Below are 912,817 nucleotides of genomic sequence, written 5' to 3' on the forward strand. Positions count from 1 at the left end.
GGAGATCAGCGCGTAGCCGAGCAGACCATAGGCGGTGATCCGCGTGCGCACGCCCAGGCGCAGGCCGAGGGCCGGTTCACCGGCGAGGTTCTGCACATTGCCGAAGACCTGCTGCTCCTGCCAGGGGCTGACCAGCCGGCGCAGGTCGAGCAGGTCGTCGCCGGTGATGCCGCTGCCCTCGAGGATTGACTCGCGACTGTGCCCCTCGGACTCCATCAGCGCGACGGTCAGCGAGGTCATATGCAGGGAGTTGAGCCAGGTGGAGCGGGAGAAGGTCAGAGGATTCATTCGATGCCCATCGTAGACGCTACGGCGCCCCCGTCAGTGTTACCAGCACGGGGGCAGGTCAGGAGCAGGCAAGTTGCGTGCCGGCCACCCAGCGTGGCCGGATCGATCCCCATCTTACGGGTCTCGAGCGCGATGCGGAACTTTCGAGGCTCCGCGGCAGGGTTACCTTTGCGGACATCGGAACGGTGCAGGCGCACCGTTTCCGAGCTCAACCGCGGCAGAACTCAACCACGGGAGAGGAAGCGCATACCCTCTTCCAGGCCGCTCAGGGTCAGCGGGAACATCTGCTCCTTCACCAGCTCGCGCACGAGGCCGGTGGAGGCGGTGTAGTTCCAGGTGTCCTTGGGGTACGGGTTGATCCAGATGAGCTTCTTGTACTTCTCCATGAAGCGCTGCATCCAGACGTAGCCGGCCTCCTCGTTCCAGTGCTCGACGCTGCCGCCGGCCTGGGTGATCTCGTACGGCGCCATGGCGGCGTCGCCGACGAACACCACCTTGTAGTCCGGCCCGTACTTGTGCAGCAGGTCGAAGGTGGCGGTGCGCTCGCTGGAACGGCGCAGGTTGTTCTTCCACACCGACTCGTAGATGAAGTTGTGGAAGTAGAAGTATTCGAGGTGCTTGAACTCGGTCTTGCAGGCCGAGAACAGTTCCTCGCAGACCTTCACGTGGGCGTCCATCGAGCCGCCGATATCCAGCAGCAGCAGGAGCTTCACGGTGTTGCGGCGTTCGGGACGCATCTGGATGTTGAGCAGGCCGGCGTCCTTCGCGGTGTGGTCGATGGTGCCGTCGATGTCCAGCTCTTCCGCCGCGCCCTCGCGGGCGAACTTGCGCAGGCGGCGCAGGGCGATCTTGATGTTGCGCGTGCCCAGCTCGACCTGGTCGTCGAGGTTCTTGTACTCGCGCTGGTCCCAGACCTTGGCAGCCTTGCCCTGGCGCTTGCCGGCGTCGCCGACGCGGATGCCCTCGGGGTTGAAGCCGCCGGAACCGAACGGGCTGGTGCCGCCGGTACCGATCCACTTGTTGCCGCCGGCGTGGCGCTCCTTCTGCTCTTCGAGGCGCTTCTTGAACTCCTCGATGAGCTTGTCCAGGCCACCCAGGGACTGGATCTGCGCGCGCTCCTCGTCGGTCAGCAGGCGCTCGAATTCCTTGCGCAGCCACTCTTCGGGGATCAGCGCCTTGAGGTGGTCGTCGAGCTTTTCCAGGCCCTTGAAGTAGGCGCCGAAGGCCCGGTCGAACTTATCGAAATGGCGCTCGTCCTTCACCATGATGGTGCGGGCGAGGTAGTAAAACTCGTCCATGTCGGCAAACACGACGCGGTGCTTGAGCGCATCGATCAGGTCGAGCAGCTCGCGCACCGACACCGGCACCTTGGCCGCGCGCATTTCGTTGAACAGGTTGAGCAGCATGGCTGCACCCTCTCATGAAGCAGGTGCTCTTCGTAGGAGCGAGCTTGCTCGCGAATAAATTAACCGGCAGCTCAATCTCTGGACGGTTCGCGAGCAAGCTCGCTCCTACAACAAAAGAGCAGATTCGGTGATCAGCGCGAAGCGCGGCGGCTCATGAAGGCAAGACGCTCAAGCAATTGAACATCCTGCTCGTTCTTCACCAGGGCGCCAGCCAGCGGCGGAATGGCCTTGGTGGGGTCGCGCTCGCGCAGCACGGCTTCGCCGATGTTGTCGGCCATCAGCAGCTTCAGCCAGTCCACCAGCTCGGAGGTGGAGGGCTTCTTCTTCAGGCCCGGCACCTTGCGCACGTCGAAGAAGATGTCCAGTGCCTCGCTGACCAGCGTACCGCTGATCTTCGGGTAGTGAACGTCGACGATCTTCTGCAGGGTCTCGCGATCGGGGAAAGCGATGTAGTGGAAGAAGCAACGGCGCAGGAAGGCGTCCGGCAGCTCCTTCTCGTTATTCGAGGTGATGATGATGATCGGGCGCTGCTTGGCCTTGATGGTCTCGTTGGTCTCGTAAACGTAGAACTCCATCTTGTCGAGTTCCTGCAACAGGTCGTTGGGGAATTCGATGTCGGCCTTGTCGATCTCGTCGATCAGCAGGATCACGCGCTCTTCGGCCTCGAAGGCCTCCCAGAGCTTGCCCTTCTTGATGTAGTTGCGCACGTCGTGGACCTTATCCACGCCCAGCTGCGAGTCACGCAGGCGGCTGACCGCGTCGTACTCGTAGAGGCCCTGGTGGGCCTTGGTGGTGGACTTGATGTGCCAGGTGATCAGCTTGGCGCCGAAGGATTCCGCCAGCTGCTCGGCGAGCATGGTCTTGCCGGTACCCGGCTCGCCTTTCACCAGCAGCGGGCGCTGCAGGGTGATGGCGGCGTTGACCGCCAGCTTGAGGTCGTCGGTGGCGACGTAGGACTGGGTGCCTTCGAACTTCATCGGTGAATCCTCGAACGATAGCTGGCCGGGCGTTCTGCCGGGCCGGGCGAGTGGTCGGACAAGCTGCGACTATACCGCGCACCCAAGGCGAGTGTGAACGCAGACGCGGCATTCAGTCATTGAATGGCGGGTCAGGGGGTGACTGATCGCGATTAGCCCACAATGACAAGTTTACTTTACATCGCAGAATTCTCGATGTTAAGTTCGCTTTACATCACAAGGAGACCGCGATGAATCCCGCCCTGCGCCGCTATACCCTGTCCTGTGCCGCCCTCATGTTCATCTACTCCGCCCTGGTGGCGCTGATCAGCTGGGGGCTGGACCTGCAGAAGCTGCCGTATGCCCTGCGCGTCCTGGCCGCCGCCTCTCCGGCGTTGCCGCTGCTGGCGATGCTCTACGTGTTCGACCGCTACCTGCGCAGCGAGCCGGACGAATTCCTGCGATTCCTCCTGTCCCGCGCGGCGATGCTGGCCGGCGGCGTGGTGGTCGGGCTGTTCAGCGCCTGGGGCTTCCTCGAACAGTACGCCGAGTGGCCGCGCTTCCCGGTGATCCTCGCGTTCCCGCTGTTCTGGGCCGCCTACGGTATCGCCGTGGTGCTGCTGCGCCGCCGCTTCGCCTGAAGGAGCTGAGGAGCAGCCATGCACAATCGCCTCAAGGAGCTGCGCGCCGAGCACGGCTGGAGCCAGCAGGACCTCGCCACGCGACTGGGGGTTTCGCGGCAGAGCGTGATCGCCATCGAGAGTGGCAAGTTCGACCCCAGCCTGCCGCTGGCCTTTCGTATAGCCCGCGCCTTCGGCCTGCCGATCGAAGCCATCTTCAGCGATGCGCAGCCCGACTGAGCCGGGCGCCCCGACTGGACGCGAACGCCCGCCGGGCATAGGCTGCTGGGTCTGCACAGCTCCAACCTAAGGAACGCATCATGAGCCGCATCTACGCCGACAACGCGCAGTCCATCGGCAATACGCCGCTGGTCCAGATCAACCGCATCGCCCCGCGCGGCGTCACCATCCTGGCCAAGATCGAAGGCCGCAACCCCGGTTACTCGGTGAAGTGCCGGATCGGCGCCAACATGATCTGGGACGCCGAATCCAGCGGCCGCCTGAAGTCGGGCATGACCATCGTCGAGCCGACTTCCGGCAATACCGGCATCGGCCTCGCCTTCGTCGCCGCCGCGCGCGGTTACAAGATGATTCTGACCATGCCCGCCTCCATGAGCCTGGAGCGCCGCAAGGTGCTCAAGGCCCTGGGCGCGGAAATCGTCCTGACCGAACCGGCCAAGGGCATGAAGGGCGCCATCGCCAAGGCCGAGGAAATCCTCGCCAGCGACCCGGCGAAATACTTCATGCCGGCGCAGTTCGACAACCCGGCCAACCCGGCGATCCACGAAAAGACCACCGGCCCGGAAATCTGGAACGATACCGATGGCGCGGTGGACGTGCTGGTGGCCGGCGTCGGCACCGGTGGGACCATCACCGGCGTGTCGCGCTTCATCAAGAACACCAAGGGCAAGCCGATCCTCTCGGTGGCCGTGGAACCGGTTGCCTCCCCGGTGATCAGCCAGGCGCTGGCCGGTGAGGAGATCAAGCCCAGCCCGCACAAGATCCAGGGCATCGGCGCCGGCTTCGTGCCGAAGAACCTCGACCTGTCGCTGGTCGACCGCGTCGCCACCATCGCCGACGAGGACGCCAAGAGCATGGCCCTGCGGCTGATGCAGGAAGAAGGCATCCTCTGCGGCATCTCCAGTGGCGCCGCGATGGCTGCGGCGGTGAAGCTGGCCGAAGAGCCGACCATGCAGGGCAAGACCATCGTGGTGGTGCTGCCGGACTCCGGCGAACGCTACCTCTCCAGCATGCTCTTCGACGGCCTGTTCGAGGACCAGGAACTGGTCCAGTAAGCCCTTGCCGCCCCTGTCTGGGGCGGTTTCCTACCGGCCGTTCCGATCGGATGCGGCCTGGGTCACGTGCGCTGTCTGCGGACCCGCAGGCAGCCATGGCCCCTCGCCATGTTCCGGCAAAATGGTTAATTCTTGCCCAGCCCCGCGACACAGCGTCGCCCATCTCCAGCCGATGGGCCGGGCATTCCGCACCGTTGTCAGGAACACAAGAATGAAAATTTCCGCCCCGTTGCTCTCCACCCTCGCACTCTCCCTCGCTGTCTCCGCCGGCGCCGCCCAGGCCGATAGCGTCAAGATCTACAACTGGTCCGACTACATCGCCCCGGACACCGTGCCGACCTTCACCAAGGAAACCGGCATCCAGGCGACGTACGACGTCTACGACAGCAACGAAACCCTCGATGGCAAGCTGATGACCGGCAAATCCGGTTACGACATCGTGGTGCCGTCGAACCACTTCATGGCCAAGCAGATCCAGGCCGGCGCGCTGAAGAAGCTGGACAAGAGCCAGCTGCCGAACTGGAAAAACCTCAACCCGGTGCTGATGAAGGCGCTGGAAGTGAACGACCCGGGCAACGAGCACGGCTTCCCCTACCTGTGGGGCACCACCGGCATCGGCTACAACCCGGCGAAGATCAAGGAAGTCCTCGGCGACAACGCGCCGATCGATTCCTGGGACATCTTCTTCAAGCCCGAGTACATGGAAAAGCTGGCCAAGTGTGGCGTAGCGGTGCTGGACAACGGCCCGGAACTGCTGCCGATCACCCTGAACTACCTGGGCCTGCCGCATCACAGCCAGAAGCTGGATGACTACAAGAAGGCCGAGGAAGCGCTGCTCAAGGTGCGTCCGTACATCCGCTACTTCCACTCCTCCAAGTACGTCAGCGACCTGGCCAACGGCGAGATCTGCGTAGCCGTCGGCTTCTCCGGCGACATCCTGCAGGCCGCCACCCGCGCCAAGGAAGCCAAGAACGGCGTGGAAATCCAGTACTCCACCCCGAAGGAAGGCTCGCCGCTGTGGTTCGACATGATCGCCATGCCGAACGACGCGCCGGATGAGAAAGCCGCCTACGCCTTCATGAACTACCTGCTGCGCCCGGAAGTGATGGCTGGCGTCAGCAACTACGTGCACTACGCCAACGGCAACCTGGCCGCCGACCCGCTGGTGGACAAGGCGATCAAGGCCGACCCGGCGATCTACCCGCCGCAGGACAAGATGGCCAAGCTGTTCGCCCTCGAATCCATGCCGATGAAGATCGACCGCGTACGTACCCGTACCTGGAACACCATCAAGACCGGCAAGTAAGCGTCACCCTTGCCTGACAACGCGCGGCCCCGGCCGCGCGTTGTCGTTTCTGCCGATTGCACCGGGCCGGATTTCGCAGACGGAGCCCGCTCCCATGAGAGATGCAGGAGGCAAACTCCTTGTAGGAGCGAGCTTGCTCGCGAACCGATTCCATCGCGGGGCCATTCGCGAGCAAGCTCGCTCCTACAAAAAGCACCAGCACCAGCACCAGCACCAGCACCAGCACCAGCACACCAGTATCCTGCCCGCGCGGTAGTTTCTGTCGCAGGAATCGCGCATTGCCGCGCAACTCGCACAGGCCTCGCCAGCGGTGGCTCAGGCAGCTATAGTCAGCCCACGCAGCCTTCGCTGCCCCACTGAACAGGTTCGCCGTCCATGTCCCGATACCCATTGCCCGATCCGGCAATCATCGCTGCAGCCTCCCCGGCACGCGGCGCGGGTGCGGCCTGCCCTCCTCCCCCTGTCGTCGCTGTCGCGTCGCCTCCGCCACCCGGTGCGGCCTACCCGCCACCCGGCGTGAGCTTCTGACGCCTCACGCGTTTTTCACCGCCTGGTTTTCCGCGTTCAACTGACACGGCTCCCGGTATGTGTCCGGCCCTAAGCAGGCCGGTCGTGATCTGCCTGACGACAGGTGCATTGCATGATTTCGTTCACTCGTTCTTCCCTGGCCGGACTGGCCAGTACCTCGTTGTTCGTGCTGCTGTGGAGCAGCGCCGCCATCATCAGCAAGTGGGGCCTGGCCCACGCCTCGCCAATGGTGTTCCTTATCGCCCGCTTCGGCACCGCGCTGCTGGCACTGCTCATCCTCTCGCCTTTGATCGGTCTGCGCTGGCCGCGCGAACGCAAGCAGGTTCGCCATGCCGTGCTCACCGGTCTGGTGATGCTGGGTATCTACCCGATCTTCTACCTGATGGCGCTGGACCTGCACGTCACCCCCGGCGTGATCGCCACCGTACTCGGTGTGCAGCCCATGCTGACCAGCTTCCTGCTCGAACGCCGGCATTCGGCGCCGCGTCTGGGTGGCCTGGCGCTCGGACTGACCGGGCTGGTGATGGTGGTCTACCAGAGCATCGGGCTGTCCGGGCTGACCTTCGCCGGGCTGGCCTGCTGCCTGCTGGCGCTGCTGTCGATCACCGGCGGCTCGATCCTGCAGAAGAACATCCGCGAGAATCCGCTGGGCACCCTGCCGCTGCAGTACATCGCCGGGCTGGCGCTGTGCGTCGCCGTGGCGCCCTTCCAGCCGCTGCACGTGGAGTGGAATGCTGCGTTCATCCTCAGCGCGCTATGGATGGGGCTGATGGTCTCGGTGCTGGCTACCGTGCTGCTCTACCGGATGATCGCCGCAGGCAACCTGGTCAACGTCACCAGCCTGTTCTACCTGGTGCCTGCCGTCACGGCGCTGATGGATTACGCGGTGTTCGGCAATCGCCTGTCTGCCCTCGGGCTGCTGGGCATGGGGCTGATCGTGATGGGGTTGATGCTGGTGTTTCGCAAGACGGCTCCGGCGCGGGAAGCTGGAAACGCACAAGTGGTGGATAACGGGTAGTCCACCGTGGAGCCTGCTCCCTCTCCCTAACCCTCTCCCTTCAGGGAGAGGGGACTGTGCAGCGCCGCCTGGAAGGTCCGAGCGGTCCTGCCAACACCGGAAGAACTCGGGCGTACAACTCGCAGAGGGCCGCTCCCTCTCCCTTCGGAGCGGGGCGCGCAGCCAGGGCTGGGGTGAGGGGAACCTGCTGCGCCGAACTTTCAGCGCCGCCCCTCACTACCCAATCACCCCGCCGCCTCCACCTTCGGCTGCGGCGCCGGCCGCAGCACCAGCCACAGCGCCGCAGCGATCAGCACGCCACCCTGCAGGTGCGCCCAGGACAGCGACTCATCCAGCAGCAGCACGCCCCAGAACACGCCGAAGGGCGGGATCAGGAAAGTCACCGTCATGGTCTTCAGCGGGCCGATGCTGGCGAGCAGGCGGAAGTACAGGACGTAAGCGAAGGACGTGCAGAGAAAACCCAACCCGGCCAGGGCCAGCAGGACTTTCGGTTCCAGCAGCGGCGCCAGCGGCATGTCCAGGCTGGTGCCGAGGAAGAACGGCAGCAGGCACAGCGTAGCGCCGGTCTGGCTGCCCAGCGCCGAGACGCCGAAGTCCAGGCCGCCCTGGTCGTTGATCCAGCGCTTGGTGATGAAGCCGGCGAAGCCGTAGCAGGTGGTCGCCACCAGGCAGGCGGCGGCCCCCCAGAGCAGCCCGGCATCGAACGGTACCGGGCCGGCGCGGGTCAGCACCGCAACGCCCGCCAGCCCCAGCAACACGCCCAGCGACTTGGCGCCAGTCAGCGCCTCGCCGAAGAACAGCGAGCCGATCAGCACGCCCATCAGCGGCGTGGTGGCGTTGAAGATCGCCGAGTAGCCGGCCGGCAGGAACTGCGCTGCCAGGCTGTACATCAGTACCGGGATGCCCGAGCTGATCACGCCGATGAGCAGGATGCGCCCGAACTTGCCGCGAAAATCCCAGCGCGTGCGCATTACCAGCAGGATCACCACCAGCCCGACGGCGGACAGGAACACGCGGAAGAACGCCGTCGGCATCACCCCGATGGCCGGCACCAGTTGGCGCATGAACAGGAAGCTGGCACCCCAGATGGCGGCCAGGGCGAGCAGGTTCAGTAGAGCGGCGGGGTTCATCGCGAACGGCTCCAGGGCAGGTAAGCCACCAGACTACGCTGGTGGAAAATCACATCCATCCACAGCTGACTTTCAAAGTCCACCGTCAGCTTCCGCGCAGGCGCGCCATGCTCAGCACGTCGGCGTAGATGCCGTCGCGAATGGCGTACTCGCGCAATTGGCCTTCCACTTCGAAACCGAACTTGCGGTACAGCGCGATGGCCGGAGCGTTGTCGGTGTAGACGGTCAGCTCGACGCGGCGCAGGGCCATCCAGTTGTCCGCAACCTCCAGCAACTCCGCCAGCAACCGCGTGCCGACGCCACGCCCCTGCCAGGCAACCGCCACGCCCATGCCGATGCTGCCGCAATGGCTGCGTCGCACACGCGGGAACTGTTCGATGCTCGCGCTGCCGATCACCTGGTCCTGGTGCATCGCCATCAGCGTTACCCGCCGCTCGTCATCCAGCACCAGTCGCTTGCGCCAGAGGTCCGGCGCCTGATGCGGCATCTGCAGCACCTGGCGACACACGGCCGGGTCGTTGTAGAGGGCCGCGAGGCCATTGATGTGCTGCTCCGTGCAACGCTCGATGCGGATGCCGTCCATCGTTTATTCAGCTCCTTGCCAGAAAGAACGGGTCGACCAGCATACGTGGGATACGCCCGGGAAAGCTGCACGATCACCCGGAGAATTCGTCCTTTCCCTCGCCGTTGCCCGTGGCTAAGCTCGCTGCACAAGAACTCTGCAGAGGCGCTCCCATGGCTCAGCACTGGCCGGCGACCGAGATCGCGACCCTGATCCTCGAAGGCTTCGACGACTACCGCGCGCAGTTCCACCGGATCACCGCCGGTGCGCCGGCGCGCTTCGAACAGGCACATTGGCAGGAAGCGCAGCAGGCCTCGGCCGAGCGCATCAACCTGTATGAGGAAAAGGTCGCCGAGACCGTCGAGCGCCTGACCCGCACCATGGCCGGCATCGACCTGGTGGATGTGGAGCGCTGGCCCATCGCCAAAAGCGCCTACATCACCCTGATCGACCCGCGGCTGGACGACGAGCTGGCGGAAACCTGGTTCAACTCGATCTTCTGCGGCCTGTTCAGCCACGACAACATCAGCGACGGCACGATGTTTGTCCACACCACCCGGCCCGCGCTGCGTGCCCACTCCCGCGATCCGCACACGCGCCTCTACCGCCCCGCCGGCAAGCTGCGCCAGGCGCTGGAGAGCATCTTCGACGACTACCGGTTCGCCGTGGACTACGACGACCGCGAACGCGACCTCGAGCGCATGGATCACCTGCTGCACGCCAACCTGCCAGACTGGGTGTGCAAGGACCCGACCCTGACCATCGAGCTGATCGGCTCGGTGTTCTACCGCAACAAGGGCGCCTACCTGGTGGGCCGCCTGTTCACCCCCGAGGAGCAATGGCCGCTGGTGTTCCCGCTGGTCCACCACGAAGGGCGCGGCATCCAGTTCGACACGGTGATCACCGACGAGGCCGAGGTCTCGATCATATTCTCCTTCACCCGCTCCTACTTCATGGTCGACGCGCCGGTGCCGGCGGAGATGGTCGCCTTCCTCAAGCGCCTGCTGCCGGGCAAGCACATCGCCGAGCTGTACACCTCCATCGGCTTCTACAAGCAGGGCAAGAGCGAGTTCTACCGCGCGCTGATCAACCACCTGGCGGCCACCGACGACCGCTTCGTCATGGCCCCGGGCGTGCGCGGCATGGTGATGAGCGTTTTCACCCTGCCCGGCTTCAATACGGTGTTCAAGATCATCAAGGACAACTTCAACCCGGCCAAGACCGTGGACCACGCCACGGTGATCCAGAAGTACCAGTTGGTGAAGAACCACGACCGCGTCGGCCGCCTGGCCGACACCCAGCAATTCGCCGACTTCCGCTTCCCGGTGAGCAAGTTCGACCCCGAATGCCTGGCCGAGCTGCTGGACGTGGCGCCCTCCACCGTGGTGCTGGAAGGCGACGTGGTACTGATCCGCCATTGCTGGACGGAGCGCCGCATGACCCCGCTGAACATCTACCTGGAACATGCCACCGAGGCCCAGGTGCACGAGGCGCTGTACGACTACGGGCTGGCGATCAAGCAACTGGCGGCGGCGAACATCTTCCCCGGCGACATGCTGCTGAAGAACTTCGGCGTGACCCGCCATGGCCGCGTGGTGTTCTACGACTACGACGAGATCTGCTACCTGACCGAGGTGCACTTCCGCCACATCCCGCCGGCGCGCTACGAAGAGGACGAGCTGTCCTCCGAGCCCTGGTACTCGGTGGGACCGATGGACGTGTTCCCGGAGGAGTTCCCGCGTTTCCTGTTCGTCGACCTCAAGCTGCGCCGGCAATTCGCCAAGCTGCACGGCAACCTGTTCGACGCCGACTACTGGAAGGGATTGCAGGAGCAGATTCGCGCGGGGAAGGTGATCGATGTGTTCCCCTACCGCCGCCATGAATCACCGGAGGAAGCGCTGGCGCGCTGATCTCCGCTCGATGCCACGGCCAACATGAAAAACGCGCCAATCGGCGCGTTTTTCCTGGGCGGCGGGCACTCAGATTTCCACCTGCGTCCCCAGTTCGATCACCCGGTTCAGCGGCAGGTTGAAGTAACGCAGGTTGCCGTTGGCGTTCTTCAGCAGGAAGGCGAACAGCGCCTCGCGCCAGCGCGCCATGCCGATCAGCTTGGACGGGATCACAGTCTCGCGGCTGAGGAAGTAGGTGGTGCGCATCGGGCTGAAGTCCAGCTCGTTGAGGTGGCACAGCTTGAGCGCCTGCGGGATGTCCGGGTCCTCGATGAAGCCGAAGTGCAGCACCACGCGGAAGAAGCCCTCGCCGTAGGCGTCCACCTCGAATCGACGGTCCGGGGCAACTCGCGGGCTGTCTTCGTTGACCACCGTGAGCAGGACGACCTGCTCGTGCAGCACCTGGTTGTGCAGGAGGTTGTGCAACAGCGCGTGGGGCACGGCGTCGGTACGCGCGGTAAGGAACACCGCGGTGCCCTGCACGCGGTGCGGCGGCTGCGAGCGGATGCTGGAAATGAACAGCGGCAGCGGCAGCGAGCCTTCGTCGAGGCGGTCCACCAGCAGCTGGCGGCCGCGCTTCCAGGTGGTCATCAGGATGAACAGGCCGATACCGGCGATCACCGGGAAGGCACCACCCTGGACGACCTTGGGCAGGTTCGCGGCGAAGAACAGGGTATCGACGAGCAGCATCATCAGGAAGAACGGAATCGCCAGCCACAGCGGCCACTTCCACATCAGCCAGATCACCACGCCCATCAGCAGCGTGGTCATCAGCATGGTGCCGGTCACCGCGACGCCGTATGCCGAGGCCAGTGCGGCGGAGGATTCGAAGCCCAGCACCAGCAGCACCACGCCGACCATCAGCGCCCAGTTCACCATGCCGATGTAGATCTGCCCCTGCTCGTGGCTGGAGGTGTGCTGGATCACCATGCGCGGCACATAGCCGAGCTGGATGGCCTGGCGGGTCAGGGAGAATGCGCCGGAAATCACCGCCTGGGATGCAATCACGGTCGCCGCGGTGGACAGCGCCACCAGAGGCACCAGCGCCCAGCTCGGCGCCGTCAGGTAGAAGGGGTTACGCGCGGCTTCGGCGTTGACCAGGATGGTCGCGCCCTGGCCGAAATAGTTGAGCACCAACGCCGGCAGCACCAGGGCGAACCAGGCGCGGGCGATGGGCTTGCGGCCGAAGTGGCCCATGTCCGCGTACAGCGCTTCGGCACCGGTCAGCGCCAGCACGGTGGCGCCGAGGATCGCCACGCCGATGCCCGGATGCGAAATGAAGAAGTTCAGCGCCCAGCCCGGGCTCATTGCCTTCAGCACTTCCGGCTGCTGCGCCACGCCATAGATACCCAGTGCCGCCAGCGCAAGGAACCAGGCCACCATCACCGGGCCGAAGAGGATGCCGATGCGCGCGGTGCCGTGCTTCTGGATGAGGAACAGGCCGACCAGCACGATCAGCGAGAGCGGCACGACCCAGTGTTCCAGTCCGTCGAAGGCGATTTCCAGGCCCTCGATCGCAGAAAGCACCGAAATCGCCGGAGTAATCATGCTATCGCCATAGAAGAGCGCCGCGCCGATCAGGCCGGCGATCACCACCATCGCCTGCAGCTTGTGGCGTCCGGTAGCGGCGCGACGGGCCAGTGCGGACAGCGCCATTACCCCGCCCTCGCCCTGGTTGTCGGCGCGCAGTACGAAGATCACGTACTTGATCGACACCACCCAGATCAGCGACCAGAAGATCAGCGACAGCACGCCCAGCACGCCGTCGTGGTTGGCCTGCACACCATAACCGCCTACGAAGACTTCCTTCAGGGTGTACAGCGGGCTGGTACCGATATCGCCGTAGCAGACGCCCACGGCACCGACCATCAGGCCGATCGCGGAGCTGGAATGGGGCTGTTCATGCTCAACGGTGCCGGCGCTTGCATCGGACATGTAACAAGATTCCTCAAAAAAATTCGGCGCATCCTGCTCCGACCCTTTCGTCGATGCAAGAGCCGGCTGCGAAGGTTCTGAATGACTATAGAGCCTGTTGCCTACAATTACCGGGCAATCGGGGCTCTCCCGCTGCGTGCGACAGCTTGTCCCAGAGAGGCTGGTCAAGTGCGCGGGACGCCGCTAGAATTGCGCACTTTTTGATCAGAGGCGCCGCCAGCGCGCCCTTCGAGGTTAGCCGCACATGTCCACCGCCACACCCAAAGTCGGGTTCGTAAGCCTTGGTTGCCCTAAAGCCACGGTCGATTCCGAACGCATCCTCACCCAACTGCGCATGGAGGGGTACGAAATCGTCCCCACCTACCAGGACGCAGACGTGGTGGTGGTGAACACCTGCGGCTTCATCGACAGCGCCAAGGCCGAATCCCTGGACGCCATCGGCGAAGCCATCGCCGAGAATGGCAAGGTGATCGTCACCGGCTGCATGGGCGTCGCTGAAGACAGCATCCGTGACGTGCACCCCAGCGTGCTGGCCGTGACCGGCCCGCAGCAGTACGAGCAGGTCGTCAATGCCGTCCACGAGGTGATCCCGCCCAAGGCCGAGCACAACCCGCTGATCGACCTGGTGCCGCCGCAGGGTATCAAGCTGACCCCGCGTCACTACGCCTACCTGAAGATTTCCGAAGGCTGCAACCACAGCTGCAGCTTCTGCATCATCCCGTCCATGCGCGGCAAGCTGGTCAGCCGCCCGGTGGGCGACGTGCTCAGCGAAGCCCAGCGCCTGGTGAAAGCCGGCGTGAAAGAGCTGCTGGTGATCTCCCAGGACACCAGCGCCTACGGCGTGGACCTGAAGTACAAGATGGACTTCTGGGACGGCCAGCCGGTGAAGACCCGCATGCTGGAGCTGTGCCAGGCGCTCTCCTCGATGGGCGTGTGGGTGCGCCTGCACTACGTCTACCCGTACCCCAACGTCGACGATGTGATTCCGCTGATGGCCGAGGGCAAGCTGCTGCCCTACCTAGACATCCCCTTCCAGCACGCCAGCCCGAAAGTGCTCAAGTCCATGAAGCGCCCTGCCTTCGAGGACAAGACCCTGGCGCGCATCAAGAAGTGGCGCGAAATCTGCCCCGAGCTGACCATCCGCTCCACCTTCATCGTCGGCTTCCCCGGCGAGACCGAGGAAGACTTCCAGTACCTGCTGGACTGGCTGACCGAAGCCCAGCTCGACCGCGTCGGCTGCTTCCAGTACTCCCCGGTGGAAGGCGCCCCGGCCAACGACCTGGGCCTGGAAATCGTCCCCGATGACGTCAAGCAGGACCGTTGGGAGCGCTTCATGGCGCACCAGCAGGCCATTTCCGCCGCCCGCCTGCAGCTGAAGATCGGCAAGGAAATCGAAGTGCTGATCGACGAAGTGGATGACGAAGGCGCGGTCGGCCGCTCCTACGCCGACGCCCCGGAAATCGACGGCGCCGTGTACATCGACACCTTCGATGTGAAGCCGGGCGACAAGGTGCGCGTACGCATCACCGACGCCGACGAGTACGACCTCTGGGCCGAACTGGTCTGATCCGCAAAAGCCCCGCTGATGCGGGGCTTTTCATTTCTGCTATTGGAAAGCCCATGACCAACAACGACGTACTGCGCAGCCTGCGCTACCTGCTGGACATCCGCGATGCGCAGGTCGCCGAGATCACCGCGCTGGCCGGCTTCAACCTCAGTGCCGAGGAAGTCGGCGCCTACCTCGCCCGCGACGACGAGCCGGACTTCAAACCCTGCAGTGACCGCGTGCTGGCGCACTTCCTCGACGGCCTGATCGTGCATCGCCGTGGCCGCGATGAATCGCGCCCGCTGCCGCCGGTGGAACTGCCGCTGACCAACAACATCACCCTGAAGAAGCTGCGCGTGGCCTTCGAACTGCGCGACGACGATATCCTCGCGATCCTCGACAGCGTCAGCTTCATCGTCACCAAAACGGAACTGGGCGCGCTGTTCCGCAAACCCGGCCACAACAACTACCGCCCCTGCGGCGACCAGTTGCTGCGCAACTTCCTCAAGGGCCTGACCCAGCGCCAGCAGCACTGAGATCGACATGCTCTATCGCCTGGCCGCCGACGCCGTTGTCCTGTTCCATCTGGGCTTCATCATCTTCGTGCTGCTCGGCGGCCTGCTGGTGCTGCGCTGGCCACGCCTGGCGTGGTTGCACCTGCCGGCGGCGGCCTGGGGCATGGCGGTGGAATTCGTCCACCTCTATTGCCCACTCACACCGCTGGAGAATCACTTCCGCGCCCTGGCCGGCGATCACGGCTACAGCGGCGGCTTCATCGAGCACTACCTGATCCCGCTGATCTACCCCGCCGGCCTGACCGAGGCGACCCAGGTCGTCCTCGGCCTCATCGTGGCCGCAGTCAATCTGCCGCCTTACCTGCTTCTGCTGCGCCGGGTGCTGCGTTCGCGCTGAGCGGATTGTCCATCGGCAGATAGGCCAGGCTCGCCTCCTTGTTCTTCGCGTGCCCCAGGCGCTGGCCATTGTTGAGCCCGGACTCGATCAGCCGGTGATCCGCCGTCAGCCAGTTCAGCGGCTGCGTACCTTCATGGGTCACCTGGGAAATGATCAGGGTGCGCGCCGGGTCCCAGTCCTCACCAGTGCGCTGGCGCAGCCAGGCGAACAAGGCGGCACTGTCGCCCTGCGGATAGTCGGAATGGATATAGAGGAAGGGATGGGCCTGCCGTTCGCCGCGCTTCTGCAGATAGATCGGCAGGCGCGCGTCGTCATCGCCGAGGACCAGTACCCGCCACTGCGACCAGGGCGCCGTCTGCTCCGCGGCGGCACGCACCTCCCTGGCGAAGAGCGGAACCCCGCCGCCGCCATTGCTCCAGGGGTACGCCACGCCCACCACCAGCAGCATCGCCACCGCTGCGGCGCCGACCGCCCGCGGCCAGACCCTCCCCAGCCCGGCCAGCTTGCGTTCATGCCGCCACTCGATCACCCACCACGCACCCAGCAATTGCGCGAAAGGCACCAGCGGGAGCACGTAGTAACTGCGCCGGCCACCGCTGGCAGTGAAGAACGCGAACAGCAGCACCAGCGCCCAGACCAGCCAGCGCGCGTTGGGCTCCAGTTGCTTCCAACGGCGCGCAGCGAACCACAGGCCAAGCACCCATAACGGCGCCCAGGGCAGTGTGTAGGCGGGAAGGTAAAGCAGGTAGGTATAGATCGGCCCCTCGTGGTCGAAGGGCTGGAAGAAGCGCACCACGTTCTCGCGGAACACCAACGCCAGGCCACTCTCGCCGTAGCTGGGCTGACCGTAGAAGTGCGACAGAACGAAGGGAATCGCATACACGCCGCCGGCCACTACCAGCGCCGCCAGCAAACGCAGGTTCAGGTGCCGGCGCCAGCGCCCCGCGCTGAGCAGATGCGGCAGCAGCACCAGCCCCGGCAGGACGAAGCCGATCAGCCCCTTGCACAACGAGGTCAGCGACAGGATCAGGAAGAAGCCCAGGTAGCTCCTGAATCGCGTGTCTTCCGGGTCACGCCAGTACCAGGCCAGCGCCGCCAGCACGCCGAACACCGTGAGCATGTCCGCCGTCGCCACCCGCGCCCAGAACAGGAAGTAGAAGGTGGTTGCCAGCAGCCAGCCGGCCAGCACGCCCGTGCCCTTGCGCAGCAGGCGTTCGCCCAGCCACCAGGTGAGCCAGATGCTGCCCAGCCCGGCCAGCACGGTGCTGAGGCGCAGCGTCCAGTGATTGAGACCGAACAGGCTGGCCGGCGCGGTGATCAGCCAGTAGGACAGCAGCGGTTTGTCGTAGTACGGCGCCCCACGCAGGTACGGATCGAAGTAGTCGCCTGACTGCAGCATCTGCAGCGAGATATCCGCCCAGCGCACTTCCGGGCCCCAGACCTCGCGCCAGCCCAACCCGAACAGCAACAGCAGCGCCGAGACGCCCAATAGCAGCGCCAATGCCTTCCGATCCTTGCTCCAACCCTGCATCACCTGGCCCCCGACCAACCGAATGTGCGGCGGACACTAGGGCAACGAAGGTTATGCGCAGGTTAAGAAAATGCAGCCGCCGCGTAATGCGCCGCCATTTCCCGATTGGATAGTGCTCGGAGCGCCCCGCTCATCCCGCTAGGGTGAGGCGAAAAACCAGCCAGGAGAGGCTCATGCACCCGTACTTTTCCCTCGCAGGCAAGACCGCACTAGTCACCGGAGGTACCCGCGGCATCGGCCGGATGATCGCCCAGGGCCTGCTCGAAGCCGGCGCCAGAGTCATCATCTGCGCACGTGACGGCGTCGCCTGCGCCGACACCGCCGCCGAACTGTCGCAGTACGGCGAATGCATCGGCCTGCCGGCCAACCTCGCCACCGAGGAAGGCGCCCGTGCCCTGGCCCTGGAGCTGAACGAGCGCCTGGACCACCTGGATATCCTGGTCAACAACGCCGGCACCACCTGGGGCGCGCCGCTGGACAGCTACCCGGCCGCTGGCTGGGAAAAGGTCATGCAGCTCAACGTCACCGCCGTGTTCAGTTGCATCCAGCAACTGCTGCCGCTGCTGAAGAAGGCCGGCAGCGCGCAGAGCCCGGCGCGGGTGATCAACATCGGTTCGGTGGCCGGTGTCACCTCCCACGGCGAGAACGCCTATGCCTACGGCCCGAGCAAGGCCGCGCTGCACCAACTCTCGCGCATGCTCGCCCGTGAGCTGGTGGGCGACCACATCAACGTCAACGTCATCGCCCCCGGCCGCTTCCCCAGCAAGATGACCCGCCACATCGCCAACGACGATCAGGCCATGGCCGAGGACACCGCCGTCATCCCCATGCGCCGCTGGGGCCGCGAAGAGGAAATGTCCGCCCTGGCCATCAGCCTGGCGAGCGCCGCCGGCGCCTACATGACCGGCAACATCATCCCCATCGACGGCGGCTTCCACCTCGGCTGAAGCCCGCTGCGAGGGGAATCGGGTACCATGGCGGCCCCTGCAAAAAGCCTCTGCCGCCATGTCCCACACCCTCTCGCCCATCGGCTACGTCCGCTCCTGCTTCAAGGAGAAGTTCGCCATCCCGCGCCAGCCGCAACTGGCTCCGGCCGCGACCGGCGTACTGGAACTGCTGCCGCCGTTCGACACGGGCAACGCGGTAGAGGGCCTGGAGCAGGTCAGCCACGTCTGGCTGATCTTCCTCTTCCACCAGGCGCTGGAAGACAAGCCACGGCTGAAGGTGCGCCCACCGCGGCTGGGCGGCAACCAGTCGATGGGCGTCTTCGCCACCCGCGCCACCCACCGCCCCAACGGCCTCGGCCAATCCGTGGTGAAACTGGAAAAGGTCGAGCCCGGCCGACTCTGGCTATCCGGCATCGACCTGCTCGATGGGACGCCGGTGATCGACATCAAGCCGTACGTGCCCTACGCCGACATCGTGCCGGACGCACGCAACGCGATCGCCGATGCACCACCTGCGCCAATTCCCGTTCACTGGAACGACGAAGCCCTGCGCCAGGCCAATGAACACGGCCTGCGCCTCGGCCAGCCGGTGCGCGAGCTGATCGAGCAGTGCCTCGCCCAGGACCCGCGCCCGGCCTACCAGAAGCCGCCGCCCGAGCGCCGCTACGGCGTGCGCCTGTGGGATCTGGACGTGCACTGGCACTACCCCGCCGACGGCGAAATCTGCGTGTTGGACGTGCAGCGCGCCTCCGACTGAAACCCGCCTCAGTCCACCGGATTGAGGGCGATCACGTCGCTCTCGAAGCACTCCTGCTCGATGATCAGCGGTTCCACCAGCGGGCGGCTGTCGCGGAAGTGTGCGGTCTGCGTGTGCGCCTCGTAGGCCGCGTCGTCGCGGTAGATCTCGTAGAGGTAGATCACGTCCGGATCGAGGCGATCCTGGGACACATCGAAGACCAGGCAGCCGGGTTCGCTGGACACGGAAGCGGCGGCATTGGCCTTGATGGCATGGAGGAAATCTTCGGCGCTACCGGGTTTCACGCGGGTCTTGATGAACAGACTGTACACAGGGCGTTCCTTTTGTTTTAAATTTGAAATCAAATTGTATACAAAAAAGGAACCGCGTCCATGTCCGATCTCCCTGCCCGCCCCGGCCGCCTCAACGGCCTGCGTCACCTCGCCTTGCTGGTGCCGAACCTGGAAGAGTGCGAGCGCTTCTATGTCGATGTGCTCGGCATGGAAGTGCTGAACCGTGCCAACGAGGACCTGGTGTACCTCACCTGTGGCAACGACAACCTCTCGCTGGGTCGCGGCTTCGGTGCCGCCAACGGCCTGCAGACCATGGATCACTATGGTTTCGTGGTGGACAGCGTGGAAGAGCTGGAAGCCTGGTACCAATACTTCAAGGCACGCGGTGTGACGCTGCTGGACCGCCCCTTCGACCATGGCGACGGCGCGCGCAGCTTCCACCTGCTGGACCCGGCGGGGAACAAGGTGCAGCCGTTGTATCACCCGGCAGTTTCCGGGCAGCGCCTGGCGTGAGGCACCTGTAGGAGCGAGCTTGCTCGCGAACCGGTATGCACCGTGCCTTGCAGGTTCGCGAGCAAGCTCGCTCCTACAAAGAGCTTTTGTCTGGGGCAGAAATCCAGGCATAAAAAAACGCCGCGCTCCCAAAGGAATCGCGGCGTTCTTTCGACCGAACCGTCGGACGCTGCTTACTTCTCGACGAAGGCGCGCTCGATCAGGTAGTCGCCGGGCTCGCCCATGCGCGGGGAGATCTGCAGGCCGAAGCTGTTCAGCACTTCGCTGGTCTCGTCGAGCATGCTCGGGCTACCGCAGATCATGGCGCGGTCGTCCTGCGGGTTCATCGGCGGCAGGCCGATGTCGGCGAACAGCTTGCCGCTGCGCATCAGGTCGGTCTGGCGGCCCATGCTGTGGAACTCTTCACGGGTGACCAGCGGGCAATAGATCAGCTTCTCTTTCACCATGTCGCCGAAGTACTCGTGCTCCGGCAGGACCTTGGTGATGAAGTCCGCGTAGGCCAGTTCGCTGACCCAGCGCACGCCGTGGACCAGGATGACCTTCTCGAAGCGCTCGTAGACTTCCGGGTCCTGGATCACCGACAGGAACGGCGCCATGCCGGTGCCGGTGCTCAGCAGGTACAGGTGCTTGCCGGGCTTGAGGTCGTCCAGCACCAGGGTGCCGGTGGGCTTGCGGCTGACCATCAGCTCGTCGCCTTCCTTCAGGTGCTGCAGACGCGAAGTCAGCGGACCGTCCGGGACCTTGATGCTGAAGAACTCCAGGTGCTCTTCGTAGTTCGGGCTGGCGATGCTGTACGCGCGCATCAGCGGGCGACCGTTGACTTCCAGGCCGATCATCACGAACTGACCGGTCTTGAAGCGCAGACCCGGGTTACGGGTGGTCTTGAAGCTGAAGAGGGTGTCGTTCCAGTGGTGCACGCTGAGAACGCGCTCGGTGTACAGGTTGCTCATCAAGGACTCCTAGGAGAAACGTGGCGCACCCCAGCAGATCCCGGACGTAGCGCAATTGCGCGACATTTTATAGGCGGCGACAATATCCGCAAAATAAATTATCTGGATATTGCTAATCCAAAACGCAGATAAGGCCGCATCATGTCGCCGCAAAAGGATACCTTCCGGGCATTTCAGCACCGGGGCGACGAAATGTCGCGCAGCCTTTTCGGAGCCATCATCCATGAAATTCACCCTGCGCCAGCTCGAAGTCTTCGTCGCCGTCGCCCAGCAGGAAAGCGTCTCCCGCGCCGCTGCAGGGCTGTCCATGTCGCAGTCGGCGACCAGTACCGCCCTGGGCGAGCTGGAGCGGCAATTCGACTGCAAGTTGTTCGATCGCTCCGGCAAGCGCCTGACCCTCAACGCCCTCGGCCGGCAGTTGCTGCCCCAGGCGGTGGCGCTGCTCGACCGCGGCAGCGAGATCGAAAACATGCTCAACGGCAAGAGCGCCTTCGGCTCGCTGGACCTGGGCGCCACCCTGACCATCGGTAACTATCTGGCGACCCTGCTGATCGGCACTTTCATGCAACGCCAGCCGGACTGCCGGGTGCGCCTGCACGTGCACAACACCGCCCACGTGGTGCAGCGCGTGGCGCATTACGAACTCGACCTCGGGCTGATCGAAGGCGACTGCCAGCACCCGGATATCGAGGTGCAGCCCTGGATGGAAGACGAACTGGTGGTGTTCTGCGCACCGCAGCACCCACTCGCCCGCGAAGGCCACGCGAGCCTGGAGCGGCTGACGGAAGAAGCGTGGATTCTGCGGGAGCAGGGATCCGGCACGCGGCTGACCTTCGACCAGGCCATGCGACACCACGTGGAACCGCTGAACGTGCGGCTGGAGCTGGAACACACCGAGGCGATCAAGCGCGCGGTGGAATCGGGACTGGGGATCGGCTGCATCTCACGCCTGGCCCTGCGCGATGCCTTCCGCCGCGGCAGCCTGGTCCCGGTGGAAACCCCTGACCTGGACCTGCGCCGGCAGTTCTACTTCATCTGGCACCGGCAGAAATACCAGACCGCGACCATGCGCGAGTTCCTGGAACTGTGCCGCAGCGAAACCGCCGGGGTGACGCGCAGCGACGATATCGTCCTGCCGATGATTCCCTGATCAAGCGCTGCTGCAGGACCACCAATGCACTTGTAGGAGCGAGCTTGCTCGCGAACGGGACACACCGTGCCTTTCAGGTTCGCGAGCAAGCTCGCTTACAGGCGATCAACCCAGCAGGATGCCCGCCCAGGTCACGGTGATGATGGTCAGCGCGACGAACTGGGCCGCGCTACCCATGTCCTTGGCGTTCTTCGACAGCGGATGGCGCTCCAGGGAAACCCGGTCCACCACCGCCTCGATGGCGGAGTTGAGCAGCTCGACGATCAGCGCCAGCAGGCACACCGCAATCATCAGCGCGCGCTCGCCACGGGTCACATCGCAGAAGAACGACAGCGGGATCAGGATGACGTTGATCAGCACCAGTTGGCGGAAGGCCGCTTCACCCTTGAAGGCAGCGGCGAAGCCGGCCAGGGAGTAGCCAGCAGCATTGAAGATACGTTTCAGGCCGGTCTGGCCCTTGAAGGGGGAAGCGGACACGTGCGGATCTCACAGGCAAAGGTCGCGGCACTCTATACCAGCGATCGTCAAAAAGGGGTCAAGGCCATTACAGAATGTGACGGCCCCTGAGCCGGAATGTGACGGGTTCAGGCCCCCGGCACCGACTCCATCTGCGCCAGCAACAGCGCCGCCTGGGTGCGGGTGCGCACGTTCAGTTTGCGGAAGATCGCGGTGACGTGAGCCTTCACCGTGGCTTCGGAGACGCTCAGCTCGAAGGCGATCTGCTTGTTCAGCAGGCCTTCGCAGACCATGGTCAACACGCGGAACTGTTGCGGGGTCAGGCTGGCGAGGCCAGCGCTGGCGGCGCGCACGTCATCGCTCATCTCGGTCACGGCATCCACCTGCGGCGGCCACCAGACGTCACCGTCAAGCACCGCGCGCACGGCCTGCTGCAGCACGCTCAGTTCACTGGACTTGGGGATGAAGCCGCTGGCGCCGAATTCGCGGGAGCGCTGTACCACGGCGGCATCTTCCTGGGCCGAGACCATCACCACCGGAATCTGCGGGTACTGCCCGCGCAACAGCACCAGGCCGGAGAAGCCGTAGGCGCCGGGCATGTTCAGGTCCAACAGCACCAGGTCCCAGTCGGCCTTCTCGTTCAGGCGCGCCTCCAGCTCCGCGATACTCGCGGCCTCCGACAGTCGCGCCTCGGGGCCAAGACCGATGGTCAGGGCCTGGTGCAGGGCGCTGCGGAACAGCGGGTGATCGTCAGCGATCAGGATCTCGTAGGAAGCCATGAATTTTCCTTGAAGGCCGCGTCGAAGTACTGCCGTGGATAACAGCCAGACTTGCGCAGGAAAGGTCGGAGCACGGATAGAGCACTGCTCGTCGCATTGTACGCAAAGACCACCCCCGGTGTCCGCCGCGAATACATCGCCCAACGGTACATACAGCGTGGCCTCAAAGCCCCTGCCAGTGTGCCCGCCGAGAAGCCGCGCCCCTTTCCAAAGGCCCGGCGTTACGGCAGAGTTCCGCTTTTTTTCCTGCCCGTTACGAGAACAAGATGAAAAGCCATGCGCTGCGCGCCGATTTCCTGATGCTGTTCACCGCGATGATCTGGGGGGTCTCCTTCGTCGCGCAACGCCTCGGGATGGATGCCATCGGTCCCTTCCTCTATACCGGCCTGCGCTTCACCCTCGGCGCCGTGGCACTGCTGCCGCTGCTGGCCTGGTCGAGCAAGCGTGGCGCCCAGCCGTTCAACCGCGGCCTGGTCCTGGCGGGCCTGGCCATCGGTACCGCGCTGACCGTGGGGATCAACCTGCAACAGGTCGGTCTGATGTTCACCAGCGTGACCAACTCCGGCTTCATCACCGGCCTGTACGTGATCATCGTGCCGCTGCTCGGCCTGCTGATCGGCCATCGCGCCGGCATGGGCACCTGGCTGGGCTGCGCACTGGCCGTGACCGGCATGGCCATGCTGAGCATCGGCCCGGGCTTCCACGTCGCCTCCGGTGACTGGCTGCAACTGACCGGTGCCTTCGTCTGGGGCGGCCACGTGCTGCTCGTCGGCCTGTTCGCCAGCCGCTACGACCCGATCCGCCTGGCCTTCCTGCAGTTCGTCACCTGCGCGGTGGTGAGCATGATCCTGGCCGTGGTGTTCGAAGAGATCCACTGGGATGCCATCGTCCAGGCCGCCCCTGCCCTGATCTACGGCGGCCTGTTCGGCGTCGCCACCGGCTTCACCCTGCAGGTCATCGCACAGAAGCACGCCATCGCCTCCCACGCGGCGATCATCCTCTCGCTGGAAGCTGTGTTCGCCGCCATCGCCGGCGCACTGTTCCTAAACGAAACCCTGCATGTGCGCGGCTATTTCGGCTGCGCGCTGATGCTGGCCGGCATGCTGGTGGCGCAGCTTTGGCCGAAGAAAGCCGAGGCCACGGCGGCCTGAAGCGCCCCCGCTCCTACACACGAAGCACGTATGTGTCGACTGTCGTAGGAGCGGACTCTGTCCGCGATCGACTCAACCCCGCTCCGACCGACCAGTTGGTGCCAGCCCCACCCTATCGCGGACGAAGTCCGCTCCTACGATCGCCCCATTAGCGGAGTAACCCTGGAAAAGCGTGTCGGTGAATTCAGCGCTGGGTAAACGGCATCAGCGCCTGGTGCGCCGGGCTCTGCTCGTCCAGCGGCTGCTGACGCTTGGAGCCCAGGTAACGCTCGCTGAAGACATCCAGGTAAGCGTCCAGCGCATCGCCGGCGCGGCGGTCACCGGCCAGCCCGAGGCAAAGCGCGGCGACTTCGGCGGTGCACAGGTGCTCGTCGAACTTGGAGCGGCGCAGCCGGTAGCGCGACAGCGCATCAGGAGTGATGCTCAGGACCGGGAAGCGGTCCAGGTAAGGGCTCTTGCGGAACATCTTGCGCGCCTCGTTCCACGTGGCGTCGAGCAGGATGAACAGCGGGCGCTTGCCGCCCTGCGGCTCCACCGTGGTCACCACGCGCTCGGGCTGGACGAACTCGCCGGGGAATACCACATACGGCTGCCATTGCGGATCGTCGAGCAGCGCCAGCAGCGCCGGGTCGACCTCGATGCGCGACCAACCGAAGGCCCAGGTCTCGGGCACGGTTTCTGCGATCAGCCAACCGGTGTTGCTGGGCTTGAGCGGCTCGGTGTCGAACATCACCAGACACATCGCCGAGTTGGACTCGACCTGCGGCCGCAGGCTGCACATGCAGTAGTTCGGCCGCAGGCGGCAGCCGGGGCAGCGCGGCGAGCGCGAGCCACGGGCGAAGAACGGCTTGATGCAGCGGGCCAGGCGTTCATCGCGAAGGCGGGCGACGGCGTGGCTCATGCTGCGGCCACCGGGATGAGAGAAAGCGGACGGGACATCGAAGGCTCGAACGGGACGACGGTTGCGGACTGCCGATTGTACCAGAGCCATGGCCCGCCCCCTCGCACGGCCGGCCGTCGATCGGCCGGCAAAACTGCTCCCTTCCTTGACGAATTTGGCGACCCTGCGGGCCGGCCAGCGGCCTGCGGCAATCGAATCTCGGCAGGGAGGTCGTTTTCGGGGACAATAGGCGGCTGTAATGACCAGCGAACCCGGAAGGCTCGCCACGGTCGAATCGGCACCATTGTCAGGAGATGCCCATGCTGCGCCTCACCGCCCTCGCCCTCTGCCTCGTTCTTCCCGTCGCGCACGCCGCGTCGAAGAAGGACTTCGAACTGACCCAGACCCTGGAAAAGGTCGCCAAGGAAAGCAGCGAAGGCACCCCGCGCGCGATCAACGAGGACATCCTCGACCAGGGCTATACCGTGGAAGGTCCGCAGTTGATCAACCACCTGAGCGTGCGCGCCAGCCATGCCGAGCGCATGCGCGAGAACCCGGACAGCGTGCGCAGCCAACTGGGCGACAGCGTCTGCAGCAATACCGCCTACCGCCAACTGCTGGCCGAAGGCGCGATCCTCACTTACAGCTTCACCGAGTACAAGACCAACGCCCCGGTCGCCACCGAGCGTTTCGACGCCGGCAGCTGCAAGATCAAGCTGAAGAAATAAGCCGCCTGCATGCTCGACAAGGAAATGTTGCTGAAGATCGCGCGCACGCCGATGCCCTTCGGCAAGTACCAGGGCCGCATGCTGGTGGACCTGCCGGACGAGTACCTGCTGTGGTTCCACAAGAAGGGCCAGTTCCCGGCCGGCGAGTTGGGCCGGCTGATGCAGCTGACCCTGGAACTGAAGATCGACGGCCTCGACGGCCTGATCAAGCCGCTCAAGCGCTGAAGCCCGCGCAACCGCCGAGTGGCGGTTGCGCCAGCGCCGGTCAGCGCAGGACGGCGGGGCTTTCCTTGCCGGCCACCGCTGCCGCCTCATCCGGTGCAAGCAAGGCGCTGCGCGGGACGTCCAGCAGTCGTGCACAGGCCGCCAGCACATGGGCCCAGCTGCAACGGTTGGCGAACAGCATGCCCGCTTCGTCCAGCGTTCCGCCCTGGTTGCGATACCCCAGCACCGCCGTCTTCAACGCATCGGGCAGGATCGGCCAGAGGTGCCCACGCGCCACCTCCGGGCGCATGTGGGTGAGCAGCACACGCCGCTCGTAGTGGTCGGGGAACAGCCGCATGGCGATGGATTCGTCCGCCAGCGCCGGCAACTCCCAATTGTCGCGCGGCGCGCGGAAGCGCCCCGGCTCCTGCAGATAGACCAGTCGGTACGGATAGCCGGCCTCCTCCAGCCGCAAGGCAGCGCGGCGCATCTCGGCCAACTGGTAGCTGCCGTTGGCGATCAGCAGCAGCGGTTCGGCACCGGGATGCTCGTCCAGCAGGATTGCGCCATCTCGCGCCAGCTGCTCGGCCTGGGCCTGGGTAAATACCGATGGCCGCTCGCGCTTGGGCGCCACGATGCAGGCCAACTGCCCGCGGCTGCGGTAGATGTCCGGCAACAGCGCCAACAGGCTGTTGTGGTCGGCCGGGAAAACTACCCGCACCATGTCGCTCATCTCGCCCAGCAGCGCCTCGCAGAAAGTGGTGTCCTGGTGGGATTGCTGGTTCTTGCCGTTTTCCCAGGTATGCGAGGTCGCCACCAACGGCCAGCCGAGCCAGCCCGCCGGGCGTCCGGCTTCCTTCTGCTGGCGGGCGAAGATCAGCGTCTGACGCACCGCACCGAGCATCTTCACGCAGAAGGCTTCGTAGCTGGCCACCAGGTTCAGTCCGCCCTGGTTGGCCAGGCAGGCAGAAACCACCGCCTCCTCGTTGAGCGCCGTGATGATCCGGCCATCCACGGCCTCCAGTTCGCTTTCCGGCTCGCTCACCCGGTGCCGCAGCGCCTTGAGCACGCCGCCCAGGCGATTGCTCGCCAATTCGTCCGGGTTGCCGACACGGGCGCGCAGGTCCGGGTTGGCGCCGCACAGGTCGATGTAGAAGCGATCCAGAGCAGCCATGGGGGAGCATTCGTCATTGCGGTAATGCAGCGGGGGAATCGAAGGTTCGATGGGCCGGCGCACGGCGATCGGGTTATCCCGTTCCAGCACTCGGCCGCTGCGCGAAGCGATGAAGAGCTGACAAGCCTCGGCAAGCTCATCGGGCTCGACCCAGAGCGGCGCCGCATGCTGGTTGAACAGGTCGCGCGCCTCGGCATCTTCGCTGGGATTGCCCGGTAGCGGCAGGTTGTGCGCGGCATTGCTGCCAGCGCCATAGAACCCGTAGCCCTTGGTCGTTTCAGCGATGCCGTAGGGAATCGGCAAAGGGTAGCGAAGGATGCCGCGCTCCTTCTCATCGACGCGGTGCTGCAACCGTTCTTCCATTTCCCACAGGGCGCAGACGAAAGCTGCCGGGTCGCGGCCATCGAAGCTGATCGGATCGAAACCGCAGCGGCGCAGATGAAGCTTGAAGCCTTCCAGCCCTTCGTGGGTGCCCAGATCAGTACGCTGCTCGATGCGACGGCCATTGGCGATCATCACCGGCAAGGCCGTCCCGCAGTCCTCGGCGCGCCACCAGCGGGGAATCCAGTCGCTACCGCGCTGCTCCTCGGCAGCGCCGTCGGAGAGGAAGGCCACCAGGGTCTCGCCCGGCAGCGGCATGTGCGCATACATCAACTCGGCGAAACCGAGGTATCCACCTTCGGCAACGCCGCCGGCAGTGTGCGGATTGACGTGGCTGCCCAAAGCAGCGGCAACCCTGCCTTCCGGCGTCTGCGCATAGCTGTAGAAATCCTGCACCAGCCGATCCAGGCCGGCTTCGCCATTCCCGTAGGCTGCGGCCTGTTCCGGATGCAGGTTGCCGGTGAGCACGTTGAGCGCGTCGATCGCGGCCACGCAGTGCCCTTGCCCCATCAGCCAGCCGCGTGTCCTGCCGCTCAGGGCATTCAGGGCAAGGTAGCCGGCGTAGGCTGGCACCATGTTCAGCGCGCCGCCTGTATGTCCTTCGGGCTGTGCCTTGAAATCTTCGGCCTGCAAGGGCGCGCCATCGAGGCGGACACGCCTGGCGTAAGTCATGTGCGCCACCAGCCAGAGGCCGGCACAGGTCAGGCGATCCAGCGCGCCGAACAGCCGGTAGACGCTGGCCAGATCCGGCTGCCGGCCGTACTGGACCAATTGATGAGCGACACGAAAGACCGCCGCCTGAGTCTGCACGCTATGCTGAAGCGGACCACGGCCTCGCAGCCAGCGGGCGTATTCCGGCTCGGCTGCCGCATGGGCGGCAAGCTCCTCGGGGCTTGGCAGGATCTGTGACATGTCGGCTCTCCCTTGGTTATGCCGGAAAGTCTAGGTCTCCAGAGATCGGACGGGCGCTGACATGTATCAACGACCGTCCCGACCATTCGAGCAAGGCTGAAAGTGAATTCCGACAAGGAGACGACATGGCGCTTCTCACCTTCATCGGCGCAATTCAGGAAGTCACCGGTTCCTGCTACCTCCTGGAAACCCGCGACGGCGTCCGCGTGCTGCTCGAATGCGGGATGCGCCAGGGGCGCAGCGGCAACAAGGGCACCCGCGACAACGAGGCGACCAACCGCACGCCCTTCCCCTTCGATCCGCAGGAGCTGGACGCCGTCGTCCTGTCCCACGCCCACCTGGACCACAGCGGCCTGCTGCCGCGCCTGGCAAAGGAAGGCTACAAGGGGCCGATCTACGCCACCGAATCCTGCTGCGACCTGCTGGAACTGATGCTGATGGATTCGGCACACATCCAGGAGAAGGACGCCGAGTGGGAAAACAAGTGGCGCGCCCGCCTCGGCAAGCCACCCGTCAAGCCGCTGTACACCGTCGAAGACGCTTCCCGCGCGCTGAACCAGCGCCGCCGCGTCAGCTATGGCAGCACGGTGGACGTGGCGCGCGGCATCCGCGTGACCTTCCACAATGCCGGGCACATCCTCGGCTCGGCCATCGTCGAACTGGAAATCCATGAGTTCGGCTCGACCCGCCGTCTGGTGTTCTCCGGGGACCTGGGCAGCACCTGCTCCCCCCTGATGCGGACGCCGACGCCATTGACCCGCGCTGATGTGGTGCTGCTGGAATCCACCTACGGCGACCGCGACCACCGCGACGCCAACGACACCCTGCTGGAGCTTGCGGGCATCCTGCAGCGTGCCCAGAACGAGGGCGGCAACGTACTGATCCCGTCCTTCGCCGTGGGCCGCACCCAGGACCTGATCTACTACCTCGGGCGCTTCTATCAGGAGGGCCGGCTGCCGCAGCAGGTCGTCTACCTCGACAGCCCGATGGCGGCCCAGGCCAACAATATCTACCTGCAGCACATCGGCGAGATCGCCGATGTCGACCGCGAATACATGCGCGGCACCGGCACCGCCAAGGTGGGCGAGTGGCTGCCGATCCTGCGCACCACCCGCAGCGCCGACGAATCCATGGCGCTGAACCGCATCAAGAGCGGCGCCATCATCATCGCCGGTAGCGGCATGTGCACCGGCGGGCGCATCGTCCACCACCTCAAGCACAATCTCTGGCGCGAGGAATGCCACATCGTCTTCCCCGGCTTCCAGGCCAAGGGCACGCTGGGACGTGCGATTGTCGACGGCGCCGAATCGGTCCGTATCCTGCGCCAGCGCATCAGCGTGAAAGCGCAGATCCACACCCTCGGCGGATTCTCCGCACACGCGGGACAATCACAATTAATTCAGTGGGTTGGCCACTTCGAGAACAAACCCGAGCTATACCTGATACATGGCGAGCGGGAAAAGATGGATGTACTCAAGGGTGCACTCCAGGATCGCCTGAACTGGACGGCCAACATCCCGGAGCCCGGAGACCGGATCGCCATCTGATATCGAGGCCTCACCGACTGTCACAGCCCGCGTGCCAGACTGGGCCGGCCTCCTGCTGAACCCTGTGCGTGCGGCGAAGCGCCATTGCGTTACCGCCCAAGTCACCTTGCGTGGCCGGCGCCGCCCATGGACAGGCGATCAGGGGTTGATGAACAAGGAGTATCAACATGCCCTATGAGCCCGACGACTACCTCTCCAGACACTTCCAGACCAGCGGCACCGACCTCGCACAGAAGATCGAGGAGCTTGCCGCACTGGCCGCCCCCGGCGACAGCCAGAACCTGCCGCTGTACCGCGAAATGCTCACTACCGTCGCCCGCATGGCCCAGGCCGACCGCAATCGCTGGGACGCCAAGATCATGCTGCAGACACTTCGCGAAATGGAGCACGCCTTCAGCACGCTGGAGCAGTTCAAGCGGCGCCGCAAAGTCACCGTATTCGGCTCGGCCCGCACGCCGGCCGACCATCCCGTCTACACCCTGGCCCGCGAACTGGGCGAAACCCTCGCGCGCTACGACCTGATGGTCATCACCGGCGCCGGCGGCGGCATCATGGCCGCGGCCCACGAAGGTGCCGGTCTGGAAAACAGCCTCGGCTTCAACATCACCCTGCCCTTCGAGCAACACGCCAACCGCATCGTGGACGGCACCAGCAACCTGCTGTCGTTCCACTTCTTCTTCCTGCGCAAACTGTTCTTCGTCAAGGAAGCCGACGCCCTGGTGCTCTGCCCTGGCGGCTTCGGCACCCTGGACGAAGCACTGGAGGTGCTGACCCTGATCCAGACCGGCAAGAGTCCGCTGGTACCGGTGGTTCTTCTCGACCAACCAGGCGGGCATTACTGGGATCACGCCCTGGAGTTCATCAAGGAGCAGCTCGAAGACAACGGCTACATCCTGCCCAGCGACATGAGCCTGATGACGCTGGTGCACAGCGCCGAGGAAGCCGCCGAGGAAATCGCCCAGTTCTACAGCAACTTCCACTCCAGCCGCTGGCTCAAGGATCGCTTCGTGATCCGCCTGAACCACCCGCTGAGCGTGCGCGCCCTGCAATTGCTGGAGCGCGAATTCGGCAATCTGTGCGTGAGCGGTGGATTTCACCAGCAGCCCTACAGTGAGTCGGAACTGGACGAGCCGGAATTCTCCCATCTCACCCGCCTGGCCTTTGCCTTCAATGGCCGCGCCCAGGGGCGTTTGCGGGAACTGCTGAACTTCATTAACCAACCGGAAAACTGGGAGCGCTGATTTTCCAGAACGATTTTTCAGAGACAGGAAACGAACAAGGCACCCAATTGGGTGTCTTGTTCGTTCAATCATCTGATCGTCGACCACTCAGAAGCCGGCTGATGGCTTCCATCGAATAACCCCGATAGCTCAGGAAGCGCCCTTGCTGGGCTCGCTCGCGGGCATCCTGCGGCAGCCGGGCGAACTTCCGACGCCAGACCTCACGCAGGTTCTCGCCCCAGTCGACGCCGGACTCACTCAGCGCGCCGTCAATCTCGCCACGGGGCAAACCGCGCTGCGACAGCTCCTCGCGAATCCGCATCGGACCGTAACCGGCCCGCGCACGGCTGGCGATGTAGCTTTCCAGGTAACGGCTCTCGTTGAGCAACCCCTCCTCGGCCAAACGGTCGAGGGCGGGGTCAATCAGGTCCTGCGTCGCACCGCGCTGCCGCAGCTTGCGCGAGAGCTCAGCCCGACCGTGCTCGCGACGTGCCAGGAGGTCCATGGCGACCCGCCGCACCGCAACGGGGTTATCGAGCTCGGTGGTCATTCCTATTAATAGTCGGCTTCAGCTTCCGCTTCGGCTTCTGCCGCAGCGAGCTCGGCCTTGGTCGGCGCTGCTTGATTGGTCAGCAGTTGATCGCGGATGGCCTTGTCGAGAGTGGTGCAGATCTCGGTGTTGTCTTCCAGGAACTTGGCGGCGTTGGCCTTGCCCTGGCCGATCTTGCTGCCCTGGTAGCTGTACCAGGCGCCGGACTTCTCGATCAGGCCCAACTGCACGCCCAGGTCGATGATCTCGCCGGTGCGGTAGATGCCACGGCCGTACATGATCTGGAACTCGGCCTGACGGAACGGCGGGGCGACCTTGTTCTTCACGACCTTGACGCGGGTTTCACTGCCGACCACCTCGTCGCCTTCCTTCACCGCGCCGGTCCGGCGGATGTCGAGACGAACAGAGGAGTAGAACTTCAGCGCGTTACCACCGGTGGTGGTTTCCGGGTTGCCGAACATCACGCCGATCTTCATGCGGATCTGGTTGATGAAGATGACCAGGCAGTTGGCGTTCTTGATGTTGCCGGTGATCTTGCGCAGCGCCTGGGACATCAGGCGGGCCTGCAGGCCGACGTGCTGATCGCCCATCTCACCTTCGATTTCGGCCTTGGGTACCAGAGCCGCCACGGAGTCGACGATGATCACGTCAACGGCGTTGGAACGCACCAGCATGTCGGTAATTTCCAGCGCCTGTTCGCCGGTGTCCGGCTGGGAAACCAGCAGGTCGTCGACGTTGACACCCAGCTTGCCGGCGTAGTCCGGGTCCAGGGCGTGTTCGGCGTCGACGAAGGCGCAGGTGGCGCCAACTTTCTGCGCCTGGGCGATGACCGACAGGGTCAGCGTGGTCTTACCCGAGGATTCCGGGCCGTAGATCTCGACGATACGGCCGCGCGGCAGACCGCCGATGCCCAGCGCAATGTCCAGACCCAGCGAGCCGGTGGAGATGGCAGGGATCGCCTGGCGCTCATGGTCGCCCATGCGCATGACCGCGCCTTTGCCGAATTGGCGTTCGATCTGTCCCAGGGCCGCGGCCAGGGCGCGCTTCTTGTTGTCGTCCATTGAAGTCCTCGCGAAGTCAGGCGGCCGGGCGGCCACGAACAACTGTATAAGTAGCCAGTATTATTCCACAGGGCAAGCCGCTCGCCTACCCCTGAATCGGATTTTCCCCGTCCGCCAGTCGCAACAGCCCTTCCAGAGCGGTCGCCACGGTCTGCCGGCGTACAGCTTCCCGATCACCGGCATACAGGCGGCGTTCGCTGAACACCTGTTCACCTTTCCTCCAGGCCAGCCAGACGGTGCCCACCGGCTTATCGGCAGAACCGCCGTCCGGCCCGGCAATACCGCTGACCGCCACGGCAATATCCGCCCCGCTGCGTGGCAGAGCGCCCGCCACCATGGCCTCGACAACTTCCTGGCTCACCGCTCCCACCTTGGGGAACAGTTCTGTCGGCACATCCAGCTGACGAGTCTTCTGGCTGTTGGAGTAAGTCACGTACCCCACCTCGAACCAGGCCGAGCTACCCGGGATACGTGTGATCGCTTCGGCAATCCCCCCCCCGTGCAGGATTCGGCGGTAGTGACACGCAACTGGTTGGCAGCAAGACGCACGCCCAATCGGGAGGAGAGATCGGTAATAAAGGAATCGGTAACGGGCACAGTGCGCTCCGGGGTTAAAGAAGGCCAGGTGGATACCGTACACTAGGCGCTTTTGCATGTTGAAGCCGGACAGCCAGAAGCCATGAGTCAGAGCGACCTCTCCGCCCACACACCGATGATGCAGCAGTACTGGAGGCTGAAGAATCAGCACCCGGACCAACTGATGTTCTACCGCATGGGCGATTTCTATGAGCTGTTCTACGAGGACGCCAAGAAGGCCGCCAAGCTGCTGGACATCACCCTGACCGCACGCGGCCAGTCCGCCGGCAACTCCATACCCATGGCCGGCATCCCCTTCCATTCCGCCGAAGGCTACCTGGCCAAGCTGGTGAAGCTCGGAGAATCGGTGGTGATCTGCGAGCAGATCGGCGACCCGGCCACCAGCAAGGGCCCGGTTGATCGCCAGGTGGTGCGCATACTCACCCCCGGCACCGTCAGTGACGAAGCGCTGCTCGACGAACGCCGCGACAACCTGATCGCCGCCGTACTGGGAGACGAGCGCCTGTTCGGCCTGGCCGTGCTGGACATCACCAGCGGCCGCTTCAACGTCCAGGAAATAAAGGGTTGGGAAACCCTGCTGGCCGAACTGGAACGTCTGAATCCCGCTGAACTTCTGATCCCTGACGACTGGCCCCAAGGCCTGCCGGCGGAGAAGCGCCGTGGCTCGCACCGTCGTGCGCCATGGGACTTCGATCGCGACTCGGCAAAGAAGAGCCTGTGCCAGCAGTTCGGCGTGCAGGACCTCAAAGGCTTTGGCTGCCAGGAGCTGACCCTGGCCATCGGCGCCGCCGGCTGCCTGCTGGCCTACGCCAAGGAAACCCAGCGCACCGCCCTGCCGCACCTGCGCAGCCTGCGCCACGAGCGCATCGACGACACCGTGATCCTCGATGGTGCCAGCCGCCGCAACCTTGAACTGGATACCAACCTGGCTGGCGGCCGCGACAATACCCTGCAATCGGTGGTCGACCGTTGCCAGACCGCCATGGGCAGCCGTCTGCTGACCCGCTGGCTGAACCGCCCGTTGCGTGACCGCGCCGTGCTCGAAGCCCGTCAGGACTCCATCGCCTGTCTGCTGGAACGCTATCGCTTCGAAATCCTCCAGCCGCAGCTGAAGGAAATCGGTGACGTGGAACGTATCCTCGCCCGAATCGGCCTGCGCAATGCCCGCCCCCGCGACCTCGCTCGCCTGCGCGATGCCCTCGCTGCACTGCCGGATCTGCAGAACGGCATGACCGAGCTGGAAGCCCCGCACCTAGGTGAGCTGGCCAGCAGCATCCGCACCTACCCGGAACTGGCCGACTTGCTGGCCCGCGCAGTGATCGAGAATCCGCCGGCAGTGATCCGTGACGGCGGCGTCATCGCCCGCGGTTACGACGCCGAGCTGGACGAGTTGCAGATGCTCAGCGAGAACGCCGGCCAGTACCTGATGGACCTGGAAACCCGCGAGAAGGCTCGCACCGGCCTGCCAAACCTGAAAGTCGGCTACAACCGAATCCACGGCTACTACATCGAACTGCCCCGCGTGCAGGCAGAACAGGCTCCGGCTGACTACATCCGCCGCCAGACCCTGAAAGGTGCTGAGCGCTTCATCACCCCGGAACTGAAGGCCTTCGAAGACAAGGCGCTGTCGGCCCAGAGCCGCGCCCTGGCCCGCGAGAAGCAGCTCTACGAGGAACTGCTGGAACTGCTGATCGGCCAATTGGCGCCGCTGCAGGATACCGCCGCTGCCCTGGCCGAACTGGACGTGCTGTCCAACCTTGCCGAGCGCGCGCTGAACCTCGACCTGAATCGCCCACGCTTCGTCGAAGAGTCCGGCATCCTCATCGAGCAAGGCCGTCATCCGGTGGTCGAGCAGGTGCTGGATACGCCGTTCGTCGCCAACGACCTGAACCTCGATGAAGACACTCGCATGCTGGTGATTACCGGCCCGAACATGGGCGGTAAATCGACCTACATGCGGCAAACGGCGCTGATCGTGCTGCTAGCGCACATTGGCAGCTTTGTGCCCGCGGCGCGCTGCGAGCTGTCGCTGGTGGACCGGATCTTCACCCGTATCGGCTCTTCCGACGACCTCGCCGGCGGTCGCTCGACCTTCATGGTGGAAATGAGCGAAACCGCGAACATCCTCCACAACGCCAGCGACCGCAGCCTGGTGCTGATGGACGAAGTGGGTCGTGGCACCAGCACTTTCGACGGCCTGTCGCTGGCATGGTCCGCGGCTGAACACCTGGCGAAACTGCGAGCTTTCACCCTGTTCGCCACCCACTATTTCGAGCTGACCGTGCTGCCGGAAAGCGAACCGGCGGTAGCAAACGTGCATCTGAACGCCACCGAGCACAACGAACGCATCGTCTTCCTGCACCATGTACTCCCTGGCCCCGCCAGCCAGAGTTACGGCCTGGCGGTCGCACAATTGGCCGGCGTGCCGGGTGCGGTCATTCAGCGCGCCCGCGAACACCTTTCGCGCCTGGAAACCACCAGCCTGCCCCACGAAGCGCCGCGCTCGAGCGACCCGAAAAGCCCGGCGCCGCTGCAAAGCGACCTGTTTGCCAGCCTGCCGCACCCGATCGTCGAAGAGCTGATGCGTGTCAGCCCCGATGACCTGACGCCGCGTCAAGCTCTCGAATTGTTATATGCATGGAAGATGCGGGTCTGACGGACCGCTGGACAAGCTGCTAGAATCGCGCGCGCTTAGCCGCCCGCCTGAGGAGAAAATTAGAAATGACCTTCGTCGTCACCGACAACTGCATCAAGTGCAAATACACCGACTGCGTGGAAGTATGCCCGGTGGACTGCTTCTACGAAGGCCCGAACTTCCTGGTCATCCACCCGGATGAGTGCATTGACTGCGCCCTGTGCGAACCGGAATGTCCGGCACAGGCGATCTTCTCCGAGGACGAGGTCCCGGATGGCATGCAGGAGTTCATCGAGCTGAACAAGGATCTGGCCGATGTATGGCCGAACATCACCGAGAAGAAGGATTCCCTGCCGGACGCCGAAGAGTGGGACGGCAAGCCGAACAAGATGCAGTACCTGGAGCGCTGATCAGCGCTTCCAACCAAAACAGGAAAGGCCCGCTCAGCGCGGGCCTTTCTGTATCTGGGCATCACTTTTTTCGGGCAAAAAAAAGGGGCGGGATAACCCGCCCACTCTTTCTTCCCTTTTTCATCATCCTGATGAACCGCATCCCGCGGGATTCCTGACCGACATCCTTACCGGCCTGCGCCTTTCCGTGTACGCAGGAGTGATATTACCCGCCTGCCGGAACTCAGCAACTGGGGCACTTCCGCGCACCCGCCCTGCCTCGCAGCCAAGCCAAAGATAAAATCCATTTAAAAACAAAAAGATACGGAGAATAGGCGTCACAGCTGGCGGTCCTTCAAGCTGAACACTCACACGCTATGTAAGCGAATGCTTACATCACAGCGCATAAAAAAGCCCGGAATCATCCGGGCTTCTTCGTTGTCGACCTGGCCGCTACTGGAACAGCGCGTCGCTCGACAGGCCGTTCTTCTCGAGGATCTCGCGCAGACGCTTGAGGGCCTCGACCTGGATCTGCCGAACCCGCTCGCGGGTCAGGCCGATTTCCTGGCCGACTTCTTCCAGCGTGCTGCTTTCATGACCGCGCAGGCCAAAGCGGCGAATCACCACCTCGCGCTGCTTGTCGGTCAACTCCGACAGCCAAAGGTCGATGCTCTCGCTGAGGTCGTCGTCCTGCAGCAGTTCGCAGGGATCGGTGGGGCGGTCGTCGGTCAGGGTATCGAGCAGGGTCTTGTCCGAATCCGGGCCGAGGGAAACATCCACTGAAGTGACCCGCTCGTTCAGGCCGAGCATCCGCTTGACCTCTTCCACCGGCTTCTCGAGCAGGTTGGCGATTTCCTCGGGCGACGGCTCATGGTCCAGCTTGTGGGTCAGCTCGCGAGCGGCCCGCAGGTAGACATTGAGTTCCTTCACCACGTGGATCGGCAATCGAATGGTGCGGGTCTGGTTCATGATGGCCCGTTCGATGGTCTGACGAATCCACCAGGTCGCGTAGGTGGAGAAGCGGAAGCCGCGCTCGGGGTCGAACTTCTCCACCGCGCGGATCAGCCCGAGGTTGCCCTCTTCGATCAGGTCGAGCAGGGAAAGGCCGCGATTGACGTACCGTCGCGCGATCTTCACCACCAGACGCAGGTTGCTTTCGATCATCCGTCGCCGGCCGGCCGGGTCGCCCTTCTGCGCGAGTCGCGCAAAGTGGACTTCTTCTTCCGGGGTCAGAAGCGGCGAGAAACCGATTTCATTCAGATACAGCTGGGTCGCGTCGAGCGCGCGGCTGTAGTCGATGTGCTTGTGTTGCTTGAGAGAGGAAAGTGAGGTGGCTTTAGGAGTGACTCGAAGCGATACCTGCTCTTCGGCAAATGACTCTTCGAGGATGATGCCGGGCTCCAGGAGAAGCACTTCATCATCGACGTCAAACTCCGGCCCTTCTTTTTTAAGTGCCATGTCGTTATCCCTTGCTGAGTTCGACAACAAGCCCAGGTGCGTCCTTATCCTTAGGACACCTAGGCCCGCTCACCCACGCAGGGGAACAGCCAGCATCAACGACTTGGCAGGTATTGCAGCGGATCTACAGGTTTACCCTGGCGGCGAATCTCGAAGTGCAGCTTCACCCGGTCAGTCCCTGTGGAGCCCATCTCGGCAATGTTCTGCCCGACCTTGACCTGTTGCCCTTCCCGCACCAGCAACCTGCGGTTGTGACCGTAGGCGCTTACGTAGGTATCGCTGTGCTTGATGATCACGAGTTCGCCGTAGCCCCGCAAACCACTACCGGCGTACACCACCGTGCCATTAGACGCAGCCAGGACAGGCTGGCCCAATTGCCCGGCTATATCAATCCCTTTATTCAAACTGCCGTTTGATGCAAAACGCCCAATAAGCGTGCCGTTGGTTGGCCAGATCCAGCCTCCCGGAGCCCCCCCTGCTACCGCCGGAGTTCCGCCGCTGGCGGGCGGTTGCGCCGGTACGGTGACGGCGGGCGTGGTCGGTTTGCTGGCGGCTGCCGGGGTAGATGTCGGTTTGTTGACAGCAACTGGCGCGACAGGCGTAGCGCCTTTGGCGACAGACGGTGCAGCCATCGAGCCACCGTCAAAGCGAATGGCCTGGCCTGGGCGAATGGTGTAAGGCGCGGAGATGTTGTTGCGCGCCGCCAGGGCTTTCCAGTCCCAGCCATAGCGGAAGGCGATGGAGTACAGCGTGTCACCGGGGCGCACCACGTACTGGCCACTGGTGACGGCGGGCTTCTGCTGGGCGTTGCGGTCCACCACGGTCGTGGTGCTGCGCGAAGTCGAAGAACAGGCCGCCAGCAGAGAGCAGACGACAATGGCCACCACAGCGTGGCCCAGGCCCTTGATCCAGTTCCGTTGACACAGGGTCGCTGTCAAGCTCACCCATCCCCCTTATCCATGAATTGACGTCCAGCCTCACTGGCCGGCAGTTACCGCAGCCTTGACCGGCCTGCTCTCAGCCTAGCGGACCGTTGAGCAGTGGGACAAAGCGCACGGAGTCCAGCACCTGCCGCTGGAAACCGTCCTCGGTGCGGACGATCAGCATCAGTTGCTGCACCTCGCCACCACCGACCGGAATCACCAGCCGCCCCCCAGGCGCCAGTTGGTCCAGCAATGCCTGCGGAACCTCGGCCGCAGCGGCGGTGACGATGATGCCGTTGTAAGGCGCCAGGGCGGGCCAGCCTTCCCAGCCATCGCCCCAACGAAAGACAACATTTCTCAGGTTTAGCTCCGCAAGTCGCTCCTTGGCGCGGTCCTGCAGGGCCTGGATGCGCTCGACGGAGAACACCCGCTCCACCAGTTGCGACAGCACGGCGGTCTGGTACCCGGAGCCGGTGCCGATCTCCAGGACCTTGTCCAACGGGCCAGCAGCCAGCAGCAACTCGGTCATCCGCGCCACCATGAAGGGCTGCGAGATGGTCTGGTTGTGCCCGATGGGCAGCGCGGTGTCTTCGTAGGCGCGGTGCGACAGCGCTTCATCGACGAAGAGATGGCGTGGGGTACGGCGGATCACTTCCAGCACGTGGGCGTTGGACAGGCCCTCCTCGTACAGCCGCTGGATCAACCGCTCACGGGTGCGCTGGGAGGTCATGCCGATGCCGCCGCGGCGGGACAATTCATTGGCCATGGTCGAGCCCTCCGAGCCAGTCGCCAAGGACATTGAACGCCTCCCGGAAGGTCCGGTCCATCTGCAGCGGCGTAATCGACACGTAGCCTTGCATGACGGCATGGAAATCGGTGCCCTCGCCGCCGTCTTCGGCATCGCCGGCGGCCGCGATCCAGTAGCCTTCCTTGCCGCGTGGGTTGACCACCTTGACCGGCGGCTTGGCGCGGGCGCGATGCCCCAGACGGGTCATCTGGATGCCCTTGATGCGCTCCAGCGGCAGGTTGGGGATATTCACGTTGAGCACGGTGCGCGGCGGCAGATCGAGCTTCTCGTGGGACTCCACCAGCAGGCGGGCGAAATGCATCGCGGCCGGCAGATTGTCCGTCAGACGCGAACACAGCGAGAAGGCGAAGGCCGGGCGGGACAGGAAACGCCCTTCCAGGGCCGCTGCCACGGTGCCCGAGTAGAGCACGTCATCGCCGAGGTTGGCGCCCAGGTTGATACCCGAGACGATCATCTCCGGCACCTCTTCCAGCAGGCCGTTGAGGCCCAGGTGCACGCAGTCGGTCGGGGTGCCGTTGAGGCTGATGAAACCATTGCCCAGGCGATGGGGATGCAGCGGCCGATCCAGCGTCAGCGAACTACTCGCTCCGCTACGATCGGCTTCCGGGGCGATCACGATGCAGTCCGCATAAGCGGACAGCGCGTCGTGAAGCGCGGCGATACCGGGTGCAGTGACCCCGTCGTCGTTGGCAATCAATATGCGCATGGGCTTTCCGTCTGCCCTGCCGGCACGAGGTCGATCAGCTCGCGCACTACCACGGTGGCGAAGCAGCCAGCCGGCAGGACGAATTCCAGTTGCAGAATGTCAGGGGCGGGATAATGCCATGTAAGGCCCGGGATGGGGAGGCGCAGAATGCGCCGTTCGTGCGCCATGTCCGCACTGGCAAGCCACTGGCAAAGCGCCATCTCCGCTTGCTGCACGCTGCGCTCGATATCTCCGGGACGGTTTGCCGCGGGTGAATCACCCTCGCCCCACATGGGGCCGGTGGGGTGCAGGTCGAGCTCGGCGAGACGCGGGTCGGAACATTCCGCTTCGCCGGCGGGGAAGAAGCTGCGGCTGTCGGTGAACGCCAGCAGGTCGCCGACCAGCGCCTCGTTCCAGGTACCTTCGGCCACTCGGCGAGCCAGCACCTGGTTGAAGACATAGCTGCGCGCCGCCGAGAGCATGCGCGAGCGCATGTTGCGATGTTCCGGCAGCTTGCCGCGCTCGGCGAAGCCACGGGCATCGAAGACGTTGCCGCCACCATGGCCGAAGCGCTGGGTGCCGAAGTAATTCGGTACGCCCTGGGTCACGATGGCCTTCAGGCGCGCTTCGAGCTGCTCGCGATCTGCCTGCAGCTCGGTCAGGCGCAAGGTGAAGCCGTTGGCCGAATGTGCGCCACGCTGCAGTTTGCGGCGATGACGGTTGCGCTCGAGAATGCGCAGGGTGTCGTCCTCGGCGGCAGCCAGGTCCGGATCGGACTTGCCCGGCAGGTGCAGGCTGAACCACTGGCGGGTCAGCGCCTGGCGGTCCTTGAGACCGGCATAGCTGATCATCTTCACCGGGACGCCGGCGGCACGCGCGAGACGGCGCGCCGCTTCCTCGGTGTTCAGGCCGCGTTTCTCCACCCACAGCCACAGATGCTCGCCATCGCCGGAGAGCGGTATATCCAGCACTTCGTCGACCTGGAAGTCTTCGGCCACCGCCTTGAGCACAGCCTGCCCGCAAGCATCGCCGTGGGCGCGCGGGCCCAGCAGTTCCAACTCGGTCATGCGCGCCCCAGCAAAGCGACGGCGTGGACCGCGATGCCCTCTTCACGGCCGGTGAAGCCGAGTTTCTCGGTGGTTGTGGCCTTGACGTTGACCTGGTCCAGTTCGACCTTCAGGTCGGCGGCGATGGTCTCGCGCATGTTCTGGATGTGCGGCGCCATCTTGGGCGCCTGGGCGATGATGGTGGTGTCGACGTTTTCCACTTTCCAGCCCTTGGCTTCCACCAGCGACAGCACGTGGCGCAGCAACGCGCGGCTGTCGGCGCCCTTGAACTGCGGGTCGGTATCAGGGAAGTGCTTGCCGATATCGCCCAGCGCGCAGGCGCCCAGCAAGGCATCGGAAAGCGCGTGCAACAGCACGTCGCCGTCGGAGTGGGCAACGAGCCCGAACTTGTGGGGAATACGCACGCCGCCAAGGGTGATGAAGTCTCCCTCGCCGAAGCGGTGCACGTCGTAGCCATGTCCGATACGCATGAAAAAACGCCCTGTTGATGTCAGGGCGTCGATTCTACCGGATCACTGCGCTCAGGGTGTCAGCCGCAGAGCGCCGCGGCATGGTGGCGCAGGTGATCTTCGATGAAGCTCGCAATGAAGTAGTAGCTGTGGTCGTAGCCGGGCTGCAGGCGCAGGTCCAGCGGATGACCGACCGCAGCGGCGGCTTCGCGCAGCGCTTCGGGCTTGAGTTGCACGGCGAGGAAGTCGTCGCGATCGCCCTGGTCCACCAGCATCGGCAGGCGCTCGCCGGCGTTGGCCAGCAACTCCACCGCGTCCCACTCGCGCCACGCCGCTGGGTCTTCGCCGAGGAAGCGACCCAGCGCCTTCTGTCCCCAGGGACAATCGCTCGGGTGGGTAATGGGTGCCAAGGCGGACAGCGACAGGTAGCGCCCCGGATTGCGCAGGGCGCAGACCAGCGCGCCGTGGCCGCCCATGGAATGCCCGCTGATGCCGCGTTTGCGGGACACCGGGAAATTCGCTTCGATCAGCGCCGGCAACTCCTGCACCACGTAATCGTGCATCCGGTAGTGGCGCGCCCAGGGCTCCTGGGTGGCATTGACGTAGAACCCTGCCCCCAAGCCGAAATCCCAGGCGCCGTCCGGATCGCCGGGGACTTCCGGGCCACGCGGGCTGGTATCCGGCGCAACGATCACAATCCCGAGTTCCGCGGCCACGCGCTGGGCGCCGGCCTTCTGCATGAAGTTCTCGTCGGTGCAGGTCAGGCCGGACAGCCAGTACAGCACCGGCAGGCCCGCCTCGGGCTCGGCCTGCGGTGGCAGGTAGACCGCAAAGACCATCTCGCAGCCGAGCGTCTCGGAGCGATGGCGATAGCGTTGATGCCAGCCGCCAAAGCTCTTCTGGCTGCTGATCAGTTCGATGGAATCCGTCATGGAGCCTCCTGTGAGACCGGGCGCACAAGGCGCCCGGCGATTCGATCAATAGTGGATGACCGAGCGGATGCTCTTGCCTTCATGCATCAGGTCGAAGGCCTCGTTGATCTTCTCCAGGCCCATGGTGTGGGTGATGAAGGTGTCCAACGGAATTTCGCCCTTCTGCGCCTTTTCCACGTAGCTCGGCAGCTCGGTGCGGCCTTTCACGCCGCCGAAGGCCGAACCGCGCCAGACACGACCGGTGACCAACTGGAACGGGCGGGTGCTGATTTCCTGACCGGCACCGGCCACGCCGATGATGGTGGATTCGCCCCAGCCCTTGTGGCAGCACTCCAGCGCCGCACGCATCAACTGGACGTTGCCTACGCATTCGAAGGAATAGTCCACGCCGCCGTCGGTCATTTCGACAATCACTTCCTGGATCGGCTTCTGGTGGTCCTTCGGATTGACGAAGTCGGTCGCACCCAACTCCTTGGCGATGTCGAACTTCGCCGGATTGATGTCCACCGCGATGATGCGCGAGGCCTTGGCCATCTTCGCGCCGATGATCGCCGCCAGGCCAATGCCGCCCAGGCCGAAGATGGCGACGGTAGCGCCCTCCTCAACCTTGGCGGTATTGAGCACGGCGCCAATGCCGGTGGTCACGCCGCAACCAAGCAGGCAGACCTTCTCCAGCGGCGCTTCCTCGGGGATCTTCGCCAGGGAGATTTCCGGCAGCACGGTGTACTCGGAGAAGGTCGAGCAGCCCATGTAGTGGTAGATCGGCTCGCCCTTGTAGGAGAAGCGGCTGGTGCCGTCGGGCATCAGGCCCTTGCCCTGGGTGGCGCGTACAGCCTGGCAGAGGTTGGTCTTGCCGGATTTGCAGAATTTGCACTCACGGCATTCGGCGGTGTACAGCGGGATCACGTGGTCGCCCACTTTCAGCGAAGTCACGCCCTCGCCCACCGCTTCGACGATACCGCCACCTTCATGACCCAGGATGCACGGGAACACGCCCTCGGAATCCTGGCCGGACAGGGTGTACGCGTCGGTGTGGCAGACGCCGGTGGCGACGATGCGCACCAGGACTTCACCCTTCTGCGGCGGCGCCACATCGACTTCGACGATTTCCAACGGCTTGTTGGGGGCGAAGGCAACGGCAGCACGGGACTTGATCATCTGGAAACTCCTGAACGAAGGAAACGACAACGCCCGCCTGGGGCGGACGGGTTCGGCGCGACGGCCGAGAAACCGGGACGGGCCGGAGCCCTGTCGGGGAACATTCGGGGCGGTCGACGAAAAGTGCGCCCCAAAGCCTTGGAAGTGTAGAAAACCTCCTTTCAGGGAATAATCAGGCAATAATCAAAACATTATTGCCATACAGGGATAATCCATATGCACCGCTGGGAAGGACTGGACGAATTCGTTGCTGTCGCCGAAACCGGTCAGTTCACCGCCGCCGCCGAGCGCCTGGGCGTGTCGTCGTCTCACGTCAGCCGCCAGGTCGCGCGACTGGAAGAGCGCCTGCAGACGCGCCTGCTCTACCGCAACACGCGCAAGGTGACGCTCAGCGAAGCGGGACAGACGTTCCTGCAGCATTGCCGGCGCCTGCAGGATGCCCGCGAGGAAGCCTTGCGGGCGGTGAGCGATCTATCTGCCGAGCCCAAGGGTCTACTGCGCATGACCTGCGCGGTGGCTTACGGCGAGCGATTCGTGGTGCCGCTGGTGAACGGGTTCATGGAGCAGTTTCCGCAATTGCGCGTGGAGATAGAGCTGTCCAACCGTCAACTCGACCTGTTCCACGAAGGCTTCGATCTGGCGATCCGCCTTGGGCGCCTGAGCGACTCCCGGCTGGTGGCAACACGACTGGCGCCCAGGGTGATGTACCTCTGCGCAACGCCGGGCTATCTCGCCCATCACGGCGCGCCACAAAGTGTGGCAGAGCTCGCGCAGCACAATTGCCTGGTGGGCAGCAGCGACCAGTGGAGCTTCCTCGAGGACGGCCGCGAAACCCAGCACCGGGTGCAGGGCAACTGGCGCTGCAACAGCGGCCAGGCGGTGCTGGACGCGGCGTTGCGCGGTTTCGGCCTGTGCCAGCTGCCGGATTACTATGTGCTGGAACACCTGCGCAGCGGCCGGCTGGTTTCCTTGCTGGACCAGCATCAGCCGCCCAATACCGGGGTCTGGGCGCTTTATCCACAGCAACGGCACCTGTCGCCCAAGGTGCGGCAACTGGTGGATCACCTCAAGGAAGGCCTACAGCATCTTCAGCCCTCTCCGTTGCCCTGAAGCAAGCGGCTGAAGGTGGCCTTGGCTAGAATGGGAGGTTTCCCACCCTTCGGATCAAGGACGACGAGATGTCAGCCCTTTCTTCCTTCCGCGAGCGCTATCTGCTGCGCTTCTGGTCGCCACTGCCAACCCTCGTCGCCCTGGGCGTCATCTCGGCTTACTACTTCGCCATGACCGGCACCTTCTGGGCCGTTACCGGCGAGTTCACCCGCTGGGGCGGCCACGTGCTGTCCTGGTTCGGCCTGCAACCGCAGGAATGGAGCTACTTCAAGATCATCGGCCTGCAGGGCACGCCACTGGACCGCATCGATGGCGTGATGATCATCGGCATGTTCCTCGGAGCGCTGGTCTGTGCGCTCTGGGCCGGCAATGTCAGCCTGCGCTGGCCGACCAGCAAGCGCCGCCTGCTGCAGGGCCTGATCGGCGGAGTGATCGCCGGCTTTGGCGCGCGACTGGCGATGGGCTGCAACCTGGCAGCCTTCTTCACCGGCATCCCGATGTTCTCGGTGCACGCCTGGGCCTTCATGTTCTCCACCGTGATCGGTGCTTGGTTCGGCGTGAAGATCAGCCTGCTGCCCTTCCTGCGCATTCCGCTGAAGGTCGGCGGCAAGGCGGCAGCCCTGCCGAGCGCCGAAGCCCTCGCTCGCCGCGCCAAACTGCAATGGCGCCTGGGCATGGGCGTACTGGCGCTCGCCGCGCTGTTCGCCGCCTGGCGTTTCGAGGTCTCGCTGGTGCTGGGCATGGCCTGCCTGTTCGGCCTGCTGTTCGGCGGCCTGATCGAACGCGCGCAGATCTGCTTCACCAGCGCCGCCCGCGACCTCTGGACCACCGGCCGCACCCAGGCCGCGCTTGGTATCCTGCTGGGCATGGCCGCTGCCTGTATCGGCACCTTCGCGGCGATCCACAACGGCCTGCCGCCGAAGATCTTCTGGATGGGGCCGAACGCCGTGATCGGCGGCGTGCTGTTCGGCATCGGCATCGTGCTGGCCGGCGGCTGCGAAACCGGCTGGATGTATCGTTCGATGGAAGGCCAGGTGCATTTCTGGGTGGTCGGGGTCGGCAACGTGATCGGCGGCACCCTGGTCGCGGTGTTCTGGGACCAGCTCGGCACCAGCCTCGCGCTGCCCTATCCCAAGCTCAACCTGCTGCAGGAATTCGGCCCCGGCGGCGGCCTGCTGATCACTTTCGCCGGCCTCGCGCTGTGCATGCTGCTGGTGCAGCTCAACGCGCAACGCTTCACTCGTAGACGGAAAACCAACGATGTCCGAAACCAAGACGCCGACGCTGTCGCTTGACCTGCGCGGCGAACACTGCCCGTACAACGCCATCGCCACTCTGGAAACCCTGGAGACGCTCAAGCCCGGCGACCTGCTGGAAGTGGTCACCGACTGCTCGCAGTCGGTCCATGGCATTCCGGAAGACACCCAGCGTCATGGTTACCATTGCCTGGCGGTGGAGCAGCACGGCGCGCTGTTCCGCTTCCTGATCGAAGTACCGCTGCTGGGCTGAGGCTGCTTATGTAGGAGCGGACTCCGTCCGCGATAAGCCCGAATCGCGCCGGAAGCCAATCGCGGACAAAGTCCGCTCCTACGGTCAAGCACGGCGCGCAGCCTGTAGGAGCGAGCTTGCTCGCGAACCTGCCCAGCACTGAAGTCGCCGGAAACTTTGTTCGCGAGCAAGCTCGCTCCTGCAGAAGCCGGAAATGCCGCGAACGGCCAATTGCCGGCCAGCAGGAATCAGTGCTTGGCGAAGTTGCGCTGCAGGCGCTGCAGGTCTTCCGGGGTGGTGACCTTGATGTTGTCCACCCGCCCTTCCACCATGCGTGGCGCATAGCCCGCCCATTCCATGGCAGACGCCTCGTCGGTGATGGCCGCATCGGCCACCAGCGCATCGGCGAGCGCGCGATGCAGGGCGCCGAGGCGGAACATCTGCGGGGTATAGGCCTGCCAGACCACGCTGCGATCGATGGTTTCGACCACGCGGCCGTCAGCGCCGACGCGCTTCAGGGTGTCCCGCGCAGGCACGCCGAGCAGGCCGCCTACGGCGTCGAATTCGAGCTCATCCAGCAGGCGATCCAGGTCGGTACGCGCCAGGTTCGGGCGAGCGGCGTCATGCACCAGTACCCAGTCGTCCGGCGTGGCGCCCAGTTCGGTCAGACGCAGCAGGCCGTTGAGCACGGAGTCGGCGCGTTCGCGGCCACCGTCGGCGCGCTGGATCAGTTCGTTGGACGCACTGGGCAGGGTCGGCCACCAGGGATCGTCGGCGGCCAGGCACACCACGAGCCCCTTCAGACGGGGATGACCGAGGAAACAGTCGAGGGTGCGCTCGAGAATGCTGCGACCGGCGAGGTCGAGGTATTGCTTGGGGCGGTCGGCGCGCATCCGCGAACCGATGCCGGCGGCCGGGATCACGGCCCAGAATGCGGGAGTGGTCATTGCGCGAGCTGGTAGAGGGTTTCCTTGTCCTTGACCATGCCGAGCTCGTGACGGGCACGCTCCTCGACGGTCTCGGTGCCTTTCTTGAGCTCGGCGACTTCCGCCTCGAGGATGCGGTTACGTTCGAGCAGGCGCTCGTTCTCGCCCTGCTGGTCGGCGATCTGCTTCTGCAATTCCCCTACCTGCGCCAGGCTGCCATCACCAATCCACAGGCGATACTGCAGGCCGGCCAATGCAAGGATCAGCACAAGAAACAGCCAGTAAGGGCTACGTAACCTCAAACCTTCAGCTCCCTATACGCAAAGGGGTGGCTCCTGCCACCCCTTCACCGTACCAGACTCGGATCAGCCGCGGAATTCCGCGCGACCACGGTACGGCGCCTTGGCGCCCAGCTGCTCTTCGATACGCAGCAGCTGGTTGTACTTGGAAACGCGGTCGGAGCGGCAGAGGGAGCCGGTCTTGATCTGACCAGCGGCAGTGCCGACGGCCAGGTCAGCGATGGTGCTGTCCTCGGTTTCGCCCGAACGGTGCGAGATCACCGCGGTGAAGCCGGCGGCCTTGGCCATCTGGATGGCTTCCAGGGTCTCGGTCAGCGAGCCGATCTGGTTGAACTTGATCAGGATCGAGTTGCCGATCTTCTCGTCGATACCGCGCTTGAGGATCTTGGTGTTGGTCACGAACAGGTCGTCGCCGACCAGTTGTACCTTCTCGCCGATCTTGTCGGTCAGGACTTTCCAGCCAGCCCAGTCGGACTCATCCATGCCGTCTTCGATGGAGATGATCGGGTAGCGCTGGGTCAGGCCCGCCAGGTAGTCGGCGAAACCTTCGGCGCTGAACACCTTGCCTTCACCTTCGAGGTCGTACTGGCCGTCCTTGAAGAACTCGGAAGAGGCGCAGTCCAGAGCCAGGGTCACGTCATCGCCCAGCTTGTAGCCGGCGTTGGCGACGGCTTCGGCGATGGCGGCCAGGGCGTCTTCGTTGGAGGCCAGGTTCGGCGCGAAGCCACCTTCGTCACCCACGGCGGTGTTCAGGCCACGGGCCTTCAGCACGGCTTTGAGGTGATGGAAGATCTCGGCGCCCATGCGCAGCGCGTCGGCGAAGTTCTTGGCGCCAACCGGCTGAACCATGAACTCCTGGATGTCGACGTTGTTATCGGCGTGCTCGCCGCCGTTGATGATGTTCATCATCGGAACCGGCATGGAGTACTGGCCCGGGGTGCCGTTCAGGTCGGCGATGTGCGCGTACAGCGGCACGCCCTTGGCTTGGGCAGCGGCCTTGGCGGCGGCCAGGGACACGGCCAGGATGGCGTTGGCGCCCAGCTTGCCTTTGTTCTCGGTGCCGTCGAGGTCGATCATCGCGTGATCCAGACCTTTCTGGTCAGCCGCGTCCTTGCCCAGCAGCAGGTCGCGGATCGGGCCATTGATGTTGGCCACGGCTTTCAGCACGCCCTTGCCCAGGTAACGGCTCTTGTCGCCATCGCGCAGTTCGAGAGCCTCGCGGGAACCGGTGGATGCACCGGACGGGGCGCAAGCGCTGCCGACGATGCCGTTGTCCAGGATCACGTCCGCTTCAACGGTCGGGTTGCCGCGGGAGTCCAGGACCTCACGGCCCTTGATGTCGACGATCTTTGCCATTCTTGATAACACTCCGAAGATAGAGATAAACGGGGCGGCTGGTGAGACATCAGAAGCGGCTCAATGGCCTGCCGTGCTCAGCGCGGCAGGCACCGAGCCGATTCTCAGGCAGTCTCGATAATGGGGAAACTCTTGACCAGGTCGTCCAGCTGCTTGAGCTGGGACAGGAAAGGCTCGAGCTTGTTCAGGCGCAGGGCGCACGGACCGTCGCACTTGGCGTTCTCGGGGTCCGGATGGGCCTCCAGGAACAGGCCGGCGAGGCCCTGGCTCATGCCGGCCTTGGCCAGGTCGGTGACCTGGGCGCGGCGGCCGCCGGCGGAATCGGCGCGACCACCCGGCATCTGCAGCGCATGGGTCACGTCGAAGAACACCGGGTACTCGAACTGCTTCATGATGCCGAAGCCGAGCATGTCCACCACCAGGTTGTTGTACCCGAAGGAGGAGCCACGCTCGCAGAGGATCAGCTGGTCGTTACCTGCTTCCTCGCACTTGCGCAGGATGTGTTTCATCTCCTGCGGTGCAAGGAACTGGGCCTTCTTGATGTTGATCACCGCGTTGGTCTTGGCCATGGCCACGACCAGGTCGGTCTGCCGGGACAGGAAGGCCGGCAACTGGATGATGTCGCAGACCTCGGCCACCGGAGCGGCCTGGTAGGGCTCGTGCACGTCGGTGATGACCGGCACCTTGAAGGTCTTCTTGATCTCTTCGAAGATCTTCAGCCCTTCTTCCATGCCCGGACCACGGAACGAGGTGATCGAGGAACGGTTGGCCTTGTCGAAGCTGGCCTTGAACACGTAGGGGATGCCGAGCTTCTCGGTCACCTTCACGTACTCTTCGCAGACCTGCATCGCCAGGTCGCGCGACTCCAGCACGTTCATGCCGCCAAACAGCACGAACGGCAGGTCGTTGCCGATCTGGATATCACCGACGCGGATGATCTTCTGGGTCATGTTCAGGCTTTCCCGGCTTGTTTCAGGGCGGCATTGACGAAGCCGCTGAACAGCGGGTGGCCATCACGCGGGGTGGAAGTGAACTCCGGGTGGAACTGGCAGGCGACGAACCACGGATGATCCGGAGCCTCGACCACTTCGACCAGCGCGCCGTCGCCGGAGCGGCCGGAAATCTTCAGGCCGGCGGCTTCCAGTTGCGGACGCAGGTTGTTGTTCACTTCGTAGCGGTGACGGTGACGCTCGACGATCACTTCCTTGCCGTAGCAATCGTGCACCAGGGTGCCGGCGGACAGCAGGCACTCCTGGGCGCCCAGGCGCATGGTGCCGCCCAGGTCGGAAGCCTCGGTGCGCACTTCGGTGGCGCCGGTGGCGTCCTGCCATTCGGTGATCAGGCCGACGACCGGGTGGCCGCTGGACTTGTCGAACTCGGTGGAGTTGGCATCGGTCCAGCCCAGCACGTTGCGGGCGTATTCGATGACGGCCACCTGCATGCCCAGGCAGATGCCCAGGTACGGAACCTTGTTCTCACGGGCGTACTGCACGGCGGTGATCTTGCCTTCCACGCCGCGCAGGCCGAAGCCGCCCGGAACCAGGATGGCGTCGGCGCCTTCGAGCAGGCTGGTGCCCTGTTGCTCAATGTCCTCGGAGTCGATGTAGCGCAGGTTGACCTTGGTGCGGCTCTGGATGCCGGCATGGGTCATGGCTTCGATCAGCGACTTGTAGGCATCGAGCAGTTCCATGTACTTGCCGACCATGGCGATGGTGACTTCACGCTCGGGGTTGAGCTTGGCGTCGACCACGCGGTCCCACTCGGACAGGTCGGCCGGACCGCACTCGAGGCCAAAGCGCTCGACGACGAAATCGTCGACGCCCTGGGCGTGCAGTACGGACGGAATGCGGTAGATGGTGTCGACGTCTTCCAGCGAAATGACTGCGCGCTCTTCCACGTTGGTAAAGAGGGCAATCTTGCGGCGGGAAGAAATGTCCACCGGATGGTCGGAACGGCAGACCAGGATGTCCGGCTGCAGACCGATGGAGCGCAGCTCCTTGACCGAATGCTGGGTCGGCTTGGTCTTGGTCTCGCCGGCGGTGGCGATGTACGGGACCAGCGTCAGGTGCATAAGCATGGCACGGCGCGAACCGATCTCCACGCGCAACTGGCGGATGGCCTCGAGGAAGGGTTGCGACTCGATGTCACCCACGGTGCCGCCGACTTCCACCAGGGCGACGTCGGCATCGCCGGCGCCCTTGATGATGCGACGCTTGATCTCGTCGGTGATGTGCGGGATGACCTGCACGGTAGCGCCCAGATAGTCACCGCGGCGCTCCTTGCGGAGCACGTCCATGTAGACGCGGCCGGTGGTGAAGTTGTTGTTCTGGGTCATCGTGGTACGAACGAAACGCTCGTAGTGGCCCAGATCGAGGTCGGTCTCAGCGCCGTCGTGGGTGACGAACACCTCACCGTGCTGGAACGGGCTCATGGTGCCCGGGTCGACGTTGATGTAGGGGTCCAGCTTGAGCATCGTGATCTTCAGGCCACGCGCTTCCAGAATGGCAGCCAAGGAAGCCGAGGCGATGCCTTTCCCCAATGAAGAAACAACACCACCCGTGACGAAGATGTAGCGCGTCATGAAAAGCCCTGAATGTCAGCGTTTAGGCGGCTCGGCCGCCGGGGAAGCGAAGGTGTCGGGTACAAGACCCGGCTCACGACTTCGTCGTGAAAATAGCGAACTCCCACTGATTCGAAGGCGAATCAACAGGAGCGGTACAAGACGGGAGCGTAGTCTACCGGAAAGCCGCTATCAGCTCAAACCCGAGTCATTCGTCGGAGGTGCCCAGCGCAGGGTCCAGCCCTGCCCCGCCTCCACCCGCAAGCCCGGCAGCAGTGCGACACCGAGCAGTTCGTCGGCTCGCCAGAGCAGCGGCATACGGCCGCGCAGGAACGCAGGTACCGCCGCTTCGTTGAGCAGGCGCTTTAGGTCACGGCTGCCGCGGCCGACCAGCGCCATTACTTCCCCGCCCTGCCGGTAGCGAACCTCCAGCGGCCCTTCCGGCGCTTCGCCATCAAACCGCAACTCACCATTGCCCGGCAGCGAAAGTACCTGCGAAGGGTCGCGCCAGCTCTGATTTTCCGGTACGAATCCCAGCCAGGGATTGGCCAGCCACCAGAGCCGACCGTGGGCACGGCGCAGCTCGCCATCGGCAAGGCGCCAGATCGGTTCGGCGTCTTCGCGGGCATCGCGCAGGTCTCGCCAGCCCGCCCAGTGGGCACTGTCCGGCAAGCGCGCCAGGGGCGCGAGCCAGTGGCGCAGGGCATTGCGCTGGCGTGGTTCGCTCAGCTGCGCCAGTGCAGCGATGGCCAGTGAGGGCAATTGCATACCGATGTATTCGTCTCGGGCTCCGGCCGACACCAGGTCGCTCAGCGCCAGTTCGGCGAGCAGTCCATCGGCCTCCGCCAGGTGCTCGGCACTGCGGGCGATAGTCTCCACCGCCGACGGCCAGCGCTGGACGATGCTCGGCACAACCTGGTTGCGCAGATAGTTGCGGTCGTAGTCGTCGCAAGCATTGGACGGATCGTCGACCCAACCCAACCCATGGCGACGGGCGTACCTCTCCAGCCCCGCACGACTGATGCCCAGCAACGGACGCAGCAGCATCCCAGTCCCCAGCGGGCGACAGGCGGCCATTCCGGACAAGCCGCGCACTCCGGCACCACGGAAAAGCCGGAAAAGAACGGTTTCAGCCTGGTCGTCACGGTGCTGCCCGGTCAGCAGGCATTCCCCCTCCCCCAGCGCAGCGGTGAAAGCCGCATAACGCGCCTCCCGCGCCGCGCGCTCGACGCTGGCGCCATGATCGACCTGCACCCGCACAACCTGCAATGGAACGCCAAGTGAATCGCAGAAGCGCTGGCAGTGTTCCGGCCAGGCGTCAGCGGCAGCCTGCAGGCCGTGGTGCACGTGAATGGCAGAGAGAGGCGGCAAGGTTTCGCGGCGGGCGAGCTGCGCCAGGAGGTACAGAAGAACGGTGGAATCCAGTCCACCGGACAGTGCGACTCGCCAAGCCGACACATTGCGCCAGGAAGCGAGGAAGCTCAGCAGTCGGGATTCGAGCTCAACAGACATGGCGCAGGTCGGCAGGGTCGGGGACGAGGCAAGGATACCTCGTCACCCGCGCTGCGCCGAGGGCATCGATCAGGCGATGCCGTAGCTCATCAGGCGCTCGTAGCGGCGCGCAAGGAGCTCTTCGGTGCTCAGCTGGCCCAGGGTATCGAGTTGGCCGAGCAGGGAATTGCGGATGGTCTCGGCCATGGCCGCCGGATCACGGTGGGCACTGCCCAGCGGCTCCGGGATGACGTTGTCGACGATACCCAGGTCCTTCAGGCGGTTGGCGGTGATGCCCATGGCTTCGGCCGCCTCCGGTGCTTTCTCGGCGGTACGCCAGAGGATCGAGGCACAACCTTCGGGCGAGATCACCGCATAGGTGGAGTACTGCAGCATGTTCAGCTGATCGCACACGCCGATGGCCAGTGCACCGCCCGAACCGCCTTCGCCGATCACGGTAGCGATGATCGGAGTCTTCAGGCGCGCCATCACGCGCAGGTTCCAGGCGATCGCCTCGCTCTGGCCACGCTCTTCGGCGTCGATGCCCGGGTAGGCGCCGGGGGTGTCGATGAAGGTCAGGATCGGCATCTTGAAGCGCTCCGCCATTTCCATCAGGCGGCAGGCCTTGCGGTAGCCTTCCGGGCGCGGCATGCCGAAGTTGCGGCGCACCTTCTCGCGCACTTCGCGGCCCTTCTGGTGGCCGATGATCATCACCGGCTGGTCTTTCAGGCGGGCAACGCCGCCGACGATGGCCGCGTCATCGGAGAAGTGGCGGTCACCGTGCAGCTCTTCGAATTCGGTGAAGATGTGCTCGATGTAGTCGAGGGTGTAGGGACGACGCGGATGGCGAGCGAGCTGGGCGATCTGCCAGCTGGACAGGTTGCCGAAGATGTTCTCGGTCAGCGCCTTGCTCTTTTCCTGAAGACGGGAGATTTCGTCGGTGATGTTCAGGGCGTTGTCGTTACCGACCAACCGCAGCTCTTCGATCTTGGCGTGCAGGTCGGCAATGGGCTGTTCGAAATCGAGAAAATTCGGGTTCATGGGCTATCCGTCGTTCTGTTGGCGGCTGGGCCTGGTCCGTAGGCGCCCTACCTTACGGTATCGGGCGCCGAGGGTCGAGACTGGCGAGCGGGCGGCGTTTGGCCACCGCCACGCTAGCGGTAGTTCAGGAAGACGTTGTCGCGGCCGAACTGGTCACGCAGCGCTTGAATCAGGTTGTCTGCCGGGTCGATCCGCCACTGCTCGCCGAACTGCAACAGCGCACGCGCCGACTCGCCACTGTAGTCGACGGTGACCGGGCAACTGCCGCGGTGACGGGTGCACAGGTCGGCCAGCCAGCGCAGGCGGTCGCCCTTGAGCGCATCGGCATGCACACGCACACGCAGGCTCTCGGCCAGCGAAGTACGGGCCTCTTCCAGGCCCATCACGCGCTTGGCGCGCAGGCGCAGGCCGCCGGAGAAATCGTCCTGACTGACTTCGCCCTCGATCACCACCAGCGCATCGGTCTGCAGCAGCGCCTGGTTGGCGGCGAAGGCTTCGGCGAACAGCGAGGCTTCGATGCGGCCGGAGCGGTCGTCCAGGGTCACGAAGCCCATCTTGTCGCCGCGCTTGTTCTTCATCACCCGCAGGTTGACGATCAGGCCCGCAACGGTCTGGGTATCGCGTGCCGGCTTGAGTTCGACGATGCGCTGGCGGGCAAAACGTCGCACCTCGCCTTCGTACTCGTCGATCGGGTGACCGGTCAGGTACAGGCCGAGCGTGTCCTTCTCGCCCTTCAGGCGCTCCTTGAGGTTGAGCTCCTTGACCTTGCGGTGGTTGGCGTAGACATCGGCCTCGGGCTCGGCGAACACGCCGCCGAACAGGTCCATGTGGCCGCTGTCGTGGCTGCGCGAGGTCTGCTCGGCGGCCTTGACGGCTTCTTCCATGGAGGCCAGCAGCACGGCACGGTTGATGTCGACGTGGGCGTGGTAGGCCTTCTGCTCCTCAAAGAAGTGCGGGCCGAGACGGTCCAGGGCGCCGGCGCGGATCAGCGCCTCCAGGGTGCGCTTGTTGACGCGCTTGAGGTCGATGCGATCGCAGAAGTCGAACAGGTTCTTGAACGGCCCGCCCTCATTGCGGCACTCGGTGATGGCTTCCACCGGGCCTTCGCCGACGCCCTTGATCGCGCCCAGGCCGTAGACGATCTGGTCATCCTCATCCACGGTGAAGCGGAACTCGGAGTTGTTCACGTCGGGGGCGAGGATGCGCAGCTTCATGTGGCGGCACTCTTCGATGAGCGTCACCACCTTGTCGGTGTTCTGCATATCCGCGGTGAGTACCGCGGCCATGAACGGGGCTTTCCAGTGGGTCTTCAGCCAGGCGGTCTGGTACGACACCAGGCCGTAGGCGGCGGAGTGCGACTTGTTGAAGCCGTAGCCGGCGAACTTTTCCACCAGGTCGAAGATGTTGCCCGAGAGGTTGGCGTCGATGCCGTTGTTGCTGCAGCCCTCGATGAAGCCGCCGCGCTGCTTGGCCATTTCCTCGGGCTTCTTCTTGCCCATGGCGCGACGCAGCATGTCCGCGCCACCGAGGCTATAGCCCGCCATCACCTGGGCAATCTGCATCACCTGTTCCTGGTACAGGATGATGCCGTAGGTCGGCTTGAGCACCGGTTCGAGACCGGCATACTGGTAATCCGGGTGCGGATAGGAAATCTCTTCGCGACCGTGCTTACGGTTGATGAAGTCGTCCACCATGCCCGACTGCAGCGGACCGGGACGGAACAGCGCCACCAGTGCAATGAGGTCTTCCAGGCAGTCCGGCTTGAGCTTCTTGATTAACTCCTTCATGCCGCGCGATTCAAGCTGGAAGACCGCGGTGGTCTCCGCCTTCTGCAGCAGGTCGTAGGTCTTCTTGTCGTCCAGCGGGATGCGGTCGATATCGACCAGATTCGGGTCGCCGTTCTTCTTCTGGATGCGGTGGATGATCTCCATCGCCCATTTGATGATGGTCAGGGTACGCAGGCCGAGGAAGTCGAACTTCACCAGGCCGGCCGCTTCCACGTCGTCCTTGTCGAACTGGGTCACCAGGCCGGCGCCCTCTTCGTCACAGGCGATGGGGGCGAAGTCGGTCAGCTTGGTCGGCGCGATAACCACACCGCCGGCGTGCTTGCCGGTACCGCGGGTGACACCTTCCAGCTTGAGCGCCATGTCCCAGATTTCCTGGGCTTCCTCGTCAGTCTTGAGGAAGTCGCGGAGCATTTCCTCCTGCTCGAAGGCCTTCTCCAGGGTCATGCCCACTTCGAAGGGAATCATCTTCGACAGCTTGTCGGCCAGGCCGTAGGACTTGCCCTGCACCCGCGCCACGTCGCGCACCACCGCCTTCGCGGCCATGGAGCCGAAGGTGATGATCTGGCTGACCGCATTACGGCCGTAGGCGCCGGCCACATAGTCGATCACCCGGTCACGGCCTTCCATGCAGAAGTCGACGTCGAAGTCGGGCATGGAAATACGTTCAGGGTTGAGGAAACGTTCGAACAGCAGGTCGTAGGCCAGCGGGTCTAGGTCGGTGATTTTCAGCACATAGGCGACCAGCGAGCCGGCACCCGAGCCCCGGCCTGGGCCGACGGGCACGCCGTTGTTCTTGGCCCACTTGATGAAGTCCATCACGATCAGGAAGTAGCCGGGGAAGCCCATCTGGATGATGGTGCCGAGCTCGAACTCCAGGCGGTCGACGTAGATCTGCCGCTTCTCTTCGTAGTTCGGCGTGGTTTCCTTCGGCCAGAGCACTGCCAGGCGCTCCTCCAGGCCCTCGTACGAGACATGGCGCAGATATTGGTTGATATCCATGTCGTCGTAGGGGATCGGGAAGTTGGGCAGGAAATACTTGCCCAGCTGCACATCGATGTTGCAGCGCTTGGCGATCTCGACGGAGTTTTCCAGAGCCTCGGGGATATCACTGAACAGCTCGGCCATTTCTTCCGGGCTCTTCAGGTACTGCTGGTCGGAATAGTTGCGCGAACGGCGCGGATCATCCAGGGCGCGGCCTTCGCCGATGCATACACGGGTCTCGTGGGCCTCGAAATCCGCCTCCTTGATGAAGCGCACATCGTTGGTGGCCACCAAAGGCGCGCCACTGCGAGCCGACAGAGCCACGGCGGCATGCACGTGCTCTTCGTCATTGACCCGGTTGGTGCGCTGGATGTCCAGGTAGAAGCGGTCCGGGAAGACCTCCAGCCACTCGGCCAGGAGCGAGTCCGCATGGGCGTCGTCGCCCTCCAGCAGGGCCATGCCAATCTCGCCCTCCTTGGAGCCGGACAGCGCGATCAGGCCTTCGGCGGCGTCCTTGACCCACTGCCGTTCGATGATGATCTCGCCGTTACGCTGGCCTTCCTGCCAGCCGCGGGAAATCAGCTCGGTGAGGTTGCGATAGCCCTTGGCGTTCATCGCCAGCAGGGTCAGGCGGGTCAGCGGGCCATCCTCGTCGCGGTTGGCCAGCCAGATGTCAGCGCCGCAGATCGGCTTGATGCCACCGCCCATGGCCGTCTTGTAGAACTTCACCAGCGAGCACATGTTGCTCAGATCGGTCACCGCCACCGCCGGCATACCGGCCCCGCCAACCGCCTTGATCAGCGGCTTGACCCGCACCAGGCCGTCGACCAGGGAGAATTCGGTGTGCAGACGCAGGTGAACGAAGGTGGCGGTCATGGTGGTCCTTGGCAAACGCGAAAAACGGCAAGCCCCGGATTGTACCGGGGCTGTCCGCAAAGCTACAGGGATCAATGGGCCAGCCGTCGCAGCCGCTGCATCAACGCACCGGAGAACAGCCTGCCAGGAATATTTTCAGAGTAATAACAGGGTGTTACAGGATGCCGCCGGCGTCTTCGAGCAAAGCGCGCACCGGGCCGAACGAACGGCGATGAATGGGCGTGGGGCCCAGGCGCCTGAGGGCTTCGAGGTGCACGGGAGTGGGATAGCCCTTGTGCCCGCCGATGCCGTAGCCAGGGTACTGCGCTTCCATTTCCTGCATCTCGCGGTCGCGGCTGACCTTGGCCAGGATCGAGGCGGCGGCGATGGCCGGAACCTTCGCATCGCCTTGCACCACCGGTGCCGAGGGGACGTTCAGCTTCGGGCAACGATTGCCGTCAATCAGCGCCAGTTTCGGCGTGACGCTGAGGCCTTCCACCGCGCGCTGCATGGCGAGCATGGTGGCATGAAGGATGTTGAGCTGGTCGATCTCATGCACATCGGCACGGGCGATGCACCAGGCCAGAGCCTTCTCGCGAATCTCGTCGAAGAGCTTTTCCCGCTTGGCTTCGCTGAGTTTCTTGGAATCGTTCAGCCCGCTGATCGGCCGCGCCGGATCGAGAATCACCGCAGCGGTAACCACGGGACCGCACAGCGGCCCGCGGCCAACCTCATCGACACCGGCGACCAGCTCTTCGACAAGGGTGAAGTCCAGGCCCATCTGCATCAGCGTTTCTCCACCAGGGCGAGCACCGCCTCGGCGGCCTGCGCAGACGCATCCTGGCGCAGGGCGCGATGGATGGCGTCGAAGGGTTCGGTCTGCACGCTGCCGTCGTCGAGCAGCAGCGTCAGGGTAGCGGCCAGCGCCTCGGGCGTCGCCGCATCCTGGATCAGTTCCGGCACCAGCAGCCGGCCGGCCAGCAGGTTCGGCAGCGAGATGTACGGGCTCTTCACCAGGCGCTTGAGAATTCGGTAGGTCATGGGCGCCACCTTGTAGGCAACGACCATCGGCCGCTTGTACAGCAGCGCTTCCAGCGTGGCAGTGCCAGAGGCGATCAGCACGGCATCGCAGGCGGCGAGGGCCTCGTGTGAGGCGCCGTCGAGCAACTGCACGGGCAAGTTGCGGCCAGCAAGCATCTCTTCGATCTGCACGCGGCGTTCAGGGCTGGCGCAGGGCAGCACGAAACGCAAGCAAGGGCGATCCTGGAGCAGGCGCTGGGCAGTATCGAGGAACAGCGCACCGAGCTTGCCGACCTCCCCTCCGCGGCTGCCAGGCAGGAGTGCCACAACGCTGGCATCCTGCGCCAGGCCAAGGCGCTCGCGCGCACCGGCACGGTCAGCCTCCAGCGGGATGGTATTGGCGAGCGGATGGCCGACAAAGCGCACCGGCACCGCATGCTCTTCGTAGAAAAGCGCCTCGAAGGGGAAGAGCGCGAGCATCAGGTCGCAGGCTTGCTTGATCTTCAGCACACGCTTCTGCCGCCAGGCCCAGACCGACGGGCTGACGTAGTGCACCGTGCGGATACCCGCTCGACGCAGCTTCAATTCGATGTTCAGGTTGAAGTCCGGCGCATCGATGCCGATGAACACATCCGGCTTCGCCGCGATCAGCATCTGCACCAGATCCTTGCGCCGGCGCAGCAGTTCGCGCAGGCGCCCTAGGACCTCGAACAGCCCCATGACAGAGAGGCGTTCCATGGGGAAGTGCGACTTCAGCCCTTCGGCCTCCATGCGCGGGCCACCGACACCGATGAACTCGATGTCGGGGTGGCGCTGCCTGAGCGCCTGCATGAGACCGGAGCCGAGGATATCGCCGGACGCCTCGCCCGCGACCAGGGCGACGCGCAGCTTGCGTGCGGTGCTTTGCATGGTCAGCGAGTGATGCCGCGAGTGGAGCTCTGGATGGAGTCGCGGAACACCGCGACTTCCGGGAACTGCGCGGAGGCTTCAGCCAGTTCGGCCAGCGCCTCGTCCACCGTCAGGCCCTGGCGGTAGACCACCTTGTAGGCCCGGCGCAGCGCCTGGATCGACTCGGCGCTGAAACCGCGACGGCGCAGGCCTTCGAAGTTCATGCTGCGGGCCTCGGCGGGGTTGCCGAAGACTGTGACATAGGCCGGGACGTCCTTGCCGATGGTGGTTCCCATGCCCGAGAAGGCGTGGGCGCCGATACGGCAGAACTGATGCACCAGGGTGTAACCGGAGAGGATTGCCCAGTCATCCACGTGAACATGCCCCGCCAGCGCGGTGTTGTTCACGAGGATGCAATGGTTGCCGATCACACTGTCATGTCCGATGTGCACATAGGCCATGAGCAGGTTGTGATCACCGATGGTGGTCTCCGAGCGATCCTGGATGGTGCCGCGATGGATGGTGACACCCTCGCGGATCACGTTGTGGTCGCCGATCACCAGGCGAGTCGGTTCGCCCTTGTACTTCAGGTCGGGGGTATCTTCACCCACGCTGGAGAACTGGAAAATCCGATTGTGCTTACCGATCTTCGTGGGGCCTTTGACCACCACATGCGGACCGATCACCGTACCTTCGCCGATCTCCACATCCGGCCCGACCATGGACCAGGGGCCCACTTCTACGTCGTCAGCCAGCTTTGCGCGCGGGTCGATGATGGCGCGAGGATCGATCAAACTCATAGTTTGCGTTCCGCACAGATGATTTCAGCCGAGCATACCGGCTTGCCGTCCACGGTGGCATTGCAGTCGAACTTCCAGATGCCGCGCTTGACGCTGAGGAACTGGGCATTGAGCTGCAATTGATCGCCCGGCAGCACTGGCTGGCGGAAGCGCAGCTTGTCGGAGCCGACGAAGTAGTACAGGGTGCCATCGGCCGGCTTCACGTCGAGCATCTTGAAACCGAGGATGCCGGCGGCCTGGGCCATGGCCTCGATGATCAGAACACCCGGCATGATCGGATGCTGCGGGAAGTGGCCATTGAAGAACGGCTCGTTGATGCTGACATTCTTGTAGGCGCGAATGCGCTTGCCTTCGATGTCCAGCTCGACCACCCGATCCACCAGCAGGAAGGGGTAGCGATGAGGCAGGTATTCGCGAATCTCGTTGATGTCCATCATGTTCAGGGGAGCCTGTTCAGAAAAGGGAAACGCCAAAAAATGCGTGGATCACGCATCTGATGGAGCGTCTCCGCTTGGGGTCACGGCGGCCAGGCGCTTTTCCAGCTGCTGCAGACGACGGGCCATGTCATCCAGCTGACGAATGCGCGCGGCACTCTTCTTCCATTCAGCCGCGGGCTGCATGGCGGTACCGGACGAGTAGGAGCCCGGCTCGGTGATCGAGCGGGTCACCATGGTCATCCCGGTGACGAAGACGTTGTCGCAGATCTCGATATGGCCAACCAGGCCGACGCCGCCGGCGAGCATGCAGTGCTTGCCGATCTTGGCGCTGCCGGAAATCCCGCAGCAGCCGGCCATGGCAGTGTGATCGCCGATCTGCACGTTGTGGGCGATCATGATCTGGTTGTCCAGCTTCACGCCGTTGCCCACGATGGTGTCGGATAGAGCACCGCGGTCGATGGTGGTATTGGCGCCGATCTCGACGTCATCACCCAGGGTGACGCCGCCGATCTGCGCGATTTTCTGCCAGACGCCCTGGTGGTTGGCGAAGCCGAAGCCCTCACCGCCCAGCACGGCACCCGACTGGATCACCACGCGCTTGCCGATGCGCACGTCGTGGTAGAGCGTTACGCGGGGCGCCAGCCAGCCGCCCTCCCCGATCACGCTGCGCGCGCCGACGAAGCAATGGGCGCCGATGGTCACATTGGCGCCGATCTGCGCGCCTGCTTCGATCACGGCATACGGACCGACACTGGCGGACGCATCGACCTGTGCACCTTCATCGACCACAGCAGTGGGATGAATGCCAACCGCTGCCTTGGGCTTGCGGTCGAACTGGTGGGACAGACCGGCATAGGCCAGGTAGGGATTGGCAACGACCAATGCATTACCGGTGAAGCCTTCGGCATCGGCCGCAGTCAGCAGGACGGCACCGGCCTGGCTGTCGGGAAGGAACTTGCGGTACTGCGGATTGGCCAGGAAGCTGAGCTGGTCAGCCTCTGCCTCTTGCAAGGTAGCCAACCCGCGAATAACCAAGGCGGGATCGCCGCGCAACTCGGCATCGAGCTGCGCGGCCAGTTCGGCGAGGGTAAAGGACAGCTCGGTCATCATCAGCGCAGTTGGTTCATGCGCTCGATGACTTGGCGGGTGATGTCGTACTGCGGCTTCACGTCGACCACGGCACCACGCTCGACCACGAGGTCATAACCACCCTTCTTGATGGTTTCCTCGACGGCCTGGTCCAGCTTCGGCTTGAGCTTCTTCAGCATGTCGCGGTCGGCAACGGCCTTGGCTTCGTTCAGCTCCTTGGACTGGAACTGGAAGTCACGAGCCTTCTGCTTGAAGTCGCCTTCAGCCTTTTCACGCTCGGCGTTGGACATCTTGCTGCCGCCATTGACCAGCTTGTCCTGCAGGGCCTTGGCATCGGTTTCCAGGGCCTTGAGCTTGCTCAGTTGGGGGCCGAACTTCTTCTCGGCGTCGACGGCGTACTGCTTGGCCGAATCGGACTCGAGGAGTGCCATCTGATAGTTGAGCACCGCGATCTTCATCTCGGCGAACGCGGGGCTCGCTGCCAGGGCGGCGGTGATCAGGACGAACTGGGTCAACTTACGCACAATGCACTCCTGCACAAAGCATGGTTGTCATTACAACGATACGGCCAATTAGAAGGTCTGTCCCAGGGAGAACTGGAAGATCTGGGTTTCGGCGTTATCCGGTTTCTTGATCGGAGTCGCCAGGCTGAAACTCAGCGGCCCCAGAGCGGTGATCCAGGTCAGGCCCACACCGGCAGACATCGCCATGTCTTGGAACTTGACACCGTCACAGCCCTGGGTGGTGGACGTCGGGCAATCGGTGTCGAACACGTTACCGATGTCGTAGAACAATACGGTACGCAGCTGACGCTGATCCTTCACGAAGGGCAGCGGGAACAGCAGTTCCGCGCCGCCAGTGATCAGGATGTTACCACCGAAGGCTTCCGGATCCTGATCCGGGTCGGTGTAACGGCCTTTGCTGTCCGGACCGGATATCTGATTGCCATTGGCATCGCGAGCGATACTCGGGGTACTGCGCGGACCAAGGGAGCTGTCCTTGAAGCCACGTACCGAGTTGAAGCCACCGGCGTAGTAGTTCTCGTAGAACGGCAGGCGATCGGTGTCGCCGTAGGCGCCGCCATAACCGAGTTCGGTGTGGAAGCGCATGGTGTAGTTTTCGGTCAGCGGCGCGAAGATCTGGCCACGGTAGTCGAGCTTGTAGAACGACAGGTCGCTGCCCGGAATGGTGGTTTCCAGCACCAGGCTCTGCGAGTGACCGCGGTTTGCCAGCACACCCTTGTTCAGGGTCGATTCGGACCAGCCGATGGACGCCTTGAAGTTGGTGAAGCTGTCGCCTTCCTTCTCGATGAAGTCGAAGATCTCGTCGACCGTATAGGCGCCGGTATCGAGGTTATCGCGCTGCACGGTCAGGCCGTAGGTCAGGCGCGAGGTCTCGCTGATCGGGTAGCCGATGCTGACGCCGGCACCCAGGCTGTTCACCGAGTAGCTGGAAACGTCGACGTCGAGCTCGTCGTAGTCGGTTTTGCGGTAGAAGGCGTTGTAGCCCAGGCTCACGCCGTCGACGGTCCAGTAGGGGTCGACGAAGCCGAAGTTGTAGCGGGTCTGGTAGTCGGACTTGGTCAGGCCGATGCTGACCTTGTTACCGGTACCCAGGAAGTTGTTCTGGCTGATCGAGCCGCCGAGGATCAGGCCGGCGCTCTGGGCGAAGCCCACGCTGGCGGTGATCGAGCCGGACGGCTGCTCTTCCACGCTGTAGTTGACGTCGACCTGGTCGTCGGTGCCCGGAACCGCTGGGGTCTCGACGTTGACTTCCTTGAAGTAGCCCAGGCGCTCGAGGCGCTGCTTGGACTGGTCGATCAGGTAGGTCGAGGCCCAGCCGCCTTCCATCTGGCGCATTTCGCGACGGAGTACTTCGTCCTCGGTCTTGGTGTTGCCACGGAAGTTGATGCGGTTGACGTAGGCGCGCTTGCCCGGGTCGACCACGTAGGTGATCGACACGGTCTTGTTCTCGTCGTTCGGCTCGGGGACGCCGTTGACGTTGGCGAAGGTGTAGCCCTCGTTACCCAGGCGACGGGTGATCAGGTCGGAAGTGGTGGTCATCACCTTGCGGGAGAACACCTGGCCCTTCTTCACCAGCAGCAGCTTCTTCACTTCTTCTTCCGGCACCTTCAGGTCGCCGGAGAGTTTCACGTCGCTGACGGTGTACTTCTCGCCTTCGTTGACGTTGACGGTGATGTAGACGTGCTTCTTGTCCGGGGTGATGGACACCTGGGTGGAGGCGATATCCATGTGGATATAACCACGGTCCAGGTAGTAGGAACGCAGACGCTCCAGGTCACCGGAGAGCTTCTCGCGGGAGTACTTGTCGTCGTTCTTGAAGAAGGACAGCCAGTTGGTGGTCTTCAGCTCGAACAGGTCGGTCAGGTCTTCTTCGGAGAAGACGGTGTTGCCCACCACGTTGACATGGGCGATGGCCGCCACGGTGCCTTCGTTGATGTTGATCTTCAGCGCGACACGGTTGCGCGGCTGCGGCACCACTTCGGTCTCGATCTCAGCGGAGTAGCGGCCCTGGGCAACGTACTGGCGCTGCAGCTCGTTACGCACGCCTTCGAGGGTGGCGCGCTGGAAGATTTCGCCTTCGGAGAGGCCGGATTGCTTCAGGCCCTTCATCAGGTCTTCGGTGGTGATCGCCTTGTTACCCTCGATCTCGATGCTGGAGATGGACGGGCGCTCGACCACATTGACGATCAGCACATTGCCATCACGGCTGAGCTGGATGTCCTGGAAGAAACCGGTCTTGAACAGCGAGCGGGTCGCTTCGACCAGGCGGCGATCATCGATCTGCTCGCCGACGTTCAGCGGCAATGCGGCGAACACGCTGCCGGCAGACACGCGCTGGAGGCCGTTGACCCGGATATCGGAAACAGTGAAGGACTCGGCGTGAACCTGGGCGATCATCAGCGCGGAAAGGGCCGCGGGAAGCAGAAAGCGTTTCATGGAGTCCTTTTATTCCAACTGACAAATAGAGAATCTGCCGCAAAAGGCGGCAGATCCGAAAATCCAATGGCGGTTACAGTCGACTCAGATCGTTGACCAGGGCCAACAACATGACCCCGACTACCAGGCTGATGCCAATCTGCATCCCCCAAGCCTGGACCCGCTCCGACAATGGGCGACCTCGCACCCACTCGACCACGTAGAACAGCAGATGCCCGCCATCGAGGACGGGAATCGGCAACAGGTTGAGAACCCCCAAGCTGATGCTCAGATAGGCGAGGAAATGCAGAAAATCCCCTACGCCGGACTGGGCTGAAGCGCCCGCCACTTTAGCAATGGTTATCGGCCCGCTCAAGTTTTTTACCGAGAGCTGCCCGAGCACCATTTTCTTTAGAGAATCCAGAGTTAGCAGGCTCATGGACCAGGTTCGGGAGAGCGCCTGCCCAACCGCGGCCACCGGCCCGTAGCTCACTTCGCGGAGCATTTCGGGCGGCCATTGACCACCGGCGACACCCGCGCCCAGGTAGCCGGTGCGGGCCTTGCCCTCGCCTTTGGCCGCCAGGGTCAGGGCAAGCTCCTGGTTCCGTCCGGCGCGCTCGACCTCCAGGGTCACCTTGCCCTCCGGCATGGAACGAACCCGCGAGACCACTTCTTGCCAATCCGTGACCTGCTGACCATCAAGAGTGACGATCCGGTCACCGATCTGCAGGCCGGCAGCCTTGGCAGGGCCCTTTTCGTCCAGCTCGGCAATCAGCGGTGCGACAGAGGGTCGCCAGGGCTGGATCCCCAATCCACCGATAGGATCGGGATTGTCTTCGTTCTTCAGCCAGGAACTGATGCGCACCTGGTGCACCGCGGGAACGCTCGAACCCTTATCCAGCACCGTGACGCTCAGCTCGCCCGTTTCACCGAGGCGGCGCACCAGCTGCAAGTTGACACCGCTCCAGCCATCGACGGATTCGCCGTCCACGGCAACGACCTCCTGGCCGGACGCCAGACCGGCGATGGCCGCAGGACTGTTCGCCACCACGGAGCCGATGATCGGCTTGATCTGCTGGCTGCCCAGCATGGCCAGAACCCAGAAGAACAGGATGGCCAGCAGGAAGTTGGCGATCGGACCCGCCGCAACGATGGCTATGCGCTGGAATACGGTCTTGCGGTTGAAGGCGCGGTCGAGCAGCTCGGCGGGAACATCGCCCTCGCGCTCGTCCAGCATTTTCACGTAGCCGCCCAGGGGAATGGCGGCGACGACGAACTCGGTGCCGTGGCGATCATGCCAGCGCACCAGCGGCGTGCCAAAGCCCACGGAGAAGCGCAGGACCTTGACCCCGCAGCGGCGGGCGACCCAGAAGTGTCCGAACTCGTGGAAGGTGACCAATACGCCCAGGGCGACAATCAGTCCCACCACCATATAAAGGGCGCTCATCGCTACCTCCTCGGGCTCAATGCCCGCGCTCCTGCAACCACGCCTGCGCCGCACCGCGTGCACGTCGGTCTGCCACCAGCACCGCATCGAGCGATTCGACCGGTGTGTGCGCCTCGCGGTTCAGCACTTCGTCGATGATAACCGGGATATCCGTGAAGCGGATGCGCCGCTCGAGGAACGCCGCAACGGCCACTTCGTTTGCCGCATTGAGCATCGCCGGCACGCTGCCACCTGCCTCGGCGGCCTGACGCGCCAGGCGCAGACAGGGGAAACGCTGTTCGTCGGGCGCACTGAAGTCCAGGCGAGCGATGGAGAACAGATCCAGCGGCGAAACCCCGGAATCGATCCGCTGCGGCCAGGCCAGCGCATGGGCGATGGGGGTGCGCATGTCCGGATTGCCCAGCTGGGCCAGCACGGAGCCGTCAACGTAGTCCACCAGCGAATGAATCACGCTCTGCGGATGGATCACTACCTCGACCTTCGACGGCGCTGCGTCGAACAGCCAGCAGGCCTCGATCAGCTCCAGCCCCTTGTTCATCATGCTGGCCGAGTCGACGGAAATCTTCCGCCCCATCGACCAGTTCGGATGCGCGCAGGCCTGCTCCGGGGAAACCTCGAGCAGCTGCTCCAGCGGCGTTTCGCGGAACGGGCCACCCGAGGCGGTCAGCAGGATACGGCGAACGCCGACCTGCCCCAGTCCGCGAGCGTAATCCGCCGGCATGCACTGGAAGATCGCGTTGTGTTCGCTGTCGATGGGCAGCAGCACTGCGCCGCTGGCACGCACGGCATCCATGAACAGGGCGCCGGACATCACCAACGCCTCCTTGTTGGCCAACAAGACCCGCTTGCCCGCCTCGACGGCGGCCAGAGTGGGCTTGAGTCCGGCAGCACCGACGATGGCGGCCATCACCGCATCCACTTCAGGATGCGCGGAAACCTCGCACAGCCCGGCCTCGCCCACCAGCACGCGAGCCTGCAGGCCAGCGGAACTCAGGCGATCCTGAAGGGCCTGCGCCTGCTCCTTCTCCGGCACCACGACAAAGCGCGGGCGATGGCGTACACATAGCGCTTCGAGCTCTGCCAGACGGGAAAAGCCGCTGAGGGCGAAGACGCGGTAACGATCAGGGTGACGTCCGATGACGTCGAGGGTGCTGAGACCGATCGAACCCGTCGCCCCCAGCACGGTAATCCACTGCGGATGACTCACGGAGCACCCCAGCCCACGGCCCACAACAGCGCGGTGAACACCGGAATCGCAGCGGTCAGGCTGTCGATACGGTCCAGCACGCCGCCATGGCCCGGCAGCAGGTTGCTACTGTCCTTGAGGCCTGACTGGCGCTTGAACATGCTCTCGGTGAGATCGCCGATGACCGACAGAGCCACCACGATGGCCGCACACGGCAGCGCCAGCAGCAACTCACGGACGGTCCAATCGCGGTAGATGGCGACAACGACGGTGATCGCCAGGCAAAGCGCCATGCCGCCGAAGAAGCCTTCCCAGCTCTTGCCCGGGCTGACGCGCGGGGCGAGCTTGCGCTTGCCGAAAGCCTTGCCGGAGAAGTAGGCACCGATGTCGGCAGCCCAGACCAGCACCATCACGGCAACGATCAGCCAGTTCGACAGCTGCCATTGCTTGAGCAACACCAGCCCTTGCCAGGCCGGCAGCAGGATCAGCAGGCCGATCAGCAGGCGACGCCAGCGGCCGCCCCAGCTCGACGCGCTGTCCGGGTAAGTCAGCACCATCACGATCGCCAGCGCCCACCAGAGCAGCGCCAGAACCAGCACGGCGCCCGCCAGTTGCGGCAACCAGGCCAGCACCAGCATCAACCCGGCAACCACCGCGGCATAGCCGACGCGGGCGGACTGCTCGTTGTAACCAGCCAGGCGCGCCCATTCCCAGGCCCCCAGGCTGACTACCAGACCAATGAACAGCGAGAACGCCGCACCGTCGAGCAGGAAGAAACCACCCAGCGCGATTGGCAACAGGATCAGCGCCGTGATGATTCGTTGTTTCAACATGAGGGAGGTGCCTCGGCCTCGACCTGCTCACTGGTCTTGCCGAAGCGGCGCTGACGAGAGGCGAAGTCCTGCAACGCAGCCTGCATGGCTTCGTGCTTGAAGTCGGGCCAGTAGAGATCGGAGAAATACAGCTCGGCGTAAGCCAGCTGCCAGAGAAGGAAGTTGCTGATGCGGTGCTCGCCGCCCGTGCGGATGCACAGGTCGGGCAACGGCTGATCGCCGGTGGTCAGGCAACCCTGGATCAATTCCGGGGAAATATCGTCCGGCGCCAGATGACCCGCCTGCACTTCGCGAGCAAGGCGCTGTGCGGCCTGGGTGATGTCCCACTGGCCACCATAGTTGGCCGCCACCTGCAGCAACATGCTGGCACCATTGGCCGTCAGCGCCTCAGCCTCGCGCATCGCCGCCTGCAATTCAGGGGCGAAGCGGCTGCGATCGCCGATGATGCGCAGACGGATGCCATTGGCGCTGAGCTTGCGAACCTCGCGGCGCAGGGCCATGAGGAACAGCTCCATCAGCGCACCGACCTCTTCGGCCGGGCGCTGCCAGTTCTCGCTGGAGAAGGCGAACAACGTCAACACTTCGACGCCGGCCTCGGCGCAGGTCTTGATCACCGCACGAACGGCATCCACACCGGCCTTGTGCCCGGCCACGCCAGGCATCCGACGCTTCTTCGCCCAGCGGTTGTTGCCGTCCATGATGATCGCCACGTGCCGGGGCACGGGCGTCACCTGCTTGGTCTTTTCCATGACGAGAGCCCGGCCGTCAGACGGCCATCAGATCCGCTTCCTTGGCCTCGAGGGCCTTTTCGATCTCGGCGACGAACTTGTCGGTAATCTTCTGCACGTCGTCACCGGCGCGGCGCTCTTCGTCCTCGCTGATTTCCTTCTCTTTCTGCAGGTCTTTCAGCTGGGCCAGCGCATCGCGGCGAATGTTGCGCACGGAGACGCGAGCCTGTTCGGCCTCGGCACGGGCCTGCTTGGTGAAGCCCTTGCGGGTTTCCTCGGTCAGGGCCGGCATCGGCACGCGGATGGTGGTACCGGCGGTCGCCGGGTTCAGGCCCAGGTCGGAGGTCATGATGGCCTTCTCGACCGCCTGGATCATGCTCTTGTCGAAGACGCTGAGAGCCAGGGTGCGGGAGTCTTCCACAGTGACGTTGGCCACCTGGCGCAGCGGAGTGTCGGAGCCATAGTAGGACACCATCACGCTATCCAGGATGCTCGGGTGCGCACGGCCGGTACGAATCTTGGCGAAGGCATGACCCAGGGCTTCCAGGGTTTTACCCATACGATCCTGTGCTTCCTTCTTGATCTCGTTGATCATCTCAATCCTCCTCGATCAGGGTGCCTTCAGCACCACCTACAACAATATTCAGCAGCGCGCCGGGCTTGTTCATGTTGAACACGCGCAGCGGCATTTTCTGGTCCCGGCACAGGCAGATGGCGGTGAGGTCCATCACCCCCAGCTTGCGATCGAGCACTTCATCGTACGTCAGACGCTCGAACTTCTCGGCATTCGGGTCCTTGAACGGGTCGGCAGTGTACACGCCGTCCACCTTGGTCGCCTTGAGTACTACGTCAGCATCTATTTCGATGGCGCGCAGGCAGGCGGCAGAGTCGGTGGTGAAGAACGGGTTGCCGGTACCAGCGGAGAAGATCACCACTTCGCCGCTCTTGAGGTGGCGCATGGCCTTGCGACGGTCGTAGTGATCAGTCACGCCGACCATGGAAATGGCGGACATGACGATGGCGGTGATATTGGAACGCTCCAGGGCGTCGCGCATGGCCAGGCCGTTCATCACGGTGGCAAGCATGCCCATGTGGTCGCCGGTGACGCGGTCCATGCCGGCCGCGGACAGCGCCGCGCCACGGAACAGGTTGCCGCCGCCGATCACCAGACCGACCTGCACGCCGATGCCGACGAGTTGACCGATCTCCAGCGCCATGCGATCCAGCACCTTGGGATCGATGCCGAACTCCTCGGCACCCATCAGGGCTTCGCCGCTCAGTTTTAGAAGAATGCGTTTATAGCGAGGTTGACGAGCGCTCAGCTGCTGAGCCATGACCTTTTTCTCCTGCGGCGATTGAATGCTATGCGCCTTGTGGGCGCTTTGCGGAAAGCTTGGACCAGCCAGCCTTACGGCGCCTTTAAACCCGCCTTGCGGGCGCGGGCCGTGGAAACCACCCCTTTTGGCTTCCCCAGTTTGGCAAAGAGGCCGCGCGCGTTAGCGGGCAGCCTCTTGCGGGGCGACAGTCGTGAGACTGTCTATTACTGCTTGGAAGCGGCTACTTGAGCAGCAACCTCGGCAGCAAAGTCGGCTTCGACTTTCTCGATGCCTTCGCCTACTTCGTAACGAACGAAGGAAACGATCTCGGCACCGGCTTTCTTGGCCAGGTCACCGACCTTGACTTCCGGATCCTTGACGAACGCTTGCTCGACCAGGCTGGCTTCGGCCAGGAACTTCGAGATACGGCCTTTGACCATGTTCTCGACGATGTTTTCCGGCTTGCCAGCGATCTTGTCGGCGTTCAGAGCGAGGAAGATTTCCTTCTCTTTGGCAACGGCTTCTTCGGAAACCTGCGACGGATCGAGGAACTGCGGGTTGCTGGCAGCGACGTGCATGGCGATGTCGCGAGCCAGTTCAGCGTTGCCACCCTTCAGGGTAACCAGAACGCCGATGCGGTGGCCGTGCAGGTAAGCACCCACCACGTCACCTTCTACGCGAGCCAGACGACGGATGTTGACGTTCTCGCCGCACTTGGCAACCAGGGCCTCACGGGCCGGCTCTTGCTCGGCGATCAGCGGGGCAGCATCGGTCAGCTTCTGAGCAACGGCCTTTTCCAGGCTGGCAGCCACGAAGTTCTTGAAGTCGTCCTGCAGGGCCAGGAAGTCGGTCTGCGAGTTGACTTCGATGATGGTGGCGGACTTGGCATCGTCAGCCACTTTGGCGGCGATGGCGCCTTCGGCAGCGATGTTGCCAGCCTTTTTGGCAGCCTTGATGGCGCCGGAAGCGCGCATATCGTCGATGGCTTTTTCGATGTCGCCTTCAGCGGCTACCAGTGCCTTTTTGCACTCCATCATGCCCTGGCCGGTACGCTCACGCAGTTCCTTGACCAGTGCTGCAGTAATTTCTGCCATTTCGAAATCCTCTTGAGTTGCTCTCAAAACCAGATCGCCCGGATACCCGGGCGGAATGTTCGGGGTGGCAAAAAGGGGGCCTAGCCCCCTTCCTGCTCACCGTAGGACGTCTGGACGTCCTGGAATCAGCCTTCGGCGGATTCGGCCGGTGCTTCTTCGACGAACTCGTCAGCAGTCACGCCGCCGGCGTTCTTGCCACGCAGTACGGCTTCGGCCATGGAGCCCAGGTACAGCTGTACGGCGCGAATGGCGTCGTCGTTACCCGGGATAACATAGTCAACGCCTTCCGGGCTGCTGTTGGTATCGACGATGCCGATGACCGGGATGCCCAGCTTGTTGGCTTCGGTGATAGCGATGCGCTCGTGGTCAACGTCGACGACGAACAGAGCGTCCGGCAGGCCGCCCATGTCTTTGATGCCGCCCAGGCTGCGATCCAGTTTTTCCAGATCACGGCTGCGCATCAGGGCTTCTTTCTTGGTCAGCTTGGCGAAAGTACCGTCCTGGGACTGAACTTCCAGCTCGCGCAGACGTTTGATCGACTGACGGATGGTCTTGTAGTTGGTGAGCATGCCGCCCAGCCAACGGTGGTCGACGTACGGCATGCCACAACGGGCAGCTTCTTCGCGAACGATCTTGCCGGCGGAACGCTTGGTGCCGACGAACAGGATCTTGTTCTTGCCCTGGGCCAGGCGCTCAACGAAGGTCAGTGCCTCGTTGAACATCGGCAGGGTTTTTTCGAGGTTGATGATGTGGATCTTGTTGCGCGCGCCGAAAATGAACTTGCCCATTTTCGGGTTCCAGTAACGGGTCTGGTGGCCGAAGTGCACACCGGCCTTCAGCATATCGCGCATATTGACTTGGGACATGATAGTTCCTCGATAAGTCGGGTTAGGCCTCCATGCATCCCAACGGCCAACCCCTCGACTGTGTCGCAGGGCACCCAGGCCATCGTGTCGATGCATGTGTGGGTTAATGCCCCGGAATGGCCGTAGCCTCCAGAGCGGGGCGCTTTATACCACAACCTCGGCCAGAACAAAACCCGGAAGGACGCCCGGCACCTCCCCCACCGCCTCGTTTGAGCAGCCCCGTCGGCCGGCCGCCCTTAATAGGAGAGCGCCAAATCTGATAGACTTGCGTATTCCTCTTATTTACCCGCGCGTACGCAGCGCCTGATAGAGAAGTCGCATGACCGTCACCATCAAGACGCCCGAAGACATCGAGAAAATGCGCGTCGCCGGCCGCCTGGCCGCCGAAGTGCTGGAAATGATCGGCGAACACGTCAAGCCCGGCGTCACCACCGATGAGCTGGACCGTCTCTGCCACGACTACATCGTCAATGTGCAGAAGGCCATTCCCGCGCCGCTGAACTACAAGGGCTTCCCCAAGTCGATCTGCACCTCGATCAACCACGTGGTGTGCCACGGCATTCCCAATGAGAAGCCGCTCAAGGAAGGCGACATCGTCAACATCGATGTCACCGTCATCAAGGACGGCTACCACGGCGACACCAGCAAGATGTTCTCGGTGGGCAAGACCCCGGAATGGGCTGACCGCCTCTGCCAGATCACCCAGGAATGCCTGTACAAGGGCATTGCGCTGGTCAAACCGGGCGCACGCCTGGGCGACATCGGCGAAGTGATCCAGAAATACGCCGAGAAGAACGGCTTCTCCGTGGTGCGCGAGTATTGCGGCCACGGCATCGGCAAGGTATTCCACGAGGAGCCGCAGGTGCTGCACTACGGCCGCGCCGGCACCGGCCTGGAACTCAAGGAAGGCATGATCTTCACCATCGAGCCGATGATCAACCAGGGCCGCCCGGAAACCCGCCTGCTGGGCGACGGCTGGACCGCCATCACCAAGGACCGCAAGCTGTCCGCGCAGTGGGAGCACACGGTGCTGGTCACCGCTGACGGCTACGAGATCCTGACCCTGCGCAACGACGAAAGCTTCCCGCGCACGCCGGCCTGACCGGAAGCGGTTTGCAATCTCGCCGACGGCTGGGTAGAACATAGAAATCCCGGCCCGGCACAGCCGCCGGGCCTGGCGCCAAGCGCCCAGGCCCGACCGCCCTCTTGCCCCTGCCCTCCCCTAAGCCATTGATCAGGAAGGCCGCCATGCCGCAGGTGGATCCCGAGTTGTTCGACCGTGGGCAGTTCCAGGCGGAACTGGCCCTCAAATCCAGCCCCATCGCCGCCTTCAAGAAGGCCATTCGTCAGGCCAACGAAGTGCTGGATAGCCGCTTCAACGGCGGCCGCGACATCCGCCGACTGATCGAGGATCGCGCCTGGTTCGTCGACCAGATCCTGCAGCAGGCCTGGAATCGCTTCGACTGGGGCGACGACGCCGACATCGCGCTGGTCGCCGTGGGCGGTTATGGCCGCGGCGAGTTGCACCCGCACTCGGACATCGACCTGCTGATCCTGCTGGACAGCGAAGACCAGGAGATTTTCCGCGAGCCCATCGAAGGCTTCCTCACCCTGCTGTGGGACATCGGCCTGGAAGTCGGCCAGAGCGTGCGCTCCGTGGCCGAGTGTGCCGAGGAAGCGCGCGCCGACCTCACCGTGGTCACCAACCTGATGGAGTGCCGGACCATCTCCGGCCCGGACAGCCTGCGCCAGCGCATGCTCGAAGCCACCAGCGCCAAGCAGATGTGGCCCAGCGGCCAGTTCTACCTGGCCAAGCGCAAGGAACAGATTCACCGCCACACCAAATACAACGACACCGAATACAACCTCGAACCCAACGTGAAGGGCTCGCCCGGCGGCCTGCGCGACATTCAGACGCTGCTCTGGGTCGCCCGCCGGCATTTCGGCAGCCTCAACCTGCACGCGCTGGTGCGCGAGGGGTTCCTGGTCGAGAGCGAATGCGCGGTGCTGGCCTCCAGCCAGGAATTCCTCTGGAAAGTCCGCTACGCCCTGCACATGCTCGCCGGCCGCGCCGAAGACCGCCTGCTGTTCGATCACCAGCGGCGTATTGCCGGGATGCTCGGCTATGAAGGCAACGACGCCAAGCTGGCCGTCGAGCGCTTCATGCAGAAGTACTACCGCGTGGTGATGGCGGTGTCCGAGTTGAACGACCTGATCACCCAGCACTTCGAGGAAGTGATTCTGCGGGCCGGCGAGAACGGCCAGATCCAGTCGCTCAACAGCCGTTTCCAGCTGCGCGACGGCTACCTGGAAGTCACCCACGCCAACGTCTTCAAGCGCACCCCGTTCGCCCTGCTGGAAATCTTCGTGCTGCTCGCCCAGCACCCCGAGATCAAGGGCGTGCGCGCCGATACGATCCGGCTGCTGCGCGACAGCCGCCACCTGATCGACGACGACTTCCGCCACGACATCCGCAACACCAGCCTGTTCATCGAGCTGTTCAAGTGCAAGGAAGGCATCCACCGCAACCTGCGGCGGATGAACCGCTACGGCATCCTCGGCCGCTACCTGCCGGAGTTCGGTCTGATTGTCGGGCAGATGCAGCACGACCTGTTCCACATCTATACGGTGGACGCGCACACCCTCAACCTGATCAAGCACCTGCGCAAGCTGCGCCGCCCGGACATGGCGGAGAAGTACCCGCTGGCCAGCAAGATCATGGAGCGCCTGCCCAAGCCCGAGCTGATCTACATCGCCGGTCTCTACCACGACATCGCCAAGGGCCGTGGCGGCGACCACTCGGAACTGGGCGCGGTGGACGCCGAGCACTTCTGCCAGCGCCACCAGTTGCCGCCGTGGGACACCAACCTGGTGTCCTGGCTGGTGCAGAACCACCTGATCATGTCCACCACGGCCCAGCGCAAGGACCTGTCCGACCCGCAGGTGATCTACGATTTCGCCCAGTTGATGGGCAACCAGACCTACCTGGACTACCTCTACGTACTTACCGTCGCCGACATCAACGCCACCAACCCGACCCTATGGAACTCCTGGCGCGCCAGCCTGCTGCGCCAGCTCTACACCGAGACCAAGCGCGCCCTGCGCCGCGGCCTGGAGAACCCGGTGGACCGCGAAGAGCAGATTCGCCAGACACAGAGCGCTGCCATCGACATCCTGGTGCGCGGCGGTATCGACCAGGACGACGCCGAGCAGCTCTGGAGCCAGCTGGGCGACGACTACTTCCTGCGCCACACCGCCGCCGACGTCGCCTGGCATACCGAGGCGATCCTCCAGCACCCGGACGACGGCACGCCGCTGGTGCTGATCAAGGAAACAGCCCAGCGCGAATTCGAGGGTGGCACGCAGATCTTCATCTATGCCGGCGACCAGCATGACTTCTTCGCCGTGACCGTGGCCGCGATGGACCAGCTCAACCTGAACATTCAGGACGCGCGAATCATCACTTCGACCAGCCTGTTCACCCTCGACACCTACATAGTGCTCGACGCAGATGGCGGCTCGATCGGCAACAATCCGTCCCGAGTCGAGGAAATTCGCGAGGGATTGGTCAACGCCCTGAAGGACCCGGACGAATACCCGACCATCATCCAGCGCCGCGTCCCGCGCCAGCTCAAGCACTTCGCCTTCAACCCGCAGGTGACTATCTCCACCGACGCGGCGCGCCAGGTCAGCGTGCTCGAAGTGATAGCACCGGACCGCCCCGGCCTGCTCGCGCGGATCGGCGGGCTGTTCCTGGACTTCGACCTGTCGGTGCAGAACGCCAAGATCGCCACCCTGGGCGAACGCGTGGAAGACGTGTTCTTCGTCACCGATGCGCACAACCAGCCGCTCTCCGACCCCGAGCTGTGCAAGCGCATCCAGACCGCCCTGGTCGATATCCTTTCCGACGGCGGCCAGCAGAGCATGCCGGTACGCATCAGCATTTAGTCAGACTTTAGAAAGAAAGAGCCTTGCCCATGAATCCTGCCCTCGACTCGCTCCAGCCCTACCCCTTCGAGAAGCTCCGCGCCCTGCTGGCCGGCGCCCAGCCGCCGGCGGAGCTGAAGCCGATCGCGCTGTCCATCGGCGAACCCAAGCACCGCTCGCCGGAGTTCGTCGCCAAGGCCCTGGCCGATAGCCTCGACCAGTTGGCCGTCTATCCGACCACCCTGGGCATCCCTGCGCTGCGCGAGGCCATTGCCGCCTGGTGCGAGCGCCGCTTCAAGGTACCGGCCGGCTGGCTGGACGCTGCGCGCCACGTGCTGCCGGTGAACGGCACCCGCGAAGCGCTGTTCGCTTTCACCCAGACCGTGGTCGACCGCAACGCCAAGGGCCTGGTGATCAGCCCGAACCCGTTCTACCAGATCTACGAAGGCGCGGCCCTGCTGGCCGGCGCCGAGCCGCACTACCTGCCGTGCCTGGAAGACAACGGCTTCAACCCGGACTTCGACGCCGTACCGGCGGACATCTGGGCACGCTGCCAGATTCTCTTCCTCTGCTCGCCGGGCAACCCCACCGGTGCGCTGGTGCCGCTGGAAACCCTGAAGAAGCTGATCGCCCTGGCCGACGAGCACGACTTCGTGATCGCCGCCGACGAGTGCTACAGCGAGCTGTACTTCGACGAGCAGAACCCGCCGGCCGGCCTGCTGACCGCCTGCGCCGAACTGGGCCGCTCGGACTTCAAGCGCTGCGTGGTGTTCCACAGCCTCTCCAAGCGCTCCAACCTGCCGGGCCTGCGCTCGGGCTTCGTCGCCGGCGATGCCGAGGTACTGAAGAAATTCCTCCTGTACCGCACCTACCACGGCTGCGCCATGCCGGTTCAGACCCAACTGGCCAGTGTCGCGGCCTGGAAGGACGAAGACCACGTGCGCGCCAACCGCGACCTGTACCGCGAGAAGTTCGATGCCGTGCTGGACATCCTCGGCGGAGTGCTCGACGTGCAGCGCCCGGACGGCAGCTTCTACCTGTGGGCGAAAACTCCGGTTGCCGACACCGAGTTCTGCCGCGGCCTGTTCGACCAGCAGCACGTCACCGTGGTGCCGGGCTCCTACCTGTCCCGCGAAGTGAACGGCGAGAACCCCGGCGCTAACCGAGTACGCATGGCGCTTGTGGCTCCGCTGGCTGAGTGCGTGGAAGCGGCCGAGCGGATCAAGCAGTACGTACAGAGCCTGTAAGGCCTCACCTGTAGGAGCGAGCTCGCTCGCGAACAGAGCTACCCGGCAGCTCCAGCGCCAAACTGTTCGCGAGCAAGCTCGCTCCTACAAGGTCCTGCTACACCCAGCGCCCCGCCTTGCTGGTCACCCAGGCTTCCTGGCTGTCCAGCTCGCCCAGCACCTCGCGCATGGTCTCGTCGTCGATCTCATGCTCACGACGCATCCGGTACAGCTCCAGGCGCTGCGCCCGCAACGCCTTGATGCGCAGCGCCTGATCGGCCAGTTCCAGGCTGCGAGCGCGCTCGCGGGCCTCCAGGGAGTCCGGCGCCGGGTCCAGTTCGTGGCGATACTCGGCCATCAGCCGCGCTTTCACCTCTGCCAGACGCGCCGCTTCGTCGGCATCCGCACCGTCGCGCGTGGGCATTTCCTCGCCTTCCAGCATGTGGATGGCCGCCGCCGCGGTCTTGCGCCACACCGACTGCACTTCGCGCTCGCGCTGGTCATTGCTGGCTGCCGGCAGGCCGCGCAGAAGGATCGGCAGGCCGATGGTGGCGGCGATCAGCGACACCAGGATCACCCCGGTGGCGATGAAGATGATCAGGTCGCGCTGCGGGAAAGCCGAGCCATCTAGCAACAGCAGCGGTACCGAGAGCACACCGGCCAGCGTCACCGCCCCGCGCACCCCGCCCAGCGCCGAGATTGCCGACAACCGCAGCACCGGCTCGCCCGAACGCCCGCCCAGCTCTATCCCCCACCACTGCTCGAAGCGCACCGATACCTTCCAGTAGCACCAGACCCAGCCGAAACGCAGCAGGATCAGCACGGCGAACACCGCCAGCACGTAGAACAGCAGCAGCGACGAGCGCCACATCACGTCATCGGCATGGTGGGAGACCGATTTCAGGATGTCCGGCAACTGCAGGCCGAGCAGCAGGAACACCACGCCATTAAAGGCGAACTCCAGCATCGACCAGACGCTGCGGTTGAGCAGGCGCGTGTTGGTCTGCCGCGGCAGCAGGTCGGCCCAGCTCTGCATCATGCCGGCCGCCACCGCCGCCAGGATGCCGGAAACCCCGAGCTCCTCGGCGATCATGTAGCAGGCGAAGGGCAACAGCAGCATCAGCACCACGTGGGTCGCCGGATCATCCCAGCCGCGACGGATCATCCAGGCGCGAATGCGCCCCAGCAGCCAGCTGATGAACACCCCGCAGGCCAGCCCGCCAACCGCCACCAGCAGGAAGCTCAGGCTGGCGTCCACCAGCGAGAAAGTACCGGTCATGGCAGCAGCGATGGCGAACTTGAAGGCGACCAGGCCGGAGGCGTCGTTCATCAGCGCCTCGCCCTGCAACACGTGCATCAGGCGCCTGGGAAGGCGGTCCTGGGCGATGGCCGAAACCGCCAGCGCATCGGTTGGCGACAGCACCGCCGCCAGGGCGAAGGCGGCAGCCCAGGGTATCTCGGGAATCAGCAGGTGGATGAAGACGCCGCCGCCGAGCACGGTGAACAGCACCAGGGCGAAGGCCAGGGTGAGGATCGGCCAGCGCATCCTCCAGAACTCGCCCTTGGGCATGCGCCAGCCATCGGCGAACAGCAGCGGCGGGATGAACAGGAACATGAACAGCTCGGGATCGAGCGCCACGTGCAGCCCCAGGCTCGGCCAGGCGAGCATGGCGCCGGCGACGATCTGGATCAGCGGCAGGGGCAGCGGGATCAGTTGAGCGGCGAGCCGGGTTCCCCCCACGACCAGCAGCAGGATCAACACGGTGTAAACGGTTTGCATCGTCGAACTCCAACACAGCCATCCATTGAAACACCCATCGCGGAGCGGATCAGCCACGCTTCGGGCAAAAAACTGTTGCAACACGCCGGCCTCCCGGCGGCGTCCCGCAAGGCGCTGGGAAATGGCATAATCCCGCGCCTGAAAAAAGCATCGAAAAGGAGTAGCGCCCCGTGAGCGAGCGGACGCTGTATGGAATCAAAGCCTGCGACACCATGAAGAAGGCCCGTACCTGGCTGGAAGAACATGGCGTCGACTACGCCTTCCACGACTACAAGACTAGCGGAATAGACCGCGCGCACCTGGAGCAATGGTGCAACGAGCATGGCTGGGAGACTGTCCTGAACCGTGCCGGCACCACGTTCCGCAAGCTCGACGACGCGCAGAAGGCCGATATCGACCAGGCCAAGGCCATCGAACTGATGGTGGCGCAGCCGTCGATGATCAAGCGCCCGGTGCTGGACCTGGGTGATCGCACCCTGGTCGGCTTCAAGCCCGACGCCTACGCTGCGGCGCTGGCCTGAGCACTGCCACGATGAGCATCGCCTGGGCCCTGTTCCTCCCTGCCTGCTTCGCCCTGAACCTGGCGCCGGGACCGAACAACCTGCTGTCGCTGAACAACGCCGCACGCTTCGGCCTGCTGCGCGCCACCGTCGCGGGCGGCGGTCGGCTGGTCGCCTTCGCCGGCATGCTCTCCCTGGCCGCCTCCGGCCTGGCGCTGGTGCTGCAGGCCTCGGCCTGGCTGTTCCTGGCGATCAAGCTGGTGGGCGCCGGCTACCTGCTGTGGCTGGCCGTGCAGCTGTGGCGCGCGCCGACAGCTAACCTGTCCGTCGATGGCGCCCCGGCTAACGCCACCAGCCTGTGGCGCCTGGCTCGCCAGGAATTTCTGGTTGCGGCTGGAAATCCGAAAGCCATCCTGATCTTCACCGCCTTCCTGCCGCAGTTTGTCGATCCGCGTCAGGCCGTGGGCGCCCAGTTCGCCCAACTCGGCGCTGCCTTCCTGCTGCTGGAATGGCTGGCCATCGCTCTTTACGGGCTCGCCGGGGTCCGCCTCGGCAAGCTGCTCGCCGGCGCACGCGCACGGCGCCTGTTCAACCGTGGTTGTGCCGCGCTGCTGGGCAGCGCCGGGCTGGGCCTGCTGCTCAGTCGCCGTCCGGCCTGACCGAATTCATTCTTCGAGAATCTCTTTCAAGGAATCCCCCTCATGTCGAAATCCCTGTTCAGCATCGCTTTCGGTGTCGGCACCCAGAACCGCCAGGGCAACTGGCTGGAAGTCTTCTACGCGCAGCCGCTGCTCAACCCCAGCGCCGAACTGGTCGCAGCCATCAGCCCGCTGCTGAACTATGAAGGCGGCAACCAGGCGATTGCCTTCACCGCCCACCAGGCCTACCAGCTGGCCGACGCCGTCGAGACCGTCGACGCCGCCCAGGCCGCCCTGCTCAACCGCCTGGCCGAAAGCCAGAAGCCGCTGGTCGCCACCCTGCTGGCCGACGACGCCGCCCCCAGCTCCACCCCGGAGGCGTACCTGAAGCTGCACCTGCTGTCCCATCGCCTGGTCAAGCCGCACGGCCTGAACCTGACCGGCATCTTCCCGCTGCTGCCGAACGTGGCCTGGACCAACCAGGGCGCCGTCGACCTGGCCGAACTGGCCGAACTGCAACTGGAAGCGCGCCTGAAGGGCAAGCTGCTGGAAGTCTTCTCGGTGGACAAGTTCCCGAAGATGACCGACTACGTTGTCCCGGCCGGCGTACGCATCGCCGACACCGCCCGCGTACGCCTGGGCGCCTACATCGGTGAAGGCACCACCGTGATGCACGAAGGCTTCGTCAACTTCAATGCCGGCACCCAGGGCCCGGGCATGATCGAAGGCCGCGTCTCCGCGGGCGTGTTCGTCGGCAAGGGCTCGGACCTGGGCGGCGGCTGCTCCACCATGGGCACCCTGTCCGGCGGCGGCAACATCGTCATCAGCGTCGGCGAAGGCTGCCTGATCGGCGCCAACGCCGGCATCGGCATCCCGCTGGGCGACCGCAACATCGTCGAAGCCGGCCTGTACGTCACCGCTGGCACCAAGATCGCCGTACTGGACGACCAGAACGCCCTGGTCAAAGTGGTCAAGGGCCGCGACCTGGCCGGCCAGGCCGACCTGCTGTTCCGCCGCAACTCCCAGACCGGCGCCGTCGAGTGCAAGACCAACAAGACCGCGATCGAGCTGAACGAAGCGCTGCACGCGCACAACTAAGCTGGGCGCCCCCGCTGATGCGGGGTACGCACTAAGCTTGGAGAAGCGGGGGCTGCGGCCCCCGTTTTACTTTTCCCGCAACCGGCCGCACGCCCATGTCCATTCCCTCGCCCTGGCGCTCCGACTTCCCGGCCCTCGCCGCCTTCGAGGCCGAAGGCCAGACCTACCTCGACAGCGCCGCCACCGCGCAGAAGCCGCGCGCCATGATCGACGCCCTCGCCGGCTACTACGCCAGCGGCGCCGCCAACGTGCACCGCGCCCAGCACCTGCCCGGCGAGCGCGCCACCCGCGCCTTCGAAGCGACCCGCAGCCTGGCCGCCAGCTGGCTCAATGGCGGCAGCCCGGCTCAGATCATCTTCACCCGTGGCGCCACCGAAGCCCTGAACCTGCTGGCCTACGGACTGGAGGCGAGCTTCCACAGCGGTGACGAGATCGTCGTCAGCGCCCTGGAGCACCACGCCAACCTGCTGCCCTGGCAGCAACTGGCAAAGCGGCGTGGCTTGAAACTGGTGGTGCTGCCGCTGGACAGTGACGGCCGCATCGATCTGACCCGCGCTGCCAGCCTGATCGGCCCGCGCACTCGCCTGCTTGCCGTCAGCCAGCTATCCAACGTGCTCGGCACCTGGCAACCGCTGCCGGAACTGTTGCAGATGGCTCGGCAGCACGGCGCGTTAAGCGTGGTGGATGGCGCCCAGGGCGTAGTCCACGGCCGGCACAACCTGTCGGCGCTGGGCTGCGACTTCTACGTCTGCTCCAGCCACAAGCTCTACGGCCCGGAAGGCCTCGGCCTGCTCTGGGGCCGCCCGGAGTCGCTTGAGCGACTGGCGCACTGGCAATTCGGCGGCGAGATGGTGCGCGTCGCGGACTACTTCGACGCACAGTTCCACAGCGCCCCGATGGGCTTCGAGGCCGGCACCCCGCCCATCGGCCCGGTGATAGCCCTGGGCGCCACGCTGCAGTGGCTGGCCGCCCAGGACAGCGCCGAAGTCAGCGCCCACGAGGATTTCCTCCACGCCCGCCTGCTCGCCGGCCTGCGCGCCCGTGATGGCGTGCGCGTGCTGGGCGAACCGGAAGTGGCGCTGGCCAGTTTCGTGGTCGAGGGCGTGCATGTGGCCGACCTCGGCCATCTGCTCACCGAACAGGGCATTGCCGTGCGCGCCGGGCACCACTGCGCCATGCCGCTGATGAAGACCCTCGACGTGGCCGGTGCCCTGCGGGTCTCCCTTGGTCTCTACAACGACAGTGCCGACCTGGAGCGTTTCTTCACCGCGCTGGACAGCGCCCTGGAGTTGCTGCGATGAGCTTGCCCGCCGCAGCCGCCGAGGCGCTGCAAGCCTTCACCGCCTTGCAGGGCTGGGAGCAACGAGCGCGCCTGCTGATGCAATGGGGCGAACGCCTGGAGCCGTTGGGCGAAACCGAGCGCAGCGACGAGCACCGCGTACAGGGCTGCGAGAGCAACGTCTGGCTGGTGGCTGACTCGCGGGATGGCCACTGGAATTTCCGCGCCTACAGCGATGCGCGCCTGCTGCGCGGGTTGCTGGCGTTGCTGCTGGTGCGGGTGGAAGGTTTACCTGCCGATGAATTGGCCGCCATCGACCTGCCGGACTGGTTCGACCAACTCGGCCTCGGCCGGCAACTGTCGCCGTCGCGCAGCAACGGGTTGAATGCCGTGCTCAAGCGCATGCAAGACTTGATCATTACCTGAGGCGCTTGCTTAGGCGTAGGAGCGGACTCCGTCCGCGATTGGTCCGCATCGCGCCGGGCACCATCGCGGACAAAGTCCGCTCCTACGAAAAATCTTCAGCCAGCAGAACGCTCCGAAGGCCGCCGCGCCCCGGCGACGATCTTGTCCACCGCCCGCGCCGCCGCGACCATGCCGAAGGTCGCCGTGACCATCATCACCGCGCCGAAACCGCCGGCGCAGTCCAGCTTCACGCCCTCGCCGACGAAACTCTTGGACTGGCACACCGTGCCGTCCGGCTTGGGATAGCGCAACTGCTCGGTGGAAAACACACACTGCACGCTGTAATGCCGGCCTGGCGTGCGCGAGAAGTTGTAGTCGCGGCGCAGCATGGAACGGACCTTGGCGGCCAGCGGGTCGTTGAACGTCTTGTTCAGGTCGGCCACCTGGATCTGTGTCGGGTCCACCTGCCCACCCGCGCCACCGGTGGTGATGATCTGCAGCTTGCGGCGCTTGCACCAGGCGATCAGCGCGGCCTTGGCGGCGACGCTGTCGATGCAGTCGATCACGCAATCCAGCTCCGGGGTGATGTACTCCGCCATGGTTTCACGGGTAACGAAATCGGCTACAGCGTGTACGACGATGCCTGGATTGATTGCCTTCAAGCGCTCGGCCATGACCTCGACCTTGGGCTTGCCCACGGCGCCGTCCAGGGCATGCACCTGGCGATTGGTGTTGGTGACGCAGACGTCATCGAGATCGAACAGGGAAATCTCGCCCACGCCGCTGCGCGCCAGGGCCTCGGCCGCCCAGGAGCCCACGCCGCCGATCCCGACCACCGCCACATGGCTGGCCGCCAGACGCTCCAGGCCCTCACGACCATAAAGCCGCGCGATTCCGCCGAAACGCTGTTCATCCAGTTGCATCGCCCACACCTCATTTCGAAACGGCCGGCATTCTATAACGACCGGTCGCCCATAACGACCGGCCTTGGCGAGCCTGCAACAAAGCCGGATTGCCGCAGTCTCAGCCACGCGCCTGCCACACATTCTAAACTGTCGGAAAATGCCCACGCTCGCCGTCTCGGCGGACGGTGCCGGCAACCTGTACAGCCCCCGGAGTGCGGGGTAGGATGCGCCCCGACCGAAGAGTCTCCCGCGGAGACTGTCCCGGCCCCTCCCCGTTCCACCCTTTGGAACCCGATCGCACCATGTCTTCACGCAAGTTCGGCCTCAACCTGGTGGTTTTCGTCGCCCTCGCGGCACTCTTCACCGGCTTCTGGGCTCTCTACAACCGCCCGGTCAGCGTTCCCGACTGGCCGGAAAGCATTTCCGGATTCTCCTTCTCGCCCTTCCGCCTGAACCAGAATCCGCAGAAGGACCAGTTCCCCAGCGACGACGAAATCCGCTCGGACCTCGAACTGGTCTCCAGGAACACCGACAACATCCGCACCTACTCGGTGAAGGGCCCGCTGGCCGACATTCCGCGCCTGGCAGAAGAGCTGGGCATGCGCGTCAGCCTCGGCATCTGGATCGGCCCGGACGAGGCCGAGAACGAGGCCGAAATCGAGCGCGGCATCGAGATCGCCAACAACTCGCGCAGTGTCGTGCGGGTGATCGTCGGCAACGAGGCGCTGTTCCGCCGCGAGGTCACCGTCGAACAACTCACCGCCTACCTGGACCGCGTGCGCAAGGCGGTGAAGGTACCGGTGACAACTGCCGAGCAATGGCACATCTACGAGAAATACCCGGAGATGGCCAAACACGTCGACCTGATCGCCGCCCACGTGCTGCCGTACTGGGAATACACGCCGATGGACAACGCCGTGCCGTTCGTCCTCGAGCGCGCCAAGGAGCTGCGCGCCAAGTTCCCGCGCAAGCCGCTGCTGCTGGCCGAAGTCGGCTGGCCGAGCAACGGCCGCATGCGCGGCGGTGCCGACGCCACCCAGGCGGACCAGGCCATCTACCTGCGCACGCTGACCAATGCGCTGAACAAGCGGGGCTACAACTACTTCGTCGTCGAGGCCTTCGACCAGCCGTGGAAAGTCGGTGACGAAGGCTCGGTGGGTGCCTACTGGGGCGTGTATAACGCCCAGCGCCAGCCCAAGTTCAACTTCACCGGCCCGGTGGTGAACATCCCGCAATGGCGCGCCCTGGCGGTCGCTTCGGTGGTGATGGCGCTGCTCGCCCTGACCCTGCTGATGATCGACGGCAGCGCCCTGCGCCAGCGCGGGCGGACCTTCCTCACCGTGGTCGCCTTTGCCGGCGGCTCGGTGCTGGTGTGGATCGCCTACGACTACAGCCAGCAATACAGCACCTGGTTCAGCCTGACCGTCGGCGGCCTGCTGGGCATCGGCGCGCTGGGCGTGTTCATCGTCCTGCTCACCGAGGCCCACGAACTGGCCGAGACAGTGTGGGTGCGCAAGCGCCGCCGGCCGTTCGACCCGGTGCTGACCGATACCGGCTACCGGCCCAAGGTCTCGGTGCACGTGCCCTGCTACAACGAACCGCCGGAGATGATGAAGAAGACCCTGGATGCGCTCTCCAGGCTCGACTATCCGGACTTCGAAGTCCTGATCATCGACAACAACACCAAGGACCCGGCGGTCTGGGAACCGGTGCGCGACTACTGCGAAGTCCTCGGCCCGCGCTTCCGTTTCTTCCACGTCGCGCCGCTGGCCGGTTTCAAGGGCGGCGCGCTGAACTACATCCTGCCGCACACCGCGCCGGACGTCGAAGTCGTGGCGGTGATCGACGCCGACTACTGCGTCGAGCCGAACTGGCTCAAGCAGATGGTGCCGCATTTCAGCGACCCGAAGATCGCCGTGGTGCAGTCCCCGCAGGACTATCACGACGGCGAGGAAAACGTCTTCAAGAAGCTCTGCTACGCCGAGTACAAGGGTTTCTTCCACATCGGCATGGTCACCCGCAACGACCGCGACGCGATCATCCAGCACGGCACCATGACCATGATTCGCCGGACCGTGATGGACGAGCTGAAATGGGCCGACTGGACCATCTGCGAGGACGCCGAGCTGGGCCTGCGGGTGTTCGAGAAGGGCTATTCGGCCGCCTACTCGCACCAGAGCTTCGGCAAGGGCGTGATGCCCGACACCTTCATCGACTACAAGAAGCAGCGTTTCCGCTGGGCCTATGGCGCCATCCAGATCATGAAGGGCCACGCCCGCGCGCTGTTCCAGGGCAAGGACAGCAAGCTGACCCTCGGCCAGCGCTACCACTTCATCGCCGGCTGGCTGCCGTGGATCGCCGACGGCATGAACATCTTCTTCACCGTCGGCGCGCTGCTCTGGTCCTCGGCGATGATCATCGTGCCCAAGCGGGTCGACCCGCCGCTGCTGATCTTCGCCATCCCGCCGCTGGCGCTGTTCTTCTTCAAGTTCGGCAAGATCATGTTCCTCTACCGCCGCGCCGTGGGCGTGGACCTGCTGCGCTCGTTCCAGGCGGCGGTGGCGGGCCTTGCGCTGTCGCACACCATCGCCAAGGCGGTGCTCTACGGGGCATTCACCAAGACCATCCCGTTCTTCCGTACGCCGAAGATGGCCTCCAACCACGGCCTGCTGGTGGCGCTGGCCGAGGCGCGCGAGGAAGTCTTCATCATGCTGCTGCTGTGGGGCGCAGCCCTGGGCATCGTGCTGGTGCAGGGCGTGCCGAGCCGCGACATGATGTTCTGGGTGGCCATGCTGCTGGTGCAGTCGCTGCCCTACCTCGCCGCCCTGGTGATGGCGCTGCTGTCTGCCGCGCCCAAGGCCCAGGAGGCACCGGCTGCGGACGTCGCGCCGGCCAGCTGATGCAGCCCCTGTAGGAGCGAGCTTGCTCGCGAACAGACCTGGCGCCTTGGCATCAGGCAAAAGCGTTCGCGAGCAAGCTCGCTCCTACAAGGTGAACCGCACCGCTGATCCGCTCCCGAGAACGCCGGCCAAACGCCGGCGTTTTTGCTTTAAGATGGGCGCCTTTTTCCGTTCCACCCCCAGGATGCCCTCAATGTCCCTCTCGCCGACACTGGCCCTCGCCTGCGAGCTGATTCGCCGTCCCTCCGTCACACCGGTCGATGCCGACTGCCAGCAGCTGATGATGCAGCGCCTGGACGCCTGCGGCTTCGCCCTGGAGCCCATGCGCATCGAGGATGTGGATAACTTCTGGGCCCTGCGCCAGGGCCGCGACGGCGCCAATGGCCCGGTGCTGTGTTTCGCCGGCCACACCGACGTAGTACCCACTGGCCCCGAGCAGGCCTGGCAGCACCAGCCGTTCGACGCCCTGATCGACGCCGACGGCATGCTCTGCGGCCGTGGCGCGGCGGACATGAAAGGCAGCCTGGCGTCGATGATCATCGCCACCGAGCGCTTCGTCGCCGACCACCCCAACCACCGCGGCAGCATCGCCTACCTGATCACCAGCGACGAGGAAGGCCCCGCGCATCACGGCACCAAGGCCGTGGTCGAGCGCCTGAAGGCCCGCAACGAGCGCCTGGACTGGTGCATCGTCGGCGAGCCGTCGAGCACCACCCTGGTGGGCGACATCGTCAAGAACGGTCGTCGCGGCTCCCTCGGCGCCACCCTGACCGTGCGCGGCAAGCAGGGCCACGTGGCCTACCCGCACCTGGCGAAGAACCCGATCCACCTCACCGCCCCAGCCCTGGCCGAACTCGCCGCCGAGCACTGGGACAACGGCAACGACTACTTCCCGCCGACCAGCTTCCAGATCTCCAACATCAATGGCGGCACCGGCGCGACCAACGTGATTCCGGGCGACCTGAAGGTGATCTTCAACTTCCGCTTCTCCACCGAATCCACCGTGGAAAGCCTGCAGCAGCGCGTCGCGGCGATCCTCGACAAGCACGGCCTGGAATGGCACATCGACTGGGCGCTGTCCGGCCTGCCCTTCCTCACCCAGCCGGGTGAGCTGCTCGATGGCGTGGCGGCGGCGATCCGCGCGGTCACCGGCCGCGAGACCACGCCGTCGACCTCCGGCGGTACGTCCGATGGCCGCTTCATCGCCACCATGGGCACCCAGGTGGTCGAACTCGGCCCGGTCAACGCCACCATCCACCAGGTGGACGAACGTGTACTGGCCAGCGACCTCGATGTGCTGACCGAAATCTATTACCAGACCCTGGTGCGACTGCTGGCATGAATGGACCGAACAAAGGCTTCTGCCTGGGCGCCATCCAGCCCGACACCCCGCCGCCCGCGCCAGCCGCCGAGCGCCGCTATTCCTTGCGCGTGTACCAGATCGCCCAGCGCCGCCGCTCGCTGCCCACCGTGCTGCGCAACGACCTGCCGCAGCCGCTGGGACCGGGGAAGAAGTGATGCTGATCTGTCCGCTGTGCCGCGAGGCACTCACCGAAGTCGACAACGGCGTGGCCTGCCCCGCCGGGCACCGCTTCGACCGCGCACGCCAGGGCTACCTGAACCTGCTGCCGGTACAGCACAAGAAGAGCCTCGATCCAGGCGATAACGCCGCCATGGTCGAGGCGCGCCGCTACTTCCTCGGCGCCGGCCACTACGCGCCGCTGGCCAGGCGCCTGGCCGAACTGGCTGCCGAGCGGGCTCCCGGTCGCTGGCTTGATATTGGCTGCGGCGAGGGTTACTACACCGCGCAGCTGGGCGAAGCCCTGCCCCAGGCCGACGGCTATGCCCTGGACATCTCCCGCGAAGCCGTCAAGCGCGCCTGCAAGCGCGCCCCGCAGCTGACCTGGATGGTCGCCAGCATGGCCCGCGTGCCGCTGGCCGATGCTTCCTGCCAGTTGCTGGCCAGCGTGTTCAGCCCGATCGACTGGAGGGAAGCCACACGCCTGCTGACTCCCGGAGGCGGCGTGCTGCGCCTGGGCCCGGCACGCGACCATCTGCTGGAACTGCGCGAACGCCTGTACGATGAAGTGCGCGAATACGTCGAAGACAAGCACCTTGCCGATCTGCCTGAAGAACTGAAGCTGGTGCACACCGAACAACTGAGCTTCAAGCTGCCGCTGGAAACCCGCGAAGCCCGCGAGCACCTGCTGGCGATGACGCCCCACGGCTGGCGGGTCAACGCCGAGCGACGCGAACGCATCCTCGCCGAGCCCTTCGAGGTGACGGTCGCGGTACGCTACGATTGGCTGCAACGCCAAGAACCCTGACGAGGACGCCATGCGCCAACCGGATATCGAGATCTACATCAAGGATGCCGACCAGGCCGCCGTCAGCGCCTGGCTGGAGAAGGCACTTGGCCCTTGCAGCGAATGGCGCAAACAGGGCGAAACCCTCAAGTGCACCGCCGGTGGCATCCCTGCGACCTGGCTGCCAAAAGCCGTGGGCAAGTGGAACAGCCTGTTCCTGGACAGTGACAGCACCCCCTGGGACGACGACGCCGCCTGCGCCCGCGATGCCTGCGCCGCGCTGGACGTGGAAGTGCGCTGCGCACCGGGCAGCTGGAGCGAGGATCAGGGCGAGGAAGACGCGGACCGCTGGCTGAAAGTGACCGCCGCGGGCGTCGAGGAAATCACCTGGCGCACGGGCTGAACCCTGGCTTGCACAAGGCTGAAAAAACAAAGGCCCGTCCAATGGACGGGCCTTTGTTTTTTCGGGGGCTCAGACCTTGGCGACGTCTTCCGCCTGGAGGCCTTTCTGACCCTGGATCACCGAGAACTCCACTTTCTGGCCTTCGACCAGGGAGCGGTGACCATCGCCACGAATGGCACGGTAGTGAACGAACACGTCCGGACCGCTATCGCGTTGAATGAATCCATAACCTTTGGCGTCATTGAACCACTTGACGGTTCCGACCTCACGATCAGCCATTACCACACTCTCCAACTTGCCTATTATTTTTGGATGGCCCCCGGGAATGAGGACTTCGGCAGTCGCCGGCTGAACGCTTTCCTTATCATCCAACCCGCACCGAATGGCACGTAGGAAGGTAATTCGAATAACGCCGACGGGCGACAGCGCTCCCGAGTATATAAATCAAAAGTTACAGCTGAAAAGCACTTTTTCATCAACTCCGTGACCCTATGACCAAACAGGACAAAGTGCCATTTTTCGGGGCCTGCAGAGCCATTTTGGTGCTCGTTACCACGCGTAACGAAAGTGTTTCGAACGTGGACCTTTTCGCACTTTCACGCATTTGCGGCGGGTAGTTTCGTTCCCGCTCGTCCGCTTGAGCGAGCTTCCGAAAAATCTTTCAGACAACGAATCAGGCGGCTTTCCAGTTGCCTCTGCGACGATATGCCCGACTATTCCGCTGCTGAATAGGCGCTCCGTTCTTCATCCAAGTCGATGGAGATATCCCGCAGAACTCTGCTTCGCACATCAAACTGCGGACAGGCTGTGCACCATCGCGGTTCTTTTGTCACGGCAACCCACTCGCAGTTCAGGGACTGACCTGATAACCCCGTCCCTGCATACAACCGCCATAGGCGCTGGCACTAGCCGAGCTCTGGGTGCGCCGATCCTGCCGACGCTCCTGGCGCTGCCGCATGCCACCGACCGCCGCGCCGGCGGCCGCCACTTCGCCGGCACGGTTCTGCCGGTACTGCTGTTTGGCGTCGTCGCTGGCGCGATCGTAGAGTTCGTCATGCTGCTGCCCGCGCACTTCTGCGCCGACGGCTCCGGCCGCCGCGCCCTTCGCCGCGCCGCGAACCCGCCCGCCGACATGCGGATCGGAACTGGAACTGCTGGCCGCCGCCGCGTTGCAATCGGCCATATCCTGCTGCATCTGCTGACTGCTCTGCCCCTTGAGCGGAACCACTGTCTGAGCCTGGGCAGGCAGCGCGGCGCAAAACGCCAGCAGGCATCCCAAGGTAAGCGCACGCATCGCGGAACCTCCCTAGAAGTTCATCCCTCAAAGGGCAGGATAGCCGCTGCCCACGGGGCATCCGTACAACTCCGACCAAGCGCTCGCGGCTTTGCTGGCGGGGGCCTAATCCGGCAAACTAGCCAGTCTGAGCAATCGCTCGTTTTATCTCTGCCAGCCATAGGGCCTGTATGCCTCGTTACCCGTTCCGCCGCTTCGGTTTCGGTGCCCTGCGCCGCCTGCTTTACCTCTGGGTGCGCTCGGAAACCATCAACCAGTCGTCCTTCAGCCTGAAGATCGACCGCAGCAAACCGGTCCTCTACGTCCTGCAGCAGCCTTCGGTGAGCGACCTCGCCGTGGTGGATACCGAATGCCGCAAGGCCGGCCTGCCGCGCCCGGTCATGCCGGTGGCAGTGGGTGAATCCATCGAACCCGCCGCCTTCTTCTACCTGACCCCCGAGCCCGACTGGCTGGGTCGCCAGGACAAGCGCGGCGCCCCGCCGGCGCTGGTGCGCATGCTCGGCGCCATCGGCCAGAACGGCATCGACGATGCGCAGATCGTCCCGGTCAGCGTGTTCTGGGGCCAATCGCCTGACAGCGAAAAGAGCGCCTGGAAGCTGCTGTTCGCCGACAACTGGGCCGTCACCGGCCGACTGCGCAAGCTGGCGCGCATCCTCATCCTCGGCCGCAAGACCCGCGTGCAGTACTCCGCCCCCATCCATCTGCGCGAGCTGGTGGAGCAGAACAAGGGCCACGAACGCACCCTGCGCATGGTCCAGCGCATCCTGCGCGTGCACTTCCGCAACCAGAAGACCGCGGTGATCGGTCCGGACCTCTCCCACCGCCGCACCCTGGTCAAGGGCCTGTTGCGCGCGCCGCTGGTGCGCCAGGCGATCCAGGAGGAATGCGAAACCCAGAAGATTTCCCAGGAAAAGGCCGAGGCTGCCGCCCTGCGCTACGCCAACGAGATCGCCGCCGACGTCTCCTACCCGGTGATTCGCTTCCTCGAAGTGACCCTGACCTGGTTCTGGAACAAGCTCTACGAGGGTGTGAAGGTCAACCACATCGAGCGCGTCCAGGAAGTCGCCCAGGGCCACGAGATCGTCTACGTGCCCTGCCACCGCAGCCACATCGACTACCTGCTGCTGTCCTACCTGCTGTTCCGCAACGGCCTGACCCCGCCGCACATCGCCGCCGGCATCAACCTCAACATGCCGGTGGTGGGCTCTATCCTGCGTCGCGGCGGTGCGTTCTTCATGCGCCGCAGCTTCAAGGGCAACCAGCTGTACACCGCAGTCTTCAACGAATACCTGCACACCCTGTTCAGCCGTGGCTTCTCCACCGAGTACTTCGTCGAAGGCGGCCGCTCCCGCACCGGGCGCATGCTGCATCCGCGCACCGGGATGCTGGCGATCACCCTGCGCAGCTTCCTGCGCGACTCGCGCCGCCCCATCGTCTTCGTCCCCGTGTACATCGGCTACGAGCGCGTGCTCGAAGGCCGCACCTACCTGGGTGAACTGCGTGGCGCGGCGAAGAAGAAGGAGTCGATCTTCGACATCTTCAAGGTCGTTGGCGCGCTCAAGCAGCGCTTCGGCCAGGTGTGGGTGAACTTCGGCGAGCCGATTCACCTCGACCGCTTCCTCGACCAGCAACAGCCGGATTGGCGCCAACAGGAGCTGGGCCCGGAATACCGCCCGGCCTGGCTGTCGGAAACCACCAATCACCTGGCCCGCGACGTCGCCCGACATCTCAACGATGCTGCCGCGATCAATCCGGTAAACCTGGTGGCGCTGGCGCTGCTGTCCACTACCCGCCTGGCTCTGGACGAAACCGCCCTGGCGCGCGTGATCGACCTCTACCTCGACCTGCTGCGCAAGGTGCCCTACTCGCCCAGCGCCACGCTGCCCGAGGGCGACGGCCAGCAGTTGATCGAATACGTGAAGAGCATGAACCTGCTCAGCGAGCAGAAGGACGCCCTGGGTCGCATCTGCTATCTCGACGAGCAGAACGCGGTGCTGATGACCTACTACCGCAACAACGTCCTGCACATCTTCGCCCTGCCGGCGCTGATCGCCAGCTTCTTCCAGAACAGCGGCCGAATCAGCCGCGAACAGCTCCTGCGCTATACCCGCGCGCTGTACCCGTACCTGCAGGCCGAGCTGTTCATCCGCTGGAGCCTGGACGAGCTGGACGCGGTGGTCGACCAGTGGCTGCAGGCCATGGTCACCAGCGAACTGCTCAAACAGGAGAACGACACCTTCATCCGTCCGGCGCCCAGCTCGCGCCAGTATGTGCTGCTGACCCTGCTGGCCCGCGCCATCGCCCAGACCCTGCAGCGCTTCTACATGTCCATTTCGCTGGTACTCAACGCCGGGCAGAAGCAGCTCAACGCCGAGGAACTGGAAAACCTCTGCACCGTGATGGCCCAGCGCCTGTCGGTCCTCCACGGCCTCAATGCCCCGGAGTTCTTCGACAAGAGCCTGTTCCGCCACTTCATCCAGACCCTGCTGGACGAGGGCGTGCTGCGCAAGGACGAGAACGGCAAGCTGAGCTACCACGAGCTGCTCGGCGAACTGGCCGAAGGTGCCGCCAAGCGCGTGCTGCCGGCGGAGATTCGACTGTCCATCCGCCAGGTCGCCCTGGAGCGCCCGCCCCAGGAAGAAACCGCTCCCACCGAGCAGCCGCCCGCCAGCCAGAGCTGAGCCCAACTGCCCCTCTGACGGCGGCTTGACGCCCCTGCACCACGACCGATAGATTTCTGACGATTATCGGTCGCGGTCAGGGACGCTCCACGTGTTCAACAGGATTCTGATCGTCTGCATCGGCAACATCTGCCGAAGCCCCATCGCCGAACACCTGCTGCGCGAATCCCTGCAGGGCACCGACATCGCCGTGGCCTCCGCCGGGCTCAGCGCGCTGGTCGGACACCCCATCGACAACACCGCCCTCGCCATCCTCCGCCGCCACGGCCACCACCCCCAACCTCACCGTGCCCGCCAGCTCAACGCCGAGATGATCCATGAGGCCAATCTCATCCTGGTCATGGAGCAATCGCAGATCGACAGCGTGATTCGCCTGGCGCCTGAGGCCCGCGGCAAGACCTTCCTGCTGGGCAAATGGCAGACTGATCAGGAGATCCCGGACCCATACCGCAAAGGCCCGGAAGCCTTCGAGCGCGCGTATTCGCTGATCGAATCGGCGGTCGCCCCGTGGATCGGGCGCGTGCAATTTCGCCGGTAATTTGGCGCCTTATTCGCCGACCGATAAAAGCGTCAGAAATCCTTACATTGCGCTGTTGAAAAAGGCTACGCTCTAGCCCAGCAAGACCATATTCAGCTGTTTGGTCTCCCAGTTACGACAAGTAATTTTCCAGGGGCCTACATCGCTTTATGAAGATCCTGCACATCACCGAGTCCTTCGGCGGCGGCGTCACCTCGGCCATCAACTCCTACATCCTCAACTCCCAACAGCATGAGCACTACCTGCTGGCCTCGGTGCGCAAGGGCGATACCACCGGTGAGGAAAGTCAGGGCCTGTTCAAGCACATGGAACTGGTGCCGCGCCGGCTTTCCAGCCTGGCGCGGGTGAAGCCCTACATCGATCGCGTACAGCCGGACGTCATCCACCTGCACAGCACCTATGCTGGCGCGCTGATCCGCGCATTGCCGTTCATCCCGGCGCAGAAGATCGTCTACACCCCGCACGGTTTTGCCTTCCTGCGTGGCGATCATCCGATGATGCTGAAGGCCTACCGCGCCATCGAGTCGCTGCTGGCACGGCGTACCGCGGTGATCGCCGGCTGCGGCATGGATGAACAACGCATTGCCGGGGAACTGATCGAACCGGGGCATACCCTGGGGCTGGTCAATGTCTGCGACGAACTGCCGAAGGTGCCGACAGTGCGCAGCCTCACCAGCAAACCGGTGGTTGGCATGGTCGGGCGTATCGGCCGGCAGAAAGGCCATGAATACTTCCGCGTCGTGGCCGAAAGCTGCCGGGATATCGCCCACTTCAAATGGATTGGCGGAGGTGATGCTCGCGCCATGGCGGAACTGGAACACGCCGGTATCGAGGTGACGGGATGGCGCCCGCGCGCCGAAGTCATCGCGCATATGCAGGGGCTGGACCTCTACTTCCACACTGCCGCGTGGGACGGATTCCCGATTTCAGTGCTGGAAGCAGCGAAACTCGACCTGCCCATCGCACTGCGGCGAATCGGCCCCTTTGTCGCCGAAGGACTGGTCACGGCGCAGGATGTGGACGACGCCCGGAAGACGGTGATCGCCTTCGCCAAGGCCGACGCTTCCGTGCTGGCCGACCTCCGGCGCAACTGCAGCAGCATTAGAAGCCTGCATTCCGGCGAACAGCTGCAGTCGTCCCTGGAGGACCTCTACTCCCGCTTCACTCCGCGGCCCACCGCCGATCGCCTGGCGATCGGCTGAAGCATTTGTCGAGAAAATTCCCAGGCGCGAAGACAGTCTTCTGCCCGGGCGAACCGACAGATAATCGCCCCACCCGACTCCGTTTGCGAATCGCCAGCAGAGACCTGCTTCACACTCTCACCCGTCCCCGATAGTTCCATTGCGCCACATTCCCGGCTTGTGGGAATTCATCGCGCGGACCACTCAGCACTTATCTCCGCCAGTACCGGAATATTCCTAAAGCCGCCAATCGGCGAGAAAGCGCATTGAATCACCCTCTCGCGCGGCTTAATTTCGCCAGCCTTCGGTCTCCACCACCATGGCGGGATTCAGCGTGTTCAATCAGGTGCTCATCGTTTGCGTCGGCAATATCTGCCGCAGCCCCACTGCAGAGCACCTGCTGCGACAGGCTGTTCAGGACTACAACATCGTGGTCGGTTCCGCCGGTCTGGCCGCACTGGTCGACCAGCCGATTGAGCAGCATGCCCTCGCAACACTTTCGCAGCACGGCCAACAACCCGCATTGCATCGCGCCCGCCAACTGACGCCGAAGATCCTCCAGGACGCCGATCTGGTGCTGGTCATGGAGCGCAATCACCTGCGCGACATTAACCAGCAATCCCCGCAGTCCCGAGGCAAGACCTTCCTGCTCGGCAAATGGCAGCACGATCGTGAAATTCCAGATCCGTATCGACAAGGTGAGGCGGCCTTCAAGCACGCCTATGCCTTGATCGATGAGGCAGTCGCCACATGGTCCCGATATCTCCGCTCCACTCGATAAGCATTCACGGCGAAGTACCTCTCATGCAACAAGCGCAATCCCTCGCACCGCAAGCGTCCGTCGATGATGACGAAATCGACCTGCTCCGGCTGTTCGGCGTCCTGATCGATCACAAATGGATGATCACAGGCATCACCGCCGGATTCCTGTTGGCAGGGATCGCCTATGCCGTGCTCGCCACTCCCATCTACCGCGCCTCGGCGACCATTCAGGTGGAGCAGAAAGCACCCGGAATTCCCGGGCTGACCGAGATGAGCGACATCCTCGGCGGCTCACAATCCCAGGCCGTGACCGAGATTCAGTTACTGACCTCGCGTAGCGTGATCGGCAAGGCCGTGGACAATCTGCACCTGGATATCGATGCCCAGCCGTCGTTGTTCCCGCTGGTCGGCAGCTTTCTTCAACGACACTATCAGCCAGACAACCCCGGCGACATCGCCCCTGCGCCGTTGGGCATGAGCCGCTTTGCCTGGGGCGGCGAGTCGCTGGAAATCTTCCAGCTGGAAGTCCCCGATAGCCTGCTCGAAAAGAACCTGACGCTGATTGCCGAAGAAGCCGGAGGTTTCCGGCTGCTCGATGACGACGATGAGTTGCTGGTCGAGGGCTCCGTCGGCCAGGCCTACGACGAGCGAGGCATCAAGCTCCAGGTCAAAACCTTACACGCCAATGCCGGGACTCGATTCCTCGTCACCAAGCAACGTCGGCTGAGCACCATCCTCGACTACCAGGACGCACTCAAGGTGGCCGAGACCGGTAAGGACTCCGGCATTATCGACCTGACGCTGGACGACGATGATGCGGCCAGGGCACTCGCCGTACTGAACGAGATCAGCCAGCAGTATGTGCGCCAGAACGTGCAGCGCGCTTCCGCCGAAGCGGCTTCCAGTCTCGAATTCCTGCGCGGCCAGTTGCCCGACGTTCGCCGCGATCTGGAAACTGCCGAGAACGCATTGAGCAGCTACCAGACCCGGGCCAAATCGGCCGACATCAGCCTTGAAACCAAGGCGCTGCTCGACCAGAGCGTCGCCCTGGATACCAGCATTTCCGAGCTGAAGCTGCAGCAGGCCGAGATGGACCGCAAGTTCACCCGCCAGCATCCCGCCTATCAGGCGCTGGCCAGGCAGATCGGTGAACTCACGGCCAAGCAGAATGGCCTGGCCAAGCGCATCGAAAGCCTACCGGAAACACAGCAGGACCTGCTGCGCCTGACCCGGGACGTCGAGGTCAGCACCACCATCTACACGCAGCTGCTGAACAAGAGCCAGGAGCTGGATGTCGTGCGTGCAGGCTCCGTCGGCAATGTGCGAGTCATCGACACCGCCGACGTCGACGTCACCAAACCCGTAAAACCGAAAAAGCCGCTGATCGTTGTGATCGCAACCCTGCTCGGTCTGTTCATCGCCATTGCACTGGTGCTCCTACGCAAAGCGCTGAATCGAGGCATTGAAACCGCGGACGCCATCGAGCAACTGGGTCTTCCGGTCTACGCCTCCGTTCCCTTCAGTGCTCTGCACAAAGCCGATGAAGACCAACTGGGGGCAGGCAAGAAAGACAGCCGTGCGGTCGCTCCCTTGCTTGCGACGAGTCATCCTACCGACCTCGCCATCGAGTCGCTGCGCAGCCTGCGCACCAGCCTCCACTTCGCCATGCTGGAATCGGGCGACAACCGGCTGATGATCTCCGGCCCAAGCCCTGATGTCGGCAAATCCTTCGTCAGTTCGAACCTTGCTGCCGTGATCGCCCAGACCGGCCAACGCGTCCTTCTGATAGACGTGGATATGCGCAAGGGTTACCTGCACAAGACGCTCGGCGCTAGCGATAAGGTCGGCCTGTCGGACCTGCTCATCCAGCGCTGCAGCTTCCAACAGGCGGTGCAACGGACCAAGGTGGAAAACCTTCACTTCATCTCCCGCGGGGAGATTCCACCAAACCCTTCCGAATTACTGATGCACCCGAACTTCACCAGCTTGCTGGAGGCAGCCAGCAGCGAGTTCGACTTGGTCATCCTGGATACCCCTCCCCTACTGGCCGTCACCGATGCCGCCATCGTCGGGCACCAGGCCGGTACCAGCCTTATTGTCACCCGCTTCGGCAAGAACGCCCCTCGTGAAATTGAACTGACTATTCGACGCTTCGCACAGAACGGCATCCAGCTCAAGGGCGCCATCTTCAATGGCGTCGAGCGGCGTGCGGCGGATTACTACGGGAACGGGGCGTACAGCAATTACCAGTATGAGTACCTCTCGGACAAATCCTGATCCCTGGAAACGCCGAGATCCGTACCCCTGCAAAGGGAAGATAGAGATGCAATCGACATCGGAAAAACAGTGGTATCTGGTGCAATGCAAGCCACGGCAGGACCTGCGCGCCTTGGAGAATCTGACGCGGCAACAGTACGAGTGCTTGCTGCCGATGCACCAAGTAGAGCGAATTCGAAATGGCGTAATACAGCAGCAGGCCGAACCGCTTTTCCCCGGCTACCTGTTTATCGCGTTGGACACCTTGCAGGACAACTGGATGCCTATCCGCTCCACGCGCGGCGTCAGCCAGATTGTTCGCTTCGACAGCCACCCACTGGCCGTTCCATCGGCGGTGATCGAAAAGATACGCACCCGTGACGCTGCTATCGCCCCGCTGTTCGAGACCGGGGAACGTGTACGAATCGGTCTTCCAGGCAGCCCTGGAGTAGAAGCGATATTCGAGGCAGTAGACGGCACCGAGCGGGTAATCCTGCTGCTGAACCTGTTACGCCGCGAGTCCCGCGTCAGCGTACCGATCACTCAGGTGGGACGGCTCGCATAGCGCATACGCATATAACTCGCGGCATAAACAAGCTCTCTAGTTACTCCAACCCGGCCATCCGAACCGATCAACCTCGACCCCAACCGCGTTCTCAGGAAATCAACCAAAAATCCTGGGGCGGTAGCGTGCCAGGCCACCGAGGCTGCTGCACGCGTCTGGAATCCTGCACGCCATGACAACCACCGTTCTGACTTACGGCACTTTCGACCTGTTCCATCATGGTCATCTGAAACTCCTGACCCGCCTCAAGAATCTGGGCGATCGATTGATCGTCGGCGTATCCACCGATGAGTTCAATTCCAGCAAAGGCAAGAAAACTATTATCCCCTTCGCTGATCGCATTGAGATCGTGCAGTCGATCAAATGCGTCGATCTGGCGATTCCTGAAACTGATTGGGAACAGAAGGTGCGGGATATCGACACATATCATGTGGCGATACTTGGCATGGGTCATGATTGGCAAGGGAAGTTCGACGATCTGAACACTTTGTGCAGGGTGATCTATCTGCCACGCACCGATGGGATTTCCAGTACGCAGATCAAGCAGAGTCTGGGCTACTTCGACAAGGCGCACCTCAGCGAGCTGAAATCCTCGTTGGACACGATCTCGTCAATTATCGAACGCCTGCGCTGACAACTACCATGCGCTCAATAGCTCATTTAATCCGACACCCACTGGCAGCCAACACACTGGCCGCCAGCCTGACGCAATTGGCGAACTTCCTGCCGCTGCTCCTGCTACCGGTACTGACTCAGCGCCTTGCAATCGAGAGCTTCGGCACAGTAGCCATGGTGCTTTCTCTCTGCCAACTGTCATTAATAATTACTGACTTCGGCTATGGTCTGTCGAGTACATACCGAATCGCACGCCATCGTGAAGATCGCTTGCTGATCGGCAAACTGCTCGGCGCGGTGTTCATCGGGAAACTACCGCTGGTGGCCATAGCATCCCTGATCACCCTGCTGGTTCCGTTTTTTACTCCCGCCTACCGGCATGACACCCCACTCTTCGCGTTGGGAACCCTAGCCATCATTGGCCAAGCCTATCAGACCAACTGGTTGTTCGTGGGTCTGGAGCGCCAAAAGGTAGTCACCGTATACAGTCTTTCGACCAAAGCGCTCTACCTTGTTGCCGTACTGTTGTTTGTTCACGACAGCGACGATGCCTGGCTCGTAATCCTGGGCTGGGGATTAGCCCAGCTCTCAGCAGCCGCGCTCTCCATCCTGCAGGTCTACAGAACAAACTTTCGAATCCTGCGACCAAGCATGGTGGAAGTCCTGCAGGAATTTCGTGGCGCGCTTCCCTTCTTCACATCGCGAATTGCGGTGGCCACCTACACCTCGGCGGCTACCACCGTAGTAGGTCTTGCGGGGCAAGTGCAGGCTGCACAGTTCTATGCCTGCCAGCAGGTCTACCGCATCGGATCGGCGTTGCCAGTCAACCAGGTCCTGTATCCATTCATGGCGAAAAACCGCGACTGGCGAGTGTTCCTGCTGGTAACTCTGGGCTCGGCGGGCCTGCTGTCGATATTGGCCGGACTGATCGCTGCATTCTCTGCAGAGATTCTGCAACTCGCGCTGGGTCCTGAGTTCCTCCGGGCGCAATCGACCTTCACCGTGCTGCTAGCCGCCATGGTCGTCAGCTATCTCGCCGCAGCTTTCGGCTATCCAGCCTTCGCTGCCCTTGATCGTCTGGACCAGGCCAACCGCACCGTGGTGATCGCCTCAATTGCCAACGTCCTTGCATTGGGATGCCTCTACATCCTCGATCAGATCAACGCCCTGAACGTCGCTCTGGCGATCCTGGGAACCGAACTGTTTGTACTCACGTTGCGGATACTTGCGCTCCGGCGCATCCAAAAAACCGCCCACTCCCTCTAACTCGAATAACCGCCATGCCAACAATCGCCGAAATCAGAAAATCCATGCCCCAGGACAAGAGCAACTATGATCGCTGGGGAAATCCCGCCGCTTATTTCTGTGCCAGGCCTATTTCCTATCCGATAACTGCGCTATTCGTCTCAGCAGGGCTAAGTGCAAACTTCGCATCTCTAGCATCAATTGCTTTTGCCCTTGCCGCAATCCTCACCGCAGCCATTAGTTACCCAGCCTGGATAATCACCACTCTAATACTTCTTTGGCTAGTACTTGACTGTGTCGATGGAAATATTGCAAGGTTCACTCGAACAGGCTCCCTCAAGGGAGAGTTCCTAGACGCCATCGGCGGATATATAATTACCGCAGGTTTATACATCGCCATCGGCTATGGAAGCGGCGAACAGGATGCCCTTCTTCTTGGTGCTGCTGCCAGCATATTCTCCATACTCTCTCGACTCATATTAAATAAGTCAAATGTTCTATCTGGATCCAAAAGAAACTCCACAGGCGACACCGGAAGTGGCTGGAAAGCACAGTGGTTGCTGTCCATCTATAACCTCTCCGGCATTGGCTTATTACTGACCTATTTGGCCCTACACTTTCAGGCTATTACTGAATTTCTTTTATTCCAAGCAACGCTAGGTGGAATTATCACAATCGCCACGGCCGTTTCTTCCTGGAAAAATCTATAACACTCAACTTCATTAAGACCATCAAAAATGCGCATACTACATATTGCAGAAACTGTGAAGGGGGGAGTTGCCACTTACCTAGAGCTAATCGATGGTAACGTACCTCACGAGCATTATTATCTGATCCCTGCCAGTCAAGAGAACGAGATCGACGTAGATAGGAAAAAATTGATAGCATTCCCAGGCACTAGCCGCCCTCAAAGAATAGCCGGATTATTCCAAGCCCTTGCCAGATTGGAAGGCAAGCAATCCTATGACATTGTGCATTTGCACAGTTCTTTCGCCGGATATGTGCTTATCCTTCAAAAACTATTGAGCTTCAAATTTCCAGCAATAATTTTCTGCGCGCACGGATGGTCTTTCCAGCGTCAAGTTTCAACACTTGAGCGCACCATCTGCAAAGCAGTTGACTATATAACAGGCCGACTCTCAACCGGAGTAATTCATATTTCAAAAACAGAGCAGGCCGCCGCAAATTTCATCCCCTGCGATCTCCAGAGATCTATCTACAATCCAATTTCAGATGACTATCTCGCCCCACTAAAAAAGACACACAGGGCATATAGCATAAAAAAAATATTATTCGTCGGCCGACTGGACCGACAAAAGGGATTCGACATCCTGTATGAGGCATTCAAATCAAAAGAGCTGCAAGAGTTTCATCTCTACGTAGCTGGAGACTCTGTTCTTTGCGATTCAGACTATAAGCCAACTGCAAATGTGACATTCTTGGGATGGCAAACTCGAGAAGCACTGCTGGCTGTGTACGATGATGCCGATTTAACTATAGTCCCTTCACGCTGGGAGGGTTTTGGATTTGTAGCCATAGAGTCATTAGCAAGAGGAACTCCCGTACTGGCCAGCCATGCAGGCTCGCTCCCCGAAATACTTGGCATGTACGGTCAAGTTGCCGACATGACTACAGCAGACGCCATAATCAAGAGCATTACTCAATATAGAACCAGCCCAACAGAGACCCCACCAAGACTACAGGAATATATACGTGAAAAATATTCATCTTCTCGCTTTTCGGCAGAAATACTGGAGTTCTACCAAGAAGCAGTAGCGAAGGAAAAATCAAAAAAAAAAAATCGCCCCTGAGTTGCACCTGAAATGAAAAACTCCAGGATCAGGGAAACAATCCTCCGAACAACCTTCTTTCTTGGACCTACTGGAATTTTCTTTGCACCATTACCAGGCATTGGTTCACTACGAGCATTCTACTTCAGCACTGCCCTCATTAACATTCTTTGCCTTTTTAGAACATCAAAAAGAAGCCTACCCCACTTCACACTACTATTCTTCATCTTCATCCTTCTATTCGGCAGCGCATCCTACTCACTAATTGGCATTACAGATGATATCCCTATTCATGCCAACCCAGCAATTAGAGTGCTAGTCATCTGCAATCTCGCATTCGGATTTTACAATATCTCGCAATGGATTATCTCGAGCGAATCCACAGACATAACGGAAAAACTCCTTAGAGACTCATTCAAAGGCTTCTGCGCCGTTTTCTTTCTGGGCTTGGTCATTTACATTGGCTATATCACAAATAAAATCCCATACAGCACCTACAGTCTCTTCACCACACTGGACCAAAGTGCCTATGGCTACTCACGCTTCAGCCCTGGCACCTACCCTAACGAGTTTGGAATAATTTGCTCTTTTTATGCAATATACGCATTATCGATAACCCTAAACAAGAACAACCCCTTCTATCTGATACTATCAGTAATATTCATAGCGGGTGTTTTTCTCACCTCTACACGTGCCGCCTATATAACGCTACTCCTGAGCTATATTTACCTCACTTTCAGCAGCAAAAGCCCTAGTAGAAAGCTCTTGCTCGCTATCCTTCCTGCCATCCTTACACCAATCGTCACACAAACACTTTCCTACTTATCATTTGATGTTATGGCAGTAATTACTACCGGATACGAATCCGCAGCTAAAGGAACCGGAAGCTCCAACGTCAGACTGGAGGATTGGAATACTGCGATAGACGACCTTCTAGAGCATTTATTCTGGGGAGTAGGAATAGAATCACCAAAAGCCTATTCGCTTCACAACTTGCCACTACAAATACTCTACGGGCTTGGAATAGCGGGAACTCTTATTCTCTCTATAGCCACTGCGGCGTTTATCCACATAAACCTCAAAATAACGTGGAATATTCGAAAGTGCACTAAAGAAATCCAGAAACTCACAACAACCACAAGAACAATACTACTCATTCACGTCGTAGTTTTTGGACTAACCAACCATAATCAAGCGCACTTCTTCACATGGATGTTGTTTGCGCTGAGCTGCATAAAGCTCAGGAGCACAGAGGTCTGTGTGCAGAGGTTCTCCCCCAACTCAACTTCACTCAGGTTGGCGTAACCGCCTAGATCCCAACAACCAGCTTAATCAACGCAATCGGCATGAACAGAAATGATCGCGGTGTACTCCGCCCCCCCCATACAAGCCTCTCCATCCTCCAACGCACCCTGGACCTTGCGATCATCCTGCTCTGCATCTTTCTGCTCTGCACTCTGAGCGGAATAAAGGACAGTAGAGATATTTTGGCCGTCGCCTTCGGCACCTTGCTCCCATTTTCCATTCTGGCCGATGCGGGAGGCCTCTACGGCTCATGGCGTGGCAAACGTATACGTGATGAGTTAAGGAAACTATCGTGTATCTGGCTACTCAGCTCGCTGACATTTTTTCTGGGTGACTATGTGCTTTTTGAATCCCAGCCCCGGCCCCGGATGCTCCTCATACAACTATTGAGTTTCCCCCTGATTACATTGATTGCTTATCGAGTTTTCCTTCGTCAGGCACTCAAAATACTTCGTAATAATGGCCTGAATACCCGTAATGTGGCCATCGTCGGAGCAGGCCCCTTGGGAGCGCGACTGGCGATGAACATCGCCAATGCCCCTTGGATGGGCCTGGAACTCCTAGGTTTCTATGATGATGAGAGAACCACCCCTGTTCAACTACCCGGATGGCAGTTGCGAATTAGTGTCTCGGGCAACTTGGAGCAGTTGATTAGCGAAGCACACTCCGGCTCCATCGATCATATCTACATCGCCCTTCCTATGCGTAGCGAGGCCAGGATCAAGTGGCTGGTTGATCAACTCAGCGATACAACCGTTTCGGTCCACTTAGTTCCAGATGTTTTCATCTTCAACCTGCTCCACGCCCGATCCCAGAACATCGACGGCATCCCCACCATCAGCATCTTCGACAGCCCCATGGTGGGCGCCAGTGCGTTGGTGAAGCGTCTGGAAGACATCATTCTATCGTCATTGATCCTTTGTCTGATCGCCGTCCCCATGCTTTTCATCTCGGCGGCAATCAAACTCACTTCTCCCGGCCCGGTATTCTTCCGGCAGAAACGCTACGGCATCGACGGTCGCTCCATCGAAGTCTGGAAATTCCGCAGCATGCGAGTGATGGAAAACGGCGCGAAGGTCACCCAGGCAACCCGCAACGACAGCCGCATCACCCCGCTGGGAGCCTTCCTGCGGCGCACCTCGCTGGATGAACTGCCGCAGTTCATCAACGTGCTCATGGGCGATATGTCCATTGTCGGGCCGCGCCCGCACGCCATCGCCCACAACGAGGAATATCGTGGGCAGATCAGCAGCTACATGCTGCGTCACAAAGTGAAACCGGGCATCACGGGATGGGCCCAGGTGAATGGCTGGCGCGGCGAAACAGACACCCTGGAGAAGATGCAGAAGCGTGTCGAGTTCGACCTGGCCTATATCAATAACTGGTCGCTCTGGTGGGACCTGAAGATCGTCTTCCTGACCCTGTTCAAGGGCTTCGTGCACAAGAACGCCTACTGATCGCCACCTTTCCCACTTCAAGAATTTACTGCCTCTCCCTGCCAGCCGATTCCTACATCCTCAGCCAAACCCGATTGCTAACCTGCGCAGCCTTCCGGCCAGCACCTTGCGCCATGGAACTCCGGCGTAGGGAACAGTCCGCGCCATCCCTTCACTTCCTTTGTGTAGCCCTCCCATGATTCGCCCCTTGTCCCTTGCTGTCCTGTCTGCCCTTGCGCTTCAGGGATGCATGTTCTCCCCCGGCCAGAACCTGGATACCGGACGACTCATGCCGGAAGACTCGGCTGAGTCCAGTCGCGTCCAACTGGTGCAGATCACGCCCAAGCTGCTCACGGTAGACGCTGCAACACGGCAACAGGATGCCGTTCCCGAGGAGCTCGTCAGCTTCCGCCCGGAAAGTTACCGGATCGGTGCTGGTGACCTTCTGTACATCACTGTCTGGGACCACCCAGAGCTGACCTCACCGGCCGGCCAACTGCAACAGGGAGACGCTAACGGTCGGTTGGTACGGCCAGACGGCACACTCTTCTACCCCTATGTCGGCACGCTGCACGTGTCGGGAAGGACGATCGAAGACGTTCGCAAGACCATTACCAACGCCCTGGCTGCGTACGTCGAAGAACCCCAGGTGGATATTGCCGTTCTGCGCTTCGCCAGCCAGCGAGTGATACTCAATGGTGCCTTCGTCAAAGCGGGCCCGCAGGCAATCACCACGACTCCCCTGGCGCTGATGGAAGCCATTGGCGCCGCCGAACTGGATACCGCCAATGCCGACCTCTCCGGCCTGACGCTGCAGCGCGACAACCAGGTCTTCCACCTGAACCTGGATGCGCTGAACACTGCTCAAGGCTCGGCCCTGTACAGCCTGTACCTGAAGGACGGCGACCGCATCTATCTGCCCTATAACGATCGCAAGAAGGTCTATCTGATGGGTGAAGTCAACGCGCCGCGCGCACTGATCTTCAAGACCCGCGAGATGAACCTGGCCGATGCACTGGGCAGTGTTGGCGGCTTGAACCAGACCACTGCCAATGGCAAAGCCGTGTATGTCATTCGCGGTGTCGAGGATCTGGAGAAACAGCGCGCCACGGTCTTCCAGCTCGACGCGAACTCGCCCACCGCCTTCATCCTCGCCCAACAATTCCAGTTGCAACCGCAGGATGTTGTCTATGTCGGCCCGGCCGGTGTGACTCGCTGGAACCGCCTGATCAGCCAATTGCTGCCGTCCGCCGGCATTCTCGGCACCGGTTCGACCATTCAACACAACCTCAACAACAACTGAGCACTCCATGAATGCCTATCGCTTGCTCGCGTTGGGGGTGCTCGCCTGCGCCTTGTCCGCCTGCAACCCACTGATGCAGGCCTCGCTGAGTACTCTGAGCGCCAGCTTCAGCAGCCCGGCTCCGCTTGAGCTGACACGCGCTCAAGTCAATTCTCTCCCCTACTACCAGATCGAGATCACCACCCAATACGGCTCAGCGGTGATGGCGCTGGTACGCACACAAGGCGACCTGCAGTACTGGCAGGCCTCGTCGCGCCAATTGCTACTCCTGCAGGATGGCGTGGTGGTGCGCACATTGGGTTTCCCGGACGACTTGCTGGGAACTCGCCTCGCGCCGGGCTCGCCCTTTGTCACCGGGCTGCAGCACATCGGCGAAGACCAGGCAAGCCAGCGCTGGATCGATCTCGGGCCCGGTTACCTGCTCGATGTTCCGCTCACCGGCAATCTGCGCCGCGCCGGCGTCGAAACCGTGCACATCCTCGATCAGGACCACAGGCTGCTGCGAATTGACGAGCAACTGCACGCGCCGATCAAGGGCATGGCGGCTACCAACAGCTACTGGGTCGACCCGAATGACGGGTTCATCCTGCAAAGCCGGCAGCAGGTCACTCCCAGTCTCAACGTCACCATTACTCAGTTGCGTCCCCTTCGGAGCCGGCCATGAAGCTCATTCGGCTAGCCCTGCTCATGGCCGGCTTCGCCGCCTGCACAACCGCCCACGGAGCAACACGAATCGAAGTGCTTGGCGAGTTGCCCTCCCCGGGAGTCAGGGAGATCGACGACGGCCTTCGTCTGGGCGTGCTGCTGCAACAGCTACAGGTCAATCCCCAGAGCTATTGGCTAGGTGCGTCCTGGCAACGCCAAAGCCTGATTCAGGAGCAACGTCGACTAAAGGCCGGCGTCCTGTTCGACCTGAGCCAGGTGCAACGCCTTGCACTGCTGCAGGACAAGCCCGCGCTGGCGAACATTACCCAGCGGCTCGGCGAGCAGGTGCTAGCCCTGCCCGTTACCGGTCGACGGACCTACCACCTCGATCCACTGCAGGTAGAGCTCAACGCCGAGCACTCGCCAAGGCTCCAGGGTGGAGATCGACTGATCTTCCCGCCCCGGCCGGCCACCGTGCGGATCATTGGCGCGGTTTCGGACAACTGCGAGCTGCCCTTCGTTCCACTGCAACCGGCCTATCGCTATGCACCGCAGTGCCCCGCACTTGATGAGGCAGACCCGGATTTCCTCTATCTGATCCAGCCTGACGGCCAGGTCACCCGACTTGGGGTTGCGTCATGGAATCGCGAGGAACAAGCCGCACCACCTGCCCCCGGTGCCGTGATGCTGGTGCCGCTGGATGCCCAGGAGATCAAGGACAGCGCACCGGATTTGAACCGCGAACTGGCCGAATTCCTGGCCACACAACCCCTGCCGGCGGAAAGACCATGAAGCCTCGCCACAGTCTCTGTCTGCTGCTGGTCAGTGCTAGCCTGGCTTCTGCCGATCCGCGCTACACCCAGAACGATTTCGGCGGCGTTGGCCTGCTGCAGACCCCTACCGCGCGAATGGCGCCGGCGGGCGAGATCAGCGTGAACGCCAACCGCACCGATCCCTACTCGCGCTATAGCTTCTCGCTACAGCCCTTCGACTGGATGGAAGGCACCTTTCGCTATACCTCGATCAGCAACCGCAGGTACGGGGAAGCAGACGAGAGCGGCGAGCAGAGCTACAAGGACAAGGCCTTCGACGTCAAATTCCGCTTGTTGCAGGAAACTCGCTGGGCGCCAGAAATTGTGCTGGGCGGTAGGGATATCGGCGGTACCGGGCTGTTCTCCAGCGAATATCTTGTCGGCAACAAGCGCCTTGGTGACCTCGATTTCAGCCTGGGACTGGCGTGGGGCTACATCGGCAATCGCGGCGAGTTGGACAATCCGCTCGGCTGGGTCGACGACAGATTCAATACGCGCCCCAAATCGGAAGGCACCGGTGAGCTGAGCTCCAATAGCTACTTCCGTGGCCACCCTTCCCTGTTCGGGGGCGTCAACTGGCAAACGCCCTGGGAACCGCTGTCGGTCAAGCTCGAGTATGAGGGCAACGACTATCAGCACGAGCCGCTGAACAACAACCAGAAGCAGAACTCCCCTTTCAACATCGGCATGGTCTTCAAGGCCAGCGACTCCATCGACCTGCACGCAGCCTTCGAGCGCGGCAACACTGCCATGTTCGGCATCACCCTGCACACCAACTTCGCCAGTCGCACGGCTCCCGCGAAGGTCAACGATCCGGCCCCGGAACCGCTGCAGCAGAAAGCGACCGCTCGCCAGCCCGATACAGTGGACTGGGCAGACGTTTCCCGGCGTGTAGAAGAGAACGCCGGCTACAAGGTAGAACGCATCACCCGCAAGGACAGCGAAGTGGTGGTGTACGGCGAACAGACTCGCTATCTGTATCCGCCCGAGGCCGTCGGGCGCACCGCGCGCATTCTCGACAACAGCGTCGATCACGAAGCGCAGTGGTTCACCGTCGTCGATACACGCTATGGCCAACCCATGGTCGAAACCAGCGTGCCACGCCGGGTATTCCGCGACGTCGCGAACCAGGAGCGTCCGCTGGAAGACCTTCGCCGCACGACTGAGCAAAACCCACCGCTACCGCAACAGGAAGAACTGGTTTATCAGCAGAAGCCCGTCCCGTTCAACTACAACCTGGGCCTGGGCTACAACCAGAGTATCGGTGGCCCGGATAATTTCCTGCTGTACCAGTTCACCGCAGATCTCGACAGCGAGTATCGCTTCACCCCAAGCCTGTGGGGCAATGGCCTGCTCAGCGCCAACCTGATCAACAACTACGACGAATTCAAGTACGACGCCCCCAGCGGCCTCCCGCGAGTTCGCACTGACATCCGCCGGTACATGACCACCTCCGATGTCACGCTGCCCACCTTCCAGCTGAACAAGACCGCGCGACTGGATCAAGACCTCTACGGCATGCTGTACGGCGGTTACCTGGAAAGCATGTATGCAGGCGTGGGTGGCGAGTTGCTCTACCGCCCAATGAGTCAAGATTGGGCCCTGGGCGCCAACCTCGACCTGGTGCGCCAGCGCGACTTCGACCAGCACTTCGGCCTGCGTGATTACCAGACAGCGACCGGCTTCGTCACGCTGTACTGGCAGACCGGATTCGAGGACATCCTCGCCCAGGTCAGCGCTGGTCGTTACCTGGCTCGCGACTGGGGCGGCACGCTCGATCTCTCTCGGCAGTTCCGCAACGGCGTGCGTTTTGGCGCCTGGGTCACCCTCACCACGGCCAACAAGGAAGCCTATGGCGAAGGCAGTTTCGACAAGGGCATCTACGTATCGATTCCGTTCGACGAGCTGATGAGCAGCTCCACAATGCGCCGGGCCAATCTTTCCTGGGACCCGCTGACTCGCGACGGTGGCGCCCGCCTCAACCACTATTACTCGCTCTACGACCTCACCGAAGGCCGCGACCCGGTAATGTTCCAGAACCTGTTCGGACGCATCGTGAAATAACTCGAAGCTCTCCCGGATCATGGCGCGGAAACCAAAGTCACCCACAATGGTCTGAGGCGCCCTGGATCCAAGGAGAGTTACCTTATGAAAACCCTACCCCTGCTACTGATGACCGGCCTGCTCGCCGCGTGCAGCTCTACTCCCTCCGGTGACAAGGCGTCGCTGGACGGTGAAGTCTTCTACCTGCAGCGTATTGCCCTACCGCCAACTGCCCAGGTCACCGTCAGTCTGCAGGACGTTTCCCTGGCCGACGCGCCCGCCACCGAGCTGGCCCGGCAGCAACTGGACTCCGGGCGCCAGGTGCCACTGGCGTTCCACCTCAACTACGACCGCAACCAGGTCAAGCCGGGCCACAGCTACGCGGTCAGTGCGCGCATCGAGGACAACGGCCGTCTGCTGTTCATCACCACCGAGCGACACAGCGTCAAACTCGACGGTAGCGACCCGCAACCACTACGAGTCCGCGTCGACCCTGTGCGCTGATTCACCGCGCCGCCGGGTTTTCCCCGGCGGCCTTCCTCCGTTAATCTCCCTCCTCCATTCTCCACCGCGGGGCCGCCCGGCCGCCGTGTTTCGCCCAAGGAAGTATCGATGCTGCGATTCCCCGTTCTGCTGGCCGGCGCCCTGCTGTCCTTCAATGCCTTCGCCCTGTCCCTTTCCGACCTCAGCCAGAGCGACGCCACCGGCGGCCTGAAGGATGCGCTGACACAGGGTGCGCAGGTGGCCGTGAAACAGCTCAGCCAACCCGGCGGCTTCAGCAATGACCCGGAAGTGCGCATCGAGTTGCCCGGCAAACTGGGCAAGGCCGCCAAGACCATGAAGCAGTTCGGCATGGGCGCCCAGGTCGACCAGCTCGAAGCGAGCATGAACAAGGCCGCCGAGGCCGCCATGCCGCAGGCCCAGGCGCTGCTGGTGGATGCGGTGAAGAAAATGAGCGTGACCGATGCCAAGGGCATTCTGCAGGGTGGCGAGCACTCGGCGACGGACTACTTGAACCGCAGCAGCCGCGAGCAACTGCGCGCCAAGTTCCTGCCGATCATCAAGCAGGCCACCGATCAGGTCGGCGTCGCCAAGCAGTACAACGCCTTCGCCAGCCAGGCTGCCGCCTTCGGCGTGGTCGACGCGAAGAGCGCGAACATCGAGAACTACGTGACCGAGGAAGCACTGGACGGCCTGTTCAAGCTCATCGCCGAGCAGGAGAAGACCATTCGCCAGAATCCGACGGCCGCTGCTACTGGCCTGGCGAAGAAAGTGTTTGGAGTACTCTGAGCAGCCAGGTGCCGGGGGCGCCAAGAGCGTTCGCGAGCAAGGACTGGGTGTCCCCCTCGCTCCTACAGATAAGTGAAAGCCCGGCAGATGCCGGGCTTTTTCATGCCTACAGATTGGTATCACGCGAGCCTCTGTAGGAGCCCATCGTGCGCGCGAATTGCAGGCATGGCCCGCTCCTGCAGATGCTGCGAGCGATGGGTATCGCTGCGCTCCACGCCATCCTACGAGAAGCTGCCACGCTCCAGTAATCGGGCGGCGTCGCAGAGGCGCAGCCAGATGCTGCCTTGCCATTCCAGTACGGTCAGCGGGTAGCCCTGTACCTCGCGCACGCTCTGACGAGGACCATAGCCCGTTGGCAGTTGGGCATCGCGCAGGGCCGGTACGACTTCGTTGCTCAGCCATTGGCGCAGGTTGCGGTTTTCCGGGTGGTAGAAGTAGACCAGCAGCAGTGTGTAGAGGCCGCTTTCGCTGACCAGCAGTTCGTCTTCGGTGCCACCGAGCAGGCGCTCCCAGCGGTACTGGTCGGGATCGAGCTTGCGCGGGACGCGGGCGGTGAAATGGGTGTTGGTCAGGCGCGCCAGGTCGCGGGTGGAGAACCAGGCCTGGCGATCAATCAGCAGGCCGCGCAGGGTGCGGTCGAAGCGATGGAAGGTTTGGAAGCTCAGGCCATTGTCGGCCGGAAAGAGCGTTGAAGGGTTCATGCGGTCTCTCCTTGTACAGCGAAAGAGCCGCCCCCGGAAAAGGGAGGCGGACCGTGCAAGGGTGGAAACCGGGCGGTTACGCCATAGACCGGTCGGGCCGAAGCCCGCCTCACACGGTCCGCCATAGACAGCCAGAGTCAACCCAGCCTCGATTGAGGCCGGGCATTCTCTGCTATGGCGATTGACGTAACCACTCAGGTTTCCACACCTGGCCACGGCTGTTCCGTGGCGGAGAGAACGCTAAGCAGCAGGCTTGTAGGACCGCAACGCCATTGATGAGTCAGGCGGTTCCTGAACGATTACCACGTACCTTACGGAACGATCCGGGTCTGGGAATCGGCTTCAGGAAAAGCTCATGAGAGTGACAGGTCGAAAGGTTCGCGTATGTCGGACGATTCGTTTCGGGCGGCCAGACGGCGGATAACGCTGCGCGTTATTCGCCCTACGTCGAGGTTCGATGAGGAATCGAACTGTAGGAGCGAGCTTGCTCGCGAACGGCCTTCCGGCAACTCCTGCGCTGGGCGGGTTCGCGAGCAAGCTCGCTCCTACAAGTAAACGCTGGCGCTGACAGCACCGTAGGGCGCATAACCTGGAACAGGTTATCCGCCGGCCTTTACAGGGCGGCCAACGCTGGCGCGTTATCCGCCCTGCACGCAGTTACTCACACTGCCCCATGCCTTCGTCAGGCTTCCTTCTTCACCCTGAACCACGCCGCATACAGCGCCGGCAGGAACAGCAGCGTCAGCGCCGTGGCGACGATCAGGCCACCCATGATCGCCACCGCCATCGGGCCGAAGAACACACTGCGCGACAGCGGGATCATTGCCAGCACCGCCGCCAGGGCGGTCAGCACGATGGGGCGGAAACGCCGCACCGTGGCTTCGATGATGGCGTGCCAGGTATCCATGCCATGGGCGCGATCCTGCTCGATCTGGTCCACGAGGATCACCGAGTTGCGCATGATCATCCCCGCCAGGGCGATGGTGCCGAGCATGGCGACGAAGCCGAAGGGCTTCTGGAACACCAGCAGGAACAGGGTTACGCCGATCAGGCCCAGCGGCGCGGTGAGGAACACCATGATCATCCGCGAGAAGCTGCGCAGCTGGATCATCAGCAGGCTGAGAACCACCACGATGAACAGCGGTACGCCGGCGTTCACCGAATCCTGGCCCTTGGCCGAGTCTTCCACGGTGCCCCCGACCTGCAGCAAATAGCCGTCCGGCAATTCGGCACGGATCGGGTCAAGCGTCGGTGAGATCTGCTTCACCAGCGTCGCCGGCAACGAGTCGTCGTAGATGTCGGCGCGCACGGTCACAGTCGGCAGGCGGTTGCGCCGCCAGATGATGCCTTCTTCGAAGCCGTATTCCAGCGTCGCCACTTGCGACAGTGCCACGCTGCGGCCGCTGCTGGTCTGCATCGACAGGCTGGGCAGCTGCGAGAGGTCATGCCGGCCGCGCTCGTCGCCGCGCAGGAGGATCTCGATCAGCTCGTTGTCCTCGCGGTAGTAGCTGACGGTGGAACCGGTCAGCGAGCTCTGCAGGAACTGCGAGATATCCGAGGTGCTCACGCCCAGGGCGCGGGCGCGCTCCTGGTCGATGTCGAGGAAGATCGCCTTGCTTGGCTCCTCCCAGTCCAGGTGCACGTTCACCACATGAGGGTTCTCGCGCATCTTGTCGGCGACCTTGCGCGCCAGCTCGCGGACTTCCGGGATGTGCTCGCCGGAGACGCGGAACTGCACCGGGTAGCCCACCGGAGGACCGTTCTCCAGGCGGCTGATGCGCGTGCGCAGAGTCGGGAAGTCCTCGTTCATGTGCTTGATCAGCCACTGGCGGATTTCCTCGCGCGACTCCAGGCTCTTCGCCAGGACCACGAACTGCGCAAAGCTCGCCGCCGGCAGTTGCTGGTCCAGCGGCAGGTAGAAGCGCGGCGAACCGGTGCCGACATAGGCCACGTAGTTGTCGATGCCCGAATGCTCGGCGAGCATTTTCTCCAGGCGATTGACCTGCTCGGTGGTGGCGGTGAGCGAATCGCCCTCGGCCAGTTTCAGGTCCACCAGCAATTCCAGGCGTGCCGACGGCGGGAAGAACTGCTGCGGCACCAGGCGGAACAGCATGATCGAGCCGATGAAGGCGGCCACGGTCAGCAGGATCACCGTCTTGCGGTAGCGCACGCACCATTCCACCACGCGGCGGAAGCGCTGGTAGAAGGGTGTCGAATACGGGTCGTGACCCTTGTCACTGCCACCGTGTTTTTCCGCGTGGCGCTTGGCGAGATCGGGCAGCAACTTCTCGCCCAGGTAGGGCACGAAGACCACGGCGGCGATCCACGACACCAGCAGCGCGATGGTCACCACCTGGAACAGCGAGCGGGTGTACTCGCCGGTGCCCGATTGCGCGGTGGCGATCGGCAGGAAACCGGCAGCGGTCACCAGCGTGCCGGTGAGCATCGGGAAGGCCGTACTGGTCCAGGCGTAACTCGCCGCCTTGAGCCGGTCGTAGCCCTGCTCCATCTTCACCGCCATCATCTCCACGGCGATGATCGCGTCGTCCACCAGCAGGCCCAGCGCCAGCACCAGCGCGCCGAGGGAAATCTTGTGCAGGCCGATGCCGAAGTAGTACATGCAGGCGAAGGTCATCGCCAGCACCAGCGGGATCGATAGCGCCACCACCAGGCCGGTGCGCAGGCCGAGGGAGAAGAAGCTCACCAGCAGCACGATGATCAGCGCCTCAGCCAGCACGCGGACGAACTCGCCGACGCCTTCGCGCACCGCTGCCGGCTGGTCGGACACCTTGCGCAGCTCCATGCCTGCCGGCAGCGTCTGCTGCAGGCGTTCGAATTCCGAGTCGAGCTTCTTGCCCAGCACCAGGATGTCGCCGCCGTCCTTCATGGCCACGGCGATGCCAATGGCATCCTCGCCCATGAAGCGCATACGCGGCGCGGGCGGGTCGTTGAAACCGCGGTGCACCTCGGCCACATCGCCGATGCGGAAGGTGCGGTCGCCGACGCGGATCGGGAAGGAGCGGATGTCCTCCACCGAATCGAAGCGCCCGGACACGCGCAGTTGCACCCGGTCAGTGGCCGTCTCGAAGAAGCCGGTGGCAGTCACCGCGTTCTGTTCTTCCAGCGCCTTCTGCACCGCCGCCAGCGGCAGGCCGAGGGTGGCGAGCTTGGTGTTGGACAGGTCGATCCAGATCTTCTCGTCCTGCAGGCCGACCAGTTCGACCTTGCCGACGTCCTTGATGCGCTGCAGTTGCAGCTGCAGGCGGTCGGCATAGTCCTTGAGCACCGCGTAGTCGAAGCCCTTGCCCGACAGCGCGTAGATATTGCCGAAGGTGGTGCCGAACTCATCGTTGAAGAACGGCCCCTGGATGCCCTGCGGCAGGGTGTAGCGGATGTCGCTGACCTTCTTGCGGATCTGGTACCAGAGCTCGGGAATGTCGCGGGAGTGGAAATCCTCGCGGGCGACGAAGGTCACCTGGGATTCACCGGGCCGCGAGAAGGAGATGATGCGGTCGAAGTCGCCGGTCTCCATCAGCTTCTTCTCGATGCGCTCGGTGACCTGGCGCGAGACTTCCTCGGCGGTCGCGCCAGGCCAGTTGGTCTTCACCACCATGGCCTTGAAGGTGAATGGCGGGTCTTCGCTCTGCCCGAGCTTGGTGTAGGACAGCGCACCGACTATGCCCAGCAGCAGCATGAGGTACAGGACGATGGAGCGGTTCTGCAGCGCCCAGGCGGAAAGGTTGAATTGCATCGGGCGTTACTCCTTCGCCACCAGCTTGATCGACCGGTTCTCCCGGTCGACAGGCCGTACCTCCTGCCCTTCACGCAGCACCTGGACACCGGCTGCCACCACCCAGTCGCCATCCTTCAAACCTTCGAGCACCGGCACACGGTCTTCGGCGTAGGGACCGACGCGCACCGGGCGACGGTGCAGGGTGGAAGTCTTCGGATCGACCACCCAGACAAATGGCTGGCCTGCCTCCGAGGTCAGCGCGGCCAGTGGCACCGCCAGCGGCACGGCGCCCTCGGCATGGACGTAGACGCGGGCGCTCTGGCCCAGTTCGGCGGGCACTTTCGGATCGTCGAAGGCAACGCGCGCTGCAAAGGTGCGCGATTGCGGATCGGCCGCCGGCGACAGTTCGCGAATCTTGCCGCTGAAGCGCTTGTCACGCTGCGACCAGAGCTCGACGCTCACTGCTTCACCAACGCGGAAGCGCTCGAAGGCATGTTCGGGGAAGCTGATCAGTACTTCGCGGTCGCCATCGGCGGCCAGGGTGAAGACAGTCTGCCCGGCGGCGACCACCTGCCCCACCTCCACACGGCGCGTGGCGATCACGCCGTCCTGGGGCGAGCGCAATACCGCGTAGCCAGCCTGGTTGCTGGCCACGTCGTATTCGGCGCGAATCTGCTTCACGCGCGCTTCGCCGGCGCGGTAGGTGTTCTCGATGTTGTCGAACTGCGACTGGCTGACCAGCTGACGCTCCAGCAGGGTCTTGTAGCGCGTGTATTCGGAGCGGACGGTCTGCAGGTTGGCTTCGGCTGCCGCCACCTGCGCACGGGTGGCTTCGAGCTGCAGACGAACGTCTTCAGGATCGAGTTCCGCCAGCGGCTGATCCTTCTTTACCCGCTCGCCGGTTTCCACCAGGCGCTTGCTGACCTTGCCACCAATGCGGAACGCCAACTCCGGCTCGTGGCGGGCATGGACTTCGCCGGGATAGGCTTCGGTGATGTCACGCGCCGGCAGCGGCTGTACCACAATGGCCGGACGCACAGCGGGCTTGGGAGGCTCGCCATTACCGCAGGCAGAAAGGGAAAGGATGAAGGCAGCAGGCAGCGCGACAGACAGAGCATGGCGGAACATGATGTGTGACCTTTCGCAAAACGCGGTTGGAATTCTTATACTCCCCGGTATAGTAAAAATACAGAACCCATCAGTCCAGTATTAGAAATGTAAAATCATGTCGCCATCGAACTCATCGAACGGCCCGGGTCGCCCCAAGGACCCCGCCAAGCGCCAAGCCATTCTCGAGGCCGCCAAGGAGCTGTTCGTCCGCCATGGCTACGACGGCAGCAGCATGGAGGCCATCGCCGCCGAGGCCGGGGTGTCCAAGCTCACCGTGTACAGCCACTTCACGGACAAGGAGACGCTATTCGTCGAAGCCGTGCAGGCCAAGTGTGCGGAGAACCTGCCAGAGCTGTTTGCAGAGCCATCGGCCGATGCGCCGCTGGAAAGCCTGCTGCTGAACCTGGCGCGCGGCTTCAATCAGTTGATCAACAGCCCCGAGGCCATTGCGCTGAGCCGGCTGATGATTGCCCAGGGCGGGCAGAACCCGCATCTGTCACAGCTGTTCTTCGACGCCGGCCCGCAACGCGTGCTGGACCAGATGGAGCGCCTGCTGGAGCAGGCTCGCCAGCAGGGAAAACTGGCGATGGATAGCCCGCGCCGGGCCGCCGAGCACTTCCTGATGCTGGTGCAGGGCTGCGTGCACTTCCGCCTGATGATCGGTTGCGTGGAGCCGCCGACCGAGGAGGAGTCCGAGGCTCACGCGCAGGAAGTGGTGGCGCTGTTCCTCAAGGCTTTCAGGCCCTGACTCACGCCGGAGTGCCTAGGGAAGAAGCGAGCTTGCTCGCGAACAGGACTTCCCGGCGAGTTCGGCGTTAGGCGGGGTCGCGAGCAAGCTCGCTCCTACAAGAGCATCAGCCCCCGCAGACTGGCCCGCACCGCCGGTGTAACGGACTTCCCTCACCCCAGCCCCCCGCTCCTGAGGGAGAGGGAGCAGGCCGTACCGGCTGACGCCACCGTTTCATCCTGCATCGATCGGTCCCCTCTCCCTCAGGAGCAGGGCGCGTAGCCAGGGTTAGGGTGAGGGCTGGATCGCACGAGGCATTATCAGCCACGAGCAGACCCGCAAATTGGCCGTCAGCCCTTGAGGCTCTTCAGCGGATAGATGTCATAGCGGCTGGACTTGCCTTCCAGGCTGTAGCTGGGCTTCTGCCCCTCGATGATCGGCGCTTTACGCGGGCGCTTGACCACCACCCGGTGGCTGGCCAGCTTCAGCGCCGCATCCAGCAGCGCCGGCGCGTCCAGGTCATCGCCCACCAGCGGGCGGAACAGGCGCATTTCCTTCTTCACCAGCGCGCTCTTGTCGCGGTGCGGGAACATCGGGTCGAGGTAGATCACCTGCGGCGCCTCGCCTTCCCAGGCGGCCATGCGCTCGATCGCATTGCCCTGCAGCAGGCGCATGCGCGCGACGATGGCGCCCACCTCGAAATCCCCCGCCGCACGGGCCAGGCCGTCTTCCAGTAGTGCGGCGATGATCGGTTGGCGCTCGGTCAGGTGCATCTCGCAGCCCAGGGTCGCCAGCACGAAGGCGTCCTTGCCCAGGCCGGCGGTGGCATCCAGCACATGGGGACGCACGCCCTGCTGGATACCCACGGCCTTGGCGATCATCTGCCCGGCGCCGCCGCCGAACTGGCGGCGGTGAGCAGTGGCGCCTTCGAGGAAGTCCACCCGCACCGGGCCGGGCGAGTCCGGCCCCAGTTGCAGCAATTGCAGGCCGTCATCGCCCAGTTGCAGAGCGAAGTCCGCATCCCCCTCGCCCATCGGCAGCCCGAGCCGCTGCGCCCACTGCTCGGCGGACGCCTGCCAGGCAGGCGCCAGGGCCTGGACGACGATGCGCGGCGGAGTGAGGACTTCGGTCATGGCGGGGCGATCCTGGAAAAAACCGCGATTCTACCGCAGCGCGCAGCCGGCGGGCTCAACGGCAGATCTGCCAGCCGCCCAGGTCGAGGTGGAAATGGTCATGGTGGGCGCGGTTGTAGTCCGGTCCCAGCACGGCGTCGAAGTTGCTGCAGGCGCCGTCGCGCACGGCACGCAGGAAGCGAGCGGCATCGCCCTCCCCCGACCAGTCCCTGGCCACGACGATGCGCCGGCCGTCGGCGAGGCGGAAGGCGGCAATGTCCAGCGCGTTGGCACTCGCGTGCTGGCTGCGGCGGGCATCGGCGCGCCCGTAGATGTTGCGGCAGGCAAAGCTGCCCAGGTGCTCCACGCCAACCACCGGCTGGCCGTAGACGGCCCTTGCAGCCGGTTGCAGCGAGTGCCGCTCGAACAGCGCGAAGCTCACCGCCAGCGGGCAACTGGCGAGGAAGCTGCTGCTCAGCTTTACCTCGGCGGCCTGCACGCGCCAGACGTTCTGCAACGGGCAACCGGCGACCGGCTCGCTGTCGGCCATCGGCTGCGCCTTGAGATCAGAACTCTGCAACGCCAGGCGGCACAGGTCGAGTTCGTCACGCAGTCGCCAGAGCTTGTAGCGGGTCAGCAGGTTGGGCTCATCGCGCACATCCAGCGGTGCCCAAGGATTCCAGCGAGCTGGCACGCTCAGCCACTGCTGCTGCACCGATAACGCGAACCCCGCGCAGGCGAGGACGAAAGCGAGCAGCCACCAGCGCAAGCGTCAGCCCCGGAAGAGTCCGTTGATGCGGTCGAAGGGCATGGCGTTGTGCATCGGCTTGAGGTCGCCCTTGGCCAGCGCTTCGGCGCTACTGAAGAAGGCGCCGTAAGCCGCGCGTGCCAGGGTCGAACCGACGCTGACGCGCTTCACCCCCAACGCTGCCAGCTCCTCCAGGCCAAGTTGCACGGCGGGCGAGCCCACCAGCACGTTGACCGGTCGCGGTGCCACGGCGCTTACCACGGCAGCGATTTCCTCGCGAGTCTTCAGGCCCGGCGCGTAGAGCACGTCGGCACCGGCTTCGGCGAAGGCCACCAAGCGGCGGATGGTGTCGTCCAGGTCGGCACGGCCATGCAGGAAGTTCTCCGCCCGCGCCGCCAGGGTGAACGTGAAAGGCAGGGCCCGGGCCGCCTGCACGGCGGCGGTGATGCGCTCGACCGCCAGCTCCAGCGGATAGATGGGTGTGTCCGGGCGGCCGGTGGCGTCTTCGATGGAGCCGCCGACCAGCCCGCAGGCGGCAGCCAGGCGGATAGTCTCGGCGCAATCGTCAGGCGTATCGCCGTAGCCATTCTCCAGATCGGCGGCAACCGGCAACGGCGTCGCCTCAATGACCTGCCGCGCATTGGCCAGGGCTTCGTCGCGACTGACGGCACCTTCGGCGTCGCGGCGTCCCAGCGCGAAAGCCAGCCCGGCGCTGGTGGTCGCGAGGGCTTCGAACCCCAGGTGGGCAAGCATCTTCGCCGAGCCGGCATCCCAGGGGTTGGGCAGGACGAACAGGCCCTCGCGCTGGTGCAGCGCACGGAAGGCTTCGCCGCGTTGTTGTTGATGGGTCATGGCTGTCTCCTTGCCGAACGGGAAGGAGCAGGTTAGCCCCCTCGCCCGCTCGCCGCCATGCACAGTTGGGGTGTCAGAGCAGGCCGAGCTGCTCCACTTCCGGCTTCGGCTCGAACAGCGCCGGCAAACCTGGAAGGCGCTCGCGCAGCAAGGCATGGAAGCGCTGCGCCTGTTCGGCGGCGCGGTGGTTGTCCGGCGTGTGGAGGAAAACGTAGGGCGTCAGGCCCTGCTCGATCCACTCGGCCACCTTGCCGACCCAGGGCGCAAGGTGAACGAGATTGGCGTCCAGGTCCGGCCCACCGATGAAGCGCACCTGCGGGCTGTCGCTGAAGGCCGCCGGGCGCACCGGTACCTTGGGCTTCTTCGACTGTGCGTGCAGCACGGCAGGATCGTCAGACCGGCAGGCAAACAGCGCCCGCGAGTCCAGGCAGATACGTTCTACACCGCGATCCAGCAGTAGCCGGTTCAGCACCCGCTCCTCCTCGCCCTTGGCAAAGAACGCCGGGTGTCGCACCTCGACGGCAAGGCGACGCTCGGCGAAGGCGTCGAGCCAGGCCGCCAGCTCGCCCAGTCGATCCGGTCCGAAACTGGCCGACACCTGCAGCCACAGCGGCGCGACGCGCTTACCCAGCGGTTTCAGCAGATCAAGGAAGTCCCGCGTGTTCTCCAACTGGCCGCGCAGGTCGCCCTCGTGGCTGATATCGCGGGGCAGCTTGGCGCAGAAGCGGAACGTCTCCGGCATGGTCTGCGACCAGCGCGCGAGGGTATCGGCGTTGGGGCGGGCGTAGAAAGTGGTGTTGCCTTCCACGGCGTTGAACACCTGGGAGTAGAAGCCCAGGGTATCGGCGGGACGCAGGTCAGCGGGATAGAAGGTGCCGCGCCAGGCAGGCTCGTTCCAGGATGGACATCCGAGGAAATACGGCAGCGACATCGAATCAGGCGTAGAGGTCGAGACCGAGGACTTCCTGGCCTTCGTACTGGCCGGCCATGCTGGCGGTGCTGGTGTAGCTGGCCAGCGCCTGGGCAGCACGGGAGCTCAGCGGGCGCTGGTACTCGATGTCTCGCAGGGTCGCCGGCACGCCGTAGCTGCTGGCGCTGGAAGATTCGACGCGGCGGGTCTGCGGCTGCGAGTCCAGCCCCTGGCTCGCCGAGGTCGGCGCGGGTTGGTCGCGGCGGGCTTCGACGTCACTCTGCACATCCCGATACGGCGTGACCGCAGTGCCCGTCCGGGAACCGCGCTCAGGCGTCTGGGATATGGAAGTGAAACCGTCGATACGCATGTCAGAAACTCGGTGGGAATGCGCTCACTCTAGCGAGCGCTCCAGGCTGCGGTCAATTGGCACAGGTCAGGCTTTCTTGGGTGTCGCCACGTTGTCCCGCAGGTAGACGGGCTGCGCGTGTTCTGCGTCAACCGACTCGCCCCGCGCCCAGGCGAATTCGGCCAGGGTCAGCAGGTCTTCGGCGTGCGGCAACAGGCTGGCATCGCAGGCGGCAACCTTCACCGCCAGGCGCTCCTCGAAGCCCCAGCCGGTGCCGGAGCCGAACCACTCGCCCTGGGCATCGCGCGGCAGCTCGACGCGCTCGGGCGGCAGCACCGCCTCGGCGCCGGCCAGACGCATCTCGCCCTGCTCCACGCGGTAGCAACCCCAGTACACCTCATCCATGCGCGCATCGATGGCAGCGGCAACCTGGGCGGCGCCGTGCTCGCGGTGCGCACGCTGGGCCAATACCGCCAGGTCGGAGATCGGCAGCACCGGCTTCTGCAGGGCGAACGCCAGGCCCTGGACTACGCCGATGGCGATACGCACACCGGTGAAGGCGCCGGGGCCGCGGCCGAAGGCGATGGCGTCGACGGCGGACAGCGCGATGCCGGCCTCGCCGAGGATGTCCTGCACCATGGGCAACAGGCGCTGGGCGTGCAGGCGCGGGATCACCTCATGGCGCACGAACCGGCGGCCGTCATGCAGCAGGGCGACGGAACAGGCTTCGGTCGAGGTATCCAGGGCCAGCAGCGTGGGCATGGTGCTTTCCATTAGTCGATAAAAAACGGGCGGGCATTATAAACGCCAAAGGCCCGCATGTGCGGGCCTTTGGCAGACGCGGGAGCGATCAGCTCAGAGCGGCGAGCACCTTGGTGGTGATCTGCTCTACCGAGCCAACACCCTCGACGCGGGTGTACTTCGGGGTGCCTTGGGCGGCGGCCAGCTTCTGGTAGAAATCGACCAGCGGCTTGGTCTGCGAGTGGTAGACCGACAGGCGGTGACGCACGGTGGCTTCCTTGTCGTCTTCGCGCTGGATCAGCTCTTCACCGGTCTCGTCGTCCTTGCCGGCAACCTTCGGCGGGTTGTGCTCGACGTGGTAGACGCGGCCGGAAGCGGCATGCACACGGCGGCCGGCGATGCGGCTGACGATTTCTTCGTCTTCAACGGCGATCTCGACGACGTTGTCGATGGTGACGCCCGCTTCCTTCATGGCCTCGGCCTGGGGAATGGTGCGCGGGAAGCCATCGAACAGGAAGCCGTTGGCGCAGTCGGGCTGGGCGATACGTTCCTTGACCAGGTTGATGATCAGGTCATCGGAGACCAGACCACCGGCGTCCATCACGCTCTTGGCCTGCAGGCCCAATTCGGTGCCGGCCTTGACCGCCGCACGCAGCATGTCGCCGGTGGAGATCTGCGGAATGCCGAACTTCTCAGTGATGAAGCGAGCCTGGGTACCTTTGCCGGCACCGGGCGCCCCGAGCAGAATCACACGCATCGATATGCTCCTTAATACTTGTTAAGCGAAATCACGGATCCGCCTCTTGGGGCCAATCTCATCGTGCTGGAATGGCGCAGACATGCGCCGAAAGGTTGCTCACGATACACAGCGGTCCCCTGCCAGACAAGCCGGCCATGGGGACTGCGCGAGCCGGTCCCGGGCGCTTGATGGCACCTGGAACAGCCATCAAATTAATCTCATTTGCCGGCTCGGCAATCCACCTTTGGTGGGGGGTGATGTGCCCTCAACCGGTATTGCGCAGCCCCGCGGCTATCCCCGCGACCGTGACCAGCATGGCCTGCTCCAGACCGCCGCAGGCATCGCCGGTGCAGCGTCGCGAGCGGGCCAGCAGCTCGGCCTGGAGCAGGTGCAGCGGGTCCAGGTAGGTATTGCGCACACCAATGGATTCGCGCGTCTCGGCGGCGTGAGCGAGCAGTTGGGACTGCCCGGTCAGGCCCAGCACCACGCGCACCGACTGCGACAATAGGTCGCGTAAATGCGCACCTAATGGTCGCAGTTCCGATTGCACCAGGCGCTCGTCGTAGAGTTGGGCAATTTCCCGGTCGGCCTTGGCCAGCACCATCTCCAGCATGTCGATGCGGGTGGTGAAGAACGGCCACTCCTTGCGCATACGGGACAATAGCGCGCCCTCGCCACGCTCGATGGCCTTGAACAAAGCATCTTCCCAACCCAGCCAGGCCGGCAGCATCAGGCGCGTCTGGGTCCAGGCGAAGATCCAGGGGATCGCCCGCAGGCTTTCCACCCCGCCCTCGCGGCGCTTGGCCGGGCGACTGCCCAGCGGCAGGCGGCCCAGTTCCTGCTCCGGCGTGGCCTCGCGGAAGTAGTCGACGAACTGCGGGTTCTCCCGCACCACCGCGCGGTAAGCGAGCACGCCATCGGCGGCCAGGCGATCCATCTCCTCGCGCCAGGCCGGCTCGGGCACCGGCGGCGGCTGCAGGGTGGCCTCCAGCACCGCGGCAAGATAGAGGTTGAGGTTCTGCTCGGCGATGTCCGGCAGGCCGAACTTGAAGCGAATCATCTCGCCCTGCTCGGTGGTGCGGAAGCGCCCGGCCACCGAGCCCGGCGGCTGCGAGAGGATCGCCGCGTGGGCCGGGCCGCCGCCACGGCCGACGGTGCCGCCACGGCCATGGAACAGCAGCAGCTCGATACCATGGTTGCGGCAGATGTCCACCAGCGCCTCCTGCGCGCGGTACTGCGCCCAGGCCGCCGCCAGGGTACCGGCATCCTTGGCCGAGTCGGAGTAGCCGATCATCACTTCCTGCGGCCCGGCCAGGCGGGTGCGGTAGCTGTCGAGGCTGAGCAGGCGGTCGATGCAGGGGCCGGCGTTGTCGAGGTCATCCAGCGTCTCGAACAGCGGCACGACGCGCATCGGCCGCTCCAGGCCGCATTCCTTGAGCAGCAATTGCACGGCGAGCACGTCGGAGGGCTGGCCGGCCATGGAGATGACGTAGGAGCCCAGCGACGCTGCCGGCGCCTGCGCCACCACGCGGCAAGTGGCGAGTACTTCGGCGGTCTCGGGGGAAGGTTCGTAGTTCGCCGGCAGCAGCGGGCGACGGCTGGCGAGCTCTTCCAGGAGGAATTCCTGGCGCACGCTTTCGTCCCACTCGGCGTAGTTGCCCAGCCCGAGGTAGTCAGTGATCTCGCTCATCGCCCTGGCGTGGCGCGTGGAATCCTGGCGCACGTCCAGCCGGGCCAGGAACAGGCCGAAGGTGGCGGCGCGGCGCAGGGTATCGAGCAAGGTGCCATCGGCGATCACGCCCATGCCGCAATCGTGCAGCGAGCGGTGGCAGAGTTGCAGTGGTTCAAGCAGCTCTCGATTGTCTTGCAGCACCTCGCTGCCGGGTTCTTCGCCGCTATGGATAGCCCGCTCGGCCCACGCACGGGTGGCACGCAGGCGTTCACGCAGTTGCTTGAGCAGCGCGCGATAGGGCTCGGCAAGCTCGCCCACTTCGGCGCGTAGTTCTTCGCTGGCCTGCTGCATGGATAGATCAGCAGCCAGGCTATCCACGTCGCGCAGGTAGAGATCGGCGGCCATCCAGCGCGCCAGCAGCAGGACCTCGCGGGTGATAGCGGCGGTGACATTGGGGTTGCCGTCGCGGTCGCCGCCCATCCAGGAGGCGAAGCGGATCGGCGCGGACTCCAGCGGCAGCCGTTCACCGAGGGTTTCCTGCAGGGTGCGATCGACATGCCGGAGGAAGTCCGGCAGCGCGTGCCAGAGAGAGTGTTCGATCACCGCGAAGCCCCATTTCGCCTCGTCCACCGGGGTCGGCCGGGTGCGGCGGATTTCGTCGGTGTGCCAGGCCTCGGCGATCAGCCGCTGGAGTTTTTCCTGCACCGCCTGGCGCTCTTCGGGCAACAGGTCGCTGTGGTCACCAGCGGCTAGTTGGCCGGCGATGGCGTCGTACTTCTGGATCAGCGTGCGGCGCGCCACTTCGGTGGGGTGCGCGGTGAGCACCAGTTCGATCTCCAGCTCCGCCACCTGCCGCGCCAGGCCTTCGGCGCCCAGGCCGGACTTGCGCAGGCGCCCCAGCAATTCTGCCAGCACGCGGTTCTCGAAGGGTTCCGGCTCCTTCGGCGTGCGGCGGCGAATGCGGTGGTACTGCTCGGCGATGTTGGCCAGGTTGAGGAACTGGTTGAAGGCGCGCGCCACCGGCAGCAGTTCGTCCTCGCCCAAGCCGTCGAGGGTCGCGGTGAGCTGCTTGGCGCCTTCGGCCGAGCCACGCCGTGCGGCCTTGGCTCCCGTGCGGATCAGCTCGATCTTGTCGAGGAAGCCCTGCCCGTACTGGGCGCGGATGGTCTGCCCGAGCAGTTCGCCAAGCAGGTGAACGTCCTCGCGCAGGCGCGCATCGATATCCGGCATCGCGGTCTCCTTGGAGTGAGAGCGCCCATTGGGAAGGGCCACGCTGAGAGTTTCACAGTGCCGCCAGGTGTGGCGGCTGACAAGCGCTCGACGAACGCCCGCAGTCATGCTCGGACAACGTCTAGGCTGAAAGTTATCCCCATCGTCGGGAAAACCTGCGGCGGCCTCACGAGGGCCGACCGCCACGTAACGACCCTAGAGGTGAATATGAAGATCCGCGAGCTGGTACGCCATTGGGAACAGAACGCCAGGGGGCGCATGACCAACCACCAGTACAGCATTCCGCTGGACGTCGAGACCGCCGCGCGTCTGGCCGCGCTGCACGATATGTACCCCAAGCGCAGCGTCGAGGAGCTGCTGGGGGAACTGGTCAGCGCGGCGCTGGAGGAGCTGGAGGCAAGCTTCCCCTACGTGCAGGGAAACAAGGTGGTGGCCCAGGACGAACAGGGCGACCCGATCTACGAGGACACCGGCCCGACGCCGCGCTTCCTGGCGCTGTCGCGCAAGTACCTGCATGAGCTGACGGAGGCGGAGCACTCCTGAAACCCAGCGCCCTGGAACTATCCGGGATGCTGGATTCTATTTGTAGGAGCGAGCTTGCTCGCGAACAGGCCTGCCGGCAGCTCCAGCGCTGGGCGGGTTCGCGAGCAAGAACTAGGCGTCCCCCTCGCTCCTACATAAAAGCGGTGCCAACTGTCCGTTCCTACGCATGGCCTCGGATCAACATATTGGCCCAGTAGGGCGCATGCCCTGGGACAGGTTATGCGCCAGCCGGCGCTCAATGGCGGATAACGCTGACGCGTTATGCGCCCTACGAATTCTCGAGCCCGACAATACGATCAATGCCGGCCATGCACGCCTGGCACATGCAAATGCCCCGCCTCGGCGCACGCATCGGGAATCACCGAAGGCTCCGCCGGCTGCTCCAGCTCGCGCAAGATGCCGCAATCCACACTGCTGCCCTCGCCCTGGCACTGCGCGCGCAGGTCGCGCAATTGCTGGCTGAGCGACTGCAGTTCGGCGATGCGCACCTCGACGTGGTGCAGGTGCTCGTCGATCAGCCGATTGGCGGTGCCGCAGTCAGACTCGGGGCGGTCGCGCAGGCCGAGGAGGATGCGAATTTCCTCCTGGGTCATGTCCAGCGAACGGCAATGGCGGATGAACGACAGCCGCTCGACGTGGCTGGCGTCGTACTGGCGGTAGTTGCCCTCGCTGCGCGACGGCGCGGGCAGCAGACCTTCGCGCTCGTAGTAGCGGATGGTTTCCACTGGGCAGCCGGTCAGTTTCGCCAGTTCACCGATCTTCATTTTCGATTCCTCGCCAGCAGGTGCTTGACTCTGTAGTTGCTACAGGGTGTGCAATCAGCAGCAACTCGTCAAACAGGAACGGACGACATGACTGCCAATCGCCAGGGCCCGATCATCCACGGTCCCGCTCCAATCCAGGATCAGCACCGCGAACAGGAAGCCGCCGGCTGCTGCGGCTGCGACAAAGGCGCGCTGCTGCGCGCTCCGGCCGCCGAACCTGCCCCGCACGCTCACGACCATGCCCACGATCACGATCACGATCACGATCACGATCACGATCACGATCACGATCACGATCACGATCATCAGCATGAGCGTATCGATCCCGCGCAAGCGGCAAGCGCCGTGGCAGGAGCTGCGGCCGGCGAGCTGCGCTGGACCAGCCTGCGCATCGAGGCCATGGACTGCCCCACCGAGGAACGCCTGCTGCGCGACGCACTGGGCCGCGTGCCGGCGGTGGAGGACCTCGACTTCAACCTGATGCAGCGCCTGCTGCGCGTGCAGCACCGTTTCGACAGCATCGAGCCGCTGCAGAAGCTGGTGGCCTCACTCGGCATGCAGGCCGAGCCCGTGGACGAAAACGCTCCTGCGCCCGCACAACCCGCCCAGCAGAAACCCTGGTGGCCGCTGGCGCTGGCCGGTGTCGCGGCGGCGGGTGCGGAGTTCTTCGAGTGGTTCGCCATCGGCCCGCACTGGCTGGTGGCGGTGCTGGCCATCGCGGCGATCCTTGGCGCCGGCCTGCCGACCTACCGCAAGGGCTGGATCGCCCTGAAGAACCGCAACCTCAACATCAATGCCCTGATGAGCATCGCCGTGACCGGCGCCATGCTGATCGGCCAGTGGCCGGAAGCGGCCATGGTCGCCGTGCTGTTCGCCATCGCCGAGCTGATCGAGGCCAAATCGCTGGACCGCGCACGCAACGCCATTCGCGGCCTCCTGCAACTCGCCCCGGAGCAGGCCACGGTGCTGGTCGACGGCCAGTGGCAGGAGCTGCCGGCCAAGACCGTGACGCTCGATGCCCGCGTGCGGGTGCGCCCGGGCGAGCGCATCGCCCTGGACGGCGAGGTGCTCGACGGCCGCTCCAGCGTCAACCAGGCGCCCATCACCGGTGAAAGCCTGCCGGTGGAAAAACAGGCCGGCGACACCCTGTTCGCCGGCACCATCAACGGTGAAAGCGCGCTGGAATACCGCGTCACCCGCGTGGCCGACGACAGCACCCTGGCACGCATCATCCATGCGGTGGAAGAAGCCCAGGGCTCGCGTGCGCCGACCCAGCGCTTCGTCGACCAGTTCTCGCGCATCTACACCCCGGCGGTGTTCCTCATCGCCATCGCCACTGCGCTGCTGCCGCCGCTGTTCTTTGGCGGCGCCTGGCTCGACTGGGTCTACCGCGCGTTGGTGCTGCTGGTGATCGCCTGCCCGTGCGCCCTGGTCATCTCTACTCCGGTGACCATCGTTAGCGGCCTGTCAGCGGCGGCTCGCCTGGGTATCCTGATCAAGGGCGGGGTGTTCCTGGAAATGGGTCGTTCGTTGAGCTGGATCGCCCTCGACAAGACCGGCACGCTCACCGAAGGTCGCCCGCGCCAGACCGATTTCACCGCCCTGCGGGAAACCACCGCCGGCGACGTTCGCGCGCTGGCCGCCAGCCTTGCGGCGCGTTCGGATCACCCGGTCTCGCACGCCGTGGCACAGGCCGCCGAGGCAGACGACATTGCGCTGTACAGCGTCGGCGAGCTGACTGCCCTGCCCGGCCGCGGCGTGAAAGGCGAGATAGACGGGCGCACCTACCACCTGGGCAACCACCGCCTGGTGGAGGAGCTGGAGCTGTGCTCGCAGGAACTGGAGGCGCGCCTCGACGCCCTGGAGCAACAGGGCAAGACGGTCATCGTGCTGCTCGATAGCGAGGGCCCGCTGGCACTGTTCGCCGTGGCCGACGGCGTCAAGGAGACCAGCCGCGAAGCCATCGCCCAGTTGCACGCGCTGGGCGTGAAGACGCTGATGCTGACCGGCGATAACCCGCACACCGCCAACGCCATCGGCGCCCAGGTGGGCATCGACGAAGCACTGGGCAACCTGCTGCCCGAAGACAAGCTGCGCGAGGTAAAGCAGCGCCAGGAAGGTGGTCAGCGCGTCGGCATGGTCGGCGACGGCATCAACGACGCTCCCGCCCTGGCCCGCGCCGACATCGGTTTTGCCATGGGCGCGGCGGGCACCGATACCGCCATCGAAACAGCCGGCGTCGCGCTGATGGACGATGACCTGCGCAAGCTGCCGTCCTTCATACGCCTGTCGCGCCAGACCCATCGCGTGCTGATACAGAACATCACCCTCGCGCTGGGCATCAAGGCGGTGTTCCTCGCCCTCACCCTGGCCGGCGAAGGGACCCTGTGGATGGCGGTCTTCGCCGACATGGGTGCCAGCCTGCTGGTGGTTTTCAACGGTCTGAGATTGCTGCGTCATCGCGGCTGATCCCAGTGGATCGTCACCAATGCCCGCCAATACGGCGGGCATTTTTTTTGAACCCCCTGACAAAACCCTTAGTCCCCTAATCAGATGCCCACGAAGCCGCAGACCAGCGTGGCAGGCATCCACCGGCACTCGAATCGCCGAGGGAACCCCTTACCAAACGTCAGAGGATTCATCCAATGGAACTGAAATCTCAGAGCGCTCGAACCGTCCCGACCGCCTTCACCTGCGCCTCCCTGCGCCTCAGCCTGCTCGCCCTTGGCAGCGCCATGCTGCTGGCTGGCTGCGCCGGCAACCCGCCCAGCGAACAGATGGCCGTTACTGAATCGGCGGTGAACGCCGCCGTCAGCTCCGGTGGACCGGAATTCGCCCCGGTCGAAACCAAGAATGCCCAGGACAAACTCGCCCAGGCGCGCATTGCCCTGAACGACAAGGAATACGACCAGGCCAAGCGCCTGGCACAGCAGGCCGAATGGGACGCTCGCGTGGCAGAGCGCAAGTCGCAGGCCGTGAAGGCGCAGAACAACGTCAAGGACGCCCAGCAGGGCGTGATGGAGCTGCGTCAGGAAGGCCTGCAGCAGGCCCAGTGATCCCGCCCCTACGTCCGGTCATATAAGGAATTCCGACATGAACAAGCTCATCGTACTGCCCGCCATCTCGACTCTCGCCCTGGCCCTGGCCGCGTGCTCGACGCCGCCCAACGCCAACCTGGAGAAAGCCCGCAGCGACTTCCAGGCGCTGCAGGCTGAACCCCAGGCCACCCAGCAGGCCGCGCTGGAAACCAAGGACGCCGGTGACTGGCTGGCCAAGACCGACAAGGCCTACCGCGACGGCGCCGACCAGAAGGACGTCGACCAGATGGCCTACCTGACCCAGCAGCGCATTGAGCTGGCCAACCAGACGGTGGCCCTGCGCAACGCCGAGGACCAGATGAAGAACACCTCGGCCCAGCGCGCCCAGGCCCGCCTGGATGCCCGTACCGCACAGCTGAACAAGCTCAAGGGCGAGCTGAACGCCAAGCAGACCTCGCGCGGAACCATGGTGTCTTTCGGTGACGTGCTGTTCGATCTCGACCGCGCCGAGCTGAAGTCCGGCGCCATGAGCAATGTGCAGAACCTCGCCGGCTACCTGCAGCAGAATCCGGAACGCAAGGTCATCGTCGAGGGCTACACCGACAGCAGCGGCTCGTCCTCCTACAACCAGGGGCTTTCCGAGCGCCGCGCCGACGCTATTCGCCTGGCCCTGCTGAGCCAGGGAGTCACGCCCGATCGCGTCGTATCCCGCGGTTACGGCAAGGAGTATCCGGTGTCGAGCAACGCGACCCCGGCCGGCCGCGCCATGAACCGTCGCGTCGAGGTCACCATTTCCAATGACGCCAACCCGGTGCAACCGCGCTCGGCGGTGAGCGGCACTTATTGATCCTTCGGGATACAGCGCTCTTGTAGGATGGCGTGGAGCGAAGCGATACCCATCGATCACTGCACCTGCAGCATGGGTATCGCTCCGCTCCACCCATCCTACGACCTGCGTTTCCTGTTGGAGCGGGCCACGCCCGCGCCCATGGGCGTTTATTCAGGCCAGCGCTCAGCCCAACAGGCGCCGGTACAGCTCGGCCATCTCGGCCGAGAAAGGCACCAGCACCAATTCCTTCAGCGAACTTCCTTCACCGCGCAGACGACGCAGTTCGTCCACGGCAACCTGCGCCGCGGCTTCGGCGGGATAACCGTAGATACCAGTACTGATGGCGGGAAAGGCGATGCTGGCGAGGCCGTTGTCTTCGGCCAATTGCAGGCTGTTGCGGTAGCACTGGGCGAGCAGCTCGGGCTCGCCGTGCTCACCACCGCGCCAGACGGGCCCGACAGTGTGGATGACGAAGCGCGCCGGCAGGCGGAAGCCAGGAGTGATCTTCGCCTGGCCAGTCTTGCAGCCACCCAGCGGGCGGCACGCGTGGACCAGCTCCGGGCCAGCCGCACGGTGAATGGCGCCGTCGACACCTCCACCGCCCAGCAGCGAACTGTTGGCGGCATTGACGATGGCGTCGACGTCGAGTCGAGTGATGTCGCCCTGCCAGACGCGGATTTCGGGGTGGCTCATGATGCTTGCTCCCTGCCTCTGCGACGGCGGGCCCGTCGTCATTTGACCTCTTGCGGGGTCTCTTCACCCATGCAGCGCACGGCGCGCTTGCGGCCATCGACCAGCACACCGGTCAGGCCCTTCTGGGTCATGTCGAACATCACCAGCACGCCATCGATGCACTGCGCCTGCTGGTCGGCCGGGTCCAGGGAGAGCTTGGTGCTGTCCTGGCCGGGAATGCTCTTGAGCATGGTGAACTGGGTCAGTTCCAGCGCGTCCTCGGGCTTGGCGAAGTGCAGGTAGCCGTAATACCAGAGCGTGCCAACCGAGACGAAGATGGTGGCGATGACAGTGAGGATGTAGGAGATCGGATTGCGGTCGTTCATGGGGTGCCTTGTTGTTTCGGGTCCGCCTGCGATTCCTGTGGCTTCGCCGGAGAGGGAGAGTTCGGGACTTCGGCCAACCGGCGCAGGCCGGTGAAGTGCTGCGGATCGTCAAGGAAGCGCAGCATCACTTCGCGCCACACCGGCTCCCCGAAGGTTTCCACGTGATTGCCGCGTGTCAGCTGGAAGACCTTGGGCGGCGGCGCGGCCTTGTAGAGGGTCAGGCCGTTGTCCAGGGGCACAATGGTATCGTCGATGCTGTGGAAGAACAGCACGGGTGCGCCAGAAAGTCGCGGCATGGAGCGGATCGCGCTGTCACCGTCGGGCACCAGCCAGGACAGCGGCACCTGCAGCGGCCAGGTCAGCCAACTGGTGCTCAGGGTGTATTGCGCCACATCGCGGTAACTGGCCGGCACGCCATCGAGCACCACGGCATTCAACTTCTTCTGCCGCTCAGGGTGCATGCCCAGGTAATGCACCGCCATGGCGCCGCCCAGGCTCTGGCCCAGCAGGATCACCGGTTTGCCCTGCACCTCCGGTGCCTTGTCCAGCCAGGCGAAGGCGGCGTCGATGTCCTGGTAGATTGCCGGCAGGCTAGGCTCGCCCTCGGACTTGCCGTAACCGCGGTAATCCAGCATCAGCACCTGGTAGCCCTGCTCCGGCAGCCAGTACGCGCCGCCCAGGTGCCACGCCATGTTGCCGCCATTGCCGTGCAGGTGCAGCACGGTTCCCTTGACCGGCACACCCGCTTTCGCCGGCAGCCACCAGCCGGCGAGCTTCACGCCATCGGCAGTGGTGAACGTGACGTCGCGGAACTCCAGTTTGGCCCGCGCGGGCGTGATGGCGACGTCATCGCTGGGGTAGAACAGCAGCGAGCTGCAACCGCTGAGGGCTACCAGCACTGCCAGCGCGGCGGCCTTGAAGCATCGGATCATCGGCAAGTCATCCTTGGGAGCTTCCTTCAAATGGATCAGCAATGGCGCGCTAGCAAAGCCCCTCTCCCCCGCCCTCTCCCTGAAGGGAGAGGGAGCTATCCGTGTCGGCTGACGCTATAGGGTGTCATCCTGCACCGAACGATCCCCCCTCCCTTCGGAGCGGGGTGCGTAGCCAGGGTTAGGGAGAGGGCGTGTCCAGCCGCACGCCATGCCGTCCAATCGTTAGAGGATATTGGCGTAATCCGCCTCGATGCGGTCGAGGCTGAGGTGGTTGAGGAAGTTCGAGAAGCACATCCACGCCGACAGTGCGTTGAGGTCGCGGAACTGTGGCGGCAGGTACTTGGGCGGTACCACCAGGCCCTCGTCCACCAGTTGGCGCAGGGTGCGCATGTCTTCCAGGGTGGCCTTGCCGCAGAACAGCAGCGGGATCTGCTCCAGCTTGCCCTTGCGCACGGCGAGCTGGATGTAGTTGTAGATCAGGATGAAGCCCTTGAGGTACGACAGGTCCTTGGTGAACGGCAGGCCCGACGGCGTCGAACCGCGGAACACCCGGCTGGCGTTCTGGTAGCTGCTTTCCGCGCTGTAGTTCTGCTCGCGGTAGAAGTTGAACACTTCCAGGAAGTCCGCGCCCTCCTCCGCCATGTGGATGGCGCGGGTGCGGTTGGTGAGCTTGCGCAGGCGCGTCGGGTAGGAGGCGAAGGCGATCACTTCCATCAGGATCGCCAGGCCTTCCTGGGTCACGGTGGACGACGGCGGGCCCTTGGCGAGGAAGGTGCAGATCGGCTGGTTGAGGCCATTGAGCGTGGTGCCGACGTGCACCAGGCCTTCGTGGACTTCCAGCGCGCGCACGTCGCGCTCGTTGAACATGGCGTCGGCACGCACCTTGATGTAATCGGCGCCGGCCGCCGCGTCAGCGACGATGCCGTCGGACTCGAAGACGCGGATGGTGTCCTCTTTGCCGTCGAACACCTTGTTGAGGCGTTCCTGCAACATCCGCACCGCGTCGCTGGCGGTAAGGGTCTTGGGATCGTCCTTGAGGTCGCCTCGGTCGGCGATGTTGTTCAGGTAGTCCGAGAGCATCAGGCCGAGGTCCGCCAGGGTCGGATCGCCGGCATGAAAAGCATCGGAGGCCGAGCCGTAGAGTTCCTGGGAAATCAGCCCAAAGTCCTGGGTGCCGCGTGCTTCGAGCATGCGGATGACCATGCGGTATTCCTTGCACATGCGCCGCATGATCTGCCCAACCGGGTTGAACTGTCCCAGGTGGCGGGTGATATCGCGCTCGATGTTCTGGAATTCCTGCTTCTTCGCGCTGCTGTCGAAGGACAGTGGGCGACTGTCATAGTAGCTGCGGTCGACCTTGGGCGCGTGCTTGCCGCGGCCCTTGAGGAAGTCGTCGCGGATGCTGTCATCCCACTTGATGGCATCGAGTACGCGGATCGGTGTCTGCGCCTCGACGATCCGATCGGACAGGCTGCGGATGATCTGCTGGTACTCGTTGGGCGTGGACTTCTTGCGCCGTGGGGTCATTGCTTTTCTCCCGGGGTCACGCGCGAGAAGCGCAGCGCTTCGACAAACACGTCGGAATTGGCCGGATCATTCAGGTAGGCGATGACGTCGGCGAGCGGGCTGCTCACCAGCGCACCGGCACCCTGCTCGGTGTCGACCTTCTCGCCCTTGAGCGCGCCTTCCTTCATGTCCTGCAGGATATGGTCGACATCCAGGTTATAGATCACCAGTTCGTCCTTGTCGGTGATCTCGAAGCCGGCCAGGGCGAAGTTGCCGCCCATGCTCTTCGGCAACCCGGCCGAGAGGTACCAGCGACTGCCGTGATGGGCGACGGTGAAGCCGAAGTCCTCGACACTGTCGGTGTTGTCCTTGCTGTCGACGTAGCTGAGCGCACGGTAGAGATTGGAGCCGGAGCGGGTGACCTCGAGGAACTGCTCCTCGCCGTACTCGTCCACACGCGACCACTGGCCCAGCAGGTGAGCCGGCGCGGGCTCGTTGGCCGGAATCGGGGCCTTGAACGTCACCAGGCAGCCACTGAGCAGGCAGATGCTCAACAGCAGCAGTGCACGCCAGACTTTCATCACGCCCTCCTTAGGTCCGGATGCCTTCTCATGCGATACGCGCAGGCGCCCGGAGTTCCGACACGAAAACCCCGCCGGATGGCGGGGTTGGAATGCTGCAGCCGGGGCTACAAACCCATCACCAGGTCGAGGTAGCGGCTAAGGATGGCACGCATTTCCTCGATCTGCAGGTGGTCGGCGCCGTCCAGCAGGCCCTGATACTCCATCTGCAGGATGATGGCCGTCAACACCCGGGCATCCTGCTCGGGCTGCTTTGAACCGAGCACTTCGAAGAAATGCACCACGCCCAGGGACAGAATTCGCCGGTGGCGCTGCGCCAGATCGCTGAGGCTGGGGTTGAGCAGCGCCTCCTGGCGGAAGGCCTGTTCGGCCAGCAGATGCTCGCGGCGCTCGTTGAGCTGGACCATCACGTACTGGATCGCCAGCTCGACGATATTCGCGGTCAGTTCGCGGCGCGCCTGCGGGTCGTCCTGGGCGAGACCGGCGGCCATGGCCTGGAGGTCACCCTCGACGCTGCCCCAGAAGGTCGACAGAGCTTCGGCGCTGCGTTCGACGAAGAGCGCGAAGGTATCGGTGATGAGGTCCTGGATGTCCTTGAAGTAGTAGGTGGTGGCCGACAGCGGCACGCCGGCCTCGGCGGCCACGGCACGGTGGCGTACGGCGCGGACGCCATCGCGCACGATGATCCGCAGCGCGGCGTCGAGGATCGCCTGGCGGCGCTGCTCGCTGCCTTGGCGGCTGGCCTTGCGGCCCTGGTATTTGACACTTTCGGCGATGGCGCTGGCGACTTGCGCGGCACTGTCTCGCGGGGACACTGGGGTCACGGGCATTACCTCCGACGGCGCGGCCTGATGGCGCATTGTTCGAGCTTTTCTGTGGGAAAACAATCGCCGCCATGTGGCTGCGACACCGGCGCACGAAGCAGGCCGCGAGGCAGAGCAGGCGGCAGGGAGTCAGGCCTGGGTGTATGACGTGCCACATAGCGCACGAGCCACGGCAATGACCTGCATTTCGTCGGATGGTATACCGCCAGAATCCCAGGCATCTGCAGGAGCGAGCAGGCTCGCTCCTGCGAATAACAACGGAAACGAAAAAGGCCGCCCGAGGGCGGCCTTTCTTTCCAGTTCCTGCGCTTACGCCTGCGGGCGCATGTGCGGGAACAGGATGACGTCGCGGATCGACGGCGAGTTGGTCAGCAGCATCACCAGGCGGTCGATACCGATACCTTCGCCGGCGGTGGGCGGCATACCGTATTCCAGCGCGTTGACGAAGTCGGCGTCGTAGTGCATCGCCTCGTCGTCACCGGCGTCCTTCTCCTTCACCTGCAGCATGAAGCGCTCGGCCTGGTCTTCGGCGTCGTTGAGCTCGGAGTAGGCGTTGGCGATCTCGCGGCCACCGATGAACAGTTCGAAGCGGTCGGTGACGCTCGGGTCGTTGTCGTTGCGGCGGGCCAGTGGGGAGACTTCGAACGGGTACTGGGTGATGAAGTGCGGCTGCTCCAGCTTGTGCTCGACCAGCTCTTCGAAAATCATCACCTGCAGCTTGCCCAGGCCTTCGTGGCCGAGAACCTTGGCGCCGGCCTTCTTGGCGATGGCGCGGGCCTTCTCGAGGTCGGTCAGGTCAGCCGCGGTGAGTTCCGGGTTGTACTTGAGGATGGCATCGAACACGGACAGGCGGGCGAACGGCTCGCCGAAGTGGAAGACCTTGTCGCCGTAGGGCACGTCGGTGCTGCCGAGCACGGCCTGGGCCAGCTCGCGGAACAGCTCCTCGGTCAGGTCCATGTTGTCTTCGTAGTCGGCGTAGGCCTGGTAGAACTCGAGCATGGTGAACTCGGGGTTGTGCCGGGTCGAGACGCCTTCGTTACGGAAGTTGCGGTTGATCTCGAAGACCTTCTCGAAGCCACCGACCACCAGGCGCTTGAGGTACAGCTCCGGGGCGATACGCAGGAACATGGCCATGTCCAGCGCGTTGTGGTGGGTTTCGAAGGGCTTGGCCGCCGCGCCGCCGGGGATGGTCTGCAGCATCGGGGTTTCCACTTCGAGGAAGCCGCGATCGGAGAGGAAGCGACGGATGTGGGCGATGACCTGCGAACGCACGCGGAAGGTGTGGCGGGTTTCCTCGTTGACGATCAGGTCGACGTAGCGCTGGCGGTAGCGCTGCTCGGTGTCGGTCAGGCCGTGGTGCTTGTCCGGCAGCGGGCGCAGGGACTTGGTCAGCAGGCGCACGCTGGTCATCTCGACGTACAGGTCGCCCTTGCCGGAACGGGCCAGGGTGCCTTCGGCGCCGATGATGTCGCCCAGGTCCCAGGTCTTGATCTCGGCCAGGGTCTCTTCGGGCAGGGTCTTGCGGTTCACGTAGACCTGCAGACGGCCGCTGCTGTCCTGCAGGACGATGAAGGAGCCGCGGTTGAGCATGATGCGACCGGCAACCTTGACCGGGATGGCGGCTGCTTCCAGCTCTTCCTTGGTCGCGGTTTCGTACTGTTTCTGCAGGTCCGCGAAGTAGTTCTCGCGGCGGAAGTCGTTCGGGAAGGCGATGGCCTTGGCTTCACGCACGGCGGCAAGCTTTTCCTTGCGCTGGGCGATCAGCTTGTTTTCTTCCTGTTGCAGTTCGGTCTGGTCGAGTTGTTGGTCGCTCATGGTCGTCTATCTGCCTGGCGTCGGTTCATTCAATTTTGGGGAGTTGTAGGAGCGAGGGGGGCGCCTAGCCCTTGCTCGCGAAACTCTTCATCGGGTTCGCGAGCAAGCTCGCTCCTACAGTAGAGCTCTGCGTCAGAGCCCTTGTTTGAGGCTGGCCTCGAGATATTCGTTGAGGTCGCCGTCGAGCACCTTGTCGCAATCGCTGCGTTCCACGCCGGTACGCAGGTCCTTGATGCGCGACTGGTCGAGCACGTAGGAACGGATCTGGTGGCCCCAGCCGATATCGGACTTGGTCTCCTCCAGCGCCTGCGAGGCGGCGTTGCGCTTCTGCATCTCCTGCTCGTACAACCGGGCCCGCAGCATCTTCATGGCGGTGTCCTTGTTGGCGTGCTGGGAGCGTTCGTTCTGGCACGCCACCACGGTGTTGGTCGGCACGTGGGTGATACGCACCGCGGAGTCGGTGGTGTTCACGTGCTGACCGCCCGCGCCGGAGGAGCGGTAGGTGTCGATGCGCAGATCGGCCGGGTTGATCTCGATCTCGATGTTGTCGTCGATTTCCGGCGAGACGAACACTGCGGTGAACGAAGTGTGGCGGCGGTTGCCGGAGTCGAACGGGCTCTTGCGCACCAGACGGTGCACGCCGATCTCGGTGCGCAGCCAACCGAAGGCGTACTCGCCCTTGATGTGCACGGTGGCGCCCTTGATGCCGGCGACTTCGCCTTCGGACAGCTCGACGATCTCGGCATCGAAGCCGTTCTTGTCGGCCCAGCGCAGGTACATGCGCAGCAGCATGTTGGCCCAGTCCTGGGCTTCGGTGCCGCCGGAGCCGGCCTGGATATCCAGGTAGGCGTTGTTGGGGTCCATCTCGCCGCTGAACATGCGGCGGAACTCGAGCTTCTCGAGGATCTCGCGCAGGCGCTGAACTTCGGCTTCGACGTCGCCGACGGCGCCTTCGTCATTCTCCTCGACCGCCATGTCGAGCAGGTCGCGGGAGTCGGCCAGACCGCCGGTGAGCTCGTCGAGGGTCTCGACGATCTGCGCCAGCATGGCGCGCTCGCGGCCCAGATTCTGGGCGTATTCGGGCTTGTTCCAGACCGCCGGGTCTTCCAGCTCGCGGTTTACTTCGATCAGACGATCATGTTTCAGATCGTAGTCAAAGATACCCCCGAATCGACTGGGTACGGTCGGTGAGGTCCTTGATGCTGTTGAGGATCGGTTGGATTTCCATGGCGGGCATCTCTCACGGGTAAAGGGCGTAGAAAAGCCGGCAAGTATACGTGATTTTTCGCCGCCTTTTCAGGCTTTGCGACAAAGCACGCCCACCGTTTTCGCGCCCTCCCCGCCCGCTCAACCGGCGATGGCCACCTGGTTGCGCCCGCCGTGCTTGGCGTTGTAGAGCGCCTGGTCGGCCAGTTCGATGAGCTGGCGGCAGGCCTGCCCGGCCTGGGGGATCAGCGTCGCCACGCCGATGCTGATGGTCAGCGACGAGCCCGGGGTGGGCAGTTCGTGGCGGATGTTCAGGTCCTGCACCAGGCGCCGCAGCTTCTCCGCCAGCAGGCGTGCGCCGCCGGGAGAGGTGTTGGGCAGGACCATGACGAACTCCTCGCCGCCGTAGCGCGCCGGCAGGTCCGAGGGGCGGCTGGCGCTGGCGCGGATCGCTCCGGCCACCTGGCGCAGCGCCTCGTCGCCCTGCACGTGGCCGAAGGTGTCGTTGTAGGCCTTGAAGTGGTCGACATCCATCAGCAGGATCGACAGCTGGGTCTGCTCACGCAGGCCGCGGCGCCACTCCATTTCCAGGTATTCGTCGAAGTGCCGGCGGTTGGACAGCCCGGTGAGGCCGTCGGAATTCATCAGCCGCTGCAGCACCAGGTTGGTTTCCAGCAACTGCTGCTGGCTCTCGCGCAGGGCCCGGTAGGCCTCGTCGCGCTGCAGCAGCGCCAGGTAGGAGCGCGAGTGGTAGCGCACCCGCGCGATCAACTCGATGGCGTCGGGCAGCTTGACCAGGTAGTCGTTAGCGCCGGCGGCGAACGCCGCGCTCTTCACCGCCGGGTCTTCCTTGGTCGACAGGACGATGATCGGCAGGTCACGCGTAGCCGGATTGGCACGGTACTCGCGCACCAGCGAGAGGCCGTCGGCGCCGGGCATCACCAGGTCCTGGAGGATCACCGTGGGCTTGATCTGGATGGCCAGGGCAATGGCCTGGTGCGGATCGGAGCAGAAATGGAAGTCGATGCTGGGGTCGTCCGCCAGCGCGCGGCGCACGGCTTCGCCGATCATCGGCTGATCGTCCACCAGCAGCACCATCACAGCGGAATCGCCTGGGATGTTCACGGGGTAGTCACTCGTCAAAGGGTTCATCTGATGGGGCTCCGTAGCCTGCACTCAGGCGCAGACTTCAGCGAGTCTTCGGGCGATGTCGCCCAGCGCGCGAATCTCCACGGCGGCACCGATCGCCGCCGCGGCCTTGGGCATACCGTACACGGCGCTGCTGGCCTGGTCCTGGGCCAGCGTCAAGAAACCGCGTTCGCGCATGCGCTTCAATCCCTCGGCGCCGTCCCGGCCCATGCCGGTCAGCAGCACACCGACTGCATCACCGGACCAGTACTCCACCACGCTGTCGAAAAACACATCGATGGATGGCCGGTAGATGTGGCCGCTGGGTTCGGCGGTGTAGGCCAGTTCGCCGCCCTTGACCAGCCGGATATGGTGATTGGTGCCGGCCAGCAGCACGCAGCCCGGCTGCGGCGGCTCGCCGTTGCGCGCCAGGCGCACGGGAATCTTCGACTGGGTGGAGAGCCACTCGGCCATGCCGGCGGCAAACACCTCGTCGACGTGCTGGACGACCACGATGGCCGCCGGGAAATCCGCCGGCAGCTTCGCGAAGAGGTCCGCCAGCGCCGCCGGGCCGCCCGCCGAAGAGCCGATGGCGACCAGCTTGCGAGCACCGCCGCCCTTGCGCGCCGGCACCGTACTGGTGGCAGGGCGGCTGTCGCGCGGGGCATTGAGCCAGGCCAGGTTCTGCAGCTTGCGCAGCAACGGGCGAGCCGCCTCGGCGGGGTCGCCGGCGCCCATGCTCGGAGTATTCACCGCGTCCACCGCGCCATTGCCCATGGCGTCGAACACGCGGCTCATGTTCTGTTCCAGGTCGACCGTGACGACGATGATCGCGCAGGGGCTCTGGGCCATGATCCGGCGCGTGGCCTCGACGCCATCCATCACCGGCATCAGCAGGTCCATGAGGACCACGTCGGGCTTGTGCACCGCGCACATTTCCAGCGCTTCGGCGCCGTTGGCGGCGACCCAGACGATGCGGTGCGCCGGCTCGAAGGCGAGCGCGCGGCGCATCGCCTCCACCGCCAGCGGCATATCGTTGACTATCCCTATCTTCACCCGTGGGCTCCTCCGATCAGGTCGACCACCGCGTCCAGCAGGGCCTCGTCATGGAAGCTGGCCTTGGCCAGATAATAGTCGGCGCCGGCATCCAGGCCGCGTCGACGGTCTTCTTCGCGGTCCTTGTAGGACACCACCATCACCGGCAGCGATTGCAGGCGGGTGTCGCGGCGGATCAGGGTCACCAGCTCGATACCGTCCATGCGCGGCATGTCGATGTCGGTGATGACCAGGTCGAAATGCTCCGAGCGCAGGGCGTTCCAGCCGTCCATGCCGTCCACCGCCACGGCAACGTCATATCCCCGCCCCAGCAGCAGCTTGCGTTCCAGTTCGCGCACGGTGAGCGAGTCGTCCACCACCAGCACGCGCTTGCGCGCCGGGCCGGCGAGGCGCCCGGCAGGATCGATGCGTTCGAGCCGACCGGTGGCCAGGAGCTTCTCCACCGAGCGCAGCATGTCCTCGACGTCGAGGATCAACACCGGCGTGCCGTCATCCAGCAGCGCACCGGCGGAAACGTCCTGCACCTTGCCCAGCCGGGCATCCAGCGGCACTACCACCAGGGTGCGCTCGCCGATGAACTTTTCCACCGCCACGCCGTAGGCGCTTTCCCGATCGCGGATCACCACCACCGGAATCTCGTCCGGCGAGCCTTCGCCATCGGGGCGCTGCAACAGCTGGCTGGCGGAGACCAGGCCGACGTGCCGTCCTTCATGCCAGAACTGCTGGCGGCCTTCGAGCTGGACGATCTCGTCCGCCGCCAGGCGGCGCATGCGCTCGATGTGTGCCAGCGGGAAGGCATACGCCTCGCCGCCGATGGTGACGACCAGGCTGCGCACCACGGAAAGCGTCAGCGGCACTTCCAGATGGAAACGCGCGCCCTGCCCGGGTACCTGCTCCATGCGGATGCCGCCGCGCAGCTGGCGCACCATGTGCTGTACGGCATCCAGGCCGACGCCGCGACCGGACACCTCGGTGACCTGCTCGCGCATGCTGAAGCCGGGCAGGAACAGGAAGCTCAGCAGCTCGTCCTCGGTGAGGCGCGCCACGGTTTCCTCGGTGGACAGCTGGCGGCGGACGATGGCCGTGCGCAAGCGGTCGAGATCGACGCCGCCGCCGTCATCCTGCAGCTCCAGTACCAGCATGCCGGCGTGATGACGGGCCAGCAGCTGGATGCTGCCCTGTTCCGGCTTGCCGGCGCGGGCGCGTACCTCGGCGGATTCGATGCCGTGGTCGACGGCGTTGCGCAGCAGGTGAGTGAGCGGCGCTTCGAGCTTTTCCAGCACATCGCGGTCGACCTGGGTAGTCGCGCCCTGCACGTCCAGGCGCACGGCCTTGCCCAGTGAGCGACCGAGGTCACGGACCATCCGCGCCTGCCCGGAGAGGACGTCGGAGAAGGGACGCATGCGGCAGGACAGCGCGGTGTCGTAGAGCGACTGCGCGCGCTGGCCGGCCTTGAAGCTGAATTCGTCCAGCTCGGCGATCTGCTCGCTGAGCAGTTGCTGGCACTCGCCGACCAAGCGGCGCGCGTCGGCCAGATAGGCCTGCGCCTCAGCGTCGAGATTGGCCGTGCTGGCGGCATCGCGGGCGCCATCCAGTACGCGGCTGGCACTGGCCTGGATGCGTTTGAGGCGCTGCAGGGAATCGAGCAGCGGCTTAAGGCGCTGGGACTCCACCAGCGACTTGCTGGAATAGTCGAGCAGTTGGTTCAGGCGCTCGGCGGTGACCCGCAGCACGCGTTCGCCGGCTTCATCGCTGTCGCTGGAGCGGCGACGGGGTGCCGGCTCGACGGAAGCGGGAGGCGGCGTGGGCGATGCAGTAGCCGCCTCAATGGCGGCAGGAGCCGGTTCGACCGGCATGGCAACGGGAGGCGCAGGCGGTGCCGGGGGTTTTCCGGAAAGCAGTGCCTGCAAGCACTCGACCATGGCCGGCACGCCCTGCTGGGCCTGCTCCGCACGCTCGGGCTGGGCGTCGGCGACGTGCAGGAGGATATCGGTGCCGGCCAGCAGCGCGTCGATATGCCCGGAGGTCAGCAGCAGGCGGCCCTCCTGGGCGCCGACCAGGCAGTCTTCCATCACATGGGCGACCTGCACGCCGGCATCCAGCCCGACGATCCGCGCCGCCCCCTTGAGCGAGTGCGCCGCGCGCATGCAGGCTTCGAGCTGGTCGGCCTGGGTCGGGTTGCGCTCCAGCGCCATCAGGCCCTGCACCAGCACCTGCGTCTGGGCCTCCGCCTCCAGGCGGAACAGCTCCAGCATCGATGCGTCCTTCATCTGGTCCGGGGTCATGCGAGGCTCCGGGTGGCGGCATCGAGCAGGGCTTCCTGGTCGAGCAGGCGGATACTGCGGTTGCGCCACTGCATCACGCCACGGGTGAAGCGGTCATTGGCGGCGTGGCCCTGAGACGCGGCTTCGACGATGGCCTTCTCCTCCAATTCATGAATGCCTTCCACCTCGTCCACCGGCGAAATGATCGGCCCGCCAACGGCCGCCAGGATCAGCATGCGCGGCACGACGCGGGCATCGTCACGAGTGGCCGTACGGTTGTCGAGGCCGAGCAGTTCGCCGAGGGAAATGCACGCCACCAGGGTGCCACGCACATTGGCCACGCCCAGCAGCGCTGGCGAGCGCTGGTGCGGCAGCGAATGCACGACGCAGGACGGTGCCACCTCGGCCAGGGCGCGGGTGGGCAGGCCCAGCCATTCTTCGCCGAGACGGAAGATCAGGTGCGGGCGGCCCTCTTCGATGGCCGCATCAGTGGTTTCGACCGGCGCCAGCTGCGCTCCCTCGCTGCCCAGCGCGTAGCGGTCCAGCAGGCTGATGGCGGCGGCGGCATGCACCGGGCAGTTGCGGCAATGGATGTGCTCGGCCAGCTTCGGGCAGCTGCGGTCACCGCGCACGCCGATGCGGTTCCAGCAGTCGTCCACCGTCGGCAGATCGCTGTTGAAGACCGAGCTGCCGATGGATGAAGAGTCGCGTTCAACCATTGCGCTTCACTCCTCGCGCGGCGCGCTCCTGCAGGCGGCGGGCGCCGGCCGTGTCGCCCTGGGCCGCGAGCAGCGCGGCCAGGTGCTGCAGGCTTTCCTGGTGGTCGGGTTGCAGGTACAGGGCCTTGCGGTAGAAAGCCTGGGCCTCGCTGCCGTTGCCCTGGGCATCGGCCAGCAGGCCGAGCCAGTAGAAAGCTTCGGCGTCCGGGCCCTTCTCGGCCAGCAGCGCCTCGCAGCGCTGGCGCGCTTCGGCGGCGTGGCCGGAGTTGGCCAGCCGGGCGATCTCCTCCAGCGCGTTTCCGGCGGGCACAGTGACCGGCTGCTCGGGTTTGGCGGCCAGGCGCGGGCGCACCGGCGCGGGCTTGGGCAGAGCCGGACGCGGGATCGGCGCCGGCGCGGTCCAGTTCAGTGGCGCCACGCGGGGAGCCGGTTCGGCGCTTTCCAGGGGGAAGGCGAAGGATTGCGGGACACCCAGCGGGCGCAGGCCGATGCGCGACATCAGGCTGGCCTCGGCCGGGCCGATGAACAGCACGCCATCCGGCCGTGTGAGGCGACACAACACTTCCACCACCTGCTCCTGGGTCGGCCGGTCGAAATAGATCAGCAGATTGCGGCAGAACACGTAGTCATAGAGCGCCTCGCCGGCCAGCAAGCCCTGCGCCAGCAGGTTGCCGACGCGGAAGCGGACCTTGCGGCGCACCGCCTCGGCGAGCTGGTAATCGTTGCCATCGGCGCTGAAATGGCGGTCGCGGAACTCCAGGTTGGAGCCGCGGAAGGAGTTGCGTCCATAACGCCCCTCTTCCGCCCGCTCCAGCACCGCGCGGCTGACGTCCAGCGCGTCGACCTGGAAGGCGGACGGCGCGAGGCCCGCATCCAGCAGCGCCATGACGATGGAATACGGCTCCTCGCCAGTGGAGCACGGCAGGCTGAGCACCCGTAGCGGCCGCGTACCGGCCAGTTCCAGCACGCGCCGGGACGCGAGATCCGCCAGCGCGCCGAAGGATTCGGGGTAGCGGAAGAACCAGGTCTCCGGGACTATCACCGCCTCGATCAGTGCCTGCACTTCCTCGGCAGAACCCTGCAGGAGCATCCAGTAGTGCTCGGCGTTGCCGTTGCTGGCCTTGTTGATGCGCTGACGCACGGCGCGCTCGATCACGGCGTCGCCCACCGACTCGGCATCCAGGCCGATACGTTCCTTGAGCAATTGGGCGAAGCGCGGATCGGTCATGCCGGCGCTCCTCCCGAATCGCGCAGCAGGCGCGCGCGGGCTTCGTCGCTGAGCAATTGGTCGACACCGACGCGCTGCAGCAGGCCCTGCTCGTCCTCCAGCACAGGGCCGAGATAGCGGGCGCTGCCGTTGTCCAGCTCGTACTCGCGGAAGGACGCCGGATCACGGCGCAGGGTGTGGGTGGCCTGTTCGAGGATCAACCCGAGCCGCTGTTCCGGGCCATCGACTGCAGCGCGGTAACGCACCAGCACCAGGCGCGTGCTGGTACGACGCGGCGCGCTGTAGCCGAAGGCCAACTGGCTCAGGTCAAGCACCGGCAAGAGTTCGCCGCGATGCGGGAACAGCCCGGCGATCCAGTTCGGCGCTTCCGGCACGCGCTTGAGCGTGGGCACCGGCAGCACCTCGATGACGTCATGGACGTCCAGCGCATAGCGGTCCGCACCCAGGCGGAATTGCAGGTACAGCCTGCCCGCCGCGGCGGCGTCAGACCTTGAAGCGGGAGACGCCATTGCGCAGTCCGTTGGCCACGAGGTTCAGCTCGTCGATGGCGAAGCTCGCCTGGCGCAGGGATTCCACGGTCTGCCCGGTGGCCTCGCCGAGCTGCACCAGCGCCTGGTTGATCTGCTCGGCGCCGGTGGCCTGGGCCTGCATGCCTTCGTTGACCATCTGCACTCGCGGCGCCAGCGCCTGCACCTGCTGGATGATCTGCGAGAGCTGCTCGCCGACCTGGCCGACTTCGGAAATGCCGCGACGCACCTCCTCGGAGAACTTGTCCATGCCCATCACGCCAGCGGACACGGCGGACTGGATCTCGCGGACCATCTGTTCGATGTCGTAGGTGGCCACCGCCGTCTGGTCCGCCAGGCGGCGCACTTCGGTGGCGACCACGGCGAAGCCACGGCCGTACTCGCCGGCCTTCTCTGCCTCGATGGCGGCGTTGAGCGACAGCAGGTTGGTCTGGTCGGCCACTTTCACGATGGTGGTGACCACCTGGTTGATGTTGCCGGCGCGCTCGTTGAGGATCGCCAGCTTGGCGTTGACCAGCTCGGCGGCGCCCATCACGTGGTGCATGGTTTCTTCCATGCGCGCCAGGCCCAGCTGGCCGGAGCCGGCCAGGGTGGAAGTCTGCTCGGCAGCCGACGACACCTCGGTCATGGTGCGCACCAGGTCGCGGGAGGTGGCGGCAATTTCCCGCGAGGTGGCGCCGATCTCGGTGGTGGTGGCGGCCGTCTCGGTGGCGGTGGCCTGCTGCTGCTTGGAGGTAGCGGCGATCTCGGTCACCGAGGTGGTCACCTGGATGGCCGAGCGCTGCGCCTGCGATACCAGGCCCTTGAGCTCCTCAGCCATGCCGTTGAAGCCGGTTTCGATCACGGCGAATTCGTCGTTGCGCTCCATGGCCAGGCGCGTGGTGAAGTCGCCGCCGCCCATGACCTGCAGGCCTTTCACCACCTGGCGCACCGGCTCGGTGATGGCGCGCATCAGCAGCAGCCCGCAGACCGCCGCAGCGACCATCGCCAGCAGCAGGGAGACAAGCATGATCGCCTTGGCCGTGGTCACTTCGGTGACGATATTGTCAGCGGCGGCATCGGCGATCTCCTTGTTCAGCGAGATCAACTGGTTCAGCGTTTTGCGGCCGTCTTCCCACATCGGCTCCAGGCGTTCCAGCAGTAGCCGCCGGGCACCCTCGCGGTCCGTGGTATAGAGCTGCAACACCTGCCCCAGAAGAGCGTCGTACTCGTTCACCTGCTGCTTGAAGTGAGCGAGCATCTCCTTGTCACGGGTGTCCGTGATCGTCCGCTCGTAGAGGGCGACCCGCTCGACCAGCACATCGTGGTTGGCACGAAACTCCTGGCGGCGCGCCTCATCGTAGGGCTTGCCGTCGCTCAAGCCGACCAGCACCTGGGTCAGCAGGATGCTGTCGGTCCAGGCCGAGCGCACCGTGGTCAGGGCATAGGTGCCGGGCATGGCATCTTCGCTGACCCGCTTCGTGCTGGCTTCCACGCGAAGCAGACGGGTGTAGGAAATCACCACCATCAGCAACATGATCGCGATGACGACGGCAAAGCTGGCCAGGATGCGTTGGCGTAAAGTCCAGTTCTTCACAGCGTTCCCCAGAAGATGTGTGGCGTGCCGACGGATGATGGATTCGGGCGAGCAGTCGCGCGAATGTAAATTCCTACTAAATCCTCAGCAAGATAGGACATATAGTATCCGGAGACGCTGGAACCTTATCTCTTTATTCCGAATTTTTAGTACGTCGGTTCTGCCATTCCGACGCTCCATTTCCCTCGGCCAATCCAAGACTCATGTTCAGCCTTGCCCTGGCCGCTCACCTTGGCCTTTTCCTCTCCGCCTTCGGCGCTGCCACCCTGCTGCCGCTGCAATCTGAAGCCGTGCTGGTCGGCCTGCTGCTGGGTGGGCAGTACCCACTGTGGTCGCTGCTGCTCGCTGCCAGCCTTGGCAACGTACTCGGTTCGCTGGTGAACTGGCTGCTCGGCCGGGGCATCGAGCGCTGGCGTGGGCGGCGCTGGTTCCCGGTCAGTGAGCGTGCGCTGGAGAAGGCCCAGCACCACTACCAGCGCTTCGGCAGCTGGTCGCTGCTGCTGAGCTGGGCGCCGGTGATCGGCGACCCGCTGACGCTGATCGCCGGCGTCATGCGCGAGCCGTTGTGGCGCTTCCTGCTGCTGGTCACGCTGGCCAAGGTCGGGCGCTACGCAGCGCTGGCCTGGCTCACGCTGGTCTGAATGAACCCCTATCCAAAAGCGGACAGGTTTTTCGTCTGCTAGTCCTGTTTTGCCACTGCTGCGAAAAAATGGCGCCCAGTAATATCACTGCGCCATCACCGCACACGGCAGGCCCACGGGCCCAACACAATGGATGAAGAAAAGGGAAATTCACGATGTTCAGAAGCATGAGTATTGGCCGCCGCGCGTCCCTGGGTTTCGCTGTCATGGGCCTGCTCCTGGTGTTTCTCGGGTTGTTCTCGCTGTACAAGCTGTCGACGCTGCGCGCCGCTTCCGAGGAAATCGACAGTAACTGGCTGCTGAGCATCAACCAGATGAACCAGCTGTCGGGCGACATCGCCCGCATTCGCCTGGAATCCATGCGCCTGCTGGTCAACCACGACAGCACCGCGCGCCAGCACAGCCTGGCCCTGATCGCCGAGGCGCGGCAGGACAAGGACAAGGTGCTCGCCGACTACCGCCAGCTGATTCTCAGCGCCGAAGAACAGCAGCGCACCGATGAGCTGCGCCAGACGCTGGACGGCTACCTCGGTTTCGTCGACCAACTGGTGGAAAAGGTCCGCCAGAACGACGACGAAGGCGCGCTGCACATCCTCAACGGCAACATCACCCAGCAGGGCGCGGAGCTGAACAAGCGCCTCACCGCACTGATCGACCTCAACCGCAATGGCGCCGCCGCTGCCGCCGACCGCGCCGTAGAGCAGTTCCAGAGCGGCCGGCTGGTGGTTGGCGTAATCCTCCTGCTGAGCGTCGGCCTGACCCTGCTGCTGGCCTGGCAACTCACCCGCAGCATCGTCGTGCCGCTCGGCCAGGCGGTGCGCGTGGCCCGGACCATCGCCAGCGGCGACCTCAGCCAACGCTTCACCGTCGAGGGCCGCGATGAGCCGGCGCAACTGCTCAACGCCCTGGCGGACATGCAGAACAGCCTGCGCGAGACCATTCGCGGCATCGGCAACTCGGCCAGCCAACTGGCTTCGGCCGCCGAGGAAATGCACAGCGTCATGGACGACAGCAGCCGCGCGCTGCAGCAGCAGAGCGACCAGATCGAGATGGCCGCCACCGCGGTCAACCAGATGACCAGCGCCGTGGAGGAAGTGGCCAGCAACGCCGCCTCGACCTCCGCCGCCTCCCGCGAGGCCATCGACGCCGCACGCAGCGGCAGCGAGCGGGTGGACGAAACCTCCAGCGCCATCGGCATCCTGGCTGGTGAAGTGGGCCAGGCTTCGCAGCAGGCCGAAGCCCTGGCGAACCAGGCGCAGGACATCGGCAAGGTGCTGGAAGTGATCCGCAGCGTCGCCGAGCAGACCAACCTGCTGGCGCTCAACGCCGCCATCGAAGCTGCCCGCGCCGGCGAGGCCGGGCGTGGTTTCGCGGTGGTCGCCGACGAAGTTCGCTCGCTGGCCCAGCGCACGCAGAGCTCGACCCGCGAGATCGAGGAGCTGGTGTCGGCCATCCAGAACGGCAGCGATCGCACCGTCACCGCCCTGCTCAGCAGTACCGCCCACGCCGAGCGCACCGTCAGCCGCACCGGCGAGGCAGGCGCCTCGCTGCAGGTGATCCTGGAACGCATGTCGCTGATCAACGAACGCAACCTGGTGATCGCCAGCGCCACCGAGGAACAGGCCCAGGTCGCCCGCGAGGTGGACCGCAACCTGCTGACCATCCGCGACCTGGCGACCCAGACCTCGGCCGGTGCCACCCAGACCAGCGCGGCAAGCCAGGAACTGTCGCGCCTGGCCGTGGACCTGAACGGCATGGTGGCGCGCTTCGTGGTCTGACGGCCCATGGCCCTACTCCCGTTTCGCCGTCGAGCTGGCGAAACGGGACGAGGTGACAGGGAATTTTTCCGGCAATTTCCTATCCAATGGCCATCATGGAACGCCACAGGGTGGATAGATGAAACTGTTGAAATTCTCGGCCGTGCTGGCCGCCGCCGCGCTGTTGAGCGCCTGCGGGGGTAACGAGGCGAAGGTCTGCGGCTCGGACGACGTGAAGAACCAGCTGGTGAAGGTCTTCCTCTCCGGCGCGCTTTCCGCCCAGTCCGATGCGCTGAGCAAGGCCGAACTGAAGGACGTGGCAATCATCGACAAGGACCCGGACAGCGGCGTACTGGAATGCGTCGGCACCCTGACCGTACCGGTGGTCGGCCAGGTTGCTTCAGGCACCCTGAAGTACCAGATCGCCCCGGCGGCCAAGTCCGAGCACGACTACCTGCTGCTGCTCGCCGATGGCCCGCTGGCCAATGCCTTCGCCAAGCGCATCGAGGGGATGTTCCCGCAACAGTGAGGTTATCCACAGGCAATGAAAAACCGGCCCTGGTGGCCGGTTTTTTATTGGACGGTTTTTTTGTGGGGGCTCGGCACCAGACGCCGGGCCTTCCTGCAAGGCTCCAGTCCGCCGCGCGAGACATCGCGGACGAAGTCCGCTCCTACGCCATCCTACGAACTCTGATTCAGAAGCCTTCCAGATCGATCAGCTCGCCTTCGAAGCGCAGCCAGCCGCCCTCTTCATTCGCCTCGCCGCCCTGGATCTCGCCGTAATAGGACAACCCGTTATCCAGCGTCACGCAGACGTGGGTCGGCTCTTCCGGGGCATCCAGCTGGCCCTTGAAACGCACCTCGATCACGCCCTCTTCGGGAGCGCTGAGGCTGATGGCGACGCGGGCGTTATCCACTGCTTCGGCCTCGCGGCCCCAGTGCTCGGCGCTGACGGTAACGGTGGCGATCTCTTGACTCATGCTCGAACTCCAATACGAATGGCCCGCTGCGCGGGCCAAGTCGGCATAGGGTAAGCGACACCGTGTCGCCGCGATACCTCCGCGCCATGAACAAGGCCCGCATTGCGCGAGCCTGGCTCACTTCAAGCGCCGCTCAATCGGCGTGGATGTCGTTGTCCTTGGTCTCCCGCAGGAACAGCAGCGAGCACACCAGGCTCATCGCTGTAATCAGCACCGGGTACCACAGGCCGTAGAAGATGTTCCCGGTGTACACCACCAGCGCGAACGAGATGGTCGGCAGCAGCCCGCCGAACCAGCCGTTGCCGATGTGGTACGGCAGCGACAGCGAGGTATAGCGGATGCGCGTCGGGAACAGCTCGACCATCAGCGCCGCCAGAGGGCCATAGCAGCAGGTGGCGATAAAGATCAGCGCGACGATGATCGCCACCACCATCGGCCGGTTCACCAGCGAGGAATCAGCCACGGTCGGGTAACCGGCATCCTTCACGGCAGCGCCCAGCGCGGCGGCGTCGAAGCCTTCGATGCGCTTCTCGCCGACCGTCACCACCAACTCGCTGCCAGCCGGCGCGGCCACCGTGCTGTAGGGCACGCCGCCTTTCACCAGCAGGGTCTTGGCCTTGTCGCAGGCGCTGTCGAACTTGGCCTTGCCCACCGGATCGAACTGGAAGGTGCAGGTAGCCGGGTCCGCCATCACCGTGACCGGCGCCTGGCGCGAGGCCGCGTCGATCTGCGGGTTGGCGTAGTGGGTCAGCGCCTTGAACAGCGGGAAGTACAGCACCGTGGCCAGCAGCAACCCGGTGATCAGCACCGGCTTGCGCCCGACCTTGTCCGACAGCCAGCCCATGATCACGAACAGCGGCGCACCGATCACCAGTGCGACGATCAGCATTCCATTGGACAGCGCTGGGTCGACCTTCAGCACCTGGGTGAGGAAGAACATCACGTAGAACTGCGCCGCGTAGAAGGTCACCGCCTGCCCGGCGTTGATGCTGAACAACGCGATCAGGACGATCTTCAGGTTGCTCCAGTTAGTGAAGGACTCCTTGAGCGGCGATTTGCTCACCTTGCCTTCGGCCTTCATCTTCAGGAACGCCGGCGACTCGTGCATGGACAGGCGAATCCAGGTGGAGATGCCCAGCAGCACGATGGAAATCAGGAACGGCAGGCGCCAGCCCCAGGTTTCGAACTCCGGCCCGGTGAGCTGGCGGCAACCCCAGATCACCACCAGCGACAGCAGCAGCCCGCCGGTGGCGGTGCACTGGATCCAGCTGGTATAGGCGCCACGCTTGTGGTCCGGCGCGTGCTCGGCCACGTAGATCGCCGCGCCGCCGTACTCACCGCCCAACGCCAGGCCCTGCAACAGGCGCAACACGATGAGGATGACCGGTGCCGCCACGCCGATGGTGGCGTAGGCCGGCAGCAGGCCGACGGCGAAGGTCGACAGGCCCATCAGCAGGATGGTGACGAGGAAGGTGTACTTGCGCCCGATCATGTCGCCCAGGCGACCGAATACCAGCGCGCCGAAGGGGCGGACGAGGAAGCCGGCGGCGAACGCCAGCAGGGCGAAGATAAAGGCGGTGGTGTCGTTGACCCCGGCGAAGAAGTGCTTGGCGATGATCGCCGCCAGCGAGCCGTAGAGGAAGAAGTCGTACCACTCGAACACCGTGCCGAGCGACGAGGCGAAGATCACCTTGCGCTCGTCGCGACGCGTAGTCGCGGGACGCTCATAGGAGCTGGGCTGTGCTACATCGGTCATTACGGGCTCTCCTGCCCCTTCTGGGGGCTCTTGTTTTTGTCAGCCTCGACTGCCGCGGTTTTCACACCGCGCGATACCGGTTTTTTCAGCTCTTCGTAGGAGCGACTCTGTACAACAAATACGTAGGATGGCGTGGAGCGAAGCGATACCCATCGATGACTGCGCAGCTTCCGCATGGGTATCGCTCCGCTCCACCCATCCTACAAACCGTGCAGCTTTCGGCCGCACGCCGTCACGCCACCGGAGCTTCCTCCTGTGCGCGCCCACTGGAAGGGATGACCTCCGCGCCGCGCGCGGGTTCGCTCAAAATCATCTGCGCGGCCTTTTCCGCGATCACCAGCACCGGCGAACAACTGTTGCCGGAAGTCAGGCTAGGCATGATCGAGGCGTCGGCAATGCGCAGGCCGGGAATGCCGTGCACACGCAACTGGCTGTCGACCACCGCGCCCTCGCCCTGCCCCATGCGGCAGGTTCCGGCCGGGTGGAAGATGGTGGTGCCGATCTCGGCGGCGGCGCGGTGCAGGTCTTCCTCGGTCTGGTAATCCGGGCCGGGCTTGAACTCCACCGGGTTGAAACGCGCCAGCGCGGGTGCGGCGGCGATACGCCGGGTCAGGCGGATGGCATCGGCGGCTACGCGCAGGTCCTGCGGGTGGCTCAGGTAATTGGGCTGGATCACCGGTTTGTCCCGCGGGTCGAGCGAGCGCAGCGTCACCGTTCCACGGCTCAACGGGCGTAGGTCGCACACCGAGGCGGTGAACGCCGGGAAGCTGTGCAGCGGCTCGCCGAAACGCTCCAGCGACAGCGGCTGCACGTGGTATTCGAGGTTGGCCGAACGCTGGCTCGGGTCGGACTTGGCGAACGCACCCAACTGGCTCGGCGCCATGGACAGAGGCCCGCTGCGCTTGAACAGGTACTCCAGGCCCATGCCCATCTTGCCCCACAGCGTGGAGGCAATCTGGTTCAGCGAAGGCGCGCCGTTCATGCGGTAGATCAGGCGCAGTTGCAGGTGATCCTGCAGGTTGCCGCCCACCCCGGAAAGCTCATGGCGCAAGCCGATTCCGTGCTTCTCCAGCAGATCACGCGGGCCGATGCCGGAGCGTTGCAGCAACACCGGCGTATTGATCGCCCCGGCGCAGAGGATCACCTCGCGCCGGGCCCGCAGTTCACGGCGAGCACCCTGCCAGTTCACTTCCAGGCCAACCGCGCGACCGTTTTCCAGCAGCACGCGGTGGGCCTCGACGTTGGTCAGCACAGTGAGATTGGCGCGATTGGCGATGGGCCGCAGGAAGGCCTTCGACGCATTCCAGCGCACGCCGGAACGCTGGTTCACCTGGAAATAGCCGCAGCCTTCGTTGTCGCCGCCGTTGAAGTCTTCCACGGACGGGATGCCCGCCTGCGCCGCCGCCTCACGGAAGGCATCGAGAATCGCCCACGACAGGCGCTGCCTCTCCACCCGCCATTCGCCGCCGGAGCCGTGCAGTTCGCTCGATCCGCCGAAGTGGTCCTCCATTCTCATGAATAGCGGCAGCAGGTCGTTCCAGCCCCAGCCAGGGTTTCCCTCGGCAGCCCAGCCGTCATAGTCCAGCGCCTGGCCGCGCATGTAGATCATGCCGTTGATCGAGGAACAGCCGCCCAACGTGCGCCCGCGCGGGTACTTGATGGCGCGGCCATTCAGGCCCGGCACCTTTTCGGTGTCGAAACACCAGTCGGTGCGCGGGTTGCCGATGCAATAGAGGTAGCCGACGGGGATGTGGATCCAGGGATAGTTGTCCGGGCCGCCAGCTTCGAGCAGCAGCACGCGGTTGGCAGGGTCGGCGGACAGGCGATTGGCCAAAAGGCAGCCAGCGGGGCCCGCGCCGACGATCAGGTAGTCATAAGCATCCAGTGCCTGCGGCATGGAAAGTACCTCGTCGTTTCTTGTTCTTTTGGGTATGACGACTGAGCCTAGTCGTTCGTTCGTGATAAAAGAACAGTCGTTTCGAGTCACCTGCTGTGCGTTTTCTAACAGTGCGCCTTCTGCCAACGAGAGCCGCCCATGTTCGACTGGAATGACCTGCGCTACTTCCTCGAGCTGCACCGCAGCGGCCGCCTGCTGACCACCGCCAAGCGCCTGGGCACCACCCACGCCACCGTGGCGCGGCATATCGAGAGCATCGAGCGCGACCTCGGCACCCAGCTGTTCGCCCAGCACACCGGCGGCTACCAGCTCACCCCGGCCGGCCAGGCGCTGCTCAAGCACGCCGAGGCCATGGAGAACACCGCCCTCCTCGCCCAGGAGGAAATGAGCCAGGCCATCTCGCCGTTGGGGCAGATCCGCATCGGCGTCACCGAAGGCCTGGGCACCATGTTCCTTGCCCCGCGCATGGGCGAACTGATGCAGCGCTATCCTGGGCTGGAGGTGGAACTGGTATCGGTGCCTCGCTTCGTCAGCATCACCAACCGCGAGGCGGATATCGCCATCACCCTGGAACGCCCCAGTGCCGACCTGCTCATCAGCCGCCTGCTCACCCGCTACCGCCTGAGCCTGTTCGCCAGCCCCGCCTACCTGGAAAACGCCCCGCCCCTGCGCGACCGTGACGACCTGTGCAAGCACCCGTGGATCGGCTACGTCGACGACCTGCTGTTCAGCCAGGAACTGCTGTTCCACCACAGCTTCTGCCGCCACCCGCAGGTGGTCTTCCGCAGCACCAGCGTGGTCGCCCAGCAACAAGCCGCCCAGGCGGGCATCGGCATCGCCATCCTTCCGCAGTACATGGGCCTGCACGACCCGCGGCTGGTGCCGGTACTGCCGGAGGAGTTCATCGAACGGGAATACTGGATGTGTACGCGGCGGGAGTTGCACCGGTCGGTGCGGTTGAGGTTGGTGTGGGATTTTCTGGTGGAAGTCTGTGGGCGGGAGCAGGGGATTCTGGTGAGAGGGGAAATCGGAACACCCACGTAGGGCGCATAAAGCGAAACGCTTTATCCGCCGATAAGATGGCGGATAACGTTTGGGGCGTTATGCGCCCTACGTGCTTGAATCGTTACGCGCCTTACGTATCTGACTGAGCACAAGAAAAGAGCTAAAATACCACTTCTAACAAAGGGCACCTCTAAGACTTTTAATAGAGAAAATATAAGGAAACAAAATGTCACTTTTAAGAGAAATTCAAAATGCAGCAATAGATGCCAATACCAGCCTTGCCACCCTACTTAGAAAGTGCAAGGTCCTTTCTGCCAGGTTAGGCAACAATGAATTCAAAAACTGGGTGGAAAGCGAGCTTAATGGATATAGAGACGCCAACGAACTACCTGAATATAGAATAATAAAAGTAAATTCCAAAGGGCACTTTTCTGGACCTTTCGGATCAGGTTTGAAAAATGCAGACATCCCGCTCTTCTGCATTGATGAAAAATTCCACAAAAAGCTTTCCTATTCCTATTTCACGCAGCCAGTTGCAGCACTGGAGTCCTTAGTAGAGGATTCAAATTCCGGAACACTTTCCGAGCCTTGGAATCCGGACCTTGTGGCGTACCTAGGTGAAAAATTCTACGAAAACATGAACTGCATGCAAGCGTGGAAAATTATCCCTGTCGCCACAGTGGTCGCTGCATTAGACGCAGTCAGAAACAGAGTATTAAATTTCGTCCTAGAAATTGAATCCGAATACCCTGATGCTGGTGAAGCTCAAGCAAACTCAAACCCGGTGCCTCAAGAAAAAGTAAATCAAATTTTCAACACATACATCACTGGCGACGTTCAAAATCTTGCAGCAGGCAATCATCACGCTAACCAAACAGCAACAAGAAGCTCTGAAAATGAAAAATTATTCGAGGAACTTCTGAGTACACTCCACAAGTCGCAAGAAAACAGAGCCATCATAGAAAAGCTCACATCATCAGTAGAAGAAATGCGTTCAAATCAAGGTAGCAAAGCTTTTAAGGATCATTATAAAAATTTCATTTCGACTCTCTCGGATCACATGCAGGTATTTGGCCCTGTAGTGGCACCTTTTCTTCCCGCATTAGCTGCAATGGTGCCCTAAAACATAGAGATTCAGCGCTCCCTGTAGCCCGATTCGCAGTTGACCTGCTTTTCTTAAGGGACTAGATTCCGCCCCGGTGCTGAACACACCCTCTCACAGCGGTACGACGCATGCCCGAAAGCATGTGCACTAGGCGGCTATAGCCTTTGCTATGGCCGGGTAGCGCGCAGCTATACAAAACCCGAAAGGGGAAATCTGCGGGCCGTCTGTGAGCGGTGTTCAAGTACCCGGTCACCCCCTTCTGAACAAAGGGGGTGCTTTGAACAATCTCACAGGAAATCACTATGTCCATGGAAGCTTTCACTGCCACCGCGCAGCCCGCAGCACAATTCATCCCCACCACCTTCTACCGCCACAAACGCCGCCTCCGCGCCCTGCTGATCGAAGGTCAGCCATGGTTCGTCGTGCACGACCTGGCGAAGCTGATGCAGGCCTTTCTGGAAGAGCGCGTCGGCAACAACCTCGATGCAGATCAGGTGTGCCGCCGGATGATCCTCAACGACCACGGGCTGGCCGAGGAGCTGGAATTGATCAGCGAATCCGGCCTGTACGCCTCGCTGATCTACTTCTACCACCCGGAAAACCGCTGCATTCGTCAGTGGATCACCCAGACCGTGGTCCCCAGCCTGCGGGCGGATGAGCAGACGCCAGATGAACAGCCGCGCCGGCGCCTGCTGCGCTGGGAGCGCCAGCAGTTGAGCGTGCTGGATTGGCAGGGTCAGGTGTGGGTGCCGTTGCCGGAGTTGCCGCAGGCGTTGAGCCTGGGTTGAGGCGGAGCGCCCCGCGGCTGCTAGCTGCGGGGCGTTGCCATTCATGTAGGAGCGAGCTTGCTCGCGAACGGCTTTCCGGCGACACCTGTGCTGGGACGGTTCGCGAGCAAGCTCGCTCCCACAAGAGCAAGAGCGGCGGCGTTACTCCGCGCGGGCGTGATCGACCTTGTCGGAAGCGGTCCAGAGGCGGTAACGCACTTCGACGTCCTTCGGCGCGTAGACCACGATGGGCAGCTTGCTGTTGTAGCGCAGCACGAAGCCGTCACCGATCACGGGCACGAAGGCCTCGTGCTTCTTGCCATCCGGACAGGCCATCAGGGTGCTGGCCGGGCCGCTGACCTTGTCCAGGCGGTAGTAGGAGTAGCCCCAGCCTTCCAGGGTCTTCTCTTCCAGGGTGCCGCCCAGGCGCTGGCGATTGCAGTCGACGGTCAGCGTCTTGCCGGCGAGGATCTCGACCTTGAAGTTCTCTTCATGGGCCTGCTTGGGCAGGTGGATGACCTGGCGGACGAAGCCGTCCTCGGCCTTGGGATAGGGCGCGACGTCTTCCAGTTTGGCGGCGTTGGCCAGGGTGGCAGTAGCGCTGAGCAACAGCGCGGCGGGCAGGGTGAAACGAGCGAATGGCATGAAGCCTCCTTGCAGAATTGAGGAACGAACGCGCCGCGAGGGTGCGTTCGTCCGAGCCTCTCTGACCGTCAGATTGTACGAATGCTCCTACGGTCGTGCCCTGAGTTGTATCAAGCTACTTCGCCACCGGCCTTCGCCTGCTGTTCCAGGTGCGCCTGGAGTTCCGGGGCGAGGTTGAGGTTGTAGGCCAGTTCATCGAGGTAGGTGCGCTCGGCGTCCTGCTGGTCGTCCACCAGCATTACGCTGACCAGGTACATCTCCGCGGCCACCGCGGGGTCATCTTGAGCGGCCCCGGCTACATCGGCGGCATCCAGCGGCTTGCGCATCTCGGCGTCAATCCACGCTTGCAACTGTGGCTCGCCGGCATGGCGCTGCAACTCGGCCTGGATGGCGGCCTGCTCGCGCTCATCGATACGGCCGTCCGCCTTGGCAGCCGCGAGCATGGCAGTGAGTATCGCGTGGCTGTGGGCTTCGGCCTCGGGGCCATCGAGCTGGTCGACGGTGGTCAGCGATTGCTGCTGCGAGGGATTGGAATTCTGCTGGCGCTGCCAGTTCTGATAGGCCTGGTAAGCCATCATGCCCAGCGAGGCGAGCATGGCGTAGTTGACGCCGCCGCCCGTGGAACGCCCCTGGGGAGCGCCGCCGGAACTGGCGCCGCCACCGAGCATGCTGCCCAGCACACCACCCAGGCCGCCCAGACCACCACCGCCGGAGCCGCCCGCGCTACCACCGCCGAGAATCGAACCCAGACCGCCGCCTCCGCCGCCGCCCAGCAACCCGCCGAGCAGGCCACCCAGGCCACCGAGCGGGTCCGCGCCACCGGCGCCGCCCTGTTGCTGTTGCGCCGCCGAGCCCTGTCCGGCCCGCAGCAGTTGTTCCAGTAGATCGGTTGTGTTCATGACCAGTCCCTCGCCATCGCGCGGTGTGCGTTGGGCAACGATAGTCCCGCCACACCGATGCGCCAGCGCCGTCCGCCAGCCGGCCCGGAATGGTCGGGACGCCCGGCGACGGAGACTGATGCCCGGCACCATCGGGTGCCAGGCGAAGCGGCGCAGTCGCGCCCTTTATCCAGCGCTTGCGAGGAAGGTCACGCCGCTCAGGCGGGCACCGCATCCAGCGCCTTCTGCGCCTGGGCTTCCAGCTCGACCTTGAGGCCGGCATCGAGGCTCAGCTGGCGCGCCAGTTCGTCGAGGTAGGCACGTTCCATGAAGTTGGTCTCGTCGACCATCAGCAGGCTGGCCAGGTACATCTCGGCAGCCATTTCCTCGCTGGTGGCGGCGCGAGCGACCTCGGCCGGGTCCAGCGGCTTGGCCAGTTCACGGTCGAGCCAGCCCTGCAGCTCGAGGTCACCGGTGAGCTTGGCGATCTCGCCATCGATCAGCTGGCGTTCGCGATCATCGATATGTCCGTCGGCCTTGGCCGCTGCGACTATGGCCCGCAGGATGGCATGGCTGTGCTGCTCGGCCTGTGCCGGCGGCAGGCGGTCGACGGTCTGCGGCTCGCCGCGCGGGGCGCTGGCCTGCTTCTGCTGCCAGTTGCCGTAGGCCTTGTAGGCCAGCACGCCCAGCGCCGCGAGGCCACCGTAGGCGACGACCTTGCCGCCTACCTTGCGCGCCTTCTTGCTGCCCATCAGCAGGCCGAGCGCACCGGCTGCCAGGGCGCCACCACCGGCGCCGGACAGCAGGCTGCCCAGGTCCAGGCCACCCTTGCTGCTGCCCTGTGCGGCTTGGCCGCCGCCCTGCTGGGTCAGGCCCTTGTTCTGCATCAGTTCCTGCCCGGACTTGAGCAGTTGGTCGAGCAGGCCACGTGTGTTCATGGCGATCTCCACTAGTTATCGGTACGAAAAGTCAGGCCTCCGACTCTAGCTCGCAGCCTTGTCAGAGCGGAGTTGCAGAGTGCTTCCGGATATTGCGGACCTTTGCCGGCGGGTCCGCAGGGCAAATAGGCCGCTTTCATTCGATTAAAAAGAATGCTCCTATAGATTTTCGATAATCAACAATGAAATGTGCCGAGACCGGCTAGACAAGGCTCTAGATCGCGACTCCGCGCGCCAGCGGCCAATCGCCCATGATGACCCTCCGCCAGATCCGCCACTTCATCGCCGTCGCCGAGACCGGCTCGATCTCCGCCGCCGCCCAGGCGGTGTTCATTTCCCAGTCGACCCTGACCCTCGCCATCCAGCAGCTGGAAGAAGAGATCGGCGTACGCCTGTTCGACCGCCACGCCAAGGGCATGACCCTGACCCACCAGGGCCACCAGTTCCTGCGCCAGGCGCACCTGATCCTGGCCACCGTGGAGAACGCCAAGCGCAGCCTGCAACAGAGCACCGACCAGGTGGCCGGCAGCCTGACCATCGGGGTGACCAGCCTGGTGGCCGGCTACTACCTGGCCGACCTGATCAACCGCTTCCAGCGCGCCTTCCCCAACGTGAAGACCCGCGTGGTAGAGGACGAGCGCCCGTACATCGAGCACCTGCTGGTAAGCGGCGAGATCGACGTCGGCGTGCTGATCCTCTCCAACCTGGAAGACCGCCACGCCCTGCAGACCGAGGTGCTCACCCACTCGCCGCACCGCCTGTGGCTGCCGGCGCAGCACCCGCTGCTGGAACGCGACAGCATCGGCCTGGCCGATGTGGCCGGCGAGCCATTGATCCAGCTGAACGCTGACGAGATGGGCCTGCACACCCAGCGCATCTGGTCGCGCGCCGGGCTGGTGCCGCAGGTGACGCTGCGCACCGCCTCGGTGGAAGCCGTGCGAAGCCTGGTGGCGGCGGGCCTGGGCCTGTCGATCCAGCCGGACATGACCTACCGCCCCTGGTCGCTGGAAGGCGACATCATCGAGGCGCGGCCGCTGGTGGACCTTTCCGAACCGTTGGACGTCGGCCTGGCCTGGCGTCGCGGCACTGCGCGACCGGCACTGGTAGACCCGTTCCTCACCGTCGCCCGCGAGCAGCCCAACGCCAAACGCCTGTCGATCTGAGGTCCGGATTACACAAACACGCCGGGCCAACGTAGGGCGAATAACCGCTCGCGGTTATCCGCCGAATGGACCGGAAGGAGATGGACGGCGGATAACGCTTGCAGCGTTATCCGCCCTACGGATTGGCAGCCACCTGAGCGTCATTCCACACAAAACGCCTTTCGATCTAGAGGCTTACAGCGTTCGATTTAATCGAACGGCGCTTTCAGTAATTAGAATTTGTAGACCCCACGTCCGGACTCTAGTCTCTCGTCCCATACCAAAGGGCCAAGTTCCGGGCACCGCCCCTACACCGGAGCACGCACATGGCCCCCGAAAACAAGACAGATAAAAGACGAGCTTCCAGGATGACCGGCGCAACCCTGCATACCGCCTTGCTGATCGACGGCCAATTGGTCGCCGGCGAAGGCATGGCCGAACCGATCATCAACCCGACCACCGGCGAGACCCTTATCAGCATCGCCGACGGCTCCATCGATCAGGTCGAGCAAGCTATCGCCGCTGCGCACCGCGCCTTCCCCGCCTGGGCCCGCACTACCCCCGCGCAACGTTCCGCCGCGCTGCTGGCCATCGCCGATGCCATCGACAAACGCGCCAATGATCTCGCCCAGCTGGAATCGCTGAACTGCGGCAAGCCGCTGCATCTCGCGCGCCAGGACGACATCCCCGCCACCGCCGATGTGTTCCGCTTCTTCGCTGGCGCCGTGCGCTGCCAGCAGGGCCAGCTCGCCGGCGAATACGTGCCCGGCCACACCAGCATGGTGCGCCGCGATCCGGTGGGCGTGGTCGCTTCGATTGCGCCGTGGAACTACCCGCTGATGATGGCGGCGTGGAAGATCGCCCCAGCGCTGGCCGCCGGCAACACGCTGGTGTTCAAGCCGTCCGAACACACCCCGCTGAGCATCCTGGCGCTGGCGCCAGCGCTGGCGGAAATCCTCCCCGCCGGTGTGATCAATATCGTCTGCGGCGGCGGCGAAGGCGTCGGCAGCCATCTGGTCAGCCACCCGAAGGTGCGCATGGTCTCGCTCACCGGCGACATCGTCACTGGGCAGAAGATTCTCCAGGCCGCCTCGCGCACGCTCAAACGCACCCACCTGGAGCTGGGCGGCAAGGCGCCGGTGATCGTCTGCAACGACGCCGACCTCGAAGCCGTGGTCCAGGGCGTGCGCACCCACGGCTACTACAACGCTGGCCAGGACTGCACCGCCGCCTGCCGCATCTATGCGCAGGCTGGCATCCATGACCGCCTCGTCGCCGAACTGGGCGACGCCGTGGCGAGCATCCGCTTCGCCCGCAAGCGCGACGCCGACAACGAGATCAGCCCGCTGATCAGCGCGCGCCAGCGCGACCGCGTGGCCAGCTTCGTCGAGCGCGCCCTCGGCCAGCCGCACATCGAGCGCGTCACCGGCGCCGCCGTGCACTCGGGCCCCGGCTTCTACTACCAGCCGACCCTGCTGGCCGGCTGCAAGCAGCAGGACGAGATCGTCCAGCGCGAAGTGTTCGGCCCGGTCGTCACCGTGACCCGCTTCGACCAGCTGGAACAGGCGGTGGACTGGGCCAACGACTCCGAATACGGCCTGGCCTCCTCGGTGTGGACGCAGAACCTGGACAAGGCCTTCCAGATCGCCAACCGCCTGCAGTACGGCTGCACCTGGATCAACACCCACTTCATGCTCGCCAGCGAAATGCCCCACGGCGGGCTCAAGCGCTCGGGTTACGGCAAGGACCTGTCCAGCGACTCGCTGCAGGACTACAGCGTGGTGCGCCACATCATGGCGCGCCACGGCCAGCAACTGGATTGAATCATCCGGCGGGCCACCCGCCGGCACACAAGAAAGTCCCCGACGGATCGGCGCGCCCGCCCGTACAGAGGGACGTTGCTCGATTGAACTGCCCCACCAATAGAGACAACAACGAGAGGGAGACACCCGATGCGCAAGACCGCACTGCTCAGTGCCATCACCACCGCCCTGCTGGCCAGCGCCGGCGTCCAGGCCGCCGAGGCCCTGAAGGAAGTCGGCAAAGGCGAAGGCCGCCTGGACATCATCGCCTGGCCCGGCTACATCGAGCGCGGCCAGTCCGACAAGAACTACGACTGGGTCACCCAGTTCGAGAAGGACACCGGCTGCCAGGTCAACGTGAAGACCGCCGCCACCTCCGACGAGATGGTCAGCCTGATGGCCAAGGGCGGCTACGACCTGGTCACCGCGTCGGGCGACGCCTCCCTGCGCCTGATCTACGGCAAGCGCGTGCAGCCGATCGATCCGTCGCTGATCCCCAACTGGAAGAACATCGACCCTCGCCTGAAGGACGCCGCCTGGTACGTCGTCAACGGCAAGACCTACGGCGCGCCGTACCAGTGGGGCCCGAACCTGCTGATGTACAACACCAAGGTCTTCCCCGCCGCGCCGGACAGCTGGAAAGTCGTGTTCGACGCGCAGAACCTGCCCGATGGCAAGCCGAACAAGGGCCGCGTGCAGGCCTACGACGGCCCGATCTACGTCGCCGACGCCGCGCTGTACCTGAAGGCCACCCAGCCGGAACTGGGCATCACCGATCCGTACCAGCTCGACGAGAAGCAGTACGCCGCCGTGGTCGAACTGCTGCGCAAGCAGCATGACCTGATCCACCGCTACTGGCACGACACCACCGTGCAGATGAGCGACTTCAAGAACGAAGGCGTAGCCGCTTCCAGCGCCTGGCCGTACCAGGCGAACGCCCTGAAGGCCGAAGGCCAACCGATTGCCACTGTGTTCCCGAAAGAAGGCGTCACCGGCTGGGCCGACACCACCATGCTGCACGCCGAAGCCCAGCACCCGAGCTGCGCCTACAAGTGGCTGAACTGGTCGCTGGAGCCCAAGGTGCAAGGTGACGTGGCCGCCTGGTTCGGCTCCGTACCGGCCGTGCCGGAAGGCTGCAAGGCCAGCACCCTGCTGGGCGGCGAAGGCTGCGCTACCAACGGCTACAACCAGTTCGACAAGATCGCGTTCTGGAAGACCCCGGTGGCCGAGGGCGGCAAGTTCGTCCCGTACAGCCGCTGGACCCAGGACTACATCGGGATCATGGGCGGCCGCTAAGGCAGGGAATTTTCCGCCGCGCCTGACTGGCTCCCCTCTCCTCTTCAGGGAGAGGGGCTGGGGGAGAGGGTGAAACCGCTGGCTCCGATGCCCGGCCGCCCTCTCCCCAACCCTGGCTACGCGCCCCGCTCCGAAGGGAGAGGGAGCTGTTCGGCGCATCGCCTACCCGTGAACTTCATCCGTACCGATTCACCCGTATCTCAGATTCACGGGCAGGGCTCCCCTACGCCGGAATCCTGCCCCTTGGAGCGTGCACCATGACCACCCCCGCTGTTCAATTCACCCAGGTCTCCCGCCAGTTCGGCGAGGTGAAAGCCGTTGACCGGGTGTCCATCGACATCAAGGACGGCGAGTTCTTCTCCATGCTCGGCCCGTCGGGTTCGGGCAAGACCACCTGCCTGCGCCTGATCGCCGGCTTCGAGCAACCCAGCGCAGGCTCCATCCGCATTCATGGCGAGGAGGCCGCCGGCCTGCCGCCCTACCAGCGCGACGTCAACACGGTGTTCCAGGACTACGCGCTGTTCCCGCACATGAGCGTGCTGGAGAACGTCGCCTATGGCCTGAAGGTGAAAGGCATCGGCAAGGCCGAGCGCCTGAAGCGTGCCGAAGAAGCCCTCGGCATGGTCGCCCTGGGCGGCTACGGCGTGCGCAAGCCGGTGCAACTCTCCGGTGGCCAGCGCCAGCGCGTAGCCCTGGCCCGCGCCCTGGTGAATCGCCCGCGCGTGCTGCTGCTGGACGAACCCCTCGGCGCGCTGGACCTCAAGCTGCGCGAGCAGATGCAGAGCGAGCTGAAGAAGCTGCAGCGCCAGCTGGGCATCACCTTCATCTTCGTCACCCACGACCAGAGCGAAGCGCTGTCCATGTCCGACCGCGTGGCCGTGTTCAACAAGGGCCGCATCGAGCAGGTCGACACCCCGCGCAACCTCTACATGAAGCCGGCCACCCCGTTCGTGGCCGAGTTCGTCGGCACCTCCAACGTGCTGCGCGGCGACATCGCCCAGAGCCTGACCGGCAACGCCCAGCCCTTCTCCATCCGCCCGGAGCACATCACCTTCGCCAACGGCGAGCGCGCCACTTCGGACATCGAGATCAGCGGCCTGCTGCACGACATCCAGTACCAGGGCGCGGCGACCCGCTACGAGATCCGTCTCGACAACGGCCAGAACCTCTGCCTCAGCCAGGCCAACAGCCAGTGGGCCGACATCGACCTCGCCCACCAGCCGGGCCAGCGCGTGACCGCCCGCTGGGCGCGCGAGGCGATGGTGGTGCTGAACGAGGGCGCGTGAGATGGAACTGACGATGAATGCAGCGCTGCCGACGGCCAGCAATGGCCCGCTGCGGCGCCTGTCCAACCTGCTCTACCGCAAGCCGACGCTGTACCTCTCGCTGCTGCTGATCCCGCCGCTGCTGTGGTTCGGCGCGATCTACCTCGGCTCGCTGCTGACGCTGCTGTGGCAGGGTTTCTACACCTTCGACGACTTCACCATGACGGTGACGCCGGACCTGACCTGGGCCAACTTCGGCTCGCTGCTGAGCGGCTCCAACTTCGACATCATCCAGCGCACCGTGCTGATGGCGGTCGCGGTGTCCATCGCCAGCGGCGCGGTGGCCTTCCCCATCGCCTACTACATGGCGCGCTACACCACCGGCAAGACCAAGGCGTTCTTCTACATCGCCGTGATGATGCCGATGTGGGCCAGCTACATCGTCAAGGCCTACGCCTGGACCCTGCTGCTGGCCAAGGGCGGCGTGGCGATGTGGTTCGTCCAGCACCTGGGCCTTGAGCCGCTGCTGAACCTGCTGCTGGGCATTCCGGGCATCGGTGGCAACACCCTGTCCACCTCCAGCTTCGGGCGCTTCCTGGTGTTCGTGTACATCTGGCTGCCGTTCATGATCCTGCCGATCCAGGCCTCCCTGGAGCGCCTGCCGCCGTCGCTGCTGCAGGCCTCGGCGGACCTCGGCGCGCACCCGCGGCAGACCTTCTTCCAGGTGATCCTGCCGCTGTCGATCCCCGGCATCGCCGCCGGCTCGATCTTCACTTTCAGCCTGACCCTGGGCGACTTCATCGTGCCGCAACTGGTGGGCCCGCCCGGCTACTTCATCGGCAGCATGGTCTACGCCCAGCAGGGCGCGATCGGCAATATGCCGATGGCCGCCGCCTTCACTCTCGTGCCGATCGTGCTGATCGCCGTGTACCTGTCCATCGTCAAACGTCTGGGGGCCTTCGATGCACTCTGAGAAAGCTTCCTGGGGGCTCAAGGCAGCCGCCTGGGGCGGGCTGGTGTTCCTGCACTTCCCGATCCTGATCATATTCCTGTACGCCTTCAACACCGAGGACGCGGCCTTCAGCTTCCCGCCCAAGGGCTTCACCCTGCACTGGTTCAGCGTCGCCTTCGCGCGCCAGGACGTGCTCGAAGCCATCGAGCTGTCGGTGAAGATCGCCAGCGTCGCCACGCTGATCGCCATGCTCCTGGGCACCCTGGCCGCGGCTGCGCTGTACCGCCGCGACTTCTTCGGCAAGGAGGGCATCTCGCTGATGCTGATCCTGCCGATCGCCCTGCCCGGCATCATCACCGGCATCGCGCTGCTGTCGGCGTTCAAGACCCTCGGCATCGAGCCGGGCTTCCTGACCATCGTCATCGGCCACGCCACCTTCTGCGTGGTGATCGTCTACAACAACGTCATCGCGCGCTTCCGCCGCACCTCCCACAGCCTCATCGAAGCCTCGATGGACCTGGGCGCCGACGGCTGGCAGACCTTCCGCTACGTGATCCTGCCGAACCTCGGCTCGGCGCTGCTGGCCGGCGGCATGCTGGCCTTCGCGCTGTCCTTCGACGAGATCATCGTCACCACCTTCACCGCCGGCCACGAACGCACCCTGCCGATCTGGCTGCTCAACCAGCTGGGCCGCCCGCGCGACGTGCCGGTGACCAACGTGGTGGCAATGCTGGTGATGATCGTGACCATGCTGCCGATCCTCGGCGCCTACTACCTGACCAAGGGTGGCGAAGGCGTGGCGGGGAGCGGGAAGTAATTTGGGTGCCATGCGCCCTCTCCCTAACCCTCTCCCTGAAGGGAGAGGGGACTGGATCGGAGCAGGAGGAAACAACGGTTTCAGCCGGCACAGACGACTCCCTCTCCCTTCAGGGAGAGGGCTGGGGAGAGGGAATAGCTCCAGCTCCAAGCCCACAGAACCCCTCAGGCCCGCCGCCCACAAACCGGCAGGCCCCTAAAAAGAAACACCCAACCGAATTTGCACCACGTTCCTGACCAAGAGGACTCAACCATGCAAACCAACCTGCTGATCAACGGCCAACTGGTCGCTGGCGAAGGCGAGAAGCTCGCTGTCGTGAACCCGTCCCTGGGCACCACCCTGGTGGAAATCGCCGAGGCCACCCCGGCCCAGGTCGACGCCGCCGTGCTGGCCGCCGATGCCGCCTTCGACAGCTGGTCGCAGACCACGCCGAAAGACCGCGCGATGCTCCTGCTGCAACTGGCCGACGCCATCGACGCCAACGCCGAGGAACTGGCCCGCCTGGAGTCGAACAACTGCGGCAAGCCGTACTCCGCCGCGCTGAACGACGAACTGCCGGCCGTAGCCGACGTGTTCCGCTTCTTCGCCGGCGCCTGCCGCGTGATGCAAGGCTCCGCCGCCGGCGAATACCTGCCGGGCCACACCTCGATGATCCGCCGCGATCCGGTGGGCGTGGTCGCCTCCATCGCGCCGTGGAACTACCCGCTGATGATGGTCGCCTGGAAACTCGGCCCGGCCCTGGCCGCCGGCAACACCGTGGTGCTCAAGCCCTCCGAGCAGACCCCGCTGACCGCCCTGCGCCTGGCGCAGCTGATGGCCGAGATCTTCCCCGCCGGCGTGGTCAACCTGGTGTTCGGCCGTGGCCCGACCGTTGGCGAGCCGCTGACCACCCACCCGAAAGTTCGCATGGTCTCGCTGACCGGCTCGGTCGCCACTGGCAGCCGCATCATCGCCGGCACCGCCGACACCGTGAAGCGCATGCACATGGAACTGGGCGGCAAGGCCCCGGTGATCATCTTCGACGACGCCGACATCGACGCCGCCGTGGAAGGCATCCGCACCTTCGGCTTCTACAACGCAGGGCAAGACTGCACCGCCGCCTGCCGCATCTACGCGCAGAAAGGCATCTACGCCAAGTTCGTCGAGAAGCTCGGCGCCGCCGTGGCCAGCATCCAGTACGGCGAGCAGGACGATCCGAACACCGAGCTGGGCCCGGTCATCACCGAGCAGCACCTGGAGCGCGTCATCGGCTTCGTCGAGCGCGCCCGTCAGGTGCCGCACATCGAAGTGGTCACCGGCGGCAAGCGTGCCGACCGCGCGGGCTTCTTCTTCGAGCCGACCGTGCTCGCCGGTGCCCGCCAGGACGACGAAGTGGTCCGCCGCGAAATCTTCGGCCCGGTGGTTTCGGTCACCGAGTTCGAGGACGAAGCACAGGCGCTGGCCTGGGCGAATGACTCCGACTACGGCCTGGCCTCCTCCGTGTGGACCAGCGACATCGGCCGCGCCCATCGCCTGTCCGCGCGCCTGCAGTACGGCTGCACCTGGGTCAACACGCACTTCATGCTGACCACCGAAATGCCCCACGGCGGCATGAAGCTGTCGGGCTACGGCAAGGACATGTCGATGTACGGCCTGGAAGACTACACAGCCATCCGCCACGTAATGATCAAGCACTGATTGGGAGTAAGGCCTGCTGCGCGTCGGCGGAGCTGCGTTGGAAGATGGTTCGTGCCCAGTCGTTTACTACTCGTAAACTCCTGCGCCCGAACCACCTTCCGCCTTGCTGCGCTCTAGCTCGCTAGGCCCAGTAGCTCAGTGAAAAGCAACCGCCGGACCAAGGTCCGGTGGTTCTGCGGCCCCCGCTCGACCGGGACCGCCGCGCGGCCACGCATGCCGCAGCCCCTTCCGGAGGGAAGGGCATAACCATGACAGCCCGTGCCCCGGGCCATCACCTTGCAAGGACTTCCCATGACCATCACCCGCCGCGACTTCCTCAACGGCGTTGCCCTCACCATCGGCGCGGGCCTCACCCCGCTGCAACTTCTCCAGGCCGCTCCGTCCGGCCGCTACTATCCGCCTGCCCTGACCGGCATGCGCGGCAGCCATCCCGGCGCGTTCGAGGTCGCGCACCAGATGGGCTGGGAGAAGAAGGTATTCAATACCGATGGCCTGAAGATCGAGGAGCAGTACGACCTGGTGGTGGTAGGCGGCGGTATCAGCGGCCTGTCCGCGGCCTGGTTCTACCGGCAGAAGCACCCCAAGGCGCGCGTGCTGATCATCGAGAACCACGACGACTTCGGCGGCCACGCCAAGCGCAACGAATTCCAGGCCGGCGGCCGGATGATCCTCGGCTACGGCGGCAGCGAAGCCTTCCAGTCGCCCAAGCACCTGTACAGCGACACGGTCAACAACCTGCTCAAGCAGCTCAACGTCGACGTCGACCGTTTCGAAACCGCCTTCGACCGTGACTTCTACCCGAACCTGGGCCTGTCGCGCGGGGTGTTCTTCGACAAGGCCGGCTTCGGCGAGGCGAAGATGGTCAGCGGCGACCCGACGCCAATGGTCGCGGACGACATCGCCCCGGAAAAACTCAACGCCCGTAGCTGGCGCGCCTTCATCGGCGACTTCCCGCTACCCGAAGCCGACCGCCAGGCGTTGATCGACCTGCACGAGGCGCCCAAGGATTACCTCGCCGGCAAGACCCGCGAGGAGAAGGAAGCGCACCTGGCCAAGACCAGCTACCAGGACTTCCTGCGCAAGGATGTCGGCCTGAGCGAAGCCGCCACCCGCTACTTCCTCAGCCGCACCAACGACTTCTCCGCGCTGAGCATCGACGCCGTCCCCGCCGATTCGGCCTACTCCGTGGGCTTCCCCGGCTTCGCCGCGATGGACCTCTCGCCGATCAGCGAGGAGGCCAAGTCCGAGATGGAAGAGCCGTACATCTACCACTTCCCCGACGGCAATGCCTCGCTGGCGCGCCTGCTAGTGCGCGGCCTGATTCCGGGCGTGGCGCCGGGCAAGGACATGAACGACATCGTCCTGGCCACCTTCGACTACTCGAAACTGGACCAGCCCAAGAACGCCGTACGCCTGCGCCTGAACAGCACCGCGGTGAGCGTGAAGAACCGCGACGGCGGCGTGGACGTCGGCTACAGCCGCGCCGGCGCCCTGCACCGCGTGCGGGCCAAGCACTGCGTGCTGGCCTGCTACAACATGATCATCCCGTACATCCTGCGCGACCTCTCCGCCGAGCAGAGCCACGCGCTGGCGCAGAACGTGAAATTCCCGCTGGTGTACACCAAGGTGGTGATCCGCAACTGGCAGAGCTTCATGAAGCTGGGCGTGCACGAGATCTACGCGCCAAGCCAGCCGTACAGCCGCGTGAAGCTGGACTACCCGGTGGACATCGGCGGCTACAGCCACCCGCGCGACCCGAACCAGCCCATCGGCCTGCACATGGTCTACGTGCCCACCAGCCCCAACGCCGGCATGGACGCGCGCACCCAGGCTCGCGTGGGCCGCGGCAAGCTCTACGGCATGAGCTTCGAATACATGGAAGGGATGATCCGCGACCAGTTGCAGGCGATGCTCGGCCCGGCCGGCTTCGATCATCAGAAGGATATCCAGGCGATCACCATCAACCGTTGGTCGCACGGCTATTCGTACTTCTCCAATAGCCTCTTCGATGATGAGGAAGAGAGCGAAAAACTGATGAACCTGGCCCGCACCAAGGTCGGCAACGTCACCATCGCCAACTCCGATGCCGCCTGGGACGCCTATGCCCATGCGGCTATCGACGAGGCCTGGCGCGCGGTGGGCGAACTCTCCTGATGTACCCGGCGCCGCGCCCTGCGTGGCGCCACACACAACGGCCATCCGGCCGAAACCCCGCGGGCACGCCCGCAACGGAGGCAAGCATGCGTCACCTCGTCAGAGCGTTCTACCTGCTGTCGCTGTTCACCTTTGCCGGCCTGGTCCAGGCCGCAGAGTCGCCAAAACAGATCGTCGACGCTTACATGGCCGCGTGGAACGCCCACGATGCCGAGAAGGCCGCCGGCTACCTGGCCAAGGATGCGGAGTACTTCGACGTCACCGTCGGCACCCCGCAGAAAGGCCGGGAAGCCGCGCGTGACAACGTGATCAAGGTGTTCGTGGGGGCCGTGCCGGATCTTACGTGGAAGATGAACGGCAAGCCGATCGTCGACAAGGACGGCATCGCCTTCCAGTGGACCTTCAGCGGCACCAACACCGGCGCCTGGGATGCCCAGACTCCGGCGACCAACAAGCCGCTGTCGTTCGACGGTGTGAGCTACGTGAAGGTCAAGGACGGCAAGATCGTCTACCAGGGCGACTATTACGACGCCCTCGGCCTGCACAAGCAGTTGGGTTGGTAACGGAAGCGTAGGGCGGATAACGCTACGCGTTATTCGCCCTACGTAACTGAAGACCATCGCGGATAAATCCGCTCCTACGCAGAGCCGAAGGCCGCCGGAGATGCCTTTGTAGGATGGGTGGAGCGCAGCGATACCCATGCTGTCTGTGCAAAAAGCGATGGGTATCGCTGCGCTCCACGCCATCCTAGGTTCTGCGCCCTGCAATCGATGCAGCCCATACAAGAAGAATCGAACTCCGCGCCTACTCCTGCCCTCATCCGCCACTGCAGTGTCCCAACCCATGCCAAGCACACTCGAAAACCGGCCCGCGAGCGCCGAAGACAGCTCCAGCACCCGCACCACCATCGACCAGGTCAAGCAGTTGATCGCCGACCTGAACGTGCGCTGGACGCAGATCAGCAAGGTCTCCGAAGTCATCAAGCAGATCGCCAAGAACACCAACCTGGTAGCGCTCAACGCCGCCATCGAAGCCGCCCGCGCCGGAGAAAGCGGACGTGGTTTCGCGGTGGTTGCCGACGAGGTGCGCCGCCTGGCCACCCAATCGGCCAACGCCACCGCCGACATCGGCAATGTCGTCGCCTCGATCAAGAGCGAAAGCGCCAAGGCCCTGGCCGATGTCGAACAGGCCGAACATTCCAGCCTGCTCGACACCGCCCGCGTCGTGCTGACCAGCGAGACCCAGCGCCTTGAAGCGCGCTTCGCCGTGATGGCCACCGCGCTCTATGGCCTGAAGAACTTCCTGATCGGCCTGAAGACCCGCCATCTCGGGCCGCAGCGCGAGCAGATCGACGCGGTGATGCATGAATACCTGACCCGCAACCCCGACCTGCTGGCTTTCGCCTGCGGCTGCGAGCCGAATGCCTTCGACGGCCGCGACGCCGAGTTCATCGGCGCCCCCGGCCACGACGCCAGCGGCCGCATCATGGCCTACTGGCACCGCGGCAGCGGCGTGGCCCAGCGCGAGTGCCTGGTCGGCTACGACAAGGCCGACGGCAGCGGCGACTGGTACCAGATTCCCCGCGACAAGGGCCGCGACGTGTTCATGGAACCCTACGAATACAGCGTCGGCGGCAACACCGTGCTGATGACCTCGTTCATGTCGCCCATGCAGGCCAACGGCCGCTTTCTCGGCATCCTCGGTGCCGACTACACGCTGCACCAGTTGCAGGAAAGTCTCGGCAAGCTTGAGCCAATGGGCAACGGCCGCTACGCCCTGCTCTCCAATGCCGGCGTCTACGTCACCCACGCCGATGCCAGACGCTTGGGCGACAAGGCCAGTGAACTGCCGCAGGAAGCGCGCAACGCCATCGCCCAGGGCCGGAGCTGGGAACAGGTGAAAGGCCGCCGCGTGGAACTGCTGCAGCCCATCCGCGTAGGCGACAGCGATGCGCCCTGGGCCCTGCTGATGAGCTTCGAACTGGCCCAGGCCGGCGAGTGATTTCCGCACGCTGACGCTGTTCGCGAGCAAGCTCGCTCCTACAAGGTTGGCTCCGGAGCGGGCCTGACCGTAGGAGCGAGCTTGCTCGCGAACCCAAGCGTATCCCTACGCCCTGGTCGGCAACTCGGTGATATGGATTTCCGTCACCAGTGCCGGCTTCACCAGCGGCGTGCGCGACAGCAACGGACAGAAGCGCGAGAGCGCGCCGATCAGCTCCCACTGGGTATCCAGCGACTTCGACAGCACATCCACGTCCGCGAGTACCCGCTGCCCCACGCGCTGCAGGTGCGGATCGGGGCTATGCCCAAGCTCCACCGACAACTGGGTGATCAGGGTGCTGAGGTTCGACATGTTGCGGGTGGCGAGAGCGAGGATGTTCGCCAGCAGGGCGATTTCCGATTGCGGGATGACAGCAGACGTTGCAGAAGCGTCCATGCGTGCTCCAGTGATGCTCTGGTGGGTAGTGGCGCAATCCTTGCGCGAGCGTCCAGAGAGTAGCATCAGATCGCCATCCTGCGACAGATATCACATTTCATTTCTTTTCCTGACCAATGAGTCACCTCTCTCCTTCAGCCGCGTATTCCGCTCACAAAGCGCGACCTGATGCTCATTTCCCCGTCCCACCCCAGGAAACAGCCCGGCGCATTTGAGCCGCAAGCCCCCGCTTCCTATGATTCGCGGCCATTTTCCAGCTTTGTATTTCTGCTCCTGCCGCATGGCGATCTGCCTGCGGCCTGAAGGCAGCAAGCCTCACCTCGCGTCACCCCTTGAAGATGTAGCCGATGGAACCGAACGCCAAAACTCCCTGCCCGCCAGACACACGGAACGACCCGAATGGCTCGCTTCCCGAAACGACCTCCGGCGCGGCAGCATTGAGCGCCTCGTATGCACTCGAACAGGGCGAATCAGCTTCCTCCGGGCCGGCTCGATCGGTTCCCAGAGAGACCTTGAGCTCCTGGGATGGCCCCGGTACAGCCTACACACTGGCGCCACGCCCAGTGGCCGCACCGCCCGCGCCCGCCCCCACTCTTGCCCCTCTGCCGACGGCCGAGCCAGGCCTGCTGGCGCCCGCTCCAAGACCATCCGCCAACTGGCCGCTGATCGCCGGCGTCATTGCCGGGGTCATTGTCGGGGCACTGGCCACCGTCCTGCTGCTGGCGCTGTGGCAACCCTGGGCTATCGACAACGAACTTGACGTGCCGAGCGAGCCGAAGCTCGAGCAACAGGGTGTGGTGGAGCGCTCGCCCGCCCCTGCGGACAGCCTCGAGACCGCCACCCCGGATTCCATGGACGACGGCTCCCTGATCATTCCGCCATCCGAGCCGGTGCCGGAGGAACAGCCCGCGCCGCCGATCGATGTAGCCGCACCTGACACGCCGGCCACTCCCATCGATCCGGTTCAAGTACCAGTACCAGCACCAGCCCCGACGCCGACTCTCCATGAAGCACCCGCTCCGCAGGCGAAGCGGCCGTCAGCTCCCGTGGCCGCGGCCGAGCAGAAGCCTCATCCGCTGCGAACCCAGGCCATGACCGTTACCGGCAGCAAGCCCGCCAGCCCGACGCCACCCCGCAGTGCGCCCGCCCCCGTCGCGACAGGCACCCTGAGCGTCGTCGTCCAGCCCTGGGGCGAAGTCTGGATCGACGGCAGCAAGCGCGGCATCACCCCGCCCCTGTTCAAGCTGCAACTGCCACCGGGAAGTTACCGAATCGAACTGCGCAACCCCGACCTGCCGGCCTATAGCCAGGATGTTGAGATTTCCGCGGGACAGTCCGTGACGCTTCGGCACAGCTTCCAGTGAGCGTCAGCCGGCCCCCTTTGACGTGTATGGATCCCTCCATGAAAACTCTGCGCACTCTCTCGACGCCGCTGCTGATCGCCTGCCTGGCAGCGGTTTCCGCTTGCAGCAGCCAGAGCGAGGCACCGCCCGCACCACCTGCGGACGATGCCCAGGTCCTCGCCGAGAACACCTTCGACGAAGGCCTACGGGTATACGAGGCCGGGCATTACTACCTGGCCGAACAGCAGTTCCTCTCGCCAGCCATCTGGAGCGCCGATGTGCAGGTACAACTGAAGGCCCTCAAGTACCTGGCGTTCAGTTATTGCGTGACCGAGCGACCGATCCAGTGCCGCTTCGCCTTCGATCGCGCCCTGCAGATCGATCCGACCTTCCACCTGGGAACCGCCGAAGCCAGCCATCCTCTCTGGGGACCGGTGTTCGTCCAGGCGGCGCGCCGTTGAACATCTCTCCTGATCGCGAGGCTCCCATGCCGCTTACTCACCGGCTACGCCGCTACCTCCTGACGCTGCCGCTTCTGGCGGCGCTACCGCTCGCCCAGGCCGAAACGCATGAAAGCCTGAACGCGGCTGTCGAGAGCCTCTGGAGTGTCGAACAGGTTTCCACCTCCGTGCTGGGCTCCCATTTCACCCCGCAGGAGTCGAAAGCCGGCACCGAATACCGCACCGAGGTGAAGAACGCGCTGACCTACCTGGAAATCGCCGGGGAAGCCGCGTCGGTGGTGATCGGCAGGAAGCGCTTCGACGCCGTCGCCACGCCCTGGGGCAACTTCCCCCGGCTGGACATGCGCAATACCCGACTGTTGGACATCAAGCTACCGAAACGCCACTACCAGGTGCTGGCGGGCCCCGGCACCGGTCTGTTCGGGGCTGGAGACTGGAGACTCTTTGGCTTTCTTCATGTCGTCGACGTCAGCACCGCCGCCCCCACCTACTACCCGCTGTATGCCGAGGCCTCGCTCGGGGAACACGTACTGGGGCGCCTGCCCGGTTCTGCCGTGCTGAACTATGCGCGTCTGGTTCCCGTCGACCGCGGCCAGGCCGGAGAAGCCGAAGTCTACGAAGTCACGCTGTATGCCCTTGAGCGCGAGAGGCCCGAGCCCGTGCTCAGAAACGGCGTACCGCTGGCCTACGCGTTGAAACACGAAGGCGACACCTGGATCATCGACAGCGTAGACAGCACCCCGGTGACCACGGCGCTCGACGAAGAGAAGCGCTCCTTCACCACCCCGCTACGCCCAGCGCTGTTCCAGTTCAAGGAAAGCGCCCGCAAATGATCGGCAGCCACCGGTCGGGTGGCTGCCGCAGAACTTCCAGGGAATGGGATGTGTGCTCACGCGACCTATGGCGCGCGTGAGCCAGTCCGGCCTCAGGCCTGCCCGAAGGCCTTGCGCTTGGGCGTGCCGCGTTGCGCGGCACGCAGGTATTGCGCCGGCCACGGCACCGGCTGCCCGCCCAGCTCATCGGCGGCGTGCAACGGCCAGTACGGATCGCGCAAGAGCTCGCGGGCCAGCAGGATCAGATCGGCCTGCCCGGTGCGCAGGATGTGCTCGGCCTGCACCGGCTCGGTGATCATGCCGACGGTGCCGCTGGCGACGCCGGCCTCCTTGCGCACCCGCTCGGCGAACTGCGTCTGGTAGCCCGGCCCCACGGGAATCTCGGCGTTGACCGCAGTGCCACCGGAAGACACATCGATCAGGTCCACCCCCAGGCCCTTCAGGCGCCGCGCCAGCTCCACGGTTTCGTCGGGGTTCCAGCCGTCTTCCACCCAGTCGGTGGCGGACAGGCGGACGAACAGCGGCAATTCCTGCGGCCACACCGCGCGCACCGCCTCGGTGATTTCGAGGAGGAAGCGGATGCGGTTCTCGAAGCAGGTGCCGTACTGGTCGCGCCGCTGGTTGGAAAGCGGCGAGAGGAACTGGTGCAGCAGGTAGCCATGGGCGGCATGCACCTCGGCGATCTTGAAGCCGGCGGCCAGGGCGCGCTCGGCGCCACGCACGAACTGGTGCTTGATGGTCGCCATCTGTTCTTCGCTCAGGGCGATGGGCGCGGTGTGCTGCGGGTCGAAGGCGATGGCCGAGGGCGCCACCGGCGTCCAGCCGCCTTCGCGGATCGGCACCGAGCCATGCTTGCCCAGCCACGGCGCCCAGGTGCTCGCCTTGCGCCCGGCGTGGGCCAGCTGCACGCCGGCCACCGCACCCTGGGACTCGATGAAACGGGTGATGCGCCGCAGCGGCTCGACTTGCTCGTCATTCCAGATGCCCAGGTCCTCGGCGCTGATCCGCCCTTCGGGGGCGACCGCCGTGGCTTCGACGATCACCAGGCCGGCGCCGCCGACGGCGCGACTGCCCAGGTGCACCAGGTGCCAGTCGTTGGCCAGGCCATCCTGGGCGGAGTACTGGCACATGGGGGATACGGCGATACGGTTGGACAGGGTCAGCTGGCGCAGGGTCAGGGGCTCGAACAACTGGCTCATGGTGGCACTCCCTCTCTGGTCTTCAGATCTTGTACTTCTACTCTAGACCGGGATCGCCTAAGGATAGGTTCCGATGATCGGTGGGGGCGTTCCAATCCATGCTGGCCTCGCAGGAATTGGCTCCGCTCCTGCAAGAGCAAGAGCCCCTCACCCTAACCCTCTCCCGCACGCGGGAGAGGGGACCGTTCGGTGCAGGGTAAAGCCTCGGCGTCAGCCGGCACGGTCGGCTCCCTCTCCTAAGGGAGAGGGCTGGGGTGAGGGGAAGCCCAGCACGGAACGCCTGCAAGCAGGCAGTTCCTCCCGCGATAGATCTAGCCTTCGTTCGCCAAGTTGGCGGCGCCAATCTGCCAGCCGCCACCAAGCGCCTTGTACAACGCCACACTGGCCTGCAGGCGCAGCTGGCGCAGGCTGGCGAGGCCGTCCTGGGCGGCGTACAGGGTGCGCTGGGCGTCGAGCAGCACCAGCAGGTCCTCGGCGCCGGCTCGGTAGCGTGAGTTGGCCAGTTCGAACGCGCGCTCGGCCTGGCGCACCTGCTCGGCCTGGGCCTGCAACCGCGCCTCCAGGCCATCGATGGCATCCAGGCCGGACTCCACTTCGCCGAATGCCGCGATGATCCCCGCGCGGTAGTCCGCCAGCAGTTCTTCCTGGCGCGCCCGAGCGAGATCGCGCTGGCCGCTCAGGCGACCGTGGTTGAAGATCGGCGCGACCAGCCCACCGCTGACGCTGTAGAGCGGATCACTGGCGAGATCGCCCAGGCGCGAGCCGCCGCTGTTCAGATCCAGCCCCAGGGTGAGTTGCGGAAACAGCGCGGCGCGGGCGGCACCCAGATCGGCGGCGGCACTTTGCAGCTGCGCCTCGGCGCGAGCGAGGTCCGGCCGTCGGGCCAGCAACTGCGATGGCAATCCCGTCGCAATGCTCGGGTCGCTCAAGGTGTTCAACGAGCCCGCCTGCAGGCGCAGGTCCTGGCGCGTACTGCCGAGCAATACGGCCACCGCCACTTCGCTTTGCGCCACTTGCTGACGTAGCTCAGCCTGCTCGACCCGCAGCCCCGCCAGCAGTGCGCGCTGCTGCGCCAGTTCCAGCGGCATGGCCGCCCCGGCGCGCTGGCGCGATTCCAGGGTGGCGAGCACGTCCTCGGCGTTCTTCAGGTTCAGCCCGGCGATGCGCAGGCGCTCGCTCAGGCCCGCATGCTCCAGCCAGGCGCTGGCGACGGCGGCGGTCAGGCTCAGGTGCGTGCTGTGCAAATCGAATTTGCTGGCCTGCCATTGCGCCCGAGCGGCATCCCGCAGGGCACGGTTGCGGCCCCACAGGTCCAGTTCGTAACGGGTCTGAAGACCGAGTCCAAAAGCGTTGCCATCTACGTCGGCGTTGCCGCCCAGACGTCCCTGGCGCGAAGCGTTCAACGTGCCGTTCACTTCCGGTAGCAGAGGCGCGCCGGCGATCTGTAAGGCCGCACGGGCCTGGCGCAGGCGCGCCTCGGCGGCCTGCAGGTCATAGCTGTCGCGGGCGGCGCGCGCTATCAGCTGGTCCAGCTCGGCGCTGCCGAATTGGCGCCACCACTGGGCATCCAGCTGTACCGCAGCCGGCGCGGCCGTGTGCGTCCAAGCGGCCGGTGCGGCGATCCGGTGCGGCGGTGCGGGCTCCTGCAACGAACAACCGGCCAACAGCAGGCAGAGCAGGGAAAGTCGCACTTTCATCACTCACCTCCCAGCGCGATGACCGGGTCGAGCCGCGCCGCCTGTCGGGCCGGCGCAAAGCCGAACACCAGCCCGGTGACCAGCGCGCAGCCGAACGCACCGATGATCGCCGTCAGCGAGAACACCACCGGTACGCCGCTGAGCAGCAGCACCGCGCCGATGGACAACCCGATGACCACCCCGATCAATCCGCCCACCAGGCTCAGCAAGGTGGATTCGGAGAGAAACTGGCGGAGGATGTCGCGCTGCCGCGCGCCGGTGGCCACGCGGATGCCGATCTCGCGGGTGCGTTCGCGCACGGTCATCAGCATCACGTTCATCACGCCAATGCCGCCCACCAGCAGGGAAACAGCGGCAATCAGGCTGAGCATCAGAGTCATGCTGTCCTGCGCCTCGGCCTGGGCCTGCAACTTGGCGGCGGCGTTGCCGATGCCGAAGTCCTTGCGTCCGTGGCGCTCCAGCAGCAACGCCTTCATCGCCTCCTCGGCCTCTTTCACCAGCGCCGGCGACATGGCGTCGATCACCGCATAGTCCGGGTCGGTCATGCCCTTGTAGACCCGCGCGCGGCCGGCGTTGTAGGGGATGAAGAGCATCTCGTCGTAGTCCTCGACGCCCGAATCGGCGCCCTTCTCCTTGAGCACGCCGATCACCTCGAACAGCGCGTTGCCCACCAGCAGCTGGCGCCCCAGCGGGCTTTCACCATCGGGGAAGAAGTACGTCCAGGCCTTGTGTCCCATCACCACCAGCGGCGCCAGTTCGCGGTCCTCGGCGGCGGTAAAGAAGCGCCCCTGCACCACCGGCCAGCGGTGGATCAGCGGCATTTCCTCGGTGGAGGCGAAGGTATAGAGCGACTTGGAGAGGTTGCCGTAGCGCACGGTCAGCGCATTGCCGATCACCGGCATGGCGTGGCGCACTTCTGGCAATTCGGCCACCGCCGCCAGGTCATCGACGGTAACCGCCCCTATCGGCCCACCTTCGGGGGGATAGTCGCCGCTGACGTACATGATGGTGGCGCCCAGGGAAGCCATCTGCTGCACCACGCGCTGCTTGGTGCCCAGGCCGATGGCGAGCATGACGATCACCGAAGCCACGCCGATGACGATGCCCAGCAACGTCAGCGCCGTGCGGAAGCGGTTCAGCCACATCACGCGCCAGGCCGAGCGCAGGGCTTCCAGAAGATCGCTGGCGAGGCTCGCGCCACTGGCTTCGCGGGCATCGCGCAGGTCAGGTAGCGGCAGCGCGGTGTCGCCGGCCTGCCCGCCGCTGTCGGAAACGATGTGGCCGTCGCGGATCTCGATGACGCGCCTGGCCCGCGCCGCCACCTCACGGTCGTGGGTGATGAGGATCAGCGTGTGGCCCTGCGCGGACAGCTCGTCCAGCAGCGCCATGACTTCTTCGCCACTGCGGCTGTCCAGCGCGCCGGTGGGCTCGTCGGCAAGGATGATGCGCCCGCCGTTCATCAGCGCGCGGGCGATGGAGACGCGCTGCTGCTGGCCGCCGGAGAGCTGGTTGGGGCGGTTGTCCAGGCGCTCGCCCAGGCCCAGGCGGCGCAGCAGTTCGGTGGCGCGCTCCTGGCGCTGCGTGGCCGGCCGGCCGGCGTAGAGCGCAGGGACTTCGACGTTCTCCCGCGCGCTGCACGTGGGGACCAGGTGATAGCCCTGGAACACGAAGCCGAACGCCTCGCGGCGCAGCCAGGCCAGCTCGTCGCTGTCCATCTGCGCGACATCGCTGCCGGCGAAGCGGTAGCTGCCGGCGCTGGGGCGATCCAGGCAGCCGAGGATGTGCATCAGGGTGGATTTGCCCGAGCCGGAAGCGCCGACGATGGCGACGAATTCGCCCGGCTCGATGCGCAGGGAAACCCCATGCAATACCGTGACCTTCGGGCTGTCCCCGCCGCCGTAGTGTTTGACGATGCCGTCCAGTTCGATCAGGGCGGTCACCAGGTGAATCTCCGCGGCCCTTCCTGGGCGGTCAGCTCGCCGAGGATCAGCTCGTCGCCTTCGGCCAGGCCTTCGAGCACTTCGCCCTGCAGGCGGTTGCGCACGCCGACGCGCACCTCGCGGGCCTGCACATTGCCGGATGCATCGAGCACCTGGGCACGGTACAGGCCGCGCTGTTGCGGCACAAATTCCAGCGCGGTGAGCGGTACGGCAAGCACACCCTTGGCGGCAGCGTTGACGAAGGTGACCTGGGCAGTCATCTGCGGCATCAGCGCGCCGTCGGCGTTGTCCACGTCGAACAGCACGGTGTAGAGCACCACCTTGCTGGTGCCGCCGCTGGCCTGTCCGCTGCTACTGCTGCCGTCCTCGGTCTTGGGCTCCTCCGGCGCCGGCAGCACCTGGCGCACCGTGCCGGTCCAGCTGCGGCCGTCGCCGCCCAGGGTGGTGAAGCGCACCGGCATGCCGGCGCGTACGCGGCTGACGTCGGCTTCGGAGACATCCGTCCACACAGTCATCGACGACAGGTCGGCGATACGCAGGATCGCCGGCGTCTGGTAGGTGGCGTTGAGCGTCTGGCCCTGCTCGGCCTTCACCGAGATCACCGCGCCGGCGATGGGCGCATAGACGCGGGTGTAGTCCAACTGGGTCTGGTCGGCGCTGAGGGTCGAGCGGGTCTGCTGGATCTTCGCCTGCAGCTGGTCGATGCGCGCGGCGGACACCTTGCGCTCGGCCTCGGCCGTCTGCAGGTCCTCCAGCCGCGTGGAGCCCTCGGCGTACATCTGCCGCTGGCGGTCGTGCTTCTGCTGGGCGAGTTGCAGCTGCGCGCGCTGCTCGGCGAGCTGCGCCTGCAGGTCCGCCAGTTGCGCCTTGCCGGCATCCACCGTGGCCTGCGGAATACGCGGGTCGATCTCGGCCAGCAACTGGCCCTGTTCCACCACATCGCCGGCCTTCACCAGCAGGCGGTCGATCTGCCCGGAAACCCGTACGCCGACTTCAACCTGGGTGCGCGGCCGCAGCGTGCCGATGGCACTCACCGTTGCCTCGATATCACCCCGCGCCACCGGCTGGGTCTGGTAGCGCACGCCATCGCGACCGAACGCCCAGACCAATCCTCCCCCCACAACGACCAACAGGGCCGCCAGCGTCAGCAGGCGGCCCTTCTTCCCCCGTCCCATCCACTACATCCTTGCTGTCAGTGCAATTCGCTCGACTTGCCCATGGAGGCCACCGCTCCGGGTGCCAGGCTGTAGCGCTTGTTCTCGTCCCGTTCGAGCAGGCCGGAGAGGTGCAGGCGGCGCAGGGTCTGGCTGACACAACTGAGGGAGATGGGCAGGCCGGGCTCCTCCAGGTAGGCGTGCAGCTCCACGGCAGTCGCCTTGCGGCAGGCCACCAGCGCATCGAGGATGTTCAACCGCGGCAGGCTGCTGCGCAGGCCGGCGTGCTCCAGCAATTGCCGGGCGGGGCGCGGCAGGCGCGGGCGGACCGGGGTGCTGGTTTTGATAGCGACTCTCATGGGCGCACCTCGAAGGAAAGGGTGGAAACGTGGATCACGCTGTCGTAGCGCTTGCCGTCGACGCTGGCGCCGCCGTTGACCCGGGCCGAGACCTCCAGCACGTAGCGCGCCGGGAACGGCGTGGCCAGGCTCACGGTGCCGTCCGCCGCCGGCTTCAGGCTGCGGCTCCACTGCTCGGAGGTGTACACGTTGACCTGCGAGGCCGGCACCACGGTGCCCTTCCAGTGCAGGGCGAAGGTATTGCCGCCGGGCGTGGTGGGCACCAGCTCCAGATCATTCTGCGCCCGAGTCTCGGTGCGGCCCTCGCGGGCCTGATAGATGGTCAGGGTGCTGCCTCCGGCACGCTGGGCGGCGACGCGCAGGTCGCCCGGCGGCGCGGCACCGATGTCGAAGGACTCAACGCCAGCCTTCATCGGCGCCGTCTTGCCCTCGCCCAGCACGATGTGGGCGTTCTGCAACTGGGTCACCGGCAGATGCTCGCCGGGCTGCTGCTCGCTGAAATAGCTTTTCGCGCTCTGGCCTGCACTGCGTTCCAACCACAGATAGTCCGCGCTGGCCAATGGCGCACAGCTCAGCGCCACGGCCAGCAGCGTGAGCTGGCGAAGGTAGAAGGTCATGCGGTTCTCCTGTTGTCTGGCTGAAGTTCGCTTCCGTTGCGAATCGATCGCTTTCACATACAAGACGGATGAGCCGCAAAAAACACGCACCGAAAATGTGTAAAGAAATGGAAAAGGCCGCGAAAACCGCTCCGAAACATTTATTTGCAACTGCAGATGGCCGGTTTTTCGATCTCATCCGTCCTTATTCCTAGAACACCGCTGCTCCTTGGTGTCTTCGCGCCTCGCCGGCCTGGTCCGGCGGGGGCCTTTTCCATTGCCTTCCCTTGCGTGGCCGTGATTCCCCATGTCCAAGAAATCCCGTTCCAGGCTCTGGTTCCTGGTCCACAGCTGGCTGGCGCTGCCCATCTGGTTCTTCGTGTTCCTGGTGTGCATCACCGGCACCCTGGCGACGGTGAGCCAGGAGATCGTCTGGCTGGCCGACCCGGCGGTGCGCGCCAACGCCCCGGACGATAACGCCAAGCGCCTGGGCTACGACCAGGTGCTGGCGGCCGTCGCCGAGCAGCAGCCGCAGGCCGCCGTGCGCATGCTCAGCGCGCCGAGCGAGTCGCATTTCGCCCTGCTGGCGCGGGTGACCTACCCGGACAGCTCCACCGCCACGCTCTACGTGAACCCCTACACCGGGGCGATCCAGGGCAAGACGCCGCTGTTCGACTTCAGCCAGTTCACCCGTGCGCTGCACGGCTGGTGGCTGGTGCCCTTCACCCACGGTTTCAGCTGGGGCTGGTACCTGGTGTCGCTGCTAGGCCTGCCGATGCTGGCTTCGCTGGTCACCGGCCTGGTGGTGTACAAGCGCTTCTGGCGCGGCTTCCTCAAGCCAACCCTGCGCCTGCGCCAGGGTGCGCGCATCTTCTGGGGCGATGTGCACCGCCTGATGGGCATCTGGTCGATCTGGTTCATCGCGGTGATCTCCATCACCGGCACCTGGTTCCTGATCCAGGCGGTGCTCTACGACAACGCCATTTCCATCTCCAGCGAAGGCGTGCCGACCATCATCCAGCGCGACAGCATCCCGCTGAGCGCGGACGGCAAGGCGCCGCCGCGCATCGGCCTGGACGCCGCCGTGCTTTCCGCACAGCAGCGCATCCCCGGCTTCGAGCCGACCTTCTTCCGCCTGCCCTCCAGCGCCTACGATCCGGTCCATATCTTTGGCAAGGCCTGGTACCCGCTGATGTTCGAGAGCGCCCAGGTGAACCCCTATGACGGCAGCATCGCCTCGACCCGCCTGCTGGGCGACCGCTCCGGGCTGGAATTCGTCACCGAGTCAATGCGCCCGCTGCACACCGGCGACTTCGGTGGGCTGTGGATCAAGCTGATCTGGTTCGTGTTCGGCCTGATCCTCAGCATGATGGTGCTCAGCGGCCTGATGATCTGGAGCAAGCGCACCCTGATCGCCACCGCCAAGGAACTGAAGAAGCAGAAAGCCCGCGAGCGCATCACTGTCGCGGCCACCGCGGAGGCCAGCCAATGAGCGGCAACAGCAAGCTGCGCCGCCAGTGGCTGCGCTGGCGTTTCCACCTCAGCGCCCTGCTGGTGCTGATTCCCCTGGGCTTCATGCCGCAGTACTTCCACGAAGCGAAACTGGACCGCGGCCTGCGCGGCCTGGGCGAGCGCGAGATCGGCAATCTGCAGGTCGGCCCCTGGACGGCGCGCATGGCCGAATGGGAAGTCGGCGAGCCGGAAGACGAAGGCCGCGCCGGCTTCGTCAAGGCCTTTACCCTGGCCCTCTGCGACAGCTGCTATGCACAGGTGAAGGCCGCCTACCTGCGCATTGGCGAACCGCGCAGCCTGCGGGCCGCCGGCGGGCTGTTCGCCGGCACGCCGCACCAGCAGTTCGCGGAAGTCACGATCCCGGCGCGGGTCACCCCGACCGACAAGCTGTGGCTGACCGTGGAAGGCTGGGATGGCGCCGTGCACCAGGCGCAGATCCCTCTCGACCAGGCCTCGCCTTCGCTGGTGGCCTGGCTGGAAAAGACCCGGAGCAATCGATGAAAGCGATCCTCAAGTACAGCGCCCTGCTGCTCGGCCTGGCCGCCAGCGCCAGCGCCCTGGCCCACGCGCCCTTCTGCGAATGCACGGCGCTGGATGCCGAGACCATCCGCTGCGTCGGCGGCTTCACCGACGGCAGCGACGCCCCGGGCGTGACCCTGGACGTGATGAGCGCCGCCGACAACCGGGTGCTGATGCCCGGCAAGCTGGGCGCGGATTCCAGCCTGACCTTCAAGCGCCCCGGCGAGGACTTCTACATCCTCTTCGATGTCGGGCCGGGCTATCAGGTGGAAGTCGAGCCGAGCGAGATCCGCGGGCTCTGAGCGCAATCGGCAGCGCCCCGGTCCGGGAAGCGAGGGCGCGCCCCGATCCGGGAAGCAAGGGCGCGCCGTCCCTCAGGCAGCGGAGGAGTCGCCCTGCCCCGGCAGCACCAGCGCGGCCGGCACTGAGCGTTGACTCCTGGCGGCCAGCCAGTAGTAGGCCAAGGCCGGCAGCAGCAGGCCGATCAGCCAGGAGATATCCACGCCCCCCAGCGTCTCCACCAGGGGCCCGGTGTAGAAACCGCTGTCGATGAAGGGCATCTGCACCAGCACGCCGAAGCAGTAGACGCCGATGCCGGTCCAGTTCCAGCGGCCATAGCGGCCGTCGGGATCGGACAGCGCGGGGATGTCGTAGCGCTCGCGGGTGATGCAGTAGTAATCCACCAGATTGATCGCGCTCCACGGCGTGAAGAACGCCAGCAGGAACAGCAGGAACGACTTGAAGGCGGCCAGGAAGGAATGCTGCCCGGCCAGCGCCAGGCCGGTGGACAGGCCGACGATCACCAGCACGAACAGCAGACGCTGCAGGTGCGTGACCTTCAACTGGCCACGGAAGCCGCTGATGATGGTGGCGATGCACATGAAGCTGCCGTAGGCATTCAAGGTCGCGATGGTCACCTTGCCGAAGGCCACGCTGAAGAACAGTGCGGACGCCATCATGCCACTCGCCCCCAGGCCGACCACGTAAGCCACCGGCTGCCCGGAGAACTCCTTGCCGGCCAGCGCCGCGGCGAACACGCCGAGGACCATCGACGTCTGCGAACCGAGCACCGAGCCCAGGCCCACCGCGAAGAAGGTCTTCGGCGACGAGGTTTCGCTCGGCAGGTAGCGCGAGTAGTCCGCCACGTAGGGCCCGAAGGCGATCTGCCAGGACGCAGCCAGGGAAACCGCGAGCAGGAAGGTGTTCCAGGCGAAGTGGCGGTTCTCCAGCAGCACGCCGATATCGTTGACCGACAGCAGGCGCACGAACAGGTAGGCAAAGGCGACGATGCCCAGCACGCTGGCGGCCTTGCCCAACCAATGGATCACCCGGTAGCCGCAGACCGTCACCGCAACGATGACCGCCGCGAACACCAGGATGCCGACGGTATCGCTGACATGGGCCAACTGGCCGATGGCCTGGCCCGCCAGCACCGTGCCGGTGGCGTTGAAACCGACGTACATCACGCAGACCAGCACCAGCGGAATCACCGCGCCGAACACGCCGAACTGCACACGGCTGGAGATCATCTGCGGCAGGCCGAGCTTGGGCCCCTGGGCGCCGTGCAACGCCATCACCACGCCGCCGAATATCTGCCCGATGAGCAGGCCGATCAGCGACCAGAACACGTCGCCGCCCAGCACCACCGCCAGCGCGCCGGTGACGATGGCGGTGATCTGCAGGTTGCAGCCGAACCACAGGGTGAACTGGCTGAACAGGCGGCCGTGCCGTTCAGCCTGGGGAATGTAATCGATGGAGCGGGTTTCGATCAGGGACTTACCAGCCATGAAGCTTTCTCCTCGCCGCCGGACGTTCGCCCAGCTGCGCTGTTGTTGTTATGCACAGCGTTTCCTGATTCGCCGGGGCGGCAGCGGAGGCCGCCCCGTACCTGCCGTCAATGGCGGGCGGCATCCAGCACGGCGCGGGAGATGATGATCTTCTGCACCTCGGAGGTTCCCTCGAAGATCCGCAGGATCCGCGCGTCGCGCACGAAGCGCTCCAGCGGCAGGTCGCGGATGTAGCCGTAGCCGCCGTGCAGTTGCAGCGCGGCGTCGGTGATGTAGCCGCAGGCCTCGGCGGCGAACAATTTGGCGGTCGCCGATTCGAGGCTGAAGCGCTCGCCGCTGTCACGCCGCGCGGCGGCCTGCTGGGTGAGCAGGCGCGCGGCCTGGAACTGCGCGTGCATATCGGCGATGCGCCACTGGGTGCCCTGGTAGGCCGAAAGCGGCTTGGTGCCGATCTGCCGCTCATCCACCCACTTCAAGGCGTACTCCATGGCGGCGCGGGCGATGCCCAGCGACATGGCGGCGACTTCCACGCGGCCGCGATCCAGCACTTCCATGGCGGTGCGGAAACCCTGGTTTTCCTCGCCCAGCAGCGCATCCGCCGGCAGCCAGCAGTCCAGCGCCAGCTCGTAGATGGTGCTGCCGCGCAGGCCCATGGTCTTTTCCGGGTTGGCGAAGGTGACGCCGGCGGTGCCCTTGGGAATCAGGAAGGCGCTGATGCCACGGGCGCCGGCCTCCGGGTCGGTCTTGGCGTAGAGCACGATGAAGTCGGCTTCGCGGGCATTGGTGATGTAGTGCTTGCTGCCGCGAATCCGCCAACCGCCGGTCTCGTGCACGGCGCGGGTGCGCATGTCCGCCGGGTTGGAGCCGGCCGCCGGTTCGGTCAGGCCGAAGGCGCCGAGCAGCTCGCCGCTGGCGCAGCGTGGCAGCCATTCCTGGCGCTGCTCCTCGGTGCCGCCGATGAGGATCGAATCGGTGGCGAGGAAGTGTGCGGTCAACGATGACGCGGTGGAGGCGCAGGCCGCCGACACCGCCTCGACCACCCGGCTCATGGCCAGGCTGCCGATGCCGAAACCGCCATAGGTTTCCGGCAGGTTGATGCCCATGAAACCCAGCTCGCCGAGGGCCTGCAGGCTTTCGGCACAGAACGCTTCCTCTTCGTCATAGCGCTGGGCATTGGCGGCCAGCACGTCGCGGCAGACCCGCTCGGCGGAGTCGACGATGGCCAGTTCGGTGGCGTCGATATCGAAGTTCATTGCACAGCTCCTGCTTTATTCGTGAGGCCGAACGCGGCGTTGGCTTCGCCCAATCGGGGAGCGCGCGTCGCGGCGTGGGGCTTGCGCCCGTTGAAGTAGACCGGTTGCGGCACCAGTGGCGGCTGGTCGTCGGCCGGCTGCACCAGCAGTTGGCGCACCTGCGCCTGTTCGCTGCCGGTGGCCTCGGCTAGGTTCCACACCGGCGAGGCCGGCACGCCGGCATCCAGCAGCAGATCGCAGGCCTGCTCGACGCTGCGCTGGCCGGTCCAGGCCTCGATCTCGGCGCGCAATGCCTGCTCGTTGCGGGTGCGCGAGGGGTCGTCGGCGAAACGCGGATCGTCGGCCAGTTCGCCGCGGCCGATGCTTTCGCAGAAGCGCCGGAACAGCTTGTCGCTGGCCACCGCGATCACCACCAGGCCGTCGGCGGCGCGGTAGGTGTCGAACGGCGTCGACACCGGGTGGCGGTTACCGACCAGCCCCGGCGCCCTGCCGTGGGCGAACAGGTTGGACAGGCCAGTCATCTGCAGGCTGACCAGCACGTCGAACATCGCCACGTCGATGTATTGCGCACTGCTGCCCTGGTGCTCGCGGGCGAACAGCGCGCTGCTGATCGCCCAGGCCGCATAGACGCCGGCGCACAGGTCGCCGAGTGCTTCGCCGCTGCGGGTCGGCCCGGTCTCGGGGAAGCCGCTGACGCTCATCAGCCCGGACATCGCCTGGGCGACGATGTCGTAGGCCGGGCGGCGCGACAGCGGGCCGTTCTGGCCGAAACCGGAAATGCTCGCGTAGATCAGCTTCGGGTTGTGCTGCCTGAGGCTGTCGAAATCGATGCCCAGGCGCTGGGTGACGCCGGGGCGGAAGTTTTCCACCACGACATCGGCGTCCGCCACCAGGTCATAGAAACGCTGCAGGTCTTCCGGCGCCTTGAAGTCCAGCTCGACGCTGCGCTTGCCGCGGTTGATCAGGCCGAAATAGACACTTTCGCCGTCCTTGAACGGGCCGAGGTGGCGGCTGTCGTCACCATGCCCCGGCACTTCGAACTTGATCACTTCGGCACCGAGGTCGGCGAGCATCGCGGTGCAGTGCGGCCCGGCCAGCACGCGGCTCAGGTCCAGTACGCGCACGCCATTCAGCGGCTGCGGCGTGGGCAGTTCAGTCACATTGCTCATGCTCGATTCCTCAGCCTGTGATCATCGGCAGGTTCAGGCCCTGCTCCTTGGCGCAATCGATGGCGATCTGGTAACCGGCATCGGCATGTCGCATCACGCCGGTGCCTGGGTCGTTGGTCAGCACGCGGGCGATGCGCGCGGCGGCTTCGTCGGTGCCGTCGCAGACGATCACCATCCCCGAGTGCTGGGAGAAGCCCATTCCCACGCCGCCACCGTGGTGCAGCGAGACCCAGGTGGCGCCGCTGGCGGTGTTCAGCAGGGCGTTGAGCAGCGGCCAGTCGGACACGGCGTCGGAGCCGTCGCGCATGGCTTCGGTCTCGCGGTTCGGGCTGGACACCGAGCCGGAGTCGAGGTGGTCACGGCCGATCACGATCGGCGCCTTCAGCTCGCCGCTGCGGACCATTTCGTTGAACGCCAGACCGAGCTTGGCGCGCTGCCCCAGGCCGACCCAGCAGATGCGCGCCGGCAGGCCCTGGAAGCTGATGCGCTCCTTGGCCATGTCCAACCAGTTGTGCAGGTGGGCGTCGTCGGCGATCAGTTCCTTGACCTTGGCGTCGGTCTTGTAGATGTCCTCGGCGTCGCCGGACAGCGCGGCCCAGCGGAACGGGCCGACGCCACGGCAGAACAGGGGGCGGATATAGGCCGGAACGAAGCCGGGGAAGTCGAAGGCGTTGGCGACACCCTCTTCCTTGGCCATCTGGCGGATGTTGTTGCCGTAGTCGAAGGTCGGCACGCCCTGCTTCTGGAACTCCAGCATGGCCTGGACGTGCACGGCCATGGACTGCTTGGCAGCTTTCACCACGGCGGCCGGGTCGGTCTGCGCGCGGTCGCGGTACTGCTCCCAGGTCCAGCCGGCCGGCAGGTAGCCGTTGAGCGGGTCGTGGGCGGAGGTCTGGTCGGTGACCATGTCCGGGCGCACGCCGCGCTTGATCAGTTCCGGGAGGATTTGGGCGGCGTTGCCCAGCAGGGCGATGGAGATGGCCTTGCCCTCGGCGGTGTATTGGGCGATACGCGCCAGGGCGTCATCGAGGTCCTTGGCCTGCTCGTCGACGTAGCGGCTGGCGAGGCGGAAGTCGATGCGGCTCTGCTGGCATTCGATGTTCAGCGAGCAGGCGCCGGCCAGGGTCGCGGCCAGCGGCTGGGCACCGCCCATGCCGCCGAGGCCGGCGGTGAGCACCCACTTGCCTTTCAGGTTGCCGTCGTAGTGCTGGCGGCCGGCTTCGACGAAGGTTTCGTAGGTGCCCTGGACGATGCCCTGGCTGCCGATGTAGATCCAGGAGCCGGCGGTCATCTGGCCGTACATGGCCAGGCCCTTGGCGTCGAGTTCGTTGAAGTGCTCCCAGTTGGCCCAGTGCGGCACCAGGTTGGAGTTGGCGATCAGCACGCGCGGGGCGTTGGCGTGGGTCTTGAAGACGCCGACCGGCTTGCCGGATTGCACCAGCAGGGTTTCGTCGTCGTTCAGCTCCTTCAGGGTGGCGACGATCTTGTCGTAGCACTCCCAGTTGCGCGCGGCGCGGCCGATGCCGCCGTACACCACCAGCTCCTTGGGGTTCTCGGCGACTTCCGGGTCGAGGTTGTTCATCAGCATGCGCAGCGGCGCTTCGGTCAGCCAGCTCTTGGCGTTCAGTTGGGTGCCGCGCGGGGCACGGATTTCGGTATCACGGTAACGGCCGGTGGAGCTCATCTGGACTTCCTCGATGCAGGGGTGGCGCCACGCTGGAAGGCGGTCCGGCGGGGCGGAAACGGGTGAATAGAGGGCAACGGGCATTGCCGTACTCATCTAGTATCACCTGATATGTGTAAAACCTTATATCAACCTGTATATACAAGCTAATGCAAAGCGAGGGCCAAATAAGCTGGCGATGCCCAGGGAGCTCAGTCACATGACGACAATGTCGTTTTATTTCAAATGGATAGAAATCTTATGCACAGGCAGGCGGCGCCCCTCGCCACGGGCAGCAGCGAGAGAAGGTGGCGAGAAAGGAAGGAGAAAAAGTAACAGCGCGGTGCACAGAGGTAACAAAGCGGTGCACCACAGGAGACAGCGGGGCGGATTTTCCGCCCCCTCGGGATGACAGCTGATTACTGCCCGAAACGACCTTCGAGGCGATAGCGCGACCCCGGATAGACCAGTCGCGCAGCACCCACCTGCCCTTTCGCCGACCAGGTGCGACGGCGGATCAGCAGGCAGGCGTCGCCACGCTTGATGCGCAGCAGCTTGCAGTCGGCCGCTTCGGCGTTGATCGCCTCGACCACATGTTCACCCTCGGTCAGCGGCGCCAGCTGGATGAGGTAGGCGTAGGGGGTGATACGGGTGAAGTCCTGTTGCAGGTACTCCGGCGCCACCTCGGCGTTGACGAAGCGTTCCTCCAGCTGCACCGGTACGTCGTTCTCGTAGTGCACGACGACGGAGTGGAAGATGCGCTGGACGTTCTCCAGCTCGAACGGCATCGCCAGGGCCGCGCCCTCGGCCAGCGGCTCCAGCAGCACGACTTCGCAGCGGTGTTCATGCCCGCGCGCGGCGATCTCCTCGGCGATGTTGTGGATCTCGAAGAGCGCCGCGTGGCCCTTCTGTTCGGCGACGAAGGTCCCCACGCCCTGCAGGCGCACCAGCACGCCTTCGATGGTCAGCTCGCGCAACGCGCGGTTGATGGTCATCCGGCTCACGCCAAGCAGGGCGAACAGCTCGCTCTCCGAGGGCAGCTTGGAGTTGGGTTTCCAGACGCCGTTGCGGATCTGCTGCAGGATGATTTCCTTGACCCGCGCATACAGGGGCGCCGGAGTTTCCAACGCGAACGCGGCCAGGGAGGAATGATCTTGGGACACGGCAGCTCCTGAATCGGCGGAAGGCGGGCTAGCCGCCAGTTTACCTGCCACTGCGCCTGCCGCCTACGCAACAGACGCCGGGGAAAATCAGCAGGAATGAGACGCCTGGTTCCGGCTCACGAACGAGCCCGCAGCGGACCCGTGTTCGCGAGCAAGCTCGCTCCTACGAAAAGCAGCCCTGAACTCAGCGCGGCGCGATATGCGCCACCATCAGTTGCACCGTCTCGTTGCCACGGAATTCATTGACGTCGAGCTTGTAGGCCACTTCCGCCCAGCGCACGGTGGGATTGGGCCAGATTTCGCGGTCGATATTGAAGGCGATGGCGTCCAGTTGCAGCGAGCCGCACTCGGTCTTCAGCACCAGCTTCAGGTGCCGTTCGCCGACCACGCGCTGCTGGACGATCTGGAAGATGCCGTGGAACAGCGGCTCGGGGAAATGCTGTCCCCAGGGGCCGGCCTGGCGCAGCGCGCGGGCCAGCTCCAGGTGGAACTCCTCGGCGCCCAGCTGGCCGTCCGAGAGCAGGCGCCCGGTGAGGTCTTCTTCATCCAGCTGACGGCGCACCTCGGCGTCGAAGGCAGCGGCGAAGGCGCCGAAGTTTTCCTGCGGCAGCGACAGGCCGGCGGCCATGGCGTGACCACCGAACTTGCTGATCAGCCCCGGATGACGTGCGGCCACGGCGTCCAGCGCATCGCGGATATGGAAGCCCGGCACCGAACGCGCCGAGCCCTTGAGCGTTCCGTCGCCAGCATCGGCGAAGGCGATGGTCGGACGGTGGTAACGCTCCTTCAGGCGCGAGGCGAGGATGCCGATCACGCCCTGGTGCCATTCCGGGTCGAACAGGCACAGGCCGAAGGGCATCTCCTCCACCGGCAGTTCCTTGAGTTGGGCCAGCGCCTCGCGCTGCATGCCCTGCTCGATGGCCTTGCGGTCCTGGTTGAGCTGGTCGAGCTGCACCGCCATGTCGCGGGCGACGCCTTCGTCTTCGCAGAGCAGCAGCTCGATGCCGAGGGACATGTCGTCCAGGCGCCCGGCAGCGTTCAGGCGTGGGCCGAGGATGAAGCCCAGGTCGGTGGAGGTGATTCGCCGGCAATCGCGACCGGCCACTTCCAGCAACGCACGCAGGCCCGGGCGCGCACGGCCAGCACGGATACGCGCGAGGCCCTGATGCACCAGGATGCGGTTGTTGGCGTCCAGCGGCACCACGTCGGCGACGCTGCCCAGGGACACCAGGTCGAGCAGTTCGGCGAGGTTCGGCTCGAGGATGCCGCGCGCGGCGAACCAGCCGCGTTCACGCAGGCGGGCCCGCAGGGCGAGCATCACATAGAAGATCACACCGACACCGGCCATGGCCTTGCTGGGGAAGTCACAGCCGGGCTGGTTCGGGTTGACGATGGCGTCGGCGGCGGGCAGTTCCGGCCCCGGCAGGTGGTGGTCGGTGACCAGCACGCGCAGGCCGGCGGCCTTGGCGGCGGCAACGCCGTCGATGCTGGAGATGCCGTTGTCCACGGTCACCAACAGTTCCGGGCGCTTTTCCAGCGCCACGGCGACGATTTCCGGGGTCAGGCCGTAGCCATATTCGAAGCGGTTGGGCACCAGGTAATCGACCCAGGCCGCGCCGAGCATGCGCAACGCCAGCACACCGACGCTGCTGGCGGTGGCGCCATCGGCGTCGAAGTCGCCGACGTAGAGAATCCGCTGGCCCTTTTCCAGCGCATCGACCAGCAGTTCCACCGCCGTGTCCACACCCTTGAGCTGCTGGTACGGGATCAGCCGCGCCAGGCCCTTGTCCAGCTCCTCTGCACTCTGCACGCCACGGGCGGCGTAAAGGCGGGTCAGTAGCGGCGGCAGGTCGCCCAGGTTGGGCAGGGTTTGCGGGAGGGGGCGGGCTTCGATGCGCATGGGTGTTCCAGTCGATTCATTCAGGCGCCGATCCCGGCGCCCTGGTTACAGCGGGTAAAGCTGGCGCTTAACGCTCGCCCATCAGCCATTCGACCTGCAACTCGTGCTGGCCGCGCTCGTCGGTGACGAAGATGGTTCCTTCGCTGATCATCACGGTCCAGTTGATCGAGCGCGGCAGGTCGCGGGAGATTTCTTCCAGCGCTTCCTGGGGCATGGCGACGACGTTGAGGTTCTTCAGGTGGCGGACGCTGTCGAGCACCTTGGTGGTCCACACGCGCAGGTTGCCGTAGGCGACCAGGGTCAGCTTCTCGCAGCGGCGCGAGCACCAGGTCAGGCGATCGGCATCCGGCTGGCCGACTTCGATCCAGTGCAGCACGCGGTCGTCCAGGCTCTTTTCCCAGAGCGAGGGCTCTTCCACGTCCGACAGCCCACGGCCGAAAGCCAGTTGCTCGTTGTACCAGATGACGTAGGCCAGCAGGCGCACCGCCAGGCGCTCCTCGGTTTCCGAGGGGTGGCGGGCAACGGTGAAGCGCAGGGTCTCGTAGACCCCACGGTCGAGGTCGGTCAGGCTGATATCGGCTTTGTAGGGCGTGGCGGACAGGGCCATGGGTGTTCCCGGCGAATTTTCGAAGGCGGCAAGTCTACCGCGAAAGCACCGGCACCGTGGGTCAAGTGCGCGGACGTCGGTCGGTTCCAGGCTCCGGCGCGGCCAGTTCGATGCGGTTGCGGCCCTTGGCCTTGGCGGCGTAGAGCGCCTGGTCAGCCAGCGACAGCAGGCGCAGCAGATCGTGGCCGGCCTCGCGGCTGGTAGCGATGCCGATGCTCACGCTGAGCTGGCCCTCGGCCATGAACGGCAACTCGGCGAACTCACGACGCACGCGCTCCGCTACCTGGCACGCGCCCTCGGTATCAGCGCCCACGAGCAGGCAGGCGAATTCTTCCCCGCCGATGCGGGCGAACTGATCGTGCTTGCGCATCCGCGAGGCGGTGATGCGGCTGAACTCCACCAGCACACGGTCGCCAGCGGGATGGCCGAAGGAGTCGTTTAGGCGCTTGAAGTTGTCCAGGTCGCAGAGCAGCAGCGAGGCCTGTTCGCCCCGCTCGGCGCACAGGCGCAGCAGGCGCTCGCCGGTCTCCATGAAGGCGCGCCGATTGCCGACGCCGGTCAGCGGATCGCTCAGGGCAGCGTTGCGGAACTGCAACTCGGCACGCTCCTTGACCATCGCCAGGGTAGCGAAGGCGATACCGATGGCGAACAGCATGGTCTCGAAGACCAGGAAGGTGAAGAAAGTGGAGCCCTGGCCGTTGTTGGCCACACTCTCGAACGGCATGCCACGGTCGACCACCAGGCGCACCGCATAAACGAGGGTATGAAACAGCAGTAGCGCCAGCGGCGGACGCAACTCCACTTCCAGTTTGCGGCGGCCCCGCCACAGTTCGCTGATGGCCGCCACGCAATAGATGACCGTGATGCCCGTGCTGACGGCGATGCGCACCGCGAGGGATTCGTAGAACGCCGGGACCAGGCAGAGCGCTGCCCAGAACGCCGCTCCAGCGCCGATCAGCGGCCAGTGCGGCTTGCGGCCGGCGAAGACACGCATGGAGGTCCAGGTCATCGCCGAACACAGGTGCAGGACGACATTGCCCAGCAGGATCGCCACCCAGTCGAACCCCATCCCGCGCAGGGTCGCGAGGAAAGTCCCGAGGGCGCCCAGCAGCAGCGCAGCACTCATGTAGCCCAGGGTGGAGTCGCGGCGGCCACTGTGCCAGGCAAAGGCCATCAGCACGCCGACCAGGGTCAGCACGTAGAGGTCGACGACAACCAGCGTCGGCAGGTTCAACGTCATGCAACCCCCTCGCCACCCGGCTGCACGCATTCTTCGGAGAATGCCGCCAGACCCTCGGGCTGTGTGGAAGAAAACAGACGCATCACGGTGTACCTGCCTGAAATCAGGCGAGCTTGAGTAAGAAACTTCTGGATGCCGCTACTCTACGCGCGCCCAAGGCCGGCGCAAAGCGCTGATACCGGGCGCCTGCCCGGCGGCCTGTTCGAAGCCGCGCACACGGGTTAGAGTCCCGCCACTCTCCTTGCTCGGACCCTTCGATGAACAGCACCGCCAAACCCCTCGCCGGCCTCAAGGTCATCGAACTCGGCACCCTGATCGCCGGCCCCTTCGCCTCGCGCCTGTGCGCGGAATTCGGCGCCGAGGTGATCAAGGTCGAGTCGCCCGATGGCGGCGACCCGCTGCGCAAGTGGCGCAAGCTCTACGAGGGCACCTCGCTGTGGTGGTTCGTACAGGCGCGCAACAAGCGCTCGCTGACCCTGAACCTCAAGCACGAGGCCGGCCGCGAGGTGCTGAAGAAGCTGCTGGCCGAAGCCGACATCCTGATCGAGAACTTCCGCCCCGGAGTGCTGGAGAAGCTCGGCCTGGGCTGGGAGGTGATCCACGCGCTGAACCCGAAGCTGGTGATGGTGCGCCTGTCGGGCTTCGGCCAGAGCGGCCCCTACAAGGACCAGCCGGGCTTCGGCGCGGTGGGCGAGTCCATGGGTGGGCTGCGCTACATCACCGGCTTCGAGGACCGCCCGCCGGTGCGCACCGGCATCTCCATCGGCGATTCCATCGCAGCGCTGTGGGGCGTGATCGGTGCGCTCATGGCATTGCGTCATCGCGAGGTGAACGGCGGCGCCGGCCAGGTGGTGGACGTGGCGCTCTACGAGGCGGTGTTCGCCATGATGGAGTCGATGGTTCCGGAGTTCGACGTATTCGGCTTCATCCGCGAACGCACCGGCAACATCATGCCAGGCATCACGCCCTCCTCCGTGCACACTACGGCCGATGGCAAGCATGTGCAGATCGCCGCCAACGGCGACGCCATCTTCCGCCGCTTCATGACCGCCATCGGTCGCCTGGACCTCGCCGAAGACCCGACGCTCGCCAGCAACGACGGCCGCGATGCCCGTCGCGATGAGCTCTACGGCATCATCGATCGCTGGGCGCGTTCCGAATCGCTGGACACCGTGCTCAAGGTGCTGAACGAAGCGGAGGTGCCGGCCAGCCGCATCTTCTCCGCCGAAGACATGTTCAGCGACCCGCAATTCCTGGCGCGGGAGATGTTCCTCTCCGCCAAGCTGCCGGACGGCAAATCCTTCCGCATGCCCGGTATCGTGCCCAAGCTCTCCGACACCCCCGGCAGCGCCGAGTGGATCGGCCCGAAACTGGGCGAGCATACCGACGAGGTGCTTTCCGGGCTGGGCTACGACGCAGCCGCCATCGCCGCGTTGCGCAAGGACGGCGCGGTCTGACGCCTTTGCTCCTCTCTTTTGTAGGAGCGAGCTTGCTCGCGAACCGCGCAACACCGAACCGATCGGTGAGACTGTTCGCGAGCAAGGACTGGGCGTCCCCCTCGGTCCTACAGCCAGACCTCCTCTTTCACTGGAGGCTTGCACGTATATCCCATTGACATATCCCATCGAAAAACTAGCATGGCCAATATCAGCCATCCAAAGGGAGGTCCGTCATGGAACAAGGCTCCGTTTTCCAGAGCAACCGCAGTCAGGCCATCCGCCTCCCCAAAGCGGTGGCACTGCCGGAAGAAGTGAAACGTGTCGACGTGGTCGCCGTGGGGCGCACTCGCATCATCAGCCCCGCTGGAGAATCCTGGGACAGCTGGTTCGACGGGGATGATGTGACCGCCGATTTCATGAGCGAGCGCGAGCAACCCGCCGATCAGGAGCGCGAGGGTTTCTGATGCTGAAGTACTTGCTGGATACCAACATCTGCATCTTCACCATCAAAAACAAACCCGAAGCTGTACGCGAGGCTTTCAATCGCCATTACGGCCAGCTCTGCATCAGCTCGATTACCTTGATGGAACTGATCTACGGTGCAGAAAAATCTTCAGCTCCCGAAGCAAATCTGGCAGTGGTGGAAGGATTCGCGGCGCGGCTGGAAGTCCTGCCCTACGACACCGATGCCGCCGCACATACCGGTCAGCTGCGTGCCGAATTGGCGAAGGTCGGGAAGCCCATCGGCCCCTACGATCAGATGATCGCAGGGCATGCCCGCTCACTCGGACTGATCGTGGTCACCAACAATCTGCGCGAATTCGAACGTGTTCCAGGGCTGCGCCTGGAAGACTGGACGAAGTCCTGAAGCTGTAGGGAGTGAGCCTGCTCGCTCCTACAGAAAAGCCGGTCAGCCCGCTTCCTGCTCAGGCGCCTCGCTCTGCGCGATGAACTCCAGCATCTTCTCGCTGCCGTCCAGCAGGTCGGCGTGGATCGCCTCGCGGGCGGCGGGGCCGTTGCGTTCGCGCAGGGCGCGCAGGACGTCCCAGTGGTGCTCGATGGCCATGCGCTCGTTGAAGTCGGCGTAGGCCTGGGCGATCAGCGGGCCGGTGCGCATCCACAGGCTGTCGAGAAAGGCGCGCAGCAGCGGCATGCCGGCGATGTCGGCGAGGGCGAAGTGGAAGGCCTGGTTGAGTTTGAGCGCCAGCACCAGGTCATCCGCGTGGATCGCGTCGAGGTTCTCGCGGATGTTGGCTTCCAGCTCGTCCAATTGCTCATCGCTGGCGCGGGCAGCGGCGGTCTCGGCGGCGAGACCTTCGAGCGCCACGCGGATGCTGCGGATCTCCAGGTACTGCTCGAGGGTGAGCAGCGGCACACGGATGTCCCGCGGCGTCTTCAGCACCAGCGCCTGTTCCTTGGCCAGTTGCAGGATGGCGTCGCGCACCGGGGTGACGCTGGTGCCCAGTTGCTGGGCCAGGTCACGGATGCGCAGGCGATCGTCCGGCTTGAAGCGGCCGGTGATCAGTGCCTCGCGCAGCAGCGCGTAGACGCCGCTGCCCAGGTAGGAATGATTGAGCCCTTCGATCGGGTAGTTCATCGCCGTCTCATCGCGTGGTGCGGAATTCGGGCGCGAATGATGGTCGCTGATCGCGCCGAATGCCAGCCGGTTTCACACATGCTGCCCGCCGTTGACGTGAATTTCAGCACCATTCACGTAGGACGCGCCGCTGGTGCAGAGGAAATGGATGAGCGATGCGACCTCCTCTGGCTTGCCCAGGCGATGCATCGGGATATCGCGTTCGACGATCAGCTCGGTGCCCGAAGACAGGATGGCCGTGTCGATTTCCCCCGGCGCAATCGCATTTACCCGCACGCCGTGCGGGCCGAAGTCGTGGGCCATCTCGCGGGTCAGCGCGGCCAGCGCGGCTTTCGAACAGGCGTAGGCCGCGCCAGCAAAGGGATGCACGCGCGAACCGGCGATGGAGGTGACGTTGATCACCGAGCCCTTGGCTGCCTTCAGCTCGTCGAACAGGCCGCGCGCCAGCAGCGCGGTGGAGAACAGATTGACGTTGAACACCTTCAGCCAGGTGGCGTAGTCGCTGCCCAGCACGCCCAGGCGTTCGCCTTCCGGGCCCTTGGGCGAGATGCCGGCGTTGTTCACCAGGGCGTGCAGCGAGCCGCCGAGCTTCTCGCGGATCATCGGCAGGCTGGCCTGCACGCTGTCGATGTCTTCCAGGTCCAGGTGGATGTGGTTGATCAGGCCTTCGGCCCAGGGGCACTCGGCGCTCCAGTCCTGGCGCGAGGCTGTGAACACGCGCCAGCCGGCGGCGTTGAAGTGCTTCACCGTGGCATGGCCGATGCCGCGGCTGGCGCCGGTGAGAAGCAGGGTTCTGGTCTGGTTCATGGTGCAGGCATCCCCTTCATTTGAGTGCGCGCGAGTGGTGAGCGTCCTTGGAGCGCTGGCGCCAATAAAAACATGATGCATCATGTTTTGGAAGATGTTTTAATCGGTCCAGCTTGGTCCTACAACGAGCTATCCGAACAACAACAAGAAACGGAGCAACTTCCCATGATCGACCGCACCTGTTCCGCCCGTTCCTCTCCCTGATGTCCGAGGGCAACGCCAGCCGGCCTTTCAGCTTGGTCCGGCACGTCGCCCCACTCTTGAAGCTGCCCTCTTATTCATGGGCCGGATTGGCCCGCTCAGGAGTCATCGCATGTTCAAGAAAGCCATAGCACTGATGATGTTGGCCGGCGGCGCCGCCCAGCTCCACGCCGAGACACTGACCGTGGTGTCGTTCGGTGGCGACAACAAGGTGGCCCAGGAAAAGGCCTTCTACAAACCCTTCGAGCAGCAGGCCAAGGTCACCGTGCAGGGCGCCGAGTACAACGGCGAGATGGCCAAGATCAAGGTCATGGCCGACACCGGCAAGACCAGCTGGGACGTGGTCGAGGTGGAATCCCCGGAACTGATGCGCGGTTGCAGCGAAGGCCTGTTCGAGCAGCTCGACTGGAGCAAGCTCGGCAAGCAGGCCGACTTCCTCGACGCCGCCGTGAGCGACTGCGGCGTGGGCATCTTCATCTGGTCCACGGTGCTCACCTACGACGCCAAGAAACTCGCCAGCGCACCCACCGGCTGGGCCGATTTCTGGGACGTGAAGAAGTACCCGGGCAAGCGCGGCCTGCGCCGTGGCGCCAAGTTCACCCTGGAATTCGCCCTGGAAGCCGACGGCGTGAAACAGGCCGACCTGTACAAGGTGCTGGCCACCAAGGAAGGCGTGGACCGCGCGTTCAAGAAACTCGACGAGATCAAGCCCTACATCCAGTGGTGGGAAGCCGGCGCGCAACCGCTGCAATGGCTGGCCGCTGGCGACGTGGTGATGACCTCGGCCTACAACGGCCGCGTCGCCACCGCGCAGAAGGAAGGCCGCGACTTCGCCATCCAGTGGAACGGCAGCATCTACGACCTGGACCACTGGGCCATCGTCAAGGGCAGCCCGAAGAAGGACCTGGCCGAGCAGTTCATCGCCCTGGCCAACAAGCCTGAGCACCAGAAGGTCTTCGCCGAGAACATTCCCTACGGCCCGACCAACAAGAACACCATCCCGCTGATCGACGCCGCCATCGCGCCGAAACTCCCCACCGCGCCGCAGAACCTGGAGAACGCGCGCGCCATGGACACCGAGTTCTGGATCGACCACGGCGAGGAACTGGAAACCCGCTTCAACGCCTGGGCGAGCAAGTAAGCCTGGCGCTCCCGCCCGGCCCCGCGCCGGGCGGACGCGCCACCCCGCCTGGCCGCTGCAATACCGAACGACCGCTGAACCCTGCTGGAGATGTACCCGTGCCCCTCAATACCGCTCCCGTCCACGATCACCTGCTGGAAGCGGCCCCCGCCCAGGTGAGCGACGCCCAGGCCGCTGCCATCGCCGACGAATACTTCGGCCAGCGCGGCACGCTGAACCGCCTCGCCGGCGAACGCGACCTGAACTTCCACATCGCCCACGGCCATGGCGACGATCGCCTGCTGAAGCTCTCGCACCCGCTGGAGGACCCGCAGGTGGTGGACTTCCAGACCCGCGCCCTGCTGCGTGTCGAGGCCCTGGCCCCGACCCTGGCGGTGCAGCGCGTCTACCCCTCGCTCAACGGCGAGCACCAGATTCCTATCACTGTCGATGGCCAGCCGATGATTGCCCGGCTGTTCTCCTTCGTCGACGGAGTTCCGCTGCACCGTGTCCAGCAACGCAGCCGCGCCCTGCGCGAGAACCTGGGCGACGACCTGGCCCGCCTGGGCCTGGCGCTCAAGGGTTTCGAACACCCGGCCACCGCCGACCACGAACTGCTCTGGGACCTCAAGCACGCCTCGCGCCTGCGCAACCTGCTGGTCTACATACAGGATCGAGAACAGCGCGCCCTGGTGGAGCGTTTCCTCGACAATTTCGAACGCCACGCCCTGCCCCGCCAGGCCACACTGCGCGCCCAGGTGATCCACAACGACCTGAACCCGCACAACGTCATCGTCGATGCCGAGCACCCGGACCGGGTGCGCAACATCCTCGACTTCGGCGACATGGTCCACGCGCCACTGGTCAACGACCTGGGCGTCGCCGCCGCCTACCAAGTGGGCGAGCCGGACGCACCGCTGGCCACCGCCTGCGAGATGATCGCCGCCTACCATCGCCGCTGCCCGCTTCTGGCCGAGGAACAGGAAATCCTCGCCGACCTGATCGCCACACGGTTGATCATGACGCTGAGCATCACCGCCTGGCGCGCCAGCCTGCATCCCGAGAACCGCGACTACATCCTGCGCAACACCGGCCACGCCTGGCAGGCCGTGCAAGGCCTGGCCCGCCTGAGCCGGGAACAGGCGCAGGAGCAGATCTTCGCCGCCTGCGCCAAACAAGAGGAGCCCCGCCCATGACCATGCCCAACGGATTCAGCGCCGCCGACGCCGAGCGCCTGAGCGAACAGGAACGCCGCCTGATCGAGCGCCGCGCGCGCCTGCTCGGCCCGGCCTACCGGCTGTTCTACGAGCGCCCGCTGCACACGGTGCGCGGCGAGGGCGTGTGGCTCTACGACAATCAGGGCAACCGCTACCTCGACGCCTACAACAACGTCGCCTCCATCGGCCACTGCCACCCGCGCGTGGTGCAAGCCATCGCCAGCCAGGCGGCGGTGTTGAACACCCATACCCGCTACCTGCAGGAAGGCATTCTCGACTACGCCGAGGACCTGCTCGCCACCTTCCCCGAAGGCCTGGACCAGGTGATGTTCACCTGCACCGGCAGCGAGGCGAACGACCTCGCCCTGCGCATCGCCCGCCAGTACACCGGTGGCACCGGGGTGATCATCACCCGCTTCGCCTACCACGGCGTCACCGGGACCATTTCCGAGCTGTCGCCGTCCCTCGGCGCCGGCATCACCCTGCCCGCCCACGCCCGCACCGTGCGCGCGCCCGATGCTTACCGACTGGGTGCGGAAAACGTCGGCAAGCTGTTCGCCGACGACGTGCGCGCCGCCATCGCCGACCTGCGCGCCCATGGCATCAAGCCTGCCGCGCTGCTGATCGACGGCATCTTCGCCAGCGACGGCGTGCTGGCCGATCCGGCCGGATTCCTTGCCGAAGCCGTGAAGGTCGCCCAGGACGAAGGCCTGCTCTACATCGCCGACGAAGTGCAGAGCGGCTTCGCCCGCACCGGCGACGCCATGTGGGGCTTCCAGCGTCACGGCGTGCAACCGGACCTGGTCACGCTCGGCAAACCCATGGGCAACGGCCAGCCCATCGCCGGCGTCGTCGTGCGCCCGGAAATCCTCGAAAGCTTCGGCCGCGAAGTGCGCTACTTCAACACCTTCGGCGGAAATCCGGTGTCCTGTGCGGCGGCCCAGGCGGTGCTTGATGTGATCCGTGACGAGCAGCTTCAGGAGCGCTCCCAGCGCATCGGCACCTTCATGCTCCAGGGCATCCGCCAGCTCGCCGAGCGCCATGAACTGATCGGCGACGTACGCGGGGCGGGGCTTTTCCTCGGCGTCGAGCTGGTCACCGATCGCACCGCGAAGACCCCGGCCGCCAATCCGACTCGCCAGGTGGTCAACGCCATGCGCGAGCGTGGCGTACTGATCAGCGCAGCCGGTCCCCTGGAGAACATCCTGAAGATCCGTCCGCTGCTGGCCTTCGAACAGGAACATGCGGAACTGTTCATCGACTGCCTGGACAAGGCGCTGCAGGAAATCTCCACCTGACATCTTCTTCAGATAGAAACGACACGGGCCGCGATGAACATTCATCGCGGCCCGTTTCATTCGGCTACCAGACAGATCAGAAACGCACGCCAACGTTGACCATCGCGGCCGAGCCACCCAGCACCACGAACTCCGCTCCGACCGGCCCCAGGTGCGCGCCCACCGAAGGGATGATCGCCGGCGCGACGCCGTAGCGGTTCAGCGGGATCTTGTCGCGGTAGTCGCCGCGATAGCCCTGCAGCGCGCCGCCGGTGACCTTGGCGTAGAACGGCGTGCCTTCCCAGTCGAAGCGCTTGCCGGCGTAGACATAGTTGGAGCGCTGGCTGAACGAGTTCTTGAAGGTCGCGCCACCCCAGACCACGCCATCGGCGCGGTTGCGCTCCAGGCCGATCAGTTCCTGATGGTTGTTGTGCTCCGGATCGTTGGTCCAGTGGGTCGTGTAGACGCTGGTCTGCAGGTACCAGAAGCCTCCATCCTCATCGGCCATGGCGGTGCCAGAGCCGACGATCAGCAGCAGGGCGATCAACAGGCGGCGCATGGTGGGATCTCCGCGTCAGGTCAGAGGGTCACGCGGCTGACGCCGTTGACGGACATGATGCGAACGCGATCGCCGACGCGGAACTGTTGCGAATCGACCGCCTGCACATAGGCACGGGTGCCGCCGTCATCCTCGCGGACCACGATTTCCACGCCCTGTGTGCGGGTGATGCCCTCTTCCACCGCCGAACCCGCCGCACCGCCGGCCACGCCGCCGAGGATGGTGGTGATGGCCTTGCCGCGACCACCGCCGATGGAGTTGCCGGCGATACCGCCAACCGCCGCGCCGGCCAGGGTGCCGATGGGCGTCTTGGTGCCTTCGATCTGCACCGGGCGCAGAGACTCGATGGTGCCCATGCGCACGTTCTGCACGGCGCGGGCGTCAGCGCGGGAGTAGGAAGAACCCGACAGGTTGGACGCGCAGCCGCTCAGCAGAACGACGCTGGTGAAAAGGGCTGTCAGCAGCAGAGTGGGACGGTTCATGATGGTGACCTCGGAAGGCTCTCAAAAGTGATGGTGAAAGCCTAACGATCGGTCCCTGAACTCTCCCTGAACCCTCTCTGAACCATCGCTGAACGAAGCTGAACGAAACTCCTGTCATCCCTCCAGAGCGACCAATTGCATCCGACTGCGCTCGAACCAGCGCAGCAGGTAATCCGCCAGCAACTGCGTTCGGCGCGGCAGGCGCCCCTGATACGGATGGATGAGAAACACCGGCTGGGTGCGTGTCTGGTAATCACGGAGCAGCCAGATGAGGCTGCCTTCAGCCAATTCCTGCTGAATCATGTAGGACGGCAAGCGGCTGATGCCGGCGCCGGCCAGCGCGGCTTTCTTCAGCAGCGTGTAGTGGTTGCTCGCCAACACACCGCTGACAGAGACGCGGAACAGTTCGTGGCGGCGTTGGTAGAGCCAGACATCGCTGTCCTGGTAGTGAGTGTTCTGCAGGCAGGAATGGGCTGAAAGGTCCGCCGGCACCTGCGGCGCACCGTGCTCGGCAAGGTAGCCGGGCGTAGCGCAGGTCAGTTCCTGCAAGGCGAACAGGGGTTTGGCGACGAAGCGGTCATCCACCTCCAGGCTGCCGGAGCGGATCGCCAGGTCGAAGCCGTCGGCCACCAGGTCACGGCGATCGTTGGACAAGTCCAGTTCCAGGCGAATGTCCGGGTACTGGTGGGAAAACTCCATCAGCCAGGCATCGAAGAAGGTCTCGCCCAGGGACACCGGCACGCTCAACCGCACCTTGCCCTGCGCCTCCTCCTGCAACGCCAGCACCGCCTGCCGCGCCCGCGCAGCCTGGGCGTTGAGCGCCTGGGCCTCGGGCAGCAATGCGGCACCGGCGGCGGTCAGCGACAGGCGTCTGGTGGTGCGGTGCACCAGGGTCGCGCCCAGCGCCTGCTCCAGCGCGGAAATGCGCTTGGACAGCTGCCCCTTGCTGCAACCGAGCCTCTGCGCGGCGCGGGTGAAGCTGCCGCATTCCAGCAGTACGGCAAAGGCGGAAAGGTCTTCCAGGTCGCTGGCGATTGTTTCCATATGAAAACCAAAGGTTGTCGATTGACTGGATTATCAAAACAGAAGGTCACTCTAGACTGAATTCACTTTCAACCAAACCACCTCAGTGGAGAGCCTTCATGAAAATCATCCTGATCGGCGCCAGCGGCACCCTCGGCCAGGCCGTCGCCAACGAACTGGCCCCGCGCCACGAGATCATCCACGTAGGCCGCAGCAGCGGCGATTTCCGCGTCGACATCACCGACAGCGGCTCGATCCGCGCGCTTTTCGAGCAGGTCGGCAACTTCGACGCGCTGATCAGCGCTGCCGGCAAGGTGCACTTCGGCGCACTGTCGGAAATGGGCGAGGCGGAAATGGCGGTCGGTCTGAAGGACAAGCTGATGGGCCAGGTGAACCTGGTGCTGATCGGCAGCCAATACGCCAACGACGGCGCTTCCTTCACCCTCACCACCGGCATCCTCAGCGAACAGCCCATCGTGCTGGGCAGCTCGGCCAGCCTGGTCAACGGCGCGGTGGAAGGTTTCGTGCGCAGCGCCGCCCTGGAACTGCCGCGCGGCCAGCGGATCAACGCGGTGAGCCCGAACGTGCTGGTGGAATCGATGGAGGGCTACGCGCCGTTCTTCCGCGGCTTCAAGCCGGTACCTGCTGCCGACGCCGCGCTGGGCTTCGCCCGCAGCGTGGAAGGCAAGCAGACCGGGCAGGTCTACAAGATCTGGTAACCGCCCTGCACGACTCGCGAGCAACTTCGTAGGGCGCATAACCTGGAACAGGTTATCCGCCGTAAACACCGGAGGCGGATAACGCTGGCGCGTTATGCGCCCTACGCAGCTGATGCTTCTGCGTCAGCTGTTTGCCCTGGTTCGCGAGCAAGGACTGGGCGTCCCCCTCGGTCCTACAGAAAAGCACCGCGCCACAGCGGGACTTGTAGGGGCGAGCTTGCTCGCGAACCGCCTCTACTCGGTCTTCCCGGCATAGCAGACCGGCGAGCTCCCCTCACCCTGCTTCGCCAACTCGTCCTCGAGAAACTCCGCCAGCACCCGGGCGTTGTTGTGCTCCTCGTCCCTGGCCGCGTAGAGCAGCGTCAGCGTGCCCTTGCGTGCGAGGTCCAGCAGCCCCATCCAATGCTCCGGGTGGGCGTTCAGTTCGCCGTGGTAGGCCTTGCGGAATTCTTCGAACAGGCTCGGGTCGTGGTGGAAGCGCTGGCGCAGTTCGTTGGACGGCGACGCCTCCTTGGCCCAGTACTCCATGTACAGGTCTTCCTTGCGAATTCCCCGTGGCCAGAGCCGGTCCACCAGAACTCTCAGGCCGTCCCCCTGGGTCGCCGGTTCGTAAGCGCGCTTGCAGCGGATCATCCGAAATTCTCCTCGCCGTTGGGCATTGCCCTTGAGGTGGCCGGCTTCGCTGGGTAACGTGGGCGCACTTTCGAGGGAGCCCGTTCCATGCGATCCAGCCGTTTCATTCTGTTCAGCCTGCTACCCCTGTTCGCCGCCTGCCAGGTATGGACGCCGAACAAGACCGATCTTAACGCCTCCACCCGCCTGCAGGGCGAACTGAGCCGTCTGGACGGCAAACTGGTGTTCCGCAGCTGCACCGAGCAGCGCCGCTTCAGCATCGAGGACACCGGCAACACCGGCCTGCCCCGCGACGCGCTGGAGATGTTCAACGACGGCGCCACCTCGCTGTACGCCGACCTGCGCGGCAGCTTCAGCGGCAGCAGCGCCCAGGGCACCGACGGCAAGCTGGAAGTGGCCAAGGTCTATCGCCTGCAGAACGAAGGCTCGGGCTGCGACGACCCGAACTTCAAGCGCGCAGTGGTCCGCGCCCACGGCAACGAGCCGGGCTGGAGCGTGCTGGTGAACAGCCAGGGCATGCTGATCGAGCAGCCGGGCAAGGAATCGCTGGCGCTGCCGTACATCGCCGAGGGCGTGCCCGACGGCAGCACCAGTTATTCCAGCGAGGCCAACGGCGAGAAGGTCGAGTTGTGGGTCGCTCCGGCACGCTGCCAGGACAGCATGAGCGGCGCCCTGAGCAACCTCTCCGCCGAGCTGCGCCTGGACAACAAGGTCATGCGCGGCTGCGCCTATCCGGGCGGCTCCAGCGGGGATTAATCGACCCCGCACAAGTTTTTCAGACAACGTAGGAGCGGGCTCCGTCCGCGATGATATCCGGCGCGAAGCGGGGCCGATCGCGGACGGAGTCCGCTCCTACGCATCAGGCGAGTTCAGACCAGCAATCCCGCTGCCGCCAACCTTGCCTTGAGCACAGCGAACTCCCCGTCGTATTCCCAGTAAGCCAGCCGCCCCTCGCTGGCGGTCACCAGCACGTACTTCTCGCTGATCGACTGGATGCGCTCGATGCGCACCAGCTTCTCGACGAAGTCCGGGTCCGACACCTGCTCGATCACCTCGCGGTTCTGCTCGTCGTAACCGTGCATGATGAACGCCGCGCGGACTTTCAGGCTGATGAAGCTCATACCGTTTCTCCCTGGATGGCAGCATCGGCTGCGTGCAGTGCATGCAATGCGGTGGTGTCGAACAGCGGCACCGAGGCATCGGCCGGGCCGACCAGCAGGGAGATCTCCGTACAGCCCAGGATCACCGCCTCGGCGCCCTGCTCCACCAGCGCGGCGATGATGCGCTGGTACTCATCCCGCGACTCGTCGCGAATCCGTCCCAGGCACAGTTCTTCGTAGATGATCCGGTGCACGACCTGGCGATCAGCCTCGTCCGGCGTCAGTACCTTCAGCCCGAACCTGTCCACCAGGCGATCCTTGTAGAACGCCTGCTCCATGGTGAAGCGCGTGCCCAGCAAACCGACCGTGGAAACTCCCGCCGCGCGGATCGCCTCGGCGGTCGGGTCGGCGATGTGCAGCAGCGGGATATCCACCGCCGCCTCGATGGCCGGCGCCACCTTGTGCATGGTGTTGGTACAGAGCACCAGGAAGTCCGCGCCCGCGGCTTTCAGCGAACGGGCCGCGTCAGCCAGTACGCGCCCGGCGGCTTCCCAGTCGCCGACGTGCTGCAGGCGCTCGATCTCGTGGAAGTCCACGCTGTACAGGGCGATCTTCGCCGAGTGCAGGCCGCCGAGTTTTTCCTTGATGCGCTCGTTGATCTGCCGGTAGTAGGGAATGGTCGACTCCCAGCTCATGCCGCCGATCAGGCCAATGGTTTTCATGCATCCCTCCATGGGGTTCAGTCCAGCCCGATACAGGGCAGATCGCCGGGCAGCGCCGTGCCGTGCTCGGCGCACTGGCGTACCGCCTCGATCAGCGGATCGAGGTCGAAGCCCTGGGAAATCAGCCACAGCGGGTTGTAGTAAGTCGTCTCGTAGCGCTCGCCGCTGTCGCAGAGAATCGCCACCACCGAGCCGCTCTCGCGCCGCGCCACCATCTGCCGCGCCACCAGCAGCGCACCGATCAGGTTGGTGCCGCTGGAGCCGCCGACATGCCGCCCCAGACGCTGCGCCAGGTAGTGCATGGCGGCCAGCGAGAGGTCGTCCGGCACCTTGCAGCAGGCGTCGATGACATTCGGCAGGAAGGACGCCTCCACGCGTGGGCGGCCGATGCCTTCGATGCGCGAGCCGTAGCTCAGGGTCAGGTCGCGGTCGCCTGTGCGGTAGGAGTCGAAGAACACCGAGCGCTCAGCGTCGGCGCAGAGCACGCGGGTTTCGTGGCGACGATAGCGGGCGAAGCGCCCCAGCGTGGCCAGCGTGCCGCCGGTGCCGGGGCTGGAGACCAGCCAGGACGGTTCGGGAAAGCGCTCATGGCGCATCTGCTGGAAGATCGACTCGGCGATGTTGTTGTTCGCCCGCCAGTCGGTGGCGCGCTCGGCGTAGGTGAACTGGTCCATGAAGTGGCCGCCGGTTTCCCTCGCCAGGCGGTCGGACTCGGCGTAGATCTGCGTCGGGTCGTCCACCAGGTGCGCCTGGCCGCCATAGAAGGCGATCTGCGCGATCTTCTCCTTCGAGGTGCTGGCTGGCACCACTGCAATGAACGGCACACCGAGCAGCCGGGCGAAATACGCTTCGGAGATCGCCGTCGAACCGCTGGATGCCTCGATCACCGGAGCGCCCGGCCGCAGCCAGCCATTGCACAGCGCATAGAGGAACAGCGAGCGCGCCAGGCGGTGCTTGAGGCTACCGGTGGGGTGGCTCGACTCATCCTTGAAGTACAGCTCCACGCCCGGCAGGCCGGGCAGGTCCAACGGGATCAGGTGGGTATCGGCGCTGCGCTGGAAATCCGCTTCGATGATGCGGATCGCCTCGCGGGTCCAGTTGCGTTCCTGGGCGGCCATCGTGTCGTTCTCCTGGCAGGGCAAGCGATTCAATGAGTTCAGTCCAGCACACCGGCGGGCGACGTGGGCGGCGCGCTGCGCCACTGGCTGAGGGCGACACCGGCAAACACCAGGCCGGCGGCCAGCGCCTGCTGGCCGCTGAGCACTTCGCCCAGCAGCAGCGCGGCGAAGATCAGGGTGAACACCGGGATCAGATTGATGAAGCCGGTCGCCTGGCTCGCCGGCAGGCGGCTGACGCCGAAGTTGTACAGGCCATAGGCACCGACGGTGACCACGCTGCCCAGGTAGACCAGGGAGAACCAGCCGGTCGGGCCGGGCGCCGGCGGCAATCCTGAAGTGCCCAGCGCCAGCGGCAGGAAGAACACGGAGCCGATGAACGCTTGCATCGCCGTGAGGATGAACGGCGAATAGCGCGCCGACAGGTGCTTGAGCAACAGGGTGTAGCCGGTGGCGCAGAGCATTGCCAGCAGTTCGTAGAAGTTGCCCAGCAGCGGGTTGGGCGCGTGGCTGTCCGGCTCGCTGGCCAGGGTCAGCCAGAGCGAGCCGAGCACTGCCAGGGCAAAGCCCAGCCAGGTGTTGCGGGCGATCCTTTCATGCAGCAGGAAGTAGGCGCCAACCGCCACCAGCAACGGCAGCAGCGCAGTGATCATCCCGGCCTGCGCGGCGCTGGTCTGCTGCAGCGCCAGGGACTCGAAAATGAAGTAAAGGCACGGCTCGCAGGCAGCCAGGGCGAGCAGCCACTTCCAGTCACCGCGGCGGTAGTCGATGCGCCCGCGCCAGCGCCAGGCGGCGAGGAAGATCAGGCTGCCCAGCGCCATCCGGGCGAAGATCACCCACATGGCGGGCATTTCCTGGAAGGCGAATTTCAGCGCGATGAAGGAACTGCCCCAGAGCGCCATGGCCAGCACCAGGCACGCGAGGGCGAACGGCCGGGATTGCTGCACGGGACGCTCCAGTCAAAAGGTCCCCGGAGTATAGGAGGCGCGCACCGGCGGCCGACAGGTACAGAATCACAGGGAAACTGTATGGGCAGGACGCCCCTGCTGTTACATGGCACCCCGGTTTGAGGTCGGCGCGGCCAGTTTCCCTCTCCCCAGCCCTCTCCCTGAAGGGAGAGGGGGCAGTCCGAGCGCTCGCGCAGTTCATCGCCAGCCGGCAAGCATCAGTGTGCTTGGCAAAGCCTCCGGCTCACGCCAGGTTAGAACCGCGCGCCGATCAGTCCCCTCTCCCTTCAGGGAGAGGGTTAGGGAGAGGGCTCGCGAAGTTCATCGCCAGCCGGCAAGCATCAGTGTGGTTGGCAAAGCCTCCGGCTCACGCCAGGTTAGAACCGTGCGCCGATCAGTCCCCTCTCCCTTCAGGGAGAGGGTTAGGGAGAGGGCAGCGCACGCAGCGGACTCGCAAAGAACATCACTCCCACGGCTTGCCCTGGGTCCCCCGCTCCACCGGCACGCGCTGCTGCATCGCTGCCTTGGCCAGCAGGTGCGCGCTCACTGGTGCGGTGATGAAGAGGAACACGGTGATCAGGATCTCATGCAGGCTCACACCCTCGCCACGCGTGCTGAAGTACAGCAGCGAGGCCAGCACCACACCGCCCACGCCCAGGGTCGAAGCCTTGGTCGGCGCGTGCAGGCGCGTGTAGAAGTCCGGCAGCCGGTACAGGCCGATGGCACCGAGCAGGGCGAACAGGCTGCCGGCCAGCAACAGCAGGCAAACCAGCGCTTCGATCAGAAGACTCATTCGATGATGTCTCCGCGCAGTATGAATTTGCACAACGCCACGGTACTGACGAAGCCCATTACCGCGATCAGCAGCGCCGCCTCGAAGTACAGGCCGCTGCCCTTCCAGATACCGAACAGCACGATCAGCGCGATGGCCTTGATCGACAGCGTATCCAGCGCGAGGATGCGGTCCGCCACCGATGGCCCGCGGATCAGCCGTGCCACGGTGAGCAGCACCGCCAGGCCCAGCAGCGCCAGGCAGATCGGGATCACGATGCCGAGCATGCGAACACCTCCTTCAGCGGCGCCTCGTAGCGCGCCTTGATGTCCGCCACCAGCGCCTGCGGATCGGGCACGTCGATGCCGTGGACCAGCAGCGTGCGGCGGTCGGCGGACAGGTCGGCGGAACAGGTGCCGGGGGTCAGGGTGATGACGCTGGCGAGGATGCTGATGGCCAGGTCGTCGGTCAGCTCCAGCGGGATTTCCACGAAACCCGGCCGAAGGTTCGCCTTCGGCCCCAGCACCAGTTTCGCCACCTGCAGGTTCGCCACCACGATGTCGTAGAGCACCAGGCCGATGAAGCGCAGCAGCAGCCCTGGCCGCTGGATGCGCGGTGCGGACAGCAGCAGGTTGCGGCACAACAGCGGGATCGTCAGGCCGAGGAAGGCGCCCAGCAGCCAGTGGCTAAGGGAGAAATCGTTGACCAGCAGCAACCAGCTCAGCAGCAGCACGCCGCTGAGCAGCGGGTGCGGGAAAATGCGCCGGATCATGCGCCACCTCCCAGCAGGATCGCCTGGCGATACAGCCCGGCATCCAGCAATTGCGCGGCGGCGGCCTGGGTGTAGTCGATCAGCGGCCGCGCAGCGACCACCATCAGCGGTGCGCTGGCCAGCAGACCGAAGCTCGCCAGCATCTTCACAGGTTCGCGATTGGCGCTACCCAGCACGCTCAGTCCGGTGCGCCAGAACAGCGTGCTGCCGGCGCGGCTCAAGGCAACGATGGTTACCAGACCACTGACCAGCACCACGCTCCACAGCGCGATAGCCTCGCTGCCGCCGCTTACCGAGCGCAGCAGCATCAGCTTGCCGAGGAAGCCCGACAGTGGCGGCAACCCGGCAACCGCAATGGCGCCGAAGAAGAACGCACCGCCCAGCAGATGCGGCTGCAGCAACGCCGGGCCTTGTACCAGTCGACCACCCTTCTCGCCGCGCTGGCGGGCGATCAGGTCGGCCAGCAGGAACAGGCCGCCTGCCACCCAGATGCTGTGCAGCAGGTAGTAAAGCGCGGCGGACAATGCTTCCGGCGTGCCCAGGGCGATCGCCGCCAGCAGCGTACCGGCCGATACCACGACCAGATACGACAACAGACCCTGCAGCGTGGTTGCCGCCAACGCCCCGAGCGCACCGGCGACGATGCCAGCCAGCGCCAGCGGCCACAGCCAGACCTGCGCGAGGTTGGCCAGCTCGCCGGCCTGCTCGCCGAAGATCAGCGTGTAGACCCGCAGGATCGAGTAGATGCCCACCTTGGTCATGATCGAGAACAGCGCCGCCACCGGCGCGGTGGCCTCGGCATAGGCCCTGGGCAGCCAGAAATACAGAGGCAGCAGCGCGGCCTTGAGGCCGAACACCACCAGCAGCAACAGGGCCGCCGCGCGTACCAGCGGCGCCTGCTCGGCGCTCAGCTGCGCTACGCGTTCGGCCATATGCGCCATGTTCAGCGTGCCAGTGATGCCGTAAAGCGTGCCCACGGCGATGAGGAAGAACGCCGAGCCAACGAGGTTGAGCACCACATAGTGCACACCCGCGCGCACGCGCCCTGCCCCGCCGCCATGCAGCAGCAGCGCGTAGGAAGCGATCAGCAGGATCTCGAAGAACACGAAGAGGTTGAACAGGTCACCGGTGAGGAACGCACCGTTCAAACCCAGCAACTGGAACTGGAACAGCGGGTGGAAGCGCTTGCCTCGCCTGTCATCCCCGCGCAGCGCGTAGATCAGTGACAGGCTGGCGAGCAGCGCGGTGGCGGCAATCATCAGCGCACTGAGGCGGTCCAGCACTAGGATGATGCCGAACGGCGGCTGCCAGTTGCCCAGCGCGTAGAACTGCACCACGCCGCTGTCGGCCTGCTGCAGCAGCACGGCGGCAAGCGGCAACAGCGCCAGCGTGGCAAGCAGCGAGAGGCCGCCTTGCAGGCGCTCGCCGACCAGCAGCAGCGCACAGCCGGCAAACAGCGGCAGCAGGACGGGCAGGATCAGCCAGTGGTTCATCGGCCTTCCTCCCCGTTGCCGCCATCGACATGATCGCCGCCAGTCTCCGCCAGCCCACGCAGGGCCAGGACGATGACGAAAGCCGTCATGGCGAAGCCGATGACGATGGCGGTCAGCACCAGCGCCTGGGGAATCGGGTCCCCAGCATTGGCGACCTTGCCGATCACCGCCGGGTCACCGGCAAGGCGGCCCATGGCGAAGAGGAACAGGTTCACTGCGTAGGACAATAGAGTCAGCCCCAGCACCACAGGGAAGGTGCGTGCGCGCAACAGCAGATAGACGCCGCTGGCGGTCAGCAACCCGAGGGCGATGGCGAACAGCGCTTCCATCAGTGCGCCTCCTTGGTCAGCGGCTCCGGCGGCGCGGTGACCGAACCCAGCCCGGAAAGAATCAACAGCGTCGCGCCGACCACGGTGAAGTAAACCCCCAGGTCGAAGAGCATGGCGGTGGCGAGTTCGATCTCACCCACCAGCGGAATGTGGAAGTGGCCGAACGCCGAGGTGAGGAACGGGAAACCGAAGAACCAGGCGCCCAGGCCCGTCAGCCCGGCGATCAGCACACCGAGGCCGGCGAGGCGGCTGTAGTCCAGCGGCAGGCGCGTGTTCACCCAGCGGCTGCCACAGGCGATGTATTGGAGTATCAGCGCCACCGAGGTGATCAACCCGGCAATGAAGCCGCCGCCCGGCAGGTTGTGCCCGCGCAGGAAGATGAACACCGAGACCAGCAGCGCCAGCGGCAGCAGCAGGCGCGACAGCGCGGCGAGGATGGGCGGGAAGCGATCCTTCGCCCAGGCGCGGCTTTCGTCGTCCTGTTCACGGCGCAGCAGGCGCAGGCCGTCGAGCAGCGCGAAGATGCCGACGGCGGCGATGGCCAGCACGGTGATCTCGCCGAGGGTATCGAAGCCACGGAAGTCCACCAGGATCACGTTCACCACGTTGTGGCCGCCGCCACCGGTGACGCTGTTCTCCAGGTAGTAACCGGCGATGCTGTCGTACGGGCGGGTCAGCACGGCATAGGTCAGCAGCGTCACCATCAGGCCGGCACCCAGGGCGATGACGAAATCGCGCAGGCGACGCAGGCTGCTGGAGGTCTTCGGTGTGCGCATGGGCAGGTAGTACAGCGCCAGCATCAGCAGGACCATGGTCACCACCTCCACCGACAACTGGGTCAGCGCCAGGTCCGGCGCGGCGAAGCGGGCGAAGGCCAGCGCCACCAGCAGGCCGGCGATGCTGAGGATGACCAGCGCGGTGAGGCGTTGGCGGTGGAACCATACGGTCAACGGTCCGGCGATCGCCAGCAGCACCAAGCCCAGGGCGGTGATGCCGTCCAGGGCTGTCTGCTGGCGATCACCTTCGATGCTCGGCAGCGGCGCGAGCGCGGCGAGCACCACAATGACCGCGGCCAGCACCAGCAACATCGAGTAGCGCTGCAGCGAGCCGTTCTCCAGATAGTCGGTGACCCGCGCGGCAAAACGCACCACGCGCTGCACCTGCTGCTCGAACACCAGCTTGGCATCCATCGCAGGCAACCCCGCGTACCAGTCGAACAGCGGCTTGCGCAGCACATAGAGCAGAACACCGCCGGCCGTGGCAACGAAGCTCATGGCGAGCGGCACATTGAAGCCGTGCCAGATCGCCAGGCTGTACTCGGGCAGCGCGCCATTCAGGCTCGATGCGGCGGCGCCGGCCAGCAGCGGACCGACGATGATGCCCGGCATGATCCCCACCAGCAGGCAGATCAGCACCAGGATTTCCACCGGCACCTTCATGTAGCGCGGCGGCTCGTGGGGGTGCGGATTGGGCAGGTTGATCGGCTCGCCGTTGAAGAACACGTCGTGGATGAAGCGTACCGAGTAGCTCACCGAGAACAGCGCGCCGACGGTCGCCAGCGCCGGGATCAGCCAGTTGAAGCTGCCCATCATGTTCTGCGCCAGGGTCTCGCCGAAGAACATCTCCTTGCTGAGGAAGCCGTTGAGCAGCGGCACGCCGGCCATGGACGCCGACGCCACCATCGCCAGGACGGCGGTATGCGGCATGTACTTCCACATGCCATTGATACGGCGCATGTCGCGACTGCCGGTCTCGTGGTCGATGATGCCGGCGGCCATGAACAGCGAGGCCTTGAAGGTCGCGTGGTTGATGATGTGGAAGATCGCCGCGACGTTGGCCATCGGCGAGTCCAGGCCGAACAACAGGGTGATCAGGCCCAGGTGGCTGATGGTCGAGTAGGCCAGCAGTCCCTTGAGGTCGTTCTGGAACAGCGCAATGAACGCCCCCATCAGCAGCGTCGCAAGGCCGGTGAGGCTGACCAGGTAGAACCACAGGTCATTGCCCGATAGCAGCGGGTACAGGCGCGCCAGCAGGAACACGCCGGCCTTCACCATGGTCGCCGAGTGCAGGTAGGCCGACACCGGCGTTGGCGCAGCCATGGCGTGGGGCAGCCAGAAGTGGAACGGGAACTGCGCCGACTTGGTGAACACCCCCAGCAACACCAGGCACAGCGCCAGCGGGAACAGCGGACTGGCCTGCAGCACCTCCCGCGCGCCGAGCACGGTGCTCAACTCGAAGCTGCCCACCACATGGCCGATCAGCAGGATCCCGGCCAGCAGCGCGAGGCCGCCGCCGCCGGTGACAGCCATCGCCATCCGCGCGCCCTTGCGCGCATCCGAGCGATGGCCCCAGAAGCCGATCAGCAGGAACGACGACAGGCTGGTCAGTTCCCAGAACACCAGCATCAGCAGCAGGTTTTCGCTGAGCACCACGCCGAGCATGGCGCCCATGAACAGCAGCAGGAAGGCGAAGAAGCGCCCGGCGGGTTCCTTCTCGGACAGGTAATAGCGGGCGTAGAGGATGACCAGCAGGCCGATGCCGAGGATCAGCAGGGCGAACAGAAAACCCAGGCCATCCAGGCGCAGGCTGAGGTTCAGGCCCAGCTCCGGCAACCACTCCGAGCGATACACCTGTGGATCAGCGCCCAGCACCGCGCGCTGGCTCAACAGCAGGACCAACCCTGCGAGCGGCACCAGGCCGGTCGCGGCAGCACAGGCCGTTCGACCGAAACGCTCGGCCAGCAGCGGCAGCAATACCCCGAAGAAAGGCAGCGCGATGATCAGCGCCAGAATCATGTCCTGCTCCTTCTCGCCAGCGGATGGCGTCCATACAAACGACCCCGCACCGCAGGGGCCGGCGTACGAAGGCCACGATTATCCATATCTATCGATTACGCGTCATGGATTGAATTATTACGAAAATTCAGCCCTGGTCGCGCCGGCAGCGCCCCAGGCCGACTTTCCAATCCCCAAAACGATAGCGCGCGACAGTCGGATCGACTGTCGCGCGCTGAGTTTCGATGGCCGCCACGGGTCGGCGGCCGGCAACCGGTCAGTGGGCGACGCGGCTGGTACCGTTGACGGTCAGGATGCGCACGCGCTCGCCAACACGGAACACGGCACCTTCGTCAACCTGCTGAACGTAGGCGCGGGTGCTGCCGTCGTCTTCGCGAACGGTGATTTCCACGCCCTGGGTACGGGTCAGGCCTTCCTCGGTAGCCGCACCGAGCAGGCCGCCGGCCACGGCGCCAATGATGGCGGTGACATAGCTGCCCTTGCCGCCACCGATGGCGCTGCCACCGATGCCGCCGACCGCAGCGCCGGCAACCGAGCCGATCGGGGTCTTGGTGCCTTCGATCTTCACGGGGCGCAGGGCCTGGATGGTACCCATGCGAACATTCTGCACGGTACGTGCTTCTTCACGGGTGTAGGTGTCGCCGGTCAGGCTGGACTGGCAACCACCGAGGGTCATGGCCAGGGCAGCGAAAGTCACGGCGATCAGGGCAGTTTTACGCATTAGGGAACCTCCGAGTAGGGCTACGACTATTAGACTCCGACGACAGCCCGCCTGTCACGCCAGGTCGTGAAACAGCTGATCTGAATTCAGCTTTCGTACAGTTTGTGCCATATCCGCCGAAATCGCCTGCCGTGGCTCAGTTTTTCCTGCAGGAGGATCGGTTAGGCTGGTGCCCGCAGAAGAAGCACCCCACCTGGATTCGCCCATGGACTACTTCATCATCGTCGTCACCACCGCCGCCGGCCTGTATTTCCACTGGTGGATCTACTGGCGCATCCGCCGCTGGATGGACCGCGACCTGGCACTCTCGCTGGCAGGCGATGATCCGCACAAGCGCCATTACCTGCTTGAGCGCCTGGCGGATGCCAAGCGCCAGAAAGTGAAACGCCGCGACCTCCCCGACTGGCTGCAGCGCGCCGCCGACGATTACCGCGCAGCCTGAGCCAGCGACCAGAGACGTGCCAGCGCCTCGGCGCGGTTTTCCAGTTCCTGCGCCGCCCGCGCGCAGGCATCAGCCAGGGTGATAGGCCCCGGCGCCAGGCTGAACGCCGCTTCGATACCCGCTTCGCGCAATTCGGCCAGCCCTTCGCCAACGCTGCCAGCCAGGGCGATCACCGGCACGCCCGCGCGGCGGGCGACATGGGCCACGCCCACCGGCGTCTTCCCATGCAGGCTCTGGCCGTCCAGCCGCCCTTCCCCGGTAATGACCAGCGACGCGCCGGCAAGCCCCGCGTCCAGCTCCGACAGCTCGGCGATCAGCTCGATGCCCGGGCGGAACCGCGCCTTGAGGAAGGCCCGGCAAGCGAAGCCCAGACCACCCGCGGCACCGACGCCGGGGAACAGGCTGTGATCCTGCCCGAGGGCCAGCGCCGCCACTTCGGCGAAGCGTTTCAGCGCGGCGTCCAGCTGCTGTACCTGCGCCGGGTTCGCGCCCTTCTGCGGTCCGAAGACGGCTGAGGCGCCGTGCGGGCCGCAAAGGGGATTGTTCACATCCGCGGCCACTTCGACCTCGACCGCGCCCAGTCGCGGGTCGAGGTTCGACAGGTCGATGCGCTGCAGCTGTGCGAGCTGCGCGCCACCGGCGCCCAGCTCCCTGCCCTGGTCATCGAGGAAACTCGCGCCCAGCGCCTGCAGCAGACCCAGGCCACCGTCATTGGTGGCACTGCCGCCCAGGCCGATGATGATCTTCTTCGCGCCGGCATCCAGCGCCGCGCGAATCAATTCGCCCGTACCGCGGCTGGTGGTGCGGGTGGCATCGCGCAGGCTTTCGGGCACCCAGTGCAGGCCGCTGGCGGCAGCCATCTCGATCACCGCCGTGGCGTCTGCCAGGCAGCCCCAGTGGGCTTTCACCGGCTGCTCCAGCGGGCCACAGACCTCCAGCTCGCGACGTTCGCCCGGCCGCGCCGCCAGCACCGCATCCACCGTGCCTTCGCCGCCGTCGGCCATGGGCCGCAGCAGGGTTTCGTCGTCGGGCCGGGCGCGCAGCCAGCCACGGGAAATGGCTTCGGCGACCTCAGGGGCGGAAAGGCTTTCCTTGAAGGAGTCGGGAGCGATGACGACTTTCATGGGACAGGTCCGTTGGGCGGGAGGATGGAGGGCATCCTACACCGCTACGAACGTTTACATTGGAGGCGTAGGAGCGGACTCCGTCCGCGATGACTTGCCATGTGCGCTGGCTCACCCGATCGCGGATAAATCCGCTCCTACGAAAAGCCGACCCTCGGAGCGAGGACGGATCAGGGCGCCAGGCGCTCGCGCACCCAGGCTCCATTTTCGGAGCGGAAATTGAGACGGTCGTGCAGGCGGCTCGGACGGCCCTGCCAGAACTCGATGCGGCTCGGCAGCAGGCGGAAGCCACCCCAGAAGTCCGGGCAGCTCGGTGCGCTGTCGGCGAAGCGCTGCTCCGTCTCGGCCAGCAATTGCTCCAGTTCGCCGCGGCCATCGATCACCCGGCTCTGCGGCGAGGCCCAGGCGCCCAGGCGGCTGCCCAGCGGGCGCACGCGGTAATAGGCGGCGGACTCTTCGGCGGAGACTTTCTCCACCCGCCCCTCGATGCGCACCTGGCGTTCCAGCGCCGGCCAGAAGAAGGTCATGGCCGCGCGCGGGTTCTCCAGCAGTTGCTGGCCCTTGGCGCTTTCGTAGTTGCTGAAGAAGGTGAAACCACGCTCGTCCAGGCCCTTGAGCAAGAGCACGCGGCAGTGCGGCTGGCCGTCGGCGTCCGCGGTGGCGAGCATCATCGCGTTGGGTTCGACCGGCAGTTGCTCGGTCTTCACCGCGTCTTCGAACCACTGGTTGAACAGGCTGAACGGCTCGGCGGGCGCCTGGGCCTCGGTCAGTCCATCACGGGTATATTCGCGGCGCATATCGGCCAGGGTCTGAGCCATCGGAAATCTCCTGCAGAAGAAGTCCTTAAGCTTATCCAGAGTTGCGCCTTCGCGCTTGATCCACGACAAGCGTCATTCCAGGCGGAATGACGCTTTGCGTGCGGCGGATCAGTTGGCCTGGGCGAGCGCCAGCAGGCTGGTGCGCTGGGTCACCAGCACTTCGACGCGGCGGTTCAACGCGCGGCCTTCGGCGCTGGCGTTGTCGGCGCGCGGCAGGCTGGAGCCGACGCCCTTCAGGCGCAGGCGGTCGGCGCCCAGGCCGCTGAGGCGGAAGATCGAGGAGACCGCCTGGGCGCGCTGCAGGCTGACCTTGTCATTGGTCGCCTTGTCGCCCGAGCTGTCGCTGTGGCCGAGCACCAGTACGCCGCTCTCCGGATCGTTCTGCAGCATCTTCGCCACGTTGCCCAGCGGCGCCAGGGTGATCGGCAGCAGCAGTTCAGGGCGCTTGGGATTGAAGGAGCCTTCCACCGGCGCGATCAGCACCAGGGCGTTTTCGCGGCGCTCGACGGTGAACTTGCTGCCGGCGACTGCTTCACGCAGGGACTTCTCGTGCTGGTCCAGCCACTCCTTGCTGACCTTGGTGTCCTGCGGCTTGGCGGCCTTTTCGGCGCCAGGCTTGCTGTCGCTCACACCGAATGGCCACCACCAGTGGCCACCGGGCTGCTGGCTGCCGGCATCGGCGACCTTGGCTGCCTCGATCGGCTGCTTCTGCGGTGCGGGCGCCGCGGCGCTCGCTTCCTCGTCGCCATCGAAGGGCCACCACCAGTGACCGGTGCCGGGCTTGGCGGCGGCCACGGCGCTATCCGGCGCCTTGGCCTGATCCTGGGACTGGAACTGGCTGCAGGCGGAAAGACCGACGCACAGCGCAAGGGTGGAGACTTTCAGCGAATTCGAGAACAGCAGCTTCATGGGAGCGATTCCATAAGACGGAACATGACGGGAGGCCAGGCGCCACCGGTAGACGGGGCGCCCTGACTTCAGCAATCGGCTTAAGAGTTGTACATAACTTACTCAGTTGGAACGAGATTTTAATCCCGAACTGACGAGCGGCGCATGTTTGCACGCGGGGGACGCCGTCAAGCGCGCAAGCGCGACGGCAAAAGCGGGCGACCTTAAGAAGGTGCGGCGGGAGGAAGGTTCCTCCCGCTCGTCGCTACAGGCAGTCGCCGGCGAGGCGCGCCAGGCGCTGGGCGCGTGGGTCCATCAGCACGTAGGGGCCAAGGGTGTTGACGACGAACCCGAAGGCCAGCTCACGCTCCGGGTCGGCGAAGCCGATGGAGCCACCAGCCCCCGGATGGCCGAAGGCCTGAGGGCCAAGGCCGTAGGTGGCGTTGGCGACATTCGGCTGGTCAAGCATGCAACCAAGACCGAAGCGCGTACAGGTCAACAAAGTTCGATCCTCGCCGACGGCATGCTCGCGGGTGAGCTCGGCCAGCAGCGCTTCATCCAGCAACTTGCCCTGCAGGAGGCCATCGTAGAAGCCCGCCAGCGAGCGCGCATTGCCATGGCCGTTGGCCGCCGGCTGCGACATGCGCCGCCATTCGGGCTTGTTGGTGCTGGTGAGTACCGAGGGCGGATTGGTGAAGGCGCGGGTGGAGAGTGCGGCGGCGTCGGTCATCATGGTCCGTAGCAGCCGTTGCGCCGCGGCGTCGCCCAGGTTGCCCTTGCCGCGGGCAATGTGCGCTACACGGTGGAATTCGGCGTCATCCAGGCCGATGTGGAAATCCAGCCCCAATGGCTTGGCCGTGCGTTCGACGATGGCGGCACCCGGCTCGCGACCGTCGACACGGCGGATCACTTCGCCGATCAGCCAGCCGTAGGTGATGGGGGCGTAGCCATGCTCCGCGCCGGGTGTCCACCAGGGCGTTTCGCCGGCCAGCGCGGCCGTCATGGTGTCCCAGTCGTACAGCGCCTCGGGCGCCAGCGGCTCGCGTATCGCCGGCAGGCCCGCACGATGGCACAGGAGCTGGCGCACGGTGATGCCCTGCTTGCCAGCCTGCTCGAACTCCGGCCAATAGCGCGTCACCGGCGCATCAAGGTCGAGCCGGCCCTCTCCCACCAGTTGCAGCGCAGCGACGGCAGCGAAAGTCTTGGTGCAGGAGAACAGGTTGAGCAGCGTATCGGCCTGCCAGTCCTGGCCCGGTTCCTTGCCCGCACTGCCAGCCCAGAGATCGACCACGGTTTCGCCGCCGACCTGGATGCACAACGCCGCACCACGCTCCTGCGGGTCCTCGAACAGCGCGCTGAAAGCATCGGCAACGGGAGTGAAGCGCGGATCGCAGTGGCCGTTCAGGGTCATCTCAAACTCCGGAAATGAGCAGGGGCGAAGGCGCCATTCTTTCAGCGCGCTCCGCCCCTGGGAACCCTGCCGAAGGCAGGGTGTGACTTCACGAATGTCGGATCATTGCTCCGAGGCTTGTTCCTCGTCGTCGCTGTCGTCAGAGGCCGGTGCGGGTTTCGGCTGCGGCTCCGGCGCCACCTTGGCCGCAGCGCGGGCCAGTTCGTCGATGCCTTTGAGCGTCTGCTGGTTGGCCTTGCGCACGGCGTCGACGAAGCCGGTGAACGGCAGGTCGGTGATGCCGACCAGGCCGATGTGGCCGTTCTCGCCATCGAGCAGGCGCCCGGTCACCGGCTGGTCGAGGTACTGGAACCAGTGTGCGCCGACGATGTTCGGCTGTTTCGCCGCCTCGGCGAGGAAGCGCTGGTACGCCTCGCCACGCTGCTGCTCGTTGTACACCTCGGCGACACCACCCCAGAACGGCCCGCGGTCACGGGAGCCGAAGTGGAACTCGGTGATCAGTACCGGCTTGTCCAGGCTGCGCACGTAGTTGGCGTCGAAGCCCTGCTGCGGCAGCGGTACGTAGAGGTTGAAGCTGAGGATGTCGCAGTACTGCGCGCAGGAGGCGAGCGCTTCCGGCGTGCTGACGGCGAAGCGCGGGCCGAGCAGCAGGTGGTTCGGCGCATGCCATTGCAGCGAGTCCTTCAGGGTCTTGAAGTACTGGTCCGCATACAGGCGCAGGAAGGCGCTGTAGTCCTGGGCAATGGCCGGGTGCGCTTCGCTCGGAACCGGCGCCTGGTAGCCCGGCGCATCGAGGTCTTCCCAGGAACCCAGCTGCACGCCCCAGGCCTCGGCGAGCTGTTCGTGATCCTCGTACTTGTCCTTGAGCTGCTTGATGAAGGCGCGTTTGGCCGGGCTGTCGGTGGACAGCTTGAGCGTGCCGAAGGCCAGGGCGAAGTGCGCCTGGTCGTCGTCGCCACGGCCGGCCCAGGCCAGTTCATTGTCGGCGTAGTAGCCCAGCAGCCATGCATCCTCGCGATGGTCGCGGGCGGCGATGGCGATGGCGCGCTCGGCGGCCATGGCGAAGCGCGGGTCGAAGGGGTCGGGCATGGCACCCCACCAGTCATAGCCGGTGCTCACCGTGGCGTAATCGCCGCTGATGGACAGTGGCACGCTGTAGGGCATGCGCGGATCGTCGGCGAAGGCCGGATCACTCCAGTCGCCCAGGGTATTGAAGCCCCACGAGCCCAGGCGCTGTACGGTGCGCTCGCGCCAGGCGGCTGCCGCGGCGTCGCCGGTCAGCCCACCATCGGCGCGAAAGCGGTTGGCGGCATAGAAGTCGAACCAGCGCCCGTTGCCGAACGCACGGCCCTGCTGGGCGCCGACGCCGCTGCGGTCGTCGCGCTGGCCGTAGAAGGCGGCCAGCGGCTCGTCCTCCTTGGGCAGGCTGGCGAACATGTATTCGCGGCCTTCCACGTAGGTCTGGCTGCTGTCGGCATTCACCGCGTTGACGCCCATGGACCAGAACGAGTGCCCTTCCGGCGTCACCAGCCACCAGCGGCCATTGCGCTTTTCGGTGCGGAAGAATCCGGTGCCTTCGAAGGCCGGGCCATCCAGCAGCCCGCCAAAGGCGTCGCGACCGGGCGCGGGCTTCCATTTGCTCAGCTGTTCGCCTTCGCCTTTCCAGGCGTTGGCCAGTTGCTCGGCACTCTTGACCTTTTCCGGCCAGTCGCTGCGAGTGGACTGACCGAAGCCATCGACGATGCCGGTGTACGCCTTGTGGTATTCGTCGTTGCCGGCGCGGGTGCCGAAGCGGCCGACGAGAATGTCCTGGGCCGCCTTGGGCGAAGTCAGGAACAGCTTCACCGCACCGACCTGGCTGCGGTTCAGCTCGCCGCTGACCTTGCTCGCCAGCAGCAGGCGCTGGCCGTCCTGGGTCACAGGCATGGGCACGCCGGCACGCATGCCGAAGTCTTCCGGCGAGATGGCGTGCAGCGGGATCACCAGGGTCTGCGCCGGGCCCGGCGGCAGGGCGATGCTCGCGCGCAGGCCGGGGGCGCCGGCAACGCCTTCGATTTCCACTTCCAGGGTGATGGCCCAGTCCATGGCGTTCTGGACGCGCAGGCTCATGCTGTCTGACTGCGACCAGTCCCAGCTGTCACTGGACGGTGCCAGGCGCAGGGTCGGCTGCGGCGCCGGGTTGAAGTTCACCCGGCGCAGGATCTCGCCCTCGGGCGTGGCTTCGGCGGTGGAACTGGGCAGATCGGCGTTCTGTGTGGTGATCGAGACCACGGCCATCGGCTTGACGAAGTTGAACAGGGTTTCATTGCCGCCAGCCGACCAGGCCGGGGCACTGGCGATGGCCAGGCTGAGCAGCAACGGCAGATGCCAACGCATCGAAGTCATGGATTCGAATCCTTGCAACACGCCCGCCGGACGGCGGGCGATCGTTTGACAGCCAGCGCGGGAACTCGCTCCCGCACTCTCAAGCAATTTCGCGGCGGAACGGCGGCAATGCATTAAGAATGGCCTTGCCGTAGCGCTGCGTCACGACGCGACGGTCCAGCAGCGTGATGGTGCCGCGGTCCTGCTCGGTCCGCAGCAGCCGGCCGCAGGCCTGCACCAGGCGCAGCGAGGCGTCGGGCACGGCGATCTCCATGAAGGGATTGCCGCCGCGCGCCTCGATCCATTCCGACAGCGCCGCTTCCACCGGATCGTCCGGCACGGCGAATGGAATCTTGGCGATCACCACGTGCTCGCAATAGGCGCCGGGCAGGTCCACGCCTTCGGAGAAGCTCGCCAGGCCGAACAGCACGCTCGGCTCGCCATCGTCCACGCGGGAGCGGTGCTTGTTCAGGGTTTCCTGCTTGGACAGGTTGCCCTGGATCAGCACGCGCTTGCGCCAGTCGCGATCCAGGCCGTCGAAGACCTCCTGCATCTGCTTGCGCGAGGAGAACAGGATCAGCGAGCCGCGCGAACCTTCGACTATCTCCGGCAGCTCGCGGATGATCGCCGCGGTGTGAGCCGCAGCATCACGCGGATCGGCCTTGAGGTCGGGCACGCGCAGCACGCCGGCGTCGGCATGGTGGAACGGGCTCGGCACCACGGCAGTGACGGCCGCGCGTGGCAGGCCGGCGCGCATGCGGTAGCGGTCGAAGGTGCCCAGGGCGGTGAGCGTCGCGGAGGTCACCAGCACGCCGTAGGCGACGTTCCACAGGTTGCGGCGCAGGGTCTCGGCGGCGAGGATCGGGCTGGCGTTGGCCTCGATGTCGTAGAAGGTGCCGCTCTCGGCGAGGGTCAGCCAGCGCGCCATGGGCGGGCTGTCTTCCGGGTCCTCGCTGGTGAAGGCGGTCCACAGTTCCCAGTTGCCCTGGGCGCGGGACAGCAGGCTGCCGAACAGTGGGTACCACTCTTCGGCCTGGTGGCTGGCGATGCCGACGCTGCCCTCCCCGTCCATGGCCTCCTTGAGCAGTTCGGTCAGACGGGTGAAGAGGTCGGTGAGCTTGGAGAAGCCCTTCTTCAGCTCGATGCCCATCTCGCGGATGTGCTCGGGGATCACCCCGCCCTCGAAGCGATGGCGCGGCCGCTCGCGGCCTTCCATGTCCTCGCCGGCGCGGAAGTCGCCGACCTCTTCGCAGGCAGTAAACATGAACTGCTGGTGCGTGCGCAGCTCGCGGGCCAGCTCCGGCACCTGCTCGATCAGGCGGCCGAGGTCGCCCGGCAGCGGATTCTGCGCCAGCAGCTTGGTCAGGTTCTTCTCCACCTGGCCCAGCCAATCGGCGGTGGCGCGCAGGCGGGTGAAGTGGGCGAAGTGGCCGATGGCCTTGTCCGGCAGGTGATGGCCTTCGTCGAACACGTAAATGGTGTCGCGCGGGTCCGGCAGGATCGCCCCGCCGCCCAGTGCCAGGTCGGCCAGCACCAGGTCATGGTTGGTGACGATCACGTCGACCTTGGTCATGCCTTCGCGCGCCTTGTAGAAGGCGCACTGCTGGAAGTTCGGGCAATGGCGGTTGGTGCACTGGCTGTGGTCGGTGGTGACCTGCGCCCACTGTGCGTCCTCAATGGCCTCGGGCCAGGAGTCGCGGTCGCCGTCCCAGCGGTTGCCGGCCAGGCGCTCGATCATCTGGTTGAACAGCTTGCTGGAGGTCTCGTCCACGTCGATGCGGAAGCCTTCCTCCTCGAACAGCTGGGCGGTGGCGCTCTGCGCCTGGCCTTCCTGCAGCAGGTGGTCGAGCTTGGACAGGCACATGTAGCGCCCGCGCCCCTTGGCCAGGGCGAAGCTGAACGACAGGCCGGAGTTGCGCAGCAGGTCGGGCAGGTCCTTGTGGACGATCTGCTCCTGCAGAGCGACGGTGGCGGTGGCGACCACCAGGCGCTTGCCGGCGGCCTTGGCGCAGGCGATGGCGGCAAGGCTGTAGGCGACGGTCTTGCCGGTGCCGGTGCCGGCTTCCACGGCGACCACGGCGGCATCGCCCAGGCGATGGCCTTCCTCGTCGCTGGCAATGGTCCCCAGGACTTTGGCGACTTCGGCGATCATCAGGCGCTGGCCGTAGCGCGGCTTGAGTTCCTTGGCCTCGAGGAAGCGCGAGTAGGCGCCCTGGATCGTGGCCTTGAGTTCGGTGCTGAGCATGGACTTCCCGGGCCCCGGACGCGGCGCAATGGACACATCCGGATGCTGGATAAATTTTCAGTGGTTCGAATCGGCGGCTATGATAGCGCGCTTGTCTTCAATCGCCAGCGGAGATCGTCCGAATGACACCCTTTGCCTTCGTCTATGCCCTGCACCTCCTGGCCGCCCTGGTCTGGGTCGGCGGCATGTTCTTCGCCTGGATGGTGCTGCGCCCGGCCGCCGTCGCCGCGCTGGAGGCACCGGCCCGGCTGAAGCTGTGGCTGGAGGTATTCCCGCGCTTCTTCCGCTGGGTGTGGGCGGCGGTGATCCTGCTGCCGGTGACCGGCGTGGGCATGCTGCACCTGAGCTTCAACGGCATGGCCGGCGCGCCGCGCTACGTGCAGGTGATGATGGGGTTGTATGTCGCGATGCTCGCGCTGTTCCTGCGCATCCAGGCGCTGCAACTGCCGGAACTGCGCCGCGCAGTGGGCGCCGAGGACTGGCCGGCCGGTGGCGCCGCGCTGGGCAAGATCCGCAAGACCGTGGGCCTGAACCTGCTGATCGGCATGGCGCTGGTGGCCTTCGTCGCAGCACGCCCGCACTGGTAAACAAAAGGCCCGCCTGGCTAGCCGGGCGGGCCTTCAGTTGAAACGAGCCTCGGGTTCAGAAGCGTTTCACGTCCAGGCGGCCTTCGCTGCCCTTCGCCCCTTCCGCACCGCCCTTGCCTTCCGCGCCGGGCTTCTCGCCCGCCACCGAATAGAACCAGCAGCCCTTCTCGCTGCTGCGCGGCCCAGCCTTGCCGGGCTTGCCGCCCGCACCGCCCGCACCGCCTTCCAGACGTACCTTGACCTTCGCGACGTCGAACTGCTCCGGCACTTCCAGGCGTACCACGCCGCCAGGTGCGCCAGCCTGGCCATCGGCGCCATTCTGCCCGTCACCGGCGGATTTGCCGCTGCCCCACAGGCAGCCGGAAGTCTGCGCGCTGCCGCCTTCCAGACCGTCATAGCCCGGCGCGCCGACGCCGCCGCGGACATCGATCAGCAGGTTTTCCACCGCCACATCCTGCAGCCGCAGCACCAGATTGCGGCCGCCGCTGGCGGGCTTCTCGAAGCTGCCGGAACTGCCTTGCGCGGCAATCACGCTGCCGTCCGCGAGGCTGCCGTGCTGCACCTCGATCTGCAGCGCATCATTGCCAGGAAAGACGCCGATCCGCGCGTTCTTCGCCAGGTCCAGCTCGCCGATCTTCAGCTCCTTGACCCGCGACGGAATCAGCAGCGCGCCCTCCGGGCCGACGCTGATGCGGTCCAGACTCAGGCTGTCGCCCTTCACCGGCAGACGCAGCACGGTGTTGGCTTCCACCGAGACGGTGCCGGCAGCCGAACAGGCCAGTGGGGCGAACAGCGCCAGGCCCAGCAGCGACTTACGCATGGGTATCTCCTTCTACTTTTGCGGGTGCCGGTTGCTCCACTGCCGGCTGCGGCAGGGTCGCGAAATGGAAGACGCCGAACAGCAGTATCTGCAGGCGATCCATGCCCGGATGCGGGCGCCCCTGCAGGCGCTTGCGCAGCGCCAGGACCTCGAGGATGTGAATCAGCAGGATCAGCGCTCCCGCCGCATTGAGCAGCAGGGCGAAGGGATGTGCGAAGGGTTGGATCAGGTTGGCCAGCACCGCCAGCCAGAACAACAGGGCAATCAGCTTGCCCAGCCCCAACAACGCTTTCATGAAGTGCCCCCGGTTTTTTCTTTGCCGGGGAACATACGCCTCTGCTCCCGGCTATGCCAGTGGCAACCGGGAATGACAAAGGGGGCCACCAGGCCCCCTTTGCGGACTACATCACAGCGACTTACTGACGCGTGATCTTGATCTCTACGCGACGGTTCTCGGCGCGGCCTTCCTTGGTCTTGTTGTCCGCGACCGGCTGGCTCTCGCCATAACCGACCACCGACTTGATGCTGCTGGCAGGTACGCCGGCATCGACCAGGTAGTTGGACACGGCGTTGGCGCGGCGCTCGGACAGTTTCTGGTTGTAGGCGTCGGTACCGATGCTGTCGGTATGGCCGCCGATGTTCAGCTCGGTGCTCGCGGCCTCGCCTTTCAGGCGGGTAGCGATGGTGTCGAGCTTGTCCTTGTCCTGCGCATCGATCTTCGACGAGTCGAAGGCGAAGTGCAGGTCACGCACCACGATGGTCTCTTCCTTGGGCAGCGGGGCCGGAGCAGGCTCAGGAGCCGGCGCAGGCGGCGGAACCTCGGCCACTTGTTCGGCGGCGCCATGTACCCAGCAGTAGGACGCACCCAGCACGCCACCGATCAGGGCTCCCCAACCGGCCCAGGCGCTGCTTTCGATGGAACCCAGACCTGCGCCACCGACACCGCCAACCACGGCGCAAGTCGGCCAATCGGACTTCTGCAGCCCTGCGCAACCGGTGAGCAACGTGCTTACCAGCAGCAGGGGTAAAGCGGTCCTTGTGATGCTCATAAAGTTATGTCTCCTCTAATGATCGGGTCTTGACCGACAATTACCGAGTAAAGACGTGACTGACAGAATGCGCCAGCACTAGGCCATATGGGTGTCACACGCTAGTCTTCGTTCATTATTTTTCGCCTTTTGACGAGCCCGATGATTTCGACACGCACGCCGCAACAAGCCCTCGCCGCCCTGCTCGACCGCTACGCACCTCAGCGTTTGCTGCTGGTGGGCGCCAGCCAGATCCCGGCCGTGGATGCCTTCCTCGCGGCGCATCCGGATTGCGAGCTGTTCCACGCCGATGCCGGCGCATTGCCAACGGAGCTGGCCGCTCAGCGCTACGACCTGGCGTTGCTGGCCGACTGCCTGGAGCACCTGCCGCGCCGCGAGGCACAGCAACTGGTGGGCGGCATCCGCAACCTCAACAGCAGCCGCGTGGCCGTACTGGTCGACCTCGACGCCGCCCAGGCACAGGATGCGGACTTCTACGCCCTGGCCATGCAGGCCAGCGAGCGCTTCCAGCGCGATGCCCAGGTGATCACCCTGTTCACCTACGATCTGCACGAATACAAACAGGTCCCGGACTGGCTCAACGCGAAGTTCTGGGCCAATCCGGAGAATTTTGGGAAGTACTGGTGGTGACCATGATCGAACCGACCTGCCCCTGCGGCAGCGGCCGTCCATTACCGGACTGCTGCGGGCGCTTCCATGCCGGCGTCGCGGCCCCCACCGCAGAGGCACTGATGCGCTCGCGCTACAGTGCCTACGCGCTGGGCCTGGTGGATTACCTGCGCGACACGACGCTGCCGGCCCAGCAGCAGGGGCTGGACCTGGAGGCCATCCGTACCTGGAGCCTGGGCAGCACCTGGCTGGGTTTGGAAGTGGTCAATCACGAAGTGCTCGGCGGCCAGCCGGAGCACGCCCGGGTGACCTTCATCGCGCGCTGGCACGACGCTGGCGGCGAGCACAGCCACCGCGAATGCTCGGGATTCGTCCAGCGCGACGGCCGCTGGTACTTCCTCGACCCCACCGTGCCGATGAAGCTGGGGCGCAACGACCCCTGCCCCTGCGGCGCCGGCGGCAAGCTGAAGAAATGCTGCGGGCCCTGGATTGAGTAGGACAGGATCGAGTGAGACGCCAACTCGCCCCCCTTGGGGGCGTTCGGTGTCTGGGCTAGAATCCGCGCTTTTTTCCGGGGCGGTGGTGATTCGCCGCACCGGCTACTCCTGCCGGACCTCGCCATGCTGCTGACCGTTCTCTACATCATCGCCATCACCGCCGAAGCCATGACCGGCGCGCTGTCCGCCGGCCGGCGCAGCATGGACCTGTTCGGCGTGGTGCTGGTGGCCTGCGTCACCGCCCTGGGCGGCGGCTCGGTGCGCGACATGCTGCTGGGCCATTACCCGCTGACCTGGGTGCGCCACCCGGAGTACCTGGCGCTCACCGCTGGCGCCGCACTGGTCACCGTGTTCATCGCCCCGCTGATGCGCCACCTGCGCTCGATGTTCCTCGCGCTCGACGCCGTGGGCCTGGTGGCCTTCACCCTGATCGGTTGCCAGGTCAGCCTGGAGATGGGCCACAGCCTGCTGATCGCTGCCGTGAGCGGCGTGATCACCGGGGTCTTCGGCGGCATCCTGCGGGACATCTTCTGCAACGACGTACCGCTGATCTTCCGCCGCGAGCTATACGCCAGCGTGTCCTTCGCCAGCGCCTGGTGCTACCTGATCTGCCTGCAGATCGACCTGCCCAAGGAGCAGGCCATGCTGATCACCCTGTTCGCCGGCTTCCTGTTCCGCATGCTGGCGATCCGCTTCCGCTGGGAAATGCCCAAGTTCGTCTACAAGGACGACCCGCACCAGGGCGACTGATCAGTCCTGCAGCTTGAGGTGGCTGGTATCCGGCGCAGGCCCTGCCGGCGCGGGCTTGGCCTGGCCCATGTCGCTGCCCACCGGGGCGACGCTGAACTGGCTGAGGTCCACGCGCGGCGCCGCGGCCTCGGGCTTCTCGTCCTGCAGGTCGGCGCCTACCGGGGCGAGGCCGAAATCCGGCGCCTCCACATCGGCGAAAGCGGCCATGTACTCGTCGCGCGGCGCTACTTTCAGGCGTCCCTGCGCTCCGGAGGCAGGTGCTGCCGGCTGTCCCGCGGCGCCAACCGGCTCGGCCGGCGGCGGCGGAGCCAGCTCGATCTCCTCGATCTGCGCGTCCATGTCGACCACCTCGACAACGGCGCCGGCGCGTTCGATCACGCTGCGGTACTTTTCCGCCGCCTCGGCGTCGAGGTTGTTCTTGATCACCATGCGGCGCCCGGAGAACAGCAACTCGATGCGCTGGGCGTCGGCCTGGAACAGCCTGGCCAGGTTGGCTTTCACCGTATCGAGCTGAGCACCCGGAATAGTCTGCCCCGAGAACGCGATTTCATAACGGCTCATCTTCACTCTCCTGTGTTAACCCGCCGGTTACATTCGGCCAGTATGGTGCAGCTTCTTTTAACGTAACAACAACTTGCGGCCGAGCAGGTGCTTGGTACACTGGGGCGTCTTGAGGGGTAGACATGAATTATCAGGCGCAAATGATAAGAATTCTCAGCCTGTGCTGGCTGTTCAGCCTTGTTTCGGGCTGCGGCTGGATGACAGGTAATTTCGAGCAACCCGACGTGAAGCTGCAGAAAGTCGACGTCGTGAAAGCTCGTTTGCTGGAGCAGGAGTTCGTCCTGCATTTCCGCATCGACAACCCGAATGATTTCAGCCTCCCGGTTCGCGGCCTGGCCTACAAGGTCAAGCTGAACGATATCGACCTGGCCGAAGGCGAGTCGAATAACTGGTTCACAGTGCCGGCCAACGGCCACGAAACCTTCGAAGTCCCGGTGACCACCAACCTCTGGCGGCACATGAAGTACATCGTCAAGCTGCTGGAAGACCCGGACAAGCCCATCCGCTACCGCCTCGACGGCGAAGTGAAGACCGGCCTGCTGTTCGGACAGAGCGTGCACATCGCGCGCAATGGCGAGATAATTCCCGGCGATTTCATCCCCGAGTGAGCGTCACCATGAGCCAGGAACCCCACGTACACGGTCCGAACTGCAACCACGACCACGATCATGACCACCACCATGACCATGGCCACGTGCACGGCCCGCACTGCAACCACAGCCACGAGCCTGCGCGTAACCCGCTCAAGGATGTGGGCCGCAACGATCCGTGCCCCTGCGGCAGCGGCAGCAAGTACAAGAAGTGCCACGGCGCCTGACCCAGGCTTCGAGCACTGCCCCGAAGGCCCGCCGAGCGCGGGCCTTCTGCTGTCTGGCCCAACTATTCGTCGGCTGCTGAAAATCCCGCCGCGCGCGGCTTGCACAGCTATCCTCGGCTCACTAACGTAGCGCCTTTTCCGCGACCCTCTTTGTGCAGGAGCACATCCCCATGGCCCCGCGTGCCTTCCGCCGGCTTCCCAGCTTCGGCCTTGCCGCCACCGTCACTGCCGCTGTCAGCCTTACCGGCTGCCAGGGCTGGCTGAATGACCGCTATTCCGACAGCCTGCCACCCAGCTATGGCGTGCAGCCGATCAAGGGCCTGGCTGACAACGTGTCGATCCGCCGCAACAGCCTGGGCATGCCGCTGATCGAGACCAGCACCTTCCACGACGCGCTGTTCACCCTCGGTTACGTGCACGCCAGCGACCGCATCAGCCAGATGGTCGGCCTGCGCCTGATGGCCCAGGGTCGCCTGTCGGAAATGGTCGGCCCCGGTGCCCTGGAAACCGACCGCTTCATGCGCACGGTGAACCTGAAGAAGGCGGCGGACGCCCTCTACGCCGGTGCCTCGCCGCGCCTCAAGCGCTTCTTCGAGACTTACGCGCGCGGCGTCAACGCCTACCTGTACCGCTACCGCGACAAGCTGCCGATGGACCTTGCCGAGTCCGGCTATCGCCCCGAGTACTGGAAGCCGGAAGACTCCGCACTGGTCTTCAGCCTGCTGAACTTCGGCCTGGCGGTGAACCTGCAGGAAGAAATCGCCTCTCTGGTGCTCGCGCAGAAAGTCGGTGCCGACAAGCTGCCCTGGCTGACGCCGATCTACCCGGACGAAGCGCTGCCCTTCGAGGAAGCGGACAAACTCAAGGGCCTGCGCCTGGACGGCAGGATCGCCGGCCTCGACGCCCTGGATCGCGCCGCAGGCCAGGTCGCCGCCCTGCAGATGATGGGCGTCGCCGCCTCCAACAACTGGGCCATCGCCCCGCAGCGCACGCGCAGCGGCAAGAGCATCCTGGCCAACGATACCCACCTGCCGCTGTCCATGCCCTCGGTGTGGAACTATGTGCAGATCCGCTCGCCGAAATACAACGCCGCGGGCGTCTCCATCGCCGGCGTGCCGGGCGTGGTCGCCGGTTTCAACGGCAAGCTGGCCTGGGGCATGACCATGGTCATGGGCGACAACCAGGACCTCTTCCTCGAACAGGTGAAGCGCCAGGGCAGCAAGCTCTACTACCTCGCCGATGGCCAGTGGAAACCGGCGATCGAGCGCAATGAAACCTTCTTCATCAAGGGCCAGAGCCCGATCCGCGAAGTCATCTACGAGACCCGCCACGGCCCGTTGCTCAACAGCGCCCTGGGCGAACGCAAGCACGACCTGCAACCGCTGCCGCTGTCCAGCGGCTACGGCATCGCCTACCAGAGCATCCAGGGCGAGACCGACCGCACCCTCGACGCCTTCTTCGACCTGTCCCGCGCGAAGAACGTCGAGCAGGCCTTCGACGCCACCAGCGACGTGCGCGCCATGGCACTGAACATCGTGTTCGCCGACGAGAAACACATCGGCTGGCAGGTCACCGGGCGCTTCCCCAACCGCAAGGAAGGCCGCGGCCTGCTGCCTTCGCCCGGCTGGGACGGCCGCTACGACTGGGACGGCTACGCCGATCCGATCCTGCACCCGTCCGACCAGGACCCGCAGCAAGGCTGGCTGGGCACCGCCAATCACCGCAGCGTGCAGCCGGGCTACGGCGCGCAGCTGTCCAGTTCCTGGTACTACCCGGAGCGCTACGAGCGCATCGCCCAGCTCGCTGGCGGCAGCAAGAGCCACGACTACCGCAGCATGATCGCCATGCAGTACGACCAGACCACGCCCTTCGCCGGCAAGCTGCAGGCCATGTTCGATGCACCGGGCATGGCGCAGCCGCTGAAGAAAGCCATCGACGCCCTGCCCGCCGACCAGCGTGCCCGCGCCCGCGAAGCGCTGGACCGGATCATGGCGTTCGACGGCAAGCTCTCGGCCACCTCCGGCGACGCCGCCCTGTACGAGGCCTTCCTGCAGGAGAGCAGCAAACAGATCTTCCTCGACGAGCTGGGTCCGGAAGACAGCCCGTCCTGGGAAGCCTTCGTCGAGACCGCCAACCTCTCCTATTCGGCCCAGGCCGACCACCTGCTGGGGCGCGACGACAGCCCGTTCTGGGATGACACCCGCACCCCGCAGAAGGAAGACAAGCCGGCGATCCTCGCCCGCAGCCTGGCCGCCGCCACCGCCTTCTGCGAGCAGAAACTGGGCAGCGACCGCCACGCCTGGCAGTGGGGCAAGCTGCATACCTACGAGTGGGTCAGCGACAGCACCAAGATGGCGCCCAACCTCAGTGCCGGCGAGCGCGCCAGCCTGAGCGCGATCAAGGGCTACCTGGATCGCGGCCCCTACCCGGCCGGCGGCGACCACAGCACGCTGAACGTCTCGGCCTACCACTGGGGACAGGACTTCAACACCTGGCTGATCCCGGCCATGCGCCTGGTCGTCGATTTCGGCCAGAGCGAGCCGATGATCGGCCTCAACAGCAGCGGCCAGTCCGGCAACCCGGCCAGCCCGCACTACGCAGACGGCATCGACGCCTGGCTGAAGGGCAACTATATGAGCTTCCCCTTCCAGTCGCAGAACCTGGAGAAGGTCTACGGCGTGAAGCGCCTGACGCTGGTGCCCGAAAAGTGATGATCTGAAAAATATTTCCGGGCGCCGGGAACTTGCTTCCCGTCCTGGAATCAGAATTGTCGACTTACTCCATGATCATATTCAGGCACCCCTTGGGTGCCTTTCTTTTTTCCCGCCTCTCCTCCGCTGCATTTCCTTCCTGCGAGACCTTACCCGGCTGGTACTCCCCCGCATCCTTTCCCAGGAGTCATCGCCATGTCCGAATCCCTGATCGTCATCACCGGCGGCCCCGGCGCCGGCAAGAGCACGCTGCTCGAGCACCTGCACCGCCATCACGGCCTGAACATCGTCGCGGAAGGCGGCCGAGCCATCATCCGCGAGCAACGGGCTCGTGGCGGCGATGCGCTGCCGTGGGCGAACCGGGAGGCCTTCTGCCGGGAAATGTTCGAGCACGCACTGACGACTCGCGAGCGAGCGCTCGATGCGGGTGGCCAGTGGCTGTTCGATCGCGGTCTAGTGGATGTGCTGGGGTATGCACGGCTCTGCGGCCTGCCGATGACGGACGAGCTGGAAGCCGCCGCGCAGCAACTGCGCTACGCACCAACCGTGTTCCTCGCGCCCGCGTGGCAAGCCATCTACCGCAACGATGCCGAACGTCGGCAGGGCTTCGCCGAGGCGCAGCGAACGGCGGCGGTGATGGCCAAGGTGTATGAGGAATTGGGGTATCGGCTGCTGGAGTTGCCGCTGTGCAGTCCGCAGGAGCGCGCGGCGTTCGTCCTGGCGCACTGCCCTTTGTAGGAGCGAGCTTGCTCGCGAACCTTTCCCCCCGAGGGAATCGAGCCGGGCGTTCGCGAGCAAGCTCGCTCCTACAGGTTCTTCGTTTCAATAAAAAACCGGGCCAAGGCCCGGTTCTTCATGACGCGGAGGGCGATCAGGCCTTGGGCAGGGTGACGCCGGTCTGGCCCTGGTACTTGCCGCCACGATCACGGTAGGAGACTTCGCAGGCTTCGTCCGACTGCAGGAACAGCATCTGCGCCACGCCTTCGTGGGCGTAGATCTTCGCCGGCAGGTTGGTGGTGTTGGAGAACTCAAGGGTCACGTGGCCTTCCCACTCCGGTTCCAGCGGGGTCACGTTGACGATAATGCCGCAGCGCGCATAGGTGCTCTTGCCCAGGCAAATGGTCAGCACGTCACGCGGGATGCGGAAGTACTCGACGGTGCGGGCCAGGGCGAAGGAGTTCGGCGGGATGATGCAGACGTCGCTGTTGATGTCCACGAAGCTCTTCTCATCGAAGTTCTTCGGATCGACCACCGCCGAGTGAATGTTGGTGAACACCTTGAATTCTGCGGCGCAGCGCACGTCGTAGCCGTAGCTGGAAACGCCGTAGGAAATCACCCGGCTGTCATCGGCACCGCGAATCTGGCGCTCGACGAACGGCTCGATCATGCCGTGCTCCTGAGCCATGCGGCGAATCCACTTGTCCGATTTGATGCTCATGGCGGGTGTCCTGTGCGGCGGTTGAAAAAAGAAGGCGAATCTTACCGGCAGGCGCGCCAGCCGGCAAAGGGGCGCGCCCGGTGGCATTGTCGCGCCTTCAATCGTCGCTGATGGAAATATTCGGCATGGCCGGCGCGGCCTTCTCGCTCAGGGCGATGCGGGCGCCGACACAGCGCGCGGTTTCCTGGTAGATCATCGCCAGCTGGCTTTCCGGGTCGGCAACCACAGTGGGCTTGCCGCCGTCGGCCTGCATGCGGATGGCCATGGACAACGGCAGCGAGGCCAGCAGGTCGACGCCGAACTGCGCCGCCAGCTTCTCGCCGCCGCCTTCGCCGAACAGGTGCTCGGCATGGCCGCAGTTGGAGCAGATGTGCACAGCCATGTTCTCCACCACGCCCAGCACCGGGATGTTGACCTTGCGGAACATTTCCACGCCCTTCTTGGCGTCCAGCAGGGCCAGGTCCTGCGGAGTGGTGACGATCACCGCACCGGCCACCGGGACCTTCTGCGCGAGGGTCAGCTGGATGTCGCCGGTACCCGGCGGCATATCGATGACCAGGTAATCCAGGTCGTTCCAGGCGGTCTGGGTGATCAGTTGGATCAGCGCACCGGAAACCATCGGGCCGCGCCAGACCACCGGGGTGTTGTCGTCGGTGAGGAAGGCCATGGACATGACTTCCACGCCGTGGGCTTCCAGCGGGATGAACCACTTCTGGTCGCGAATCTTCGGCCGGGTGCCTTCGGGGATACCGAACATGATGCCCTGGCTCGGGCCATAGATGTCGGCGTCGAGGATGCCGACCTTGGCACCTTCGCGGGCCAGCGCCAGCGCGAGGTTCGCGGCGGTGGTGGACTTGCCCACGCCGCCCTTGCCGGAGGCCACGGCGATGATGTTCTTCACGTTGCTCATGCCCGGCACCTGGGCCTGGGCCTTGTGCGCGGCGATGTGGGTTTCCACCCTGACCTGGGCCGAGTCGACGCCGTCCAGCGCTTCCAGGGCCATCTGCACGGTCTGCGCCAGGCCATTCCTGAACAGGCCGGCGGCGTACCCCAGCTCCAGGGTCAGCGAGACACGTCCGCCCTGGATGTCCAGCTCGTGCAGGTAGCCGGCGTCCAGCAGGTTCTGGCCGGTGTGGGGGTCGTTGATCTGGCGGAGGACGGCCTCCACAGTGGCACGGGTAACGGCGCTCATGGGTACTCCCGATGAAAGACTGAGCAGAATAGGCGGGCATCTTACGCCTCTCGTCCGCCCCTTGCTCGGTATCATCAGGGGTAGGCCGGGTTCGCGAGCAAGCTCGCTCCTACGAAAAGCAGGCAGGAGCGGCACGAATCTGTAGGAGCGAGCTTGCTCGCGAACAGTCCAAGCGCCCATGGTTCAAGGACGAACGCCTCCACAGCCAGGCGGCCCGCGGATGAAAATTTCGCCCCAGCCCTATATAGTTGCCGATTCCCTCGTTTTAACCGGAACGGCCGATCATCATGTCCGAAGCCCGCAAGATCCTCGTCACCAGCGCCCTGCCCTACGCCAATGGTTCGATCCACCTCGGTCACATGCTGGAGTACATCCAGACCGACATCTGGGTTCGCTTCCAGAAGATGCGTGGCAACCAGGCGGTGTACGTGTGCGCGGACGATGCCCACGGTTCGGCCATCATGCTGCGCGCCGAGCGCGAAGGCATCACCTCCGAGCAACTGATCGACGGCGTGCGCGCCGAGCACATGGGCGATTTCGCCGACTTCCTGGTGGAGTTCGACAACTACCACTCGACCCACTCGGAAGAGAACCGCGAGCTGTCCTCGGCCATCTACCTGAAGCTGCGCGACGCCGGCCACATCGCCACCCGCCCGGTGACCCAGTACTTCGACCCGGAAAGGCAGATGTTCCTGGCCGACCGCTTCATCAAGGGCACCTGCCCCAAGTGCGGCACCGCCGACCAGTACGGCGACAACTGCGAATCCTGCGGCGCGACTTACTCGCCCACCGAGCTGAAGGACCCGAAATCGGCGATCTCCGGCGCCACCCCGGTGCTCAAGGAGTCGCTGCACTATTTCTTCAAGCTCCCTGACTTCCAGGCCATGCTGCAGCAGTGGACCCGCAGCGGCGCCCTGCAGGAGTCGGTGGCCAACAAGCTCGCCGAATGGCTGGATTCCGGCCTGCAGGAGTGGGACATCTCCCGCGACGCGCCCTACTTCGGCTTCGAGATCCCCGATGCGCCGGGCAAGTACTTCTACGTCTGGCTGGACGCGCCGATCGGTTACATGGCCAGCTTCAAGAACCTCTGCGCACGCCGTCCGGAGCTGGACTTCGACGCCTACTGGAAGCAGGGCTCCGACGCCGAGCTGTACCACTTCATCGGCAAGGACATCGTCAACTTCCACGCGCTGTTCTGGCCGGCCATGCTCGAAGGCGCCGGCTACCGCAAGCCGACCGCGCTGAACGTGCACGGCTACCTGACCGTCAATGGCCAGAAGATGTCCAAGTCGCGCGGCACCTTCGTCAAGGCGCGCACCTACCTGGATCACCTGGACCCGGAATACCTGCGCTACTACTACGCCTCCAAGCTGGGCCGCGGCGTGGACGACCTCGACCTGAACCTTGAGGACTTCGTGCAGAAGGTCAACTCCGACCTGGTCGGCAAGGTAGTGAACATCGCCAGCCGTTGCGCCGGCTTCATCCACAAGGGCAACAACGGCCTGCTGGTGGACGCCAACCCCGCGCCGGAACTGGCCCAGGCCTTCAAGGACGCGGCGCCGAGCATCGCCGCCGCCTACGAAGCCCGTGACTTCGGCCGCGCCATGCGCGAGATCATGGCCCTGGCCGACCAGGCCAACGCCTGGATCGCCGACAAGGCGCCCTGGTCGCTGAACAAGCAGGAAGGCAAGCAGGACGAAGTCCAGGCGATCTGCGCCCTGGGCGTGAACCTGTTCCGCCAGCTGGTGATCTTCCTCAAGCCCGTACTGCCGAAGCTGGCCGTTGCCGCCGAAGCCTTCCTCAACGTCGCCCCGCTGAAATGGGCCGACCACGAGCAACTGCTGGCCAATCACCAACTGAACCCGTTCAACCCGCTGATGACCCGTATCGAGCCCGCGAAAATCGAAGCCATGATCGAAGCCTCCAAGGAAGACCTCCTCGCCAGCGCCCCGAAACCTGCGGGCAACGGTGAACTGACCAAGGACCCGCTCGCCGCGGAAATCAACTTCGACGCCTTCGCCGCCGTCGACCTGCGCATCGCGCTGATCGAGAAGTGCGAGTTCGTCGAAGGCGCCGACAAGCTGCTGCGCCTGTCCCTGGACATCGGCGACGAGAAGCGCAACGTGTTCTCCGGCATCAAGAGCGCCTACCCGGACCCAAGCAAGCTCGAAGGCCGCCTGACCCTGTACGTGGCCAACCTGGCCCCGCGCAAGATGAAGTTCGGCGTCTCCGAGGGCATGGTCCTGGCCGCCGGCCCCGGTGGTGAAGAAATCTACCTGCTCAGCCCGGACAGCGGCGCCAAGCCGGGCCAGCGCGTCAAGTAAGCATCGGACGGCAAGGAGGCCATCGATGAAACTGCACCACTGGGCAGCGCTCGCCCTGAGCGCCGCCCTCGCCGGCTGCGGCGCTCCCTCGGAGCACGCTGCCGGTTCCGGCGCCGCTTTCCAGGGGGAAGCGGCGAAGGCCGGTTCCTTCCTCGCCTATGAACACCAGGTCGGCATCCGCCTGGCCAGCGAGCGTATCGACGCGCAGCTGGCCGCCTCCCGCGATGCCTGCACCCAGGTCCGTTTCGGCCCCTGCGAGCTGATCGCCATCGAGCAGAGCGGCGACAGCCAGATGCGCAACGCGCATCTCGTGGTTCGCATCGTCCCCGAAGGTGTGGAAAAGCTCGTCGCCCTCGCGGCCGAAGGCGGCCAACTGCAAAGCCGCCGCACCCAGGCCGAAGACCTCGCCCAGGCGGTGAGCGACAACCAGCAGCTGCGCGAGCGCCTGGAGCGTGAGTACCAGACCCTGCAAGGCTTCCAGGGCCGCAAGGACATGAGCGTCAGCGACCTGCTGGCCCTGGCCAAGGCCACCGCCGAAGTCGAGCAGCAATTGCAGGCCGCCCGCCAGGACTCCGCCCAGCAGCAACGACGCATCGCCACCAACCTGCTGACCCTGGATTTCTCCAGCGAATACCAGCCGACCGGGCGCTGGTCACGCATCGGCAAGGCCTTCGGCAACTCGCTGGACGAGCTCACCGACGGCACCGTCAATGCCATCCAGGTCGCCGCCTTCGGCCTGCCGCTGCTGGTCGTGCTGCTGGTCGCCGGCCTGATCCTGCGCTGGTTGTGGCGAAAACTCGGTTCCAGGCGCGCCGCGAACAAAGCATGAAGAAATCCAACATCGTCTTCACCACCCTGCTCACCGGCGGGGTGCTCTACAGCGTGCTGCACCACAACCCGGTGTACCGCGACCTCTACGCCAACCGCGAGGACTGCCTGAAGGACTGGGGCAACACGCCTAACGCTTGCGAGCCGGAATCTGCCAGCAGCAGCGGCGGAAGCTACGGCGGCAGCAGTTCCGGTCGTTATCGCGGGCCGAGCTACGAGGAAGGTTCACGGCCGAAGACGGCGCAAACCTACCAGGTACAGTCGCGGCAGCTGGTCACCCGTGGTGGCTTCGGCCACTCCGGCGCGCGTTTCTCCGGGGGCGGCTGATGCGTCGCCTGGCGATGACGCCGCGCCCCGACTGGCGCGAGCGCTGTGAAGCGGTCGGCTTCACCTTCCATAGCATCGACGGCCTGTACTGGGACGAGTCGGTGGCCTACGAGTTCAGCCTCGAACAGATCGAAACGCTGGAGGCCGCCAGCGAAGACCTGCACCAGCGCTACCTGGAATGCGTGGAATGGGTGATCCGCACCGGCCACTTCGAGCCCTTCCAGCTGCCGCCGGGTGCCCGCGAGGAAATCATCCGCTCCTGGCAGCGCCAGGACCCGAGCCTCTATGGCCGCTTCGACTTCGCCTGGAACGGCGAAGGCCCACCAAAGATGCTGGAGTACAACGCCGATACCCCCACAGGCCTGCTGGAAGCCAGCGTGGTGCAGTGGCAATGGCTGAACGACGTGAACCCGGCCGCCGACCAGTTCAACTCGCTGCACGAGAAGCTGATCGCGCGCTGGAAGGCCATCGCCCCCGACGGCACGCTGCACTTCACCGCCATCGACGGCCACGAGGAAGACACCGGCAACGTCCTCTACCTGCTCGACACTGCGCACCAGGCCGGCCTGCCGACGCGCTACCTGCCGCTGGAGTTCATCGGCCACCACGCCGCGCGCGGCACCTTCATCGACCAGTACGAGCAGGACATCCGTCACTGCTTCAAGCTCTACCCTTGGGAATGGCTGCTGCAGGACAGCTTCGCCGAGCACCTGGAACGCAGTGATGTGCGCTTCCTGGAACCGGCCTGGAAGCTGCTGATGTCGAGCAAGGCCATGCTGCCAATCCTCTGGAAGCTCAACCCCGGCCATCCGAACCTGCTACCGGCCAGCTACCGCCAGGACATCCCCGGCGCCTACGTGCGCAAGCCGCTGTATTCGCGTGAGGGCGAGAACATCCGCATCGTCGCCGGCGATCTGCAGCTGGAAAGCGACGGCCCCCACACCGACGCGCCCTGCGTCTACCAGGGCTACGCACCGCTGGCCAACCACGAAGGCAACTACGCCGTACTCGGCTGCTGGGTGATCGACGGCCAGGCCGCCGGCCTGGGCATCCGCGAGGACGCCAGTGCCATCACCCGCGACAGCAGCCGCTTCGTCCCCCACTATTTCGTCTGAAGGATTTGCCATGAACCTGCTGCAGACCCTGCCCAACTTCCTCGCGTATTTCGCCGCGGCCATTGGCCTGTTCGGCCTGTTCACCAGCCTCTACATCCGCCTGACGCCCTATGCGGAAATCCAGCTGATCCGCCAGGGCAACCTCAGTGCCGCCGTGGCGCTGGTCGGCACCTTGCTCGGCTTCGCCCTGCCGCTGGCAAGCGCCATCGCCCACAGCGTCAGCATCATCGACATGCTGATCTGGGGCGCGATCGCCATGCTGGTGCAGGTGCTGGTATTCCTCGGGCTGTCGCGCCTGGTGCCGGAGCTCAAGGGCGGCATTGCCGACAACACCCTGGCCCACGGCGTGTTCCTCGGCGGCGCCTCGCTGTGCGTGGGGCTGCTCAACGCTGCCTGCATGACCTACTGAGCGTCGCAGTCCACATCGCCGCCGCCCAGGTGCTCGAAGCCTTCCAGGTAGAGGCAGGAGGCGTCTTCGGCGCAGTCCTGCAGCGAGGCGTTGCTCAGGTTTTCCCGTGACGTCGGGTCTTCCAGGTTCACGTCCGGGAAGATGTCCGCGACTTCTTCCGCGGTCATGATCTTGTCGAAGGTGACGTTGACCGACTGCAGGCGCCCATATTCCCAGTCCAGGTCCACGGCCGTGATGTGCGGATTCAGCTGCCGCGCCAGCGCTTCGGGCAACTGCGGGCCGGCGTAGCTGAGGTCGGTGTCATGGCAGGCGTCACCCCAGTTGCTCAGCTTCCTGCTGGCGGCGCAGTTGAACTGTGCGTCGGCGTGACCGGCGCGCTGTTCCAGAAGACAGGCGAAGTCGGCCACAGTCATGCGCGGCCAGCTGACCAGATCGGCGATGGTGAAAGGCGCGGCATGCGCCAGGCCACTGGATAGCAACAGACAGAGGACAGCCAGACTGCGAGGTATGCGGGCGGGCATAGCGACTTCCATGAAGGGAACCGACGGGTTCGGCAGCCGCCGATATTCCTCCCGCCGGGCCCGGCGCCGCAACAGATTTCCCATCGGCGAGATTGCCCATACGACCCTATGCGCATAACCTATGCGCATCTACCGTGGAGGTGCCCATGCACACGACCTACGACCCTCAAGCGCCGAAGAAAGCCACCAACCTGAGCCTCAACAGCGACCTGCTGAAACAGGCCCGCGAACTGGACGTGAACCTCTCGGCGGTACTCGAGGAGGCGCTGGCCGATGTGGTCAAGGAGCGCCTGGGCCAGCGCTGGCTGGAACAGAACCGCGAAGCCATCGAGACCTACAACCAGCACGTCGAGGAAAACGGCGTGTTCAGTGATGGGCTACGGAGCTTCTGATGAAGCAGTTCGACCTCTACCGCAATGACAACCCGCGCACCCGCGAGGCAATGCCCTTGCTGCTGGACGTGCAGAGCGACCTGCTGGACTCGCTGAACACGCGCATGGTGATTCCACTCAGCCGTGCCAAGGGCCTGGCCGGCATCAACCGGCTGATGCCGGAGGTGACCGTGGGCGAAGAACGGCTCCTGCTGCTGACCCCGCAGATGGCCGGTATCTCCCGCCGCGAACTGGGCGAGCCGGTGGGCAGCCTCGCGCACCTGCGCCTGCAGATCATCGCCGCCATCGACCTGCTGATCAGCGGTATCTGACCATGAACGTTTTCCGCCCACGCGCAGCTGCCGGTGCCCGGCGATGACCGAACTCGCCCTGATCCTGGTCAGCGCCATCCTGGTCAACAACTTCGTGCTGGTGCAGTTCCTCGGCATCTGCCCGTTCATGGGCGTGTCGCGCAAGATCGAGGCGGCGTTTGCGCTGGCCCTGGCGACCACCTTCGTCCTCACCCTCGCCTCGGCCATCAGCTACATCCTGCAGCGCTACGTGCTGCAACCGCTGGACCTGGAGTTCCTGCGTACCATCGGCTTCATCCTGGTAATCGCCCTGGTGGTGCAGTTCACCGAACTGCTGGTGAAGAAGACCAGCCCGCTGCTGGCTCGCGGGCTGGGCATCTTCCTGCCGCTGATCACCACCAACTGCATCGTGCTGGGCGTGGCCCTGCTCAATGCCCGCAAACCCGAATTCGGCTTCCTGCAGTCCATCTTCCAGGGATTCGGCGCCGGGCTGGGCTTCACCCTGGTGCTGGTGCTGTTCGCCGCCCTGCGCGAGCGCATCGCCATCGCCGACGTACCCAAGCCATTCAAGGGTGCGGCCATCGGCATGATCACCGCCGGGCTGATGTCGCTAGCGTTCATGGGCTTCAGCGGGCTGCTCAAGCCATGATCGCGGCGCTGCTGATCATCCTGCTCTGCCTCGCCGGCGCCGTGGCGCTGCGCCTGGCGTCGGCGCGGGTGAAGGTCGCTGACGAATCGATCGCCATGCAGATCAACGACCTGCTGCCGCAAACCCAGTGCGGCCAGTGCGGCTATGCCGGCTGCAAGCCCTACGCCCTGGCCATCGCCGCCGGCGATGCGATCAACAAGTGCCCGCCCGGTGGCGCCGCGACCATCGCCGCGCTCGCCGACCTGCTGGACGTCGAACCGCTGCCGCTGGACGCCGCCGAGGAAACCCCGCTGCGCGTGGCTTATATCCGCGAAGCGGAGTGCATCGGTTGCACCAAGTGCATCCGTGCCTGCCCGGTGGACGCAATCGTCGGCGCCGCCAAGCTGATGCACACGGTGATCGTCGACGAGTGCACCGGCTGCGACCTGTGCCTGGAACCCTGCCCGGTGGACTGCATCGAGATGCGCGACCTGCCGGTAGGCGTCGCCGACTGGAAGTGGCCGCTGCCGCAGAGCCGACTGATCCACAGCGACCGGGAGCAGGCGGCATGAACATGCAGGTCTGGAATTTCCCGGGCGGCCTGACATTGCCAGCCAACAAGGAGCAATCCACCGCCACGCCGATCCAGCATCCGCCACTGCCACGCCGGCTGGTACTACCCCTGCAACAGCATATCGGTGAGCCCGCGCGCCCCTGTGTCGAAGCCGGCCAGCGCGTGCTCAAGGGTCAGCTGATTGCGGAGGCCAGCAGCGCCATCAGCGCCGCGCTGCATGCGCCGACTTCCGGTGTCGTGGTCGAGGTGAGCGAGCAGCCTTACCCGCACCCATCCGGCCTGACGGCGCCCGCCATCGTCATTGAAAGCGACGGCGCAGAGGAATGGGCCGCGCGCGTGCCTCTGTCCGACTACGCCTCTCTCTCCAGCGTCGAAGTACTGGAGCGCATCCGCCAGGCGGGCATCGCCGGCCTCGGCGGCGCTGGCTTCCCCACCGCTGCCAAGCTGGCCTCCCGCGCGCAGGACGACCTGCACACCCTGATCATCAACGGCGCCGAGTGCGAGCCCTATATCAGCGCCGACGATCTGCTGATGCGTGAGCGAGCCGTCGAACTGGTGGAAGGCATCGAGGTGCTGATGCACGTCCTTCAGCCGCAACAGGTGCTGGTCGGCATCGAGGACGACAAGCCCCAGGCCATCGCCGCCGTGCAGGCCGCCATCGGTGAGCGGAACATCCGGCTGCAGGCGATCCCGACCCGTTACCCTTCGGGCGGCGAACGCCAGCTGATTCAGGTTCTCACCGGCCGCGAAGTCCCTTCCGGCGGCCTGCCGGCGGACATCGGCATGCTCTGCGTGAACGTCGCCACAGCCGTTGCCGTGGCCGACGCCGTGCTACGCGGGCAACCGCTGATCTCGCGCATCACCACCCTGGCCGGCGCCGCGCTGGCTCGCCCGTGCAACGTCGAAGCGCTGATCGGCACGCCGGTGGGCGAGTTGCTGGATTTCGCCGGCCTCGACCTCGGCAAGCTCGACCGGCTGATCCTCGGCGGCCCGCTGATGGGCGACAGCCTGCCGTCGCTCGACGCGCCGCTGCTCAAGACCGCCAACTGCCTGCTGGCCGCCACCCGCGAAGAACTGCCACTGCCGGCGCCAGCCATGCCGTGCATCCGCTGCGGCGACTGCGCGCAGGTCTGCCCAGCCAGCCTGTTGCCGCAGCAGCTGTACTTTTTCGCGGAGGATCACGAGCGACTCGTGGCGCACAACCTGTTCGACTGCATCGAGTGCGGCGCCTGTGCCTACGTCTGCCCGTCAAGCATTCCGCTGGTGCAGTACTACCGCGCGTCCAAAGCCGAGATCCGCGAGCTGGAACAGCGGCAGTTGAAGGCCGAGCAATCACGCCTGCGCTTCGAGCAGCGCCAGGAGCGCCTGCGCAACGAAGAAGATCGGCGCGCCGCCGACCGCCTGGCCCGCCAGGAACGCGCCGCGCGCGTGCAGGAAGACCAGCCCGAGATCGCCTCGCCCAGCGCGCCGGCCGCGCAATCGGTGATCGAACGGGTGAAGGCCGAGAAGTCCGTGGGCAATGCGCCGGACCAGCTCAAGCGCCTGAAGATCGAAGCGAGCATGGCGCAGGTGGCGCTGAAGAAAGCCGAGAAGCAACTGGCCGCCCACGACACCGAACAGCTGCGCGCCCAGGTGGCCGAATTGCGCGTCGCCGCCGAAGAGGCGAGAGCGGCGCTGGCGGCTGCCGAAGCAGAAAGCGCCAGTGCGGAGCCAACTCCCGCTGCCGCTCCGGTCACGAGTGAAGCCGCGCTGAAGAAGGCGAAGATCGACGCCGCCATGGCCCGCGCGCAGCTGAAAAAATCCGAGAAAGCCTTCGGCGAGTCCCCCAGCGAAGAGCAGCGCGCCACCCTCGCCGCCTTGCGCGGGGACGTCGAGCGCATTGAAAGCCAACTCCATCCGTTGCAGGGGATCGACATGCCCATCGAATCGAAAGCCGAGCAGTCCGTCGACGGCGTTCTCGCCCTGCGCCAGGCCAAACTGGCCTATATCGCCCAGCGCGATGCCCTGCGCGCCGCTGAGCGTGAAGGCGCCCCCACCGAGGAGCTGGAGACCATCCGCCACACACTCGCCGCTGCGGAAGCCGCCCTGCACGCCGCCGAGGACGCCAGCGGCAAGGCGCCGCCGGACCTCGTGCGTACCGACAAGCGCCCGATCACCGATGCCCTGCGCACCGCCAAGACCGAACTAGCCTACGCCCGCGCCGACCTGAAGAAGCTCGAACGCGAAGGCGCCGGCGACCCGGCACTGGCCGCGGCTCGCGAGCGCCTGCAAGCAGCGGAACGCGCCATCGCCGAAGCCAGTGGAGAGGCCCCCTGATGAAGCTGCCGCGCATCAGCTCACCCCACGCCACAGGCAGCAACCGCACGCAAAGGGTCATGCTGACGCTGCTGGCCGCCTGCGCGCCCGGCGCTCTGGTACTGATCGCTATGTATGGTGTGGGCACTCTGTTCAACCTGCTCTGGTGCAGCCTGCTCGCCCTCTCCACCGAGGCCGTGATGCTCAAGCTGCGCGATCGGCCGCTGGCATTCTTCCTCAAGGACGGCAGCGCACTGGTCACCGCCGTGCTGCTCGCCCTGGCCTTGCCGCCATACTCGCCGTGGTGGCTGAGCGCGGTCGCCACGGTGTTCGCGCTGATCTTCGGCAAGCACCTCTACGGCGGCCTCGGGCAGAACCCGTTCAACCCGGCGATGGTCGGCTACGCGGTGGTGCTGGTGTCCTTCCCGCAACTGATGAGCCAGTGGCCGGCGCCGGACAGCGCGCTCGGTTTCGGCGAAGGGTTGCGGCAGATCTTCGGGTTCGCCAGCCAGGCGCCGGATGCCTGGGTTGGCGCCACGGCACTGGACGTGGTGCGCAACAACCACAGCCTGACCATGGAAGAACTCCTGGCTCAGTCCCCGGCATTCGGCAGCGTCGGCGGGCGCGGCGTCGAGCTGGTCAACCTGGCCTTCCTCGCCGGCGGCCTGTTCCTGCTCTGGCGCAAGCTGTTCACCTGGCACGCGCCGGTGGGCATGCTCGGCGGGCTGTTCGTCATGAGCCTGCTGTTCTGGAACGGCTCCGGCTCCGACTCCCACGGCTCACCGCTGCTGCACCTGTTCAGCGGCGCGACCATGCTCGGTGCCTTCTTCATCGTCACCGACCCGGTGTCCGGCGCCACCAGCAACCGTGGCCGGCTGGTGTTCGGCATCGGCGTCGGCGTGCTCACCTACGTGATCCGCGCCTGGGGCGGCTACCCCGACGGCCTGGCCTTCGCCGTGCTGCTGATGAACCTCGCCGCACCGACCATCGACGCCTTCACCCGCCCGCGCACCTACGGGCACAAGAAGCCCGAGCAGGGTTTCAAGGCAGGTGAGCAATGAACCGCGAACTGCTCAAGAGCGCCCTGGCACTGGGCCTGGTCGCGCTGATCGCCACGGGCGTGGTGGCGACCGTTCACCAGCTCACCGCCCAGCGCATCGACACCGCCCAGCGTGAGGCGCGTGGCCGCACGCTGCTTGAGCTGCTGCCCCGGGGCAGCTATGACAACCATCCGCTGGAAACCGAAGTCAGCGCTTTCGATCCCAAGCTGCTGGGCCGCGACGAGCCGGCACCCGCTTACATCGCCCGGCTCCGGGGCCAGGCCACGGCGGTCGTACTCCAGCCCGTGGCGCGGGATGGCTATGGCGGCTCGATCCAGTTGCTGGTCGGCGTGACTGCGCAGGGCCGCCTGCTCGGCGTGCGGGTCGTGGCCCATCATGAAACGCCGGGCCAGGGCGACCGTATCGAACTGGGCAAGAGCGACTGGCTGCACGGCTTCGACGGCCGTTCGCTGACTGATCCGGGCGACAAAGGCTGGAAGGTGAAGAAGGACGGCGGCCAGTTCGACCAGTTCGCCGGCGCCACCGTCACCCCGCGCGCGGTGGTCAAGGCCACGCACCTGGCGCTGCAGTACTTCGACGCGCACAAAGCAGAGCTGCTCGCCCCCGCCTCGGGAGAGAACCATGAATGATCCCGGCTACCGCGAAATCGCCCTGCAGGGGCTGTGGAAGAACAATCCCGGGCTGGTCCAGTTGCTTGGCCTGTGCCCTCTGCTCGGCACCAGCAGCTCCATGGTCAACGCCCTCGGCCTGGGGCTGGCGACCCTATTCGTGCTGCTTTGCACCAGCGTCAGCGTCTCGCTGATCCGCAGCACGCTGAGCGAGGCCGCGCGCCTGCCGGCGTTCCTGCTGATCATCGCTACCCTGACCACCTGCATCGAACTGCTGATGCAGGCCTGGCGCTTCGAGCTGTACCAGGTGCTGGGCATCTTCGTGCCGCTGATCACCACCAACTGCGTAGTTCTCGGCCGTGCGCAAACCTTCGCCTCGCAAAACAACGTGGCGCGCTCGGCCTTCGACGGTTTGATGATGGGCCTGGGCTTCGCCCTGGTCCTGCTGATCATCGGCACCCTGCGCGAACTGCTCGGCCATGGCACCCTGCTGGCCGGCATGGAGCTGCTGTTCGGCCCGGCCGCCGCCGACTGGAAAGTACAGGTCCCCGGCTACCAGGGCCTGCTGCTGGCGGTGCTGCCGCCCGGCGCCTTCCTGGTGCTGGGCCTGCTGATCGCCCTCAAGAACCGTATTGATGAAAGCCTGTCGGACCGTGCCAAGGCGCAGGCGGGCGACGTACCCGCGACCGAGCGCCAGCGCGTCCGCGTGACCGGAGTGATCGAATGAATGCCGCCAAGCGCGCGGAGATTTTCCGCCGACTGAAAGAAGACAATCCCAACCCCGAAACCGAGCTGGCCTACAGCTCGCCCTTCGAGCTGCTCATAGCGGTGCTGCTTTCCGCCCAGGCCACCGATGTCGGCGTGAACAAGGCCACTGCCAGGCTCTACCCGGTGGCCAATACCCCGGAAGCGATCTACGCCCTCGGCGTGGAGGGCCTGTCGGAGTACATCAAGACCATCGGCCTGTACAACAGCAAGGCGAAGAACACCATCGAGACCTGCCGCATCCTCATCGAGAAGCACGGCGGCCAGGTGCCGGAGAACCGCGAAGACCTGGAGGCCTTGCCCGGCGTGGGCCGCAAGACCGCCAACGTAGTTCTCAACACGGCTTTCCGACAGCCGGCGATGGCAGTGGACACGCATATCTTCCGCGTTTCCAACCGCACCAACATCGCGCCGGGGCGCAATGTGCTGGAGGTGGAGCGCAAGCTGCTCAAGTTCGTGCCCAAGGAATACCTGCTGGATGCGCACCACTGGCTGATCCTGCATGGGCGCTACGTCTGCAAGGCGCGCAAGCCGCAGTGTGGCAGCTGCCGGATCGAGGACCTGTGCGAGTACAAGCACAAGACTTCGGACGATTGAGCGTTATGGGAAAATTCCTTCAGGCTGATTGAAAAAATCTTTTTTACCGTCCACTCCTTTGTCGATATAAGGGGCGCCAACACACCCCGTGTTGTGGAGTGCACCGAATGGCAAACGACAAAGAAGACCTCGAACTCGAGGACGATGTCAGCACAGACGACAGCGATGACGGCGCAGAAGCCACGGCAGAGGTCGCCAAGACCAACCTGACCAAGCGCCGCATCATCGACAACTACCTGGAAGAGCGTCGCCTGCAACGCCAACTGTCCGACTACGATTTCGATCTGTAAGCCTTCTCCTGATCCTGAATGTAAAGCCCGTATGAAAAAGCCCCGCATCCTGGCGGGGCTTTTTGTTTTCTGCTCGTAGGGCGAGCTCGCTTCCGGAAAGCTTTGCGTCAGAGGGGCTGCCCTCTCCCCCCGCCCTCTCCCTGAAGGGAGAGGGAGCTGTCCGCGTCGGCTGACGCATAAGTTTCCGCCGGTGCCGAACCAGTCCCCTCTCCCTTCAGGGAGAGGGTTAGGGAGAGGGAAATCCCTGGCACAAGGTTCCAGGGACAGACACCGTCACCCTACAAAATCACACCGCGACGCCGGCGCGCTGCACTACCCGATAACAAGGCTCATACGCCGCACCACCCGGCAACTTCATGCGGTGCTGCTCGACGAACGCCTGCAGCAGCGCGTCCAGCGGCTCCATGATGGCCGCATCACCGTGGATCTCGTACGGACCGAACTCCTCGATCATGCGGATGCCGCGGTCCTTAACGTTGCCCGCGACTATGCCGGAGAACGCCCGGCGCAGGTTTGCCGCCAGTTCGTGGGGCGGCACATCGCGGCCCAGGTCGAGGGCGGCCATGTTCTCGTGGGTCGGCTCGAACGGGCGCTGGAAGCCCTCGTCGATCTTCAGCAACCAGTTGAAGTGGTAGGCGTCGTTACGCTCGCGGCGGAACTGCTTGACCCGCTTGAGCCCTTCGCTCATTTCCCGCGCCACTTCCGCCGGGTCGTCGATGATGATGCGGTAGCGCTGCTGCGCCGCCTCGCCCAGGGTCGCGCCGACGAAGGCGTGCAGTTGCTCGATGTAGGCTGCCGCGCTGCGCGGGCCGGTGAGCACCAGGGGGAACGGCATGTCCTGGTTCTCCGGGTGCATGAGGATGCCCAGCAGGTAGAGGAACTCCTCCGCCGTACCGACGCCGCCGGGGAACACGATGATGCCGTGGCCGACGCGAACGAAGGCCTCCAGGCGCTTTTCGATGTCCGGCAGGATCACCAGCTCGTTGACGATGGGGTTCGGCGCCTCGGCGGCGATGATCCCCGGTTCAGTCAGGCCGATGTAGCGGCCGTCGGTGATGCGCTGCTTGGCGTGGCCGATGGTGGCGCCCTTCATCGGCCCCTTCATCACGCCCGGGCCGCAGCCGGTGCAGACGTCGAGGCTGCGCAGGCCCAGTTCGTGGCCGACCTTCTTGGTGTACTTGTACTCGTTGGTGCTGATGGAGTGGCCGCCCCAGCACACCACGATCTTCGGCTCCACGCCGGCGCGCAGGGCGCGTGCGTTGCGCAGCAGGTGGAAGACGTAGTCGGTGATGCCGGCCGAGCTGTCCAGGCCGAAGCGTCGGCTGTTCAGCGCATTCTGGGTGTAGACGATGTCGCGCAGGGCGCTGAAGAGCATCTCGCGGGTGCTGGCGATCATCTCGCCGTCGACGAAGGCGTCGGCCGGCGCGTTGAACAGTTCCAGGCGCACGCCGCGGTCCTGCTGGTGGATTTCCAGCTCGAAGTCGCGATACGCGTCGAGGATGTGCTTGGCGTTGTCGATCTGCGTGCCGGTGTTGAGGATGGCCAGGGCACACTGGCGGAAAAGCTTGTAGGTACTGCCCGAGCCCGCTTCGCTGAGCTGGTGTACTTCACGTTGGGAAAGGGTTTCGAGGCTGCCCTTGGGGCTGACCGAGGCGTTGTTAACCGGTCTTGGGGACATGCTGTATTCCTTGACGAAGGAAGCCGGGCGCCGGGGCGCGGGCCTTCCGAAATATCGATGCGGCCGTCCATTCGGCCGTCATTGCCGGGGGCGTCGCGGCGGGGATTCTCCGGCCCGCAGCGCGCTCCTTCTGACTGTGACAAGCGAATGGCGGAAACTGCTTCCGCAATCGACGCGTCCGGCGTCGATGCCCCTTGAGTATGAACGCTGCGGTGACTTTCTGATGACAGCGGAAAAGAAAAACCCCGCCGGGGTGGCGGGGTTTCCAAGCCATCGTGGATGGCCATCGGGTGTCGCTGCTGGCTCAGCGCTCGCGCAGGGCCTCGCGGGCCTTGTTCAGCGGTTTGAGCAGGTAGTCGAGAATGGTCTTGTTGCCGGTGTGGATATCCACCGTGGCGATCATCCCCGGAACGATGTCGAAGCGCTTGCCGTCCTTGTTGGTCAGGTGATCGACGTCGGTGCGGATGAACACCCGGTAATAGAAGACCTCGCGTTTCACCTCGTCCTGAATGGTGTCCGGGGAGATGGTCGTAACCTTGCCGTGCAGGCCGCCATAGATCGAGTAGTCGTAGGCTGTGATCTTCACCGTGGCATCCAGGCCGGGGCGGATGAAGGCGACATCGCGCGGCGAGATGTGCGCCTCGACCAGCAGCTTTTCGTCCACCGGGACGATCTCCATCAGCTTGCCGTCCTGCGGCACGACGCCGCCGACCGTGGTGACCGCGATGTCCTTGACGATGCCGCGTACCGGCGAGGTAAAGGTGGTGCGGTGCAAGGCGTCCGAGCGGCCACGGGTGACCGAACTCTGTGCCTCGATCTCGGCATTGGCCCTGGCCAGGTCTTCGCGGGCCTTGACCACATACTGGGTCTGCAGCTCGGTGGCCTTGCGCTCCAGTTCGTTGGCCTGGCGCCGCAGCCGCAGCACTTCCACGTCGCTGGCGGCGCCACGCGCCACCAGCGGCTGGGTCATCGCCAGCTCACGGCGCACCAGCCCCAGGGCGTCGTTGATGCCCGCCAGGTTCTTCGCCAGGCTGTCCTTGCGCGAGTGGTAGAGCGCCGTCTCGCTGCTCACCAGGTCGGGGAAGGCCTGGACATCCTCGGGGAAGTTCAGCGGCGTACCGTTGACCTCGGCATACAGCCGCGCGGCCTCGGCCTTGGCGGCGCGCATGCGCGAAGCGCTCTCCTCCACCGCCGATTCGCTGCGGGTGCGGTCGAGCTGGGCAAGGACCTGGCCGGCTTCGACCAGATCGCCCTCGTGAACGTTGAGCGAAACCAGGATGCCGCCTTCCAGGGACTGGATGACCTGTTCGCGGGAGGACGGCACCACCTTGCCGCTACCGGTGGAGACTTCATCCAGGGAGAACAGGCTGGCCCACACGGCAAATGCCCCGAGCATGGCTGCAATCAGCCACACCACCTGGCTGGAGCGCGGCAGCGGCGGCTCCGCCGGGGCGCCACGCTGGTGCGCACGTGGTGTGGAAACCGTGGTCTGCGGGAGAGCCGGCGGGACGTCCGCCTTGGCTACCGGGAGCTTGAGGTCGGTCATTGGGTCAGCTCCTTGAGGACTTTGTCTTTGGGACCGTCCAGCACTACCCGCCCGTTGTCGATGAGGATGATCCGATCGACCCATTTCAGGACCGGCATGCGGTGGGTCGCGACCAGCAGCGTGCGCGGCGCCATCCACGGGCCCATGGCGTCGATCACCTGGCGTTCGGTCATCTCGTCGAAGTTGGCGGTCGGTTCGTCGAGCAGCACGATGGACGGATTGCGGATCAGCGTGCGGGCCAGCAACAGGGTCTGGCGCTGGCCGCCGGAGAGGCCCTGGCCGCCTTCGAGGATCACCTCGTCGAGGCCATCGGGCAGCGCCTGCACGAAGGACAGCGCCCCGGACAGGGACAGCGCCTGGGTAACCATGGCGTCGCTGGCCATCGGCGCGCCGAGCAGGATGTTCTCGCGGATGGTGCCGTAGAACAGCCGCGAGCTCTGCGGCAGCATGGCCATGTCGCGGCGCACGTCGGCGGTGTCGATCATCGCCAGGTCCAGGCCGTCCAGCGAGACGCGACCTTCCTGCGGGCTGTGCATGCCCGACAGCAGGTTGAGCAGGGTCGACTTGCCGGAGCCGATGCGGCCGAGGATGGCGATCTTCTCGCCAGCCCGGATCTGCAGCTGCGGCACCATCAGCGCCGGGCGCTTGTCGTTGTCGCCGTAGCGGAAGCTCACGCCATCGAGCTGGTAATTGCCATTGAGGGCCGCGCGGTGAACACGGCGGGCGCGTTCGGGCTGGTCCACCGGCCGGCTCATCAGCTCGTCGAGGCCCTTGCGCGCGACCTTGGCGGTCTGCCAGCGGGAGAACACCGAGGCCATCTGCGCCAGCGGCGAGATCATCCGCGAGGCGAGGATCGACGAGGCCACCAGGGCACCAGTGGTCATGTCACCCTGCATCACCAGATAACTGCCCAGGGCCAACACCAGGGCATAGACGATGCCCTGGACTTCCTGGGTCCAGCTCATCAGCAGGCTGGTGAGAAAGCGCTGGCGCATGCTGATGCCGGCGGACACATCGTTGACGTTGTTCCACTGGTTCTGGAAACGCGCCTCGGCACGCAGCAGCTTGATGTCCTCGATGCCCTGCACCGCCTCCACCAGCATCGCGTTGCGCAACGCCGACTCGCGCATGCCTTCGTTGGACAGACGTTCCAGCGGTTTCTGGATCAGCATGCCGGGGATCACCAGCAGCGGCACGGCGCCCAGGGCAACGAACACCAGCGGGCCGCCGACCATCCACAGCACTACCAGGAACAGCAGGAAGAACGGCAGATCGGCCAATGCCCCGACGGTGGTCGAGGTGAACAGGTCGCGCACCTGGTCGATCTCGCGCAGCTGGGAGATGAAGGTGCCGGTGGAGCGCGAGCGTGCGGAGTTGCGCAGGCGCAGCGCGCGGCCGAAGACCACGTCGGAGATGCGCAGGTCGGCGCGCTTGCCGACCGTGTCGGAGATATGGGTGCGCGAAACGCGCAGGCAGAACTCGAAGACGATCGCCAGCATCACCCCGCCGAACAGCACCCACAGGGTCGCTTCGGAGTTGGCGGGGACTACCCGGTCGTAGACCTGCATGGAGTAGATCACCCCGGCCAGGGCCAGGACGTTGGCCACCAGCGAGGCGAGCATGACATCGCCGTAGCGCTTCCAGTCGCGCAGGGCGATGCTCCAGAACCAGTTGCGCCGGTATGGCCGGATGTACTGGTCGACGCGCGCGTCGGGGACCGCCACCTGCGGCCGGAGGATTGCCACGCGGCGCACCCGCTGACGGAACTCTTCGACGCCGATGCGGGTTTCCAGGCCCTTGTCGCCGCTGAACAGCACGCCGAGGTTGCCCTCGCCGTCGATGGTCTGCACGACGCAGACGCTGCCGTCAGCGAACTCCGCCACCAGCGGCAGGCGCCAGGCGTCGAGCAGCTCGACCGAGAGTTTGCCGAAGCGCAGGGCGAGCCCCAGGCTCTTGGCCATGTGCAGCAGCATCAGGTCGGCGGAGGCGCCCTGCTCCCAGGCCAGGGCGACACGTGCGCCCTCCTCGGAGACACCGATGCCGTAGTGGCGGGCGACGGCGAGCATCGCGTCCAGCCAGCGTGCGGATTGCGGAGCCAGGCTCATGGCAGCACCTCCATGCCCTGTACGGTGGTGTAGTTCAGGCCATAGAACTCACGGCCACGACCCTGGGCATCGACCAGGCCGACCTGGCCCAGCCAGAGGTCATGGCGGACCATTTCCTCGTCGGAGAGTGCCTGGTAGTACTCCTGCTCGGTGTTGAGCAGGTCGAGGATCGAGCGGGTGCCGAGCTTGTACTGCTCGCGGTACAGCTCGCGGGATTCGTCGAGGTTGCGCTTGCGGCTGCCGAGCACCCCCAGGCGCGCGCGGTTGCCGATGATCTGTTCGCGCATGTTGCGCATCTGGTCGCTGGCCGACAGGCGCGCGTCCTCGATGCGTTGCCGCGCGGCTTCCAGGGCGTTGGTAGCGGCGCGCACCTGGGCACGCAGGCCGCCCCCCTGGTAAAGGGTCGAGGTGAAGTTCAGGCTGATGCTGTTGTCGCTGCCATGGCGCTCATAGGTGCTGGGGTTGTCGCCACTCAGCGCCTTGGTGCTGGCAGCCTCGATGCTCACGGTTGGCATGCGGTCGGCCTTGGCGACCCGCAGCTGCGCCTCGGCGGTCTGGCGCTCGGCTTCGGCGGCCAGCACATCGGGCAGGATGCTGGTGTCCAGGCGCCGCGCCAGGTCGACGCGGGCGGCCTGATCGTCGGAGAGTGCAGCAATCTCGCCAGAAACCGGGCCACCGACCAGGGTGCGCAGACGCTCCTGGGCCTGGTGGTACTGCGAGCGGATCTGCAGTTGGTTGGCACGCGCGGCGTCGACCCGGGCCAGCGCCTGGATCGGGTCGGAACGGCTGGTAACGCCGGCCCCCGCACGGTCCTGGGTCATCGCATAGACACGCTCCATGGCGCTCACCTGCTCATCGGCGATACGCCCGAGGAGACGGTAGCGGTGCAGGTCGATGGTCGCTTCGGCGGTCTGCCGGGAGATCAGGTCGATCTGTTTGAGGACCAGCGCCTGTTGCCGCCGTGACTGCGCTTCGGCGCTGTCGACGCTGCCGGCGACCTTGCCGAAGTCATAGAGCAGTTGCGAGACGGACAGCGAGGCGGTCTGGCTGGTGCCGTTCTGGGTGGTGTCGCCCCGTCCCAGGCCCATTTTCACCTGCGGGTAGTAGCCGGAACGGGCCATGGCGATGCCGTCGCCCTGCTGCGCCAGGGTGGCGATGGCATCGGCAATGGAGGGGTGGCGGTTGACGGCCATCTGCACGGCCTGGTTGAGGTCCAGCAGACGGTGCGCGGCCGGCGCGTCGAGCTCTGGTGTCAGGCGCTGGCCGCCGGTCTGTTCGATCAGTTGGCTGGGGGCCAGGCTGCGCTGCTCAGGGCTGCTGGCGCCGAACCAGCTCTCATCGAGGACGCCGGCGAGCGTTGCGGTGGAGAAGCTGGTCAGGCAAAGCCAGGCCAGAGGTCCGAATTTCCAGGCGTTCACCGAGGGCCTCCCGGAGTCAATGGAGGCGCGCCGGAACGGTCTTCCGTACTCGTATTCGGGGAACTCATCCTGGAGTGCCGGCGCGCGTTGGATACGCGACGTTCGTCTGCAGCGCCCTTGGTGGGCGTGGAGAGATGGGCCTGCCTGCGGTCGCCGGACGGCTGACCTGGGGATGCCCGCTGTAGAAGAAGGCCGCTCAGAACGGCCTGTTGCGAATCGTCCGGGCCATTATCTGAAGCCCGCTCGGACGCATGAATGAGACGTTTCCTAAACGACAAGCGCCCAACCCCCGGGACGCGACGCGCACCCCGGGGGTCAGGCAGGAAAATCGCGGCCACAGACAAGGCCGAGAGGCGCCGGCCAGGCAGCGCCCCTCGGCCCGGTCGTCAGACCACGTTGATGCCGTGCTGGATCAGCAGGTCCGCATTGGTGTTGCCCCCCATGCTCGCGTTGTGCCAGATGTCGTAGTCGACGCCGTTCACGGTCTTGCTGCCGCTGACTGCCCAGCCACCGGAACCGACGGTCTCGGCCAGGTCCACAGTGGAGCTGCCGTCACCCTTGATCATCAGGTTGGGCACCTCGGCACTGGTGGTGTCGACCTGCTTGAGCACGTCCGCGAGGCGCAGCGAGAGGGTGTTGTTGCCACTCCCCTCCTGGCTGCTGCCCAGGTCGAAGATCTCGAAGCCCTTGACCCGCGTGCCGTAGCTGGTGAGATCCAGCTGCAGGCCGGAAGCCTCGAACTTCAGGGTATCGATGCCCAGGCCACCGTCGACCCGCGTGAAAGTCGTCCCGACCAGGCCGATGGTGTCGTTGCCGGCACCGCCCATGGCCACGTCATGCTGCACGCTGGTATCGGTGGTGCCGGTGGTATCGGTACCGATGCCATGGATGATGTCGTTGCCCTGGCCACCGCTGATGATGTCCACCCCGTTGTTGATGGCGGACGCTCCCGGGCTGGTGGTGCCGGCCCAGATTTCATCGTCACCCACGGTGTAGCTGTGGGTCAGCAGCGCGATGGAGCCGCTGTAGATGTTGTAGCCCCCCGCGTTGGTCGCCCCCGTGTCGCTCTGCCAGACGCCGTAGCCATAGTCGGCGATGCCGTCGCCATTCCAATCGCCCATGGCCAGGCCGGTACCGGCATAGTCATTGGCGTTTACCCCGGTGTACTTCACCGCCAGCCCGGCCGCGACCAGTGCGTCCAGGTCGGTGTTGGCGTCGAAGCTGCCGTCGGCACGGCCGTAGACCAGGTACACCGCGCCACGGTTGGTGACGCCGTTGTCGTAGCCGGGCATGCCGATCAGGAAGTCGTCGATACCGTCGCCGTTGACGTCGCCGCCGGAGCTGACGGCATAGCCGAGCATGCCGTCTGCAGTGGTCTTCGAGCCGCCGATGGCGGTGCCATTGCTGCCGCTGGAGATGATGAAGCCATCGGTGCCGTTCAGGTTGCCCAGCTTGATGTCGCCCCAGGCCACCCCGCTCTCCTTGCCGTAGATCACATAGACGCGGCCCGGTGCGGTGGTGTCGGCAGTCGAGTCGCCCCAGCCCGGAGAACCGATGGCGAAGTCTTCGATACCGTCGCCATTGATATCGCCGATGTTCTGGATCGAGGAGAACTCGGCGTACCACTGACCCGCGCTCTGCGACGCGCCACCCTGGTCGTAGGTCGCTCCGCCGAGCCACTCGCCGGCTTCCGAACCCACCAGGCGCACGCCCTGGTCCGGAGTGAGGTTGGCCAGGTTGTAGCTGTTGCCCAGGCCATTGGCGCTCCCCCAGATCAGGTAGGCGGTGCCACTGTTGGCGATGGTGCTGCCATTCAACCCGTTACCACGCGGTGCGGTCACGATGTAGTCGGCGTAACCGTCGCCGTTGACGTCACCGATGACCTTGATCACCGAGCCGAGGTCGGAATCGGCGTCAGGTGCATAGGTGGTGCGCACGTTGGTCTGGTTCTCCACGCGCGAGCCGAGGGTGGACGAGGTCGCACCGGTGGCGTAGTACAGGCCACCCGGATCGGCGTCGCTGGCGTAGTTGCGCAGCAGCAGGTTGCTCCAGGCAGAGCTGCCCGCGCTGCCGGCGTGGCCATAGAGCACCACGTACATGCCGTTGCCACCGTTGCCATCGGCCGAGCCGATGATCAGGTCGGCATAGCCGTCACCATTGATGTCGCCACCGCTGATACTGTTGGCCGGCCAGCCACCCGTGTTGTTGTTCTTGATCACGAAGCCATTGGCGGTGGCGCCGTTCTCCAGACTCAGCAGGTCGAGGGTGCTGAGGGTGTTGCCTTCGCGGCCGAAGATCACGTAGGCGCGGTCGTTCAATGTGCCGGTGATGGCGAAGTCGTCATAGCCGTCGCCGTTGATATCGCCGAGGTTGGTGACCAGTTGTCCCTGGATACCGACGTCGGCGCCGGTGCCGGTGACACCGGTCTGCTTGATGCGGAAGCCCTGGTCCGGTGTCAGGTTGTCGATATTCTTCAACGACGGCAGGCCATTGGCACTGCCGTAGAGCACATAGATGTCCGACTGGTAGGCAGCGGTGGAGCCATAGATGTCATGTGGCGCGGAGACCACGAAGTCCTCGTATCCGTCGCCGTTGAAGTCGCCGATGGAGGACATCGACAGGCCGAGACCGTCGGCTGCCTGGTTGCTGGCGCCCACCGACGGCGTACCGGCCACATCGATGACCAGCCTGGCATCGGCGCTGTTATCGAGCAGGCCGACCTGCGAGTGGTTGCCCGCCTCGTCCACCAGCACCGCCTTCATGTTGTAGCTGCCATCGAACATCGACGGCAGCGTCACGGTGAAGGTGCCACCGGTGCCGTTCATCGTCAGCGTCAGGTCCTGGGCATAGATCACATCGCCCGGGCCGTAGACGCCGTCGCCATTCTTGTCGTCGAACAGCATCACGGTGATCTTGCCCGCCGCGGCCGCCGCAGCATCCGCCGCGGAGAGACCGGCGACGGTGCCGGTGAAGCTCGGCGTCATCACACTGGTCTTGTTGTCGGTGGTGCTGCTGCCGTTGTCGCTGGCGGTATCCAGGTCGAGTACGAAGCTGGTGAAGGTCGGCGCCTGGGTGTCGATGCTCAGGTCATGCTGGGCGCTCTGGCCGATGTTGCCGGCGTCGTCCACCACCCGTACGACCACGGTGTAGCTGCCGTCGGCGATCACCTTGCCGGTGTTGTCGAAGCGCCAGTCGGTGCCGGAAACTTCGGCGCGCTGCCAGGTGTGACCGCCATCCAGGCTGATCTCCACGCCTTCGCCGGCGCCTAGCGCAACGCCCAGCTTGCCGGAGAACACCAGGGTGTTGTCGTTGGTGATGAAGTCATTGCCCTGGGCACCGTTGTCGTCGCTGATGGCGTCGAGGGTAATGGTCTTGTCGGCGCTTGGCCCGTCGGTATCGATCACCACGGTGTGGCCGGCGCTGTTGCCGACGTTGCCGGCATCGTCGACCACCCGCACCTGCACGTCGTACTCCGCGTCGCCCAACGCCTTGCCGGTGTTGTCGAAGGTCCAGTCGGTGCCGTTGACCTCGACGCGCTGCCAGGTATGGCCGCCGTCGAGGCTGATTTCCACGCCCTCGTCGGCCGCCAGGCTCTGGCTCAGGTGGCCACGGAACAGCAGGGTGTTGTCATTGGTGACGAAGTCGTTGCCGAGGTAGCCGTTGTCGTCGCTGATGCCATCGAAGGTGACGGTCAGGCTGGCGGACGGTCCCTGGGTATCGATCTGCACTGCCTGGCTGTCGGCCAGGCTGACGTTGCCTTCGCTGCCGATCACGCGGGCCATGAACACATAGTCGCCATCGCCCATGACCGTGCCACTGTTATCGAAGACATAAGTGCCGTTGCCCTGGTCCACGGCGTCGTGCCAGGTCTGGCCGCCGTCGACGGAGATCTGCACCTTGTCGCCGGCATTGAGCTGGCCGTCCACGGTGGCGCTGACCACCAGGGTGTTGTCGTTGGTGATGAAGTCGCCGCTGTTCAGGCCGTTGTCTTCGGAAATGCCGCTGACGGTCGCCAGCGCGTAGTGCGCGCTGCCGCTCTCGCTGCTGTTACTGGCGGTGTCGGTGGCCACGGCGCTGACCTCGCCGCTGCTCTGGGCCCCGGCGCTGGTGACGCTGTAGGTGCCCGCGGCGCTGGCGGTGACGGTCTGCTGCGTGCCATCCGGGAAGGTCACGGTGACCTGGCTACCGGCTTCGGCGTTGCCGCTGACCACCAGGGTACCGTCGGCATTGGCGTTGACCAGCACGCTGGGTGCCAGCGGCGCGGTGCTGTCGGCGTAGTCCGCGGAGGCGGATGCGCCGGTGTTTCCGGCCGCGTCGGTGGCGGCGGCGCTGACTTCGCCCGTGCTCTGCGGGACGTGGGTGGTGACGCTGTAGCCTCCGTCGGAACCGGCGATGGCCGTACCGGTGGTGCCGCCGGGGAAGGTCACGGTGACGGTGCTGCCCGCCTCTGCCATCCCTGTCACCGTCAGGCCGCCATCGGCGTTGACGGTGATGTTCACGCTCGGCGCACCCGGTGCGGTGGTGTCGGTGAAGTCGGCCGTCGCTGCCGGTCCGGCGTTACCGGCCAGGTCGGTAGCGCTGGCGCTGACTTCGCCGCTGGGCTGGCCAACCGGCGAGGTGACGCTGAAGCGGCCATCGGTCCCGGCGGTCACCAATCCAGTGGTGCCATCCGGGTAGGTGACGGTGACGCTGCTGCCCGCTTCGGCGCTGCCACTGACAGTAACGCTGCCATCCGCATTGTTCACCAGCGGGTCGAGCACCGGCGCCAGCGGCAAGCTGGTGTCCGTGTACGTGGCGGTGGTGGCCGAGCCATCATTGCCGGCAGCGTCGGTTGCCTGTGCACTGACTTCGCCCGTGGTCTGCGGCACGTGGGTGGTGACGCTGTAGCTACCGTCGGTGCCGGCGACTGCCGTGCCGCTGGTGCCATCCGGGAAGGTGACGGTGACGGTGCTGCCCGCCTCGGCCGTACCCGTCACGGTCAGGCCGCCGTCGGCGTTCGCCGTGACATTGACGCTCGGAGCGTCCGGCGCGGTGGTGTCGGTGAAGGTGGCGCTGGCCGACGGGCCGGCGTTGCCGGCGGCATCGCTGGCGCTGGCACTGACCTCACCACTGGGCTGTCCGACCGGCGAGGTGACGCTGAAGCGACCATCGGAACCGGCGGTGACCGATCCGCTGGTGCCATCCGGGTAGGTGACAGTGACGCTGCTGCCCGCTTCAGCGCTGCCGCTGACGGTGACGCTACCATCGGCATTGTTCACCAGCGGATCGAGTACCGGCGCCAGGGGCGCGGTGTTGTCGGTGTAGGGCTCGACCGTCGACGCGCCGGCATTACCCGCGGCATCGGTGGCGGACGCGCTGACCTCGCCGGTGGTCTGCGGCACCTGGGTGGTGACGCTGTAGCTGCCATCAGAACCGGCGGTGGCCGCGCCGGTGGTGCCATCGGGGAAGGTCACGGTCACGGTGCTGCCCGCTTCCGCCGTGCCCGTCACGGTCAGGCCGCCATCGGCATTGGCGACGACATTCACGCTCGGTGCCAGCGGCGCAGCGGTGTCGGTGTAGTCCGCCGTGGCCGGGTCGCCGGTATTGCCGGCCGCATCGGTGGCGGCCGCACTGACCTCACCGCTGGTTTGCGGAACGTGAGTGGTGACGCTGTAGCTGCCATCGGCGCCGGCAGTCGCGGTGCCGCTGCTGCCATCCGGGAAGGTCACGGTGACGGTGCTGCCCGCCTCCGCCGTACCCGCCACGGTCAGGCCGCCGTCGGTGTTGGCGCTGACGTTCACGCTTGGCGCCAACGGTGCGCCGGTGTCGGTGTAGTCCACCGTGGCGGCGTCGCCGATATTGCCGGCCGCATCGGTGGCGGTCACGCTGATTTCACCGCTGGTTTGCGGAACCGTCGTGGTGACGCTGTAGCTGCCGTCGGAACCCGCAGTTGCGGTGCCAGTGCTGCCATCCGGGAAGGTCACGGTGACGGTGCTGCCCGCCTCCGCCGTACCTGTCACGGTCAGGCCGCCATCGGCATTGGCGCTGACGTTCACGCTCGGCGACTGCGGCGCGCCGGTGTCGGCGTAGTTCACCGTGGCGGCGTCGCCGGTATTGCCGGCGCTGTCGGTCGCCGTGGCGCTGACTTCACCCGTGGTCTGCGGCACTGTCGTGGTGACGCTATAGGCACCGTCGCTGCCCGCGGTCGTGGTGGTGCTGCTGCCATCCGGGAAGGTCACGGTCACGGTACTTCCCGCTTCCGCCATGCCCGTCACGGTCAGGCCGCCATCGGCATTGGCGCTGACGTTCACGCTCGGCGCATCCGGTGCGGTGGTGTCGGCGAACTCGCCGGTGGCCGACGGGCCGGTATTGCCCGCTTCGTCAGTGGCTTTGGCGGTGACATCGCCGTTGGGCTGACCCGCCGGCGAGGTGATGCTGAAGGTGCCATCGCTGCCCGCGACCACGGAACCGGTGGTGCCGTCCGGGAAGGTTACGGTCACGGTGCTGCCCGCTTCGGCGCTGCCGGTGAGGGTGACGCTGCCATCGCCGTTTGTCACCAGCGGGTCCAGCTCCGGTGCCAGCGGCGCGGTGTTGTCAGTGTAGGACTCGACCGTCGATGCGCCGGCATTGCCAGCGGCATCAGTGGCGCTTGCGCTGACGTCACCGCTGGTTTGCGGGACGTGGGTGGTGAAGCTGTAGCTGCCATCGGTGCCCGCGGTCGCCGTGCCAGTGCTGCCATCCGGGAAGGTCACGGTGACGGTGCTACCCGCCTCCGCCGTGCCAGTCACGGTCAGGCCGCCGTCGGCATTGGCGCTGACATTCACGCTCGGTGCCAGCGGCGCGCCGCTGTCGGTGTAGTCCACGGTTGCCGCAGCGCCAGTGTTGCCGGCGGCATCGGTGGCGTTGGCGCTGACTTCACCGGTGGTTTGCGGAGTCGTGGTGGTGACGCTGTAGCTGCCGTCGTTGCTGGCCGTGGTCGTCGCGGTGCTGCCATCGGGGAAGGTCACGGTCACGCTGCTGCCCGGTTCGGCGCTGCCGGCAACCGTCAGGCCGCCGTCGGCATTCGCCGTCACGTTCACGCTAGGTGCCTGCGGGCCCTGGGTGTCGGTGTAGTTCTCGACGGTGGGCGCGCCGGCATTGCCAGCGGCATCAGTAGCGCTGGCGCTGACCTCACCGCTGGTCTGCGGGACGTGGGTGGTGATTTCGTAGCTGCCGTCGCTGCCAGCGGTCACCGAGGCGGTCGAGCCGTCCGGGAAGGTCACGGTGACGGTGCTACCCGCCTCCGCACTGCCGCTGACGGTCAATCCGCCGTCGTCGTTGGCGCTGACCGTCACGCTCGGCGACTGCGGAGCGGCGGTGTCGGTGTAGCCCACGGTGGTGCTGTCGCCCACGTTGCCAGCCGAATCACTGGCGCTGGCGGACACGTCGCCGCTGGTCTGCGGCACGTTCGTGGTGATGCTGTAGCTGCCATCGCTGCCCGCCGTGACGGTGTCGGTGGAACCATCGGGGAAGGTCACGGTGACGGTGCTGCCCGCCTCCGCGCTGCCACTCACGGTCAGACCGCCGTCGGCATTGGCGACGACATTCACGCTCGGCGCATCCGGCGCGGTAGTGTCGGTGTAGCTCTCGGTCGCCGAGGCACCGGTATTACCGGCCTCGTCGGTGGCATTGACGCTGATCTCGCCGCTGGGCTGGTTGTCCGGCGAGGTGATCGACCAGGAGCCGTCCTCACCCGCTACCACGGAGCCGCTGGAGCCGTCCGGGTAGGTGACGTTGACGGTGCTGCCCGGCTCGGCGCTACCGCCGACGGTAATGCTGCCGTCTTCGTTGGTGACGACCGGATCGAGGACCGGCGCTTGCGGCGCGGTGCTGTCGGTATAGGTCTGGGTGGTGGCATCGCCGGTGTTGCCGGCCGTGTCAGTGGCAGTCGCGCTGACTTCTCCACTGGTCTGCGGCACGTGGGTGGTGATGCTGTAGCTGCCATCGCCACCCGCCGTGGCGGTCGCGGTGCTGCCGTCCGGGAAGGTCACGGTCACCGTGCTACCCGCCTCGGCAGTACCGGCCACGGTCAGGCCGCCGTCGGCATTGGCCGTGACGGTGACGCTCGGCGCGTCCGGGGCGGTGGTATCGGCAAACTCGCCGGTAACCGATGGACCGGTATTGCCGGCTTCGTCGGTGGCCTTGGCGGTGACGTCGCCACTGGGCTGGCCGGCGGGGGACGTGAGGGTGAAGCTGCCATCCTCACCAGCCACCACGCTGCCGGTGGTTCCGTCCGGATAGGTCACGGTCACCGTGCTGCCCGGCTCGGCCGAGCCACCGATGGTGACGCTGCCATCCTCGTTGGTCACCAGCGGGTCGAGCACAGGCGCCAGCGGAGCGGTGCTGTCGGTGTAGCTCTGCGCAGTGGCGTCGCCCGTGTTGCCGGCGGCGTCGGTGGCGGTCGCGCTGACCTCACCGGTGGTTTGCGGCACCGTGGTGGTCACGCTGTAGCTGCCATCGGAACCCGCAGTCGCGGCGCCAGTGCTGCCATCCGGGAAGGTCACGGTAACGGTGCTGCCCGCCTCAGCCGTGCCGGACACGGTCAGGCCACCGTCGGCATTCGCCGTGACGTTGACGCTTGGTGCATCCGGTGCGGTGGTGTCGGTGTAGTTCTCGGTCACCGAGGCACCGGTATTACCGGCTTCGTCGGTGGCGTTGACGCTGATTTCACCGGTGGGCTGATTGTCCGGTGAAGTGAGGGTGAAGCTGCCGTCCTCGCCCGCCACGACACTGCCGGTGCTGCCGTCGGGATAGGTCACGGTGACGGTGCTGCCCGGCTCGGCCGAACCACCGATGGTGATGCTGCCGTCTTCGTTGGTGACGATCGGGTCGAGGATCGGCGCTTGCGGCGCGGTGCTATCGGTGTAGGCCTGGGTGGTGGCGTCGCCGATATTGCCAGCCGCGTCGGTCGCGCTGGCGCTGACGTCACCGGTAGTTTGCGGAACCGTGGTGGTGACGCTGTAGCTGCCGTCACTGCCGGCGGTGGCAGTACCGGTGGATCCATCCGGGAAGGTGACGGTCACGGTCGTGCCTGGCTCGGCGCTGCCAGCCACGGTCAGGCCGCCATCAGCATTGGCCGTGACGGTGACGCTCGGCGCGTCCGGGGCGGTGGTATCGGTGTAGTTCTCAGCCACCGAGGCACCGGTGTTGCCGGCTTCGTCGGTGGCGTTGACGCTGATTTCACCGGTGGGCTGGTTCTCCGGCGAAGTGACGCTGAAGCTGCCATCTTCGCCCACCACCACGGAGCCAGTGCTGCCATCCGGGTAAGTGACTGTGACGGTGCTGCCCGGTTCTGCCGAGCCGCCGATAGTGATGCTGCCGTCTTCGTTGGTGACAATCGGGTCGAGGATCGGCGCTTGCGGCGCGGTGCTGTCGGTGTAGGCCTGGGTGGCGGCGTCGCCGATATTGCCAGCCGCGTCGGTCGCGGTAGCGCTGACGTCGCCGGTGGTTTGCGGAACGGTGGTGGTGACGCTGTAGCTGCCATCGCTGCCGGCGGTGGCAGTACCGGTAGAGCCATCCGGGAAGGTAACGGTAACGGTGCTGCCCGCCTCTGCCGTGCCAGTCACGGTCAGGCCGCCGTCAGCATTCGCCGTGACGGTGACGCTCGGCGCATCCGGCGCGGTGGTATCGGTATAGCTCTCGGTCACCGAAGCACCGGTGTTACCAGCTTCGTCGGTGGCGTTGACGCTGACTTCGCCGGTGGGTTGATCTTCCGGCGAGGTGATCGACCAGGAACCGTCTTCACCGACGACTACGCTGCCGGTGGAGCCATCCGGATAGGTCACGGTGACGGTGCTGCCCGGCTCGGCGCTGCCGCCGACGGTGATGCTGCCATCTTCGTTGGTGACGATGGGATCGAGTACCGGAGCTTCGGGCGCCGTGCTGTCGGTGTAGCTCTGAATGGTGGCATCGCCGGTATTGCCAGCGGCGTCGGTCGCGCTGGCGCTCACGTCACCCGTGGTTTGCGGAACCGTGGTGGTCACGCTGTAGCTGCCATCGGAACCCGCGGTCGCGGCGCCGGTGCTGCCATCCGGGAAGGTCACGGTAACAGTGCTGCCCGCCTCAGCCGTGCCGGACACGGTCAGGCCACCGTCGGCATTCGCCGTGACGTTGACGCTTGGTGCATCCGGCGCGGTGGTATCGGCGTAGTTCTCGGTCACCGAGGCACCGGTATTACCGGCTTCGTCGGTGGCGTTGACGCTGACTTCGCCGGTGGGTTGATCTTCCGGCGAGGTGATCGACCAGGAACCGTCTTCACCGACGACTACGCTGCCGGTGGAGCCATCCGGATAAGTCACGGTGACGGTGCTGCCCGGCTCGGCGCTGCCTCCGACGGTGATGCTGCCGTCCTCGTTGGTGACGATGGGATCGAGTACCGGTGCTTCCGGCGCGGTGCCGTCGATGTAGCCCTGGGTGGTGGCATCGCCGGTATTGCCGGCGGCGTCGGTCGCGCTGGCGCTCACGTCACCCGTGGTTTGCGGGACCGTGGTGGTGATGCTGTAGCTGCCATCGCCACCCGCCGTAGCGGAGCCGGTGGTGCCATCCGGGAAGGTGACGGTTACGGTGCTACCGGCTTCCGCCGTGCCAGTCACGGTCAGGCCGCCATCGGCATTGGCGGTAACGTTGACGCTCGGCGCACCCGGCGCGGTGGTGTCGGCAAACTCGCCAGTAGCAGACGGGCCAGTATTGCCGGCCTCGTCAGTAGCCTTGGCGCTCACGTCACCGCTGGGCTGGTTGCCCGGCGAAGTGATGCTGAAGCTGCCGTCCTCGCCCGCTACCACAGAGCCAGTACTTCCATCCGGATAAGTGACGGTGACAGTGCTGCCCGGCTCGGCGCTGCCGCCGACGGTGACGCTGCCATCGTCGTTGGTAACGATCGGGTCGAGGGCCGGTGCTTGCGGCGCGGTGCTGTCGGTATAGGTGACCGTGCTCGAGTCGCCGGTATTGCCGGCAGCATCGCTCGCACTGGCACTGACCTCGCCACTGGTTTGCGGGACGTGAGTGGTGATTTCGTAGCTGCCGTCGCCGCCGGCTGTTGCGGTGGCGGTGCTGCCGTCAGGGAAGGTGACGGTGACAGTCGTGCCCGGCTCGGCGCTGCCAGCCACGGTCAGGCCGCCATCGGGATTGGCCGTGACGGTGACGCTTGGCGCATCCGGCGCGGTGGTGTCGGCGTAGTTCTCGGTCACCGAGGCGCCAGTATTGCCGGCTTCGTCGGTGGCGTTGACGCTGATTTCGCCAGTGGGCTGGTTTTCCGGCGAGGTGAGGCTGAAGCTGCCGTCTTCGCCAACCACCACGGAGCCAGTGCTGCCATCCGGGTAAGTGACGGTGACGGTGCTGCCCGGCTCCGCGCTGCCGCCGACTGTGATGCTGCCGTCTTCGTTGGTGACGACCGGATCGAGGACAGGCGCCTCAGGACCGGTCGTATCGGCGTAGGACTGGGTGGTTGCGTCGCCCGTGTTGCCGGCCGCGTCGGTCGCCGTCGCGCTGACGTCGCCGCTGGTCTGCGGCACGTTCGTGGTGACGCTGTAGCTGCCGTCGGAACCGGCGGTTGCGGTGCCGGTGCTGCCATCCGGGTAGGTCACTGTGACGGTGCTGCCCGCCTCTGCCGTGCCGCTAACGGTCAGGCCGCCGTCCGCATTGGCCGTGACGGTAACGCTCGGTGCATCCGGGGCGGTGGTGTCGGTGTAGTTCTCGGTCACCGAGGCACCGGCATTGCCCGCTTCGTCGGTGGCGTTGACGCTGATTTCACCGGTGGGCTGGTTCTCCGGCGAGGTCATAGTGAAGCTGCCGTCGTCACCGACGACCACGGAGCCGGTGCTGCCATCCGGGTAGGTGACGGTGACGGTGCTACCCGGCTCGGCGCTGCCGCCGACGGTGATGCTGCCATCTTCGTTGGTGACGATGGGATCGAGTACCGGAGCTTCGGGCGCCGTGCTGTCGGTGTAGCTCTGAATGGTGGCGTCGCCGGTGTTGCCCGCCGCGTCCGTCGCGCTCGCGCTGACGTCGCCGCTGGTCTGCGGCACGTTCGTGGTGACGCTGTAGCTGCCATCGGAGCCGGCAGTCGCCGTGCCGGTGCTGCCATCCGGGTAGGTCACGGTCACGCTGGTGCCCAGCTCGGCATTACCGGTCACAGTCAGGCCACCATCGGCATTGGCCGTGACGCTCACGCTCGGCGCCTCCGGCGCGGTAGTGTCGGTGTAGCTTTCGCTGGCCGACGGACCGGTGTTGCCGGCTTCGTCGGTGGCGTTGACGCTGATCTCACCGGTGGGCTGGTTCTCTGGCGAGGTCATGCTGAAGCTGCCGTCGTCACCGACGACCACGCTGCCAGTACTGCCATCCGGGTAGGTGACCGTCACGGTGCTGCCCGGCTCTGCCGAGCCGCCGACGGTGACACTGCCATCATCGTTGGTGACGATGGGGTCGAGTACCGGCGCTTGCGGGGCGGTGCTGTCGGCATAGCTCAAGGTGGTCGAATCGCCGGTATTGCCAGCGGCGTCGGTCGCGCTCGCGCTGACGTCACCGCTGGTCTGCGGAACATTCGAGGTGATGCTGTAGCTACCATCGCTAGCCGCGGTCACTGTGCCGGTGCTTCCATCGGGGAAGGTCACGGTGACTGTACTGCCCGCCTCCGCCGAGCCGGTCACGGTCAGGCCGCCGTCGGCATTGGCCGTGACGTTCACGCTCGGTGCATCCGGCGCGGTGGTGTCGGCGTAGTTCTCGGTCACCGAGGCGCCGGTGTTGCCCGCTTCATCGGTAGCGTTGACGCTGACTTCGCCGGTGGGCTGATCTTCCGGCGAGGTAATCGACCAGGAGCCATCCTCCCCCACCACCACGGAACCGGTGCTGCCATCCGGATAGGTGACCGTCACGGTGCTGCCCGGCTCGGCACTACCGCCAACGGTGATGCTGCCATCGTCGTTGGTGACGATCGGGTCGAGTACCGGCGCCTCCGGCGCGGTGCTGTCGGTGTAGCTCTGAGTCGTGGCATCGCCGGTATTGCCGGCGGCGTCGGTCGCGCTGGCGCTGACGTCACCGCTGGTCTGCGGCACATGGGTCGTGACGCTGTATTCGCCGTTATCGCCGGCGGTGACGGTCGCAGTGGTGCCATCCGGGAAAGTCACGGTGACGGTGCTGCCCGCTTCCGCGCTGCCGCTGACGGTGAGACCGCCGTCGGCATTCGCGCTGACGGTGACACCCGGCGCGTCGGGCGCGGTGGTATCGGCGAACTCGCCGGTGGCTGCCGGGCCGGTGTTACCGGCTTCGTCGGTAGCCTTGGCGCTTACGTCGCCACTCGGCTGGTTGGCGGGCGAGGTGATGCTGAAGCTGCCGTCCTCACCTGCCACCACGCTGCCGGTGGTGCCATCCGGGTAGGTCACGGTGACGGTGCTACCCGGCTCAGCCGAGCCGCCGACAGTGACACTGCCATCACCGTTGGTGACGATGGGATCGAGGGCCGGCGCTTGCGGCGCGGTGCTGTCGATGTAGCCCTGGGTGGTGCTGTCGCCAGTATTACCGGCGGCATCGGTCGCGCTCGCGCTGACCTCGCCACTGGTTTGCGGGACGTGGGTGGTGATCTCGTAACTGCCGTCGCTGCCCACCGTGGCGCTGCCGGTGGAGCCGTCCGGGAAGGTGACGGTGACGGTGGTGCCCGGCTCGGCGCTGCCGGTCACGGTCAGGCCACCGTCGGCATTGGCCGTGACGTTGACACTCGGTGCCTCCGGTGCGGTGGTGTCCACGTAGTTCTCGGTCACCGAAGCGCCGGTATTGCCCGCTTCGTCGGTGGCATTGACGCTGATTTCGCCGGTGGGTTGGTTCTCCGGCGAGGTGATGCTGAAGTTGCCATCCTCACCCACGACCACAGAATCGGTGCTGCCATCGGGATAGGTGACCGTCACGGTGCTGCCCGGCTCTGCCGAACCGCCAATGGTGATGCTGCCGTCGTCGTTGGTGACGATCGGACCGAGGACCGGCGCTTCCGGTGCGGTGCTGTCAGTGTAGCTCTGAGTCGTGGCGTCGCCGGTATTGCCAGCGGCGTCGATCGCACTCGCGCTGACCTCGCCATTGGTTTGCGGGACGTGAGTGGTGACGCTGTAGCTGCCATCGGAGCCGGCAGTCGCCGTACCGGTGCTGCCATCCGGATAGATCACGGTGACGGTACTGCCCGCCTCTGCCATACCGGTCACGGTCAGGCCGCCATCGGCGTTGGCCGTGACGTTCACGCTCGGTGCTTCCGGCGCAGTGGTATCGGTGAAGCTTTCACTGGCCGACGGGCCGGTGTTGCCGGCTTCGTCAGTGGCGTTGACGCTGATCTCTCCGGTGGGTTGGTTCTCCGGCGACGTCATGGTGAAGCTGCCGTCTTCACCAACGACCACGGAGTTGGTGCTGCCGTCCGGATAGGTGACGGTCACGGTGCTGCCCGGCTCAGCCGAACCACCAATGGTGACGCTGCCGTCGTCGTTGGTGACGATCGGGCCAAGTACCGGCGCTTCCGGTGCGGTGCTATCGGTGTAGCTCTGGGTGGTGGAGTCACCGGTGTTGCCAGCGGCGTCCGTTGCCGTTGTAGTCACGTCGCCGCTGGTCTGCGGAACATGGGTCGTGATGTCGTAGCTGCCGTCGCCGCCCGCCGTGGCGCTGCCGGTGGAACCGTCCGGGAAGGTGACGGTGACAGTCGTGCCGGGCTCGGCGCTACCGGTCACAGTCAGGCCGCCATCGGCATTGGCCGTGACGGTGACGCTCGGTGCATCCGGTGCGGTGGTGTCGCTGTAGCTCTCGGTCACCGAAGCGCCAGTATTGCCCGCTTCGTCAGTGGCGTTGACGCTGATTTCGCCAGTGGGCTGATTCTCCGGCGAGGTGATGCTGAAGTTGCCATCCTCACCGACGACCACCGAGCCGGTGCTGCCATCCGGGTAGGTGACGGTCACGGTGCTGCCTGGTTCGGCCGAACCGCCAATGGTGATGCTGCCGTCGTCGTTGGTGACGATGGGGTCGAGGACTGGCGCCTCCGGCGCGGTGCTGTCGGTGTAGACCTGAGTAGTGCTGTCGCCGGTATTGCCAGCGGTGTCGGTCGCGCTCGCACTGACGTCGCCGCTGGTCTGCGGCACGTTCGTGGTGACGCTGTAGCTGCCATCGGAGCCGGCAGTCGCCGTACCGATGGTGCCATCCGGGTAAGTCACGGTCACGGTCGTACCCGGCTCAGCGCTACCGGTCACAGTCAGACCACCGTCGGCATTGGCCGTAACGGTGACGCTCGGTGCCTCCGGGGCGGTGGTGTCGGTGTAGTTCTCGGTCACCGAGGCACCGGTGTTGCCCGCTTCGTCGGTGGCATTGACGCTGACTTCGCCGGTGGGTTGGTTCTCCGGCGAGGTGATGCTGAAGTTGCCATCCTCACCCACAACCACAGAATCGGTGCTGCCATCGGGATAGGTGACCGTCACGGTGCTACCCGGCTCGGCACTACCGCCAACGGTAATGCTGCCGTCGTCGTTGGTGACGATCGGGTCGAGTACCGGCGCTTCCGGCGCGGTGCTGTCCGTGTAGCTGAAGCTGGTCGCCCCCCCGGTATTGCCAGCCGCGTCGGTCGCGGTGGCGCTGACCTCACCGCTGGTCTGCGGGACTTGGGTGGTGATGTCATAGCTGCCATCGCTGCCAGCGGTGGCAGTGCCGGTGGAGCCGTCCGGGAAGGTGACGGTGACGGTCGAGCCCGGTTCGGCGCTGCCGGTCACGGTCAGGCCGCCGTCGGTATTCGCCGTGACGGTGACGCTCGGTGCATCCGGCGCGGTGGTGTCGGTGAAGTTTTCGCTGGACGATGGACCGGTATTGCCGGCTTCGTCAGTGGCGTTGACGCTGATCTCACCGCTGGGCTGATTCTCCGGCGAAGTGAGGCTGAAGCTGCCGTCTTCGCCCACCACCACGGAGCCGGTGGAGCCATCCGGATAGGTCACTGTAACGGTGCTGCCCGCCTCGGCGGTACCGCCGACGGTGACGCTGCCATCTTCGTTGGTAATGATCGGGCCCAGCATGGGAGCGTCGGGCGCGGTGCTGTCGGCGAAATTATCAGTGGCGGCCGGGCCGGTGTTGCCGTCCAGGTCGGTAGCCGTTGCGCTGACTTCACCATTGGGCTGCGGACCAGCGGAGGTCACCGAGAAGGCGCCGCTCGCATCGGCGACCGTGGTACCAGTGGATCCGTCCGGGAAAGTCACGGTGACGGTGCAGCCCGGTTCGGCGCTACCGCAGACGGTGACAGAGCCACCAAAGAGGGTAACCAGCGGATCGAGCAGCGGCGCATCCGGCGGGGTGCTGTCGACGTAGGCCAGATTGCCGGGCTCACCGGTGTTGCCATAGACGTCGGTGGCGCTGGCGCTGACATTGCCACTGGCCTGGGGCACATGGGTGGTGATGCTGTACTGGCCATTGCTGTCAGCCATGACGTTACCCACCGAGCCATCCGGGAAGGTAACGGTGACGATGCTGCCGGCTTCGGCGCTGCCACTGATGGTGAGGCCGCCATCGGCGTTTTCAGTGACGCTGATGCTCGGCGCTGCCGGCGGCGTGGTGTCGACGTAGGGCAGTTGGGTCCCAGGGCTGGTATTGCCGGCATTGTCGGTGGCGCTGGCCGTCAGGTCGCCCGAAGGTTGGTCGGGCGGCGACGTGATGCTATAGCCGCCGTCCTCGCCGACGACGATGCTGCCGGTACTGCCATCGGGATAGGTGACGGTGACCGTGCTACCCGGTTCCGCACTACCACTGACGGTCACGCTGCCGTCGGCGTTGGTGGTCACCTCGATGCTGGGTGCATTCGGTGCAGTGGTATCGGTGTAGTCGACATGGGCGTTGCTGCTGTTGCCCTTGCCATCCTCGACGTGAACATCCACGCCACCGCTGCTCTGCGGCGTGGACGTGGACGCCTGGTAGTGACCGTTGGCATCCGCCACCACGGTCGTGCTGGAGCCATCCGGGAAGGTCACGGTCACACTGGCGCCAGGGCTGGTCGTGCCGCTGACGATCAGCCCGCCCGCTTCACCAGCCTGCAGATCGGCGGTGGGAGCCTTGAGCCCGCTGCCGCCGTGATGCCCGCCACCACCGCCGCCACTGTTGGAAGCGGCAACGCCACCGGCAACCAGCGCCAGGCCACCCAGTACCCAGGGCAGCGCGCCCTGATCGCCGCTCTCCGCCACCAGCAGCGACTCGACCGAGTCGACATCGCTGTAACCGGCAAAGACGGAACCTGAATCGTTGACGTCGGCAACCCAGTAATGGCCGTCGCCGCTGTCGAGTACCAGATCGCTGTTCGGGTCGCCGGGCGCCCCGAAGAACCCGTGGATGACGATAGTCTCGCCGTCCAGGGTCTTGATCACCAGCGCATTGCCCTCGCGGACCATGCTGACTACCTGCTCCTTGCTCAGGGCCAGCTTCACCACCGAGGGTGCGCGAAGGGTCAGGTCAGCCTGGTTGATCTGGGTGGCCGCGTGGGTCGCCTTGTCAATTACAACGATTGTTTTAGCCATGATGGGCCTCGGAACTCGGCAGTCATGGGAACGAAGGCGGCAGAACCGTCGTCATTCCCGATCACAAGGGCGGTCGCAAACCAACAGGCTTGCGACCTTCTACAACCACGGGGCTCGATGACTCGTCTCTGCGACAGGCAAGCGGGGGCCGGCTGATCGGGGGGAGGCAGTGGAACTATTGGAATTGAGTGTCGAAAGGCCGGTGGAGCTTTCCGCTGGTCCGTGCTCATAAGCAGGCACGTCACGAAGACTCCCGTGGATACTGTCAGAAGTATCCGTAGGGCCATTTCCCACTGACATCAGATGATTCCTAATCCCGCGCCCACTGAGCCAGTGCGCCGACGAGACGCCCCGACGTGTCTGGCTCGCCTGTTACGCACAGCGGGTAGGAATGGGATGAGGTGTGAACCGAGACTTTCGGGATCGTAAAGAGGGCATAACGCCTTCACCGCGACCAGTGCCATGACTGGCTAGTGGGCACATCCGGGCCCCAAAAAAGAAAAAACCCCGCAGCCAGGCGGGGTTCCTTCAGAGCGGCAAGTCAGTCCTTGCGCTGGGGGCTCAGCAGCTCGATCTTGTAGCCGTCCGGGTCTTCGACGAAGGCCAGGATGCTGGTGCCGTGCTTCATCGGGCCCGGCTCGCGGGTGATCTTGCCACCGCGGGAGCGGATGTCTTCGCAGGCCTTGTAGACGTCGGCCACTTCCAGAGCGATGTGGCCGTAACCGGTGCCCAGCTCGTACTTGTCCACGCCCCAGTTGTAGGTCAGCTCGATGACGCTGTTCTCGTCCTCACTGCCGTAGCCGACGAAGGCCAGGGTGAATTGGCCGTCCGGGTAATCCTTGCGGCGCAGCAGGGTCATGCCCAGGACTTCGGTGTAGAAGGCGATGGATTTGTCCATGTCGCCGACGCGCAGCATGGTGTGCAGCAGTCTCATCGGTTCTTTCCTCATCAGGTGCCCGGATAGCGGGCTTATAAACACAAACCCCGGCTCGTGGCCGGGGATTGTTGTTTTCTGTAGGAGCGAGCTTGCTCGCGAATCGCGCAAAAAGCAAAAGCTACGCGAGCTGGCTCGCTCCTACATAGGTCGCTTAGAACAGCTTGCGGCCCTTGTTCGCGGCGATACGCATGCGCAGCGCGTTGAGCTTGATGAAGCCAGCAGCATCGGCCTGGTTGTAGGCGCCGCCGTCTTCCTCGAAGGTCGCGATGTTGGCATCGAACAGCGAGTCGTCGGACTTGCGGCCGACCACGATGACGTTGCCCTTGTACAGCTTCAGGCGCACGACGCCGTTCACGTGTTCCTGGGAGGCATCGATCATCTGCTGGAGCATCTCGCGCTCCGGGCTCCACCAGTAGCCGGTGTAGATCAGCTTGGCGTAGCGCGGCATCAGCTCGTCCTTCAGGTGAGCGACTTCGCGGTCCAGGGTGATCGACTCGATGGCACGGTGCGCCTTGAGCATGATGGTGCCGCCGGGGGTCTCGTAGCAGCCGCGGGACTTCATGCCGACGTAGCGGTTCTCGACGATGTCGAGACGGCCGATGCCGTTGGCGCCGCCGATGCGGTTCAGCTCGGTGAGTACCTGCGCCGGGCTCATGTCCTTGCCGTCGATGGCAACGATGTCGCCCTTGCGATAGGTCAGCTCGATGTAGGTGGCGGTGTCGGGAGCCTTCTCCGGGGAGACGGTCCACTTCCACATGTCCTCTTCGTGCTCGGTCCAGGTGTCTTCCAGCACGCCGCCTTCATAGGAGATGTGCAGCAGGTTGGCATCCATGGAGTACGGCGATTTCTTCTTGCCGTGGCGCTCGATCGGGATGTTGTGGGTTTCGGCGTAGTCCATCAGCTTCTCGCGGGACAGCAGGTCCCACTCGCGCCAGGGAGCGATGACCTTGACGCCCGGCTTCAGCGCGTAGGCGCCCAGCTCGAAGCGAACCTGATCGTTGCCCTTGCCGGTGGCGCCATGGGAGATGGCGTCAGCGCCGGTGGCGTTGGCGATCTCGATCAGGCGCTTGGCGATCAGCGGACGAGCGATGGAAGTACCCAGCAGGTACTCGCCTTCGTAGACGGTGTTGGCACGGAACATCGGGAAGACGAAGTCGCGGACGAACTCTTCTCGCAGGTCCTCGATGAAGATCTCTTTCACGCCCATCTGCTTGGCCTTGGCGCGGGCCGGCTCGACCTCCTCGCCCTGACCCAGGTCAGCGGTAAAGGTCACTACTTCGCAGTTATAGGTATCCTGCAGCCACTTCAGAATCACGGAGGTGTCCAGGCCACCGGAATACGCCAGGACTACCTTCTTCACGTCCGCCATGCCACTCAACTCCACGGGGGTTGTCACGAAAGGGACCGATTCTACTGCCCGCCCAGGATAATTTACAGAGGGGCGACAGCTTTTGACGACAAAGCGACAAATACTATCGTCGGTGCGACCCGCCGCCGCAGGTTCAACCCTTGGGTGCAGCGGGTGGCGTGGCGGCGTTCGCGGCAGGCGTCGAGGGCGCGCCTTGGGTCGGGACGCTGGTGGCCGACGCGGGCACGGAGGGAGCGGGTGCGGCAGGCGCCACGGGCGCCTCGGCGGGCGCGACCGGAGCTTCTTCGGTTACCGCTTCGCGGGACAGATTGACCGTCACCCGGCGGTTCTTCGCACGGTTGGCGGCGGAATTGTTCTTCACCAGCGGATAGCGCTCGCCGTAGAAACGCACGGTGATCTGCGATTCGGCTAGGCCGTTGGCCTTGAGGTACTCCATCACCGCGATGGCGCGACGGCGCGAAGCCTCGCGGTTGGCCAGGCGGTTGCCGCTGTTGTCGGAGTGGCCGTCCAGCTCGATGCGGTTCACCGTCGGGTCAGCCTTCAAGTACTGCAGGATGATGTCCAGCTTGGCGCGCCCCAGCGGGTCGACCTCGGTACCGCCGTCCGGGAAGCCGACCTGGCTCTGGCGCACCTGGTCGAAGTTGACCGGGAGCATCTTCGTCGAACAGTCCTGGAACTGCGCATAGCCATCGGCGAAACGCGTCGGCAGCAAGCGCACCAGCAGATTCTCGCCAGTACGGGTGCGATGACGAACTTCCGGGGTACGCCCTTCGAGCAATCCACCGAGCAGGCGCCCGGCCTGTTGCTGGGTGCTGTTGAACGGCACTTCGCCGGAACTCACGCTCACCGAACCTAGGTTCAGGTCGCCCTGCCCCGGCCGCCACGGCGGCGCGGCGGCCAAAAGGGTCGCCGAACCGGTGCCCAGCCAGCCCTGCTGGGATTTGAGTCGGAAGGTCGGCTGCTCGCCGGCCCGCCAGACGAATTCGCCCACGCCGAAACCGCCCACGTTCTGCGACAGCCGGCACTCGAACTGATCGCCCGCCACCGTCCACTGGGCGCTTTCCAGGCGCGGCTGGAACGTCAGCCCCCAGGCCGGCAGGCTGGCGCAAAGTGTGAGCAGGAGAAGGGAAGGCTGGCGCACGGTGGCATCCATACAGGCAAATAGGCGTCCCAGATTCTATCGGTCAGCCTCGGCAAAACTTGATAGCGAGTGCCGGCGGCGGCCTTTTCCGGTAGCATTTCACCCTCTTCCCGCTGCAACCGCACCCCTGGAATCCGCATGTCCGACCGCCTGACACTCCTGCGCCCCGACGACTGGCACATCCACCTGCGCGACGGCGCCGCACTCGCGCAAACCGTCGGCGACGCCGCCCGCACCTTCGGCCGCGCCATCATCATGCCGAACCTGGTCCCGCCGGTACGCAACGCCGCCGAAGCCGACGCCTACCGCCAGCGCATCCTGGCTGCCCGTCCGGCCGGCAGCCGCTTCGAGCCGCTGATGGTGCTCTACCTCACCGACCGCACCAGCGCCGAGGAAGTCCGCGCCGCCAAGGCCTCGGGCTTCGTGCACGCCGCCAAGCTCTATCCGGCCGGCGCCACCACCAACTCCGATTCCGGTGTGACCAGCGTCGACAACATCTTCCACGTCCTCGAAGCCATGGCCGAAGTCGGCCTGCCGCTGCTGGTGCACGGTGAAGTGACCCGCGCAGAAGTCGACGTGTTCGACCGCGAGAAGCGCTTCATCGACGAACACCTGACCCGCGTGGTCGAGCGCTTCCCGACCCTGAAGGTGGTCTTCGAGCACATCACCACCGGCGATGCCGCCGCCTTCGTCAAGGCCGCCCCGGCCAACGTCGGCGCCACCATCACCGCGCACCACCTGCTGTACAACCGCAACCACATGCTGGTTGGCGGCATCCGCCCGCACTTCTATTGCCTGCCGATCCTCAAGCGCAACACCCACCAGGAAGCCCTGCTGGATGCTGCCACCAGTGGCAGCCCGAAGTTCTTCCTCGGCACCGACTCGGCACCCCACGCGCGTCACGCCAAGGAAGCCGCCTGCGGTTGCGCCGGCTGCTACACCGCCTACGCCGCCATCGAGCTGTACGCGGAAGCCTTCGAGCAACGCAATGCACTGGACAAGCTGGAAGGCTTCGCCAGCCTGCACGGCCCGGACTTCTACGGTCTGCCGCGCAACAGCGACCGCATCACCCTGGTGCGTGAAGAATGGGAAGCGCCGGCGGCCCTGCCGTTCGGCGACTTCGATGTAGTCCCGCTGCGTGCCGGCGAGAAACTGCGCTGGCGCCTGCTGGAGACCGTGGCATGAGTGACGAGAACGAAATCTTCGAAGAAGAACTCGACGGTTCTTTCCCGCCGGGCCCGCGCCACCCGATGGCACGCCGCTTCCGTGGCTACCTGCCGGTCGTGGTGGACGTCGAGACCGGCGGCTTCAACGCCAGCACCGACGCGCTGCTGGAAATCGCCGCCGTCACCATCGGCATGGACGAAAGCGGCTACCTGTTCCCCGAGCACACCTACTTCTTCCGTGTGGAGCCCTTCGAAGGCGCCAACATCGAGCAGGCCGCGCTGGAGTTCACCGGCATCAAGCTGGACCACCCGCTGCGCATGGCCGTGCCAGAAGAACAGGCACTGACCGAGATCTTCCGCGGCATCCGCAAATCGCTGAAGTCCAACGGCTGCAAGCGGGCGATCCTGGTCGGCCACAACAGCAGCTTCGACCTGGGCTTCCTCAACGCCGCAGTCAACCGCAGCGGCGTGAAGCGCAACCCGTTCCACCCGTTCTCCAGCTTCGACACCGCGACCCTCGCCGGCCTCGCCTACGGCCAGACCGTCCTGGCGAAAGCCTGCCAGACCGCCGGTATCGAGTTCGACAACCGCGAAGCGCACTCGGCCCGTTACGACACCGAGAAGACCGCCGAGCTGTTCTGCGGCATCGTCAACCGCTGGAAGGAGTTCGGCGGCTGGATGGAAGACGATCACTGATCGGCTTCAACGCTCCATGAAAAAGCCCCGCACTTGCGGGGCTTTTTCATGGAGCCTGCATCAACACCCTGCCGTACCTGCAGGAGCGAGCTTGCTAGCGAACCCCAGCGTCTTCGGATGCCTGACAGGCGGGATTGGCGCCATAACTGGCCCTGTTCGCGAGCAAGCTCGCTCCTGCAAAAAGCACGTCGCTCCCAGCACCTATTGCGCGCAGCCCGCAATCCACGCGGGCTGGACGCTAAGTCATTGAACCCAATGACCATTTGTCAGACAGCCTGGATGCGTACTCGGGAACTTTTGACAATCATTCTCATTATTATTAGTATCGCTTCCAACAACCCCACAGCGACTGTAGTGCAACCATGTACGTCTGCCTCTGCAACGGTGTTACCGATACCCAGATCCGCGATGCGATCTACGACGGCGCCTGCAATTACCGCGAAGTGCGCGAGTGCACCGGCGTCGGTACCCAGTGCGGCAAGTGCGCTTGCCTCGCCAAGCAGGTGGTACGCGATACGCTCGGCGAACTGCAAAGCGCCCAGAGCATGAACTACAACCTGGCCTACGCGGCGAGTTGAAAAAATACCGCTGATCAGTTCAGCAGGAATTCCGAAGAAACCGGGCACTGGCCCGGTTTTTTTATGCCTGAAATTCAGGGATTTAGCGCCGGGATGCGGAATTAAAACATTCGCATTCATATTCCTTTTTATAACAAATTCAAGCACTTATGTTTGACATGTGGTTATAAGGGGGCGAGAATTTCAATCTCTCCCACTCCACACGGCAGGACCCCGGCATGAAAGGCGACAAGAAAGTCATCCAGCATCTGAACAAGATCCTCGGCAACGAGCTGATCGCCATCAACCAGTACTTCCTGCACTCGCGCATGTGGAACGACTGGGGCCTGAAGCGCCTCGGCGCGCACGAGTACCACGAGTCCATCGATGAGATGAAGCACGCCGACAAACTCATCGAACGCATCCTGTTCCTCGAAGGCCTGCCCAACCTGCAGGACCTGGGCAAGCTGCTGATCGGCGAGAACACCCAGGAAATGCTGCAGTGCGACCTGAACCTGGAACTCAAGGCCTGCAAGGACCTGCGCGACGCCATCGTGCATTGCGAAAGCGTGCATGACTACGTCAGCCGCGACCTGCTCAAGGACATCCTCGAGTCCGAGGAAGAGCACATCGACTACCTGGAAACCCAGCTGGGCCTGATCCAGAAAGTCGGTCTGGAAAACTACCTGCAGTCGCACATGCACGAAGACGACTGATCAGGCAAAAGGCACCGGCGCTGTTGTGGACGCCGGTGCCCTTCCCTTCTAGCCGCTCGCCTTCGGCGGACGCCGCACCAGTCCGGCCTTGAATACCAGGCCAGCGCACAGTCCGATCACCACCAGCAGCGACAGGCGCAGCCCCACGTGCTCGGCGAGGAAGCCGATCAGCGGCGGGCCCAGCAACAAGCCGCCATAGCCGAACGACGCCACCGCCGCCACGCCGCGCGAAGGCTCGACGCCCGGCCGGTTGCCTGCCGCGCCGATCAGGATCGGCACCACCACCGACAACCCCGCGCCCACCAGGGCGAAACCGGCAATCGCGCCGGAAATCCACGGGCTGAATAGCGCCAGCAACATGCCCGCGATGGCCAGCAGTGCCAGGTTGCGCACCAGCGCCTCGTCGGCGAAGCGCACGCGCAGACGGTCACCGAAAAGACGCCCCAGCACCATGGTCGCGGAGAACGCCGCGAAGCCCAGTGCTGCCACTCGCTCCGATGCTCCCATGACCTGGTGCAGCAGCAGGGCGCCCCAGTCGGCGACCGCACCTTCGGAAACGAACGCGCACAGCGTCAGCACCCCAAGACCTAACAGTGCCGGTGGCGGCAGGCGCCAGCCACGTTGGGCTGGCGCCTCCTCCTCCGTGGGCTCCGGGCGCCCTTCGAACAGATGACGGGCGAAGAACGGCAGGATCGCCACCGCAATGACGGCCAGCAGGGTGAAGTGCCAGACAGGCGCCATGCCGGCAAAGATCGCCGCTCCGATGGCGCCGGTGAGTCCGCCCAGGCTGTACATGCCGTGCAGGCTGGAGATGCACGGCCGGCCAAGGCGCCGCTCCACTTCTACCGCCTGGGTGTTCATGGCCACGTCCATGGTCGCGAAGGTCAGGCCAACCAGCAGCAGGCCAGCCGCCAGGTACCAGACGTTGGGCGCCAGTCCGAGCAATGGGAAGCAAGCCATCAGCGCCAGTCCGGAAACCACCGTGATCGCCCGGCTACCATGACGCCGCACCAATGCCCCGGCGAAAACAAATGCCAGCAGCGCGCCCACTCCGGCGCCCAGCAACGCCTGGCCCAGTTGCTGCTCGTCCACGCCAGTCATGTTCTTCAGCGCCGGCACCCGGCCCATCAGGCTGCCATGCACCATGCCACCCATGGCGAAGCAGTAACCACATGCCCAGCGTGCGGCGTTGGCCCGTGATTGTTCACTCATCCTTTATTTCTTCCCAAAAACAAAGCCCCGCCAAGGCGGGGCTTTGTGCGACAGCACGAAAGACTCAGGCGTTGGCCTTGCCTACGGCGTCCTTGATCAGCGGTTGCAGCTCACCCTTTTCGAACATCTCGGCCAGGATGTCGCTGCCGCCGACCAGCTCGCCACCGACCCACAGTTGCGGGAAGGTCGGCCAGTTGGCGTACTTGGGCAGGTTGGCGCGGATTTCCGGATTCTGCAGGATGTCCACGTAGGCGAACTTCTCGCCGCAAGCCATCAGCACCTGTGCGGCGCGGGACGAGAAACCGCACTGGGGAGCGTTCGGCGAACCCTTCATGTACAGCAGTACGGGGTTATTGGCGATCTGCTCTTTGATGGTATCGATGATATCCATGAACTTCCTCGGCTGAACTATCAGATACTGACCCGGCAGCTGCCTCCTCGGATGGCGCTGGCCGGCACGGTACCGCGCATTGTACTGCAAAGCCGAGCGCTACGCTCGGCTTTGCAGATGCCTTGCGACAGCCTGTCAGGCGGCTTCGACTTCCACCGGCACGCCGTTGAGCGCGGTGTTGCCGGAGAGCGCATCCAGATGACGTTCGTCGGTGAGGTCGTTGGCACTGGCGCCGCCCTGCTCACGGGCAATCGACAGCTGCACACCCGGCCGTGCGTGCCCCCAGCCGTGGGGCAGGCTGACGACCCCGGCCATGATTTCGTCGCTGGCCGCCACCTCGATCTCGATACTGCCGACCCGCGAGCGCACACGTACCTTCTGCCCGTCCACCAGCCCGCGCGAGGCGAGGTCCTGCGGGTGCATGAGCAGTTGGTGCCGCGGCTTGCCCTTCACCAGGCGGTGATAGTTGTGCATCCACGAGTTGTTGCTGCGCACATGGCGGCGACCGATCAGCAGCAACTGGTCAATGGCCGGCGACTGGGTATCGGCGAAGCGGCGCAGGTCATTGAGGAAGATTTCCGGCGCCGCCTCGATGCTGTGGCTGGCCGTCTTCAGCCGCGGCGCCAGGTTCGGCCGCAGCGGCCCGAGGTCCAGCCCGTGGGGATGCTCGCGCAGCCGAGTCAGGTTCAGTTTGTGCTCGCTGGCGTCCCCGTAGGGCCCAAAGCGCAGGCCCATCTCGATCATCTGTTCCGGCGCCATGGTCGGCTTCAGCTCGGTGCCCAGGCGTGCGGCATAGGCCTTGGCCAGCCCGACGAAGATTTCCCAATCGTGCAACGCACCCTCGGGCTTGGGCAGGATCGCCTCGTTGAAGCGAGTGACGTTGCGCACCGCGAATACGTTGAAGGTGGTGTCGTAGTGATCGTGCTCCAGCGGCGCGGTGGGCGGCAGGATCAGGTCGGCATAGCGGGTGGTTTCGTTGATGTACAGATCGACGCTGAGCATGAACTCCAGACCATCCAGCGCCTGCTCCAGGCGGCGGCCATTGGGCGTGGACAGCACCGGGTTGCCCGCCACTGTCACCAGCGCACGCACCTGCCCTTCGCCTTCGGTGAGCATCTCCTCGGCCAGCGCCGCCACCGGCAGCTCGCCGCCATATTCCGGCAGGCCGGACACACGGCTCTGCCAGCGATTGAACGCGCCGCCCGCCGTGGTCGCCACCAGGTCCACTGCCGGCGTGGTACACAGGGTGCCGCCGACGCGGTCGAGGTTGCCGGTGACCAGGTTGATCAATTGCACCAGCCACTGACAGAGGCTTCCGAAAACCTGGGTGGAAACGCCCATGCGCCCGTAGCAGACGGCCTTGTCGGCGGCGGCGAATTCCCGCGCCAACTGGCGGATATCGTCGGCCGGCACGCCGCAGCGCGTGGCCATGGCTTCGACCTTGAATGGCGCCAGCGCCTCGCGTACCGCATCCAGGCCGTTGACCGGCAACGAAGCGTCGCGGGTCAGCCCTTCGTTGAGCAGCGTGTCGAGGATGCCCAGCAACAGCGCGGCGTCCTCGCCGGGCCGGACGAACAGGTGCTGGTCTGCAATCGCCGCAGTCTCGGTGCGACGCGGGTCGACTACCACCAGTTTGCCGCCGCGCGCCTTCACGGCCTTCAGACGTTTCTCCACGTCTGGCACGGTCATGATGCTGCCGTTGGACGCCAACGGGTTGCCGCCCAGGATCAGCATGAAGTCGGTGTGGTCGATGTCCGGAATCGGGATCAGCAGGCCATGGCCGAACATCTGCTGGCTGACCAGATGATGCGGCAGTTGGTCCACCGAGGTCGCCGAGTAGCGGTTGCGGGTCTTCAACTGGCCGAGGAAGTAGTTGCTGTGGGTCATCAGCCCGTAGTTGTGCACGCTGGGGTTGCCCTGGTACACGGCCACGGCGTCGTTGCCGTGACGCTCGCGGACCTCCGCCAGGCGCGTGGCCACCAGTTCGAAGGCCTCGTCCCAGCCGATCGGCTGCCACTCATTGCCGACGCGGCGCACCGGCTGGCGCAGGCGGTCCGGGTCGTTCTGGATATCCTGCAGCGCCACCGCCTTGGGGCAGATGTGGCCGCGGCTGAAGCTGTCCTGGGCATCGCCCTTGATGGACAGGATGCGCTCGTCCTCGGTCTCGATGGTCAGGCCGCAAATGGCCTCGCACAGATGGCACGCACGGTGGTGGAGGGTCTTGCTCATGGCTCGCCTCGTTCTTGTTGTCGCCGGCGCCTCATGGGGCCGGTCGCGGGGTCGAAAGCACTATGAATCCTGGCATTGCGGAGCACCACCAGCTTCCGTCGGGTGAATTGCGCGGCATCAGGAACGACCATGGTGAAGCCCCGCCCGACGGGCCTTCCGGGCGAAACTTGCGTAGATCCGTCATTTCCTTATAGGATCGCGCCTTCCCCCATTTTCCGCTCCATGCGGTCCCGCCGCAGGTTCAGCCCGTTTTTTCTCACGAAAGCCGGTCGGTACCTCGGCCTGATTCTGAGAATAAGTAGTAGGTACGAACCATGAGCGCACGTCACTTCCTCTCGATGCTGGATTACACGACCGAAGAACTGCTCGGTCTGATCCGCCGCGCCACCGAGCTGAAGGACCTGCGCGACCGAGGCGTGCTCTACGAACCGCTGAAAAATCGAGTGCTGGGCATGATCTTCGAGAAGGCCTCGACCCGGACGCGGATCTCCTTCGAAGCCGGCATGATCCAGCTCGGCGGCCAGGCCATCTTCCTCTCCCCGCGCGATACCCAGCTGGGCCGTGGCGAGCCGATTGCCGACGCCGCGCGGGTGATGTCGCGGATGGTCGATGCGGTGATGATCCGCACCTTCGCCCACAGCAACCTGATCGAGTTCGCCGAAAACTCCCGCGTGCCGGTGATCAACGGCCTGTCGGACGACCTGCATCCGTGCCAGCTGCTGGCCGACATGCAGACCTTCCATGAGCACCGCGGCAGCATCGCCGGCAAGACCGTGGCCTGGATCGGCGACGGCAACAACATGTGCAACAGCTACATCGAGGCGGCGATCCGCTTCGACTTCCAGCTGAATGTGGCCTGCCCGGAAGGCTACGAGCCGAACGCCGCCCTGATGGAGCAGGCCGGCGAGCGCGTGAAGATCTTCCGCGACCCGCGTAAAGCGGTCGCCGGCGCACATCTGGTGAGCACCGACGTCTGGGCATCCATGGGCCAGGAAGACGAAGCGGCCGCGCGCCTGCGCCTGTTCCAGCCATATCAGGTAACACGTGCACTGCTCGATGCCGCGGCGGCGGATGTACTATTCATGCACTGCCTGCCGGCCCACCGTGGCGAAGAGATCAGCGAAGATCTGCTGGACGACGCGCGCTCCGTGGCCTGGGACCAGGCGGAAAACCGTCTCCACGCCCAGAAAGCCCTGCTCGAACTGCTGGTCGAGCACGCGCATTACGCCTGAGCCCTCCTGTTTCGAGCCCGATGACCAAACCGCTGCTGCTCACCCTCGACAACCTTTCCTGTGGCTATGAACAGCAGCGTGTGGTGCAAGGCGTCAGCCTGCACCTGAACGCCGGCGACATCGGCTGCCTGCTTGGCCCCTCGGGCTGCGGCAAGACCACCACCCTGCGCGCCATCGCCGGTTTCGAGCCGGTGCAGGGCGGGAGTATCGAACTGGGCGGCGCAGTGATTTCCCGCCCCGGCTTCACCCTGTCACCGGAGAAGCGCCGGATCGGCATGGTGTTCCAGGACTACGCGCTATTCCCGCACCTGTCGGTGGCCGACAACATCGCCTTCGGCATCCGCAGGAGCCCCGAGCGCGAGCGCATCGTCGGTGAGCTGCTGGAGCTGGTAAAGCTCGACGGCCTCGGCCAGCGTTTCCCCCACGAGCTCTCCGGCGGGCAGCAGCAACGCGTGGCCCTGGCCCGAGCGCTGGCGCCGCAGCCGCAACTGCTGCTGCTGGATGAACCCTTCTCCAACCTCGATGTGGAATTGCGCCGCCAGCTCAGCCACGAGGTGCGCGACATTCTCAAGGCCCGCGGCACCAGCGCGATTCTGGTCACTCACGACCAGGAAGAAGCCTTCGCCGTCAGCGACCACGTCGGTGTATTCCGCAACGGCCTGCTGGAGCAGTGGGACACCCCGTTCAACCTCTACCACGAGCCGCAGACGCCCTTCGTCGCCAGCTTCGTCGGCCAGGGCTATTTCATTCGCGGACAGATGTGCGGGACCGATGCGGTACAGACCGAGCTGGGCCTGCTGCGCGGCAACCGCGCCTACAGCCTGCCCGATGGCAGCCCGGTGGACGTGCTGCTGCGCCCGGATGACCTGGTGCCGGCCGCCAATGGTGCGCTGAAGGCGCGAATCGTGGGCAAATCTTTCCTCGGCGCGGCGACGCTCTATCGCCTGCAATTGCCGACCGGCACCGAGCTGGAATCACTCTTCCCCAGCCACGCCGATCACCAGCCGGGGGATGAAGTGGGAATCGGTGTCGCCGCCGAGCATCTGGTGCTGTTCCCGGCCCAGGGCAGCGTGGCGCTCTAGCCGAGCGTGCGATCCAGTTCGCGCAGCAGCTCCGGCAGCAACTCGAACAGATCGCCCTGCAGTCCGTAGTCGGCGATCTCGAAGATCGGTGCGTCCGGATCGAGGTTGATCGCGGCGATGACCTTCGCGTCCTTCATGCCGGCCACGTGCTGAACCGCGCCGGAAATCCCTACGGCCAGATAGAGCTCCGGCGCGACGATGCGTCCTGACTGGCCAATCTGCAGCTCCGCCGGTGCAAAACCCGCATCCACTGCCGCCAGCGAAGCGCCAACGGCGCCGTGCAGGCGATCCGCCAGGGGATAGAGCGCCGCGAATCCTTCCGCTGTTTGCAGCCCGCGACCGCCAGCGACTATCACGCGCGCGGACTCCAGCGCGGGCCGCTCGAAATCCGGATGTTCTTCGCCCCGCCATGATGAAAGCGCGAGATCGCCAGCCCCGACGAGCTCCACCAGCTCGGCGTTGCCGCCTTCAGCGCGAACCGGGTCGAACGCCGTGGCGCGGACCCCCAATACCTTCAGCGGACCCTCGCAGCGCACGGTAGCGATGGCATTGCCGGCATAGATCGGGCGCTGGAAGGTCTCGCCGTCGATCACGGCGATGACATCGGAAACTGCGTCCGTGTCCAGCAGCGCGGCGATGCGCGGCAGGCAGTCGCGGCCCATCGCCGTGGCGGGCGCGAGTACGTGGCTGTAGTCAGGAGCGAGTCGAATGACCAGCGCAGAGAGGTTCTCCGCCAGCAGGTGGTCGTAGATCGGATCATCCACCTGCAGCACGCGGGTGACGCCCTCGATACGGCACGCATACTCGCACAGCTGGGCAAGTCCGCTGCCGGCCAGCAGCAGATGCACCTCGCTGCCGATCTGCCGGGCGGCCGCCAGGGCGTTCAGTGTTGCCGGCGCCAGGACGGAGGAACCGGAGTGGGTGTGGTAGTCAGCGATGACCAGGATTGCCATGGGCCTGCCTCCGAGCCGCGCCGGGTACGCGGCAGCCAATGGGAACAAGCCTAGGCCAGGGAGCGCAAAGCCCCCCGGTCACAGATCAAACAACCAGCAGACGACCGCTGGCCACCAGACGGGCGTAACCGGCGATGCTGACGCGCTCGCCCTCCAGACGGCACCACAGCTCGCCGCCGCGCGCGGAAGACTGGAAGGCGCGCATCTGCAGCTTGTTCAGGCGGCGCGACCAGTAAGGGATCAGCACGCAGTGGGCGGCGCCGGTCACCGGGTCTTCGTTGAGGCCGATGGCCGGGGCGAAGAAGCGCGAAACGAAGTCGTAGTCGTCGCTGCGCGCGGTGACGATCACGCCCAGGTACGGCAGGCGCGCGAGAGCAGCGAAATCGGGCTGGCAGTCACGCACCGCCTGTTCCGACTCCAGCAACACCAGCAGGTGGTTGGCGGTGTTCAGTGCGTCCACCACGTCGACGCCCAGCGCGTTCTGCAACTCCACCGTAGAGCCGGATTCGCTCGGCGGCTGCGCCGGGAAGTTCAGTGCCAGCCGGCCTTCCTCACGGGTCACACGAAGAGGCCCGGACAGGGAGTTCAGCTCCAGCACTTCACCCGGCTCGTCGAACACTTCGAACAGCACGTGGGCGCTGGCCAGGGTAGCGTGGCCACAGAGCGGCACTTCGGCGGTCGGGGTAAACCAGCGGATGCGCCAACCGGCGGGCTCCTTCACCAGGAAGGCGGTCTCCGAGAGGTTGTGCTCGGCGGCAATCTGCTGCATCAGTTCGTCGCTCAACCAGGCATCGAGGCGGTAGACCATGGCCGGGTTGCCGGCGAACGGGCGGTCGGTGAAAGCGTCTACCTGGTGGAAATCGAGCAGCATGGCAGTCTCCTGAAAAGTGATGTCCGAGCATGACAGAAGCCGATGAACGACGAACCGTACAGAAGCGACCAGACAGTCGTTCGCTCAACCCCGACCGATGGGGGCAAAGGTCGCCGACGTCAGCCCGGCGAGGGTGTCGGCGCTCAGTTCCACTTCCAGTCCACGACGGCCGGCGCTGACGTGGATAGTCGGGAAACCCTGGGCGGATTCGTCGATGAAGGTACGCAAGCGTTTCTTCTGCCCCAGCGGGCTGATGCCGCCCACCAGGTAACCGGTGGCGCGCTGCGCGGCATGGGGATCGGCCATGTCGGCTTTCTTCACGCCCGCGGCGTGGGCCAGCGCTTTCAGGTCCAGCGTGCCTACGACCGGTACCACGGCGACCAGCAGCTCGCCCTTTTCGCTGGCGGCGAGCAGGGTCTTGAATACGCGCGCCGGATCGAGATTGAGTTTCTCGGCGGCCTCCAGGCCATAGGACGGCGCCTTGGGGTCGTGCTCATAGCTCAGCACGCGGTGTTCGGCGCGATTCTTCTTCAGCAGGTCGATGGCGGGGGTCATGATCGGCGGGCTTCTCGCAAGCGGCTTTCCAGCGCATAACAGTAAGCCAAGGCGTGCTGCACTGCACGGTGTTCGCTTCACCGATGCGGACGAATCCCGTATGGTCTGCGCCATTCACCTTCCGGCCCGCGTGGCCGGGACTGCCGAACGGAATCCGCACAAGGCCGCCCGCATGACCGACCTGAAGAACAAGAAATACGTCGTCGCCCTCGACCAGGGCACCACCAGCTCGCGCGCCATCATCTTCGACCACGACGCCAACGTGGTCAGCGTGGCCCAGCGCGAGTTCGCGCAGATCTACCCGCAACCGGGCTGGGTCGAGCACGACCCGATGGAAATCTGGGCGACCCAGAGCTCGACCCTGGTCGAGGCGCTCGCCCAGGCCAACATCAGCGTCGCCGAGGTGGCGGCCATCGGCATCACCAACCAGCGCGAAACCACGCTGGTGTGGGACAAGGCCAGCGGCCGGCCGATCCACAACGCCATCGTCTGGCAGTGCCGGCGCAGCGCGGCGATCTGCGAACAACTCAAGCGCGACGGCCTGGAGCAGCACATCCGCGACACGACCGGGCTGGTCATCGACCCCTACTTCTCCGGCACCAAGCTCAAGTGGATCCTCGACAACGTCGACGGCGCCCGCGAACGCGCGCAGCGTGGCGAGCTGCTGTTCGGCACGGTCGACAGCTGGCTGATCTGGAAGCTCACCGAAGGCGAAGTGCACGTCACCGACTACACCAACGCCTCGCGCACCCTGATGTTCGATATCCACAAGCTCGACTGGGACGAGCGCCTGCTCGCCGCGCTGGACGTGCCGCGCTCCATGCTGCCGCAGGTGCGCGCCTCCTCCGAGGTCTATGGCCACGCCAAGGTCGGCGGCCTGGGTGTGCACCGCACGCCGATTGCCGGGATCGCCGGCGACCAGCAAGCCGCGCTGTTCGGCCAGATGTGCGTGGAGCCGGGCCAGGCCAAGAACACCTACGGCACCGGCTGCTTCCTGCTGATGAACACCGGCGCCAAGGCAGTGAAATCCACCCACGGCCTGCTCACCACCATCGCCTGCGGCCCGCACGGCGAAGTCGCCTATGCGCTGGAAGGCGCCGTGTTCAATGGCGGTTCCACCGTGCAGTGGCTGCGCGACGAGCTGAAGGTGATCAACGATGCCCACGATTCGGAGTACTTCGCCACCAAGGTGAAGGACAGCAACGGTGTCTATCTGGTCCCCGCCTTCACCGGCCTCGGCGCGCCCTACTGGGACCCGTATGCCCGCGGCGCCCTGTTCGGCCTGACCCGCGGTGTGAAGGCCGATCACCTGATCCGCGCCACCCTGGAATCCATCGCCTACCAGACCCGCGACGTGCTCGACGCCATGCAGCAGGACGCCGGCGAACCGCTGCGCGCCCTGCGCGTGGATGGGGGCGCGGTGGCCAACAACTTCCTCATGCAGTTCCAGGCCGACATCCTCGGCACTCCGGTGGAGCGTCCGCAGATGCGCGAAACCACGGCGCTGGGCGCCGCCGTACTGGCGGGGCTGGCCTGCGGCTTCTGGGGCAGCCTTGCGGAGCTTAAGGACAAGGCGGTGATCGAGCGGGTGTTCCAGCCGGCCTGTGACGAGGCCGAGCGCGCGCGACTATACAAGGGCTGGCAAAAAGCCGTAGAGCGCACCCGCGGCTGGGCCGCCGAAGACTGACTGCTCTTCTGTAGGACCGAGGGGGACGCCCAGTCCTTGCTCGCGAAGCGCTTGATTCCACAGTACCCGGCGGGGTTCGCGAGCAAGCTCGCTCCTACAGGTAAAGCCCGTGTCGCATGACAGCGCCGACTTCGTGCGGCATCCTTGCCCTCCCGGCCCATCCGCACGAGCACAGCGCATGAACCTGCCACCCCGCCAGCAAAGCATCCTCGACCTGGTCCGCGAACGCGGTTACCTGAGTATCGAGGAGCTCGCCCAGCAGTTCGCCGTGACTCCGCAGACCATCCGCCGCGATATCAACCAGCTCGCCGAACAGAACCTGCTGCGCCGCTACCACGGCGGCGCGGCCTGGGATTCGAGCATCGAGAACACCGCCTACAACACCCGCGCCGACCAGATGCGCGACGAGAAGCAGCGCATCGCCGAAGCCATTGCCGCGCAGATTCCGGACAATGCCTCGCTGTTCATCAACATCGGCACCACCACCGAAGCCATCGCCCGCGCCCTGCTCGGCCACCGGAACCTGAAGGTCATCAGCAACAATCTGCACGTCGCCAGCATCCTTGCCGGCAAGGATGATTTCGAAGTGCTGATCGCCGGCGGCACGGTGCGCGGCGACGGCGGCGTGGTCGGGCAGGCGGCAGTGGATTTCATCGAGCAGTTTCGCGTCGACTTCGCCGTGGTGGGCATCAGCGGCATCGACGAAGATGGCAGCCTGCTGGACTTCGACTACCAGGAAGTGCGCGTCTCCCGCGCCATCATCGATAACGCGCGGCAGGTGTTCCTCGCCGCCGACTCCAGCAAGTTCGGCCGCAACGCCATGGTGCGCCTGGGTCCGATCTCCCTGGTCAACCGGGTCTTCACCGACAGCCCGCCGCCCGCCGCCGTGGCGCGCCTGATGAGCCAGCACAAGGTTCAGCTCGAGCTGGTCTGAGACTTCGCAGTCATTTCACTTTCGAACATTTAGACGAATGCCTGCGCGAATTCGCGCCAAAGGCTGGTCATGTTTCGTTCACTGATCTAGGATATTTTCGAAAACGAACATAAAAGATTCACTTTCAACACCCAGGCGGTCCCATGAATTCCACCAGCAAGCGCCACGCGCCCCTTGCCGAAGTCTATGACCTGGCCGTCGTCGGCGGCGGCATCAATGGCGCGGGGATCGCGGCGGACGCCGCCGGGCGCGGGATGTCGGTGTTCCTTTGCGAACAGCACGACCTCGCCGCCCACACCTCCTCCGCCAGCAGCAAGCTGATCCACGGCGGCCTGCGCTACCTGGAACACCACGAATTCCGCCTGGTCCGCGAAGCCCTCGCCGAGCGCGAGGTTCTGCTGGCCAAGGCTCCGCACATCGTCCATCCGCTGCGCTTCGTGCTACCGCACCGCCCGCACCTGCGCCCGGCCTGGATGATCCGCGCCGGCCTGTTCCTCTATGACCACCTGGGCAAGCGCGAGAAGCTGCCGGCATCCCGTGGCGTGCGCTTCGGTATCGACAGCCCGCTCAAGGCCGAGATCACCCGCGGTTTCGAATACTCCGACTGCTCGGTGGACGACGCCCGCCTGGTGGTGCTCAACGCCATGGCCGCCCGCGAGAATGGGGCGCATATCCACCCGCGCACCCGCTGCGTCAGCGCACGGCGCAGCAAGGGTTTGTGGCATCTGCACCTGGAACGCCGCGACGGCAGCCTCTACTCGATCCGCGCCCGCGCGCTGGTCAACGCCGCCGGCCCCTGGGTCGACCGTTTCCTGCGCGAGGAACTGCGCCAGAAGCCGCCCTACGGCATCCGCCTGATCCAGGGCAGCCACCTGATCGTGCCGCGCCTGTATGACGGCGAGCACGCGTACATCCTGCAGAACGAGGATCGGCGCATCGTCTTCGCGATTCCCTACCTGCGCCAGTTCACCCTGATCGGCACCACCGACCGCGAGTACCAGGGCGACCCGGCGCAGATCAGCATCAGCGAAGCCGAGACCGACTACCTGCTCAACGTGGTCAATGCGCATTTCAAGCGCCAACTGAGCCGGCAGGACATCCTGCGCACCTTCTCCGGCGTGCGCCCGCTGTGCGACGACGAGTCCGACGATCCGTCCGCGGTCACCCGCGACTACACCCTGGCGCTAGACAACACCCCCGGCGAAGCGCCGTTGCTCTCGGTGTTCGGCGGCAAGCTGACCACCTACCGCAAGCTTGCCGAGGCCGCGCTGGAACAGCTGGCGCCGCACTTCGCCGGCGTGATGAAAGCGAGCTGGACCGCCAGTGCCCCGCTGCCCGGCGGCGAAGCCATGACCACGGTGGAAGACCTGGCTATCCAGCTCATGGAGCGCCTGCGCCAGCTCGACCCGGCCCTCGCCCGCCGCTGGGCCAGCACCTACGGCAGCCGCATCTGGCGACTGCTCGACGGCGCGCACAACCTCAGCGAACTGGGCGAACACCTGGGCGCCGGGCTCTATGCGCGGGAAGTGGAATACCTGGTCCGCGAGGAATGGGCCCGCGACGCCGACGACATCCTCTGGCGCCGCACCAAGCTCGGGCTGTTCCTCAATGCTCAACAGCAACACCAATTGCAGCGCTATCTGACACACGAAAGCCCTGCTCTGCCGAGTGCGTCTATTGCATAAGACGACGCCAACGATCACCCGTTAACTACAACGTTTTCGGACGCAACTGATATTTCCCCCACCTGAATCGCCGTAGCCTCCTGCCTTTTCCAGGGATAGCCCCAACAACCAGGAGGTTACATGTCGACCCGACACCGTCTCGCTATCGTTATTGCTTCAATCATGGCCGACCAGGCTTGCGCCGAGAGCCTTTCCGTCATCGGCAATCCGTTGCAGTTGGCAGATACCTATACCAACCCGATCGACCTGGTTGGCGAGGCTCACACCACCGAGCCGCTGCTCACCGCCTGGATATCTGCCACCGGCACCTTTCAGGGCGGTCTGAACAATTACGCCACGGTGACAGTGAGCGGCCCGACCGCCGGGACCATCAGTGGCAATGGCGCGTTCTACCTCCAGTCACGAAACAGCGCACCAACCAGCATCCAGGGCGACTTCGTTCAGGCGGGATCGCTGCAAGCCAGCAACATCGCCGATGCCACCGTCTATGTGGGGCAAGCCAACATCAGCGGCAAGTTCAGCAACCAGGGTACGATCAGCCAGAGCAACACGCTGGGCGCCCTCTCCCCCACCCTCGACAACTACAACCTGCTGATCGATGAGTCGACCCTGGGGGGCGGCTTCGAAAACAGCGGAGTCATCCACTCCCAAGGGGATGATTTCCAGAACCTGGTCATTGAGAACAGCAAGCTCTACTCCTTCAGCAACAGCGGCACCATCAGCGCCGATGGCGCGCGCAGCGTCGCAATGCTGTTTGGCCAAGGCAACAATTTCCTCAACACGTCAAACAATGTCCTCTACAACAGCGGCACCATCAGCGCCAAGGGCCAAGGCTCGATTGCCCTGAAAGTGGAATCAGAATTGGGGGTCGAGAACGCCGGCCTGATTCAGGCGGACGGTACTGCTGTCGATCTATCCCAGACCAGCGCCCACTACACACAGGAGGACGGTCTGACCGCGGGAGGACAGATCGCCCTGTTAGGTAACTTCTCGCCGGACTCAACAGCCAGCGGAGGCACTCTTGCCAGCTTCGATGGCGGTGCAGTGCAAGGCGATATCCGTAACATGTGGGTCACCGAGGTGTATGGCAACGTGTCCATGGACTCCGCGCTGATCCAGACTCGCTACCTCGAACTCGGCGGCGGCCGCCTGACGCTGCTACGGCCCCACACCGTGCTGGAAGGCAACCTGGAGCTGATCGGCAGCGAAATGGAGCTGACGCTGAGCCGCGCCACCGAGCAGAACCGGCCGATTCTGAAGGTTACCGGCGAGGCGGAGGTGGATCCGGGCAGCAGAATTCTGCTCACACCCAAACCCAACGACTTCAGCACCCAGGGCGACCAGCGATATCAATTGATCAGCGCCAACCGCTGGTACCAGTTGGACCAACAAACGGTACAGGTTCCCATCACCGCCAGTGAGCTGTCAGTCGCCAGTACTTCCGCGCTACTTACAGTCAATAGCCATGAGTTCGAAGGCAACACCCTGGTCGCCAACCTGCGAGCCATCACCGGCGAAGATGCCGGCAAAGTAGTCGCCGAGGAGGGCGCCAGCGTGGATGCGCAGACCGCCATTGGCGAGCTCTCTGGTCAGATAGACAAACTTCTGCCCACCGACCCAATCTTCGAGCAGATTGCAAATTCGGACGCCCGGCAGATCGCCAAGTTCGCCGAGTCACTCTATCCCGAGGTGAATGGAGGGGCCAATGCAGCGGCCATCTCCCAGCAGCGGCAAATGGAAAACGCCGTCCGCCAGCGCGGTATGGCATTGCGTCAACTCCGCGACAACCTTGATAAGGGTGGAGTCTGGGTTCAGGGGCTTGACGGCCACGGCAGCCAGGGCAGGCGCCAGGACATCACTGGCTTCGATATGAACGCGAGCGGCATTGCCGCAGGGGCGGACGCCGTCCTGGCCCCCGGCCTGATTGCCGGACTGGCATATGGCTACATGGACGGGAACGTCAAGAGCCACAACGGCAACAAGACCGACATCGACGGCAACGCACTAACGCTCTATGGCAGCTACCAGCAGGGAGGATACTTCGTCGACGCCAACCTCTCCTATGGCTGGAGCGAAAACCACAGCAAGCGTTACATCGCAGATACCCGCGCCAAGGGTAATTATCACGGCAAACTGGCCGGAATGAGCCTTCTGGCCGGGTATGATTTTGCCTTGGCTCACGGGCTGGTTCTTGAGCCGCGAGTGGGAGCGCGCTACAGCAATGTCCGGCTGGACAACTACGACGAGAGTGGCTCCAGCGCGGCGCTTCAAGTCAATAGCCAACGTTACGAGCGCGGCGAACTCGGCGCCGGGTTGCGAGTAGCTGGCGCGCTGCCTGCCGGGAAGGGCCAACTGGTACCGGAGGCGTCGCTCATGGCCTGGCACGATCTGATTGGTGACCGCACGTCCACCACTAGTAGCTTTCTGATCGGCGGAGGCGACTTCGAAACCACAGGTGTACGCCAGTCTCGCGATAGTTATGAAGCTGCCCTGGGGCTCGACTATCGCTTGGGCGCGGTGAGTCTGGGAGGCGGCTATCGCTACGAAGGCAGCAACAACTTCAACGGCCATAACCTAGAGGCGCGCCTGCGATATGACTTCTGAGGTCAGTTGACTTCCCAGCCACAGAACGAGATATCCACACTGCCCCCGTGAGGCATACTAGGCGACGCCACCGCCCCGGTGGCGTCGCCGCATAGAGAAAGACGTGGACCTGATCCTCAAGGCAGCCCTCGGCGCCGGCGTTGTGCTGATCCTCGCCGCGCTGTCGAAGACGCGCAATTACTACATCGCCGGGCTGGTGCCGCTGTTCCCCACCTTCGCCCTGATCGCCCACTACATCGTCGGCAAGAGCCGTTCGCTGGACGACCTGAAGACCACCATCCTGTTCGGCATGTGGTCGATCATTCCCTACTTCGTCTATCTGGCCGCGCTCTACCTGATGGTGGATCGCATGCGCCTGGAACTGTCGCTGGCGATGGCCGCACTGGCCTGGCTGGTAGCGGCTTCGCTACTGGTGTTCGTCTGGGTGCGCCTGCACTGAGTCAGGCGCGCATCGCCAACTGAGCTTCCAATTCGCTGATTCGCGCCTGCAGGCGATCACGCTCGGCGCGTTCGGCGCGGATGTCCTCGAACACGCTGATGAGGTGATCGGGCACCCCGTCCTGGGCGCGACGCTGCAGCGAGGTGCGCACGCGCACCCAGACATAGTCGCCGTCGCGGCGGCGCAAGCGCTTCTCCACCACGTAGCGATCGAAGTGGCCGGCCAGCAATTGGCGCAGAAGCTCCAGGTTGGTCGCCAGGTCGTCGGGGTGGGTAATGCCCTGGAAAGTCATGGTGTAGAGCTCTTCGGGGCGATAGCCGAGCAGCTCGCAGAGGCTGCCGTTCACCCGCTGCCAGCCACCGTCCAGCCCGATGTAGGCCAGTGCGCCCCAGGTCAGTTCGAAGATCGCCCGGAAACGCTCCTCGCTATTGCGCAGTCGTTCCTCGGTGGCCATGCGCTCGGTGTTGTCCATGCTGATGCCAACCATCTTCAGTGGTCGGCCGACGGCATCGTTGACCACCGTGGCGCGCGAGGCGATCCAGCGCAGGCTGCCGTCGGGCTGGAGGATGCGGAAATCGCACTCGCAGCCCTTGCCCTCGGCAGCGGCGCGCTCATACATCGCCTGCACGGTGGCCACGTCCTCCGCCGGGAGATGGCTCCAGAAGGTCTGGTTGGAGCTGACATGCCAGCCGTAGACCGCCTCGACGTTCGGCGAATAGGTCACTTCATCGCTGATCAGGTTCCACTCCCAGGTGACGATCCGCGCGCCCTCCTGGGCCAGCTTCATGCGCGTCTCGCTCTCCATGATCTCGGCGGTGTAGCGGCGGCGCAGGTCGGTCATCGGCAGCTCGATCGGCTCGGCATCCTGCACGCTGCGCAGGGCTTCCTCGCCGTAGCGCAGCCAGAGCCAATTGACCTTGAGAAAGTCTGCCAGCCGACGCAGGTTGTCGTAGTCGATCTCGCCGCCCTTGGTCCACTTGTGCACCGCCGTACGCGAAATACCCAGGGCCGAACCCACTGCCTGCAGCGTCAGCTTGTGGTGTTCGAGCAATTCCTTGAGACGGAAGGCGAAGCTGTTTTCCATCATGGGTGGCGCGGTCCCTGGAGGTATTCGAGGGCCGCAGTATACACAGCTGTAAACCGGTGGATGACAGACGCATCAGATGCCGACGGCTGATCGTGGGAGCGGACCCCGTCCGCGATTGGCTGGCCGCGCTCCGGGGCTGCCCGGAGCCGCGGGGAAACGATCGCGGACAAAGTCCGCTCCTACGCTCGCCGGATATTCGGGTTACAGATCGATCACCAGCCGCTCCCCGCGAGCGCGGGAGACGCAGAGCATCAGGGTCTGTTGCGAGGCTTTCTCCTCGTCGGACAGGTACTGGTCGAAATGCTCCACCTCGCCTTCGAGGATGCGCGTCTCGCAGGTTCCACAGACACCCTCGCGGCACAGGCAGTCCACCTGGGCGGCCTTCACGTTCTCGATGGCCTGGATGATGGTCATGCCCTCCTCCACCCGCAGTTCGCGGCCGGAGCGGCCCAGTACCAGGGTGAAGGCGCCGCCGCTGGCGGGAGCGGCCGCAAACTGTTCGAAGTGCACGCGCGCCTCTGCGATTCCGGCTTTCTTCGCGCCGTCGATGACTGCATCGATCAGCGGCTTGGGCCCGCAGACATAGACGTGGTCGTTCGCCGCCAGGGAGGCGAACAAAGCGGCCAGGTCGAGACGGCGATTCTCGCTGTCCACATAGAAACGCACATTCCCGGCATGCGGACCGTCTGCCAACTCGCCCTGGAAGGCGCCGTGCTCCGGGCTGCGGAAGGCGTAATGCAACTCGTACGGGACAGTGCCGCCTTCCAGCTCATGCAACTGGGAAAGGAATGGCGTGATGCCGATGCCACCGGCGATCAACACGTGGCGCCCGGCCTTGGAATCGAGGGCGAAAAGGTTGTTCGGGGTAGAGATCGTCAACTGGGTACCGACTTCGACCTGCTGGTGCATGAAGGCCGATCCGCCCTTGGACTGCTCTTCCAGTCGAACGCCGATCTGGTAGTGACTGAGGTCGCGCGGATCGCTCATCAGCGAATAGGCGTTGCTCAGGCCGTCGGCCATTTTCACGATCACGTGGCTGCCGCCGCTGAAGGCCGGCATTGGCTGGCCGTCGGCTCGCGCCAGGGTGAAGCGCTTGATCTGCGGGGTTGCCTGCTCCACGGCAGTCACGCGCACGCTGAACATCTCGTAGGTATTGGCCATGGTTCACCTCAACTGACCGGATGGCCGCGCCACCCGACTCTCTTCCGGCTCCCCGAGCGGCGGTGGAAGAGAGCTGTTTTCTAGGGAATGCCGCCCCGCTGTCTGCGGGGCGGATGCCCTGCGCCGACTTCGTCGATGCAGGGCCTCACGCAAGTGCTGTTCGCCACCCGCTGGCGGCGAGCCGGATCAGTCCAGGTGCGACACGGCGATCAGGTTGTGGAAGTGGGCAATGCCGTGCTCGCTGATACCGGTGCGCTGCTTGTCCACCATGATCCGGCCCTGGCCGCGGTAGCCGCGGGACTTCAGACCCTTCTGCACGCTTTCCACCAGGCGCAGGTCTTCCGGGCGGAACACTTCGCGGTACCAGTCGATGAGCTTCTGCTGCTCCTCGGTGATGTCCTTGTTGAGGAAGTAGATGTCGTAGTGCTGCAGCGTGGTTTCGGCGTCGACCGGGAACTCGTAGATCACGGTCATGAAGTTGGCGCCCGGCGGCACGTTGAACATGGTGCACGGCCAGGCCCAGAAGCCGGAGAAGGACGGATCGCTCACCGACTCGTCGACCTTGAACGACTGCTCCGAGGACTTGGCGATGCCGTACTGCAGGGTCCAGTTGCCGTGCAGGGTGTGACCGTACTGGCCGACGTCCACGGAGTCGGCAAAGCTCGGGTGCGCCGGGCCGCAGTGGTAGCACTCCATGTAGTTGTCGACGATGGATTTCCAGTTCGCCGGGGTTGCGCTGACGAAACGAGCGGCCAGGTGCAGGTCATCGATCACCGCGCAGGCGCCGCGCATCTTGGCTTCCAGGCCGGGCAGCTGCTCTTCCACGCTGCCGGCATCGGCGCCCATGTTGATGAAGATGAAACCGGCGTACTCCTCTACGCGCAGCTGCACCAGGCTGTAATCGCCCTTGTCGAAGGCCTCGACCTGGTCGCAGTTGCGAACGTGGGTCAGTTCGCCGTCGAGCTTGAAGGTCCAGGCGTGGTAGGGGCAGGCAATGACGTTCTTGGCGATGCCGCCGGTGCCTTCGAGCAGTTGGTGACCACGGTGCGGGCAGACGTTGTAGAAGGCGCGCAGCACGTCGTCGCGGCCGCGCACGACGATGATGCTCTCGCCGATCACCTCGCGGACGATGTAGGCATTCTTCTCGGCCACTTCACTGCGATGGCCCAGGCAGATCCAGCTGTGGGCGAAGATCTTTTCCTTCTCGTGCTCGAATACGGCATCGCTGGTGTAGAAGTTTGCCGGAATGGTGTAGGCGCGCTCGTGGTCGCTGCAGAAGTCGGCGGGCAGGCGTTCGAAGTCGGTCATCGGATATCTCCAGGCTTTCATCGACTCGCGCAGGGCGCGGTCCATTTGATTTTCGGTTTACTGCAACCCGATGGTTAACAGCGCAGGCAAAAAAAAGCCTGCGGGTGGCATCGCCCGGGCTGGCGACGCCACGCAGGAAATCACTGGGCCAGGGCCACTTCCCGTAGGGGTTTGGCGACGATCGGGGGCTCAACTACGGCCTCGCCTGCCAGCGCCATCGCTGCGGCTTCCTCTTCGATGCGGTAGGCCGGCATCGAGCCATAGTCCGCCAGCATCCACTTGAAGAAGCCATAGACCTTGACCAGCAGGATCAGGGTGAACGGAATCGCGGTGAGCACAACGGCGGTCTTCATCGTCGACAGCGAGGCCTTGGCGAACAGCATGGCCAGCGGCACCAGGGTCAGGGTGATGGCCCAGAACAGGCGGTGGGTCGGCGTCGGATCATCGCCTTCCTGCAGGTTGCGAGTGCTGGTGGCGGCCACGGCGTAGGCTGCCGCATCCATGTGCGAGGCGCAGAACACGGCCATGATGAACAGGTACACGGCGAGGAACAGCTTGCCCCACGGCAGCGCCAGCAGCAGCGCCTCTACGGCGCTTTCACCACCCTGCTCGGTGAGAATCTTCGGCACGTCTACGGCACCGGTGATGAACTGGTGCATGCTGTAACTTTCCAGCGCACCGAAGAAGAACCAGCAACCGAAGCTGCCGCCCAGCAGCAGGGCGAAGACCACTTCGCGCATCTGCCGGCCACGCGATACGCGGGTCACGAACATGGCCACGCCCGGTGCGTAGGACACCCACCAGAGCCAGTAGAACACCGTCCAGTTACGGGTGAAGGCGCCATCGCCGGCCGGGTCGGTGAACAGGCTCATGTGCACGTAGTTCTGGATCATCAGGCCGATGCCGTTGGCGGTGTTGTTGATGGTGAACTGGGTCGGGCCGACCAGCAGCACCACCGCGGCGAACACCAGCGCGCCGTAGCAGACGATCTTGCTCAGTTTCTGCAGGCCACCATCGATGCCGATGTAGGAGCTCAGGGAGAACAGCACGGCGATCACACCGATCACCAACACCTGCACGGTGAAGGTATCCGGCGTGCCCACCAGCCCGGACAGGCCACGGGTCAGGGTCGAGGCGGTGAGCGCCAGGGACACGGTGAGCGCGCCCATCATGGTCAGCAGGAAGATCAGGTCCACCAGGCGCCCCACCGGCCCGGTGGCCTTGAAGCCGGTGACGGCCTCGACGATGGAAGCCAGGTTCAGGCCGCTCTTCTTGCGCACGTGAAAGTGGTAGGCCATGGCCAGCGAGGCCAGGGCGTAGATCGACCAGGCACTGATGCCCCAGTGGAAGAAGGAGTAGCCGACGCTGTACTCCAGTGCCTCGCGGGACTGCGGAACGATGTTCAGGCCCGGCGTCTGGTAGTAGTACGCCCACTCCATCACGCCCCAGTAGAGAGTGGAGGACCCCATGCCGGCGCAGATGAACATGAAGACCCAGGTAGCCGTGGAGTATTCCGGTTTGCCGCTACCGAAGCGGATGTGGCCGTACTTGCTGCAGGCGATGTAGAGCACGGCCAGGGAGCTGCCGAAGATCAGCAGTTGCACGGCGGTGCCGAAGGTACGGGTGGCAATTTCGAACAGTTGGTTCGCGGCTTGCTCGGCCTGGGCCGGAAACGCAGCGAGCCCGATCACGGTCAGGAGCACCGCGACCAGGCTCATGGATATCAGGAATACATCGACCTTCTGGGTCTTGCGGGGCATCAAGGGGGACATCAGGCGTCTCCTGGGACGTTTTTTGTTGTTGTTTCGCATCCGCCGCAGGCCGCGGATGGAGCAAGGTCAAAACCGGCACCTTGCCCAAGTAAACTATTGGTTTACAAATATCCTTTGGTTAACAGTGTGCGGTGAATCGCCGCATAGCGCAAGAGCAGGTGATCGCCTCGAAGCGCCCATCGAAAAGGCGGCGAGCCGCCATGGCACGGGCCTTTCCATGGGTTTCGCTGAGGTTGTAGGAACTATCCCGCCACGATCTCGGCAATTGCCTGCCCGACAGCCTGGGTCGAAAGTTGCCCGCCCATATCCCGTGTCACTGTGCCGTCGGCGATCACGCGCTCGATGGCTTGGAGGATGTCGTCGTGGGCCGCGCGGTAGCGCGCATCGCCCTGGCCGACGAAGTCCAGCATCAGCGCACCGGACCAGATCATGGCGATGGGGTTGGCGATGTTCTGGCCGAAGATGTCCGGCGCCGAACCGTGTACGGGCTCGAACAGCGAGGGAAATCTGCGCTCGGGGTTGAGGTTGGCCGAGGGTGCGATGCCGATGGTGCCGGCACAGGCCGGGCCGAGGTCGGAGAGGATGTCGCCGAACAGGTTGGAGGCCACTACCACGTCGAAGCGCTCGGGCTGCAGGACAAAACGGGCGCAGAGGATATCGATGTGCTGCTTGTCCCAGGTGATGTCCGGATAGCCGGCGGCCATCGCCGCGGTGCGCTCGTCCCAGTAGGGCATGCTCACCGCCATGCCGTTGGACTTGGTGGCCGAGGTCAGGCGCTTGCGTTCGCGGGTCTGCGCCAGGTCGAAGGCGTATTTCAGGATGCGGTCGACGCCGCGACGGGTGAACACCGATTCCTGCAGCACGAACTCGTTCTCGGTGCCTTCGAACATGCGCCCGCCCAGGGACGAATACTCACCCTCGGTGTTCTCGCGGATCACCACGAAGTCGATGTCGCCGGGCTTCTTCCCGGCCAGCGGGCAAGGCACGCCGGGGAACAGGCGCACCGGGCGGATGTTCACGTACTGGTCGAAGTCGCGGCGGAATTTCAGCAGCGAGCCCCACAGGGAAATGTGGTCCGGCACCTTGTCCGGCCAGCCGACGGCGCCGAAGAACAGCGCGTCGAAATCCTTCAGCTGTTCGAACCAGTCGTCCGGCATCATCCTGCCGTGCTCCAGGTAGTAGTCGCAGCTGGCCCACTCGAAGTGTTCGAATTCCAGCGCCAGGCCGTATTTCCGCGCGGCCGCCTGGACGACTCGCAGGCCCTCGGGAAGGACTTCCTGGCCGATGCCGTCTCCGGGGATCGCGGCGATTCTGAATGGCTTGCTCATGGGGCACCCTCGCTGGTGTGAAGTGGAAAGCAGTGCTGGCCATGCTATAAGCAGCAAAATCAAACATAATCAGCGAGACCGTTGATTCTTTAAGCACGAACCGTGAATAAACTTCCCAATCTTGACGACCTCCGCGTCTTCATCCAGGTGGTTCGGCGCTCCAGCTTCGCTGCCGCCGCCAGCGAACTGGGCATGTCCGCCGCCTTCGTCAGCAAGCGAATCCGCTTGCTCGAAGATGACCTCGGCGTGCGCCTGCTGCACCGCACCACGCGGCGGGTCTCGGTGAGCGAAGACGGTGAGCGCATCTATCAATGGGCGCTGCGCATCCTCGATGCCGTGCAGCGCATGGGCGATGACGTCAGCGCCCTGCACCGCGAGCCCAGCGGCCTGCTGCGTATCGCCAGCAGCCTCGGGCTGGGCCGGCGCTTCGTCGCCCCGGCCTTGTCGGAACTCGCCACGCGGCACCCGCAGCTGGATATCCGGCTGGATGTACAGGACCGCCTGGTGGACCTGATAGGCGAAGGTTTCGATCTGGACGTGCGGGTGGGCAACGACATCGACCCCAACCTCATCGCCCGCCCATTGGCCAGGAACCGTCGGGTTCTCTGTGCCGCACCCAGCTACCTGGAGCGCAGCGGAACGCCGCGCACGCTCGCGGAACTGGCCGGGCACGATTGCCTGGTGATCAAGGAGCGCGACCATCCCTTCGGCGTCTGGCACCTGCAGGGACCGGAAGGCGAGGAAAGCGTGAAGGTTACCGGGCCACTGTCGTCCAACCACGGCGAGGTGGTGCACCAGTGGTGCATTGATGGGCGCGGCATCCTGCTGCGCTCCTGGTGGGACGTGCACGACAGCCTGGAGGATGGCCGCCTGGTGCAGGTGCTGCCTGAATACCAGCAGCCGGCGGACATCTGGGCCGTCTATGCCGCCCCACTGGCCAGCTCGGCCAAGGTGCGGGTGGCGGTGGAGTTCCTGCGGCAGTATTTCGCCGAGCGCTACAGCTTGCCCGCCCCCTGAAACTCACAGCGTGGGAGCGGTTTCCGGCCGCGATGTGCAACCGGCCGGCTCAGCGTGGTCGGAAATCGATCGCGGACAAAGTCCGCTCCCACGAAAGCCTCAGAGCTGCGCGACGTGCCCGCCGCCCTGGTGCTCGCGCAGGTAAGGCAGCACCGCGCCGAGCAGCGGCTCCTTGAAGTCTTCCTGGAAACGGTGCGCCATCCCCGGAATCAACTTCAGCACCGAGCCGCGAATGTGCGCGGCCACATGCACACCGTGCATCACCGGCAGCAGCGGATCGGCCGTACCGTGGACCACGAGGGTCGGCACGTTGAGTCGGTTGAGCAGCTCCACGCGGCTGGGCTCGGCGAGGATTGCCAGCATCTGTCGCTGCACGCCTTCGGGGTTGAAGGCGCGGTCGTAGGAGCGCGCCGCCTGCTGCAGCAATTGCTGGCGGTCGTCGTGAACCTGCGGGCTGCCAAGGGCGGCCAGCAGGTCAGCCTGCTGTTCGATGGCCTGTTCGCGGCTGGCGGCCTCGCGCCGGGCGAGCAGGCGCAGCAGCGACTCGCTGGGCGCCGGCAGGCCTTCGGCGCCGGAGCTGGTCATCACCAGGGTCAGGCTGATCACGCGATCCGGCGCGAGGTCGGCGACATGCTGCGCGATCATCCCGCCCATGCTCGCGCCCAGCACATGGGCGCGTTCGACGTGCAGGGCGTCCAGCAGGTGCAGTGCGTCGCCCGCCATGTCGGTCAGGCTGTAGGGCGCACTCACGGGCAGGCCAAGGCGATAGCGGATTACTTCGTAGGTCAGGTTGCCGCTGGGCGTAGGAACACGCCAGGAAGACAGGCCAACATCGCGGTTGTCGTAACGGATCACCCGGAAGCCCTGCTGGCAGAGCGCCTCGACCACTTCATCCGGCCAATGGATCAGCTGGCCACCCAGGCCCATGACCAGCAGCAGCGTCGGGTCCTGCGGACGCCCGATGCTCTGGTAGGCCAGGCGCACGTCGCCCAGGTCGACCAGCTCGGTCGGCACCCGCGCATCGCAACGATCGGCGGCAATAGAAAGGGAGGGCAAGCCGCAGAAAAGAGCGACTGCCAGTAGAAAAGCACGCATGAATGAAAATCCGGAACGCAAAACCCCAGTTGATAGCGATTCTGATGAATTTCCGTCGCTCGCTCTGCCACAGGTCCGTGACAGTTTGATGAAAGGCGCTGAGCGGTCGCCGACGGCGCTTCCCATGATGCGGATCAAGGGAGGCCGCCCCCAACAGTCGCGAAGATAGAAGCCCCCGCTCGGAAGCTCTGCCATGGCCTACCCCATCCTGCTGGTGCTGCACCTGTTCGCCGCGATCCTGTTCGTCGGCACGGTGTTCTTCGAAGTGCTGATCCTGGAGAGCATCCACCCCCACGTGCCGGCGCGGGCGATGAAAATGGTCGAGGGCGCGCTCGGCCGTCGGCTGCGCCGGGTGATGCCCTGGGTCATCCCGACCCTGTTCGGCAGCGGCCTGGGCATGCTGCATCTGCGTTACGCGCCGCTGCTGGCCGAGCCGCTGGCGTCGCCCTTCGCCACCCTGCTCAGTCTCAAGCTGCTGCTGGCCACCAGCGTACTGGGCCACTTCATCTTCGCCATGTATTCCTTTCGTGTCGGGCGCATGACCGGCCGGCGTTCCCGGCGCATCCACTACAGCGTGTTCGCCCACGTGGTGCTGATCGTCCTGCTGGCCAAAGGGATGTTCTATCTGAGCTGGTGACTTCGGCCCGATGAGTCGGGCCCGGCGAACCCTGCTGGTGAAGCGCCAGCAGCCGGCTTATCATGAGGGCAGCTCAATTGATCCGCCTTTTCATCAAGATTTCCTCATACTGAGGCGAGGCCGCGCCATGCTTGAACTCCGTCACCTGAAAACCCTGCATGCCCTGCGCGAAGCCGACAGCCTGGTGGAGGCCGCCGAGCGCCTGCACCTCACGCAATCCGCCCTGTCCCACCAGTTCAAGGAACTGGAGGAGCGCCTGGGCCTGTCGCTGTTCATCCGCAAGACCAAGCCGGTCCGCTTCACCAGTGCTGGCTTGCGCCTGCTGCAACTGGCCGACGCCGTGCTGCCGCAACTGCGCGGCGCCGAACGCGACCTGGCACGCCTGGCGGGCGGCACTGCCGGTCGCCTGCATATGGCCATTGAATGCCACAGCTGCTTCCAGTGGCTGATGCCGACCATCGACCAGTTCCGCGATGCCTGGCCGGAAGTGGAGCTGGACCTCGCCTCCGGCTTCTCCTTCGCCCCGCTGCCGGCACTGGCCCGCGGCGACCTGGACCTGGTGGTGACCTCCGACCCGGTGGACATCGCCGGCATCACCTACGTGCCGCTGTTCACCTACGAAGCGCTGCTGGCGGTGGACAACCACCACGCGCTGGCCGGTAAGTCCTTCATCGTTCCGGAAGACCTGGCCAACCTGACGCTGATCACCTACCCCATCGAGCGCGATCGCCTGGACATCTTCACCCGCTTCCTAGAGCCGGCCGACGTCGAACCAGCCCAGGTTCGCACCTCGGAACTGACGGTGATGATGATGCAACTGGTGGCCTCCGGGCGTGGCGTCTGCAGCCTGCCCAACTGGGCGCTGCACGAGTACAGCTCGCGAGGCTATGTGACCGCCAAGCGCCTGGGTGAGAAAGGCCTGTACTGCACCCTGTTCGCCGCCATCCGCGCCGACATGCTGGATGCACCGTTCATGCGTGACTTCCTGCTGACCGCGAAGGACACTTCCTTCGCTACCCTCGAGGGCGTCAGCGCTGCCAAGGGCTGAGCACTGCCGGAACACGCGCATAAAAAAGGCCCTCCTTGCGGAGGGCCTTGGGGACATAACTCAAGGAACGGCTTGTAGTAGTTTTAGTTGCCGACGCCACGCGATGGGGGTGCGCGGCGTTGGGGCGATCATTGATCAGTCGAGGAAGCGCGAAAATATTCCGATCGCAAAATAGGAATAATCCCACCTCACTTGAGACCAATTCCTCAAATCGAACATCGTCTTCCCGGCGCGCGCGATTTCCGGCCAGCGCTCACGTCGGCTTCGCCTCCGCCGCCTTGGCGTGCTCCTCCGCCCACTGCACATCCCGCTCCCAGACCCGCTTGAAGGCCGGGCGCGAGGTCACCAGCTCCACGTAACGCTCGAACACCGGCAGCTTGGGCACGACGCCGAAGCCGATGGTCCAGCGCAGGGCCGCGCCCCACAGCACATCGGCTGCGGTCATGCGATTGCCCAGCAGGTAAGGGCCGGTTTCCAGCTGTTCGGCGAGGGCGCGCATCACACTGTCGTAGTCGCCGTAGGGGCTCATGGCCTGCGGTGCGGCATCGCGCTTGAGGGCACGGTCGACGATGGCCGGCTCGAAGCTGGAGCCGTAGAACACCAGCCAGCGCAGGTAGGGGCCGCGCAGCGGATCGTCGAGGGCAGGAGCGAGGTTCGCGCGGGGGAAGAGGTCGGCGAGGTAGATGAAGATGGCGCCCTGCTCGGTGACCAGCGACTCGCCGATGCGGATCGCCGGCACCTTGCCCAGCGGGTTGACGGCCAGGTAGGCCGGTTTGCGCTGCTCGCCGGCCTTCATGTTGATCAGTTCGAGGTCGTACTCGGCGCCCAGCTCCTCCAGCAGCACCAGGGTGCCGCTGGAGCGTGTCTGAGGCGAATGGTAGAGAGTGAGGCGGGGCATGGCGGGATCTCCTCGGTCATCACGGCTCGGAGTCCCCAGCATAGCCCCGCGCGGGGCTCACGCCTCCTCGAAATGCATCTCCGGTGGTTGCTGGCGGAAGCCACTGGTGATCACCGCGAGGTAGATCACACCGAGCACCAGCCAGGTGGCGCCCAGCCAGATCGCCAAGTGGTCGAGGCTGACCATCAGCCACAGGTCGGCAAGCAGGCCGATCAGCGGGAACAGCAGGAACAGCACCAGCTCGCGCAGCCCGCGACGCTCGGCATTCAGGTAGTAGTGGAAGATCACCGAGAGGTTCACCAGGCTGAAGGCCAGGAAGGCACCGAAGTTGATGAACGAGGTGGAAGTGGTGACGTCCATGTGCAGCGCCAGCAGGGCCACCACGCCGCACAGCACGATACTGTTCACCGGGGTTTCGAAGCGCTTGCTGATGCGCCCGAAGAACGGCCGCGGCAGCACGCCGTCGCGGCCCATGGCGAACAGCAGGCGCGAGGCGCTGGCCTGGGCCGACAGGCCGGAAGTGAACTGACCGACGATCAGGCCGATCAGGAAGAAGCTGACGAACAGGTCGCCGCCGATGTTGCGGGCAATTTCGTAGGCGGCGGAATCAGCGTTCTGGAATTCCACCGACGGGTGCGCGAGCTGTACGAAGTAGCTGGCGGCGATGAAGATGCCGCCGCCGATCAGGGTGATCAGCAGGATGGCACGCGGAATGGTCTTGCGCGGTTCGTGGGTTTCTTCGGTCAGGGTACTGACCGCGTCAAAGCCCAGGAAGGAATAACAGGCGATGGCCGCACCACCCATGATCAGCGGCAACTGGGTGCCTTCCTTGAGGAAGGGTTCCAGGGTCCACAACGGACGGCTGCCATCGCCCATCACGTAGTGGATGGCCAGGCCTACAAAAGCAATCAGCACGAGGAACTGCACCAGCATCAGCACGCCGTTGATGTTCTTCGCCAGGCGCAGGCCGACCACGTTGATCGCGGTGGTTACGCCGATGAAGGCCAGTACCCACAAGGCTTGCGGAACGGCCGGGAAGGCGGAATGCAGATAGGCCGCGCCGATCAGCCAGATGGCCATGGGCAGGAACAGGTAGTCCAGCAACACCGCCCAGCCGGCCAGGAAGCCCAGTTTCGGGCTGATCGACTTGCGCACGTAGGTGTATGCCGAGCCGGCGACCGGGAAGGCAGCGGCCATGCGCCCGTAGCTGAGCGCGGTAAAGAGCATGGCGACAGAGGCGACGAGGTAGGCCGAAGGCACTACGCCGCGGGTGACGTCGGCGAGGATGCCGAAGGTGCCAAGGACGATGATCGGGGTCATGTAGGCGATGCCGAACAGCACCACCGAACCCAGCGACAGGGTTCGTTTGAGTCGAGCCATTACTGCTTACTCCGCGTTGTGTTTGTTATGGCAGTACTTGGGTTGCCGGCCTGCACTCACCCGCAGGCCTCGCGGGTGCTCGTGGCACCCGTCGTTCTTGATGATTCGCTTCACTGGCGCGGCCCTGCGCCCCGGCCCCCTTGCAGCGGAGCCGGAAGGAAACTCAGGCGGGAATGATCAGCTCGCGCAAGCCGTCTGCGTGCTCGCGCATCTCGCCGGGCAGCACGAAACGGCGCTCGCCCAGGTAGCTGTAGTCGCGGCGCGATTGCGCCTGGCGTTCGAAATCCAGCTCGACGATCTGCCGGCACTCTTCGCGGCCGGCCTCGACGATCAGTTGACCGTACGGGTCGACCACGGCGCTACCGCCGGCGAAGACCAGTCCGTCATCACCTGCACCGACGCGGTTGACCATCACGGCATAGGCCTGGTTTTCCATGGCGCGGCCCATGATCGCGGTGCGATGGGTCGGGCCGTAGGGGTCCATGTTGCCGTTGGTCACGATGATCAGCTCGGCGCCCAGCTGGCCGAGGGCGCGGGCGGACTCGGGGAACTCGATGTCGAAGCAGATCACGATGCCGACGCGGATGCCGTTCCACAGGCAGGTGGCGTAGCGGTCGCCGGGGGTGAAGATGCCGCGGTCCGACGCCCACAGGTGCGTCTTGCGGTACTTCATGGCGATGCCTTCGGGGGTGATCAGCAGCGTGGTGTTGTAGAAGCGGCCATCGTCAGCGGCTTCGGCGAAGCCCACGGCGACGGAGATGTTCTTCTCCCGCGCGGCACGCTGCACGGCCTGCACGCTGGGGCCATCGACCGGCTCGGCGATGGCGGCGATGTTCTGCTCGGTGGGGAAGCCGGTCAGCTGGGTCTCGGGGAACACCACCAATTGGGTGTCGTCGGCGCAGGCATGGATCGCTTCCAGGGTGCGGGCCAGGTTCCAGGCCACATCGCCATCACGGCCGGCGAGTTGGACGAGCTCTACTTTCATGGGGCTTCCTCGGATTCTTGTCTTTGCGGTGACCGGGCGCTGTCGGTCAAAATGCGCACCGCGCCGGCTCAAGGCATCCACCGAGTATGCCGGGCGTGCCATCACCGGGTAATTACGCCCGCGTGGTAACCCATCGGGGGTAGAGTCATGAGCCTTTCCCTTCAGGATATCGCCTGGCACCGCTCGGTCGGGCAGCTGATCGAAGCGCTGGACAAGCCGAACTTCTGGACCTCGCTGGTGCGCCTGCTGGGCCAGTATGTGCCCTTCGACAGCTGGGTCGTGCTGCTTTTCAGCAATGGCAGGCCCCAGGTGTTCGCCGAATGCCCCGGCGAGGACGGCGGCCCGGACTCGCTGTTCCAGGACTACCTCAAGGGCCTCTACCTGCTCGACCCCTTCTACATCGCCAGCCGCGAGGCGCCCGGCAGCGGGCTGTTCCGCCTGGACGACGTGGCGCCGGAAATGTTCGAGCAGACCGATTACTACCAGCGCTACTTCAGCCTCAACGTGGTCGCCGATGAAGTGCAGATCAACGTACAACTCGACGGCGAGCGCACCCTCTGCTGCTCGGTGGGCAGCAAGGGCCGCTTCACCCCGGAGCAGATCGCCCTGCTCGCCCTGGTGCAACCCTGGGTCGCCGGCCTGATGCGCCAGCGCATGGCCTTCGAACGCGAGGTGCAGGAAGCGCCTCCGCCGCCACGCTGGCAGAACCGCCTGGAATCCACCGCCCAGCAGATGGAAACGCCGCTCACCGCACGCGAGCTGGAAGTGGGCCGGCTGATGCTCAGCGGCTGCTCCAGCAAGGAAATCGCCCGCAAGCTGGCGATCTCTGCCGAGACGGTGAAGGTCCACCGCAAGCACATGTACGCCAAGCTGGGGATCAAGTCGCAGTCCGAGCTGTTCTCGCTGTTCCTGCAGGCGCAGGGCTGAGGCTGCTTTTGTAGGAGCGAGCTTGCTCGCGAACAGCGTTTCCTGGCCGGCTCCGCGGTGAACCGGTTCGCGAGCAAGAACTGGGCGTCCCCCTCTCTCCTACAAAAAGCGCGTGGCCGTCGAGCGGTCGGTGAGCACTCAAGGCCGCACGGGTCCATGCTGGAAGACAGGAGGAATCCCCATGACCCTCAGCGTCTTCGACATGTTCAAACCCGGTGTCGGCCCGTCCAGTTCGCACACCGTTGGGCCGATGCGCGCCACCCGCGAGTTCGTCGACCGCCTGCGTGACGACGGCCTGCTGGCCCGAACCACGGCGGTCGAGGTGCATCTCTACGGCTCCCTCAGCGCCACCGGCAAGGGCCACGCCACGGACCGCGCTTGCCTGATCGGCCTGCTCGGCATCGACCCGGCGGAAGCCGACCCCGCGGCCCTCACCCCACAGGTAGACGACATCCTGCTGCGCCATCGCCTGCGCCTGGGCGGTGTGGAGGAAATCGACTTCGATCCGGCGCGGCAACTGGTCTTCCACGACGACAGCCTGCCCGCCCATCCCAACGGCCTGCACCTGCGCGCCCTGGACGAAAACGGCGAACTGCTGGCCGAACGCATCTGCTATTCGGTCGGCGGCGGCTTCGTGGTGGATGCGGCGGACTTCAACACCGACCGCGCCCTCCCGGACAATCCGATGCCCTACCCCTTCCACAGCGCCGAGGAACTGCTGCGCCTGTGCCATGAGCACGGTTTCCGGCGCATCAGCGACCTGATGTGGGCCAATGAGCGCGCGCTGCGCAGTGACGAGGAAATCCATGCCGGCCTTGCGCATATCTGGGACGAAATGCAGGCCTGCGTGAACCGCGGCCTGGAAACCGAAGGCACGCTGCCCGGCGGCCTCAAGGTGCGCCGCCGCGCGCCCATGCTCTATCGCCGGCTGAATGAAGCGGACAGCGGCAACCTGATCGCCACCACCCTGGGCGCCCTGGACTGGGTGGACCTCTGGGCGCTGGCGGTGAACGAGGAGAATGCCGCCGGCGGGCGCGTCGTGACAGCACCCACCAACGGCGCGGCCGGCATAGTCCCGGCGGTGCTGCACTACTACGCGCACTACGACGCCAACGCCAATGCCGAAAGTATCGAGCGCTACCTGCTGACCGCTGCCGCCATCGGCATCCTGTGCAAGCTCAACGCTTCCATCTCCGGCGCCGAAGTCGGCTGCCAGGGCGAAGTCGGTTCGGCCTGCGCCATGGCGGCGGCCGGGCTGGCGGAGGTGCTGGGCGGCAGCCTGGAGCAGGTGGAAAACGCCGCCGAGATCGGCCTGGAGCACAACCTTGGGCTGACCTGCGACCCGGTCGCCGGACTGGTCCAGGTGCCCTGCATCGAGCGCAACGCCATGGCCTCGCTCAAGGCCATCAACGCCGCCCAGCTCGCCCTGCGCGGCGATGGCCAGCACCTGGTCAGCCTCGACAAGGCCATCGACACCCTGCGCGATACCGGGCGCGACATGATGGACAAGTACAAGGAAACCTCGAAGGGCGGGCTGGCGGTGAATGTGATCGCCTGTTAGTCCGGCCGGATGCGGTTCGCGAGCAAGCTCGCTCCTACAGGCCTGACGCCGGCGCGCTCTTAGTAGGAGCGAGCTTGCTCGCGAACCGCCCAGGGACGCATGCCACCGTTCTTGCACCACCCGAAACAGGCTTTCTCAGCGCCAGAGAAAATCGTTAGCTAGCTTTCTTTTTATCCCGCTTCGGGCTACCGTCGGTGCCCGCCAGAACTAGAAAGACTTCCGAAAGCCCGCCGCATTGACCTTTGCCCAGGCGCGTTCGCGCGATGCCTGCCATGCTCTGTGACGGCCCTTTCGGCCAACCTGACCGTGATAAGCCCGACGACTGGAGATTCCATGAACCTGTCGCTCCTAAGCCGCTATGCCTTTTTTGCCGCCTGCGTCCTGTTCACCGTGCTCAGCCTGCCCTTCCTCGGGCATGACTGGGTCTGGCCCTTCACCCTGATCACCCTCGCCCTGAGCGTGCTCGGGGTCTTCGACCTGCTGCAGGAACGCCACGCGGTGCGCCGCAACTACCCGATCCTCGGCAACATCCGCTACCTGGTGGAAGCCATCCGCCCGGAAATCCGCCAGTACCTGCTCGAAGGCGACCAGGAGGCCCTGCCCTTCTCCCGCGCCCAGCGCGCCCTGGTCTATTCGCGGGCGAAGAACGAGACCGCCGACAAGCCCTTCGGCACGCTGATCGACGTCTACCAATCCGGCTTCGAATTCATCGCCCACTCCATCCGCCCGGCACCGGTGGCCGACCCCTGCACCTTCCGCGTCACCGTCGGCGGCCCGGCGTGCAAGCAGCCCTACTCCATCTCGGTGTTCAACATCTCCGCGATGAGCTTCGGCTCGCTCAGCGCCAACGCCATCCGCGCACTGAACAAGGGCGCCAAGCTGGGCGGCTTCATCCATGACACCGGCGAGGGCAGCATCAGCCCTTACCACCGCGAGTACGGCGGCGACCTGACCTGGGAGCTGGGCAGCGGCTACTTCGGCTGCCGCAACGATGACGGCACGTTCAGCCCCGAGCGCTTCGCCAAGCAGGCGGTCGATCCGCAGGTGAAGATGATCGAGATCAAGCTCAGCCAGGGCGCCAAACCCGGTCACGGCGGCATTCTGCCCAAGCACAAGGTCACCGAGGAGATCGCTTCCACCCGCGGCGTGCCCATGGGCAAGGACTGCATCTCGCCCTCCTCCCACAGCGCCTTCAGCACGCCCAAGGGTTTACTCGATTTCATCGTCCAGCTGCGCGAACTCTCTGGCGGCAAACCAGTGGGCTTCAAGCTGTGCATCGGCCACCCATGGGAATTCATGGGCATCGCCAAGGCCATGCACGAGACCGGCATCCTCCCCGACTTCATCGTCGTCGACGGCAAGGAAGGCGGCACCGGCGCCGCACCCCTGGAGTTCACCGACCACATGGGCCTGCCGATGCGCGAGGGCCTGCTGTTCGTGCACAACACGCTGGTCGGCCTGGACCTGCGCGACAAGATCCGCATCGGCGCCAGCGGCAAGATCGTCAGCGCCTTCGATATCGCCAGCGTGCTGGCCATGGGCGCCGACTGGGCCAACTCGGCTCGCGGCTTCATGTTCGCCATCGGCTGCATCCAGAGCCAGAGCTGTCACACGAACAAGTGCCCCACCGGTGTAGCCACCCAGGACCCGCTGCGCCAGCGCGCCCTGGTGGTGCCGGACAAGGCCGAGCGCGTCTACAGCTTCCACCGCAACACGCTCAAGGGCCTGGCCGAGATGATCGCCGCCGCCGGCATCCGCCACCCCTCGGAGCTGGAAGCACGGCATCTGGTACGCCGTGTCTCAGCCACCGAAATCCGCCTGTTCTCGCACCTGCATTACTTCCTGAAGCCGGGAGAGCTGCTCTCGGGCAACATCGAGGGCGAGTTCTACGAGCGCATCTGGCGCATGGCGCGCAGCGACAGTTTCGACGCCATGCCCGGCTGAGCCGGCCGCGCCATTTCGTGCGGCCGCCTGATCAGTGGCTGCACGAATCTTCCAGACATCGCCTCATCGCGCGCTATGCTGGCCGACCGGGCAGGCGATGGCGATGCGGAGGCGGCCCATGCACAAAGACAACTGGATCGACCTGCTGCAGGACGCCGACACCGGCATCCAGAGCCTGCGTGCGCACTTCAAGGGCCACGCCTACGACCCGCACTGGCACGACAGCTACCTGATTGGCTACACCGAATCGGGCGTACAGCAGTTCCGCAGCCGCAACCAGCGCCATATCAGCACCACCGGCAAGGTGTTCTTCCTCGAGCCCGGCGACATCCATGACGGCGACGCGCCCACTGAAGGCGGCTTCACCTACCGCACCCTGTACCTCGACACGCCCTGGCTGGAGCGGGAGATCGCCACGTTGTTCGAGGAAGCGCCGGGCAACTGCCAACTGACCGTACCCGAGTTGCTGATCGATGATCCGCAGCTGGCGCGACGCGTCGAAAATGCCTTCCAGGCCGTGCACGGAAACGACCTGAAGATCGTCCGCCAGACCGCCATCGACGACCTGCTCGACGGTATGACTCAACACCTGCACTGGCGCCAGCGCGGTGCCACGACGGCGCAGCTGCCGCTGGTGGCGCAACGCGCGCGGGACTATCTGCACGCCAACCTGACCGCCGACATCGGTCTCGACGACGTGGCCCGCGCCAGTGGCTGCGACCGCTTCCGCCTGACTCGCGCCTTCAAGCAGGCCTTCGGCCTGCCACCCCACGCCTACCTGATCCAGCTGCGCCTGGCCCGCGCACGGCAGTTGCTCGGCCGCGGCCTGGCACCGGCGGACATTGCCGCCGATCTCGGCTTCGCCGACCAGAGCCACCTCGGCCGCTGGTTCCGCCGCGCCTACGGGGTAACGCCAGCCTACTACCGCAAGCGCTGCTCAAAGCTTCCAGACTGAGCCCGCCGCGCTGGCGAAGATGAACTCCCACGGATTCACCGGAGCTCCCGCCATGCACCTCGCCCAGTTCAGCCAGTGGCTGCCCTTCCTGCTCTTCGCTTTCGTCGCCTCGATCACACCCGGCCCCACCAACCTGCTGGTGTTCAGCAACAGCGCCCGCTTCGGCTGGGGCGCGGCGTTGCCGATCATGCTTGGCGGCTGCGGCGCTGCAGCGGCGTTGGTGCTGGCGGTGGGCAGCGGGCTGGGTGAAGTACTGGCCAGCCTGCCACGGGTGCAACAGGCGATGAGCACAGTCGGCGTGCTCTGGCTGAGCTGGCTGGCCTGGCAGATCTTCCGCAGCCCGCCGGCAGACCTCACTCCGGGCGGCAATGCCGCCCGCCTGGGCCTTGTCGGCGCTGCCGCGCTGCAACTGGTCAACCCCAAGACCTGGATGATGGCGCTGGCGGTAATCAGCGTGTACGCCGGCCACGGCGCCGACCGCTTGGACCGCGTGCAAGCGCTGTCGCTGCTGTTCTTCCTCGTGTCGATTCCCTGCATGGCGGTCTGGGCCGGCCTGGGTATCGGCAGCCAGCGCCTGCTGTCGCCCCGGCAGATGCAGCGGCTCAACCAGTTGATGGCGATCCTGCTGCTGGTCTCGGCCTGGGCCGGGGCATTGCTGTAGCGACCTAGAGAATGCCGTCGCGCCGCAGGTACTCGCGCAGGTGCTCGATGAATGCGTGGATCTTGCGCGTCGCCCGGCGGTTGCTCGGGTACACCGCGAGAATCTGCGCGCCGAAGGTGTCGGGCTCGAAGAAGTACTCATCCAGCACCGTCACCAGCCGCCCGCTGCGCAGGTGTTCCAGCACGCTCCAGCGCGGACACGGCAACAGCCCATGGCCGGCCAGGCACGCGGTCAGCAGCACGGCCTGGTTATCGCTGTTCAGGCGGCCGTTGCGAGGAGTGGAGAAGCGCTCCCCCTCTACATCGAACCACCAGCGGTCATCCAGCGCCGGGTGGCGATAGACCAGGCAATCGTGGTCGGGAATCTCCCTGGGGTGACGGGGCGTGCCGCGCCGTTCCAGGTAAGCCGGGCTGGCGCACATGGCCAGGCGGCTTTCGGCCAGCGGCTGGGCGATCAGCCCCGGCAGGTCGCTGTTGCCCATGCGCAGGGCGAGGTCGTAGCGACCATCGAGCAGGTCGACGTAGCTGTCGGAAAGGTCGACTTGCAGGCGCACGTCCGGGTGCAGGTCGAGGAATTCAGCGCAGGCCTGGTCGAAGAACACCGGGCCGACGATCAACGGCCCGGTAATACGCAGTACGCCGCGCAGGCTGTGCTGCAACTGGGCGATTTCCTCAGTCGTTTCGCGCATCCGCGCCAGCACTTCGCGGGCCCCATCGAGATAGAGCTGCCCCGCCTCGGTGAGTGACATGCTGCGGGTAGTGCGCTCGAACAGGCGCGCGCCGACTTCGATTTCCAACTGGCCGACCGCCTTGGTCACCGCCGAAGGCGTCTTGCCCAGCTGTTCGGCGGCGCGGCTGAAACTGCCGGTTTCGGCACTGGCGACGAACATTGCCAGGCTGCTGAATCTGTCCATCATCATTCGTGCCAATCCTTCACAAGTGTTATGCCCGTTAGCGACTTCCGCGGCACACGCCACGCCATTAGCCTGCGCTGCAGACCAACAATAATCCATCGAAAAGCAAGGGGAAGTCATGCACGGCATGCTCAAGGGAGCGCTGGCGCTCGCCATCGCACTCGGCACTTTTGAAGCACAGGCACAGAACGCGGACCTGATCCTGTACAACGCCAAGGTCTTCACCGCCGAACCCGGCCAGCCGCTGCAGCAGGCCGTGGCGGTCGCCGACGGCAAGGTGCTGCAGGTAGGCTCCAACGAGGACATCCGCAAGCTCGCCGACAGCGGCAGCAAGCAGGTCGACCTGGGCGGCAAGGTGCTGATGCCCGGCTTCATCGACAGTCACTCGCACTCCATCTTCGGCGGTCTGGAGCTGATTTCCGCCAGCCTGCTGGACGAGCAGATGGACCTCGATGCGTTCGAGAAGCGCCTGAAGCAGGACCGCGACAGCGGCAAGGCCAAGGTGCATGACACCGTGGTCATGAACGGCATGAATTCCAGCTACTGGTCCCAGGCCGATGGCCTGGCCAAGCGCTTCAACCAGGGCGAGTGGAAAGACACGCCAGTGGTACTGATCGGCAGCGACCACCACACCGCCTGGGCCAATGCCGCGATGCTCAAGCGCGCCGGACTCGACGCCAAGCGCGTGCGCAGCCTGAGCCCGCTGGAACAGCAGAACGTCGCCCACGACAAGTCATTCAACCCCACCGGCTTCCTGGTCGACTCCGGCTTCGACCTGGTCGCCGCCGCCATGCCGGTACCCGATACCGCCACCATGGACCGCGCCGGCGTGGCCGCCGTGAAGTACAACAACAGCCTCGGCATCACCGCCTGGATGGACCCGGCCGCCAACGGCAGCCCGGGCGAGGCGCTGTTCGCCATCAAGCCCACCGAGAAAACCGTCGGCGTACTGCCGGTGTACCGCGACCTGGCCCGCAACGGCCAGCTCACCGCCCACGTCGCCGCGCTGCAGGTGGTTAACCCGAAAAGTACTCCGGCCGATCTTGATGTCATCGAGAAGGTCCGCCAGCAGTTCCAGGGCATCCCCAACCTGACGCTGCCGGGCATCAAGGTCTTCGCCGATGGCGTGATCGAATTCCCCGCCCAGTCCGCCGCACTGCTGGAGGAGTACAAGAACAGCCACAAGCCGGGCGAACTGCTGATCGATCCCAAGCACTTCGGCGAACTGGTCAGCGCCGCCGACGCACGCGGCTGGCTGGTGCATGTACACGCCATCGGCGACCGCGCAGTGCGTGAATCGCTCAATGGCATCGCGCAGGCACGCAAGGATCGGCAGAGCGGCGTGACCCACTCGATTACCCACCTGCAACTGGTCAACCCGAAGGACTTCCCGCGCTTCAAGGAGCTCGGGGTGATCGCCTCGATGCAACTGGACTGGGCCACCGCCGAGGTCTACACGGTGGAACTGGTGAAGCCCTACATCGCCGACGAGGCCTACCGCTACATGTACCCGGCCAAATCCCTGCTGGACAACGGCGCCACCATCGCCGGCGCCAGCGACTGGCCGGTGTCCACGCCTGATCCGCTCAAGGCCATCTACCAGGCGGTCACCCGCCAGGGCGAAGAAGGCGTGCTCAACGCCGCCGAGCGCGTGGACCGTCAGACCATGTTCTACGCCTACACCCGCAACGCCGCGCAGACCATCGGCCTGCTCGACAAGATCGGCACCCTGGCCCCCGGCAAACAGGCCGACATGGTGGTGATCGACCGCGACGTGTTCACCGTGCCCGACCAGCAACTGGACGAGGCCCGCGTACTCCACACCCTGTTCGAAGGCCGCGAAATCTATCGCGCCGAGGATCAACCGGCTCTCTGAGCCGGGCTCCTGCGCCAGGGTCTGAACAACCCTGGCGCCCTGCCCGCCAGCCCAGCCCCTTGCCAAGCCCTCCGGCCTGTCGGAAGAGCCGGCGCTGCGCGGGATTTTTCTTCTGCCCACAGACAATCACAACAAAGGGACCCCCCGCATGAATCGCCCCCATTGGCTGGCCGGCGCGCTGCTCGCCTGCGCGCCGCTCACCTCCGCACTGGCCGTCGACCTGGGCCACGACTTCAACCTGCAGATCGACACCGCGCTGGTCAGCGACTATCGCACCCGCGGCATCTCGCAGACCCAGGGTGACCCCGCCCTGCAGGTCGGCGCCACCCTGCAGCACGCCTCCGGCGCCTACCTGGGCGTGTGGAGCTCCAACGTCGACTTCGGCGGCGGCCTGAAAACCCGTCAGGAGATCGACTACTACGGCGGCTGGTACTGGCAGGCCAACGAGGACGTCGCCCTGGACCTGGGCTACATCAAGTACACCTACCCCAAGGAAAGCCAATTCAACCAGAGCGACACCTACGCCATCCTCCACGCCTACGGCTTCGAGGTCGGGACGTATTACGGCAACGACTACCCGACCTACTTCGGCGAGGACCAGGCCAACCTCTATACCTACCTGGCCTACAACGCCGAGCTGCCGGCCGAGTTCAAGCTGCGCGTACGCTATGGTCGCAATGACGCCAAGGACCCGCTCTACCTGTCCGGCGACGGCAGCACCCGCGACACCTACGACGAGTGGGAGGCCAAGCTGAGCCATGAATGGGTGGGCTTCGACTGGGCGGTGAGCTACATCGACACCGACCTGTCGCAGAACGAATGCCGGACCCAGTTCGGCTTCGGCGACGCCTGCACCGCAACGGTAGTGGCCAGCGTTTCCCGAAGCTTCTAACGCAGCGGTGGCGAACGGGGTGGCGTGGCGTCCCGTTCGCCCAGCAGGGCGATGGCGCACAAGGCCAGGGCGGCGATATTGGTGGAGACCGGATTGAAGGCGCCCAGCAGCAGTTCCGGGGCGAACAGCGCCACATCCACCAGCAGGCCCACCAGCGCAGCCGCCGCCAGCCATAGCGGCCAGCGGCTGCGGCGCAGCAGCAGGATGGCCAGGGCCAGGACGATCTCGGCGGCGCCCGCGACCTCGGCAATGCGCTGGGTGGACAGCGGCCAGCCGTGGGCCTCGATCATCCGCACTTCGTCAGGGCTGAGGAACAGCAGCTTGGGCACCAGGCCGTGGTAGAGGAACACCAGGCCCAGCGCCAGGCGCGCGATGGCCGCACTAGTCATTGCCGAGGAATCGCCCGCGGTACTGCGGCGAGGGCACCAGGCACTGGTCTTCGCGGCCGAACAGGCGATAGCGGTTGAGGGCGATACGGTCGTAGCACCAGTCACGCAGCGGCCGTGGAATCAGCCAGAGAACACGCAACCAGTTCCACGGCGCCGGCAGTTGGCCGATCACCCGCAGGAAGGCATCGCTGCGCTCGAAGCCTTCGCGGCCATCGACGTAGAGCATGGTGTCGAAGTACTCGGTGGGCAGGCCGAACCAGTCGAGGATCGCCTGCCCCTCGGCGGACTGCACGCTGCACAGCTTCACCCGACGCTCGCGGTCGTGCTGCAGGAGGAAACGGCTCCAGCCATTGCACAGGCGGCAGGTACCGTCGAACAGCACCACTTTATCGTCGGGCTGCATGTTGGGGGGCAGAGCCATGGCGTCGTCTCCAGATCCCTGATGCGCCAACTGTGCCCGCCCTGTGTGACAAGTCCTGCTCTTCATCGCTCATCCATTGGCGAGGGAGTACAAACGGTATTCGACCCAGCCCGGCCCCAGCCGGCCCTCGCCCACCGCCAGTTGGTGGTTGAGCCAGCGGTAGCGGTCGTCGCCAACCTCGAAGCGCGGCTGGATCATGAAATAGGTGTCGCCGAACTCGGTGCTGTCGCCCCGCGAGACCGCGTGGATGATCTTCGGGTTGGCCACCAGCAGTCCGTTGTGCTGCATCAGGATACGCGCGCCGTCGTCGGTGCGCAGCACCAGGCGCACTTCCAGGTGCCAGCCGCCATCGCTGTCCACCAGAATCCAGTCGCCGCCGCCGGGCAGCACTTCGCCGCTCAGGCGCTGGCCCTTGAAAGTGCCGCCGCCGGCCGCCGAGATCAGCCGCTGGCCCTGGGGCACGCGGCCGATTTCCAGCGGCACGCTGGCCTTCACGTTCATTTCCATCAACGGCTCGAGCTTCATCGCCAGCTCCTGCGCAAGGGCGTCGTAGACGCATCAGTAAAGCAGCCGTGGGCCAGCGCGGCCATCCGCTCAGGACGATGGGCCGAAGCGATAGCGCAGCAGCCGGCCCATGCGGCGCATCGCCGGAATGGCCAGGGTGATCTCGTAGAGCAGGCGCATCGCCAGGGACAGCCGCGCGATCTGCGCGCGGTCGTAGGCCGCGATCGCTTCGACGAACTGCAGGGCCGGCACCTGCTGCTCCAGCTCCCGGGGCTCGTCGATCCCCCAGGGCAGCACGGCGCCGGTACGACGGATCATCGGGTTCCACTGCAGCAGGCGAATACCCAGGCGGCTGTAGCCATCGAGCACCAGCTCACCCCGGCGGAAGTGCGCCACCAGGGCGCGCAGCAGCCAGGGAACCTTGTCCGCCTCCACATAGGGCAGCACGCCTTCGGAAAGAATCAGCACCGGCCGCCCTGTCGGAATCGCGCGCCACCAGTCCGGTGTGGTCAGCGCGCTGGCCAGCAGGTGGCAGTTCTCCCGCGCGGGGTACAGGCGCTCGCGCAGTGCGATCACTTCCGGGAAGTCCACCTCGAACCATTGCACGGTGGACGGCGGGTCGATGCGGAAGATCCGACTGTCCAGTCCGCAACCCAGCTGCAGCACCACGCAGGCCGGATGCCGCGCCAGGAAGTCGCGTACCCAGTCGTCGAACAGCTTGGCCCGCAGGGCAATGCCCACCTGCTCGGCGCGGCCGATGTGCAGGCGGGCGAAGTCATAGTCGATCTGCTCCACGGCGCGACGCGAGAAGTGGTCGCGCAGCAGGCTGTCGGGCAGCTCGCTCTCCTTCGCCTTGGCGTAGAGGGTGATCAGCAGGGTTTCCGGCGTGCCCTTGAGTTCGACCTTGTGCATGGCGTTCTCCCGCGGCTGGAGCGTTCCATGTAACGCCCGCTGCGGCTGTAACTCAAGCCTTACAAAAAAGCTGTCGCCGAGCATATCCAGGGCCGGACACCGATCCCCGCGTTCTAAGACCCGCGCCTTATGGCGTGCGCATTGGACAGCGCCCGGCCGAACATCTAGCGTCAAATCCAGCCCCGCCAGAGCAGTTCCCCCGCAGCCTTATCCAGGGAAGGCAGACCCAGGGTCGGAACGCCTCCGATTGCAGCCGAGCACTGGCAATTCGCGCCGCCGCGCACCGTTGTTCCTCCCCTTCCGTCGCCACGACTGTTCAGCATCGCCCGACGCTCGCCGTGCCGCGCCTGGGCCGGACAGCGGCCGAGCGGGGCATTCGGCCGCACAGGCAAACCGGAGGAACACAACATGGCAAGCGGACAGGATCTCTATGACCTCGCCGAAACCAAGAAGGGCCAGAAGTACGTCAACCTGCTGGTCCCCAAGGACAACCCCAACTGGAACGGCCCGTGGGACTGCGCAGAGTTCGTCTCCTGGGTCGTCTACCAGAAGACCGGCAAGCTCTATGGCTGTGTGAACAACAAGGGCAACCCGGCGACCACCGAAGCGTATTCCGGTGCCTGGGTCACCGATGCGAAGAACGGCACCCTGCTGCCCAGCGATGAGCGCGATGCGATGGTCACCGCCGGGGTGATCCTCATCCGCAAGCCGCCCATGCCCGGCGCCATGGGCCACGTGGCGATCAGCAACGGCGCCGGGAAGACCATGGAGGCCGCCGGCACCAACCTGGGCGTGCGCGCCGGCAACGTCAGCGGAAGGGTGTGGGATTACTTTTGCCGCATCCCGGGCATCACCTATTCGAGCAGCCTAACCGCTCCCCGACTGAAGCCCCTGCCCAAGGTCATCCGCCTGGAAGACCCGAACGTGAAGAGCGCCAAGGTCAAGGAAATTCAGAAATCCCTGAAGGCCCTGGGCATCGACCCCGGCAAAATCGACGGCGAGTACGGCCCACATACCGTGGCTGCCGTGGTTGCCTTCCAGAAGACCCACCGCCTGGTGGCGGACGGTGTGGTCGGTCCTGCGACCGCCCGCGCCCTCAAGATCGACTGGCCGTAAGGAGACTGCCATGGCAAAGATGAAAGCTCCCTTCTTCCCGATCATTTACGTACGTGGTTACGCCATGACGCGCGGCGAAATGGACGAGACCACCGCCGACCCGTTCTGTGGCTTCAACCTGGGGTCCACCGTGATGCGGGCCGTGCCCGAGCGCGACCGGCCACCTCGCAAGTTCGTCTTCGAATCGCCCGTGGTGCGCCTGGGCAGCGATTTCGGCTACAGCGACGTCTACGAGGACGGCTACGACATCCTCGACCCGGAGTGGAGCGATCCGGCGGCGGGCAACCTGCTCGCCGCGCGCTCAATCATCATCTACCGCTACTACGATCCGGCCTCGACCCTGCTGGGCATCGGCAAGACCCCGACCATGGAGGAGTTCGGCAAAGGCCTGAGCGACCTGATCCTGAAGGTGCGCGATCTCGCCTGCATCAACGACGCCAACGGCATCACCAAGGAAAACTTTCGCTGCTACCTGGTCGCCCACTCCATGGGCGGCCTGGTCTGCCGAACCTTCCTGCAGAACCCGAAGTGCGGCTCGGACGACGCCCGCAAAGCGGTGGACAAGTTCTTCACCTACGCCACCCCGCACAACGGCATCGATGTGGCGGGCACCAATGTACCTGCGTTTCTCACACTCAACGACATCAGCAACTTCAACCGCGGCACGCGCATGCCCGAGTTCCTCAACCTGCCGAAATCGCTGGGCCGCGTCGACCTGCTGCCGGAGTCGGAGCTGTCCCCGCGCAAGGTCTTCTGCATGGTCGGCACCAACCGCACCGACTACGAGGCCGCCGCGGGACTGTCGCGTACCTTCGTTGGCAACGGCAGCGACGGTCTGGTGCGCATCGAGAACGCCACGCTCAGTGCGCTGAAGGGCAAGGCTGTTGGCGATGAATGCGCCAAGGCGTTCTGCTACCGCTCGCACTCGGGGTTCTTCGGCATCGTCAACAGCGAAGAGGCCTACCAGAACCTCACGCGCTTCCTGTTCGGCGACGTGCGCGTGGACATCTGGCTGGACATCGCCGATCTGCGCCTGCCCAAGGCGGTGCAGGATGCCGCTGCCGGAAGGCCGGTGAACGCGCTGTACCAGATCGAGCTGCTCGCCTCTCCGCGCGGCAAGCTCTGGTATTTGACCCGACGCACAGCCGAGGAGGACTCCGCCGCCTGCGTGACCCACGCGACCTGGAAGAGCACGCCCAACCACTACCTGTCCAGCGTGTTCCTCGCCAACTACGCACGGATCAATCCACGCCGCCGAACACTCGCCTACAGCATGACCCTGGGCGTGCGCGTTCCCGACTACGAGATCGAGAAGCGGCTATGGCCCAATGAACACTACGAGGGCAGTTACCTGTTCCGCAATACGGTAATCATCGAGTTGCAGCCACCGCGCAACGCCAACGAGAAGTGGAAGATCACCTATGCCTGGCAAGGCACCGGGGTGAACAGCGCCAGCAGTGAACTGACGCCGGAGCAGTTGAAGAACGGCAACGTGCAGGTGGCGTTGCCCATCGACAGCGATCGCGACGGCAATCTCGCCAACCCGGCCATCAAAGGCACCCTGCGCTTCGTAGTGTCGGGCTGGAACGATGGTGGCGACTGGGCCAACATCTGATCGATCCTGGCAGCGGCGCTCAGTTGTCCAGGGCGCCGCTGTGCAGGTAATAGAGCTTGTTGATGATCTGCCAGCCGTTGCCGACCTGCAGCAGCGACAGGTAGTCGGTGAAGTGCATGCCCATGAACTCGTCGGTGACCTTGGCCACCGCGCTGTCGCCGGTGATGTCCAGAGACTTCAGCTCCCACGCCGGCGGCGCACCTTCCGAAGGTGGCGATTCGGCCTTGATGGCGCCGATGAACTCATCCAGCGAGGCCCACTCCAGTGCGCCGTGATAATTGCCAATGATCTTGCAGGAAGGATGGAAGGCCTGGCGCAGCCGGGCCTCGTCTCCGAAAGTCATGCCCTCGACGTAATCGGTCAGTACCCGATTGATGGCGGCGCCGTCCGCCGTGTAGTTGCTCATCGCTGTTGCCCTCCCAGGCCGTCTTGGCCATGGAGGAAGGCTAGCACTCTGCCCCGGCCGCGCCCTCGGGGGCGACGATCGGGGCAGATGCGTGGTGCGGGGTCAGACCACCGCGAGGTGCTGCTTGCGGCTCGGCGGCGGGAAGGCGGCGTCGAGGGCGTCGAGGTCCTCGGGCGTCAGCCGCAATTGCAGCGCGGCGGCGTTGTCGCGCACGTGCAGCGGCTCGACCGCCTTGGGAATGGCGATCACCCCCGGCTGGTGGATCAGCCAGGCCAGGGCGACGCGGGCCGGGGTGGCGTCGTGGCGGCCGGCGATGTCCGCCAGAACCCGATCGCGCAGCAGACGACCGCCCTGGCCAACCGGGCAATAAGCCATCAGCGGCATGCGTTCTTCCTGGCACCAGGGCAGCAGGTCCCACTCGATGCCGCGCTCCTCCAGGCTGAATTGCACCTGGTTGGTGGCGCAGGCCGGCTCGTTCAGCTCCTGCATGTCGTCGAGGTCGAAATTGGAGACGCCCCAGCGCTTGATCTTGCCTGCCTCGCGCAGCCGCTCGAAGGCGTCCACGGTTTCATCCAGCGGGTACTGGCCGCGCCAATGCAGCAGGTAGAGGTCCAGGCAATCGGTACCCAGGCGCCGCAGGCTGCGTTCGCAAGCCTCGGGGATGCCACGCCGGCTGGCGTTGTGCGGGTAGACCTTGCTGACCAGGAAGACCTGCTCGCGCAGCCCGGCAATAGCCTCGCCGACCACCTCCTCCGAGCCACCCTCGCCGTACATCTCGGCGGTGTCGATCAGGGTCAGGCCCCGTTCGATGCCTTCGCGCAGGGCGGCGACCTCGCGCTTGCGCTGGAAGCTGTCCTCGCCCATGCGCCAGGTGCCCTGGCCGATGGCGGGTACGGCGGTGCCGTCGGCGAATACCACAGTGTTCATCTCGTGCTCCTTCTGACGGTTCGTTACGGGACACGGGGCCGGCCGCCCGAAACTGGGCGACGGGCACTCAGGGTAGCGCAGAAGCAGCTGGCGAGGCGTTGCTCAGCGATTGGTCTGCAGATTGCGCCGGGCGGCGTGGCGCTCGATGGCCAGGTCGACCAGGCGGCTGACCAGTTCGCTGTAGGTCATCCCCGCAGCCTGCCAGAGCTTGGGGTACATGCTGATGCGGGTGAAGCCGGGTAGCGAGTTCAGCTCGTTGATCAGCACCTCGCCGCTGTCGGTGAGGAACACGTCGACCCGCGCCAGCCCGGAGCATTCCAGGGCGATAAAGGCGTCTACCGCGAGCTGGCGGATACGCTCGCCGGCCTCGGCCGGAATATCCGCCGGCACCACGACCTTGGCCGCATCCTCGTCGATGTACTTGCTGTCGTAGGAGTAGAAGCCGCTGCCGACAACGATCTCGCCGCAGCCGCTGGCGATCGGCTGATCGTTGCCCAGCACCGCGCACTCGATCTCGCGGCCCTTCACGGCGGACTCCACCAGCACCTTGTCGTCGAAGGCCAGCGCCAGGCGCACGGCTTCGTCGTACGCGGCCTCGTTCTCGACCTTGCTGACGCCCACCGACGAGCCCATGTTCGCCGGCTTGATGAACAGCGGCAGGCCGAGCTTGCGCTGCGCCTCGGCGAATGGCGTACGGGCGGCATTGGCGCGGGTCAGGGTGATGAAGGGTGTGATGGCGATGCCGGCGTCACGCAGCAGGCGCTTGCTCACGTCCTTGTCCATGCAGATGGCCGAGCCCAGCACGTCGGAGCCGACGAAGGGAATATCGGCCATGCGCAGCAGGCCCTGCAGGCAGCCGTCCTCGCCCTGGGTGCCGTGGACGATGGGGAAGATCACGTCGACGTGATCGAGCAGTTGGCGGCTGCCGGTTTCCACCAGTTGCTGCTCGGCCTTACCCGGCACCACGGCCAGCTCGCGGTTGGAACGGTTCAGCGCAATGAGGGCCGGGTTTTCCTGGTTGAGCAGGTAGTCGGAGGCATCGTTGAGGTGCCAGCGACCTTCCTTGTCGATGCCGATCAGCACCGGGTCGAAGCGCTCACGGTCCAGCGCATCGACGATGTTCTTCGCCGATTGCAGCGACACCTCGTGCTCCGCCGAACGCCCACCGAAAATCACTCCAACGCGCAACTTGCCCATGACAACCTCCCAAGGATCGATGGGCGCTTTCTAACACGGGCTCCGGAACTTGGGTAGGAACAGTGGCCAGCGAACAGACAGGACGCTTGTGCTCAAAACCGGTGCAGCGCCTGCGCCAGTTCACGGGCGGCCTGACCGCTGTGCACGCCGGGGAACAGGTGGGTGAAGGGCAAGGCCACGAAGCGCCCTTCGCGCACCGCGCGCAGACGCGACAGCACCGGGTCGGCACGCAGCGTTTTCTTTTTCTGCTCGGCCGTGGACCACAGCGCATCGGCCAGCAGGATCACGTCCGGGTCGCGGGCCAGCAGTTGTTCGGTGTTGGCGGTGAAGCTGCCCAGGTCGACATCCTCGAACAGGTTGTGCGCACCGGCGGCATGCAGCAGCTGCGTGATGACTCCGCGCCGGCCCTGGCTCTCCAGTCCGTTGCTGGCGCTGTCGAGGTAGAAGACTTCCAGCGGTGTGGTCCCGGAGAAATGGCCGCGTGCCTGGGCCAGCTCGGTGCGTTGCTGGCGGATCAGCTTCTGTGCCTGCCGCTGCTCGCCGAGCAGTTCGCCCAGCGTCGTCAGGTCCGTCTCGACGCCTGTGAACAGGTCGTCCTGCCACACGCCACAACCCGCATCCAACAGGTAGCTGGCGACACCATGGCCGGCCAGCTCTTCGCGAGACAAGTTGCCCAACCGGAAGGCCGAGGCGAAACCGGCCACCACCAGGTCCGGCTTCAGCGCGTAGACCGCCTCCGCCGACGGGTACTGGCGCGCCAGCAGCGGCACGCCGCGATAGCGGCCGCCACTCAGGTTGAGGTCGTCATCGATGTAGGCCACACCGATCAATCGCGACCCGGCGCCCAGCGCCAGCAGCAGGTCGGCAGCGTGCTGGTTGAGGGCGAGGATGCGTTGCGGCGGGTGGTCGATGTGCCAGCCCTGCGCGCAGTTGCGGTAGTCCTGGGCAGTGGCCGTCGCCATGCCCAGCATCGCCGCCAGCCCGAGCGCCAGGATCGAACTGTAGGAGCGAGCTTGCTCGCGAACCCTCCCGGGCGCCCAAGGCATCAAGCGGTTCGCGAGCAAGCTCGCTCCTACAAAGAGCCATGCCGGCCTCATGCTTCGTCATCCACGCGCAAATCCGCCACCGGCACACCGTCGCGCAGGTGCTCCACCACCACCCGACAAACCTGCTCATCACTGCGCAGGCCGTACCAGACGCGCTCGGGATAGACCGTCAGCACCGGCCCGCGATTGCAGGGGAACTGGCAGCCGGTGCGGGTCAGCAAGGCGCCCTTGGCGTTCTCGTAGAGGTCGTGGCGAATCAGTTCGCGACGCAAGGTCTTCCACAACGGTAACGCGCCCCGGCGCACGCAGCGCGGCCCCGCGCAGAGGAACAGGTGATGACGATGCGGCGGCGGCGCGGACCAGTCGGGCTGCGACGGCACCGCACCGACACCCCGGCATTCCAGCTGCTGCGCCGGATCGTCGATCGCCGCCAGCACCGCACCGACGTCGAGCCCACGCCGGCCCAGCGCCGATGCCGTGATGCTCGGCACCGGCGCCTGCGGAAACTCATCCGCCAGTACTGCCAGTTCGGCGCGCAACCAGTCGAGGTAGGCGCCGTCGGTGGCGGGTTCCAGGTCGACCAGCAACAACGACGCGGCATCGGCAAGCTGCGCGCGCGCTCGGGCCCAGAGCAGGTCGAAACCCTCGCTGGTGTCGATGCTCTCGACACCAGCCAGACGCGCCGACACCTCGCGGTGCAGGCGCTCGCCCTGGGCCCCGGCCAGTGGGCCGACCAGCAGGATGGCCTTCATCAGAAGCTGAAGGTGTAGCGCAGCTCGGCGGTGCGCGGCCGGCCGAGGTTGTCTACCTGGCGGATGCCGTTGCTGGTGCGGCCGGTGGCGTAGTCACGGTCCAGCAGGTTCTCCAGCAGCAGGCTCAGGCGATGCGCGCGGGCCGCGTCGAGGTAGCGATAGGCATCGCCGTCGAGCACGGTGTAATGGCCGTAGTCGTCGTCCTGGGCGCTGACGATGGAGCCCACATATCGCGTGGCGAGGCCAGCGCCCCAGAGGTTGTCGTCATAGCCGGCACGCACGCGGGCGAAGAAGTGCGGGATGTTGTTCACCGTCACGCCCTCGCGGCTGTCCACCAGGTTGCGCGTGGCGTCGGCGGAGAGCTGCCAATGGCGGCCGAACTGCCACTGGCCGTTGGCTTCCACGCCGCGCACTTCGATCTCGCCGTTGCCGTTCACCCATTGGTCGCCCGCGAGGGTGATGAGGTCGGTGATCTCGCGGCGGAACAGGGTGACGCTGCCGCTCCACGGCTGGTCGAACAGCTCGCCGGTGTAGTCCAGGCCCAGTTCGGCGTTGCGGCTGCGCTCGGGCTTGAGGTCACGGTTGCCGACTTCATCACCGGGCTCGTTGACGAACAGCTGCTCGGCGGTGGGCAGCTTGAAGGCGGTGCCGAACTGGCCGCGCAGCTTGAGCTGCTGCGTGAGGTCGTAGAGCGAGGTCAGCATCCAAACGGTGGCGCCTTCGCCGCCGGCGATTTCCTCGCGGCGCACACCCAGGCTCGGGTGCCAGTCGGGCAGCGCGTCAATACGTGGGCGCAGCTGGGCGTAAAGCGCGTGGGACTCGGCCTTGTCGTTGTCGATGATCAGCACATCGTCCTGGCCCTTGTACCACTGGTTGTCGCTGCCGAAGACCAGCTCGTGACCGCCACCGAACCTGGCCTTGCCTTCGAGCTGCGCGCCCCAGTCGGTAAAGCCCCAGTAGTCGTTGTGGTTGAGCACCTGGGTGCCGCCGCCCTGCAGGTTGTAGACGCGGTCGTAGCGGGTATCCCAGTCGTTGATGTGGGTCTTGGCGAACCAGCTGAAGTCGTCGTTGACGCTCTGCTGGAAGGTCGCCGTGGCGATCTGCTGCACGCGGTTGTTGCTGGTGTGGTGGTTCGATGTCGGCCGGGCGAAGTCCAGCTCGGCGTCGGCGTACTGGTAGAACAGCTCCAGCCGCGAGGCGTCGCCGATGGCCTGGATGGCCTTGGCGCCGAACACGTTGACGTCATAGGAGCGGCGCTTGTCGCTGACCGTGCTGGTCATGTCCTGGTCGCGGTACGGCTGGTAGCCGTCGGAGCGGTTGTGGCTGACGTAGGCCATCAGGCCGAGGTCGCCCAGGCCGTTCTGCACGATCTTCTCCGCGCGGGCATCGCCGCTGCGGCCCTTGAAGGTATCCAGGCCCAGATTGACCTCGCCGGACGCCTCGCGCGAACGCGCGCTGCGGGTGACGATGTTGATCACCCCGGACACCGCCTGGGTGCCGAACAGCAGGCCCTGGCCGCCCTTGAGCACCTCGATGCGCTCCACCGCGGTGGTCGGCAGGGTGTCGATGTAAATGCCGCCGTAGAGGCGGTTGTTCAGGCGCACACCGTCCAGCAGGATCAGCGTGTCGTCGTTGCGCCCGCCCAGCAGCGAGTAAGTGCCGTAGTCGAACGGGCCGTTCTTCGGCGCAATGAACAGGCCGGGCACGTACATCTGCAGCACGCGGGTGATGTCGGCGCTGGGGCCGGCGCGTTCGATCTGCTGGCGGTCGATAACCTCCAGCTTGCTGCCGTAGCGCGCCATGTCAGCCACCGTGGTGGACTCCACGGAAGGCGCGCTGACGATTTCATCGGCCAGGTCGAGGGGCGCCGCCAGAAGCTGCGAACTCAGGGCACAGAGGGAGAGAACGGGAGTCCAGCGCAAGGCGCGCCGGGAGTTGGAAGCAGGAGAATGCAAGGTGATCGCCTCGAAATCGGGATTTCGCAGGCGGCGCAGCGACACCCGGAACGAGCGCGCCCCGGGAACCGGCTCACGCCCGCCCACCGCGGGTTTGCCAAACAGGTTCCAGGCCGGTCTCCGGGCTTGCGAGGGTCCTGGGGCATCCGCCTTCCCATGCTGGTGCACAGTGGCCTAGTGGATGCTCCGCTCGCTTACCGTTGCGGGGGCAGCGCCGGACTGATCGCACATAGGCGACGCACCGGCTTCCCGTTTCACCCCACGCACGGCGGCGGGGGGCACCTGAAACGGGGCGCATATCAACACTTGCGAAGGGAAAGCGTCAAGCTCGGGGCTTGCGCAGGATGTTGCAGGGCAGCGTCAGTGCCAGGGATCGTAGGTGCCGAAGCTCCAGATATGCCCTTCCGGATCGCGGCAGGTGAAGCCCTGGCCGCCGTAGTCTTCGTCCTTGATGTCGATGACGATCTGCGCGCCGCCATCCACCGCTGCGCGGTACAACGCTTCGGCGTCCTTCACCACCACGTAGATGCTCTGGGTGCAGCCGCCGATCTCGTCGGGCTGGCGCATCAGCCGGCCGTACTCGTTGTCGTGCAGCGAGCCGAGCATCACCAGGCCGCTGCCGTCGGCCATCGCCAGCTGGGCGTGGGCGATGCCGCCATGGTCATCGGCAACGACCAGTTGCCGATGGAAGCCGAAGGTCTGGCACAGCCAGTCGATGGCCTGGGGCGCATCGCGGTAGCGCAGGCAGGGAATGACGCTGGGGCGGACGGCGGGAACGGTCTGTGACATGGCGATCTCCGACGCGGGGTGGGCGCGACCCTTCCAGCATAGTCGCGCGTTTTCGCCGCTTCAGCGCTGCGCGGCGACCAGCAGCAACATCGGCCGTTCGCGCTCCTCGGCCAGCGACGGGATAGCCTGCACCTGCTCGGCGCTCGGGCCCCAGTCCTCGACGTGGCGCAGCGTCAGCCCCGAGCCGATCACGGCATTGAGAATGCTGCCGAGGGTGCGATGGTGCTTGAGCACACCCTTGGCCAGCCAGTCGGTACGGCGCTCGCCTTCGTCCTGGTAGTGATCCACCGGCCAGCAGCGGCGGCCATCGCCGTCGACGACCCAGCCCGGCTTGAGCGAGGCCATGTAGATCGGGTGTTCGATGGAGAACACCAGGCTGCCGCCGGGGCGCAGCGCATCGTGTACGTTGCGGAAGAAATGCGGCAGGTCTGCGAGGTAATGCAGGGTCAGAGAGCTGTAGGCGAGGTCGAAGGCCGCGGTGGGCAGTTCGAGTTGGTCGAGGTCGGCATGGAAGTAGCTCACCTGCGCAGCGTCGGTGTTCGCCCGTGCGTGGTCGAGCATCTTCTGCGACACGTCCAACCCGCTCACCGTGCGCGCGCCCTGCTCCGCGGCGTAACGACTGAACCAGCCGTAGCCACACCCGAGGTCGACCACGTCGAGGCCTTCCAGCGGCGGCAGCAGCGAACGCAGCGAGGCCCACTCCGGCGCGCCGTCCAGGCCGTGCTGAGAGCGTGGCAGCTGGGCGTAGCCAGCGAAGAATTCGGGATTGTCGTAGATGTTCTGCGCCATGGATCGGCACTCCTTTCTGACGGGCCAAGGATCGATTGTCGGCGTCAAGGACGGGCCCGGCAACCCGATCAGGTCAATGCAGGGGCGATCGAAGCGCAATTTCCTGCAAGACCGCCCGCCGAGGCCGCCGTAGTTTCGGGAGAACGATCCCCAGGAGGAAACACCGTGACCCAACGCCAACCGATCAACCTGCAGGACAAGCTCGGCCGCATTACCGAAACCTGGCAACCGCGGGTGATCGCCGAGATGAACGACTATCAGTTCAAGGTGGTGAAGCTGCACGGCGACTTCGTCTGGCACAGCCACGCCGACACCGACGAGACGTTCATCGTGCTCGACGGCGAGCTGCGCATCGACTTCCGCGACGGCCCGCTGACCTTGCGGGCTGGCGAGCTGTATGTGGTTCCGCGCGGAGTGGAACACAAGCCGTATGCCGAGCAGGAAGTGCAGGTGATGCTGATCGAGCCCCGCGGTGTGCTGAATACCGGGGATCAGGGCGGCGAGCGCACGGCGGAGAATGATCGGTGGATTTGACCGGCAATACTCAGAGGTCCAGCAGGTCGGCGTGAATCCCCAGCGCCTTGGCGACCCTTTCCCGCGAGGGCTTGCGGGGCCGAGTGGCAGCTTCCTGCTGGGCATAGGCAGACTGACTGATGCCGATGCGCTCGGCGACTTCCGCCTGGGTCAGGCCCAGGTGCCTGCGCCAGGCGCCGATGGCGGTCAACCCGTCCTTGAACATGAAGCCCACCACCTCGTTGGGAACAAGGTCCTCCTTCGGATGGCTGGCGACGTATTCCGCATAAGGAATGACCACGAAAGCCGGCACGCCATCCGGCCCATTGATGATCTGCACATTAGTACGTGTGCTCATCGCGCTTCCTGACCTCTTCGATATTCACGATACGGATGCCGCCGTCCCAATCGAACAGCACCCGGTAATTACCCACCCGCAATCGATAGCCGTAGGCATGATTGGAAAGCCTCTTCACATTCTGGACATCCGGCATCCGGGCCAGCGCCTGTACGGCATCATAGATGGCCGGCTGGTCCGCCTTGTTGAGCCTGCCGAGCTGCTTAATGGCCTTTCGAGTCCAGTTGATCCGGTTCATGACTGCCTCGCTGGGAGGCAACAATATAAGACTTTCAATAAGTATATTAACGCGAGTACAGCGGTTATGGGACTCGGTTCTCAGGCGCCCGCCTCGACCGTCGATCGACTGCCCTGACCATGGCTGATCAGTGGCCTCCCCCTTTCATTGACGTCTGCTATGCCTGTCGAGAGAACACCGCTCCCAGCCGGAGGCTGTTAAGCCTGGGATACACAGGCGCGACTCTGGCGGCGGTGCCGATTCGGGTCTGCGCATCAGCACAGCCCGAGGACGGGCCGGAGGTGCGACATGCTCTATCTGGTGAACTGGACCATCCCCATCGAAAACCGCGACAAGATCATCCAGCGATTCCTCAAGACCGGCGGCCTGCCGCCGCCCGGTGTGAAGCTTGTTGGGCGCTGGCATGCCATGGGCCATATGCTCGGCTTCGGCCTGGCGGAAGCCGAGAACCCGCTCGACGTGCAACGCTGGATGCTGCAATGGACCGACCTGATGCACCTGCAGGTGCACCCGGCGATGACTGATGCGGAGTACGCTCCCCTGCTCGCGCAACTGGCGCAACAGGCAGCGGACGCACCCTCGGTCAGTCCCTGAGCGCGGCCTCGGCCGGCTTGGCGCCGAAGCGTTTGCGGTAGTCGCTCGGCGCCATTCCGGTGATCTTGCGGAAGGTGCTGCGAAACGAGCCCGGATCGAGGTAGCCGACCGTGTAGGCGATGTGGTCCACCGTGCCGTTGGTGAACTCCAGCAGCTCCCGCGCCTTGCCCACGCGCAGGTGCTGGCAGTACTCGGTGGGCTTGAGCCCGGTGGCGGCGCGGAAGCGGCGCAGGAAGGTGCGCTCCTCCAGCCCGGCCTGGGCGGCCATGGCGGCGAGGCTGACGTCCACCGCGCCATTGCCCTGCAGCCAGTGCTGGACCTTGAGGATCGCGGCGTCGCCATGCCCCAGCAGCGGCGCGAAGTTGCTGCCGCACTGCTGGGCGCTGTCGCTGTGCTCCACCACCATGAAGCGTGCGGTGCGGCTGGCGATGCTTGGGCCGAGCAGGCGGTCGACGATGCGCAGGCCCAGCTCCGACCAGGCCATCAGGCCGGCGGAAGTGATCAGGTCGCCATCGTCGACCATCGGCCTGTGCGGCTCCAGGCGTACGCGCGGGAAACGTTTGGCGAAGGCTTCGGCGCCGCTCCAGTGGGCGGTGGCGCTACGGCCATCGAGCAGCCCGGCTTCGGCCACCAGCAGGCCGCCGATACAGACTGAACCGACGATGGCGCCCTCACCGTGGCGCGCGGCGAGCCAGTCGGTGAGATTGCGCAGCGGCGCAGCGTCGGGCAGGCCGAACAGCGAGGGCGGGACGAGTACCGCGACCAGCCGGCTGTCAGCGCCGGGATGCATATCGAAGACACGTCGCGGTTCGCTGCCGTCCTCCCCGGACCAATGGCTGACGCGCAGCGCAGGCAACTGAGCGCCGGCCTCTTCACCGGCGATGCGCTCCGCCACCGCGAAGAGATCGGTCAACCCGTGCAGCGCCGCCGTCTGCACACCGGGATAGAGCAGCAACCCGATCTCGACGACGCTCCGTTCCACAGCCATTGTCAGTTTTCCCCTCGTTATTGTCGTTCCACCTGATCCCCGCTCGGCGAGCGGCGAACCATACTGGTCCCACTTCCTCACCACTCAAAAGGAATTCGGAAATGGCCAAGCAAGCGCTCATCCTAGTGGATATCCAGAACGACTACTTCCCCTCCGGCAAGTGGCCGCTGGTCGGCATCGAGCCGGCCGCCGACCAGGCCGCCAAGGTGCTCGCCGCCTTCCGCGAGCGCGGTGACCTGGTGGTGCACGTACGCCACGAGTTCGAAAGCGCCGACGCCCCGTTCTTCGCCCCCGGCAGCGACGGCGCGAAAATCCACGGCAAGGTCGCCAACCTGCCCGGCGAGCCGGTGATCCTGAAGCACTTCGTCAACTCGTTCCGCGACACCGACCTCAAGGCCATCCTCGACCAGCACGGCATCGACTCCGTGGTCGTCGTCGGTCACATGAGCCACATGTGCGTGGACGGCGTGGTGCGTGCCGCCGCCGACTTCGGCTACACGGTGACCGTGCTTCACGATGCCTGCGCCACGCTAGACCTGGAGTTCAACGGCGTGAAGGTGCCGGCCGCCCAGGTCCATGCCGCCTACATGGCCTCGTTCGCCTTCGCCTATGCCGAGGTGGTGTCCACTTCGGAGTACCTGAACCGCTGATTCGGAGCGATCCCACAAGGAAATCTTAAGCTGGGCGTTACCTGTAGGAGCGAGCTTGCTCGCGAACCGCTTGATGCCGAGGGTGCCAGGCAGGTTCGCGAGCAAGCTCGCTCCTACAGCTGCGGCCAGTCGCCCGCATCCGGGAATGAGGCGACCCGTTTCATTGGCTTTCCGCTATTATCGACGCTCGATCGCCTGCCGATAAGGACATCCCATGAGCGTTTCTTCGATCATCACCCTCGCCATCATCGCTGGCGTGATCTTCCTGCTGATCAGTGTGTTCAACCGCCTGGTCGCCCTGCGCAATCGCTACCAGAACGCCTTCGCGCAGATCGAGGTGCAGCTCAAGCGCCGCTACGACCTGATCCCCAACCTGGTGGAAACCGCCAAGGCCTACCTCAAGCACGAGCGCGAGACCCTGGAAGCAGTGATCGCTGCGCGCAACGCTGCCGTGGCCGGCCTGAAGGCCGCGTCCGAGCAACCGGGCGACGCCGGCCGCATGGCACAACTGGCCGCCGCCGAGAATGCCCTGGGTGGCGCAATGGGGCGCCTGAACGTGACCCTGGAAGCCTACCCGGACCTCAAGGCCTCGCAGAACCTGCAGCAGGTCAGCGAGGAGCTGTCGAGCACCGAGAACAAGGTCGCCTTCGCCCGCCAGGCGTACAACGACTCGGTGATGGAGTACAACACCTACCGCCAGTCCTTCCCCGCCAACTTCCTGGCCGCCACCTACGGCCACAGCAAGGACGCCAGCCTGCTCGAGTTCGAGGACAGCAAGGCAATCCAGGCCGCGCCGAAAGTCGCCTTCTAAAACCTCGGCGCAGGACGCGCGATGAACTTCTTCGAACACCAGGACCGCGCCCGCAAGCAGACCGGGCGCCTGGTCCTGCTGCTGACTATCGCCGTGGTGTGCCTCGTGACCATCACCAGCCTGGCCCTGGGCTGGCTCTGGCGTCACCTTGGCGAGCCCGCACTGCACCTGACCTCGCGCGCCTCCCTGCCCGATCCGGAGCTGTACCTGTCGGTAGCGGCTGTGATCGTCGGCGTGGTCGTCCTCGGCGCGCTGTACAAGCAGGTGCAGTTGAGTGCGGGCGGCAAGGTCGTGGCCGAGAGCCTGGGCGGCTGTCTGCTCAACCTCAGCGCCAGTAACGCCGACGAGCGTCGGCTGCTGAACGTGGTCGAGGAAATGGCCCTGGCCTCCGGCTCGCCGGTGCCGCCGGTGTATGTGCTGGAAGACGGCTCGATCAACGCCTTCGCCGCCGGCCTGACACCCCGCGACGCGGTGATCGGCATTACCCGCGGCGCCATCGAGCAGCTCGATCGCAATGAACTGCAGGGCGTGATCGCCCACGAGTTCAGCCACATCCACCACGGCGACATGCTGCTCAACACCCGGCTGACCGCCCTGCTCCACGGCATGCTCCTGCTTGGCCTGATCGGCGGCATGCTGCTGCGCGGCTGGAGCGAGACCAGCACTGGCGTGCGCATCAGCAGCCGGAGCAGCAGCAACGACAAGAACGGCGGCGGCAGCGTGGTGCTGCTGGTGATCGGCGCCGGCGTGGTGCTTTACGTACTCGGCTATGTCGGCACCTTCTTCGGGCAGTTGATCAAGGCCTCGGTCAGCCGCCAGCGCGAATACCTGGCCGACGCCTCGGCCGTACAGTTCACCCGCGATCCCTCGACCATCGCCGGTGCGCTCAAGAAGATCGGCGGCAACCCGCTGGGCGCCCTGCTCAGCGCCCCGCGCGCGGCAGAATTCAGCCACATGTACTTCGGCGATGGCGTGGGCAGCAGCTGGTTCGACACCCACCCGCCGCTGAAGGACCGTATTCGCCGCGTCGATCCTGGCTGGGACGGAAACTACCCGAAATTCGAACCACGCCTGGACGTGGCGCTGATGAACAAGCAAGCCTGGACCTCCGCCGTCACCGGCCAGCCTTACCAGCCCAGCGCCGTGGACGTTGCAGTGGCCGCCGTCGGCGCGCCCACCATCGCGCACCTGCAGGAAGCCCGCAGCACCCTGCAACGCCTGGACGAGCGCCTGCAGCGCGCCGCCCATGACAGCGAAGGCGCGCAAGCGCTGGTCTACGGCCTGCTGCTGGACAGCGACCCCGGCCTGCGAGCACGCCAGCTGGAAGCGATCAAGCAGCGCCTGAACCTCAGCCTGGCGCTGCAACTGGACCTGCTGGAGGAATCGCTACTGCAACTCGATCCGGGCCAGCGCCTGCCCTTGCTCGACCTGGCCATGCCGGCGCTCAAGCAACTGGACGCCAAGGCCTTCCTCGCCCTACGCGAGAACATGGCGCTACTGATCAAGCTGGACGGCAAGGTGAAGCTGCTGGAATGGACGCTGCTGCGCATCATCGAGCGCAACCTGCGACCGGGCAGCGGCAAGATCGGCAACGTGGCACTGGCGGACCTATCCGAAGCCTGCGCAACGCTGCTGGCCTTCCTCGCCCGCGTTGGCGAAACCAGCGACCTGCAGACCGAGCAGGCGTTCGCCGATGCCTGGAGCGGCCTGCCCTTCACACCCCGGCCCTTGCCGACGGCGGGCAGCCTGCGCGACCTGGAAAATGCCTTGAAGCAGCTGGAACAACTGCGCCCGCTGCAGAAGCCGCAACTGCTCAAGGCGCTGGCGCGCTGCATCGAGCACGACGGGCACATCACCGCTGGCGAAGCGGAGCTGATGCGTGCGGTGGCGGATATCCTGGATTGCCCGATGCCGCCATTGCTGGCGACCTGAAGCGCCCTCAATCCAATCTTTAGGAGCGAGCTTGCTCGCGAACCCGATTCCGCAACGGAGTCCGTTCGCGAGCAAGCTCGCTCCTACATAAAAGCCCCTCGCTCTGGTTCTGGTTCTGGCTTTAAAGGATTTCCAGAGAAACATCCGCACGTTCCGGAATGCCCCTTTCAGGAGGCATCGTTGAAGCGGAGTTTCAGGGGTTGAGCGACATGGATGTCGCGAGAGCCACGATGGGCCAGGGATGGCCCGTCGTGGCGTGCCCCTGAAACTTCGCTTCAACGAGGGAATTTTTCGCCCCAAGCGAAAAACCGGATGGAGGGGCAAGCGCTTTGGTTACTTTCTGGCGTTTGAGAAAGTAACTCGCCCGAGGGGGCGAAACCCAATACATCCGAACACACCGAAGCGACGCAGAAACACCCAACCCCAACTAAGTAATCACCCGTATGTCCCGAGCAAACAGGTCACTCTAGGATGGCCCCACCTGCGCTCCGGACAAACTCAATGCCCCACATCGCCATCGACTACACCACCAACCTCACCAACGACCTGCTGCCTCTGGCACTGCCTGAAAAACTCCATGAAGCAGCACAAGGCCTGGGCGTGTTCCCCAGCAACGGCCTGCGCACCTTCGCCCGCGCCATCGACCAGTTCCACGTCGGCGCCGACACCCAGAACGAAGCCTTCATCAACATCCAGATCCGCATCGCCCCCGGCCGCCCCGAGGAGTTGCGCCAGCGCATCGTCGACACCCTGTTCGCCGCCGCCGAACAGACCCTCGCCGAACTCATCGAAAAACGCCCCATCGGCCTGCAACTGGAAATCACCGAACTCGACCGCAGCCTGACGCGCATGGCCGGCAGCCTGCCCACGACGTAATCACCCAGCAAAAGAAAAGGGCCTCCGAAGAGGCCCTTTTTTCAATCACTCAACCGCGAATCATGCACGGCTGGCAACGCTGCCCTGCTCCTTGGGAGCAAGATTCAGCACGTAGTACAGCACCGTCAGCAGCACCAGGAAGGCCGGGCCGATGTACAGCGCGATGCGGGTGTCCTCGAAGAACGCCATCAGCACCACCACCAGCACCAGGAAGGCCATGGCCAGGTACGAGCTGATCGGATACAGCCACATCCTGAACTGCAGCTTGCCGGCTTCGGCGGCGGAGAGGCCGCGGCGGAACTTCAGCTGCGCCAGCAGGATCATCGCCCAGGTCCAGATCGCCCCGAAGGTGGCGATGGAGGTCACCCAGGTGAACACCTTCTCGGGTACCAGATAGTTCAGCAGCACGCCCAGCAGCAGCGCGAAGATCGACAGCAGCAGTGCATTGCGCGGCACGCCGCCCCTGGAGGTCTTGGCGAACACGGCCGGGGCCTGGCCATGCTGGGCGAGGCTGTAGAGCATGCGGCCGGTGCTGAAGATGCCGCCGTTGCAGGACGACAGCGCGGCGGTGATCACCACGAAGTTGATGATGCCGGCGGCGGTCTTGATGCCCATGCGCTCGAAGGTCATCACGAAGGGGCTGCCCTGGGTGCCGATCTCGTTCCACGGGTAGATCGACATGATCACGAACAGCGCGCCCACGTAGAACAGCAGGATGCGCCAGAACACCGAGTTGATCGCACCGGGGATGGTCTTCTGCGGGTTCTTCGCTTCGCCGGCGGTGAGGCCGATCATCTCCACGCCCAGGTAGGCGAACATCACCATCTGCAGCGACATCAGCACGCCGGTGATGCCGTGGGGCATGAAGCCGCCGTTGCTCCACAGGTTGGAGATGCCGGTGGCGATGCCGCCGTTGCCCAGGCCGAAGAAGATCATGCCGGCGCCGGCCAGGATCATGGCGACGATGGTGACGATCTTGATCAGGGCGAACCAGAACTCGAACTCACCGAAGGCACGCACGGCGATGAGGTTGATGGTGCCCATGCTCGCCAGCGCGGCCAGCGCCCAGATCCAGCGCGGCACGTCGGGGAACCAGATGCCCATGTAAATGGCCACCGCGGTGATCTCCGCGACGCAGGTCACCAGCCAGAGGAACCAGTAGTTCCAGCCGGTCAGATAGCCGGCCAGCGGGCCGAGGTAGTCCTGGGCGTAACGGGCAAAGGAGCCGGCCACGGGATTGTGCACGGCCATCTCGCCGAGGGCGCGCATGATCACGAGGATGGCGAGACCGCCGATGATGTAGGAAAGCATGATGGCCGGGCCGGCCATCTGGATGGCCTTGGCGGAGCCGAGGAAGAGACCGACGCCGATGCAGGCGCCCAGGGCCATGAGACGGATGTGCCGCTCGTTGAGATCCCTTTGGAGATCGTGGGACGACATGGTGATGCAACCTCATTTTGTTCTTGGGAAATATCAGCTGAGGACTCTAAGTGCAGTCGGGATGCGGAACCGCCGAAAAGGCTTCGCCACCGCGCCGGGCGGCACGGAGGGAGAAGTGTCTGGCAGTTCCAGGACGGCACACCGGAAGAGGCTGCCCGCTCTTGTGAAGCGGACGTAGGCATTGCGGGAGGACCACGGCTGAGGTCGCGGGCGAGTGTTACACAAGTCCGTGGGAATCGTCTGCACCACCAAGGTGCAATGTGACCAAAGGGATAGCGGCGTATCGCCACATCTGCCCGCGCCAACAGGGCCGGTGCAGAGCGGTTCAGCCCCCCAGCGGCTGCACCTCCAGCAGCAGCGAGCAGGGTTTGCCGGTGTCCGGATGGCGCGGTTCGCGCAGTTGCCGCAGGCGCCAGCCGCTGGCGGCCAGTAGCGCCAGCCAGGACTCCAGGGTGCGGAAGAACCAGGGCATCGGTGCGCTGAACTCACCGCCGAAGGCAGCGAAGTCTTCCAGGCGCCAACCGTCCACATAGGGCGCGTCACCGCAGGCAGTCCAAGGGTGAACGGTCTGGATCAGCAGCCGCCCGCCGGGATTGAGCCGCTCGCGAAGTGCGCCGAGCAATGGCGCGATGTACTCGTCGAGCAAGGCGAAATTGCACACCAGGGCGTCGAACTGGCCGAGTGAATCTCCGGCTTCGATGAGCCCCGCGTAATCCATCACTTCATAGCGCCCACCGCCCGCCATTTGCGCGGCTTCAATGAGCGGTGCGGAAGCATCCACGCCGACACACTCGCTGCCCTTCTCGGCCAGCACACGACACAACCAGCCTTCGCCACAACCGATATCCAGCACACGGCGTGCCGGACCTTCGGCAATTGCGGCGAGGATCGCCGCGTCGGTGACCAGCCGCCGGCTCTCGATGCGCTGCTCGCGCACCGCGCGGGTCCAGGCATCGGCGTTGGCCTGCCAGCTCTGGCGGATTCGGGCGTCGTGGTCGGTCATGGCGATATCCGTGAGTGGGGAGAGGCGATCGCGGATGAATCCGCTCCTGCGCAGGTGTCGGGCTACGGCGTCCTCAACGACTTGGGCACCGCCAGCCCCTTGGGCGGCGGCGTCTGCGGCAACGCCTTGCGGCACCCGGCATCACTGAACGGTCCGCCGATCTTCTGCCAGCCACTGCCCGGTGATGTCTGCTGGCAGGTATAGGCGCCATCGAGCCTGCTCTGCCATTTATAGAAGGGCATCGGCGCGGCGGCGAGGTTCAACGAAACGCCCAGCAGCGCGGCCAGGGGCAAAAAGTACGAACGCATCGGCGGCCATTCCTGTCCAAATAATCACATTCCACCTGCTGGCCGTCGGCAAATCAATCCGGCGAGCCACGAACGGTACCTGGCGGCGCGCAGATTTTTCGCCGCCAACTACGCTGGAACTTAGGAAAGCCGCAGGTTAGGGGCTTTCGCGGCGCCGGGAGGGGCGTCGGCCATCACGTGGGCGGAGTTCGCTACCTGGGCTGTCGTACAAGCATGGGCGGGGCGTGAATATGGGCAACTCGAAGCATTCCGGTACGCAAGTGGCAGGCCAACCGGGAAGTCCGGGGCCCGGCCTTTCCCCACAGAAAGTGCATCACCACCGCTTCCTTCTTCTCTTCCTGTTTCTCCTGCCTTTGCTCGCCGCCATGGGGGCGGCGCTGCTGTATGAAGCGCGCACCTCCAAGCTGCAGGCGCGCGAGCTGGCACGCTACGCCACCGGCCTGACCTGGAGCCTGGAACAGGGCAGCACCGACGATGTGGTTTATCCACAAGGCGGCCCCTTCGATCGGCGCCTGGGCTATCAACAGTTGCCGACCTTCCTGGGCCGCCTGCACGAGCGCAACTTCGTCACCCTGAGCCAGGCGCGCTTCTCCGATCCGCTGATGCAGTACACCGGCCACGGGATGTTCCCGCCCTACCCGGAGAAGGCCCAGGCCGGCGTCGACATCGCCGACTGCCGCGGCTTGCCAATCTATAACTTCCGCTACCCGCAGCGGCTTTACGCCAACTTCGAGAGCATCTCACCGGCCATCGTCAACAGCCTGCTGTACATCGAGAACCGCGACCTGCTCGATCCCGACCGCCCCTACCTGAACCCGGCCATCGACTGGAGCCGCTTCACCCAGGCCTCCGTGGCGCAGGTGGGCAAGCTGGTCGGGTTGGGCAACCACGCCCCCGGCGGCAGCACCCTGGCCACGCAGATCGAGAAATACCGCCACTCCGAAGACGGTCGCACCAATTCCATCACCGACAAGCTGCGGCAGATGGCTTCGGCCAGCGTGCGCACCTACCAGAACGGCGCGGAGAACATGGCCGCACGGCGCAACGTCGCCCTCACCTATCTCAATTCGGTGCCGCTCTCCGCGCAGCCGGGTTACGGCGAAGTGAGCGGCCTGCCCGATGGCCTGTGGATCTGGTACGGCGCCGACTACCAGCAGGTCAACAAGCTGCTAAACGCCCCGCCCGCCTCCGGTGCGGAGCTTGCCGCGCAGGGCAAGGCGCTGCGCCAGGTCGTTTCGCTGATGATTGCCCACCGCCGGCCTTCCTGGTACCTCGCCCGTGGCCGCGACCAACTGGCCGTGCTGACCGACAGCTACCTGCGTCTGCTGGCACAGAACAACGTGATCGCCCCGGAACTGCGCGACGCGGCGCTCAAGCAGAAGCTGGTGTTCCGCGATCCGCGCAGCGAACCCAGCTTCACCCCGCTGGAGAACAACAAGGGCATCGGTCTTGCGCGCACCCGCCTGGCCGGCATGCTCGACGTGCCGCTGTACGACCTCGACCGCTTCGACATGAGCTTCACCACGACCCTGCAACATGAACTGCAGGAACAGGTCACCGGCTACCTGCGGCACCTGTCCGACCCGGACTTCGCCGAGCAGATCGGTCTGTTCGGCGAGCACCTGCTGTCCAAGGACAAGACCAGGGACGTGCGCTACAGCTTCACCCTGTTCGAGCGCACCCCCAGCGGCAACCGCGTGCGAGTGCAGACCGACAGCACCGAGCAGCCCTTCGACATCAACGAGGGCAGCAAGCTGGAACTGGGTTCGACCGCCAAGCTGCGCGTGCTCGCCACCTACCTGGAAACCATCGCCGACCTGCACCAGCAGTACGCGCCGCTGACCGTCGCCGAGCTCAAGAAGGTGCAGATAGAACCGCTGGACTTCATCAGCCGCTGGTCCATCGACTACCTGATCGCCGCCAAGGACCGCGATCTGCCGGACATGCTCGCCGCCGCGCTGCAGCGCAAGTACTCCGCCAGCCCCTATGAAAGCTTCTTCACCGGCGGCGGCGTGCACACCTTCAGCAACTTCCGCAAGGAAGACAACGGCCGCATCCCGACCCTGCAGGACGCGCTGCGCGAATCGATCAACCTGCCCTTCGTGCGCCTTCTGCGCGATCTGGTGCGCCACGATATCTACGCCAACGAGGGCAGCAAGGTTGCGGTGCTGGCCGATGACAAGGACCCGCGCCGGCAGGACTACCTCGACCGCTTCGTCGACAAGGAAAGCCAGGTCTACCTGCTGCGCTTCTGGCAGAAGTACAAGGGCAAGGACAACGACGACCGCCTGAATACCTTCCTCGATGGCCTGCGCGCCTGGCCGGTGCGGCTGGCGGCGATCCATCGCTACCTGCAGCCCCAGGCCGATCTGCCAACCTTCGCCGCCTTCCTGCAGGACCGTCTGAAGCAGGGCAAGTACGCTGGCGACAAGCTCACCGACAAGCGCATCGAGGACCTCTACACCCGCTATGGGCCGGGCGCCTTCGACCTCAATGACCAGGGCTACGTCGCCCGCGTGCACCCGCTGGAACTGTGGCTGCTGGGCTACCTGCAACGCCAGCCGGCGGCGACCTTCGCCGACGCCGTGGCCGCCAGCGGCGCCGAGCGCAAGGAGGTCTATGGCTGGCTGTTCAAGTCGCGGCACAAGTACGCCCGCGACAAGCGCATCCGCATCATGCTGGAGGTGGAAGCTTTCCTCGACCTGCATGAACAGTGGAAGCGCCTGGGCTACCCCTTCGACCACCTGGTGCCGTCGCTGGCCACCGCGCTAGGCAGTTCGGGGGATCGCCCCGCCGCGCTGGCGGAGCTGATGGGGATCATCCTCAACGATGGTGTGCGCCAGCCGACCCTGCGCATCGACAGCCTGCACTTCGCCGCCGCCACGCCCTATGAGGTGACCCTCGGCCCGGAATCGGGCAGCGGTCGCCAGGTGATGCGTTCGGAGGTTGCCCAGGCTCTGCGCACTGCGCTTTCGCAGGTGGTGGACGCGGGTACCGCGCGGCGCTTGTCAGGCACCTTCAAGCTGGCCAATGGCAACGCACTGGTGATGGGCGGCAAGACCGGCACCGGCGACAACCGCATCGAGAGCGTGACGCGCAGCGGCTGGGTGAAGAGCTCCAAGGCGATGAACCGCACGGCGACCTTCGTCTTCTACATCGGCCCCCGCCATTTCGGCACGCTGACCGCCTACGTCGCCGGCAGCGAGTCGGACAACTTCAAGTTCACCTCGGCGCTGCCGGTACAGGTGCTCAAGGGCATGGCCCCCATGTTGTCGAGTTACCTGGAACCGGGGATCAGCACGGGCTGCCAGGAGCGGCTGGATAACCTGCGGGTGAGCTGGCGGTAAACCTGTAGGAGCGAGCTTGCTCGCGAACCGCTTGATGCCTCGGTGCCAGGCGGGTTCGCGAGCAAGCTCGCTCCTACACCAGAACACCCGGCTTTTCCGTGCACTTTAAACCGGAGACCAGAAGCACCGATGCCGACATGAGCCGAAGGAGCGGGCTCCGTCCGCGATGACTTCCGGGGCGATGCGGAGCCATCGCGGACAAAGTCCGCTCCCACCCACGTCCCACCCTCAACTCTTTTGGGCGGACTTCACGTACAACGCCTCGACCTGCTCCCGCGCCCACGGCGTGCGACGCAGGAAGGTCAGGCTGGACTTGATGCTCGGGTCGTTCTTGAAGCAGCGGATATCGATGCGTTTGGCCAATCCGTCCCAGCCGTACTGCGCCACCAGTTGGTTGAGGATCGCTTCCAGGGTCACGCCGTGCAGCGGGTTCTTCGGTTTGTCGGTCATGTGGGTGTCGTCGTGCGGAGAATGCGCGGCACCTTAGCATCAGGCCCGCAGCCCGGCCACGCCGGCGATGATCAGGGCGACCGACGCCAGCTTGGTCAGGGTCAGCGCCTCGCCCAGCAGCAGGAAGCCGAAGAACACCGTGCCCAGCGTGCCGATGGCGGTCCAGATCGGGTAGGCGATGCTCACCGGCAACTGGCGCATCGCCAGAGTGAGGAAGAAGATTCCGCCGATCACCGCGAGCACCGTCACCACGGTCGGCAACGGCCGGGTGAAGCCCTCGGCGTACTTCATCGACACCGCGAACATCACCTCGAACACCGCCGCCACCATCAGCATCGCCCAGGCCATCACGCACGCGCCCACTCGCTCTCGGCGAGGTCGGCCAGGGCCTTTTCGACCTGTTGATAGGACACACGGAATGCCTCCGGATTACCTTCCTCGCCTTCGGCGGCGATCACCTGTACATCGTCGATGCCGATGAAACCCAGGGCCACACGCAGCCAGACGTCGGCATGGTTCATCCACTCGAGTGCGCCGCCTGGGCCCATACCTGCACCACCACGGCTGGTGACGATCAATGCCTTTCGCCCCGTGACCAGCGGCTTGTATTCCGCCTCGCCATCTTTCACGAGCAGGTCGACCGTGCGGCCAACACGGACAATCTGGTCGACCCAGGCCTTCAACCCGCTGGGCACGCTGAAGTTGTACATCGGCGCGGAAATCACCAGCAGGTCGTGGGCGAGCAGTTCGTCGACCAACTCGTCGCTGAGTGCCAGCTCGGCCTGCAACTCGGCGGGGCGCTGCTCACCCAGCGGGTGGAAGGCGGCAGCAATGAACCCTTCGCTGACATGAGGCAGGTTCGCGCGGCCAACCTCGCGGCGGGTGATCTCAGCTTGCGGCAGCGCGGCGAGAAAGCCTTCCACCAGACGGCGGGAATGGGAGCGGTCGGCGCGGGGGCTAGCGTGAATGGCAAGAACTCTGTTCATCTGTCTTTCCTTGCTTGAGGTGTACACTGGGAAGGTCCTGAATGGCCTCCAATTGCTGCCTAAGCTATTTACCGGCAGAAAGACGGACAACTGAGGGAATCTCCCTTCAGATGAATTCAACTCACCCATGGAGCATCGAATGTTCGCCAATCTGCCGCTTCCAGCCCTGCGCACCTTCGAATCCGCTGCGCGTCAGTTGAGCTTCAAGGCCGCCGCCGAGGAACTGGCGGTGACGCCGACGGCGGTATCCCACCAGGTCCGCGCACTGGAGGAATGGCTGGGCCTGCCACTCTTCGAGCGTCTGCCGCGCCAGGTGCGCCTGACCGAGTCCGGCGAGCGGCTGTTCCGCAGCCTGCACGGCGCGCTGCTGGAGGTCTCGCAATCAGTGGACAGCCTGCGCCCGCAGCGCAGTGCCAGCAGCCTGACGATCTCCACCACGCCGGCCTTCGCCGCGCTGTGGCTGGTGCCGCGCCTGGGCCGTTTCTACGCACGCCACCCGCATATCCGCCTGCGCCTGGACAGCCAATGCGAGCTGCTCGACCTGCAGCAGGACGCCAGCGTCGACCTGGCGATCCGCTACGGCTTCGGCGACTACCCGCGCATGCACAGCCAGTTCCTTTTGGCCGAACGCTTCGCCGTCTATGGCGCGCCAACGCTGGTGGCCAGCGCCGACGTGGAAGTACCGGAAATGATCAGTGTGCGCTGGCACAATTCCCAGCTCTACGAACGCGGTTGGAAGGCCTGGTGCCAAATGGCCGGCGAGGAATGCCTGCTGACCTGCGCCGTGCAACGCGAGTACGACGAGGAGTTCTACGCCCTGCAGGCGGCGATCGCCGGCCAGGGCCTGGTACTGGCCAGTTCGCTGCTGGTGTCGGAGTGCGTGGAGAAGGGCCTGCTGGTGCCGTATCGCCCAGAGATCAACGTGCCCGGCGCGCGCTATACCGCACTGTGCGTGCCAGGGCGCGAGCGCCACCCGCCAGTGCGCGCGTTCCTCGACTGGCTGGCCGAAGAAGCCGCGCAGGCAGCCGATCCGCTGATCGACAACGCCGCCTGAGCCTGCCGCTGCGCCCGCGCAGGCGTCCCTTTGCCGTGCGCGGGCCGGGATGCGCGGTTAGAATTGCACTCCGCCGCAACAACAATTCTTCTTTGCCCGCGACACGCCGCGTGCGTGATCCCAAGGCACGGCCTGAGCCCCACTTCACCTCAGGATTCCCATGACAACCGCGCAAGACACCCGCACTGGCAGCTGGCTGAACGTCATCGCCCTGGCCATCGCCGCCTTCATTTTCAACACCACCGAGTTCGTCCCGGTGGGCCTGCTCAGCGACATCGGCGCAAGCTTCGACATGCGCCCGGAACAGACCGGCCTGATGCTCACGCTCTACGCCTGGGTAGTATCGCTGGCCTCGCTGCCGCTGATGCAGCTGACCCGCAACATGGAGCGCCGCCGCCTGCTGGTGGTGATCTTCTGCCTGTTCATCGTCAGCCACGTGCTCTCCGGCTTCGCCTGGAACTTCACGGTGCTGATGATCAGCCGCTTCGGCATCGCCTTCGCCCACGCGGTGTTCTGGTCGATCACCGCCTCGCTCGCCGTGCGCGTGGCGCCGCCGGGGCAGCAGGCGAAAGCCCTTGGCCTGCTGGCCACCGGGACCATCCTGGCGATGGTGCTGGGCATTCCGCTGGGCCGCGTGCTGGGTGAAGCGATGGGCTGGCGCACCACCTTCCTGGCGATTGCCGGCGTCTCGGTGGTCGTGGTGCTCTGGCTGGCCCGCGCGCTGCCGCTGCTTCCGAGCCAGAACTCCGGTTCGCTGCGCAGCCTGCCACTGCTGCTGCGCCGCCCGGCGCTGGTGTCGATGTACGTGCTCACCGTGCTGGTGATCACCGCGCAATTCACCGCCTACAGCTACATCGAGCCCTTCGCGCGGGAAATCGCCGCGCTGGACAGCCGGCAGACCACGCTGCTCCTGCTGCTATTCGGCGGCGCCGGGATGTTCGGTTCGATCCTCTTCAGCCGCTACAGCGAGCGCTTCCCGCGCGCCTTCCCGTGCCTGGCCATCGCCGTGCTCGGCGGCTCGCTCCTGCTGCTGATGCCGCTTTCCCATTCGCCCACGGCGCTACTGGGCCTGAGCCTGTTCTGGGGCGCGGCGATCCTCTGCTTCGGCCTGGCGCTGCAGGCCAAGGTCCTGCAACTGGCCCACGACGCCACCGACGTGGCCATGGCGATGTTCTCCGGCCTGTACAACGTCGGTATCGGCGGCGGTGCGCTGCTGGGCAGCCGCGTGGCGGTGGGCATGGGGCTGGAGTGGATCGGCTACGTTGGCGGCGCGCTGGCGGTGGTCGGCCTGCTGCTGTGCCTGTTCGCCTGCTGGCGGTATGCGGCGGCGATGAGTGGCGGGCACGCCTCGCATTAATCGCCACACGCCGGGCTCACCGACTAGCGTAGGAGCGGACTCCGTCCGCGATAGATTCACATCGCGCCGATGGGCATCGCGGACGGAGTCCGCTCCTACGCACAGGTCAGCACGGAGCCATGACCTGTAGGAGCGAGCTTGCTCGCGAACCTGCCCGACACCCACGGCATCAAGGGGGTTCGCGAGCAAGCTCGCTCCTACAGAAAAGCCAATCCTGACGCCACAAAAAAAGGCCGCGCCCCTTGCGGGAGCGCGGCCTTTTTCATTCAGCTAGGGATCAGCGGCTGGTCACCGCAGTGCCGGCCGGCTGAGTGGCCTCGGCGTATTCCGCCTCGGCTTCCTCGAAGCGCTGGATCATCGCCTTCGACGGTGCCGAGCCGATCAGGCTGAACACCACGATGGAGATGCTGGAGAGGATGAAGCCCGGGATGATCTCGTACAGGCCGAGCCAGCCGAACTGCTTCCAGACGATCACGGTGACCGCACCGACGATAATGCCGGCCAGCGCGCCGTTGCGGGTCATGCCCTTCCACAGCACGGAGAACAGCACCAGCGGACCGAAAGCGGCACCGAAGCCGGCCCAGGCGTAGGACACCAGGCCCAGGACGCGGTTTTCCGGGTTGGCGGCCAGGGCGATGGACACCAGCGCGACCAGCAGCACCATGGCGCGACCGACCCACACCAGCTCCAACTGGCTGGCGTTCTTGCGCAGGAAGGCCTTGTAGAAGTCTTCGGTCAGCGCCGAGGAGCACACCAGCAACTGGCAGCTCAGGGTGCTCATCACGGCAGCGAGGATGGCGGACAGCAGCACGCCGGCGATCCACGGGTTGAACAGGATCTTTGCCAGTTCGATGAAGATGCGCTCGTGGTTCTCGCCAACTGCGCCAGCCTGCTCCGGGTGCGCCTGGAAGTAGGCGATGCCGAAGAAGCCGACGGCGACGGCGCCACCCAGGCAGAGGATCATCCAGGTCATGGAGATGCGGCGGGCTGCCGGGATCGACTTCACCGAATCAGCGGCCATGAAGCGCGCCAGGATGTGCGGCTGGCCGAAGTAGCCCAGGCCCCAGGCCATTAGCGACAGCACGCCGACGAAGGAAGCGCCCTTGAACATGTCGAAGTTGGCGGCGTCCTTCAGCTCGATGGCAGCGAAGGTCGGCTCCACGCCACCGGTGGCGAACAGCACGATCACCGGAGTGAGGATCAGCGCGAAGATCATCAGCGAGGCCTGCACGGTGTCGGTCCAGCTCACCGCCAGGAAGCCACCGACGAAGGTGTAGGCGATGGTCGCGGCGGCACCGGCCCACAGCGCGGTCTCGTAGGACATGCCGAAGGTGCTTTCGAACAGGCGGGCGCCGGCGACGATGCCGGAGGCGCAGTAGATGGTGAAGAACACCAGGATCACCAGCGCGGAGATCACCCGCAGGATGCGGCTGTTGTCCTCGAAGCGGGTGCTGAAGTAGTCCGGCAGGGTCAGCGCATTGCCGTTGTGCTCGGTATGCACGCGCAGGCGACCGGCAACGAACAGCCAGTTCAGGTAGGCGCCGCAGATCAGGCCGATGGCGATCCAGCTTTCCGAGATGCCCGACAGGTAGATGGCGCCGGGCAGGCCCATCAGCAGCCAGCCGCTCATGTCCGAAGCACCGGCCGACAGGGCGGTGACGAAGCTGCCGAGGCTACGGCCACCGAGGATGTAGTCGGAGAAGTTGTTGGTCGAACGATAGGCGGCCAAGCCGATCAGAACCATGGCCGCGATGTAGATCACGAAAGTGATCAGTGTTGGCGTGTTGACGCTCATGGGGACTCCCCTACAGCTTGTTTTTATCCGGGTACGCGGGGTATCGCGGACCCTTGACTGGCAGCCGGCGTGGTTGACGCCGACCGGTTAGCGCTTGCTCACAGGCAAACCGGGTTGCGCGTGATGCCAAACAGGCACCGAACCGCTACGCATCCCGACGCAGGCACGCCCTCGTCCTTGCTGGCGTCATCCTGCAGCCGCCGTCTCACCACGGCGACTTCCGCCCCGCCTTCGCCGGTGGGCGAGGTGCGGGCCGTTTCCCGGGCGTTGCCCGGTCATCCTTCAGGCGCCGGAGTCGGCGTCCTGCTCCCGACGAGTTATCTCCAGCCGCACAATACGGGGCTGGCGAGGAAGCTCGTCGGCAGTGACTGAAATTGAGCACACGCACGCATGAAGAAGCGGCAGGGAGTGGCCGGCGCGCGAGGGCGCGGATTGTACAGAAAGCAGGCGATGCGGTTGCACCGGTCCGACCGGTGACGGCGCGAGGCCACGGGCAGGCGCTGCAGGCCGGGCCGTGAAGGAAGTGGCGCGGCCAGGTGCAGGCGCGCGACAGGCAAAGACAGAACCGGTGATGGGCATGGCGCCCCTCCCGCGTATCGAGCTGGCTGTTGTTCTTGGTCTGACCGGGTTGCACCTTGGAACACCAGCAACGCGGTGGGCGGACTCTATGGGTTGCACCCTGCGAAATTCTTGCTGAAAGCTCTGGAGTTCTTGCAAAAGACTCCGGCGCCCGAAGGGCGATACCTGACCAATCGATCAGCAACTCACGGCGCGCAGCCCTGCGATTCAGCAGCGGCGCAGGTTGCCCGGGGTCAACCCCAGGTAACGGCGCATCGCGGTGGTCAATGCGCTCTGGCTGGAGAAGCCGCACTCCCCGGCTACGCCGACCAATGGCAGCTCGGTTTCCCGCAGCAGGCGCGCGGCGCGGTCGAGGCGCTGGCGCAGCAGGTACTGGTGCGGCGTGAGGCCGACACGGTCCTTGAACTGCGCATGGAAATGGCTCGGACTCAGGCAGGCGACCTGCGCCAGCTCCGCCACGGTGATGCGCCGGGAAAGATGATCGGCGATGTAGCCATCCAGCCGCTCCAGATCCAGCGGCCCGTTGCGCGGCGCACGGTCTTCGCCGAACAGCCGCAGGTGCAATGCTCGCAGCAACACACCACCCAGGGCACGGGCGAGCAGCGGGTCATCGCCGTAGCGGGCGATTTCCGCCCCGGCGTAGCTGAGCAGGTTCTGGAAGTCCGCATCCAGCGTCGGGTAGCGCGGCATATCGAAGAGCCTCGCCAGCAGCTCGCGGTCCTGCTCGCCGGCACCCGCCTCGGTCAGATCGACGATCAGCATCCGGTTGTCGCCCAGCCCGGCGAACTGGTGCCCGACATCTCCTGGCACCAGGCATGCGCGCATGCGGCAGACCTCGCCGGCGGTACCGCCTATCTCGAACTCCGCACGGCCGCTCAGGGACATCACCAACTGGTGATGGTCATGGGCGTGCTGGTCAGCCTGGTCGGGCAGCGTGGCGAGACGGGTATCGAACATGGCGCGATCTGATCAAATTTTGAGCATGGTACGAAAATTCCATCGACCTGCCCAGCCAGCAGGTGCAACCCGGCGCAACTCGCCACCAGGCTCCGCACGAAATCATCTAAGCAGGAAATTTTTGCTAACCGATAGATATGTTATGTTATAACAAACAACACTTCCCCATCTTCCCCTTCCCGCCGCCTGGCGCATCCCTGACCACGAAGGGAGGGGATCGCTTTGCCAGAAGAAAAATCAGGAGTTCGTCATGCCCCCATCACTTCCCCGCCCGCGCTGGCGTTTCGCACCGCTGGGCATCGCCCTCTGCGCCAGTGCGCCTTCGCTGGCCGATGCCGCCCCCACCGAACTGGAGCCACAGGTGATTACCGCCAACCCGCTGGGCGATTCCTCCCCCGCGGCGCCCAGCAGCGTGCTGCAGGGCGACGAACTGACCCTGCGCCAGAAAGGCAGCCTGGGCGAAACCCTCAATGGCACGCCGGGCGTGTCCTCCACCTGGTTCGGCCCCGGCGCCAGCCGCCCGGTGATCCGCGGCATGGACGGCGACCGTATCCGCATCCTGCGCAATGGCGTCGGCGCGCTGGACGCCTCGTCGCTGTCCTACGACCACGCCGTGCCGGAAGACCCCAACGTGGTCGAGCGCATCGAAGTCGTGCGCGGCCCGGCCGCACTGCTCTACGGCGGTAACGCCATCGGCGGCGTGGTCAACAGTTTCGACAACCGCATCCCCAGCGAACCGGTGGACGGCATCCACGGCCAGGGCGAGTTGCGCTACGGCGGCTCGGACACCACCCGCAGTGCTGCCGGCGCGCTCGAAGCCGGCGACGGCAACTTCGCCCTGCACCTGGACGCAGGCTCCCGCGAGTTCAACGACCTGCGCATCCCCGGTTACGCCCACTCCGCGCGCCAGCGCCAAACCGACGGCGACGACTCCAAGCACCGCGTGAACAACAGCGACGGCCGCCAGGACAGCGGCGCCATCGGTGGCAGCTACCACTGGGATCACGGCTATGCGGGCCTGTCCTACAGCGGCTACGACAGCAACTACGGCTCGCCCGCCGAGGACGACGTACGCCTGAAGATGCAGCAGGACCGTTACGCCTTCGCCTCGGAAATCCGCGACCTCGACGGCCCCTTCAGCGCGGTCAAGCTGGACGCGGCCTACACCGAGTATCAGCACAAGGAAATCGAGGACGGCGAGACTGGCACCACCTTCAAGAACGACGGCTACGAGGCGCGTATCGAAGCCCGGCATAAACCGATCGGGCCGGTGGAAGGCATCGTCGGCGCGCAGGTCGCCAACAGCCGCTTCTCCGCGCTGGGCGAAGAAGCCTTCGTGCCGCATACCGAGACCGACAGTGCGGCACTGTTCTTCCTGGAGAACTGGCAGGCCACCGAGCGCCTGGCGCTGAACCTGGGTGGTCGCGCCGAGCACACGCGCATCGATCCCAATGCCAAGGACAACGAGCGCTTCGCCGAGAACGACGGCTCACGCAGCTTCACCGCTGGCAGCCTGTCCAGCGGCGCGGTGTACAAGCTGACGCCGATCTGGTCGCTGGCCGCCACCCTCGCCTACACCGAACGCGCTCCGACTTTCTACGAGCTCTATGCCAACGGCGCTCACGCGGCCACCGGCACCTATGAAGTGGGCGACGCGGACGCGAGCAAGGAAAAAGCCGTTTCCACCGACCTCGCCCTGCGCTTCGACAACGGCCGGCACAAGGGCAGTGTCGGCGTGTTCTACAGCCGCTTCTCCAACTACATCGGCCTGCTGGCCAGCGGACGCTACCGCGATGAGGAAGGTGCGGTAGTAGATGCCGGCGACGGTGAGGCGCTGCCGGAATACCTCTATAGCGGTGTGAAAGCAGACTTCTACGGCGTCGAGGCGCAGGACCGCATCCACCTGCTGGACAGCCCCTACGGCCGCTTCGACCTGGAGCTGTCCGGCGACTACACCCGCGCGAAGAACAAGGACACCGGCGAAGCGCTGCCACGCATCGCCCCGCTACGCCTGAACAGCGCGCTGCTCTGGGAGCTGCAGCAGTGGCAGGCGCGGGTCGACGTGGAATACGCCGCCGACCAGAATCGCGTACCAGAGAACGAACTGCGCACCGACGGCTACACCACCCTCGGCGCCAGCCTCGGCTACCGCTTCGACCTGGGCGACAGCCGCTGGCTGGCCTTCGTCAAGGGCGAGAACCTGACCAACCAGACCGTGCGCTACGCCAGTTCGATCCTGCGCGACAGCGTGCCGGCTGGCGGGCGTGGCATCCAGGCGGGGATAAAAGTGGCGTTCTAAAGGCTAAAGCCGACGCCCGGCGAAATCCCGGGCGAACTGCGCGGCGATCCGCCCGGATCGCGACCCGCGATGGGTCGCCCAGCGGGTCGCCGCCTGTTCCCACTCCTCCAGCGCAACGCCGCCCAGGCCGTGGTATTCCAGCCAGCGCGCGACCGCTTCCAGGTACTGATCCTGGCTGAAGGCATAGAAAGATATCCACAGGCCGAAACGCTCGGAGAGCGAGATTTTCTCCTCCACCGCCTCGCCCGGGTGCAGCTCGCCGCTCTCGCTGCGCTGGAAGGACAGATTGTCCTCGGCACGCTCGGCCAGCAGGTGGCGGCGGTTGGAGGTCGCGTAGATCAGTACGTTGCCGGACTGCCCGGCCACCGACCCGTCGAGCACGGTCTTCAGGCCCTTGTAGCCGGTTTCGCCATCCTCGAAGGAGAGGTCGTCGCAGAACAGGATGAAGCGCTCCTGGCGATGGCGCAGCAGGTCGATGATCTGCGGCAGGTCGGCCAGGTGTTCCTTGTCCACCTCGATCAGGCGCAGGCCTTCGGCATGAAAGGCGTGCAGGCAGGCCTTCACCAGCGAACTCTTGCCGGTGCCGCGCGCGCCGGTCAGCAGCACATTGTTGGCCGGCCGACCGGAGACGAACTGGCGGGTGTTCTGTTCGATCAGCGCCTTCTGCCGGTCGACATTGCGAAGGTCGTCAAAGGCGATCAGCGCCGGCTCGATCACCGGCGTCAGGCGCGGCTGGCCCTGGCGGTACTCCCAGAGATGGGCGATAGCGCCCTCTTCCAGCGCCAGCTCGGCGCGCGCCGGCAGGGATTGTTCGAGCAGACTGGCGATACGAGCCAGTTGCTCGGCGATTACGGACATGTCGGTCATGGCGGGATCATCGAAGCAGATGGGGACTGTTCAGCAGCCTAACGATGGAGGAAAGTGGTCGTCTAACGACAAACAGGCATCCAGATGCGCAAAAAGGACATTTCGCCTCAACCAGTGGAAAACCACGGCGACGAACGGGCCGCCAGTCCGGTAGCCGCTGTCGCCCTGGATTTCCCCGATGGTCACCAGGTGCCCGCGCACAGCCATCACCGCGCGCAGCTGCTCTACGCCGTGCGCGGCGTGCTGGTAGTGGGTAGTGCCAGCGGCCAGTGGGTGGTGCCGGACAACCGTGGCCTGTGGATACCCGCCGGCGTGGAGCACTGGACGCGCATGGTCGGCGACGTGCAGGTACGCACGCTCTATGTGGAGCCGGGCAGCGCCCCGCACCTGCCGCCGGACTGCTGCGTGCTGGCGGTCTCGCCGTTGCTGCGCGAGCTGATCCTGGCGGCGCTGTCGATCAGCGGCGAAGTAACGCCGGATTCCCGCGAAGGTCGCGTCCTCGGCCTGATGCTGGATGAACTGCGCGAAGACCCCATGCTGCCGCTGCACCTGCCCCTGCCGGCGCACCCGCGCCTGCGTGAGCTGTGCCGCACCATCCAGCGCCAGCCCGGAGAAAACGCCGGCCTGGCCGAGTGGGCGGCGAAACTGAACGTGGACAGCAAGACGGTACAGCGCTGGTTCTCCCGCGAAACCGGGCTGACCTTCGGCCAATGGCGCCAACAGGCGCGCCTGCTCGCCGCACTGGAACGTCTGGCCCTGGGCGAAAGCGTGCTGAACGTGGCGCTGGAAGTGGGCTACAGCACACCCAGCGCCTTCAGCGCCATGTTCAGCCGCCAGTTCGGCCGGCCGCCCAGCGATTTCCTGCGCCCGCGCCCGCTAATCCGTTCGTAAGCTCAAGTCGGACACAATCGGCCGCAACATCCTTCAGACATATCCTGCAGCAGCATGGGATTGAAACCCCGCGCCGGTTTCCCCATCTAGACTGTCATGTTCAATCAGTCAGGTGCCTCATGAGCGACCACGACGAGATTCACGATATCCACAGCGCCGAAGAGGTCAGCAACACCGGGCTGGTGTTGCCGGGGCAGAACCTGCCGACCACGGTGTACGTCATCCCGATCCACAACCGCCCGTTCTTCCCGGCGCAGGTGCTGCCGGTGATCGTCAACGAGGAGCCGTGGGCGGAGACGCTGGAGCTGGTTGCCAAGACCGAGCACCACAGCCTGGCGCTGTTCTTCATGGAGAACCCGCCGGAAGATCCGCGCCACTTCGACCCGGACAGCCTGCCCGAGCACGGCACCCTGGTGCGCGTGCACCACGCCAGCCGCGAGGGCGGCAAGCTGCAGTTCGTCGCCCAGGGCCTGTCACGCGTGCGCATTCGCGGCTGGATCAAGCGTCATCGCCCGCCTTTCCTGGTGGAGGTGGAATATCCGCACACCCCCAGCGATCCCAGTGACGAGGTGAAGGCCTACGGCATGGCCCTGATCAACGCGATCAAGGAACTGCTGCCGCTCAACCCGCTGTACAGCGAAGAGCTGAAGAACTACCTCAACCGCTTCAACCCCAACGACCCGTCGCCGCTGACCGACTTCGCCGCCGCGCTGACCACCGCGCCGGGGTCGGAGCTGCAAGGCGTGCTGGACACCGTGCCGATGCTCAAGCGCATGGAGAAGGTGCTGCCGCTGCTGCGCAAGGAAGTGGAAGTCGCGCGCCTGCAGAAGGAGCTGTCCGCCGAGGTCAACCGCAAGATCGGTGAGCGCCAGCGCGAGTTCTTCCTGCAGGAACAGCTGAAGATCATCCAGCAGGAACTGGGCATCACCAAGGACGACAAGAGCGCCGACTCCGATGAATTCCGCGCACGCCTCGAAGGCAAGACCCTGCCCGACCAGGCGAAGAAGCGCATCGACGAAGAGCTGAACAAGCTGTCGATCCTGGAGACCGGCTCGCCGGAATATGCTGTCACACGCAACTACCTAGACTGGGCGACCTCCGTGCCGTGGGGACTGATGGGCGTCGACAAGCTCGACCTCAAGCACGCGCGCAAGGTCCTCGACCGGCACCACTCGGGGCTGGAGGACGTGAAGGACCGTATCCTCGAATTCCTCGCGGTAGGCACCTTCAAGGGCGAGATCGCCGGCTCCATCGTGTTGCTGGTGGGCCCGCCCGGCGTCGGCAAGACCAGCATCGGCAAATCCATCGCCGAGAGCCTGGGGCGGCCGTTCTACCGCTTCAGCGTCGGCGGCATGCGCGACGAGGCTGAGATCAAGGGCCACCGCCGCACCTACATCGGCGCCCTGCCCGGCAAGCTGGTGCAGGCGCTCAAGGACGTCGAGGTGATGAACCCGGTGATCATGCTCGACGAGATCGACAAGCTCGGCAGCAGCTACCAGGGCGACCCCGCCTCGGCGCTGCTGGAGACGCTCGATCCGGAGCAGAACGTGGAGTTCCTCGACCACTACCTGGACCTGCGCCTGGACCTGTCCAAGGTGCTGTTCGTCTGCACCGCCAACACCCTGGACTCCATCCCCGGCCCGCTGCTGGACCGCATGGAAGTCATTCGCCTGTCCGGCTACATCGCCGAGGAGAAGCTGGCTATCGCCAAGCGTCACCTGTGGCCCAAGCAGCTGGAAAAGGCCGGCGTGCCGAAGAATCGCCTGTCGATCAACGACGCCGCCCTGCGCTCGGTGATCGAGGGCTACGCCCGCGAGGCCGGCGTGCGCCAGCTGGAGAAGGTACTCGGCAAGCTGGTGCGCAAGTCGGTGATGAAGCTGCTGGAGGACCCGGACTCGGTGGTGAAGATCGGCGCCAAGGACCTGGAGGAGTACCTGGGCACCCCGGTGTTCCGTACCGAACAGGTCCTCTCCGGCGTTGGCGTGATCACCGGCCTGGCCTGGACCAGCATGGGCGGCGCGACCCTGCCCATCGAGGCGACGCGCATCCATACGCTGAACCGCGGCTTCAAGCTCACCGGGCAACTGGGTGACGTGATGAAGGAATCGGCGGAAATCGCCTACAGCTACATCAGCTCGAACCTGAAGAAGTACGGCGGCGAGTCGACCTTCTTCGACCAGGCGTTCATCCACGTGCACGTGCCCGAGGGCGCCACGCCCAAGGACGGCCCCAGCGCCGGCGTGACCATGGCCAGCGCCCTGCTGTCCCTGGCGCGCAACCAGGCGCCGAAGAAGGGCGTGGCCATGACCGGCGAGCTGACCCTCACCGGGCAGGTGCTGCCGATTGGCGGCGTCCGCGAGAAAGTCATCGCGGCGCGCCGACAGAAGATCTTCGAACTGATCCTGCCCGAACCCAACCGCGGGGACTTCGAGGAGCTGCCGGAGTATCTGAAGGAAGGGCTGACGGTGCATTTCGCCAAGCGCTACGGGGACGTGGCGAAGGTTTTGTTCCCCGGCTGACTTACTGCGCCCAACTGATCGCGGGCATGCCACGCTCCTGCAGCGGATTCGACCTGTAGGAGCGAGCTTGCTCGCGAACACGCTCCGCTGCGAGGCCAGGTTCGCGAGCAAGCTCGCTCCTACGAAAAGCCTTACCTCCTCTGCCTCGGCTTTAGCTTTGGCTTTGGCTTTGGCTTTGGCTTTGGCTTTGGCTTTGGCTTTGGCTAGTAAGAGACTTCCAGAGAAACGCCCGAGCACTCCGAACTGCCCCTTTCAGGAGGCCTCGTTGAAGCGGAGTTTCAGGGGTTGAGCGACATGGATGTCGCGAGAGCCACGATGGGCCAGGGATGGCCCGTCGTGGCGTGCCCCTGAAACTCCGCTTCAACGAGGGTATTTTTCGCCTAAGCGAAAAACCGGATGGAGGGGCAAGCCTTCTTGGTTACTTCTTCGGCGTTTGGAAGAAGTAACTCGCCCGAGGGGGCGAAATAAAATCTCTCAACACACGCAAAAGCGGCGCAGAAACTCCCAACCCAAAACACGCACAAAGCGGACAAAGTCCGCTTCAAGCCCGATTGCGTTATCCTGCCGCCCAACCTGTCCCCTCCCAGGAGCCGTCATGCCGTCGTACCGCACATTGCTGCCCCTCTCCCTGGTCCTGCTCGCCGGCTGCGCCGGACAGACCAAACCCGTGGTCACCCTGGAAGACGCCAGCGACTGCAAGCCACTGAAACTGCACACCGGCCAGGAACTCGTGCTGATCCTGCCCAGCAATCCCACCACCGGCTTCCGCTGGGAACTGCGCAACGCCGCCAACGGCCTGCTGCGCCCGCTCGGCCCGGAGGTTTACAGCAACCCGGAAGACGCAGGCCTGGTCGGCAGCGCCGGCGAATCCACCTGGCGCTTCCGCGTGACCGCCGCCGGCGAGGACAAGCTGGAACTGGCCTACCGCCGGCCCTGGGAAGCCGAAGTGGCTCCCGCACAGACCTTCGTCTGCCCCATCGCCGTGAAGTAACGCGGCGATACCCGGCGCCATAAGCCGCTCGCGCTGACGCCTTCGGCCTGTAGGCCAGGCGCCGCGCTGCGGCACAGTGGGCGCTCATTTCCTCGGGAGGGAACCCCATGCGCTGGGCACTCTTGGCACTGATCGGCGGTGCCGCCTACCTGGTCGCCGTGACCTTCGACCTGCCCGCCCTGCGCATGCTGTGCAAGCCGCTGCCGGTCCTCGCCATGCTCTTCTGGATTCTCGGCACGCCTGCAGACGGCTATCGCCGCTGGGTTGCCGTCGGCCTGGTGCTGTCGATGCTCGGCGACATCCTGCTGGAATGGCCGATCAACGCCTTCGTTCCTGGCCTGGCCGCCTTCCTGCTTGCGCATCTCGCCTACCTGGTCGCCTACCTGGGCGACACCCGCCGCCTTGCCCCGCTCGGCCTGCTGATCGCAGGCGGCGTGGGCGGCGCCCTGTTCGCCCTGCTCTACAGCCGCGGCCTCGGCCCACTGCTGTTGCCGATCGCGCTGTACAGCCTGACCATCAGTGCCATGCTCTGGCGCGCCATCGCTCGTCTCGGTGTGCCGTCGATTGCCAGTGCCAGCCGGGTGTTCGCCGCCCTGGGCGCGCTGCTGTTCGTCAGCTCCGACTCGATGATCGGCATCAGCCGCTTCGTCGCCGCCTTCGACGGCTCCTCCTACGCCATCATGCTCACCTACTGGCTCGGCCAGCTCGGCATCGCCGCGTCGGTCACATCCCGTCATATCGCTCTGCCATACTCGGAAGGACAAACAACTTCCCGGGCGTGACATGCTGCGAATCGCTTCACCGCTGCTGCTTCTCTGTTCGGCGCTGGCCAGCGCCGAACCCTTGCGCCTGGCCGGCGACGACTGGTGCCCCTACCTCTGCCCTGGCGATCCGGACAAGCCCGGCTACCTGCTCGAAGCCCTCGGCCAGGTGCTGCCGCAGCCACCGCTGTTCGAACCCCTTCCCTGGCCGCGCGCCCTGCAGATGGCCCGCGAAGGGCTGGTGGATGGCGTAGTCGGCGCCTACAGCGAAGAGTCCGAGGAGCTGCTGATCGGCGAGGAGCCCATCGGCTGGGTGACCATGCGTTTCTACGTACGCAACGACAACCCCTGGACCTGGCAAGGTCCGACCTCGCTGAGCAGCCAGTCCATCGGGCTGGCGCAAGGCTATTCCTACGGCAAGGAACTGGACGCCTGGCGCGACGAACACCTGTCCAACCACGAGCAGGTGCAGGTGCTCAGCGGCGAGAAAGTCCTCGAACGCAATATCCAGAAGCTGCTGCTGGGGCGCATCACGGTGCTGCTCGAGGACAGTCAGATCGTCGAGCATTACCTGCATCGCCACGGCCTGTCGGAGAGCATTCAAGCAGCTGGCGAGCTCGCCGATAAACGTCCCATGTACGTCGCCTTGAATCCTCGCCTGGATGGCGTGCAGGAGCGCCTGGCCGACCTCGACGAAGGCCTGCGTGAACTGCGTCGCACTGACCAGTGGAAACCCCTGATGCAGGGTTACGGCATCGCCGTTGACTAGTCCCACAAAGGCATGAGAAAAGTCCGGCAGAGCCCTCTGTCATCGGCTATAGATCAATCATAAGAGACTGGGAAAAAGGGGAGCTCCATGCGTGCAGTAGTTCGCTCGATGTTGTTGCTGGGAGCCTGCCTGACTCTCTCGGCCTGTGGCAGCCTGCTGCCCAGCGAACGCGCGGAAGTGCAATCACCATTCCTGGATTACCAGGATGCACAGAGCCGCTTCAACCAGGTCGATCCCGGCAAGACAACGAAGTCGCAGCTCTACGCGCTGGGCTTCGATCCGCTGTCCCAGGGTAACGCCAAGATGCTCTCGTTCATCGACGTGCGCCTGCTCTTCGTGCAGCCCAACATCCCCATCGACTACCTGCCCGACGGCCTGGTCACCTGCCTGCAGGCCAAGGACCGCTGCGTGGGCTACGCCTTCGACTTCAACAAGACCGACAGCCAGCGCGTAGGCAGCTTCTGGGCCGATATCTTCAACTTCCGCAAGCGCCGCCAGGTGCAGGGCTGGTCGTTCCGCCCAGTGTTCGTGCTGATCGACGATGTGGTGGTGCACAAGACCAGCAACGGCGAGCCGAACATCCGCCGCATGGAAGACAAGAAGAACCCGCTCGGCCCGCTGCAGGGTGCTGGCGAATACTTCTCCGACCAGCTCAAGTGACCCTTATCGGCTGACGCTTGGGCGCACTTCGCGCCTCGGCTACAATGCGCGTCCCGGCAATCCGGGCGCGCCGCGCCCCGTTGCCTGTTTCAGCGTAACGAGGCCCCATCCAGCGTGAGCGAATCCGACCGCATCTTCGCCCAGCCGCAAACCCAGGTTCCCGATTTCACCTTCAACGAGGACGTGGTGCGCGTCTTCCCGGACATGATCAAGCGATCGGTGCCGGGCTACCCCACCATCGTCGAGAACATCGGCGTGCTCGGCGCGCGCTTCGCCACCCCGAACAGCGTGCTCTACGACCTCGGCTGCTCGCTGGGTGCCGTGACCCAGGCGCTGCGCCGCCACGTGAAGACCGACGGCTGCCGCGTCATCGGCGTCGACAATTCCGCGCCGATGATCGAGCGCTGCGGCGAATACCTGCGCGCCCAGGACGCCATGCACCAGGAGCTGCTGCCGGTCGAACTGATCGAGGCAGACATCCTCACCCTGGACCTCAAGCCCTGCTCGCTGATCGCGCTGAACTTCACCCTGCAGTTCATCGCCCCCGAACAACGCCTGGAACTGCTCACCCGGCTGCATAGCGCGCTGCTCCCCGGCGGCGCGCTGATCCTCTCGGAAAAACTGCGCTTCGCCGACGAGCAGGAGCACGACCTGCTCACCGACCTGCACATCGACTTCAAGCGCGCCAATGGCTACAGCGAACTGGAAATCGCCCAGAAACGCACCGCCATCGAGAACGTCATGCGCCCCGATACCCTGCAAACCCATCGCGAGCGCCTGCTGGCCGCCGGTTTCTCCAAGGTCGTGCCCTGGTTCCAATGCCTCAACTTCGCTTCTCTGATTGCCCTGCCATGATCGAACGCTTCGACCTCGACCGCCTCGGCCTTGAACTGGCCGGCACACCGCTGGAATCCTGGGCCGCCACGCTGCCCGCGCAATTGGCCGCCAAGGTCGACGACGGCCATGGCGACCTGGAACGCTGGCTGACGGCGGTGGATCGTCTGCCCGAACTGCAGCCTGCCGCCATCGAACTGCGCGAGCGCTTCAATCTGGAAGGCGCCTGCGACGAGGCCACCCGCGAGCAGCTCAAACTGGCCCTGCAAGGGCTGATCCCATGGCGCAAGGGACCGTTCAACCTGTTCGGCGTGCACATCGACACCGAATGGCGCTCGGACTGGAAATGGCAGCGCGTCTCGCCGCACCTCGACCTGACCGGCAAGCGCGTGCTGGATGTCGGCTGCGGCAACGGTTACTACCAATGGCGCATGCTCGGCGCCGGCGCGCGCAGCGTGGTGGGTGTCGACCCGAACTGGCTGTTCTTCTGCCAATTCCTCGCCATGAAGCGCTACCTGCCGGACCTGCCGGCCTGGCACCTGCCCTTCGCCCTGGAAGACTTGCCCGAGAAGCTGGAAGGCTTCGATACCGTGTTCTCCATGGGCGTGCTCTACCACCGCCGCTCGCCTGTCGACCACCTGCTCGCGCTCAAGGATTGCCTGCGCAAGGGGGGCGAACTGGTGCTGGAGACCCTGGTGGTGGAAGGCAACGTGAACACCGTGCTGGTGCCCGAGGACCGCTACGCGCAGATGCGCAACGTATGGTTCCTGCCATCGGTGCCGGCGCTGGAGCTGTGGCTGCGCCGCGCAGGCTTTACCGACGTGCGCAGCGTGGACATCAGCCGCACCTCGGTGGAAGAACAACGCGCCACCGAGTGGATGCGCTATCAGTCGCTGCCGGACTTCCTCGATCCGGAAGACCATGGCCGCACCATCGAAGGCCTGCCGGCGCCGCTGCGCGCCACGCTGGTGGCACGCAAGCCCTAGGTATCGCCAGGTTCGCGAGCAAGCTCGCTCCTACGAAGAGCAGCGCTCCCTGCAGGGCCGAGGCGCGCCTCGCCCTTGCTCGCGAACCAAGGACAACAATTAGCGGTGAGCCGCCGCCACGATCAGCGCCTTCATCTCGGCAACTGCCTGCTTGAAGCCCACGAACAGCGCGTGGGCGACGATGGCGTGGCCGATGTTCAGCTCGTTGATCCCGGCAATTGCCGCCACCGGCTCGGCGTTGTGGTAATGCAGGCCGTGGCCGGCGTTGACGATCAGGCCATGGGACAGGCCGAATTCCACGCCATCGCGAATGCGCGCCAGTTCATGGGCTGCTTCGGCGGGGTTGTGCGCGTCGGCGTAGCGACCGGTATGCAGCTCGACAGCCGGCGCACCGATACGTGCCGAGGCCTCGATCTGGCGCTGGTCCGGGTCGATGAACAGCGACACTTCACAACCGGCGGCCGCCAGGCGCTGCACCGCTTCGCGGATACGCGCTTCCTGGCCGGCAACGTCCAGGCCACCTTCGGTGGTCAGTTCCTGGCGGGTCTCCGGAACCAGGCAGACGTGGGCCGGGCGAATGATCTCGGCGAACTTCATCATCTCCTCGGTGACGCCCATCTCGAAGTTCATGCGCGTCTGCAGCACTTCGGCGAGCACGCGCACGTCGCGGTCCTGGATATGCCGGCGGTCTTCGCGCAGGTGCACGGTGATGCCGTCGGCGCCGGCTTCCTCGGCGTCCAGCGCGGCTTTCACCGGGTCGGGATAACGGGTGCCGCGGGCCTGGCGCAGGGTGGCGACGTGGTCGATGTTCACGCCGAGCAGAATACGGTTGGCTTCAGTCACGGGAGTTGTCCTTGCGATTCATGAAGAGCTCGCGGCTGACCAGCGGTCGGCCGCCAAGATGGGGTGCCAGGGCCTGGCGCATCAGGCGCTTGGCCGCCGCCAGGGCGCCGGGGGTGCTCCAGTCGGCTTCGGCCATGGCCAGCAGGTCGGCGCCGTGGAACAGGCCCGGTTGCAGGCTGCCGACCGGCTCGAGGCCCGAGTCGGGCAACAGGCGATAGAGACCGTCTGGCGCGACGCTCTGGCCGACGATATCGGTGTCCAGGGAAAAACCATAGCCCAGGTCGTCCAGCAGCCGCCATTCGAAGGAGCGCAGCAGCGGCTCCAGCGGATTGCCGGCGGCCAGCAGCGGCAGGGTTGCGTGGTAGTGCTCGAACAATGCGGGATGCGGATCCTCCGCCGGGAGCAGGCGGATCATCAGCTCGTTCAGGTACAGGCCACTGAACAGCGCTTCGCCACTGAGCAGATTGGGGATGCCGTTGGGCTCCAGGCGCACGACGTTCTTCAGCTCGCTGCGTCCGCGGAACTCGACCTCCAGCGGCACGAACGGCCGCGCCAGCGCACCGGCCTTGCCCCGCGCGCCGCGCAGCACAGCACGCAGGCGCCCCTGCGGGGTGAAGAAATCCACCAGCGCGCTGGTTTCCTTGTAGGGACGGCTGTGCAGGACGAAGGCGGCCTGGGCAGTAGAAGCGAGGCTCATGGCACTGCGCCTGGAGTGGGAGTCGGGAGGTGGGCGCACTCAGGCGCCCGACGGGTGTGCTCCGCGAATTTTCGCGGGGCACTGAAGGTCAGAGGTCGCCGTAGCCCAGCGAGCGCAGTGCGCGCTCGTCGTCGGACCAGCCGCCCTTCACTTTCACCCAGAGGTTGAGCATGACCTTGGAGTCGAACAGCACTTCCATGTCCTTGCGGGCATTCTGGCCGATGCTTTTGATGCGATCGCCCTTGTCGCCGATAATGATCTTCTTCTGGCCGTCGCGCTCGACCAGGATCAGCGCGTGGATGTGCAGGATAGGACCGTCCTGCTTGAACTCTTCGATCTCCACGGCCACCTGGTACGGCAGCTCGGCGCCCAGCTGGCGCATGATCTTCTCGCGCACCAGTTCGGCAGCGAGGAAGCGGCTGCTGCGATCGGTGATCTGGTCTTCCGGGAAGAAGTGGTCATTCTCCGGCAGGCGCTCGGCCACCAAGCTTTCGAGCACGTCGAGGTTCTGCCCGTGCTGGGCGGAAATCGGCACGACTTCGGCGCTGGGCAGTTGCTCGGCCAGCCACTGCAGGTGCGGCAGCAGGTCGCCCTTGTCTTCCATGCGATCGACCTTGTTCACCGCCAGCAGGACCGGGCAGCTCACGTACTTGACCTTGTCGTAGACCATCTGGTCTTCGTCGGTCCAGCGGTTGCGGTCGACGACAAAGATCACCACGTCGACATCCTTCAACGCGGCGCTGGCCGAACGGTTCATGTAACGGTTGAGCGCCTTGTCGTTGTCCTTGTGCAGACCGGGAGTATCGACATACACCGCCTGCACATCACCCTCGGTCTTGATGCCCAGCAGGGTGTGACGGGTGGTCTGCGGCTTGCGCGAGGTGATTGCCAGTTTCTGCCCGAGGATATGGTTGAGCAGGGTCGACTTGCCGACGTTGGGGCGGCCGACGATCGCCACGTAGCCGCAGCGAACGACTCCTGCTTCATCGTGCTCGGATTGATCGTGCTGGTCTTGCTCGTGCTCACTCATGGCCATTCTCCACGCCCAGGGCTGCCAGTGCGGCGGCGGCGGCCACCTGCTCGGCGATGCGGCGGCTGCCGCCGTGCCCGTGGGTCTTGTCATTCAGCAGGGCCACCTCGCACTCTACGAAGAAGGTGCGGCAGTGCGGTTCGCCCTGGATATCCACCACGTCGTAGCGCGGCAGGTCGCACCCGCGGGACTGCAGAAATTCCTGCAGGCGGGTCTTGGGGTCCTTGTTGGTATCCACCGGGGTCAGTTCGCGCAGCTGCGGGCCGAGCCAGTCCATGATCCGCTCACGAGCGGAATCCATGCCGGTATCCAGATAGATGGCGCCGATCAGCGCTTCCATGGCGTCAGCCAGGATCGACTCGCGGCGATAACCGCCGCTCTTCAGCTCGCCCGAGCCCAGTCGCAGGTAATCCCCGATTTCGAATCCGCGGGCCAGCAGGGCCAGGGTCTCGCCCTTCACCAGACGCGCACGCAGGCGCGACAGTTGGCCTTCACGGGCCTGGGGGAAGTGGGTGAACAGAGCTTCGCCAATGACGAAGTTGAGGATGGCGTCACCGAGGAACTCCAGGCGCTCGTTGTTGCGCCCGGCGAAACTGCGATGGGTCAGCGCCAGGACCATCAGGTCCTGGTCGCGGAAGGTATAGCCAAGCTTGCGCTCGAGTCGATCCAGGCTGTTGTTGCTCACGGCATTCGTACACGGAATTCTTTGTCAAATTTGACCACCAGGTCGATGTTCTGCACCAGTGGCTCGCGTTTTTCGTATTTCAGGTGGGCGCGGAACTCGTTGTTGTCGAGTTGGACGTCCAGCGCATCTTCCAGCTTGAGATCGCGGATGTTGTTGAGCATCAGCGCCTTGCTCACATAAGCGTAGAACTCCGGGACAGTGCGCACTTCCGCAGCCTTGTCGGTCTCCACCGAGGTGATGGCCTTCTCGATGGCGTAGTAGTCCATGTAGTGCGGGATGACCTTGAACGCGGCACTGGCCAGGAACGCCACAATGGCGAGCACCACCAGCCAACCCAGCAACGACATCCCCTTCTGCGAACGTGCGTACGTCATATCGACCTCATGTCGGTATCTTTCTTATATGCCCGCCAACCGCGGCGGGTCCAAGTGAAGCGGGGCTGCCTCGCTCCCCGCGTGCAGCCCCGCCTTTATTTAGCATCGTTCCAGCCTTGCCGGCCCGGAGCGTCTCACAAGCTTAGTGAATCACACCGACTCGCGAGAAATTCGGCAGATTGCGCATCTTCGGATCCGGCCAGCTCATCCAGACCGCGAACGCCTTGCCGACGATATTGCGATCCGGAACCATGCCCAGCAGGTCCTTCGGAATCTTCGGATCGTTCCAGTAACGGCTGTCGTTGGAGTTGTCGCGGTTGTCGCCCATCATGAAGTAATGGTCGGCCGGTACTTTCCACTGCTTGCCCGGCTCGATGCGGAAACGGGTCATTTCCTTGCGGATCATGTGCTCCACGGCGCCCAGCTTCTCCTGGTACAGGGTCACGCTGCCCAGGGTGCCCGGCTCATCACCCACCAGCGACTCGGCCACGGCCTTGTCGTTGATGTAAAGGCGCTTGTCGCTGGTGTAGCGGATGGTGTCACCCGGTACGCCGATGACACGCTTGATGTAGTTGATGTTCGGATCGCTGGGGTAGCGGAACACCATGACATCGCCGCGCTGCGGGTCACCCACCGGGATCACCTTGGTGTCCAGCACCGGCAGGCGAATGCCATAGGCGAACTTGTTCACCAGGATGAAATCGCCCACTTCCAGGGTCGGCTTCATCGAACCCGACGGGATCTGGAAAGGCTCGACCAGGAACGAACGCAGCACCAGCACGATGAACAGCACCGGGAAGAACGACTTGCCGTATTCAACCAGCACCGGTTCCTTGTTCAGCTTCTCCAGCACTTCCGGATCGGCTTCGCTGACGGAACCTTCATAGGCGGAAATGGCCGCCCGGCGACGTGGTGCGAAAAGCACCAGGTCCACCAGGGCGAGAACGCCGCATACCGCAACGGCAATCACCAGCAACAGCGGGAAATTCAGGGTCATAGGGTTCAACTGTCCACTTTGAGCACAGCGAGGAAGGCTTCCTGCGGAATCTCCACGCTACCGACCTGCTTCATCCTTTTCTTACCGGCCTTCTGCTTCTCCAGCAGCTTGCGCTTACGGCTCACGTCACCACCGTAGCATTTGGCCAGCACGTTTTTCCTGAGCGCCTTGACCGTCGAGCGGGCGATGATCTGCCCGCCGATGGCGGCCTGAATCGCGACATCGAACATCTGCCGCGGAATCAATTCCTTCATCTTCTCCACCAACTGACGGCCCTTGTACGGGGCGTTGTCGCGGTGGACGATCAGGGCGAGCGCGTCGACCTTCTCACCGTTGATCAGTACATCGAGACGAACCAGGTTGGCCGGCTCGAAGCGGTCGAAGCTGTAATCCAGCGAAGCATAGCCGCGGCTGGTGGACTTCAGGCGGTCGAAGAAGTCCAGCACCACTTCGTTCATCGGCAGATCGTAGATCACCTGGACCTGGCCGCTGAGGAAGTGCATGTCGCGCTGGACACCGCGTTTCTCGATGCACAGGGTAATGACGTTGCCCAGGTGCTCCTGAGGCACAAGGATGGTCGCGCGGCAGATCGGCTCGCGCATTTCGTCGATGGACGAGAGGTCGGGCAGCTTGGACGGGTTGTCAACGTAGAGGATCTCGCCGTTCTTCTGCACGATCTCGAAGATCACGGTCGGCGCGGTGGTGATCAGGTCCAGGTCGTATTCGCGCTCCAGGCGCTCCTGAATGATCTCCATGTGCAGCATGCCGAGGAAGCCGATGCGGAAGCCAAAGCCCAGGGCCTCGGAGCTTTCCGGCTCGTACTGCAGCGCGGCGTCGTTCAGGGTCAGCTTCTGCAGCGCCTCGCGGAAGTCCTCGAAGTCATCGGAGCTGACCGGGAACAGGCCGGCGTAGACCTGCGGCTTGATGCGTTTGAAGCCTGGCAGCACGTCCACATCGGGGGTGTTGTTCAGGGTCAGCGTATCGCCCACCGGAGCACCGAGAATGTCCTTGATGCCGGCGATGATGAAGCCCACTTCGCCGGCCTTGAGGTCCGGGGTCTCGGTGTGCTTCGGGCTGAAGACGCCGACGCTGTCCACCTGGTGGATCTTGCCGGTGGACTTCACCAGGATCTTGTCGCCTTTCTTGACGCGGCCGTGCTTCACGCGCACCAGCGAGACCACGCCCAGGTAGTTGTCGAACCAGGAGTCGATGATCAGCGCCTGCAACGGCGCGTCGATGTTGCCTTCAGGGGGCGGAATGGTCGCGACCAGACGCTCCAGCACCTCGTCGACACCCATGCCGCTCTTGGCCGAGCAGGCCACGGCGTCGGTGGCATCGATGCCGATGATGCTTTCGATCTCATCCTTCACGCGGTCAGGATCGGCCTGCGGCAGGTCCATCTTGTTCAGCACGGGCATGACTTCCAGGCCCTGCTCGATGGCGGTGTAGCAGTTGGCGACGGACTGTGCCTCCACGCCCTGGCCAGCGTCCACCACCAGCAACGCGCCTTCGCAGGCGGCCAGCGAACGGCTGACTTCGTAAGTGAAGTCAACGTGGCCGGGGGTATCGATGAAGTTCAGCTGGTAGGTCTTGCCGTCCTTCGCCTTGTAGTGGAGGGTGACGCTGTGCGCCTTGATGGTGATGCCGCGCTCACGCTCCAGGTCCATGGAGTCCAGCACCTGGGCCTCCATCTCGCGATCGGACAGGCCGCCGCACATCTGGATGAAGCGGTCTGCCAGCGTCGACTTGCCATGGTCGATGTGGGCGATGATGGAGAAATTGCGGATATGACTCAGGTCACTCACGGCGAACACACTCGGAAGGCTGAAGGCGGCGGTCCGCCGAAAAATAGCGGGGGAGTTTACCTGACTACAGCCTGATGCGTCACGCCGCGCCGGACGGTCAGGCATGAAAAAGGGCGACCGAAGTCGCCCTTTTCTGGTGCGCCGACCTTACTCGGTCAGTTTGAACGTGATGAAGCTCGCACGTCCCTGACGCAGTACACGCATGGAAATCGAACGATCCTTCGGCAGCGCCTTGGCGATCTCGCTGAAGGTTTTCGAGGAATCCACGGCACGGTTGTTCAGGTGAGTGATGACGTCGCCCGGACGCAGGCCGATCATGGCCGCCGGACCGCCCTGCACTTCCTTGATGACCACGCCGCCCTTGATATCCAGGGATTTGCGCTGCTCGGCAGTCAGCTCCGCCACGGTCACGCCCATGCGGTTGCTGCTGCGCTCGGCGCCCTTGCCTTCGACGGCGGCAACGGCATCGTCGTCGTCCGGCAGGCTGCCGATGGTCATGCTCAGGGTCTGGCGCTTGTTATCACGAATGACTTCCAGGGACGCCTTGTCACCCGGTTTCATGTTGCCCACCAGGTGCGGCAGGTCGGCGGATTCGTTGATGGTCTGGCCGTTGAGGCTGAGGATCACATCACCCACCTGCAGGCCGCCCTTGGCTGCCGGGCCGTCTTCCACCAGCTGCGCGACCAGAGCACCGGCCGGCTTGTCGAGACCGAAGGACTCGGCCAGATCCTTGTTCACTTCCTGGATCACCACGCCCAGCCAGCCGCGATTGACCTTGCCGCCAGCCTTGAGCTGATCGGCGACGTTCAGCGCCACATCGATAGGGATCGCGAACGAAAGCCCCATGAAGCCGCCGGAACGGGTGAAGATCTGCGAGTTGATACCGACCACTTCACCCTGCAGGTTCAGCAGCGGGCCACCCGAGTTACCCGGGTTGATCGCCACGTCGGTCTGGATGAACGGTACGTAGTTCTCGTTCGGCAGGCTGCGGCCCTTGGCGCTGACGATACCGGCAGTCACCGAGTGGTCGAAGCCGAACGGCGAACCGATGGCCAGCACCCACTCACCGACCTTCAGCTTGTCGGAATCGCCCAGCTTGAGCGTCGGCAGGCCCTTGGCGTCGATCTTCAGCACGGCCACGTCGCTGCGCGGGTCGGCACCGACCAGCTTGGCCTTGTGCTCGCTGCGGTCGGACAGGCGCACGAGGATCTCGTCGGCGTCGGCGACCACATGGTTGTTGGTCAGGATGTAGCCATCATCGGAAATGATGAATCCCGACCCCAGGGACTGGGCTTCGCGCTGCTGGCCACGGGGAGCCTGCCCCTGACCGCCCTGGCCACGAGGAATGCTGCGCTCAAAGAATTCACGCAGGCCCGGCGGCAGGCCGTCGAGGTCCGGAATGCCCATCTGCGCGTTGGAGCGATCGGGGAGCTTCTGGGTGGTACTGATGTTGACCACCGCCGGCGAGGCTTTCTCGACCAGCGGCGTAAAGTCCGGTAGTTCAGCCCGCGCGGTGACCGACAGGCTCAGGGCCAGCAGGGCGACCAGCGCAGCCATGCTGCGTTTCAGGGTTTGCATTGACTACAGCTCCCGTGATGTTGATTGGGAAGATCACTAAACAGGGCCGGGCGGCCCACCGACCAGCGCACGCAGCACAACCGGTTGCATCGCCGGATCATCCGTATGGCGTCGCGTGTAGTGACGCACCAGCAGCCAGGCCAGCAGGAAACCCGCCAGCCCAGCCACGATGATGAGAGGTTCCCCCAGATCGAGGCCCGCCGCCAGTAGCGCCAGCGTGAACAGCCCGATCAGAGGAGAGAGATAGAAAAGCAGGGCACTCTTGAGCAGCAGGTCTTCATCCACACCCAGCACGACTTCGTCGCCGGGCGCCAGCGCCAATGAAGACAGGACGCGCATTCCGCCGCGCCCGCGCACAACACCCAACTGCCGCAGAAGGCCGTGGCCGCAACCGGCACTGGCCGAGCATCCTGAGCAGGTGGAGTAGCGCAGCGTTTCGACCTGGACAGCGCCAGACTCGACCGCAATCACCCTCCCCCGCTCCTGGATCACTGTGGCTGGGCTCCTGCTGGGCGCATGGACAACGCCACGCGCTCGGCCGTGCCACTGGGGATTTCACCGACTACGGTCACCATGGTGCCGCCGTCGTCACTGGCAAACCGCCGCGATACCACTGTCGTCGGGCCCAACTGGGTTCGGGCATCGTCGACCTTGGCGCCGTGCAGCGGCTCGAGGAATACCGAGAAACGCGCCAGGCCGTCACCGTAGGCAAGGCAAAGCACCTGGTCATTGGAGACCGGACTGCGCTCCTGCAACGTGCTATTCAGGGTGAAACCTGGCGGCACCCATTCGGAATGCCAGCTGGTCTTCACTTCGGCGACCTTGGTTTCCTTCACCGGCTTGCAGGCCGCGCTCGGCTGGAGCGCTCCGTCGTCCGGCGCCTCCATGTCGATACGGGTGAACTGCAGGCGCTCGATGATCTGGCCCTTGTCGTTGAGCAGCAGGGACTTGAGCGGCAGGCCGGTTTGCTTGTCCAGGTGCAACTCGAACCCGTAGCGGTGCTGGTCTCGCGGGATGACCGCCAGCACCACCGCCGGACGGTCGGCGATGCGCGACTCGCCGGCGACGCGAACATCATAGTAGGCGGACAGGTCCGTCGGATTGAGCTTTCGGGCCGGCCACATCTCACCAGTCGACACCTGTCCGGACATGCCGCCACCCACACACTGGGTTGCGCCATCGACGCGCACCACTTCCTGGCGTGGCCCATCGACCTGGACGAGATGCTCGCGAACCGAGCCATCACTCTCCACCCGATGCCAGACATCGTGGGTAGTGAAAGCTCCGCTGCGTTCGTAGATGAAGGTACCCTGGAAGTTCTGTTGCTGATCAGCCTCGGAGAGGCGCTTGATCCAGTCCAACGCATCGGCGGCCTGAACTGGCAATGCCAGCAGACCGCCGAGGAAGAACAACAGTGCTGTCGTAGCGCGCATGTCGCTCCTTAAGGTCGCAAATCAGCGGCTTTCCAGGCTCGCGGCGCGCGCGTAAGGCAGGGCGCTGTCGGTGCCGCTGACGGCGGACTGCTGCGCGTGCTGACGCAGGTAACCCGGAAGACGCTGCTCGTGCCAGGTGGTCTGCCCGCCCTGGGCATTGGTGATCACCTGCGGCGCCTCGTCCTGAGTGTAGCCTGCCAATACCGCCGGGCCTTGCACTTGCGGCAGGGCGATCTGCGGAGTGGCGCCTTGCTGGGCAAGGCCGTTGGCAACACTGTCATCCTGGTGGTACATGCGCACACCGGCCAGCACAGCCAGGGTCACCGAGGCGGCGACTGCCAGGCGGCCGACGTTGCGCCAGGGATTGCGACTGCGCGGCGCCGGCACGGCCTCGTCGGCCAACGCGGCGGAGACGGCAGCCGCAATGTCCAGCTTGGGCATGGCCGGCTCGCGGTGCATCACTGCACGGGCCAGTTGGTAACGGGACCAGGTGGCCCGCAATTCGGCGTCCTCGCCGCAGGCTGCAAGCACACGCCGCAGCTCCAGCTCATCCGCTTCGTTATCCATAACAGCGGACAGCGACTCCTGCAGGGCTTCACGACTCATAGCGGTACCTCTCTTGGCTTCTGCCGCTGTATCAGACTTCATCATGCAACAAAGGCTGCAAAGCTTTGTCGATCGCTTCCCGCGCACGGAAGATCCGTGAGCGGACGGTTCCCACCGGACACTGCATCACGGTGGCGATATCTTCGTAACTCAGACCTTCGAACTCACGCAGGGTCAATGCCGTGCGCAAATCATCGGGCAACTGCTGGATGGTGCGATGGACCGTTTCCTCGATCTCATCCCGCAGCATGGCTCTTTCCGGCGACTCGATGTCCTTCAGGGCGTGATCGCCGTCGAAGAACTCCGCATCCTCTGCCGTGACATCGCTGTCCGGCGGCCGCCGACCGCGCGCAACCAGATGGTTCTTCGCGGTGTTGATGGCGATACGGTACAGCCAGGTATAAAAGGCACTGTCACCGCGGAAGTTACCCAAGGCGCGATACGCCTTGATGAACGCTTCCTGTGCGACGTCCTGGGCTTCCTGGGCGTCGTGCACGAATCGCACGATCAGCCCCAGAATCTTGTGCTGGTACTTCAGCACCAGCAGGTCGAATGCCCGTTTATCTCCGCGCTGTACCCGTTCAACCAGTTGCTGATCCGTTTCCTGGGTTAGCATGAATGCTCCTCTGAAAACCTGGAGGAGCTTCGAGCACCCTGGTGAATCGTCCTGCCAAGATAGACTCGGGTCTTTTGCAAAAGTTCTCCCCTCCAAGCATACGCCGCACAGTTTTTTCACATTGGCGGCAACCGGACCCCGACATGCGTCCGAAGCCCGTCAAATTCAACTGTACCGGGCGGAACACCCGCTCCCCTTCCGCGCAATGTCAATCTGCGCGCAAAGCTGATTGGGTATTCCGCGTTCGAACCGGAACGCCTGAAAAAGTTCCGGGGATTTGCCTTGGTCCTTCAATGATTTCGACGCCACCCGGACGCCCGCCAGGCCGGCTTGAGCGGGGAAGAATGCCTCCCGCCCTGCGACTGCCGTCCCGCCGCACGCACCTTCGGTGTCATCGGTTCGCCAGTATTGTGCCGTGGCCCCCTTCTATATACTAGGGCGCCATTTTGTGGAGCCGGGTATGAGTCAGCATTTCCAGCACGATGTCCTAGTGATCGGCAGCGGGGCCGCCGGCCTGACGCTGGCTTTGACGCTGCCGTCGCACCTGAAGATTGCCGTGCTGAGCAAGGGCGAGCTTTCCCAGGGTTCCACCTTCTGGGCCCAGGGCGGCGTCGCCGCCGTGCTGGATGACACCGATACCGTGGAGTCCCACGTCGAGGACACCCTGGTCGCTGGCGCGGGCCTGTGCCGCGAGGACGCGGTGAAATTCACCGTCGAGCATAGCCGCGAAGCCATCCAGTGGCTGATCGAGCAGGGCGTACCCTTCACCCGCGACCATGAGCCGGGGCGCGAGGACGGCGGTTTCGAGTTTCACCTGACCCGCGAGGGCGGCCACAGCCACCGCCGCATCATCCACGCCGCCGACGCCACCGGCGCCGCGATCTTCAATACGCTGCTGGAGCAGGCACGCCAGCGGCCGAATATCGAACTGCTATCGCAGCGGGTTGCCGTCGACCTGATCACCGAGCGAAAACTGGGGATGAACGGCCAGCGCTGCCTGGGCGCCTACGTGCTGGATCGCGCCACCGGCGAAGTCGACACCTTCAGCGCACGCTTCACCGTGCTCGCCTCCGGCGGCGCCAGCAAGGTCTACCTCTATACCAGCAACCCGGACGGCAACTCCGGCGATGGCATCGCCATGGCCTGGCGCGCCGGCTGCCGGGTCGGCAACCTGGAGTTCAACCAGTTCCACCCGACCTGCCTGTACCACCCCCAGGCCAAGAGTTTCCTGATCACCGAGGCACTGCGCGGTGAAGGCGCCCTGCTGCGCCTGCCCAATGGCGAGCGCTTCATGCCGCGCTTCCACGCCCTGGGCGAACTTGCCCCGCGCGACGTAGTGGCCCGCGCCATCGACCACGAGATGAAGCGCCTGGGTATCGACTACGTCTACCTGGACATCAGCCACAAGCCGGCCGAGTTCATTCGCGAGCACTTCCCCACCGTCTATGAACGCTGCCTGGACTTCGGCATCGACATCACCCGCGAGCCCATCCCGGTCGTGCCGGCGGCGCACTACACCTGCGGTGGCGTGCTGGTGGACGAACACGGCCATACCGATGTGCCGAACCTCTATGCCATCGGCGAAACCACCTTCACCGGCCTACACGGTGCCAACCGCATGGCCAGCAACTCGCTGCTGGAGTGCTTCGTCTATGCCCGCTCCGCCGCCGCCGACATCCTCGCCAAACTGCCCAAGGAACAGGCCCTGGTCGCGCTGCCCTGCTGGGACGCCAGCCAGGTTACCGACTCGGATGAAGACGTGATCATCGCGCACAACTGGGACGAGCTGCGGCGCTTCATGTGGGACTACGTGGGCATCGTGCGCACCAACAAGCGCCTGGCCCGCGCCCAGCACCGCGTGCGCCTGCTGCTGGACGAGATCGACGAGTTCTACTCGAACTACAAGGTCAGCCGTGACCTGATCGAACTGCGCAACCTGGCTCAGGTGGCGGAGCTGATCATCAACTCCGCCATGCAGCGCCGCGAGAGCCGTGGCCTGCACTACACGCTGGACTATCCGGACCTGCTGCCCGAGGCCCGCGACACTATTCTGGCGCCACCCACCTACTGCGGCTGAAGCGCAGCCGCACCCGCAGACGCCGGTGCAACTCCGGCGCCAGGGCATCGGCGGGGACGCAGACGCTGCGCGCCAGCCAGTCGCCGGGGCGGCGGAAACGCAGGACGATCAACCTGGGCAGCGCCAGGCTGTCCGGCATCAACTGCACCGGTTGGAAGCCTTCCCGCTCGCTCCACAGCTGCCAGCCCTCGGCGTTGTGGCGCAGCGCACGCACCGAATCCGGCGCGCGCAATAGAATCTGCCGCGGCACAACCCAGCAGGCATGCAGCAGGCAGAGACTCAGGCCGAGCGTTGTCCAGTGCAGGGGAATGTCCGCGAGCAGCAGCGCCAGGACGGCACCGAACTGCGCGGCGAGATAGGCCGCCAGCAAACCGATGGACGGTTGCCAGCGGCACTCGAAGGGGTCACTTCGGCTGGACACGGTCCAGGATCATGCGAACGATGATGCGCAGGTCGCCGTCGTCCGGCTCGCCACGCTGCATGAACCAGCCGAACATGTCCTGGTCCTCGCACTCCAGCAGCTTGCGGAAGCGCGCCTGATCATCGGCGGGCAGGCCCGGATAGACTTCCTGGACAAAGGGCACCAGCAGGACGTCCAGTTCCAGCATGCCGCGGCGGCTGTGCCAGAAAAGGCGTTTGAGTTCGGTTTCGTCGGTCATCTGCGGGCACCTCGATTAACAGCGGGCGAATACGTGTTGTCACTCGCGAAGTCGACGGACGGCGCGAGCCGAGCGGCATTATACGCATGCTCGACTCCCCCGGCACCCGCTGACAAGGCAGGGCCTGAGCTCTATCATGAGGCCCCTAACTTTCTTCCAGCGAATCGTGATGACCGACTCTGCTTTCTACACCGAACTCAATCACGAAGGGATTCTCGCCGTCCGTGGCGCGGACGCCGCCAAATTCCTCCAGGGCCAGCTGACCTGCAACCTCAATTACCTCAACGCCGAGTACTCCAGCCTCGGCGCCCGTTGCACGCCCAAGGGCCGCATGACCTCCAGCTTCCGCATCCTCGCCGAGGGCGAAGGCTTCCTGCTGGCCATGGCCAATGACCTGCTGGACAGCCAGCTGGCGGACCTGAAGAAGTACGCGGTGTTTTCCAAGGCCACCCTCTCCGATGACAGCACCCAGTGGGCGCGCTTCGGCCTGAGCGCTGCGGACGCGATCCTGGCCGAACTGAAGCTGCCGCTCTCCGGCGAAGCCGACCAGGTAGCGCGGGCCGACGGCCTGATCGCCATCGGCCTCGGCCAGGGCCGCGTCGAACTCTGGGTGCCGGCCGAGCGCGCCGCTACCATTGCCGAGCTGTTGCAGGCCCACCTGCCCCACGCCGAGCTCAACGAGTGGCTGCTCGGCCAGGTGCGTGCCGGCGTCGGCCAGGTATTCGGCGCCACCCGCGAGCTGTTCATCCCGCAGATGATCAACCTGCAGGCCGTGGGCGGCGTGAGCTTCAAGAAAGGCTGCTATACCGGCCAGGAAATCGTTGCGCGCATGCAGTACCTCGGCCGCCTCAAGCGCCGCCTGCAGCGCCTGAAACTCGATGGCGCCAAATTGCCGGAGCCGGGCCGCGAGCTGTTCTCGCCGGTGCACTCCACCAGCGTCGGGGAGGTGGTACTGGCCGCCCGCGCGGCCGATGGCGTGGAGCTGCTCGCCGTACTGCAGGACGACGCCGCTGCCGACGGCAACGTGCGCCTGGGCGAAGACCAGCCCCTTCGCCTGCTGGATCTGCCTTACGTTCTGGACAGCGATCGCGAGATCCAGCGCTGAATTCCGTGCCGGGCGGGGAGCCCGGTTTTCCCTGAAGGACACTTCATGAGCAAGCTTGCCGAAAAAGTACAACAGGAACTGCTGCGAGCCATCGACAACGATGAGCTGGTGCTGCCGACGCTGCCCGAAGTCGCCCTGCGCGTCCGCGAGGCGGCGGAAGACCCGGACATCAGCATCCAGGACCTCAGCAAGGTGATCGGCAACGACGCTGCCCTGACCGCGCGCATCATCAAGGTGGTGAACAGCCCGCTGCTGCGCACCAACAAGGAAATCACCGACCTGCAGATGGCGATCAGCCGCCTGGGGATCAACTACACCTGCAACCTGGCGACCGGCCTGGCCATGGAACAGATGTTCCAGGCTACTTCCGACGTCGTCGACCGCAAGATGCGCGAGGTGTGGAACAAGAGCACCGAGATCGCCGGCATCTGCCACGCCCTGTGCCGCCACTACACCCGCCTGGCGCCGGACCAGGCGACCCTCGCCGGCCTGGTGCACCAGATCGGCGTGCTGCCGATCCTCACCTACGCCGAGGAGCACAGCGAGCTGCTCGCCGACTCCATCAGCCTCAACCACGTGATCGAGCGCATCCACCCGATCATCGGCGACCGCATCCTCAAGGCCTGGGACTTCCCGGCGCCGATCGCCGCCGTGCCAGGCCAGCACCTGGACTTCAGCCGCGATTCGGCCAAGGTCGATTATGTGGACATCGTCCAGGTCGCCACCCTGCAGAGCTACCTCGGCAGCCAGCACCCCTACACCGAGCTGGACTGGGCGACTATCCCGGCGTTCTCCAAGCTGGGCCTGGACCCGAAGGCGGACGTGAAGGAAGACGAAGACCTCTCTGCCGCCATGGAAGCGGCGATGAGCATGCTGCAGTAACGGCGGACCATTGCTCGATCGCGGACAGAGTCCGCTCCTACGCCTCAGGAAATTCCGTGCCGTGCCCATCCCTCTCCCCCGCCCTCTCCCTAAAGGGAGAGGGAGCCGTTCGGCGTATCGAGGCGATAGCAGAGTCAGCCGGTGAGCGCCTGGTTTTCCAAGCACTCGGGACAGTCCCCTCTCCCTTCAGGGAGAGGGTTAGGGAGAGGGCCACGCCCCACACCGAAACCCGCCGATCCCGGCGGGTTTCGCGTTTCTGGCTCAGGCGTTTTCCGCGGGGAAGGTCACGCGCACCAGCAGGCCACCGAGCTCGCCCTGGCCCAGCTCGATGCGGGCACGGTGGGCGCTGCAGATCTCGCCGACGATGGCCAAGCCCAGGCCGGTGCCCTGCTGGCGGCGGCGGTAGAAGCGGCGGAAGACCTTGTCGTGCTCTTCCGGCGGGATGCCGGGGCCATCGTCCTCGACCTCCAGTTCTGCCGGCGAACGCACGCGGATGATCACGTTGCCATCTGCCGGAGCGTGGGCGATGGCGTTATCCACCAGGTTGCTGAGCAGTTCGTTGAGCAGTGTCGGGTCGCCCTTCACCCAGGCCGGCTCATCCGCTTCCAGCGCCAGCGCCACGCCGCGCGAATAGGCCAGGGGCGCCAGCGCCATGCCCAGTTCGCGGGCCAGTTGGCCCAGCTCGATACGCTCCCCCGCTCCTTCGGCAATGGCGCGGGCACCGCTTTCGACGCGAGCCAGCGACAGCAGCTGATTAGCCAGCCCGGTCACCCGGTCGGTGTTCTGCACGGCCTCGACCAGCGTTGTGCGCCATTGCTGCGGGTCCTCTTCGCGCAGGCCCAGCTCCAACCGCGCCTTGAGCGCTGCCAGCGGCGTGCGCAGCTCGTGGGAAGCCTCGGCGATGAATTGCGACTGCCGATCGAACAAACCGCGCAGGCGCACAGTGAAGTGGTTGAGCGCCGCAACCAGCGGGCGCAGTTCCTTCTGCACGCGGACTTCCGGCAGCGGGCGCAGGTCGTCCGGTTGGCGCTCCTCCACCGCTTCACGCAAACGGTCCAGCGGGCGCAGACCGGCGCTCACCGCGTACCAAACCATCATCAGGGCGGCGATGGCCGACAACGCCAGGTTGAGCAAGGTATCGGCGAGCAGGTTGCGCGCCAGCCGCTCGCGGGCGCCCATGGTTTCGGCGACGCGGATTTCCGCCATGCCATTGACCGTCGGCTGGCTCACCGGCTGCAGCAGGCTGACCACCCGCACGCCCTGTCCTTCGTAGGTGGCGTCGTAGAACTTGGCCAGTGCCGGGTAATCGTCGGTGCGCGGGGTGGTCGGCAGCGGTGCCGGCAGGTTCTCGTAGCCGGAGATCATTTTCCCCTGGGGGTCGATCACCTGGTAGAAGATGCGCCCGGCGCTGTCGTACTCGAAGCTGTCCAGCGCCACGTAGGGCACGTTGGCGCGCAGGGTGCCGTCGCTGGCGTAGAGGCCGTCGGCGATGTCCCGCGCGGAAGCCAGCAGCGTTCGGTCATAGGCAATGTCGGCAGCGTGCCGGGCGCGCCAGTATGTGGCCGCACTGCCGATCAGCAGCAGCACCAGCAGCAGGCCGCCAAGGCGCCAGAGCAGCCGCCCGCGCAGGCTGCCCGTGCCGGGAAAGCGCCAACGCCGTTCAGCCATCCTGGGCTTCCAGCAGGTAACCCAGGCCACGGAAGGTGACGATCCGCACCGAGCTGCCCTCGAGCTTCTTGCGCAGGCGATGCACGTAGATCTCGATGGCATCGGCGCTCGCGTCCTGGTCCAGGCCGAACACCTGCGCCGCCAATTGTTCCTTGCTCATCACCCGTCCCGGACGGGCGATCAGCGCCTCCAGCACGGCCTGCTCGCGGGAAGTCAGGTTCATCGCCTGCTCGGCGAGGGTGAAGCGCCGCGCGCCAAGGTCGTAGACCAGCTCGCCACAGCGTTGCTGTTGCTCACCGCCGAGCACACTGCGTCGCAGCAGGGCCTTCACCCGCGCCTCCAGCTCGGTGAGTTCGAAGGGCTTGGCCAGGTAATCGTCGGCGCCCAGGTTCAGGCCATGCACGCGGTCACGCACTTCGCCACGGGCGGTGAGCATCAGCACGGGAAGGGTCTTGCCGCGCTCGCGCAGGCGCGCCAGCACCTGGAAACCGTCCAGCCGCGGAAGGCCGACATCGAGGATGGCCAGGGCGTAGTCCTCGCTGGCCAGGGCCAGGTCGGCGGCCACGCCGTCCTGCAGCAGGTCCACCGTCCAACCCGCGCCCTTGAGCGCCTGGGCGACGCTCTCGCCAAGCTGCGGATGGTCTTCAACCAGGAGGATTCGCACGTGGGACTACCCCTTCGGACTACAGGTTCGGGCCGGCAGTTTACCCATCCGCGAGCCGCTGTGAATGGGGGAAATTCGCTGAAATCACTGCGAAAGGAGACTGAAAGCCTGGCGAAAGCTTAGCCCGTTAGCATCGCCAACGAGCCGCCTCCCAACCCCGATTTTTTCGCGCCGACTGCCCAGGCGCAACGGTGGGAGCAGCGAGCTCGACGACGGCAAAGACCGTCAACAGAGCGAAAGGCGGCGTGGTGCCCTTTCGCGACAACAACAAGAACGGAGACCACAGATGCCCACCGCCCAGCCTTCGGCTGCACCGGCTTTTGCCAAGCCCAACTCCCGCCGTCTGACACCCGCCCTGCTGGCTTTCGCCGGGGTCACCCCGCTGTGCGATGCCGCCGGATTTGTCGAAGACAGCAGCGCCACGCTCAGCACCCAGAACATCTACTTCAACCGTGATTTCCGCGACGGCGCTGGCCAGTCCAAGCGCGAAGAATGGGCGCAGGGTTTCATCCTCGACTTCCAGTCCGGCTACACCCCCGGCACCATCGGCGTCGGCCTCGACGCCATGGGCATGCTCGGCCTGAAGCTCGACTCCTCGCCGGACCGCACCGGCACCGGCCTGCTGCCCACCCATGACGACGGCCGCGCCGCCGACGAGTACAGCAAGCTGGGCCTGACGGCCAAGTTCAAGGCCTCCGAGACCGAGTTGAAGATCGGCAGCCTGATTCCCGACCTGCCCACCCTGCAGCCCAACGACAGCCGCCTGTTCCCGCAGACCTTCGAGGGCGGCCTGCTCAACTCCACCGACCTGCCCGGCATGAACTTCACCGGCGGGCGCCTGGAGAAAGTGAAGGACCGCGATTCCACCGACTACACCGACCTGGCGCTGAACAACAAGAACCGCCGCTTCTCCGGCGGCAGCGCCGAAGGCAAGCACTACGACCTGGCCGGCGGCGACTACAAGTTCACCGACCACCTCACCGGCCGCTACCATTACGCGCAACTGGACGAGGTCTACCGCCAGCACTTCGTCGGCCTGCTCGCCGCCTATCCGCTGGGCCCAGGCAAGCTCAGCGCCGATGTGCGCCTGGCCATCAGCGACGACCAGGGCGAGGCACGCGGCGGCGAAATCGACAACCGCGCCTTCAACGGCATGCTCGGCTACGCCCTGGGCGCCAACAAGTTCAGCCTCGGCTGGCAGCAGATGAGCGGCGACAGCGCCTTCCCCTACATCGATGGCAGCAACCCCTATCTCGTCAACTTCGTCCAGGTCGGCGACTTCGCCGAGACCGACGAGCGCTCCTGGCAGGTGCGCCACGACTACGACTTCGCCGGCCTCGGCATCCCCGGCCTGACCCTGATGAATCGCTACATCAGCGGTGACAATGCCAGAATCAACGGCATGGACGGTCACGGCAAGGAATGGGAGCGCAACACCGACATCAAGTACGTAATCCAGAGCGGCCCGCTCAAGGACGTGGCAGTGCGCGTGCGCAACGCCACCTACCGTTCGAGCTTCGCGCGGGACGCCGACGAGACGCGTATCTACCTCAGCTACTCCCTGGCGATCTGGTAAACCGACAACAACAAGAGAGGAATCGCACCATGTCCACCGTCCTGCGCAACCTGACCCTCGCCGGCGCCACCCTGCTCGCTGCCAGCCAACTGATGGCCGAGCCCAAGCGCCCGGAATGCATCGCCCCGGCCTCTCCCGGCGGCGGTTTCGACCTCACCTGCAAGCTGGCGCAGAGCGCCCTGGTGGACGAGAAGCTGCTGACCAAGCCGATGCGCGTCACCTACATGCCCGGCGGTGTCGGCGCCGTGGCCTACAACGCTGTAGTCGCGCAGCGCCCGGCCGATGGCAACACCATCACCGCCTTCTCCAGCGGCTCCCTGCTGAACCTCGCCCAGGGCAAGTTCGGCCGTTTCGACGAGAACGCCGTGAAGTGGCTGGCCGCTGTCGGCACCAGCTACGGCGCCATCGCGGTGCCCAGCGACTCGCCGTACAAGAACCTCGGCGACCTGGTCGCCGCGCTGAAGGCCGACCCGGGCAAGGTGGTGATCGGCTCCGGCGGCACCGTCGGCAGCCAGGACTGGATGCAGACCGCGCTGATCGCCAAGGCCGCCGGTATCGATCCGAAGCAGCTGCGCTATGTAGCCCTGGAAGGCGGCGGCGAGATCGCCACGGCGCTGCTGGGCGGGCACATCCAGGTCGGCAGCACGGACATCTCCGACTCCATGCCGCACATCCGCGCCGGCAAGATGCGCATCCTCGCGGTGTTCTCCGAGGAACGCCTGAAGGATGAGGGCATGGCCGACATCCCCACCGCCAAGGAGCAGGGCTTCGACATCGTCTGGCCGGTGGTGCGCGGCTTCTACGTCGGGCCGAAGGTGAGCGACGAGGACTACCAGTTCTGGAAGGCCTCCTTCGACAAGCTGCTGGCCTCGGAAGACTTCGCCAAGTTGCGCGACCAGCGCGAGCTGTTCCCCTTCGCCATGACCGGCCCGGAGCTGGACGCCTACGTGAAGCAGCAGGTCGCCCAGTACAAGCAGCTCGCCCGCGAGTTCGGCCTCATCCAGTAACGCCCCGTGCGGCGCCGCCTTCAGCGAAGGCGGCGCAAGGAGACTCCTCATGTCCCGTACCAGCCTCTTCCAGCGGCTGTTCGCCGGCGCCTGGCTGTTCGCCTGCGTCGCCTTCGCCCTGATCGCCTGGCAACTGCAGGCGCCTTTTTCCTATGAACCGGTCGGCCCGCGCGCCTACCCGCTGCTCTGCCTGGGCTTGATGGCCGCAGGCCTCGCCTGGCTGATCGTGCGGCCCACGCCGATCAAGCGCGAGGACGACGAGCCCGCGCTGGAAGGCGCGCTGCTGGCCAAGGTGGTGATCTGCGTCGCACTGCTGGCGGTCTACGCCGGGCTGTTCGAGCCGCTGGGCTTCATCCCCGCCAGTGCCCTGGTCGGCACCTTCATCGCGCTGATCTACGGCGGCCGCCCGGTGGCCAGCGTGGTCACTGCCACGCTGCTCGCCATCGGCCTCTACGTGCTGTTCGACCGCACCCTGGACGTCCCGCTGCCGCTGGGCATCCTCGATCCCCTGCTCTGAGGACTGAATCATGGATACGTTGAGCTACCTCGGTCAGGGCTTCGGTGTTGCCCTGACCCCCTACAACCTGATCACCGCACTCATCGGCACTCTGATCGGCACCGTCGTCGGCCTGTTGCCGGGCCTGGGCCCGATCAACGGCGTGGCCCTGCTGATCCCGGTGGCCTTCGCCCTCGGCCTGCCGCCGGAATCGGCGCTGATCCTGCTGGCCGCGGTGTATCTGGGCTGCGAGTACGGCGGACGGATTTCCTCGATCCTGCTGAATATCCCCGGCGAAGCCTCCACAGTGATGACTACCCTTGACGGCTACCCCATGGCACGCAACGGCCTGGCCGGCGTGGCACTGTCGCTGTCGGCCTGGAGCTCGTTCATCGGCGCCTTCATCGCCACCTGCGGCATGGTGCTGTTCGCCCCGCTGCTGGCGAAGTGGGCGATCGCCTTCGGCCCGGCGGAATACTTCGTGCTGATGGTCTTCGCCATCGTCGCCCTCGGCGGGCTGGCCGGCGACCGGCCGCTGAAGACGCTGCTGGCGGCGCTGCTCGGGCTGTTCCTGTCCAGCGTCGGCATCGACGCGAACAGCGGCGTGTACCGCTTCACCTTCGACAACATCCACGTCTCCGACGGCATCCAGTTCGTGGTGCTGGTGCTGGGCCTGTTCTCGGTGAGCGAAATCCTCCTGCTGTTGGAGAAGACCCACCACGGCCACAAGATGGTCGAGGCCAGCGGACGCATGCTGTTCAACCTGAAGGAAGCGGGCGCGGTAGCCGTGGTGAACCTGCGCTGCGGCCTGCTCGGCTTCATCATGGGCGTGCTGCCTGGCGCCGGCGCGACCCTGGCCAGCGCCGTGGCCTATATGACCGAGAAGAAGCTGGCCGGCGAGTCGGGCAAGTTCGGCAAGGGCGATATGCGCGGCCTGGCCGCCCCGGAAACCGCCATCGGCGCCTCCGCCTGCGGCGCCCTGGTGCCGATGCTGACCCTCGGCGTACCCGGCTCGGGCACCACCGCGGTGATGATCGGCGCGCTCAGCCTCTACAACATCACCCCCGGTCCGCTGCTGTTCCAGGAACAGCCGAACATCGTCTGGGGCCTGATCGCCTCGCTGTTCATCGCCAACGTCATGCTGATCATCCTCAACGTACCGATGGTCCGGGTGTTCACCCGCATCCTCTCGGTGCCGAACTGGGCGCTGGTGCCGGGCATCGCGATCATCACCGCCATCGGCGTCTACGCCGTGCACGCCACCACCTTCGACCTGTTCCTGATGGTCGCCATCGGCATCCTCGGCTACATCCTGCGCAAGCTGGACTTCCCGCTGTCGCCGCTGCTGCTGGGCTTCATCCTCGGCGGGCTGATGGAGCAGAACCTGCGCCGCGCGCTGTCCATCTCCAACGGCGAACTGGGCATCCTCTGGTCCAGCCCCATCGCCATCGGCACCTGGGCACTGGTCGCGCTGATGCTCGGCTTGCCGCTCTACCGCGCCTGGCGCAAACGCGTCCGCCGCTCCCGCGAGGCGCTGGCTGACGCCGTGTAAAAGCAACCACGCTCGCCGCGTCGAGACGCGCGGCGACTTTCAAGGCCCGCCTTCGTGCGGGCCTCTTTTTTTGGCTGAGTCAGGTGGCGTGGGAAACGCGCAGCGTGATTGTCCAGATCTCGCCGCTGACCGGCTTGGTGCAAACGACTTCCACAACCTTGCGCGCAAGCTCGCGCCCATCCGGCGCGAACAGGCGAATCTCGCCCCAGCGGCTGTCCAGCGGCACCGTGCAGCGCGCGACAAGAATCTTCGGATTGGGATCGGCAACCGTCCAGTTCGCCCGCAGGCGAGCATTCTCGGAGGCGATGAAGGCGCGGGCTGCCTGGTCGATCTCGTACAGCCCGTGGGTGGTCGCGGTGGAACGCTGGGACTCGATGAGCGGGTCGCCAGCAAGGCAGGCCCCGCCGAGCAGCAGGCCCGGCAGGATCAACAGCCACTCACGCCGAAGCAGCGGCATCACGCCGGCGGCAGCGACCAGTCGATGGGCGTAAGGCCGTGCTGCTCGAGGAATTTGTTGGTGCGGCTGAAATGGCCGTTGCCGAGGAAGCCACGGTAGGCCGACAGCGGCGACGGGTGCGCAGACTTGAGCACCAGGTGCTTCTGCGGGTCGATCAGCTTCTGCTTGCTCTGCGCGTGGGAGCCCCAGAGCAGGAATACCAGGTTCTCGCAGCGCTCGCTGACCACTTCGATAATCCGGTCGGTGAAGGGCTGCCAGCCGGCTTTCGCATGGGAGCCGGCGTTGGCCTGCTCGACGGTCAGCGAGGTGTTGAGCAGCAAGACGCCCTGCTCGGCCCAGTGCTGCAGATAACCGTGATTGGGGATCGGCAGGTTGAGGTCGCGTTGCAGCTCTTTATAGATGTTCTGCAGCGATGGCGGCGTCGGCACGCCTGGCTGTACCGAGAAGCACAGGCCATGGGCCTGGCCGGGGCCGTGGTACGGGTCCTGGCCGATGATCACCACCTTGATGCGCTCCAGCGGCGTGGTGTTCAGCGCGTTGAAGATCAGCGGGCCGGGCGGGAAGATCACCTTGCCGGCGGCCTTCTCCGCGCGGAGGAATTCGCCCAACTGCTTCATGTAGGGCTTCTCGAATTCCTCGTGGAGGGCTTCTTTCCAGCTGGGTTCCAGCTTGATCCGATCTTCGTTGGTCATGGTGCGCCTGCCTGGTGAAACGAACCGGCACGCTAAGCAAGCGCCCCGGTCAAGTCAAGGCGACTTGCGCCGCACCGCCCACCCGCCCGGCAAACGCGGCGCACCGCTGCCCAGGCCGGCAAGCATCCACGCCACTACGGCAAGCGTCAGCCCCAGGTGAAACAGCTCGCGGCGTGGTACACCAGCCAGTTCGCCGCGGGTACCGATCAGCAGGCCGCTGCCGATGAACAGCAGCGCGCCGAGCAGGGCCAGCAGATGGCGCCGCGAGCGCCCCGGCCAGGCGATGACCAGAAGTGCAACGAGGTTGGTCAGCAGCGTGACCTGGGACGGCAACATCACCAGCGCCATGCACGCCAGCAGTACCAGCGCACGCTGCACCGGCGCGCCGGTCAGCCGTCCCAGTGCGATCAGCGGCAAACCGACAGCGCCCGACACCACACTTGCCAGATGATGCGGCTCGGCCAAGGCAACCACACCGCCGTACTCCAGCGCACCAAGGAACGCCGCGATACCCATCGACAGGAAGCCCAGTGTCCGCCAGCCATATTGCTCGCGCAGGGCAAGCCAGGCAGCGAAGGCACAAGCCAGGGTCAGCAGCAGTTCAGCGATCACGGGCAGCATCGGGCGGGTCCTTTTCCGGGTAGACGTCGAAGACTAGCGAGCCGCACGGCCATGCGCACGGTCGGGCACGCCAGCGCAGGCGACGCCGTGCGCCACCCTGCGTCCATCGGCCACACCGGGATTCGACCAAAGGCCAATGGGAGTGGCCGGCCAGTCTGTGCACAGTCCCTTCTTCGCTTTACCCGCCAATAAAAACAACAGGGAACGAACATGCGATTTCTGACTGCCGCACTCTCGCTGGTGGCTGCCTTCAGCTGCCTGGCGCAAGCCGCCGAGCCGATCAACCTCGGCCTCAACTATCCCCGCACCGGCTCCTATAAGGAAGAAGGCCTCGCGCAGATGCGCGGCGCGCTGCTGGCCATCGACGAGATCAACGCCCAGGGTGGCGTGCTCGGCCGGCCGCTGCACCTGTTGAGCAAGGACGATGCCTCGCGCCCGGAAAAGGCCCTGCGCAATATCGACGCCATGGCTGCCGATGGCGCGGCGATGTTCTTCGGCGGCGCTTCCAGCGCGGTGGCCATCGCCGCCGGCGAACGGGCGGCACAGAAGAAGCTGCTGTACTTCGGCACCCTCACCTACTCCAACGACACCACCGGCAAGGATGGCCAGCGCTACATGTTCCGCGAGTGCAACAGCGCCTGGATGAGTGCCCGCGCCCTGGGCAGCTACCTGGGCCGCACGTTGCCTGGCAAGCGCTACTTCTACGTCACTGCCAACTACACCTGGGGCCTGACTACAGAAAGCTCGCTGCGCCACTACACCGGCACCGAGGACGCCGCCCGGCACCCGTCGATCAAGGTGCCCTTCCCCGGCGCGCGCCTCTCCGATTACCGCGATGCGTTGACCCAGGCGGCGGCGAGCAAGGCCGATGTGCTGGTGCTGGCACTGTTCGGTGAGGACCTGGTGCACGCCATGCGCATCGCCGACGAACTGGGGCTGACGCGCAACCACCAGATCATCGCGCCCAATCTCACCCAGAGCATGGTCGAGCTGGCCGGGCCCGGCCTGATGCAGGGCGTGATCGGCACCGAACCCTGGACCTGGCAGGTGCCCGAGCGCGAAGGCTCCGCGCGCGGCCAGGCCTTCGTGGATGATTTCACCCAGCGCTACGGCGTCTACCCGGCCAGCTCCGCCGCCTCTGCCTACAGCATCGTCTACCAGTGGGCCGACGCCGCCAAACGCAGCGGCAGCCTGGACAGCGACGCGCTGGTCAAGGCGCTGGAAGGCCATCGCTACAGCCTGCTCAAGGGCGAACAGCAATGGCGCGGGTTCGACCACCAGAACATCCAGCGCGTCTACGTGGTGAAGGTGAAACCGCGCGATGAAGTCCTGCGCGACCCGCTTCACCAGGATTACTTTGAGATCGTCGAACACATGGACGGCCCCGAGGCGGCCCCGACCCTAGCCGAATGGCAGGCCGAGCGCAGTGCCGCGGGCAAGCCGCTGACCCTGCAGTAACTCAGCCGGTATGCAGCGCCCGGTAGTGACTGGGCGCCATGCCTACCACGCTCTTGAACAGCCGCGAGAAGTAGTACGGATCGGCGTAGCCCAGCTGCTCGGCGACCTGGCGCACTTCGAGATTGCCCTGGTCGAGCAGGCGGCAGGCGTGGGTCATCTTCAGGCGGATGAAATCCTGGATCGGCGCCTGGCCGGTCAGCGCGCGATAGGTCTTGGCGAAGTGGAAGCGCGACAGGCGGAACTGCGCGGCCAGTTCGTCGAGGTTCAGCGCATCGTGCAAATGCTCGCGCATCATCGCCTGCACCGCCTCCACGTCCAGCACGCGACCGGATTTCAGCCGCGCGCGCGCCGGGCGCAGGGCCAGCGAAGTCAGCAGGCTCTGCAGCAGGTGGGCGGCATGGATGAAGTGCGGCAGGCTCAGGCCCTGGCGGCGCAGCGCCAACAGCGCGTCGAATTCCCCGAGGATGCGCGGCTGCACACCCACGCGCAGGCGCGGCGATTTGCCCAGCGGACGCAGGAAATCCTCCGCCAGCCGGCCTTCCAGGTGCACCCAGAAGATCGACCAGGGCCGCTGCGGATCGGCTCCATAGGCATGGGCACGGCCCTTGGGCAGCACCAGCAGGTCACCACCGGTGACCTCGAATCGTCCATCCCCGGTTTCCAACCAACCATGCCCGGCGCTGCAGTAGATCAGCAGGTGGTCGTCCGGGCTTTCCCGCTCCATACGGTGCCCCACCGCTGCCGGGTAGTAGCCCAAGGCCAGTGGATAGCAGGCCTGACCTAGCGGATGGCGGTCCAGCGCTCGGCGCAGGCGTGGCGGGGTGATGAAACGCACGCCCTGCTGTGGCAGCGGCCAGGTGGAAATGAGCGGGCGGGACACGGCTGGCCTCCGGAATCGGCAATACCAAGATCGTCCATCTATTGCCCAAGATCGTCAATCCACAGCCGCGGGTGCAACCGCTATAACCGGAAGTCTCATAGCGAAAAGAACGCGTGCCGCCATGCACGCCGCTGTAGCCGACAAGAATAAACAGAGGTAGCTGCATGCATTTCGATCTGTCCGAAGAACAACGCCTGCTGGTGGACAGCGCCCGCGCCTTCGCCAGCCGCGAACTGGCGCCCCACGCCGCCGACTGGGACCGCCAGCACCACTTCCCGGTGGAGGTCATCCGTCGCGCCGCCGAACAGGGCTACCTGGGCCTGAACATCGCCGAAGAGGACGGCGGCCTGGGCCTCTCGCGCCTGTCCGCCTCGCTGATCTTCGAGCAACTGGCCGCCGGCTGCGTCGCCACCACCGCATACATGACCATCCACAACATGGCCAGCTGGATGCTCGCCAGCTTCGGCGACGCCGCGCTCAAGGAGCAGTGGCTGCCGGGGCTGATCGGCGGCGAGTTGCTGGCCTCCTACTGCCTCACCGAACCGGATGCCGGCTCCGACGCCGCGCGCCTGCGCACCCGCGCCAGGCGGGATGGCGACGACTACGTGCTCGATGGCGCCAAGACCTTCATCTCCGGCGCCGGCAGCACCGACGTGCTGATCGTCATGGCGCGCACCGGCGAGGAAGGCGCGAAGGGCATTTCCTGCTTCCTGGTGCCGGCCAACGCCGAGGGCATCCGCTACGGCCGCAACGAGGACAAGATGGGCTGGAAGGCGCAGCCGACCCGCACCATCACCTTCGAAGGCGTGCGCATTCCCGCCGGCAACCGCATCGGGCCGGAAGGCCAGGGCTTCGTCTATGCCATGAAGGGCCTGGATGGCGGCCGCCTGAACATCGCCAGCTGTTCCCTCGGCGCGGCCCTGGCGGCGCTGGAGCAATCGCTGCGCTACGTCGAGGAACGCAAGCAGTTCGGCAAGGCGCTGGCAGAGTTCCAGGCGTTGCAGTTCAAGCTCGCCGATATGCTCACCGACCTCACCGCCAGCCGGCAGATGGTGCGTCTGGCCGCGCACAAACTGGACCACAAGGACGGCGAGGCGACGCTGTACTGCGCCATGGCCAAGCGCTTCGCCACCGACCGCTGCTTCGCCCTGTGCAACGAAGCACTGCAGCTGCACGGCGGCTACGGCTACCTGAACGACTACCCGCTGGAACGCTGGGTGCGCGACAGCCGGGTGCACCAGATCCTCGAAGGCACCAACGAGATCATGCGGGTAATCGTCGCCCGCCGGCTGTTGGAACAGGGTGGGATGCTGGACAGATTGCTGTGATCACTGACCAACTCAGGAGTGGGCGGACAGAACCCTCTCCCCCGCCCTCTCCCTGAAGGGAGAGGGAGCCGTCCGGCGTTTCGAGGTTGTTTCCGACTCAGCCGGTGAGTACCGGGTTCTCCAAGCGCTCAGGACAGTCCCCTCTCCCTTCGGAGCGGGGCGCGTAGCCAGGGTTAGGGAGAGGGAAGCCCGGCAAGAAATGGAAAAACCGCCCGCCGATGCGGGTGCAATCGAACAGAACGGACATGGACTCATCACGGTCCACCTGCCTAGAGTCCATGCCCATGACCGCCAAGGAGATGCCCATGAGCAACGCCCTCGAGCCCTACAAGCCCGGAGTCTTCGACCTGACCCACAAGCTGACGGTGGAAAAGCACGGCCATACCGCGCTGATCACCATCAACCATCCGCCGGCCAATACCTGGGACCGCGACTCGCTGATCGGCCTGCGCCAGGTGATCGAGCACCTGAACCGCGACGACGACATCTACGCCCTGGTGGTGACTGGGCAGGGGCCGAAATTCTTCTCCGCCGGCGCCGACCTGAACATGTTCGCCGACGGCGACAAGGCCCGCGCCCGCGAGATGGCCCGCCGCTTCGGCGAAGCCTTCGAGGCGCTGCGCGACTTCCGTGGCGTCTCCATCGCGGCGATCAACGGCTACGCCATGGGCGGCGGCCTGGAGTGCGCCCTGGCCTGCGACATCCGCATCGCCGAGCGCCAGGCACAGATGGCCCTGCCCGAAGCTGCCGTGGGCCTGCTGCCCTGCGCCGGCGGCACCCAGGCGCTGCCGTGGCTGGTGGGCGAAGGCTGGGCCAAGCGCATGATCCTCTGCGGCGAGCGCGTGGATGCCGAGACCGCACTGCGCATCGGCCTAATCGAGCAGATCGTCGATACCGGCGAAGCCCGCGGCACCGCCCTGCTGCTGGCGGCCAAGGTCGCGCGGCAGAGCCCGGTGGCGGTGCGCACCATCAAGCCGCTGATCCAGGGCGCCCGCGTACGCGGCCCGACCACCTGGCTGCCGGAGGAGCGCGAGCGCTTCGTCGACCTGTTCGACGCCGATGACACCCGCGAAGGCGTGAATGCCTTCCTGGAGAAACGCGATCCGCACTGGCGCAACCAATAAGGCCCCGACCATGAATGTGATGTTCGAAGAACGCCCCGGCCTGCACGGCTTCCGCATTGGCGTGGTGACGCTGGACGCGGAGAAGAGCCTGAACGCCCTGAGCCTGCCGATGATCGAGGCGATGAACCATCAGCTGCGCGTGTGGAAGGACGACCCGCAGATCGCCTGCGTGGTGTTGCGCGGCAACGGCGGCAAGGCCTTCTGCGCCGGCGGCGACGTTCGCAAGCTGGTGGACGCCTGCCGCGAGCAGCCCGGCGAAGTTCCCGCCCTCGCCCGCCGCTTCTTCGCCGATGAATACCGCCTGGACTACCTCATCCACACCTACGGCAAACCGCTGATCTGCTGGGCCCACGGCTACGTGATGGGCGGCGGCATGGGCCTGATGCAGGGCGCCGGCGTGCGCATCGTCACGCCCAGCAGCCGCCTGGCCATGCCGGAAGTGAATATCGGCCTGTACCCGGATGTCGGCGCGAGCTGGTTCCTCGCCCGCCTGCCCGGCCGCCTCGGCCTGTTCCTCGGCCTGACCGCCACGCAGATGAACGCCCGCGACGCACTGGACCTGGACCTCGCCGACCGCTTCCTGCTCGACACCCAGCAGGAAGACCTGATCGAAGGCCTGGTGCAACTGAACTGGCGCGAACAGGCCGACGTGCAACTGCACAGCCTGCTCCAGGCACTGGAAAACGAAGCCCGCGGTGAATTGCCGGATGCCCAGTTGCTGCCGCGCCGCGAACGCCTGGATGCGGTGCTGGACAGCGCCAACATCGCCGAGGCCTGGCACGCCCTCACCGCACTGGCCGATGACGAGGACACGCTGATCGCGCGGGGAGCGAAGACCCTCGCCTCGGGCTGCCCGCTGACCGCCCATCTGGTCTGGGAGCAGATCCGCCGCGCGCGCCATCTGTCGACTGCCGAGGTGTTCCGCATGGAGTACGCGATGAGCCTGAACTGCTGTCGCCACCCGGAGTTCCCGGAAGGCGTGCGGGCCCGGCTGATCGACAAGGACAACACCCCGCACTGGCACTGGCCGGATATCGCTGCCATACCTGATGCTGTGGTGAATGCGCACTTCGACGCGACCTGGGAGGGCGAGCATCCGCTGGCGGATCTGTAACCGCCACGGTCGTCCCCTGTAGGAGCGAGCTTGTGACCCACAGGGATGTGGAAATGCCGAAATCCGTCGGGAACGGATTCGGCCTCGCGAACCAGCCCCGCTGCGGGGGCTCGTTCGCGAGCAAGCTCGCTCCTACAAAGAGCAAAAGCGCTGGAGTGCCTGTCGTTGAACAGGAGGAAACCAGCATGCAAACCATCGCCTTCATCGGCCTCGGCCACATGGGCGCCCCCATGGCCGCCAACCTGATCAAGGCCGGCTACCTGCTGCGCGTGTTCGACCTGGTGCAGAGCGCCATCGACGGCCTGGTCGTCCAGGGTGCCAGCGCCGCTCGCAGCGCCCATGACGCGGTAGACGACGCCGACGTGGTGGCCACCATGCTGCCGGCCAGCGGGCACGTCGAGGGGCTCTACCTCGGCAACGAGGGCCTGCTGGCGCACATCGCCCCCGGCACCCTGGTACTGGAGTGCTCCACCATCGCCCCCGCCTCGGCGCGCAAGGTCCACCAGGCTGCGGCCGAGCGCGGTATTCCCATGCTCGATGCACCGGTCTCCGGCGGCACCGGCGGCGCCATCGCCGGCACCCTGACCTTCATGGTCGGTGGTGACGCCGAAGTACTCGAACGCGCCCGCCCGGTGTTCTCCGCCATGGGCCGGAACATCTTCCACGCCGGCGGCGACGGCGCCGGGCAGGTCGCCAAGGTGTGCAACAACCAGTTGCTCGCCGTGCTGATGATCGGCACCGCCGAATCCCTCGCCCTCGGCGCCGCCAATGGGCTGGACCCTGCCGTGTTGTCGGAAATCATGCGCCGCAGCTCCGGCGGCAACTGGGCGTTGGAGGTGTACAACCCCTGGCCCGGCGTCATGGAGAATGCCCCCGCCTCACGCGGCTACACCGGTGGCTTCATGACGTCGCTGATGACCAAGGACCTGGGCCTGGCGCTGGAAACGGCGCAGGTCAGCGGCAACAGCACGCCCATGGGCAGCCTGGCACTGGCGCTGTATCGCCTGCTGATGAAACAGGGCCATGGCGAGCAGGACTTCTCGGTGGTGCAGAAACTCTTCGATAACTGACCTTATTGTGAAGCCGCGCTTACGAGTGCATGGCGTGAGGGTGGCTTTATCCACGAGCGCGCCGGGTCGAAGATGAATCACCTGCCGCCAGCGCGCGGCGATTTCTCCCACAAAGGTGATTCCATGAACATTGCCCTGATCGGCGCGACCGGCCACGTTGGCCACTACTTCCTCGAAGAAGCCCTGCGCCGCGGCCATAGCGTGACCGCGCTGGTGCGCGACCCGGCGAAGCTGCCGGCGCGCGACAACCTCAAGGTGGTCCAGGCCGACGTCTACGACCCGGCCCAGGTCGCCCGCGCCGTGGCCGGGCAGGACGTCGTGGTCAGCGCATTCAATGCCGGCTGGGGCAACCCGGATATCCGTGGCGCCCACGCCAAGGGCAGCCGCGCCATTCTTGACGGCGTGAAGGCGTCCGGCGTGAAGCGCCTGCTGGTGCTCGGCGGCGCCGGCAGCCTGGAGATCGCCCCCGGCCAGCGCCTGGTGGACAGCCCGGAATTCCCCGAGCAATGGAAACAGGGTGCACTGGGCGCCGCCGACGCGCTGGACCAGTTGCGCGCCGAGAAGGAACTCGACTGGGCTTTCCTCAGCCCGGCGATGCTGCTCGACGGCGAAACCCGCACCGGCAGCTTCCGCATCGGCGGCGACCAGGTGCTGTTCGATGGCAACGGCGAGAGCCGCATTTCCCTGCCGGACCTGGCGGTGGCGATGATCGACGAGGCCGAGCAGGCCAATCATCATCAGCAGCGGTTTACCGCGGCTTATTGAGCATCGCTGCCAGTAACGCCGGCTCAGGGCCTTCTGGGTAGGAGCGGACTCCGTCCGCGATCGGTCCGCATCGCGACGGAATCCATCGCGGACAGAGTCCGCTCCTACGCAACGGGCAACACCGGAGCTGGTCCGGCCCAGCAGGAAGCCCGCTTCACCATTGCCGCAGCAATCGATCAGCGCTCGCGCAGCGCTTCCGCCTTGGCCCGCAGGATGGGCTTGAGCAGGTAGCTGAGGATGCTCTTCTTGCCCGTCATGATGTCCACGGTGGCGATCATGCCGGGGATGATCAGCAGCGGTTTGTCGTCGCTGCCCAGGTGGCTTTTGCGGGTGCGCAGCTTGATCAGGTAGAAGCTGTTGCCGTCATCGTCGGTGACGGTGTCGGCGCCGATCTGCTCCAGGTCCGCCTGCAGGCCGCCGTAGATGGTGTAGTCGTAGGCGGTGAACTTGACCATGGCGTGCTGGCCGGGGCGCAGGAAGGCGATGTCCTGCGGACGGATGCGCGCTTCCACCAGCAGGGTGTCGTCCAGCGGGACGATCTCGATCAGGTCGCTGCCCGGCTGGATCACACCGCCGATGGTGTTCACCAGCAGCTGCTTGACGATGCCGCGCACTGGCGAGGTGACCAGGGTGCGGCTGACGCGGTCTTCCAGCGCCTTGCCGGTGGCCGTGGCCTTGCTCAGTTCGGTGCGGGCTTCGTTGAGTTCCTTCAGCGCATCGCTGCGGAAGCGCGAGCGGGTCTCGGCGACCTTGCGCTCCACTTCCTTCACCGCTGCCTCGGCCCGTGGGATCGCCAGGGTGGTGGCATCGAGCTGGCCACGGTTTTCCACTTCACCGCGCTTGAGACGCAGCAGCTCTACCTGGGACATCGCGCCCTGGGCCACCAGCGGCTCGGACATGGAAATCTCCTGGCGCAGCAGGTTCAGGCTGTTGCGGTACTGCGCCTGCTTGGAGACGAACTCGCGCAGTTCCTGCTGCTTCTGCACCAGTTGTTGCTGCAGGCCGTCGGTTTCATCCTTGAGCTGCTGCTGGCGGCTGTGGAACAGCGCCTCTTCACTGCTGGCCTGGCCGGGCACCTTGGCGCGCACATCGTCGGGAATGTTCAGCGCTCGCTCTTCCACCTCGGCAGACAGGCGCTCAACGCGCAGGAACATCGCCAGGCGGTCGGCCTCGGTCTCGCCGACGTTGGACTGGAAGCGCGTCGGGTCCAGGCGCATCAGCTGCTCGCCGGCCTGCACCACCTGCCCTTCGTGGACGAATATCTGCGAGACGATGCCGCCTTCCAGGTTCTGGATCTTCTGCACCTTGGACGAAGGAATCGCCTTGCCCTCGCCGCGGGTGACTTCGTCGATCTGCGCGAAGTGTGCCCAGAGCAGCAGGAAGGCGACGAAGCCGATCAGGATCCAGATGGTCAAGCGCACCACGCGCGGCGCGTCCTCGATCAGCGCCTTGCTGACTTCCGGAAGCGGCTGGCCGGAGAGGTTGTCGCCGCCCTTGAAATAGCCACGGACAGAGTGGCGGATACTGCCCAGAGGATTAAGCGACACTGATCTGCCCCTTCTTCAGTGCATCCATGACCACGTCCTTCGGACCGTCGGCGATGATGCGGCCCTTGTCGATGATCACCAGGCGGTCCACCAGGCTGAGCATGGAGGCGCGGTGGGTGACCAGCAGCAGTGTCTTCTCGCCCATGATCGATTGCAGGCGCTGTTTCAGGCGCTCCTCGCCGGCGTTGTCCATGGCGCTGGTGGGTTCGTCCAGCAGCAGGATCGGCGGGTCGAGCAGCAGCGCGCGGGCCAGGGCGACGTTCTGCCGCTGGCCGCCGGAGAGGTTGTGGCCACGCTCGCCGACCTGCAGCTCGTAGCCCTGCGGATGCAGGCGGACAAACTCGTTCACGCCGGTCAGCTCGGCCACTTCCAGCACGCGTTCGTCATCGATGTAGCGCGCGCCGCTGACCAGGTTGTCGCGCAGGGTGCCGCTGAACAGGCTGATGTCCTGCGGCACGTAGCCGATGTTGTGGCGCAGCTCGCTGATGTCCAGTTGGCGCACGTCGGCGCCGTCCACCAGCAGGTTGCCGTTTTCGGGCTGGTGCAGGCCGACGATCAGCTTGGCCAGGGAGCTCTTGCCCGAGCCGCTGCGGCCGATGATGCCGACCTTCTCGCCGGCGCGAATCTGCAGGTTGATGCCGTGCAGCGCCGCGACCTGCTGGTTCGGATAAGCGAAGTCCAGGCCGCGCATCTCGATGCCGCCACGCAGCTGCGAGCGGGTCAGCGGACGTTCGTCGGCATTGCGCTCCTGCGGCAGCTCCATCATCTGGTTGGTGGTGGCCATGGACAGGCGCGCCTGCTGGTAGCGCTGGATCAGCCCGGAGAGCTGGGTCAGCGGGCCGAGGGCGCGGCCGTTGAGCATGTAGCAGGCGATCAGGCCGCCCATGGAGAGGTCGCCGGCGATGATCAGGTAGACGCCGCCGATGATCATGACGACCCCGGCCAGCGCCTGGATCAGCACGGTGATGTTCATCGCCAGGGTCGACAGCAGCTTGACCCGCAGTTCCAGGCGGCTGAGGGTGCCGATGGTCTGCTCCCACAGGTACTGGCGCTCGCTCTCGGCGTTGTTGACCTTCACCGCGTCGAGGCTGGCGAGTGTCTCGATCAGGCTCGACTGGCGTTCGGCGGCCAGCGCCATGGTGCGGTTCATGGTCTCCACCAGTGGCTTCTGCAGCAGCCAGCCCAGGCCCGCGGCCAGCGGGAAGGCAACCAGCGGGACGAACACCAGCGGCCCGCCGATGATGCCGATCACCAGCAGGATCAGCAGGGTGAAGGGCATGTCGATCAAGGTGGTCAGCGTGAGCGAGTTGAGGAAGTCGCGCAGCGTCTGGAATTCGTGGATGTTCTGGGCGAACGAGCCGACCCGCGCCGGGCGGTACTTCATGCTCATGCCGACGATGCGCTCGAACAGCGTCGCCGAGATGATCAGGTCGGTCTTCTTGCCGGCCAGGTCCAGGCACAGGCCGCGCATGGTCTTGAGCAGCAGGTCGAACAGGTAGGCGCCGCTGATGCCGATGGCCAGCACCCAGAGGGTGGCGGCGGCCTGGTTGGGCACCACGCGGTCGTAGACGTTCATGACGAACAGTGGAGCGGCCAGGGCGATCAGGTTGATCAGCAGGCTCGCAGCGACGGCGTCGACGTAGAGCCAACGCGAACGCTTCAGGGTGTCGCGGAACCAGCTCTTGGCGCGCGGGATCAGCTCGCCGTGCTGCAGGTCGAACTTGTGCTGCGGCTGGGCGAAGAACGCCTGGCCGGCGTAGTCCTCGCTCAGCAGTTCGCGGGTGACGCGCACTTCACCGCCGTCGCTTTCCGACAGCAGCAGGCGCGCATCTCCATTGCTTTCCCAACCCAGCAGCACCGCGCAGCGCCCTTCGCGCAGCAGCAGCATCGCCGGCATGGCCAGCGCGGGAATCTGCTCCAGCTTGCGCTGCAGCAGGCGCCCCTGCAGGCCGGCGCGAGCTGCCGCACGGGGCAGCAGCTCGGCGGACAGGCGCTGCCCGGGCAGCGGCAGGCCGCTGGTGAGCATGGCTCGGCTGGCCGGCTTCTGGTGCAGCTGACAGAGCGTCAGCAGGCTGTCCAGCAGCGGGTCGTCGAGCAGACCGCGCGGATCGTGGCTTAGGGGTACTGCGCTGACTTCTTGATCCACGCGGATGCTCTCTCGGGCAGGTTAGTTGAGGCCGGGCAGCTGGACTCGCGGCTTGATGTCTTCGGAAGCCACCGCAGCCATCGGTGCTACCACGCCCTGGCTCTTGAGCAGTTCGCCCAGGGTCGCCTTGATGCGGTACTGGGTGAACAGCTCGGTGTACTTCAGGTCGACCAGACGGCGCGAAGCGTTGAACAGTTCGTTCTCGCTGTCCAGCAGATCGAGCAGGGTGCGCTCGCCGATGGTGAACTGCTTCTGGTACGCCTCGCGCACGCGGGTGCTGTAGTCCACGTACTGGCGGGCGATCGGCAGCTGGTCGCGGGCGTTGCCAAGGGCGTTCCAGGACAATCCAAGTTCCTCGTTCAACTGACGCAGGGCGTTGTTGCGGATATCCAGGGCCTGGTTCGCCTCGTACGACTTGGCTTCCAGCTCGGCCTTGTTGCTGCCACCGGCGAACAGGTTGTAGCGCATGCGCAGCATGGCCTGCCATTCGTTGTTGTGGCCTTCTTCTCCGTCGAGGTTGTTATCGGCACCGCGGGAAAGTTCTGCATCGAATCTCGGATAGAAGGTCGATTTCGCCGCGTCGTACTGCTTCTCGGCGGCGGCCACGTCGGATTCCGCGGAGCGCAGGATCGGGCTGTTCTCCACCAGCTGGCGACGGGCGGCCTGCAGATCTTCCGGCAGTTGGCCGGCAAGACCGGTCGGGTCGCTCAGGTCCACCGGGTCGCTGCCCACCACGCTGTAGTAGTTGGTGCGGGCGTCGGCCAGGTTGGTCTTCTCGGTCATCAGGTTGTTCTGTGCCTGGGCCAGGCGCGCCTCGGCCTGGTCCTGGTCGGCGAGGCGGCCAACGCCGCGGGCGCTGCGCAGGCTGATCTGGTCGTAGACGCGCTGGTGGTTCTTCAGGTTTTCCTCGGCCAGACGAACCATTTCCTGACGGCGCAGCACATCGGTGTAGACCTGGGCGACGTCCAGCGCGGTGCGCTCGGAAGTTCCCAGCAATGCGTAGGCGCGGGAGTTCACGTTGGCCTGCTGGCGGCCGACTTCGCTGGAGGTGGCGAAGCCATCGAACACCATCTGGCGCAGGGCAAGGTTGGATTCGCCCCGGTTCAGGGTTTCCCAGTGGTCGCCTTGGCCACGGGTGGTGGTGTTGTCGGAGCCTTCACGACCGTAACCGGCGGTCAGGTCGACGGACGGCAGGTAGCCACCCTTCGCCGCACGCAGCTGCTTGTCCGCGGCGAGGCGGGAGTTCACCCCGGCCTGGATTTCCGGGTGGTACTCCAGGGCCTTCTGCATGGCCTGATTGAGCGAGTCGGCGTGGGCGGGCAGGACAAATGAAAGGGCGAAGGGCACTACAGCAGCGAATCGCATACGCATGAGGAAAACATCCTTATCAATGGGATAGCCGCAGCGATTCGATTGCCGCAAATAGCGTCAAAAGACCGGCGAATGCGCTGCAAGGAAGCATCGAAAAGCGTGATGTATTTCACGCTAAATTTTTTTACGCGAGCATCCGATATCAAAGTGACATCGATTTGCCAATTGTTTAGGATGGCAATCGAATGGTCAATACATTGGCATATACGTAATTTCCATCCGCTATAAGCCATGTTTTTGACGCCAAACTTTTTGCTCTTACAGACAAGGGAATGCCCCTGGCGCCGACCTCCATGCGGCCCGGTCGGCAACCAGGCAAGCCTCACCAGGAGAAGTGCATGAGCAGCGTCGTCGCCGTCGTGAAAAGCATCATCGGCCAAGTGATTGCGGTATCCCCCGAGGGCGTCCAGCGCGTCCTGGTCGAAGGTGACCGCATCTACCAGGGCGAACAGCTGCTCACCGGCGCCGCAGGAGCGGTGACGCTCGACGTCGGCAAGGGCAAGCTGGTGGACCTGGGCCGCGACAGCCAGTGGAGCAGCGCCGACCTGCCGCAGGCCGAGACGCACCACGCAGCCGCGCAGCCGGCCAACGCTCCAAGCACCGAGGACCTGCAGAAGGCCATCGCCGCCGGCCTCGACCCGACCCAGGCCCTTGCCCCCACCGCGGCGGGCCCCAGTGCCGCTCCGTCGGCAGGTGGCAATGGCGGCGTCGGCGGCGGTCACAGCTTCGTGATGCTCGATGCCACTGCCGGGCACGTCGACCCGAACATCGGCTACACCACCGCCGGCCTGGACAACGGTGGCTCCTCCGGCGACGAGCGCCAGGGCGACCTGCCGCCCAACCTCGCGCCCGAGTTCAGCGAAGGCAGCAACGGCGTGCTGAACCTCACCACCGCCGAGGACACCCTGCTCACGGGCACCTTTGCCGCCCGCGATCCGAATGGCGACACCATCAGCTACAGCGTCGGCCAGGCCCCGGGCAATGGCCTGCTGGTGCTCAATCCCAACGGCACCTGGCAGTACAACCCGAACGGCGACTACAACGGCGCCGACAGTTTCACCGTGATCGTCACCGACGCCCGTGGCGCTACCAGCACCCTGGTGGTGAACGTCGGCATCACCCCGGTGAACGACGCTCCGGTGGCTACTGGCACCTATACCAGCACCGTCACCGACACCGCCGCCAATGACAGCTTCGCCGACATCAAGGGTCAACTGACCGCCACCGACGTCGACGACACCAACCTGACCTGGAGCGGCAGCGCCAAGGGCGCCTACGGTGAACTCACCGTCAACGCCGACGGCAGCTACACCTATGTGGTCGACGCCAATGCGGTGAACGCCCTGCCCCTGGGGCAGAACCCGAGCGAAAGCTTCACCGTCACCGTGACCGACCCGTCCGGCGCTACCGACACCCGCGTCATCACCATCAACGTGCAGGGCGCCAACGACACGCCGGTCGCCCAGGATGGCCAGGCCAGCGTCACCGAGGACAGCGTGACCGGCGGCCAACTGGTCGCCACCGACCGAGACACCGGCAGCACCCTCACCTTCACCACCAACGGCAACCCGCCGGCGGGCTTCACCCTGAAGCCGGACGGCAGCTGGACCTTCGATGGCAAGAACCCGGCCTACCAGCACCTGGCCGAGGGCGAGACCCAGGTGGTGCAGGTGCCCTACACCGTCACCGACGAGCACGGCGCCACCAGCACCGCCACGCTTACCGTGACCCTGACCGGCACCAACGACGCGCCGGTCGCCCTGCCGGGCGCTGCCACCACCGAAGAGAACACCGTGCTCAACGGCCAGGTTCCGGCTGCCAGCGACGTGGACGGCAGCGTCACCGGCTACCAGCTGGCCACTGGCGTCGGCCAGGGCAACGGCAGCCTGAGCTTCAATCCGGACGGCAGCTACAGCTTCAATCCCGGCAAGGACTTCGACAGCCTCGCCCAGGGCGAGACCCGTGACGTCACCTTCACCTACCAGGCGAAAGACAACAACGGCGCGCTGAGCGACCCGCAGACCATCACCATCACAGTCACCGGCACCAACGACGCGCCGGTCGCCCAGCCGGGCACCGCCACCACCGAGGAGAACACCGTTCTCAACGGCCAGGTTCCGGCCGCCAGCGACGTGGACGGCAGCGTCAGCGGCTACCAGCTGACCACTGGCGTCGGCCAGGGCAACGGCAGCCTGAGCTTCAATCCGGACGGCAGCTACAGCTTCAACCCCGGCAAGGACTTCGACAGCCTCGCCGAGGGCGAGACCCGCGACGTGACCTTCACCTACCAGGCGAAGGACAACAACGGCGCGCTGAGCGACCCGCAGACCATCACCATTACCGTCACCGGCACCAACGACGCGGCGGTGATCACCGGGCAGACCAGCGGCAGCGCCGATGAAACCGACGCCCCGCTGACCCTCGGCGGCAAGCTCGATGTCACCGACGTCGACAGCCCGGCCACATTCCAGGCCCAGAACAACGTCGCCGGCCTGCACGGCACCTTCAACCTCGGCACCGACGGCACCTGGACCTACACCGCCAACAGCGCCTACAACGAGCTGGGTGTCGGTGACAAGCTCACCGACAGCTTCACCGTGAAGGCCGCCGACGGCACCAGCACCACCGTGACTGTCACCATCAACGGCACCAACGATGCACCGGTGGCCAGCGCCACCAGCGGCGCCGTGAAGGAAGACGCGCAGATCAGCGGCCAGCTCGCCGCCACCGACGCCGACGATGGCGCCAAGCTCACCTACACCCTCGACAAGACCGCACCGGCCGGCTTCAGCGTCGACGCCGACGGCAAGTGGTCCTTCGATGCCAGCGTCAGCGAATACCAGCACCTGAAAGCCGGTGCCACCCAGACCATCCAGGTGCCGTTCACCGTCACCGATGAGCACGGCGCCACCAGCTCCAGCAGCCTGACCATCACCATCACCGGCACCAACGATGCGCCGGTGGCCCAGGCTGCCAGCGCAGCGGGCACTGAAGACAAGCTCAGCTTCGGCAAACTGGTCGCCACCGACGTGGACGACGGCGCCAAGCTCAGCTTCAGCCTCAACGACAAGGCGCCGGCCGGCTTCACCCTGCTCAAGGACGGCACCTGGGCCTTCAACGGCCTGAACCCGGCCTACCAGAGCCTCGCCGCCGGCGAGACCAAGGTCCTGTCGATCGACTACACCGTCACCGACGAACACGGCGCCACCAGCACCAACACCCTGACGCTCACCGTCACCGGCACCAACGACACGCCGATCGCCCTGCCCTCGCTGACCTTCGTCCGCGAAGACGCGCAGATCAGCGGCGAGCTCAAGGCCATCGACGTCGACAACGGCGCCCAGCTGACCTTCAGCCTGAACCAGGCCGCCCCGGCGGGCCTGACCCTGGGCAGCGACGGCAAGTGGAGCTTCGACGCCAGCGATGCCGCCTACCAGCACCTGAAAGCCGGTGCGGTGCAGGTCATCAACGTGCCCTACACCGTCACCGACGAGCATGGCGCGAGCACCCAGAGTTCCCTGGTGATCACCGTCACCGGCACCAACGATGCTCCGCGCGCTGATGCCGCCACCGCTGCGGCAGTGGAAGACCAGGTCAGCAAGGGCCAGCTCACCGCCACCGACGTGGACGATGGCGCCAAGCTGAGCTTCAGCGTCTCCGGCAACCCGCCGGCCGGCTTCACCCTGAAGACCGACGGCAGCTGGACCTTCGATGGCAAGAACCCGGCCTACCAGTCCCTCGCCGAAGGCGAGACCAAGGACATCGTGGTCAAGTACATCGTCACCGACGAGCACGGTGCGACCGATACCCAGACCCTGACCATTACCGTCACCGGGACCAACGACGCGCCTGTCGCCTACGCCGATACCGCCACCACCGAAGAGAACACCGTTCTCAACGGCCAGGTTCCGGCCGCCAGCGACGTAGACGGCACCATCGCCAGCTACCAACTGACCACCGACGTCGGCAGCCACAACGGCAGCCTGACCTTCAACCCGGATGGCAGCTACAGCTTCAACCCTGGCAAGGACTTCGACAGCCTCGCCGATGGCCAGTCCCGCGACGTCACCTTCACCTACCAGGCGAAGGACAACAATGGCGCGCTGAGCGACCCGCAAACCATCACCATCACCGTCACCGGCAGCAACGATGCACCGGTCGCCAGCGCCACCAGCGGCGCCGTGAAGGAAGATGCGCAGATCAGTGGCCAGCTCGCCGCCACCGACGCCGACGATGGCGCCAAGCTCACCTACACCCTCGACAAGACTGCCCCGGCCGGCTTCAGCGTCGACGCCGACGGCAAGTGGTCCTTCGATGCCAGCGTCAGCGAATACCAGCACCTGAAAGCCGGTGCCACCCAGACCATCCAGGTGCCGTTCACCGTCACCGATGAGCACGGCGCCACCAGCTCCAGCAGCCTGACCTTCACCATCACCGGCACCAACGATGCGCCGGTGGCCCAGGCTGCCAGCGCAGCGGGCACTGAAGACAAGCTCAGTTTCGGCAAACTGGTCGCCACCGACGTGGACGACGGCGCCAAGCTCAGCTTCAGCCTCAACGACAAGGCACCGGCCGGCTTCACCCTGCTCAAGGACGGCACCTGGGCCTTCAACGGCCTGAACCCGGCCTACCAGAGCCTCGCCGCCGGCGAGACCAAGGTCCTGTCGATCGACTACACCGTCACCGACGAACACGGCGCCACCAGCACCAACACCCTGACCCTGACCGTCACCGGCACCAACGACACGCCGATCGCCCTGCCCTCGCTGACCTTCGTCCGCGAAGACGCGCAGATCAGCGGCGAGCTCAAGGCCATCGACGTCGACAACGGCGCCCAGCTGACCTTCAGCCTGAACCAGGCCGCCCCGGCGGGCCTGACCCTGGGCAGCGACGGCAAGTGGAGCTTCGACGCCAGCGATGCCGCCTACCAGCACCTGAAAGCCGGTGCGGTACAGATCATCAACGTGCCCTACACCGTCACCGATGAGCATGGCGCGAGCACCCAGAGTTCCCTGGTGATCACCGTCACCGGCACCAACGATGCTCCGCGCGCTGATGCCGCCACCGCTGCGGCAGTGGAAGACCAGGTCAGCAAGGGCCAGCTCACCGCCACCGACGTGGACGATGGCGCCAAGCTGAGCTTCAGCGTCTCCGGCAACCCGCCGGCCGGCTTCACCCTGAAGACCGACGGCAGCTGGACCTTCGATGGCAAGAACCCGGCCTACCAGTCCCTCGCCGAAGGCGAGACCAAGGACATCGTGGTCAAGTACATCGTCACCGACGAGCACGGTGCGACCGATACCCAGACCCTGACCATTACCGTCACCGGGACCAACGACCCGGCCGTCATCGGCGGCGTGGCCAGCGTGAGCGTCAATGAGACCGATGCACCGATCACCACCGGCGGCCAACTGACTGTCACCGACGTCGACGGCGCGGCCAGCTTCCAGGCGCAGAGCAACGTTGCCGGCCAGCACGGCACCTTCAACCTCGGCACCGACGGCACCTGGACCTATACCGCCAACAGCGCCTACAACGAGCTGGGTGTCGGTGACAAGCTCACCGACACCTTCACCGTGAAGGCCGCCGACGGCACCAGCAGCACCGTGACCGTCACCATCAACGGCACCAATGATGCCCCGATCGCCTCGGCCGACGTCGCCAGCACCGAAGAGAACACCGTGCTCAATGGCCAGGTTCCGGCCGCCACCGATGTCGACGGCACTGTCGCCAGCTACCAGCTGGCCACCGACGTGGCACAAGGCAAAGGTACGCTGACCTTCAATGCCAACGGCAGCTACACCTTCAATCCGGGTACCGCCTTCGACCACCTGGCCGCAGGCGCCAGCGAGAACGTCACCTTCACCTACCAGGCGAAGGACAACAACGGCGCGCTGAGCGACCCGCAGACCATCACCATTACCGTGACCGGCACCAACGACAAGCCGGTGGCCTTCGCCGATGCCCAGACCACCGAGGAGAACACCGTTCTCGATGGTCAGGTTCCGGTCGCCACCGATGTCGATGGCACCATCGCGGGTTATCAACTGGCCACCGACGTGGCACAGGGCAAAGGTTCGCTGACCTTCAACAGCGATGGCAGCTACACCTTCAATCCGGGCAGCGACTTCGACCACCTGGCCGCTGGCCAGAGCGAGAACGTCACCTTCACCTACCAGGCGAAGGACAACAACGGCGCGCTGAGCGACCCGCAGACCATCACCATTACCGTCACCGGCAGCAATGACGCGGCGGTGATCACCGGCCAGACCAGCGGCAGCGCCAACGAAACCGACGCCCCGGTCACCCTCGGCGGCAAGCTCGATGTCACCGACGTCGACGGCCCGGCCAGCTTCCAGGCACAGAGCAACGTCGCCGGCCTGCACGGCACCTTCAACCTCGGCACCGATGGCAGTTGGACCTATACCGCCAACAGCGCCTACAACGAGCTGGGTGTCGGCGACAAGCTCACCGACACCTTCACCGTGAAGGCCGCCGACGGCACCAGCAGCACCGTGACCGTGACCATCAACGGTACCAACGATGCCCCGGTCGCCTCGGCCGACGTCGCCAGCACCGAAGAGAACACCGTGCTCAACGGTCAGGTTCCGGCCGCCACCGATGTCGACGGCACCGTCGTCAGCTACCAGCTGGCCACCGACGTGGCGCAAGGCAAAGGCACGCTGACCTTCAATGCCAACGGCAGCTACACCTTCAATCCGGGTACCGCCTTCGACCACCTGGCCGCTGGCGCCAGCGAGAACGTCACCTTCACCTACCAGGCGAAGGACAACAACGGCGCCCTGAGCGACCCGCAGACCATCACCATCACCGTCACCGGTACCAACGACAAGCCGGTGGCCTTCGCCGATGCCCAGACCACCGAGGAGAACACCGTTCTCGATGGTCAGGTTCCGGTCGCCACCGATGTCGATGGCACCATCGCGGGTTATCAACTGGCCACCGACGTGGCACAGGGCAAAGGCTCGCTGACCTTCAACACCGATGGCAGCTACACCTTCAATCCGGGCAGTGACTTCGACCACCTGGCCGCCGGCCAGAGCGAGAACGTCACCTTCACCTACCAGGCGAAGGACAACAACGGCGCGCTGAGCGACCCGCAGACCATCACTATTACCGTCACCGGCACCAATGATGCGGCGGTGATCACCGGCCAGACCAGCGGCAGCGCCAACGAAACCGACGCTCCGGTCACCCTCGGCGGCAAACTCGATGTCACCGACGTCGACGGCCCGGCCAGCTTCCAGGCGCAGAGCAACGTCGCCGGCCTGCACGGCACCTTCAACCTCGGCACCGACGGCACCTGGACCTACGTCGCCAACTCGGCCTTCAACGAACTGAAAGTCGGCGATCAACTCACCGACACCTTCACCGTGAAGGCTGCCGACGGCACCAGCACCAGCGTGACCGTGACCATCAACGGCACCAACGACAAGCCGGTGGCCTACGCCGATACCCAGACCACCGAAGAGAACACCGTTCTCCACGGCCAGGTCCCGGTCGCCACCGATGTCGACGGCACCGTCGTCCGCTACGAGGTGGTCAATAATCTCGCTCAGGGCAAGGGCACCCTGGCCTTCAACGAGGACGGCAGCTACACCTTCAACCCGGGCACCGCCTTCGACCACCTGGCCGCCGGCCAGAGCGAGAACGTCACCTTCACCTACCAGGCGAAGGACAACAACGGTGCCGTGAGCGGTCCGCAGACCATCACCATCACCGTTACCGGCAGCAACGACGCCGCCGTCATCAGCGGTGTCAGCTCGCGCGACGTGAATGAAACCGACGCGCCGATCAGCACCGGTGGCAAGCTGAACATCACCGACGTCGACGGCCCGGCCAGCTTCCAGGCACAGAGCAACGTCGCCGGCAAGTACGGCACCTTCAATCTCGGTACCGACGGCAACTGGACCTACGTCGCCAGCAGCGCCTACAACGAGCTGAAGCAGGGCCAGACCCTGACCGACACCTTCACCGTCAAGGCCGCCGATGGCACCAGCGCCACGGTGACCGTGAACATTGTCGGTACCAACGACAAACCGGTGGCCTTCGGCGATACCGTCACCACCGACGAAAACGCCGTGCTGAACGGCCATGTACCGGCTGCGACCGACATCGACGGCACCATCGCGAGCTACCAGCTGGCCACCGACGTGGCGCAAGGCAAAGGCACGCTGACCTTCAATGCCAACGGCAGCTACAGCTTCAATCCGGGTACCGCCTTCGACCACCTGGCCGCAGGCGCCAGCGAGAACGTCACCTTCACCTACCAGGCGAAGGACAACAACGGCGCGCTGAGCGACCCGCAGACCATCACCATCACCGTCACCGGCACCAACGACAAGCCGGTCGCCTACGCCGACACCCAGACCACCGAAGAGAACACCGTTCTCCACGGCCAGGTTCCGGTTGCCACCGACGTCGACGGCACCATCGCGGGTTATCAGCTGGCCACCGACGTGGCACAGGGCAAAGGTTCGCTGACCTTCAACACCGATGGCAGCTACACCTTCACCCCAGGTACAGCCTTCGACCACCTGGCCGCCGGCCAGAGCGAGAACGTCACCTTCACCTACCAGGCGAAGGACAACAACGGCGCGCTGAGCGATCCGCAGACCATCACCATCACCGTCACCGGTACCAACGACAACCCGGTTGCCGTGCCGGACACCGCGCACACCAACGAAGACACCGCGATCCGCATCGACGTGCTGGGCAACGACACCGATGCCGAACACGACGCCCTGATCGTCACCGGCGCCAGCGCCGGCAACGGCACCGTGGTGATCAACCAGGACGGTAGCCTGAGCTACACGCCGAAGGAGAACTTCAGCGGCTCCGACACCATCACCTACACCATCAGCGATGGCAAAGGCGGCACGTCCACCTCCACCGTGGCGGTGAGCATCGAGGCCGTGGCGGACAAGCCGAACCTGAGCCTGGACGGCAGCAGCAGCCACCCGAAAGCCACCGGCCTGACCGTGGACACCTGGACCGGCCTGGCCCTGGGCAATGGCGGCAACGGCGCATCGCCGGCCGACCTGCAGGCGAAGATCGATGCAGCCGGCACCCCGACCACCCACGGCTCCACCGACAGTGTGCGCAACACCGACGTCACCGCCGGCACCGCCACCAAGGTCAGCGGCCTGATCTTCCTCGAAGCCGGCCATACCTACACCTTCACCGGCGTGGGCGATGACAGCGTGCGCCTGGTGATCGGCGGCAGCACCGTCGCCGAGGCCACCTGGGGCGGCAGCAGCGGCAAATTCAGCGGCACCTTCACCCCGACCGAGAGCGGCTACTATCCCATCGCGCTCTACCAGCACAACCAGAGCGGCCCGGGCAACTACACCCTGAGCATCTCCGACAATGGCAGCGCCGCGCAGGTGCTGGGCACCGGCAGCGCGCAGGTCTACCACGACACCAGTGAGCTGACCGCGGGCGGCGAGCGCCTGACCGACCTGACCGGCAGCAGCGGCCAGAGCCACTACAAGGTGTTCGGCCTCAACGAAGGCAACGAAGACAGCGCGATCAGCCTGTCGAAGATCAAGGCTTCGCTGGTCGATACCGACGGCTCCGAGACCCTGTCGATCAGCATCGGCAAGATCCCGGTTGGCGCCACCCTGAGCGACGGCAAGAACAGCTTCACCGCCGACGTTACCCACAGCAGCGTCGACCTCAAGGGCTGGAACCTCGACACCCTGACCCTGACTCCGCCGGCCGACTTCAACGGCACCATCAAGCTGGAAGTCAGCGCCACGGCGACCGAGTCCAGCAACGGTGACGCAGCTACCCGCACCGCCGACTTGAACGTCACCGTGTATCCGGTGAACGACGCGCCGACCAGTGCCAACCAGAACCAGAGCACCGCCGAAGACACTCCGCTGACCGGCAAGATCGTCGCCAGCGATGTCGATGGCGATACGCTGACCTACACCATCAAGGCCGGCAGCGCGCCGACCCACGGCAGCGTCACGCTCAACGCGGCCACCGGTGACTATACCTACACCCCGAGCAAGGACTACAACGGTTCCGACAGCTTCACCGTGGTGGTCAGCGACGGCAAAGGCGGCACGGTGAACTCCGTGGTAAGCGTCAACGTCACCCCGGTCAACGATGCCCCCGAAGCCAGGAACGACACCAAGTCCACCGGCGAGAACACCACCCTCAGCAGCCAGGTGCCGGTGGCGACCGATATCGACAGCTCGGTCAACCCCAATGGCTACGCGCTGGTACAAGGGGTAGGCAGCGGCAACGGCAGCCTGACCTTCAACGCCAACGGCAGCTACGTGTTCAACCCCGGTACCGACTTCGACTCGCTCGCTCCGGGCGAGAGCCGCCAGGTGACCTTCACCTACACGGCGAAGGACGCCGAGGGTGCGGTCAGCGCTCCGGCTACCGTGACCATTACCGTCAACGGTGCGAACGACGCCCCCGAAGGCACCGACAAGACCATCGTTCTCGACGAGGATGGCAGTCGCGTCTTCGCTGCCGGCGACTTCGGCTTCCGCGATGTCGACCACAACGACGCCCTCAGTGCCGTGCGCATCGACAGCCTGCCCACCAATGGCACGCTGAAGTTCAACGGCAGCGCCGTGAGCGCGGGCCAGGTGATCAACGCGGCCGACCTCGGCAAGCTGGTCTTCACCCCGGCGGCCAACGCCAATGGCGACAACTACGCCAACTTCACCTTCTCGGTGAAGGACAGCAACGGCGCGTTCGATACCACGCCGAACAAGATCACCTTCAACGTCACCCCGGTGAACGATGCACCGGTGGCCGTGAACGACAACTTCACCCTCAGCGGTCTGAAGGGCAGCTACTGGGGCTACAACGACGGCCCGGACGGCGCCAACCTGACCACCCTGAGCCAGGTGACCACCTTCATGAACGGTCACGCCGCCAGCGCCAACTTCACGTCCACCACGCTGAACTACAACCTCAGCGGCGGCGACCTGGGCGGCGACGGCAACCTGCAGAAGTTCCTGGGTAACGACGCGGGCTCGCTGAACACCGACCCGGCGAACACCTCCGACGCGATCATCCAGCTGACCGGCGCGATCAACCTCAACGCCGGCAGCTACCAGCTACGCGTCAACGCCGACGATGGCTTCAGCATCAAGATCGACGGCGTGGAAGTGTTCAAGTACGACGCCATCCAGAGCCCGACCGGCCGCGAATCGGCGGTGTTCACCATCGCCCAGAGCGGCAATCACAGCATCGAGATCGTCTACTGGGATCAGGGTGGCCAGGCTCAGCTGCAGGTGGAAATGCGCCCGCAGGGCGGCACCTACAGCACCGTCGGCGGCAGCGCACTGACTCACGCCGTGAGCGAACTGGTGACCAATGAAGACACCCCGCTGACCATCGCCCCGCAGACGCTGCTGGGCAACGACAGCGATGTGGACGGTGACAGTCTCTCCATCGTCAGCGTTCAAGGTGCAGTGAACGGCAGCGTGAAGCTCGAAGGCGGCAACGTCGTCTTCACCCCGACCAAGGACTTCAACGGCGCCGGCAGCTTCACCTACACCATCAGCGACGGCCACGGCGGCACCAGCACCGCGACCGTCACAGTGGGCGTCAACGCGGTGAACGATGCACCGGAAGCCAAGAACGACCTGCAGACCACCGGCGAGAACAACACACTCAACGGCCAGGTACCGACTGCCACCGACATCGACAGTGCGATCAACCTCAATGGTTATGCCCTGGTACAAGGAGTGGGCGCCGGCAACGGCACCCTCACCTTCAACGCCAACGGCAGCTATGTATTCAATCCGGGCACCGACTTCGATTCGCTGAACGTCGGTGAATCTCGCCAGGTGGCCTTCACCTACACCGCGAAGGACGCCCAGGGCGCGGTCAGCGCTCCGGCCACCGTGACCATCACCGTGACCGGCAGCAACGACCTGCCCACCGCCACCGACAGCACCCTGACCCTCAACGAGGACGGCAAGCGCAGCTTCAGCGCCAGCGACTTCGGCTTCAGCGACAAGGATGCCGGCGATGCGCTCAAGGCGATCCGCATCGACAACCTGCCCACCGCCGGCAGCCTGACCCTCAACGGCCAGTCGGTGACCGCCGGCCAGGTGATCGCCGTCAGCCTGCTCGCCAGCCTGGTCTACACCCCGGTGGCCAACGCCGCGGGCAGCGCCTACGCGACCCTGAAGTTCTCGGTACAGGACAGCCACGACGGCTTCTCCAGCTCCTCCAGCACCCTGACCTTCAACGTCACCCCGGTGAACGATGCGCCACTGTCGGCGGACGGTTCCGCCAGCGTCTACGCCGGCAAGACCTACACCTTCGCCCTCAAGGACTTCGCCTTCAGCGATACCGTGGATTCCGCCAACGGCCAGAACCACAGTCTGCAGAACATCCTTATCAAGGCCCTGCCGACTACCGGCAGCCTGCTGCTCAACGGCCAGGCCATCAGCGCCGGCAAGGCAGTCAGCGCCAGTGACATTGCCGCCGGCAAGCTGACCTACGTACCGGACAGCTCGGGCAGCAACGCGCACTTCGAGTTCGCGGTGCAGGACAGCGGCGGCGTGGCCAACGGTGGCGTCGACACCTCGGGCACCTATGGCTTCGACATCCACGTTGGCCAGGTGCAGATTCCGAGCACCACGCCCAACGGCGACAACACCCTGACCGGTGGCTCGGGCGACGACGTGATTCTCGGCGACGTCGGCGGCATCAAGACGCTCACTCAGGGCGGCACCAACTACAACATCGCCCTGGTGGTCGACACCTCCGGCAGCATGGCCTACAACCTCGCCGGCCAGTCCGGTGCAGCTTACGCCGACTCGCGGATGAAGCTGGTCAAGGACGCGCTGATCAACCTGGCCAACGAGCTCAAGGGCCATGACGGGATCATCAACATCTCGCTGATCGGCTTCCAGAGCAGCGCCAGCCTGAAGGTCAGCATCAGCGACCTGTCCGATGCCAACATCAATCAGTTGCTCAACGCCATCGGCCAATCCCAGTCCCAGGGGCTGCAGGCCACCGGCGGCACCGACTACCAGGAAGCGTTCGGCCAGGCGGTCAGCTGGTTCAATACCCAGAAGAACGGCTACGAGAACGTCACCCTGTTCCTTACCGACGGTGACCCGACCGAGTCCAGCGGCAGCGGCACGCTGATGCAGAACACCACGCAGGCCTTCGCCAGCCTCTCGGAGCTCAGCGAAGTCCGTGCCATCGGCATCGGCACCAATGTCAACGAGAGCACGCTCAAGTACTTCGACAACACCAACGTCACCGGTGTTGGCACGGTGTCCTACACCACCAACTCCACGCTGTTCACCTTCGACAACAACAGCGCCCTGCCGGGCTGGACGCTGACCAAGAGCCCCACCGGCTCGGTCGGCATCTCCGGCAACAAGCTGTCCATGACCGACACCAGTGCCAGCGGCTCCACCACCGCCGTCACCTCGGACCTGACCGTCGGCAAGAACAGCACCTCGACCTTCAGCTTCGACTTCGCCGAAAGCATGCGCAGCGGCGACACCTTCACCTGGACGCTGAAGCAGTTCGTCAACGGCGCCTGGTCGACAGTGGAAACGCACACGCTGACCTCGTCGTCGAGCAACACCACCTACAGCACCGACAAGGCTGTCGGCGAAGGCACCTATCGCATCGACTACGTGCTGACCGACAACACCACTGCCGGTACCGCCACCGTCACGCTCGACAACCTCAAGCAGATCACCACCACCCAGGCCACCACCGGGCAGGTGGACATCGTCAAGCAGGCCGGCGACCTCACCGCTGCGCTGCATGGTGGTTCCACCAGCACCGAGCTGGCGCCGTCGGGCAACGACACCATCCACGGTGGCGCCGGCGACGACATCATCTTCGGGGACACCATCAACACCGACAACCTGCCCTGGGGCGTCAACGGCAACCCGGCGAAACCGGCCGACATGCCGGCGGGCTCCGGCGTCAGTGCGCTGTCGGCGTTCCTCGAACTGAAGAACGGCCACGCCGCCACCAGCGACGAGATGTACGACTACATCAAGAACAACCACACGCTGTTCAACGTCGATGGCGATACCCGTGGCGGCAGCGACAACCTCTACGGTGGCGATGGCAACGACATCCTCTACGGACAGGGCGGCAACGACTTCCTGTTCGGCGAGAATGGCAACGACATCCTCATCGGCGGCACCGGCGACGACCAGCTCACCGGCGGCAAGGGCAACGACATCCTCACCGGCGGTGCGGGTGCCGACACCTTCATCTGGCGAGCCGGCGATATCGGCAACGACACCATCACCGACTTCAAGGCCGGTGAAGGCGACCGCATCGATATCAGCGACCTGCTGCCGGAGACCGCGCACAACGACATCCTCAGCTACCTGAAGGTGGACACCACGACCTCGACCCTGCAGGTGAGCACCACCGGGCAGATCAACAATGGCGGTGCCGCGGACGTCACCATCAAGCTGAGCGGCGTCGACCTCTCCGCCTACGGCTCGACCTCCACCGAGATCGTCAACAAGCTGGTGGCGGGTTCCGACCCGGTGGTCAAGACTGAGCATCACTGATCCGCGGTTGCCGCAAGGCTGCCAAACGGTCAGGCTCTGACACAGCGACAGCGGGGCCACCCTTAGGGGTGGTTCCGCTGTCGCTCCTTCACATCACGATAAATGGGGACGGGTCGATGCTGTACATCCAGCGCAACGCCGAGGGAAAAGTGGCGCGCGTCGAGGACGCCGAATTCGAAGGCGCCACCGGCACGCTGCCGGCGGACCATCCGGACATCCAGGCCTGGGCGGCCGAAAGCAGCCTGCTGCAGCTCAAGCAGAGCGACCTGGACATGATCCGGGTACTGGAAGACCTGATCTCGGTGCTGATCACCAAGGGCGTGATCCGCATCACCGACCTGCCGCCGGCGGCGCGATCGAAACTGCTCAACCGGACCCAGGCGCGGGAAGCCCTGGGCGGGCTGACGCGGCTGATCAACGACGACGAGGAAACGGGGCTGATCTGAGCCCCGTTTTCTTTTGCGTGCCGGCCGCGCGGCATCCCCTGTAGGAGCGAGCTTGCTCGCGAACAAGCTCCGCTGCGAGGCCAGGTTCGCGAGCAAGAACTGGGCGTCCCCCTCGCTCCTACGAAAAGCCTTATCTCCCCTGCCTCGGCTTTGGCTAGTAAGAGACTTCCAGAGAAACGCCCGAGCACTCCGGACGGCCCCTTTCAGGAGGCCTCGTTGAAGCGGAGTTTCAGGGGTTGAGCGGCATGGATGCCGCGAGAGCCACGATGGGCCAGGGATGGCCCGTCGTGGCGTGCCCCTGAAACTTCGGTTCAACGAGGGTATTTTTCGCCTAAGCGAAAAACCGGATGGAGGGGCAAGCCTTCTTGGTTACTTCTTCGGCGTCTGGAAGAAGTGACTCGCCCGAGGGGGCGAAATAAAATCTTCCAGCGCACACCGAAGCGGCGCGGGAAACCTCAGCGCGAGGCGAACTCATCGCGGACAAAGTCCGTTCCTACGAAAAGCGCCCCGCCCCGGCCTCGATCACCACGGCGCCGGCCCACCGAACAACTGCCCCTGCACGCCCTGAATCCCCATCTCTTTCAACACCCGGAACTCCCCGGCCGTCTCCACGCGCTCGGCGATCAGCGGCAGGTCGATGCTGTGCGCGGCCCGCTGCATCGCCTCGATGAACAGGCGCTTGTCGTTCTCCTGGTCGATGTGGCGGATATGGCTGCCATCAACCTTGAGGTACGCCAGCCCCAGGCGGGCCAGGTTGCCAATCATGCTGAAGCGCCCACCGAAGTGCTGCAGGCTCAGGCGATAACCCAGCTCGCCGAGACGACGGGTCAGCACCTCCAGCACCGCTTGTGCCGGCAGCTGGTCTTCCTCCAGCTCCAGGGTCAGGCGTCCGGCGAACTGCGGATGCTGCTTCAGCAAGTCGAACACTCGGGTAGTCGCCCATTCGTCGCGCAGCAGCGCGGCGGACAGGTTCAGCGCCAGCGGACGGTTATGCTTGGCCAAGTCGGCCAGCACGCTTTCGAGCATCAGCAGGTCCAGTCGCGCGGTCCAGCCGAAGCGGTCCAGCCAGGGCAGGAAGCGCCCGGCGGCGATGCTGCCGCCCTGCCCGTCCGGCAGGCGCGAGAGCACCTTGTAGTGCAGCACGACCTGCGGATCGGCGCAGGACACCACCGCCTGGAAATGCAGCTGGAAACGCTTGTGCACCAGCGCCTCGTCCAGCAACTGGTGCCAGGTGTGGCGCTCCTCCGCGACCGGTTTCGCCCCGCCCTGGAGGAAGGCCCAGCAGCTGTCGTTCTGTCGTTCGGCCTGCACCAGCGCCTCGTCGGCGCGCTGCAACAATGCCTGTGTCGACTCGCCGGAAACGAAAGGCACCAACCCCAGGCACGCCACCGGGCTCACATCGCTGGCACCGGTGGAGACCAGCGCGGCCAGCATGCCTTCCAGGCGCATCGCCAGGGCCGGTGCGTCCTCGGGCATCAGCCCCGGCGCGAGCATCACGAACTCGCCACCGCGGCTGCGCGCCAGGGTCAAGCCGGCACCCAGGCCCTGCCCGGCCAGGCGCAGCTGGTCCGCCACGGCCTTGAGCAACTGGTCGACACGCTGGCCGCCCAGGCGCTGGTTGAGTCCGGCGAGGTCGTTGACCCGCAGCACCAGCAGCACGCCGCTGCTGACCTGGTCCTCGGCGCTCAGTCGGTTGTGCAGTTGCATGTCGAAGAAGCGCCGGTTGCCCAGCCCGGTCAGGCTGTCCTGGTAGGCCTCGTCGCGCAGGCGTTCGCTGCGCTGGGCCTGTTCCTGGAACAGCGCCTTGAGCTTCTCCACCATCTGGTTCATCGCCTGCACCACACGGCGCAGTTCGGGGGTACGCGGCAGCTCCGGCAGGCTGAGGAATTCGCGGCGGGCGATGGCGTGGGACTGCTCCACCATATAGTCCAGCGGCTTCAGCTGGCGGCGCAGCAGGATGGCGCCGAGCACGGCGCTGGCGATGCCGCACAGTACCAGCCAGAGCAGGCTGCCCAGGGCGCTCTGCCAGAGCTTGGCGATGGCGAACATCGGGTGGCTGAGCACCTCGACCCGTGCGGCCTGGGTCCAGCCGCGGCTGACGATGGCATCGCCACCGGCCGAATGCAGGTCGATCAGAGAAATGAACCACTGCGGCACCTTGGCCGCTACCGCGTCGGGCACACCGGTGCGCTCGACCATGACCTTGCCCGAGGCCAGGTCGATCACGCGGATGCTCTCGAAGTAGCCACTGTCGAAGATCGAACTGACCATCAGCTCGACCATCGCCGGGTCGTCGATGTTCGGCGTCAGCGACAGACCCAGCGCGGTGGCCGCGTCCTGAGCGTGGGAGCGCAGCTGGTTGCCGTACTGCTCGCGCGAGCTTTCCAGGCTGACCATGAAGCTGCCGCTGAAAGCGACCACCAGGAACAGGCAGATGGCGATCAACAACTGTTTGAACAGGGACATCGTGTCTCCAGGCTCCCCCCAGAGGAGCTATTCGTTCGAAGGGAATCCTTCGGCCTTCATCTTCTTCAACAGGTCCTGCCAACGCGACAGCCGCTTGCTGTCGCCCACCTGCTTGCCGCCACCCGCGCCGCTGCCGGCGAGCCACAGGCCCTCGCCGTTGAAGGCGTACACCGGCTGCAGGTCGCTGCGCTGGCTGGCCGGCAGGATGCTGCCAATCAGGTTGTCCAGCACCAGCGGCACGGCATCGGGCCTCGGGTAATAAGTCAGCACCATATGCGCCTGGTTCAAACGCAATGCCTTGACGTAGGTAATGCGCAGCTTCTGCGCCGGCACGCCCAGGTGTCGCAGGCTGATGTACTTGGCGATGGCGAAGTCCTCGCAATCGCCGGCTCCCTTGAGCAGCGCCTCAATCGGCGTGGCCCAGTAGTCCACTTCGTGCCAGAGGCTGAGGTCGTCGGTAAAGCGCAGCTGGTCGTTGAAGAAGCGATTGACCGCCTGCAGCTGGTCGCGCTCTGCAGTCGTGGACTGCTCCGCAAGCATCTTCTGCCAGGCATCGATACGCACCTGGCCATCGCCCAGCGGGCCGTACAGGCGCGCGGACTGCTCGCTGATCAGCTTGAAGTCCCACTCGACCTGCTGTGCGCCCGCCAGGACGAACGATGCGGCCAGCACCAGGGCCAACGACCCTGGCCAGCAACGGCGCAACATCCTCGAACAACGGCTGAACACGATCGCGACTACTCGACTGCGAGCGCCGGCAACCAGCTGCAGGCGCAGGGGTCGCATGGTGCAGACTGGGCGCGAAAAAAACAATGGCACAATGCAATCACTGCATTGTGCTATCACCGGATGACGCGGCCTGGAGAGATATCAGCCGCGCCGGAGGGGGAGCGCGTTCAGCTCTTTTCGGGTGGGGTCACGATGTCGAACCAGAAGTCGAAGTCTTCGAGCATGCCGAACAGTTTTGCCAGCAGCAGAGGATTGCCCGAACTCTTGAGCTTGCCCTCGAACACCAGGCGCACCGGCGAGACCTCCTTGAGCATCAGGCGGTTGAGGTCGGCGCGGTCGATGGTGACGGTCTGCCCGGCATTTTCGCTCTGCACGCCCTTGATGTTGTTCAGGTGCGAGTTTTTCAGTTCCAGCAGGTACTGCTCGTTCTTGTCAGGCAGTACCAGGTTGATACTGAAGTCCTCGCCCTCGGCCTTCTGCGCATTCATCCGCACGCCGAGGTAGTCGAACAGCAAGCCGGTATCCATGGCAGCCAGCGCATCGGGATTGCCCACGCGCAGCGACGGCAGGTTCCGCGGTACGCCGTTGCGCAGCTCCTGCGCGGCGACCAGGTAGCTGTTGCGCCAGCCGGCGTTCTCCGCCTGATAGCCGAGCTGCTCCAGGGCGTCGGCCTGCAGGTTGCGCGCGGCCTGGTTGGTCGGGTCGGCGAAGACCAGCTTGTTCACAACCTCCACCACCCAGCGGTACTCACCCTTGTCGAAGGAGGCCTTGGCCATCTGCAGCAGGTGATCGGCACCGCCCATGAACTCGACGTACTTCTTCGCCGAATCTTCCGGCGCCAGCGGGTTCAGCGTCGCCGGGTTGCTGTCGTAGTAGCCCAGGTACTTGTTCACCACGGCGCGCACGTTGTGGCTGACACTGCCGTGGTAGCCACGGTTGAACCATTCGTTGGCCAGCTCCGGCGGCACCTTCAGGCGCTCATGGATCTGGTTGATGGTCACGCCCTGGTTGGCCAGGTGCAGGGTCTGATCGTTGAGGTAGCCGTACATGTCGCGCTGTTTCTCCAGGGTGCGGACGATGTCCTCGTGGCCCCAGCGCGGCCAGTTGTGCACGGCGAACATCACCTCGGCCTTGTCGCCGAAACGGTGCAGCGCCTCGTTGATGTACTTGCTCCAGCCCAGCGGGTCGCGCGTCTCGGCACCGCGCAGGGTATAGAGGTTGTGCAGGGTGGCGGTGACGTTCTCGGCCATCAGCAGCGCCTTCTGCTGCGGCAGCCAGACGTTCATTTCCGCCGGCGATTCGGTGCCCGGGGTGTTCTGGAAGGTGAAGGGCACACCGTCGATTTCCAGGTCCTGCAGCTCGCCTTCGATCAGCCTGGTCGGCGCGATGATGCTCAACGGACCGTGTGCCACGCCCTTGCCGATGGCCATGTCCACCTGCCCCTGCGGACCCTTGGGCAGAACAGTGCCGTACTGGTAGGTGGCACGGCGAATCATGGCGTTGCCGGCCATGACGTTTTCCTTGATCGCCGCCTCCATGAAGCCCTTGGGCGCAATGATCTGCACCTCGCCCTTGTCCACCTGCTCCTGGCTGACCAGGCCCTTCACCCCGCCGAAGTGGTCGACATGGGCATGGCTGTAGATGATCGCGCGGATCGGCTTCTGCCCCAGCTCCTGGCTCACCAGGGCGTAGGCAGCCTTGGAGGTCGCCGGAGTGGTCAGGGTGTCGATGACGATCCAGCCGGTCTTGCCTTCGATGAAGGTGGTGTTGGCCAGGTCGTAGCCGCGCACCTGGTAGATGCCGTCGGTGACCTTGAACAGCCCATAGGACAGGTTCAACTGCGCCTGGCGCATCAGGCTGGGGTTGACGCTGCCCAGGTCCTTCGCGGCCTTGATGAAGTCGTAGTCGCCCAGTTGCCAGGCGACGCTGCCGTCATCGTTCTTGATCACCAGGTTGTCGGGGCGCTTGATCAGGCCCTTCTCCACCCGGTCGAAGTCGGCGCGGTCGTTGAACGGCAGCGTCTGGCGCACCTGTTCCTGGGCGGCTTCGGTGAAGGAGGTCGGCGGTTTGGGCTGCTCGGCGGCGACCAGCAGGCCGGGGCAGAGACCGGCCAGCAGGACGGCAGCGGAAAGACGGGACATTCGGAAGGCTCCGGTATTTGTTGTTGTGCTCGCACTATGCCGGCCGTCGCGCTAATAATTCCAATGCATTCCAATTTCAAAATCGATGCAGGAAGCGCATGAGCGATCTTCGCCAGCTACGCCACTTCGTCGCCCTCGCCGAGCACGGCCACTTCGCCCGTGCCGCCGATGCGGTGAATCTTAGTCAACCCGCCCTGTCGCGCAGTATCCAGGCGCTGGAGGGCCAGCTGAATTGCCAGCTGGTGGACCGCAACCCGCGCGGCGTCACCCTCACCGCCCACGGCCGGCTGGTACTGGAGCATGCCCGCCGCCTGCTGGCCGGTGATCGCGCGCTGAAGAACGCGGTGCTGCAACTGGCGGACCTGGAAACCGGCGAGCTGCGCCTGGGCGCCGGCCCCTTCCCCGGCGCGCGACTGCTGCCCCAGGTACTGGCGCGCTACAGCAGCGCACACCCGAAGGTGTCGATCCTGCTGTCCATCGAAAACTGGAGCGAATTGCAGCAGCGCCTGCTGGATGACGAGCTGGAGCTGTTCGTCGCCGACTACCGCGAACTGGAGGGCGACAGTCGCCTCGACATCCTGCCGCTGCGCGAGCACCGCGGCGTGCTGTTCTGTCGGCCGGGGCATCCGCTGATGGCCAGCCAACCTTCGCTCGACAGCGTGCTCAGCTATCCGCTGGCAGGGCCGCGCCTGCCCCGCGACGCCCACGAGGGGCTCTCGCGCATCCTGGGCCGCGCACAGCCGTTGAGCGTGCAGTGCGATGACGTGCTGATGCTCAAGGAACTGGTGAAGGGCAGCGACGTGCTCTGCCTCGCCACCTGGGACGTGGTCGCCGCCGATGTCCAGGCTGGCAGGCTCGCCGTACTGCCCTGGCCCAATGGCGAAGTGGCCGGGCGCGGCTCTGCCTACGCGCTGGTACGGCACGCCGGCCGCAGCCTGTCGCCGGCGGCCAGCCAGTTCGTCGAGCTGTTGCTGGAGGAAGACGCGGCATTCAATGCCGCGTCATGAGTGCTTCCGCAGGAGGGCGTGGAGCGCGGTGATAGCCATCGGTCGCCAGGCTCCGATCGAACCGGCAACTCAGCGGTGCCAGCCCTGGTAGGGGCCACCGTAGTAGGCCGGCGGTGGCGGCGCGGGGCGATAGTAGTGCGGGCGATCGCGCCAGCCTCCACGGTCGTGGTCATGCTCGTAGACCACGCAACCGGTCAACGGAAGGATCATCAATACAGCAGCGAAGAAACGACGCATGGCGCCTCCATCAAGCGAGCCGGCCGCCCCGCCGGGATGCGGGGCGTACATTCTTCCGGTCTCGCAAGATCAGACATGTCTGTCAGAAGGCGGTGCCACAGGCGAAGGTAAAGCTTGGGTAAATCAGCCGTTTACAGTTTCCAGACGGCGAAGCTTGCGGCTTTGCAGATGCAGCACGCCGAACAGCAGGACCTGCACTTTCTCCGTGACCGAACGCCGACGCGCCAGCAACAGCACCTCGCCCACATGCACCACCAGCAGGATCGCGGAGAGCCATAGCAGCGGGCGATGCAGCTCGCCGAACGGATAGATCAGGTTGAGCACGGCAGCGAGCCAGAACATGGTCAGCGCGCCCTTGGCAAAGCTCAGCAATTCGGACATGGCGATGGATTCCTCAAGGTGAAGGTCGCAGCAGTCTGCCGCCGGCCACGCCCGCCACGCTCCTGCCTTTCGACTGGCCCGCGCACCAGGAAGCGGCGCAGCGCTTCATTTGAGGGCAGGCGAACGCCCTCCCATGCAGCGAAAAATCCATCGCGCTCTGCCGCAGCCCTTCTGCACCGGCACTTTCGCCAACTTGGCACGCCGCTCGCTTTGTCTCGGCTGTGCAGGAACGATCCGAACCAAGCGGACAGCGGCACCACAATCTGAAATGGATGACTAGGGTTCCGGCTCGCCAAGCGAGTGACTGGTCCGAGAGTCATCGACCTCCAGCGAGGTTACACGGCGGGACAAAAGCCCGGGAGACGAGAGCGACACGTGCCGCCCGACTCCTGCCTGCCCGACAATCGACTGGAGATGCTCCATGCGCAAGCCCCTTCTGACCGCCCTGTTCGCCGCCGGCCTCGTCGCCTTCAGCCTCTCAGCCTCCGCCGCCGCGAAGAACAGCTTCAACCTCTGCTGGACCATCTACGCCGGCTGGATGCCCTGGGAATACGCGGCCAGCCACGGCATCGTCGACAAGTGGGCGAAGAAGTACGGCATCGAGATCAAGGTCACCCAGCTCAACGACTACATCGAGTCGATCAACCAGTACACCGCCGGCCAGTTCGATGGCTGCACCATGACCAACATGGACGCCCTGACCATTCCCGCCGCCGGCGGCGTCGACTCCACCGCGCTGATCGTCAGCGACTTCTCCAACGGCAACGACGGCATCGTCCTCAAGGGCGAGGGCAAGACCCTGGCCGACCTCAAGGGCCTGGACGTCAACCTGGTGGAGCTTTCCGTCTCCCACTACCTGCTCGCCCGCGCGCTGGAAAGTGCCCGCCTGAGCGAGAAGGACGTGAAGACAGTGAACACCTCCGACGCCGACATCGCCGCCGCCTTCAACACCGACGACGTGCAGGCCGTGACCACCTGGAACCCGATGCTCGCCGAGGCCCGCGCCAAGCCGGGCACCAGCGAAGTGTTCAACTCCAGCCAGATCCCCGGCGAGATCATGGACATGATGGTGGTCAACAGCGCCGTCCTGAAGGACAACCCCGCCCTGGGCAAGGCCCTGACCGGCGCCTGGTTCGAGACCGTCGCGCTGATGCAGGGCAATAGCGCCGAAACCCGCGCCGCGCTGGAACACATGGCCAAGGCCTCGGGCACCGATCTCGCCGGTTACCAGAGCCAGCTCGCCACCACCAGGCTGTTCGCCACCCCGCAGGAGGCGCTGGCCTTCGCCACCAGCCCGAAACTGCCGGCAACCATGGACAAGGTCGCGGCCTTCTCCTTCGCCCACGGCCTGCTCGGCGAAGGCGCGAAAAGTGCCGACGCGGTCGGCATGAGCTTCGCAGGCGGGCTGTCCACCGGCGACGCGCAGAACCTCAAGCTGCGCTTCGATCCGAGCTACGTGCAGATGGCGGCTGACGGCAAGCTCTGACGCTCTTCGTAGGAGCGAGCTTGCTCGCGAACCGCATGACGCCTTAGCGCCAAGCGAAACCTCGTTCGCGAGCAAGCTCGCTCCTACAGATAGCCCCCACCGCGACAAACAGGTACGAAGCATGCGCCTGATCAACCGAACCCCCGACCGCAGCGGCCGCCTGTTCCTCGTGCTGCTGCCCTTCGCCCTGCTGCTGTTCGCCTACTTCGCGGGCTCCACCTCGCGGCTGGCGGAGAACCCCAACGACAAGCTGCTGCCCAGCGCCGCGCAGATGGCCGACGCGGTGAACCGCCTGGCTTTCAGCGAAGACAAGCGCACCGGCGAAGTGCTGTTCTGGCAGGACACCGGCGCCAGCCTGCAACGCCTCGGCATGGGCCTGGGCATCGCCGCCCTGCTCGGCCTGGTGCTGGGCATTGCCGCCGGCAGCGTGCCGCTGTTCGGCGCGCCGCTGTCGCCGCTGCTCACTGTGCTGTCGATGATTCCGCCGCTGGCGATCCTGCCGGTGCTGTTCATCGTCTTCGGCCTCGGCGAGTTGTCCAAGGTGGTGCTGATCGTCATCGGCGTCGCCCCCTGCATCGCCCGTGACATCGAACAGCGCGCGAGGGAAATCCCCCGCGAACTGCTGATCAAGGCGCAAACCCTGGGCGCCAGCACCTGGACGCTGATCCTGCGCGTGGTGCTGCCGCAACTGATGCCGCGCCTGCTCATTTCCCTGCGCCTGATGCTCGGCTCGGCCTGGCTGTTCCTCATCGCCGCCGAAGCCATCGCCTCTACCGACGGCCTGGGCTACCGCATCTTCCTCGTGCGCCGCTATCTGGCCATGGACGTGATACTGCCCTACGTGGTGTGGATCACCGCCCTGGCCTGGCTGATGGACTACGGCCTGCGCCTGCTCACCCGGCGTGCCTTCCCCTGGTACGAAGGAGGCAAGGCATGAGCTTCATCTCCGTGAAGAACGTCTGGCAGGAATACGACGGCAACGTGGTGCTCGAACGCCTCAATCTCGATGTGAAGGAAGGCGAGTTCTGCACCCTGGTCGGCGCCTCCGGCTGCGGCAAGTCCACCTTCCTGCGCCTGCTGCTCGGCCAGGAGCGCCCCAGCCGTGGCGAGCTGCTGCTCGAAGGCCAACCGCTGCCGGGCGAGCCCGACCCGAGCCGTGGCGTGGTGTTCCAGCGTTACTCGGTATTCCCGCACTTGTCCGTGCTCGACAACGTCGCCCTCGGCCTCGAACTGCCGCGTTCGCCGCTGCTCGGCCGGCTGTTCGGCAACGCCAAGCGCGAGGCTCGCGAACAGGCTGCCGCCCTGCTCGAACGCGTCGGCCTCGGCCATGCGCTTAAGCAGTATCCGAGCGCCCTGTCCGGCGGCATGCAGCAACGCCTGGCCATCGCCCAGGCACTGGTGATGAAGCCGCGCGTGCTGCTGCTCGACGAACCCTTCGGCGCGCTCGACCCCGGCATCCGCAAGGACATGCACGCCCTGCTGCTGGAGCTGTGGCAGGAAACCCGGCTCACCGTGTTTATGGTCACCCACGACCTCGCCGAGGGCTTCAGCCTGGGCACTCGCCTGCTGGTCTTCGACAAGGTTCGCCATGACCCGCAGGCACCCACCGCCTACGGCGCCCGCATCACCTACGACATCCCGCTCAACGCCGACCGCAAGGCCGCCCGCGCCGCCCTGCCCGAACCGCTTGCCGCGCGCCTGGAAACGGCCGCCGCCCCGCTGATCACGCCGGCCTACTAAGGAGCCCGCCATGAACGAATTGCGCACCACCCTCTACGAAGAAACCGTCCCCGGCGGCGGCCATACCTCCTTCGTCCTCAAGCGCGGCCAGGTGCTGCGCCTGACTGACATCGAAGGCGGCGGCAACGTCAGCCTGCTGCTGTTCAACGCCGTCGAGAAAAGCGAGCGGCTGAACCTGCCCGACAGCCTCAAATGCCAGCACACCGCCAAGCTCACCGCCGGCCACTGCCTGTACTCGGACATGGGCCGCGTGCTCGCCGCCATCACCGCCGACAGCTGCGGCTGGCACGACAGCTTTGGCGGCGTGCTGAACGCCGCCGAAGTGCAGGAGAAATACGGCGCGGGCCGCTACCAGGAACTGCGCAACGGCTTCCATCGCAACGGCGTGGACAACCTGCTGGTGGAGATGGGCAAGTGGAACATGCGCCTGCAGGACCTGCTGATGTGCCTGAACCTGTTCAGCCGCGTGGACGTCGATGCCGACGGCTGCTTCCGCTTCGCCCAGGGCAATTCCAAGGCCGGCGACTACGTCGAGCTCTACGCACCGATGGACACGCTGGTAGTGCTCACCGCCCTGCAACACCCGCTGGACCCGAACCCGCAGTACGCACCCAAGCCCATCGGCCTGACCTGGCAGCAGGTTGCCGGCGACGGCATCAGCGTGCTCTGCCGCACGTCCCGCCCGGAGAACGGTCGCGGCTTCCACAACACCGAACGCCAGTACCTGTAAGGAGCGCGAGCATGCCCATCGTCCCCAGCGACAAACACCCTGAAGCCTGCGTCTCGCGCACCCTGATCCCGGCCGGCGAACCCAGCCTGACTGAATTGAAAGCCGGGCAGACCCTGCGCATCCTCGACCTGGAAGGCAACCAGGCAGTGGACACGCTGTTCTTCAGCGCCGCCAACCCGCGCGAGCGCTACGACGTGCAACGCACCCTGCGCAAGCAGGGGCAGGTCTACCTCAGCGCCGGCAGCGTGCTGTATTCCAACCTCGGCAAGCCGATGCTGAGCATCGTCGCCGACACCTGCGGCCGCCACGACACCCTCGGCGGCGCTTGCGCCCAGGAAAGCAACACCGTGCGCTACGCCCTGGACAAGCGCTACATGCACAGCTGCCGCGACAACTTCCTGCGCGCCAGCCTGCACGACGGCCGCCTGGGCAAGGCCGACATCAGCCACAACATCAACTTCTTCATGAACGTTCCGGTCACCGCCGAGGGCGGCCTGACCTTCGAGGACGGCATCTCCGCTGCCGGCAAGTACGTCGAGCTGCTCGCGCACATGGACGTCATCGTCCTGATCTCCAACTGCCCGCAGCTCAACAACCCCTGCAACGGCTGGAACCCGACGCCGGCGGAGTTGCTGGTATGGGACTGAAGCGGCTGCAAGCGGCAGGCGGAAAGCTGCAAGCGCTGCGGCGCTGGCTCTTCTCGCTCAGCCAGAGCCGGAGTGGCCAGTGCAGCCCGACGCTGCGGACAGCTCCCTCTCCCTTCAGGGAGAGGGCGGGGGGAGAGGGAACGTCCAGCTCCGTAGCCAACAGCCCCTCTCCCCAACCCTCTCCCTGAAGGGAGAGGGTGCAGTACGCAGCAGGGTCCAGGCCCCGGCAGTGGACGACCACCGCCCGACATAAACTCGACAGGACGACCTGTCCCGCATGGGGAAACCTCCATGTTCGACAAACTGCTCATCGCCAACCGCGGCGCCATCGCCTGCCGCATCCTGCGCACGCTCAATGAACTGAACGTGGGCGGCGTCGCCGTGTACTCCGAAGCCGATGCCGCCAGCCTGCACATCCAGCAGGCCGCCCAGGCCATCAGCCTCGGCGAAGGCCCGGCCTCCAGCACCTATCTGGTCGTGGAGAAAATCCTCGCCGCCGCCCGCGACAGCGGCGCCCAGGCGATCCACCCCGGCTACGGCTTCCTCTCGGAAAACGCTGCCTTCGCCGAAGCCTGCGAAGCCGCCGGCATCGCCTTTGTCGGCCCGACGCCGGAGCAGCTGCGCGTGTTCGGCCTCAAGCACACTGCCCGCGCGCTGGCCCGCGAGCAGGGCGTGCCGATGCTCGAAGGCACGGACCTACTGCCCGACCTTGAAGCCGCGTTGCTCGCCGGTGAGGAAGTCGGCTACCCGGTGATGCTGAAAAGCACCGCCGGCGGTGGCGGCATCGGCATGCGCGTGTGTCGCTCGGCGGACGAACTGCGCGACGCCTTCGACGCGGTGAAACGCCTGGGGCAGAACAACTTCAGCGACTCGGGCGTATTCATCGAGAAGTACATCGAGCGCGCCCGCCACTTGGAAGTGCAGGTATTCGGCGACGGCCAGGGCGAAGTGATCGCCCTCGGCGTGCGCGACTGCTCGGTACAGCGGCGCAACCAGAAGGTGCTGGAAGAAACCCCGGCGCCCAACCTGCCCTCTGGCATGGCCGATGCCCTCTGCGCGGCGGCGATCCAGTTGGCGAAAGCCGTCAGCTACCGCAGCGCCGGCACCGTGGAGTTCGTCTACGACAGCGACGCGCAGCGCTTCTACTTCCTCGAAGTGAACACCCGCCTGCAGGTCGAGCACGGCGTCACCGAACAGGTCTGGGGCGTCGACCTGGTGCGCTGGATGATCGAGCTGGCCGCCGGCGACCTGCCGCCGCTGGCCGACCTCATCGCCGGGCTCAAGCCCAGCGGCCACGCCATCCAGGCGCGCCTCTATGCGGAAGACCCGGGCCGCGACTTCCAACCCTGCCCCGGGCTGCTCACCGCCGTGCAGTTCCCGCCGGCGGACGGCAAGGCGCTGCGCATCGATACCTGGGTCGAAGCCGGCTGCGAGATCCCGCCCTACTTCGACCCGATGATCGCCAAGCTCATCGCCTGGGCGCCGACCCGCGAACTGGCCAGCGCCGGCCTCGATCGCGCGCTGGCCGACAGCCTGCTGTACGGCGTGGAATGCAACCGCGACTACCTGCGGCAGATCATCAAGGACGCGCCCTTCGCCAGCGGCTCGCCCTGGACGCGCTGCCTGGAAGGCCTGCGCTACCGTGCCCACACATTTGAAGTGCTGAGTGCCGGCACCCAGACCAGCGTGCAGGACTACCCCGGTCGCCTCGGCTACTGGGCCGTGGGCGTACCGCCATCGGGGCCGATGGACGATCGCGCGCTGCGCCTGGGCAATACCCTGCTGGGCAACCCCGAAGGCGCCGCCGCGCTGGAAATCACCATGAGCGGCCCGACCCTGCGCTTCAACACCGACGCGGTGGTAAGCGTCACCGGCGCGCCGCTGCCGATCAACCTGGATGGCACCGAGCAGCCGATGGACACCGCACTGTTCGTCGCCGCCGGCTCGACCCTGAGCCTGGGCACCGTGAGCGGCGCCGGCGCGCGCAGCTACCTGTGCCTGCGTGGCGGCTTGAACGTGCCGGACTACCTGGGCAGCAAGAGCACCTTCACCCTCGGCCAGTTCGGCGGCCACGGCGGCCGCGCCCTGCGCGCCGGCGACGTGCTGCATCTCGACGCACTGGCAGACGCACGCCACGGTGAATGCCTGCCGGCGGAACTACGCACCGACCTCCCGGCCGAGCGCAGCATCCGCGTGATCTACGGTCCCCACGGCGCGCCGGAGTACTTCACCCCGGCCTACATCGACACCTTCTTCGCCACCAACTGGGAAGTGCACTTCAATTCCAGCCGCACCGGCGTCCGCCTGATCGGCCCGAAACCGGAATGGGTGCGCGAGAGCGGCGGCGAGGCCGGCCTGCATCCGTCCAACATCCACGACAACCCCTACGCCATCGGCGCCGTGGACTTCACCGGCGACATGCCGGTGATCCTCGGCCCGGACGGCCCAAGCCTGGGCGGCTTCGTCTGCCCGGTGACGGTGATCGAGGCCGACCTCTGGCAGCTCGGCCAGCTAAAGGCGGGGGACAAGGTTCGCTTCCTGCCGGTGGATATCGCTACCGCCCGCAGATTGACGCAGTTCTGTAGGAGCGAGCTTGCTCGCGAACGCTTTATGCCGGAAGTTCTGGAGTTGGGCGGGTTCGCGAGCAAGGGCTGGGGCGCCCCCCTCGTTCCTACACAGGCAAAGCCCAGCATCGGCGCAGCCGATTTCCCCTCACCCCAGCCCTCTCCCGTGGGGAGAGGGGGCCGTTCGGCATTGCCGGCGGGCACAGTGTTCTCCGATGGCACGGACGGCGCCCTCTCCCTCCGGGAGAGGGCGGGGGGTGAGGGCAGCCCAAGCATCGCGCTCACCTCCCCCATCGTCCTCGACCTCGGCCAGGACGACACCCGCCTGGTCGCACGCCTCTCCGGCGACACCCACCTGCTGCTGGAAATCGGCGAGCCCGAGCTGGACCTCGTCCTGCGCTTCCGCGGCCACGCCCTGATGCAGGCGCTGGAAGCCAAGAACCTCGACGGCGTGATCGACCTCACCCCCGGCATCCGCACACTGCAGGTGCACTACCAGCCGGAAACCCTGTCGCTGGAGGCCTTGCTGGAAACCGTCGCTGGCCTCTGGGACGCCGTGTGCGCCGCCCAGGACCTCAAGGTGCCGTCGCGCATCGTCCACCTGCCGCTGTCCTGGGACGACCCGGCCTGCCAATTGGCCATCGAGAAGTACATGACCACCGTGCGCAAGGACGCGCCCTGGTGCCCGAGCAACCTGGAGTTCATCCGCCGCATCAACGAACTGCCGGACCTGGAGGCGGTGTACCGCACCGTTTTCGAGGCCAGCTACCTGGTAATGGGCCTGGGTGACGTCTACCTCGGCGCGCCGGTGGCCACGCCGCTGGACCCGCGCCACCGCCTGGTGACCACCAAGTACAACCCGGCGCGCACCTGGACCGCGGAAAACTCCGTGGGCATCGGCGGCGCCTACATGTGCGTCTACGGCATGGAAGGCCCCGGCGGCTACCAGTTCGTAGGCCGCACCCTGCAGATGTGGAACCGCTATCGCGAAGTCGCCGCATTCGACGGCAAACCCTGGCTGCTGCGCTTCTTCGACCAGATTCGCTTCTACCCGGTCTCGGCGGACGAACTGCTGCGCATCCGCCGCGACTTCCCGCTGGGCCGCTATCTGCTGCGCATCGAGGAAAGCGAACTGCGCCTGGCCGACTACCAGCAATTCCTCGCCGAGGAAGCCGACAGCATCGCTGCGTTCCGCCGCCACCAGCGCGCCGCCTTCGACGCCGAGCGCCAGCGCTGGATCACCTCCGGCCAGGCGCACTTCGAGAGCGAGGAAGCCGCCGTTGACACCGGCGAAGACGCCCCGCTCGGCGCTGGCCAACATGCCGTCGAAAGCCACATCGCCGGCAACCTCTGGCAGGTGCAGGTGGAAGCCGGCGCCAGCGTGAAAGCCGGCGACATCCTGGTGATCCTCGAATCCATGAAGATGGAAATCCCCCTCACCGCTCCGCGCGACGGCGTAGTGCGCGAGGTCCGTGTGCAGCCCGGTTCGCCGGTGCGCGCCGGGCAACGGGTGGTGGTGATGGAGGAGGCGTGACGCGACCTGAAAAGCGCCCTCTCCCCAACCCTCTCCCGCAAGCGGGAGAGGGGGCCGTTCCGAGCAGGGCGAAATATCCGATTCATCCTGAATCCACAGCCCTGCCTGTGGATTGAACTCGACACTACGGCGGACTGCTCTTCCCCCTCTCCCTTCAGGGAGAGGGCCGGGGAGAGGGTATCCACCCAGCACAGGAACCCCAACCATGCCCAATACCTTCGACCTCCGCCTGACCACCCTGCGCACCGCCTACCGCGAAGGCCGCGCCACGCCGCGCCAGTTGATCGCCGAACTGCGCAACAAGGCCGCCGCGTTGAACCCGGACTACCACCTGTTCATCCACCTGCTGAGCCTGGAAGCACTGGAGCCCTACCTGGCCGCGCTGGATGAGAAATCGCCGGACAGCCTGCCGCTCTACGGCATCCCCTTCGCCATCAAGGACAACATCGACCTCGCGGGCATCCCCACCACCGCCGCCTGCCCGGCGTTCGCCTACACGCCGGAAACCTCAGCGACGCTGGTGCAGCAACTGATCGATCTGGGCGCCATCCCGCTGGGCAAGACCAACCTCGACCAGTTCGCCACCGGCCTCAACGGCACCCGCTCGCCCTATGGCGAATGCCGCAACAGCGTGCTGCCCGAGTACCCGTCGGGCGGCTCCAGCGCCGGTTCCTCGCTGGCCGTGGCGCTGGGCGTGGCGAGCTTCGCCCTGGGCACCGACACCGCCGGCTCCGGCCGCGTGCCGGCGGCACTCAACGGCCTGCTCGGGCTCAAGCCGAGCAAGGGGCTGCTGTCCAACCATGGTCTGGTGCCGGCCTGCCGCACCCTGGACTGCATCACCTACTTCACCGCCAGCGCCGCCGAGGCCAGCGAGTTGCTGGCCCTCACCGCCCGGCTCGACCCGCAGGACGGCTACAGCCGCGCAAACCCGGCGTGGAACGACGCCAGCGCCTTCGGTGCACCCAAGCCTTTCCGCTTCGGTGTCCCCCGTGCCGATCAACTGGAATTCTTCGGCTGCCACGAAGGCCCGATGCTGTTCACCGATGCCCTGGACCAGCTCAAGGCCCTGGGAGGCGAGCCGCAGGAAATCGACTTCGCGCCCTTCCTCGAAGCCGCGCGCCTGCTCTACGAAGGCCCCTGGGTCGCCGAGCGCTACAGCGTGGCGGGCGAGCTGATCGAGCGCGACCCACAAGCGGTGCTGCCAGTGATCCGCGACGTACTGGCGAAAGCTCCCGGCACCACCGCCGTGCAGGCGTTCCGCGCGCAGTACCGGTTGCAGGAACTCAAGGCACAGTGCGATGCGATCCTCGCCGACCTCGACTGCGTGCTCACCCCCACCATCGGCCGCCCGGTGACGCTGGACGAGTTGCACGCCGAACCGGTGAAGCGCAATTCCGACCTGGGCTACTACACCAACTTCATGAACCTGCTGGACTACGCCGCCGTCGCGGTGCCCAGCGCGATCATGGGCAACGGCCTGCCCTGGGGCGTGACCCTGTTCGGCCGCGCCTTCACCGACCAGTATCTGCTCGGCGTGGCCGACGCGCTGCAGCGTCGGCACAACCTGCCGCTTACTGGCAGCAACGCAATCGCTCCGGCCTCTTCGGCCAACGTCGCGCGCAACGACCGCGCGCGCCTGGTCGTCTGCGGCGCGCACCTGGACGGCCTGGCGCTGAACTGGCAACTGCGCCAGCGCGGCGCGCGCCTGCTGCGCGCCACCCGAAGCGCCCCGGCTTACAAGCTCTACGCCCTCGCCGGCGGCCCGCCGCTGCGCCCCGGCATGCTGCGGGTGGCCGAAGGCGGCGTGGCCATCGAGGTGGAAGTCTGGGAACTGCCGAGTGCCGAACTGGGCTCCTTCCTCACCGGCATCCCGGCACCGCTCGGGTTGGGCAAGGTGCAGCTGGAGGATGGCAGCTGGGAGACCGGCTTTATCTGCGACGCCTGGGGCCTGGAAGGCGCCGAGGACATCAGCCGCTTCGGCGGATGGCGCGCGTGGTTGGCCAGCCGAACCTGAGTGCGCGCTTCCGGAAAGGAGTGTCCCCCGCCGGGTGGGGCATCGGTTACCCGTAGGGCGTATAACGCGCCAGCGTTATACGCCGCGCAATTTCCGGCGGATAACCTGTTCCAGGTTATTCGCCCTACGCTTCCTGCGCCCCACATGGATGAGGGAATGAAGAATCCCGTGGGGAACGGGATTGGCCTCGCGAACAACCTCTGCAACGGAGACTGGTTCGCGAGCAAGCTCGCTCCTACAGATACTGCTGCATCTTCGGCGTGTGGGCGGATAGCGGGTCGCGAACGCCACGCGCTCTGCGTCACCGGCGTCTGACCATGGAACCCCGCCGCGCCACGAGCTAGAGTCCCAGCATCACCCGCCGCAAGGACCGGTCATGCCCGACCTCAGCCACCAGCAGGCGCAGCACCGCGTCAACGATATCCTGGCCTTCGACCGCGAGTTGCGCCGCCTGCGCGACGAAGGCGCCCTCGTTCTCGACAACACCCAGCAAGAGCGCCTGCACGAGCACCAGCAACGCCTGCTCGCCGACTACCGGGCACGCTTCGACATCGACCGCGACAGCCAGGACCATCGCCTGTCCCTGGGCATGCGCATCGCCTCCTTCCTCGGCGCGCTGGCCCTGGCCGCCAGCCTGTTCTTCCTCTTCTACCAGTTCTGGGGCCTGTTCGGCGAAAGCGTGCAGGTCGTCATCCTCATCGCCGCCTCGCTGATCAGCCTGCTGCTGACCCTCGTGCTGCAACGCCGCGACGCCTCCGGCTACTTCGCCAAGCTCGGCGCCATGCTGGCCTTCGCCTGCTTCGTGCTGAACGTTGTTATGGTCGGGCAGATATTCAATATCACCCCGTCCGACAAGGCCCTGCTGCCCTGGGCCGCCTATGCCCTGCTGCTGGCCTACACCTGCAACACACGCCTGCTGCTGGCCGCTGCGCTGATCTGCGTGATGGGCTACGTCGCCGCGCGGATCGGCAGTTGGAGCGGCGTGTACTGGCTGGACGTGGGCGAGCGCCCGGAGAACTTCTTCCCCGCTGCACTGCTGATCTTCCTCGTCCCCTCGTTCATCGCGCAGCAGCGCTTCGACGGTTTCGCGGCGATCTACCGGGTATTCGGCCTGCTCGGGCTGTTCCTGCCGATGCTGGTGCTGGCCAACTGGGGCGGCGGCAGCTACCTGCCACTGGGTTATGCATCGGTGGAAAACCTCTACCAGTTGCTCGGCTTCGTGGCCTCGGCGCTCGTCATCTGGCTCGGCGCGCGGCGCGAATGGCCGGAAGTGGTGAACACCGGGCTGACCTTCTTCGTGATCTTCCTCTTCACCAAGTTCTTCGACTGGTGGTGGGAGGTCATGCCCAAGTACCTGTTCTTCCTCGTACTGGGTCTGTGCGCGGTGCTGATCCTGCTGGTCCTGCGTCGCCTGCGCCGCGCCCACGGCCTGCTGGGAGCCCGCCCATGAACTGGACACGTACTCACGCACTGGCCAGCGGCGTCGGCCTGATCCTGCTGGTGAACGCCGTCGCCCTGGGCGGCGTTGCCTGGAACCGCTCCGGCGAGCCGGACAGCGTGCTGCCGCTCAGCCAGCGCGAGCTGCTGCGCAATAGCGACTGGTACAAGGAAAACAGCGGCCTGAGCCTGCGCTTGCGCTGGCGCACGCCCAGCCGCGACGAAGAGGCGCGGCAACACAACCGCGGCTGGCAGCCCTCCCTCGACGGCCAGAAGATGGCCGAGCTGGGCTTCGCCATGCCCGCGCAGGTCGACGACGACAGCGCCCGGCGCTTCGGCCGCCAGCAATCGCGTGACGCTCTGCTGGTGCTGGAGCTCAACGGCCCGCTTCACGAGCGCGAAGTGCAGCTGACCCGCAAGCGTCTCGACGCGGCTCGCCAGGCCGCCGATGCCGCACCGCAGAATGCCCGTCTGGCGGACGAGCGCGACTTCATCCGCCGCGAACTGGATAGCGAGGAAAAGACCGACACCCGCCTGCTGCTCAAGGACGTCGGCCTGGACCTGCAGACGTTGCGAGCCCGGTATCCCGATCGCCAGCGCTACCTTATCGTCCACGGCCATGTACGCCCCGTATCCAACTACTACCAGCACATCTGGACCCTCGGCGGCACCGCCAGCTCCATCGGCACCGACAGCCTCAACGTGCCGTACCAGTGGCGCGAGCGCCTGGACCAGATCACCGCGCAGCCTCAGCGGGCAGCGGACGGCCGCGCCCAGCCCTTCGTCGCCGAAGTCGCCTTCGGCCAGCGCCTGGAGCCGTGGATCCAGCGCATCGACATGCCCTGACCGGCCCCCGCCGCGCCGATCCGAATCCGCTTGCGCGATGCGGGTCGGCGCTGCACCCTGTGCGCCCGTCTCACCGCCATTTCCTGCCCTGACCGGCCATGAACGACGTCACTCCCGATCCCAGCCGCTGCCCGCTCTGCGGCCAGTCCAACCGCTGCACCCAGGCCGACCCGGCGCTGGAAGGCCAGCCGTGCTGGTGCTTCAGCACGCGCATTGAGCGCAACGCACTGGAGCGCATCCCGCCCGAGCTGGTCGACCGTGCCTGCCTTTGCCCGCGCTGTGCTGCCGGGCTGAAGGACGATGAGACTGCCTGATGCGTCTGGACCGTTTCATCGCCAACCTGCCCCACCTGAACCGCCAGCAAGCCCGGCAATTGCTTGCCGAAGGCCGCCTGCGCGTCGATGGCCAGGTGGTACGCGATGGTCGCCATGAAGTGCGCGAGTTCTCCCGCGTGGAGCTGGACGATGACCTGCTGCAGGCCGGCAAGCCAGCGCGCTACTTCATGCTGCACAAGCCCGCCGGCTGCGTCAGCGCCACCCGCGATGCCGAGCACCGCACCGTGCTCGACCTGCTCGACGAACCGGACAAGCATGAACTGCATATCGGCGGCCGCCTGGACTACAACACCACCGGCCTGCTGCTCATCACCAACGACGGGCAATGGTCGCGGCGCATGACGCTGCCGGGACGCAAGCTGCCCAAGGTCTATTACGTCGAGACCGAGAACCCGATCGAGGAGTGCTACATCCAGACCTTCGAGCAGGGCCTGTACTTCGCCTTCGAGGACCTCACCACCCTGCCCGCCCAGCTGGAAATCCTCGACACTCGCGCCGCGCGCTTGACCCTGCTCGAAGGCCGCTACCACCAGGTGAAGCGCATGTTCGGCCACTTCCAGAACAAGGTGATGCGCCTGCACCGCGAGAGCATGGGCAGCCTCCTGCTCGACCCGGCCCTGCAACCCGGTGAGTACCGCGCGCTGACTGCGCAGGAAATCGCCGAGCTCGGCTGAACCGCCCTTTGTAGGAGCGAGCTTGCTCGCGAACAATCCTGCCGGCGAGCACAGCGTCCGGGCGGTTCGCGAGCAAGCTCGCTCCTACAAATCGTGCCCCTCCATACATTCAGAAGAGTCCTACGCAAACCATTCAGCCCGGCAGTTTGCAGCCTTCACCGCCGCTTGGCTAAGCTCCCTGCCATGCCCGCGCTGCAAGGAAAGGTGATGAAGAAACTGTCGGTTGCCCTGCTGATCGCCCTGAGCGCCAGCGTCGCCTTCGCCAACCCGAGCAAGCCCTCGCCGCTCTCGGACCTGCAGGCCGCGCTGAAGACCCTCAAGCCCGGCCAGTTCCTCTGGTATCCGGAGATTTCCCCGGCGGGCCCGGTCACCCTGGTGGTCAGCCTCACCGAGCAGCGCGCCTACGTGTACCGCAACGGTATCGCCATCGGCGTAGCCACGGTGAGCACCGGCAAGAAGGGCAAGGAAACCCCCACCGGCGTGTTCTCCATCCTGCAGAAGAAGGTCGAATACCACTCCGACCTCTACAACAGCGCGCCCATGCCCTACATGCAGCGCCTGACCTGGGATGGCATCGCTCTGCACGCTGGCAACCTGCCCGGCTACCCGGCCTCCCACGGTTGCATCCGCCTGCCGATGGCGTTCGCCAAAAAGCTCTACGAAGTCACCGGCTTCACCTCCACCACCGTGATCATCTCCGACGCCAAGAGCTCGCCCGTGGAGGTCTACCACCCCGGCCTGCTCGCGCCCATCGTCAGCGATGGGCGCGCCGCCGGCCCGCATGACGACAGCGGCATGGTGGTACCGTTCTGGAGCGATCCCGGCGCGGAGAAGGGACCGGTCTCCGTGCTGGTCAGCCGCGCCGACCGCCGCCTCTACGTCTACCGTGGGGGCCTGCAGATCGGCACCGCACCGGTAGCCTTCGAGCACCCGGAAGAACGGACCGGCGTCGCCGCCTTCTCCCTCATGGAAAAGCCCTCGCAGTCCGAAATCGACAGCGAGAACCCCAACCTGCGCTGGACCAGCGTGCAGGTCAGCGACCCGCAGCGAGGCCTGTCGCCCGCCGAGCAGCTGGGCAAATTCAGTCTGGACCGCGAATTCCTGCGCAACCTGCTGGCCAGCATGGACGTGGGCAGCACCCTGGTGATCACCGACCTGCCATCTACCCGCGACATGCGCAGCAACCCGGACTTCACCGTGATCACCACCAACGACCGCAAGGCCGAGCAGAAACCGGTCAAGAACCAGAGCGTGGAATAGCAGGATGAGCCGGAGCGACGTCGAAGCGCTCCGGATTTCCCCTACAACCTCTTCATCGTTTCCCTGCCCCCATCGCCATCCGCCCAAGCCACACTTCCAGCCCTCACCTGCGGACAGACGGCCTCAAGTTGGCCGTGCAAGCAGCCGAAGAATCTCGAAACACAAAGAGTCAAGGCGCCTGTCCGAGGTGAGTTCCTTTCGTCTTAACGTCCCGCAGACCGGTGCCCCGCGGCGATTTCTTGCACTGGAAAGTTCGTAATTACCGACGGGCGGAACCATACTTGATTAAAAAACAAACACATCGCTGGTCAAAAATCACGCACAATGCGGCGTTTCCCAGAAAAAACCATATCGATTCAACGGGAATGTTGTATTCATGCTGACTTTCTTGAAGTTACGGGGGTTCTTCCGGATTTCGCTCGCCAGTGCCGCGCTCTTCGCGATCGGTAGCTGGCAGACCGCGTCCGCTGCTGCCCTGCCAACGGCCGAGGACCTGCACCGCCTCGCGCCGGCGACCAATACCGAGACCCTGCGCCTGGCGCTCAGTGCGCTGCAGTGCGCCAGCACCCAGTTGGGCGGCCAGAACCGCCTGCTGACGGTGATCGATTACTCCAAGCCATCCCGCGACAAGCGCCTCTGGGTCTTCGACCTGAAGCAGCGCAAACTGCTCTTCGAGGAGTGGGTCGCCCATGGCAAGAAAAGTGGCGACGACATGGCCACCTCCTTCTCCAATCGCCCGGAAAGCTTCCAGTCCTCCATCGGCCTGTACCAGACCGGTCAGACCTACAGCGGCAAGCACGGTCGATCCCTGCGCCTGCTGGGCCTGGAGCCTGGCTTCAACGACAACAGCGAAGAACGCGCCATCGTCATGCACGCCGCCGCCTACGCCGACCCGAAGGTCGTCCCCGGCCTCGGCCGCCTTGGCCGCAGCCTCGGCTGCCCGGCGGTGCGCCCGCAAGTGGCGCAGAAGCTCATCGATACGGTGAAGAACGGCAGCTACGTGTTCGCCTACTACCCGCAGCAGCAATACCTGAAGACCTCGCAGTTCCTCGCCGGGCAAAGCTGCACCGTGGCGAAGAACCCGCAGATCAATCGCTACGCCACCAACCTCGCCAGGCGCTGATCGCTGCTCGTCCCCTGAACGCAAACCGCCGGCTGTTGCCGGCGGTTTGCATTTGGATTGCCCCCTTCCAGTCCCTGGGCTAGCATCGCACCAGGTTAGTTCACCAAGTTGGCTAACCTGACGATCATCGAGGCTCAGCCATGACTACCGATATTGATATCGTGAACATTCACGATGCCAAGACCAACCTTTCTCGCTTGGTCGACCTTGCCAGCAAGGGGCATCCCTTCATCATCGCCAAAGCTGGCAAACCATTGGTGAAAGTCGAGGCCATCGGCGACAAGCCGAAAAAAGTCATCGGCGCGCTCAAGGGTATCTACCCCGCCGTAGACGACATCGACGCCTCTTTTGCTGACGACATCGCCAACCTATTCAGCGGCGACTCCTGTTGATGCGCCTGTTGCTGGATACCCACATCCTGCTCTGGGTATTGACCGATGACCCGCGGCTGCCCGCCGAGATCAGATCGCTCATCCTGTCTGAAACCGCCGATCTGTTCTTCAGCGCCGCCAGCATCTGGGAAATATCGATCAAGAGCACGCTGAAACGCGCGGACTTTCCCTACGATCCCAGCATCGTGCGCAAAGCACTGCTGGATAATGGTTACGCCGAGCTACCGATCACCGGCGAGCATTCGATCTTCGTCGGTTCGCTGCCCATGCTGCATGCCGATCCTTTCGATCGCATGCTGGTCGCTCAGGCCAACGTGGAGGGCATGCTGCTGATCACCCACGACAGCAAGCTCATCGCCTATCCGGGGCCGATACGCAAGATCTGACTCCCAACCCACTAGGCCTTAACCCCCTCCAGGATTTCCAGGATCGCGCGCACGTCCACCGCATCCATCTGCTCGGGCTGGAGGAAGCGCTCGCCGTACTCTCGGTAGACCCCCTGGCTGATGAACAGCCGGAACAGGTCGGCGTCGATGTGCTGGTCGCGGGCCATGAAGGCGAGGATCTTCAGTGACTCGGACAATGTCTTCGGCGCCTTGTAGGGACGATCGGCGGCAGTCAGCGCCTCGAAGATATCGGCAATCGCCATCACCCGCTCCGGAATGCTCATCTGCTCACGGGACAGTTTGCGCGGATAACCGGTGCCATCCATCTTCTCGTGGTGGTTGGCGGCAATGGTCGGCACACGACGCAAATGACGCGGCAGCGGCAGGGTGGTGAGCATCATCAGGGTCTGGACGATGTGTTCGTTGATCTTGAAACGCTCCTCCTCGGTCAGCGTGCCACGGCGAATACCCAGGTTGTACAGCTCGCCGTAATTGCTCGCGTAAGGCGGCAAGCGCATGTCGAAGCCCCAGATATTTCGCGGGTCGTCCTTCACCACCGGCGGCTTGCGCTCGCCCCAGGGCACGCGGTGTTCGGGCTTGTCGGCGAGGAGGAACTCCTCCGCCGGCAGCGGCCGCTCGGGCCGCCCCTGCAGCCGCTCGGCCTCGTCGTGGGAGATGCCCAGGCGATCGTCGAAGTAGCGCAACCAACGGCGCTCGCCGATCTGCCTGAGCCGCTCAATATCCTCGTCCTTCATGAACTCGCCGCCGACGTTGGCCTGGGCGACGAAGGCGTAATCCTCGCGCAAAGCCTCATGCAGGGCGTCGCGGCGCGCGGCCAGCAGACCAATGTCGTTGCCTGCAGCTATGCCACGCCAGTAGTCCAGCTCGATGTCGCGCCAGACCACTTCGAAACGCGTGCGCACCTCGTGCAGGCGGTTGTACAGCGTTTCCAGCTTGGTCGCCTTGTCCACCACGTACTCGGGACTGGTGACCTTGCCGCAGTCGTGCAGCCAGGCGGCGATCTGGAACTCGTAGCGTTCCGCATCGCTCATGGTGAAGCCGGCATATTCGCCATCGTGCGAGTCGATGACCTTCTGCAGCAGCAGGTCGGCCAGCTGCGGTACGCGCTCGCAGTGGCCGCCGGTATAGGGGCTCTTGGCGTCGATGGCGTCGGCGAGGAGCTTGATGATCGCATCCAGCAGGCGCTGCTGAGCCTCGATCAATTGGCGGGTCTCGATGGCCACGGCGGCGGCGCCGGAAAGCTCCTCGACGAAGCGTTTGAACGGTTTGCGCGGCTGGAGGCTGTGGGCACCCTCCTCCGCCAGTTGCAGGACCAGGATGCCCAGCAACTCGTCCGAACGATTGCGCAGCGACACCTCCAGGAACTGCCCGCGATTGGCCAGTGCCAGGTCCACCCGTTGGGCCAGTTCCGCCTCGGTAAAGCCCTCGATCAGCATGGACTGCGGGTACTGCTCGCCGTTGACCGTGCAGGCCAGCCGCAGGCGGCACTCTTCGTCCTCCAGCAGGTAGACAGCGCCGCCCATCACGCCGGTGGCCTCCACCAGGCGCGAGAGCACGCCCTCGAGCATGCTTTCCAGACGCGTCTCGCGGCTCAGGGTCAGGGTGATGGCCTGGAAGTTGTGGATGGTGCGCGACATGCTGCCCATGACGCTGCTCAAGTCGCGGACCTCGGCGATCTTGGATTCCACACCCACCGGCCGAGCGAAGTCGAACGCCGCCAGCGCGCCGACCTGATCGGCCAAGGCCGTCAGCGGCCGGGCGATGCGCCGGCCGATGTACCAGCCGATAAGCAGCAGAACCAGCAGCAAGGTGCCGCTCCACAACGCCTGGTTGAACAGCAGTTGGCGGGCGCCGGCCAGCAACTCCACGGCGGGAATCGCGATGAGCACCCGCACTTCGTTGCTGGTGAAGTTCGACAGCGGCACCCAGATGCCATACCAGTCCTCGCCGTTCACCTGATACGACTGCGGCGTACCGGAGGGCACGGAGTTGACGTTCAGTTCGCTCAGGCTGGGCACCTTCAGCTCGTCCAACGTGGCCAGTCGCAGTTGATCGCCTTCACGGACCATCAGCTTGGAGAGGTCCGGATAGGCGATCACCGTGCCCTTGCCGTCCACGACCGCCAACTCGGTGTGGGCAGTCTGGCGCAGGTCGCCCATCTCGCCGCCCAGATCATTCACCGAAGCGTCCATGCCGATCACTGCCGCGCCGTCGACGCTGCGGTGCGCCAGGGTCAGGCCGATCTCGCGGGTGGTGAAGAAGACGTAGGGCTGGGTGAGTACGGTCTTGCTCGTCGCACGCGCCTCCGTGTACCAAGGGCGTTGTCGAGGATCGTACTGGTAATCCGGCCGCTCCTGCACACGCAGCAGCCGCAGTTCGCTGTCGTAGAAACGCCACTCGCCGAGCAGCCCGCCTTGGCCGTTGAGCGTCTGGCTCTGTACCAGGTACTTGGCCGCGTCGGGTGCCTGAAGGGCACGGCGCACCTCGGGTACGCGCAAGGCGCGGATCAGCAGGAACTCGCCATTCGGGTAACCGATGTACACCGCGCTCAGGGTGCGGTTGGCACGCAGGTTCTCGACCAGCATCGGCAGGCGATCGAGGCGCGCCGGCAAGTTGTCCGTCTGCGAGATGGGGTCGTGGGTGAGCAGGCGCAGCGCGCTTTCCGCCGGGTCGATCAGGCGCCGGATGCGCTCGTTGATGGTCGCGCCCAACTGGCTGGCCGATTCCCCGGCCGCCGTCACCAGCGCGCCTTCTACCCCTCGGTAGCCCTGGATCAGCAGGGCCCCCGCCAGCACCAGCATGCTGGCAATGATGGCGCCAGCCACCAGCAGCTGCAGCGGAATACCCCGTTCGAATGCCTTCATCCTTTACCAGCCTCTGTCCGTGGAGCTGTAGCGATAGCCGCTGTCGAGCAGTTCTTCCGCCACGGGTGGCGGCGCATTTTTACGCATGATCCGGGCCAGAGTTCCGTCCAGCCACAGTGTTTCCAGCAGGCGCATCCATTCGGCGCTTTGCGCCGGCGTGAAGCGCTTGCGCGAAAGCATCAGGTTATGGGGGGTCGCCGGCCCGGGGATCACATCTACCACATGAAAGCGCTCCCGTTGGCGACGGTCCTTCACTGCGCCTTCGAGGTTCATCTCATGGCCTATCACGCCTTCCACATTACCGTTGAGCAGCGCGGTGAAGCGGCTGGCGTCGTCCTTGTATTCCACCACCCGACCTTCCGCGCGGAGGATACGCAGCATGCCGTCGATGTAAGGCCCATGGCGGTAGCCGGCAATCACTCCCAGGCGCGCACCGGGCATGTCGTGGAAGGCGTCCAGGCTGTTCATGTCCCCCAGATCGTCGCGCACGATCAACTTGTTGCGCATATAGAGATATGGCAGCAGGTAGGTGTAGGCGCGACGCTGCGGCGTGGCGACGCCACTGGTGCCCATCTGCAGGTCGCCGCTCTCCAGCAATTGCCAGATTTCATCGCGCGGGCGAATCGAGGTCTCGAACTGGCAGCCGGTGCGCCGGGACAGCTCGGCGATCAGGTCGGGGTCGATACCGGCATCGTCATGGAAAAACACCACGTTGCGGGTGTAGGCGATGGCAATCGGTTGCTCACAGCCGTAGCGATCCTCGGCCATGGCTTCCGCACACAGCCATGCGGCCGGGGCCAGGACCAGCAGTTTGCGCAACCGTGGATGAAGTGCCATTGAACCGCTCCGCACGCGGTATCGGCCTCAGGGGGGAGCACGGCGAGATCGCTCGTCTTCGGCGGGGGAGTTACAGCCATCACATGAGTGTAATCCGGCTTCACCAAAGCGCCGGAGAATCGCGCAGAGAAATGTCATTTCGTCGGATTTCGGCAGAACGATGTGACTCAGCCGCCCACTGGCAGTTGCAGGCGCCGGACCACCCTGCTTAACTCTGGCCCAAGCGTGACCAATGAGTCACGCAGCGCAACCAACAATGATTCTCGCGGCAGCTGTTCCCCGAGCCGCACCTTCCCCGCCTGATCAGAAGCCAATCTTCCGCGCCCCCACGGGCTTCGGAACGCTGTCTTTTGGTGTCGTAACCATTTGAAAATCAAGAGATTGTTAACTTTCGTCGAGTGACATGAAGCTGTCACGTCAAGACGCTTTCCTCTGCCTGGGTACTTTCTTCGCATCCGATGGTGGATGCGCACCATGACCTGCGTCTGGAGGAATACGACATGAGGCCGGAAACCGCCGTCGTCGAGATTCAGCAACACCGGGTACACACGGAGTTTCACGCCAACAGGGAAGCGCGGCAGACCATCATCCTGGTCAACGGCTCGCTGGCAACCACCGCCTCCTTCGCGCAAACGGTGAAATACCTGCAACCGCACTTCAACGTGGTCTGCTACGACCAGCCGTACGCGGGCCGGTCGCGGGCCCACAACGACTGCCGTGAGTTCATCACCAAGGAGTACGAGGCGCAGTTGCTGCTCGGCCTGATCGAGCACTACCACGCGGACGTCGTCATGTCCTTCTCCTGGGGCGGCGTCGCCACCCTGCTGGCCCTGGCCGAACGCCCGGCGCGAATCCAGAAGGCGGTGATCAACTCCTTCTCGCCGCTGCTCAACGCCTCGATGCTCGACTACCTTCACCGCGGCCTGGACTACCTCTCCGCGTGCGACCGCACCAACATCGGCAACCTGGTCAACGACACCATCGGTCGCTACCTGCCGCACCTGTTCAAGCGCTACAACTTCCGCCACGTCGCCGGTCTCGACGAGCACGAATACCAGCAGATGCACTTCCACGTCTGCCAGGTACTCAAGCTCAGTGCCGAGAGCTACATGGAGAAGTTTGCCGCCATCGACATCCCGCTGCTGTTCATGAACGGCGAGCTGGACATCTACACCACCCCGGCCGAGGCCAAGCTGTTCCAGCAACTGATCCGCGACTGCGAGTTCCGCACCATCCGCAACGCCGGCCACTTCATCGACGTGGAACACAAGAAGGCCTGGCAGGAAACCCAGGACGCCCTCCTGACCTTCCTCCAACCGCAGCGCCACCCGGTCCTGGCCAACCCCTACCTGCCCAGCAGCCAGGGCGTGCCGATCGCCGCCATGGTGGGCTGATGCAGCCAGCGCACACAGCCGGGGGCCGGCCCCAGACCTTCCGCCCCCGGTTTTTCATTGCGCCACCGTGTTCACGAATGCCATCCACTCGGCACGCCCGACCGCCCAAGGCTTCACTAAGCCCCGCCCTTCTGGTAAAAAGGCACCCCCAAGCGGGCGTCGTATAATGGCATTACCTGAGCTTCCCAAGCTCATGACGAGGGTTCGATTCCCTTCGCCCGCTCCAGAATCCCCAGCAAAAGCCCCCGGCAGCGTGAGTTGCCGGGGGCTTTTGTGCTTTTGGCGCCGCCAAACCGGCTCTTGTAGAATTCTCGGCATCCCTACAGTCCGGATCCTGCTGCATGCCCGTCTCCGCCCCGCACCGGCAATCGCTGTCCTGGCTCCTGCTCACCCTACTCCTTCTATTGGTCCGTCCTGCCTGGGCCGCCCAGGTGGTCGATGCAGCGAGCGTCAGCGCCCGGCCCCTGACGCTGACCACCTATGTCTCCGTCCTCGAAGACCCGACCCGCCGCCTGACGCTGGCAGACGTGCTATCCCCCGAGCAGCAAGCCCGCTTCACGGCCGACCAGCCGCCGGGGAGTTCGTTGGCGATGGGATTTACCCGATCGGCCTTCTGGCTGAAATTGCAGCTGCGTAATTCCAGCGATTCCCCGTTGCAGCGCCTGCTGGTAGTAGAGAACCCCCGCATCTCCCATGTGCAGATGAACATCCTGCAGGCAGATGGCAGCGTCAGGACGATCAACACCGGCAGCGACGTCCCGCAGAGCAACAAGGTCTACCCGAACCGCAACTTCGTCTTTCCGCTGAACCTTCCCGCGCACTCCGAACAGGCGCTGTACCTGCGGGTCGAGTCGAGCATCGGCCTGCTGGTGCCGCTGCAGTTGTGGCCGGTGAAGGCATTCCACGCCTACGAACGCGACGACTACACCGGCAAGGCCTGGTACTTCGGCATCGCCGTGGCGATGATCCTGTTCAACCTGATGCTGCTGTTCGCCCTGCGCGACCCGATCTACCTGCTGTACGTGGTCTTCGTGAGCTGCACGGCCGGGGCGCTGGCGATCAAGAACGGGCTCGCCCCGGACTGGTCGATCTTCGGCGAGCCGCTCAATTCCAACGTGGTCTACTACTCCGGCGTGTCGATGGCCCTGGCCGCGCTGCTGCTGTTCGCCCGCCGGATGATGCAGTTCGAGCGGATACTGCCGCACCTGGACCGGGTACTGCGCTGGATGATCCTGGCCTATCTGCTCAGCCCCGTCGCCTATGCGCTGGCGCTGCCGTATTTCTCCCGCGCCGGCATCCTGCTGAACTTCGCCACGGCGGTGATCCTGCTCATTGGTGCCGGCGTTGCCGCCTTCAAGCGCCAGCGCAGCGCATTCTTCTTCCTCGCGGCCTTCGCGCTGCTGATGTTGGGCGGGGCGATGACCTCGCTGCGCGCCATGGGCATCGTGCCGACCAACCTGTTTACCGTGGACGGCCTGCAACTGGGTTCGGCGATGGAGATGATCGTGCTGGCCTTCGCCCTCGCCGATCGCTTCAACGTCATGCGCCGGGAGAAGGCCAGGGTGCAGGAGGAATTGATCCGTACCCAGCAGCAGCTTGTGGATAACCTGCGCAGCTCCGAGCACGAACTGGAACTGCGCGTCGCCGAGCGCACCGATGAGCTGCGCGAGCTGAACAACCAGTTGGAAGCGATGAGCCTGACCGACGCCCTCACCGGCATTGCCAACCGGCGCCGCTTCGACCAGCTACTGGAACAGGAATGGGGCCACGCACGCCGCTCCGGTGAGTCGCTGGCCCTGGCGATCATCGATGTGGACTGGTTCAAGCGCTACAACGACCATTACGGCCATCCTGCCGGCGACGCCTGCCTCCGCGACATTGCCCGCACGCTGGCAAACACGGTCAACCGCTCCACCGACCTGGTGGCACGCTATGGCGGCGAGGAGTTCGTTTTCCTCGCGCCCATGACAGACCTCGCCGGCGTGCGCGGCATGGCGAACAAGTTGCTGCAAGCGGTAGAGGCGCTAGCCCTGCCCCACGAGCTGTCGCCGCTGGGGCGGGTGAGCGTGAGCGTCGGCGTCGTAGCTGCGATACCGAGTTCAGAATGCTCCGCCGAGATGCTGGTGCAGCAGGCGGATGCGGCGTTGTATGAGGCGAAGAAGCGGGGGCGGAATCAGGTGGAGGGCAATTGAGTTTCCAACCTCAATTTGCCGTCGATGAGTTAGAACAGCTTGCGCACGTTATCCACAGTTTCGCTTACGGGGGAAGTAATGCCCGAAATTGGTCAGGTATGTCCCGCAGACGCCCCAAACTCAGGGTCTGGCAACCGCCCCATAGCAACTTGCTATATCCACCCTCTAAATCTACAATTCCATAGCAATCTGCGATACGGACATCGTCATGCATGTCATCACCCAGAAGCGCATTCGGGAAGCACAGAAAAAATGGCCGCACGCGTCGACCGCGCTGGATGCCTGGTGTCGGCTGATCAGAAAGCTGGAGCCGAGGGACTTTGCAGACATGAAGCAGATTTTCCCGAGCGTGGACAAGGTCGGTGATAAGCACGTATTCGATATTGGCGGCAACAAGCTACGATTGATCGCCACTGTGGATTACACCTTCAAGAAAGTTTTCATCCGGGCCGTTCTCGACCACAAAGAGTACGACCGTAATCAATGGAAGTGAGGTGCACATGAGTGCGCTATTGAAACAGGCTGCTGAGCATTGGCGCTTCGTCGCCCCGCTGCTCACTCCGCCCAAGACCGAGGCCGAGTACGACTCGCTGATTGAAGCGCTGGACGAACTGCTCGACGAGATCGCTGGCGACGAAAGCCACCCTCTCAGTTCGCTGGCCTCACAGGTCGGAGACATGATCGCGGCTTATGATGCCGTGCATTATGCGATTCCCGATGCGCCAGGCCATGAGGTGCTGCGGTTGCTGATGACCGAGCACCAACTGAGCCAGAGCGAACTGCCGGAGATCGGTGCGCAGTCGGTCGTCTCCGAGATTCTCAATGGCAAGCGCAAGCTCAACGTGCGCCACATCCGAGCGCTCAGCGAGCGGTTCAACGTACCGACTGACGTGTTCTTCTGAGTAAAAAAGCCCCAGTAGTTCGGGGCTTTTCATCCAAGGGCAGAATCAGCCGGTCTTCACCCCATCCCTCTCCTTCAGCAACGCCTGAATCACCTGCTCCTGTTCCTCATACCCCCCCTCCCCGATCGACAGATGGCGCACGCGCCCCTGGGCATCGATGAAGTAGTGCGCCGGCCAGTACTGGTTGGCGAAGGCGTTCCAGATGCGGTACTGGTTATCCAGCGCCACGGGATAGTGGATGTCGTGCTGTTTCACCGCTTCGCGAACGTTGGCGGGCACACGTTCGAAGGGGTACTCCGGGGTATGCACACCGATCACCACCAGGCCCTGGTCGGCGTACTTCTTCGCCCAGGCGTTCACATACGGCAGGCTGTGCTGGCAGTTGATGCAGTCGTAGGTCCAGAAGTCGATCAGCACCACCTTGCCGCGCAGGTCGCGCAGGCTCAGTTCGGGGCTGTTGATCCACTCCACCGCGCCTTGCAGTTCGGGAGCCGGGCCGAGGTCGGGCAGGCGTTCGGCGCCGTGGGCCATGTCGCTGGGCATCAGTTGGCTGATCAGCGCCGGTACGCCGTCGATGACCTTGCGTTCCAGGCTGTGCGCCAGCGTGGATGAACTGCCAGAAGCCAGTTGCGCGCTGGTACCGCTGGCGATGCCGACCACGGCCAGCAGGGCGAGCACACCGGTGGCGCGGCGCAGGCCTTCGATGACGGCCATGCGCGGGCGCAGATGCTGCATCAGCCGGCGACCGGCGAAGAGCACGATACCGAGCACGGTGGCACTGCCCAGGCCGTAGGCAAACAGCAGCAGGCTGGTTTGCGCGCTAGGGCCTTGCAGCATGGCGCTGGAGAGAATCAGCCCCAGCACCGGCCCCGCGCAGGGCGCCCACAGCAGGCCGGCGGCAAAGCCCATCACCCACGCGGAGAACGTCGGCGGCATGCGTCGGGCTTCACCGTGCAGACGATCGCCGATCCAGGCCCAGGGGCGCGCCAGCCAGTCGCTGAAGCGCGGCCAGAGCAGCGCCAGTGCAGAGACCGACAGCAGCACCAGCGCAAACCACCGGCCCCATTCGCTGGCGGCAATTACCCAGTTGCTGGAGACGGTCGCCAGGCTCGCCAGCACGGCGAAGCCGCTGGCCAGGCCGAGCAGCGTGACCCAAGGCGACCACGCCGGGCCGCCGGCGCGCTGCAACAACAATGGAAGCACGGGAAGGATGCAGGGGCTGAGCAGGGTCAGCGCCCCGCCGAGAAAGGCGATGAGCAGCATGGAAACCTCGATGGGCCGCCGGCCCGTGGGCTTTTTCTGGAGTGAACAGCGGGAAAAAACGCCGCGGCCATCCGTGGCTGCGGCTCAGGGGAATCAGCCGCCTTCGTTGCAGTCGGTGGCGAACTTGCGGTAGGCCAGGCTGTGCGGCTGGCCGTGGGAATCCAGGTAATCCATGCGGGCGTTGACGATGCCGCAGTCAAAGGGCGACGCCGCCTCTTCCTGGATGGCAACGACCTTCTTCACGTCCAGTTTCTGCCCGTAGTGATACTGCTCAACGGGCTGCGTATCGGCGGCCTGGGCGCCAAAGCTGGCGAAGGCGGCGAGGGAAGCGAAGAGGCAAGCGTTGGCGAGCTGGATGGCTTTCATGGGGTTCTCCTGTCCTGTGTCGGGTTTGGCCGGCGAGGGCTGTGTGCCTCGCCGTTGGTGCCCATTTCACGTTCAGGAGGTATCGGGCTTGTGTCGCGCAGGCCCTTGGTTTGCTGCGCCGGGTATCGGAGGCCGGCCTGGATACAGTGGAATACAAAGCACGGCAGGCAAGCGTGGCGCTGCGCTATAAACTCGCCCCAACCCACTGTGAATGAGGCACCGGCATGGACCATGTCGATCACGTACTGATAGTCGACGACGACCGCGAGATCCGCGAGCTGGTCGGCAACTACCTGAAGAAGAACGGCCTGCGCGTGAGCCTGGCGGCGGATGGCCGGCAGATGCGCGCCTTCCTCGACGCCAACTCGGTCGACCTGATCGTGCTCGACATCATGATGCCCGGCGACGACGGCCTGAAGCTGTGCCGCGAGCTGCGCGTGGGCAAGCACAAGTCCACACCGGTGCTGATGCTCACCGCGCGCAACGACGAGACCGACCGCATCATCGGCCTGGAGATGGGCGCCGACGACTACCTCACCAAGCCCTTCTCCGCACGCGAGCTGCTGGCACGAATCAACGCAGTGCTGCGCCGCACGCGCATGCTGCCGCCGAACCTGCAGGTCAGCGAGGCCAGCCGGCTGATCGGCTTCGGCCGCTGGAAGCTGGACACCACGGCGCGCCACCTGCTCGATGAAGACGGCACCCTGGTCGCCCTGAGCGGCGCCGAGTACCGCCTGCTTCGCGTGTTCGTCGATCATCCGCAACGTGTGCTCAGCCGCGAGCAACTGCTGAACCTCACGCAAGGCCGCGAGGCGGATATCTTCGATCGCTCCATCGACCTGCTGGTCAGCCGCCTGCGCCAGCGTCTGCTGGATGACGCCCGCGAACCCGCCTACATCAAGACGGTGCGCAGCGAAGGCTACGTCTTCGCCCTGGCCGTCGAACTGCTCGAGCCCAACGCATGAAATCCGTCCTGCACTGGCCACGCACGCTGGCCGCGCGCCTGGCGCTGATCTTCCTCGCCGGGCTGGTGTTCGCCTACAGCCTGTCGTTCTGTTCGCAGTTCTACGAGCGCTACCAGAGCGCGCGCAGCATGATGCTGGGCAACCTGGAAACCGACGTCAGCACCGCCGTCGCCCTGCTCGATCGCCTGCCCAGGGACGAGCGGGAGGCCTGGCTGCCGATGGTGCAGCGGCCCAACTACCGCTACCGGCTGGATGGCGGTGAGCCCGGCGAGCCGATGAACATGGCTCAGGCGCCAATGGCGGCGACTTCCATCGCCGACGCCATCGGCCCCCGCTACGGGCTGCGCTTCGAGACCATTCCTGGCTCCATCCCGCACTTCCAGGCACACCTGAAACTGGCTGACGGCATGCCGCTGACCATCGACGTGACGCCCAAGGGCGTGCCTGTGGCGCAATGGCTGCCCTGGGTACTGATCGTCCAGTTGGCGTTGCTGCTGTTCTGCACCTGGATTGCCGTGCGCCTGGCGATTCGCCCGCTGACGCGACTGGCCCAGGCCGTGGACCACCTCGACCCGGACGCCCCCGCGCCCGAGCTGGACGAGCGTGGCCCCAGCGAAGTCGCCTACGCCGCCCGCGCCTTCAACGCACTGCAAGGTCGTATCGGCTCGTACCTCAAGGAGCGCATGCAACTGCTGGCGGCCATTTCCCATGACCTGCAGACGCCCATCACGCGGATGAAGCTGCGCGTCGAGCAGATGGACGACTCGCCCGAACGCGAGCGCCTGTGGAGCGACCTGGAAGAGATGCAGCATCTGGTCCGTGAAGGCGTGGCCTACGCACGCAGCATGGACGGCGCCAGCGAGGCGGCGGTCAAGGTCAACTTCGATTCATTCCTCGACAGCCTCGTCCTCGACTACCAGGACAGCGGCCAGGCCGTGGAGCTTCAAGGCAGCAGCAACGTCGTGCTGGAAACCCGCCCCCACGCGCTGCGCCGGGTGCTCACCAACCTGGTGGACAACGCGCTGAAGTTCGGCGGCGCCGCTCAGGTACAAGTCGAACGCGATGCCCTGGGTGTCGTGTGTATCCGTGTACTCGACGACGGCCCCGGCATCCCCGAGGAAGAACTCACCGAAGTGGTGAAACCCTTCTACCGCGTGGAAAGCTCGCGCAACCGCGGCACCGGCGGCACCGGCCTGGGGCTGGCGATTGCCCAGCAACTGAGCCAGGCTCTGGGCGGCACGCTGAGCCTGTCCAACCGCGCCACGGGCGGGCTGTGCGCGCAGCTGGAATTGCGCCCCGCCAGCTGAGGCTGCTCTTGAGAGAGATGTACACAGAGATACAAGACGGCCTTCCCCGGACACATCCGGTATAAAGCCCGGCGCCAAGATGGCTCCACGAACAGCGGCGGCAACCCGTCCGCCGCGTTCCCCAAAGGAGCCTGCCATGAACCGTCCCGCCGAAAACGCCAGCCTGCATGGCTGGCGCCTGTTCTCCCTGCTGTCCGCCCTGGTGCTGCTCGCCACCGCATTGGCCCTGTGGAGCCAACCGCAATGGGTCGAGGCCCTGCGCAGCGCGATCCGTGTCACCGCCCGCACGTCCTTCGCACTTTTCCTCGCCACCTTTCTCGCCTCGTCCCTGATGGCATTGGTACCGAGCGGCTTCACCCGCGGCCTGTTGCGTGAGCGACGCTTCCTCGGGCTGGCCTTCGCCTTCTCCCACGCCGTGCACGCGGTGCTGATCATCCTCTACGTGAAGTTCTTCCCCGAGACCTTCTGGCACGGCCGCAGCGCCGCCGCGAACATCCCCGGCTCCGTCGGCTATGTCTTCATCCTCCTGCTGACCCTCGCGTCTTTTCCCTACGCAATGAGATTGCTCGGCGCCCGCGCCTGGAAACTGCTGCACAGCACCGGCACCTGGGTGATCGCCGGGGTCTTCCTGCTCTCCTTCTACAAGCGCCTGCCGATGGGCTCCTGGTACCCGCTGGGCTTCGGCCTGATCTTCAGCGCCATCGCCTTCAAGCTCGTCGCCAAGCAGGCCGTGCGCCTGCGCCGTAGCGCACGCCCCGCGCTGCCGAACGCCTGATCCCGACGTCTTCCGCCACCGGGCGAAACCATCGCCCGGCCGGTCCAAGCCTTGCCCACGACCGATTGCCCACAACATTGCCCACAACATTGCCCACGAGGTGCGCCATGACCCTGCTGACCCTGAACCCGCTCAAGACCGCTTTCGACCAACTCGACCGCCTCGCCGCCTGGGGCTGGGACGTCCCCCTGCGGCTGTTCCTGGCCTGGGAGTTCTTCGAGTCAGGCCTGGAGAAATGGCACGGCGACAACTGGTTCGAACAGATCCACGCCAGCTTCCCCTTCCCCTTCAACCACTTCTCCGCCGGCTTCGACTGGCAGGTGTCGATGTGGGCCGAACTGATCGCGCCGGTGCTATTGCTGCTGGGCCTGGCGACCCGCTTCGCCTCGGCCTCGCTGATCGTCGTGACCATCGTGGCCATCGCCGCGGTGCACTGGCCAGCGCAGTGGTCGACCTTGTCCGAGCTCGCCCAGGGCTATTCGATCACCGACCACGGCTTCGGCAACTACAAGCTGCCGCTGATCTATCTGGTGGCGTTGGTGCCGCTGGTGCTCAAGGGTGCGGGCGCGCTGAGTGTGGATGGGATGACTAGCCGGCTACATCGCTCGCGTGCCTGACCCTGGTTTAGGGAAGGGGAAAGCCAGGCTTCCCCTTCCCTCGTCGCTTGGGCACCGGACGTACACGTTACTTGCGCACGAACAGCGAAGGCGGAGGCAGCTTGGTGATAGCAAAACCCAGCAATAACAGCAGCGAATAGAGCGCCAGGCTGGTGGAGATCGCTTGCCCCTCGTACCAGGCACCGATGATCACCGCAAAGACAGGGAAAATGATGAACACAAAGGACAGGACCACAGGGCTCAGTCGTTTCAACAAGAAGAAGTAGACGAGGAAACCGCCAACCGAGGCGCACAGCCCAAGGTATGTCAGCGCCCACCAGGACCTGGCGGATATCTGCGAAAACGACGGCTGCTCTACCAGCAATCCGAAGCTGAACAGCGCCAGCCCGGCAAGGCCGATGGGCAAAGTGTTGTAGGTAATGACGCTGATCGCCGAGCCTTTCTGCTTGGTCACCACATAGCACAAGGCATGCATCAGCGCGGCGGCAAGGATGGCCAGGACGCCGATGAAATCCTGGTGTTCGAAGCCCAGGCCCTGCTCGCGAAGAATCATGTACAGGCTGGCAAAGCCGATGGCGATGCCGATCACCTGGAGTGTCTGAATCCTTTCTCGCAGGAATATCGCCGAAAAGATCAGGATGAACACGGGCATGCAACTGAACAGCAGCGCTGCCAGCCCTGAGGAAACCAGGGTCTCGCCGTAGTTGAGGAGGAAGTACGGCACGCCGAAGTAGCACAGCGTGACGAAAATGAAGAAGCCGCTGCTTCGTCGAGGAAAGACAATCGCGTCACCGCGCAGCCTGGCGAATGCCAGGAACAATGGAAAGGCGATCAGGAAGCGCAGACCGGATGCCGTCAGCGGTGGCACCGTTTCAACGGCGATACGTATTCCCAGCCAGGTAGTACCCCAGCTGAGGCACACGGTCAAGAACAGCACGACCGTCACGGCACCTGCCAGCTGCCTCCTGGCAATGGTGGAGAGTTCACGGGTAGCGGAAATAGTCATGACCGAAGCTCCTGATAGCACCATGAATGGGTTCTTTTCACTAAAATGAACCCGTTCAATCTGAAGCTATTGGCCTGGAAAATGACTGTCAAAACCTATATTGACACCGTGTCAATACTCCGCCACGCACTGGAATCGGGGCGCGGCGTTAAATACAAACGTCTCGCATCAGCCCTGGAGCTGTGCATTCTCGATGGCTCCCTCGCAGCCGGCGGCAAGCTCATTCCCCAACGCATTCTGGCCTACAAACTCAATGTCACTGTGGGAACAGTGAGCCGCGCCTACGCCGAGCTCGAGCGCATGGGTCTGGTGGTGCCAAGGGTGGGCGATGGCACCTTCGTTCGCCGGCATGGCCTGGAGCGCAAACGCGACGAGGGTTACCGCAATGTCGCTGAATCCCCGGCGTTCTGCGACATGAGCCGCAACCTGCACATTCCCGGTGCCGAGACCAGTCTGCTGGCAAAGAGCCTGATGAACCTTGCACAGGATGTGGGGACGCTGGGAGAGCTGATGACCTACACGCCGGAGGCCGGCCTGCCGCGCTTCCGTGCAGCCGGAGCGAAGTGGCTTTCCAGCCATGGTTTCCACGCTCACCCGGAGCAGGTGCTGTGCACCAACGGCAGCCAGCACGCCTTGCTTTGTACGCTGATGGCGCTGCTGCGGCCCGGCGACACCCTGGTGACCGAACCTCTCACCTACCCTGGCCTGATCAGTGCAGCGCGACTGCTGGGTATTCGTCTTCTGGCGGCAACGATGGACGACGACGGATTGCTACCGCACTCGCTGGACGAACTCTGCCGACTGCACCGAGTTACTGCCCTGTATTGCACCCCCACTCTGCAGAATCCCACGACCTCCATCCTGCCCACGGAACGTCGGCAGGCGATCGCGACCATTTGCCGGGAGCACAACCTGCTGATCATCGAGGACGAAACCCATGCGGTCCTGCTGGAAGATCGGCCCGCGCCCTTGAGTCACTTCGCCCCCGAGCGAAGCATTCTGATTGGCGGTATGAGCAAGGCGGTCGCCGCTGGCCTTCGCGTCGGCTACTTGCACGCCCCCGTAGCGATGGTGAGCCGGCTGTCAGCAGCGCTGCGAGGCTCCTGCTGGATGGCTACTCCCCTACCCCTGGAGTTGGCCACCCGCTGGATCGATGACGGCACCGCGCAGATTCTGCTGCAGCAACAAGCCGCCGAAATCGATCGCCGCAAGGCACTGGTGACGCAGTTGCTGGATGGATTGAACTACAGAACCCATTCCAGGAGCCCGCACTTCTGGATCCAGGTGCCCGAGCCATGGCGCGCCTCGGACGTGGAAAGCGACTTGGCGGCCAAGCACTACCGCATCGCGACCGCGGAATCCTTTGCTGTCGGTCACGCTGCAGTTCCGCAGTTCGTCAGGGTCAGCATCTGCGACGGAGCGATGGATGACTTGCAGTTGTGCTTGGGATTCCAGACGCTCTCGGTCGCTCTGGACAGTGATTCCGCGTCCACGGAACGCTCATAGGTGAGAGGTTGCTCGCGAACGGATTTCCCCGGCTGGCCTGCAGCCAGGCCGGTTCGCGAGCAAGCTCGCTCCTACAGAAAAGAAAAAAGCCCGCACACCGATGACAGTGCGCGGGCTGGGCTGTGGATAACAAGCAGATCAGGGAATCACGAACCCCACCTCGATATTGCCGCGAGTCGCCTTGGAATACGGGCAGATCTGATGCGCTTCATCGACCAGCTTCGCCTTGTCCTCCGCCGCCAGGCCAGGCAGGTGCACAGTGAGCCGGGCAGCCAGGGCGAAACCGCCGTCGGCGGTGTTGCCCAGGTAGACTTCGGCGTCCACCGCCACATCGGCCGGCAGACGCACGTTCAGCTTCTGCCCGGCGCGGCGCAGCGCTCCGATGAAGCAGGCGGACCAGCCAATAGCGAACAGTTGCTCCGGGTTGGTGCCGGGACGGCCCGAGCCGGGTGGGCTCAGCGGCAGGTCCAGGTCACCGTCGACAGTCTGGCCGCGACCGTCGCGACCTCCGGTAGTGTGGGTGTGGGCGGTGTAGATCACGCTTGCCAGGGTATCGGTCATGACGCTTCTCCTTCAGTGCGGGCCAAGTGGGGACGACGCGGTGTGGTGCAGTTGGGGCGGGTGCCGATCACCACGCCTTGCTCTTTCAGGCTGCGCAGCAGGGCGATGCCCTGCTCTTCGATGGCAGCCAGTTCGATGCCGACGATTTCCGCCAGCGCCTTCAGGTGTTCGCGACCGGTAAGTTGCCACTGCTGCAACGACACCAGCAGCGCATGGGCCAGCGGGGCCAGGCGCGAGAAGTGCACCTTCAGGTCCGCGCCGCGGCGTGCCAGCAGCAGTGTCGGCTCGACCGGGGCTTGCTGCGGGATGTGCCCGGGCCCGATGTGGCTGACCGGCCAGACGTAGGCCAGCGGCAGCGCGAGGCTGGAGAGCTGCGGTACTCCTTCGAGCAGGTCGCCGTCCGGATCATGGGCCGGTTCGGCCTTGTCGCTGAGCAGCAGCGCGGTCTCGATCCATTCGTAGTGGGCCAGCTCGGCCACCCAGCCGGGCTGCTCGCCGCGGCTTTCGAGGTAGTCGACGAACTCGCCGGCAACCTCCGTGAAGAGCGGCGTCTGGCAACGGAAGCCGGCGTAGAAATCCTCGGTCAGCGCTTGCCAATGCTCGTGCGCGAGGCTGCCATGCAGCACCGGGAAATTGCCGGCCAGCAGCGATTGCAGGTTGCCGAAGAACAGCTGCCGGTACACCGCCAGGCGCCGCGCCTCGATGCCGGGCGGCGGTTCATTGGCCTGCGGGTCGCGGATGAAGCGGGTCATGCGCAGTTGCTGTTCGCGCAGGGATTCAGCCATGGCGCACCTCCGGCTGGCGAACGGTGCTTTGCAGGCGGCGGATGTAGTCCACCTCGCCGAGCAATTCGGCCAGCGGCGGCAGGTTGAAGTCTCTCTCCAGCAAGGTCGGGACCGTGCCCAGATGCTGGTAGGCGCTGGTCAGCAAGGTCCAGACATCGTCCTTCACCGCTGCGCCGTGGGTGTCGACCTTCAGGTCCGGCGCCTCGTCGTAATGCCCGGCGACGTGTAGGCAGACGACACGATCCGCCGGCACGCGGGCCAGGAATCCGGCAGCGTCGTAGCTGTGGTTGTGGGCGTTGACGTAGAGGTTGTTGACGTCCAGCAGCAGGTCGCAGTCGGCCTCGCTCAACACGGCGCGCAGGAAATCGATTTCGCTCAGGGCCTGATAAGGCGCGGCGTAGTAGGAGATGTTTTCCACGGCGATACGGCGGCCGAGGATGTCCTGCACTTCACGGATGCGCCCGGCGATGTGGCGCACGGCTTCGTCGGTGAAGGGCATGGGAATCAGGTCGTAGAGATGGCCTTCGTCGGAGCAGTAACTCAGGTGCTCGCTGAACAGGGGCACGTGGTGCTGGTCGAGGAACTCGCGGACACGGTGCAGGAACACGTGGTCCAGCGGCTCCGGACCGCCGAGGGACAGCGACAGGCCGTGGCAGGACAGCGTGAAGCGTTCGGCCAGGCGCGCCAGGCCTTCGCCATAGGAGCCGCCGACACCGATCCAGTTGTCCGGAGCGACTTCGAGAAAATCCACGGCGCGGTCGTCCATTGTCAGCAGGTCGGGCAGCAGGGCGCGGCGCAGGCCGAGGCCTGCTCCATCGAGGGATGTGGTCATGGCGGTCTCCTTGGCAAAGTGCCCTCCCCGGCCGGCGGCGCGGGGAGGTCTGCGGGAATGTCAGTTCCTGGCCTGGCTCAGCTTGCTGTACAGGTCGGACGGGAACGGCTTGCCGTTGGAGTCGAACTGGTTCTTGCGGAACTGGTAGACCTCGGCTTCGGAGAGGTAGCCGTCGTGGTTGGCATCGATGGCATCGAACTCGGCGTTGGCCTTGGGCGCCACGGCCAGCAATTCGGCGCGGGAGACCCGGCCGTCGTGGTCGGCATCGGTACGGGCGAAGGAAGCGTCGCCACATTTGCCTTCACCGCACTTGCCCTCGGCGCCAGTGGCCTTGGCCTGGGCGCCATCGGCACCGCATTTGCCTTCGCCGCACTTGCCTTCAGTCTGGCTGGCCTTGGTTTGCTTGGCGGCGCCGCACTTGCCCTCGCCACACTTACCCTCCCCGGCCTTGGCGGCGGAAGCCAGCTGGTAGCCCTGCGGCAGGGCTTCGACGGCGAAGGCGGAAGACGCCATGTTCAGGCCGCCGGCCAGGGCAACGGCGATCAGGCCAAGTTGGGATTTCGAGAGTCGAGTCATGGTGCTTCTCCAGATGCTGTGGCGCGCAGGGCGCCGGGTCATGCCGAAAGGGCGAATCCCTGGAACGATGCTCTGGAGGGTTTTCCCTGCCGTCGCGTTGTGTCGTTCGGGTAGGGCTATTTCGCCGCAACGATGTATCGCGGGCGTATCGGCAGCTGGAGGCTTTTGTATGCGTGTATCCGCTCAGGGAGCGGCAGATACAAAGCAATACATTCGGACGGGGATCTGGAGCGGGGAGGTTCGCGAGCAAGCTCGCTCCTACAGGCAACCGGTCAGCCTGCAAGACTCTTTGTAGGAGCGAGCTTGCTCGCGAACCAGCATGGCCACGTCGAAGAGGCGGCCGAAAAAGAAAGGGCCGCAGAGCGGCCCGATCCTACAAAGGCAGGAAAATCAGCCAGCGCGCTTGGCGGCGATGGCGGTGACCTCGACCTTCATGCCTTCCACCGCCAGTTCGGCGATACCGACGGCGGCGCGTACCGGATAGGGCTTGGCGAAGAAGCTGCAATACACCTCGTTGAACGCGGCGCGGTCGGCCATGCTGGTGAGGTAGATGGTCAGGTGCAGGACGTGGTCCAGGCCGCTGCCGGCCTTTTCCAGGGCCAGTTGCAGGCTGCGCAGGGTGGCTTCGCTCTGGGCCTTGATGTCGCCCAGCTCCAGGCTGCCGTCCTCAAGGGTAGGGATCTGCGTGGAAACCAGCAGGCCGCCGAAGCCGGCGACGTCGGAGGAGATGGATTCGGGGTCCGCGTCGGGGATGAAGGTAGGCGTCATGGGACAAATCTCTGCTGTCGATGAATGGGGCACGTCGCCGCACCAGGTGCGGCGGCCGGGTCGCGCAGCTTAGCCGTATCGCCCCGCCACGCGCCATGTCACCGTGCCCGCAGCCCCCGGAAACAGTGACATGAACAGTCCCGATGAAACTTCCGCAGCCGTTGTGTCAACTCGACAAAAGTCCTGATTATTACAATTCAGGATATAGACCTTCTCATAATCCGTGATTTAAACGGCGAACTCTTTGGGCATTATGACGTCGACTCTTCCGCGTCTGGAGCAATTCGCGGGGGAATTAAAAGCCAGTTAACTGCAACAATGCCAACGCAACTTCCTGCGATTTTCCGCCGTGGTCCATCCATGTTCGGATTCATTGTGCCTGCCTATAAAAACGTCCGGCTCTCACGCTATTCATCGAACCGGTCCTCCAAGACTCTAGGGGCAATATCCATGAAGCACCTCAAACGCAGCGCCATCGTGCTCGCTGTTTCCGCCGCCGCCAGCCAGTTCGCCAGCGCCGAATCCTTCGTCACCGATCAGGCCGATGCCAAGGGCTTCGTCGAGGACGCCAAGTTCGACGTCCTGCTGCGCAACCAGTACTACGACCACGACGGCAAGAACGGCGCAGGCGACAACCGCGACTGGACCCAGGGCTTCCTGGCGAACTTCTCCTCCGGCTACACCCAGGGCACCGTCGGCTTCGGCGTGGATGCCTTCGGCTACCTGGGCATCAAGCTCGACGCCGGCCGCGGCCGCGCGGGCACCGGCAACCTGCCGGTGGGCAACGACGGCAAGCCGGACGACGACTACGGCAAGGCCGGTGGCGCGCTGAAGGTGCGCATCTCCAAGACCGAGCTGAAATTCGGCGACATGCAGCCGACCGCTCCGGTATTCGCCGCCGGCGGCACCCGCCTGATCCCGCAGACCGCTTCGGGCTTCAACCTGCTGAGCAGCGAGATCGAAGGCCTGGACCTGGAAGCCGGCCACTTCACCTCCGGCACCAGCCCGGTCACCACCGCCCGCGACGGCGGCCTGTGGGCAGCCTACGCTGGCGTGGAAACCAGTGACGTCGACTTCCTCGGCGGCAAGTACGCAATCAACGACAACCTGAGCGTTTCGCTGTACGGCTCCGAGTTCAAGGACATCTGGCGCCAGTACTACGGCAACGTGAACTGGGTGCTGCCGGTCGCAAATGACCAGTCGCTGGCCTTCGACTTCAACATCTACCGCACCAACGACGAAGGCCAGGCCAAGGCCGGCGAGATCAGCAACACCACCTGGTCGCTGGCAGCCGCCTACTCCTTCCTGCAGGCACACACTGTCACCCTGGCCTACCAGAAGGTGCATGGCGACACCCCGTTCGACTACGTCGGCTTCGGCGACGACGGCGATGGCGCCACCGGTGACTCGGTATTCCTCGCCAACTCCGTGCAGTACTCCGACTTCAACGGTCCGGGCGAGCGCTCCTGGCAGGTTCGCTACGACCTGGCGATGGACACCTACGGCGTGCCGGGCCTGAGCTTCATGGCCCGCTACATCAACGGTACCGGCATCGACGGCAGCCACGCCGACGCGGATGGCGCCTACGCCGGTCTGTACGGTGAGGACGGCAGCCACCACGAGACCGACCTGGAAGCCAAGTACGTGGTCCAGGCCGGCCCGGCGAAGGACCTGTCCTTCCGCCTGCGCCAGGCGTTCCACCGCGCCAACGCCGACCAGGGTGAAGCCGACAACAACGAGATGCGCCTGATCGTCGAATATCCGCTGTCGATCCTGTAATCGACCCGGATATTTGCCACGATAATTGCGCGGGGCAACTTTCGGATTCGTCTGAATGTTCGCCCCGTGTTCAGGTGAGATTATTACGCCCGTACAGAAAGTCTCTTCCCGGAATGACGGTTTATCCCGCGGCTGCAACTTTCTAGAATGACCCCATCTTCCCGCTTCCGCACTTTCCCTGCGGAAGACAACTCCTGACGTTGATATTGTGATTGCTCCTTCGACGTCCTTCGAGCCGCTCCTCTGGAGCGGCTTTTTTTATGCCCGTTAATATCGCTTGGCAAACCGCCTGAACAAAAAGTGATCGAACCCAACGGCGCGGCGGTCCAACTCTCCGACAGCGTGGTAATCCTCACGCGAACCCCGGAGGCACCTCACCATGAGCGCAATGACCCTCGAAGGCTGGTGCAAGACCACCGCCGAGCAGAAACCCACGCCGCTGGAAGACATCCGCTTCTACCTAACCGACCAGGACCGCCTGCACCTCGAACAGGCCGAGGTCTACCTGCAGGAGAACGGCCAGCGGGAAATGATGGTCGATGCCGACCTCGATACCCTCGATCTGCACATGCCCGAAGGCTATGGGCCGCTGGCGGACTGCATGTTCCGCGTGTACCTGGGCGGAGTGGAACACCGCGGGCAATTCCACCTGGTGGGCCACCGGGCCAGCGATGGCAGCCTGATCTACACCAACGCCGTGCTGATCGACCAGCTGATCAACTGACAGCGCCCCCTCGCCCGCCGCAGGCCCGGCGGGCGAGCGCGTTCGTCGCTCTTGTCGCAAGCGGACATTGTGGCCGCTCAACTGCCGTGATTTCATAAAGCCACCTGCGTCCGCCTGCCGCATGTCCGGCACGCGACTCAATCCAGAACCACGCCCATCCTCCGTTGAAGAAGCTGCTATCGGATGCGAACTTCCAGTAAACCTGGGGTAAAGGAGCACGGGCGATACGACGGTCTGCTACGTCTCGCCCGCCACGCGGGTGGCGATTGCGCCGTCCTGCTCATCGACATGCACGGCCAGTTGCTCGGCCACCTCGGCATCGAGAGTGCCGTTGCCCTCTCCCTGACCACCCTGCTTTCCCTCGATGCCGCCACCACTCCCCTGCACCAGCAAGGCCGTGAGCTGCACCTGCTCTCCAGCGAAATACTGCGCGACGAGGAAGGCTTTCCACGGGCCCGACTGCTGCTGCTCGGCAACGGCGACAGGCCGCTCAGCCAGGACCAGCAAAGGCTGCTGGCGGACGTGCTGGAACTTGGCGAAGCCCTGCTCGAACGTGCCCGCGCGCCACAGCGGGAAAGCGAGCGGCGCATGGCCCTGGCGGTTGACGGCAGCGGCACCGGGATCTGGGACCGCCACGTAACCACCGGCCAGATACACTATTCCAGCGCCTGGAAATCACTGCTGGGCTACGCCGATGCCGAAATCGGCAGTTGCATCGAGGACGCCTACACTCGCATCCACCCGGTCGACCTCGACTATGTGCAAAGCGCCATGCGCGACCACTTCGAGGGCCGTACCGAATCCTATGAAGTGGAGCACCGTCTGCGGCACAAGGATGGCCACTACCTCTGGGTCTGCAGCCGCGGCAAGGTAGTGGAGCGCGATGCCGCCGGCAATGCCCTGCGCATGCTCGGCACCACCACCGATATCACCGCCCTGCGCGAAGTCGCCGAACAACTGCGCGAAAGCGTGCAATTGCTCACCGACCTGACCAATGAAATCCCCGGCATGGTCTTCCAGTTCTGTCGTTTGCCTGACGGTACCGGCACCTTCCCCTACGTCAGTGCCGGCGTCCTGGATATCTATGGTGTGTTGCCCGAAGAGGTTCGCGGTGACTCCAGCTTCCTGCGCCAGGTGATCCACCCGGAGGACCTGGACGCCTGCCTGGCATCCCTGGAGAACTCCGCCCTCCAGATGCAGCCCTGGCGCCACGAGTACCGCGTGATGATTCCCGAACGCGGAGTGTTCTGGCGGCAAGGCAATGCACACCCCAAACGGATGGAGGATGGCAGCCTGATCTGGCACGGCTTCATCACCGACATCACCGAACGCAAGCGCATCGAAGCCGAGCTGCAACTGCTGGCGACGACGGACTACCTCACCCAGTTGCCCAACCGCGGCCACTTCATGCACCTGATCGAGGCCGAACTGGGCCGCGTGCAGCGAAGCGTGGAGCGCAGCGCGGCGATCCTGATGTGCGACATCGACCACTTCAAGGCGATCAACGACCGTTGGGGCCATGCCGTGGGCGATGAAGCGCTGCGCCACTTCGCCGGCATCCTGGCCCGGGCCATCCGTCGCGTCGACTTCGCCGGCCGCATGGGTGGGGAGGAATTCGCCGTGGTGCTGGGCGACGCCGACCTCGGCAGTGCCGAGGTGTTCGCCCAGCGCCTGCAGCAGCAACTGGCCGACCAGCCGCTGATGCACGCAGGCCAGCGCATACCGCTGACCATCAGCATCGGCGTCGCCGTCCTGGAGGCCGGCGACAGCTCCGCCGAGGCCGCCCTCTCCCGCAGCGACAGCGCCCTGTACCGGGCCAAGCAGAACGGTCGTAACCGCGTCGAATGCCACTGACGGCAAACCCGCGAGGCAGAGCGCGCCGCCCGGCGCGCCTGTGGATGATCCCGCACAGCGCCATGAAAAAATGTGCAGAATTTTTCACCATTAGCGCCGCGCGTTTTAAATAATGGACTTTTCAGCACGCATAGATATTTAAAAAATCCTTTAAAAACAATTATTTAGTATAATTGTCGAACAATGTGTCGGCCATTATTTTTGACGCCCTCCGTCGAATTCGTTTGACATATTTAACGGCTCTGGCAGGCTGGTAGGCAGGTTTCGACCGGGAAACTTCGCCTTCTGTGCGCTCCCGGCAGTGCTCGAGGCCTCAGGTAGCGCGCCTTTCCGCTGCGCGCCTGCACAAAAACGATGGGCTGCAGCCCGTCCAAAGGTGACATATGTCCAACAGCAACATTGGCAACAAGAAACAGACTCTCCGAAAACCCGTCGTCCTGATGTCCATGGGCAGCCAAGAGCGCAAAGGCCACGACTATCAGGTAATGACCCACAAATACATCGTGCCCCTGGTCGAACAGTCCGATTGCGTGCCGGTACTGGTACCGACCTGCTGCGGCATCGAAGACCTCGAGCAATACCTGGACATGGCCGACGGCGTGTACCTGACCGGCGCCGGCAGCAACATCGATCCGACCCTGTATGGCCAGGAGAACGAAACTCCCGGCAAGGGCCAGGACAAGGACCGCGACAACTTCGACATCCCGCTGATCAAGGCCGCCATCGCGCGTGGCCTGCCGATCTTCGGCATCTGCCGCGGCATGCAGGAAATCAACGTGGCCCTAGGCGGCGATATCTACCAGAAGGTCTACGCCGAACCCGGCTTCAATGACCATCGTGAGAACCCCGACGACCCGGTCGACGTGCAGTACAGCCCGGCCCACGGCGTTCGCCCGAAAGCGGGCAGCTGGTTGCAGCAGCTGCTGGGGGACGAGATCCGCGTCAACTCGCTGCACGGCCAGGGTCTGAAGAACCTCGGCAAGGGCATCGAAGCCATCGCCCACGCCGAAGACGGCCTGGTCGAAGCGATCCATGCGCCGACCCTTTCCTCCTTCCTCTTCGCGGTGCAGTGGCACCCGGAATGGCAGGCGGCGAAGAACCCCGACTCGGTGAAGATCTTCCAGGCTTTCGGCGATGCTTGCCGTCAGCAGGTGAAGAAGAAGCAGGCGCGCCAGCTGGCTGCCTGATTCGCTTCCCGCGTCATGAAAAAGCCCGGCCCTGTGCCGGGCTTTTTCTTTGGCGATCCCGGCTGCGGCATACCCGCTCATCGATGGGTATCGCTTCGCTCCACACCATCCCACGTCCGGTTCCACCGGCCATGATGGAGCGTGGCCGTAGGATGGGTGGAGCCTAGGCGATACCCATGCGGAAAACGTCATCAGCCGCGCGAATGGCGCACCCTGCACGCCCTTGAGGGCGCCTCGGGCTAACCTTGGCGGTCAGCGATTACGCTTGACCGACCAAGGAACAGCCATGAGCAACGACCTCTTCTCTCTCGCCGGCAAGACCGTGCTGGTCACCGGCGCCTCCAGCGGCATCGGCGCCCATCTGGCGCGCGTGGCTGCGCAGGCTGGCGCCCGCGTGGTGCTCGCGGCGCGACGCACCGAACGCCTGGCGCAGCTTGCACAAGCCATTCAAGCCGAGGGCGGCGAGGCCCACGCCGTGGCACTGGACGTGACCGATCGCGCCAGTGTCGAGGCGGCGTTCAACAGCGCCGAGGCGCAGTTCGGCGTGGTCGACGTGGTGCTGAACAATGCCGGCATCGGCAACGGCCAACGCGCGCTGGAAGTCAGCGAGGAAGACTGGCGCGCCATGCTCTCCACCAACCTCGACGGTGTCTGGCGCGTCGCCCAGTGTGCGGCGCAGCGCCTGGCCAAGGCCGGGCGTGGCGGCAGCATCGTCAACATCGCCTCGATCCTCGGCCTGCGTGTGGGCGGCGGCTACAGCCATTACTGCGCGGCCAAGGCCGGTGTGGTGCAGCTGAGCAAATCCCTGGCGCTGGAACTGGCGCGCTTCAACGTGCGGGTCAACGCCATCGCACCGGGCTACTTCAAGACCGAGATGAACGACGCCTACTTCGACAGCGACAAGGGCCAGGCCTACATCCGCGACACCGTGCCGATGCGCCGCCTCGGGCAGTTGCAGGAGCTGGAAGGCCCCTTCCTGCTGCTGGCCAGCGACGCCGGCGCCTTCATGACCGGCGCGGTGCTGGCCGTGGACGGCGGGCACCTGGTGAGCAGTCTCTAGAACGAACTGGCCAGGCCTCCGCCCAGCGCCCCCAGCAGCACCAGCGTCCAGGGCGGCAGGCGGCCACTGAGCAGCACCAGGAAGGCCAGTGCGACCAGGCCGATATCGAGCAGACCGACGATGGTCTCGCTGCCGATGGGATGGATCAGCGCCGCCAGCAACAGCCCGACCACGGCGGTGTTCACTCCGGCCAGCGCTGCGCGCAAGCGACGCTGGCGGCGCAGACTCTCCCAGAACGGCAAGGCGCCAAGTACCAACAGGAACGACGGCAGGAAAATCGCCAGCAGGCAGAGCAGCGCACCGGCCACACCCCCCGGTTCAGCGTTGGCTGCACCAAGGAATGCGGCGAAGGTGAACAGTGGCCCCGGCAACGCTTGTGCCGCGGCGTAGCCGGCGAGGAAGGTCTGCGCATCGACCCAGCCAGGCTCGACCACCGCGCTCTGCAACAGCGGCAGCACCACATGCCCACCCCCAAAGACCAGGCTGCCAACGCGGTAGAAGGCGTCGAACTGCGCCAGCCATGGCAAATGCCACACTGCCGCCGCCAACGGCAAAAGCGCCAGCAGCGCGAAGAACAGCAGCAGGTAGAAGCTGCCCCGGCAACGAGGCGTCGAATGACCAGGGCCCACAGCCTCGCTCGCCACGGACGGCTGCAACCAGGCCATACCGATCAGCGCGGCGCCGAGGATTGCCAGCAACTGCACAGCCACTCCGGGCCAACGCAATGCGACAGCGGTCACCAGGATCATCAGCCCCTGGCGCTGCCAGTCCGGGCACAGTGACCTGGCCATGCCCCAGACGGCATGGGCAACGACCGCCACCGACACCAGCATCAGCCCGTGCAGTGCCCCAGCCGGCAGCCATTGGCCGTGTCGCGACAGCCCCAGGGCAACCAGAATCATCAGCAAGGCCGACGGCAGGGTAAAACCGACCCAAGCCACCAGCGCGCCCCACTGCCCCGCGCGCAAGGCGCCGAGGGCCATGCCCAGTTGGCTGCTGGCGGGGCCCGGCAGGAACTGACAGAGCGCGATCAGGTCGGCGTAGTGATGCTCGTCCAGCCAGCGACGGCGGCGCACGAACTCCTCGCGGAAATAGCCCAGGTGCGCCACCGGCCCGCCGAAGGAGGTCAGGCCCAGGCGCAGGAAGATCAGCAAGACGGTCCAGAGAGAATCGCGCGGCGTCGGTTCGGTCATGGGTGGCGATCAGGAGAAACCAGTCGGGTAGTCTGGCAGCTCGATGTTGCAGTGCAACTCACTTGCCCAGCTCGCGAATCCGCTGTTCAAGGAAGCGTCGTTCCGGCTCCAGCTTCGTCAGCGCCAATGCCCGCTCGTAAGCTTCGCGTGCCTGCCCATGGCGCTCCAGCCGGCGGCAGAAGTCCGCACGGGCAGCGTGGGCCAGGTGGTAGTCCTGCAACTCGCCGCGGGCGAGGATGGCGTCCACCTGCGCCAGCCCGGCTTCGGGGCCGTCGCGCATGGCCAGCGCCACGGCACGGTTGAGCTCGATCACCGGCGAGGGCTGCATGGCCAGCAGCAGGTCATAGAGACCGACAATCTCCGCCCAGTCGGTGCTGGCCATGTCGGCAGCAGCGGCGTGTACGGCAGAGATCGCCGCCTGCAAGGTGTACGGGCCGATACGCCGGGTGGCGAGCGCGGCGGTGATCAGTTGCTGCCCCTCGTCGATCTGCGCACGGTTCCAGCGCGAGCGGTCCTGGTTTTCCAGCAGCACCATTTCGCCATCCTCGGCGGTACGCGCCTCGCGCCGCGACTCGTGCAGCAGCATCAGCGCCAGCAGGCCCATCACCTCGGCCTCCGGCAGCAACTCCAGCAGTTGCCGGCCCAGGCGGATGGCTTCGGCGGACAGGTCGGTGCGTGTCAGCGAGTCGCCGGCCGAGGCCGAATAGCCTTCGTTGAACACCAGGTAGATGACCCGCAGCACGCTGGCCAGGCGCTCCGGCAGCTCCGCCGCCTCGGGCACCTGGTAGGGAATCTGCGCATCGCGGATCTTCGCCTTGGCGCGCACGATGCGCTGCGCGATGGTCGAGGGCGTGGCGAGGTAGGCGCGGGCGATTTCCTCGGTCTTCAGGTCGCAGACTTCGCGCAGGGTCAGCGGCACCTGGGAGTCCGCCGGCAACGCCGGGTGGCAACAGGTGAAGATCAGCCGCAGGCGGTCGTCCTCGACGCTTTCGTCAGCCTGCTCCTCTACCGATTGCGTGTCGATTTCCAGTTGTTCGGCGATCTGCACCAGGGAAGCATCGAAGCGCGAACGGCGGCGCAGGCCGTCGATGGCCTTGAAGCGCCCGGCGGAAACCAGCCAGGCGCGCGGGTTGGCCGGCACGCCGTCGCGCCGCCACTGGTCCACGGCGGCGACGAAGGCTTCGTGCAGGGCCTCTTCGGCCAGGTCGAAATCACCCAGCAGGCGGATCAGCGTGGCCAGCACCCGACGCGACTCGCGACGGTAGATGTCGTCCACCACGTCGCGCAGGGGCTGGGGAGCATACTCGTGCATGGGCCGAAGATCCTTGGCGGGAAGTGGGTCTTCCTATCCTGCACGGGTTTTCGTCGGGGTGGGAGGCGACCGGACGGGTGTGCGGTGGGAGAGCGTTGCGGGGTATTTCTCTGAGGCCGGCCATGCACCGGGGTCGATGGAGCATTGTAGGAGCGAGCTTGCTCGCGAACCCGCTTCACGCCGGAGCTGCCGGGAAATGCGTTCGCGAGCAAGCTCGCTCCTACAAGTCGAGGTCAGGGCTTGGCATCGAAGAGCAACTGCCCCGTGGCCGGATCGAAGGGAATGGAGAAGTGCTCGTGGGCGATCTTCCACTGCCCAGCCTCGCGGCGCAGGCCGACGCTGACCCGCGCCCAGGAAGCATTGTGCTGGCCCTTGTCGTCGGTGCCGCCGCAGTAGGCGAGGTAATGCCCGAAGGCCGTCTCGCCACCAATCTCGAAGCTCAGCTGGTGAATCTCGAATATGGGCTCCTTGCACATCTGCGTGCAGTCGCGCCAATGGCTGGCGTAGGCCTCGACGCCCTGGAATTGCAGTTGCTTCACCGCATCGAAAGCGAGGATGTCACGGGTGTAATGGCGGGTGATGCCTTCCACATCGGAGGCGCGGACGGCTTTCAGCCAGCTCTCCAGCAGCGCGTGAAGTTCGGCTTGGGCGGCGTTCTTTTCAGCGGCAGTCATGGGGTGTCTCCTGCTCAAGCATCAGGACCCGCAGCAGCTGTGCGGCTGCGGGGCTTCGTCGTATTCGTCGTGGAAGCGCGTCCAGTTCATGCCCTTGCCCTGGTAGTCGGGCATGCCGCCCCAGCCTTCGCCACGCCCCAGCGGGGTGAGGTCGAGCAGGTGGTAGGTGAACAGCGGCGCTTCCAGCCCGCGGCCGTAGGTCGAGTAGCTGTGGAATATCTGCTCGCCGTCGCGCAGGAACACGCTCATGCCCGGCTGCTCGCCGCGCACGTGGTAATCCTGGCCCAGGCTCTCCAGTTCCGCCTTGTCGCGGTAGTTGTATTCAACCGGCGCGACGGACTCGTCGACGCTGACGTGGAAGTCGTAGTTGAAGTCGCAGCCAAAGGACGAATACCAGGGGAACTGCCAGCCCATGCGGGCGCGGAAAGGCGCGATCTCTTCCAGCGGTGCGCGGGACACCATGGCGAAGGTGGTACCGCGGGCGTGCAGGTGCTCCAGGCGGCCAAGATTGTCGATCAGGTAGGAGCAACCCTCGCAGCCCAGCCCCGTGTCGCGGTGGAACATGAAGTGGTAGACGATCAGCTGCGGCCGCCCCTCGAACAGGTCGAGCAGGCGCAACGGGCCGTGCGGGCCTTCGAAGCGGTAGTCCTTGTCGATTCGCACCACCGGCAGTTCGCGGCGCTGGGCGTTGAGCGCGTCGCGGGCGTGGGTGGCGGCCTTTTCCTGCTCCAGCAGGCGTATCCGCGCCTGGCGCCAGGCGGCCTGGGAAACAACACGGGGAAAGTCCTGATTGGCCAGTTTCATGTTGCACGCTCCTGGGGACGCTCCTGAGAAAGCCCCCGTTGCTCGTTGGACCGGACGCGGCGCTTGCCGCGCAGGCGGGTGACGGCGAATGCGCTGACGCCGCCGGCGGAAAGGACACTGGTCACGGCCAGCGTCAGGGTCGATACGCACAGAGGGCACATGGCTCGCCTCCTTCAGGTTGCGGCTTGCATCAGCCCTTCTCGGCCAGCACCTTGAGGTTGGCCAGGCCCGCCTCGAAGTCCTTGCCGACCATGCTGTCCACATCGATGAACAGGTGCATGATCTTCGCCACGAAGGGCACCGGGCCGAACATCGCCCAGGTCACTTCGGTGCCGCCGTCGCGCGGCACCAGGGTGAACTCGGCGGTGTTGCTGGCCTTGAATGGTTTGAGGAATTCCAGGGCAAGGGTGGTGCGGCTGCCGGGATCGTTCTCGACGATCTCCATGCGCCCAGCCCCGGCCTTGCTGTTGCCGGCCCAGGCATACACCGCGCCGCGGCCCTTTTCAGCGCCGGAGAAGGTGCGCTGCATGTCGGGGTCGAGCTTTTCGTACGGAGACCACTGCCGCCACTGGTGGAAGTCCTCGATATAGCCCTGGACCCTCTCCGGCGGCGCCTGGATGCGCAACGAGCGCTCCACGCGGAAGGTGCCCGGACGATTCGCCGCCAGCACCAGGACCACCGCCACCGCCAGTACCACCACCAACGCAATCCACTTCAGCATCACATCCTCCTGACGTTGCCATCACTTGAAGAACCGGGCCTCAGCGCCCGGCGAAGTATCGGTCCCAATCGCGCACCGGGCGGACCTCCACGGCGCCGAGGCGGCCGCTGGGAATCCGCTGGGCGATCTGCAGCGCCTCGTTGAGGTCGCGGGCGTCGATCAGCACGAAGCCACCCAGGTACTCGCGGGTCTCGGCGAAGGGCCCGTCGGTGATCGACAGCCCCGCCGGCCCATGACGCAGCGTAGTGGCGGTTTCCACCGTTTCCAGCGCTTCGGAGGCCAGCACCCGGCCGGCGCGGCGCTGGTACTCGTCGTTGGCGAAGCACTCGTCCATCAGCCGGCGGTATTGCCCGTCGGACAGGCTGGAGAGTCGCTGGTCATCCACGTAGATCAGGCAGAGGTACTTCATGGTCGTCTCCCCAGGTAGTGCGCTTGCAGTTACCTCTTAGTCGAAGCGCGCGAGCAGGATTCGACAGCCGGACAGAAATTTTTCGCGCGACGCCGGACGGTGCACGTCGGCTGCACCAGCCCAAGACTCTGCCACGGTGGTTGCGCCGTCCGTCAGGCGCCTTGTCAGGCGTGCTCCAGCGCTTTCAGATTCGTCTCAGAGAGTTCCGTACGCCAGGAAGGGAAGATGGCCATGGGAAAAAACCCCTGACCATGGAGCTCAAGAGAATGAAACTTCGCGCAACCGCCCTGGCTGTCGCAGCCACCTTCGCTGTGCCGGGCTTTGCTTTCGCCGCCAACACCATCAACTTCAGCGGTGAAGTAACCGACCAGACCTGCTCGGCCGTGGTCGACGGCAACACCGACCCGACCGTTATCCTCGACAGCGTGCCGGTCAGCGCCCTGAACGGCACCGTCGGCCAGACCACCGGTGAAACCAGCTTCACCCTGCAACTGACCAACTGCGCCGCTCCCAGCGGTGCCGCCGAACACTTCACCACTCTGTTCCAGGCCACCAACGCCACCGCCTCGGGCAACCTGACCAACACCGCCAGCGGCGGCGCCACCGGTGTGGCACTGCAACTGCTCGACGGCCCGGCCGGCGCTCCGGTCAACCTGGCGGGCGGCGCAGCCGTGGCAGCCGGTGACATCGTCCTCGCCGACGGCCAGACCAGTGCCAGCTACGACTACGCCGTGCAGTACATCTCCGAAGCGACCACCGTGACTCCCGGCCCGGTGCTCGGCTCGGTGACCTACACCCTGCGCTACGAGTGATACCCCGCGGCACCGCCCGCGGGTGCCGCACTCCCGCATCAAGCCGCCCCGCTCAGGGACAACCGCCCCGCGTACCTGTCCCGAGCGGCCCGGCCACAAAGGTGAACCGGATGAACGCCCTCCCACTGCGCCCGCTTCGCGCGGCGACGCTCGCGCTCGCCCTGCTGGCATCCTTCACCGCCTCGCTCGCCCAGGCCAGCGTGGTGATCACCGGCACCCGCGTCATCTACCCCGGCGACGCACGGGAAAAGACCGTGCAGATGACCAACAAGGATGGCTTCCCCAACGTCATCCAGGCCTGGATTGACGTGAACGACCCCGCCTCCACGCCCGATACCGCCAAGGCCCCCTTCCTGGTCAACCCGACGGTATCGCGCCTGGCACCCGGCAGCGGCCAGACCCTGCGAATCATCTATACCGGCTCCGGCCTGCCCCAGGACCGCGAATCGCTGTTCCATCTCAACGTGCTGCAGATTCCGCCGCGCAATGCCGCCAAGGCCGACCAGAACCAGATGCTGCTGATGCTGCGCAACCGCCTGAAGCTCTTCTACCGCCCGGCGAACATCGCCGGCAGCCCGGAGCAACTGCCCGAGAAGCTGCGCTTTTCGCTGGTGCAGAACGGCAGCGCCTGGCGAGTGAAGGTGGAGAACCCCACCGGTTATCACGCCTCCTTCGGTGGCGCGACGCTCAGTGTCGGCAATCGCCAGTGGACGCTCCAGCCGACCATGGTGACGCCGATGGGCGAGGCCCAGTGGCAAGCGGAGAAAACCTCGGAACTCCCCGCCGGCACGGCGAGTCTTTCCGCCATGCTGATCAACGACTACGGCGCAAGAGTGGAACTTCGCCATGATCTGCCGCGTTGATCTGCACCGTGGAGCGCTGCTGCCCTTCGCCCTCGGAACCCTGACCATGGCGGTCGCGGGACTGGCGCGAAGCGAAGCGGACTACCGCTTCGACGACAGCCTGCTGATGGGCTCCGGGCTGGCCGGCGGCAACCTGGAGCGTTTCAACCGCGCCGACCAGGTGGACCCCGGCACCTACCACGTCGACCTGTACCTCAACGGCCAGTACGCCACCCGCGCCGAAGTGGAAATGCGCCAGCGCGGCACGCGCGCCGAGCCCTGCTTCAGCGAACGCTTCCTGCGCCAGAGCCTGGGCGCGCGCCCGGACCCGCTGGCCGGCAAGGACGACCAGGGCATCTGCCACTGGATCAGCGAGCGCCTGCCCGACTCGACCTGGAACCTCGACACCGCACGCCTGCGCCTGGACCTTTCGGTGCCCCAGGCGCTGCTCGACATCAAGCCGCGCGGCTACGTCAGCCCGGACGAGTGGGACGCCGGCAGCACCATGGGCTTCGTCAACTACGACGCCAACCTCTACCGTTCGAGCTTCGAAGGCTCCAGCAGCGGCGGCGATTCGGACTACGGCTACCTCGGCCTGAATGGCGGCGTGAACCTCGGCCTGTGGCGCCTGCGCCACCAGTCCAACTACACCTACTCCAGCTATGCGGGGAACACCCGCAGCGACTGGAACAGCATTCGCACCTACGCCCAGCGCGCGCTCCCCGGCCTGCGCAGCGAACTGACCCTGGGCGACAGCTACACCGAGGGCAATCTGTTCGGCAGCATGGGCTACCGCGGCGTGCGCGTGGCCACCGACGATCGCATGCTGCCGGACTCGCAACGCCAGTACGCACCGCAAGTGCGCGGCACCGCGAACACCAATGCGCGGGTGGTCATCAGCCAGAATGGCCGGAAGATCCACGAAACCACCGTGGCGCCGGGCCCCTTCGTCATCGACGACCTCTACGGCACCGCCTACGACGGCGACCTGGACGTGCAGGTGATCGAGGCCGACGGTAGCGTCTCGCGTTTCTCCGTGCCCTTCTCCGCCGTCCCCGAATCCATGCGCCCCGGCCTCTCGCGCTACAGCGCCACGGTTGGGCAGGCCCGCCAGTACGGCGATGGCAACGACCTGTTCGGTGACCTGACCTACCAGCGCGGCCTGACCAACGCCCTCACCGCCAACCTCGGCGCGCGCGTCGCCGAGGACTATCTGGCACTGCTCGGTGGCGGCGTACTGGCGACGCCCTACGGCGCATTCGGCATGAACACCACCTTCTCCAGCGCCACCGTGGAGAACAACCAGCGCAAGCAGGGCTGGCGCGTCGGCCTGAACTACAGCCGGACCTTCCAGCCGACCCAGACTACCCTGACCCTGGCCGGCTATCGCTATTCCACCGAAGGCTACCGCGACCTCGGCGATGCGCTCTCGGCACGCGATGCCAGCGACCATGGGGACACCTGGGACTCGAGCAGCTACAAGCAGCGCAACCAGTTCACCCTGCTGGTCAACCAGGGCCTGGGGCAGTACGGCAACCTCTACCTGTCCGGCTCCACCGCCGACTACTACGACGGCAAGAGCCGCGATACGCAGTTGCAGGTCGGCTACTCCAATACCTGGCGCCAGCTCAGCTACAACCTCGCCTACTCGCGCCAGCAGACCACCTGGTACCGCGACGTGAACGACGACTACGACCCGTCGCAGCCGCCGCAGTACAACCTGCAGCACGGCAGCAACCGCAACAACACCCTGACCCTGAGCGTATCGATGCCGCTGGGCTCCACCAGCCGCGCACCGAACCTCAGCGCCATGGCCTCGCGACGCTCCGGCGACACCAGCGGCAGCACCTACCAGACCGGCCTCAACGGTACCCTGGGCGAAGACCGCACGCTCAGCTACGCCCTCTCCGCCGGGCGCGACAGCGAAGGCCAGGGCACCGACTTCAACGGCAGCCTGCAGAAGCAGACCTCGGTCGCCACGCTCAACGCCGGCTATGCCGAAAGCTCCAGCTACCGCCAGGTCAATGGCGGTATGCGCGGCGCGGCGGTGCTGCACAGCGGCGGCCTGACCCTGGGCCCCTACGTGGGCGACACCTTCGCCCTGGTGGAAGCCAAGGGCGCCAGCGGTGCTGGTGTGCGCGGCGGCCAGGGCGCACGGGTCGACAGCAACGGCTACGCCGTGGTGCCGTCGCTTTCGCCCTACCGCTACAACCCCATCAGCCTCGACCCGCAAGGCATCGACGAGAACGCCGAGCTGGTGGAGACCGAACGCAAGATCGCGCCGTACGCCGGCGCCGCCGTGAAGGTCGAATTCAAGACCCTCACCGGCCACCCGCTGCTGATCCAGGCGAAGCTGCCCGATGGCCAGCCATTGCCGCTGGGCGCAGATGTGCTCGACGGCAACGGCGTGAACATCGGCATGGTCGGCCAGGGCGGGCAGGTCTATGCCCGCGCCGAAGGCGAACAGGGCCGGCTGCGCGTGCAATGGGGCGAGAGGGCGGAAGACAGCTGCTTGCTCCCGTACGACTTGAAAGGCGCCGATCTCGACCAGGTGCTGGTGCGCCTGCAGGCGACCTGCCTACCGGAGGCTTCATGAATCCCATCCTGCGCAGCCTGCCGCTGCTCGCCCTGCTGCTTGCACCGAGCGCCTGGGCCACCTGCTACAAGGTCACCGGCGTGGGCACCGCGACCACCACGCTGACCTACCAGATCCGCCCCGGGGAGGGCACCGCCGGCAGTTGGGCCGGCGCCTGCGATACCTGCAACGGCCCGCTCGGCCTGCCCAGCGTGATCAACGTCACCGACGCCAGCTTCCAGCCCGATGGCACCCTCATCGCCAGCTCGGTCGCCCCGCTCACCCAGTACGGCGTCACCGCAGGCTACGACCCCGAGCGCGTATTCTTCCGCTGCGCTGCCGGTGACGAGGTCTTCGAAATGTTCTCCACCAACGGTGACGACCTCTACAGCGGCTGGTACCAGGGTGGCGACAGCGTCGGCAACTCCATCGGCCTGCCAGCCGCCTATCGCACCGCCTGGCCCAACGTGCTGCTGCGCCTGACCCACGTCGAAACCGGCCAGTACTTCACCGACATCTGGCGCGAGCGCCTGCTCACTGGGCTGGATATCGATTCGCGCGGTTTCCAGCTGGTCAAGGCGAAGAATCTGAGCGCCGTGCGCGCCGAACTGTTCCGCGCCCCGCTGGAAAGCACCCGCTACTACTCGGCGACCATCTCCTCGCAGAGGTACCTCTATACGCAGCCGGCGGGCTACATCGCCATCAAGGGGCCGGGGCTGTCCTACCCCAACGTCGGCCAGACCCACTACGGAAACTGGTCCGGCTGGCACGCCAACTGGCCCGGCGCCATCGGCCTGTACAACTTCATGACGCTCAAGCGCTACCCCACCTGCGCCATCACCAACGTCACCCCGCACGTGGTCTTTCCGTCGATCTCCATCGGCGAGATCAACGCCGGCGCCAGCCGCGAAATGCCCTTCGAAGTCGCCTTCAAATGCCAGACCGGCGTCATCAACAGCACCGCCGCCAACGGCACCGCACTGGGCATCAAGGTCTCCGCCGGAGCGCTGGCCGCGTCCTCGTCCCTGGGCCTGGTGAACGGCAATGGCGGCCTCTCCTACCTCGTCTCCGACCGCTACGGCCAGCCGGGTGTCGCCCAGGGCGTCGGCATTCGCCTGCTGCGCAACGGCAGCGAGATGAACCTTCTGGCCAACGAAGACTCCGCCAACGGCAGCAACGCCGAAGCGCGCGGCTGGTACCCGGTGATCGGCAACGCCTCGAACAAGACCGGCGAAGTCGGTGGCATCTCGCAATACAGCGAAACCTTCCGCGCCCGCCTGGAGAAGCTCAGCGTCGGCAGCATGCCCACCGTGACCCCCGGCCGCGTGGAGGCCACCGCGCAGGTGGTGATCCGTGTTCAGTAACCGTCTGCGCGGCGCCCTGCTCGGCCTGGCGCTGCTGGCCGGCGCCAATGCCCATGCCGGCGTCACCGCCGAACGCACGCGGGTGATCTTCGATGAAGGCCAGCGCGAAGCCTCCCTTGCGCTGGCCAACCAGAACCCCTATCCGGTCATCGTGCAAACCTGGATCGACGACGGCGAACTTGAATCCAGCCCGGAAACCGCCCAGGCGCCGATCATGCCGCTGCCGCCGGTCTTCCGCCTGAACCCCGGCCAGCAGCGCAGCCTGCGCCTGCTCCATACCGGGGAAAAACTCCCCACGGATCGCGAGTCGCTGTACTGGCTCAACCTCTATGAGATTCCACCGCAATCCAACGAGCCCTTGGCCGAAGGGCAGTCGCGCCTGACCGTCACGCTGCGCACCCAGATGAAGGTCATCTACCGGCCGCACTCGCTGGCAAAAGACGCTGAAGAGGCTCCGCGCCAGCTGGTTTTCCGGCGGGCCGGCAATGCGGTGCAGGTGGAAAATCCCACCGCCTACTTCATCACCCTCGCCGGCGCCGAAGTACGCCAGGGCAACACAGGCTCGCCGCTGCCGGCCGAACTGCTCCCGCCGTTTTCGCAGCGCACGCTGTCGCCCAGGCAAGGCTTGCCGGCGAACGCTGGAGAGGTGCGTTACCTGTGGATCGACGATGGCGGGAACAGCCAGCAGGGCGAGGCCGAGCTGCGCTGAGAGAGAGGCACCCGTCCGTGCCGGCTGACGCCATCGTTTGTTTCTGCACCGAACAGTCCCCTCTCCCGCTTGCGGGAGAGGGTTAGGGTGAGGGGCTCTTGATCTGGCAGGAGCGGAGCCTCAGGAAGAGGACAGTTGGCCTACCATGGACTTCAGCATCGCGGCAGTTCGCGAGCAAGCTCGCTCCTACAGGCGCATCCTGGGCCCGACTTACTGAAACAGATTGGCCATCACGCAGAACGTCAGCAGTGACTGGTCGGTATCCACGTCCAGCTTGCGCATGGCGGATATCTTCTGCGCGCTCACGGTCTTCACGCTGCGGTTCAGGAGCAGGGCGATGTCGCGCACGCTCATCCCCGATACGAAATGGCGCAGCACCTCGTACTCCTTCACCGACAGGCTGGCGATCCGACCCTCCACGTCGTCCCCGCTGGCCATCACGCTGTTCGAGGACTGCATCCCCGGCCCACGGTAGATGCGGTCCTGCGACAGCGCCTTGAGCGCCACGAGGATCTCGTTGAGGTCACCGTTCTTCAGGATCACCCCCGACACCCCCAGATCGTAGAGGCTGGAGAGGATCAGCGGATTGGACAGCATGGTGAGGATCAGGATGCGCGTTTCGGGAAAGTTACGCAGCAGGTACTCGATCAGCTTGATGCCGTCGCCATAGGTCTGGTCGCCCGGCATGTTGTAGTCGGTGATGACGATGGCCGGGCGCTGCTCGCGGTACAGGGCCACCAGCTCGCTGGAGTTGTGCGCCTCGCCGATCACCTCGAAGCGATCATCCCGTTCGATCACCTCGCGAACGCCCATCAGGACGATGGGATGGTCGTCCGCTAATGCCACTCTGACTTTTTCCATGAGTTTTCTTGAGTCCCAACGTTTGCGATCGTCGGCCGGCCACTGGGGCACGGCCACTATTCCAGAGTAGCCCCGGTTACCGGAAAGGCTCTCAGAGGCTGGCCAGGGCCACCTCGATTCGTCCCATCAGCGTCGTCACCGCCGCAGACAGTTCCGGCCCGGCGGGCTGCGCAATCAGCGCCTCCTCCACCGCACCGCAGGCATCACTGAGCCCATGGGCCTGGACCACCGCCAGCGCGCCACGCAGGCGATGCACCTGCTGACGGACGGTCGCCAGATCATTGCCATGCAGGGCGTCGGTCACGCCCTGCATGTCCTGGCGCATGGTGCGCAGGAACAGGTCGCGCATCTTTTCCGAGACCTGAATGCGGTCCTGCGCCGGCGACTCGGCATGCACCTCGCTCTCCGACGGCTGAGCCGCCGCACAGCCGCACACCTTGAGCAGCCCGTCGTGCAGCGTGCGCAGGCTCATCGGTTTGACCAGCCAGGCGTTCATGCCCACCGCCATGCAGCGTTCACCCTCCTCGCGCAGGGCATTGGCGGTGACGCCGATGATGGGCAGCCAACTGTCATGGCGGCGCAGCTCGCCCACCAGCTCGTAGCCATTCATTATCGGCATGTTCACGTCGGTCAACAGCGCGTCGAAAGCACCGGGCGCCCAGCGCTGCAGGGCCTCGCGGCCGTTGCTGGTGAGGGTGACGCGGCAGCCCAGCTCCTCGAGCTGCTCCTTGAGCAGCGCCTGATTGATCGGATTGTCCTCGGCCACCAATACCCGCAGGCCGAGCTTGCCCAGCCGGGCAGCACGGGGTGGCTGGCGCGTCTGGCCTGCTCCGCCCTGTTGCGCCAGACGCAAAGCCTGGGCGATGCCGGCGAGGTGGTAAAGGCTGACCTCCCAGCCCAGGGCCGACGCCATTGGCTGCGCGCCCGCCTCGGCCAGCGCGCAGACACGCGGCCCGCTCCACAACGGCTCGCTGCCGGCTTCGAGAAGGTCCAGCAGCACCGCACCGGACGGGGTATCCGCCGGCAACTCTTCCTGGACCAGCGCCGAACCTCCCCAGCCGTCGATCCACGCGGCCAGGTTCTGCGCCAGCTCCTTGACCGGCGCCCGCACATACACCGGCTGCGGCAGCAGCGGCGCGCTGTCGGCCAGCGGCTGGGCGCGCTCCAGAACAGGCAGCGCCAGGGTAAAGGTGAAGCTGCTGCCCAGCCCGGTTTCGCTCACCACGCGTAGCTGACCGCCCATCAGTTGGCTCAGCCGCGCGCAGATCGACAGGCCCAGGCCGGTGCCGCTGACCGTGTGTTCATGGCCGTGGGCCTGGTAGAAGGGCTCGAACAGGCGCTGCTGCTGCGCATCGGACATGCCGATGCCGGTATCCGTCACCTGCCATTGCAGGGCCGTCTCGCCGGACTCGTCAGCCACGATGCGCAAGCGCAGCACCACGCGGCCGATATCGGTGAACTTCAGCGCATTGCTCAGCAGGTTGGCGAGAATCTGCCGGATGCGCGCGGCATCGCCGCGCACCAGGCCCGGGGTGTTGGCGTCGATGCAGGCATACAGCTGCAACTCCTTGCCTCCGGCTACGGCGGCGTACCCGGCGACGACATCCTCGGACAGCTCCAGCGGGTTGAATTCCACCACCTCCAGGGCCATCTGCCCGGCCTCGATCTTGGACACGTCGAGGATGTCGCTGATCAACTGCAGCAGGGTCGAGGACGAGCGCTGGATGGTGGCGAGATAATCACGCTGCTGATGGGTCAACTCGGTCAGCCCGAGCAGCTCCAGGGTGCCCAGCACCCCGTAGAGCGGCGTGCGGATTTCGTGGCTCATGGTGGCGAGGAATACCGATTTCGCCTCGCTGGCGGCATCCGCCGAGAGTTTGGCATCGGCCAGCATCTGCTGCGCCTGCTTGTGCGCACTGATGTCGTTGAAGGCACAGAGCACCACGTTCTCGCCTCGGTAACGGGTCGGCGCAAAGCTGGCGTGCAGGGCGCGGCCTTCCACCTCGAAGACCAGCTCGCCACTGCCCTCACCAACCCTGCCGCTCAGGTCCCAGTCGCGGCTGATGCGGGTGATGGCATCGGCGTCGCCCAGCCACTGTTCGGCCAGGCGGTTCTGCATCACCACCTGGTGGCTGCCGTGGCGCAGCACGCAGAGCGCTACCGGCGCGGTCTGGATCACCGCGCGGCTGAAGGCGTCGCTCTCCACTATCTCCAGATGCGCCCGGCGCGCCGGTTTGATCACCCGCCGCGAGTACCAGCCAATGGCGAACCAGCCGCCGGCGAGGCTACCGATGACAAGCGCCAGACCACCGAGGAACTGCCACTTGGCGTAGCGGAAGAAGCTCGCATAGCTGAGGCGGTAAAGTGCGGTCCAGCCGCTCTCTCCGCCGCTGTGCACCTTGAACACCATGCCGTCGGCGCTCAGGTTCAAGCCTTCGTCGTAGTCCCCCGCCGCGCCCACCGAGTCAATCAACACCCGGCCATTGGGCGAGATCAGCTCCAGTTCGTCGAACACCGGGCGCTCGAGAATCTGCTCGAAGTCGTTGATGCGATCCAGGTTGAGCAGGGACACCGCGACCACCTGGCGATCCAGGTCGGAATCCCACCAGAGCTTGTCCGGCAGATCGACACTGACGAAACCGAGCAACTCACGCCCCGGCCCGCCCGTATAGGACTCCGCCTGGGCCCAGTGCACCTGGGTATCGCCGCGCTCCGGCTGGCGAATTTCCAGGCGATGGCGCACCTGATCGATCACCGTCAGGTAACTGCGTCGGGTCAGCGGGCGCTGGCCTCGGAAGTTGCCAATGGAGGGCACCGCCAGGCTGGTCGGCCCGCGCAGATCGATCACCAGCACCTGGGGCGAAGGGAACACGGAGGTGCTCCAGTAGCTGCTGTAGAAGTTCGCCAGCATCACCCCGAAGGAGAACGGCCCCGGCTTTTCCTGCGGCCCGATGTGGCGCACCTGCTGCGCCAGGGTGAAGGGCATGGCGAAGGAAAATTCACGCCCCTCGTGGATTTCCATGCCCTTCTCGCGGGCCAGCATGCGTCGTTGCAAGGGAATGACGTTCAGGTCTTCGCGCTGGGTGGATTCATCGCTCTGCTGGGCGATGCGCGCCAGGAAAGCTTCATGTTCGTGGATATCGCCCACCAGGCGAGTGAAGTGGAAAAGCACCTTGTCGCGCTCTTCCTGCACCACCCGGCCGAGCGCCCAGTAGCAGGCGCCCACCAGCATCAGGGCAAGGAAAACGGCGCCCAGCAGCACAACGTTCAGGCGCAGAGAAGTACTGGCCAGTTTACGAATCGAGCCGTTGTCGTGGTCCTTCATGCAAAGCATCCGGTGTCGCAAGAAATGGCGGCGGAGGGCCCGCCGGATACCAGCAGACTGTAGATGTGAGTATGGGATTAGGCGACCCGACAGCCCTGGACAGGCCAATGATCGCCCTTGCATCTGCGATGTGCCTGCCGTGGGTCAATGAGCCATGGCGGTGCGCTCCTGGAGCAACTGGCGGGTGAACACGTCCTGCGGAACCGCCTCGGAAAACAGGAAGCCCTGGGCGCAATCGCAACGCAGCCGGCGCAGCAGGGCAAGCTCCTCGGGGTGTTCGACGCCTTCGGCGATCACCTCCAGCCCCAGCTGCCGGCCGAGCTTGACGATGCTCTCCAGCGCCGCCGCCAGCCCGTCGTCATCCACGCAGCCATGCACCAGCGCACGATCGATCTTGAGCTCCGTGAAAGGAGTCGAGACCAGGTTGTACAGCGAGCTGTAGCCTTGACCGAAATCGTCCTGCGCAAGGCCGAAGCCCTTCATCCGCAGACGGCAGGTGCCGGCATAGTAGTTGGCCGGGGTCGCCGTGCTGCTGCATTCGAGCAGTTCGAAGACTATATGCGCCGGAACCCCGCCACGGGCCGCGACAAAAGCCGCGAGGCGATCCGGCAGGTCGGCGTCGTCGAGCAGGTGGGTCGGCAGGTTCACCGCCACCGACAGGTGGAAGCCCAGTTGGCCCCAGTCGGCCTGCGCCTGCAGTGCCTGCTCGAGCACCGTCCAGAGCAGCGCCTCGTCCAGCCCGGCGGCGGTCAACGCGGCCATGAAGCTGCCCGGTTGCAGCACGCCGTGGCGTGGATGCACCCAGCGCACCAGCGCTTCTGCCGCGACGATGCGCCCGTCGATCAGCGAGGCCTTGGGCTGGAACCAGGCGCAGAACTGCCGCTGTTCCAGCGCGAGTACCAGCTCTTCTCGGGTAGGCACGGGGATCGCCGGTGCGCGATGCAGCTCTTCGCGCTCCAGGCGTGAGACCAGTTTCTCCAGCAGACGACGAACCACCGGCGCGCGGACAGGCTTGGCGATCTGCTCCAGCACGGTGATGCCATGGGCGCGGGCCACCATGCAGGCACTGCCCATCAGCGGGCGCGACGCTGAACTCATGATCGCCAGCAGCGGCGGATGGCTCAGTGCGGCCAGCCGCTGGATCAGCTGCACGCCGTCCAGCCCCGGCATCATCAGGTCGCTGACCACCAGGTCGAATCGCTCCTGCTCCAGCCAGCGCAGCGCTTCGGCGCCGTCCTCGGCAGCGCGCAGCTCCACGGCGCCCTGCTCGCGGAACAGGTTGAGCAGGTATTCGCGCTGAAAGGGTTGATCTTCAACGATCAGGATTCGCTGATGTCGCACGACGGCACCTCCGCGGGCAGGCTGGTCAGGCATTGGCGCAAAGTGCGCAGGTCCACCGGCTTGAGCAGGCAGAGATTCATGCCAGCGGCGAGGCAACGTTCGTTTTCCTCGTGCATGGCGTTGGCGGTAGCGCCGATGATCGGCCCGCGATAGCCGCGCTGGCGCAACGCACGAGCCAGCTCATAGCCATTGAGATGGGGCATGTTGACGTCAGTGAGCACCACGTCGAAAGCATCCGGCTGCCAGCGCGTGAGCGCCTGCCGGCCGTCGACGGCGAGCTCGGCCATGCAGCCGAGAGTTTCCAGCTGGTCACGCAGGATCAATTGGTTGATCGGGTTGTCCTCCACCAGCAGCACGCGCAGGCCGAGGCCGATGTCGGGCAGGGCCTCGGCCAGCCGCGCCGCGTCTGCGCTGACACACCCCTGCGCCGCCGCCAGAGCGCGGCGCATTCCCTGGAGGTTGTAGCGGCCCACATGCCAGTCGCAGCCCTCCTGGCGCGGCTGCTCGCCGCCCAGGTCGGTCACCAGCACCCGGCAGCCACGCCAGGTGGGCAGCGGCGCGCGGTCGTGGGGGTTGAAGCGCAGGTCCAGCAGCACACTGGTGGCGTCTTCCTCGACAGGCTGATCGCAGGCCACCACCTGGGCCCGCGCTCCCCAGCGAGTGACCCAGCCGCATAGGCTCTCGGCCAGTTCGCGGGTCGGCGCATGTACCCACACCATCGAGTTGCACAGTCGGGGCTCGTTGCTGGCTTGCCGGTCCACGCATTGCAGGGGCAGGCTGAGGGCGAAGCTGCTGCCCAGGCCGACGTCGCTGACGACTCGCAGCTGCCCGCCCATCAGTTCGGTGAGGCGCTTGCAGATCGACAGACCAAGGCCCGTGCCACCGGCTACGCGCGCGTGGCCGGAAACCTGGTAGAAGGCATCGAACAGATGCTCCTGCTGGTCCGCAGGGATACCGATACCGGTGTCAGCCACCTGCCAGTGCAGCGTGTCATACCAGCCCTCGTCCGGCTCCGAGCGGACTCGCAGAACGATGCGCCCGCTGTCGGTGAACTTCACCGCATTGCTCAACAGGTTATTGAGGATCTGGCGGATACGCGTGGCGTCACCCAGCACCCGCTCGGGCATCTGCGAATCGCAGCAGGCATAGATTTGCAGGCCCTTGGCGCGGGCGGTGGCGGCGTAGGACTGGACCGTGTCCAGGGTCAGCTCCAGCGGCGAGAATTCCACCGGTTCCAGGCCCAGTTGGCCGACCTCGATCTTCGATACGTCGAGCACGTCACTGATCAATTGCAGCAAGGTCGAAGATGAGCGCTGGATCGCGCGCAGGTAGCCGGACTGCTGATGATCCAGCGCCGTGCGGCCGAGCAGCTCCAGGGTACCGAGCACGCCATACAGCGGTGTGCGGATTTCATGGCTCATGGTCGCCAGGAACAGCGTCTTGGCCTCGTTGGCGGCGTCGGACAAACGCTTGGCTTCGGCCAGCGCGGCTTCGGTCTGCTTGCGCGCGCTGATGTCGCTGAAGGCGCAGCACAACACTTCCTCGCCCTTGTAGCGGGTCGGCGTGTAGCTCAGGTAGAGGTGCCGCCCGGTGTGGGTTTCCACCTCCTCCGAACCACCCTTTTCACCACTGTTGAAGCCCCGTTCCAGCCAGCCGTGGCTCCAGTAGCGGCGTTCGTCGCCGCAGCCGAGCCATTGCTGGGCAAGACGGTTCTCCAGCACCACCTCGGCATCGTTGCGGCGCAGCACACAGAGCGCTACCGGCGCGGTCTGGATCATTGCGCGGTGGAAACCCTCGTTCTCCACCAGTGCATTCAGGCGATGCTGCGCCGGGCCGATCAGGCGCCGGTTGATACGCCGGCACATACCCCAGACCAGCAGCGAGCAACCCAGCAGGAAAGCCAGCGAGGCCAGCACCCGGGGCCACATTGGCACCAGCAGCTCGGAGAGATTGAAGTAGTAGACGAGCGACCAGTCGGAACTGCCCAGGTGCTTGAGCAGCGCCAGGTGGCTGGGCAGCAGGCCGGCACCACTGAAGGCAAAATTGTCGCCCTTCCACAGGTCGCTGAACTGCAGGCCTAGCTGCGGCGTGACCGCGCTGCCGAGGATCGCCCGGTGATCACGGTCCAGCAACAGAAAGCGCCCGGCCTCGGGCACGCCGAACGCCGCAGACAGATCGGCGCCGAACAGTTCCAGGCCCAGCCAGCCATTATCCTCCTCGCCGGTCACGCGGGTGAACAGATACTGCCGCACCTGCGGGTCGGTCGGGTCGGCGAGCCAGCGCACCTGCCGCTCCTCCCTCGGCGTACCGGGCTGCCCCAGCGCTTCGAGCACCGACGGCGGCACCACGGCGTTGAGCGCCGGTGCCCCGTACAGCCGCGTCACCGAACGATTCGGGGCGGGCGAGACATAAACCAGGTTCAGCCGCTTGGCTTCCATCTCCGACAGGTCGCGCCCAGACAGCGCCAGGCTCCAGCTGGAGCCTGACTCGCCCAGGGTGACGAAAACCTGCTCGTGGGGTGGCACCGGCACACTCAACTGGCGCCACTGCACCAGCGGTTCGCGGGCTTTCCAGGTCACGCCCCGGCTGATGTGTTCCAGCAGCGACTCACGCTGCCCCAGGTAGTCCTGGGCCTCGTACATGGCCGCATTCATCTGGCGCCGCAACTGCGAGACTTCGCCGTTGAAGCTCGCAGCGAGGAACAGGCTGAGCGTGAAGAACAGGCAGGCGATCACCACCCCGGCCAGCAGACGAAGGAGCTTTCGGGCTGCCTTCGGGGTGGAAAAGGAAGAATCCTGGCGACGAAGGAACTGCTTGAGTTTCATGCCCGCCAGCCTGGCGAAAAGCGGGCCAGGCGGACATCAGACAAATCTAAAAAGCATGGAAATGCGGGTCGGGTCGATTTCCCGGAGCCCGTCACCTCGAAGAGCGCTCAGCGCTTCTGCGCAGCCTTGTAGACGTCGCCGCGCTCCCGTTTCCCCACAGCAATGACCAGCACGACCACCTGGTCATCGAAGACTTCATACACCAGTCGGTAACCCATCGAGGCTAGCTTGATCTTGTAACGATTGGCCGCGCCGTGCAGGCGCGCCGACGGGACATGGGGATTACGCAAACGCTCATCGAGCTTGCGGATGAACTGCGCCTTCAACGGGCCCTTGAGCTTCTTCCACTCCTTGAGCGCCGAGGTGTTGAAGGCCAGACGATACTGCGGATCAGAGCTGGCGAAGCTCATCGAGGGTGACTTCCACTCTCGGTTCATCCTTGCGCTGCTCGGCGATCCGACCGAGCTGCAGGTCGTCGAGCAGTTCCATCATGCGCTCGTACTCGTCGGCCGGCACTGCATAGAACACCGGCTCATTGCGGTTGAGAATGGCAACGGCGTGTCCCATGCCAGCAGCGACAGTGCCCATGGGATCCTTCTTCAGCTCGGTGATGGAAGCGGTAACATCCGCCAGCATGGAATGGGGCATAGCAGCCTCCCAGCGCAAAGACACTTAATTAGGTGCTTTCAAAAGCGTTTAATCAAGTGCTCTTCGTCACATCATGAGAGGCCCAGCAACCCACTCGCCCGCTGCACCCGCCGCTCCGTGGCCGCCTCCAGCACCTGCCAGCCACGCCCGGCACTGGCCAGGGTTAACCACTTCCGTGCGCGGGTAATGCCGGTGTAGACCAGCTCGCGGGTGAGGATGGGGTTGAGGCTGTCGGGCAGCAGCAGCGCGGCGTGGGTGAACTCCGAGCCCTGGGACTTGTGCACGGTCATGGCGAACACGGTTTCCACCGCCTGCAGGCGGCTGGGCAGGATCCAGCGGATGGCGTCGGTGCCGTCGCCCGCCGGGAAGGCCACGCGCGCCACCCAGCGCACCGAACCATCGTCGGCCGTCTGCGGCAACGCCAGGGCGATGCCGATATCGCCGTTCATCAGGCCCAGGCCGTAGTCGTTGCGAGTAACCAGCACCGGCCGACCGGCGAACCAGCCGTTCGCCGAAGGAATCAGCCCTTCGCGTTGCAGCAGCTCGCCGATCAGCGTGTTCAATCCTTCCACGCCCCAGGGCCCGCGACGCAATGCGCAGAGCAGCTGGAACTGGCCGTGGGCTTCCAGCACCTTCCTTGCCCAGGCATCCAGTGCGTCCTGAGTGGCGTTGTCCGCCGGGCGCGAGCCGCTGACCACGCGCAGGTAGTGGGCGTAGCCGACCGGGCCGAAGAGGTCGCCGCCGCGCCCGCCGTCGATCACCAGATCGCGCAGGCTGCGGGTTTCCTGGGCATCCACGGCGATACGGGCGAGGTCTTCGTGCTGCGCCTTCCACACCTGGCGCAGGGCCGGGATATCACCGGCGTTGACCGCTTCAGCCAATTGACCGATGCCACTGTCGGCGCTGAAGCGGTGGCTGTGACGGAGCATGGCCACGGCCTGGTCGAGGTCGCTGCCGGCGCTGTCGATCAGCACGTCGTCGATGGCTTCGCCGGCCACGGCTTGCAGCCAGTCGCGAGTGGCCGGGCGGTAATGGCCTTCACGGGCGCGGCTGCACAACTCGCCGAGCACCGCGCCGGCTTCCACCGAGGCCAGCTGGTCCTTGTCGCCCAGCAGGATCAGCCGCGCACGCGGCGGCAGTGCGGCAAGCAGCGAGGCCATCATCTCCAGGTCGACCATCGAGGCTTCGTCCACCACCAGCAGCTCCAGTGCCAGCGGGTTGCCGGCGTGGTGGCGGAACTGGCGGCTGTCCGGGCGGCTTCCTAGCAGGCGGTGCAGCGTGGTGACTTCGGTGGGGATCGCCTCCCGCGCCGCTTCGCCATTGGCCAGGGCGGAGAGGTCAAGGCGCTGCACGGCGCCAGCGATGGATTCGTTCAGGCGCGCAGCGGCCTTGCCGGTGGGCGCGGCAAGGCGGATGCGCAGCGGGCGGCCGCCCTCCCCCAGTGCCAGGCTTTGCAGCAGGGCGAGCAGCTTCACCACGGTGGTCGTCTTGCCGGTGCCGGGGCCGCCGGTGACGATGCCGAAGGCGTTGCCGGCGACCAGTGCGCAGGCGAGCTTCTGCCAGTCCGCCCCCTGGCTCGCCTGAACATTGCCGGCCTTCTTCGGGAACAGAGCGTCCAGGGCCTGACGAAGTGGCGCGGCGGGCAACGCGGCCCGCAGCGCCTCGCCCTGCTTCAGGCGCTGGTCGATGCCGGCGCGGACTTCCCGCTCGTACTGCCAGTAGCGGCGCAGATACAAGCGGCGCCCGGACAACACCAGCGGCGTTTCACCCGGGCCGTCGCCGACCAAGCGCGGATCGTTCAGCACCGCGCGCCAGGCATCGAGATCGAAGCCGTCCAGCAGTACGCCGGGCAGCTCCGGCGCGTCCTTGGCGGAGTCGCCTTCGGGCGGCAGCGACAGGGCGAAACGGCTGTCGGCCAGCGTCGCATCCAGGTCGAGGCAGACGTGCCCGCGGCCGAGCTGGTGGCTGGCCAGGGCGGCGGCGAGAATCAGCAGCGGATGGGCATCCGGCGCGCGCTCGACGAGGAAGGTCGCGAAGGCGCGGTCCAGCTCGCGCAGCCAGCCGCGCTCGGCCCAGCGGCCGATCAGATCGAGCATTTCAGTGGTGCTCTTCATGCCGGCACCTCCGCGCGGAACAGGCGGTCCAGCTCGTCCATCAGCGCCTTCGGCGGGCGTTCCAGGTACATGCCCTGGGTCGCCGAGGAACTGCCGCGCAGGAACAGGTACATCGCGCCTCCGATGTGGCGGTCGTAGTCGTAGTCGGGCAGGCGCGCCTGCAACAGTCGGTGAAGGGCGAACAGGTAGAGCGCGTACTGCAGGTCGTAGCGGTGCTCCAGCAGGGCTTCGCGCAACGCCTCCTGCGTGTAGGCCTCATCGTCGGCGCCCAGCCAGTTGGATTTGTAGTCGGCCACGTAGTAGCGGCCTTCGTGCTCGAACACCAGGTCGATGAAGCCCTTGAGCATGCCGTTGAGCAGGTTCGCCTGCAGCGTCGGCCGCGCCACGCCGCCCAGCGTATGGCGAATCACGGCGGCATCCAGGCGCTGGCTGTCGACGTTGCGGGTGGCGAACCAGAACTCCATTTCCTTCTGGAACGTCGCCAGCCCGGCCAGGCTGACCGGCGCCGCGTCGGGCACGCGGAAAGCCGTGCGCAGGTATTGCCCGAGCCAGCCGGTGAGCGGTTCGATCCACTCCTCCCAGCCGCGCAGGGCGCAGCGCCGGGCGATCTGGTCACGCAGCGGTTCTTCATCGACGTCGAAGTTTTCGTCGGCGGCCCACTCCAGCAAACCATGGAGGAAGCTGCCGGGATTCGCGCCGCGGGGGAAGGCGTGCAGGCTGAAAGGTGCCGGGACGACTTCCACCTCGCGCAAGTCTTCCAGGCTGCTTTCGCGCAACAGGTCTTCACTGGCGCTGATCGGCTCAGCGGCAGCTGGCGCGGGCGCGATGTCGCTGTCGTCCTCGGTGGCCAGTGTCGCCAGGGCGGAGTAGCTGGCGATCCACCATTTCTCCGCCACCCGGCGGCGCGGTTCACGGGCGGCGCCCAGTTCACCGGCCTGTGCGCCGACGAAGAGTTCGGTGCCGATCTCCGGCGCCGGCTCCAGGGCGATCTCCAGCGCTCCTGCCTGCAAATCGCCCAGTCGCGCGGTCACGCCCTCGACGCTCAGCGCGTTGCCGCCACCGAGCAGGTAACCCATGGCGCCCTTGTGCAACTCCGGGTTCTTGCTGTTGCTCATCACCAGCGGCGCCATGCCCAGCCACACGGCGTGGCGTGCGCGGGTCAGTGCCACGTAGAGCAGGCGCATGTCCTCGCTCAGGCGCTCGTCGTTGGCCTGCTGGAAGGCCGCCTTGGCCTGCTCCTTGTCGCGGGACAACTCGACGACCCGCGATTCGCCGGACTGGAAGCTCGGCGGCGTGCCGCTCTTGCCGTCCAGCTCGCGCCAGGTGCAGATGAAGGGCAGCAGTACCAACGGGTACTCCAGGCCCTTGGACTTGTGGATGGTCACCACCTTGATCAGGTCGGCGTCGCTTTCCAGGCGGAGGATTTCTTCGCTCGTCGGGCTCTCCAGCTGTTCGGCGAGCACCCGCAGCAGCGCATGTTCGCCGTCCACTTCCACGGCCTCGCGCTGCAGCCATTCGGCCAGGTGCAGCAGGTTGGTCAGGCTGCGCTCGCCATCGGTCTCGCGCAGCAGTCGCGCCGGCAGGGCGAAGTCGGCGAGCAGGCGGCGCAGCATCGGCAACACGCCCTGCTGTTGCCAGAGCAGGCGATAGTCACGGAAGCGCAGCACCATGGCTTCCCAGAAGCGCTCGTCCTGGTTCAGCCGCTCCAGGGTCGCCCAGTCCAGCGCCAGGCTGCGGGTGGCCAGGGCGATGCGCAGGGCGCCATCGTCGCCGGGGTCGGCGCAGGCGCGCAGCCAGTGCAGCAGGTCGACAGCCTCGGGGCTGTCGAACACCGAGTCGCGGTCGGACAGGTAGACGCTGGCGAGCCGGCGCCTGGCCAGTTCGCCGCGGATGGCCTCGGCCTCGCTGCGACCGCGCACGAGGATGGCGATGTCCGCCGGGCGCAGCGCGCGCCATTGCCCCTCGGCATCGCGGAAGCCGCTCTGCGGGGAGCTCAGCCAGCGCTGGATGGCGCTGGCGCTGCGCGCGGCCATCTCCTGGCGATACAGCGTGGAGCCGCAGACCTGGCCATCATTGTCCAATTGCCAGAAGGTCATGGCCGGTGCTTCGGCACCCTCGAGCAGCAGCGTCTCGTCACGCCCGCGCGCGCCGACTTCGAGGAAGGGCACGGGGTTTTCCTGCCCTTCCACGGCAAAGCGGAACGCCGCGCGCGGATGACTTTCGGCGAAGAGGAAACAGCGGTTGGCCGCTTCGACCATCGCCAGCGTGGAGCGGTAGTTGGTGCCCAGCGTGTAGTGGCGCCCGGCGGTGGCGGCGCGGGCGCGCAGGTAGGTGTGGATGTCGGCGCCACGAAAGGCATAGATCGCCTGCTTGGGGTCGCCGATCATGAACAGGCCAAGGCTCCGGGGGTTCTCGGCAATGCGGTAGACGCGCTCGAAGATGCGGTACTGCAGCGGGTCGGTGTCCTGGAATTCGTCGATCAGCGCCACCGGGAACTGCTCGCGGATACGCTCGGCCAGGCGCTCGCCGCCGCTGCCGGCCAGGGCGCGGTCGAGGCGCACCAGCAGGTCGTCGAAGCCCAGTTCGGCGCGCTTCTGCTTCTCCGCTTCAAGGTTATGCCGCACTTCATTCAGCGCATGCAGCAGCAATTGCGGGGCGATCTCCGGGCGCTGCTCGGCGCGCTCGACCCAGGCGTCGATGGCCAGCAGCGCAGGGTGTTCCGGCACCACGGCCTTGGCCTTCACTTTGATCCGCGTCTGGCCGAACTTGGCGAGGTTGTCCGGCGCATCGGCGCCTTCGCTCCAGGCGTCCAGCGCTTCGATCCAGCCGGCAAAGACGCTGTCGTCATCCTTGCCGCGATAACTGTTGCCGTTGAGGTCGCCACGCAGGTTGCGCAGCAGCTCGGCGACGCCGGCGCGGTCCGCCGCCCAGGCTTCGCGGGCGCGTGTCTCGGCGGCGTCGAGTTCGTCGTAGAACTGGCCGGTGGTCTCCAGCAGCTCGCTGAGGGAGGCCGGGGCGGTCAACGGTTGATCGGCATAGCGGAAGCCGGCTTCCTGCGCCGCCAGCAGCGGTTGCAGGGCGCGGGCCAGGGCTTCGGGGCCGGCGTAGCAATGGCGCACGGCGTTGGCCGCCGCCACATCCAATGGGTAGAAGTTGCGCCGCCAGTAGTCACGCACCGCTTCGGCGAGCAATTCGCTCTGGTCGGCAGCGAGGTCCTGGGTGAACAGGCTGCCACTGTCGAAGGCGTGCTCGCGCAGCATGCGGTAGCACCAGCTGTGGATGGTCGAGACAGCAGCCTCATCCATCCATTCGGCAGCCAGGCGCAGCAGGCGTGCGCAGCCGGGCCAGCGCTCGGGCGCATAGCTGTCGCGCAGCTTCACCAGCAGGCCGTCGTGCTTCTGCTCGGGCTCGGCGAAGCAGCGCGCGGCCTCGCCCAGGCGCGCGCGGATGCGTTCACGCAATTCCTGGGTCGCGGCTTCGGTGAAGGTCACCACGAGGATTTCCGGCGGGCTCAATGGCCGGCCAAAGGCAGCCTGTTCGCCGCCATGGTCGAGGACCAGGCGCACGTAGAGCAGCGCAATGGTGAAAGTCTTGCCGGTACCAGCGCTGGCCTCGATCAGCCGGCTGCCGTGCAGCGGAAATTCGAGAGGCTTCAGCTCGACCGCGCTCATTGCGCTTCCTCCTTGCGCTGCAGAATCGCGAACAGCGGCCCGTACAAGGCCTCGGCCCAGGCGGCGAATTCCTCGCTCGCATTGAGCGTGGCGAAATCCGGATAGACCCGCGCCAGCGCTGCCGACGAAGCAGCCTCGCCACTCAGGTTGAAGCCGCCGTCATAGCGCTTGGCGGCTTCGCGGGCGGCACGATCCTCATCTTCCCCGGCGGCCAGCCAGGCGAAGGCGGCCTTGCACGCCACCGGCAGCGGGCGGCTCATGCCCTGGAACCAGGCGTCCAGCAACGCGTCCAGTTCGGCGCGCGCGTCCTGCGCCGGCAGCGGTGGGAATTCCAGGGTACCGGTCAGGCCGACCAGCACGCTGGTCACCGGCTCGCCGCACAGTTGCAGCGCAAGATGGCGCACCCATGGGCGCACCAGCCCGTGCCATTTGTAGCCCTTGCCCTCGTGAAGCTTGCCGCTGACCAGCTGCAGGCTGGCGAGCTTGCCATCGGCGTTGCGGCGCAGGCCACCGAGCCAGTCGGCCAGTTCGATGCCGGCATGCTCGTGGTTGAGCTCGCGCTGCTCCTCTTCCACCTGCGACCAGTGCTCCAGTTGCTCACGGTAGCGGGCCAGCAGATCGTGCAGCGGCGCCACCAACGCCTGGGCGGAGAAGTCGCCGAAGGCCGCCAGCGGCAGCCTTCCTTCGCGGCGCAGGCGTTCGACCTGGCCGGTGAGTTGCGCGGCCAGTTGATCGGCCTGCCAGTGCTGCTCGACCCACGGACGCAGGCGCTCGCAGAGTTCGAATTGCAGCTGCCAGACGTCCAGCCCATTCAGCTCGAAGGGCTCTTCGTCCTGACCGGTCAGTTGCTCCTCGGCGAAGCGCACCTTGAGGCGCTGCAGGAAGAAGGCGCCGACCGGATTGGCGAGGAAATCGGCGAGCACGCGCAGGCCGATGGGCGCATCCAGCGCAGGCGGCGGCAGCGGAGCTGCATCCGTCTCGCCGTGGTGTTCGCGGTGCACATCACGCCACTCGCGAGCGTAGGTGTAGAGGCCATCGACACCGTGCGCGGATGGCGCATCGAAATAGGCGCGGCTGAAAGGCTGCAGTGGATGCTCCAGGGTCAGGCCGTGCAGCAGGTCGCCGCCGTCAGCGTTGTGCCAGCCCGCGGCGAGGTGGTCGCGCAACTGGCCGACCAGCACCGACGGCGGCCTTTCGCTGTTGTCGCGGATGCTTCGGCCGACCCAGCTGACGTAGAGCTGGCGGCGCGCCGAGAGCAGCGCTTCGAGCAGCAGGTAACGGTCGTCCTCGCGGCGCGAACGGTCGCCGGGGCGGTAGTCGTTGCGCATCAGGTCGAAATCCAGCGGCGACTGCGGGCGCGGGTAGTCGCCGTCGTTCATGCCGAGCAGGCAGACCAGTTGGAAGGGAATCGCACGCATCGGCATCAGGGTGCAGAAGCTCACCGCGCCGGCGAGGAAGCGCTGGTTCAGGCCGCCGGCATCCAGGCCGCTGAGCCACGCCTCGCGCACCACCGAGAGCGGCAGCGGATCGCTGAAGCCAGCATGGCCGCAGGTTTCCAGCCAGCCTTCGAGCAGTTGCAGGAGTTGCTGGCGCAGCAGTTCATCGTGGTCATCGGTGACCTGGAAGAAGTCTTCCAGCAGGGTACGCAGGCGCTGTACCCAGATAGCGGGGGCCGCTTCCTCGGCGAGCAGGTCGCAGGCCTTTTCCAGCGCGCCAAGCAACCCGGCCAATGGACCGAGCGCGGCGGCGTCGAGTCCGCCGATTTCCGCATAGGGCTGGATGCCCTGGAAGGCCTCGCCCTCGCCCACCGCAAAGCCCAGCAGCATGCGCCGAAGGCCGAAGCGCCAGCTGTTGGCCTCGGCGGCGGAGGGCAGGCCGAGGCGTTCGCGCTGCTGGCCGTCGAGGCCCCAGCGCACGCCGGCGCCGTCGATCCAGCGGCGCAGCAGCGGCAGGTCGGCGTCGGCCAGGCCAAAGCGCGCGCGGACGGCGGCGACGTCCAGCAGGTCGAGGATTTCACTCACGGCAAAGCGGCTGTCGGGCAGACGCAGCAGATGTTCCAGCGCCACCAGCAGCGGCTCGCGGCCGCGCTGGCCCTGGTCAGCCAGGGTGTAGGGGATGAAGCGTTTGTCGTCGCGCGGCAATTGGTCGAACACCGCTTCGATGTGCGGCGCGTAGGGGTTGATGTCCGGGACCATGACGATCACGTCGCGCGGGCGCAATGTCGGGTCGGCGTCGAAGCGGGCGAGCAGTTGGTCGTGGAGGATTTCCACTTCGCGCTGGGCGCTGTGGGCGACGTGGAAGCGCACCGAGTCGTCGGCCTGCGGGTCGACCGCCGGCCAGTGCTCGCGGGTTTCGTTGATCGGCCGCAGTTCGAGGATGTCGTCCTGCAGCTGGCCGAGCAGGTTCGTCGGCTCGACCTCGCTGAACAGGTCGATTCGCCCATTGCTCACCGCACCCAGGCGCGCGCGGTAGGTTTCCGGGTCGTCGTACTGGTCGAGCAGGTTGATGTAGTCGCGCCCCTGCTTGCCCCAGGCGGCCAGCAACGGCTGGGCGTACTGGTGCTGCTGGTCGTCGGAGAGCAGTTCCGGGGTGCCGGCGCGGCGGCGCTGGCGGCGGTATTCGTGGCGCAGCAGGTCCTTGTCGGCGACGATATCGGCCCAGTGGTGGCGGCAGGGGTTGTGCACGCAGAGCAGTACCTGGGCGTGGCGCGCCAGCACGGCAAGCGCCTCGACGGTCTGCGCGGGCATCGCGGAGATACCGAACACCACCACGCGGCGCGGCAATCCCGGCAGCGGGTTCTCGGCGGACTTGAGTTTCTGGATAAAGCGGCCATGCACGCCGGCACGGCTGGTAGCCAGCCCCTCGGCACCGACGTCGTCGAGCAGCGCGCGCCACAGGGCGGCCTGCCAGCGGTTGTCAGCGTCCAGTTCCTTCACGGTGCCGTTGGCCAGACGCAGCTGATCGACGCCGCGGCTCCAGTCTTCCAGCCAGTCGGCGCGGTACACCTGGTACTGGTCGAACAGGTCGGCCAGGCGCTCGGCCAGTTGGTGGCGCTTGCGCAGGTCGGCATCGTCGGCGAGGAAGCGCTGCAGGGTGGCAAACTCGCCCTGCTCCAGCAGGGTCGGCAGCAGGCGCATCAGGCGCCAGGTCAGCGGGCCCTTGTCGAGTACCGAGACCTCGGGGATTTCGTCGCGGCCCAGCGCACCGCGATAGGCGCGCCAGAGGAACTGCGCCGGCAGTTGCACGTCGAGCGCGGCGGTGACGCCACAACCGCCCTCCTCCACATCACGCCCCAGCGCCAGCTTCAGCCACTGGGCGATGCCGTTGCTCTGCACCAGGATGACTTCGTTCTCCAGCGGCGCCAGCGGATGCAGGCTCATCCACTGCACCAGCAGGTCGCGCAGCGCTTCCGGATGGTTGCCGTGGATCACCATCAGGCCGGGGGTCAGTCGCTGCTCGCTCATCGGATCTCCTGGGTCGGGCGGGCACTTCGCATACGCCGCATGGGATGAGCGGCATTTGACCAAAAAGTCCGGCTGCGAGCAGCCTTTTTCCCATTCCTGCGGGCGGAATCTCCGCCGCATGGAAAGAGCCGACGCGAAATCTCACAAAGGCATGCAGGCTCTCGGCAACCTCCCACATTTACGAAACTGACTGCATGACAGCCCGACCATGCGGCCAGCGGCTATGCTGATCCCACGGCCGTTCCAGGCCCGCCATGGAGGAAAAGATGGGCAATAAGAGCAAAGCGAAGAACCCGGCTCCCGAACAGACCGGGAAGATGAAGAACAAGGATTACGAAGAGCACCTGCGCAAGCTGTCGGTTGAGCTGGTCAAGCTGCAGCAATGGGTGGTGCAGAAGGGCCTGAAGGTCTGCATCATCTTCGAGGGGCGCGACGGCGCCGGCAAAGGCGGCACCATCAAGGCGCTCACCGAGCGCGTCAGCCCGCGGGTGTTCCGCGTGGTAGCGTTGCCTACGCCCACCGAAAGGGAGAAATCCCAGCTCTACGCCCAGCGCTACATCCGCCACCTGCCGTCGGCCGGTGAAGTGGTGATCTTCGACCGCAGCTGGTACAACCGCGCCGGGGTCGAGCGGGTAATGGGCTTCTGCACCGAGGAGCAGGCCGACAAGTTCCTGGCCGTGACCCCGCTGTTCGAGCGCATGCTCACCGAGTCGGGGATCATCCTGCTGAAGTTCTGGCTGGAGGTCAGCCCCGAGGAGCAGGAGCGTCGCCTCAAGGACCGCATCACCGACGGCCGCAAGATCTGGAAGCTCTCGCCCATGGACGTGAAGTCCTTCACCCGCTGGGACGAGTACACCCGCGCCCGCGACCTGATGTTCGCCGCTACCGACTCGCCCTGGGCGCCCTGGATCGTGGCCCCTTCCGAGGACAAGAAGCGCGTGCGCCTGAACGTCATCAGCCACGTCCTCAAACACGTGCCATACAAGGAAATCCCGCGTGAGGAAGTGAAGCTGCCCAAGCGCGGCAAGATCGGCAAGTACAAGAGCCCCGACTATCCGATCCACTACATCGAAGAGAAATTCTGAGGCCAACCGGGGTCGGTACACGCCGGCCCTGGATCGTTCGGATCTGGTGGCTACCTGCGGACGCTCTGGCGGCCTTGTTTTTGTAGGAGCGGACTCTGTCCGCGATTGGCTGGCGCGATGCGAGCCTATCGCGGACAGAGTCCGCCCCTACCTTGTGTCCACCTCAGGCAATGGCGCTCAGGTAACCCTTGACCTCCGCGCCCAGCCACCCGGCAAAGGCCGCCACCTTGGCCTGAGCCGCCTCGCGCTCGGGCCATACCAGCCAGTAGGGAAAGCCGTAGGGCACGCGCAGGTCGCTCAGCGCCACCAGCTCGCCGCTTTCCAGCGCAGCGGCCACCAGGCTGCGCCGCTCGAGGCCGATGCCCTGACCCATGCGCACGGCCTCGATACTCAGGTTGGAGTCGTTCACCACGAACTCCGCTGGCTCGTGGGGTACCGCCACGCCTGCCGCCTGGCACCAGTCCAGCCAGGATTCGAAGCCGGTGATACGCGGACAGCGAAGGATTTCCTCGGGATTGCGGGGCAACTGGCCGCCGTTGAAATCCGGCGCGGCGACGACCACCACTTCGTCCTCGAACAGATACTCCTGCGCGAGCCCTTCCCAGTGCCCCTGGCCAATGCGGATCGCCACGTCGGCCATACCCTGGCGCAGGTCCATCACCTCCAGGCTGGCGAGCAGGCGCAGGCGGTACTGTGGATAAGTCGCACGAAATCCGGGCAGGCGTGGCAGCAGCCATTTCTGCCCGAAGGACGGCGTGAGCGCCACCACCAGTTCGTCCTCCCCCGGTCGGGCCTTCGCCAGGCGAGTCGCCTCGGCGATATCGCGCAGCGCGCCGCGAATCTGCAGGGCATACAGGCGGCCCTCCTCACTCAGCCGCAGACCCCGGCCTTCGCGCTGCAGCAGGGTGATGCCCAGCAGGCTCTCCAGCTGGCGCACCTGCTGGCTGATGGCCGAGTGGGTGACGTGCAGCTCACTGGCGGCGAGGGTCACGCTGCCAAGCCTGGCGACGGCTTCGAAGCTGCGCAGGGCGGAGAGCGGTGGCAATGCGCTCATGTAAGTTTTCCTAACCGAATCGGTCACTAATCGTCGCTATTTCCCAGAGGTCAAAGCCGCTAGATTCATGGCCATTGCGCGGAGGACCGCGCCAGCCACCATGCAATTTCCACTAACAGGATGTGCCCATGCAACAGAAGCTTCCGCACCTGATCGGCATGCTCGACTCGCCCTATGTTCGCCGCGTCGCCATCACCCTGCGCCTGCTCGGCATCGAGTTCAGCCACCAATCGCTATCGGTGTTCCGCACCTACGAGGAATTCCGCGGCATCAACCCGGTGGTGAAGGCACCGACCCTGGTACTGGGCGATGGCCAGGTGCTGATGGACTCGAGCCTGATCATCGACTGCCTCGAACACCTGGCCGGCCGCAGCCTGATGCCCGTCGAGCCGGCCGCACGGGTGCGCGCCACGCGCCTGCTGGGCCTGGCCCTGGCGGTCATGGAGAAGGCGGTGCAGCGCTACTACGAGCAGCAACGGCCGCAAGACAAGCAACTTGCCAGTTGGCAGGAAAGGGTCGACCAGCAGTTGCACGCCGCACTGGCACAACTGGAAAGCGAACTGCGCGAAATGTCGCTGGATGCCGCCGCGCCGCTGGACCAGGCCGGACTGAGCATCGCGGTGGCCTGGACGTTCGTACAGCTCCTGCACTCCGAAGACATCCCGGCGGACAGCTATCCGGCGGTAGGCGACTGGGCGCAGCAGGCCGAGGCACTGGAAGTGTTCAAGGCCTTCCCGCCGGTTTGATCCCCGGCACGGAACCCAACTGGGCGTAGGAGCGGACTTTGTCCGCGATGGGTTCCCGGCGCGCCTGTGAGCTATCGCGGACGAAGTCCGCTCCTACGCTCCTTGATGGTCAGTCCTTGGGCAACTCTTCGTGCTGCTGACGAGTGAAGCGCAGCAGCACGAAGCAGATGAAGAAGCCGCAGAGCGCCAGCCCGGCGGCGACAAGGAAGATCGACGCATAGCCGTGACGGGCGGCGACCAGCCCCATCAGCGGGCCGGCGACGCCCATCGCCAGGTCGAAGAACAGTGCGTAGGCGCCCAGCCCCGCGCTGCGGCTGCTGGCCGGGATGCGCAGCACCGCCTCCACACCCAGTGACGGGTAGACCAGCGACAGGCCGCAGCCGGTCAGCGCCGCGCCCAGCAGCGCGAAGCCCGGCCCCGGCGCCTGCCAGAGCAGCAGCAGGCCGAAGACTTCCACACCGAGGCAGACCACCGCGACGGCAAAGCCGCCGAAGCGATTGACCATGCCCGAGAAGATCAGCCGCGCGCCGACGAAGCAGACGCCAAAGGCCGTCAGGCACCAGGCCGGATTGGCCCAGCCCTGGCTGCCGTAATAAAGGGTGATGAAGGTCGCCAGGGTGCCGAAGCCGATGGAGCCGAGCATCACGCACATCCCGTAGGGCAGCACGCGGCCCAGCACCGCGTGGAAGGCCATGCGCGTACCGGGGATGGTCGGCACCTCCGCGCGGTTGCGGGCCGCCAGCCAGCCCAGCGCAGTGAGCACCAGGATGCTCACACCCAGACTCCACAAGCCTAGCGAAGCCGACATGGTCACCCCCAGCGGCGCACCGATGGCAATGCCGCCATAGCTGACGATGCCGTTCCAGGAAATCACCTTGGCGGTGTTCTGCGTCCCCACCAGCGCAATGCCCCAGCTCGCCGTACCAATCCCCAACAACCCCTGCGCCAGGCCGAACAGCAGGCGACTACCGAGCAGCAGCGTCAGGCTCAGCCAGGTCACCGACTCGAGGCTGGTGGAAGCCAGCACCAGCGCCCCGCCGATGCCCAGCACACCCAGGCCATAGAGCACGGCGCGCTTGGCGCCGTAGGTGTCCGCTATGTGGCCTGCCAACGGCCGGGATACCAGGGTGGCGATGTACTGCAGGCCGATGACCGCGCCGGCGATCACCGTCGAGTAGCCCAGGCCTTCATGGACGAAGCCGGGCAGCACCGGCAGCAGCAATCCGATGCTCAGGAACAGGACGAAGGTGAAGACGACGGTCGCGAGGATGCGCAGGGTGACGGAGGCGGTTCGCTGCTCGGACGAGCTCATGGACGGGCCTGACGGTGGGTGGCGGAGCGTGTGCGGGGACGATTGAAAGCAGGCTATCTATTTCCGCCTCGATTGCCAATCCGAACCTCGCGCGCCGTTCGATGCTCCTATAGTTGTTCCATTGCCGCGCGCCGCAGCGGTGCGCTCCACCTGCAGCAAGGAGATCGTCATGGATACCAGCCAGCACAGCCTGGGCGCCCTGTTCAAGCAACTGGGCCTGCCCGACGGGCGCAAGGAGATCGATGCCTTCCTCGGCAGCCATAGTCTCGCCGAAGGCCAGAAACTGCCGGACGCGCCGTTCTGGAACGAGGCCCAGTCGCAGTTCCTGCGCGAGGCGCTGCAACAGGACTCGGACTGGACCGAGGAAGCCGACGAACTGGCGGTTCGGCTGTCCAACTGAGCCGCCGCTACCTCACTTGAGATAGGAGCGCAGTACGCCCATGACCTGTTCCAGGTCTTCGTGACGCTGCGCCACGGTGCGGTCCTCGGCGCCCAGGTGGTCGCGCAGGTGGCCTTCGAGCACCTCGGCCATCAGGCCATTCACCGCGCCGCGGATGGCGGCGATCTGCTGCAGGATCGCCGCGCATTCGCTGCCCGCCTCCAGCGCCCGTTCCAGCGCCTCGCTCTGGCCCTTGATGCGGCGCACCCGGGTCAACAGCTTCTTCTGGTCCTTGATGGTATGTCCCACGTCAAAAGCTCCAAAGGTATACTGGGGTATAGTATCCAGACTGATCCTACGGACCATCATCATGCAGCATGCCGCCCCCTCGCAAGACGGTCGCCACGACCACCAGTTCCACGAAGGCAATCCCCTGGCCGAGCGCAACACCCTGCGCGCCGCGCTGCTGACCGTCGTGATGATGGTGGTGGAGATCGCCGGCGGCTGGGTGTTCAACTCCATGGCGCTGCTCGCCGACGGCTGGCACATGAGTTCCCACGCCCTGGCGCTGGGCCTGGCGTTCTTCGCCTACGTGGCGGCGCGGCGCTTCAAGGGCGACGCACGCTTCGCCTTCGGCACCTTCAAGATCGAGATCCTCGCCAGCTACACCAGCGCCATCCTGCTGCTGGGCGTGGCGGCGCTGATGATGTTCGAGTCCGTCGCCCGATTGCTCTCCCCTTCGCCGATCCATTACCAGCAGGCCATCGCCATCGCGGTCGTCGGCCTGCTGGTGAACCTGGCCTGCGCCTGGTTGCTGCGCGGCGAGCATCACCATGGCCATGATCACGGGCACGGCCACGATCATCACGGCCATGACCATCATCACGGCCACGACCATGACCACGACCTGAACCTGCGCGCCGCCTACCTGCACGTGCTGGCCGACGCCGCCACGTCGGTAGTGGCGATCATCGCCCTGATCGGCGGCCTGATCTGGGGCGCCGCCTGGCTCGACCCGCTGATGGGCATGATCGGCGGCGTACTGGTGGCCGTCTGGTCGATCGGCCTGCTCAAGCAGAGCGGCCGGGTGCTGCTGGATGCGGAGATGAACGACCCGGTGGTGGAGGAAATCCGCGAGGTGGTCGCCGGCTTGCCGCAACCGGCGCGGATCACCGACCTGCACCTGTGGCGCGTGGGCAAGTCGCGCTATGCCTGCATCCTCAGCCTCGCCAGCAGCGGCAACCTGACGCCGGAGCTGGTGCGCCAGCGCCTGCAGGTCCACGAGGAGCTGGCGCACATCACGGTGGAGATCAACCCCCTCCCCGCGTGAACGACCGGAAGTCGTGGCGGCTTTGACGTCCGCCACGCCGCTGCGGCCTAATGCGCAGCCTGTCGAACCCCGGTCGCGCCCGAAGAAGATGTCCAGCTCCCGTTTCTCCGCCGCCCAGCAACGCGCCAGCACCCTGCACCTGCCCGCCGGGCCCTGGGCGACGGTGCTGGACTGTCTGTGCGCGCGCTTCCCGGCGATCAGCCGCGACACCTGGCTGGACCGCATGGCGCGCGGCAAGGTGCTCAACAGCGATGGCCAGCCCATCGGCCCCGAGCATCCGTACCGCGAAGCGATGCGCATCCATTACTTCCGCGAGGTGCCGCAGGAAACGCCGATCCCCTTCCAGGAAAGCGTCCTGTACGCCGACGAACACCTGGTGGTGGCGGACAAGCCGCACTTCCTGCCGGTGATGCCCGCCGGCCAGTACGTCGAGGAAACCCTCCTCGCCCGTCTCGCCAGGCGCCTGGACAACCCGCTGCTGGTGCCGCTGCATCGCATCGACCGGCTCACCGCCGGGCTGGTGCTGTTCTCCACCAACCCGGACAACCGCGATGCCTACCAGGCGCTGTTCCGTGAGCGGCGCATCCACAAGATGTACGAAGCCATCGCGCCAGCGCTGCCGGAACGGGAGTTTCCCCTTGTGCACCGTTCGCGAATGGTCGAGGGCGATCCCTTCATCCGCATGCAGGAAGTGGACGGCACGCCCAACAGCGAAACCCGAATCGAGGTGCTCGAACAACGCGGCGACCTCTGGCGCTATGGATTGCACCCGGTCTCCGGCAAGCGTCACCAGTTGCGCGTGCATATGTCGGGCCTGGGCGCGGCGCTGTGCTTCGACCCGCTCTACCCGACGCTGCCACCGCGCGGCGAGCGCCCACCGGAGGACTTCGACAAGCCGTTGAAGCTGCTGGCCCGGCAACTGGAGTTCATCGACCCGGTCACCGGCGAGGCGCGGCATTTCAGGAGCCAGCTGGAGCTCTCCTGGCCTTCCATCAATTTCATCGATGGTCACCCTTAAGGCGATCCATTTCCGTCGATGGTGGCCCCGGTGTTTTCATAGCTCCACCCCAAGGAGAGAAAGCATCGGGAGCCCGATCATGAGCTACAGCGCCAAGTCCTTTTCCGCCCTCGTCAACGCCCTGCGTGCCGACGGCATCACCCGTCCCGAACAGATGGCTCGCCAGCCCTTCCGCAATGCCCAGGGCTTCTGGTCCGCGGTGGCGAAGAAATGAACCTGGTGCGGCGACTCCCGCCTGCGCTGCGCATGGATGCGGTGATCGTCCTCTACGCACTGGCTGCGGCCTGGCTGGTGTTCTCGGGCCTGTAAAGTCGGGGGCAATATCGCCGGGACTCATGATCGGCAGGATGTTCGCGAGCAAGCTCGCTCCTACCAGGAGCTTGCCGAGACATCCCACTGCAGGAGCGGGCTTGCTCGCGAACCCGTCACAAACGAAAAAGGGCAGCCATGGCTGCCCTTTTCATATCCCACGCGGCCCTGCCGCGCCCCATCCTCACTTCTTCAGACAGGTGCTCATGAACGCCTTGCGTTCGTCGCCCTTGAGCGCCTTGGTGGTCGCATCGGCGTTGCAGGTCTTCATCTTCTCCTGCTGCGGGGTCATTTTCTTGGCGTCGCCGCCGCCAGCCTTCAGGCAAGTGCTCATGTACGCCTTGCGCTCATCGCCTTTCAGCGTCTTGGCGGTGGCATCGGCGTTACAGGACTTCATCTTCTCCTGCTGCGCGGTCTGCGCGGCGGTGGCAGCAAAGCCTTGCGCCGAAAACAGCAGGGCCAGGACGAGCAGCGGAATCCGAACGGTGGTCATGGAGTGGTCTCCCAGGATGGAATTGCCACTCTGAGCGTAGCTCGCAGCCCAGCATTCGCGAGGCCTGCGACGCGATGCAGCGGCTGGCGTCGCCGGCCCCGTGATCGTTTCCACGGCCTCTGAATACAAATAGTTATATATAAATTCTAATTGATAATTTTTTGAAATAACAAAAATGCCGCAGTATGGCGCTGCCACCCATCCGGTACGCCAGGAACCTGCCATGTCGCTGTTGACCCTTCCCAATGCCCGCGAGCAAACCAAGTCGGTCCGCGCCACGGTGCTGGTGTTCAAGGACCCGCGCTCGCAGGAGCTGCTCAACCGCATCGAGCGCCTGGCGCCCAGCGAAGCCAACGCGCTGATCATCGGCGAGACCGGCACCGGCAAGGAGCTGGTCGCCCGACATATCCACAAGCTCAGCCGGCGCAGCACCGCCCCCTTCGTGGCGGTGAACTGCGGCGCCTTCTCCGAGACCCTGGTGGAGAGCGAGCTGTTCGGCCACGAGAAAGGCGCCTACACCGGCGCCACCAGCAGCAAGGCCGGCTGGTTCGAGTCGGCCAACGGCGGCACCCTGTTCCTCGACGAAATCGGCGACCTGCCGCTGAACATGCAGGTGAAGTTGCTGCGCGTCCTGCAGGAGCGCGAAGTCGTGCGTCTGGGTTCGCGCACGCCGGTACCGATCAACGTGCGGGTGGTTGCCGCGACCAACGTCAACCTGGCCGACGCCGTGGTGGCCGGGCATTTCCGCGAGGACCTGTTCTACCGCCTGCACGTCGCCACCATTCGCCTGCCGCCACTGCGCGAGCGCCCCGGCGACATTCTGCCGCTGGCCGAGTTCTTCCTCGAGGAACACTGCCAGCGCCTGGGCTACAACCGTGCGTCGCTAAGCCCGGAGGCCGAGCGCAAGCTGCTGGGCCACACCTGGCCGGGTAACATCCGCGAGCTGGAGAATGCCATCCACCACGCCCTGCTGGTGTGCCGCAACCAGCAGGTGCAGCCGGGAGACCTGCAACTGGCCGAGCTCCCGTCGGCGCCGCGCCACGAATCGCTACGCCACGAAGCCTTCCCCCACGCCCTTGCGCCACGGGTCGAGGCCACCCTGGAGCAGGCGCTGCTGGAGTTGTTCGAAAGCAACAAGCCTGACCTCTACGAGCATGTCGAGGAGGTCCTGTTCCGCACCGCCTACCACTTCTGCCACGGCAATCAGCTGCAGACCGGCCGTCTGCTGGGCATCAGCCGCAACATCGTCCGGGCGCGCCTGGAGAAGATCGGCGAACTGAACCTCAGCCGCACCGGCTGAGGTGGTTTCAGCCCGCGCCAGCGCTGGGCTGAAACCGTCCGTCGGCGCTCCTCGCCCGGCCGCCCCCCGGCAAAGGTTATAATCCGCGCCGTTTTTCCGGCCGGCACGCCAGCGCCCCCTGAACGTCTACACTGCCAGAACGACACCCCGGCGCGGTGTGGATTGCCCGTGCGAGGCCCATCTTCAAAGCTTCAAGCCATCAGCTATTCATCAGGAATGATCGTGACCAAAGACGAACTGCGCGCGGAACTGGAGCGCCAGGAGCAACGTTTCAAGGATGAACAGGGCGGCGAAGTGACCCTTTATGCCGCCCAGCCCGAACCCGGCAAGAAGCCCTGGCGCAAGCGACCCAGCGTGCAGGACAAGGCCTTCGACCGGGAGCTGGAAAGAATCGAAGAAGAACGACTGAAAAAGGATCTGGAAGCCCCGTCCCTTTAATCGCAGGTACGGCCCCAGGCCGAAAGACTCCCCCGGAATCTGCCGGGGAAAATCTTGCGGCGATGGGCGAGCAGTGCTCCGTGGGAGAGCCCGCCAGTTGGCCTGCAAACACTCATCCGATGGGCCGGCGGCCCGCGTGGAAGCATTGCAAACTTTTTCCACCCTGCCTGAAAGCGCCGTGCGACGAGGCGTCGCGCAAATTGGAGAAACCGTTTCAGGCTGAATACGGTGCTCCAAGCTTCTGGCATAATCGCCGCCCCGTCTCCGACCGGTCATAGAATTTTCATGTTCGATCTCTTCAGCGGACTCGATCTCTGGGTGGGTATCAGCCTGGTGCTGGCACTCGCGTTCGTCCTTGCCTTCGAGTTCATCAATGGCTTCCACGACACCGCCAACGCGGTGGCCACGGTCATCTACACCAAGGCCATGTCCCCGTACCGCGCGGTGATCCTCTCCGGCATCTTCAACTTCCTCGGCGTATTGCTCGGCGGCGTTGGCGTCGCCTACGCAATCGTCCACCTGCTGCCGGTGGAACTGCTGATCAACGTGAACACCGGCCACGGCCTGGCGATGGTGTTCTCGCTGCTCGCCGCCGCCATTACCTGGAACCTGGGTACCTGGTACTTCGGCATCCCGGCCTCCAGTTCGCACACCCTGATCGGCTCGATCCTCGGCGTGGGCCTGGCGAATGCACTGATCAACGGCGTGCCGGTGGCCGACGGGATCAACTGGGGCAAGGCCATCGACATCGGCCTGTCGCTGATCTTCTCGCCACTGGCCGGCTTCCTCGTCGCCGGCGCCCTGCTGATCGGCCTGAAGTGGCTGTACCCGCTGTCGAAGATGCACAAGACGCCGGAAACCCGCCGCGACGTCGACGAGAAGAAGCACCCGCCGTTCTGGAACCGCCTGGTGCTGGTGATCTCGGCCATGACCGTGAGCTTCGTGCACGGCTCCAACGACGGCCAGAAGGGCATCGGCCTGATCATGCTGGTGCTGATCGGCATCGTCCCGGCGAAGTTCGTCCTCGACCTGAACAGCACCACCTACCAGATCGAGCGCACCCGCGACGCCGCCATCCACCTGCAGCAGTTCTACAACCGTCACTCCGACACCCTCGGCGAGATGCTCGCCCTGGGCAGGGCCAACGAAGCGGACCTGCCGGACCTGTACCGCTGCGAGCCGAAACAGACCGAGGCGACCCTCAAGGGCCTGCTGAGCGACCTGCACGGCGTTTCCAGCTACACCGAGCTGAACGACGATGAACGCGTGCAGGTACGCCGCTACCTGCTGTGCCTGGACGACACCGCGAAGAAGGTCGGCAAGCTGTCCGAGCTGCCATCGCGCGAGAAGGCGGACCTGGAGAAGCTGCGCAAGGACCTGACCAGCACCACCGAGTACGCGCCGTTCTGGGTGATCATCGCGGTGGCCCTGGCCCTGGGCATCGGCACCATGGTCGGCTGGAAGCGCGTGGTACTCACCGTCGGCGAGAAGATCGGCAAGCAGGGCATGACCTATGCCCAGGGCATCGCCGCCCAGCTCACCGCGACCGCCGCCATCGGCATGGCCAACATCTACAGCCTGCCGGTCTCAACGACGCACGTCCTGTCCTCGGGCGTGGCGGGCACCATGGTGGCGAACCGCAGCGGCCTGCAGGGCAGCACGATCCGCAACATCCTCATGGCCTGGGTACTGACCCTGCCCGTGTCGATCGCGCTGGCTGCCGGCCTGTTCTGGCTGTCTTCGCGCTTCATCGGCTGAGCCCGCGTCACGCACCACGAAAAACGCCTGCATCCGCAGGCGTTTTTCATTTCCGAGCCCTCAGAGACTCACGGCCTGTCGCGGCAGGCGGATGACGAAACGCGCACCGCCCTTGTAGTTATCCACAGACAGGCTGCCGCCCATGTTGCGGATCAGGTCGTGGCTCACCGAAAGCCCGAGCCCGGTGCCCTTGCCGATGGGCTTGGTGGTGAAGAAGGCCTCGAAGATGCGCTCCATCACAGCCGGGTCGATACCGCCGGCGTTGTCGCGCACGTGCAGTTCCACCCACCCGGTGTCGGTGCACGGCTCCTGCGCCACGCCGACCCAGCGGGCGCCCTCCTCGCCCCGCCCGAGCAGCGCGTCGCGAGCGTTGGCCAGCAGGTTGATCAGCACCTGCTCGAGCTGGTCGGAGTAGCCGTGCACCACCACCCGTTGCGCCGGCGGCCGGCACTCCAGGCTGATGCCCTGCTGCGTCAGGCTTTCGCCCAGCAGCGCAATGGCGCCTTCGCAGGCGTCGTAGGGATCGAAGGGCGCGGCCTCCAGCTCCGATTTACGGCTGAACACGCCCATGTGGCTGATCACCCGTGAAAGACGGTCGATCTGCGCGTCGGCGCGCTCCAGCTTATCCCTCAGGTACTCCGGTTCGCCCAGCTTCTGCCGGGCGTTGTAGAGGGACATGCGCATGACGTGCAGCGGCTGCTTCATCTCGTGGGCCATGCCGCTGACCATCTCGCCCAGGCTGGCCATCTTCGCGCCCTGGGCCAGCTGCTGCTGTGCATGGCGCACGGCCGTGTTGTCGCGGCCCACGGCCTGGACTTCCACCAGCCGGCCTTCGGCATCCAGCAGCGGGCGGTCCGACCAGATCAGCCAGAGATTGCGCTGGCCGGGCAGGCAGAAACGCAGCTCCCAGGAATCATCCGCCGCGCCCTGGCCGCCGCCTACCAGGCGCGCCCGCAAGGCGCTGCAATCCTGTTGCGACAGCCACTCGTCCAGCCGTCGGCCCAGCAGCGCCTCCACCGGTTCGCCCAGCACCTGGGCGAACGTGCGGTTGATGAAGGTCAGCCTCAGGTCCGGGTCGTAGCGGCAGATCAGCGCCGGCGAGTCTTCCACCAGTACGCGGTAGCGCTCCTCGCTTTCGGCGATCTGCAATGCAGCAAGACGCTGCTCGGTGACATCCAGCCAGAGGCCGACAGCCTCCTGCGGAATGCCCTGGATATCCCGCAGCAGCTTGGCCTCGTCATACAGCCAGTGCCATTCGCCGCTACTGTCGCAGAGGCGGTACTCGGTGCGCACGCGGCCCTCGCGCAGCAATTCGCGGCCACGGTCGAGGAAGGCCTCCAGATCCTCGGGATGCACCCGTTCGGCCAGTGCCTGCCAGCTCTGCCCCTGCAGGTCCAGGCCGAGAATATTGCCCGCGCTTTCGCTGTAGAACTCGGGGATCAGGTGCCCCTCTTCGACGCGCTGCACGTAGATCACCACCGGTGCGCTGTCGATCAGGTTGCGCAGCCGGGCATGGGCGGCCAGCGCCTGTTCTTCCTGCAGCTTGCCCTCGCTGATATCCAGCAGCACGCCGTCCATCAGCTGGTCGCCGGCACGGGCCTGCCGCCGTCCCTGCAGGCGCAGCCAGCGGCGCGTCTGGGTCGACGCTGCACTGCGCAGGCGCAGGTCCTGGACCAGGCGCCCGCCCGGTTGCAGGTTGCGAAGGCGCAGGCTGAGCTCGTCGGCGTCGGCCGGGTGCAACAGGGCCAGCAGGTCGGCCAGTGCCAGCTGCAATTGCCCTTCCGCCAGGCCGAGACTCGCCGCGACGGCCGGTGACAATTCGAACAGGTTCTCGTCGACCCGCAACCGCCACCAGCCACCGCCGACCATGTCCTGCAACAGGCTCAGGCGCCGGCTGCTATCACGCAGGCTGTGCAGCTCGGTGCGCTCGTGCACGAGGTTGGTGAGGATTTCCGCCAGGTACTGCCAGTCGCTCGGGGCCAGCCCTGGCCAGGTGCCGCCGTGCTCCATGGGTTCGGCCAACAGCCCGGCGAGGCGCCCGCCCCGAACGGGCGCCGGAATCAGGTAGAGCTGGGCGCAGCACAAGGTACGCAGCAGCTCCGACGGCCTGTCATCCGCCCCCAGCAGGCAGGCACCACTGGCCGCGCGCAGCTCGTCGCCGGGCAGCGCGAGGTTTTCCCGCAGCAGGCTGTCGAATCCGGGCTGCACGTAGCAGGCGAAAACCCGCAGGCTCTGGTCCGGAGCCTCCAGCAAGAGTGCCATGCTGCGCATGTGGAAGTTGCTGCAGAAGGCCTCCAGCACTTCGCTTACCGCCTCGCCGAGGCGGCGCTGAGAGCTGTGGCGCAGGCGCGCCAGCAGGAGTTTGCTGAGGTTGAGGCACTGCAACTTGTGCTGCTGGTTGTCGGATTGCCAGTTCAGGTCGGAGATGTCCGTGCCCAGCAACAGGCAGTGCTCGTTGGCCTGCAGGACGGCGCGGAAGCGGCAGACCAGCGGCAGATCGCCAGTGCTGCGCAGCACCAGGTCGAGGCGCTCGCCGCCGCGCAGGCTGGATACCTGCATGCCGCCGGGAATACGGCGGTCCAGATAATCGCCGAGGCCCGGCAGTTCCCCGTTGCCCGGCAGCGGCGGCAGCAACCTGTGGGCCTGGCTGCCGCCACGGGCGATGACGCGGTCACGACTGTCCAGCTCCAGCCACAGGTCGCAGTGGCCGGTCACCACGGGCTCAGCCAGCTCTTCCACCGGCAGAGCCGGGCGTCGCCGTGCGGCCAGGGGCCGGCTTGGCAGCGGGCTTTCGTTCAATTCATGCTGGCCACGGGGCCTGGAGCGCCAGAAATCGAACATCCAGCGCCTCAGAGCAGGACGCTGGCCGTGCCGCTGAGCACGTCCGGCAAGCGCGGCACGGTACCTATCCCCGGCAGGGTCAGCAGCGGCACGATGGGCGAGGTGGCATAGGGATAGCTGACGCAAACCTGCACGCGGGTGTAGTCACGGCCGGAAACGGTTTCCGTGACCGGAGGTTTCATAAACTCCCCGTTGTAGCAGCCATTGCGCCAGCTCGTCGGCATCCAGCTCAGGCGCTGGGTCACGGCGCTGTCCACGGCAGCCTTGAGCGCGGCGTTATAACCGCCCGCCGCCTGTGGATTCACCGAAACGGCCACCCGCGCGCCGGCCGCCGCCGCATCGTTGAAGGACTGCAGCATCAGCAGGGGTACGCAATAACCCAGCAGCCCGTAAAGAACCGCGAAGAACAGAACGAAGACCGCGGCGAACTCGATAGCTACCGCGCCCCGCTGCGTGCTGCGACCGCCGACTCCGTTCATGCGTAATACTCCCGGACCAACTTGCAACTTGAATGATCGTTCAACTTATCGGCACGGCGAAACTTTGCTGAAGATACGCGCCGTCGGATAATTACCGCTATCCAGCAATACTAGGCGGTCTTCGGGGATTCGCCGGATGTCCTGTCGGAATAACGTTGCGAGCCAAATTCGAATTCAGCTGGCTTGAATTGCAATATAGCGCTGGAATAGCAAATACCTTGAGAATCCCCGTACCTGCTTCGACATCGCCGCCACCGGGATAAGGATATTCTCGATGCTGTTCAAACTCTGCCTTCTGGCCTGGTTCGCGGTCTGTGCCTACCAGGATCTCACCCGGCTGCGGGTCAGCAACTGGCTGACCCTGGGCGGCGCCCTGCTCGCCCTGCTGTGCCTGCTGGCCACCGGCCACACGCTGACCGGGCATACCCCGCAGGCCGCGGCACTGGCGGCGCTGCTGGCGGCAGTGCTCACCGTACCGGGCTACTGGCTGGGGAAGCTGGGCGCGGCCGACGTGAAGCTGCTGGTCGCTCTGGGCCTGGCCAGCGACCCGCTGACGGTGCTCTACACGCTGGCCCTGGCCAGCCTGTTCTGCGTACTGCTGATGCTCGCCAGCAAACTTTTGATTGATTCGGACAAAGTGGCGATTAATTGCAAAAAGAAATTAGCCAGACTGCAACCGTCAAAGTTCAAGTCATTTCCTTTCATATTCACGCTATTCGCCGGTCTTCTGACGGCCTTTTCCTTGCCTTACTGATGCCGCTTCTTTTATTGGCGCGATGCAAACTTAACGACTATATGCTAAGGGTTAATACCACCCATCGCCTGATGGAACGATCCGGCTACGGTTATTGAACAACCGGACGATAAAAATAATGGATATGTATTTTCAAGGAGCGTGCAGTCATGGACAAAACGGCCAATCGCCGTTTCAGCGTGCTGGTCATCGATGACGAGCCGCAGGTCACTTCCGAGCTTTCCGAGTTGCTGGAAAACAGCGGTTACCACTGCGTGGTCAGCGACAGCAAGGACAGCGCCCTGCAGAAGTTCCGCGACGATCCCTCGATCGGCCTGGTGATCTGCGACCTGGGCCTGGGTCGCGACAACGGCATCCGCGTGGTCGAGGCGTTGAAGGAGGCGGCCGGCACGGCGCGGTTCTTCGAAACCATCATCCTCACCGGCCAGCAGGGCAGCCAGGAAGTGATCGAGGCCATGCGCGTGGGCGTTGCCGACTACTACCAGAAGCCGGTCGCGCCGATGGACCTGCTCAAGGGCCTGGAGCGCCTGGAGGCGCGCCTGCACGAGCGCATTCGCAGCCAGCTCAGCCTGAGCCATGTGAACCAGCGCCTGGAATACCTGGCCGAATCGCTCAATTCGATCTCGCGGGATATCCACAAGATCAAGTACGAGGTGCATGGTGGTGGCCAGCCCGTCAGCAACAGTGCCCTGAAGCAGGAGCAGGAAGCGCCGGCGAGCACCACCCCGAGCAACGCCGAGCAGATCGCACCGGTGGTCAACAACCCGCTGTTCAACAAGCTCTCGCCGCGCCAGCAGGCGGTAGCGCGCCTGGTGAGCAAGGGGCTGACCAACTACCAGATCGCCTACGACCTGGGGATCACCGAGAACACCGTGAAGCTTTACGTCTCGCAGGTGCTGCGGCTGATGCACATGCACAACCGCACGCAGCTCGCCCTCGCCATCTCCCCCACCGCCTCCCAGAGCAGCGCGGTGCACTGAGCACCGCGCTCCCTCCGGGCGACCTTCAGATCAGTAGCTCGGCGCCGCCGGTCTGAAGGTCGATCAGGCGTACATCAATGACTCCCAGGCTGACGCCCAGCAAATGCAGCAGCGGGTCCAGCACAACGTGCCCGAGCGCCGAAATCGCCGGTTTCAGCAGCGTCAGCAGGCTGCTGACCAGGCCACCCAGGGTCGCCCCAATCAGCCCTAGCGGATCCAGCCCAAGAATCGTCGGCGTGACCTTGATCGATGACGCCAGCGTTGTCAGGGCATTGTCGAGCGAACTCCCCAGAGAACTGCTCGCCGACTTGTCTTCGGTGGGAAGGTCCGATGGCTTGGTCACCTTGTATTTCAAGGTCGTTCCCGTGGCACCGCCAACCACTCCGGTGGCCGACACGTCCAGCTTGACCAGACCGCTGAGGACATTGACTGAAATAGGCGAGACCACTCCGGTCTTGGGGTCGGCATATTTCCCCAGTTGCAAGCGTGCGATGCCCGGCAATGCGTTCACCGAGACGTCTACGGGCTGGCCAACACCACCGCATGCGATGGTGTCCAGTGCAGCTGTTCCCTGCGCGACGTCCACCGCCAAGCCCAGATTCACATCGAGAACTCCTGGAATACCGGCCGCCGCCTCCACGCTGGTGCGCAACGCAGCGGTATGCACCTGCGTGCGCCACTGTCCATTGCTGGCCTTGCCCGGATAACCGAAGGCGATCTGCGGCGGCTCCACGATCCAGAGTTTTACGGTCGCCCCCAGCAGCCCACCCAGGTTGATATCCGCCCCCAGAGTGACGGCATGCTGCTTGTTCGCCACCATGGCCAGCGCGGTGATCAGATCCAGCGCGTTGACCTGTCCCTGCAACGCCTGGTCGCGCACGGAGTCCGGCGCGATCACAGTCAGGATGCTGCCCAGCGTCACGCTAGCCTGCTTGATACCGCCGGTGATCAATTGGCTGTGCAGCAGCGAGGTATCCAGGCCGAGCACCTGGGATGGGTCAATGGCATCCACCGTCGCGCCCAGCAGCTGGGCCAGACTGGCTTGCGCACCCAACAGGGAATCCACGCTGCCCGCCTCGACGTTGATCCCCGCCGCTCGAAGATTGTCGGAAAGTTCAAGCAGACTGAGATTGGCATTGGCCAGCCCCTTATAACCCAGCGCATTCAACGACAGATTGCTGCCCAACAGCGAATTGAGCAGGTTATTCAACAACAACGACTGCGAGCTATCGAGGTTAGCCAGTTCGGTCCCCGCCGACAGTCCTGCCATCGCCGTGCGCCGCGCTACCGCCTGGGCGGTCAGTTCTGTTTGCGTAGGAAGGTCGCTGAACACGGCCGCCACATTCAGCACCAGACTCGACGGAACCGAGTGCGTCACCCGGACCTGCACGGCATCAGCCATGTCTCCGCCAGGGCTGAAGGTCCGGCCCGAATCCTTGCCACCGTATCGATCATCGAACGTCACAGAGCCCAGTTGCGCACTAAGCGAATCCCCTGAACCGGGTACGAAGCCATTCTTTGCGGCACTCGCGCGCGACAGTTCCGTAAGGTCGGCATTGGCGACACCACACATGCCGCCCTGAGTGGCGGCCTCCAGCGCTGCCATATCTGCCACACGCTGCAACTTGCGCTGCTCGTAGTACAAACGTCCGGTGTCGATCACCAGCGCCAGGCAGATCAGCGCCAGCAACAAGGTGCCGGCCGCCATGACTCCAATCGCGCCCCGCTGCCGTTCGCGTCCCATGGCACGCTCCCGAAGGGTTACTTCTTGTCGGTGCTGAAGCTGTTGTCGTCGAGCAGATACTCGGGGATTTCGCGGGTATAGCTCTTCAGGTAGCGCTGGTAGGCGCGGTCACGCTCGGCTGGCGTCGCACTCTGGTGATTGGCCGAGGCGGCGCGCCCACTGGACTGCAACTCCAGCCAGCTGAGAACTTCCTGCTGATCGCGGGCCGTGGTGCCCGCCTTGGTGGGCACCGCCGCGCGTTCGGCGGCCAGCGTCATCATCGGCGCAGCCAGCAGGGCGCCGACCAGAATCCATGCCTTCATCGCATCCTCCCTGCTCGCCTCAGCGAGCCTTGAACAGCAACTTCGCATCGTGCGCCACGGCGGGCGTAGAGTCGGCCAGCGCCGGATGCGCATCGACGGCGGGCTCGTCCACGTAACTGACGGTGTCCGCCTCCACCTTGGGTTGGCTTGCCGGGCTGCCATGTCCCAGGTCACGCGCCTGATCCTGCGCTTCACGCACCTGCTCGGCCGACAGGCCGACGCTCTGGATCAGGCGAGTAGCTTCGGGGGTCTCGCCCTGCATGAACATCAGGCTCAGCAGGTTGGTCGCCGGCAGCTTGTCGTGCTCGTCCAGCTCCATGGCGGTGATGAATTCGAAACGCGCCTTCTCCAGCTCGCCACGGCGCAGCAGGACGTAACCCAGATCGTTACGCAGGGCGCTGTCGGTGGGCTGCAGACGCGCGGCTTCGCGTAGCTCGCGCTCGGCTTCCACGGTATTGCCGCTGCGCATGGCGATCTGCCCCAGGCCGTGGTGGGCCTCGGCGGACTTGCAGGTGCCCAGAAGCCCCTCGTAGACGACCCGTGCCTTGGGGTCGCCGATGCGACGCAGGGCCAGCGCCTTGCTTTCACGCACTTCCAGCGAGTTCGGCGGCAGGGTTTCCAGATTGGCCAGGGCGGCGTGGGCGCGTCCGTTGTCGAGCATCTCGCGCGCCAGGTTGAGCTGCAGCTCCACCGCCTGGCCCAGCTTCTCTTCGCAGTTCTGTCCGACCCTCGGCCCGCCCAGGGTGTCAAAGTTGGCGCAGCCGCCGAGCGTGAGGCCCAGCAGGCCGATCAAGCATGCGTTTCTCATCCCATTCTCCCCAGGGCCTTGGTGATCGCGAGGAAACCGGGTCCGGCGAGGATGATCAACAGTGCCGGGAACAGCAGCGTCATCATCACCAGACTCATTTTCGCCGACATCTTGCTGACCTTTTCCTGCAGACCGGTCAGACGCCGATCCTCGAACAGTTGTTTGAGCGTCAGCAGCGACCCACGCGCGCTGCCGCCCTGGCGCACCATCTGGCGCAGCACGTTGCAGCAGTCGCTCAGCTCCCCCACCGCCAGGCGCCTGCTTAGCAGATCCAGCTCGTCGGCAAGGTCCAGACCACTTTCGGCATGGGTCAGCACGCCATCCAGTTCCTCGACCAGCACCGGCACGATGCTCCGTCCCTCGCGGCTGACCACGCGCAGGCTCTGCTCCACGGTGAGGCCGGAGTCGAAAAGGATGCGGATCAGCTGGATGAAAAGGATTACTTCGTCCGCCAGGCGCTGCCGGCGCTTGCTAGCGAAATAGGCCAACACCCGCTTGGGCAGCAGGAAGCCGACCCCGGCGGCGAAGGACAACGGCAACAGCGGCGAGGTGTGGGCGTGGCCCGGCGTGGCGAGAATCACCAGCACGATGGTCACGAACAGCAGGGGTACCAGGAAGATCGACACCAGGTAGATGCTGCGCGGCGTACTACCGGACCAGCCGGCCTGGTTGAGCAGCACCCGGACCTCTTCGTCGCGCAGTTGCAGGCGCTTGCCCAGGCCACTGCCGCTCATCCGGTCGAACACCTGCGCCACACGCTGGCCGGCCCCGCGCGGCAGGGGGTCGCCACCCAGGCGCTGCTGGATCAGACGCTGCTCGCGACCAGCAGCGCGGCTCTGAGAAAGCCACAGGAGGACCGCCGCCAGGGCCAGAATGACCACCATCAATCCGTACATCAGGGGCATGTCGACCTCCTCAGATGCTCTTGAGCATGCGCCAGAGCGTGTAGCACCCCAGCACCTGCAATCCCAGGGAGGTCAACAGCATCAGGCGGCCGCCATGGTCATGCCACATGTTCATCAGGTAGCCCGGATTGCTGAACAGGATGTAGCCGCCCAGGCTGATCGGCAGCAAAGCCAGTACCAGGGCACTCATGCGGGTTTCGCCGGTCATGGCGCGCAACTGGCGGCCGAGCTTCTCCCGTTCGTGGATGACCTTGATGATGTTTTCCAGCAGGTCGGTGGTGTTTCCGCCGTAGCGATGGTTCACCGCTACGCCAAGGGAGAGCACATGCAACTCCTCCACGTCGTAGAGTTCGGCGACTTCCTGCAGCGCCTCAGGCAGGCTGATGCCCAGCAGCACATGGTTGTTCACCAGCGAGAAAATTTCCCGCAGCGGGTCGTCGGCAACACTCACCGCCTGGGTGATGGCATCGCCCAGGGTGCGGCCGGAGTGCAGGCTGCGCACCACCTGGTCGAGGAAGTTGGGCATCTGCCGGATCATCTTCTGCAGGCGCCGCCGGTACAGCAGGTTGAGCAGCGCATGAAAGCCCAGCACGCCCAGCCCCACGCCGCAGAGCGCGCCCACCGGCCCGGCCAGGCGCTGACCGACCAGCGCCAGCACAATACAGACCACAACTGCGCCGAGCAGCCAGCGGCGCATGTCGGCAATGCCGGCACGGCGCATACGCCGTGGCAACCAGTGGCTGCTGCGGGCGCGACTGCCTTCGGTGACCACTCTTTCGCCGCTCAGCCGGCGCATCACCAACTCATGGTGCCGCGCGCGCCAGCTCATTCCCGCCAATAGCACCCCCAGCGCCGCCAGCGACAGGCTGGCCACGACCAGCCAGAGCGCGCCGCTCACAACAGCACCTGGCGGAATTTCAGCCCGCTCGGCTGAGCGGTGCGGACGAACTGCCCGGTGCCGCGTCGATCCAGGCTGAACAGCGAGTTGGTGACGTAGACGCCATCGCGCACTTCCAGCACTTCGAGTATCTCGCTGATGCAGCGGCGGCCGTTGGACAGGCGGGTGATCTGCACGACGACATCCAGCGCCGAGCAGAGCATCTGCCGCAGGGTCTGCTCCGGCACGCGCTGGCCAGTGAGGCCGACGAGCATCTCCAGGCGCAGCAGCGAGTCCATGGCCGAGTTGGCGTGCACCGTACTCATCGAACCGTCGTGGCCGGTGTTCATCGCCTGCAGCACGTCGAGCACTTCCACGCCGCGGATTTCGCCGAGGATGATGCGGTCCGGGCGCATCCGCAGGGCGTTGCGGATGAGGTCGCGGGCGGTGACTTCGCCGAAACCCTCGGCATTCGGCGGGCGGGTTTCCAGGCGTACCACGTGGTCGTGGCCCAGTTGCAGCTCGGCGGTGTCTTCGATGGTGACGATGCGCTCGCGCTCGTCTATGAAGCTGCTCATGACGTTGAGCAGCGTGGTCTTGCCGGTGCCGGTACCGCCGCTGATGAGGATGTTGCAACGGCTCGCCACGGCCTGGCGTAGGAACGCCAGCATCTCCTCGTTGACGCTCTGGTAGCCCAGCAGGTCGGCGCTCTTGAGCAGCTCCTTGCTGAACTTGCGGATCGACAGGCACGGCCCGTCCAGCGCCACCGGCGGAATGATAGCGTTGACCCGGCTGCCATCGGGCAGGCGCGCGTCCACCATCGGGCTGGACTCGTCCAGGCGCCGGCCCAGCGGCGCGAGGATGCGCTGGATCACGCGCTGTACATGGTGGTCGTCGATGAAGCGCAGGTCGCTCTGGTACAGCCGGCCTTCGTGCTCGATGAACACGCGGTCGGGGCCGTTGACCAGGATTTCCGAGATGCCCGGATCTCGCAGGAGGATTTCCAGCGGGCCAAAGCCGGTCAGCTCGTCCACCACCTCTTCGGCGAGGCGGTCCAGTTCATAGCGGGAGATCGCCAGCTGGCGGCGCGCAGCATATTCGCTGACCTTCTCGGAGACGTACTGCGCCACCGCCGGCCGCGCGCCCTCCAGCAGGTTCATGCCGTCTTCGTCGATCTCGTCGATGATGTAGCGGTGCAGGCGCATCTTCAGCGTCTGCAGATCCTGGTCGTGGCGGCCGTGACCTCCGCCGTAGTGCTGACTCATGAGCGCGCGGCCTTCGCCCGGCCGATCCAACTGAACAGTCCGCGCTTCTCGGTCACGCCTGCGCCCAGCGCTTCGGCCAGGTCACGCAGCTTCACCGTCAGCGGGTCGCGCGGGGCCAGGTCGAACAGGCTCTGGCCGACGTTCTTGGCACGCAAGCGGGCCTCGGGTGAAGCCGGCAGGATACCGAAGAGTTCCAGGCCGAACATCTTGCCCAGCGCCGGAGCATCCGGCGGCACCGAGGCCCAGTAACGCTCGATCAGCAACTCGATGCGAGGTAGCGCAGGTGTGCGTTCGCGCAAGCGGCGCAGGCGCTCCAGGCCCTTCTTACAGGACGGCACGCTCTGGTCCACCAGCCACAGCACACGGCTGGCCTGCATCAGCAGTTGCCCGCTGAGTTCGCCCTCGGCGACGCCGGTGAGGTTGATCAGGATATGGCTGAAGGCGCTGCGCAGGTTGCCCAGCAGCAGGTACAGCTCGGCGGTGGTGATACGTTCCAGCACACCGGGCTCGTCCGACAGGCTGAGCACGCGCAGGCCGGACTCGTGGCGGGTGAAGGCGCTGTCGATCAGGGTCTGGTCCAGGCGGCGCAGGTTGCGCAGAGCATCGGCAAAGGTGAATGACGGTTCCATGCCGAGAATGGCCAGTGCCTCGCCGGTGGGCTGACCGATGTCCACCAGCAACACGCGATGCTCCGGTTGGCGTTGCAGCGCCAGAGCCAGGTGCAGGGCGACGAAGGCACCGTCGGCGTCGGGCCGGGCGCTGATCAGGCTGATCAGCTCGCCCTGCTGGGTGGCGCTCACCGGTACCGTGGGCAGGCGCCCGCCGAGACGGCGGACCAGTCCGCTCAGCTCGCTGGCGCGGGCACCGTAGGTGACGAAGTCCCGCGCGCCCGCACGCATCGCCGCCAGCACCAGTTGGTTGTCCAGGCCATCCCCCACGGCTACCACCGAGAGCAGCGGACGCGCCGAGACCAGCCCTTCGATCAGCGACCCCTGGGAAACCAGATTCGCCTTGTTCAGGCTGGTGAAGAGCACCGTCGCACCCGTGACGTCCAGCAGCGACAGCAGCTCTTCCAGGGTTCCACTGTTGGCCAGTACCACCTGCCCGCAGCCAGCCAGGCTGCTCTGCAGCCATTCCTGCTCCCCGGCATGCTGGACCAGCGCCACGAAAGTCTGACTCATGCCCGTGCTCCCTTGCTTCGCCTTGCCTCCCGCTCTCTGGCGGGTCAGCGCTTCGTAGGTATCCATCAGCGCGACATCCCGCTGTTGGCCTTGCGCCGGTCGAACCGGCCGTCTTCGAGGAAGTAGAACTCGGCGAAGCCCGGGTCATAGTTGCGCAGGCCCTCGCCTGGCAGGGTCGGCAGTGCAGCATTGGCGGCCAGCGGCTGGACCAGGTGCGGGGTGACGATCATCAGCAGTTCGCGATCGTCCTTGTCCAGGTTCGAGGAACGGAACAGCGCGCCGATCACCGGGATGCTGCCCAGGAACGGGAACTTGTCGATGTTGCTGATGGTGTTGCTGCTGATCAGCCCGCTGATCACGAAGCTCTCGCCGTCGGCGAGCATCACGCTGGTGTCGGTGCGGCGGACGTTGAGTGCCGGCACGGTGATGTCGGCGGTGCGAATGCCGTTGGAGAAGTCCAGTTCGCTGACCTCGGGGGCGACCTTCAGGGCGATGCGCTTGTCGTTCATCACCGTTGGCGTCAGCGTCAGGCGCACGCCGAATTCCTTGTACTCGATGGTGATGTTGTTGTTATCGCCATTGGGCACCGGGATCGGGAACTCGCCACCGGCCAGGAACGATGCGCTCTGTCCGCTGGTGGCGACCAGGCTGGGGCGCGCCAGGGTGTAGGCGAAGCCGCTGCCTTCCAGGGCATTGATGAAGCCCAGCCACTTGCTGCTGCCACCGCCCCAGATGATGTTGAAGCCGCTCTGGTTGGTGCCGAAGTTGCCGCCCAGGCCGCCGTCGACGCCGACCTCGAGATTTCCCAGGCTGCCCGGAGAGCCGAGCACAAAGGTGTTGGAGCCGCGCCGCACCAGCGACGTGCTCGCCTGCTTGAGCTTGCTTCGGCTGACTTCGACGAAGCGGATGTCGGTCTGCACCTGGTTGGGCAGACTCCCGGCACCGGCCCCGGTGATACCGGCCACATCGGCTACCGCGCGTGCGGCGACGCGCACCACGGTGCGTATCGGCTGGTCGCTGCAACTGGTCCAGATCAGCAGGCTGGTCAGCCCCTCGGCCTTGCCGGTGATGAGGAAGTCGCGCTTGTCCAGCACCTGCACGTCGGCGATGTTCGGGTCGCCGATGGCCAGGCGCTTGATCGGTACCGGGAGCTGCTGGTCGCGCTGCGCGCCCTGCTCGACATCGAGGTTCAGCTGCTGGTCAGCGAAGCCGGCGCAGGCGCTCGGCACGGCCTGCGCCACGGAGTGAACGGCGCAGGCCAGCAAGGCGACCAGGGGAAGAATGAAGCGCTTGGACATCGATGCACTCCTTGCTCAATGTGCTTCACGGGAAACGGCGGTACCGCGATAGACCACCACGCCGGCGTCCACCTGTGGTGCTGAGACCTGGCGCATGGCGGGAGCTTGGGCCTGGCGAGGCTTGCCGATCAGTTGTTCGAGTGTGATCGGCTGGCTGGAGCCGGCACCGAGCGAGGCCTGGATGTACCGGCCCTGCTGCTCTTTCTCATAGAGGTTCTCGTCTTTGCTGCGCACAGCCAGGCGCAGCGAACCGGCCTGGCTGGCGAGCATCAGGCGCGAAGCGGCCTCGGCAGGCACCGCCAGCACGGCGGTACGGGGCGGTTTCGGGGTCTTGTCCTTGGGATCGCCAGCACTGCGAGCCTGGCCATCGGTGGCAACGGCGATCTGCTCGCCGTAGGTCAGCACCCGTACACCGGGCAGCACCACCTGGGCGCTGAGGTTGCGTTCGGTGCTCTGCTGGTCCTGGACGAAGAGCATGACGTCGACATAGTCCCCGGGCAGCACAAAACCGCCACCACCAATGACCTCGTCCACGGCAATCGCCATGGCGCGCTCGTCCGGCCGTATGGTGCGAGCCAAGGGGCCACCCGGTTCGGTCACTGCGGAGGTGAGGATGTTGCCCGCAGGAACGGCGACCCAGACACGCTGGCCAATCAAGACGTCGGCCTTGGGGAAGCTGCCGGCGGGCGCGGTGCGCAGCATTTCCACGCTGACATCGTCCTTGCCGATCACCGTCAGGGCCGGAAGATCCCGGGCCGCCACCACCACGGCTGTGCGTTGCAGCTTATCGGCCTCGTCCATGGCAGCAGGCGCTATCTCCTGTACCACTCCGGCCACCGGCGCGGCCGGCTTGCCGATCTTGAGTCCGAGATACCCCACTACACCGGCGCACACCAACAACAGCCCGGCGAATACCATCAGCACCTTGCTATTCATGAGCACTTCCTTGGGCAATGTCGGGAATGCAGACCTTGAGGGCCCACGGCCTTGTCGTAAGAAGTCCGGTCAGCGGCAGCGCCGATGCTTTTCCTTCAGACCTTTATTGTTGTTTCGGCCGGATGAGGAAGTTCGATAAGAACCATTCCTCATAATCAGCGGTTACTTGTTACAAAGCAGAATCTAGTAGCTGTATTTATAGCGTCAACCGAACCCGTTAAATTTCCAATCCCTAGTTAGTTCTACTCAGGCCTGACTATAACTTTGGTATTAGCGCTATTTGACCAATTGCATTCGGCCATACTGCGCCTAGCCTGACGGTGAAGTCGGGGCGCCGCCCCGGTGGTATTCGAGGGAGCATCCGCGATGGACCTGAAAATAAAAAACCTGTCCCTGAAACTGTTTTGCATGGCCAAATCATTCGCGGCTGACAAGGAAGGGGCGACAGCAATCGAGTATGCGGTTATTGCGGGTTTGATCTCAGTGATCGTCATTACCGGAGCTGCGCTGATCGGAACCGACCTCGGAACGATCATGACTAAAATTCAAACCGAAGTTGCGAAAGCCTTATAACAGATACCGCTGACCGACCTAATTAAATAGTTCCCGCGCCTCCGCGCGGGAACTCATTCGTCTGCCCGCCGAAAAGTTTCGCCTAAAGTTTTGATCTCAACCGCCGATACATCCTGCCTAACCCTTGTTCCACCTGCAGGATGCTTTCCCCATGCTTCGCTCGCTGTCCTTCTCCAGGAAGATCCTCCTGGCAGCCTCCCTCGTCGTCACCTTCGCCTTCGCCTGCTTCATCCTCTTCAACGACTTCCGCCAGCGCGAGGCGATCCACTCCGACACCGAGTCCTATCTCTCCGAGGTGGGCAGCCTGACCGCCAGCAACATCCAGAGCTGGCTGGAAGGCCGCATCCAGTTGGTCGAGGCGGAAGCCGCGCAGCTGGCCGATGGCGAACCAACGCCCGAGCGCATCCAGCACGTGCTGGAACAGGCGGTGTTCCAGAAGAACTTCGAATCGGTCTATCTGGGTGAAGCCGCCAGCGGCGTGTTCACCATGCGCCCCTATGCGCCGATGCCCGATGGCTACGACCCGCGCACCCGCGGCTGGTACAAGGACGCCGTGGCCGCCGGCCGGCTGATCGTCACCGAGCCCTTCCTGGATGCCGGCACCAACGAGCAGATCCTCGCCATGTCGATGCCGGTCATGCGCAACGGCCAACTGGTCGGCGTGGCCGCCGGCGACATGAAGCTGGAGACCATCACCGCGATCATCAACTCGCTGAAGTTCGACGGCGACGGCTATGCCTTCCTCGTCAGCGATGCCGGCAAGATACTCCTGCACCCGGACAGCAGCCTGATCTTCAAATCCCTCGGCGAGGTCTACCAGCAAGGCGCACCGAAGGTGCAGCCGGGCGTGCAGGAAGTCAGCATCAACGGTGAAGAGCAACTGGTCTCGATGACGCCGGTGAAAGGCCTGCCGGGAGTCACCTGGTACGTCGCCCTGGTGCTCAACAAGGACTCCGCCTACGCAATGCTGAGCGACTTCCGCAACACCGCGATCATCGCCACCGTGATCGCCATCGTCGCCATCCTCTTCCTGCTGGGCATGCTCATCCGCGTGCTGATGGCGCCACTGACCGACATGGGCCGCGCCATGCAGGACATCGCCCAGGGCGAAGGCGACCTGACCAAGCGCCTGCAGGTCGCCAGCAACGACGAGTTCGGCGTGCTGGCCAATGCCTTCAACCGTTTCGTCGAACGTATCCACGAATCGATCCGCGAAGTGGCTTCCACCGCGCGCAGCCTGCATGACGTTTCGCAGCTGGTGGTCAATGCCTCCAACTCGTCCATGAGCAACTCCGACGAGCAGTCCAACCGGACCAACAGCGTCGCCGCGGCGATCAACGAACTGGGCGCTGCCGCCCAGGAAATCGCCCGCAACGCCGCCGACGCCTCGCACCACGCCACCGATGCCTCGCACCAGGCCGGCGATGGTCGTCAGGTGGTCGAGCAGACCATCAGTGCGATGAATCAGCTGTCCGACAAGATCAGCTCCGCCTGCGCCAACATCGAGGCGCTGAACAGCCGCACGGTGAACATCGGGCAGATTCTGGAGGTGATCAAAGGCATCTCCGAGCAGACCAACCTGCTGGCACTGAACGCCGCCATCGAGGCAGCCCGCGCCGGGGAAGCCGGCCGTGGCTTCGCCGTGGTCGCCGACGAAGTGCGCAACCTGGCGCACCGTGCCCAGGAATCCGCGCAGGAAATTCAGAAGATGATCGAAGAGCTGCAGATCGGCGCCCGCGAAGCCGTGGACACCATGACCGAGAGCCAGCGCTACAGCCTGGAAAGCGTGGAGATCGCCAACCGCGCCGGCGAGCGTCTGGCCAGCGTGACCCACCGCATCGGCGAAATCGACTCGATGAACCAGTCGGTCGCCACCGCCACCGAGGAACAGACCGCCGTGGTCGACTCGCTGAACATGGACATCACCGAGATCAACACGCTGAACCAGGAAGGCGTGGAGAACCTCCAGGCCACCCTGCGCGCCTGCGCCGACCTGGAGAACCAGGCCGGCCGCCTGCGCCACCTGGTGGACAGCTTCCGCATCTGACCGCAGCGGAAAGCGAAAAAGGCGCCTTCGGGCGCCTTTTTTGTTCGCGAGCAAGGGCTAGGCGCCCCCCACGGTCCTACAGGGAGGGCAGTATCTTGTAGGAGCGAGCTTGCTCGCGAACCGCCCCGCGACGAAACCGCCGGTGAATCCGCATTCCCGGGCCTGGCCCAGCAACCTGTATCACGGCTGAAACACCCGCCACAGAGCCACTCCTACCGTTCGTCCGACTCTTTCAAGCTTCCACAGGCCACGCCGAAAGCAAGGGTGAGGCCTTTGATAGCTACCAACAAACCGGGCCTGTCTTCACTGCCGGGACAAGGGAGTCCCGGCCAAGCCCGCACGGCTATCCGCCGCGCCGGCGCTGTCCGTTTCACACCACGGGGACGGACGTTCTGCGGCGACACCGGATCTGTCGCCCGGACCCACGCCGTTCAGGCATCCCACTACCTCCGGACTCGACGCAGCATGATCAAGAGCCTGAAATTCAGCCATAAGATCCTCCTGGCCGCTTCTCTTGTTGTTTTCTCGGCATTCACCCTCTTCACCCTCTACAACGACTACCTGCAGCGCAACGCGATCCGCGAGGACCTCGAGGACTATCTGCGGGAAATGGGCGAGGTGAGCGCCAGCAACATCCAGAACTGGCTGAGCGGCCGGCTGCTGCTGATCGAAAGCACCGCACAGACCATTGCCCGCGACAGCGCAGCGGACCACCTGAGCGCGCTGCTGGAACAGGACACCCTGCGCAAGACCTTCAACTTCACCTACCTGGGCCAGGAAGACGGCACCTTCACCATGCGCCCGAACAGCGCCATGCCTGATGGTTACGACCCGCGCACCCGCCCCTGGTACAAGGATGCCGTCGCCGCCGGCGGCACCACGCTGACCGAGCCCTACATCGACGCGGCCACCCAGGAACTGATCATGACCGTGGCCACCCCGGCCCGCGCCGGCGGCAAGACCGTAGGCGTGGTCGGCGGCGACCTCGGCCTGCAGACCCTGGTGCAGATCATCAACTCGCTGGACTTCAGCGGCATGGGCTACGCCTTCCTGGTCAGCGGCGACGGCAAGATCCTGGTGCACCCGGACAAGAGCTTCATCATGAAGTCCCTCTCCGACATCTACCCGCAGAACACCCCCAGGATCGGCGGCGGCTTCAGCGAGGCCGAGCTCAACGGCCACACCCGCATCCTCAGCTTCACCCAGGTCAAAGGCCTGCCATCGGTGAACTGGTACATCGGCCTGTCCATCGACAAGGACGCCGCCTATTCGATGCTGAGCAAATTCCGCACCTCGGCCGTCATCGCCGCGGCCATCGCCATCGTCGCCATCCTGCTCCTGCTGGGCATGCTGATCCGCGTGCTGATGCAGCCGCTGACCACCATGGGGCGCGCCATGGAAGACATCGCCCAGGGCGAGGGCGACCTGACCAAGCGCCTGCAGGTCGCCAGCAACGACGAGTTCGGCGTGCTGGGCAACGCCTTCAACCGCTTCGTCGAACGTATCCACGAATCCATCCGCGAAGTGGCTTCCACTGCACGCCAGTTGCACGACGTCTCGCAGCTGGTGGTGAACGCCTCCAACTCGTCCATGAGTAACTCCGACGAGCAGTCCAATCGCACCAACAGCGTCGCCGCAGCGATCAATGAACTGGGCGCCGCCGCCCAGGAAATCGCCCGCAACGCCGCCGACGCCTCGCACCACGCCACCGATGCCTCGCACCAGGCCGGCGACGGCCGCCAGGTGGTCGAGCAGACCATCAGCGCGATGAACCAGCTGTCCGACAAGATCAGCTCCGCCTGCGCCAACATCGAGGCGCTGAACAGCCGCACGGTGAACATCGGGCAGATTCTGGAGGTGATCAAAGGTATTTCCGAGCAAACCAACCTGCTGGCACTGAACGCCGCCATCGAGGCCGCCCGCGCCGGGGAAGCCGGCCGTGGCTTCGCCGTGGTCGCCGACGAAGTGCGCAACCTCGCCCACCGCGCGCAGGAGTCGGCCCAGCAGATTCAGAAGATGATCGAAGAGCTGCAGGTCGGCGCCCGCGAAGCCGTGGACACCATGACCGAGAGCCAGCGCTACAGCCTGGAAAGCGTGGAGATCGCCAACCGTGCCGGCGAGCGTCTGGCCAGCGTGACCCACCGCATCGGCGAGATCGACTCGATGAACCAGTCGGTCGCCACCGCCACCGAGGAACAGACCGCCGTAGTCGACTCGTTGAACATGGACATCACCGAGATCAACACCCTCAACCAGGAAGGCGTGGAAAACCTCCAGGCCACCCTGCGCGCCTGTGCCGACCTGGAGAACCAGGCCGGTCGCCTGCGCCACCTGGTGGACAGCTTCCGCATCTGACCGCAGCGGAAAGCGAAAAAGGCGCCTTCGGGCGCCTTTTTTGTTCGCGAGCAAGCTCGCTCCTACAAAAAACCTCGCTCCCTGCAGGACCGAGCGGAGCGCCTAGCCCTTGCTCGCGAACCGCCCCGAGACGAACCCACCGGTGAATCCGCTCCGAACTGATTCGCCACAGGCGGCTCCGCGCTTACCGCCGCTTGCTACCGCCCAGCAGCGCGCCCATCAGTCCTCGCACCAACTGCCGGCCGATCTGGTTCGCCGCCTGGCGTACCACGGTCTTGCTGACCTGGCTGGCCAGGGAACCGAGGATCTCGCCGGCCATACCTCCGAAGTCGGTGCCCTTCTCTTCCTTCCCCTGGGTCGGCGCCATCTTGTCGTCGGCACGGCCGGTGAGCTTTTCGTACGCGGACTCGCGATCGATCGGCTGGTCATAGCGCCCGGCCAGCGGCGAGCGACGGATGACGTCAGCACGTTCGGCATCGGTCAGCGGGCCAATGCGCGACTGCGGCGGCGCCACGGCCACGCGCTGGACCATCGCGGGCGTGCCCTTCTCTTCCAGCGTGCCCACCAGCGCCTCGCCGATGCCCAGTTCGGTGAGCACCTTCAAGGTGTCGAACGCCGGGTTCGGGCGGAAGCCATCGGCCACCGCGCGCAGGGACTTCTGCTCCTTGGCCGTGAAGGCGCGCAGACCGTGCTGGATGCGCAGGCCCAGTTGCGCCAACACGTCGTCCGGCAGGTCGCTGGGCGACTGGGTGACGAAGTACACACCCACGCCCTTGGAACGGATCAGCCGCACTACCTGCTCCAGACGATCCTGCAGGGCCTTGGGCGTACCGTTGAACAGCAGGTGCGCCTCGTCGAAGAACAGCGCGAGGATCGGCTTGTCCGCATCGCCGCGCTCGGGCAGCTGTTCGAACAATTCGGCCAGCAGCCAGAGCAGGAAGGTGGCATAGACCTTGGGCGCGTCGTGCACCAGCTTGCTGGCATCCAGCAGGTGGATGCGCCCGCGACCATCGGCCTCGGGGCGCAGCAGGTCCTCCAGTTGCAGCGCCGGTTCGCCGAAGAAGTCCTCGGCACCCTGCTGCTCCAGCAGCGCCAGGCGCCGCAGCAGCGCCTGGGACGAGGCACCGGTAAACAGCGCGCGGTCCTCGCCGAGCACTTCCGGGTGTTCCTTGAAGTGGTTGAGCAGCGCCTTGAGGTCCTTCAGATCGAGCAGCAGCAGGCCTTCGCGGTCGGCCACCTTGAAGGCGGCGAATAGCGCCGCCTGCTGGCTCTCGGTCAGTTCCAGCAGGTTGGACAGCAACAGCGGGCCCATCTCCGACAGCGTGGTGCGCAGTGGGTGGCCGGTCTTGCCGGCGATATCCCAGATACTGACCGGGTAGGCCTGGGGCTTGTAGTTCAGCCACGGCATGCTGGCGATGCGCTCAGCCACCTTGCCCTGAGAATTACCGGCAGCGGCGATACCACACAGGTCGCCCTTGATGTCCGCAGCGAACACCGCGATACCCGCATCGCTGAAAGACTCGGCGAGGTGCTGCAGGGTCACCGTCTTGCCGGTGCCGGTAGCGCCGGCGATCAGGCCGTGGCGGTTGGCGAGCTTCCAGGACTGGCCGACCGGCTGCCCGTCGGGACCCGCACCGATGATGAGTTCGTTCGTGGCTGACATCCGTTGTTCCCCTTCAGTGGGCCTGTCGCGATGAGTGCTTGAGCAAGAGTGGCGCGTCCCGGCGCGCCGCGCAATCGGCTACCCCGGTACTTTGAAGACATGCTTGAGGTAGTGCAGGAAGTTCTCGTCCTTGCACTGGGTCTTGCCTGGTGCGTCTGAGATCTTCGCCACCGGATGACCATTGCAGGCGGTCATCTTCAGCACGATGTTCATCGGCTGTACGCCCGGCACATCACAGGTGAAATGCGTGCCGATACCGAAACTGACGTCAATGCGCTCGCGCAGCGCGCGATAGATTTCCAGTGCCCGCGGCAGGTTGAGGCCATCGGAGAACACCAGGGTCTTGGTCTGCGGGTCGATGCCCAGCCGCTCGTAATGCTGGATGGCCTTTTCCGCCCACTCCAGCGGGTCGCCCGAGTCGTGGCGCAGGCCGTCGAAGAGCTTGGCAAAGTAAAGGTCGAAGTCCGCCAGGAAGGCGTCCATGGTGATGCAGTCGGTCAGGGCGATGCCCAGTTGCCCACGGTACTCGCGTACCCATGCGTCCAGCGCGGCGGCCTGGCTGTCGATCAACCGCGGACCGAGTTGCTGGTGTGCCATCAGCCACTCATGGGCCATGGTGCCCAGCGGTTTGACGCCCAGCTCGCGCGCCAGGTGAACATTGCTGGTGCCGACGAAATGCCCCGGGAAGCCGTCGCGCAGATCGCGCACCACCGCCTCCTGCACCGGGTAGGAGAAGCGTCGGCGAGTGCCGAAATCGGCCATCTTGAAGCCGGCCAGTTCTTCCGCGCCGGCCTCCCCGCGCAGCCAGTCGAATTTTTTCTGCAGCCGCTCGCGGGCCATCGTCAGCGTGGCGCCCGGATGACGGTGTCGGTTGCGCACTTCGCTGATGATCGCCAGCAGCGGCACTTCGAAGAGGATCACATGCAGCCATGGGCCTTTGAGCCGCAGGTACAGCTCCTCGTTCTCCACGCCCAGCTGGACGTAGTTGGGGTTGAAGCGGAAAAGGCCAAGGAAGCGGATGAAGTCCGGCTTGAAGAACGGGATGCGCTCGAGGAAGGCCAGGTCCTGCGGCGCAAAGGAAAGCTCCGCCAGGCGCTCGATCTGCTCGCGCAGCGGCTCCAGGTAGGCGCGCAGATCCTCTTCGTTGCGGCAACGGAACTCCCACTCCACCTCGGCGTTGGGGTAGTTGTGCAGCACTGCCTGCATCATGCTCAGCTTGTAGAAATCGGTATCCAGCAGGTTCTGCACGATCCGCCGGGAAAATGCGCTGTCGCTCATGCTCGTCTCATTGCAGGCTTCGAACCGGCAGTCTAAACCCGCCGCCCACAAAAAACCCCGCCGAGGCGGGGTTTTGAGTTCGAATCAGAAATCAGCGTGCTTTGCTCTGCGACATCCCGAAGAGGAAAAGCAGCAGGTCATCGTCCGGGCGGATGTCCTGTTGCTTGGCGCGCAGGTTGGGCGGGATGGGGCAGCTGTCCAAGCCGCCTTTTCCGGTGATGACCGAAGGCCCCGGCTCATGCCAGGCCGCCGCCGCCAGGGTTGCCACCCCGAGCGCGCCAACGAGGAGCAAACCTCGCGTAATTTCTAACTTCATGTCTGCAACCCTTTGATGGCGCTGCCAAACGCCGCTTGGTAACCATAGACAAAGGCCTGCCATTGCGCCTCAGTCCACGACGAGCGGCGTTTCACCTGGCGAAGATCATGACGCGCAGCACGCTGAGCGCTGAAGCGCTGGCGGGCTTTTTCCATGTCAATCAGGGCCACTTCGATCTTGTCGCCGTCCACCTTCACGAATACGTGCTTGAGGTAAAGGCAGCCGTGCTGCCAGCGGCCGGCGTTAAGTTTTGCAAGGGTACTACCGTAATGTTGCAGAATTCTTTGGTGCAGCGCTTCGCCCCAGCGATCCTGGTCGCCACGGGCGTAGCAGTCTTCAAGGCTGCTGAAACCGTCGAGGGACTCGGTAACCAGCAGGGCCTGCCATTCGCCATCCACCTTGCGGCAACCGGCATAGACCAGGGTCGGCACCTTCACGCCAAGCGCTTCGGCAGCCTTGAGCGCATTGCGCTCGCGAATCGCGGTGGGATAGCCGAAGGGGTGCAGCAGGTCACGGTAGATGTGGCCCATCTGCTGCTTGCGATAGAGCATCCGGCCGTCGGAGGTCAGGACTCGCTGCACGCCGCTCTCGCCACCACGCCGACGGTTCGGCTCCTCGACCCACTTGCCGGGTACCTGGAGCCAACGGTCGATGGCGTTCTCACCGGAAATTTGCTGCAGCGAAGCCAGATCAACGGCCATCCATCACTCCTTACGCAGAATGTAGACCCGCCACATATGGATGAGCGGGACGAAATCAATGTGATCCTGGACCTTGAAACCAGCCTGGCGGAACTCCGCCTCGATGGTCTTGGCGGGAATCACGAAGCGGTTCTGGTAGGCGTGTTTCTTGCGGGCCGACTCGGCTCGCGCGCGTTTCCAGGACTTGAAGTTGCCATCGACCCACAGCGACAGGATCACCGAATCGCGACTTACGCGGTGAAATTCGCGCAACATCGTCAAACGATCATCAGATTCGCCGATGTGGTGCATTAGACGCATCGAGAAGATGCTGTCGACGGCATTGTCCGGCAGATCAATGGCAAACGCCGAAGTCTGCAAAGGTCGAACGCGTTTGACAACCTCATTCGGTTGACCGGCGCAGGCGACGGCGATCATGTCAGGCGAATTGTCCGCCCCGATGATCACCCGGTTCTCCTTTTCAGCCAGCATCGGCCAGAAGCGTCCGGCACCACACGGCAGGTCGAGCACCAGGTTGGGCTGGCCGGCGAGCTTGAGGGCCTGGCGGGCTATCTGGACATCGCGCCAATGGGAAAGTTTCCGGGACAGTCCGGCCTGGTGCTTGCGCAGGTAACGCTGCGCATGCTGGCGGTCGTACTTCTGGGAGAATTCCAAGTCGACGGGTTTTTCAGTCATCGGATTATTACCTTTCCCGAATTCAGGGCGAACGATACAAACCAGCCTGTCACAGCCGGGTCATGCACTTGTGAAGATTTTGTCAAACCACGGCTAGGCGAACTTCGAAGCGGCAGCCATGGGGTTCTGCGGGGCGCAGCGTGACGTCCCAGCCTTCGGAGGCGCAGATTCGCTTGACCAGCGACAACCCAAGCCCAAGCCCCTCACCACGCGGGTTCTGGCCACGAACGAACGGCTGGAAGACGCGTTCGCGCTGTTCCTCCGGGATGCCGGCGCCGGTGTCTTCGACCCAGAATCCGCTCGGCCCAAGTTGTAAGCGGATGCTGCCGCTTTCGGTGTAATGCATCGCATTGCGCAATAAATTGCTCATCACCGAGCGCAGGAAAGGCGCGTTGAATAGCCCGGGCATCTCCTGGTTCGCCTCGTATACCAGCGTCAAACCTTTCGCTTCGATCGGGCCGCGCCACTGCGCTACCAATTCATCTCCGATCTGGCGAAGCCCGGCCTGCGAAACGATGGCCATGTCCTTGCGCTGGGCCCTGGCCAGCATGAGGAAGGTCTGCACCAGGTCACGCATCTCCTCGCAGGCACTGTTCATACGCGCCAGTTGAGCACGCGCCCGCGCGCTGAGCCCAGGCTCCTCTGCCAACAGCTCGCAGCTGGTGGCGATCACCATCAGTGGCGTACGCAATTCATGACTGACATCGCTGGTAAAGAGCTTTTCCCGAGTCAGCACGTCGTGCAGCCGCCCCATGGCGTAATCGAAAGCCGCCGCCAGTTCACCCACTTCGTCGTTGGCGTAATCCGGCGACATGGGCGGTGCCAGCTCGAGCAACTGGTCGCGATGCCGGACCTGGCGCGCCAGGCGTGCTACCGGTTCCATGACCTTGCGCGCCAGCAGCCAGCCCAGGACCCCGGACAAGACCAGGCTCAGGACGTAACCGGTGACCACCGCCGCATAGAGAATCTGTTCGCGTGCTTCGAAGTCGCTCTGATCCTGCAGCAGGACGAAGCGGCGACCATCGACGTCGCGCGCCAGCGCATGGAAGGACAACTCGCCATCGAAGACTTCGTGGAACCCTTCGTCCAGCCGGCGCAGTGCCGGCGGCATGGCGTAGACGCCTGCGCCGTCGCTGATGAAGAAACGCATGCCCGGATCGAGCTTGGGAGCCTGGCCGTCGCCCAGGTCCTCATTGATGATGCGATCCAGCTCGCCGCCCAGGTCACGGGAAATCAGGCGCTCTTCGACGATGTGAACGACGCCGACGATTCCCACCGAGAACAGTCCGCCGACGGCGGCGGTCATGAGTACGAAGGCAAAGACAATCCGGCGGGAAAGGCTCTGCTTATACTCCATGCGTTTCCTCTGCCAGCTTGTAGCCGACACCGTGCACCGTGTGCAGCAGGGAGGATGCGAAGGGCTTGTCGATCACCTGGCGAAGCTGGTGCACGTGGCTGCGCAGGCTGTCGCTGTCAGGGCAGTCGTCGCCCCAGACGGCTTCCTCGAGCACATCGCGGCGCACGACGTGCGGGCTCTTCTGCATCAATACCGCCAGCAGCTTGAGGCCGATGGGGTTGAGTTTCAGCGGTTTGCCGGCACGGTTCACTTCGAGGGTGTCGAGGTTGTAGCTCAGGTCGGCGACCTGCAACTCGCGACGACCGCCACCCTGGCTGCGGCGCAGCACCGCTTCGATGCGGGCGGCCAGCTCGGACAGCGCGAAGGGCTTGAGCAGGTAATCGTCGGCGCCCGAGCGGAAGCCCTGCAGGCGATCGTCCAACTGGTCACGGGCGGTGAGCATGATCACCGGTGTGTCGCGGCGCGCGTCTTCACGCAGCCGGCGGCACAGTGTGAAACCGTCCAGCCCCGGCAGCATGACGTCCAGTACGATCAGGTCGTAATGGGAGGTCGCCGCCAGGTGCAATCCGGACAGGCCGTCCTGGGCGCAATCCACCGTATAGCCCTTGAGGCCCAGGTAGTCGGCCATATTGGCCAGGATGTCCCGATTGTCTTCAACCAACAGAATGCGCATGTGCTCTCCTTTCGCGAACAGCACTCTAGCCTAACTGGCTTAAATGGAACTTAAGCGCCTTTGACGGTTTTTTCACACTTGTTCGCACTGACACGGTAGCACTCACACGCCGCCCACTGAGCGCAAGAGCTCGGCGGTGATCAGTCGTCCTCGCCGGTGACGCCAAACTCGATTGGCGTCTTCACGTAGAACAGCTTCACGCCCGCTTGGCGAATGGCGGCGAAGATGCGCCCGGACTCCTCCTCGCTGACAGCCATGGTGACTTCCTGCGGCTGGTCGGCCAGCTCGAAGAAGTGCGCATAGTGAATGCGCCCGGTCTTGCCGAATCCTTCGCTCGCCGTCATCAGGGTGGCGCCGCGAACACCCTGCCGGCGCGCCTCCTCCAGCAGCCACTGGGCCAGCGGCAGGCCGGCATGCTTGCGATCCTGCTGGGTGAAGAACTTCAACTGGTAGCCGTTCATCTCTTCCTCCGAAGGCCTGTGGCCTCTCTATCGCTGGCGCCCGAGCGGGAACTCTCCTGCCCGAACCTAGCGGCCCATCAGCGCGTGCACCGACCACAGCCCGGCCAGGGTCATCAACAGGGATCCAGCAAGGTGCGTGGCGACAGTGCCCATTGCCCAGGCCAGCCGGCCCTGCTGCAACAGCACGACAACTTCCGCCGAGAAGGTCGAGAAAGTCGTGAGGCCACCGCAGAACCCGGTGATGATCAGCAAGCGCCACTCGGGTGCTACGTCGGGGGTGTTGGCGAAGAAGGCGATGGCCGCGCCGATGATGTAGCCGCCGACCAGATTGGCGACCACCGTGCCCGGCGGCATCGACGGCAAAAGGGTATTGAGCTTGAGCCCGAGAACCCAGCGCAGCAAGGCTCCGAGGGCGGCGCCGATAGACACGGCGAGAATGGATTTCAACATGATCCTGTCCTGGAAGGGATGATTTGGACAGGCTGCAGGCGAGCGCCTACGCGCCTTTCCAGGTCAATGCGTAGGCATCATCAGCCACAAGGGCGGTTGAAGGAGGAATGCCATCTCCTGCGCCGCAGTCTGGCATAACCCACGCCCATGAAAAAGCCCCGCCTAGGCGGGGCTTTTTCTTACAGCAGGTGCCGGGTGGCTTACATCATGCCGCCCATGCCACCCATGCCGCCCATGTCCGGCATGGCCGGAGCTGCCTTATCGTCAGCCACTTCGGCGACCATGGCCTCGGTGGTGACCATCAGGCCGCCGATGGAAGCAGCGGCTTGCAGGGCCGAACGGGTGACTTTGGCCGGATCGAGGATACCCATCTCGATCATGTCGCCGTACACGCCGGTAGCAGCGTTGTAGCCGTAGTTGCCCGAACCTTGCTTGACCTTGTCGACCACGACGCTCGGCTCGTCACCGGAGTTGGCAACGATCTGGCGCAGCGGAGCTTCGACAGCGCGACGCAGCAGGGCGATACCGACGTTCTGGTCTTCGTTGTCGCCCTTCAGGCCTTCGATGGCTTGCAGAGCACGAACCAGAGCGACGCCGCCGCCAGGAACCACGCCTTCTTCGACCGCAGCACGGGTAGCGTGCAGGGCGTCTTCAACGCGGGCTTTCTTCTCTTTCATCTCGACTTCGGTGGCAGCGCCAACCTTGATCACGGCAACACCGCCGGCCAGCTTGGCCAGACGCTCTTGCAGCTTCTCGCGGTCGTAGTCGGAGGAAGTCTCTTCGACCTGCTTGCGGATCTGCAGGACGCGAGCTTCGATGTCGGCCTGAGCGCCAGCGCCATCGATGATGGTGGTGTTTTCTTTGCTCAGTACGACGCGCTTGGCGTTACCCAGGTGCTCCAGGGTGGCGCCTTCCAGGCTCAGACCGACTTCTTCGGAGATGACGGTACCGCCGGTCAGGATGGCGATGTCCTGCAGCATGGCCTTGCGGCGGTCGCCGAAGCCCGGAGCCTTGACGGCTGCGACTTTCACGATGCCACGCATGTTGTTGACGACCAGGGTAGCCAGGGCTTCGCCTTCGACGTCTTCAGCCACGATCAGCAGCGGACGGCCGGCTTTGGCAACGGCTTCCAGGACCGGCAGCATTTCGCGGATGTTGGAGATCTTCTTGTCGACCAGCAGCAGCAGCGGGCCGTCGAGCTCGGCAACCATGGTGTCCGGCTTGTTGATGAAGTAGGGGGACAGGTAGCCACGGTCGAACTGCATGCCTTCTACGACGGACAGTTCGTTTTCCAGGCCCGAGCCTTCTTCAACGGTGATCACGCCTTCTTTACCGACCTTGTCCATAGCTTCGGCAATGATGTTGCCGATGGAGTCGTCGGAGTTGGCGGAGATGGTGCCGACCTGGGCAATGGCCTTGGTGTCGGCGCAAGGCTTGGCCTGCTCTTTCAGCTGGGCAACGATGGCGATGGTGGCCTTGTCGATGCCGCGCTTCAGGTCCATCGGGTTCATGCCGGCAGCGACGGCTTTCAGGCCTTCGTTGACGATGGCCTGAGCCAGAACGGTAGCGGTGGTGGTGCCGTCACCGGCAGCGTCGTTGGCCTTGGAGGCAACGTCTTTCACCAGCTGGGCGCCCATGTTCTCGAACTTGTCTTTGAGTTCGATTTCCTTGGCGACGGAAACGCCGTCCTTGGTGATGGTCGGAGCACCGAAGCTCTTGTCCAGGATGACGTTACGGCCTTTCGGGCCGAGGGTCGCTTTAACCGCGTCGGCCAGGACGTTTACGCCGACCAGCATTTTCTTGCGAGCGGAATCGCCGAACTTAACTTCTTTGGCAGCCATGTTCTGTTTCCTCTAAATCGAATTCGGTGGGGAGTGGACGGACTGAAATCAGTCTTCCAGGACGGCGAGGATCTCGGACTCGCCCATCACCAGCAGTTCTTCGCCGTCGACCTTGATGGCGTTGCTGCCGGAGTAAGGACCGAACACCACCTTGTCACCGACCTTGACGGCCAGAGCGCGAACTTCGCCGTTGTCCAGGACACGGCCGGCACCAACAGCGACCACTTCACCGCGGTTCGGTTTCTCGGCGGCGGAACCCGGCAGCACGATGCCGCCTGCGGTTTTGGTCTCTTCCTCGCTGCGACGGATGACGACGCGGTCATGCAGAGGACGAAGCTTCATAGTCGTAACTCTCCCAAACTGTGATTTCCAACGGCCAGATCGATGCCCGGCAGGTTTTATTGAATCCGGCGTTGCCGGTTTGCGTCCCGGCTGGCGAGACGCGTAAAGAGCAGCCTGTCCATGCGACAGGGACCTTGCGGTGACCGGTACATAAGGTCGCTACAAGGCATTTCAAGGGTGTGACGAAAAAAAAATTGCAAACGGAGGGTGCTCGCGGCGGCCGAAACCGCCCGAAACTCAACGCAGGCGGTCGCGGTCTTCCTCGCGGCGCTGGTACTCGCCTTCGATCACGCTGGGGCCGCCACGTTGCTGGGCGGCCGGATCGTCGGCGAAGGCCCGGCGGCGCTCGGCCTGTTCCTGCATGCGCTGGCGCACGCGGCCAAGCATCAGGCGGCGGGTGAAGGGGATCAGGCAGAGCAGGCCGATGGCGTCGCTGATGAAGCCCGGCAGCATCAGCAGGCCACCACCCAGGGCGATGACCAGGCCTTCGAGCATTTCCTGTTCGGGTAGCTCGCCGCGATTCAGGCGCTCGCGGGCACGCAGCGCGGTGGCGACGCCAGCGACACGCAGAACGGCGGCGCCGATGAAGGCACCGGCAATGATCAGCAGCAGGGTCCAGCCCACGCCGATCACGCTGCCGACCTTGATCATCACGGCCAGCTCGATCAGCGGGAACAGAAGAATCAGGAAAAGAGGAACTCGCATCGATGTTTCCTTGGCGGGGCATTTACCCAGATAGCAGGCAAGGTGGCGACGTCCCGCGCCAATTTCAAGGGAATGGCCGGGGATTGTTCAAGCCTGGATGACTTCACTACCCGGCCAGACGTCCGCCCTGGCCAACTGCACCAGAGCCTGGCGCACCGCACCAGGATTGCCGCAGGGCGCAGGGAACGGCAACCAGTGCAGGCCCTGGCCGATGCGCAGGTGGAAACCTTCGGTATCAATTCCCGCCAGTTGCGGATCCTTGCCAGCGGGCAGCCCGGCCAGCTCGACGTAATGTTCGATGGCGCTGGCATGGTCGCTGTTCATGTGCTCGACCATGCTCCTTTCCACCTCGCCGATGAAAGGGTTGGCCAGCGGCACGCTGTCGGCGCCCAGCCAGTGGATATCGCCGAAGCCGCCGATAAAACGCCACTGCACCGGCTCGAGCACCCAGAAATCGAAGTCGTGGACGATGTGGTAGTCCTGCGAACCGGGAAAATAGCGGTAGTAGCGCTCGGCAGCGCCGGCGATGGCGTCGACATCCTCGATCATCAGCGCCTCGGCCAGCAGGGTCAGGCGGCCGGCGGCCTGGATGTCGTCGACGCCGCGCTCGCCGATGAGCAACGAGCATTTGCCATCCATCTGCAGGTTGTGGGTGTGCTGGGCGATACGACTGATCAGGATCAGCGGCCGGCCCGCCTCGTCGAGGCAGTAGGGCACGACGGAGCCGAAGGGAAAACCGGGCCACTTCTTCGAGTGGGTGGAGAGGACGCCGCGGTATTCCTTGAGCAGCAGTTCTCGGGCATGCTTGGCAGCTTTCACGCTCAACTTATGACTCCTCGCAAAGAATCCGTCGTAAACGGACGGGCAGGACTGACTCTGTGCACAGCTGCCGGCGGGGCCTTTTACCAGAAACTGTTCGTGGGGTTGTTCCGATGCAATTGAAAGACAAGGTCATCATCATCACCGGTGGCTGCCAGGGCCTGGGCCGTGCCATGGGCGAGTACCTCTCCGGCAAGGGCGCTCGCGTCGCGCTGGTTGACCTCAATGCCGAAAAACTGGACGAAGCCGTGACTGCCTGCAAGGCCGCCGGTGGTGACGCCCGCGCCTATCTGTGCAACGTCGCCAATGAAGAACAGGTTACCCACATGGTGGCCCAGGTCGCCAGCGACTTCGGCGCCATCAACGGCCTGGTGAACAACGCCGGCATCCTGCGCGACGGCCTGACCATCAAGGTCAAGGACGGCGAGCTGAGCAAGATGAGTCTGGCCCAATGGCAGGCCGTGATCGACGTCAACCTGACCGGTGTGTTCCTCTGCACCCGCGAAGTGGCGGCGAAGATGATCGAGCTGAAGAACGAAGGCGCGATCGTCAACATCTCCTCCATCTCCCGCGCCGGCAACATGGGCCAGGCCAACTACTCCGCAGCCAAGGCCGGCGTCGCTGCCGACACCGTGGTGTGGGCGAAGGAACTGGCGCGCTACGGCATCCGCGTGGCCGGCGTGGCTCCGGGCTTCATCGAGACCGACATGGTCGCCAGCATGAAACCCGAAGCGCTGGAGAAAATGACCTCCGGTATCCCACTCAAGCGCCTGGGTAAACCGCTGGAAATCGCCCACTCGGTGGCCTACATCCTCGAGAACGACTACTACACCGGCCGCGTGCTGGAGCTGGACGGCGGCCTGCGCCTGTAATCCTCCCGTCCATGAAAAAGCCCCGCCACGTGCGGGGCTTTTTTGTGCTTTTTGTAGGAGCGAGCTTGCTCGCGAACGTTTCCCCGCCGTCGTTGGGGTTGTTCGCGAGCAAGCTCGCTCCTATATAAATCGGCGTTACCAGCCCACACCCAGGCCAACGGTGTAGCGACGCTCGTTGACGTCGCCATCGTTGCCGCTGAGCTTGTCCCACTCGGCCTTCAGGCTCAGGGACGCCCAGGAGGTCAGCTTGTAGCGAATGCCCGCCTCGCTCTCCAGTTCGTAGTCCACGTTGGACTCCAGTGGCTTGCTGACTTCGCCGTTGGTGAACAGCTCGAACTGCTTGGCCAGCAGGTAGCGGTTGTAGTCCCACTTCAGGCTGGTGCTGTAGAAGTGGGATTTCTCGTCGTCGACGAACTCGTAGTCGTTGCGGTTGACCAGCGTGGCCAGGGAGAACGCGCCCAGTTCGTTATCCCAGAACTGGTAGCCCGGACCGGTACCGACGGTGCGCTTCTTCTGCAGGTCCTCGATCCAGTCGCGCTTGTACTGCGCCTGCCCCTGCCAGAACCAGTGCTCGTCGAGGAAGCGGTCGAGGGCGTACTGCGCCGAATAGTTGTCGGTGCTGACCTGGTCGTTCTTCTTCTCGCGGTTGTACTCACCCTGCAGGTTGTGGCGCCAGCGGCCGTGGCGGGCGTTGGTCTTGAAATCGATGTCGTAGTCCTCGACATCGTTCTCGGCCTGCTTGTGGTCCAGGGAGAAATCGACGTTGCCAGTCCATACCCAGTCTTCGAGGATCGGCTTGGGCGGCATCATCTGCTCGATCTTCGCCAGCTCCACGGTACGCGGCTGGCCGTTGACCAGCGTGACCTTGCCATCGTCCGACGCCTTGATGCCCTTGGAGTGCTCGCCGGTTTCCTCGTCGTACTTCACCAGCAGGTTCTGGTCGGTCTCGAGAGTCTTGATCTTGTCCCATTTCAGGGTGATCTCCCCGCCATAATCAGTCGCCAGCAACAGCTTGCCGCCGTCGAACAGCTTGATGGTGCCGGTCAGGCGGTCGCCATTCTTCAACCAGACGGTATCGGCGACAGCGGAAAGGGAACAGGAAGCCAAGGCAATGGAGAGCAGGGTTCTAGACAACATGAGCCTGATTCAACTGGACAAAGTGGGCAAAAAGCCGGGCATTATCCAGATACCCGACGCTAGAGCAACGACTGACAGACCCAGCGGCATGGAGTTCATCATTACTGACAGAAGGGCCGGAAATTTCCTTCATTTAGCCGCGAGCATTTGCCTACCACAGGCTTCGCTATATCCTGACCAGGCCCCCACCGAAGCGACCGTCACCCCATGCCCGAGCGCAAAGTCTCCGCCTCCTCCGCGGACCTGACGCAGGAAAGCCTGCAGACTCGCCGCGAGGCCATTTTTCTGGTGATCGCCCAAGTGCCGGAAGGGCACGTGATCACCTACGGCGACGTGGCCAAACTGGCCGGGCTGGGGCGTTCTGCGCGGCTTGTAGGCCGCATCCTCAGCCAGTTACCCGAAGGCACCCGCCTGCCCTGGCACCGGGTGATCGCCGCCGGTGGTCGCATCAGCCTGCCCATTGGCACCGTTTCGGGTAACGAACAACGCGCACGATTGCGTGCAGAGGGTGTCAGAATCCATAACGATCGGGTGGACATACGTCGGCACGGCTGGCCTAGCGGTGAGCAGTCCTAGTAGAGTTCGCGTAATTTTTCGACCTGCTGGAAAACACCCCCCATGAAAGAGCATTCCTGGCGCGAGGCATGGATTGCCTATAAGTCTCCCGCCAGCCTCGCGCTTTTGCTGCTGGGTTTCGCCGCCGGCCTGCCGTACATGCTGGTGCTCTCCACCCTCTCGGTGTGGTTGCGTGAAGCGGGTGTCGCTCGGGAGACCATCGGATTCGCCAGCTGGATCGGGCTGGTCTACGCCTTCAAATGGGTGTGGTCGCCCATGCTCGACCAGTGGCGCCTGCCCTTCATCGGCCACCTGGGCCGTCGCCGCTCCTGGCTGGTGTTCTCCCAGGGCCTGATCGCCATCGGCCTGCTCGGCATGGCCCTGTGCAACCCGCAGTCGCATCTGAACTGGCTGATCGCCCTGGCGATGGTCGTGGCCTTCGCCTCGGCCACCCAGGACATCGCGATCGACGCCTATCGCCTGGAAATCGCCGAGAACACCCGCCAGGCTGCGCTGGCCGCGTGCTACATGACCGGCTACCGGGTCGCCGTACTGTTTGCCACAGCCGGCGTGCTGTTCCTCGCCGAATGGGCCGGCTCCAGTGCCCTGCACTACAGCCAGTCGGCCTGGGCACTGACCTACGCAGTGTGCTCGCTGGCCATCCTGCCCGGCCTGATCACCACCCTGCTGATGAAAGAGCCGCCGGTGAACGTGCAGCCGCAGGCCGGCAGCTCGGCTTTCGCCTTCAACCACCAGCTGCTCTCGGTGCTGACCCTGCTGGTGCTGCTGATCTCCGTGCCGGCCATGCTCACCGCGCTGACCGCCCAGGCCTGGCCGCGCGCGGCGCTCTACGGAATCTTCATCGGCATCTGCATGACGCCCCACGGTCGTCGGCAGATCCGCCCGGTCCGCGAGCTGCTGTCGAAGGTGCGCCGCCCACTGCTGCTGGCCGTGCACGGGCGCGGCCTGCCGCAGTTCGACTTCGTCCACCAGGCGGTTTCGGTGATCGTGCTGATCATCCTGCTGGTGACCGGCACCGCATTCATCAACATGATCGAAGCCGGCAAGTGGTGGCTCGCCCTCCTCTACCTGCTGATCGCCCTGAGCTGCATCTCCGCGCCGGGTCGGCTGCTGATGGCTCCGGTACTGACACCGATCACCGAGTTCGTCCGCCGCTACCGCTGGCAGGCCCTGCTGCTGCTCGGGCTGATTTCCACCTATCGCATGTCCGACACCGTTATGGGCACCATGGCCAGCGTGTTCTACATCGACATGGGCTTCACCAAGGACACCATCGCCACCGTCAGCAAGCTGTTCGGCGTGGTCATGACCCTGGTGGGCGCGGCGGCCGGCGGTGTGCTGATCGCCCGCTTCAGCATCCTGCCGATCCTGCTCATCGGCGGCGCGGCCTCGGCGGCGACCAACCTGCTGTTCGCCTTCCTGGCGCAGATGGGCGCGATCGACGATCCGCATCTCATGGGGCAGAACGTCTTCGCCCTGCTGAAGGTGCTGGAGCCCCACGTCACCATGCTGGTGGTGACCATCATGCTCGACAACTTCAGCGGCGGCCTGGCGACCTCGGCCTTCGTCGCCTACCTGTCGAGCCTGACCAACCTGAAGTTCTCCGCTACCCAGTACGCCATGCTCAGCTCCACCATGCTGCTGCTGCCGCGCTTCATTGGCGGCTACTCCGGCGCGATGGTCGAAGGCATGGGCTATGAGCGTTTCTTCTTCTTCACCGCGCTGCTGGGCATTCCGACGCTGCTGCTGATCGGCTGGCTGTGGCTGCAGCGCAAGAACGACATGACCAATGGCGCCGCCGAGGAAGCCAGCGAAGCACCGACACAGCCAGCCAGCGCCGAACGCCACTGAGGCAGCGCCCATGAAAAAGGCCGGCAAATGCCGGCCTTTTCCGTACTGCGTGAGGGATCAGTCCGCCAGGACGGCGTCCTCTTCACCCTTGACCACACGCACCACCTTGTTCGGCGCAAGGTCGATGCCGTCGTCGCGCAGGCGCTGGCGCACCTGTTCGTTGAGCATGAAGGTGACGGCCCAGTAGTCGGAATTGGCGGTCCACAGGCGCAGCGACAGGGTCACCGAGTTCTCGCCCAGGCCTGCGACCACGACCACCGGCGCCGGCGACTTGAGTACGCGCGAATCATCCGCCAGCTCCTTGAGGATGGCACGAGCGCCCTCCAGGTCGGCGTCGAAGGCCAGCTTCACATCGAAGGTCACCTGGCGGGTCGTCTGGGTCGAGGTGTTGGTGATGATGCCGTTGGACAGCGCGCCATTGGGCACGATCACCGTACGGTTGTCACCGGTGCGCAGCACTGTGTGGAAGATCATGATGTTGTCCACCGTGCCGGAAACGCCCTGGGCCTCGATCCAGTCACCGATCTTGAACGGGCGGAACAGGAGGATCAGCACGCCGCCGGCGAAGTTCGACAGGCTGCCCTGCAGCGCCAGGCCGATGGCCAGGCCGGCGGCACCGATGGCGGCGACGAAGCTGGTGGTCTGGATGCCGATCATCGACGCCACGCTGACCACCAGCAGTATCTTCAGGATGATGTTGAACATGCTGCCGATGAAGCCCTGCAGCGTCTTGTCCACGTGCTTGGTGGACAGCAACCCGCCGATACGACGGGTGAACAGGTTGATCACCCACCAACCGACCAGCAGGGTCAACAGCGCCAGCACGGCATTGCCCAGATAGGCGAGGACGACCGGTGTCCAGGCCTCCGCACTGTTCATGATCTGCTCGTAATTCATATCCATGGATGCAGGCCCCTTGTCTATTGCCATTCCAAAAACAAAACCGCCATGGCAAGCCATGGCGGTCGGGAGTTCGCCGAGCGACTCTATTACTGCGACGTCGCGCGGGCGCTGAGGTTCCGCAGCTCTTACAGAGCAGCGCGCATCAGTCGCGGAAGTTGTTGAACTGAAGCGGCATACCGAGGGATTCACCACGCAGCAGCGCGATGGCTTCCTGCAGGTCATCGCGCTTCTTGCCGGTGACACGCACCTGCTCACCCTGGATGGCAGCCTGCACCTTGAGCTTCTTGTCCTTGATCAGGGCGACGATCTTCTTCGCCAGATCCTTGTCGATGCCCTCGCGGAAGTCGACTTCCTGCTTGACCACCTTGCCGGAGGCAAAGGAATCCTTGATCTCCATGCATTGCGCATCAATCTTGCGTTTGACCAGGCTCGAGCGAAGAATGTCGAGCATCTGCTCGAGCATGAAATCCGCCTCGGCGGTCAGGGTGATGGACTTTTCCTTGGCCTCGAAGCTGCACTTGCCCTTCAGGTCGAAACGGCGGTCCAGTTCCTTGGTGGCGTTATCCAAGGCGTTGGTCAGTTCGTGTTTGTCCAGTTCGGACACCACGTCGAACGAAGGCATGACATCTCTCCAGATGGACGGCGCGATGCGGTTCACAGTCAGCATCGAGCCTGGCTTGACGATAAAAATGCGCGGTCATTATAACTGACAGACAAGACCGCGCCCGACCTCTGACGCCGTCGGCCGGCATTTCCTATCCGTTTCCGAGACATTCCATGCCAACCAACCATCTCAGCATCCTGGTGGTCGACGACGCCAAGTTCTCCAGCGCCATGATCGGCCGCGCGCTGAGCCAGGCCGGCTACCTGAACGTGCGCTTCGCCAGCAGTGCCAGCGAAGCGCTCGACCTGCTGGAAAAGCAGCCGGTGAGCGTCCTCCTTGCCGACTGGCTGATGCCCGAGATGGACGGCCTGGAGCTCACCGCCCGGGTACGCCAGCTCGACGAGAGTGGCGACCACTACACCTACATCATCCTGCTCACCGGCAAGGAGGGCGACAACGCCCTGGCCGAAGCCTTCGACCGCGGCGTGGACGACTTCGTCAGCAAGTCCTCGATGAACGAGCAACTGGTACCCCGTGTGCTGGCTGCCGATCGCCTCAGCAACACCCTGCAGCGCCTGCTGATGGAAAACCGCCTGCTCACCGAGAACATCACCAGCCTGGAAGAGCGCAACCTGGTGGACAGCGCAACGGGCCTGGGCAACCAGCGCTACCTGAAGCAGAAGCTGGCCGACAGCATCCGCCAGGTGGAATCCCGTGGCGGCGCGGTGTGCTACATGCTCATCGGCCTGCCGGAGCTGGCCGAGCTGGGGCAGAAGCACGGCCAGACGTTCCAGAACGAACTGCTCCACGGCGTCGCCCGTCGCCTGCAGCAACTGGTGCGACCGCTGGACGTACTGGCGCGCATCGACAGCCAGCACTTCGCCCTGATCACCCTGCTCGAAGACCTGCAGGAATGCTCCCCCAGCAGCTTCCGCCGCCTGCACGAAGGCCTGAATCTCAAGGCGTTCAAGACCAGCGAAGGCTTCGTCACCCTCAAGGCCGGCATCAGCCTGGTGGGCCTGGACGCCAAGGCGCTGCCCGTGGAAGTCGAACAACTGATGCAGCAGGGCCGTGCCCTGCTGCCCGATGCCTTCGCCAGCGGGCGAATCAACGCCAGTCGACTGACCGGCCTGCGCTAAACTTCGCGGTAAGCCCCCGAACCCGCGAAGTTCCTCCCATGACCTGGTCTATCCTCGGCGCCGGCAGCCTCGGTTGCCTGTGGGCCGCCCGCCTGTCCCGTGCCGGCCTGCCGGTCCGCCTGCTGCTGCGCGACCGCCAGCGCCTCAACGCCTACCGCGCCCTCGGTGGCGTCACCCTGATCGAAGACGGTCGCGAGAGCCTCTACCCGATACCGGCCGAAACGGCTGCGCAGGGCGCGCCGATCCAGCGCCTGCTGCTGGCCTGCAAGGCCTACGACGCAGAATCTGCCGCCGCCAGCGTGGCCGCGCGCCTGGCCCCCGGTGCCGAGCTGATCCTGCTGCAGAACGGCCTGGGCAGCCAGCAAGCGGTCAGCGCGCACCTGCCGCGCGCACGCTGCCTGTACGCTTCCAGCACCGAAGGTGCATTCCGCGAATCCGACTTCCGCGTGGTATTCGCAGGCTTTGGCCAGACCTGGCTGGGCGACGAGCACGGCGGGCCCGCTCCGGGCTGGCTGGCCGAGCTGGAGCAAGCCGGAATTCCTGCCCAGTGGAGCGAGAACATCCTCGAACGCCTGTGGCGCAAGCTGGCCCTGAACTGCGCGATCAACCCACTGACCGTGCTGCACCAATGCCGCAACGGCGAACTGGCCGGCCACCCCGACGAAGTTGCCGCGCTGTGCGACGAGCTGGGCCAGTTGCTGCACGCCTGCAACTACTCCGCCGCTGCGCAGGAATTGCAGGGCGACGTGGAGCGCGTGATTGCCGCCACTGCGGCGAACTTCTCGTCCATGTACCAGGACGTCGCCCAGGGCCGGCGCAGCGAGATCGCCTATCTGCTCGGCCACGCCTGCCGCGAAGGTGACCGCCTGCACCTCGCCCTGCCGCGACTGCGAGCCGTACACGAGCGCCTGCGCGCCTACCTGGTGGCGCGCGGATTGCCCGACACCTGATCGCGGGCTACCCTGCCCGCCTCTCCTGATTTTCCAAGAAAGCGCCCATGCCTTCACCCATGAACCTGCGCCAGCGCCTGGAAGACCTGCCGGTCGGCCAGAAGATCCTCGCCGCCCTGCTGGTGCTGCTGGCGACCGTGATGCTGGTGGCCAACCTGGCCTTCATCAGCGCGGCCTACTGGATTTCCCAGGACAGCGTCGCGCCCCAGGCGCTGCAGACCATCGGACGGCTGATCGCCAACCCGGCGCTCAGCGAGCCGGCGTTGTCCTCGCCCACCCAGGCCCAGGTGCTGCTGCGCCAGCTGGACGACTACCAGCCGCTGCGCGCCGCGGCACTGTATGACAGCAACGGCGAACGTATCGCCCAGACGCCGGGTAACGGGCCCATCGCATTGCCAGAGCGCCTCGATCACCTGGAGCGCTGGCGCCAGCACGAATACCGCCTCAACGCGCTGTTCGAACTGCCCCAGGCCGGCCGCAACAGCGGCTACCTGCTGCTGGTGGCGAGCAGCGAGCTGCCGGGCGCCTTCTACACCGGCACCCTGACTGCCAGCCTGGTGATCCTCGCCGTCTCGGTGCTGCTCTGGCTGCTTATCGCCCAGCAGATCCGCCGCCTGATTACCCGGCCGATCCGCAGCCTGGAAGAACTCTCGCGCCAGGTCACCCGCGAGGAGAACTACGCCCTGCGCGCCGAGCGTGGCAATGCCGACGAGATCGGCCGACTGGCCGACGCCTTCAACACCATGCTGACCCGCATCGAGGCCCGCGAACAGCAGCTCAAGCGCGCCCGCGACGACGCCCAGGAAGCCGTGGAGCAGGCTCAGTCGCTGGCCGAGGAAACCCGCCGTTCGAACCGCAAGCTGGAGCTGGAAGTCCAGGTGCGCAGCAAGATCGAGAAGAAGCTCACCGGCTTCCAGCACTACCTCAACAGCATCATCGACTCGATGCCCTCGGCGCTGATCGCGGTGGACGAGCAGCTGTACGTCACCCAATGGAACCAGGAAGCCAGCCTGCTCTCCGGCACCAGCCTGGACGACGCGGTGAACCAGCCGGTGTTCCTCGCCTTCCCGTCGCTCAAGCCGTTCCTGCCGCAGCTGACCCGCGCCGCCGAGCAGCATAAGGTCGAACGCGTCGAACGCGTCACCTGGGCCCTCACTGACGCGCCGCGCCATTACGCCCTGACCTTCTACCCGCTGATGGGCGGCACCGGCCGTGGCGCGGTCATCCGCATCGACGACATCACCGACCGCTTAGGGATGGAAGAGATGATGGTGCAGTCGGAGAAGATGCTATCCGTCGGCGGCCTCGCGGCCGGCATGGCCCACGAGATCAACAACCCGCTGGGCGCCATCCTGCACAACGTGCAGAACATCCGCCGACGCCTGTCGCAGGAGCTGCCGAAGAACCTCGAAGTGGCCGGCGAAGTCGGCGTGCGCCTGGACGACCTCAACCACTATCTCGAAGCACGGGAAATTCCCAAGCTGATGGATGGCATCCAGTACGCCGGCTCGCGCGCTGCCAAGATCGTCACCCACATGCTCTCCTTCAGCCGCCGTAGCCACCGGCAGATGGCCGCCTGCGAGCTGCCGGCGCTGTTGGAGCAAGCCGTGGAGATTGCCGGCAACGACTTCGACCTCACCGGCGGCTTCGACTTCAAGTCGCTGGAGATCGTCCACGAGTACGACCCGCGCCTGGGCCCGGTGCCGGTGATCGCCAACGAAATCGAACAGGTGCTGCTCAACCTGCTGAAGAACGGCGCCCAGGCCATCCACCTGCGCGACGACGAAGAGGAAGGCGAGTACGGCCGCATCACCCTGCGCACCCGGCTCAATCCGCCCTGGGCGGAAATCCACGTGGAAGACAACGGCTGCGGCATGCCGGAGAACGTGCGCAAGCGCATCTTCGAGCCTTTCTTCACCACCAAGGAAGTCGGCCAGGGCACAGGGCTGGGCCTGTCGGTCTCGTACTTCATCGTCACCAACAACCACAAGGGACAGATGGAGGTGCAATCCGAGCTGGGTGTCGGCACCTGCTTCACCATCCGCCTGCCGCTGGCTGCCGAAATTTCCCCGCCGCTGCCGCTGCTGGCGCGCGACGACAAGGAGCATTGAGCATGGGCAACCGCCTGTCGAAGATCTACACCCGCACCGGCGATGCCGGGGAAACCGGTCTGGCCGATGGCCGTCGCGTGCCCAAGCACCACCCCCGCGTGGAAGCCATGGGCGCCGTGGACGAGCTGAACAGCCACCTCGGCCTGTTGCTGGCCGGGCTGCACGAGGCGCGTAGCAGTGCGCTGGAAGAAGTGATCGGTGTACTGGCGCCGATCCAGCACCGCCTGTTCGACCTCGGTGGTGAGCTGGCGATGCCGGAGTACCGTGCGCTGAACGATGCCGAAGTGGAACGCCTGGAAATAGTGATCGACCGCTGGAATGAAGAGCTCGGGCCGCTGAAGAACTTCATCCTGCCCGGCGGTTCGCGCCTAGTCGCTCTCGCCCACCTGTGCCGCGCCCAGGCGCGCAATGCCGAACGCCGCTGCCAGCAGCTGAATGCCGAGGAGCCGCTGGAAGGCGCAGGCCTGCGGTACCTGAACCGGCTATCCGACCTGCTGTTCGTGGCCGCGCGCTTTATCGCCCGCCGCCAGGGTGTCGAAGAAATTCTCTGGCAGGCCGCTGAAAAGCCCGCCTGAGCCCCCACCCTCCAGGTACAGAGAAGTGCCGAACCTGTAGGAGCGAGCTTGCTCGCGAACCGCCCAGCACCTCAGCCAGGCCTGTTCGCGAGCAAGCTCGCTCCTACAAAAAACCGTCAGCAACTAACGTGCGGGAATTGGCGTAAAAGCGTCGCAGTAGCCCAAAATCACTGATCGTAGGATGGCGTGGAGCGAAGCGATACCCATCGCCGCCCCACGCGAGGTGCCTATCAACCTTCGATCTTCGGCCAGAACGCGCGAATCCCCGCCACGCCCTGGGCTCCGGCCTGCCAGGCGCGTCCCAGGTCCTGCGGGCCGACACCACCGAGCAGGAACACCGGCTGGTTGAAGCCATCGATCAGCTCCGCTGCCGCTTCCCAACCCAACGCAGGCTCGCCCGGATGGCTCTCGGTGGGCTGCACGGGCGACAGGGTGACGAAGTCCACACCCATGCGGGTGGCCAACTCCAGTTCCTCGGCGTTATGGCAGGAAGCCGCCAGCAGGCGCTCACTGGGGAACGGCCGGCCGTTGGGCGCGTACTTCCGCAACTGCTCGGAGGTCAGGTGCCAGCCGGCCGCCGGGAAGTCTCCCAGCCATTCCAACGGGCCCTTGAGCATCAGCTGCGCCTTGCCGGCGCACAGGCCCTGCACGTCGACAGCAAGGTCACGATACTCAGGGCTGTACATGTTCGGCGCGCGCAGCTGGATCAGGCGGATACCGCTGGCCACTGCGGCGCGCACGCCCTGCACCAGTTGGGGAATTTCCAGGCCGTCCGGGGTGATCAGGTAACGATCGGGCAGTCGCGCTGCCTGGACGATGGGTTCGTTGGCCGCCGGGAACTCGTAGTCCGGCAGATCGCGCGGGGCGACCCACGCCAACGGCTGGCCCTCGGCGCCGTGGGGCGCGCCGGAGAAGGCCGAGACTTCCCAGACATCCAGCAGCACGTGCTTGTCGCTGTAGTCGTGCTGCACCCGGATCAGCGGGCGCGCCTGCTCGACGTCGATGCCCAGCTCTTCCTTCAGCTCGCGGGCCAAGGCGACCTGTACCGCTTCGCCCTCCTCCACCTTGCCACCGGGAAACTCCCAGAGGCCGCCCTGGTGCTTGTCGTCCGGACGGCGGGCGATCAGCACCCGGCCATCGAGTCCGCGAATCACGGCGGCGGCGACATGTACTCGTTTCACAGTGCTACTCCTCAATCCGATTCAGGCAGGGCCCGCGCAGACAGGCATTCTACCGTCATTGGCGGCCGGGTTCAGGCGCGTTCGACCATCGCCGCGTCCAGCCACGGGCGGAACGCCGGCCAGGCGTAGATCGCATCGACATAATTCTGCGCCTCGATCGGCAGCGTCACGCAGTAGCTGCGCAGGCGCGTGGCAACAGGCGCGTAGAACGCATCAGCGATGCTGGCGTGGCCGAACAGGAACGGGCCGTCCTGGCCGAACTGCTGGCGACACAGAGCCCACAACTCGACGGCGCGGGCGATATCCGCCTCCACCGCTTCGGGGACTTCCGCCAAGGGCTGGTTGCGCTGGATGTCCATGGGCATATGCGAACGCAACGCCATGAAGCCGCTATGCATTTCCGCACAGACCGAACGGGCAAGGGCGCGGGCCGCTTCGCCGCGGGGCCAGAGATGCGCTTCGGGGAAACGCTCAGCGAGGTACTCGGCGATCGCCAGGGAATCCCAGATCAGCCCGTGCTCGCACTTGAGCGCCGGCACCTTGCCGCTGGGCGAATGCTCGCGGATGCGCCGCGCGGTGTCCTGGCCACCCAGGGGAACGAGAATCTCCTCGAACTCGGCGCCGGTGAGCTGCATGGCCAGCCAGCCGCGCAGGGACCAGGAGGAGACGTTCTTGCTGCCGATGATCAGGGTGAGGGACATGGACGCGATGCTCTTGAGGGTCAGTCAGGAGACCTTAGAGCGCGGCAGCCATGAAAACAAATTCCCGATTTTCATCTGTCCATGAAAATCGGGAATCCGAATGAAGCGATGCGCCGGCACAGGGCCGGCGCCGGATCAGGTGCGATATTCCGCGTTGATCTTCACGTACTCGTGGGACAGGTCGGTGGTCCAGATGGTCTCGCTGCAGGTGCCACGGCCGAGATCGATGCGAATGGTGATTTCCTCCTGGGCCATGACTTTCGCGCCCTGGTCCTCGCTGTAGCTGGCAGCACGGCCGCCGCGGCTGGCGATGGCGACATCGTCCAGGTACACGTCGATCAGGCTGACATCCAGGTCCGGCACGCCGGCGCGGCCAACGGCAGCGAGGATGCGGCCCCAGTTCGGGTCGGAGGCGAACAGCGCGGTCTTGATCAGCGGCGAGTGGGATACGGCGTAGCCTACGTCCAGGCACTCCTGATGAGTGGCGCCGCCGTTCACCTGCACGGTGACGAACTTGGTGGCACCTTCGCCGTCGCGGACGATGGCCTGGGCCAACTCCATGGAGACGTCCAGCACGGCCTGCTTCAGCGCGGCGAACAATGCACCGGTGGCAGCGGTGATTTCCGGCAGCGCAGCCTGGCCGGTGGCAACCAGCATGCAGCAGTCGTTGGTGGAAGTATCGCCATCGATAGTGATGCGGTTGAAGGACTTGTTCGACGCGTCGCGCAACAGGTCCTGCAGCACGCCTTGGGCAACCTTGGCGTCGGTGGCGATGTAGCCAAGCATGGTAGCCATGTTCGGTTTGATCATGCCCGCGCCCTTGCTGATGCCGGTGACGGTGATGGTCACTCCGTCGTGCTCGAACTGGCGGCTGGCGCCCTTGGGCAGGGTGTCGGTGGTCATGATGCCAGCGGCGGCGTCGGCCCAGTTGTCCACAGACAGGTTGGCCAGCGCGGCGGGCAGCGCGGCTTCGATCTTCTCGACCGGCAGCGGCTCGCCGATCACACCGGTGGAGTACGGCAGCACGGCGTTTTCAGCAACGCCGGCCAGCTCGGCCAGCTTGGCGCAGGTACGGGTGGCATTGGCCAGGCCCGACTCGCCGGTGCCGGCGTTGGCGTTACCGGTATTGGTCAGCAGATAGCGCACCGGACCCAGGAAGCGCTTGCGCGCCAGGATCACCGGAGCGGCACAGAAGGCGTTGGTGGTGAACACACCGGCAACAGTGGAGCCTTCGGCGCAGCGCATCACCACGATGTCCTTGCGGCCGGGTCGCTTGATGCCGGCGGAGGCGATGCCGAGTTCGAAACCGGGGACCGGGTGCAGGGTGGACATGGGGCCGAGACCAACAGCCATGTGGCGCGCTCCTATCTTTTCAGAGATTCGTGTTCAGTGAATCGTTTTCAGTGGAATCGTTCTGGGTGGTTCAAGTGAGAAAAACGCCGCGAGCGGCAGGGCCGGTCGCGGCGTTGGTATCAGGATCGGGGAAGGTTATTCCACCTGACCGTGGCAATGCTTGTACTTCTTGCCCGAACCGCAGGGGCAAGGCTCGTTGCGGCCGATCTTCGCATCGTTGCGCACGGGTTCCATCGGCACCACGTTGTCAGCCGGTACCTCGCCTTCCTCTTCCGGCTCGTCGGTGACCTGGTCCATGGACGGCGCAGCGGCGTGCTGGAACTGCATGCGCTTGGCCATCTCCTCGGCTTCGCGACGCAGGCGGGCTTCCTCTTCGGCCGGGTCTTCGCGGCGAACCTGGACGAAGGACAGCACGCGGATGGTGTCGCGCTTGATGGAGTTCAGCAGTTCCTGGAACAGGTTGAAGGACTCGCGCTTGTATTCCTGCTTCGGGTTCTTCTGCGCATAGCCGCGCAGGTGGATGCCGTGGCGCAGGTGATCCATGGTGGACAGGTGGTCCTTCCACAGGTCGTCCAACACGCGCAGCAGCATCTGCTTCTCGAAGGTACGCAGGGCTTCGGCGCCCGCCATGTCTTCCTTCTCGTTGTAGGCCGCGACCAGCTCGGTGAGGATCTTCTCGCGCAGGGTTTCCTCGTAGAGCTTCTCGTCGTCGTCCAGCCACTGCTGGATCGGCAGCTTCAGGCCGAAATCACTGTACAGCGCGGCTTCCAGGCCGGCGACGTCCCACTGCTCGGGCAGCGACTGCGGCGGGATGTGCTCGCTGACGGTGTTGTTCAGGGTCTCTTCGCGGAACTCGACGATGGTCTCGCCGATATTGTCGGCCGCGAGCAGGGTGTTGCGCATGTGGTAGATCACCTTGCGCTGCTCGTTGGCGACGTCGTCGAACTCCAGCAGTTGTTTACGGATATCGAAGTTGCGGCCTTCGACCTTGCGCTGGGCCTTTTCGATGGCGTTGGTCACCATGCGGTGCTCGATCGCCTCGCCCGGCTGCATGCCGAGGGCCTTCATGAAGTTCTTCACCCGGTCGGAGGCGAAGATGCGCATCAGGTGGTCTTCCAGCGACAGGTAGAAGCGGCTCGAACCCGGGTCGCCCTGGCGACCGGCACGGCCGCGCAGCTGGTTGTCGATACGACGGGACTCGTGGCGCTCGGAAGCAATTACGTGCAGGCCGCCCGACTCGATGACCTGCTGGTGACGCTTCTGCCAGTCGGCCTTGATCTGCGCGACCTGCTCGTCGGTGGGGTTTTCCAGCGCGGCGACTTCCACTTCCCAGTTGCCGCCCAGCAGGATGTCGGTACCACGACCGGCCATGTTGGTGGCGATGGTGACCGAGCCCGGACGGCCGGCCTGGGCGATGATCTCGGCTTCCTTCTCGTGGTACTTGGCGTTCAGTACCTTGTGCTCGATGCCGGCGTTCTGCAGCAGCTGCGAGACGTACTCGGAGGTCTCGACCGAGGCGGTACCCACGAGGATCGGACGGCCCAGCGCCTGGCACTGCTGCACGTCGGTAATGATGGCGGCGTACTTCTCGTCCTGGGTCAGGTAGACCAGGTCGTTGAAGTCCTTACGGGCGACCGGACGGTGGGTCGGGATCACCACCACGTCCAGGCCGTAGGTCTGGCGGAATTCGAAGGCCTCGGTGTCGGCGGTACCGGTCATGCCGGCCAGCTTGGTGTAGAGGCGGAAGTAGTTCTGGAAGGTGGTCGAGGCCAGGGTCTGGCTCTCGGCCTGGATCGGCAGGTTTTCCTTCGCCTCGATGGCCTGGTGCAGGCCCTCGGAGAGGCGGCGGCCCGGCATGGTACGACCGGTGTGCTCGTCGATCAGCAGGACTTGGTCGCCCTGGACGATGTATTCCACGTTGCGGTGGAACAGGGTGTGTGCGCGCAGCGCAGCGTAGACGTGGGTCAGCAGGCTGAGGTTGTGCGCCGAGTAGAGGCTCTCGCCCTCGGCCAGCAGGCCGTTCTGGGTCAGCAGCTCTTCAACGTAGGCATGGCCCTGTTCGTTGAGTTCGACCTGGCGGGTCTTCTCGTCGATGCTGTAGTGGCCCTGCTGGGTCACCTGGCCTTCGACTTCCTCGATATGGCGCTTAAGGCGCGGGATCAGCTTGTTGATCTTGATGTACAGCTCGGAACTGTCTTCGGCCTGGCCGGAGATGATCAGCGGAGTCCGCGCCTCGTCGATGAGGATGGAGTCCACTTCGTCGACCACGGCGAAGTTCAGCTCGCGCTGGAACTTGTCTTCCAGGCTGAACGCCATGTTGTCGCGCAGGTAATCGAAGCCGAATTCGTTGTTGGTGCCGTAGGTGATGTCGGAGGCGTAGGCAGCGCGCTTCTCTTCCGGCGGCTGGAACGGGCTGACGATGCCCACGGAAAGGCCGAGGAACTCGTACAGCGGACGCATCCAGTTGGCGTCGCGGCGGGCCAGGTAGTCGTTCACGGTGACCACATGCACGCCTTTGCCGGACAGGGCGTTCAGGTAGACAGCCAGGGTACCCACGAGGGTCTTGCCCTCACCGGTACGCATCTCGGCGATCTTGCCTTCGTGCAGGGTCATGCCGCCGATCAACTGGACGTCGAAGTGGCGCATGCCCATCACGCGCTTGCCAGCCTCGCGAGCGACCGCGAAGGCTTCCGGAAGAATCTGGTCGAGGGTCTCGCCCTTGGCGACGCGTGCCTTGAACTCTTCGGTCTTGGCCTTCAGTTGCTCATCGGAAAGCGGGACCATCTGGGGCTCGAGTGCATTGATGGCCTGAACCTGCTTGGCCATGCGCTTCACTTCGCGCTCGTTCTTGCTTCCAAAGAGTTTTTTCAACAAAGGCGCAAACATATCGACTGGGTCATCCGAACTGGAGAATTGGAGGGCTGCCCGACTGGCTGGCCGCGGCGCGGAACGGCAATGAAGCGGGCATTCTACCCGGAAACTTCCGGGAAAAAAGTGCCGAAGTCATCCTCCGAAGCTTCGCATTCTGCGAGCCTCGGGGCAATGCATGGACGGACAACTTTGAATCCGAGTGGGTGATATGGTGACGCGGGCGGACAACTTCAAGGGCGGACGGTGGCATCTGGCCCTGAGCGCATCTGTTACCATCCCTCTTCATTCATTCCCGGTTGCTCTCCATGGCTTTCCGCCCCCTGCCCGCCAAGGCGATGACCAAGCTGCTGCGCGAAGCCAAGCCGTTGCAGTCGCTGTTTGCCGAGGCGCAACGCCTCTCGCGCCTGCAGGAACTGCTCGACTCGCAACTGCAACCCGCCGCGCGCCCCTACTGCCGAGTCGCCTCCTGGCGCGAAGGCAGCCTGTTGCTGGTGGTCACCGATGGCCACTGGGCTACACGCCTGCGCTACCAGCAGAACCGTCTGCTGCGGCAACTGGCCGCGTTCGAGGAATTCAGGGGCCTGGCGCGCATTCTGTTCAAAGTGCAGCCGACGACCCAGGCGCCGGTCCGGGTGAACACCAACCGCATCACCGAGTCCGCCTCCGCCACCCTGCACGAAGCCGCCGAAGGCATCAGCAACCCGCAACTCAAGGCCGCGCTCGAGCGGCTCGCCAGCCGTAGCCGCCGCTCATCGGAGCCCGGCGAGGAGTAAATGGCAGGCATAAAAAAAGGCCACCCGAGGGTGGCCTTTGAAGTTGTAGCTGAAAGGAGGAGGTTTCCTTATACGGCCGCAGCGGGTCGCATATAGGAGATCGGCGCGGTCTTGGCGTCCTCGAAGGTCACCACTTCCCAAGCGTCCTTGTCTGCGATGAGGGTACGCAGGAGACGGTTGTTCAGGGCGTGACCGGACTTGTAGCCGATGAACTCGCCGATAAGGCTGTTACCCAGCAGGTACAGGTCACCAATGGCGTCCAGGATCTTGTGCTTGACGAACTCGTCCTCGTAACGAAGACCGTCTTCGTTGAGCACTCGATACTCGTCGACCACGATGGCGTTCTCCACGCTGCCACCCAGAGCCAGGTTCTGCGAACGCAGCATCTCGATGTCGCGCATGAACCCGAAGGTACGGGCGCGGCTGACTTCCTTCACGAAGGAAGTGCTGGAGAAATCCACCACGGCTTTCTGGGTGCGACCACGGAAGACCGGGTGATCGAAATCGATCTCGAAGCTCACCTTGAAGCCGTCGAACGGAACGAAGGTGGCGCGCTTGTCGCCCTCTTCCACCGTTACTTCGCGCTTGATGCGGATGAACTTCTTGGCCGCGTCCTGCTCTTGCAGGCCAGCGGACTGGATCAGGAATACGAAGGGACCTGCGCTGCCGTCCATGATCGGTACTTCCGACGCGGACAGCTCGACATAGGCGTTGTCGATACCCAGGCCGGCCATGGCCGAAAGCAGATGCTCCACGGTATCCACTTTGACGTCACCCTTGATCAGGGTAGTCGACATGGTGGTTTCGCCGACGTTCGAGGCCCGGGCGGGAATTTCCACCACAGGGTCGAGGTCAGCCCGGCAGAACACGATGCCAGTATCGACGGGAGCCGGCTTCAGGGTCAGGTAAACCTTCTCCCCGGAGTGCAGGCCGACACCGGTCGCCCGGATGATGTTCTTCAAGGTGCGTTGTCTGATCATGGCTTTGGCCGCTTTCGCGCAAGTTGCGAACTGTTGTCAACAATGGGCGGCGATGATAGCAGAACCGCCCTTTGCTGAACACCAATCACATTGATACTCCTGATAAATCGACTCAATCGGCCTGGCGACGCAGGAAGGCCGGGATGTCCAGGTAGTCCAGATCGTCCTGCGGGTTCAGCTTGGCCGCGGTGGCAGCGCCGCCGTGGTTCTGATTGCGCATGACGGTCGGGCGGTCCAGGTCGCGGTAGTTCACCGACTGCTGCTCACGCTGAACCGGAGCCTGGGTGCTGACGGCCTGGGTCTGGACAGTGTTGTCGACGACCTTGACCGGCTTCTCCAGGCGAGCGCCCAGACCGGTGGCAACGACGGTGACGTGCAGCTCGTCGCGCATGTCCGGGTCGATCACGGTGCCCACTTTTACAGTGGCGTGCTCGGAAGCGAACTGCTCGATGATGTTACCCACGTCGGAGTACTCGCCCAGGGACAGGTCCGGACCGGCGGTGATGTTCACCAGGATGCCGCGGGCGCCCTGCAGGTTGACGTCTTCCAGCAGCGGGTTGCGGATCGCGGCTTCGGTCGCCTCGCGAGCGCGGTTCGGGCCGCTGGCGCAGCCGGTACCCATCATGGCCATGCCCATTTCGCTCATGACGGTTTTCACGTCGGCGAAGTCGACGTTGATCATGCCCGGGCGCTTGATGATGTCGGAGATACCGCGAACGGCACCGGCCAGAACATCGTCAGCCTTGGCGAAGGCGGCCAGCAGGCTCGCGTCCTTGCCCAGGATGGTCAGCAGCTTTTCGTTCGGGATGGTGATCAGCGAGTCGACGCTTTCCGCCAGCGAGCGGATGCCTTCATCGGCGATCTGCATGCGCTTGCGACCCTCGAACGGGAACGGACGGGTCACCACTGCAACGGTGAGGATGCCCATCTCCTTGGCCACTTCGGCGATGATCGGCGCAGCACCGGTACCGGTACCGCCACCCATGCCGGTGGTGATGAAGACCATGTCGGCGCCTTCCAGAACCTCGGCGATACGCTCGCGGTCCTCTATGGCGGCCTGGCGGCCTACTTCAGGGTTGGCGCCAGCGCCCAGGCCCTTGGTCACGCCCGGGCCGAGTTGCAGCACGGTGCGCGCGGCGATGTTCTTCAGCGCCTGCGCATCGGTGTTGGCGCAAATGAATTCGACGCCATCAACGTTGTTCTTGGCCATGTGGTTCACAGCGTTGCCGCCGCCACCACCTACGCCGATCACCTTGATGACTGCTGTTTGCGGGACGTTATCTACCAGTTCAAACATTTCCCCTCTCCTTCCTTTCTAGTTGTGTCGCTTATGTTTACCGCGGTGGTAAATCAGAAATTGCCCTGGACCCAGCGTTTAAGCTTTTCCAGTACCGGTGTCTTGGGTTCGTCACTGCTGAAACTGCTGCCGGACATGGAGATGCCGTCGGACTGTTTCTGCAGTCCGTACAGGAGCAGCCCCACACCCGTGGAATAGATGGGATTGCGCACGACGTCGGCCAATCCCTTGACGCTATGAGGTACGCCCAGGCGTACCGGCATGTGGAAGATCTCCTCGGCCAGCTCGACAGCGCCTTCCATCTTGGCGGTGCCGCCGGTCATGACGATCCCGGCTGGAATCAGGTCCTCGTAACCGCTGCGGCGCAGTTCGGCCTGAACCAGGGTGAACAGCTCGTCGTAGCGGGGCTCGACCACTTCGGCAAGCGCCTGGCGCGACAGTTCCCGCGGCGGACGATCTCCGACGCTGGGCACCTTGATGGTTTCGCCGGGGCCGGCCAGTTTGGCCAGTGCACAGGCGTAGCGAATCTTGATTTCCTCAGCGTACTGAGTCGGGGTGCGCAGCGCCATGGCGATGTCGTTGGTGACCTGGTCGCCGGCGATCGGGATCACAGCGGTATGGCGAATAGCGCCTTCGGTGAAGATGGCGATATCGGTGGTACCGCCGCCGATGTCCACCAGGCACACGCCCAGTTCCTTTTCGTCCTCGGTGAGCACGGAGTAGGCCGAGGCCAGCTGCTCGAGGATGATGTCGTCCACTTCCAGGCCGCAGCGGCGCACGCACTTCTCGATGTTCTGGGCGGCGTTCACCGCGCAGGTCACCACGTGCACCTTGGCTTCCAGACGCACGCCGGACATGCCCAGCGGCTCGCGCACACCTTCCTGGTTATCGATCACGTAGTCCTGGGCCAGGGTGTGCAGCACACGCTGGTCGGCCGGGATGGCCACGGCCTGGGCCGCGTCCAGCACGCGCTCGATATCGGCGCCGCTGACTTCGCGGTCGCGGATCGCCACGATGCCGTGGGAGTTCAGGCTGCGGATATGGTTGCCGGCGATGCCGACGAAGGCCGAGTGGATACGGCAGCCCGCCATCTGCTGGGCTTCATCGATGGCGCGCTGGATCGATTGCACGGTGGACTCGATGTTCACCACCACGCCCTTCTTCAGGCCGCGCGACGGATGCGTCCCGATGCCGACGATTTCCAGCTTGCCATCGGCCGCCACCTCGCCCACCAGCGCCACCACCTTGGAGGTGCCGATGTCCAGGCCGACGACCATTTTGCCGCTCTGCACGCTTGCCATGTTTATAGAAGTCTCCTCAACTCACTGCGCGGCGGTGGCCTGAGCCACCGTCGCTTCCGGCACCGGATCACGCCACGCCACGGCCAGGCCGTTGGGGTAGCGCATGTCGATGCGGGCAATTTTCGTAATCTGTTCTTTCAGCGCCTTGTCGTAGATGGTCACGAGCCGGCGAATCTGTTCTACCGCGTGATCACGGCCCAGCATGATCTCCACGCCTTGCGCGGTGCCCAGGGTCCAGGCGCCGCGCGAACTCATGTCCAGGCTAGCGATGGTGAAGCCCAGCGGGCGGAGCATCTGGCTGAGAATCTGGTACTGCTGCATCACTTGCTGCTGAGCGCGCTGCGGGCCGGAAAGGCGCGGCAGGTGCTCGTAGTTGGCCACTTCCCGCGGTGCAAAAGCCTGACCCTGATTGTTCAGCAAGGCTTCGTCACCCCAACGGGCGATGGGCAATTGCTCGTCCAGGCGGATAACCACCTGGTCAGGCCATACACGGCGCACCTCGGCATGGGCAATCCAGGGCATCTGTTCCAGCTCCTGGCGCATGCCGGCCAGGTCGATGGTGAAGAAGCTGGCCGACACGTAGGGGCTGATCCGCTGCTGCACCGCCGCCTGGCTGATATAGCTGAGGTCGCCTTCCACGCTGACCTTGGCGATCGGACGGTCTGCATAAGGCAGCACGTACTGCGCGCCGTAGTAGGCACCGCCGCCGAGCACGCCCAGCACCAGAGGCCACAGCAACACTTTCAGGAAACCGAAGCTGGGCTTGGGCATGCGGGCGCTGAGCGGCTCCTTGGCCACCAGACGGCTGGCGCCCCGCGGCACCGGCTTGCGTGCGGGTGCACGGCCGATTCCGGGGTTCTGGTGACGAAGCTGCGCGCCGTTCATGACTTACCCCCTTGCCTCGACGCTGTCGGCGAGGATCGCCAGCACCAGTTGCTGGAAATCCAGGCCGGCCGCGCGCGCGGCCATGGGCACCAGGCTGTGGTCCGTCATGCCCGGTGCGGTGTTCACTTCCAACAGCCAGAAGCGCCCTTGGGCGTCCTGCATCACGTCGGTCCGACCCCAGCCCTGGATGCCTAGGGCATCGCAGGCGCGCGCGGTCAGGTCCTTGAGTTCCTGTTCCTTGTCGACATCCAGGCCGCAGGGAATCTGGTACTGGGTATCGTTGGCCAGGTACTTCGCGTCGTAGTCGTAGAAGGTGTGCGGAGTGCCCAGGCGAATGGGCGGCAGCACCTGGCCACGGAGGATCGCGACGGTGTATTCGGGGCCGCTGATCCACTGTTCGACGAGCACCTGCGGATCGAATTTCGCGGCAGCAGCCCAGGCGGCAATCAGCTCTTCCACGCTGTTCACCTTGGCCATGCCGATGCTGGAACCTTCGCTGGCCGGCTTCACGATCAGCGGGAAGCCCAGCTTGGCCGCAGCGGCGCGGCAGTCTTCTTCACTGGCGAGCACGGCGTGGTCGGGCGTCGGCAGGCCGAGGCTCAGCCACACACGCTTGGTACGCAGCTTGTCCATGGCCAACGCGGACGCCAGCACACCGCTGCCGGTGTAAGGGATGCCGGCAATTTCCAGCAGGCCCTGCATGGTGCCGTCTTCACCGCCACGACCGTGGAGGATGATGAAGGCGCGGTCGATCTTCTCGCGGGTCAGCCGCTCCAGCAGATCGTCGCCCACGTCGATGCCAAAGGCGTCCACACCCGCGCCCTGCAGGGCCTGCAGGACCATGGCGCCGGACTTCAGCGACACCTCGCGCTCGGCGCTCTTGCCGCCGTACAGCACGGCGACGCGACCGAAGGCGCGGGGCTCGAGGGCGGATTTGAGGGCGTCACTCATTGCTTCTTCCCCTCGGCGCCCGCAGCGGCGGCGCCGAACATCGGATTCTTGATCAGTGCCGGAGCCAGCCCACCGATGTCGCCGGCGCCCTGGCAGAGCAGGATGTCGCCCGGACGCAGCAGCGGCTTGAGCAGCGAGGCGAGGTCGCCGCCACGCTCCAGGTAGATCGGGTCGAGCTGGCCGCGCTGGCGGATGCTGTGGCACAGGTGACGGCTGTCGGCACCGGGGATCGGCTCTTCGCCGGCCGGGTAGACCTCCATCAGCATCAGCACATTGGCCTCGCCCAGCACCTGCACGAAGTCGTCGTAGAGGTCACGGGTACGGCTGAAGCGGTGCGGCTGGTAGACCATCACCAGGCGACGCTCCGGCCAACCGCCGCGCACGGCCTTGATCACCGCCGCGACTTCGCGCGGGTGGTGGCCGTAGTCGTCGACCAGCATCACGCTGCCGCCTTCCACCTGCAGGTCGCCATAGACCTGGAAGCGCCGGCCAACACCCTGGAAGCCGGACAGGCCCTGGACGATGGCTTCGTCGGAGATACCTTCGTCGGTAGCGATGACGATGGTCGCCAGGGAGTTCAGCACGTTGTGCAGGCCGGGCATGTTCACCGAGACGTCCAGCGGCTCGCGCTCGGGGCGCAGCACGGTGAAGTAGGTGCGCATGCCTTCCTGGCGGATGTTGATGGCGCGGACGTCGGCGTCCTCGCTCAGGCCGTAGGTCACGGTCGGACGCGCCACTTGCGGCAGGATCTCGCGCACCACCGGGTCGTCCACGCAGACCACGGCAAGGCCGTAGAACGGCAGGTTGTGCAGGAAGTCGACGAAGGTGCGCTTCAGTTTGTTGAAGTCACCGCCGTAGGTGCTCATGTGGTCGGCGTCGATGTTGGTGACCACCGAGACCATCGGCTGCAGGTGCAGGAAGCTGGCGTCGCTCTCGTCGGCCTCGGCCACCAGGTACCGGCTAGTGCCCAGCTGCGCGTTGGTGCCGGCAGCGTTCAGCCGGCCGCCGATGACGAAGGTCGGGTCCAGGCCACCGGCGGCGAATACCGAGGCGATCAGGCTGGTGGTGGTGGTCTTGCCATGGGTACCGGCGACGGCGATGCCGTGGCGGTAACGCATCAGCTCGGCGAGCATCTCGGCGCGCGGCACCACCGGCACGCGGCGATCCAGCGCAGCGGCAACTTCAGGGTTCGACTTGTTCACTGCGCTGGACACCACCAGCACATCAGCGCCGTCGGAGTTTTCCGCGCGGTGACCGATGAAGATTTCCGCGCCGAACTTTTCCAGGCGCTCGGTGACTGGCGACGCCTTGAGGTCGGAGCCGGAGACTTCGTAGCCGAGGTTGAGCAGCACTTCCGCGATACCGCACATGCCCACGCCGCCGATGCCGACGAAGTGGATGCGACGGATGCGCCGCATGGTGCGGGTGACGCCGGTGGGTTCTTTAACCACGGGCCACCTCCAGGCAGGCATCGACTACCGTGCGGGTAGCCTCGGGCTTGGCCAGGCTGCGGGCGCGAGCGGCCATGCGGGTCAGGGAATCGGGATGCATCAATACCTCGGACAGCTGCGCGGCCAGTTCGGCAGCGCTGGTAGATTTCTGCGGCAGCAGGAGGGCCGCGCCCTCCCGCACCAGGAATTCGGCGTTCTTGGTCTGGTGGTCGTCGATCGCGTGGGGCAGCGGCACCAGGAAGGACGGCAGGCCGGCGGCGGTCAGCTCGCTGACGGTCAGTGCACCGGCGCGGCAGATGACCAGATCGGCCCAGGCGTAGGCCGCGGCCATGTCGGCGATGAACGGAGCTACGTCCGCTTCGACACCCGCAGTGCGATAACGCTCCGCCGTGATTTCGTCGTGCTGACGGCCGGCCTGATGGCGAATGGCCGGGCGAATCTCAGCGGGTACCTGCGCCAGCGCTTCAGGCAACAGCTTGTTCAGCGGCTCAGCGCCCAGGCTGCCGCCCAGTACCAGCAGGTTGACCCGACGACCGGCCAGCGGCGCGCGGGCGCCCTCCTCCAGGAACAACTCGGCGCGCACCGGGTTGCCGGTGGTCAGGCGCTTGGCGCTGCTGTCGAAGGTATCCGGGAAGGCTTCGCAGACACGCTTGGCCAGCGGCGCGAGGCTGCGGTTGGCGGTGCCGGCGACGGCATTCTGTTCGTGGATCACCAGCGGCACGCCGGACAGCTTGGCGGCGAGTCCGCCCGGACCAGTGACGTAGCCGCCCAGGCCAAGCACGCAGACCGGCTTGAGCTGGCGAACCACGCCGATAGCCTGGAACAGCGACTTGAGCAGGTCGAACGGTGCGCGCAGCAGCGACTTCAGGCCCTTGCCACGCAGGCCGCTGACGTTGATCAGGTGCAGCGGCAGGCCGGCCTTGGGTACCAGGTCGTTCTCGATGCCGCGCGGAGTGCCCAGCCAGTGCACGCTGTAACCGCGCGCCTGGAACTCACGGGCGCAGGCCAGGGCCGGGAACACGTGTCCGCCGGTGCCGCCCGCCATGATCAGGACGTTACCTTTCATCGGCAAAGTCCTCTTCGCTGAATTCATATTCCTCGCTGCCCATCACCGTGCGGCGTTCCCATTCGATGCGCAGCAGCATTCCCAGCTGGGCGCAGCAGATCACCAGGGACGAACCGCCATAGCTGAGGAACGGCAGGGTCAGGCCCTTGGTCGGCAGCAGGCCGACGTTCACACCCACGTTGATCAGGAACTGGCCGATCCACAGGAAGGCCAGGCCGTAGGCGACGTAAGCGGAGAAGTACTGTTTCGACTGCTCGGCCCAGATGCCGATGTACAGCGCGCGCAGGCTGACGAAGACGAACAGGGCCACGGTGGCCATGGCGCCGACGATGCCCAGCTCTTCGGCCAGCACGGCGAACACGAAGTCGGTGTGCGCTTCGGGCAGGTAGAACTGCTTCTGGATGCTGTTGCCCAGGCCCATGCCGGTCCAGCCGCCACGGCCGAAGGCGATCAGCGCCTGGCTGAGCTGGTAGCCCGCGCCGAACTGGTCGGCCCAGGGGTCGGTGAAGTTGGTCAGGCGCGCCATCCGGTAGGGCTGGGTCTGGATCAGCAGCACCACGGCACCGACCGCCAGCGCGACCATCAGGCCGAAGCGGAACAGGCCCACGCCGCCGAGGAACAGCATTGCGGCGGCAGCGCCCATCATCACCACGGTGGCGCCGAAGTCCGGCTCGCGCAGCAGCAGGCCGGCCATGGGCAGCAGCACCACGAACGGCTTGAAGAAGCCCAGCCAGCTTTCGCGCACTTCTTCCTGGCGGCGAACCAGGTAGCCGGCCATGAAGATCACCACGAAGACCTTGGCGATCTCCGAGGGCTGGATGTTGAACAGGCCGAAGCCGATCCAGCGCATGGAGCCGTTCACCTCGCGGCCGATGCCGGGGGTGATCACCATCACCAGCAACAGGAAGGCCACGGCCAGGAGTTTCCAACCCCAGCGCTGCCAGGTTTCCATCGGCACCATCATGGTCACGCCGCAGGCGACGAAGCCGATGGCCAGGTAGATCAAGTGGCGGACCGAGAAGTACAGCGGGTTGCCGGACTGCGCCGCGGCGACTTCGGAGGATGCCGAAGTGACCATCACCAACCCCAGGCCGAGTAGCGCCAGGCAACCTGCCAGCAACGGGAAGTCGATATCGATGCCGTTGCGGCTGATCAGCGGGGACGGGTACGGGCGCAGGAAGGAGAACATCAGGCGAGCTCCTCCACGGCCTTGGCGAACAGGCGTCCGCGTTCTTCGTAGTTCTTGAACATGTCCAGGCTCGCGCAGGCCGGCGACAGGAGCACGGCGTCGCCCGGCAGGGCGAGGTCGGCAGCGTGCTCGACGGCTTCCTCGAGGGTATTCACGCGCACCTTGGGCACGGCATTGCCGATGGCAGCGCTCACCAGTTCGGCATCGCGGCCCAGCAGCACGACGGCACGGCAATGCTGGGCAACGGGGCCACGCAGGTCATGGAAGTCGGCGCCCTTGCCGTCGCCACCGGCGATCAGCAGCAGCTTGCCGTCGATATCGGCGCCCAGGCCTTCGATGGCGGCCAGGGCAGCGCCAACATTGGTGGCCTTGGAGTCGTCGTAGTAGTTCACGCCGTTGCGCTCGCGCACCCACTGGCAGCGGTGGGCAAGCCCGGCAAATTCACGCAGGGTCTGCAGCATCGGCTCGAACGGCAGGCCGACCGCATGCCCCAGGGCCAGCGCGGCCAGGGCATTGGACTGGTTGTGCGCGCCGCGAATCTTCAGATCGCGGGCCGGCATCAACTTGTCGAACTGGAAGGCCAGCCATTTCTCACCGTCTTCTTCGATCAGGCCGAAGGCCTTGAAGTCCGGCTTGTTGGTGCCGAAAGTCCAGCACGGCACGTTGTCGGCAATCAGCGGGCGGCTCAACGCGTCGGCGCGGTTCACCACGACCTGCTTCGCGCCGCGGAAAATGCGGTGCTTGGCCAGGTGGTAGTCGGCCATGCCGTCGTAGCGGTCCATGTGGTCTTCGCTGACATTCAGGCAGGTGGCGACTTCGGCATTGAGGCGCTCGCAGGTTTCCAGCTGGAAGCTGGACAGCTCCACCACGTACAGCTCGACGTCATCGGCCAGCAGGTCCAGCGTCGGAGTGCCGAGGTTACCGCCCACGGCGACGCGCTTGCCGGCAGCCTTGGCCATGTCGCCCACCAGGGTGGTGACGGTGCTCTTGGCGTTGGAACCGGTGATGGCGACGATCGGAGCCTTCGCGTGACGTGCGAACAGGTCGACATCGCCGGACATGCGTACGCCACGGGCGGCAGCTTCGATCAGCGCCGGTACGCGCAGCGACAGACCTGGGCTCACGTAGAGCTCCTGGGCGCGGCAGAGGAAATCGGCGTCGAGGTCGCCGCAGCGCACCTCGACCTGCGGGTACTGCTCGCGCAGGGTCGCCAGCTCCGGCGGATTCGCGCGCGTATCGGCCACGGCAAACGGCACGCCCTGGCGCGCCAGGTAGCGCACCAGGGACATGCCGCTCTTGCCGAGGCCGACAACGATGCGGAATTGGTCGGAAGCGATCAGGCTCATGCTCGATCAGTCCTCAACGCAGTTTCAACGTGGCCAGGCCGATCAGCACGAGAATTACCGTGATGATCCAGAAACGCACGATCACGCGCGGTTCAGGCCAGCCTTTGAGTTCGAAGTGGTGGTGGATCGGCGCCATGCGGAACACGCGCTTGCCGGTCAGCTTGAAGGAGGCGACCTGGATCACCACCGACAGGGTTTCCATGACGAACACGCCGCCCATGATGAACAGCACGATTTCCTGGCGGACGATCACCGCGATGGTGCCCAGTGCGGCGCCGAGCGCCAGCGCGCCGACGTCACCCATGAAAACCTGGGCCGGGTAGGTGTTGAACCAGAGGAAGCCCAGCCCCGCACCGACGATGGCGCCGCAGAAGATGATCAGCTCACCCGCGCCCGGCACGCTCGGGATGAACAGGTATTCGGCGAATTTGATGTTGCCCGACAGGTAGCAGAAGATCCCCAGCGCGCCGCCGACCATCACGGTGGGCATGATGGCCAGGCCGTCGAGGCCGTCGGTGAGGTTCACCGCGTTGCTGGAGCCGACGATCACGAGGTAGGTCAGCACCACGAAGCCGATGCCCAGCGGGATCTCGACGCTCTTCAGCATCGGCACGATCAGCGTCGTCTCGACCGGCGTCTCGGCGGTCATGAAGAGGAAGATCGCCGCGCACAGACCGAATACCGACTGCCAGAAATATTTCCAGCGGCTCGGCAGGCCGCGGGAGTTCTTCTCGATCACCTTGCGGTAGTCATCCACCCAGCCGATGGCGCCGAACAGCAGGGTCACCACCAGCACGACCCACACGTAGCGGTTTGACCAGTCGGACCACAGCAGGGTGCTGATGGCGATGGCAGTGAGGATCAGCGCGCCGCCCATGGTCGGCGTGCCTTTCTTGGACAGGTGCGATTGCGGGCCGTCGTTGCGCACGGACTGGCCGATCTGGCGGATCTGCAGGGTGCGGATCATCCACGGGCCAAGCCAAAGCGACAGGACGAGCGCGGTCAACACGCTCAGGATGCCGCGCAGGGTCAGGTACTGGAAGACGCCGAAGCCCTTGTAGAACTGTTGCAGGTACTCGGCGAGCAGCAGCAGCATTTAGTGACTCTCCTCGGAGGAACCACAGAGCGCCGCGACGACCTTGTCCATCGCCGCGCTGCGGGAACCCTTGATCAGAATGGTGGTTGTCGAAGCTTCTTCGGCCAGGGCCTGGATCAGGCTGGCCTGATCGGCGAAGTGCCGGCCCGCGGAACCGAACGCCTGCACGGCGTGGCTCATCAGCGGCCCGACCGCATACAGGGCGGTGACTTTGCCAATGGCATAGGTTCCCACTTCGCGGTGGGAAGATTCCGCCCAGGCACCCAGCTCGCCCATGTCCCCGAGGACCAGGACGGTCCGGCCGGAAAAGCCGGCGAGTATATCAATCGCCGCGCAGATTGAAGCCGGGTTGGCGTTGTAGCTGTCGTCGATCACACGCATGCCGTTCGTCGCCAGCTGAGCTACGGCGCGACCCTTGACCGGCTGCAGGTTCTGCAGCCCGGAAACGATCCCGACCAGCGGCACGCCAAGGGCGTGAGCGGCGGCGGCGGCGGCCAGCGCATTGGTGACGTTGTGCTCACCCAGCAGATTCAGCTGAACGGCAGCCTCGCCGGCCGGGCCCTGCAGGGTGAATCCCGGGCAACCACGGGCGTCACGCTTGACGTCGCTGGCGTGGAAGTCGGCACGGGCATCGTGCAGGCCGAAACTGGAGACGCGACGGCCGTCAGCACGGGCCTGCCAGGTATCGAAGGCCTTGTCGTCACGATTGAGAATGGCGACCCCATCGGCCGCCAGGCCTTCGAGGATCTCGCCCTTGGCCAGGACGATCTTGTCCTGCCCGCCGAACTCGCCCACATGGGCGGTGCCGGCGTTGGTGATGATGGCCACCTGCGGACGGGTCAGCGCGACGGTGTAGGCGATTTCGCCGACACGGTTGGCGCCCAGCTCGATGACTGCGCTCTGGTGCTCGGGGGCCAGCTGCAACAGGGTCAGCGGCGCGCCGAGATCATTGTTCAGGTTGCCGCGGGTCGCCAGGACGTCGCCCTGGGTCCGCAGGATGCTGGCGAGCATTTCCTTCACGGTGGTCTTGCCGCTGGAGCCGGTCACGGCAGCGACGCGGCCGGTGAAGGCAGCACGGTTCAGCGCGCCGAGCTGGCCCAGCGCGATGCGGGTGTCTTTCACGACCAGCTGCGACAGCGGCGCACCGGCGATTTCACGCTCGACCAGCGCAGCGACAGCGCCCTTGGCGGCGACATCGGCCAGATAGTCGTGACCGTCGAAGCGCGGACCGGTCAGGGCGATGAACAGTTGGCCAGGCTCGATGGCGCGGCTGTCGGTGCTCACGGCAGCGAAAGTGACATCGGCACCGACCACACGGCCTTGCAGCGCGCCAGCGACTTCGTTGAGCGAAAGGGGCTTAAGCACGCTTCACCTCCCAGGCAGCCAGCGCCTTGGCGGCTTGATCAAGATCGGAGAACGGATGGCGTACGCCGTCGATCTCCTGGTAATCCTCGTGCCCCTTGCCGGCCAGCAGCACGACGTCATCGACGCCGGCAGAGGCAATCAGGCGAGCAATGGCCTCACCACGACCGGGGACGAACTCGACTGACTCGGGCTTAGCAAAACCGGCACGGATGTCGGCGATGATGGCTTCGCTCTGCTCGGTGCGCGGGTTGTCGTCGGTGACCAGAACGCGGTCGGCGTGCTGCTCGGCGATCTGCGCCATGATCGGGCGCTTGCCGCTGTCACGGTCGCCGCCGCAGCCGAACAGGCACAGCAACTGGCCATGTACATGCGGGCGCAGGGCCTGCAGGACTTTCTCCAGCGCATCCGGGGTGTGGGCATAGTCCACGACCACCAGCGGTTTTTCGCCGCCGCCCAGGCGCTGCATGCGACCGATGGGCCCTTCCAGTTGCGGCAGCACCTTGAGCACGTCGCCCAGCGGATAGTCCAGGCCCAGCAGCGCGCCGACCACGGCCAGCAGGTTGCTCAGGTTGAATTTGCCCAGCAGGGAGCTGCGCAGCAAGCCTTCGCCCTGCGGGGTGACGATTTGCGCCTGCACGCCGGCATCGCTGAAGGTGGCTTCGCGGCAATAGATGTAGGCCGACGGGTCGTTCAGGCTGTAACCCATCAGGCGCGATTCGTGGGTCTCGGCGGCCAACTGGCGGCCGAAGTCGTCGTCCAGGTTGATTACCCGGCAACGCAGTCCCTGCCAGGCGAACAGCTTGGCCTTGGCGGCACCATAGGCTTCCATCGAACCGTGGTAGTCCAGGTGGTCGCGGGACAGATTGGTGAACACCGCCACGTCGAAGCCCAGCGCCGCGACGCGGCCCTGTTCCAGGCCATGGGACGACACTTCCATGGCCACGGCCTTCGCGCCGGCCTGTTTCAGGCGCGCCAGGGTCGCCTGCACGGCAAGCGGGTCGGGCGTGGTGTGGCGGCCGCTTTCCAGCGAACCATAGAAACCGGTGCCGAGGGTGCCGACAATACCGCAGCGTTCGCCCAACAGGTCGAGCGCCTGGGCCACCAGTTGGCTGACGCTGGTCTTGCCATTGGTGCCAGTCACGCCGACCAGCTCGACGGCGCGGCTCGGCTCGCCATAGAAGCGCCCGGCAATGGCGGACAGCTGCTTGGCCAGGCCCTTGATGGCGATCATCGGCACGTCGCTGGGCGGCAGGTCGACAGCACCTTCTGCTTCGTAGGCAATCGCGGCAGCGCCCTGGGAGAGCGCGGCGGCAATGTGCGCGCGGCCATCCTGACGACCACCCGGCACGGCCAGGAACAGGTCGCCCGGCTTGACGGTGCGGCTGTCCAGGGTCAGCTCACGGATCAGCTCGCCGCTTTCGGCTTGCGGCAGCAGTTGATTCAGGCTCATAGGCATCAGCCACGCCCTCCTTTGGCAGCGGGCGCAGCTTCGGCTTGTTGCTGCGGGGTCGTTGGCAGGTTGTCTGGCGGCACGTTCATCAGGCGCAACGTGCCGGACATCACCTTGCTGAACACCGGCGCGGAAACCAGGCCGCCGAAGTAACCGGCCTTGCTGGGTTCATCGATGACCACCACGGCGACAAAGCGCGGGTTGTTCATCGGCGCGAAACCGGCAAACAGGGAACGGTAGGAGTTCTCGGCGTAGCCCTTGGTACCAGTGGCGGTCTTGCGCGCGGTGCCGGACTTGCCGGCCACGTGATAACCCGGAACCTGGGCGCGGTACACGCCGTTCGGCGCCTCGATCACCTGCTGCAGCATGCCCTGCATGGTTTTGGCGACCGGCTCGGGGATGACCTGGACGGCATCGGCCGGGCGATCGGCACGCACCATGGTCAGCGGCACGCTGCGGCCATTGTTGGCCAGCGCCGCATAGGCATGGGCCAACTGGATGGCGGTTACCGACAGGCCATAGCCGTAGGACAGGGTCGCGGTCTCGGCCTTGCGCCACTCACGGTAGTTCGGCAGGTTGCCGACGCGCTCGCCAGGGAAGCCCAGGCCGGTGTCCTGCCCCAGGCCGACCTTCTGCATCACGCTGTAAATGGCTTCGCCGCCGATGTCGAAGGCGACCTTGCTCATGCCCACGTTACTGGAGCGGATCAGGATGCCGGTCAGGTCCAGCACCGGGCCTTCGGTACGGGAAACGTCGCGAATGGTGTAGCGGCCGATCTGCAGGGTGCCGGGGTAGACTTCGACCTTGTCGGTGGGTTTCCAGCGGCCGGTTTCCAGCGCCGCGCTCATGGAGAACGGCTTCATGGTCGAGCCAGGCTCGAACACGTCGATCATCGCGCGGTTACGCATCATCGCCGGCTGCAGGTTGCGGCGGTTGTTCGGGTTGTAGGTCGGCTGGTTGGCCATGGCCAGCACTTCGCCGGTCTTCACGTCGAGGATCACCAGGCTGCCGGCCTTGGCCCCGTTCTCCACCAGCGCGTTACGCAGTTCGCGGTTGGCCAGGTACTGCAGACGCAGGTCGATGGACAGCGCCAGGGTCTTGCCGGCCTTGGCATTGCGGGTGACCTGCACGTCACGGATCAGGTGGCCACGGCGATCCTTGAGGACCTGGCGCTTGCCCGGCACGCCGGCCAGCCAGCTGTCGAAGGCGAGCTCGACACCTTCACGACCACGGTCGTCGACGTCGGTGAAGCCCACGACTTGTGCAGCAACCTCGCCCGATGGATAGAAACGGCGGAATTCCTCGACCGAATAGACGCCGGGGATGCGGTGCGCCTTCACCTGGGCCATCACCGCCTCGCCCTGCTCCGGCGTCAGGCCGCGGACCAGATAGATGAACTCCTTGTCGGAGTTCGCCTCCAGCCGCTCGGACAGCGCCGCCTTGGGCTGGCCGAGCGCATCGGCGAGGAAGTCCCACTTCTCGCGCTCGAGCACCAGTTCCTTGGGGTTGGCCCAGAGGGTGGCGACCGGCGTACTGACGGCCAGCGGCTCGCCATTGCGGTCGGTGATCAGGCCGCGGTGCGCGGGGATGGTGATGTGGCGCACGCTGCGCGCATCGCCCTGCCCCTTGAGGAAGTCATGGTCAATCACGTGCAGGTCGACGATCCGCCAGGCGATCGCCGCCACCATCGCCAGCAGCAGGGCAATGACGACGCGGAAGCGCCAGGGGTAGCGAGCGCCGGCCAAGTCTCTCATGGTGCCACCATGATGATTTCGGTCGGATCGGGCACGCGCATCTTCAGCTGGTCGGTCGCCAGGCCTTCGATGCGGCTATGGGCCGTCCAGGTGCTCTGCTCGAGAATCAGGCGGCCGTACTCGGCCTGCGCCTTGTCGCGCACGTTGAGCTCGGTGTACAGCGAGTTGAGCAACTGACGATTCCAGTACGCGCTGTAGGAAACGGAGATAGCCGACAGCAGCACGCCGATGAACAGCAGCAGCATGAAGAAGCTGCCGGTGGGCAGGCGCTTGGAGAAGAGACGGCTCATCTGAGCTTCTCCGCAATGCGCATGACCGCGCTGCGCGAGCGCGGGTTGGCCTTGAGCTCCGCCTCGGAGGCGTAGACTGGCTTGCCGATCAGCTTGAGGCGCGGATCGAACGGCTTGACCTGGATCGGCAGGTTGCGCGGCAGGTTGTCCGCTTCGCCTTTCACCTGCTTGCGCATGAACTGCTTGACGATGCGGTCTTCCAGCGAATGGAAGCTGATCACCACGAGACGACCGCCCACGGCCAGGCCTTCCAGCGCGGCCTCGAGGCCACGCTCCAGATCGCCCAGCTCGTTGTTGATGAAGATACGCAGCCCCTGGAAGGCGCGGGTGGCAGGGTTCTTGCCCTTTTCCCAGGCAGGGTTGGCTTCGGTGATGACGGCAGCCAGGTCGGCGGTGCGCTCGAAAGGCTTCTCCGCACGACGCTGAACGATGGCGCGAGCCATGCGCTTGGCGAAACGCTCTTCGCCGTAATCCTTGAACACGCGGGCGATCTCGTCCTCCGCGGCACTGGCGATCCACTGCGCAGCGCTGATGCCCTGACCCGGGTTCATCCGCATATCCAGCGGGCCATCATTGAGGAAGCTGAAGCCGCGCTCAGGGTCATCCAGCTGCGGCGAAGACACGCCCAGGTCCAGCAGCACGCCGTTCACGCTGCCCTGCAGGCCGCGTGCGGAGAACTCTTCGCCCATCTCGGCGAAGGACCTTTGCACAATGACGAAGCGGCCGTCTTCGGCCGCCAGTGCTTTTCCCGTCGCGATGGCTTGCGGGTCCTTGTCGAACCCGAGCAGTTGACCGCCCGGGCCGAGCTTCCCGAGCAAGGCCCGGCTGTGCCCTCCCCTTCCGAAGGTTCCGTCCACATAGCGGCCGTCCTCCAGGGGGGCCAGCGCTTCGACGGCCTCCTCGAGTAGAACGGTGATGTGTTGGAAGGTACTGGTCACAGGCAGGCTCACAGAATAAGGTCGCGCAACTCATCCGGCAGGCCGCCGGGCTCTTTGATGGCTGCGAGGTCGGCCTCGGCAACCGCATTCCACTTGTCTTCGTCCCACAGCTGGAACTTGTTCAGCTGGCCGACCAGCATCGCCTTCTTGTCCAGGCCGGCGTACTCGCGCAGGCGCGGCGGAACGAGAAAACGCCCGGCGCTATCGAGCTCCAGGTCAACGGCATTACCAATCAGCAAACGCTGCAGGCGCCGCGTTTCTTCACGCAGCGAGGGCAGCTCGCGCAGTTTGGCTTCGATGAGTTCCCATTCAGGGAGGGGGTAGACGGTGAGGCAGGTGTCGACGGCATCGATGGTGACGATGAGCTGGCCATTGCAACGCGAAACGAGCTCGTCACGATACCGACTCGGCATCGCGAGGCGCCCTTTGGCGTCGAGACTGATAGCGTTAGCTCCGCGAAACACGTCAGCGCTTCCCCTGTGGTTGGCTATCCATGCCTGTTGATCCCACTTTTACCCACTTCATACCACTTCCGCACACTATAGAAATCCGCACTCCCCACCGTCAAGGTAAGCCGGAGGGGAAAAATCCTTACAGGACCGAGATTTAGCGTGCTTTTGCGAGGTTCGGGGAGGGAATTTGACGCGCTAGAAAAGAGAAAAGCCCAGTGTTTTCAAAACACTGGGCTTTCATACTTAAAGTGATTTCTTAAGTTCTGCACTTCTTCCGGTCAGCGACAAATGGTCATGTGGGAAGAAGTGGAGGAAAAGTGGTGAGAGTCGATCTGTAAGCCGGGTTCTGTCGAGGACAGCCATTCCTCTGGGACATACATCACTGCATGCCTCAAGCGATCTACCCGAACCCAACGCGGGCCGCGCCAATGGGTTCCTATTTGATCTTGCTCCGAGTGGGGTTTACCTAGCCACGAACTGTTGCCAGCCGTGCGGTGCGCTCTTACCGCACCTTTTCACCCTTACCGGCGCTTGCGCGCTTAGGCGGTTATTTTCTGTGGCACTTTCCGTAGACTCGCGCCTCCCAGGCGTTACCTGGCACTCTGCCCTGTGGAGCCCGGACTTTCCTCCACCCCGTGATGGAACACCACGGAACAGCGACTGTCCAATCGACTCTCAGTCCGCAAGATTAGCCGTTGACGACGCTCAGGACAAGCTCAAGCCTTGCCCTGACGCTCCAGCGCGATCTGATAGAGCTGGTTCTTGCGCGCCCCGGTTATCTCCGCGGCAAGCGCCGCCGCGCGCTTGACCGGCATCTCTGCCAGCAGCAGGTCGAGCACCCGCAGGGTCTGCGCATCGACCGCCTCATCGCCCTCGGGCGCAGGCTTGCCGGCCACCAGTAGCACGCACTCACCCCGCTGCTGATTGCTGTCGGACGCCACGAATTCACGCAATTCGCCCAGCGGCAGCCCCTTGAGGGTCTCGAAGGTCTTGGTCAGTTCGCGGGCCAGCAGCGCCGGCCGTTCGTCGCCGAAGATCGCCGCCATATCCTCGATACACTCCAGCACGCGGTGCGGCGCCTCGTAGAAGATCAGGGTGCGCGGTTCATCCACCAGCGCCTCCAGGCGCCCACGGCGACCGGCGGCCTTGGCCGGCAGGAAGCCTTCGAAGACGAAACGATCCGACGGCAGGCCCGCCGCGGAAAGTGCGGCAATCAGCGCGCAGGCTCCCGGCACCGGCACCACCGGGATGCCCGCTGCGCGCGCCTGGCGCACCAGGTGATAGCCCGGATCGGAGATCAGCGGCGTGCCCGCATCGGATATCAGCGCGACATCCTCGCCGGCCTGAAGCTTGGTAAGGAAGCGGCCGCCCTGCTCTCGCTCGTTGTGTTCGTGACAAGCCGCCAATGGCGTCTGGATGCCGAAGTGTTGCAGCAGGCGCACGGAGTGACGGGTGTCTTCGGCCGCGATCAGGGCCACGTCGGCCAGCACCTTCAGCGCCCGGGCGCTGATGTCGTCCAGGTTGCCAATGGGAGTGGCCACCACATAGAGAGTGCCTAGGGTCACGCGGGAGAACCTCACCGGAAGTGTCGGAAAAGACGCATTGTATCCCGATTCCGGCAGCCGCCATCGCGTCACCCTCGCCGCTTGGGTACAATCGGCAGCTCTTTGAATGCGTCACGAGAAGCCCGATATGATCGCTCGCCTGCGTCCGCTATCTGCTCTGTTCCTGGCCGGCATGCTCGCCGCCTGTGCATCCTCCCCGTCGTCCAATCTCGGCGAACTGCCGCGCACCCCGGACGCCAGCATCGAACAGCTGCTGCAGCAGGCCTCCACCGCCAAGCCGGATGAAGCCGCAGTCCTGCGCCTTTCCGCCGCCGATCTGGCCTACAAGCAGAAAGATCTCGGCCGCTCCACGCAGATCCTCGACCAGATTCCGCTGGAGAGCCTGAAGCCCGCCCAGCAGGTCTTCGCCAGCACCCTGCGCGCCCAGCTCGAACTGGCCCGCAACAAGACCAAGGCCGCCTTGAAGGCCTTCGACCACCCCAGCTTCCAGCGTCTGGGCGAAATGCCCGTGGACCTGCAGGCGCGCGCCGGCATGGTCAAGTCCCTCGCCCTGGCCGCCGACGGTCAGGCCCTGAGCGCCGCCCGCGAACGCGTCTTCATCGACCCGCTGCTCAATGCAGAGGCGAGCAAGGCCAACCACGAGGAAATCTGGAAACTGGTTTCCAGCCTCCCCCTCGAGCAGATGCAGGCCAGCAGCAACGAAGGCGACCTGAACGGCTGGCTGGAACTGGCGCGCATCACCAAATCCTCGTCGACCCTGAAAGAACAGCAGTCGAACATCGACAACTGGGTCGCGCAGAACCCCGACCACCCGGCCGCCAAGCAATTGCCCGACGCGCTGACCAAGCTGAAATCCCTGGCTGCCCAGCCGCTGAACAAGATCGGCCTGCTGCTGCCCCAGCAAGGCCAGCTGGCCTCCGTCGCCCGCGCCCTGCAGGACGGCTTCCTCGCCGCCCACTACCAGGCCCAGCACAACGGCGGCCAGCAGCCGGATATCAAGCTCTACGACAGCACCCAGGTGCGCTCTCTGGATGAGTTCTACCGCCAGGCCCAGGCCGACGGCGTGCAACTGGTCGTTGGCCCGCTGGAGAAGAACCTGGTCAAGCAGATGAGCAGCCAACCGCAACTGCCCATCACTACCCTGGCCCTGAACTACGCCGACGGAAATCAGGAAGGCCCTGCCCAGCTGTTCCAGTTCGGCCTGTCTGCCGAGGACGAGGCCCGCGAAGTCGCCAACCGCGCCTGGAACGACGGCATGCGCCGCGCCGTGGCCCTGGTGCCGCGCGGCGAATGGGGCGACCGTGTACTCGCCTCGTTCAGCCGCAACTGGCAGGCTGCCGGCGGCACCCTGATCGCCGCCGAACACGTCGACCAGCCCGTCGAGCTGGCGCGTCAGATCGCCGACCTGCTGCAACTGCGTCAGAGCGAAGGCCGCGCCAAGCGCCTGCAGGGCGTGCTCGACAGTAACGTCGACACCCAGCCGTCGCGCCGCCAGGACATCGATTTCATCTTCCTCGCCGCCACCCCGCAGCAGGCCCGCCAGATCAAGCCGACCCTGGCCTTCCAGTACGCCGGCGACCTGCCGGTCTACGCCACTTCCAACCTGTACACCGGCGTGAACAACCCGGCGCAGGACCAGGACCTGAACGGCATTCGCTTCTGCGAAACCCCTTGGCTGCTGAACCCCAACAACGCCCTGCGCCAGCAGGTCGCCGCGCAGTGGCCGGCCGCCAATGGCAGCCTCGGCCGTCTGTACGCCATGGGCGCCGACGCCTACCAGTTGGCCCCGCGCCTGCCGGAGCTCAAGGCGGTGCCGAGCATGCAGGTGGATGGCCTGACCGGCACCCTGAGCGTCAGCGCCGGCCAACGCGTGGAGCGCCGCCTGCCTTGGGCGGAATTCAAGAATGGCCAGGTGCAGCCGCTGGAGAACAGCGGTATTTGATCGGCAACAGTCCTACCCAGAAGGCCGGGCAGCGGGCCGAAGCCGCCGCCCTGGCCCACCTGGAACAGCATGGATTGCGCCTCCTGGCGCAGAACTGGACGTGCCGCCGAGGTGAGCTCGATCTGGTCATGCTGGACGGCGATACAGTAGTATTCGTCGAAGTTCGCTCCCGCCGGCATTCTGCCTGGGGAGGAGCGCTGGAGAGCGTGGACATGCGCAAGCGTCAACGCCTGGCCATTTCCGCTGAACTCTTCCTGCAACAGAACGCCCGCTGGAGCAGCCACCCCTGCCGGTTCGACATCGTCGCCATCGACAGTCGCACCCCAGGCTCCGCAGGGCACTTGAACTGGATTCCCAACGCTTTTGACACCTGATCAGACGCCCGACGAAAGGTCACACCTGATGGACATGCAATCCCGTATCCGCCAGCTCTTCCATGCCAGCATCGAGACCAAGCAACAGGCTACCGAGGTGCTCATCCCGCATATCGAGCAGGCCAGCATGGTCATGGTCAATGCCCTGCTGAACGAGGGCAAGATCCTCTCCTGCGGCAACGGCGGCTCCGCCGGCGACGCGCAGCACTTCTCCTCCGAACTGCTGAACCGCTTCGAGCGCGAGCGCCCGAGCCTGCCAGCGGTCGCCCTGACCACCGACAGCTCGACCATCACCTCGATCGCAAACGACTACAGCTACAACGAGGTCTTCTCCAAGCAGATCCGTGCACTGGGCCAACCGGGCGACGTGCTGCTGGCGATTTCCACCAGCGGCAACTCGGCGAACGTCATTCAGGCGATCCAGGCCGCACATGATCGCGAAATGGTTGTCGTAGCTCTGACCGGCCGCGACGGCGGCAACATGGCATCTTTGCTGCTGCCCGAAGACGTGGAGATCCGCGTTCCGGCCAAGGTCACCGCACGCATCCAGGAAGTCCACCTGCTGGTCATCCACTGCCTCTGCGACCTTATCGACCGTCAACTGTTCGGGAGTGAAGAATGACCCGTACCCCTCTGATCGCAGCCGCACTGGCCGTGACCATGGCATTGGGTGGCTGCAGCAGCTTCGTCAGCGCCACCCGCGACAAGCCGATCGACGATGACAAGGGGACCCGCACCCTTGGCAGCAAGATCGACGACTCGCTGATCGAAACCAAGGTGGCGGTGAACGTCGCCAAGGCCGACCCGGACCTCGACCGCAATTCCCACGTCGTGGTGATCAGCTATAACGGCGTAGTGCTGCTGGCCGGCCAGACTCCGCGCGCCGACCTGAAGAACAAGGCCGAGCAGGCCGCCAAGGAAGTGCAGAAGGTCAAGACCGTGCACAACGAGCTGCAGATCCTGCAGCCCTCTTCCCTGGCCGCCCGCAGCAACGACACCTGGCTGACCACCAAGATCAAGAGCCAGATGCTCGCTGACGCGAACGTGCCATCCACCCGCATCAAGGTGCTGACCGAGAACGGCATCGTCTACATGCTGGGCCTGGTGACCCGCAAGGAAGGCGACCTGGCGACCCAGGTGGTCCAGGGCGTGGACGGCGTGCAGAAGATCGTCCGCCTGTTCGAGTACATCGACTGACCGCGCCATTTATTGCAGGCATGAAAAAGGCGACCCTCGGGTCGCCTTTTTTATTACTTCACCACCTTGAGACTCGGGCGGCCACTGGGGCGCGGCGGCTCGTCGGAAGGGCCGTCATCCGGCAGATCCTCGTCATCGGTGGGCACCGGCGGCTCCAGGTCGAACACCATGCCCTGGCCATTCTCCCGCGCATAGATGGCCATTACAGCCTGAGACGGGATGTACAGGCCCTGGGCAACACCACCGAAGCGACCCTCGAAGCTGACCGCCTCGTTGTCCATCTGCAGGTGGCGCACCGCGGTCGGGGAGACGTTGAGCACGATCTGCCCGTCGCTGGCATAACCCGGCGGCACCCGCACGCCGGGATACTCGGAATTCACCAGGATATGCGGCGTGCAGCCGTTATCGACGATCCACTCATAGAGGGCTCGCACGAGGTAGGGACGACTGGAGTTCATCATCGGGCTCCTTAGCGCATATCACGTTCGATAGAGGACAGGCTGGCACGGAAAGTTTCCCGTGCAAACTGTCGCTCCATGTAATCCAGCAGGGGCTTTGCCGGCCGCGGCAGCTCGATGCCCAGGATCGGCAGCCGCCAGAGGATCGGCAGCAGGCAGCAATCCACCAGGCTCAGCTCGTTACTGAGGAAGAACTGCTTATCGGCGAACAACGCCGACACACCCGTCAGGCTCTCACGCAACTCCTTGCGCGCCAAGGCTCGCTCGGCATCCTTGCGGCGGGTATCGAGAATACGGTCAACCAGGCTGCACCAGTCGCGCTGGATGCGATGCATCAGCAAGCGGCTGTTCGCGCGGGCGACCGGATAGACCGGAAGCAGCGGCGGGTGCGGATAACGCTCATCGAGGTACTCCATGACCACCGTCGACTCGTAGAGCGCGAGATCGCGATCCACCAGGGTCGGCAAGCTGCCATAGGGGTTCACTTCAGCGAGTTTGGCCGGGATGTTGCCGGCAGGTACGTCGATGATGTCGGCAACGACGCTCTTCTCGGCCAGGACCAGCCGCACGCGATGGCTGTAGTGGCAGGCAGGGTCGGAGAAGCAGGTGAGCTTGTTGATAGCGGCCATGCCGCGCGCCTCCTCGCAGGACTTTCTTGTGGGAGGTAGAAAAACGCACGCGCGCCCCGTAGGGCGCGCGCTTGTTACTACGACGGGTGGTGCTTAGTGCACGTCCTTCCAGTATTCGCGCTTGAGCAGGTAGGCGAACACGAAGAAGAAGGCCAGGAACAGCAGGACGTAGGTGCCGATGCGGTGGGAGTCCAGCTTGTTCGGGTCAGCCGAATAAGCCAGGAAGGTCACCAGGTTCTTCACCTTCTCGTCGAACTGAGCTTCGGTCAGCTGGCCGGACTTCGGCACGATGGTCAGCTGGTCGCAGGCCTCGTGGGTCAGCGGGGTACCGGTCAGAGGATCGTACTGTTTCTTGCCATCCTCGACGACCTGAACCTGCTTGCAACCGATGACCTGGCGGCCCTGCAGGCTCACCAGCACGTTCGGCATGCCGACGTTCGGGAAGACCTTGTTGTTCACGCCCCACGGACGCTTGGGATCTTCGTAGAACGAACGCAGGTAGGTGTACAGCCAGTCGGCGCCACGAACGCGGGCTACCAGGGTCAGGTCCGGCGGAGCAGCACCGAACCATACCTTGGCGTCAGCCGGCTTCATGCCGATGTCCATGTGGTCGCCGATCTTCGCGCCGGTGAACACCAGATGGCTCAGCATCAGCTCTTCCGGAATACCCAGATCACGGCCGACACGCTCATAACGCTGGAACTTGGCGCTGTGGCAGCCCATGCAGTAGTTGGCGAAGGTACGTGCGCCATCCTGCATGGCAGCCTTGTCGGTCAGGTCGATATCGACCTTGTCGAGGGCCGGGCCATGGCCTTCGGCAGCGAAGCCGAAGACGGGCAGCAGAGCCAGAACAAATGCAGCGAATTGCTTTTTCATCAGCCAGTCACCCTTTCCGGAACCGGTTTGGTTTTCTCCATCCGGGTGTAGAACGGCATCAGGATGAAGAAGGCGAAATACAGAATGGTGCACAGGCGCGACAGCGTGGTGCCCAGCGGCGACGGCGCTTGCGAGCCGTAGTAGCCGAGGATCACGAAGGAAACCGCGAAGATCACCAGCCAGATCTTGCTCAGCCAGCCCTTGTAGCGGATCGAGCGAACCGGGCTACGGTCCAGCCACGGCAGCACGAACAGCACGGCGATGGCGGCGCCCATGGCGATGACACCCATCAGCTTGTCCGGAACGGCGCGCAGGATGGCGTAGAACGGAGTGAAGTACCACACCGGAGCGATGTGCTCGGGGGTCTTGAACTGGTTCGCCATCTCGAAGTTGGGCTTCTCGAGGAAGAAACCGCCCATTTCCGGGAAGAAGAAGATCACGGTGCAGAAGACGAACAGGAAGACCACGACACCGACGATGTCTTTCACGGTGTAGTACGGGTGGAACGGAATGCCGTCCAGCGGAATGCCGTTCTCGTCCTTCTTCTTCTTGATATCCACGCCGTCGGGGTTGTTCGAGCCGACTTCGTGCAGCGCCAGGATGTGCAGCACGACCAGGCCGAGCAGGACGATCGGCAGGGCGATCACGTGCAGGGCGAAGAAGCGGTTCAGGGTGATGCCGGAGATCAGGAAGTCACCACGGATCCACTGGGCCAGGTCTTCGCCGACCACCGGAATGGCACCGAACAGCGAGATGATCACCTGGGCACCCCAGTAGGACATCTGGCCCCAGGGCAGCAGGTAGCCCATGAAGGCCTCGGCCATCAGGGCGAGGTAGATCAGCATGCCGAAGATCCACACCAGCTCGCGCGGCTTCTGGTAGGAGCCGTACAGCAGGCCGCGGAACATGTGCAGGTAAACGACCACGAAGAACGCCGATGCACCGGTGGAGTGCATGTAGCGGATAATCCAGCCGTAATCCACATCTCGCATGATGTACTCGACGGAAGCGAACGCTTCTTCCGCCGACGGGGTGAAGCTCATGGTCAGCCAGATACCGGTGAGAATCTGGTTAACCAGGACCAGCAATGCGAGGGAGCCGAAGAAGTACCAGAAGTTGAAGTTCTTCGGGGCGTAGTACTTGCTCAGATGGTCTTCCCACATCTTGGTCGCGGGGAAGCGGGCATCGACCCAAGCCATGAACTTGTTCATCAGGCTTTCTCCTGGTCCACACCGATGGTCAATTCATCACCATCAAGCGAATAAGGCGGAATCGGCAGGTTCAGGGGCGCGGGTTGTCCCTTGTAAACGCGGCCGGCGAGATCGTAATGGGAGCCGTGGCACGGGCAGAAATAACCACCCTTCCAGTCCGGGCCCAGGTCCGCGGGAGCGACTTCCGGGCGGAAGGTCGGCGAGCAGCCCAGGTGGGTGCAGATACCGACGATCACAGCCAGTTCAGGCTTGATCGAGCGCACCTTGGGATCGACGTAGGCAGGCTGGTCCGATGCCTTCGATTCAGGGTCGGCCAGTTGCGCATCGAGGGTCGGCAGCGCGTCCAGCATTTCCTTGGTGCGATGCACCAGGAAGACCGGCTTGCCGCGCCACTCAGCGATCACCTGCTGACCTGGCTCGATCTTGGCCACGTTGTACTTCACCGGCGCACCAGCGGCCTTCGCCTTGGCACTAGGGAACCATGACCCCACGAACGGGACCGCAGCTCCGACCGCTCCTGCCGCACCAACCACCGAAGTGGCCGCGACAAGGAAGCGACGCCGGCCTGCATTCACGCCGTCATTACTCATTCAGTCGTCTCCCATCAGCTTCAAGCCTGTTCAAATCAGGCTTTTAAGTAAAAATTCGAGCCGCGCAAAAAATTCGCCAAATGGTAAAGAAAAGCCCTTGTGATGACAAGGTAATAGCCTGTTACGCAACCCCCGAAACCCTTGCACGGCGCGGCTTGCGCGGATGCGACACCTTGCCGCACGAGCTTATTGAAGACATAAAAAAACGCCCAGTCCAAAGGATCTGGGCGTTTTTTTCGAAGCGTCGTATTAACGCTTGGAGTACTGCGGACGCTTACGCGCTTTACGCAGACCGACTTTCTTACGTTCAACTTCGCGAGCGTCGCGAGTGACGTAGCCGGCTTTACGCAGCGAGCTGCGCAGGGTCTCGTCGTACTCGATCAGAGCGCGGGTGATACCGTGACGGATCGCACCAGCTTGACCGCTTACGCCACCGCCAACGACGGTCACGTAGATATCGAACTTCTCGGTGTTCTCGGTCAGCTCGAGCGGCTGACGGACAACCATGCGAGCGGTCTCACGACCGAAGAACTGCTCGATGGAGCGGTTGTTGATGGAAATCTTGCCAGTGCCCGGACGCAGGAAGACGCGAGCGGTAGCGGTCTTACGACGGCCAGTGCCGTAATTTTGAGTCGCCGACATAATGAGCTATCCCGTTAAATCTTCAGTTCTTGAGGCTGCTGAGCGGTGTGCGGGTGGTTGGCACCCTTGTACACTTTCAGCTTGCGGTACATGTCGCGGCCCAGCGGGTTCTTCGGCAGCATGCCTTTGACGGCAGTCTCGATGACACGCTCAGGAGCCTTGGCGATCAGCTTCTCGAAGTTGATCGACTTGATACCGCCCGGGAAGCCCGAGTGATGGTAGTACATCTTGTCGGTAGCTTTGGCGCCAGTGACGCGAACCTGCTCGGCGTTGATCACGACGATGTAGTCGCCGGTGTCAACGTGCGGGGTGTATTCCGGCTTGTGCTTGCCGCGCAGGCGGGTAGCAATCTCGGTAGCCAGACGACCCAGGGTCAGGCCAGCAGCGTCGACGACGAACCAGTCGCGCTTAACAGTTTCTGGTTTCGCGGTATAAGTTTTCATTCGTTATAGCCTCAGGGGCCGCCTGAAAATAAGACGGCGAATCTTACTGGACAGTGGTTGCCTTGACAAGTCAAGGACAGCCGAAGACAGACACGAATTGGGGCTCGGGTCGGTGTGCGTCCGTAACGACTAGATGTATCAATCGGCAGGCTTTGGCATCCCCCACCGATGAAAGGCTGCGGAATTATGCAGATTCCGGCAGAATTTTCAACTGTATGACGCACTTGTTTTCACGAGGAGACCCGCATGGAGTACCGCCCGCTCGGCCGCACCGAACTGAAAGTCAGCGCCCTCTGCCTGGGGACCATGACCTGGGGCGAGCAGAACACGCAGGACGAGGCTTTCGCCCAGATCGAGCGGGCCAAGGCCGCCGGTCTGAATTTCATAGATACCGCCGAGATGTACCCCGTCCCGCCTCGTGCGGAAACCTACACCCGCACCGAGCAGATCATCGGCAACTGGTTCGCTCAGCGCGGCGACCGCACCGATTGGGTACTGGCCAGCAAGATTGCCGGCCCCGGCAACTCCATCAGCCACATCCGTGACGGCCAGCCGAAACTCGATCGCAAGAACATCGTTGCGGCGCTGGATGGCAGCCTCAAGCGCCTGCAGACCGACTGGATCGACCTGTACCAGTTGCACTGGCCCGAACGCAGCACCAATTTCTTCGGCCAACTGGGCTACCAGCACAAGGAAGAGAGCTTCACCGCGCTGGAAGACACTCTGGAAGCACTCGACGAGCAGGTCCGCGCCGGCAAGATCCGCCATATCGGCCTGTCCAACGAAACACCCTGGGGCACCATGCGCTTCCTGCAGATCGCCCAGGAGCGCGGCTGGCCGCGCGCGGTGTCGATCCAGAACCCCTATAACCTGCTCAACCGCAGCTTCGAGGTTGGCCTGGCAGAAATTGCCATCCGCGAGCAGATCGGCCTGCTGGCCTATTCGCCTCTGGCCTTCGGCATGCTCTCGGGCAAGTACTTCGGCGGCGCGCGCCCGGCCAATGCACGGATCACCCTGTTCAGCCGATTTACCCGCTATACCAACCCGCAGACCGCCAGCGCCTGCGACCGCTACGTGACCCTGGCCCGCGAGCATGGCCTGGACCCGGCACAGATGGCCCTGGCCTTCGTCACCAGCCGGCCGTTCGTGACCAGCAATATCATCGGCGCCACCAGCCTGGAGCAACTGGAAGCCAACCTCGGCAGCTTCGACCTCACGCTCTCCGACGAGGTGCTGGCCGGCATCGAGGCGATCCACAAGGATCAGCCGAACCCGGCGCCGTAGCGCTTTGCTCTTGTAGGAGCGACCTTGCTCGCGAACGGTCCAGCGCTGGATTTCCCGGCGGAATCAGTTCGCGAGCAAGCTCGCTCCTACAGGGTCAGGCCCATCACAAGGCGCGGGCGATGATCTCCTTCATGATCTCGTTGGTGCCTGCATAGATGCGCTGCACGCGCGCATCAGCCCAGGCGCGGGCAATCGGGTACTCCCACATGTAGCCGTAGCCGCCGTGCAGCTGCACGCACTCGTCGAGCACCTTGCACTGCAGATCAGTGGTCCAGTACTTGGCCATCGCCGCCGTCGGCACGTCGAGCTTGCCTTCCAGGTGCTGCTCCAGGCAGCGATCGACGAACACCCGCCCCACCTGCACCTCGGTGGCGATCTCGGCCAGCTTGAAGCGGGTGTTCTGGAAATCCGCCACGGACTTGCCGAAGGCCTTGCGCTCGCGGGTGTACTCCAGCGTCCACTTCAATGCCGCCTCCGCCGAGGCCAGCGCGCCGAGGGCGACCGTCAGGCGCTCCTGGGGCAGCTCCTGCATCAGGTAGATGAAGCCCTGCCCGTCCTTGCCCAGCAGGTTTTCCTTGGGAATGCGCACATCCTGGAAGAACAGCTCGGAGGTGTCCTGGGCCTTCATCCCGACCTTCTCCAGGCGCTTGCCCTTGGAGAAGCCCGGCGTGCCGGCCTCCACCAGGAACAGACTGGTGCCCTTGGCCCCCGCCTTGGGGTCGGTCTTGGCGACCACGATCACCAGGTCGGCCAGCCAGCCGTTGGTGATGAAGGTCTTCGAACCGTTGATCACATATTCGTCGCCATCCAGCACGGCGGTGGTCTTCACCCCCTGCAGGTCGGAGCCGGCACCCGGCTCGGTCATGGCGATGGCAGAGACCATCTCGCCGGAGATCAGCTTGGGCAGGTAGCGCCGCTTCAATTCCTCGCTGCCGTAATGAAGGATGTACGGAGCGACGATGTCCGAGTGCAGCGAGAAGCCGATGCCGGTCAGCCCGAGACGGCCGATCTCCTCGATCACCACCGCGCTGTAGAGGAAGTCCGCCGCCATGCCGCCGTAGGCCTCGGGCAGGTGCGAGCAGAGCATTCCGGCCTCCCCCGCCTTGTTCCACAGTTGACGGTCGATATGGCCGTCCTTTTCCCACTGGGCGTGAAAGGGCACCGCCTCCTGTTCGAGGAACTTGCGGACGCTGTCGCGGAACAGCTCGTGATCGGAAGTGAACAGGGTTCTGGGAATCATGCGGCGCACCTGCGAATCGGTTGTAGGAATTATTGGAAGGCCGACTGTAGGCCAGCCCGAACCGCTCTGCACTGGACACTTTCGCCAAAAAATAAGACGATCCAGCCGCATCATGACCGCTTTAGCGTCATGCAATGACATCCATAAGAAGTACAAGAACCGATGCCCAATTCAGTTTCCCAGGTGCTGCGCCGCGTCAGCATCCTCGCCACCCATGGCGTCTTCGGCTCCACCCTGATGCAGGCCAAGGACTTCTTCCACATGGCCGCCCTGCGCCACGGCCGCCAACAGGGCCTCGGCCTGCTGCCCAGCTTCGAGACCCGCATCGTCAGCCCCGACGGCCAGCCGGTAATGAGCTTCAGTGGCGACCTGCTACCGGTGCACGGCGCCCTGGATGAACCGGAACTGATCATCCTCCCCGCCTTCTGGGGCGACTTCGACGAACTGCTGACCCTCTACCCACAGATAACGGCCTGGCTGCGCGAGCGTCACGCCGCCGGCTGCGTGCTCTGCGGTGAGGTCTCGGGGGTGTTCTGGCTCGCCGAGGCGGGCCTGCTGGACGGCAAGGAAGCCACCACCTACTGGCGCTTCTTCCGCGAGTTCGCCGAGCGCTACCCCAAGGTGCTGCTCAACCAGGACAAGCACATCGCCGACGCTGACAACATCTACAGCGCAGGCGGCCTGACCTCGGTGCGCGACCTGTACATCTACCTGATCGAACGCTTCTGCGGCGCCACCGTCGCCCAGGGCGTTGCCCGCGACATCCTCTACGAGGTGCAGCGCAACTACACGCCAGGGCGCCTGGGTTTCGGCGGGCAGAAACTGCACCACGACCCGGCGATCCTGCAGATCCAGCACTGGCTGGAGGAGCACTTCTCCGACAAGTTCCGCTTCGAGGATGTGGCCCGCGAGCACGGCATGAGCATCCGCAACTTCATGCGGCGCTTCCAGGCGGCTACCGGCGACAAGCCACTGCACTACCTGCAGCGTCTGCGTATCGAGACCGCGCGCAACCTGCTGTCCACGACCCGCAAGAGCATCAAGACCATCAGTTACGAAGTCGGCTACGACGACGCCAGCTTTTTCGCTCGGCTTTTCCGCCAGCACACCGGGCTGTCGCCGAATCATTACCGGCGCCAGTACGAGCAGAAGGAAGGCTGAAACAGGCCATCCCTAGGATGGGTTCACGGACTCGGGGGCGGCCCTATGATCGGGGCAGCTTTCGACAACAAGAACCCAACGGGATATCGCCATGCGCCGCTTTCTGCTTGCCCTCCTGACCGTCTTCAGCCTGAACGCTGTGGCGGACGACACCTGGAAACCCTTCCCCTACGACCAGCAAGCCTTCGACTATAGCGGCGACAAGCTGCGCGAGGCCTGGCCCCGACTGACCCGCGGCTTCGGCGCCAACTACCCGTTCCCGGACGCGGACTGGGTAGTGACCATGGCCACCCGGCATCCCGAAGCCCTGGAGAAGACTGTCGCCGCCGGCACCGGTTTCAGCGGCAAACCGGAAGAGGCACAGGTCTATGCCGAGAAGCTGCAGGACGTGTGGCGCAAGGTGTTCCGCGGCGACTTCGCCCAGGCCAAGAAGGACGGCCTGGCACTAGGCGTCGGCGGCCAGGTGCCAGGGATGTTCGCCCAGGTGCTGTACGCCATGTTCCTCGCACCGAACCAGGACGAGAAGCAGCGCCTGCTGGAAGAAGTGATCAGCTACACCGACGAAGCCGGCCCGCTGCTCAATGCCGACCCTATTGCCCAGTTCGGCCGCGCCTATGCCAAGGCGCGCCTGGCCGAAGACCTGCCGGTGCCGGTGGTACTCAAGCGCGGCTACACCAGCGAGATCCCCAAGGAACTGGACGCCCTGCTGGCCAAGCAGCCGAACCAGCCGTTCGCCCTGGCACTCTACGGCGGCTATGAAGCCGGCGTGATCCGCAAGGTCGGCAAGCTGGTGGGCAAGATGACCTACGGCGTCAGCGCGGACAAAATGGAGCAGTACTTCGCCCGCTCCTTCCGCGCCGCCGACGACCTGCCCATCGGTCACTACGAGTACGCCAACGCGCTGGGTTATGTATACGGCGAAGATGAAGAACAGAAAGCGCTGGAACAGTTGCAGAAAGCGGTGGCGATCAAGCCGATCAATGCGATGGAGGCACTGGAAGTTGCCCACGCCCAGCAACTGCTGAAGAAGGCGCAGCAGGAGATGGCGCAGCGCTGATTCTTGATTTGTAGGAGCGAGCTTTCTCGCGAACCGCCCAGCTTCCGTGCTACCGACGAAGTGTTCGCGAGCAAGCTCGCTCCTACAGAAGAACCAGAACAAAAAAGGCTGCCCGAAGGCAGCCTTTTTCGTTCACCGAACCGTCAGGGGCGGTGCGGGCGGCTCAGGTATTCGTGGGACTGCATTTCCAGCAGGCGGCTCAGGGTGCGCTGGAACTCGAACTCCAGGCGGCCACCGGTGTACAGGTCCTTGAGCTCCACCTCGGCGGAGAGGATCAGCTTCACGTTGCGGTCGTAGAACTCGTCCACCAGGTTGATGAAGCGGCGCGCCATATCGTCCTTGGCCACGCCCATCTGCTCGACGTTGGAAATCAGGATCGCGTGGAAGATCTTCGCCAGCTCGATGTAGTCGTTCTGGCTGCGCGGGCCGTCGCACAGCTCGCGGAACTCGAACCAGGCCACGTCATCGCAGGTGATGCGCGCGCGAATTTCACGGTTCTCGATCATCAGCGCGTCATCGCGGGTAGCGGCGGCGCACTCAGGGGTCAGCGCCTTGAAGTCGCGGGTCATGGCCTGATCGGCCTGCTCGGACAGCGGCCAGTGATACAGCTCGGCCTGTTCCAGGGCGCGCAGGCGGTAGTCCACGCCGCTGTCGACGTTGACCACTTCGGTGTACTTCTTGACCAACGCGATGGCCGGCAGGAAGCGGGCGCGCTGCAGGCCGTCCTTGTAGAGGCCGTCCGGCACGATGTTGGAGGTCGCCACCAGGCTGACGCCGTTCTTGAACAGCTCTTCCAGCAGGGTCGCGAGGATCATCGCGTCGGTGATATCGGAGACGAAGAATTCATCGAAGCAGATTACCCGCGCTTCGTCGGCGAAACGTTTGCCGATGATGGTCAGCGGGTTCTTCTCGCCCTTGAGGGTTTTCATTTCCTCGTGGACGCGCTTCATGAAGCGGTGGAAGTGCGTGCGCATCTTCTGCTTGAAGGGCAGCGCTTCGAAGAAGGTATCCACCAGGTAGGTCTTGCCGCGGCCGACACCGCCCCAGAAATACAGGCCCTTCACCGGCTCCTGGGACTTCTTGCCCAGCAGTTTGCCGAACAGCCCGGACTTGCCCTTGTCGGCGGCGACCAGGTCGTCGTAGAGGCGTTGCAGGTGCTTCACGGCGTTCGCTTGCGCGGCGTCGTGGAAGAAATCGGGGCGTTTGAGGTCTTCCTGGTAGCGCTGAAGAGGCGTCATGATCGGTAGCAAGGCAACGAAAACGGGGGCGCACACTTTAGCGGCGCCCCCGTTTCTTGGCAATTGGCCGGTAGTCGGACCGGCCTGCTGCGCCTCACTCCTGCGGAGCGAGAGCCGCACGCAGACGCTGCATGGCGGCGTCGCGCTCCGCATCGGTGGAGAACTCCGGGCTGTACGCCACGGCTTCGCCATCCAGGCGCACGCTGAAGGCGTTCAGTTCGGCGTGCAGGTCCAGTTCCTCGGACTGCAGGCGCTTGGTCACCTGGCCGGCGGCCTTGCCGTCGGCGAAAGTGATGGAGAGCAACAGTTGCTCGCCAGCGGCATCCAGCAGACGGAAGCGGAAGCCGTCGTCCTCGCGGAAGCTGACGAAGCGCGCCGCCTTGGCAGCTTTCTTCTTGCCTTCGGTTGCCACCTGCACCTGCTCGCGGAACGAGCGCAGACCCACGGCCTCGCGCAGCTCGCCGAGGAACGGAGTGGCAGTGCGACGGGCCTTGGCGGCGCCGGCCAGGAGAATGTCCTCCAGATCCGCCGGACGGGTAATCAGCGCGTGGTAGCGCTCGCGGACCTCGCCCAGCTCGTTGTCGAGCAGTTCGAACAGGCGCTGCTTGGCTTCACCCCAGGCCAGGCCGCCGAGCAGCTCGGCGCGGAACGCCGCCTGTTGCTCGTGGGTGGAGAACGCCTGGTACAGGGTGAACAGGTGGGAGTTGTCCGGGTCCTTCGGCTCGCCCGGCGCACGGGAGTCGGTGACGATGCGCGCAACGGCGTCCTTGAGCTGCTTGGCGCTGCCGAACAGCGGGATGGTGTTGTCGTAGCTCTTGGACATCTTGCGACCGTCCAGGCCCGGCAGGGTCGCCACGTCTTCCTCGATTACCACTTCGGGCAGGGTGAACAGTTCCTTGCCGTTGCCGAACAGGTGGTTGAAGCGCTGGCCGATGTCGCGGGCCATTTCCACGTGCTGGATCTGGTCGCGGCCGACCGGCACCTTGTGCGCGTTGAACATCAGGATGTCCGCGGCCATCAGCACCGGGTAGCTGTACAGGCCCATGGTGACGCCGGCGTCCGGGTCTTCGCCGGCCTCGACGTTCTTGTCCACCGAGGCCTTGTAGGCATGGGCACGGTTGAGCAGGCCCTTGGCGCTGACGCAGGTGAGCAGCCAGGTCAGTTCGGGAATTTCGGGAATATCGGACTGGCGATAGAAGGTCGCCTTGTCAGCATCCAGGCCGCAGGCCAGCCAGGTGGCGGCGATTTCCAGACGCGAACGCTGGATGCGCGTCGGGTCATCGCACTTGATCAGCGCGTGGTAGTCGGCCAGGAAGTAGAAGGAATCTGCCTGCGGATCGCGGCTGGCGACGATGGCCGGGCGGATGGCGCCGGCGTAGTTGCCCAGGTGCGGAGTACCGGTGGTGGTGATGCCGGTCAGGATACGGGTCGTCATGGGAATCCAGGAATCAACACAAATGAAATGGCGGGCCGGATGGTAACGCGGCTTGGCGGCCTAGGCGAGCCGGGCCTGTATCAGGTCCTTGAGCTCGATCAGCTTGCCGTGGAAGAAATGGCTGCACTCGGGGATGCGGATCAGTTCGTGGGCCTTGGTGAGCTCCGCACTCCAGGCGTAGACACGCTCGGGCGTAACCACTTCGTCGGCTTCGGGCTGGATCACCGTCAGCGGGCAGCGCTCGGGCAGGTCGACGTCGAAGCGCTCCACTGGCGGCGCCAGCATGAACAGCTGTGCGAGTTCAGCGCCCTGCTCTTCCAGGCGCTCGGCAGCATTGCCGGCCACGCAGGAACCGAAGGAGAAGCCCATCAGCGTCAGCGGCAGACCCGGATGCTGCCCGGCCAGCCAGCGCGCGGCGACCAGCACGTCGTCGATCTCACCGCGACCTTCGGCATAACTGCCGGCGCTCTGACCCACGCCACGAAAATTGAAACGCAGGGTGGCGTATCCTGCATCCCGTGCGGCGCGTTGCAGGGTGGCGACCACCTTGTTCTGCATGGTGCCAGCGAATAGCGGGTGCGGATGGCAGATCAGCGCGACACCCTTGGCGTCAGGTGTGGCGAGGTGCAGGGCTTCCAGTTGGCCTTCGGGGCCATCGAGGAACAGGGGGATTTCGCGGGTGGTCAAACAACAGCTCCGTGACCCCGTGGCGGGTCGTCTCGTCTAGCTCAATACCTGCGCAGGCGGCGAAGCATTCGCCACGGTATACAAGCACAGGTGCAAGCCGCTAACGTAAAGCAAAGCCGTCTATAGAGGAAGGATTCGCGTGGAACAGTCCCTCACCACCTGGTTGCTGCCGCTACTCGCCCTGATCGTCGGGGTCGGCATCGGCTTTCTGATCGCCCGCCTGCTGCCCAACGCCGCGCCCAACAAGCTGCAGCGTCAGGTGGACGACATGCAGGATCGTTTCGATAGCTACCAGCGCGAAGTGGTGACCCACTTCAGCACCTCCGCCAGCCTGATGAAGAAGCTCACCCAGAGCTATCAGGATGTGCAGGAGCACCTGTCCGAGGGCGCCGAGCGCCTGGCCCTGGACGAACAGACCAAACAGCGCCTGCTGGCGGCCCTGCATGCCGACGAATACCCCGAGCGCCGCGAGCGCCTGACCCCGCCGGCAAACAACGAAGTGCCCAAGGACTATGCGCCCAAGACCGGCGACGGCCCGGGTACCCTGGACGAGACGTACGGGCTGAAAAGCAAGTACTGAGGCCTCTGCCCCACAGAAAAAGCCCCGCCTCGGCGGGGCTTTTTCATGTCCGCGCAAATGCACGACCTATAGGAGCGAGCTTGCTCGCGAACCGCTGGATACTCAATCGACCGGGTATGGTTCGCGAGCAGGCTCGCTCCTACGAAGAGCCAAAGAAAAAGCCCCGCGAAGGCGGGGCTTTTTCATAGCGTGGCGACGATCAGATCGCGCCGCGCTGGCGCAGCAGGTCGAGGACAGCCTTGACGCCCTCTTCCACCGACTGGCTCTGGGTGTCGATCACCAGATCGGCATCCAGCGGCACGTCGTAGGGGAAGGACTCGCCCGGGATATTGTCCTGGCCGGCGGCATACAGGCCTTGCGGGTCGCGTTCGCGGCAGACCTGCGGGGAAGCCTGGACGTAGACGGTGATGAAGCGTTCGGCTCCGATCAGCGCCTTGGTCTGCGCGCGCCCTTCGGCGCTCGGGGCGACGAAAGCGCACAGGCTGATCAGGCCGGCTTCGTTGAACTGCTTGGCCACATGGGCGGTGCGCTGCCAGTTCTCGTTGCGACCGGCGCGGTCCTGCGGCAGGCCCTTGTTGAGGTCGTGGCGCAGGTTCTGGCCGTCCAGCACATAGACCGCGCGGCCCATGTCGAACAGCTTGCGCTCCACGGCGTAGGCCAGGGTGCTCTTGCCAGCGCCGGAGAGGCCGCTGAACAGCACGGTAGCCGGCTGCTGGCCGAAGCGCGCAGCACGCTCGTCACGGGCGACATGACCACTGCCGTGGTGCACGGCGGCGCCATGGGTCGCCTGCGGAGCAGCGATGATCATGCCCGCGCCGACGGTGCCGTTGGTCAGGCGGTCGACCACGATGAAGGCACCGGTGGTGCGATTCTGTTCGTAGCCGTCCAGCGCAATCGGAGCATCCAGGCTGACCTTCACGCGGGCGATCTCGTTGAGCTTGAGTTCGCTGGCGGCGGTCTCTTCCAGGGTGTTCACGTCCACCTTGTGAGTGATGCTCGGAATCGAGCCGGGCACGTAGCTGGTGGCGCGCTTGATGTCGTACTTCTTGCCCGGCAGCATCGGCTCTTCGGCCATCCACACCAGCATGGCGTCAAAGCCGTCGGTGACCTGCGGACGGTTGTCGGCGTGGACCAGCATGTCGCCGCGGGAGACGTCGATCTCGTCTTCCAGGGTCAGGGTGATGGCCTGGCCCGGGCCGGCCTGTTCCAACTCGCCTTCGAAGGTGACGATGGACTTGACCTTGCTGCCCTTGCCCGATGGCAGGGCGATGACTTCGTCGCCCTTGCGCACGATGCCGCTCGCCAGGGTGCCGGCGAAGCCGCGGAAGTTCAGGTTCGGACGGTTGACGTACTGCACCGGGAAGCGCATGTCGTCGAGGTTGCGGTCGCCCGCGACTTCCACGGTCTCGAGGATTTCCATCAGCGACTGGCCGGTGTACCACGGCGAGCGCTCGGACTTGTTGACCACGTTGTCGCCCTTCAGCGCCGACATCGGCACGAAGTGCAGGGAATTGGTCTTGAGGTTGATCTTCTCGGCGAACTGCAGGTAGTCGGCCTTGATCTCCTCGAACACACCCTCGTCGAAACCCTTGAGGTCCATCTTGTTGATGGCGACGACGATGTGCTTGATGCCCAGCAGCGAGGCAATGAAGCTGTGCCGGCGCGTCTGGGTCTGCACGCCGTAGCGGGCGTCGATCAGGATGATGGCCAGGTCGCAGGTGGAGGCGCCGGTAGCCATGTTGCGGGTGTACTGCTCATGGCCGGGGGTGTCGGCGATGATGAACTTGCGCTTGGCGGTGCTGAAGTAGCGGTACGCCACGTCGATGGTGATGCCCTGCTCGCGCTCGGCCTGCAGGCCATCCACGAGCAGCGCCAGGTCAACCTCGTCGCCGGTGGTGCCGACTTTCTTGGAATCCTTGGTGATGGCCTCGAGGTGGTCCTCGTAGATCATCTTGGAATCGTGCAGCAGGCGCCCGATCAGGGTGCTCTTGCCGTCGTCGACGTTGCCACAGGTGAGGAAGCGCAGGAGTTCCTTGCGCTCGTGCTGGGCCAGGTAGGCGAGGATATCCTCGCTGATCAGATCGGATTGATGCGACATGGTGCGAGAACCTTAGAAGTAGCCCTGACGTTTCTTTTCTTCCATAGAGCCAGCGGCGTCGTGGTCGATGACCCGGCCCTGGCGCTCGGAAGTCCGAGTCAGCAGCATTTCCTGGATGATTTCCGGCAGCGAAGTAGCGGTCGACTCCACCGCGCCAGTCAGCGGGTAGCAGCCCAGGGTGCGGAAACGCACCATCTTCTTCTGGATGCTGGCCTTCTGCTCGGGCGTGAGGTGCTCGAGAATGCGTTCGTCGTCGATCATGATCAGCGAGCCGTTCATCTCGATGACTTCGCGCTCTTCGGCGAAGTACAGCGGAACGATCGGGATCTGCTCGAGGTAGATGTACTGCCAGATGTCCAGCTCGGTCCAGTTGGAGAGCGGGAAGACGCGGATCGACTCGCCCTTCTTCACCTTGCCGTTATAGACGTTCCACAGTTCCGGGCGCTGGTTCTTCGGGTCCCAGCGGTGCTTGCTGTCGCGGAACGAGTACACCCGCTCCTTGGCGCGGGACTTCTCCTCGTCGCGGCGGGCACCACCGAAGGCGGCGTCGAAGCCGTACTTGTCGAGCGCCTGCTTGAGGCCCTCGGTCTTCATGATGTCGGTGTGCTTGGCACTGCCATGGGTGAAGGGGTTGATGTCCTGCGCCACGCCATCGGGGTTGATGTGGGTGATCAGGTCCAGGCCCAGTTCCTCGACCATCTTGGTGCGGAAGCTGTACATCTCCTGGAATTTCCAGCGGGTGTCGACATGCATCACCGGGAACGGCAGCTTGCCGGGGAAGAAAGCCTTGCGCGCGAGGTGGAGCATCACCGCGCTGTCCTTGCCGATCGAGTACAGCATCACCGGGTTGTCGAACTCGGCGGCGACCTCGCGGATGATGTGGATGCTCTCGGCCTCCAGCTGTTTCAGATGCGTCAGTTTGTCGACCATGGCTACTCACGGAATTGCTTATGGACGGCCGGCGGGCCGTAGACGAGCGCGCACTCTATCACAGCGCAAGGCTCTAACCGGGGAGCGGGTTATACCGAAAAAATATACCGATATAGCCTTCAGCGCTCAGTCCCGCCAGTGCTTTGCGCCCGGTGACGAGGCGCCTCGGGAAGGCGCTGAACCCCATCGGCTCGCCCCCTGGGAGGCCACCGCTCGACATTGGCGCGCAAGGCTGAAGGATTTTTCCTGCAACAGTCTCGCAATGTCCCGGCTTGTGCCCGCGCGGCACTGCGCTAGCATAGCGGGCACGTTTTCCTGCCCCAGAAGATTTCCCATGCGCCGCATCGCTTTCGCCCTGCCTTTACTCGTCCTGATCTCTGCGTGCAGCAGCAAACCGACTCCCGCACCACAACCGGCCCAGAAGCCCAAGACGCCCACCCTGATCACGCCCAGCGCCCACCCGGCGTTCGGATCGGTGCAGCCGATCACCCCGTTGCGCGGCGACTACGCGAACAATGCCAACGCCAATCGCTTCATCGACATGATGGTGAGCAAGCACGGCTTCAATCGGCAGGACCTGCACGATCTGTTTGCGCAGACCCAGGAACTGGACTGGGTGATCCGCCTGATGGACCGCCAGGCACCGACCTACACCCCGCCCAGCGGCCCGAACGGCGCCTGGCTGCGCTACCGGAAGAAGTTCATCACCCCGGATAACGTGCAGAAGGGCGTGCAGTTCTGGAACGAATACGAAGCGGACCTGCAACGCGCCTCGCGCACCTATGGAGTACCACCGGAAATCATCGTCGGCATCATCGGCGTGGAAACCCGCTGGGGCCGCGTGATGGGCAAGACGCGGATCATCGACGCGCTGGCCACCCTGTCGTTCTCCTACCCGCGCCGCGCCGAATTCTTCAGCGGCGAGCTGGAGCAGTTCCTCCTCCAGGCGCGCAAGGAAGGCGACAACCCGCTGGAGATGCGCGGTTCCTACGCCGGCGCCATGGGCTACGGGCAGTTCATGCCCTCCTCCTTCACCCAGTATGCGGTGGACTTCGACGGCGACGGCCACCGCGACCTGTGGAACCCGCGCGACGCCATCGGCAGCGTGGCCAACTACTTCAAGCAGCACGGCTGGGTCACCGGCGATGCGGTGGCGATCCCCGCCATCGGCCAGGCCCGTTCGCTGGAAGACGGCTTCAAGACCCAGTACTCGATCAGCGCACTGTCCGCCGCCGGCCTGCGCCCGCAGGGCTCACTGGGCAATCACCAGACCGCCAGCCTGCTGCGCCTGGACATGGGCAACACCTACCAGTACTGGTACGGCCTGCCGAACTTCTACGTGATCACCCGCTACAACCACAGCACGCACTACGCCATGGCAGTGTGGGAACTGGGCAAGGCGGTCGACCGACAGCGCCACGGTTACCGATAATCACGTTTACAGCCACGACAAAGGCCGGCTCACAGAGCCGGCCTTTTTCATTTCTGTTTTCGGATGCAGGCTAGGGTGATCGAGCAGCGGGCTCTTTGTAGGAGCGAGCTTGCTCGCGAACGGGGTTTCCTGCCGCCTCAGCGCCGGGCGGGTTCGCGAGCGAGCTCGCTCCTACAGGTCCCCCTGCACGGCCTGGCGCTTGGCCTGAACGTCATCAGGCGGGATTCGGGCAATCGATGAACAGGTGCTCGATGGCAAAGCGCTTGGCCAGGTAATCCCCCAGCGCCTGCACGCCATAGCGCTCGGTGGCGTGATGGCCGGCGGCGATGAAGCTGATGCCGTTCTCCCGCGCGCTGTGCACGGTCTGCTCGGAGACTTCGCCGGTCAGATAAGCATCGACGCCCGCGGCGATCGCCTGGTCGATGTAGCCCTGGGCGCCACCGGTGCACCAGGCGATGCGACGGATCGGCTGGCCGCCATCCACCAGCAGCGGCTCGCGGCCCAGCACGTCGCGCACGTGAAGCGCCAGGTCGCTCGGCAGCATGGGTTCGGCCAGCGAGCCGACCAGGACGATGGAGCGCGGATTGCCGGGCTCAAGCGGCCCTTCGATCTCGAAACCGAGCTGGCGACCGAGCTGCACGTTGTTGCCGACTTCGCCGTGCAGGTCCAGCGGCAGGTGATAGGCCAGCAGGCTGATGTCATGGCTCAGCAGGGTCTTCAGGCGCCGCTGCTTCATGCCCACCACGCGGGCATCCTCGCCCTTCCAGAAATAGCCGTGGTGGACCAGCACCACATCGGCGTCCGCTTCCACGGCGGCATCCAGCAGCGCCTGGCTGGCGGTGACACCGGAAACGATGCGCCGCACTTGCGGGCGGCCCTCGACCTGCAGGCCGTTGGGGCAGTAATCCTGAATCTTCGCCGCGTCCAGAAAACGGTCGGCTTCCTCGACCAGCGTGCTCAGTGCGATAGCCATCGAAATTCCTCCAACATCGGCTGCGAGCGTCTATTTTCTTGGCTCGCCGCCCGTATAATGGCCGCCACCCTATCGGCCATCCCCCGGCCAAGCAACCCCAAGGATTTTCTTCGATGCTGAAGGCCCTGCGTTTCCTCGGCTGGCCCGTGCTGGTTGGCGTCCTGTTGGCGCTGCTGATCATCCAGCATAACCCGCAATGGGTCGGCCTTCCGCAGCAGGAAGTGCACCTGCAACAGGCCCCGCTGCTCAGCCGCCTGCAGCAGGGCCCGGTCAGCTACGCCGACGCCGTGACCCGCTCCTCGCCGGCCGTGGCCAACCTCTACACCACCAAGATGGTCAGCAAGCCGAACAACTCGATGCTCGACGACCCGCTGTTCCGGCGCTTCTTCGGCGATAACCTGCCGCAGCAGAAGCGCATGGAGTCGAGCCTGGGTTCGGCGGTGATCATGAGCCCCGAAGGCTACCTGCTGACCAACAACCACGTGACCTCCGGCGCCGACCAGATTGTCGTGGCCCTGCGTGACGGTCGCGAGACCATCGCCCGCCTGGTGGGCAGCGATCCGGAGACCGATCTGGCGGTCCTGAAGATCGACCTCAAGGACCTGCCCTCGATCATGCTCGGCCGCTCCGACGGCATCCGTACCGGCGACGTCTGCCTTGCCATCGGCAACCCCTTCGGCGTCGGCCAGACCGTCACCATGGGCATCATCAGCGCCACCGGCCGCAACCAGCTCGGCCTGAACACCTACGAAGACTTCATCCAGACCGACGCCGCGATCAACCCCGGCAACTCCGGCGGTGCGCTGGTGGACGCCAACGGCAACCTGATCGGCATCAACACCGCGATCTTCTCCAAGTCCGGCGGCTCCCAGGGCATCGGCTTTGCTATCCCGACCAAGCTGGCCCTGGAGGTCATGCAGTCGATCATCGAGCACGGCCAGGTGATCCGCGGCTGGCTCGGCGTCGAAGTGCAGCCGCTGACCCCGGAACTGGCCGAATCCTTCGACCTCAAGGACAAGGCCGGCATCGTCGTCGCCGGTGTTTACCGCGACGGCCCCGCCGCCAAGGCCGGCCTGCTGCCGGGCGACATCATCCTGAACATCGATGGCGAGGCCGCCAGCGATGGCCGCCGCTCGATGAACCAGGTAGCGCGCACCAAGCCGGGCGAAAAGATCACCATCGAAGTGCTACGCAACGGCAAGCCGGTAACGCTCAACGCCGAAGTCGGCCTGCGTCCGCCGCCGGCCCCCAACGCCAACTGATACTGCAATGAAAAACGGCGCCTGAAGGCGCCGTTTTTCTTTACCGCGATGACTTTACAGTTTCAGCCGCAGGGCCTCGATCAGAGCCTGGTTCTGCTCCTCAGTGCCGATGCTGATACGCAGGAACTGATTGATCCGCTGCTGCTTGAAGTGGCGCACGATCACGCCTTCCTCACGCAGCGCTGCAGCCAGTTCGGCGCCGTCACGCTGCGGGTGGCGGGCGAAGATGAAGTTCGCCGCCGACGGCAGTACGTCGAAGCCCAGGGTCTTGAGTTCGGCCACCAGCTTCTCGCGGCTGTGGATAACTGCATTGCGGGTCTGCTCGAAGTAGGCCTGATCCTCGAAAGACGCTACTGCACCAGCTAGCGCCAGGCGGTCCAGCGGGTAGGAGTTGAAGCTGTTCTTCACCCGCTCCAGCGCCTCGATCAGGTCTTCATGGCCGACCGCGAAGCCGACCCGCAGGCCCGCCAGGGAGCGCGATTTGGACAGGGTCTGCGCCACCAGCAGGTTCGGGTAGCGGTTGACCAGGGAGATCGCGGTCTCGCCGCCAAAGTCGACGTAGGCCTCGTCCACCAGCACCACGCTGTCCGGGCTGGCTTGCAGCAGGCGTTCGATGGCTTCGAGCGGCAGCAGGCAACCGGTGGGCGCGTTGGGGTTGGGGAAGATGATGCCGCCGTTCGGGCGCGCATAGTCCTCGACGCAAATCTGGAACTGCTCGTCCAGCGGCAGCGCCTCGGACTCGATGCCGTAGAGGCCGCAGTAGACTGGATAGAAGCTGTAGGTCACGTCGGGGAACAGCAACGGCTTGCCGTGCTGGAACAGCGCGTGGAAAGCGTGGGCCAGGACTTCGTCCGAGCCGTTGCCGACAAAGACCTGGGAGGTCTTCACGCCGTGGTACTGGGCGATGGTCTGCTTCAGGCGGTCGGCATTCGGATCCGGATACAGGCGCAGCGTGTCGTTCAGCTCGGCCTGGATCGCGGCGACCACCTTCGGCGACGGGCCGTAAGGGTTCTCGTTGGTGTTCAGCTTGACCAGCTTCGCCAGCTTGGGCTGCTCGCCCGGAACGTAGGGCACCAGTTCCTTGACGAAGGGACTCCAGAATTTGCTCATGGGTTACTCACTCTTGCCGTCAAGGATGCGGAACTCTGCACTGCGCGCGTGGGCGGTCAGCGACTCGCCACGAGCCAGGATCGAAGCGGTCTTGCCCAGCTCGGAAGCGCCCGGCGCGGAGCAGAAGATGATCGAGGAGCGCTTCTGGAAGTCGTACACACCCAGCGGAGAAGAGAAACGCGCGGTGCCGGAGGTCGGCAGCACGTGATTCGGGCCGGCGCAGTAGTCGCCCAGCGCCTCGGCGGTGTAGCGGCCCATGAAGATGGCACCGGCATGGCGAATCTTCGGCAGCCAGCTTTCCGGGTCGGCCACTGACAGCTCCAGGTGTTCCGGGGCGATGCGGTTGGCAACCTGGCAGGCCTGCTCCTGGTCGGCGACAAGGATCAGCGCGCCACGATTGGTCAGCGAGGTGCGGATGATCTCGGCGCGCTCCATGGTCGGCAGCAGCTTCTCGATGCTGGCGGCGACTTTATCCAGGAAAGCGGCGTCCGGGCTGACCAGGATCGACTGGGCGTCCTCGTCGTGCTCGGCCTGGGAGAACAGGTCCATGGCGATCCAGTCCGGATCGGTGCCGCCATCACAGACCACGAGGATTTCCGACGGGCCGGCGATCATGTCGATGCCGACCTGGCCGAATACGTGGCGCTTGGCGGTGGCGACGTAGATGTTGCCCGGACCGACGACCTTGTCCACCTGCGGCACGCTCTCGGTGCCATAGGCCAGCGCGGCCACGGCCTGCGCACCGCCGATGGTGAAGACGCGGTCGACGCCGGCGATGCAGGCGGCGGCCAGGACGATTTCATTGATCTCCCCGCGCGGAGTCGGCACCACCATCACCACTTCGGCGACGCCGGCGACCTTGGCCGGAATGGCGTTCATCAGCACGGAAGACGGGTAGGATGCCTTGCCGCCCGGCACGTACAGGCCGGCGCGGTCCAGCGGGGTGACCTGCTGGCCGAGCACGGTGCCGTCGGCTTCGGTATAACGCCAGGAGTCCTGCTTCTGCTTCTCGTGGTAGCTGCGTACGCGCTCGGCGGCGACCTCCAGAGCTTCGCGCTGAGCCGGGGTGATTCGGGTCAGGGCCAGTTCCAGGCGCTCGCGCGGCAGGATCAGGTCGGCCATTGACTTGGCTTCGACGCCGTCGAATCGCTGGGTGAACTCCACCACCGCGGCATCACCGCGCTTGCGCACGTCGGCAATGATGTCCAGTACGCGCTGGTTCACCGACTCGTCGGAGACGCTTTCCCAGGAGAGCAGATGGTCCAGATGACGCGCGAAGTCCGGATCGGCGGCGTTGAGTCGACGGATAGCGAAGGGTGCGGTCATAGCTGGCCTCTTTAATTGGCATGATCTCGGGCGCCGCAAGACTATCAAGCCTTCCGTGCGGGCACCCGAGAAAATTTGGCTATGACACGGATAGGCGGGCGCGGCGGGAAGGCCGCGCTAAGGATTACGCCCGGTGTCGAGACTCCACTGCTTCGCGCAGGGTGTCGATCAGCGCCTGGATGCGAGCATGCTGCATCTTCATCGAAGCCTTGTTCACCACCAGGCGCGAGCTGATGTGCGCGATCAGCTCCTGGGGCTCCAGGCCATTCGCACGCAGGGTGTTGCCGGTGTCGACCACGTCGATGATCTTGTCGGCGAGGCCGATCAGCGGTGCCAGCTCCATGGAGCCGTACAGCTTGATCACGTCGACCTGGCGGCCCTGTTCGGCGTAGTAGCGCTTGGCGACGTTGACGAACTTGGTGGCCACGCGCAGGCGGCCCTTGGGCTCCGGCGCGCCGACCGCACCGGCGGTCATCAGCTTGCAGTTGGCGATCTTCAGGTCCAGCGGCTCGTACAGGCCCTGGCCACCGTACTCCATGAGCACGTCCTTGCCCGCCACGCCGAGGTCGGCGGCGCCATGCTCGACGTAGGTCGGCACGTCGGTGGCGCGCACGATCAGCAGGCGCACGTCATCGAGGGTGGTGGGGATGATCAGCTTGCGGCTCTTGTCCGGATTCTCGGTCGGCACAATGCCCGCCGCTGCAAGCAGCGGCAGGGTGTCGTCGAGGATACGGCCCTTGGACAGGGCAATCGTCAGCATTGTCTGATTCTGCCTCAGCCCGGCACGCGGCGAATCTTCGCCCCGAGCAGTTGCAGTTTCTCTTCGATGCACTCGTAGCCACGGTCGATGTGGTAGATGCGGTCAATCATGGTGTCGCCTTCGGCCACCAGGGCGGCGATCACCAGGCTGGCGGAAGCACGCAGGTCGGTCGCCATGACCGGTGCGCCCTTGAGCTGCGGAACGCCGGTGACGATGGCAGTGTTGCCTTCGACCAGGATCTGCGCGCCCATGCGGTTCATTTCGTAGACATGCATGAAGCGGTTCTCGAACACGGTCTCGATGACCGCGCCGGTGCCTTCGGCGATGGCGTTCATGGAGATGAACTGGGCCTGCATGTCGGTCGGGAATGCCGGGTACGGCGCAGTGCGGATGTTCACCGCCTTCGGCCGGTTGCCCTTCATGTCCAGCTCGATCCAGTTGCTGCCGGTGGTGATGTGCGCACCGGCTTCGACCAGCTTGGCCAGCACCGCTTCGAGGATGGTCGGATCGGTGTCCTTGAGCTTGACTCGGCCACCGGTGGCTGCCGCAGCGGCCAGGTAGGTGCCGGTCTCGATGCGGTCGGGCATGACGTTGTACTTGGCGCCGCCACCCAGGCTTTTTACACCGTTGATCACGATGGTGTCGGTGCCGGCACCCTGCACATCACCGCCCATGGCGTTGATGAAGTTGGCCAGGTCGACGACTTCGGGCTCGCGCGCGGCGTTCTCCAGTACGGAGCGGCCATTGGCCAGTGCTGCGGCCATCATGATGTTCTCGGTACCGGTCACGGACACGGTATCGAAGAAGAAGTGCGCGCCACGCAGGCCACCGGCCGGGGCCTTGGCCTTGATGTAGCCGCCTTCGACGGAAATCTCTGCGCCCATGGCCTCCAGGCCACGGATGTGCAGGTCCACCGGACGCGAGCCGATGGCGCAGCCGCCGGGCAGCGCGACTTCGGCTTCGCCGAAACGGGCGACCATCGGGCCGAGCACGAGGATCGATGCACGCATGGTTTTCACCAGCTCGTACGGCGCCACCAGGGTCTTGATGGTGCTGGCGTCGACTTCGACGTTGAGCTTCTCGTCGATGATCGGCTGCACGCCCATGCGGCCGAACAGCTCGATCATGGTGGTGATGTCGTGCAGGTGCGGCAGGTTGCAGACGGTCACCGGGGTGTCCGCCAGCAGGGTTGCGGCGAGGATCGGCAGCGCAGAGTTCTTCGCGCCGGAGATGCGGATCTCGCCATCGAGACGAGTACCGCCGGTAATGATCAGTTTATCCATTGCTATTTTCCCCGTGGGCTCAGGAACGCTCGGCCCAGGCGGCGCGGCTGAAGAATTTCATGGTGACGGCATGGATGGCGCCGGAGGCGATCCACTCGTTCAGGTGGGCATAGATCTGTTGCTGGCGCTTGACCGGGCTCAGGCCGGCGAGCTCGTCGCTGATCAGGTTCAGCTGGAAATTGCAGCCTTCGCCTTCCACTTCGATCTGGGTACCTGGCAGTTTCGATTCCAGGAAGTTTTTGACTTCTACGGCCTGCATGCTCAACCTCGTTCGGCGCCCTACGCGCGCGGGTCGGCCATGATACAAAAAAGCCCCCCGCCTGCGAACCCCGGCAGGGGAAGTCGCGGACGGAGGGCTTTCTCAGTGTTTCAATGCTGTAACGGCAGAATCTCGAGAAGCTCGCCAACCCTGGCGATTTCCTGCATGTCCTTGGGCATGCCGGAGATCTGCAGCGTCTTGCCAGCCTTGCGCGCATCACGGGTGTAGGACAGCAGCAGCGACAATCCGACGCTACTGGAGTGTTCCACCGCCGAGCAGTCCAGGCGCAGCGCCGCGGCCTTGCTGGCGGCTATCAGGCTTCTGCCCTGCTCGCGCAGCGCCGGGCCGGTCCTGTAGTCCAGCACGCCGGCGAGGGCCAGGTCGCCCTCGCTGCGCTCCGTGATACTGCCCTGACTCATTCTGCGCTGCCTTCCGGCTGGCCCTTGGCAGCATCCTTGGCCTTGGCGACTACCTGGCCCCAACCGGCGATGGTCTTCTCCAGGTCGTTGCGGTTCTTCTGCATGGAGTCAGCGAACTGGTCACGGAACAGCTTGCCGATGTTGATGCCGTTGATGATCACGTTACGCAGGCGCCACTCGCCACCCTGGTTGACCATGGTGTACTGCACCGGATAGACGGCGCCATTGCTGCCGACCACTTCCATGTTCACCGAAGCGCGATCCTGCTCCTGCTTGCCGCTGTTCAGCACGCGGATGTCCTGGTTGTCGTACTCCAGCAGCGCATTGCCGTAGAACTGGAACAGGCTGTTCTTGAAGGTTTCCTCGAAGCGCTTGACCTGCTCCGGGGTCGCCTGACGGGAGTACTTGACGGTCATCACGCCCTTGGCGATGCCCTCGGAATCCACGACCGGGCCGAGGATGCGGTTCAGGGTGTCGTAGAACGCCTGGGGATTGGCCTTGTAGCTGGCCTTGTTGGTCTTCAGGTCCGACAGCAGGCTGTCGACGGTCTGCTGCACGACCTGCTGAGCAGTCTGCTCGGCCTGGGCGAACAGCGGCAGGATCGCGAGCAGGACCAGGAAGCCACGGCGCAAGGTTTTCAACATGGAGTGAGCCCTCATTTCTTCGAGTCGTCTTTGTTGACCGTATTCAGCAGGAATTTGCCGATCAGGTCTTCCAGCACGAGTGCCGACTGGGTGTCCTTGATGGTATCGCCATCCTTCAGCAGCTCTTCGTCGCCACCGACACTGATGCCGATGTACTTCTCGCCCAGCAGGCCGGCAGTGAGAATGGAGGCGGTGGAGTCGTCCGGCAGGTTGTTGACCTGACGATTGATCTCCATGGTCACACGACCACGATAGCTGTCATGGTCGAGGTCCACCGCAGTGACCTTGCCGATGGTGACGCCCGCCATGGTGACCTTGCCGCGGACGGTAACGCCGGCGATGTTGTCGAAATAGGCGTACAGCTTGTAGGTATCGCCGGAATTGCCGATGGTCAGTCCGCTGACACGCAGGGCCAGCAGCAGCAGGGCCAGCAGGCCGGCCAGAATGAACAGGCCTACACCGATTTCCAGGGTGCGGGTTTGCATCAGAAGTCTCCAAACATCAAGGCGGTCAGGATGAAGTCCAGCCCCAGCACGGCCAGGGAGGCATACACAACGGTACGGGTGGTGGCGCGGCTGATCCCTTCGGAGGTGGGTTCGCAGTCATAACCCTGGAACACGGCGATCCAGGTTACGACGAAGGCGAACACCACGCTCTTGATCACGCCATTGAGAATGTCCTTGGTGAACTGCACGCTGTTCTGCATGTTCGACCAGTACGAACCGTCATACACACCCAGCCAGTCCACGGCGACCAGGGCTCCGCCCCAGATGCCGACCACACTGAAGATAGCTGCCAGCAGCGGCATCGAGATGAAGCCGGCCCAAAGGCGCGGAGCGATGATGTACTTGAGCGGGTCGACGCCGATCATCTCCAGGCTGGACAGCTGCTCGGTGGATTTCATGTTGCCGATCTCGGCAGTCAGCGCGGAGCCTGCACGCCCGGCGAACAGCAGGCCGGTGACAACCGGCCCCAGTTCACGCAGCAGCGTCAGCGCAACCATCTGGCCGACTGCCTGTTCCGAACCGTAGCTCGCCAGGATGTTGTAGCCCTGCAGGGCCAGCACCATGCCGATGAACAGGCCGGACACGACGATGATCGCGAGGGACAGCACACCCACCGAATACAGCTGCTTGACCAGCAACTGGAAGGCGCCACTGTGCACCCGGCGGCCGAAGATGGCGTGGACCAGAAACAGGCCCGAACGGCCCAGCGATTCGAGGACATCGAGGCCCGCGCGCCCGAGCAGGCGAACTCGCTCGAGCGATGAAGTCTTGCGCATCAACGTTCTCCCAGCAGGTCGGCGCGGTAATCGCGAGCAGGATAGTGGAACGGCACCGGACCATCCGGGATGCCCTTCATGAACTGTCGTACCCGCGGATCATCGAGACCCTGCAGGTCGGCCGGCGTTCCGTGACCGAGCACGCGGCCGTCACCGACGATATAGATGTAGTCGGCGATGCTCGCGGTTTCCGCCAGATCGTGGGACACCACGATGGAGGTGATGCCCAGCGCATCGTTGAGCAGGCGGATCAGGCGCACCAGCACGCCCATGGCGATCGGGTCCTGGCCCACGAAGGGCTCGTCGTACATCAGGATCTGCGGGTCCAGCGCGATGGCGCGGGCCAGCGCCACACGGCGCTTCATGCCGCCCGACAGCTCATCAGGCATCAGTTCCACCGCCCCGCGCAGGCCGACGGCCTGGAGCTTCATCAGGACAATGTCACGAATCATGTCCTCGGGCAGCTCGGTGTGCACGCGCAGCGGGAAGGCGACGTTCTCGAAGACATCGAGGTCGGTGAACAGCGCACCGCTCTGGAACAGCACGCCGAACTGCTTGCGCATGTCGAACAGGTCGCTGCGTCCCAGCTTGGGGAGGTTCTGGCCGTTGACCCACACTTCGCCGCTCGCCGGACGCAGCTGGGCGGCGATCAGTCGCAACAGGGTGGTCTTGCCACACCCCGACGGCCCCATGATCCCGGTGACCTTGCCGCGTGGAATGCGGATGTCCACGTTATCGAAAATCTTACGCGTGCCACGCTTGAAGCTCAGGCCCTTCAGCTCGACCGCGTATTGGTCATTGGTGCTCATAGAACTCCTTTCATCACGGCGCTGTCCGTTGCCCCGTCTGTCATACGGCAGAAACACGGCGCGGCAGGCCGAACGGCCGCGAACTATAACACCCCGTGAAGCCGCGCCCCAAGGGCTGCTAAGCCACTGTTAAGGCTCAGTTCAGCAAAATGCGATCAACATTGAGTTGCCAGTGATGAAGCCTTTGTCGCTTTCCCGTTATAATCTCGCACTTCATTTTGCCCCGCGCCTTTCGAACATGAGCCAGAAACACGATTTCATCCAGTCGGCACAACGCACTATCCGCCTCGAGCGTGACTCGGTGGACGCCCTGCTGCCGCGCATCGGCGCCGATTTTTCGCTGGCCTGCGAGCTACTGCTGAGCTGCAAGGGCCGCGTCGTCGTGGTCGGCATGGGCAAGTCCGGCCATATCGCACGCAAGATCGCTGCCACCCTCGCCAGCACCGGCACGCCGTCGTTCTTCGTGCACCCGGCCGAGGCCAGCCATGGCGACATGGGCATGATCACCAAGGACGACGTTGTCCTGGCCCTGTCCAACTCCGGCTCCACCGCGGAAATCATCACCCTGCTGCCGCTGATCAAGCGCCTGGGCATCACCCTGATCAGCATGACCGGCAACGCCGAATCGCCGCTGGCCAAGGCCGCCGCGGTCAACCTGGATGCCAGTGTCGAGCACGAAGCCTGCTCGCTGAACCTGGCGCCGACCTCTTCCACCACCGTCTCCCTGGTGATTGGCGATGCCCTCGCCATCGCCCTGCTCGAAGCACGCGGTTTCACCGCCGAAGACTTCGCCTTCTCGCATCCGGGCGGTGCGCTGGGCCGTCGATTGTTGCTGAAAGTGGAAAACATCATGCACATGGGTGAAGCATTGCCGCAGGTCTCCCCCGGTACTTCGCTGAGCGGTGCATTGCTGGAAATGACCCGCAAGGGCCTGGGCATGACCGTCATCCTTGGCGAAGACGGCAAGCTCGCCGGGGTCTTCACCGACGGCGACCTGCGTCGCACCCTGGACAAGGGCCTGGACGTGCGCCAGGTGACCATCGACCAGGTGATGACCGTGCACGGCAAGACCGCCCGCCCCGACATGCTCGCCGCCGAGGCCCTGAAGATCATGGACGACCACAAGATCAACGTGCTCGTGGTCGTCGACGACAAGGACCACCCGGTCGGCGTACTGCACGTCCACGACCTGACCCGCGCGGGAGTCATCTGAATGACCGCCGACCTGCTGCAACGCGCGAAATCGGTCCGCCTGGCGGTGTTCGACGTCGACGGCGTGCTCACCGACGGCAAGCTCTACTTTCTGCCAGACGGCGGCGAGTTCAAGACCTTCAACACCCTGGACGGTCAGGGCATCAAGATGCTGATGAACTCCGGCGTGCGCACCGCGATCATCACCGGCCGTTCGAGCCCGGTGGTCGAGCGCCGGGCGAAGAACCTGGGCATCAACCACCTGTTCCAGGGCCGCGAGGACAAGCTGGTCGCCCTGGACGAGTTGCTCACCGAACTGGGTCTAGGCTATGAAGAAGTCGCGTACCTGGGTGACGACCTGCCCGATCTGCCGGCCATCCGCCGCGCGGGCCTCGGCATGGCAGTCGCCAGCGGCGACGCCTTCGTGCGCCAGCATGCCGACGGCGTAACCCAGGCCCGTGGCGGCGAAGGCGCCGCCCGCGAGTTCTGCGAACTGATCCTGCGCGCCCAGGGCAACCTCGAAGCTGCCCAGAACGCGTACCTCTAGAGCCGAACATGCCCAAGACATTCCAACAGAAGCTGTTGTTCGCCCTGATCGCCATCCTGCTGATCGCCCTCGGCTATTACTGGAACGTGCGCCTGGACTTCAACGAGCGGCAGCTCAAGTCGCAGACCAGCGACGCCATCGACTTCTACGTGGTCAACGCCAAGAGCGTTCAGTACCGCATCGACGGCTCCCTCGCCTACGAGATGACCGCCGACAAACTCGAACACCTGAAAGCAACCGACGTGACCCTGGTCACCACGCCTGACCTCTACTTCCACCGGGAGAACGAACCTCAGCCGTGGCATGTCCAGAGCGTTCGCGCCGAAGTGGCCCCCGAAGGCAAGCAGGTCGAGCTGATCGACGACGTGCGTGTTGCGCGCACCGACGCACAGCAACGCACGCTCCTGCTCAACACCTCGCGCATGACGGTGTTCCCAGACAAGGACTATGCGCAGACTGACCAGCCCGTGAAGATCACCGAACCCAACGGTGTCACCACGGCAGTTGGCATGAAAGCGTATCTGAAAGACAGCCGGATGCTCCTGCTGTCCAACGTAAGAGGTCAGCATGAGGCTCGTTAACACCCTCCCCCTTCTTTTCAGCCTCGCCGCCGCTATCGGCAGCACTGCCGCCTGGGCTCTTCCCACCGACCGGGAACAGCCGATCCGGGTCCAGGCCGACAGCGCCGAACTGGATGACAAGCAGGGCGTAGCCGTGTATCGCGGCGACGTGGTGGTAACCCAGGGCAGCATGAAGCTGACTGGCAACACCGTCACGCTCAAGCAGAACAAGAATGGTGACATCGAAGTCGTCACCTCGGTCGGCAAGCCCGCCTACTTCGAACAGAAGCCGGCGCCGGACAAGCAGATCACCCAGGCTTACGGCCTGACGATCCAGTACTTCGTCACCCAGAACCGCGTCGTGCTGATCGACCAGGCCAAGGTGATCCAGGAAGGCAACACCTTCGAAGGCGAGAAGATCGTCTACGACACCCAGCGCCAGATCGTCAACGCAGGCCGCGCCACCGGCTCCCAGGTGACCACGCCGCGCCCGCGTATCGACATGGTCATCCAGCCCAAGAAAAAGCAGGATCAAGCGCAGTAATGGCTACGCTAACCGCCCAGCACCTCGCCAAGAGCTACAAGAGCCGGCAAGTCGTCCGCGACGTCAGCATGAGCATCGAGAGCGGGCAGATCGTCGGCCTGCTCGGCCCCAACGGAGCGGGCAAGACCACCTGCTTCTACATGATCGTCGGCCTGGTTCGCGCCGATCAGGGTGTCGTGCGCATCGACGAGCAGGACGTCACCCACCTGCCCATGCACGGCCGCGCGCGCGCCGGCATCGGCTACCTGCCGCAGGAAGCCTCGATCTTCCGCAAGCTGTCGGTGGCGGACAACATCGGTGCGATCCTCGAAACCCGCAGCGACCTCGATCGTGCCGGCCGCCAGGAAGCCCTGGAGGGCCTGCTCGAGGAGTTCCACATCCACCACATCCGCGACAACCTCGGCATGAGCCTCTCCGGCGGTGAGCGTCGCCGCGTGGAAATCGCCCGCGCCCTGGCCAGCTCGCCGAAGTTCATCCTGCTGGATGAACCCTTCGCCGGCGTCGACCCGATCTCCGTGGGCGACATCAAGCAGATCATCCATCACCTCAAGGCCAAGGGCATCGGTGTGCTGATCACCGACCACAACGTCCGCGAGACCCTGGATATCTGCGAGACGGCGTACATCGTCAACGACGGTCAGTTGATCGCCGAAGGCAGCGCCGAGAGCATCCTCGCCAACGACCTGGTGAAGGAAGTCTACCTGGGCCACGAGTTCCGCCTCTAAGGCCCTGCGCCGCGCCCTGCCTGGGCGCGGCCACCCCGCCTCTCCCTCCTCGCGCGGCCGGTTCGTCGGCCGCTCCGCGACGTATTCGGCTGCCCCATCCACCCCGGCGCAACCGGGTTGTAACGAAAGGTCGACAGCCCCTAGGCAAAGCGTCCAAACTCAGGCATATAATTTGCTTCCTCGCGGCGCCCCGGCGTCCGTAGTCGTGGATATGGCGCGCTTTGCGCCAGCGAACAAGGTGCCTAGTTCCAGCCATGAAACCATCGCTAGTCCTCAAGATGGGCCAGCAGCTGACGATGACCCCGCAGCTGCAACAGGCCATCCGACTGCTCCAGCTCTCCACGCTGGACCTCCAACAGGAAATCCAGGAAGCCCTGGAGTCCAACCCGATGCTGGAGCGCCAGGAAGAAGGCGAGGACTACGACAACAGCGATCCCATGGCCGACGGCGCCGAATCGGGCGCCAACGGCACCAGCAACAACTCCCAGGACAACTTCCAGGAAAGCACCACGCCCAACGCCGACAGCCTCGACGAGGACCAGTGGGCCGAGCGCATCCCCAACGAGTTGCCCGTCGACACCGCCTGGGAAGACATCTACCAGACCAGCGCCAGCAGCCTGCCCAGCAACGATGACGACGAGTGGGACTTCACTTCCCGCACCTCCGCTGGCGAAAGCCTGCAGAGCCATCTGCTGTGGCAACTGAACCTGGCGCCGATGTCCGACACCGATCGCCTGGTCGCCCTGAGCATCATCGACGGCATCAACGACGACGGTTATCTCGAAGAATCCCTGGAGGACATCCTCGCCTCCATCGACCCTGAACTGGGCCTGGAGATGGACGAAGTGGAAGTCGTCCTGCGCCGTGTGCAGCAGCTCGAACCCGCCGGCGTCGGCGCGCGCAACCTGCGCGAGTGCCTGCTCCTGCAATTGCGCCAGCTGCCCACCAAGACCTACCTGCTGGCCGAGGCCATCCGCCTGGTCAACGACCACCTGGACCTGCTCGGCAGCCGCGACTACAGCCAGCTGATGCGACGCATGAAGCTCAAGGAAGACGAGCTGCGCGAGACCATCGAGCTGATCCAGTCGCTGCACCCGCGCCCCGGTTCGCAGATCGAATCCGGCGAAGCCGAATACGTGGTTCCGGATGTCATCGTGCGCAAGCACAACGAGCGCTGGCTGGTGGAGCTGAACCAGGAAGCGGTACCGCGCCTGCGCGTGAACTCGCAGTATGCGGGCCTGGTGCGCCGCGCCGACTCCAGCGCCGACAACACCTTCATGCGCAACCAGTTGCAGGAAGCACGCTGGTTCATCAAGAGCCTGCAGAGCCGCAACGAGACCCTGATGAAGGTGGCGACCCAGATTGTCGAGCACCAGCGCGGCTTCCTCGAGTACGGCGAAGAGGCGATGAAACCGCTGGTCCTGCATGACATCGCCGAAGCGGTGGGCATGCACGAATCGACCATCTCACGCGTCACCACGCAGAAGTTCATGCACACGCCGCGTGGCATCTTCGAGCTGAAGTATTTCTTCTCCAGCCACGTCAGCACCTCCGAGGGCGGCGAGTGCTCGTCCACCGCGATCCGCGCGATCATCAAGAAACTGGTCGCGGCGGAAAGTCCGAAAAAGCCATTGAGTGACAGCAAGATCGCTGGTTTACTGGAAGCACAGGGCATTCAAGTGGCACGTCGTACCGTCGCCAAGTACCGGGAGTCCCTAGGAATCTCTCCCTCGAGCGAGCGCAAGCGGCTGGTGTGACGTTGATCCACGCCAAGGTGTTCCGGCGGCAGGCCCCATAACCTGCCACTTACACACGGGCAACAAGGAGAAAGCGGTATGCAAGTCAACATCAGTGGACATCAACTGGATGTGACCGACGCCCTGCGCGACTATGTCGGCGAGAAACTTGGCCGACTGGAGCGCCACTTCGACAAGATCACCAATGTTCAGGTCATCATGGAGGTCGAGAAGCTGAAGCAGAAAATTGAAGCCACCCTCCACATCGCCGGGGGCGAAGTGGTGGCCTGTGCGGAACATGAAGACATGTACGCGGCCATCGACCTGCTCACCGACAAGCTCGACCGCCAACTGATCAAGCACAAGGAAAAATACCTCGAACGCCAGCAAGGTGTTGGCGTCCGTTAACCCCTCCCTATGATCCGACTTGAGCAAATCCTGACCCCCGGCCGTTCCCTCGTGAACGTGCCGGGCGGCAGCAAGAAACGTGTCCTCGAACAAATCGCCAACCTGGTGGCTCGCGAGCTGCCGGGTTTCGATTCCCAAGACATCTTCGACAGCCTGGTGGCCCGGGAACGCCTGGGTTCCACCGGCTTCGGCAATGGCATCGCCATTCCGCACTGCCGCCTCCCCGGCTGCCAGTCACCGATCAGCGCCATCCTGCACCTGGATCACCCGGTAGATTTCGACGCCCTCGACGGCGCGCCGGTCGATCTGGTGTTCGTGCTGCTGGTGCCCGAAGCCGCCACCGAGGAGCACCTGGAACTGCTGCGGCAGATTGCCTCCATGCTCGACCGCTCCGACGTCCGCGACCGCCTGCGTCACGCCGCCAACGGCGAGGACCTGTACCGGATCGTCGTGGACTTCCAGAACAACGGGCACTGATCATGCGCCTGATCATCATCAGTGGGAGGTCCGGCTCGGGCAAGAGCACCGCGCTCAACGTACTCGAGGACAACGGCTTCTACTGCATCGACAACCTGCCGGCCAGCCTCCTCCCGGACCTGGCCCAGCGCGCGCTGCTGCACACCGAGCTGCTGCACCCGCAGGTCGCCGTCTCCATCGACGCGCGCAATCTGCCCAGCCAGCTGCAGCGTTTCCCCGAGCTGCTGCAGGAAGCTCGCGACAAGCACATCCAGTGCGACGTGCTGTACCTCGATGCCGATGATGAAACGCTGCTCAAGCGCTTCTCCGAGACCCGCCGGCGCCATCCGCTGACCACCGACAGCCGCTCGCTGGCCGAAGCCATCGCCGACGAGACACACCTGCTGGCACCGATCGCCGACCTGGCGGATCTCAAGCTCAACACCACCAATCTCAACCTGTACCAGCTGCGCGACGTACTCAAGCTGCGCCTGCTGAACAAGCCCGAACTGGGCACCGCCTTCCTGGTCGAATCCTTCGGCTTCAAGCGCGGCATGCCGGTGGACGCGGACCTGGTGTTCGACGTGCGCTGCCTGCCCAATCCCTACTGGAAACCGGAGCTGCGCGAGCACACCGGGCTGGAAGTAGAAGTTCAGGAATACCTGGCGGCACAACCGGATGTCGAGGAGATGTACCAGGACATCCTCGCCTACCTGAACAAGTGGCTGCCGCGCTTTGCCGCGAGCAACCGGGCCTATGTGACCATCGCCATCGGCTGCACCGGTGGCCAGCATCGCTCGACCTATATTGCCGAGCGCATCGGTCAGGCCCTCAAGGAAACCCTCACCAACGTACAGATTCGCCACCGCGACCTGAGCTAAGCAGCGACAGACAACAAAAGGACAGCCCCTCGCGATGCCCGCCCTCGAAATCACCATCATCAACAAGCTTGGCCTGCACGCCCGTGCGGCGGCCAAATTCGTCGGCGTGGCGGGACGTTATCCCTGCCAGGTTCGCGTAGGGCGCAATCCGGAAAGTACGGTAGACGGCAAGAGCATCATGGCGGTGATGATGCTCGCTGCCGGCAAGGGCACCAATCTGCACCTCGCTGCCGAAGGCGAGCAGGAAGACGAGGCGCTCAAGGCGCTGGTCGAACTGATCAACAACTACTTCGACGAAGGCGAGTGACGCGCCGGGCCTTCGATCAGCCCAGCGACGTATCCAGCACCATCATCAGACAGAAGCCGATGATCAGCCCCTGGGTGGCCTGCGCCGCATGGCCGCGCCGCTGTGATTCGGGGATGATCTCGCGCACCACCACGTAGAGCATCGCTCCCGCTGCCGCGGCCAGCCCCCAGGGCAGGAACATCCGCGAGATGCCGATCAACCAGGCGCAGAGTACCGCGAACAGCGGCTCGACCAGCCCGGACGCCGCGCCCGCCAATGCCGCCTTGCCGCGTGACACGCCCGCCCCGGCCAGCACCAGCGCAATCGCCAACCCTTCTGGCACGTCCTGCAGCGCGATGCCCAGCGCAAGACCGCTGGCGCCTTGCACTTCTCCCCCGGCGGCGACTCCGACGGCCATTCCTTCGGGAATGTTGTGCAAGACGATGGCAGCAACGAACAGCAGGATGCGCGCGGGCACCTTTCCATCAGCGACGCCCTGGATATTGGCCTGCGCGTCCTCGAGTACTCGGCCGAACACCGCGAGACCGAAGGCCCCCAGCGCCAGGCCGAGGCTCACCAGCACCGAGGCCAGCCAGGTGGCCCGGCCCGAGGCTTCAGCCGCCTCCAGCGCGGGAAGCAGTAGCGAGAATGCGGTGGCCGCCAGCATCACGCCGGCGCCGAAGCCGAGCATGGCGTCAGCGATTCGCGCCGGCATGCTGCGCACCAGCAGCACGGGCAGCGCGCCCAGGGCGGTGCCGAGCGCGCAGAGCATGCCGCCATGCAAGGCCAGGTACATCGGCGCAGACAGCGACAATCGCGCCAACAGCATCAGGTGCTGGACTACCAGCAGACCGCCGCCGAGGACAATGATCAGTCCCAGCAACCAACGCAAATTGCGTCCTCCGCTTTCACGCAGGCTCTGCACGATCAGACGCATGGGACGGCCTTCGGTTTCATCCTTGTCCCCGCGCCTGCCGCGCCTCGCGGTAACGTCGGAGTACCTCCGGCCAGGCGACGACGTTGTAAAACGCGGCAATGTATTCCGGTCGGCGATTCTGATAGCGCAGGTAGTAAGCGTGCTCCCAGACGTCCAGCCCGAGGATCGGCAAGTTGTCCTGCATCAGCGGGCTGTCCTGATTGCCAGTGCTTCCGACCACCAGCCTGCCCTGCGGATCGACGCTCAGCCACGCCCAGCCGCTGCCAAAGCGAGTCAGCGCGGCCTTGGTGAACGCCTGGCAGAAGGCCTCGTAGCCGCCCAGTTGTGCGTCGATGGCCCGGCCCAGTTCCTCCTGCGGATAACCACCACCATCCGGCGCCATCACGGTCCAGAACAACGAGTGGTTGGCGTGGCCTCCGCCGTTGTTGATCACTGGCCCGCGCAGTGCCTCGGGCAGGCGGTCGAGTTTCTGCAGCAACGTTTCCACCGGAATCTCGGCGAACTCCGTGCCTTCCAGCGTGGCGTTCAGGTTGTTGATGTAGGTCTGGTGGTGCTTGCTGTGGTGGATTTCCATGGTCTGCGCATCGATGTGCGGTTCCAGGGCATCGTAGGCATAGGGCAAGGCGGGCAGGACGTGAGGCATCTTCGAACCTTCTTCGGTGGTAGCGCATCGACTCAGTGATAACGCATCGATTGAACGGCGGTGAACAGCCCCGGGCGCAACTCGACCGCGCCTTGACGGCGCAGCAGGCGCTGGGTGCGCGGATAGGTACCGTGCTCGCCGATGAAGTTGAGCAGTTCGACGTAGGTGCGGCGGCTGTGCTGCACCGCGGCCGCGCGCAGATCCAAGCATTTGCGCAGGTCTTCGCCCAGCACCAGCAGGCGCTCGTGGCAGGCGCACAGGTACTCGGCGGTTTCCTCGGGCTGGCCCAGTTGCAGGTGCAGGTCGCCGAGGTTGTGGTGGGAGATGACAAACGCCATCACGGCTTCCTCCGGGTCGTGCCAGCGGTCCAGCAGGACCTGGGCCAGCGCCAGCGCATGGAGGTAGTGCTCACGGGCATCGATCAACTCGTTGCGAATGAAGCAGCGGTTACCCAATTCGATGGTGCGTTGCCAATGGCGCATGCCAGGTTCCTCCAGCGGGTGGGGCGGACTCAGAGTCCGCCGGCGGTGAGCTTCTCGGGATTGAGCAGTTGCTCAAGGCGGGCGCGGTCCAGGTCAGTGTTTTCAAGCGCGACATCGATGATCGGCCGGCCCTCGCGGTAAGCCTGCTTGGCGATCTCCGCGGCCTTCTGGTAGCCGATGATCGGGTTCAGCGCGGTGACCAGGATCGGATTGCGCGACAGCGCCTCGCGCAGGCTCGCCTCGTTGACCTTGAAGCTGGCGATGGCCTTGTCCGCCAGCAGACGGCTGACGTTGGCCAGCAGGTGGATGCTGTGCAGCAGGTTGTCGGCGATCACCGGCAGCATCACGTTGAGCTCGAAGTTGCCCGACTGCCCGGCAATGGCGATGGTGGTGTCGTTGCCCATGACCTGGGCGGCAACCATGGCAGTGGCTTCCGGGATCACCGGGTTGACCTTGCCCGGCATGATCGAGGAACCCGGCTGCAGCGCCTCCAGTTCGATCTCGGCAAGGCCGGCCAGCGGGCCGGAGTTCATCCAGCGCAGGTCATTGGCGATCTTCATCAGCGCCACCGCCAGCGCCTTGAGCTGGCCGGAGGTGGCCACGGCAATATCCTGGGCGCCGATCAACGCGAAGAAGTCGTCACCGGGGCGGAATGCCAGGCCGGTCAGCCCGTTGAGCTCTTCGCAGAAGCGCGCGGAGAATTGCGGGTGAGCATTCACGCCGGTACCGACGGCAGTGCCGCCCTGAGCCAGTTGCTGCAACGCCGGCAGTTGCCCCTCGATGCCCAGCGATGCCTGGCGCACCTGTTGCGCCCAACCGCCAAGCACCTGGCTCAGGCGCACCGGCATGGCATCCATCAGATGAGTGCGGCCGGTCTTCACGTACGGGTGCACGGACTTGGCCTTCTTCTCCAGGGTCGCGTGCAGGTGATCCAGGGCCGGCAACAGGTGCTGGTGAATCTCTACCGCCGCACTGATGTGGATGGTCGAAGGGATGATGTCGTTGCTGCTCTGCCCGCAATTGACCTGGTCATTGGCGTTGACCGGCTTGCCCAGGCGGCGGCCGGCGAGGGTCGAAACCACCTCGTTGGCGTTCATGTTCGAGCTGGTACCCGAGCCGGTCTGGAACACATCCACCGGGAAGTGTTGCTGCAGGTCGCCCGCCAACAACTCCTCACAGGCAGCGACGATGGCGGCGCCGGTTTCCGCGTCCAGCTGTTCCAGGCTGACATTGGCGCGTGCCGCGGCGGCCTTGGCCAGCAGCAGCGCGCGGATGAACGGACGCGGCATGCGCTGGCCGCTCACCGGGAAGTTGTTCACCGCCCGCTGCGTCTGGGCACCGTAGAGCGCCGCTACCGGCACCTCCAGTTCGCCCATGCTGTCGCGTTCGATACGGCTGTCAGTCATTCTCGATTCCTTCTTGCAGTCTCAGGGAAGGCGCCATCTCCTGCTGCGCCATCCGCTGGCCGAGCAGGCACAGGCGTTGGCGCTGGGCGGTAGAGGTCGCCAGGCGTTGCAGTTCGCGTAGAGGGAGATAGGCGTGATCCAGGCAGAGCACCCGCCAGTGCCAGGGCAATGCGATGTCGCGACTGCTGTCGAGCAGCAACTGGAAGCACTTCTCGAACAGGCGCCAAGCCGGCACCGGCTCCCAGGCCGCCAGGTAACGCGCTTCGCACAGGTACTGCTCGACCAGACGCGGCTCATCCGGCTCCAGGGCGCAGCGGATGCGCGTCCCCAGGCGGTACCAGCGATCGGTGATCGAGCTGTCGATCTGAGCAAACATGGCAATCTCTCAATCGGTAATGAGATTGATTATTGTTTGCATGGATCAAAAAAACAAGCCGCCCGAACGCGATGCGCTGGACGGCCTGTCTGGAGAAGGGCTTCGAGAAGGGCTGAAAGCCGCGGCCCGAGTGGCCGCGGCGGATGGATCAGCTACCGGCGACCATCATCTTTTCGATGAGTACGGAACCTGTGTGCAGGTTGCCGCGGTACTCCACATCGTTGCCGATGGCGACGATGCTGCGGAACAGGTCGCGCAGGTTGGCGGCGATGGTGACTTCCTGCACCGGGAACTGGATTTCGCCGTTTTCCACCCAGTAGCCGCCGGCGCCGCGGGAGTAATCGCCGGTTACCAGGTTGACGCCCTGCCCCATCAGTTCGGTGACCAGCAGGCCACGGCCCATGCGGCGAATCAGAGCGGCCTGGTCCTCGTCGCCATGGGTGACGAAGAGGTTGTGTACGCCGCCGGAGTTGGCCGTGCTGGGCATTCCCAGCTTGCGCCCGGAGTAGGTGCCCAGCACATAGGAGACCAGCTCGCCGCCTTCGACGAAGGGTTTGGCATAGGTCGCCAGGCCGTCGTTGTCGAACGAGGCACTGCCCAGCGCGCCACGCAGCAGCGGGCGTTCGTCGAGGGTCAGCCATTCCGGGAACAGTCGCTGACCGAGCGCGCCTTCGAGGAAGGACGACTTGCGGTACAGACTTCCGCCGGAGATGGCACCGAGGAAGTGGCCGAACAGGCCGACCGCGACTTCCGGGGCAAACAGCACCGGCACTTCAGCGGTCGGCACCGGGCGCGCGCCGAGCCGGCTGGCTGCCCGCTCGGCGGCACGGCGGCCGATGGATTCGGGAGTCGCCAGCAGCTCACCGCGGCGGTTCACGTCATACCAGTAGTCGCGCTGCATCTGTCCTTCGCCTTCGGCGATCATCACGCAACTCAGGCTGTGGCGGGTGCTGGCATAGGCGCCGACAAAGCCATGGCTGTTGCCGTAGACGCGGCAGCCCTGATGAGTGTTCAGCGTGGTGCCGTCGGCCTTGGTGACGCGCTTGTCGGTGGCGAACGCGGCAGCCTCGCAGGCCAGCGCGCGCTCGATGGCCTGGTCGGGGGTGATCGACCAGCCGTGGTAGAGATCCAGGTCCGGCAGGTCCCGCGCCATCAGCGCAGGGTCCGCCAGGCCGGCGCAGTCGTCTTCGGAGGCGTGCTTGGCAATCGCCAACGCTGCCGCCACGGTTTCGCGAATGGCGTCCGCACCAGTCGCCGAGGTACTCGCCGAGCCCTTGCGCTGCCCGACGTAAAGGGTGATGCCGAAGCCCTGATCGCGGTTGAACTCGACGGTCTCGACTTCGCCCTGGCGCACCGAGGTCGACAGCCCCTGCTCCACCGACACCGCCACTTCGCAGGCGCTGGCGCCCTGCCGGGAAGCCTCGGCAATGATCCGCTCGACCTGCTCGCGCAGTTCGGGAAGGACCTCCGGGCTCACTGCCGGGTTGTGTTCGCTCATTGCATGCCTCTCCTGTTCATGTTCCGGCCCCGCCATCAGGCGGCGGCAACCGGCGCGGGCCGGACAAGCGGCCCCTGACTCGTTATCATGGCGGCGTTTTCAAAGAGACCCCCGCCATGGCTGAAATTCACGATGACGACTCGTCCTTCGATGAGAAGAGCAAGTCGCAAGTAAAACGCGAAATGCACGCGCTGCAGGAACTCGGCGAGCGCCTGACGACGCTCAAGGCCGACATGCTCGACCGCATGCCGCTCACCGACCCGCTGCGCCGCGCGCTGGAAGAAGCACCCAAGCACAAGGCCAACGCCGCCAAGAAACGCCATCGGCAATTCATCGGCAAGCTGATGCGCGACCAGGACGTCGAGGCCATCCTCGCCCTGCTGGAACAGGTAGATACCTCGACCCGCCAGTACAACGAACGCTTCCACGCCCTGGAGCGCTGGCGCGACCACCTGATCACCGGCGGTGACGCAGCGTTGTCCGCCTTCTTCGGCGAATACCCGGAAAGCGACCGCCAGCACCTGCTCCAGCTGATCCGCCACGCCCAGCACGAGGCCGCTCACAACAAGCCTCCGGCCGCGGCGCGGAAGATCTTCAAGTACATCCGCGAGCTGGACGAGCTCAAACGCGGCCTGCGCTGAGCAGCCGCGTCCCTCTCTCCAAGCCTCACGGGCAACGGCCTCAGGCGCCCGTGCCGCCAACGGTGATCGCGTCGATCTTCAGGGTCGGCTGGCCGACACCGACCGGCACGGACTGACCGTCCTTGCCACAGGTGCCCACGCCGCTGTCCAGTGCCAGGTCGTTGCCCACCATGGACACCCGGCTCATTACTTCCGGGCCGTTGCCGATCAGCGTCGCGCCCTTCACCGGGCGGGTGATCTTGCCGTTCTCGATCAGGTAGGCCTCGCTGGTGGCAAAGACGAACTTGCCGCTGGTGATGTCCACCTGGCCGCCGCCAAGGTTGGCGCAGTAGATGCCACGCTCGACGCTGGCGATGATTTCCTGCGGATCGCTCTGCCCGGCCAGCATGTAGGTGTTGGTCATGCGCGGCATCGGCAGGTGCGCGTAGGACTCGCGACGACCGTTGCCGGTGCGCGCCACGCCCATCAGGCGGGCGTTGAGCTTGTCCTGCATGTAGCCCTTGAGGATGCCGTTCTCGATCAGCACGTTGCAGTTGGTCGGCGTACCTTCGTCGTCCACCGACAGCGAACCGCGGCGACCGGCGATGGTGCCGTCGTCGACGATGGTGCACAGGCTGGAAGCGACCTTCTCGCCGATGCGACCGCTGTAGTTCGAGCTGCCCTTGCGGTTGAAGTCGCCTTCCAGGCCGTGGCCCACGGCCTCGTGCAGCAGCACGCCGGACCAACCGGCTCCCATCACCACCGGCAGGCTGCCAGCCGGCGCGGGAACGGCTTCGAGGTTGACCAGCGCCTGGCGCAGCGCCTCGCGGGCGTAGCTCATGGCGCGGTCTTCCTGCAGGAAGTACTTGTAATCCGTGCGACCGCCGCCGCCATGACCGCCGCGCTCGCGGCGGCCGTTCTGCTCGACGATGACGCTGACGTTGAAACGCACCAGCGGGCGGATGTCCGCAGCCAGCGAGCCATCCGCCGCAGCGATCAACACTTGGTCCCAGACACCGGCGAGGCTGACGGTGACCTGCTGGATGCGCGGATCGAGGGCGCGGGTGGCCGCGTCGATCTTCTGCAGCAGCTCTACCTTCTCGGCGCGGCTCATCACATCCAGCGGGTTCTCGCCGGCATACAGGCGGGTCGGCACCACGGCCTTGAACGCCTGTACCTTGCCATTCTGCCCGGCTCGGGAGATCGAGCGTGCAGCGCGGGCAGCCTGGATCAGCGCCTCGTGGTTGATTGCATTGCTGTAGGCGAAGCCGGTCTTCTCACCGGACTGTGCGCGCACACCGACGCCCTGGTCCATGTGGAAGCTGCCTTCCTTGACGATGCCGTCTTCCAGCATCCAGGACTCGGAGACCTGGCTCTGGAAGTACAGGTCGGCGGCGTCGATGCCGGGGCCGCTCAGCTCGTGCAGGATCGGCGACAACTGGTCGATATCCAGACCACCGGGGACCAGCAGGTGCTGGCTGACGGATGACAACAGTTCGCTCATATTCACTCCGTACGCGCCGGTCGTGGTTCGACCGGCGGGAAAAATCTTCTGTGCCGGACAATCGGCATGCGCTGCCGCACCGCCGCCTGTTCCTCGCTGTCGCGCTCGGCCAGCAGCACGGCCTCGCCCTTGGCCTGTTCAGCCAGGATACGCCCCCAGGGGTCGACGATGGCCGACTGGCCCCAGGTTTCCCGCCCTTTGGGGTGGGTCCCGCCCTGTCCAGCCGCCAGTACATAGCACTGGGTTTCGATGGCGCGGGCGCGGATGAGGATTTCCCAGTGCGCTGCGCCAGTCACCGCGGTGAATGCCGAGGGGGCACTGATAAGCTCCGCGCCGGCTTCGCGCAGCGCGGTGTAAAGCTCGGGGAAGCGCAGGTCGTAGCAGACCGTCAGCCCCAACCGCCCGACCGGCGTATCCGCCACCACCACGCGCTGGCCGAAGGCGTAGTCATCCGACTCGCGATAGCGGCCACGGGCATCAGCAACATCCACATCGAAAAGGTGCAGCTTGTCGTAGCGCGCCGCCACTTCACCGCGCTCGTCCACCAGCAGTGAGCAGGCATTGGCCTTGGCTTCCGGCTGGTTCTCCGGCGGCAACGGCAGGGTGCCGGCGACTATCCACAACCTGAGGTCGCGGGCGGTGCTTTTCAACCAGGGCAGGATCGGGCCTTCGCCAAGGGCTTCGGCACGGCCGATGTCCGCGAGGTCTCGGCGCCCCATGGCGGCGAAGTTTTCCGGTAGTACGGCAAGGCGCGCACCACCCTCGGCGGCCTGTTCGAGCAGGCGACGGGCGGCGGCAAGATTGGCCAGGACATCGTCCTGGCTGACCATCTGGATGACGGCGATGGACATGGCTAGCTCCGGTAAGGCCTGGGTTTCATGCTAACCGATGCCCGGACAGTCTGCTCAGTGAGGTTTTTCGAAGGGCTTCTCGAAGGCGATGGTCGGACTCTGCCACGGCCCCTTCACGCTGTACTGCACGCTGGCGAAGCGTGCGACCTTGTCACCCAGCAACTTGTCCACCACGAACAGCGCGCCGCCAATAGCGGGAGCGCCGACGATCAGTGCCGCCAACGGCAGGTTGTTGGTCACCGGCAGCGTCACCAGCAGCTTGGCGTCGATCTCGTCGTGGGCCATGTCCAGGGTGCCGTTGAGTTCCAGGTTGCTCGACGGACCATCCAGACGCAGCGGCTCGCGGGTGAAGTAGACGCCATCGGTGGCGGTGAGCACACCCTTGACCCGGTCGTAGCTCAGGCCCTTGCCCAGCAGGTCGGAGAAGTCCAGGCGCAAGCGGCGGTTGATGGCGTTGAAGTTGAGCAGGCCGAACACCCGCAGGGCATTGGCGCCGCCCTCCACTTCGACGAACTGGCCCTTGCGCAGGCTGGCGTCCAGAGTTCCGCCGAACCGCCGCAGGTTCAGCGCCGCCGGCGAACCCGGCCAGTTGCCGTTGATGTCCACGCTGAAACGCTCGCTGGTCACGCTGGGCGCGAAGTCCCAGGCCTTCAGCACGTCGCCCAGGTTCTTGCCCTCGAGCTTGCCCTGGAAGGTGCTGCGCGCGCTCGCCTCAAGACCATCCCAGCGCAGGTTGCCCTTCACCGACAGGCCGCGCAGGTCCAGATTCACATTGTTGAAGCCAACACCGGTAGGCGTCGGGCGCAGGTTGAAGCTCCAGGCACCGACCGGCTTGCCGGCCTTGAGGACCTGGCGGATGCTCACGTCCATCGGCGGCAGGCTGCGCGGGTCGACCTTCGCCAGCGGGTCGGGCTGCTCGACCGCCTTCGCGGAATCGATGGCCTCGCCTTTGGGCAGGTCGAGGCGGTCCAGGGCGATCTGGATCGGCTTCACCTTGCTGTCGGGCAGGGTGACCTTGCCGGAGACCAGCGAGCTGACCAGTCCAACCTGCCAACTGCTGTCGACACGTGCCACATCCAGCGTGAGATTTTCCAGGGTCTGGCCGAAACCCTTGAAGCGACCGATCTGCAGGTCTGCGCCGCGCAACAGGCCTGCGGCGCCCTCAACCCCGGTATTGGAGTATTTCTTCGCGACCGCCATCCAGGCGTCGGCGTCGACTTCGTCGATCTTGCCGCGCACCTGTACACCATTCCAGTTGGGCAGCACGGCCGGGTCGCCACCCAGGCGCAACACGCCACGGCCGGCCAGCGGCTGGTCCGCCGGAGCCGCGTAGGCCAGGCTGGCGCGATCGCCGTAGGTTGCCCAGTAGCGTCGTTCGGCGCCCTCGAGGGTCATGCGCCATTCGCTCTCGCGGGTTTCCTGCGCGGCCTTGCCCAGCGGCGCCGGCAGGTCGATGGTGACACCCTGCAGGTTCGAGGCGACCTGCAGCTGGCTGTCCTTGCCGTCGAGCAGCAGGTTGAGCTGGAACGGCACGCGGCCGTCGACCGGCAACTGTTTCTGTACCTTGCCCCAGTCGAGCAGGGTCTTCACCGACACCTGGCCACCCACCAGCACCCGTGTGCGCGGAGCACCATTGCGGCCTTCGGCGCGAATGCTGCCGGTGATACGGCTACCGAGCACCTGAGCGGAGATGTTCTGCCCGCTCAGGCCGCTGTCGGTGTCGTAGCGGAACTTGCCCTTCACCTGTTCGAGGTTCAGCTCGGGCTTGGCGATCTTCAGCTGTGCCTTGTCGGTGTCGAAATCGACGATCACCCGCGCCTTGCTCGCCTCGCCCTTGGCCAGGGGAATGTCGAGATTGAGGTGGCCGTTGAGGTCGCCCTTGCCTTCCCAGCCGGCGAAGGTGTGCGTCGCACCGATGGGCGAGTCCTGGAGGATCTTCAGGCCATCGACGAGGTTGCTGTCGATATCGCCGTCCACATGCAGGTGGGCGACTTCCCCCGGATTGGAATGGGGAATCTCCACCGAGACATCGCGCACCTGGCTGTTGAGAATCTGCCCGCTGGTTGCACTGATGCTGACTCCGGTGTCCTCTACGCGCACCTCGCCCTCGGCCTTGCTCAGGCCGGGCCAGCCCGGCTGGTAGTCGAGCACACCGTCATGGACCTTGAAGTACAGGGTCATGGCATGGGCTTCCGGCGCCGAGCCCTTCTGCAGCGAGCCTTGCCAGAGGAAATAGCCCTGTTCGATACGCCCGCTCTTGATCGAGCCCTTGAGCCAGGCAGCCAGATCCTTGCTCATCTGCGGGATGACGGTGGGCAGGTATTTACCGGTGTAGCGCGCATCGCCGTTGCTCATGCCCACGCGCAGGTCCATGTAGTCTTCCTGCTCCGGATCGCGCATCAGGCGAATCAGGATGTCGCCGGCGATGGTTCCCTCGTCGCCCTCCACCTGCATCAGGTGGCTGCCGAGCGTGAAGGCCTCGTCGTTGAGCTGGAAGAACATCCGCGTGCGCGCAGTGCGGTAGTGCCAGGGCTGGGGGAACAGCGTGGCCAGGTGCAGCATGAAATCCTGGGCGTTGGCATCCAGCGTGCCGCCACCCAGGTTGCCGCGGAAGGTGCCGTCGACGTTGGCCACGGCAGGCACATCATGGAAGGCACTGACACCGACCTTCTCCAGGTTGGTGGCATAGGCGACGCGTTCGACGCCCTCGCGCTGCGGCCAGTAATCGAAATTGACGTTGTGCAACACGCCGCGCGGTTTCAGGCCCTCGAGCCACTCGATGGCCTTGTCCGGCAGCGGTGCCAATGCAGTGATGGTCGGCCCCAGCGGGGTCAGGTCGAGGCGGTCGGCGCGCAATTGCCAATGCTCCTCGCCCTTCATCCGGCGAGTCAGCTCCAACTCCACCTCGCCCCAACGACTTTCGCCGAAATTCGCCGCCAGATCGGCGACACGCAGATCGAAATCGTCGCCGTTGCGCTGGAAAAACAGGCTGACGCCCAGGTCGCTCAGGCTCACCGGCTTGCGGTCGCCCAGCGCGGCGTCGATCTTCGGGGCATTCAGGCGGGCTGCGGCGGAGACCGGCACGCCCTTGTCGATGGTCGCCCAGAATTCGCCGCCAGCCTTGGCGTGGGACAGCTTCCAGGCACCGGTGAGACGCTCGGGCAGCCACTTGGCCCAGTCGGCCTGGGGCAGGCTCAGGTACAGCTGTGCCGAACTCTTCGCCCAGTCATCGCGGTTCAGCCGGGCCTCCAGCCGCGCCGCCACCGGTTCGCCGCCGGGCAGGCTGAAGCGTGCCTCCAGGCGCTGGCGGCTGCCGCTGCGCAGGGTCATGCCGACATAGTTCAACGACAGCGGGTTGGCCTGTTGCGGCAGTACGGTCAGTTGACTGTCCATCAGCGACAGGCGATGCGGGGTCAGCAGCAGGTCCATGAGCTTGCGCGGGTCGGTGTCGCCGCCACGGCTGGGCAGGCCGTCGGCGTGCCAGTTGCCGTCCTCGTCCTCGCGCAGGGTCAGGTGCAGGCCTTCCAGCTCCAGGCTGTCGATGCGCGGCTGGCGCGCCATCACGCTGCCGAGGATGTCCGGGGTCAGGCGCACGCGCTCCAGGCGCAGCGAATCGGTGCCTTCGCCCAGCTGGATATCACGCACCACGATGATCGGGCTGAACCCGCGCCAATGCCCTTCCAGGGCGCCGATAGCCACCGGCAGCCCCAGTTGTTCGCTGGCTTTGCGCGCCAGATCGTCGCGGTACTCCGCCACCAGGGGCACCAACTGCCGGCCAAGGCTGACGTACAACGCGAGCAGCACCAGCCCCAGCGCCAGGAGGCCCAGGACGATGCGCAGCGAGGTGGCGAACAGGCGGCCGGCGCGATCCATGTCAGGCGGCTGCCTGTGAGGTGAAGCGAAGGGTCATCGAGCGGCCTCCCAGCCATCCAAGGTCGAACCAGGTCTGACAGTCTGCGTCAGGCAAAGCTCCAAAAAACCCCATGGCAAAGCTGCCGGCCGCCGGATCTCGACGATGTGCGAGCCGCTGCTCAAAGCAGGACCACGTCGTACTGCTCCTGGGAATACATGGCCTCGACCTGGAACTTGATCGGGCGGCCGATGAACAGCTCCAGGTCCGCGACGTTGCCCGACTCCTCGTCGAGCAGGCGATCCACCACTTTCTGGTTCGCCAGCACCAGGTAGGAATTGGCCTGGTAGGCCCGCGCTTCACGGAGGATTTCCCGGAAGATCTCGTAACAGATGGTCTCGGCGGTCTTCAGCATGCCACGCCCCTGACAGCTCGGGCAGGGCTCGCAGAGCACCTGCACCAGGCTTTCGCGGGTGCGCTTGCGGGTCATCTGCACCAGGCCCAGCTCGGTGATGCCGATGATGTTGGTCTTGGCATGGTCGCGTTCGAGCTGCTTCTCCAGGGTCCGCAGGACCTGGCGGCGGTGCTCTTCGTCTTCCATGTCGATGAAATCGATGATGATGATCCCGCCCAGGTTGCGCAGGCGCAGCTGGCGGGCGATGGCGGTCGCCGCCTCGAGGTTGGTCTTGAAGATGGTCTCTTCGAGGTTGCGGTGGCCGACGAAGGCGCCGGTGTTCACATCGATGGTGGTCATCGCCTCGGTCGGGTCGATGATCAGGTAGCCGCCGGACTTGAGCAGCACCTTGCGCTCCAGCGCCTTCTGCACCTCGTCCTCGACCCCGTAGAGGTCGAAGATCGGCCGCTCGCCTGGGTAGTGCTCCAGGCGGTCGGCGATTTCCGGCATCAGCTCTTCGACGAACTGCGTGATCTTCTGGAAGTTCTCCCGGGAATCGACGCGGATCTTCTCGATGCGCGGGTTCACCAGGTCGCGCAGGGTGCGCAGGGCCAGGGAAAGGTCTTCGTAGATCATCGTCGGCGCGCCGACGGTCTGGATCTGCGCGTCGATCTGGTCCCAGAGGCGGCGCAGGTAGCGGATATCGGCGAGGATCTCGTCCTCGCCGGCGCCTTCGGCGGCGGTGCGCAGGATGAACCCACCGCGCTCGACGATGCCCTCGGCCTCGACGCACTTGGCGACCACCTGCTTTAGGCGCTCGCGCTCGTGTTCGTCCTCGATCTTCAGGGAAATCCCGACATGACTGGTGCGCGGCATGTAGACCAGGTAGCGCGAAGGGATCGACAGGTGCGTGGTCAGCCGTGCGCCCTTGGTGCCGATGGGGTCCTTGGTGACCTGCACCACCAGGCTCTGCCCTTCGTGGACCAGCGCACCGATGCTCTCCACCGCACTGCCCTCGCGGGTGGATATCTCCGCGGCATGGATGAAGGCCGCGCGCTCCAGGCCGACGTCGACAAAGGCCGCCTGCATGCCGGGGAGCACGCGCACGACCTTGCCCTTGTAGATGTTGCCGACGATCCCGCGGCGCAGCGTGCGCTCGACATGGACCTCCTGCAGGACGCCGTTCTCCACCACCGCCACGCGCGATTCCATCGGCGTGATATTGATCAGGATCTCTTCGCTCATGCGCCCTTCCTTATCGCGCCCGGAGTCGTGCCAGCGCTACTTCGTGATCAAGACTGCCAGCTAGGGATGGAGAAGTCAGCCAGCAATGCCGCAGTTTCACACAGGGGCAGGCCGACCACGGCGCTGTAGCTGCCCTCGACGCGGCTGACGAAGACTGCCGCGAGCCCCTGGATAGCATAGCCACCCGCCTTGTCCTGCGGCTCACCGGTTTCCCAGTAGCGCTCGGCCTCCTCGGCGGAAATCTCGCGGAAGGTCACGCGACTGCTGACCACGCGCGCTTCGCAGCGGTCGCGATCGGCCACCGCCACGGCAGTCAGCACCTCATGCTCGCGGCCGGACAGCGCCTGAAGCGTCGTCAGGGCGTCGTCGCGGTCCAGCGGCTTGCCGAGGATGCGACCATCCAGCACCACGGCCGTATCGGCACCCAGCACGCAGACATCGGCGCGCTGGGCGAGGAAGTTAAGCCCGGCCAGGGCCTTGCTGCGCGCCAGGCGCTCGACATAGGCATGCGCCGACTCGCCGGGTTCGGGTGTTTCGTCAATCGACGCAGGCACTATGTGGAATGGCAAGCCAATCTGGGTGAGCAGCTCGCGGCGGCGCGGCGAACTGGAGGCGAGGTACAGCTGGGCCATCAGGGACTCCGAAGCGGGCCCGCTCAACGCCGGCCCGGCGATTCCCCCGCAAGGGGGCGATCAGTTGATGTTCAGGCGCAACCGCAGGGCCCGCAGCAATGTATAGACCCAGGGCCAGAGCAAGGCGCTGACCAGCGCCGGCAGCAGGAACACCAGGGTCGGCGGGCGATTGCCGGTCAGGGCGCTGATCCACAGCTGGACCAGTTGGGCGAGACCGAAGACCACCAGCAACACCAGGCACTGCTGCCAGATGGGGAACATGCGCAGGCGCTGGTGCAGCGACAGCACCAGACAGATGATCAGGCTCAGGATCAGGGCGTTCTGCCCCAGCAGGCTGCCGTAGAGCACGTCTTCGGCAACGCCCAGCACCCAGGCGGTCAGCATGCCGACCTTGTGCGGCAGGTAGAGCACCCAGTAGGTGAGGAACATCGCCAGCCACAGCGGGCGGCCGATCTCCATGAAGCTGGGCATGGGCGCCACCGACAGCAACAGCGCCAGGAGCAGGGTGAGCCAGATGGCCCAGCCATTGTTCGAGCCCTGACCCGCCATCAGTGCCGGGCCCTTGCATCGGGATGCGACGCCGGCGCGCCAGGCGCGGCGGGAGCTGCGCCATTGGCACCGGTCGGATGGGCAGGCTGCGCGGCGGGAGCCGCCGGGGCGGCGGGCGGCGCACCGTCATGTGGCTGGGCGGCCGGAGCGCCGGGTGCCGGCTGGGCCGGCGCGCCGGACTCGGCAGCCTTGCGATCGGCTTCGGCCTGGGCCTCGGCGGCATCGGTGGCGCGCTGTTCGGGCGTGCGGCTGTCGCTGAAGACCAGCAGCACATAGCGGCTGCGGTTCATCTTGGCGGTCGGCACGGCACGGATGGTGGCGAAAGGCCCACCTGTGTCATGAAGCACTTCTTTCACCACGGCCACCGGATAACCGGCCGGGAAGCGCTGCCCCAGGCCGGAACTCACCAGCAGGTCGCCTTCCTTGATGTCGGCGGTATCGGCGACGTAGCGCAGCTCCAGACGTTCCGGGTTGCCGGTGCCCACGGCGATGGCGCGCAGGCCATTGCGGTTCACCTGCACCGGAATGCTGTGGGTGGTATCGGTCAGCAGCAGGACGCGCGCGGTGTAGGGCATCACCTCGACCACCTGGCCCATCAGGCCGCTGGCATCGAGCACCGGCTGGCCCTGGAACACGCCGTCCTTCTCGCCCTTGTCGATCAGGATGCGCTGGGTGAAGGGGTTCGGGTCGACGCCGATCAGCTCGCCCACCAGCACCTTGTCGTCGACCAGCGCGGAGGAGTTGAGCAACTCGCGCAGACGCACGTTCTGTTCGGTGAGGGTGGCCAACTTCTGCAGGCGGCGCTGCATCAGCAGCTGCTCGGCCTTCAGGCGCTCGTTCTCGGCCAGCAGTTCGCTGCGGCTGGTGAACTGGTCGCGCACGCCTTCCCAGGCTCGAACCGGGATATCGGCGATGCCATAGAAGGGACTCAGCACGAGGCCCATCTGGCTGCGTACCGGTTTCAGGTAATCAAAGCGGGCATCGACCACCATCAAGGCGACCGACAGGACGGCGAGCACCAGCAGGCGCGCGCCCAGCGAGGGCCCTTTGGAGAATATCGGTTTGATGACCGGCTCCTAGCTGTGCAAGGTCGGTTGAGGATTCACCAGCGTGGGCGAAACGTTAACCGACCTTTACAGAGCTTTCCTACCTTATTCGGTGGAAAGCAGGTCCATCGAATGACGGTCCATCATTTCCAGCGCCTTGCCGCCGCCACGAGCCACGCAGGTCAGCGGGTCCTCGGCGACGATCACCGGCAGGCCGGTTTCCTGGGCCAGCAGCTTGTCCAGGTCGCGCAGCAGTGCGCCACCGCCGGTCAGCACCAGGCCGCGCTCGGCGATGTCCGAAGCCAGCTCCGGCGGGGACTGCTCCAGCGCGCTCTTGACCGCCTGGACGATGGTCGCCAGGGATTCCTGCAGCGCTTCGAGCACTTCGTTGGAGTTCAGGGTGAAGCTGCGCGGTACGCCTTCGGCCAGGTTACGGCCACGGACGTCGACTTCGCGGACTTCGCCGCCCGGGAAGGCGGTGCCGATTTCCTGCTTGATGCGCTCGGCGGTGGATTCGCCGATCAGGCTGCCGTAGTTGCGGCGCACGTAGGTGACGATGGCTTCGTCGAAGCGGTCGCCACCGACGCGGACGGATTCGGCGTAGACCACGCCGTTGAGGGAGATCAGGGCGATCTCGGTGGTGCCGCCGCCGATATCGACGACCATGGAACCACGGGCCTCCTCCACCGGCAGGCCGGCACCGATGGCCGCGGCCATCGGTTCTTCGATCAGGTAGACCTCACGGGCACCAGCGCCCAGGGCCGATTCACGAATCGCGCGGCGTTCCACCTGGGTGGACTTGCACGGCACGCAGATCAACACTCGCGGGCTGGGCTGCAGGAAGCTGTTCTCGTGAACCTTGTTGATGAAGTACTGAAGCATTTTTTCGCAAACGCTGAAGTCGGCGATCACGCCGTCCTTCATCGGACGAATGGCGGCAATGTTGCCTGGCGTACGGCCCAGCATGCGTTTGGCTTCGGTGCCGACGGCGACCACGCTTTTCTGGCTGCCGTGGCTACGGATGGCGACCACGGACGGTTCGTTCAGGACGATGCCGCGCTCGCGCACATAAATCAGGGTATTGGCAGTGCCCAGGTCGATCGACAGATCACTGGAGAACATGCCACGCAATTTTTTGAACATTGGAAAGAAACCCATAGGTGGCGCGTGGGTGAAAAGTGCGCGGGTAAAAAAGTGCGGCAAACTCTAACAATGACGGGGGTTTTGGGCAAGGCGGCAATTTATGCTAGATTCCTCGTTTTTCGGGCCTGCAGGCCCTTCCCAGCGGCCTTCGACCGTCTGCCGCGGGTTCTGTTCCCCGCCCCCTCATTCCTTCCGGCCAGGTCCAGTTCGAACCGGGCCGCTCTAGCTGGAGATCCCGATGGCGCTTGAACGCTCCGACGTGGAAAAGATCGCCCACCTCGCCCGCCTGGGCCTGGAGAAAGCCGACATTTCGCGTACCACCGACACCCTGAACAACATTCTCGGCCTGATCGACGCCATGCAGGCGGTCGACACCGACGGCGTGGAGCCCCTGGCCCACCCGCTGGAAGCCACGCAGCGCCTGCGGGCCGACGCAGTCACCGAGGAGAACCGCCGCGAAGCCTACCAGGCCATCGCGCCGGCCGTGGAAGACGGTCTTTACCTCGTCCCGAAAGTCATCGAGTAAGCGCTAAGGACACGGACATATGCTGCATCAATTGACCCTCGCCGAAGTCGCCCGCGGACTCGCCGACAAGCAATTCTCCGCCCAGGAACTGGCCACTGCCCTGCTCGCGCGCATCCAGCAGCTCGACCCGCAGCTGAACAGTTTCATCACCGTCACCGAGGAAAACGCCCTGGCCCAGGCCAAGGCGGCCGACGAGCGGCGCGCCAAAGGTGAAACCGGCGCCCTGCTCGGCGCACCGATCGCCCACAAGGACCTGTTCTGCACCCAGGGCGTACGCACCAGCTGCGGTTCGAAGATCCTCGACGCCTTCGTCTCGCCCTACGACGCCACCGTCGTCGAGCGCCTGGCCGACGCCGGCACCGTGAGCCTGGGCAAGCTGAACATGGACGAGTTCGCCATGGGTTCGGCCAACGAATCCAGCCACTACGGCGCGGTGAAGAACCCCTGGGACACCACCCGCGTACCGGGCGGCTCCTCCGGCGGCTCGGCCGCCGCCGTGGCCGCGCGCCTGATCCCGGCCGCCACCGGCACCGACACCGGCGGCTCGATTCGCCAGCCGGCCGCGCTGACCAACCTCACCGGCATCAAGCCGACCTACGGCCGTGTCTCGCGCTGGGGCATGATCGCCTACGCCTCGAGCCTCGATCAGGGCGGCCCGCTGGCCCGCACCGCCGAGGACTGCGCACTGATGCTCGGCGCCATGGCCGGCTTCGATCCGAAGGACTCCACCTGCGTCGACCAGCCGGTGGACGACTACCTGGCCGCCTTGGCCAAGCCGCTGACTGGCCTGCGCATCGGCCTGCCGAAGGAATACTTCGGCGCCGGCCTGGACAGCCGCATCGCCGACGCGGTGATGAAGGTGGTCGAGCAGCTCAAGCAGCTCGGCGCGGTGGTCAAGGAGATCTCCCTGCCGAACATGCAGCACGCGATCCCTGCCTATTATGTGATCGCGCCCGCAGAAGCCAGCTCCAACCTGTCGCGCTTCGACGGTGTTCGCTACGGCTATCGCTGCGAAGACCCGAAGGACCTGCAGGACCTGTACAAGCGCTCCCGCGCCGAAGGCTTCGGCGCTGAAGTGAAGAACCGCATCATGGTCGGCACCTACGCGCTTTCCGCTGGTTACTACGACGCGTATTACCTGAAAGCTCAGAAAATTCGCCGCCTGATCAAGAACGATTTCACCAGCGCCTTCGCCGAAGTCGACGTCATCCTCGGCCCGACCACGCCGAACCCGGCCTGGAAACTGGGCGAGAAGAACAACGACCCGGTCGCCCAGTACCTGGAAGACATCTACACCATCACCGCCAACCTCGCCGGCATTCCGGGCCTGTCCATGCCCGCCGGCTTCGTCGACGGCCTGCCGGTGGGTGTCCAGCTGCTCGCGCCGTACTTCCAGGAAGGCCGCCTGCTCAACGTCGCGCACCAGTACCAACTGGCGACCGACTGGCACAAACAAGCACCGGCTGGATTCTGAGGACGACACACATGCAATGGGAAACCGTGATCGGGCTGGAAATCCACGCACAGCTCTCCACCCAATCGAAGATCTTCTCCGGTAGCGCCACCACCTTCGGCGCCGCCCCGAACACCCAGGCCAGCCTGATCGACCTGGCGATGCCCGGCACCCTGCCGGTGCTGAACCAGGAAGCGGTGCGCATGGCCTGCCAGTTCGGCCTGGCGATCAACGCCGAGATCGCCGAGCGCAACGTCTTCGCCCGGAAGAACTACTTCTACCCGGACCTGCCCAAGGGCTACCAGACCAGCCAGATGGACCACCCCATCGTCGGCAAGGGCCACCTGGACATCACCCTGGAAGACGGCACCGTCAAGCGCGTCGGCATCACCCGTGCGCACCTGGAAGAGGACGCCGGCAAGAGCCTGCACGAAGACTTCCACGGCATGAGCGGCATCGACCTGAACCGCGCCGGCACTCCTCTGCTGGAGATTGTTTCCGAGCCCGAGATGCGCAGCGCCAAAGAAGCCGTAGCCTATGCCAAGGCGATCCACGCGCTGGTGCGCTACCTGGGCATCTGCGACGGCAACATGGCCGAAGGCTCGCTGCGCTGCGACTGCAACGTATCGGTACGCCCGAAGGGCCAAACCGAGTTCGGCACTCGTCGCGAGATCAAGAACGTCAACTCGTTCAAGTTCATCGAGCGCGCTATCAACACCGAGATTGCCTGGCAGATCGACGAGCTGGAGTCCGGCCGCAAGATCGTCCAGGAAACCGTTCTGTATGACGTGGCTGCCAACGAAACGCGCTCCATGCGCAGCAAGGAAGAAGCCAACGACTACCGTTACTTCCCCTGTCCGGACCTGCTGCCGGTAGTGATCGAGCGCGCCTTCCTCGACGAACTGCGCGGCCAGTTGCCGGAACTGCCGGACCAGAAGCGCGAGCGCTTCGAGAGCCAGTACGGCCTGTCCGCCTATGACGCCAGCGTGCTGTCCGCCAGCCGCGAGATGGCCGACTACTTCGAACAGGTTCAGACCATCTGCGGCGACGCCAAGCTGGCCGCCAACTGGGTGATGGGCGAGCTCTCCAGCCTGCTCAACAAGGACGGCCTGGAAATCGAGCAGTCGCCGGTCTCCGCCGAGCACCTGGGCCAGATGATCCTGCGCCTGAAGGACGGCACCATCAACGGCAAGGCCGCGAAGACCGTATTCGCCGCCATGGCCGAAGGTGAGGGCTCGCCGGACGAGATCATCAAGGCCAAGGACCTGGTGCAGAACACCGACAGCGGCGCCGTCGAGAAACTGCTGGACGATGTACTCGCGGCCAACGCGGAGCAGGTCGAGCAGTACCGCGCCAGCGACGAAGCCAAGCGCGGCAAGATGTTCGGCTTCTTCGTCGGCCAGGCCATGAAAGCCGCCAAGGGCAAGGCCAACCCGGCGCAAGTGAACGAACTGCTGAAGAAGAAGCTCGAAGCCTGAGCCCACACTTCAACGACGCCGGGCTTGCCCGGCGTTTTTTCGTCCGGAGGTTCGATGCTGCGACCCATGGCCCTCGTCGGCTGCCTGGCCCTGCTGGCCGGCTGTAGCACCACGTCTTACGACAGCGACTCGGAAGTCTCCGGCCGCGGCTACCGCGCCGAAGGCACCGCGTCCTATTACGGCAAGGCCCACCATGGCAAGCGCACCGCCAGCGGCGAACGCTTCAACCAGAACGCCCTGACTGCCGCGCACCGCACGCTCGCCTTCGGTACGCGGGTGAAAGTCACCAACCTCGACAACGGCCGCAGCGTCGTGGTGCGCATCAACGACCGCGGGCCATTTGGCCGCGGGCGCATCATCGATGTGTCGAAAGCCGCCGCCGAACAACTCAACATGCTGCGCTCCGGTACCGCCCGGGTGCGCCTGGAAGGTCTCTGAAGGAGCCAGAAGTGAGCAACGACAACCGCAAGGCCGGCGAGCAGGTTCGCCGCGAAGTGATGGGCGACGTCTTCGTCGACCGTGCCCTGGGCAATGCCACCGAGTTCACCCAGCCGCTGCAGGATTTCGTCAACGAGCACGCCTGGGGCGGTGTCTGGAACCGCGAAGGCCTGCCACGCAAGACCCGCAGCCTGATCACCCTGGCCGCGCTGACCGCGCTGAAATGCCCGCAGGAACTCAAAGGCCACGTGCGTGGTGCCCTGAATAACGGCTGCACGGTGGAAGAGATTCGCGAAGCGCTGCTGCATTGCGCGGTGTATGCCGGCGTCCCGGCGGCCATCGACGCCTTCCGCGCGGCGCAGGAAGTGATCGACGCCTGGCAGGCCGATCAGCAAGCCTGATTCGGCCTCTAGGTAGGAGCGGACTTCGTCCGCGATAGGTACGCATCGCGCCGGATGCCATCGCGGACAGAGTCCGCTCCTACGCGGCGTTCAGCTTCCGTTACGGATAACTGAACCGCTTCACCAGCGTCAGCTCCCCCGGCTGGCGCATCGGGATCAGGAAGGACTCCTGCTTCTCGTTCACCGTGCCCTCCTCCGTGACGATGGTCACCTGCGCCGTGGTCAGCGGCTTGGCCGCGTTCACGTCGCCGGAGCTCTCGTCCGAGCCCCAGCCACCGCCGTAGTAGTTCACGTAGACCAGATACTGCCCCTTGAGCGGCGTCGGGCTGGCGATGATTTCCGGGCCGTAGCCGGTGGTCACGTCGACGTCCTGGGCCGCGCCGTTGGGCAGTGAGCGGTTGCCGTACCAGACATGCCCGCCATCGGGCGTCACCAGGTGCAGGTCTAGGTCGGTGTTGTCCGAGTCCCAGGACAGCAGGACCCGCAGCTTGGCCGCCACCTCGCCGCCACCACCGCCGTGGTAGAACTGCACGCGCTTGTGCTGCTGGCCGTCCGGACTGACGACCTCGACACTGTTGGAGCCCGCCGGGAAAGCGAAGGGGCGGTCGAACCTGCCATCGTTTTCGACCCGCATCGGCATGGCCACGCCGTTGACCACCAGGCGCGCCGGCTCCTTGCTGTCCTTGGGCAACCCACGGATTTCGCCACGGATGCGCGCGGTATCGGACTGGTCCTCCCGCGCGTTCACCGAGGACGCCGGGTAGTTCACCGTCTGCCGGAAGTCGGCCTTGTCGCCGTCGCCCGCACGCCAGCCGCCCAGCGGAGTATCCAGGCGGATCGGCGATTCGGCGGCCTGCACGCCCAGCGGTATCAGGCTGGCGAGCAGAGACAGGCGGAGCGCATGGGCAAGTTTCATGTCGATCATTCCAGTATCAGGCGACGGGCCAGGCTTTCCACGTAGCCCTCGTCTTGTCCATTGGGGTGCGCCTGGAAGGCCAGGTGCAGGTATTCGTGAGCCAGGTCGAGGCGGTCCTGCTGGGAATACAGGCCACGTACGAAGATGCGTTGGCGTTCGCGGTCGACGTAAGGCCGACCACTGCTCAGTCGGCACACGGCGAAGGACTGCAATTCTTCATAACCCGCCTCTGCTTCCAGCCGCGTCCGCCAGTTGCGGCGCTGTGCCTGCAGCCAACGCTCCGCCTCCGGCAGGGGCTGGCAGGCAGCGGTCGGGTTGCTCCAGCGGCTCAGGCTGGTGCGCGGGAAAGCGCGGGCGAGAATGGAGTCGTAGCGCAGGCCCTTGGCGGCCTGCTCCTGGGCGTCGCGCCAGGAGAGTTTCGACTGCCCCGCCTCGTCCGAGTGGTAAGTGACGGTGCCGCCAGCCAATACCAGATCGGCGGTCCAGGCGGCGATGCCCCGCGCCGCCTCGCTGGCAGGGCGCGGCGCCACGCGCTGGCGTTGGCTGCTGTCGTCGATGCTCAGGCAGTCGCCGCGCGGAGCGCCGTTCTGCAACAGATAAGTCCGGATGGTCACGGCCAACGCCTTGGCGGCTTCCGGCGGCGTGGCCGATGCCTCGCGATCCAGCACTCGTGCAACGTATTCCTCGCGGGAAAGACGGGCAGTCAGGCGCGGCCCCTGGGGGCTGCGTTCAAGGAACAGATCGCCGCGGCTGTCCACGTCGAGGCGAACCCCGTTGGCGAACAGCACGTTCTGCCGGCCTGCCAGCAAGCCCTCGGCGGCAGGTTGATTGCGCGCGTCGTAGACCTCCTTCAACGGATAGCGACTGAACAGGCCGACCTCCACGCAGCGCCCCGGGTCACGCGGCCAGGGCGCGGGCAGTGCGGCGCCGATGGCATTGCCGTACTTCGCCAGCACCGTCTTGCTGGTGCCCGGTCCGCGCGCCCAGAGCGGCGTGCCGTCCACCAGCCAACCGGCAAAGCCGCCTTCGCGCTTGCCATTTTCATCCCAGCTCCAGGTCTTCACCCGCAGGCGTCCACCCAATGCGGCCGGGGCGCGCCCCTCATCGGCAGCGAGGCTGACGTCCAGCAGCACCTTTTGCGCCTGTTCCTGGGCGGGCAGGTGTTGTAGTTGATCGAGCAGCTCGGCGACCGGCACTTCGGTTTGCGGTGCCAACTTGTCCAGCTGGGCGATCCAGCCCGGCGCATGGCGCGCCTGCCAGTACTGCTGCCAAACCGCGCCATCGATACCCAACCGCTGCGGCTCGAAGTACAGGCCACAGGACTTCACCAGCGCGGCGTCACGTTCGATGCTCTGCCCGGCCGTGCAGCAATAGACTTCTTCCTTGCTGTCGCCTCGGCACTGATAGGCCGGCTCCTGCTGGCCGGTGTCGTTCAGCCAGGCATAGACGAACAGCTTCCACAGGCTGCCCAGCGGCGCCTTCAGCTCAGCCGGCAAGGGCTGGCGATCCAGTACCTGCTGCGGCCCGAGGCGCAACAGTTCATCGCCCTGCGCGCTGCGCCAGGCCAGCTGCGCCTGCTCTTGCGAGCCGGGCGCCGCGAGGGCGCTCAGCGGCAACAGCAGGATCAGCCCGGCAAGGCGCGCGCGCATTTACTGGACCTTGATCTTCGCCAGGGCCGGCTGCTGCTCCAGCGCCTGCTCCTGCGGCGCATAGAGCCGCTGGTAACGCGCCGGCGGCAGGACAAACTCGCCTTTCTGCGAGAAACGGACCAGATGACGGAAGCGCAGCTCGCCGCCCAGGGTATCGACCGGCACGCCGTAGAACAGGTCGCCCGGCTCGTTGCGCGCGCGCTCCAGGCTGGTCGCCTCGACGCCGCCCAGGCCGCTGATCTGCAGGCCCCAGGTGGTGCGCTCGACATCCGCACCCGGCGGCAGCGGCACTTCCAGCATGCCGTAGCGCAGGGCCTGCGCCTGGTCGGTGGTGAGGGTCACTTCGTCCAGGTACAGCTCGTCGCTGGACAGCGGTTTGTCACCCAGCTCCTCAGCCTTGAAGGCGAAGGCGTCTTCGCCCGGCACCAGACGCAGCAGGCGGCGCTTGATGGTCACCGGCAACTGGCTGGTCGGCGCTTCGGCGCTGCGGAAGGTCACCGAAGCATTGAGCGGACGCGACGGCGCGGCGCTCAGGTCCAGCTGCGCTGGCACCTCCTTGCCCTGCCATTGCCAGAACGCGTCACCCGTGGTGCTGTGGCCTTCCTTCCAGTCCGCCACCGGCTTGGGCAATTCGGCGGCCGGGGCCTCGGCCACGGCGCGTTGCATCCAGGTCAGCGCCAGGGCGCGTTCGACGGTGGACTGCTGCGGCGCCAGGCTCAGCAGCAGTGCGCGAGCACGACTGGCGTCCACGCTACCGCTGTAGAGCTGCACGGCGCGGGCGAACGGCTGGTCGCTGGTGTTCAGCTTCAGGCGTGCACCATCCAGTTGCTTGGCGAAGCCCGACGGCAGCGCGACCTTGTTCTGCTCGGCCAGGCTGGCGGTCAGCACGCGAGCCACCGCCAGACCCAGCTCGGAGTCCGGCTGGCCCATGACCAGGCTGTCGTCGCTGTCGAAGTCGTTCACGGACTTCGCTGCCTCGCCGTTGCCGGCGTTTTCCAGGTCAGTGAGCAGGCCGCTGACCAGCGTCTGTACCGGCAGTTGCATGTCGCGGGCGAAGGCCAGGATCAGCGCACGCTGTAGCAGCGGCGTGGCGCTGGCACGCGCGGAATAGAGCTCCAGCACGCGCTGCCAGTGCTCCGGCGGCAGCTGGATTTCCAGCGCACGGCTGGCATGCCAGTCGGCGTAGTAGGCATACGCCGTGAGGAAAGCGTCGTTGTCTTCGCCGCCCCACCAGGTGAAGTAGGCATCCGGGCCTGCCATCTGCACCAGGCGCAGGCGGCTGGTCTGCATGATCAGGCGCAGGCGATCTCGTACACGCGGCTCGCCACTGGCCAGCATCGGGTAGGCGACGCTCAGCGGCAGCAGTTGGCTGGCTGTCTGCTCGACGCCGCCCCACGGATAGTCGAGCAGCGAATCCAGGTTGCCGCGCAGCAGGGCCTGGGCGCTGTCATCCAGGCGCAGGCTCACATCGCGAGCATCCGCCGGTAGCTGCAGCGGCGTGTTCTGGGCGTTGACCTGCAGCGGTTTGGATTGCAGTACCTGCCAGCTATCTGCCACCAGACTGAAGTGCACGCCGAGGCTGTCGCGAACCTGGCCGTCCTGGCGCAGTTCCACGCTCCAGTCGCCGTCGCTGAGCGGCTGCTTCGGCAGGGCGATGTAGTTGACGCCGCGCTTGAGCTCCAGTGCCTGGGTCTTCTCCTCGCCGTTGGCGCGGATCAGCAGCTCGGCCTTGGTGTCCTGCTCGCCCTGGTTGAAGACGAACAGGCCGAGGTCCGGCGCATCGCCGCTGCGGAAGCGCTTCGGGCCGCTCCACTTCAGGTACAGCGGCTTCTCCGAGCGGATGAACTGCTTCTTCTGGCCGACCTGCCCTTCGTCATCCATGGCGCGGGCGGTGATGCGCCAGCGGGTCAGGGAATCCGGCATGCGGAACTTGAACTGGGCCTTGCCGTTGGCATCGGTGACCAGCTCGGGTTCCCAGGCGGCGGTATCCACTTCCTCGCGACGCGGGCGCTCCAGTACCTTCACGCCACGCTCACTGCGGTTGGCGCGGCCGGGTGCGCTGGGCGTGCCCGGCAAGGCGACGTCGTAGCTGATGAACGACAGACTGGCGCTGGTGCGCACGTTATTGCGGCGCGGGTGGTAGAAGAACTGGTCGATGCCCGGCGCGATCTCCGGCTGCAGCGCATAGATCATCTCGTCCACCACACTCACGGTGAGGTGGCTGGAGACGGGCTTGCCGGCGTAAGTGGTATCGAGATTGACGGTGACTGTCTCGCCCGGCTCGTAGCGTTCCTTGTCGGTGCTGACGGCGATTTCCACCTGCGGCACGGCGACCTTGATCCCGGCGTTCTGGAAGCTGTAGTCGCCGCTGCGGGTGTAGAGCACGGAGAAGGTCAGGTTCGGCGAGAACTCGGCCTTCACCGGAATGCGCGCGCGGTACTGGGTCGGGTTGAGCTTCTCCAGCTTCAGCCAGTCGCCGCCCTTGGACAGCAGCGCGGTGGCTTCGACCTTGTCACGCTCCAGCGACAGCAGCGCGTCGTCTACCGGCTCAGGGAAGGTGATCAGCGCCAGCGCTTCCTCACCGGCCTTGTACTCGGCCTTGTCGAGGACGATTTCCACGGTGCCCGGCACGGCCTTCACGCCGTCGCCGCTGACCGAGTGACCAGTACCGCCGAGCAGTTGGCCAGCCTTGTCGCGCAGCTCAACGCTGTAGGTGCCGGGCTTGTCGAAGGTGATGGCGAACTTGCCGTCAGCCACCGCGCCGTCGCCGCTGCTGCGATCTTCCAGGCGAAGCCAGCGGTAGGCGGTCGGCTGGATCTGAGTCTGCTGTTCTGCGGCGTAGCTGAACTCGACCTTGTCGCCGGCGGCGCTGAAGCGCTGCGGCGCACTCAGGCGGTAGCGCGCGGCGCCACGCTCGATGAGGATTTCCTTGCTGGTCTTCACGCGGTACGCGGCGCCGTCGCTGGCGAACACGGTGAGCATGTAGCGGCTGGGCTTCTCCGCCGCCGGCAGGTCCAGCGCGGCGCGGCCCTGGGCATCGGTGGTGATCTGCGCGCTGGACAGCTCCACGGGGAACTGGCCGAGGTACTGCAGTTCGTTATCCACCATGGACAGCTGCTGGGCACGCAGGCTCAGCTCCAGGCGTGCATTGGCCACCGGCTTGCCGTCGGGGTAGAGCAGGATCAGGTTGCCCTTCACCGGCTCGCCGGTCTTGAAGTCCGGCTTGGCGAGGTCGAGGGAAATCTCGAAATGCGGCTTGATGTACTCGGCAACCCGGAAGGCGCTGCTGTAGGTCTGGTCGCGGTAATCGAAGCGCAGCTCGTAGCCGCCGGCCACGGCGTTGGCCGGCAGCTGGAAGCGGCCGCTGGTGCCGCTCTTGGCGTCGTACTTGAGATCCAGCGTCTGCAGCGTGGTGCCGGCGGCGTCGATCACCGACAGGCGCAGCGGGGCAGCTTGCGGAGCCTGCGATTCGCGGGAGTTCTTGAACTCGCGGCCGACGATCTTCAGCGATACCCAGTCACCCGGACGGTACAGCGGTCGGTCGGTGAAGGCGTAGAGCTTGGTGTCGTAGATTTCGCTGTCGTAATAGAAGTTCTCGGAGACGAAGACACCGCCCTCCTCGTCCTCGCCGATCACGAAGGAGCGTTCCGGGCTGACGTGCTGCAGGCGCAGCAGGCCATCGGCGTCGCTGCTGCCGCTGCTCATCACGCCCAGGCCGTCGGTCCACAGCACCTTGGCGCCGCCCACCGGCGTGCCTTCATGCTTGCGCGCGGTCCACACCAGCAGCTCGCTGCCGGCGATCTTGCTCACCGCAACGCTGTTGGAGACGAACACCACGGTGGTGGCGCGGTATTTGCCAACCAGCGCCTCGACCAGATAGAGGCCGGGTTTCAACTTGCCCAGCGGCACGTAGACGTTGCCGGGAGCGACGTTGATGAACTCGCTGGAGGAACCGGCAAGGGTGACTTCCTTAGGCGGCTGGATCGGCTTGGCGTCCCACAGTGGATAGCGGAACTGGCTGACCATCGGCAGGCCGGGGATCGGCGCGTACTGTGGCTGGGCGTCATACGGCGTGGGGGCGCGCATGGCATTGCCCATCTTCAGCTCGGGCACCACTTCGGTGACCTGCTGGCGCGACTCGTAGGAGAAGGTCCGCTGCATCACCCGACGCGACTTGCGGTACCAGTTGTCCCACAGGTAAGCCAGGGTATTGGACAGGCCTTCTCCCTTGAACTGCCCCTCGGACAGCACGCGGTGCAGGTTCTTCTGGCGCTTGAGGAAGTCCAGCGGCTGGTCGATGCGGTAGACGCGGATGTCCGCTCCGCCGTATGGCTCCATGCGGTAGCGACGGTAGTCGCGGCCCGGCGCTTCCAGGCGCACCTTGGCCACCTCGTCGGAAGCGAAGCTGGAGTCGGCCAGCAGGAAGAACGACTCGCCGGCCATGGGCGTGTAGTTGCTCGCCGGGACGTCGTCGTCCGCCTGCACGATCGCGGGCGCGGCGGCGAACAGGCCGACGCAGGCCAGAGCAGCGGCAATGCCGCGCAGCGCATTCATCGGGTCAGGAAGGACAAGCGATAGACGCCGATAAAGTTGGGATTGGATTCGTCGGGTATCCATCGGGTGTCCTTCCATGTCATGAGTTGTTGCAGGCTGACCGAGCGCATGCCGTTGTCGGTCGCCGTACGAGTGCCGGTGTGATAGGCGATGTCGCGGCCCATCCAGATCATCAGATGCTGGTCATCGCCTTGGTCGAAGAACATCAGGTCGCCGGGGCGCGCCTGGTTGAGGTCGCGGCCAACGAACTGGCTGTTGTACTGAACGAGTTTGATCGCGTTGACGTAGGGGCCGGTCTCGCCGCCGCCCTGCTGCCAGCTCTGCGCGAGGTTGCGCTGCGCGTCGCTAAGCTCCAGCTCCGGCGGCAGGTAGCGGTTGGACATGCCATTGGCGCGCAGCCACTTGGCGTCGTGAACCTTCAGCGCCTCGTTGGCGGCGAAGCGCACCAGCCCCGCGCAGTCCTGCTGGTACCAGCGCGGGTTCGGGCCGCGGCGCAGCTGCTCCTCGGCGATGCGCACGAACCAGGCACGGAACACCTGGGTCTGCTGCGCATCCAGTGCCGGCTCAGCCGCATGTGCCAGTGTGGCGACAAGCAGACCGGCAAGCAGTGTGAGGGGTTTGCGGATCACAGCGCCTTCCAGTCCAGCGGCAGCCACTCCCATTCGCCGCTCGGCTCGCTGCCGGCCGGCAGGGTCAGGGCGTAGGAGCCGTTACCGGCGAGAGTCTTCAGGCGCGGCAGGAGCAGCGTATCGGCGGCGTTGCGGAACACCGGCTCGAGGTCCTGCGGCAGGCTGTCGAGGGTTTCGCGCTTGAGCAGCTCGGACAGCGTCTTGGGCGCCAGGTAGGCCGGCACCAATGCATCCTTGGGCAGCACGTCGGCCAGCGGCGGGTAGCGTTTGGCCAGGGTATTGCGCGCCTTGTCGAGCAGCTTGTCGTCGATGGAGAACAGCAGGGTGTTGCCATCGCGCAGCAGGCTGACACGGAAGAAGCCGTTGCCACTGACCTGGTCGGGATTCTCCGCCGCGCTGGCCGGGTACTGGCCGAAGCGCGAGCTGACCTGGCGCTGCCAGAGACGACCATCGCCTTCGGCACGACTTTCCACCTCGAAGGCGCCCGCCTCCACATTGGCCTCGTAGGCACCGATCATGCTGCCGAACAGCTTGCCCAGTTGATCGTCCAGCTCTGGGCTGGCGGGCGCATCGAGCTTCACCGCGAGCAGCGGCGAGTGCAGGCGCGACTCCGGGTACCAGCAGAGACCGGCGGCACCGGAGAGGTGCTCTGAGAAGGCGGCGGCCATCTTCTGCTCGGCGCCCAGCTTGACCAGCATGTTGTCGTACAGCCCCGGCGTCACCGGAAGAGCGACGCAGGCGCTGGCTCCCATGGGCATGGCCTGCCAGACGGGGGTGAAATCCAGGTCCGGCTGGCGGGCGACTTCATTGAGCGCCAGGTAGCTGTGCCAACCGTCCTTGCCCTGTTCGAAGCGCACTCCGGCGAAGGTCGGGATCAAGCGCTGGTAGCCCATGGCGAGCACGCCGGCGCCCAGGGTGATGCGCTGCTTCAGCTCGCCGCGCGGCTCCAGGGCGAAGTCCTTGGCGAACAGCGGCTCACCTTCCAGCGCGGTTCCCAGGTCCTTGGCAACTGCCGCATCGGGCTCGCCGAGGTTGTCGTAGTCCGGATTGGGGAAGAGCATCTTCGGATTCGACAGCACCAGCATCTGGTCGCCACGGGAGACGAACAGCAAGGTTTTCTCCGCGCCGTAGCGCAGGCTGTAGACCGGCGTGGCGGCGCCTTTCACCTGGATCTCCGAGACCTTCTTCAGCTGAGTATCGTCGGCAGCCACCTTGGCCAGCGGCTCCAGAACCTTGGCCAGGCCGCCGCGCTTGAGGACCACCATGAAGTCGCGCAGGCGGCCATCGGCGCCGCGCCACAGGGCGACCTGGGCCGGCTGGTCGAGCAGTTCCTCGATCACGCTGTCCTTCAGGGTCAGGTCGTGCTCGTAGACGATGCGCCGCAGCGTGCCGGTCAGGCCCAGGCGGTCGGCGTTGTTCTCGTAGTAGAAGACGAAGTCCTCGGTCAGCACGTCGCGCAGCAGCGGCACTTCGAGCACCGCCTTGGGCAACTGGCTGAGGGAGGCGCTCTCGATCAGCGCGTCCGGGCGCTTGAGGTCACGCACCACTTCCGGACTTTCCGGCGCCTCCAGGGTGCCCACCGGCGCCGAGTGGAAGGCGGGGATCAGGCCGAAGGCCAGGGCCAGACCGCCGGCGACCAGCGCGGCAGCAACCACACCGATGGCGATCAGCGGCCCACGGCGCGGCGCTTGTGCTGCCGGCGGCGTGGGAGTGCTGTCTTGACTGCTGGAGGGCGTATTGTCGCTCATGGATCGCTTGTCCCGTGTCATCCCTGCGAGGGGCGAATTCAGTAGTTGAAGGTCTTCACCAGCACCAGATCACCGATGGTGCGCATGGGCACCACGAAGGTCTCGCGCTTCTCGTTGACAGTGTTTTCGTTGAACACCAGATTGATCTCGGCGGTGATCACGTCCTGCTCGTGATTGCCTTCCTGGAAGTTGTAACCCTGGCTAGCGCTGTAGTTGCCCCAGTAGTTCACATAGACCAGGTAGGTGCCGTGCAGCGGCGCAGCCATGGTGAACATTTCCGGGCCGGGGCCGTCAACGCCGTCCGGGTCGAGGCCGCCGCCGTTGCTCAGGCGCGGGTTGGCCCAGAAGGCATGCTGGCCGTCGGGCGTGACGATATGCAGGTCGAGTTCGGCCTTGGGGTCGTTCCAGCCCAGGGCCAGGCGGATGCGCGGCGGGATGCGGCCATTGTTGGCTTCGTAGAACTGCACGCGCTTGAGGGATTTGCCGTGGTCGCTGCTGACCGCAACGCTGTTGCTACCCGCGCCGAAGTTGTAGGGGCGAACGAATTTGCCTTCGGCATCGGTGTAGAGCGGGAGAGGATTGCCGTTGACCACCAGGCGCTGGGCACGGTCGACGCCGGAGACTTCGCGCAGGTGCCCTTCGATCAGGCTGCGGCCACGAACACCACCACGGTCGATGGGAGGCGTGGGATAGGCCACGCGCGGCACGCTGGGATCATCCGTCAGGCCGGAATAACGCCAGCCGGCAGTAGGGCTGGAAAGGTCCGCACCCGGTTCGGCAGCGACCGTCGCAGCCAGGAGACTGGCTGACAGAATAAAGACGGCACGAACCATCCGACGCGTGAGCTGCATGAACATTCCTTGATCGTGCATTGCGGGGGAGCCAAATGTAACCGGTCTTGTCGACGCGCGGAACGCGCCATCGCGCGGCGTTGCGACACAGAGCGATCTTTCAGAAATTTCCTACACGCAAAATGGCTTTTTGCGTAACACCACTTGGAAGAGCCTCGCCTCCGCGCAAGTCACATCCACCCACCCCATTGCAGAACGAAGATGCCGACGTTGGTCGTCAGCGCTGCCACCAGGGTGGTGATGACGATGATCGACGCCGCCAGCTCGTGGTTGCCATTGGCAGCACGAGCCATGACGTAGCTGGCCGCAGCTGTGGGGCTGGCGAAATAGAGGAAGAGCACGCCCAGTTCCGCACCACGGAATCCCAGCAGCCAGGCGCCAGTGGTGCAGATCAGCGGCAGCCAGATCATCTTCATCAGGCTCGCGCTGATCGCCAGGCCGCCGCTCTCGCGCAACGAAGCCAGCGACAGGGTGCCACCGATGCACACCAGCGCCAGCGGCAGGGTCATCTGGGCGAAGTAGTCGGCGGAGGTCAGCAGCCACGCCGGCAGGCCAATCCCGAACCAGGAAAACGGCAGCGCCGCCAGCACGCTGATGATCAACGGATTGCAGATGACGTTGCGGGCGATGCTCAGCGGGTCGGACTTCATACTCGGGCTGTAGATCGCCAGCACCACCGAGGACAGCGTGTTGTAGCAGAGGATCACCAGAGCGGCGAGGACCGAGCCCAGCGCCAGGCCGTGGTCGCCATAAAGGCTGGTGGCCAGCGCCAGACCGATGATGCCGTTGTTGCCGCGGAACGAGCCCTGCACATAGACGCCGCGCTCGACGCGTGGCACTCGCCAAGCCGCCCAACCCCAGGCCAGCAGGAAGCCCGCCAGGGTCGCTGCGCAGAAGTACAACAGTACCTTGGGGCGCGCTGCGCTGTGCAGGTCGGAGTGGTAGATGCCGAGGAACAGCATCGTCGGCATGGTGGCGTTGAACACCAGTGCCGAGGCGGTCTGGATAAATTCCGGATTGATCGCCCCGACGCGGCGCAACAGCACGCCCAGGAACAGCATGGCGAAGACCGGGGCGGTGATGGCGAAGGTCTGGAGCAGCAGGGCAAGCATGGGAAGCGGACATCAGGGCGACGGGGGCAGAATCATAGCAAGCTATGTACCCGCCCCACAGGATGAATCACACCTGCGCGTCGGTCGCTTCGCCCCAGAGCGGCGCCGGCAGTTCCAGCGGTTTGGGCGACTCGCCTTCGGCCAGGCGAGTCAGCTTGCCGTCCACGGTGGCGCCGTTCTCCATGCTCAACTGGCGATACTGGATATTGCCGACCACACGGGCGTTGGAGTGCAACTCCAGCAGGTGTTCGACGTACAGGTCGCCAATGATGGTGCCATCGATCAGCGCGTCGTAGCTGCTGACATTCCCCTCGATCCGACCTTCCGCACTGAGCGCCAGCAGGCTGGCGGCGCCGGGCTTGTGGCAGACATTGCCTTTCACGGTACCGAGAATCTTCAGGCCGTCCTGGAACTGCATATCGCCGACCAGATCGACATTGCCCGAGAGCAGGCTGGAGAACTTGTCCACCGACACCTGCGGGCCTTTCTTCTTGCTGCTGCTGAACATCGCAATTCCTCGCGCGTACTACTTGCCAGGTTTCTGCTGGCGGTAGAAGGCCAGCTCAGTCTTGAGTTTCTTGATTTCGGCGGACATCGCATCGATGCGCTGCATCAGTTGTTCACGATTGGCGCGGTCCTCGTCGCCCTGCAGGCGCTTGTCTTCCAGTTCGGCGGTCAACTGCTCGACCTGCGCATGCAGCGTCTGGAGTTCATCGGCCTGCTCGCGCCCCGCCACATCATCCTGGTGACGTATCAACCAGACGCCCGCCAGCGCCACGGCCAGCAAGAGAACCAGGAGCAGGGCCGCGCGGCCCAACGCCGCGGAACCACGAGGAACATGGGGGCGGTGCTCGGCGCGCAGCAGGTCGCGGGTGGAGGGTTTCCTAGTCCGAGGCCATACCATCGCTATCGATCTCCATGCCTCCCAGAGAGAGGAAGTTCTGTGGGTCGACGAATTCGCCGTGGTAAAGCACTTCGAAATGCAGGTGCGGCCCGGTGGAGCGGCCGGTGGAGCCCACCTTGGCGATCTCCTGCCCCGGCAGCACCACGTCGCCCACTTTCACCAGCAGTTTCGAGGCATGGGCATAGCGCGTGACCAGGCCGTTGCCATGGTCAATCTCCACGCGATTGCCATAGGAAGGATTCGGCCCTGCGACGATGACGCGTCCACCAGCGGCCGCATGGATCGGGCTGCCGGTCGGCGCCGAGAAGTCCTGGCCGGAGTGGAACGCCAGATGGTGATTGAAGGGGTCGAGCCGGTTGCCGAAAGGCGACCCCAGGCGCGCCTGCTCCATCGGGCGACGGGCGGGAATGGCCATGAAGTCGGCGTTGCGCCGTGCCACCTGGTCCATCAGCAGGTCGAATACCCGACGCAGACATTTCGCCGAGCGCTCGCTCCGTTCCAGATCGACGCCGGAGGTGGGCAACGGTTCGGCACAAGGGCGCGGCGGCAGCAGGATCCCACCTTTGCCCTTGGTGGTCGTCTCCTGGGGCTTTGGCGCGAGCTCAGGGTCGACCTTGGACAGTTTGCGCGCGATTTCCTCGTGGCTGTCGACAGCCTTGAGCAGGTAGGTGGCGTCTTTCTCCAGCACTTGCAGGCGACCGGCCAACTCCCCTATCCGCTCCGCCGCGAAGCGCTCAGCGGAATCATCTTCCGAGGTATCGGGGGCGCTTGCGAGGACGGGCATCGGTACTGGCTCGACGTTGGCCCGCCCCACCCAGACACCGACCACGAAGGCCACCACGGCGAACAGCAGCGCGGTGCAGCCGGCCACCAGCAGGAACCGGCGCCGATCGATCAGCTGCAGGTCCGAACGGGTCAATGCCTGCCGGGTAGGGGAAAGGAAGCTCATGCGAGGTACCGTTGAATCATACGAAACCCGGTCCTGTTCGGACCGGGCTGCACAGGGTACCTGTTATTGAAAGCTTCGCAGCGGCTAAACACTGAAAAATGTAAACAAATAAGAAGAATTCATCCTGTCTGAGAAGACTTTCAGATGTTTCCCACTAACACGTTCACAGTATCCCAGTGAATCAAACTGCCACTACACCGGCAGAACAGCCTCGATCTCCTGCAAACGATAATCTTCCAGACGCAGCTGGCGCGGGTGGAATCGTTTCAGGCTGACCCGGTGGCCAATGCTGACCAGGGTGACGCCTGGCAGTTGGTCCAGCAGCACCTGATAGAGCGCAGCTTCGTCGGTTTCGTCCAGTGCGGAAGTCGCCTCGTCGAGGAATAGCCACTGCGGCGCATAGAGCAGTGCACGGGCGATGGCCAGACGCTGTTGCTCGCCCGGAGACAGTACACGCTGCCAGTGATCGGCTTCATCCAGGCGCGGCACCAGCGAATCCAGACGGCACAGGTGCAGCACCTGCTTCAGTTGCTCGGGATCGTGACGATCACCCTGCTCCGGATAGCAGAGCGCCTCGGCGAGGGTGCCGATGGGCAGGTAGGGTTTCTGCGGGACGAACAGGCTGCGCGCCTCAGGCATCTGCACCACGCCGCTGCCGTAGCGCCACAGGCCGCTCATGGCGCGCAGCAGGGTGCTCTTGCCTCCGCCGGAGGGGCCGCCGATCAGTACGTGTTCCCCGGTGTTGATCGCCAGGCTGGTGGGCTGCAGCAGCCCGCGACCGTTGCCCAGGCTCAGGGCAAGGTTCTGCAGTTGCAGCAGGTGACCGGACTTGCGCACGTCGATGTTGGCCGACTCCTGGGCGATATCGGCCATGGCTCCGCGGAAGCTCAGCAGACGATCGCAGGTGGCGCGCCAGTTGGCGAGGCTGGCGTACGCGTCGATGAACCAACTCAGGCCGTCCTGCACGTTGCCGAAGGCGGAGTTGATCTGCATGAGCTCGCCGAGCTGGATCTTGCCGGCGAAGTAACGCGGGGCGGCGACCACCAGGGGGAAGATGATGGCGATCTGCGCGTAGCCGGAGCTGAAGAAGGTCAGGCGCTTCTGCACCTTCATCAGTTCCCAGAAGTTGCCCCAGACATTGCGGAAACGCGTCATCAGCCGTTCGTTCTCGTTGGCCTCGCCGTTGTACAGGGCGATGCTCTCGGCATTCTCGCGCACCCGCACCAGGCCGAAACGCAGATCCGCCTCGAAGCGCTGCTGCTGGTTGTTCAGGGTGATCAGGCGGCGCGCGATCAGGTGCGTCAGCCAGCTGCCAACCGCCGCGTAGAGCAGCGCAGCCCAGAACATGTAGCCGGGAATGGTGACGCCGAAGATTTCGATGCTGCCGGAAACGCCCCAGAGGATGACCGAAAAGGACACCAGGCTGACGACGTTGCGGATCAGCCCAAGGCCAAGAGTCAGAGTGGTATCGGTGAAGTTGTTGAGGTCTTCGGTCAGGCGCTGGTCGGGGTTGTCGGTATGGCCGCGCTGCTCGAGGCGGTAGTAATTCTTGTCGCCCAGCCAGGCGGCGAAGTGCTTCTCCGTCAGCCAGCGGCGCCAGCGGATGGTCAGCATCTGGGTCAGGTAGAGGCGGTAGACGGCGATCAGGATCGCGGCGGCGGCAATGCCGCAGAAATACAGGACCAGCCGGATGAAGGAGTCGACATCCTTGTTCTGCAGGGCGTTGTAGAAGTCGCGGTACCAGCTGTTGAGCCAGACCGAGACGGCCACGCCCACCAGCGAGAGAGCGATGACCACGATCAGCAGCAGCCAGGCCATGCCCTTTTCTTCACTGCGCCAGTAGGGCGCTGTGAGGTGCCAGACTCGGTGGAAGAAGCGGCTGCGAACGGCGTCGTTCGCGGCGCGGTACTCGGCGCTGTCGGTCATGGAATGGGCTCGCACGGCTGTACATACAAAAAAGGAGCGCTCATTGGCGCTCCTTTGTGTTATCGATCGCTTAACGCCTCACCGGGCGCTTCTGCAGCTTACGTTGCAATGTGCGCCGGTGCATACCCAGCGCTCGGGCGGTCGCGGAGATGTTGCCGTCATGTTCGGCAAGCACGCGCTGGATATGTTCCCATTGCAGGCGGTCGACCGACATGGGGTTTTCCGGCACCAGGGTCTCCAGGTCGGCGTGCTGCGACAGCAGTGCGGTGAGCACATCGTCGGCGTCGGCCGGTTTGCACAGGTAGTTGGTGGCGCCGCGCTTGATGGCTTCCACCGCGGTGGCGATGCTGGAATAGCCGGTGAGGATCACTACGCGCATCTCGGCGTCGAGCTCGAGCAGCTTGGGCAGCAGCACCAGGCCGGAGTCGCCGTCCATCTTCAGGTCCAGCACGGCGTAGTCGGGCAGATCGTCCTTGGCCATGGCCAGGCCTTCCTCGGCGGAGCCGGCGACCGACACCCGCAACCCGCGGCGGGTCATGGCGCGGGCCATGACGCGGGTAAAGGTGGCATCGTCGTCCACCAGCAGCAGGTGGGGCTGCTCTTCGCCTTCGAACAGGATCTCTTCGCTCATGGTACTTCCTCGCGGGCGCGGCGATCAGGCCACGCCATAGCTTCTGGGCAGACGCAACTCGGTCAGAGTGCCGCCATCTTCATGGTTATACAACTTCACCGTTCCACCCGCGCGGGTCACGCTGGCCTGACTCAGGAACAATCCCAGGCCGAACCCCTTGCCCTTGGTGGTGAAGAACGGCTTGCCGAGCTGTTCGGCAATGGCCAGCGGCACGCCCGGGCCCTGGTCGCGGATGCTCAGGCAGATTTCCCCGGCATCCCAGTCCAGGCGGATATCCAGGTCGTCCGGACAGGCATCCGTCGCGTTATTGAGCAGGTTCAGCAACGCCTGGCTGAGGTCGGTCGGCGGAGTCATCCGCGGTGCCTTGCCCTTGCCAAGCGTCTGGTAGCGATAGCTCGCCTCCGGGCGCATCAAATGCCAGCGCCGCAGCACCGCTTCGACCCATTCGTTGGCGCCCTGCTCTTCCACCGCCTGGCGACGATCCGCTTCGGCGGCGCGTACCAGGTGCTGCAGGGTGGTCTTGCAGAGCTTGACCTGCTCCTGCAGCAGGGCGAGATCTTCCTGCAACATCGGCTGGTCCGCATTGGTCTGGCGCAATTCCTTGAGCAGTACGCTCATGGTCGCCAGCGGCGTGCCCAGTTCATGAGCAGCGCCGGCGGCCTGGGTGGCCACGGCCAGAAGTTGTTGGTCACGCATGCCTTCCTCGCGACGCTGCGCCTGCAACTGCTCCTGGCGGCGCAGCGACTCGGACATGCGGGCGACGAAGAAGGTGATCAGCGCGGCAGCCAAGGCGAAGCTCAGCCACATGCCATAGATAAGGAGGTTGTCGCGTTGCCCCGCAGCCATCTCCAGCGGGTGGAACCACACCAGCAGCACCGTATAGCTGGCCAGCGCCAGGCCGGCCAGGGCGATGGTGTAGAGCCACGGCAGCGTCGCCGCGGCGATGGTCAGCGGCACCAGGTAATAGGAGACGAAGGGGTTGCTCGAGCCGCCGGAGTAATACAGCAGCACGCTGTGGATAACCAGGTCGCAGGCGAGCTGGACGGCGTACTCCAGCTCCGTGACCGGCCACGGGCCGCGCAGGCGCAAAGCCGTGCCCAGGCAGAGCACAAGGGAGACACCGAGGGTCACGCCCAGCGCAAGCCAGGGCAGTTGAATCAGCTGGGCCTTGTAGGCGAGCCCGACCGAACCGGCCTGGGCGGCAAGCACGAGAATACGGATGAGCGTCAGATGCAGAAGGTTCTGACGACTGGCGGAAAGCTGGAAAACCGGTGGGCGCATGGTGAATTCCGGAATTTGCGCGAGTATAGCCAAGAGCCTCCTCTCCTTTATGCGGCATAGCGCCACAGCATACTCCAGCGTGGCCCGCGTCGGCCGCTTCGCGCCGAAACAATTGGTGACATCCGTCAATAACCCGGATCGGAACGAATCCTCGTCAAAGGGTCTGACAGTCCTCGCCTCTGGCTCTACTAAGCTGTGGCCGGGACATTTTCTGGAGCAAGGAGTCATCCATGTCTGTACTGAAGAAACCCTTCACCGCCATCGCCGCCGCCATCGCCCTGTGCGCCACCAGCGTGGGAGCCTTGGCAGACGAACCTCGCTACAACCAGGTTTCGCTGCGCGCCGAGGTCAGCCAGGAAGTCGCCCACGACCTGATGCACGTGACCCTGTTCAGCGAGAACCAGGCCACCGATCCGGCCAAGCTGGCCAGCGAGACCACCACCGCGCTGAATGCGGCCGTGGAGCAGGCACGCAAGGTCAAGGGCGTGACCGTCAGCCTGGGCAGCCGCAACAGCTACCCGGTGTATGACGACAAGGGCCAGAAGATCACGGCCTGGCGCGAGCGCGCGGAAATCCGTCTGGAGAGCACCGACTTCGCCGCCCTCTCGCAACTCACCGCCGACCTGCTGGGCAAGTTGAAGATGAGCAGCATGGACTTCAGCATCGCCGACGCCACTCGCGCGAAGAACGAGGACGCGATGATGAAAGGCGCCGTGGATGCCTTCAAGGCCCGCGCCCAGGTACTCACCGACGCGCTCGGCGGCAAGGGCTACAAGCTGGTCAGCCTGAACCTGAACACCTCCGGCGCGCCACGTCCGATGCCGGTGATGCGCATGGCCGCCGCCAAGTTCGCCTCCATGGATTCGGCACCGGCGCAGGAAATCGAAGCCGGCACCAGCCAGGTCACCGTCAGCGCCGATGGCACGATCGAGGTGCAGATGCCGTAACACTCACGGCCATTTCCAGCGCGGCGCCTTGGGGGACCGGGGCGCCGCCGCTCGACCGCACGGTTCCCATTGTCGAAATTGCGACATTCCCTTGCACCCGCGTCACAACTTCTACACTCATCCCGGTTAGCCGCTTGCACCCGGCATGTGCCGTGCATAGCTTCACGCAACGCAGCTCACGAGGCTGCCCCTCGATGACAACCAGAATAAACAGAGGTCCCAATGCGTAAGAACGCCGTCATCCGCGCCATGATTGCCGCTGGGCTGATCGCCAGCGCCCCGCTCGCCCACGCCGCCAACAACCTGGTCTACTGCTCAGAAGGCAGCCCCGCGGGCTTCGACCCCGGCCAGTACACCACCGGCACCGACTTCGATGCCTCGGCGGAAACCGTGTTCAACCGCCTCACCCAGTTCGAGCGCGGCGGCACCCAGGTCATCCCCGGTCTGGCGGAAAAGTGGGACGTATCCGATGACGGCAAGACCTACACCTTCCACCTGCGTTCCGGCGTGAAGTTCCACACCACCGACTACTTCAAGCCGACCCGCGAGTTCAACGCCGACGACGTGCTGTTCACCTTCAACCGCATGCTCGACAAGAACCATCCGTTCCGTAAGGCGTACCAGACCGAATTCCCCTACTTCACCGACATGGGCATGGACGCGAACATCGCCAAGGTGGAGAAGGTCGACGACAAGACCGTCAAGTTCACCCTCAACGAAGTCGACGCGGCGTTCATCCAGAACCTCGCCATGAGCTTCGCCTCGATCCAGTCCGCCGAGTACGCCGACCAGTTGCTCAAGCAGGGCAAGGCCAGCGACATCAACCAGAAGCCCATCGGCACCGGCCCGTTCGTGTTCAATCGCTACCAGAAGGACGCGATGATCCGCTTCAAGGCCAACCCGGACTACTGGAACAAGGGCGAGGTGAAGATCGACAACCTGATTTTCGCCATCAACACCGACGCCTCGGTGCGCATGCAGAAGCTCAAGGCCAACGAGTGCCAGATCACCCTCTTCCCGCGCCCGGCCGACCTGGAAGCGCTGAAGAAGGACCCGAACCTGAACATGCCGTCTCAGCCGGGCTTCAACCTCGGCTACATCGCCTACAACGTCCTGCACAAGCCGTTCGACAAGCTTGAAGTGCGCGAGGCGCTGGACATGGCGGTGAACAAGAAGGCGATCATCGACGCCGTCTACCAGGGCGCCGGCCAGCTCGCGGTGAACGGCATGCCGCCAACCCAGTGGTCCTACGACGACAGCATCAAGGACGCAGGCTACAACCCGGAGAAGGCCAAGGAGCTGCTGAAGAAAGCCGGCGTCGCCGAAGGCACCGAGATCACCCTGTGGGCCATGCCCGTGCAGCGCCCGTATAACCCCAACGCCAAGCTGATGGCCGAGATGCTGCAGTCCGATTGGGCCAAGGTCGGCATCAAGGCGAAGATCGTCACCTACGAATGGGGCGAGTACATCAAGCGCGCCAAGGGCGGCGAGCACGACGCCATGCTGATCGGCTGGAGCGGCGACAACGGTGACCCGGACAACTGGCTGGGCACCCTCTACGGCTGCGACGCCGTGGACGGCAACAACTTCTCCAAATGGTGCGACCCGGCCTACGACAAGCTGATCAAGGATGCCAAGCGCACCCCGGAACAGGCCAAGCGCACCGAGCTGTACAAGCAGGCCCAGCACATTCTCAAGGAGCAGGTGCCGATCACCCCGATCGCCCACTCCACCGTGTACCAGCCGATGCGCAAGACGGTGCAGGACTTCAAGATCAGCCCGTTCGCGCTGAACTCGTTCTACGGCGTCAGCGTCGGCAAGTAAGGCGACGGCCGCCGGCAACCGCCGGCGGCCAAAGCCCCGACCGCCAGCCCCATGCCCAGCCATTTCCGCAAACGGCTCTCCGGGATGATCCTGGCGAGCCTGCTCGGCTGCACCTCGGCATTCGCCCAGTCCCTGGTAGTCTGCACCGAGGCCAGTCCCGAGGGCTTCGACATCACCCAGTACACCGCCGCGACCACCGCCGATGCTTCGGCCGAGACGGTCTTCGAGCGCCTGGTGCAGTTCGCCCCCGGCAGCACCCGCGTGGTGCCGGCGCTGGCGGAGAGCTGGGAAATCAGCGACGACGGCCTGCAATACACTTTCACCCTGCGCCAGGGCGTGAAATTCCACAGCACCGACTACTTCACGCCGACCCGCGAGTTCAATACCGACGACGTGCTCTGGAGCTTCCAGCGCCAGCTCGACCCGAAGCACCGGTGGAACAAGCTGGCCCCGCGCGGCTTCCCCTATGCCGAGGCAATGGGCCTGCCGAGCCTGATCGGCACGGTGGAAAAGCTCGACGAGCACCACGTACGCTTCACCCTCAAGCACCCCGAGGCGCCTTTCCTCGCCGACCTGGCGATGGGTTTCGCCTCCATCTACTCGGCCGAGTACGGCGACCTGCTGCTGGCCGCCGGCAAGGCCGAGCAGTTGAACAACCTGCCCATCGGCACCGGCCCCTTCGTCTTCCAGCGCTACCAGAAGGACGCCCAGGTGCGCTTCACCGCCAATCCGGACTACTGGGGCGGCAAGCCGAAGATCGACCGTCTGCTGCTGGCGATCACCCCTGATCCGAACGTGCGGATCCAGAAGGTCAAGGCCGGCGACTGCCAGATAGCCGTCTACCCCAAGCCCACCGACGTGCCCGCGCTGCGCCAGGACCCGAAACTCAAGGTCGAGGAACTGGACTCCCTGCTGGTCGCCTACGTCGGCATCAATACCCGGCATAAACCGCTGGACGATGTGCGCGTGCGCCAGGCGATCAACCTCGCCTTCGACCGCAACGCATACCTGCGCGCGCAGTTCGGCGAAGGCGCCGCCACATTGGCCGTGGCGCCCTATCCGCCGACACTGTGGGGTTCCGATCCGCAGCTCAAGGTCTGGCCCCACGACCCGGCGCGCGCTAAACAACTGCTGGAAGAAGCCGGCATCAAGCCCGGCCTGAAACTGTCGATCTGGACCCGCCCCGGCGGCGGCCCGACCAACCCCAACCCCGGCATCGGTGCGCAGATGCTGCAGGACGACCTGGGCAAGATCGGCATCCAGGCGGACATCCGCGTCTTCGAATGGGGCGAGCTGATCAAGCGCGCCAAGCAGGGCGAGCACGACCTGATCTTCATGGGCTGGGCCGGCGACAATGGCGACCCGGACAACTTCCTCACGCCGAACCTGTCCTGTGCGGCGGCGAAAAGCGGCGAGAACCAGGCCGGCTGGTGCAACGCGGAGTTCGACGAACTGCTGCGCAAGGCCCGCGCCATTACCGACCAGGAAACCCGCGCGGGCCTCTACCGCCAGGCGCTGGCGATCTACCAGCACGAAGCGCCGTGGATCGCCCTGGCCTACCCGAAGCAGTTCGCCGTGGTGCGGCCTGGCGTAACAGGCTTTACCCTGAGCCCCCTGGGCTCGAACAATTTTTCCCGTGTGCAGCTACAGGGCTCGCCGGGACCATAACGACAAGGACCAGACCTCAAAAGGGTCGATGTCGACAAGAACGGACCGCCCATGACGCGGCCCAACCGTGACCATCCCATGTGGAGAACTCCCCACAATGCTGTCCTTCATTGCCCGGCGCTTCGGGCTACTGATCCCGACCTTCTTCGGCGTCACCCTGCTCACCTTCGCGCTGATCCGCCTGATTCCGGGCGACCCCGTGGAAGTGATGATGGGTGAACGCCGCGTCGATCCGCAGATGCACGCCGAGGCCATGCACCGCCTGGGCCTCGACAAGCCGCTTTACCAGCAGTATCTCGACTACATCGGCAACCTCGCCCAGGGCAACCTCGGCGAATCGCTGACCACCCGCGACAGCGTCTGGCACGAATTCCTCACCCTGTTTCCCGCCACCCTCGAACTGTCGCTGGCGGCCCTGCTGTTCGCCGGTGTCTTCGGCCTGCTCGCCGGGGTGATCGCAGCGTTGAAGCGAGGCTCGCTGTTCGACCACGGGGTGATGACCATCTCCCTGGCCGGTTACTCGATGCCGATCTTCTGGTGGGGCCTGATCCTCATCATGCTGTTCTCCGTGAGCCTCGGCTGGACGCCGGTCTCCGGGCGCCTGGACCTGCTCTACGACATCGAGCCGAAGACCGGCTTCATGCTCATCGACACGTTGCTGTCCGATGAAGAAGGCGCCTTCATGGACGCCGTGCGCCATCTGATCCTGCCCGCCATCGTGCTGGGCACCATCCCGCTGGCGGTGATCGCGCGGATGACCCGCTCCTCGATGCTCGAAGTGCTGCGCGAGGACTACGTGCGCACCGCCCGCGCCAAGGGCCTGTCGCCCGCCCGCGTGGTATTCGTGCACTCCCTGCGCAACGCCATGATCCCGGTGCTCACCGTGTTCGGCCTGCAGGTCGGCACGCTGCTGGCCGGCGCGGTCCTGACCGAAACCATCTTCTCCTGGCCCGGCATCGGCAAATGGCTGATCGACGCCATCGGACGCCGCGACTACCCGGTGGTGCAGAACGGCATCCTGCTGGTGGCGACCCTGGTGATCCTGGTGAACTTCATCGTGGACATCCTCTACGGCCTCGCGAACCCACGCATCCGCCACCAACGCTGAGGAGTCGACGACATGAGCATCGCAAGCAAAGCTCCCGCCAGCGACCCGAGCCTGGTCTACCCCTCCCCGCTGAAAGAGTTCTGGCATGCCTTCTCGCGCAACAAGGGCGCGGTCGGCGGCCTGCTGTTCATGCTGGTCATCGTGTTCTGCGCGCTGTTCGCGCCCTGGGTCGCGCCCCATGATCCGAGCGAGCAGTTCCGCGACTTCCTGCTCACCCCGCCGCTCTGGCTCGAAGGCGGCAACGCGCAGTTCCTGCTGGGCACCGACGAGCTGGGCCGCGACCTGCTCTCGCGCCTGATGCACGGCGCGCGGCTGTCGCTGATGATCGGCCTGACTTCGGTGTTGATCTCGATGATCCCCGGCATCTTCCTCGGCCTGCTCGCCGGCTTCTCGCCGACCCGCCTGGGCCCGGTGATCATGCGCCTGATGGACATCATGCTGGCCCTGCCCTCACTGCTGCTGGCGGTGGCCATCGTCGCCATCCTCGGCCCGGGCCTGATCAACACCGTGATCGCCATCGCCATCGTCTCGCTGCCGGCCTACGTGCGCCTGACCCGCGCCGCCGTGATGGGCGAGCTGAACCGCGACTACGTCACCGCCTCGCGCCTCGCCGGCGCCGGCACACTGCGCCTGATGTTCGTCACCGTGCTGCCCAACTGCATGGCGCCGCTGATCGTGCAGGCCACCCTGAGCTTCTCCTCGGCCATCCTCGACGCCGCCGCCCTGGGCTTCCTTGGCCTCGGCGTACAACCGCCGACGCCCGAGTGGGGGACCATGCTGGCTTCCGCGCGCGACTACATCGAGCGCGCCTGGTGGGTCGTCTCGCTGCCCGGCCTGACCATCCTGCTCAGCGTGCTGGCGATCAACCTGATGGGCGACGGCCTGCGCGACGCGCTGGACCCGAAGCTGAAGAACGCGGCGTGAGGACAGCAGCCATGCATAACCTGACCGCCGCTGTAGGAGCGAGCTTGCTCGCGAACCTGCAATCTTCTGCGTTTCCCGTTCGCGAGCAAGCTCGCTCCTACCAGAACAAGAGACTGACGGAGACCGCCGTATGAGCCTCCTCGACCTGCGCAATCTTTCGGTCCGCTTCGGCGACCGCAACGCCATCCCGGTGGTGGATGGCCTCGACCTCTCGGTGGACAAGGGCGAAGTCCTGGCCATCGTCGGCGAATCCGGCTCCGGCAAGTCGGTGACCATGATGGCGCTGATGGGGCTGATCGACGCCCCCGGCATCATCACCGCCGACACCATGCAGTTCGACGGCACCGACATGCTGCGCCTGAAGGGCCGTGAGCGTCGGCGCATCGTCGGCAAGGACATCGCCATGGTCTTCCAGGACCCGATGACCGCGCTCAACCCCAGCTTCACCGTCGGCTACCAGATCGAGGAAGTGCTCAAGCTGCACCTCGGCCTGCGCGGCAAGGCCCTGCGCCAGCGCGCGCTGGAACTGCTCGAACGGGTGGAAATTCCCGGCGCCGCCCAGCGCCTGGACGCCTACCCGCACCAGCTCTCCGGCGGCATGAGCCAGCGTGTCGCGATCGCCATGGCCATCGCCGGCGAACCCAAGCTGCTGATCGCCGACGAACCCACCACCGCGCTGGACGTAACCATCCAGGCACAGATCATGGAGCTGCTGCTGAACCTGCAGCGCGACCAGGGCATGGCGCTGATCCTGATCACCCACGACCTCGCCGTGGTCGCCGAGACCGCCCAGCGCGTCTGCGTGATGTACGCGGGTCAGGCGGTGGAGATCGGCCAGGTGCCGGCGTTGTTCGACCTGCCGACCCATCCCTATACCGAAGCGCTGCTCAAAGCGATTCCGGAACACAGTGCCGGTGAAGAGCGCCTGGCTACCCTGCCCGGCATCGTCCCCGGCAAGTACGACCGTCCGCAGGGCTGCCTGCTGTCGCCGCGCTGCCCCTACGTGCAGGACAACTGCCGCAGCGTGCGTCCGGCCCTGGAGCCCCACGAGCGCGGCGCCGTGCGCTGCTTCTACCCGCTCAACCTGAACACCGAGGTGGCCCGATGAACGCCGTTCTGACCGCCCGCGACCTGACCCGTCACTACGAAATCTCCCAGGGCCTGTTCAAACCGCACGCCCTGGTTCGCGCGCTCAACGGCGTGTCCTTCGACCTGCAGGCCGGCAAGACCCTGGCCGTGGTCGGCGAATCCGGCTGCGGCAAGTCCACGCTTGCCCGCGCGCTGACCCTGATCGAGGAGCCCACTTCCGGCTCGCTGCAGATCGCCGGCCAGGAAGTGAAAGGCGCCAACCACGAGCAGCGCAAACAGTTGCGCCGCGACGTACAGATGGTCTTCCAGAACCCCTACGCCTCGCTCAACCCGCGGCAGAAGATCGGTGACCAGTTGGCCGAACCGCTGGTGATCAACACCAGCCTCTCCCGCATCGAACGCCGCGAGCGCGTACAGGCGATGATGAAGCAGGTCGGCCTGCGCCCCGAGCACTACCAGCGCTACCCGCACATGTTCTCCGGCGGCCAGCGCCAGCGCATCGCCCTGGCCCGAGCCATGATGCTGCGGCCCAAGGTGCTGGTAGCGGACGAACCGACCTCCGCGCTGGATGTGTCGATCCAGGCCCAGGTGCTCAACCTGTTCATGGACCTGCAGCAGGAGTTCGGCACCGCCTACGTGTTCATCTCCCACAACCTCGCCGTGGTCCGCCACGTGGCTGACGATGTGCTGGTGATGTACCTCGGTCGCCCCGCGGAAATGGGCCCGGCGGACAAGCTCTACGAGCGCCCGCTGCATCCCTACACCCAGGCCCTGCTCTCGGCCACCCCGGCAATCCACCCGGATCCGTCCAAGCCGAAGATCAAGATCCAGGGCGAGCTCCCCAACCCGCTCAATCCGCCCAGCGGCTGCGCCTTCCACAAGCGCTGCCCGTACGCGACCGAGCGCTGCAAGACCGAGGTGCCGGAGCTGCGCCTGCTCGATGAACGACAAGTCGCTTGTCACCACGCCGAGCAGTTCCTGAACTGATGCGAAACGGGCCGGTCATAGGCCGGCCCTCTTTCGGATACAGCTGCGTCCTACAGCGCAGCGGGAACAGGCCTACGGCCTGATCCAGAGCGTCCCGCTAGGGTGGCGTCCCGCCACTGTCCTGCACCGCAGTGGCCGTTATCCACAGGGCCACACTCCGCATGCTGCTGTTCTTCCTCCTGCTGATCCTTGTCACCGCCATCGTCGCCAATGTGCAGCTGCACAAATGGAAGCGGCAACGGCGGATGGACGTGCGCGCGGCAGTGAAATCACGGAAGAAATCGTCGACGACGAAGAAAAAGGCGCCAGGGGACGTCGATCTCGACGAGATCGACTGGGATGGACTCGACCAGGAAGAACTGGACTTCACCACACCGCCCTCGCCAGCGCCAAAGCCACCCGCGCCGGTTCGTGCCAAGGCTCCTGCCACGCCACCACCGGAGGCCAAGTCGAAAGCCGAGCCGAGGGACGAGTTCCTCCCTCTGGAGCGAGCCTTGCCACCGGGCCAACTCACGGCCGCCCAGCGCGACGCGGCCATGGCGCAACTGCTCAAGACCAGCCTGCACATCCCGGCTCCGGAGCCCGGAGAAGAGCATGTGGTGCTGGACATGGACGACGGCAGTTACGTGCCGGTCGCCACGCACCCAGCCGCGGCAGCCATCGCCCTCGGGCATCTCGCCGAGAGCCTGCAACAGCGCAAGGGCGCGCAGTTACTGCGCGAGTTGCGTGGCAGGGAACTCGGCTTGCTGGTGGTCGCGCGCAATCCGCAGAAGCCTTCCGTGGCACGGCTGTGGAAAATCCAGCCAGGCGACCTGTGATCTCTACCTGCAACCTTGCACCGTAATGTCCGGCTCTCGTAGGAGCGGGCTTTGCCCGCGATGTGCAACAGCCCAACTCAGCGCTGCCGGAAATCTTTCGCGGACGGAGTCCGCTCCTACAATCCTGCGCCGACACATCCGGCTGCGCTTCTACGAAGAGGCCCGTTCAAAGATCGCGGATCACTGCCAGGCGCACGCCGAACCCCAGCAGGATTCCGCCGAAGCCCCACTGCTGCACCCGCTGCATCGTCCTGTGCCGCGCCAACCAGCGGCCCATACGCTCGCCGCTGACCGCGTAGAAGCTATCGAAGCCCAGCCCGACCACCACCAGCACGCCGCCCAGCAGCGCGAATTGCAGCGCCAGTGGCCCGTTCTGCGGATGAATGAACTGCGGCAATAGCACCGAACAGAACAACAGCGCCTTGGGGTTGAGCAGATTGGTCAGCAGGCCCCGGCGGAATGCACGCCGGTAGCTGACTGTGGATAACCCGGCCACTCCCGTTGCCACCGGCAAACCCGCCGGTGCTCGCAGCAGTTGCAGACCGATCCACGCCAGGTAGAGACCACCGCCGATGCGCACCACATCGAACGTCCACGGCGCCGTGCGGAACAGCAGTGCCAGCCCGGTCGCCGCCAGCGCCACATGGCAGGCGCGCGCCAGGCCCAACCCCAGAGCGGTTGCCAGAGCAGCTCGGCAACCGTCCCGTGCGCCGGTATGCAGCAGGAGAATCATGTCCGGCCCCGGCAGCAGATAGACCATCGCCAGGGCCAGCAGGAAGACGCCGATATCCACAGGAGCCACTCCGAAGAAGACATTGTGGATAAGGATTCTATGCCTGAAGTTCAGAGCAGGTGCTTGCGTATTCCACCAGCACAAAGCTACCAATTGGCATATCCTGCCAATCCGAAGCCAAATAGCCAGCCATTCATGCCAACCCCAAAACTGGACGCCTACGACCACCGCATCCTCGCCGCCCTGCAGCGCGACGGCCGCCTGACCAACGTGCAGCTTGCCGAGGAAATCGGGCTCTCCCCTTCGCCCTGCCTCAGGCGCGTGCGCATCCTCGAAGAGGCCGGGATGATCCGCGGTTACCACGCCGAACTGGGCCGCGACGAAGTCGGCCTGGGCCTGACGGTGTTTGTCGGCGTGAAGGTCGAGCGCCACAGCGACACCAGCGCCGCCGCCTTTCGCCAGGCGGTGATCGACCTGCCGGAGGTCATCTCGGTGCATCTGGTCAGCGGCGAGTCGGACTTCCTCCTGCAAGTAGTGCTACCCGACCTGCGCGCCTACGAGCAATTCCTCACCGGCACCCTGCTCAAGCTGCCAGGCGTCAGCGACATCCGCAGCAACTTCGCCATCCAGACGGTGAAGGAGTCGGCGCCCCTGCCGTTGCGGCACCTGCCTAAGTAGCGAAAAACCTCAGGAACGCGCGCAGGTCCGCCTGCGCCTGTTCCACGTCCGCCTGGGCGAAACGCACCTCGCTGTGCGCCGGGCATTGCGCCAGGCGGCCGATGTCCAGCGGGTGCAGCACGCCCAGCAGCGGGTAGCCACCCATGGTCTGTCGGTCGGCCAGCAGGATGATCGGCTGGCCGTCCGGCGGGACCTGGATGGCGCCTTCCACGACGCCCAACGACCACTGCCGACGTGGCGCGCCCAGGGCTTCGCCGCGCAGGCGCACGCCCATGCGGTCGGATTGCGGGCTGATCTGCCAAGGCTGGGCGAAGAAAGCCCGGCGCTGTTCGGTGGTGAAGGCATCCGGGCCTGGCAAAACGCGCAGGACCGGGCATTCGCGGTAGTCCGGCCGATAGGGCCAGGGCACGTCGGCGCCACGGGAGAAATGCTCGCCCGCAGCGGCGCATTCCAGCACATCCCCCACGGCCAGGGGCTCGCCATTGCCGGCAAGACCTCCGAGCCTTTCCCGCGTCTGGGTCGAAACGCTACCCAGTACCGGTGCCGCACGGAAACCACCGGCAGCGGAAAGATAGGCGCGCTGTCCGGCACGGGCGAAACCGAGCTTCAGGCGCTGTCCTGCCCGAACATGAAAACGCGACCAAGCGGGAAGCGGTTCGCCATCGAGCCGGGCAGGCAGCTCGGCGCCGGTCAGCGCCAGCCAGGTATCGTCCTGCACCTCCAGCTCCACGCCGCCCAGTGCGATCTCCAGCAATGCTGTGCCGTAGGGGTTGCCGAGCAGGCGATTGGCCCAGGCCGCGGCGTGTTTATCCACAGGCCCGCCAGGAGAGACACCGAGCTGCTGCCAGCCCTGGCGCCCGCCATCCTGCAACAGGCACAGCGGGCCGCAGGCGATGACTGTCAGGCTCATGTATCACCACCGGCAGCACGAAAAGCAGCTTCGTCGATGGGCACGAAGCGCACCCGATCCCCCACGGCCAGCGGGCAGGGAGGCGTCGCGCAGGGATCGAACAGGCGCTGCGCGGTGCGCCCCAGCAAGTGCCAGCCGCCGGGCGAGGCCTGTGGATAAACCGCTGTCTGGCGCTCGGCAATCGCCAGGCTGCCGGCCGGCACGTGCGTGCGCGGCGTTGCCCGGCGCGGCAGGGCGAGGCGTTCGTCCAGCTCGCCGAGGTAGGCGAAGCCAGGAGAGAAACCGATGGCGCCGACGCGATAGTCGCGGCCAACGTGCAAATCGATCACCTGGGCCGGAGCAAGCCCGCAGAGACGGGCGACTTCGGCGAGATCTTCGCCGGCATACCACACGGCGATTTCATGCAGGCGCCCGGCGGCATTCACTTGGGAGTCACCGGGCCAGTCTGCCAGCGCGGCCTGCACGCGGCTTTGCAATTGCGGGAGGTCGATGCGCAACAGGTCGTAGTGCAGCAACAGCGTGGTCCAGCCCGGTACGCAATCCGTCAGCGCCGTACCCAGCTCGGCGCGCAGTCGCTCAGCCAGTCGGGCGATGCGCAGCGGCAGCGTTTCGTCGGGCTGCTCGGCCAGGGTGATCAGCAGCGCCGTGGCGCCGAAGGCTTCGACGCGGATCATGCCTGGTCCAGCAGGCCACGCAGGCGCCGCAGCACCGCCAGGGATTCGGGGTTGTCACCGTGCACGCAGAGGCTGTCGGCGCGTAGCCGCAGCGGGTTGCCGTCGATATCCGGGAAGGGTTCGCCACGGGCGATGGCCAGGGCCTGGTCGAGGATGCGCTGCGGATCATGGTGTACGGCGTTGGCCAGGCGGCGCGGGGCGAGCTGGCCATCGGGCAGGTAGGCGCGGTCGGCGAAGGCTTCGAACATCAGTGGGACGTCGGCCACATCGGCCAGTTGCAGCTCGCGGCTGTTGTCGGCCAGCGCCAGCACCATCAGCGGCAGGCGCTTGCGGTAGGCCGCGCAGGCGTCGAGCACGGCACAGAGCAGCGCGTCGTCGCGCACCAGGTCGTTGTACAGCGCGCCGTGGGGCTTCACGTAGGCCACCTGGGTGCCGGCGGCGCGGCAGAAGGCATCCAGCGCGCCGATCTGGTAGAGCACCAGAGCGCGGACCTCCTCGGGTGAGCAATTCATGTGGCGGCGGCCAAAGCCGGCGAGGTCCGGGTAGGCCGGGTGCGCGCCGATACTGACGCCCTGCTCCACCGCCAGGCGCACGGTGCGCTGCATGGTCAGCGGGTCGCCCGCGTGGTAGCCACAAGCGAGGTTGGCCTGGTCGATCAGCGGCATGGCATGGGTGTCGTCGCCCATGCGCCAGGCGCCGAAGCTTTCGCCCATGTCGCAGTTGAGCAGGATTCGCGTCGTGCTCTCGGTCATCGGTGTCGCCATCCTTCCAAGTTTCCTACAGGGTAAAGCAGACCATGGCCTTTGGCCTTCGGAGAATACTCAGTCACGTTCAGGAGGAGTACTATCCCCGGTCTGTAGTAGCGGATACCTCCCCGAATGATCAAAGCCGCCATCCTGGCCGCCTTCGGCCTGAGCATCGTCTATGTCCACCTGCGTGGACGGGTGCGCCACAAGTTCACGCGCCAGCTGAGCGACCATTCCAGCTTCCTGGCGCCGATCAACTGCCTGATGTACCTGTTCTCCAAGGTACCCAGCCGCCCATACCTGGCGACCGAGCAGTTCCCTGAAATGCGCCTGCTGACCGAGAACTGGGAAGCCATCCGCAGTGAAGCGCTGCACCTGCGCGATGCCGGCAGCATCAAGCGCTCCGACCAGCTCAACGACGTCGGCTTCAACTCCTTCTTCAAAACCGGCTGGAAGCGCTTCTACCTGAAATGGTACGACGACAGCCATCCGTCGGCCGATGCGCTGTGCCCGAAGACCACCGAGCTGCTGCGGCAGATTCCGTCGGTGAAGGCCGCAATGTTCGCCGAGCTGCCGCCGGGCTCGCGCCTGGTGCGCCACCGCGACCCGTACGCTGGTTCGCTGCGCTATCACCTGGGCCTGCTGACGCCGAACGACCCGGGCTGCTTCATCGAGGTGGACGGCGAGCGCTACCACTGGCGCGACGGCGAGGCGGTGGTGTTCGACGAGACGTATATCCACTACGCCGAGAACACCACGGAGCATGACCGGGTGATTCTCTTCTGCGACATCGAGCGCCCGCTGAAGTACGGCTGGGTGACGGCCTTCAACCGCTGGTTCAGCCGCAACGTGATGGCCGCGGCCGCCTCGCCCAACGACGCGGGCGACAAGACCGGCGGCATCAACCGCGCGTTCGCCTCGCTGTACAAGATCCGCCTGCAGGGCAAGGCCCTGAAGAAGCGCAACCGCAAGCTGTACTACCTGCAGAAGTGGGGCTTCTTCGCGGCGGTGCTGGCGCTGTTCCTGTGGATCTGAGCAACTGGATTCAAGCGCCCCGATATCAAAAAGGCCTCCGCAATCGCGGGGGCCTTTTTGTTTGCCCCGCCGACAACGCAGTGCGGTGCTCCCCTGTAGGAGCGAGCTTGCTCGCGAACCCGTCCAGCGCTGGAGCCGCCGGAAAATCCGTTCGCGAGCAATCTCGCTCCTACGAAAAGCCAGTCACGCTGAGCGTGGGAGCGGACTCCGTCCGCGATGGGCTACGCCCAACACCCGATCAATACACGTCGCGCCGATAACGCCCGCTTTTAATCCTGTAGGAGCGAGCTTGCTCGCGAACCCACCCAGCGCCGGAGCTGCCGGAATACCCGTTCGCGAGCAAGCTCGCGCCTACGAAACGCCAGTCACGCTGAGCGTGGGAGCGGACTCCGTCCGCGATTGACTACACCCAACGCCACCTCAATACACGTCGCGCCGATAGCGCCCACTCTCCAGCAGCGCCTCGACCTCGGCATCGCCAAGCATCTCGCGCAGGGCGCGGTCGACGCCTTCGGCCATGCCCTGCAGGCTGCCGCAAACGTAGATCGCTGCGCCCTGGTCCAGCCACTGGACAAGGATTTCGCCATTGGCGCGCAGGCGATCCTGTACGTAGACCTTCTCGGCCTGGTCGCGGGAGAAAGCCACGTCCAGGCGCTGCAGCTCGCCACGCGCCAGCATGCGATCCAGCTCGTCGCGGCAGTAGAAGTCGTGGGCAATGTTGCGCTCGCCGAACAGCAGCCAGTTGCGCGAACGGCCTTCGGCAACGCTGGCTTGCAGCAAGGCACGCAGGCCGGCGATACCGGTGCCGTTACCGATCAGGATCAGCGGGCGATCGTCCTCGGTGAGATGGAAGCTGCGGTTGCGCCGCAGGCGCAGCAGCAGGCTGCCGCCTTCGGGCAGGTACTGGGTCAGCCAGCCGGAGCAGATACCCAGCGAACCGTCGGCGTGCTGCTCCTGGCGCACGATCAGCTCCATCGCGCCTTCGCTGCGCAGCGAGGCGATGGAGTACTGACGCACCGAGAGCTTGATCAGCGCGTCAACCACCGCCTGGCCGTGCAGGCCGACCAGATGCTCCAGGTTCGCCGGCAACAGGCAGCCGGCCAGGGCGTCCTTGAGCGGCATGGGCAGGCCGTCGACCTGCACCTTGGCCACGCCGTCGAGGCCAAGGCGTTCGAGCCAACGGCTGACGAGGAATTCCGGTTGGCGCGGAACGATTTCCACCAGGTCGCCAGCGGCCCAGTCGATCTGCGAATCGCTCGGTGCCCCGAGGCGCAGCAGCCAGGTGGATTCGCCCTGGCTGCCGGGGTTCAGGTGCTCACGGCCACTCAGCGTCCAGACCTCGAAGGCCGGCGCGGTGAAGGCCACTTGCGGCGCGGCGCCGGAGAGTTCGGCCAGGCGTACCTGCCAGTCATGCAGCGCGGCGGCATCGCCGTTGTCCACTTCCACGCCGTCGAACAATGGGCGCGCACCCTGCCCTTGCAGCCAGCCCTGCATGCGCCGGGCGAAGCCGCAGAAGTCTTCGTACTGGCGGTCGCCCAGGGCGAGGATGGCGAAGCGCAGGTCATTGAGGCCGAGAGTCTGGCCGAGCACCTGGCGCTCGAAGCCACGGGCGCTGTCCGGCGCCTCGCCCTCGCCGAAGGTGCTGACCACGAACAGCGCATTACGAGTCTGCTCCAGCTGCGCTCGGTCCAGCTTGCCCAGCGGCTCGACGCGCACCGGCAGGCCGGCAGCCTGCAGCTGGCCGGCGCTCTGCCAGGCCAGCTGCTCGGCGAAGCCGCTCTGGCTGGCGTAGCCCACCAGCCAGGAATCGGCGCCGCCGGCGTTGCTGCCCAGTTCACCGCGGGCGGCCAGGGCCGCGCGCTTCTTGCGACGGCGGTCGAGGTAGAGCAGCCAGCCGGTAATGAAGAACAGCGGCATGGCCAGGCTGGCGAGCATCATCAGGATGCGCCCGGTGAGGCCGAAGTAGCTGCCCACATGCAGCGCGTAGACGCTGGTGAGCAGTTGCTTGCCGGTGCTGCTGTCGTTGTAGCGGCGGTCCTTGAGCAGCTTGCCGCTGGCCGGGTCGATGGTCATCTCGTTGAAGGCGCGTTCGTGGGCAGCGTCATCGAGGAGGTAGAAGACGGTGGCCGGCTGGCCCTTCACCGGCGGCAGGCGCAGGTTGTAGGCAGTCATGGCGGAGCCGCCGGTCTGCTGGATGGTGTTCCAGATGGCGGTGGCATCGACTACCGGCGGCGGGCCCTCAGGCGCCTGGCCGCGTTTGCCGCCGCGCTGGCCACCCTTGGCCTGGCCGGCGGGGGCGTCATCGAGCAGCTTGAACAGGCCGCTGCGGTACCACTCGTAGGACCAGTAGAGGCCGGTCAGCGAGGCCAGGAGGTAGAACACCAGGCACCAGGTGCCGGCCACGGCGTGCAGGTCCCAGTTGAAGGCGCGGCCTTTCTTGCGCCAGTCGAAGGTCAACCAGGTGCGCCAGTTCAGCGCCTTGCGCGGCCAGCGCAGGTACAGGCCGGAGAGGCAGAAGAAGATCAGGATCAGGGTGCAGGCGGCAGTGATCCGCTGACCGACTTCACCGGCGGCGAGGAAGCGGTGCAGCTGCATGATGAACATGAAGGCGCCCTCGCCCACTGGCGCGGGCAGGGCTTCTGCGGTGTAGGGGTCGACATACAGGGATTCGCCACGGCGCTGGCCCGGTGGCGGAGTGAAGAAGATGCGCGCGGACTCCACGCCCTCGGTCTTGAGCCAGAAGAAGGCGACCTTCTTGCCTGGTTCGGCGCTTTCCACCCGGCGGATCAGTTCGTCCATCGGCAGCACCGCTTCGGCGCGCTTTTCCACCACCAGGCTGTCGGGGTTCATGGCGCGCAGGATCTCATCCTGGAACGACAGCATCGCCCCGGTGAGGCCCATCAGTGCCAGTACCAGGCCTGCGCTGATACCGAACACCCAATGCAACTGGAACAGGACTTTCTTCAACACCGCGGCTTCACCTTCGGACACCCATCACGCAGGGCGGGCATTTTAATGAGAATGGCTCGCAAACGCAGCCGTTTTAACAATCTTTACCCTGGCCTTACCTTCGGCACTGGCGGCCCGGACAAAGAAAAGCCCCGGCCGAGGAGCATCGGCCGGGGCGGGTCGCCAGAGGTGCGCGCCCTTAGAAGTGGAAGTTGGTGGACAGCAGCACGGTGCGGCCGGCCGCCTGCGACGCGTAGTGCGCGGCATAGGCCTTGTCGAAGTACTGCTTGTCGAAGACGTTCTGCACGTTGAGCTGGAAGTCGACGTTCTTGCTCAGCTTGTAGGAGGCCATTGCGTCGTAGCGCCAGTAGTCCGGCACGTACATGGTGTTGGCCACGTCGCCGTAGACCTTGTCGACGTAGAAGGTGCCGCCGCCGATGGTAGCGTTGGGCAGTACGTCGTAGGTGGTCCACAGGCTGAAGCTGTTTTCCGGGGTGTTGGGCATCTGGTTGCCGTCGTTGGACGGAGCGGTGGCGTTCACCGTGCCGGTACGACCCGCCTTGCCCGCCTTGACCAGCTCGCTGTCGAGGTAGCTGTAGCCGGCGAAGACCTTCCACTTGTCAGTCAGCTTGCCGCTGGCGGACAGCTCGATGCCGTCGACGCGGGACTGGCCGGCGTTGTCGTAGGTCTGGTTGGAGACCAGCACGCGGGCGTTGTCCTTGTCGGTGCGGAAGATCGCCGCGGTCAGCTCCAGGCGCTCGTCGAGGAAGTTCCACTTGGTGCCGATTTCGTAGTTGGTGGTTTCTTCCGGCTCCAGGTTGTTCTTCACCGCAAAGGTGTCCACGGCGTTGCCGGTGTCACCGTTGTCCAGCATCGAGCCCGGCGGGGTCGCGGAGGTCGCGTAGGACGCGTAGATGCTGCCGTTGGGCGCCGGCTTGTAGACCACGCCGGCCTGCCAGTTCCAGAAGCTGGAGCTGTCTTCGAACTTGGTGGTCGGCGACACGCCATGGTTCTTCGCGGTGGTCTCGAAGCTGTCGAAACGCGCGCCGACGTTGACCTGCCACTGCTCGTTCAGGTCAATGGTGTCGAAACCGTAGATCGCCTTGGTGGTGGCCACGGTGTTCAGCGGCTTGTAGTTGCGGACGATGCTGCCGTTCCACGGGTCGTGCGGGTTCGGGTTTTCCAGGCTGGTGCAGTTGTAGCCGCTGGGCGCGCCGACGATGGCCGGGCGGCACTTGTTGGCGCCGGCGCTGGAACCGGTGTTGGTGTTCACCGTGTAGCCGTCGCGCTTGCTGTCTTCGCGGGTGAATTCCAGGCCGGTGGTGAAGCTGTTCTTGAAGCCGGCCAGGTAGAACTCGCCGAACAGGTCGGTCTGGTTGGTCGCGGTGGTGGTGGTGCTGATGCGGTTGTTGTTGCGGCGCCAGACCGTGCCGTTGTTGATGTTGCCCTGGCTGTCGTCGGGCTGGGTCCAGATGTAGTCCTGGTGCGCGGTGCCGTAGCGCAGGGTGTTGCGCAGGCCCAGGGCATCGTTGAAATCGTGCTCGAAGGTGATGGTGCTGGTGTCGATGCGGCTCTTCTGGAAGTCGCGATCTTCCAGGCCGTAGTAGTTGTCGCGGTCGACGTTCACCGGTTTGTCGGGGTTGTGCTTGCTGCGGTCGGCGCTCTTGGCATACGGGATGCCCGAGTCCGGGGTGTCGTCACTTTCCAGGTGGTAATGGCTGACGGTGACGCGGGTCGGGCCATTGAGGCCGAAGGTCAGGGACGGCGCGATACCCCAGCGGCTGGCGTCCACCGCCTGGCGACCGGCGACGTTCTGGTCGTGGGTCATCAGGTTCAGGCGGAACGCGGCGTTGCCGTCGAGGAACTCTTGATTGGTGTCGAGGGTGTAGCGACGGGTCTGGTCGGAGCCGTAGGTGAAGCTGCCGTCGGTGAAGTTGCCGGCCTTGGCCTGCTTGCTGATCAGGTTCAGGCTGCCACCGGCCGAGCCGCGGCCACCGAAGGCCGAGTTCGGGCCCTTGCTGACTTCGATCTGCTCGAGGTTGAAGACTTCACGCGATTGCGCGCCGGTGTCGCGGACGCCGTCGACGTAGGTGTCGCTCTGCGCATCGAAGCCACGGATGAACGGACGGTCACCCGTCGGGTTGCCACCCTCGCCGGCGCCGAAGGTAATGCCCGGCACGGTAGGCAGCGCATCCTGCAGGGTCAGCGCGCCGGTGTCCTTGATCACCTGCTGCGGCACTACGGTCACCGAGCGCGGCGTATCCAGCAGCGGCGCGGTGTACTTCTTCGAGGCAGACTTCTCGACGTTGTAGGTGGTCGGGTCCTGCTGCTGGGTGCCGACGACAGTGTCGGCGTCCAGGGACAGGACGTCCTGGCCGGACTTCTTCGACGAAGCTTCGGCGGCGTGGGCCAGATGAGTACCGGACATGGCGGTGATCGCCACGCCGACAGCGCTGACTAGAAGGCGCGGCTTGCTGCCGGCGAACTCGGTGGATTGACGCGACATCGAAACTCCCTCCCCAGGGGCTCATGAAGGCCGCGCAATCTATTGCAAATAAGAATTTGTATCAATTCACATTCATTACCATACGCAGATGATTTACAACTTTTACACTTTCTCCCTGTCGGAAGTAGGGGTATGGCGGTTGTACCGATATGTTGCAAATCATTATCATTGGCAAATTATCGAACCTGATGGAACCGGCCCATGCTGCTGCACATTCCTGGCGTCTTCACCCGCGATGAGGTGACGCGCATCCGCGCCGCCCTGGAACAGGCCGAGTGGGCCGACGGCAAGGTCACCGCCGGCTACCAGTCGTCCCGCGCCAAGCACAACCTGCAACTGCCGCAGGACCACCCACTGGCCCGCGAGATCGGCGAGGCCATGCTGCAGCGCCTGTGGAGCAACCCGCTGTTCCAGTCCGCCGCGCTGCCGAGCAAGGTCTTCCCGCCGCTGTTCAACTGCTACACCGGCGGTGGTTCGTTCGACTTCCACATCGACAACGCCGTGCGCGACACCCAGGGTGGCCGCGAGCGCGTGCGCACCGACGTGTCCTCGACGCTGTTCTTCAGCGACCCGGACGACTACGACGGCGGCGAACTGGTGATCCAGGACACCTACGGCACCCAGCAGGTGAAGCTGCCGGCCGGCGACCTGGTGCTCTACCCCGCCACTAGCCTGCACAAGGTCAACCCGGTGACCCGTGGCGCGCGCATCGCCTCGTTCTTCTGGACCCAGAGCCTGGTGCGCGAGGACAGCCAGCGCGCCCTGCTGTTCCAGATGGACCAGTCAATCCAGGCACTCACCCGCGACGTGCCGGACCACCCGGCGCTGATCGAACTGACCGGCACCTACCACAACCTGCTGCGCCGCTGGGTGGACGTCTGACCCGCCATGAGTTTCGTCCTGCGTCGCACTGAAGAAATCAACGTCGAAGACCTCACCGGCCAGCTCGCCAACAACCCGCGGCAGACCGCCCGCCTTATCGTGACCGGCGCCCGCGACGGGGACCTCGAAGCCCAGGCATTGCTCGGGCAGATCCTCCTCGACGGCCACGGCATCGAACAGGACGTCGGCCTCGCCCTGACCTGGTTCGGCATCGCCGCCGAGCGCGGCCACGCCATGGCGCGCAACATGCTCGGGCGCTGCCTGGAGCACGGCTGGGGGTGCGCAAAGGACGAGACGGCTGCGGCCGGCCATTACGCCATCGCGGCGCAGCAGAAGCTCGACTGGGCGATGTACAACCTGGCCAACCTGCTTTCTACCGGCCGTGGCGTGCAGCGCGATGACGCCCGCGCCCTGGCGCTGTACCAAAGCGCGGCGGCGCTGGGGCACGCCAAGTCGATGAACCTGGTCGGGCGCTTCCACGAGGAAGGCCTGGTAGTGGCGCGCAACCTGGACGCGGCACACCAGTGGTACCGTCGGTCGGCCGAGGCCGGCGATTTCCGTGGACAGTTCAGCCACGCCTCGGTGCTCGCCGAACGCGGTGACCTGCCCGCCGCACGCATCTGGCTGGAACGCGCGCTGGAAGGCGGCAACCTCAACTTCCTGCGCGTAGCCCGCCAGCAGCTCGCCGCCTCCATGCCACCGAGCCTGCGCGAACTGACCCTGGCCTACTTCCAGCGCGCCGCCGAGCTGGGCGACGAATCGGACCTGCATCAACTCGCCGAGCAGATGGGCGTCGCCTGACACCCCTTGACGTAATTTTCACGCCAACCCTGCTATCTTCGCCGGCTAACCTGGCTGCCGGAGTGTTCGGCAGCCGCCACGTAACGACGAGGCGCAAGTGTCGAACACCACATCCCCCGTAGCGCGCAAACGCGTGGACTGGGCCGCCCTGGGCTGGCTCCTGCTGTTCTTCTGGTACTTCTCCGGCGTTACCCAGGCGCTGATCCTGTTCAGCGGCACTACCGGCTTCGCCGGCTTCCGTGACGCGTTCTTCCTCAGCAGCCTGTGGCTCGCACCGCCGCTGCTGCTGCCGCGCTTCACAAAGGGCATCGCCGCCGTCATCGGCCTGATGCTCTGGGGTGCCTCGCTGGTGGGGCTGAGCTACTTCGGCATCTACAAGCAGGAGTTCTCGCAGAGCGTCATCTTCGTGATGTTCGAATCGAACACTGCCGAAGCCGGCGAGTACTTCAGCCAGTACTTCAGCCTCTGGCTGTGCCTGGCATTGCTGGCCTACACCGTGGTCGCCGTGGTGCTGTGGAAGCGCATCCGCCCGATCAGCATGCCGGCCTATGCCCGCGTGCCGCTGGCCGTGCTGCTGGTCGTGCTGAACCTGTTCTACCCCTTCTACAAGCAGATGGTCACCCAGGAGCGCACCTTCGCCCAGGCGGTGGAAAAGGTGCAGTCGCGCATGGAGCCGGCGGTACCGTGGCAGTTGGTGGTGGGCTACGTCCAGTACCGCCAGCAACTGGACAACATGCAGAAGCTGCTGCAGCAGAACGCCTCGCTGCCGCCCTTGCAGAACCTCAAGGACAGCAGCGGTAACGAGCCGCGCACCCTGGTCCTGGTGCTGGGCGAATCCACCACCCGCCAGCACATGCACCTGTACGGCTACGGCCGCGACACCACGCCGAACCTCGACGCCCTCGCCGCCAGCGGCCAGGGCCTGACCGTGTTCCAGAACGTGGTTGCGCCGCGCCCCTACACCATCGAGGTGATGCAGCAGATTCTCACCTTCGGTGATGAGCAGAACCCGGACAGGTTCCTCACTGATCCATCGCTGATCAACCTGATGAAACAGGCAGGCTACAAGACCTTCTGGATCACCAACCAGCAGACGATGACCAAGCGCAACACCATGCTCACCACCTTCTCCCAGCAGACGGACGAGCAGGCGTACCTGAACAACCAGCGCAACCAGAACGCCAGCCAGTACGACGGCGTGGTGCTGGACCCGTTCGAGAAGGCCCTGAAGGACCCGGCGCAGAAGAAGTTCATCGTGATCCACCTGCTGGGCACGCACATGGACTACCGCTACCGCTACCCGGAAGAATTCGCCTACTTCAAGGACCGCCAGGGCGCGCCCTCGGCGCTGTCGGATGACCAGGTGGAGACCTACAACTTCTACGACAACGCGGTGCGCTACAACGACTTCGTGGTGTCGAGCCTGATCAAGCGCTACTCGGCCGCCAACGCCAACGGCTTCATGCTCTACCTCTCCGACCACGGCGAAGAGGTCTACAGCTCGGGCAACCACGACCGCCTGGGCCGCAACGAGATGGACCCGACCCGGCCGATGTACACCATTCCGTTCATGGTCTGGACCTCGCCGAGCTGGCAGGCCGACCACCCCCGCGACCTGCAGGCGGTGGCCAATCGCTCCTACAGCAGCTCGCACCTGATCCATACCCTGTCGGACCTCGCCGGCCTGAGCTACGACCGCTACGAACCGGCCAAGAGCCTGGTGAACCAGCAGTTTGCCGCTGCACCGCGCTGGATCGGCGACCCGTACAAGAAGGACGGCCTGCACGAGTTCGACAAGCTGCCGCTGGACAAGGCCGCGCAGCAGCAGGAAATCGCCACCGACGCCAAGGCGCCGGCCACGGCGCAGACCCCGGTGGCGAAGCAGCCCAAGGAGGGTTGAGTCTTCAGTGATGTGATGAAAACGCCCCGCTCCTGCGGGGCGTTTTTCATTCCGCCTGACGAGAATGCACGGCGCTTTCTTGTAGGAGCGAGCTTGCTCGCGAACAGCCCATCGCAGCTGGACCAGAGCGTTCGCGAGCAAGCTCGCTCCTACAGGGTGGTGTGTCGCTTCGGCTTCCTTCTTGGCACGGGATTTCGTGGACGAAGTCCGCTCCTGCGCAACAGCTTCAGCATCGCAGAATGAAAAAGCCCCGCATCAGCGGGGCTTTTTCATTGAAGCAAGCCTTACAGGTAGAACGCCTTCAGCGGCGGGAAGCCATTGAACTCCACCGCGCTGTAGCTGGTGGTGTAAGCCCCGGTCGACAGCCAGTACAGACGATCCTCGGCTGCCAGGTTCAGCGGCAGACCGTATTTGTAGTGCTCGTACATGATGTCCGCGCTGTCGCAGGTCGGCCCAGCGATCACCACTTCTTCCAACTCGCCTTTCTTCTCGACATGGATCGGGAACTTGATCGACTCGTCCATGGTTTCGATCAGCCCGGAGAACTTGCCCACGTCGGTGAACACCCAGCGTTCGACGGCGGTGCGCGACTTGCGTGCCACCAGCACCACTTCACTGACCAGGATGCCGGCGTTGGCAATCAACGAACGGCCCGGCTCCAGGATGATTTCCGGCAGCTCGTCGCCGAAGTCTTCCTTGAGGAAGCGGATGATTTCTTCGGCGTAGGTTTCCAGGCTGTTGGTCTTGGCGATGTAGTTGGCCGGGAAGCCGCCGCCCATGTTGATCAGCTTCAGTTCGATGCCGTCTTCTTCCTTCAGGCGCTCGAAGATGACCTTGACCTTGGCGATGGCCGCGTCCCACACGCCGATGTCACGCTGCTGCGAGCCAACGTGGAACGACACGCCGTAGGGCACCAGGCCCAGGTCGCGGGCCAGCACCAGCAGGTCCATGGCCATGTCGGACTGGCAGCCGAACTTGCGCGACAGCGGCCAGTCGGCAGAGGTGGAGCCCTCGGTGAGGATGCGCACGTAGACCTTGGAACCCGGTGCGGCCTTGGCGATGTTGCGCAGGTCGGCCTCGGAGTCCGTGGCGAACAGGCGTACGCCCTTGTCGAAGAAGTAACGGATGTCGCGGGCTTTCTTGATGGTATTGCCGTAGCTGATCTGGTCCGGACGCACACCGGCCTTCATCACCTTGTCCAGCTCGTAGATCGAGGCGATGTCGAAGTTCGAGCCCTTGTCGCGCAATAGCTCGGTGATCTCGGTGGCGGGGTTGGCCTTCACCGCGTAGTAGATCTTCGCGAACGGGAAGCAGCCGGTCAGCTGGTCATAGGCGTCGGCGATGGTCTGCTTGTCGATGACGACGAAGGGGGTTTCCTGCTTGTCGGCGAATGCCTTCATGCGCTGGAAGGTTTCGGGGGCGAAGTAATCCTCGACCTTGATGGACATGGTTGGGACTCCAAATGGCAGAACAGGTTATTCGTAGGGGTGAAGCTGAACGTCGAATCCGTTTCCCCACTTTGGTTCGCCTACTTCCCAAGGCATGTCGCCGAGTATCACCTGGTGCCCGGCGACTCCTGCGACCACTCCCTGGCGTCGTTGCTCCGCCTTGCCGTAGTCGATCTACTGTCTGCGGCGAAGCGTCTAGCCATGAAGTGGTCGCAGAAGCCGCTGAAGGGCTTCCAGAAAATCTCTCGTCGTCAGTACTTGAGCCGGATGGATCGTTTCCAGCATGGACGTTCGGGCGCGAACTTTAGGACCTGAAGTTCGTGAGTTCAACCCTGAATTGCCGCTTTTTTACATCCCTTTGTCGCACTACCGGTTGACTGTTTTGGATACTCAACAAAATGCACGGAATACCGCACAGAATGGGGCTTTCGACGGGTTTCAGCATCATCGGCCTACTGAGTTAACGACCGGTGACAGAGGGGGGAGTTCAGCGCTTTGGGATGGGTGGTGCGGGAGGGGATTTGGTGAAGGGGAAAATGGGAGCTGGGCGCTCCCTCTCCCCCGCCCTCTCCCTGAAGGGAGAGGGAGCTTTCCGAGTGTGCTGGAAGTGCCATGCCAGCCGGCCTGTGTAAACGCAACAAGCAGCACGGATATCCCCTCTCCCTTCAGGGAGAGGGTTAGGGAGAGGGAAAACAAACGCCCAGGGCTATTCGCGAGCAAGCTCGCTCCTATAGAAAACTGCTTACGAAGCCTGCGCCACCTCCGCCGGCGACACGATATTGGTCTTGCGCCCACGCGAGCGGCCGGAGCTCAGGTAGTCCGCGATGGACTCCTGCGTCACCTCGCCGAGGAACTGCCCGTCCGCATCGAGCACCGGCAGCCACGAGCTGTTGAACTCGTACATGCGCGACAAGAGGATGCGCAGGTGCTCGTCGTGGCTGGCGGTGACGCGGAAGTCGTTGAGGAAGTTGCTGCACACACCGTCCTTGTGGCGCATGTCCTTGCGGCGCACGTAGCCCAGGCCTTTGCCGTTGGCGTCCACCACCACGAGATAGCGGCGGTCATCCTCCTCCATCTTCTCCAGCGCCTCGGCCACGCTGGTCTGCGGGCCGGCGGTGATGAAGCTGCTGTCGGCGGCATCCTCGGCGCGCACCAGCAGCAGGCGTTTCAAGGTGCTGTCCTGGCCGGTGAAGGCACTGACGAACTCATCCGCCGGGTGCGCCAGCAGGGTATCCGGATGGTCGAACTGGAGCAGGCGACCGCTCTTGAACACCGCCACCTTGTCGCCCAGCTTGATCGCTTCGTCGATGTCGTGGCTGACCATGATCACGGTCATGCCCAGCTTGCGCTGCAACTCGAAGAACTCGTTCTGGATCGACTCACGGTTGATCGGGTCCACTGCGCCGAACGGCTCGTCCATCAGCAGCAGCGGCGCATCCGCCGCCAGCGCGCGGATCACCCCGATACGCTGTTGCTGCCCACCGGACAGCTCGCGCGGGTAGCGCGACAGGTATTGCTTGGGTTCGAGCTTGACCATCGCCATCAGCTCGCGCGCCTTGTCCTTGCACTTCTGCTTGTCCCAGCCCAGCAGGCGCGGCACGACCATGATGTTTTCCTCGATGGTCATGTTGGGGAACAGGCCGATCTGCTGGATCACGTAGCCGATGTGGCGGCGCAGGGTCACTTCGTCCAGTTCGCGGGTGTCCTGGCCGTCGATCAACACGCGCCCGGAAGTGGGCTGGATGATACGGTTGATCATCTTCAGCGTGGTGGTCTTGCCACAGCCGGAGGGGCCGAGGAACACGCAGATCTCACCCTTCTCCACGGTCAGGCTGACCTTGTCCACGGCGCGGAATTCCTTGCCGTCCTTGAGGGTGAAGGTCTTGGTCAGTTGGTCGAGTTCGATCATGTTCAGTCTCCTGTCTGCGGGCGCAGGCCCTTCGGGGTCAGCGCACGCTGCAGCCACTGCAGCAGCAGGTCGGCAGCGATGGCGAGCAGGCTCACCAGTACCGCGCCGACCACCAGCATGGGCATGTTGGATTGGCTGATGGAATTGAGGATGAGGACGCCCAGGCCGCCGGCGCCGATCACTGCGGCGATGGTCATCACGCCGATGTTCATCACCACGGCGGTGCGCACGCCGGCGAGGATCACCGGCACGGCGATGGGGATGTCGACCATCCGCAGGCGCTGCCAGAAGGTCATGCCGATGCCCTTGCCAGCTTCGCGCATGCCGGGCTCGACGTTGGTCAGCGCCAGGTAGGTGTTGCGCAGGATCGGCAGCAGTGAATAGAGGAACACCGCGGTGATCGCCGGCAGCGGGCCCAGGCCCTGGCCGATCTTCGAGTAGAGCGGCAGCATCAGGCCGAACAGCGCGATGGAGGGGATGGTCAGCACCACGGTGGCGGCGCCCTGCAGCGGCCCGGCGAGCCACTTGAAGCGCGTCATCAGCACGCCCAGCGGCACACCGACGACGATGGCCAGGCCCACGGCGATGGATACCAGCATCAGGTGTTGCAGCGTCAGCTGGCCGACCTGCACCCAGTCGAGGCGGGAAATCACGGTCATGAAGTCCATGTCAGTTCTCCTCCTTTATGGGCTGGTCCTGTGCCGGCCGGGCCTTGTCGCCCAGCAGATCGTGCTCGCGCAGGAATTTCTGCGCCACGCGCTGCACTGGCTCCTGCTGGATGTCGACCTGGGCGTTGAGCGCCTGCATGGTCTTGTCGTCGAGCAGCCTGGCGATGGGGTCGAACAGCGTCTTCAGTTCCGGGTGCTTCTGCAGCAGATCGGCACGCATCACCGGCGCGGCGTTGTAGAAGGGGAAGAACTGCTTGTCGTCTTCCAGCACGCGCAGCTTGAAGTCCTTCAGGCGGCCATCGGTGGTGTAGACAAGGCCGACGAACACCTGGCGGTTCTTCAGCGCGGTGTACACCAGGCCCGCATCCATCTGCCGCACGTCATCGCGGGTGAAGTGGAAGCCGTACAGCTCGCTCATCGGCGCGAGGCCATCCGGGCGGCCGGCGAATTCCGGGTCCATGGCGAACAGGTGGGTCTTCTTGTCACCCTGCTCCTTCATCACCCGGGCGAGGTCACTGAGGGTGCGCACCCCGAGCTGTTCCGCCTGCTCCTCGGGCATCGCCAGCGCATAGGTGTTGTTGAACGGCGCGGGCGTGGGCCAGATCAAGCCCTTATTGCCGTCCAGCTCGCGGACCCTGGCCAGCGACTGTTCGGCGTCCAGCTTGTCCGTGACCTTGTTGTAGACGATCAGCGACGAGCCGGTGTACTCCCAGACCAGGTCCAGCTGGCCGCTCTGCTGCGCGCTACGCGCCAGGGTGCTACCCAGGCCGTTGGTGACCTTCACTTCGTAGCCCTTGCTCTGCAGGTACTGCGCGGTGATGGCGGTGAGCAGGCGCTGCTCGGTGAACGGCTTGCCGCCGATGCGGATCACATCGGCCGCCTGGGCGAGACCGGTGGTGGCGGCGAGCACGAGGCTCAGCACGCCAAGCAGACGTCGTGTCATGCGGGCTCCTTTCAAACAGCTCCCTTTCATTTCGCCAGCCCCCGCTCCAGGAAGCCGCGGCTGAACAGCACCACCAGGCCATCGAGCACCAGCGCCAGCAGCGCAGTACTCACGGCGCCGAGCAGCAGCTTGGACTGATCGTCCAGGGCGATGCCGGGGAAGATCAGGCTGCCCAGGCTGTTGGCGCCGATCAGGAAGGCCAGCGGCGCTGAACCGACGTTGAGCGCCAGCGCAATGCGCACACCGCCCATGATCAGCGGCACCGCATTGGGCAGTTCGACGCGCAGCAACACCTGGCGCGATGTCATGCCGATACCGGTGGCAGCCTCCTTGAGCGACGCCGGCACGGCGCGCAGGCCCTCGTAGGTATTGCGCACGATGGGCAGCAGCGAAGCGAGGAACAGCGCGAGGATCGCCGGGCCGTTGCCGATCCCGACGATCGCCAGGGCGATGGCCAGCACGGCCAGCGGCGGGATGGTGTTGCCGACGTTGAATATCTGCATCAGGCGCTCGGCCTGTCCTTGCAGGGCGGGCCGGCTGAGCAGCATGCCGGCGGGGATGCCGACCACGATGGCGGCGAACATGGACGCGAACACCAGAATCAGGTGCGCCTGCAGGTAGAACAGCAGGTCTTCGCGGTACTGCCACAGAGTGGCGGGGGTGATCCAGTGGATCAGCAAAGCCAGCACAACGACTGCAAAGCAGACGCCGAACAGGGCCTTGCCCGTGGTGGACTTCACCATGGTTGGGGGACTCCCTTCGGGTGCGCGGCGACTGGCATCGCCGCGCTCAAGTGACGCTCGATCCCGTCCTGAGACTTACCTGGGACCTCGATTAAACGCGACGAGAATCAAGTACTTGCGAAAGCGCCTGCGGATTGTCGTCGCGAAGGGGTGGACCCCCGTGCGTGCCGTTACGTTCAATAAAATTGCCATCCTTGTGCCATCGCGCAGCCGCGCATTCGGCTTCAGCCCCCATGGTCCGGGGGCTGTGGCGGACAAAAAAACTTTCGAAAAAACTTCCGATCCGGCTGAACCATCGCACTCCGCCGCTTGCCCAATGGCGGATGCGCCCGGTGAAAACGTACGCGACTTCGCCCAGCGGTTATCATCGGGATCCTTTCGCGTGCCCCCGACCCATGGATAGGTCACTCGGGGCCGGCGTCTTGCCTACCACGGAGATTCATCGCCATGCTTGATCTGGCCGCGGCGTTCATCGCGCTGACCACCCTGCTCACCTACGTCAACTACCGCTTCATCCGCCTGCCGCCGACCATCGGCGTCATGGCCACCGCCCTGGTGTTCTCCTTCATCGCCCAGGGCATGTCGCTGCTCGGCTACCCGGTGCTGGAAGTCGAGATGCAGCAGATCATCAGCCGCATCGACTTCTCCGACGTGCTGATGACCTGGTTCCTGCCCGCGCTGCTGTTCGCCGGCGCCTTGCACGTGAACCTCGCCGACCTGCGCAACTACAAGTGGCCCATCGGCCTGTTGGCCACCTTCGGCGTGCTGATCGCCACCACGGTGATCGGCTACCTGGCCTACTACACCTTCGCCCTCTTCGGCTGGCACGTGGACTTCATCTACTGCCTGCTGTTCGGCGCGCTGATCTCGCCCACCGACCCCATCGCGGTGCTGGGCATCCTCAAGTCCGCCGGCGCGCCCAAGCCGCTGGCCACCACCATAGTCGGCGAGTCGCTGTTCAACGACGGCACCGCCGTGGTGGTCTTCACCATCCTGCTGGGCATCCTCCTGGCCGGCGAAACGCCCACCGCCTCGACGATTGCCTGGCTGTTCGTGCAGGAAGCCATCGGCGGCATCCTGTTCGGCGCGGCGCTGGGCTACGGCGTGTTCCTGATGATGCGTGGCATCGACCAGTATCAGGTGGAAGTCATGCTCACCCTGGCCCTGGTGATCGGCGGCGCTGCACTGGCGGCGCGGCTGCACGTATCGGCGCCCATCGCCATGGTGGTGGCCGGCCTGATCATCGGCAACCAGGCGCGCCACTACGCCATGTCCGACGAAACGCGGCGCTACATCGACAAGTTCTGGGAGCTGATCGACGAGATCCTCAACGCCCTGCTGTTCGCTCTGATCGGCCTGGAGCTGCTCCTGCTGCCGTTCAACTGGCTGCACGTGGTGGCGGCGTTCACCCTGGGCGGCGCGGTACTGATCTCGCGCCTGCTCACCGTGGCCCCGGCCATCGTCGTGCTGCGCCAGACCGAGAACGGCCGCCGCCAGGTGCCCGCCGGGACCATCCGCATCCTCGTCTGGGGCGGCCTGCGTGGCGGCGTCTCGGTGGCCCTGGCGCTGTCCCTGCCGCTGGGCGAGCAGCGCGACCTGATCCTCAGCCTGACCTACGTGGTGGTGCTGGTGTCGATCCTGCTCCAGGGCCTGTCCATCGGTCCGCTGGTGCGGCGCATCTACAAGGGCGCCGAGCCGGCTGCCGACAGCGACCACTGACAGCGCCCTCCAGAGTCCTTGAGCCTTGCGTCGCCGGGTCTGCCGGCGACGCCTCGAATCAGGCTATAATCCCGCGTTTTTCGGGCCGCTCGCCGCCCGTCTTCACCGAATCGACCAGGCACCCATCCATGAGCATCCAAGCCGCCGAAGTCGCGAAGCGCCGTACGTTCGCGATCATTTCCCACCCCGACGCCGGTAAGACCACCATTACCGAGAAGCTCCTGCTGATGGGCAAGGCGATTGCCGTCGCCGGTACCGTGAAGTCGCGCAAGTCCGACCGCCACGCCACCTCCGACTGGATGGAGATGGAGAAGCAGCGCGGCATCTCCATCACCACCTCGGTGATGCAGTTCCCCTACCGCGAGCACATGATCAACCTGCTCGACACCCCCGGCCACGAAGACTTCTCCGAAGACACCTACCGCACCCTGACCGCGGTGGACTCGGCGCTGATGGTCCTCGACGGCGGTAAGGGTGTAGAGCCGCGCACCATCGCCCTGATGGAAGTCTGCCGGCTGCGCGACACGCCCATCGTCAGCTTCATCAACAAACTCGACCGCGACATCCGCGACCCGATCGAGCTGCTCGACGAGATCGAGGCGGTGCTGAAGATCAAGGCCGCGCCGATCACCTGGCCGATCGGCTGCTACAAGGACTTCAAGGGCGTGTACCACCTCGCCCAGGACAAGATCATCGTCTACGTACCGGGCCACGGCCACGAACGTATCGAGACCAAGGTCATCGACAAGCTCGACTCGGACGAAGCCCGCGCTCACCTGGGCGACCTCTACGACAACTTCCTCGAAGAGCTGGAACTGGTCCAGGGCGCCTGCCACGAGTTCGACAAGGACGCCTTCCTCAAGGGCGAGATGACCCCGGTGTTCTTCGGTACCGCGCTGGGCAACTTCGGTGTCGACCAGGTGCTGGACTGCATCGTCGACTGGGCCCCGCAGCCGCTGGAGCGTGGCGCCCACGAGCGCACCGTGGCGCCGACCGAGGAGAAGTTCTCCGGCTTCGTGTTCAAGATCCAAGCGAACATGGACCCGAAACACCGCGACCGCATCGCCTTCATGCGCATCTGCTCGGGCAAGTACGAGAAGGGCATGAAGATGCGCCACGTGCGCTTGGGCAAGGACGTGAAGATCGCCGACGCGCTGACCTTCTTCTCCAGCGAGCGTGAGCAGCTGGAAGAAGCCTTCGCCGGCGACATCATCGGCCTGCACAACCACGGCACCATCCAGATCGGCGACACCTTCACCGAAGGCGAGGCGCTGGGCTTCACCGGCATCCCGCACTTCGCTCCGGAACTGTTCCGCCGCGTGCGCCTGAAGGACCCGCTGAAATCCAAGCAGCTGCGCCAGGGCCTGCAGGAACTGGCCGAGGAAGGTGCCACCCAGGTGTTCTTCCCCGAGCGCAACAACGACATCATCCTCGGCGCCGTCGGCGTGCTGCAGTTCGACGTCGTCGCCAGCCGCCTGAAGGAGGAATACAAGGTCGAGTGCGCCTACGAGCAGATCAACGTCTGGTCCGCGCGCTGGATCGAGTGCAAGGACGAGAAGAAGCTCAAGGAGTTCAAGGACAAGGCCTTCGAGAACCTGTCCGTGGACGGCGGCGGCCACCTCACCTACCTGGCCCCGACCCGCGTCAACCTGAGCCTGATGGAAGAGCGCTGGCCGGACATCACCTTCCGCGCCACCCGCGAACACCACTGAGTTCGCCGCTCACGAAAACGCCCGCCTTGCGCGGGCGTATTTGTTTTTGTCGTTTGTTTTTTGTAGGAGCGAGCTTGCTCGCGAACCGGATCACGCAGGTTCGCGAGCAAGCTCGCTCCTACAGTCATGCCCCACCTCCTCTGCAATCTTTGACATCGGACAGCACGGGAGCGGCACGATGGGATTTCATGGCAGGGATCTACGAAACGGGCGTTGCTCGATTGACGGTCAGATATACCTCCTGACGACAGTAACTCACCAGCGCAAACCGCTCTTCCATCAGTGGTCAGCCGCCAGCGCCGTCGCCCGCGAGCTTCATCAACTAACTTCGACGAGCATTCTGGCTTGGGTATTGATGCCAGATCATCTGCATTGCCTGGTGCAACTCAAAGGTCACTCGCTCAGTGACTTCATGCAGTCGCTCAAATCGCTCACTGCCATTTCGCTCAACAAGGCACTCAAACGCACGAGCAAAGTCTGGCAATCTGGCTACCACGACTACGCCCTGCGACACGATGAAGACCTGAAAGCAGCGGCTCGCTATTTGGTCGCCAACCCTTTGCGCGCAGGACTGGTCAAATCACTTCGTGAATATTCCTTCTGGAACGCTGTCTGGCTGTAACGCATAGCCCTGTAGGAGCGAGCTTGCTCGCGAACCCTAGCCCCGCAGCGGAGTTTGTTCGCGAGCAAGCTCGCTCCTACGAAAAGCAGCACATCATGGATCGAGGGCACCGGACGTCCAGGTGCTTGAGGTCGCACTACCGGTGAACTTGCCCGCGATGGCACCCTGGGGAATCAACCGGTCACGGTAACGGGTGGCGAACAGCCCGCTCTGCGGCGCCCGCAGGATGTGTTCGCTGCTTGCATCACCGGGCCGGGAAATGATGCGAGCGAAGCGCTCGCCCGCCTCGATGAACTCACCCAGCTCACGCTCGAACACCAGCACCCCAGCGGCCGGTGCAAACACCGTTTCCATGAAGCCCATCGGCGTGGCGACGCCCTTCCATTCCGGTAACGGGCCTGCATCGCCCACCACGCCGCGCGCGCCGAGGAAACGATAGAGGCCGTCGGCATCCTGCTGCGCCAGCGCATCGCTGACGTCGCCCTGGCCACGCAGTTCAACAGTGGCGACCAGGCGCCCCTCGAAGCGCTGCTCGGCCAACCACGGCGCGATCACCACCTCCTCGAACGCCCCGTCGCCATCGCCTTCCCAGATGATCGCCAGCTCCGCGCGCAACGCCGCAGCGAGGTCCTGCGCGGCGGGCCAGAAGCACTCGTGGACGTAGACATACTGCAGCGCCTCGTCGTCGGTGTGCAGGTCGAGGACGATGTCCGCCGGCGCGGCCAGCTCGGCCAGGCGCTTCTGCCACAGCGTGAGGTTGTCCAGGGTCCCGCTGGCCGCTGCCGAGACGATGAAGCCACGGTTGAAATTGCGCGACGTGGCGTCATGGTTGCGGCCGAGAATTCGCCCCTGGCGGAACTGCCCGATGCCGATGGGATTGGCCTGCGGCACCAGCGTCACGCTGCCATTGAGGGCACCCCGCTCGGCCGCCTCGCGCAGGCGCGACAGCAGTTCGTGAAGCACCAGCATCCCGGCGATTTCATCGGCGTGCACGCCGGCCTGCAGGTGCACCCGCGGCCCCGGCTTGCCGCCGTCGATACGCCACGCCAGAACGCGCAGCTCCGCGCCCGAGTCACCCGGCACGCTGAAGGACACATCCTCGATCATCAAGCCCTCTCCTCTGTCCGAATCGCCCATGGAAATCTTTGCCGGCGCCTCCTAGTATCGACTCCAGTCGCCGGTTTCCGGCACGCCGCAAAAGGACGTCGCACCGTGGACATGCCCCGCCAGAAAGCCCAGCGCGCCACCTCCGAGGAACGTCGCGACCACCTGGTGCGCGCCTGCCTCAAGTGCCTGGTCGCCGATGGCCACGCGGGCATCTCGGTGCGCCGCATCGCCAAGGAAGCCGGCGTCGCCGTGGGCCTGGTGAACCACCATTTCGGCAGCATCGACGCGCTGGTTGCCCAGGCCTACGAGACCCTTGCCAGCGAGGTCACCCAGGCGCTCTACCAGCAGGTAGACGCCGCCGGCAGCGATCCCGCCGCACGCATGGAAGCCTTCCTCACCGGATCCTTCTCACCGCAAGTGCTGGACCCTGACCTGCTCAGCCCCTGGGTGGTGTTCTGGAGCCTGATCCGCCACTCGCCGCCGGTGAACGAGGCTCACGAGCGCGGCTATCAGAGCTACCTTGCCATCCTCGAAACACTCATCAGCGAGCTCGCCCACGCCGAAAGCTTCAGCGTGGCGCGCCCGCGCCTGGCCGCCATCGGCCTCTCCGCCATGCTCGACGGGCTGTGGCTGGAGTGGTGCCTGAACCCGAGCAACTTCAGCGCCGCCGACGGCCTCGAACTCAGCCGCTGCTGGGTAGAGGGACTCCGTCGCGGCGCCTACGCCTGAAGTGCGGCAACGATCTGCTGCGCGTCGGCTGGATGTCGCCAGGCGAGCCGCGAATATTCAAACCGCCGTTCTTGCGCGACGCTTGCCCAACCATGATCGCTGCGCCGGCTTCTGTGTTTCGCGGCGGACCGGCGTGGTGCGCTCCAGCACGGCGAACAGCGCCTCGATGATGAAGGTCAGGCAGACGTAGATCGCCGCCACCAGCAGCAGCGGCTCATACACCTGGAAGGTCTGCGCGCGCACCACGTTGGCCGCGCCGAGCAGGTCGACCACGGCGATGGTGGACGCCAGTGCGGTGGACTTGAGCAACATCACGCTCTCCCCCGCCAGGGTCGGCAACAGCAGGCGGATCGCCCGCGGCAGCCACACGCGGTAGAGCACCAGCCTGCGGTTCATGCCGAACGCCGAGGCGGCCTCCAGCTCGCCGCGCGGCACCGCCTTGAGGCCACCGCGAACCACCTCGCCGACGTAGGCGCCGACCGAGAGGATCAGCGCGATCACGATGTACCAGAAGCCGTCGCGCAAGTAAGGCCAGAGGAAGCTGCCGCGGATCAGCGGGAACTGCGCGAACAGGCTGCCCAGGCCGTAGTAGAAGATGTAGATCTGCACCAGCAACGGCGTGCCGCGAATCACGCTGGTGTACGCCAGCGCCAGGCGCGAGACCAGGAAGTTGCGCGACATCCGCGCCAGCGCCACGACCAGCGCCAGGGCAAAGCCGAGGATGGCGGAAATCAGCAGGATCACCAGGGTGGTGCCCAGGCCCTTGAGCAGCAGGGCCCCGTAGACGAATAGCCAGTGTTCGTTCATCGCCGCGCCTCGTTCAGACCGCCGGAATCCAGCGACGGAATCGTCGCTCCAGGTAGCCCGCGAACAGGTTGGAAAGCACGGTGAGCACGTAGTACAGCGCCGCCGCGGTGAGGTAGAAGGTGAGATAGTGGCGGGTCGAGCCGGCGGCCTGCTTGGCCGTGTAGAGCAGCTCGTTGGTGCCCACCACGCTGATCAGCGCACTGTCCTTGATCAGGTTGACCCACAGGTTGGCCATGCCGGCCAGCGCGTTGGGCGCCATCATCGGCAGGGTCACCCGGCGGAACAGGCCGAAGCCGTGCATGCCGTAGGCGCGCGCCGCTTCGATCTGACCGAAGGGAATCGACTGGATGGCGCCGCGAAAGATTTCCGAGGCGTAGGCCCCCTGCACCAGGCCGAGCACGACGATGGCCACCATCATGCCGTTGAGCTTCACCTGGCCGTAGCCGAGCCACTCGAAGAACTGGTTCAGGCCCATGGAGCCGACGTAGAACAGCAGCAGGATCAGCAGCAGCTCCGGCACCGCCCGGCACAGCGTGGTGTAGCCGCGCGCGAGCATCGCCAGCGGGCGCGGGCCACCGATCTTGGCGCTGGCTGCGGCCAGGCCGATCAGCAGGCCGACCAGGAAGGCGCCGACGGAAATCTGCAGGGTGACCAGCAGCCCCTTGAGCAGGGCCGGGCCCCAGCCGGTAGGACCGAAGCCGATCAGGTCGAAGATGCTTTGCATGGCCGTCTCCAGGATGGGAGGCTCAGGTTCGTGCCCGCGCGCCGGACAAGCGCGCGGGCGCTGAAGCGGATCGCGCCGGGGTCACTGCTTGGGCGCGACGCTCATGCCGAAGTACTTGTCCGACAGCGCCTTGTAGTCGTCGCTGGCGAGCAGCTTGCCGATGGCCTCGTCCATCTTCGCCTTCAGCTCGGTGTCGCCTTTGCGCATGCCGGCGCCAACACCACGGCCGAACAGGGGGTCGTACTTCACTTCGCCCTTGTTGACGATGCCGGCAGCCTGGGCGTCCGGCGACTTGACGAAGGAAGCCACGGCAATGCCGTCGGCCATCATCAGGTCGATGCGCCCGGCCACCAGATCGGCGTTCACCGAGTCCTGGGTGTCGTAGTAGCGCACGTCGGCGATCTTCTCGTAGTACTTCTTCAGGTAGTTGGAGCTGACCGTGGATATCTGCACGCCGATGGCCTTGCCCTTCAGGCCTTCGGGGCTGATCTGCACGTCCACCGCCTGGGGCGCGGCGACGGCGACCGGAGTGTCGTAATAGGGGCGGCTGAAGGCAATCTGCTTCTCGCGCTCGTCGGTGATCGACAGGGAGTTGAAGATCACGTCGATCTTCTTCGCCAGCAGTGCCGGGATAATGCCGTCCCAGGCCACTTCGTCGATCTCGCAGGTGGCCTTCATCTCGGCGCAGACCTTGTGGATCAGGTCCGGCTCGAAGCCGACCCAGCTACCATCGGGCTGCTTCTGCGAGAAGGGTGGATAGGGTTCGGCGGCCAGGGCGAAGCGGATCGTTTCGGCTTGGGCGCTCGCTACGCCGGCCATCAGCATCGCCGCGCCCACCATCAGATTGCACAGACCTTTCTTGCTCATCGTGATCCCCTGCGTTGTTTTCGTTTGTTATGGGTCCACGCTCATCGATGCGCCGGCAGCGCGGCATCGGTCAGCGATTCTGGTGCGCGTTGACGAACTGCCGGCAGCGCTCGCTGCGCGGGCGCGAGAAGACTTCCTCGGGCGTTCCCTCCTCCTCGATCAGACCCTTGTGCAGGAACGCCACATGGCTCGACACGTCGCGGGCGAAAGCCATCTCGTGGGTGACCAGGATCATGGTCCGCCCCTCTTCGGCCAGCGAGCGGATCACCCGCAGCACTTCGCCCACCAGCTCCGGGTCCAGCGCCGAGGTCGGTTCGTCGAACAGCATCACTTTCGGCCGCACGGCCAGGGCGCGGGCGATGGCGACGCGTTGCTGCTGGCCGCCGGAAAGGAACGCCGGGTATTCGTGGCGTTTCTCCGCCAGGCCGACACGTTCCAGCAACGCCTCAGCACGCTCGCGGGCCTCAGCCTTGCTCTCGTGGAGGACGAAGGTCGGTGCTTCGATCAGGTTCTCCAGCACGGTGCGGTGCGGCCACAGGTTGAAGCTCTGGAACACCATGCCCAGCTGCGAGCGGATACGGGTGAGCTGCTTCTGGTCAGCCACCATCGGCTCGCCCTGGCGGCTCTGGGCCAGACGGATGGTTTCGCCATTGACGGTGACCGAGCCCTGGTTGGGAATCTCCAGCATGTTGATGCAGCGCAGCAGGGTGCTCTTGCCCGAGCCGCTGGCGCCGATCAGCGAGATCACCTCGCCCTCGCGGGCCGACAGCGATACGCCCTTGAGCACCTCGAAGTCGCCGAAGCGCTTGTGGATATCGCGCACTTCGATGACAGGCCTGGCGGCGGGCTGCTCTGCTTTTTGTAGGAGCGAGCTTGCTCGCGAACCAACCTCCGCACCAGAAACATCAAGAGCGTTCGCGAGCAATGGCTGAGGCGCCCCCCTCGCTCCTACAGTTGATTCGGCACGAGCGGGGAGGGACTCGACGAAGCGAATGATCCGCGCACAGGCCTCCGCCATGCTCTCGTCGCTCAACCCGAAGGACAGCCGCACGAAGCCTTCCGCCTGCGGGCCGAAGGCCGCCGCGTCGAGCACCGAAACACCGGTGGCATGGAACAGTTGCCAGGAGAAATCCAGCGAGCTGAGGCCGGTGTCGCGCACGTCGACCATGACGAACATGCCGGCTTCGGGCGACAGGACCTTCACCCGCGGGCAATCGCTCAGCGCCGCCACCACCAGGTCGCGGCGACGGCGGTAGATCTCGCGCATCGACGCCACCACTTCGTCGTGGCGCTCTACGGCGACGCGGGCGGCTTCCTGGATGAAGCCCGGCAGGCCGTAGAACATGTTCAGCGCGAGGTTTTCCAGGTGCCCGACCAGAACCTCGTTGGCGACTATCCAGCCGGCGCGCCAGCCAGTCATTGCGTGGGATTTCGACAGGCTGCCGATGCTCAGGGTGCGCTCGGCCATGCCCGGCAGCGCGGCGAAGCTCTGGTGTTCGCGCTCGAAGGTCAGGCCCTCGTAGACCTCGTCGACCACCACCCAGAGGTCGCGAGCCTCGGCCAGCGCGGCAATGGCCAGCAACTCGTCGCGGTCCAGCACGACGCCGGTGGGGTTGCTCGGGTTGGCGAGGAAGATCGCCTTGGTGCGCGGAGTGATCGCTGCGGCGATATCGGCAGCCAGTGGACGGAAGCCGTTTTCCGGACGGGTCGGAACCCCGACCAGCACGGCGCCGGTGGCTTTCAACGTGGCTTCGTAGGTGACGTAGACCGGGTCGAAGGTGATGACCTCGTCGCCCGTCTCCAGCAGGCACATCGCGGCGGCGAACAGGCCGTTCTGCGCTCCGGCGACCACGATGATGTTCTCGGCGGCCACCTTTTGGCCGAATCGTCGCTCATGCAGCGCAGCGATCGCCTGGCGCAGCTCAGGCTTACCGGCCACGTCGCTGTAGTGCGTATCACCGGCACGCAGCGAAGTGACGGCGGCTTCGGTGATGAAGTCCGGGGTGGCGAAATCGGGATCGCCGACGCTGAGCACTATCACGTCGCGGCCGGCGCGCTGGGCGGCGATGGCGGCGTAGTGAATGTCCCAGGCGGCGACGCCGGGTCCGACCATCCTGTCCACAAGCGACGAATAACGCATGCAAGGGCCTCATCCGAATGACGGAATGTCCTGCAGAAGGGTCCGCAGGAGCGTTGGGCCACCATAGCCAAGGATGAACGAGTGTTCAACAGCGTTTTCCGACATCAGACATGTCGTTTTCAGACCGTTCACTCACCTCCCTCCCATCTTCGGGTGTTGCTTGTCGCATGTTCGACCGACGAACGGAATCACGACATCCACTTAACGGCTTCTTAACGATCGCCCCCGTAGCGTTTACACATCTTGAAACAGTGCCGCCACGGCCTTTGGAACACCACATGGAAACGCCCTTCCTCCCCTTCTCCCGTCCCAGCATCGGTGAAGAAGAGATCCAGGCAGTCAACGAAGTCCTGCGTTCGGGCTGGATCACCACCGGGCCGAAGAACCATGAACTGGAACAACGCTTCGCCGAGTCCATCGGTTGCCGTCACGCGGTCGCGCTGTCGTCGGCCACCGGCGGCATGCACCTGGCGCTGCTGGCCCTGGGCATCGGCCCGGGCGACGAGGTGATCACCCCGTCGCAGACCTGGGTCTCCACCGTCAACATGATCAGCCTGCTGGGCGCCACGCCGGTGTTCGTCGATGTCGACCGTGACACCCTGATGACCGACGCCGCGCGCATCGAAGCCGCAATCACCCCGCGCACCCGTGCCATCATTCCGGTGCACTACGCCGGCGCGGCCTGCGACATGGACCCGATCGACGAGCTGGCCCTGCGCCGAGGCATCCCGGTGATCGAGGACGCCGCACACGCCGCCGGCACCTTCTACCGCGGCCGTCCGGTGGGCCAGCGCGGCACCGCGATCTTCTCCTTCCACGCGATCAAGAACCTCACCTGCGCCGAGGGCGCCATGTTCGTCACCGACGACGAGGCCCTGGCCAACCGCGTGCGCACCCTGAAGTTCCACGGTCTGGGCGTGGACGCCTACGACCGCCTGACCCATGGCCGCAAGCCGCAGGCACAGGTAGTGGAACCGGGCTTCAAGTACAACCTCACCGATATCAACGCCGCCATCGCCCTGGTGCAGTTGCCCAGGCTCGAAGCGATAAACGCCCGCCGCGCCGAACTGGCCGCCGGCTACGCCGGTCGCCTGGCGCACCTGCCGGTGCAACCGCTGGCGCTGCCGGACTACCCGCAGCACCACGCCTGGCACCTGTACGTCCTGCGCATCGACCAGGAGCGCTGCGGCATCGACCGCGACGCCTTCATGCAGGGTCTGCAGGAGCGCGGCATCGGCAGCGGCATCCACTTCATCGGCAGCCACCTGCACAGCTACTACCGCCAGCGCTACCCGGATGTGCACCTGCCCAACACCGAGTGGAACGCCTCGCGGATCGTCTCCATCCCGCTGTTCCCCGACATGACCCAGGCCGACCAGGACCGCGTGGTCGACGCCATCGAAACCCTGCTTCGGTAACGCCACCGTGAAAGCCTATCCGATCAACCGTGTGTCCATCGTCATCCCGGTGTACAACGAAGAGGCCAGCCTCCCTGAGCTGCTGCGCCGTACCACCGCCGCCTGCGAACAACTGGGCCGCGACTACGAGATCGTGCTGATCGACGACGGCAGCCGCGACAGCTCCGCCGACCTGCTCCAGGAAGCCGCCGAAGCGCCCGGCAGCCACGTGGTGGCGGTGATCCTCAACCGCAACTACGGCCAGCACGCGGCGATCATGGCCGGCTTCGAGCAATGCCAGGGCGACCTGGTGATCACCCTCGACGCCGACCTGCAGAACCCGCCGGAGGAAATCCCGCGCCTGGTCGCAGAAGCCGCCAAGGGCTACGACGTGGTCGGCAGCGTGCGCCAGCAACGCCAGGACTCCGCCCTGCGCCGCTGGCCGTCGAAGCTGATCAACCTCGCCGTGCAGCGCTCCACCGGCGTGGCGATGAACGACTACGGCTGCATGCTGCGCGCTTATCGCGCGAGCATCGTCAAGGCGATGCTCGCCTGCCGCGAGCGCAGCACCTTCATCCCGATCCTGGCCAACAGCTTCGCCCGCCACACCAGCGAGATTCATGTCGCCCACGCCGAGCGCGAGCACGGTGAATCGAAGTACGACTTCCTGCGCCTGATCAACCTGATGTTCGACCTGGTCACCTGCATGACCACCTCGCCGCTGCGCCTGCTGTCCTTCGTCGGCGGCGGCATGGCGGTCGCCGGCTTCGCCTTCGCCCTGATGCTGCTGGTGCTGCGCCTGCTGTTCGGCGCCGCCTGGGCCGGCCACGGCGTGTTCGTGCTGTTCGCCGTGCTGTTCATGTTCACTGGCGTGCAACTGGTCGGCATGGGCCTGCTCGGCGAGTACCTGGGCCGCATGTACAACGACGTACGCGCCCGCCCCCGCTTCTTCATCGAGCGCATCGTCCGCGCCGACGCACCGCGCCCGCAGCTTTCCTCTTCCTCCCCTTCTTTCGAGTCCATCCAGCCATGACCCAGCAGACCATCGTCTTCGCCTACCACGACTTCGGCTGCGCCGGCATCGAGGCACTGCTCGCCGCCGGTTACCAGATCTACGCCGTCTTCACCCACGCCGACGATCCCAAGGAGAACCGTTTCTACGGATCGGTAGCCCAGCTCTGCGCACGCCTGGGCATCCCGGTGCATGCCCCGGAAGACGTCAACCATCCGCTGTGGGTCGCGCGCATCCGAGAACTGCAGCCGCAGTACATCTTCTCCTTCTACTACCGCCACCTGCTCAGCGAAGAGCTGCTGGCCTGCGCCGCCAAGGGCGCCTACAACCTGCATGGCTCGCTGCTGCCGCGCTACCGTGGCCGCGCCCCGGCCAACTGGGTGCTGGTCAACGGCGAGAGCGAGACCGGCGTGACCCTGCACCGCATGGTCAAGCGCGCCGATGCCGGCGGCATCCTCGCCCAGCAGAGCGTCGCCATCGGCCCGGACGACACCGCACTGGTGCTGCACGGCAAGCTGCGCGAAGCCACCCGCGAGCTGCTCGCCTCCGCCCTGCCCCGCCTGGCTCGGGGTGAGCTGCAGGAAGTCGCCCAGGACGAATCCCGCGCCAGCTACTTCGGTCGCCGCACCCCGGCGGACGGCCAGCTCGACTGGAAGCGCCCTGCCAGCGAACTGCACAACCTGGTCCGCGCCGTGACCCAGCCGTACCCCGGCGCCTTCGCCCCGGTGGGCGATCGCAAGCTGATCGTCTGGAGCTCGCGCGTGGTCGCCGGCAACAACGGCCTGCCGGCCGGCTCGGTCCTGTCGGTCGACCCGCTGCGCATCGCCTGCGGTGCTGACTCGCTGGAAATCCTCTCCGGCCAGCAGGGCGACAGCGGCTTGTTCCTCGCCGGTCCGCAGCTGGCCCGCGAAATGGGCCTGGTGGACGGCTCGCGCCTGCACGGCGCCAGCGGCAAGCCCAAGCGCAAGACCCGCGTACTGATCCTCGGCGTCAACGGCTTCATCGGCAACCACCTCTCCGAGCGCCTGCTGCGCGACGGCAACTACGAGGTCTACGGCCTGGACATCGGCTCCGACGCCATCGAACGCCTGAAAGGCAACCCGGACTTCCACTTCGTAGAAGGCGACATCAGCATCCACACCGAGTGGATCGAGTACCACATCAAGAAGTGCGACGTGGTCCTGCCGCTGGTAGCCATCGCCACGCCCATCGAATACACCCGCAACCCGCTGCGCGTGTTCGAGCTGGACTTCGAGGAAAACCTCAAGCTGGTCCGCTACTGCGTGAAGTACAACAAGCGCGTGATCTTCCCGTCCACCTCCGAGGTGTACGGCATGTGCACCGACGCCAACTTCGACGAAGACAAGTCCAACCTGATCGTCGGCCCGATCAACAAGCAGCGCTGGATCTACTCGGTCTCCAAGCAGTTGCTCGACCGCGTTATCTGGGCTTACGGCCAGAAGGGCCTGAAGTTCACCCTGTTCCGTCCGTTCAACTGGATGGGCCCGCGCCTGGACCGCCTGGACTCGGCGCGCATCGGCAGCTCCCGCGCCATCACCCAGCTGATCCTGCACCTGGTGGAAGGCACGCCGATCCGCCTGGTCGACGGCGGCGAGCAGAAGCGCTGCTTCACCGACGTGGACGACGGCATCGAGGCGCTGGCGCGGATCATCGACAACGAAGGCAGCAGCTGCGACGGTCAGATCGTCAACATCGGCAACCCGGACAACGAAGCCAGCATCCGCCAGCTGGGCGAAGAACTGCTGCGCCAGTTCGAGGCGCACCCGCTGCGCGACCAGTTCCCGCCGTTTGCCGGCTTCCGCGAAGTGGAAAGCCGCAGCTTCTACGGCGACGGCTACCAGGACGTGTCGCACCGCAAGCCGAGCATCGAGAACGCCCGTCGCCTGCTGAACTGGCAGCCGAGCGTGGAACTCTCCGCCACCATCGGCAAGACCCTGGACTTCTTCCTCCGCGAAGCTCTGGCCGAACGTGCCGGCGGGGTTCCCCACGCCTTCCCGCTGAAGAAAAGCATCGCCTGATGAGAGCAGGACTGCGTATCGACGTCGACACCTACCGCGGCACCCGTGACGGCGTGCCGCGGCTGCTGGACATGCTCGACGAGGCCGAGGTGAAGGCGACCTTCTTCTTCAGCGTCGGCCCCGACAACATGGGGCGCCACCTGTGGCGCCTGATCCGCCCGCAGTTCCTGTGGAAGATGCTGCGCTCCAACGCCGCCGGTCTGTATGGCTGGGACATCCTGCTGGCCGGCACCGCCTGGCCGGGCAAGCCGATCGGCCGCGACCTGGGCCACCTGATGCGGCGCGCCCAGGACGCCGGCCACGAAGTCGGCCTGCACGCCTGGGACCACCACGGCTGGCAGGCCAACGCCGGCCGCTGGAGCGCCCAGCAACTCGAACAGCAGATCCGCCGTGGCGTCGACACCCTCGCCGACATCCTCGGCAACCCGGTGGAGTGCTCGGCGGTGGCCGGCTGGCGCGCCGACGAACGCACCGTGGAAGCCAAGGAGCGCTTCGGCTTTCGCTACAACAGCGATTGCCGCGGCCGCTCGCTGTTCCGCCCGCGCCTGGCCGACGGTCGCGCCGGCACCCCGCAGATCCCGGTAGACATGCCCACCTTCGACGAGGTCGTCGGCCCGCAAGTGGCGCCGTCCGCCTTCAATGACTACATCCTTTCCCGCTTCGACATGGACGCCTTGAACGTGTACACCATTCACGCCGAGGTCGAGGGCATTCTCATGGCCCACGACTTCCGCCGCTTGCTGGCCCAGGCACGGGCCGGCGGCATCCGCTTCGTCCCGCTGGGCCGGCTGCTGCCGGACGACCCGACCACCCTGCCCGTCGCCAGCCTGGTGCGTGGCGAACTGGCTGGCCGCGAAGGCTGGCTGGGGGTGCAGCACGCATGAAGCGTCTGGCCTACCCGGCACTGCTCGCCGCCTTCGTCCTGTGCATCCTGCTGCCAATGGCTTTCCACGGCCTGTGGATCCCGGACGAGTCGCGCAACGCACAGATCAGCCAGGCCATGCTGCAGAGCGGCGACTGGGTGTCCCCGCACCTGCTGGGCCTGCGCTACTTCGAGAAGCCTACCGGCGGCTACTGGCTGATCGCAGCCAGCCAAGCCGTGTTCGGGCAGAACCTGTTCGGCGTGCGCTTTGCCTCCGCACTGGTCACCGCGCTGAGTACCCTGCTGGTGATCCTGGTCGCCCGCCGCCTGTGGAACGACCCGCGCCGCACCTGGGCCGCCGGTCTGCTGTACCTGAGCTTCGGGTTGATCGCCGGGCAGGCCGGCTATGCCAACCTCGACCCGCAGTTCACCTTCTGCGTGAACCTCAGCCTCGCTGCCCTGTGGTTCGCTTTCGATGCCAGTACCACGCGCGGGCGCCTGGCTGCCTGGAGCCTGCTGGGGGCCGCCTGCGCCTTCGGCTTCATGACCAAGGGCTTCCTCGCCTTCCTGTTGCCGGTGATCGTCGGCCTGCCCTACGCCGTGCTGCAGAAACGCCGGGGCGAACTGCTGCGCTACGGCCCGCTGGCCGTGCTGGTGGCTGCGCTGGTCTGCGCGCCCTGGGTGCTGCTGATCCACGCCCGCGAGCCGGACTTCTGGGACTTCTTCTTCTGGAACGAGCACATCCGCCGCTTCGCCGCAGAAGACGCCCAACACGGCCGGCCGATCTGGTTCTTCGTCCCGCTGCTGTTCGCCAGCGCACTGCCCTGGGCCGTGCTGGTCTTCCCCGCACTGCGTAACGCAATCCAGGGCTGGCGCGACTCGAAGCTGCTGTTCCTGCTCCTGTGGTTCGTCATGCCCTTCCTGTTCTTCAGCCTGGCCAAGGGCAAGCTGCCGACCTACATCATGCCCTGCTTCGCCCCGCTCGCCCTGCTGATGGCCGACGCCCTCGGCCGCGCGTTGCAGCAGCACAGGCAAGTCGCCCTGAAACTCAACGGCGCGCTCAACCTGCTGCTGGGCAGCAGTGCGCTGGCCGGGCTGCTGTTCATGCAAGCACGGCACCCGCAGTACCACGACGAACTGCCCAGCGTGCTGATGGTTGCCCTGGTGTGCATCGTCTGGCTGCTGTCCGGCCTGCTGCAACTACTGCGCCCCACTCGCTTCTGGGCGGCGCCGGCCTTCGCAGCCTGGCTGCTGGTAGCCCTGGTGCCCAACGCGATGCCGAACAAGATGGTCAACAGCAAGATGCCCGACCAGTTCATCGCCGAGCATCTGGACCAGCTCAAGGACGCCCGCAGCCTGCTGAGCAACGACCTGGGCGCCGCCACCGCGCTCGCCTGGCGTACCCGGCGCAGCGACATCACGCTGTTCAACACCGAAGGCGAGCTGAAGTTCGGCCTGGGCTACCCCGAAGGCCAGGGCCGCAGCATCCCGCCCGAGGGCATCCACGCGTGGATCGACCGCGCCCGCGCCGAGGGCTCCATCGGCGTGATCATGCGGGTCAACAGCGCCAGCGACGAAGCGGAACTGGCCATGCTGCCCAGCGACGCCATCAGCTACCGGCAGAACCACCTGGTGGTCCTGCTGATTCCGCAGGCCGCGCCATGACTGCCCTGCTGCTGGCCGGCGTCTGCCTGCTCACCTGCCTGGGCCAGCTGGCGCAGAAGTTCGCCGTGGAAAGCTGGCGCGATGCGCCGTCGAGCCTGACAGCGAAGCTCTTCTCGCCCTGGCTGATCCTGGCCGTCGCCTGCCTGGGCGCCGGCCTGCTGCTCTGGCTGCTGGTCCTGCAACGCCTGGAAGTCGGCGTCGCCTACCCGATGCTGAGCCTCAACTTCGTGCTGGTGACGCTATTGGCGAGTCGCCTGTTCGGCGAGCGCATCGACGGCCGCCACTGGTTCGGCGTGGCCCTGATCGTCGGCGGCGTCGCCCTGCTGGGGATGCACTCGTGAAGCGCGGCATCGCTTTCGCCCTGGGCAGCGTGCTGCTGGTGAGCAGTGCGCAGCTGGGCATGCGCTGGAGCATGTCGCACCTGCCCTCGCACTGGCCGTTCGACCTGGCGCAGCTCGACATCGCCGCGCTCCTGTTGCTGGCCGGGGCGGTGCTCGCCTACGCGCTGTCGATGCTCTGCTGGCTGCTTGCCCTGAAACACCTGCCGCTGAGCCGCGCCTACTCGCTGCTGAGCCTGAGCTATGCCCTCGTCTATCTCGGTGCCGCCGTGCTGCCGGGCCTCGGCGAGCCGCTGAGCCTGCCGCGCACCCTGGGCGTTGCCCTGGTGATCGCCGGCGTGATCGCGATCAACGCGCCACGCCGACCTGACAGAACAACCGTCATCAAACCCAGCGACGCTCGCTCCGAGCACGCGCAGTTCGACTGACCTCAATCCCGCTTCAAGTCCCTTATCGGGAGAGCAGACCATGAAAATCAGCGTATTCGGAATCGGTTATGTAGGCCTGGTGCAGGCCGCGGTCATGGCCGAAGTGGGCCACGACGTCCTGTGCATGGACATCGACGAGGACAAGATCGCCAAGCTCAAGCGCGGCCAGATCAGCATCTTCGAACCGGGCCTGGCCGAACTGGTAAGGGATAACCTGGAAGCCGGACGCCTGCGCTTCACCAACGACGTCGCCGAGGCCGCCGGCCATGGCCGCGTGCAGTTCATCGCCGTCGGCACACCGCCGCTGCCCGATGGCTCGGCCGACCTGCGCGCCGTGCTGGCCGTGGCCGAAGGCATCGCCCGCCACCGCACCCAGCCGGTGATCATCGTCGAGAAATCCACCGTGCCGGTGGGCACCGGTGACCGCGTGAAGGCCAAGGTGCTAGCGGTGCTCGCCGAAGAAGGCCGCAGCCTGGACTTCGAGATCGTCTCCAACCCCGAGTTCCTCAAGGAAGGCTCGGCGCTGGCCGACTGCCGCAAACCCGACCGCATCGTCATCGGCTGCGAAAGCTCCGAGGTGCTGGACGTGATGCGCGAGATCTACGAGCCGTTCAACCGCAACCACGACCGTATCCTGACCATGAACCTGCGCAGCGCGGAACTGACCAAGTACGCCGCCAACTGCATGCTCGCCACCAAGATCAGCTTCATCAACCAGATCGCCGAGCTGGCCGAGCACCTGGGCGCCGACATCGAAGCCGTGCGCCAGGGCATGGGCGCCGACCCGCGCATTGGCTACCACTTCATCTATCCCGGCTGCGGCTATGGCGGCTCGTGCTTCCCCAAGGACGTCCAGGCGCTGATCCAGAGTGCCGAGGAAGCCCACTGTTCCAGCGACCTGCTGCGCGCCGTGGAAGCGGTCAACCAGCGGCAGAAGAGCAAGCTGTTCGAGCGCATCCACAGCTACTACGGCGGCAAGCTCAAGGGCCGCACCTTCGCCCTCTGGGGCCTGTCGTTCAAGCCCAACACCGATGACATGCGCGACGCTCCCAGCCGCACCCTGATGGAAGCCCTGTGGGCCGCCGGCGCCAAGGTCCGCGCCTTCGACCCCGAGGCCATGCCCGAGGCGCAGCGCCTGTATGGCCACGATGAACGCCTGACCCTGATGGGCACCCCGGAAGCCACCCTCGGCGGCGCCGATGCCCTGGTGATCTGCACCGAGTGGCGGCAGTTCAAGGCGCCGGACTTCGAGCTGGTGGCCAGCCGCCTGAAAACACCGGTGATCTTCGACGGCCGCAACCTGTTCGATCCCGAGCGCGTGGCGCGCTACGGTTTCGAATATTTCCCCATGGGCCGCGGCGACTCGCACCGCCTGCCGGTGCCGGCGCAGGTCGTCGAACAACGGCCGCGCCGTAGCGCCTGACCTGACGTAGGAGCGGACTCCGTCCGCGATGTCCCATCGGGCGCTCCGCGGGTTAGCCTGGCGCGCGGATAAGCCTATCGCGGACGGAGTCCGCTCCTACGCGCCCGCGAGCTCCGGTTACCCCCGCCCCGGCGCCTGCTCGCCCATCACCATCATCGGCGCTGCCTCACTACGCTTGAGCAGCGCATAGAGCACCCCGGTCACCACGCTGCCGATGGCAATCGCCAGCAGGTAGAGCAGTGCGTGGTTCATCGCATTGGGGATCAGCAGCACGAATAGCCCGCCATGGGGCGCCAGCAGCTTGCAGCCGAACAGCATCGACAGCGCGCCGGTCAGCGCACCACCGGCGATGCTTGCCGGGATCACCCGCAGCGGGTCCTTGGCAGCGAACGGAATCGCACCCTCGGAGATGAAGCACAGCCCCAGCACCAGCGCCGCCTTGCCGGCCTCGCGCTCGCTCTGGGCGAACTTGCGCCGCGCCAGCAGCGTGGCGATGCCCATGCCGATCGGCGGGACCATGCCGCCGGCCATCACCGCCGCCATCGGCGCATAGCTCTGCGAGGCGAGCAGACCGACCGAGAACGCATAGGCGGCCTTGTTGATCGGCCCACCCAGGTCCACGCACATCATCCCGCCCAGCAACAGGCCGAGCAGGATGGCGTTGGTGGTACCCATGCCGGCGAGGAAATCGGTCAGCGCGCCCATCATCGCCGCCACCGGCGAACCCACCACATAGATCATCACCAGCCCGGTGAACAGGCTGGCCAGCAGCGGGATGATCAGGATCGGCTTGAGCGCCGCGACACTGGCCGGTAGCGGAACCCACTGGGCAATCGCGCGCGCCGAATAGCCGGCGAGCAAGCCGGCGACAATGCCGCCAAGGAAGCCCGCCCCCAGCGTGCTCGCCAACAGCCCGCCGATCATCCCCGGCGCCAGCCCGGGGCGGTCGGCGATGGACCAGGCGATGTAGCCGGCGAGCATTGGCACCATCAGCTTGAATGCTGCGTCTCCACCGATCTGCATCAGCGCCGCCGCCAGGGTGCCTTGCTGCTTGAACGCCTCGATGCCGAAGACGAAGGACAACGCGATCAGCAGGCCGCCCGCCACCACCATCGGCAGCATGAAGGACACGCCGGTGAGCAAGTGCTTGTAGACGCCACGCGCTTCGTTCTTCGTCGGTGCCGCACTGTTGCCGGCAGACGAGGCGGACTCCGTCGTCGCCTCCTGCAGCGCTCGCTCGATGGTCGCCTGGGGCTGCTTCAACGCCACACCCGTGCCGCAACGGAAAATGCGTTTGCCGGCGAAGCGCTCGGGATTGACCTCGATATCCGCCGCCAGCAGGACCACGTCAGCAGCAGCGATTTCTTCCGCACTCAGCGGATTGCGCGCGCCCACCGAGCCCTGGGTTTCCACCCGCAGCTCGACGCCCATCTGCTGCGCCGCCTGCTGCAGCGCCTCGGCGGCCATGAAGGTGTGCGCCACGCCGGTCGGGCAGGCAGTCACCGCTACGACCTTCGCCACGCGTTCCGTTTCGGCAGGCACTGGCGAGGCCTCGCCCGGCTGCCAGACGGGTGCTTCCGCCGCCGCGCGCTGAAGGAAACCGGCCGGGTCGGCCAAGGCCTCGGCCGGGCGCGCCTGCACCAGGCGCTTGCCGGCGAAGCGGGTGAGGTCCAGCGGCTGCGCGCTGACCACCAGCACCCAGTCGGCCGCGGCGATCTGTCCTTCGCTCAACTGGCGTTCCGGATGCTGCGGGTCGCGCTGTTCAACGCACACCGACCAGCCCAGTCGCTCGGCCGCCGCACGTAGCAGGCGGGCGCTGAGCACGCTGGAAATCTGGCCGTTCGGGCAGGCCGTGATCAGGGCAAGGTTCATCGTCATACCTCTTGTTGTTCTATCGCTCAGGGCTGGCACGGGGCCAACGCCTGAACCTGCACCGCGTCCTCGATGCGCTTGAGCCGCTGCGCGTCGCCGATGCCGAACTGGATCTGGGTGACCGCCAGTGCCGCCACCGCCGTGGCCTGGCGCAACACGCGCTCGGCCGGCCAACCGGCGAGCAGGCCATGGACCATGCCTGCCAGCAGGGAATCGCCGGCGCCCACCGTGCTGGCGACTTCCACCCTGGGCGGCACCGCTTGCCAGACACCCTGCGGGCCGTACCAGCGCACGCCCTCGGCGCCCTGGGAAAGCACCACCTGCTCGATACCGCGCGCGCGCAATGATTCGACCTGCGCGACCAACTCGGCGGCACTGCCAGCGGGTTTTCCACAGGCATCGCCCAGCTCCTGCTCGTTGGGTTTGATCAGCCAGGGAGCGGCGTCCACTCCAGCGCGCAGTGCGGCACCACTGCAATCGAAGGCGACCTTCAGACCATGGCCCTGCAAGCGCAGCAACAGCTCGCGCAGCCATTGCGGATCGACTCCGCGAGGCAGGCTGCCGGCAACCACGGCGATGTCGAAATCGGCAGCGATCAGGTCGAGGCGGTCGAGCAGCGCATCCTGCTGGGCGCTACTGACTTCCGGGCCCGGACCGTTGATATCGGTGATGCGCCCGGTGCCTTCGGCGATCTTGATGTTCCGCCGCGTTTCGCCCGGCACGCGGACAAAGGCATCGACGAAACCACGGCGACGGAACAACGCCTCGAAGGGCAACGCATTGTCCGCACCGAGGAAGCCGGCGACGGTCAGCGAATGTCCCAGGTCGGCCAGCACCTGGGCAACGTTGAGGCCCTTGCCGGCGGCCTGGCTGAGTGCCGACTCGCTGCGGTTCACCTCGCCGGGCGCAAGCGTCGGCAGGCGCACGGTGAGGTCCAGCGCCGGGTTCAGGGTCAGCGTGAGAATACGGGCCATCAGTGCACCTCCGGCAGCGCGAGGGCAACACTCTGGCGCACGTCCGCCGCCGAGCACAGGGTCAGAGCGGCCTGCGCCAGCTCGCGAGAAGTCGGCAGGTCCAGCTCGCGTACCCGCGCCTTCACCAGGGGAATGCTGCGCGCCGAGACACTCAGCTCATCGACACCCAGCCCAACCAGCAGCGGCACCGCCAGCGGGTCGGCGGCCAGCTCACCGCACACTCCTACCCACTTGCCATGGGCATGGGCGGCGCGCACGGTCATGTCGATCAGTTGCAGCACGGCCGGGTGCAGGCCATCGGCCTGGGCGGACAGGCTCGGATGGCCACGATCGATGGCCAGGGCGTACTGCGTCAGGTCGTTGGTGCCGACGCTGAAGAAGTCCACCTCGCGCGCCAGTACCGGCGCCAGCAGCGCGGCGGACGGCACCTCGACCATGATGCCGAGTTGCAGGTCATGCTCGCCGCCCAGTTCCTCGCAGAGTTCGAGAGTGAGGTCGCGGGCCTGCCGCCACTCCTCCACCTGCCCGACCATGGGGAACATGATGCGCAGCGGACGGCCGGCAGCCGCACTCAGCAACGCTCGCAGCTGGGTACGGAAAATCTGTGGGCGTTGCAGCGTCAGGCGCACGCCACGAATGCCCAGGTAGGGGTTGGTTTCCTCCGGGATCGGCCAATACGGCAGCGGCTTGTCGCCGCCCACATCGAGGGTGCGCGCCACCAGCGGGCGGCCTTCGAGGGCATCGAGCACGCGGCGGTATTCGGTCTCCTGGGTCGCCTGGTCCGGCGCCTGGGGGTTGTCCATGAAGACGAACTCGGTGCGCAACAGGCCTACGCCCTCCGCGCCCAGCTCCACGGCTTTCGCCGCGCCGGCGGTGTCGCCAAGATTGGCGCAGACTTCCACGGCATGGCCATCGCGGGTCACCGCCGGCTCATGACGGCGCGCCTCGGCCTGCGCGGCGCGGCGCTGGCGCAGATCGTGCTGGGTTGCGGCGGCGTGCAGCGCTTGGGCATCGGGGGCGACCGTCATCTGGCCTTTCTCGCCATCCAGCAGCAACGCCGTGCCGGACTCCAGCGCCAGCACGCTTTCCCCGGCGCCCACCAGCGCGGGAATGCCCAGCGCGCGGGCGATGATCGCGCTGTGCGAAGTGGCGCCACCGCGCGCCGTGACGATACCCGCCACGCGTTCCGGATCGAGCCGCGCCACGTCCGAGGGGCCGACTTCGTCCATCACCAGGATGTAGGGCTCGTTCGGTTCCATCGCACTCTCGACGCCGCACAGGCGCGCCAGCACACGCCGGCCGACATCGCGCAGGTCCGCTGCGCGCTCAGCCAGCAGCGCATCGCGCAGGGCCTCCTGCTCGCCGGCCACCCGTTCGATCACCTGGCTCCAGGCCGCTTCGGCGCTGGCGCCTTCGACCAGGCGCGCCTGCACCTCGTCGAGCAGCTCGGGGTCGTCCAGCAGCGCCTGGTGAGTGACGAAGATGTCGCGAATTTCCTTGACCTGGCTGCGTTCCACCAGCGCTCCGATTTCCCCGCTGATGGCCATGCGCGCCTCGTCGAGGCGCTGGCGCTCGACTTCCGCCGACTCGCCGCGCACGGCGAACTCGAAGGCACGAGCGACCTGCACGTAGGCAGGGCCGTGGGCAATGCCCGGCGATGCGGCAATGGCCTGCAACTGCGCGCCCGCTTCGGGAGCCCGCTGCGTTTGCAGCTCTCCATCGTCCAGTTGAACGCTATCGCCGACCAGCTCGAGGGTTTCCGGCAGCGGCTCGACTTCTTCGCCCAGGCCCTGCTCCACGGCCGCGCGAACGGCAGCCAGTGCGGCCTCGGCGATTTCCGGCTCGGCGAAGAACTCCAGCACCTGCCCACGCCGCGCGCCCAGGCTGAGCAGTTTGCTCAGGCTGCGGATGGAAACCGGAGCACTGTCGCCCTCGGCGATGCGCACGCGAATTTCGCCGCTGTAGTCCCGCGCCAGCAGCATCAGCACCTGCGCCGGGCGCGCGTGCAGGCCATGCGGGTTGGCCAGCGGCACCCGGATGCTCGGCCAATCCACTGGCAATTCACCGCCCAGGGCTTCCAGCACTGCACGTATGGAAGTCGCGCTGGCCAGCTCTCCGGCCCGGCCATCCACCAGCAAGTCGCACAGGCGCGCGAACACCGCCTCGTGCGCGTCGCCCTGGCGAGCCAGGCAGAACAGGCCACGCACCGGCTGGCCGGCGTGGCTCAGCTCACGCGCGGGGGTAACGAAGACGAGGCCCGGACGAGTGACGCATTGTTCGCTGTCCTGCCACCAGAGTCCCGCGCCCAACGGCAGGGCCTCCTGGTCATGCAGCGCGGCAGCGAAGCCGGGGACCACGCAGCCGGCCTTCTTCAGACGCCGCGCACCGACCAGCGCCAGTTCGTCGAAGTCTTCGGCAGCAACGCCAAGCCCTACCAGATGCTCGTCGAACAGCAACGGCTGAGGCGCGCCACCTTGCAGCAGCTGCAGCAGGTCCTCGGGTTTTTCCGCTGCACGCAAGGCCGGGCCTACTTCTCCATCGCCCAGCGCACGGGTAAGCAGTTGCAGCAGGCGCAGGTGCTCATCGGACTTGGCCGCAATGGCGATGGCCAGGTGCACGGTCTGCCCGTCGCCCCAGGCCACCCCCTCGGGGAAGTGCATCAGGCGCACGCCGGTGCGTTGCACCAGGTGGCGGGTTTCCGGCGTACCGTGGGGGATGGCGATGCCCTGCCCGAGATAGGTGGAGCCTTGCGCTTCACGGGCCTGCAGACCTGCCAGGTAGCCTTCGGCGACCAGGCCATCGGCTTCGAGGGCAGAGCCGAGCATGGCCAGGGCGGCCTGCTTGTCGGCAGCGCGCTGGCCCATGCGGACCTGCTGCGCGTTGAATTCGAGCATCGCGTTCTCCTCACCGGCGTTCGCGCGTGCCGGCGCTGGGGCGGTTATCCGCTTGTACGGTGATCAGCTTAGAGGCTGCGGCGCAGGAACAGGGTTCAGGCAATACTGCGTGCGCAATGCTGAATCGTTTCACCTATTGAGACTGGCACGTTACTCGATAATGCGTGATCCTTGAAGCCCCCAATTGTCGGCAGCATCTCGCGTTGAAACTCAGTGATATCGCCCGCCTGGCCGGTGTTTCGGTCACCACCGCCAGCTATGTGATCAATGGCAAGGCCGTCCAGCGCCGCATCAGCGCCGCCACGGTGGAGCGCGTGCGCGCGGTGATCGAGGAGCACGGCTACCACCCGGACCAGCAGGCGGCCAGCCTGCGGCGCGGGCAGACCCGCACCCTGGGCTTCGTCCTGCCGGACCTGGAGAACCCCAGCTACGCCAAGCTCGCCAAGCTGCTGGAGCAAGGCGCGCGAGCGCGCGGCTACCAGTTGCTGATCGCCTGCTCCGACGACGAGCCGGACACCGAGCGCCAGGTGCTCAGCCTGTTCCGCGCGCGCCGTTGCGACGCGCTGATCGTCGCCAGTTGCCTGCCCGTCGGCGACGAAAGCCACGCACGCCTGCAGGCTGACGGCGTGCCGATCATCGCGGTGGATCGCCAGCTCGACCCGCAGCGCTTCTGCTCGGTGGTCAGCGACGACCGCGACGCCAGCCACCGCCTCACCGCCAGCCTGCTGAAGCCCGCGCCCCGCAGCATCGCCCTGCTCGGCGCGCGGCCGGAGCTGATCATTTCCCAGGAGCGCGCCGCCGGCTTCCGCAGCGCCCTGCGCGATTACAAGGGCCAGGTGCTGGTCGAGCACGGCGAGACCTTCAGCCGCCCCTGCGGCCGCCGTCTGATGGAGGAGCTGCTGGCCGGCCAGGGGCAGTTGCCCGAAGCACTGATCACCACCTCCTATGTGCTGCTCGAAGGCGTGTTCGATGTACTCCAGGCGCTGCCCAGCGGCTGGCCGGCGAACCTGCGCATCGCCACCTTCGGCGATACCCAGTTGCTGGACTTCGTTCCGCTGAAGGTCAACGCGATCTCCCAGCAGCACGCGCTGATCGCCGAGCGCGCGCTGGACCTGGCGCTGGCCGCCATCGAACAGAACAGCTACACGCCCGGCGTGCACCCCATCCCGCGCAACCTCAAGCTGCGCACGGAGTGAACCGATGCGCCTGATCGACACCCACAACCACCTCGACTGCCCGGACTTCGAGCAGGACCGCGCCGCCGTGCTGCAACGCAGCCGCGAGCTGGGCGTGGAACGACAGGTGCTGCTGGGGGTGTTCCGCGAGAACTGGGAGGACGTCTGGGCGCTGGTGGACAGCGAGCCGGACCTCTACGCCGCCCTGGGCCTGCACCCGATCTATCTGGCGCGACACAAGCCGGAACACCTCGCTGCGCTGCGCGAGTGGCTGCAGCGTCTGGCCGGCCACCCGAAGCTCTGCGCGGTGGGCGAGATCGGCCTGGACTATTACCTGGAAGACCTCGACCGCGACGGCCAGCAGGCCATCTTCGAGGAGCAGTTGCGCATCGCCATCGACTTCGAGCTGCCGGTGCTGCTGCACGTGCGCCGTGCCCATGCGGCGATGATCGCCACGCTCAAGCGCTACAAGCCCGGGCGCCAGGGCATCGTCCACGCCTTCGCCGGCAGCCGCGAGGAAGCCCGCGAATACCTCAAGCTGGGTTTCCGCCTGGGCCTGGGCGGCGCGCCGACCTGGCCACAGGCCAACCGCCTGCGCAAGGTGGTGCCGGAGATTCCGCTGGAGTCCATCGTGCTGGAGACCGACTCGCCGGACATGGCGCCGTCGATGTACCCCGGCGTACGCAACAGCCCGGAGCATCTGCCGGATATCTGCGTGGCACTGGCGGAGTTGAAGGGCATCAGCCCGGAAGAGCTGGCCAGCGCCAGCACGCGCAATGCGATGGAGTTGTTCGGCTGGAGTTGAGCGGTTGCTCTTCGTAGGACCGAGGGGGACGCCCAGTTCTTGCTCGCGAACCGCACGACGATGAAGTGACCTGCCGAATCTGTTCGCGAGCAAGCTCGCTCCTACAGGCCAATGCCGAATTCACCGACAAACCGATGCCCGTGAGATGGGGTGCATCCGTGCGACCCACGGACATCGGTCTGCTGGCGAAACCCTGTAGCGAGGCGGACCGCTGCGGCCGCCTCGCACAACCCGAGATCAGACGCGGAACGCGCCGATCAGCCGCTTGAGCTCCACCACCTGCCCGGCCAGTTCGCGGCTGGCGCGCTCGGTCTCGCTGGCACCTTCGGAGGTGCGCTCGCCGGCCTGGTTGATCTCGACGATGTTCTGGTCGATGTCGTGGGCCACAGCGGTCTGCTGTTCAGCGGCAGCGGCAATCTGCTGGTTCTGGTCGACGATGGCGCCGACCGCGCTGAGGATATTCTCCAGCGCCTGCTGCACCTGGGCCGACTGGCTGACGGTGCCATCGGCGGTCTGGTGGCTGCTGCCCATGGCCTTCACGGCTGCGCCCACGCCGTTCTGCAGGCGGGCAATCATCTGCTCGATCTCTTCGGTGGATTGCTGGGTGCGCTTGGCCAGGGTACGCACCTCATCGGCGACCACGGCGAAGCCCCGCCCCTGTTCTCCGGCACGCGCAGCCTCGATGGCGGCGTTAAGCGCCAGCAGGTTGGTCTGCTCGGCGATGCCCTTGATCACGTCCAGCACACGGCTGATCGAGGCGCTGTCGGCGGCCAGCTGGTTGATCACCGCCACCGACTCGTCGATCTCCCCGGCCAAGCGCTGGATGCTGCCCACCTGGGACGCCACCAGGGCGCGGCCGCTGGTGGTTTCCTGGTTCACGTTGTGCGCGCTGCCCACCGCCACGGCGGCGCTGCGCGCGACCTCCTGGGCGGTTGCGGCCATCTGATTCATGGCCGTGGCAACCTGCTCGATCTGGTTGCGCTGACCGGCTACCGCCTGGTTGCTCTCGGCGGAAACCGACTCCACACGCACGGTCTGTCGCTCCACTTCGCTGACCGTGCGGCCGACCTGCTCGATCAGGTCGTGGATCTTCGACACGGTCTGGTTGAAGGCATCGCCCAGCTCGCCCAGCTCGTCGCGACTCTGGGCCTGGAAGTTGACGGTCATGTCGCCGGCGGCGACGCGCTCCATCATCTTGCCCAGGCTCTTGAGGGTGGTGCGGGTGGAGACGTAGAAGCCGCCGTAGAGGTAGACGATGGAAACGAACACCACCAGCAGCGCCACCACCAGCAGCACCATCTGCCGCTGCTTGCTGGCCAGGCGTGCCTGCAACTGGCCGTCGAAGAACTGCAGGACATGGTCGTCCAGGCGATAGGTCTGCTCGATCGCCTTGCTGACCTGTTCGTAGAAGTCGAGCCAGGGCGTGTCGAGGGTGTCGGCCATCACCACCTTGTCCTCGAACAGCTTGCCCATGGCCTTGATCGTTTCGCGGCTGGCCTGGGCATCGGCGGACAGCGTGCTCTGCGCTGCAGCGCTGGCGCCCAGCGCTTCCTGCAGCTTGAGCCCGTATTCGGCGTGGAGCTTCTCCAGCTCCTGCAGCAGGTCATCGAGCTTGCTGCTGGTGGAGGAATTCAGGAAGCCCTGGCCCAGGGCGCTGGCGCCCATGGTGCGGCCCTGGCTGAGGGTCTCGGTCACCTGGGGAGTGCCGGAGGTGATCAGTTCGGCCAACTGGCGCAGGTCGCGAGCGTCGTCCTGGCTCAGGCCAGCCTGGGACACCAGCAGCTTGTTGAAGACCTGCACTTCGCTGAGCAGGCGCGCCGCCATGGCCGACTTGCTCTGCAGCGAGCCCTCGGCGTCGACACCCTTCAGGCTGGCGAGCAGCTCATCGCGCTTGGTATTGAACTCGGCGATCTGCTCGGCGTCCTGGGTGACCGGTTGCAGAGCTTCGATCTGCGCCTGCAGGTCCTTGTGCAACTGGCTGATGCGCGAGTCGATACCGGAGGATTTGTTCGACTGGCCAAGCACCCCGTTGATCTGCAGCAGATCGTTGTAGGACTCGAGATGACGGCGCATCTGCAGTCCGTCGCCGATCAGCTGGAGGCTTTCCAGTTCGGCACGGGTACTGACGAACTGCCCGTAGGAGTCGCGCACCAGATAGAAGTTGGTAATCAGCATCGGCAGGAAAAACAGCACACTGATCAGGCTGAACTTCATGCCGAAGCTCAGACGGTTCATCAGCGCGATGGCCGGATAGAGCACGGTCCTCACGAAAGACGTCTCCTGTTCCCGTTATTGTTATGTCGCTTGTCGGGGATGGTGCGGCGCGCCCCTGGACGGGTCGTCGCCGCGTGCGCTCACCGGAGCGGCCACTGACATGCAGCGGCCGTCGCCTCACGCTTCGAGTTCGATGTGTACCTGATATCGGCGGGGAGTTCTGTAACTTAAGGTTAAAATGCCATCATCGGACCGGCGGCACCCGGCCCGATTCGCAGGATCAGAGCAGCAACGCCCAGATGGCGAAGACTGCGTACCAGAGCACGGCAGAGCGCACCAGCAGCTGCCACAGCGCGTCCAGACTGGCGACGCCCTTGGCGCCCAGCCCGCCTTCGTTGAAGTCTTCGGCGACATAGCCCGCACGCGCCAGCAGACGAGCGGCAGGTACGTCCCAGGCCAGCAGGTCATGCAGCAGCGTGCGGGTCACCGCGACGAAGTTGCCGACCAGGGCAAAACTCAGCACCAGCGCTCGCGACGGCAACCAGTCGAAGGCATGCCTCAGTTGCGCGGCACGCTCGCGCAGCACCGGCTGGCGCCCCTGTTCGGCGGCAATGGCGAGCAGCCGGTAGGCCAGCGCGGCCACCGGGCCGAGCAGCGCATACCAGAAGATCACCGCGAAGAAGGCCTGGTAGGCCTCCCACACCAGCGTGCCCTGCACGACGGCGAGCAGATCATCATCACCATCGGCCTGCACCTGCACGCCGAGGTCGCGCTCGGCGACATGGTAGGCGGCCTGGGCATCCTCACGGCGCCAGGCATCGCGGAACGGCCCGATGGCTCGCAGCACGTCGCCGCGCCCCAGGCTCCAGACCAGCACCAGCAACTGCACCGGCAGCGCCAGCAGACCGTAGGCCACCGGCTCGAGGACAGTCAGCAGCAGCGCCAGCAACAACAGCGGCGGCAGGATCGCCACCAGCAGTCCGAGCCAGGGTTGCGCCAGCAGCGATTTGACGCCGCCCACGCTATCCAGCCAGCCGAGCCACCAGCCGTCACGCTGCACCCGCGCACGCCAGCTGGAGAACTTCTCGACCAGCAGGACCAGCAACAGCACCAGGAAACTCATGTCGACTCCTTCTTCGCACCGATGTCAGCCAGGAAGCGCGCCCAGTCGAACGCCTCGCCGGGGTCGGTCTTGCGCTCCGGCGCGATGTCGCAATGCCCCTGGATGCGCTCCGCCGTGATCGCGGGATAAACCTTGCGCAGCTGCCGTGTCAGCTCGGCCAGCACTTCGTACTGGCGGTCGCTGTAGGGCTCGATGTCGGTACCTTCCAGTTCGATACCGATGGAGAAATCGTTGCAGTTCTCCCGCCCATCGAACGTCGACACGCCGGCATGCCAGGCGCGCGAGTTGCAGGAGACGAACTGGAACAGCGAGCCGTCGCGCTCGATGAGGAAATGCGCGGACACCGTCAGGCTGCAGATGCTGGCGAAGTAGGGATGCTCGTCGGCGTCCAGGCGGTTCTGGAAGAACTCCTGCACCTTGCAGGTGCCGAACTGGCCGGGCGGCAGGCTGATGTTGTGGATGACCAGCAGCGAGACTTCCTCGCCATCGGGGCGGGCGTTGAAGTTCGGCGAGGGACAGCGCTGGGCGTCTAGGCACCAGCCGGATTCGGGGTCGATCTGCATGGAGACTCCTTGGCAGAGTCCCACTCTAAAGCAGGCGACGGGGGAAATGCACCCGCTGGCACGCGGCCAGCGGACTCAGGCGTTCTTCAGGCGGCGCAGGTTGCCGATTACCGACTCCAGGGCGCGGTCGAACAGCAGTGCATCGTCGAGCAGGCGCACGGCGTTGCGGCGGAACTCGACCGCCAGGCTCATGCGGGTCTTTTCCAGCACCTTCATGCCGGTGCGGTTGACGAAGATGTAGCGGCCGCTCGGGCGGATGACCGCAGCCAGCTTGCAGCGCAGTTTGTGCTCTTCGTCTTCCTGGATTTCCACCCAGCTGCCGACACGCAGGTCATCGACCTTGCGCAGCGATTCGTCGTCATCGGCGAAGGCCTCTTCGGGCTCCACCGCGCGGGCTGGTTCCGGCGAGGCGAGAACGATTTCCTCGACCACGGCGACCATGGCCGGCTGCGCAGCGGCAGGCGCGACAGCCGCCGGCGCGTCCAGCGGATCGTCCAGCAGCGGCAGGTCGTCTTCCAGGTCGAGCAGCGGGGCTTCCTCGACCTGCTTGTAACGCTGGAAGGCCTGCACGTGCAGCCCTTCCAGGCGGCTGAAGAATTCGCCGGTGGAGAACGGATCGAAGGCGGCCGAAGCCAGGCCTTCGCGCAGCGACTTGAGCAGCTGCGGGACCATTTCCAGCAGACGCAGGCGCGAGTCCGGGTCCTCGTGGGGCTCCACGCTCCAGATCAGGTCGTCCATGGTCGCCAGGGCGGCTTCCCACTCGGCGGAATGGGTGCCGTGCTTCAGGCAGGTCAGCAACAGGACCTGGCTCCAGGCTTCCTGCAGCAGGCGCACCACCACTTCGGGCAGGGTACGGCCGAGCAGGCGCTCATTGAGCACACCTTCCACGTCCTGGCGGGCCAGTTCGGCGCGGGCGCGGCCTTCCTCGGCATCGCGGGTGCGCTGCTCCAGCAGGTCGCTGCGGCGACGCTCATCGCCGGTAAAGGAGATGAACTCGTCGAGCAGTTCGGAGAAGATCGCCGGGTCGTCGACGAAGTCGTTCAGCAGGCGCATCACCACCTGCTCGATCTTCTGGTACAGCTGGTCGCGCTGGCCGTCGGACTGCTCGGCCCAGCCCAGGGCGGCCGAAGCGATCTCGTTGAGCAGGCGACGCGCCGGATGGCTGCCACGGTTGAAGAAGGTCTTGTCGAGCACCGCGACCTTGAGCATCGGGATCTGCATGCGGCCGATCAGGGCCTTGAGCGAATCCGGCAGGGTGCGGTCGTCGAGGATGAATTCGAAGAGCATGGAGACGAGGTTGATGACGTCCTCGTCCACCTGGCCGACCACACGGGAACGGCCGCTCTTGCTGCTGACGCGGGTCAGCAGGTGGTCCAGGTGCTGGCGCACATCGATCTCATCGATGCTCTGCGCCGGCAGGTGGGACTGCAAGTGGGACAGCAGGCGCATCAGGTCGTTGCTGGAAATCGGTACCGCATCGGCAGGCATCGGGCGTGCCGGGGCTGCGCTGCCGCGAACCTGCGAGAGCAGATCGCGCAGGGCCGCGAAGGCCGCCTGGCTGTCGGCGTCCATGTACTGGCCAGCGCCGGCTTGTTCGCCGGCCTCGGCGGCAGCAGCGGCGGCCGGAGCGGCGCCCTGGCTGCTGGGCACCGTACGTTGCGGCGGGCGACGCAGCGGAACAGACTTGAGCTCCGGCAGCACGTTCAGGGCAATCAGTGTCTGGTTGGCTTCCGCGTACAGGTGCTCGGCATCAGCCAGCACGTACTTCTCGAAGAGCTTGAGGATGATCAGCTTGACCTTGATCTCCACACCCAGGCCGCGGCATGCCTCGAGGAAGGCCTCGCAGAGCTGGCGCGGGCCGAGCGGGTTGGTCTTGTCCTCGACCTTCTTGCTGACCAGGGTATTGAAACGGGTGGTGAGGTGAGTGAGGGCGACGCCGTCGCGGCTCATCACCTTGGCAACCATGGCATCCAGGGCGACGGACTCTTCCAGTTCGTCGTTCTGCACCAGGGTGAGATTCTCGTAGGAAACCGTATCCAGCGCCGGCGCGCGGCCGATTTCATACTGGTTCAGGTTGGCAAAGCTTTCGAAGACCTTCTGCAGGAAGCCACGCTCGATACCCTTGCGCTTCAGGCGCAGGTCACGCATGGCCTCGAAGTAGGCGCTCTGTTCGGCGTTGTTGGCGGCGCGATCGGCCATCTCGAACAGGGTATCGTCGGCGTTGTCGAACAGGGCCTGCATGGCATGACGCAACTGGACGGCGACCTTGTCGCGGACAGCGACGAGCCCCGCCGGAACGCGTCCAGCGAACGAAGTCTGCGAGGATTCCGTGGCCGGCTTGTTCAGCGGCACTACGTTCGCGTCGTTCTGCATCGCAAGTCTCCTGCCGTCAGACCTGGCTGGCGGCACCAACAGTCATCGAGGCGTCATCCATAACGTCAATTTAGTGGCGTCAAAAAGCGGAAAGATTCAACGTCATTATAGGGAAGCTTCTTACACAACCAAGAGACATTTCACGCATTCTTGAAGAAATTCACAGAGCAGTAGGCACCGTCCGTCCGACAGATCACGCGACAAGACAAAAAATGGCACTCCCTGCACGCCACGCGCCGCCGCCCGTATAATCGCGACACTGCGAACAGGAGCCTTGCATGCCGAACCTCACCCTCGCCGAGCTTTCCGGGGAAATCCAGGCCAACGTCCGTGCCGCCCTGGCCGAAGACGTCGGTAGCGGCGACATCACCGCCCAACTGATCCCCGCCGAGCGCGCCGCCAGCGCCCGCATCATCACCCGCGAGAACGCCACCCTCGCCGGTACCGCCTGGGTCGACGAGGTATTCCGCCAGGTCGATCCGCGCGTGCAGGTGAAATGGCAAGTCAGCGATGGCGAGCAAGTCAGCGCCGACCAGACCCTGTTCACCCTGGAAGGCCCCGCCCGCGCTCTGCTCACCGGCGAGCGCAGCGCCCTGAACTTCCTCCAGCTGCTCTCCGGCACCGCAACCCGCGCTCGCCACTACGCCAACCTAGTGGACGGCACCGGCGTGAAGCTGCTCGACACCCGCAAGACCCTGCCCGGCCTGCGCCTGGCGCAGAAGTACGCGATCACCTGCGGCGGTTGCCATAACCACCGTATCGGCCTGTACGACGCCTTCCTGATCAAGGAAAACCACATCGCCGCCTGCGGCGGCATCGCCCAGGCCATCGCCGCCGCCCAGCGGATCGCCCCAGGCAAGCCGGTGGAAATCGAGGTGGAAGACCTGGAGGAGCTGCGCCAGGCACTGGACGCCGGCGCCGACATCGTCATGCTCGACGAGCTGAGCCTGGACGACATGCGCACCGCCGTCGCCCTCACCGCCGGCCGCGCCAAGCTGGAAGCCTCGGGCGGCATCACCGAGAGCACCCTGCGCACCATCGCCGAGACCGGCGTGGACTACATCTCCATCGGTACCCTGACCAAGGACGTCAAGGCGCTGGACCTGTCGATGCGCCTGAGCTAGTAATCGCCCCGGCAGGCGCGCCTGCCCTCGCCTACGCTTCCAGCCAAGCGCCTGAATTTACCTAGGCGCTTTCCTACAGCTGGCGAAAGGAGGCACTGGCGCAATGGCGGGCAAGATTCTGCTGACCGGGGGCTGCGGCTATATCGGCTCCCATATCTGTCTGGAACTGATCGAACAGGGTTATCGGCCCGTTGTGCTCGACAACCTGAGCAACAGCTCGCCCGTCCCGCTACAGCGCATCGAGCAGCTCACCGGACAGAGCATTCCCTTCGTCAGGGGCGACGTCCGCGACGAGATCACCCTCGACCGGCTGTTCAACGAATACGCCATCGACGCGGCCATCCACCTCGCCGGCGTCAAATCCGTCGCCGAATCGGTGGCCGACCCTATCGCTTACTACCAGACCAACTTCACGGGCACCGTCACCCTGTGCCAGGTCATGCAACGCCATGGCGTGAAGCGCTTCATCTATAGCTCTTCGGCCACGGTGTACGGCCTGGCGGCCGAGAGCCCGATCCGAGAAGACGCACCCACTGGCCCCGCCAGCCCCTATGGCCAGTCCAAGCTGATGGCGGAAATCGCCCTGCGCGACATCGCCCATGCCGACCCGCAGTGGACCATGGCCATCCTGCGCTACTTCAATCCGGTGGGTGCCCACGCCAGCGGGCGCATCGGCGAAGATCCCAACGGCATCCCCAACAACCTGATGCCCTACGTCTCCCAGGTCGCCACCGGCAAGCAGCCTTTCATCCGCGTATTCGGCAACGACTACCCCACCCCGGACGGCACCGGCGTGCGCGACTACCTGCACGTCGTCGACCTGGCCAACGCCCACCTCAGCGCCCTGCGCTGGCTGGACGGCGCCAGCGGCGCAAAGACCTTCAACATCGGCACCGGCCGCGGCTACAGCGTGCTGGAAATCATCCGCGCCTATGAAAAAGCCTGCGGCCGCGAACTCCCCTTCCAGTTCCTGCCCCGCCGCGACGGCGACATCGCCAGCTACCACGCCGACCCGACCCTGGCGGGCGCAGAGCTGCACTGGAATGCCGCGCGCGATATCGAAGACATGTGCCGCGACGCCTGGAACTGGCAGAGCCAGAACCCCAGCGGCTACGCCTGACTTTTCCTTGAATCGGAAAACAAAAAGCCCCGCTCGAAAGCGGGGCTTTTTGCTGAAGATGGTGCCGGTAAGAGGAATCGAACCCCCGACCTTCTCATTACGAATGAGCTGCTCTACCGACTGAGCTACACCGGCGGCGGTGCGGAGGCTAACACTCCTCCGACAGGGGAATCAATTCATTGGCAACGAACGGAGCACTGTTCAGCGATCAAGTGCGAAATCTGAGAAACGCTGGCTGTCCGGATCGAAACAGGCATGGCCCTGGCGATACACCGACTCCAGATCAACTCTGATGCAAGGCTCCTGTGATTTGGCATGGAGCATCGGTATTGCTGCCGAACCACGCGGCAATTCACGGTAGAGCTCCGTGCGAAACTGCACTGGCTTCTCCCCGTTCAACAGCCCTTTTACATGCTGATTCAGGAATGCCATTTTTTCCTGCGGCACGGGCACGTAGACCAGAGAAGGGGTAAAGCCCGAGTAACCGTCGATATCTTTGGAATTCACACCGGCGTCCACCATACCCTCCCGGTTAAGGGCATAAAAGGTGTCGAAAACCTGCACAACCACGATCGGTCGAGAATAGAAGATGGTATAGACCCCACCCAGCAAACAGAGCAACTGTACCGTCGCAATGATCCCCAAGTCCCGCGTCAGCTCGCGGATTGGCTTGGCGCGGTTGAATACGATCAGGGTCAGCGTGGGCCCCAGCACCAGATCGACCGCCACGAGAATGCGCATGCCTTCCCATCCGCCAGCGGCATCGAACAGAGCGCCGGGGAACCAGCAGAAATACATCACGCCGGTAATGATCAGCAGCAGAACGAAGCTGATTGCCAGATGATAAAGAAATGCGATCCAACGATTGCGCGGCAAGGCCACCCACTGCATATCCGCTCCACCCTGTAGAAAATGACACTATAAAAAAAGCCCCTTCGAAAAGGGGCTTTTCTTGCTCAGGTGCTTGTCGAGATATCAGACTTCGGCAAGACCACTGTCAGGCACTTAGCGGCACTCGCTCGGAGCGAACTGAGCCGGCAGGGAACCAAGAGTCATGCCAGCAAAACCACGAGCGGTGGCAACGGCATTAGTAGTGCTGGAGCATGCCCAGTCAATATTGCCACGAGCCGGCGGAGTTGCGGCAAAGTTAGTGCCCAGCAGAACACGAGCAGCGCCGGTGTCAATGAACGGGGTGTATCGCAGGGTCGGAGTAGCAACACCAACGTTGCCCAGGTTGGTATCGTTGAAGGTAACGGTCACCTCACCCAGAGTCGCGCCAGCAGCAGCAATGATCTGAACGCTGTTTACGTACTTACTGCGCGCACCAACACCACCTGACTGAGCGTTGAAGGCGGTAGCAGCGGCAATGACTTCAGCCTCAGTAGCAGAGCTATCACCAATGAGCGACTTGGCAGCACCAGCCAGGTTGATACCTTCAACAACACGACCACGAATGGTGTAGTCCTGGTAAGCCGGCAGGGCGACAGCAGCCAGAATACCGATGATCGCAACCACGATCATGAGTTCGATCAGGGTAAAGCCTTTTTGAGCCTTCATAGTTCTCTCCAGGTTTGTAAGAGGTCGCAGGACCTGATCGTATGAAAGCAGCTTCCATGCCAAATCCAAATCACGCAGCTAATCTGACCTCGACACCAGAAAGAACCTCTTTCTTAACCTGAAATTTCGCAGGAAGTGACGTTTTTTGACACCTGCGCGCACGAGATTTGGCAGCACAGTGCAACTACGCTATAAGGCACAAAACCTCTGGCTGACCCATCCCCATGAACGATCAGGTCGTATTGTCCGGTCTTGCCCGGCAACTGGTAATTTCAGAACTGCTCGATGAGAAAAGCGCCCAACAAGCGCAACAGCAGGCCCAGCGCAACAAGCTGTCGCTGGTCACTTACCTGGTACAGAACAAGCTGGTAAAAAGCCGCCCCCTGACCGAGCTGGCGGCCGAGCAGTTCGGCGTGGCCTTCTGCGATCTAACCAGCCTGGACCGTGAGAGTTTTCCCAAGGAGTTGGTGAGTGAGAAGCTGGTCCGACAGCATCGCGTACTTCCACTCTGGCGCAGGGGCAACAAGCTGTTCGTCGGCGTTTCCGATCCGACAAACCATCAAGCCATTACCGATGTCCAGTTCAGCACCGGCCTGACCACCGAGGCCATCCTCGTTGAAGACGACAAACTCGGCGATGCCATCGAAAAACTGTTCGAAAGCGCTACCGGAGGGCTGGACGACCTGGGCGACATCGACCTCGATGGCCTGGATATCGAGAACGCCAACACCGAGGCGAAGGAAGAGACAGGTGGCGATGCTGACGACGCACCGGTGGTCCGCTTCGTCAACAAGATGCTGCTGGACGCTATCAAGGGGGGCTCGTCCGACCTGCACTTCGAGCCCTACGAGAAGATCTACCGCGTACGCTTCCGTACCGACGGCATGTTGCATGAAGTGGCCAAGCCACCCATTCAGTTGTCCAGCCGAATCTCCGCACGCCTGAAGGTCATGGCCGGCCTGGACATTTCCGAGCGCCGCAAGCCGCAGGACGGGCGGATCAAGATGCGCGTGTCGAAGACCAAGTCCATCGACTTCCGCGTCAACACGCTGCCAACCCTATGGGGCGAGAAGATCGTGATGCGGATCCTCGACTCCTCCAGCGCGCAGATGGGCATCGATGCGCTGGGCTACGAGGAAGCACAGAAGCAACTCTACCTGGACGCACTCAAGCAGCCCCAGGGCATGATTCTGGTGACGGGCCCTACCGGCTCGGGCAAGACCGTATCGCTCTATACCGGCATCAACATCCTCAATACGCCGGATATCAATATTTCCACCGCCGAAGACCCGGTGGAGATCAACCTGGAAGGCATCAACCAGGTCAACGTGAACCCGCGCCAGGGCATGGACTTCGCCCAGGCCCTGCGCGCCTTCCTGCGCCAGGACCCGGACGTGATCATGGTCGGCGAGATTCGCGACCTGGAAACCGCCGAGATTGCCATCAAGGCCGCGCAGACCGGCCACATGGTGATGTCCACCCTGCACACCAACAGTGCCGCCGAAACGCTGACCCGCCTGCTGAACATGGGCGTCGCCTCGTTCAACCTGGCCACCTCGACCAACCTGATCATTGCCCAGCGCCTGGCGCGCAAGCTCTGTCCGCACTGCAAGAAGGAACACGATGTTCCGCAGGAAGCGCTTCTTCATGAAGGCTTCCCGGCCGACAAGATCGGGACGTTCAAGCTGTATTCCCCCGTCGGGTGCGACAATTGCAAGGGTGGATACAAGGGGCGCTTGGGTATTTATGAAGTGGTTAAAATCACGCCAGCGCTGCAACGCATTATCATGGAGGAAGGCAACTCCATTCAGATCGCGGAGCAAGCCCGCAAAGAAGGCTTCAATGACCTGCGCACCTCGGGCCTGCTCAAGGCCATGCAAGGCATCACCAGCCTCGAGGAAGTCAACCGCGTGACCAAGGATTAATCCATGGCGGAAAGAGCATTAAAAACGAGCGTCTTCGTCTGGGAAGGCACCGATAGAAAGGGCGGGAAGATCAAAGGGGAGCTGTCGGGAGCCAATACGGCGCTCGTCAAGGCCCAGCTGCGCAAGCAGGGCATCAATCCGATCAAGGTCCGCAAGAAGGGAATCTCGCTTCTGGGCAAGGGCAAGAAGATCAAGCCCATGGATATCGCCCTGTTCACTCGGCAGATGGCGACCATGATGGGGTCGGGCGTCCCCTTGCTGCAGTCCTTCGATATCATCGGCGAGGGCTTCGACAACCCAAACATGCGCAAGCTTGTCGATGACATCAAGCAAGAGGTCGCCTCAGGCAACAGCCTGGCCAACTCTCTGCGCAAGAAGCCGCAATATTTCGACGACCTGTACTGCAACCTGGTTGACGCCGGCGAGCAGTCTGGTGCGCTTGAGGCTCTTCTGGATCGCGTTGCGACTTACAAGGAAAAGACCGAGTCGCTCAAAGCGAAGATTAAGAAGGCGATGACCTATCCCATTGCGGTGGTCATCGTGGCGCTTATCGTTTCGGCGATCCTGCTAATCAAGGTGGTTCCTCAGTTCCAATCGGTATTTTCGAATTTCGGCGCGGAACTTCCAGCCTTTACCCGAATGGTCATCGGCCTCTCCGAAACGCTTCAGGAGTGGTGGTTGATTGTATTGATCGGACTCTTCGCAGCCGCATTCGCCTTCAAGGAAGCGCGTAACCGCTCGGAGAAATTCCGCGACTTTCTGGATCGCGCCCTGTTAAAGACGCCTATCGTGGGCATGATTCTCTATAAATCCTCCATCGCCCGATATGCACGAACACTCTCCACCACGTTCGCGGCCGGTGTTCCCTTGGTAGAAGCCCTTGACTCGGTAGCCGGCGCAACTGGGAACGTGGTCTTCCGCACTGCGGTAAACAAGATCAAGCAGGACGTATCGTCGGGCACGCAATTGAACTTCTCCATGCGCACCACCGGGGTCTTCCCCAGCATGGCCATCCAGATGGCGGCGATCGGTGAGGAATCCGGCTCTTTGGATGCAATGCTCGACAAGGTCGCCAGCTACTACGAAGAAGAGGTCGACAACGCCGTCGATAACCTGACCACCCTGATGGAACCCATGATCATGGCCGTCCTGGGCGTACTCGTAGGTGGCCTGATCATTGCCATGTACCTGCCGATCTTCCAACTGGGCAACGTCGTATAACCCATGCCTGTTTTCGACCTCCTGGCCAGCACCCCGCTGGCCTTTGTTTTATGTGCCACCCTCCTCGGCCTGCTGGTCGGCAGCTTCCTCAACGTTGTGATCCATCGCCTGCCGCGGATGATGGAGCTGGACTGGCAGCAGCAGGCGCGGGAAACCCTCGGCCTGCCGGAGGGCGAGAAGCGTCCGACCTATAACCTGGTCCTGCCTAACTCCCAGTGCCCGCATTGCTCCCACGAGATCAAGCCCTGGGAGAACATCCCGGTTGTCAGTTGGCTGGTGCTGGGCGGCAAGTGTTCGTCGTGCAAGGCGCCGATCAGCAAGCGTTATCCGCTGATCGAGCTGGCGTGCGGTGCGCTGTCGGCGTTCGTCGCCTGGCATTATGGCTTCGGCTGGCAGGCCGGGGCGATGCTGCTGCTGACCTGGGGCCTGCTGGCGATGAGCATGATCGACGTCGATCATCAGTTGCTGCCGGACGCCCTGGTGCTGCCGCTGCTCTGGCTGGGGCTGATCGTCAACCACTTCGGGCTCTTCACCAACCTGGGCGATGCGCTCTGGGGCGCGGTGTTCGGCTACCTGAGCCTGTGGTCGGTGTACTGGCTGTTCAAGCTGGTCACCGGCAAGGAGGGCATGGGCTACGGCGACTTCAAGCTGCTGGCCATGCTCGGCGCCTGGGGTGGCTGGCAGGTGCTGCCGCTGACCATCTTGCTGTCGTCGCTGGTAGGGGCGGTGCTGGGGGTGATCATGCTGCGCCTGCGCAATGCCGAGACCAGTACGCCGATCCCCTTCGGCCCCTATCTGGCCATCGCTGGCTGGATTGCGCTGCTCTGGGGTGATCAAATAACCGCGACCTATCTGCAGTTCGCCGGTTTCCGCTAGCCTTCTCCGGCGCCGACTTCCCTCGGCGCCCGTGACGGCCACCGGGCCGGCAGAAAGGAGAACGATGAAACCCTGGATTCTGGGCCTCACTGGCGGCATCGGCAGTGGTAAGAGCGCCGCCGCCGAGCATTTTGCCTCGCTGGGCATACACATGGTCGACGCCGACCACGCCGCGCGCTGGGTGGTGGAACCCGGCCGCCCTGCCCTGGCGCAGATCGTCGAGCGCTTCGGCGAGGCCGTGCTGCTGCCGGACGGCCAGCTCAACCGTGCCGCCCTGCGCGAGCGCATCTTCAAGGCCGAAGACGAACGCCGCTGGCTGGAGCAATTGCTGCACCCGCTGATCGGCCAGGAGATCGCCAGCAACCTGGCGCAGGCGCAATCGCCCTACGCCATCCTGGTGTCGCCGCTGCTGGTGGAGTCCGGGCAGCACCGTATGACCCAGCGCGTGCTGGTGGTGGATACCCCCGAGCATCTGCAACTGGAGCGCACCATGCGCCGGGACCAGGTGTCCGAAGAACAGGTCCGTTCGATTCTCAAGGCCCAGGCCTTGCGCGACGACCGGCTCAAGCACGCGGATGACGTGCTGCTCAACGATGGCGACCTCGGCCACCTGCACCAGCAGGTCGAGCGTCTGCATCAGTTCTATCTAGGCCTGCGTGGAGGAAAACCATGAGCCAACCCCTGACCGTGGAATGCCCCACCTGTGGCGCCCCTGTTGAATGGAGCGCCAAGAACGAGTTCCGCCCCTTCTGCTCGCACCGTTGCAAGCTGATCGACCTGGGCGCCTGGGCGGCGGAAGAACACGCTATTCCCGGCGATAACCAGGAGGACGAGCTGTTCTCCGGCGATCTGGAAAAACCGCCGCGCGGGCATTGATCCGTGAAAAAGCCGCCTCGAGAGGCGGCTTTTTTGTGGGCGAACCTTTGCTCCAGGCCACAGGGTTTTCAATCAGGGGCGCATGAAGGCGTAGTCCCGCTCCTCGTCCAGGTTGTCGGCGAGGAAATGCAGTTCATGTCCCAGGTCTTCCTGTGTGCGGACTTGCGCGTTGGCCTGCACCACCGCGCTCAGCAGTGCCCGCACGACCAGTTGCGGGTCCTGGCCGGCCGCTTCGGCCTCGACCAGCAGTTCGTGGAGGCGTTGCTCGGCCCAGCTGTGAATGCTCATCGGCAATCTCCTTGCGAAGGGGGGCCAAGCTTCCCCGATCGTAGGAGGTTTCCGAACTGACCTGGATCAAGCCACAGGGGGCATGAGCCTCGCAGATGGCCGAACATCAGCGTGGTTCATCGTCGTCCTTCCAGGGCGCCTGCAGGTAGCGAGTGCGATTGAAGGTCTCCAGCCAGTCCGGGTAGAAGACCACCAGACCGGTGACGATGGTGCCGTTGATGAAAGCCTCGGGGAACATGATCAGCCACAGGTAACCGATGAAGTCCTCGATCCACGGCGGCATCGGGAACAGCCCGTCCATCCACAGTAGGCCGAGCCCCAGCAGCAGGCTGCAGAGGGCCGCCAGCGCCGCGGGGAAGAACCCCGAGCAGAAGATGTAGACGAACAGGTTGCGCGGTTGCCGACGCTCGACGAGGATCGCCGCCACCTCGGTGATCAGCACCGGGATCAGGATCAGCAGGATGCCGTTGACGCCGATGGCCGCCCAATCCTGGCGATCGATCAGGCACAGGCCGATCTGTGCGACGAGCCCGACGATGATCGCCAGCGGCCAGTCCAGCAGCAGGGTCACGGCGGTAATGCCGATGAAATGGAAGGACACCCCGGAAGCGAAATCCCGCCGTACCAGCCAGAGCAGGAATAGCCCGAGCATGGTGCCGAACACCAGGTGCTGGCGGCGAAAATCGCTGACCAGCTCCAGCCACGGCGCGCGCCAGATGGCCCAGGCGACGATGGGCAGGTAGATCGCCCAGCCGAGCTCGAGGGTTTCTTCGGACAGCAGCTGTGCGGCGATCACGGCGCGCCCCGCTCAAGCGCCTGGCGCAGGGCATCCGCCGAGTCGAAGCTGTGGCTGGCGACGACCTTGCCCTGTTCCAGTTGCAACCAGGTCACCGTATCCGCCGTGGCGGGGAAGCGACTGGCCACACGCGGCTCGCGGTCGAGCAGTACGCGATAGGAGTAGTCACGCATGGCGGGGATGGCGAACAGGCTCGAGATCGGTGCCGGCATGCGGCTGATGTCAGCGACGAAAGCGGCACTGCGCGACTCCAGGTAACCTTGCGGACGATCCACCAGGGCGGCCTTTACCAGCTTCGAACCGGCCATGTCGTGGGCGACCAGCAGCACCTTCAGATCGGCGTTCGCCGTGTAGGGTTTGTCGAACTGGTCCAGCAGCGTCCAACCGATGGCTGGCGACTCCTGCGCCATCGCCAGGCTCGCCAGCACCATCAACAGCAACCCGCTCAGCAGTCGTTTCACGCTTCCCTCTCAGCCCTGGCATCAACGATTGGCAACAGTCTACACGCGCCTCCGCCACCCGCCCGAGCTTCGCAGCAACTATGCTTGAGGCATGAACGAGTCCGACTATCTGCGCCTGCTGACGCGCCAGGCGGAACAAGCCAACGACTTCCTCTCCAATGCCCGCAAGTGGGAACGGGAGTGCTGGGCCTGCCAGCGACTGCTGCAGGCGCTCAAGGTGCCGTATCGCCAGGAAGACTTCGTTGCGCCAACCCAGCAGCCGCCGGACGTATTGTTCCGCGACGCCACCTTCGAGGTGTTCTTCGTGCTCGACCAGGGCCGCCGGCTCAACGAGGAATGGAAGGAAGAACTGCTGCGCCGGCGCATGGCCCAGAGCATCAACCAGCTGATCCGCCGAGAGCAGCGTCCGCGGCGGATTCCCTGTGCGGAGCTGCAGGCGCGCCTAGCGCCTACTTTGCGCAAGAAGGCACACAACTACACCGAGCGCGGCATCGACCCGCGCGAGCTGGACCTGCTCGCCTTCGTCAGCCTCAAGCGCGAGACACCGGACTTCAACACCCCTTTCCCGCCGCCGACCGAGTACCTGCGCCAGGGTTGGCGCTCGCTCTCGGTGGTCGGGCCAACTTTCGCCCGAGTGCTGTTCGCCCACAGTGACGCGCCGGATTTCCTGCGCGGCAGCCTGGGCCGAAGCATCCTTTTCGACATGGGCGTCGGCCTGTAAATAGGCGCTCATGCAATGCTGCATTGATCGGCGGCGCATTGAGAGGCCGCCCAAGCCCTACTAGAATGCTCGACATTATAAACGGAGGCCGCCCATGCCCAGTCGCCTGAGCCCCGAAGACCAGCAGAAGGTCGATCACTACCTCAGCTCCCCCGTGCACCAGGTCGAACGCGCGCCGTTCAAGCCCTGGCTGATGATGGGAGGCTTGCTCGCGGTAGTCATCGCCCTGGGTTTGCTGAGCCGCCTCCTGGCCTACCTTGCGTGAGCGCCGTGCCGCCACGGGCCGATACAGGATTCCTTAAGCTATGAGAATGCAACATGTCCCATCGTATCGTGATCGTCGGCGGCGGCGCCGGCGGGCTGGAGCTCGCGACCCGTCTCGGCCGCACCCTGGGTAAAAAGGGCAAGGCGCGCATTACGCTCGTCGATGCCAACCTCACCCACATCTGGAAACCCCTGCTGCACGAAGTCGCCGCTGGCTCGCTCAACTCTTCCGAGGATGAGCTGAACTACGTCGCCCAGGCGAAATGGAACCACTTCGAATTCCAGCTCGGCCGCCTCGATGGCCTGGACCGCGCAAGCAAGCGCATTCAGCTCGCTGCCACGCTCGATGAGCAGGGCGAGGAGCTGGTGCCAGCGCGCAGCCTGGAGTACGACACGCTTGTCCTGTCCATCGGCAGCACCACCAATGACTTCGGCACCACAGGCGCCGCGGACCACTGCATCTTCCTCGACACCCGCGAGCAGGCCGAGCGCTTCCACAAGCAGTTGCTCACTCATTACCTGCGCGCCCACGCCGGGCAGGACAAGGACGATCAGATCAGCGTCGCCATCGTTGGCGCCGGTGCCACCGGGGTCGAGCTCTCGGCTGAACTGCACCATGCAGCGCAGGAGCTGGCGGCCTACGGGCTGACCGGCATCCAGCCGCAGAACATGCGTATCACCCTGATCGAGGCCGGCCCGCGTGTGCTGCCGGCGCTGCCCGAGCGCATCAGCCAACCGGTGCACCAGACGCTGGAGAAACTCGGCGTGCGTGTGGCCACCGGTTCGGCGGTGCAGGAAGTGACGGCTGACGGCCTGCGCACGGCAGCAGGCGAGTTCATTCCGGCAAGCCTGAAAGTCTGGGCGGCGGGCATTCGCGCGCCGAGCCTGCTCAAGGAAATCGACGGCCTGGAGACCAACCGCATCAACCAGCTGGTGGTGCGCTCCACTCTGCAGACCACCCGCGACGACAACATCTTCGCCTTCGGTGACTGCGCCGCTTGCCCGATGGGCGATGGGAGCGAACGCACCGTGCCGCCGCGCGCCCAGGCCGCTCACCAGCAGGCTTCGCTGCTGGCCAAGGCGCTGGTCGCGAAGCTGGATGGCAAGCCGCTGCCGGAGTACCGCTACACCGACTACGGCTCGCTGATCTCGCTGTCGCGCTTCAGCGCTGTCGGCAATCTGATGGGCAACCTCATGGGCAGCGTGAAGCTGGAGGGCTGGCTGGCGCGGATGTTCTATGTATCGCTGTACCGCATGCACCAGATGGCGCTCTACGGACCGTTCCGCACGGCGTTGTTGATGATTGCGGATCGGATCGGGCGCAGTACCGAGCCCAGGTTGAAGTTGCATTGATCGGATAGCGATCGGGGACGGAGTCCACTCCTACAAGGTCAAAAGCCCCTCACCCTAACCCTCTCCCGCAAGCGGGAGAGGGGACCGTTCTGAGCAGGATGAAACCATTGCGTCAGCCGGCACGATCTGCCCCCTCTCCCCTTGGGAGAGGGCTGGGGTGAGGGAAGCGCAGGCATGGACTCTCAAAGAGAAGACAGTTGCTCCTACGGGAGCCGATCCCCCTGTAGCGAGCCTGCACGCGAACGCTCTTCCCGGCAGTTCCGGTGCTCAGGCGGTTCGCGAGCAAGCTCGCTCCTACAAAAGCACCATCGCCAAGCTGATATGTCAGGCACAAAAAAGCCGCCCCGAGGGGCGGCTTTTTCGTTGCAGCAGAGCAGCCTTACAGCGCCGCCAGCATCGACTGGGCCGGGATGGCCTGGAAGTCGATGGACATCATCAGGCTCAGCACGCTGATCGCGATGATGGAGAAGGCGAACAACTGGCGGGCCCAGCGGCGATCGTCTTCGGCACTGAAGCCTTTGACCGCGATGAACAGCCACCAGGCGCTGACCGCCAGCGCCACTACCAGGTAACCGTAGCCGGCGAAGCCGGTCACGGTCAGCAGCAGAGTCGCCAGGCCAAAGGCCACGACGTAGTACAGGATCTGCTTCTTGGTCGCGTCGATGCCCCGCTCCACCGGCAGCACGGGAATCCCGGCGGCGCGGTAGTCGTTGAGGCGGAAGATCGCGATGGCGTAGCTGTGCGGCATCTGCCAGAGGCAGAAGATCAGCAGCAGCACCGCCGCGCCCATGTCGAAGTGACCGCTGGCGGCGCAGTAGCCCACCACTGGCGGCATGGCTCCGGAGAGACTGCCGACCAGCGTGCCGTAGACCGAGGCGCGCTTGAGCCAGAGGCTGTAGAGCACGACGTAGACGAAGAAGCCGAACGCAGCGAGCAGGGTCGCCTGCACGTTGGTCTTCCACGCAAGCAGGCCGAAGCCCGCCGCGCCGAGAACCACGCCGTGGGCCAGGGCGGCCTTCAGCGAGATCTGCCCGGTCACGGTGACGCGGCTGCGGGTACGCTCCATGAAGCGATCGATGTCGCGGTCGATGCAGTTGTTGAACACACAACCGCTGGCAACGACCAGGGACAGGCCGATCACGGTGGCCAGCAGCAGCATCGGGTCAACGCTGCCGCGAGCGGCGAGGAAATATCCCCCCGCCACCGCGATCAGGTTTCCGAAGATGATGCCCGGCTTGGCGACCAGGAGATAACGCTTGAGTTTCACGGCATCGGCCCTCAGGGCATCGGCATCATCAGGGTGTCTGCGGTGTAGATGATCCACAGCGACAGACCGACCACCAGCAGGATGATGATGGCGGTGAAGATGAATGCCATGACGTTCCAGCGACCTTCCGAGGAGAAGTTCATGTGCAGGAAGCAGATCAGGTGCACGACGACCTGGACCAGGCCCAGGATCACCATGGTCAGCAGGGTGGCGTGACGCGAGAAGCCACCGTCGATGACCATGTAGAACGGGATCGCGGTGAGGATCACCGAGAGCACGAAGCCAATGGCGTACGAGCCCAGGCTGCCGTGGCCAGCACCGTGGGAATCGTGGCCGTGGGCGCCGTGGGAGTCGTGATGATGTGCAGCAGCGGACATTACAGAGCCCCCATCAGGTAGACGACGGTGAAGACGCAGATCCAGACGATGTCCAGGAAGTGCCAGAACAGGCTCAAGCACATCATGCGGGTGTTGTTCTGCGCGGTCAGGCCACGGGTGCCAATCTGCGCCATCAGCACCAGCATCCACAGCAGGCCTGCGGATACGTGCAGGCCGTGCATGCCGACCAGGGTGAAGAAGGACGACAGGAAGGCGCTGCGGCTCGGGCCGAAGCCTTCGACGATCAGGTGATGGAACTCGTTGAGTTCCATGCCGATGAACGCGGCGCCGCACAGGAAGGTCACGCCCAGCCAGGCGATGGCCTTGCCCTTGGCACCCTTGTGCGCGGCCAGCATGGCCAGGCCGTAGGTGCAGGAGGAGATCAGCAGGATCGCGGTTTCGACGGCCACGTAGGGCAGTTCGAAGATGTCCTTGCCGCTCGGGCCGCCGGCCGTGTGGTTGACCAGCACGGCGTAGGTGGCGAAGACGCTCGCGAACAGGATGCAGTCGGTCATCAGGTACAGCCAGAAGCCGAATACCGTCATGCCGCCGCTGTCGTGGGCGTGGTCATGGTCGTGCGCCGCTTCGTGCGTATCGACCAGGTGTTGATTCAGTACTGCCGTCGACATGGTTTTATACCTGCTGCGCGGTGGCGAGTTTCTGGAAGTTGGCGTTCTCGATGCGCTCGATCTCATCCGGCTGGACGTAGTAGTCCACGTCGGTGATGTAGCTGCGCACGATGACCGAGGCGATCATGCCGACGAAACCAACACCCACCAGCCACCAGATGTGCCAGATGGCGGCGAAGCCGAAGAGGAAGGCGAACACGGCGATGGAGAAGCCAGCGGCGGTGTTCTTCGGCATGTGGATCGGCGCGTAGGCCGGCAGCTTGCGGTACGCGGTACCGGTCTGCTTCATGTCGTGGAACGCGTCGATGTCGTTGACCTTCGGCAGTTCGGCGAAGTTGTAGTACGGCGGCGGCGAGGAAGTGGACCATTCCAGGGTACGGCCACCCCACGGGTCGCCAGTCAGGTCGGCCAGTTGCTCGCGGTTCTTGATCGACACCAGCAGCTGGATCAGCTGGCAGGCGATGCCGAGGAAGATCAGCACGGCGCCGAAGAACGCCACGACCAGGTACGGCTTCCACATCGGGTTGTCGTAGTGGTTCAGGCGACGGGTCATGCCCATGAAGCCGAGGATGTACAGCGGCATGAAGGCCATGTAGAAGCCGACCAGCCAGCACCAGAAGGAGCGCTTGCCCCACTTCTCGTCCAGCTTGAAGCCGAAGGCTTTCGGGAACCAGAAGACGAAGCCGGCCAGGTAGCCGAACACCGCACCACCGATGATGGTGTTGTGGAAGTGGGCGATCAGGAACAGGCTGTTGTGCAGCAGGTAGTCAGCGCCCGGGATGGCCAGCAGAACGCCGGTCATGCCACCGATGGTGAAGGTGACGATGAAGCCCAGGGTCCACAGGATCGGGGTGTCGAAGCGCAGGCGGCCACGGTAGATGGTGAACAGCCAGTTGAACAGCTTCACCCCGGTCGGGATGGAGATCAGCATGGTCGCAACGCCGAAGAAGCCGTTGACGTCGCCGCCCGAACCCATGGTGAAGAAGTGGTGCAGCCAGACGGTGAAGCCGAGGAAGGTGATCGCGGCGCTCGCCCACACCATCGAGGTGTAGCCGAACATCTTCTTGCCAGCGAAAGTCGCGGTGACTTCGGAGAAGATACCGAAAGCCGGCAGGATCAGGATGTACACCTCAGGATGGCCCCAGGCCCAGAAGAGGTTGATGTACATCATGGCGTTGCCGCCCAGCTCGTTGGTGAAGAAGTGCATGTCGAAGTAGCGGTCCAGCGACAGCAGGCCCAGGGCCGCGGTCAGGATCGGGAACGACGCAACGATCAGGATGTTGGCGAAGGTGCAGGTCCAGGTGAAGATCGGCATCTGCATCAGCTTCATGCCGGGGGTACGCATCTTGAACACGGTCACCAGGAAGTTGATGCCGGTGAGCAAGGTACCCATACCCGATATCTGTAGCGCCCAGATGTAGTAGTCCACACCCACGCCCGGGCTGTAGGCCAGCTCGGACAGCGGCGGGTAGGCGACCCAGCCGGTACGGGCGAATTCACCCAGGCCCAGCGAGACGTTCACCAGCATGGCGCTGACGACCAGCAGCCAGAAGCTCAGGGAGTTCAGGAAGGGGAACGCCACGTCGCGCGCGCCGATCTGCAGCGGCACGGCCAGGTTCATCAGGCCGGTCATGAAGGGCATGGCCATGAAGATGATCATGATCACGCCGTGAGCGGTGAAGATCTGGTCGTAATGTTCCGGCGGCAGGTAGCCGTGGTTGGCGCCTTCAGCCAGGGCGAGCTGGCCGCGCATCATGATGGCGTCGGCGAAGCCGCGCAGCAGCATGATCAGGGCGACGATGATGTACATCACGCCGATTTTCTTGTGGTCGATGGACGTCAGCCATTCGGTCCACAGGTAAGTCCACTTGCGGTAGTAAGTGATCGCGCCGAACACACCGAGGCCCGCCAGGGCGACGACAGCCAGCGTGATGACGATGATCGGCTCGTGATACGGCACGGCCGACAGTGTCAGTTTCCCGAACATCTGCGGTTACTCCTGGCTCGGATTCATTTGCATGCCAGGCATGCCTTGCATGTTGCTCATGTCGTGGCCCGCCATGGCGGCCTCTTCATGCGCTTCGCCGTGTTCGCCCTTCTCGGCCTGTTCTTTGGCCTCGTGCGCCTTGGCCATTGCGTGGCCGGCGTGTTCCCACTTGTTCAGCACGTGGGAGAACAGCTCGGGGCTGACGGTTGCGAAGTAGGTCGCCGGGACGTTCTCGGTCGGCTTCACCAGCTCCGGGTACTGATCCAGGTTCAGGGTCTGCTGCGAGGCCTTGACCTTCGCAACCCAATCCTGGAAACCCTGCTCGGAGGTGGAGATGGCCTTGAACTTCATGCCCGAGAAACCGCCGCCGCTGTAGTTCGCGGAGATGCCGTCGAACACACCTTCTTCATTGGCGATCAGGTGCAGCTTGGTGAGCATCCCGGCCATGGAGTAGATCTGGCTGCCCAGCTGCGGGATGAAGAACGAGTTCATCACCGAATCCGAGGTGATCTGGAAGTTCACCGGGGTGTCTTTCGGGAAGGCGATTTCGTTGACGGTGGCGATGCCCTGTTCCGGGTAGATGAACAGCCACTTCCAGTCCAGCGAGATGGCCTGGATGGTCACCGGCTTGACCTCGGAGTCCAGCGGACGGTACGGGTCCAGCTTGTGGGTGCTTTCCCAGGTGATCCAGCCGAGCACGGCGATGATCACGCAGGGAACCAGCCATACCACCAGCTCGATTTTGGTCGAGTGAGACCAGTCCGGCATGTAGGTGGCCTTGGTGTTCGAAGCCCGGTATTTCCAGGCGAACCCGAAGGTCATCAGGATGACCGGCACCACCACGATCAGCATCAGCAGGGTTGCCGTGATGATCAGGGACTTCTCGTCAGCGCCGACCTGCCCTTTCGGGTCGAACAGCGCCATGTTGCAACCACCGAGCATCAGCATCGGCAGCCACGCCAGTCTCTTCAAAATTCCTGTGTACTGCTCTTTTTTCATCTTGCGGCCTTAGTGGATGAAAATCGCTTCACCGCCCACGAGTCTTCGCCATGTACTGCTCGACGACTCGTTACCCGCGACTTTTCCAAGCCGCCTGCCAGGGCTGTCATGGATTCACGAACGCGGCCGCACGGATTCCAGGCAAAGGGAGGTCGCCCGGTCTTCGCGATGCGAAACCGATTTCGTCAGCTGATTCGTTCCGTGAGTATTCAGCGTGTGGTGTCTGGACTGGCGGCTTGTTGAAGCACGCGCGTCGCACACCGATTGCACGAGCGGATTGCCCGACTCGTCAGATGACAGGAGCCCACCGATGGCAGCCCCCTGTTGTTATGCCGCTGCACCGAAGGGTGAACACTGACAATGACTTGCGTCAGTGCGACTCAGCGATTTGGGGGTAGGAAATGGACGGCGGGTATTACAAAGCATTTCAGAAACGCCTTTCAAGGCCCCAGCCCCCCATTTTTAACAAGATATTTTCTCAAACCAGGAAACAGTCCGAAGCGTTCCCTGCTCGACCCGACGGTCGAACAGAGCCGTCCAGCTCCCTGCCAGGAGATGTTATCCACATCCCTCAAAAGGGCTGCAAAGGCCGGAACAAAGGGGCTGCAGGACAAAGGAAATTACCGCGAGAGGGCCGTGCGCACGTTCGCACAACGCCCGGATCAATGTTGCGCTCACGGTTATTTTCGAGGGGGTGAAGGGGGCATTTCGCGTTGCGACATATCGCCGCATCGGAGCGATTTGCTGCGCTCAATCAATGCAGGTTGTTTCCGGATGAGCCCTGTCCGGAGCTCATTTTTCTCCCGCCAGCGAGCGCGACATGAGCAGGTCGATGACCTTGCACGAGCGTGCTCCACAGCTGGCGAACAGAGGTGTCAGCGAAACCACTGGCGGCGGCCGACAAGGCTCGCCGCCAGTGGTCGAAGACGCAGGCACTCGGGCAATCAACGTTGCGTGGCCGGGCGCTCGCCATCTACCGCCAGCCACGCCAGCAGGCCACTGGCTTCCGAACGGATCTGCAGGTCGGCCGACTTGCTGGCGTAGAAGTTATCGATGGCCTGGACCTGCCCCGAGTAGTAGTCGTTCTCGGCGATCAGCACATCCAGCAGGGTGCGCTTGCCCAGGTGATACCACTGGTCATAGAACATTTTGCGCACGCCATCGGACTCTTTCAGCAGGGAGTCGAATTCCGAGATTCGAGTAACCGCAAGATCGCGTTGTTCGGCCAGATTGCGAATCTGGTACTCCGCCTCACGGCGCGCCGTTTCCATGCGTTGCTCGGCTGCATCGGCACGCTGGTAGGCGGCACGCTGTGCAGCTCTGCCCGCGCCACCCTGGAACGCGTTCCACTGTACGGCCAGGCCGGTCGACCAGGGTTCATTGTTGCTGAACACGTCATTCCCGGTGTTTCGACCGACCACCCAGTTGAGCGCCGGAAGCTGCGATGACTTGACGGACTCGGCGTTGGCGCGAGCGGCATCCATTTCCCAGCGAGACTGCTGGATGGCCGGGCTTTCCTGCATATCCTTGAGGGCCTTGTCGAGGTTCATCGGGGTCCACTCCCATTTCACGCTGGCAGGTACCTCGACGTCTTCGCTGACCAGTTTGGCCAAGCTGGTTTTCACCTGCTGCAGCTTGGCCTGCACGTTGGCGCGAGCGGTCTCTGCCTGCAGCAGGCGGGAACGCGCCTGCACCACTTCGCTGCGCCGCCCCGGGTCGACCTGGGAAATCTGCGACAGCATGTCCACCAGCTCGCGCATACGCGCCACGTACTGGTCGGTGACACTCAGGGCTTCCTGCTGGTGGCTGAGTTCCAGCAACGAGGCAACGGTGTTGTAGGCGACGGTTACCCGTGCCTGCTCCATCGCCTGCTCCTGGGCGTTCGCGGTCTTGTTGCGGCTATCGATGGTGTTGCGGATGGCGCCGAAGTCGTAGACCGGCGTCACCACCTGTACCGAGGACCCCGATCCATCACCGTCACCGTCTTCTTTCTTGGTCCGATAGGTCGGCGAGTTCAGCCCCAGTTGCACCTGCGGCCAACGCGCGCCCTTCGCCTGGTCAACGTCGCTTTGAGCGGCGCCCAGCGAGGCGGAAGCCTGCTTCATTTCCGGGCTGATGCTCAGCGCGGTACCCACCATGTTGCGGATGTACTCCAGGGTGGAGAGCTGCAGATCGGCGCCCACCGCCGAGGTACCGGCGAGGCCTGTCGCCTGGCGTGGATTGCTCGCCAGCGAGGCTGGCAGCGACAGGTCCAGCGTACTGGCGGCAAAGGTTTTCCTGTCGACCGGGGCCGGCGCCTTGGCACCGCTGCCAATAGGCTTCACCACAGCAGGCTGATTGACGGAGCTCGCAGTGGCAGCAGGTTTGGACTGGAAGCTCAGCAGCTCCGAGTCATCGTCCGCGGCGAGTGCCACAGGAGCGGCAACGGCAGAGAGCGAAGCCAGGGCAACGGCCAGGGCCGAGCCGCTGAGCCACGACCGTTTCCGGTCGGATTTCGAGGGTTTGTACGGTTTCATTTCATTATCTCTCGCGGAACGCCTCGCGTGCTTTGAGCGCGGGCTTAAGTAGGTAATCCAGGATGGTTTTCTCGCCGGTGCGGATGTCCGCGGTCGCGGTCATCCCCGGGATGATCGGGAAATGCTTTTCGCCCTTGACCAGTTCGGCTTCGTCGGTCCGGATCAGCACCCGGTAATAAGTATCCGGACGCCCCTGGCGGGACTTTTCCTCATCCTTGATGGTGTCGGGGCTGATGAGCTCGACCTTGCCCTTGAGCCCGCCGTAGATGGCGTAGTCATAGGCCGAGATCTTCACCGTCGCGGGCAGGCCGGGACGCAGGAAGGCGACGTCGGCGGGCAGGATCTTCGCTTCCACCAGCAGTTGGTCTTCCAGCGGAACGATCTCCATGATGTCGTCGCCCTGGCGGATCACACCGCCAATGGTGTTGACCCGGACGTTCTTGACGATGCCCTTCATCGGCGCGGTGATCGTGGTGCGCTTCATCACGTCCTCGCGCCCGGCGAGGTTCTCGACGGACTGCGCGAGTTCGCTCTCCGTGCGGGTCAGGTCGGCGTTGGCGTCGGAGCGGTACTTGTTGCGCCGTTCGCTCATCTGGATGCGCAGTTCGTTGGCCGACCGGCGCATCCGCAGGATCTCGACGTCGGAGATCAGGCCCTTCTTGGCGAGTTTTTCCGACACACTCAGCTCGCCTTCCGCCAGCGACAGGCTCCTCTGCAATCCGGACAAGCCTTCGTCGAGCATCTGCCGGCGAGCGTTGAACGCCTCGGTCTCGGAATCGACGATCGACGGCACAGCCTGAACATCCGGCGGGAAGCTCAGCTTCTGCCCATACGCCTCGGCACGCAGGCGCGCCAACTGGCCCTTCAAGGCCAGCACCTTGGACTCTGTCTCGCGGAAGCTCGCGCCGGCACGGGTCGGGTCGATCTTCAGGAGCACCTGGCCGGCCTCCACTACGTCGCCCTCGCGGACGTTCATCTGTTCGAGGATGCCGCCTTCCAGGCTCTGGATGACCTGCTCGCGGCTGGAAGGAATGACCTTGCCTTCACCACGGGTGATCTCCTCGACGCGGGCGAAGTAGGCCCACACCAGCGTTCCGCAGAAGATCGCGCCGATCAGCATCAGGAGAATCGTGCTGGCGGTGGTTTTCTGGGAGATCAGCGCCGCCTGCAGGTCCGCCACGTAGGCGATGTCGTTTTCGCGCAGCCGCGCCACTTCCTTGGCGTAGGGCGCAAGCGCTTTCGTTTCGCTCTTGGCAGGCAGCGTGGTGGGCGGCGTACCGGCCGGCACCACTCCGGCCTTGATTGGGGAGTCAGTCATGATCGGCTCTTCAGGAGTGGACCGCAGCCTTGTTCGGCTCGGTCTGGGATTGGTTGGTCTGCAGAGCGCGCAGCACTTCGTCCTTGGGGCCATCGGCGACGATCTGCCCGGCGTCCAGGACGATCAGTCGGTCGATCTGCTCGAGTACCGAGAAGCGGTGCGTTACCACCACCAACGTGCGGCCCTTGGTGGCGTGCTCCAGGCGCTGCAAGAACATCCGCTCGGTCTGCATGTCCATGCCGCTGGTGGGCTCGTCGAGCAGTAGTACCTGAGGGTGCAGCAGCAGCGAGCGCGCCAGGGCAACCAGTTGCCGCTGCCCACCGGACAGCGCCTGGCCCATTTCGCCTACGGGGCGATCGAAGCCCAGGGGATGGCTGCTCGCCACGGACGCCAGGCCGGTCAGCTGCACCACGTGGATCAGCTCCTCGCTGGTCGCCGACGGGTTGCCAATCAGCAGGTTCTCCCGCAGCGAGCCATAGAACAGTCGCGCGTCCTGGCCGACGAAGCCCACCGCAGCACTCCAGTCCGCCGGGTCTATCTGCTCGGCATCGATGCCGTTCATCATCACCTGGCCTTCCACCGGCTGGTAAAGGCGGGCCAGCACTCGCAACAGGGTGGACTTGCCACTGCCGATGCTGCCGACGATGGCGACGCGTTCACCATGCTTGATGTTCAGGCTGATGTTGTTCAGCACGGTCGGTTTGGGCTGCATCGGCGGTGCCGGATAGGAGAATTTCACCCTGCGCATGGACAGCGTCGCGTCCTTGGGCGACTGCAGGTAGCGGCGGCCGTTCTCGCGCACCGTGGGGATTTCCATCAGCTGATTGAGGGACTTCAACGCCGTCTTCGCCTGCTGGTAGCGCACCGCCAGGCCCACCGCACTGGCCAGCGGCGCGATGGCGCGACTGGTCAACATGACCGTACCGATCAACGCGCCCTGGGTCAGGTCACCATCGGCGATCCGGTAGACGCCCCACAGCACGATTGCCACGGTGGTCATCTGGCTGATCAGCGAAACCGAGTTGCCCGCCAGGTTCGACAGCGCCTTGGTCTTGATCGACGAGGCGGCGAGTTGCGCGCTGAAGTCTTCCCAGCGGCGCAGCATGCTGCCCTCGGCATGGGTCGCCTTCAGCGTCTCCACGCCTTCGATGGACTCGATCAGCAGGCCATGCTTCTGCGATGCCTCACGCAGGTTCTCCTTCATAAGCCGCGACAGCGGCAGCTGGATGTAGGTGCAGACGCCCAGCAGCACGATCATCGAGGCCAGCGGCACCATCGCCAGCGGACCGCTGATCAGGAACAGGACGAAGATGAACAGCAGGCAGAACGGCAGATCCGCCAGTGTCGCCAGCGACGCCGAGGTGATGAAGTCGCGCACCGATTCGAATTCACGGAACTGGTTGGCGAAGGAGCCGGCCGACGGCGGCTTGTGCTCCAGGCGCACTTCCAGCAGCTGGCGAAACAGCTTGGCACCGAGTATCAGGTCGGCCTTCTTGCCGGCCGTGTCGAGCAGGTAGGCGCGGGTCTGCCGTGAGGTGAACTCGAAACCGATCGCCACCATCACGCCAATTGCCAACGACCAGAGCGTGACGAAGGCCTGGTTGGGTACGACCCGGTCGTACACGTTCATGATGAAGAAGGTGCTGCACAGCGCCAGGATGTTGATCAGGAAAGTCGCCAGGGCTGCGCTGTAGTAGTAGCGCCGGTAGTTCCACAGGGTGGAGAACAGCCAGTGGCCCTTGCCCTCCCCTTCGGGAATCTCCGTGCGCGCATCCGGCGCCGCCTTCGGCCGCACCAGCAATGCATAGCCCAGGTAGTTTTCCTGCAGCTCCTCCGCACTCAGGGTGATGGTACCGCCGCCCGCCTCGGGAACGATCAGTTCGAACTGATCGCCATGCCGAGCCACCAGAATGCGTGCTTCGCCATTCTTGAACAGCAGCATCAGCGGAAACAGGTAGGACGACAACTCTGCAGGACGGCGCTTGACCCAACCGGCACCGATACCGGCCTGCTCCAGCATGCGCACCACCAGGCTCGGCTTCAGTCGCTGGTCACGCGGCATCCCGGCATACAGCGACTCGAGGGTCGCCGGCTTGTCGTAATGGGCGCAGAACCATTGCACCCCCGCCAGCAGGCTGTCGTTCTCGGAAGAAACGCCCAGATCCACCGTGGCGGAAGGGGATAACGCAGAGGGATTCATCAAGGCACCTACGATGAGGAAGAAGAGGCATGCGCATGGTAGAAACGGCCCGTTTCGGGCGGCATAGGAAAAACCTGATTGGCCTGACGTATCTTTCTGTCTACCGACAGACAGGAACTTCACTGCCGCTTTAAGCGAGGGAAATGCCTGTCAGGGCAGGCGAACAGCGCGGGAGCGGCGGGCGCCGCTGGGAGGGAGGGAAAAGACTCAGGCCAGGCGAAAACCGCCAGAACCGGACGAAGTCCGGCCCCGGCGGAAACACGACGCTTGCTTAGCTGTCGCCGCGAACGCTGCGAATCATCAGCTCGACGCGGCGGTTAGGCGCGTTGCAGGCAATGCGCTTGCTGCGCGAACCACTGTTGCACTGCACCACAGGCTCGCTGCTGCCGCGCCCGCTGGCCTGCACCAGGTCGCTCTGGACACCCAGTTCGAGCAGTACACGACGCACACTCTCGGCACGCTGCAGCGACAGACGCTGGTTGGCCTGCGCATTGCCGATGGGATCGGCGTGCCCCACCACCTCGATACTCTCGATGGCGCCGGTCTGGGTACCGATCTGCTGGGCAACCTTGCGCAGCTCCGCATGGCCCTGGGCCGTGAGGTCGTTGTAGGAGCCCTTGCCGAACTTGAACAGCACATCGCCACGCAGGCTCAGCTTGGTCGCCGTCGCACAGGCCACGGTGGCGCTGGCACGGTTGAGCACGTGGGTCTGCTGACGCAGCCCCTGCAGTTCCTGCTCGGCGGCAACGCGAGTGAGCGCCGCAGGGACTTTCGCGGTGCCTTCGGCCGGCGTCTTGAGGAAGTAGCTCTTGCCGCCGACGAAATCGGCATAGGTGCTCGGGTTGCGCTTGCCAGCATATTGCGGCGCGTCGCCCACGTAGGTTTCCAGCGAGTGGCGGCCGGGAGCCAGGCAGAACACGGTGTAGCCACCGGGCATCAGCGCGCTCTGCAACTCGCCGTCGACGTACACATGGTTGGCCTCGCGGCCTTCGCCGAGGGCGCGATAGAGCACTACCTGGGCCTGCTCCGGAACCACACTGCCTACCGGGCTGTAGGTATTGCCGTAGATGGAATCGTTCTGCGCCAGGGCATCCGTAGCGAAGCCGAGGGCGACAACCAGGACGCTCAGGCCGGCGATATTGCGCAGCGGCCTGGAAAGGGAATTGACCATTGAAAATCTCCGATACCCGTCGCTTTCGCGACGGGATATTCAATTGAAACGGGTGGGAGTGCCGGAGTGCGGAAGCTTCCGCACTCCGGCCGGGCCTTAGCCGACGAGGTGGACCTGCACCTTGTCCTCGATCAGCAATTCAGCGGAGCCGTAGCTGTAGACCTTGTAGCTATGGCCATCGCTGCTGGCGGTGGACTCGGTCCAGGTGATACCGGTCTTGGTCAGGTCGACACTGCCGTTCTGCCCATCGATCACCATCTGCTTCTTGCCATCCTTGAACACCATGTCGGTCTCGCCCATGCGCAGGACGTCATCCAGCTTCACCGTCATCGAGTTGCCACCGCTGCCCAGGTCGAACTTCTCGAAGTTCATGACCCTGGCCTGCATGGCGCCCAGGTTGAGGTTCAGGCCGCTGCCGTCCAGCACCAGGGTGTCGGTACCAGTGCCGCCATCCACCGCGCGGAAGTCCAGGGAGACGACGTGGATCGTGTCGTTACCGGAACCGCCGTTGGCGAAGTCGCCTTTGCCGATGTTCAGGATGGTGTCGTTGCCGGCACCGCCCAGGATCAGGTTGTGGTCGACTGCCTGGCCGTCGAGGCCCTTGCCATCGGCGATGATCACGTCGTCCCCGGTGGTGTACATCTTGGTGAAGTCGGCCTTCGAGTAGTAGATGTACGCCGCGCCGGAAGTGTTGCCACCATGAGTCTTGTCGACGCTGCCATCCGGGTTGGTCCCGAAGGCATTGCTGGTCGGAGCGCTACCGGCGATGTCGATGATGCCGTCGCCGTTCCAGTCACCCATGGCCACGGACTGCCCCAGGTGTTCGCCGGCCGTCTGGCCGTAAAGGACATAGCCCTTGCTCGGGTCACTGATCAGATCAGTGATCGAGATCGCCGGAACGCCGTTGGTGAAGTTCTCCTCACGGCCGTAGATGACGTAGATCGCCCCGCACTCGCTCTTGCCGTTGGCAGTCACCTTCGGCGCACCGATGATGAAGTCGGCGATACCGTCACCGTTGACATCTCCGCCACCGATAATGCCGGCGCCGAACCACTCGTTGGCATCGACCCACTTGGACGTCGTGGACTTGTCATTGAGGATGGTGAAGCCATCGGCGCTGGTCAGTGCGCGGGTACCGGCCGGAACAGCACCGGTAGCCGAGTTGGCCAGACCGATCGGCTGGGTAACGTCGAGGCCACCCTTCTTGCCGTAGATGACCACGGTACGGTCGATACCCGCGTTCGGCATGCCGAACGCGAAGTCGTCCACGCCATCGCCGTTGATGTCGCCCAGGCGGGCAACCGGGTGGTAGCCATACCAACGATCCACCAGCATGTTGTTGTCGGCGGTGACGAAGCGCACGCCGTCAATGCCATCGCGGAATTTCGCCAGGTCCATCGTGGTATCGAAGCCACCCGCCTTGCCATAGACCAGGTAGCTGGTGGTGCCATCGTTACCCTCGAAGAACATGTCCTCGATGCCATCGCCGTTGATATCGCCGACGGTGCCCATGTACAGGCCCATCGCCGGCTTGTCGCCAGCTGCCAGGGCGAATGTGGTAGTGCGTACGTCCGAAGTGACTGTCTCCTTGGCCAGGTCCGTGGTGGGTACGAAGGTGTCGGGGTATTTGTTATCGGTCCCGACGTACTTCATGTAGATGTTCTGCCACGGCTTGCCGTCGGCCAGGGTGGCGCCACCGTAGATGACCTGAACCGAGCCCTGCTTCCAGCCCGCGGAGCCGTTGGTGTAGCCGCCCCAGTTGCTGAAGATCAGGTCGGTGTAGCCATCACCATCGATGTCGCCGCCTGCCGAACCGAAGAACATCCAGGAGTCGGCGCCGTGACCGGTGACCGGGTTGCGGGTCGAGATCATGAAGCCGTGGCTGTTGTCCCCGTCGTTGATCGACTTGAGGTCCAGTGTGCCATTGGTGTAGCTGCCGTTGGGGCCACCGAAGAGCACATACATGCTGTCCTGGTAGTGGCTGCCCACCGCGATGTCGGCGTAACCGTCACCGTTGAAGTCAGCCAGCGCCGAAGCCACCATGCCTTCCTGCGTGAAGCGGCTGTCGGTGTTGGTGATGATCAGCCCCTGATCCGGACGCAGCGCGCCGAGGTTCCCCAGGTTCGGCAGACCGCCGGCCGCACCGTAGATCAGGTAGGACCTGCCGAGGTCATTGCCGGCATTGGGCGCAGTGACGAAGAAGTCATCGATGCCGTCGCCGTTGAAGTCGCCGACGTTGGTGATCAGCCAGCCAGCGTTGTCGCCCGGCTTCTCGCCGACCAGCGAACTGCGCATGTTGCTGTTGATCACCAGGTCATCGGTGCCGCCATGGGCGCCGATCAGCTTGCCGGCGTCCGGCGTCTGCACGTTGCCCGCTTCATCGACCACCACGGCCTTGAGCTTGTAGGTGCCGTCCTTGAGGCTCGGCAGGTCCACTGTCCAGGTGCCGTCGGCGTTGACCTTGACGCCACTGACGAAGACGGTGTCGCCCGCCCCCAGCTTGCCATCGTTGTTCTTGTCATCGAACAGGGTCACGGTGAGCTTGTCGAAGGCATCGCTGCCCGCAGTCACCTTGCCGTTGATGGTCGGCGTGGAGTCGCCGGTGATGTTGTCGTCGTTATAGTCGCCCCAGTCGCTGGACGGATCCAGGTCGATCGTCGTGGTGTTGCTCGGCCCGGAGATATCGATGATCACCTGCTGGGTCGTGACAGCGCCGGCGATGCCGGTCTGGCTGACCACGCGGGCCTCGAAGAGGTAGGTACCGGAAGCCAGGGTCACCGCGGTGTTGTCGTAGGACCAGTGCAGACGATCGCTGTTCAGCGTTGCGTCTTTCCAGGTGAGACCGCCATCCGCAGAGAACTGCACCTTCTCGCCAGCCGAGAGCGCCGTGTCGACCTTGCCACTGATCGCCAGGGTCTGATCCCGGGTGATGAAGTCGTGGTCGGAAATGCCGGTGTCATCGGTGATCCCGGTGATGGTGGCGAGGTTGCTCGGCGTCGACGCGTCCAGCGTGATGCTGTACTTCGCACTCGGATCGGTGGCGTTGCCGGCCGGGTCGGACTCCACGGCGGTCAGGTCGTTCAGGCCAGAGACCAGTGCAGCCGTAGGCTGCATCGACCACTTGCCGTTGGCGTCGACAATCGCGGTGCCGACCTGATGGTTGCCGGTGCTGTCCTTGGCGAACACGGTGATGGTGTCGCCAGCCGTACCGGTACCGCTGATCACCGGACGCGAATCGTCAGTGAGACCACCGTTGCCGATGTTGCCGGTGACATCACCGACGTTGTCCAGCACACCGGTGATGGCCAGCTTGCTGGCATCCGGCGGGGTGTAGTCGGTGGTGATGGTGAACACGTCGGACTTCGGACTGGTGTTGCCGGCCTTGTCGGTCGCATCGGTGGTGAAGTTGTGCTCACCCTCGCTGATACCGGTGGTCGGCGTGTAGCTCCACTTGCCGTCTGCGCCTGCGATCACGCTGCCCAGCACTGCACCGTTGTCATAGATGACAACTTTCGAGCCAGCCTCGGCCTCGCCCGTCAGGGTCGGCGTCGGGTCGTCGGTGACGCCATGGTTGGCGATCGGGCCCTGGATGGCGCCCACGTCATCGATTACCTCACCGATGGTCGGCTTGGCCGGCGGCGTGATGTCGATGCTGAACTTGAACAGCGACGAATCGCTGGTGTTGCCCGCCAGGTCCTTAGACTCGGCCTTGATGCTGTGCGGCCCCTCGGCAAGAGCAGTGCTCGGCTTGAAGGTCCAGGTACCATCGGTCTTCACCGTGGTGGTGCCCAGCGCAACGCTGCCATCGAAGACCGTGATGGTCGCGCCGGCCTTGCCCTTGCCCTGGATTTCCGGACGGGTGTCGTCGGTCACGCCATTGGCGGCGATGTCGCCGGTGATGCTGCCCACCGCGTCGATCACGTGGGTGATGCTCACGTCGACCGTGCTGGTGTCCACCACCACGTTCAGCGGAGCGCTCTGGCCACTGCCGTTACCGGCCTTGTCCACCACTTCCGTGGTGAAGGCGTGGCTACCCTCGGAAAGGTCGCTGCCCGGCGTAAAGCTCCACTTGCCGTCGGTGCCCACATCGGCTTCGCCGATCTTGCTGCCGTTGTCGTAGATGATGACCTTGCCGCCGGCTTCCGCGCCGCCACTGAAGGTCGGACGGCTGTCGTCGGTGGTGTCGCCTGCGTGCAGCGGACCAGTCTGCGCGCCAACATCGTCCATGACCTCGAGGTCGGTGACGTTGCCCGGCTTGCTGGTGTCGGTGCTGAAGTTCCAGATACCGGTCGGCTCGCTGACCTGGCCCACGGTATTGGTGGCGGTGGCGGTGACGTTGTGCAGACCGTCAGCCAGTACGTTGGTGGTGATTTCCCAATGACCCGAGGCATCGGCCTTGCCGCTGCCGATCAGGGTGCTGCCGTCGTACAGCTTGATGACGCTGCCGGCATCCGCGGTGCCCTTGAAGGTCGGCTGGCTGTCATCGGTCACGTCGCCCTTCTGCAGGAAGCCGGTGTACGGCCCTACATCGTCGAAGACGCTTTCGATCGTCGGAACGGACGGGCTGCCCGTCTGGACGTCGATGCTGTACTTAGCGCTCGGACTGGTGGCGTTGCCGGCCGGGTCGGATTCCACGGCGGTCAGGTCGTTCAGGCCCGAGACCAGTGCAGCCGTAGGCTGCAGAGTCCACTTGCCGTTGGCGTCGACAATCGCGGTGCCGATCTGATGGTTGCCGGTGCTGTCCTTGGCGAACACGGTGATGGTGTCGCCAGCCGTACCGGTACCGCTGATCACCGGACGCGAGTCGTCGGTAACGCCGCCGCTGGTGATGTTGCCAGTGATCTCACCCACGCTGTCCAGCACGCCGGTGATGGCCAGCTTGCTGGCATCCGGCGGGGTGTAGTCGGTGGTGATGGTGAACACGTCGGACTTCGGACTGGTGTTGCCGGCCTTGTCGGTCGCATCGGTGGTGAAGTTGTGTTCGCCTTCGCTGATACCGGTGGTCGGCGTGTAGCTCCACTTGCCGTCTGCGCCTGCGATCACGCTGCCCAGCACTGCACCGTTGTCATAGATGACAACTTTCGAGCCAGCCTCGGCCTCGCCCGTCAGGGTCGGGGTCGGGTCGTCGGTGACGCCATGGTTGGCGATCGGGCCCTGGATGGCGCCCACGTCATCGATTACCTCACCGATGGTCGGCTTGGCCGGCGGCGTGATGTCGATGCTGAACTTGAACAGCGACGAATCGCTGGTGTTGCCCGCCAGGTCCTTAGACTCGGCCTTGATGCTGTGCGGCCCCTCGGCAAGAGCAGTGCTCGGCTTGAAGGTCCAGGTACCATCGGTCTTCACCGTGGTGGTGCCCAGCGCAACGCTGCCATCGAAGACCGTGATGGTCGCGCCGGCCTTGCCCTTGCCCTGGATTTCCGGACGGGTGTCGTCGGTCACGCCATTGGCGGCGATGTCGCCGGTGATGCTGCCCACCGCGTCGATCACGTGGGTGATGCTCACGTCGACCGTGCTGGTGTCCACCACCACGTTCAGCGGAGCGCTCTGGCCACTGCCGTTACCGGCCTTGTCCACCACTTCCGTGGTGAAGGCGTGGCTACCCTCGGAAAGGTCGCTGCCCGGCGTAAAGCTCCACTTGCCGTCGGTGCCCACATCGGCTTCGCCGATCTTGCTGCCGTTGTCGTAGATGATGACCTTGCCGCCGGCTTCCGCGCCGCCACTGAAGGTCGGACGGCTGTCGTCGGTGGTGTCGCCTGCGTGCAGCGGACCAGTCTGCGCGCCAACATCGTCCATGACCTCGAGGTCGGTGACGTTGCCCGGCTTGCTGGTGTCGGTGCTGAAGTTCCAGATACCGGTCGGCTCGCTGACCTGGCCCACGGTATTGGTGGCGGTGGCGGTGACGTTGTGCAGACCGTCAGCCAGTACGTTGGTGGTGATTTCCCAATGACCCGAGGCATCGGCCTTGCCGCTGCCGATCAGGGTGCTGCCGTCGTACAGCTTGATGACGCTGCCGGCATCCGCGGTGCCCTTGAAGGTCGGCTGGCTGTCATCGGTCACGTCGCCCTTCTGCAGGAAGCCGGTGTACGGCCCTACATCGTCGAAGACGCTTTCGATCGTCGGAACGGACGGGCTGCCCGTCTGGACGTCGATGCTGTACTTAGCGCTCGGACTGGTGGCGTTGCCGGCCGGGTCGGATTCCACGGCGGTCAGGTCGTTCAGGCCCGAGACCAGTGCAGCCGTAGGCTGCAGAGTCCACTTGCCGTTGGCGTCGACAATCGCGGTGCCGATCTGATGGTTGCCGGTGCTGTCCTTGGCGAACACGGTGATGGTGTCGCCAGCCGTACCGGTACCGCTGATCACCGGACGCGAGTCGTCGGTAACGCCGCCGCTGGTGATGTTGCCAGTGATCTCACCCACGCTGTCCAGCACGCCGGTGATGGCCAGCTTGCTGGCATCCGGCGGGGTGTAGTCGGTGGTGATGGTGAACACGTCGGACTTCGGACTGGTGTTGCCGGCCTTGTCGGTCGCATCGGTGGTGAAGTTGTGTTCGCCTTCGCTGATACCGGTGGTCGGCGTGTAGCTCCACTTGCCGTCTGCGCCTGCGATCACGCTGCCCAGCACTGCACCGTTGTCATAGATGACAACTTTCGAGCCAGCCTCGGCCTCGCCCGTCAGGGTCGGGGTCGGGTCGTCGGTGACGCCATGGTTGGCGATCGGGCCCTGGATGGCGCCCACGTCATCGATTACCTCACCGATGGTCGGCTTGGCCGGCGGCGTGATGTCGACGCTGAACTTGAACAGCGACGAATCGCTGGTGTTGCCCGCCAGGTCCTTAGACTCGGCCTTGATGCTGTGCGGCCCCTCGGCAAGAGCAGTGCTCGGCTTGAAGGTCCAGGTACCATCGGTCTTCACCGTGGTGGTGCCCAGCGCAACGCTGCCATCGAAGACCGTGATGGTCGCGCCGGCCTTGCCCTTGCCCTGGATTTCCGGACGGGTGTCGTCGGTCACGCCATTGGCGGCGATGTCGCCGGTGATGCTGCCCACCGCGTCGATCACGTGGGTGATGCTCACGTCGACCGTGCTGGTGTCCACCACCACGTTCAGCGGAGCGCTCTGGCCACTGCCGTTACCGGCCTTGTCCACCACTTCCGTGGTGAAGGCGTGGCTACCCTCGGAAAGGTCGCTGCCCGGCGTAAAGCTCCACTTGCCGTCGGTGCCCACATCGGCTTCGCCGATCTTGCTGCCGTTGTCGTAGATGATGACCTTGCCGCCGGCTTCCGCGCCGCCACTGAAGGTCGGACGGCTGTCGTCGGTGGTGTCGCCTGCGTGCAGCGGACCAGTCTGCGCGCCAACATCGTCCATGACCACAAGGTCGGTGACGTTGCCCGGCTTGCTGGTGTCGGTGCTGAAGTTCCAGATACCGGTCGGCTCGCTGACCTGGCCCACGGTATTGGTGGCAGTGGCGGTGACGTTGTGCAGACCGTCAGCCAGTACGTTGGTGGTGATTTCCCAATGACCCGAGGCATCGGCCTTGCCGCTACCGATCAGGGTGCTGCCGTCGTACAGCTTGATGGTGCTGCCCGCATCTGCGGTGCCCTTGAAGGTCGGCTGGGTATCGTCGGTCACGTCGCCTTTCTGCAGGAAGCCGGTATACGGCCCTACATCGTCGAAGACGCTTTCGATCGTCGGAACGGACGGGCTGCCTGTATCCAGGGTGAAGCTGTACTTCGCGCTGGGATCGGTGGCATTGCCCGCAGGGTCGCTCTCCACGGCGGTCAGGTCGTTCAGGCCAGAGACCAGCTTGGAATCCGGCTGCAGCGACCAGGTACCATCTGCCTTGACGGTGGTGGTGCCGATCGGATGGTTGCCAGTCGAGTCCTTGGCAAACACGGTGATGGTGTCGCCGGCGGTACCGGTACCGCTGATCACCGGGCGGGTGTCATCGGTGCTGCCACCGTCGACGATGTTGCCGGTGAGCGGCCCCACCTGGTCCATTACACCGGTAATGGCCAGCTTGGAGTAATCCGGCGGGGTGGTATCGATGCCCACGGAGATGACCGTCGGGTTGCTGGGGTTGCCGGCCTCGTCAGTGGCGATGACGATGATCTCGTTGTCACCCTCGGGCAACGGCTTGGTCGGAGTGATCTTCCAGTCGCCATTATCGTCGGCAACGACGGTGATGGTCTCGCCCGTCGGGAAGGTCACAGTGACCTCCGCGCCCCGTTCGGTCTTGCCATCGATGGTCGGCAGCGGGTCGTTGGTGATGCCATCGCCCTTGATGCCGGTGTCGGAATCCGGGTCCAGCCAGGCCTTCGGTGCATCGGGGCCGGTGGTGTCGACATTGACCACGAACGGGTCCGACATCGGGCTGGTGTTGCCGGCGACATCGGTCACGCTGAGGGTAATGCTGTGCTCACCTTCGGACAGGGCCTGGTCTTCCGGTGCTTCGTAGCTCCATTTGCCATCCGGACCGACGACCACTTCGGCGACTTTCGTGCCGTTGTCGTACAGGGTGATGATCTCGCCGGCCTCGCCGTTGCCGGAGAAGGTCGGGCGGGTATCGTTGGTGCTCTCGCCGCTCTGCAGGTCGCCGACCTTCGGCTCGACGTTGTCATAGACTTCGGACAGGGTGCCATCCGGACCGAACGTCGGCTTGGGCGGAATCGAAGTATTGATGTCCACGGTGATGATCGTCGGATCGCTGGCATTGCCTGCCGGATCGGTGGCGATGATCCTGATCTCGTTGTCACCCTCACCCAGCGGCTGGGTCGGGGTCACCTTCCAGTCACCATTCTGGTCGGCAACGACGGTGATGACCTCGCCCGTCGGGAAGGTCACGGTGACTTCTGCGCCCGGCTCGGTCTTGCCATCGATGGTCGGAGTGGTGTCGCTGGTGATGCCATCACCCTTGATGCCGGTATCGGACGCATCGTCCAGCCAGACCTTGGGCGGAGTCGGCGCGGTAGTATCGATGACGACAGGGAGGATGACGACCGTCTGGTTGCCGGCCGGGTCCTGTTCGATCACCGTGATGGAAGTCGGGCCATCGATCAGCGGGTTCTGGGGAGGCGGTGCTACCCAGGTGCCATCCTCGTCGACAATGACGGTCACCGCCTCGCCGGTGGGGAAGATGACGATGATGGTGTCGCCGGGCGCGCCCGTGCCATGGATGATCGGATCGTTATCCGGCACCAGGTACTGGCCATCGTGATTGAGGCCGCCGTAGATCTCAGCGGTGGGAGCAGCGGGCGGCAGGGTATCCACGGAGAAGTCGATCACGTGGATCGGCTCGCTGGGCTTGTTGCCCGGCACTTCCTGGACGATGTCGATGCTGTGGTTGCCATCGCTAAGGTCGCTGGTGGGAACATATTCCCACTTGCCATCCGGCCCTACATTGACGGTGCCGATTTCCACGCCATTGTCGAGGACGTGAATGATCGCACCGGGGACACCGCCGCCGGAGATGGTCGGGCGGCTGTCGTCGGTCTCCTGGCCATTGACCAGATCACCGGTGATCGGGCCGACATTGTCGGTGACCTTGGTGTCGCTGACGCTCGGACTGGTCTTTGTGGAATGGTGGTGCTTTTGATCATCCCTGTGGGCAGCATAGGCCGCGCCACCAGCAGCAAGCACGCCGGCACCAGCCAGCAGCGGCCACAGCAGGAAGCCGCCGCTCTCATCGATCTCGCCATCGACCACCGGCACCGCACCAAGCGGATTGCCGCCCAGGGCAATGGGGGCCTGCTCGCCATCGGCGAGCATCAGCTGGCCGTAGAAGCCTTCGCCATCGGTACGCACATACGCGTACATCTGGCCGTTCTCGGAAACGCCATAAAGCTGCGAATCCATGCCGTCGGCGAAGAAATCCTGGATAGTGAGGTCAGGCTTGTCGCTGCCCTCGAAGAACACCTGGAGATCCTTGCCCTCGCGCTTGACGGTGACGTTTTCGGGAGCAACGTCGCTGTCATCGAGCTTGAGCAGATACCGGGTACCGATTTTCGCCTTGATCTTGCCGCCTTCCTTGAACGTAACCCGCTGGGCTGCGTTTTCGGCAACGGCGATCAAGCCAACCTTTTCAACTGACATAAAAAACCCACCTTTGGGGACACAGAACCATGAGGTGGGGAGGATAAATTTCTGCTGCGAACTTCCAGATCAGACTGATCTGATGCCCCGCGCGGATAATCTGATAAGCCTACACTTCGCCCCTTCCCGCTCGTACGAAGCGGCCCAGAGCGTCAAGCGACAAAGCAGCAGGACAGGTTCACGGGGGACGACGCAACGGCGCTGGCAGTCTGTAGGACAAGCCAGGGACGCCCGAAGCGCCGGGCGAATACGGCGGGAGAGGAAAAAATAGCAGAAACGAAAAAGCCCACCTCGCGAGGTGGGCTTTTTCAGTAGGCTTATTTTCAAGCCCGGACCACAATATTTTTGCGATCCAAATATGGTGGGTCGTGTAGGATTCGAACCTACGACCAATTGGTTAAAAGCCAACTGCTCTACCGACTGAGCTAACGACCCAAAATTTGGTCGGGGTAGGGGGATTCGAACTCCCGACATCTTGCTCCCAAAGCAAGCGCGCTACCGGACTGCGCTATACCCCGTTTGAAAGTTGGCTCCGCGACCTGGACTCGAACCAGGGACCCAATGATTAACAGTCATTTGCTCTACCGACTGAGCTATCGCGGAACGAAAAACCTTTCAATCTCTTCCACTTCGCTTCCGGCTTCACCGGAATCCCGTATCAGAGGCGCGCCATTTTACGTATATCGAAACGCCTGTCAACACTCTGATCCAAAAAGTTTTTCTTCGCTTTGCAGGGACCAGGCTGATTGCTATATCTGCTTGGAAAAACACGAGTGATCCACCGCGGGTGTAAACGGAACGATCACGCACAGGATGGCCATGAGCAGCAAGGACACCCCACCACCCTCCCCGATCGCCAGCCGGGTCATCCAGCCCCGCTTCGGCGAATTGGTCCAGGGCTGCCGCCAGTTGGCGATGAATCACATCGCCGAGCTCCTGGGCAATGTCTTCGCCCAGGTGGACGACACACTCTTCGAATGCGCGGAAAAAGCCGAGAACAATCAGGTCCAGGCGCTGTTCTTCGACGCCATGCGCGAAGTCCGTCGCGAAAGACCGAACCTTGAGCGTTTCTACCACCAGCGTATCGCCCAGGGCCTGAGCGACTTCCTCGAAGGCAAGCTGCCTACCGCCGAGCCGCTGGAAGAACTGGACATGGACCAGCTGACCCTGGTCGGTAACGACGAATATGAAGAGACGCTCCTGGTGACCAATATGGTCAACCAGGTACGCGCCCACTGTGCCCAGTTGCTGTTCGCCCTCGATCAACGCCTGGCGCTGCTCAACAACGGCAGCAAGCTGGGCGAGGACCGCAACCCCTTCGGCCCGCACGCCGTTGCCCAGGCGTTCCGCGACACCCTGGCACGCAGCGCTTTCCCTCTACGCATCAAGACCATCCTGTATGTCCTGTTCGATCAGCAGGTCATGCAGCATCTTCAGCCGCTCTATGAACAGCTGAACAAGCGGCTGGCCGACGGCGGCGTCCTGCCGAACCTCAAGTACCGCCCGCAGGGGCAGCGCTCGGCGTCTGTGCCGACGTCCCGCTCCGTGACACAGGAGAAAGACGCAGGGGCGACGAACGACAATCCATTGCCACCACAGAGCTATGCCACCGGCGACCTGCCGGAAATGCCGCCCGGAGACCGCAATGCGCTGTTCGGCGGCCTCGCCGTGCTGCTTGCCGAACGCCGCCGACGCGGAGACAAGGCCACGCTGTTCGGCAACACCCAGAGCATTGTCAGCTTCGGCCCGAGCTCCGCCACGACGACCTACAGCGCCAACGAGCTACTGGAAGCCTTGAACCGGCTGCAGCGCGAATCGGCCCAGGAACTGGCCCAGCGCCTGCGCCAGCCGCAGCCGGTCGATGCATTGAAGGCCGACCTGCAGCGCCAGCTGGAAGCCGGCAGCGCCCAGCCGAAGAACACTCGGCTGACCGACCAGGAAGCCGACGTCATCGACCTGGTGGGCATGGTCTTCGACTTCATCCTCGATGATGAAAACCTGCCTGACAGCTGCAAGACCACGCTTTCCCACCTGCACACGCCCTTCCTCAAGGTGGCGCTGCTGGACAAGCAACTGTTCACCCAGCACCACCATCCGGCTCGCAAGCTGCTCAACGCCATGGCCCAGGCCGGCGTGCTCTACGGCGGAGAGGGCGAGGAGCGCGCACTGCTGGCGAAGATGCACTGGGTGGTCGAGCGGGTGATCCAGGACTTCGTCGGCAACCTGTCGCTGTTCGACACCCTGCTGGGCGACTTCAACGAATACGTCACCAACCTGCGACAGAAGGTCGAGTTGCGCGAGCGCCGCGCCATGGAGGCCGCGCGCGGTCGCGACCGCCTCCTCGCCGCACGGGAGCAGGCGCTGGACGCCATTACCAAGGTGACCCACGAGCGCGAACTACCGGAGCTGGTGCGTAGTTTCCTCGAAATGAGCTGGTGTGATGCTCTCACCTTCATCGTCCTGCGCAGCGGAGAGCACAGCGACGAATGGAGGCGCGCCTGCGAGGTGGGCGAGCAGTTGGCCTGGAGCGTGACGCCGCTGGATGCCGACGGTCGCGATCATCTGCAAGCGATCCGCCTGGCCCTGCTGGAAGACCTGCGCAAGGGGCTGGAGGTGCTGGGCGGCTACCACGAGGACGGAATCCGCCGACTGCTGCAGGACCTGGTCGCCTGCCAGCACGCGATTCAGGCGCAGAAGCCGCAGATCGCCGCACAACTCAAGCAGGAACTGCCGGAAAGCCCGCTGGGCGCCATGCTTGGCGCAGAGGGGCACACGCTGGTCAAGGCCGATAGCGAGGCGCTCTCCGAGCGCGTGCGGGTATTGATGAAAGAGCTGAGCCAACTGGAGTTCGGCACCTGGTTCGAGTTCAGCGACACCACCCCGGCCCGCCGGCTCAAGCTTTCGTGGTTCAGCCCGACCACGCGCAACTATATGTTCGTCGACCACACCGGGCAGCGAGTGGCGGTCAAACCGATAGTGCAGTTGGCCCAGGAGATGGAAGCGGGCAAGGTCCGCCTGGTACCGACGGAACAGTCCGCCCCGCTGATGGATCGCGCCTTGAATGCGATCTACCGGGTCCTGCAACGCTTTACCTCCGGGCGCAGCCCGGCACAGACCTGAGGAAGCAGTCGATGGGAGAACGTCGCCAGCACAGCCGGCAACAGACCGGGCTGACCGTGGAAGTCTTCGACCGCCATACCGGGCGCAGCCTGGGTCGACTCGCGGACCTCTCTGCCGAAGGGTTCATGCTTTGTGGCGTGGACGTCCCGGAGGCCGATTCCGTCTGGGATTGCCAGCTCGTGCCGGCACCGCCGCTGGACGAGATCGGCGAAATCCATCTGGGCGCGGACTGCCTGTGGAGCCGAGCCGGCACCGACGGCCAATTGGGCTGGGCGGGTTTCCATATCATCGATATCGCCGAGGACCAGGCTGAACTGGTCGAGCAGTTGCTGCTAATGCTCGGTGGCGACCGCGAGCCTGGCTGACGCTCAGGACTCTTTATGTAGGAGCGAGCTTGCTCGCGAACCATCGGCCCCGCAGCGGGGGTGTTCGCGAGCAAGCTCGCTCCTACATAAAGCCCAAAGCCGCCCCGAAGGGCGGCTTTTTCGTGGGGCGGGGATCAGGAGAAGACGATCTCGTCGTTCTCGACCTTGGCGTGAATCTTCGCGCCGGGGTTGAACTTGCCGGCCAGGATCAGTTGCGCCAGCGGGTTCTCGATCCAGCGCTGGATCGCACGCTTGAGCGGCCGCGCGCCATACACCGGGTCGAAGCCGACGGCGATCAGCTTGTCCATCGCCTCATCACTCAACTCCAGGCTCAGCTCACGCTCGGCCAGGCGCTTGCGCAGGCGACCCATCTGGATCTTGGCAATTCCGGCAATCTGCTCGCGAGCCAGTGGCTCGAAGACCACCACTTCGTCGATCCGGTTGATGAATTCCGGACGGAAGTGCGCATTCACCGCATCCATGACCGCAGCATGCTGGGCCTCACGGTCGCCGACCAGCTCCTGGATCTGCGCCGAACCGAGATTCGAGGTCATCACCACCACGGTGTTGCGGAAGTCGACGGTACGGCCATGGCTGTCGGTCAGGCGGCCATCTTCCAGAACCTGCAACAGCACGTTGAAGACGTCCGGGTGAGCCTTCTCGACTTCGTCCAGCAGCACCACTGAGTATGGCTTGCGGCGCACGGCCTCGGTCAGGTAGCCACCCTCTTCATAACCTACGTAGCCCGGCGGTGCACCGATCAGGCGAGCCACGGAGTGTTTCTCCATGAACTCGGACATGTCGATGCGCACCAGTGCTTCCTCGGTGTCGAAGAGGAATTCGGCCAATGCCTTGCACAGCTCGGTCTTGCCCACCCCGGTCGGGCCGAGGAAGAGGAACGAGCCGCTCGGGCGATTCGGATCTGCCAGGCCCGCACGGGAACGGCGCACGGCGTTGGAGACGGCCACCACGGCTTCGTGCTGGCCGATGACGCGCTTGTGCAGCTCGTCTTCCATGCGCAGCAGTTTCTCGCGCTCGCCTTCGAGCATCTTGGAGACCGGAATGCCGGTCCACTTGGCGACAACCTCGGCAATTTCCTCGTCGGTCACCTTGTTGCGCAGCAGTTGCTTCTCGGTCTGGCCGTGCTGGTCGACCATCTGCAGGCTGCGCTCCAGGTCCGGAATGGTCTGGTACTGGATGCGCGCCATGGTTTCCAGGTCGCCCTTGCGCCGCGCGGTCTCCATTTCCTGCTTGGCCTGCTCGATCTTCTGCTGGATCTGCGCGGAACCCTGAACCTCGGCTTTCTCCGATTTCCAGATTTCCTCGAGATCGGCGTACTCGCGCTCGAGCTTGGCGATGTCTTCTTCGAGCTTGGCGAGGCGCTTCTTGGTGGCCTCGTCATCCTCTTTCTTCAGTGCCTCGCGCTCGATCTTCAGCTGGATCAGGCGACGGTCCAGGCGATCGAGTTCCTCCGGCTTGGAGTCGATCTCCATGCGGATGCGGCTGGCAGCCTCGTCGATCAGGTCGATGGCCTTGTCCGGCAGCTGGCGGTCGGTGATGTAGCGGTGGCTGAGCTTGGCCGCGGCGATGATCGCGCCGTCGGTGATGGTGACGCCGTGGTGCACCTCGTAGCGCTCTTTCAGGCCACGGAGGATGGCGATGGTGTCTTCCTCGCTCGGCTCATCCACCAGGACTTTCTGGAAGCGACGCTCCAGGGCGGCATCCTTCTCGATGTACTGGCGGTATTCGTCCAGGGTGGTGGCGCCGACGCAATGCAGCTCGCCACGGGCCAGGGCCGGCTTGAGCATGTTGCCGGCGTCCATGGCGCCTTCGGCTTTGCCGGCGCCGACCATGGTGTGCAGTTCGTCGATGAACAGGATGATCCGGCCTTCCTGCTTGGACAGCTCGTTGAGCACGGCTTTCAGGCGCTCCTCGAACTCACCGCGGAACTTGGCGCCGGCGATCAGAGCGCCCATGTCCAGCGCCAGCAGGCGCTTGTCCTTCAGGCCGTCGGGCACTTCGCCGTTGACGATGCGCTGGGCCAGGCCTTCGACGATGGCGGTCTTGCCGACGCCGGGCTCGCCGATCAGTACGGGGTTGTTCTTGGTCCGGCGCTGCAGGACCTGGATGGTGCGGCGGATCTCGTCGTCACGACCGATCACCGGGTCGAGCTTGCCGTCCTCGGCGCGTTTGGTCATGTCGACGGTGTACTTGTCCAGCGCCTGACGCGACTCTTCAACGTTGGGGTCGTTCACCGCCTCGCCACCGCGCAGGTTGGTCACGGCGTTTTCCAGGGCCTTCTTGGAGACGCCCTGGCTGGTCAGCAGCTTGCCGAGCCTGGTGCTGTCGTCCATGGCGGCGAGCAGCACGAGTTCGCTGGAGATGAACTGGTCGCCCTTCTGCTGGGCCAGGCGGTCGGCCTGGTTGAGCAGGCGCGCCAGGTCCTGCGACAGGTTCACGTCGCCGGTGGGGTTCTGGATCTTCGGCAGCGTATCCATCTCCTTATTAAGAGAGGAGCGCAGCGCGGGAATGTCGAAGCCGACCTGCATCAGCAGGGGCTTGATGGAGCCGCCCTGCTGATCGATCAGCGCGGACAGCAGGTGCACCGGCTCGATGGCCGGGTGGTCATGTCCAACGGCCAGGGACTGGGCATCGGAGAGTGCAAGCTGGAGCTTGCTGGTCAAACGGTCGATTCGCATGAGGGTCGTCCTTCCTTTCTAGAGCGGGCCGGAGCGATGGATGCCCCTGATCACGACTAACCCGCCGGGATGCCAGATAGATAAGGTCGATTTTGGTCGGTTCAAGCCATTTGGCCATGACACCCGTCAGATGATGCTCTCGAAATGATCGTAGGAGCGGACTCCGTCCGCGATAGGTCTGCATCACGCCTGGGACCATCGCGGACAGAGTCCGCTCCTACGAATTTGGCGTCAGGCCAGCCAGATCAGGCTGGCCAGGCGGCCGGTGCGGGAGCTGCGGCGGTAGGAATAGAAGCGCTCGGTGTCGGTGAAGGTGCAGAAATCGCCGCCGTAGACGGCGGTCACGCCTTTCGCCGCGAGGCGTATGCGCGCCAGCTCATAGATGTCCGCCATGAACTTGCCGGCATTGGCGCTGGGCAGGAAGGCGCGCTCGGCCTCGGCATGCTCGGCCAGGAAGGCTTCGCGAACCTCCGGACCGACTTCGAAGGCTTGCGGACCGATCGACGGTCCCAGCCAGACCAGCAATTGCGAAGGCTCGATACCCATGGCATCCACGGTCGCCTCCAGCACGCCACCGGCCAGCCCGCGCCAACCGGCATGGGCCGCGGCGACGCGAGTGCCTGCTCGGTCGCAGAACAAGGCAGGCAAACAGTCGGCGGTCATGATGGTGCAGGCGATGCCAGGGGTATCGCTCCAGCTGGCATCCGCGGTGGCGACGGCGGACGGATCAGCCTCGACCACCTCGATGCCATGCACCTGGCTCAGCCAGGCTGGCTGGCAGCCCAGCTCGGCAGTCAGGCGGCGGCGATTCTCGGCCACGGCCGCCGGCTCGTCACCGACATGGTCACCGAGGTTGAAGCTGTCGAAAGGCTCGGCGCTGACGCCGCCGGCACGGGTGGTCACGCAGGCGCGGACGTTCGCCGGAGCCGGCCAATCGGGCGTCAGCCAGGGGTTCATACGAAGGACTCGTTGTCCTGACGCAGCAGGCTCAGCAGCCAGGTGAAGTCGTCCGGCAGCGGCGACTCCCACTTCATGCGCACGTTGGTGGCCGGGTGGTCCAGCTCCAGGAAGCGCGCGTGCAGGGCCTGGCGCGGGAAATCGCGCAGGGATTCGATGAGAGTCGGGCTGGCACCCGGCGGAATACGGAAACGCCCGCCGTAGGTAGGGTCGCCCACCAGCGGATGGCCGATATGCGTCATATGGACGCGGATCTGGTGGGTGCGGCCGGTTTCCAGCTTCACCCGGGTGTGGGTGTGCGCGCGGAAGCGCTCCAGCACGCGGTAATGGCTGATGGCGACCTTGCCAGTCTCGATCACCGCCATCTTCTGCCGTTGTACGCCATGACGACCGATGGGCGCGTCGACGGTGCCCCCGGCGACGATGACGCCGGTAACGATGGCTTCGTAGATGCGACTGACCGAGCGCGCCTGCAGCTGCGCGACCAGGTTGGTATGGGCTTCCAGGGTCTTGGCCACCACCATCAGGCCGGTGGTGTCCTTGTCCAGGCGGTGCACGATGCCGGCGCGCGGCACGTTGGCCAGGTGCGGCACGTGGTGCAGCAGCGCGTTGAGCAGGGTGCCGTCCTGGTGGCCGGCCGCGGGGTGAACCACCAGGCCGGTCGGTTTGTCGATGACCAGGATGTGGTCGTCTTCATAGACGATGTCCAGCTCGATGTCCTGGGCGACCCATTCGCCCTGGGCCTCCAGCTCGACGTCCAGCTCCAGACGCGAGCCGGCATGGACGATGTCGCGCGGACGCAGCACGGCGCCGTCGACCTTGAGACGGCCGTCCTTGATCCAGCCAGCCAGGCGGGAGCGGGAGTGGTCGGAGAAGAGCTGGGCGGCGACCTGGTCGAGACGCTGACCACCGAGGTCGAACGGCACTTCTGCCGCGAGTTGGATCATATTGGACATGACTGGACACGAAGGGCGCGCGGCCTTTTGGTTCGGCTGCACGCTGTGGTTAAATACGGGGCCTTTGTCCCAGGGGTATCCCTGGGGCGCCAATCATAACAGACGGTTGCGGCCGCGACAGCCGACCGTCCAGGGACGCAAGCCGCCATGCAAGTGAAACACCTGCTGCTGATCGCCATCCTCGCCTTCGTCACCGCTTGCTCCTCCAAGGGTGAGAAGGTGGATGAGAACCTGAGCGAAAGCCAGCTGTACCAGCAGGCACAGGATGACCTCAATAACAAGAGCTACACCAACGCCGTCGCCAAGCTGAAGGCGCTGGAGTCCCGCTATCCGTTCGGCCGCTATGCCGAGCAAGCCCAGTTGGAACTGATCTACGCCAACTACAAGAACATGGAGCCCGAAGCTGCCCGTGCCGCAGCCGAGCGCTTCATCCGCCTGCACCCGCAGCACCCGAACGTCGACTACGCCTACTACCTCAAGGGCCTGGCCTCGTTCGACCAGGACCGTGGCCTGCTGGCGCGCTTCCTGCCGCTGGACATGACCAAGCGTGACCCGGGCGCCGCCCGCGACTCCTTCAACGAGTTCGCCCAGCTGGTCAGCCGCTACCCCAACAGCCGCTACGCCCCGGACGCCAAGGCGCGCATGATCTACCTGCGCAACCTGCTGGCCGCCTACGAAGTGCACGTCGGCCACTACTATCTCAAGCGCCAGGCCTACGTCGCCGCCGCCAACCGTGGCCGCTACGTGGTCGAGAACTTCCAGGAAACCCCGGCCGTCGGCGATGGCCTGGCGATCATGGTCGAGGCCTACCAGCGCCTTGGCCTGAACGACCTGGCGGACTCCAGCCTGGAAACCCTGAAGGCCAACTACCCGGACAACCCCAGCCTCAAGGATGGTCAGTTCGTTCCGCGTGAGGACGAAGCCGACAACCGTTCCTGGCTGGCCAAGGCCACCCTGGGCCTGATCGAAACCAACGATGCCCCGCCGCACATGGAAACCCAGGCATCCAAGGACGTGATCAAGCAGTACGAAGACGCCGAACAGCAGATCCCCGCCGAGCTCAAGCCCGAGAATCAGAGCGACGTGGAAGAGGAACAGCACGAGTCCGAAGGCAACGCCGGCAGCAGCGACCGCTCCTGGTTCAGCTACATGACCTTCGGTATCTTCGACTGATACCGTCGGGTGCGACGAAAAAGGGAGGCTTCGGCCTCCCTTTTTTCATACTGGAAAACCATGGGGTTCTTTATGGGTGCGCGTGCAGGCTCACTGTGCGGCACCGCGCGGCTTGGATAAACTGCCGCAATTTACGCACAAGGGATTGCCATGACCCGTCTGCTGTTCTGGATCGCCCTCTTCGCCTTCGGCTGGTGGCTGTGGCGCAAAGCCACCCAGCCGGCGCGCCCCGTCGAGAAGCCCAAGGGCGACGACCAGGCCGCGCCAATGGTCCGCTGCGCGCAGTGCGGCGTGCATGTGCCACAGAGCCATGCCCTGCAGGACGAGAGCAAGTGGTACTGCAGCCGCGCGCACCTCGAACAGGACCGCTCCGACCGTGGTCGCTGAAGGGATATCCCTCACGGGCCAGGGCCTGCGGGTCCTGCGCCTGTACCACCTGTATCGCCTGACCATCGGCCTGGTACTGGTACTGCTGATCTCCAGCAGCCTGGATGACGAACTGCTCAAGCTGGCCCACCCCGAGCTTTTCCATGTCGGCTGCTGGGTCTACCTGATCCTCAACATCCTGATCGCCGTGCTGATGCCGACACCGCGCCAGTTGCTGCCGCTGTTCATCCTGGCAGCGCTGGACATACTCTTGCTCAGCGCGCTGTTCTATACCGCCGGCGGCATTCCCAGCGGCATCGGCAACCTGATGGTGGTCGCCGTGGCGATCGCCAACATCCTGCTGCGCGGACGCATCGGCCTACTGATCGCCGCCATCGCCGCCATCAACCTGATCTACCTGACTTTCTACCTGAGCCTCAGCCAGGCCACCGCCCTCAACCACTACGTGCAGGCCGGCGGCCTGGGCGCCCTGAGCTTCGCCTCGGCCCTGCTGATCCAGGCCCTGGCCCGGCGCCAGCAGGTCGTCGAGAACATCGCCGAGCAACGCGCCACCACAGTAGCCAACCTCGAAGAGCTCAACGCGCTGATCCTGCAGCGCATGCGTACCGGCATCCTGGTGCTGGGCGATCGTCACCGCGTGCTGCTGGCCAACCAGAGCGCCACTACGCTGCTGGGCGGCCACGACCTGCCCGGCCACTCGCTGGCCGAGTACAGCCCGCAGTTGGTCTCCAGCCTGCAGCAATGGCAGCAGAACCCCGCCCTGCGCCCGCCAAGCCTGCAGCCCACGGAGTCCGGGCTGACCGTACAGCCCAGCTTCATCCCCCTGCGCCGGGGTAATGAACAGCACATCCTGATGTTCCTCGAGGACATCTCGCAGATCGCCCAGCAGGCACAGCAGCTCAAGCTCGCGGCGCTTGGCCGGCTGACCGCCGGCATCGCCCATGAAATCCGCAACCCGCTGGGCGCGATCAGCCACGCGGCGCAGCTGCTGCTGGAGTCGGAAGAACTGGACAAGCCCGACCGGCGCCTGACGCAGATCATCCAGGACCAGTCGCGGCGCATGAACCTGGTCATCGAGAACGTTCTGCAGCTGTCACGCCGACGCCAGTCCGAACCGCAGTTGCTCGACCTGAAATACTGGCTGCACCGCTACGCCGGCGAGATGCGCGAAGGCCTGCGCGAGGGACAGCAGATTCACGTGGAGACCGGCCAGGGCACCGTGCAGACACGCATGGACCCGCACCAGTTGACGCAGGTACTGACCAACCTCGTGCAGAATGGGTTACGGTACAGCACCCAGAAGAACGGCACCGGCCAGGTCTGGCTGCGCCTGTACCGCGACAGCGAGACCGACCTGCCCGTGCTGGAAGTGCTCGACGACGGTCCCGGCATCAGCGCCGAACAGCGGGGGAAACTGTTCGAGCCGTTCTTCACCACCGAAAGCAAGGGCACAGGCCTTGGCCTGTATATCTCCCGCGAGCTGTGCGAAAGCAACCAGGCTCGACTGGACTACAAGACGCGTGACGAAGGCGGCAGCTGCTTCCGCATCACCTTCGCCCACCCGCGCAAACAAAGCTAAGAAGACGCAAAGAACATGAGCCGTCAAAAAGCCCTGATCGTCGACGACGAACCCGACATTCGCGAGCTGCTGGAAATCACCCTCGGTCGCATGAAGCTGGACACCCGCAGCGCCCGCAACGTCAAGGAAGCCCGCGAATTCCTGGCCCGCGAGCCGTTCGACTTCTGCCTCACCGACATGCGCCTGCCCGATGGCACTGGCCTGGACCTGGTGCAATACATCCAGCAGCGCCATCCGCAGATGCCGGTGGCGATGATCACCGCCTTCGGCAGCCTGGACACCGCGGTACAGGCGCTCAAGGCCGGCGCCTTCGACTTCCTGACCAAGCCGGTGGACCTCGCCCGTCTGCGCGAGCTGGTGAACTCCGCCCTGCGCCTGCGCTCGCCGGAAGCCGAGGAAGCGCCGGTGGACAGCCGTCTGCTTGGCGACTCGCCGCCCATGCGCACCCTGCGCAACCAGGTGGCCAAGCTGGCCCGCAGCCAGGCGCCGGTTTATATCAGCGGCGAATCCGGCAGCGGCAAGGAACTGGTAGCCCGGCTGATCCACGAGCAGGGCCCGCGGGAGGTGCAGACCTTCGTGCCGGTCAACTGCGGCGCCATCCCGTCGGAGCTGATGGAAAGCGAGTTCTTCGGCCACAAGAAAGGCAGCTTCACCGGCGCCGTGGAAGACAAGCTGGGCCTGTTCCAGGCAGCGAACGGCGGCACCCTGTTCCTCGACGAGGTGGCCGACCTGCCGCTGCCGATGCAGGTCAAGCTGCTGCGCGTCATCCAGGAAAAGGCCGTGCGTGCCGTGGGTGGTCAGCAGGAAGTCGCGGTGGACGTGCGCATCCTCTGCGCGACCCACAAGGACCTGGCCGCCGAAGTGGCTGCCGGGCGTTTCCGCCAGGACCTCTACTATCGCCTGAACGTCATCGAGCTGCGGGTTCCGCCCCTGCGCGAGCGTCGTGAAGACATCCCGCTGCTGACCGATCGCGTACTCAAGCGCCTGGCCGGCGACAGCGGGCTGACGGCCGCCTCGGTCAGCGCCGACGCGCTGGAGAAGCTCAAGAGCTACCGCTTCCCCGGTAACGTGCGGGAGCTGGAGAACATGCTCGAGCGTGCCTACACGCTGTGCGAGGACGACGTCATCCAGCCCCACGACCTGCGTCTGGCCGAGACCAGTTCCCCGGACGGCGGTGGCGAAGCCAGCCTCGCGCAGATCGACAACCTCGAGGACTACCTCGAGGACATCGAACGCAAGCTGATCATGCAGGCCCTGGAAGAAACCCGCTGGAACCGCACCGCGGCGGCGCAGCGCCTGGGCCTGACCTTCCGCTCCATGCGCTACCGCCTGAAGAAACTGGGGATCGACTGATCCCCGGCCGCACTTAGACGATGGGCGTCGCCACCAGGCGCCCTTCCGGCGCGTACGGCGCCGCCTCGATGATCGGCGAGCGTTTCTGCATCAGGTCCGCCAGCAACTGGCAGGACGCCGGCGCCAACACCAGGCCGTTACGGTAGTGGCCGGTGTTCAGCCAAAGGCCTTGATGACCAGGCACCTCACCAATGAAGGGAATGCCCTGCGGTGAGCCCGGACGCAATCCGGCCCAGTGACTCACTGGCTCCCTGCCCGCCAACGCGGGGATCAGTTCTTCCGCCGAGGCGCGCAGGCTGCTCATAGCCTCGCCCGTCGGAGTCTTGTCGAAACCGGCATGCTCCAGCGTGCTGCCCACCAGGATGTGCCCGTCACGGCGCGGAATCGCATAGCGACCTTTGGCCAGCACCATGCTGGAGAGGAAGTCCGGGGCGCAGCGATAGAGGATCATCTGCCCCTTCACCGGCTCGACTGGCAGCTCCAGGCCGAGCTTTGCCAACAACTCACCGCTCCAGGCACCGGCCGCCAGCACCACTGCATCGGCAGTGAAATCGCCCTGTTCAGTACGCACTCCGTTCACGCGCTCGCCTTCGCGCAGGAAGCCGGTCACCTCGACCTGCTCGCGCACGCTGACGTTCGGAAGGCGCAGCAGCGCCTCGCGCAGCGACTTGGCCAGGCGCGGGTTGCGCACGTTGGCTACCCCGGACATGTATACGGCACGCTCGAAGCCCTGACCCAGCACCGGGACGGCCTCATGCACCGCGCCGATGTCCACTTCCGCAAGCGGGCGGCCATGAGCCTTGGCCCAGGCCAGTGCCTCGGCCTGGTCATCGAGATCCAGCCAGTAGAGGCCCGTGACATGTACTTCCGGATCGAGCCCGGTATCGGCGAGCAGTCGATCACCCAGCCGCGGGTAGAAGTCCTGCGACCAGTGGGCCAGATTGGCGACCGCCGCGCTGTAGCGCCACGGATAAAGCGGCGAGACGATGCCACCGCCAGCCCAGGACGCTTCACGCCCGGTCTCGCCCTTCTCCAGCAGCACCACCTCGGCACCTGCCTGCCCCAGAGTCCAGGCAGTCAGCATCCCGACTACCCCACCGCCCACCACGATCATGTCCGGCATACCACGCCCCACATCACAGGAAAATCAACGGCCCATCGCCGGCCGCACACTATACCGGGCCTGGTTCGTTGGCGGAGCACGACGGAAGTCGATGCGGCATCGGACCGCTCCTACATCCTTCATCCAACTCGTCGACAGGCGCGCAGCGATTCGGGGCCGATACTTCCCGCACCTCTACTGCCCGGAAGCGAATCATGGCCAGGGAACGGGGCTTTACCCTTGTCGAACTGCTGTGCACCCTCGCGATACTCGCCATCGTACTGTCCGTCGCCGCCCCATCCTTGAGCGAACTCCTGCGCGACCAGCGAGCTAGCGTCGCCACCCAGGAACTCCGCAACACCCTGGACTTCGCCCGCGAATCGGCCGTGCACAGCGGACAACCGATCAGCATCAGCGCTGCCAACGGCGACTGGGCCAGCGGCTGGGAGGTCTTCGTCGACACCGGCAACCTTGGCACGCGCAATTCTCAACAACCGCCCCTTGCCGCTCATGGATCACTAAACGGCATCGGCATCCGCACCGACAGCACTTCACGCCGCTACATTCACTTCACCCCGCGCGGTAACGCAATCCAGCCCAACGGCGCCTTTCACTCCGGCACGCTGACCCTCTGCGGCGACGGACGAACGAGTTATCGGATCGTGTTCAACAAGGCCGGGCGCATTCGCACCGAGCCTGGGAGCACCGAAGACCTCTGCCCTCGCTGACCGACTTCGCACGCTTTCAGCGACAGGGATCACATAACGTCAGGGCTCATGACCGAACATCGCCCTATCGCGAACGGTCATCCATACAAAACAGACATTTCCTACGGGACCGGGCAGCATTACCGCTATCTAAAAAGCGAGGAATGCGCCTATGTCGCGCCCCAAGGCATCGGCGGGCTTTACGCTGATCGAGCTGATGGTCACGATCGTTCTGGTCGCCATCCTGGCAGGCGTCGCCCTGCCAAACTTCACTTTACTCATACGCAACAATCGCGTTCTAAGCCTTTCCGAAGAGTTCTACGGAATGCTTCAGTACGCCCGTACGGAGGCTGTGACTCGCGGTCAGCCAGTCACACTGACCGCTTCCGCGGCCGATCAGTGGAACGGCGCCCTGAACGTCACCACGACCACCACGACGTTGCGCAGTCAGGGCAGCGAAGGCTTCAACCAACCCAACGTTGCTATCAGCTCCTCCGCCGCTTCGCTGGCATTCAGACCAAACGGATCGCTCAACGGAACGGCTCTACGCTGCTTCTCGGTCTGCCCATCGGACGTCACCAATCCGACCTGTCGCGTGGTGCAGGTACAGACCAGCGGGCGAATCCTTCCTCCTACAACGGGGGTTTGCCCGTGAAATACACGAAGATGAAGTCGGCCAAGGGATTCAGCATGATCGAGGTGCTTGTCAGCCTCCTGTTGATCTGCGTGGGGGTACTGGGGATGGTCGCCATGCAAAGCCGCAACATCCAGTACACGCAGAGCTCCAGTCAGCGCAACACCGCTGCCATGCTCGCCAGTGACCTGATTGAGATGATCCGCAGCAACCGCGACGCAGTACTCAGCGCGGGCGGCCAGATCTCCACGACGTCCAATTACTACAAGGCAGCCAATAGCGCCTTCCCAACCAGTGCGGTAGCAGCGTGCCGAACCGCGAGCGGCTGCTCCTCCGCCGAGATGGCGACCGATCAGATGGTGCTCTGGTCAAGACAAGTGTCCAATGCATTGCCCATCGATGCGGCCCTGAGCACATCTTCCTATGTCGTCTGCGTAGATAGCACACCAGCGACGGATGCCTGCGACAACATCGGTTCAACCATCAAGATCCAACTGGCCTGGTACAGCCAGGAAAATGTGGCGTGCACCGTGCCCAACCAACCCTGTGGGGTCGACACGGCCAACCGTCGCGAGTTTTACCGCATCAGCTTCGAGCCCTGAGGATTCACCATGCATAGCTTCATGCCCATGCGCAAACAGGCCGGTATTTCCCTGATCGAACTGATGATTGCGCTGGTGATCAGCAGCTTCCTCATTCTGGGCGTTACTACGATGTTCCTGAATAACAAGCAGGCTTACACCTATCAGCAGAATCAGTCCGGCAACCAGGAGAATGGACGATTCGCATTACTGCTGCTGAATCAGGAGCTGACAAAAGCAGGTTTCCGGGCGCTTGCCCAGGACGACTTCCAGATTGCGTTTCCGGCAGCCTCGGCGGGGAACGGCTGCCCCGCCTTCGCCACTGGCCAGGTCATGCAGCGCAGCACCAGTGGCAATGGTGTTTGCTTCCGCTACCAGCGCTATTCGACCAATACCCGTGACTGTCTGGGCCAGGCCGTGGCAGCGAATGCGACTGTCACCACTCGTCTGGAATACGACGCAACCACCGGCACCCTGCAGTGCGCTGCCCAGGGTGCAACCGGCCAGCTGCTGTCGGGTCTTGCGAACCTTCAGTTCCAGTACGGCGTAGACCTGAGTTCCACCCGCCGCGCTCAGAACTTCGTAACAGCTCCTGATGCAGGCGCCAGTATCGTCGCCGTGCGCTACTCGCTTCTCTTCGCCAGCACCGCCAACAACATCGCGATCGGTCAGAATAATTACTTCTTCCCCCTGTCGAGTACGGCCTCCACCACGGCGGCCGATTCCCGCGTCTACCGGTCGATAGCCGGCACCACTACGCTGCGGAACATTTCCCAATGAACCACACACTCGCTGCAAGACAAAAAGGCGCAACGCTGCTGGTCTGCATGATCATGCTGCTGATTGTCACCCTGCTGACTATCGCCAATGTGCGTGAAGTCACCCTGGAGGAACGGATCACTTCGAACATGCGAGACCGCCAAGGTGCACTTAATGGCGCGGAGTCGGCGTTACGCGAGGGGGAAGCCCGCTTGGCCAGTAACTTTGGCGTACCTATTCCTGCTGGCAACTGTGGCAGCAATACCTTATGCGTGCTGACGAATGCCTATGCCTCGGACGCGGCGTTGAATCCCACGACCTGGAGCTGGTGGACCAACTCCAGCAACAGCCGCAGTTATACCGGCCCGGCAGGGGATTCGACTCAAAGCCTGCTCACCAGCACACCGCGCTGGAACACGGCATTCATAGGCTTCGACCCAGCTAACTCACGCGGAATGGTGGAAGTCACCGATCCGGACCTGCGCAGCAAAGGCGTAGGTCCCTACTACTACCAGGTCAACGCTGCATCACAAGGCACCAGCGACAGAGTGATGGTGACCCTGCAGACCGTGACGGTTCAGCGCTACTGAGCCCGGGAGATATCGATGAAATTGTATGGAAGCTGGAACACCGCAGTTCCCAGCGCTCTGTTGACTACCGCCATGTTGCTGGCCGCTCAGCCCGCCAGCGCAGTCAACATCAGCAATCAGCCACTGTTCCTCACCGAGGGCGTGTCGCCCAACGTCATGGTGACTCTCGATGACTCGGGCAGCATGGCGTATGCGTATACCCCGGACTCAATCAGTGGCCAGGCCTCCACCGGCAACAGCGCATCTGCCAAGCGGTATTTCTCCGCAACCTTCAACCCGATGTACTACAACCCCGCGGTTACCTACACGCTGCCCAAGAAGGTGACCTACAACGCCACCACGGGCCTGCTGGACATCAGCGACTACGCCACCAGCTACACCAGTGCCTACCTCAATGGTTACAAAACCACTCAAGGCACAATGAACCTGTCCAGCGCCTATCGCCCCACGCTGCAGTACACCTCAGGTGCCACTTCGCAGACAGTCGCCTCGCATCCGACTTCTCCCTATCAGACCGGGCGCGGGGCCTATTACGCGCTGTATGACACGACTCTGGCGAACTGCAACAAGACCATCGACGATGATGACTGCTACAAGGTCGTGAGCGTTGGTACCGCCGAGCAGCAGAATTTCGCGAACTGGTATTCCTTCTATCGCACCCGCTTCCTGGCAACCGCCTCTGCCGCCAACCTGGCGTTCTATAGCCTGCCGGAGAACCTGCGGGTCACTTGGCAGATGCTCAACACCTGTACCAGCATTGGTAACACCAGCGGCTCCTGCAAAGGGGTTTCGGGCACTACCTACGACAACACCCTCAACGACTTCACCGGCAAAAGCCGCGCGGCCTTCTTCGCCTGGCTGGCCGACACCCCCACCAGTGGTGGCACGCCCCTCCGTTCAGCACTGGATCGCGCAGGCAAATACATCGCCAATACCTCGCTTGGCGTAAAAGGCGCTTACACGCAGTACCCTGGGAGCAGCATAGGGACCGAGTACACCTGCCGCCCAAGCTATCACTTGCTGATGACTGACGGCCTCTGGAACAACGACAGTTTCAGCGTCGGAAACCTCGACAGCACTACCACCGCGCTTCCCGACGGCAATACCTATTCGTCGGCGACTCCGTTCAAGGACAGCTCATCCAGCACTCTGGCCGATCTCGCGTTCAAGTACTGGGCCACCGATGCACGCACTGGCCTTGCAAATAATCTCAAAGCCTACATGCCGTATCAGGGGACCAATGCCTATTGGGATCCCCGCAACGATCCTGCGACCTGGCAGCACATGGTCAACTTCACATTGGGATTGGGTCTTACACGGCAGATAGTCGACCCAGCATGGGGAGGAGACACTTACTCGGGCGACTACTCGAAACTGGTAGCAGGCACCAGCAGTTGGCCGACCATCAACGAGAACTCGAACAACGAGCCCTATCATGTCTACGATTTGTGGCACGCGGCGATCAACTCCCGCGGAGAGTTCTTCAGCGTGGACTCGCCCAACGAGATCGTCGATGCCTTCCGTTCCATCCTGAGCCGGATCTCTGACCGTAACACCTCAGCCTCCGCGGTATCGCTGGAGTCGGCGGTCACTACGGCCGGCAACGAAGCCTACTATGCGCGCTTTTCCAGTACCGACTGGAGCGGCGAGTTGATCCGCTACGATCTGGACAGCAGCGGCAACGCGACGCTTCGCTGGAACGCCCGTGACCTCCTGCAAACTCGGAACCTTACCGCCTCGCCTCGCACGATCAAGGTCAATAAGGCAGGCACCTTGGTCGACTTCCAGCTGGCCAACCTTTCCACGGCCAACCAGGCCGCGCTGAACAAGAATATCAAGGGAACCACGGACAACCTGGGCAGCGCTCGCGTCGCTTATCTGCGAGGCGCCACTGACTCGCAATTCCGCACTCGCAACTACCTGCTCGGCGACATCATCTATTCCAGCCCTGCAGTCGTCGCCGCACCTGACCGCCTCCCTTCTCTGATGGACCAGGCGCAGTTCGGCCTGCCCACCGGCAGCTCGACTAGCGCTGCGCCGGCAGGACAGTCCTATGCTGCCTACAAGACAGCTCAGGCCAACCGTGCCAAGCGCGTTTATGTGGGTGCCAACGATGGCATGCTGCACGCATTCGACGACAATGGTCAGGAAGTCTTCGCCTATGTCCCCACCGCGGTCATCCCCAACCTCAACAAGCTGACCGACAAGAGCTACAGCGGTACCGCCCACCAGTTCTACGTGGATGGAACCCCAGTTGTCGGCGATGTGTTCTACAACAACGCCTGGCACACCATCCTGGTCGGCACGCTGCGGGCTGGTGGTCGAAGCCTTTTCGCTCTGGACATCACCGACCCGGCCAATATCCAGCTGCTGTGGGAATACAGCTCTACCGACGACGCCGATATGGGTTATACATTCGGCCGCCCGATCATTACCCGCCTTCACAGTGGGCAATGGGGCGTGATCATGAGCAATGGGTACGCCAGCACTGGCGGTACTGCTGGAGTTGGCCGGGCGGCGATGTTCCTCTTCAACGCCCAGACGGGAGCCGTCATCAAGAAGATGACCGTGGGCACCAGCGTGACCACCGACAACGGGCTGTCATCGCCCCGTGCAGTTGACATCAACGGCGACCTGATCACCGACTACGTCTATGCGGGAGATCTGCGCGGCAACATGTGGCGCTTCGACCTGTTTGACACCAGCATCACAGCGGACGCCACGGTAGCCGTGTCAACGAACTCGTTCCGTGCCGCATTTGGTGGCTCGCCGCTGTTTACCGCCAACAATGGCTCGCCGCAACCGATTACCACCGCCCCGACACTGATTCGCCATCCAACTGGAACTGGCTACATTGTCTCCTTCGGCACCGGCAAGTACATCGAAGACAGTGACGCGGCTGCGAATACCAGCCAGGCCATGACGATGTATGGCATTTGGGACCTGCAAACCAGCGGTGGCAACGTGACGTCCACTCCGAACGTCACCCGCAGCAACCTGGTTGCCCAGACTTTCAACGCCGCGGTCAACAACGCTTCGTTTACCGACACCAGTTCTTCTGGCACTACGACCACGAGTACGAAGGATATCCGCCAGGTCAGCCGGAATGCCGTCCAATGGTATGTGAACGGGGATCCTACCCAGGGAGTGAGCAAATACGGCTGGTATCTGGACCTTGCGAACGGCAGTACGAAACAGGGTGAAATGGTCGTGACTGACCCCACCAGTCGGGCAAGCGTCCTTCTTGCCACCACTATCGTCCCCAGCAACGACCCTTGCCAGGCCGGCATTGATCGCTGGTTCCTGGCGCTGGATGCATACACCGGCGGCGCGACCACCTTTGACGTGCTCGATCTGAGCGGTAACAACTACGTCAGTGCGAATGACCGCTACAACAATGGTGTCGTCTCGGGCGTCCGGATCCCTGGATTCGGTTCTCCGGCGGTGATTGGCAACGACGCGTACTTCAACACTGAACTCGGCATTTCCCGGGTTCGCCTGGATTACGGACAACAGGCCAAAGGGCGGCAGAACTGGCGCCGGGTAGGTGAAGAATGACCAGAACAGTGATTACCCTTGCCCTGGCCGCGCTGCTCAGCAGCGCGGCTGGCGGCGCCGGGGCAGATGTCATCGAGAGCAATGGGCCGGTCACACTGATCGACCTCAAGGAATCCCGGATTCGGGTGAACGAGGTCGATTACCTTCTCCCCAATCGAGTTCAGGTCGGCTCGATGCCCGCGATCTATCAGATTCGTGAAGGCTCGGTCATCAGCTTCCTGGCCCAGTCGGGAGCACCCTATCCAACGATCACCAGTATTGGCATGCTCTATCAACCGCCTATCCAAAACACGACGAACTCGGCGACGCCCAATGAACAACAGTAAAGGCTTTACTCTCATCGAGTTGATGATCACCGTCGTGATCATTGCGATTCTGGCGGGCATTGCCTACCCGAGCTACCAAAGCTACACGATTCGCGCGAACCGAACGGAAGGCATCACTCTGCTCAATGACGCTGCCGCCCGCCAAGAGCGGTATTTCTCCCAGAATAATCAATACGCGACCACCACGGCACAACTTGGCATGGGCTCGGCGACATCGAGAAACAATCTGTACCAGCTGGCGATCAACCGCCCCAATACCAGTCAGTACACCCTGACCGCACAGCCCGTTGGGTCTCAGACGCAGGACACCACGTGTGGCAGTCTGACGTTGGATCAGGCTGGTGTCCGTGGAGCAGCAGGAGGAACGGTGGCTGCTACTGTGGCAACTTGCTGGAAGTGACAACAAAAAGCCCGATCATCTGATCGGGCTTTTTTTCTATAGCAGCGCTGACTTAAAGGGCCTTCACCCGCAACTCCTTGGGCATCGAGAAGGTAATGTTCTCCTCCCGCCCATCCAACTCCACCTCGGCTTCCGCCCCCCAATCGCGCAATTGCTGAATCACGCCGCGCACCAGCACTTCCGGAGCCGAAGCGCCGGCAGTGATGCCGATGCGCTGCACGCCATCGAACCATTCCTTCTGCATGTCCTCGGCGCCGTCGATCAGGTAGCCCGGGGTGCCCATGCGCTCCGCCAGTTCGCGCAGGCGGTTGGAGTTGGAGCTGTTCGGGCTACCGACTACCAGCACCAGATCACACTGGTCGGCCAGTTCCTTCACCGCGTCCTGGCGGTTCTGGGTGGCGTAGCAGATGTCGTTCTTGCGGGGGCCCTGGATGTGCGGGAATTTCGCGCGCAGGGCGTCGATCACCTTGGAGGTGTCATCCATCGACAAGGTGGTCTGGGTGACGAAGTGCAGGGCCTCGGGATTACGCACTTCCAGCGCGGCAACATCCGCCTCGTCTTCCACCAGGTAGATGGCGCCGCCGTTGGAGTCATCGTACTGACCCATGGTGCCTTCGACTTCCGGGTGGCCTTCGTGGCCGATCAGGATGCACTCGTGGCCGTCGCGGCTGTAGCGCACGACTTCCATATGCACCTTGGTCACCAGCGGGCAGGTGGCGTCGAAGACTTTCAGGCCGCGATTCTCGGCCTCCTTGCGCACAGCTTGGGAAACGCCGTGAGCACTGAAGATGACGATGGTGTCGTCCGGTACCTGGTCGAGCTCTTCGACGAACACGGCGCCACGGTTGCGCAGGTTCTCCACCACGAACTTGTTGTGCACCACTTCATGGCGCACGTAGATCGGCGGGCCGAAGACGTCGAGGGCGCGGTTGACGATCTCGATCGCCCGGTCGACGCCGGCGCAGAAGCCGCGGGGATTGGCGAGTTTGATTTGCATGGTGGCCTCGGGTGCTACGCAAGCCGGCCCACGAGGGGCCGGTAGGAATACTTCGCCTGGTGCGAAGCGGCCTCGCTGCGTGCGGGCCGCCCGCTCATTCAGGCTGGCTGTACATCGATGATATCGACTTCGAAGGCCAGTGTTTTGCCGGCCAGCGGATGATTGAAGTCGATGGTGACGTGCTGCTCGTCGAATTCCTTGACGATGCCCGGCAGCTCGGTCTTCGCCGCATCGTTGAAGATCACCAGCAGGCCCTCGGCCAGCTCCATGTCCTGGAACTGGTCGCGCGGCATCACCTGCACATTGGCCGGGTTCGGCTGGCCGAAGCCCGCTTCCGGTTCGATGGTCAGCGTGCGCTTGTCGCCGGCCTTGAGGCCGAACAGCGCCTGCTCGAAGCCCGGCAGCAGGTTGCCGTCACCGACCTTGAAGGTGGCCGGCTGCTTGTCGAAGGTGCTGTCGACGACGTTGCCGTCTTCGAGTTTCAGGGCGAAATGCAGGGTGACCTGGGAATCGCCACCAATACGGACATCAACCATTGGCGGTCTCTCCGGAATTCTTCGATTTGAACATGTCCAGCGCCAGCATGATGGCGCCGACGGTGATGGCGCTGTCGGCCAGGTTGAAGGCCGGGAAGCGCCAGCGGTCCTGCCAGTGCACGAGGATGAAGTCCACCACGTGGCCCAGGACCATGCGGTCGTACAGGTTGCCGAGCGCGCCGCCCAGGACCAGGGCCAGGGCGATGGCCAGCCAGGTTTCGCCGCGCTTGAGGCGCTTGAGCCAGACCACCAGCACGATGCTGACCACGATAGCGATCAGGGCGAACAGCCAACGCTGCCAGCCGGAGCTGTCGGCCAGGAAGCTGAACGCGGCGCCGGTGTTGTAAGCCAGAGTCCAGCTGAACAGGTCCGGGATGACCACGATCTGCTGGTACATGGTCAGTTCGGCCTGGAAGAAGGCCTTGGTGACCTGGTCCAGGACGAACACCAGCACGGTGATCCACAGCCAGGGCAGGCGGCCGAAACGATCGGCGTTAGGCATAGTGACGCACCTCGCCCGCGCCTTCGATGTTCTCGACACAGCGGCCGCACAGTTCCGGGTGCGCGGCATTGCTGCCGACGTCCGCGCGGAAGTGCCAGCAACGGCCGCACTTGGCGTGGGAGGACTTCACGACCTGCAGCTTCAGGCCCGGCAGTTCGCTGGCTACCGCATCGGCCGGGGCGGCGGACAGCGGCGCGACGGTGGCGGCGGAGGTGATCAGCACGAAGCGCAGCTCGTTGCCCAGCTTCTCCAGGCGCTTGGCCAGGGAGTCTTCGGCGTAGAGGGTGATCTCGGCCTGCAGGTTGCCGCCGATGGTCTTGGCGCTGCGCAGGTTTTCCAGCTCCTTGTTCACCGCGGCCTTGGCAGCCATGACTTCGTCCCAGTAGGCGCGATCCAGCTCGGCGTCGGCCGGCAGTTCCGAAAGGCCGTCGTACCAGGTGGTCAGCATCACCGACTCGGCACGCTCGCCGGGCATGAAGCTCCAGATTTCCTCAGCGGTGAAGGCCATGATCGGTGCGATCCAGCGCACCAGGGCCTCGGCGATGTGGAACAGCGCGGTCTGGCAGGAACGGCGGGCAACGCTGTTCGCCTGGGTGGTGTACTGGCGGTCCTTGATGATGTCCAGGTAGAAGCCGCCCAGCTCCTGCACGCAGAAGTTGTGCACCTTGGAGTAGACGTTCCAGAAGCGGTAATCGCGGTAGGCCTCTTCCAGCTCGCGCTGCAGCTGCAGAGCGCGGTCGATAGCCCAGCGGTCCAGCGCCAGCAGTTGGTCGTTGGGCAGCAGGTCCTTGACCGGGTCGAAGCCGGACAGGTTGGACAGCAGGAAGCGTGTGGTATTGCGGATACGACGGTAGGCGTCGGCGCTGCGCTGCAGGATGGTCTGCGAAACAGCGATCTCGCCGGAATAATCGGTGGACGCGACCCACAGGCGCAGGATGTCGGCGCCCATGCTGTCGATCACGGTCTGCGGCACCACGGTGTTACCCAGGGACTTGGACATCTTACGGCCGGACTCATCCACGGTGAAACCGTGGGTCAGCAACTGGCGGTACGGCGCGTGGCCGTCGATGGCGCAGCCTGTCAGCAGCGAGGAATGGAACCAGCCGCGGTGCTGGTCAGAGCCTTCCAGGTAGAGGTCGGCGGCCGGGCCGCTGGCGTGGCCCAGCTCGGCGTGGGAGCCGCGCAGCACGTGCCAGTGGGTAGTGCCGGAGTCGAACCAGACGTCCAGGGTGTCGTTGATCTTGTCGTACTGCGCGGCTTCATCGCCCAGCAGTTCAGCGGCGTCGAGCTTGAACCAGGCTTCGATGCCTTCTTTCTCGACGCGCAGTGCAACTTCTTCCATCAGCTCGACGGTGCGCGGGTGCAGCTCGCCGGTGGCCTTGTGCAGGAAGAACGGAATCGGTACGCCCCAGTTGCGCTGACGCGAGATGCACCAGTCCGGACGGCCGGCGATCATGCCGTGCAGGCGCGCCTGGCCCCAGTTGGGCACGAATTCGGTTTCGGTGATGGCTTCCAGCGCGCGCTCGCGCAGGGTGGCGCCGGTCTGCGGCTGCTTGTCCATGCCAACGAACCACTGCGCAGTGGCGCGGTAGATCAGCGGGGTCTTGTGGCGCCAGCAGTGCATGTAGCTGTGGTTGATGGCCGCGTGCTTGAGCAGAGCGCCGACTTCGTCGAGCTTGGCGACGATATTCGGGTTGGCCTTCCAGATGAACTGGCCGCCGAAGAACGGCAGATCGGCCACGTACACGCCGTTGCTCTGCACCGGGCTGAGAATGTCGTCGTTGACCATGCCGTACTGCTTGCAGGTACGGAAGTCGTCCTCGCCGTAGGCCGGGGCGGAGTGAACCACGCCGGTGCCGGCGCCCAGTTCGACGTACTCGGCCAGGTAGACCGGCGAGAAGCGCTCGTAGAACGGATGACGGAAGCGGATCAGGTCCAGCGCTTCGCCTTGTGCGGTAGCGATGACCTTGCCTTCCAGGCCGTAGCGTTGCAGGCAGGACTCGACCAGTTCCTCGGCCAGCACCAGCAGGCGCTCGCCGGTATCGACCAGCGCGTAGGTGAATTCGGGGTGGACGTTCAGCGCCTGGTTGGCCGGGATGGTCCAGGGAGTGGTGGTCCAGATGACGATGGCAGCCGGCTTGGGCAGGTTGGCCAGACCGAAGGCGGCGGCCAGTTTGCCTTCGTCTTCCACCGCGAAGGCGACGTCGATGGCGTCGGACTTCTTGTCGGCGTATTCAACCTCGGCTTCAGCCAGGGCCGAGCCGCAGTCGAAGCACCAGTTCACCGGCTTCAGGCCCTTGAACACGAAGCCCTGCTTGACCATCTCGGCGAGCGCGCGGATTTCGCCGGCCTCGTTGGAGAAGTTCATGGTCTTGTAGGGGTTGTCCCAATCACCCAGCACACCCAGGCGAATGAAGTCGGCCTTCTGCCCTTCGATCTGCTCGGCGGCGTATTCGCGGCACAGTTCGCGGGTCTTGTCCGCCGGCAGGTTCTTGCCGTGGGTGGTCTCGACCTTGTGCTCGATCGGCAGGCCGTGGCAGTCCCAGCCCGGCACGTAGGGGGCGTCGTAGCCGGCCAGGGTCTTGGAGCGGACGATGATGTCCTTGAGGATCTTGTTGACCGCGTGACCGATATGGATGCTGCCGTTGGCGTAGGGCGGGCCATCGTGCAGGATGAATTTCGGGCGACCTTCGCCAATCTTCCGCAGCTTCTGGTACAGGCCAATGTCGTTCCAGAGCTTCAGGGTTTGCGGCTCGCGCTGCGGCAGGCCGGCTTTCATCGGGAAGTCGGTTTCGGGAAGGTTCAGAGTGGCTTTGTAATCGGTCATCTCAGGGCCTGTTCAGGATCTTCAATCAAGCGGTTGGCCCAGCCAGTAGGCCCGGGCGGCGGCGATGTCGGCGAGGATGGCCGCCTTGAGTGCCTCGAGCGAGGCAAAACGCTGCTCATCGCGCAGCTTCTGGTGGAACGTGATATCCAGGTGCTGGCCGTACAGATCGCCGGCGAAATCCAGCAGATGTACTTCCAGGTGGGGCCGGCCGTCGCCATTCACAGACGGTCGGGTGCCGATGTTGGCCACTCCACTCTGGCGCTGCCCAGCCACCATGGTGCTGACCAGATAAACGCCATTGAGCGGTGCCTTGCGGCGCTTGAGCTGGATGTTCGCGGTGGGTGAACCCAGCGTGCGCCCCAGCTTCTGCCCGTGCAGCACGCGGCCGCTCAAGCGATACGGGCGACCCAGCAGGCGCTCGACCATGTGCAGGTCGCCGTCGGCCAAGTCCTTGCGGATACGCGAGCTGCTCACGCGCATGCCGTCGACTTCCACGGTGGTCGCGGCTTCGACGGTGAAGCCCTGCTGCGCACTGGCATTGACCAGGAAAGCGAAGTCGCCGGAACGATCGCAGCCGAAGCGGAAATCGTCGCCCACTTCCAGATGGCGGACCCGCAGGCCTTCCACCAGCACCTGGCGGACGAACTCGGCGGCCGACAGCTCGCGCAGACGGCGGTTGAAGGTCAGGCAGAGGACGAAGTCAACGCCGTACTGGCGCAGCAGTTCGAGCTTCTCGCGCAGACGGGTCAGGCGCACCGGTGCGGCATCAGGCGCGAAATACTCGCGCGGCTGCGGCTCGAAGATCACCACGCAGCTGGGCACGCCCAGCTCCAGCGAACGCTCGCGCAGACGCCCCAGGATCGCCTGGTGGCCAAGATGGACGCCGTCGAAGTTACCGATGGTGGCGACACAGCCCCCGGACAGGGGCCGCAGGTTGTGAAGGCCTCGAAGCAGCTGCATAGCGCGCGTATTGCTCAGAAAGTGGTCGATTATACCCGCACCCGCCGCGGCGCGACAGGCAAAATGCCGTCGCCGCAAACGGATGCAATGCTTTACCCGGCGAAGGCTACAGCACCGCCCGGCGGGAAAAGTCCCGCAGGCGGAAGCCCAGGAGCGCCAGCATACCGAAATAGGCGACCACACCGGCCACCACCAGCGCGCCCAGGCGCACCAGGCGAATCGGCATGCCGCCCTGATCCCACGCCGGCATGAAGTGCATCATGCCGATCAGCACGGCGCACATCACCAGTACAGCTACGACTAATTTGGCAATGAACCTGCCCCAGCCGGCCTGCGGCTCGAACAGCTGCTGCTTGCGCAGTTGCCAGAACAGCAGGGCCGCGTTCAGGCAGGCCGCGAGGCTGATCGCCAGGGCCAGGCCCGCATGCTTGAGCGGACCAATGAACACCAGGTTCATCAACTGGGTGGAAACCAGGGTGAACAGCGCGATCTTCACCGGCGTCTTGATGTTCTGCCGCGCGTAGAAGCCCGGAGCCAGCACCTTCACCAGGATGATGCCGAGCAGGCCAACCGCGTAGGCGATCAGCGCGCGCTGGGTCATCAGGGCGTCGTGGGCACTGAATTTGCCGTACTGGAACAGCGCGACAGTCAGCGGCTCGGCGATCACCGCCAGGGCCAGGGAACAAGGCAAAACCAGCAGGAAGCACAGGCGCAGCCCCCAATCCATCAGGCGCGAGTACTCGTGACGGTCATCGCTGGCGTAGGTCTTGGCCAGCGACGGCAGCAGGATGGTACCCAGCGCCACGCCGAGAACGCCGGAGGGCAGTTCCATCAGTCGGTCGGCGTAATACATCCACGACACCGAACCTGCGACCAGGAAGGAGGCGAAGATAGTGTTGATGATCAGCGAAATCTGGCTGACCGAGACGCCAAGGATCGCCGGCCCCATCTGCTTCATCACGCGCCACACGCCGGAATCACGCAGATTGAGGCGCGGCAGCACCAGCATGCCGATCTTCTTCAGGTGCGGCAGTTGATAGAGCAGTTGCGCCAAGCCACCGGCCAGCACCGCCCAACCCAGCGCCATGATCGGCGGATCGAAGTACGGCGTCAGGAACAGCGCGAACAGGATCATGCTGACGTTCAGCAGGGTCGGCACGAAAGCCGGCACCGAGAAGCGGTTCCAGGTATTGAGGATCGCGCCCGCCAGGGACGCCAGCGAGATCAGCAGGATATAAGGAAAGGTCACCCGCAGCAGGGAACTGGTGAGCTCGAACTTCTCCGGTGAGTCGACGAAACCGGGCGCCGTCACCCAGATCACCCAGGGAGCGGCAAGGATACCCAACGCCGTGACGACCGCCAGGATCAGTGTCAGCAAGCCGGACACATAGGCGATGAAGGTGCGCGTCGCCTCCTCGCCCTGCTGGGTTTTGTACTCCGCCAGGATCGGCACGAAAGCCTGGGAGAACGCTCCCTCGGCGAAGATCCGGCGCAGCAGGTTGGGCAGCTTGAAGGCGACGAAGAAAGCGTCAGTCGCCATGCCGGCGCCAAACATGCGGGCGACTATGGTGTCGCGCACGAAGCCGAGCACCCGCGAGATCATGGTCATCGAGCTGACCGCGGCCAGCGACTTGAGTAGGTTCATAGCGTCCAGAACTGGTAGAATGGCCGCCCCTGCCGGGCACGGCACTGGCCTAGAGCGTTTGCTCGACTGCCAGGCGAAGCGCAGCAGTGTAGGGCTGCGGGGCGAATAAATCACCCCATCCGCCGGAGAGCGTGCGCCTGTCGCACCGCTCGTCGGAGGCAGCTCATACCCTTGACAAGGCCTTGATGCAACGGCATTATTCGCGGCCTTAATTTATTCGCAACATCCCAAGTTTTTTTCGAGGAGCTCGACGGTGGCCAACACACCTTCCGCCAAAAAACGCGCCAAACAGGCTGAGAAGCGTCGCAGCCACAACGCCAGCCTGCGTTCCATGGTTCGTACCTACATCAAGAACGTAGTCAAAGCAGTCGACGCCAAGGACCTGCCGAAGGCCCAAGCCGCTCTGGTTGCTGCCGTACCGGTCATCGACCGTATGGCCGACAAAGGCATCATCCACAAGAACAAGGCCGCTCGCCACAAGAGCCGCCTGAACGCCCACGTGAAGGCCCTGGCCACCGCGTAAGCGTTCCGTTCTTGAAAAACCGGCCCCAGGGCCGGTTTTTTATTGCCTGCGATTTGCCTGCCTGACACTTATCCACAGGGCGATTTTCTGCAGGCAAAAAGAAAGGGCGGTCAATCCGCCCTTTTTCTTACTTCTCAGGCCACGGCATGATCGGAATCGCCGTCACCGCATTCTGCGGACTGCCTTCGATCACCCGGTCGCTATAGACCAGATAAACCAGCGCATTGCGCTTCTTGTCGAAGAAGCGCACCACCTGCATGGTCTTGAATACCAGCGAAGTGCGCTGCTGGAACACCACCTCGCCATCCTTCAGCTCGCCGGCAAAGCGGATCGGCCCGACCTGACGACAGGAGATCGATGCCTCGGCGCGATCCTCCGCCAGCCCCAGCCCGCCTTTCACGCCGCCCGTCTTGGCCCGGGACAGGTAGCAACTGACGCCTTGCACCTTCGGATCATCGAAAGCCTCGACGACGATCTTGTCGTTCGGCCCGACCCACTTGAACACGGTGGACACTTCGCCAACCACATCGGCCCGCGCCAGCGCCGGCAACAGCAGCAGTGCAGCGATCATTCCCTTGCGCATACGGACGCTCCTCAGACCAGAACCAGATTGTCGCGATGCACCAATTCCGGCCCATCGACATAGCCCAACAGGCTTTCGATGGCATCGGTCGGCTGACCGATGATCTTCTGCGCTTCGAGGGCACTGTAATTGGCCAGCCCACGGGCAATTTCACGCCCCTGTTGATCCACGCAAACGATCATCTCTCCGCGCCGGAAGCTGCCCTGCACGGCCTTCACACCGACCGGCAGCAGACTCTTGTGATCCTGAGCGACAGCCTTCACCGCACCATCATCCAGCACCAGCGTGCCGCGCATCTGCAGGTGGCCGGCCAGCCACTGCTTGCGCGCCGCCTTGCGGCTCTGCTCGGGGGTCAACAGCGTGCCGAGACGCTCGCCGACACGCAGGCGATCGAGCACGCGCTCGATACGACCACCAACGATGACAGTGTGCGCACCGGAGCGGGCAGCGAGACGTGCCGCGCGCAGCTTGGTCTGCATACCGCCGCGACCCAGCGCACCACCGGTACCACCCGCCACCGCATCCAGAGCAGGATCATCGGCGCGAGCCTCGAAGATCAGCTCGGCATCGGGATTGTTGCGCGGGTCGGCGTCGAACATGCCATCACGATCAGTGAGGATCACCAGCAGGTCAGCTTCGACCAGGTTGGCCACCAGCGCCGCCAACGTATCGTTGTCACCGAAGCGGATCTCATCGGTGACAACGGTGTCGTTCTCGTTGATCACCGGGATCACGCCGAGATCGACCAGCGTGCGCAGGGTATTGCGCCCGTTCAGGTAGCGTTTGCGGTCCGACAGGTCGTCATGGGTCAGCAACACCTGCGCGGTCTGCAGGCCATGCACACCGAAGCTGGACTCCCAGGCCTGCACCAGGCCCATCTGCCCCACCGCGGCGGCAGCCTGCAGCTCGTGCATGTCACTAGGTCGGGAAACCCAACCCAGGCGACTCATACCCGCCGCGACGGCGCCCGAAGACACCAGCACCAGCTCGACACCCGCGCAATGCAGCGCGACCATCTGCTCGACCCATACCGCCATGGCGTCGCGATCCAGACCGCGACCATCGGCGGTCAGCAGCGCACTGCCAATCTTGACTACCCAGCGCTTGGCGCCAGTGACCTTCTCACGCATACCCTCAACCTTAGAAGTCAGGCTTCACACGTTTCATCCGGACCGGCGGGCGCCGCTCCGATCAAGGCACGTAGAAGATTTCCGGCCCATCGCCGTCGTCTTCGTCATCCTCGAAATCATCGTCATCCACATCGTCGACATTCTTCAGACCGGAGCGACGCAGTGCACGGGCGTCGTCCAAGGCCTGCAGACGGGCGCGGGCCTCGTCCTCGATGCGCTGATCCAGCACCGCCAGAGCTTCGCCGAAGGCCGGCTCCTCCTCGATGCGCAGGGTGCGCTCGTCGAGGTACTTCATGATGTCCTGGCTCAGCTTCTCAGTGCCTTCGCGCTCCAGCGCAGAGATCACGTAGACCGGACCTTCCCAGCCCAGGCGCTCGACCACAGCCTGCTTGCGACGCTCCTGCTCTTCGGGCTCGAGGATCTGGTCCATCTTGTTCAGCACCAGCCAGCGGTCTCGCTCGGTCAGCGCCGGACTGAATTTCTCCAGCTCGTGGACGATGGTTTCCGCGGCATCGGCCGGGTCACTTTCATCCAGCGGCGCCATGTCGACGATGTGCAGCAGCAGGCGGGTACGCGCCAGGTGCTTGAGGAAGCGGATACCCAGGCCGGCGCCTTCGGCAGCACCCTCGATCAGACCAGGAATATCGGCGACCACGAAGCTCTTGAAGCGACCAACACTGACCACGCCCAGGTTCGGCACCAGGGTGGTGAAGGGATAATCGGCAACCTTCGGCTTGGCGGCAGACACCGCACGAATGAAGGTGCTCTTGCCAGCATTCGGCAGACCGAGCAGACCGACGTCCGCCAGCACCTTCAGCTCCAGCTTGAGATCGCGCGCATCACCGGGCTTGCCCGGAGTGGTCTGGCGCGGCGCACGGTTGGTGCTGGACTTGAAACGGGTGTTACCCAGTCCGTGCCAACCGCCCTGCGCAACCATGATGCGCTGACCGGCAGTGGTCAGGTCGCCGATGATTTCCTGGGTATTGGCATCAATGATGGTGGTACCGACCGGTACGGGGAGGACGAGATCGTCACCCTTGGCGCCCGTGCAGTCCTTGCTGCCGCCGTTCTCGCCACGCTGGGCGTCGAAACGACGGGTGTAGCGGTAGTCCACCAGGGTGTTCAGGTTCTCGTCGGCCTCGAGATACACCGAGCCGCCGTCGCCACCGTCACCGCCGTTGGGACCGCCTTTCTCGATGAACTTCTCGCGGCGGAAGCTCATGAGGCCGTTGCCGCCGTCACCGGCTTTCACGTGGATGGATACTTCGTCGACGAATTTCATTGCGAACGCCTCCCGCCTAGCGGCGGGTTGAAAATAAGAAAAGGAGCATAGGATACAGCCAAGTCCGCGCAAACACCCGAACCGACAGCACCTCGCCTGGAAACGCCAGAAACAAAAAAGCCCCGTCGCGAGACAGGGCTTTTTCAGTGAGAGCTCGCTTAGGCAGCGACGACGCTTACATAGCGACGGCCAAAGGCGCCTTTCACTTCGAACTTGATCACGCCGTCGACTTTAGCGAACAGGGTGTGATCCTTGCCCATGCCAACGCCGTAGCCAGCGTGGAACTGGGTGCCGCGCTGACGCACGATGATGTTGCCTGCTTTAACAGCCTGGCTACCGAACAGCTTCACGCCAAGACGTTTGCTTTCTGAGTCGCGGCCGTTGCGGGTACTACCGCCAGCTTTTTTGTGTGCCATGAGTCAATTCTCCTGAAGAGGAATTAGGCCTGGATGCCGGTGATTTTGATTTCAGTGAACCACTGGCGGTGGCCCTGACGCTTCATGTGGTGCTTGCGGCGGCGGAACTTGATGATGCGGATTTTATCGTGACGACCGTGGGAAACCACTTCTGCAGTCACTTTCGCGCCTTCTACCACCGGCAGGCCGATCTTGACGTCATCGCCATTGGCAACCAGCAGGATACGATCCAGGTTGATCGCTTCGCCGGTGGCAACGTCGAGTTTCTCGACCTTGAGGAATTCGCCTTCGGTGACTTTGTATTGCTTGCCACCAGTAACAATTACTGCGTACATCTGGATGTCTCCGTTAGACCTGCTCACCCGACGCTTTATAGAAAGAGGAATCGGTCGGCATGGCTGCATGGGGCCGGAAAGGACGCCCGTGCAATTGCGTAAGGCAGGATATGCCAGGGAAGTTCGGGGCCGCGATTCTACGCAAACACTCGGCGCGGATCAAGCCCCATGGGGCCTCGCCTTGACAGGTCTTCCCCGCGGCACCTAGCATGCCGCGCAATCTACGAGGAGCGCTGTCTTTAATGCAACCCCAGGCTTTCTATCGCGTGGTGGCGGACGACTTCACCGCCGTCGACGGTATCATCCGTCGCCAACTCACTTCCCGCGTTCCCCTGGTGGAAAAGATCGGCGACTACATCATCTCCGCCGGCGGCAAGCGTCTTCGCCCGCTGCTGGTGCTCCTCTCGGGCAAAGCCCTGGGCTATTCGGGCGATGACCTGAAGCTGCTGGCCGCCACCATCGAATTTCTGCACACCTCCACCCTGCTGCACGACGACGTGGTCGACGCCTCCGGCCTGCGCCGCGGCCGCGCCACCGCCAATGCACAGTGGGGCAACGCGCCGAGCGTGCTGGTGGGCGATTTCCTCTATGCGCGCTCCTTCGAAATGATGGTCGAACTGGGCTCCATGCCGGTCATGCGCATCATTTCCCAAGCCACCCGCGTGATCGCCGAAGGCGAAGTGCTGCAACTGTCCAAGGTACGCGACGCCAGCACCACCGAAGAAACCTACATGGAAGTCATCCGCGGCAAGACCGCGATGCTCTTCGAAGCCTCCACCCACAGCGCCGCCGCGCTGGCCAACGCACAGCCGGAGCAATCCGAGGCGCTGCGCCTGTTCGGCGATGCTCTGGGCATCGCCTTCCAGCTGGTGGACGACCTGCTCGACTACCGCGGCGACGCCGCCAGCCTGGGCAAGAACGTCGGCGACGACCTCGCCGAAGGCAAGCCCACCCTGCCGCTGATCGCCACCATGCGCAACGGCACCCCGGAACAGGCTGCGCTGGTGCGCAAGGCCATCCAGCAGGGCGGCAGCCAGGACCTGGAAGGCATCCGCGCCGCCGTGGAAGCCGCCGGCGCGCTGGACTACACCGCCAACCTGGCCCGCGAGTATGCCGCCCGCGCCGTCGACTGCCTGAAGGCGCTGCCGGACAACGAATACCGCGCCGCGCTGATCGAGCTGGCCGAGTTCGCCGTCGCCCGCACGCACTGATCCGCCGTTTCGCCAAAGCCCGCCCCGGTTCGCCGCGGCGGGCTTTTTGTTGCCTGTCCGTTGATCGGGAACAACAGATCGTCGCCGGCGCGAAATTTTTTCCAATTCAGGCTTGCTATTGAGATAATAAGAATTATTCTCATTAAACGGTCTGCACGGAGGAACACGCCATGACCTACATGATCGACGCCTGGCTGGATCGCCCGCACCCCTACCTGCGCATTCTGCATCGGGACACTGGAGAAGTCTGCGCGGTGCTGGAGGAAGAGGCCCTGGATGAGCTGCGCGAACAGGGCGGCCTGGAGCTGTCCGAGCTCAATACCAGCGAACCGCTGGTACTCAAGGAGCTGGTGCGCAACCTGTTCCTGTTCTGTTACGCCCGCGCACTGCGCTAGTCGACCACAACCACGACTGTAGGAGCGAGCTTGCTCGCGAACAACCCTTGCAGCGGTGCCGAGAGGTTCGCGAGCAATGGCTGGGCGCCCCCCTCGGTCCTACAAAAAGCAGGTGCAGTGCAAAGATTGCGGCGGCGCAGGACGCGTCGTCGGTGCTCCGCCGCCCGGGAGGCGGATGCACAAAGGGGCGCCGAAGCGCCCCTTTTCCTGCGGAGCGGCCAGGGATGGCACTCCGCAGTGAACCCTCATGGAGTCAGAGGATTTCCAGCAGCTCGACATCGAACACCAGCACGCTGTGCGGCGGGATGCTGCCGACGGCCTGGCCGCCATAGGCCAGCTCGCTCGGTACGTGCAGGCGCCATTTGCTGCCGGCGTTCATCAGTTGCAGGGCCTCGACCCAGCCGGCAATCACGCCGCCCACCGGGAATTCGGCCGGCTGGCCGCGCTCGTAGGAGCTGTCGAAGACGGTGCCATCGACCAGGGTGCCGTGGTAGTGGGTACGCACGGTGTCCTCGCGGGACGGCTTGGCGCCTTCGCCGCTGACCAGCACTTCGTACTGCAGGCCGGACGGCAGGACAGTAATGCCTTCGCGCCTGGCGTTTTCCACCAGGTACTCGCGGCCAACGGCGGCGGCGGCTTCGGCTTTGACCTGGGCTTCGGCCTGCATGCGTTCGCGGATCACCTGGAAGCTGGCGGACAGGGCTTCGCCCGGAACACGGCTTCCGGCGCCGGCGTAGGCGTCGGACAGGCCAGCGAGGATGGCGCCGAGAGTCATGCCCGGAACCGGGTTCTCGCGCAGCTGGTCGCCCAACTGACGGCCGATACCGTAGCTGACGCGGGCTTCGTCGGTGGAAAGATTGAGTTCGCTCATGGCGGCGCTCCGCTGGGGGTTCAAAAAAGGGCCGCCAGCCTAGCACACATGCACCGCCGCCCCCACCGCGCGAGCCTCGCGCAGCGGGATGGGCCCGGCGCCCGGGAACCTAATGCAGTGGGATGGTCACGCCCGCGCCGATGTCGCGCTCATCATCCATGCCGCACATCTCGTCATGCACCACGGCATGCACGAGATGGAAGGGAACGTTGGGTAACGCGCGGAGCACTTCTCGCGCATGGGCAACGGAGCGCACGCTGATGACGTGCCCGGCCTCGTCCTGGACCGGGTAGAAGCGCGCGCCCATGCGCGCCTCCAGCACGTAGATATCGCCCTCCAGCGACACCAGGTTGATCTCGTCGATGTCGCCTGCAACGGAGCGGCTGGTCAGTTCCTGCAGATTCATGTGCTGCACCTCCTGCGGATTGATCCACGCGGAAAGTCTTGACCAGTAGGCGCTCACCGCAAGGTGAAAACGCAACCGCCCGTCCGTTTTGCAACGGCCGGGCGGCGTGGATGGTGCAGCAGGGTTTCAGTGATCGTGGCGCGTGGCCTTGTCCAGGTAGCCCATGGCAAAGGCCGAGAGGACGAAGGTGAGGTGCATGATCACGTACCACATCAGCTTGTTGTCTTCGATGTTCTTGGCGTCCATGAAGATGCGCAGCAGGTGGATCGAGGAAATCGCGACGATGGAGGCCGCCACCTTGTTCTTCAGCGAACTGGCGTCCATCTTGCCGAGCCAGCTGAGCTTTTCCTTGCCTTCGTCGATATCCAGCTGCGACACGAAGTTTTCGTAGCCGGAGAACATCACCATCACCAGCAGGCCACCGACCAGGGCCATGTCGATCAGCGACAACAGCACCAGGATCAGGTCCGCCTCGGCGATGCTGAAGATGCTGGGCAGGATGTGGAAGATTTCCTGGAAGAATTTGATGGTCAGCGCCAGCAAGGCCAGCGACAGGCCGATGTAGATCGGCGCCAGCAGCCAGCGCGCGGCGTACAGGGAGTTTTCGACGAATCGTTCCATGGTGCTCGCAGGAGAGGTCTTGGGAAAAGGGCGGCCGCAGTATAGCGGATGGTCTTTGCGAGTTATCCCGGCTTTCTATAGATAAATATGTCTGTGGATAAATAGGTGGGCGGCCACGGTATGAAACCGTAGCAGCCAAGCGCCCCGCGGCTTTCAGCGGATAGTGCAGGGACTGCACAATCCCTCTCTCAGCCTTTAAGACCTCAACCCTCGGGGCGGAACTGGAAGTTGCCGACATGGCGCGAACGCTCGCCGTTCAGGCGGCGCAATTCGCCTTGCAAGTGCAACTGCCAGATGGGGGGATCGTCCGCAACGATGTAGCCCTGCTGGGCCAGGCAGTCGGAGATCGCTTCGAGCACACCTTCGGCCACGAAAGGCCCGCAGAACGGGCCCTGCGCCTTGATGGCGGTGGGCTGCGCACCGGACATGCCGGCGGCGCACAACAAGGTCCAGAGTCCATTCTCTCCGGCCAGCGGCCTGATCTCGCACTCGATGCGCGTGGTCAGCCCCAGACAGGGGCGGATAAGGCAGAGGTTACGCGGCATGGCGGCACCCTCGCGGTTGTCCTGAGATTGAGACTACACCCAGGTTCTGACACGCGAAAGTGCGGATTTATCCGGCTATCTTGCGGGCAACGGCGTGAAAATGGCGCCGGTGGAATGTCCCGACCGGCGCCCTGGCCGTACTCAGTCAGCGTCTTTCTTCTTGCGGGCACGCTCCTTTTTCACCGGAGCCTGGTCGACCGGAGCTTTGTCTACAGGAGACTTCGCTACCGGCGCCTTCGGCTTGCTGGCGGGCTTGGCGGCTGCGGGCTCCTTGGTGGGTTTTTCCTTCTCTTCCTCGTCCATACCCAGCTCCGAGATTTCCTTCAGGCGTTCGACGACACGGGCGTTGACGCTGCCCTTGGGGAAGTGGCCCTTGGCATCCGGCGCCCCCGCCGGCTCGCCGACCAGCAGGCTCAGCGCCTCGTCGGCCTGGCGCACGGCGTAGATATGGAACTGGCCGTTGCGCACCGCCTGCAGCACGCGTTCGTCGAGCATCAGGGTGGCGACGTTGGCGCGCGGGATGATCACGCCTTGTTCGCCCGTCAGGCCGCGAGCCTCGCAGAGGCGGAAGAAGCCTTCGATCTTCTCGTTGACCCCGCCGACCGCCTGCACTTCGCCAAACTGGTTGATCGAGCCGGTGATGGCGAAGCATTGGCGCAGCGGCGTGCGCGACAGGGCGGAGATCAGCGTGCAGACCTCGCCCAGCGAGGCGCTGTCACCGTCCACGTAGCCGTAGGACTGCTCCAGCGCAATGCTCGCAGAAATCTCCAGGGGGAATTCCTGGGCGTAGCGGCTGCCGAGGTAGCCGGTGAGGATCATCACGCCCTTGGAGTGGATCGGCTGGCCGAGGTTGACCTCGCGCTCGATGTCGACGATGCCGCTGCCACCCGGGTAGACGGTGGCGGAGATGCGCGCCGGCATGCCGAAGGCGGAGTCGCCGACTTCCAGCACGGTCAGGCCGTTGCACTTGCCCACTGCGGCGCCTTCGCTATCGATCAGGATGATGCCGGCGAGGATGTCGTCGAGAATCCGCGCCGACACGCGGCCGGTGCGGGTTTCCTTGGCCTTCAGGGCGCGCTCGATGTGGCCCAGGTCGGTCACTTCCTGGCCGGCCAGCTGGCGGATGAAGTCCGCTTCGCTGACCAGCTGGAACAGGTCGCCGATGCGCGCGGAAAGACGGCCCTGGTGTTCGGCCAGGCGAGCACTGTAGGTCGCCAGGCGCGCCACGGCCTCACGGGTGAGCGGCGCCAGGCCCTCTTCCGAAGTGCGGGTCTTGAGCAGCTGGGCGAACTGTTCGAGGCTGTCCTCGGCCAGCGGGATGTCCTCGTCGAAGTCCACCAGCACGCGGAACATCTCCTGGAAGTCCGGATCCAGGTCCTGCAGCGTGTAGTAGATCTGCCGCGAGCCAATGATGATCACCTTGAGGTTCAGCGGGATCACCTGGGGTGTCAGGCTCATGGCGGTCAGGCGACCGAGTTCGGCCAGGGGCGATTCCATCTTCAGCTGGCGCGACTGCAGGGCGCGCTTGAGCGCATCCCAGACGAAGGGCTCGCCGAGCATTTTTTCCGCTTCGAGCACCAGGAAGCCGCCATTGGCGCGGTGCAGCGCGCCCGGACGCAACTGGCGATAGCTGGTGTAGAGCGCGCCCTGGTCAGAGGCGTACTCGATGCGGCCGAACAGGTTGTCGTAGGTCGGGTGCGACTCGAACACCACCGGTGCGCCACCGGTGGCGTGGTGGGCAATCGCCTGGTTAGGCGCGTACTGCTCTTCCAGACTCTGCTTGCGCTGCGGGTCGGTACGCTCGGCGTCCACCAACTGGTCGACCACGGTCTTCAGCAGGTTGAGCTGCATGGCCTGCAGGTAGGCGCTGACCCCGGAGTTGTTGTTGTACTTCTCCACCAGCGGCGCCAGCAGGGGCTGCAGCGCCAGGGTGATGGTTTCCTCGTTGAGCTGGCGCAGCTGGTTGCTGGACTCGCGCTTCCACTGCGGCAGGCTGGAAAGCTCCTCGTTGAGGTGTTCCTCCAGGTCAGCGATGTCGGCGTGGAAGCGCTCGCGCTCCTCTTCCGGCAACTGGGCAAACTCGGCTTCATCCAGCGCCTTGCCGTCCTTCATCGGGGTGAAGGCGATGTTGGAACTGTCGCGATACAGGGCGACTTCCTTCTCCAGCGCCAGGCGCTCGACGGTATCCAGGGCCTTGTCGTAGCGCTGGTTGAAGGCGCGGTCGATGGCGCTCTTCTTCTGCTGGTACGCCGGGTTCTCGAACACCGAGGGGAAGGTGGACAGCAGGTTGTCGATCAGGTGGTCGATATCGGTGCCGAATTCGGCGGCGCTGCCCGGCGGCAGCTCGATCACGCGCGGCTCGCGCGAATCGTCGAAATTGTTGACGTAGACCCAATCGGCCGGCGTCGGCAGGCGCTTGCCCTCGGCCTTCAGATAGCGCTGCACGAAAGAGAAGCGGCCGGTGCCCGGCTCGCCCATGACGAATACGTTGTAACCCGGGCGCGGCATCGCCACGCCGAACTGCAGCGCCTCGACCGCGCGCTCCTGTCCGAGCACGCCCAGGAAAGGCTCCAGTTCTTCGGTGGTCTTGAAGGGAAACTGTTCGGGAGTGAAGGGGCGGGTCAGTTCATCGGGCGCCAGGCGCAGGCCGGCAGCAACGGAATCGGGCATTGGAGGTCCTTGCTTCGAGCGGCGCGAGGCCGCGGAGATTCGTCCGCATTCTCGCGCCGCCCGCGCGCCACTGGCAAGGCAGTATTGGTGACAGTTTCAGTCCACTGCGTCGGCGCAGCGCAGGCAGTGCTCGGCGGCTGGCAGGGCGCGCAGGCGGCGCTCCTCGATGGCTTCACCGCAACGCGCGCACTCGCCGTAGGTGCCGTCCGCCAGGCGCAGGCGCGCCATGCCTACCAGGCGCATGCCCGCGTCTGCTTCGGCCAGCAGGGCGCGCAGGACATCATCGTTCTGCCGCTGCTGGGCCTGCTCGGCGAAGTCCGGCGAGTGGCTGCGACCGAGGTCGCGGCGGATGGCTTCGGCACGCTTGGAATATTCGGCCGCCAACTGGTCCAGCGCTGGCCGCGGATCGAAATCGACCATGACTACATCCTCGCAAGGGGAACTGATTCAAGTGTGGTCGGTTCCAAGACTTCCGCCGCTGATGCCGATCAACAGCAAGTCATCCGAGCCCTTCAGCCGGACCCGCCATACTGCCTGCAGCAGCGGTTGCCTTGACACCCGCAAGGCATTGGAGAAAAGCTCTGGCCAGGCGCTGTTTCGCTGTCAGCGACTGATCAACGGTCCCCGACCTCAAAAAGAGAGAAAAAAGATGAAAAGGATTCTGCTCGGTACCCTCCTCGCCACCGCGTCCCTCAGTGCCCTCGCCGATGCCCCCGGCAGCGACGGCTGCGGCTGGGGCAACATGCTGTTCAAGGGCCAGCGCGGCACTGCGACCCACGTCCTCGCCGCCACCACCAACGGCACCAGCGGCAACAACACCTTCGGCATGACAACCGGCACCAACGGCTGCCACACCAACGGCGCGCTGACCTATGGCGGCAAGCCGATGATCGTGCTCAGCAGCATGATGGACGAGCTGTCCGAAGACATGGCCAAGGGTGACGGCGAAGCGCTGACCACCTACGCCGTGGTGCTGGGCGTGAAGCCCGAGGACCGTGCGCACTTCGCCCAGGTGACCCACGAGCATTTCGCCCAGATCTTCAACAAGTCCGACGTCACCGCCGAGGACGTCTACGCCAACACCCAGGCCGTCCTGAAACAGGACAGCACTCTGGCCAAGTACGCCGAACAGGCCTGATGGCCAACGCGAGCCCGCCCGCTCCGGGCGGGCTCACCCTTCCCTTCCAGTAGCCCACTCGATGCCCAAACGCCTGTTGCCCTGGATGGCGCTGTGCGCCTGCACCCCACTGCTGGCTTCGCCGGCGATCGACCCACAACGCCTGCAGACGCTGGCTGACGAACCCTACTGGCTGGCCCTGGGTCACTACGAACACGCCAAGCTCGGCGGTTGGCGCAGCTTCGTCGACGACCCGAAGTTCTTTCTCGCCAAGGACGGCGACCACCATCCGCAGTCGGAACTGGCCGCCACCGTGAAGGCCCTCTACGCCCCGGCCAGCCTCGGCGACAAGCACGCCCAGTGCGTCTACCCGGCGCGCACCCGCTGGCTGCGCCAGCAGTTGCAGCTCGATGACCTGCCGGCGGTCGAGTGCAAGGAATTCACCACCTGGTACCGGGACATCAACCCGCACAGCGCCGTGCTGGTGTTCCCGGCCGCTTACCTGAACAGCCCGTCCTCGATGTTCGGCCACACCCTGCTGCGCATCGACCAGGCCGACGTCGACTCCGACAACACCGCCCTGCTCAGCTACGCGCTCAACTTCGGCGCCTACATCGAGGGCATGGACAACAGCATCCTCTACGCCTGGAAGGGCCTGATGGGCGGCTACCCCGGTCTGTTCGCCCTGGTGCCCTACCGCGAGAAGCTTTCCGAATACAGCCGCCTGGAGAATCGCGACCTCTGGGAATACCGCCTGAACCTGACGCCGGAAGAAACCGCGCGCATGGTCGAGCACGTCTGGGAGCTGAAGCAGATCCGCTTCAAGTACTACTTCTTCGACGAGAACTGCTCCTTCCGCCTGCTGGAGCTGCTGGAGATCGCCCGTCCCGGCACCGAGCTCACCGACCACTTCCCGCTCACCGCCATCCCCACCGACACCGTGCGCGCGGTGAAGGACGCCGGGCTGATCGATCGCGTGGACTACCGCCCCTCCCGCGAGCGCGAGCTGCTGGCCCGCGGCGAACCGCTGAGCCACGACGAGAAGGTACTGGCGCGACACATCGCCGACGACGACAGCCAGCTGCAGAGCCCCGAGTTCGCCGCCCTGCCCCCTGACCGCCAGGCCCTGGTGCAGGACACCGCCTTCCGCCTGGTGCGCTACCGCGCCACCGGCCAGGAGCGCGACCAGCCCACCGCCTCGCGCAGCTACAACCTGCTCAAGGCGATCAACCGCAACCCGCCACCAGCGCTGGACGTGGAACGCCCCGGCCAACCGGAGAACGGCCACGAGTCGCGCACCTGGCAACTGGGCGCCGGCAGCCGCGACGGCGAAGCCTTCGCCCAGTACGGCCTGCGCATGGCCTATCACGACCTCGACGACAACGCCTATGGCTTCCCGCTGGGCGCACAGATCGAGATCGGCCAGCTCAAGCTGCGCCAGTACGAAGGCAACCGCTGGCAACTGCAGCAACTGGACCTGGTCACCATCCGCTCCATGACACCGCGCAACGAGCTGCTGCAACCACTGTCCTGGCAGGTCGCCGGCGGCTGGGAGCGGGTGATCGGCAAGCACAGCGACAACGACCACGACACCCTGGTCGGCCACCTGAACGGCGGCGCCGGCGGCAGCTGGAAACTGACCGACGACCTGCAGGCCTACGCCCTGGGCACGGCTCGCATCGAGAACAACCAGGACTTTGCCGCCACCATCGCCCCGGCCATGGGCTTCGACACCGGCGTGCTGTGGAGCAACCCGCTGGGCAACCTCAGCCTGGAAGGCAAGGGCGACTACTTCCACAACGGCGAAGTGCGCCGCACCCTGAGCTTCGGCCAGCAGGTCGAACTGGGCCGCAACCTGGGGCTGCGCCTGTCCGCCCAACGCGAGTTCAGCCACGAGGCCAGCCCGCGCAACGAGGTGATGCTGGAGCTGCGCTGGTACCACTACTGAGGCGCATCGCGCCTCAGCTCCTCAGCGACCCCCAATCCAGGCCGAAGCGCGCCAGGTACTTGCGCAGGCGGTCGGCGTCGTTGGGGTTCTGCTTTTCCTGGCGCGAGACGGCGAACAGCTGACGACCGGCATCGGACAGGCTGCACGCCTGCCGGCAGACGCCGATCACCGCTTCCAGTTGCAGGCGGTCGAACAGGTCCAGCGCCTCGGCGCCCTCCCCCAGCAAGGGCTGCAGCAGGCTATCCGCCTGGGTGGCGCCCCAGGAGCGCCGTAACCGGCCGATCTCTTCCTCGACCAGCGCCTCATCGACCCGCCCACTGTCAGCCAGGGTCGCCATGCGCGTGATGGACGCCGACAGCTCGCGGAAGTTGCCGCTCCACAGTGCCTGCGGCGAATTGGCGAAGGCCAGGTAGCGCATCCGCGCCTCGCGATTGAAGCGCACCAGCCTGCCCTGCTCACGGGCGTGGCGCTCCAGCTCGAAATCGATGTTCGGCTCGATATCCTCGCGGCGCCCGGCGAGGCCCGGCAGGTCGAAGGTCCAGAGATTGATGCGGGCAAACAGGTCCTCACGGAACAGCCCTTCGGCGACGCGCTCGCGCAGGTCGCGGTGGGTACCGGCGATCAGCTGGAAGTCGCTGCCCACCTCGCGGTCCGAGCCCAGCGGGAAGAAACGCTTCTCCTCGATGGCCTTGAGCAGCATGGCCTGCTCGTCCAGGCCCAGCTCACCGATCTCGTCGAGGAACAGCATGCCGCCGTCCGCCGCGCGCAGCAGGCCTTCACGGGCGTTCTGCGCGCCGGTGAAGGCGCCCTTGATGTGACCGAACAGCGCCGACATCGCGCCATCACCGCGCAACGTCGCGCAGTTCACCTCGACGAAACGCCCCTGGAACTGGTGCCGCGCACGCTTGAGTTCGTAGACACGGCGAGCGAGGAACGACTTGCCGGCGCCGGTCGGGCCGATCAGCAGCATCGGCGCGCGGGAGCGCCCGGCAACCCGCTCGATCTGTTCGATGGAACGGTTGAATTCGGCGTTGCGCGTGGCGATGCCGGACTTGAGGAAAGCCAGGCTCTCCTCCTGCTCGCGGCGGAAGCGCGTGGCAATGCGGTCGTAACGCGACAGGTCGAGGTCGATGACCGCGACCGTCCCTTCCGGCTGCCGCGCCTCGTCCTTGCGCCGCGATGGCGAGGCCTGCACCAGCCGCGCCGGCAGGTAGCGCGCCTCGGTCAGGAGGAACCAGCAGATCTGCGCGACGTGGGTTCCGGTGGTGATGTGCACCAGGTAGTCCTCGTGCTCGGTATCGAAGCGGTAGCCACCGACGAAATCGTGCAGCGCGCCGTAGACCTCTTCGAAGTCCCACGGGTTACGCAGCGCCATCGGCTGCAGCCGCACCTCGGTTTCCGGAGAGATGTGCTGCACGTCGGCGGCGATGCGCTCGGCCAGCCCGATATCCCGCGCATCCAGCCCGTGGATCAGCTCCAGGCGATCGATCAGCAAATCCTGCTGCTGGCACAGCCCGACCGTGGGCCGCCACTTCTGCCAGCGCGCTGCGCCCTTGCCGACGCGGTCCAGGGTTGAACCGAGGAAGCCGATGGCGACCGTTTTCTTGGCTTTCATCTTTTATCCATCAAGATAAATAACGATCTCAGGATATCTATAAATCTTCTTACCGACCAACCAAAGAAATCAGATATTCATGTAATGAAAATAATTAAATCGTTATTTATCAGTTAGTTATAAATATTTCTCACCCATCCAAAACAAACCTGGCACGCCCCTCGCTATATCTCCCTCGACCGCATCGCTGATGCAGCCCACGGGCAGGGATTCAAACTCCCGCCGGTGCCCGAGCCCACCCCTGGTGTCGGCTTCGTGCATGCCGCTGCAGCAGTCACGGTCGATGGCGCGGTAGCTCAGCCCGGTAGAGCACTCCCCTTCGAGGGAGCCGTCGCAGGTTCGAATCCTGCCCGCGCCGTTCGATAGCTCAGTCCGGTAGAGCAGCCATCGAAGGAATGGCCTGTCGCGGGTTCGACTCCCGCTCGAACACTGCCCTGTTAAGGCAGCTACTCATGAAGGCAACACCCCGCCGGTGGGCGACGGGACAGGCGCAAAGCGGCCAGGAAGGCCGGATATGCCAGGGACCCGAAGCCACCGCCGGCCCGCCCGGTACGAGGACCGGGCCCGCGACAAGGCAAGTGCTGGCCGATGGATTCGGCGCAATGGACAGGAAGTCCGCAGTACCTGGCTCTCGCAGGCTCCCTCCTCGCCACCCGACGGGCCGGCGAACACCGGCACCCAAGGACAAAGAGAAGAAGGAAGAGAACGAGATGAAACTGCTGAAGCGCTTTACCGTGAAGAAGAACGAACGTGGCCTGCTGTACTCCGAGGGCGATTTCCTGGCGATCCTCGAGCCGGGTATCCACCGCCACCTGGACCTGTACAACCGCTTGAGCGTGGAAACCTTCAGCCTGAACACCCCGTTGTTCGAGCACCGCCTGGCCGGTTACCTGCGCCAGTCCGAACCTGCGCTGGTCGAACGCTATTTCACCCGCATGGACCTGGCCGAGAACGAGGCCGGCTTGCGTTTCGAGGACGGTGTGCTGGTGGAGATCCTCGCACCCAGCAGCCGCCAACTGTACTGGAAGGGCCAGACCGAGCAGCGCCTGGAGTGCATCGACCTGAGCCAGGAGTACCGCGTCGCTCCGTCGCTGTTGCAGCAGATGCAGGGCAACCTGCGCGGCCGCAGCGTGATCGGCGCCGAGGCGCTGCTGGTAACGCTGGTGCCGGCGTACCAGGTCGGCGTGCTGAAGGTCGATGGCGCGGTCATTGAACTGCTGCCGGCCGGCCAATACGGCTTCTGGCGTTACAACCGCCAGGTGAGCGTGGAACTGATCGATACGCGCATCCAGGCGCTGGAAGTCAGCGGGCAGGAAATCCTCACCCGTGACAAGGTGAGCCTGCGCCTGAACCTGGCCGCCAACTGGCGTTACAGCGATGTGCTGATGGCGTTTTCCAGCCTGTCCAAGCCGCTGGAGCACCTCTACCGCGAACTGCAATTCGGTCTGCGGGCGGCGGTGGGAACGCGCACGCTGGATGAACTGCTGGAAAACAAGCAGGTGATAGACGAATCGGTCGGCGCCTACTTGAAGGAGCGGCTGCAAGGCACCGGCATCGAAGTCAGCGGCCTGGGCGTGCGCGACATCATCCTGCCGGGCGAGATGAAGACCCTGCTGGCCCAGGTGGTGGAAGCGGAGAAAGCCGCACAGGCCAACGTGATCCGTCGCCGCGAAGAAACCTCGGCGACCCGCTCGCTGCTGAACACGGCCAAGGTGATGGAAGACAACCCCACCGCCCTGCGCCTGAAGGAGTTGGAAACCCTGGAACGGGTGGCCGAACGAATCGACCGCATCTCGGTATTCGGCGGCCTGGATCAGGTATTGAATGGACTGGTAACGCTGAAGCAGGCCTGACAAGGGCCTGCTCGGCAACGAAGGAAATGGACATGAAAGAGAAAACCTTCCAACTGCTGGAAGTCGCCAACGGCAAACCGATCAAGCTCTGGACCCAGGGCGTGCCGGTGGAAGAAGACGCCAAACAGCAACTGATGAACACCGCGAAGATGCCCTTCATCTTCAAACACATGGCGGTCATGCCGGACGTGCACCTGGGCAAGGGTTCGACCATCGGCAGCGTGATTCCCACCCAGGGCGCCATCATCCCGGCGGCCGTGGGCGTGGACATCGGCTGCGGCATGATCGCAGCGCGCACCTCGCTGGTAGCTTCGGACCTGCCGGACAACCTGCACGGCCTGCGTACCGCCATCGAGAAGGCCGTGCCCCACGGCAAGACCTTCGGCCGCCGCGACCAGGGCGCCTGGGAAGATGTGCCCGAGCACGCCGATGGTGCCTGGAAGGCGCTGGCCGGGCGCTTCAAGGTGATCACCGACAAGTACCCGAAGTTGGAGAAAACCAACAACCGCAAGCACCTGGGAACCCTGGGGACCGGCAACCATTTCATCGAGGTCTGCCTCGACGAGGCCAACCGCGTCTGGTTCATGCTGCACAGCGGATCGCGCGGTGTGGGTAACGCCATCGGCAACCTGTTCATCGAACTGGCCCAGGCCGATATGCGCCAGCACATCGCCAACCTGCCCGACCGCGACCTGGCCTACTTCGAGGAAGGCAGCCAGCACTTCGACGACTACGTGGAAGCCGTCGGTTGGGCCCAGGACTTCGCCCGGCAGAACCGCGAACTGATGATGCGTGCGGTGATCGCCGCAGCGCGACAGGTCATCCGCAAGCCGTTCGAAGCCAGCCTGGAAGCGGTGAACTGCCACCACAACTACGTGCAGAAGGAACGCCACTTCGGCGAAGAGGTACTGGTAACGCGTAAAGGCGCGGTGTCCGCGCAGAAGGGCCAGCTCGGCATCATTCCGGGGTCGATGGGCGCCAAGAGCTTCATCGTCCGCGGCCTGGGCAACGAGGAAGCCTTCTGCTCCTGCAGCCACGGCGCCGGCCGGACCATGAGCCGTACCAAGGCCAAGAAACTGTTCAGCGTCGAAGACCAGGTGCGCGCCACTGCCCACGTCGAATGCCGCAAGGACAAGGACGTGATCGATGAGATCCCCATGGCCTACAAGGACATCGACGCCGTGATGGACGCCCAGCGCGAGCTGGTGGAAGTGCTGCATACCCTGCGTCAGGTGGTGTGTGTGAAGGGATAAAGCGAGTCGGGCGCAAACCGCTCGCCTCGACTGCAAGACAAGGAATCGAGAAATGAACAAGGACCTGATCGAACTCGACGGCGCCGAAGGCGGCGGGCAGATTCTGCGTAGCGCGCTGAGCCTGTCGATGATCACCGGCAAGGTGCTGCGCATCGTCAATATCCGTGGCCGGCGCTCGCGGCCGGGACTGCTGCGCCAGCACCTGACGGCGGTGCGCGCGGCGGCGGAAATCTGCAGCGCGGCGGTGGAAGGCGACGAGCTGAGTTCGCGCAGCCTGACCTTCCGCCCCGGCGCGATTCGCGGCGGTGACTACCGCTTCGCCATCGGCAGTGCGGGTAGCGCCGTGCTGGTGCTGCAGACGCTGCTGCCGGCGCTGCTGTTCGCCGATGGGCCGAGCAGCCTGGCGATCAGCGGTGGCACGCACAACCCGCTGGCACCGCCGGCGGACTTCATCGAGCGCAGCTGGCTGCCGTTGCTGCGGCGTATGGGCGCGAAGGTGGACTTCGAACTGCTGCGCCATGGCTTCATGCCGGCGGGCGGTGGCGAACTGGCGGTGCGCGTGATGCCAGGTGAACTGCAACCGCTGCATCTGCCAGAAGCGGGGGCCGAACGCTCACGCTCGGCCCGCGCGCTGCTGGCAGCGATTCCCGGTCACGTGGCAGAGCGCGAACTGGAGAAGGTGAAGCGCCATCAGGATTGGCACGCCGCTTCCGTTCGGGTCGTCCGCCTGCCGGAGGATCAGGGCCCGGGCAATGCACTGCTGCTGGAAATCGAGTGCGAGGAGCTGAGCCTGGTGTTCTGCGCCTTCGGCCAATCCGGCGTCAGCGCCGAGCGGGTCGCCAGCCAGGCGTTACGTCAGGCCGATGACTGGCGCCGCAGCGGCACCGGCGTTGATGAACACCTCGCCGACCAGTTGCTGCTGCCCATGGCGCTGGCCGGCGGCGGCAGCTTCACCACGCCGGTACTGAGCGATCATCTGCTGAGCAACCGCGCAGTGGTCGAAGCCTTCCTGCCGGTGCGCATCGACTGCACGGCATGGGCGACAACCGGCCAGCACATCCGTATCACGCCTGCTTGACGCTTTCCTCACCAAGCGCCGGATAGAGTGCCGCCCAATCACCCTGCCCGGCGTGTGTGCCCGCCTCCCCGGCACACGGGAGTCTCCATGGCGCCACGCGCCGCCCTCGTCCTGCTCTGCGCCGCGCTGCTCGCCGGCTGCGAAACCACCCACGAATCCCTGATCACCCAAGGCTATCCGCCAGCCTATGCTGATGGCTTCGACGATGGCTGCGGCAGTGGCCGCCAGGCCGCGGGCGCCATCACCGGTGAGTTTCGCAAGAACGTGCCGCGCTACCTCGGTGAGGCGAAGTACGCCCTGGGCTGGAACGACGGCTTCCAGCAATGCCAGGCGATGCGCGTGAGCCAGGAGCGCCAGCAGTACGAAGAGCAGCGCAACAGCGACCGGGACCGTGACTGGGAACAGGAGAAGGACCGCGCGCTGTCCCACGCCCTGCGCGGCAACTGACCGCTGCGGCAACCTCCCGCACCTGCAAGGCTCTGCCGGTTGATTTCAGTCAAGCCGGACCATCCCGTAGTGGCCTCTTCTTGAACTCAGAAAAAACCAATAAAGCCTGAGACAAGGAGACTCCACATGCAGCCCTTCAAACTGGCCCTGGGCAGCCTGTTGCTGGCGGTGAGCACGGCGGCGGCGCACGCCAATGCCGACGCCCTGCGCGACCAGGCCAACAGCATCTTCAAGCCGATCCCCGAGCAGCCCAGCGACAAGCTCGACCCGAACCAGATCGAGCTGGGCCGGCAACTGTTCTTCGAACCGCGCCTGTCCGCCAGCCACGTGATCAGCTGCAACACCTGCCATAACATCGGCACCGGCGGCGCGGACAACGTACCGGCTTCCAGCGGCCACGCCTGGCAAAAGGGGGCACGCAACTCGCCCACCGTGTTCAACGCGGTGTTCAACGTCGCACAGTTCTGGGATGGTCGCGCCAAGGACCTGGAAGAGCAGGCCAAGGGCCCGGTGCAGAACCCGGTGGAGATGCACAACACGCCGAAGAACGTCGAGGCCACGCTGCGCAGCATGCCGGAGTATGTCGCCTCCTTCGAAAAAGCCTTCCCCGGCGACAAGCAGGCGGTCAGCTTCGACAACATGGCCCGCGCGCTGCAGGCCTTCGAATCGACCCTGATCACCCCGGACTCGCGCTTCGACCTCTATCTCAAGGGCGACGAAACCGCCCTCGACGCGAAGGAGAAGAAGGGCCTGCAGACTTTCATGAGCGCCGGCTGCATCAGCTGCCACAACGGCGTGAACCTGGGCGGCCAGGCGTACTTCCCGTTCGGGCTGGTGAAGAAGCCGGACGGCAAGATCCTGCCCACCGGCGACCTGGGGCGCTTCGAGGTGACCAAGACGCAGAACGACCAGTACGTGTTCCGTGCCGCGCCGCTGCGCAACATCGCCCTGACCGCGCCGTACTTCCACAGCGGGCAGGTCTGGGACTTGGAAGAGGCGGTGGCGATCATGGGTACCGCACAGCTGGGCAAGCAGCTCAACGCGGAAGAAGTCGGCGACATCGTCGCCTTCCTCAAGACCGCCACCGGCAAGCAGCCGAAGGTGGAGTACCCGCTGCTGCCGCCAAGCACGGCAACTACGCCCAAACCGGTGGATTGAGCGAAGCCGCCTGGCTTGCGTAGGAGCGGACTCCGTCCGCGATGGGTCTGCGTCGCGCCGAACGGCATCGCGGACGGAGTCCGCTCCTACAAGATCAAAAGCTTCTCAACCTAGCCCTGGCTGCTCCCCCCCGCTCAGGGGGAGAAGAGACTGAACGGTGCAGGAGGTAACTACGCGTCAGCCGGCGCGGGCGGCTCCCTCTCCCGATGGAAGAGGGTGGGGTGAGGAGAAGCATCGGCACAGACGTTCCGGATCGCGCCGGGCCTGTTCGCGAGCAAGCTCGCTCCTACAAGGGCAGCCGATACAACGGCTGAAATGAAGAACGGGCCCATCGGGCCCGTTCTTCATGCTGGCGGAGCGGTCAGACGACGCCCTGGGCCAGCATCGCGTCGGCGACCTTGACGAAGCCGGCGATGTTGGCGCCCTTCACGTAGTTGATCCGGCCATTCTCCTCGCCGTAGGCGACGCAGGCATGGTGGATGTTCTGCATGATGCCGTGCAGGCGCTGGTCCACTTCACCGGCGGTCCACAGCAGGCGCATGGCGTTCTGGCTCATCTCCAGGCCGCTGGTGGCGACGCCGCCGGCGTTGGAAGCCTTGCCCGGCGCGTAGAGGATGCCGGCCTCGAGGAAGATATCCACGGCCTCCAGGGTCGACGGCATGTTCGCGCCTTCGGCCACGCAGATGCAGCCGTTGGCCAGCAGGGTGCGTGCGTCGTTGGCGTCCAACTCGTTCTGGGTGGCACAGGGCAGCGCGATGTCGCAGGCGAGCGACCACGGACGTTCACCGGCAATGAAGCGCAGGCCAGGTCCGGTCATCTCGCTGAGGCGGCCGCGACGGACGTTCTTCAGCTCCATGACTTCTTCCCACTGCTCCAGGGTCAGGCCAGCTTCAAAGAACAGCGTGCCTTCGGAGTCGGACAGCGAGATCACCTTGCCGCCCAGCTCCATGACCTTCTGCGCGGCGTACTGGGCCACGTTGCCGGAACCGGAGATGGCCACGCGCTGGCTGTCGAAGCCGATTTCGCGAGCCTTGAGCATTTCCTGAGCGAAGTACACGCAGCCGTAGCCGGTGGCTTCCGGGCGGATCAGGCTGCCGCCGTAGGACATGCCCTTGCCGGTCAGCACCGAGGTGAACTCGTTGGACAGGCGCTTGTACTGGCCGAACAGGTAGCCGATCTCGCGGGCGCCGACGCCGATGTCACCGGCCGGCACGTCGAGGTCCGCGCCAACGTGACGGAACAGCTCACTCATGAACGACTGGCAGAAGCGCATGACTTCGGCGTCGCTCTTGCCCTTCGGATCGAAGTCCGAGCCACCCTTGCCGCCGCCCATGGGCAGCGAGGTCAGGGAGTTCTTGAAGACCTGCTCGAAGGCCAGGAACTTCAGTACGCCAAGGTTGACCGAAGGGTGGAAGCGCAGGCCGCCCTTGTATGGGCCGATGGCGCTGCTCATCTGGATGCGGAAACCGCGGTTGACCCGCACTCGCCCGGCGTCGTCCACCCACGGTACGCGGAACAGGATCGCGCGTTCGGGCTCGACGATGCGTTCGACGATGCCGGCCTGCAGGTAGTGCGGGTTGGCTTCGAGGAAGGGCCAGAGGGAGCGCAGCACCTCTTCCACCGCCTGGTGGAATTCGGGCTGATCGGGGTCGCGCCGCTTGAGGCGCTCGAGGAACGAGTCAACGGATTGCGTCATGTCTACACCGGTACTTTTCTGGTTATGTGATGCTTTTTGCCGGCAGACTCTAACAACCCACGCCGCACTCAGATAGTGCAGCGTGACGCTTTTATGAATCTTTATGGTGCAAAAATATAAATCCCAGTTCTGCCGGACCAGCAGAAAACCAGATTTTTGTATACAAAATCAATAGACAGTTGCATTCAAACAACGCAACCCCATCAGGATGATTCCGATGCACGCACGCCCGTTCGCGCTCCTCGCCGCTCTCACCTGTGCCTTCGCCCTGCCCGCCCAGGCCGCCATGAAACTGGGCAACTTCACCGACTCCGGTGCCCTGGTGGTCGCGGATACATTCGATAGCGAAGTGATCCACAAGTCGAACTTCAGCACCGACGACCTGCAACGCATGTCGCGGCAGCTGGAAGAACAGCAGCGCACGCTGCAGGACCAGGCGCGGCAAATCGACACACTGCAGCGCCAGCTGGAGGAACAGCGGCGCGCCCTGGACGATCTCAAGCGCAGTCGCTGAATAAGGCACAGAAATGAAAACGGGGCCCGAAGGCCCCGTTTTCAGTCGGAAGCGGCTTACGCCAGCTTCTTGTAGCGCACGCGGTGCGGCTGCGAGGCAGCGTCGCCCAGGCGCTTCTTGCGATCAGCTTCGAACTCGGTGTAGTTGCCTTCGAAGAAGGTCACCTTGCCGTCGTCCTCGTAGGAGAGGATGTGGGTCGCGATGCGGTCCAGGAACCAGCGATCGTGGGAAATCACGATGGCGGCGCCGGGGAAGTCCAGCAGCGCTTCTTCCAGCGCACGCAGGGTTTCCACGTCGAGGTCGTTGGACGGTTCGTCGAGCAGCAGCACGTTGCCGCCCTGCTTCAGGGTCAGGGCCAGGTGCAGGCGGCCACGCTCACCACCGGAGAGGTCCTTGACGAACTTCTGCTGGTCGCCGCCCTTGAAGTTGAAGCGGCCGACGTAGCTGCGCGACGGGACTTCGTAGTTGCCGATCTTGATCTGCTCGAAGCCGTCGGACACCTGTTCCCACACGGTCTTGTTGCCTTCGAGCACCTCGCGGCTCTGGTCGACGCTGGCGATCTGCACGGTTTCGCCGATCTCGATGGTGCCCGAGTCTGGTTGTTCCTTGCCGGTCAGCATGCGGAACAGGGTCGATTTACCCGCGCCGTTGCCGCCGATCACGCCAACGATGGCGCCCTTGGGAATGGCCAGCGACAGGTTGTCGATCAGTACGCGCTCGCCGTAGCCCTTGGTGACGTTGTGCAGCTCGATGACCTTGTCGCCCAGGCGCGGACCAGCCGGGATGTAGATCTCGTTGGTCTCGCTGCGCTTCTGGAATTCCTGCGATTGCAGTTCCTCGAAGCGCTGCAGGCGGGCCTTGGATTTGGACTGACGAGCCTTGGCGCCCTGGCGTACCCATTCCAGTTCGGCCTTCATGGCCTTGGCGTGGGAGGCTTCCTGCTTGGCTTCCTGGGCCAGGCGGTTGGCCTTGGATTCCAGCCAGCCGGAGTAGTTGCCTTCGAACGGGATGCCTTGGCCACGGTCCAGCTCGAGAATCCAGCCGGCGACGTTGTCGAGGAAGTAACGGTCGTGGGTGATCGCTACCACGGTGCCCGGGAAGTCGTGGAGGAAGTGTTCCAGCCAGGCGACGGAGTCGGCGTCCAGGTGGTTGGTCGGTTCGTCCAGCAGCAGCATGTCCGGGGCGGACAGCAGCAGGCGACACAGCGCCACGCGGCGCTTCTCGCCACCGGAGAGGTGCTCGATCTTCGCGTCCCAGGCCGGCAGACGCAGGGCGTCGGCGGCGACCTCCAGCTGACGCTCCAGGTTGTGGCCGTCGGAAGCCTGGAGGATGGCCTCCAGCTTGGCCTGCTCGGCGGCCAGGGCGTCGAAGTCGGCGTCCGGCTCGGCGTAGGCAGCGTAGACCTCGTCCAGGCGAGCCTGGGCGGCCTTGATCTGGCCAACGGCCTCTTCGACGATCTCGCGCACGGTGGCCTGCGGGTCGAGCCTGGGCTCCTGCGGCAGGTAGCCGACATTGATGCCTGGCATCGGGCGGGCTTCACCTTCGATCTCGGTGTCGACGCCGGCCATGATGCGCAGCAGGGTGGATTTACCCGCGCCGTTCAGGCCGAGCACGCCGATCTTGGCGCCGGGGAAGAAGGACAGGGAGATGTTCTTGAGGATTTCACGCTTGGGCGGCACGACCTTGCCGACCCGGTGCATGGTGTAGACGTATTGAGCCATGGATACCTGACTTCTGGAATGAATGAGTGATCGGGACAGCCGGAACGGGCGACGGCAGGTTCCGGGACGCCGGCACTGGGGCCGGAACGGCGGCACTGCGGGCCACCGGAGGGCGCGAATGGCCGATGGACGGCCCTTCGCGCGGGACTCTGCGGGGATGTACTTTATGCCCCGAACTTTGGCCGTACATCACGCGCGCGTGCGGCAAAGCTACCGGAATGAGTCGGGAAGGGCAAACGACGCTCGTCGGCCATACTGGCACTTAGCCGCCTTTCCGGGCATCCTAGCCCGCGCCGAATTCAGCCGTATCGCCCCAGGTCCTCAAGTCCTTGTCTATTTCCTCCCGTACCCCTCCGGACGCATTGGCCAGGCCTGGCCGCGTGGCGAGCCGGACAGCCCTGGTGCTGCTGGTGCTGTTCATGCTCGGCCTGCTGGGCTGGCAGTTGCACCAGGAGTTCCGCGGCCAGGAGCGCTTCGAGCGTGAGCGGGTGGTGCTGCACGGCGAACAGATGGCCCAGCGGATCTCCCTGACCCTGGAACTCAAGGCCGTGGCGGCACAGGCCCTGCTGCAGCAGGAACAGGACCGCGAGCACGGCGATGTCCACGCACCGCTGATCGCCGGCCTGAAGCACATCTACCCGTCCTTCCACAGCCTGGTCCGGCTGGACGCCAGCGGCGCGCCGCTGCGCGACTCCGCCAGCAGCTTCAAGGACGCGGCGTTCATCGAGGCCCTGCGTCAGCGCAGCCGGCAGCAGAGCTATCACTATGCCTTCAGCGAGGAAAATGGCGGCCACTTCTATGTCTGGCTGAAGGCCACCGAACCAGGCGAAGGCGACAGCGTCATCCGCCTCGACGAAAAGATCGCCCGGCGCGGCTGGGCGGCACAGATCCGCCCCGAATCGCCGGACTGGATCCTGGTCGATGACGTCCAGCAGAAGGTTCTCGGCCGCTCCAGCGGTTACCGCCCCGGCCCCCTGTCCGCCGCCTCGCCGCTGGAGCAGGCGCAGAGCCTGGACGGCCTGGAGATCCAGAACACCGACTGGCAGCTGCACCCGCAATTCGACGACCGGCAGATCCGCGCCACCCTGCTGCCGCGCCTGGGCGGCGAGCTGGCGCTGCTGCTGGTGCTGGCCGGCATCGCCGGCGCCGCCCTGCTGCGCCTGCAACGCGAACAGCAGAACCTGCGCGCGCTGACCATGGAGTCGCAGCAGAGCCTGCGCCAGGCCGCCCAGGCCCTGGGCGCCATCGACGAGCGCGTCCTGGTGACCCGCGCCGACGGCCGCCTCGCCTACCTCAACCCGCAGGCCGAGCAACTGTTCGGCATCGCCGCCGGCAAGGCCGGCGAGCATCACCTGCTGGAGCTGCTGCCGGGCCTGGGTGGCCTGCTCAACGGCGCCGATGCCTCGTCCGACAACGGCTCCGAACTGGTCCGCGTCAACGATACCGGCCAGGCACGCCTGTTCGCCGTCAGCCATCACTCGCTGGACGACAACCCGCTGGCTGCGGAGCAGACCTGGGTCCTGCGTGGCAACCTGCCCCAGGGCGGGCAGGTCTGGGTGCTGCGCGACGTCACCGAGGAGCAGCAGGCGCTGCATATCCTCGAAGAGACTCGCCGGCGCTATCAGGACATCTTCGACGGCGTCGGCGTCGCCCTCTGCGTGCTTGACCTTTCGGCCCTGCGCCAGAGCCTGGTGGACCTCAACCTGCGTCGGCAGAGCGACCTGCGCGACTGGATCGCCTCGCAACCCGAACGCCTGCCCTGGCTGTTGCGCCAGGCGAAGATCACCGAGATCAACAACGTCGCCAAGCGCCTGATGCGCGTGAGCAACACCGAGCAGGCCTGGCAGGTGCTGATCGGCAGTGCCGGCATGCGCCCGGACGGCGTGCGCAGCAAGGTGCTCGAAGCCGTGCTGCATGGCCAGGGCATGGTCGAACTGGAAGCCTGCATCAACACCCGGCAGGGCGAGCAGCGCCACCTGTGGCTGCAATTGCGCGTGCCGGAAATGATCCAGGACTTCCACGCGGTCACCCTGAGCCTGTCGGACATCACCAGCCGCAAGCAGGTCGAACTGTCGCTGATCGAGCGCGAGAAATTCTGGTCCGACGCAGTGCGCGCGGTGCCCGACACCCTGTACATCCACGACATCGCCGCGCGCCGGGTGATCTTCACCAACCACAATCTCGGCTACCAGCTGGGCTACACCGGCGACGAACTTCGCGACATGGGCGAGCGCTTCTGGGAAAAGGTGCTGCACCCGGATGACGTCGAGTACTACTGGCGCGTGCGCAACCTGCAGCAGGTAGTAGGCGATGGCCTGCTGCTGGACAGCCAGCTGCGCTGGCGCCACCGCGACGGTTCCTGGCACTGGTTCGATATCCGCGAGCAGGCCCTGACCCGCGACGCCGCCGGCCGCGTGGCCCGCCTGATCGGCGTGGCCAAGGACATCACCGACACCGTCGAGGCGCACAACTCCCTGCGCGAGAGCGGCCGCCGCTACCGCATGCTCGCCGAGAGCATCAGCGACGTAATTCTCTCCACCGACGCCCAGGTCCAGCTCAACTACATCAGCCCGTCGATCCAGCAGGTGTTCGGCTACAGCCCCGAATGGGTGCTGGCCAACGGCTTCCAGCAGGTCGCGGCCAACCCGGCGCAGCTGGAGCGCCTGGACGAACTACTGAACCGGGTGCAGGGCGCTATCGGCGAACCCAAGCGCCTGGCCGAGCTGCGCGAGGACACCGAGCCGCAGCTGTTCAGCCTCGACTGCCTGCACGCCGACGGCCACAAGATTCCGGTGGAACTGCGCATCGCCCTGATGTGGGACGACCACGGCCGCTTCGAAGGCCTGCTCGGCGTTGCCCGCGATGTCAGTCAGCAGCGCCGCGCCGAGCGCGAGATGCGCATGGCGGCAACGGTGTTCGAGCACTCCACGGCGGCGATCATGGTTACCGACCCGGCCGGCTACATCGTGCAGATCAACGACTCCTTCAGCCGCCTCACCGGCTACTCCGCCGAGGAAGTACTGGACCAGCTGCCGCGCCTGCTCACCGCCGACCGCCAGGAAGCCAACCAGCTCAAGCATGTGCTGGAAAGCCTGCGCAAGAGCGGCAGTTGGGAAGGCGAAATCCTGCAGAAGCGCAAGAGTGGCGAGCTGTACCCGAGCTGGGTCGGCATCACCGCGGTGCATGACGAGGAAGGCGACCTGGTCAGCTTCGTCTGCTTCTTCAGCGACATCAGCGAACGCAAGGCCAGCGAGCGGCGCATCCACCGCCTGGCGTACTACGACGCCCTGACCCACCTGCCCAACCGCACGCTGTTCCAGGACCGCCTGCACACCGCCCTGCTGCAGGCCGAACGGCACCAGCAGTGGGTCGTGCTGATGTTCCTCGACCTCGACCGCTTCAAGCCGATCAACGACTCCCTCGGCCACGCCGCGGGCGATCGCATGCTCAAGGAAGTGGCCGAACGCCTCAGCCATTGCGTCAGCGACGACGACACCGTGGCGCGCATGGGCGGCGACGAGTTCACCCTGCTGCTGCCCGGCCAGAAGGACCGCGAGAAGGCGCTCCGGCAGGCGATCCAGGTCGCCGAGCAGATTCTGTCCAGCCTCGCCCGCCCCTTCACCCTGGAAGGCCGCGAGTTCTTCGTCACCGCCAGCATCGGCGTGGCGCTCTCGCCGCAGGACGGCGCCGAACTCAGCCAACTGATGAAGAACGCCGACACGGCGATGTACCACGCCAAGGAAATGGGCAAGAACAACTTCCAGTTCTACCAGGCCGAGATGAACGCCCGGGCGCTGGAGCGACTGGAACTGGAAAGCGACCTGCGCCGGGCCATCGAGCAGGAAGAGTTCGTCCTCCACTACCAGCCGCAATTCACCGGCGACGGACGCCGCCTGACCGGCGCCGAGGCGCTGCTGCGCTGGCAGCATCCCAAGCGCGGGCTGATCCCGCCGGCAGAGTTCATCCCGGTACTGGAAGAACTCGGCCTGGTCGCCCAGGTGGGCGACTGGCTGCTGGAACAGGCCTGCCTGCAGCTGCGCGCCTGGCACCGCGACAAGGTGCGGGTGCCGAAGATTTCCGTGAACCTCTCGGCCCGGCAGTTCGCCGACGGCCAGTTGGGCGAGCGCATCGCCGGCATCCTCGAGGACACCGGCATCGCCCCGGCGTGCCTGGAACTGGAACTGACCGAAAGCATCCTGATGAGCGATGTTTCCCAGGCGATGCAGATACTTCAGGGCCTGAAGCGCCTGGGCCTGGCGATTGCGGTAGACGACTTCGGCACCGGCTATTCCTCGCTCAACTACTTGAAGCAGTTCCCCATCGACGTGCTGAAGATCGACCGCAGCTTCGTCGACGGCCTGCCCCACGGCGAGCAGGACGCGCAGATCGCCCGCGCCATCATCGCCATGGCCCACAGCCTGAACCTGATGGTGATTGCCGAAGGCGTCGAGACGCACGACCAACTGGAGTTCCTGCGCGAGCACGGCTGCGACGAGGTGCAGGGCTTCCTCTTCGGCCGCCCGGTGCCGGCCGACCAGTTCGCCGCGCTGTTCGCCAGCAATGCGTTGTTCCTCCTCGGCTGACCCATCGGCTCGATGTTCGGCTTTGTGTAGGAGCGGACTCTGTCCGCGATGTGCCGCCGACCAGCTCGGAGCCGCCGGGGATCAATCGCGGACGGAGTCCGCTCCTACACACGCCGCACCGCCTCAGCAAGCGCCAAGCTGCTCGCAAATCCACCGATCCGCCGCCTTGAACCCCGCTTGTCAGCCACATGACCGCCTTTCATGTGCCAGCACCGGCGCCTTGGGTTAGAATGCGCGCCTTTCCCCCAGTACCCGATCCTTAAGAGGACCGCCATGTTCAGCCGTGATTTGACCCTCGCCCGCTACGATGCCGAACTCTTCGCCGCGATGGAGCAGGAAGCCCAGCGCCAGGAAGAGCACATCGAGCTCATCGCCTCCGAGAACTACACCAGCCCGGCGGTGATGGAAGCCCAGGGTTCGGTGCTGACCAACAAGTACGCCGAAGGTTACCCGGGCAAGCGCTACTACGGTGGTTGCGAGTACGTCGACGTCGTCGAGCAGCTGGCCATCGACCGCGCCAAGGAGCTGTTCGGCGCCGACTACGCCAACGTCCAGCCGCACGCCGGTTCCCAGGCCAACGCCGCCGTCTACCTGGCCCTGCTGTCGGCCGGTGACACCATCCTGGGCATGAGCCTGGCCCACGGCGGTCACCTGACCCACGGCGCCAGCGTTTCCTCCTCCGGCAAGCTGTACAACGCCGTGCAGTACGGCATCACCGACGCCGGCCTGATCGACTACGACGAAGTCGAGCGCCTGGCCGTCGAGCACAAGCCGAAGATGATCGTCGCCGGCTTCTCCGCCTATTCCCAGGTGCTGGACTTCGCCCGCTTCCGCGCCATCGCCGACAAGGTCGGTGCCTACCTGTTCGTCGACATGGCCCACGTGGCCGGTCTGGTCGCCGCTGGCGTCTACCCGAACCCGGTGCCGTTCGCCGACGTGGTCACCACCACCACCCACAAGACCCTGCGCGGCCCGCGCGGCGGCCTGATCCTCGCTCGCAAGAACGAAGAGATCGAGAAGAAGCTGAACTCCGCCGTCTTCCCGGGCGCCCAGGGTGGCCCGCTGGAGCACGTGATCGCCGCCAAGGCCGTGTGCTTCAAGGAAGCCCTGCAGCCCGAGTTCAAGGCCTACCAGCAGCAGGTCCTGAAGAACGCCCAGACCATGGCCAGCGTGTTCATCGAGCGCGGCTTCGACGTGGTTTCCGGCGGTACCCAGAACCACCTGTTCCTGCTGTCCCTGATCAAGCAGGACATCACCGGTAAAGATGCCGACGCCGCCCTGGGTCGCGCCTTCATCACCGTGAACAAGAACAGCGTGCCAAACGACCCGCGTTCCCCGTTCGTCACCTCCGGCCTGCGTATCGGCACCCCGGCCGTCACCACCCGCGGCTTCAAGGAAGCCGAGTGCCGCGAGCTGGCCGGCTGGATCTGCGACATCCTGACCAACATGGGCGACGAGTCCGTGGTGGACGGCGTGCGCGAGAAGGTCAAGGCCATCTGCGCCAAGTTCCCGGTCTACGGCGCCTAAGCCGTAACCCGCGAACCGCGATAAAAAAAGCCCGGCAGATGCCGGGCTTTTTCATGTCTGTCGCTCACAGAACTCAAGCTGAACCTGTAGGAGCGAGCTTGCTCGCGAACAGATTCCGTCCTGGCGTCAGCGCTATGCGGTTCGCGAGCAAGCTCGCTCCTACGAAAAACCCACTGCGCACCGGTAACGGTAATAAAGCTTCGTAGGGGGGATAACCTGTTCCAGGTTATTCGCCCTACAGAGGGATACGCCCAATAAAGGACGGACTAGGGCTGCCCGCCTGATTTCTGCTCCGGCTGCACCGGCACATCCCGCAAGTCGTTGAGTCGCCGCACCAGCGTCTCCGCCTCCGCCTGGCTGGCAAACCCCTTGAGCATCACCTGGCCATCGGTCACCACCCGCGTCACCTTGGGTAGCAGGCGCAGTTGCCCGTCGATCACCACTGCCAGGGCCTTGCCCTGCTCTTCCTCGGTCAGCCTGGCCAGGCGCTGGCTGGCTTCGGGGGTGAAGCGCACCCGTACCGCGGGCTTGCCGTCGGCCACGCTGGCCAGTTCGGCCCGCTGCACGTCGCGCTGGGTAAGGACGGGATGGGTCTCCAGCAGCACCGCCTTGCCCTGCGGGTCAGCCAGGGTACGGGTAGTGGCCGTGGGCTTCTCGGCCAGGGCGTGGACATCGAAGGTGTGCTGCGGCGCCGACGGCGGTGCACCGGCGCAGGCGCCCAACAATGAGGCGAGGAGGATCGGAATAGAGCGTTTCATCGAATGCGAATCAGACAGGACGACCCGGTCGGGCCAGGATTATGAAGAGTCAGACCACGGCGATTGCACAAGTTGCACTCCCTTGGTCGGCACCCGCGACTAAGCTTGCAGACGAACGGATGCTGGCGGTCCGGTCAGAAATTCTCCGGCTCAGGGCAAGCTGGTATCATGCGCGCCTTTTGCCGGCCACAAGAAAAGGCGCAGGGCCCACTTGGGCATGTACCTTGCTTTTCCCGGCCAGAACGATAACGGCGCGAGAGCGTCACGGGGAGCCAAACATGCTGGAAAAGCTGTTCCAACTCAAGGCGCACAACACCAATGTGCGCACCGAGATCCTGGCGGGTATCACCACCTTCCTGACCATGGCCTACATACTTTTCGTCAACCCGAGCATCCTCGGCGAGACCGGCATGGACAAGGGCGCGATCTTCGTAGCGACGTGCCTCGCGGCGGCCATCGGTTCGGCCATCATGGGCCTGATCGCCAACTACCCGATCGCCCTGGCTCCCGGCATGGGCCTGAACGCCTTCTTCACCTACACCGTGGTCCTGCACATGGGCCACACCTGGCAGGTGGCGCTTGGCGCGGTGTTCCTCTCCGCGTGCATGTTCTTCATCATTTCGATCTTCCGCATCCGCGAGTGGATCATCAACAGCATCCCGCTGGCCCTGCGCTCGGCGATCGCCGCCGGCATTGGCCTGTTCCTCGCGCTGATCGCGCTGAAGGAATCGGGCATCGTCGTCGCCAACCAGGCCACCCTGGTGGGCATGGGTGACCTGGCCAAGCCCGCACCGCTGCTGGCGATCCTCGGCTTCATCCTGATCGTCGCCCTGGAAGCCCGCCGCGTGACCGGCGCGGTGATGATCGGCATCCTGGTCGTCACCTTCATCTCCATCGCCATCGGCGTCTCCCAGTTCGGTGGCGTGGTGTCGATGCCGCCGTCCCTGGCGCCGACCTTCCTGCAACTGGATATCAAGGGCGCGCTGGATATCGGCCTGTTCAGCGTGATCTTCGCCTTCCTCTTCGTCGACCTGTTCGACAACTCCGGCACCCTGATCGGCGTGGCCAAGCGCGCCGGCCTGATGGGCAAGGACGGGCACATGCCGAAGATGGGCCGCGCGCTGATCGCCGACAGCTCCGCCGCCATGGTCGGCTCGCTGCTGGGTACTTCCACCACCACCAGCTACATCGAATCGGCGGCGGGAGTTTCCGCCGGTGGTCGCACCGGCCTGACCGCCATCGTAGTCGCCGTGCTGTTCCTGCTGGCGCTGTTCTTCGCGCCGCTGGCGGGCAACGTCCCGGCCTTCGCCACCGCGCCTGCCCTGTTCTTCGTCGCCGTGCTGATGGCCTCCGGCCTGGCCGAGATCGACTGGGACGACCTGACCGTCGCCGCCCCCGTGGTAGTGACCGCGCTGGCCATGCCGCTGACCTTCTCCATCGCCAACGGCATCGCTTTCGGCTTCATCACCTGGACCGCCTGCAAGCTGCTGTCCGGCCGCTTCCGCGAGCTGAACCCGGCGCTGGTCATTCTGTCGATTCTTTTCGTGATCAAGCTGGGCTGGTTCAACGCCTGATCTTACTTTCGCGGCATGGGTATCGCTGCGCTCCACCCATCCTACAGATGGCATCAACGTAGGATGGTGTGGAGCGCAGCGATACCCATCAAATGCCGCCGACTACACGAGTTACCCGTCCCATGAGCAGTCCGCGTTTCGATCCCTCCCACTACGACAGCCAACTGGCCGACAAGGCTGCGCGCCTGCGCGAGCTGCTGGCGCCCTTCGCCGCGCCGGAGCCAGAGGTGTTCGATTCGCCCCGCGAGCATTACCGCCTGCGCGCCGAGTTCCGCCTGTGGCGAGAAGGCGAGGCACGCCACTACGCGATGTTCGAGCAGGGCGACAAGCACACGCCGATCCTGATCGAGGAATTCCCCATCGCCAGCCAGCGCATCAACGAGCTGATGCCGCGCCTGAAGGCCGCCTGGGCCGCGCCGACGCTGGGCCACAAGCTGTTCCAGGTGGAGTTCCTTACCACCCTGGCAGGCGATGCGCTGATCACCCTCTGCTACCACCGCCCGGTGGACGCCGCCTGGCAAGCCGCTGCCGAGAACCTGGCCGCCGAACTGGGCGTGAGCATCGTTGGCCGCTCCCGTGGCAAGCGTCTGGTGGTGGGCCGTGACTACGTGAGTGAAGAGCTGACCGTTGCCGGCCGCACCTTCCGCTACCGCCAGCCGGAGGGCGCCTTCACCCAGCCCAACGGCGAGGTCTGCCAGAAGATGCTCAACTGGGCTTACGAAGCCCTGGGCCAGCGCGAGGACGACCTGCTGGAGCTGTACTGCGGCAACGGCAACTTCACCCTGCCGCTGGCGACCCGTGTGCGCAAGGTGCTGGCCACCGAGATCAGCAAGACCTCGGTGAACGCCGCCCTGGCCAACCTGGCCGACAACGCCGTGGATAACGTCACCCTGGTGCGCCTCTCCGCCGAGGAACTGACCCAGGCGCTCAACGAGGTTCGCCCGTTCCGCCGCCTGGCTGACGTCGACCTGAAGTCCTACGAGTTCGGCAGCGTGTTCGTCGACCCGCCGCGCGCCGGTATGGACCCGGACACCTGCGAACTGACCCGGCGCTTCGACAACATCCTGTACATCTCCTGCAACCCGGAGACCCTGGCGCAGAACATCGCCCAGCTGCACGACACCCACCAGGTCAGCCGCTGCGCCCTGTTCGACCAGTTCCCCTACACGCACCACATGGAAGCCGGCGTGCTGCTGACCCGCCGCTGAGCACTCGCCACTACAACGGACCGCCCAACCTAGGGTTGGGCGGCGCCTCCGGGTTCTGCAGCTAGTCTTGCGGAACAACGACAAGAGGCACGCCCATGTCCCGCCTGATCCTCCCCCTGCTGTTCCTGCTGCTGAGCGCCTGTGCCGGCAGCGACCCTGCCAACATCAGCGTCTCCCCTGCCGCCAATGGCCGGCAAAGCACCTTCTTCATCCAGGCCGTGCGCGCGCAAGGCCACCGCGAGGATCTGGAGGATCGCTTCGATCTCGCCGTACGCCGCGCGCTGGAAGCCAAGGGCTATGAATTCAAGGAAAGCTCGGGAGAGCTACGGGTGATCTATGCCGTCGGCCTGGACAGCCAGACCGGCATCGTCCAGCGACCGGTGGCGACCAGCGCGGGCGTGATGACCCAGACCCAGTTCACCGATCAGGAACAGGCGCGCCTGGCGCTGAGGATTCTCGACGAGGCTACCGGGCAAGTGCTGTACCAGGCGCAAGTGGCGCGCCAGCTGCACGATCCGAAGATGACCCAGCAGGCCGTGGACGAAGGCATCGCCCGCCTGCTGAAGGATTTCCCCGCGCACCAATGAATGGGCCGGGGAACTGAGGATCAGCCGAAGTTCGACGGCGACTTGCGCACGAACTTGATGCTGTACTTGAAGTCGGCCTTGCGCGTAACACTGATGGCGCGGCGGGTGACGGTGTCGATGGTGATGTTCCAGTTGCCGGTGCTGGGCACCTTGATCTTGGCCGGGAAACGATCGAACGCGCCGCCGTGGTAGACGTGGCGGCCGCCGTTCTTGAAGCTGCGGAAGGCGGCGTCCGTCATCAGGCGGATGTTGCAGGTCATGGAACACTCGATGACGACCAGATCGCCTTCGTTGAGGTGTTCACGTTGATGGACGAACTTCATGCTGGCTCCGCTGCTACTACCGCAAAATCAATACGATAGCACGGAGCGGGGTCGGCCCGGCAGCGCCGCTGCTTGCTGGTGACGCCGCTCATCCGAACTCACAACCCCTCGAAGTCGGCCTTGCGCTCCTCGGGCTCCTGTTCTTCGCGCACCACCACCTGGCGATTGCGCGACTGCCGCTCCAACCAATAGAGGGCGAAGATCGCCAACGCCGAGATCACGCTGCGGTAAACCACGCCGGCCAGCTGCGCGTCCCACTCCATGCCGCCTTCGGTCCAGGCAATGAGCAGGCGCGACAGGGTCAGGGTGAGCTGTACGAGGATTACCAGGATCAGCGCCGGGCGCACCAACAGGCGACGACGCAGGGCGAAGACGAGGAACAGCGCGAGAGCGAACTGGTGGCCGCCGTAGAACACGCGGGCGTCACTCACAGAAGACGGCTCCATCAGCAGCATGCCGCTGAGGTTGGCCATTTCGTAGGGGCGAATCCAGTAGAGCAGTCCCAGGCCACCCCAGACCAGAGCCTGGACCAGCAGGACGAGACGGGCGAAGAGCATCCGATTTCTCCTTGGCCATGCAGCCATTGCCGAGCGTCCATACCTGCGACCGGGAGTCGCGGACGCACCACCGATCAGCTAAAGACCCCGCGTGCCGCGGCAAGTTCGGCGGCCGCGTCATATGGGGAAACAAACGGCGGGTGGGGCCGCGACACCCGCGGGAGTATGCTCGGTCGAGTTCGAATTTCGAGGTTCCAACCATGCGCACCCTGCTTCTGCTCACTGCCCTTGTCGCCGGCGCCGCCCAGGCCGCCGAGCCGCTGAGTATCGACGTGCACCGCGATGCCAATTGCGGCTGCTGCAAGGACTGGATCAAGCACCTGGAAAGCAACGGTTTCACCGTCAACGACCACGTCGAGACGGACATGAGTGCAGTGAAGACCAAACTCGGCGTCCCGCACAGCATGGGCTCGTGCCACACCGGCGTGATCGACGGCAAATTCGTCGAGGGCCACGTGCCAGCGGCCGATGTGCTGAAGCTGCGCGAGCGGGCCGACCTGATCGGCGCCGCCGTACCGGGCATGCCGATGGGCTCGCCGGGCATGGAAATGGGCGATCGCCACGACGCCTACCAAGTGGTCGGACTGACCAAGGCAGGCCAGCGCGAAGTGCTGGCGGACTACCCGGCGCACTGACGGCAACGCAACACATATGGGCTTTCCCTCACCCCTGAGCACTGGTGGAGGTGGGATGGGGCTTCCGACGCGCGGGGCACTCTCCAGGTTCCCGCGCGGCATTGCTCCACAAGCAGGATGGGGTGAGGGACTCCAAAACGAAAAGGGCGACCATCGGGTCGCCCTTTTCATTCATGCAGCTTTATTCGGCCTTTGCCGGCAACAGCCCGTCGGCACGGAACATCGCCTTGATCCCGCGCACGGCCTGGCGCAGGCGGTCGCGATTCTCGATCAGGGCGAAACGCACATGGTCATCGCCGTAGTCGCCGAAGCCGATGCCCGGCGACACCGAGACCTTGGCATCCTTGAGCAGTTTCTTGGCGAACTCCAGCGAGCCCAGGTGTGCGTAGGGTTCGGGAATCTTCGCCCAGATGTACATGGAGGCCTTGGGGTTCTCCACCATCCAGCCGGCCTCGTGCAATCCCTTGACCAGCACATCGCGGCGCTTCTGGTACTGGTCGGCGATGTCGCGCACGCACTGCTGGTCGCCTTCCAGCGCAGCGATGGCCGCCACCTGGAGCGGCGTGAAGGTGCCGTAGTCGTGGTAGCTCTTGATCCGCGCCAGGGCCGAAACCAGCTCCGGGTTGCCGACCATGAAGCCGATACGCCAGCCGGCCATGTTGTAGCTCTTGGACAGGGTGAAGAACTCCACCGCGATGTCCTTGGCGCCCGGCACCTGCATGATCGACGGGGCTTTCCAGCCGTCGAAGGTGATATCCGCGTAGGCCAGGTCGTGCACCACCAGAACGTCGTAGCGCTTGGCGAGGTCAACCACGCGCTCGAAGAAATCCAGCTCTACGCACTGCGCAGTGGGGTTGGAGGGGAAGCCGAGGATCATCATCTTCGGTTTGGGAATCGATTCGCGGATCGCCCGCTCCAGCTCGTTGAAGAAGTCGATCCCCGGCACCAGCGGCACCGAGCGCACCTGCGCGCCGGCGATCACCGCGCCGTAGATGTGGATCGGATAGCTGGGGTTGGGCACGAGGATGGTGTCGCCGTGGTCCAGGGTAGCCAGCATCAGGTGCGCCAGGCCTTCCTTGGAGCCGATGGTGACGATGGCCTCGGATTCCGGGTCGATCTCGACCTCGTAGCGGTCGCGGTACCAATGCGAGATAGCGCGACGCAGGCGCGGAATGCCACGGGAGGTGGAGTAGCCGTGGGTGTCTTCGCGCTGGGCGACCTGGCAGAGTTTCTCGACGATGTGCGGCGGCGTGGCCCCGTCCGGGTTGCCCATGGACAGGTCGATGATGTCCTCGCCACGGCGGCGGGCGGCCATCTTCAGCTCGGCGGTGATGTTGAAAACGTAGGGGGGCAGACGATCGATGCGCGCAAAGCGACGAGCTGAACGGGGTTCAGTCATGGTGTCCTCTGATGAACGTAGGCGCCCGGAACCGTCCGAGCGACGCCGGCCACTGCGGTGGCCTGGAAAGCGCGGCGCTGTGACCTGCGCTTTCTTGTCGGCGAACATATAGCTCGCTAGGCTGGCTGTCGAGTTTTTCTTTGCGCCGCTCAAGGGCGGCATCTGGAGGCCCATGTCCGCGCAACAGTACTGGCAGATCGACGTCTTCGCCGACCAACCGCTCACCGGCAATGGCCTGGCGGTGTTCCCCGACGCCCGCGGCATCCCCGCCCAGACCCTGCTGGCGCTGACCCAGGAGCTGCGCCAGTTCGAGTCGATCTTCCTGTTCCCCTCGGCCACGCTGGACACCTATTCGGCGCGCATCTTCACCGTCGACGAGGAACTGCCCTTTGCCGGCCACCCGGTCCTGGGCGCGGCAGCGCTGCTTCACCACCTGCACCAGCGCGGCGAGGAAGAACACTGGACGCTGGAGCTGCCGGCAAAAGCTGTGAAGGTTGCCACCCGGCGCCGGGGCACAGGGTTCCACGCAGAGATGAACCAGGGCGCCGCTGATTTTGGCACCGTGCTGGACGACGAAGCCCGCCGCTGGTTCGCCGAAGCATTCGCCCTGAGCGCCGCGGACCTGGCCGACTACCCGGCCGCCGTGGTCAGCACCGGCCTGCCCTACCTGCTGCTGCCGGTGCGTAGCGAGGCCCTGGCCCGCGTGCGCCAGCGCACGGACCTGTCTGCCGAGCTGGCCAAGCTCAACGCTGCCTTCGTCTTCGTACTGGACGTGGATAATCGCGAGGGCCGCACCTGGGACGGCGCAGGGATCATCGAAGACATCGCCACCGGCAGCGCCGCCGGCCCGGTCGCCGCCTACCTGGTGGAACTGGGCAAGGCCCGCCGCGGCGAACTGTTCCACCTGTCCCAGGGCCGTTTCGTCGGTCGCCCCAGCCGCTTGGATGTGCAGGTCGGGCAGGACGACGAAGTCCGCGTCGGCGGTGACGTCCAGCTGCTCGCTCGCGCCGAGCTGCTACACCGTTTCGCCTGATGCCCGAATCGCGCGACTGCGCATTGACGGTGGCACGGCGAAGCGAAACTGAAACATGGCCCAAAAGGATTCTTCTGATCCCTGTTGAGGAATTGCCTTCCACTGGGAGTCGCATCAGGTCCGGATAATCGTCCTGACTATTCCAGAATGCCCCGCGGCGTTCTCTCCCAGCAGATTCCCAGGAAGCCAATCATGTTGAATTTGTCCAAGTGCCATCGAGTCGCCGTCGTCGGTGGAGGAAGTGCGGGCTGGTTCTCCGCCCTGGAGTTGCGCCGTCTGTTCCCCAGCCAGGTCGAAGTGTTGGTCATCGAATCCGAGAACCTGGGCATCATCGGCGCCGGCGAAGGCAGCGTCCCCAACTTCAATCGCGCACTGGATCACTATGAAATCGATCGTGCCGAATTCATGCGCGAAACCCGTTCCACGCACAAACTCGGCCTCACCCTGGAGGGCTGGCGTACCGGGAAAAAGGATGATGTCTTTCTCCATCACTTTTCCTATAGCAACGACGGACTGGACCTGACGTCCTGGGTCGAGCCCAATGGCAGCTTCCCGCTGGCCTCCATCCTGCTCAATCAGGGCTATCAACTGCAGCATTACCCCGCGATCTGGCAGATGTGGAGCGATGGCGCCAGCCAGGCCGAAGCCGAGGCCTATCTCCAGAGCCTGCCGGCGAAGACGCCCATGGCCTATCACTTCGATGCGCGAAAACTCGCTTCGTACCTGCGTGACGTCGCGGTCAAGCGCGGAGTGGTGCACGTCAACGCGACAGTAGAAAACGTGCGGCTCGATGAGCGCCAGCACGTGACCGCGCTGCTGCTGCAGGATCGCGAAATCGAAGTCGACTTCGTCATCGATGCCTCGGGGCTGCACCGCCTGATCATCGGCAAGGCCTTGAACGCCCCCTGGCAGTCCTACTCCGAGCATTTGCTGCTGAACCGCGCACTGCCCTTCTTCATCCCGGCACAGACCGAGCATCCGCCGCTGGTCACCCGCGCCATTGCCATGAAGCACGGCTGGATGTGGTGCATTCCCACCCTGGAACGCCTGGGTGTGGGCTACGCATACTGCGACCGCTACACCGACAAGGAAGCGGCCATCAAGGAAGTGCAGGAGTATTGGGGGATGGAGATCGAGCCCGCCAACCACTTCGCCTTCAACCCCGGGCACTACGATCAGGTCTGGCTGGGCAACGTCATGGCGGTCGGGCTGTCTTCGGGCTTCGTCGAGCCATTGGAAGCCACCTCGATCGGCCAGACCCTGGACCAACTCGCGCGCTTCGGCCAGATAGTCGCGTCCTGCCACGGCGTGATTCCGCAACCGCTGATCGAACAATTCAACGGTGAGGTCTCGCGTTATTGGGACGGTATCCGCGACTTCCTGTTCCTTCACTACGACACGCCGCGAAACGACACCGAGTTCTGGCGTGCCGCCAGCAGTGCGCCGGCTCCTGCCAGCTACCGGGAACTGAAGCAGGCCCTGGCCCTCCGTCCCCCACGGCTCATCGATCTGGAGCCTTACACGGGCGGCCCCTTCCGCATGTTCGGCCCCTTGAACTGGATGTCGGTCGCGACCCAGCTGGGGATCATTCCGCGCGAAGCCACTGCAACCGATCTGATGTACCTTCCGCAGGAAAAGCGCGTGCGCCTGGCCGAATTCCTCCGGAAAGTGGAAAACCGGATGAAGGCTGACCAACCCGTGGCTTCCCGTTGATCTGCAAGGACGCTCCAGGCATTTCGTCTTGCCGCGAGCGCCAGCGCCGCACGCCTCCCGTGTGCGGCGCTTTGCCTTGGACTTTGCCCGCTCGCTGATCGCTCTCCCCTTACCTCAACCGGCTCTGCTCCCGTATGCCCCACTCTCCATTCCTCTTCCAGCTTCTCGTCATTCTGGCCGTCTCGCGTGCCTGCGGCCTGCTGCTTCGCGCGTTGAAACAACCCACGGTGATAGGCGAAATGGCTGCCGGCATCGTGCTTGGGCCAATCGTGTTCGGTGCAGTGTTTCCCGAATGGCATGCGGCCCTGTTCGAACCCCACTCGCTTTCGGCCCTGTCCTCCTTGTCGCAACTGGGTCTGGTGCTCTTCATGTTCGTCGTCGGCGCAGAGCTGCGAGCACCCGACGGTGTTCATGCGCAACTCAAGGCCGCCGGGCTGGTGGGCGTACTCAGCGTAGCGGCGCCCATGGCGCTGGGCTTTGCTGCTTCAGGCCTGCTCTACTCCAGCCTGGCACCGGCGGGCGTCGGGTTCTGGCCCTTTTCCCTGTTCATGGCGGCGGCCATGTCGATCACCGCCTTTCCCGTCATGGCACGCATCCTCAAGGAACGAGGCATGACGCAGACGCCCCTGGGGCGCCTGTCGATGGCATCGGCAGCCATTGCCGATGTGCTCGCCTGGATCATGCTTGCCGTGGTTGTCACGCTGACCGGGAGCGGCGGTTCTGCCGGGGTTCTGAAGACGACGGTAGGTCTGGCCGCCGTCGTGGCTTTCACCTTCATCGTGCTCAAACCGCTGTACGCATGGCTGCTGCGCACCTTTGCGGCGGATGGCAGGCCCGACCTGATGATGCTCTCGGCGCTCGCCGGCGGCGCCATCGGCTGTGCGGCGCTGACCCAATGGCTGGGTGTGCACGCCGTGTTTGGCGCGTTCCTGTTCGGAGCGTGCCTGCCCAGGGATGACCGTCTGTTGAAGACCCTGGTCGAACGCCTGGAATACCCTGCGCTGGTGCTGCTGATGCCGGTGTTCTTCGCCCTCGCCGGACTCAGCACCACCACCGACGCCTTCACCTCTACCCATCTCGGCGCTCTGGCGCTGGTGGTCCTGGTGGCGGTGGCCGGCAAGGTGTTCGGTGGTGCGGCGGGCGCTTTTGCCGGCGGGCTGGGCTGGCGCGACAGCTTCGCGGTCGGCTCGTTGATGAACGCGCGCGGCCTGATGGAACTCATCGTCATGAAGGTCGGGCTCGATGCCGGCCTGATCGGCCCCGAGATGTTCACGATGCTGCTGGTGATGGCTATTCTTACCACCGCCATGACGTCACCGATGCTCAGCCTGTTCAGTGGCAACACCACTCATCGGTGAGCACAGCCCCGGAGATTGCCAGATTGCCGCGTCGCCTGAAGGCAAGGCTCGCAACGGGAGGTCGATGCATGTCGAGTAGTGCTTCTCTTCCGCTCCGCGGCGTCGACTGACGACCGGGCTGGCGGCATTCAATGCTGACAGCAACACTGAAGCAACCTGCCTGAAGGAGAAGCCGCCATGCTCTGGCGCAAAGGACGACGCAGCGACAACGTAGTGGACGCCCGCGATGAAACCGGCGGGGGCATGGGCGGTGGCGGAGGCATGCGCATCGGCGGGCGTGGACTGAGCCTGGGCGGCGTGGCCATCGTCGTGGTAATCGGCCTGCTCTCCGGGCAGGACCCGATGACCATCCTCGGCTCGCTGCTCGGTCAGATGGATGTTTCCCAGCAACAGGCGCCGAGCCGCCCAGTGCAGGGCAAACCGGCCACCGGCGCCGACCCGCAGGTGGAATTCGTCCAGTCGATCCTCGGCGATACCGAAGACACCTGGGGCGAGATCTTCGCCCGCAGCAACCAGCAGTACGAGCAACCCAAGCTGATCCTGTTCAACGGCGGGGTGAACTCGGCCTGCGGCTTCGCTTCCTCGGCGGTCGGCCCCTTCTATTGCCCCGGCGACCACCGGGTTTACCTCGACCTCGGTTTCTTCCGCGAGATGGAGCAGAAGTTCTCCGCCGCCGGCGACTTCGCCCAGGCCTACGTGATCGCCCACGAAGTCGGCCACCACGTGCAGAACCTGTTGGGCATCTCCGCCAAGATCAACGCCGCACGCCAGCGCGGCGCGCGCATGGAGGGAGCCAGTGGCCTCTCGGTGCGCCAGGAGCTGCAGGCCGACTGCTTTGCCGGCGTCTGGGCCAACCATGCCCAGCAGCGCCTGAACTGGTTGGAGCCGGGCGATATCGAAGAAGCATTGAACGCCGCCAATGCCATCGGCGACGACCACCTGCAGCGTCAGGCACGCGGCACGGTGATGCCCGACTCCTTCACCCACGGCTCGTCCGCGCAGCGCGTGCGCTGGTTCAAGCTCGGCTTCGAAAGCGGCTCGCCGGGCAAGTGCGACACGTTCAAGGCGCAGACGTTGTAAGCCACCGAGCCGCATCGGCTTGTGGTCTGCGCCTAGAAACTGCGGCTTAGCGCGCTCACGAACAGCATCGGATCCACGGGTTTAGGCAGGAAGTCCAGCACGTTCAGCGGCGGCTCCAAGTGCGATTCACCGAGCGGCATCGGTGCGGACAGGACGATGATGGGCAGGAAGGTGCCGGTCCGGTTCAGTTCGCGGATGAACGCAAGCCCGGGGCCATCGGGTTCCAGGCCCAGGCCGCTGACCAGCAGGTCGAGGGCCGCCTCGTCGCGGAGAATGCGGCGCAGCGCCTCCGATGCACTACTGGCCGTCACGCAGCGCATTCCGGCGCCCTCCACCAGCCGGCGAAGCCGGGCCAGCGCGGCACGATCATCGTCCACCACCAGGATCACCGGCTTGCGCGCTATCAGAGGCGTGATATCGCGCAGCGCTTCGAGTTCGTCATCATCGAGTGAGTGGCGGTTGATCATGGGCGCGATACGACCAGTAGAGGCACGGTGCCATGATCTTAGATGGCAACCCGCCTTTATTCCTGCCGGACCAAGGTTGGGGCGATGTATGGGCACGCCGGCCGGACAAAAAAGGGCCGCAACACGTGCGGCCCTGGAAATACGCCGGCTTTGCCGGCGTCGTGGGATATCAGCCGGCCTTCGCCAGGCCGGCCCGGTCCAGGCGCTCGGCGATCTCGCCGAGGATGGCTGGATCATCGATGGTCGAAGGCGGCGCGTAGCTTTCGCCGTCGGCGATCTTGCGCAGCACGGCGCGGAGTATCTTGCCCGAGCGGGTTTTCGGCAGGCGCTTCACCACCACCGCACGCTGGAAGCAGGCCAGTGCGCCGAGGCGCTCGCGCACCAGCGCCACCAGCTCACGCTGCAGGTTGCCCTCGGTTACCTGTGCGCCGTCCTTGAGCACCACCAGCCCCAGCGGTACATGGCCCTTGAGGTCGTCCTGCACGGCGATCACCGCGCACTCGGCAACAGCATCGTGCAGCGCCAGCAGTTCCTCCATCTCGCCGGTAGATAGGCGGTGACCGGAGACGTTAATCACGTCGTCGGTACGCCCCATGATGTAGACGAAGCCTTCCTCGTCCACGTAGCCACCGTCGCCGGTGTGGTAATAGCCGGGATAGGTCTTCAGGTAGGCCTGGAGGTAGCGCGGATGATCGTTCCAAAGCGTCTGCGCACAACCGGGAGGCAACGGCAGGGCGATGACGATGGAGCCCTGTTCGTTCGGCCCCAGCAGTCGGCCTTCATCGTCCACGACCTTCACGTCGTAACCGGGCACCGCGCGGTTGGTGGAGCCGGCACGCAGGTCGTGATCGCCATGGCCAGTGCAGGGCGCAGTCACCGGCCAGCCGGTCTCGGTCTGCCACCAGTGGTCGTGCACCGGTTTTCCGGTCAACTCCTCGAGCCAGTGCTGGGTGGTGCTATCGAGCTTCTCGCCGGCCAGGAACAGGTGGCGCAGCGAGCTCAGGTCATGGCGCTTGAGCAGCTCGCCCTGCGGGTCTTCCTTGCGGATCGCACGGATCGCCGTGGGCGCGCAGAACAGGCTGTTGACCTTGTGCTCCTCGATCACCCGCCAGTAGCTGCCGGCGTCCGGCGTGCGTACCGGTTTGCCCTCGTAGAACACCGTGGTGCAGCCGTTCATCAAGGGGCCGTAGACGATCAGCGAGTGACCGACCACCCAGCCGACGTCGGAAACACCCCACCAGACATCCCCCGGCTGCAGGCCGAAGATGGTCGGCAGCGCATAGCTCAGCGCCACGGCGTGGCCGCCGTTGTCACGCACGATGCCCTTGGGTTTTCCCGTGGTGCCGGAGGTGTACATGATGTACAGCGGGTCGCCGCTGGCCACTTCCACCGGGTCAGCCGGCTGCGCGTGGACCAGGGTCTCGCGCCAGTCAAGGTCTCGACCGGCACGCAGCTCGGCCATCGCCTGCGGACGCTGCAGCACCAGCACGTGCGCGGGCTGATGGCTGGCCAGCTCCAGGGCCTTGTCCACCAGCGGCTTGTATTCGATGACCCGCTCGAACTCCAGCCCGCAGGAGGCGGTGAGCACCAGCTTGGGCTTCGCGTCATCGATACGCAGCGCGAGTTCGTGCGGCGCGAAGCCACCGAATACCACCGAATGCACGGCGCCCAGCCGGGCGCAGGCCAGCATGGCCATGGCCGCCTGCGGCACCATCGGCATGTAGATGATCACCCCGTCGCCCTTCTCCACGCCGAGCGCGCGCAAGGCGCCGGCCAGGCGTGCGACTTCGTCGCGCAGCTCCAGGTAGCTGAAGCGCTGCTGGGTCTGGGTGACGGGAGAGTCGTAGATCAGCGCGGCCTGGTGGCCGCGGCCCAGTTCGATCTGCCGATCGAGGGCGAGGTAGCAGGTGTTCAGGCGGCCATCGGCGAACCAGCGGTGGCTGCCGTCTGGCAGGGCTTGCAGGGTGTCCTGCGGCGCGCGGTACCAGGCCACGCGGCCGGCCTGCTCGGCCCAGAAGGCGGAGGGATCCGCGATGGAGCGGTCATGGGACTGCCGGTAGCTCATCGTCACTGCCTCTTATTGTTGTTATCGAGGTCGAACAACGAGTATGGACGGGGATCGCGGCCCCACCATCAACCTTTGGTCGTAGTTCCGCCGTCGCCCTGGTAGCGGATCCGGCGCCATTGCTTTTCAGGATTTTTCAGCGAAGCGGCGCGGCGGCGGCCGAGGCTCTCTACAACGGGGCTGGAGGAAGAATCGGGCACCGCGCCACCGCATGTCGGCGACCACAGGTCGCACCTGCTACCGCCATATGACAGGACTACACTGAGGGTCCCTTTTCACCTGACAGCACAGGGGTGAGCACCGTGAACATCCTCGTCCGTCCGTCCAGCCTCCGCAAAGACCAGCCGTGGGAAGTCTGCCTCGACCAGCAGGCGGTACGCTTCCGCAGCGAGCTCGAAGCGCGAAGTTTCGTCGCTACCCTCGAGGCGCGCCTGAAGGCGCCGCACCAGTTGCCCGAACTGGTGCAACGCGCCAGTTGATCAGGCGGCGCGCTCGCTGATCTGCCCGCTCAGCCAGCCCAGCACCGCGGCCACCAGGCTGCAGGTGGTGATGACGACAGCCATGGGCAGCGCGGTGCCGTCGTGCAGCGCACCGACCAGCGCCGAGGCGCCGGCCGCCACCGTGAACTGCAGGCTGCCCATCAGCGCCGAGGCGCTGCCCGCGTGGCGGCCCTGGCTGGCCATGGCGCAGGCCGAGGAGTTGGGCATCAGGAAGCCCAGGCTGGCAATGGCGCCGAAGAGCGGAATCAGCAACGGCCACAGGTGCTCGGGCCGGAACAGGGTGATCACCAGCAGCGCGGCTCCGCAACCGAAGTACACCCACACCGCCCGGCGCAACCAGAACCCCGGCCCGCGATAACGCAGCAGCCGTGCATTGACCTGCGCCATCAGGATGAAGCCGGCGGCATTGCTGCCGAAGATCCAGCCATAGTGCTCGGCCGGCACGCCATAGAGTTGGATGAAGATGAAGGGCGAACCGGCGATATAGGAGAACATCCCGGCGATGGCCACCCCGCCGGTGAGTGCGTAGGTAATGAAGGAACGGTCGCGGAACAGCGCCCGGTACTGCCCCAGCGCTCCCCGCAACGGCGCGCGCGGCCCGGCCGGGATGGTCTCCGGCAGCCACAGCGCGATGGCGCCGCCAGCGAGGGCGCTGAACAGCGTGAGCGTCAGGAAGATCGATTGCCAGCCGGACAGGCTGAGCAGCAGTCCGCCTCCCAATGGCGCCAGGATCGGTGCCAGCCCCATTACCAGCATCAGTTGCGAGAAGGCCTTGGCGGCGGCGACCGGGTCGCACAGGTCACGTACCACCGCCCGCGAGACCACCATCCCCGCGCAGCCTCCCAGTGCCTGGACGAAGCGCGCGCCGATCAGCCATTCCAGACTCGGTGCGACGGCGCAGGCAACGGACGCGAGGGTAAAGATGCTCACCCCCAGAAGCAGCGGGATGCGCCGGCCGATACGGTCGGCCAGCGGGCCGTAGAGCAATTGGCCGATGGCCAGGCCGGCGAAATAAGCGGACAGGCTCAGCTGTACATGCTCGACGTCGGTACCGAAAGCCTGCGCCAGTGTGGGGAAACTGGGCAGGTAGAAGTCGATGGCCATGGGCCCGAAGGCGCTCAGGGCGCCGAGGATCAGCAGGATGCGGAGGTTCATGGATCACCTGATCACGCCGGGTCGCCGGATGGCGCTGAACAGCGCGGGCAGTTCGGTGTGGATAACGGGTTGGCGCGCACGGATGGCGCAGCGAAGCCATGCATTGTGGCGAGCGCCGGGAAATTAGCAAGCTCCCTAAGCAACTCCCGAAACAAAGGGAGGGACAGGCCCGGCTGGCGCAGCCGGACCTGTCGGCACCTCAGGCCTCGTGCGCCCCCTCTGCGGCGGGCTTGGCCTTGTTCTTGCGGCCGCTGAGCTTGTCGGCAGCCGACTCCACCAGCATGTAGAACATCGGGATGAGGAAGGTGGCCAGCAGGGTCGCGGCCAGCATTCCGCCGATCACCCCGGTGCCGATCGAGTGGCGGCTGGCCGAACCGGCACCGGTGCTGATGGCCAGTGGCACGCAACCGAGGATGAAGGCCAGCGAGGTCATGACGATCGGGCGGAAGCGCAGCTTGGCCGCCTCCAGTGCCGCTTCCATCGGGCCCATGCCCTGCTCTTCGCGGCACAGCACGGCGAACTCGATGATCAGGATGGCGTTCTTCGCCGCCAGGCCGATCAGGGTCACCAGGCCGACCTGGAAGTACACGTCGTTGTCCAGACCGCGGATCCAGATCGCCAGGATCGCCCCGAACACCGCGAAGGGCACCGCCGTGACCACCGCCAGCGGCAGCGTCCAGCGCTCGTATTGCGCCGCCAGGATGAGGAACACCAGGATCAGGCCGAAGATGAACGCGGTACTGCCCGAGCCCTGGGTCGCCAGCTCCTGGTAGGCCGAACCGATCCACGCCAGGGTGTATTCCTCACCCAGCACCTCGTTAGCTACTTCCTGCATTGCCGCCAGCGACTGGCCGGAGCTGTAGCCCGGCGCCGGACCGCCGAGCAGCTTGGCGGCGGGGAACACGTTGAAGCGCGCATAGGAGTCGGGGCCCAGGATGCGCTGCACGTTGACCAGGGTGGAGAGCGGAATCAGGTCGCCGGTGTTGGAGCGCACAAAGACCTGGCTCAGATCGTCCGGCTTGCGGCGGAACTCCGGCTCCGATTCCAGCGTGACCTGCCAGGTGCGGCCGTACAGGCTGAAGTCGTTGACGTAGTAGCTGCCGAAGGTGGACTGCATGGCGGTGAACACGTCGTTGATCGCCACGCCCAGAGAGCGTGCCTTGGTGCGGTCCAGGTCGATGTAGTACTGCGGCACGTTGGCGTTGAAGGTCGTGTTGACCCCCGCCAGTTCCGGCCGCTTGGCCGCCGCGGCGAGGAACTTCATGGTGACCGCCTCCAACTGCTCGGAGGTGCCACCGCTGCGGTCCTGGATATAGGCCTCGAAACCGCCGGTGGTACTCATGCCGGTGATCGGCGGCGGGTTGAAGGACATCACCACGCCGTCCTCCTGGCTGGCGCCCATCTTCATGAATTCGCGGGTCAGGTTACGCGCATCCAGTTCCGGCGTGGTCCGCTCCTTCCAGTCCTTGAGCGGGACGAAGGACACCCCGGCGTTGCTGCGGGTGCCGAAGGTGAGGATGTCGAAGCCGGCGAAGGTCACCACGTCCTGCACGGCCGGGTGCTTCATCAACTGGTGGGTCACATCGCTGGTGAGCTTCTCGGTCCGCGTCAGCGACGCCGCTGGCGGCAGGAAGTAAGCGTTCAGCACGTAGCCCTGGTCTTCATCGGGCACCAGCGAACCGGGCACCCGACCGAACAGGATGATCAGCAGGCCGATCATGCCGGCGAACAGCACCAGCCCCAGAATGGCTCGCTTGAGGAAGAACTGCACCCCGGCGCCATAGCCGTTGGTGGCGTTCTCGAACATGCGGTTGAACCAGCGGAACGGCGCCGCCGGCTCCTTGTGTTCGGGCTTGAGGATCAGTGCGCAGAGCGCGGGCGAAAGGGTCAGCGCGACAATGCCGGAGATCACCACCGACACGGCAATGGTGATGGCGAACTGTTTGTACATCTGCCCGGCCAGCCCGCCGAGGAAGCCGACGGGAATGAAGACCGCGCAGAGCACCAGCACGATGGCGACAATCGGCCCGGTCACCTCTTCCATCGCCTTGATCGCCGCTTCCTTGGGCCCGAGCTTTTCGGTGCGCATCACCCGCTCGACGTTCTCCAGCACCACGATGGCATCGTCCACCACGATGCCGATTGCCAGCACCATGCCGAACAACGACAGCAGGTTGATCGAGAAGCCCATCAGGTACATGCCGGCGAATGTACCCACCAGCGACACCGGGATCGCCAGCACCGGGATCAGGGTTGCGCGGATGCTTTGCAGGAATACGAAGACCACGATCATCACCAGGATCAGCGCCTCGATGAAGGTGTGGATCACCTCCTCGATGGAGACCTGCACGAAGATGGTGGTGTCATAGGGGATCTTGTAGGTAATGCCCTGGGGGAAACGCTTGGCCATGGCGTCCATGTGGTCACGCACGGCCTGGGCGGTGTCGAGCGCGTTGGCGCCTGGTTGCAGGTAGATGCCGAAAGCGGCGTTCTGCTGGCCGTTGAGCGAGGTCACCAGGGAGTAGTCCTGCGCCCCCAACTCAACCCGCGCCACATCCTTGAGCAGCAGGCTGGCGCCGGTGGAGTCGCTGCGCAGGATGATGCTCTCGAACTCCTTGGGATCGGTGAACCGCCCCTGGGCGGTCGCCATGTAGGTGAAGTCCTGCGGTTCCTTCATCGGCTGCTGACCGAAGCTGCCGGCAGCGAACTGCGAGTTCTGCTCGCGAATCGCACTGGCGACGTCCGAAGGCGTCATGTTGTATTGCGCCAGCTTGTCCGGCCGCAGCCAGATGCGCATGGAGTAGTCCTTGGAGCCGAACTGGCTGACGTCACCCACCCCGGGAATCCGCTTGAGGTCGTCGATGACGTTGATCAGCGCATAGTTGCTGATGAAGATCGGGTCACGGGAGTTGTCCGGCGAGAACAGGGTGACCACCTGCAGGATGTCGGAGGACTTCTTCTCCACCTGCACGCCCTGCCGGCGCACTTCCTCGGGCAACTTGGCCAGCGCGGCCTGGACCTTGTTGTTGACGTCGATGGTGGCCTGGTCCGGATCGGTGCCGACCTCGAAGTACACGGTCAGGCTCATGGCGCCGCTGCTGTCGGAGTTCGACAGCTGGTAGATCATGCCTTCGACGCCGTTGATTTCCTGTTCCAGCGGCGCGGCCACGGTTTCCGCGATCACCTGGGAGCTGGCACCGGGATAGGCAGCGGAAACCGACACCTGCGGCGGCACGATTTCCGGGTACTGGGCAATGGGCAGCGCGCGCATGGCGACGAGGCCCGCCAGCAGGATCACGATGGAAATCACCATCGCGAACACGGGGCGTTCGATGAAGAAGCGCGAGATCACGATGAGCGCTCCTTAAGACTGGGTCTGGGCGGGTTGCGCCGCAGGCTGCTGCGGCGGCGCTTCGCTGGCCTTGACCGGCTGGTCCGGGCGCACCTTCGGAATGCCCTCGACGATCACATGGTCGCCGTCATCCACGCCGGCATCGATGATCCAGCGACCGTTCACGGTCTTACTGGTGGTCACCTGGCGCACACGGGCGAAGCCATCCTTGTCCACCACATAGACGAAGGTGCCGCGTGGTCCCTGGGCGAGGGCGCGCTCCGGCAGAGTGACGGCATTGCTCTGGGTAATGCCGGTAATGCTGATCCGTACGAACTGCCCCGGAATGAGCTGGTTCTGCGGATTGGGGACGACTGCCCGGGCATTGACCGTGCCGGTGCCGGTGTTGACGAAGCTGTCCGTGAAGTCGACGACCCCATCCACCGGATACTTCGTGCCATCGCCGAATTGCAGCTCGGCGGTGAGCTTTCCGCCCTTGGGCAGGATGTACTTCCCGCTCTTGACCCCATCCTTCATGAGCGTCGCCTGGGTATCGGGATAGGCGAAATTGACGTAGACCGGGTCGAGCTGCGTGAGCTTGGTCAGCAGGCTGGAGTTCGGATCGTTGGCCGCCACCAGGCTGCCCTCGGAACGGACCTCCTTGCTCGCCATACCGGAAATCGGCGCGGTCACCGTGGTGTAGTTGAGGTCGATCTGCTTGGCCTGGACGTTAGCCCGGGCGGCCTCCACGTCGGCCTTGGCCTGTTCGAAATCGGAGGTGTAGCGATCCAGTTCACTTTCGCTGGCGAAGCCTTTGGCCTGGAGTTCACGAATCCGCTTGAGGTCACGTTCGGTCTGACGATAGCGCGCCTGGGTCTGCGCCAACGAACCCTTGGCCTGGCCAAGCGCGGCCTGGTAGGGACGCGGGTCGATGCGGAACAGCACCTGGCCCTGCTTCACCGGACGGCCCTCTTCATAGGTGCGCTGCTGCAGGATGCCGCTCACCTGGGCACGGACTTCCACTTCACGGAAGCCGGCCGTTCTCGCCGCATATTCGAACGTCAGCGGTACTGGCGCGCTCTTCGCCACTTCGATGGTCACCGCAGGAGGGGGTGGTGCCGCTGCTGCGGGCTTGTCGTCCGCCCGCACTCCGCTGGCGAACAGGACTGGCAACCCAACGACAACAAGCGCGACGGGCAAACGGCGGGCAAACGGCATGTAACCTCTCCATGGAATTGACTGACGGCGGAACTCAAAAGATCGACGATTGCACGACGTTTACCTACGCCAGTGTCTGTAAAGCACTGTTAGCGCTATAAAATCAGTAAACTGCCCGTCACTCAGTGATCCTAGCCTGTATACCAACAAGCGCCATGAGAAGAACTAAAGAAGATTCGGAACGTACACGTCAGACGATTCTTGACTCGGCTGAGGGCCTTTTTTTCGAGAAAGGCGTCTCAAATACCAGCCTGGAAGAGATCGCTCGCGCCGCCGGAGTCACCCGCGGGGCGGTGTACTGGCATTTCCAGAACAAGGCGCATCTGTTCAACGACATGCTCAACCAGGTTCGCCTGCCACCGGAGCAACTCGCCCAGCGGTTGTCCGGCTGCGATGGCCACGACCCGATCGAGTCGCTTTTCCAGCTCAGCGTGGAGGTCGTCGAGAACCTCGCCCGTGATGCCCAGCGCAGGCGCATCCTGACCATTCTGCTGCAACGCTGCGAATTCACCGACGAATTGCGTGACGCCGAAGAGCGCCATAACCATTTCGTGCGCCAGTTCATCGAGCTCTGCGATCAGTTGTTCAGCCGCAACGATTGCCGTGACCGCCTGATGCCGGGCGTCACGCCCAAGATCGCCTCGCGAGCGGTGCACGCGATGATCTTCGGCCTGCTCAGCGACTGGCTGCGCGACCCGGAGCTGTTCGATCCGGTGCAGGAAACCCGGCAGCTGTTCGATGCCGTGTTCCGCGGCCTGGTGCGCGACTGGCACCCCGCCGAGGTCTGAGGGCCGGCAGGACGCCGGCCCGGAAGGGATGAGGCGTCAGGCGGCCTCGGCCTCGTAGCCTTCTTCGCGGATCGCCGCGAGGATCGCCGGTTCATCCAGGCGGCTGGCCACGCGGACTTCGCCGGCGCCCAGGTCGACCTGCACGTCCGCCGCAGCGTCCAGCGCCTGCACCGCCTGGGTGATAGCCCTGACGCAGTGACCGCAGCTCATGCCTTTGACAGTGAAGGTATGCATGGATTGTCTCCTCTGATGGGTTGAAGCACTGGATGCAGTCTCGACCTTGCCACCGTGGCAAGGTCAAGCCTCCCTCGTCGATGTCGTCTTGTACTTGTCCTACGTCAGGCTCTAAGCCAAGCTGCGGAAAAAGCTGACACATCGGAGAACGCCCATGCGCCGTTCCCTTCTGCTCGCAACCGCTTTCGTCACCGCCCTGCCCTGGCTTGCCTACGCCGATGGCATGCCCGACGAACCCGCCACACCCGCCGCGCCCGCGGCACCCTCGGCTCCGCCAGCGAGCACGCCCGGCTCCTGGCCGATACCCGATGCCCAGCCGGTGGCCTATGCCGTGCTGATCGTCAGCCGCGAACGGCTGGATACCGGTACCGCCTGCGACATCGACCTCTACGTGCAGGACGAAAAGGTCTCGCGCCTGCAGCCTGAAGGCGAAGTCGCCCTCAATCTGCCGCCGGGCGAAATCTCCCTGCGCCTGCAGACAGCCAACTCCGGCCTCTGCCGCAGCGGCATCCAGCCGCTGCGCGCACAATCCGTCCAGTTGCATGCCGGCGAAGTGCGCAAGTTCCGCATCGCCAACAGCGAAAGTGGCCTTTACCTGATGCCGGTCTCCAGCGGCAGTTGATAAAGGAGCAGTTGGAGCGAGGCCGCGGATTTGACCTGCGGCAAGATGACAGCGAACGAGGGTTGACCTTGCCCTCGTGTCAAGGTTGATGCTATCGGGGAACTTCAGGGAGAAAGCCCCATGAGCAGCGCCAACCCCATCGAACTCGACCTGCCCGTCTCCGGGATGACCTGCGCCAGCTGCGCCGGCCGGGTCGAGCGCGCCCTGCGCAAAGTGCCCGGCGTGCAGGAAGCCAGCGTCAATCTCGCCAGCGAACAGGCCCGCGTCCAGCTGGCCGCGCCCTCCAGCGACGCAACACTGCCGGCGCTGGTCGCCGCGGTCGAGCAGGCCGGTTATCAGGTGCCGTCCCACAGCCTGGAACTGGCTATCGAAGGCATGACTTGCGCCAGCTGCGTCGGCCGCGTCGAACGCGCCCTGAACAAGGTCTCCGGCGTGCGCTCGGCCAGCGTCAACCTGGCCAGCGAACGCGCCCATGTCGAACTGCTCGGCGCAGTGGATGCCGCCACGCTGATCACCGCCGTCGACAAGGCCGGCTACAAGGCCCGCCCGATCGAACCCGACCAGCCCGCTGTAGACCCGGCCGTGGCCCGTCTGGCGCGCGAGCGCTGGTGGCTGGCCGCCGCCGTCCTGTTGTCCTTGCCGCTGGTGCTGCCGATGGTGGGCGACTGGTTCGGCCAGCACTGGATGCTGCCGGCCTGGGTGCAATTCGTCCTCGCCACACCCGTGCAATTCCTCATCGGCGCGCGCTTCTACGTCTCGGCCTACAAGGCCGTGCGCGCCCGCAGCGGCAACATGGACCTGCTGGTCGCCCTCGGCACCAGCGCCGGCTATGGCCTGAGCCTGTACCTCTGGTACGCCGCCGCGCCGGGGCAGATGCCGCACCTGTACTTCGAAGCCAGCGCCGTGGTCATCACCCTGATCCTGCTCGGCAAATATCTGGAAAGCCGCGCCAAGCGCCAGACCGCCGCCGCTATCCGGGCGCTGGAAGCCCTGCGCCCCGAGCGTGCGACCCGCGTGCGTGACGGCGTGGAAGAGGACGTCGCCATCGCCGAACTGCGCCTGGGCGACGAAGTGCTGGTCCGCCCCGGCGAGCGCTTCCCGGTGGACGGCGAAGTCCTCGCCGGCCAGAGCCATGCGGATGAAGCATTGATCACCGGCGAGAGCCTGCCGGTGCCCAAGGACATCGGCGACCCGGTCACCGGCGGCGCCATCAACGGCGAAGGAGTGCTGCGCGTGAAGACCACCGCGCTGGGCGGCGAAACCGTGCTGGCGCGGATCATCCGCCTGGTGGAGGACGCCCAGGCCGCCAAGGCGCCGATCCAGAAGCTGGTGGACAAGGTCAGCAACGTCTTCGTCCCGGTGGTGATCGGCATTGCGCTGGTCACCCTGGTCGGCTGGCTGATCGCCGGCGCAGGCTGGGAACACGCACTGATCAACGCCGTGGCCGTGCTGGTCATCGCCTGCCCCTGCGCCCTCGGCCTTGCCACACCGACCGCGATCATGGCCGGCACCGGCGTGGCGGCCAAGCACGGCATCCTGATCAAGGATGCCGAGGCTCTGGAGGTCGCCCACGCGGTGACTGCCGTGGCCTTCGACAAGACCGGCACCCTCACCTCCGGCCAGCCGCGCATCACCAATCTCGCGGCGCAAGGCGACGAAGCCGAAGCCCTCGCCCTGGCCGGCGCCCTGCAACGCGGCAGCGAGCATCCACTGGCCAAGGCCGTGCTGGACGAGTGTGCCGAGCGCGGGCTCAACCCCGCTGCCGCCGAGGCTACCCAGGCGCTCACCGGGCGCGGCATCCAGGGCCGAGTGGGAGACCGCCTGCTCGCCCTGGGCAACCGGCGGATGCTCGACGAAGCGCAGTTGCCACCCGGCGCGCTGGCCGACTCCGCCGCGCAATGGGAAGCAGAGGGCCGCACCTTGTCCTGGCTGATCGAGCGCGAGCCGCAGGCCCGCGTGATCGCCCTGTTCGCCTTCGGCGACAGCCTCAAGGAAGGCGCGAAAACCGCCATCGACGCCCTGCGCGAACGCGGTATCGGCAGTCACCTGATCACCGGCGACAACCGCGGCAGTGCCAAGGTCGTGGCCGATGCGCTGGGCCTGGACGACGTACACGCCGAAGTACTGCCCGGCGACAAGGCCGCCGTGGTCGGCGCGCTGCGCAAGGAAGGGAAAGTCGTGGCGATGGTCGGCGACGGCATCAACGACGCCCCGGCACTGGCCGCTGCGGACGTCGGTATCGCCATGGGTGGCGGTACTGATGTGGCCATGCACGCCGCCGGCATCACCCTGATGCGCGGCGACCCGCGCCTGGTCCCGGCGGCGCTGGATATCTCCCGGCGCACCTACGCGAAAATCCGCCAGAACCTGTTCTGGGCGTTCATCTACAACCTGGTGGGCATCCCGCTGGCCGCCTTCGGCCTGCTCAACCCCATGGTCGCCGGCGCGGCGATGGCCGCCTCCAGCGTCAGCGTGGTGAGCAACGCTCTGCTGCTCAAGCGCTGGAAACCACAGGATCACCAATAAGACACGCGCCCTCGCGTTGGAAGCGAGGGCGTTCGTTCAGGAGAATTCGGCATGAACATCGGCGAAGCGGCGAAGAAGAGCGGGCTGACCGCGAAGATGATCCGCTACTACGAATCCACCGGCCTGCTCGCCCCCGCCGGCCGCAGCGCCAGCGGCTACCGCCACTACAGCGAGCAGGACCTGCACACGCTGGCCTTCATCCGCCGCTCGCGGGACTTCGGCTTCTCCCTGGAGGAGGTCGGCCAACTGCTCGCCCTCTGGCAGGACCGCCAGCGCGCCAGCGCCGACGTCAAGGCCCTGGCCGCTCGGCACATCGACGAACTGAACCGCAAGATTGCCGAACTGAGCAGCCTGCGCGACACGCTGCAGGAACTCAGCGACCACTGCCAGGGCGACCACCGGCCGGACTGCCCGATCCTCAAGGACCTGGAGTCGGGGAATTGCTGTCACTGAGGACAATTCAGGCGGCGCTCGGCGATCTGTCCGACATCTGGCTCGCGAGGCTAATTGGTAGCATAATCTGATACCAATTGACGGAGCGCGGGATGAATGCCCGGCAACGCAGGACACTGGAGCTGATCTACTCCCTTCCCGTCCCGGCATCACTGGAATGGCTGCGCATCGAGTCGCTGCTGATCGCGCTCGGCGCCCAGATGATCGAGGGCAATGGCTCACGGGTGCGTTTCGAACTGAACGGCATAGTCGCCACGTTCCATCGCCCGCATCCGGCCAAGGAAGCCAAGCCCTATCAGGTCCGTGATACACGCACCTTGCTCGAACAGGCAGGAATCCATCCATGACTCCCATGAAGTACCAAGGCTACGCGGCGCGCATCGAATACAGCGACGATGACGGGCTGTTCATTGGTCATGTTGCCGGGATCCGCGACGTGATCGGATTCCATGGTGAATCGGTCAGCGAATTGCGCGAAGCGTTCGAAGAAGCGATAGATGACTATCTGGCGACCTGCGAGAAACTCGGCCGCGAACCGCAGCGGCCGTTCTCCGGCAAGCTCAGCCTGCGCCTGGACCCACAACTGCACGCGCAGGTGGCGATCAAGGCTGAATTGAGCAACCAGAGCATCAATCAGTGGGTGGTGGACCGCCTAGGTGAAGTGGTCTGACGCCCTGCTAGGCGTTTGCCACCGCCCGACGGCGCCAGATCGATGCCGGCAGCACCGTCACGGCGAGGCCGATGAAGACCAGCACGCAGGCCATCCAGTCCTGGGTGGTGAGTTCTTCACCCAGGAACAGCCAGCCCGACAGCAGCCCGGACACCGGCACGGCCAGCGCGAAGGGCGTGACCTGGCTGGCCGGGTAGCGGCGCAGCAGGAAGCTCCAAAGGCCGAACCCCACGGTAGTGGCCAGGAATGCGATGTAGAGCAGCGCACCTACCCCGCTCAAGCTGATGTTCACGACGGCGTGCTCGATGGCCTCGGGGCCTTCGAAGATCCACGACAGCACCAGCAGTGGCAGCGGCGGGATCAGGCTCACCCAACTGATCAGCCGCAGCATGTCGCTGGCGCCGGAGCGCTTGGTGGCGATGTTGGAGAAGGCCCAGGCAAGTGCGGCGGCGATCACCAGCAGGAAGGCCACCAGGCTGTCGCCCATGGGACGCTCCAGGCCGATCAGCAACAGGCCACCGGCGGCCAGCGCCAGGCCGATCAGAGCGCGCGCGCTGGGACGCTCACCGAGGAAGGCGGCGGCGATCAGCACGGTGAAGAACACCTGGCTCTGCAGCACCAGCGACGACAGGCCCGCCGGCATGCCGATATGCATGCCGACGAACAGCAGGCCGAACTTGACCACGCCCAGCAGCACACCGATCTGCACGATGCGCCAGAACGGCGACGGCAGCGGACCGCGCAGGAAGATCAGCGGCAGCGCCGCCAGGGCGAAGCGCAGGGCGCAGAACAGCAGAGGCGGGAAGTCATGCAGGCCGACCTTGATCACGACGAAGTTGACGCCCCAGATCAGGGTGACCAACAGGGCGAGGAGGACGTGGCGAAGGGGCATGGCAGAGCGCTCGGGGTGGAATAGGGAAAAATTACCAGTCCACGCCTGAAATGTATGGATACAGTTGCAGCCTTACAGTTTTCCGGGCAGCTCTCGGTAGCCCGTGGAGAAGGGTTTTGTAGGAGCGGAGCTAGCCCGCCCTACCCTCCATTCCGCGCGCCTAACCTCCCGCAACACCCAGCCAGAGGGGCGCAGAGACATCCCGGGCGGAGTCCACTCCTACGAGAACGGGAGCGACGGAGCAAACCTGTAGGAGCGAGCTTGCTCGCGAACTGCCTAACGCCGGGACCGCATCGGAAAACCTGGTTCGCGAGCAAGCTCGCTCCTACAAGGGCTCGATACGTAGCTTCGGCCAGCGCGCCGGCCAGTTCTTGGCGGCGAGGCGGGCGCGGTAGATGTCTGTCTTGCGGCGGAAGTGCTCGGTGGGCCTGACGCGCAGTTCCCAGAGGTCATCGATGCCCAGTGGCGCCAGCAATTGCAGAGATTCGCCGCTCAGCCGAACGGCCACAGCGGTGCAGACCTCTGGCCAATGGCACATGGCGTCGACGCAATCGCGATAGGACGAATCACGGTTGCGCAGATGCATCCGCGCCTGGTTACGCACAGACCAGGGTACATCCGGGGAGACGCCCAGCAGCCGATGCTCCCAGGCGCAATCCGCCTCGGGCTCCAGGCAGTCGGCAGAGAAATACAGCACGTCGATATCGCTTAACGGCGTGGGTTCGCCATAGCCATGCAAGGCGTCCCACACGGCATTGCGCACGAAGCCCGCCGCAATCCAGGCACCCGCCGGGCCGTGATCCCGCACGACACGCAGCAGGCGCAGGCGTTCAGGTTGCCCGACGATCAGCGCGAGAAGCTCCGCCTCGCCGGGCGGTGGGATCAGGCCTGTTCCCACGGTGGAGGCGGTGGCTCGTCGTTCTTCTGCGGGGCATCCTGGGCAGCGCGGCCAGCTTCGCGACGTTCCTGCTCGCGCATGGCGTCGGCGATCTCGCGCAGCACGGAGTCCACATCCGCCTCGTCTTCCGGGTCGTCGAAATGCCCGGTCAACTCGGTATCCGGCAGCAACTTGCCGTCCTCGTAGAGTGCCCACATTTCCTTGGCGTAATGGGTGTACCTGAGCTCCGGGGCGAAGCGGCCGAAGTAGGCAGCCATGTTGCCCACGTCGCGCTCTAGCATGCGGAAGGCGTGGTTATTGCCGGCGGCGTCGACGGCTTGCGGCAGGTCGATGATCACCGGGCCATCCGGGCCGACCAGCACGTTGAATTCCGATAGGTCGCCGTGCACCAGCCCCGCACAGAGCATCATGACGATCTGGCGGATGAGGAATTCGTGGAAGTCGCGGGCCAGCTCCGGCTCCATCACCACATCGTTCAGGCGCGGCGCGGCGTCACCGTCTTCGTCGGCGACCATTTCCATCAGCAGTACGCCGTCAAGGAAGTCGTAGGGCTTGGGCACCCGCACACCGGCGCCGGCCAGGCGGAACAGCGCAGCCACCTCGGCGTTCTGCCAGGCGTCCTCCTGCTCCTTGCGGCCGTACTTGGTGCCCTTGGCCATGGCGCGCGCCTGGCGGCTGTTGCGCACCTTGCGGCCTTCCTGGTACTCGGCGGCCTGGCGGAAGCTGCGCTTGTTGGCTTCCTTGTAGACCTTGGCGCAGCGCAGCTCTTCGCCGCAGCGCACTACATAGACAGCTGCTTCCTTGCCGCTCATCAGCGGCCGCAATACTTCGTCGATCAGGCCGTCTTCGATCAACGGCTCTAGGCGTTTCGGGGTCTTCATCGGGCTTCCTGGCGTACCTCTCTGGGGCGCTGCGCTCCTTATACGGCAATCATCGACAACCGCCCAGTGCGATCAGGGCTCAGGCGGCGTCAGCTCGATACTTTCGGTCACGGCATCTTCCAGGCGCTGCAGTTCCAGCCCCCGCGCTTCGTCACTGTCGGCGTAGCGCTGGGCGATGTTGGCAAAGCCTTCGGCGACTTCGCCGAAAGCCTCCGCCACGCGTGGGTCGAACTGGCTGCCGGCGCCGGCCTTTATGCGCTCGGCCGCTTCGTCCGGGGTCAGCGAGGCGTGATAGGCATGGCGGCAAGTGAACTCGTCATAGCAATCGATCAGCGAGAGCATCCGCGCGCCCAGGGGAATCTGCTCGCCAGCCAGGCCCGCGGGGAAGCCGCTGCCATCCCAGTGCTCGTGGTGGCTGTAGGCGATTTCCTTGGCGAAACGCAGGAAATCCGCCGGCGATCCCAGCTTGCGCTCGGCCGCCGCCAGGGCATCTCGACCAACGGTCGTGTGACGTTCGAGGATCAACCGGTCGGCCTCTTCCAACTGACCGGGGCTGTGCAGAATGCGATCGGGCACGGCGACCTTGCCGATGTCGTGCAACTGGGCCGAGCGCACCAGCAACTCGATGTTCTCCACCGACAGCTCGGCGGCGAACTCGCTGTGCAGGGACAGCGCGCTGCCCAGCAGGCGCATGTAGTGCTCGATGCGCACCAGGTGGTTGCTGTGCGGGTTGTCGCGCAGGTCGCAGAGGGTCGCCATGGCCTCCAGGGTGGCGTCCTGGATGGCCTGCAGTTCGCGGGCGCGGCGACGCACTTCCAGTTCCAGGTACTCGCTCTTGTCGCGCAGGAAATCGGAATTGGCTTTCAGATTCAGGTGCGCGCGAATGCGCGCCAGGGTCACCGGCGGGCTGATCGGCTTGGTCAGGTAGTCCACCGCGCCCAGGTCCAGGCCCTTCTGCTCGTCGGCGGGGCTGACCATGCCGGTGAGGAATATCACCGGGATGTCGCGGGTCAGCGGGTCGGCCTTGAGCTGGCGGCAGACTTCGTAGCCGTCCATCTCCGGCATCATGATGTCGAGCAGCACCAGGTCCGGGCGCGGATCGCTCTGCATCAGGCGCAGCGCCTTCGGTCCGCTGGCGGCGACGCGCACCTGGTAGCGGTCCATCAGCAGTTCGCTCATGAGCATCAGGTTGTCCGGCTGATCATCCACCACCAGGATCATCTCCTGCTCCGGCCGGTCCAGCATGCTATCCATCGCAACTCCTCGCATCGGTCAGATTCGTGACATGCCATGGGGGATCGGACCACCGCCCTGTCCGCGTGTTCCTGTCCCGCTTTTCCATATCTGCCACTTCATATACGGATATCGCGCTCCCTCGCGAGATTCACCAGACTCTCCAGGGCCCGCTCGAATTCGAAACGCCGCACGCTCGTGGCGATGCCCTCATAGCCCTCATTGAAGACGCTGCGCAGCAGGCTTGCACGTTCGCCGAGCAACCGCCCGGCGCGCGGGTCGTCGGCGGCCAGCAGGTGCGCCAGGCGCCGGCAGACCTGTTCTACCTCGGCGTCGTTGCCGCTCTCCAGCAGCGCAGGCGCCGCCGCCGCGGCCGGCAGCATGGGCACCGGCAGCGGTTCGTGGCTGATGTTCTGCAGGCTCAGGCTGACCGAGTCGTCGACCCGCCCCATGGGCAGCCGGCACCAGAACAGGCTGCCACGGTTCGGCTCGCTCTCCACTCCGACGCTGCCGCCCATCGCCTCTGCCAGTTTCCTGCAGATCGCCAGGCCCAGGCCGGAGCCGCCGTAACGACGGGTGATGGAGCTGTCCGCCTGCTGGAAGGACTCGAACAGGCGCTCCTGCTGCGGCTCGGAGATGCCGATACCGGTATCGCGGAAGGCGAAGTAGAGCTGCAGGCTGTCTTCGTCCTCGTCCTCCAGGCGGACGATCAGCACCACCTCGCCCTGCTCGGTGAACTTCAGTGCGTTGTTGCCGTAGTTCATCAGGATCTGCCGCAGGCGCAGCGAATCCCCCACCACCTGGGCGGGCACCCGCGGGTCGATCTCGCAGTGCACCGCCAGGCCCTTGCTCGCGGCGCGGATGTTGAACAGGTCGAACAGCTCGCCGAGCAGACGCTCCAGGTCGAAGGGGATCTGCTCGAACTCCAGCTTGCCCGCTTCCACGCGCGACAGGTCGAGGATGTCGCTGATCAGTTCCAGCAGGTACTGGCCCGAGCCCTGGATCTTGCCCAGGTAGTCCACCTGTTGCGGATCCAGGGTGGTCTCCTGGAGCAGGTGCGCCAGGCCGATGATGATGTTCAGCGGCGTGCGGATCTCATGGCTCATGTTGGCCAGGAAGTCGCTCTTGAGCTGCGCCGCCTCTTCCGCCAGGTCGCGGGCCTCGGCCAGCGCCAGTTCGGTGGACTTGCGCGCGGTGACGTCGCGGCTGACGCCGACCAGGCCGAGCAGCCGCCCGTGGTCGTCGTGGAAGGCACTGCGCAGCGTATCGAAGAGCACCCGCCGACCATCGGGATAGACCACCCAGCCTTCGCTGGCATAGGGCTCGCTCTCGTTGAGCGCCTGGCGGTCGCGCTCCTGCCGGCCGGCGCCGGCCGCGCGGCTGAACATCTGCTGGTCGCTGCGCCCGACTATGTCCTCCGGCGGCCGTCCCAGGCAGTCGGCGAAAGCCTGGTTGACGCCGAGGTAGCGGCCCTGGGTGTCCTTGAACCAGATCGGATCGGGAATCGAGTTGATCAGCGCCAGCAGGGTGCTGCGCTGGCGCCGCTCCTCCGCTTCGGCGCGGGCGCGCTCGGCCACCTGGATCGACAGGCGGCGGTTCCACACCAGCACGAAGGTCAGCAGGGCCAGCACGCCCACTACCCAGGGCCAGGCGATCTGCAGCAGGTGCATCCAGTCGAAGACGTCCAGCGACGGCAGCCAGCGCGCCTGGATCGCCTCCTGTTCGTTGCGGGTGATGTTGCCCAGGGCGCGGTCCAGCAGCGGCACCAGCGGCTCCAGCTCCTTGCGCGTGGCGAAGCGCACCTGGCTGTTGCCCAGCCCGCTGTCGCCGCGCACTTCCATGTTGGACAGGCCGAGCTGCTCGATCAGGAAGGTGGAGGTGATGAGGTTGCCCACATAGGCATCGGCACGCCCGATGGAGACAGCCTTGAGCGCGCTGGGCGTGTCTTCCGCCAGCACGAAGTCGATACCCGGCACCGCCTTGGTCAGCAGCTCATGGACGGCATAGTCCTGCTCCACCGCGACCCGGCGGCCGGACAGGTCGTCCAGCGTGCGGATGGTGCTGTCGCGCCGGGCGAAGATCAGGCTGCTGGTGGTGACGTAGGGCTGAGTAAAACTCAGGAAGCGCTGGCGCTCGTCGGTGGCCGCCATGGACGGCAGCAGGTCCACCTCGCCTGCCTTCACCGCGGCCAGCACCTCTTCCCAGGTGTTGTACAGCACCGGCTGGACCTTCATGCCCAGGCGCTCGGAGATCAGCTGCAGATAGTCGGCGCTGATGCCATGGAACTGGTCGAACTCGTCGATCACCTCGAACGGCGGCCAGCCGGCGCGGAACAGGCCGACACGAATCGGCTCGTGGGCCGTGACGAAGGCACGCTCCTCATCGGACAGCGCCAGGCTTGCTGCTCGGGTCTGGGCGCACAGCGCAACGAACAGCAGAAGGCAGCACAGGCAGAATCGGCGCAAGGGCATGGAGGTCTCTCTGGGGATACCCTGCAAGCGTAGTCCGGCCTGCGACAACGAGTTTGAAAACGCGATGCGGATTGCTGCTCCGCCAGGCCCGACGGAGAATCTCCCCAACGGCCATTGCCCCGGAGACAGCCATGACGACCACCCGACTTGACCCCGAGCGCTGCTGGCAGGCGGTCTGCGAGCGCGATGCGCGTTACGAGGGACGTTTCGTCTTCAGCGTGCGCTCCACCGGCGTTTACTGCCGGCCGAACTGCCCGGCACGCCGGCCATCACGGGAGAACGTGGCCTTCCATACCGCTGCCGAGGCGGCCGAAGCTGCCGGTTTCCGCCCCTGCAAGCGCTGCTCGCCGCGTGGCCCGAGCCCGCGCGAACAGCTCGATGCGCTGGTTGCGGCGGCCTGCGAGCTGCTCGACAAGGCCGAGAAGCCCCTGACTCTGGACGAACTGGCCAGCCGTATCGGTCTCTCCGCCTCGCACCTGGCCCGCGCCTTCAAGGCCCGCACCGGCCTTACGCCCAGAGCCTGGGCGGAATCCCGCCGCGAGCAGCGCCTGGCCGCCGCCCTGCCGCAATCGCGCTCGGTGCTCGACGCCGCGCTGGAGGCCGGCTACTCCGGCACCCGTGCCCTGTACGAAAGCGCCACGCCGCTGAGTCCGGCACAACGTCGGCAGAAAGGCGCAGGCGAAAGACTGCGCTATGCCATCGCGCCCTGCCCGCTCGGGCTGGTACTGCTGGCGGCCACCGACAAGGGCGTCTGCGCCCTGCTCTTCGCCGACGACGCCAGCGAGCTGGAACGCCAGTTGGCCGAGCGCTTCGCCGCCGCCGAGCGAACCCGCGACGACACGGGGCTGGGCGACTGGCTGCGCGAGGTGATCATCCAGCTGGAAGAGCCCGAACAGGCCGCCCACCTGCCGCTGGACCTGCACGGCAGCGCCTTCCAGCTGCGTGTCTGGCGCGCCCTCACGCGCATTCCCAGCGGCGAGACGCGGCGCTACGGTGAACTGGCTGAGGAACTGGGCACCCACCCGCGCGCCGTTGCCCGCGCCTGCGCCAGCAACAACATCGGCCTGCTGGTGCCCTGTCACCGCGTGGTTGGCGGCACCGGCGAAGGCGGCTATCGCTGGGGCCTGCCGCGCAAGCGCGAACTGCTGCGGCGTGAGGGGAGCTCAGGCGACGCCGGCGAACTCCGCCACCGAGCCGATCAGGATCAGCACCCAGAGTAGGCCGCCGAGGATCAGGAACGGCACGTTGTAGCGAGTCAGCGAGGCGTTGCCCTGGCCCAACGGATCGCCACTGGCCTCGTTGGCGCGGCGCTGGATGTTCGTCAGCGGAATGAGTGGCACCAGACCGAGGATGAGGAACGGCAGGCTGTAGTGGCTGAGTTCGGGAATTCGGCTGGTGAGCTTGTCGGCGACATTGGAGAGGATCAGCAGCACCACCGCCCAGGTGGCGTCGCTGCCGTAGCTCCAGGCCTTGCGCTGCGCCTCGGGCAGCGCTTCGTGCACGCGTCGGGCGAGGGAATGGATATAGAAGATCATGAACAGGCTGCGCAGCGGCGGATTGATCTTGCGCGGCATGTGCGGCTTCTGGATCGACCAGTGCTTGTACATCCAGTAGAGGTTGAACAGCCCCAGCGTCGCCACATACAGCACGACCATCTTGGTGATGGAGATGACGAAGAACCGGCTGGCCGGTTCGGCGCCAGCATGCGCCTCGACCAATGGGGCTTCGGGCGCGCGGTAGGGATTTTCCATTTCCATGGCGAACATTCCTTTGAACTGAAAGCGCCATTGTGGGCCAGGGCTGGCGCTGGGGCCAAGCTGACGCATGCGCGCAGGGTCGCATCCCGTCGCACGGCTCTCGGGGACGGCACCGGGCTGTGCTAACGTTGCCCGCCCCAGCCCCGCCTTCCCATGCCCATGACCTTCTGGCCACTGATTACCCGCCTCGGCGACAGCTCTCTGCTGGCGCCGGCTGCCGTGCTCGTCTTCTGCTGGCTGCTGTATCGCCGCGAGACCGCGAAGGCCGGGCTGTGGCTGCTGCTGTTCGGATTCTCGACCGCGCTGGTGGTGGGTTCGAAGCTGGCGTTCATGGGCTGGGGAATCGGAATTCCGAACCTGAACTTCACCGGCATCTCCGGGCACAGCATGCTGGCCGGTGCCGTGCTGCCGACACTGGCCGCCCAGCTCTTCACCACGCGCCGCGCCGGCCTGGCCGCTGCCGCACTGGCGGCGGTGGTTGCCGTGCTGGTGGGACTGTCCCGGCTGGCGATCCACGTGCATTCGCCGGCCGAGGTCTACGCCGGGCTGGCGCTGGGCCTGGGCACCAGCGCAGCCTTCCTCGCCGCCACCCGCGCACAACTGCCGGCCTTCCATCCGGCCGCCCTGCTGCTGGTCGTCGCGCTGGCTCTCGGGCAGACGGCCACTGGCGTGCGCGCTCCGACGCACCAACTGCTCGAGCGCATCGCCGCGCACCTGGCCGATCGTGACCAGCCGTTCCAGCGCGGCCAATGGGGCGGCCAGCCGGACGTATGACCCTGTTTGTCGTTCGGTTTTCCGAACAAGGAATCCGAAAAAATCCGGATATCCGAATGACAGGGGACTTTTCGGGCAGCGCCAATCTGAAAATAATTGTTTAAATTCAAATAGTTAAATAAAAATGACAGCCTTGGCACGGAGCCTGCTCTGCTTCCCCTCGAACATGCGACCGGCCTGGAGTGAGCCTCGTCGGCGCAGGACTGAATAACAAACACAACCAGTCGAGGTAGTCTCCATGCGTTTCGCACCCCGTGCGTTGGGCGTCGCCATTGTCGCGGCCCTGCTCGCCACTCCCGTCGTCGCCGAAGAACTGACCGGTACCCTGAAGAAGATCAAGGACTCCGGCACCATCGTCCTCGGCCACCGTGACGCCTCCATTCCCTTCTCCTACCTCGGCAGCGACCCGCGCCAGCCGGAAGGTTATTCCCACGACCTGCAGATCAAGGTCGTCGAAGCCCTGAAGAAAGAGCTGAACCTCCCCGAGCTGAAAGTCCGCTACAACCTGGTCACTTCCCAGACCCGCATCCCGCTGGTGCAGAACGGCACCGTGGACATCGAGTGCGGCTCCACCACCAACAACCTCGAGCGCCAGAAGCAGGTCGACTTCTCCGTCGGCATCTTCGAGGTCGGCACCCGCCTGCTGACCAAGACCAGCTCCGGCATCAACGACTTCCCGGACCTGAAGGGCAAGAACGTGGTGACCACCGCCGGCACCACTTCCGAGCGCCTGCTCAAGCAGATGAACGCCGATCAGAAGATGGGCATGAACATCATCTCGGCCAAGGACCACGGCGAGTCCTTCCTGATGCTGGAGTCCGGTCGCGCCGTGGCCTTCATGATGGACGACGCGCTGCTCTACGGCGAAATGGCCAAGGCCAAGAAGCCGGACGACTGGCACGTGGTCGGCAAGCCGCAGTCCTACGAGATCTACGCGTGCATGGTTCGCAAGGGCGACGCGCCGTTCAAGAAGGTGGTCGACAAGGCCATCTCCGACACCTTCGCCTCGGGTGAGGTCAACAAGATCTACGACAAGTGGTTCATGCAGCCCATCCCGCCGAAGAACCTGAACCTCAACTTCCCGATGAGTGATGAGCTCAAGAAGCTGATCGCCAATCCGACCGACAAATCTGCCGAGCAGATGTAACGGTCGCGCGCGGCTGCGCCCACAAGGCGTAGCCACGCGGGGGATCGGGAGCGCAAGCCATGCGCTCCCGGCCCGACTTCCACTCTGACGATGCCGGAACACCCGCTACCCGCGGGTGGCGGGCGGCCTTGCGCCCGCATCCGGCCCCGTACCGTACAAAAGCCACCGTGCAAAGCAATCGAGGGGAAACCCGTCATGGATTACAACTGGGACTGGGGCGTGTTCTTCAAGTCCACCGGGATCGGCGACGAACGCTACCTGGACTGGTACATCACCGGCCTGGGCTGGACCATCGCCGTGTCGCTCGCGGCCTGGGTCATCGCCCTGGCGCTCGGCTCGCTGCTGGGCGTGATGCGCACCCTGCCCAACCGCTGGTTGTCAGGCATCGCCACGGCCTACGTGGAGCTGTTCCGCAACGTGCCGCTGCTGGTGCAGCTGTTCCTCTGGTACTTCCTGGTGCCGGACTACCTGCCGCAGCCGATCCAGGACTGGTTCAAGCTGGGCATCGCCCCGGAAACCTCGGCCTTCATCAGCGTCGTCGTGTGCCTGGGCCTGTTCACCGCCGCGCGGGTCTGCGAGCAGGTGCGCACCGGCATCCAGGCGCTGCCCAAGGGCCAGCTCGCCGCCGCCAGCGCCGTGGGCTTCCGCCTGCCGGCGATCTACCGCCACGTGCTGCTGCCGCAGGCCTTCCGCATCATCATTCCGCCGCTGACCTCGGAATTCCTCAACGTCTTCAAGAACTCTTCGGTGGCATCGCTGATCGGCCTCATGGAGCTGCTGGCGCAGACCAAGCAGACCGCCGAGTTCAGCGCCAACCTGTTCGAGGCCTTCACCCTGGCCACGCTGATCTACTTCACGCTGAACATGAGCCTGATGCTGACCATGCGCCTGATCGAGAAAAAGGTCGCTGTGCCGGGCCTGATTTCCGTGGGAGGTAAATGATGGACTTCAGCCAGATCGTTCCCGCCCTCCCCGGCCTCTGGGAAGGCATGCTCACCACCCTGCAACTGATGGTGCTGGGCGTCGTCGGCGGCGTGGTGCTGGGCACCATCCTGGCGCTCATGCGCCTGTCCAGCAGCAAGCTGCTGTCGAACCTCGCCGGCTTCTACGTCAACTACTTCCGCTCGATCCCGCTGCTGCTGGTGATCACCTGGTTCTACTTCGCGGTGCCGTACATCCTGCGCTGGATCACCGGCGAGGACACCCCGGTGGGTGCGTTCACCTCGTGCCTGGTGGCCTTCATGATGTTCGAGGCGGCCTACTTCTGCGAGATCGTCCGCGCCGGCATCCAAGCCATCCCGAAGGGCCAGATGGGTGCCGCCTACGCGCTGGGCATGACCTACGGCCAGTGCATGCGCCTGATCATCCTGCCCCAGGCGTTCCGCAAGATGACCCCGCTGCTGCTGCAGCAGAGCATCATCCTGTTCCAGGACACCTCGCTGGTGTACTCGGTGGGCCTGATGGACTTCCTCAACGCCGCGCGCTCCCGTGGCGACATCATCGGCCAGCCCCATGAATTCCTGATCTTCGCCGGTCTCGTCTACTTCGTTATCAGCTTCTCCGCCTCGCTCGCGGTCAGGCTCCTGCAGAAAAGGTTAACCGTATGATCACCATCGATAACGTCAGCAAATGGTACGGCGACTTCCAGGTCCTCACCGACTGCAACACCAAGGTCGCCAAGGGTGAAGTGGTGGTGGTCTGCGGGCCGTCCGGCTCGGGCAAGTCGACCCTGATCAAGTGCGTCAACGCGCTGGAACCCTTCCAGAAGGGCGACATCACCGTCGACGGCACCTCCATCGCCAACCCGAAGACCGACCTGCCCAAGCTGCGCTCGCGGGTCGGCATGGTGTTCCAGCACTTCGAGCTGTTCCCGCACCTGACCATCACCGAAAACCTCACCATCGCCCAGCGCAAGGTCCTGGGCCGCAGCAAGGAAGAGGCGATGGACAAGGGCATGAAGCTGCTCGACCGCGTCGGTCTCCAGGCCCATGCGCACAAGCATCCCGGCCAGCTCTCCGGCGGCCAGCAGCAGCGCGTGGCGATTGCCCGCGCGCTGGCCATGGACCCGATCGTCATGCTGTTCGACGAGCCGACCTCGGCGCTGGACCCGGAGATGGTCAACGAGGTGCTCGACGTGATGGTCCAGCTCGCCCACGAAGGCATGACCATGATGTGCGTGACCCACGAGATGGGCTTCGCGCGCAAGGTCGCCGACCGGGTGATCTTCATGGACCGCGGACAGATCGTCGAAGACTGCCCGAAGGAGGAATTCTTCGGCGACCTGCAGAACCGCGCCGAGCGCACCCAGCAGTTCCTCGCCAAGATCCTGCCGCACTGATCCTGCTGTCGTTCTACCCGAGTGCCCTGGCTCGCCGGGGCACTCAACCTCACCGCAAGCACAAGAATAAATAAGGAAGTCCCATGCGCGTGTTCCACTTCAGCAAGCTGCCCCTGGGCGTCGCGATCCTCGCGGCGAGTTCGTCGGTCTTCGCCGTCACCCTCGACGGTGGCGCGGTTGCAGCGCCGGATCAGTACGGCGCGAAAGTCGCCGCCGAGATCCTCAAGAAGGGCGGCAACGCCGTCGACGCCGCGGTCGCCACCGCCTTCACCCTCGCGGTCACCTACCCCGAAGCCGGCAACATCGGCGGCGGCGGCTTCATGACCCTGTACGTCGACGGCAAGCCGTACTTCCTCGACTACCGCGAGATTGCGCCGAAGGCCGCGACCAAGACCATGTACCTGAACGAGAAAGGCGAGGTGATCGAGAACCTCAGCCTGGTCGGTGCCAAGGCCGCCGGCGTGCCGGGTACCGTGATGGGCCTGTGGGAAGCGCACAAGCGCTTCGGCAAGCTGAAATGGAGCGAGCTGCTGACCCCGGCCATCGGCTACGCGCAAAGCGGCTTCAAGGTCGCCGACCAGCAGTACCAGTACCGTCAGGACGCCATCGCGCTGTTCAACGGCAAGACCAACTTCGGCGACTACTTCGGCACCATGAAGCCGGGCGAAGTGTTCAAGCAGCCGGAACTGGCCAAGACCCTGGAGCGCATCGCAGGCAACGGCCCGGACGATTTCTACAAGGGCGAGACCGCCAAGCTGCTCATCGCGCAGATGAAGCAGGATGGTGGCCTGATCACTTCCGACGACCTGTTCGACTACAAGGCCAAGTGGCGCGAGCCGATGCGCATCGACTGGCAGGGCAACACCCTCTACACCGCCCCGCTGCCCAGCTCCGGCGGCATCGCCCTGGCCCAGCTGATCGGCATCAAGGAACAGCGCGCCGCCGACTTCAAGGGCGTTGAGCTGAACTCCGCCAAGTACATCCACCTGCTCTCGGAGATCGAGAAGCGCGTGTTCGCCGACCGTGCCGACTACCTGGGCGACCCGCAGTTCTCCAAGGTGCCGGTGGCCCAGCTGACCGACCCGAAATACATCGCCAAGCGCGCCAGGGAAGTGAACCCGAACGCCATCTCGGCAACCGAGAAAGTCCGCCCGGGCCTTGAGCCGCACCAGACCACGCACTTCTCCATCGTCGACAAGGACGGCAATGCCGTCAGCAACACCTACACCCTCAACTGGGACTTCGGCAGCGGCGTGGTGGTCAAGGGCGCCGGCTTCCTGCTCAACGACGAGATGGATGACTTCAGCTCCAAGCCCGGCGTGGCCAACGCCTTCGGCGTCGTGGGCAGCGACGCCAACGCCATCGAGCCGGGCAAGCGCATGCTCTCCTCCATGAGCCCGAGCATCGTCACCCGCGACGGCCATGTCAGCCTGGTGCTGGGCACGCCCGGCGGCTCGCGGATCTTCACCTCGATCTTCCAGGTGCTGAACAACGTCTACGACTTCCACCTGCCCCTGGAGAAGGCCGTGGCCGCACAGCGTGTGCACCATCAGCTGCTGCCGAAAGACACCATCTATTACGACGCGTATGCACCGCTCACCGGCAAGGTCGCCGACGAGCTCAAGGCCATGGGCTACACCCTGGAAGACCAGGGCTGGAACATGGGTGACATCCAGGCCATCCGTGTGAACGGCAAGGCCCTGGAAACCGCCTCCGATCCGCGCGGCCGCGGCGTCGGTCTGGTGGTTACTCCGTAATCCGCGCGAGCGCGCACCGTGTGGTACCCGAGCCAGTCCATCGCCGCCCCCCGGCCTTGGGCTGGCTCGGCCCCGACGACTGTGCTGCAATGCGCTTCCAGCCCATTGCCGCCGCCGCTCACCGTGAAGCCACGCCTCGTGCGCAACTACCTGCTGCCCTTCCTGCTGCTCCTGCTCACCCTGGGCTTCGGCTACGGCGGCTACCTGATCAGCGAAGGCGCCGGCACCCGCAGCCTGATCGAATCCGGCGAGCGCCAGCTGGAACTGCACGCCCGTGGCGTGGAAAGCGAGATCAGCCGCTACACCTACCTGCCCAGCCTGCTGGAACTCGAAGGCAGCGTCAGCCGCCTGCTGGTGGACCCCACGCCGCTGCACCGCGACCGCGTCAACCATTACCTGGAAGGCCTCAACCGCCGCGCCGGCAGCCGCGCGGTGTACCTGCTGGACACCTCGGGCCGCGTGCTGGCCACCAGCAACTGGCAGGACGCCGACAGCTACCTGGGGGAGGACCTCTCGTTCCGCGCCTACTTCCAGGAAGCCGTGCAGGGTCGCCCCGGCCGCTTCTACGGCATCGGCAGCACCACCGGCGAGCCCGGCTACTACCTCGCCCACGGCCTGGTGCATGGCGGCAGGATCGTCGGCGTGGCGGTGGTCAAGGTGAAGATGGAATCCCTGGAGGAGCGCTGGGAGAAGGCTCGGCTGCAGGCCTTCGTCAGCGACGAGAACGGCATCATCATCCTTTCCAGCGACCCGACCCTGCGCCTGAAGGCCGTGCGCCCGCTCAGCGATGCGGACAAGGAACGCCTGGCCCGCAGCCTGCAGTATTACTGGTGGGCCCTGAACGAATGGCAGCCGCTGGCGCGCCACCCGCTCGGCGCGGGCGTCGAGGAAATCAGCTTCCCGCCGGGCGAGCACGCCGACAGCCACAAGCCGCTCAGCTACCTGATGCAGACGCGCCAGCTCAGCGACACGCCGTGGAACTTCACCCTGCTCACCCCGCTGGCCGACCTGCGTCGCGAAGCGATGATCCACGGCATGCTCGCTGCCGCCGGCTTCGCCTTGTTCGCCTTCCTGCTGATCGCCTGGAACGAGCGGCGCAAGGTCATCGCCACCCGCCTCGCCGCCCGCGAAGCGCTGGAGCAGGCCAACAACGCCCTGGAGCGCCGCATCGCCGAGCGCACCGCCGACCTGCGCGCCAGCAACCAGCACCTGCGCGAGCAGATCCGCGAACGCCGCCAGGCCGAGGACACCCTGCGCAAGGCCCAGGACCGCCTCGTACAGGCCGGCAAGCTGGCGGTGATCGGGCAGATGTCCACCAGCATCGCCCACGAACTCAACCAGCCGCTGGCGGCGCTGCGCACCCTCTCGAGCAACAGCGTGCGCTTCCTCGAACGCGGCAAGCTCGACGTCGCCAGCAGCAACCTCGAAGCCATCGCCGAAATGGTCGACCGCATGGGCCGCATCACTGCCAGCCTGCGCGCCTTTGCCCGGCGCGCCGACGACCACGGCCAGGCGACCTTGAGCAAGGCGGTGGACGCCGCCGTAATGGTGCTGCAGGGGCGGCTTTCCGAAGTGCCGGTAACCCTGCACCGCGATTACCCCGATGCGCAGCTGGCCATCGACCAGACGCGCCTGGAGCAGATACTGGTCAACCTGATCGCCAACGCCCTGGACGCCATGAGCACACAGGACGACCGCCAGCTCTGGCTGGAAGGGCGCATCGAAGGTGACGACCACTACCGCCTCGTAGTGCGCGACAACGGTCCCGGCATCCCGCCGGACGCCCGCGTGCACCTGTTCGAGCCTTTCTTCACCACCAAGCCCGGCGAACTCGGCCTGGGCCTGGGCCTGACCCTTTCCGCCAGCCTCGCCACCGCCGCCGGCGGTTCCCTGGGCGTGGCCTACCCGGAAACCGGCGGCACCGCGTTCGAGCTGCACCTGCCGCTGCTGCCCGCCCTGGAGACACCCGCATGAGCGATTCATCCCTGCGCGTCCTGATCGTCGAGGACGACCCGCACGTACGGCTCGGCTGCCAGCAGGCACTGGCCCTGGAAGACATCGAGACCGACAGCGTGGGCAGCGCCGAGGAAGCGCTGAAGAAAGTCGGCGCCGACTTCCCCGGCATCGTCGTCAGCGACATCCGCATGCCCGGCATGGACGGCCTGCAATTGCTGGAGAAGCTCAAGGAACGCGACCCCAGCCTGCCGGTGGTGCTGATCACTGGCCATGGCGACATCGCCATGGCGGTCAAAGCCATGCGCGACGGCGCCTATGACTTCATGGAGAAGCCCTTCTCCCCGGAGAAGCTGGTCGACACCGCGCGCCGCGCACTGGCCCAGCGCGCGCTGACCCGCGAAGTCAGCCAGCTGCGCCGCCAGCTCGCCGGCAAGCAGGCCCTGGAAAGCCGGCTGATCGGCCGCTCGCCGGCCATGCAGGCGCTGCGCGAGCTGATCGCCAACGTCGCCGACACCTCGGCCAACGTACTCATCGAAGGCGAGACCGGCACCGGCAAGGAACTGGTCGCGCGCTGCCTGCACGACTACAGCCGGCGCCAGGCCAAGCCCTTCGTCGCGCTCAACTGCGGCGGCCTGCCGGAAAGCCTGATCGACAGCGAAATCTTCGGCCATGAAGCCCACGCCTTCACCGGCGCCGGCAAGCGCCGGATCGGCAAGATCGAGCACGCCGACGGCGGCAGCCTGTTCCTCGACGAGATCGAGAGCATGCCGCTGAACCTGCAGATCAAGCTGCTGCGCGTGCTGCAGGAACAGCAGCTGGAACGCCTGGGCTCCAACGAGCTGATCCGCGTGGACTGCCGGGTGATCGCCGCGACCAAGTCCGACCTCGCCGCCATGGGCCGCGAAGGCAGCTTCCGCAGCGACCTCTACTACCGCCTCAACGTCATCACCCTGAACCTGCCACCGCTGCGCGAACGCCGCGAAGACATCCTGATGCTCTTCGAGCACTTCCTGCAGCAGTCCTCACTGCGCTTCGACCGCCCGGCGCCGGACATCGACAATGCCACCGCCGCCACGCTGATGGCTCACGACTGGCCGGGCAACGTACGCGAGCTGCGCAACGTCGCCGAACGCTTCGCCCTCGGCCTGCCGGTGCTGGCCGGCGGCAATCTCGGCCCGGACGCCGGCGAGCCGCGCTTCGCCGAGGCCGTGGAAGCCTTCGAGAAGAGCCTGCTGTCGACTGCCCTGGAACGCCACGCCGGCAACCTCAGCCAGGCCGCCCACGCCCTGGGCATGGCCAAGACCACGCTGTTCGACAAGGTGAAGAAGTACGGGCTGAAGGGCGAGTGAGCCACGCCCGCGCACCGGCAGGCTGGCCCCGTGATGCCCCGTCGCGTAGGAGCGGACTCTGTCCGCGATGGTGTCCAGCGCGATTCGGACCAATCGCGGACGGAGTCCGCTCCTACATTCCCGTTGGGGCCGGCATCACCTGCAAGGGCCGCTCCCATTGATCTGCGCCGCCCCGTCCCGGACACTACCCACCTTTGAACCGGCCGCACGAGCGGGAGCCACCATGTCCACCCAAGCCGAAACCCTCTGGAACCAGCTCTGCGCCGACGCCGGCGTCGACCCGCAGCAGCGCATGGCCGCACGCCGCGCCATCCTCGCCGACAGCAACGCGCTGGACGCCACCGTCTACCGCCCTGACGACAACGATCCGGACGCCGAAGAACTGGACATGGGCGACGCCAAGGTCCTCTTCCTCGGCCCCTTCGAAGCGCCCACCGAGTGGGATGCCGCCGAGCGCGAGGACTTCTTCGACGACGCCGACCCGGCGCTGTTCTTCAGCGTCCGCATCGAGTGCGAAGCCGAACCGGGCACCTCGGGCTTCTTCGTCCCGGAAGTGGGCGACTACCTGGCGGTGATGGACGCCGGCAAGATCCAGATGTACTTCCTCCACGACTGGCGCGAAGACGAGGACGGCTGCACCTGCGTGCTGATCCGCGACGATATCCAGCTCTGACGTCCCAGCCGATGAATGAAAAAAGCCCGTTCAACCGAACGGGCTTTTTTGTCGGCGCACAGAGTGCCTTCAGCGCTTGGCCGACAGCTGGTCCTGCTTCATCTTGCTGGTGTCCAGGTGCAACAGGCCAAACGCGGTGCCATAGAAGATGTTGCCGTTGGTATCGACCTTGATCGGCGCGTACATGCCGTTGTAGATCGGATCGCTTCCCTCGCGGATGGTCAGCACGGTCTTGCCGGTGTCCAGGTCCATGCCGATGTGATGGCGATCGTTCCAGGCGTTGTTGAAGTACCCGTCGATGAGCGCCATGTGGCCTTCGCCGGAAATCATCGGCACCACGGAAATCGACGATACGTCGTTGCGCCCCCACAGTTGCTTCCACTCATGGGTCTGGCTGTTCCAGCGGAAGCTCGCTGCACCCAGCGGCCCCGGACGCGTCGCGCCGAGCAGGGTGCTGACGTAGTAGGGGCTCGGGTCGAGGGTCTTCTCGTCGGCGCTGCGGATGTTGTTCACCACGAAGGCGTAATCGCCGTACACGGCCACCGACTGTTCCGACTGCACCGTATCGGTGCCGGGGATCTCCACCTTGCGCTGATCGGCGATGCGCGGGCTGGCGGTGCCCGGCTTCTGCTTCCAGCCGGCGGGAATCTGGTCCCGCCAGAAGGCGACCATGCTCATGTTCTTCGCGCCGTCGGTGATCACCACCAGCTTGTCTTCATCGGGCCCGAAGCCCATCAGCGTCGGCGTGGCACCGGTGCCATCGGCCAGCTTGGGCGCCGGCATGCGGATGCCGCGCTCGTACCCGGCCTTCCAGGCGCCGCTGGCTTCGTCGTCGTGGATCTTGCCATCCTTGTCCACCACCAGTCGGTACATGGTGGTGTTCGAGGCGACATAGATGGCGCCTCCGTTCGCTTCCGGGCCAGTGGCGAAACTGTTGAGGAAGAGTTCGTCATCGCCGGCGACGGTGTAGCTGTCGATCACCTCCAGCGTGTCGCGGTTGAGCGTGATGATCTTGCCGCCCAGGGTGTTGACCACGACAAAGCCGTTGTAGCTCATGCTCATGCCGAACAGCATGTCGCCGGGGAAGCGGGTACCGCGTTTGACCTTCTCGTTGTCGAACAGGCCTACCGGAATCGCGCTGACCCTGCCCAGCTTCATCGCCGAGTCGGCCCGCTTGGGGTCGGCCTGGTCGATGCGGAATATCTGCCGGCCGTTGCAGCCGACGAAGGCATCTTCCCGCGTCAGCAGCGCATAGACAGAGCCGTTGAGCGCCTGGTCCGAGGCCGCGGTGAGCATGCGGTTCGGCTGCGCCTTCATGTAGTCGAGCAGGCCCTTCTCGTCCTTCGCATCGAGGAACTTCTGCACCGCCCTGGACTGCTCGACGCGCTGCAGGGCAGTAACGGGCGTGTAGTTGGGCAGCTTGACCGGAATATCGGCACGCGCCAGCTCGGTGAGCTTGCCGCCCTCCAGGCTGACCTTGCGCAACGCAAAGCCCGACCACCAGAAGTACACCGGCTTGCCGTCCACGGTGTCGGAGAAGATCGGCAGGCCCACGCCTTCGCCGGGCAGGAACTGCACCGACTCGGGGGTAACGTCGTACGCACCGCGGGCCACCGGGAAGCCGACGCTGTCGGTGGCGCCATCGTTCCAGTGCGTCTGGTTGTTGTAGGACTGGGCGAGGTACGGATTCTGCGCGGGCCACGCCGGCTCGGCGGCGTGGGCCAGCCCGCCGCACAGGGCGAGCGCAATGGAAAACGGAAGCAGACGAAGGGAAGGCATGCAACGACGGGACATCGACGGACTCCTGCGAATGAGCGGCGCCATGGATCACTTCGGAGAGCGAGCGCCGACGGACCGAATCACCGTACGGGTGCCGCAAACGGGTAGTGACCACCCGAATCAGGGAGCAGAACGGAAAACGACGCGTCCGGTCGCGCGGAGACATTCGTCCGTCAGACGGCTGCCTTCATAAGGCTCGCGAAGCAGCACGCCTCACACTGCCGGGAGCAATCCCGATGCAGCGCTTGAACGCCCGGCTGAACGCCGCTTCGGACTGGTAACCGAGGCGCTCGGCCAGTTCCGCCACCGCGATCTCGCGCTCCTGCAGCCAGCTCAGCGCCACGTGCATGCGCCAGCGGGTGACGTACTGCATGGGCGGCATGCCGACCCGCTCGGCGAAGCGTGCGGCAAAGGCGGAGCGCGACATGGCCGCCGCATCCGCCAGCACCGGCAGGCTCCAGTCCCGCGCCGGCTCGCGGTGAATCAGGCTCAGTGCGCGGCCCAATTGGCGATCCTGCAGGGCGCCGAGCCAGCCTGACTGGGCGGCGGGGTCCTGCTCGATCCAGGCGCGAATGGCCTGGATCACCAGGATGTCAGCCAGGCGGGTGATCACTGTCTCGCCGCCGGGGCGCATGGCCCGAGCCTCGTTCTCCATCAACTGCAGGGTGCTCATCAGCCAGTCGCGCTGGCCGGGGTCACGCACCTGCGCTTCCAGCACGCGCGGCAGCAGGCGCACCAGCTGCAACGCAGCAGGATGGTCGAAGCGCACCGCGCCACAGATCATCGCCGTCGGCTCGCCACCGCCGCCCTGGCGCAGCACTTCGTAGCGGTCACTGGCGTAGGCGCGTGGCAGGTCGAACAACCCCGTCGCAGGCTCACCCGGCGCGCTCACCAACCGGTGGCCCTCACCGTGGGGCACCAGCACCAGGTCGCCCGGCGCCAGACGACGTGGCTCATCTCCCTCGGCTTCCAGCCAGCATTCGCCGACGGTCAGCACATGGAACATCAGGCACTGCGGCATGGCCGGCAGATCCAGCCCCCAGGGCGCAGTGAACTCCGAGCGGCAGTAGAAGGTGCCGCTCATGCGCAGGAAATGCAGAGCCTCGCCCAGAGGATCGGTGGAAGCCCAGGCGTCGATCAGGTCCGGTATGGCGGTAGGAGCGTTCATGGCCTTGAGACTGCTACGGCAGTTGGGCGGCGTCCAGCAGGTCTGGACGAATGAGCATGAAGCGTCGACTTTCAGGCATTAACCGTCCAGCAGTTCAGCGAGAGACTGAACCCAGGCCAACGAACCCACGGCGGGCGCCGCGGGACGGCCAAAGCGAGGACACTGCCATGATCACCGTAATGGGAGCCACCGGCCGCACCGGTTCGAGAATCTGCCAGACCCTGCTGGAGGCCGGCGTGCCGGTTCTTGCCCTCGGCCGCAGCGCCGAACGCCTGGAAGCGCTGGCCGCCGCCGGGGCCCGGATTGCCGTGGGCGAGCCGCATGACGCGGCCTTCCTCACCGAGGCCTTCCGCGGCGCCGACGCGGTCTACACCCTGCTCGCCTACGGGCCCGACACCGAGGACTACCGCAACCAGCAGGCCGCCCAGGGAGAAGCGATACTCCAGGCCATTCGCTCCAGCGCAGTGCGCCGGGTGGTCTTCCTCAGCAGCGTGGGCGCCGAGGTGGCCTCCGGCACCGGGCCGATCATCAGCATGCACGACCAGGAGCAGCGCCTGCGCCGGCTACCCCCGGAAGTGAATGTGCTGATGCTGCGCTCCGGCGCGCTGTTCGAGAACCTGTACGGCGCGCTGGAAATCGTCCGCGCCTACGACTGCTACAGCGACGCGGTGGCAGCGGATGTGCCAGTCCCGATGGTCGCCACGCAGGATGTCGCCGATGCCGCCAGCCATGCCCTGCTGGACCGCAGCTGGCAGGGGGTGCTGACCCGCGAAGTGCTCGGCCAGCGCGACATCAGCTACGCCGAGGCGACCCGCCTGCTGGGGGCCGCCATCGGCCGCCCGGAGCTGCCCTACGTAGCGGTGCCGCCGCAGGAACTAAGCGGCGCCCTGCAGGAGGCCGGCTATTCCGCCAGCGTCGCCGCCTGCTATGCCGAACTGGGCGAGGCGATCAGCAGCGGACGGGTACGGGCGCAGGAAGCGCGCTCGCCGGCCAATACGACGGCGACACGCTTCGAGGACTTCGCCCAGGCCTGGGCCGAAGCCTACCGGGCCTTGCCCTGAGGCGATGCCTTCGGTCAAGGCAACATAATTTCCTACAAATATCTCGGAAGACCCTGATGAATTTGGCGCTGGTCCGCTGTCTAGAGTACTCGCCCATTTGCAAACGGCCGGACCACCGCCATGAACCACGCTCCCGACAGTCTCTGGGTCGATGTGCAGACCTGGTCTCCCTACCACCCGCAACGCATCCTTCACGGCCGCATCAGCCGCGAGGATTACCTGGCCCTGCGCAACGGTCGCGCGCCCTTCGAGGTGCGCCTGGGCGATTGCCAGAGCCGCCACTGCCCGACGGGCCCGGTGCAGGACCTGTTCCTCAGCGGCTCGCACATCCTCAATGTCACCCCGGCCGAACGGGTGGCCTGAAGGACGAGGGACAGTCGCACCGCTCAATCAGAAGAACCTGACAGAGGCTGCGCGGAGCGAACGCTATGGTTCGCCACCTCTTTTCACCTTCCTTCGAGCGCCGTGGCAATGAACGAACATCTCAGGGTCGAAGTCGTGGTTCGCGCGCACAACCGCGAATCCTCAGTGCTCCAGGGCTGGATCAGCCAGGGCGACTATGTCGCACTGTGCGATGGCCATGCCCCTACCGTGGTGCGCCTGAATGACTGCCAGTCCGACTCGGGCCTGGTGCAGCATGCCGAAGACCTGTTCCTGCGCAGCGCCTACATCCTGAGCATCGAGCTGCTCGAGCGCCTGCCGCGGTATCAGTCGGCCATGCCTCGATAGACGTAGGTCATCGGCCGCGGGCCCGGCAGGTAATCCTGGCTCAGTTCGCGCAGCTGGAAGCCGCCGGACTCGATCAGCGCCGGCATGTCGCGGTCCAGGTGGCAGCCGCCGGCCAGCGGCTTCCAGACCGGCGTCAACCGGTGCTGCCAGGTGCGGACGCCAGCATCCGGCGCCAGGCCATGTTCGCAGAAGAGGAACTCGCCGCCAGGCTTGAGTACCCGGCGCATCTCCCGCAGTGCGGCCACCGCATCGGGGATGCTGCACAGGGTGAAGGTGCAGACGATACTGTCGAAGCTGCCGGCGTCGGCACGAATCTGCCCCAGCTCCAGCGCCACCATCTCCACTGGAATGCCAATTCGCGCCACGCGCTCCCGGGCGAGCTTCTGCATCTGCGCCGCCGGGTCGACGCCGACGATTGTCGACACTTTCGCCGGATCGTAGAACTCGAGGTTCAGCCCGGTACCCATGCCGATCTCCAGCACCCGCCCGCGGGCGCGCGGCACCAGCAGTGAACGCTGCTTCATCACATCGCCCATGCCGCAGGCGAAGTCGATCAACCGGGGCAGTGCATGGCGGTCATACCAGGTTCGGATCATGTCGCTTCCTCAGGCTTGGCAGGCTCCAGGCCAGCAGGTTCAGCAAGGTTGCCAGCGACAGAGGCCAGACACATACCACCGCCACCTCCATCGCCAGCTCCGCCAGAGTGTAGGTACTCCAGCTGGCCACGCGGCTGTCATAAAGGCACAGGTCGATCCAGAACCAGCCCACCAGGCCCGCCGCGGACGACAACAACGCACGCCAGGTCGGGGTGAACCAGCGCACCCAGGCCAGCAACGCGATGAGCGGCGCCCAGACCAGCAGCAGCGGCAGCATCTCGCCCGACAGGCCGACATCGCGCAGATCGGCCGGCAGGTTGTCCCGGTAGGCATGCAGCCCCCATAGCGCCTGTCCCCAGCCAAGCAGCAGGAACCCAGCCATGCCGGCCGCTGCCCGGCCTGTTCGTCCTTTCAATGTCACGGCTTTCTCCCTGATGCGCCAGGCGACATCCTCTCACGTCCCGCCGGGCTCGCGGCAGCGACAGCCGCACGACAGGCACCAGTTGAACGCCCATTAGACGATTGTCGACAATTCATCAGATCTCGATTGACCAGACGGCTCTACGGGGTTAGCTTTCGCCGCACACCAAGAAGATTGTCGACACCATGAGCGATAGCCTGATTCTGCCCACCCCCGCCAGCGACGACGGCGAGACCCTGTCGGAACACGTGTTCCGCAAGATCCAGTCGGCCATCGTCAAGGGTGACATCGCCCCCGGCAGCAAGATTTCCGAGCCGGAGCTGGCGCGTACCTATGGCATCAGCCGCGGTCCGCTGCGCGAGGCGATCCACCGCCTGGAAGGCCAGAAGCTGCTGGTGCGCGTACCGCACGTCGGCGCGCGCGTCGTCTCACTCAGCCACGAGGAGCTGCTCGAGCTCTACGAGATCCGCGAATCCCTCGAAGGCATGGCCTGCCGCCTGGCCGCCGAGCGCATGACGCCGGCCGAGATCGACGAACTGCGCCGGGTACTCGACACCCACGAGCGTGACGAGGCCTTCCAGGCCGGCCGTGGCTACTACCAGCAGGAAGGCGACTACGACTTCCACTACCGGATCATCCAGGGCAGCGGCAACCGCACCCTCACCCGCATGCTCTGTGGCGAGCTGTACCAGCTGGTGCGCATGTACCGCCTGCAGTTCTCGGCGACGCCCAACCGCCCGCGCCAGGCCTTCGCCGAACACCACCGGATTCTCGATGCCATCGCCGATCGTGACGGCGAACTGGCCGAGTTGCTGATGCGCCGTCACATCGGCGCCTCGAAACGCAATATGGAGCGCCATTACCTGGACGCCCAAGCCAAGACCGCCAACGAACGAGGTGAACAATGAGCTACAAGACCGCCGGCCAACGTTTCCGCGAAGCCCTTGCCGAAGAAAAGCCGCTGCAGGTGATCGGCGCGATCAACGCCAACCACGCGCTGCTGGCCAAGCGCGCCGGCTTCAAGGCCATCTACCTCTCCGGTGGCGGCGTGGCGGCGGGTTCCCTCGGCCTGCCGGACCTGGGCATCAACACCCTGGATGACGTGCTCACCGACGTGCGCCGCATCACCGACGTCTGCGACCTGCCGCTGCTGGTGGACATCGACACCGGCTTCGGCCCCAGCGCCTTCAACATCGAGCGCACCGTGAAGAGCCTGATCAAGGCTGGCGCCGCCGCCGCGCACATCGAGGACCAGGTCGGCGCCAAGCGTTGCGGCCACCGTCCGGGCAAGGAGATCGTCTCCACCCAGGAAATGGTCGACCGCGTGAAGTCCGCCGCCAACGCCAAGACCGACCCGAACTTCTTCCTGATCGCCCGCACCGACGCCATCCAGGCCGAAGGCGTGGACGCCGCCATCGAGCGCTGCCAGCGCTATGTCGAGGCCGGCGCCGATGCGATCTTCGCCGAAGCCGCCTACGACCTGCCGACCTACAAGCGCTTCGTCGATGCGCTGAACGTGCCGATCCTGGCCAACATCACCGAGTTCGGCGCCACCCCGCTGTTCACCCGCGACGAGCTGGCCTCGGTCGGCGTGGCCATCCAGCTGTATCCGCTGTCGGCCTTCCGCGCCGCCAACAAGGCCGCCGAAGCCGTGTACACCGCGATCCGCGAGGAAGGCCACCAGCAGAACGTGATCGAGCTGATGCAGACCCGAGCCGAGCTGTATGACCGCATCGGCTACCACGCCTTCGAGCAGAAGCTCGACGCGCTGTTCGCTGCCGGCAAGAAGTGATTTCCCGATCGTTCGGGCCCGGCCTGAACGAATCGTAGGGTGCATAACGCCCCAGGCGTTATCCACCATTGGCTGTGACGGCGGATAACGCTTCGTGTTACTCGCCCTACGCCCAAACCTGAAACACCGTAGGGCGCATAACGCCGCAGGCGTTATCCGCCCAACCAGATTCGAACCGACCGCACGGCCCATGCCGGCGGAACAAGAACAAGCAACCGGATTTGATGAGGAGACACGCGATGAGCGCTACCGCAGAAACCACCACCGCCTTCAAACCCAAGAAGTCCGTGGCCCTGAGTGGCACCGCCGCTGGCAACACCGCCCTGTGCACCGTCGGCCGTACCGGCAACGACCTGCACTACCGTGGCTATGACGTCCTGGATTTCGCCAACCGTTGCGAATTCGAGGAAATCGCCCACCTGCTGGTCCACGGCAAGCTGCCCAACGTCGCCGAGCTGGCCGGCTACAAGGCCAAGCTCAAGGCCCTGCGCGGCCTGCCGGCCGGCGTGAAGGCCGCCCTGGAAACCCTGCCGCCTTCGGCGCACCCGATGGACGTGATGCGCACCGCCGTGTCCGTGCTCGGCTGCCTGTCGCCGGAGAAGGACGACCACAACCATCCGGGCGCCCGCGACATCGCCGACAAGCTGATGGCTTCGCTGGGTTCCGCGCTGCTCTACTGGTACCACTTCAGCCACAACGGCAAGCGCATCGACGTCGAAACCGACGACGACTCCATCGGCGGCCACTTCCTGCACCTGCTGCACGGGCAGAAGCCGCGCGAGTCCTGGGTGCGCGCCATGCACACCTCGCTGAACCTGTACGCCGAGCACGAATTCAACGCCTCGACCTTCACCTCCCGGGTGATCGCCGGCACCGGTTCGGACATCTACTCCTGCGTCGCCGGCGCCATCGGCGCGCTGCGCGGCCCGAAACACGGCGGCGCCAACGAAGTGGCCTTCGAGATCCAGAAGCGCTACGACAACCCGGACGAAGCCGAGGCTGACATCCGTGCCCGCGTCGAGCGCAAGGAAGTGGTGATCGGCTTCGGCCACCCGGTCTACACCGTGTCCGACCCGCGCAACAAGGTGATCAAGGAAGTCGCCCACCAGCTGTCGAACGAGCAGTCCAACACCAAGATGTACGACATCGCCGAGCGCCTGGAAACCATCATGTGGGACATCAAGAAGATGTTCCCCAACCTCGATTGGTTCAGCGCCGTGAGCTACCACATGATGGGCGTGCCCACCGCGATGTTCACCCCGCTGTTCGTCATCGCCCGCACCGCCGGCTGGTCCGCCCACGTCATCGAGCAACGCATCGACGGCAAGATCATCCGCCCGAGCGCCAACTACACAGGCCCTGAAGACCTGAAGTTCGTGCCGCTCAAGGATCGCCCCTAATCATGAACAGCACTATGAACACCAACTACCGTAAACGCCTGCCCGGCACCGCACTGGATTACTTCGACGCCCGCGAGGCAGTCGAGGCGATCCAGGCCGGCGCCTGGGACAAACTCCCCTACACCTCCCGCGTACTGGCCGAACAGCTGGTGCGCCGCTGCGACCCACAGGACCTGACGGCTTCGCTGGAGCAGCTGGTCTACCGCAAACGCGACCTCGACTTCCCCTGGTACCCGGCGCGCGTGGTCTGCCACGACATCCTCGGCCAGACCGCACTGGTCGACCTCGCCGGCCTGCGTGACGCCATCGCCGAGAAAGGCGGCGATCCGTCCAAGGTCAACCCGGTGGTGCCGACCCAACTGATCGTCGACCACTCGCTGGCCGTGGAAGCTGCCGGCTTCGACCCGGACGCGTTCGAGAAGAACCGCGCCATCGAAGACCGCCGCAACGAGGATCGCTTCCACTTCATCGACTGGACGAAAACCGCGTTCAAGAACGTCGACGTGATCCCGGCCGGCAACGGCATCATGCACCAGATCAACCTGGAGAAAATGAGCCCGGTGATCCAGGCGCGCGGCGGCATCGCGTTCCCCGACACCTGCGTCGGCACCGACTCGCACACTCCGCACGTGGACGCCCTGGGCGTGATCGCCATCGGCGTCGGCGGCCTCGAAGCCGAAACCGTGATGCTCGGCCACCCGTCGATGATGCGCCTGCCCGACATCGTCGGCGTCGAGCTGACCGGCAAGCGCAAACCCGGCATCACCGCCACCGACATCGTGCTGGCGATCACCGAATTCCTGCGCAAGGAACGTGTGGTCGGCGCCTACGTCGAGTTCTTCGGCGAGGGTGCGGACAGCCTGTCCATCGGCGACCGCGCGACCATCTCCAACATGTGCCCGGAATACGGCGCCACCGCCTCGATGTTCTACATCGACGGCCAGACCATCGACTACCTCAAGCTCACCGGCCGCGAGCCCGAGCAGGTGGAACTGGTGGAGAACTACGCGAAGACCCTCGGCCTGTGGAGCGATGCGCTGAAGACCGCCGAGTACGAGCGCGTGCTGAGCTTCGACCTGGGCAGCGTGGTGCGCAACATGGCCGGCCCATCCAACCCGCACCGTCGCCTGCCGACTTCGGCACTGGCCGAGCGCGGCATCGCCGACGAAGCCAAGCTGGAGTCCGGCCGGGTCGAGGAAGCCGAAGGCCTGATGCCCGATGGCGCGGTGATCATCGCCGCCATCACCAGCTGCACCAACACTTCCAACCCGCGCAACGTCATCGCTGCCGGCCTGGTGGCGAAGAAGGCCAACGCGCTGGGCATGGTCCGCAAGCCGTGGGTGAAGACGTCGTTCGCTCCTGGGTCGAAAGTCGCCAAGCTGTACCTGGAAGAGGCCGGCCTGCTGAGCGAGCTGGAAAAGCTCGGCTTCGGCATCGTCGCCTACGCCTGCACCACCTGTAACGGCATGTCCGGCGCGCTGGACCCGGCAATCCAGAAAGAGATCATCGACCGCGACCTGTACGCCACCGCCGTGCTCTCGGGCAACCGCAACTTCGACGGGCGTATCCACCCCTACGCCAAGCAGGCCTTCCTCGCCTCGCCACCGCTGGTGGTCGCCTACGCTATCGCCGGCACTGTGCGCTTCGACATCGAGCAGGACCCGCTGGGCACCGATAAAGATGGCAACCCGGTCACCCTGAAGGACCTCTGGCCTTCGGACGAAGAGATCGACGCCATCGTCGCGTCCAGCGTGAAGCCCGAGCAGTTCAAGCAGGTCTACATCCCGATGTTCGACCTGGGCAGCGTGCAGGAAGCCGAAAGCCCGCTGTACGACTGGCGCCCGATGTCCACCTACATCCGCCGCCCACCTTACTGGGAAGGCGCACTGGCCGGCGAACGCACGCTCAAGGGCATGCTGCCGCTGGCGATCCTGCCGGACAACATCACCACCGATCACCTGTCGCCGTCCAACGCCATCCTGCTGGACAGCGCGGCCGGCGAATACCTGGCGAAAATGGGCCTGCCGGAGGAGGACTTCAACTCCTACGCCACCCACCGCGGCGACCACCTGACCGCCCAGCGCGCCACTTTCGCCAACCCGCAACTGGTCAACGAAATGGCCGTGGTGAACGGTGAGGTGAAGAAAGGCTCGCTGGCCCGCGTGGAACCGGAAGGCAAGGTGATGCGCATGTGGGAAGCCATCGAAACCTACATGAACCGCAAGCAGAACCTTATCATCGTCGCCGGCGCCGACTACGGCCAGGGCTCGTCCCGCGACTGGGCAGCCAAGGGCGTGCGCCTGGCCGGTGTGGAAGTGATCGTCGCCGAAGGCTTCGAGCGCATCCACCGCACCAACCTGGTGGGCATGGGCGTGCTGCCGGTGGAGTTCAAGCCGGGCACCACCCGCCTGACCCTGGGCCTGGACGGCACCGAGACCTACGACATCAAGGGCAACGTCTCGCCGCGCTGCGACCTGACCCTGGTGGTCAATCGCCGCAACGGCGAAGTCGTCGAAGTCCCGGTCATCTGCCGCCTGGACACTGCCGCCGAAGTGAAGGTGTACAAGGCGGGTGGCGTACTGCAGCGCTTCGCCAAGGACTTCCTGGAAGGCGCGGTAGCGTGATGTAACAGCCGGCCCGCCTGCACGGCGGGTCGGCACTAATCCTGTAGGAGCGAGCTTGCTCGCGAACCAACCCCTGCAGCAGGGCTGTTCGCGAGCAAGCTCGCTCCTACAAGTAACGCACAGGACCTGAGAATGCCCCACGTATCCCAAGTGAAGATCCCCGCCACCTACATCCGTGGCGGCACCAGCAAGGGCGTGTTCTTCCGCCTGCAGGACCTGCCCGAGCGTTGCCAGGTGCCCGGCGAAGCTCGCGACAAGCTGTTCATGCGCGTGATCGGCAGCCCCGATCCGTACAGCGCGCACATCGACGGCATGGGCGGCGCGACCTCCAGCACCAGCAAGTGCGTGATCCTGTCGAAAAGCACCCAGCCCGATCACGACGTCGACTACCTCTACGGGCAGATTTCCATCGACAAGGCCTTCGTCGACTGGAGCGGCAACTGCGGCAACCTCTCCACCGCCGCCGGCTCCTTCGCCATCCACGCCGGCCTGGTCGATCCCTCGCGCATCCCGGACAACGGCACCTGCGTGGTGCGCATCTGGCAGGCGAACATCCAGAAGACCATCATCGCCCACGTGCCGATCACCAATGGCCAGGTCCAGGAAACCGGTGACTTCGAGCTGGACGGCGTGACCTTCCCTGCCGCCGAGATCGTGCTGGAGTTTATCGATCCGTCCGACGATGGCGAGGACGGCGGCTCGATGTTCCCCACCGGCAACCTGGTGGACGACCTGGAAGTCCCCGGCATCGGCACCTTCAAGGCGACCATGATCACCGCCGGCATCCCGACCATCTTCGTCAACGCCCAGGACATCGGCTACACCGGCGCCGAGCTGCGCGAAGCGATCAATGGCGACCCCGAGCAACTGGCGCGCTTCGAGAAATTCCGCATCGCCGGCGCCCTGCGCATGGGCCTGATCAAAACTCCGGAAGAAGCCGCCACTCGCCAGCACACGCCGAAGATCGCCTTCGTCGCGCCAGCGAAGAACTACGTCACTTCCAGCGGCAAGGAAGTCCAGGCCGGAGATATCGACCTGCTGGTGCGCGCGCTGTCCATGGGCAAGCTGCACCACGCCATGATGGGCACCGCCGCCGTGGCCATCGGCACCGCCGCCGCCATCCCCGGCACCCTGGTGAACCTCGCCGCCGGCGGTGGCGAGCGCAGCGCCGTGCGCTTCGGCCACCCCTCCGGCACCCTGCGCGTGGGCGCCGAGGCCAGGCAGGTGAATGGCGAATGGACCGTGACCAAGGCCATCATGAGCCGCAGCTCGCGCATCCTCATGGAAGGCTGGGTACGGGTACCGGGCGATTCGTTCTGATCCTTCGCCAAACCCGTGAATGCACAAGGCCCGCACATGCGGGCCTTGTCCTTTCAGGGAGAGATCGTGCCTGGGCTTGCCCTCACCCCAACCCTCTCCCAGAGGGAGAGGGGGCTGCGCGAGCCGCGCTGACACCCAGGTTTCATCCTGCATCGAACCGTCCCCTCTCTCGCTTGAGGAGCGGGGCTCGCAGCCAGGGTAAGGGAGAGGGTGCTCCAGACTTTGTAGGAGAGGATTTATCCGCGATGGTTTCGCGCGGCGGCGGGGCCGATCCCGGACGCCCCACCGCACGGCGATTTCTGTAGGAGCGAGCTTGCTCGCGAACAGACTTAACCGGCGGTGACGGCGCTGGGCGGGTTCGCGAGCAAGGGCCAGGCGCCCCCCTCGATCCTACAAAAGCTGCTGCGTCAGGCGACGAAATCGCCCTGGAGTTGTTCCAGCAATACCTGGATACGCGCCAGACGCACGGTCGGGTCGTCCATCTCCAGCAGCACCTGCTTCTGGTCGCGCTCGAAGGGCAGCAGGTAGGCGAGCTGGCAGGCCAGTTCCTGCTGGCCATTGACCTCTCCACCCATCTCCAGCGCCGAAACCATGGGGTGCATGGACAGCGCCTCGAGCAGCGCGGCAAGGTCGTCATGTTCCTTGGTCAGCGGCTGGTTCGGCTGCTCGTCCAGCCACTCGATTTCAGCCACCGTCAGTTGGTCCGTCTGCACGTTGGCGGAGAGCACGCGGAAGCGCCGACCGCCTTCGACCCGAATGCCCAGCAGGCCGTTGGACTGCTGCTGCCAGTCCTTGATGTGCGCCTCGCAGCCAACCAGGCTGTAGCGCTCCGGCGCATCGCCAACCTCCTCGCCCTCGACGATGGCCACCACGCCGAACCCGCCGTTCTGCTTCATGCAGCGGCCGATCATGTCCAGGTAGCGCGCCTCGAAGATCTGCAGGTCAAGGCGGCAGCCGGGGAACAGCACGGTATTGAGGGGGAAGAGCGGGAAACTCATGGATACTCCATTGGGCAATCAGGCGATCAGTGCTACCGCCAACGGTAGCAGCACAGCGGTGGCCACGCCCATCAGGCTCATCGCCAGGGCAGCGAAGGCGCCGCATTCCTCGCCCTCCTGCAAGGCGCGGGAGGTGCCCACGGCGTGGGCGGTCATGCCCAACGCCATGCCTTGCGCAGCCGGATGGTGGACGCCGAAACGGCGCAGCAGTTCCGGGCCGAGGATGGCGCCGAGCACGCCGGTAATCAGCACGAACACCGCCGCCAGCGCCGCCACGCCGCCGATCTGGCTGGCCACCAGCATGGCGATGGGCGAGGTCACCGACTTGGGCGCCAGGCTCATCAGCAATTCGTGGTCGACGCCGAACAGCCAGCCCAGGCCGATGCCCAGCGCGGTGGCGAACAGGCCGCCAACCAGCAGAGTGATCAGCGTCGGCCAGAACAGCTGGCGGATGCGCTTGAGGTTGAGGAACAGCGGCACCGCCAGCGCGACGGTCGCGGGGCCGAGGAGGATGGTCAGCACCTTGGCGCTGTTGCTGTACTCGCTGTAGTCGATGCCGCACGCCAGCAGCACCGCGATGACGATCAGCATCGATACCAGCACCGGCTGCAGGAATACCCAGCGCGTGCGCTCGTAGGCGGCCAGCGCCAGCTGATAAGCGCCCAGGGTGACGCCAACGCAGAACAGCGGGTGGTGGATGACGGAATTCACCGCGCCTTGCCAGTCGAACATCACGCACCCTCCTTCTGCTTGCGCTGGCGGTCGATGAGCTTCTGCATCAGCCAGCCGGCGAACACGAAGGACACCAGCAGCGACAGCGCCAGCGCGCCGGCGATGGCCCAGAAGTCCGCGGCGATCTGCTTCGCATAAGCCATCACGCCCACCGCCGCCGGCACCAGCAACAGCGGCAGGTAGCGCAGCAGCGAGGCAGCCGCCTCGTTGACCGGCTTGCTCACCTCGCCGTTCCACACCAAGAAGGCGAACAGCAGCACCAGCCCAATGATCGGGCCAGGGATCATGTGCAGGATGAGAGCATTCAGGCCCGTGCCGAGCAGTTGGAACAGCACCAGCCAGGTCAGGCCGCGTAGCAACATCAGAAACATCTCCAGCGCAATATGCCGACATTATGCCCGCCCGGCGCCCGCTATGGCGCGGCATTCGCCCAAAGCATGAATGCTTGACCGCTCCAGGGCGCCATGCTGATCTACAGGCGGATTTCACGTAGGCCGTACTAGAAGAACAACGCATTCCCCGGAGGAAACATGGCATTCGTACCCGTAAGCGCACTGAAGGACTACATCGGCAAGGACCTGGGCCATTCGCAGTGGATCACCGTCGATCAACAGCGCATCAACCAGTTCGCCGAGTGCACCGAGGACCACCAGTTCATTCACGTCGACCCGGAAAAGGCGAAGAAGACGCCCTTCGGCGGCACCATCGCCCACGGTTTCCTGTCGCTGTCGCTGATCCCGAAGCTCTGCGAGGGCCTGCTGGTCCTGCCGGAGAACCCCAAGATGGTGGTCAACTACGGCCTGGACAGCGTGCGTTTCATCCAGCCGGTACCGGTGGATTCGCGCGTGCGCCTGCAGGTGACCATCACCGACATCACCGAGAAGAACCCCGGCCAGTGGCTGATCAAGGCACGCTGCACCCTGGAGATCGAAGGGCTGCCCAAGCCGGCCTACATCGCCGAATCGCTGAGCCTGTGCTTCGTCTGACAGCGCGCTAGCAGCGATGAGAAAAAAGCCCGCGACCGCGGGCTTTTTTGCGTCACACTGCCAATGCGCCCCTCCGTCGATTCGAGCCTCCCGATGCCACGCCACCTCCTTCCCCTGAGCCTCGCCCTGTTCCTCGCTGCCTGCGGCGACGGCGAACCACTGACGCCACCGGACGCCCGCCTGCCCGACGGCGCGCGCTACCGCGGCGAGTTGGTGAACGGTCAATTGCAGGGTCCGGGCCGGCTCGATTACAGCAACGGCGCCTGGTACGAAGGCGGCTTCGACAAGGGCCTGCAGAGCGGCCAGGGCAAGTGGAACGACGGCAACGGCACAAGCTACGAAGGTGAGTTCCGCAACGGAATATTCGAAGGGCGCGGCCGCCTGCAATATGCCGACGGCAGCGTCTACGAAGGCCAGTTCAAACACGGCGAGTTCGACGGCGAAGGCCGCCTTGCCCAGGGCGGAACCACCTACAGCGGCGGTTTCCGCAAGGGTCGCTACGAAGGGCTGGGCAGCCTCGAACAGGCCGACGGCACCCGCCACCAGGGTGCCTTCGCCAAGGGCGAGGCCAACGGCGAAGGCGCCCGTCGGGACAGCCTGGGCAACCAGTACAGCGGCACCTTCAGGAACGGCGTGCTGGAGGGCAAGGGCATCTTCCGCGATGACGCGGGCGACCAGTACAGCGGCGAGTTCCGCAACGACCAGTTCGAGGGGACCGGGCGCTTCCAGAATGCCGACGGCGATGTCTGGTTCGGCCGCTTCAAGGCTGGCGCGCTGAGCGGCCCGGGCGAGTTCATCGGCACCGACGGCAGCCGCTACCAGGGTGAGTTCCGCTTCTGGCGCTTCGACGGCAAGGGGACGCTGACGCGCTCCGATGGCCAGGTCTACAGCGGCGGCTTCGCCCGTGGCGAATACTCGGGCGAAGGCACCCTCACCCGTCGCGACGGCAGCCTGCAGAAAGGCGTCTGGAATGCCGGGCAACTGCGCCAGGACGCCACCGGCAAGCGGCTGCCCAATCCACTGGAAGTCGGTTTGCTGGAACAGGGCGCATTGCTGGAGAAGGAACTGGCCGCCATTCCGCCATCCACCCCGGCGATCGAGCTCTATGGCGTCAGCCTGGGCGGCGACGGCAAGCAGAGCGTGTTCCTGCGCGAGGCCGACTACGTCGCCAACCTGCTCGGCGAGCGCTTCGGCGCGCGCGGCGTGGTACGCCTGGTGAACCATCGCGACCACCTCGCCGACCGCCCCATGGCCACCCGCGAAACCCTGGCCCGCACCCTGCGCACCATCGCCGAACGCAGCGGCCCGGAAGACCTGGTGTTCATCTACCTGACCAGCCATGGCTCCCATGACCACCAACTGGTGCTGGACATGCCGGGGCTCAAGCTCGACGACCTGCCGGCCAGCGAACTGGCCAACCTGCTCGCCCCGCTCAAGGACCGCGACAAGGTGCTGGTGATTTCCGCCTGCTACAGCGGTGGCTTCATCCCCGCGCTCAAGGACGACAAGACCCTGATCATGACCGCCGCACGCAGCGACCGGGTGTCCTTCGGCTGCTCCGAGGAGGCCGATTTCACCTACTTCGGCGACGGGCTCTTTGCCAAGGCCCTCCAGCAGACCGACGACCTCAAGCAGGCCTTCACGCTGGCCAGCGCTACCGTGGCCAAGCGCGAGAAGGAGGAAGAATTCGAACCATCGGAACCGCAACTCTGGGCGCCGAAGGCGGTCATTACTCGCTGGCAGGCCCTGCGCGCGCAGCAGTCGCACGCAGAGTTGGCGCTCGGCAATATCGATGCGCAGGCAAAACGACAGGGTGGCAACTAAGCTGGAAAGTGTGTCAGAGGGGAAACACAGATGTACTCGAAACCGACGAATATCCTGCTAGCGGGCGCCACCGGCCTGACCGGTGAACATCTGCTCGACCGCATGCTCAACGAGCCCACGGTCAAGCGCGTCATAGCTCCAGCCCGAAGGAAGCTGGCGGAGCACCCACGCCTGGAAAACCCCATCGGCCCGCTGGCCGAGCTCATCCCGCACCTGGTCCAGCCGGTGGACACGGTGTTCTGCTGCCTGGGCACCACGCTCAAGGAAGCCGGCTCCGAGGAGGCCTTCCGCAGCGTCGACTTCGACCTGCCGCTGGCCCTGGGCGAGCGCGGCCTGGCGCTCGGCGCGCGGCACTACATCGTGGTCAGCGCGCTGGGGGCGGACAGCAAGTCGTCGATCTTCTACAGCCGGGTCAAGGGCGAACTGGAGGATGCCCTGCGTCAGCAAGGCTGGTCGCAGCTGACCATCGCACGGCCATCGCTGCTGCTGGGCCAGCGTGAGGAAATCCGTCTCGCCGAACTGCTTGCCGCGCCCTTCTCGCGCATCCTGCCGGGCAAGCTGCATGGCATCGAAGCCATCGCCCTGGCCCGCGCGCTCTGGCGCCTGGCGCTGGAAACCGGCAAGGGTACCCGCGTCGTCGAATCGGACGAGTTGCGCAAGCTGGGCAAGTAACCCCACAACCGCAGGGCGTACAACGCTTTTGTAGGATGGCGTGGAGCGAAGCGATACCCATCAATCACGATGACGACTGCATGGGTATCGCTCCGCTCCACCCATCCTACGCAGGATCACCCTGATCGTTCTTCAGGGTGATCAGCAGAAGCGGTTCAGTTGCCGCCCCACACCTGCAGGCCAACCCCCAATTCCGCGGCGATCGACAAGGGCAGCAGCAAGGTGTCCAGCAGCGCGCTGCCGGGCAGGTCGAGGCCGGGATAGGCCGGCGCGTCGGTGCCGAAATGATCCTTCGGGCAACAACCGCCATTCAGCGAATACCAGTCCAGTCGGGTGCCGGCATAGATCAGCGGATCGCCGGGGCGGCTGTCGTTGAGGGTCTTCACGGTGGCGCAACCGCCCAGTTGCAACAACAGCAGGGCGGCGAGGAGCTTATTCGTCACTGACAAGATGGTGTTCGCCCCAGCGCGGCAGCATGTCCTGGGGGATGCCCAGTTGATTGAGGATGCGCGCGACGACGAAGTCGATCAGGTCGTCCACCGTCTGCGGCTGATGGTAGAAGCCCGGAGCGGCCGGCAGGATCACCGCGCCCATATTGGACAGTTTGAGCATGTTCTCCAGGTGGATGCTGGAGAACGGCGCCTCGCGCGGCACCAGGATCAGCTGGCGGCGCTCCTTGAGCGCCACGTCGGCGGCGCGTTCGATCAGGTTGTTGCAGGCGCCGGTGGCGATGGCCGAGAGCGTCCCCGTCGAGCAGGGCACCACTACCATCGCGCTGGGCGCGCCGGAGCCGGAAGCCACCGGGGCCATCCAGTCTTCCTTGCCGTACACGCGGATCTGCCCGGGGGCGGCGCCGGTGTACTCACTGAGGAAAGCCTGCATGGCTTGCGGCTTGCTCGGCAGGGTCACGTCGGTCTCGGTGGCCACCACCAGTTGCGCGGCCTTGGAGATGAGGAAGTGCACCTCGCGGTCTTCCTGCACCAGGCAGTCGAGCAGGCGCAGGCCGTACTGGGCGCCGGAGGCGCCGGTCATGGCGAGGGTGACGCGTTCGGCTCCGGCCATGCTCAGCCCTCCAGTGCCTGGGCCAGCTTGCCGTGCAGGCCGCCGAAGCCCCCGTTGCTCATGACCACCACCTGGGTGCCCGGCGTGGCGATGGCCTTCACGCCCTCGATGATGGCTTCCAGCGAATCGCACACTTGCGTGGGCACGGTGGAGCCGGCGACGGTGGCGGCCAGGTCCCAGCCGAGGTTCGGCGGGGCGTACCAGAACACGTTGTCGGCCTGCACCACGGACTCCGGCAGGCCGTCGCGGTGGGCGCCGAGCTTCATGGAGTTGGAGCGCGGCTCGACCACGGCAATGACCTTCGCATCACCGACGCGCTTGCGCAGCCCATCGAGGGTAGTGGCGATGGCGGTCGGGTGGTGGGCGAAGTCGTCATAGATGGTGATGCCCTTGACCTCGGCGACCTTCTCCATGCGTCGCTTGACGCTCTTGAAGGCCGACAGCGCGGCGCAACCCAGCTCCGGCACCACGCCGACATGGCGGGCCGCCGCGAGGCAGGCCAGGGCGTTGGCGACGTTGTGCTGGCCGGTCAGCTCCCAGTCCACGGTTCCTTGAGGTTTGCCGTCGAACAGCACTTCGAAGTGCGAGCCGTCTTCGCTGAGCAGGCGCGCCTGCCACTGGCCACCTTCACCGGTGGTCTGTACCGGCGTCCAGCAGCCCATGTCGATCACCCGCTTGAGCGCGGTTTCGGACGTGGGGTGGATGACCAGGCCTTCGCCGGGAATGGTCCGCACCAGATGGTGGAACTGCCGCTCGATGGCGGCGAGGTCGGGGAAGATATCCGCGTGGTCGAACTCCAGGTTATTGAGGATCGCCGTGCGCGGGTGGTAGTGGACGAACTTCGAGCGCTTGTCGAAGAAGGCGCTGTCGTACTCGTCGGCCTCGACCACGAAGAACGGCGTGCCGCCCAGGCGCGCGGAGACGCCGAAGTTCTGCGGCACACCGCCGATCAGGAAGCCCGGGCTCATGCCGGCATGTTCCAGCACCCAGGCCAGCATGCTGCTGGTGGTGGTCTTGCCGTGGGTGCCGGCAGCCGCCAGGACCCAGCGGCCCTGCAGCACGTGGTCGGCCAGCCACTGCGGACCGGACACGTAGGGCAGGCCCTTGTTGAGGACGTATTCCACGGCGGGGTTGCCGCGCGACAGCGCGTTGCCGACCACCACCAGGTCCGGGGCAGACTCCAGGTGCGCGGGGTCGTAGCCTTGCATCAGCTCGATGCCCTGGGCTTCCAGCTGGGTGCTCATGGGCGGGTAGACGTTGGCGTCGGAACCGGTCACGCGGTGGCCCAACTCCTTGGCCAGGACGGCCAGCGAGCCCATGAAGGTGCCGCAGATGCCGAGGATGTGGATATGCATGCAGACTCCTGCAATCAAGCCTTTCCAGGCGCTTCGAATGGGCGGCAGAGTAGCACAGCGCGCCCCCGCGCGGCCCGCCGCCGGGGCATCAGACGACGAGGTGGGGAAGCGGTTCCCGTTTGGAGTCACATGCCAGCACGGACTTGGATGAGCGGGCCATCAATAGCGCTCACGAGAAGCTTCGGAGCAAGGGCCAATGCCCTCTCCCCCGCCCTCTCCCTGAAGGGAGAGGGGGCCGATCGGCACTTGCGAATGCCACAGAGTCAGCCTGGAAACTCGTAACTACCCATCAGAAAAGGACTGTCCCCTCTCCCTTCAGGGAGAGGGTTAGGGAGAGGGAACAGAGTCAGTCAGTACACCAGCCTACCGTCTGCTCAAACCTGCCGCCGCAGCCCATGGCGGTTGAGCTTGCGGTACAGGGTGTTGCGGCTGATGCCCAGTTGCTGCGCGGCGCGGCTGACGTGCCAGCGCTGCGCTTCCAACACAGCCAGCAGTGCGTCGCGCTCGGCGGCGCCGAGGGTGTCGCTGCCCTCCTCGCTCACCGGTATCGCAACAACGGCGGGAGACGAAGTGCGGCGCAGGTCCGGTGGCAAGTCGGCCATCTGAACCCGCCCGCCATCGCACAACGCACAGAGCGTGCGCAGCACATTGCGCAGCTGGCGCACGTTGCCCGGCCAGGGAAAGTCCAGCAGGTGCCGGCGCACGTCGTCGTCCAGCCGCACCGCGCGGCCCTTGCTCTCCTCGGCCAGCAGGTGATCGAGCAACGCACCGCGGTCTTCGCGCTCGCGCAGCGGCGGCAATGCGACGACCAAACCGTTGAGGCGATAGTAGAGGTCTTCACGGAACTGACCGGCGGCCACCAGCGCTTCCAGGTCACGGTGGCTGGCGCTGATCAGGCGGATATCCACATCCTGCGGCTCACCGCCGATGGGCACCACCTGGCGCTCTTCCAGCACGCGCAGCAGGCGTGTCTGCAACGCCAGCGGCATGTCGCCGATCTCGTCGAGGAACAGCGTGCCGCCGTCGGCCTGCTGCAGCTTTCCGCGCATGCCTTCCTTGCGGGCGCCGGTGAAGCTGCCGCCGCGGTAGCCGAACAGTTCGCTCTCGATCAGCGTCTCAGGGATCGCCGCGCAGTTCAGCGCGACGAAAGCCTTGCCGGCACGCTCGCCGCCCAGGTGCACGGCGCGGGCGAAAGCTTCCTTGCCGGTGCCGGTCTCGCCCTGCAGCAACAGCGGCACGTCGTGGGCGTAGACCTTCAGCGCCCGGCGGAAATCATGGGCCAGTTGTGGATCGTCGATGCACAGCCCTTTCGCCAGCGGCACACGCGGCAGCACCGGCGCGGCGGCGATGGGACGCTGGCCGCGCAGCAGCGCATAGAGAGTGCGGCCTGCGTGGGTGCGCAGCGGCCAACTGGCATTGGGCTGCGGGTCCGCGCGGCTGAACAGGTCGTCCAGCCGGCAATCGAAGAATTGCTCCAGGGAGCGACCAATGAGGCTGTCGCGGCGGCTGCCGAGCAGGTTGATCGCGCTCTGGTTCGCCGCGCGGATTCGCCCGTCAGCGCCGAAGGCCAGCAGGCCTTCGCTGAACAGGCCGAGGCCGTCGGGTTGCAGGTGGAAGCGCAGCAGCCACTGGTCCTCGAAATGCCGCAGGAAGTAGCAGCTCTCGATGGCCTTGGCCGACAGGTTGACCAGCGCCATGGTGTGGAACTGGCTCTGCCGCGACACGTCGCGGCGCGCGGAGGAAACGTCGAGCACCGCCAGCAGTTCGCCCTGCGGGTCGAACACCGGGCTGGCCGAGCAGGTCAGCCCGGTGTGGCGGCTGCGGAAATGTTCGTCCTGGTGGATGGTCAGCGCCTGGCGTTCCACCAGGCAGGTACCGATGCCGTTGGTGCCCTCGCGCGCCTCGCTCCAGTCGGCGCCGAGCCACAGCCCGGCCTGCTCGAAAGTGCGGCGCTCGGCGGCTTCGCTCACGCAATTGAGAATGACGCCACGGGAGTCCGTGAGCAGCACCGCATGGCCGGCACCGGAGAGCTGCTGGTGCAGGCTGTTCATCTCGCCGCTGGCGATTTCCAGCACCTGGCGATGGTGCTCGCGGACTTCGAGCATGCGCGCATGTTCCAGCACCGTCGGCGCCATGGGTTGCGCCGGGTCGAGGTGGTACTGCTCCAGGCAGCGCATCCAGGAGCGGGCGATCGACGGGTCCGCACCGGGTGCTCCGGCGCGGGCCTTGCCCTCGGCCACGGTCATGACCTGGCGGGCGTGGCGGCTCAAATCGTTGGCGCGCATTCTTGTTGTTCTCCGCTTGGGGGACGGGGAGGCAGCCCCGGCTTCCGACGAAGTGTTGTCAGACAATTCGACAGAACGCAGGACAGCATCCCCCACGCGCCAACCCAATGCAACGCCTGTCCGACCGTCAGGTCACGACTGTCACGAATACGGGACAAAGTGTCACCCAGCCCTGTGCCAGGGGCGTTACAGGGCGATTTCCGGCGCCCGGCTCGATTCGCCGCAACCCAAGCGGCGCGCGGCTTTCACTGGCATGGCCCGGCCCTTGCTCTACGCTTGTTCAACGTCCTCCCCAACAAGCACAAGACCCAGGAGATCCGACCATGCGTTATGCCCATCCCGGTAGCGAAGGCGCCATCGTTTCGTTCAAGGCGCGCTACGGCAACTACATCGGCGGCGAGTTCGTCCCGCCGGTGAAGGGTCAGTACTTCACCAACACCTCGCCGGTGAATGGCCAGCCCATCGCCGAATTCCCCCGCTCTGACGCCTCCGACATCGACAAGGCGCTGGACGCCGCCCATGCCGCGGCCGACGCCTGGGGCCGCACCTCGGTGCAGGACCGCTCGCTGGTGCTGCTGAAGATCGCCGACCGTATCGAACAGAACCTGGAACTGCTGGCGGTCACCGAAACCTGGGACAACGGCAAGCCGGTGCGCGAAACCCTCAACGCCGACATCCCGCTGGCTGCTGACCACTTCCGCTACTTCGCCGGCTGCATCCGCGCCCAGGAAGGCAGCGCCGCCGAGATCAACGACAGCACCGTCGCGTACCACATCCACGAGCCGCTGGGCGTGGTCGGGCAGATCATCCCGTGGAACTTCCCGCTGCTGATGGCCGCGTGGAAACTCGCCCCGGCCCTGGCCGCCGGCAACTGCATCGTACTCAAGCCAGCCGAGCAGACCCCGCTGGGCATCTGCGTGCTGATGGAACTGATCGGCGACCTGCTGCCCAAGGGCGTGCTTAACGTCGTCCAGGGCTTCGGCAAGGAGGCCGGCGAGGCGCTGGCCACCAGCAAGCGCATCGCCAAGATCGCCTTCACCGGCTCGACCCCGGTGGGCTCGCACATCCTCAAGTGCGCCGCGGAGAACATCATCCCGTCCACCGTGGAACTGGGCGGCAAGAGCCCGAACATCTACTTCGAAGACATCATGCAGGCCGAGCCCACCTTCATCGAGAAGGCCGCCGAAGGCCTGGTGCTGGCCTTCTTCAACCAGGGCGAGGTGTGCACCTGCCCGTCCCGCGCGCTGGTGCAGGAGTCCATCTACCCGCAGTTCATGGACGTGGTGATGAAGAAGGTGAAGGCGATCAAGCGCGGCGACCCGCTGGATACCGACACCATGGTCGGCGCCCAGGCCTCGCAGCAGCAGTACGAGAAGATCCTCTCCTACCTCGACATCGCCCAGCAGGAAGGCGCGCAGATCCTGGTCGGCGGCTCGATCGAGAAGCTCGATGGCAACCTGTCCACCGGCTATTACATCCAGCCGACGCTGCTCAAGGGCAGCAACAAGATGCGCGTGTTCCAGGAGGAAATCTTCGGGCCGGTGGTCGGTGTGACCACCTTCAAGGACGAAGCCGAAGCACTGGCCATCGCCAATGACACCGAGTACGGCCTGGGCGCCGGCGTCTGGACCCGCGACATCAACCGCGCGTATCGCATGGGCCGCGGCATCAAGGCCGGTCGCGTGTGGACCAACTGCTACCACCTGTACCCGGCGCACGCCGCCTTCGGTGGCTACAAGAAATCCGGCGTGGGCCGCGAGACCCACAAGATGATGCTCGACCACTACCAGCAGACCAAGAACCTGCTGGTGAGCTACGACATCAACCCGCTGGGCTTCTTCTGATTGCGCGCTGCTGATTGACCCCGCCCGGCTCGCCGGGCGATCTCCCCGAATCGATCTTTGCGCGGCCCACGGGCCGCGCTTTTTTATGCCTGAAAAGCGCGCCGGACGAATGTTTTTCGTAGGAGCGGACTCCGTCCGCGATGTGCAACCGGCCGGCTCCGCGTGGTCGAGAATCGATCGCGGACAAAGTCCGCTCCTACGCAAGGTTCAAGCGCGAAGCGAAGCCTGTAGGAGCGAGCTTGCTCGCGAACCCGCCCGCCACCTGAGCCGCCAGACAATCCGTTCGCGAGCAAGAGCTAGGCGCCTCCCCTCGCTCCCACAGGGGATTTCAGCTTGCGTCGCTGCGCCACTGCCGCGGGCTCACGCCGAACCAGCGGCGGAAGGCGCGGGAGAAGGCGCTGGTCTCGGAGTAGCCGAGCAACGGCGCCAGCTCTGAAATCGGCCGTTGCGGCTGACGCAGGTAGTGCAGCGCCAGCTCGCGGCGGGTGTTTTCCACCAGTTGACTGAAGCTCAGCCCGGCCTCGCGCAGGCGGCGCTGCAAGCCCGCGGTGGTGAGTTCCAGCTGTTCGGCGATCAGTTCCAGAGAAGGCTCACCATCGGCCAGCGCCAGGCGAATCTGCGTACCGGCGTCTTCCACCAGATTGGGCGCGCCGCCCTGCTCGCCCAGGCGGCGGATCACGTCCTGCACCAGGAACAGCAGGTTGGCGTCGCGCTCGGGCATCTGCTGGCCATAGAGGTCACGCTTGGGAATCAGCATCGAGTTGCAGCCACGCTGGAACAGCACCGGCGCGTCGAACACCCGGCCATGTTCCTGCCAGCCCTCCGGCCGCGCGTGCTCGAAGCTCACCGCACGCGGCGCCCATTCGGGGCCGAGCGCATGGCGCATCAGGTTCAGCGCCATGCCCAAGGTCAGTTCGGCATCTTGGCGGCGGTCGAGGATTGCGCCGTGGCGGACCTGGTAGTCGAAGCGATAGCACTCGCCGCAATCCACCAGGCGGATCAGCGTGTCGTGCTGGTGATAGGGGAAGGCGGCGGCGAAGTTCTTCAGCGCGTCTTCCAGTGTCTCGGAACACAGCCCGACATAGCCCAGCAGGCCCAGCTCACGCGGGCGGAACTGCTCGCCGTAGCGCAGCCCGAAGTTGTCACAGCCCGACTGTCGCGCGGCTTCTTCCAGCACCTGGCAGTAATTGGTCAGCGCCAGGCTCAGGGTGGGATGCAGCAGGCGTTCCGGGTCGATGCCGGCGCGGCCGAAGACGCGATCGATGTCGCCTCCCTGGTCGCCGATGAAGCGGCCCAGGCCGCTGGCGGCAGCGGACAGCACGCCGATATTGCTGGCCAGGGGCAGGCTAAGGCCGGACGGAGAAAACAGAGGCTGGCTCATGTCGGTTACCGATCTTGTTTTGAGACGCGCAAGGCACATGGCTCCCGGAAAGAAGGGAACGAATAAACAAAGCAATTCCCGTGCCTCGCCATGCATTACCGATCAGCCGGACACGGCGCCACGCCTGGCCTGCAGCTGCCACAGCAGAGGGCAGATGCGAGGAATTGGGCACCAGAAACGGGCGCCGGGCGCCGTGTGGGGCAATGGGTAACAGCCAGTTGACTCTGCGCGGCGAAAGCCGGTTCCAGCGGTCAAGTCTTGCGCGGCGGTGCGCCACTACCATCGAGGCTCAGGTATCCGTCCACGCCCCTGCGGCCCGCCATCTGCGGCCTACCCCTTGCGGAGAGAGGAATAACAACAATGAGCGCATCACAACTCAAACCAACGCTGGGCACACTGCACCTCTGGGGGCTCGCCGTGGGCCTGGTGATCTCCGGCGAGTACTTTGGCTGGAGCTACGGCTGGGCCGCCGCCGGCACCCTGGGCTTCCTCGTCACCACGCTGATCGTCGCGGTGATGTACACCTGTTTCATCTTCAGTTACACCGAGCTGACCACCGCCATTCCCCATGCCGGCGGCCCCTTCGCCTACAGCCTGCGCGCCTTCGGCAAGACCGGCGGGATGGTCGCCGGCATCGCCACGCTGATCGAGTTCGTCTTTGCCCCGCCGGCCATCGCCATGGCCATCGGCGCGTACCTCAACGTGCAGTTCCCCGGTCTCGATCCGAAGTGGGCGGCCACCGGCGCCTACGTGATCTTCATGACCCTGAACATCCTCGGTGTCAGCATCGCCGCCACCTTCGAGCTGGTGGTGACGGTGCTGGCGGTAGCCGAGCTGCTGGTGTTCATGGGCGTGGTCGCGCCGGGCTTCAGCTTCAGCAACTTCGTGCTCAATGGCTGGGCCGGCTCGGACGTGTTCGACTCCACCGCCATGGCCGGCATCTTCGCCGCCATTCCGTTCGCCATCTGGTTCTTCCTCGCCATCGAGGGCGCGGCCATGGCCGCCGAGGAGGCGAAGGACCCGAAACGCACCATCCCGCGCGCCTACATCGCCGGCATCCTGACCCTGGTGACACTGGCCATCGGCGTGATGATCTTCGCCGGCGGCGTGGGCGACTGGCGCGCCCTGTCGAACATCAACGACCCGCTGCCGCAGGCGATGAAGGCCGTGGTGGGCAACAACTCCACCTGGATGCACATGCTGGTGTGGATCGGCCTGTTCGGCCTGGTGGCGAGCTTCCACGGCATCATCCTCGGTTACTCGCGGCAGTTCTTCGCCCTTGCCCGTGCCGGCTTCCTGCCCCGCGGCCTGGCCAAGCTGTCGCGCTTCCAGACTCCGCACCGAGCGATTCTTGCCGGCGGCGCGGTGGGTATCGCGGCGATCTTCAGCGACAGCCTGATCAGCCTGCAGGGCATGACCCTGACCGCGGCGATGATCACCATGAGCGTGTTCGGCGCCATCGTCATGTACATCATGAGCATGTTCAGCCTGTTCAAACTGCGCCGCAGCGAACCGGACCTGGAGCGCAGCTTCCGCGCACCGGGCTACCCGGTGGTGCCGGCCATCGCGCTGGTGCTGGCGCTGGTCTGCCTGGCCGCGATGCTCTGGTTCAACAGCGTCATCGCCTCGGTGTTCCTGGTGCTGATGATCGGTGGCTGCTCCATCTGCAGCATCGTCATCAGCCTGAATCGCGGCACCGACGCGTCGTTCGCCAGCCAGGGTTGAGAGAGGTCGGCATGTCCGGATTCGCCCACAGTATCGGTGGCCAGACCTGGCGCTTCGACAGCCTGCGCGAGGTGATGGCCAAGGCCAGCCCGGCGCGCTCCGGCGACCGCCTCGCCGGGGTCGCCGCCGGCAGCGATGCCGAGCGCGTCGCTGCGCAGATGGCGCTGGCCGACATCCCGCTCAAGCACTTCCTCGACGAAGCGCTGATCCCCTACGAGAGCGACGAGGTCACCCGGCTGATCATCGATACTCATGATCGTGAAGCCTTCGCCCCGGTCAGCCACCTCACGGTGGGTGGCCTGCGCGACTGGCTGCTCGGCGATGCCGCCGACGAAGCCAGCCTGCGTGCCCTGGCGCCGGGGCTGACGCCGGAGATGGCGGCGGCGGTGTCGAAGGTCATGCGCGTGCAGGACCTGGTGCTGGTCGCGCAGAAGATCCGTGTGGTCACCCGCTTCCGCAACACCATGGGCCTGCGCGGGCGCATGTCCACGCGGCTGCAACCCAACCACCCCACGGACGACCCGGCCGGCATCGCCGCCAGCGTGCTCGACGGCCTGCTCTACGGCAACGGCGACGCCATGCTCGGCATCAACCCGGCCACCGACAGCCTGCAATCGATCTGCACGCTGCTGGAGATGCTCGACGCGATCATCCGGCGCTACGAGATTCCCACCCAGTCCTGCGTGCTCACCCACGTCACCAGTTCGATCGAGGCGATCGACCGTGGCGCGCCGCTGGACCTGGTGTTCCAGTCCATCGCCGGCACCGAAGCGGCCAACGCCAGCTTCGGCGTCAGCCTGTCGATCCTGAAGGAAGGCTACGAGGCCGGGCTGTCGCAGAAGCGCGGCACCCTGGGCGACAACCTCATGTACTTCGAGACCGGCCAGGGCAGCGCGCTGTCCGCCAACGCCCACCACGGCGTCGACCAGCAGACCTGCGAAACCCGCGCCTACGCGGTGGCACGGCACTTCAAGCCGTTCCTGGTGAACACCGTGGTCGGCTTCATCGGCCCGGAGTACCTGTACAACGGCAAGCAGATCATCCGCGCCGGGCTAGAGGATCATTTCTGCGCCAAGCTGCTCGGCGTGCCCATGGGCTGCGACATCTGCTACACCAACCACGCCGAGGCCGACCAGGACGACATGGACATGCTCCTGACCCTGCTGGGCGTGGCCGGCATCAACTTCATCATGGGCATCCCCGGCTCCGACGACGTGATGCTCAACTACCAGACCACCTCCTTCCACGACGCGCTCTACGCGCGCCAGACGCTGGGTCTGAGGCCGGCGCCGGAGTTCGAGGCGTGGCTTGCGCGCATGGAAATCCTCCGCCAGCAGGACGGCCGCGTACACATGGCCAACCAGCTTCCCGGCGCCTTCCGCCACGCGCTTGCGCAACTGTCCTGAGGGCCGCTCGCCTGAGGAGTTTTCGATGAGCGACAGCTTCACCCCCAACCCCTGGCAGGAGCTGCGCCGGCTGACCTCCGCGCGCATCGCCCTGGGCCGTGCCGGCACCAGCCTGCCGACCGGCGCGCAGCTGGACTTCCAGTTCGCCCACGCCCAGGCGCGCGACGCCGTGCACCTGCCCTTCGACCGCGATGGCCTCGCCGCGCAACTGGCAGAACGCGGCCGCGAGACGTTGCTGCTGCACAGCGCCGCCGCCGACCGCGACACCTATCTGCAACGCCCCGACCTCGGCCGCCGGCTGAACGAAGATTCGGTAGATATCCTGCGCCGCCATGCCGACCGCCATCCGCAAGGCTACGACCTCGCTGTGGTGATCGCCGACGGGCTCTCCTCGCTGGCCGTGCAGCGCCACAGCCTGCCCTTCCTCGAACGCATGGAAGAACAGGCGCGCAACGAAGGCTGGAGCCTGTCGCCGATCGCACTGGTGCAACAGGGCCGCGTCGCCGTCGCCGATGAAGTGGCCGAGTTGCTGCGGGCGAAGATGGTGGTGATCCTGATCGGCGAGCGCCCCGGCCTGTCATCACCGGACAGCCTCGGCCTGTACTTCACCTGGGCGCCGAAGGTCGGCCTGAACGACGCCTACCGCAACTGCATCTCCAACGTCCGCCTGGAGGGTTTGAGCTACGGTCTGGCCACACACCGCCTGCTCTACCTGATGCGCGAGGCGTGCCGACGCCGGCTCTCGGGGGTAAACCTGAAGGACGAAGCGGAAGTTCCGGTTCTGGAAGGCGAAGAGACGCCGTCACGCGGCAACTTCCTCATCAGCGGCTGAGTACGCTGGTACGCTCTGAGACGCGCGACCACATGCCGCGCACTCGGGCGACGTCTTTAAGATTTGTCTTAAATCGCCCCTCCCGTTCGTCGCGATAAAAACCAAGCCATCACACACCGTGCCTCGGGCACGCAGGGAAGCGCCGACCCGCCGCGCTTCATATCGATGGCGAACAGATGGATTCAGCGAACACTCACCGGCTCATCATTCCGGCCACCGTCAGGCGCTCCCAGCACGGAGTCACCCTGATCGAGACCATGGTCACCATCGCGATCCTGGCGATCCTGCTGGGTATCGCAGTGCCCTCCTTCGACCTGCTGATCAACCGCAACCGCGCTCAGAGCGGCGGCAAGCAACTGATCGCCCTGCTGCAATATGCCCGCGCGCAGGCGCAGATCAGCCACCAGGAAATCAGCGTTACACCGCAAGCGAGTGGCGACTGGACTTCGATGCTGGTGGTGTCCCTGCGGCGTGGCGGCGACCTGGCTGGCAGCCAGGCCATCGAACTGCGGCGCGCCCAGCTGGACGACTCGGCCAAGGTGCAGGTCCAGACCAGCACCAGCGCCGCGCGAGTGGTCTTCGACGGCAACGGCATCGCCGAATCCGGCCTCGATTACCCGCTGGTCTTCACCCTCGTTTCCGGCAGCTACAGCAGCAAGGTCTGCCTGCAACGCAGCGGGGCGGTATGGGTATGCGAATGAGGCCGGTGCGCGGCGAACGGGGCTTCTACCTGATCGAGGTCATGGTCGCGGTGATGCTTACCAGCGTGGCGCTGCTGGGCATGCTGGCCCTGCAGGCGCGCAGCATCAGCTATGCCCACGACAGCCAGCAGCGGCAGAACGCGATCCTCCTCGCTGCCGATCTCGCCCGCAGCATGCAGGCCAATCGCGACGGGCTGGTCCGCAACGGCAAGCTCAGGGGCGATGCGGCATTCCTGGTGGCCAAGGGCAGCGCCTTCCCCAGCCTGGGCAGCGGCGAATCCTGCGTCACCAGCGGGCTCGGCGCGAGCGACAGGATCGGTCGCGAGCTGGCCTGCTGGACGGCTCAGGTACAACGCAGGCTCGTCACCGACGACGAACTGCTCAAGGATTCGACCTTCATCTGCGCCACCCGCGACGGCAAATCCTGCGCCAGCGGCTCCGAACAACCGCTGCTGCTGATCCAGCTCGCCTGGCACAGCCGCAACTGCCGCAGCGGCAGCCCGACCACTGCCGAGGACGCCGACTCTGCCTGCCTGAGCGCGGACGCTGACGGTGGCGTCGAGCGCTATCGACTGAGTTTCCAGCCATGAACGCCAGCACACAGAAAGGCCTGTCACTGATCGAGCTCATGGTGGCGCTGACACTCGGCACCCTGGTGCTGTTCACCGTGCTGCAGATCTACCTGTCAGGCAGCGACCACGCCGCCTTCAACAACGCTCAGCAACAGAACCAGAGCCGCGCGCGCTTCATCCTCGACCTGCTGCAGAACCAGGCCGGACATGCCGGCTACGTCGCCTGGCAACGCCAGGCCGTGGCGCAGGACGCCACGCAGTTCGACTTCATCCTCGATCGCGACGGCCCCTTCCCTTCGCTGACCGACAGCCGCACCGGCTGCAGCTTTGGCGCTGGCAAGGCCAGCAGTGTCGACGCCGACGGCAAGGGCCTGTGCCTGCGCTACCAGCGCTCGCAGCGCGCCGATGCGCAGTTCCTGCAGGATTGCAGCGGTGGCGCGCTATACAGCGATGCCGACAGCGGCACACCGCAGGTACTGGTGAGTCACCTGCACTTCTCAGCCGGCGAACTGCGCTGCAAGACCAACAACAGCGCTTCGGCCGGCGAGGTGGTGCTCGCCACGGGCATCCACGACCTGCGTTTCGTCGCCGCCTCGGTCAACCAGGTCCGTGTCGGCCTGGTCCTGACCTCGACCCGCCCGCTGCTGCCGGAGAACTGCACCTATCCCGACCCGCTCGGCGACCAGCAGAAAGACACCGGCACGCGCGGGCTGTGCAGTGCCTTCGCGCAGACGCTCTACCTGAGGAACCAGCCATGAACCGGCAACGCGGCCAGACCCTGCTGATCGCCCTGATCCTGCTGCTCGGCCTGAGCATCCTGACCCTGGGCAACCTGCGCAGCGGCCTGCTGCTGGACAACAGCCTCGCCGACGCCCGCGACTACCAGGCGGCGCTGGGCGGCGCCACCTCGGCCGTCAACGAGGCGCTGTACCGTAGCCGCCACAGCCCGAGCATGGCGGTGGGCACGCTCGACGACTGCATCGATACCGCGCAGGACCAGCAGCAGGTGCTGCTCTGCGACCGTCTCTGGCTGAACCCTTCCGACTCGGCCAGCAGCGCCCTCATCACAAAAGCCCGCACCTACCGCGGCAACGACCTCGCCAGCCCGGACGAGCTGGACGAGCTCAGCCGCGCGCCACGCTGGTACGTGGCCGCCCAGTGCGAAAGCCGCTCCTCCAGCGCCATGGCCGACTGCCTGGCCGGCAGCGGCACCTTGCTGCTGCAGGTGAACGCCCTCGCCACCGGCATCACCGACCAGGCCCAGGTACGCCTGCAGGAGTACGCCCGTGTGCAGCGCTGAAGCCCTCCTGCGCGGCGCACTGCTGGGTGCTGCCCTGTTCGTCGCCGCCAACGCGCTGGCGGCCACCCCGAGCCAGGCGCCGCTGTTCCTGGTCGAGGGCGTCTCGCCCAACCTGATCGTCACTCTCGACGACTCCGGCAGCATGACCAGCGCCTACACGCCCGACGGCATGAGCTCCTACACCATCGCCAACCGCTCCTCGTCGTACAACCCGATGTACTACAACCCGGCGATCACCTACGACGCGCCCTGGAAAGTCACCTTCAGCGGTGGGCGCCTCACCAGCGAGCGCTACACCACCAGTTTCGACAAGGCCTTCTACGACGGTTTCCTCACCATCCAGACCAACACGCTGGACCTGAACAGGAACACCGGCAACGGCTACAGCCAGAACGCCACCCAGGCGGTCAACAGCACCGATGCCTACCAGCGCTACGCCCACTACTACCAGTTCGACACCGCCTGCCCGCACGCGCGCAACGTGGCGACCAGCACCCTGAGTGCGGTGCAGAACTGTGCGGCCGACTCCTCCTACACCAGCGCCAACGCCTGCACGCGGACCTGCTTCACCCCCAAATGGGTGACCAGCACCGCCGAGCAGCAGAATTACGCCAACTGGTTTTCCTTCTACCGTACCCGCCAGCTCGCCACGCGCACCGCGGCGAACCTCGCCCTGTTCGATCTGCCCGAGCATATCCGGGCCACCTGGCAGGGCCTGAACAACTGCTACAGCGCCAGCTTCAACCTGAATTCCAGCGCCTGCGGCAACCAGACACTCGCGAGCTTCACCGGCCAGCACAAGGCCGACTTCTTCAACTTCTCCGCGCGCCTGGCAGCCAGTGGCGGCACGCCGCTGGGCACGGCGCAGAACCGGGTCAACAGCTACCTCTCCAGCACGACGGCGTACAACCCCTATGCCCGCGTGCCGGGCGCCACGCGCGACGTGAAGACCGAGTACGCCTGTCGCCCCACCTACCACCTGCTGATGACCGATGGCTTCGGCGACGGCTCCGGCGGCAGCAATGCCGACGGTACCGCGCGCACCCTGCCCGACGGCAAGGCCTTCGCCGGCACCGCGCCTTATTACGACAAGTGGTCCAACACCCTCGCCGACAACATTTTCCTCGGCTGGGCAACCGATGCGCGCACCGACCTGGACAACAAGGTCCCGCCGCGCTTTCGCGACGGCAACGATTACTGGAACCCGAAGAACGATCCGGCCACCTGGCAGCACGTCACCACCTATACCGTCGGCCTGGGGCTCGGCCCGTCGCTGAAGTACCTGCAATGGGGCGGCGATACCTACTCGGGCTCCTACCCGCAGTTGCTCGCCGGCAGCAAGAGCTGGCCGAACCCAAGCGGCAGCACCAGCATCGACGGCATGACAGTGACCGCCAACGAAGGCAAGGTGGCGGCGCTGTGGCACGGCGCGCTGAACTCCCGCGGCGAATTCTTCAGCGCCGACTCCACCAGCGAACTGGTGCAGGCCTTCCAGGCCATCGTCAGCAGCATCTCCACCAACCAGTTGGCGGTCGCCGCGGCAGGGGCCAGCTCGACCTCGCTGAGCACCGACACCTACCTGTACCGTGCCAGCTACCAGCCCACCGACTGGAGCGGCGACATCCTGCAATACCGTCTCGACGCCGACGGCAACGCCCAGGCCAACACCGCGCTGTCCTTCCGCAACCAGCTCGACCAGCGCTCCCCCGCCAGCCGCAGCCTCTACATCAACACGCGCCCTGATCGCCCGAGTGGAAACCTCCAGGCCTTTGCCTGGGGCAACCTCGCCACCTCCCAGCAGGACTTGCTGGACAGGGCGCCCGGCACCCAGACCCGCGACAACCTCGGCGCACGCCGCGTTGCCTGGCTGAGCGGCGAGCGCAGCGACGAAGACGCCACCTTCCGTGCACGCAACCACCTGCTCGGCGACATCATCTATTCCTCGCCGGTGGTCGTCGGTGCGCCCGCCAGTGTCACCTACTACCTGGAGAAGGCCGCCGGTGCCAGCGGCTACGACGCCTTCCGCCAGGACCACGCCGACCGCGAACGGCGCATCTACGTCGGCGCCAACGACGGCATGCTGCACGCCTTCGACGAGACCGGCCGGGAGCGCTGGGCGTTCATCCCCGCGGCAGTGGTCGACAAGCTCAACTACCTGCCGGCGAAGAACTACGCAGGACGCTCGGAAGAGGAAAACACCAACAACCTGCATCGCTTCTTCGTCGACGGCAGTGCCGTCACCCAGGACGCCTACTTCGACGGTGCCTGGCACAGCGTGCTGGTCATGGCCCCCGGACGGGGCGGGCGCGGCCTGTTCGCACTGGACATCACCGATCCGGACACTCCCAGGCTGCTCTGGGAACACAGCGCCAGCGCCGCCAGCCGCGACGGCAAGACCATCGACTTCGGCTACCTGCTGGAGCGCCCGGTCATCACCCACTCCGGCGGCGAGCCCTACGTGCTCACCGGCAATGGCTACGACGCGGGCAAGGGCTATTCGCTGTCGATCCGCCTGGCCGACGGCCGGATCGATGCCGCCAGCCACGCCACCGGCGGCGACGGTGAAGTCGCCAGCACGGTCGCCTGGACCCAGGCCGCCAGCCCCGGGGAACTCGCCCAGCGCTATTACGGCAGCCTTCAGGGCAACCTGTATCGCCAAGGCGGCATCGACACCAAGGCAAGCCTGCTGGCCAGCCTCGTCAGCGCACGGGGCCAGGCTGTGAGCGCGGCACCGGAAGTCACCCAGCATCCGCGCGGCGGGCAGTTGGTCCTGGCCGGCACGGGCAAGTATTTCGAAGGCAGCGACAAGGAAGGCCCGGCCACCGCGCAATCGCTCTATGGGTTCTGGGACCAGACCGACTACCTCGCCCACGTCGACGGCGCTGGCGATCCCGCCACCCTGACCCGACTGGGCGACCTGCAGAAGCAGACGCTCACCGAGGAAACCGTCAGCCACAGCGGCGGCAGCACCCTGGTCCGGCAACTGAGCAGCGCCAGCGTGAGCTGGGACAGCAGCGGTAAACGTGGCGTCGGCATCCGTGGCTGGTACTTCGATCTGGCCGACAGCGAGATGATCCTCGACCAGCCCTTCATGCTCGGCGACGTACTCTTCGTCACCGTCAGCAAGCCCAATGCCGACCCCTGCAGCGCCGGGATCACCTACTGGTTGCTGGCAGTCGACCCGAAGACCGGCGGCGCGCTGGACTTCAATGTCTTCGACCTGGCCGGCGACGGCTCCTTCAGCGAGCGTGCCAGCGGCATCCGGATCGACGGCCCGGTGACGCGCGTCGGCGGCAACCTCTACACCCCCGACGGCAGCCGTCTGCCCGTGCAGCTCTTCGACCCGGTCAACCAGGGCCGCTTCAACTGGCAGATCCTGAATTTCAACCTGCCCACGGGGTATCCCTGATGTCCGCACGCATGCTCGCAAGCCGCGCGCGAGGCTTCACGCTGATCGAGCTGATGGTGGTGGTCTGCATCCTCGCGCTGCTGGCCGGCATCGCCATCCCCAGCTATCGCCAGTACGTGCTGCGCGCCAATCGCAGCGAGGCCCAGACACTGCTGCGCGACGCCGCCGCGCAGCAGGAGCGCTACCTGGCGCAATACAGCAAGTACACCGATGCCGCGACCCGCCTGGCCTTCGGTTACCCGCTGGTCGATGGCAAACGCCTGTCGCCGCACCAGCTTTATGAACTGCAGGCCGAGTTCATCGGCGGCAACACCCGCAGCTACCGCCTGACCGCCCTGCGCCGGGGCGCCCAGGCCGGCGACAGCGAATGCGGCGACTTCACCCTCGACCACCAGGGCCAGCGCGGCACCAGCGCCGGCAGCGTGGATAGCTGCTGGCGCTGATCAAACGCTCGCTTGGATTGCGCTTTCCACAAATTCTGGTGCAGCATCGGACCAATGGCTATTCGCTGGCATAGCCCCTGCATTGCCATACCAGCCCATCCACCTCCCGCCGAGGCCCGCTTATGCGCATCGTGCAAGCCACGCTCGACCACCTCGATCTGCTCGCTCCGTTGTTCGTCAAATACCGCGAGTTCTACGGCATGCTCCCCTACCCCGAGTCCTCGCGGAAATTCCTCGAGAAGCGCCTGCGCCGCAAGGAATCGGTGATCTACCTGGCCCTGCCGGACGACGACGACAACAAGCTGCTGGGCTTCTGCCAGCTCTACCCGAGCTACTCCTCGCTCTCGCTCAAGCGCGTGTGGATCCTCAACGACATCTACGTCGCCGAAGAGGCACGCCGCCAGTTGGTGGCCGACCACCTGCTGCAGACCGCCCGGCAGATGGCCCGCGACACCCAGGCCGTGCGCATGCGCGTATCCACCAGCGTCAACAACGAAGTGGCGCAGAAGGTCTACGAGTCCATCGGTTTCCGCGAGGACAGCGAGTTCAAGAACTACATCCTGCCGATCAGCGACGACCTCAACTGAGGCCCGCAGCGGCCCGCTGGCGGCGGCGGGCCCGGCACACTAAAGTGCCATCATCGGAATTGCCGCGGCCTCCGCATGAAGGGATCCCATGCGTATTTCCCTGCTCGTTCTGCGTACCGCCTGCCTCTGCCTGGGCCTTTCGGGCGCCATCGCCCAGGCCCAGACGTTGCGTGTCGCCACCCTGGAATGGGCGCCCTACGTCGGTAGCGACCTGCCGGGCAACGGGCTGGCCAGCCGCATCCTCAACGAAGCCCTGGCGCTCAACGGCGACAAGGCCGAACTGGTATTCCTGCCCTGGCAGCGGGCGCTCAACGAAACCCGCGAGGGCCGCTTCGACGCGCTGATGCCGGCGTACCTGTCGCCCGACCGCAGCCAGGATTTCTACACCTCGATGCCGTTGCTGGACTCCCAGCTCGGCTTCTTCCGCCGTCGCGACCGCGCCCTGCCGATCAACCCCCGCGACCTCGACACCCTGCGCCCCTACCGCATCGGCGTGGTGCGCGGCTACGTCAACCAGGAGAGCTTCGACAGCGCCGACTTCCTCAACAAGGACGTGGTCAGCAGCGACTGGCAGAACCTGGAAAAACTCCTGCGCGGGCGCATCGACCTGGCCGTGGTGGACCGCTACACCGGCTACCAGTTGCTCAGCCAGAACGCCCCGGCGCTGCGCGAGCAGCTGGAGTTCGTCGACCCGCCGCTGGAGGTCAAGCCGCTCTACGTGCTGGTGCCGAAGAAGCGCGCTGAAGGCGAAGCCCTGGCCGCCAGCCTCGACCGCGGCCTGCGCACCCTGCGCCGCAGCGGGCGCCTGCAGCAGCTGATCGCCGAGGCACGCCTGGAAACCGCGATGAACACCCGTGAGGTCGCCGCACACCCGCTGGCCGAACAATTGCCAGCCGCCGGCGAGCAGCACGGAGCGGCATTGGCACCCAGGGCGGCGCCCGCCCTGTTGAGCTGGCAGGCGAGCCTGCTCTGACGCAGCGTCCAGCGCTCCCGCGGTATTTGTCACAAGGCGTTGCCGCGCTTGCAGCGACAGGATTTTCACGCAGAAGCTGTAATATCCTCCCGCGGGTCTCCGTCGCAGGATTCGACGGAGAGCGCCCCCGGCAGTCTGGTCGCGCCTTATAATGGTCGGCCCGGCCGTTCACCTCGTTGTCAAACAGGCTTCTCATGGAATTCAACCCGATCGACCTGATTCTCCACCTCGACAGCTACCTGTCGCTGGCGGTAGCCAACTATGGCACCTGGATCTACGCCATCCTCTTCCTGGTGATCTTCTGCGAGACCGGCCTGGTGGTGACGCCCTTCCTGCCAGGCGACTCGCTGCTCTTCATCGCCGGTGCCATCTGCGCCGCCGGCGGCATGGACCCCTGGCTGCTCGGCGGCCTGCTGCTGCTCGCGGCGATCAGCGGCGACAGCACCAACTACGTGATCGGCCGAACCCTGGGCAAGCGCCTGTTCAGCAACCCGAACTCGAAGGTCTTCCGCCGCGACTACCTGGACCAGACACACGCCTTCTACGAGCGCCACGGCGGCAAGACCGTGACCCTGGCGCGCTTCCTGCCCATCGTGCGTACCTTCGCGCCCTTCGTCGCCGGCATGGCCTACATGCCCTACGCGCGCTTCCTGTTCTTCAGCGTGGCCGGCAGCATCGCCTGGGTCGGCGGCCTGGTGACCCTGGGCTACTTCTTCGGCAACGTGCCCTTCATCAAGCAGAACCTCTCGGTGATGATCATCGCCATCATCGCCTTCTCCCTGGTACCCATGCTGATCGGCTTCATCCGCCACAAGATGCGCCCATCGGCCAAGGCCCAGCCAGGCGAGCACTGATCCGCCCATGTGGTCGTTCAGCGCCTGGCGCCGCCGGCGCTTCCTCGCCCGCTATCCGCTCGACGCCCAGCTCTGGGAGCAGGTGCGTCGGCATCTGCCGATTCTCGACGGCCTGAGCGAAGACGAACTGCGCCGGCTCGGTGAGCGGGCGCTGCTGTTCCTGCGCGACAAGCGCCTCTCGCCGCTGCCCGGCATCGAACTGGACGACTACCGCCGCCTGCTGCTGGCCGCCCAGGCCGAGCTGCCGCTGCTGCACCTGCCGGACCTGAACTGGTACAGCGGCTTCCATGAGCTGGTGCTCTACCCCGACGACTTCGTCAGCCCGCAGAAGCACCGCGACCCCGCTGGCGTCATGCACGAGTTCGACGACGAGCGCGCCGGCGAAACCTCTCTGCAGGGCCCGGTGATCCTCGCCTGGCCCGGCGTGGAGAGCGGCGGGGGCTGGGACGCCTACAACCTGGTGATCCACGAACTGGCGCACAAGCTCGATATGCTCAACGGCGACGCCAACGGCCTGCCGCCACTGCACCGCGACATGCGCGTCACCGACTGGGCCGCCGCCATGCAGGCCGCCTACGACGACATGAACCGCCAGCTCGACCGCGATCCGCAGGCGCACACCGCCATCGACCCGTACGCGGCCGAGAATCCTGCCGAGTTCTTCGCCGTCACCAGCGAGTACTTCTTTACCGCTCCGGACCTCCTTCAGGCGGCCTATCCCAAAGTCTATGAACAGCTTTCGCTGTTCTACCGGCAAGATCCGCTCTCGCGCCTGCACCGGCTGCAAGCCGAGCACCCCGAATATCAGGAAACTCGGGCGCACTAGGCGATGTCTGTGGCTTGGACACGGCAATCTGCCTATAATCCGCCGCACTTTTTCGGCCCGACCACTATCTGGAGTCGTCCATGAGCTACAGCAGCATCCCGGCTGGCAAAGACCTGCCGAACGACATTTACGTCGCCATCGAGATCCCGGCCAACCACGCGCCGATCAAGTACGAAATCGACAAGGACACCGACTGCCTGTTCGTCGACCGTTTCATGGCCACCCCGATGTTCTACCCGGCCAACTACGGCTTCATCCCGAACACCCTGGCCGACGACGGTGACCCCCTGGACGTGCTGGTCGTGACCCCGTATCCGGTCGCTCCGGGCTCCGTGATCCGCGCCCGTCCGGTTGGCGTGCTGAACATGAGCGACGAGGCCGGCGGCGACGCCAAGCTGATCGCCGTGCCGCACGACAAGCTGACCGTCCTGTACAAGGACGTGAAGGAATACACCGACCTGCCGGCCCTGCTGCTGGAGCAGATCAAGCACTTCTTCGAGAACTACAAAGATCTCGAGAAGGGCAAGTGGGTGAAGGTCGAAGGCTGGGGCGACGCCGCCCAGGCTCACGACTACATCACCAAGGCCGTCGCCGCCTTCCAGGCCAAGTGATGGTCGCGGGGTAGCCCCCGCCGCGAAGAAGCCCCGCCTCTGCGGGGCTTTTTTGTGACCGGGATTAGGCTTTTCGTCCCGACTTTGCTACCATGCGCGCCCCGCACGCAGCCCCCTGCGTTGCCACAGAATCAAGGCGGCCCGCCCTACCAGAAGTAAGGTTGGACCACCCCCTGAAAGCCGGCCACAAGCCGGCTTTTTTAATGCCTGAGAAAAAGCCTCCCGGCATGCCAGACCGCTCGCCGGCCAATGCGCCGCTGTCACGGGGCAGGCATAAGATCGAGCTATTCCCTCGCCGGTCGCACCGCCATGAAACGCCTCTCACCACTTCACGTTGCCCTGCTCATGGCAACGCCGCTGCTGACGTGCAACCCGGCATGGGCGCAGGCGCAAGACTGGCAACTGGCGAAGAACGAAGACGGCGTGCAGGTTTACCTTCGCGACGTGCCCGGCTCACGCTACAAGAGCTTCCGCGGCGTAACCCTGGTGAAGTCCGACGTCGCCACCCTCGGCCACCTGCAGGAGAACCTGCGCGTCTCCTGCGCCTGGCTCTACGCCTGCGCGCAGATGCGCCTGCTCAAGTACAGCGACGAGGCGATCTGGGTCTACCTCGACACCAAGCTCCCGTGGCCCGCCGCCCCACGTGACCTGGTGCTGAAGGTGAGCACCGAGGAAACCCCGGACGGCGGCATGATCCGCCACCTGCAGGCCGCGCCGGACTATCTCCCACCGGTGAAGGACCGCATTCGCGTACCCAATGTCTCCGGCACCTGGCAGATGGTCCCCAAAGGCCCGAAGCTCACCGAAGTCACCTACGAAATGCGCGGCGAACCCGGCGGCAGCGTGCCGTCCTGGCTGGCGAACCAGTTCGTGGTCGATGCTCCTTTCGAGTCGCTGCGCATGCTCAAGGTGGTGGCGGAGCACCAGGGCGTCCGCGACGGCGGCTACTAGAAACCGGTCCGAAAGCGCCGCCGGCAACGCTTGTGCAGCCGCCGGCGGCCTGACCGAAGATTTGCCCGCAAAGCCCGTCTCTGCTAGTGTCGCGAGGTTTCCGAATACCCCCGCCGAGATGTCCGCATGGCCCGCAAGAAAGCTTCCCTCGACTTCGAACAGTCCCTCGCCGAGCTGCAAACGCTGGTGGAGCGCCTGGAAAGCGGCGAGTTGTCGCTGGAGGACTCGCTGGGCGCCTTCGAGCAGGGCATCCGCCTGACCCGCGATTGCCAGGCGGCGCTGACCCAGGCGGAGCAGAAGGTACAGATTCTGCTGGAACGCGATGGCGAACTGAGCGAAGCGCCCTTCGATCCGGAAGGCGAAGACGCATGATCGCCGGGTACCAGGCGCGCTGTACGGCGCGTGTCGATGCTGCGCTGGAAAAACTCTTCGTCGCACCCCGTGAAGAACTCACCCGCATCTACGCCGCCATGCGCTACAGCGTGGTCAACGGTGGCAAGCGCGTGCGCCCGCTGCTGGCCTACGCGGCCTGCGAAGCACTGGGCGGCGAAGCCGAGCGCGCGGACGGCGCTGCCTGCGCGGTGGAGCTGATCCACGCCTATTCCCTGGTGCACGACGATCTGCCGGCGATGGACGACGACGACCTGCGTCGCGGCCAGCCGACCACCCACATTGCCTATGACGAGGCCTGCGCGATTCTCGCCGGCGACGGTCTACAGGCACTGGCATTCGAGGTGATCGGTAACGCTCAGCTCAATCCGCAGGATGCGCAGACTCGTCTGGACATGCTGATGATCCTCGCCCGCGCCGCCGGTTCTGCCGGGATGGTCGGCGGGCAGGCGATCGACCTGGAGTCCGTGGGCCGCAAGATCGACCAGGCGGCGCTGGAAACCATGCACCGGCACAAGACCGGCGCGCTGATCGAAGCCAGCGTGCAGCTCGGCGCCCTGGCCAGCGGTCGCGCCAATGCCGCGGCACTGGAAGCCCTGCGCCGCTACGCCGAGGCCGTGGGCCTGGCGTTCCAGGTGCAGGACGACATCCTCGACGTGGAAAGCGACACCGCCACCCTCGGCAAGACCCAGGGCAAGGACCAGGCCCACGACAAGCCGACCTACCCCGCGCTGCTCGGCCTCGACGAAGCCAAGGCCTACGCCCTCGCCCTGCGCGACCAGGCGCTGGCGGCGCTGGAAGGCTTTGGCGATAGCGCCGAACCGCTGCGCGCCCTCGCCCGCTATATCGTCGAACGCCGCAACTGATTCCCCGGCACGCACATTGCGTGTGCAAATCCCGTGATTCATCCATTGCGATGACCGCTCGCCGGTGCTTCACTGCATCGCAGGGATTTCGTATACCATATCCGACAACAGCCACCTGACCGGACTGCATCGTGCCGCTACGCAACGCCCCCAACCTGGGTATTGTCCCCTCCGCCTCGGAGACCATCGCCAAGCACCTGCGCGAGGCGATCATTTCCGGCCAGATGGCAGAGCACGAACCGATCCGCCAGGACGATATCGCGCAGATCTTCAACGTCAGCAAGATCCCCGTGCGCGAGGCGCTCAAGCGCCTGGAGGCCGAGGGTCTGGTGGAATTCCAGCGCAACAAGGGCGCACTGGTGACGAAGATTTCCGAACCGGAACTGGCGCAGATGTTCGAGGTGCGCGTCGTCCTCGAAGCCCAGGCGATCCGTCTGGCAGTGCCGAACATGACCGCCGAGACGTTCGCGCGCGCCGAGCGCATCTGTGCCGAGTTCGTCGGCGAGGACGATGTCGGCCGCTGGGCGGAGCTGAACTGGGAACTGCATGCCTGCCTCTATGAACCGGCGCAGCGCCCCTATCTGGTCGGCCTGATCCGCTCGATCCACGACAAGCTCGAACGCTACCTGCGCATGCAGATGAGCCTGTCCTCCGGCAAGGAGCGCGCGGATCACGAGCACCACGACATCCTCGACGCCTGCCGCGCCGGCGATGGTGAGCTGGCCGCGCGCTTGCTGGAAGAACACATCAACGGCGTCTGCCGCACGCTCTACGAACACCTGCCGAACCGGCCGACGCCGAGCTGAGCGAATGTCACCGCTGTGCCGATTTCATCATCGGCCCGGCGGAAAACCCTCAAGCCCCGATTCCCGCCCCGCGCCACCCTAGGGTCTACAACAAGACACCCCAGGGGGCAGCATGAAACGCATCCAGGTTCTCGATTCCCACACCGGCGGCGAACCCACGCGCCTGGTGCTAGACGGCTTTCCCGATCTGGGCAAGGGCAGCATGGCCGAGCGCCGCGCGCTGCTGGCCAGGGAGCACGACAGCTGGCGTGCCGCGACTGTGCTGGAGCCGCGCGGCAGCGATGTGCTGGTCGGCGCGCTGCTCTGCGAGCCGGTGGACCCGAGCGCCTGCGCCGGGGTGATCTTCTTCAACAACACCGGTTACCTGGGCATGTGCGGCCACGGCACCATCGGCCTGGTCGTCTCGCTGGCGCACCTGGGGCGCATCGGCCCCGGCACGCACAAGATCGAGACGCCGGTGGGCACCGTCGAAGCAACCCTGCACGATGACCGCTCGGTGAGCGTGCGCAACGTCCCCTCCTATCGCTACCGCAAGCAGGTGCCGGTGCAAGTGCCCGGCCACGGGCTGGTACACGGCGATATCGCCTGGGGCGGCAACTGGTTCTTCCTGATCGCCGATCACGGCCTGCGCGTGGCCGGCGACAACCTGGACGAGCTGACCGCCTACACCGTCGCCGTGCAGAAGGCACTGGAAGACCAGGGCATCCGCGGCGAAGACGGCGGCCTGATCGATCACATCGAGCTGTTCGCCGACGACCCCGAAGCGGACAGCCGCAACTACGTGCTCTGCCCCGGCAAGGCCTACGACCGCTCGCCCTGCGGCACCGGCACCAGCGCCAAGCTGGCGTGCCTGGCCGCTGACGGCAAGCTCGCGGCCGGCCAGCCCTGGCGCCAGGCCAGCGTGATCGGCAGCCAGTTCGAAGGCCGCTTCGAGTGGGTCGGCGAGCCTGCCGAGGGGCGCATCATCCCGACCATCCGCGGTCGCGCCAACATCAGCGCCGAGGCCACCCTGCTGCTGGAAGAGGACGACCCGTTCGCCTGGGGCATCCGTTCGTGAGCGATGCGGACATCATTGTCATCGGCGCCGGCATAATCGGCGCCGCCTGCGCCCACGCCCTCGCCCGCCGCGGCCTGGACGTGCTGGTGCTGGATGCGCGCCTGCCCGGCGCCACCGCCGTCGGCATGGGTCACCTGCTGGTGCTCGACGACAATGCTGCCGAACTCGCGCTGAGCAACTACTCGCTGCAACGCTGGCGCGAGTGGGGCCACGACATGCCCGCCGAATGCGCCTACCGCAGCAACGGCACTATGTGGCTGGCGGCCAATGACGAAGAGATGGCCGAAGCCGAACGCAAGTTCGCCGTGCTGCGCGAGCACGGCGTCGCCGCAAGACTGCTGAACAGCGCGGAGCTGCAGCAGGAGGAACCCGAGCTGCGCAGCGACCTGCACGGCGGGCTGGAGATCACCGCTGACGGCATTCTCTACGCCCCGCGCGCCGCCGCCTGGCTGCTGGAGTCGGCGCTGAAACCGATCCGCCAGCGCCAGGCCAAGGTGGTGGAAATCGACGAACCCCGCGTGCGCCTGGACGACGGCCAGTGGTTGAGCGCCAAGGCCATCGTCCTGGCCAATGGCATCCAGGCCACGCAGCTCTGCGCCGACCTGCCCATCGAACCGAAAAAAGGTCATCTGCTGATCACCGACCGCTACCCCGGCAAGGTGCGCCGCACGTTGGTGGAGCTGGGCTACGTGACCAGCGCGCACAACGCCAGCGGGCCTTCGGTGGCCTGCAACATCCAGCCGCGCCCCACCGGCCAGTTGTTCATCGGCGCCTCGCGACAGTTCGGCACCACCGACCCGCAGGTGGAAGGCTGGATGCTGGCGAAGATGCTGCGCCGCGCCGTGGACTACATGCCCGGCCTGGCCAACCTCAACGTGATCCGCAGCTGGGCCGGCTTCCGCGCCGCCAGCCCGGACGGCATGCCGCTGGTGGGCGAACATCCGCAGCGCCCCGGCCTGTGGCTCGCTGTCGGCCACGAAGGCCTGGGCGTAACCACCGCGCCGGGCACCGCCGACCTACTCGCTGCGCAGCTGTGCAATGAGCCTTTGCCGCTGCCGGCCGAACCCTATTCCCCGCGCCGTTTCCTCGGAGCAAACGCCCATGCCTGACCTGACTCTTGACGGCCGCCCGCTACGTGTCGTCGCCGGCACCACGGTGGCCGCCGCGCTCGCCCAGGGCGGCGACGGCAGCACGCGCACCTCGGTCAGCGGCCAACGCCGCGCGCCGCTGTGCGGCATGGGCGTCTGCCAGGAGTGCCGGGTGACCATCGATGGTCAACGCCGCCTGGCCTGCCAGACACTGTGCCGCGAGGGCATGCAGGTGGAGACGCGCCCATGAGCGATGCGGCCGATATCGTCATCATCGGCGCCGGGCCGGCTGGAATGTCCGCTGCCCTCGCCGCCGCGCCCAGCGGCGCCAGCATCGTCATCCTCGACGACAACCCGCTGCCCGGCGGGCAGATCTGGCGCGACGGGCCCAATGCGCACCTGCCGCGCGCCGCTCTGGAGCTGCGCGAAAAGGTCGCCGCCTGCGCCAACATCAGGACTCACAGCGCCACCCGCGTGGTGGCCCTGGCCGGCGAACGTGGCCTGCTGCTGGAAGACTTCGAGCGTGGCTGGCGGCTGGATTACCGCAAGCTGATCCTCTGCACCGGTGCCCGCGAACTGCTGCTGCCCTTCCCCGGCTGGACGCTGCCCGGCGTCACCGGTGCAGGCGGACTGCAGGCACTGGTGAAAGGCGGCGTATCGGTGGATGGCCAGCGCGTGGTGATCGCCGGCAGCGGCCCGCTGCTGCTCGCCAGCGCCGCGACCGCCCGCGCCAACGGAGCGAAGATCCAGCGCATCGCCGAACAGGCATCCTGGGCAGCCGTGGCCAGCTTTGCCCTGAAGCTGCCGCGCTGGCCGAACAAGCTGCTGCAGTCGTTCGGCCTGTACGACCCGGCCTACCGTGCCGACAGCCATATCGTCGCCGCACTGGGGACAGATCACCTGGAAAGCGTGCGAGTCAGCCAGGGTGGCAAGCTGAAGGAAATCGAATGCGACCGGCTGGCCTGCGGCTTCGGCCTGATCCCCAATGTGCAGCTCGGCCAGGCGCTCGGTTGCACGGTGGACGACGGCGCGATCCGCGTCGACGCCTGGCAGGCAAGCAGCCGCGACGGAATCTACGCCGCGGGCGAATGCACCGGCTTCGGCGGCTCGGAGAAAGCCCTGGTGGAAGGCCGCATCGCCGGCCACGCCGCCGTGGGAGAACACGACCGTGCCCGTGGACTCTGGTCGCAGCGCCAGCGCTGGCAGGGCTTCGCCGACGCACTGAAAAAGGACTTTTCCCTCGACCCGCGTCTCAACCAGCTCGCCCAGCCGGACACGCTCGTCTGCCGCTGCGAAGACGTGCCCTATTCGGCTCTGGCCGGCAAGCCGGACTGGACCGCCGCCAAGCTCGCCAGCCGCTGCGGCATGGGGGCCTGCCAGGGCCGCGTGTGCGGCGCAGCAGCCAAGCAACTGTTCGGCTGGCAACCGCCGGCGCCGCGCCCGCCGTTCAGTCCGGCGCGGGTAGACACCTTGCTGCAACTCGCCGACGACTGAGGCCGCAGATGGCGGATAACGCTTGAGGCGTTATCCGCCCTGCGTCGGCCTCACGCATCGCACCCGCAGGGCGGATAAAGCGGCACGCTTTATCCGCCGCCTTTGCCCCGCCGATTGATTCGCCAGAGGCATTGCGCGCCCTTCGAGTTGACAGCGCCTCGCCATCTCGCCACCTTGCAGCGTACCTTCCGCCATGTTCCGACAGCCGACTCGCCTCCCGATGCACGACCTGATTCCCCAGGGCACTCGCGACCTGGACAGCCTGCTGCAGACCCTTGCGCAGATTTCCCCGCTGCTCGATGCCATGCCCGGCGTGGTGTTCTTCATCAAGGACACCGCCGCGCGCTATGTGCTGGTCAACCAGACGCTGGCGCGGCGCTGCGGTGTGAAGGATGCCCGCGAGCTGCTCGGACGCACCGCCGAGGATGTCTTCCCGTCGCGCTTCGGCCCGATCTACACCGAGCAGGATCGCCGCGTGCTGGAAACCGGCGGCCAGCTCAGCGACCAGTTGGAGCTGCACCTCTACCCCGGCCGGCTGCCGGGCTGGTGCCTGACCCACAAGCTGGCACTGCACGATGCGGGCGGTGTGGTGATCGGCATGGCGGGGATTTCCAGCGACCTGCAGGCGGCACAGTCCACGCACCCCGCGTACCAGCGCCTGGCGGCAGTGGACGCCTATATCCGTGAGCACTTCGACAAACCGATCAATCTCGCCGAGCTGACCGAGCTGGCCGGGCTTTCCGTCGCCCAACTGGAGCGCCACTGCAAGCGCATCTTCCAGCTCACCCCGCGGCAGATGATCCACAAGGCACGCCTGGGCGCGGCGACGCGCCTGCTCGCCGAGGACCTGCCGATCACCGAGATCGCCCTGCGCTGCGGCTACACCGACCACAGCGCTTTCAGCCGGCAGTTCCGCGCGCTGACCGGGCTGTCGCCGACGCAGTATCGCGAGTCGCAAACCTCGCCTAACTGAACACTTCCCTCCGCGTAGGGCGCATAACGCCTACGGCGTTGTCCGCCGCCAGCCAAGGCACGAATGCGCAAACGGCGGATAAAGCGTGCCGCTTTATTTGCCCTACGGGACTGAACGTCCTGAAAGTTTGTGCGTGGGCGGTTCGCGAGCAAGCTCGCTCCTACGAATAGCAAGCGCTGGCCTGCCTGTAGGAGCGAGGGGGACGCCCAGTTCTTGCTCGCGAACGCTCTTCAGCCCCAACCAGCGTGCGCCCCGTGAGTGCTCCCATAAGGGGCAGCGGAACACGCTCCTGCTTCATTTGGTAACAGCGCCGGGAACTCTCCTACAACCCAGGCGGAAGACTCCCAACACTTGATCCCACCAATACCGGGCCTCGCGACCGATCGGTCATGCCGGCGTCATTTCTGGCACATGCCTTGCTCTAAGAAATATCGTATACGAAATCCATAATACAAAAATCGCTGCACAACACTGACTCAGAGAGGCCCCCATGAAATTCACCCGAATTGCTCTAGCCCTCACCGCTGTGTTCCTCGCCGGCCAGGCCCAGGCCGACAAGCTCGACGACATCATCGAATCCGGCAAGCTGCGCTGCGCCGTGACCCTGGACTTCCCGCCGATGGGTTCGCGCGATGCGCAGAACAACCCGGTCGGCTTCGACGTGGACTACTGCAACGACCTGGCGAAAGTGCTGGGTGTTACCGCCGAAGTGGTCGAGACGCCCTTCCCGGATCGTATTCCCGCGCTGGTGTCCGGCCGCGCCGACGTGATCGTCGCTTCCACTTCCGACACCCTGGAGCGCGCCAAGACGGTCGCCATGACCATCCCCTACTTCGCCTTCCAGATGGTGGTGCTGACCCGCGAGGACACCGGCATCACCAAGTACGAGGACATCAAGGACCGCCCGGTGGGCAACACCAGCGGCACCTATGAAGCCATCGCGCTGGAGAAGGACGTGAAGAAATGGGGCGGCAAGGGCTCCTTCCGCGCCTACCAGAGCCAGAACGACACCATCCTCGCCGTCGCCCAGGGCCACATCGACGCCACCGTGGTGACCAACACCGTCGCCGCCTCCACCCTGAAATCCGGCAAGTACAAGGGCCTGAAGGTCGTCGGCAACGCGCCCTACGTGATCGACTACGTATCGCTGGCCGCCGCGCGCAACGAGTACGGCCTGATCCACTACCTCAACCTCTTCGTCAACCAGCAGGTCCGCACCGGCCGTTACGCCGAGCTGTACGAGAAGTGGGTCGGCGGCACCCCGGTCGACCTCACCGTTCCCCACGTGTACTACTGACGGCGGGCGCAACATGTCTTCGATGCAGGCTTCACGGGTGCGGGATTCACGCCTTACAGGGCGGGTCCTGATGGGGGGTAGCGCCGAAGGGGCGCTACTCCATGCCGACACCGGGCTGAGCTTCTGGGGTGGCGTCGAGCCCTTCAGCGGCGAGGTCATCGACCGCCACCATCCGCTCTCCGGCAGCTTCCTGCCTGGCCGGGTGCTGGCGATTCCCAGCGGACGCGGCTCCTGTACCGGCAGCAGCGTGATGCTGGAAATACTGCTCAACGGCCACGCGCCGGCAGCGCTGCTGCTGGCCGAGCCGGACGAAATCCTCACCCTCGGCGTGCTGGTGGCGCAGGCGTTGTTCGGCCGCTCCATCCCGGTGCTGTGCCTGGGGCGCGAGGGTTTCGAGCAGTTGTCCACGGGCGGCTGGGCCCGTGTCGAAGACGGACAGGTAACACTCACCGCCGAGCGCCCTGCCGATGGCTGGCAGGGCGTGATGGCCAGCGACGCCGGCCCATTGCCGGAAGGCCTGGCGCTCAGCGCCGGCGACCATGAACTGCTCGACGGCCAGCACGGCAAGGCCGCCCAGGCCGCCATGCAGATCGTCCTGCGCATGGCTGCACTGCAAGGCGCGAAGGACCTGTTGGACATTGCTCAGGCGCACATCGACGGCTGCATTTATACCGGCCCCGCCAGCCTGCGCTTCGCCCGCCAGCTGGCGGACTGGGGCGGCAAGGTGCGGGTGCCGACCACCCTCAATTCTATCTCCGTGGACCATCGCCGCTGGCGCGAGCTGGGCGTCGACAAGGCCTTCGGCGAGCCCGCCGCGGCGCTGGGCGATGCCTACATGGAGATGGGCGCACAGATGAGCTACACCTGCGCGCCCTACCTGCTGGACAGCAAGCCAAGCCTCGGCGAACAGGTGGTCTGGGCCGAGTCCAACGCCGTGGTGTACGCCAACAGCGTGCTCGGCGCGCGCACCCTGAAATACCCGGATTACCTAGATATCTGCATCGCCCTCACCGGCCGCGCACCGAACGTCGGCAGCCACCGCGACGAAGGCCGGCTGGCGACGCTGCGGATCGATGTCGAGCTGCCGGCCGACCACGACGAATCGATCTTCCCGCTGCTCGGCTACCACATCGGCGAGCTGTGCGGCACGCGCATCCCGGTGGTCGACGGCCTGCAGCCGCTGGCGCCGGACAGCGACGCGCTGAAAGCCTTCGGCGCGGCCTTCGCCACCACCTCCGCCGCGCCGATGTTCCACATCGTCGGCGTCACCCCGGAAGCGCCGGACGTCGCTACCGCACTGGGCGGCAAAGCCCCGCTGCAACACCTGCGCGTCACCCCGGCGGACCTGATCGCCTCCTGGCGCGAGCTGGACCACGCGGCAGAACCCACCGTGCAACTGGTGTCCCTGGGCAACCCGCATTTCTCCGCCAGCGAGTGTACCGAGCTGGCCAGGCTGGTCGCCGGGCGCCGCAAGCATCCGGGCGTCGCGCTGGTAGTCGCCCTCGGCCGCGCCGTGCAGGAAAAGGCCCGCGCCGCCGGTGACGTGAAGGTGCTGGAAGACTTCGGCGCGCAACTGCTCAACGACACCTGCTGGTGCATGATCGGCGAGCCGGTGATCCCGCCGTCCTGCACCACGCTGATCACCAATTCGGCGAAGTACGCCCACTACGGTCCTGGCCTGGCCGGGCGCCAGGTGCATTTCGGCAGCCTCGCCGCGTGCGTCGAGGCAGCCTGCAGCGGGCGCGGTGACGGTGGCGTGCCGCGCTGGCTGAGCGAGGGGGTGCGCTGATGTTCAACTACAGCTTCCACTGGCGCTCCGCCTTCAAGGCCCTGCCGGACATGCTCGGCGGCGCCTGGGTAACCCTCGAAACCGCTGCGTTGTCGATGATCCTCGGTGTGCTCATCGCGCTACTGTTGACCGTCATGCGGCAGATGAAGAACCCGCTGCTCAAGGGTTTCGCCGACACCTGGGTATCCATCGCGCGCAATACCCCGTCGCTGTTCCAGATCTACATCCTGTACTTCGGCCTGGGCTCCTTCGACCTGCACGTCAGCTCCTGGGTGGCGCTGCTGGCGGGGATCACCTTCAACAACGCCGGCTACCTCGCGGAGAACTTCCGTGGCGGCCTCAAGGCCGTGCCGGACACCCAGATGCGCGCCGCGCGCTCGCTGGGCATGAGCGCCTTCCAGGCGTACCGGATGATCATCGTTCCGCAGCTGCTGCGCATCGTCTATTACCCGCTGACGAACCAGATGGTCTGGGCGGTGCTGATGACGTCGCTGGGCGTGGTGGTGGGCCTGAACAACGACCTCACCGGCGTGACCCAGGACTTCAACGTGCGCACCTTCCGCACCTTCGAGTACTTCGCCCTGGCCGCGGTGCTCTATTACATCATCGCCAAGGTCATCGTGGCGGTCGCCCGCCTGTTGAGCTGGCGGCTGTTCCGCTACTAGGAGAAGCACGCATGTTTTCCACGAGCTTCACCGTCAACGACCTGATGTTCCTGCTGCAAGGGGCCTGGGTCACCGTCAAGCTGACCGTCGGCGCCATGCTCATCGGCACCCTCGCTGGCGTCGTGCTGGGCTGGCTGCGCGCCACCCTGCCACGCGCCACGATGCCGGTCGGCTGGTTCCTCGACATCTTCCGCAGCGTGCCGCTGCTGATCCAGTTCGTGCTGTTCAACTCGCTGAAAAGCATCGTCGGCCTGAACTGGAGCGCCTTCACCGTCGGCTGTCTGGTACTGGGCGTCTACGCGGCGGCGTTCTGCACCGAGATCATCCGCAGCGGCATCCTCGCCGTCGGCCCGAACATCCGCCGCGCCAGCCGCTCGCTGGGCCTCAGCTACTGGCAGGACCTGCGCTACATCGTGCTGCCGCTGGCCGCGCGGGTGGCCTTCCCCGGCTGGCTGAACCTGGTGCTGGGGGTGATGAAGGACACCGCGCTGGTCATGTGGATCGGCATCGTCGAACTTCTCCGCGCCTCGCAGACCATCGTGACGCGCATCCAGGAACCCCTGCTGGTGCTGTGCGTCGCCGGGGTCATCTATTACCTCATGAGTTGGGTCGTGGCGCGCCTCGGCGCCCGGCTGGAACAAAGGTGGCAGGAAAATGATTGAAATCGACAACGTGCACAAAGCCTACGGCGATCTGGAAGTGGTCAAGGGCGTGAGCCTGACCGTGAAGAAGGGCGAGGTGGTCTCGATCATCGGCGGCTCCGGCTCGGGCAAGTCCACCCTGCTGATGTGCATCAACGGCCTGGAGCCGATCCAGCGCGGCAAGATCCGCGTCGACGGCATCGAGGTCCACGCCAAGACCACCGACCTGAACAAGCTGCGGCAGAAGATCGGCATCGTCTTCCAGCAGTGGAACGCCTTCCCGCACCTGACCGTGCTGGAGAACGTCATGCTCGCCCCGCGCAAGGTGCTCGGCCTGTCCAAGGAAGAGGCCGAGGCGATGGCGGTGAAGCAGCTCAAGCACGTCGGCCTGGGCGACAAGCTCAAGGTGTTCCCGCAGAAGCTCTCGGGCGGGCAGCAGCAGCGCATGGCGATCGCCCGCGCGCTGGCCATGTCGCCGGACTACATGCTGTTCGACGAAGCCACCTCGGCACTCGACCCGCAACTGGTGGGCGAGGTGCTCGACACCATGCGCCTGCTCGCCGAAGAGGGCATGACCATGGTCCTGGTGACCCACGAAATCCGCTTCGCCCGCGATGTGTCCGACCGCGTGGCGTTCTTCCGCGAGGGGCTAGTGCATGAGATCGGCACGCCGGACCAGGTGATCGTCAATCCACAGCGGGCGGAGACGGCGGAGTTTCTGAGGTCGGTGAACTAGAGACAAGAGCCCCTCTCCCTAACCCTCTCCCTGAAGGGAGAGGGGACTGGATCGGAGCAGGTTGATGCCTCTGTGTCAGCCGGCACAGATGGCTCCCTCTCCCTTCAGGGAGAGGGCTGGGGAGAGGGAAACGGGCTGCTACAGAACCAGGAGACACACATGCGTTCGAGCAAGATCATCCACGTGGTCAGCTGCCACGCCGAAGGCGAGGTCGGCGACGTCATCGTCGGCGGCGTCGCCCCGCCGCCGGGCGACACCGTGTGGGCGCAGTCGCGCTTCATCGCCAGCGACAACACCCTGCGCAACTTCGTCCTCAATGAGCCGCGCGGTGGCGTGTTCCGCCACGTGAACCTGCTGGTGCCGCCGAAGGACCCGCGGGCGCAGATGGCCTGGATCATCATGGAGCCGGCGGACGTGCCGCCCATGTCCGGCTCCAACTCGCTGTGCGTCAGCACCGTGCTGCTCGACAGCGGCATCCTGCCGATGCAGGAGCCGCAGACGCGCCTGACCCTGGAAGCGCCGGGCGGCCTGATCGAGGTCGTGGCCGACTGCAAGGACGGCAAGGTGCAGCGCGTGGAAGTACGCAACCTGCCCTCCTTCGCCGACAAGCTCGATGCCTGGATCGAAGTGGAGGGCCTCGGTTCGCTGCAGGTGGACACCGCCTACGGCGGCGACAGCTTCGTCCTCGCCGACGCCCATGCCCTGGGCTTCACCCTGCACGCCTCGGAGGCCGCCGACCTGGTCGCCACCGGCCTGAAGATTACCCAGGCGGCGAATCAGCAACTGGGCTTCAAGCACCCGGAAAACCACGACTGGGCGCACATCTCCTTCTGCCAGCTGACCGCGCCTGTCGAAAGAAAAGAGGGCGTTTTGCACGGCCGCAACGCCGTGGTCATCCGCCCCGGCAAGATCGACCGCTCACCCTGCGGCACCGGCTGCTCGGCGCGCATGGCGGTACTGCATGCCAAGGGCCAGCTGAAGGACGGCGAGCGCTTCGTCGGCCACTCGATCATCGATTCCCAGTTCCATTGCCGCATCGACGGGCTCACCAGCGTCGGCGACAAGCCAGCCATCCATCCGTGCATTTCTGGCCGAGCCTGGATCACCGGCACCCACCAGCACCTGCTCGACCCGAGCGATCCCTGGCCTGAGGGTTATCGGCTCTCGGACACCTGGCCCAACGGTTACTGATTTCCCCTTTCAACCCTGATTCGCCGCGTAGCGGCACCCGACGACGAAATGCTGCGGGATTTCCTTCAGACGTTTCGTATACGAAATACGACAATTGGAGAAAAACATGAGCAAGAAGGTCAATTGGAGTGGCGTGTTCCCCGCGGTGACCACTCAGTTCAACGACGATTACTCGGTCAACCTGGAAGCCACCCACAAGGTGATCTCCAACCTCGTGCGCGACGGCGTCTCGGGCCTGGTGGTGTGCGGCAGCGTCGGCGAGAACACCTCGCTGTCCATCGAGGAGAAGATGGCCGTCACCGAAGTCGCCAAGGACGCCTCCGGCGGCCGCGTGCCGGTGATCTGCGGCATCGCCGAGTTCACCAGCCACGGCGCCTCGCAGGTGGCCAAGGCGGTGCAGAAGGTCGGCGTCGACGGCATCATGGTGATGCCCGCCCTGGTCTACTCCTCCAAGCCGCATGAAACCGCCGCGCACTTCCGCAGCGTGGCCACCAGCACCGACCTGCCGGTGATGGTTTACAACAACCCGCCGATCTACAAGAACGACGTCACCCCGGACATCCTCATCTCCCTGGCCGACTGCGAGAACATCGTCTGCTTCAAGGACAGCTCCGGTGACACCCGCCGCTTCATCGACGTGCGCAATGAAGTGGGCAACCGCTTCATCCTCTTCGCCGGCCTCGACGACGTGGTGCTGGAAAGCATCGCCGTGGGCGCCGAGGGCTGGATTTCCGGGATGTCCAACGTCTTCCCGCAGGAAGGCGAAACCATCTTCCGCCTGTGCAAGGCCGGCCGTTACGAAGAAGCCATGCCGATCTACGAATGGCTGATGCCGATCCTCCACCTCGACGCCCGCCCGGACCTGGTGCAATGCATCAAGCTCTGCGAAGAGATCGCCGGCCGCGGCACCGCCCTCACCCGCCCGCCGCGCCTGGCGCTGCAAGGCGCGGATCGCGAGCACGTGGAGACGATCATGGCCAAGGCGCTGGCGAATCGGCCGAAGCTGCCGGACGTGGGGCTCTGAGTCACGACCGGAAGAAAGAGAGATCGTCCGTGCGAACTGAAACTCCATGGTTCACCGGCACGCTCCTTGCCCTCTCCCTAGCCCTCTCCCTGAAGGGAGAGGGGACTGGTTCGGCGTGAAGGGGCAGAGCGTGGTCCACCTGACGCCTTTCCCGCAGGAGTACACGACAGCCCGAGCCACTCGGATACTCCCTCTCCCTTCAGGGAGAGGGCTGGGGGAGAGGGGCTCTTCGCCGCACCGAAATCCAGCACCCGAGAGCCCGCCCATGACCGCCCAGAACTTCATCGCCGGCCAACGCATCGGCACCGGCACCACCCGCCTGCAGAGCCTCGACGCCAGCACCGGCGAAGCCCTGCCTCGCGAATTCCTCCAGGCCACCGAAGCCGAAGTCGACGCCGCCGCCCGCGCCGCCGAAGCTGCCTTCCCGGCCTACAGCGCGCTGTCGCCGGAGCGCCGCGCGCAGTTCCTCGACGCCATCGCCGGCGAACTGGAAGCCCTCGGCGACGATTTCATCGCCATCGTTTGTCGCGAAACAGCCCTGCCCGCCGCACGCATCCAGGGCGAACGTGGCCGCACCGCCAACCAGATGCGCCTGTTCGCCAAGGTGCTGCGCCGTGGCGACTTCCTCGGCGCGCGCATCGACCGCGCACTGCCCGAACGCCAGCCGCTGCCCCGCCCGGACCTGCGCCAGTACCGCACCGGCGTCGGCCCGGTGGCGGTGTTCGGCGCCAGCAACTTCCCGCTGGCCTTCTCCACCGCCGGTGGTGACACCGCCGCCGCATTGGCCGCCGGTTGCCCGGTGGTGGTAAAGGCCCACAGCGGCCACATGGCGACTGCCGAACTCGTCGGTGAAGCCATCGTCCGCGCAGCCGAATCCACCGGCATGCCGGCCGGCGTGTTCAACATGATCTACGGCGCCGGCGTCGGCGAGCCGCTGGTCAAACACCCGGCGATCCAGGCGGTCGGCTTCACCGGCTCGCTCAAGGGCGGTCGCGCACTGTGCGACCTGTCTGCCGCGCGCCCGCAGCCAATCCCGGTGTTCGCCGAGATGAGCAGCATCAACCCGGTGCTGGTGCTGCCCGCCGCCCTGGAAGCGCGGGGCGAGAAAATCGCCCGCGAGCTGGTGGATTCCGTGGTCATGGGTTGCGGCCAGTTCTGCACCAATCCCGGCCTGGTGATCGGTATCGCTTCGCCGGCCTTCAGCCTGTTCACCGC

At 65.0% G+C, this 912,817-nt stretch carries 808 protein-coding genes, 6 tRNA genes, 1 other RNA gene, 4 pseudogenes and 3 riboswitches (2 of these 822 cut by a window edge); of the genes and pseudogenes, 388 read left to right on the top strand and 431 right to left on the bottom strand.

The features are described from left to right. The 3 genes from G4G71_RS24395 to G4G71_RS24405 all read right to left on the bottom strand — a co-directional run. A protein-coding gene (locus G4G71_RS24395; protein WP_054908189.1) for an AraC family transcriptional regulator crosses the window boundary here: on the bottom strand, positions 1-288 show its 5' portion. The gene continues 732 nt to the left of window position 1, outside the view; 288 of the gene's 1,020 nt are visible here — the first part of the coding sequence; its start codon is at positions 286-288; the stop codon falls past the left edge of the window. A 224-nt stretch (positions 289-512) separates the two neighbouring features. Next, positions 513-1,694 carry a vWA domain-containing protein gene (locus G4G71_RS24400; protein ID WP_015476361.1) on the bottom strand — a complete coding sequence of 394 codons (1,182 nt, stop codon included), beginning with the start codon at positions 1,692-1,694 and terminating at the stop codon, positions 513-515. A gap of 131 nt (positions 1,695-1,825) precedes the next feature. Continuing rightward, positions 1,826-2,671 (bottom strand): AAA family ATPase, encoded by an 846-nt coding sequence (locus tag G4G71_RS24405; protein WP_151187902.1) that lies wholly within the window; start codon positions 2,669-2,671, stop codon positions 1,826-1,828. 230 nt (positions 2,672-2,901) lie between these two features. Between G4G71_RS24405 and G4G71_RS24410 the strand changes: the two genes are divergently transcribed. From G4G71_RS24410 to G4G71_RS24430, 5 genes are all read left to right on the top strand, one after another. Continuing rightward, the gene (locus G4G71_RS24410) at positions 2,902-3,291 is read left to right on the top strand and encodes a hypothetical protein (RefSeq protein ID WP_169940839.1); all 390 of its coding nucleotides are present in this window, start codon (positions 2,902-2,904) and stop codon (positions 3,289-3,291) included. Positions 3,292-3,309: 18 nt separating this feature from the next. Then, positions 3,310-3,510: a helix-turn-helix transcriptional regulator gene (locus G4G71_RS24415; RefSeq protein WP_169940841.1), complete on the top strand. Its 201-nt coding sequence runs from the start codon at positions 3,310-3,312 to the stop codon at positions 3,508-3,510. Between the two features lie 80 nt (positions 3,511-3,590). Next, positions 3,591-4,565 carry a cysteine synthase A gene (cysK, locus tag G4G71_RS24420; protein ID WP_169940843.1) on the top strand — a complete coding sequence of 325 codons (975 nt, stop codon included), beginning with the start codon at positions 3,591-3,593 and terminating at the stop codon, positions 4,563-4,565. 211 nt (positions 4,566-4,776) lie between these two features. Then, entirely contained in the window at positions 4,777-5,871 is a 1,095-nt protein-coding gene (locus G4G71_RS24425; RefSeq protein WP_169940845.1) for a polyamine ABC transporter substrate-binding protein, read from the top strand. 640 nt (positions 5,872-6,511) lie between these two features. Next, entirely contained in the window at positions 6,512-7,417 is a 906-nt protein-coding gene (locus G4G71_RS24430) for a DMT family transporter (RefSeq protein ID WP_169940847.1), read from the top strand. Between the two features lie 224 nt (positions 7,418-7,641). Here G4G71_RS24430 and G4G71_RS24435 read toward each other — a convergent pair whose 3' ends face one another. Beyond that, positions 7,642-8,547, bottom strand: coding sequence for a DMT family transporter (locus tag G4G71_RS24435; protein WP_169940849.1), 906 nt, complete (start codon positions 8,545-8,547; stop codon positions 7,642-7,644). Positions 8,548-8,632: 85 nt separating this feature from the next. Then, on the bottom strand, positions 8,633-9,130 hold the full coding sequence (locus G4G71_RS24440; RefSeq protein WP_169940851.1) for a GNAT family N-acetyltransferase: 498 nt from the start codon (positions 9,128-9,130) through the stop codon (positions 8,633-8,635). Positions 9,131-9,282: 152 nt separating this feature from the next. On the opposite strand from G4G71_RS24440, the gene aceK reads away from it, so the two are divergent. Continuing rightward, positions 9,283-11,019, top strand: coding sequence for a bifunctional isocitrate dehydrogenase kinase/phosphatase (gene aceK, locus G4G71_RS24445; protein ID WP_169940853.1), 1,737 nt, complete (start codon positions 9,283-9,285; stop codon positions 11,017-11,019). 69 nt (positions 11,020-11,088) lie between these two features. Here aceK and G4G71_RS24450 read toward each other — a convergent pair whose 3' ends face one another. Further along, complete coding sequence (locus G4G71_RS24450; RefSeq protein WP_169940855.1) at positions 11,089-12,993, bottom strand: potassium transporter Kup; 1,905 nt, start codon at positions 12,991-12,993, stop codon at positions 11,089-11,091. Between the two features lie 244 nt (positions 12,994-13,237). Between G4G71_RS24450 and rimO the strand changes: the two genes are divergently transcribed. The 3 genes from rimO to G4G71_RS24465 are packed head-to-tail and all read left to right on the top strand — an operon-like array spanning position 13,238 to position 15,451. Beyond that, the gene (gene rimO / locus G4G71_RS24455) at positions 13,238-14,560 is read left to right on the top strand and encodes a 30S ribosomal protein S12 methylthiotransferase RimO (protein WP_169940857.1); all 1,323 of its coding nucleotides are present in this window, start codon (positions 13,238-13,240) and stop codon (positions 14,558-14,560) included. Positions 14,561-14,613: 53 nt separating this feature from the next. Next, positions 14,614-15,075 carry a YehS family protein gene (locus G4G71_RS24460; RefSeq protein WP_169940859.1) on the top strand — a complete coding sequence of 154 codons (462 nt, stop codon included), beginning with the start codon at positions 14,614-14,616 and terminating at the stop codon, positions 15,073-15,075. A 7-nt stretch (positions 15,076-15,082) separates the two neighbouring features. Further along, positions 15,083-15,451: a DUF2784 domain-containing protein gene (locus G4G71_RS24465; protein ID WP_169940861.1), complete on the top strand. Its 369-nt coding sequence runs from the start codon at positions 15,083-15,085 to the stop codon at positions 15,449-15,451. Here the strand turns inward: G4G71_RS24465 and G4G71_RS24470 are convergent. Beyond that, positions 15,399-16,982: an ArnT family glycosyltransferase gene (locus G4G71_RS24470; RefSeq protein WP_169940863.1), complete on the bottom strand. Its 1,584-nt coding sequence runs from the start codon at positions 16,980-16,982 to the stop codon at positions 15,399-15,401. The genes G4G71_RS24465 and G4G71_RS24470 overlap by 53 nt on opposite strands. 173 nt (positions 16,983-17,155) lie before the next feature. Between G4G71_RS24470 and G4G71_RS24475 the strand changes: the two genes are divergently transcribed. Next, positions 17,156-17,929, top strand: coding sequence for an SDR family oxidoreductase (locus G4G71_RS24475; RefSeq protein WP_169940865.1), 774 nt, complete (start codon positions 17,156-17,158; stop codon positions 17,927-17,929). A gap of 58 nt (positions 17,930-17,987) precedes the next feature. Beyond that, positions 17,988-18,686: a tRNA (N6-threonylcarbamoyladenosine(37)-N6)-methyltransferase TrmO gene (gene tsaA, locus G4G71_RS24480; RefSeq protein ID WP_169940867.1), complete on the top strand. Its 699-nt coding sequence runs from the start codon at positions 17,988-17,990 to the stop codon at positions 18,684-18,686. A gap of 8 nt (positions 18,687-18,694) precedes the next feature. On the opposite strand, the gene G4G71_RS24485 is transcribed toward tsaA, so the two are convergent. Continuing rightward, a complete protein-coding gene (locus tag G4G71_RS24485; RefSeq protein ID WP_024765286.1) occupies positions 18,695-18,997 on the bottom strand; it encodes a heme-binding protein in 303 nt (100 codons plus the stop codon). A gap of 60 nt (positions 18,998-19,057) precedes the next feature. Here G4G71_RS24485 and G4G71_RS24490 point away from each other — a divergent pair, with 60 nt between their 5' ends. Then, the gene (locus G4G71_RS24490; protein WP_169940869.1) at positions 19,058-19,471 is read left to right on the top strand and encodes a VOC family protein; all 414 of its coding nucleotides are present in this window, start codon (positions 19,058-19,060) and stop codon (positions 19,469-19,471) included. Between the two features lie 173 nt (positions 19,472-19,644). Here the strand turns inward: G4G71_RS24490 and fpr are convergent, their stop codons facing one another. Further along, the gene (gene fpr / locus G4G71_RS24495) at positions 19,645-20,421 is read right to left on the bottom strand and encodes a ferredoxin-NADP reductase (RefSeq protein WP_017517998.1); all 777 of its coding nucleotides are present in this window, start codon (positions 20,419-20,421) and stop codon (positions 19,645-19,647) included. Between the two features lie 223 nt (positions 20,422-20,644). Here fpr and G4G71_RS24500 point away from each other — a divergent pair, with 223 nt between their 5' ends. Next, positions 20,645-21,571, top strand: a complete 927-nt coding sequence (locus tag G4G71_RS24500) for a LysR family transcriptional regulator (protein ID WP_024765289.1) — start codon at positions 20,645-20,647, stop codon at positions 21,569-21,571. Positions 21,572-21,676: 105 nt separating this feature from the next. Here G4G71_RS24500 and G4G71_RS24505 read toward each other — a convergent pair whose 3' ends face one another. After that, complete coding sequence (locus tag G4G71_RS24505) at positions 21,677-22,048, bottom strand: diacylglycerol kinase (protein ID WP_024765290.1); 372 nt, start codon at positions 22,046-22,048, stop codon at positions 21,677-21,679. A 107-nt stretch (positions 22,049-22,155) separates the two neighbouring features. Then, positions 22,156-22,806 (bottom strand): response regulator transcription factor ErdR, encoded by a 651-nt coding sequence (erdR, locus tag G4G71_RS24510; RefSeq protein WP_169940871.1) that lies wholly within the window; start codon positions 22,804-22,806, stop codon positions 22,156-22,158. Positions 22,807-23,072: 266 nt separating this feature from the next. Here erdR and G4G71_RS24515 point away from each other — a divergent pair, with 266 nt between their 5' ends. Beyond that, entirely contained in the window at positions 23,073-23,957 is an 885-nt protein-coding gene (locus tag G4G71_RS24515; protein WP_169940873.1) for a DMT family transporter, read from the top strand. Between the two features lie 184 nt (positions 23,958-24,141). Here G4G71_RS24515 and G4G71_RS24520 read toward each other — a convergent pair whose 3' ends face one another. Continuing rightward, positions 24,142-24,858: a tRNA-uridine aminocarboxypropyltransferase gene (locus G4G71_RS24520; RefSeq protein WP_169940875.1), complete on the bottom strand. Its 717-nt coding sequence runs from the start codon at positions 24,856-24,858 to the stop codon at positions 24,142-24,144. Positions 24,859-25,157: 299 nt separating this feature from the next. Here G4G71_RS24520 and G4G71_RS24525 point away from each other — a divergent pair, with 299 nt between their 5' ends. Together G4G71_RS24525 and G4G71_RS24530 are read left to right on the top strand one after the other, a co-directional pair. Then, positions 25,158-25,565 carry a quorum-sensing-regulated virulence factor family protein gene (locus tag G4G71_RS24525; protein ID WP_024765294.1) on the top strand — a complete coding sequence of 136 codons (408 nt, stop codon included), beginning with the start codon at positions 25,158-25,160 and terminating at the stop codon, positions 25,563-25,565. 9 nt (positions 25,566-25,574) lie between these two features. After that, entirely contained in the window at positions 25,575-25,790 is a 216-nt protein-coding gene (locus tag G4G71_RS24530; protein ID WP_024765295.1) for a DUF3820 family protein, read from the top strand. Positions 25,791-25,830: 40 nt separating this feature from the next. On the opposite strand, the gene G4G71_RS24535 is transcribed toward G4G71_RS24530, so the two are convergent. Beyond that, the gene (locus G4G71_RS24535; RefSeq protein ID WP_169940877.1) at positions 25,831-28,236 is read right to left on the bottom strand and encodes a phosphoketolase family protein; all 2,406 of its coding nucleotides are present in this window, start codon (positions 28,234-28,236) and stop codon (positions 25,831-25,833) included. Between the two features lie 125 nt (positions 28,237-28,361). Between G4G71_RS24535 and G4G71_RS24540 the strand changes: the two genes are divergently transcribed. Both G4G71_RS24540 and G4G71_RS24545 read left to right on the top strand, forming a co-directional pair. Then, positions 28,362-29,783, top strand: coding sequence for an MBL fold metallo-hydrolase RNA specificity domain-containing protein (locus tag G4G71_RS24540; RefSeq protein WP_169940879.1), 1,422 nt, complete (start codon positions 28,362-28,364; stop codon positions 29,781-29,783). A 167-nt stretch (positions 29,784-29,950) separates the two neighbouring features. Continuing rightward, positions 29,951-31,024 (top strand): LOG family protein, encoded by a 1,074-nt coding sequence (locus tag G4G71_RS24545; RefSeq protein ID WP_169940881.1) that lies wholly within the window; start codon positions 29,951-29,953, stop codon positions 31,022-31,024. 64 nt (positions 31,025-31,088) lie between these two features. On the opposite strand, the gene recX is transcribed toward G4G71_RS24545, so the two are convergent. The 3 genes and pseudogenes from recX to G4G71_RS24560 form a co-directional block, all read right to left on the bottom strand. Beyond that, positions 31,089-31,553, bottom strand: coding sequence for a recombination regulator RecX (recX, locus tag G4G71_RS24550; protein ID WP_169940883.1), 465 nt, complete (start codon positions 31,551-31,553; stop codon positions 31,089-31,091). Between the two features lie 5 nt (positions 31,554-31,558). Continuing rightward, positions 31,559-32,614, bottom strand: coding sequence for a recombinase RecA (gene recA / locus G4G71_RS24555; RefSeq protein WP_169940885.1), 1,056 nt, complete (start codon positions 32,612-32,614; stop codon positions 31,559-31,561). Positions 32,615-32,699: 85 nt separating this feature from the next. After that, a pseudogene (locus G4G71_RS24560) lies at positions 32,700-33,211 on the bottom strand (CinA family protein). Positions 33,212-33,293: 82 nt separating this feature from the next. Between G4G71_RS24560 and mutS the strand changes: the two are divergent. Together mutS and fdxA are read left to right on the top strand one after the other, a co-directional pair. Next, positions 33,294-35,867 carry a DNA mismatch repair protein MutS gene (gene mutS, locus G4G71_RS24565; RefSeq protein WP_169940887.1) on the top strand — a complete coding sequence of 858 codons (2,574 nt, stop codon included), beginning with the start codon at positions 33,294-33,296 and terminating at the stop codon, positions 35,865-35,867. A 65-nt stretch (positions 35,868-35,932) separates the two neighbouring features. Next, complete coding sequence (fdxA, locus tag G4G71_RS24570) at positions 35,933-36,256, top strand: ferredoxin FdxA (RefSeq protein ID WP_015476292.1); 324 nt, start codon at positions 35,933-35,935, stop codon at positions 36,254-36,256. A 432-nt stretch (positions 36,257-36,688) separates the two neighbouring features. Here fdxA and rpoS read toward each other — a convergent pair whose 3' ends face one another. From rpoS to G4G71_RS24610, 8 genes are all read right to left on the bottom strand, one after another. After that, positions 36,689-37,693, bottom strand: coding sequence for an RNA polymerase sigma factor RpoS (rpoS, locus tag G4G71_RS24575; RefSeq protein WP_045210031.1), 1,005 nt, complete (start codon positions 37,691-37,693; stop codon positions 36,689-36,691). A 95-nt stretch (positions 37,694-37,788) separates the two neighbouring features. After that, entirely contained in the window at positions 37,789-38,637 is an 849-nt protein-coding gene (locus tag G4G71_RS24580) for a peptidoglycan DD-metalloendopeptidase family protein (RefSeq protein ID WP_420825953.1), read from the bottom strand. 73 nt (positions 38,638-38,710) lie between these two features. Further along, a complete protein-coding gene (locus tag G4G71_RS24585) occupies positions 38,711-39,346 on the bottom strand; it encodes a protein-L-isoaspartate(D-aspartate) O-methyltransferase (RefSeq protein ID WP_088418250.1) in 636 nt (211 codons plus the stop codon). Between the two features lie 25 nt (positions 39,347-39,371). Then, positions 39,372-40,130: a 5'/3'-nucleotidase SurE gene (gene surE / locus G4G71_RS24590; protein WP_169940890.1), complete on the bottom strand. Its 759-nt coding sequence runs from the start codon at positions 40,128-40,130 to the stop codon at positions 39,372-39,374. Next, the gene (gene truD / locus G4G71_RS24595) at positions 40,118-41,176 is read right to left on the bottom strand and encodes a tRNA pseudouridine(13) synthase TruD (protein WP_169940892.1); all 1,059 of its coding nucleotides are present in this window, start codon (positions 41,174-41,176) and stop codon (positions 40,118-40,120) included. Before truD ends, surE begins: the two co-directional genes overlap by 13 nt. Beyond that, positions 41,173-41,646 (bottom strand): 2-C-methyl-D-erythritol 2,4-cyclodiphosphate synthase, encoded by a 474-nt coding sequence (gene ispF, locus G4G71_RS24600; RefSeq protein ID WP_024766061.1) that lies wholly within the window; start codon positions 41,644-41,646, stop codon positions 41,173-41,175. The genes truD and ispF overlap by 4 nt, the downstream gene beginning before the upstream one ends. A 59-nt stretch (positions 41,647-41,705) precedes the next feature. Continuing rightward, the gene (gene fghA / locus G4G71_RS24605) at positions 41,706-42,557 is read right to left on the bottom strand and encodes an S-formylglutathione hydrolase (RefSeq protein WP_169940894.1); all 852 of its coding nucleotides are present in this window, start codon (positions 42,555-42,557) and stop codon (positions 41,706-41,708) included. A 45-nt stretch (positions 42,558-42,602) separates the two neighbouring features. Next, a complete protein-coding gene (locus G4G71_RS24610) occupies positions 42,603-43,715 on the bottom strand; it encodes an S-(hydroxymethyl)glutathione dehydrogenase/class III alcohol dehydrogenase (protein WP_024766063.1) in 1,113 nt (370 codons plus the stop codon). 216 nt (positions 43,716-43,931) lie between these two features. On the opposite strand from G4G71_RS24610, the gene G4G71_RS24615 reads away from it, so the two are divergent. From G4G71_RS24615 to yedF, 3 genes are all read left to right on the top strand, one after another. After that, positions 43,932-44,825, top strand: a complete 894-nt coding sequence (locus G4G71_RS24615; protein ID WP_169940896.1) for a LysR substrate-binding domain-containing protein — start codon at positions 43,932-43,934, stop codon at positions 44,823-44,825. A gap of 68 nt (positions 44,826-44,893) precedes the next feature. Beyond that, entirely contained in the window at positions 44,894-46,120 is a 1,227-nt protein-coding gene (gene yedE / locus G4G71_RS24620; protein ID WP_169940898.1) for a selenium metabolism membrane protein YedE/FdhT, read from the top strand. Next, a complete protein-coding gene (yedF, locus tag G4G71_RS24625) occupies positions 46,086-46,334 on the top strand; it encodes a sulfurtransferase-like selenium metabolism protein YedF (RefSeq protein WP_045210023.1) in 249 nt (82 codons plus the stop codon). The genes yedE and yedF overlap by 35 nt, the downstream gene beginning before the upstream one ends. A gap of 227 nt (positions 46,335-46,561) precedes the next feature. Here the strand turns inward: yedF and ispD are convergent, their stop codons facing one another. From ispD to rpsB, 23 genes are all read right to left on the bottom strand, one after another. Beyond that, entirely contained in the window at positions 46,562-47,260 is a 699-nt protein-coding gene (gene ispD / locus G4G71_RS24630; RefSeq protein ID WP_169940900.1) for a 2-C-methyl-D-erythritol 4-phosphate cytidylyltransferase, read from the bottom strand. Further along, positions 47,257-47,541 carry a cell division protein FtsB gene (gene ftsB, locus G4G71_RS24635; RefSeq protein WP_169940902.1) on the bottom strand — a complete coding sequence of 95 codons (285 nt, stop codon included), beginning with the start codon at positions 47,539-47,541 and terminating at the stop codon, positions 47,257-47,259. Before ftsB ends, ispD begins: the two co-directional genes overlap by 4 nt. 63 nt (positions 47,542-47,604) lie before the next feature. After that, positions 47,605-48,894, bottom strand: coding sequence for a phosphopyruvate hydratase (gene eno, locus G4G71_RS24640; RefSeq protein WP_015476278.1), 1,290 nt, complete (start codon positions 48,892-48,894; stop codon positions 47,605-47,607). Positions 48,895-48,998: 104 nt separating this feature from the next. Continuing rightward, positions 48,999-49,844, bottom strand: coding sequence for a 3-deoxy-8-phosphooctulonate synthase (gene kdsA, locus G4G71_RS24645; RefSeq protein ID WP_024766068.1), 846 nt, complete (start codon positions 49,842-49,844; stop codon positions 48,999-49,001). 2 nt (positions 49,845-49,846) lie between these two features. After that, entirely contained in the window at positions 49,847-51,475 is a 1,629-nt protein-coding gene (locus tag G4G71_RS24650) for a CTP synthase (protein ID WP_169940904.1), read from the bottom strand. 171 nt (positions 51,476-51,646) lie between these two features. After that, positions 51,647-52,966: a tRNA lysidine(34) synthetase TilS gene (gene tilS, locus G4G71_RS24655; RefSeq protein WP_169940906.1), complete on the bottom strand. Its 1,320-nt coding sequence runs from the start codon at positions 52,964-52,966 to the stop codon at positions 51,647-51,649. Positions 52,967-53,035: 69 nt separating this feature from the next. Beyond that, complete coding sequence (gene accA / locus G4G71_RS24660) at positions 53,036-53,986, bottom strand: acetyl-CoA carboxylase carboxyl transferase subunit alpha (RefSeq protein WP_169940908.1); 951 nt, start codon at positions 53,984-53,986, stop codon at positions 53,036-53,038. Positions 53,987-54,099: 113 nt separating this feature from the next. Beyond that, complete coding sequence (gene dnaE / locus G4G71_RS24665) at positions 54,100-57,630, bottom strand: DNA polymerase III subunit alpha (protein ID WP_169940910.1); 3,531 nt, start codon at positions 57,628-57,630, stop codon at positions 54,100-54,102. A 154-nt stretch (positions 57,631-57,784) separates the two neighbouring features. Continuing rightward, on the bottom strand, positions 57,785-58,396 hold the full coding sequence (rnhB, locus tag G4G71_RS24670) for a ribonuclease HII (RefSeq protein WP_169940912.1): 612 nt from the start codon (positions 58,394-58,396) through the stop codon (positions 57,785-57,787). Beyond that, entirely contained in the window at positions 58,396-59,538 is a 1,143-nt protein-coding gene (gene lpxB / locus G4G71_RS24675; protein WP_169940914.1) for a lipid-A-disaccharide synthase, read from the bottom strand. The genes rnhB and lpxB overlap by 1 nt, the downstream gene beginning before the upstream one ends. Before the next feature lie 2 nt (positions 59,539-59,540). Continuing rightward, entirely contained in the window at positions 59,541-60,317 is a 777-nt protein-coding gene (gene lpxA / locus G4G71_RS24680; protein WP_169940916.1) for an acyl-ACP--UDP-N-acetylglucosamine O-acyltransferase, read from the bottom strand. After that, positions 60,314-60,754, bottom strand: a complete 441-nt coding sequence (fabZ, locus tag G4G71_RS24685) for a 3-hydroxyacyl-ACP dehydratase FabZ (protein ID WP_024766076.1) — start codon at positions 60,752-60,754, stop codon at positions 60,314-60,316. Before fabZ ends, lpxA begins: the two co-directional genes overlap by 4 nt. Before the next feature lie 48 nt (positions 60,755-60,802). Then, positions 60,803-61,864 carry a UDP-3-O-(3-hydroxymyristoyl)glucosamine N-acyltransferase gene (gene lpxD / locus G4G71_RS24690; protein WP_169940918.1) on the bottom strand — a complete coding sequence of 354 codons (1,062 nt, stop codon included), beginning with the start codon at positions 61,862-61,864 and terminating at the stop codon, positions 60,803-60,805. Next, positions 61,864-62,367: an OmpH family outer membrane protein gene (locus tag G4G71_RS24695; RefSeq protein ID WP_169940920.1), complete on the bottom strand. Its 504-nt coding sequence runs from the start codon at positions 62,365-62,367 to the stop codon at positions 61,864-61,866. Before G4G71_RS24695 ends, lpxD begins: the two co-directional genes overlap by 1 nt. A gap of 48 nt (positions 62,368-62,415) precedes the next feature. Next, on the bottom strand, positions 62,416-64,803 hold the full coding sequence (gene bamA, locus G4G71_RS24700) for an outer membrane protein assembly factor BamA (RefSeq protein ID WP_169940922.1): 2,388 nt from the start codon (positions 64,801-64,803) through the stop codon (positions 62,416-62,418). Between the two features lie 73 nt (positions 64,804-64,876). After that, positions 64,877-66,229 carry a sigma E protease regulator RseP gene (rseP, locus tag G4G71_RS24705; protein WP_169940924.1) on the bottom strand — a complete coding sequence of 451 codons (1,353 nt, stop codon included), beginning with the start codon at positions 66,227-66,229 and terminating at the stop codon, positions 64,877-64,879. 16 nt (positions 66,230-66,245) lie between these two features. Then, entirely contained in the window at positions 66,246-67,436 is a 1,191-nt protein-coding gene (gene ispC / locus G4G71_RS24710; RefSeq protein ID WP_169940926.1) for a 1-deoxy-D-xylulose-5-phosphate reductoisomerase, read from the bottom strand. After that, the gene (locus G4G71_RS24715) at positions 67,433-68,248 is read right to left on the bottom strand and encodes a phosphatidate cytidylyltransferase (RefSeq protein ID WP_169940928.1); all 816 of its coding nucleotides are present in this window, start codon (positions 68,246-68,248) and stop codon (positions 67,433-67,435) included. The genes ispC and G4G71_RS24715 overlap by 4 nt, the downstream gene beginning before the upstream one ends. After that, positions 68,242-68,997, bottom strand: a complete 756-nt coding sequence (uppS, locus tag G4G71_RS24720; RefSeq protein ID WP_169940930.1) for a polyprenyl diphosphate synthase — start codon at positions 68,995-68,997, stop codon at positions 68,242-68,244. Before uppS ends, G4G71_RS24715 begins: the two co-directional genes overlap by 7 nt. A gap of 16 nt (positions 68,998-69,013) precedes the next feature. After that, the gene (gene frr, locus G4G71_RS24725) at positions 69,014-69,571 is read right to left on the bottom strand and encodes a ribosome recycling factor (protein ID WP_045210004.1); all 558 of its coding nucleotides are present in this window, start codon (positions 69,569-69,571) and stop codon (positions 69,014-69,016) included. Position 69,572: 1 nt separating this feature from the next. After that, entirely contained in the window at positions 69,573-70,310 is a 738-nt protein-coding gene (gene pyrH / locus G4G71_RS24730) for a UMP kinase (RefSeq protein WP_152225037.1), read from the bottom strand. Between the two features lie 206 nt (positions 70,311-70,516). Next, positions 70,517-71,386 carry a translation elongation factor Ts gene (tsf, locus tag G4G71_RS24735; protein WP_169940932.1) on the bottom strand — a complete coding sequence of 290 codons (870 nt, stop codon included), beginning with the start codon at positions 71,384-71,386 and terminating at the stop codon, positions 70,517-70,519. Between the two features lie 125 nt (positions 71,387-71,511). Further along, complete coding sequence (gene rpsB, locus G4G71_RS24740; protein WP_169940934.1) at positions 71,512-72,252, bottom strand: 30S ribosomal protein S2; 741 nt, start codon at positions 72,250-72,252, stop codon at positions 71,512-71,514. Positions 72,253-72,571: 319 nt separating this feature from the next. On the opposite strand from rpsB, the gene map reads away from it, so the two are divergent. The 3 genes from map (at position 72,572) to dapC (ending at position 77,426) form a co-directional block, all read left to right on the top strand. Next, a complete protein-coding gene (gene map / locus G4G71_RS24745) occupies positions 72,572-73,354 on the top strand; it encodes a type I methionyl aminopeptidase (RefSeq protein ID WP_054908325.1) in 783 nt (260 codons plus the stop codon). Between the two features lie 146 nt (positions 73,355-73,500). Then, on the top strand, positions 73,501-76,200 hold the full coding sequence (locus G4G71_RS24750; protein ID WP_169940936.1) for a [protein-PII] uridylyltransferase: 2,700 nt from the start codon (positions 73,501-73,503) through the stop codon (positions 76,198-76,200). A gap of 29 nt (positions 76,201-76,229) precedes the next feature. Next, on the top strand, positions 76,230-77,426 hold the full coding sequence (gene dapC, locus G4G71_RS24755; RefSeq protein WP_169940938.1) for a succinyldiaminopimelate transaminase: 1,197 nt from the start codon (positions 76,230-76,232) through the stop codon (positions 77,424-77,426). Positions 77,427-77,523: 97 nt separating this feature from the next. Here the strand turns inward: dapC and G4G71_RS24760 are convergent, their stop codons facing one another. After that, positions 77,524-79,185: a Na+/H+ antiporter gene (locus tag G4G71_RS24760; RefSeq protein WP_169940940.1), complete on the bottom strand. Its 1,662-nt coding sequence runs from the start codon at positions 79,183-79,185 to the stop codon at positions 77,524-77,526. Between the two features lie 212 nt (positions 79,186-79,397). On the opposite strand from G4G71_RS24760, the gene G4G71_RS24765 reads away from it, so the two are divergent. The 5 genes from G4G71_RS24765 (at position 79,398) to G4G71_RS24785 (ending at position 83,126) form a co-directional block, all read left to right on the top strand. Next, positions 79,398-79,706 carry an arsenate reductase gene (locus G4G71_RS24765; protein WP_240964971.1) on the top strand — a complete coding sequence of 103 codons (309 nt, stop codon included), beginning with the start codon at positions 79,398-79,400 and terminating at the stop codon, positions 79,704-79,706. 11 nt (positions 79,707-79,717) lie between these two features. Beyond that, positions 79,718-80,344 (top strand): LysE family translocator, encoded by a 627-nt coding sequence (locus G4G71_RS24770; protein ID WP_169940944.1) that lies wholly within the window; start codon positions 79,718-79,720, stop codon positions 80,342-80,344. 42 nt (positions 80,345-80,386) lie between these two features. Continuing rightward, positions 80,387-81,421 carry a 2,3,4,5-tetrahydropyridine-2,6-dicarboxylate N-succinyltransferase gene (gene dapD / locus G4G71_RS24775; RefSeq protein WP_169940946.1) on the top strand — a complete coding sequence of 345 codons (1,035 nt, stop codon included), beginning with the start codon at positions 80,387-80,389 and terminating at the stop codon, positions 81,419-81,421. 95 nt (positions 81,422-81,516) lie between these two features. Beyond that, positions 81,517-82,722 (top strand): aminotransferase class V-fold PLP-dependent enzyme, encoded by a 1,206-nt coding sequence (locus tag G4G71_RS24780; protein WP_169940948.1) that lies wholly within the window; start codon positions 81,517-81,519, stop codon positions 82,720-82,722. Further along, the gene (locus G4G71_RS24785) at positions 82,719-83,126 is read left to right on the top strand and encodes a SufE family protein (protein ID WP_169940950.1); all 408 of its coding nucleotides are present in this window, start codon (positions 82,719-82,721) and stop codon (positions 83,124-83,126) included. The genes G4G71_RS24780 and G4G71_RS24785 overlap by 4 nt, the downstream gene beginning before the upstream one ends. A gap of 95 nt (positions 83,127-83,221) precedes the next feature. Here G4G71_RS24785 and tcdA read toward each other — a convergent pair whose 3' ends face one another. Further along, complete coding sequence (gene tcdA, locus G4G71_RS24790) at positions 83,222-84,028, bottom strand: tRNA cyclic N6-threonylcarbamoyladenosine(37) synthase TcdA (RefSeq protein ID WP_169940952.1); 807 nt, start codon at positions 84,026-84,028, stop codon at positions 83,222-83,224. A gap of 284 nt (positions 84,029-84,312) precedes the next feature. Here tcdA and G4G71_RS24795 point away from each other — a divergent pair, with 284 nt between their 5' ends. The 5 genes from G4G71_RS24795 to G4G71_RS24815 all read left to right on the top strand — a co-directional run bounded on the left by G4G71_RS24795 (position 84,313) and on the right by G4G71_RS24815 (position 89,619). Then, a complete protein-coding gene (locus G4G71_RS24795; RefSeq protein WP_169940954.1) occupies positions 84,313-86,910 on the top strand; it encodes a glycosyltransferase in 2,598 nt (865 codons plus the stop codon). Positions 86,911-87,094: 184 nt separating this feature from the next. Continuing rightward, positions 87,095-88,252, top strand: coding sequence for a succinyl-diaminopimelate desuccinylase (gene dapE, locus G4G71_RS24800; RefSeq protein WP_169940956.1), 1,158 nt, complete (start codon positions 87,095-87,097; stop codon positions 88,250-88,252). Further along, entirely contained in the window at positions 88,249-88,428 is a 180-nt protein-coding gene (locus tag G4G71_RS24805; protein WP_169940958.1) for a hypothetical protein, read from the top strand. The genes dapE and G4G71_RS24805 overlap by 4 nt, the downstream gene beginning before the upstream one ends. Next, a complete protein-coding gene (locus tag G4G71_RS24810) occupies positions 88,428-89,237 on the top strand; it encodes a putative RNA methyltransferase (protein ID WP_169940960.1) in 810 nt (269 codons plus the stop codon). The genes G4G71_RS24805 and G4G71_RS24810 overlap by 1 nt, the downstream gene beginning before the upstream one ends. 10 nt (positions 89,238-89,247) lie before the next feature. Then, complete coding sequence (locus tag G4G71_RS24815; protein WP_054908314.1) at positions 89,248-89,619, top strand: hypothetical protein; 372 nt, start codon at positions 89,248-89,250, stop codon at positions 89,617-89,619. Positions 89,620-89,688: 69 nt separating this feature from the next. On the opposite strand, the gene G4G71_RS24820 is transcribed toward G4G71_RS24815, so the two are convergent. Both G4G71_RS24820 and G4G71_RS24825 read right to left on the bottom strand, forming a co-directional pair. Further along, positions 89,689-89,898, bottom strand: coding sequence for a cold-shock protein (locus tag G4G71_RS24820; RefSeq protein WP_015476243.1), 210 nt, complete (start codon positions 89,896-89,898; stop codon positions 89,689-89,691). 571 nt (positions 89,899-90,469) lie between these two features. Next, on the bottom strand, positions 90,470-90,913 hold the full coding sequence (locus tag G4G71_RS24825; protein ID WP_024766717.1) for a YMGG-like glycine zipper-containing protein: 444 nt from the start codon (positions 90,911-90,913) through the stop codon (positions 90,470-90,472). A 170-nt stretch (positions 90,914-91,083) separates the two neighbouring features. Here G4G71_RS24825 and plsB point away from each other — a divergent pair, with 170 nt between their 5' ends. From plsB to G4G71_RS24915, 18 genes are all read left to right on the top strand, one after another. Continuing rightward, positions 91,084-93,594, top strand: a complete 2,511-nt coding sequence (gene plsB / locus G4G71_RS24830; RefSeq protein ID WP_169940962.1) for a glycerol-3-phosphate 1-O-acyltransferase PlsB — start codon at positions 91,084-91,086, stop codon at positions 93,592-93,594. Between the two features lie 91 nt (positions 93,595-93,685). Continuing rightward, positions 93,686-94,132: a low molecular weight protein-tyrosine-phosphatase gene (locus tag G4G71_RS24835; RefSeq protein WP_169940964.1), complete on the top strand. Its 447-nt coding sequence runs from the start codon at positions 93,686-93,688 to the stop codon at positions 94,130-94,132. 149 nt (positions 94,133-94,281) lie between these two features. Then, positions 94,282-95,334 (top strand): glycosyltransferase family 4 protein, encoded by a 1,053-nt coding sequence (locus G4G71_RS24840; protein WP_169940966.1) that lies wholly within the window; start codon positions 94,282-94,284, stop codon positions 95,332-95,334. 298 nt (positions 95,335-95,632) lie between these two features. Continuing rightward, a complete protein-coding gene (locus G4G71_RS24845; protein WP_240964834.1) occupies positions 95,633-96,094 on the top strand; it encodes a low molecular weight protein-tyrosine-phosphatase in 462 nt (153 codons plus the stop codon). A 23-nt stretch (positions 96,095-96,117) separates the two neighbouring features. Continuing rightward, on the top strand, positions 96,118-98,352 hold the full coding sequence (locus tag G4G71_RS24850; RefSeq protein WP_169940968.1) for a polysaccharide biosynthesis tyrosine autokinase: 2,235 nt from the start codon (positions 96,118-96,120) through the stop codon (positions 98,350-98,352). A gap of 46 nt (positions 98,353-98,398) precedes the next feature. Beyond that, positions 98,399-98,896 (top strand): transcription/translation regulatory transformer protein RfaH, encoded by a 498-nt coding sequence (gene rfaH / locus G4G71_RS24855; protein ID WP_169940970.1) that lies wholly within the window; start codon positions 98,399-98,401, stop codon positions 98,894-98,896. A gap of 172 nt (positions 98,897-99,068) precedes the next feature. Further along, complete coding sequence (locus G4G71_RS24860) at positions 99,069-99,530, top strand: adenylyltransferase/cytidyltransferase family protein (protein WP_169940972.1); 462 nt, start codon at positions 99,069-99,071, stop codon at positions 99,528-99,530. Positions 99,531-99,538: 8 nt separating this feature from the next. Continuing rightward, a complete protein-coding gene (locus G4G71_RS24865; protein ID WP_169940974.1) occupies positions 99,539-100,777 on the top strand; it encodes an oligosaccharide flippase family protein in 1,239 nt (412 codons plus the stop codon). Positions 100,778-100,791: 14 nt separating this feature from the next. Further along, positions 100,792-101,466, top strand: coding sequence for a CDP-alcohol phosphatidyltransferase family protein (locus G4G71_RS24870; protein WP_169940976.1), 675 nt, complete (start codon positions 100,792-100,794; stop codon positions 101,464-101,466). Positions 101,467-101,493: 27 nt separating this feature from the next. Next, positions 101,494-102,567 carry a glycosyltransferase family 4 protein gene (locus tag G4G71_RS24875; protein ID WP_169940978.1) on the top strand — a complete coding sequence of 358 codons (1,074 nt, stop codon included), beginning with the start codon at positions 101,494-101,496 and terminating at the stop codon, positions 102,565-102,567. Positions 102,568-102,579: 12 nt separating this feature from the next. After that, positions 102,580-103,851, top strand: a complete 1,272-nt coding sequence (locus G4G71_RS24880; protein ID WP_169940980.1) for an O-antigen ligase family protein — start codon at positions 102,580-102,582, stop codon at positions 103,849-103,851. A 41-nt stretch (positions 103,852-103,892) separates the two neighbouring features. Beyond that, the gene (locus G4G71_RS24885) at positions 103,893-105,308 is read left to right on the top strand and encodes an undecaprenyl-phosphate glucose phosphotransferase (protein ID WP_169940982.1); all 1,416 of its coding nucleotides are present in this window, start codon (positions 103,893-103,895) and stop codon (positions 105,306-105,308) included. Positions 105,309-105,483: 175 nt separating this feature from the next. Beyond that, positions 105,484-106,590, top strand: a complete 1,107-nt coding sequence (locus tag G4G71_RS24890) for a polysaccharide biosynthesis/export family protein (RefSeq protein ID WP_169940984.1) — start codon at positions 105,484-105,486, stop codon at positions 106,588-106,590. Between the two features lie 7 nt (positions 106,591-106,597). Further along, on the top strand, positions 106,598-107,254 hold the full coding sequence (locus tag G4G71_RS24895) for a YjbF family lipoprotein (RefSeq protein ID WP_169940986.1): 657 nt from the start codon (positions 106,598-106,600) through the stop codon (positions 107,252-107,254). Continuing rightward, complete coding sequence (locus G4G71_RS24900) at positions 107,251-108,027, top strand: capsule biosynthesis GfcC family protein (RefSeq protein WP_169940988.1); 777 nt, start codon at positions 107,251-107,253, stop codon at positions 108,025-108,027. Before G4G71_RS24895 ends, G4G71_RS24900 begins: the two co-directional genes overlap by 4 nt. Beyond that, positions 108,024-110,111: a YjbH domain-containing protein gene (locus G4G71_RS24905; protein WP_169940990.1), complete on the top strand. Its 2,088-nt coding sequence runs from the start codon at positions 108,024-108,026 to the stop codon at positions 110,109-110,111. Before G4G71_RS24900 ends, G4G71_RS24905 begins: the two co-directional genes overlap by 4 nt. A gap of 84 nt (positions 110,112-110,195) precedes the next feature. Then, positions 110,196-110,594: a YbaY family lipoprotein gene (locus G4G71_RS24910; protein ID WP_169940992.1), complete on the top strand. Its 399-nt coding sequence runs from the start codon at positions 110,196-110,198 to the stop codon at positions 110,592-110,594. Between the two features lie 108 nt (positions 110,595-110,702). Next, positions 110,703-111,380: a DUF4197 domain-containing protein gene (locus G4G71_RS24915; RefSeq protein ID WP_169940994.1), complete on the top strand. Its 678-nt coding sequence runs from the start codon at positions 110,703-110,705 to the stop codon at positions 111,378-111,380. 221 nt (positions 111,381-111,601) lie between these two features. Here G4G71_RS24915 and G4G71_RS24920 read toward each other — a convergent pair whose 3' ends face one another. From G4G71_RS24920 to G4G71_RS24930, 3 genes are all read right to left on the bottom strand, one after another. Continuing rightward, positions 111,602-112,081, bottom strand: a complete 480-nt coding sequence (locus G4G71_RS24920; protein ID WP_240964835.1) for a BRO-N domain-containing protein — start codon at positions 112,079-112,081, stop codon at positions 111,602-111,604. 682 nt (positions 112,082-112,763) lie between these two features. Next, positions 112,764-115,832, bottom strand: a complete 3,069-nt coding sequence (locus tag G4G71_RS24925) for an efflux RND transporter permease subunit (RefSeq protein ID WP_169940996.1) — start codon at positions 115,830-115,832, stop codon at positions 112,764-112,766. 6 nt (positions 115,833-115,838) lie between these two features. Further along, on the bottom strand, positions 115,839-116,942 hold the full coding sequence (locus G4G71_RS24930; protein ID WP_054908289.1) for an efflux RND transporter periplasmic adaptor subunit: 1,104 nt from the start codon (positions 116,940-116,942) through the stop codon (positions 115,839-115,841). A gap of 97 nt (positions 116,943-117,039) precedes the next feature. On the opposite strand from G4G71_RS24930, the gene G4G71_RS24935 reads away from it, so the two are divergent. Continuing rightward, the gene (locus G4G71_RS24935; protein ID WP_037009583.1) at positions 117,040-117,672 is read left to right on the top strand and encodes a TetR/AcrR family transcriptional regulator; all 633 of its coding nucleotides are present in this window, start codon (positions 117,040-117,042) and stop codon (positions 117,670-117,672) included. A 329-nt stretch (positions 117,673-118,001) separates the two neighbouring features. On the opposite strand, the gene G4G71_RS24940 is transcribed toward G4G71_RS24935, so the two are convergent. The 8 genes from G4G71_RS24940 to ppc all read right to left on the bottom strand — a co-directional run bounded on the left by G4G71_RS24940 (position 118,002) and on the right by ppc (position 126,004). Further along, entirely contained in the window at positions 118,002-118,784 is a 783-nt protein-coding gene (locus tag G4G71_RS24940) for a class I SAM-dependent methyltransferase (RefSeq protein WP_169940998.1), read from the bottom strand. Positions 118,785-118,839: 55 nt separating this feature from the next. Then, entirely contained in the window at positions 118,840-119,532 is a 693-nt protein-coding gene (locus tag G4G71_RS24945; RefSeq protein WP_240964836.1) for an extensin-like domain-containing protein, read from the bottom strand. A 3-nt stretch (positions 119,533-119,535) separates the two neighbouring features. Then, positions 119,536-120,363, bottom strand: a complete 828-nt coding sequence (locus G4G71_RS24950; protein ID WP_169941000.1) for an isocitrate lyase/PEP mutase family protein — start codon at positions 120,361-120,363, stop codon at positions 119,536-119,538. Between the two features lie 73 nt (positions 120,364-120,436). Further along, positions 120,437-121,294 carry a DUF72 domain-containing protein gene (locus tag G4G71_RS24955; RefSeq protein ID WP_169941003.1) on the bottom strand — a complete coding sequence of 286 codons (858 nt, stop codon included), beginning with the start codon at positions 121,292-121,294 and terminating at the stop codon, positions 120,437-120,439. A 4-nt stretch (positions 121,295-121,298) separates the two neighbouring features. After that, the gene (locus G4G71_RS24960) at positions 121,299-121,643 is read right to left on the bottom strand and encodes a hypothetical protein (RefSeq protein WP_024765660.1); all 345 of its coding nucleotides are present in this window, start codon (positions 121,641-121,643) and stop codon (positions 121,299-121,301) included. A 66-nt stretch (positions 121,644-121,709) separates the two neighbouring features. After that, positions 121,710-122,384 (bottom strand): tRNA (adenosine(37)-N6)-threonylcarbamoyltransferase complex dimerization subunit type 1 TsaB, encoded by a 675-nt coding sequence (gene tsaB / locus G4G71_RS24965; protein ID WP_054908284.1) that lies wholly within the window; start codon positions 122,382-122,384, stop codon positions 121,710-121,712. A gap of 88 nt (positions 122,385-122,472) precedes the next feature. Continuing rightward, entirely contained in the window at positions 122,473-123,120 is a 648-nt protein-coding gene (gene adk, locus G4G71_RS24970; RefSeq protein ID WP_024765662.1) for an adenylate kinase, read from the bottom strand. 247 nt (positions 123,121-123,367) lie between these two features. After that, entirely contained in the window at positions 123,368-126,004 is a 2,637-nt protein-coding gene (gene ppc, locus G4G71_RS24975) for a phosphoenolpyruvate carboxylase (RefSeq protein WP_169941005.1), read from the bottom strand. 207 nt (positions 126,005-126,211) lie between these two features. Between ppc and G4G71_RS24980 the strand changes: the two genes are divergently transcribed. Continuing rightward, positions 126,212-126,547 carry a pilin assembly protein gene (locus tag G4G71_RS24980; protein ID WP_169942789.1) on the top strand — a complete coding sequence of 112 codons (336 nt, stop codon included), beginning with the start codon at positions 126,212-126,214 and terminating at the stop codon, positions 126,545-126,547. A 296-nt stretch (positions 126,548-126,843) separates the two neighbouring features. On the opposite strand, the gene cadR is transcribed toward G4G71_RS24980, so the two are convergent. Together cadR and G4G71_RS29975 are read right to left on the bottom strand one after the other, a co-directional pair. Beyond that, positions 126,844-127,311, bottom strand: a complete 468-nt coding sequence (gene cadR, locus G4G71_RS24985; protein ID WP_024765664.1) for a Cd(II)/Pb(II)-responsive transcriptional regulator — start codon at positions 127,309-127,311, stop codon at positions 126,844-126,846. 54 nt (positions 127,312-127,365) lie between these two features. Continuing rightward, the gene (locus G4G71_RS29975; protein ID WP_240964837.1) at positions 127,366-127,623 is read right to left on the bottom strand and encodes a hypothetical protein; all 258 of its coding nucleotides are present in this window, start codon (positions 127,621-127,623) and stop codon (positions 127,366-127,368) included. A gap of 87 nt (positions 127,624-127,710) precedes the next feature. Between G4G71_RS29975 and G4G71_RS24990 the strand changes: the two genes are divergently transcribed. The 3 genes from G4G71_RS24990 to lptF all read left to right on the top strand — a co-directional run bounded on the left by G4G71_RS24990 (position 127,711) and on the right by lptF (position 131,196). After that, the gene (locus tag G4G71_RS24990; RefSeq protein WP_139092918.1) at positions 127,711-129,780 is read left to right on the top strand and encodes a heavy metal translocating P-type ATPase; all 2,070 of its coding nucleotides are present in this window, start codon (positions 127,711-127,713) and stop codon (positions 129,778-129,780) included. A 176-nt stretch (positions 129,781-129,956) separates the two neighbouring features. Then, positions 129,957-130,367 (top strand): DUF4398 domain-containing protein, encoded by a 411-nt coding sequence (locus G4G71_RS24995; protein WP_169941009.1) that lies wholly within the window; start codon positions 129,957-129,959, stop codon positions 130,365-130,367. Between the two features lie 37 nt (positions 130,368-130,404). Further along, positions 130,405-131,196, top strand: coding sequence for a lipotoxin F family OmpA-related lipoprotein LptF (lptF, locus tag G4G71_RS25000; RefSeq protein WP_054908280.1), 792 nt, complete (start codon positions 130,405-130,407; stop codon positions 131,194-131,196). Between the two features lie 165 nt (positions 131,197-131,361). Here lptF and G4G71_RS25005 read toward each other — a convergent pair whose 3' ends face one another. From G4G71_RS25005 to G4G71_RS25075, 15 genes are all read right to left on the bottom strand, one after another. Beyond that, complete coding sequence (locus G4G71_RS25005) at positions 131,362-131,871, bottom strand: O-acetyl-ADP-ribose deacetylase (RefSeq protein WP_169941011.1); 510 nt, start codon at positions 131,869-131,871, stop codon at positions 131,362-131,364. 38 nt (positions 131,872-131,909) lie between these two features. Then, positions 131,910-132,236 carry a PA3694 family proteiin gene (locus G4G71_RS25010; protein ID WP_054908278.1) on the bottom strand — a complete coding sequence of 109 codons (327 nt, stop codon included), beginning with the start codon at positions 132,234-132,236 and terminating at the stop codon, positions 131,910-131,912. Next, positions 132,233-133,168: an alpha/beta hydrolase gene (locus tag G4G71_RS25015; protein WP_169941013.1), complete on the bottom strand. Its 936-nt coding sequence runs from the start codon at positions 133,166-133,168 to the stop codon at positions 132,233-132,235. The genes G4G71_RS25010 and G4G71_RS25015 overlap by 4 nt, the downstream gene beginning before the upstream one ends. 222 nt (positions 133,169-133,390) lie before the next feature. Beyond that, positions 133,391-134,695 (bottom strand): flavohemoglobin expression-modulating QEGLA motif protein, encoded by a 1,305-nt coding sequence (locus G4G71_RS25020; protein ID WP_169941014.1) that lies wholly within the window; start codon positions 134,693-134,695, stop codon positions 133,391-133,393. Further along, on the bottom strand, positions 134,692-135,255 hold the full coding sequence (locus tag G4G71_RS25025) for a hypothetical protein (protein ID WP_169941016.1): 564 nt from the start codon (positions 135,253-135,255) through the stop codon (positions 134,692-134,694). Before G4G71_RS25025 ends, G4G71_RS25020 begins: the two co-directional genes overlap by 4 nt. Positions 135,256-135,362: 107 nt before the next feature. Next, entirely contained in the window at positions 135,363-136,079 is a 717-nt protein-coding gene (locus G4G71_RS25030; RefSeq protein ID WP_139092909.1) for a TetR/AcrR family transcriptional regulator, read from the bottom strand. A gap of 309 nt (positions 136,080-136,388) precedes the next feature. Next, a complete protein-coding gene (gene lysS / locus G4G71_RS25035; RefSeq protein WP_169941018.1) occupies positions 136,389-137,894 on the bottom strand; it encodes a lysine--tRNA ligase in 1,506 nt (501 codons plus the stop codon). A gap of 132 nt (positions 137,895-138,026) precedes the next feature. Then, a protein-coding gene (gene prfB, locus G4G71_RS25040; RefSeq protein ID WP_169941020.1) for a peptide chain release factor 2 occupies positions 138,027-139,122 on the bottom strand; the annotation gives its coding sequence in 2 pieces (ribosomal slippage) (positions 138,027-139,049 and positions 139,051-139,122; 1,095 coding nt in all). A gap of 119 nt (positions 139,123-139,241) precedes the next feature. Then, positions 139,242-140,252 carry a response regulator gene (locus G4G71_RS25045; RefSeq protein WP_169941022.1) on the bottom strand — a complete coding sequence of 337 codons (1,011 nt, stop codon included), beginning with the start codon at positions 140,250-140,252 and terminating at the stop codon, positions 139,242-139,244. A 24-nt stretch (positions 140,253-140,276) separates the two neighbouring features. After that, positions 140,277-141,284 carry a chemotaxis response regulator protein-glutamate methylesterase gene (cheB, locus tag G4G71_RS25050; protein WP_169941024.1) on the bottom strand — a complete coding sequence of 336 codons (1,008 nt, stop codon included), beginning with the start codon at positions 141,282-141,284 and terminating at the stop codon, positions 140,277-140,279. Further along, on the bottom strand, positions 141,281-143,569 hold the full coding sequence (locus G4G71_RS25055; RefSeq protein WP_169941026.1) for a hybrid sensor histidine kinase/response regulator: 2,289 nt from the start codon (positions 143,567-143,569) through the stop codon (positions 141,281-141,283). The genes cheB and G4G71_RS25055 overlap by 4 nt, the downstream gene beginning before the upstream one ends. Continuing rightward, positions 143,566-144,267 carry a chemotaxis protein CheW gene (locus tag G4G71_RS25060; protein WP_169941028.1) on the bottom strand — a complete coding sequence of 234 codons (702 nt, stop codon included), beginning with the start codon at positions 144,265-144,267 and terminating at the stop codon, positions 143,566-143,568. The genes G4G71_RS25055 and G4G71_RS25060 overlap by 4 nt, the downstream gene beginning before the upstream one ends. Then, complete coding sequence (locus tag G4G71_RS25065; RefSeq protein WP_169941030.1) at positions 144,260-145,495, bottom strand: CheR family methyltransferase; 1,236 nt, start codon at positions 145,493-145,495, stop codon at positions 144,260-144,262. The genes G4G71_RS25060 and G4G71_RS25065 overlap by 8 nt, the downstream gene beginning before the upstream one ends. Then, positions 145,492-146,004 (bottom strand): chemotaxis protein CheW, encoded by a 513-nt coding sequence (locus tag G4G71_RS25070; protein WP_169941032.1) that lies wholly within the window; start codon positions 146,002-146,004, stop codon positions 145,492-145,494. Before G4G71_RS25070 ends, G4G71_RS25065 begins: the two co-directional genes overlap by 4 nt. Beyond that, positions 145,979-147,598, bottom strand: a complete 1,620-nt coding sequence (locus tag G4G71_RS25075) for a methyl-accepting chemotaxis protein (protein WP_169941034.1) — start codon at positions 147,596-147,598, stop codon at positions 145,979-145,981. Before G4G71_RS25075 ends, G4G71_RS25070 begins: the two co-directional genes overlap by 26 nt. 203 nt (positions 147,599-147,801) lie before the next feature. Between G4G71_RS25075 and G4G71_RS25080 the strand changes: the two genes are divergently transcribed. From G4G71_RS25080 to G4G71_RS25090, 3 genes are all read left to right on the top strand, one after another. Further along, a complete protein-coding gene (locus tag G4G71_RS25080) occupies positions 147,802-148,239 on the top strand; it encodes a YqaA family protein (RefSeq protein ID WP_169941036.1) in 438 nt (145 codons plus the stop codon). Positions 148,240-148,406: 167 nt separating this feature from the next. Next, the gene (locus G4G71_RS25085; RefSeq protein ID WP_240964838.1) at positions 148,407-150,017 is read left to right on the top strand and encodes a methyl-accepting chemotaxis protein; all 1,611 of its coding nucleotides are present in this window, start codon (positions 148,407-148,409) and stop codon (positions 150,015-150,017) included. 118 nt (positions 150,018-150,135) lie between these two features. Beyond that, positions 150,136-150,525 (top strand): hypothetical protein, encoded by a 390-nt coding sequence (locus G4G71_RS25090; protein WP_169941040.1) that lies wholly within the window; start codon positions 150,136-150,138, stop codon positions 150,523-150,525. A gap of 166 nt (positions 150,526-150,691) precedes the next feature. Here G4G71_RS25090 and G4G71_RS25095 read toward each other — a convergent pair whose 3' ends face one another. The 3 genes from G4G71_RS25095 to G4G71_RS25105 all read right to left on the bottom strand — a co-directional run bounded on the left by G4G71_RS25095 (position 150,692) and on the right by G4G71_RS25105 (position 154,629). Beyond that, positions 150,692-150,976, bottom strand: coding sequence for a hypothetical protein (locus G4G71_RS25095; RefSeq protein WP_169941042.1), 285 nt, complete (start codon positions 150,974-150,976; stop codon positions 150,692-150,694). 133 nt (positions 150,977-151,109) lie between these two features. Beyond that, on the bottom strand, positions 151,110-152,732 hold the full coding sequence (locus tag G4G71_RS25100; RefSeq protein WP_169941044.1) for an MFS transporter: 1,623 nt from the start codon (positions 152,730-152,732) through the stop codon (positions 151,110-151,112). A 232-nt stretch (positions 152,733-152,964) separates the two neighbouring features. Further along, a complete protein-coding gene (locus G4G71_RS25105) occupies positions 152,965-154,629 on the bottom strand; it encodes a GMC family oxidoreductase (RefSeq protein WP_169941046.1) in 1,665 nt (554 codons plus the stop codon). A gap of 138 nt (positions 154,630-154,767) precedes the next feature. Between G4G71_RS25105 and G4G71_RS25110 the strand changes: the two genes are divergently transcribed. The 3 genes from G4G71_RS25110 to G4G71_RS25120 all read left to right on the top strand — a co-directional run bounded on the left by G4G71_RS25110 (position 154,768) and on the right by G4G71_RS25120 (position 157,527). Then, on the top strand, positions 154,768-155,673 hold the full coding sequence (locus G4G71_RS25110) for a LysR family transcriptional regulator (protein WP_169941048.1): 906 nt from the start codon (positions 154,768-154,770) through the stop codon (positions 155,671-155,673). A gap of 187 nt (positions 155,674-155,860) precedes the next feature. Beyond that, a complete protein-coding gene (locus tag G4G71_RS25115; protein ID WP_169941050.1) occupies positions 155,861-156,757 on the top strand; it encodes an AbiTii domain-containing protein in 897 nt (298 codons plus the stop codon). Positions 156,758-157,041: 284 nt separating this feature from the next. Continuing rightward, complete coding sequence (locus G4G71_RS25120) at positions 157,042-157,527, top strand: BRO-N domain-containing protein (protein WP_240964839.1); 486 nt, start codon at positions 157,042-157,044, stop codon at positions 157,525-157,527. A 141-nt stretch (positions 157,528-157,668) separates the two neighbouring features. Here G4G71_RS25120 and eco read toward each other — a convergent pair whose 3' ends face one another. The 3 genes from eco to G4G71_RS25135 form a co-directional block, all read right to left on the bottom strand. Then, on the bottom strand, positions 157,669-158,151 hold the full coding sequence (gene eco, locus G4G71_RS25125) for a serine protease inhibitor ecotin (RefSeq protein WP_169941052.1): 483 nt from the start codon (positions 158,149-158,151) through the stop codon (positions 157,669-157,671). A 110-nt stretch (positions 158,152-158,261) separates the two neighbouring features. After that, positions 158,262-159,050, bottom strand: a complete 789-nt coding sequence (locus G4G71_RS25130; RefSeq protein WP_169941054.1) for a tellurite resistance TerB family protein — start codon at positions 159,048-159,050, stop codon at positions 158,262-158,264. 197 nt (positions 159,051-159,247) lie between these two features. Beyond that, positions 159,248-159,967 (bottom strand): tellurite resistance TerB family protein, encoded by a 720-nt coding sequence (locus G4G71_RS25135; RefSeq protein WP_169941056.1) that lies wholly within the window; start codon positions 159,965-159,967, stop codon positions 159,248-159,250. Positions 159,968-160,218: 251 nt separating this feature from the next. Here G4G71_RS25135 and G4G71_RS25140 point away from each other — a divergent pair, with 251 nt between their 5' ends. The 11 genes and pseudogenes from G4G71_RS25140 (at position 160,219) to G4G71_RS30080 (ending at position 173,073) form a co-directional block, all read left to right on the top strand. Next, the gene (locus G4G71_RS25140; protein ID WP_045209919.1) at positions 160,219-161,130 is read left to right on the top strand and encodes a LysR family transcriptional regulator; all 912 of its coding nucleotides are present in this window, start codon (positions 160,219-160,221) and stop codon (positions 161,128-161,130) included. A gap of 347 nt (positions 161,131-161,477) precedes the next feature. After that, positions 161,478-162,932 (top strand): gamma-aminobutyraldehyde dehydrogenase, encoded by a 1,455-nt coding sequence (locus G4G71_RS25145; RefSeq protein ID WP_169941058.1) that lies wholly within the window; start codon positions 161,478-161,480, stop codon positions 162,930-162,932. A gap of 129 nt (positions 162,933-163,061) precedes the next feature. Continuing rightward, positions 163,062-164,207, top strand: a complete 1,146-nt coding sequence (ydcS, locus tag G4G71_RS25150; protein ID WP_169941060.1) for a putative ABC transporter substrate-binding protein YdcS — start codon at positions 163,062-163,064, stop codon at positions 164,205-164,207. A 257-nt stretch (positions 164,208-164,464) separates the two neighbouring features. Further along, positions 164,465-165,493, top strand: coding sequence for an ABC transporter ATP-binding protein (locus G4G71_RS25155; protein WP_038803388.1), 1,029 nt, complete (start codon positions 164,465-164,467; stop codon positions 165,491-165,493). A gap of 1 nt (position 165,494) precedes the next feature. After that, entirely contained in the window at positions 165,495-166,445 is a 951-nt protein-coding gene (locus G4G71_RS25160; RefSeq protein WP_420825955.1) for an ABC transporter permease, read from the top strand. Beyond that, the gene (locus tag G4G71_RS25165) at positions 166,435-167,241 is read left to right on the top strand and encodes an ABC transporter permease (RefSeq protein ID WP_024766933.1); all 807 of its coding nucleotides are present in this window, start codon (positions 166,435-166,437) and stop codon (positions 167,239-167,241) included. The genes G4G71_RS25160 and G4G71_RS25165 overlap by 11 nt, the downstream gene beginning before the upstream one ends. 252 nt (positions 167,242-167,493) lie before the next feature. After that, positions 167,494-168,918 (top strand): gamma-aminobutyraldehyde dehydrogenase, encoded by a 1,425-nt coding sequence (locus G4G71_RS25170; RefSeq protein WP_169941062.1) that lies wholly within the window; start codon positions 167,494-167,496, stop codon positions 168,916-168,918. Between the two features lie 291 nt (positions 168,919-169,209). Further along, entirely contained in the window at positions 169,210-171,072 is a 1,863-nt protein-coding gene (locus G4G71_RS25175; protein ID WP_169941064.1) for a flavin monoamine oxidase family protein, read from the top strand. 86 nt (positions 171,073-171,158) lie between these two features. Beyond that, positions 171,159-171,635 carry an ester cyclase gene (locus G4G71_RS25180; RefSeq protein ID WP_169941066.1) on the top strand — a complete coding sequence of 159 codons (477 nt, stop codon included), beginning with the start codon at positions 171,159-171,161 and terminating at the stop codon, positions 171,633-171,635. A gap of 280 nt (positions 171,636-171,915) precedes the next feature. Beyond that, a pseudogene (locus tag G4G71_RS30300) lies at positions 171,916-172,209 on the top strand (methyl-accepting chemotaxis protein); the annotation flags it as partial. 33 nt (positions 172,210-172,242) lie between these two features. Next, positions 172,243-173,073, top strand: coding sequence for a cache domain-containing protein (locus tag G4G71_RS30080; RefSeq protein ID WP_420826030.1), 831 nt, complete (start codon positions 172,243-172,245; stop codon positions 173,071-173,073). Positions 173,074-173,178: 105 nt separating this feature from the next. On the opposite strand, the gene G4G71_RS25190 is transcribed toward G4G71_RS30080, so the two are convergent. After that, the gene (locus G4G71_RS25190) at positions 173,179-173,508 is read right to left on the bottom strand and encodes a hypothetical protein (protein WP_169941070.1); all 330 of its coding nucleotides are present in this window, start codon (positions 173,506-173,508) and stop codon (positions 173,179-173,181) included. A 563-nt stretch (positions 173,509-174,071) separates the two neighbouring features. Between G4G71_RS25190 and G4G71_RS25195 the strand changes: the two genes are divergently transcribed. The 3 genes from G4G71_RS25195 to G4G71_RS25205 are packed head-to-tail and all read left to right on the top strand — an operon-like array spanning position 174,072 to position 176,145. Then, a complete protein-coding gene (locus G4G71_RS25195; RefSeq protein ID WP_169941072.1) occupies positions 174,072-174,872 on the top strand; it encodes a peptidase associated/transthyretin-like domain-containing protein in 801 nt (266 codons plus the stop codon). Positions 174,873-174,910: 38 nt separating this feature from the next. Then, entirely contained in the window at positions 174,911-175,312 is a 402-nt protein-coding gene (locus G4G71_RS25200) for a TssQ family T6SS-associated lipoprotein (protein ID WP_205896251.1), read from the top strand. A gap of 26 nt (positions 175,313-175,338) precedes the next feature. Further along, positions 175,339-176,145 carry a hypothetical protein gene (locus G4G71_RS25205; RefSeq protein WP_169941075.1) on the top strand — a complete coding sequence of 269 codons (807 nt, stop codon included), beginning with the start codon at positions 175,339-175,341 and terminating at the stop codon, positions 176,143-176,145. 92 nt (positions 176,146-176,237) lie between these two features. Here the strand turns inward: G4G71_RS25205 and G4G71_RS25210 are convergent, their stop codons facing one another. From G4G71_RS25210 to G4G71_RS25235, 6 genes are all read right to left on the bottom strand, one after another. Beyond that, positions 176,238-177,344 carry an NADH:flavin oxidoreductase/NADH oxidase gene (locus G4G71_RS25210; protein ID WP_169941077.1) on the bottom strand — a complete coding sequence of 369 codons (1,107 nt, stop codon included), beginning with the start codon at positions 177,342-177,344 and terminating at the stop codon, positions 176,238-176,240. 311 nt (positions 177,345-177,655) lie between these two features. Next, positions 177,656-179,041: an efflux transporter outer membrane subunit gene (locus G4G71_RS25215; protein ID WP_169941079.1), complete on the bottom strand. Its 1,386-nt coding sequence runs from the start codon at positions 179,039-179,041 to the stop codon at positions 177,656-177,658. After that, on the bottom strand, positions 179,041-180,984 hold the full coding sequence (locus G4G71_RS25220; RefSeq protein WP_169942794.1) for an ABC transporter permease: 1,944 nt from the start codon (positions 180,982-180,984) through the stop codon (positions 179,041-179,043). Before G4G71_RS25220 ends, G4G71_RS25215 begins: the two co-directional genes overlap by 1 nt. Then, entirely contained in the window at positions 180,978-182,156 is a 1,179-nt protein-coding gene (locus G4G71_RS25225) for an efflux RND transporter periplasmic adaptor subunit (protein ID WP_169941081.1), read from the bottom strand. Before G4G71_RS25225 ends, G4G71_RS25220 begins: the two co-directional genes overlap by 7 nt. 17 nt (positions 182,157-182,173) lie before the next feature. Beyond that, positions 182,174-182,494, bottom strand: a complete 321-nt coding sequence (locus G4G71_RS25230; RefSeq protein WP_240964841.1) for a transcriptional repressor — start codon at positions 182,492-182,494, stop codon at positions 182,174-182,176. After that, positions 182,491-183,111, bottom strand: a complete 621-nt coding sequence (locus tag G4G71_RS25235; RefSeq protein WP_169941083.1) for a hypothetical protein — start codon at positions 183,109-183,111, stop codon at positions 182,491-182,493. The genes G4G71_RS25230 and G4G71_RS25235 overlap by 4 nt, the downstream gene beginning before the upstream one ends. A 286-nt stretch (positions 183,112-183,397) precedes the next feature. On the opposite strand from G4G71_RS25235, the gene G4G71_RS25240 reads away from it, so the two are divergent. From G4G71_RS25240 to G4G71_RS25250, 3 genes are read left to right on the top strand one after another with little or no spacing between them, the layout of a single operon-like run. Continuing rightward, the gene (locus G4G71_RS25240) at positions 183,398-184,582 is read left to right on the top strand and encodes a PepSY-associated TM helix domain-containing protein (protein ID WP_169941085.1); all 1,185 of its coding nucleotides are present in this window, start codon (positions 183,398-183,400) and stop codon (positions 184,580-184,582) included. After that, complete coding sequence (locus G4G71_RS25245) at positions 184,579-185,103, top strand: thiamine pyrophosphate-binding protein (protein WP_169941087.1); 525 nt, start codon at positions 184,579-184,581, stop codon at positions 185,101-185,103. The genes G4G71_RS25240 and G4G71_RS25245 overlap by 4 nt, the downstream gene beginning before the upstream one ends. Beyond that, positions 185,100-185,423, top strand: coding sequence for a hypothetical protein (locus G4G71_RS25250; protein ID WP_169941089.1), 324 nt, complete (start codon positions 185,100-185,102; stop codon positions 185,421-185,423). The genes G4G71_RS25245 and G4G71_RS25250 overlap by 4 nt, the downstream gene beginning before the upstream one ends. A 72-nt stretch (positions 185,424-185,495) precedes the next feature. Here G4G71_RS25250 and G4G71_RS25255 read toward each other — a convergent pair whose 3' ends face one another. The 8 genes from G4G71_RS25255 to G4G71_RS25290 all read right to left on the bottom strand — a co-directional run bounded on the left by G4G71_RS25255 (position 185,496) and on the right by G4G71_RS25290 (position 195,903). Then, a complete protein-coding gene (locus G4G71_RS25255) occupies positions 185,496-186,908 on the bottom strand; it encodes a purine-cytosine permease family protein (protein ID WP_054908240.1) in 1,413 nt (470 codons plus the stop codon). A 107-nt stretch (positions 186,909-187,015) separates the two neighbouring features. Next, positions 187,016-188,161: an acyl-CoA dehydrogenase family protein gene (locus tag G4G71_RS25260; protein ID WP_169941091.1), complete on the bottom strand. Its 1,146-nt coding sequence runs from the start codon at positions 188,159-188,161 to the stop codon at positions 187,016-187,018. Continuing rightward, positions 188,158-189,330: a CaiB/BaiF CoA transferase family protein gene (locus tag G4G71_RS25265; protein ID WP_169887267.1), complete on the bottom strand. Its 1,173-nt coding sequence runs from the start codon at positions 189,328-189,330 to the stop codon at positions 188,158-188,160. The genes G4G71_RS25260 and G4G71_RS25265 overlap by 4 nt, the downstream gene beginning before the upstream one ends. Positions 189,331-189,340: 10 nt before the next feature. Then, positions 189,341-191,014 (bottom strand): urocanate hydratase, encoded by a 1,674-nt coding sequence (gene hutU / locus G4G71_RS25270; RefSeq protein ID WP_169941093.1) that lies wholly within the window; start codon positions 191,012-191,014, stop codon positions 189,341-189,343. A 398-nt stretch (positions 191,015-191,412) separates the two neighbouring features. After that, positions 191,413-192,156, bottom strand: coding sequence for a histidine utilization repressor (gene hutC / locus G4G71_RS25275; protein WP_169941095.1), 744 nt, complete (start codon positions 192,154-192,156; stop codon positions 191,413-191,415). 184 nt (positions 192,157-192,340) lie between these two features. Then, positions 192,341-194,056, bottom strand: coding sequence for a single-stranded-DNA-specific exonuclease RecJ (gene recJ, locus G4G71_RS25280; protein WP_169941097.1), 1,716 nt, complete (start codon positions 194,054-194,056; stop codon positions 192,341-192,343). Between the two features lie 67 nt (positions 194,057-194,123). Further along, positions 194,124-194,663: a YaeQ family protein gene (locus tag G4G71_RS25285; protein ID WP_045209899.1), complete on the bottom strand. Its 540-nt coding sequence runs from the start codon at positions 194,661-194,663 to the stop codon at positions 194,124-194,126. Positions 194,664-194,724: 61 nt separating this feature from the next. Continuing rightward, positions 194,725-195,903 (bottom strand): GGDEF domain-containing protein, encoded by a 1,179-nt coding sequence (locus G4G71_RS25290; RefSeq protein WP_169941099.1) that lies wholly within the window; start codon positions 195,901-195,903, stop codon positions 194,725-194,727. 257 nt (positions 195,904-196,160) lie between these two features. Here G4G71_RS25290 and G4G71_RS25295 point away from each other — a divergent pair, with 257 nt between their 5' ends. From G4G71_RS25295 to vapC, 3 genes are all read left to right on the top strand, one after another. Continuing rightward, positions 196,161-197,360, top strand: coding sequence for a CaiB/BaiF CoA transferase family protein (locus G4G71_RS25295; protein WP_169941101.1), 1,200 nt, complete (start codon positions 196,161-196,163; stop codon positions 197,358-197,360). Positions 197,361-197,575: 215 nt separating this feature from the next. Further along, on the top strand, positions 197,576-197,806 hold the full coding sequence (gene vapB, locus G4G71_RS25300) for a type II toxin-antitoxin system VapB family antitoxin (protein WP_169941103.1): 231 nt from the start codon (positions 197,576-197,578) through the stop codon (positions 197,804-197,806). Next, positions 197,806-198,210: a type II toxin-antitoxin system tRNA(fMet)-specific endonuclease VapC gene (vapC, locus tag G4G71_RS25305; RefSeq protein WP_169941105.1), complete on the top strand. Its 405-nt coding sequence runs from the start codon at positions 197,806-197,808 to the stop codon at positions 198,208-198,210. Before vapB ends, vapC begins: the two co-directional genes overlap by 1 nt. 42 nt (positions 198,211-198,252) lie before the next feature. On the opposite strand, the gene G4G71_RS25310 is transcribed toward vapC, so the two are convergent. Together G4G71_RS25310 and G4G71_RS25315 are read right to left on the bottom strand one after the other, a co-directional pair. Beyond that, positions 198,253-198,939 (bottom strand): GntR family transcriptional regulator, encoded by a 687-nt coding sequence (locus G4G71_RS25310; RefSeq protein WP_169941107.1) that lies wholly within the window; start codon positions 198,937-198,939, stop codon positions 198,253-198,255. A 72-nt stretch (positions 198,940-199,011) separates the two neighbouring features. Then, positions 199,012-199,746 (bottom strand): SDR family NAD(P)-dependent oxidoreductase, encoded by a 735-nt coding sequence (locus G4G71_RS25315; protein WP_024765199.1) that lies wholly within the window; start codon positions 199,744-199,746, stop codon positions 199,012-199,014. A 313-nt stretch (positions 199,747-200,059) separates the two neighbouring features. On the opposite strand from G4G71_RS25315, the gene G4G71_RS25320 reads away from it, so the two are divergent. From G4G71_RS25320 to G4G71_RS25330, 3 genes are all read left to right on the top strand, one after another. After that, complete coding sequence (locus G4G71_RS25320; protein WP_169941108.1) at positions 200,060-201,088, top strand: ABC transporter substrate-binding protein; 1,029 nt, start codon at positions 200,060-200,062, stop codon at positions 201,086-201,088. A 98-nt stretch (positions 201,089-201,186) separates the two neighbouring features. Then, positions 201,187-202,263 carry a phosphotransferase gene (locus G4G71_RS25325; RefSeq protein ID WP_169941110.1) on the top strand — a complete coding sequence of 359 codons (1,077 nt, stop codon included), beginning with the start codon at positions 201,187-201,189 and terminating at the stop codon, positions 202,261-202,263. Further along, positions 202,260-203,582: an aspartate aminotransferase family protein gene (locus G4G71_RS25330; protein ID WP_169941112.1), complete on the top strand. Its 1,323-nt coding sequence runs from the start codon at positions 202,260-202,262 to the stop codon at positions 203,580-203,582. Before G4G71_RS25325 ends, G4G71_RS25330 begins: the two co-directional genes overlap by 4 nt. A 76-nt stretch (positions 203,583-203,658) precedes the next feature. On the opposite strand, the gene G4G71_RS25335 is transcribed toward G4G71_RS25330, so the two are convergent. The 3 genes from G4G71_RS25335 to G4G71_RS25345 form a co-directional block, all read right to left on the bottom strand. Beyond that, a complete protein-coding gene (locus G4G71_RS25335) occupies positions 203,659-204,120 on the bottom strand; it encodes a sn-glycerol-3-phosphate transporter (RefSeq protein WP_169941114.1) in 462 nt (153 codons plus the stop codon). A gap of 20 nt (positions 204,121-204,140) precedes the next feature. Beyond that, positions 204,141-204,602: an outer membrane lipoprotein gene (locus tag G4G71_RS25340; protein ID WP_169941116.1), complete on the bottom strand. Its 462-nt coding sequence runs from the start codon at positions 204,600-204,602 to the stop codon at positions 204,141-204,143. A 114-nt stretch (positions 204,603-204,716) separates the two neighbouring features. Then, positions 204,717-205,646, bottom strand: a complete 930-nt coding sequence (locus G4G71_RS25345; RefSeq protein WP_169941118.1) for a LysR family transcriptional regulator — start codon at positions 205,644-205,646, stop codon at positions 204,717-204,719. Positions 205,647-205,744: 98 nt separating this feature from the next. Here G4G71_RS25345 and G4G71_RS25350 point away from each other — a divergent pair, with 98 nt between their 5' ends. Continuing rightward, positions 205,745-206,344, top strand: a complete 600-nt coding sequence (locus tag G4G71_RS25350; RefSeq protein WP_169941119.1) for a short chain dehydrogenase — start codon at positions 205,745-205,747, stop codon at positions 206,342-206,344. 234 nt (positions 206,345-206,578) lie between these two features. Here G4G71_RS25350 and G4G71_RS25355 read toward each other — a convergent pair whose 3' ends face one another. After that, positions 206,579-206,977 (bottom strand): DUF488 domain-containing protein, encoded by a 399-nt coding sequence (locus G4G71_RS25355; RefSeq protein WP_169941121.1) that lies wholly within the window; start codon positions 206,975-206,977, stop codon positions 206,579-206,581. 87 nt (positions 206,978-207,064) lie between these two features. Between G4G71_RS25355 and G4G71_RS25360 the strand changes: the two genes are divergently transcribed. Continuing rightward, positions 207,065-207,733: a COG3650 family protein gene (locus G4G71_RS25360; RefSeq protein ID WP_054908815.1), complete on the top strand. Its 669-nt coding sequence runs from the start codon at positions 207,065-207,067 to the stop codon at positions 207,731-207,733. Positions 207,734-207,846: 113 nt separating this feature from the next. On the opposite strand, the gene G4G71_RS25365 is transcribed toward G4G71_RS25360, so the two are convergent. From G4G71_RS25365 to G4G71_RS25415, 11 genes are all read right to left on the bottom strand, one after another. Beyond that, on the bottom strand, positions 207,847-208,098 hold the full coding sequence (locus G4G71_RS25365; RefSeq protein WP_169941123.1) for a hypothetical protein: 252 nt from the start codon (positions 208,096-208,098) through the stop codon (positions 207,847-207,849). Beyond that, a complete protein-coding gene (locus tag G4G71_RS25370) occupies positions 208,095-208,799 on the bottom strand; it encodes an aspartate/glutamate racemase family protein (RefSeq protein WP_169941125.1) in 705 nt (234 codons plus the stop codon). The genes G4G71_RS25365 and G4G71_RS25370 overlap by 4 nt, the downstream gene beginning before the upstream one ends. A gap of 17 nt (positions 208,800-208,816) precedes the next feature. Further along, a complete protein-coding gene (locus G4G71_RS25375; RefSeq protein WP_169941127.1) occupies positions 208,817-209,917 on the bottom strand; it encodes a PLP-dependent cysteine synthase family protein in 1,101 nt (366 codons plus the stop codon). Between the two features lie 38 nt (positions 209,918-209,955). Continuing rightward, positions 209,956-210,816, bottom strand: a complete 861-nt coding sequence (locus G4G71_RS25380; protein ID WP_420826031.1) for a DMT family transporter — start codon at positions 210,814-210,816, stop codon at positions 209,956-209,958. Between the two features lie 508 nt (positions 210,817-211,324). Further along, entirely contained in the window at positions 211,325-211,654 is a 330-nt protein-coding gene (locus G4G71_RS25385) for a Na+/H+ antiporter subunit G (protein WP_169941131.1), read from the bottom strand. After that, the gene (locus tag G4G71_RS25390; protein ID WP_169941133.1) at positions 211,651-211,920 is read right to left on the bottom strand and encodes a K+/H+ antiporter subunit F; all 270 of its coding nucleotides are present in this window, start codon (positions 211,918-211,920) and stop codon (positions 211,651-211,653) included. Before G4G71_RS25390 ends, G4G71_RS25385 begins: the two co-directional genes overlap by 4 nt. Next, positions 211,905-212,405, bottom strand: coding sequence for a Na+/H+ antiporter subunit E (locus tag G4G71_RS25395; protein WP_169941134.1), 501 nt, complete (start codon positions 212,403-212,405; stop codon positions 211,905-211,907). Before G4G71_RS25395 ends, G4G71_RS25390 begins: the two co-directional genes overlap by 16 nt. Next, a complete protein-coding gene (locus G4G71_RS25400; protein WP_169941136.1) occupies positions 212,402-213,898 on the bottom strand; it encodes a monovalent cation/H+ antiporter subunit D in 1,497 nt (498 codons plus the stop codon). Before G4G71_RS25400 ends, G4G71_RS25395 begins: the two co-directional genes overlap by 4 nt. Beyond that, positions 213,895-214,227, bottom strand: coding sequence for a Na+/H+ antiporter subunit C (locus G4G71_RS25405; protein WP_169941138.1), 333 nt, complete (start codon positions 214,225-214,227; stop codon positions 213,895-213,897). Before G4G71_RS25405 ends, G4G71_RS25400 begins: the two co-directional genes overlap by 4 nt. Beyond that, the gene (locus tag G4G71_RS25410) at positions 214,227-217,022 is read right to left on the bottom strand and encodes a monovalent cation/H+ antiporter subunit A (protein ID WP_169941140.1); all 2,796 of its coding nucleotides are present in this window, start codon (positions 217,020-217,022) and stop codon (positions 214,227-214,229) included. The genes G4G71_RS25405 and G4G71_RS25410 overlap by 1 nt, the downstream gene beginning before the upstream one ends. 256 nt (positions 217,023-217,278) lie before the next feature. Then, positions 217,279-217,743 carry an outer membrane lipoprotein gene (locus tag G4G71_RS25415; RefSeq protein ID WP_045209875.1) on the bottom strand — a complete coding sequence of 155 codons (465 nt, stop codon included), beginning with the start codon at positions 217,741-217,743 and terminating at the stop codon, positions 217,279-217,281. Between the two features lie 205 nt (positions 217,744-217,948). On the opposite strand from G4G71_RS25415, the gene G4G71_RS25420 reads away from it, so the two are divergent. Then, a complete protein-coding gene (locus G4G71_RS25420) occupies positions 217,949-218,185 on the top strand; it encodes a hypothetical protein (RefSeq protein WP_054908825.1) in 237 nt (78 codons plus the stop codon). Here G4G71_RS25420 and G4G71_RS25425 read toward each other — a convergent pair. From G4G71_RS25425 to dinG, 6 genes are all read right to left on the bottom strand, one after another. Beyond that, the gene (locus tag G4G71_RS25425; protein WP_169941142.1) at positions 218,170-219,309 is read right to left on the bottom strand and encodes a glycerate kinase; all 1,140 of its coding nucleotides are present in this window, start codon (positions 219,307-219,309) and stop codon (positions 218,170-218,172) included. The genes G4G71_RS25420 and G4G71_RS25425 overlap by 16 nt on opposite strands. 170 nt (positions 219,310-219,479) lie before the next feature. After that, the gene (pdxH, locus tag G4G71_RS25430) at positions 219,480-220,127 is read right to left on the bottom strand and encodes a pyridoxamine 5'-phosphate oxidase (protein ID WP_169941144.1); all 648 of its coding nucleotides are present in this window, start codon (positions 220,125-220,127) and stop codon (positions 219,480-219,482) included. Positions 220,128-220,235: 108 nt separating this feature from the next. After that, positions 220,236-221,036 (bottom strand): OmpA family protein, encoded by an 801-nt coding sequence (locus G4G71_RS25435; protein ID WP_169941146.1) that lies wholly within the window; start codon positions 221,034-221,036, stop codon positions 220,236-220,238. A gap of 244 nt (positions 221,037-221,280) precedes the next feature. Next, positions 221,281-222,426, bottom strand: a complete 1,146-nt coding sequence (locus tag G4G71_RS25440; protein ID WP_169941148.1) for a serine hydrolase domain-containing protein — start codon at positions 222,424-222,426, stop codon at positions 221,281-221,283. A gap of 102 nt (positions 222,427-222,528) precedes the next feature. Continuing rightward, positions 222,529-224,811 (bottom strand): beta-galactosidase, encoded by a 2,283-nt coding sequence (locus G4G71_RS25445; RefSeq protein ID WP_169941150.1) that lies wholly within the window; start codon positions 224,809-224,811, stop codon positions 222,529-222,531. Positions 224,812-224,890: 79 nt separating this feature from the next. After that, positions 224,891-227,035, bottom strand: coding sequence for an ATP-dependent DNA helicase DinG (gene dinG, locus G4G71_RS25450; protein WP_169941152.1), 2,145 nt, complete (start codon positions 227,033-227,035; stop codon positions 224,891-224,893). Between the two features lie 122 nt (positions 227,036-227,157). Here dinG and G4G71_RS25455 point away from each other — a divergent pair, with 122 nt between their 5' ends. Beyond that, entirely contained in the window at positions 227,158-227,622 is a 465-nt protein-coding gene (locus tag G4G71_RS25455) for a CopD family protein (RefSeq protein ID WP_024765224.1), read from the top strand. A 55-nt stretch (positions 227,623-227,677) separates the two neighbouring features. On the opposite strand, the gene G4G71_RS25460 is transcribed toward G4G71_RS25455, so the two are convergent. From G4G71_RS25460 to G4G71_RS25470, 3 genes are all read right to left on the bottom strand, one after another. Beyond that, positions 227,678-228,442, bottom strand: a complete 765-nt coding sequence (locus tag G4G71_RS25460) for a collagen-like protein (RefSeq protein ID WP_169941154.1) — start codon at positions 228,440-228,442, stop codon at positions 227,678-227,680. Then, positions 228,435-228,737, bottom strand: coding sequence for a DUF1145 domain-containing protein (locus G4G71_RS25465; protein WP_169941156.1), 303 nt, complete (start codon positions 228,735-228,737; stop codon positions 228,435-228,437). The genes G4G71_RS25460 and G4G71_RS25465 overlap by 8 nt, the downstream gene beginning before the upstream one ends. A 121-nt stretch (positions 228,738-228,858) precedes the next feature. Further along, a complete protein-coding gene (locus G4G71_RS25470; RefSeq protein WP_024765226.1) occupies positions 228,859-229,491 on the bottom strand; it encodes an OmpA family protein in 633 nt (210 codons plus the stop codon). Positions 229,492-229,632: 141 nt separating this feature from the next. Here G4G71_RS25470 and G4G71_RS25475 point away from each other — a divergent pair, with 141 nt between their 5' ends. The 3 genes from G4G71_RS25475 to G4G71_RS25485 all read left to right on the top strand — a co-directional run bounded on the left by G4G71_RS25475 (position 229,633) and on the right by G4G71_RS25485 (position 231,347). Further along, positions 229,633-230,121, top strand: coding sequence for a DUF6231 family protein (locus G4G71_RS25475; RefSeq protein ID WP_169941158.1), 489 nt, complete (start codon positions 229,633-229,635; stop codon positions 230,119-230,121). Between the two features lie 2 nt (positions 230,122-230,123). After that, positions 230,124-230,597 (top strand): YchJ family protein, encoded by a 474-nt coding sequence (locus G4G71_RS25480; RefSeq protein ID WP_169941160.1) that lies wholly within the window; start codon positions 230,124-230,126, stop codon positions 230,595-230,597. A gap of 123 nt (positions 230,598-230,720) precedes the next feature. After that, positions 230,721-231,347, top strand: a complete 627-nt coding sequence (locus tag G4G71_RS25485; RefSeq protein ID WP_024765229.1) for a trimeric intracellular cation channel family protein — start codon at positions 230,721-230,723, stop codon at positions 231,345-231,347. Here the strand turns inward: G4G71_RS25485 and G4G71_RS25490 are convergent, their stop codons facing one another. Then, positions 231,348-231,908: a hypothetical protein gene (locus tag G4G71_RS25490; protein WP_169941162.1), complete on the bottom strand. Its 561-nt coding sequence runs from the start codon at positions 231,906-231,908 to the stop codon at positions 231,348-231,350. It lies immediately after the preceding gene. A gap of 122 nt (positions 231,909-232,030) precedes the next feature. On the opposite strand from G4G71_RS25490, the gene G4G71_RS25495 reads away from it, so the two are divergent. The 4 genes from G4G71_RS25495 to G4G71_RS25510 all read left to right on the top strand — a co-directional run bounded on the left by G4G71_RS25495 (position 232,031) and on the right by G4G71_RS25510 (position 236,174). Continuing rightward, positions 232,031-232,516 carry an LEA/WHy family protein gene (locus G4G71_RS25495; protein ID WP_024765231.1) on the top strand — a complete coding sequence of 162 codons (486 nt, stop codon included), beginning with the start codon at positions 232,031-232,033 and terminating at the stop codon, positions 232,514-232,516. A gap of 8 nt (positions 232,517-232,524) precedes the next feature. Further along, positions 232,525-232,725, top strand: a complete 201-nt coding sequence (locus G4G71_RS25500) for an SEC-C metal-binding domain-containing protein (protein ID WP_024765232.1) — start codon at positions 232,525-232,527, stop codon at positions 232,723-232,725. 170 nt (positions 232,726-232,895) lie between these two features. Continuing rightward, positions 232,896-235,436 carry a penicillin acylase family protein gene (locus G4G71_RS25505; RefSeq protein WP_169941164.1) on the top strand — a complete coding sequence of 847 codons (2,541 nt, stop codon included), beginning with the start codon at positions 232,896-232,898 and terminating at the stop codon, positions 235,434-235,436. Positions 235,437-235,631: 195 nt separating this feature from the next. Further along, positions 235,632-236,174, top strand: a complete 543-nt coding sequence (locus G4G71_RS25510; protein WP_169941165.1) for an AAA family ATPase — start codon at positions 235,632-235,634, stop codon at positions 236,172-236,174. 133 nt (positions 236,175-236,307) lie between these two features. On the opposite strand, the gene dcd is transcribed toward G4G71_RS25510, so the two are convergent. Both dcd and apbC read right to left on the bottom strand, forming a co-directional pair. After that, entirely contained in the window at positions 236,308-236,874 is a 567-nt protein-coding gene (gene dcd, locus G4G71_RS25515; RefSeq protein WP_017521037.1) for a dCTP deaminase, read from the bottom strand. Between the two features lie 97 nt (positions 236,875-236,971). Further along, positions 236,972-238,066 (bottom strand): iron-sulfur cluster carrier protein ApbC, encoded by a 1,095-nt coding sequence (apbC, locus tag G4G71_RS25520; protein WP_169941167.1) that lies wholly within the window; start codon positions 238,064-238,066, stop codon positions 236,972-236,974. Positions 238,067-238,353: 287 nt separating this feature from the next. Here apbC and metG point away from each other — a divergent pair, with 287 nt between their 5' ends. The 5 genes from metG to G4G71_RS25545 are packed head-to-tail and all read left to right on the top strand — an operon-like array spanning position 238,354 to position 243,069. Then, on the top strand, positions 238,354-240,390 hold the full coding sequence (metG, locus tag G4G71_RS25525; protein ID WP_169941169.1) for a methionine--tRNA ligase: 2,037 nt from the start codon (positions 238,354-238,356) through the stop codon (positions 240,388-240,390). Positions 240,391-240,421: 31 nt separating this feature from the next. Beyond that, entirely contained in the window at positions 240,422-241,219 is a 798-nt protein-coding gene (locus tag G4G71_RS25530) for a DUF4349 domain-containing protein (protein ID WP_401038842.1), read from the top strand. After that, on the top strand, positions 241,216-241,545 hold the full coding sequence (locus G4G71_RS25535) for a hypothetical protein (RefSeq protein WP_169941174.1): 330 nt from the start codon (positions 241,216-241,218) through the stop codon (positions 241,543-241,545). Before G4G71_RS25530 ends, G4G71_RS25535 begins: the two co-directional genes overlap by 4 nt. Next, positions 241,545-242,660 (top strand): glutathionylspermidine synthase family protein, encoded by a 1,116-nt coding sequence (locus G4G71_RS25540; RefSeq protein ID WP_169941176.1) that lies wholly within the window; start codon positions 241,545-241,547, stop codon positions 242,658-242,660. The genes G4G71_RS25535 and G4G71_RS25540 overlap by 1 nt, the downstream gene beginning before the upstream one ends. Before the next feature lie 10 nt (positions 242,661-242,670). Next, positions 242,671-243,069, top strand: a complete 399-nt coding sequence (locus tag G4G71_RS25545; protein ID WP_169941178.1) for a DUF350 domain-containing protein — start codon at positions 242,671-242,673, stop codon at positions 243,067-243,069. On the opposite strand, the gene G4G71_RS25550 is transcribed toward G4G71_RS25545, so the two are convergent. Continuing rightward, complete coding sequence (locus tag G4G71_RS25550; protein WP_169941180.1) at positions 243,063-243,590, bottom strand: hypothetical protein; 528 nt, start codon at positions 243,588-243,590, stop codon at positions 243,063-243,065. The two genes, G4G71_RS25545 and G4G71_RS25550, sit on opposite strands and share 7 nt — an antisense overlap. A gap of 146 nt (positions 243,591-243,736) precedes the next feature. On the opposite strand from G4G71_RS25550, the gene G4G71_RS25555 reads away from it, so the two are divergent. From G4G71_RS25555 to G4G71_RS25600, 10 genes are all read left to right on the top strand, one after another. Further along, the gene (locus G4G71_RS25555) at positions 243,737-243,982 is read left to right on the top strand and encodes a type II toxin-antitoxin system CcdA family antitoxin (RefSeq protein WP_169941182.1); all 246 of its coding nucleotides are present in this window, start codon (positions 243,737-243,739) and stop codon (positions 243,980-243,982) included. Then, positions 243,982-244,293 (top strand): CcdB family protein, encoded by a 312-nt coding sequence (locus G4G71_RS25560; protein WP_169941184.1) that lies wholly within the window; start codon positions 243,982-243,984, stop codon positions 244,291-244,293. The genes G4G71_RS25555 and G4G71_RS25560 overlap by 1 nt, the downstream gene beginning before the upstream one ends. A gap of 43 nt (positions 244,294-244,336) precedes the next feature. After that, positions 244,337-244,921 carry an electron transport complex subunit RsxA gene (rsxA, locus tag G4G71_RS25565; protein ID WP_169941186.1) on the top strand — a complete coding sequence of 195 codons (585 nt, stop codon included), beginning with the start codon at positions 244,337-244,339 and terminating at the stop codon, positions 244,919-244,921. After that, complete coding sequence (gene rsxB, locus G4G71_RS25570) at positions 244,918-245,472, top strand: electron transport complex subunit RsxB (protein ID WP_169941188.1); 555 nt, start codon at positions 244,918-244,920, stop codon at positions 245,470-245,472. The genes rsxA and rsxB overlap by 4 nt, the downstream gene beginning before the upstream one ends. Then, positions 245,469-247,790 (top strand): electron transport complex subunit RsxC, encoded by a 2,322-nt coding sequence (gene rsxC, locus G4G71_RS25575; RefSeq protein ID WP_169941190.1) that lies wholly within the window; start codon positions 245,469-245,471, stop codon positions 247,788-247,790. The genes rsxB and rsxC overlap by 4 nt, the downstream gene beginning before the upstream one ends. After that, positions 247,790-248,830: an RnfABCDGE type electron transport complex subunit D gene (locus G4G71_RS25580; RefSeq protein ID WP_169941192.1), complete on the top strand. Its 1,041-nt coding sequence runs from the start codon at positions 247,790-247,792 to the stop codon at positions 248,828-248,830. The genes rsxC and G4G71_RS25580 overlap by 1 nt, the downstream gene beginning before the upstream one ends. Then, entirely contained in the window at positions 248,827-249,459 is a 633-nt protein-coding gene (gene rsxG / locus G4G71_RS25585) for an electron transport complex subunit RsxG (protein ID WP_169941194.1), read from the top strand. The genes G4G71_RS25580 and rsxG overlap by 4 nt, the downstream gene beginning before the upstream one ends. Beyond that, positions 249,452-250,165 carry an electron transport complex subunit E gene (locus G4G71_RS25590; protein ID WP_169941196.1) on the top strand — a complete coding sequence of 238 codons (714 nt, stop codon included), beginning with the start codon at positions 249,452-249,454 and terminating at the stop codon, positions 250,163-250,165. The genes rsxG and G4G71_RS25590 overlap by 8 nt, the downstream gene beginning before the upstream one ends. Continuing rightward, the gene (gene nth, locus G4G71_RS25595; RefSeq protein WP_169941198.1) at positions 250,162-250,800 is read left to right on the top strand and encodes an endonuclease III; all 639 of its coding nucleotides are present in this window, start codon (positions 250,162-250,164) and stop codon (positions 250,798-250,800) included. The genes G4G71_RS25590 and nth overlap by 4 nt, the downstream gene beginning before the upstream one ends. Before the next feature lie 107 nt (positions 250,801-250,907). After that, on the top strand, positions 250,908-251,090 hold the full coding sequence (locus tag G4G71_RS25600; RefSeq protein ID WP_017521020.1) for a PA3496 family putative envelope integrity protein: 183 nt from the start codon (positions 250,908-250,910) through the stop codon (positions 251,088-251,090). A gap of 286 nt (positions 251,091-251,376) precedes the next feature. Here G4G71_RS25600 and ppnN read toward each other — a convergent pair whose 3' ends face one another. The 8 genes from ppnN to G4G71_RS25640 form a co-directional block, all read right to left on the bottom strand. Further along, positions 251,377-252,768, bottom strand: a complete 1,392-nt coding sequence (gene ppnN, locus G4G71_RS25605; RefSeq protein WP_169941200.1) for a nucleotide 5'-monophosphate nucleosidase PpnN — start codon at positions 252,766-252,768, stop codon at positions 251,377-251,379. A gap of 304 nt (positions 252,769-253,072) precedes the next feature. Further along, positions 253,073-254,314 (bottom strand): HlyD family type I secretion periplasmic adaptor subunit, encoded by a 1,242-nt coding sequence (locus tag G4G71_RS25610; RefSeq protein ID WP_240964843.1) that lies wholly within the window; start codon positions 254,312-254,314, stop codon positions 253,073-253,075. Continuing rightward, positions 254,311-256,419, bottom strand: coding sequence for a type I secretion system permease/ATPase (locus G4G71_RS25615; protein ID WP_169941202.1), 2,109 nt, complete (start codon positions 256,417-256,419; stop codon positions 254,311-254,313). Before G4G71_RS25615 ends, G4G71_RS25610 begins: the two co-directional genes overlap by 4 nt. Beyond that, entirely contained in the window at positions 256,416-257,837 is a 1,422-nt protein-coding gene (locus G4G71_RS25620) for a TolC family outer membrane protein (RefSeq protein WP_169941204.1), read from the bottom strand. Before G4G71_RS25620 ends, G4G71_RS25615 begins: the two co-directional genes overlap by 4 nt. A 386-nt stretch (positions 257,838-258,223) precedes the next feature. Continuing rightward, the gene (locus tag G4G71_RS25625; protein ID WP_169941206.1) at positions 258,224-275,359 is read right to left on the bottom strand and encodes an Ig-like domain-containing protein; all 17,136 of its coding nucleotides are present in this window, start codon (positions 275,357-275,359) and stop codon (positions 258,224-258,226) included. A gap of 541 nt (positions 275,360-275,900) precedes the next feature. Beyond that, positions 275,901-276,293, bottom strand: coding sequence for a lactoylglutathione lyase (gene gloA, locus G4G71_RS25630; RefSeq protein WP_169941208.1), 393 nt, complete (start codon positions 276,291-276,293; stop codon positions 275,901-275,903). Positions 276,294-276,447: 154 nt separating this feature from the next. Next, a complete protein-coding gene (locus G4G71_RS25635) occupies positions 276,448-277,665 on the bottom strand; it encodes an argininosuccinate synthase (RefSeq protein WP_054908855.1) in 1,218 nt (405 codons plus the stop codon). A gap of 133 nt (positions 277,666-277,798) precedes the next feature. Next, a complete protein-coding gene (locus tag G4G71_RS25640) occupies positions 277,799-278,818 on the bottom strand; it encodes a flagellar protein MotY (protein WP_169941210.1) in 1,020 nt (339 codons plus the stop codon). Positions 278,819-278,944: 126 nt separating this feature from the next. Here G4G71_RS25640 and pyrC point away from each other — a divergent pair, with 126 nt between their 5' ends. From pyrC to bfrB, 4 genes are all read left to right on the top strand, one after another. Beyond that, positions 278,945-279,991, top strand: coding sequence for a dihydroorotase (gene pyrC, locus G4G71_RS25645; RefSeq protein ID WP_054908856.1), 1,047 nt, complete (start codon positions 278,945-278,947; stop codon positions 279,989-279,991). Continuing rightward, positions 279,988-280,668 carry a ribonuclease T gene (gene rnt, locus G4G71_RS25650; RefSeq protein ID WP_169941212.1) on the top strand — a complete coding sequence of 227 codons (681 nt, stop codon included), beginning with the start codon at positions 279,988-279,990 and terminating at the stop codon, positions 280,666-280,668. The genes pyrC and rnt overlap by 4 nt, the downstream gene beginning before the upstream one ends. A gap of 362 nt (positions 280,669-281,030) precedes the next feature. Continuing rightward, positions 281,031-281,246 carry a bacterioferritin-associated ferredoxin gene (locus G4G71_RS25655; protein WP_169941214.1) on the top strand — a complete coding sequence of 72 codons (216 nt, stop codon included), beginning with the start codon at positions 281,031-281,033 and terminating at the stop codon, positions 281,244-281,246. Positions 281,247-281,464: 218 nt separating this feature from the next. Beyond that, entirely contained in the window at positions 281,465-281,941 is a 477-nt protein-coding gene (gene bfrB / locus G4G71_RS25660) for a bacterioferritin BfrB (RefSeq protein WP_017521012.1), read from the top strand. A gap of 48 nt (positions 281,942-281,989) precedes the next feature. Here bfrB and G4G71_RS25665 read toward each other — a convergent pair whose 3' ends face one another. The 3 genes from G4G71_RS25665 to G4G71_RS25675 all read right to left on the bottom strand — a co-directional run bounded on the left by G4G71_RS25665 (position 281,990) and on the right by G4G71_RS25675 (position 285,773). Then, positions 281,990-283,153, bottom strand: coding sequence for an MFS transporter (locus G4G71_RS25665; protein ID WP_169941216.1), 1,164 nt, complete (start codon positions 283,151-283,153; stop codon positions 281,990-281,992). A gap of 64 nt (positions 283,154-283,217) precedes the next feature. After that, positions 283,218-283,544, bottom strand: coding sequence for a Grx4 family monothiol glutaredoxin (gene grxD, locus G4G71_RS25670; protein ID WP_024765398.1), 327 nt, complete (start codon positions 283,542-283,544; stop codon positions 283,218-283,220). Positions 283,545-283,679: 135 nt separating this feature from the next. After that, positions 283,680-285,773: a molybdopterin oxidoreductase family protein gene (locus G4G71_RS25675; protein ID WP_169941217.1), complete on the bottom strand. Its 2,094-nt coding sequence runs from the start codon at positions 285,771-285,773 to the stop codon at positions 283,680-283,682. A 314-nt stretch (positions 285,774-286,087) separates the two neighbouring features. Between G4G71_RS25675 and argF the strand changes: the two genes are divergently transcribed. Then, a complete protein-coding gene (argF, locus tag G4G71_RS25680; protein WP_169941219.1) occupies positions 286,088-287,005 on the top strand; it encodes an ornithine carbamoyltransferase in 918 nt (305 codons plus the stop codon). A gap of 20 nt (positions 287,006-287,025) precedes the next feature. After that, a complete protein-coding gene (locus tag G4G71_RS25685; protein WP_169941221.1) occupies positions 287,026-288,087 on the top strand; it encodes an ABC transporter ATP-binding protein in 1,062 nt (353 codons plus the stop codon). On the opposite strand, the gene G4G71_RS25690 is transcribed toward G4G71_RS25685, so the two are convergent. The 3 genes from G4G71_RS25690 to ybaK all read right to left on the bottom strand — a co-directional run bounded on the left by G4G71_RS25690 (position 288,084) and on the right by ybaK (position 290,466). Beyond that, positions 288,084-289,040: an electron transfer flavoprotein subunit alpha/FixB family protein gene (locus tag G4G71_RS25690; protein WP_169941223.1), complete on the bottom strand. Its 957-nt coding sequence runs from the start codon at positions 289,038-289,040 to the stop codon at positions 288,084-288,086. The two genes, G4G71_RS25685 and G4G71_RS25690, sit on opposite strands and share 4 nt — an antisense overlap. An 85-nt stretch (positions 289,041-289,125) precedes the next feature. Further along, the gene (locus G4G71_RS25695; RefSeq protein ID WP_169941225.1) at positions 289,126-289,911 is read right to left on the bottom strand and encodes a PhzF family phenazine biosynthesis protein; all 786 of its coding nucleotides are present in this window, start codon (positions 289,909-289,911) and stop codon (positions 289,126-289,128) included. A gap of 84 nt (positions 289,912-289,995) precedes the next feature. Continuing rightward, complete coding sequence (ybaK, locus tag G4G71_RS25700; RefSeq protein ID WP_169941226.1) at positions 289,996-290,466, bottom strand: Cys-tRNA(Pro) deacylase; 471 nt, start codon at positions 290,464-290,466, stop codon at positions 289,996-289,998. A 172-nt stretch (positions 290,467-290,638) separates the two neighbouring features. On the opposite strand from ybaK, the gene glpK reads away from it, so the two are divergent. The 5 genes from glpK to G4G71_RS25725 all read left to right on the top strand — a co-directional run bounded on the left by glpK (position 290,639) and on the right by G4G71_RS25725 (position 297,815). Beyond that, positions 290,639-292,153, top strand: a complete 1,515-nt coding sequence (gene glpK, locus G4G71_RS25705) for a glycerol kinase GlpK (protein ID WP_169942801.1) — start codon at positions 290,639-290,641, stop codon at positions 292,151-292,153. Between the two features lie 178 nt (positions 292,154-292,331). Continuing rightward, a complete protein-coding gene (locus G4G71_RS25710; protein ID WP_169941228.1) occupies positions 292,332-293,087 on the top strand; it encodes a DeoR/GlpR family transcriptional regulator in 756 nt (251 codons plus the stop codon). Between the two features lie 143 nt (positions 293,088-293,230). Beyond that, complete coding sequence (glpD, locus tag G4G71_RS25715; RefSeq protein WP_169941230.1) at positions 293,231-294,772, top strand: glycerol-3-phosphate dehydrogenase; 1,542 nt, start codon at positions 293,231-293,233, stop codon at positions 294,770-294,772. 120 nt (positions 294,773-294,892) lie between these two features. Continuing rightward, positions 294,893-297,376, top strand: coding sequence for an autotransporter family protein (locus tag G4G71_RS25720; protein ID WP_169941232.1), 2,484 nt, complete (start codon positions 294,893-294,895; stop codon positions 297,374-297,376). A gap of 112 nt (positions 297,377-297,488) precedes the next feature. Next, a complete protein-coding gene (locus G4G71_RS25725; protein ID WP_169942803.1) occupies positions 297,489-297,815 on the top strand; it encodes a GlpM family protein in 327 nt (108 codons plus the stop codon). A 1-nt stretch (position 297,816) separates the two neighbouring features. On the opposite strand, the gene G4G71_RS25730 is transcribed toward G4G71_RS25725, so the two are convergent. The 5 genes from G4G71_RS25730 to G4G71_RS25750 all read right to left on the bottom strand — a co-directional run bounded on the left by G4G71_RS25730 (position 297,817) and on the right by G4G71_RS25750 (position 304,471). Next, a complete protein-coding gene (locus tag G4G71_RS25730) occupies positions 297,817-298,902 on the bottom strand; it encodes a helix-turn-helix domain-containing protein (RefSeq protein WP_169941234.1) in 1,086 nt (361 codons plus the stop codon). A gap of 201 nt (positions 298,903-299,103) precedes the next feature. After that, positions 299,104-300,063 carry a PDR/VanB family oxidoreductase gene (locus G4G71_RS25735; protein ID WP_169941236.1) on the bottom strand — a complete coding sequence of 320 codons (960 nt, stop codon included), beginning with the start codon at positions 300,061-300,063 and terminating at the stop codon, positions 299,104-299,106. A gap of 186 nt (positions 300,064-300,249) precedes the next feature. Then, on the bottom strand, positions 300,250-301,371 hold the full coding sequence (locus G4G71_RS25740) for an aromatic ring-hydroxylating oxygenase subunit alpha (protein WP_169942805.1): 1,122 nt from the start codon (positions 301,369-301,371) through the stop codon (positions 300,250-300,252). A 140-nt stretch (positions 301,372-301,511) separates the two neighbouring features. Beyond that, positions 301,512-303,143 (bottom strand): BCCT family transporter, encoded by a 1,632-nt coding sequence (locus G4G71_RS25745; protein WP_277352228.1) that lies wholly within the window; start codon positions 303,141-303,143, stop codon positions 301,512-301,514. 242 nt (positions 303,144-303,385) lie between these two features. Next, positions 303,386-304,471 (bottom strand): tartrate dehydrogenase, encoded by a 1,086-nt coding sequence (locus G4G71_RS25750; protein WP_169941238.1) that lies wholly within the window; start codon positions 304,469-304,471, stop codon positions 303,386-303,388. Between the two features lie 102 nt (positions 304,472-304,573). Between G4G71_RS25750 and G4G71_RS25755 the strand changes: the two genes are divergently transcribed. Continuing rightward, entirely contained in the window at positions 304,574-305,488 is a 915-nt protein-coding gene (locus G4G71_RS25755) for a LysR substrate-binding domain-containing protein (RefSeq protein WP_169941240.1), read from the top strand. 99 nt (positions 305,489-305,587) lie between these two features. On the opposite strand, the gene G4G71_RS25760 is transcribed toward G4G71_RS25755, so the two are convergent. Further along, positions 305,588-306,583, bottom strand: a complete 996-nt coding sequence (locus G4G71_RS25760; protein WP_169941242.1) for an alpha/beta fold hydrolase — start codon at positions 306,581-306,583, stop codon at positions 305,588-305,590. 193 nt (positions 306,584-306,776) lie between these two features. On the opposite strand from G4G71_RS25760, the gene G4G71_RS25765 reads away from it, so the two are divergent. Continuing rightward, on the top strand, positions 306,777-307,220 hold the full coding sequence (locus G4G71_RS25765; protein ID WP_169941244.1) for a CopD family copper resistance protein: 444 nt from the start codon (positions 306,777-306,779) through the stop codon (positions 307,218-307,220). Positions 307,221-307,347: 127 nt separating this feature from the next. After that, entirely contained in the window at positions 307,348-308,268 is a 921-nt protein-coding gene (gene metR, locus G4G71_RS25770; protein ID WP_024765378.1) for a transcriptional regulator MetR, read from the top strand. A gap of 253 nt (positions 308,269-308,521) precedes the next feature. On the opposite strand, the gene G4G71_RS25775 is transcribed toward metR, so the two are convergent. The 3 genes from G4G71_RS25775 to G4G71_RS25785 form a co-directional block, all read right to left on the bottom strand. After that, the gene (locus G4G71_RS25775) at positions 308,522-309,166 is read right to left on the bottom strand and encodes a glutathione S-transferase family protein (protein ID WP_169941246.1); all 645 of its coding nucleotides are present in this window, start codon (positions 309,164-309,166) and stop codon (positions 308,522-308,524) included. A 57-nt stretch (positions 309,167-309,223) separates the two neighbouring features. Then, entirely contained in the window at positions 309,224-310,546 is a 1,323-nt protein-coding gene (locus G4G71_RS25780) for an APC family permease (RefSeq protein ID WP_169941248.1), read from the bottom strand. A gap of 163 nt (positions 310,547-310,709) precedes the next feature. After that, positions 310,710-311,531, bottom strand: a complete 822-nt coding sequence (locus G4G71_RS25785) for a carbon-nitrogen hydrolase family protein (protein ID WP_169941250.1) — start codon at positions 311,529-311,531, stop codon at positions 310,710-310,712. Positions 311,532-311,678: 147 nt separating this feature from the next. Here G4G71_RS25785 and G4G71_RS25790 point away from each other — a divergent pair, with 147 nt between their 5' ends. The 5 genes from G4G71_RS25790 to G4G71_RS25810 all read left to right on the top strand — a co-directional run bounded on the left by G4G71_RS25790 (position 311,679) and on the right by G4G71_RS25810 (position 317,579). Then, the gene (locus G4G71_RS25790) at positions 311,679-312,458 is read left to right on the top strand and encodes a helix-turn-helix transcriptional regulator (RefSeq protein ID WP_054908952.1); all 780 of its coding nucleotides are present in this window, start codon (positions 311,679-311,681) and stop codon (positions 312,456-312,458) included. A 181-nt stretch (positions 312,459-312,639) separates the two neighbouring features. Further along, positions 312,640-314,019: an L-serine ammonia-lyase gene (locus G4G71_RS25795; protein ID WP_169941252.1), complete on the top strand. Its 1,380-nt coding sequence runs from the start codon at positions 312,640-312,642 to the stop codon at positions 314,017-314,019. A 333-nt stretch (positions 314,020-314,352) separates the two neighbouring features. Further along, positions 314,353-315,963 carry an FMN-binding glutamate synthase family protein gene (locus tag G4G71_RS25800; protein ID WP_169941254.1) on the top strand — a complete coding sequence of 537 codons (1,611 nt, stop codon included), beginning with the start codon at positions 314,353-314,355 and terminating at the stop codon, positions 315,961-315,963. Between the two features lie 118 nt (positions 315,964-316,081). Then, positions 316,082-316,918 (top strand): AraC family transcriptional regulator, encoded by an 837-nt coding sequence (locus tag G4G71_RS25805; RefSeq protein ID WP_169941256.1) that lies wholly within the window; start codon positions 316,082-316,084, stop codon positions 316,916-316,918. A 52-nt stretch (positions 316,919-316,970) separates the two neighbouring features. Continuing rightward, positions 316,971-317,579 (top strand): LysE family translocator, encoded by a 609-nt coding sequence (locus tag G4G71_RS25810; protein ID WP_169941258.1) that lies wholly within the window; start codon positions 316,971-316,973, stop codon positions 317,577-317,579. A 4-nt stretch (positions 317,580-317,583) separates the two neighbouring features. On the opposite strand, the gene G4G71_RS25815 is transcribed toward G4G71_RS25810, so the two are convergent. Then, positions 317,584-318,492: a LysR family transcriptional regulator gene (locus G4G71_RS25815; protein WP_169942809.1), complete on the bottom strand. Its 909-nt coding sequence runs from the start codon at positions 318,490-318,492 to the stop codon at positions 317,584-317,586. Between the two features lie 118 nt (positions 318,493-318,610). On the opposite strand from G4G71_RS25815, the gene G4G71_RS25820 reads away from it, so the two are divergent. Together G4G71_RS25820 and G4G71_RS25825 are read left to right on the top strand one after the other, a co-directional pair. Continuing rightward, positions 318,611-320,368: an amidohydrolase gene (locus tag G4G71_RS25820; protein ID WP_169941260.1), complete on the top strand. Its 1,758-nt coding sequence runs from the start codon at positions 318,611-318,613 to the stop codon at positions 320,366-320,368. Positions 320,369-320,516: 148 nt separating this feature from the next. Further along, positions 320,517-321,260 carry a TorF family putative porin gene (locus G4G71_RS25825; RefSeq protein ID WP_169941262.1) on the top strand — a complete coding sequence of 248 codons (744 nt, stop codon included), beginning with the start codon at positions 320,517-320,519 and terminating at the stop codon, positions 321,258-321,260. Here the strand turns inward: G4G71_RS25825 and G4G71_RS25830 are convergent. The 4 genes from G4G71_RS25830 to G4G71_RS25845 all read right to left on the bottom strand — a co-directional run bounded on the left by G4G71_RS25830 (position 321,257) and on the right by G4G71_RS25845 (position 323,486). Continuing rightward, the gene (locus tag G4G71_RS25830; RefSeq protein ID WP_169941264.1) at positions 321,257-321,649 is read right to left on the bottom strand and encodes a DoxX-like family protein; all 393 of its coding nucleotides are present in this window, start codon (positions 321,647-321,649) and stop codon (positions 321,257-321,259) included. The two genes, G4G71_RS25825 and G4G71_RS25830, sit on opposite strands and share 4 nt — an antisense overlap. Further along, positions 321,642-322,070 (bottom strand): thiol-disulfide oxidoreductase DCC family protein, encoded by a 429-nt coding sequence (locus tag G4G71_RS25835; protein WP_169941266.1) that lies wholly within the window; start codon positions 322,068-322,070, stop codon positions 321,642-321,644. Before G4G71_RS25835 ends, G4G71_RS25830 begins: the two co-directional genes overlap by 8 nt. A 69-nt stretch (positions 322,071-322,139) precedes the next feature. Continuing rightward, positions 322,140-322,595 (bottom strand): DUF3237 domain-containing protein, encoded by a 456-nt coding sequence (locus tag G4G71_RS25840; protein ID WP_169941268.1) that lies wholly within the window; start codon positions 322,593-322,595, stop codon positions 322,140-322,142. A 69-nt stretch (positions 322,596-322,664) separates the two neighbouring features. Next, the gene (locus tag G4G71_RS25845; protein ID WP_169941270.1) at positions 322,665-323,486 is read right to left on the bottom strand and encodes a class I SAM-dependent methyltransferase; all 822 of its coding nucleotides are present in this window, start codon (positions 323,484-323,486) and stop codon (positions 322,665-322,667) included. A gap of 408 nt (positions 323,487-323,894) precedes the next feature. On the opposite strand from G4G71_RS25845, the gene G4G71_RS29985 reads away from it, so the two are divergent. Beyond that, positions 323,895-324,602 carry a peptidoglycan-binding domain-containing protein gene (locus G4G71_RS29985; RefSeq protein WP_240964845.1) on the top strand — a complete coding sequence of 236 codons (708 nt, stop codon included), beginning with the start codon at positions 323,895-323,897 and terminating at the stop codon, positions 324,600-324,602. A 10-nt stretch (positions 324,603-324,612) separates the two neighbouring features. Continuing rightward, positions 324,613-326,217, top strand: coding sequence for a lipase family protein (locus G4G71_RS25855; RefSeq protein WP_169941271.1), 1,605 nt, complete (start codon positions 324,613-324,615; stop codon positions 326,215-326,217). A gap of 19 nt (positions 326,218-326,236) precedes the next feature. On the opposite strand, the gene G4G71_RS25860 is transcribed toward G4G71_RS25855, so the two are convergent. From G4G71_RS25860 to G4G71_RS25895, 8 genes are all read right to left on the bottom strand, one after another. Continuing rightward, positions 326,237-326,623 (bottom strand): nuclear transport factor 2 family protein, encoded by a 387-nt coding sequence (locus tag G4G71_RS25860; RefSeq protein WP_169941273.1) that lies wholly within the window; start codon positions 326,621-326,623, stop codon positions 326,237-326,239. A 102-nt stretch (positions 326,624-326,725) separates the two neighbouring features. Next, complete coding sequence (locus tag G4G71_RS25865) at positions 326,726-327,550, bottom strand: aldo/keto reductase (protein WP_169941276.1); 825 nt, start codon at positions 327,548-327,550, stop codon at positions 326,726-326,728. A 102-nt stretch (positions 327,551-327,652) separates the two neighbouring features. Then, complete coding sequence (ddlA, locus tag G4G71_RS25870) at positions 327,653-328,747, bottom strand: D-alanine--D-alanine ligase (protein WP_169941278.1); 1,095 nt, start codon at positions 328,745-328,747, stop codon at positions 327,653-327,655. Positions 328,748-328,839: 92 nt separating this feature from the next. Further along, complete coding sequence (locus G4G71_RS25875) at positions 328,840-329,793, bottom strand: ABC transporter substrate-binding protein (protein ID WP_240964846.1); 954 nt, start codon at positions 329,791-329,793, stop codon at positions 328,840-328,842. Between the two features lie 47 nt (positions 329,794-329,840). Then, entirely contained in the window at positions 329,841-330,545 is a 705-nt protein-coding gene (locus G4G71_RS25880) for a (2Fe-2S) ferredoxin domain-containing protein (RefSeq protein ID WP_169941280.1), read from the bottom strand. Then, a complete protein-coding gene (locus tag G4G71_RS25885) occupies positions 330,545-332,500 on the bottom strand; it encodes a TonB-dependent receptor plug domain-containing protein (RefSeq protein ID WP_169941282.1) in 1,956 nt (651 codons plus the stop codon). Before G4G71_RS25885 ends, G4G71_RS25880 begins: the two co-directional genes overlap by 1 nt. Positions 332,501-332,594: 94 nt before the next feature. Further along, positions 332,595-332,801, bottom strand: a riboswitch (cobalamin riboswitch). A gap of 59 nt (positions 332,802-332,860) precedes the next feature. Continuing rightward, positions 332,861-333,289: a VOC family protein gene (locus tag G4G71_RS25890; RefSeq protein WP_169941283.1), complete on the bottom strand. Its 429-nt coding sequence runs from the start codon at positions 333,287-333,289 to the stop codon at positions 332,861-332,863. 60 nt (positions 333,290-333,349) lie between these two features. Beyond that, positions 333,350-334,078, bottom strand: a complete 729-nt coding sequence (locus G4G71_RS25895; RefSeq protein WP_169941285.1) for a class I SAM-dependent methyltransferase — start codon at positions 334,076-334,078, stop codon at positions 333,350-333,352. A gap of 165 nt (positions 334,079-334,243) precedes the next feature. Between G4G71_RS25895 and G4G71_RS25900 the strand changes: the two genes are divergently transcribed. Next, positions 334,244-334,612 (top strand): cupin domain-containing protein, encoded by a 369-nt coding sequence (locus G4G71_RS25900; protein WP_054908969.1) that lies wholly within the window; start codon positions 334,244-334,246, stop codon positions 334,610-334,612. A 10-nt stretch (positions 334,613-334,622) separates the two neighbouring features. Here the strand turns inward: G4G71_RS25900 and G4G71_RS25905 are convergent, their stop codons facing one another. Both G4G71_RS25905 and G4G71_RS25910 read right to left on the bottom strand, forming a co-directional pair. Next, entirely contained in the window at positions 334,623-334,949 is a 327-nt protein-coding gene (locus tag G4G71_RS25905; RefSeq protein ID WP_169941287.1) for a helix-turn-helix domain-containing protein, read from the bottom strand. After that, positions 334,933-335,187 carry a type II toxin-antitoxin system RelE family toxin gene (locus G4G71_RS25910; RefSeq protein ID WP_169941289.1) on the bottom strand — a complete coding sequence of 85 codons (255 nt, stop codon included), beginning with the start codon at positions 335,185-335,187 and terminating at the stop codon, positions 334,933-334,935. Before G4G71_RS25910 ends, G4G71_RS25905 begins: the two co-directional genes overlap by 17 nt. A gap of 288 nt (positions 335,188-335,475) precedes the next feature. On the opposite strand from G4G71_RS25910, the gene G4G71_RS25915 reads away from it, so the two are divergent. Continuing rightward, a complete protein-coding gene (locus G4G71_RS25915; RefSeq protein WP_169941291.1) occupies positions 335,476-335,781 on the top strand; it encodes a DUF3303 domain-containing protein in 306 nt (101 codons plus the stop codon). On the opposite strand, the gene G4G71_RS25920 is transcribed toward G4G71_RS25915, so the two are convergent. Then, complete coding sequence (locus G4G71_RS25920) at positions 335,771-336,769, bottom strand: GlxA family transcriptional regulator (RefSeq protein WP_169941293.1); 999 nt, start codon at positions 336,767-336,769, stop codon at positions 335,771-335,773. The two genes, G4G71_RS25915 and G4G71_RS25920, sit on opposite strands and share 11 nt — an antisense overlap. A 101-nt stretch (positions 336,770-336,870) precedes the next feature. Here G4G71_RS25920 and G4G71_RS25925 point away from each other — a divergent pair, with 101 nt between their 5' ends. The 4 genes from G4G71_RS25925 (at position 336,871) to G4G71_RS25940 (ending at position 341,038) form a co-directional block, all read left to right on the top strand. Then, positions 336,871-337,419: a cysteine hydrolase family protein gene (locus G4G71_RS25925; RefSeq protein ID WP_169941295.1), complete on the top strand. Its 549-nt coding sequence runs from the start codon at positions 336,871-336,873 to the stop codon at positions 337,417-337,419. Between the two features lie 214 nt (positions 337,420-337,633). Next, complete coding sequence (locus tag G4G71_RS25930; protein WP_169941297.1) at positions 337,634-338,230, top strand: LemA family protein; 597 nt, start codon at positions 337,634-337,636, stop codon at positions 338,228-338,230. Positions 338,231-338,251: 21 nt separating this feature from the next. Then, a complete protein-coding gene (locus tag G4G71_RS25935; protein ID WP_169941299.1) occupies positions 338,252-340,162 on the top strand; it encodes a M48 family metallopeptidase in 1,911 nt (636 codons plus the stop codon). A gap of 501 nt (positions 340,163-340,663) precedes the next feature. Further along, on the top strand, positions 340,664-341,038 hold the full coding sequence (locus tag G4G71_RS25940; protein ID WP_169941300.1) for a 5-carboxymethyl-2-hydroxymuconate Delta-isomerase: 375 nt from the start codon (positions 340,664-340,666) through the stop codon (positions 341,036-341,038). Positions 341,039-341,098: 60 nt separating this feature from the next. On the opposite strand, the gene G4G71_RS25945 is transcribed toward G4G71_RS25940, so the two are convergent. The 3 genes from G4G71_RS25945 to G4G71_RS25955 all read right to left on the bottom strand — a co-directional run bounded on the left by G4G71_RS25945 (position 341,099) and on the right by G4G71_RS25955 (position 343,789). Next, complete coding sequence (locus G4G71_RS25945) at positions 341,099-342,478, bottom strand: amino acid permease (protein ID WP_169941301.1); 1,380 nt, start codon at positions 342,476-342,478, stop codon at positions 341,099-341,101. Positions 342,479-342,803: 325 nt separating this feature from the next. Then, positions 342,804-343,481 (bottom strand): class I SAM-dependent methyltransferase, encoded by a 678-nt coding sequence (locus G4G71_RS25950; RefSeq protein WP_169941303.1) that lies wholly within the window; start codon positions 343,479-343,481, stop codon positions 342,804-342,806. Positions 343,482-343,543: 62 nt separating this feature from the next. Continuing rightward, on the bottom strand, positions 343,544-343,789 hold the full coding sequence (locus tag G4G71_RS25955; RefSeq protein WP_054908976.1) for a hypothetical protein: 246 nt from the start codon (positions 343,787-343,789) through the stop codon (positions 343,544-343,546). A 230-nt stretch (positions 343,790-344,019) separates the two neighbouring features. On the opposite strand from G4G71_RS25955, the gene G4G71_RS25960 reads away from it, so the two are divergent. Continuing rightward, positions 344,020-347,136 carry a transglycosylase domain-containing protein gene (locus G4G71_RS25960; protein WP_169941305.1) on the top strand — a complete coding sequence of 1,039 codons (3,117 nt, stop codon included), beginning with the start codon at positions 344,020-344,022 and terminating at the stop codon, positions 347,134-347,136. Positions 347,137-347,364: 228 nt separating this feature from the next. On the opposite strand, the gene G4G71_RS25965 is transcribed toward G4G71_RS25960, so the two are convergent. The 3 genes from G4G71_RS25965 to G4G71_RS25975 are packed head-to-tail and all read right to left on the bottom strand — an operon-like array spanning position 347,365 to position 348,572. After that, positions 347,365-347,586, bottom strand: coding sequence for a VF530 family protein (locus G4G71_RS25965; protein ID WP_169941307.1), 222 nt, complete (start codon positions 347,584-347,586; stop codon positions 347,365-347,367). Positions 347,587-347,625: 39 nt separating this feature from the next. Further along, complete coding sequence (locus G4G71_RS25970; RefSeq protein WP_024765558.1) at positions 347,626-347,934, bottom strand: DMT family transporter; 309 nt, start codon at positions 347,932-347,934, stop codon at positions 347,626-347,628. After that, the gene (locus G4G71_RS25975; protein ID WP_169941308.1) at positions 347,934-348,572 is read right to left on the bottom strand and encodes an FMN-dependent NADH-azoreductase; all 639 of its coding nucleotides are present in this window, start codon (positions 348,570-348,572) and stop codon (positions 347,934-347,936) included. The genes G4G71_RS25970 and G4G71_RS25975 overlap by 1 nt, the downstream gene beginning before the upstream one ends. A gap of 139 nt (positions 348,573-348,711) precedes the next feature. Here G4G71_RS25975 and G4G71_RS25980 point away from each other — a divergent pair, with 139 nt between their 5' ends. Continuing rightward, positions 348,712-349,626 (top strand): LysR substrate-binding domain-containing protein, encoded by a 915-nt coding sequence (locus tag G4G71_RS25980; protein ID WP_169941310.1) that lies wholly within the window; start codon positions 348,712-348,714, stop codon positions 349,624-349,626. Between the two features lie 160 nt (positions 349,627-349,786). Next, positions 349,787-350,983 carry a sugar transporter gene (locus G4G71_RS25985; protein WP_169941312.1) on the top strand — a complete coding sequence of 399 codons (1,197 nt, stop codon included), beginning with the start codon at positions 349,787-349,789 and terminating at the stop codon, positions 350,981-350,983. 277 nt (positions 350,984-351,260) lie between these two features. Here G4G71_RS25985 and putP read toward each other — a convergent pair whose 3' ends face one another. Both putP and G4G71_RS25995 read right to left on the bottom strand, forming a co-directional pair. Then, on the bottom strand, positions 351,261-352,778 hold the full coding sequence (gene putP / locus G4G71_RS25990; protein WP_169941314.1) for a sodium/proline symporter PutP: 1,518 nt from the start codon (positions 352,776-352,778) through the stop codon (positions 351,261-351,263). A gap of 786 nt (positions 352,779-353,564) precedes the next feature. Further along, positions 353,565-354,314: a helix-turn-helix transcriptional regulator gene (locus G4G71_RS25995; RefSeq protein ID WP_169941316.1), complete on the bottom strand. Its 750-nt coding sequence runs from the start codon at positions 354,312-354,314 to the stop codon at positions 353,565-353,567. Positions 354,315-354,564: 250 nt separating this feature from the next. On the opposite strand from G4G71_RS25995, the gene G4G71_RS26000 reads away from it, so the two are divergent. Continuing rightward, a complete protein-coding gene (locus G4G71_RS26000; protein ID WP_169941318.1) occupies positions 354,565-356,613 on the top strand; it encodes a TonB-dependent receptor in 2,049 nt (682 codons plus the stop codon). Positions 356,614-356,616: 3 nt separating this feature from the next. Here the strand turns inward: G4G71_RS26000 and G4G71_RS26005 are convergent, their stop codons facing one another. After that, entirely contained in the window at positions 356,617-357,480 is an 864-nt protein-coding gene (locus G4G71_RS26005) for an ATP-binding protein (RefSeq protein WP_169941320.1), read from the bottom strand. 84 nt (positions 357,481-357,564) lie between these two features. On the opposite strand from G4G71_RS26005, the gene G4G71_RS26010 reads away from it, so the two are divergent. The 8 genes from G4G71_RS26010 to cmoB all read left to right on the top strand — a co-directional run bounded on the left by G4G71_RS26010 (position 357,565) and on the right by cmoB (position 365,891). Further along, the gene (locus G4G71_RS26010; RefSeq protein ID WP_169941322.1) at positions 357,565-358,371 is read left to right on the top strand and encodes an AraC family transcriptional regulator; all 807 of its coding nucleotides are present in this window, start codon (positions 357,565-357,567) and stop codon (positions 358,369-358,371) included. Between the two features lie 119 nt (positions 358,372-358,490). After that, entirely contained in the window at positions 358,491-360,890 is a 2,400-nt protein-coding gene (gene lon / locus G4G71_RS26015; protein ID WP_169941324.1) for an endopeptidase La, read from the top strand. 595 nt (positions 360,891-361,485) lie between these two features. After that, a complete protein-coding gene (locus tag G4G71_RS26020; RefSeq protein WP_169941326.1) occupies positions 361,486-361,881 on the top strand; it encodes a protease inhibitor I42 family protein in 396 nt (131 codons plus the stop codon). Positions 361,882-361,988: 107 nt separating this feature from the next. Further along, complete coding sequence (locus tag G4G71_RS26025) at positions 361,989-362,663, top strand: lysoplasmalogenase (RefSeq protein WP_169941328.1); 675 nt, start codon at positions 361,989-361,991, stop codon at positions 362,661-362,663. Between the two features lies 1 nt (position 362,664). Then, on the top strand, positions 362,665-363,411 hold the full coding sequence (locus tag G4G71_RS26030; RefSeq protein WP_169941329.1) for a substrate-binding periplasmic protein: 747 nt from the start codon (positions 362,665-362,667) through the stop codon (positions 363,409-363,411). An 87-nt stretch (positions 363,412-363,498) separates the two neighbouring features. Then, entirely contained in the window at positions 363,499-364,071 is a 573-nt protein-coding gene (locus tag G4G71_RS26035; RefSeq protein WP_169941331.1) for a hypothetical protein, read from the top strand. 114 nt (positions 364,072-364,185) lie between these two features. After that, a complete protein-coding gene (cmoA, locus tag G4G71_RS26040; protein WP_169941333.1) occupies positions 364,186-364,926 on the top strand; it encodes a carboxy-S-adenosyl-L-methionine synthase CmoA in 741 nt (246 codons plus the stop codon). Beyond that, a complete protein-coding gene (gene cmoB, locus G4G71_RS26045; protein ID WP_169941335.1) occupies positions 364,923-365,891 on the top strand; it encodes a tRNA 5-methoxyuridine(34)/uridine 5-oxyacetic acid(34) synthase CmoB in 969 nt (322 codons plus the stop codon). Before cmoA ends, cmoB begins: the two co-directional genes overlap by 4 nt. Positions 365,892-365,990: 99 nt before the next feature. Here the strand turns inward: cmoB and pdxJ are convergent, their stop codons facing one another. The 12 genes from pdxJ to rpoE all read right to left on the bottom strand — a co-directional run bounded on the left by pdxJ (position 365,991) and on the right by rpoE (position 376,555). Beyond that, positions 365,991-366,734 (bottom strand): pyridoxine 5'-phosphate synthase, encoded by a 744-nt coding sequence (gene pdxJ / locus G4G71_RS26050; protein WP_169941337.1) that lies wholly within the window; start codon positions 366,732-366,734, stop codon positions 365,991-365,993. Further along, on the bottom strand, positions 366,727-367,431 hold the full coding sequence (recO, locus tag G4G71_RS26055) for a DNA repair protein RecO (protein WP_169941339.1): 705 nt from the start codon (positions 367,429-367,431) through the stop codon (positions 366,727-366,729). Before recO ends, pdxJ begins: the two co-directional genes overlap by 8 nt. 88 nt (positions 367,432-367,519) lie before the next feature. Next, positions 367,520-368,461 carry a GTPase Era gene (era, locus tag G4G71_RS26060; protein ID WP_169941341.1) on the bottom strand — a complete coding sequence of 314 codons (942 nt, stop codon included), beginning with the start codon at positions 368,459-368,461 and terminating at the stop codon, positions 367,520-367,522. Further along, the gene (gene rnc, locus G4G71_RS26065; protein WP_169941343.1) at positions 368,454-369,146 is read right to left on the bottom strand and encodes a ribonuclease III; all 693 of its coding nucleotides are present in this window, start codon (positions 369,144-369,146) and stop codon (positions 368,454-368,456) included. The genes era and rnc overlap by 8 nt, the downstream gene beginning before the upstream one ends. Further along, complete coding sequence (locus tag G4G71_RS26070; RefSeq protein WP_169941345.1) at positions 369,143-369,520, bottom strand: DUF4845 domain-containing protein; 378 nt, start codon at positions 369,518-369,520, stop codon at positions 369,143-369,145. The genes rnc and G4G71_RS26070 overlap by 4 nt, the downstream gene beginning before the upstream one ends. Before the next feature lie 142 nt (positions 369,521-369,662). Beyond that, a complete protein-coding gene (gene lepB, locus G4G71_RS26075) occupies positions 369,663-370,517 on the bottom strand; it encodes a signal peptidase I (RefSeq protein WP_169941347.1) in 855 nt (284 codons plus the stop codon). Positions 370,518-370,522: 5 nt separating this feature from the next. Next, a complete protein-coding gene (gene lepA, locus G4G71_RS26080; RefSeq protein WP_169941349.1) occupies positions 370,523-372,322 on the bottom strand; it encodes a translation elongation factor 4 in 1,800 nt (599 codons plus the stop codon). 147 nt (positions 372,323-372,469) lie between these two features. Continuing rightward, positions 372,470-373,900, bottom strand: coding sequence for a DegQ family serine endoprotease (locus G4G71_RS26085; protein WP_054908996.1), 1,431 nt, complete (start codon positions 373,898-373,900; stop codon positions 372,470-372,472). Between the two features lie 36 nt (positions 373,901-373,936). Then, complete coding sequence (locus G4G71_RS26090; protein ID WP_169941351.1) at positions 373,937-374,392, bottom strand: SoxR reducing system RseC family protein; 456 nt, start codon at positions 374,390-374,392, stop codon at positions 373,937-373,939. Further along, entirely contained in the window at positions 374,389-375,333 is a 945-nt protein-coding gene (locus G4G71_RS26095) for a MucB/RseB C-terminal domain-containing protein (protein WP_169941361.1), read from the bottom strand. Before G4G71_RS26095 ends, G4G71_RS26090 begins: the two co-directional genes overlap by 4 nt. A 21-nt stretch (positions 375,334-375,354) precedes the next feature. Next, a complete protein-coding gene (locus tag G4G71_RS26100; protein ID WP_024765536.1) occupies positions 375,355-375,939 on the bottom strand; it encodes a sigma-E factor negative regulatory protein in 585 nt (194 codons plus the stop codon). 31 nt (positions 375,940-375,970) lie between these two features. Further along, complete coding sequence (rpoE, locus tag G4G71_RS26105) at positions 375,971-376,555, bottom strand: RNA polymerase sigma factor RpoE/AlgU (RefSeq protein ID WP_024765535.1); 585 nt, start codon at positions 376,553-376,555, stop codon at positions 375,971-375,973. Positions 376,556-377,015: 460 nt separating this feature from the next. On the opposite strand from rpoE, the gene nadB reads away from it, so the two are divergent. Beyond that, positions 377,016-378,632 (top strand): L-aspartate oxidase, encoded by a 1,617-nt coding sequence (gene nadB / locus G4G71_RS26110; RefSeq protein WP_169941363.1) that lies wholly within the window; start codon positions 377,016-377,018, stop codon positions 378,630-378,632. On the opposite strand, the gene G4G71_RS26115 is transcribed toward nadB, so the two are convergent. Further along, positions 378,601-379,053, bottom strand: a complete 453-nt coding sequence (locus tag G4G71_RS26115) for a protein YgfX (protein WP_169941365.1) — start codon at positions 379,051-379,053, stop codon at positions 378,601-378,603. The genes nadB and G4G71_RS26115 overlap by 32 nt on opposite strands. Further along, positions 379,037-379,291, bottom strand: coding sequence for an FAD assembly factor SdhE (locus tag G4G71_RS26120; protein WP_169941367.1), 255 nt, complete (start codon positions 379,289-379,291; stop codon positions 379,037-379,039). The genes G4G71_RS26115 and G4G71_RS26120 overlap by 17 nt, the downstream gene beginning before the upstream one ends. 169 nt (positions 379,292-379,460) lie before the next feature. On the opposite strand from G4G71_RS26120, the gene ygfZ reads away from it, so the two are divergent. Both ygfZ and G4G71_RS26130 read left to right on the top strand, forming a co-directional pair. Further along, complete coding sequence (ygfZ, locus tag G4G71_RS26125) at positions 379,461-380,396, top strand: CAF17-like 4Fe-4S cluster assembly/insertion protein YgfZ (RefSeq protein WP_169941369.1); 936 nt, start codon at positions 379,461-379,463, stop codon at positions 380,394-380,396. A 45-nt stretch (positions 380,397-380,441) separates the two neighbouring features. Further along, on the top strand, positions 380,442-381,278 hold the full coding sequence (locus tag G4G71_RS26130) for an HDOD domain-containing protein (RefSeq protein ID WP_169941371.1): 837 nt from the start codon (positions 380,442-380,444) through the stop codon (positions 381,276-381,278). Between the two features lie 261 nt (positions 381,279-381,539). Here the strand turns inward: G4G71_RS26130 and G4G71_RS26135 are convergent, their stop codons facing one another. Both G4G71_RS26135 and G4G71_RS26140 read right to left on the bottom strand, forming a co-directional pair. Next, on the bottom strand, positions 381,540-382,946 hold the full coding sequence (locus tag G4G71_RS26135; RefSeq protein ID WP_169941373.1) for a sensor histidine kinase: 1,407 nt from the start codon (positions 382,944-382,946) through the stop codon (positions 381,540-381,542). After that, positions 382,939-383,610: a response regulator gene (locus G4G71_RS26140; RefSeq protein WP_024765529.1), complete on the bottom strand. Its 672-nt coding sequence runs from the start codon at positions 383,608-383,610 to the stop codon at positions 382,939-382,941. The genes G4G71_RS26135 and G4G71_RS26140 overlap by 8 nt, the downstream gene beginning before the upstream one ends. A 286-nt stretch (positions 383,611-383,896) precedes the next feature. On the opposite strand from G4G71_RS26140, the gene G4G71_RS26145 reads away from it, so the two are divergent. The 4 genes from G4G71_RS26145 to G4G71_RS26160 are packed head-to-tail and all read left to right on the top strand — an operon-like array spanning position 383,897 to position 388,241. Further along, complete coding sequence (locus G4G71_RS26145) at positions 383,897-385,186, top strand: OprD family porin (protein WP_169941375.1); 1,290 nt, start codon at positions 383,897-383,899, stop codon at positions 385,184-385,186. A gap of 29 nt (positions 385,187-385,215) precedes the next feature. Next, the gene (locus G4G71_RS26150; RefSeq protein WP_169941377.1) at positions 385,216-386,193 is read left to right on the top strand and encodes a Bug family tripartite tricarboxylate transporter substrate binding protein; all 978 of its coding nucleotides are present in this window, start codon (positions 385,216-385,218) and stop codon (positions 386,191-386,193) included. A gap of 49 nt (positions 386,194-386,242) precedes the next feature. After that, positions 386,243-386,710 (top strand): tripartite tricarboxylate transporter TctB family protein, encoded by a 468-nt coding sequence (locus tag G4G71_RS26155; protein ID WP_169941379.1) that lies wholly within the window; start codon positions 386,243-386,245, stop codon positions 386,708-386,710. 10 nt (positions 386,711-386,720) lie between these two features. Further along, complete coding sequence (locus G4G71_RS26160; protein WP_169941381.1) at positions 386,721-388,241, top strand: tripartite tricarboxylate transporter permease; 1,521 nt, start codon at positions 386,721-386,723, stop codon at positions 388,239-388,241. Between the two features lie 79 nt (positions 388,242-388,320). On the opposite strand, the gene G4G71_RS26165 is transcribed toward G4G71_RS26160, so the two are convergent. From G4G71_RS26165 to G4G71_RS26175, 3 genes are read right to left on the bottom strand one after another with little or no spacing between them, the layout of a single operon-like run. Beyond that, positions 388,321-388,698, bottom strand: a complete 378-nt coding sequence (locus G4G71_RS26165) for a hypothetical protein (RefSeq protein WP_169941383.1) — start codon at positions 388,696-388,698, stop codon at positions 388,321-388,323. Beyond that, positions 388,698-389,390, bottom strand: coding sequence for a uracil-DNA glycosylase (gene ung, locus G4G71_RS26170; RefSeq protein ID WP_169941385.1), 693 nt, complete (start codon positions 389,388-389,390; stop codon positions 388,698-388,700). The genes G4G71_RS26165 and ung overlap by 1 nt, the downstream gene beginning before the upstream one ends. Positions 389,391-389,444: 54 nt before the next feature. Then, positions 389,445-390,011 carry a hypothetical protein gene (locus tag G4G71_RS26175; RefSeq protein WP_169941387.1) on the bottom strand — a complete coding sequence of 189 codons (567 nt, stop codon included), beginning with the start codon at positions 390,009-390,011 and terminating at the stop codon, positions 389,445-389,447. Positions 390,012-390,221: 210 nt separating this feature from the next. Here G4G71_RS26175 and G4G71_RS26180 point away from each other — a divergent pair, with 210 nt between their 5' ends. Continuing rightward, positions 390,222-391,469: an ABC transporter substrate-binding protein gene (locus G4G71_RS26180; protein ID WP_169941389.1), complete on the top strand. Its 1,248-nt coding sequence runs from the start codon at positions 390,222-390,224 to the stop codon at positions 391,467-391,469. A 1-nt stretch (position 391,470) separates the two neighbouring features. On the opposite strand, the gene G4G71_RS26185 is transcribed toward G4G71_RS26180, so the two are convergent. After that, positions 391,471-392,349: an AraC family transcriptional regulator gene (locus tag G4G71_RS26185; protein WP_169941391.1), complete on the bottom strand. Its 879-nt coding sequence runs from the start codon at positions 392,347-392,349 to the stop codon at positions 391,471-391,473. Positions 392,350-392,513: 164 nt separating this feature from the next. Here G4G71_RS26185 and G4G71_RS26190 point away from each other — a divergent pair, with 164 nt between their 5' ends. The 5 genes from G4G71_RS26190 to G4G71_RS26210 all read left to right on the top strand — a co-directional run bounded on the left by G4G71_RS26190 (position 392,514) and on the right by G4G71_RS26210 (position 397,750). Further along, positions 392,514-393,677, top strand: a complete 1,164-nt coding sequence (locus G4G71_RS26190) for an acyl-CoA dehydrogenase family protein (protein WP_169941393.1) — start codon at positions 392,514-392,516, stop codon at positions 393,675-393,677. 305 nt (positions 393,678-393,982) lie between these two features. After that, positions 393,983-394,801, top strand: a complete 819-nt coding sequence (locus G4G71_RS26195; RefSeq protein WP_169941395.1) for an enoyl-CoA hydratase — start codon at positions 393,983-393,985, stop codon at positions 394,799-394,801. 10 nt (positions 394,802-394,811) lie between these two features. Further along, complete coding sequence (locus G4G71_RS26200; RefSeq protein WP_169941397.1) at positions 394,812-395,915, top strand: enoyl-CoA hydratase/isomerase family protein; 1,104 nt, start codon at positions 394,812-394,814, stop codon at positions 395,913-395,915. Positions 395,916-396,100: 185 nt separating this feature from the next. Further along, positions 396,101-396,985: a 3-hydroxyisobutyrate dehydrogenase gene (gene mmsB / locus G4G71_RS26205; RefSeq protein WP_169941399.1), complete on the top strand. Its 885-nt coding sequence runs from the start codon at positions 396,101-396,103 to the stop codon at positions 396,983-396,985. Positions 396,986-397,108: 123 nt separating this feature from the next. Then, the gene (locus tag G4G71_RS26210; RefSeq protein ID WP_169941401.1) at positions 397,109-397,750 is read left to right on the top strand and encodes an NAD(P)-dependent oxidoreductase; all 642 of its coding nucleotides are present in this window, start codon (positions 397,109-397,111) and stop codon (positions 397,748-397,750) included. A 176-nt stretch (positions 397,751-397,926) separates the two neighbouring features. Here G4G71_RS26210 and G4G71_RS26215 read toward each other — a convergent pair whose 3' ends face one another. Genes G4G71_RS26215 through G4G71_RS26225 form a run of 3 tightly spaced genes read right to left on the bottom strand, consistent with a single transcriptional unit; the run spans position 397,927 to position 402,814 of the window. Further along, positions 397,927-399,297, bottom strand: coding sequence for an HlyD family type I secretion periplasmic adaptor subunit (locus tag G4G71_RS26215; protein WP_045209749.1), 1,371 nt, complete (start codon positions 399,295-399,297; stop codon positions 397,927-397,929). Then, positions 399,287-401,443, bottom strand: coding sequence for a type I secretion system permease/ATPase (locus tag G4G71_RS26220; RefSeq protein ID WP_169941403.1), 2,157 nt, complete (start codon positions 401,441-401,443; stop codon positions 399,287-399,289). The genes G4G71_RS26215 and G4G71_RS26220 overlap by 11 nt, the downstream gene beginning before the upstream one ends. A gap of 21 nt (positions 401,444-401,464) precedes the next feature. After that, positions 401,465-402,814, bottom strand: a complete 1,350-nt coding sequence (locus G4G71_RS26225; RefSeq protein WP_169941405.1) for a TolC family outer membrane protein — start codon at positions 402,812-402,814, stop codon at positions 401,465-401,467. Positions 402,815-403,152: 338 nt separating this feature from the next. Between G4G71_RS26225 and G4G71_RS26230 the strand changes: the two genes are divergently transcribed. Then, on the top strand, positions 403,153-417,378 hold the full coding sequence (locus tag G4G71_RS26230) for a retention module-containing protein (RefSeq protein ID WP_169941407.1): 14,226 nt from the start codon (positions 403,153-403,155) through the stop codon (positions 417,376-417,378). A gap of 116 nt (positions 417,379-417,494) precedes the next feature. Then, the gene (locus tag G4G71_RS26235) at positions 417,495-417,824 is read left to right on the top strand and encodes a hypothetical protein (protein WP_024767779.1); all 330 of its coding nucleotides are present in this window, start codon (positions 417,495-417,497) and stop codon (positions 417,822-417,824) included. Between the two features lie 522 nt (positions 417,825-418,346). Here the strand turns inward: G4G71_RS26235 and lapD are convergent. The 3 genes from lapD to G4G71_RS26250 form a co-directional block, all read right to left on the bottom strand. Further along, positions 418,347-420,290: a cyclic di-GMP receptor LapD gene (lapD, locus tag G4G71_RS26240; RefSeq protein ID WP_169941409.1), complete on the bottom strand. Its 1,944-nt coding sequence runs from the start codon at positions 420,288-420,290 to the stop codon at positions 418,347-418,349. 27 nt (positions 420,291-420,317) lie between these two features. Next, the gene (gene lapG, locus G4G71_RS26245; RefSeq protein WP_420825962.1) at positions 420,318-420,971 is read right to left on the bottom strand and encodes a cysteine protease LapG; all 654 of its coding nucleotides are present in this window, start codon (positions 420,969-420,971) and stop codon (positions 420,318-420,320) included. Between the two features lie 215 nt (positions 420,972-421,186). Continuing rightward, positions 421,187-423,160, bottom strand: coding sequence for an alkyl/aryl-sulfatase (locus G4G71_RS26250; protein WP_169941413.1), 1,974 nt, complete (start codon positions 423,158-423,160; stop codon positions 421,187-421,189). A gap of 98 nt (positions 423,161-423,258) precedes the next feature. Here G4G71_RS26250 and G4G71_RS26255 point away from each other — a divergent pair, with 98 nt between their 5' ends. After that, positions 423,259-424,167, top strand: a complete 909-nt coding sequence (locus tag G4G71_RS26255) for a LysR family transcriptional regulator (protein ID WP_169941415.1) — start codon at positions 423,259-423,261, stop codon at positions 424,165-424,167. Between the two features lie 69 nt (positions 424,168-424,236). On the opposite strand, the gene G4G71_RS26260 is transcribed toward G4G71_RS26255, so the two are convergent. Beyond that, entirely contained in the window at positions 424,237-424,404 is a 168-nt protein-coding gene (locus G4G71_RS26260) for a hypothetical protein (protein ID WP_156356647.1), read from the bottom strand. Positions 424,405-424,527: 123 nt separating this feature from the next. After that, positions 424,528-424,785, bottom strand: coding sequence for a DUF1145 domain-containing protein (locus tag G4G71_RS26265; protein WP_169941417.1), 258 nt, complete (start codon positions 424,783-424,785; stop codon positions 424,528-424,530). A gap of 265 nt (positions 424,786-425,050) precedes the next feature. Next, positions 425,051-425,149, top strand: a riboswitch (guanidine-I (ykkC/yxkD leader). Positions 425,150-425,206: 57 nt separating this feature from the next. Between G4G71_RS26265 and G4G71_RS26270 the strand changes: the two genes are divergently transcribed. The 15 genes from G4G71_RS26270 (at position 425,207) to G4G71_RS26340 (ending at position 441,953) form a co-directional block, all read left to right on the top strand. Continuing rightward, on the top strand, positions 425,207-426,271 hold the full coding sequence (locus G4G71_RS26270; protein ID WP_169941419.1) for a putative urea ABC transporter substrate-binding protein: 1,065 nt from the start codon (positions 425,207-425,209) through the stop codon (positions 426,269-426,271). Positions 426,272-426,392: 121 nt separating this feature from the next. After that, positions 426,393-427,208, top strand: coding sequence for an ABC transporter permease (locus G4G71_RS26275; RefSeq protein ID WP_169941421.1), 816 nt, complete (start codon positions 426,393-426,395; stop codon positions 427,206-427,208). Beyond that, complete coding sequence (locus G4G71_RS26280) at positions 427,205-428,011, top strand: ABC transporter ATP-binding protein (RefSeq protein ID WP_169941423.1); 807 nt, start codon at positions 427,205-427,207, stop codon at positions 428,009-428,011. The genes G4G71_RS26275 and G4G71_RS26280 overlap by 4 nt, the downstream gene beginning before the upstream one ends. Before the next feature lie 10 nt (positions 428,012-428,021). After that, a complete protein-coding gene (locus G4G71_RS26285) occupies positions 428,022-428,741 on the top strand; it encodes an urea amidolyase associated protein UAAP1 (protein ID WP_169941425.1) in 720 nt (239 codons plus the stop codon). An 11-nt stretch (positions 428,742-428,752) separates the two neighbouring features. Next, positions 428,753-429,388 (top strand): urea amidolyase associated protein UAAP2, encoded by a 636-nt coding sequence (locus tag G4G71_RS26290; protein WP_169941427.1) that lies wholly within the window; start codon positions 428,753-428,755, stop codon positions 429,386-429,388. A 291-nt stretch (positions 429,389-429,679) separates the two neighbouring features. Further along, positions 429,680-433,486: a 5-oxoprolinase/urea amidolyase family protein gene (locus G4G71_RS26295; protein ID WP_169941429.1), complete on the top strand. Its 3,807-nt coding sequence runs from the start codon at positions 429,680-429,682 to the stop codon at positions 433,484-433,486. A 205-nt stretch (positions 433,487-433,691) separates the two neighbouring features. Further along, a complete protein-coding gene (atzF, locus tag G4G71_RS26300) occupies positions 433,692-435,500 on the top strand; it encodes an allophanate hydrolase (RefSeq protein ID WP_169941431.1) in 1,809 nt (602 codons plus the stop codon). A gap of 376 nt (positions 435,501-435,876) precedes the next feature. Then, positions 435,877-436,950: a DUF2157 domain-containing protein gene (locus G4G71_RS26305; RefSeq protein WP_169941433.1), complete on the top strand. Its 1,074-nt coding sequence runs from the start codon at positions 435,877-435,879 to the stop codon at positions 436,948-436,950. Next, complete coding sequence (locus tag G4G71_RS26310; RefSeq protein WP_169941435.1) at positions 436,947-437,783, top strand: DUF4824 family protein; 837 nt, start codon at positions 436,947-436,949, stop codon at positions 437,781-437,783. The genes G4G71_RS26305 and G4G71_RS26310 overlap by 4 nt, the downstream gene beginning before the upstream one ends. A 98-nt stretch (positions 437,784-437,881) precedes the next feature. Continuing rightward, complete coding sequence (locus G4G71_RS26315) at positions 437,882-438,097, top strand: cysteine-rich CWC family protein (protein WP_169941437.1); 216 nt, start codon at positions 437,882-437,884, stop codon at positions 438,095-438,097. Continuing rightward, on the top strand, positions 438,097-438,792 hold the full coding sequence (locus G4G71_RS26320) for a pseudouridine synthase (protein WP_169941439.1): 696 nt from the start codon (positions 438,097-438,099) through the stop codon (positions 438,790-438,792). Before G4G71_RS26315 ends, G4G71_RS26320 begins: the two co-directional genes overlap by 1 nt. Before the next feature lie 207 nt (positions 438,793-438,999). Beyond that, entirely contained in the window at positions 439,000-440,052 is a 1,053-nt protein-coding gene (locus G4G71_RS26325) for a L,D-transpeptidase (RefSeq protein WP_169941441.1), read from the top strand. 376 nt (positions 440,053-440,428) lie between these two features. Beyond that, positions 440,429-441,175, top strand: coding sequence for a murein L,D-transpeptidase catalytic domain family protein (locus tag G4G71_RS26330; RefSeq protein WP_169941443.1), 747 nt, complete (start codon positions 440,429-440,431; stop codon positions 441,173-441,175). Positions 441,176-441,315: 140 nt separating this feature from the next. Beyond that, entirely contained in the window at positions 441,316-441,567 is a 252-nt protein-coding gene (locus G4G71_RS26335) for a type II toxin-antitoxin system Phd/YefM family antitoxin (RefSeq protein WP_037008282.1), read from the top strand. Continuing rightward, the gene (locus tag G4G71_RS26340; protein WP_169941445.1) at positions 441,567-441,953 is read left to right on the top strand and encodes a type II toxin-antitoxin system VapC family toxin; all 387 of its coding nucleotides are present in this window, start codon (positions 441,567-441,569) and stop codon (positions 441,951-441,953) included. Before G4G71_RS26335 ends, G4G71_RS26340 begins: the two co-directional genes overlap by 1 nt. Positions 441,954-441,964: 11 nt before the next feature. Here the strand turns inward: G4G71_RS26340 and G4G71_RS26345 are convergent, their stop codons facing one another. Both G4G71_RS26345 and G4G71_RS26350 read right to left on the bottom strand, forming a co-directional pair. Continuing rightward, positions 441,965-444,838 (bottom strand): HD domain-containing phosphohydrolase, encoded by a 2,874-nt coding sequence (locus tag G4G71_RS26345; protein WP_169941447.1) that lies wholly within the window; start codon positions 444,836-444,838, stop codon positions 441,965-441,967. A gap of 3 nt (positions 444,839-444,841) precedes the next feature. Next, on the bottom strand, positions 444,842-445,675 hold the full coding sequence (locus tag G4G71_RS26350) for a substrate-binding periplasmic protein (RefSeq protein ID WP_169941449.1): 834 nt from the start codon (positions 445,673-445,675) through the stop codon (positions 444,842-444,844). A 500-nt stretch (positions 445,676-446,175) separates the two neighbouring features. Between G4G71_RS26350 and G4G71_RS26355 the strand changes: the two genes are divergently transcribed. The 5 genes from G4G71_RS26355 to G4G71_RS26375 all read left to right on the top strand — a co-directional run bounded on the left by G4G71_RS26355 (position 446,176) and on the right by G4G71_RS26375 (position 450,163). Further along, positions 446,176-447,069: an alpha/beta fold hydrolase gene (locus G4G71_RS26355; RefSeq protein WP_169941451.1), complete on the top strand. Its 894-nt coding sequence runs from the start codon at positions 446,176-446,178 to the stop codon at positions 447,067-447,069. A 152-nt stretch (positions 447,070-447,221) separates the two neighbouring features. Then, positions 447,222-447,295 (top strand) — tRNA-Gly (locus G4G71_RS26360). Positions 447,296-447,410: 115 nt separating this feature from the next. Beyond that, entirely contained in the window at positions 447,411-449,261 is a 1,851-nt protein-coding gene (locus G4G71_RS26365; RefSeq protein ID WP_169941453.1) for a sensor domain-containing diguanylate cyclase, read from the top strand. Between the two features lie 208 nt (positions 449,262-449,469). After that, entirely contained in the window at positions 449,470-449,754 is a 285-nt protein-coding gene (locus G4G71_RS26370; protein ID WP_169941455.1) for a type II toxin-antitoxin system HigB family toxin, read from the top strand. Between the two features lie 7 nt (positions 449,755-449,761). Further along, positions 449,762-450,163: a helix-turn-helix domain-containing protein gene (locus tag G4G71_RS26375; protein ID WP_169941457.1), complete on the top strand. Its 402-nt coding sequence runs from the start codon at positions 449,762-449,764 to the stop codon at positions 450,161-450,163. A gap of 45 nt (positions 450,164-450,208) precedes the next feature. Here the strand turns inward: G4G71_RS26375 and G4G71_RS26380 are convergent, their stop codons facing one another. Together G4G71_RS26380 and G4G71_RS26385 are read right to left on the bottom strand one after the other, a co-directional pair. Further along, positions 450,209-451,426 (bottom strand): cytochrome c biogenesis protein DipZ, encoded by a 1,218-nt coding sequence (locus G4G71_RS26380; RefSeq protein ID WP_169941459.1) that lies wholly within the window; start codon positions 451,424-451,426, stop codon positions 450,209-450,211. Positions 451,427-451,519: 93 nt separating this feature from the next. Then, a complete protein-coding gene (locus G4G71_RS26385; protein WP_024767565.1) occupies positions 451,520-451,792 on the bottom strand; it encodes a DUF2790 domain-containing protein in 273 nt (90 codons plus the stop codon). A gap of 224 nt (positions 451,793-452,016) precedes the next feature. Between G4G71_RS26385 and G4G71_RS26390 the strand changes: the two genes are divergently transcribed. The 4 genes from G4G71_RS26390 to G4G71_RS26405 all read left to right on the top strand — a co-directional run bounded on the left by G4G71_RS26390 (position 452,017) and on the right by G4G71_RS26405 (position 455,456). Then, complete coding sequence (locus G4G71_RS26390) at positions 452,017-452,757, top strand: response regulator (RefSeq protein WP_024767564.1); 741 nt, start codon at positions 452,017-452,019, stop codon at positions 452,755-452,757. Then, positions 452,754-454,064, top strand: a complete 1,311-nt coding sequence (locus G4G71_RS26395) for an ATP-binding protein (protein ID WP_169941461.1) — start codon at positions 452,754-452,756, stop codon at positions 454,062-454,064. The genes G4G71_RS26390 and G4G71_RS26395 overlap by 4 nt, the downstream gene beginning before the upstream one ends. 136 nt (positions 454,065-454,200) lie before the next feature. After that, positions 454,201-454,839 (top strand): hypothetical protein, encoded by a 639-nt coding sequence (locus tag G4G71_RS26400; RefSeq protein ID WP_169941463.1) that lies wholly within the window; start codon positions 454,201-454,203, stop codon positions 454,837-454,839. 107 nt (positions 454,840-454,946) lie between these two features. Then, positions 454,947-455,456, top strand: coding sequence for an HvfX family Cu-binding RiPP maturation protein (locus G4G71_RS26405; RefSeq protein ID WP_169941465.1), 510 nt, complete (start codon positions 454,947-454,949; stop codon positions 455,454-455,456). A 67-nt stretch (positions 455,457-455,523) separates the two neighbouring features. On the opposite strand, the gene G4G71_RS26410 is transcribed toward G4G71_RS26405, so the two are convergent. Further along, positions 455,524-456,462: a DMT family transporter gene (locus G4G71_RS26410; protein WP_169941467.1), complete on the bottom strand. Its 939-nt coding sequence runs from the start codon at positions 456,460-456,462 to the stop codon at positions 455,524-455,526. Between the two features lie 81 nt (positions 456,463-456,543). Between G4G71_RS26410 and G4G71_RS26415 the strand changes: the two genes are divergently transcribed. Next, positions 456,544-457,968 (top strand): aminotransferase-like domain-containing protein, encoded by a 1,425-nt coding sequence (locus tag G4G71_RS26415; RefSeq protein ID WP_169942815.1) that lies wholly within the window; start codon positions 456,544-456,546, stop codon positions 457,966-457,968. Positions 457,969-458,106: 138 nt separating this feature from the next. Here G4G71_RS26415 and G4G71_RS26420 read toward each other — a convergent pair whose 3' ends face one another. The 5 genes from G4G71_RS26420 to G4G71_RS26440 all read right to left on the bottom strand — a co-directional run bounded on the left by G4G71_RS26420 (position 458,107) and on the right by G4G71_RS26440 (position 461,490). Next, positions 458,107-458,529 carry an organic hydroperoxide resistance protein gene (locus G4G71_RS26420; protein WP_169941468.1) on the bottom strand — a complete coding sequence of 141 codons (423 nt, stop codon included), beginning with the start codon at positions 458,527-458,529 and terminating at the stop codon, positions 458,107-458,109. Further along, positions 458,526-459,314 carry an HvfC family RiPP maturation protein gene (locus G4G71_RS26425; protein WP_169941470.1) on the bottom strand — a complete coding sequence of 263 codons (789 nt, stop codon included), beginning with the start codon at positions 459,312-459,314 and terminating at the stop codon, positions 458,526-458,528. The genes G4G71_RS26420 and G4G71_RS26425 overlap by 4 nt, the downstream gene beginning before the upstream one ends. Beyond that, positions 459,307-460,146 carry an HvfB family MNIO-type RiPP peptide maturase gene (locus G4G71_RS26430; RefSeq protein ID WP_169941472.1) on the bottom strand — a complete coding sequence of 280 codons (840 nt, stop codon included), beginning with the start codon at positions 460,144-460,146 and terminating at the stop codon, positions 459,307-459,309. The genes G4G71_RS26425 and G4G71_RS26430 overlap by 8 nt, the downstream gene beginning before the upstream one ends. A 60-nt stretch (positions 460,147-460,206) precedes the next feature. Continuing rightward, on the bottom strand, positions 460,207-460,722 hold the full coding sequence (locus G4G71_RS26435; RefSeq protein ID WP_169941474.1) for an HvfA family oxazolone/thioamide-modified RiPP metallophore: 516 nt from the start codon (positions 460,720-460,722) through the stop codon (positions 460,207-460,209). A 390-nt stretch (positions 460,723-461,112) separates the two neighbouring features. After that, entirely contained in the window at positions 461,113-461,490 is a 378-nt protein-coding gene (locus tag G4G71_RS26440; protein ID WP_024767555.1) for a RidA family protein, read from the bottom strand. Positions 461,491-461,940: 450 nt separating this feature from the next. Between G4G71_RS26440 and G4G71_RS26445 the strand changes: the two genes are divergently transcribed. The 5 genes from G4G71_RS26445 to G4G71_RS26465 all read left to right on the top strand — a co-directional run bounded on the left by G4G71_RS26445 (position 461,941) and on the right by G4G71_RS26465 (position 468,094). After that, entirely contained in the window at positions 461,941-463,269 is a 1,329-nt protein-coding gene (locus G4G71_RS26445) for an OprD family porin (protein ID WP_169941476.1), read from the top strand. A gap of 379 nt (positions 463,270-463,648) precedes the next feature. Then, positions 463,649-463,993 carry a hypothetical protein gene (locus G4G71_RS26450; RefSeq protein WP_037008260.1) on the top strand — a complete coding sequence of 115 codons (345 nt, stop codon included), beginning with the start codon at positions 463,649-463,651 and terminating at the stop codon, positions 463,991-463,993. A gap of 183 nt (positions 463,994-464,176) precedes the next feature. After that, a complete protein-coding gene (locus G4G71_RS26455) occupies positions 464,177-465,847 on the top strand; it encodes a sensor domain-containing diguanylate cyclase (protein WP_169941478.1) in 1,671 nt (556 codons plus the stop codon). 383 nt (positions 465,848-466,230) lie between these two features. Beyond that, the gene (locus G4G71_RS26460; protein WP_169941480.1) at positions 466,231-467,034 is read left to right on the top strand and encodes a gamma-glutamyl-gamma-aminobutyrate hydrolase family protein; all 804 of its coding nucleotides are present in this window, start codon (positions 466,231-466,233) and stop codon (positions 467,032-467,034) included. Between the two features lie 286 nt (positions 467,035-467,320). Then, positions 467,321-468,094, top strand: a complete 774-nt coding sequence (locus tag G4G71_RS26465; RefSeq protein ID WP_169941482.1) for an SDR family NAD(P)-dependent oxidoreductase — start codon at positions 467,321-467,323, stop codon at positions 468,092-468,094. Here G4G71_RS26465 and chrA read toward each other — a convergent pair. From chrA to G4G71_RS26500, 7 genes are all read right to left on the bottom strand, one after another. Continuing rightward, positions 468,091-469,287 carry a chromate efflux transporter gene (gene chrA, locus G4G71_RS26470; protein ID WP_169941483.1) on the bottom strand — a complete coding sequence of 399 codons (1,197 nt, stop codon included), beginning with the start codon at positions 469,285-469,287 and terminating at the stop codon, positions 468,091-468,093. The two genes, G4G71_RS26465 and chrA, sit on opposite strands and share 4 nt — an antisense overlap. A 58-nt stretch (positions 469,288-469,345) precedes the next feature. After that, positions 469,346-470,599: an RNA polymerase sigma factor gene (locus G4G71_RS26475; protein WP_169941485.1), complete on the bottom strand. Its 1,254-nt coding sequence runs from the start codon at positions 470,597-470,599 to the stop codon at positions 469,346-469,348. A gap of 233 nt (positions 470,600-470,832) precedes the next feature. Next, positions 470,833-471,273 carry a YybH family protein gene (locus G4G71_RS26480; RefSeq protein ID WP_169941487.1) on the bottom strand — a complete coding sequence of 147 codons (441 nt, stop codon included), beginning with the start codon at positions 471,271-471,273 and terminating at the stop codon, positions 470,833-470,835. A gap of 21 nt (positions 471,274-471,294) precedes the next feature. Beyond that, a complete protein-coding gene (locus G4G71_RS26485) occupies positions 471,295-472,077 on the bottom strand; it encodes a DUF899 domain-containing protein (RefSeq protein WP_169941489.1) in 783 nt (260 codons plus the stop codon). Continuing rightward, a complete protein-coding gene (locus tag G4G71_RS26490; RefSeq protein ID WP_169941491.1) occupies positions 472,074-472,238 on the bottom strand; it encodes a hypothetical protein in 165 nt (54 codons plus the stop codon). Before G4G71_RS26490 ends, G4G71_RS26485 begins: the two co-directional genes overlap by 4 nt. A 29-nt stretch (positions 472,239-472,267) precedes the next feature. After that, on the bottom strand, positions 472,268-472,798 hold the full coding sequence (locus G4G71_RS26495) for an SRPBCC family protein (protein ID WP_169941492.1): 531 nt from the start codon (positions 472,796-472,798) through the stop codon (positions 472,268-472,270). A 40-nt stretch (positions 472,799-472,838) separates the two neighbouring features. After that, complete coding sequence (locus tag G4G71_RS26500; RefSeq protein ID WP_054906534.1) at positions 472,839-473,207, bottom strand: YciI family protein; 369 nt, start codon at positions 473,205-473,207, stop codon at positions 472,839-472,841. Positions 473,208-473,473: 266 nt separating this feature from the next. Here G4G71_RS26500 and G4G71_RS26505 point away from each other — a divergent pair, with 266 nt between their 5' ends. The 5 genes from G4G71_RS26505 (at position 473,474) to G4G71_RS26525 (ending at position 479,509) form a co-directional block, all read left to right on the top strand. Next, positions 473,474-474,019 carry a fimbrial protein gene (locus G4G71_RS26505; RefSeq protein WP_169941494.1) on the top strand — a complete coding sequence of 182 codons (546 nt, stop codon included), beginning with the start codon at positions 473,474-473,476 and terminating at the stop codon, positions 474,017-474,019. A gap of 110 nt (positions 474,020-474,129) precedes the next feature. Next, positions 474,130-474,882 carry a fimbrial biogenesis chaperone gene (locus G4G71_RS26510; RefSeq protein WP_169941496.1) on the top strand — a complete coding sequence of 251 codons (753 nt, stop codon included), beginning with the start codon at positions 474,130-474,132 and terminating at the stop codon, positions 474,880-474,882. Further along, positions 474,866-477,457, top strand: a complete 2,592-nt coding sequence (locus G4G71_RS26515) for a fimbria/pilus outer membrane usher protein (protein ID WP_169941514.1) — start codon at positions 474,866-474,868, stop codon at positions 477,455-477,457. The genes G4G71_RS26510 and G4G71_RS26515 overlap by 17 nt, the downstream gene beginning before the upstream one ends. After that, complete coding sequence (locus G4G71_RS26520) at positions 477,454-478,800, top strand: fimbrial protein (RefSeq protein ID WP_169941516.1); 1,347 nt, start codon at positions 477,454-477,456, stop codon at positions 478,798-478,800. The genes G4G71_RS26515 and G4G71_RS26520 overlap by 4 nt, the downstream gene beginning before the upstream one ends. Next, positions 478,790-479,509 (top strand): fimbrial biogenesis chaperone, encoded by a 720-nt coding sequence (locus tag G4G71_RS26525; protein ID WP_169941518.1) that lies wholly within the window; start codon positions 478,790-478,792, stop codon positions 479,507-479,509. Before G4G71_RS26520 ends, G4G71_RS26525 begins: the two co-directional genes overlap by 11 nt. A 210-nt stretch (positions 479,510-479,719) precedes the next feature. On the opposite strand, the gene G4G71_RS26530 is transcribed toward G4G71_RS26525, so the two are convergent. From G4G71_RS26530 to recC, 9 genes are all read right to left on the bottom strand, one after another. Beyond that, complete coding sequence (locus tag G4G71_RS26530) at positions 479,720-480,370, bottom strand: response regulator (RefSeq protein WP_169941520.1); 651 nt, start codon at positions 480,368-480,370, stop codon at positions 479,720-479,722. A 91-nt stretch (positions 480,371-480,461) separates the two neighbouring features. After that, complete coding sequence (locus tag G4G71_RS26535; protein WP_169941522.1) at positions 480,462-483,695, bottom strand: hybrid sensor histidine kinase/response regulator; 3,234 nt, start codon at positions 483,693-483,695, stop codon at positions 480,462-480,464. A 144-nt stretch (positions 483,696-483,839) separates the two neighbouring features. Next, on the bottom strand, positions 483,840-485,036 hold the full coding sequence (gene pvrR / locus G4G71_RS26540; protein WP_169941524.1) for a response regulator cyclic di-GMP phosphodiesterase PvrR: 1,197 nt from the start codon (positions 485,034-485,036) through the stop codon (positions 483,840-483,842). Continuing rightward, on the bottom strand, positions 485,015-487,861 hold the full coding sequence (locus tag G4G71_RS26545; RefSeq protein WP_169941526.1) for an ATP-binding protein: 2,847 nt from the start codon (positions 487,859-487,861) through the stop codon (positions 485,015-485,017). The genes pvrR and G4G71_RS26545 overlap by 22 nt, the downstream gene beginning before the upstream one ends. 107 nt (positions 487,862-487,968) lie before the next feature. Then, a complete protein-coding gene (locus G4G71_RS26550; protein ID WP_169941528.1) occupies positions 487,969-488,271 on the bottom strand; it encodes a type II toxin-antitoxin system RelE family toxin in 303 nt (100 codons plus the stop codon). Then, on the bottom strand, positions 488,252-488,509 hold the full coding sequence (locus tag G4G71_RS26555) for a type II toxin-antitoxin system Phd/YefM family antitoxin (RefSeq protein WP_169941530.1): 258 nt from the start codon (positions 488,507-488,509) through the stop codon (positions 488,252-488,254). Before G4G71_RS26555 ends, G4G71_RS26550 begins: the two co-directional genes overlap by 20 nt. 71 nt (positions 488,510-488,580) lie before the next feature. Further along, positions 488,581-490,623, bottom strand: a complete 2,043-nt coding sequence (gene recD / locus G4G71_RS26560) for an exodeoxyribonuclease V subunit alpha (protein ID WP_169941532.1) — start codon at positions 490,621-490,623, stop codon at positions 488,581-488,583. After that, entirely contained in the window at positions 490,620-494,294 is a 3,675-nt protein-coding gene (recB, locus tag G4G71_RS26565) for an exodeoxyribonuclease V subunit beta (protein WP_169941534.1), read from the bottom strand. Before recB ends, recD begins: the two co-directional genes overlap by 4 nt. After that, complete coding sequence (recC, locus tag G4G71_RS26570; RefSeq protein ID WP_169941536.1) at positions 494,291-497,758, bottom strand: exodeoxyribonuclease V subunit gamma; 3,468 nt, start codon at positions 497,756-497,758, stop codon at positions 494,291-494,293. The genes recB and recC overlap by 4 nt, the downstream gene beginning before the upstream one ends. A 266-nt stretch (positions 497,759-498,024) precedes the next feature. On the opposite strand from recC, the gene ppk2 reads away from it, so the two are divergent. After that, on the top strand, positions 498,025-498,843 hold the full coding sequence (gene ppk2, locus G4G71_RS26575) for a polyphosphate kinase 2 (RefSeq protein WP_169941538.1): 819 nt from the start codon (positions 498,025-498,027) through the stop codon (positions 498,841-498,843). A gap of 163 nt (positions 498,844-499,006) precedes the next feature. Here the strand turns inward: ppk2 and G4G71_RS26580 are convergent, their stop codons facing one another. After that, positions 499,007-499,897, bottom strand: a complete 891-nt coding sequence (locus tag G4G71_RS26580) for a LysR substrate-binding domain-containing protein (protein WP_169941540.1) — start codon at positions 499,895-499,897, stop codon at positions 499,007-499,009. A gap of 128 nt (positions 499,898-500,025) precedes the next feature. Between G4G71_RS26580 and G4G71_RS26585 the strand changes: the two genes are divergently transcribed. Further along, positions 500,026-500,643, top strand: a complete 618-nt coding sequence (locus G4G71_RS26585; protein WP_169941542.1) for a glutathione S-transferase family protein — start codon at positions 500,026-500,028, stop codon at positions 500,641-500,643. Between the two features lie 109 nt (positions 500,644-500,752). Here G4G71_RS26585 and G4G71_RS26590 read toward each other — a convergent pair whose 3' ends face one another. Continuing rightward, positions 500,753-501,955 carry an MFS transporter gene (locus G4G71_RS26590; protein WP_169941544.1) on the bottom strand — a complete coding sequence of 401 codons (1,203 nt, stop codon included), beginning with the start codon at positions 501,953-501,955 and terminating at the stop codon, positions 500,753-500,755. A 169-nt stretch (positions 501,956-502,124) separates the two neighbouring features. Between G4G71_RS26590 and G4G71_RS26595 the strand changes: the two genes are divergently transcribed. After that, a complete protein-coding gene (locus G4G71_RS26595) occupies positions 502,125-502,355 on the top strand; it encodes a DUF2789 domain-containing protein (protein WP_169941546.1) in 231 nt (76 codons plus the stop codon). Between the two features lie 12 nt (positions 502,356-502,367). Here the strand turns inward: G4G71_RS26595 and G4G71_RS26600 are convergent, their stop codons facing one another. Next, complete coding sequence (locus tag G4G71_RS26600) at positions 502,368-502,643, bottom strand: metal/formaldehyde-sensitive transcriptional repressor (protein ID WP_169941548.1); 276 nt, start codon at positions 502,641-502,643, stop codon at positions 502,368-502,370. A 61-nt stretch (positions 502,644-502,704) separates the two neighbouring features. Here G4G71_RS26600 and dmeF point away from each other — a divergent pair, with 61 nt between their 5' ends. The 3 genes from dmeF (at position 502,705) to G4G71_RS30085 (ending at position 504,896) form a co-directional block, all read left to right on the top strand. After that, the gene (gene dmeF / locus G4G71_RS26605) at positions 502,705-503,664 is read left to right on the top strand and encodes a CDF family Co(II)/Ni(II) efflux transporter DmeF (protein ID WP_169941557.1); all 960 of its coding nucleotides are present in this window, start codon (positions 502,705-502,707) and stop codon (positions 503,662-503,664) included. Positions 503,665-503,752: 88 nt separating this feature from the next. Next, positions 503,753-504,682 (top strand): pseudouridine synthase, encoded by a 930-nt coding sequence (locus tag G4G71_RS26610; RefSeq protein WP_169941559.1) that lies wholly within the window; start codon positions 503,753-503,755, stop codon positions 504,680-504,682. Positions 504,683-504,761: 79 nt separating this feature from the next. Continuing rightward, positions 504,762-504,896 (top strand): hypothetical protein, encoded by a 135-nt coding sequence (locus G4G71_RS30085; protein ID WP_017519380.1) that lies wholly within the window; start codon positions 504,762-504,764, stop codon positions 504,894-504,896. A gap of 279 nt (positions 504,897-505,175) precedes the next feature. On the opposite strand, the gene G4G71_RS26615 is transcribed toward G4G71_RS30085, so the two are convergent. Continuing rightward, positions 505,176-505,484: a PsiF family protein gene (locus G4G71_RS26615; RefSeq protein WP_054906552.1), complete on the bottom strand. Its 309-nt coding sequence runs from the start codon at positions 505,482-505,484 to the stop codon at positions 505,176-505,178. 223 nt (positions 505,485-505,707) lie between these two features. Between G4G71_RS26615 and G4G71_RS26620 the strand changes: the two genes are divergently transcribed. The 3 genes from G4G71_RS26620 (at position 505,708) to G4G71_RS26630 (ending at position 508,980) form a co-directional block, all read left to right on the top strand. Continuing rightward, positions 505,708-506,784 (top strand): sigma-54 interaction domain-containing protein, encoded by a 1,077-nt coding sequence (locus tag G4G71_RS26620; protein WP_169941561.1) that lies wholly within the window; start codon positions 505,708-505,710, stop codon positions 506,782-506,784. A gap of 222 nt (positions 506,785-507,006) precedes the next feature. Further along, complete coding sequence (locus tag G4G71_RS26625) at positions 507,007-507,222, top strand: hypothetical protein (RefSeq protein ID WP_024764111.1); 216 nt, start codon at positions 507,007-507,009, stop codon at positions 507,220-507,222. A gap of 285 nt (positions 507,223-507,507) precedes the next feature. Then, on the top strand, positions 507,508-508,980 hold the full coding sequence (locus G4G71_RS26630) for an inorganic phosphate transporter (RefSeq protein WP_169941563.1): 1,473 nt from the start codon (positions 507,508-507,510) through the stop codon (positions 508,978-508,980). A gap of 60 nt (positions 508,981-509,040) precedes the next feature. Here the strand turns inward: G4G71_RS26630 and G4G71_RS26635 are convergent, their stop codons facing one another. Then, complete coding sequence (locus G4G71_RS26635) at positions 509,041-511,821, bottom strand: PAS domain-containing sensor histidine kinase (RefSeq protein ID WP_169941565.1); 2,781 nt, start codon at positions 511,819-511,821, stop codon at positions 509,041-509,043. An 8-nt stretch (positions 511,822-511,829) separates the two neighbouring features. Next, positions 511,830-512,300 (bottom strand): TadE/TadG family type IV pilus assembly protein, encoded by a 471-nt coding sequence (locus G4G71_RS26640; protein ID WP_169941567.1) that lies wholly within the window; start codon positions 512,298-512,300, stop codon positions 511,830-511,832. 274 nt (positions 512,301-512,574) lie between these two features. Between G4G71_RS26640 and G4G71_RS26645 the strand changes: the two genes are divergently transcribed. Both G4G71_RS26645 and G4G71_RS26650 read left to right on the top strand, forming a co-directional pair. After that, entirely contained in the window at positions 512,575-513,054 is a 480-nt protein-coding gene (locus G4G71_RS26645; RefSeq protein ID WP_277352229.1) for a prepilin peptidase, read from the top strand. Between the two features lie 149 nt (positions 513,055-513,203). Next, positions 513,204-514,034: a response regulator transcription factor gene (locus tag G4G71_RS26650; protein ID WP_169941569.1), complete on the top strand. Its 831-nt coding sequence runs from the start codon at positions 513,204-513,206 to the stop codon at positions 514,032-514,034. 25 nt (positions 514,035-514,059) lie between these two features. Here the strand turns inward: G4G71_RS26650 and G4G71_RS26655 are convergent, their stop codons facing one another. The 9 genes from G4G71_RS26655 to cpaB form a co-directional block, all read right to left on the bottom strand. Then, positions 514,060-515,778: a pilus assembly protein TadG-related protein gene (locus tag G4G71_RS26655; protein ID WP_169941571.1), complete on the bottom strand. Its 1,719-nt coding sequence runs from the start codon at positions 515,776-515,778 to the stop codon at positions 514,060-514,062. 17 nt (positions 515,779-515,795) lie between these two features. After that, on the bottom strand, positions 515,796-516,080 hold the full coding sequence (locus G4G71_RS26660) for a DUF3613 domain-containing protein (RefSeq protein WP_054906556.1): 285 nt from the start codon (positions 516,078-516,080) through the stop codon (positions 515,796-515,798). 19 nt (positions 516,081-516,099) lie between these two features. Continuing rightward, positions 516,100-516,888: a tetratricopeptide repeat protein gene (locus G4G71_RS26665; RefSeq protein ID WP_169941573.1), complete on the bottom strand. Its 789-nt coding sequence runs from the start codon at positions 516,886-516,888 to the stop codon at positions 516,100-516,102. Further along, positions 516,885-517,793, bottom strand: coding sequence for a type II secretion system F family protein (locus G4G71_RS26670; protein ID WP_169941575.1), 909 nt, complete (start codon positions 517,791-517,793; stop codon positions 516,885-516,887). The genes G4G71_RS26665 and G4G71_RS26670 overlap by 4 nt, the downstream gene beginning before the upstream one ends. A gap of 10 nt (positions 517,794-517,803) precedes the next feature. After that, the gene (locus G4G71_RS26675; protein WP_169941577.1) at positions 517,804-518,691 is read right to left on the bottom strand and encodes a type II secretion system F family protein; all 888 of its coding nucleotides are present in this window, start codon (positions 518,689-518,691) and stop codon (positions 517,804-517,806) included. Continuing rightward, positions 518,688-519,935, bottom strand: coding sequence for a type 4b pilus Flp biogenesis ATPase TadA (gene tadA, locus G4G71_RS26680; RefSeq protein WP_169941578.1), 1,248 nt, complete (start codon positions 519,933-519,935; stop codon positions 518,688-518,690). The genes G4G71_RS26675 and tadA overlap by 4 nt, the downstream gene beginning before the upstream one ends. Next, positions 519,932-521,116 carry a type 4b pilus Flp biogenesis protein TadZ gene (gene tadZ, locus G4G71_RS26685; RefSeq protein WP_169941580.1) on the bottom strand — a complete coding sequence of 395 codons (1,185 nt, stop codon included), beginning with the start codon at positions 521,114-521,116 and terminating at the stop codon, positions 519,932-519,934. Before tadZ ends, tadA begins: the two co-directional genes overlap by 4 nt. 65 nt (positions 521,117-521,181) lie before the next feature. Further along, complete coding sequence (locus G4G71_RS26690) at positions 521,182-522,414, bottom strand: type II and III secretion system protein family protein (protein ID WP_169941582.1); 1,233 nt, start codon at positions 522,412-522,414, stop codon at positions 521,182-521,184. 15 nt (positions 522,415-522,429) lie between these two features. Continuing rightward, on the bottom strand, positions 522,430-523,350 hold the full coding sequence (gene cpaB, locus G4G71_RS26695; RefSeq protein WP_169941584.1) for a Flp pilus assembly protein CpaB: 921 nt from the start codon (positions 523,348-523,350) through the stop codon (positions 522,430-522,432). Between the two features lie 366 nt (positions 523,351-523,716). On the opposite strand from cpaB, the gene G4G71_RS30090 reads away from it, so the two are divergent. The 3 genes from G4G71_RS30090 (at position 523,717) to G4G71_RS26710 (ending at position 528,325) form a co-directional block, all read left to right on the top strand. After that, positions 523,717-523,923: a Flp family type IVb pilin gene (locus tag G4G71_RS30090; RefSeq protein WP_420825963.1), complete on the top strand. Its 207-nt coding sequence runs from the start codon at positions 523,717-523,719 to the stop codon at positions 523,921-523,923. Positions 523,924-524,074: 151 nt separating this feature from the next. Beyond that, entirely contained in the window at positions 524,075-525,970 is a 1,896-nt protein-coding gene (locus tag G4G71_RS26705; RefSeq protein ID WP_169941586.1) for a methyl-accepting chemotaxis protein, read from the top strand. Positions 525,971-526,435: 465 nt separating this feature from the next. Next, positions 526,436-528,325 carry a methyl-accepting chemotaxis protein gene (locus tag G4G71_RS26710; protein WP_169941588.1) on the top strand — a complete coding sequence of 630 codons (1,890 nt, stop codon included), beginning with the start codon at positions 526,436-526,438 and terminating at the stop codon, positions 528,323-528,325. A gap of 184 nt (positions 528,326-528,509) precedes the next feature. Here G4G71_RS26710 and G4G71_RS26715 read toward each other — a convergent pair whose 3' ends face one another. The 13 genes from G4G71_RS26715 to G4G71_RS26775 all read right to left on the bottom strand — a co-directional run bounded on the left by G4G71_RS26715 (position 528,510) and on the right by G4G71_RS26775 (position 539,612). After that, the gene (locus G4G71_RS26715; RefSeq protein WP_169941590.1) at positions 528,510-529,988 is read right to left on the bottom strand and encodes a helicase HerA-like domain-containing protein; all 1,479 of its coding nucleotides are present in this window, start codon (positions 529,986-529,988) and stop codon (positions 528,510-528,512) included. A gap of 78 nt (positions 529,989-530,066) precedes the next feature. Beyond that, positions 530,067-531,266: a nicotinate phosphoribosyltransferase gene (pncB, locus tag G4G71_RS26720; RefSeq protein ID WP_169941592.1), complete on the bottom strand. Its 1,200-nt coding sequence runs from the start codon at positions 531,264-531,266 to the stop codon at positions 530,067-530,069. A gap of 91 nt (positions 531,267-531,357) precedes the next feature. After that, positions 531,358-531,582, bottom strand: a complete 225-nt coding sequence (locus G4G71_RS26725) for a hypothetical protein (protein ID WP_024764091.1) — start codon at positions 531,580-531,582, stop codon at positions 531,358-531,360. Continuing rightward, complete coding sequence (locus tag G4G71_RS26730; RefSeq protein ID WP_169941594.1) at positions 531,579-532,283, bottom strand: lipopolysaccharide kinase InaA family protein; 705 nt, start codon at positions 532,281-532,283, stop codon at positions 531,579-531,581. Before G4G71_RS26730 ends, G4G71_RS26725 begins: the two co-directional genes overlap by 4 nt. A 3-nt stretch (positions 532,284-532,286) precedes the next feature. Continuing rightward, positions 532,287-532,958 (bottom strand): class I SAM-dependent methyltransferase, encoded by a 672-nt coding sequence (locus G4G71_RS26735; RefSeq protein ID WP_169941596.1) that lies wholly within the window; start codon positions 532,956-532,958, stop codon positions 532,287-532,289. A gap of 82 nt (positions 532,959-533,040) precedes the next feature. After that, complete coding sequence (locus G4G71_RS26740) at positions 533,041-534,315, bottom strand: sensor histidine kinase (RefSeq protein WP_169942821.1); 1,275 nt, start codon at positions 534,313-534,315, stop codon at positions 533,041-533,043. Further along, complete coding sequence (locus G4G71_RS26745; RefSeq protein ID WP_024764087.1) at positions 534,305-534,988, bottom strand: response regulator transcription factor; 684 nt, start codon at positions 534,986-534,988, stop codon at positions 534,305-534,307. Before G4G71_RS26745 ends, G4G71_RS26740 begins: the two co-directional genes overlap by 11 nt. 140 nt (positions 534,989-535,128) lie before the next feature. After that, on the bottom strand, positions 535,129-535,449 hold the full coding sequence (locus tag G4G71_RS26750) for a DUF190 domain-containing protein (RefSeq protein WP_054906571.1): 321 nt from the start codon (positions 535,447-535,449) through the stop codon (positions 535,129-535,131). 66 nt (positions 535,450-535,515) lie between these two features. Further along, positions 535,516-535,899 carry a fluoride efflux transporter CrcB gene (crcB, locus tag G4G71_RS26755; protein WP_169941598.1) on the bottom strand — a complete coding sequence of 128 codons (384 nt, stop codon included), beginning with the start codon at positions 535,897-535,899 and terminating at the stop codon, positions 535,516-535,518. Between the two features lie 64 nt (positions 535,900-535,963). Then, positions 535,964-536,026, bottom strand: a riboswitch (Fluoride riboswitch). 73 nt (positions 536,027-536,099) lie between these two features. Further along, complete coding sequence (groL, locus tag G4G71_RS26760; RefSeq protein WP_054906573.1) at positions 536,100-537,740, bottom strand: chaperonin GroEL; 1,641 nt, start codon at positions 537,738-537,740, stop codon at positions 536,100-536,102. A gap of 48 nt (positions 537,741-537,788) precedes the next feature. Next, positions 537,789-538,082, bottom strand: coding sequence for a co-chaperone GroES (locus tag G4G71_RS26765; RefSeq protein ID WP_009617968.1), 294 nt, complete (start codon positions 538,080-538,082; stop codon positions 537,789-537,791). Between the two features lie 237 nt (positions 538,083-538,319). After that, positions 538,320-538,787, bottom strand: coding sequence for an FxsA family protein (locus tag G4G71_RS26770; RefSeq protein WP_024764084.1), 468 nt, complete (start codon positions 538,785-538,787; stop codon positions 538,320-538,322). Between the two features lie 87 nt (positions 538,788-538,874). Further along, positions 538,875-539,612 (bottom strand): HugZ family pyridoxamine 5'-phosphate oxidase, encoded by a 738-nt coding sequence (locus G4G71_RS26775; protein ID WP_169941600.1) that lies wholly within the window; start codon positions 539,610-539,612, stop codon positions 538,875-538,877. Between the two features lie 107 nt (positions 539,613-539,719). Here G4G71_RS26775 and G4G71_RS26780 point away from each other — a divergent pair, with 107 nt between their 5' ends. After that, complete coding sequence (locus tag G4G71_RS26780) at positions 539,720-540,478, top strand: SDR family oxidoreductase (protein ID WP_138212327.1); 759 nt, start codon at positions 539,720-539,722, stop codon at positions 540,476-540,478. A gap of 135 nt (positions 540,479-540,613) precedes the next feature. On the opposite strand, the gene G4G71_RS26785 is transcribed toward G4G71_RS26780, so the two are convergent. After that, positions 540,614-541,615 carry a DUF481 domain-containing protein gene (locus G4G71_RS26785; RefSeq protein WP_169941602.1) on the bottom strand — a complete coding sequence of 334 codons (1,002 nt, stop codon included), beginning with the start codon at positions 541,613-541,615 and terminating at the stop codon, positions 540,614-540,616. Between the two features lie 207 nt (positions 541,616-541,822). Between G4G71_RS26785 and G4G71_RS26790 the strand changes: the two genes are divergently transcribed. Together G4G71_RS26790 and G4G71_RS26795 are read left to right on the top strand one after the other, a co-directional pair. Beyond that, positions 541,823-542,191, top strand: coding sequence for an MGMT family protein (locus G4G71_RS26790; protein WP_045209645.1), 369 nt, complete (start codon positions 541,823-541,825; stop codon positions 542,189-542,191). Between the two features lie 42 nt (positions 542,192-542,233). After that, positions 542,234-544,042 (top strand): AmpG family muropeptide MFS transporter, encoded by a 1,809-nt coding sequence (locus tag G4G71_RS26795; protein ID WP_169941604.1) that lies wholly within the window; start codon positions 542,234-542,236, stop codon positions 544,040-544,042. A 57-nt stretch (positions 544,043-544,099) separates the two neighbouring features. On the opposite strand, the gene G4G71_RS26800 is transcribed toward G4G71_RS26795, so the two are convergent. Beyond that, positions 544,100-544,945 carry a mechanosensitive ion channel family protein gene (locus G4G71_RS26800; protein ID WP_169941606.1) on the bottom strand — a complete coding sequence of 282 codons (846 nt, stop codon included), beginning with the start codon at positions 544,943-544,945 and terminating at the stop codon, positions 544,100-544,102. Between the two features lie 142 nt (positions 544,946-545,087). Continuing rightward, positions 545,088-545,567 (bottom strand): YajQ family cyclic di-GMP-binding protein, encoded by a 480-nt coding sequence (locus G4G71_RS26805; protein ID WP_045209642.1) that lies wholly within the window; start codon positions 545,565-545,567, stop codon positions 545,088-545,090. 155 nt (positions 545,568-545,722) lie between these two features. Between G4G71_RS26805 and G4G71_RS26810 the strand changes: the two genes are divergently transcribed. Genes G4G71_RS26810 through G4G71_RS26825 form a run of 4 tightly spaced genes read left to right on the top strand, consistent with a single transcriptional unit; the run spans position 545,723 to position 550,324 of the window. Then, a complete protein-coding gene (locus tag G4G71_RS26810; RefSeq protein WP_169941608.1) occupies positions 545,723-546,688 on the top strand; it encodes a response regulator in 966 nt (321 codons plus the stop codon). A gap of 38 nt (positions 546,689-546,726) precedes the next feature. Further along, entirely contained in the window at positions 546,727-547,638 is a 912-nt protein-coding gene (locus tag G4G71_RS26815) for a putative 2-dehydropantoate 2-reductase (RefSeq protein WP_169941610.1), read from the top strand. Between the two features lie 59 nt (positions 547,639-547,697). Then, positions 547,698-549,749: a sensor histidine kinase gene (locus tag G4G71_RS26820; protein WP_169942823.1), complete on the top strand. Its 2,052-nt coding sequence runs from the start codon at positions 547,698-547,700 to the stop codon at positions 549,747-549,749. Positions 549,750-549,751: 2 nt separating this feature from the next. After that, positions 549,752-550,324 (top strand): cob(I)yrinic acid a,c-diamide adenosyltransferase, encoded by a 573-nt coding sequence (locus tag G4G71_RS26825; RefSeq protein WP_169941612.1) that lies wholly within the window; start codon positions 549,752-549,754, stop codon positions 550,322-550,324. Positions 550,325-550,554: 230 nt separating this feature from the next. Here the strand turns inward: G4G71_RS26825 and G4G71_RS26830 are convergent, their stop codons facing one another. The 4 genes from G4G71_RS26830 to secA form a co-directional block, all read right to left on the bottom strand. Then, on the bottom strand, positions 550,555-551,505 hold the full coding sequence (locus G4G71_RS26830) for a Nudix family hydrolase (RefSeq protein ID WP_169941614.1): 951 nt from the start codon (positions 551,503-551,505) through the stop codon (positions 550,555-550,557). 71 nt (positions 551,506-551,576) lie between these two features. Next, positions 551,577-552,206, bottom strand: a complete 630-nt coding sequence (locus G4G71_RS26835) for a glutathione S-transferase family protein (protein ID WP_169941616.1) — start codon at positions 552,204-552,206, stop codon at positions 551,577-551,579. A 135-nt stretch (positions 552,207-552,341) separates the two neighbouring features. After that, positions 552,342-553,559, bottom strand: a complete 1,218-nt coding sequence (gene argJ / locus G4G71_RS26840) for a bifunctional glutamate N-acetyltransferase/amino-acid acetyltransferase ArgJ (RefSeq protein ID WP_169941618.1) — start codon at positions 553,557-553,559, stop codon at positions 552,342-552,344. 135 nt (positions 553,560-553,694) lie between these two features. Further along, complete coding sequence (gene secA, locus G4G71_RS26845; protein WP_169941620.1) at positions 553,695-556,445, bottom strand: preprotein translocase subunit SecA; 2,751 nt, start codon at positions 556,443-556,445, stop codon at positions 553,695-553,697. A 290-nt stretch (positions 556,446-556,735) separates the two neighbouring features. Between secA and G4G71_RS26850 the strand changes: the two genes are divergently transcribed. Beyond that, complete coding sequence (locus tag G4G71_RS26850; RefSeq protein ID WP_169941622.1) at positions 556,736-557,203, top strand: DUF721 domain-containing protein; 468 nt, start codon at positions 556,736-556,738, stop codon at positions 557,201-557,203. A gap of 68 nt (positions 557,204-557,271) precedes the next feature. Here the strand turns inward: G4G71_RS26850 and lpxC are convergent, their stop codons facing one another. The 18 genes from lpxC to rsmI all read right to left on the bottom strand — a co-directional run bounded on the left by lpxC (position 557,272) and on the right by rsmI (position 576,579). After that, positions 557,272-558,183 carry a UDP-3-O-acyl-N-acetylglucosamine deacetylase gene (gene lpxC / locus G4G71_RS26855; protein WP_024764067.1) on the bottom strand — a complete coding sequence of 304 codons (912 nt, stop codon included), beginning with the start codon at positions 558,181-558,183 and terminating at the stop codon, positions 557,272-557,274. Between the two features lie 112 nt (positions 558,184-558,295). Next, entirely contained in the window at positions 558,296-559,480 is a 1,185-nt protein-coding gene (gene ftsZ, locus G4G71_RS26860; protein WP_017518095.1) for a cell division protein FtsZ, read from the bottom strand. Positions 559,481-559,533: 53 nt separating this feature from the next. Next, a complete protein-coding gene (gene ftsA, locus G4G71_RS26865) occupies positions 559,534-560,781 on the bottom strand; it encodes a cell division protein FtsA (RefSeq protein WP_024764065.1) in 1,248 nt (415 codons plus the stop codon). Between the two features lie 21 nt (positions 560,782-560,802). Continuing rightward, positions 560,803-561,666 (bottom strand): cell division protein FtsQ/DivIB, encoded by an 864-nt coding sequence (locus G4G71_RS26870; protein ID WP_169941623.1) that lies wholly within the window; start codon positions 561,664-561,666, stop codon positions 560,803-560,805. Positions 561,667-561,669: 3 nt separating this feature from the next. Then, complete coding sequence (locus tag G4G71_RS26875; RefSeq protein WP_169941625.1) at positions 561,670-562,617, bottom strand: D-alanine--D-alanine ligase; 948 nt, start codon at positions 562,615-562,617, stop codon at positions 561,670-561,672. Beyond that, positions 562,614-564,068 (bottom strand): UDP-N-acetylmuramate--L-alanine ligase, encoded by a 1,455-nt coding sequence (murC, locus tag G4G71_RS26880; protein WP_054906587.1) that lies wholly within the window; start codon positions 564,066-564,068, stop codon positions 562,614-562,616. The genes G4G71_RS26875 and murC overlap by 4 nt, the downstream gene beginning before the upstream one ends. Further along, the gene (murG, locus tag G4G71_RS26885) at positions 564,061-565,134 is read right to left on the bottom strand and encodes an undecaprenyldiphospho-muramoylpentapeptide beta-N-acetylglucosaminyltransferase (RefSeq protein ID WP_054906588.1); all 1,074 of its coding nucleotides are present in this window, start codon (positions 565,132-565,134) and stop codon (positions 564,061-564,063) included. The genes murC and murG overlap by 8 nt, the downstream gene beginning before the upstream one ends. Beyond that, positions 565,124-566,323 (bottom strand): putative lipid II flippase FtsW, encoded by a 1,200-nt coding sequence (ftsW, locus tag G4G71_RS26890; RefSeq protein ID WP_045209625.1) that lies wholly within the window; start codon positions 566,321-566,323, stop codon positions 565,124-565,126. Before ftsW ends, murG begins: the two co-directional genes overlap by 11 nt. Next, on the bottom strand, positions 566,323-567,669 hold the full coding sequence (gene murD / locus G4G71_RS26895) for a UDP-N-acetylmuramoyl-L-alanine--D-glutamate ligase (RefSeq protein WP_169941627.1): 1,347 nt from the start codon (positions 567,667-567,669) through the stop codon (positions 566,323-566,325). Before murD ends, ftsW begins: the two co-directional genes overlap by 1 nt. Before the next feature lie 13 nt (positions 567,670-567,682). Beyond that, positions 567,683-568,765 (bottom strand): phospho-N-acetylmuramoyl-pentapeptide-transferase, encoded by a 1,083-nt coding sequence (gene mraY, locus G4G71_RS26900; RefSeq protein WP_169941629.1) that lies wholly within the window; start codon positions 568,763-568,765, stop codon positions 567,683-567,685. Then, positions 568,766-570,130 (bottom strand): UDP-N-acetylmuramoyl-tripeptide--D-alanyl-D-alanine ligase, encoded by a 1,365-nt coding sequence (locus tag G4G71_RS26905; RefSeq protein WP_169941631.1) that lies wholly within the window; start codon positions 570,128-570,130, stop codon positions 568,766-568,768. After that, positions 570,123-571,586, bottom strand: a complete 1,464-nt coding sequence (locus G4G71_RS26910) for a UDP-N-acetylmuramoyl-L-alanyl-D-glutamate--2,6-diaminopimelate ligase (protein ID WP_169941633.1) — start codon at positions 571,584-571,586, stop codon at positions 570,123-570,125. Before G4G71_RS26910 ends, G4G71_RS26905 begins: the two co-directional genes overlap by 8 nt. Further along, on the bottom strand, positions 571,586-573,334 hold the full coding sequence (locus tag G4G71_RS26915) for a peptidoglycan D,D-transpeptidase FtsI family protein (RefSeq protein WP_169941635.1): 1,749 nt from the start codon (positions 573,332-573,334) through the stop codon (positions 571,586-571,588). Before G4G71_RS26915 ends, G4G71_RS26910 begins: the two co-directional genes overlap by 1 nt. Next, a complete protein-coding gene (gene ftsL / locus G4G71_RS26920) occupies positions 573,331-573,624 on the bottom strand; it encodes a cell division protein FtsL (protein WP_024764058.1) in 294 nt (97 codons plus the stop codon). The genes G4G71_RS26915 and ftsL overlap by 4 nt, the downstream gene beginning before the upstream one ends. Then, positions 573,621-574,562 carry a 16S rRNA (cytosine(1402)-N(4))-methyltransferase RsmH gene (gene rsmH, locus G4G71_RS26925; protein WP_169941637.1) on the bottom strand — a complete coding sequence of 314 codons (942 nt, stop codon included), beginning with the start codon at positions 574,560-574,562 and terminating at the stop codon, positions 573,621-573,623. The genes ftsL and rsmH overlap by 4 nt, the downstream gene beginning before the upstream one ends. Before the next feature lie 8 nt (positions 574,563-574,570). Continuing rightward, positions 574,571-575,026, bottom strand: coding sequence for a division/cell wall cluster transcriptional repressor MraZ (gene mraZ, locus G4G71_RS26930; RefSeq protein ID WP_024764056.1), 456 nt, complete (start codon positions 575,024-575,026; stop codon positions 574,571-574,573). 307 nt (positions 575,027-575,333) lie between these two features. Further along, positions 575,334-575,690, bottom strand: an RNA gene (gene rnpB / locus G4G71_RS26935) — RNase P RNA component class A. Positions 575,691-575,730: 40 nt separating this feature from the next. Continuing rightward, positions 575,731-576,579 (bottom strand): 16S rRNA (cytidine(1402)-2'-O)-methyltransferase, encoded by an 849-nt coding sequence (gene rsmI, locus G4G71_RS26940; RefSeq protein ID WP_169941639.1) that lies wholly within the window; start codon positions 576,577-576,579, stop codon positions 575,731-575,733. Between the two features lie 127 nt (positions 576,580-576,706). Here rsmI and G4G71_RS26945 point away from each other — a divergent pair, with 127 nt between their 5' ends. Genes G4G71_RS26945 through G4G71_RS26960 form a run of 4 tightly spaced genes read left to right on the top strand, consistent with a single transcriptional unit; the run spans position 576,707 to position 580,092 of the window. Continuing rightward, positions 576,707-578,521: a penicillin-binding protein activator gene (locus G4G71_RS26945; RefSeq protein ID WP_169941641.1), complete on the top strand. Its 1,815-nt coding sequence runs from the start codon at positions 576,707-576,709 to the stop codon at positions 578,519-578,521. Beyond that, positions 578,518-578,895, top strand: a complete 378-nt coding sequence (locus G4G71_RS26950) for a YraN family protein (RefSeq protein ID WP_169941643.1) — start codon at positions 578,518-578,520, stop codon at positions 578,893-578,895. The genes G4G71_RS26945 and G4G71_RS26950 overlap by 4 nt, the downstream gene beginning before the upstream one ends. A 28-nt stretch (positions 578,896-578,923) precedes the next feature. Further along, positions 578,924-579,517: a phosphoheptose isomerase gene (locus tag G4G71_RS26955; protein WP_017518113.1), complete on the top strand. Its 594-nt coding sequence runs from the start codon at positions 578,924-578,926 to the stop codon at positions 579,515-579,517. After that, complete coding sequence (locus G4G71_RS26960) at positions 579,514-580,092, top strand: BON domain-containing protein (protein ID WP_024764053.1); 579 nt, start codon at positions 579,514-579,516, stop codon at positions 580,090-580,092. The genes G4G71_RS26955 and G4G71_RS26960 overlap by 4 nt, the downstream gene beginning before the upstream one ends. A 53-nt stretch (positions 580,093-580,145) precedes the next feature. Here G4G71_RS26960 and G4G71_RS26965 read toward each other — a convergent pair whose 3' ends face one another. The 7 genes from G4G71_RS26965 to rplM form a co-directional block, all read right to left on the bottom strand. Continuing rightward, positions 580,146-580,550, bottom strand: coding sequence for a ClpXP protease specificity-enhancing factor (locus G4G71_RS26965; RefSeq protein ID WP_017518115.1), 405 nt, complete (start codon positions 580,548-580,550; stop codon positions 580,146-580,148). Positions 580,551-580,561: 11 nt separating this feature from the next. Then, a complete protein-coding gene (locus G4G71_RS26970) occupies positions 580,562-581,179 on the bottom strand; it encodes a glutathione S-transferase N-terminal domain-containing protein (protein ID WP_169941645.1) in 618 nt (205 codons plus the stop codon). Between the two features lie 93 nt (positions 581,180-581,272). After that, a complete protein-coding gene (locus G4G71_RS26975; RefSeq protein ID WP_169941647.1) occupies positions 581,273-582,055 on the bottom strand; it encodes a cytochrome c1 in 783 nt (260 codons plus the stop codon). After that, on the bottom strand, positions 582,055-583,266 hold the full coding sequence (locus G4G71_RS26980) for a cytochrome b (protein WP_045209611.1): 1,212 nt from the start codon (positions 583,264-583,266) through the stop codon (positions 582,055-582,057). Before G4G71_RS26980 ends, G4G71_RS26975 begins: the two co-directional genes overlap by 1 nt. Then, positions 583,266-583,856 (bottom strand): ubiquinol-cytochrome c reductase iron-sulfur subunit, encoded by a 591-nt coding sequence (gene petA, locus G4G71_RS26985; RefSeq protein ID WP_054906598.1) that lies wholly within the window; start codon positions 583,854-583,856, stop codon positions 583,266-583,268. The genes G4G71_RS26980 and petA overlap by 1 nt, the downstream gene beginning before the upstream one ends. 249 nt (positions 583,857-584,105) lie before the next feature. Then, a complete protein-coding gene (gene rpsI / locus G4G71_RS26990; RefSeq protein WP_015475858.1) occupies positions 584,106-584,498 on the bottom strand; it encodes a 30S ribosomal protein S9 in 393 nt (130 codons plus the stop codon). Between the two features lie 14 nt (positions 584,499-584,512). After that, the gene (gene rplM / locus G4G71_RS26995; RefSeq protein WP_015475857.1) at positions 584,513-584,941 is read right to left on the bottom strand and encodes a 50S ribosomal protein L13; all 429 of its coding nucleotides are present in this window, start codon (positions 584,939-584,941) and stop codon (positions 584,513-584,515) included. Positions 584,942-585,187: 246 nt separating this feature from the next. Here rplM and G4G71_RS27000 point away from each other — a divergent pair, with 246 nt between their 5' ends. Further along, the gene (locus G4G71_RS27000; RefSeq protein ID WP_169941649.1) at positions 585,188-586,225 is read left to right on the top strand and encodes an NADP(H)-dependent aldo-keto reductase; all 1,038 of its coding nucleotides are present in this window, start codon (positions 585,188-585,190) and stop codon (positions 586,223-586,225) included. A gap of 103 nt (positions 586,226-586,328) precedes the next feature. Here the strand turns inward: G4G71_RS27000 and G4G71_RS27005 are convergent, their stop codons facing one another. After that, positions 586,329-587,474 carry an acyl-CoA dehydrogenase family protein gene (locus tag G4G71_RS27005; RefSeq protein WP_169941651.1) on the bottom strand — a complete coding sequence of 382 codons (1,146 nt, stop codon included), beginning with the start codon at positions 587,472-587,474 and terminating at the stop codon, positions 586,329-586,331. Between the two features lie 252 nt (positions 587,475-587,726). On the opposite strand from G4G71_RS27005, the gene G4G71_RS27010 reads away from it, so the two are divergent. Next, a complete protein-coding gene (locus G4G71_RS27010; RefSeq protein WP_169942825.1) occupies positions 587,727-588,626 on the top strand; it encodes a GlxA family transcriptional regulator in 900 nt (299 codons plus the stop codon). 91 nt (positions 588,627-588,717) lie between these two features. Beyond that, complete coding sequence (locus G4G71_RS27015; RefSeq protein ID WP_169941653.1) at positions 588,718-589,683, top strand: RNA-binding protein; 966 nt, start codon at positions 588,718-588,720, stop codon at positions 589,681-589,683. Positions 589,684-589,826: 143 nt separating this feature from the next. Here the strand turns inward: G4G71_RS27015 and zapE are convergent, their stop codons facing one another. The 3 genes from zapE to G4G71_RS27030 form a co-directional block, all read right to left on the bottom strand. Next, positions 589,827-590,921: a cell division protein ZapE gene (gene zapE, locus G4G71_RS27020; protein WP_037009786.1), complete on the bottom strand. Its 1,095-nt coding sequence runs from the start codon at positions 590,919-590,921 to the stop codon at positions 589,827-589,829. A gap of 94 nt (positions 590,922-591,015) precedes the next feature. Then, positions 591,016-592,356, bottom strand: coding sequence for a tryptophan--tRNA ligase (locus tag G4G71_RS27025; RefSeq protein ID WP_169941655.1), 1,341 nt, complete (start codon positions 592,354-592,356; stop codon positions 591,016-591,018). A 60-nt stretch (positions 592,357-592,416) separates the two neighbouring features. After that, positions 592,417-593,043: an alpha/beta hydrolase gene (locus G4G71_RS27030; RefSeq protein WP_169941657.1), complete on the bottom strand. Its 627-nt coding sequence runs from the start codon at positions 593,041-593,043 to the stop codon at positions 592,417-592,419. Positions 593,044-593,182: 139 nt separating this feature from the next. Here G4G71_RS27030 and G4G71_RS27035 point away from each other — a divergent pair, with 139 nt between their 5' ends. Beyond that, entirely contained in the window at positions 593,183-593,623 is a 441-nt protein-coding gene (locus G4G71_RS27035) for a Z-ring associated ZapG family protein (protein ID WP_054906604.1), read from the top strand. A 199-nt stretch (positions 593,624-593,822) separates the two neighbouring features. Here G4G71_RS27035 and cysN read toward each other — a convergent pair whose 3' ends face one another. Both cysN and cysD read right to left on the bottom strand, forming a co-directional pair. Continuing rightward, on the bottom strand, positions 593,823-595,721 hold the full coding sequence (gene cysN / locus G4G71_RS27040) for a sulfate adenylyltransferase subunit CysN (RefSeq protein ID WP_169941659.1): 1,899 nt from the start codon (positions 595,719-595,721) through the stop codon (positions 593,823-593,825). Between the two features lie 12 nt (positions 595,722-595,733). Beyond that, the gene (gene cysD / locus G4G71_RS27045; protein ID WP_054906606.1) at positions 595,734-596,651 is read right to left on the bottom strand and encodes a sulfate adenylyltransferase subunit CysD; all 918 of its coding nucleotides are present in this window, start codon (positions 596,649-596,651) and stop codon (positions 595,734-595,736) included. A gap of 334 nt (positions 596,652-596,985) precedes the next feature. Here cysD and mltB point away from each other — a divergent pair, with 334 nt between their 5' ends. Beyond that, positions 596,986-598,083, top strand: coding sequence for a lytic murein transglycosylase B (mltB, locus tag G4G71_RS27050; RefSeq protein ID WP_169941661.1), 1,098 nt, complete (start codon positions 596,986-596,988; stop codon positions 598,081-598,083). Positions 598,084-598,297: 214 nt separating this feature from the next. Here mltB and G4G71_RS27055 read toward each other — a convergent pair whose 3' ends face one another. Beyond that, positions 598,298-599,056, bottom strand: a complete 759-nt coding sequence (locus G4G71_RS27055) for a Nif3-like dinuclear metal center hexameric protein (protein WP_169941663.1) — start codon at positions 599,054-599,056, stop codon at positions 598,298-598,300. Positions 599,057-599,169: 113 nt separating this feature from the next. Here G4G71_RS27055 and algW point away from each other — a divergent pair, with 113 nt between their 5' ends. Beyond that, positions 599,170-600,318: a Do family serine endopeptidase AlgW gene (algW, locus tag G4G71_RS27060; RefSeq protein WP_054906610.1), complete on the top strand. Its 1,149-nt coding sequence runs from the start codon at positions 599,170-599,172 to the stop codon at positions 600,316-600,318. A 54-nt stretch (positions 600,319-600,372) separates the two neighbouring features. Here the strand turns inward: algW and hisC are convergent, their stop codons facing one another. The 10 genes from hisC to G4G71_RS27110 form a co-directional block, all read right to left on the bottom strand. Continuing rightward, the gene (hisC, locus tag G4G71_RS27065; RefSeq protein WP_169941666.1) at positions 600,373-601,428 is read right to left on the bottom strand and encodes a histidinol-phosphate transaminase; all 1,056 of its coding nucleotides are present in this window, start codon (positions 601,426-601,428) and stop codon (positions 600,373-600,375) included. 3 nt (positions 601,429-601,431) lie between these two features. After that, entirely contained in the window at positions 601,432-602,754 is a 1,323-nt protein-coding gene (gene hisD, locus G4G71_RS27070) for a histidinol dehydrogenase (RefSeq protein WP_169941668.1), read from the bottom strand. Between the two features lie 124 nt (positions 602,755-602,878). Then, entirely contained in the window at positions 602,879-603,514 is a 636-nt protein-coding gene (gene hisG, locus G4G71_RS27075; RefSeq protein ID WP_169888221.1) for an ATP phosphoribosyltransferase, read from the bottom strand. Between the two features lie 14 nt (positions 603,515-603,528). After that, positions 603,529-604,797 (bottom strand): UDP-N-acetylglucosamine 1-carboxyvinyltransferase, encoded by a 1,269-nt coding sequence (gene murA / locus G4G71_RS27080; protein WP_054906613.1) that lies wholly within the window; start codon positions 604,795-604,797, stop codon positions 603,529-603,531. A 19-nt stretch (positions 604,798-604,816) separates the two neighbouring features. Further along, on the bottom strand, positions 604,817-605,056 hold the full coding sequence (locus tag G4G71_RS27085; protein WP_017518139.1) for a BolA family protein: 240 nt from the start codon (positions 605,054-605,056) through the stop codon (positions 604,817-604,819). A gap of 110 nt (positions 605,057-605,166) precedes the next feature. Beyond that, positions 605,167-605,475: an STAS domain-containing protein gene (locus tag G4G71_RS27090; RefSeq protein WP_169941670.1), complete on the bottom strand. Its 309-nt coding sequence runs from the start codon at positions 605,473-605,475 to the stop codon at positions 605,167-605,169. Beyond that, positions 605,472-606,119, bottom strand: a complete 648-nt coding sequence (locus tag G4G71_RS27095) for a Tgt2/MlaC family protein (protein WP_169941672.1) — start codon at positions 606,117-606,119, stop codon at positions 605,472-605,474. The genes G4G71_RS27090 and G4G71_RS27095 overlap by 4 nt, the downstream gene beginning before the upstream one ends. An 11-nt stretch (positions 606,120-606,130) precedes the next feature. Beyond that, a complete protein-coding gene (gene mlaD / locus G4G71_RS27100) occupies positions 606,131-606,604 on the bottom strand; it encodes an outer membrane lipid asymmetry maintenance protein MlaD (RefSeq protein WP_169941674.1) in 474 nt (157 codons plus the stop codon). Next, positions 606,604-607,401, bottom strand: a complete 798-nt coding sequence (gene mlaE / locus G4G71_RS27105) for a lipid asymmetry maintenance ABC transporter permease subunit MlaE (protein ID WP_169941676.1) — start codon at positions 607,399-607,401, stop codon at positions 606,604-606,606. The genes mlaD and mlaE overlap by 1 nt, the downstream gene beginning before the upstream one ends. Continuing rightward, positions 607,401-608,210, bottom strand: a complete 810-nt coding sequence (locus G4G71_RS27110; RefSeq protein ID WP_169941678.1) for an ATP-binding cassette domain-containing protein — start codon at positions 608,208-608,210, stop codon at positions 607,401-607,403. The genes mlaE and G4G71_RS27110 overlap by 1 nt, the downstream gene beginning before the upstream one ends. 238 nt (positions 608,211-608,448) lie before the next feature. On the opposite strand from G4G71_RS27110, the gene G4G71_RS27115 reads away from it, so the two are divergent. The 10 genes from G4G71_RS27115 (at position 608,449) to G4G71_RS27160 (ending at position 615,565) form a co-directional block, all read left to right on the top strand. Next, the gene (locus G4G71_RS27115; protein WP_169941680.1) at positions 608,449-609,423 is read left to right on the top strand and encodes a KpsF/GutQ family sugar-phosphate isomerase; all 975 of its coding nucleotides are present in this window, start codon (positions 608,449-608,451) and stop codon (positions 609,421-609,423) included. After that, on the top strand, positions 609,424-609,948 hold the full coding sequence (locus tag G4G71_RS27120; RefSeq protein ID WP_169941682.1) for a KdsC family phosphatase: 525 nt from the start codon (positions 609,424-609,426) through the stop codon (positions 609,946-609,948). Positions 609,949-609,956: 8 nt separating this feature from the next. Then, entirely contained in the window at positions 609,957-610,529 is a 573-nt protein-coding gene (gene lptC / locus G4G71_RS27125) for an LPS export ABC transporter periplasmic protein LptC (RefSeq protein WP_169941684.1), read from the top strand. Next, the gene (gene lptA, locus G4G71_RS27130) at positions 610,516-611,052 is read left to right on the top strand and encodes a lipopolysaccharide transport periplasmic protein LptA (RefSeq protein ID WP_169941686.1); all 537 of its coding nucleotides are present in this window, start codon (positions 610,516-610,518) and stop codon (positions 611,050-611,052) included. The genes lptC and lptA overlap by 14 nt, the downstream gene beginning before the upstream one ends. Then, on the top strand, positions 611,052-611,777 hold the full coding sequence (gene lptB, locus G4G71_RS27135; RefSeq protein ID WP_037009811.1) for an LPS export ABC transporter ATP-binding protein: 726 nt from the start codon (positions 611,052-611,054) through the stop codon (positions 611,775-611,777). The genes lptA and lptB overlap by 1 nt, the downstream gene beginning before the upstream one ends. Positions 611,778-612,031: 254 nt before the next feature. Then, positions 612,032-613,534 (top strand): RNA polymerase factor sigma-54, encoded by a 1,503-nt coding sequence (locus tag G4G71_RS27140; RefSeq protein WP_169941688.1) that lies wholly within the window; start codon positions 612,032-612,034, stop codon positions 613,532-613,534. 78 nt (positions 613,535-613,612) lie between these two features. After that, positions 613,613-613,921: a ribosome hibernation-promoting factor, HPF/YfiA family gene (hpf, locus tag G4G71_RS27145; RefSeq protein ID WP_017518151.1), complete on the top strand. Its 309-nt coding sequence runs from the start codon at positions 613,613-613,615 to the stop codon at positions 613,919-613,921. A 9-nt stretch (positions 613,922-613,930) separates the two neighbouring features. Beyond that, positions 613,931-614,398, top strand: coding sequence for a PTS IIA-like nitrogen regulatory protein PtsN (ptsN, locus tag G4G71_RS27150; protein ID WP_037009823.1), 468 nt, complete (start codon positions 613,931-613,933; stop codon positions 614,396-614,398). 2 nt (positions 614,399-614,400) lie between these two features. Then, on the top strand, positions 614,401-615,258 hold the full coding sequence (gene rapZ, locus G4G71_RS27155) for an RNase adapter RapZ (protein ID WP_169941690.1): 858 nt from the start codon (positions 614,401-614,403) through the stop codon (positions 615,256-615,258). Positions 615,259-615,292: 34 nt separating this feature from the next. Next, positions 615,293-615,565: an HPr family phosphocarrier protein gene (locus G4G71_RS27160; protein ID WP_024766547.1), complete on the top strand. Its 273-nt coding sequence runs from the start codon at positions 615,293-615,295 to the stop codon at positions 615,563-615,565. Between the two features lie 16 nt (positions 615,566-615,581). On the opposite strand, the gene G4G71_RS27165 is transcribed toward G4G71_RS27160, so the two are convergent. From G4G71_RS27165 to pmbA, 6 genes are all read right to left on the bottom strand, one after another. Further along, positions 615,582-616,475, bottom strand: a complete 894-nt coding sequence (locus G4G71_RS27165; protein WP_420826032.1) for a ZIP family metal transporter — start codon at positions 616,473-616,475, stop codon at positions 615,582-615,584. A 22-nt stretch (positions 616,476-616,497) separates the two neighbouring features. Then, a complete protein-coding gene (locus G4G71_RS27170; RefSeq protein ID WP_169941694.1) occupies positions 616,498-617,124 on the bottom strand; it encodes a superoxide dismutase in 627 nt (208 codons plus the stop codon). A gap of 32 nt (positions 617,125-617,156) precedes the next feature. Continuing rightward, positions 617,157-617,606, bottom strand: a complete 450-nt coding sequence (locus tag G4G71_RS27175) for a hypothetical protein (protein ID WP_169941696.1) — start codon at positions 617,604-617,606, stop codon at positions 617,157-617,159. Between the two features lie 29 nt (positions 617,607-617,635). Then, entirely contained in the window at positions 617,636-619,012 is a 1,377-nt protein-coding gene (gene fumC / locus G4G71_RS27180; protein WP_169941698.1) for a class II fumarate hydratase FumC, read from the bottom strand. Further along, positions 619,005-619,388: a FagA protein gene (locus G4G71_RS27185; protein WP_169941700.1), complete on the bottom strand. Its 384-nt coding sequence runs from the start codon at positions 619,386-619,388 to the stop codon at positions 619,005-619,007. Before G4G71_RS27185 ends, fumC begins: the two co-directional genes overlap by 8 nt. Positions 619,389-619,536: 148 nt before the next feature. After that, on the bottom strand, positions 619,537-620,886 hold the full coding sequence (gene pmbA / locus G4G71_RS27190; RefSeq protein WP_169941702.1) for a metalloprotease PmbA: 1,350 nt from the start codon (positions 620,884-620,886) through the stop codon (positions 619,537-619,539). 116 nt (positions 620,887-621,002) lie between these two features. Between pmbA and yjgA the strand changes: the two genes are divergently transcribed. Continuing rightward, positions 621,003-621,527, top strand: a complete 525-nt coding sequence (yjgA, locus tag G4G71_RS27195; protein ID WP_024766553.1) for a ribosome biogenesis factor YjgA — start codon at positions 621,003-621,005, stop codon at positions 621,525-621,527. A 40-nt stretch (positions 621,528-621,567) separates the two neighbouring features. Here yjgA and tldD read toward each other — a convergent pair whose 3' ends face one another. The 8 genes from tldD to mreB all read right to left on the bottom strand — a co-directional run bounded on the left by tldD (position 621,568) and on the right by mreB (position 632,720). After that, entirely contained in the window at positions 621,568-623,010 is a 1,443-nt protein-coding gene (gene tldD, locus G4G71_RS27200) for a metalloprotease TldD (RefSeq protein ID WP_169941704.1), read from the bottom strand. A 2-nt stretch (positions 623,011-623,012) separates the two neighbouring features. Next, positions 623,013-623,861 (bottom strand): carbon-nitrogen hydrolase family protein, encoded by an 849-nt coding sequence (locus tag G4G71_RS27205; protein WP_169941706.1) that lies wholly within the window; start codon positions 623,859-623,861, stop codon positions 623,013-623,015. A 54-nt stretch (positions 623,862-623,915) separates the two neighbouring features. Continuing rightward, a complete protein-coding gene (locus tag G4G71_RS27210) occupies positions 623,916-627,734 on the bottom strand; it encodes a YhdP family protein (RefSeq protein WP_169941708.1) in 3,819 nt (1,272 codons plus the stop codon). A 158-nt stretch (positions 627,735-627,892) separates the two neighbouring features. Next, positions 627,893-629,350, bottom strand: coding sequence for a ribonuclease G (gene rng / locus G4G71_RS27215; RefSeq protein WP_045209573.1), 1,458 nt, complete (start codon positions 629,348-629,350; stop codon positions 627,893-627,895). Between the two features lie 47 nt (positions 629,351-629,397). Further along, the gene (locus tag G4G71_RS27220) at positions 629,398-629,982 is read right to left on the bottom strand and encodes a Maf family protein (protein WP_169941710.1); all 585 of its coding nucleotides are present in this window, start codon (positions 629,980-629,982) and stop codon (positions 629,398-629,400) included. Positions 629,983-630,042: 60 nt separating this feature from the next. Beyond that, the gene (gene mreD / locus G4G71_RS27225) at positions 630,043-630,531 is read right to left on the bottom strand and encodes a rod shape-determining protein MreD (protein ID WP_024766558.1); all 489 of its coding nucleotides are present in this window, start codon (positions 630,529-630,531) and stop codon (positions 630,043-630,045) included. Then, a complete protein-coding gene (gene mreC, locus G4G71_RS27230; protein ID WP_240964847.1) occupies positions 630,531-631,550 on the bottom strand; it encodes a rod shape-determining protein MreC in 1,020 nt (339 codons plus the stop codon). Before mreC ends, mreD begins: the two co-directional genes overlap by 1 nt. A gap of 132 nt (positions 631,551-631,682) precedes the next feature. Next, positions 631,683-632,720: a rod shape-determining protein MreB gene (gene mreB, locus G4G71_RS27235; protein WP_017518164.1), complete on the bottom strand. Its 1,038-nt coding sequence runs from the start codon at positions 632,718-632,720 to the stop codon at positions 631,683-631,685. A gap of 238 nt (positions 632,721-632,958) precedes the next feature. Here mreB and gatC point away from each other — a divergent pair, with 238 nt between their 5' ends. From gatC to G4G71_RS27260, 5 genes are read left to right on the top strand one after another with little or no spacing between them, the layout of a single operon-like run. Next, positions 632,959-633,246 carry an Asp-tRNA(Asn)/Glu-tRNA(Gln) amidotransferase subunit GatC gene (gene gatC, locus G4G71_RS27240; protein WP_169941713.1) on the top strand — a complete coding sequence of 96 codons (288 nt, stop codon included), beginning with the start codon at positions 632,959-632,961 and terminating at the stop codon, positions 633,244-633,246. A 19-nt stretch (positions 633,247-633,265) separates the two neighbouring features. After that, on the top strand, positions 633,266-634,720 hold the full coding sequence (gatA, locus tag G4G71_RS27245; RefSeq protein ID WP_169941715.1) for an Asp-tRNA(Asn)/Glu-tRNA(Gln) amidotransferase subunit GatA: 1,455 nt from the start codon (positions 633,266-633,268) through the stop codon (positions 634,718-634,720). An 11-nt stretch (positions 634,721-634,731) separates the two neighbouring features. Further along, complete coding sequence (gene gatB / locus G4G71_RS27250) at positions 634,732-636,177, top strand: Asp-tRNA(Asn)/Glu-tRNA(Gln) amidotransferase subunit GatB (protein ID WP_169941717.1); 1,446 nt, start codon at positions 634,732-634,734, stop codon at positions 636,175-636,177. A gap of 54 nt (positions 636,178-636,231) precedes the next feature. Next, on the top strand, positions 636,232-636,615 hold the full coding sequence (locus tag G4G71_RS27255; protein WP_024765927.1) for a septal ring lytic transglycosylase RlpA family protein: 384 nt from the start codon (positions 636,232-636,234) through the stop codon (positions 636,613-636,615). A 59-nt stretch (positions 636,616-636,674) separates the two neighbouring features. After that, positions 636,675-637,016, top strand: coding sequence for a carboxymuconolactone decarboxylase family protein (locus G4G71_RS27260; RefSeq protein ID WP_169942829.1), 342 nt, complete (start codon positions 636,675-636,677; stop codon positions 637,014-637,016). Between the two features lie 100 nt (positions 637,017-637,116). On the opposite strand, the gene G4G71_RS27265 is transcribed toward G4G71_RS27260, so the two are convergent. From G4G71_RS27265 to G4G71_RS27325, 13 genes are all read right to left on the bottom strand, one after another. Then, complete coding sequence (locus tag G4G71_RS27265) at positions 637,117-637,932, bottom strand: YfaP family protein (RefSeq protein ID WP_169941719.1); 816 nt, start codon at positions 637,930-637,932, stop codon at positions 637,117-637,119. 5 nt (positions 637,933-637,937) lie between these two features. Further along, positions 637,938-639,581 carry a DUF2300 domain-containing protein gene (locus tag G4G71_RS27270; protein WP_169941721.1) on the bottom strand — a complete coding sequence of 548 codons (1,644 nt, stop codon included), beginning with the start codon at positions 639,579-639,581 and terminating at the stop codon, positions 637,938-637,940. Further along, on the bottom strand, positions 639,582-644,135 hold the full coding sequence (locus G4G71_RS27275) for an alpha-2-macroglobulin family protein (RefSeq protein ID WP_169941723.1): 4,554 nt from the start codon (positions 644,133-644,135) through the stop codon (positions 639,582-639,584). Next, a complete protein-coding gene (locus G4G71_RS27280) occupies positions 644,132-644,797 on the bottom strand; it encodes a DUF1175 domain-containing protein (protein ID WP_169941725.1) in 666 nt (221 codons plus the stop codon). The genes G4G71_RS27275 and G4G71_RS27280 overlap by 4 nt, the downstream gene beginning before the upstream one ends. Next, entirely contained in the window at positions 644,761-646,512 is a 1,752-nt protein-coding gene (locus tag G4G71_RS27285; protein ID WP_169941727.1) for a DUF2138 domain-containing protein, read from the bottom strand. Before G4G71_RS27285 ends, G4G71_RS27280 begins: the two co-directional genes overlap by 37 nt. A gap of 38 nt (positions 646,513-646,550) precedes the next feature. Further along, positions 646,551-647,345, bottom strand: coding sequence for a YfaP family protein (locus G4G71_RS27290; protein WP_240964975.1), 795 nt, complete (start codon positions 647,343-647,345; stop codon positions 646,551-646,553). Between the two features lie 188 nt (positions 647,346-647,533). Continuing rightward, positions 647,534-648,475, bottom strand: a complete 942-nt coding sequence (locus tag G4G71_RS27295; RefSeq protein ID WP_169941731.1) for an AEC family transporter — start codon at positions 648,473-648,475, stop codon at positions 647,534-647,536. A gap of 67 nt (positions 648,476-648,542) precedes the next feature. Then, positions 648,543-648,983, bottom strand: a complete 441-nt coding sequence (locus G4G71_RS27300) for a bactofilin family protein (RefSeq protein ID WP_169941733.1) — start codon at positions 648,981-648,983, stop codon at positions 648,543-648,545. 18 nt (positions 648,984-649,001) lie between these two features. Next, positions 649,002-649,379, bottom strand: coding sequence for a hypothetical protein (locus tag G4G71_RS27305; protein ID WP_240964848.1), 378 nt, complete (start codon positions 649,377-649,379; stop codon positions 649,002-649,004). Continuing rightward, positions 649,360-650,328: a M23 family metallopeptidase gene (locus tag G4G71_RS27310; protein WP_169941735.1), complete on the bottom strand. Its 969-nt coding sequence runs from the start codon at positions 650,326-650,328 to the stop codon at positions 649,360-649,362. Before G4G71_RS27310 ends, G4G71_RS27305 begins: the two co-directional genes overlap by 20 nt. 192 nt (positions 650,329-650,520) lie before the next feature. Beyond that, the gene (locus tag G4G71_RS27315) at positions 650,521-652,254 is read right to left on the bottom strand and encodes an ABC transporter ATP-binding protein/permease (RefSeq protein WP_169941737.1); all 1,734 of its coding nucleotides are present in this window, start codon (positions 652,252-652,254) and stop codon (positions 650,521-650,523) included. Between the two features lie 70 nt (positions 652,255-652,324). Then, a complete protein-coding gene (locus G4G71_RS27320) occupies positions 652,325-652,885 on the bottom strand; it encodes a response regulator transcription factor (RefSeq protein ID WP_054906642.1) in 561 nt (186 codons plus the stop codon). Positions 652,886-652,909: 24 nt separating this feature from the next. Then, a complete protein-coding gene (locus G4G71_RS27325; RefSeq protein ID WP_024765915.1) occupies positions 652,910-654,166 on the bottom strand; it encodes an ATP-binding protein in 1,257 nt (418 codons plus the stop codon). A gap of 230 nt (positions 654,167-654,396) precedes the next feature. On the opposite strand from G4G71_RS27325, the gene G4G71_RS27330 reads away from it, so the two are divergent. The 8 genes from G4G71_RS27330 (at position 654,397) to G4G71_RS27365 (ending at position 663,531) form a co-directional block, all read left to right on the top strand. Then, positions 654,397-655,113: an SIMPL domain-containing protein gene (locus G4G71_RS27330; protein WP_169941739.1), complete on the top strand. Its 717-nt coding sequence runs from the start codon at positions 654,397-654,399 to the stop codon at positions 655,111-655,113. A 222-nt stretch (positions 655,114-655,335) separates the two neighbouring features. Further along, positions 655,336-656,937 (top strand): ABC transporter substrate-binding protein, encoded by a 1,602-nt coding sequence (locus G4G71_RS27335; protein WP_169941741.1) that lies wholly within the window; start codon positions 655,336-655,338, stop codon positions 656,935-656,937. Between the two features lie 51 nt (positions 656,938-656,988). After that, a complete protein-coding gene (locus G4G71_RS27340) occupies positions 656,989-658,605 on the top strand; it encodes an ABC transporter substrate-binding protein (protein WP_169941743.1) in 1,617 nt (538 codons plus the stop codon). A gap of 97 nt (positions 658,606-658,702) precedes the next feature. Further along, positions 658,703-659,713 (top strand): ABC transporter permease subunit, encoded by a 1,011-nt coding sequence (locus G4G71_RS27345; protein ID WP_169941745.1) that lies wholly within the window; start codon positions 658,703-658,705, stop codon positions 659,711-659,713. A 12-nt stretch (positions 659,714-659,725) separates the two neighbouring features. After that, positions 659,726-660,637, top strand: coding sequence for an ABC transporter permease subunit (locus G4G71_RS27350; protein WP_045209545.1), 912 nt, complete (start codon positions 659,726-659,728; stop codon positions 660,635-660,637). A gap of 130 nt (positions 660,638-660,767) precedes the next feature. Further along, the gene (locus G4G71_RS27355) at positions 660,768-661,745 is read left to right on the top strand and encodes an ABC transporter ATP-binding protein (RefSeq protein WP_169941747.1); all 978 of its coding nucleotides are present in this window, start codon (positions 660,768-660,770) and stop codon (positions 661,743-661,745) included. Then, positions 661,742-662,713, top strand: coding sequence for a peptide ABC transporter ATP-binding protein (locus G4G71_RS27360; protein WP_169941749.1), 972 nt, complete (start codon positions 661,742-661,744; stop codon positions 662,711-662,713). Before G4G71_RS27355 ends, G4G71_RS27360 begins: the two co-directional genes overlap by 4 nt. A gap of 161 nt (positions 662,714-662,874) precedes the next feature. Continuing rightward, positions 662,875-663,531 carry a hypothetical protein gene (locus G4G71_RS27365; RefSeq protein WP_169941751.1) on the top strand — a complete coding sequence of 219 codons (657 nt, stop codon included), beginning with the start codon at positions 662,875-662,877 and terminating at the stop codon, positions 663,529-663,531. A 166-nt stretch (positions 663,532-663,697) separates the two neighbouring features. Here G4G71_RS27365 and G4G71_RS27370 read toward each other — a convergent pair whose 3' ends face one another. Then, positions 663,698-664,324 carry a LysE family translocator gene (locus G4G71_RS27370; RefSeq protein WP_169941753.1) on the bottom strand — a complete coding sequence of 209 codons (627 nt, stop codon included), beginning with the start codon at positions 664,322-664,324 and terminating at the stop codon, positions 663,698-663,700. Between the two features lie 135 nt (positions 664,325-664,459). Here G4G71_RS27370 and G4G71_RS27375 point away from each other — a divergent pair, with 135 nt between their 5' ends. Next, positions 664,460-664,942 carry an Lrp/AsnC family transcriptional regulator gene (locus G4G71_RS27375; protein ID WP_169941755.1) on the top strand — a complete coding sequence of 161 codons (483 nt, stop codon included), beginning with the start codon at positions 664,460-664,462 and terminating at the stop codon, positions 664,940-664,942. Here the strand turns inward: G4G71_RS27375 and G4G71_RS27380 are convergent. Genes G4G71_RS27380 through G4G71_RS27390 form a run of 3 tightly spaced genes read right to left on the bottom strand, consistent with a single transcriptional unit; the run spans position 664,935 to position 667,278 of the window. Continuing rightward, complete coding sequence (locus tag G4G71_RS27380; protein ID WP_169941757.1) at positions 664,935-665,852, bottom strand: 5-oxoprolinase subunit C family protein; 918 nt, start codon at positions 665,850-665,852, stop codon at positions 664,935-664,937. The genes G4G71_RS27375 and G4G71_RS27380 overlap by 8 nt on opposite strands. After that, positions 665,849-666,526: a 5-oxoprolinase subunit PxpB gene (gene pxpB, locus G4G71_RS27385; RefSeq protein ID WP_169941759.1), complete on the bottom strand. Its 678-nt coding sequence runs from the start codon at positions 666,524-666,526 to the stop codon at positions 665,849-665,851. Before pxpB ends, G4G71_RS27380 begins: the two co-directional genes overlap by 4 nt. Continuing rightward, complete coding sequence (locus G4G71_RS27390) at positions 666,523-667,278, bottom strand: 5-oxoprolinase subunit PxpA (protein ID WP_169941761.1); 756 nt, start codon at positions 667,276-667,278, stop codon at positions 666,523-666,525. The genes pxpB and G4G71_RS27390 overlap by 4 nt, the downstream gene beginning before the upstream one ends. Positions 667,279-667,407: 129 nt before the next feature. Between G4G71_RS27390 and lpxO the strand changes: the two genes are divergently transcribed. Next, positions 667,408-668,307: a lipid A hydroxylase LpxO gene (gene lpxO, locus G4G71_RS27395; RefSeq protein WP_089285829.1), complete on the top strand. Its 900-nt coding sequence runs from the start codon at positions 667,408-667,410 to the stop codon at positions 668,305-668,307. Between the two features lie 420 nt (positions 668,308-668,727). Here lpxO and G4G71_RS27400 read toward each other — a convergent pair whose 3' ends face one another. Next, complete coding sequence (locus G4G71_RS27400; RefSeq protein ID WP_240964978.1) at positions 668,728-671,274, bottom strand: sulfite reductase flavoprotein subunit alpha; 2,547 nt, start codon at positions 671,272-671,274, stop codon at positions 668,728-668,730. 181 nt (positions 671,275-671,455) lie between these two features. Continuing rightward, positions 671,456-673,762 (bottom strand): TonB-dependent receptor, encoded by a 2,307-nt coding sequence (locus G4G71_RS27405; RefSeq protein WP_169941765.1) that lies wholly within the window; start codon positions 673,760-673,762, stop codon positions 671,456-671,458. Between the two features lie 201 nt (positions 673,763-673,963). Here G4G71_RS27405 and G4G71_RS27410 point away from each other — a divergent pair, with 201 nt between their 5' ends. The 3 genes from G4G71_RS27410 (at position 673,964) to G4G71_RS27420 (ending at position 677,345) form a co-directional block, all read left to right on the top strand. Further along, positions 673,964-674,644 (top strand): Fe2+-dependent dioxygenase, encoded by a 681-nt coding sequence (locus G4G71_RS27410; protein WP_169941767.1) that lies wholly within the window; start codon positions 673,964-673,966, stop codon positions 674,642-674,644. Positions 674,645-674,650: 6 nt separating this feature from the next. Continuing rightward, positions 674,651-675,445 (top strand): tetratricopeptide repeat protein, encoded by a 795-nt coding sequence (locus G4G71_RS27415; protein WP_169941769.1) that lies wholly within the window; start codon positions 674,651-674,653, stop codon positions 675,443-675,445. A gap of 97 nt (positions 675,446-675,542) precedes the next feature. Then, entirely contained in the window at positions 675,543-677,345 is a 1,803-nt protein-coding gene (locus tag G4G71_RS27420) for a phosphoethanolamine transferase CptA (protein ID WP_169941771.1), read from the top strand. A gap of 284 nt (positions 677,346-677,629) precedes the next feature. Here G4G71_RS27420 and G4G71_RS27425 read toward each other — a convergent pair whose 3' ends face one another. Continuing rightward, positions 677,630-678,793, bottom strand: coding sequence for a type III PLP-dependent enzyme (locus tag G4G71_RS27425; protein ID WP_169941773.1), 1,164 nt, complete (start codon positions 678,791-678,793; stop codon positions 677,630-677,632). 39 nt (positions 678,794-678,832) lie between these two features. Here G4G71_RS27425 and G4G71_RS27430 point away from each other — a divergent pair, with 39 nt between their 5' ends. Beyond that, the gene (locus G4G71_RS27430; RefSeq protein WP_169941775.1) at positions 678,833-679,108 is read left to right on the top strand and encodes a hypothetical protein; all 276 of its coding nucleotides are present in this window, start codon (positions 678,833-678,835) and stop codon (positions 679,106-679,108) included. Positions 679,109-679,535: 427 nt separating this feature from the next. Here the strand turns inward: G4G71_RS27430 and G4G71_RS27435 are convergent, their stop codons facing one another. From G4G71_RS27435 to G4G71_RS27450, 4 genes are read right to left on the bottom strand one after another with little or no spacing between them, the layout of a single operon-like run. Beyond that, on the bottom strand, positions 679,536-680,702 hold the full coding sequence (locus tag G4G71_RS27435; protein WP_169941777.1) for an osmoprotectant ABC transporter ATP-binding protein OsmV: 1,167 nt from the start codon (positions 680,700-680,702) through the stop codon (positions 679,536-679,538). Between the two features lie 2 nt (positions 680,703-680,704). Then, positions 680,705-681,370 (bottom strand): ABC transporter permease, encoded by a 666-nt coding sequence (locus tag G4G71_RS27440; protein ID WP_169941779.1) that lies wholly within the window; start codon positions 681,368-681,370, stop codon positions 680,705-680,707. A gap of 1 nt (position 681,371) precedes the next feature. After that, on the bottom strand, positions 681,372-682,313 hold the full coding sequence (locus G4G71_RS27445; protein ID WP_169941781.1) for a glycine betaine ABC transporter substrate-binding protein: 942 nt from the start codon (positions 682,311-682,313) through the stop codon (positions 681,372-681,374). Positions 682,314-682,339: 26 nt separating this feature from the next. Next, the gene (locus G4G71_RS27450) at positions 682,340-683,056 is read right to left on the bottom strand and encodes an ABC transporter permease (RefSeq protein WP_169941783.1); all 717 of its coding nucleotides are present in this window, start codon (positions 683,054-683,056) and stop codon (positions 682,340-682,342) included. Positions 683,057-683,503: 447 nt separating this feature from the next. On the opposite strand from G4G71_RS27450, the gene G4G71_RS27455 reads away from it, so the two are divergent. The 3 genes from G4G71_RS27455 to G4G71_RS27465 all read left to right on the top strand — a co-directional run bounded on the left by G4G71_RS27455 (position 683,504) and on the right by G4G71_RS27465 (position 687,109). Beyond that, entirely contained in the window at positions 683,504-684,775 is a 1,272-nt protein-coding gene (locus tag G4G71_RS27455; RefSeq protein ID WP_169941785.1) for a cation:proton antiporter, read from the top strand. Between the two features lie 128 nt (positions 684,776-684,903). After that, a complete protein-coding gene (locus G4G71_RS27460) occupies positions 684,904-686,487 on the top strand; it encodes a peptide chain release factor 3 (protein ID WP_169941787.1) in 1,584 nt (527 codons plus the stop codon). Positions 686,488-686,665: 178 nt separating this feature from the next. Continuing rightward, the gene (locus G4G71_RS27465; protein WP_169941789.1) at positions 686,666-687,109 is read left to right on the top strand and encodes an REP-associated tyrosine transposase; all 444 of its coding nucleotides are present in this window, start codon (positions 686,666-686,668) and stop codon (positions 687,107-687,109) included. Between the two features lie 93 nt (positions 687,110-687,202). Here the strand turns inward: G4G71_RS27465 and G4G71_RS27470 are convergent, their stop codons facing one another. Beyond that, entirely contained in the window at positions 687,203-688,216 is a 1,014-nt protein-coding gene (locus G4G71_RS27470; protein WP_169941791.1) for a M14 family metallopeptidase, read from the bottom strand. A 105-nt stretch (positions 688,217-688,321) separates the two neighbouring features. Here G4G71_RS27470 and G4G71_RS27475 point away from each other — a divergent pair, with 105 nt between their 5' ends. Further along, positions 688,322-688,945, top strand: coding sequence for a TetR/AcrR family transcriptional regulator (locus tag G4G71_RS27475; protein WP_169941793.1), 624 nt, complete (start codon positions 688,322-688,324; stop codon positions 688,943-688,945). Between the two features lie 57 nt (positions 688,946-689,002). Here G4G71_RS27475 and G4G71_RS27480 read toward each other — a convergent pair whose 3' ends face one another. From G4G71_RS27480 to G4G71_RS30095, 4 genes are all read right to left on the bottom strand, one after another. After that, entirely contained in the window at positions 689,003-689,752 is a 750-nt protein-coding gene (locus G4G71_RS27480) for an ABC transporter permease (RefSeq protein ID WP_038803230.1), read from the bottom strand. A 13-nt stretch (positions 689,753-689,765) separates the two neighbouring features. Further along, entirely contained in the window at positions 689,766-690,476 is a 711-nt protein-coding gene (locus tag G4G71_RS27485; protein ID WP_169941796.1) for an ABC transporter permease, read from the bottom strand. An 81-nt stretch (positions 690,477-690,557) separates the two neighbouring features. After that, a complete protein-coding gene (locus tag G4G71_RS27490) occupies positions 690,558-691,343 on the bottom strand; it encodes a transporter substrate-binding domain-containing protein (RefSeq protein ID WP_169941798.1) in 786 nt (261 codons plus the stop codon). A gap of 70 nt (positions 691,344-691,413) precedes the next feature. After that, positions 691,414-693,483, bottom strand: coding sequence for an aminotransferase class I/II-fold pyridoxal phosphate-dependent enzyme (locus tag G4G71_RS30095; RefSeq protein ID WP_169941800.1), 2,070 nt, complete (start codon positions 693,481-693,483; stop codon positions 691,414-691,416). 278 nt (positions 693,484-693,761) lie between these two features. On the opposite strand from G4G71_RS30095, the gene arnB reads away from it, so the two are divergent. The 8 genes from arnB to G4G71_RS27535 are packed head-to-tail and all read left to right on the top strand — an operon-like array spanning position 693,762 to position 702,647. Continuing rightward, positions 693,762-694,901, top strand: coding sequence for a UDP-4-amino-4-deoxy-L-arabinose aminotransferase (arnB, locus tag G4G71_RS27500; protein ID WP_169941803.1), 1,140 nt, complete (start codon positions 693,762-693,764; stop codon positions 694,899-694,901). Between the two features lie 7 nt (positions 694,902-694,908). Then, the gene (arnC, locus tag G4G71_RS27505; RefSeq protein WP_169941805.1) at positions 694,909-695,913 is read left to right on the top strand and encodes an undecaprenyl-phosphate 4-deoxy-4-formamido-L-arabinose transferase; all 1,005 of its coding nucleotides are present in this window, start codon (positions 694,909-694,911) and stop codon (positions 695,911-695,913) included. Next, positions 695,910-697,931, top strand: coding sequence for a bifunctional UDP-4-amino-4-deoxy-L-arabinose formyltransferase/UDP-glucuronic acid oxidase ArnA (gene arnA / locus G4G71_RS27510; protein WP_169941807.1), 2,022 nt, complete (start codon positions 695,910-695,912; stop codon positions 697,929-697,931). Before arnC ends, arnA begins: the two co-directional genes overlap by 4 nt. After that, a complete protein-coding gene (gene arnD / locus G4G71_RS27515; protein ID WP_169942833.1) occupies positions 697,928-698,815 on the top strand; it encodes a 4-deoxy-4-formamido-L-arabinose-phosphoundecaprenol deformylase in 888 nt (295 codons plus the stop codon). Before arnA ends, arnD begins: the two co-directional genes overlap by 4 nt. Then, positions 698,812-700,458 (top strand): lipid IV(A) 4-amino-4-deoxy-L-arabinosyltransferase, encoded by a 1,647-nt coding sequence (gene arnT, locus G4G71_RS27520; protein ID WP_169941809.1) that lies wholly within the window; start codon positions 698,812-698,814, stop codon positions 700,456-700,458. The genes arnD and arnT overlap by 4 nt, the downstream gene beginning before the upstream one ends. Then, the gene (arnE, locus tag G4G71_RS27525) at positions 700,455-700,799 is read left to right on the top strand and encodes a 4-amino-4-deoxy-L-arabinose-phosphoundecaprenol flippase subunit ArnE (RefSeq protein ID WP_024765620.1); all 345 of its coding nucleotides are present in this window, start codon (positions 700,455-700,457) and stop codon (positions 700,797-700,799) included. Before arnT ends, arnE begins: the two co-directional genes overlap by 4 nt. Further along, complete coding sequence (arnF, locus tag G4G71_RS27530) at positions 700,796-701,224, top strand: 4-amino-4-deoxy-L-arabinose-phosphoundecaprenol flippase subunit ArnF (protein ID WP_169941811.1); 429 nt, start codon at positions 700,796-700,798, stop codon at positions 701,222-701,224. Before arnE ends, arnF begins: the two co-directional genes overlap by 4 nt. Before the next feature lie 40 nt (positions 701,225-701,264). Next, positions 701,265-702,647 carry a UDP-glucose dehydrogenase family protein gene (locus G4G71_RS27535; RefSeq protein ID WP_169941813.1) on the top strand — a complete coding sequence of 461 codons (1,383 nt, stop codon included), beginning with the start codon at positions 701,265-701,267 and terminating at the stop codon, positions 702,645-702,647. Positions 702,648-702,764: 117 nt separating this feature from the next. Here G4G71_RS27535 and G4G71_RS27540 read toward each other — a convergent pair whose 3' ends face one another. Genes G4G71_RS27540 through ptsP form a run of 3 tightly spaced genes read right to left on the bottom strand, consistent with a single transcriptional unit; the run spans position 702,765 to position 708,387 of the window. Beyond that, positions 702,765-704,519: a PTS fructose-like transporter subunit IIB gene (locus tag G4G71_RS27540; RefSeq protein WP_169941815.1), complete on the bottom strand. Its 1,755-nt coding sequence runs from the start codon at positions 704,517-704,519 to the stop codon at positions 702,765-702,767. A 26-nt stretch (positions 704,520-704,545) separates the two neighbouring features. Beyond that, entirely contained in the window at positions 704,546-705,493 is a 948-nt protein-coding gene (gene pfkB / locus G4G71_RS27545) for a 1-phosphofructokinase (protein ID WP_169941817.1), read from the bottom strand. Further along, entirely contained in the window at positions 705,493-708,387 is a 2,895-nt protein-coding gene (gene ptsP / locus G4G71_RS27550; protein ID WP_169941819.1) for a phosphoenolpyruvate--protein phosphotransferase, read from the bottom strand. The genes pfkB and ptsP overlap by 1 nt, the downstream gene beginning before the upstream one ends. Positions 708,388-708,590: 203 nt before the next feature. Between ptsP and cra the strand changes: the two genes are divergently transcribed. Beyond that, on the top strand, positions 708,591-709,583 hold the full coding sequence (gene cra / locus G4G71_RS27555; protein ID WP_169941821.1) for a catabolite repressor/activator: 993 nt from the start codon (positions 708,591-708,593) through the stop codon (positions 709,581-709,583). Between the two features lie 4 nt (positions 709,584-709,587). Next, the gene (locus tag G4G71_RS27560; protein ID WP_169941823.1) at positions 709,588-710,367 is read left to right on the top strand and encodes a TatD family hydrolase; all 780 of its coding nucleotides are present in this window, start codon (positions 709,588-709,590) and stop codon (positions 710,365-710,367) included. A gap of 237 nt (positions 710,368-710,604) precedes the next feature. Here G4G71_RS27560 and G4G71_RS30305 read toward each other — a convergent pair whose 3' ends face one another. The 5 genes and pseudogenes from G4G71_RS30305 to G4G71_RS27580 form a co-directional block, all read right to left on the bottom strand. After that, entirely contained in the window at positions 710,605-711,534 is a 930-nt protein-coding gene (locus G4G71_RS30305) for a methyl-accepting chemotaxis protein (protein WP_374701915.1), read from the bottom strand. Next, positions 711,511-712,602, bottom strand: a pseudogene (locus G4G71_RS30310) (methyl-accepting chemotaxis protein); the annotation flags it as partial. The pseudogene G4G71_RS30310 and the gene G4G71_RS30305, both read right to left, overlap by 24 nt. Before the next feature lie 259 nt (positions 712,603-712,861). Beyond that, entirely contained in the window at positions 712,862-713,704 is an 843-nt protein-coding gene (gene ampE / locus G4G71_RS27570) for a regulatory signaling modulator protein AmpE (protein ID WP_169941827.1), read from the bottom strand. Further along, the gene (gene ampD, locus G4G71_RS27575; RefSeq protein WP_169941829.1) at positions 713,701-714,267 is read right to left on the bottom strand and encodes a 1,6-anhydro-N-acetylmuramyl-L-alanine amidase AmpD; all 567 of its coding nucleotides are present in this window, start codon (positions 714,265-714,267) and stop codon (positions 713,701-713,703) included. Before ampD ends, ampE begins: the two co-directional genes overlap by 4 nt. A gap of 75 nt (positions 714,268-714,342) precedes the next feature. After that, positions 714,343-716,640: a DUF1631 domain-containing protein gene (locus G4G71_RS27580; RefSeq protein ID WP_169941832.1), complete on the bottom strand. Its 2,298-nt coding sequence runs from the start codon at positions 716,638-716,640 to the stop codon at positions 714,343-714,345. Positions 716,641-716,918: 278 nt separating this feature from the next. Between G4G71_RS27580 and nadC the strand changes: the two genes are divergently transcribed. Further along, positions 716,919-717,764 (top strand): carboxylating nicotinate-nucleotide diphosphorylase, encoded by an 846-nt coding sequence (nadC, locus tag G4G71_RS27585; RefSeq protein ID WP_169941834.1) that lies wholly within the window; start codon positions 716,919-716,921, stop codon positions 717,762-717,764. A 103-nt stretch (positions 717,765-717,867) separates the two neighbouring features. Beyond that, positions 717,868-718,884: a UDP-glucose 4-epimerase GalE gene (gene galE / locus G4G71_RS27590; RefSeq protein ID WP_169941836.1), complete on the top strand. Its 1,017-nt coding sequence runs from the start codon at positions 717,868-717,870 to the stop codon at positions 718,882-718,884. Between the two features lie 59 nt (positions 718,885-718,943). Here galE and G4G71_RS27595 read toward each other — a convergent pair. The 3 genes from G4G71_RS27595 to G4G71_RS27605 all read right to left on the bottom strand — a co-directional run bounded on the left by G4G71_RS27595 (position 718,944) and on the right by G4G71_RS27605 (position 720,441). After that, a tRNA-Thr gene (locus G4G71_RS27595) sits at positions 718,944-719,019 on the bottom strand. A gap of 66 nt (positions 719,020-719,085) precedes the next feature. Then, positions 719,086-719,775: a hypothetical protein gene (locus tag G4G71_RS27600; RefSeq protein ID WP_169941838.1), complete on the bottom strand. Its 690-nt coding sequence runs from the start codon at positions 719,773-719,775 to the stop codon at positions 719,086-719,088. 114 nt (positions 719,776-719,889) lie between these two features. Continuing rightward, positions 719,890-720,441: a pilin gene (locus G4G71_RS27605; RefSeq protein WP_169941840.1), complete on the bottom strand. Its 552-nt coding sequence runs from the start codon at positions 720,439-720,441 to the stop codon at positions 719,890-719,892. 224 nt (positions 720,442-720,665) lie between these two features. On the opposite strand from G4G71_RS27605, the gene pilB reads away from it, so the two are divergent. From pilB to yacG, 5 genes are all read left to right on the top strand, one after another. After that, positions 720,666-722,366, top strand: coding sequence for a type IV-A pilus assembly ATPase PilB (gene pilB / locus G4G71_RS27610; RefSeq protein WP_169941841.1), 1,701 nt, complete (start codon positions 720,666-720,668; stop codon positions 722,364-722,366). Between the two features lie 3 nt (positions 722,367-722,369). After that, on the top strand, positions 722,370-723,587 hold the full coding sequence (locus G4G71_RS27615) for a type II secretion system F family protein (protein ID WP_205896252.1): 1,218 nt from the start codon (positions 722,370-722,372) through the stop codon (positions 723,585-723,587). Between the two features lie 3 nt (positions 723,588-723,590). Beyond that, positions 723,591-724,463, top strand: a complete 873-nt coding sequence (locus G4G71_RS27620; RefSeq protein WP_169941842.1) for a prepilin peptidase — start codon at positions 723,591-723,593, stop codon at positions 724,461-724,463. Between the two features lie 64 nt (positions 724,464-724,527). Beyond that, the gene (gene coaE / locus G4G71_RS27625; RefSeq protein ID WP_169941843.1) at positions 724,528-725,136 is read left to right on the top strand and encodes a dephospho-CoA kinase; all 609 of its coding nucleotides are present in this window, start codon (positions 724,528-724,530) and stop codon (positions 725,134-725,136) included. Next, positions 725,133-725,339, top strand: a complete 207-nt coding sequence (gene yacG / locus G4G71_RS27630; RefSeq protein ID WP_024765636.1) for a DNA gyrase inhibitor YacG — start codon at positions 725,133-725,135, stop codon at positions 725,337-725,339. The genes coaE and yacG overlap by 4 nt, the downstream gene beginning before the upstream one ends. A 72-nt stretch (positions 725,340-725,411) precedes the next feature. On the opposite strand, the gene G4G71_RS27635 is transcribed toward yacG, so the two are convergent. The 3 genes from G4G71_RS27635 to G4G71_RS27645 all read right to left on the bottom strand — a co-directional run bounded on the left by G4G71_RS27635 (position 725,412) and on the right by G4G71_RS27645 (position 726,854). Then, a complete protein-coding gene (locus G4G71_RS27635) occupies positions 725,412-725,627 on the bottom strand; it encodes a hypothetical protein (RefSeq protein WP_054910366.1) in 216 nt (71 codons plus the stop codon). Between the two features lie 106 nt (positions 725,628-725,733). Then, entirely contained in the window at positions 725,734-726,423 is a 690-nt protein-coding gene (locus G4G71_RS27640) for an energy-coupling factor ABC transporter permease (RefSeq protein WP_169941844.1), read from the bottom strand. Then, positions 726,420-726,854, bottom strand: coding sequence for an FAD/FMN-containing dehydrogenase (locus tag G4G71_RS27645; protein WP_169942837.1), 435 nt, complete (start codon positions 726,852-726,854; stop codon positions 726,420-726,422). The genes G4G71_RS27640 and G4G71_RS27645 overlap by 4 nt, the downstream gene beginning before the upstream one ends. A 121-nt stretch (positions 726,855-726,975) precedes the next feature. Between G4G71_RS27645 and G4G71_RS27650 the strand changes: the two genes are divergently transcribed. The 3 genes from G4G71_RS27650 (at position 726,976) to G4G71_RS27660 (ending at position 729,222) form a co-directional block, all read left to right on the top strand. Beyond that, positions 726,976-727,605: a DUF1780 domain-containing protein gene (locus G4G71_RS27650; protein WP_169941845.1), complete on the top strand. Its 630-nt coding sequence runs from the start codon at positions 726,976-726,978 to the stop codon at positions 727,603-727,605. Positions 727,606-727,699: 94 nt separating this feature from the next. Then, positions 727,700-727,870 (top strand): DUF3094 domain-containing protein, encoded by a 171-nt coding sequence (locus tag G4G71_RS27655; protein WP_037011479.1) that lies wholly within the window; start codon positions 727,700-727,702, stop codon positions 727,868-727,870. A gap of 53 nt (positions 727,871-727,923) precedes the next feature. After that, the gene (locus G4G71_RS27660; RefSeq protein ID WP_169941846.1) at positions 727,924-729,222 is read left to right on the top strand and encodes an NAD(P)/FAD-dependent oxidoreductase; all 1,299 of its coding nucleotides are present in this window, start codon (positions 727,924-727,926) and stop codon (positions 729,220-729,222) included. Positions 729,223-729,601: 379 nt separating this feature from the next. Here G4G71_RS27660 and cyoE read toward each other — a convergent pair whose 3' ends face one another. The 13 genes from cyoE to G4G71_RS27725 form a co-directional block, all read right to left on the bottom strand. Further along, positions 729,602-730,489 carry a heme o synthase gene (cyoE, locus tag G4G71_RS27665; protein WP_169941847.1) on the bottom strand — a complete coding sequence of 296 codons (888 nt, stop codon included), beginning with the start codon at positions 730,487-730,489 and terminating at the stop codon, positions 729,602-729,604. An 11-nt stretch (positions 730,490-730,500) separates the two neighbouring features. Next, on the bottom strand, positions 730,501-730,866 hold the full coding sequence (gene cyoD, locus G4G71_RS27670; protein ID WP_024765643.1) for a cytochrome o ubiquinol oxidase subunit IV: 366 nt from the start codon (positions 730,864-730,866) through the stop codon (positions 730,501-730,503). After that, positions 730,866-731,495, bottom strand: coding sequence for a cytochrome o ubiquinol oxidase subunit III (cyoC, locus tag G4G71_RS27675; protein WP_015475724.1), 630 nt, complete (start codon positions 731,493-731,495; stop codon positions 730,866-730,868). The genes cyoD and cyoC overlap by 1 nt, the downstream gene beginning before the upstream one ends. 4 nt (positions 731,496-731,499) lie before the next feature. After that, positions 731,500-733,482 carry a cytochrome o ubiquinol oxidase subunit I gene (gene cyoB, locus G4G71_RS27680; RefSeq protein WP_169941848.1) on the bottom strand — a complete coding sequence of 661 codons (1,983 nt, stop codon included), beginning with the start codon at positions 733,480-733,482 and terminating at the stop codon, positions 731,500-731,502. A gap of 6 nt (positions 733,483-733,488) precedes the next feature. Continuing rightward, the gene (gene cyoA, locus G4G71_RS27685) at positions 733,489-734,481 is read right to left on the bottom strand and encodes a ubiquinol oxidase subunit II (RefSeq protein ID WP_169941849.1); all 993 of its coding nucleotides are present in this window, start codon (positions 734,479-734,481) and stop codon (positions 733,489-733,491) included. A gap of 944 nt (positions 734,482-735,425) precedes the next feature. Continuing rightward, positions 735,426-736,997, bottom strand: a complete 1,572-nt coding sequence (locus tag G4G71_RS27690) for a TolC family protein (protein WP_169941850.1) — start codon at positions 736,995-736,997, stop codon at positions 735,426-735,428. A 4-nt stretch (positions 736,998-737,001) separates the two neighbouring features. Continuing rightward, positions 737,002-738,315, bottom strand: a complete 1,314-nt coding sequence (locus G4G71_RS27695) for an HlyD family type I secretion periplasmic adaptor subunit (protein WP_169941852.1) — start codon at positions 738,313-738,315, stop codon at positions 737,002-737,004. A 10-nt stretch (positions 738,316-738,325) separates the two neighbouring features. Further along, positions 738,326-740,515, bottom strand: coding sequence for a type I secretion system permease/ATPase (locus tag G4G71_RS27700; RefSeq protein WP_169941855.1), 2,190 nt, complete (start codon positions 740,513-740,515; stop codon positions 738,326-738,328). 271 nt (positions 740,516-740,786) lie between these two features. Beyond that, entirely contained in the window at positions 740,787-741,686 is a 900-nt protein-coding gene (locus G4G71_RS27705) for an OmpA family protein (RefSeq protein ID WP_169941857.1), read from the bottom strand. A 96-nt stretch (positions 741,687-741,782) separates the two neighbouring features. Then, positions 741,783-751,775 carry an Ig-like domain-containing protein gene (locus tag G4G71_RS27710; RefSeq protein WP_169941859.1) on the bottom strand — a complete coding sequence of 3,331 codons (9,993 nt, stop codon included), beginning with the start codon at positions 751,773-751,775 and terminating at the stop codon, positions 741,783-741,785. A 359-nt stretch (positions 751,776-752,134) separates the two neighbouring features. Further along, a tRNA-Lys gene (locus G4G71_RS27715) sits at positions 752,135-752,210 on the bottom strand. 6 nt (positions 752,211-752,216) lie between these two features. Then, a tRNA-Pro gene (locus G4G71_RS27720) sits at positions 752,217-752,293 on the bottom strand. A gap of 9 nt (positions 752,294-752,302) precedes the next feature. Then, positions 752,303-752,378 (bottom strand) — tRNA-Asn (locus G4G71_RS27725). 216 nt (positions 752,379-752,594) lie between these two features. On the opposite strand from G4G71_RS27725, the gene G4G71_RS27730 reads away from it, so the two are divergent. Then, a complete protein-coding gene (locus G4G71_RS27730) occupies positions 752,595-754,895 on the top strand; it encodes a DUF1631 domain-containing protein (RefSeq protein WP_169941861.1) in 2,301 nt (766 codons plus the stop codon). Positions 754,896-754,906: 11 nt separating this feature from the next. Then, positions 754,907-755,260 (top strand): PilZ domain-containing protein, encoded by a 354-nt coding sequence (locus G4G71_RS27735; protein ID WP_054909950.1) that lies wholly within the window; start codon positions 754,907-754,909, stop codon positions 755,258-755,260. Between the two features lie 134 nt (positions 755,261-755,394). Here the strand turns inward: G4G71_RS27735 and clpB are convergent, their stop codons facing one another. The 3 genes from clpB to rluD form a co-directional block, all read right to left on the bottom strand. Beyond that, on the bottom strand, positions 755,395-757,959 hold the full coding sequence (gene clpB / locus G4G71_RS27740; RefSeq protein ID WP_169941863.1) for an ATP-dependent chaperone ClpB: 2,565 nt from the start codon (positions 757,957-757,959) through the stop codon (positions 755,395-755,397). Positions 757,960-758,190: 231 nt separating this feature from the next. Beyond that, positions 758,191-758,916 (bottom strand): peptidoglycan editing factor PgeF, encoded by a 726-nt coding sequence (gene pgeF / locus G4G71_RS27745; RefSeq protein WP_169941865.1) that lies wholly within the window; start codon positions 758,914-758,916, stop codon positions 758,191-758,193. Continuing rightward, positions 758,913-759,872 carry a 23S rRNA pseudouridine(1911/1915/1917) synthase RluD gene (gene rluD / locus G4G71_RS27750; protein ID WP_169941867.1) on the bottom strand — a complete coding sequence of 320 codons (960 nt, stop codon included), beginning with the start codon at positions 759,870-759,872 and terminating at the stop codon, positions 758,913-758,915. Before rluD ends, pgeF begins: the two co-directional genes overlap by 4 nt. 147 nt (positions 759,873-760,019) lie before the next feature. Here rluD and G4G71_RS27755 point away from each other — a divergent pair, with 147 nt between their 5' ends. From G4G71_RS27755 to G4G71_RS27770, 4 genes are all read left to right on the top strand, one after another. Next, on the top strand, positions 760,020-761,045 hold the full coding sequence (locus G4G71_RS27755; RefSeq protein WP_169941869.1) for an outer membrane protein assembly factor BamD: 1,026 nt from the start codon (positions 760,020-760,022) through the stop codon (positions 761,043-761,045). A gap of 144 nt (positions 761,046-761,189) precedes the next feature. Continuing rightward, positions 761,190-761,432 carry a PP0621 family protein gene (locus G4G71_RS27760; RefSeq protein WP_169942839.1) on the top strand — a complete coding sequence of 81 codons (243 nt, stop codon included), beginning with the start codon at positions 761,190-761,192 and terminating at the stop codon, positions 761,430-761,432. Then, the gene (locus tag G4G71_RS27765) at positions 761,422-763,011 is read left to right on the top strand and encodes a sensor histidine kinase (protein ID WP_169941871.1); all 1,590 of its coding nucleotides are present in this window, start codon (positions 761,422-761,424) and stop codon (positions 763,009-763,011) included. The genes G4G71_RS27760 and G4G71_RS27765 overlap by 11 nt, the downstream gene beginning before the upstream one ends. 15 nt (positions 763,012-763,026) lie before the next feature. Then, positions 763,027-764,364, top strand: coding sequence for a sigma-54-dependent transcriptional regulator (locus G4G71_RS27770; RefSeq protein ID WP_169941873.1), 1,338 nt, complete (start codon positions 763,027-763,029; stop codon positions 764,362-764,364). 13 nt (positions 764,365-764,377) lie between these two features. Here G4G71_RS27770 and thiO read toward each other — a convergent pair whose 3' ends face one another. Further along, positions 764,378-765,487: a glycine oxidase ThiO gene (gene thiO, locus G4G71_RS27775; protein ID WP_169941875.1), complete on the bottom strand. Its 1,110-nt coding sequence runs from the start codon at positions 765,485-765,487 to the stop codon at positions 764,378-764,380. A gap of 194 nt (positions 765,488-765,681) precedes the next feature. Between thiO and G4G71_RS27780 the strand changes: the two genes are divergently transcribed. The 8 genes from G4G71_RS27780 (at position 765,682) to G4G71_RS27815 (ending at position 773,021) form a co-directional block, all read left to right on the top strand. Then, positions 765,682-766,194 carry a GspH/FimT family pseudopilin gene (locus G4G71_RS27780; RefSeq protein ID WP_169941877.1) on the top strand — a complete coding sequence of 171 codons (513 nt, stop codon included), beginning with the start codon at positions 765,682-765,684 and terminating at the stop codon, positions 766,192-766,194. A gap of 151 nt (positions 766,195-766,345) precedes the next feature. Further along, positions 766,346-766,828 carry a GspH/FimT family pseudopilin gene (locus G4G71_RS27785; RefSeq protein WP_169941880.1) on the top strand — a complete coding sequence of 161 codons (483 nt, stop codon included), beginning with the start codon at positions 766,346-766,348 and terminating at the stop codon, positions 766,826-766,828. Further along, the gene (pilV, locus tag G4G71_RS27790; RefSeq protein WP_240964849.1) at positions 766,825-767,409 is read left to right on the top strand and encodes a type IV pilus modification protein PilV; all 585 of its coding nucleotides are present in this window, start codon (positions 766,825-766,827) and stop codon (positions 767,407-767,409) included. Before G4G71_RS27785 ends, pilV (G4G71_RS27790) begins: the two co-directional genes overlap by 4 nt. Before the next feature lie 9 nt (positions 767,410-767,418). Further along, positions 767,419-768,168 carry a PilW family protein gene (locus tag G4G71_RS27795; RefSeq protein ID WP_169941882.1) on the top strand — a complete coding sequence of 250 codons (750 nt, stop codon included), beginning with the start codon at positions 767,419-767,421 and terminating at the stop codon, positions 768,166-768,168. Then, entirely contained in the window at positions 768,165-768,737 is a 573-nt protein-coding gene (locus G4G71_RS27800; RefSeq protein ID WP_169941884.1) for a pilus assembly PilX family protein, read from the top strand. The genes G4G71_RS27795 and G4G71_RS27800 overlap by 4 nt, the downstream gene beginning before the upstream one ends. A 15-nt stretch (positions 768,738-768,752) precedes the next feature. Next, positions 768,753-772,295 carry a pilus assembly protein gene (locus G4G71_RS27805; protein WP_169941886.1) on the top strand — a complete coding sequence of 1,181 codons (3,543 nt, stop codon included), beginning with the start codon at positions 768,753-768,755 and terminating at the stop codon, positions 772,293-772,295. Then, the gene (locus G4G71_RS27810) at positions 772,292-772,621 is read left to right on the top strand and encodes a PilY2 family type 4a fimbrial biogenesis protein (RefSeq protein ID WP_169941888.1); all 330 of its coding nucleotides are present in this window, start codon (positions 772,292-772,294) and stop codon (positions 772,619-772,621) included. Before G4G71_RS27805 ends, G4G71_RS27810 begins: the two co-directional genes overlap by 4 nt. Beyond that, positions 772,608-773,021, top strand: coding sequence for a type IV pilin protein (locus G4G71_RS27815; RefSeq protein ID WP_169941889.1), 414 nt, complete (start codon positions 772,608-772,610; stop codon positions 773,019-773,021). Before G4G71_RS27810 ends, G4G71_RS27815 begins: the two co-directional genes overlap by 14 nt. A gap of 52 nt (positions 773,022-773,073) precedes the next feature. Here G4G71_RS27815 and ispH read toward each other — a convergent pair whose 3' ends face one another. The 6 genes from ispH to murJ form a co-directional block, all read right to left on the bottom strand. Then, positions 773,074-774,018 carry a 4-hydroxy-3-methylbut-2-enyl diphosphate reductase gene (ispH, locus tag G4G71_RS27820; protein WP_169941891.1) on the bottom strand — a complete coding sequence of 315 codons (945 nt, stop codon included), beginning with the start codon at positions 774,016-774,018 and terminating at the stop codon, positions 773,074-773,076. Positions 774,019-774,116: 98 nt separating this feature from the next. After that, positions 774,117-774,554 (bottom strand): FKBP-type peptidyl-prolyl cis-trans isomerase, encoded by a 438-nt coding sequence (fkpB, locus tag G4G71_RS27825; RefSeq protein ID WP_054909933.1) that lies wholly within the window; start codon positions 774,552-774,554, stop codon positions 774,117-774,119. Then, positions 774,547-775,056, bottom strand: a complete 510-nt coding sequence (lspA, locus tag G4G71_RS27830) for a signal peptidase II (RefSeq protein ID WP_169941894.1) — start codon at positions 775,054-775,056, stop codon at positions 774,547-774,549. Before lspA ends, fkpB begins: the two co-directional genes overlap by 8 nt. Beyond that, on the bottom strand, positions 775,049-777,883 hold the full coding sequence (gene ileS, locus G4G71_RS27835; protein WP_169941896.1) for an isoleucine--tRNA ligase: 2,835 nt from the start codon (positions 777,881-777,883) through the stop codon (positions 775,049-775,051). The genes lspA and ileS overlap by 8 nt, the downstream gene beginning before the upstream one ends. A gap of 21 nt (positions 777,884-777,904) precedes the next feature. Beyond that, complete coding sequence (ribF, locus tag G4G71_RS27840) at positions 777,905-778,843, bottom strand: bifunctional riboflavin kinase/FAD synthetase (RefSeq protein WP_169941898.1); 939 nt, start codon at positions 778,841-778,843, stop codon at positions 777,905-777,907. A gap of 106 nt (positions 778,844-778,949) precedes the next feature. Then, complete coding sequence (gene murJ / locus G4G71_RS27845; protein WP_169941900.1) at positions 778,950-780,488, bottom strand: murein biosynthesis integral membrane protein MurJ; 1,539 nt, start codon at positions 780,486-780,488, stop codon at positions 778,950-778,952. Positions 780,489-780,741: 253 nt separating this feature from the next. On the opposite strand from murJ, the gene rpsT reads away from it, so the two are divergent. Continuing rightward, the gene (gene rpsT, locus G4G71_RS27850) at positions 780,742-781,011 is read left to right on the top strand and encodes a 30S ribosomal protein S20 (RefSeq protein WP_009617555.1); all 270 of its coding nucleotides are present in this window, start codon (positions 780,742-780,744) and stop codon (positions 781,009-781,011) included. Positions 781,012-781,138: 127 nt separating this feature from the next. On the opposite strand, the gene G4G71_RS27855 is transcribed toward rpsT, so the two are convergent. The 5 genes from G4G71_RS27855 to rplU all read right to left on the bottom strand — a co-directional run bounded on the left by G4G71_RS27855 (position 781,139) and on the right by rplU (position 784,757). Continuing rightward, positions 781,139-781,594 carry a CreA family protein gene (locus G4G71_RS27855; RefSeq protein WP_169941902.1) on the bottom strand — a complete coding sequence of 152 codons (456 nt, stop codon included), beginning with the start codon at positions 781,592-781,594 and terminating at the stop codon, positions 781,139-781,141. Positions 781,595-781,605: 11 nt separating this feature from the next. Further along, positions 781,606-782,724 (bottom strand): glutamate 5-kinase, encoded by a 1,119-nt coding sequence (proB, locus tag G4G71_RS27860; RefSeq protein WP_138520296.1) that lies wholly within the window; start codon positions 782,722-782,724, stop codon positions 781,606-781,608. Between the two features lie 61 nt (positions 782,725-782,785). Further along, positions 782,786-784,006 carry an Obg family GTPase CgtA gene (gene cgtA / locus G4G71_RS27865; RefSeq protein ID WP_169941904.1) on the bottom strand — a complete coding sequence of 407 codons (1,221 nt, stop codon included), beginning with the start codon at positions 784,004-784,006 and terminating at the stop codon, positions 782,786-782,788. A 158-nt stretch (positions 784,007-784,164) separates the two neighbouring features. After that, the gene (gene rpmA / locus G4G71_RS27870; protein WP_017521622.1) at positions 784,165-784,422 is read right to left on the bottom strand and encodes a 50S ribosomal protein L27; all 258 of its coding nucleotides are present in this window, start codon (positions 784,420-784,422) and stop codon (positions 784,165-784,167) included. 23 nt (positions 784,423-784,445) lie between these two features. Then, the gene (gene rplU, locus G4G71_RS27875; protein WP_138212169.1) at positions 784,446-784,757 is read right to left on the bottom strand and encodes a 50S ribosomal protein L21; all 312 of its coding nucleotides are present in this window, start codon (positions 784,755-784,757) and stop codon (positions 784,446-784,448) included. A 242-nt stretch (positions 784,758-784,999) separates the two neighbouring features. On the opposite strand from rplU, the gene G4G71_RS27880 reads away from it, so the two are divergent. Then, positions 785,000-785,968 (top strand): polyprenyl synthetase family protein, encoded by a 969-nt coding sequence (locus G4G71_RS27880; protein WP_169941906.1) that lies wholly within the window; start codon positions 785,000-785,002, stop codon positions 785,966-785,968. Positions 785,969-786,138: 170 nt separating this feature from the next. Further along, the gene (locus G4G71_RS27885) at positions 786,139-786,363 is read left to right on the top strand and encodes a PA4570 family protein (RefSeq protein ID WP_045217230.1); all 225 of its coding nucleotides are present in this window, start codon (positions 786,139-786,141) and stop codon (positions 786,361-786,363) included. A 253-nt stretch (positions 786,364-786,616) separates the two neighbouring features. Here G4G71_RS27885 and G4G71_RS27890 read toward each other — a convergent pair whose 3' ends face one another. The 6 genes from G4G71_RS27890 to G4G71_RS27915 all read right to left on the bottom strand — a co-directional run bounded on the left by G4G71_RS27890 (position 786,617) and on the right by G4G71_RS27915 (position 791,896). Beyond that, positions 786,617-787,234 (bottom strand): BamJ family beta-barrel-assembly machinery protein, encoded by a 618-nt coding sequence (locus G4G71_RS27890; RefSeq protein ID WP_169941908.1) that lies wholly within the window; start codon positions 787,232-787,234, stop codon positions 786,617-786,619. 109 nt (positions 787,235-787,343) lie between these two features. After that, a complete protein-coding gene (locus G4G71_RS27895) occupies positions 787,344-787,640 on the bottom strand; it encodes a DUF6482 family protein (protein WP_037014909.1) in 297 nt (98 codons plus the stop codon). Between the two features lie 126 nt (positions 787,641-787,766). Continuing rightward, positions 787,767-788,261 carry a TIGR00645 family protein gene (locus G4G71_RS27900; RefSeq protein ID WP_017521628.1) on the bottom strand — a complete coding sequence of 165 codons (495 nt, stop codon included), beginning with the start codon at positions 788,259-788,261 and terminating at the stop codon, positions 787,767-787,769. 203 nt (positions 788,262-788,464) lie between these two features. Beyond that, positions 788,465-788,806: a PA4575 family protein gene (locus G4G71_RS27905; RefSeq protein WP_024763074.1), complete on the bottom strand. Its 342-nt coding sequence runs from the start codon at positions 788,804-788,806 to the stop codon at positions 788,465-788,467. Between the two features lie 141 nt (positions 788,807-788,947). Further along, positions 788,948-791,476 carry a Lon protease family protein gene (locus G4G71_RS27910; RefSeq protein WP_169941910.1) on the bottom strand — a complete coding sequence of 843 codons (2,529 nt, stop codon included), beginning with the start codon at positions 791,474-791,476 and terminating at the stop codon, positions 788,948-788,950. A gap of 96 nt (positions 791,477-791,572) precedes the next feature. Next, positions 791,573-791,896: a TraR/DksA family transcriptional regulator gene (locus G4G71_RS27915; RefSeq protein ID WP_169941912.1), complete on the bottom strand. Its 324-nt coding sequence runs from the start codon at positions 791,894-791,896 to the stop codon at positions 791,573-791,575. 229 nt (positions 791,897-792,125) lie between these two features. Between G4G71_RS27915 and G4G71_RS27920 the strand changes: the two genes are divergently transcribed. Together G4G71_RS27920 and G4G71_RS27925 are read left to right on the top strand one after the other, a co-directional pair. Then, complete coding sequence (locus G4G71_RS27920) at positions 792,126-792,614, top strand: DUF3015 domain-containing protein (protein WP_038803701.1); 489 nt, start codon at positions 792,126-792,128, stop codon at positions 792,612-792,614. 61 nt (positions 792,615-792,675) lie between these two features. Next, positions 792,676-794,541 (top strand): Lnb N-terminal periplasmic domain-containing protein, encoded by a 1,866-nt coding sequence (locus G4G71_RS27925; RefSeq protein ID WP_169941914.1) that lies wholly within the window; start codon positions 792,676-792,678, stop codon positions 794,539-794,541. A 13-nt stretch (positions 794,542-794,554) separates the two neighbouring features. Here G4G71_RS27925 and rtcR read toward each other — a convergent pair whose 3' ends face one another. After that, positions 794,555-796,156, bottom strand: coding sequence for an RNA repair transcriptional activator RtcR (gene rtcR / locus G4G71_RS27930; RefSeq protein ID WP_169941915.1), 1,602 nt, complete (start codon positions 796,154-796,156; stop codon positions 794,555-794,557). A 285-nt stretch (positions 796,157-796,441) separates the two neighbouring features. Here rtcR and G4G71_RS27935 point away from each other — a divergent pair. The 6 genes from G4G71_RS27935 (at position 796,442) to G4G71_RS27960 (ending at position 801,945) form a co-directional block, all read left to right on the top strand. After that, positions 796,442-796,514: transfer RNA gene (locus G4G71_RS27935), tRNA-OTHER, on the top strand. A gap of 352 nt (positions 796,515-796,866) precedes the next feature. Then, the gene (locus tag G4G71_RS27940) at positions 796,867-798,009 is read left to right on the top strand and encodes a slipin family protein (protein WP_169941917.1); all 1,143 of its coding nucleotides are present in this window, start codon (positions 796,867-796,869) and stop codon (positions 798,007-798,009) included. Positions 798,010-798,041: 32 nt separating this feature from the next. Beyond that, positions 798,042-799,262 carry an RtcB family protein gene (locus tag G4G71_RS27945; RefSeq protein WP_169941919.1) on the top strand — a complete coding sequence of 407 codons (1,221 nt, stop codon included), beginning with the start codon at positions 798,042-798,044 and terminating at the stop codon, positions 799,260-799,262. A gap of 52 nt (positions 799,263-799,314) precedes the next feature. Further along, a complete protein-coding gene (gene rtcA, locus G4G71_RS27950) occupies positions 799,315-800,340 on the top strand; it encodes an RNA 3'-terminal phosphate cyclase (protein ID WP_169941921.1) in 1,026 nt (341 codons plus the stop codon). A gap of 87 nt (positions 800,341-800,427) precedes the next feature. Next, on the top strand, positions 800,428-800,787 hold the full coding sequence (locus G4G71_RS27955; RefSeq protein ID WP_169941922.1) for a hypothetical protein: 360 nt from the start codon (positions 800,428-800,430) through the stop codon (positions 800,785-800,787). A gap of 126 nt (positions 800,788-800,913) precedes the next feature. Beyond that, on the top strand, positions 800,914-801,945 hold the full coding sequence (locus G4G71_RS27960; RefSeq protein WP_169941923.1) for a cytochrome-c peroxidase: 1,032 nt from the start codon (positions 800,914-800,916) through the stop codon (positions 801,943-801,945). A gap of 361 nt (positions 801,946-802,306) precedes the next feature. Here G4G71_RS27960 and gdhA read toward each other — a convergent pair whose 3' ends face one another. Next, a complete protein-coding gene (gene gdhA / locus G4G71_RS27965; RefSeq protein WP_169941924.1) occupies positions 802,307-803,641 on the bottom strand; it encodes an NADP-specific glutamate dehydrogenase in 1,335 nt (444 codons plus the stop codon). 217 nt (positions 803,642-803,858) lie between these two features. On the opposite strand from gdhA, the gene G4G71_RS27970 reads away from it, so the two are divergent. Continuing rightward, positions 803,859-804,155, top strand: coding sequence for a prefoldin domain-containing protein (locus tag G4G71_RS27970; protein ID WP_240964850.1), 297 nt, complete (start codon positions 803,859-803,861; stop codon positions 804,153-804,155). Between the two features lie 56 nt (positions 804,156-804,211). Here G4G71_RS27970 and ettA read toward each other — a convergent pair whose 3' ends face one another. Further along, on the bottom strand, positions 804,212-805,876 hold the full coding sequence (gene ettA, locus G4G71_RS27975; protein ID WP_169941925.1) for an energy-dependent translational throttle protein EttA: 1,665 nt from the start codon (positions 805,874-805,876) through the stop codon (positions 804,212-804,214). Positions 805,877-806,295: 419 nt separating this feature from the next. Between ettA and G4G71_RS27980 the strand changes: the two genes are divergently transcribed. Further along, the gene (locus G4G71_RS27980) at positions 806,296-810,459 is read left to right on the top strand and encodes a GGDEF and EAL domain-containing protein (protein ID WP_240964980.1); all 4,164 of its coding nucleotides are present in this window, start codon (positions 806,296-806,298) and stop codon (positions 810,457-810,459) included. A 273-nt stretch (positions 810,460-810,732) separates the two neighbouring features. Further along, entirely contained in the window at positions 810,733-811,986 is a 1,254-nt protein-coding gene (gene glyA / locus G4G71_RS27985; protein WP_024763060.1) for a serine hydroxymethyltransferase, read from the top strand. Between the two features lie 266 nt (positions 811,987-812,252). Here the strand turns inward: glyA and G4G71_RS27990 are convergent, their stop codons facing one another. Next, a complete protein-coding gene (locus G4G71_RS27990) occupies positions 812,253-812,744 on the bottom strand; it encodes a SecDF P1 head subdomain-containing protein (protein ID WP_169941927.1) in 492 nt (163 codons plus the stop codon). Positions 812,745-813,022: 278 nt separating this feature from the next. Between G4G71_RS27990 and G4G71_RS27995 the strand changes: the two genes are divergently transcribed. From G4G71_RS27995 to G4G71_RS28005, 3 genes are all read left to right on the top strand, one after another. Next, a complete protein-coding gene (locus tag G4G71_RS27995) occupies positions 813,023-814,318 on the top strand; it encodes an NCS2 family permease (protein ID WP_169941928.1) in 1,296 nt (431 codons plus the stop codon). 122 nt (positions 814,319-814,440) lie between these two features. Next, positions 814,441-815,526 (top strand): tRNA (uridine(54)-C5)-methyltransferase TrmA, encoded by a 1,086-nt coding sequence (gene trmA / locus G4G71_RS28000; protein ID WP_169941930.1) that lies wholly within the window; start codon positions 814,441-814,443, stop codon positions 815,524-815,526. A gap of 95 nt (positions 815,527-815,621) precedes the next feature. Then, on the top strand, positions 815,622-816,113 hold the full coding sequence (locus tag G4G71_RS28005) for a DUF4136 domain-containing protein (protein WP_169941931.1): 492 nt from the start codon (positions 815,622-815,624) through the stop codon (positions 816,111-816,113). Positions 816,114-816,133: 20 nt separating this feature from the next. Here G4G71_RS28005 and G4G71_RS28010 read toward each other — a convergent pair whose 3' ends face one another. Both G4G71_RS28010 and G4G71_RS28015 read right to left on the bottom strand, forming a co-directional pair. Further along, a complete protein-coding gene (locus G4G71_RS28010; protein WP_169941934.1) occupies positions 816,134-816,436 on the bottom strand; it encodes a DUF1883 domain-containing protein in 303 nt (100 codons plus the stop codon). A gap of 98 nt (positions 816,437-816,534) precedes the next feature. Then, the gene (locus G4G71_RS28015) at positions 816,535-816,993 is read right to left on the bottom strand and encodes a DUF4345 family protein (protein ID WP_054908401.1); all 459 of its coding nucleotides are present in this window, start codon (positions 816,991-816,993) and stop codon (positions 816,535-816,537) included. 183 nt (positions 816,994-817,176) lie between these two features. Between G4G71_RS28015 and G4G71_RS28020 the strand changes: the two are divergent. Beyond that, a pseudogene (locus G4G71_RS28020) lies at positions 817,177-817,628 on the top strand (DUF411 domain-containing protein). Positions 817,629-817,809: 181 nt separating this feature from the next. Here G4G71_RS28020 and alaC read toward each other — a convergent pair. Then, the gene (alaC, locus tag G4G71_RS28025) at positions 817,810-819,027 is read right to left on the bottom strand and encodes an alanine transaminase (RefSeq protein ID WP_065084200.1); all 1,218 of its coding nucleotides are present in this window, start codon (positions 819,025-819,027) and stop codon (positions 817,810-817,812) included. A 172-nt stretch (positions 819,028-819,199) separates the two neighbouring features. On the opposite strand from alaC, the gene G4G71_RS28030 reads away from it, so the two are divergent. From G4G71_RS28030 to ypfJ, 4 genes are all read left to right on the top strand, one after another. Continuing rightward, positions 819,200-820,060: a PhzF family phenazine biosynthesis protein gene (locus G4G71_RS28030; protein ID WP_169941938.1), complete on the top strand. Its 861-nt coding sequence runs from the start codon at positions 819,200-819,202 to the stop codon at positions 820,058-820,060. Positions 820,061-820,252: 192 nt separating this feature from the next. Continuing rightward, on the top strand, positions 820,253-821,773 hold the full coding sequence (locus G4G71_RS28035; RefSeq protein WP_169941940.1) for a tryptophan halogenase family protein: 1,521 nt from the start codon (positions 820,253-820,255) through the stop codon (positions 821,771-821,773). 134 nt (positions 821,774-821,907) lie between these two features. Continuing rightward, positions 821,908-823,131 (top strand): cation:proton antiporter, encoded by a 1,224-nt coding sequence (locus G4G71_RS28040; RefSeq protein WP_169941942.1) that lies wholly within the window; start codon positions 821,908-821,910, stop codon positions 823,129-823,131. A gap of 177 nt (positions 823,132-823,308) precedes the next feature. After that, entirely contained in the window at positions 823,309-824,211 is a 903-nt protein-coding gene (gene ypfJ / locus G4G71_RS28045; protein WP_169941945.1) for a KPN_02809 family neutral zinc metallopeptidase, read from the top strand. 32 nt (positions 824,212-824,243) lie between these two features. Here the strand turns inward: ypfJ and G4G71_RS28050 are convergent, their stop codons facing one another. Together G4G71_RS28050 and G4G71_RS28055 are read right to left on the bottom strand one after the other, a co-directional pair. Beyond that, positions 824,244-824,678, bottom strand: coding sequence for a response regulator (locus tag G4G71_RS28050; protein WP_169941947.1), 435 nt, complete (start codon positions 824,676-824,678; stop codon positions 824,244-824,246). Positions 824,679-824,847: 169 nt separating this feature from the next. Beyond that, on the bottom strand, positions 824,848-826,743 hold the full coding sequence (locus G4G71_RS28055) for a propionyl-CoA synthetase (protein WP_169941948.1): 1,896 nt from the start codon (positions 826,741-826,743) through the stop codon (positions 824,848-824,850). A gap of 302 nt (positions 826,744-827,045) precedes the next feature. On the opposite strand from G4G71_RS28055, the gene G4G71_RS28060 reads away from it, so the two are divergent. Then, a complete protein-coding gene (locus tag G4G71_RS28060) occupies positions 827,046-827,222 on the top strand; it encodes a hypothetical protein (RefSeq protein WP_089285816.1) in 177 nt (58 codons plus the stop codon). Here the strand turns inward: G4G71_RS28060 and G4G71_RS28065 are convergent, their stop codons facing one another. The 3 genes from G4G71_RS28065 to G4G71_RS28075 form a co-directional block, all read right to left on the bottom strand. Further along, entirely contained in the window at positions 827,223-828,398 is a 1,176-nt protein-coding gene (locus G4G71_RS28065) for a multidrug effflux MFS transporter (protein WP_169941950.1), read from the bottom strand. It lies immediately after the preceding gene. A gap of 199 nt (positions 828,399-828,597) precedes the next feature. Further along, positions 828,598-831,750: an efflux RND transporter permease subunit gene (locus tag G4G71_RS28070; RefSeq protein WP_169941952.1), complete on the bottom strand. Its 3,153-nt coding sequence runs from the start codon at positions 831,748-831,750 to the stop codon at positions 828,598-828,600. A 12-nt stretch (positions 831,751-831,762) separates the two neighbouring features. Continuing rightward, the gene (locus G4G71_RS28075) at positions 831,763-832,947 is read right to left on the bottom strand and encodes an efflux RND transporter periplasmic adaptor subunit (protein ID WP_169941954.1); all 1,185 of its coding nucleotides are present in this window, start codon (positions 832,945-832,947) and stop codon (positions 831,763-831,765) included. Positions 832,948-833,102: 155 nt separating this feature from the next. Here G4G71_RS28075 and G4G71_RS28080 point away from each other — a divergent pair, with 155 nt between their 5' ends. After that, positions 833,103-833,735, top strand: a complete 633-nt coding sequence (locus tag G4G71_RS28080; protein ID WP_169941956.1) for a TetR family transcriptional regulator — start codon at positions 833,103-833,105, stop codon at positions 833,733-833,735. Between the two features lie 36 nt (positions 833,736-833,771). On the opposite strand, the gene G4G71_RS28085 is transcribed toward G4G71_RS28080, so the two are convergent. Then, the gene (locus tag G4G71_RS28085; RefSeq protein ID WP_045217143.1) at positions 833,772-833,969 is read right to left on the bottom strand and encodes a heavy-metal-associated domain-containing protein; all 198 of its coding nucleotides are present in this window, start codon (positions 833,967-833,969) and stop codon (positions 833,772-833,774) included. A 154-nt stretch (positions 833,970-834,123) separates the two neighbouring features. On the opposite strand from G4G71_RS28085, the gene G4G71_RS28090 reads away from it, so the two are divergent. From G4G71_RS28090 to G4G71_RS28110, 5 genes are all read left to right on the top strand, one after another. Further along, positions 834,124-834,591, top strand: coding sequence for a hypothetical protein (locus G4G71_RS28090; RefSeq protein ID WP_169941958.1), 468 nt, complete (start codon positions 834,124-834,126; stop codon positions 834,589-834,591). Positions 834,592-834,711: 120 nt separating this feature from the next. Then, positions 834,712-837,117 carry a heavy metal translocating P-type ATPase gene (locus G4G71_RS28095; protein WP_169941960.1) on the top strand — a complete coding sequence of 802 codons (2,406 nt, stop codon included), beginning with the start codon at positions 834,712-834,714 and terminating at the stop codon, positions 837,115-837,117. Between the two features lie 51 nt (positions 837,118-837,168). Beyond that, positions 837,169-837,570, top strand: a complete 402-nt coding sequence (cueR, locus tag G4G71_RS28100) for a Cu(I)-responsive transcriptional regulator (RefSeq protein WP_037013783.1) — start codon at positions 837,169-837,171, stop codon at positions 837,568-837,570. 92 nt (positions 837,571-837,662) lie between these two features. Next, positions 837,663-837,917: a type II toxin-antitoxin system HicA family toxin gene (locus G4G71_RS28105; protein ID WP_169941961.1), complete on the top strand. Its 255-nt coding sequence runs from the start codon at positions 837,663-837,665 to the stop codon at positions 837,915-837,917. Next, complete coding sequence (locus G4G71_RS28110) at positions 837,914-838,240, top strand: type II toxin-antitoxin system HicB family antitoxin (RefSeq protein WP_169941963.1); 327 nt, start codon at positions 837,914-837,916, stop codon at positions 838,238-838,240. Before G4G71_RS28105 ends, G4G71_RS28110 begins: the two co-directional genes overlap by 4 nt. Before the next feature lie 7 nt (positions 838,241-838,247). On the opposite strand, the gene G4G71_RS28115 is transcribed toward G4G71_RS28110, so the two are convergent. The 5 genes from G4G71_RS28115 to G4G71_RS28135 form a co-directional block, all read right to left on the bottom strand. After that, the gene (locus G4G71_RS28115) at positions 838,248-839,132 is read right to left on the bottom strand and encodes an EamA family transporter (protein ID WP_169941965.1); all 885 of its coding nucleotides are present in this window, start codon (positions 839,130-839,132) and stop codon (positions 838,248-838,250) included. Between the two features lie 325 nt (positions 839,133-839,457). Further along, on the bottom strand, positions 839,458-840,030 hold the full coding sequence (locus tag G4G71_RS28120; RefSeq protein ID WP_240964852.1) for a nucleotidyltransferase family protein: 573 nt from the start codon (positions 840,028-840,030) through the stop codon (positions 839,458-839,460). Beyond that, entirely contained in the window at positions 840,015-840,911 is an 897-nt protein-coding gene (locus tag G4G71_RS28125) for a PA4780 family RIO1-like protein kinase (protein WP_169941967.1), read from the bottom strand. The genes G4G71_RS28120 and G4G71_RS28125 overlap by 16 nt, the downstream gene beginning before the upstream one ends. A 72-nt stretch (positions 840,912-840,983) precedes the next feature. Then, positions 840,984-842,165 (bottom strand): response regulator, encoded by a 1,182-nt coding sequence (locus tag G4G71_RS28130; RefSeq protein WP_169941969.1) that lies wholly within the window; start codon positions 842,163-842,165, stop codon positions 840,984-840,986. Between the two features lie 98 nt (positions 842,166-842,263). Beyond that, positions 842,264-844,615 (bottom strand): ATP-binding protein, encoded by a 2,352-nt coding sequence (locus G4G71_RS28135; protein ID WP_169941972.1) that lies wholly within the window; start codon positions 844,613-844,615, stop codon positions 842,264-842,266. Positions 844,616-844,746: 131 nt separating this feature from the next. On the opposite strand from G4G71_RS28135, the gene ada reads away from it, so the two are divergent. Further along, on the top strand, positions 844,747-845,835 hold the full coding sequence (gene ada / locus G4G71_RS28140; RefSeq protein ID WP_169941974.1) for a bifunctional DNA-binding transcriptional regulator/O6-methylguanine-DNA methyltransferase Ada: 1,089 nt from the start codon (positions 844,747-844,749) through the stop codon (positions 845,833-845,835). On the opposite strand, the gene G4G71_RS28145 is transcribed toward ada, so the two are convergent. Continuing rightward, positions 845,779-846,372: a hypothetical protein gene (locus G4G71_RS28145; protein ID WP_169941976.1), complete on the bottom strand. Its 594-nt coding sequence runs from the start codon at positions 846,370-846,372 to the stop codon at positions 845,779-845,781. The genes ada and G4G71_RS28145 overlap by 57 nt on opposite strands. A 153-nt stretch (positions 846,373-846,525) precedes the next feature. On the opposite strand from G4G71_RS28145, the gene G4G71_RS28150 reads away from it, so the two are divergent. The 9 genes from G4G71_RS28150 (at position 846,526) to G4G71_RS28190 (ending at position 856,366) form a co-directional block, all read left to right on the top strand. After that, positions 846,526-847,146: a phosphatase PAP2 family protein gene (locus G4G71_RS28150; protein ID WP_240964853.1), complete on the top strand. Its 621-nt coding sequence runs from the start codon at positions 846,526-846,528 to the stop codon at positions 847,144-847,146. A gap of 238 nt (positions 847,147-847,384) precedes the next feature. Continuing rightward, entirely contained in the window at positions 847,385-848,293 is a 909-nt protein-coding gene (locus G4G71_RS28155) for a glutamate/aspartate ABC transporter substrate-binding protein (RefSeq protein ID WP_054908371.1), read from the top strand. A 195-nt stretch (positions 848,294-848,488) separates the two neighbouring features. Then, complete coding sequence (locus G4G71_RS28160) at positions 848,489-849,235, top strand: amino acid ABC transporter permease (RefSeq protein ID WP_169941978.1); 747 nt, start codon at positions 848,489-848,491, stop codon at positions 849,233-849,235. Then, positions 849,232-849,900: an amino acid ABC transporter permease gene (locus G4G71_RS28165; RefSeq protein ID WP_169941980.1), complete on the top strand. Its 669-nt coding sequence runs from the start codon at positions 849,232-849,234 to the stop codon at positions 849,898-849,900. Before G4G71_RS28160 ends, G4G71_RS28165 begins: the two co-directional genes overlap by 4 nt. Continuing rightward, a complete protein-coding gene (locus tag G4G71_RS28170; protein ID WP_169941982.1) occupies positions 849,897-850,631 on the top strand; it encodes an amino acid ABC transporter ATP-binding protein in 735 nt (244 codons plus the stop codon). Before G4G71_RS28165 ends, G4G71_RS28170 begins: the two co-directional genes overlap by 4 nt. A gap of 83 nt (positions 850,632-850,714) precedes the next feature. Next, a complete protein-coding gene (ggt, locus tag G4G71_RS28175) occupies positions 850,715-852,388 on the top strand; it encodes a gamma-glutamyltransferase (RefSeq protein WP_169941984.1) in 1,674 nt (557 codons plus the stop codon). An 81-nt stretch (positions 852,389-852,469) separates the two neighbouring features. Continuing rightward, positions 852,470-854,362: a sensor histidine kinase gene (locus G4G71_RS28180; RefSeq protein WP_169942848.1), complete on the top strand. Its 1,893-nt coding sequence runs from the start codon at positions 852,470-852,472 to the stop codon at positions 854,360-854,362. Next, a complete protein-coding gene (aauR, locus tag G4G71_RS28185) occupies positions 854,359-855,693 on the top strand; it encodes a two-component response regulator AauR (RefSeq protein ID WP_169941986.1) in 1,335 nt (444 codons plus the stop codon). The genes G4G71_RS28180 and aauR overlap by 4 nt, the downstream gene beginning before the upstream one ends. Before the next feature lie 223 nt (positions 855,694-855,916). Continuing rightward, positions 855,917-856,366, top strand: coding sequence for a hypothetical protein (locus tag G4G71_RS28190; RefSeq protein WP_169941988.1), 450 nt, complete (start codon positions 855,917-855,919; stop codon positions 856,364-856,366). Between the two features lie 69 nt (positions 856,367-856,435). Here G4G71_RS28190 and G4G71_RS28195 read toward each other — a convergent pair whose 3' ends face one another. Next, complete coding sequence (locus G4G71_RS28195; RefSeq protein WP_205896253.1) at positions 856,436-858,160, bottom strand: hypothetical protein; 1,725 nt, start codon at positions 858,158-858,160, stop codon at positions 856,436-856,438. Positions 858,161-858,332: 172 nt separating this feature from the next. Next, positions 858,333-859,313: an AraC family transcriptional regulator gene (locus tag G4G71_RS28200; RefSeq protein WP_169941990.1), complete on the bottom strand. Its 981-nt coding sequence runs from the start codon at positions 859,311-859,313 to the stop codon at positions 858,333-858,335. Positions 859,314-859,480: 167 nt separating this feature from the next. On the opposite strand from G4G71_RS28200, the gene G4G71_RS28205 reads away from it, so the two are divergent. The 3 genes from G4G71_RS28205 (at position 859,481) to G4G71_RS28215 (ending at position 861,103) form a co-directional block, all read left to right on the top strand. Then, positions 859,481-860,374 carry an NmrA family NAD(P)-binding protein gene (locus G4G71_RS28205; RefSeq protein ID WP_169941992.1) on the top strand — a complete coding sequence of 298 codons (894 nt, stop codon included), beginning with the start codon at positions 859,481-859,483 and terminating at the stop codon, positions 860,372-860,374. Between the two features lie 120 nt (positions 860,375-860,494). After that, positions 860,495-860,737 (top strand): hypothetical protein, encoded by a 243-nt coding sequence (locus G4G71_RS28210; protein WP_169941994.1) that lies wholly within the window; start codon positions 860,495-860,497, stop codon positions 860,735-860,737. 108 nt (positions 860,738-860,845) lie between these two features. Beyond that, a complete protein-coding gene (locus G4G71_RS28215; protein ID WP_054908362.1) occupies positions 860,846-861,103 on the top strand; it encodes a hypothetical protein in 258 nt (85 codons plus the stop codon). Here the strand turns inward: G4G71_RS28215 and G4G71_RS28220 are convergent. Together G4G71_RS28220 and G4G71_RS28225 are read right to left on the bottom strand one after the other, a co-directional pair. Next, positions 861,082-861,699: a class I SAM-dependent methyltransferase gene (locus tag G4G71_RS28220; RefSeq protein WP_169941996.1), complete on the bottom strand. Its 618-nt coding sequence runs from the start codon at positions 861,697-861,699 to the stop codon at positions 861,082-861,084. The two genes, G4G71_RS28215 and G4G71_RS28220, sit on opposite strands and share 22 nt — an antisense overlap. Then, entirely contained in the window at positions 861,680-862,120 is a 441-nt protein-coding gene (locus G4G71_RS28225) for a hypothetical protein (RefSeq protein ID WP_169941998.1), read from the bottom strand. Before G4G71_RS28225 ends, G4G71_RS28220 begins: the two co-directional genes overlap by 20 nt. A gap of 185 nt (positions 862,121-862,305) precedes the next feature. On the opposite strand from G4G71_RS28225, the gene G4G71_RS28230 reads away from it, so the two are divergent. The 5 genes from G4G71_RS28230 to prpF all read left to right on the top strand — a co-directional run bounded on the left by G4G71_RS28230 (position 862,306) and on the right by prpF (position 869,256). After that, positions 862,306-863,028, top strand: a complete 723-nt coding sequence (locus tag G4G71_RS28230) for a GntR family transcriptional regulator (RefSeq protein ID WP_054908359.1) — start codon at positions 862,306-862,308, stop codon at positions 863,026-863,028. Next, positions 863,025-863,912: a methylisocitrate lyase gene (gene prpB, locus G4G71_RS28235; RefSeq protein ID WP_054908358.1), complete on the top strand. Its 888-nt coding sequence runs from the start codon at positions 863,025-863,027 to the stop codon at positions 863,910-863,912. Before G4G71_RS28230 ends, prpB begins: the two co-directional genes overlap by 4 nt. Positions 863,913-864,151: 239 nt before the next feature. Then, positions 864,152-865,312 (top strand): bifunctional 2-methylcitrate synthase/citrate synthase, encoded by a 1,161-nt coding sequence (gene prpC, locus G4G71_RS28240; RefSeq protein WP_169942000.1) that lies wholly within the window; start codon positions 864,152-864,154, stop codon positions 865,310-865,312. 14 nt (positions 865,313-865,326) lie between these two features. Then, positions 865,327-867,936 (top strand): Fe/S-dependent 2-methylisocitrate dehydratase AcnD, encoded by a 2,610-nt coding sequence (gene acnD / locus G4G71_RS28245; RefSeq protein WP_169942852.1) that lies wholly within the window; start codon positions 865,327-865,329, stop codon positions 867,934-867,936. Positions 867,937-868,068: 132 nt separating this feature from the next. Continuing rightward, positions 868,069-869,256, top strand: a complete 1,188-nt coding sequence (gene prpF, locus G4G71_RS28250) for a 2-methylaconitate cis-trans isomerase PrpF (protein WP_169942002.1) — start codon at positions 868,069-868,071, stop codon at positions 869,254-869,256. 407 nt (positions 869,257-869,663) lie between these two features. Here prpF and G4G71_RS28255 read toward each other — a convergent pair whose 3' ends face one another. The 3 genes from G4G71_RS28255 to G4G71_RS28265 are packed head-to-tail and all read right to left on the bottom strand — an operon-like array spanning position 869,664 to position 871,348. Further along, entirely contained in the window at positions 869,664-870,254 is a 591-nt protein-coding gene (locus G4G71_RS28255) for an LON peptidase substrate-binding domain-containing protein (RefSeq protein ID WP_169942004.1), read from the bottom strand. Positions 870,255-870,272: 18 nt separating this feature from the next. Beyond that, positions 870,273-870,986 carry an LrgB family protein gene (locus G4G71_RS28260; RefSeq protein WP_082450618.1) on the bottom strand — a complete coding sequence of 238 codons (714 nt, stop codon included), beginning with the start codon at positions 870,984-870,986 and terminating at the stop codon, positions 870,273-870,275. Further along, complete coding sequence (locus G4G71_RS28265) at positions 870,986-871,348, bottom strand: CidA/LrgA family protein (RefSeq protein ID WP_045217069.1); 363 nt, start codon at positions 871,346-871,348, stop codon at positions 870,986-870,988. Before G4G71_RS28265 ends, G4G71_RS28260 begins: the two co-directional genes overlap by 1 nt. 168 nt (positions 871,349-871,516) lie before the next feature. Here G4G71_RS28265 and G4G71_RS28270 point away from each other — a divergent pair, with 168 nt between their 5' ends. From G4G71_RS28270 to G4G71_RS28280, 3 genes are all read left to right on the top strand, one after another. Further along, entirely contained in the window at positions 871,517-871,972 is a 456-nt protein-coding gene (locus G4G71_RS28270; RefSeq protein ID WP_045217066.1) for a MaoC family dehydratase, read from the top strand. 93 nt (positions 871,973-872,065) lie between these two features. Continuing rightward, positions 872,066-873,796 carry a C13 family peptidase gene (locus G4G71_RS28275; RefSeq protein WP_169942007.1) on the top strand — a complete coding sequence of 577 codons (1,731 nt, stop codon included), beginning with the start codon at positions 872,066-872,068 and terminating at the stop codon, positions 873,794-873,796. Between the two features lie 30 nt (positions 873,797-873,826). Beyond that, positions 873,827-874,468, top strand: coding sequence for an oxidoreductase (locus tag G4G71_RS28280; RefSeq protein ID WP_169942009.1), 642 nt, complete (start codon positions 873,827-873,829; stop codon positions 874,466-874,468). A 155-nt stretch (positions 874,469-874,623) separates the two neighbouring features. Here the strand turns inward: G4G71_RS28280 and G4G71_RS28285 are convergent, their stop codons facing one another. The 4 genes from G4G71_RS28285 to G4G71_RS28300 all read right to left on the bottom strand — a co-directional run bounded on the left by G4G71_RS28285 (position 874,624) and on the right by G4G71_RS28300 (position 879,170). Further along, a complete protein-coding gene (locus G4G71_RS28285) occupies positions 874,624-874,911 on the bottom strand; it encodes a YceK/YidQ family lipoprotein (RefSeq protein WP_024764688.1) in 288 nt (95 codons plus the stop codon). Continuing rightward, positions 874,901-875,530: a flavin prenyltransferase UbiX gene (gene ubiX, locus G4G71_RS28290; protein WP_017521701.1), complete on the bottom strand. Its 630-nt coding sequence runs from the start codon at positions 875,528-875,530 to the stop codon at positions 874,901-874,903. The genes G4G71_RS28285 and ubiX overlap by 11 nt, the downstream gene beginning before the upstream one ends. Before the next feature lie 2 nt (positions 875,531-875,532). Further along, positions 875,533-876,885 carry a UDP-N-acetylmuramate:L-alanyl-gamma-D-glutamyl-meso-diaminopimelate ligase gene (gene mpl, locus G4G71_RS28295; protein WP_169942011.1) on the bottom strand — a complete coding sequence of 451 codons (1,353 nt, stop codon included), beginning with the start codon at positions 876,883-876,885 and terminating at the stop codon, positions 875,533-875,535. 374 nt (positions 876,886-877,259) lie between these two features. Beyond that, positions 877,260-879,170, bottom strand: coding sequence for a sigma-54-dependent Fis family transcriptional regulator (locus G4G71_RS28300; protein ID WP_169942013.1), 1,911 nt, complete (start codon positions 879,168-879,170; stop codon positions 877,260-877,262). Positions 879,171-879,493: 323 nt separating this feature from the next. Here G4G71_RS28300 and exaC point away from each other — a divergent pair, with 323 nt between their 5' ends. Continuing rightward, the gene (exaC, locus tag G4G71_RS28305; RefSeq protein ID WP_169942015.1) at positions 879,494-881,014 is read left to right on the top strand and encodes an acetaldehyde dehydrogenase ExaC; all 1,521 of its coding nucleotides are present in this window, start codon (positions 879,494-879,496) and stop codon (positions 881,012-881,014) included. Positions 881,015-881,342: 328 nt separating this feature from the next. Here the strand turns inward: exaC and qhpR are convergent, their stop codons facing one another. Further along, a complete protein-coding gene (qhpR, locus tag G4G71_RS28310) occupies positions 881,343-882,395 on the bottom strand; it encodes an AraC-like transcriptional regulator QhpR (RefSeq protein WP_169942017.1) in 1,053 nt (350 codons plus the stop codon). A gap of 360 nt (positions 882,396-882,755) precedes the next feature. Here qhpR and eat point away from each other — a divergent pair, with 360 nt between their 5' ends. The 31 genes from eat to G4G71_RS28465 form a co-directional block, all read left to right on the top strand. Next, a complete protein-coding gene (gene eat / locus G4G71_RS28315; RefSeq protein WP_169942019.1) occupies positions 882,756-884,120 on the top strand; it encodes an ethanolamine permease in 1,365 nt (454 codons plus the stop codon). 11 nt (positions 884,121-884,131) lie between these two features. Further along, complete coding sequence (locus tag G4G71_RS28320; RefSeq protein WP_169942021.1) at positions 884,132-885,526, top strand: ethanolamine ammonia-lyase subunit EutB; 1,395 nt, start codon at positions 884,132-884,134, stop codon at positions 885,524-885,526. A gap of 25 nt (positions 885,527-885,551) precedes the next feature. Further along, positions 885,552-886,358: an ethanolamine ammonia-lyase subunit EutC gene (gene eutC, locus G4G71_RS28325; RefSeq protein ID WP_169942023.1), complete on the top strand. Its 807-nt coding sequence runs from the start codon at positions 885,552-885,554 to the stop codon at positions 886,356-886,358. A gap of 176 nt (positions 886,359-886,534) precedes the next feature. After that, positions 886,535-887,059, top strand: a complete 525-nt coding sequence (locus G4G71_RS28330) for a GspH/FimT family pseudopilin (RefSeq protein ID WP_169942025.1) — start codon at positions 886,535-886,537, stop codon at positions 887,057-887,059. Beyond that, complete coding sequence (gene pilV / locus G4G71_RS28335; RefSeq protein ID WP_169942027.1) at positions 887,056-887,649, top strand: type IV pilus modification protein PilV; 594 nt, start codon at positions 887,056-887,058, stop codon at positions 887,647-887,649. Before G4G71_RS28330 ends, pilV (G4G71_RS28335) begins: the two co-directional genes overlap by 4 nt. Continuing rightward, entirely contained in the window at positions 887,646-888,389 is a 744-nt protein-coding gene (locus G4G71_RS28340) for a PilW family protein (RefSeq protein ID WP_169942029.1), read from the top strand. The genes pilV (G4G71_RS28335) and G4G71_RS28340 overlap by 4 nt, the downstream gene beginning before the upstream one ends. Beyond that, positions 888,386-888,931, top strand: a complete 546-nt coding sequence (locus G4G71_RS28345; protein ID WP_054908341.1) for a hypothetical protein — start codon at positions 888,386-888,388, stop codon at positions 888,929-888,931. The genes G4G71_RS28340 and G4G71_RS28345 overlap by 4 nt, the downstream gene beginning before the upstream one ends. Further along, entirely contained in the window at positions 888,918-892,340 is a 3,423-nt protein-coding gene (locus tag G4G71_RS28350) for a pilus assembly protein (RefSeq protein WP_169942031.1), read from the top strand. Before G4G71_RS28345 ends, G4G71_RS28350 begins: the two co-directional genes overlap by 14 nt. Further along, on the top strand, positions 892,340-892,783 hold the full coding sequence (locus G4G71_RS28355; RefSeq protein WP_169942033.1) for a type IV pilin protein: 444 nt from the start codon (positions 892,340-892,342) through the stop codon (positions 892,781-892,783). The genes G4G71_RS28350 and G4G71_RS28355 overlap by 1 nt, the downstream gene beginning before the upstream one ends. Positions 892,784-892,905: 122 nt before the next feature. Continuing rightward, positions 892,906-893,370, top strand: a complete 465-nt coding sequence (locus tag G4G71_RS28360) for a GNAT family N-acetyltransferase (protein ID WP_169942035.1) — start codon at positions 892,906-892,908, stop codon at positions 893,368-893,370. Positions 893,371-893,458: 88 nt separating this feature from the next. After that, positions 893,459-894,343, top strand: a complete 885-nt coding sequence (locus tag G4G71_RS28365) for a substrate-binding periplasmic protein (RefSeq protein WP_169942037.1) — start codon at positions 893,459-893,461, stop codon at positions 894,341-894,343. Positions 894,344-894,537: 194 nt separating this feature from the next. Then, positions 894,538-895,197 (top strand): DedA family protein, encoded by a 660-nt coding sequence (locus tag G4G71_RS28370; RefSeq protein ID WP_024764672.1) that lies wholly within the window; start codon positions 894,538-894,540, stop codon positions 895,195-895,197. A gap of 7 nt (positions 895,198-895,204) precedes the next feature. Continuing rightward, positions 895,205-896,023 carry a M90 family metallopeptidase gene (locus G4G71_RS28375; protein ID WP_169942039.1) on the top strand — a complete coding sequence of 273 codons (819 nt, stop codon included), beginning with the start codon at positions 895,205-895,207 and terminating at the stop codon, positions 896,021-896,023. Positions 896,024-896,103: 80 nt separating this feature from the next. Beyond that, a complete protein-coding gene (gene ppa / locus G4G71_RS28380) occupies positions 896,104-896,634 on the top strand; it encodes an inorganic diphosphatase (protein WP_017521720.1) in 531 nt (176 codons plus the stop codon). Positions 896,635-896,979: 345 nt separating this feature from the next. After that, positions 896,980-897,585 (top strand): START domain-containing protein, encoded by a 606-nt coding sequence (locus G4G71_RS28385; RefSeq protein ID WP_240964984.1) that lies wholly within the window; start codon positions 896,980-896,982, stop codon positions 897,583-897,585. Between the two features lie 126 nt (positions 897,586-897,711). Beyond that, complete coding sequence (locus G4G71_RS28390; RefSeq protein ID WP_024764669.1) at positions 897,712-897,957, top strand: exodeoxyribonuclease VII small subunit; 246 nt, start codon at positions 897,712-897,714, stop codon at positions 897,955-897,957. Beyond that, positions 897,954-898,841, top strand: coding sequence for a (2E,6E)-farnesyl diphosphate synthase (ispA, locus tag G4G71_RS28395; RefSeq protein ID WP_169942043.1), 888 nt, complete (start codon positions 897,954-897,956; stop codon positions 898,839-898,841). The genes G4G71_RS28390 and ispA overlap by 4 nt, the downstream gene beginning before the upstream one ends. A 131-nt stretch (positions 898,842-898,972) precedes the next feature. After that, positions 898,973-899,647: a GntR family transcriptional regulator gene (locus G4G71_RS28400; RefSeq protein ID WP_169942045.1), complete on the top strand. Its 675-nt coding sequence runs from the start codon at positions 898,973-898,975 to the stop codon at positions 899,645-899,647. A gap of 112 nt (positions 899,648-899,759) precedes the next feature. Further along, positions 899,760-900,704, top strand: a complete 945-nt coding sequence (locus tag G4G71_RS28405; RefSeq protein WP_169942047.1) for a 4-hydroxyproline epimerase — start codon at positions 899,760-899,762, stop codon at positions 900,702-900,704. Further along, the gene (locus G4G71_RS28410) at positions 900,701-901,813 is read left to right on the top strand and encodes an NAD(P)/FAD-dependent oxidoreductase (RefSeq protein ID WP_169942049.1); all 1,113 of its coding nucleotides are present in this window, start codon (positions 900,701-900,703) and stop codon (positions 901,811-901,813) included. The genes G4G71_RS28405 and G4G71_RS28410 overlap by 4 nt, the downstream gene beginning before the upstream one ends. Further along, positions 901,806-902,042 (top strand): (2Fe-2S)-binding protein, encoded by a 237-nt coding sequence (locus G4G71_RS28415; protein WP_169942051.1) that lies wholly within the window; start codon positions 901,806-901,808, stop codon positions 902,040-902,042. Before G4G71_RS28410 ends, G4G71_RS28415 begins: the two co-directional genes overlap by 8 nt. After that, the gene (locus G4G71_RS28420; RefSeq protein ID WP_169942053.1) at positions 902,039-903,286 is read left to right on the top strand and encodes an NAD(P)/FAD-dependent oxidoreductase; all 1,248 of its coding nucleotides are present in this window, start codon (positions 902,039-902,041) and stop codon (positions 903,284-903,286) included. Before G4G71_RS28415 ends, G4G71_RS28420 begins: the two co-directional genes overlap by 4 nt. Positions 903,287-903,479: 193 nt before the next feature. After that, positions 903,480-904,259, top strand: a complete 780-nt coding sequence (locus tag G4G71_RS28425; RefSeq protein ID WP_205896254.1) for an AraC family transcriptional regulator — start codon at positions 903,480-903,482, stop codon at positions 904,257-904,259. 490 nt (positions 904,260-904,749) lie between these two features. Continuing rightward, on the top strand, positions 904,750-905,556 hold the full coding sequence (locus G4G71_RS28430) for an ABC transporter substrate-binding protein (RefSeq protein WP_054906837.1): 807 nt from the start codon (positions 904,750-904,752) through the stop codon (positions 905,554-905,556). A 70-nt stretch (positions 905,557-905,626) separates the two neighbouring features. Continuing rightward, positions 905,627-907,345 carry a cis-3-hydroxy-L-proline dehydratase gene (gene lhpI, locus G4G71_RS28435; protein ID WP_169942055.1) on the top strand — a complete coding sequence of 573 codons (1,719 nt, stop codon included), beginning with the start codon at positions 905,627-905,629 and terminating at the stop codon, positions 907,343-907,345. Next, a complete protein-coding gene (locus tag G4G71_RS28440; protein ID WP_169942057.1) occupies positions 907,345-908,010 on the top strand; it encodes an amino acid ABC transporter permease in 666 nt (221 codons plus the stop codon). The genes lhpI and G4G71_RS28440 overlap by 1 nt, the downstream gene beginning before the upstream one ends. An 11-nt stretch (positions 908,011-908,021) precedes the next feature. Beyond that, positions 908,022-908,672 (top strand): amino acid ABC transporter permease, encoded by a 651-nt coding sequence (locus tag G4G71_RS28445; protein ID WP_169942058.1) that lies wholly within the window; start codon positions 908,022-908,024, stop codon positions 908,670-908,672. Next, a complete protein-coding gene (locus tag G4G71_RS28450) occupies positions 908,665-909,387 on the top strand; it encodes an amino acid ABC transporter ATP-binding protein (protein ID WP_169942060.1) in 723 nt (240 codons plus the stop codon). The genes G4G71_RS28445 and G4G71_RS28450 overlap by 8 nt, the downstream gene beginning before the upstream one ends. Before the next feature lie 159 nt (positions 909,388-909,546). Then, positions 909,547-910,578: a trans-3-hydroxy-L-proline dehydratase gene (locus tag G4G71_RS28455; protein WP_169942062.1), complete on the top strand. Its 1,032-nt coding sequence runs from the start codon at positions 909,547-909,549 to the stop codon at positions 910,576-910,578. A gap of 106 nt (positions 910,579-910,684) precedes the next feature. Further along, a complete protein-coding gene (locus G4G71_RS28460) occupies positions 910,685-911,602 on the top strand; it encodes a dihydrodipicolinate synthase family protein (RefSeq protein WP_169942064.1) in 918 nt (305 codons plus the stop codon). Between the two features lie 265 nt (positions 911,603-911,867). Next, positions 911,868-912,817: the 5' portion of an aldehyde dehydrogenase (NADP(+)) gene (locus G4G71_RS28465; protein WP_169942066.1), read on the top strand. It continues 628 nt past the right edge of the window; only the first 950 of its 1,578 coding nucleotides appear in the window; the start codon lies at positions 911,868-911,870; its stop codon lies off the right edge, out of view.

This window comes from Pseudomonas multiresinivorans, from assembly GCF_012971725.1.
Lineage (GTDB): Bacteria > Pseudomonadota > Gammaproteobacteria > Pseudomonadales > Pseudomonadaceae > Pseudomonas > Pseudomonas multiresinivorans.

Excerpts from the sequence above, each read along its gene's own strand:
- G4G71_RS26085 (WP_054908996.1), bottom strand. The coding sequence starts at position 373,900 with ATGCAAACCCTGAAACGCAGCATGGCTGCGCTGGTCGCCCTGCTGGCC.
- G4G71_RS26875 (WP_169941625.1), bottom strand. The coding sequence starts at position 562,617 with ATGAGTGACGCCCTCAAATCCGCCCTCGAGCCCCGCGCCTTCGGTCGC.
- ispH (WP_169941891.1), bottom strand. The coding sequence starts at position 774,018 with ATGCAAATCAAACTCGCCAATCCCCGCGGCTTCTGCGCCGGCGTCGAC.
- G4G71_RS27360 (WP_169941749.1), top strand. The coding sequence starts at position 661,742 with ATGAACGCCGTTCTGACCGCCCGCGACCTGACCCGTCACTACGAAATC.
- G4G71_RS26285 (WP_169941425.1), top strand. The coding sequence starts at position 428,022 with ATGAACGAATTGCGCACCACCCTCTACGAAGAAACCGTCCCCGGCGGC.
- G4G71_RS27175 (WP_169941696.1), bottom strand. The coding sequence starts at position 617,606 with ATGCGCCATTGGCAACGCACCATCGAATTGGGTAACCGCTGCTTCATT.
- G4G71_RS26640 (WP_169941567.1), bottom strand. The coding sequence starts at position 512,300 with ATGAACGGAGTCGGCGGTCGCAGCACGCAGCGGGGCGCGGTAGCTATC.
- ung (WP_169941385.1), bottom strand. The coding sequence starts at position 389,390 with ATGACCAACGAAGATCGGATCAAGCTGGAACCCAGCTGGAAAGAAGCC.
- recB (WP_169941534.1), bottom strand. The coding sequence starts at position 494,294 with ATGAGCGCGGTCGAGCTGAAGCCTCTCGAATTTCCGCTGCACGGCAGC.
- G4G71_RS25635 (WP_054908855.1), bottom strand. The coding sequence starts at position 277,665 with ATGGCGGACGTGAAGAAGGTAGTCCTGGCGTATTCCGGTGGCCTGGAC.
- chrA (WP_169941483.1), bottom strand. The coding sequence starts at position 469,287 with ATGACCGAACCGACGCCGCGCGATTCTCTCTGGACCGTCTTGCTGATC.
- G4G71_RS27705 (WP_169941857.1), bottom strand. The coding sequence starts at position 741,686 with ATGGTCAATTCCCTTTCCAGGCCGCTGCGCAATATCGCCGGCCTGAGC.
- fumC (WP_169941698.1), bottom strand. The coding sequence starts at position 619,012 with ATGACTGACAGCCGTATCGAACGCGACAGCATGGGCGAACTGGAGGTG.
- G4G71_RS26750 (WP_054906571.1), bottom strand. The coding sequence starts at position 535,449 with ATGAACGGCTACCAGTTGAAGTTCTTCACCCAGCAGGATCGCAAGCAT.
- G4G71_RS27340 (WP_169941743.1), top strand. The coding sequence starts at position 656,989 with ATGCCCAGCCATTTCCGCAAACGGCTCTCCGGGATGATCCTGGCGAGC.
- G4G71_RS27800 (WP_169941884.1), top strand. The coding sequence starts at position 768,165 with ATGAACCACACACTCGCTGCAAGACAAAAAGGCGCAACGCTGCTGGTC.
- G4G71_RS25750 (WP_169941238.1), bottom strand. The coding sequence starts at position 304,471 with ATGAGCAAGCCATTCAGAATCGCCGCGATCCCCGGAGACGGCATCGGC.
- G4G71_RS27605 (WP_169941840.1), bottom strand. The coding sequence starts at position 720,441 with ATGAAGGCTCAAAAAGGCTTTACCCTGATCGAACTCATGATCGTGGTT.
- cysN (WP_169941659.1), bottom strand. The coding sequence starts at position 595,721 with ATGTCGCATCAATCCGATCTGATCAGCGAGGATATCCTCGCCTACCTG.
- G4G71_RS25320 (WP_169941108.1), top strand. The coding sequence starts at position 200,060 with ATGTTCAAGAAAGCCATAGCACTGATGATGTTGGCCGGCGGCGCCGCC.
- G4G71_RS26960 (WP_024764053.1), top strand. The coding sequence starts at position 579,514 with ATGACCCGTACCCCTCTGATCGCAGCCGCACTGGCCGTGACCATGGCA.
- G4G71_RS27270 (WP_169941721.1), bottom strand. The coding sequence starts at position 639,581 with ATGCGCGCGCGCCTTGCCGGGCTGATCCTGCTGTTGCCGCTGAGCGCC.
- ettA (WP_169941925.1), bottom strand. The coding sequence starts at position 805,876 with ATGGCTCAATACGTCTACACCATGCACCGGGTCGGCAAGGTCGTGCCG.
- G4G71_RS24460 (WP_169940859.1), top strand. The coding sequence starts at position 14,614 with ATGACCAACAACGACGTACTGCGCAGCCTGCGCTACCTGCTGGACATC.
- G4G71_RS25495 (WP_024765231.1), top strand. The coding sequence starts at position 232,031 with ATGAATTATCAGGCGCAAATGATAAGAATTCTCAGCCTGTGCTGGCTG.
- pncB (WP_169941592.1), bottom strand. The coding sequence starts at position 531,266 with ATGAGCGACAGCGCATTTTCCCGGCGGATCGTGCAGAACCTGCTGGAT.
- G4G71_RS26580 (WP_169941540.1), bottom strand. The coding sequence starts at position 499,897 with ATGAGCGCATTGCCACCGCTCTCCGCCCTGCGCAGCTTCGAAGCCGTC.
- G4G71_RS26630 (WP_169941563.1), top strand. The coding sequence starts at position 507,508 with ATGTTCGATCTCTTCAGCGGACTCGATCTCTGGGTGGGTATCAGCCTG.
- tilS (WP_169940906.1), bottom strand. The coding sequence starts at position 52,966 with ATGTCTGTTGAGCTCGAATCCCGACTGCTGAGCTTCCTCGCTTCCTGG.
- arnE (WP_024765620.1), top strand. The coding sequence starts at position 700,455 with ATGACTGCCCTGCTGCTGGCCGGCGTCTGCCTGCTCACCTGCCTGGGC.
- G4G71_RS27290 (WP_240964975.1), bottom strand. The coding sequence starts at position 647,345 with ATGGTTCGTGCCGTCTTTATTCTGTCAGCCAGTCTCCTGGCTGCGACG.
- G4G71_RS25330 (WP_169941112.1), top strand. The coding sequence starts at position 202,260 with ATGACCATGCCCAACGGATTCAGCGCCGCCGACGCCGAGCGCCTGAGC.
- G4G71_RS25740 (WP_169942805.1), bottom strand. The coding sequence starts at position 301,371 with ATGACCGACTTCGAACGCCTGCCCGCCGACTTCTGCAGCGACCACGAG.
- G4G71_RS27455 (WP_169941785.1), top strand. The coding sequence starts at position 683,504 with ATGCTTGATCTGGCCGCGGCGTTCATCGCGCTGACCACCCTGCTCACC.
- eco (WP_169941052.1), bottom strand. The coding sequence starts at position 158,151 with ATGCCATTCGCTCGTTTCACCCTGCCCGCCGCGCTGTTGCTCAGCGCT.
- G4G71_RS24920 (WP_240964835.1), bottom strand. The coding sequence starts at position 112,081 with ATGAACCCTTCAACGCTCTTTCCGGCCGACAATGGCCTGAGCTTCCAA.
- G4G71_RS24815 (WP_054908314.1), top strand. The coding sequence starts at position 89,248 with ATGCGCCAACCGGATATCGAGATCTACATCAAGGATGCCGACCAGGCC.
- G4G71_RS27330 (WP_169941739.1), top strand. The coding sequence starts at position 654,397 with ATGTCTGTACTGAAGAAACCCTTCACCGCCATCGCCGCCGCCATCGCC.
- G4G71_RS24785 (WP_169940950.1), top strand. The coding sequence starts at position 82,719 with ATGAGCTTGCCCGCCGCAGCCGCCGAGGCGCTGCAAGCCTTCACCGCC.
- rpsI (WP_015475858.1), bottom strand. The coding sequence starts at position 584,498 with ATGTCGGCGACTCAAAATTACGGCACTGGCCGTCGTAAGACCGCTACC.
- G4G71_RS25290 (WP_169941099.1), bottom strand. The coding sequence starts at position 195,903 with ATGACGTTGAACCTGCCGACGCTGGTTGTCGTCGACCTCTACGTGCTG.
- G4G71_RS26425 (WP_169941470.1), bottom strand. The coding sequence starts at position 459,314 with ATGGCTGAATCCCTGCGCGAACAGCAACTGCGCATGACCCGCTTCATC.
- G4G71_RS27885 (WP_045217230.1), top strand. The coding sequence starts at position 786,139 with ATGACCTACATGATCGACGCCTGGCTGGATCGCCCGCACCCCTACCTG.
- ggt (WP_169941984.1), top strand. The coding sequence starts at position 850,715 with ATGCGCGTGTTCCACTTCAGCAAGCTGCCCCTGGGCGTCGCGATCCTC.
- G4G71_RS24935 (WP_037009583.1), top strand. The coding sequence starts at position 117,040 with ATGTCGCCATCGAACTCATCGAACGGCCCGGGTCGCCCCAAGGACCCC.
- lptA (WP_169941686.1), top strand. The coding sequence starts at position 610,516 with ATGAGGCTCGTTAACACCCTCCCCCTTCTTTTCAGCCTCGCCGCCGCT.
- ybaK (WP_169941226.1), bottom strand. The coding sequence starts at position 290,466 with ATGACCCCCGCCATCGACCTGCTGAAGAAGAATCGCGCCGAACACCGC.
- G4G71_RS25875 (WP_240964846.1), bottom strand. The coding sequence starts at position 329,793 with ATGCCTTGGGCGCCCGGGAGGGTTCGCGAGCAAGCTCGCTCCTACAGT.
- G4G71_RS26070 (WP_169941345.1), bottom strand. The coding sequence starts at position 369,520 with ATGACGTACGCACGTTCGCAGAAGGGGATGTCGTTGCTGGGTTGGCTG.
- G4G71_RS25005 (WP_169941011.1), bottom strand. The coding sequence starts at position 131,871 with ATGAGCCACCCCGAAATCCGCGTCTGGCAGGGCGACATCACTCGACTC.
- G4G71_RS26550 (WP_169941528.1), bottom strand. The coding sequence starts at position 488,271 with ATGAGCTTCGCCAGCTCTGATCCGCAGTATCGTCTGGCCTTCAACACC.
- G4G71_RS28015 (WP_054908401.1), bottom strand. The coding sequence starts at position 816,993 with ATGCTCTTCGCCCGTCTCGTCCTGCTGGTCCAGGCTCTGGTCTGGGGT.
- clpB (WP_169941863.1), bottom strand. The coding sequence starts at position 757,959 with ATGCGAATCGACCGTTTGACCAGCAAGCTCCAGCTTGCACTCTCCGAT.
- G4G71_RS25425 (WP_169941142.1), bottom strand. The coding sequence starts at position 219,309 with ATGAAAGTCGTCATCGCTCCCGACTCCTTCAAGGAAAGCCTTTCCGCC.
- G4G71_RS28330 (WP_169942025.1), top strand. The coding sequence starts at position 886,535 with ATGGATTCAGCGAACACTCACCGGCTCATCATTCCGGCCACCGTCAGG.
- G4G71_RS27955 (WP_169941922.1), top strand. The coding sequence starts at position 800,428 with ATGGCGCCACGCGCCGCCCTCGTCCTGCTCTGCGCCGCGCTGCTCGCC.
- rtcA (WP_169941921.1), top strand. The coding sequence starts at position 799,315 with ATGAACAAGGACCTGATCGAACTCGACGGCGCCGAAGGCGGCGGGCAG.
- G4G71_RS24825 (WP_024766717.1), bottom strand. The coding sequence starts at position 90,913 with ATGCGTGCGCTTACCTTGGGATGCCTGCTGGCGTTTTGCGCCGCGCTG.
- mraY (WP_169941629.1), bottom strand. The coding sequence starts at position 568,765 with ATGCTGCTGCTGCTCGCCGAGTACCTGCAACAGTTCTACAAGGGCTTC.
- G4G71_RS26870 (WP_169941623.1), bottom strand. The coding sequence starts at position 561,666 with ATGAACGGCGCGCAGCTTCGTCACCAGAACCCCGGAATCGGCCGTGCA.
- G4G71_RS27805 (WP_169941886.1), top strand. The coding sequence starts at position 768,753 with ATGAAATTGTATGGAAGCTGGAACACCGCAGTTCCCAGCGCTCTGTTG.
- G4G71_RS29985 (WP_240964845.1), top strand. The coding sequence starts at position 323,895 with ATGGCAAGCGGACAGGATCTCTATGACCTCGCCGAAACCAAGAAGGGC.
- G4G71_RS26445 (WP_169941476.1), top strand. The coding sequence starts at position 461,941 with ATGAAGCACCTCAAACGCAGCGCCATCGTGCTCGCTGTTTCCGCCGCC.
- G4G71_RS26660 (WP_054906556.1), bottom strand. The coding sequence starts at position 516,080 with ATGAAGGCATGGATTCTGGTCGGCGCCCTGCTGGCTGCGCCGATGATG.
- G4G71_RS24995 (WP_169941009.1), top strand. The coding sequence starts at position 129,957 with ATGGAACTGAAATCTCAGAGCGCTCGAACCGTCCCGACCGCCTTCACC.
- G4G71_RS27770 (WP_169941873.1), top strand. The coding sequence starts at position 763,027 with ATGAGCCGTCAAAAAGCCCTGATCGTCGACGACGAACCCGACATTCGC.
- G4G71_RS30090 (WP_420825963.1), top strand. The coding sequence starts at position 523,717 with ATGGACCTGAAAATAAAAAACCTGTCCCTGAAACTGTTTTGCATGGCC.
- G4G71_RS26800 (WP_169941606.1), bottom strand. The coding sequence starts at position 544,945 with ATGGATATGAATTACGAGCAGATCATGAACAGTGCGGAGGCCTGGACA.
- G4G71_RS25130 (WP_169941054.1), bottom strand. The coding sequence starts at position 159,050 with ATGAACACAACCGATCTACTGGAACAACTGCTGCGGGCCGGACAGGGC.
- G4G71_RS28445 (WP_169942058.1), top strand. The coding sequence starts at position 908,022 with ATGTTTTCCACGAGCTTCACCGTCAACGACCTGATGTTCCTGCTGCAA.
- G4G71_RS25950 (WP_169941303.1), bottom strand. The coding sequence starts at position 343,481 with ATGACCGACCACGACGCCCGAATCCGCCAGAGCTGGCAGGCCAACGCC.
- G4G71_RS25225 (WP_169941081.1), bottom strand. The coding sequence starts at position 182,156 with ATGGGACGGGGGAAGAAGGGCCGCCTGCTGACGCTGGCGGCCCTGTTG.
- G4G71_RS27580 (WP_169941832.1), bottom strand. The coding sequence starts at position 716,640 with ATGCAGAACGACGCGAACGTAGTGCCGCTGAACAAGCCGGCCACGGAA.
- G4G71_RS28205 (WP_169941992.1), top strand. The coding sequence starts at position 859,481 with ATGATCACCGTAATGGGAGCCACCGGCCGCACCGGTTCGAGAATCTGC.
- G4G71_RS27300 (WP_169941733.1), bottom strand. The coding sequence starts at position 648,983 with ATGTTCAGCAGCAGCAAGAAGAAAGGCCCGCAGGTGTCGGTGGACAAG.
- fabZ (WP_024766076.1), bottom strand. The coding sequence starts at position 60,754 with ATGATGGACATCAACGAGATTCGCGAATACCTGCCTCATCGCTACCCC.
- G4G71_RS26100 (WP_024765536.1), bottom strand. The coding sequence starts at position 375,939 with ATGAGTCGTGAAGCCCTGCAGGAGTCGCTGTCCGCTGTTATGGATAAC.
- G4G71_RS25215 (WP_169941079.1), bottom strand. The coding sequence starts at position 179,041 with ATGAAAGTGCGACTTTCCCTGCTCTGCCTGCTGTTGGCCGGTTGTTCG.
- G4G71_RS27295 (WP_169941731.1), bottom strand. The coding sequence starts at position 648,475 with ATGCTTGCCCTGCTGCTCCAGACCTTCGCCATCACCGCCCCGGTCTTC.
- G4G71_RS28365 (WP_169942037.1), top strand. The coding sequence starts at position 893,459 with ATGCGTATTTCCCTGCTCGTTCTGCGTACCGCCTGCCTCTGCCTGGGC.
- aauR (WP_169941986.1), top strand. The coding sequence starts at position 854,359 with ATGAGCGATTCATCCCTGCGCGTCCTGATCGTCGAGGACGACCCGCAC.
- G4G71_RS25135 (WP_169941056.1), bottom strand. The coding sequence starts at position 159,967 with ATGAACACACGTGGCCTGCTCGACCAACTGCTCAAGTCCGGGCAGGAA.
- G4G71_RS24760 (WP_169940940.1), bottom strand. The coding sequence starts at position 79,185 with ATGCAAACCGTTTACACCGTGTTGATCCTGCTGCTGGTCGTGGGGGGA.
- G4G71_RS28165 (WP_169941980.1), top strand. The coding sequence starts at position 849,232 with ATGATGGACTTCAGCCAGATCGTTCCCGCCCTCCCCGGCCTCTGGGAA.
- G4G71_RS26025 (WP_169941328.1), top strand. The coding sequence starts at position 361,989 with ATGCGCTGGGCACTCTTGGCACTGATCGGCGGTGCCGCCTACCTGGTC.
- rsxB (WP_169941188.1), top strand. The coding sequence starts at position 244,918 with ATGATCGCGGCGCTGCTGATCATCCTGCTCTGCCTCGCCGGCGCCGTG.
- G4G71_RS26545 (WP_169941526.1), bottom strand. The coding sequence starts at position 487,861 with ATGAAACTCAAGCAGTTCCTTCGTCGCCAGGATTCTTCCTTTTCCACC.
- G4G71_RS25360 (WP_054908815.1), top strand. The coding sequence starts at position 207,065 with ATGCGATCCAGCCGTTTCATTCTGTTCAGCCTGCTACCCCTGTTCGCC.
- G4G71_RS27880 (WP_169941906.1), top strand. The coding sequence starts at position 785,000 with ATGCAACCCCAGGCTTTCTATCGCGTGGTGGCGGACGACTTCACCGCC.
- rapZ (WP_169941690.1), top strand. The coding sequence starts at position 614,401 with ATGCGCCTGATCATCATCAGTGGGAGGTCCGGCTCGGGCAAGAGCACC.
- G4G71_RS25490 (WP_169941162.1), bottom strand. The coding sequence starts at position 231,908 with ATGAGCCGTTATGAAATCGCGTTCTCGGGGCAGACTATTCCGGGTGCT.
- G4G71_RS26645 (WP_277352229.1), top strand. The coding sequence starts at position 512,575 with ATGCTGTTCAAACTCTGCCTTCTGGCCTGGTTCGCGGTCTGTGCCTAC.
- G4G71_RS25340 (WP_169941116.1), bottom strand. The coding sequence starts at position 204,602 with ATGAACCGTCCCACTCTGCTGCTGACAGCCCTTTTCACCAGCGTCGTT.
- lapD (WP_169941409.1), bottom strand. The coding sequence starts at position 420,290 with ATGTCCCTGTTCAAACAGTTGTTGATCGCCATCTGCCTGTTCCTGGTG.
- G4G71_RS28200 (WP_169941990.1), bottom strand. The coding sequence starts at position 859,313 with ATGAACGCTCCTACCGCCATACCGGACCTGATCGACGCCTGGGCTTCC.
- G4G71_RS27645 (WP_169942837.1), bottom strand. The coding sequence starts at position 726,854 with ATGGTGCTGGCGAGCCTGGCGATGGCGCAGGAGTCGCCAGCCATCGGT.
- G4G71_RS24425 (WP_169940845.1), top strand. The coding sequence starts at position 4,777 with ATGAAAATTTCCGCCCCGTTGCTCTCCACCCTCGCACTCTCCCTCGCT.
- G4G71_RS26335 (WP_037008282.1), top strand. The coding sequence starts at position 441,316 with ATGACTACCGATATTGATATCGTGAACATTCACGATGCCAAGACCAAC.
- G4G71_RS28355 (WP_169942033.1), top strand. The coding sequence starts at position 892,340 with ATGTCCGCACGCATGCTCGCAAGCCGCGCGCGAGGCTTCACGCTGATC.
- G4G71_RS25380 (WP_420826031.1), bottom strand. The coding sequence starts at position 210,816 with ATGGCGCTCTGGGGCAGTTCCTTCATCGCGCTGAAATTCGCCTTCCAG.
- cueR (WP_037013783.1), top strand. The coding sequence starts at position 837,169 with ATGAACATCGGCGAAGCGGCGAAGAAGAGCGGGCTGACCGCGAAGATG.
- G4G71_RS28440 (WP_169942057.1), top strand. The coding sequence starts at position 907,345 with ATGTTCAACTACAGCTTCCACTGGCGCTCCGCCTTCAAGGCCCTGCCG.
- G4G71_RS24955 (WP_169941003.1), bottom strand. The coding sequence starts at position 121,294 with ATGTCGCTGCCGTATTTCCTCGGATGTCCATCCTGGAACGAGCCTGCC.
- G4G71_RS26390 (WP_024767564.1), top strand. The coding sequence starts at position 452,017 with ATGGACCATGTCGATCACGTACTGATAGTCGACGACGACCGCGAGATC.
- G4G71_RS27285 (WP_169941727.1), bottom strand. The coding sequence starts at position 646,512 with ATGAGCGACAATACGCCCTCCAGCAGTCAAGACAGCACTCCCACGCCG.
- G4G71_RS24475 (WP_169940865.1), top strand. The coding sequence starts at position 17,156 with ATGCACCCGTACTTTTCCCTCGCAGGCAAGACCGCACTAGTCACCGGA.
- G4G71_RS25505 (WP_169941164.1), top strand. The coding sequence starts at position 232,896 with ATGGCCCCGCGTGCCTTCCGCCGGCTTCCCAGCTTCGGCCTTGCCGCC.
- lpxC (WP_024764067.1), bottom strand. The coding sequence starts at position 558,183 with ATGATCAGACAACGCACCTTGAAGAACATCATCCGGGCGACCGGTGTC.
- G4G71_RS24430 (WP_169940847.1), top strand. The coding sequence starts at position 6,512 with ATGATTTCGTTCACTCGTTCTTCCCTGGCCGGACTGGCCAGTACCTCG.
- plsB (WP_169940962.1), top strand. The coding sequence starts at position 91,084 with ATGCCTCGTTACCCGTTCCGCCGCTTCGGTTTCGGTGCCCTGCGCCGC.
- hutU (WP_169941093.1), bottom strand. The coding sequence starts at position 191,014 with ATGAGCTCCACCGGCCGTTACCGTGATACCGAAATCCGTGCCCCGCGC.
- G4G71_RS25405 (WP_169941138.1), bottom strand. The coding sequence starts at position 214,227 with ATGGAAGCGCTGTTCGCCATCGCCCTCGGGTTGCTGACCGCCAGCGGC.
- G4G71_RS27910 (WP_169941910.1), bottom strand. The coding sequence starts at position 791,476 with ATGCCCGATTCCGTTGCTGCCGGCCTGCGCCTGGCGCCCGATGAACTG.
- G4G71_RS28275 (WP_169942007.1), top strand. The coding sequence starts at position 872,066 with ATGCCACGCCACCTCCTTCCCCTGAGCCTCGCCCTGTTCCTCGCTGCC.
- G4G71_RS26400 (WP_169941463.1), top strand. The coding sequence starts at position 454,201 with ATGAACCGTCCCGCCGAAAACGCCAGCCTGCATGGCTGGCGCCTGTTC.
- murG (WP_054906588.1), bottom strand. The coding sequence starts at position 565,134 with ATGAAAGGTAACGTCCTGATCATGGCGGGCGGCACCGGCGGACACGTG.
- G4G71_RS25800 (WP_169941254.1), top strand. The coding sequence starts at position 314,353 with ATGAACCTGTCGCTCCTAAGCCGCTATGCCTTTTTTGCCGCCTGCGTC.
- G4G71_RS27205 (WP_169941706.1), bottom strand. The coding sequence starts at position 623,861 with ATGTCCATCGCCGTCATCCAGATGGTCAGCCAGGACGATGTCCTGGCC.
- G4G71_RS27920 (WP_038803701.1), top strand. The coding sequence starts at position 792,126 with ATGAAAAGGATTCTGCTCGGTACCCTCCTCGCCACCGCGTCCCTCAGT.
- G4G71_RS25245 (WP_169941087.1), top strand. The coding sequence starts at position 184,579 with ATGAGCGGCAACAGCAAGCTGCGCCGCCAGTGGCTGCGCTGGCGTTTC.
- G4G71_RS26835 (WP_169941616.1), bottom strand. The coding sequence starts at position 552,206 with ATGTCCCTCACCCTGATCATCGGCAGCAAGAACGTCTCCTCCTGGTCC.
- G4G71_RS25390 (WP_169941133.1), bottom strand. The coding sequence starts at position 211,920 with ATGCTCGGCATCGTGATCCCGATCTGCCTGGCGCTGCTGGGCCTGGCG.
- G4G71_RS24610 (WP_024766063.1), bottom strand. The coding sequence starts at position 43,715 with ATGATCAAGTCCCGTGCTGCCGTTGCCTTCGCCCCCAACAAGCCGTTG.
- pmbA (WP_169941702.1), bottom strand. The coding sequence starts at position 620,886 with ATGAGCGAACACAACCCGGCAGTGAGCCCGGAGGTCCTTCCCGAACTG.
- G4G71_RS25760 (WP_169941242.1), bottom strand. The coding sequence starts at position 306,583 with ATGCGTGCTTTTCTACTGGCAGTCGCTCTTTTCTGCGGCTTGCCCTCC.
- G4G71_RS27460 (WP_169941787.1), top strand. The coding sequence starts at position 684,904 with ATGAGCATCCAAGCCGCCGAAGTCGCGAAGCGCCGTACGTTCGCGATC.
- ddlA (WP_169941278.1), bottom strand. The coding sequence starts at position 328,747 with ATGGGCAAGTTGCGCGTTGGAGTGATTTTCGGTGGGCGTTCGGCGGAG.
- eno (WP_015476278.1), bottom strand. The coding sequence starts at position 48,894 with ATGGCAAAGATCGTCGACATCAAGGGCCGTGAGGTCCTGGACTCCCGC.
- G4G71_RS27110 (WP_169941678.1), bottom strand. The coding sequence starts at position 608,210 with ATGAGCACCAATGACCAATACGCGGTCGAGCTGAAGGGCCTGAGCTTC.
- G4G71_RS27260 (WP_169942829.1), top strand. The coding sequence starts at position 636,675 with ATGGGCGACGTCTTCGTCGACCGTGCCCTGGGCAATGCCACCGAGTTC.
- G4G71_RS26190 (WP_169941393.1), top strand. The coding sequence starts at position 392,514 with ATGCATTTCGATCTGTCCGAAGAACAACGCCTGCTGGTGGACAGCGCC.
- recA (WP_169940885.1), bottom strand. The coding sequence starts at position 32,614 with ATGGACGACAACAAGAAGCGCGCCCTGGCCGCGGCCCTGGGACAGATC.
- pdxH (WP_169941144.1), bottom strand. The coding sequence starts at position 220,127 with ATGGCTCAGACCCTGGCCGATATGCGCCGCGAATATACCCGTGATGGA.
- alaC (WP_065084200.1), bottom strand. The coding sequence starts at position 819,027 with ATGACTGAACCCCGTTCAGCTCGTCGCTTTGCGCGCATCGATCGTCTG.
- G4G71_RS27810 (WP_169941888.1), top strand. The coding sequence starts at position 772,292 with ATGACCAGAACAGTGATTACCCTTGCCCTGGCCGCGCTGCTCAGCAGC.
- G4G71_RS26280 (WP_169941423.1), top strand. The coding sequence starts at position 427,205 with ATGAGCTTCATCTCCGTGAAGAACGTCTGGCAGGAATACGACGGCAAC.
- G4G71_RS26520 (WP_169941516.1), top strand. The coding sequence starts at position 477,454 with ATGAATCCCATCCTGCGCAGCCTGCCGCTGCTCGCCCTGCTGCTTGCA.
- G4G71_RS26210 (WP_169941401.1), top strand. The coding sequence starts at position 397,109 with ATGAACATTGCCCTGATCGGCGCGACCGGCCACGTTGGCCACTACTTC.
- G4G71_RS27815 (WP_169941889.1), top strand. The coding sequence starts at position 772,608 with ATGAACAACAGTAAAGGCTTTACTCTCATCGAGTTGATGATCACCGTC.
- G4G71_RS28260 (WP_082450618.1), bottom strand. The coding sequence starts at position 870,986 with ATGTTCGACTGGCAAGGCGCGGTGAATTCCGTCATCCACCACCCGCTG.
- G4G71_RS25265 (WP_169887267.1), bottom strand. The coding sequence starts at position 189,330 with ATGAGCAATGTGACTGAACTGCCCACGCCGCAGCCGCTGAATGGCGTG.
- rsxA (WP_169941186.1), top strand. The coding sequence starts at position 244,337 with ATGACCGAACTCGCCCTGATCCTGGTCAGCGCCATCCTGGTCAACAAC.
- G4G71_RS28220 (WP_169941996.1), bottom strand. The coding sequence starts at position 861,699 with ATGATCCGAACCTGGTATGACCGCCATGCACTGCCCCGGTTGATCGAC.
- G4G71_RS25095 (WP_169941042.1), bottom strand. The coding sequence starts at position 150,976 with ATGAGTCAAGAGATCGCCACCGTTACCGTCAGCGCCGAGCACTGGGGC.
- G4G71_RS26820 (WP_169942823.1), top strand. The coding sequence starts at position 547,698 with ATGAACCTGCGCCAGCGCCTGGAAGACCTGCCGGTCGGCCAGAAGATC.
- G4G71_RS24795 (WP_169940954.1), top strand. The coding sequence starts at position 84,313 with ATGTCTTCACGCAAGTTCGGCCTCAACCTGGTGGTTTTCGTCGCCCTC.
- G4G71_RS26315 (WP_169941437.1), top strand. The coding sequence starts at position 437,882 with ATGAACGACGTCACTCCCGATCCCAGCCGCTGCCCGCTCTGCGGCCAG.
- G4G71_RS27435 (WP_169941777.1), bottom strand. The coding sequence starts at position 680,702 with ATGATCGAACTCGACCAACTGACCAAGACCTTCACCCTCAAGGACGGC.
- proB (WP_138520296.1), bottom strand. The coding sequence starts at position 782,724 with ATGCGTGAGAAGGTCACTGGCGCCAAGCGCTGGGTAGTCAAGATTGGC.
- G4G71_RS27280 (WP_169941725.1), bottom strand. The coding sequence starts at position 644,797 with ATGGGAGTGGCTGCCGCTGGACTGGAAGGCGCTGTGATCCGCAAACCC.
- rfaH (WP_169940970.1), top strand. The coding sequence starts at position 98,399 with ATGCAATCGACATCGGAAAAACAGTGGTATCTGGTGCAATGCAAGCCA.
- G4G71_RS26260 (WP_156356647.1), bottom strand. The coding sequence starts at position 424,404 with ATGCGTCGTTTCTTCGCTGCTGTATTGATGATCCTTCCGTTGACCGGT.
- G4G71_RS26915 (WP_169941635.1), bottom strand. The coding sequence starts at position 573,334 with ATGAGAGACTTGGCCGGCGCTCGCTACCCCTGGCGCTTCCGCGTCGTC.
- G4G71_RS27010 (WP_169942825.1), top strand. The coding sequence starts at position 587,727 with ATGGCCGCCCTGCGCCACGGCCGCCAACAGGGCCTCGGCCTGCTGCCC.
- G4G71_RS25395 (WP_169941134.1), bottom strand. The coding sequence starts at position 212,405 with ATGATCCGGCGCATTTTCCCGCACCCGCTGCTCAGCGGCGTGCTGCTG.
- tadZ (WP_169941580.1), bottom strand. The coding sequence starts at position 521,116 with ATGAGTCAGACTTTCGTGGCGCTGGTCCAGCATGCCGGGGAGCAGGAA.
- G4G71_RS27450 (WP_169941783.1), bottom strand. The coding sequence starts at position 683,056 with ATGGTGAAGTCCACCACGGGCAAGGCCCTGTTCGGCGTCTGCTTTGCA.
- G4G71_RS27170 (WP_169941694.1), bottom strand. The coding sequence starts at position 617,124 with ATGCCTCACGTCCTGCCCGCCTTGCCCTATGCCTACGATGCCCTGGAA.
- G4G71_RS26095 (WP_169941361.1), bottom strand. The coding sequence starts at position 375,333 with ATGCGCGCTACGACAGCACTGTTGTTCTTCCTCGGCGGTCTGCTGGCA.
- G4G71_RS25785 (WP_169941250.1), bottom strand. The coding sequence starts at position 311,531 with ATGAAAGTAGAGCTCGTCCAACTCGCCGGCCGTGATGGCGATGTGGCC.
- G4G71_RS30095 (WP_169941800.1), bottom strand. The coding sequence starts at position 693,483 with ATGCGTTATTCGTCGCTTGTGGACAGGATGGTCGGACCCGGCGTCGCC.
- metR (WP_024765378.1), top strand. The coding sequence starts at position 307,348 with ATGCTTGAACTCCGTCACCTGAAAACCCTGCATGCCCTGCGCGAAGCC.
- G4G71_RS26670 (WP_169941575.1), bottom strand. The coding sequence starts at position 517,793 with ATGCCCCTGATGTACGGATTGATGGTGGTCATTCTGGCCCTGGCGGCG.
- glpD (WP_169941230.1), top strand. The coding sequence starts at position 293,231 with ATGAATTCCACCAGCAAGCGCCACGCGCCCCTTGCCGAAGTCTATGAC.
- G4G71_RS28455 (WP_169942062.1), top strand. The coding sequence starts at position 909,547 with ATGCGTTCGAGCAAGATCATCCACGTGGTCAGCTGCCACGCCGAAGGC.
- mlaE (WP_169941676.1), bottom strand. The coding sequence starts at position 607,401 with ATGCGCAAGACTTCATCGCTCGAGCGAGTTCGCCTGCTCGGGCGCGCG.
- tadA (WP_169941578.1), bottom strand. The coding sequence starts at position 519,935 with ATGAGTCAGCACTACGGCGGAGGTCACGGCCGCCACGACCAGGATCTG.
- G4G71_RS27560 (WP_169941823.1), top strand. The coding sequence starts at position 709,588 with ATGCGCCTGATCGACACCCACAACCACCTCGACTGCCCGGACTTCGAG.
- G4G71_RS25560 (WP_169941184.1), top strand. The coding sequence starts at position 243,982 with ATGAAGCAGTTCGACCTCTACCGCAATGACAACCCGCGCACCCGCGAG.
- G4G71_RS25120 (WP_240964839.1), top strand. The coding sequence starts at position 157,042 with ATGTCCATGGAAGCTTTCACTGCCACCGCGCAGCCCGCAGCACAATTC.
- G4G71_RS26030 (WP_169941329.1), top strand. The coding sequence starts at position 362,665 with ATGCTGCGAATCGCTTCACCGCTGCTGCTTCTCTGTTCGGCGCTGGCC.
- G4G71_RS25720 (WP_169941232.1), top strand. The coding sequence starts at position 294,893 with ATGTCGACCCGACACCGTCTCGCTATCGTTATTGCTTCAATCATGGCC.
- G4G71_RS28420 (WP_169942053.1), top strand. The coding sequence starts at position 902,039 with ATGAGCGATGCGGCCGATATCGTCATCATCGGCGCCGGGCCGGCTGGA.
- G4G71_RS26330 (WP_169941443.1), top strand. The coding sequence starts at position 440,429 with ATGCTGACTTTCTTGAAGTTACGGGGGTTCTTCCGGATTTCGCTCGCC.
- G4G71_RS26270 (WP_169941419.1), top strand. The coding sequence starts at position 425,207 with ATGCGCAAGCCCCTTCTGACCGCCCTGTTCGCCGCCGGCCTCGTCGCC.
- G4G71_RS28150 (WP_240964853.1), top strand. The coding sequence starts at position 846,526 with ATGCCCATGACCTTCTGGCCACTGATTACCCGCCTCGGCGACAGCTCT.
- G4G71_RS24470 (WP_169940863.1), bottom strand. The coding sequence starts at position 16,982 with ATGCAGGGTTGGAGCAAGGATCGGAAGGCATTGGCGCTGCTATTGGGC.
- G4G71_RS26395 (WP_169941461.1), top strand. The coding sequence starts at position 452,754 with ATGAAATCCGTCCTGCACTGGCCACGCACGCTGGCCGCGCGCCTGGCG.
- G4G71_RS26730 (WP_169941594.1), bottom strand. The coding sequence starts at position 532,283 with ATGGCCGTTGATCTGGCTTCGCTGCAGCAAATTTCCGGTGAGAACGCC.
- recX (WP_169940883.1), bottom strand. The coding sequence starts at position 31,553 with ATGACCACCGAGCTCGATAACCCCGTTGCGGTGCGGCGGGTCGCCATG.
- pfkB (WP_169941817.1), bottom strand. The coding sequence starts at position 705,493 with ATGGCCCGTATTCTCACGCTGACCCTGAACCCGGCGCTGGACCTCACC.
- G4G71_RS26715 (WP_169941590.1), bottom strand. The coding sequence starts at position 529,988 with ATGTCAGCCACGAACGAACTCATCATCGGTGCGGGTCCCGACGGGCAG.
- G4G71_RS28390 (WP_024764669.1), top strand. The coding sequence starts at position 897,712 with ATGGCCCGCAAGAAAGCTTCCCTCGACTTCGAACAGTCCCTCGCCGAG.
- G4G71_RS26485 (WP_169941489.1), bottom strand. The coding sequence starts at position 472,077 with ATGAAACTGGCCAATCAGGACTTTCCCCGTGTTGTTTCCCAGGCCGCC.
- G4G71_RS25210 (WP_169941077.1), bottom strand. The coding sequence starts at position 177,344 with ATGAGCCAGTTGTTCGAGCCCCTGACCCTGCGCCAGCTGACCCTGTCC.
- G4G71_RS24715 (WP_169940928.1), bottom strand. The coding sequence starts at position 68,248 with ATGTTGAAACAACGAATCATCACGGCGCTGATCCTGTTGCCAATCGCG.
- putP (WP_169941314.1), bottom strand. The coding sequence starts at position 352,778 with ATGAGCGTCAACACGCCAACACTGATCACTTTCGTGATCTACATCGCG.
- G4G71_RS24885 (WP_169940982.1), top strand. The coding sequence starts at position 103,893 with ATGAACAGAAATGATCGCGGTGTACTCCGCCCCCCCCATACAAGCCTC.
- G4G71_RS26150 (WP_169941377.1), top strand. The coding sequence starts at position 385,216 with ATGTCCACCGTCCTGCGCAACCTGACCCTCGCCGGCGCCACCCTGCTC.
- G4G71_RS26710 (WP_169941588.1), top strand. The coding sequence starts at position 526,436 with ATGATCAAGAGCCTGAAATTCAGCCATAAGATCCTCCTGGCCGCTTCT.
- G4G71_RS24525 (WP_024765294.1), top strand. The coding sequence starts at position 25,158 with ATGCTGCGCCTCACCGCCCTCGCCCTCTGCCTCGTTCTTCCCGTCGCG.
- G4G71_RS26200 (WP_169941397.1), top strand. The coding sequence starts at position 394,812 with ATGAATGTGATGTTCGAAGAACGCCCCGGCCTGCACGGCTTCCGCATT.
- G4G71_RS25415 (WP_045209875.1), bottom strand. The coding sequence starts at position 217,743 with ATGCGTAAAACTGCCCTGATCGCCGTGACTTTCGCTGCCCTGGCCATG.
- arnT (WP_169941809.1), top strand. The coding sequence starts at position 698,812 with ATGAAGCGTCTGGCCTACCCGGCACTGCTCGCCGCCTTCGTCCTGTGC.
- G4G71_RS26355 (WP_169941451.1), top strand. The coding sequence starts at position 446,176 with ATGAGGCCGGAAACCGCCGTCGTCGAGATTCAGCAACACCGGGTACAC.
- G4G71_RS27660 (WP_169941846.1), top strand. The coding sequence starts at position 727,924 with ATGTCCCATCGTATCGTGATCGTCGGCGGCGGCGCCGGCGGGCTGGAG.
- G4G71_RS27940 (WP_169941917.1), top strand. The coding sequence starts at position 796,867 with ATGAAACTGCTGAAGCGCTTTACCGTGAAGAAGAACGAACGTGGCCTG.
- G4G71_RS27160 (WP_024766547.1), top strand. The coding sequence starts at position 615,293 with ATGCCCGCCCTCGAAATCACCATCATCAACAAGCTTGGCCTGCACGCC.
- G4G71_RS27025 (WP_169941655.1), bottom strand. The coding sequence starts at position 592,356 with ATGACGACCCGTATCCTGACCGGCATCACCACCACCGGTACTCCGCAC.
- G4G71_RS28340 (WP_169942029.1), top strand. The coding sequence starts at position 887,646 with ATGAACGCCAGCACACAGAAAGGCCTGTCACTGATCGAGCTCATGGTG.
- G4G71_RS25365 (WP_169941123.1), bottom strand. The coding sequence starts at position 208,098 with ATGAGCTTCATCAGCCTGAAAGTCCGCGCGGCGTTCATCATGCACGGT.
- rng (WP_045209573.1), bottom strand. The coding sequence starts at position 629,350 with ATGAGCGAAGAGATCCTGATCAATATCACGCCGATGGAATCGCGCGTG.
- G4G71_RS25710 (WP_169941228.1), top strand. The coding sequence starts at position 292,332 with ATGAACCTGCCACCCCGCCAGCAAAGCATCCTCGACCTGGTCCGCGAA.
- gdhA (WP_169941924.1), bottom strand. The coding sequence starts at position 803,641 with ATGACGCAATCCGTTGACTCGTTCCTCGAGCGCCTCAAGCGGCGCGAC.
- dapD (WP_169940946.1), top strand. The coding sequence starts at position 80,387 with ATGTCGAAATCCCTGTTCAGCATCGCTTTCGGTGTCGGCACCCAGAAC.
- G4G71_RS25685 (WP_169941221.1), top strand. The coding sequence starts at position 287,026 with ATGACCAAACCGCTGCTGCTCACCCTCGACAACCTTTCCTGTGGCTAT.
- cysD (WP_054906606.1), bottom strand. The coding sequence starts at position 596,651 with ATGGTCGACAAACTGACGCATCTGAAACAGCTGGAGGCCGAGAGCATC.
- G4G71_RS26460 (WP_169941480.1), top strand. The coding sequence starts at position 466,231 with ATGTCCAACAGCAACATTGGCAACAAGAAACAGACTCTCCGAAAACCC.
- G4G71_RS27700 (WP_169941855.1), bottom strand. The coding sequence starts at position 740,515 with ATGAATCCCTCTGCGTTATCCCCTTCCGCCACGGTGGATCTGGGCGTT.
- G4G71_RS26980 (WP_045209611.1), bottom strand. The coding sequence starts at position 583,266 with ATGAACAAGTTCATGGCTTGGGTCGATGCCCGCTTCCCCGCGACCAAG.
- G4G71_RS27600 (WP_169941838.1), bottom strand. The coding sequence starts at position 719,775 with ATGCAGTGGGTGGCCTTGCCGCGCAATCGTTGGATCGCATTTCTTTAT.
- rimO (WP_169940857.1), top strand. The coding sequence starts at position 13,238 with ATGTCCACCGCCACACCCAAAGTCGGGTTCGTAAGCCTTGGTTGCCCT.
- G4G71_RS25980 (WP_169941310.1), top strand. The coding sequence starts at position 348,712 with ATGTTCGCCAATCTGCCGCTTCCAGCCCTGCGCACCTTCGAATCCGCT.
- G4G71_RS25090 (WP_169941040.1), top strand. The coding sequence starts at position 150,136 with ATGAAACTGTTGAAATTCTCGGCCGTGCTGGCCGCCGCCGCGCTGTTG.
- G4G71_RS25905 (WP_169941287.1), bottom strand. The coding sequence starts at position 334,949 with ATGAGCACACGTACTAATGTGCAGATCATCAATGGGCCGGATGGCGTG.
- G4G71_RS27440 (WP_169941779.1), bottom strand. The coding sequence starts at position 681,370 with ATGGACTTCATGACCGTGATTTCCCGCCTCGACTGGGTGCAGGTCGGC.
- nth (WP_169941198.1), top strand. The coding sequence starts at position 250,162 with ATGAATGCCGCCAAGCGCGCGGAGATTTTCCGCCGACTGAAAGAAGAC.
- G4G71_RS27350 (WP_045209545.1), top strand. The coding sequence starts at position 659,726 with ATGAGCATCGCAAGCAAAGCTCCCGCCAGCGACCCGAGCCTGGTCTAC.
- G4G71_RS25880 (WP_169941280.1), bottom strand. The coding sequence starts at position 330,545 with ATGAAGGCCATCCTGCTGGTCGGCCCACTGGCCGGGGCCCAGGGCGAG.
- acnD (WP_169942852.1), top strand. The coding sequence starts at position 865,327 with ATGAACACCAACTACCGTAAACGCCTGCCCGGCACCGCACTGGATTAC.
- lptB (WP_037009811.1), top strand. The coding sequence starts at position 611,052 with ATGGCTACGCTAACCGCCCAGCACCTCGCCAAGAGCTACAAGAGCCGG.
- G4G71_RS25895 (WP_169941285.1), bottom strand. The coding sequence starts at position 334,078 with ATGGCGCAGAACATCTACGACAATCCCGAATTCTTCGCTGGCTACGCC.
- G4G71_RS25675 (WP_169941217.1), bottom strand. The coding sequence starts at position 285,773 with ATGAGCAAGACCCTCCACCACCGTGCGTGCCATCTGTGCGAGGCCATT.
- G4G71_RS24465 (WP_169940861.1), top strand. The coding sequence starts at position 15,083 with ATGCTCTATCGCCTGGCCGCCGACGCCGTTGTCCTGTTCCATCTGGGC.
- G4G71_RS25915 (WP_169941291.1), top strand. The coding sequence starts at position 335,476 with ATGCTCTATCTGGTGAACTGGACCATCCCCATCGAAAACCGCGACAAG.
- G4G71_RS25410 (WP_169941140.1), bottom strand. The coding sequence starts at position 217,022 with ATGATTCTGGCGCTGATCATCGCGCTGCCTTTCTTCGGGGTATTGCTG.
- tsaA (WP_169940867.1), top strand. The coding sequence starts at position 17,988 with ATGTCCCACACCCTCTCGCCCATCGGCTACGTCCGCTCCTGCTTCAAG.
- G4G71_RS26590 (WP_169941544.1), bottom strand. The coding sequence starts at position 501,955 with ATGAGCTCGTCCGAGCAGCGAACCGCCTCCGTCACCCTGCGCATCCTC.
- G4G71_RS28125 (WP_169941967.1), bottom strand. The coding sequence starts at position 840,911 with ATGAAGACCCCGAAACGCCTAGAGCCGTTGATCGAAGACGGCCTGATC.
- G4G71_RS27795 (WP_169941882.1), top strand. The coding sequence starts at position 767,419 with ATGCATAGCTTCATGCCCATGCGCAAACAGGCCGGTATTTCCCTGATC.
- rpsB (WP_169940934.1), bottom strand. The coding sequence starts at position 72,252 with ATGTCCCAAGTCAATATGCGCGATATGCTGAAGGCCGGTGTGCACTTC.
- G4G71_RS28135 (WP_169941972.1), bottom strand. The coding sequence starts at position 844,615 with ATGCCCTTGCGCCGATTCTGCCTGTGCTGCCTTCTGCTGTTCGTTGCG.
- G4G71_RS29975 (WP_240964837.1), bottom strand. The coding sequence starts at position 127,623 with ATGCTGATGATCGTGATCGTGATCGTGATCGTGATCGTGATCGTGATC.
- G4G71_RS27945 (WP_169941919.1), top strand. The coding sequence starts at position 798,042 with ATGAAAGAGAAAACCTTCCAACTGCTGGAAGTCGCCAACGGCAAACCG.
- tcdA (WP_169940952.1), bottom strand. The coding sequence starts at position 84,028 with ATGCAACTGGATGAACAGCGTTTCGGCGGAATCGCGCGGCTTTATGGT.
- G4G71_RS25180 (WP_169941066.1), top strand. The coding sequence starts at position 171,159 with ATGCGTCACCTCGTCAGAGCGTTCTACCTGCTGTCGCTGTTCACCTTT.
- G4G71_RS27655 (WP_037011479.1), top strand. The coding sequence starts at position 727,700 with ATGCCCAGTCGCCTGAGCCCCGAAGACCAGCAGAAGGTCGATCACTAC.
- G4G71_RS27355 (WP_169941747.1), top strand. The coding sequence starts at position 660,768 with ATGAGCCTCCTCGACCTGCGCAATCTTTCGGTCCGCTTCGGCGACCGC.
- ada (WP_169941974.1), top strand. The coding sequence starts at position 844,747 with ATGACGACCACCCGACTTGACCCCGAGCGCTGCTGGCAGGCGGTCTGC.
- G4G71_RS27980 (WP_240964980.1), top strand. The coding sequence starts at position 806,296 with ATGCTCGGCCTGCTGGGCTGGCAGTTGCACCAGGAGTTCCGCGGCCAG.
- G4G71_RS24990 (WP_139092918.1), top strand. The coding sequence starts at position 127,711 with ATGGACTGCCCCACCGAGGAACGCCTGCTGCGCGACGCACTGGGCCGC.
- G4G71_RS24895 (WP_169940986.1), top strand. The coding sequence starts at position 106,598 with ATGAATGCCTATCGCTTGCTCGCGTTGGGGGTGCTCGCCTGCGCCTTG.
- G4G71_RS28130 (WP_169941969.1), bottom strand. The coding sequence starts at position 842,165 with ATGGATAGCATGCTGGACCGGCCGGAGCAGGAGATGATCCTGGTGGTG.
- G4G71_RS24820 (WP_015476243.1), bottom strand. The coding sequence starts at position 89,898 with ATGGCTGATCGTGAGGTCGGAACCGTCAAGTGGTTCAATGACGCCAAA.
- G4G71_RS27380 (WP_169941757.1), bottom strand. The coding sequence starts at position 665,852 with ATGAGCCTGACAGTCATCGCCTGCGGCCCGCTGTGCCTGTTGCAGGAT.
- cyoD (WP_024765643.1), bottom strand. The coding sequence starts at position 730,866 with ATGTCCGCTGCTGCACATCATCACGACTCCCACGGCGCCCACGGCCAC.
- G4G71_RS24535 (WP_169940877.1), bottom strand. The coding sequence starts at position 28,236 with ATGTCACAGATCCTGCCAAGCCCCGAGGAGCTTGCCGCCCATGCGGCA.
- G4G71_RS26320 (WP_169941439.1), top strand. The coding sequence starts at position 438,097 with ATGCGTCTGGACCGTTTCATCGCCAACCTGCCCCACCTGAACCGCCAG.
- G4G71_RS26035 (WP_169941331.1), top strand. The coding sequence starts at position 363,499 with ATGCGTGCAGTAGTTCGCTCGATGTTGTTGCTGGGAGCCTGCCTGACT.
- bamA (WP_169940922.1), bottom strand. The coding sequence starts at position 64,803 with ATGAAACGCTTTCTGCTTCCCGCGGCCCTTTCCGCGCTGATGATCGCC.
- G4G71_RS27305 (WP_240964848.1), bottom strand. The coding sequence starts at position 649,379 with ATGGTATGGCCTCGGACTAGGAAACCCTCCACCCGCGACCTGCTGCGC.
- G4G71_RS25250 (WP_169941089.1), top strand. The coding sequence starts at position 185,100 with ATGAAAGCGATCCTCAAGTACAGCGCCCTGCTGCTCGGCCTGGCCGCC.
- G4G71_RS26325 (WP_169941441.1), top strand. The coding sequence starts at position 439,000 with ATGAAGAAACTGTCGGTTGCCCTGCTGATCGCCCTGAGCGCCAGCGTC.
- G4G71_RS26165 (WP_169941383.1), bottom strand. The coding sequence starts at position 388,698 with ATGCCGCTGCTTCGGCGTGAGTGGCTGTTGATCCTGCCGGGCCTGCTG.
- lptC (WP_169941684.1), top strand. The coding sequence starts at position 609,957 with ATGCCCAAGACATTCCAACAGAAGCTGTTGTTCGCCCTGATCGCCATC.
- G4G71_RS27185 (WP_169941700.1), bottom strand. The coding sequence starts at position 619,388 with ATGTTTGCTCAGATCGACAGCTCGATCACCGATCGCTGGTACCGCCTG.
- map (WP_054908325.1), top strand. The coding sequence starts at position 72,572 with ATGACCGTCACCATCAAGACGCCCGAAGACATCGAGAAAATGCGCGTC.
- G4G71_RS24900 (WP_169940988.1), top strand. The coding sequence starts at position 107,251 with ATGAAGCTCATTCGGCTAGCCCTGCTCATGGCCGGCTTCGCCGCCTGC.
- gatB (WP_169941717.1), top strand. The coding sequence starts at position 634,732 with ATGCAATGGGAAACCGTGATCGGGCTGGAAATCCACGCACAGCTCTCC.
- G4G71_RS25600 (WP_017521020.1), top strand. The coding sequence starts at position 250,908 with ATGGCAAACGACAAAGAAGACCTCGAACTCGAGGACGATGTCAGCACA.
- G4G71_RS26180 (WP_169941389.1), top strand. The coding sequence starts at position 390,222 with ATGCGATTTCTGACTGCCGCACTCTCGCTGGTGGCTGCCTTCAGCTGC.
- adk (WP_024765662.1), bottom strand. The coding sequence starts at position 123,120 with ATGCGTGTGATTCTGCTCGGGGCGCCCGGTGCCGGCAAAGGTACCCAG.
- G4G71_RS27415 (WP_169941769.1), top strand. The coding sequence starts at position 674,651 with ATGAGTTTCGTCCTGCGTCGCACTGAAGAAATCAACGTCGAAGACCTC.
- G4G71_RS26195 (WP_169941395.1), top strand. The coding sequence starts at position 393,983 with ATGAGCAACGCCCTCGAGCCCTACAAGCCCGGAGTCTTCGACCTGACC.
- G4G71_RS24845 (WP_240964834.1), top strand. The coding sequence starts at position 95,633 with ATGGCGGGATTCAGCGTGTTCAATCAGGTGCTCATCGTTTGCGTCGGC.
- G4G71_RS26380 (WP_169941459.1), bottom strand. The coding sequence starts at position 451,426 with ATGCTGCTCATCGCCTTTCTCGGCGGGGCGCTGACCCTGCTCAGCCCC.
- G4G71_RS28280 (WP_169942009.1), top strand. The coding sequence starts at position 873,827 with ATGTACTCGAAACCGACGAATATCCTGCTAGCGGGCGCCACCGGCCTG.
- G4G71_RS26295 (WP_169941429.1), top strand. The coding sequence starts at position 429,680 with ATGTTCGACAAACTGCTCATCGCCAACCGCGGCGCCATCGCCTGCCGC.
- lon (WP_169941324.1), top strand. The coding sequence starts at position 358,491 with ATGAGCGACCACGACGAGATTCACGATATCCACAGCGCCGAAGAGGTC.
- G4G71_RS25960 (WP_169941305.1), top strand. The coding sequence starts at position 344,020 with ATGGGCAACTCGAAGCATTCCGGTACGCAAGTGGCAGGCCAACCGGGA.
- G4G71_RS26340 (WP_169941445.1), top strand. The coding sequence starts at position 441,567 with ATGCGCCTGTTGCTGGATACCCACATCCTGCTCTGGGTATTGACCGAT.
- G4G71_RS26350 (WP_169941449.1), bottom strand. The coding sequence starts at position 445,675 with ATGGCACTTCATCCACGGTTGCGCAAACTGCTGGTCCTGGCCCCGGCC.
- G4G71_RS26785 (WP_169941602.1), bottom strand. The coding sequence starts at position 541,615 with ATGTTGTCTAGAACCCTGCTCTCCATTGCCTTGGCTTCCTGTTCCCTT.
- G4G71_RS27120 (WP_169941682.1), top strand. The coding sequence starts at position 609,424 with ATGACCGCCGACCTGCTGCAACGCGCGAAATCGGTCCGCCTGGCGGTG.
- glpK (WP_169942801.1), top strand. The coding sequence starts at position 290,639 with ATGACCGACCTGAAGAACAAGAAATACGTCGTCGCCCTCGACCAGGGC.
- G4G71_RS25445 (WP_169941150.1), bottom strand. The coding sequence starts at position 224,811 with ATGACTTCGATGCGTTGGCATCTGCCGTTGCTGCTCAGCCTGGCCATC.
- G4G71_RS26595 (WP_169941546.1), top strand. The coding sequence starts at position 502,125 with ATGGATACCAGCCAGCACAGCCTGGGCGCCCTGTTCAAGCAACTGGGC.
- G4G71_RS25235 (WP_169941083.1), bottom strand. The coding sequence starts at position 183,111 with ATGACCTTCTACCTTCGCCAGCTCACGCTGCTGGCCGTGGCGCTGAGC.
- era (WP_169941341.1), bottom strand. The coding sequence starts at position 368,461 with ATGAGTGAGCACGAGCAAGACCAGCACGATCAATCCGAGCACGATGAA.
- G4G71_RS25100 (WP_169941044.1), bottom strand. The coding sequence starts at position 152,732 with ATGACCGATGTAGCACAGCCCAGCTCCTATGAGCGTCCCGCGACTACG.
- G4G71_RS24490 (WP_169940869.1), top strand. The coding sequence starts at position 19,058 with ATGTCCGATCTCCCTGCCCGCCCCGGCCGCCTCAACGGCCTGCGTCAC.
- G4G71_RS26650 (WP_169941569.1), top strand. The coding sequence starts at position 513,204 with ATGGACAAAACGGCCAATCGCCGTTTCAGCGTGCTGGTCATCGATGAC.
- G4G71_RS25455 (WP_024765224.1), top strand. The coding sequence starts at position 227,158 with ATGACACCCTTTGCCTTCGTCTATGCCCTGCACCTCCTGGCCGCCCTG.
- thiO (WP_169941875.1), bottom strand. The coding sequence starts at position 765,487 with ATGCCGGACATGATCGTGGTGGGCGGTGGGGTAGTCGGGATGCTGACT.
- G4G71_RS24880 (WP_169940980.1), top strand. The coding sequence starts at position 102,580 with ATGAAAAACTCCAGGATCAGGGAAACAATCCTCCGAACAACCTTCTTT.
- G4G71_RS28415 (WP_169942051.1), top strand. The coding sequence starts at position 901,806 with ATGCCTGACCTGACTCTTGACGGCCGCCCGCTACGTGTCGTCGCCGGC.
- G4G71_RS27540 (WP_169941815.1), bottom strand. The coding sequence starts at position 704,519 with ATGAACCTTGCCCTGATCACGGCCTGCCCGAACGGCCAGATTTCCAGC.
- G4G71_RS30305 (WP_374701915.1), bottom strand. The coding sequence starts at position 711,534 with ATGACCGTCAACTTCCAGGCCCAGAGTCGCGACGAGCTGGGCGAGCTG.
- G4G71_RS25975 (WP_169941308.1), bottom strand. The coding sequence starts at position 348,572 with ATGAACAGAGTTCTTGCCATTCACGCTAGCCCCCGCGCCGACCGCTCC.
- G4G71_RS27990 (WP_169941927.1), bottom strand. The coding sequence starts at position 812,744 with ATGAAACGCTCTATTCCGATCCTCCTCGCCTCATTGTTGGGCGCCTGC.
- ppk2 (WP_169941538.1), top strand. The coding sequence starts at position 498,025 with ATGGGCAATAAGAGCAAAGCGAAGAACCCGGCTCCCGAACAGACCGGG.
- G4G71_RS26735 (WP_169941596.1), bottom strand. The coding sequence starts at position 532,958 with ATGACTGAAAAACCCGTCGACTTGGAATTCTCCCAGAAGTACGACCGC.
- G4G71_RS28155 (WP_054908371.1), top strand. The coding sequence starts at position 847,385 with ATGCGTTTCGCACCCCGTGCGTTGGGCGTCGCCATTGTCGCGGCCCTG.
- G4G71_RS28030 (WP_169941938.1), top strand. The coding sequence starts at position 819,200 with ATGTCCGCGCAACAGTACTGGCAGATCGACGTCTTCGCCGACCAACCG.
- G4G71_RS28090 (WP_169941958.1), top strand. The coding sequence starts at position 834,124 with ATGCGCCGTTCCCTTCTGCTCGCAACCGCTTTCGTCACCGCCCTGCCC.
- G4G71_RS25995 (WP_169941316.1), bottom strand. The coding sequence starts at position 354,314 with ATGTTCGATACCCGTCTCGCCACGCTGCCCGACCAGGCTGACCAGCAC.
- G4G71_RS27220 (WP_169941710.1), bottom strand. The coding sequence starts at position 629,982 with ATGGCCCAGCTGTACCTCGCCTCCAGTTCGCCGCGCCGCCGCGAGCTG.
- G4G71_RS27335 (WP_169941741.1), top strand. The coding sequence starts at position 655,336 with ATGCGTAAGAACGCCGTCATCCGCGCCATGATTGCCGCTGGGCTGATC.
- lpxD (WP_169940918.1), bottom strand. The coding sequence starts at position 61,864 with ATGATGACCGAGCTGTCCTTTACCCTCGCCGAACTGGCCGCGCAGCTC.
- G4G71_RS24980 (WP_169942789.1), top strand. The coding sequence starts at position 126,212 with ATGAAGATCCGCGAGCTGGTACGCCATTGGGAACAGAACGCCAGGGGG.
- G4G71_RS27410 (WP_169941767.1), top strand. The coding sequence starts at position 673,964 with ATGCTGCTGCACATTCCTGGCGTCTTCACCCGCGATGAGGTGACGCGC.
- G4G71_RS25535 (WP_169941174.1), top strand. The coding sequence starts at position 241,216 with ATGAAGAAATCCAACATCGTCTTCACCACCCTGCTCACCGGCGGGGTG.
- G4G71_RS26135 (WP_169941373.1), bottom strand. The coding sequence starts at position 382,946 with ATGGCTGAACGGCGTTGGCGCTTTCCCGGCACGGGCAGCCTGCGCGGG.
- G4G71_RS26275 (WP_169941421.1), top strand. The coding sequence starts at position 426,393 with ATGCGCCTGATCAACCGAACCCCCGACCGCAGCGGCCGCCTGTTCCTC.
- rpoE (WP_024765535.1), bottom strand. The coding sequence starts at position 376,555 with ATGCTAACCCAGGAAACGGATCAGCAACTGGTTGAACGGGTACAGCGC.
- G4G71_RS30085 (WP_017519380.1), top strand. The coding sequence starts at position 504,762 with ATGAGCTACAGCGCCAAGTCCTTTTCCGCCCTCGTCAACGCCCTGCGT.
- G4G71_RS25375 (WP_169941127.1), bottom strand. The coding sequence starts at position 209,917 with ATGGCCGCCCAGGAACGCAACTGGACCCGCGAGGCGATCCGCATCATC.
- G4G71_RS25840 (WP_169941268.1), bottom strand. The coding sequence starts at position 322,595 with ATGAAGCTCGAGCCGTTGATGGAAATGAACGTGAAGGCCAGCGTGCCG.
- G4G71_RS26655 (WP_169941571.1), bottom strand. The coding sequence starts at position 515,778 with ATGGGACGCGAACGGCAGCGGGGCGCGATTGGAGTCATGGCGGCCGGC.
- G4G71_RS26815 (WP_169941610.1), top strand. The coding sequence starts at position 546,727 with ATGACCTGGTCTATCCTCGGCGCCGGCAGCCTCGGTTGCCTGTGGGCC.
- G4G71_RS25835 (WP_169941266.1), bottom strand. The coding sequence starts at position 322,070 with ATGGCTCTGCCCCCCAACATGCAGCCCGACGATAAAGTGGTGCTGTTC.
- hisD (WP_169941668.1), bottom strand. The coding sequence starts at position 602,754 with ATGACCGCACCCTTCGCTATCCGTCGACTCAACGCCGCCGATCCGGAC.
- G4G71_RS26435 (WP_169941474.1), bottom strand. The coding sequence starts at position 460,722 with ATGACTCGACTCTCGAAATCCCAACTTGGCCTGATCGCCGTTGCCCTG.
- lepB (WP_169941347.1), bottom strand. The coding sequence starts at position 370,517 with ATGACCCTGAATTTCCCGCTGTTGCTGGTGATTGCCGTTGCGGTATGC.
- G4G71_RS28115 (WP_169941965.1), bottom strand. The coding sequence starts at position 839,132 with ATGCCCCTTCGCCACGTCCTCCTCGCCCTGTTGGTCACCCTGATCTGG.
- G4G71_RS26515 (WP_169941514.1), top strand. The coding sequence starts at position 474,866 with ATGATCTGCCGCGTTGATCTGCACCGTGGAGCGCTGCTGCCCTTCGCC.
- G4G71_RS24905 (WP_169940990.1), top strand. The coding sequence starts at position 108,024 with ATGAAGCCTCGCCACAGTCTCTGTCTGCTGCTGGTCAGTGCTAGCCTG.
- G4G71_RS25540 (WP_169941176.1), top strand. The coding sequence starts at position 241,545 with ATGCGTCGCCTGGCGATGACGCCGCGCCCCGACTGGCGCGAGCGCTGT.
- arnA (WP_169941807.1), top strand. The coding sequence starts at position 695,910 with ATGACCCAGCAGACCATCGTCTTCGCCTACCACGACTTCGGCTGCGCC.
- G4G71_RS25465 (WP_169941156.1), bottom strand. The coding sequence starts at position 228,737 with ATGAAAGCGTTGTTGGGGCTGGGCAAGCTGATTGCCCTGTTGTTCTGG.
- G4G71_RS26770 (WP_024764084.1), bottom strand. The coding sequence starts at position 538,787 with ATGCGAGTTCCTCTTTTCCTGATTCTTCTGTTCCCGCTGATCGAGCTG.
- recD (WP_169941532.1), bottom strand. The coding sequence starts at position 490,623 with ATGAAGAGCACCACTGAAATGCTCGATCTGATCGGCCGCTGGGCCGAG.
- ftsW (WP_045209625.1), bottom strand. The coding sequence starts at position 566,323 with ATGTTCTCCTTCCTGCGCCCGTACCCGTCCCCGCTGATCAGCCGCAAC.
- G4G71_RS27855 (WP_169941902.1), bottom strand. The coding sequence starts at position 781,594 with ATGCGCAAGGGAATGATCGCTGCACTGCTGCTGTTGCCGGCGCTGGCG.
- G4G71_RS26010 (WP_169941322.1), top strand. The coding sequence starts at position 357,565 with ATGCGCAAAAAGGACATTTCGCCTCAACCAGTGGAAAACCACGGCGAC.
- G4G71_RS27315 (WP_169941737.1), bottom strand. The coding sequence starts at position 652,254 with ATGACCGACAGCGCCGAGTACCGCGCCGCGAACGACGCCGTTCGCAGC.
- G4G71_RS28230 (WP_054908359.1), top strand. The coding sequence starts at position 862,306 with ATGAGCGATAGCCTGATTCTGCCCACCCCCGCCAGCGACGACGGCGAG.
- G4G71_RS25470 (WP_024765226.1), bottom strand. The coding sequence starts at position 229,491 with ATGAGCATCACAAGGACCGCTTTACCCCTGCTGCTGGTAAGCACGTTG.
- aceK (WP_169940853.1), top strand. The coding sequence starts at position 9,283 with ATGGCTCAGCACTGGCCGGCGACCGAGATCGCGACCCTGATCCTCGAA.
- fkpB (WP_054909933.1), bottom strand. The coding sequence starts at position 774,554 with ATGGTTGATGTCCGTATTGGTGGCGATTCCCAGGTCACCCTGCATTTC.
- G4G71_RS27390 (WP_169941761.1), bottom strand. The coding sequence starts at position 667,278 with ATGACCGAGAGCACGACGCGAATCCTGCTCAACTGCGACATGGGCGAA.
- ftsL (WP_024764058.1), bottom strand. The coding sequence starts at position 573,624 with ATGAGCCGTCTCTTCTCCAAGCGCCTGCCCACCGGCAGCTTCTTCATG.
- G4G71_RS25155 (WP_038803388.1), top strand. The coding sequence starts at position 164,465 with ATGACCACCCCCGCTGTTCAATTCACCCAGGTCTCCCGCCAGTTCGGC.
- G4G71_RS27115 (WP_169941680.1), top strand. The coding sequence starts at position 608,449 with ATGAGCCAGAAACACGATTTCATCCAGTCGGCACAACGCACTATCCGC.
- G4G71_RS28195 (WP_205896253.1), bottom strand. The coding sequence starts at position 858,160 with ATGTCCCGTCGTTGCATGCCTTCCCTTCGTCTGCTTCCGTTTTCCATT.
- G4G71_RS26370 (WP_169941455.1), top strand. The coding sequence starts at position 449,470 with ATGCATGTCATCACCCAGAAGCGCATTCGGGAAGCACAGAAAAAATGG.
- G4G71_RS26555 (WP_169941530.1), bottom strand. The coding sequence starts at position 488,509 with ATGCCCCATTCCATGCTGGCGGATGTTACCGCTTCCATCACCGAGCTG.
- G4G71_RS25815 (WP_169942809.1), bottom strand. The coding sequence starts at position 318,492 with ATGGACAGATTCAGCAGCCTGGCAATGTTCGTCGCCAGTGCCGAAACC.
- G4G71_RS28430 (WP_054906837.1), top strand. The coding sequence starts at position 904,750 with ATGAAATTCACCCGAATTGCTCTAGCCCTCACCGCTGTGTTCCTCGCC.
- accA (WP_169940908.1), bottom strand. The coding sequence starts at position 53,986 with ATGAACCCGAATTTTCTCGATTTCGAACAGCCCATTGCCGACCTGCAC.
- G4G71_RS26490 (WP_169941491.1), bottom strand. The coding sequence starts at position 472,238 with ATGTGCCCTCTGTGCGTATCGACCCTGACGCTGGCCGTGACCAGTGTC.
- G4G71_RS25510 (WP_169941165.1), top strand. The coding sequence starts at position 235,632 with ATGTCCGAATCCCTGATCGTCATCACCGGCGGCCCCGGCGCCGGCAAG.
- argF (WP_169941219.1), top strand. The coding sequence starts at position 286,088 with ATGAGCGCACGTCACTTCCTCTCGATGCTGGATTACACGACCGAAGAA.
- trmA (WP_169941930.1), top strand. The coding sequence starts at position 814,441 with ATGAGCAGTCCGCGTTTCGATCCCTCCCACTACGACAGCCAACTGGCC.
- G4G71_RS27470 (WP_169941791.1), bottom strand. The coding sequence starts at position 688,216 with ATGATCGAGGATGTGTCCTTCAGCGTGCCGGGTGACTCGGGCGCGGAG.
- G4G71_RS25775 (WP_169941246.1), bottom strand. The coding sequence starts at position 309,166 with ATGCCCCGCCTCACTCTCTACCATTCGCCTCAGACACGCTCCAGCGGC.
- G4G71_RS24500 (WP_024765289.1), top strand. The coding sequence starts at position 20,645 with ATGAAATTCACCCTGCGCCAGCTCGAAGTCTTCGTCGCCGTCGCCCAG.
- G4G71_RS28085 (WP_045217143.1), bottom strand. The coding sequence starts at position 833,969 with ATGCATACCTTCACTGTCAAAGGCATGAGCTGCGGTCACTGCGTCAGG.
- G4G71_RS24750 (WP_169940936.1), top strand. The coding sequence starts at position 73,501 with ATGCCGCAGGTGGATCCCGAGTTGTTCGACCGTGGGCAGTTCCAGGCG.
- G4G71_RS27345 (WP_169941745.1), top strand. The coding sequence starts at position 658,703 with ATGCTGTCCTTCATTGCCCGGCGCTTCGGGCTACTGATCCCGACCTTC.
- G4G71_RS25825 (WP_169941262.1), top strand. The coding sequence starts at position 320,517 with ATGAATCGCCCCCATTGGCTGGCCGGCGCGCTGCTCGCCTGCGCGCCG.
- ppa (WP_017521720.1), top strand. The coding sequence starts at position 896,104 with ATGAGCTACAGCAGCATCCCGGCTGGCAAAGACCTGCCGAACGACATT.
- G4G71_RS26430 (WP_169941472.1), bottom strand. The coding sequence starts at position 460,146 with ATGACCACATCCCTCGATGGAGCAGGCCTCGGCCTGCGCCGCGCCCTG.
- metG (WP_169941169.1), top strand. The coding sequence starts at position 238,354 with ATGTCCGAAGCCCGCAAGATCCTCGTCACCAGCGCCCTGCCCTACGCC.
- G4G71_RS26505 (WP_169941494.1), top strand. The coding sequence starts at position 473,474 with ATGAAACTTCGCGCAACCGCCCTGGCTGTCGCAGCCACCTTCGCTGTG.
- G4G71_RS27055 (WP_169941663.1), bottom strand. The coding sequence starts at position 599,056 with ATGGCTATCGCACTGAGCACGCTGGTCGAGGAAGCCGACCGTTTTCTG.
- G4G71_RS28375 (WP_169942039.1), top strand. The coding sequence starts at position 895,205 with ATGTGGTCGTTCAGCGCCTGGCGCCGCCGGCGCTTCCTCGCCCGCTAT.
- G4G71_RS25440 (WP_169941148.1), bottom strand. The coding sequence starts at position 222,426 with ATGACCCTGAACGGCCACTGCGATCCGCGCTTCACTCCCGTTGCCGAT.
- G4G71_RS25765 (WP_169941244.1), top strand. The coding sequence starts at position 306,777 with ATGGCCTACCCCATCCTGCTGGTGCTGCACCTGTTCGCCGCGATCCTG.
- surE (WP_169940890.1), bottom strand. The coding sequence starts at position 40,130 with ATGCGCATATTGATTGCCAACGACGACGGGGTCACTGCACCCGGTATC.
- G4G71_RS25985 (WP_169941312.1), top strand. The coding sequence starts at position 349,787 with ATGACAACCGCGCAAGACACCCGCACTGGCAGCTGGCTGAACGTCATC.
- cyoC (WP_015475724.1), bottom strand. The coding sequence starts at position 731,495 with ATGTCGACGGCAGTACTGAATCAACACCTGGTCGATACGCACGAAGCG.
- G4G71_RS26420 (WP_169941468.1), bottom strand. The coding sequence starts at position 458,529 with ATGACCGATACCCTGGCAAGCGTGATCTACACCGCCCACACCCACACT.
- G4G71_RS27905 (WP_024763074.1), bottom strand. The coding sequence starts at position 788,806 with ATGCCGCGTAACCTCTGCCTTATCCGCCCCTGTCTGGGGCTGACCACG.
- G4G71_RS27615 (WP_205896252.1), top strand. The coding sequence starts at position 722,370 with ATGGCGGAAAGAGCATTAAAAACGAGCGTCTTCGTCTGGGAAGGCACC.
- cyoB (WP_169941848.1), bottom strand. The coding sequence starts at position 733,482 with ATGTTCGGGAAACTGACACTGTCGGCCGTGCCGTATCACGAGCCGATC.
- G4G71_RS25945 (WP_169941301.1), bottom strand. The coding sequence starts at position 342,478 with ATGTCGTCCCACGATCTCCAAAGGGATCTCAACGAGCGGCACATCCGT.
- ydcS (WP_169941060.1), top strand. The coding sequence starts at position 163,062 with ATGCGCAAGACCGCACTGCTCAGTGCCATCACCACCGCCCTGCTGGCC.
- G4G71_RS27085 (WP_017518139.1), bottom strand. The coding sequence starts at position 605,056 with ATGCAGGCCGTAGAAGTCAAAAACTTCCTGGAATCGAAACTGCCAGGT.
- G4G71_RS28460 (WP_169942064.1), top strand. The coding sequence starts at position 910,685 with ATGAGCAAGAAGGTCAATTGGAGTGGCGTGTTCCCCGCGGTGACCACT.
- tsaB (WP_054908284.1), bottom strand. The coding sequence starts at position 122,384 with ATGCCCACGCTGCTGGCCCTGGATACCTCGACCGAAGCCTGTTCCGTC.
- G4G71_RS25735 (WP_169941236.1), bottom strand. The coding sequence starts at position 300,063 with ATGGCCAATACCTACGAGATGTTCAGCGTGCGCGTGACTGCCGTGGAG.
- recC (WP_169941536.1), bottom strand. The coding sequence starts at position 497,758 with ATGAGCGAGCAGCGACTGACCCCCGGCCTGATGGTGATCCACGGCAAC.
- rsxG (WP_169941194.1), top strand. The coding sequence starts at position 248,827 with ATGAACCGCGAACTGCTCAAGAGCGCCCTGGCACTGGGCCTGGTCGCG.
- ftsZ (WP_017518095.1), bottom strand. The coding sequence starts at position 559,480 with ATGTTTGAACTGGTAGATAACGTCCCGCAAACAGCAGTCATCAAGGTG.
- G4G71_RS27925 (WP_169941914.1), top strand. The coding sequence starts at position 792,676 with ATGCCCAAACGCCTGTTGCCCTGGATGGCGCTGTGCGCCTGCACCCCA.
- rseP (WP_169940924.1), bottom strand. The coding sequence starts at position 66,229 with ATGAGCGCCCTTTATATGGTGGTGGGACTGATTGTCGCCCTGGGCGTA.
- G4G71_RS27960 (WP_169941923.1), top strand. The coding sequence starts at position 800,914 with ATGCAGCCCTTCAAACTGGCCCTGGGCAGCCTGTTGCTGGCGGTGAGC.
- G4G71_RS26975 (WP_169941647.1), bottom strand. The coding sequence starts at position 582,055 with ATGAAAAAGCAATTCGCTGCATTTGTTCTGGCTCTGCTGCCCGTCTTC.
- G4G71_RS25545 (WP_169941178.1), top strand. The coding sequence starts at position 242,671 with ATGAACCTGCTGCAGACCCTGCCCAACTTCCTCGCGTATTTCGCCGCG.
- G4G71_RS26290 (WP_169941427.1), top strand. The coding sequence starts at position 428,753 with ATGCCCATCGTCCCCAGCGACAAACACCCTGAAGCCTGCGTCTCGCGC.
- G4G71_RS26450 (WP_037008260.1), top strand. The coding sequence starts at position 463,649 with ATGAGCGCAATGACCCTCGAAGGCTGGTGCAAGACCACCGCCGAGCAG.
- cysK (WP_169940843.1), top strand. The coding sequence starts at position 3,591 with ATGAGCCGCATCTACGCCGACAACGCGCAGTCCATCGGCAATACGCCG.
- G4G71_RS25060 (WP_169941028.1), bottom strand. The coding sequence starts at position 144,267 with ATGGTTGAACGCGACTCTTCATCCATCGGCAGCTCGGTCTTCAACAGC.
- G4G71_RS26850 (WP_169941622.1), top strand. The coding sequence starts at position 556,736 with ATGGCTTTCCGCCCCCTGCCCGCCAAGGCGATGACCAAGCTGCTGCGC.
- G4G71_RS28210 (WP_169941994.1), top strand. The coding sequence starts at position 860,495 with ATGAACCACGCTCCCGACAGTCTCTGGGTCGATGTGCAGACCTGGTCT.
- G4G71_RS26255 (WP_169941415.1), top strand. The coding sequence starts at position 423,259 with ATGAGCGATCTTCGCCAGCTACGCCACTTCGTCGCCCTCGCCGAGCAC.
- G4G71_RS28405 (WP_169942047.1), top strand. The coding sequence starts at position 899,760 with ATGAAACGCATCCAGGTTCTCGATTCCCACACCGGCGGCGAACCCACG.
- G4G71_RS25475 (WP_169941158.1), top strand. The coding sequence starts at position 229,633 with ATGATTTCGACACGCACGCCGCAACAAGCCCTCGCCGCCCTGCTCGAC.
- G4G71_RS26405 (WP_169941465.1), top strand. The coding sequence starts at position 454,947 with ATGACCCTGCTGACCCTGAACCCGCTCAAGACCGCTTTCGACCAACTC.
- G4G71_RS27000 (WP_169941649.1), top strand. The coding sequence starts at position 585,188 with ATGGAGTACCGCCCGCTCGGCCGCACCGAACTGAAAGTCAGCGCCCTC.
- fpr (WP_017517998.1), bottom strand. The coding sequence starts at position 20,421 with ATGAGCAACCTGTACACCGAGCGCGTTCTCAGCGTGCACCACTGGAAC.
- G4G71_RS25080 (WP_169941036.1), top strand. The coding sequence starts at position 147,802 with ATGTTCAGCCTTGCCCTGGCCGCTCACCTTGGCCTTTTCCTCTCCGCC.
- G4G71_RS25190 (WP_169941070.1), bottom strand. The coding sequence starts at position 173,508 with ATGGACGCTTCTGCAACGTCTGCTGTCATCCCGCAATCGGAAATCGCC.
- prpC (WP_169942000.1), top strand. The coding sequence starts at position 864,152 with ATGAGCGCTACCGCAGAAACCACCACCGCCTTCAAACCCAAGAAGTCC.
- vapC (WP_169941105.1), top strand. The coding sequence starts at position 197,806 with ATGCTGAAGTACTTGCTGGATACCAACATCTGCATCTTCACCATCAAA.
- zapE (WP_037009786.1), bottom strand. The coding sequence starts at position 590,921 with ATGACGCCTCTTCAGCGCTACCAGGAAGACCTCAAACGCCCCGATTTC.
- G4G71_RS25890 (WP_169941283.1), bottom strand. The coding sequence starts at position 333,289 with ATGTCACAGACCGTTCCCGCCGTCCGCCCCAGCGTCATTCCCTGCCTG.
- G4G71_RS28360 (WP_169942035.1), top strand. The coding sequence starts at position 892,906 with ATGCGCATCGTGCAAGCCACGCTCGACCACCTCGATCTGCTCGCTCCG.
- G4G71_RS28300 (WP_169942013.1), bottom strand. The coding sequence starts at position 879,170 with ATGCGCGCCAACGATTTGAGCCGCCACGCCCGCCAGGTCATGACCGTG.
- G4G71_RS25435 (WP_169941146.1), bottom strand. The coding sequence starts at position 221,036 with ATGAAGCTGCTGTTCTCGAATTCGCTGAAAGTCTCCACCCTTGCGCTG.
- G4G71_RS25370 (WP_169941125.1), bottom strand. The coding sequence starts at position 208,799 with ATGAAAACCATTGGCCTGATCGGCGGCATGAGCTGGGAGTCGACCATT.
- G4G71_RS25170 (WP_169941062.1), top strand. The coding sequence starts at position 167,494 with ATGCAAACCAACCTGCTGATCAACGGCCAACTGGTCGCTGGCGAAGGC.
- G4G71_RS28255 (WP_169942004.1), bottom strand. The coding sequence starts at position 870,254 with ATGAGTTTCCCGCTCTTCCCCCTCAATACCGTGCTGTTCCCCGGCTGC.
- G4G71_RS25480 (WP_169941160.1), top strand. The coding sequence starts at position 230,124 with ATGATCGAACCGACCTGCCCCTGCGGCAGCGGCCGTCCATTACCGGAC.
- G4G71_RS26020 (WP_169941326.1), top strand. The coding sequence starts at position 361,486 with ATGCCGTCGTACCGCACATTGCTGCCCCTCTCCCTGGTCCTGCTCGCC.
- rtcR (WP_169941915.1), bottom strand. The coding sequence starts at position 796,156 with ATGAAAGCCAAGAAAACGGTCGCCATCGGCTTCCTCGGTTCAACCCTG.
- pilV (WP_169942027.1), top strand. The coding sequence starts at position 887,056 with ATGAGGCCGGTGCGCGGCGAACGGGGCTTCTACCTGATCGAGGTCATG.
- G4G71_RS27690 (WP_169941850.1), bottom strand. The coding sequence starts at position 736,997 with ATGAAACCGTACAAACCCTCGAAATCCGACCGGAAACGGTCGTGGCTC.
- pxpB (WP_169941759.1), bottom strand. The coding sequence starts at position 666,526 with ATGATCCGCGTCGAAGCCTTCGGCGCCACGGCGCTGCTGATCACCCTG.
- G4G71_RS27320 (WP_054906642.1), bottom strand. The coding sequence starts at position 652,885 with ATGAGCGAAGAGATCCTGTTCGAAGGCGAAGAGCAGCCCCACCTGCTG.
- rnhB (WP_169940912.1), bottom strand. The coding sequence starts at position 58,396 with ATGCAGATGGGCCTGGACTTCACCCTTGTCGAAGAGCTGGTCGCCGGT.
- G4G71_RS26130 (WP_169941371.1), top strand. The coding sequence starts at position 380,442 with ATGAGCAAGCTTGCCGAAAAAGTACAACAGGAACTGCTGCGAGCCATC.
- G4G71_RS25230 (WP_240964841.1), bottom strand. The coding sequence starts at position 182,494 with ATGAGAGTCGCTATCAAAACCAGCACCCCGGTCCGCCCGCGCCTGCCG.
- G4G71_RS26465 (WP_169941482.1), top strand. The coding sequence starts at position 467,321 with ATGAGCAACGACCTCTTCTCTCTCGCCGGCAAGACCGTGCTGGTCACC.
- G4G71_RS27445 (WP_169941781.1), bottom strand. The coding sequence starts at position 682,313 with ATGACACGACGTCTGCTTGGCGTGCTGAGCCTCGTGCTCGCCGCCACC.
- algW (WP_054906610.1), top strand. The coding sequence starts at position 599,170 with ATGCTGAAGGCCCTGCGTTTCCTCGGCTGGCCCGTGCTGGTTGGCGTC.
- G4G71_RS25070 (WP_169941032.1), bottom strand. The coding sequence starts at position 146,004 with ATGGCGTCTCCCGCTTCAAGGTCTGACGCCGCCGCGGCGGGCAGGCTG.
- G4G71_RS25550 (WP_169941180.1), bottom strand. The coding sequence starts at position 243,590 with ATGCCCGCCCGCATACCTCGCAGTCTGGCTGTCCTCTGTCTGTTGCTA.
- ppc (WP_169941005.1), bottom strand. The coding sequence starts at position 126,004 with ATGCCGGATATCGATGCGCGCCTGCGCGAGGACGTTCACCTGCTTGGC.
- hpf (WP_017518151.1), top strand. The coding sequence starts at position 613,613 with ATGCAAGTCAACATCAGTGGACATCAACTGGATGTGACCGACGCCCTG.
- bfrB (WP_017521012.1), top strand. The coding sequence starts at position 281,465 with ATGAAAGGCGACAAGAAAGTCATCCAGCATCTGAACAAGATCCTCGGC.
- ypfJ (WP_169941945.1), top strand. The coding sequence starts at position 823,309 with ATGCTCTGGCGCAAAGGACGACGCAGCGACAACGTAGTGGACGCCCGC.
- G4G71_RS25805 (WP_169941256.1), top strand. The coding sequence starts at position 316,082 with ATGCACAAAGACAACTGGATCGACCTGCTGCAGGACGCCGACACCGGC.
- rplU (WP_138212169.1), bottom strand. The coding sequence starts at position 784,757 with ATGTACGCAGTAATTGTTACTGGTGGCAAGCAATACAAAGTCACCGAA.
- galE (WP_169941836.1), top strand. The coding sequence starts at position 717,868 with ATGGCGGGCAAGATTCTGCTGACCGGGGGCTGCGGCTATATCGGCTCC.
- G4G71_RS25345 (WP_169941118.1), bottom strand. The coding sequence starts at position 205,646 with ATGGAAACAATCGCCAGCGACCTGGAAGACCTTTCCGCCTTTGCCGTA.
- G4G71_RS28035 (WP_169941940.1), top strand. The coding sequence starts at position 820,253 with ATGTTGAATTTGTCCAAGTGCCATCGAGTCGCCGTCGTCGGTGGAGGA.
- mreB (WP_017518164.1), bottom strand. The coding sequence starts at position 632,720 with ATGTTCAAAAAATTGCGTGGCATGTTCTCCAGTGATCTGTCGATCGAC.
- G4G71_RS24615 (WP_169940896.1), top strand. The coding sequence starts at position 43,932 with ATGCACCGCTGGGAAGGACTGGACGAATTCGTTGCTGTCGCCGAAACC.
- G4G71_RS27780 (WP_169941877.1), top strand. The coding sequence starts at position 765,682 with ATGGCCAGGGAACGGGGCTTTACCCTTGTCGAACTGCTGTGCACCCTC.
- G4G71_RS24850 (WP_169940968.1), top strand. The coding sequence starts at position 96,118 with ATGCAACAAGCGCAATCCCTCGCACCGCAAGCGTCCGTCGATGATGAC.
- G4G71_RS25690 (WP_169941223.1), bottom strand. The coding sequence starts at position 289,040 with ATGGCAATCCTGGTCATCGCTGACTACCACACCCACTCCGGTTCCTCC.
- G4G71_RS25205 (WP_169941075.1), top strand. The coding sequence starts at position 175,339 with ATGCCGCTTACTCACCGGCTACGCCGCTACCTCCTGACGCTGCCGCTT.
- G4G71_RS25165 (WP_024766933.1), top strand. The coding sequence starts at position 166,435 with ATGCACTCTGAGAAAGCTTCCTGGGGGCTCAAGGCAGCCGCCTGGGGC.
- G4G71_RS26410 (WP_169941467.1), bottom strand. The coding sequence starts at position 456,462 with ATGACTATTTCCGCTACCCGTGAACTCTCCACCATTGCCAGGAGGCAG.
- rplM (WP_015475857.1), bottom strand. The coding sequence starts at position 584,941 with ATGAAAACTTATACCGCGAAACCAGAAACTGTTAAGCGCGACTGGTTC.
- G4G71_RS25920 (WP_169941293.1), bottom strand. The coding sequence starts at position 336,769 with ATGGCTGTGGAACGGAGCGTCGTCGAGATCGGGTTGCTGCTCTATCCC.
- lpxA (WP_169940916.1), bottom strand. The coding sequence starts at position 60,317 with ATGAGTTTGATCGATCCTCGCGCCATCATCGACCCGCGCGCAAAGCTG.
- rsxC (WP_169941190.1), top strand. The coding sequence starts at position 245,469 with ATGAACATGCAGGTCTGGAATTTCCCGGGCGGCCTGACATTGCCAGCC.
- lysS (WP_169941018.1), bottom strand. The coding sequence starts at position 137,894 with ATGAGCGACCAACAACTCGACCAGACCGAACTGCAACAGGAAGAAAAC.
- G4G71_RS27275 (WP_169941723.1), bottom strand. The coding sequence starts at position 644,135 with ATGAATGCGCTGCGCGGCATTGCCGCTGCTCTGGCCTGCGTCGGCCTG.
- dapC (WP_169940938.1), top strand. The coding sequence starts at position 76,230 with ATGAATCCTGCCCTCGACTCGCTCCAGCCCTACCCCTTCGAGAAGCTC.
- G4G71_RS26780 (WP_138212327.1), top strand. The coding sequence starts at position 539,720 with ATGCAATTGAAAGACAAGGTCATCATCATCACCGGTGGCTGCCAGGGC.
- mpl (WP_169942011.1), bottom strand. The coding sequence starts at position 876,885 with ATGCATATCCACATCCTCGGCATCTGCGGCACCTTCATGGGCTCGCTG.
- murD (WP_169941627.1), bottom strand. The coding sequence starts at position 567,669 with ATGAGCCTGATCGCTTCCGACCAATTCCGCATCGTTGTCGGCCTCGGC.
- G4G71_RS24415 (WP_169940841.1), top strand. The coding sequence starts at position 3,310 with ATGCACAATCGCCTCAAGGAGCTGCGCGCCGAGCACGGCTGGAGCCAG.
- pilB (WP_169941841.1), top strand. The coding sequence starts at position 720,666 with ATGAACGATCAGGTCGTATTGTCCGGTCTTGCCCGGCAACTGGTAATT.
- G4G71_RS25335 (WP_169941114.1), bottom strand. The coding sequence starts at position 204,120 with ATGCGCCGCCTGTTGATCGCCCTGCTGCTGATCGTCGGCTCTGGCACC.
- G4G71_RS27620 (WP_169941842.1), top strand. The coding sequence starts at position 723,591 with ATGCCTGTTTTCGACCTCCTGGCCAGCACCCCGCTGGCCTTTGTTTTA.
- G4G71_RS28190 (WP_169941988.1), top strand. The coding sequence starts at position 855,917 with ATGTCCACCCAAGCCGAAACCCTCTGGAACCAGCTCTGCGCCGACGCC.
- G4G71_RS26740 (WP_169942821.1), bottom strand. The coding sequence starts at position 534,315 with ATGGAGTATAAGCAGAGCCTTTCCCGCCGGATTGTCTTTGCCTTCGTA.
- G4G71_RS27485 (WP_169941796.1), bottom strand. The coding sequence starts at position 690,476 with ATGCAAAGCATCTTCGACCTGATCGGCTTCGGTCCTACCGGCTGGGGC.
- G4G71_RS24890 (WP_169940984.1), top strand. The coding sequence starts at position 105,484 with ATGATTCGCCCCTTGTCCCTTGCTGTCCTGTCTGCCCTTGCGCTTCAG.
- tldD (WP_169941704.1), bottom strand. The coding sequence starts at position 623,010 with ATGAGCGAACTGTTGTCATCCGTCAGCCAGCACCTGCTGGTCCCCGGT.
- cgtA (WP_169941904.1), bottom strand. The coding sequence starts at position 784,006 with ATGAAATTCGTCGACGAAGTATCCATCCACGTGAAAGCCGGTGACGGC.
- G4G71_RS26310 (WP_169941435.1), top strand. The coding sequence starts at position 436,947 with ATGAACTGGACACGTACTCACGCACTGGCCAGCGGCGTCGGCCTGATC.
- rnt (WP_169941212.1), top strand. The coding sequence starts at position 279,988 with ATGAGTGACGAGAACGAAATCTTCGAAGAAGAACTCGACGGTTCTTTC.
- G4G71_RS28370 (WP_024764672.1), top strand. The coding sequence starts at position 894,538 with ATGGAATTCAACCCGATCGACCTGATTCTCCACCTCGACAGCTACCTG.
- prpF (WP_169942002.1), top strand. The coding sequence starts at position 868,069 with ATGCCCCACGTATCCCAAGTGAAGATCCCCGCCACCTACATCCGTGGC.
- G4G71_RS25855 (WP_169941271.1), top strand. The coding sequence starts at position 324,613 with ATGGCAAAGATGAAAGCTCCCTTCTTCCCGATCATTTACGTACGTGGT.
- G4G71_RS27325 (WP_024765915.1), bottom strand. The coding sequence starts at position 654,166 with ATGCGCCCACCGGTTTTCCAGCTTTCCGCCAGTCGTCAGAACCTTCTG.
- G4G71_RS24940 (WP_169940998.1), bottom strand. The coding sequence starts at position 118,784 with ATGACCGAAGTCCTCACTCCGCCGCGCATCGTCGTCCAGGCCCTGGCG.
- G4G71_RS27480 (WP_038803230.1), bottom strand. The coding sequence starts at position 689,752 with ATGAACGAACACTGGCTATTCGTCTACGGGGCCCTGCTGCTCAAGGGC.
- G4G71_RS26745 (WP_024764087.1), bottom strand. The coding sequence starts at position 534,988 with ATGCGCATTCTGTTGGTTGAAGACAATCGGGACATCCTGGCCAATATG.
- dinG (WP_169941152.1), bottom strand. The coding sequence starts at position 227,035 with ATGCTCAGCACCGAACTCAAGGCCACGATCCAGGGCGCCTACTCGCGC.
- G4G71_RS26810 (WP_169941608.1), top strand. The coding sequence starts at position 545,723 with ATGCCAACCAACCATCTCAGCATCCTGGTGGTCGACGACGCCAAGTTC.
- G4G71_RS24435 (WP_169940849.1), bottom strand. The coding sequence starts at position 8,547 with ATGAACCCCGCCGCTCTACTGAACCTGCTCGCCCTGGCCGCCATCTGG.
- G4G71_RS26705 (WP_169941586.1), top strand. The coding sequence starts at position 524,075 with ATGCTTCGCTCGCTGTCCTTCTCCAGGAAGATCCTCCTGGCAGCCTCC.
- G4G71_RS28170 (WP_169941982.1), top strand. The coding sequence starts at position 849,897 with ATGATCACCATCGATAACGTCAGCAAATGGTACGGCGACTTCCAGGTC.
- argJ (WP_169941618.1), bottom strand. The coding sequence starts at position 553,559 with ATGGCTGTTGGTCTCGGCCCCATGTCCACCCTGCACCCGGTCCCCGGT.
- G4G71_RS28450 (WP_169942060.1), top strand. The coding sequence starts at position 908,665 with ATGATTGAAATCGACAACGTGCACAAAGCCTACGGCGATCTGGAAGTG.
- G4G71_RS24765 (WP_240964971.1), top strand. The coding sequence starts at position 79,398 with ATGAAGAAGGCCCGTACCTGGCTGGAAGAACATGGCGTCGACTACGCC.
- G4G71_RS25260 (WP_169941091.1), bottom strand. The coding sequence starts at position 188,161 with ATGAACTTCGATATCGACGCCACCGAACTGGCCATCGTCGACTCCGCC.
- G4G71_RS28425 (WP_205896254.1), top strand. The coding sequence starts at position 903,480 with ATGTTCCGACAGCCGACTCGCCTCCCGATGCACGACCTGATTCCCCAG.
- G4G71_RS25935 (WP_169941299.1), top strand. The coding sequence starts at position 338,252 with ATGAACTTCTTCGAACACCAGGACCGCGCCCGCAAGCAGACCGGGCGC.
- G4G71_RS25940 (WP_169941300.1), top strand. The coding sequence starts at position 340,664 with ATGCCCCACATCGCCATCGACTACACCACCAACCTCACCAACGACCTG.
- G4G71_RS25200 (WP_205896251.1), top strand. The coding sequence starts at position 174,911 with ATGAAAACTCTGCGCACTCTCTCGACGCCGCTGCTGATCGCCTGCCTG.
- G4G71_RS25730 (WP_169941234.1), bottom strand. The coding sequence starts at position 298,902 with ATGATGGAAAACAGCTTCGCCTTCCGTCTCAAGGAATTGCTCGAACAC.
- G4G71_RS25055 (WP_169941026.1), bottom strand. The coding sequence starts at position 143,569 with ATGACCCCGGACCAGATGAAGGACGCATCGATGCTGGAGCTGTTCCGC.
- G4G71_RS25860 (WP_169941273.1), bottom strand. The coding sequence starts at position 326,623 with ATGAGCAACTACACGGCGGACGGCGCCGCCATCAATCGGGTACTGACC.
- G4G71_RS25780 (WP_169941248.1), bottom strand. The coding sequence starts at position 310,546 with ATGGCTCGACTCAAACGAACCCTGTCGCTGGGTTCGGTGGTGCTGTTC.
- G4G71_RS26145 (WP_169941375.1), top strand. The coding sequence starts at position 383,897 with ATGCCCACCGCCCAGCCTTCGGCTGCACCGGCTTTTGCCAAGCCCAAC.
- murJ (WP_169941900.1), bottom strand. The coding sequence starts at position 780,488 with ATGAACCTACTCAAGTCGCTGGCCGCGGTCAGCTCGATGACCATGATC.
- G4G71_RS25665 (WP_169941216.1), bottom strand. The coding sequence starts at position 283,153 with ATGAGTGAACAATCACGGGCCAACGCCGCACGCTGGGCATGTGGTTAC.
- arnB (WP_169941803.1), top strand. The coding sequence starts at position 693,762 with ATGGAAACGCCCTTCCTCCCCTTCTCCCGTCCCAGCATCGGTGAAGAA.
- G4G71_RS26120 (WP_169941367.1), bottom strand. The coding sequence starts at position 379,291 with ATGACCGACGAAACCGAACTCAAACGCCTTTTCTGGCACAGCCGCCGC.
- recO (WP_169941339.1), bottom strand. The coding sequence starts at position 367,431 with ATGAGCCTCGCTTCTACTGCCCAGGCCGCCTTCGTCCTGCACAGCCGT.
- gatA (WP_169941715.1), top strand. The coding sequence starts at position 633,266 with ATGCTGCATCAATTGACCCTCGCCGAAGTCGCCCGCGGACTCGCCGAC.
- G4G71_RS24410 (WP_169940839.1), top strand. The coding sequence starts at position 2,902 with ATGAATCCCGCCCTGCGCCGCTATACCCTGTCCTGTGCCGCCCTCATG.
- nadC (WP_169941834.1), top strand. The coding sequence starts at position 716,919 with ATGCCGAACCTCACCCTCGCCGAGCTTTCCGGGGAAATCCAGGCCAAC.
- G4G71_RS26790 (WP_045209645.1), top strand. The coding sequence starts at position 541,823 with ATGCCCGAGCGCAAAGTCTCCGCCTCCTCCGCGGACCTGACGCAGGAA.
- G4G71_RS26510 (WP_169941496.1), top strand. The coding sequence starts at position 474,130 with ATGAACGCCCTCCCACTGCGCCCGCTTCGCGCGGCGACGCTCGCGCTC.
- coaE (WP_169941843.1), top strand. The coding sequence starts at position 724,528 with ATGAAACCCTGGATTCTGGGCCTCACTGGCGGCATCGGCAGTGGTAAG.
- lptF (WP_054908280.1), top strand. The coding sequence starts at position 130,405 with ATGAACAAGCTCATCGTACTGCCCGCCATCTCGACTCTCGCCCTGGCC.
- groL (WP_054906573.1), bottom strand. The coding sequence starts at position 537,740 with ATGGCTGCCAAAGAAGTTAAGTTCGGCGATTCCGCTCGCAAGAAAATG.
- G4G71_RS25500 (WP_024765232.1), top strand. The coding sequence starts at position 232,525 with ATGAGCCAGGAACCCCACGTACACGGTCCGAACTGCAACCACGACCAC.
- yedE (WP_169940898.1), top strand. The coding sequence starts at position 44,894 with ATGTCAGCCCTTTCTTCCTTCCGCGAGCGCTATCTGCTGCGCTTCTGG.
- G4G71_RS26455 (WP_169941478.1), top strand. The coding sequence starts at position 464,177 with ATGCGAACTTCCAGTAAACCTGGGGTAAAGGAGCACGGGCGATACGAC.
- G4G71_RS26225 (WP_169941405.1), bottom strand. The coding sequence starts at position 402,814 with ATGCGTATGCGATTCGCTGCTGTAGTGCCCTTCGCCCTTTCATTTGTC.
- G4G71_RS26585 (WP_169941542.1), top strand. The coding sequence starts at position 500,026 with ATGCAACAGAAGCTTCCGCACCTGATCGGCATGCTCGACTCGCCCTAT.
- G4G71_RS24405 (WP_151187902.1), bottom strand. The coding sequence starts at position 2,671 with ATGAAGTTCGAAGGCACCCAGTCCTACGTCGCCACCGACGACCTCAAG.
- G4G71_RS28215 (WP_054908362.1), top strand. The coding sequence starts at position 860,846 with ATGAACGAACATCTCAGGGTCGAAGTCGTGGTTCGCGCGCACAACCGC.
- G4G71_RS26005 (WP_169941320.1), bottom strand. The coding sequence starts at position 357,480 with ATGACCGACATGTCCGTAATCGCCGAGCAACTGGCTCGTATCGCCAGT.
- erdR (WP_169940871.1), bottom strand. The coding sequence starts at position 22,806 with ATGGCTTCCTACGAGATCCTGATCGCTGACGATCACCCGCTGTTCCGC.
- G4G71_RS27425 (WP_169941773.1), bottom strand. The coding sequence starts at position 678,793 with ATGTCCATCAAGGTCGAGGATTACTTCGCCCCCGAAACCTTCCAGCGC.
- G4G71_RS25105 (WP_169941046.1), bottom strand. The coding sequence starts at position 154,629 with ATGCCGCAGGCACTGGATGCTTATGACTACCTGATCGTCGGCGCGGGC.
- G4G71_RS28040 (WP_169941942.1), top strand. The coding sequence starts at position 821,908 with ATGCCCCACTCTCCATTCCTCTTCCAGCTTCTCGTCATTCTGGCCGTC.
- G4G71_RS26235 (WP_024767779.1), top strand. The coding sequence starts at position 417,495 with ATGCTGTACATCCAGCGCAACGCCGAGGGAAAAGTGGCGCGCGTCGAG.
- G4G71_RS26265 (WP_169941417.1), bottom strand. The coding sequence starts at position 424,785 with ATGTCCGAATTGCTGAGCTTTGCCAAGGGCGCGCTGACCATGTTCTGG.
- mltB (WP_169941661.1), top strand. The coding sequence starts at position 596,986 with ATGCGCCGCATCGCTTTCGCCCTGCCTTTACTCGTCCTGATCTCTGCG.
- G4G71_RS24515 (WP_169940873.1), top strand. The coding sequence starts at position 23,073 with ATGAAAAGCCATGCGCTGCGCGCCGATTTCCTGATGCTGTTCACCGCG.
- G4G71_RS27915 (WP_169941912.1), bottom strand. The coding sequence starts at position 791,896 with ATGGTCGATTTCGATCCGCGGCCAGCGCTGGACCAGTTGGCGGCCGAA.
- G4G71_RS28010 (WP_169941934.1), bottom strand. The coding sequence starts at position 816,436 with ATGAAGTTCGTCCATCAACGTGAACACCTCAACGAAGGCGATCTGGTC.
- ispA (WP_169942043.1), top strand. The coding sequence starts at position 897,954 with ATGATCGCCGGGTACCAGGCGCGCTGTACGGCGCGTGTCGATGCTGCG.
- yjgA (WP_024766553.1), top strand. The coding sequence starts at position 621,003 with ATGGCTGAAATTCACGATGACGACTCGTCCTTCGATGAGAAGAGCAAG.
- G4G71_RS25175 (WP_169941064.1), top strand. The coding sequence starts at position 169,210 with ATGACCATCACCCGCCGCGACTTCCTCAACGGCGTTGCCCTCACCATC.
- ptsP (WP_169941819.1), bottom strand. The coding sequence starts at position 708,387 with ATGCTCGAATTCAACGCGCAGCAGGTCCGCATGGGCCAGCGCGCTGCC.
- G4G71_RS25640 (WP_169941210.1), bottom strand. The coding sequence starts at position 278,818 with ATGGATGCCACCGTGCGCCAGCCTTCCCTTCTCCTGCTCACACTTTGC.
- G4G71_RS28075 (WP_169941954.1), bottom strand. The coding sequence starts at position 832,947 with ATGCCGTTTGCCCGCCGTTTGCCCGTCGCGCTTGTTGTCGTTGGGTTG.
- fghA (WP_169940894.1), bottom strand. The coding sequence starts at position 42,557 with ATGACGGATTCCATCGAACTGATCAGCAGCCAGAAGAGCTTTGGCGGC.
- ppnN (WP_169941200.1), bottom strand. The coding sequence starts at position 252,768 with ATGTCCCCAAGACCGGTTAACAACGCCTCGGTCAGCCCCAAGGGCAGC.
- vapB (WP_169941103.1), top strand. The coding sequence starts at position 197,576 with ATGGAACAAGGCTCCGTTTTCCAGAGCAACCGCAGTCAGGCCATCCGC.
- G4G71_RS27375 (WP_169941755.1), top strand. The coding sequence starts at position 664,460 with ATGCCAACCCCAAAACTGGACGCCTACGACCACCGCATCCTCGCCGCC.
- G4G71_RS25655 (WP_169941214.1), top strand. The coding sequence starts at position 281,031 with ATGTACGTCTGCCTCTGCAACGGTGTTACCGATACCCAGATCCGCGAT.
- G4G71_RS25610 (WP_240964843.1), bottom strand. The coding sequence starts at position 254,314 with ATGACCGACCTCAAGCTCCCGGTAGCCAAGGCGGACGTCCCGCCGGCT.
- G4G71_RS25295 (WP_169941101.1), top strand. The coding sequence starts at position 196,161 with ATGAACAGCACCGCCAAACCCCTCGCCGGCCTCAAGGTCATCGAACTC.
- G4G71_RS26305 (WP_169941433.1), top strand. The coding sequence starts at position 435,877 with ATGCCCGACCTCAGCCACCAGCAGGCGCAGCACCGCGTCAACGATATC.
- G4G71_RS25385 (WP_169941131.1), bottom strand. The coding sequence starts at position 211,654 with ATGAGTCTTCTGATCGAAGCGCTGGTTTGCCTGCTGTTGCTGGCCGGC.
- G4G71_RS25420 (WP_054908825.1), top strand. The coding sequence starts at position 217,949 with ATGGACTACTTCATCATCGTCGTCACCACCGCCGCCGGCCTGTATTTC.
- G4G71_RS26945 (WP_169941641.1), top strand. The coding sequence starts at position 576,707 with ATGATCGCTCGCCTGCGTCCGCTATCTGCTCTGTTCCTGGCCGGCATG.
- frr (WP_045210004.1), bottom strand. The coding sequence starts at position 69,571 with ATGATCAACGAGATCAAGAAGGAAGCACAGGATCGTATGGGTAAAACC.
- rluD (WP_169941867.1), bottom strand. The coding sequence starts at position 759,872 with ATGTCCAATATGATCCAACTCGCGGCAGAAGTGCCGTTCGACCTCGGT.
- G4G71_RS25485 (WP_024765229.1), top strand. The coding sequence starts at position 230,721 with ATGCTGCTGACCGTTCTCTACATCATCGCCATCACCGCCGAAGCCATG.
- G4G71_RS28055 (WP_169941948.1), bottom strand. The coding sequence starts at position 826,743 with ATGAGCTACCGGCAGTCCCATGACCGCTCCATCGCGGATCCCTCCGCC.
- G4G71_RS24530 (WP_024765295.1), top strand. The coding sequence starts at position 25,575 with ATGCTCGACAAGGAAATGTTGCTGAAGATCGCGCGCACGCCGATGCCC.
- G4G71_RS25115 (WP_169941050.1), top strand. The coding sequence starts at position 155,861 with ATGTCACTTTTAAGAGAAATTCAAAATGCAGCAATAGATGCCAATACC.
- hisC (WP_169941666.1), bottom strand. The coding sequence starts at position 601,428 with ATGAGCAAATTCTGGAGTCCCTTCGTCAAGGAACTGGTGCCCTACGTT.
- murA (WP_054906613.1), bottom strand. The coding sequence starts at position 604,797 with ATGGATAAACTGATCATTACCGGCGGTACTCGTCTCGATGGCGAGATC.
- G4G71_RS26620 (WP_169941561.1), top strand. The coding sequence starts at position 505,708 with ATGTCGCTGTTGACCCTTCCCAATGCCCGCGAGCAAACCAAGTCGGTC.
- G4G71_RS26535 (WP_169941522.1), bottom strand. The coding sequence starts at position 483,695 with ATGAAGGACCACGACAACGGCTCGATTCGTAAACTGGCCAGTACTTCT.
- G4G71_RS25315 (WP_024765199.1), bottom strand. The coding sequence starts at position 199,746 with ATGAACCAGACCAGAACCCTGCTTCTCACCGGCGCCAGCCGCGGCATC.
- G4G71_RS25085 (WP_240964838.1), top strand. The coding sequence starts at position 148,407 with ATGAGTATTGGCCGCCGCGCGTCCCTGGGTTTCGCTGTCATGGGCCTG.
- G4G71_RS28270 (WP_045217066.1), top strand. The coding sequence starts at position 871,517 with ATGGCATTCGTACCCGTAAGCGCACTGAAGGACTACATCGGCAAGGAC.
- exaC (WP_169942015.1), top strand. The coding sequence starts at position 879,494 with ATGCGTTATGCCCATCCCGGTAGCGAAGGCGCCATCGTTTCGTTCAAG.
- G4G71_RS28005 (WP_169941931.1), top strand. The coding sequence starts at position 815,622 with ATGTCCCGCCTGATCCTCCCCCTGCTGTTCCTGCTGCTGAGCGCCTGT.
- petA (WP_054906598.1), bottom strand. The coding sequence starts at position 583,856 with ATGAGTAATGACGGCGTGAATGCAGGCCGGCGTCGCTTCCTTGTCGCG.
- G4G71_RS27695 (WP_169941852.1), bottom strand. The coding sequence starts at position 738,315 with ATGACTGACTCCCCAATCAAGGCCGGAGTGGTGCCGGCCGGTACGCCG.
- G4G71_RS27755 (WP_169941869.1), top strand. The coding sequence starts at position 760,020 with ATGCAAGTGAAACACCTGCTGCTGATCGCCATCCTCGCCTTCGTCACC.
- G4G71_RS24805 (WP_169940958.1), top strand. The coding sequence starts at position 88,249 with ATGAATGGACCGAACAAAGGCTTCTGCCTGGGCGCCATCCAGCCCGAC.
- G4G71_RS26615 (WP_054906552.1), bottom strand. The coding sequence starts at position 505,484 with ATGACCACCGTTCGGATTCCGCTGCTCGTCCTGGCCCTGCTGTTTTCG.
- G4G71_RS28110 (WP_169941963.1), top strand. The coding sequence starts at position 837,914 with ATGACTCCCATGAAGTACCAAGGCTACGCGGCGCGCATCGAATACAGC.
- G4G71_RS24520 (WP_169940875.1), bottom strand. The coding sequence starts at position 24,858 with ATGAGCCACGCCGTCGCCCGCCTTCGCGATGAACGCCTGGCCCGCTGC.
- G4G71_RS28080 (WP_169941956.1), top strand. The coding sequence starts at position 833,103 with ATGAGAAGAACTAAAGAAGATTCGGAACGTACACGTCAGACGATTCTT.
- G4G71_RS26475 (WP_169941485.1), bottom strand. The coding sequence starts at position 470,599 with ATGCACGAGTATGCTCCCCAGCCCCTGCGCGACGTGGTGGACGACATC.
- G4G71_RS25010 (WP_054908278.1), bottom strand. The coding sequence starts at position 132,236 with ATGAACGACCGCAATCCGATCTCCTACATCCTCACTGTCATCGCCACC.
- G4G71_RS24840 (WP_169940966.1), top strand. The coding sequence starts at position 94,282 with ATGAAGATCCTGCACATCACCGAGTCCTTCGGCGGCGGCGTCACCTCG.
- qhpR (WP_169942017.1), bottom strand. The coding sequence starts at position 882,395 with ATGAGCCAGCCTCTGTTTTCTCCGTCCGGCCTTAGCCTGCCCCTGGCC.
- G4G71_RS27405 (WP_169941765.1), bottom strand. The coding sequence starts at position 673,762 with ATGTCGCGTCAATCCACCGAGTTCGCCGGCAGCAAGCCGCGCCTTCTA.
- G4G71_RS25845 (WP_169941270.1), bottom strand. The coding sequence starts at position 323,486 with ATGCACAAGGTCGAACTCAAGGGCACGCCGGAAACCCTGCTGATCACC.
- G4G71_RS26250 (WP_169941413.1), bottom strand. The coding sequence starts at position 423,160 with ATGTCCCGTCTTTCCGCTGCCGTCCTGCTGGCCGGTCTCTGCCCCGGC.
- G4G71_RS24915 (WP_169940994.1), top strand. The coding sequence starts at position 110,703 with ATGCTGCGATTCCCCGTTCTGCTGGCCGGCGCCCTGCTGTCCTTCAAT.
- pyrC (WP_054908856.1), top strand. The coding sequence starts at position 278,945 with ATGTCCGACCGCCTGACACTCCTGCGCCCCGACGACTGGCACATCCAC.
- glyA (WP_024763060.1), top strand. The coding sequence starts at position 810,733 with ATGTTCAGCCGTGATTTGACCCTCGCCCGCTACGATGCCGAACTCTTC.
- G4G71_RS25930 (WP_169941297.1), top strand. The coding sequence starts at position 337,634 with ATGAGCGTTTCTTCGATCATCACCCTCGCCATCATCGCTGGCGTGATC.
- G4G71_RS24860 (WP_169940972.1), top strand. The coding sequence starts at position 99,069 with ATGACAACCACCGTTCTGACTTACGGCACTTTCGACCTGTTCCATCAT.
- dcd (WP_017521037.1), bottom strand. The coding sequence starts at position 236,874 with ATGAGCATCAAATCGGACAAGTGGATTCGCCGCATGGCTCAGGAGCAC.
- G4G71_RS25240 (WP_169941085.1), top strand. The coding sequence starts at position 183,398 with ATGTCCAAGAAATCCCGTTCCAGGCTCTGGTTCCTGGTCCACAGCTGG.
- G4G71_RS25460 (WP_169941154.1), bottom strand. The coding sequence starts at position 228,442 with ATGCGTAAGTCGCTGCTGGGCCTGGCGCTGTTCGCCCCACTGGCCTGT.
- G4G71_RS24540 (WP_169940879.1), top strand. The coding sequence starts at position 28,362 with ATGGCGCTTCTCACCTTCATCGGCGCAATTCAGGAAGTCACCGGTTCC.
- G4G71_RS26805 (WP_045209642.1), bottom strand. The coding sequence starts at position 545,567 with ATGCCTTCGTTCGACGTGGTGTCCGAACTGGACAAACACGAACTGACC.
- G4G71_RS25830 (WP_169941264.1), bottom strand. The coding sequence starts at position 321,649 with ATGACTAGTGCGGCCATCGCGCGCCTGGCGCTGGGCCTGGTGTTCCTC.
- G4G71_RS25925 (WP_169941295.1), top strand. The coding sequence starts at position 336,871 with ATGGCCAAGCAAGCGCTCATCCTAGTGGATATCCAGAACGACTACTTC.
- mmsB (WP_169941399.1), top strand. The coding sequence starts at position 396,101 with ATGCAAACCATCGCCTTCATCGGCCTCGGCCACATGGGCGCCCCCATG.
- G4G71_RS24810 (WP_169940960.1), top strand. The coding sequence starts at position 88,428 with ATGCTGATCTGTCCGCTGTGCCGCGAGGCACTCACCGAAGTCGACAAC.
- gatC (WP_169941713.1), top strand. The coding sequence starts at position 632,959 with ATGGCGCTTGAACGCTCCGACGTGGAAAAGATCGCCCACCTCGCCCGC.
- G4G71_RS26825 (WP_169941612.1), top strand. The coding sequence starts at position 549,752 with ATGGGCAACCGCCTGTCGAAGATCTACACCCGCACCGGCGATGCCGGG.
- nadB (WP_169941363.1), top strand. The coding sequence starts at position 377,016 with ATGAGTCAGCATTTCCAGCACGATGTCCTAGTGATCGGCAGCGGGGCC.
- mutS (WP_169940887.1), top strand. The coding sequence starts at position 33,294 with ATGAGTCAGAGCGACCTCTCCGCCCACACACCGATGATGCAGCAGTAC.
- G4G71_RS28145 (WP_169941976.1), bottom strand. The coding sequence starts at position 846,372 with ATGGAAATGGAAAATCCCTACCGCGCGCCCGAAGCCCCATTGGTCGAG.
- G4G71_RS26160 (WP_169941381.1), top strand. The coding sequence starts at position 386,721 with ATGGATACGTTGAGCTACCTCGGTCAGGGCTTCGGTGTTGCCCTGACC.
- dapE (WP_169940956.1), top strand. The coding sequence starts at position 87,095 with ATGCCCTCAATGTCCCTCTCGCCGACACTGGCCCTCGCCTGCGAGCTG.
- G4G71_RS26725 (WP_024764091.1), bottom strand. The coding sequence starts at position 531,582 with ATGAAGTTAGAAATTACGCGAGGTTTGCTCCTCGTTGGCGCGCTCGGG.
- lspA (WP_169941894.1), bottom strand. The coding sequence starts at position 775,056 with ATGCCTAACGCCGATCGTTTCGGCCGCCTGCCCTGGCTGTGGATCACC.
- G4G71_RS26385 (WP_024767565.1), bottom strand. The coding sequence starts at position 451,792 with ATGAAAGCCATCCAGCTCGCCAACGCTTGCCTCTTCGCTTCCCTCGCC.
- G4G71_RS25970 (WP_024765558.1), bottom strand. The coding sequence starts at position 347,934 with ATGGCCTGGGCGATGCTGATGGTGGCGGCGGTGTTCGAGGTGATGTTC.
- G4G71_RS27140 (WP_169941688.1), top strand. The coding sequence starts at position 612,032 with ATGAAACCATCGCTAGTCCTCAAGATGGGCCAGCAGCTGACGATGACC.
- rpoS (WP_045210031.1), bottom strand. The coding sequence starts at position 37,693 with ATGGCACTTAAAAAAGAAGGGCCGGAGTTTGACGTCGATGATGAAGTG.
- kdsA (WP_024766068.1), bottom strand. The coding sequence starts at position 49,844 with ATGACCCAGAAGATCATCCGCGTCGGTGATATCCAGATCGGCAACGAC.
- G4G71_RS26365 (WP_169941453.1), top strand. The coding sequence starts at position 447,411 with ATGCCCGTCTCCGCCCCGCACCGGCAATCGCTGTCCTGGCTCCTGCTC.
- cyoA (WP_169941849.1), bottom strand. The coding sequence starts at position 734,481 with ATGAAAAAAGAGCAGTACACAGGAATTTTGAAGAGACTGGCGTGGCTG.
- G4G71_RS26230 (WP_169941407.1), top strand. The coding sequence starts at position 403,153 with ATGAGCAGCGTCGTCGCCGTCGTGAAAAGCATCATCGGCCAAGTGATT.
- yacG (WP_024765636.1), top strand. The coding sequence starts at position 725,133 with ATGAGCCAACCCCTGACCGTGGAATGCCCCACCTGTGGCGCCCCTGTT.
- cpaB (WP_169941584.1), bottom strand. The coding sequence starts at position 523,350 with ATGAATAGCAAGGTGCTGATGGTATTCGCCGGGCTGTTGTTGGTGTGC.
- G4G71_RS26500 (WP_054906534.1), bottom strand. The coding sequence starts at position 473,207 with ATGAAGTACCTCTGCCTGATCTACGTGGATGACCAGCGACTCTCCAGC.
- G4G71_RS25065 (WP_169941030.1), bottom strand. The coding sequence starts at position 145,495 with ATGACCGATCCGCGCTTCGCCCAATTGCTCAAGGAACGTATCGGCCTG.
- G4G71_RS26175 (WP_169941387.1), bottom strand. The coding sequence starts at position 390,011 with ATGCTGCCCGTGATCGCTGAACTGCTGCTGACCCTGGCTTGTGCCTTC.
- ileS (WP_169941896.1), bottom strand. The coding sequence starts at position 777,883 with ATGACCGATTACAAAGCCACTCTGAACCTTCCCGAAACCGACTTCCCG.
- G4G71_RS25580 (WP_169941192.1), top strand. The coding sequence starts at position 247,790 with ATGAAGCTGCCGCGCATCAGCTCACCCCACGCCACAGGCAGCAACCGC.
- G4G71_RS26765 (WP_009617968.1), bottom strand. The coding sequence starts at position 538,082 with ATGAAGCTTCGTCCTCTGCATGACCGCGTCGTCATCCGTCGCAGCGAG.
- pyrH (WP_152225037.1), bottom strand. The coding sequence starts at position 70,310 with ATGGCTCAGCAGCTGAGCGCTCGTCAACCTCGCTATAAACGCATTCTT.
- pgeF (WP_169941865.1), bottom strand. The coding sequence starts at position 758,916 with ATGAACCCCTGGCTGACGCCCGATTGGCCGGCTCCGGCGAACGTCCGC.
- G4G71_RS24950 (WP_169941000.1), bottom strand. The coding sequence starts at position 120,363 with ATGACCCATCAACAACAACGCGGCGAAGCCTTCCGTGCGCTGCACCAG.
- G4G71_RS25795 (WP_169941252.1), top strand. The coding sequence starts at position 312,640 with ATGACCCTCAGCGTCTTCGACATGTTCAAACCCGGTGTCGGCCCGTCC.
- G4G71_RS24400 (WP_015476361.1), bottom strand. The coding sequence starts at position 1,694 with ATGCTGCTCAACCTGTTCAACGAAATGCGCGCGGCCAAGGTGCCGGTG.
- G4G71_RS28160 (WP_169941978.1), top strand. The coding sequence starts at position 848,489 with ATGGATTACAACTGGGACTGGGGCGTGTTCTTCAAGTCCACCGGGATC.
- G4G71_RS26000 (WP_169941318.1), top strand. The coding sequence starts at position 354,565 with ATGCCCCCATCACTTCCCCGCCCGCGCTGGCGTTTCGCACCGCTGGGC.
- G4G71_RS27635 (WP_054910366.1), bottom strand. The coding sequence starts at position 725,627 with ATGAGCATTCACAGCTGGGCCGAGCAACGCCTCCACGAACTGCTGGTC.
- G4G71_RS25110 (WP_169941048.1), top strand. The coding sequence starts at position 154,768 with ATGTTCGACTGGAATGACCTGCGCTACTTCCTCGAGCTGCACCGCAGC.
- G4G71_RS28385 (WP_240964984.1), top strand. The coding sequence starts at position 896,980 with ATGGCAACGCCGCTGCTGACGTGCAACCCGGCATGGGCGCAGGCGCAA.
- G4G71_RS25350 (WP_169941119.1), top strand. The coding sequence starts at position 205,745 with ATGAAAATCATCCTGATCGGCGCCAGCGGCACCCTCGGCCAGGCCGTC.
- cadR (WP_024765664.1), bottom strand. The coding sequence starts at position 127,311 with ATGAAGATCGGTGAACTGGCGAAACTGACCGGCTGCCCAGTGGAAACC.
- G4G71_RS27995 (WP_169941928.1), top strand. The coding sequence starts at position 813,023 with ATGCTGGAAAAGCTGTTCCAACTCAAGGCGCACAACACCAATGTGCGC.
- dnaE (WP_169940910.1), bottom strand. The coding sequence starts at position 57,630 with ATGACCGCCACCTTCGTTCACCTGCGTCTGCACACCGAATTCTCCCTG.
- G4G71_RS26495 (WP_169941492.1), bottom strand. The coding sequence starts at position 472,798 with ATGCTGAAGTGGATTGCGTTGGTGGTGGTACTGGCGGTGGCGGTGGTC.
- G4G71_RS28320 (WP_169942021.1), top strand. The coding sequence starts at position 884,132 with ATGTCCGGATTCGCCCACAGTATCGGTGGCCAGACCTGGCGCTTCGAC.
- G4G71_RS26965 (WP_017518115.1), bottom strand. The coding sequence starts at position 580,550 with ATGAACTCCAGTCGTCCCTACCTCGTGCGAGCCCTCTATGAGTGGATC.
- G4G71_RS27735 (WP_054909950.1), top strand. The coding sequence starts at position 754,907 with ATGGGAGAACGTCGCCAGCACAGCCGGCAACAGACCGGGCTGACCGTG.
- G4G71_RS26375 (WP_169941457.1), top strand. The coding sequence starts at position 449,762 with ATGAGTGCGCTATTGAAACAGGCTGCTGAGCATTGGCGCTTCGTCGCC.
- G4G71_RS26155 (WP_169941379.1), top strand. The coding sequence starts at position 386,243 with ATGTCCCGTACCAGCCTCTTCCAGCGGCTGTTCGCCGGCGCCTGGCTG.
- G4G71_RS25965 (WP_169941307.1), bottom strand. The coding sequence starts at position 347,586 with ATGACCGACAAACCGAAGAACCCGCTGCACGGCGTGACCCTGGAAGCG.
- crcB (WP_169941598.1), bottom strand. The coding sequence starts at position 535,899 with ATGTTGAAATCCATTCTCGCCGTGTCTATCGGCGCCGCCCTCGGAGCC.
- G4G71_RS27255 (WP_024765927.1), top strand. The coding sequence starts at position 636,232 with ATGCTGCGACCCATGGCCCTCGTCGGCTGCCTGGCCCTGCTGGCCGGC.
- G4G71_RS27970 (WP_240964850.1), top strand. The coding sequence starts at position 803,859 with ATGCACGCACGCCCGTTCGCGCTCCTCGCCGCTCTCACCTGTGCCTTC.
- G4G71_RS27365 (WP_169941751.1), top strand. The coding sequence starts at position 662,875 with ATGCTGCTGTTCTTCCTCCTGCTGATCCTTGTCACCGCCATCGTCGCC.
- G4G71_RS25355 (WP_169941121.1), bottom strand. The coding sequence starts at position 206,977 with ATGATCCGCTGCAAGCGCGCTTACGAACCGGCGACCCAGGGGGACGGC.
- truD (WP_169940892.1), bottom strand. The coding sequence starts at position 41,176 with ATGACCGAGTTGGAACTGCTGGGCCCGCGCGCCCACGGCGATGCTTGC.
- G4G71_RS25590 (WP_169941196.1), top strand. The coding sequence starts at position 249,452 with ATGAATGATCCCGGCTACCGCGAAATCGCCCTGCAGGGGCTGTGGAAG.
- G4G71_RS26795 (WP_169941604.1), top strand. The coding sequence starts at position 542,234 with ATGAAAGAGCATTCCTGGCGCGAGGCATGGATTGCCTATAAGTCTCCC.
- G4G71_RS27710 (WP_169941859.1), bottom strand. The coding sequence starts at position 751,775 with ATGTCAGTTGAAAAGGTTGGCTTGATCGCCGTTGCCGAAAACGCAGCC.
- ftsA (WP_024764065.1), bottom strand. The coding sequence starts at position 560,781 with ATGGCAAGCGTGCAGAGCGGCAAAATGGTCGTCGGCCTGGACATCGGC.
- G4G71_RS25820 (WP_169941260.1), top strand. The coding sequence starts at position 318,611 with ATGCACGGCATGCTCAAGGGAGCGCTGGCGCTCGCCATCGCACTCGGC.
- G4G71_RS25910 (WP_169941289.1), bottom strand. The coding sequence starts at position 335,187 with ATGAACCGGATCAACTGGACTCGAAAGGCCATTAAGCAGCTCGGCAGG.
- eutC (WP_169942023.1), top strand. The coding sequence starts at position 885,552 with ATGAGCGACAGCTTCACCCCCAACCCCTGGCAGGAGCTGCGCCGGCTG.
- G4G71_RS25140 (WP_045209919.1), top strand. The coding sequence starts at position 160,219 with ATGATGACCCTCCGCCAGATCCGCCACTTCATCGCCGTCGCCGAGACC.
- G4G71_RS25025 (WP_169941016.1), bottom strand. The coding sequence starts at position 135,255 with ATGAAAGTCTGGCGTGCACTGCTGCTGTTGAGCATCTGCCTGCTCAGT.
- ampE (WP_169941827.1), bottom strand. The coding sequence starts at position 713,704 with ATGAGTTTCCTGGTGCTGTTGCTGGTCCTGCTGGTCGAGAAGTTCTCC.
- G4G71_RS27095 (WP_169941672.1), bottom strand. The coding sequence starts at position 606,119 with ATGTTGAAAACCTTGCGCCGTGGCTTCCTGGTCCTGCTCGCGATCCTG.
- G4G71_RS25695 (WP_169941225.1), bottom strand. The coding sequence starts at position 289,911 with ATGCTGCTCGATTTCCACCAGGTAGACGCTTTCACCGACCGCCCGTTC.
- G4G71_RS25810 (WP_169941258.1), top strand. The coding sequence starts at position 316,971 with ATGCACCTCGCCCAGTTCAGCCAGTGGCTGCCCTTCCTGCTCTTCGCT.
- G4G71_RS26635 (WP_169941565.1), bottom strand. The coding sequence starts at position 511,821 with ATGTTCGATTTCTGGCGCTCCAGGCCCCGTGGCCAGCATGAATTGAAC.
- cmoB (WP_169941335.1), top strand. The coding sequence starts at position 364,923 with ATGATCGAACGCTTCGACCTCGACCGCCTCGGCCTTGAACTGGCCGGC.
- ribF (WP_169941898.1), bottom strand. The coding sequence starts at position 778,843 with ATGCAGCTGCTTCGAGGCCTTCACAACCTGCGGCCCCTGTCCGGGGGC.
- G4G71_RS25790 (WP_054908952.1), top strand. The coding sequence starts at position 311,679 with ATGAGCCTTTCCCTTCAGGATATCGCCTGGCACCGCTCGGTCGGGCAG.
- mlaD (WP_169941674.1), bottom strand. The coding sequence starts at position 606,604 with ATGCAAACCCGCACCCTGGAAATCGGTGTAGGCCTGTTCATTCTGGCC.
- G4G71_RS25255 (WP_054908240.1), bottom strand. The coding sequence starts at position 186,908 with ATGGCTGGTAAGTCCCTGATCGAAACCCGCTCCATCGATTACATTCCC.
- G4G71_RS26955 (WP_017518113.1), top strand. The coding sequence starts at position 578,924 with ATGGACATGCAATCCCGTATCCGCCAGCTCTTCCATGCCAGCATCGAG.
- ampD (WP_169941829.1), bottom strand. The coding sequence starts at position 714,267 with ATGCAGATCGACCCCGAATCCGGCTGGTGCCTAGACGCCCAGCGCTGT.
- atzF (WP_169941431.1), top strand. The coding sequence starts at position 433,692 with ATGCCCAATACCTTCGACCTCCGCCTGACCACCCTGCGCACCGCCTAC.
- G4G71_RS26610 (WP_169941559.1), top strand. The coding sequence starts at position 503,753 with ATGTCCAGCTCCCGTTTCTCCGCCGCCCAGCAACGCGCCAGCACCCTG.
- G4G71_RS24450 (WP_169940855.1), bottom strand. The coding sequence starts at position 12,993 with ATGTCCGATGCAAGCGCCGGCACCGTTGAGCATGAACAGCCCCATTCC.
- fdxA (WP_015476292.1), top strand. The coding sequence starts at position 35,933 with ATGACCTTCGTCGTCACCGACAACTGCATCAAGTGCAAATACACCGAC.
- ubiX (WP_017521701.1), bottom strand. The coding sequence starts at position 875,530 with ATGGCCGGAGCCGAACGCGTCACCCTCGCCATGACCGGCGCCTCCGGC.
- G4G71_RS26530 (WP_169941520.1), bottom strand. The coding sequence starts at position 480,370 with ATGGAAAAAGTCAGAGTGGCATTAGCGGACGACCATCCCATCGTCCTG.
- yedF (WP_045210023.1), top strand. The coding sequence starts at position 46,086 with ATGTCCGAAACCAAGACGCCGACGCTGTCGCTTGACCTGCGCGGCGAA.
- G4G71_RS24870 (WP_169940976.1), top strand. The coding sequence starts at position 100,792 with ATGCCAACAATCGCCGAAATCAGAAAATCCATGCCCCAGGACAAGAGC.
- G4G71_RS24910 (WP_169940992.1), top strand. The coding sequence starts at position 110,196 with ATGAAAACCCTACCCCTGCTACTGATGACCGGCCTGCTCGCCGCGTGC.
- prpB (WP_054908358.1), top strand. The coding sequence starts at position 863,025 with ATGAGCTACAAGACCGCCGGCCAACGTTTCCGCGAAGCCCTTGCCGAA.
- G4G71_RS28095 (WP_169941960.1), top strand. The coding sequence starts at position 834,712 with ATGAGCAGCGCCAACCCCATCGAACTCGACCTGCCCGTCTCCGGGATG.
- G4G71_RS28345 (WP_054908341.1), top strand. The coding sequence starts at position 888,386 with ATGAACCGGCAACGCGGCCAGACCCTGCTGATCGCCCTGATCCTGCTG.
- dmeF (WP_169941557.1), top strand. The coding sequence starts at position 502,705 with ATGCAGCATGCCGCCCCCTCGCAAGACGGTCGCCACGACCACCAGTTC.
- G4G71_RS26480 (WP_169941487.1), bottom strand. The coding sequence starts at position 471,273 with ATGACTGCCGCTGAAAAGAACGCCGCCCAAGCCGAACTTCACGCGCTG.
- G4G71_RS25310 (WP_169941107.1), bottom strand. The coding sequence starts at position 198,939 with ATGAACTACCCGATCGAAGGGCTCAATCATTCCTACCTGGGCAGCGGC.
- G4G71_RS24865 (WP_169940974.1), top strand. The coding sequence starts at position 99,539 with ATGCGCTCAATAGCTCATTTAATCCGACACCCACTGGCAGCCAACACA.
- recJ (WP_169941097.1), bottom strand. The coding sequence starts at position 194,056 with ATGCGCATCGAAGCCCGCCCCCTCCCGCAAACCCTGCCCAACCTGGGC.
- G4G71_RS27265 (WP_169941719.1), bottom strand. The coding sequence starts at position 637,932 with ATGAAACTTGCCCATGCGCTCCGCCTGTCTCTGCTCGCCAGCCTGATA.
- G4G71_RS28065 (WP_169941950.1), bottom strand. The coding sequence starts at position 828,398 with ATGAACCTCCGCATCCTGCTGATCCTCGGCGCCCTGAGCGCCTTCGGG.
- rpmA (WP_017521622.1), bottom strand. The coding sequence starts at position 784,422 with ATGGCACACAAAAAAGCTGGCGGTAGTACCCGCAACGGCCGCGACTCA.
- G4G71_RS27900 (WP_017521628.1), bottom strand. The coding sequence starts at position 788,261 with ATGGAACGATTCGTCGAAAACTCCCTGTACGCCGCGCGCTGGCTGCTG.
- G4G71_RS28050 (WP_169941947.1), bottom strand. The coding sequence starts at position 824,678 with ATGATCAACCGCCACTCACTCGATGATGACGAACTCGAAGCGCTGCGC.
- G4G71_RS25745 (WP_277352228.1), bottom strand. The coding sequence starts at position 303,143 with ATGTCCCCCTTGATGCCCCGCAAGACCCAGAAGGTCGATGTATTCCTG.
- secA (WP_169941620.1), bottom strand. The coding sequence starts at position 556,445 with ATGTTTGCGCCTTTGTTGAAAAAACTCTTTGGAAGCAAGAACGAGCGC.
- G4G71_RS27785 (WP_169941880.1), top strand. The coding sequence starts at position 766,346 with ATGTCGCGCCCCAAGGCATCGGCGGGCTTTACGCTGATCGAGCTGATG.
- G4G71_RS24780 (WP_169940948.1), top strand. The coding sequence starts at position 81,517 with ATGTCCATTCCCTCGCCCTGGCGCTCCGACTTCCCGGCCCTCGCCGCC.
- G4G71_RS25555 (WP_169941182.1), top strand. The coding sequence starts at position 243,737 with ATGCACACGACCTACGACCCTCAAGCGCCGAAGAAAGCCACCAACCTG.
- G4G71_RS27015 (WP_169941653.1), top strand. The coding sequence starts at position 588,718 with ATGCGCCGCTTTCTGCTTGCCCTCCTGACCGTCTTCAGCCTGAACGCT.
- gloA (WP_169941208.1), bottom strand. The coding sequence starts at position 276,293 with ATGAGACTGCTGCACACCATGCTGCGCGTCGGCGACATGGACAAATCC.
- G4G71_RS26690 (WP_169941582.1), bottom strand. The coding sequence starts at position 522,414 with ATGTCCAAGCGCTTCATTCTTCCCCTGGTCGCCTTGCTGGCCTGCGCC.
- G4G71_RS26345 (WP_169941447.1), bottom strand. The coding sequence starts at position 444,838 with ATGAAGGCATTCGAACGGGGTATTCCGCTGCAGCTGCTGGTGGCTGGC.
- G4G71_RS27895 (WP_037014909.1), bottom strand. The coding sequence starts at position 787,640 with ATGAATCTGCAGGAACTGACCAGCCGCTCCGTTGCAGGCGACATCGAC.
- apbC (WP_169941167.1), bottom strand. The coding sequence starts at position 238,066 with ATGAGCGCCGTTACCCGTGCCACTGTGGAGGCCGTCCTCCGCCAGATC.
- G4G71_RS25045 (WP_169941022.1), bottom strand. The coding sequence starts at position 140,252 with ATGAACCCTTTGACGAGTGACTACCCCGTGAACATCCCAGGCGATTCC.
- G4G71_RS25955 (WP_054908976.1), bottom strand. The coding sequence starts at position 343,789 with ATGCGTTCGTACTTTTTGCCCCTGGCCGCGCTGCTGGGCGTTTCGTTG.
- uppS (WP_169940930.1), bottom strand. The coding sequence starts at position 68,997 with ATGGAAAAGACCAAGCAGGTGACGCCCGTGCCCCGGCACGTGGCGATC.
- grxD (WP_024765398.1), bottom strand. The coding sequence starts at position 283,544 with ATGGATATCATCGATACCATCAAAGAGCAGATCGCCAATAACCCCGTA.
- G4G71_RS27650 (WP_169941845.1), top strand. The coding sequence starts at position 726,976 with ATGAACGAGTCCGACTATCTGCGCCTGCTGACGCGCCAGGCGGAACAA.
- G4G71_RS24545 (WP_169940881.1), top strand. The coding sequence starts at position 29,951 with ATGCCCTATGAGCCCGACGACTACCTCTCCAGACACTTCCAGACCAGC.
- eat (WP_169942019.1), top strand. The coding sequence starts at position 882,756 with ATGAGCGCATCACAACTCAAACCAACGCTGGGCACACTGCACCTCTGG.
- lpxB (WP_169940914.1), bottom strand. The coding sequence starts at position 59,538 with ATGCAAAGCACCGCACGCAAGCTGCGCGTCGCCCTGGTCGCGGGCGAG.
- hisG (WP_169888221.1), bottom strand. The coding sequence starts at position 603,514 with ATGCTGACGATTGCCCTGTCCAAGGGCCGTATCCTCGACGACACCCTG.
- G4G71_RS27490 (WP_169941798.1), bottom strand. The coding sequence starts at position 691,343 with ATGAGCAAGAAAGGTCTGTGCAATCTGATGGTGGGCGCGGCGATGCTG.
- G4G71_RS25145 (WP_169941058.1), top strand. The coding sequence starts at position 161,478 with ATGACCGGCGCAACCCTGCATACCGCCTTGCTGATCGACGGCCAATTG.
- ispD (WP_169940900.1), bottom strand. The coding sequence starts at position 47,260 with ATGACCACTCCCGCATTCTGGGCCGTGATCCCGGCCGCCGGCATCGGT.
- G4G71_RS27210 (WP_169941708.1), bottom strand. The coding sequence starts at position 627,734 with ATGGATCGCGCCGGCCGCCTGTTCGCCACCTCGCTGCGCATCGTCCTG.
- tsf (WP_169940932.1), bottom strand. The coding sequence starts at position 71,386 with ATGGCAGAAATTACTGCAGCACTGGTCAAGGAACTGCGTGAGCGTACC.
- G4G71_RS27090 (WP_169941670.1), bottom strand. The coding sequence starts at position 605,475 with ATGAGTCAGGGCAGTATCACGGAGCGCAGCGAGGGCGACCTGGCCCTC.
- G4G71_RS24440 (WP_169940851.1), bottom strand. The coding sequence starts at position 9,130 with ATGGACGGCATCCGCATCGAGCGTTGCACGGAGCAGCACATCAATGGC.
- lhpI (WP_169942055.1), top strand. The coding sequence starts at position 905,627 with ATGGGGGGTAGCGCCGAAGGGGCGCTACTCCATGCCGACACCGGGCTG.
- G4G71_RS24770 (WP_169940944.1), top strand. The coding sequence starts at position 79,718 with ATGAGCATCGCCTGGGCCCTGTTCCTCCCTGCCTGCTTCGCCCTGAAC.
- ptsN (WP_037009823.1), top strand. The coding sequence starts at position 613,931 with ATGATCCGACTTGAGCAAATCCTGACCCCCGGCCGTTCCCTCGTGAAC.
- ygfZ (WP_169941369.1), top strand. The coding sequence starts at position 379,461 with ATGACCGACTCTGCTTTCTACACCGAACTCAATCACGAAGGGATTCTC.
- G4G71_RS25015 (WP_169941013.1), bottom strand. The coding sequence starts at position 133,168 with ATGATCCGATGCTTCAAGGCCGCCGCGCTGGCAGTGCTGGTAGCCCTC.
- G4G71_RS24650 (WP_169940904.1), bottom strand. The coding sequence starts at position 51,475 with ATGACGCGCTACATCTTCGTCACGGGTGGTGTTGTTTCTTCATTGGGG.
- G4G71_RS26970 (WP_169941645.1), bottom strand. The coding sequence starts at position 581,179 with ATGGCCGCTATCAACAAGCTCACCTGCTTCTCCGACCCTGCCTGCCAC.
- G4G71_RS24930 (WP_054908289.1), bottom strand. The coding sequence starts at position 116,942 with ATGTTCCGCCATGCTCTGTCTGTCGCGCTGCCTGCTGCCTTCATCCTT.
- G4G71_RS25865 (WP_169941276.1), bottom strand. The coding sequence starts at position 327,550 with ATGAACACTGTGGTATTCGCCGACGGCACCGCCGTACCCGCCATCGGC.
- mreD (WP_024766558.1), bottom strand. The coding sequence starts at position 630,531 with ATGGCGGGTCAGGGCTCGAACAATGGCTGGGCCATCTGGCTCACCCTG.
- G4G71_RS27730 (WP_169941861.1), top strand. The coding sequence starts at position 752,595 with ATGAGCAGCAAGGACACCCCACCACCCTCCCCGATCGCCAGCCGGGTC.
- G4G71_RS24875 (WP_169940978.1), top strand. The coding sequence starts at position 101,494 with ATGCGCATACTACATATTGCAGAAACTGTGAAGGGGGGAGTTGCCACT.
- G4G71_RS25400 (WP_169941136.1), bottom strand. The coding sequence starts at position 213,898 with ATGAACCACTGGCTGATCCTGCCCGTCCTGCTGCCGCTGTTTGCCGGC.
- G4G71_RS24925 (WP_169940996.1), bottom strand. The coding sequence starts at position 115,832 with ATGCAATTCAACCTTTCCGCCTGGGCGCTGCAGAACCGCTCCATCGTC.
- ispF (WP_024766061.1), bottom strand. The coding sequence starts at position 41,646 with ATGCGTATCGGACATGGCTACGACGTGCACCGCTTCGGCGAGGGAGAC.
- G4G71_RS26910 (WP_169941633.1), bottom strand. The coding sequence starts at position 571,586 with ATGCCTATGAGCCTGAATCAACTGCTGCCGCAAGCCGAAAGCGGCGAG.
- G4G71_RS25615 (WP_169941202.1), bottom strand. The coding sequence starts at position 256,419 with ATGAGCCTGGCTCCGCAATCCGCACGCTGGCTGGACGCGATGCTCGCC.
- G4G71_RS26440 (WP_024767555.1), bottom strand. The coding sequence starts at position 461,490 with ATGACGCCTACCTTCATCCCCGACGCGGACCCCGAATCCATCTCCTCC.
- G4G71_RS25020 (WP_169941014.1), bottom strand. The coding sequence starts at position 134,695 with ATGACCCCACGGCGCAAGAAGTCCACGCCCAACGAGTACCAGCAGATC.
- G4G71_RS27535 (WP_169941813.1), top strand. The coding sequence starts at position 701,265 with ATGAAAATCAGCGTATTCGGAATCGGTTATGTAGGCCTGGTGCAGGCC.
- G4G71_RS28105 (WP_169941961.1), top strand. The coding sequence starts at position 837,663 with ATGAATGCCCGGCAACGCAGGACACTGGAGCTGATCTACTCCCTTCCC.
- G4G71_RS25285 (WP_045209899.1), bottom strand. The coding sequence starts at position 194,663 with ATGGCCCTGTCCGCCACGCCCTACAAAGCCGATATCAGCCTGACCGAC.
- G4G71_RS26415 (WP_169942815.1), top strand. The coding sequence starts at position 456,544 with ATGACTGTCAAAACCTATATTGACACCGTGTCAATACTCCGCCACGCA.
- G4G71_RS24960 (WP_024765660.1), bottom strand. The coding sequence starts at position 121,643 with ATGCGTATCGACGGTTTCACTTCCATATCCCAGACGCCTGAGCGCGGT.
- G4G71_RS27465 (WP_169941789.1), top strand. The coding sequence starts at position 686,666 with ATGGGATTTCATGGCAGGGATCTACGAAACGGGCGTTGCTCGATTGAC.
- G4G71_RS24585 (WP_088418250.1), bottom strand. The coding sequence starts at position 39,346 with ATGACCTCCCAGCGCACCCGTGAGCGGTTGATCCAGCGGCTGTACGAG.
- G4G71_RS25625 (WP_169941206.1), bottom strand. The coding sequence starts at position 275,359 with ATGGCTAAAACAATCGTTGTAATTGACAAGGCGACCCACGCGGCCACC.
- G4G71_RS28265 (WP_045217069.1), bottom strand. The coding sequence starts at position 871,348 with ATGTTGCTACGCGGCCTGACCTGGCTGGTGCTGTTCCAACTGCTCGGC.
- G4G71_RS27310 (WP_169941735.1), bottom strand. The coding sequence starts at position 650,328 with ATGAGCTTCCTTTCCCCTACCCGGCAGGCATTGACCCGTTCGGACCTG.
- G4G71_RS26665 (WP_169941573.1), bottom strand. The coding sequence starts at position 516,888 with ATGAGAAACGCATGCTTGATCGGCCTGCTGGGCCTCACGCTCGGCGGC.
- G4G71_RS25160 (WP_420825955.1), top strand. The coding sequence starts at position 165,495 with ATGGAACTGACGATGAATGCAGCGCTGCCGACGGCCAGCAATGGCCCG.
- G4G71_RS27890 (WP_169941908.1), bottom strand. The coding sequence starts at position 787,234 with ATGAGCGAACTCAATCTTTCCACCGACGAAGCCCGCGTCAGCTACGGT.